The organism is Thiomicrospira aerophila AL3, from assembly GCF_000227665.2.
Classification (GTDB): Bacteria; Pseudomonadota; Gammaproteobacteria; order Thiomicrospirales; family Thiomicrospiraceae; genus Thiomicrospira; species Thiomicrospira aerophila.
Map to the genome: position 1 here is coordinate 630,935 of NZ_CP007030.1, position 922,746 is coordinate 1,553,680.

Sequence of the window (922,746 nt, forward strand, 5' to 3'; positions counted from 1 at the left end):
CGTCAGTACACCTGCAAAACCGACGGCTTAGCACGGCGTTCGGCACAAACCGCCTTGTATCATATTATCGAAGCCATGACGCGCTGGATTGCGCCGATCTTAAGTTTTACCGCCGAAGAACTTTGGCAGTATATTCCGGGTGAGCGTGAAAAAACCGTGTTTGTGGCGACCTGGTACGAAGGTTTAACCGCGTTAGATGAAAGCGCTGAGATGAACTCGGCTTATTGGGCGCAGATGATTGAGGTGCGTTCTGCGGTCTCTAAGCGCCTGGAAGAGTTGCGTAATGCTGGAGAAATTAAAGCCAGCCTCACCGCACAGGTTAAACTCTATGCTGATGGCGAGCTGTATAACGCATTAGCCAAGTTGCAAGACGAATTGCGTTTTGTATTGATTACCTCCTACGCGCAAGTCTTGCCACTGGCAGAGAAATCCGCCACCGCCGTCGAATCCGAATTAGACGGCTTATGGCTTGATGCACAAGCGGTACAGGCCGAAAAATGCCCGCGCTGCTGGCATCATCGTGAAGATATCGGTGCCGATGCCGATCATCCTGACTTGTGCCAGCGTTGCGTTGATAACGTCGTTGGGGATGGCGAAGTGCGCCATTTTGCTTGATATTGGCTTTAACCGATCAACTCTGCGCGGCTGGGTTATGCCCTTGCTCCTTCGGCTTTTTTCTTCGAAAAAAGAGGCGTCGCAAGAGCACAACCTAGCCGCTTACAAGTTAGAGCAAGTCGAAAGCGCAAGATGCAAATCTTTAGTACAACTTTATAGTCCAAGACAAAACAGCAAGACTTATCACGCAAGGTAATGATATGCCAAATCTAAAATCTATCGTTTCGCAAACCGGGTTGCGCTATCTGTGGTTAGCAGGCCTGGTATTGGTGCTGGATCAAATCACCAAGTATCTGGCGGTCAGCTATTTGACCTTTGGTGAGCCCTTGGCTGTGATGCCGCATTTTAATCTGACGCTAGTCTATAACTATGGCGCGGCCTTTAGTTTTTTAGCCGATATGGGCGGCTGGCAGCGTTGGTTTTTTGTGACCTTGGCAGTCGGTATTAGCATCGGCTTGCTGTTTTGGTTAAGTAAGCTAAAAGCTAAACCGACTTTTGAAGTATTAGGTTTGCAGTTAATTTTGGCCGGTGCAATCGGCAATTTGATTGATCGGTTGCTGTTTGGCAAGGTCACCGATTTTCTTGATTTCTATTATGGCAGTTGGCACTATGCTACCTTTAATATCGCTGACGTGGGCATTACGGTCGGTGCGGCGATGTTGATTATCTATGAGTTCTTTTTGCGTCCCAAAGACACACCAAAATCTACCGATACAACCCAGCAACCTAATTCAAATTGAATTAGGTTGGGTTATGGATGCACTGAATGGCATCTGCTAAAACGGCTTCCAAATCTAATTCAGCCGTTGGCTTAAATTCTAGCGCACCTATACAAAAGTCAATATTGATAGCTTGGGGTAAGTCTAATGGCCTGAGTTGCGCAATGGCGGTTTTCAAGCGATCACGAACTTTGTAAAGGTCGTCACTGTGTTTATCAATACTTAATATGACAAATTCATCGCCGCCAAAACGTGCAACTAAATCGGTTTTTCGTGTCGATTGGGTGAGTGCGTCAGCAAAAATTCGCAGTACTCGGTCACCAAATGCATGACCAAACTCATTATTAATATCCTTGAATCTATTAAGATCAATAATGGCTAAAGAAGCGTGTAATTCAGAACGCATGGCGAGATCGAGGTGCTTGCGAGCCTGACCATAAAAACCGCGTCTATTAAGCAGGCCTGTTAAATCGTCGGTTGTTGTGTCGGCTATATATTTGATTTGGTTTTCGGCAATCATGGCGAGGTCTTGCAGATTGCGCAATTCATTGTGCTCAAACTTTTTGGGTTTTGAATCAAGAATACAAAGGGTGCCAATAATAAAACCAGATGGTGATTTTATTGGCTGCCCAGCATAAAACCGAATAAAAGGCGCATCCTTTACCAAAGGGAGCTCGCTAAACCGCTTATCTTGAAAACAATCTTCTATAACAAGTGGTTGTTCATGGAAAATCGCCTCATTACAAAAAGAATCCTGTCTTGGAATCTCTGCAATGTTGGTACCAAAAGCAGAGATAAATAGTTGTTTATCTCTGGTCATAATCGTGATTAATGCAATCTCTGTATTAAACAGACGGGCAGTAAGTTCGGTAATGCGATCTAAGCCTGGATCTTGAGTCGGCTGGGTCAAGCATAGATCTTTGACGGCTTGCAGCCTTTGAGGCTCGATGTTGGGGAGTTTGATTTGGTCCATACAAGGATTTCTTTATGTTGATTTAGCTATTTTGAACCAGGCACTATACAAGGCCGGCAAAAATAACAGTGTTAAGAGCGTGCCTACCGTGATGCCACCTATGAGAACATAGGCTAATGGTCCCCAAAAAGTGGACGTGGTAAGCGGTATAAACGCCAGCACGGCTGCAAGTGCAGTCAGTACGACTGGACGAGCTCGTCGCACCGTCGCATCGACGACGGCATCATAATCATTGAGTCCATGACGTTTATTATCATTAATTTGCCCCACTAGGATTAAGGTGTTTCGCATTAGGATACCGGCAAGACCTATTAAGCCAAGGGTGGCGACAAACCCGAAAGGTTGCGAAAACAGTAGCAATGCCGCCACTGCCCCAATCAAGCCTAGCGGTGCAGTAAGCAAGACCATCAAGGTGCCACTAAATGAGCGCATCATCAGCATAATCAAGGTAATCATTAAAATCACCATCACCGGCATCAAGGCGCGGATTGAACCTTGCGCTTTGGCCGATTCTTCAATTGTGCCGCCGATTTCAATCCGATAGCCTGGTGGTAAGGTCTGATTAAGCGTTTCAAGTTTTGGCCAGATTTCAAAGGTCACATCGGGTGGCTGCGCACCGGATTTAATTTCACTGTTGACCGACAAATAAGGAGTGCGATTACGGCGTTTTAATACCGGGTCTTCATAGGCGATGACCAGTTCGGCGAGTTGCGACAATGGCAGGCTTTGCCCGGTAGGTGTAGTGACTAATAAGCTGACGAGTTGTTCGAGGTTGATCATCTCGCGTTTATCGGCGCGTGCAACCAGCGCAACACTTCGGGTATCGATACGTAGTTCGGTAAGGCTTTGTCCTTGTAGCGCAAATTGCAGTTGCTGGTGCAAGGTTTGACGCGTAAAACCAAGTTGTGCCAAGCGTTGTAGGTCAAATTCAAGCTGCACCACTGGCGCACGTTGACCATAATCCAAGTGAGGTTCAAGCGTGGCAGGGTGATCCGCAACAATATCGCGCACCTGATTAGCGATATCGCGCAAGATTAATGGGTCATCGCCCATCACGCGAAATGTAATGGGCCAGGCTACGGGTGGACCATAGAGCAGGGGATGAACACGCACGCGGGCATCAGGGAAGGCGCCGTCATTAATTATGCTCTGCAAACGCGCTTGCAGTTGGTCGCGCTCATAGCGGTCACCGGTGATGGCAATAATTTTGGCAAAAGCCGGATTGGGTAGTTCGGGATTAAGTGCCATAAAAAAGCGCGGTGCGCCTGCGCCAATGTAGCTTGCCAGCGATTGCACTTCAGGTTGTTCATTTAAAATGGCTTCCATCCGTTGGGCAACCGCATCGGTGGTGGCAAATGCAGAGCCTTCGGGAAGATACAAGTCGATCATCAGTTCAGGTCGGTCAGAGCTGGGAAAAAACTGTTTCTCAACTTTTTTGGCCATGCCGATGATGGCCAGCACCAATAGTACAAAGGTAAATATTATGATGCTTTTACGATAGTTTACACAGCCTTGTACAATCCGGCGCAGTAGTTGATAACCTTTGGTTTGGTAGGCTTGATCTGCGGCAACCTTGTCGGTATCGAGGTGCGTCGGTGCGCCAGGATGGTTTTTTAATAATTTAACTCCAAGGTAGGGGGTGAAAATAACCGCAACAATCCAAGAGGCCACGAGGGAAATCGCGAGTACCCAAAAAATATTGCCGGCATATTCACCTACATTGGAAGCGGCAAACCCAATCGGGACAAACCCTGCGGCGGTAATGAGGGTGCCGACTAACATCGGCATGGCGGTCACCGACCAGGCATAGGAAGCGGCCTTAACCTTATCCAAGCCTTCTTCAATTTTAACTAACATCATTTCAATCGCGATAATCGCATCATCGACAAGTAATCCCAGTGCCAGGATTAACGCACCAAGCGTAATGCGATCCAAGTTTTTGCCGGTCAACATCATAATAAAGAATGTAATCGCTAAAGTCAGCGGCACCGCGAGCGCGACCACCAGGCCTGCTCGTAGGCCGAGGGCTAAAAAGCTGACTAGCATCACGACACCCAATGCCATTAAAAACTTGAGCTGAAACTCATCTACAGCCATGCGGATGGCGTTGGCTTGATTGGTTATTTGCTCGAAAATAATGTCCGCAGGCAGTTGTGCTTGCAGGCTTGCTTCAATTGCGTGCAGGTTTTTGCCAAGAGTTAAACCATTAAAACCGGGTTGCATCACCACGCCAAGCATTAAGGCTTCTTGGCCTTGATCACGAATGATATAGCCGGGTGGATCTTGAAAGGCACGCGTCACTTCAGCAATCTCACCCAGGGCAATGACTTGATTGCCAAGTTGAATAGGCAGTTGGCGCAACTGGTCTAAATCACCCATGTCTTGGTTAAGACGCAAATAGGTTCGACCGGCAGCGGTTTCAATAAAGCCGGCGGGCAGTAATTGATTTTGGGCCGCGAGGGCATCAAAAACGCTTTGCGGTGCGAGATTAAGTTGCGCTAATCGATCCAGGTTTAAATCAACCTGCACTTGTTGTGGTCGTTCGCCCAATAGATTGACTTTTTGGACACCGGGTACGCGTAATAATTGATCACGTAGTTGTTCGGCCGGTTGAATCAGTTCATATTGCGGGCGATTCGCTGAGGTGAGTGCATAGAGACTAAAATAAACATCGGCAAAGTCATCGTTGACCACGGGTCCAATAACACCGCGTGGCAATCGAGGAGCTTCATCGAGCATACGTTTGCGCACTTCATAAAACACATTTTGTACTTCAGCGGCCGGGGTTTCATCGAGGAATTGAATTTGCATGACCACCAGGCCTGGTCGTGCCGTGGTTTCAACGCGATCAAAAAAAGGCACTTCTTGAATGCGCTTTTCTAACCGGTCGGCCACTTGTTGTTGCATCTCTAATGCCGATGCGCCCGGCCATTGTGCTGATACGGTCATCACTTTAATCGTAAAGCTTGGATCTTCTGCGCGACCTAAACTTACAAAGGCATATAAGCCTGCTAGTGAAACGAGGATAATAAAATAGAGCGTGATGGCGCGTTCACGCACCGCCCATGCCGATAGATTAAAGCGTTCAAACATACGCGAATTTCCTTTTAATCATTGAGGATGCGAACAGCTTGATCAGGTTGCAGGCGATGCACGCCATGTCGAACAATTTTGCTGTCCTCGGCTAAGGTGGGTTGGATAAGTGCCACCCCGTTATGCAGCCGAACTAGCGAAACGTCAGTTAGTTGCGCTTTATTATCAATGACTTGCCAGACATGAGGGCCTTGACCAAGATCAATCAGGGCGCTGCCAGGTATTTGTTGTAAGCGATTGGGTAAGGGTTGCTCAAAGGTTACCGAATAGCGTTCACCTAATGGGAGCTTCGCTAGGGCTTGCTTCGCGTTGGTATCATCAGCAATAGGTTGATAGCGAACTGCAAATAGACCGGTTACAGGATCGGCCAGGGGTTCTTGCTCAAATAAGCGCAATTCAATTGCACCTGTTGGGGTGATGAGCTTAGCCTGCTTTGGCAGCGCGGCCATGCGATGCGCGGGCAGATGCGTGAGGACAATGAGCGCATCGGTTTGGATAAGTTCAAGTAAAATTTGACCGGGTTGGACTTGTTGGCCGGGTTCAATCATAACTTGGTTAATGCGGCCTGAAATCGGTGCCTTGAGCTGGGTGTAGTTAATTTGGCGCTCAGCGAGGGCACGCTCTTGGTTGAGGCGTGCAAGTTGTGCCGCTAGGCTTTCGATGCGGGTTTCGATTTGATCGACATCTTGCTGTGATACCAGTTCACGTTTAAGCATCGCCTTTAAGCGATCACGATCACTAAAAGCTAAACGCTGATCGGCTGCAAGTTGTTTGATGCTAGCATCAAGACTATTGCGCTTGAGGACAAAATCCTCGGCATCCAAGCGTATCAGTGTGGTGCCTTGATTCACCTGATCACCTCGTGTTACAGGCCGTTCATTTACCCGGCCACCGACTTCCATGCTCAGTAAAATTTGTTGCGCGGGCAGCAGTTGCCCGAGTGCTTGCCATTGCTCATGTTCAACGAACATCACATCGCTGACCTCAACAGGGAGGCTGGTGTGCTGCTGTGATGATGAGGTGTCCGTGACTTGTTCGTCAGCTGAACAACCCGCTAAGGTAAACATCAGTAGCATCACGCCCGCAGTTAAGGTTTTAGTTGCCATACTTACCTCTCTAACTATCATAATTTAGCCTGGTGAAGGGGTTTGTTGTAAAACCTGCAGCATGCGCGGACTTGGAAACCCGTCTGCCGGTAGTCCTTTTTGGACTTGAAATTCGCGTAAACCCTGCCGGGTGCGCTGTCCAGCAATGCCATCGGCACGTCCGACATCAAAGCCGAGTCGGTTTAAGTGATTTTGTAAGGCAATGACGTCTTCTCGGCTCATGGCGGCATCATCAGCAGGTACTCTGGCAACCAGGCCTGGTTGATGCCGAATTTGGTCAGCGATTATGCCGACTGCAAGGGCATAGTTGTTTGAGTTATTCCAGCGTTTGATGACATTAAAATTATGAAACACGAGGAAGGCAGGACCACGATAGTCGCCGGGTAGCAGCAGGGCAGCTGGCATATCTTCAGGTGAAGCATTCGTCAGTTTGGTACCTGTTGCACTGGTAATACCAAGCGACGCCCATTCAGCTATAGTGCGTTGCGTGCGACCGTCTGCAAGCGCATAGTTAAAACCTTTTGGTAGTCGAACCTCATAGCCCCAGTCTTGACCTGTGCGCCAACCTAGACGATTTAAAAAATGCCCAGCGGAATGAAACACATCGTCGAGACTATTAAAAAGATCTTTGCGACCACTGCCGTCACCATCCACCGTGTAGTGAATATAATTTGATGGCATAAACTGAGTATGTCCTAGGGCACCCGCCCAAGAGCCTTTCATTTGTTCTAGGGTTAAATGCCCTTCCTCAAGAATGCGTAAGGCATACAAAAGTTGTTCAGTAAAAAATGCACTGCGACGTGGGTCATAGGCTAGGGTGGCCAGGGCTTCAATAGTGGGGGTATTCCCGGTAAAGCTGCCAAAATTGGTTTCCATCGCCCAAAATGACAATAAATAGGCGTCGGGGATGCCATAGCGTGCAGTGACAGTGCCAAGCAGTTCGGCATGTTGTTGCCTGAGTAATCGCCCGCGCTCAATGCGAAGTGGGGTGACTGTCATATCAATGTACTGCCAGAAAGTACGGGTAAATTCCGGCTGGCGTCGGTCGAGTTCAAGAACACGTTCATTGAGTTGAACATTCGCAAAAGCCATATCAAAGGTTGCTTCGCTAATGCCGGCACTGAGCGCTTGGGGTTTAAACTCTTGGACCCAGCGTTGGAATTCGGCTTGATTTTGTGCCGTTTGCGCGCCAACCTGCCAAGGGAGTAATAAGCTAATTAAAACAAATCCGTACTGAATAAATCGCGTGTAAGCCATAGACTGTCCAGTTTATTAACATATTTTGATTGGTAATGACGCTTATTCTAACGAAAGCCAAAGCCAAAAAAGGTAAAATTAACACAAGTTAGTCAATCATTGAAAGTTAAGAAGGGTAAATGAAATTTTTTGCGACCGCGCCAAACGGGTTATCTGAGTTATTAAAAGAAGAGTTACAAGCCTTAGGCGCGCAAGCGGTCAAAGCACAACCCCGCGGTGTCAGCTTTGAGGGTGGATTAATTGATGGCTATCGTGCCTGTTTATGGTCACGCCTGGCCAATCATGTGTATTTAGTCCTGTTGGAAACCGAGCTGGATACCCAAGAAGATCTGTATGCCAGCGTTCGCGCAATAGACTGGTCATGCCATATGACCGAAGATCATAGTTTTTCGATTTCGTTTACCGGCAAAGGCATGGGAATTGAGCATACCCACTTTGGCGCGCTCAAAATCAAGGATGCGTTGGTCGATTATTTCCGCGATAACACCGGCCATCGTCCGGCGGTAGATCGTGATTATCCCGATATTCAATTACACGGCCATTTAAACCGTAATCAATTTACCTTGAGTTTAGATTTGTCCGGTCATAGTTTGCACCAGCGAGGTTATCGTGAAGGTCAGCAGGTTAAGGCACCGTTAAAAGAAAACGTCGCAGCGGCGATTTTGATTCGCGCCGGTTGGCCGGAGTTGGCCGCGCAGGGCGCACCCTTATTTGATCCGATGTGTGGTTCGGGTACGTTTTTAATTGAAGCAGCTATGATTGCATCGGATACGGCACCAGGCCTGGCTAAGGCGCAAGATATGGGCTTTTTATCCTGGTTAGGCCATCAGCGTGAGATTTGGGATGGCTTGGTCAAGGATGCGGTGCAACGTGAAGCTGCAGGCCTGGCAAAAATTCCAAAAATCTATGGTTCGGATGCCCATGCGGGTGCGGTCAAAATCGCTCGTCAGGCGGTGCAGCAAGCCGGTTATGCCGATGTGATTCAAGTACAGGTGTTGGCGGTTAATCAAGCTCAACCTGAAGCCGATCTTCAAGTTGGTTTAGTAGTGACTAATCCACCCTATGGCGAACGCCTAGGCGAAGAAGATGAAGTCAAAGCCCTATATGTGCAAATTGGCGAGATGTTGAAACGTCATTTTGTTGGCTGGCAAGCGGCCGTATTAACCTGCAATAAGGAGTTAGGACTCTATTTAGGTTTAAAAGCCAAGCGCGACCATGCGTTTTTTAATGGTGCAATGGAATGTAAGCTATTTCGTTTTGAGGTTGAAGAAGAGTTTTTCCGTCAACCCGCGCTTAAAGCCGGTGCGGATTTGGCCACAGAAGTTGAAATGTCGATGGCCGATCTGGCACAAAGCGAAGGCGCGCAGATGTTTGCCAATCGGTTACGCAAGAACTTAAAAACCCTGCGTAAATGGGCTGATCGCAATAAGGTGTTGGCCTATCGAGTCTATGATGCCGATATGCCAGAATATGCCTTGGCGATTGATTATTACCATACGCTTGAAGCCGGTGAATGGTTGGTGGTGAATGAGTATGCCGCACCGAAAACGGTAAATGCGGCGAAAGCCAAGCGTCGTTTGTATGAGGCGATGGCGGTCTTGCCAGAGGTGTTTGGCATAACCGCTGAAAAAGTGGTGTATAAGGTTCGCCAAAAACAAAAAGGTACAAGCCAATACGAGAAGCTCGAAGAGCGCAAAGATTATTTTACGATTATCGAAAACGACACCAATGTGCGGGTTAACTTTACCGATTACTTAGATACCGGTTTATTTTTAGATCACCGCGATGTCCGTGCGTTGGTAGCGAAGCTCGCGAAGGGCAAGGATTTACTGAACCTGTTTTGTTATACCGCCACCGCGACCGCACAAGCGGCGGTGGCGGGCGCTAAAAACTCGTTGAGTGTCGATATGTCGAAAACCTATCTTTATTGGGCCAAACATAACTTTATGACCAACAATATTGACTTGCGCCATCATCAATTGCTACAAGAGGATGTGGTCGCTTGGTTAAAAAATCCGCCCAAAATGGAACCGTTTGATGTCATTTTTCTTGATCCGCCTTCATTCTCGACTTCCAAGCGGATGGAAGGGGTGTTGGATATTCAACGTGATCATGTTGAGTTGATTGAGCAGGCCGGTGCGTTATTAGCCGAAGGTGGTGTGTTGGTGTTTTCGAATAACATGCAGAAGTTTAAACTCGATACCGAGGCGTTAAGTGACTGGCAGATTGAAGATATCACCCGTAAAACCCTGCCGGAAGATTTTAAACGCAGCCCGAAAATTCACCAGGCCTGGTTGTTACGTAAAGTTGGGAGCTGAAAATGTTGATCACTTTATTTGTTATTACGCTATTGTTCTTGGTTATGGCTATTGCTGCTGTGATTTGGCAGCGTCGTCACCTAGTGAAAATAAAAGCCGACCAGCGCGTTTATGAGGTTTTATTTGAGCGTTTGCGAGAAGGGGTTATTTTTACTGACAAAGAACGGAATATTGTTAGAACCAACCCAGCTTTTAGCAAAATCACCGGTTATGAGTTTGCAGAAGTGATGAATAAAAACCCCAATGTCTTGAGTTCGGGTATGCAAGATGCCAGTTTTTATCAAAAGGTCTGGGATGCCATTAATCAACAAGGTTTTTGGGAGGGGCGACTTTGGAACCGTAACAAGTCTGGCGAAGCCTATTTACAAAAAACCTCTATTATTGATTTGGCTTCGTTGAATCATCCCAAGCTGGGCTTTATGGCGATTCAGTCAGACATTACCAGTCTGGTTACGCATGAACAAGAGCTTAATAAGTTATTACATTATGATGCTTTAACTGGATTGCCTAATCGTTTGCAGTTAACCAAACATTTAGAGGTGGTGCTAAAAAACGCGCAGGCCAATAGCGATATGGTTGCGGTGTTGTTCATTGACTTAGATGGCTTTAAGACCATTAATGATAAATTCGGTCACGAAGTAGGTGACAAAGTCCTGATTCAAACAGCCCAGGCACTCAAAACAACCTTAGGAGAGCATGCGATCGTATCGCGGGTAGGGGGTGATGAGTTTGTTGCGGTGATTAGTCACCTTAAAAATGAGCATTTGCTTAATAATCTTTTAAACAGAGTGCAGCGTTCTATTAGCGAAGTGGGTTATAGCCAAGATGTGCTTCTTGAATTGTCTGCCAGTATTGGCGTTACCCTCACCCCTGAAAATCAAAGTGAAGCAGAGCAGTTAATTCGGCACGCTGATTTAGCCATGTATCAAGCTAAACAGGCTGGCGTGGGTTTTATTAGGTTTTTTGATTTAGATGAGGATCGCGAAACTAAACATTATCGTCGCATTTGGTTGGAAGTTGAAAATGGCTTTAAAGAGGGTGAGTTTGAACTTTTTTATCAACCCAAAATCAATATGCGCACGGGTGAAATTGTTGGGGCAGAAGCTTTAATCCGTTGGCATCACCCTCAGAAAGGCTTAGTTATGCCCGATAGCTTTTTACCCTTTATTGAGCGTAGTTATTTGTCAGAAACCTTGGACAAATGGGTGATAGTTCAGGCGCTTAATCAATTGAGTGAATGGCGGTCAATGGGGCTAGAGTGGCAATTGAGCATCAATATTACTTCACGTTCATTGCAACAAGCCCATTTTGTGTCGAACTTGGCAAAACGGCTTAAAGAATATGGCACTGAATTGGCGCCTTATTTGGAGATTGAGGTACTTGAAACGAGTGCGCTAGAAGATATGGAGCACGTCATTGCAGTTATTGGTCAGTGTCATGCATTGGGTATAAGTTTTGCATTGGATGATTTTGGGACGGGGTATTCGTCATTACAATATCTTCGCGACTTACCGGTTGATATCATTAAGATTGATCAAAGTTTTGTTCGTAAAATGTTGCATGACCCAAATGACTTATCTATTGTCGGCGGTGTGATCAGTTTGTGTCGTGTCTTCAACCGTCAAGTGATTGCCGAAGGGGTGGAAACGGCTGAGCACGGCGAAGTTTTACTATTATTAGGTTGTGATTTTGCGCAAGGATATGGCATTGCCCGTCCAATGGATGCAGGAGCATTAATGGTTTGGCAAGCCCAGTGGCAAGTAAAACCATTTGGTTTAGTGCATAATCAAGCGATGTTTGGCCGAGGCGATACGAGCTTATTACGAGCTGAAGTGATTCATCGTTTGTGTGTTGATCAAGTCGAAGATTACATATTGGGCAAGCACGAAGCGGCGCCTGATGTAAATTCGAAACAGTGTGATCTTGGTAAATGGCTTGGTCATTACAGCTTAAAACATGACCAAATCTGTCATGAGTTAAAGCAAGTGCACAGTGAGTTACTATTCACGGCAGCTGAACTCATTAAACTATGCCAAAAGGGACAGCAGTCTGCTGCACAAGACCAACTCCCTAAACTATTTAATAGGCGAGATGGTTTTATTAAAGTCATGCGCAAACTGCACAATGCTGTGGTAAACATAACCGAATAACCTAAAATCATAGAGGACGAGTGTGGAACAAGGAATTCAATTTGATGCGGACTTAATTAAACGCTATAACCAAACCGGGCCGCGCTATACCTCCTATCCGACCGCGGTACAGTTTGACGAGTCATTCGGTATCGCCGATTATGAAGCCGCTGCTGAACGTTCAAACGCATCCGGGCGCGGGTTGTCACTGTATTTTCATATTCCGTTTTGCGACACCATTTGTTTTTATTGCGCCTGCAATAAAGAATGGACCCGTGACCGTAAAAAAACCACGCCCTATTTAGAGCGTCTGTTTAAAGAAATCGAATCGCAAGCCAAGTTATTTGATCCGAATCGCAAAGTGGAGCAATTACATTGGGGCGGCGGCACTCCGACGTTTATTAATCACGATGAAATGCGTCAGTTAATGGCGAAAACCCGCCAACATTTCAATTTGTACGATGACGACAGCGGCGAATATTCGATTGAAATAGACCCGCGTGAAGCGACGGCTGAAACGATTAAACTCTTGCGTGAACTCGGCTTTAACCGCATGAGTTTAGGGGTGCAGGATTTTGATCCGAAAGTGCAAAAGGCGGTCAATCGTATTCAGAGTGAAGAAGAAACCTTTACCGTATTAAACGCGGCGCGTGCCGAAGGCTTTTTGTCGGTGAATGTCGATTTGATTTACGGTTTGCCGTTTCAAACCCAAGACAGTTTTTTGCAAACGCTGGATAAATTATTAGCAGTCGAACCGGATCGTTTCTCGGTCTTTAATTACGCGCACATGCCCAGCATGTTCCCGACGCAGAAAAAAATGCGTGAAGAAGATATGCCGACCCCGGATCAAAAACTGGCGATTTTGCAGGCGACCACCGAACGTTTATTGCAAGCGGGTTATGTGTATATCGGCATGGATCATTTTGCCAAGCCGGATGATGAGCTGGCGGTAGCGCAGCGTAGTGAAACCCTTTATCGCAATTTCCAAGGTTATTCCACCCACGCCGATTGTGACTTGATTGGCATGGGCGCGACCTCGATTGGTTTGGTGGATAACACCTATTCACAAAACCGCAAAGACTTGGAAAGTTATTATGCGGCGATTGATGCTGGCAAATTGGCGATTTTCCGCGGGGTGCATTTAACGGAAGATGACGAGTTGCGCCGTAACGTGATCACGCGGTTAATCAGCCATTTCCATTTGAATTTTGCTACGGTGAATCAGCAATGGGGTATTCGATTTGACGAATACTTTGCCAAGGAATTGATGGCGGTACAACAGTTTGCCAAAGACGGTTTACTGACGCTGGATGCGCAGGATATTTATATTACCGCCAAAGGACGGTTATTGATTCGTAATATATGCATGGCGTTTGATGCCTATATCAAACCCGGTACCACCAATCGCTTCTCGAAAGTTATATAGTAAGTATTTTTAATTATTTTAATTGCAAGCCCAAGTAAACTTACGTATATTATGTAAGTAAATTTACTTGAGTTTTGCTTATGCGGTTTATTCGTCTTCGTTTCATTCATTTGTGCGGTATTTCTTGTTTAAGTCTTGGGTTATTAGGCGGCTGTAATACTACACCTCATCAGCTTAATGCTGATTTTGATTTGCCTAATACCGTACCGGCCTTTTCAACGCCGCAGGAAAAGACAAACGCTCTAGTCGATCAACGCCGCCAAGCCAGCTTAGCCAATAAAGAGCTTGTGGAGCCTTCGGTCACGCCCAGATACAGTTTGCACCTCCAAGACCAGTCGGTTGCGGATGTGCTCCAACAGCTGGCTTGGATGGCAGATAAAGAGCTGGAAATCTGGCCTCATCAGGCACCGCCTATTAGTCTCAGAGCAGATAATTTAACCTTGAATGAGCTATTACACCGTGTAGCGGTGGCGAGTGGCTTACAGGTGTTATTACAACAACAACGTATTATTGCGCGCCCTGATCAGTTGTATTGGCAAGCCTATCCGGTTGGCCTGCTCAATTTGCAGCGTTCTAAGGTTGATAACCTCGTTACCAATCTCAATATTGGGCAAGTGAGTTTAATGGCGGCGCAGCAAAACTCCAGCCAATCCAGTATGAAGATGAGCAGTGATACCCATATTTGGGGTAGCCTAACGAATCATCTTGCACAATTATTAATCAACGAACCTCTAGCTAGCGAACTTCCATTGCAGCAACGAGTGATGGCGCAACCTGAAGCGGGTCTGGTCATGGTGCTTGCCAGCTATCAGCAACAACAACAGGTCGCCGACTGGTTGGCCCAGCTGCAATCAAGAACCAGCCGACAAGTCTTAATTGAAGCGGTGATTGCTGAAGTGACTTTGTCACAAGACTATCAAACGGGTATTGACTGGAGCCTAGATGGTTTCAAAAATCGTAGTGGTATGAGTCAAGTCAGCCATGACCGGATTTTTAGTGCTAGTTTGGGAGCGGTGGGCTTAGATGTGATGTTGGGCTTGCGGTGGTTAGAAAATTTTGGCCAAGTTAGTGTGCTGTCAAGTCCGCGCGTTATGGCGCTAAATAATCAGCCAGCGATGCTTAAGGTGGTGGATAACTTTGTGTATTTTACGATCGGTGTCGTGCGCACGACTAATCAGAATGTGACTGAAGTAACCTATGGCTCTAATTTGAACTCTGTTCCGGTAGGGTTGATTTTAAACGTTCAGCCGATGATTACCGAGCAACAGCAGGTATTACTGAATGTGCGCCCCAGTGTGACACGGATTATTGGGCAGGTTCAGGATCCAAACCCTGATTTAGCGGCTGTGGGGGTGAAAAATTTTGTGCCTTTAATTCAAGAGCGGGAAATGGAAACCTTATTACGCTTAAACAATCAGGAAACGGTGATGATTGGTGGCTTGATTCAGCAACGCCAAGATGAGCAGCAGTCAGGTTTGTATGGCCTGGCGCGTCAACCCAGTACGTTGGCACGTTTATTTGGCTTGCAGCAAGCGACGCAAAGCAAGACTGAACTTGTGGTGTTGTTACGTGCCACCCTGGTGGAGGATTAGGTGGTGAGAGTACATGAAGAAGCACAACGCAATTACTTACTACAACATAATGTGCTTAATGACGCGCAATTGGCTCTGACCGAGCAAGCACAGCAATTGCAAGGTGGTAGCCTGCTCGATAATAGTGTTAAGTTAGGTTTTTTAACCCGGGAGCAGGCCAGTTTTTACCAGGGGCAGCAACTCGGGTTAAGTTATTTAAAGTTGGCTAAGCTTATTCCAGACCCTGAAGCGCTCGCCCTGTTTGAACCGGTACTGTTGCGAAAATGGCAAGCGGCGCCCATTAAGTTGCAACAGCAAAAATTGACTTTAGGAGTGGTGAATCCCGATGATCTCTGGGTACAAGATCAAATTGAACACTATTGTGCTTCACGATTACCGTCCCTTCAGCTTAACTGGGTATTGATTAACCGGGATGAGTTGCCGGATTTTCTTGCGCGCAGTTATCAATATCAGCGTGCAATTCCAGCGCTGATTAATGAGGCACTTGAATTATCTCCGCAGCAGGCGAGTCTTAATGATCAGGATGATTTTCGTCACCCGATTGTGCGTTTGGTGGATAGCTTGTTAAGTGAGGCAGTCAAACAGGGCGCATCAGATTTACACTTTGAGCCAGAGCAGGCGTTTGTGCAATTACGCTATCGTATTGATGGTTTATTAGTCTTGCAGCATTATCTTCCGAAGGTGTTGTGGTTACCTATTTTGGCACGTATCAAGATTTTAAGCGGTTTGGATGTCACCGAACAGCGGCGGCCACAAGATGGGCGTTTTGCAATGATGTTAATCGGCAAAGCCATTGATTTTAGGGTGAGCAGTTTACCTGGCGCTCAGGGCGAAAATTTGGTGCTACGCGTGTTGGATCAACAAAAAAGTGTCTTGGATTTGGCGGCCTTGGGATTAGATACGGCGCGCGAACAGGCGTTACGGCGTTGGTTAGCGCAACCAGCAGGGGTTATTTTAGTTGTGGGGCCGACCGGATCCGGCAAAACGACCAGTTTATATGCGATGTTAGCCAGCCTGAATCAACCGGGTGTCAATATTATGACGCTGGAAGATCCGATTGAATATCGCCTAATCGGTTTGCGCCAGACTCAAGTTAATAGCGAGTTTGGGGTTAGTTTTCAACAGGGTTTGCGGGCGATTTTGCGGCAAGACCCAGACATTATTTTAGTCGGTGAAATTCGTGATGCCGAAACGGCTCGCTTGGCTTTTCAAGCTGCGATGACCGGGCATTTGGTGTTATCTACCCTGCATTGTGACCGTGCCAGCCAGGCCCGTTATCGGCTAATAGATTTAGGGGTCAGTGAAACGGTGATGAATGAATGTTTAGTGGGGGTGATGGCGCAGCGTTTAGTCCGGCGCTTAGCACCGGAGCAGGCCAGTCAGGCTGACTATGCTGGCCCAAGTCAAGCTCGTCAATATGCCGGTCGGCAAGCTTTGATCGAAATGGTGTCACGTTGGCCTAGTGATCAACAGCTCGGTGATTTTTTTGATCATGGTGCGCAATTAGTGGCTAATCAGCGTACTGATCAGGCTGAGTTGCAGCGGGTGTTAGGGGTATAGCATGCCTAATTTTCGGTTGACCTTTATTACGACAGATGGACGGGTTAAAACGGATGAGTGGGAGATGCCCTCTGAGGCAAGTGTGCGCCAGCTACTTGACGAGCAGGGCCGTGTGCTGATTCGGCTAAAACGCATTGATCTTGACCTTAAACAGCGCGGGTTATCAGGGTTAATGCGTCGATTTAACTTAACTCGCAGCCGCCAGTTTGATTGTGTGCAACTGACTGAAGACTGGGTGGCCTTGCTCGCCTCGGGATTGAGCGTTAGCGATTCTCTTCAAACCCTATTAGAGTGGCAGCAAGATAGCGCCACCACGGCAAATTCAGTATTAGGTTCGGCACTCCAGCAAGTGGTGGTGCGGCTGCATGAGGGGATGCCACTTGACCAGGCCTGGCAAGCATCAGGATTGCGCTTAGAGGCGACTTGGTTATTGAGTATTAAGCTAGGTATGCAAACCGCTCAATTGGTGGACGTATTGCGCCATTGGTTGGCTTTACAGCATTGGCGTCGGAGTTTTCGAGGACGGCTTAAGAAGCTGTTAACTTACCCACTGATTGCTTCGAGCATTTTAATGTTGGTATTAGGCTTTATGTTGGTTTGGGTTCTGCCTGATTTGATTGGATTTTTAATCGATATGAACGCCCCGATTAATCAGGCGACGCGCTCGATGTATGTTGTTTCTAATTTGTTGATATCGCAACCATGGCTTTTGTTAACCGGTTTGTTAGGCACGGCGCTGGCCTTTTGGCTAGGAATTAAATTACTTGGATCACAACGTATTCCTTATATAGGGCGTGTGACTTTAGCGCTTGAACGGGCCTATTTAATGCGTCAATTTCATTGGTTGCTCGCCACAGGTACTACGCTACACGATGCGGTAGGGCAAATGATCGCTAATAATCCTTCAACTGAGCGAAAAACTCAGTTGCAAGCCCTGCACGATCAACTGGCACAAGGGGTGCCTATGCCGCAGGCTGTGGCACAAAACTTGGCCTTACCTGGATTTAGTCAGAAGCTATTAACCCTGGCTGAAAAAACCGGTCAGCTCGCGCCGGTGATGCAGCAACTCGCTGATTATTTTGAAGCGCAGGCCAAGCAGCAACTGGACCGTTTGGAACCTTGGGTTGAACCTATTACGACGCTAGTGCTTGGAGGTGTTGTAGTCTGGATGATCTTGGCTATTTTAGGCCCAGTTTATGGGATGATGGCGCATGCGATTTTTTAAATCTAAAACAACCTTAGCGTTAAGTTGGTTTGATGGTCGAGAACTCAGCTCAGTTAGTACAGTATCGTCTGATAGCAGGTCATTGGTGGTGCTGTTGAGTAGCGATGAATCTTGTCAGTGGCAAGTACGCCCTAAGTTGCAGCTATGGCAGGCCTGGTCTTGGATGCGTGCGCTAGTGCGGCGCGCGCGCTATAGCGCTATAGATTCAGCCTCGCGTCGTTTCTATGCCTGGCCGATTATGCGTCGCTGGCAAGGGCAAGCGGTGTATTTGCAGCAACAATGGGAGCCGCACCAGGTTGATCTGTGCAACCTTAATGACCAGCTTGGCATTGGGTTATATGGTTTTAATCAATGGTGGCAGGCCTGGTGGCCACAAAGTGCCTTGCAATCGTTATTGGTGGGGCAGCCAAAACAAGCATGGGTAATGGTGCATTTACAGCTGGCGCCTAAGCGGTGGGTGCAAGTTGCCCATTACCAGCAGCAGGCCTGCTGGTGGCGAGTGCTCAGTGAACGCGAGGCAATCAACTGGTCGTTTGAATATCAACGTTTTGTCGATTATTTGCAACAACAACCGCTACCGCCTGCGCAAGGCCCCTCATGTTTAATTTGGATAGATCAGCAGGGATATCGGGTGATATCAAATCCAGATGACAAAGCGGTTTGGATGCCCGATTCAACTTCTGCTATAACGCATGCTGTTCCACACGCCTGTGCGTTTGATGCACCTCAGGTGCTGACTCGTTTACAGCGCGTAAAACCGATTTATGCCTTGGCACCTTGGTTTCAAACTTATTTGACCCAGTTAAGACGCAGGAGTTTGATCAAGTTGAATGTGTTCTTAGCCGTTTGGTTAATCTTATGGCTTGTGGCATTAATGCTGTTTGATCCGCTTTGGCGTACTGATAGCAATAAAGGACATCCGCTCCAGTATTCGTTTAAACAGAGTGCTCAGCTTGATCCGCCTCTTACTCGTCAGCAACAACAGCAAATTACCAGTGAGTTACTGGCATTTCAACAACGCTACCAGGCCTGGCAATCCCAATCTGTTAAGGAGTATACCCAGGCTATATGGCAACACTTGACTGACTATGGCATGGGCGTTGAAAAAGTGCAGTGGGCTTGGCAGTCTGAAGGCTATTGGCAGTGGCAGGTTAAAGCGCAATTAGCCGGATCTCAGCGTCATCAGCTAGTTGAGATTTTAGAGGACTTTGCGCATCAACAGTCCTTAACCGGACGGTTGGAGCAGTGGAGTGTGGATTTGCAGGGTTTAGAGATTGAATTGGGGCGATTACATGACCCTCAGCAGGGTAGCGTTATGGTTAATTGGACGTGGCAATTATGGCCTTAAAAACCTTGGCTAAACCGCTGGCGGTAACCATGTTGCTAAGCAGTGGTTTAGCGCTATTGGGTAGTTGGCACGGATTAGCCTATCAACAGACGCGTGTGCAACAGCAAGCTACCGCTCAATACCAACAGCAATTAGCCGCGCAAGCCGAATATCAAACCTGGTTAGCGAGCGTGCAAGCCATGCAGCCTGCACTGAGTTTGTTACAGCTCGATGCAACGGCCAATGACTGGTTAACCGCCTTAAACAAGTGGCAGCAGGCGCATCAGCAGGCCTGGCCAGACCTTGAACTCACTCAGTCGCAACCCGCTTACAATTGGCAGCGTTATCAGTTGCACAAGCAGTTGCGGATTAAGGATCTGGCTGATTACCAGGCTTGGTTGGTTTGGCAGGCCGAGCCATTTCATCCTGGTTTATTACCTGTGCAATGTCGTTGGCTAAGTCAAGGGCATCGTCTGAAAGTTGATCAGCCTAGTCAAGCGTTTAAAGGTACGATTGACTGTATTTGGCAACTGGATGTTTGGCAGCGGTTAATCGGTTCTGAACACGCTATCTCTGTGTCACCTCAAGCGCTACAGGATGATGATATTTATCAAGCGTTTGTGCCTGATACGCCAACTGCTAGTCTCGTTAAATCTTCACAAGCTGCTACAACAGCACCTGTCTCTGCCACACCTATTCCGGCGGCGGTTTTTTCCGGAGTGGTCGCGGATGGACAGCAGCAGTATGTCAATATTGACAATGTTTGGTCGAAGTTGCCAATGAATTGGTGTCATTGGCAGATTAAGCATTACGATGGTTATGCGCTATGGCTTAGTTCATCCGAAGCGTCCGGCAGGCCCCAGCTTATTCCGCTAGGGCAGCCTTTGCCGAATTGCACAAGGGATTAAATCTCAAAACAGACGGTGCGATGATTGTCATCTGCAGCAAAATTACTATCACTACTCGATATGAGCGTGGAGTTGTGCACCAGGCGCGCGCGCCCACTGCCTAGGCTTTCAGTACCATCTATAAGGCGAATCAGGTGGTTAATATGACTGTCGTCGTTGATTTCTGCGTAACACACTGCCCAGTTAAAGCTATTACTGCCATTGTTAGCAAGGTTGGCACTACCTAGGGTGCCATTGGGGCTGCCGCTACTCGTACCGTTTTTAACCAAGTAAATTGGTCCCCCCAAGCTGTGTTGTGATTTAGGGTTGATAAAACCGGTGTTATTGAGTTCGCTAAGTAAACGCTGACTATCAGCTTGCCAGCCGTTACCATCGGTTTGGGCGCGAGTGAGGATGTTGCCATAACGTTGTTCATAACTCACCAAGGCCATAGCGTAATTGTTGACATCATTGGCGGCGGTGCTGATTCTGGCATTGGTAATAAGTTCAGCGCCTTTCATAATACCGGCAATCAGTAAGCCGATGATAACCAATACGATAGCGATTTCAATTAACGAAAAACCGCCTTGGCGTTTTAATGATTTGTGATGTTTGAGTAAAGTGAAGCGAGTTGTTTTGGTCATAATTATCTCCATCATATAAATATAAGCAATATTGCTTAAATTTAATTGTAATTAAAAATAAGTATAAATACTAATAAATTTATAGGGAAATAATTTAAATCCAGTGCGATAAGTTTTACTGTTGCAGATTAATTAACAGACTCAATCGCTTTATCTGCGGGTTTGTTAGTGTTTTTCTTTGTAGGTGTGGTAATATTGAAATCGTGGAATGGGGCGCGAGACCCTCGAGCCGATAAGTACAACTTTGGGGCCAGATGTTATTTGTGGTGAGTACCTCGCTTATGTCCGAGGAACCTAAACTTATAGCCTAGGCTGCCACCTTGAACCCCCGGGTTCAGGGACCGCAGCCCCATTTCACTTCTATTATCGCTATGGACAATTATGAGTCTTACGCCTACCCAACTTCGTCAATTTCTTCGACATGCCCGTCAATGCTTATCTACTCTAGAGCAAGAACAGCACGCCGATCTGGCATTTAATCACTTTAAACACTATTGGCCTTGGTTAGCCGCGCGACCGCATGCAGCAGAAAAGAAAATACTGTTAGGTTTTATTTCAGCCGATGGTGAGTTGGCAACGGCTAAGGTGCTTGAGTGGGTGTTGGCGCAAGCAGATTGGCAATTAGCCTTACCGGTGCTGGGTGATCAACCGGGTGAAATGACCTGTGTTTTATGGGATGGACAGACGCCCTTGCAAGCTAATCGTTTTGGTATTTTAGAGCCGCAGAGTGAACGTGGACAACCAGGCCTGGCAATTCAAGCGATCAGTTGTGTATTAATGCCACTGGTTGCATTTGACCGTTATGGCCACCGAATAGGCATGGGTGGGGGCTACTATGACCGTATGCTAGCCGATCTCCGCAGTCTGCCGGAGCAACAGCGTCCTTGGTTGCTGGGGTGGGCGCATAGTTTGCAGCAGGTTGATCATCTAATACCTCAGCCATGGGATATTGCGTTAGATGCCTGTATCACCGAGCAGGCCTGTCATCATTTCAGTGCAAGTTACCGTTCTAGTCGATAAATCAAGTCAATCGCATTACTGTTTTCACCACTTTCACTTTTAATCAGCCAGTTTGGCGTTAAGTTAAAAAACAGTTGCACTGCGTTTTGACCGACACCTGATAAGTTGTGGGCATAGTTGATGTAAATTTGGTCGTTAATTGCACGACCTAAAATCAAACTATTGACTTCACGATCTTGCACATCAAAGTAGATGTCTTCTATTCCCAAGCCTCGGGTAAGATCATTCAGAATGGGCAGGTTATTTTGTAGTCCCAGTTTATACAGGGCGGTTAGCATTTGTGATTCATAGTTAGGCTCATTTTGTAGATCGCCTGCGCGACCAAAAATTAATAAATTCACAATTCTCGCTTGCGATTGAGTGGGTGTTGAATAGAACACAAATTGAGGACGCGTGGCCTGACCCGTAATATTCAATCTAGCGGTGGTCTGATCCACCACGCGGAACAGGTTGACGTCAAGACGAGGATTGTCGAGTGGGCCATTAAAATTAAATCGTGATTGATCAATTTCAATACGATTGCGTCGGTCAATATTTAAATGGCCACGTTCGATACGCACTTGACCAAAGCCTTGTGGTTCAGGCTGTTGTGGCGTTTGCACTAAATTAAGTTCACCCCCTAACCAAACCCGGGCATCCAGTCCGCGGATCTGTACATTGTCGCCAAAACCGACCGTGAAATCTAAGAATATCGGCAGGTCGGAATCCTCAACCTTAATTGGTTGCCCCTGTGCATCGAGCAGGATTTCATCACCACTGATCGCGGTGCGTGATTGCCCCGTTTCAAGAGCCAGATTGAGCTGGGTGTTTTGTAATTTTACCCCCCCCAAAATTTGAATGGCATGGGGGTGATAATTTAACCGAATGCCAATTTGACTGTTGATGTCACCTAATGAGGTGTTCAATAACTGGAAGTTGTCACTATCGAGTCGAACGAAAATGGGTGCCATGGCCGATGGCGCATCAGGGGATTGGGTCAGCAAGCTTGGATCATAGGTGATGGCTAAGTCCAATTGGTTATTGTCGGGTTGCAGCCAACGGCCACTGATTAATAATGGCTTTGTTGCCGGGATAGGATAGATGATGTCACTGACGATGCTGATACTTTGCTCACTCAGTCCAAGCAAGGGTAAATCAAAATCCAAGGCTAAACCAAGGTTCGCACTCAGTTTCGGGGCGTCCACTGTACCGTCTAGGTCGGCCTTGAAACTGAGGTTTTGTTGATGGATTGTAATAATATTTTGCCAGTCTTTAGCAAGGTAGAGATCAACAATATCGACTAAAAAGTGACCGCTTAAATCCGCATTAGACCAGGCCTGGTCAGGCGTTTTAGTGAGGCTGATCTGGCTGTCAAGTTGTCCATGTTGATTGAGTTGGGCTTGGCTGGTGAGATCGAGTTGATTCGGCGAGGCTTGAAGCTCATTGCGCCAGTTAAGCACGGTGAGCGGCAGCGCGGCCTCGGCGGTTTGTACATTGATAAAAAAGTAAGGCCAATTCAGGCTATTGTGCAAGGTCCAATCAAGTGTTGGGGTTTGATTGCCTTGTGGTTTAGTTAGGCGCCAATCTAGCCGTCCTTGTATAGCGAATTCGCCTAATAAAGTGATGTTGTCAGGTTGGAAGGGTGCTAACCAGGCCTGCCAAGGCAAATGCTGTGCCTGCCAACGAATTTGTTGTTGGTTACTTTCAACACAAAAGGAGGCTAGGCTATCTTGTTGCAAACACAGCGGACTGAGCGTCAGCCCCTGCTGGATACCTTGCCAGTGCCCCTGGGCGGGTTGAGCCAGTTGCCACCTATCAATAATGGGCGCATCTAACAGGAGCTCATCAATCATAAATCGAGGTTGTAAGCCGGTTACTTGCCAAGCGGACCAATCCATTATGGCTGCCAGGTTCAGTGGTTCTGGCCAGTGATCAGTGAGGCTTAATGCCAATGATAAATCGGGTTGCGTGAGCTCCAAGCGGTTCTGGGTTTGACCAGCTTGGGGCGACTTGTCGATGGCTTGACGGCTAAAGCTGAGCTGCTCGATGATGGGGGAGGTGGCCGTTTGTTGTCCTAGGTGGACTAAATGCAATTCAATTTGATGGCTTAATAGGTTATCCAAGTCACCGTTGGTGGTTAACTGGGCTTCAGTGAGTTGCCAGTCCTGCCAAGTGAGCGCATGGATTTGCCAACTTTGCGCTAGTCTAGCGCGACTTAGACTGCTCAGCAAGTCTTGGCTAGGGCTGGCTTGTCGAAGGGTCAATTCCCCCTTCAGTTGACCTGAGAGGTCAGGATGAAACTGTTCTAAACGAGGTGCATTAAGCTGTAAGTCTAAGGAGAGGTTTTCGTTCAACTGCGCAGCGAGTTCGAGTTGGTTATCACCTAGATAAAAACGCAACTTATCGAGGATAAGCTGACTGCGATCTTTGGCAAGACTTAAGGCCAAATCAAACTGACCATCAATGTCACCATAACGCACTTCGCTTGCTAACCAATCAAGTTGATAAAGATCAGGCCTGCTAAGACGGCTTAGCGCATGGCCACTAAATTCGAACTTGGACGGTAGGCCTGTCAAACTCAGCTTGGGTACATTTAAAATAATACTTCGCTCATCCCAATCGAGTAGCTGGATGCCACTATCTAAGCTGAATAACCAGGCCTGCTGATCCTCTTTGTCGTTGTTACTTAGCGTGCCGGGTAGGATGAAATCTTGCGTATTGATGCGCAGCTGGCCGGTTTTGTTGTCGGCATTCCACAGCATGACTTGGTGCAGGGTGCCGTGATCTTGAAGGGTTAGCGCGGTTTGTGCATTAATTTCTGTTTGGTGATTCACGTTGGGGGTGAAGGCAATTCGGTTTGCCAACTTAATTTCAGGAAGATTATGGCTTTGGATACGCAGCTTCTGATGGGTTTCAAGCGCTTGCACAAACCAACTGCCTTGGCCGTGACTGCTAAATTCAATTGCCTGTAGCTCAATAGGTAATGTGAGAGCTGCAAATGGGTCGTTAGCAGGCCTGGTGATGTTTAATTGCGTATCCCAATCTAGCGCCTGTTCGTTGCCGACCAACTGCTGTTGCCAGTCTAACTCAATGGGGCCGGATAAAGTGAGGTGCATGGCGAGGCGTGCTTCGTGAAGGTCTAGCCGCCCCTTTAGGGTGAGGGCGGGGATTTCGCTGTCAAGTGTCTGCAGGGGTTCTTGTACTGAGGCAGGCAGCAGACTAAAGTCTTGCCATTGATCGAGAGCTGCTTGCCACTCAATCTGTGTATGCTGGGCATGATGATAGTGCAGCATTGCTTCAAGAGTAAGTTGACTATTGAAAGCGTTGATATCTAACTGTTTGAGCCTAAGCCGTTGTTGGTGCCAAGTTAGGGAGAGCAAAGCCTGATCGATCAACCAGTCTTGCTCGCCTTGTTGTATCAAGGCATCATTAACCTGCAGCTGTTGTAAATTGATATCCCATGAGATGGCCGAGAAGGGCGCAAATAATTGATGCAGATCGCGAGTATCAAAGGCTAAATTTTGCAGACTTTGCCAGTCTAAAGGCTGCTCTGCTGCTGGCTTATCAGCAGTAATGATGCGAAGCTGAGGTGCTTTAATCTCTAAGCGTTTGATATTGATGTCTTGCTGGAATAGGCGATGAGGCAACCATTTAATGCTTAATTCACTGATCGTTACAGTCGCGGTGAGATCATCATCAGCTGAATGAGCCGGAAAGTAAAAATCTTTTAACCTAATACCTTGATAAAGTGGCCCTTCAAGTTTACCAATGCTAAGACCCTTTGGCCAATAATCGGCTACTAGTGGCGATTCACTGGCCCAGTCGTATAAAGCCTGGGGTGCTTGTGGATGTGAAATGACCCACAAGATGGCTAAGCTTAGCAGGCCTGCTAAAATCAAAGTGACCGACGCTAAAAAGCTTATCAGCGCTAACAGGGTGCGTAGGATGATTTTTTTGAGGTTTAGGACCATAACATCATCTTTATAAATCTAGGCCAAGTGAAAAATGAATCCGATAGCCGCGTTCAGGCTCGCTCAACGGCCAAGCTATATCGAGTTTTGCCGTACCAATTGGAGTAAAACCGCGAATCCCAAAGCCAGCTCCTATCAAATATTGTTCATTAGGTACGTCTTCATAAACCTGTCCGGCATCAACAAAAATGCCACTGCCAAGCCAGCGACTAAAACGATAGTCGGCTTCAACCGAGCCTTGTACCATATTGGCACCGCCTTCAAGTCCTCGCTCAGTGCGAATCCCAATACTTTCAAAGCCATAGCCGCGTAAGGATTCGCCGCCTAGCAAATAGCGATAGGTCGCTGGAATTTTGCGTAAGTCATCACTAAAAGTGTAGGCGGCTTGAATCCGGCCATGTAAACGTAAAGAAGTAAGGGGTGAGTAAATACCGCGACTACCTAGTTCAAGTTGTTGAAAATCGGCATTGGATAAAAAGCTGTCACTACTGACCCTAAAGCTAGCGGTATGGCGGTAGCCACTATTGACATAACCTTCTTGGTTGACCCATCGGTATTGCAAATTCACCCCACCAAGTAACGATTGAATAACTTCGTTATCTTGATTGGCGTAATTAAAGCTTTCTGTTTCTAAGGATATAAATGGGTTAATTCGAAATTTAGGTGTCAGTTGATAAACATATTCAGGTGAAATGAGACTACGGTTTCGTTTGAGTGCGGAGGATTGGGTGGCATCGACCCCCAGGTTAATATTCCAATATTGCACCGCCGGGCGCTTTCCTGGTAAACGATAACGAAAGGTTGCATTTTGCAGCTGCTGACCGATGATGCTTTCAATTTCATAATTATGCCCCCAGCGATTAAGCAGACGATTTTGAAAGCCAAAGATCAAACGCGCGCCAGTATCGGTCCCATAGCCGACCCCCACCGCATAACGGTGTTTTAGGTTATCTTCAACTTCGATGTCAATTGGAATGCGTCGGTCAATTATCCGATCAAAGTCCGGGTTAATCCGCACCATGCCAAAATATTGACTCGATACCAGTTGGGTTTGTAATTCGGTTAAGGGTGCTTGTTCAAACTGCTGTCCGGGTTCGAACTCAACATAGCTTTGCAAAAAACGTGGGTGGAGCTGTTCACTGCCTTTAAAAGTGACTTCACCAAACTGATAGGCCGCACCGGTATCGAGTTCAATGATAATAAACACCTCACCGCTATGGGGATTGACCCGAAATTCACGTTGAACAAATTGTGCGTCCAAAAAACCATTATTATGTGCTAGTGTGCGTAGGTCGCTTAGCGTATTGATGTAGTGGTCATGACGAAATACCTCACCTTCGGTAAGGCGTTGATTAAATTGACGATATTCACGCCAGACATTGAGGCGTCGGCCATCACCGCGAATTCGAAGTTGATAATCTTTAATTCTTACCGGCTCACCTAGCGTCAAATTAAAGCGGGCGCGAGTACGATCAGTAAAACGATCAAGTGATGATTCAACGCTTGCTTGGTAGAAGCCTAAACCCCTCAGGATGCGCAAAATTTCTTCATCAGTGCGATTAAATAAAAAGTCAGTTTGTGCTGGAAATTGATCGTGACTGAGTAGGTTCAAGCGGAGTTCTTGCAGTAGGCGTCGCTCAATATCTGGGTTAGCGGTATCGGTAAAACGAATTTGTACCTCAAGCTCAGGGTACGCTGACGCGATAGGGCTCATAGCCAAACCTATAATCATCAGCCACAGCGCTGCAAGACTGCGCCAGTCAAGTGATGTGGAAAGATAACAGTGCGCTTTCACGTTATAGTCTTAATTAGAATTTACCGTCGTGACGGTGCCATCTGCTTGAGTCGTATCCTGTTGCACAACCGCGTTCATCAGTGCTTCAAGTTGTTCTTCAAGGTGATTAGAGTAGTTGAGTGTGTCTTGGCGTAAACGAATATAGTCATAACAAAGGTTTAGCGCGACCATCAGCACTTTATTTTCACCTTTTAAGTGGGGCACTTGGTCTAACTTATCCTCAAGTAAGGTAGCGGCTTGAATGAGTATTGGGCGATCCTCTTCGGTGCAGGGCACGTCAAAATGATGGTTCAGCAGGGTGAGGGTTACGTGGGTCATAGTATTAACCTGGTGTTATGAAGTCGCTAAAAGGATAGAAAAACAAACGGCTAACATTGGCCTAACCTTTAACAGAGCTATGCTATTATTAAAGGCTTTATTAATTGTAACAAAAGACGTTTATTTAATGAGTACAAAGTTAGATTTTGATCACTACAATCAATGGATCGCCCCGATTTCACAGCTTGAATCACCGGCCTTTGTGCAAGGGTTGATGATTGGACAAATTTGCGCTGACACTAGTTTAACTGAAGCCTTATGGTTAAAGCAGTTTTTGACCGAAGCCGGTATCACTAAAATCAAAGAAAGCTGGTTGCATGATTTGCATCAGCTCTACGAACAAACCCTGCTAGGCCTCAACAGTGACGCATTTGAGTTAGAGTTGTTATTACCTGATGATACGAGTAGTTTAGCGCAACGTGTTCACCACTTAGCTCTGTGGTCAGAAGGGGTGCTGCATGGCTTAGGATTAGGCCAATTGCCAGAACTCAATACCGAGTTGACCGAACTGATTCAGGATTTGAGCGAATTGGCGATGGTCGCACCGCCTGAAGACGCAGACGATATGGCTGAGGAGCAGTATATGCAACTCTATGAATTTGCCCGCTTAGCGGCGATGATGTTTTATGATCAGCTGCACCCAATGGCGACCAAAGCGCCGGCCAAAGCAGCGTCGGATGCAGCGGTCACATTGCATTAAAATATTGATTTAAAACGAGGTCATCTTAAGTTAGGTTATATATGAATATTGAGCCATCTCAGATTGCGTTTTCTTGCGCACAACGTCAAGCGTTACTGGCATCTTTACCGCCTTGCTCGATTTGGTTGGTTTTTGCCGGCCAAGAGCAGATTCGTAATCGGGATGTCGATTTTCCTTTTCGCCCCCAGAGTGATTTTTGGTACTTAACCGGATTCAATGAACCTGATGCCACTTTGGCGCTGGTCAGTGCAGATTTAATTGCACGTTTGCCCGCTGAATGGCAAACCCAGTATGTAATTAACGATACAGCGCAATCTCAGGCCTGGTTGTGGCTTAGACCAAAAGACCCACTGCAAGAACGTTGGCAGGGTCGGCGTTTAGGCGTTGATGCCGCTGTTGCCGAACTAAAGGTGCAGCAAGCCTGGTCGCATGAGCAGCGTGATGAGATGCTCGCGCAGTTGGTTGGTTTTGCTGATCAAATTCATATAAGTTTCAGTATGATGGACTATTGGTCGCCCTGTTTACCAGATTGGATGGCGAAAGCACAGCGCAAGATTCGTCAGGGCGGTCAAGTTCCCAGTCAGATTGTTAATGCCGATGACAAGTTACATGGCTTGCGGCTCATTAAATCCCCTTACGAAATAGTCCAGTTGCGTCATGCGGCGCAACTATCGGTGCAGGTCCATTTAGCGGCGATGCAAGCGACGTGTCCAGGCGTGCAGGAGTATCAGGTGCAAGCTGCTTTGGAGGCCAAGGCGCACCAGCTGGGTGCAAGACGCATGGCGTTCAACTCGATCGTGGCAGGTGGCGAGCGCGCTTGTATTTTGCATTACACCGAGAACCAGGCCTGCTTAAGTGAGGGTGAGTTGGTGCTGATTGATGCAGGCGCTGAATGGCAGGGTTATGCGGGTGATATTAGTCATACCTATCCTGTCTCTGGGCGCTTTACTGAGCCACAACGCCAACTCTACGAGTTGGTGTTAGCCGCGCAGCAGGCCGTTATCGCGATGATCAAGCCCGGTATTGCCTATGAAACCCTGCATGATACGGCGGCACGCGTTATAACTGAAGGATTGCTAAAGCTAGGTATCTTAACGGGTGAGTTAGAGGAATCGCTCAAAAGTCAGGCTTACAAAGCCTACTTTATGCATGGTACTGGACACTGGCTCGGCTTAGATGTTCATGATGTAGGGCCTTACAAATTGCAAGGCCAATCGATTCAATTGCAGCCTGGGATGCTGGTAACGGTTGAGCCTGGGTTATATATCGATCAGGATGCGGCTGAAGTGGCTGCACGCTGGCGGGGTATCGGTATTCGCATTGAAGATGATGTGTTGGTAACTGAGCAGGGGTGCGAGGTGTTGACCCTTGGACTACCACGATCTTGTGAGGAGATAGAGCAATGGATGCAACAGAATCGTCAATAAAGGCTTCGGAGCCTTTGCCGATGGTCATTGCCGGAGGCGGGCCTGTAGGCTTGAGCTTGGCATTGGGTTTGGTGAAGCAGGGCTATCAGGTTTGTTTGGTCGATCCGACCGAGCCACAACAGGTTTTAAGTGAAAGCTTTGATGGCCGGATGTTGGCCTTATCGGCTAGCTCTATCGAGTTATTTCGTCAGGTGGGTGTTTGGGATGCGCTAAAGGCGTGTTGTACGCCCATTAAGCATATTCATGTATCGCAAAAAGGTTACTTGGGTTTGACGCTAATCCATGCTGAAGAACTTGGACTAGCAGCCTTGGGTTATGCGATTCGTGCCGCTGATTTAGGGCGCGTATTATGGCAAGCGGTGTTAGCTGAACCGGCGATTCAGGGCTATTACCAGGCACGGGTAACCGACGCTGAAGTCGAGGAAGATCAGGGCTTAGCGGTGATGATTGAAACCCCAGCAGGTTTAACAACGATTAGCGCGCAGATGCTGATCGGAGCCGATGGCACCGAGTCGAAAGTGCGCGAACTGATGGGCGTGGCGTTTGAAAAAACGCATTACCAGGCCTGGGCTTTTTTAGCGCAAGCGACCAGTCGCGAGCCTCACCAAGGCTGGGCGTATGAGCGCTTTACACAACAGGGTCCAGTTGCCTTGCTGCCTATTGATAGCCATGATCATAAGCTGGTTTATGTGGTACCCGACGCTGAAAAAGCGCGCGTAGCGGCTTTAGATGATGAGGCTTTTTTAGCTGAGTTCTACCAGCAGATGGGGGTCAGGATGGGTGGTTTTAGCCGTATTTCAGGTCGCATGGCTTACCCTCTCACCGAAGGACGCACGGCACAATTAGTTAAAGGGCGGATGTTGCTGATGGGGAATGCCTGTCACACCCAGCATCCAGTTGCAGCCCAGGGTTTAAATCTTGGCTTACGCGATGTCAGTGATTTTTTGGCTATCAGTGCCGATCATAAGCTGTCTTCCAGTGCCTTAGCCGACTATGAATCTACGCGACTGGCTGATCATCAACAAGTGATGCGTTTAACCGATGGCCTGATACGGGTATTTCAACATCCATCGCCTTTAGTGGGTCATTTACGAGGTTTAGGTTTGATGGCCTTACAAGCGCTGCCGCCGCTAAAAAAACGCCTAGCCAAATTTGCCAGTCGTGGTCGCGCCGCGGTGAAAGTAAACGGAAGGACTTAGTTATGCAATCAAATGCTTATGATGTCGTGGTGGTTGGCGGGGGCATGGTCGGTGCGGCCTTGGCTTTGGCACTTAAAACGCAGGCGCAGTTAAGTGTAGCGCTGATTGAGCAAGATCCTGGCAGTGAACATTGGCCTAACACGGATTTGGCGGCTTATCCTACCCGAGTCAGTGCGATTAGTCGTGCGTCGGAAAACTTGTTAAAGAATTTAGGCGTTTGGTCTTGGTTGCTTGAGCAACAGCAGCTTTATCCATTTGTCGGCATGCAGGTATGTGATGCTGACATGACGGGTGAAGTTCATTTTGATGCAATGGATATTGATGAACCTAATCTGGGTCATTTGGTCGCCAATCAAGCGATTCAAATGGCGCTTTGGCATGGCTTGCGTCAGCATGGCATCACGGTGATGAGCGGTCAAACTATCACGGCTTTATCGGTTGATACCGAATGGGCGGAAGTGGGTTTTGCTAATCATGCCCCGTTAAATGCCAAGTTAGTCGTTGGGGCGGATGGCGCCTTTTCAAAGGTTCGCCAACTGGCAGGTATTGGGCTTGATCAACATGATTATCAACAAATTGCGCTAGTGGGTTGTGTGCAAACTCAAGCGGATCATCAGCAGACTTGTTGGCAACGCTATACGCCAACCGGCCCGTTTGCATTTTTACCCATGGCACCTAAGATTAGCTCGATTGCTTGGTATATGCCTGCCGATCAGCAGGCCTGGGCCATGTCGCTATCAAAAGACGCCTTTCATCAACAGCTGTATCAGGCGAGTGCCGGTCATTTAGGCGAGATAGTCGACTCGTGGGAACGTGCCTCTTTTCAACTCAGTCGTCGCCATGCGCAAGCCTATGTTAAACCGCGCGTAGCCTTGGTGGGCGATTCGGCGCACACCATTAACCCACAAGCAGGCCAAGGGGTCAATTTAGGGTTGTTGGATGTGGCGAGTTTAGTGGATGTGATCATACAGGCACAAATAGCGTTGGACGATCCTATGATCTTTGATCCAGGTTGTTTTAGTTTGTTGCGCCAGTATGAGCGGTGGCGACGGGGAGATAATGCCCTTATGCAGCGTGCAATGGAGGTGTTTGATTGGGGATTGGGTCAACAAGCAGGCCTGCTGAACCAAGTGCGCCCTGAATTGATGAAGTTGGCTAATATTGCCCAGCCAGTTAAAAATAAATTGATGCGTGAAGCGCTTTATGGGCGACAGCCTTTTCCAAGGCTGACACAACACTAATCATAGAATTAACTATTAATACTTTGACATTTGAAATTCAAGGTTTTATAGTTTGTGCAATAATAAAAATTATTTATACCGCTTAATTAACTCTGCCACAATCGCTTTGAAAAAGTGAATTTGTGAATAAACAGAAATTAAGTGCGTATCTTACCAAACGAGGGATGAACGGGCATGGCAGATAGACGACTTCAAGTATTTCACACCGTTGCAAAAGTAATGAGCTTTACCAAGGCGGCAGAAACTTTGCACATGACCCAGCCCGCCGTCACCTTTCAGGTCAAACAGTTAGAAGACTTCTTTAACACCCGTCTTTTTGACCGTACTCATAACAAGATTACCCTGACTGAAGCCGGTCGAATTGTCTATGACTATTCAGAAAACATACTTGAACAATATGACAAGATGAACGCTGAGGTGCGTGACCTCACAGGTGAAGTGTCGGGAAGCTTGGTGATTGGCGCCAGTACCACAATTGCAGAATACATGTTGCCGTTTTTATTAGGCGCATTTAAAAACCAATTTCCTGATGTTACGATTCGGTTGCAAGTGGGTAACACCGATGCTGTGGTGTCGATGGTTGAAAACAATATGATTGACTTAGGTTTGGTGGAAGCGCCAGTTAATAATAAAAACCTAGATGTTGAAGTCTGCCGTATTGATGAGATGCAATTGATTTGCTCGGTCAATCATCCTTTAGCGAAGCGGGAAAAGGTATCGGTTGAGGATTTCCGTAAATATCCGTTTATTGTCCGTGAAGAAGGTTCAGGATCACGTGCGGTCATTGATAATTACATTCGCGAGCAGGGCTTGAGTCTTAGCGATTTAAATATTGTGATGGAGCTTGGTGCGCCTGAATCGGTGAAAATGGCGGCAGAAGCCGAAGTGGGTTTGGCAATTGTGTCGCGCTCCACCTTAATGAAAGAGCTTAAGTTGGGCACCATTAAAGCGATTCCACTTGATCCACCCTTGACTCGTCCTTTCTCTCATGTGCGCCAAAAACAAAAATTCCGTCATCGCGCAGTGGGTGAGTTACTAGATTTTGCTATAGATTATTGCAAGCGCCGCGCTTTGGAATTTGGCTTCGAAGTGCCTAATCCACCGAAAGGATTTAAAAAATAAATTTGGATTGCCTAGCCTAGCTTGGATAGATCCAGATTTGCCATTTAGACTGGATTTGGAGTGAGGTGGGGCTGTTATGGTCCATAAGTCTTTCAAAACCCAGTCGTTGATAAAACCCATCTAATTGATTTGTTGCCATCGCATAGATTGGTAGCGGATTTATATTTTGTATATCCTTGATGGCAGATGCCACTAGATAACTTCCTAGTCCTTGCTCACGCCATGCCGGATGTACCCACAGTCCTCTCAGTAGCCAGCCTTGGTCAGGACCATCTAATGGACGTAACCTAAGCAACCCTAACGCCTGGCTATCATGTTCTAACCAGAAAACCTGATCACCTTGTTGCGGCTTGCGTTGTTTGGCTTGTTTGCAGAGTTGAGCCAGTTTAGGACTAAAACGAATAGTTTCATGGTGTAGACTATAGTTCGATTTTTCTTGGTTAAATGAGCCGTTATGCGTCAAATTTGTGGTCATTGTAAATTACCTATACCAACTTGTTTGTGTCGATGGGTGCAGCCTATTGAGCCAGCTCTTGACTGGGCCGTTTGGCAGCATCCTGTTGAAGCAAAGCATGCTAAAAACACCTTAAGGTTGCTGTCATTATGCTGGCCTCAGTTGAGGGTTTGGACAAGGCAGCAGTTAGATGAGGCATTAGATTTTGAAGCCTGGCTAGCCAAGGGTCCAGTCTATCTTGTTTTTCCTGCTGATAAAGCCTGCCTGTCAGGTCAAGCCATACCCGTAACCTATCAGCTTGCTGATTGGGTTGCGAGCGATAGGCCAAGACTGCTTTTTATTGATGCGACATGGCGAAAGGCGACGGCGATGTTACTCACTCACCCAAGGATTGCTGCCTTGCCACGATTACATTTAACATTACCCGAGCGTGCACATTATATTATCCGTAAAAGTCCTAGCCCAGAAAGCTTATCAACTTTTGAAGCAGTGGTGGGGTGTTTAGAAGCGGGTGGCATGATTAATGAGGAGAGTGCTAGATTATGGCAGACATATCATGATTGGCAAGCCAGTCTAATGGCTTATCGCGAAAGGTCTTAAATAAAAAGCCAACACAGCGAGTGTGTGTTGGCTAACTAGAGGCTTAAACCTGCTCAGTTTGTTTGACTTTTTCGGTCACTTCAGCGGGTTTGTCTTCGTGGTTATCGGTGCTATTTGCTGCAGCACTATCTGCATTGGATATAACAGCAGCGTCATCTGTTACAGTAGTGGCCTCACGGGTTGAGGGTTCCGCAACTTCTGATGTGGCTTGTGAGGCAACTTCAGACGCAACTTCAGACGCTTCCGACACCTCATTAGTGCTTTGAGCGGTTTGCTCAACTTGTGCTTGAACAGCGGTTGAAGCCATTTCTGCTGGCGACGGGTCAGCAGGCCCGTTATCAGTATTTAACTGCTCAACGGGTGTTGTTTCAGTGGACGGCGCACTCGCTTGCGATGTCTCTGGCGCCAGAGACGTTGCGGCTACTGACGCCACTGTTGTGGTGGCCACTAGTTTAGCGGTATTCACAGCATCATCGTTTAGCGCATTAAAGTCATGAATACTTAGATTCTCAGCATCGCGCGGTGCTCTGCGACGATTGAGGCTGGTACGAGTGTTGTAGCGACTACGGCGACGGCGCGGTTCTGCACTGTCTTTAGTATCGGCCGTTTCAGCTTGTTCCACCTTAGCACGCTTGTCAGTTTCGTCGTTATCTTGAGTGTCCTGACGTCTAGTGCGTTCGCTGCGCTCTGGTCTAGATGACGTCTTTACAGATGGCTTTGGCGTATCATTGAGTTCTATGTCACTTTGTGCAGCAGGAGTATCACGCTCTTGGATCGGCGCATCAACTGAATTTTGCTCAGTTTGATTGTTACCACGACTATTGCGTGAGCGGTTACGACGACGCGGCTCAGAAGACTTTTCAGTCTCAGTTTGCGCTGTTTCATGTTTAGCGGTTGTTTCAGCTGCTGTACTATCGTTATCAGCGCCATTGCGACGACGACCATTACGACGACGGTTATTGTTGCGACGACCGCCATCTTGACCTTCTTCAGTGCGAGCTGTTTTAGTAGCCGGTTTGGCCGCTGTGCTAGGTGTTTCTTCTGGCTGATCCTTGAATAGCCAACCCCAGAGCTTACTTAACAGGCCTGGTTCTGTTTTAGCACTTGCCGCCGCAGCCGTTTGTTGGCTAGGTTGCTCAGTAGGCTGAGGCATCGAAGGAAGATTGATGTTTTTGAGCACCGGCTCTTCTTTCTTTTGCTCAGGTTGTTCAAGCAAGGGCAAATCAGGTTGGATAAAGGTTTTAGTTTGATAGCTAGTTTCGCGACCTAACTGCTCACCAATACGAGAACGTTCAATAATGTATTGCGGCGTTTCCATGTGCTCATTAGGCACAATCAGTATGTGCAGGTTATAGCGGTCTTCGGTCTTAATGATTTGCGCGCGCTTTTCATTTAATAAGAAGGTGGCCACATCGACTGGAATTTGGATGGTAATGCGCTTAGTGCCTTCCTTCATAGCTTCCTCTTCTATCAGACGCAAAATAGAGAGCGCTAAAGATTCAACTCCACGAATCACGCCGACGCCTTTACAGCGCGGGCAAACAATTTGGGTTGACTCTTCAATCGAAGGGCGTAGGCGTTGACGCGACATTTCAAGCAAACCAAAGCGTGAAATTTTGCCAATCTGAACCCGTGCACGATCGTTCTTAACGGCATCGCGCATTTGGTTTTCTACTTCGCGTTGATGGCGTGACGAGTGCATATCAATGAAGTCAATCACCACGAGGCCGCCAAGGTCACGTAAACGTAATTGGCGCGCAATTTCAACGGCGGCTTCCATGTTGGTGTGATAAGCCGTTTCTTCAATATCGCCGCCTTTAGTGGAGCGACTTGAGTTGATATCGATTGCGGTTAGGGCTTCGGTGATATCAATTACAATCACGCCACCCGATGGTAAGACAACTTCTCGTTGATAGGCGGACTCTATTTGCGATTCAATCTGAAAGCGCGTGAAGAGCGGGATTTTGTCTTGGTAAGGTTTGACTTTGTTGACATGTTGCGGCATCACCTGCTGAATAAAGTCACGCGCACGGTGAAAGGTATCCATGTCATCAATGAGGATTTCACCTATGTCTTGACGCAGGTAATCACGGATGGCTAGAGTGACTATGTCAGATTCTTGATGAATCAAAATCGGCGCGGCACGCTCTTTGGCCGCATGCTGAATAGCATCCCAAAGTTTAACGAGGTAATTAATACCCCATTGCAATTCTTCAGGGCTTTTGCCCACACCGGCGGTGCGCACGATTAATCCCATGCCATCAGGAATATCGATGTTACGCAGGGTTTCTTTTAAATCTGAGCGTTCGTCACCTTCAATACGACGTGAAATACCACCTGATTTAGGGTTGTTTGGCATCATCACTACGTAAGGGCCGGCTAGGGTGATTTGGGTAGTAAGGGCTGCGCCTTTGTTGCCGCGTTCTTCTTTTTGAACTTGGACGATAACATCCTGCCCTTCTTTTAGAACTTGTTGGATGTTGAGTTGAGGATCATAGTCCCCGTTGGGGTAGTATTCTTCAGCGATTTCTTTAAAGGGTAAAAAGCCATGTCGCTCTGCGCCGTAATCTACAAATGCAGCTTCTAAGCTGGGTTCGATTCGGGTAATCGTGCCTTTGTAAATATTCGCTTTTTTCTTTTTTTGTTGCGGGGTTTCAATGTCTAGGTCATATAAATTTTGACCATCAACTAGGGCAACGCGCAGCTCTTCTTGCTGGGTTGCGTTGATTAGCATTCTTTTCATGCTCTTCTCTTTGTTGGGTTAAGGGCGCAGGCACAGGCAGAGTTGGATGCAATAGAATGCAGCAAGGAGGGTCAACGTTTTGACATCTTGAAATACTTATATTCAACAAGCAAGCACAAGGGGCGTTGCCTAAAACCAAGTGGTTAGTAAATAAGTTTCGTTTTTGTCGAGCTAGACGATTTTGTGCACTCGCTAGCTCTTAGTCTTCTATCGGTTGATTACAATGCGTATTCATTCAACTCAACGATTGTGGCGTCTTATATTCAAATTTAACGATAAAATTGCGCGACAAATCGAAAAGTGGGTGGGGTTTTCTGCCCCGAGTCATCCAAATAACACTGTGGCCTTAGCCAGGTTATCTATAAAGTTAAATTTTTTACTAAATTCTGTATCATTCTTCAGCAGTTTCGTGAGCCAGTCGGTTGACACACATTGTTATTGATCCTCAACATGAAGGTTCAAAATAACTGGCTGAATATAGCACCCATTTAGTTATTGCGCAATCTAAAAAATAAGGCTTGATGAAGCTATATCAGTTAATATAAGCGAAATTTTAATGGATGAGGTTGGGTTGTGGCTGAGGTGCGTTTTATTGAAGTTGATGCTGAAGAAGCGGGTCAGCGCCTAGATAATTTTTTGCTCAAGCATTTGAGGAAAGCACCACGTCCACTGATTTACCGTATCGTGCGTAAAGGCGAGGTCCGAGTCAATAAGGGGCGAGCTCAGGTTTCTCAGCGTTTGAAGGCTGGTGATGTCGTGAGGGTGCCACCGGTCAAGTTGCCTGATAGTGCTGAACAGGTTCGACCTCCAGTAGCGCAGTTACCGCGTATTGAGCAGGCCATATTATTTGAAGATGATGATTTGATCGTGATTAATAAACCACCGGGTATGGCGGTGCATGGTGGAAGTGGTGTCAGCTGGGGGTTAATTGAGTTGGTGCGTAATGCTCGTCCACTTGCTAAGCGGGTGGAGTTAGTGCATCGTTTGGATCGCGATACGTCAGGTGCGATTATCCTAGCCAAAAAAATGTCGGTGTTGCGAGACTTGCATCAGCAGGTGCGCGATCATCAGGTGACGAAGGTCTATTGGGCGTTGGTCAAAGGTCAGTGGCCCAAAGCGCGTACCAAGGTCGAGCAGCCATTGCGTAAGTTTACCTTGCCATCTGGCGAGCGTCGCGTTGAGGTGCATCCAGAGGGCAAGCCCAGTTTAAGTTATGTGCGGGTATTAGCGGATCTAGCTCAAGCCAGTTTGTTGGAAGTTAACTTGGCAACCGGTAGAACGCATCAAATTCGTGTTCATTGTGCTGCGAATGATCACCCCATTGCGGGTGATGATAAGTATGGTGATGCCGACTTTGATCGTTGGCAACGACAGCAGGGTATGACATCTTTAGCCTTGCATGCTAGGCTGGTGAGCTTTAAGCACCCTAAAACGGGCGAGCAGATGACCCTAACCGCGCCCTTATATCCCGATTTTGATAAGTTATTGATGGGTCAGCGTATTAATCAGAAGGATGTAGTGTGAGTAGAGCTCAGTATCGTGGGGTGATTTTTGATTGGGATGGCACCTTAATGAATTCAGAGGCCCGAATTGTGGCGGCTATTCAATATGCTGCCATGCAAAATGGGTTGCCCGTGTTGAGTGAGCATGACTCTAAACAAATTATTGGGTTGAGTTTGCACAACGCGGTGGCGCGTCTTTATCCCGACATTGCGGATAAAAATGGTGCCATTCAAGCGGTAGCTGATGCCTATACGGAGCACTTTCTTCATCAATCTACTGTGCCTATGATGCCGTTTCCGTTTGCAGGTGAAATGCTAGAAGCTTTGCTTGATCATGGTTATAAACTGGCGGTCGCGACAGGTAAGAGTCGTCGTGGTTTGGATGAGGTCTTGAAGTTGACTGGGTTTGGGCGATTTTTCGATATTACCCGTACCCCGGTGGAATCGGCCTCTAAACCCGACCCATTGATGTTGCGGCAGATTTTAACCCATTGGAATTGGGCGCCTGAGCAAGCTGTCATGGTGGGCGATACGACCTTTGATATGGAAATGGCGGCCAATTTAGGTATGGATCGTATTGCCCTGCATCACGGTGTTCATCAGCCTGCACAATTGGCTGAATTTAAGCCGGTGGCTTCATTTAATGACTTGTCGGCGCTGCAGAATTACTTGTTAGAATCTGCCGTTTAGTGGCATTTGCAGGCCTGCTGAGTTCAATAAATTACACAATTTAATGAGAGGTAGGCCGATTAACGCATTCGGGTCTTGGCTGTGAATTGCGCTAAATAGCATAATGCCTAAGCCTTCTGATTTAAAGCTGCCGGCACAATCGTAGGGCTGTTCCTGTAATAAGTAGTTGTTAAGGGTTTCGGCGGGTAGGGAGCGAAAGATAACCTCAGTAGGTTCGTGTGCGTAATGATAGGTTTGTTGCTCAGGATTGTATAGACACACCCCGGTATGGTAAATGAGCGTTTGGCCTTGTTGTTTTTTGAGTTGCTCAAGCGCTTGTGCATGTTCATGGGCTTTGCCAAGGATGTCATCACCGAGTGCGGCGCTTTGATCAGATGCAATAATCCAACTATTTGGAAAGTGTGTGGCAATGGCCTGCGCTTTTTGTTGACTGAGGCGCGCCACAAGATCGGCAACCGACTCACCAGGCTGGCGAGTTTCATCTATATCGGGGCTGTGACAGTCAAAATTTGCAATGAGCTTTTTTAACAGCAGTTTGCGATAAGGCGATTGTGATGCCAATATGAAATGAGGTTCAGATTGATCGTGTGCGTGGTTCATAGTGAATAAAATTTTATTTGTTTGGGTATTTGGCATTTTAGTCCATTAGGCTCGTTGTTCAAGTTATTATTATTTTTGACAAAATTATCGACAAGAGGTATTATCTCGCGCCATGTTTACTAGACTTCCAGATTTAGTCGATCCGCAGTTTTATGCAGAGCAAAAACGGCAGATTAAAGCTAAGGTGGCGCAAGCGCAGTTGCCTCGACTTGTACAGGCTGTTGCGTCGCCGCAGGGCGATGTCTTTGTTGAAATGCGTTTTTTTAAACAAAAACAAACGGGTGCGCCCGCCTTTGAATTGCAGCTAAAAACAGAACTTACGCTGACTTGTCAGCGAACCTTGGGTAGTTATACTCAGCCTGTTGAGAGTGCCATCAGGGGCGTGTTTTTACCTGCTATGCAATTGGCAGAAGAGTTAGATGCTGATTGGGAAGTCTATAATTTGCCCGAGGATAAGATTTCACTCATTCCCATCATAGAAGATGAGGTGTTGTTAGCGATTCCCATGGTGCCAAGAGTTGAGGGTGAGGTTTTGACATGGTCAGCGTCGGCTGAACCAGCTGAATTATCACCGGATGAAGATAAAGCGAACCCATTTTTGGCATTAGCAAAGTTAAAATCCAAACCAGAATAATGCTAGTTTGAATTTATTTAATAGTTTAAGTGCAGAATTTTCTGCTTATTTAGGAGTAATAACCATGGCTGTTCAACAAAACAAAAAATCACCTGCTAAGCGTGGTATGCGTCGTTCACATGATGGATTAACGGCTACAGCAATCACAACTGACCAAACTACCGGTGAATTACACCGTCGTCATCATGTAACTGCAGACGGCTACTACAAAGGCAAAAAAGTCGTTCAAGATAAGGCTTAATTTGTCTTGAATATTCGTATTGCTATCGATGCGATGGGCGGGGATAAGGGGCTTGATGTTACCATCCCTGCCAGTATAAACGCGCTAAACACCTTTGCAGACCTCCACTTAATTCTTGTCGGTGACGAGCCGCAAATCAGTCAAGCCCTATCACAGCACAGCAAGGTTCCTCTTCAAAGAGTCACTATTCAGTCTGCTTCGCAAGTAGTTGATATGGATGAGTTGCCTTCACAAGCCCTTCGTAACAAGAAAGATTCCTCAATGCGCGTGGCGCTGGATCTGGTGAAGCAAGATCAAGCTCAGGCCTGTGTGAGTGCGGGTAATACCGGGGCTTTGATGGCTACAGCGAAATTTGTGCTTAAAACTCTGCCAGGTATTCATCGCCCCGCCATTTGTACGGCGATGCCGACCATGAAAAAGCCGGTTTATATGCTGGATTTGGGTGCCAATGTCGGTGCAGATGGCGAGAGTTTAGCGCAGTTTGCGATTATGGGATCGGTGCTGGCTAAAACACTTCATCCAGATATGACCCCACGTGTTGGTTTGCTCAATATTGGTGAAGAAGAGATGAAGGGGCATGATCGTATTAAGCTTGCTCAGCAGTTGTTGCGTCAAACACCGATCAATTATGTCGGCTATGTTGAAGGTGATGATATTTTCAAAGGTAATGTCGATGTGATTGCCTGCGATGGTTTTGATGGCAACATTGCACTAAAAGCGAGTGAAGGTGTCGCTAAGATGATTAGCTATTATCTTAAACAAGCCTTTATGCGTAATGCGTTAACCAAGGTCATCGGTTTAATGGCCGCACCGGTATTGAAAGCCTTTAAGGCGAAAGTGGATCCACGCAACTACAATGGCGCTTCATTTTTAGGTTTACGAAAATGCGTCATCAAAAGCCATGGTGGTGCGGATAGTTTAGCCTTTGAAAATGCGATTAAAGTCGCACGCATAGAGGTTTTACATGATGTGCCTAGTCGAATTCGTGATGAAGTCGCCCGGTTATTGGATGAGCAAAATCACACTACTCACAAGGACGGATTAGATGACTAGCTCACGGATAAGTCGGATTATCGCAACAGGAAGCTATCTACCTGAGCGGGTTATGTTAAACGCAGACCTTGAAGCCATGGTAGAAACAACGGATGCCTGGATTCAAGAGCGTACAGGTATTAAACAGCGCCATATTATTGCCGATGATCAGGTCACCAGTGACTTGGCGGTGGCGGCTGCCAAGCAAGCGATAGCGCGTGCAGGCTTAACGCCAAATGATATTGATTTGGTATTGGTTGCGACCACTACACCTGACAAAATTTTTCCAAGTACTGCGACGATTGTCCAGCGCGAGCTTGGCATTACTAATAGCTGTCCTGCCTTCGATTTACAGGCCGTTTGTACTGGATTTGTCTATGCATTGAGTGTCGCTGATCAATTTATCAAAACAGGCATGGTGAAGCGTACGCTCGTTATTGGTGCTGAAAGCTTATCACGGATTACCAATTGGTCAGATCGCAGTAATTGCATTTTATGGGGTGATGGTGCCGGTGCGGTGATACTAGAGGCGGTTGCACAGCAAGATGGCCAGCCGGTAAAGTCTGGCATTATTGCCACGCACATTCATGCTGATGGTCAGTACGAGCAGCTGTTGCACGTCCCATCTGGACCATCGCGCGTTGCTCAAACCGACGATGTTGCCGAACGTACGATGACAATGAAAGGCAATGAGGTTTTTAAAGTTGCGGTGAATACCCTAAGTCGTATTGCAACTGAGACCCTAGCCAAAAATCAGATTGATGCCAGTGAACTGGATTGGCTCGTTCCCCATCAAGCTAACTTGCGTATTATTAAAGCGACCGGTAAAAAACTAGGTTTAGATGATAGTCAAGTCGTTGTTACTGTCGATCAGCACGGTAATACCTCCAGCGCGTCCATTCCACTCGCCCTAGATCAGGCAATTACTGATGGGCGTATTCGGCGCGGCCAATTAATGCTACTAGAAGCCTTTGGTGGTGGCTTTACTTGGGGTTCAGCACTGATTCGCTACTAGGTTGTGAATATACAATCTGATACCAAATTTTAACGTTAAACAGAGGGTTGTTATGAAAACTGCGGTCGTTTTTCCTGGTCAAGGTGCACAGTCAGTCGGTATGTTGTCGGATTTGGCGGCAACAAATCCTGCCGTGGGTGAGTATTTTTCACGTGCCTCTGCTGTACTGGGATATGACTTATGGCAGGTGGTTTCGGCAGGGCCAGAAGATAAGTTAAATGATACTGCGGTGACTCAGCCCGCTATGCTAGTGGCCGGTTATGCCTGTTACGCCAGTTTAAAAGCGCAGTTGCCCGATTGGCAGCCCAGTTACTTTGCGGGTCATTCGTTAGGTGAATACACCGCTTTGGTGGCCGCTGAGGCGTTATCGTTGGAACAGGCTGTGGCCTTAGTTGCCAAGCGAGGGAGTTTGATGCAGCAAGCGGTCGCACCCGGTGCGGGTGCAATGGCTGCCGTACTTGGTTTAACCGATGAGCAGGTTGAGCAGGCCTGCTTATCAGCTGCACAGGGCGCAGTAGTGTCGGCGGTTAACTATAACTCGCCGGGTCAAGTCGTGATAGCGGGAGAAACGGCTGCAGTAGAGCGTGCAATGGCTCAAGCAAGTGAGTTGGGTGCTAAGCGGGTAGTCCCTTTAGCGGTTAGTGTGCCATCTCATTGTGCTTTGATGAAACCGGCGGCAGATGAATTAGCGAAAGCGATTGCGGCCGCAGACTGGCAGATGCCTAGGATTCCTGTTTTGCACAATGTGAATACGCAGGCCTCAACGTCTATTGTGGATTTACAAGCCGCATTAGTTGCGCAACTTTATCAGCCAGTGCAATGGGTTAAAACCATTGAATATTTGGCGGCAGACGGTGTGACACAACTGGTTGAATGCGGACCAGGCAAGGTATTAGCCGGTTTAAATCGCCGCATTGATAAGAACATGGCGGTTGCAAGTATTTACGATTCTGCTACATTAGCCAACACAGTTAACGCAATAAAGGACAACTAAATGCTGGAAGGACAAATCGCATTAGTGACGGGCGCAAGCCGCGGTATTGGTAAGGCTATCGCACTTGAATTAGCGCAACAAGGCGCGACGGTTATTGGTACGGCTACCAGTGAAGCCGGTGCGGCGCAAATTAGTCACTATTTAGCAGAGGCCGGTTTGCAAGGTGAAGGGCGTGCGCTTAACGTCACTGAGCCAGCGCAGATTAGTTCATTAATGGATTGGATAGCCACCAGCCACGCTACTCCTACTATTCTAGTGAATAATGCGGGTATCACCCGCGATAATTTGCTGATGCGTATGAAAGATGATGAATGGGATGACATTATTCAGACTAACCTAAATTCAGTTTATCGGATGTCAAAAGCCTGTTTGCGCGGCATGATGAAACAAAAACATGGTCGGATTATCAATGTGGCTTCGGTAGTGGGCGTGATGGGTAATGCCGGTCAAACCAACTATGCTGCCGCTAAAGCCGGTATTATCGGTTTTGCCAAATCCTTGGCTCGAGAAGTCGGTACGCGTGGTATCACTGTAAACACCGTTGCGCCTGGCTTCATCGATACGGATATGACGCGTGATCTGGCTGAAGAACATCGTCAGCAATTAATTAATCAAATTCCACTTGCTCGTTTAGGTCAGCCAGAGGACATAGCTAAAGCCGTGGCATTTTTAGCTTCCCCTGGTGCCGCATACATTACGGGTCAAACGATTAATGTCAACGGTGGGATGGTGATGGTTTAAGGCTTATAAGCGTTTATAAGTCCTTTTAAACCCTGCTATGTATATCCTTGTGATGGCATAAAAATAAAAAGCTTGAAAAAAGCAGGCGAGCAGTACAAAATAAGCGAAATTTTTTCATTATTATTAATTCGGAGAGAAATCCATGAGCAGCATTGAAGATCGCGTAAAGAAAATCGTAGTAGAACAATTGGGTGTTGAAGAAGCACAAGTTACTCCAGATGCGTCTTTTGTTGATGACTTAGGTGCCGATTCACTTGATACTGTTGAGTTGGTGATGGCCCTAGAAGAAGAATTTGATTGCGAAATTCCTGATGAAGAAGCAGAAAAGATTGCGACTTTGGCGCAAGCTGTTGCTTACATCAACGAGAATCTAGAATAAGTTTCTAGCAAATCTTGTCAAGAAAAGCCGTGAAAACGGCTTTTTTTTTGTCTAAAATCATAAAGTATCGCCTTCTAATCGGAAAAAAGGAGAACTGCCTTGTCAAAGCGTCGTGTAGTTATTACGGGTATGGGCTTAGTGACCCCACTTGGGTTAAACGTTGAGCAAACATGGCAGAATATTCTGGCCGGAAAAAGTGGCATCAGTAAGATTGAAAAATTCGATACTAGCGCCTTCTCGGTGGGCTTTGCCGGCATGATTAAGGACTTTGATGTCACTGATTATATTTCGGCTAAAGAAGCGAAGAAAATGGATCCCTTTATTCACTATGGTATTGCCGTAGGGAGTCAAGCTTTTGAAGACAGTGGACTGGTGGTAACCGAACAGAATGCCGAACGTATCGGTGTGTCGATTGGTTCGGGAATTGGCGGGATTGGCACCATCGAAGCGCAGCATAGTGTGTATGCGGCATCAGGACCCCGTCGTGTGTCACCTTTTTTTGTGCCCAGTGCTATTATCAATATGATTTCGGGTCATGTATCGATTAAATATGGTTTAAAAGGCCCCAATCTTTCGATTGTAACGGCCTGTGCAACCGGTACGCATAGCATTGGGGATGCGGCGCGTTTAATTGAATACGGCGATGCCGATGTCATGATTGCGGGTGGAGCCGAGTATGCGACCACAGAACTCGGTTTGGCTGGTTTTGCTGCGGCACGTGCATTATCGACCCGTAATGATGATCCGCAAGCGGCAAGTCGTCCATGGGATAAGGGCAGAGATGGCTTTGTATTAGGTGATGGTGCTGGTGCCGTGGTACTTGAAGAATATGAGCATGCTAGGGCTCGTGGCGCCAAAATCTATGGTGAAGTGCTTGGTTTTGGCCTCAGTGGTGATGCGTATCACATGACGCTGCCTGCAGAAGGTGGGGCTGGCGCCGCGCGGTGTATGGCTATGGCGCTGAAAAATGCGCAATTACGTCTAGAGCAGATCGGTTATATCAATGCGCATGGTACCTCTACGCCGGCAGGGGATGTCTGTGAAAATGCCGCGGTTAAATCGGTATTTGGTGACCATGCCTATAAGCTAGCGATGAGTTCAACTAAGTCAATGATTGGGCACGCGCTGGGCGCGGCAGGTGCGATTGAGGCGATTTTGACTACCTTAGCATTGCAAGATCAAATGTTACCGCCAACCATTAATCACGATAATCCAGAAGAGGGATGTGACTTGGACTATGTGCCTAATCAAGCCCGTGCGGCGCAGTTTGATTATGCGCTATCCAATTCATTTGGTTTTGGTGGCACGAATGCCACGCTCGTGCTTGGACGAGTCGCTAATTGATTGTTCAGCCGTTAAATAGTGTTGGTGTGACGCTAGTACGTCAACCTTGGGCCGCGCAGGATTTATTGCCCTTGCATCGACTGGCTCCGCAGCGCTATCAACAGCTGCTAGAAAGTGTTGCTAAATCAGACGCCACGCTAGTTGACTCAGCCGCCTTAGGGCGGTTTGATATTTTATTCGCCTATTGTGAAGCGCCGTTGCGTTTAGATGTGCTGGAGCAAGCGACTCGTTTTCGTCATCGCTTTGAGCAGGCCTGGTTGTCTGAGCAACGTCAGCTTTCAAAAGTGGATCGTGAGTTGCTTGGGGATGTGCCTTTTTGGGGGGGCTGGTTTGGTTATTTTGCGTATGAGTATGCGGCGGTCATTGAACCCAGTTTAAACCTAACCACCAGTGATTTGCCGCTAGCGTGGCTGGCTAAAGCACCGGCAGCGATTATCCTTGATCATGCTAAACATGACGTCATTTTTGTGGCTCCAACGGACCAACCCGCGATGCTAGCGCAGTTGCAAACGGATTATGCTGAACTGTCGGCACAGACCCAAACACCTTCACCATCAACCCAGCTTGTTGCCGGTGCGTGGCAGGAAGATCCGCCTGCTCGCTATACCGACAGTGTGTTAAAAATTCGTGACTACATTTTGGCCGGCGATGTGTTTCAGGTCAATATATCGCGGTTATGGCAGCAAGCTCGGGTGGACTTTACGCCTGCTGAGCTGTATGCCCAGTTGCGAGTACATAATCCGGCACCGTTTGCTTGCTTGGTCAACCTAGACCAAGCTAATGGCCAGGCCTGGTCGATTATCTCATCTTCGCCCGAACGCTTGGTGAGAGTGCGGGATCAATGGGTAGATACCCGTCCTATTGCTGGGACGCGCAAGCGTAGCGATTCTCTAGCGGCAGACCAAGCGCTGATGGCTGAGCTGATCGCGCACCCTAAAGAGCGAGCTGAACATATCATGTTAATTGATCTTGAACGCAATGATTTAGGGCGTATTTGTCAACCGGGCAGTGTTGAAGTCAATGAGCTGATGGTGATTGAAAGTTATCAGCATGTTCATCATATTGTGTCCAACGTGCGCGGCAAACTACAAGCTCAGTTGACGCCTTTACAGGTTATTGAGGCGATGTTTCCAGGTGGCACGATTACGGGTTGTCCAAAAGTGCGTTGTATGGAGATTATTGCCGAGCTTGAAATGTCGCCACGTGAAGCCTATACCGGTTCTGTGGGTTATATCAATTATGATGGCAGTATGGATTTTAATATTTTGATCCGCAGTTTTCTTCAGCAAGGACAAGCATTACGTTTTCGAGCCGGTGCGGGCATTGTTATAGACTCGGATCCCGATGCTGAACTCGCTGAAACCCGTCATAAAGCAAAGGGCCTGTTAAAAGCCCTTAGCCCGCATGAATGCTGATGAAACAGCTCTGGTATCAAGGACAAGCTCAAACCGATGCACAAGCGAACAGATTGTTCAGTCGTGCTTGTCATTATGGCGATGGCTGTTTTACTACCGGTGTGGTGGTGCAAGGAAAATGGTTGGATGGTCAGACGCATTTAGCCCGCATGGATAAGCAGTTGGCGCGGCTAAAATTTGCGCCAATCGCCTATGATGATTGGTATGCCAGTATTGAACCTGCCTTGCAAGCTAGTTTAACAAGTGAACAGCCTCAGGTTATCAAGCTTTGGGTTGCACGTCTTGGACCGCTTGGTTATCTGCCGGAACCGAATAGTCAGGCGGCTATTATGGTCAGTCTTGCCGCTATGCCAGCACAGCTGAACAACCCTGCACTGAAGCTGGGTGTCTGTCAGACACCCGTTTCAGAAAACGCGGCCTTAGCAGGTATCAAGCACCTGAATCGTTTAGATAGCGTATTGGCGCGAGCAGAACTCCCCGTTTATGGTTGGGATGAGGGCATTATGCTCAACCAACATCAGCAGCCTGTTTGTGCCACGCAGGGTAATCTGGTCTGGTATGCGCAAGGGCAATTTTTTACCCCTGCGATTACGCAGGCGGGTGTGGCAGGATTAGGTTTACAGCTTTGGCAGCACACTGAAGCGGCCAGTAATTGGTTGTGTGTTTCAGCGGCTATGGAGCAATTATTAGCCGCCGAATGTCTGTGTGTCTGTAATGCAGTACGTGGCATTCAGTGGGTCGAGTCGCTAGAATTACCGACAGCATCAAACAAAATGAATAAAATTTGGCCGGTTGCGGCGCAAGACTTGGCTAGGCGCTGGCAACATAATTGGTTGCAAGCTCGCGCTGCAGCGCCAGCGTTATGTTTGAATAATCGATAAGTGACTATTAGAGCATGACAAACGCAAAGCATTCAGATTCGAACCCCCGTTCAGGGGTAACATTCCGCTGGATAAAATTGCTGCAGTGGATGTTAGTTATTAGTGGATTACTGGTGCTGTTAGCAGGCCTAGGAACCGCGATTTCAGTGTGGCATTGGTGGCACGCGCCGATTGCCGGCACAATTCATACCCAGCAGGCAGGTGACGCTGAGCTGGTACGTATTAAATTGCAACCAGGTCAGTCTGCGCAGCGCATAGCCAATGAACTCGCCAGTCAGAATTTACTTGAACGTCCAGAATGGTTTGTCTGGTGGTTACGTTGGCAAGATCAAGCGCACCTAATTCGGGCTGGTGAGTATGATATCAATCCACACTGGACACCAGCACAACTGCGAGATGCGTTACTGGCTGGTGGCAGGGTGCGCCATCCTTTTACAATTGTGCCGGGAGAAACCTTGGCGCAAGTGCGGCAAAAGATACAAGGCTTGGAGAATATTCGTCACACTCTAAACGACGAGGAGTGGCTAAAGCTTGGCGAACGCTGGGCTGCCATGGGCGTGACGCCTTTTCTAGAAGGCTGGTTACTACCTGAAACTTATTTTTATCAAGCCGGCGAAGCGGATTGGCAGCTTGTTGAACGTGCAGTGCTGGCCATGGTCGCCACCCTTAACCAGGCCTGGTCATCATCGAATGAGGCTGAAGGCCTGCCGTTGCGATCGCCTTATGAGGTATTAATCTTGGCATCGATTATCGAAAAAGAAACCGGGGTTGCACACGAGCGTGAGATGATTAGTGGCGTGTTTGTGCGTCGCTTACAGCGTAATATGCGCTTGCAAACCGATCCCACGGTGATTTATGGCATGGGTGATGCCTACCAGGGCCGGATTGGGCGCGCAGGCTTAGATACCCCTACGCCCTATAATACCTACATTATCAGAGGCTTGCCGCCCACGCCTATAGCCATGCCATCCGCAGCAGCGGTCATGGCAGCGGTGAATCCAGATCAGGGCGATTACTTGTTTTTTGTCGCCAAAGGCGGTGGCGAGCATCATTTTTCGGTGACCTATGAAGAACATCGTCGAGCTGTGCGACGTTATATTCTCAATCGTCCATAATTAATTAGGCGCAAAGGAAAGAGATGATAGGAAAATTTATCGCGTTAGAAGGCGGCGAAGGCGCCGGAAAATCCACCAATGCGCAGTTTATTAAGCAGCAACTTGAGGCGCGCGGTCTTGAGGTGCTGTTGACACGAGAGCCGGGGGGGACGCCACTTGGCGAAAAGGTGCGAGCGATTTTGTTGGATACAACCTTACCAGCAATGACACCGACCACCGAAGCCCTGCTGATGTTTGCTGCCCGCGCTGAGCATTATGCGCAAGTGATTGCGCCGGCATTGGCCGCTGGGCAGTGGGTGATCAGTGATCGATTTGTCGATGCCAGTTTTGCCTATCAAGGCGCGGCGAGAGGACTTGGCAGTAACAAAATCGCTGAATTGGCCGACTGGACCTTGCCGAATGTGCAAGCCGATTTGACTTTGGTCTTTGATTTGCCAGTTGAAGTCGGCATGATGCGGGTACAAGCACGCGGTGGGGTCATTGATCGTTTTGAACAAGAGCCCCCCGCGTTTTTTGAGCAGGTACGTCAAGCCTATCTTGAGCGAGCAGTGAAAGCACCTAGCCATTATTGTGTGTTGGATGCCAGCCAAGATTTAAGCGCCGTGCAGCGGGTGATTGCTGAACAATTGGATCGTCTATGTCTAGGCTAGCGGCCTTAACAGACTATCCTTGGTTAACCCCGGCCTGGCAGGCCTGGTTACAAGCCAAAACGCGATTAGGTCATGCCTACTTGTTGACCGGCTCTATGGGTATTGGTATGGATATCTTGTTGCGTCAAATGGCGCATTCGTTAATGTGTGACCAAGTGGGTGAGGGTGGCCATCCATTAGAACTTGATCAACATCCTGATTTTATGACCCTGACGCCCCTAGAAGGTAAAAAAGAACTGACAATCGATCAAGTGCGCAACCTGCAACAATGGTTAAATCAAACCGCGCATCAGGGCGGTCGCAAACTGGTGGTCATTGAGCAGTTGGAGCGCCTTAATTTAGCGGCGTTTAATGCCTTGTTGAAAAGTCTTGAAGAACCGCCGGCTAATTGTATTTTTTTATTATCTACCTATCAGCCTGGGCGTTTGCCGGCCACGATTCGTAGTCGCTGTCAGTGGCTAAAAATCGCCTCTCCCACGATGGATCAGGCCAAAAATTGGTTAGCCACTCAGCAGCCTCTTGCGGATGCCCAACTTGAACGCGCACTTTTGATGAATTGGCAAGCGCCCTTAGCCGCATTAAGCTGGTTGGAACAGGGGTATTTAGAGTTAGATGCGCAATGGCAAGCCGATTTAGCAGGGCTGGTGGCACGCCAAAAAACTGTTACAAATGTTGTACAGAGTTGGTTAAAATGGGATGAAAATTTTAATATACTGCAGGCTTTTCAGGTTGCGGTGCAACAAGCCTTATGGGCGAGTTTGGCGGATGAAGGGCCGCAGCAGGCCTGGTTAGACCTTGCGCAGCAGCTATTGTGGGCCGAAAAAGATCTGCGCGGCAACGCCAATAAAACACTGTTGTATGAAAGCATTACCATGGCTTACTTAATGGCTCACCAACAACCAACCCAGCCCTTAACTCGAATTGATTTTAGTCCGATTCCGAGCCAGGGTTTTGGGTTATAGAGGGACGTTATGATTATCGATTCACACTGTCATTTAAATATTCTCGATCCTGATGTGGTGGGCACCACCGAACAGGTTATTGCTCAAGCGGCTGATTTGGGCGTTCATAAAATGATGTGTGTCGCGATAGGCCCTGATGCTTGGGATGATGTGCTGGGTTTGTGTGATCGTCACGACCCAGTTTATGCCAGTATTGGTGTGCATCCTTGTAGCGGACCGGAGGTCGTGGTCAGCGATGAGCAATTGCGATCAGCATTGGCGCACCCTAAAGTCTTGGCGGTAGGCGAAGTCGGCTTAGATTATTTTCATCAAAAACCTGATGAGGTGGACTTGAGCTATCAGCATGCTCGTTTTCGCCAGCATATTCGGATTGCAAAAGAAATCAATAAGCCGCTGGTGATTCATACTCGCGCCTCCACGCCCGATGTATTGCAGATTTTGCAACAAGAGGGTGCCGATCAAGTTGGTGGCATCATGCATTGCTTTGTCGAAGATTTAGCCACGGCTGAAGCAGCGATCGCACTGGGTTTTTATATTTCCTTCTCGGGGATTGTGACCTTTAAAAACGCCAAAGCGCTGCATGAAGTTGCGAAAGCCTTGCCATTAGAGCGGATTTTGGTCGAAACCGATGCGCCTTATTTAGCGCCTGTGCCTTATCGAGGCAAAACCAATCAACCGGGTTATACCCGTTATGTGGTAGAACAACTCGCGGAATTGCGCGGTGAATCTTTTGAAACCGTTGCTCAGGCCACCACGGCCAATTTTGCGCGTCTATTCCGCCTGGAGGCCTAAGTCATGAGTCAGTCATCAACGCTTAACATCAAAGACGAGCAAGTGACCTTAGCGGCTGATGCGATTGGTACGCAAGGTACTCCGCCTTATTCATGGCAGCGTATTTTCGATTTAGTCCTGCAGCACAAGGGTTTGTTGATTAAAGCGCATATTATTGCGATTTTAGCGACGCTGGCCACCGTGCCCCTGCCGTTATTACTGCCCTTGTTGGTTGATGAGGTGTTGTTAAATGATCCTGGTTGGATTGTAGCAGGCCTGCAAGCCATCGCACCGGAGACATGGTATGGGGCGATTTATTATATTGTTGCGATAACGGTGATTACCATTCTGCTACGCGCTATCGGCGTGGGTCTTGGAGTGTGGCAAATGCAGCAATTTACCGTGATTGCCAAGGATGTAACCTATCGTATTCGCAGGGATTTATTGGCGCGGGTGCAGGGCGTATCCATGGCGCAATATGAAACCTTGGGTACAGGGTCGGTGAATGCCACTCTGGTTAATGATGTAAATACCATCGATACTTTTATTGGTACCACGGTGGGCAAGTTAATTGTCGCTGTGCTCAGTTTGGTGGGTATGACGTTGATTTTGTTATGGTTACATTGGCAACTGGCGGTGTTTATTTTGTTGATGAACCCGATTGTGGTCTATTTCACCATGCGGATGGGACGTCATGTTAAAAGCCTGAAGAAAAAAGAAAACTCTGCGCTAGATGCCTTTCAACAATCCTTATCAGAAACGCTAGAAGCCTTGCAACAAGTGCGGGCAGCGAATCGCGATCGCGCCTTTTTTGATCGCGTCCGTGGCAAGGCTAAAAACGTCAAGCAACATTCTGAAGCCTTTACCTGGAAAAGTGATGCAGCTTCGCGCTTGTCCTTTTTAATTTTTTTAGTCGGCTTTGATATTTTCCGTGGCGTGAGCATGCTGATGGTGGTGTTTTCAGATCTGAGCATTGGGCAGATGATGGCCGTGTTTGGTTACTTGTGGTTTATGATGGGCCCAGTACAAGAATTATTAGCGATTCAGTATAGTTATAACGCGGCGGACGGTGGCTTGTCGCGAATTAACAGTGTGCTGAATTTACAACAAGAGGGCCAGTATCAACCTAAAGTACAGGCGTTTAATCAGCCAGACAAAACCAAAGTGGAAGTACGCGACTTGGTATTCCATTATCCAGGCAAGCAACACCAGGTGTTAGATGGGTTGAGTTTTACCCTCAATCCGGGTGAAAAACTCGCCTTGGTCGGGGCCAGTGGCGGTGGTAAAACCACCTTGGTGAGTATGTTATTGGGCTTCTACCAACCTGATTCCGGCCAAATACTCTATAACGGCCATGATATTCGTGATATTGGGTACGAGCCATTGCGTGAGCAGGTCTCGACTGTTTTGCAAACGCCGATGCTGTTCAACCAATCGGTGCGATTTAACTTAACCCTTGGACGGGAATTAGATGACCAGGCCTGCTGGGAAGCATTACGCATGGCACAGTTGGATGAAACCATTCGAGAACTGCCTGAGCAGTTGGATACCGAATTGGGGCGCAATGGTATTAAGCTTTCCGGTGGTCAGCGTCAGCGTTTAGCGATTGCGCGTATGATTTTACAGGACCCAAAAGTGGTTATTATGGATGAGGCGACTTCAGCGTTGGATATGGCGACAGAACGAGAGCTCTATCAAGATCTCGCACCGTTTTTTGCCAAGCGTACCACGCTGATTGTAGCGCATCGCTTGAGTTCCATTAAGCAGGCGGATCGGATTTTGGTATTTGAAGATGGCAAAATTATTGAAACTGGCGACCATGAATCTCTGTTGCAGCAACAAGGGACGTATCATAAGCTATACCGGTAATAGATTATCTTAACTAGGGAGTATTCATGATGACATGGCAGCAGATTAAAGCAATTCCAGTAGTTACTGCACTGAGCTTGGGTTTGGCCGCAACGTCAGTATCAACTCAGGTATTGGCTGAACGCAATTTTGTATTAGCGACCCCTGTTGTGGTTTTGATGCCACATGTGATGCCAAATGCTGATTTATTGGAGTTGACGCCAGAGCAACGTCAAGAAGCGCGTTTGATTGCAAATCAGATGAATCATGAGCGAGAAGATAACGAAATTCTGACGCGTTCATTACGTCGTGAAATGTGGGAGTTGCTATCCAGTTCGCAAGCGCCCGATCCTGACGAGTTGCAAAAATTAGTCAAGTTAATCAGTGAAACCGAGCAAGCCCGTGTAGCCATGAGCGTTGAGTGTGCGACGCGATTGCGGGCAGTACTTAATGCTGATCAATGGGACTTGTTGGTGGAATTAGCGAGTGACTTGCAATAAGTCACCGCATCCCATGAGCACTACCTATTTAGCGGTACTGACGTAAATAAAGCCCTTCAAAAATCCGCTTCGCATAATGCATGATGCGCAGCGGCGGTAACATCAGCGTACCTTTATCGGTACGCTTAATCAACATGCCTTTATCTAAGGTATCGACAATACAAATAAGCTCATGTTTTATTTTTGCCTGAGCGGGTTGTTGCTTCAGGTATAGGCTCAAGTTAGTGGCGGCAGTTTTGGCCTGAATATCGGCCGCATGCGCTTGTTTTGGTTGCCACTCCGGCCCAGGGAAACTGCCTGAATCACCAGCGACATAGGTGCCAGGACAATCCACTACTTGGGTAAATTCGTCGGCTTGAATCATTCCACCTGGCGAAAGGGGCAAGTCGCTGGATGCCAGCCAAGCGGGGCCGGTCATGCCAGGCATAAATAAAATTAAATCAGCTGAGAAACTTTCATTAGCAAGTTGGACCTGTTTCGAGCCAAAGCCCATTATTTTTTGGCCTAATTTCGTGTCGATACCTCGCTCAGCCATCATGGCGAGCATTTTTTGCGGTACTTTTTCACCTAGTCGTTTACCCGGTTCAGCGGCCGGATTAAAAAACACCAACTTAAATTTATCTCGACGGCCTTGGCGGCGCAATAGGGTATCGATACCAAATAGAAATTCAAACATCGGGCCGCCCCGCATGGCGCTCGGCTCATTGGGGTTGCCACCAAAACCTATCGCAATCGTTCCGCCGTCAAGTTGGGCGAGTTTGTCACTGAGTGCCATCACTGGATCAATGCCTTCACAAGGGGTAAAGGCGTGTTCAATGCCAGGAAGTTTTTTGATAAAGCGTCCACCTGAGGCAATGATTAAGCCGTCATTGTGTAATTCACCTGCACTGGTCTGGATTGAGCGACCCTTTGCACTAACACCTGTTACGCTGGCTTCAACCCATTCAATATTATGTCGAGCCAAAAAGCGGCTCAGTTTGACCACTAAATCAGCAGGTTTACGCAGGCCGGCGGGGAGCCAAATTAAGCTGGGATAATAGACCAGTTCATCACGCGGTGAAATCAGTTGAATGCGCGCTTGGGGTTGGTGTTTTCGCAGGTTTTTAGCGGCTGTCAGCGCGGCAAAGCCACTGCCGATAATCTGAAGAGTAGGACTGTTGGTTGTTGCTGTCATAAAATACCTCAGGGTTTGAATAATAGACTAGGCAATGCGGGCCTTGAGAATGAGCTTTTTGACCATTAAGCTGGGTTGACCTAAACAGGGTAGATGCGCATCCTGCGGCATGAAAATTACAAAATGTGCTTGGGCAACATGAATCATTTGGCCAGGTATGTTGTAGAGCGCAAAATCTTTTTGTTCATCATAAGCTTGTACAGGCGTTTGGTCAGTTAAGGTGGCCACTTGCATCATTTCACTACCATCAAGCATCAGCTGCAAATCGACAAAACGACGATGCGCTTCAAGATAGCGGTCTTGGGATTGTCCGGTCGCATACTGATCAATAATGGCATCCAGTTTGGGTGAAATGGTTTGGCGACCTAGGCTAAGTTGTGCTATCGCGGTGGGGTCTTTAATGAAAGCAATCGCTTCATCAATTGCTGGGTGAAGGCCTTGATAACGTGTGGCATGGTATTGATGGTCTAAAATCATGGTCTGAGTCCTGTGCAAGGTTTTAGATATTATAACTTGCTTATCTAATGCAGTTGGTGCGGATTTCTGGGCTATGGTAGAATTTAGCTTTTGAATTTTAAAATCGGGCAAGACACCATGATCAGGCAACATTCTATGTGGGGCATCCTAGCTATTTCTGCAGTATTGACGCTTGCAGGCTGTGCACAGGTTCAGGTACAGGATATCACACCAAGCGTAACGACGACCGCGCAGGAATCGCCGGCAGAAACCTATCGCTTGACACAGTTTCGAGATGCCGCGCCAAGCAGTTTTGAAAGTCGTGCACTTCGCACCCAAGCTGATGCGCTTTGCCCTAATGGTTATGAAGTTTTGTCGCGTCATGCCTTTGCCACTGAAGCTTTGGCTGCGCATCAAGCTGAATGCCCGAGTCGTTCTTGTGCGCATCAATTAGAATGGCAAATTCGTTGTGGCAACATCCCGCGTGAGCCTTTCCGTTTCTTCGGCCGGACTCAATAAGCCGCTTAGATTAATTTAATCCGTCAAGATGTCACAATGAATTAATAGAACAAGAAGGATGAGGACGCATGGTTGAACAAGCATTACGGGTCGCACCAGGCCTGCAACTGGTCATTTCATTTAGTATCGCGCTGCCTTCCGGCCAAGTACTGGATCAAGCGGATGAAGCCGACCCTTTAACACTGGAATTGGGTGATGGTCAGCTGCACCCTAACTTAGAAGCGCTACTCACTGGGTTAGAGGTGGGCACTGAAGCGAAGTTTAGTGTGCCGCCGGAAGATGGGTTTGGCTACCCTGATCCTACCAATGTTTATGATATTGCGCAGGTCGAATTTGCTGAAGATATGGATCTCAAACCAGGCCTGGTCATTGGCTTTTCGACACCAACAGGTGATGAAATTCCAGGCACCATTGTGGCGGTAGATGATGAACAACAACAGGTAAAAGTCGATTTCAATCACCCACTCGCGGGTGAGACGTTTATCTTTGAAGTGAAAATTCTCGCTATAAAAGCGCATTAATCCTCATCGACATCATTGTACGATGAATTGGGAGCGTCTTTAGGGCCTTTGCGCAAATGTCCCTCAGAGCAGTAGGTATGACGACCGTCAAAGTAGGCTTCTGATTGGGGTAGGTGGATACCGCAGTGAGCACAGCGCACCATGTTTTGAGATTCGAGTTGTGCATTTTCTCCGGCAGGATTATTTTTTGCCCGAGCTTCCACGATAATATTAAGTAACATACGGACAACTAAAAAAACTAAGATGGCCAGGCTGATAAAAAGTAAGGCTTGCATGATTTAAATCCATTATTTGTGGGCTTTTTTTATTTTGATGAACTTGGCGAACTTTTGCAATCAGTTATCGTCAGCTTCAATCTATTTAATTTTTTGCGTTTAGGAGAAGAGCGTTTCATGAATTTGCATGAATACCAAGCAAAAGCATTATTTGCTGACTATGGTTTGCCGGTGCCTGCTGGCCAGGTTATTAGATCGCTAACGGAACTAGCCGATGCTTATCAACAATTACCCACAGAGGCTTGTGTGGTAAAAGCACAAATTCATGCGGGCGCGCGCGGCAAAGCGGGCGGGGTGGTATTGGCAAAGACTTTGGCCGATGCGCAAGCCGCGGCCGAACGCTTGTTGGGCAGTGCACTCGCTACCCATCAAACTGCGGGTAAGGCCTTGCCGGTTGATGCCTTGTTGATTGAGCAAACGCTCGATATTGAACATGAATATTATCTGAGCTTGTTATTAGATCGGGTGACCAAACGCTATTGCTTCGTATTGAGTTCTGAAGGCGGGATGGACATTGAAGAGGTGGCGGCTGAGCAGCCGGAAAAAATCCACCGTTTTAGCGTTGATCCATTATTAGGTGTGATGCCCTATCAAGCCCGTGAAATGGGCTTTGCGCTTGGATTAACGGGTACTCCCTTTAAAGCACTTGGGCACTGGTTAAATCAGCTTTATACCCTGGCTGTTGAGCGCGATTTAATGCAGGTAGAAATCAATCCATTGGTGAGCACGGCTGACGGACAACTGATTGCGCTGGATGCCAAGGTCAATATTGATAGCAATGCGCTTTATCGGCAAGCAGGCCTGCTAGCACAGCGTGATATGCGCCAAGAAGATGCACGTGAAGCAGAAGCCTCCACCCATCAACTTAACTACATTGCGCTGGAAGGCAATATTGGTTGTATGGTGAATGGTGCGGGTTTAGCCATGGCCACCATGGACTTAATTCAATTACAGGGCGGTCAGCCGGCTAACTTTTTAGATGTAGGTGGCGGAACGACGCCGGCACGGGTTGCCGCGGCATTTAAATTAATTTTGTCAGATCCCGAAGTAAAGGCGATTTTAGTGAATATCTTTGGCGGGATTGTGCGTTGTGATTTAATTGCGGAAGGCATTATTACCGCGGTCAAAGAGGTGGGTTTAACCTTGCCGGTCGTGGTGAGATTAGAAGGCACCAATGCTGAACTAGGGCGTCAGATGTTAGCGGATAGTGGTTTATCCATTGAAGCGGCCAATGATTTAGCGCAAGCCGCGGCGCGCGTAGTTGAGTTAGCATCACAGGGAGGCGCGCAATGAGTATTTTAATCAATCAGCATACTAAAGTGATTTGCCAAGGATTTACCGGTAAGCAAGGTACGTTTCACTCTGAGCAGGCGATTGCTTATGGTACGCAGATGGTTGGCGGGGTGACGCCGGGCAAAGGTGGCCAAACCCATTTAGGTTTACCGGTGTTTAACACGGTTAAAGAGGCGGTGGCGACCACTGGCGCTCAGGCCTCAATGATTTATGTGCCGCCAGCCTATGCCGCAGACTCTATTATTGAAGCGATTGATGCGGGTATTGAGGTCATTGCGTGTATTACCGAAGGTATTCCGGTGCAGGATATGCTGAAGGTGCGCGCGGTATTAGAAAGATCAAACAGTTATTTAATTGGTCCGAACTGTCCGGGACTCATTACCCCTGGCGAATGTAAAATCGGCATCATGCCGGGGCATATCCACCTGCCGGGCAAAATCGGCATCGTATCGCGTTCGGGCACCTTGACTTATGAAGCGGTTCATCAAACCACCCAAAATGGTTTAGGCCAATCAACCTGTGTCGGGATAGGCGGTGATCCTATTCATGGTATGAACTTTATTGACTGTTTAGCCTTATTTGAAGAAGACCCTGACACGGCTGGGATTATTATGGTCGGTGAAATTGGCGGGCAGGCTGAGGAACAAGCCGCTGAGTTTATTCAACATCATGTGACCAAGCCTGTTGTGGCCTATATTGCCGGTGTTACGGCGCCTGCTGGTAAGCGAATGGGCCACGCCGGTGCTATTGTCTCCGGTGGGCAAGGTACAGCAGAAGCCAAGTTTGCCGCACTTGATGCCGCGGGAGTGACTATTGTGCGTCGGCCTACCGATTTAGGTTCGGCGATCTTAGCAAGATTAACTGAAATGGGTGCTCACTAAAATGTCGCACCCAGTCATTGTAATGGCGCAAATTAATCCGCTGGTGGGTGACATCGTCGGTAACGAACAACTCATTTTGGAGACTATTGCTCAGGCTAAAAAGCAGTATCAAGCCAATATGGTGGTATTTCCAGAGCTGACTTTAACCGGTTATCCGCCAGAAGATTTACTGTTGCGTGATGGTTTATATTTGCAAGTTAATGCCGCGCTAATCCGTATCGCGCAACACACCCAAGATTGTGCCGTTATTCTAGGGGCTCCTTGGTGTGATGAATCTGGTCAGCGATTCAATGGGGCGATTTGGTTGGAAGGTGGCCAGTTGGTGGCCCGTTATGCCAAACAGGTTCTGCCTAATTACAGTGTCTTTGATGAGCAGCGTTATTTTACTTCAGGCACGGAACCCTGCGTGGTGGCCTGGCAGGGTATCAAGGTAGGTTTGGTAGTGTGCGAAGATATTTGGCATCCAGAACCGATTGCGTCAGCGCAGCAAGCCGACGCTCAGTTAATCGTCGCTTTAAATGCGTCGCCATTTAACGCTGATAAACATGAAGATCGTCTTGCGGTGGTGCGCGCGCGTATCGCTGAAGCAGGCCTGCCGATTCTCTATGTCAATCAGATCGGCGGTCAGGACGAACTGGTGTTTGATGGTGCTTCCTTTGCCATGTCGGCAAAAGGGGAACTGGTGTGCCAAGCGGATGCGTTTGTCAGTGGACTTTACCCGATTAAGCTTGATTATAATGCCAACCACTCTCAACCTGACCTCGGCGGAAGTCATCACCCTTTAGCGCAGATACCCAAAGATGAGGCACGCGTTTACCAAGCCTTGCAATTAGGTATTCGTGATTATGTGCTGAAAAATGGTTTTAAAGGGGTGTTGTTGGGCTTATCCGGCGGTATTGATTCTGCCCTTACGTTAGCTTTAGCCGTTGATGCGTTAGGCGCCGAGCGGGTAACAGCAGTGATGATGCCATTTCACTATACCGCCCAAATGAGCATTGATGATGCCCAAGAACAAGCCCAGCTATTAGGCGTGACCTTTGAACAGGTCGCAATTGCGCCGGTATATGATGCGTTTGATCAGCTATTAACCCCGATTTTAGGTGATGCACCGGCTGATATTACTGCTGAAAACCTGCAGGCACGTATCCGTGGCACACTGTTGATGGCGCTATCTAATCGCTATGGCGCATTGGTATTAGCAACCAGCAATAAGAGCGAATCGGCGGTGGGTTATAGCACGCTGTATGGCGATATGGTCGGTGGCTTTTCGCCGTTAAAAGATGTACCTAAAACCTGGGTTTATCGTTTAGCGCGTTATCGCAATAGCCTTACTGAGGTGATTCCAGAGCGGGTTATTACGCGACCACCATCCGCCGAATTGCGACCTGATCAGTGCGATCAGGATTCGTTACCTGATTATGATATGTTGGATCAAATAATTGCGGCCTATGTGGAACAAGATTGGTCGCCGAGCGAAATGCTGGCAGCGAATTTGGCCGATGCGGCGACGATTGAACGAGTTGTGTCGATGATTCAGCGTAATGAATATAAGCGTCGGCAGGCAGCTCCAGGTGTTAAGGTGTCAATACGAGCTTTTGGTCGCGATCGTCGGTATCCGATTACCAGTGGTTATGAAGAAAAGTTAGAGTGAGTGCGCACCTGTGCAACAGCAGATCCTGATTCACCTTGCAACCCAACAATTGCAACTGATTGAGGACGATATGACGGTTGCGAGCTACCCGATTAGTAGCGCCAAGCAAGGCGTTGGGCAGCAACAAGGGAGTTTGCAAACGCCCTTGGGGGAGCATTATATTCGCGCTAAAATTGGCGCCGGCGTAGCAATCAATAGTGTATTTGTTGGACGTCGTCCAACCGGTGAAATCTATAGCGCGGCTTTAGCCGCAGCCTATCCGCATCGAGATTGGATTTTAACCCGAATTATGTGGCTTTGTGGTTGTCAACCAGGCTTCAATCGATTAGGTTCGGTTGATAGTTTTCGTCGCTATATTTACATTCATGGTACACCCGATTCAGAGCCAATGGGTAGGCCCGCATCCCATGGCTGTATTCGTATGCGCAATACCGATGTGGTGAGCTTATTTGATCGTGTTCGCTTAGGCACAACGGTGAGTATTCAATTATGACTGGATATCTTAGCCGTCTAATCTTATCAACGTTACTGGTTACTTGGGTAGTCAGTAGCCTAGTCTTTTTATTGATTCATTTGGTACCTGGTGACCCTGTCGCCGTAATGCTTGGTGAATGGGCCAGTCCTGCGGATGAGGCCGCGCTGCGAGCACAGTTAGGTTTAGATCAACCCTTATGGGTGCAGTATGTTCAGTATTTTGGTGGTTTATTACGGTTAGATTTAGGGCAGTCGCTTTATTTTGAGCAGCCGGTGAGCCAAATTTTGGCTGAGCGTATTCCATTAACGGCCTATTTGGCCGTCATGGCGTTATTAATTGCTGTGTTGATTGCTTTTCCTTTGGGGATGGTTGCTGCCTATTATGCCGGTCGCTGGCCTGATTATGCCGCCATGTCTATTTCGCTCTTAGGGGTGTCGATACCCAATTTTTGGTTGGGTCCGCTGTTTATCCTGCTGTTTGCTATTGTGTTGGGCTGGTTGCCGGTGAGTGGCGCGGCACACCCGCTTGCATGGGTACTGCCGGCGCTGACCTTAGGCACGGCTTTGGCGGCGATTTTAGCGCGCATGCTGCGTTCATCCTTACTCGAAGTGTGGCATGAAGACTATATTCGTACTGCTCGAGCTAAGGGCTTGTCGGGCGCGAGGGTCTATGGTGTGCATGCATTACGCAACGCATTGTTACCGGTGGTGACTATTCTGGGTTTGCAGCTCGGTACCCTGTTAGGGGGAGCGGTTATTACCGAGGTGGTATTTGATTGGCCAGGTCTAGGTCAGCTGCTTGTCGAGTCGATTCAGCGTCGTGATTATCCGGTGGTACAGGCTTGTATCCTGATTATTAGCTTGGCCTATATTGTGGTGAATGCGCTGACTGAGTTGGTCTATGCGTGGTTAGACCCTAGGATTCGTTTAGCATGATCAAGTTAGCACTCGCCATAGTTTTGTTATGGGTATTGATGGCGCTAGTGGCCTTCGGTTTAGGTGATGGTGCCAATGCGGTTAATCTTGACCAACTCTTAACGCCGCCGCATTTTGGTCAGTGGTTAGGTCATGACGAACTCGGACGGCCGGTCTGGCAGCGCCTGATGTTAGGCGCCCAAACGTCGTTGCTTGTGGCGATAGGGGTCGTGACCTTGTCGGCTATTATAGGCATTAGCCTTGGATTATTAAGTGGCTATATCGGTGGTCTGTTTGACCGTGTGATAGTGAAGGTTATTGATGTGTTTTTGGCTTTTCCAGGCCTGCTGCTGGCGATTGCCTTGGCCGCCGTGTTGGGCCCAGGTATTGAAAATGTCATTATTGCCCTAGCGGCAGTGGGCTGGGTAGGCTTTGCGCGCCTTACGCGCGCCCAAACGCTGAGCGTTAAAAGTCGTGAACATGTGATGGCGGCACGAGCTTTGGGGGTTAACTCGCCGACCATCATGCGTCGTCATATTTTGCCACTCGTTAGTGCACCGCTGTTGGTTGAGGCGACCTTTGGCTTTGCAGGTGCAGTCATTGCCGAGGCTGGCTTGTCTTTTTTGGGTCTGGGTGTGCAGCCGCCAGCTGCTTCCTTGGGTAATATGATACGAGAGGGCACGCGTTATTTATTGGTGGCACCACATCTGGTGCTGATTCCCGGTTTAGCCCTATTACTGATGGTGTTAGCGATCAATATTTTAGGGGATAGATTGCGAGACCGTTTTGATGTGCGAGAGACGGCTCGCCGAAAATTTTAATAGCATTGGAGTAGCGCGTTGGCGACAAAACTCGGGTTTATTATGATGGGTATAGCAGGCCTGCAGGTTACGTCACAAGAGCGTGAGTGGTTAGCCCATCCTGCGGTGGCGGGAGTCATTCTATTTCAACGTAATTTTGCCTCGGTTGCGCAGTTGCAGGCCTTATGTGCAGATATTCACAGTATTCGCCACCCACGCTTATTAATTGGCGTGGATCATGAGGGAGGGCGCGTGCAACGTTTTGGCCAAGAGTTTACGCGTTTGCCTCCCATGTCAGCGCTGGGCATGAGCTATCAAGCCGACCAAGCGTTAGCGCTTGAACAGGCAACGGATCTTGGGTGGTTGGCCGCTACCGAGTTATTAACCTGTGGCATTGATTTGAGTTTTTCACCAGTGTTGGATATTAATTATGGTCATAATCAAGTGATTGGTGAGCGCGCTTTTGCACGGTCTGCTTATGAGGTAGCCGCCTTGTCACAAGCTTTTGTGTCTGGGATGAATGAGGCAGGCATGGCCGCGGTGGCCAAGCATTTTCCGGGGCATGGCTATGTCAGTGTGGATACGCATCTCGGTGTCGCCGAGGATCCGCGCAGTTATTTGGCCCTGGATGAGCAGGATATGTTGCCGTTTAAAGCCTTAATTAATCAAGGATTAGCCGCGATTATGCCTGCGCATGTTATTTACTCCGATTGCGATGCGCAACCGGCAGGATTTTCCCATTTTTGGTTGCAACGGGTACTGCGAGAGCGCTTAGGTTTTGAAGGCGCAATTATTAGCGATGATTTAGGTATGCAGGCCGCTGTCGCGCAAGGGTCGTTGTTAGATCGGGTTAAACGGGCAGCGCAAGCAGGGTGTGATTTGGTGTTGGTGTGTAATGACTTAACCGAGATACCAGGCCTGCTAAACCAGCTGGCCGTTGCACAATCGCCAGTCATATCCTCCCCTTTATCTCAGTTGCGCTTAATTCGATTGCATGGTCGCAAGTTATCTAGTCGTTATGATAAGTTAAGGTTTAACCCGCGTTGGCAAGCCGCGCATCGTACCATTGAGACCCTCAATACGCCATCGCTTGGTTTATAGAAATCGGGTTTAAAGAATATTGACCTCAGGTTCGAGGTGAATGCCAAATTGATACATAACTTGGTCTTGTACTTTATGTGCCAGTTTAAGTACGTCTAATCCTGTTGCGCCGCCTAAATTAACCAACACGAGCGCGTGTTTGTCTGATACGGCTGCGCGACCTTCGGTCAATTGGTTAGCGCCACTGCGCTCAATTAGCCAAGCAGCCGGGATTTTAATCTGGCCATCAAGCGTGCGATGATGTGGTATGGCTGTAGTGTATTCGTTTTGTAAACTATCAAAATAGTCACTGGTGATGACCGGGTTTTTGAAAAAGCTGCCCGCATTGCCCATGTAGTTAGGATCAGGTAAGCGTTTTTTGCGAATAGCTACTACGGCATCAAAAATATCGCGCGGCGATAGGTCTGATTTATCGAGAGCTTGTACGGCTACCTTGAGTGGATCGTAAACAAGGTTGGCTTGACCCGCATGGCATTTACGTAACCTAAAGGTAACACGATGTAATAACAGGCGGTTTTGATATTCTTGTTTAAAAATACTGGTGCGATAACCAAATGCACAGTCGTTATTGCGAAACTCAATGCGCTCGCCATCAAAAATATTCAATGCTTGCACGCGTGTGATGGTATCACGCGCTTCGGCCCCATAGGCGCCAATGTTTTGTACAGGTGCAGCCCCCACTGTGCCAGGAATATAGGCAAGATTTTCTAATCCCCACCAACCCTGGTCAACCGTATATTCAACCAACGCGTGCCAATTCATGCCTGCGCCTACTGACAACCAAACGCCCTCATCATCTTCCTTAACAATTTTCAGTTTGCTGTAGCGACAACGCACCACGACCCCTTCGATATCATGGGTAAACAAAATATTGCTGCCATCGCCCATTATGGTCCAAGGTAAGGAGGCTAGTTTGGGATCAGAGCGTAATACGCGAATATCGCTTTGTTTATCGACCTCGACCACATAGCGTGCTTTGGCTTTCATTCGGAAAGTGTTGAGATCAATAAGGGGGAAATTGGCTTGAATGTGCATGGCCGTATGAACTTGTTATAAAATGCTATTAAAAATAAATTTATTATAAAGGAAAAGCCATGGCGCAAACGAAAGTTTCCATCCCGGTTTGGTCATCTCAGTGGGTGTTTATTATGGCCGCGGTGGGGTCAGCGGTAGGCTTGGGCAATATTTGGAAGTTTCCCTACATTGCTGGAGATAATGGCGGTGGCGCGTTTGTACTGGTTTATTTAGCCTGTATTGTGTTAATTGGCTTGCCTATATTGATTGCAGAAATTAGCCTGGGTCGAGCGGGTAAAGCGAATCCTATTCAAGCCATGTTAAATAATGCGCTCGCTAATAAAGCCTCGAAGGCTTGGGCGGGGTTGGGGATTAATGGTGTGGTAGCAGGCCTGCTCATATTATCCTTTTATACCGTGATTGCGGGATTGGCATTAGCATATTTTGTTAAAAGTCTGCAGGGCGGTTTTTTGGCCATGGATGCGAATGAAGCCCAGGCGTTGTTTAGTAGTGAAGTTGCCAGCCCTTGGGTGTTAGGTTTTTGGCACAGTGTGTTTATGCTGTTAACCTTGTTGATTGTGGCGCGAGGTGTACGGGCTGGGTTAGAAAAAGCGATTAACTTGATGATGCCAGGCCTGCTGATGATTTTGCTGATTCTACTGGGTTATGCCACGATGACAGGCAGCTTTGGTCAAAGTGTCAGTTTTATGTTCCGAGCCGATTTTAGCCAGTTGACTTGGAATGCCGTGCTCGTAGCCATGGGGCATGCTTTTTTTACCCTGAGTATTGGTTTGGGCACGATGATGGCCTATGGCGCTTATGTCGGTCGTAACATGTCAATAGTCCAAGCCAGTGTCTGGATTGTGGTGATGGATACGCTGATTGCAATTATCGCCGGTCTGATTATTTTTTCAATTGTGTTTGCTAATGCTCTTGAACCCGGTGCCGGACCAGGCCTGCTGTTCCAAACGCTACCCATCGCCTTTGGTCAAATGGCCGGTGGATGGTTTTTTGGTAGTCTATTTTTTCTATTGGTCGTGATGGCCGCTTTGTCATCGGCTATTTCATTATTGGAGCCGGCTGTGAGTTGGTTAGAACAACGAGGACGTTACAGCCGCGTTCAAGCGACTGTTTTGTTGGGTGCGCTTACCTGGTTTATTGGTTTGGGTACGGTGTTGTCATTTAATTATTGGGAAAATATCTATGTTTTCGGTGAACGTAATATTTTTGCCACCTTGGACTTTCTAACATCCAGTTTAATGTTGCCGTTGGGCGGGTTGTTGATTGCGGTCTTTGCGGCTTGGACCTGGCAAAAATCAAAACGGGCCGAGATAGTGCGCTTTTCTAATCAATTTGTAGAGCGTTTGTTTGATATCAGTTTACGCTACATTACACCTTTTGCCGTATTGGGGGTATTTGCGTTTAATTTAGCCTTGGGATGGATGTGGACGTTAGTGATTCTTCTGCTGGGTGTGCTTTTTTATTTGGGGTACGCTTGGCGTTGTCATCAGACGCAAGCCCACTAATCGATCGATTAGCAGGCCTGCTTGTCATCGATAGCTGGATTAATCCATGTATTGATTGGTGACGAATCGACTCATTTCCATAAACTGTGCATTCATATCGCGCTGCAATTGATGTGAGGCGCGCAAAATGCCTCGCATAAGGTTAAATACCAAACGTGGATGGCTATCAATGAGGGGTTCAAAGGCCTGGCGCTTGAGTTTTAGCACCTGGGCTTGCTTTTGGGCGCGTAATGTTAGGGTATGAGGATCACCATCAATAAAGCTCAATTCGCCGGCTAATGCACCAGGCTTAAGTGTTGAAAGCACCATTTCGCTTTTTAAGCCGGCGTTTTTGACTACTTCTAATTTACCCATCAATAAAATGTAGAGGGTATCGTCTTTAGAATCAGCATCAAACACCACCTCGTTTTGGCTGTAATGAGCTGGCTCAGTAAGGTCTATTAATAAATCCAGTTCACTAGCAGAGAGCTCTTTACCCCAAGTGGTTTGGGCAATGATATCAATAGGGAGAGTAATTAAATCAGCGCTCATATATCCTCGCAAAATCTATAGTTAAAGAAACAGGTTAGTAAAGTGTTTGCGGCGCAAACAAGATATCAAATGCGGCTGTCATGCCAAAAATAAATAAGAAAATTAATACAAAAACAATAATCAGCGACAGGGCTTGCTTGTTTTTAATAAACTTTTCTTTCCAATTTTCATCGCGAATCATTGGCCAAACCAGCCAGGCAAAGCCTACCACGGCGGCTATTTGAACCAATATAAGCAAAATCGTTACCCAGCCAGGTGTCTCCATTTATGCCGCCTTTATTAAAAGATTAACTAAAATATGATAATAAATATCGGTTAGTTGATTTAGGTCAGTGATGCTGACTCGCTCGTTGACCTTGTGGATGGTGTCGTTGAGCGGGCCAAACTCAATCACTTGTGCACCGGTCGGGGCAATAAAACGGCCATCTGAGGTACCGCCACCCGTTGAGAGGGTGGGGCGATATCCCATACACTGTTCAACAGCATTACAGGTGGCTTGAATCAGTTCGCCCTCTGCGGGTGTGACAAAAGGTAAGCCTGATAAATTCCAGCTAAGGTCATAGTCTAAGTCAAACGCGGCTAAACAATCGATGACCCCTTGTTTGAGGGTTTCAGGGGTGTGTTCGGTTGAAAAGCGGAAGTTAAACATGATTTGTAAGTCGCCCGGAATCACATTAGTGGCACCGGTGCCGGCGTGAATATTGGAAATTTGCAAGGACGTTGGTGGAAAGTAGTCATTGCCTTGGTCCCATTCAATCGCGGTTAAGGCGGTCAGTGCTGGTAAAGCTTTGTGTACTGGATTGTCAGCCAGTTGTGGATAGGCTATGTGACCTTGCACACCTTTAATTGTCAGGGTGGCATTGAGTGAACCTCGGCGGCCATTTTTAATGGAATCGCCGAGTTTTTTATCGCTAGAGGGTTCACCTACTAAGCAAAAATCAATTTTTTCTTGGCGTGCTTCTAGTGTTTCGACCACTTTAACCGTGCCATCAACAGCGGGGCCTTCTTCATCACTGGTGATTAAAAAGCCAATCGAACCAGGATGATCGGGATAGTCATAGATAAAGCGCTCGGTCGCGACCATAAAGCAGGCGATAGCACTTTTCATATCGGCGGCGCCACGAGCACAAAGCATATCCCCATCAATCTGGGCACTAAAAGGCGGATGCTGCCACTTATCAACCGGTCCAGTTGGCACCACATCGGTATGGCCTGCAAATACAACCATGGGCGCGGTTTGTCCACGACGTGACCACAAGTTGGTTACCTGACCAAAGGGCATGGGTTCGTTATGAAAATCAAGTTTGGCTAAGAAATCGCTGATGATTGTTTGACAGCCTTTATCTTCAGGTGTAACAGAATCAATGCGCAATAAGGCTTGTGCTAAAGTGATCGTGGCGGTTTGATTAGGGTTCATAGTGATTGATACTCACTGGCATTGAAGCCGATTAGTAATTTAGACCCGGTATCGAGTAGCGGGCGTTTAATTAGTGTGGGATGCTGGCAAACCCGCTCCAAATCCTGAGATTCGATGGCCTGTTGCTCAGATTCGTTTAAACCTTTCCAAGTCGTACTACGTTTGTTAATCAGTTGACTATAGTCGGCATAAGCTAACCAGGCCTGAATCATGGTAGGGGTAAGACCTTCTTTACGAAAATCATGAAAACGAAAAGGGTGAGCTGCTTGTTCGAGCAGTTTTTTGGCTTTGCGAACCGTGTCGCAATTGGCAATGCCATAGAGAATCATAGGCGGCCTCGATTGTTGTTTAGGCGTAGCATGGCCCGCCTAAACGATGACATAAGAATAAACTTTGCGAATTAAATATCGCGTAAAAGTTCGTTAATGCCCACTTTCCCAAGGGTTTTGGCATCGACTTTTTTTACAATAACGGCGCAATATAAGCTGTATTTACCGTCTTTTGATGGCAAGTTGCCTGATACCACAACTGACCCAGCTGGAACGCGGCCATAGTGAATTTCACCGGTTTCGCGATCATAAATACGCGTGGATTGACCAATATAGACGCCCATTGAAATTACCGAGCCTTCTTCAACGATGACCCCTTCAACGACTTCAGAACGCGCGCCGATGAAGCAGTTGTCTTCAATAATGGTCGGAGCGGCTTGTAATGGCTCTAACACACCACCGATACCTACACCGCCAGATAAATGGACGTTTTTACCAATTTGCGCACATGAGCCGACGGTTACCCAGGTATCAACCATCGTACCTGAGTCAACGTAGGCGCCGATATTGACATAGGAAGGCATTAAGACGGTGCTGGGCGCAATATACGAACCACGGCGAGCCATGGCGGGTGGCACCACGCGAACACCGGCGGCTTCAAAGTCAGCTTGTGAGTAATCAGCAAATTTTGAAGGGACTTTGTCAAAATAACGTGTCTCTGATGAGTTCATCAGTACATTGTCTTCAGTACGGAAAGAGAGGAGTACTGCTTTTTTTAACCATTCATTAACGGTCCATTGACCTACGCCTTGACGTTCAGCGACACGCATTTTGCCTGAGTCTAATAAATGCAGGGTTTCTTGAATCGCACGTTTAGTTTCGGCATCGACGTTTTTAGGCGTAATTTCGGCACGACGCTCAAACGCCGCTTCAATGATTTGCTGTAATTGGTTAGACATAACAATCCCTAGTTAGCGAGAAATTAAAAGAAACTTAATTCGATATTGTAACATTGAACCCAAAAAACCGAAAAGCATAATCACAGGAGCGGGCTATGATCACGGGAATTCATCATGTTAGTTTAATTGTTAGCGATGCAGAGCGAGCTCTGGCTTTCTATCAGTCGGTGTTGGGTTTGGCGCAAGTACCACGACCGGAATTAGGTTTTCCAGGTTATTGGTTGGATCTTGGAGCGGGGCAGACTTTACACCTGCTGGAAGTAGCCGATCCTTATCAAGGGGTTCAGCGTCCTGTACACCCAGGTCGAGACCGGCATCTAGCCTTGGGTGTTGAGGATATCGCTGACGCAAAGGCGCGATTAGATAAATTTAATGTTGTTTACAAACTCAGCCTATCAGGTCGTGCAGCGGTGTTCTTTAGGGATCCAGATTTTAATGTGATTGAACTGGCTCAAGTTTGAGTGAGTAGAAACTGTATATTTACGCATAAATTTTTATAAATAAGTAATTTTATGGAGGTATTATTCTTGTTCAATAAGGAGGTGAATATGGCAAATGTTAATTTAATTATTTCTCATCACGATTTGTTAGTGGCGCAGGCTTTGGCGCATTTAACCACTAAAATGACCCAAGAGTATTATGTTCAAATTGCCGCTGATACGGAATGGGTTAACAATACTTTGTTTGCAAGAGCTGGTTTTCCGTTGTTGGCGCCCTTGGATGAAAAAGCTGAGTGGTTTGTGTTGGCCGATTTAGCATCAATGCTTGCAATTCCACCTCATTCATCTCGACAGCAAAGTTCAAAGCTAGGTTTAGCGCTTTATCACATAAAGTCCCCTCATATAACTGAGGGATGTTTGCATGCAGCTGGGTTTAATTGGTTGGGTGATATCAGTTACGACCAATCAGCCGAGCAATTTATTAAGAGCTTTGAGCAATTTACCTTGTCACGACTTTACTTCAAAGAATGTCCTAAATTACAAAATTATCCTGGAGCTTGTAGGTTAATTTTTGGAGGGCCGCAACAGGTTACAGAATCCTGTGCCCAGTGCGCCAATTTTAATCAAGATGAGTTACAATAAGCGCCAATTTTATCATTTAAAAATAGAGCATTTTCATGACGATAGCATTACCCGTCCGCACCCCTAAAGTGGGAGTTGTTAGTTTAGGTTGTCCGAAAGCGACTGTCGATTCAGAGCGTATTTTGACCCAGTTACGCAGTGAAGGCTATGAGCTTACAAGTTCTTATGAAGGCGCGGATACCGTTATCGTTAATACTTGTGGCTTTATTGATTCGGCGGTACAAGAATCACTTGATGCTATTGGTGAGGCGCTGCGAGAAAACGGTAAGGTTATTGTGACAGGTTGCTTGGGTGCGCGTGATGAAGAAGTGCTTAAACATTATCCTCAGGTACTGTCAGTATCGGGTCCACAGGCGTATGAGACAGTACTTAATGCGGTGCATGATGTTGTAGCCCCACCCGAGCATAATCCGTTTGTCGATTTAGTGCCGCCGCAAGGCATAAAACTAACGCCGCGCCACTATGCCTATTTAAAAATTTCTGAAGGGTGTAATCACACCTGTTCGTTTTGCATTATCCCTTCGATGCGTGGCAAGTTGGTGAGTCGGCCGGTTGAGGAGGTGTTGGATGAAGCCAAGCGCCTTGTTGAAGCAGGCGTACAGGAATTGTTAGTTATCTCGCAAGATACCTCTGCTTACGGTGTCGATGTAAAACACAAGCTTGCTTTTTGGAATGGTCAGCCAGTTAAAACCTCGATGACAGGCCTGGTAAAAGCCCTAGGCGATATGGGCGCCTGGGTACGTTTGCATTATGTTTATCCTTATCCTAATGTGGAAGAAGTCATTCCTTTAATGGTTGAAGGCAAGGTTTTGCCTTATCTGGACATGCCGCTGCAACACGCGGACCCGCGGGTGCTTAAAGCGATGCGTCGCCCAGGCAATATTGATCGCCAATTGGAGCGAATTCAACAATGGCGCGAGCAGGTGCCAGATTTAACCCTACGTTCAACCTTTATTGTCGGCTTCCCTGGCGAAACTGAGGAAGAATTCCAGCGTTTATTGGACTTTTTAGCGGCGGCGCAGTTAGATCGCGTTGGCTGTTTCCAGTATTCGCCGGTTGAGGGCGCGGCTGCGAACGAGATTGCCGAGCAGGTGCCGGATGAGGTTAAGCAAGATCGTTATGACCGTTTTATGCAAACCCAGCAAGCGATTAGTGCGCAAAAAATGCAGGCTAAAATTGGTCGCGTTTACGAAGTTTTAGTTGATGAAGTGGATGAGGAGGGCGCCATTGCGCGTTCTCAGGCCGATGCACCCGATATTGATGGTATGGTATTTATCCCTGATGGTCATGAGTTATCACCGGGTGATCGTCTTAAAGTAAGGATTTTTGCTGCAGATGAATATGATCTGTGGGGTGAACAGGTTGACCTGGATGCTAAATAGCTTTAGGCTTCTTGGTTTAGTATTTATATACCCATAGTTTATATTTATCCCATTAAGGAGTGAGTCGTGAAATCAGGTCTTATTAAAGTTGTTGGCTTGTGTGCGTTATTAGTTTTATCCCCTTTTGCTAAGGCACAAACGCTTAATACTGTTCAGTTTGAAGACCAGCATGGTACGCCCATTGCGCTGAATGAAAGCGTTACTTGGATGATTTTTAGTCATCACAACGATGGAGCTAAGTTAGTTAAAGAAGCGATAGACCGTGCCGGTTTGACTGATTTTGCACAATATAATGGCTTATATGTGGCGGATATTTCGCGGATGCCTGCACTCGTGACGCGTTTATTTGCGATGCCTGCGATGCGTAAATATGAGTTTACTATGGCGTTAGATCGTGACGGTGATTTAACTCAGGGCTTACCACGCGAAGCTGAACAGGTCACCTTAGTGAAGTTAGATAATCTCAATGTGGTTGAACAAAGCTATGTTAGTTCAGTGGACGAGATTCTTGCCTTCATTAATGCTAACCGTTAATCACACTCATTAGCGCGCATGAATCTATGCACTGTCATAGTTTAGCGCCCGTTTTGCCCAAACCCGCTGCCATGCGGGTTTTGATTTTAGGGTCTATGCCAGGTGAAGCTTCGCTGCAGGCGCAGGCCTACTATGCTCACCCACGCAATCAGTTCTGGCCCATTTTGGCGCAATGCTTGGGGGTAGCCAATTGGCCTGACCATTTACCAGCGCGTTATCAATATCTAGCTGAACAGGGTATCGGTTTGTGGGATGTGATTGCTCAATGTCAGCGCCAGGGTAGTTTAGATAGCGCAATAAAAGCCGATAGTATCAGCCTTAATCCCATATTGTTGTTACTTGAGCAACAGCCTAACTGCCAGCTTATTGTGTGTAATGGTCAAAAAGCCGGCCAGCTATTTAAACGTTATCTCGCTGCGTCGCTTATTGAAAACTTTCCCAACATCGAATGGTGTGTGATGCCTTCAACCAGTCCTGCCTATGCTGCGCTAAGTTTTGTTGACAAATACCAGGCCTGGCAAGACAAACTGATTAATTTCCGATAAAATAGGTCGGGAATTTTGAGGGGACTCCACACATGTTTAAATCTGAACTTTTATCACCCGCTGGCACCATGAAAAACATGGAATATGCCTTTGCCTATGGTGCCGATGCTGTTTATGCCGGTCAGCCGCGATATAGCTTGCGCGTGCGTAATAATGAGTTCGATCACGATAACCTAGCTAAAGGCATTGCGCGCGCGCATGAACTGGGTAAAAAGTTTTATGTGGTCACCAACATTGCTGCCCACAATTCTAAGTTAAAAACCTTTTTGAAAGACATCGAGCCGGTGATCAATATGAAACCGGATGCGTTGATTATGTCAGACCCCGGCATGATCATGATGGTGCGTGAGCACTTCCCTCAGCAAGAAATTCATCTATCGGTACAGTCCAATGCGGTCAATTGGGCTACCGTTAAGTTCTGGCACCAGATGGGCATTACTCGTGTGGTATTGTCGCGTGAGTTGTCGGTGCAAGAAATTGCGGAGATACGCGAGCAAGTGCCTGAGATGGAGCTAGAGGTGTTCGTGCATGGCGCTTTGTGTATTGCCTACTCGGGGCGCTGTTTGTTATCGGGTTACATCAATAAACGTGACGCGAATCAAGGTACCTGTACTAACGCCTGTCGCTGGAATTACAATACCTATGAAGGCAAGGAAAATGCGGCGGGTGACGTGGTTGGCGTCGAGCGGATTACCGATTTAACTGGGACGACTGACCGTCCTGCGCCCAGTGTTAATAGTTTAGACAAACCCGAACCGACCTTGGGTGTCGGTGAGACCACGGATCGAGTGTGGTTGCTTGAAGAGCAGGGCCGTCCAGGAGAATTGATGCCCGCCTTTGAAGATGAACATGGCACCTACATTATGAACTCAAAAGATTTGCGGGCCGTTGAGTTGATCCCAGACTTGGTGAAGATGGGGGTGCACTCCCTTAAAATTGAAGGCCGCACTAAATCTCATTACTATGTGGCGCGTACTGCACAGGTCTATCGTAAAGCCATTGATGATGCAGCGGCCGGCAAACCGTTTGATCCAGATTTATTATTACAACTTGATGGTTTAGCCAGTCGTGGCTATACCGAAGGGTTTTTGCGTCGTCATGTGCATTCAGAATACCAAAACTATGACTATGGTGTATCTAAGTCAGAATATCAGCGTTTTGTCGGTGAAGTTATTGCGTCAACAGATGAATGGCTGACTATTGACGTAAAAAACAAATTCTGTGTTGGTGATTCAATTGAAATTATGACACCTGCTGGCAATATGACTATGGTGCTGGATCAGCTGCTCGATAAACACGATCATCCGATTGATGCGGCGTTAGGTTCTGGTTGGACTGCTAAAATTCCGAATCCGTTTAAAGGACTGGCGCCAGAAGTGCTGGCGTTTGGCTTATTAATGCGTAACGAAAGCTGGGGCGGCGATCCGGTGCGTGACCAAGCCGCTGTTGTGGCATCGGCATAAGGATTAGCTAGTCTTAGCTCATGCTAAGTGGTGATTGAGGGCAGGAATCGATGGCATTAAAAATTTTATCCGGTTGCATTAACTGCGATATGTGTGAGCCAGAGTGTCCCAATCAAGCGATCTCGATGGGCGAGAAGATTTATGAAATCAATCCTGACTTGTGTACCGAGTGCGTAGGGTTTTATGATAAGCCCACCTGTATTAGTGTTTGTCCAATCGATGTGATTATTACCGATCCAGCGCATATAGAATCGAAAGAATCCCTGTTAGAAAAATTTAAGCATTTGGTCAATACTGATCGAATTTGATACATCTAAACGAGGTGCTAGCTATGACAACTCCTGCGATCCCTAAACTTAAATTAATCAGCTTTAAGCTTTGTCCTTATGTGCAACGTACCGTGATTACCTTGCTCACTAAAAACGTGCCTTATGAAATTGATTACATTGACTTAAATAACCCACCCGCCTGGTTTAAAGCGCTTTCCCCCCTAGGCAAGGTGCCGGTCATGCAGGTTAATGACGATCAAGTGCTATTTGAATCGTCGGTTATTCAAGAATATGTTGATGAAATTACCCCACCCAGTTTGCATCCGGTTGATCCGTTGGTTAAGGCCAAAAACCGCGCGTGGATTGCGTTTGGGGGCGAGCTAATGGGTATGAATGGCTTGCATGGCATTGTTCATGAACAAGATCAGCAGGCCTGCGACCAGATTATTGCCTCGATTCGTGGTTTACTTGAGCGCTTGGAGCAGGTGCATTCGGGTGAGCGCTTTTTTAATGGCGCGACATTTAATTTGATTGATGCCGCTTATGCGCCGATGTTAATGCGTTTTGAGTTGCTAAAAAGCCATTGTGATTTAGATGTGCTTGAAGGGCTGCCTAAGTTGCAGGCCTGGCAGCGTGAACTGATGACACTAGATGCGGTACAGAACTCAGTGGTACCTGAATTACCGCAACTTTATCGCGGCATGATTAGTCACTATGACGGCGTGATGGCGAAGCGTTTAAAATAACGGTCTAACCTTACCAGCTTAATGACGGCGAAATAAACTTTCGCCGCCTTGTCGATCGTTTATAGGTCGATACATTGATTGCGCAATCCGTAAAATCTTCTTACGACTCCATAACAATTTCCAGCGACTGCCGCCACATTGCCGCCATAAAATTGCCGAGCGAATGCCTGCTAGTAACAATGCTCGGATTTTATTGGCATTATGGGTGTTTTGAAGGTGACCATGCTGTCCTTTAACCATGATGCGCGGCGAAAGTTCGCTGACATTTTTGGCATAGACGTTAGCCAATGATGCAATGACATTTTCATGAAAATCATCAAATAATAAGCGTTGTTTTTCGGCTTGGCTTAAACCCTGCGCGATTGAGCCTAATACCCCGTCGGCTTGATGAACACTGCGTTCCAAGGTAATCAGATTAATAGCATAACGGGTGATTTCTAAGTTGCGGAGTTCTTCTGTGCTACTGCTACCCATTTGCGCAAGCAGGGTTGAAACGCCTACCTGCAAGTTAGCAATGTCCCCGCCATAAACATCAAGAGTGTTATCAGGGTTCATAATAAATAACGAGTTGATTGCCGTTTTAAAGGCAAGGTCATCGTGTTTGCCGGTGGTGGCGATGTCATACACACATTTGGCTACTTGATAAATACCTAGTAGGGCTTGAGTGCGGTCTTGTTCAGTGTAATAGTCGGCCATGAAAACTCTACCTTTTGTGTTTAATTTATATGCGTGCGTTTAAATCTAGACGCAGTGCTTGCCAGCTATCATGGCGTGCGTTGATAACACCCCCGCCTAAGCATAGCTCACCATCATAAAGCACGATCGATTGCCCTGGAGTGATGGCTTTTTGGGGTTGATCAAACTCTACAATAATCTGTGCTTTGTTTATGTCGTTAGATTGAATATCACGAATCCAGCAGGCCTGCTCTTGTTGGCGATAGCGAATTTTAGCGGTGAGCGGTCTATTTAAGGCTGGCGCTTCACCGGATACCCAATCTAAATCTTGCGCCGATAGGGCGCGGTGATACAAGCTAGGTTGTTGATCACCCTGTGCGACAATCAGTTGATTGGTTGCCAAGTTTTTGTCTACCACAAACCAGGGTTCACCGGACTCGCCGTGACCACCACCAATCCCTAAACCTTTACGCTGGCCGAGCGTGTAATACATTAAACCTTCATGCTGACCGACCTTGTCACCTTGCTCGTTAACAATATCACCCGGCTGGGCCGGTAAGTAGCGTTGTAAAAAGTCTTTGAATTTGCGTTCACCAATAAAACAGATGCCGGTGCTATCTTTTTTGTTGTGAACCACCAGGCCTGCTGCCTCGGCTAATCGACGTACCTCGGGTTTAGGTAAATGACCAATTGGAAACAGGGTGTGAGAAAGCGCAAACTGCTGTAAAGTATATAAAAAATAACTTTGATCTTTGTTGGAGTCTAAGCCTTTTAACAGTTGGTAATCGCCCTGTGCGGATGGTTGCACGCGCGCATAGTGGCCGGTCGCAATCTTATCGGCGCCCAATGCCAGCGCATGATCTAAAAAGGCCTTAAATTTGATTTCTTTATTACATAAGATATCGGGATTCGGCGTCCGTCCAGCTTGATATTCGGTTAAAAAGTGTTCAAACACATGTTGCCAGTACTCTTGGGCAAAGTTTTCAACATGCAGGGGAATATCAAGGCGCTCGCATACCGCAAAGACATCTTGTAAGTCTGCCGCGGCAGGGCAGTAATCATCGCTATCATCACCTTCCCAGTTTTTCATAAACAGGCCTTCAACCTGATAGCCTTGCTGTTTAAGTAACCAAGCGGTGACTGACGAATCAACGCCACCGGATAGACCGACAATCACTTTAATGGTTTGGTTAGCTGGGTTAAACATAGATACCTAATCGTTTTATATAAATACGGGCATTATTTTAACAGATTCAGTAGGGGTGCAAACTGCCATTCACCGGGGGCTAAATTGTCTAGCTTGTATGGCCCTATTTGATAGCGAATCAGACGTAGAGTGGGAAGGTCGACCGCTGCGGTCATGCGTCTTACTTGCCGATTACGCCCTTCGCTAATCGTTATACTGAGCCAAGCAGTGGGAATGGTTTTGCGTTCACGAATCGGTGGGTTACGTGGCCAGAGTTCTTCAGGTTCAGGTATTAAGATGACGTTTGCCGGTAGGGTTGGGCCATCTTTTAGCGTCACGCCCTTGCGTAATGCGTTCAGCGCCTCTTCAGTGGGCAATCCCTCTACTTGCACCCAATAGGTTTTAGGCAGTTTAAACTTCGGGTGGCTGATTTTATGTTGTAAGCGACCATCATTAGTCAAAAGCATTAAGCCCTCACTATCACGATCAAGGCGTCCGGCAGCATAGTAACCCGGTTGATCAATAAAATCTGCTAAGGTCGCGCGTCCTTGTTCATCGGTGAACTGACATAGGACATCATAGGGTTTATTAAAGAGTAGGATGTGCTTGCTTGGTGTTGGCATTTTTATTGCTTAGATTGCTTCAATTAAACAAATTATAACGCATCCTTAACGCTAATTAAGGCAGGAATCCATATGCTGGCACAACAATTTGATCTCACTAAAGACTATTTTGCCGTGTTAGGCGTGCCTTTTGAGGCATGTGATAAAACAATCAAAGCAGCGTATCGCAAAATGGCACGACGCTTTCATCCCGATGTGTGTGTGCAAGAAGATGCGAAAACACGCTTCCAGGAAGTCGCTGAAGCTTATGAAGTATTATCTCGTCATAAGCAAGCGTATACGCGAGCTCGAGGTCAGCATCAGTCGCGCACGAGTCAAAGTCAGCATGACACTTTTTACCGTGCTCACTCTTGGCAAGCTGGCAAAACACCGCTAAGAGGGCGAGATCGGGTCATGACCTATCCTTTAACCCTGCGTTATGCTATTCGATTACTTCACCAAGGTTATTTTTATTTGCCGGGTATTAAGATTAAGATGAAGTTTAATCGTGATGCTTTTGAAGGCAAAACTTTCCGTATTCCCGGCAAAGGCTATCCTGGTCTGTATGGTGGGGCATCAGGCGATTATTTGGTTAAGTTCAAAATTAGCCAAGAAAGCCTGAGTTGGCGCCTAGAGGGTGCTGATTTATATGGTGAGATCAAAGTACCTGCTAGCTTATTGGTGCCCGGCAAAAAAATTCAGTTTGAATCACCGGTCGGTCGATTAAGTCTAGTGGTTCCACAAAATTATCAACAAGGTAAGTTGGTAAGATTGCAGAATAAAGGCTTGCCATGTGATGAGCGTGGATTGTCAGGTCATTTATATGCTAAGTTAGTTGCTGCCTAACGGCAGTTACACTTTACACTTCTTTTAAAACACTGAACATTCATTTATGACTGATGCTGTTGTATTAAGTCCTGCTAAGCAGGCTGTAAAACCGCCCAAGCGTTATAAGGTGATTTTACTTAATGATGATTTTACGCCGATGGACTTTGTCGTCGATTTGTTGATGAAATTCTTTCGAATGGATTATGATAAAGCTATGCAGGTGATGCTAGCGATACATCATCAAGGTAAAGGGGTCTGCGGGATTTATACGCGAGAGATAGCCGAAACCAAGTGTTATCAAGTTAATCGCTATGCCCGTGATCATCAACATCCTTTACTGTGTCAAATCGAAGCAGAATAGCCCACTTTTTAACACGGAAGATGACACTATGTTAAGCAAACCCGTTCAAATGTCACTTAGTAACGCCTTTAGCGTTGCGCAAGAATACGAGCATGAATTTGTGACGCTTGAGCATCTATTGCTTGAGTTGCTCAATCTTCCTGATGTTCAGGAACTCCTTAATGCCTGCGGCGCGCATATAGACAAGATAGAGCTTGATTTAGAACGCTATCTTGAGACCGAGCCCAAGCAACCTCAATCCAGTCAAGCACTTGAAATTCATCCGACTATGTCCTTTCAACGGGTGATTGAGCGGGCGATTTATATGGTGCAGTCAAATGGTCACAGTGAAGTACTGGGCGTGCATCTTATTGCGTCTATGTATGCTGAACCTGATTCCCATGCGATTTACATCCTTGAATCGAATGGAGTTGAGCGTGTAGATGTGAAAAGCTATTTAGCCCACGGCGTAATTACTGATGAATCACAACAAGATTTAAATCATGATTTGCAGCAACAAGCTGATCAAGAAGACGATGAATCAAATGAGTCGGCTATTACTAATTTTGCGTTGAACCTCAATAAACACGCACTCGAAGGACGCATGGATCCGATGATCGGTCGTCAGTGGGAACTGGATCGTACCCTAGAAATTCTGAGTCGTCGCCGTAAAAATAATCCATTGCTGGTAGGTGAGCCGGGTGTCGGTAAAACCTCGATTGCCGAAGGTTTAGCCTATAAAATTGTTCATGGTGAGGTGCCTGAATCCTTAAGTGATGCGGTGGTGTTTAGTTTGGATATGGGAGCCTTGTTAGCCGGCACCCGTTATCGCGGTGATTTTGAAAAACGCTTCAAATCCCTACTTAATGAATTAGCTCGTCAGCCTCATGCTATTTTATTTATTGATGAGATTCATACCATTATTGGTGCAGGAGCAGTGCAAGGTGGGGCAATGGATGCATCCAACCTTATGAAACCGGCGCTAGCTAATGGCCAGCTTCGCTGTATTGGTGCAACGACCTATGAGGAGTATCGTGGTATTTTTGAAAAAGATCGTGCATTGGCACGACGTTTCCAAAAAGTTGAGGTGCGTGAACCGACTGTACCTGAAACCATTCAAATTTTGAAAGGCTTGAAAGAACAGTTTGAATCTCATCACGACGTGAAATATACCCAGCCCGCGCTAAAAGCGGCGGCTGAACTCGCCGAGCGATATATTACGGACCGTCATTTGCCTGACAAGGCGATTGATGTGATTGATGAGGCCGGGGCGAAACAACGCTTAATGCCACCGAGTCGTCGTCGCAAACAAATCGGTGTTCCTGAAATTCAACAGGTCGTGGCTAATATTGCGCGTATTCCGATTGCCAGTATTACTCAAAAAGAACGCGATACTTTGTTTGATTTAGAGTCACATTTAAAACGAGTAGTATTTGGTCAAGACCATGCGGTCAGCCAAGTGGTCGCGGCGATAAAATTAGCCCGTTCAGGTTTAGCTCACCCTGATAAACCAAGCGGCTCTTTTTTGTTTGCCGGTCCTACCGGGGTGGGTAAAACAGAATTGACTCAGCAACTGGCCAAGCATTTGGGAGTGGAGTTGGTTCGTTTTGATATGTCGGAATATATGGAGCGTCATACGGTGTCACGTTTAATTGGTGCACCGCCAGGCTATGTGGGGTTCGATCAAGGCGGCTTGTTGACTGAAGCGGTAAATCGCCAACCCCATTCAGTGGTGTTGTTAGATGAAATTGAAAAGGCGCACCCTGATGTATTTAACCTGTTGTTGCAGGTGATGGATCACGGCACCTTGACCGACAATAACGGGCGTAAGGTTGATTTTCGAAATGTGGTGCTGATTATGACCTCGAATGTTGGGGCCGAGATGATGTCGCGTTCCAGTATTGGCTTTACTGAACAAGACCACAGTCATGATTTTGAGTCAGAGCTGAAAAAAATGTTTAAGCCCGAATTCCGCAACCGTTTAGATGCGGTGATTCAGTTTAATCGATTAAGTGAAGCTTCAATGGGCTCAGTGGTGAATAAGTTTATTTTTGCCCTTGAACAAACCTTATCTGAGAAGAAGGTGTCGTTGGTTTTAGATAATGATGCTCGCGACTGGTTGGCAAAAAAAGGTTTTGACCCATTGATGGGCGCGCGACCTATGGCTCGTCTTATTCAACAACAGGTTAAACAGCCGTTGGCTGAGTTGCTCTTGTTTGGTGATTTACAACAGGGTGGGGCGGTTAGAATTAAGCTTGATAAGGCGAGCGATAGTTTAAGTTTAGAAGCCGAATCGGCGAAGCAATTAGCGGATGCCTAATCTTGGCATGACGTGATAAAAAACCCAGCATTTGCTGGGTTTTTTATTTGGACTAAACAAACTAAACGAAGCGTCTGCTTATTCGTAAGTTACACCGTATTTTTTGAAATAGACAATTTCAGGGTCAATGTCGTAGGTCCATGGCATGCCAGAGTTTTTCCAGCCGTCAATCAAACGAAAGCCTTTTTTGTCGCCTTCACGAACCACGCCACCTTCAAAACCACCTAGCAGTAGGTAAACATTTTTGTAACCGTACTGGTCTAAAATGCGCGCCATCGGGGCAGCACGCTCTGATGCAGAACGACACATAATAATAAATTTGCTATTTTGGTCGGCTCCTAAGTCCATCAAGCGTTCTTCAAATTCACCAATCCAGTTTGGATGTGGCACAGGCATATAACGTGGCATATTTTGCACGGTGTCCATTTGCGAGTAATCAAACATCACTGAAGGCAGCATGATTTTAGCCAAGGGCGAATAGCCAACAAACATCCATTCTTCCGGTGTACGTACATCCACTAAGAAGGCATTATCATCAGAGTTAATCATCTCATAAGCTTGTTCAGGTGAAATATATAAACCCTGTGGAATTTGGTGTGATTCACGTTCTGGCGCAGGCGCTGGCGAGTTAGGCAATGCATTGGCCATTAGGTTAGCGGATGTGATCATACCGGCAGATAATAGCAGGCCTGCTAAGGCGTTTTTAAGTTTCATTGTGCGAATCCTTATAGGTAAAGCGATTAAAAGTAATTAAAAAACAACTGCTTGCAATGTTTTTTATATTGCTTAAAAGTATAAGCATTTGCTTATATCTAGTCAAGGTTTTTCAACCTCAGACCTAGCACCTAGTTCGAACCAGCTGCACGACCTTGTAACCCACCACTATGGTAGAGAATGATCTTGCTGTATTCGGGGAAGCAGGCCTGCTGAAGCAGTGTATCAAAAGCATGGATCAGTTTCGCGGTGTAAATTGGGTCGAGCTGCAGTTGATGCGCTTGTTCAAAAAGCTGCTGGGTGGCGATAATGTCAGGCGTGGTTTTGCCATAACCGCCACCATGAAACGCAACCTTGCCAGCCTGACTTAATAGCTGCCAATTAGTCTGCTGCTGGCCAATCCAAGCGGCAATTTGGGGCATTAAATAATCCGCTTGTTTTAAACTCGCAATGCCCCATATCTGTTTCTCCGGTGCGGCTTTAGCCAGGCCTGCTAGGGTCGCACCGGTGCCCACTGCACAGAGTAGATGCGTCCAATCGGGGCATTGCTGATTAATTTGTTGGATTACATCGCGCATCGCGCTTACGGCTAACGCATTACTGCCGCCTTCTGGAATGCAATAATAATCAGGGTATTGGCTTTGTAGCTGCGCTAACCAATCGGCATCATGACGGCAGCGGTATTGCTGGCGACTCACAAATTTAAACGCCATGCCTAGTTGCGCGGCGTGGATCAGTGTAGTTGACCATGCTTGGTGCTGCGCCAGTTCATCACCGCGAATAATGCCAACTGATTTCATGTTGCAGGCCGCAGCCGCCGCGGCTGTCGCAGCAATATGGTTAGAATAGGCGCCTCCGAAAGTCAGCAGGCCTGCAAAGCCGGCTTGTTGTGCTGCGAGAATATTGTGGCGCAATTTATGCCATTTATTGCCCTGAATGAGCGGGTGATTAAGATCATCACGCTTAATCCAGGCCTGCTGGTGCGGACCTAAGCTCGACCAGGTCACCGGTTGCAAGGGCGTCATGCGGGGCTGAGTCAAAACTTGTTTGAGACTGAAAGGGGTTTGATACAATACGCACCTATTTATTGAGTGGACATTCGCATGCAAAAACTTCGTGTAGACCAACTATACCGCCAAACCCAGATTGATACCGATGCTTTTGAAAAAAATGAAACCGGTGCTGAAGCGTTTATGCAACGTTTTCATCCGCGCGCTTATCAATCGCTCAACTTTGGTTTGCACTTAAAGCGTAATCATAATCATATTTTTATTATGGGGGAACCTGGCGTGGGGCGCATTGGCATGACCAAAGCCTTGCTCAATAAAGCGGCGGCCGCTAAACCTATGCCCGATGATGTGGTCTTGGTGGCGGATTTAAAAGAGCCGCCTAAAACCCGTTATCTGTATTTTCCGGCTGGCCAAGGCCATGAATTTAAAGTCGCTATTGAGCAATTTATAGCCCAGCTAAAACATCAATTGCCGCTCGTGTTTGATGGTCATGGCTACCAATTGCGCTCGCAACAATTAGAGCGAAAAATGGCGGCGGAACAAGAAGAAGTACTCCGTCCGGCTTTTGAATTGGCTGAGCAACTCAGCATCGATATTTTACAGACCGAAAACAACTTTGTGTTGCATGCGATTGTTGATGGCAAAAAAATGCGTTTGGCTGAGTTGAAGTCTTTGCCTGCAGAAGATCAAGCACGCTATACCGAAGCCTTAGACTTGGTGGAGGCGCAATTAAATGAAGGGTTAACCCGCTTTCCGACCATTCAGCACGAATTTATGGAAGAGGGCAAAAAACTCAATACCCAGGTGGCTGAAGAGCAGGTCACCCCACTGATTAAAAAGCTAAAAAGCCGTTTTGAAAATGAAGTCGTTGGGCAGTATTTAGATGATTTGGCCCAAGCGGTATTGGCTAAATTACACCTATTTTGGGATCAAAGTGCCGATCAAGTGACGACCTCGAATAATGGTGGTTCAGGTGGCGGATCGGCTTCGCCCTTGGAAGAATTGATGCTCGATCAACAGGGTTTGAGCCAGTTTGGCGTTAACCTATTGGTTGATCATCGGGGTTTGGAGCACGCCCCGGTTATTTACGAGCAAAATGCGAGTTTGCCCAAGTTGTTTGGTTATGCCATTCAATCTGGTCATCAGGGTTTGGGGGGCGATACCTTAGGCTTGGCGATGAATCATCAAGCAGGCCTGCTGCAAAAAGCCAATGGCGGCTTTTTAATGTTGAGTATGCAATCGATCTTAAAAGATCCTGAAATTTGGTCGAGTTTAAAAGCCGCGTTGATGTCGCGTCAACTGAGTTTTGATGTGCCATCAACCAATAGTGTGGTGCCTTATCACTTACCAGATTTTCCGCTTAATGTCACTTTAGTGCTGCTAGGCCAAGCAGCGCATTTCTATGCACTGCAGGAAATTGATGCCCAATTTAGCCGTTTGTTTAAAGTGCAGGTGGAGTTTGAAGTTGAGCTAGACCGTACCCCAGAGCATGAGTTGGCGTTGGTGCAACAACTTGCTAGTGAAGTGGCTAACTGGGATGATTTGCCGGTTGAGCTGTCAGCTTACGAGCGCTTAACCGAGTATGCGTCACGTTTAGCCGAAGATAAAAACCGACTTTACACCAATAAAGCCATTTTGCGTGATGTACTGGCGGAAGCCAATGCATTTGCGCGTGCTAAAGGGGCGTCGCAGGTCACGCGTGATACAGTCGAGGCCACTATTGCGCAGCGTGAATTTCACACTGGTTTGATGGAAGATTATTATCATCGCGCGATTATTGAACAACAGGTATTAATTTCTTTAACCGGTGAGCATATTGGGCAAGTCAACGGTCTGACCGTGATGACAGTCGGTCGTCAGTCTTTTGGTCAGCCAGTGCGCATTACCGCGCAAGCGTCTGCGGGTGATGAAGGCGTTGTGGATATTGAACGCGAAATTGAAATGGCCGGGCCGATTCACTCTAAAGGTATGTTGATTTTATCTGGCTATGTACGTGGTCGTTATATGCGTTATCGTGCGCTCGGCTTTAGTGCGTCGATTGTGATTGAGCAAACCTACGATGGTATTGAGGGTGATAGTGCATCGTCACCGGAACTCTATGCACTGTTATCAGCGATTGCGCAAGTACCTATGCGTCAAGACCTAGCCGTGACCGGCTCGGTCAATCAGTTTGGTGAAATTCAGCCAGTCGGTGGCATTAATGAAAAAATTGAAGGCTTTTTTAAGGTTTGCAAAGCGCGCGGATTAACCGGTCAGCAAGGGGTAGTGATTCCACAAGCCAATGTGCGTCATTTAATGTTAAATGCGGAAGTGCGTGATGCGGTTGATCAGGGCGTGTTTCATATTTACGCCATTGAACATGTTGACGAAGGGCTGGCTTTACTGAGCAATCTTGAGGTTGGGGAGCTAAACGAGGAAGGTCACTATCCTAGCCATAGCTTTAACGGACACTTACTGCAAGCATTAGAACGGATGAATGAAAAGCCAAGCGACAGTGATTAACGCAAACGCGGTTAAGGGTGAGTTTTAGACTTAACCGCGTGGCTTTTTGTAACCGGTTTGTTCTTCCCGTCTGCGCTGTCTTGAGCGCCAACTTAATCGCACTTGTAATTGCCAGCCCAGCTGTACCAGTAAGTAACCCAATGTTCCAGCACTGACTCCAACCACCAGGCTACCCAGCATTAAAGGTTGCCAGATCGCGACAAAGGTGTGGCCTATCCAGGCCCAACTCATTTCAAAGGCTAAATTTTCTTTGGCCGCTTCGCCCAAAAGCACCGACCCTAACCAATAATTAAAATACCAAATGGGTCCCATCGTGATAGGATTACTTATCCATACCAGTAAAATACTTAGTGTTAAGTTGGCTTTAAGGCCAATGGCGCTGATGGCGGCGACCAGCATTTGCCAAGGCATGGGCATGGCTGCCCAGAAAGGCCCAATAAAAAAAGCTTTGGCGACAGAGCTGCGGTTTAGGTGCCAAAGATTGGGCTCTTGTACCCAATGCGCAATCCGTGCCAAGCCTGGCTTTTCAAGTAGTTTACCTGGATGAGGTGTCCATTTTTTAAAGAGTTTTTTTGCCATGTTTGTTTGGTTTGCCTTCGGCTGGATCGCCGTCACCCTATGGTTATTTCAACTGCCACAGTTGCCATCACCGGTCATTTTTGTGGTTTTTTTAGCGTTGGGTATTTTAGCACAGAGTTTTAATTGGCAACGCCTAGGCCAAGGGTTAATTGGGCTGGCTTTAGGAGGGCTGGCATTGGTGTTGGTGGAGCGTTGGACAGCGCCTTTGCCGTTAACAGCGGTGTCTGATCAAGCGATGATTGCGGGACAGCTGGTCAGTCTAGTCACCGAGCAATCGCGTTTTGGGCGTAGCCAGCAGCAAGCGGTGTTTGCGGTGCGTCAGCTTGAAGAGATAAATGGCGCAATGCAAGTGCGCTATAGACTACGGCCACGCTATGTCCAATTAAGTTGTTGGGATTGCCCCAATTTACGGCCAAATCATATTTATCGTTTGCAGGTGCAATTGCAGCCAATGCGGGGTTTAAGTAACCCGGGTGGGTTTGACTATGAAACTTGGGTTAAACAGCAAAATCTAGCGGCACGTGCTAGGGTGCGCATGGATGTGACAGCCTGGCAGGACGGCCAGTGGGATCTAGGTGCAAGCTGGGGTTGGCATCGCTACCGTGATGACTTAGCTCAGCGGATGCGCAAGCACTGGGGAGAAACGGAGTTTGCCGGGATTTATTCTGGGTTGCTGTTAGCGGATCGGGGTGCGATTAGTGAAGCGCAGTGGCAGGTGATGCGCGCAACTGGCACGATTCATTTGATGGCGATATCCGGTTTGCATCTGGCACTGGTGGCTGGCATGGGCTATGCACTGGGGGCAATCATCTGGTGGTTCGGTGTGAGACTGCTAGGTTGGTGGCATAGCTGGCCACGGGTCTGGATAGCGGTGCCGGTAGGTTTGGTGTTCGCAACCGTCTATGCTGTTTTAGCGGGTTTTACCCTGCCAACGCAACGTGCTTGGTTGATGGTGTTAGTGGTGTTGGTGTTTTTGTTATTGCGGCGTAAACGTCAACCCTGGCCATTATTGTTATTAGCAGCCTGGCTTATTGTGCTCTGGCAGCCGGCGAGTGTACTAGCACCTGGGTTTTGGTTGTCATTTTTAGCGGTGGCGATTATTTTTTTATGGCTTGGCTTACCTCGAAAACCGCGTCAAGCGGCTGCTCATCATCCTATTGCGCATAGTCTTTACCAGGCCTGGTCAATACAATGGCTTATTTCATTGGGTCTAATCCCGGGTTTGTGGTGGTTTTATCAGGCATTTCCTACCTACAGTGTGCTGGCTAATTTGGTTGCGGTGCCGTTTGTCAGTTTTATAGGTTTGCCATTAGTGTTGCTGACCGCGACCTTGGCAGAACTCGGTGAGTTATTGAGTTGCTGTAATGCGGGGTTGGGATGGCTGTTAAGGCTATTAATTCGACTGGCTGATAGTCTTTGGTTGGTACTATGGTGGGCTTTGGAAACAGTGGCGGCCTGGCCGCATAGTGAAGTATGGCTGCCACCGCCAAGTTTGTGGCAGGTGGTGGTGCTCTATAGCGTGATGTTTTTGTGGGTCGCCGGTCAGCAGCATGCCTGGTGGTGGCGAGCACGCTGGATACTAACCGGCTTAGTGCTTGTTTTGGTGACCTTAGTTAGTGGGTTTAATTATAAAAATGGCCTTATCAAACAAGAGACCCTTCGGCTGGGTGAGGCACGGGTAACCATTTTAGATGTGGGGCAGGGTCAAGCGGTTGTAATCGATACTCGCAACCACCGGCTTATCTATGATGTTGGCCCGCGTTTTGGGCCCCATAGTGATGCCGGCGAAAGAGTGATTGTGCCTTTTTTAAAACAACGGCCTGTTAAAGATAGTCAGGGTTTAATTATTAGCCATGCGGATTTGGATCATGCCGGAGGGCTGGCCTCCTTGCGTCGTGAGCAAACATTTACTTTGCGTTTAACTGGTGAACCAGCGCGCTTGGCTGAGCAATATCAACAGGATGACTTTGCGTTATGCCAAGTTGGACAACAGTGGATTTGGGATGAGGTGCAGTTTGCGATTTTGGCACCGGGTCATTTTCCAGTATTAGATCATAATGACGCCTCTTGTGTGTTACGCGTTCAGGCGGGTGAACAGGTTATGTTGATTACCGGTGATTTGGGGCGAGCACATGAACGCGCTTTAGTCCGTTATCATGGTGAAGAGGGGGTCAAAGCAGATATTCTGGTGGCGGGACATCATGGTTCACGTCATTCATCTGATCCGCAATTTTTAGCAGCTGTCTCACCAGAATGGATTATTTTTAGTGCCGGTTTTCGAAATCGATTTGGAATGCCGCACCCAGATGTGCTGGCGCGGACCGAGCGTTACACCCAAGCTAAGCCACTGAATACAGCTTGCAGTGGTGCGATAGAATTTACCCTAAACCAAGCAGGTCTAACCCCGCAGTTGTGGCGTGAAAAGACTAAACGCTGGTACCATATTCCTTGTGATGCATGACAAAAATTCCATTTTAGCCTGTTAATTTTAGTTAAAAGCTATAGAATCAATAGGTCAAATTAATAACCTTACATCAAAATCCTATTAAGAGGTGAAGCATGAAATTTGTGGCGTTGGTGGTGATTACCTCAGCTGAGTGTGAGTCAGAAGTTAAAGCGCTTGCAAAAGAGGCAGGTGCGGTTGGTGCAACAATTATTGATGCTAAAGGTAGTGGTATTGAAGAAAAAAAATCGTTTTTTTCTTTAACCTTTGAGGGCAATCAATCAGTGTTGCTGTATGTTTTGGAAGCAGGTTTAGGCAGAAAAGTATTGCGGGCTTTAAAGCAATATTTTGATAACCCTGAAAACGATGGATTAGCTTTTACTACACCCATGAACTTTATTGTTGGGCTTGATAAAAAGTTATTACATAAGTTTGAAACAAACATTGAACAAGAGGAGCGTTTGTAATGTCTGCAAAAAAAGTTTTGGTTAAAGATGTCATGAAAACCAATGTGGTGACCATCAAACCCTATGCCACAATTAAAGAAGCTATGCAGTTAATGAAAAAACACCATCTTAAATCTTTGGTGGTTGAAAAGTCTTCGCCGAGTGATGCCTATGGCATTATCACCAACTCGCATGTTTTGAAACCTATCTTGGTTCAAGAAGGGGATATAGAACTATTAAATGTATTTGATGTCTATAACAAACCTGCGTTTTCGGTTTCGTCGGAAATAGATGTGAAATATGCGGCCAAACTTATGTTGGATTTGAATGTTAAGCGTGTCATTGTAAGTGATAATAATGATTTAAAAGGGGTTTTGAGTGTCACCGATTTAAGTGACTATTTATTAGCGATGGTCGAAGAAGCCTAGTGTTGTTATGAACGAAATTCTAAAACAACTACAACACGCACTGTTGGAGTCTGCCCGCAATATCTTGCCAATTTTGATCATTATTATTGGTTTTCAATTGCTGGTTTTTCAAACTGTACCGGATAACTTTATATCCATTGCTATAGGCTTTGCGATAGTTGTTATTGGCGTGGCGTTTTTCCTGGTCGGTTTAGAGGTCGGGGTGTTTCCGTTAGGGAACTCCCTGTCTAACGAGTTTCTGCAAAAACGCTCGGTGGTGCTGTTTGTATTATTTGGCTTTGCGATAGGTTTTTCTGCCTCGATTGCCGAACCGGCGATTATCGCGGTCGCGCTGCAAGCTGAAGAAATCACCCAGGGGGCGATTGATGCCTTTACCCTGCGGTTAATTATTGCGTCATCGGTCGGGGCGATTACCGCCTTTGGTATTTTGCGTGCCTTGTTTGGCTGGTCTGTGTCGAAGATCATTATTACGGGTTACATTATCGTATTGGTCATTACCGCCTTTACCCCGAAAGAAATTATCGGCTTGGCCTATGACTCCGGCGGGGTGGCAACCAATGTTGCCACGGTTCCACTGATTGTCGCCATCGGTATAGGTATTGCCTCGTCGATTCGTGGCCGCAGTGTGTTGCGGGATGGGTTTGGCTTTGTTGCGCTGGCTGCGATCACACCGATGATCAGTATTCAGCTCTATGGTATTTTCGCGCTGGGCGATGACTTGAGCATGCTGGGTGTCGGTTATGAAAAACCGATTGAAGAGGCCTATACACTGGCAGACTTTGCGCCTATGGCGATTCTAGCGGGCATTTTCGATACCTTCTTAAATATCTTGCCGATATTGGCAACGATTTTTATTTTCCAGTTTTTGGTATTACGTAAGCGTTTGCCGAATTTGCCGCGTGTGGTGATCGGCTTTGTATTCTTGGTAATCGGGCTTTATGGCTTTATTCTAGGGATCAAACTGGGCTTATTCCCAATCGGTGAATCCATTGCCGGCAGTCTGGTAGATATGAACAGTGTGTTCTTTATTCTGTTGTTTGCGTTTTTGGTGGGCTTTGGCACCACTATGGCCGAACCGGCTTTGGTGGCAGTGATTAAACAAGCGGATAAATATTCGGAACTGAGCTTAAACGTCACCTTGATTCGTATCTTGGTTGCGGTGGGCGTTGGTTTTGGAATTTTGCTCGGCACCTATAAAATTGTCCACGGCATGGATATCTGGTTGCTGATTACCTTGCTCTATGCGTTTGTGGTAGTTTTGGTGTTTTTTGCACCAAAAGAAATGCACGCCTTTGCGTTTGATTTGGGCGGGGTGACTACCTCAGAAATTACAGTCCCTTTAGTTACCGCTTTTGGTATCTATTTGGCAACAAATATTGAAGGACGTAATATCCTAATGGATGGTTTTGGTTTGATTGCGTTTGCCTCGGTATTCCCAATGATTACGGTATTGGGTTACAGCATTATTGCGCAAAAAATGACAAAACGCCGCTTGCGAACGCCTTCAAAATCTTAGTTAGGAGTGGTTATGACTGAATCGACCCAGGCAGCAACTCGCAAACAACCGGATGATACCCCATTTAATTGGCACGCAAATAAAGCTGATAAAGCCTTGGCGCACTTTAAAAGCAGTGAGCAGGGGTTGAGTTCCGAGCAAGCGGCAGACCGATTGGCGGAGTTTGGGCCGAACCGCATTGAGACCAGTCAACGCAGTGGGCCATGGGTGCGGCTGTTGCGTCAGTTTAATAATATTCTGATCTATATCTTGATTGCGGCGGCGGTGGGTACGGCGTTTTTAGAACATTGGGTGGATACCTTTGTTATTTTGGCCGTGGTGTTAATCAATGCGAGTATTGGTTATGTGCAAGAAGGTAAAGCTGAGCAGGCATTGGATGCCATTCGCAATATGCTGTCACCGCAAGCGGTGGTGCTTAGAAATGGGCAGCGCCAAACTATTGAAGCGGATCAACTTGTGCCGGGCGATATTGTTTTACTTCAAGCCGGGGATAAAGTGCCAGCGGATTTGCGCTTGATTGATACGCGCAGCTTGCGTATTGAGGAGGCGGTATTGACCGGTGAATCGGTGCCAGTCGAAAAACGGACTGAACCGGTCGCGACCAGTGCCTCTTTAGGTGATCGACTATCCTTGGCTTATTCTGGCACCCTAGTCAGTTTTGGGCGTGGGCGCGGCGTGGTGATTGCAACCGGTGAGCAAACGGAAATTGGTCGGATTAGCGCCATGCTATCTAGTGTGGAAACGATTTCAACGCCATTATTGCGCCAAACCGCTGAGTTTGGGCGCATTTTATCGATCATTATCATTTTCTTGTCGGCAATCATTTTTGCTTTTGGGTATTGGGTGCGAGATTACGCTGCGGCCGAGATGTTTTTGGCGGCAGTGAGTTTGGCAGTATCAACCATTCCTGAAGGCTTGCCCGCCATTATGACCATTACCCTGGCTATTGGTGTGCAAAAAATGGCTAAGCGTAACGCGATTATTCGCCGTCTACCAGCGGTCGAAACCCTGGGTGCCGTCACCACAATTTGTTCTGATAAAACCGGGACCTTAACCCGTAATGAAATGACAGTGCAGGCCTTAGTGACAGCTGATCATGAATATCAGGTTACCGGGGTAGGTTATGCACCCCAGGGTAGTATTGAATTGGCAGGACAGATGTTGGAACAGGACCAACTGGAACCTGCCTTGGCGATGGGTTTAAAGGGCGCCTTGTTATGTAATGATAGCTGGTTGGTTGAAAAAGAAGGCGATTGGCAGGTTAATGGTGATCCAACTGAAGGGGCATTATTAGCGGCTGCAATGAAAGTAGGGCTCGATCCGCAGACGGAAGCGGGCCTCTGCCCTCGTACCGATTTGATTCCATTTGAATCCGATCACAAATTTATGGCCACTTTGCATCATGACCATGAACAACAGGGCTATATTTTTATTAAAGGCGCGCCTGAGAAAATACTGGCGATGTGTCAGCAGCAGCGTACACAGCAGGGCGATCTGCCGATTGATGTGGATTTTTGGCATCAAGCGATGGAAAAACTGGCGGAGCGTGGGCAGCGTGTTTTAGCGATTGCGGTGAAACGCGTACCGGCTAGCCAGTTAGAACTGGGCTTTAATGATGTGCAAGACGGTGCAATATTGCTCAACTTATTTGGCATTATTGATCCGCCAAGAGAAGAAGCAATTAAGGCCGTCGCGGAGTGTCATCAAGCCGGTATTCGGGTAAAAATGATCACCGGTGATCATGCTGGTACCGCAAAAGCAATTGGCTTGCAACTTGGCATTGGTGATGGTCAAACTGCGGTGACAGGTCAAGAGATTGAGCAAATGGATGACCAGACCTTGCAAGAGGTGGTCAGTCGGGTAGATATTTTTGCGCGTACTAGCCCAGAACATAAGTTGCGGTTGGTGGCGGCTCTGCAGGCTCAAGGCCATGTCACTGCGATGACCGGTGATGGGGTGAATGACGCCCCAGCGCTAAAACGTGCCGATGTCGGTATATCCATGGGGCGCAAAGGCACTGAAGCCTCGAAAGAAGCCTCTGAGATGGTGCTGGCTGATGATAACTTTGCTTCGATAGCGCGTGCGGTTAGAGAAGGTCGAACGGTGTATAACAATATCCGTAAATCGATTTTGCACATGCTACCCACCAATGCCGGTCAATCCTTGACGATTATATTTGCGATTTTACTCGCGCACCAATTGCCTTTAACGCCGGTGCAGGTATTGTGGGTCAACATGGTGACCTCGGTCACGCTGGCGATGGCCTTGGCTTTTGAGCCTACCGAACCGGGCGTGATGCGCCGCCATCCGCGCCGACCTGATATGCCGTTATTATCTGGATTAATGCTATGGCGAATTCCGTTTGTAGCATTACTGCTGTGGGCGGGTACCTTCGGTCATTTCGTTTATATGGATATGCAGGGTGTAATCGATGAATATGCCCGAACAGTCGCTATTAATACCTTGGTAGCGGGTCAGATATTTTATCTATTTAATTTGCGCTACATTGATCAGCATGTTTTTAGTATGGATGGTTTGTTTGGCAGTAAGGCTATGTGGATTGCAGTGGGTACCCTGGTGGTGTTGCAGTTAGCATTTACCTACGCGCCTTTCATGAATACGCTGTTTGGAACCACGCCGATTGCGACTGAAGACTGGATTCGTATCTTGATGTTTGGTTTGTTGGTGTTTATTTTGGTTGAAATGGAAAAATGGGTGCGCAGACGCTATTTTACGGCTGCATAAGCTCAATTAAACACTCAAATAAGCCTGCGCTAATAGGCTTATTTTTGCTAAAATCTTACATAATTCATTTCAAAGCCACCGAGGCAAACTAGCATGCTAGAACAAACCTTGACCCAAGTTATTATTCTGCTTGGGTTAACTGTTTTTATTATTCTGTTGTTCAAGCGTTTGCAGATACCTGCTAGTTTGGGCTATCTTGCTGTAGGTGTCTTATTGGGTTCCTACACGCCCGGTCCGGTTATTGAAGAAGAGTTTATTCGTCTGATTGCTGAGTTTGGTATTGTCTTTCTGCTATTTACCATCGGGTTGAGTTTTTCGATGGCGCAAATTTATGCGTCACGTCATACGATTTTGGGCTTGGGTACGGCGCAAGTTGTACTCACGACGGCAGTGGTCGCCATGATCTTGTGGTTAATGGGCGTCCCAGCGATCGCTGCATTTGTAATTGGTGCGGTGTTTGCCCAGTCATCCAGTACGATTATTATTAAACAGCTAGCGGAGCAGGGCGAAGGCCAGACGCGTCATGGTCGCTTAGGCACAACCTTGTCAGTGTTCCAAGATATTACTGCGGTGCCCTTTGTGGTGGTGATTCCGGTACTGGCGATTGCCAGTACGCAAGCATTGGCGATGGATTTAAGTTGGGCCTTATTAAAGGCGGTGCTAGCGTTTTTATTAGTGTTCTTCTTAGGTCGCTATTTGTTTAAGCCATTTTTTCATATGGTGGCCCAACGCAATTCAGCGGAATTGTTTACCCTAACTGTGTTGTTTGTGTCGTTAGTCGCGGCTTGGACGACCATGAGTTTGGGTCTATCTATGGCTTTTGGTGCCTTCTTAGCGGGTATGATGTTAGCGGAAACAGAATTTAAGCATCAAGTAGAATCGACCATTCGTCCGTTCAAAGATGTTCTTTTAGGCTTGTTCTTTATTAGCATTGGTATGCTGTTTAATCCTTTTTCGTTACCCGATATTTGGGTTGAAGTCCTGCTGGTCACCTTGGCTATCTTTGTCATTAAAATTTTACTAGTTACATTAATTGTCAGAGTGTCAGGCATTGATTTGCAAACCGCGATTCGCACCGGCTTAATTTTAGCGGTTGGGGGTGAGTTTGGTTTTGCCTTATTGGCGATTGGTATTGATGCCACCATTCTTGAAGATCGTATGGCGCAGATTGTTCTTACTTCTGTGCTATTCTCAATGATCTTGGCACCTTTTTTAATTCGTTATAATCAAACGATTGCTAGTTGGTTTAAACCAAGAAAACCTATATTGGCAATGACAAGTGATTCGGAATTAGCGCCTACTGCTTCTGAAGAGCATGTGGTCATTTCAGGCTATGGTCGGATTGGTCAGATTGTCGGGCATATGCTTGAAAAAGAAAAAATTAATTATGTGGCCTTGGACATGGATGCCGGGCGGGTTAAAGAGGCACGTTTGGGCGGTGAGCCAGTTTATTATGGGGATTCGTCTGATTTAACCGTGTTGGAAGCGGTGGGCGTGCCGAAGGCGAGGCTGTTGCTGATTTGTCATGACGATTTGCCAGCCACGCTTAAAACCTTAAAGTTAGCACGATTACTCAACCCTGAGGTGCCTATTTTAGTGCGCACCCGTGATGAGGTTCACATTGAAGAGCTGCGTCGTGCGGGAGCCACTGAAGTTATTCCTGAAACTTATGAAGCCGGCATTATGTTGAGCTCGCATGCGATGTTGGCGTTGAAAATGCCCTTAGCGAAAGTCGCGCGAACCCTGCAAGACTCGCGTGTTGACCGCTATCAAATGATGCGTGAGTTATTTAGAAGTACGGTGGAAATTAATGACTGTATTAACTTGCCTGAGTATTTGCATTCGATTGCTTTAACGGAGGGCAGCTCGGCGATTGGTAAGCGTTTAGACGAGTTAGACTTGGAAGGGGATCAAGTTGAGCTAAATGCGTTGGTTCGCGATGGTGAACGTAACTTAAGTCCACAACCCGATACGATACTCATGCCAGGCGATGTGTTGGTGTTATTTGGCACGCAGGAAAATTTAACCAGGGTCGAAAGTCGTTTAACCAATTTGTGCGTGATTTGCTAATGAGTTGGCCTGTTTTTTGGCTTAAAGACGATTGGCGTAGTAGGTTGCTTAGCCCTTTGGCGGCATTGGTTGCTAGGGTAGCCACTAAGCGTTATCAACGTTTTAAGCAAGCTAAGCTTGCGGCCGATGCGAGTCAAGGTCTGGCTAGTCCAGTCGGCCCATTGGTATTAGTGGTTGGTAATTTAGTGGTCGGCGGCAGTGGTAAAACGCCATTAATTAGTTGGCTGATTCCATTGTTACAAGCGCAAGGTTGGCGAGTTGGAGTGATTGCCCGAGGTTATGCTAGTGCAACGCGGTATCAGCCAGAGCGGGTTACACCTAACAGTGATCCTGATCAGGTCGGGGACGAGCCCTTAATGCTGGCACAAACCTTTGATGTTCCGATTGTGGTTTGTCGCGAGCGTGCCGCGGCCTTAGCAGGCCTGCTGGCCATCGAGGCGGTTGATATTGTGATTAGCGATGATGGTTTGCAGCATTATGGTTTGGCGCGTGATTTGGAACTGGTTGTATTTGATGCTAGTCGCCCCAATGCGGGTATTGGTAATGGCCGATGTTTACCTGCTGGGCCTTTACGCGAACCCTTAGGTCGGCTGCAAGACATTGATTTTGTGTTATTTAATAGGTCTTTGTCCGATGTTCTCTACACACCACCAGCCTGGCTTAAAGGCGGACCGAGTTGCTTTAATTTTCAGCTGCAGCTCGGCGATGCCTATGCGTTATCAAAACCGAATCAGACGCAAAAATTAACCGACTTTATAGGTCAGCCTGTTTATGCGGTGGCTGGAATGGGGCATCCTGAACGGTTTTTTGCGGCACTTACCCAGGCGGGTTTAGATATCGAACCCCGTGCGTTTAGTGATCACCATCCTTTTACTGAGCAAGACTTTACCTGCTTTGATCCGACAAAACCTTTGCTTATGACCAGTAAAGATGCGGTAAAATGTCAAAAATTTGCACGATCGAATTGGTGGGTATGCCCCGTAGAGGTCAATATGGCCGATGATTTTGCCGCAAGCCTGTTACAGGCCATTAGGCAAGATCCACGATTCGTTCGTTAATGTCAGTCAATAAGGCGAGGAATGCTATGAGTTTAAACCCCAATCTACTCGATATTTTGGTATGCCCGGTGACTAAAACCAAGCTCTATTATGATAAAGACAAACAAGAGCTGATCGCGACGGCCGCTAACCTTGCCTATCCGATTCGTGACGATATTCCGGTGATGTTAGAGGACGAAGCCAGAGTGATTAGTGCTGAGGAAGCTGAACATTATCGCAAGTTAAAAGGCTAGTGCTATGGCTTTTACCGTCATTATTCCTGCTCGTTATGCCTCCACCCGTTTGATGGGCAAGCCATTGTTGGATATCGCCGGCCAACCGATGGTGTATTGGACGTGGCAAAATGCCATTAAAAGCGCCGCAACTCGCGTGGTCATCGCCACTGAATCCTTTGAGGTTCAGCAGGCCTGCTTAGATATGGGTGCCGAGGTTTGTTTAACCTCAGATCGTCATGAATCGGGTACAGAGCGTATTGCTGAAGTGATTGAGCGACTTTGCCTTCCCTGCGATGAGGTGATTGTTAATTTACAAGGTGATGAGCCTTTGCTGCCGCCGGAGTTGATTAACCAGGTTGCGCATGCCTTAATGGGGCGGCATGATGTGGAAATGGCGACCCTATCGGAGCCCATAACAGATTTAGACACTTTGTTTAGTCCGCATGCGGTGAAAGTAGTAACCAACGCTAACGGCTTTGCCATGAGTTTTAGTCGTGCGCCCATGCCTTGGGCGCGAGATGAATTTGCACAAGAGCCCAAACAATGGCCAGCTTGGCCTTATCGCCGTCATATTGGCCTCTATGCCTATCGTGCTGGGTTTGTTGAGCGCTATGTGCGCTGGCCGGTGTGTCAGTTGGAAATGCTTGAGCGTTTAGAGCAATTACGCGTTTTGTGGCAGGGTGAGCCCATTTTGGTATTAGAGGCTTTAAAAGATGCGGGTATTGGCGTTGATACCCAGGCGCAGCTTGATCAGGTGCGTGCCAAAATAGTAGGCCTGGTGCATGCTTAAGTTTTTGGGTTTGCTGCTGGTTATCGTTTTTTTTATATGGTTTATTAAATATAAATGGCAGCGCAAAAAAATGCAGTGGCGTGGTGAAACGATTCCCGAACAAAAAGGCCTGAAAGGTTTGCGCCCAATCACCTTATTAAGCGCGGTGTTTGTGGTGATGTATGGCGGTTACATAATTTGGTACGTATTGGATGCGTGGTTGGCGTTATAGGGGGAAAGACTATGTTGGCTTACTTACACGGTTATCAATCTAATGGCTTGAGTTTTAAAGCAAGGCATTTTAAGCGCGTATTTGGTGTTAACCAGGTATTTTGCCCATCCTTGTCCGATCAGGTTCCTTTGGCGTTGAATACACTAGAACAGTGGTTGGAAACACAAACTCAGCCGGTGGGACTCATCGGCGCATCATTGGGTGGATTTTATGCCTTGTATTTAGCCGATAAGTATCAAGTGCCAGCCGTATTGATTAATCCGGCTATTCCTCCTTTGGCGCCCCTTGGCGATGTAACTGATCAGACCAGTCAAGACCAGCGTTTTATTTGGACGCCTGAGGTATGTGAGGCGTTAAAACCCTATTTTATTGCCCAGTTAGCCGACAGCACCTTAAAGCGCATTTTGCTCCTCCAGCAAATGGATGATGAGGTGTTAGATCCGAAACGCGCATTAAGTTATTTGCAAGGTGCATCGATTCATCGCGCGGTAGGTGGGGGACATAAGTTTGAGAAAATCAGTGTGTTTGATCAACAAATTTGTCAGTTCATGCAGCGTCAGGGTGTGAACGCATCATTAGTTGCAAGTACTTTTGCAGGTTAAAAAAGAGAGAAACTATGCCCCAACCGGTTAGTCTTAAAGGTTCTGTATTATCGCTTTCCAACTTAAAAGTAGCCAGTGCGGATATTGAGCAGGTCACGCGAGCCTTAGCTGAAATAGTCGGTAAAGCACCGGCATTTTTCAAAGGTTTGCCGATTGTGATCGAGTTAGATGTGGCTATTGAAGATCCAATGTTTTTGGCGTTATTGGTTGAATTTTTGCATCAGCAAGAGTTAGTGCCGATTGGGGTGCGGACTGAAGAACAAGGGGTGATAGAGCAGGCAAAGTTTGCTGGCTTAGCGGTGTTCGATACGCAGGACAAAAGCAGAGATAAGTCGAGTCTTGAAAAGGTCGCAGAGGTTGCGCCAGTTGAACCGGTCAATAGCAGCGTGAATGAAACCGCATTGATGGTGCGTGGTGCAGTACGTTCCGGTCAGCAGGTTGTCGCTAAAAATCGCGATCTGATTGTCAAAGGTGCAGTCAATCCTGGCGCTGAAGTTATTGCAGATGGGCATGTTCATGTTTATGGCCCCATGCGTGGTAAGCTTTTTGCTGGTAGTAATGGTAATCGTGATGCGCGTATTTTTGTACACAAGCTAGATGCGGAATTAGTCTGTATTGCCGGCTTTTTTCTCTTAGCCGATGACATTCAGCCACAATATCGTGGTGAAGCGGTTGAAATTTATTTAGCCGATGAAAGTTTGCGGTTTGATATTTTGAACTAAATTATTTAACTATTATTTATTGATTTTGAGTGAAGGAGTAGATGTGGCACGTGTCATTGTAGTGACTTCTGGTAAGGGCGGAGTGGGTAAGACCACTACTAGCGCAAGTTTTTCAGCCGGTTTAGCGGCGCGTGACCATAAGGTTGCGGTCATCGACTTCGATGTGGGCTTGCGTAATTTAGACTTAATCATGGGCTGTGAGCGTCGTGTGGTGTATGACTTTGTGAATGTCGTACAGGGTGAAGCCACACTTAAACAAGCTTTAATCAAAGACAAGAAAACGCCGAATTTGTATGTTTTGGCGGCATCACAAACGCGGGATAAAGATGCACTTACCCAAGAGGGTGTGGGGCGAGTCATTGAAGAATTAAAAGCAGATGGTTTTGAGTACATTATTTGTGACTCGCCTGCGGGCATTGAAAAAGGCGCGCAGTTGGCGCTGTATTTTGCAGATGAAGCCATCATCGTGACCAACCCTGAAGTGTCTTCTGTGCGTGATTCCGATCGTATTTTGGGGATTTTACAAGCTAAGTCACGTCGGGCCGAGCAGGGTGAAGACCCGATTAAAGAACACCTGGTGTTAACACGTTACAATCCAACGCGTGTCGCAGCCGGTGAGATGTTAGCCATGAACGATGTTGTTGAACTGCTTAGTGTCGATTTACTCGGTGTTGTACCCGAATCACAGGATGTGTTGCAGGCGTCTAATGCCGGTACACCAGTCATTATGCAAGAAGGTACCGATGCATCGGAAGCCTATAAGGATATCGTTGCACGTTTTCTTGGCGAAGAGAAGCCACAGCGTTTCTTAACCGTTGAGCATAAAAGCCTGTTTAAAAAGTTATTTGGGAAGTAGTCATGAGATTATTAGATTATTTATTAGGGCAAAATCGCAAAGGATCAGCTAATCAAGCTAAGGATCGTTTGCAGATATTGCTGGCCCATGAGCGTTCACAATCAACTGCGCCAGACTATTTGCCAAAAATGCGTCAAGAGATTTTGGAAGTGATTAGTCGTTATGTCGATATTGACGAAGAGAATCTTCAAATCTCGTTAGATGCGGATAACGGTTATGAAGTGCTTGAATTGAACTTGATTTTACCTGAAGCCAAGCGCAGTCATTGATAAGCAGGCCTGCTAATAAACAGGCCTGTCTAGTTTTTTTAAGGTTGGCTGACGCGGCTAACATGAATTAGTACACCAAATAGTGGGTGATCGATGTAATGGAGTTCACCCGGTCTAACCCGTCTTGATTCATCAATCACAAACTTCCAACTCTCTGGTAACCAGGCTAGTTCAATGCCTTGATGCTCAGCAAAGCGTTCCCGAAGATTAGCTGGGATGCGACGATCCAGTTCTACTTTGATTTCAACATGGTTAAAGCGCTCTTGATAGGCTCTTACTTGTCCGTAAATGGGCGAGGTTTCGTGGCGACGTTTTTGCAGCTGACTATCGATGATAATCGGTTGGGCGTTATTACGATTGAAGGCCGGTTGTTGCCAAGCAAAATGAGCCAGTACGTCATAGCCGCGATCTGTGGTCATGCGACTTCGAACTTCCGCTAGTTCGAGATTTTCAGCAGCGACTAGCTTCGCCCAGGGCGTAGTTTCACCGAGTCGTTGTGCCTGCTCTGATAAAACCAGGCCTGATGGTGACGGCCAATATTCTTCGGTCCAGCCCCGTTGCGCTAAACTCTGAAAGATAATAATTTCAACATGTACCTGTGGTGAAGCTGTTGTTTGACTATGCCCCGTCTTGGGTGTTACGAGTAGAATCGCAGCCAATAGTATTATCACTAAATAGCTAAGTGGCTTAAGGATATATTCGGCCTGAGTAGTCGTTTGGATGGTACGCGGGTTGTTCATGAATTAAGCCTATTATTAATGAGGTTGTAAATGACTGAGGGTAAATGCCAGCTGTTTTACTCGGTCATTAACATCCTCCATCTTATCAAAAATCTTTAATTCTGCCAGACCTTTCAATTGATAGCGCTGTGGGTGGGTTTGAATAAGCTGAATAAGTCGGTCGGCGGCAATGGTCGGTTGCGCATTAAATTGGATGCGTATCATTTGTGCACTGGCGTCAATTTTAATGATGCCCATCGGTTGCGCGAGTAATTTAATTTTGGTGGCACTAAATAGGTTTTTAACTTTATCGGGCAATAGGCCAAAACGGTCTATCATCTCGACTTCAAGCTCGTGTAACTCGGCATCGGTTTCAGCGCTGGCAATGCGTTTATAGAAGACCAACCGTGTATGAATATCAGCTAGGTAATCCTCAGGAATCAATGCCGCACTACCCAATTCGACTTCGCAATGAGCATCGAGCTCTAGGCTTAACGCCGGTTGCTTGCCTGATTTGAGCGCTTTAACAGTTCGCTCTAACAATTCATTATACAAGCCAAACCCCACTTCTTGAATCTGCCCTGATTGACCTTCACCAAGTAGTTCACCCGCACCACGAATTTCTAAATCGTGACTGGCGAGCATAAAGCCGGCGCCAAGAGTGTCATGCTTGGCAATGGCATCCAGGCGTTTGCGCGCATCATCGGTCAGACTGTTAGGTTCGCCGGTAAGCATATAGGCATAGGCTTTATGATGTGACCGGCCCACCCGACCACGTAACTGGTGCAGTTGCGCCAAACCAAATTTATCTGCACGATAAATCAAGATCGTATTGGCGTTGGGGACATCAATCCCGGTTTCAATAATGGTCGTACACACCAGGATTTGGCTGCGGCGATGATAAAAATCCTGCATAACTTGTTCGAGTTGGCGCTCATTCATTTGGCCATGAGCGACCGCGACTTTGGCTTCAGGAATCAGTGTCGCGAGATCGTCGGCCATCCGGTCAATCTTATCGACCTCATTAAATAAAAAGTAGATTTGGCCGCCGCGGCGTAGTTCACGCAAACAGGCTTCACGGACTGTTTGGGGTTGCCAGGCCTGGACAAAGGTTTGCACAGACAAACGTTTAGCCGGTGGGGTGGCAATAATCGATAGGTCGCGTAACGCATTCATTGCCATACTGAGGGTGCGTGGAATAGGGGTGGCGGTCATGGTTAGGATATCTACCTGGGTGCGCCATTTTTTTAGTTGTTCTTTTTGCCGCACACCAAAGCGGTGTTCTTCATCAATAATTAATAGGCCAAGCCGGTTAAATTTGACATCCTTTTGAATCAGTTTATGGGTGCCTATAATGATGTCGATGCCACCCTCGGCTAGCTTTTCTAGGGTGAGTGTTTGTTCTTTGGCGGTCTGAAAACGGGATAACACGGCAATATTAACCGGCCATTCGGCAAAGCGATCACGAAAGCTTTCAAAGTGTTGTTGAGCCAGCAGGGTGGTCGGCACCAAAATCGCGACTTGTTTGCCGGCGTAAGCGGCCACAAAGGCGGCACGCATGGCCACTTCGGTTTTACCAAAGCCGACATCACCGCAAACTAAACGATCCATGGGTTTCGGGGCCTGCATATCAGCTAAAACTTGGGCAATGGTTTCGAGTTGATCGTCAGTTTCTTCAAATGGAAAGGCGGCACAGAATTGTTGATAAGCTTGTTCACTGAGCTCAAATGCCATGCCTTGTTGCGCGGCGCGTTTGGCATAAATTTCTAATAGTTCGGCAGCCACATCACGGGCTTTTTCAGCTGCTTTACGTTTTGCTTTATCCCATTTGTCGGTACCTAGTTTATGTAAAGGTGCATGCTCGGCAGACGTACCGGTATAGCGACTGACTAGGTGGAGCGAGGTAACCGGTACGTAAAGCTTGTCTTGGTTAGCATATTCGAGCACCATAAACTCACGATTTTCGCCTTGAATCTCAAGGGTTTGTAAGCCTTGATAACGCCCTACACCATGATCATAGTGCACAATCGGGCTGTTGATTTCGAGTTCAATTAAATTGGCGATGGCCTGATCAAAATCCTGATGGCCTTTTTTGCGCCGACGTTTTTGTTCAACGCGCTGACCTAATAATGCGGATTCCGCAATCAAACAAACAGGCCTGCTATGACTGCTGTTAATAACGGGCGCAACCGCCAGATTTAAACCATGAGAAGGCTGCAAATCGACCAGGCTTAGATGACCTGGTAGTGCCTGATCAATAATTTCAACGTCGAGCGCATGTTGGCGTAATAGATTAAATAGGGCTTCACGACGCCCTAAGGATTCGGCACAAATAATTACCGGTTTGGCGAGGGTACTTAACCAGTCCTGCAGCGGCGCAAGCGGTTGTTTAACTTGATGATTAATTTGTAAATTAGGCAGCGGTAAGTTATCAAACTGCACATTTAATTGTGTCACCGGACGTGATTGTTCATTGGTATGTAGACGAATGCGGTGATAGTGCTTAAGCGCCGCAAAGCAGGCTTGGTTTTCCATTAGCAAACTCTGCGGCGGTAACAGCGGACGTTGGTTGTCGTGGCGACCGATTTCATAGCGCTCAAGATAGTCGTGCCAGTTGTGTTCTAAAGCGGCTTCTAGCTCCGCATGTTCAATAAACAGGCTGTTGTTGGGTAAATAATCGAACAGGGTAGCCGTTTGTTCAAAAAACATCGGTAAATAATATTCAAGCCCGCCGGGATTTTGATGGTCACTGACGGTTTTATAGAGTTGTGACGTACGCACATCGCCGCCAAAAATCTCGCGTGCTTGTAAACGGAATTGGCGAATACCCTCTTCAGAGAAGTCGTATTCCTTAGCGGGGAGCAGATTAATCTGCTCAATCTGGCTTTGGCTAATTTGGGTGTCTGGGTCAAATAAACGAATCGTTTCAAGTTCGTTATCAAATAAATCTAGGCGAATCGGGGCTTGGCTGCCAATAGGGAAAAGATCAATGAGCGCGCCGCGAACTGCGAGTTCGCCAGGCTCCATTACTTGGTTGACCCGTTGGTAGCCAGCTTGCTCAAGGTGACTTAAAAACGCGCCAATATCAAGTGTGTCACCCACAGCAAGTTGTAGACTTTGGCGTTGCACATAGTCTGTTGGCGCTAGCCGTTGAACCAAGCTATTAATCGGAATAACTAGGCAGCCTTGCTGGAGTTGCGGGAGCTGGTAAAGACTACTTAACCGGTTTGCAATTATATCTTGATGGGGCGAGAAACGATCATAGGGCAGGGTTTCCCACTCGGGTAAATGAATAATGGCCTGATCGGGTGAACAAAAAATAGTCAGCTGTTCCGTGAGGGTTTGAGCTTGCGCACTATCTTGGCACAGGCAGACAATTAATCCATGATGTTGTGCCAACAATTGACTGATGCACCAGGCCTGCTCGGTTAGATTTAAATAGCCCCAGTCAGAGCGGTGGCCGGTGAGTTTAGGTAGGCTAAATGGAAACAATGAGTGTTTAGACACGTTGGCTGACATAACGATTAAAATTGATCAAGTTAAATGGGAACTTATTCTAACCTGAATCAAGGTTTTCTTTGTAGGCTTTTGCCGCGCTTTTAATCGGCCTGAATGGGTGCGTTTTGTTGAATGACTGCGTATAATTGGCGCACTATGACCTTTATTGACGGCATTTTTTATCTTGATTTACTGGGCACGCTGGTGTTTGCCATCACCGGCTTGTTGGCGGCTGTCCGCAAACAATTAGACTTATTTGGCGCGCTGGTATTGGCAACGGTTACCGCTGTGGGTGGGGGTACGATTCGTGATTTGATTTTAGATACCCCGGTGTTTTGGACTCAGCAGGTGGTCTATTTGTATGTCATTTTATTTGCCAGTGTGTTCACCTACATCTATATTCGCTTTTTTACCTTCCCTAACAAATTGTTATTGTGGTTAGATGCGTTAGGATTAGCGGTTTTTACCGTAATTGGTGCGCAAAAAGCCCTCGATTTTGGTTTAGCGATGCCGGTAGTCGTTTTAATGGGGGTTATGACTGGGGTGTTGGGCGGTATTATCCGTGATGTGTTAGCCGGTGAAGTGCCGCTGATCTTCCGTAAAGAAATTTATGCCACCGCTTCAGTACTGGGTGCGATTGTCTATGTTATTGCGCTAGAGTGGTTTGCGGTGATGGAATGGGCCGCAATATTAACCATCGTACTAGTCTTTACGTTAAGAGTTTGGGCGATTCACGCCAAAGCGAGTTTGCCGACCTTTGGGAATCCCAATCAGTCAGGTCAATAAGGAACCTTTCGTTATGTTTAAATTGCCAGTCGAATTATTATTGGGCACCCGATACATTCGTGCCAAGCGGCGTAATGGTTTTATTTCATTTATTTCTATGTCATCGATGATTGGCATTGCCTTGGGGGTGATGGCCTTGATTACGGTGATGTCGATTATGAATGGTTTTCAGCATGAGCTTCGTGAGCGGATTTTAGGCATGACGGCTCACATGACGGTGAGTGATCGTCCGAGTTATTTAGGCGATTGGCAGGCGACTCGAGAGTTGGCTTTGGCGCACCCACAGGTGATGGGCGCGGCGCCGAATATCCAAGAGCAGGCAATGTTGAGTCACCGCGATCGCGTACAGGGTGTGATGGTTCGCGGGGTGTTACCTGAAATGGAAACCTATGTTGCCAATATCGAACAAATCTTAACCTTAGGCAGCTGGGATCGGCTTATAGCGGGTGAGTTTGGGGTTATTATTGGCCGCGACCTTGCTATTAATTTGGGTGTGGCGGTCGGTGATCAGATTACCCTGTTGGCGCCACAGGGGGCGGTGACGCCCGTTGGGGTGGTGCCGCGGGTTAAGCGCGTGACAGTCACTGGCGTGTTTAATGCCGGCATGTATGAATATGACTCGGGTGTCGTGTATATGCACTTAGATGATGCGTCGGTGTTGTTTCGTTATCGGGATGGCGCGGTATCCGGTTTGCAGTTGAAAGTAGCGGATATGTTTCGAGTATTTCAAGTGAGACGTGATTTTGCGAGTATGAGTGGCGAGAACTTCTTTATTCGCGATTGGACGCAACAACATGCCAACTTTTTTAAAGCCATTCAACTTGAAAAACGCATGATGTTTATCGTTTTGGCGCTGATCATTATGGTGGCGGCCTTTAATATTGTGTCAACCATGGTGATGGTAGTGACCGATAAGCAAAAAGATATTGCGGTATTGCGCACCTTGGGCGCGACGCCAGCCAGTATTCAAGCCATTTTTATTATTCAAGGTTTGATCATTGGTATTATTGGAGCTACTCTGGGGCTTATTTTAGGGGTGCTTTTGTCGTTAAATATAGATGTCATTGTGCCGTTTATTGAAAATCTTTTTGGTTTCGAATTTTTTCCAGCCGATGTCTATTACATCAGCCAAGTACCCTCCAAACTCCTTTGGAGCGATGTCTGGTCGGTTTCCCTATTAGCATTTGGCTTGACCCTAATTGCCACGCTTTATCCAGCCTGGCGTGCATCACGCATCCAACCTGCGGAGGCGCTTCGTTATGAGTAATCCTTTACAGCCGGTATTACAAGCGCAAGGTGTGGGTAAGATATTTCAAGAAGGTGTTTTACAAACGCCCGTTTTGCATGACATTAATTTTTCGCTGAATCCAGGTGAGCGCCTAGCCATTGTCGGTGCATCAGGATCGGGTAAAAGTACGCTGTTACATTTGTTAGCAGGCCTGGCACTGCCGAGTGTGGGTGAAGTGTTTTTGCAGGGGCAAGCTTTTTCAAGTTTATCGGAAGCGCAGCGCAGTAAACTGCGTAATCAGCATCTTGGTTTTGTCTATCAATTTCATTACTTATTGGCTGAGCTGACGGCATTAGAAAATGTCATGCTGCCGCTGCGTATCGCACGGGTACCGGCGAAGTTGGCACAGCAAAAAGCCCAGGACTTATTGGCCGCAGTCGGCTTGGCTGGTCGTGTGGCGCACAAACCGAGTGAGTTGTCGGGCGGTGAGCGCCAACGCGTTGCAATTGCACGGGCATTGATCACTGAGCCAGCTTGCATTCTCGCCGATGAGCCAACGGGCAATTTAGACTCTAAAGCAGCAGAGCAAGTATTAAGTTTAATGTTGAATTTAAATGAGCAGTTTAATACCGCCTTATTGGTGGTGACTCATGATTTGCAATTGGCTGAGAGCCTAGGTAGCAAAATTGAATTGGTCGATGGACAAATCCAGCGAGGCATTGATGCTCACGCTTGAAAAGGTTCAGCTATTCGCCGGTACCAAATGTCTATTAGATAACGCCTCAATGACCTTGCACCCTGGCCAAAAAATGGGTGTTGTTGGGCGTAATGGTGTGGGTAAATCGAGCTTATTTAAAACCCTATTAGGTAACAGTCATTTTGATGCAGGACAGATGCGTTTACCGAGCGAATGGCGCTTGGGGTATGTTGACCAACAGGACGACCTACCTGAGGTAGCCGCGTTAGATTTTGTGATGACCGGTGATACCGAGTATGCGCGTTTAAGCACAGAGCAGCAGGCCTGCGAAGCACAACTCAATCAACCCAATCTTAGCGATAGGCTGCGCCATGACGCCCAGCAGCGGTTAGTTAGCCTGCATGATGATTTAGATCGGATTCAGGCCTATCTAGTGCCGGCTAAAGCGAAACAACTCTTAATGGGCTTAGGGTTTGATGAAGCTGACTTTGTTAAACCAGCACCGCATTTTTCAGGGGGTTGGCGAGTAAGACTAAAATTAGCGCGGGCCTTGATGCAGCCGGCGGACTTGTTGCTGTTAGATGAACCGACCAACCACTTGGATGTTGAAGCCGTCGCTTGGTTAGAGCAGTGGCTAGCGAGTTATCCTGGGGCCTTGTTGGTGATTTCGCATGACCGGCATTTTTTAGACCAGGTGGTTGATCATATCCTGGTGATTGACCAACAAAATCTGACCAGCTATAAGGGTAACTTTGCTGCCTACGAGCGTCAGCGGGCCGCGGCGATTATGCAACAACAAGCCTTAGCCGATAAGCAAAAGCAAAAAATGCAGCAGTTGAAAAGTTTTATTGCGCGTTTTAAAGCCAAAGCCAGTAAAGCGAAGCAAGCGCAAAGTCGTGTTAAGGCGCTGGCCAGGATGGATGAAGTCGCACCTTTGCAGGCACTTAATCCGTTTCAATTCAACTTCGCCAGTCCTGAATACTGCCCAGACCCAATGGTGCAGTTTGAAAAAATTAACTTTGCTTATCCCGAATCACCGTCTCAATTTAGGGATGTAACACAAACCCTCCGTGCGGGTGATCGAATTGGTTTGGTTGGGATTAATGGCAGTGGTAAATCCACCTTTATTAAACTCCTAGTCGGTGAACTCATCCCAGAGTCGGGGCATATCCTGCGAGCGAAAGGGCTTAAAATTGGCTATTTTGCCCAGCATCAAATTGAAACCCTAGAGCCGTCTCATACCCCTATTCAAGCGATGCTGCGGCGTTTTCCGGATTTAACTGAACAGCAGGCGCGTGATTTTATCGGCGGTTTTGGGTTTGGTCAGGAGATGGCTGGACAAACTATCGAGTGTTTTTCGGGCGGGGAAAAGGCCAGGTTGTGTTTAGCGTTTATTGTCTATGAACAGCCGCACTTAATTATTTTGGATGAGCCAACTAACCATTTGGATATGGATAGTCGCGATGCCTTAGAGCACGCATTACAAGATTTTAACGGTGCCTTGATTATGGTGTCGCATGATCAATTACTCTTAGCTGGCCTGGTAGATCAATATTGGTGGGTACATGAACAACAAGTGACCCTTTTTTATGGTGATTTGGATGCGTATTTACAACAGCGTTTAGCGCTGTTAAAACAGCAGAGACAAGAGCAAAAACAACAAAAACAAGATAAGCTCGGTGCACAAAACGATGCTTCACCGGTGATGCAAAAGAATAAAAAAGAACAACGTCAAGAGGCGGCGGCGTTACGTCAACAGCAGCAAGCACTAACGCGCCCTTTAACCAAAAAGATTCAACAGCTTGAACAGCAAATGAACGATTTATCAAGTCAATTGGCAGAATTAAATCAACGCTTAGCAGATCCGACTCTTTATGAAGATAGTCAAAGCTCAGCACTTATTGCAGACCTATTACAACAACAGGGTAGCGTGCAGCGTGAGTTAGATGAAGTTGAAATGCAATGGTTAGCTTGTCAGGAAGAACTGGAAGCCTTGTTAGAGAGTATCGCTGCGAAATGACAAAAGCGCCTAGGGCGCTTTATGTCAAGATTGCTTTATGTCAAGATGTAGTGCTTAAACTTCACGTTTGGTGAAAGGTGAACCATGCTTTAAACCTAGTTTTCTCAATACAAGTACCATTGGGCAGAAGCCAGTTAAACTTGAGAAAATTAAGTTTGCGCCAACAAATGCGGTTAAAAAGAACCAGTAAGGGTGAAACATTAAGCCTAAAAACAAGCTAACTAACACCATGGTGCCTGCTACCATCAATACGATACGTTCAATGTTCATTTAATTCTCCTCGATAATGTTATTAAATGCTGACCTGGTTATGTTAACGGATTTAGCGTGTAAAAGCGATGACTAATTATTAGAAAAAACTAATATGTTTTTTCAAGATACGCTGGTCTCAAATGTGGATGTCAATTAACTGAAAATCCCGACTCAGTTTTAACGGATCGGGCGCAGTGGCAAGCGTATAAACGCGAGCAAGATCAAATCCTTGTAATTTGAGTGCATGATTAAGACTATCAACTTGAGCGAAAAATTGGTCACGCCAGGCTGCGTCATCACTATAGACACCTAGCGTCAGTTTTGCGGGCGCAAACCAATCTAACTGTAAATAATGTAAAGTTTCTGCTGCGCTGTTAGCAGTGGCACTGAGTTCTAGAATGACTTGCCAATGTTGAGTGTCTTCGTCATGGCTTAGGTTTTTAAAAAACAATCTAGCAAGATAGTCCCGCTGATCTATCGCCAAAAGATGTTGGCTTATCCAATGATAGTCTTCCGCCAACCATTGAATTTGCTGGACTTTGACTTGATTCATCGCCCCTTCAACACCATTTAAAAGTTGGCTTATAACCGATTGTTTTGATGCAGCCGCTGTTGCTTGCCATTGTTGCAATCCTTGGCTTAAGCGCATTAAAGCCGCTTTAAGGTTTAAACTCGCATTGCCTTGTCCACTCACTAACTGCGCTTCTAAATTGGCGCTACCTTGTTGAACAGCTTGAGCAAGTTGTGAGCTGGATAAGTTTTGTGTTGGTAGTCGCAACTGGGATAAAAGCTGCTGCAGTGGTTGGCTAACTAGGGGTGGCAACTGCGGTTGCATTTGGACTAATTGGGTGATGGCCTGTGTTAGGTTGACTTGATGGGGTAAGGCTTGGCGTAAGGTTTCAAGTTGAATAGGCGGTGTTTGCGGTTGAATCTTTAATAAAATTTGCCCGGTATTGCTTGCTTGGGCTTGCACTAATAGACTCTGTCCAGGCCGAAGGTTAAGGTCGGTTTGCGCCGTCAGGGTCTGGCCATTTAGGGACAAAGTTACATTTTTTAATCCAGGCTGACTAAGTGGCTGAAGTTGTAAAACGTCCACTTTCATCAATTGGCCTAAATGAAGATTTAGTTTAGCTGATGCCGCGATAGGCAGACTAAGCTGCATCCCCGTGGTAATAGGGGGAGAGGATGAAATTTTAAACATATTAGGTAACCATATTTTGTTCTTTATTAGATTAAATGGTTTAAACTATCACTAGAATAAATCATAAACTTCTCAGCGGCTATGTTGAAGAAGCATTAACCTGCGTTTTGAGGATAGGTTGTCATGAGTGCAACAGAATTTGCTTTTACTGTACAAGATTTTAAGCGCGTTCGTACTATGGTGTATGAATTTGCTGGCATTGATTTAAGTGATTCTAAACGAAATTTGGTTTACAACCGCTTAGCTAAACGGATACGTTTCTTGGGTTTAGACAGTTTCAAAGGCTATTTAGACTTTGTGGAGGCCCAAGGGGAAGAAGAGTTTGTTACTTTGATTAATGCGATCACGACTAACTTAACTTTCTTTTTTCGAGAAAACCATCATTTTGAATATTTAGCCCAGTCAGTTATTCCTTTCCTGTTAAAAAAAAATGCCACAAGTAAAAAGATTCGTATTTGGTCGGCCGGTTGTTCAACAGGTGAAGAACCTTACTCCATAGCGGTGGTATTAAAAGAAACAGTTCCTAGTGGTTGGGATGCAAAAGTTATCGCTACTGACTTAGATACCAATGTATTGGATACTGGTCGCCAAGGCGTTTACGCTATAGACCGCCTTAAAGGTGTTGAGCAAGCGAGAATTAAACGCTGGTTTATGAAAGGAACAGGCGCTAATGAAGGCTTTGTTCGAGTCAAACCTGAGTTGCAAGAGATGATTACATTTGGTCAGGTTAATCTAATGCAAGATTGGCCAATTAAGGGGCCAGTTGATGTGATTTTCTGTCGTAACGTGGTCATTTATTTTGATAAACCGACGCAATCACGATTATTTAATCGTTATGCTGACGTATTGGCTAATGAGGGGCACCTATTCATAGGTCATTCCGAATCATTAAATAAGATAACTGATCGATTTGAATTACTCGGTCAAACAATTTATCGCAAAATAAAATAGTTGGGGATGCTATGGAAAAAGTGCGCGTCTTAATTGTCGATGATTCGATACTTGTACAACAAATTTTGACTCAAATGCTCGATGCTGACCCGTTGATTGAGGTGGTTGGCGTAGCTGGCGACCCCTATGAAGCAAGAGAGTTGATAAAAAAATTGCATCCTGACGTACTCACGCTTGATGTAGAAATGCCAAAAATGAATGGCATTAGTTTTTTAAAGAATTTGATGCGTTTACACCCGATGCCGGTGGTGATGATTTCAACCCTGACAGAGCGTGGTGCAGATATTACCCTTCAGGCACTTGAGCTGGGTGCAATTGATTTTGTGACTAAGCCGAAAGTTGATTTATCTAATACGCTAGATAAATATGAATTTGAAATTTGTCGTAAGGTAAAACAAGCTGCACGCGTTAAACGCGAGTCGCTTGCTGAGCAATATCAACGATTTGCTCATAATCAGACTCAAAAGCCTGCAGTAGAGTCTTTCCCTACGACAAAAGTAATGCCAAAGCTGAGTGCGGATGCGGTTATTAAAAAAATTGCGGTACCGAGCAAGTTTCCCAAGACTCAGCAAAAAGTGATTGCGATTGGCGCATCAACGGGTGGCACAGAGGCAATTAAAGAAATTTTAATGCGTTTGCCCGAAAACACGCCGCCTATCGTTATTTCACAACATATTCCGGCTGCATTTAGTGAACCCTTCGCCAAGCGGATGGATACGATTACGCCGATGAAAGTTATTCATGCGCAAGCACGTCAAAAATTAGAAACTGGGCATGTTTACATCGCGCCTGGCAATCGTCATTTGATTGTGGAGCGTGAAGGCACACAATATTTTGCGACATTAAATGATGGGCCAGAGGTCAATCGACATAAACCCTCGGTCGATGTGATGTTTAGATCCGTAGCTCAAGCTTGTGGTCCGAATGCCGTTGGTATATTGTTAACTGGCATGGGGGCAGATGGTGCCCAAGGATTATTGGAGATGCAACAAGTTGGCGCGCATACTATTGCACAAGATAAATTATCGTCAGTAGTTTGGGGTATGCCTGGAGAAGCCGTAAACCTAGGTGCAGCGGATCAGATTATTGCATTAGATAAAATACCGAGAACGTTACTTGAGGTTTTAACACTGCTTAATTGAGTTTGAGTAGCGAATTTTACAAAGAGGATAAGATGGCAGAATTTATAAAAAACTTTTGGCTTGGTTGGTTACTAAGTGTATTAACGGCAATATCAATTTTTTGGCCGATACCCTGGTTAACTTTTGGGTTGATTGTAGTAACCACCTTAGTTTGGACAGCTTTGGCATGGTCAAACCTTAACCAAAAAACCGAACAGGAGGTTAACTACCCGACCTTTCCAATTGCTGATTCTGCTAATGAAGTTTCGAATCACTCGCTTGATAGTTATGCAGACGATGCGCATTTGGCTGAGCACATCCATAATGCTCATCAACCCATGGTATCAGTGGTACAAGATATGGATGTGGCCATCAATGAAGAGGTTGCATTGGTTACGACAGAATTGACCCAAGCAAAAGAACTTGTTGCTGAATCCATAGTCACTCTAAACAACAGTTTCACGGGTTTGCACGAACAAACTAAACAACAGTACGAAGTGGTATCTTCTTTGATTGCGAACTTGGGTGGCGGTGCTGACGGCATGACCATTCAAAAGTTCTCTCAAGAAACCAAAGAGGTATTGCAGCAGCTTATTGATATGATCATGAATGCGAGTCAACGAAGTAGTGTTACCGTGACTAAAATCGATGACATGGTCTCACAAATTGAAGGTATTTTTAATTTACTTGAAGATGTAAAAGGTATTGCCGATCAAACTAACTTATTGGCATTGAATGCGGCTATTGAGGCTGCTCGTGCCGGTGAAGCGGGGCGTGGTTTTGCGGTTGTTGCTGACGAAGTTCGCAAACTTTCACTTCATTCCAATCAGCTTAATGAACAAATTCGTTTGAAAGCTCAAAAAGCCCGCCAGACCGTTGATCAGGTTCATGGTATTGTCAGTGACATGGCTAATAAGGATGTTGAGCAGGTTAATACCTCTAAGTCGCGCGTCGATAATATGCTAGTTGATCTTGAAACAATGAACGATACGATTTCAAGTCGATTAGGTAGCATGTCTCATTTGATTAAAGGCATTGAGTCGAGTGTATCAGATGCGGTACGTTCCCTGCAGTTTGAAGATATTGTTCGTCAGTTAATAGAGCAAGTGATTAGTAACCTAGATAACTTGAACGATTTCTCTTCAGAGGTAAATCAGTTTATGGTGGGGTATCAAGAAGATCCTGCTCAAACTTTTGAAGAGTATCATCAACGCATGACGGCGTTTATTCAAGCTATTCAGTTAAAGCGCGAAGAAATTGAGCATAAGCGGATAAAACGTGTCAATAATAGCTCAATGGAAGAAGGTGATATCGAATTATTCTAGCGGGTTTTTCAACTCGCTATGACTCTACTGAGTTGCAAAAAGGGCTGTCGCATACAGCCCTTTTTGTTATCTGTTCTAACATCTAATTGATGTTGAGTAATTTATCCAATCGTTAAGCGTTTTACGCGGACTTTTTTGCCTTTTAATTTATTGTTGTTTAAGTGTGCCAAGGTCTGTTTAGCTAAATGACGGCTGACAGCCACATAGCTGCGCACATCGGTGACTTTAATTTTGCCAATCTGTTCAGCCTGCAGTTCGGGATTAGCGGTCAGTGCACCGACGATATCACCAGGACGCAGTTTGTCTTTCTTGCCAGCATCCAGCTGCAAGGTCGTCATCGTTGCTTGCAAGGGTGGTTGTTGCAAAAGGCTGTCATGGGGCAGGGAAGATGTCACAATGGTCTGCCCTAAATAGTCACCGAGCATCGCTACTTTATAGCTTTCTTTATCGCTAATCAGGCTCGCCGCCCAACCCGTCTGTCCGGCGCGACCTGTACGCCCAATGCGATGAATATGCACTTCAGGGTCTTGGGCAAGATGATAGTTAATCACGCCGTCAAGATCGCTAATATCTAAGCCGCGGGCGGCCACATCGGTCGCGACCAATACCGCAATACTATGGTTGGCAAACTGAATTAAGGTTTGATCCCGGTCGCGCTGTTCCAAATCACCATGCAATGCGGCGGCACTAAAGCCAGCATCGAGTAGTTGGTCTGCAACCGTCTGCGCGTCTTTTTTAGTATTACAAAAAATGACACAGGCATCAGGGCGATGCTGCAATAACAATAGACGTGTTGCCTTAAATCGTTGTTCTGGAGTGTCAACTTTATAAAAAGCTTGGTTGATACTGCTAGGTTCATGTTGTATGGCCACTTTAATTGTTATCGGGTTGTGCATCACATGACTGGCCATCTGTGCAATGGCATCAGGAAAGGTCGCACTAAATAACAGCGTTTGACGTGGTGTAGGCAGGGTGGCTAGGATAGCTTCAATAGCCGGTTGAAAACCCATTTCAAGCATGCGATCGGCTTCATCCAATACCAGTGTTTTTAGGCCTGATAATGACAGAGTCTGTTGCCGCAGGTGTTCTTCAATTCGCCCAGGCGTCCCTACAATAATGTGGGCACCTTGTTGGAGCGAGCTTTGTTGCGCAGCCAGATTGCTGCCGCCACAAAGTGTCAGGACTTTAACATTAGGCATTTGACGTGCAAGACGACGGATTTCTTCTGCGACCTGATCGGCCAGTTCGCGCGTTGGACAAAGTACCAGGCCTTGAATAGTAAAATCTTTGCTATCGAGTTGCTGTAGCAAACCTAAACCAAACGCTGCGGTTTTACCCGACCCGGTTTTGCTTTGGGCAATTAAATCTTCGCCGGCTAGAATAATCGGTAGGCTTTGCGTTTGAATGCTGGTGGGTTGGTGGTAGCCCAAGCTGGTTAGATTGTTAAGCAAGCTTGGGTTAAGTGAAAGGCTGTCAAATGTTGTAACGGGAGCGGGTGTGGTCAAAGGATATCCTAAAATGACAAGAGCCAGCTATCTTAGACCATCCCGCCGAATTGATGATTCCACAGGCTGCCAAAAATAAGGCTAATAAAAACTCCAAATCCTAGCACGAAGTACCACATTTTGCGCCATTTTTTATCTGCTATCGCTTCAGTTGAGTCTTCTTCCCAATCATCGGGACGATCTTTAAAAAATAAATACATGATCCCCATCGCGCCTATAAAGCCGGCTAGATTGGCAAAATAGACAATACCCGTAAAATATGACGACATGGCAAGGGATAACAGTACCATATAGGTGAGCAAGATTTTCATCATTGGGGTTAAGGTCATAACTGGCTTTCCTTTTAATTAAGCTTGCCCTATTGTAGTGAAATTTTAAGGAGGTAAAAAGGTGTCTAGCTATAAGTTAATCGTTTTTGTACCCCAGGCATCGATTGACCAGGTCAAATCAGCGCTATTTGCAGCTGGAGCGGGGCGTTTAGGAAACTATGATGCGTGCAGTTGGCAAGTGTTGGGTGAGGGGCAGTTCCGACCTTTAGCAGGAAGCCAGCCAGCAATAGGTCAGCAGGGGCAGGTTGAGCGGGTGGCGGAATATCGACTTGAAACCCTAGTGGCTGAAGCAGACTTAACGGCGGTAGTTGCCGCATTAAAACTGGCTCATCCTTATGAAGAGCCAGCTTATGAAGTGGTGCAGTTGGTCAATGTTTAGTGGTGACGGTGCATTCCATGACCGCCTTGGTGACCTTGTCCCATGCCCATGCCCATAATTTTACGCACTGGCGCTTGCAGTGTTTTCTCACTGCCATCCGCCATCACCAGAGTGATGTCAACCAGGTCGCCTTCGGTGAGTGCACGAGTTGGGCCAATCAGCATCACGTGAAGGCCACCGGGTTTTAATTCGGCTTGCCCCATGGGGTCAATGGCGATTTCGGGGATTTCACGCATGCGCATAACGCCCCCATCGTTAATATGCGTGTGTAGCTCCACGGTATTTGCGGCATCTGATTGCGCACGAACCACCGCAATCGCCTCATCACCAGTATTGATTAAGGTCATAAACGCACCTGTGGCGGGCGCCATCGGAGGCATTTCACGGACATAAGGGTCATCAATTTCTAATTGAGCGGCTTGATTAGCCATGACTGAAAAGCTACTGGCGAGCAGCAGGCCTGCTAAAGCAAAGGTCGCGTGTCGAAGATAAATTGTCATAGTTAAATCCTTTCTAAGTATTGCAACAGGGTTTGATAATAAAACTCAGTGCCAGCGGCATGGGGCAGTTGCGTTTGCAATTGTCCGTTACGGTCGATGACATAAGTAAACGCGGAATGATCAACCGCATAGTTTTCACTGCCATCATCGATTTTTAAATAGACCGCACCATAGCGTTGGGCAACCTCGGCAATGGTGCTGGCATCAGCGGTTAAGCCCAGCATGTCGGCAGCGAAATAATCTACATATTGACGTAAACGTGTAGGGGTGTCACGTTCTGGATCAACCGAGATAAATAAAATTTGCACCTGTTGCTGTTGCTCAGGCGTTAATTGTCGATAAGCCAGCGAGAGCTCCCCCAAATTAGTAGGGCAAATATCCGGGCAAAAGGTGTAACCAAAATAAGCCAGTACCACTTGACCGTTAAAATCACTTAAGGACACACTACCCTCATCAGACTGCAGGGTGAAATCGCCACCCGGTGGCGCGGTCATGCTGACTGACTGCGCACTAGGGTGAGTTGATTTCGGTTCTAATGTATAGAGGAGCGCATAGCTGCCAGCTAAAAAGACCCCGAACGCGAGCATGAGTAATAAAAAGGCTTTGTTTAAGTTTCGTTGCTGCATGGTGAACTCCTATTATTTTGTGCCTTTATTTTACCTAATTTCGATAGCAGGCCTGGTTAAAAGCGTGCGTTGAGTTTCGCCCAAACGCTGCGACCAGGTTCATTAATTTTATCCAGCGTTGCGCCCGTTGTAGGGTCGTTACGGTTGATGTGGTTAAAATAGGCCTTATCAAAAAGATTGTCTACGCCAGCTTGTAGGCTAAATGTTGCATTGATTTGATAGCCAGCATAGAAATCAAGTGTGCTCCAAGCAGGCGTTTCTCGTTCGTTGAAATCCGTGTTAACTTGGCTTTGCTGGGTGGCAAAATTGGCACGAAGCCCGGCATAACCTTGGTTGAGCAGATATTCGGCAAATAGCTGGCCATTTAGCGGTGCCATATGGCTTAGGTTACGGCCATCGGTTAAATTACGCCCTTCGGTAAAGGCAAGGTGTCCTCCGACAAGCCAGCGGCTATTGACCAGATAGCTCAGATCAAATTCAGCACCATAAATTTCAGCGTCGATATTGACGTAGATATTGTTAATGCCAGTGGTATCAGTAACGCCATCTACCATAACAGGCCGAGCATTAGCAGAATCTTGGTTTTTAGCTTGGTCGCGCAAAATATAATCGCTGACGCGGTCGTAATAGACATTCACTGACCAATTTAACGCGCTACTGGTGTGACTTAAACCTAAATCCACTTGTGCATGACGCTCAGGATTCAAATCCGGATTCCCCGTCCAGTCGGCACGTGCCATAAAACGTTCAGTTTCATCGGCGGTGCGGGTGGTCAGACTCAAACCACCAAACCAAGCGAGCGTTGAGCTTAGGGTTTGTTCATAGCGAACCAGGCCATTCCAATTGGTTTCTTCTATTTTGGTGTTGCTGGAGTAGTTTTGATAGGCGGCATTATATAGGTTTACAGGTTCTCTAGTTGATCCAGCAACAGCCTCATTATTATCCGGTGCAGTGTTGGCATCGCGGGCATTGGCTTGAACGCGATCCACACGCACACCATAAATTAAGTTTTGTGTGCTGGATAATGCGGTATTCGCTTCAATAAATAGGCTGTTTTGCTCGGTGGAAGTGTTAGGCCACATCAGAAATTGAGATTGATTATCTACTCTATTAAATAACGTCGCTTGTTTTTCAATCGTTTGCAACAATACCCCATAATCAACAGAGGTCTGACCAAGATTCGAGGTTAAGCGGAGTTTGCCACCTTGGGTCGTCACTTCGCTGGGGACTTCCATTCGCATACCACTGTTCGGGCGTAAGCTAAAATTATTCATTACATGATCGACTTCAGAGCGATAGACTGAGATCTCAATGCTGTTTACCAGGCCTGCTAGTTCGTCCGCCTCATAACTTAACCGCGTCATGGTGCCATCAGACTTGGGTGAATCCATCCCCGCACCTTGAAACAATGCGTCGGCAGTATTGGCGATTTCATGGGATAGCTTAATGTGTTGATTAGCGGTGGGATTCCAACCTAAATCGATATGCCCTTGAGTGGTGCGATAACTGGAACGCACTTCGTCGCCATTACCATCGCGGTAGTTTTCGGCATCCTTATAACTGCCTTGTAACCGAATATACACTTGATCGTTACCGGCGGTGACCTCGGCACCATAGTTTTCGCGTACACCATTGCTGGCTGTACCGATAAACGCCTCACCCATAATAGATTGACCTGGCGCAAATTCCGGACGGTCACGATGCAAAATGACTGTACCACCCGTACCACCGACGCCATATTGCAATGATTTAATCCCTTTGATAATTTCGATGCGATCAAAGCTACTCAGTTCAGTGTAGGCCGTCGGTGGGTCCATGCGATTGGGGCAACCCCCTTCGATTTTGCCGCCATCGATTAATACATTCACCGCTGATTGTCCTTGGCCGCGAATAATCATATCAAGACCATGACCACCTAAGCGTTGACCATCGACACCTGAAAAGTTGCGCAATAGCGCACCTGATTCACTATTGCCCTGGCGGTTGAGCAGTTCGTTAAGCTCGGGTGTGCTATCTAGCTGACCAGACACGGCAATAGCCGGTAGGGTGGGCGTGTCAGTATTATTGGCCTGCGCAAAGACAGGCGTGGCTAATAAACTGCTAATGGTCAGGTGTAGTAAAGTTGGACGCATGATGTCATCTAGCCTCAATTTGATTGAAATTGCGCATTAGTTTAGACAGATTTTTACACCAGAGTATTGAGAGAGTATTGAGATGTTGGGCAGGTGTTTAGAAGCGATTGATTCTTGCAGTTGCGTTGGAGTTGTTATAATGGCGTTTTGTTCGGATAGAAATGTAATGGCGCTGCTAGAAGATGTACTCAAAAATGTGTTGACCGTGCCGGTTTATGATGTAGCGGAGGAAACGCCGTTGGAATTGGCGCCGTTGTTATCGCAAAAATTACTCAACCAGGTGTGGTTAAAGCGCGAAGATTTGCAGCCGGTGTTTTCGTTCAAGTTGCGCGGTGCCTATGCCAAAATGGTCAAACTTACGCCCGCACAACAGGCGGCTGGGGTCATTGCTGCGTCGGCGGGTAATCATGCGCAGGGCGTGGCCTTGTCAGCCAAAAAAATGGGTATTAAAGCCATTATCGTGATGCCGCAAACAACGCCTCCGATCAAAGTGAACGCCGTAAAACGCTTGGGGGCTGAAGTCGTTTTGCATGGTGAAGCCTTTGATGAGGCGGCGGTTTACGCTAAACAATTAATGCGCGAGCAGGGCTTAACCTTTATTCACCCTTATGATGATGAAGATGTCATTGCCGGACAGGGCACGATTGCACTAGAAATATTACGCCAACATCCCAAGCCTTTTGATGTGGTGTTTGTGTGTGTTGGTGGCGGCGGTTTGATTGCTGGTATTGCTGCGGTGCTAAAACAAATTTGGCCCAAAACGCGTATTGTTGGGGTGGAAGCTGAAGATGCCGCTTCGATGACCCAAGCCTTAGCCGCAAAAGAGCGGGTGGTATTACCGCAAGTTGGTTTATTTGCCGATGGCGCGGCGGTCGCCCAAGTCGGCGAAAAACCGTTTGAAATCGCCCTGGCCTGTGTGGATGAAATGATTACGGTGTCAACAGACGAAATTTGTGCGGCTATTAAGGATGTGTTTGAAGATACGCGGGCTATTTCTGAACCAGCGGGTGCGCTAGCCGTAGCGGGTTTGAAAAAATTTGTCCAACAACGCGGTGTGTCTAATTTGAGTTTGGGCGCAATTGTCAGTGGCGCGAATATGAACTTTGACCGCTTGCATCATATTGCGGAGCGTACCGAGCTAGGTGAAAAACGTGAAGCAATTTTTGCGGTCAAAATTAAAGAACAGCCGGGCAGTTTTAAACGTTTTTGTGAAGATTTAGGGCCGCAGCGGGTCATTACCGAATTCAATTATCGCTATGCCGATGACCAAGAAGCCTTGGTGTTTGTGGGCGTGCGTACCAGCGGCGGCTATGCCGAACAACAACAGCTTGTTGGGCATTTGCGCGAGCTGGGGTACGAGGTAGAGGATATGTCAGACAACGAATTGGCCAAGTTACATTTGCGTCATTTGGTTGGCGGACGCGTCCCCGGCCTAGCCGATGAAAAGGTCTATCGTTTTGAGTTCCCTGAACGTCCAGGCGCATTGCTTAATTTTTTAAGCCACATGAGTGTTGAGTGGAATATTAGTTTGTTTCATTATCGTAATCACAGCGATGCATTTGGCCGCGTGTTAGTGGGGGTGCAGGTGCCTGATCAGCATCATGCTGATTTTGAGGCCTATTTAGATTGTTTAAAGTACCCCTATGTGTCTGAGCAGGACAACCCGGGCTATAAACTGTTTTTAAGCTCTAAATAAATCCCTGAGCAAGATTAATCCACAAGTAGGTTTTAGCAGGCTGCGCAAGATTAAGCAGGCCTGCTTATAGTGGTTAATCGGCCTGTAAGGCTTGCAGCAATTGCTTGGGTGTTTGGCGCAACGGGTGTCGCTGCGTCAGCCAACCAATCAGTAGCAATAACAGTGCACTCATCACAATGGCGCTCAGCCAGATCCAAGGGTTAAATCCTACGCTCAGTTCTAGCCAAAAATGCGCAATCAGCATACTGGCTAGTTGGCCTAAACTAGCCGCAAATAGACCGCCTAAAATACCGATTAACACAAACTCGGTTAAACCAATCTTAACAATATCCGCCTGTTTAGCGCCAAGCGTTCGAAGTAATAGCCAGGTTCTCAGGCGTGCTAGCTGGGTCGATTGGGTGGCGGTAAACACGACCACTAGGCTGGCCACGAGCGTAAACATATAGAGTAAGGTGACGGCCATCGCTGCTTGACTCATAATGTCTCGAATTTGGCGAATCATAGCCCGCGCATCAACCCATAACACCCCTGAAAACTGTTCATTAATCGCTAAGCGCAATGCTAGCGTAGCCGTTTCATCCAGGTTAGATTGGAAATTGGTAATGTAGGTAATAGGCAAAGACTGTTCAGTGGGTTCTAAAATAAAAAAGAAGTTTAACCGAAAGCTCTGCCAATCGACTTCACGTAAGCTGCGCACTTGATACTGACGTGTTTCACCAATTAAGTCATAGGTCAGCACATCGCCTAATGCTAGGCCAAACAGCTCGGCAATCTCGGCCTCGATGGACACACCGGGTAGGTCGGTTTGCCATTGATTAATTGGTAGCTGCGCTGTGATACGGTTATAGTTGGGGGGCGCTGATAATACCGCGATATTCGCTTCGCGCTCCAATAGGCGTTTAGCGCGCGGTTCGTCAAATTGGCTGGCACGCATCGGTTGGTCATTTTTCGCCACCAACCGACCTCGTACCATGGGTACCAGTTCGGCGGTTAAATTTTGCTCGGCTAAGAGTCTCGCGACACCTTCATGTTGATCCGGCTGAATATTCATCACAAAGGTATCAGGCATATCGGCAGGCAGGGTAGCTTGCCAAGCGTTGAGTAAATCATGGCGCACAAATGACATGACCAGTAGCACAAAAATCACCAAGCCAATCGCAACGAGTTGCGTCACCACCAGGCCTGGTGCCCGTGTTAAACCAGCAATGGCGACGCGTAACCAGCCTCGGGTAAAAGGTTGAACCTTAACCAAACCCCAAAGTAGCAGGCCTGCTAGCAGGGCTAGTAATGCGCCGCCAATTAATAAGCTTGGCAGTGCCCAAATGAGCAGCTGGTTATTGAGCAGCAGGGACATCAGTAAGAATAGCAGCACCAGGCTGACTAATAAGGCTGTTAAGGCACTTTTAGGGCTTAAATCTTGGCGTAACACGCTGAGTGGCGAGACTTGCATGGCACGATAAAACGCCGGCCAAGAAAAGGTCCATAGCGCGAGCGTACCACTGAGCAAGCCTAATAGCATGGCGGTGCCTGGCGCAGCAATCACCAAGGGACTAAAGTAATTGGCCAGCACCGGTGTGAGAAGATAAAACAAAGCTAACCCCAACAGGATACCTAGACCGCTGGCAAATACGGCTAGAAAGGTCAATTGCAGTGCAAATAAACTTACCAAACGACGGCTGGTCGCACCGGTGGCGCGTAATAGTGCGAGAGTCGCGGTCCAGCGTTTTAGATAAAACTGGCTGGCTATCAGAATTGCCAGGCCTGCTACGAGTACGGTGGCCAGGGACGCAAGATCTAAAAATAGCCATGCGGTGTTAAGGGCGCGCTCAAGATCTGGGGTCGGTGCGCGAGCTTGAATAATTTGCCAATGCGGTTCGTCGGCTTCAACCAAGCGTAAATAGAGTTCATCTAAGGCTTGTGCTGCACCACTAAACCCTAATTCAAAAGTTGCCCGGCTGCCTGGACCGAGCAAACCTAAGGCGTCAATCTGTTCAATCGGTAAGATAACCTGTGGCGCGAACTGGCTAAAGGTGGCCTGAAACACATCTTGGTCGCTTAACCAGTCTAGCGCGACAAAATCTTGTGCCCCGAGTGTGAGTTTGTTGCCCAATTCTAGTCCTAGCAGGCCTGCTAATTGTGGATCAGCGAACACGGCGCTATCGCCCAATTCATTTAAATTTTTGTGGTTTTGCGTGCGCAGCTGTCCTCGTAATGGGTAATTGGCTGACACACCTTTGAGCATGACCATTTGAAATTGATCTTGGTGCAGTGCCATAGTGGTAAGGCTGAGGGTCTCGCTAGTGGCTAATTGGTTCTCCTCTGCCCATTGTTGCCAGCTGGACTCAATCGGGCGAGTAGAGCGTATGACCAGATCAGCGGATAAGGATTCAGCCGCTTTGCTCAACATACTTTTTTGCACCGTTTGTGCGACCTGCTCAACCAAGGTCACGCTGGTGCTGGCAATCACTACTGCAATCCATAACCACAGCCAATCACCACGACGAATGCCGCGCCAAAACCAACGCAATGCCGTGCTAATTAGTGGCATGGCTGATCCTCAATGAGCAGACCATGTTCAAGACGGACTTGGCGTTGGCAACGCGCAGCATAGTCCACGTCGTGGGTGACGAGAATTAAGGTGGTGTGATCTTGCAAGTTAAATAGCAAATCCTGCACTTGATGAGCGGTGGTTTCATCCAAGTTGCCAGTAGGTTCATCGGCAAACAAAATCTTAGGTTGGGTGACGAGCGCGCGCGCAATTGCGACGCGTTGTTGCTCGCCGCCCGATAGGGATTGTGGCCGATGGTGTAAACGATGAGTCAGGCCTACAGATTCTAGCGCTTGCTCTGCGCGTTGCTTGGGCTGGTCGAGGTTAAAGAGTTCCAGTGGCATCATGACATTTTCTAGTGCGGTTAAGCCCGACATGAGTTGAAAGTTTTGAAATACAAAGCCGACTGATTGGGCGCGAATTTGCGCACGTTGATCTTCATTAAGTTGACTAAGATTATGCGATAGCAAGCGCACATCACCGCGTGTGGCGGTGTCTAATCCGGCCATTAAAGCAAGCAATGTGGATTTTCCGGAACCAGAACGTCCTACTATCGCTAAACTTTGTTGTGGCTCGACTTCTAGTTCACAGCCCTTTAAGATAGCCAAAGGTGAAGACGCAGAGGATACTTCGTAATGAACATTGTGCAAGCTCAAAATAGAATTAGTCGGGTTGTCGGTCATGGATTATGTTCTCTTTATCATCCGTTAGTGCGTGTGATAACGCTGCTACTTGTAAGTTGGGTGTTACTGTTAGCCAGTCAATCGGTACAGTCCTCTTCATCTACCTTGTTGGTTTTGGGCGATAGCCTGAGTGCGGCTTATGGTATTCCGCAAGAGAACGGTTGGGTGACCCTATTAGACCAAAAACTGACTCAGCAGACTATGCAACAATTAAAAAACGTACAAGTGATCAATGCTAGTTTGAGTGGTGAAACCACCTCGGGCGGTTTGCAGCGTTTACCCGGCCTGCTGGCACAACATCAACCTACTTTTGTGATTATTGAGCTGGGCGCGAATGATGCCCTGCGCGGTCAAAACTTGAACCAAACCCAACGCAACCTAGCGCAAATGATTGAGTTGAGTCAGCAGCAGGGCGCCAAAGTGAAGTTGTTGGGTATTCGATTGCCGCCAAATTATGGGCCGGCGTTTGATCGACGTTTAGCGCAAATGTATCTGCAGTTGGCTGAAGAATATCAGGTGCCGCTCGATCCTTTTTTTCTGGCTGATGTGGCGTTGAATCAGGAGTTAATGCTAGAGGATGGTTTACACCCTAATGCCGCCGCTCAACCCATTATTCTAGCGAGACTTTGGCCACAGTTGCAGGCCTGGTTAACCGAATGATTTAAGAATACGTTGCTTGTCCCGATTCCAATCGCGCTCTTTTTCTGTGGCGCGTTTGTCATGCAGTTTTTTACCTTTCGCCAAACCAATGTCGATTTTTACCCGACCTTGGTGCCAATGTAAATTAAGAGACACAACGGTATAGCCTTTTTGATCAACCTGACCCATTAAACGATCAATCTGACGCCGGTGCATCAATAATTTACGCGTACGCAACGGGTCGTGTACTTGATGAGAGGAGGCCGTAATGAGCGGCGTAATCAGCGCACCAAATAACCAAGCTTCATTGTTTTTAAACAGAATGTAGCTTTCGTTAATTTGAACCTTACCCGCACGCAGGCTTTTGATTTCCCAGCCTTCTAACACCAGGCCTGCTTCAAAGGTTTCTTCAATGAAATAATCAAAGCGCGCTTTGCGATTCTCAGCGATGCGATTAGAGTGGTTTTGTTTCTTTGCTTTTTTTGCCATAATGTCGCGCATTATAACGAAGTTTGCTTAAAAAAAGACGGCTATGAAAAAAATTTCCCGCACGGCCTTGTTAAATTACTCGGCTAAACAAATGTATGACGTAGTGAACGATGTCGCGCGTTATCCAGAGTTTTTGCCCTGGTGTGGCGGTGCGCGCGTATTAATGGCGGATGAGTTTTCCATGCAAGCGGAAGTGACGATTGCAAAATTGGGGTTGAAGCAAGTTTTCAAGACCCAGAATCATCTGACGCCTAATCAGCGCATCGAAATGCGTCTTTTGGAAGGGCCGTTTAGTCATTTACAGGGTGAATGGAGCTTTAAAGCATTGGATGAACAGGCCTGCAAAATTAATTTTGAGATTGAATTTGAAGTCAGTTCTGGCCTACTAAAGGTAGCGCTCAACAGCATTTTTGAGCAGATTGCCAATACCTTTGTCAGCAGTTTTGTTGCCCGAGCGGAGCAAATTTATGGTTAATACAGCAGCTGATTTGCAGACGATGCTGGTTGAGGTCGCTTATGCGTTGCCAGACAAACAATCCATTTATGCTTTACAGGTTCCAGTCAATACAACAGCGATTGAAGCGATCAAACTGAGCCCACTTCAATCAGACTACCCTGAAGCAGTGGTTGAGCAGCTAGGTATTTTTAGTCGTCCGGTTGCGCATGATACGGCATTGCGTGAAGGCGATCGGGTGGAGGTTTATCGCCCCTTGAAAGTCGATCCCAAAGAGCGTAGAAGACAGGTTGCGGCTGAAGCTGATTGAGGTTAGAGTTTGATTTTGCGGCTGTCTGCTTCAATAACCTGCCAAGACTCTAGAAATCCTTGATCATCAAAAATCAACTGTAAGCGACCAGCCGCATCGGTATGCAGTGAACGATTGCTGGTGGCATAGGTATAATCCCAAATATTTGGGCGGAAGGGATGCTGGCCGTAATTGGGGCCTAATAAGCTGCGGACTTGTTGCTGGCTTAATCCGACTTGCAACTCATCGATCATGGCCTGCTCAATTACAACACCCTGTGAAACAGGGGCTTTGAAGGGTTTAATGCCGCCGCAGCCACTTAATGCAAGGCTAAGTAACGATATCCAAGTTAGATGAAGAAGTGGCGCTTTTAGAGTCATAATCTTTCCTGTTTAGGGGTATTTAGTGCTTTACTAAATTGAAATTCACTATTAAAATTCAATTATTGATTAATTTTTAAACGATGTAGGGCATATTTTTTTCGTTATTATAGTCAAAAGTTGTTCATACAAGCCATTACTTTAAAATAATAACAAATCTCATAAGTGGAGTCTTTAAATGAGCGGTCATGAATTAAAACGTGTGGGCTTGAAAGTGACCCTGCCACGGCTAAAAATCTTGCAAATCTTAGAGTCAGCGGGCGATCAGCACCATTTGACTGCGGAAGATGTTTATAAAATCTTGATTGAGCAGGGCGAAGAAGTGGGTTTAGCCACGGTTTATCGTGTCCTTACCCAGTTTGAACAGGCAGGTATTGTGCGCCGTTTAAACTTCGAAAATAACATCTCTGTGTTTGAGTTAGACACGGGCGATAATCATGATCATTTGGTTTGTTTGAAATCAGGATTTGTTAAAGAGTTTGTTGATCCGGTGATTGAAGATCGGATTCGTGATATTGCCAAGGAAAATGGTTATAACTTATCCAACCATAACCTCGTTATTTACGGTACTCTTGAATCAGAGATGAGCAAGGATGGCCGTGGTCGTAAATAAATGCCAATTTTATTTTGATTGCTAGTCTTCAGCGCCCGCATTTTTAGCTGGGCGCTGAAGCAAAAGACTCTATATAACCTGCCGTTCAAAAAGATTGGGCTTTGTTTAAAAGTTCGTCCGCTAAACCTAATGTTTGCTCTGTAATGTCAATTCCGCCAATCATTCTAGCGATTTCACTCACTCTTGCTTGCTGGGTTAAAGGCACTACTTGAGTAATGGTTTCATCCCCCGTGTTTTCTTTTGCGACCTTGAAGTGCTGATTGCCATAACTGGCGACCTGCCCTAAATGGGTCACAGCAAATACTTGGCGTTGATGACCTAATTGACGCATTTTTTGACCAACTACTTCGGCCACAGCGCCGCCAATGCCTACATCCACTTCGTCAAAAATCAGTGTTGCGGTTTGCGCAACCTGAGCACAAGCGACTTGAATCGCTAAGCTAATTCGCGACAATTCACCGCCGGAGGCAATTTTATTTAAGGCTTGTGCCGGTTGACCAGGGTTGGTTTGTACCAAAAAGTTTATCCGGTCTTGCCCTTGAGCACTTAGCGATTGAGATTCCACTGCGACTTCAAAACGACCGTGAGCCATACCAAGCGATTGCATGGCCGCACTAATAGTTTGGTTGAGCGTTTGCGCTGTTTGTTTGCGGGCTAGCGTTAAACTCTGTGAAGCTTGCAAAAGTTTTATGTGTGCCTGTTTTATGGACGCTTCTAATTCAGCTGAATGTTCATCGTGTCTGGCAAGCGAGGCTAATTCGTTATTAAGTGTTTCAAAATACTGGGCGAGGTCATTTGGCTCTAGGTGGTATTTTTTGGCCAGTGCGTGGAGTTGTCCTAGTCGCGTATCAACTTCTTCCAAACGGTAGGGGTCGAGTTCAATCTTGTCACTGTAGTGATACAGCTCTCCGGCTAGCTCTTGCAGCTCAATAAGTAGTCCTTCTAAACGCTGTTGTAGTTGCGCGAGTTCGGGGCTGTAGCTAACGGCGCGTTCAATTTCATGAAGTGCTTTACTGATTAGGCTAGCGGCACTGGTGTCGCCATCAAGATGCTCAAACGCTTGCAGGCCTGCGGTTTTAATGTCATTCGCATGAGCGAGGGTGCGTTGTTCTTCGGCCAATTGATCAAATTCACCGGCTAGCGGTTTGATCTTAGCAAATTCCTGTTGCTTAAAAGCCAGTAGCTCAAGTTTTGCTTGAGCATCTTGTTGTGCATCGCGAAGTTGTTGCAGTTGCTGGGTAAGTTGTTGCCAAGTTTTGTACGCCGATTTAACTTGATCGGTTAGTGGCTGGTGTTGGCCAAATCGGTCTAATAAATCGCGTTGGGTATCCTGACTCATTAAGGCTTGATGTTGATGCTGGCCGTGCACCACAATGAGTTGTTGTCCCAGTTCTTTAAGCTTAGCCAGCGTAGTAGGGCGGCCATTGATATAGGCTTTGGAGCGACCATCTGCAGCCACGCTGCGTTGTAAGATGCAGTTCTGTGCTTGATGCTCATCTTCAAGATCATGCTGCTGTAACCATGCCTGTTGATCAGGAGCTTGAGTTAAATCAAACTCTGCGGTCACTGTTGCCTTGGTCTTGCCATGACGAACTAAGTTTGAGTCAGCGCGTTCGCCCAATACTAAGCCTAACCCATCGAGTAAAATCGATTTTCCAGCACCGGTTTCACCGGTTAACACGGTTAAACCGGGTTTGAAGTTGAGTTCAAGCTGATTAATTAACGCAAGATTTTGGATGTGCAAGAAAGACAGCATTATAGTTTTTCACCCCAGTGCAGTTTGGCGCGTAAAAGTTGAAAGTAGTCATGTCCACATGGATGGATTAGTTTTATAAAATGTTGATGACGTTTGACCTGCGTACGATGACGGGCATTAATTTCAAAAGTGATTTGACCATCACAGGTAATACGCGCAATACCGTTACAGTTCTCATGAGCACGAAGTTCAATTTGACTATCACCATCAACCACAAAAGGTCGATTGCTCATGGTGTGTGGATTAATTGAGACCAGCGTTAACACATTGAGGCTTGGATCAACGATGGGGCCCCCGGCTGATAACGCATAGGCGGTAGAGCCGGTTGGCGTCGCGATGATCATGCCGTCAGAGCGTTGGCTTTTTAGGAAGCGACCATTGATGAAGGTTTCAAACTCAATCATCTTGGGGGCGTCAGGTTTATGAATAACCACATCATTGAAAGCGAGGTGTTCAAATACTTTTTCATCTTGGTCAAAAATAGCCACACTTAGCAGGTTTCGTTCTTCACAGTCATAGGTGCCGTTTAATACATCTTCCATCGTACTTAACATGGATTCAGGCGAGACGTCAGCTAAAAATCCAAGTCGCCCTAAATTAACACCGAGTATTGGCTTTTGTTGATCTACAACAAAACGTGCTACATCTAAAAACGTACCATCACCACCTACCACAATCGCTAGGTCGAACTGTCCGAGCATTTTATCGCGGCTTAGTAGGGGTACACCATAGCGTTCCACTGGAAAATCTTGACAGGATGTTTGGTCTAAGAGCACCTGTTTGTTGCGATCCTGAAAGAACTTGATCAATTTATCAATGCTTTTCCAGGATTGAAACCCATTATATTTTCCAAAAATTGCGATGCGATCAAACATGACGAAATCCGTTTTTATGATAACTTTTTAACTACTCTAAAATCTGATTATAGCTGAAAAGCTAAGCCGGCTCAGTTGGAAAAGTGAGTCCACTTGGGCTATTTTTTTGATTCTAGACTTGAAATATCAAAAGCATCCCCCACTAAACCTAAAGTTTATTTTAATTAATTTTTAAGGAGCCAAGCATGCAGCAGCCAGAAAATTTGACTGGGCAAGAACCGTTAGTAAATGAGCAATCAGATCAGCAGGTTGATCAGCCGGACGCAAATGACGCGCAGCAAGCAGATTTAGATGAGGCATTTGACCCAATGGCTGAACTAGCCGCTGCGCAACAGCAAGCTGCGCAGCATTGGGATAGTTTGTTACGTTTGCAAGCTGAGATGGAAAACTTACGTCGTCGTTCACGTATTGAAGTCGAAAATGCCCACAAATATGGTGTTGAGAAGCTGTTGCATGCATTAGTTCCGGTAGCGGACAGTTTGGAGTTAGGCCTCGAGGCCTCAAACAAGGCTGAGGCCTCAGTGGAATCCATTCGTGAAGGTTTAGATATGACGTTTAAGCAGCTGTTAGATGTATTGGCTGATTGTAATGTTGAGCGTATTAATCCAGCGGGTGAAAAGTTTGATCCACAAAAACACGAGGCAATGACGATGATTCCTTCGCCAGATCATGACAGTAATACTGTGGTTGAGGTGTTTCAGAAAGGGTACGCCTTAAATGAGCGTTTGATTAGACCTGCGCGTGTGATTGTTGCGCAGTAAAAAATTTGGCTGGATTGCTTGAAATAATAAAAACAGCACCTATTAATAAAACAAGCTTTTAAAGATTAAATTGAATTTGGAGAGAAAAACATGGCAAAGATTATTGGTATAGACTTGGGAACCACCAACTCATGTGTGGCGGTGATGGAAGGCAAGGATGTCAAAGTTATTCCTAACGCTGAGGGTGCACGTACCACGCCGTCGATTGTGGCTTACACCAATGATGGTGAAGTATTAGTTGGCGATTCAGCCAAGCGTCAAGCGGTGACGAATCCGAAAAACACCTTGTTTGCGATCAAGCGTTTGATCGGTCGTCGTTTTGAAGACAAAGAAGTGAAAAAAGATATCGGCATGGTGCCTTATGCGATTGTCGCGGCTGACAATGGCGATGCGTGGGTGGATGTTGATGGCAAAAAAATGTCACCACAAGAGGTGTCTGCGCGTACTTTGCAAAAAATGAAAAAAACCGCAGAAGATTACTTGGGTCATGAGGTCACCGAAGCGGTCATTACTGTTCCGGCGTACTTTAACGATGCACAGCGTCAAGCGACCAAGGACGCAGGTAAGATTGCCGGTCTGGAAGTGAAGCGTATCATCAACGAGCCAACCGCTGCGGCTCTGGCTTATGGTATGGACAAAGCAAAAGGCGATAGCAAAATTGCGGTGTATGACTTGGGTGGCGGTACCTTCGATATTTCGATTATCGAAGTAGCTGACCTAGACGGTGAAAAGCAAGTTGAAGTGTTATCAACTAACGGTGACACCTTCTTGGGTGGTGAAGACTTTGACAAGCAAATCATGGATTATTTGGTAGCGGAATTCAAAAAAGATCAAGGTGTGGATCTAACCAATGATCCTCTAGCCTTGCAGCGTTTGCGTGAAGCCGCTGAAAAAGCGAAGATTGAATTGTCATCGCGTGAGCAAACTGATATTAACTTGCCTTATATCACCGCCGATGCGACCGGGCCGAAGCACATGAACATTAAAATTACTCGTGCGAAGTTTGAGTCATTGGTAGAAGATTTAGTGGCGCGTTCGATTGAGCCTTGTAAGATTGCATTAAAAGATGCCGGTTTAAAAGCGTCGGAAATTGATGATGTCATTTTGGTTGGCGGTTCAACTCGTGTGCCGATGGTGCAAGCACGCGTAAAAGAGTTCTTTGGCAAGGAGCCTCGTCGTGATGTGAACCCAGATGAAGCGGTCGCAATGGGTGCGGCGATTCAAGGTGGTGTATTGTCAGGTGATGTTAAAGATGTGTTGTTGTTAGACGTATCTCCTTTGTCGCTAGGTATTGAAACAATGGGCGGCGTAATGACCAAGTTGATTGAGAAAAACACCACGATTCCAACACGTAAATCGCAAGTGTTCTCAACCGCTGAAGACAATCAAACAGCGGTAACCATTCACGTATTGCAAGGTGAGCGTGAAATGGCGTCGGGTAACAAGTCGTTGGGTCAGTTTAATTTGGAAGATATTCCGCCGGCTCAACGTGGTATGCCACAAATCGAAGTCACCTTTGATATTGATGCCAACGGTATTTTGAATGTATCAGCGAAAGATAAAGCGACTGGTAAAGAGCAAAACATTACCATTAAAGCCTCCTCAGGTTTAACCGATGAAGAAGTTGAGCGTATGGTGAAGGATGCTGAAGCCCATGCGGAAGAAGATCGCAAGATGAAAGAGTTGGTGGAAACACGCAACCAGGCGGATGCGATGATTCACGCAACGCGTAAGGCCATGGCCGATGCGGGTGAGGGCCTTGAAGCAGCAGAGAAAGACGCGATTGAAGCGGCGATCAAGGATGTGGAAGAGGCGATGAAAGGTGATGATAAAGCGAAGATTGACGAGAAGGTTCAAGCTTTAGCGGCCGCATCACAAAAAATGACTGAAAAAATGATGGCGAAGCAACAGCAGCAAGCTGGTGGCGAGTCAGAATCTTCATCTAACGCCAAGCAAGATGATATTGTAGATGCGGAGTTTGAAGAAGTGGATGACACCAAAAAATAAGTTAGGTTTGTGTTGCTTACTTTATAATGCGTGACAACCGACAACGGCTCTTTTGAGCCGTTGTTTTTTAACCAAGTTAATAGGTTGAATGGATGAAATACGTCTATTGAACCAATTGACTTAATCAAAGCCGACCAGCAGAAGACAGTGACCATGAGTAAACGAGATTATTACGAAATACTATCGGTAGCGCGTAATGCCACCGAGCAGGATATTAAAAAAGCCTATCGTAAATTGGCAATGAAATATCATCCGGACCGCAATCCAGATGATCCAGATGCGGATACCAAATTTAAAGAAGCGACCGAAGCCTACGAAGTCTTAAGTGATCAACAAAAACGCGCGGCTTATGATCAGTTTGGTCATGCTGGAGTACAAGGGGGTGCGCAGGGTGGCGGTTTTGGTGGCGCTGGTTTTGGTGATGCCTTTAGTGATATTTTTGGCGATATCTTCGGGGGTGGGTTTCGTAAAGGACCTCGTGCCGGTGATGACATGCAATATGATTTGGAAATCACTCTAGAGCAAGCGGTTAACGGCACCGAAGTAGATATTCGTATTCCTTATGAGGATACCTGTGATGCCTGCGGTGGTTCGGGTGCGGAACCAGGTACCACAGCGCAAACTTGTCCTACCTGTGGAGGAGAGGGGCAGGTTCGTATCCAGCAAGGTTTTTTCTCGGTAGCACGTACTTGTCCAACCTGTCATGGCCGCGGTAAGATTATTAAGTCACCGTGTAAAAAATGTCATGGTGACGGTGTGGTGACCAAGCACAAAACTCTGTCGGTAAAGATTCCAGCAGGGGTGGATAGTGGTGACCGGATTCGTTTGCAGGGTGAAGGCGGTATGGGTGAGCCTGGCGCGCCGCGGGGTAATTTATATGTTCGTGTTCGTGTTAAACGTCATGCCATTTTTCAGCGTGATGGCGATACCTTGTTTTGTGAAATGCCGCTGTCTTTTGCGACCGCAACGCTAGGGGGGGAAATTGAAGTCCCCAGTTTAAATGGCAAAGCTCGCCTTAAAATTCCAGCTGGTACGCAGTCAGGTCAACGTTTCAAGCTGGCAGGCAAAGGGGTGAAGTCGGTTCGTTCAAGTCGCGTAGGGGATTTGATTTGCGAAGTGAATATTGAAACACCCATTAATTTAACCAGCGAACAAAAAGCACTGTTGAAAGCATTTGATGATAGTTTGCATGGTAAGCATGCTGAGCATAGCCCTAAATCGCACTCGTTTTTTGATGCGGTTAAAGCTTTTTTTACCGGTGATGATGACAAGGATGCGGGCGCAAAGGATAAGAAATGAGTGAACTTAATCGTATAGCTATTCTGGGTGCATCGGGTCGAATGGGTAAATATCTGATTGAAGCGACACTAGCGACGCCAGGCCTGGTATTAGGTGCAGCAATCGAACGTCCAGGTTCTTCATTAGTGGGGGTGGATGCCGGTGATTTAATTGGTGCGGGTACGCAAGGGGTCAAAATTGTTGATAACCTAGCTGATGTAGTCGAGGATTTTGATATTTTAATTGACTTTACTCGCCCTGAGGTCACTTTGCAGGCACTCGGGCTGTGTGTGCAAGCCAATAAGCGAATCGTCATAGGTACCACTGGGTTTAATGCAGCAGGCCTGGCCATGATCGATGATGCAGCGCTCAAAATACCTGTGGTGTTTGCACCTAATATGAGTGTTGGCGTCACCCTGACGTTAAAGCTGCTTAAAATGGCGGCTGACGTGTTAAATGAAGGTTTTGATATTGAGGTTGTTGAAGCGCATCATCGTCACAAAGTTGATGCACCTTCCGGCACGGCCCTCCGTATGGCTGAAGTGGTCGCAGACACACTAGGGCGAGATCTTAAAACCTGTGCGGTCTATGGGCGCGAGGGTAATACCGGTGAGCGAGATCCGAATACAATTGGGTTTGCTACCATTCGCGCGGGAGATATTGTTGGCGATCATACGGTGATGTTTGCAGGCGTTGGTGAGCGCGTCGAAATTACCCACAAGGCGTCCAGTCGGATGACTTTTGCTAAGGGGGCAATGCGAGCCTGTACCTGGCTCGCCTGTCAACCAAATGGTCTCTATGATATGCAGGATGTGCTAGGCTTAAGTTAGTTTTTGGAATAAGTATGGATTTCAACTAGACTTGTGGGGTCTTATCGATTAAAATTCGCCCAATTTGAAATTGATTTTATGACTCAAAATAAAAGGTTGGCATGAAGTCATCTTGTAGACATTATTTAGGACGGAGTTGACTCTTAATAGGGAGTTAACTCCGTTTTTTTATAAGCGAATTTAGACTTTTCGGGGCAAAACATGGAAGCATCAGCGTTACTGGCACTCGCCGATGGCACGCTCTTTTGGGGGCGGGCTATTGGTGCGCAGGGAGAATGTGTGGGTGAGGTGGTATTTAATACCTCAATGACGGGTTATCAAGAAATCTTGACTGACCCGTCATATTTTAAACAAATTGTGACCTTGACCTATCCCCACATTGGTAATGTTGGTGTAAATGAAGAAGATACCGAGTCGCCAAATATTATGGCGCAAGGCCTGGTTGTAAAAGATTGTCCTAACGTGATGAGTAACTTTCGTGCGACGCAAAGCCTGCCAGATTATTTAAAAGCGCAGAATGTCGTGGCGATTGCCGATATTGATACCCGAAAATTAACGCGCATTCTTCGCGAAAAGGGCGCGCAAAATGGTGTGATTGTCGCGGGTGATAATATCGACGCTGATGCGGCTGTTGCTAAAGCACAGGCTTTTGCCGGCTTAAATGGTATGGATTTAGCCAAGGAAGTGACGGTGCAGGCACCTTATCAATGGCATGAGGGTTCGTGGCAGCTTGGACAGGGGCACGTCGATCGGAAGGCTGAGGCTAGATACCATGTTGTTGCTTTTGATTATGGTATCAAACGAAATATTTTACGAATGCTAGCAGATCGAGGTTGCCGCTTAACGGTTGTGCCGGCACAAACCCCCGCGGCAGAAGTATTGGCAATGAATCCTGATGGCGTGTTTTTATCTAATGGCCCAGGTGATCCTGCCCCTTGTGATTATGCGATAACGGCTATCCGCGAAGTCTTGGCAGCGCAGGTGCCGGTATTTGGTATTTGTTTAGGCCATCAGTTGTTGGCATTAGCCGCGGGTGCGAAAACCTTAAAAATGAAATTTGGCCATCACGGCGGTAACCATCCGGTCCAAGAACTGGATTCAGGGCGGGTGATGATTACGTCGCAAAACCATGGTTTTGCCGTTGATCCAAATAGCTTGCCTGCCAATGTTAAAGTGACGCATAACTCATTGTTTGATGGTTCGTTACAGGGTATTGCATTAACCGATAGACCCGCGTTTAGTTTTCAGGGTCATCCAGAAGCTAGCCCAGGTCCACATGATTTAGCACCGCTATTCGATCAATTTATTGCCCAGATTAATCAGTATCGTTCGGCCTAAGCGTTAAAGGTCACGAATTAAGGAATTGCCATGCCAAAAAGAACAGACATAAAAACGATTCTAATCATTGGTGCCGGTCCGATCATTATCGGCCAGGCCTGCGAGTTTGATTATTCGGGTGCTCAAGCCTGCAAGGCGTTAAAGGAAGAGGGCTACCGTGTTGTGCTGGTTAACTCAAATCCGGCGACGATCATGAGTGACCCAGATTTAGCTCATGCCACTTACATTGAGCCGATTACTTGGCAAGTCGTTGAGAAAATTATTGATAAAGAGCGCCCAGATGCTATTTTGCCGACCATGGGCGGGCAGACGGCGCTTAATTGCGTGTTAGATTTAGCGCACAACGGTGTATTAAAGAAATACAACATTGAACTAATCGGTGCAAGTGAAGATGCTATCGATAAAGCTGAAAACCGTGATCGATTCCGTCAGGCGATGACAAAAATTGGTTTGGATATGCCTTACTCAGAAGTTGCGCATAACCTGGACGAAGCCTGGCAAATTCAAGCTAAGGTGGGCTTTCCAACTGTTATTCGTCCTTCGTTTACCTTGGGTGGTTCAGGCGGCGGTATTGCTTATAACCGTGAAGAGTTCGAACAAATTTGTAAGTTTGGTTTGGATTTATCACCTACCAAAGAGTTATTGATTGAAGAGTCCATTTTGGGTTGGAAAGAATATGAGATGGAGGTTATCCGCGATAAAAAAGATAACTGCATTATCGTATGTTCAATCGAAAACTTTGATCCAATGGGGGTGCATACTGGTGACTCAATTACTATTGCACCCGCACAAACTTTAACGGATAAAGAATATCAAATTATGCGTAACGCCTCGTTGGCGGTATTGCGAGAAATTGGCGTAGAAACGGGCGGTTCGAACGTGCAGTTTGCATTGAACCCTGAAACCGGTCGTATGATTGTCATTGAGATGAATCCACGTGTATCCCGCTCTTCAGCGCTAGCGTCTAAGGCTACGGGTTTCCCGATTGCTAAAGTGGCGGCTAAATTAGCGGTGGGCTATACGCTTGATGAGTTAAAAAATGACATCACTAATGGCGCTACACCCGCTTCGTTTGAACCATCAATCGACTATGTTGTTACCAAGTTGCCACGCTTCACATTTGAAAAATTCCCACAGGCTCAGGCGCGCTTATCGACCCAAATGAAGTCGGTTGGTGAAGTCATGGCCATGGGTCGGAATTTTAAAGAGTCATTGCAAAAAGCCTTGCGTGGTTTAGAAACCGGTATGGATGGCTTGAATGAAATGATCGATCTTGCCACGACTGATGAAAAAGATGTTCGTGACATTCTGCGTCGAGAATTGCGTGATCCAGGTCCAGATCGTATTTGGTATGTTGCAGATGCATTTCGAGCTGGTTGGACAGTGGAACAGGTGTTTGAAGTTTCCAAAATTGACCCCTGGTTTTTAGCGCAAATTGCCGAGTTAGTTGAATCAGAGCGTCAAATTCTTGCTAAGGGTCTTGATGCACTTGAAGCAGGCTTTTTAAAGCAACTCAAGCGCCAAGGTTTTGCTGATAATCGCATTGCGGCTTTGTTAAAAACAGACAGTGCGCTAGTTAGAAGGTATCGACATACTTTGGGTATTCGCCCTGTTTACAAGCGCGTTGATACCTGTGCGGCAGAGTTTGCTACCTCGACGGCCTATTTGTACTCTACTTACGAGGATGAATGCGAGGCGGAGCCGTCAGATCGCAATAAAATTATGGTGTTAGGCGGTGGACCTAACCGGATTGGTCAGGGTATTGAGTTTGACTATTGCTGTGTTCATGCAGCAATGGCCTTAAGTGAAGATGGCTATGAAACCATCATGGTTAACTGTAACCCAGAAACCGTATCAACTGATTATGATACCTCTGACCGTCTGTACTTTGAGCCGCTAACGCTGGAAGATGTGTTGGAAATTGTCGCGATTGAGAAGCCGAAAGGCGTGATCGTTCAATACGGTGGTCAAACACCGCTAAAATTGGCGCGAGATCTTGAAGCCGCCGGTGTGCCGATTATTGGTACCAGCCCAGATTCAATTGATTTGGCTGAAGATCGTGAGCGTTTTCAACAGCTGCTGAATAAACTCAATCTTCGTCAACCACCAAACCGTACCGCTCGTCGTGAAGATGAAGCAGTCACCCTGGCAAAAGAGATTGGTTATCCTTTAGTGGTGCGCCCCTCTTATGTACTCGGCGGTCGAGCGATGGAAATAGTGTATTGCGAAGAAGATCTGCTCCGTTACATGAAGTTTGCTGTTAAGGTATCCAATGATTCGCCTGTATTGTTAGACCGTTTCTTAGATGATGCGGTTGAGCTAGATGTGGATGCGATCTGTGATGGCGAGCAGGTTGTCATAGGTGGGCTGATGGAGCATATTGAGCAGGCCGGGATCCACTCGGGGGACTCAGCTTGCTCGTTGCCGCCTTATAGCATTAAAAAATCAGTGCAGGATGAGATTCGTCATCAGGTTGAACAAATGGCGAAAGCGCTTAATGTGGTAGGTTTAATGAACACCCAATTTGCGGTTAAAGGCGATGACATCTATGTGCTAGAGGTCAACCCGCGTGCGTCGCGTACGGTTCCGTTTGTGTCGAAAGCCATCGGTCGACCCTTGGCGAAAATCGCTGCGCGCTGTATGGTAGGCAAGTCATTAGCGTCACAGGGTTTTACCACTGAGATTATGCCAAAGCATTATTCAGTAAAAGAAGCCGTGTTTCCATTTATTAAGTTCTTAGGTGTTGATCCTATTTTGGGTCCTGAAATGAAGTCTACCGGTGAGGTTATGGGCGTGGGGGCAAACTTCCCACAAGCCTATGCTAATGCACAGTTGGCGGCGAGCACTATTTTGCCGCGGGAGGGTAAAGCCTTCCTCAGTGTTCGCAAGGCGGACCGCGTTAAAGTGATTGAACTGGCGAAGCAGCTGCAAGCAAAGGGTTTTAGCATTGTTGCTACACGTGGTACCGCGACCTCGTTGCAGGAAGCGGGGATTGAGTGTGAATTGGTAAATAAGGTGGCAGAGGGTCGTCCTAATATCGTAGACGCCATTAAAAATGAAGAAATTCAATTAATAGTGAATACATCGGACGGTTCAGTAAGCATTAAGGATTCCTCGGGTATTCGCCGTGAAGCTCTAATGCATAAAGTCTGTTATACCACTACGATGGCCGGTGCGTTTGCAACAGTGGCCGCGATGGATTACTTAGATGACCAACCGGTGCATCGTCTGCAAGATTTAAACTAATTTAACTGTAACACTTGTCGAAGAAGCTGGCGCCTTGGTGCCAGCTTCTTTGCATTTTATGGAGTATAAGATAATGCAAAAACATCCTATGACGAAGGGCGGGGCTGATAAGTTACAAGCAGAGTTAAACCGTTTAAAAAAAGAAGAACGCCCCCGTATTACGCAAGCGATTGCCGATGCGCGTGAGCATGGCGACCTTAAAGAGAACGCGGAGTACCATGCCGCTAGAGAGCAGCAGGGCTTAATCGAAGCACGAATTAAGCATATTGAGGGGGTGTTAAGCCATGCACAAATTATTGACGTTACTCAGGTGCAAGCTCATGGCAAAATTATTTTTGGCGCCACAGTTAAGTTGCTGAACCTAGATAATGATCAAGAGGTGTTGTACCGCATTGTCGGGAATGAAGAGTCAGATGTTAAAGAAAATAAAATCTCAATAAACTCACCGATTGCGCGAGCTTTAATTGGTAAATCTGAAGGGGATGAAGTGATGGTGCAAGCGCCCGGCGGTAATATCGAGTATGAGATTTTAGAGGTGCTTTACCTATAAACGCAATTAATAAGAAAGTGTTAATATTCTATTTGTTTAAGGCTTGCAATTTAGTCTAAAAGACGCGAAAATTACTAACGCTAGAGAGGCAAACCCTATTTGGAGTAATCGATGAAGCAATTAACTCTTAAAGCTTTGTTCCTATCTGGTGTTGCAGCATTTTCTATGAATGTGCATGCTGCATCAGTCTATGATCAATGTGTTGCTGATGCAAAACTATTGATCGAGGCAGGTATTCAAGGTGGTAATACTGCAGCGCGTCAAGTACAGCAGGCAACTACTGTACAACAATGTCGTGAAGAATTGACCCGTATGGAAGTCAAGTATGAAGACCAATGGCGCTTTGAAAAAGACGGTAAGCAGTATGTTCGTGCTGCTTACTCAGTCATGACTCCTGAAGATCGTTTAAAGTGGGCTACCCTATTTAACGCGATTGACACGAAGAATTTCATGGGCGTTCGTTACCTGATGGCAGTTTACTATCGTCAATAATATTGACCCTAGGTGATGCATCTCAAAAAGCCGGCTTAGCCGGCTTTTTTTTTGCCATTAATTAATTGGGTTTTAAATATGTGAGGTGGAGTGTGAGATTTTTTCAACAAGTTCATGCGTGTTTAATGGCTCAAGACATTGAGGTCAAGCTCAGGTTGTTGGATAGCCTTATAGTGAACTGGAGTCAAGATGATCTCGATTTTAGCCCAACTGCAACGATTGAGCGAATAGCTGATCCGGGGCGTCCCGACAAACCCAATCTAGTACCACCGAAGGATTTAGTTAGGCGACGTTTAGGCTCGCGTGAAGGCCATGCAGCATTGATGCATGCTATAGCACACATTGAATTTAATGCTGTTAACCTTGCTTTGGATGCGCTATATCGTTTTCAAGCTATGCCGCGTGATTATTATGCGGACTGGTTAGGTGTGGCCACGGAAGAGGCCTATCATTTTCAAATGATTCGTGAACACCTGGCCGGTTTAGGTTACGAGTATGGCGATTTTCCAGCGCATAATGGTTTGTGGTTAACCACCTTCGAAACCGATCATGACCCCCTTGTGCGTATGGCAATGGTGCCACGTACATTAGAGGCACGGGGTTTGGATGTAACGCCTGATATGATCAAGCGGTTGCGTGCAATTGGTGACCAACGCGGCATAGAAATCTTAAAAATTCTATTGCGAGATGAAATTGGTCATGTTGCGGTGGGAACGCGGTGGTTTAGATATTTGTGTCAGCAACAGGGGTTGAATCCTTTCGAAACCTTTCAAACGATTCTTGAGCAGTATTTTCATGGTGATATCAGGGGGCCTTTTAATTATGAAGCGCGTGCTGAAGCAGGATTTTCCAGTGAAGAAATTGCCTGGTTAAAAAAGATCGAGGCGCAAACTTTTGCGTCGCCACAATGAATATTGGCATAGATTTAGGCGGTACAAAAATAGAAATTGCGTTGGTAAATAACCAGCATGAGATTATCTATCGCTACCGCGAACCGACTATTCGAGGAGACTATGCCAGCAGTTGTCAGCAACTGATTAAATTGATCGCGCAAGTAGAGCAACTTCATAACTTGGCTAATTTACCGATAGGGATTGGCATACCCGGTAGCATTGCTAAACAATCAGGCCTGGTTAAAAATGCCAATTCTACTTGGTTAAATGGCCAGCCGCTATTGGCTGACCTAAATAGAGCACTTGATGGGCGTGTACGTATTGCTAATGATGCCAATTGTTTTGCCTTGTCTGAAGCCTTATTTGGTCATGCAAAGGGCGCTGAAACGGTTTTAGGTGTGATTATAGGTACGGGGTGTGGAGCAGGCCTGGTCGTGAATGGCCAGCTTATTCATGGCTTAAATGGCATTGGCGGTGAGTGGGGTCATAATGCGATGCCTTGGGTGAATGAGTCGGACAGGGTTGCGTGTTATTGCGGTTTGGAAAACTGTATTGAAACCTATTTATCTGGCCCGGGTTGGTTGTTACGCAGTAAACAGCGCTATCAGCTGGATTGGTCTGATGCAAAAGCACTCTACACAGATTATCAGCAGGGTGGCCTAGCCGCCCAGCAGGCTTTTGACGATTATGTGGTCAATCTGGCAAAGGGGTTGGCGAGTGTGATCAATATTTTTGATCCGGATGTGATAATCTTAGGCGGTGGCTTAGGTCAGATGACCGAGTTGTATCAACGTGTACCGGCTATATGGCAAAACTGGGTGTTTAGTGATCTAGTTGAAACACGATTGTTGGCACCTAAGCTAGGAGATTCTAGTGGTGTATTGGGTGCAGCAGGGTTGTGGCCTTTTCACTAAATTTTTTTAAACATAAGGGGGCGTTATGTTTATTGTTTACAGTCCTGAAGGGCGCCAGAGTCTTGCAACTAATTTTCAGCGTCCAACCAGTTTACGCAAGGTTACCCCACCCAGTTCCGCGGGTTTAAATGATACCTTTTTGAGTCAAGATTCGGACTCGGCGGGTATGTCAACTTCTGCCCATCCCTCTATTCAAGCTTATCGTCAAACGGAATCATCTAGCGGATCGCGTCAGGTGGTTGTAAAGGCTTCTGAAATCATGAGTCGTCCGGTCATTACCCTGCCGCAAACTGCAACTATGGAGCAAGCCTGGTTATTAATGCAACAAAAAGGCGTTCGTCATGTGTTGTTGATGGATCAAGATAGGTGGGTGGGTATCATTTCAGATCGTGACCTGTGGCAGCATCATAATCTTGACCAGGCTTGGTCAACTGAGCCGGGGTCGGTCATGCGGCATGCACAGCAAAAGCTTATTACTACGGCAATGGATGCCGATATTCGCCACATTGCATGGGTCATGTCTGAATACAGAGTAGGCGCTTTGCCGGTTATTTCTAAGGATGAAAAACTGGTCGGAATCGTTACGAGAACGGATTTAATTGTTCGTTTAGCAAATCAGCCGCCTTTACAACTCTTTGCTTAGAGTTTGTTAAGAGCGGCCGCATATTGTTACTGCTGCTGTTGCATCGCCGCTACGTCAGCATGAACTTTAGCCATATCTAACCCCAGCATTTCTTGAATTCCTTGTTCAAAATTGCTGGCAGGTAAGGCCCCTGGGTTTGCATAGACAACCACTTTTTCGCGCATAAAGGCTATAGTTGGAATGGAGCGTACCTGAAACATATTGGCTAAGTCGGGTTGCTCTTCAACATTCACCTTGGCAAACATGATGTTTGGATGCTTTTCGGCCGCTGCTTCAAATACGGGTCCAAATTGTTTGCAAGGACCGCACCATTCGGCCCAAAAATCAAAAATAATCATATCGTGTTTAGCAATAAATTCGTCAAAAGCTTCAGTTGTGAGGTTCACTAAGGCCATGTCTTTCTCCTTATTTTATGGATTTATAGGCCGGGTGTACCGCCCTCTGTTAAGCGTGCTGGATCTAACAGTTTATAAAGCGTTTCGCGGTCAAGGTTGGTCAGCGCTTCAGCGACATCAAGAACAGGTTGTCCAGTTTGATAGGCTTTTTTAGCTATTTCAGCACCTTTTTCATAGCCTACCACATTATTTAAAGCTGTAACTAGAATCGGATTGACCGCAAGCGCACGTTCAAGCTGAGTTAGGTTGACTTTAAAACCTTGTATCGCCTTATCGGCTAGTTGTTGCATGGCTTGACTTAGCCAGGTTATGGAATTAAGAAGATTAAAGGCAATCATCGGTAACATAACATTGAGTTGAAAGTTACCAGATTGTGCACCAATGGAGATGGCTGTGTGATGGCCTGTCACCTGAGCACAGACCATGGCAACGGCTTCCGGAATAACAGGATTCACCTTGCCAGGCATAATTGAGCTACCAGGTTGCAGTGCTGGCAATTGAATTTCCCCCAGGCCTGCTAGGGGCCCAGAATTCATCCAGCGTAAGTCATTAGCAATTTTCATTAAACTAGCGGCAAGCACATTCAGCTGGCCGCTTAATTCTAGTGCCGTGTCTTGTGAGCTTAAACCAACAAAAAAACTATCCATTGGCTGGTAGTGGGTTTGATGTATGCTACTTAAATGCTGACAAAACGATGCTGCAAAACCTGATGGCGCATTGATGCCTGTGCCTACGGCCGTGCCGCCCACAGCTAATTTGGTTAAACGCGTTTGGGTTTGGTTTAAGCGTTCAAGGTTGTCAAGGAGTTGGTGACGCCAACCTGATAATTCCTGTGATAGGGTAATTGGCATGGCATCCATAAGATGGGTGCGACCGGTTTTAACCACACCGGTTACTTCAATTTCTTTGTTTGAAATCGTCGCAATCAAATGCTCAAGACTAGGTTTAAGTTGGTGTTCTAATAATTGATGAGCGCTAACATGGATTGCACTAGGAATCACATCATTGGAGCTTTGACTCATATTAACATGGTCGTTTGGATGAATGTTCACCGCGGCTAAATTGTGCGCTAGGGTGGCGATTACCTCATTCATATTCATGTTGGTACTGGTGCCTGATCCTGTCTGAAATACATCCACGGGAAACGCATCCATTGGCTTTGTCGACAAGATATGTTGGACGGCTGTTTCAATCGCTTGAGTCTGCTCATCGGTCAGTAAGCCGAGTTCATTATTGGCTTTAGCGCATGCCAGTTTTACTTCGGCAAGAGCTAGGATAAATGCCTTTGGCATGCCCTGACCGCTAATCGGAAAGTTCTCAACAGCACGTTGAGTTTGTGCGCCATATAGCGCATCGATAGGGAGGGACATGTTGCCCATGCTGTCCTGAACAGTACGTGTTTTGGTCATTATTTTTAATCCTGTAAATTTTTTGGCTATTTTAACCGAGAAGACAGCTTTCTTGGCTAAAGTTGCTGCTTCAGAAAAGCTAAAAAACGCTTAATTTAGCTATAACGATTGAAAATTGGTATTTTTGATTCGTTTTAAGTAAAAAATCATGTTGTAAAAAAATTTTACATGGTAATATAGCTAACAACAATTTAGGGTGTGTTACCTAATTTTTATTTGGTTAATATAAGCCAACTTTAAATATCTGAGGTTATTTTATGTCTGAAAAAATTAAATTGGTGCTAGCAGAAGATCAAGAGTTAGTAAGAGGGGCAATAAAGAGTTTAATTGAAACGGATCAGCGTTTTGAGGTAGTAGGTGAAGCGGGTGATGGTATTGTAGCCATGGAAATGGTACGTGCTACTGAACCTGATTTGATCGTTATGGAATTGGCGCTCCCTAAGCTAAACGGCTTTAATACGATTTCACAGTTAAAGCGTCGTCATCCAAAAGTCAAGATTATGGTGTTGACATCAGCCTTGACACCAAGTGTATGGGTTGAAGCCTTAGAAATGGGTGTGCATGGTATTGCGACGAAATCAGTTGCTAAAACGTCATTGTTAGATGGTTTGGAGCAAGTTGTTGCAGGCAAGCTTTTTGTTGATCAGGTTATTAAGCCACATGTTATGTCTGTGATTGATGATGCCAGTCCAATCAAAAAGAAGCGCAGTATGCGTAAGCTTTCAGTGCGTGAAAAACAAGTAACCAAGTTGATTGCAGAAGGCTTTAAGACAAAAGATATTGCGGTTATGCTAGACATTAGTGATCGTACTGTTTCAAAGCATCGTGAAAACTTGATGACCAAGTTGGGTGCCACGTCTCCGGCAGAGATCACCCACTATGCAACGGATACAGGATTAACGAAAGTTGATATTGTTGAAATTGAATAAATAAAAAAGCCCCAGTTGGGGCTTTTTTATTGCAGTAGCAAGCATATGAATGGCTTATGCCTTATTGGATTTTAAGATAAGCATAACCTTGACTCTGCAAAATCGCGATATCAAAAACACCTGACCCCACTAGCTGGATACCTTCGTAAATCTTACCTGGATCAAGGTCGATTTCATTACGGGTATGGTCACATAGTTTGACTTGCACACCACGAGAGTTCATCAGTGCATCCAGGCGACCTTTCAATTCATCACGGCGTTCAAGTAGCGCAGCATCGTGTTCGTAGGGTGTGCCATTTAGTGCGTCATCGGTGACAAATCTTAAGCCATGACCCACAAACACGAGATGAACATCTGCATCCATTAACTCGTTTTCATAGGCGTTCATAATATTGTTGATTGAGGTAAGTGTCGCGGAATAGCGGGTTACGTCACTAAAATCGACATGATAAACCACTTTTGCACCTTCATCTGCCGCATGCCCAGTAGCACTGGCTAAGCCAAGTGTTAAGGCAATTGCGATTGTTTTGAACCAGTTTTTCATAGGTATCTCCTTGTAGTTGTTATATAGCTTAAAAGCTTACACCATTTTGGTGTTCTCGCGACTGCGCTTAATTGCCACAATCGCTTCTTGCACACGAGAAAATAAATGACGGCTATCGTCATCTGCTTCGCGTAATTCTGTTACACCTGCCTTACTAGTCAAACAAGTTGTGGTGTTTTCGTCAAGCCGTATTTTTTGAGCGGTAATTTTTTCTTGTGCCAGTTTTGCGATACGAAAGGCATCTACCCCCTTAACCCCCTCTAAAACAAGCATGAATTGATCACAGCTTAAGCGACCCAGATAACCTAAATCTTTACAGGTAACCTCAAGAGCATGAGCGGCTTGTAAGATAGCTTGATCCCCCATTTCATGACCATAGCCGTCGGTAATGTTTTTAAAACAATCAAGATCAATTTTGATCAACGATAGCGCCTGGTTATTCATTTGTGCTTTATTGATAAGCTCATCACACAGATTTAAAAAGAAGTCACGGTTGTAAAACCCAGTTAGCGCATCATTTTGTGACAAATGCTCGATTTGTTCTTCCATGTGTTTACGTTGGGTAATATTGATTGCTAACCAAATGACAGCGGGTTGACCATAGGCCTCGCCATCAATTGGATAAACGCGTGCTTCATACCATTGGCCTCCACTTGGTCCAATCGGTTCGATTCCTTGCACCTCTGCATTGGCAAGCTGGTACTCGATTTCTTGTAGCGATTGCGTTTTGACTGCTTTTTGAACGACATTTAAAAAGCGCATTGCCATTTTTTCAGGTAGCACTTGTTGATAGGTTTTACCAATAAGTGGGTGGCCGTCAGCGTATAAACTGCGCTCTTTGCCGCCAATAATGTCTAGATAAGTGCCATCTTGCCCCATCACGAAAATGGGATCAGGCATGGCATTAGCGATCGCGACAAGATTAGAGGCGAGGTGTTGCTGTTGGTCTGCCATGCTTTGCTCCTTAGACTTTAATCGGTTTGTATTTAATGCGATGAGGCTGCGCGGCTTCAGCACCTTTGCGACGTTTTAAATCAGCTTCATAATCTGAGAAGTTGCCTTCGAACCATTCAACATGCGAATCACCCTCAAAAGCTAGCATATGGGTTGCAATACGGTCAAGGAACCAGCGGTCATGCGAAATAACTACAGCACAGCCCGCAAAATCAAGTAAAGCCTGTTCTAATGCACGCAGGGTTTCAACATCTAAATCGTTAGTAGGTTCGTCAAGCAGCAGGACATTACCGCCCTTGCGCAGGGTTTTAGCTAGATGAACACGGTTACGTTCACCGCCAGATAATTCGCCAATTCGTTTTTGTTGATCGCCACCTTTGAAGTTGAATCGTGAACAATAAGCGCGCGTATTGACTTCGAAGTTGCCGACCATGAAGATTTCATCGCCCCCTGAAATTTCTTCCCAGACGGTTTTATTGTCATCTAATGCATCACGACTTTGATCAACATAAGAAAGTTGTACGGTATCACCAAACACAATCTCACCTGAGTCAGGCTGTTCTTGTCCAGTGAGCATTTTGAACAACGTTGATTTACCGGCGCCGTTAGGCCCAATGATGCCCACTATGCCACCTTGGGGGAGTTTAAAGTTTAGATCTTCAATCAGTAATCGGTCACCAAAACCTTTGCTGATATGGTTGACTTCGATGACTTTTTCACCTAATCGCTCCGCAACGGGAATAAATATTTCATTGGTTTCGTTGCGCTTTTGATTTTCAACACTGCTTAATTCTTCAAAACGTGCCATACGGGCTTTTGATTTGGCATGGCGACCTTTTGGATTGGCGCGCACCCACTCAAGTTCTTGCTTGATGGTTTTTAAACGTGCGACTTCTTGTTTCGATTCCTGTTCTAAGCGTTGTTCCTTTTGCTCCAACCATGAGGAGTAGTTACCTTCATAAGGAATACCTTGGCCACGGTCTAGCTCTAAAATCCATTGGGCGGCATTGTCAAGGAAGTAGCGGTCATGGGTAATAGCCACAACGGTGCCCGGGAACTCAAGTAGAAAGCGTTCCAGCCAGGCAATCGATTCAGCATCCAAATGGTTGGTGGGCTCATCTAATAACAACATGTCAGGTTTGGATAAAAGTAATCTACAAAGCGCCACACGGCGTCGTTCACCACCGGATAGTTTGGTGACATCCGCATCCCAGGCAGGTAAGCGCAGGGCATCGGCGGCGATTTCAAGGGTGCGTTCAAGGTTGTGTCCGTCCATCGCTTGGATTTTGTCTTCAATTTCAGCTTGCTTAACAGCGAGTTTGTCAAAGTCAGCATCGGGTTCAGCATAGGCCGCATAAATGGCATCAAGATCAGCCATGGCTTGTTTGACTTCTGCTACGGCTTCTTCAACGTTGCCACGTACATCTTTGCCGGGATCCAGCTGGGGCTCTTGCGGTAAATAGCCGACTTTTATGCCTGGTTGTGGACGCGCTTCGCCTACTATGTCCGTATCAATACCGGCCATGATGCGTAAGAGGGTGGATTTACCCGAGCCATTTAAACCTAGCACGCCAATTTTGGCGCCTGGAAAAAAAGATAATGAAATATCTTTAAGAATGTATTTAGATGGGGGAACCACTTTTCCAACGCGATTCATCGTGTAAACAAATTGAGCCATTCGAAATCCTATTTAAGCTGATGGTTAATAACGCTCTTAACTTTACCTAAGTTTGTGCAATTGTGAAAGTCGATCACGCTTTTTACATGGTGTATTTTTGTAACTACTGTTAAAATTAGTGAAATTTTTAAAGTAGCCTGATGTAAGTTGGAGTAGATAAATGTTTAACCAAGCCATGACGATTGCTGGATATGATGATGATGTTGCTGTAGCAATGGCCAATGAAGCCCAGCGTCAAGAAGATCACATTGAATTGATTGCCTCTGAAAACTATACCAGCCCACGCGTTATGGAAGCGCAAGGTTCAGTATTAACTAATAAGTATGCAGAAGGCTATCCTGGCAAACGTTATTATGGCGGTTGCGAACATGTCGATGTGGTCGAAGCTTTGGCGATTGAACGAGCTAAACAACTTTTTGGTGCTGACTATGCAAATGTGCAACCTCACTCAGGTTCACAAGCCAACGCACCGGTATTTATGGCCCTTTTAGAGCCGGGTGATACCGTGTTAGGTATGAGCTTAGCGCACGGTGGCCACTTAACGCATGGCGCAAAAGTGAATTTTTCAGGCAAAATCTACAACGCTGTACAGTATGGTCTAAACCCTACAACGGGTGAAATTGACTATGAACAAGTTGAAGCTCTCGCTAAAGAGCATAAGCCAAAGTTAATTATTGCCGGCTTTTCTGCTTACTCACAAATTGTTGATTGGCAACGTTTTCGTGATATCGCTGACATGGTCGGTGCGTATCTGTTAGTGGATATGGCGCACATTGCAGGCCTGGTTGCCGCGGGTGTTTATCCTAACCCGGTGCAAATTGCCGATGTTACTACGACCACAACGCATAAAACTTTGCGTGGCCCACGAGGTGGTTTGATCTTAGCTAAAGCCAATCCAGAAATTGAGAAAAAATTAAATTCATTGGTATTCCCTGGTACTCAGGGTGGCCCTTTAATGCACGTCATTGCGGCTAAAGCGGTCGCATTTAAAGAGGCAATGGAGCCAGAATTCAAAACCTATGCTCAGCAAGTTGTTAAAAACGCTCAAGCCATGGCACAGGTTATTTTAGACCGCGGATTAGACGTTGTTTCGGGGGGCACCAAAAACCACCTATTCTTAGTAAGCTTAATTGAAAAAGGCTTAACTGGTAAATTGGTTGACGCTGCACTGGGTGATGCGCATATCACCATTAATAAAAACTCAGTGCCAAATGACCCTATGTCACCGTTTGTTACCAGTGGTATTCGAATTGGTACAGCGGCCATTACAACTCGCGGCTTTAAAGAAGCTGAGTGTTTAGAATTAGCGGGTTGGATTTGTGATGTTATTGATGCCTGTGATCAAGCTAATGAAACCTGGGATCAGGCAGTTATTGATCAAGTTCGTCAAAAAGTCAGTGCATTATGCGCACGTTTTCCTGTTTATAAGGCTTAATTAGGGCGCCCAATGCATTGTCCTTTTTGCAATACCCCTGAAACAAAGGTAGTAGACTCGCGTTTAGCCGGTGAAGGTAACCAAATTCGCCGGCGCCGCGAGTGTCTAAATTGTGGCGAACGCTTCACGACTTATGAAAGCGCTGAGTTGAGTCTGCCGCGAGTGATTAAATCCAATGGTAATCGTGAAAAGTTTGACGAATTGAAGTTGCGTCAGGGCTTGCTAAAGGCATTAGAAAAGAGACCGGTCGCAAGTGATCGTATAGATGATGTTGTCCAGCAAATTATCAAGCGATTAATGGCGGAAGGATCTAGAGAAGTTCCTGCGAGTCGAGTCGGTGAGTGGGTAATGAGTGCACTGCGCGATTTAGACCCTGTAGCCTATGTCCGCTTTGCTTCAGTTTATCGTTCTTTCCAAGACGTAGAAGCTTTTCGTGAAGAAGTCGAAAAGTTGATGGCGTTAACCGCTGCTAAAACCTAACTGATTTCTAGATGTCATATCCCATTCACCCTTCCCATACCGATTTAATTTGGATGAATCGCGCCCTCGATTTAGCTCAGTTAGGGCGTGTATCTACGCGGCCTAATCCTGCAGTGGGCTGCGTCATTATAAACAGGGGGCAAGTGGTTGGTGAAGGTTGGCATCAGCAAGCAGGCCAACCCCATGCAGAGGTTTTAGCTCTTCGCCAAGCAGCCGAGCACGCCAAAGATGCGACCGCATATGTCACCTTAGAGCCTTGTTCACATTTTGGTAAAACGCCGCCCTGTTGTAATGCGCTTATCGCAGCCGGCGTTAAACGGGTCGTCATTGCGATGACTGATCCTAATCCGTTGGTGTCAGGTCGAGGGATAGCCGCTCTAGGTGAAGCAGGCATTGAGGTTACGCAGAATGTGGCTATGGCACGTGCTAAAGCGTTAAATGCAGGGTTTGTGATGCGAATGCAAACTGGTAGGCCCCTGGTTAGCCTAAAGCTGGCGACGAGTTTAGACGCTAAGGTGGCATTAGCTAATGGTGAAAGCCAATGGATTACTAATGAGCTCGCTAGACATCAAGGCCATCTTTTGCGTGCGCAACACTGTGCCATTGTGACTGGCATTGATAGTGTCATTGTTGATGATCCGCAACTGACAGTGCGGGTAAGTGATGATGATCTAAACAAGCAGGGCTGGTCGTCACAGCGACGAGTCGAACCCTTTAAAGTGGTATTAGACAGTCATTTGCGCTTGCCTTTGACAGCAAAACTATGTGCACAGCCCGATAAATTAATTGTGTATACCACTCAAACTGCGCTAACCAAGCAGGCGTCTAAGTATGCGCAATTGTTGGATTTAGGGGTGAAAGTCAATGTTGTTGCGCAAACTATTCATGCGCGTGTTGAGCTGATTGAGGTTTTGAACCACTTGGCAGCACATTATCAGTGTAATAATGTCATGATAGAAGCAGGGGGAACGCTGGCTGGTGCGATGTTTAATCAGCAGTTGGTGGATGAAGTTCATTGGTTTAGCGCGCCTATTGTTTTGGGGCCGGATGCTCAAAGTGCTCTAAACCTATTGCCTTTGCAGCATTTAGAGCAGGCGACGCACTTTAAGCTACAAGCGCAGCAGCTTTTGGGCGATAATTTTTATCGACGCTATCAGTGCATAAAAGCATAAGGGATTAGAATGTTTACTGGAATTATTGCAGCCGTTGGGCAGGTTAAAACGATCGAAACCAAAAATGGTGATTGGCGCTTAACGGTTAACACAGGGCTGCTTGATTTAACCGATGTCGCGTTGGGCGATAGTATTGCAACGAATGGTGTTTGTTTAACGGCCGTTGAACTTGGCACAGATTATTTTGTAGCAGACGTGTCTGCTGAAACGCTTACAGTCACCACCTTAGGGGCGATGAAAGTAGGTAGTCAGGTAAACCTGGAAAAAGCGCTTCGTTTAGCGGATCGTTTGGGTGGTCATCTGGTGAGTGGTCATGTTGATGGCGTGGGTGAAGTGGTACGCATATCACAAGATGCGCGTTCTTGGCGTTTTTTGATTTCGGCTCCAGAGGCGATTGCCCACTATATTGCCCATAAGGGTTCGATTTGTATTAACGGTATTAGTCTGACGGTTAATAGCGTTCAGGGCCATCAATTTGACATCAATATCGTGCCCCACACGATGGAAAATACAAATATTAAAACTTGGCAAGTTGGGACGCGACTCAATTTGGAAGTCGATTTATTAGCGCGTTATTTAGAGCGCTTGCTGGAGGGGAAGTCAGCAAAGGCGCCTTCGGTAATTACTGCTGAGTTTTTGGCAAAAAATGGCTACTAGTCAACAGATTAACGACAAAAGGTTGGGCAATGGAATTAAGTAGTATTGAAGAAATCCTAGCAGATTATCGCGAAGGCAAAATGGTCATTTTGATGGACGATGAAGATCGCGAAAATGAAGGTGATTTGCTTATTCCTGCAGCAAAAGTGACTCCAGAGGCGATAAACTTTATGGCGCGTTATGGGCGCGGGCTTATTTGTTTGACCTTAACCAAGGAACGCTGTCAGCAGCTACATCTGCCCCTGATGGTGCGTGATAATCAAGATCCACATGGCACCAACTTTACTGTTTCCATTGAGGCGGCCGAAGGCGTCTCAACGGGTATTTCAGCGAGTGATCGAGCGATAACCGTGTTAGCGGCCGTTAAGACGGATGCGCAACCCAGCGATATTGTGACCCCGGGGCATATATTTCCACTCATGGCCAGGCCTGGTGGTGTATTAACCCGTGCTGGTCACACGGAAGCTGGTTGCGATCTAGCGCGCTTAGCAGGCTTTGAGCCAGCGTCTGTTATTGTCGAAATTATGAATGAAGACGGCTCGATGGCACGCCGTGATGATCTAGAACGTTTTGCTCAGGAGCATGGTCTTAAATTAGGTACGGTAGCGGATTTAATTCAATATCGTTTACAAAATGAAAAAACGGTTGAGCGTGTGTCCTCATGTAATCTACCGACACGTCATGGTGAATTTAAACTTTATGCTTATGAGGATCGTTTAGATCATAAAGCCCATTTTGCACTGGTGTGTGGTGAGATAAAACCAGATGAGCCTACCTTGGTACGTGTGCATATGCAGGATACTCTTTGTGACCTGCTTGGTTCACAACGCCAAGAGTGTGGTTGGTCACTCGATGAAGCTATGCAACAAATTCAGATGGCGGGTGCTGGGGTAATTGTTGTGTTAAGAAAACATGAAGAAGCTGTCGATTTACTTGATCGTGTGGCACGTTATCAACTAGCGGACAGAGGGATTCAGCACCCAGACAGCTATGTAGAAGATGATGCTAAGACCTATGGCTTGGGTGCCCAGATTCTGGCTGACCTAGGGGTCACGCGTTTAAGGGTAATTGGCTCCAATTGGAAATTGACCGGCTTGAGCGGGTTTGGATTACAAATAGAACAATATATTGATAAAAAAGGGAATAGTAATGAAAACATTAGCAGGTAATCTACAGGCAGACGGTTTAAAGATTGCATTGGTTGTTGGACGCTTTAATAGCTTTGTGGTTGATCATTTGGTAGCAGGTGCGGTTGATACCTTTGTTCGTCATGGTGGGCAGGCTGATAATTTAACTCAAATACTGGTTCCGGGTGCGTTTGAAATTCCATTAGCTGCTCAAAAAGTGGCGGCATCGGGAGAGTATGATGCGGTCGTTGCATTGGGTGCGGTCATTCGTGGTGGTACCCCTCATTTTGATTATGTTGCCGGTGAGTGTGCAAAAGGCTTGGGGCAGGTGATGTTAGATCACAATGCGCCGGTTGCATTTGGTGTATTAACGGTTGATTCGATTGAACAGGCGATTGAGCGTTCTGGTACCAAAGCGGGTAATAAGGGCGGCGAAGCAATGATGTCGGCGATTGAAATGATTAACTTGTTAAAGCAGATTTAAAGCATGAGTGAGAAGAGTTGGGAGAAGCTTGATTTAGCGGATTTAATCAAGCAACCTTCAGAGCCGGTAGACGATGATCAAAAACCGGTGAGTCAGCGCAGTATGACACGCCGAGTTGCAGTACAGGCTTTGTATCAATGGACGCTTAATCCACAAGATACCTATCTGATAGAAAAGCAATTCTACGAAGAAGGCTGGTTAAGTGGTACCGATCGCGTTTGGTTTAAAGATATCCTCAATCAAGTAACCCAAGATGTCGCTTTGTTAGATGACACCTATGCCCCTTTTTTGGATCGTTCCGTTAAGCTAATTAATCCAGTAGAGCGCTGTATTTTACGTCTGGCTGTCTATGAGCTAAGAGATCAGGTTCAGGTGCCCTCTAAAGTAATTATTAATGAAGCTGTTGAACTGACTAAGCACTTTGGTGCTGAGGATGCCCACAAATACATTAATGGTGTGGTGGACAAGGTAGCAAAACAGTTACGTCCCGTTGAGTTTGGTGCTTAATTCCTGTTATGGAGTTTGAGCTAATCAATCGCTATTTTGCTCCGCTTGGCACACAGCTAGGTTTAGGCGAATTTTCAGCAGGGGATTTGGGCATAGGTGATGATGGCGCGTTGATTACTCCGCCAGCTAATAGCCAGTTAGTGGTAGTGACCGACACCTCAATTGCGGGCGTACATTTTCCGGTATCAACCCATCCATTTGATATAGGCTGGAAAGCCTTAGCTGTTAATGTTAGTGATTTAGCGGCAATGGGTGCGCGCCCTGCTTTTTACTCTCTTGCCCTGACGCTGGAGCAATATGACCAGGCCTGGTTAAACGCCTTTTCTGCAGGCTTAAACGCCATGATGCAAAGCCTTCCTGTTGATATGTCTGGGGCCTCCTTTCCGTTGATAGGCGGTGATACGACGCGTGGCCCATTAAGTATTACGATTACCGCTCATGGTTGGGTTGAGCGTGGACAAGCATTGCTTCGTGAGGGTGCAAAGCCAGGTGATGGTGTGTTTGTTTCAGGTCAATTGGGTGAGGGCGGTTTAGGTTTAAGTTTAGCCTTAGCAGGCCTGCAACCTAGATCAGTTGATGAAAGTTTGGCACTGGCAAAGTTGAATCGTCCAGAACCTCGTGTTGCATTAGGGCGTGCGCTAATAGGTTTAGCCTCAAGTGCTATTGATATTTCCGATGGCTTGTTAGCAGACTTAAATCATATTCTGCAAGCATCAAACGTAGGTGTCGATTTGAGCGCAGATACGATGCCTCTGTCGGCAGCGGTTAAAGCTTGGGCGGGATCTGACCCCTTAAAACCTTTAAACGCAGGTGATGACTATGAGCTGTGTTTTACCTTGCCACTTAGATATTGGTCTAGGATAGAACAACTAAGCAGTCAGTTGGGTATCAAAATCAGTCACATTGGTGAGATAACGGCTGAGCTGGGCTGTCGGCTGAATGGTGAATTGTTAGTCCCTAGCAAACAGGGTTTTAACCATTTTGCTAGGGACTAAGCCATACTTTCAAGCGAGTGAAGGCTAGATAGCTGCTTGGTTCGCTGCGCGGCGCGCACGCACGCCAGCAGCTAACATCTCAAGCAGCGTTTCACTCATCGGCCAGTCAATACAAGCATCGGTAATGCTTTGACCGAAAGTTAAGGTTTTGCCTGCGACCACATCTTGACGTCCTGCCACTAAATGACTTTCCACCATGGCGCCCATAATATAGGGACTGCCAGCAGTCAGTTGCTCGCTAATTGAACGAGCTACATCCATTTGCTTGAGGTGGTCTTTGGAGCTATTAGCATGGCTACAATCAATCATTAATTTAGGCTGAACACCGGCTTTCTGTAATTCTGCAACAGCTTGTTCAACAAAAGGCGGCGCGTAGTTAGGGCCATCATTACCGCCCCGTAAAATGACATGGCAGTCTTGGTTGCCAGTGGTCGAAAAAATAGCCGAATGACCTTGCTTGGTTAAAGACATAAAAATATGGGGCCGGTTAGCAGCGCGAATGGCATCGACTGCGACCTTAAAACCACCGTCGGTGCCATTTTTAAAACCAACAGGGCAGGATAGACCTGAAGCAAGTTCGCGATGTCCTTGGCTTTCAGTGGTGCGAGCGCCAATGGCACCCCAGCTGACCAAATCAGAAATATACTGTGGTGAGATTAAGTCTAAAAACTCGGTCGCCGCGGGAACACCCAGCGTATTGACATCAAGTAAAAAACCGCGTGCTTTTTCTAGACCTTTATTGATCTTAAAGGTTTCATTGAGATCAGGGTCATTAATTAAACCCTTCCAGCCGACAGTCGTGCGTGGTTTCTCAAAATATACCCGCATAACAATTAACAGGTCTTGTTGATGCTGTTTGATTTGCTGTGCTAGTTTTTCGGCATAGGCCAGGCCTGCTTGGGTGTCATGAATAGAGCAGGGTCCAATAACTACTAGCAAACGATCATCTTGACCGTTTAGAATCGCTTTGATCGCTTCACGTGTATGGAAAACGGTTGCCGCAGCTTGTTCGGTAAGAGGGAATTTTTCGTGCAACGCAATAGGGGGTTGCACTTCGGTAATGTGGTTGATGCGAAGGTCGTCGGTTTGAAACCTGGTCATAGCGGCCTGATCCTAAAAACTGAAATCATTAAATTGGGGGTATTATAGGGTATTTGTGCCTAGAGACCAAAAGTTGTAGTGGATAAATGCAAAAAATAATCCAGAGTTAGTCAAAAGCTATAACCGCTGTTAATAAATTCAATAGTCTATGGGTATTAAAAAATCTTATTTATGCTAAAATTTGCCCCAAGTTTTGAAATGAACAAGAGAACGTAACCTTGACGCAGCATTGCAAATTTATCATCGAAGGTGTAACAGAAGATGGACGCAAGTTCCGTCCAAGCGATTGGATTGATCGTATATCGTCGCTAATGGCATCTTATGGCGCATCTCACCGTCTTGTGTATTCAGATTTAATGCACCCTGAGCTCTATAATGGTCAGAAATGTTTGATTATCGACACCGAGTTGGAGATTAAAAATCCAAGCATGTTTGAGTATGTGATGAATTTTGCGAAAAGCAATAACCTCAAAATGACGAAGGTGTGCGAAGTTGTTGAGTCTAAGCTGGGCGCGTAACAGTCGTTAAATCATCACTAACAGGGTCACTATCCAGCCTGCTAAGGCTAAGCTGGGCCCAAATGGAAACATTTGATTCATAGCGTCACCATATCGCCATTTACGCCATAAGCTTATAAATAGGGCGGTAATAGCGGCCATAATTAAAATCAGCGGGAGGTTTGCAAGACCGACCCATGCCCCTAATGCCGCCGTTAATTTAAAATCTCCATAGCCCATGCCTTCGCGCTTTGTTAATGCAAAATGCAATTGGTAAACGCTCCAGAGTAGCAAGTATCCCAATACGGCACCCAAAATAGCCTGTTCTAAGCTTACCCAGTGAAACACTAGATTAGCTAATAAGCCTAGCCACACCAGTGGTAAAGTTAAGCTGTCTAATAATAGTTGGTGTTCTTGGTCTATTTCGGCACTTAACAACAGCCACCAGCCAAGTAATGTTGCAGTTGCAGCAGTGGCTAGGTCGTTAAATAGGCTGAAACTAATAAGTGCTGTCGTTATAGTCAAGATCTCAATTCGTCCTAGTTGGGTGGCACGCATTGACTTAAGCGGCATGGAGCCTCCTTGCCAAAACAGGACATAATTAAGTAAAAAGCTTTTTTGATACCAAGGGGTGTTTTTGTAAAAAACATGACGCAGGGGGCGCATCAGCACACGCATTTGAATAGCTTGCGGTTTGAATAATAATCTCGGCAACAGGTAGGCGAGCTTAAATAGAATTTGACTTGCCAGCAGACTCGCTACAATCGCAATTAATCCAGTAAATATTAAATGGTCATGTAAATTGGGTGAATTAGCTAGAAGCGGCATGATGCACTAGCTAGATTTAGTGATCGGTTTCAGAGTAGGTGACATAATTGCGATCATTCTCCCAAACGCGAATCTGGTGCATTTTAAACGCATCTTGATCTAGGCGTTTGGCCAATTCATTGTATAGGTAGTGGGCAATATTTTCAGCAGTAGGGTTGGTACGTTGAAAGTGTGGATGGTCGTTAAGATAACTATGATCTAATTCAGCAACTACGTCTTTAGCATGTTGTTTAACCTGTTTAAAGTCGATGACCATGCCAATATCATTTAGTGTATGACCAATAACTGAAACCTCAATCTTCCAATTATGACCATGAAGTTTTGCACAATCGCCCTCGTAGCCGATCAAACGGTGGGCTGCGGCAAAATCTAATTGTGTAGTTAGGATAAAGTTTTTTTTCATGGTCTACTCTTGCATCAATGTTTAGCATTTAAATTATAACGAATTTAATGCTGTCGTTCGCCAATAAATCGAATGATTTCAGCTAAAAAATCGAGATCGCCCGTTGTAGCTGGGTGAGATACCAGTTGTTTGAGATCTGCTTGTGCTTGTGCAATGTGATAATCGCGCATTACTTTGGATTCTTTGAGTCCAAGTAAGCTTGGATAGGTGCTTTTGCCCAATTCGCAATCGCGCCCCTGGGTTTTGCCACGTTGTTCGGTTGAAACCTCAATATCTAAAATATCATCATGAATTTGAAAAGCTAAGCCTATATGATTTCCCAAGCTGGTTAAGGTGGGTTTAATTTGATCAAAATAGACCGAGGTGAGCGCACCTAATAATAGACTGACCGTAATTAGGGCACCGGTTTTAAGTTGGTGCAACTGCGTCAGTTGATCGAGCGTTAGTGTGGTTTTTTCGCCTAGCATATCAAGCATTTGCCCTGCAATCATGCCGCGAGGCCCAGCGGCATCAAGTAGCAGTTGGCAGGCGAGGATTTTTTGGTTGGCATCAAGGTGAGTCGATTCTACGAGTGTTTGCAGTGCGAGACCTTGCAGAGCATCACCGGCCAAGATGGCGGTGGCTTCGCCAAATTGAACATGGCAAGTCGGTTTTCCACGGCGTAATGTGTCATTATCCATGGCCGGTAGATCATCGTGTACAAGTGAATAGGCGTGAATAAACTCAATTGCACTGGCGCAATCTAAAAGTGCATGATGATCCAATTTCAGTGCCTCACCCATGGTCAAGCAGAGTGCGGGCCTGAGTCGTTTGCCACCTTGTGCGCTGGCGTAATGCAACGCGTCGGTGAGCGCTAAAACAGGAATCTGCTCATTGCTAAACTGGGTTATTTTTTGGCTTAGCTGGCGATTGACGCTATCTTGAATGGCCAGTAGCTTGTCTTGTTGCATCTTAGCGCTTACCTCCGCCACTGGCGATAATGAGCAGTCGATCCAGCCAGCGCGCCGGCAGTAGGCGTCTTAATAGGTGGAAAGCTTTGCTGGGTAGGGTGATGCGATATTGGAGTTTAGGGCGCCTAGCCCGTAATACACTAAGCAGCACCTTCGCGACCGCTTCGGCCGGTAGGGTAAAAGGTGCGGGTGCGGTATCTGCCGTTAAACGACAAATCATGTTTTGGTAAGTTTGCTCATGACGGCTGGGTTGATCAGCAACCCATTTTAAAAAGTTTTGATGGGCGTTGTGCCTAAACTGACTAATGATGGGTCCTGGTTGGAGTAAGACTAGATCAATCGGGTCGTGTGCTAGCTCAAGGCGTTGGGTGGCGGCGAGTCCTTCTAATGCAAATTTACTAGCGTTATAGCTGCCGCGCAAACTCATGGCGGTAAAGCCCAGTACGGAGCTGTTATGGATAATGCGACCATATCCTTGCTTGAGCATCTGCTTGATGGCGAGTTGAGTCAACTGGTGAGTGCCAAATACATTAGTTTGAAATTGGTCTTCGAGGACTTTGCGGCTGATGTCTTCAAGTGCACCGGGGGTGCCAAACGCAGCATTATTGAACAGTGCATAAATTTGCTGATCAGCTAAATCCAATGCCGTTTGCCAGGCCTGTTCAACACTGTTTGGGTCTGCTAGGTCGAGTTGAACATAGGCATAAAAACCATAGGCTTCTAAACGTGCAAGATCATCAGGGTTTCGATAGCACGCGATAACTTTATATCCCTGTTGATGGAGTAATTCCGCACTCGCCAGGCCAATGCCTGATGAGCAGCCCGTTATTAGTACGCATTCATAGGGTCTGATCGGGCGACTCGATAGCATGCTTTTCATAGTTAGAGGTATCTCTGTCAAAATAGGGTCACAATAGTAGCGGAAAAAAGTAACTGAAACAATGCGTTGATTTTGTAAGATGGCGGCAAGCACCCAGCGAAATTATGTATAATAATGCGCTAAATTTTGGAATAAGCATGACTCTACTGAAGCGCTACTTTATTGCCGGTTTAATGGTGTTGTTGCCCTTGTGGGTGACGTTTGAAGCCATTTTGTTTTTAATGGGCATTTTTGATCGTAGCTTAAGGCTGATTCCTGATCAGTATCAACCAGAAGTGTTGTTAGGCTTTGCTATCCCAGGTTTTGGCTTGATGGTGTCATTCGCTATTGTGGTGATGACGGGCATGTTGGTCGCAAACATTTTGGGCGGTCGCATTGTTAATTGGTGGGAAAGACTACTATCAAAAATTCCCTTGGTGCGATCTATTTACACTGCTGTTAAGCAAATAGTTGAGGCGGTAGTAGGGACAGGGCAAAAAACTTTCCAGCAGGTTTATTTAGTTGAGTATCCGCGTAAGGGATTATGGACACTGGGCTTTAAAACGAGCAGTGTAATGGGGGAGGCTCAAACTAAAACCGGTGCGTCAGCAGTCATCAATATCTTTATTCCCACGACACCTAATCCTACCTCGGGGTTTTTTATTATGGTAGCTAAGGACGATGTGGTCGAGTTAGATATGTCAGTAGATGATGCGCTAAAAATGCTGATTTCTGGTGGTGTAGTGGTGCCACCTTGGCAGCAACAGGCGGTAGATAGTCAGCAAGAGTTAAATCTGGTGACAGCAGTAGAATCAACTCAACATGATCAAAAGTCGGCTGCTAAGTTTTAGGTTTTTGTAACGGGTGTTCTATTTGGGACGCTCGTTTTGGATAATTTTATTTAATTAGTTTTCGTTTATAAGTTGAAGGATAAGCAATGCGTACACACTATTGTGGTCAGGTAACAGAAGCACTCATAGGTCAAACGGTTAGCGTAGCTGGCTGGGTTCATCGTCGTCGTGACCATGGTGGGGTTATTTTCATTGATTTGCGTGATCGTGAAGGTTTGTTACAGGTTGTTGTGGATCCGGATACGGCAGAGATTTTTGCTAAGGCTGAGCATCTGCGGTCTGAATGTGTGTTGCATATCAGCGGGATAGTTCGTGCTCGTCCAGAAGGGACGGTAAATGCCAATTTAGCCTCAGGGCAAATTGAGATGTTGGCGAAAGAACTGGATGTACTCAGCATGGCAGAGCCGATTCCATTCCAACTAGATGACAAACATGTGAGTGAAGAGGTACGTTTAAAGTATCGCTATATCGACCTGCGTCGTGATGAGATGCAAAAGACCCTCAAGTTGCGTTATGCGGTGACCCGATCAATGCGTAATTACTTGGATAATAACGGCTTTATTGATATGGAAACGCCAATCTTGACCAAGTCAACGCCGGAAGGTGCGCGTGATTATTTGGTGCCTAGCCGTACTCATGAACATAAGTTTTTTGCGCTACCACAATCGCCGCAATTGTTTAAGCAGTTGTTAATGATGTCTGGTTTTGATCGTTATTATCAAATTACCCGTTGTTTCCGTGATGAGGATTTACGCGCGGATCGTCAACCTGAATTCACCCAGTTAGATATCGAGACCTCGTTTATGGATGAAAATGGGGTGATGGGGTTGATGGAAGGTTTGACCAAGACTATTTTTAAAGAAGGCATTGGGGTTGAATTTGATTATGATTTCCCGCAAATGACCTATGCCGATGCGATTCAAAAGTATGGCATTGATCGTCCAGACTTACGTATTCCGCTAGAGTTGGTTGATGTCGCTGATTTATTGCAAGACATCGAGTTTAAAGTTTTTGCCGGACCGGCAAAAGATCCAAAAGGCCGTGTGGCGGCCTTGTGTGTGCCAGGTGCGGGCGAAATGTCGCGCAAAGAAATCGACGATTACACCAAGTTTGTCGGTATTTACGGCGCCAAAGGTTTGGCCTATATCAAGGTAAATGATATTGGAGCTGGCATTGATGGCTTGCAGTCACCGATTGTGAAATTCTTCCCGGATCAAGTCATGCAGATTCTTGAGCGTGTGGGCGCTAAAGATGGTGATATTGTGTTCTTTGGTGCGGATAAAGCCAAAATCGTCAACGAAGCGCTGGGCGCATTGCGCGTTAAGATAGGTGAAGATCGTCAAATGTTTACCGATAAATGGAAGCCAGTATGGGTAGTCGATTTCCCGATGTTTGAAGAAGATGAAAAAACCGCGCGCGTTGCGGCGATGCATCATCCATTTACTCAGCCCAAAGCAACCACCGAAGAAATTTTAGCCTCGAAGAACCCAGGGCAAATGTTAGCGCGTGCCTATGACTTGGTGATTAACGGTATTGAAGTCGGCGGTGGTTCAGTGCGTATCCATGATACAAATATGCAGGCGGCCGTGTTTAAGTTGTTAGGTATTAGCGACGAAGATGCAGCGGAGAAGTTTGGTTTCTTATTAAATGCGCTGAAATACGGTTGCCCTCCGCATGCGGGTATGGCGTTTGGTTTAGACCGTTTGATTATGCTGATGGCCGACCGTGAATCAATTCGCGATGTGATTGCTTTCCCTAAAACACAATCAGCAGCCTGCTTGTTAACCGAGGCACCAGGCCTGGTGGACATAGCGCAGTTGCGTGAACTTAATATTCGTTTGAATAAAAAAGTATCTGAGAACGCAGCGAGTTAATGGCACAGTTAGCAACCGATATTCCACTGGAGTTAGTGGCGCGCATTAACGAGCTAGCGGCTAACGCGCCGCGTTTAGTGCCAATTAAAGAAACTGATAAACCAGCCTTAATTGCGCGAATTAAAGCCTTACTAGCCAAGCATCGTGCTCAGTTAGTCGCGCATTATTATGTGGATGCTGATTTGCAAGCCTTGGCTGAAGCAACCGGCGGTGTCGTTGCCGATTCGTTAGAAATGGCGAATTTCGGTGCTCAGTCAGACGCAGAGGTTTTAATCGTCTGTGGCGTGCGTTTTATGGGTGAAACGGCCAAAATGCTTAGCCCAGAAAAAACAGTGCTCATGCCTGATCTTAATGCGACCTGTTCATTGGATGTCGGCTGCCCCAGTGATGAATTTGCGCAATTTTGTGCCCAGCATCCTGATCGAAAAGTGGTGGTCTATGCCAATACCAGTGTTGAGGTAAAAGCCTTAGCTGATTGGGTGGTGACCTCGGGTAATGCACTGGCGATTGCGCGTTATTTGAAGGCGCAGGGTGAGAAGATTATTTGGGCACCCGATCAGCATCTTGGTCACTGGATTGACCAAGAAACCGGTATCGATATGATTCGTTGGATGGGGCATTGTATTGTTCATGATGAATTTAAAGCCTTTGAGCTTGAACAGCTGAAACAGCAGTACCCAAAAGCGAAGGTATTGGTTCACCCTGAATCTGCGGCTGCAGTGCTAGCTTTGGCCGATGTAGTAGGGTCAACGAAAGTGTTGATCAATGCCGTGCAATCTATGCCGGATGCACAGTTTATTGTGGCGACCGATCAGGGCATTTTTTACAAGATGCAGCAGCTGGCGCCCAGCAAGCAATTAATTGTTGCGCCAACTGACTCCAAAGCGAAGCAATGCATTAGCTGCGCTAACTGCCCTTGGATGGGCATGAATGGACTGGAGAACCTGGTGGCTGTTTTGGAGGCGTTAGATCAAGACGAACGAGTGCTGGCTCAGCATGAAATTCGGCTTGATGAGCAAAAACGTCAACAGGCCTTGGTGGCATTAAATCGCATGCTTGAGTTTTCTCGTCAACAAGGTTTGGTTGCGAGTAAGCCCAATACTAAACGATAACATTAAGAGAGAAAGGCATGGCAGGACATAGTAAATGGGCCAATATTAAACATCGTAAAGCCCGTCAAGATGCTAAAAAAGGTAAGGTATTTACTAAACTGATTCGCGAGCTAGTGGTGGCCGCGAAGGCAGGGGGTCCACATCCAGAAGATAATCCGCGTCTGCGTGCGGCAGTGGACAAAGCCTTGCGTGAAAATATGAAGCGCGACACCATTGATAAAGCGATTGCACGTGGTGCCGGTAATCAGGAAGGTGATGACTACGAAGAAATTCGTTATGAGGGCTATGCCCCTGCCGGTGTAGCGGTGATGGTTGATTGCTTAACCGATAATCGCAATCGCACCGTCGGTGAAGTGCGTCATGCTTTCACAAAAAAAGGTGGTAATTTAGGTACAGATGGTTCGGTGGCCTACATGTTTGTTAAACAAGGTTTGATTCAGTTTGAACCAGGCCTGGCTGAGGATGCGGTCATGGAAGCCGCTATCGAAGCGGGTGCAGAAGATGTTAAGGTTGACTCGGATGGCAGTATCGCCGTAGTGACCGCACCGGAGGACTTGCATAGTGTGGCGGACGCGCTCGCACTTGCTGGTTTTGCAGCCGCTCAGGTGGACATAAATATGGAAGCAGATATTAAAGTCAGTCTTGATTTTGACGATGCTCAGCGGGTCATGGCCATGATTGAGATGTTAGAAGACTTAGACGATGTGCAACAGGTCTATACTAATTTAGATATTTCTGATGAGGTGATGGCGCAGTTAATGGCGGCCGAATAATTATGCTGGCGCCTCGCGCGAGTCATCGAATTTTGGGTATTGATCCGGGTTCACGTAAAACCGGATTTGGTGTCATTGAGTCAGGACGATATCATCCTAAGTATTTGGCCAGCGGGGTGATTCGGGTTGAAAAATTTACCGGCACTGAGCGTTTAACGCGCATTTTTCAATCAATTGGTGAGTTGATTGCGCGTTATGATCCGCAGTTTGTGGTAGTGGAGAAAGTGTTTGTTCATAAAAACCCGAGTTCGGCGATCAAGCTTGGACAGGCACGGGGCGTTATTTTGTGTGCTGCGGCATTAGAGTCCCGCGCCATTATAGAATATACCCCTACCCAAATAAAAAGTACCATTGTAGGTCAAGGGCATGCCGGCAAAGATGCGGTACAGTTTATGGTAAAACAGTTACTGCGTTTGACTGAAGTGCCACAAGAAGATGCCGCTGATGCCTTAGCCTGTGCCTTATGCCATGACCGGTATCTTACTTTAGGTATCGATCCGGCAAGCTTGTCAAAAGGCACCCACTTTAAATAATAATGCGGTCTAACAGCCACTAGGACTTAAGATGATTGGCTTTTTACATGGAACCTTGGTAGCAAAACAACCGCCATTAGTGTTACTTGATGTGCAAGGCGTGGGCTATGAATTAGAAGCGCCGATGTCGACTTTTTATGCGTTGCCGGATGGGCAGGTAACGACTAAATTGCTCACCCATCTGCATGTGCGTGAGGATGCCATGTTGCTCTATGGTTTTGCAACTGAGCCTGAGCGGCAGTTGTTTCGAGAGCTGATTAAAGTGTCAGGCATAGGGACTAAAATGGCGCTGGCGGTGTTGTCGAGTTATTCGGTGCAAGACTTTAATCATCATATCCACACCGCTGATACGGCGGCTTTGTCTAAAATTCCGGGCATTGGCAAAAAAACAGCGGAACGCATGGTCATAGAAATGCGTGATCGGCTGCAAAAAGTATTTGGGGCTAGTGTTAGGGTTAGTCAGGATTCGAGCGAATTGTCGCACAATAATATTAATAATATGAACAAGCAGTCTGCGGTTGCAGCTCTAGTATCTTTAGGGTATAAAGAAGCGCAAGCCGAGGTATTGGTGACTAAAGTTTATGACGAAGCTTTGAGCTTAGAACAGCTGATTAAGCAAGCGCTATTGCAGGTTAGAGTATGATTGAAACAGATCGCATTATTGGTAATCAAGAGCAGGAAGACGATCTGTATGCAATGCCTAAAATCCGTCCGCAGTTTATGCAGGATTATATTGGGCAAACGGCGGTTAGAGAACAATTAAGCATGTTTATTGATGCGGCAAAAATGCGTCGCGAACACTTGGATCATGTCTTGCTTTATGGTCCTCCGGGATTAGGTAAAACGACTTTGGCCAATATTGTTGCGCAAGAAATGGGCGCCACTTTGCGCCAAACCTCAGGGCCGGTGTTAGACAAACCCGGTGACCTCGCGGCCATCCTCACTCGCTTAGAGCCGCATGATGTTTTGTTTGTTGATGAGATTCATCGACTCAGCCCGATAGTTGAAGAGATTCTTTATCCAGCGATGGAGGATTTTCAGCTGGATATCGTGATTGGTGAGGGACCGGCTGCCCATAGCGTTAAAATTGACTTGCCGCCTTTTACGTTAGTGGGTGCAACGACACGAGCAGGCCTGCTAACCTCACCCTTGCGTGACCGGTTTGGTATTGTGCAGCGGCTAGAGTTTTACACTGAAGCGGAGTTGACTCAGATTGTGTCGCGTTCGGCTAATATTTTAGGTGTGGCCTGTGAGCAGTTGGGTGCGGCAGAAATTGCCAAGCGTTCGCGAGGCACGCCGCGTATTGCCAACCGTCTGCTTAGACGGGTGCGTGATTTTGCACAGGTCGAAGGTAATGGCGTGATTACCCAGAAAATTGCCAGTGCGGCATTAAATTTGCTAGAAGTTGACCCTATGGGGTTAGATAAAATGGATCGGCGCTTGCTTGAGAAAATTATCACGCATTTCGACGGCGGTCCGGTGGGGATTGAAAGCATGGCTGCCGCGGTTGGTGAGGAACGCGGTACGATTGAAGACGTGATTGAACCCTATTTAGTGCAACAAGGATTTATGATTAGAACACCAAGGGGCCGGGTAGCGACTACCAGGGCTTATCAACATCTTAACTTAGCAGCAGAAAAGGATTAGCTGAATGGGTGATCATTCTATAATTGATTTAGTGTTAATGGCCAGTCCAATTGTGCAATTGGTCATGGCCATTTTAGTATTTATGTCTATTTCAGCCTGGGCGATTGCTTTGGCGAAAACTCACCAAGTACGTAAAGCAAAACAACAGCTTGTCGCGTTTGAAGCTACTTTCTGGGATTCAGATGATTTGGGTCAATTATATCGCCAAGTCGCCCATAAAGAAGGGGGGGACTTACAGGGCTTAGAGCGTCTATTTGAAGCGGGCTTCCAAGAGTTTGTTAGACTTAAAAATCAAGGTGTAGAAGATGCTAATGATCTGGTATCGGCGAGTCATCGAGCGATGAAAATTGCCTTAGGTCGAGAAACTGAGCGTTTAGAACATCGTTTATCTTATTTGGCAACGGTGGGTTCATCGGCGCCCTATATTGGTCTTTTTGGTACGGTCATCGGGGTCATGCACGCGTTTCAAGGATTAGGTGATTCGCCAAACATGACCCTGGCTGCGGTTGCGCCGGGTATTGCGGAAGCTTTATTGGCAACCGGGATGGGGTTGTTTGCTGCCATACCTGCAGTCATATTTTTTAATAGTCTAACAAATCGCGCTGATCGGCTTTTAAGTGAATACGAACATTTTGCTGAAGAGTTTTTGGCTATCCTACAACGTCAGGCTCATTCGAGCTAGAAGGAGCGACCTGTGAACACCAGTTTGCGATCAAGTCGTGACAAAAAACGTTTAATGGCAGAGATCAATGTCGTGCCTTACATTGATGTTACGCTGGTGTTGTTGATTATTTTTATGGTCACAGCGCCTTTGGTTCATCAAGCCATTACGGTTGATTTACCCGGTACGCCAGAAATTGATCGTTCTGTTGAAGCAACGCAGTTAACTCCGCCTTTTGTTATTACCGTGACCCGTGATGGGCTCTACCATACCAGTGAAAACCCGAATGAGCATTTAACGCCGGCTGAGCTAGCCATGCTGGTTGCGGAAGTGGTTGCACGCAGCCAATTAAATGAGCAGCTTTCTATAGTGATTGAGGGTGATCGTGACGCGCCATACGGACGTGTAGTGCATCTATTTGTATTGCTCAAGAATAATGGTGTGCCTAACGTCTCGTTAATGACTCAACCGGAGGATGGAGTGTGATTAGTTATATCAAACGACATCCCTACGCGGTGGCATTGGCTTTAGCCTTCCATTTCATTATTGCGTTGTTTTTAATTGGTAACTTTTGGTCCAAACCAATGGTGATAAGTGTTCAGGATGCCGGTCCAGCATTGATTCAACCAGAGGTTTCGCCTCAGATGCCTTTAACAACCATGACGGTTGATCAGGAGTTGATTGAAGCGCAGTTAACCCGTATTAGGGAGCAAGAATCTCAGCGCCAGGCTGAACAGCAGCGTCAGTTAACAGAGGCGCGTGAACGTGAACAACGTATTGCGCAATTGCAGCGTCAACAAGAAGAAGAAACGCGTCGTGCGGAACAAGCCCGCCGTCAAGCTGAGCAGGAGCGTCAACGCATTGAGGCAGAGCGCCAGCGTGCTGAAGCCGAACAGCGTCGTGCAGATGAAGCGCGTCGTGTGGCTGCGCAGGCCGAGCAACAGCGAGCCCAAGCAGAGCGCGATCGGGCGCGTGCAGAGCAACAGGCTCGTGAAGCCACGCAACAGGCTGAACGTCAGCGTCAAGCTGAGGAACGTCGCCTTGCTGAACTAGCCGAGTTACAAAAACAAGCCGAAGCTGAGCGTGCAAGACAAGAGGCCCGTCAACGTGAGGTAGCTGAGCAAACGCGTCAGCAAGAAGCGGAGCGAGCTCGTCTTGCTGCATTAGCTGAAGAAGAAGCGCGCCAACGTGAAGCGGCTCGCCAGCGTGAGGTACGTAATCTACGTCAGAGTTACGTCTCATCGATTACTGCTAAAGTGCGAGAAAATTGGCGGACACCAGCAGATATTTCTGCCGATGCACAATGTGAGTTAGTGATTGTGCAGGAACGCGATGGTACTGTCGTTAGTGTTAGAACAGAACGTTGTAATGCGCAAGCCTCTGAACAGTTTAAACAAGCAGCCGAACGTGCTGTGCTGCGGGCTTCGCCTTTGCCTCAGGCCCCTGTGCCTGAAGTTTATGAGCGTACCATTCGTTTTGTATTTAAACCTTAATGATTTAAGTTTGTTTGATAACTAAGAAGGATTCATCTATGCGTTATAGCGCTATGCGACAAAAGATTGCAAGCTGGTCAGCAGGCCTGGTAATGCTATTTGCAAGCCAGTTTGTCCACGCCAATTTGGTTATTGAGATTACCGAAGGGTTTGAAAATGCCATTCCGATCGCTGTGGTGCCATTTAGTGTTGAAGGGCGGGGTGCCGCGCCACAGGATGTTGGTGAGATTATTCAAAATAACCTGCGTCGCAGCGGTCGCTTTGCACCTGTTGCAACGAATCGTTTACCCCAGCGTCCAGTCACCCTTGATGGTGTTATTTTTGAGCAATGGCAGCGACTTGATGTTGATCATTTGATTATGGGGCAATTGAGTCTTCGTCCAGATGGTAGCTATGATATTGATGTGCGTTTAGTGGATGTGTTGCGCCGTCAGCAAATTATCGGTAAACGTTATCAGCAAATTCCAGCTAACCTTTTACGTCAAGCAGCACATCAGATTTCTGATGAACTTTATTATGAGTTAACTGGGGTTTGGGGAGCGTTTAATACTCGATTAGCCTATGTTACGGTCAGAGAACAAGGTAATGAGCGCAATTATTCGCTCGATGTGTCTGATTCAGATGGCCACAACCCTCGTACGATATTGCGTAGCCGTATGCCTATTATGTCGCCACGTTGGTCACCTGATGGTCGTCATATTGCCTATGTGTCGTTCGAAGCAGGTCGCTCAATTATCGTACTGCAAAGTTTGGATGGCAGTCAGCGTGAAGTCTTAGCTGAATTTAATGGCATTAACAGTACACCGGTTTGGTCTCCAGATGGCCGCCAAATGGCGATGACCTTGTCTAAAGATGGCAGTGCTAACCTCTATATTATGAATTTAGCTAACCGCCAATTGCGTCAAGTCACCAATCATCCAGCCATTGATACTGAGCCTAGTTGGAGTCCAGAGGGCGATGCGCTCTACTTTAACTCGGATCGTCGCGGACAACCACAGATTTTTAAATTGGATTTAGCGACCAATGTGGTGACACGGGTCTCTTTTGAAGGACGTTATAATGCCAGCCCGATGGTATCGCCAAACGGGCGTCATTTGGCAATGGTGCATGCAAATAACGGTTTTAACATTGGTATTATGGATCTTAGCAATGGTGACTTCAGACAGGTAACACGTACCAGTCTTGCTGAGTCACCCAGTTTTGCACCTAATAGTGATATGCTTGTGTATGCTACTAATAATCGCGGTCGCGGCGAGCTCGCGGTAATTTCGGTTGATGGGCGTGCATCACAGGTGCTAAGAGTTCAGGATGGTCAAGTACGTGAGCCTGCTTGGGGTCCTTACTTGACACCACCAAGAATGCGTTAAAAAAATTTTATTCTCTTTATTTGATTAGGGACCCACAAACATGAATAGCGTAAAAGTTTCTCTTATTTCCGTGTTAGCTTTCTCAATGGTAGCCTGTAGCAGTTTGCCTGAAATTGACTTATCTGATGAAGTTCCGCCGGTTGTTGAAGATCGCCGAGCGGGCGGTGGCTTATTGGAAAATCGTGGTATCGAAGTCGTGCCTCTTGAAGGGCAAGCTGGTTTTGAGGCTTTAGATTTAACCGATGGCCAATTACCAGGCCTGCTGCCAGATGAGATAACCGCTGAAATGGAGCCCATTGTTTATTTTGGCTTTGATCAATACACAGTTGATGACAAGTCATTGAATGTATTGCGTTATTACGCTGACGTGATGCTTAATAACCCGAGCTTAACGGTTAAGTTAGAAGGACACACAGACGAGCGAGGTAGCCCAGCGTATAACCTAGCTTTAGGTGAGCGCCGTGCCATTGCGGTTTTGGATGTGATGAAAGCCTATGGTATTGGAGAAAATAGAATGATGGCCATTTCATTTGGTGAAGAACGTCCTGCCGTGTTTGGTCAAAGTGAAGAAGCCTACTCAATGAATCGTCGCGTTGAGTTAAACTTTAGATAGAGGTGAGTATGGTCAAGTGGTTATTGCTGGTGACGCTACTGACACCGTCAGTTGTGTTAGCGCAGACATTGGAGCAGCGTGTTGAGCGCCTAGAAGAAATTGCCAGTAACCCGGTTACGATTCAATTAGGCCAGCGCTTGGACTTTCAAGCGAACGAAATTGCCCAAATCCAAGATCGTCTTGACCGCTTAGTGTTCCAAAATCAACAGCTACAACGACAACTGGAACGTCATATCGAACAAGCTAGCCAACGGATTACACAGCTTGAAGCGCAGTTGCAAGCTGCTGCTCAGCAAGGTTTACTCTCAGAGCCAAATGCACTCGCTGAGCAAGGTGAATTGACACTCACTATCGCTGATGAGTTTTCAGAGCAATCTGAGTTAGGCTTGGAGCAGGATGCAACGCAAACAGCCTTAGATGTGTCTCCCACTGAGGTGACGCTTGAGTTTGCACCTGAGCAATCAGGTGATATTAATGAGCGTGAATTAATTGTTTTAGACACATCACCACAGGGTGAGATGCAGCAAGCTTATGATCAAGCGTTTGCATTACTGGGTACAGGGGATTATGACGCTGCGCAAGAAGCGCTAAGCGCCTTTATCGCCAGCTATCCCAATGAAAATTTGACTGCGGATGCTTATTATTGGTTGGGCGAATCTTGGTTAATTCAACAAGACTTTGCACAGGCGATACAAGCCTTTCAAAAGGTTATCGAGGATTTTTCCGATCATCCGCGCTATGAAAATGCCTTGTTGCGCGGTGCCGATAGTCTAGTGGGTCTAAATGATCTAGACCAAGCCATCACGCTCTATAATCGAGTCATTGAACAATTTCCGCAAAGTCGTGCGGCACAAAGTGCTCAAGACCGCTTAACGCGCTTGCAGGTACTTAACTAATGTCGATGGCTGATCAAACTGCGGTTATTCTGTTATCAGGTGGTTTAGATTCTGTCACCCTACTAGCGCTAGCGCGAAGTGAAGGTTATCAGTGTCATACACTGAGCTTTGCGTACGGGCAACGTCATACGGCGGAGTTAGCGGCGGCGGCTAATCTTTCTACGCAATATGGTGCTAAGTCACATCGGGTTGTGCCGATCGATTTAGGTAGCATCGGGGGCTCAGCCTTGACTGACCATAGTTTATCTGTGCCAGTAGATGGGGTGACCGATCAAATTCCAATTACTTATGTCCCTGCACGTAATACGATATTTTTAGCCTATGCATTAGCGGTTTGTGAGGTTCTCGAGGCGCAAGCCTTATTTGTTGGGGTCAATGCAGTTGATTATTCAGGCTATCCTGATTGTCGTCCGGAGTTTATTGCGGCTTTTCAAACCCTCGCTAATTTGGCGACCAAAGCAGGCGTTGAAGGCCATGGGGTAGAGGTAAAAACACCTCTCATTGCCTTGTCAAAAGCCGAGATTATCAAACTAGGGGTCGGCTTGGGGGTTGATTACAGTCAAACGGTGTCTTGTTATAGTGCTGATGAGCAAGGTCGTGCGTGTGGATTATGTGATTCCTGTCGTTTACGCAAACAGGGTTTTGCCCAGGCAGGCCTGGTTGACCCGACTCGATACCAGGCTTAATTCTTGCTAAGTTATTGATTTTTTTGTTCCCTCCGGTTGTTGTCTTTTTCATAATAAAAAAATGTCATAAAAAGTTAAGAAAAGGCTTGCGCTTCCTGGGGTGGAATGTATAATACGCCCCATATCAACGAGGGTCGTTAGCTCAGTTGGTAGAGCAGTTGGCTTTTAACCAATTGGTCGTGCGTTCGAGTCGCACACGACCCACCACATTTAGAAACCCCATCAACTTTATGATGGGGTTTTTTTTTGCTTCAAATTGTCATTTTTTTTGTTATATTTCACATTTAGGCCGGACTTCCGTTTTCAGCAGGCTTCTGAGGGCATCTTCCCATGTTAATTACCTTTACGGCGTTGTATTTATTTGTGGCTATTGTGATTGGTTTGTTAGCCGCAACCAAAGTCAAAAATATGGGCGATTACGTATCGGCCGGGCGCAGCTTACCGATATGGATGGTAACGGCGATGGTGTTTGCAATCTGGTTTGGCGCTGAAACGGTGTTAGGGGTGCCGGCAGAGTTTTTACAGGATGGGCTAGGGGGCATTATTGCCGATCCCTTTGGCGCTGCCTTATGTTTAATATTATTCGGGGTGTTTCTAGCGCGTAAACTCTATCGCATGAATCTGTTAACCCTTGGCGACTTTTATCGCATTCGCTTCAATCGTAATGTTGAGTTGATTGCATCAGTGGCGATTGCAGTGTCCTATTTGGGTTGGGTGTCGGCACAGATTATGGCGCTGGGCATTGTGTTTAACGTGCTGTCAGATGGTTCTATCAGTGTTTTTAACGGCATTTTAATTGGCACAGGTGTGGTACTCATCTATACACTATTCGGTGGTATGTGGTCCGTTGCGGTGACGACCTTTGTGCAGATGATTGTGATTGTACTAGGCCTGCTATTTATCGCTTGGTACTTGTCTGGAATGACTGGTGGGGTGATGCCGGTCATTGAGCATGCTGCCCAGGCTGAACGTTTTGTGTTTATGCCTGATTTAAATACCATTGCAATGCTGGCATTTATGTCAGCGTTGCTGACAATGGGCTTGGGCTCAATTGCTCAACAAGACGTGTTTCAACGTGCAAACACGGCAAAGAATGAATCGATTGCGGCCTGGGGTACCATTAGTGGCGGGTTGATTTATTTGGTGTTTGCTGCTGTGCCTATTTTCTTGGGCTATTCGGCGTTCTTAATTAATCCAGACTTGGTTAATCACTTCATGGCAATAGATGCCCAGTTAGTCTTGCCTTATTTGGTGAAAGAGCATTTACCTTTGTATGCCCAGGTTATTTTTTATGGTGCCTTATTATCAGTGATTATGTCTACCGCCTCGGCAACCATGTTGGCGCCTTCGGTGATTATTTCTGAGAACATCTTAAAAGACTTCATCAAAGGCTTAAGCGATCGTTATTTATTATTGCTAACCCGTGGTGTGGTGATTGCGTTTGCATTGCTAGTCGCCATTTATACGCTTTGGTCGTTGGAACAAGAAACGTCTATTCATAAGATGGTTGAAAATGCTTACAAAGTCACCCTGGTGGTGGCATTTGTCCCTTTAGTAGCGGGACTGTATTGGAAGAAAGCCAGTAATGGCGGTGCGCTGTTAGGGATTGCTTTGGGCGTGGTCACTTGGTTAAGTTTAGAATATTTGTTTCCAGGTCTAGAAGAGAGCCTGCCGGCACACTTTATTGGTTTCTTTATGGCCATCGCGGGTATGATTTTGGGGTCCTATTTGTGGCCGAAAAAACCAGCACCCGAAGCGGTTCAACCCGACGATAATGTGACACCGATATCCCCAGCTCAGCCTGGATGAGCGATTATAAAGTTGATGGATTTGCCGCCACGCTAGAGCAAGTGGCGATTATTGAGGCTGCTATGGCAGGCAAAAGTTTTGCGGTGCCTGCCTTTGCCGGCACCAGTAAAACGGCTACGCTTAATGCTATAGCGCAACACCAGCCGTTTAAAAAGACCCTTTATCTCGCCTTTAACAAAGCGATAGCGCAAGAAGCGCAAGCCTTATTTCCTAATTGGGTGGAGTGTCGAACAGCGCATAGTCTAGCTTATCGTTATGTCGTGCAACCCAGTCAGGCTATGTTGCAAAAGTTGCGTGCCGGCGGCGGTTTTATTCCCTTTCAAGATATTGAGGCCTATGCTGAAAAGACAGCTAATTGGCCCACCTTTGGACGTAGTCGTTTTCAAATAAATCTAGCCATTAGTGAAACCCTGAGTGGTTTTTGCAATTCTGCGGATAGTGAACCCGATGCCTCTCATGCCCCTGAGTCGCTGCAAGAGTGGTTACGAACGCTCAAGCCACATGAACAAAGCGCATTCTTAACCCCGCTGATTGCCAGTGTACGTGCGCTTGCTCAGGCCATGTTTGATGAGGCCCATCCTTGTGCAATTACCCATGATGGCTATTTGAAGCTGTTTCAGTTACGTCGTCCGCAATTAAATTATCAGCTGTTATTTTTAGATGAAGCCCAAGATACCAATCAGGTGCTTAAGGCTTTGCTGACACAGCAACAGGCGCAAAAAATTTGGGTGGGTGATCAGCATCAGCAAATTTATACCTGGCGTAAAGCCAGCGCTAGTTTATTAGGCGAGCCTAAACAACATTATCCACTGACGCAATCCTTTCGTTTTGGGCAGCATATTGCCAAGCTAGCCAATTTACTGTTGCAGCAAACGGGTGAGCAGCGTGAATTAAAAGGCTTATCTCAAGACTATCCTGTGAACACGCATTTTGATCCTTATGCCGCTTATACCGTGCTATGTCGTACCAATGCTAAGGTGTTTGAAGTGGCCGAGTTTTGTATTGAACGTAAAATTACCTTTGAAATTAATGGTGGATTGGATCAAGTCGCAAAATTGATTGAATCTGCTTTTGCGCTCTATCAGGGTAAATTACAGCAGGTGAAGGTCAGTGATTTGGCGATTTTTACCAGTTGGCAAGAGTTTACTCAGGTGGCGGATGAGGCGCAGAAAAATGAATGGAAGAATATTATTAAATTTGTTGAAACGCATCGAGAGCAAACACTAGCGCGTATTGCACGTTTGCATCAACACTGTGCGTCAGGGTCACGCCAAGCATCACAGGTATTTATTAGTACGGTGCACAAAGCAAAGGGCTTGGGCTTTGAGCAGGTACTCTTAGCATCAGATTTTGAGGCGCCAGAGGTGGATGCGCCCGATTATCAAGAGCAACTGAATGTGCTTTATGTTGCCATTACGCGCGCTAAAAAAGTGCTTAAGTTACCCAAAGCACTCAATCAGTTTTTTGCTAAATTGGCTGAACAACAAGCGGTTCAGCCAAAATCTAGGTCTAAAAGGCTGGCTTAATCTTCAACAGATACCATCGGATAAGGGTGGGGTTCGATAGTGACCAGGCCTGTTGCTTCGCTTTGAAGTTGGCCTATTGCGACTTCAAGTGATTTAACCGTAGCGACAGCCAGTACCTGTGTGCCGCTAAAAATATCAGCGGTGGCCGAGACGACTTCAAACTTATGTTTTTTCTCATTGTCGTCTATTAGACTCAACTCTGAACCCGGTTCAAGATCAACCAATTGGGCGAGCTTCAAGCGAAACATGCGTTTGCTGGGTTGGCTGCGATAATGTAAGCGCGCAATAATTTCCTGCCCGGGATAACAACCTTTTTTGAAATTGATTTGCTCAAGCTTATCTAGATTCAAAAACTGGGCAATAAACTGCCCTGACGTTTGTGCACTGACACTGGGGATGCCGGCCAAGATTTTTAGCAAGCGCCAATCAAGGTAGTTGGTAGCTTCACCATTGCGTTTAAGTGCATCCCAGGCTTTTTCGGCCGTGGCAACGGGTGCAAAAATTTCATAACTATGATAGGGTCCGGGTACCTTAATCAAGGTTAGGTCGGGAAAGCCTTCATCTTTTGCTTGGGCCGTATTAAGCAATTTTTTTAATTTCACATCCAAACGACGCTGGATTTCTAAATCGGCAAACTGGCCTGCATAGCCGATTTTGATCCAGTTTTGACTGACATCAACTAGCGTCACTTTGGAGCGCATAATAAACATCTGTAGACGCTTTTGGATGGTGTCCTTGAGGCTGCCGTCGAAGCTTAGATAATAATTGTCGCCCATTTTAAAAACTAACATGATCGCAAGAACCTGACCTTTTGGGTCACAGTAGGCGCTATAGCAGGCCTGGTCCTCGCTAACGAGTTTTATGTCATTGGTAAATTGACCATTTAAAAAACTGAGCGCGTCGTCGCCACTGACTTCAAGCAGCGCATCATGGGCAAGGCTGGTTAATGCTGGACCATGGGTTAGGATAGTCCGCTCTAGTTCAGGAAACTGTAATGCTGTAATCGCACCCTGTTCGTTTAGTGTGGCTTGTTGAGCGGTTAAAAAGGTCTGCCAGTCATTATTGATCATGTGTCTTCTCTATCTGCTTAAAGTTGGACGAAATTGGGTTATTATAGTGTTATTCGTTTTAATAGTTATGCTAGCGTTATATGGGTTAATTGATTATTTTCAAGTTTAAATAGCTTACAAGGTAAAAACACTATGAGTCGCAACCAACAAGAATTTTTAACCTTTTTCCTGGGGCCTGAACAATACGCCATCAATATTTTGTGTGTACAAGAAATTCGTGGCTGGCATGAGCCTGATCCTTTGCCTAATGTTCCGGACTATGTGCGTGGGGTCATCGATTTGCGTGGTACGTTGGTTCCGGTGATTGATTTACGAACAAAATTTAAACTTGATGCGCCATTTACGGTAACCACGGTGGTAATAGTGGTACAAATGGGTCAAGGCGATGATGCAAGAACACTGGGGCTAGTAGTGGATGCCGTGTCCGATGTAAAAACCTTTGATACTGAAAATCTTCAACCTGCTCCGGATATTTCTGCTGGGGTTGACCAGCAATATATTCTTGGTTTAACCACCATTACCGATGCCCAGCAAAAACCGACGATGGTCATCTTACTAGACTTAGAAAAGCTCATTGCGGAAAGCCTGCTGAATCAGTTGGCGCATGTTTGATTTGCTCAAGAAGAGCAGCTGAGCCGTAAACCTTTTTGGCTGAGACTTGGGCGAGCACAATAGGCTTGCCATTCTTCTGCTACCTCAAAGGGGTTCTGCAAGGCTTGGCGTAATGAATCTACCCATTGGCAGTCGCCTGATTCTGCTTTGTCGATTGCTTCTTGTGCGATGTAATTGCGTAAAATAAGCTGAGGATTGTTGTTTAAAATTAACATTTTGCGGTCATTTTCTGATGACGTTTCAAAGTCTAGTCTTGCTTGATAGTCCCGCCACCAGGCCTGGTAATCGCTGAGTTGACTAGCTTGTTGGGCCTCAAAATTTTGTGCCAATTCACGCCAAGTGCAGCTCCAATCCAGCCGGTGCTTATCCATTAAAATAATCAGTTTTGCGACTAACTCTTTGTCATTTGGATGAGTCTGAGCCAAGCCAAGTTTTTGGCGCATTAAATGGATATAGTGGTTGTTATATTCGGTGACATAATCATTCATAATGGCGCTACGCGTAGCCTCACTTGGAATCAGGTTGGCAAAGCTGGCAGCTAACACTTGGCAATTCCATAAACCTATTTGTGGTTGTTCGTTGTAGGCATATCGGCCCGCATGGTCAGAGTGATTACAAATGTAACCTATCTGACAATCATCCAAAAATCCGTAGGGGCCATAATCGAAGGTTTCGCCTAAGATTGAAAAGTTGTCGGTATTCATGACACCGTGATTAAAGCCAACGCTTTGCCATTTAGCAATAAGCTGGGCCGTGCTGACTACAATTTGGCGTAGCAATGCTGCATAGGGGTTGGGTGAATCAGCTAAATGAACAAAATGTTGGGCAATAACGTAATCAGCCAGTTGTTTACTGGCATCGGCACCAACTTCAGCAGCCCATTCAAAATGACCAAAGCGAATATGACTTGGGGTTAACCGCAGCAGTGCAGCACGGGGTTCCGGTCCTTCACGCCACACGGTTTCCTGATTGCTCACCACGCTTAACGCGCGACTGGTTGGAATGCCAAGTCCGGCCATAGCCTCACTCGCCAAATATTCTCGAATACATGAGCGGAGTACTGCACGACCGTCACCGCCACGTGAAAAAGGGGTGCGGCCAGCCCCTTTTAAATGCCAATCATAGGAAATGCCAAGGTAGTGTGATCCTTGTCCTAATAATAGGCCGCGACCATCACCTAAATCGGGGTTGTAGTATCCAAACTGATGCCCCGTGTATTTTTGCGCGATAGGCGCAAGCGAATCGTCAAGGAGTCCACTGGCTAGATTAAGTAGGGTTTTGTCGTCGAAAGCGATGGCGTGTTGTGCAATCAGCGCGTCATTGCGGGCTATCCAGTGGGCGTTAACGAGCGGTTCAGGCTGACAGTGTCGAAAGAATGTTGAGCCTAGTTGGCAAAAGGGTTGTTGAAAGGGCGTAAAAGCTGACATGCTATTTCCGAGTAAAATAGTGGGTTATTGCGTTATTGTAGAGTGAATAAGCCCAATTGCAAGCACAAATAACACGCTGGCACTGATACGATTTAGCCAACGCTGGCGTTCTGGATGCGCCTCAAATAGCCATATTTTTAGTTTGGCAGCCAGTAGGGCGTAAGCACCCAAGACCAGGGTTAAGATGCCACTAATTAAGGCCAGTAACATTATTTGATCATCAAGCGTTAGGGCATCGATATCAATAAAAGCCGGTAGAAAAGCTAAATAAAACAGCACTGGATTGGTCAAGCTCACCGCAATGCCAGCCATAAAATGGCTGGCTGAAGCCTGTCCCTCATCCAGTTGCAAAATGATCGGTCGTCGCCAACTTTGAATACCTAAGACGATCAACACCAAGCTTGCGAGCAGCATTAACAGGGTCAGCAGGCCTGGTTGGTTGGCAAGAGTGAGTAGGTTCAAGCCAGCCAGGGTCGCTATTAACACAATTAAGTCCATGACAACAATGCCCGTAACAACGAGTAGTCCGGCGATTAAACCAAACTGTAGGGTGCGGGTTACGGTCATGATCACCCCTGGCCCAGGTGCGGCCGCCACCAGGGTTAGGGCGATGGATAGGCTAATAAATAAACTAAGCGTCATGTTTAAATAAGAGTACCTGGCCGTTAATGCAGTAGCGTAAATGGGTCGGGGCAGGGCCATCTTCAAATACATGACCCAGATGAATGCCTGTACTGGCACTGCGTACTTCCGTTCTAATCATGCCATGAGAGCGATCTTTGACGAGGCTCACCGCATTGGGCATTACGTCATAAAAACTGGGCCAGCCAGTGCCGCTATCAAATTTTTTATCACTATGGAACAAGGCTACGCCTGACAAGGGGTCAAGGAACCAGCCGCGCCGTTTTTCCGTTAAATAGGGACCACAAAAAGGGCGTTCAGTGCCTTGTGAAAAGGCGATATATTGTTGTTCCTCGGTTAATAAATACTGACCTAACCAGCGCCAAAACGCCTCGTAAGGCGCATCATATGGGCCGGTAAATTCACCAACAGGGCGGCCATGGTGTTCAAACTGCAAAGTCAGTGGCGTGTCGGTTGCTGTGTTGCTTGCCGTATTGACGCGGCGTATCTCAAACGGCAAAGGATAGGTTTCAAGTATGGCGTGTAAAAATGCCTCGGTATTGTGATTATTACTGGCGCCATAGATAACTAAACCGCTATTTGGATAAGGATTGAATCTTGTTGCAGACGGATAGGCTACGCCAGTGCCCCCTAGGCCGCAATAACCATTGGGGTTCTTTTGTAAATAGCGTTGATGGTAAGTCTCGGCGGGGGTGTAGTGCGTTAATCGGGTAATTTCAGTGGTGATCTTAGGCAGGCCTGCTGCTGTTAAAGCCTGTTGATAGGTTGCCTTACTGGCCTCAGCAATCGGCAAGTCTTGGTCACTAGCGGTAAAAATGGCACTGCGGTAATTACTGCCTATATCGTTACCTTGACGATCTCCTTGGGTGGGGTTGTGGCTTTCCCAAAATCGCGCTAATACTTGTTCAAGGGTGGTTTTTGCAGGGTCAAACCATACTTTAACCACTTCAGCATGGTTTTTTAAATCACTTAATCCTAAGCGCAACTGGCGTTCATGAGCCAGAATCGCCTCATAGCTGGCGGTAATCTCACCATTTGCGTAGCCAGATTCCACGTCAAGGACGCCCTCAAGCGACAACATTCTTTTTTCAGCCCCCCAAAAGCATCCCATGCCCAATACAACAAAGGGATAGCCATTATCCAGTGAATTATTGCTCATTGTGTTTATTCCGTTTAGTTTTGGTTTAAATCTTTGATTTCATAGTGTCTATATATTAGCGCGTTTGTAATGACAGGGCGTGGTGAAGATTTTGTAATACTTATCTTGGAATTGTTGTTGTTGGCATTGAGTTTGCTTAAACACTCACATAAGTATTCAGGTGACTAACTATGTTTGACAATGTATTTGGAATTAACGAGCAAGCATTAAGGTTGCGTCAGCAGCGCACCGAACTATTAGCCAGTAATTTGGCCAATGCCGAAACTCCACATTATAAAGCGCGTGATATAGATTTTCGCGCGGCGATGGCCGGTGCGACAGCGCAACAATCAAGTATAGGGATGGCTAGAACGCATCATGGTCATTTAGCCGGGTTTGATCAAGCTGGTGGCGCTGGCTTAGTTCAGTATCGCATTCCAACTCAGCCATCACTTGATGGTAATACCGTGGAGGCGCATATTGAGCAAACGCTATTTACCGATAATGCGCTTAAATATCAAACCACACTTGAATTCATCGATAGTCGTATTCAGCGCATCAAAGGTGCGCTCAGGGGAGAATAGTTAGATGTCATTATTTAATACCATGGCTATTTCGGGTTCTGCGATGCATGCCCAAACAGTGCGCCTCAATACTATTGCTTCGAATATGGCGAACGTAGACAGTATTAGTAGCAATCAAAATGAAACCTATCGTTCTAAGCAGCCGGTGTTTGAAACGGTATTGCAAGGTCAGAAGGGCTTGCCAAGTGGTGGTGTCAGGGTGCGAGAAATTGTCGAAAACCCACAACCTTTAGTCATGGAATATCAGCCCAATCACCCGATGGCCAATGAAGAAGGTTATATTTTTAGACCCAATGTGAATGTGATTGAAGAAATGGCCAATATGATGGCAGCGTCACGTAATTATGAAACTAATGTTGAGGTGCTTAATACGGTTAAGCAGCTAATGTTGCGCACCATTCAGTTGGGTAAATGAGGACTGATTTATGAACGTTTTTCCAACCAATAATTCATTTTCTGAAACGCTTAGTACACCAAGTAACTCAGCTGCTTTTGCACCTAGTCAAGCGATGGGGCAGAGCGAGTTTTTAATGTTGCTGACTACGCAGCTTATGAATCAAGATCCTACCAAGCCGATGGATCCAACTAGCTTTGTGTCAGATTTAACCCAGATGAGCCAGCTAGAGGCCACCACTGAACTTAATCGTTCGGTGATGGCCATGACGGCCGGTTTCCAAAACCTGCAGTTAATGCAGGCTAGTAGTTTGATCGGCAAAAATGTTCAGGCCCAAGGGGAGATAATGTCACATACGGAAGGTCGCACAAGCGCATTACGTTTGAGTGCCGATGAAAGTTTAACGGATGTAAAGGTTATTATTTCTGATAGCCGTGGTGTAGTCCGCCAACTAGATTATCCAGGTTTGTTAAGTCGTGGTGAATCGGCCTTCAATTGGGATGGTTTAAATAGTGACGGTGGTTTTGCGCCAACGAATAATTATCGTGTGGTGGCCTTTGGTTATGACGGTGAAGGCAATATTAAACCGGTCAAAACTATTGTAGGTACCCAAGTTCAGTCGGTGAGTGTTCAGCCAGATGGTGACATGTTGTTAACCCTGTCGACTGGTGAGCGAGTTTCTATGAAAGCAGTGCGTGAAATTGGCGCATAACCTGCTTGATGTTTTAAAAAATTAATAAATTTTGAATAAATGCTTAAAGCGAGAGGGATAGTATGTCTAACTTTGATCTAAACGCACTCAGTGGTATCAACGCCATGTCACAAGGCATGGGGGTGATTTCAAATAACCTTGCAAACTCCCAGACTATCGGTTTTAAAACCTCGCGCGCGGAATTTGCCGATTTATTTTCAGGTGCACAGAACTCGCCAGGTAATGGTGTGCGAGTGAATGGCATCGTACAGGATTTCACCCAGGGAACGATTTCTTCTACTGGTCGAGAATTGGACTTGGCAATTGATGGTGAGGGTTTTTTTATTCTGTCTGACCAAACGGGCAAATATAATAATCTTTATACGCGTAATGGTTCATTTAAAGTTGAAAAAGACGGGTTTTTAACTGATCAGAATGGTAATGTTCTGCAAGGCTTTAACCAGGTGCCAGAGTTGTCAACAGAACTAAATCCAGTGTTTAGTACTGCGCTACAGGGTATTAATTTAGGGCAGTTGAGTAATACACCCAAAGCGACGGATTTTATGACCTACAACATTAACCTGAATGGTGGGGCTGATACCAATACCAGTATTGTTGGTGATCCAATTAACCAAGCAGTTGTTGGTGGCGATACGAATTACCCTAACATTCAGGCGCTATTTAGAAATGAATATACCGGTTTTCCTGATTATGTGTACCCTAAAACCATTCACGATTCATTGGGTGGTGAGCACAGTTTATTATCTAACTTTTTTAGTAATGGCGTGGTTTCACAAGTGGATTCGTTAATTGATGCCAATGGTAATGCTGTTGTCGCAGGAAATGGAGTAAAGTATTCTTCATGGTTGGTACAGTACACAATTAATGATCAGACGGGCCAACCCAGTGCAACCTTAGTTTCACCTGAAACAGGTCCGGAAGATTTGCTGGGCCAAGTTTATGAGCTACGTTTTGATACCGATGGTCGCTATATTGGCACTTTTACACCAACTATTGACGGTGGAACAGCAGTTAGTTACACCAATGACACACCTTTCGATTTAACCCAGCTTGATGATCCTGTGCAATGGACACGATTAAATGATCTGCCTAGCCTTAATTTTGTACTAAACAACTCAGGTGCAACAGACCCGCTGGGTAATGTTTCAAATACAACTCCTAACTTAACGCAGATTTTAGTTGATTTTAAAGACATGACTCAGTTTGACAGCAGTTATGTGTTGCGTGGTGTTACCCAAAATGGTTTTAGGGTCGGTGACTTGGTTGGTTTGACCATTAACACTTCAGGTATTATTGAGGCGCGCTACTCAAATGGTCGTAATTTGGCGGTCGCACAACTTGCTTTAGGAAACTTTAATGATTTGAATGCATTAGAGAAGCTAGGTGGTCAAATGTATGCCGAATCCTTTAACTCGGGTCCAGTACAGATTTCAGCGGCCGGTGGCGGAACAGTAGGTAGCATTCGTGCTGGCTCGCTTGAGTTTTCTAATGTGGATGTCGCCAGTGAGCTCATTAAAATGATTCAATTACAGCGCACCTATCAGGCTAGTGCGCAGGTGATATCAACCTCGCAGGAATTGACACGAACTATCTTAAACCTCTAATATCTGCCTTATTGTGTTGCTTGTTAAAGCCAGAGTTGATCTCTGGCTTTTTTATTGGCTGGTGTTTTTTTTCTAAATCGGTCAAAATAGCGCCATTTTTATTAGTAAGCTTTGTCGCGGGTGAGGCCATTGAAACGCCAAGACTTTTATTTTGAGTTACCTGAAGAACTGATTGCGCAACAACCTACTTCTCAGCGCCGTGCGAGTCGCTTGTTGGTTGTGCAAGGCACCGGGCTACAAGATAAGCAGTTTGTTGATATTCTTGATTTTATTGAGCCGCATGACCTGTTAGTCTTCAATAACACTAAAGTCATTCCAGCACGGCTGTTTGGTCAAAAAGCGACCGGCGGGCAAATTGAGCTGCTAATTGAACGCATCATTAACGACAGCCAGGCTTTGTGTCATATTCGCTCATCTAAGTCACCAAAACCAGGTGCGAAGCTGTGGATTGAAAATGCTTTTGAAGTCGAGGTACTGGGGCGCGAAGGGGCGTTGTTCTCAGTGGCCTTTGACCCAGCTAAAACGCCACTTGAATGGGTCGAAGCGCATGGCCACATGCCACTGCCGCCTTATATCGAACGGGCGGATACCGATAATGATAAAAACCGTTATCAAACTGTTTATGCCACCAGGCCTGGTGCCGTTGCCGCGCCCACGGCGGGTTTGCATTTTGATGAAGCCATGCTTGCCGCAATTAAAGCCAAGGGGGCGGACATAGGCTTTGTGACCCTGCATGTCGGGGCAGGTACCTTTAAACCGGTGCAGGTTGATGACATTAGTCAACATACCATGCACTCCGAGTGGTTGGAGGTGGAAGCAGGCCTGGTCGAGCAGGTGAAGGCGGCACGAGCCAAGGGCGGACGTATAATTGCGGTCGGGACAACCTCGGTGCGTTGTTTGGAGTCGGCTTCCAAAGATGGTCAGCTTCGACCCTACACGGGAGATACCGATATTTTTATAAGTCCTGGCTATCAATTTCAGCAGGTAGATGTGCTGTTAACCAATTTTCATCTACCTGAATCGACACTGATTATGTTAGTAAGCGCCTTAGCCGGGTATCAAGAAACCATGGCGGCCTATCGTCATGCCGTTGAACAGCGTTATCGTTTTTTTAGTTATGGTGATGCGATGTTGGTGTTTAACAAAGCGCTCAGCAGAGAAGAATGAATTTATCAGGTTTTACGCCGTTGAAGCGGAGCCTATGTGCTCCAGCGACGCCTCTTTTTGCGCAGCAAAAAGCCGAAGGAGTCGGGGCACATAGGTGGAAGCGAATTGAATAATCTAGGCAGGAATAAGGTTTAAATGAAATTTGAATTAGACAAGCAGGATGGTCGTGCGCGGCGTGGACGACTAAAGTTTGCGCGCGGGACAGTTGAAACACCTGCTTTTATGCCAGTAGGTACCTATGGTTCGGTGAAGGGTATGACGCCAGAAGAGATTACGGATACCGGCGCACAGATTATGCTGGGTAATACCTTTCATTTGGCGATCAGACCAGGTACTGACATTATTAAATTGCATGGCGATTTGCATGATTTTATGCATTGGAAAGGGCCTATTCTGACCGATTCTGGCGGTTTTCAGGTGTTTAGTTTGGGTAAGATGCGCAAGATTACCGAAGAAGGCGTCACCTTCGCGAACCCAGTTAATGGTTCAAAAATATTTATGGGCCCGGAAGAATCGATGCAAATTCAGCGCGATTTGGGTTCGGATATTGTGATGATTTTTGACGAATGCACACCTTATCCAGCTAGCCATATTGAGGCGGACGTATCGATGCGGTTATCGTTACGTTGGGCGCAGCGTTCTAAAGAGGCGCATGGTGACAATCCATCGGCCTTGTTTGGCATAGTGCAGGGTGGTATGTATGCTGATTTAAGAAAAGAATCGGCTGAAAAATTACAACAAATTGGTTTTGATGGTTATGCGATTGGCGGTTTGTCGGTGGGTGAACCGAAAGAAGACATGAAGCGTGTGCTGGATGCGACTGAACCCTTGCTGCCTAAAGATAAACCCCGCTATTTAATGGGGGTCGGTAAGCCGGAGGATATTGTCGAGGCGGTGCGTCGGGGCATAGATATGTTTGATTGCGTGATTCCTACGCGCAATGCGCGCAATGGCTTTTTGTTTACCCACAGCGGCGTAGTTAAAATTCGTAATGCTGTCAATAAAACCAGCCTTGAGCCGATTGACGCTCAATGCGATTGCTATACCTGTAAAAACTATACTCGTGCCTATTTGCATCATTTAGATAAGTGTGGCGAAATTCAGGGCGCACGGCTCAATACGATTCACAATTTACATTATTATCAGAAGTTGATGCGCGACATTCGCCAATCGATTGCAGAACAGCGTTTTGAGCAATTTGTAGTGGACTTCTATATAGCGCGTGGTCTTGAAGTACCGCCTTTGTAACGCGAGCCAGTTAAATAGGGTTAAATCAGGTTGGGTTAAAAAAGCTGATTTTTAAGGTAAGTTGTGCCAAAATACGCCGATTGTTTATTTTTGAATTTTAAGGAGTAGGGCATGGATTTTTTTATTAGCAGTGCAATGGCTGATGGCGGCGGTTCGGGTGGAGCAGGCTGGGAAGGCCTTATTCCGTTAATTTTGTTGTTTGTGATCTTCTATTTCTTGTTGATTCGTCCACAACAGAAAAAGGTTAAAGAACACCGTAAACTAGTGAGCGAAGTTCAAAAAGGCGACGAAGTTATTACTTATGGTGGTATTGGCGGGAAGATTCGTGACTTGGATGATGCGTTTTGTGAACTTGAAATTGCGCCGAACGTTATTGTTAAACTAGACCGTCAAAATATTGCGCGCCTATTGCCAAAAGGCACCTTAAAAACAGCGGGTGTTGGCGGTAAATCTGCTGATACCGATTCCAAAACAGATAGCAAAGCGGACGATAAAACGGACGACAACGCTGAGTCAGCCGCTATTGAAAATAAAGAAACCAAGTAATGTGAATTGGTTGATGAAAGGGGCGTTGGCCCCTTTTTTCATCGCGGAAATATCATGAGTAGCCCACTTTCTATAGCCCAATTTAGCTAAAGGCTTGTTTTATGTTTGAATCGCAACGTCAGATCATCTCAAATCGTTTTCCGGCTTGGAAATATCTGCTAGTTATTGTTGTTGTCGTGTTGGGCCTCACTTATGCGATGCCCAATATTTATGGTGATGACCCTTCCGTACAAATTTCGCCAGTGCAAGCTGGGCAATTCAATGCCAACACTACTGAGCAAATTGAACAGCGATTAACCCAAGCAGGCCTGGTGCCTAAGTTGTTGAGCTTTGATGGTGAGCAATATCTGATTCGTTTTGAGGATGTTGACACCCAATTACAAGCAAACGATTTAATGCGCGAGTTATTTGGTCGTCAAGCGGTGGTGGCCTTGAACTTAGCACCGGCTACGCCAAATTGGTTGCGTGCCTTGGGTGGTCAGCCGATGTACTTAGGTCTGGATTTGCGCGGGGGTGTGCACTTTCTAATGGATGTCGATATGGACGCGGCGGTAGCCAATGCCTATCGGCGTTTTGATGATGAGGTGCGTAATCTGCTGAGAGACGAGCGTATTCGTTATCAAACTGTTGAATACCAAGATGAAACCTTGCGCGTTATCTTTCGTTCCGCTGAGGCGCGTGATCAAGGCTTAGTGCGTATTAATCGTGAAATGGGCAGTGAGCTGCAAACGCGTGCGTTAGATGAGGGTGATGTTGCGATGGTTGAGATGCGTTTGGCCGCCAGTGTGATCGCTGAAACCAAACGTTTTGCCTTGCAACAAAACATCACTACCTTGCGTAATCGTATTAATGAATTGGGCGTGGCGGAACCGGTCATTCAACAACAGGGTGAGCGTCGGATAGTGGTGCAGTTACCCGGTGTGCAGGATACCGCGCGAGCCAAAGAAATCTTAGGCGCGACCGCGACGCTTGAATTCCGTTTAGTAGATGAACGCGGAGATGCGGAGCGTGCTGAACGCACTGGCGCCGTGCCACCGAATACTCAGCTATTTAATTTTCGTGATGGCCGACCTATTCTACTCCAGCGTAATGTCATCGTGACGGGTGAGAGCGTTATTAATGCGCAGTCTGGGATAGATGCGCAGCAAGGCTCGCCACAGGTCAGTGTTACCCTTGATGGCGCAGGGGGCCGTCGTATGTTGGCGACAACTCGTGACAATATTGGTAACCGGATGGCAGTGGTCTTCATTGAAAGTCGTGTTGAAACGATTGAGCGTGACGGTGAGTTAGTACGTGAACGCATTGTAACTCGAGATGTTATCAACGCGGCGGTTATTCGTGATCAGTTTGCTAATCGCTTCCAAATCACTGGTTTATCGAGTTCGCAAGAAGCGCAAAACCTAGCCTTATTACTCCGTGCCGGTGCGTTGGCGGCACCGATGGAAATTGTTGAAGAACGTACTGTTGGGCCAAGCCTAGGTCAAGACAACATCAACCAAGGTCTAATGTCGGTCATTGTTGGTTTTATATTGGTGCTTATCGTTATGGCTTGGCGTTATAAAGCTTTTGGGATGATCGCTAACGTGGCGCTAACCGTTAACCTAGTGGTGATTGTTGCAGTGCTATCCTTATTACAAGCAACCCTCACACTGCCTGGTATCGCAGGGATTGTATTAACGGTCGGGATGGCGGTGGATGCCAACGTACTGATCTTTGAACGAATACGCGAAGAGATGAAAAAAAGCTCTATTCAAACGGCGATTCATGCGGGCTATGAAAAGGCCTTTGTTACCATTGCCGATGCCAATATCACTACGCTGATTGCGGCGATTGTGTTATTTAGTTTTGGCACCGGGCCGATTAAAGGGTTTGCGATTACACTAACTATTGGTATTGCGACCTCAATGTTTACGGCGATATTGTTAACGCGAAGTTTAGTTAATTGGCGTTATGGCAATAAACGTGTGACTAAGTTGTGGATTTAGGAGTGAAGCATGAGTACTAATTTAAACGCAGCACCCCTTACGAGTTCAAATAATCATGCCGCCGAGCAAGCCGATAGTAATACGGCACCGCTTGATTATGGCAAGATCAATTTTTTAAAAATTCGTACCCCCGCAGTGCTCTTATCGATTTTATTGATTATCGGCTCAGTATTCGGTTTGTGGTACAAGGGACTCAATCTTGGTGTCGATTTTACCGGCGGTACGATTATTGAGCTAACTTATCCACAGGGCGCAGACCTGACGGAAATCCGTAGTCATCTAGTGGCGGCGGGTTACGATGAAGCTCAGGTTCAGCATTTTGGTTCATCACGTGAAGTGCTGATTCGAATTGCACCGCGCGAAGATATGGCCTCTGCAACTTTGAGTAACGAAGTCATGTCTGCGTTGCAAAAGTCTACTGATCAACTGATTGATTTGCGTCGTGTAGAGTTTGTTGGTCCGCAGGTCGGTGAAGAACTCACCACTGATGGAGCCTTGGCCGTGCTCTATGCCTTAATCGGTATCTTAATTTATGTAGCGTTACGCTTCGAGTATCGCTTTTCACTAGGGGCGATTGCCGCATTGGTGCATGATGTGGTAATCACGCTTGGTGTATTCGCCTGGACCCAGATCCAGTTTGACTTGACGGTTTTGGCAGCAATTCTAGCGATAATAGGCTACTCGCTCAACGATACTATTGTTGTGTTTGACCGAATAAGGGAAAACTTTAGAACGGTCAGGGTAGGCACGCCCACCGAAGTCACCAACAAAGCGCTGAATGATATGCTGGCGCGAACCTTAATGACCTCCTTAACCACCTTGTTGGTTCTGACAGCACTTTATTTTTTAGGTGGTGAGATTATTCATGGTTTTGCCACAGCACTGATTATTGGTGTAGTGGTGGGTACCTATTCGTCGATCTATGTTGCGGGTAATATTGCCTTGATGTTAGGTGTCTCGAAACAAGACTTGATGCCACCGGTCAAAAAAGAGGGCGAGGCAAATGATTTGTCGGATGACGAGCTCCATAGAGATTTTCTTGCGCAAGAAGCCAAGCGAAAAGCACAAGACTAGCAGGCCTGCTGGATAAAAATGCACAGCAGATTCAATGAGGTTGGATCTGCTGTTTTGTTTTAACCTGATTATTTTAGTAGTAGATTAAATTCATGTCTTTGATTCTAGAAACCACACGCCGTCGCACCTTTGCGATTATTTCCCACCCCGATGCCGGTAAAACTACCGTTACCGAAAAACTCTTGTTATACGGTGGTGCTATTCAAATGGCTGGTGCCGTGAAAAGCCGCAAAACGGATCGTGGTGCCACGTCAGACTGGATGAAAATGGAGCAGGAGCGGGGTATTTCGGTGGCCTCGTCGGTGATGCAGTTTCCCTATAAAGACGTGATGATGAATCTGTTGGATACCCCTGGGCATGAGGACTTTTCTGAAGATACCTATCGGGTTTTAACCGCAGTGGATTCGGCGCTAATGGTCATTGACGTGGCCAAAGGGGTCGAGGATCGTACCATTAAACTGATGGAGGTCTGTCGCTTACGTGATACGCCTATTTTGACCTTTATCAACAAGCTTGACCGGGAAGGGAAAGAGCCGATTGAGTTGTTGGATGAGGTGGAAGACGTTTTGAAAATCGAATGCGCCCCAATGACTTGGCCGATTGGTATGGGCAAGCGATTTAAAGGCATTTACCATTTGTATAACGACACGATTCGTTTATTTGCTCAGGCTGATGGCCAGCGTGCCAGCGAGGGTGAGTTGATTCAGGGCTTGGATAACCCAAGATTGGATGAGTTGATTGGCGGCATGGCGGATGAACTTCGTGATGAAATTGAGTTGGTGCGCGGTGCCAGTCATGAGTTTGATTTAGAAACTTTTTTACAGGGCAAGCAAACCCCGGTGTTTTTTGGTTCTGCAGTGAATAACTTTGGACTGCAAGAGTTGCTAGATGGGTTTGCGATGTATGCACCGCCGCCCAAAGGCCGCGAAACCGAAGACCGCTTTGTAAAAGCAGACGAAGACAAGATGACTGGATTTGTGTTTAAAATCCAAGCAAACATGGATCCAGCACACCGTGACCGTGTCGCGTTTATGCGGATTGTGTCGGGCAAATACGAGGCCGGCAAAAAACTCAAACACGTGCGCATTGGCAAGGACGTTAAAATCTCCAAAGCGATTACCTTTTTAGCCAATAAACGTGAGCAGGCCGAAGAAGCCTATCCAGGCGATATTATTGGTTTACACAACCATGGCACCATTAAAATTGGCGATACCTTTACTGAGGGTGAGGTTTTAAAGTTTACCGGTATCCCGAACTTTGCTCCAGAGCTATTCCGTCGCGCACGTTTAAAAGATCCGATGAAAATGAAAGCCCTGCAAAAAGGTCTGACGCAACTATCTGAAGAAGGCGCAACCCAGCTCTATCGCCCGATTAGTAATAATGATTTAATTTTGGGCGCGGTGGGGGTTTTGCAGTTTGAAGTGGTGGCACAACGCTTAGCCGATGAGTACAACGTGGCCTGTCAGTTTGAGCCAGTCAATGTCGCCACTGCGCGCTGGGTGATTGGCGACAAGGCAGAAATCAGCAAGTTTTTGGATAAGGTAACCGACAATGTCGCCTATGATGCCGCTGATCAGTTGGTCTATATCGCGCCAACGCGGGTCAATTTACAATTGACCGAAGAGCGTTGGCCTAACCTAAAATTTGTCGCCACCCGCGAGCACTAAAAATCGTTATTTCTTGATGGCTGCAAGCGCAATAACATAGTTGTTGTAGCCATCAGCATTTTTAAATTCGCGATAGCCTTTACTCATAAAGAAACGGCAAATGAATGCTGTGCCTCCAAGTGTTATCTCAGCTAAGCCTTGTTTTCCAGCTGAAAATTGTCCCAGTTCTGCTGGGAGTGTAATCTGTTGACCTGCCTGTAAAAGATCCGTATTGGACGAAATAACCTGGCCTTTGCTATTTATAAATGCATTAAAGCTAGCTGTTTTGAGTTCATGGCGCATAAAATCAGGTGCAAAGTCTTTTAGGATGGCTTTAAACTGCGGTGCACTATCAAATACGATTGCAATCGCCCCAAGATTACTATTTTTTTCAGGGTCTTTAATGGGGGCATAGTAAATATAAGTGGGCTTATCCCCATAGTAGGGTGATGGTTTGAAATTGGATGCAAAGTAGGCTTGTGAATTGGAGACTTTAAAGCATTGCTCTAAGTCCGTTTTGTGCTCAAATTTTTGACCAAGCCATTTTGACTCTTCAGGATTAGAAACAGCAATAATATTGTGGTTATGATCGATCAATAATAGATTGGTATAAACTGTGTAGAGATTGTTAATAGTTAGCAGGGTTTGTTGTGCTTTAACCTGCAAAGAGGCAAATTCGCTGCTATTGCTAAGATTAGCCTTTAAACAGTTAATTAAGCGATCATTCAACGCCCACCATCTTACGTCATTGGCGCGTTCGTATAGATTGCGATCCATGATTTCGGCAGACAACAATGCACTGTTTTCCAATTTTGTGAGCACGATTTTTAAAATCACGCTATGCAAATGATGAATGAAGCGATTAAAGGTATCTGAAATATTCTGGCTTATTTCTTGGAAACTTTCCAGTACCGGCAAAAATGCAGACACCTCTCGTTTTAGAGAGTTAATCTTGCCATTTAAAATAACGATCAATAACAGATTTTTGACCATTAAGTTAGTTTCAGTTAGTTCGTGCAAAAACAGCGGGCTTTGTGAGTTAATCTGGTAATTTAGCGAGTGGTTTAACTCGGCTGGTTTGTGTTGTTGAATGGCAGATTTTACGTCTAATGAGGCTTCACTAAGCCATGGCAAGCCCATAAAACCTTCATAACCCTTAGTTGTTCTAGCGAGGGTTAAGGACGACTGATGAACTGATGGGTTAATAGCCGACTTGGGCTTGCCGGTTTTCTTGTATAGGGGATAGTGTATTGAGTCATTACTGGCCAGGGTTTCACCATCATTATGGGTTAAACGCATTTTATACTGAGTGTTACCCAGGTTAAGGGTTTTAAAAATGCCGTTCATTTCATCATAGAATCTAAAATGAAGAATGAGGTAGCCTAAGACTTGGCTGTCTTTGCGGATGGCCTGGATGTAAAGAAGTACCCGTTTTTCATCGTCATAGAGCGAGCAGGGGCCGAAGTGTTCTACAAATTGTCCTTGTTGCAGTTTTCTGTCTTGCAAGAATAGATCATGCATTACAAGAGATTTATTACCATATTTAAGACTGTAGGCCAGCGAATGATCCGGTTTGACTAATGCGATATCCTTGTAAACAGTATATTTGGCGGCATATTCGGTCAGTCTTTGTTGGATACGTTCGTTATCACTTTTATCAGGATGCTGAACTCTTAAGTAGTCTTTTATAACAAGATCTTCGGCTAAAAAGCCAACGTCGGCGGTACGCTCAAAAAGGTTGCGATTAATGATGTCAATAATGGCTTGGGTTTTGAGTTGCAGATCGGATTTCGCCTGGCTCTCGTAGCGTTCAATCAATGAGGACATCATTTTGTCACGCAGTTTTTGAAACTCGACCTGCGTTTCAACAATAGAGACCAGCAACTGTGGATCGATATTTTGATTATTAATCTTGCCTACCATCGCCACAGTGGTCCACCAGAGGTCTTGACTCTCTAACTCTGACAAATAATTTTTAATTTCCGGTAATCCTGCAATGAGTTTAGTCAAAATGGCATTGTGTTCATTGTGTTCATTGGATTGACTTTGCATTATTGCCGTCCTTGAGCGTATAAAAATTATTTTTTTGATACAAAAAGACTAGGCAAGCTTGCCTAGTCTATAGGTTTTGAGTGCGGAGGGATTTAAGCTTCTAATGATTCTAGGTATTTTTCGACATCCAGTGCAGCCATGCAGCCAGCGCCAGATGAGGTAATGGCTTGTTTATAAATTTGATCCATCACATCGCCGGCTGCAAATACGCCCGAGATAGAGGTCGCCGTTGCATTACCCTCTAAACCACTTTTTACTTTAATGTAGCCGTTAATCATTTCAAGTTGACCAGCAAATATATCTGTATTCGGTGTGTGTCCTATCGCAATGAATACCCCTGAAACATCCAGGTCTTGCGTAGCCTCACCATCGCGTTCACGAATACGAATCCCCGTTACACCGGTCTTATCACCTAAAATCTCATCCACGACACTATTATAAATAATTTTAATGTTGCCATCTTTGGATTTTTTGATTAGTTGATCAGAAAGAATTTTTTCACTGCTAAACTTATCGCGGCGGTGAATAACCGTCACTTCTGCGGCAATGTTAGATAGGTATAACGCTTCTTCAACAGCGGTATTACCCCCACCCACTACAGCGACTTTTTGATTACGATAAAAAAATCCGTCGCAGGTTGCACAGGCAGATACACCTTTACCCTTGAAGGCCATTTCAGATTCCAAGCCTAAGTATTTAGCCGAGGCGCCGGTTGCAATAATCAGGGCATCGCAGGTGTATTCGCTGCTATCGCCGATTAACTTGAATGGGCGTTGAGATAAATCGGCGGTATGAATATGATCGAAAATGATTTCAGTACCAAAGCGTTCCGCATGTTTTTGCATACGTACCATTAAATCTGGTCCAGTTAAGCCCTCAGGATCGCCTGGCCAGTTATCCACTTCGGTTGTGGTGGTTAATTGGCCGCCTTGTTGCAAGCCGGTAACAATAACCGGATTAAGGTTGGCTCGTGCAGCATATACTGCCGCTGAATAGCCCGCAGGGCCTGATCCTAAAATTAACAATTTACAGTGTTTTGTAGTCATGCATGTTCCTTTAGTTTTATGTTGTGTGGAGTTTAGACCTTCGTAGCGACTTGCTTATGTTAAAATTTTAACAGTTTTTAATGACCGAATGGCGCGACAAAGTGCAAACAAGGTCTGATAGCTAAATAAAGGTAAAAACGGCTTGCTCAAAGCTAATAATAACGGGATTTACATTGGATTTTAAACATACAGCTCCATCATCTGCTTCGTCAAGTCAGCAAAGCCACAAAGCTTCACATTGGTTGTTTAAAGACGCCATTTTTATTGCTGGATTTGCTTTGGCTTTTTTCTTACTTCTGGTGCTTTATAGTTACCATCCAGATGATGTTGGCTTTCAGCAGGTCAATCAAAATACCATGATCCTAAATTATGGCGGGGCAACTGGCGCTTGGTTATCTTCGATGTTGTTGTATGTGTTTGGTGTTTTTGCCTTTGCTTGGTCAGTGGGCCTGTTTATGGTCAGCTGGTTGGTTTTACGCAACCGGCGTAATGATGACTATGACATTGCAAGGATAGCGCTTAGTTTGGTGGGGGTTTTGCTCATTGTGGTCAGTGGTGCGGCATTTGCCAGTTTATTCATTAGCCCTGATCAAACCTGGGTACCCTTACCATTTTATTCCGGTGGTGTAGTCGGGTTTGAATTAAGCCAGTTTTTGGTTGCACGATTTGATCTGCTAGCTACTACCTTGCTACTCATTGCGTTGATGGCCATTGGCTTGAGCTTGGCTTTAGCACGTTCTTGGTTATCCATATTTGAAATTACAGGGCAAAGTTTTTGGCAAACGATTGCTTGGCTTAAGCCGCGTGTAGCAGGCCTGCTGCATTATCTTTTAACCCAACAAAAGCGTATCCCATGGCAAGCGATTGGGCAGAGTCTAACCACTAAACTACAAGCTGTTAAAATGACGGCGCAGGCGCGAGTGTCTCGGCGACCCGTTGGCGATGCCGCCGCGGGTATAACGCCTGTAAGTGTTGACCACGAAGCACCGCCAGTGCGAAAAGCGCCACTGATTAAAACACTTGATTCCCAAAACCCTCAAAGCGATAGCACGCCAGACGATACCAAAAAGCGCTTTGATTTTGCTAGTTTAAAAGATGTCGCAAAAGGGCTGGCTTCGCCAAATTTGTTTGGCAAGCAATCTGAGACCGCTCTAATTGAAACGGATGAGAAAAAATCACCCAAAATGGGTTTAGCGGCTGAACAAGACATCTTGGCTACAGATACTAAGAGTCGGCCGCAACAACACTTAGGCGATTTAAGCAGTCTGGCGGTCAAAGCCTCGCCAGGCTTAAAAGATGAGTCAGTTAATCTTGATTCGGAACAAACCATATCTGAAGTATCCGCTCCTCCTGTTACTCAAGCCGAAGGAGTGAGTCAAGCCAAGGTTGCGACAGCGCCAGTCGCTGCAACGACCGCAGATTATCAAATTCCAGACGTTGAGCTCCTAGACCCTCCTCGAGTCTATAAAGATCGTTATACCTCAGAGCAATTACTGGATTTGTCTAAATTACTAGAAACGCGTCTGCTTGAATTTGGTGTCACCGCTACGGTTGAGGCCGTTTTGCCCGGCCCGGTGGTCACGCGCTTTGAATTAATGCCGGCTCCTGGTGTAAAGGTGAATCAAATTAATAACCTCGCCAAAGATTTGGCGCGAGCAATGTCGGTGCAATCGGTGCGTGTGGTCGATGTCATTCCCGGCAAGCCTTATGTAGGCATTGAAATTCCGAATGAGAATCGTGAAATCGTCAGCTTTAAGGACGTATTGCAATCGCCAGCTTTTCAAGACAGTAAAGACTTATTAGCCTTAGGTTTAGGGAAGGATATTGAAGGGCAGCCGGTGGTCGCGAATTTGGCTAAAATGCCTCATGTACTCGTTGCTGGTACCACCGGTTCAGGTAAATCGGTTGGGGTTAACAGCATGATTATTAGTATGTTGTTAAAGGGCCGACCGGACCAAATTAAATTCATTATGATCGATCCAAAAATGTTGGAGTTGTCAATTTATGGGGACATTCCTCACTTATTAACACCGGTGGTGACGGATATGAGTGATGCCGCTAATGCGTTACGTTGGTGCGTATTTGAAATGGATCGTCGCTATCAATTGATGGCCAAAATGGGCGTGCGCAACATTGCAGGCTTCAATGAAAAAGTGCAAGCAGCCATTGATGCTGGCACGCCGATAGTGGACCCGTTATTTGAGCAGGCTGCGAATCACGGCATGGCGATTGCGGATGAACCCCCAACCCTAACGCCGTTACCTTTTATTGTCGTAATCATTGATGAATTTGCCGATATGATCATGGTGGTCGGTAAAAAAGTAGAAGAATTGATTGCGCGTTTGGCGCAAAAAGCGCGGGCGTCAGGAATTCACTTGGTATTGGCTACCCAGCGTCCATCGGTCAACGTGATTACTGGTTTGATAAAAGCCAATGTACCGACACGGATATCCTTTCAAGTGTCGTCCAAAATTGATTCGAGAACAATTCTGGATCAGATGGGGGCTGAAAGCTTGTTAGGGATGGGGGATATGTTGTATCTGCCACCAGGTAGTGGCTCGCCATTACGTGTACATGGCGCGTTTGTATCTGATGACGAAGTACATCGGGTGGTTGATTTTATAAAGCAACAAGGAGCGCCACAGTATCTGCCGGAAATCACCCATGATCATGAAAATGGCGGCGGGGCGACTAGTAATGGTGCTAACGTTAATGATGATGCTGAATCTGATCCGCTTTATGATGAAGTGGTGGCGTTTGTGGTTGAAGGCGGTCGCGTGAGTATTTCCATGGTGCAGCGCCGTTTCAAAATTGGCTATAACCGTGCAGCGCGTATCGTGGAAGCAATGGAAGCGGCCGGTGTGGTATCGACTATGCAAGCGAACGGGGTAAGAGAGGTCTTAACGCCCCGACATGATTAATGACTTGTTCACTGATTAAACCTAGTTTTAAGGATTTTTATGACAGTTCGGCATTATTTTAGTGGGCTATGGCTGAGCCTGGTGTTATTACCAGGCCTGGTGTGGGCGCAATCCCCGCATCCTTTGCAGCAAGCGATTGATCAGCTGGTCACGTTTCAAGCGGATTTTGTCCAGGAGCAACCTGAAGAACATTTTTTTCGAGTTAATCGTGCGTTTGGTGAATTTTATTTAGCTCGACCGGGGATGATGCGTTGGAATTATACTCGTCCTGATCCCCAGCAAATTCTCGTTGATGGTCGTCATTTGTGGGTGTATGAACCCGAACTTGCGCAAGTGACGGTACAGCGGGTCAGTGAAATTCAAGGCGATATTCCACTGGCATGGCTATTGTTTGAGGAGCCGATTGAGCAAACCTATCGTATTATTGACGCCGGTGAGCGCAATGGTTTAACTTGGTACAACCTTAGACCGCGCCGCGCGACCTTTTTTCAAAGCATCGAAGTAGGGTTAAAAGATCAACAGATTCAGGCGGTTTGGATGTATCAGGGTGCAACAGAGGTCACTAAGGTCACCTTTAGTAATATCAAGCAAAATCAACCGATTGCCCTTGAACACTTTGAACTCCAGCTGGACGGTAGTGTGGACTATTTTGGTGAGTTTTAACCGTGTCCTTGTTTGCTAGCAGGCCTGCTTATCAACCGCTCGCTGAACGGCTGCGCCCGCAGTCTTTAACTGATTTTGTCGGGCAAGCGCATTTAGTGGCGCCGGGTCGTGCCATCGAACGTGCTTTAGCGCAGCAGCATTTGCATTCGATGATTTTTTGGGGGCCACCGGGAACGGGTAAAACGTCATTGGCCCGCTTGATCGCACAACAATCGAATCGACTGTTTTTGGCCTTGTCTGCGGTGTTGGATGGGGTGAAAGAGGTCCGCAAAGCCGTTGACCAGGCGCAAGCTGAGCGTGAATTGACTGGCCAGTCGGCGTTACTGTTTGTGGATGAAGTTCATCGTTTCAATAAGGCGCAGCAAGATGCGTTTTTGCCTTATGTAGAAGATGGCACGATTATTTTTATTGGTGCGACCACCGAAAATCCGTCATTTGAACTAAATCGAGCTTTGTTATCGCGAGCGCGTGTCTATGTACTTGAACCCTTGACTCAGGCCGATTTAAACCCCTTGATTGATCGCGCTGCTGATGTGTTAGCAACCGAGCTGGGTCAAAGCATCCTGCTCGAAGATGACGCCAAAACCTGGCTGTTAAATGCCGCCGACGGTGATGCGCGGCGTTTATTGAATAGCCTAGAGCAAGTGATAGATTTTGCAGAACATAGCTCAGCAGGCCTGGTGATTAAGGCTGATATCTGTCGCAAAGTGATAGCCCGTGGCTTGGCTGGATTTGATAAGCAAGGTGATGCCTTTTATGATCAAATATCGGCATTGCATAAATCGGTTCGTGGCTCCGATCCTCAAGCTGCCTTGTATTGGCTGACGCGCATGCTAGCTGGTGGGGCTGATCCTCGTTATTTGGCACGACGGTTAATTCGCATGGCCTCAGAAGAAATAGGCAATGCCGATCCACGTGCGTTGGCGACGACCATTGATGCGGCGCAGGCGTATGAACGTTTGGGTTCACCAGAAGGGGAGTTAGCGCTTGCGCAAGCAGCGGTTTATTTGGCGGTTTCACCCAAATCAAATGCAGTGTATCTGGCTTATAAAAAGGCGTTAAGCTGTGCTAAGGATACCGGACATTTGCCTGTGCCAAAGCATTTGCGTAATGCGCCAACCGAATTAATGAAGCAGTTGGACTATGGCGAAGGTTATCGCTATGCACATGATGAAACAGATGCTTTTGCCGCTGGTGAGTGCTACTTTCCGGATGCCATGTCAGAGCACGCGTTTTATCAACCGGTAGAACGTGGCTTAGAAATTAAAATTAACGCCAAACTGGCAGAATTAGCTGAATTAAATCGCCAATCACCTTTGCAAAGACGGAAGAAGGGGGGGCGATGACCTTGATGTTTTGGTTAGCCATCGCCTTGGGTGGGGCATTAGGCGCTCTGGCGCGCTTTGCGATGTCGCATGCCACCTATGAGTGGTTGGGACGGGATTTTGCTTGGGGTACGCTGGGTGTCAATGTCACTGGTTCATTTTTTGTCGGTCTATTAACTCTGTTATTGTTAGATAAGTGGGCGGTATCGGCGGAGTGGAAAGCGTTTTTAATTGTTGGATTTTTAGGTTCATTTACCACCTTTGCCACTTTTTCTTATGAAACCCTGCAGTTTATTCAGCTAGGTGAGTGGTTAAAGGCCGTGCTTAATATCCTTGCCAGTGTGTTATTAAGTATCCTGGCGGTATTGATCGGTTTTTGGGTGGCAAAGCAATTTTTAGTTTTATAAAACAGGTAATACAGAGAGTAGTATGTTAGATACCAAACAACTTCGTAATGACATGGATCAGGTTCTAGCGGGTCTGGCCAAGCGCAATTTCTCGTTTGATTATGCACAATTTCAAACCCTTGAAGCGCAACGCAAACAATTGCAAACTCAAACAGAAACCTTGCAAGCGCAGCGTAACCAAAGTGCTAAGTCTATTGGTCAGGCCAAAGCACGCGGAGAAGACATTGCTCCCTTGCTAGCCTCGGTTGAAGATTTAGGCGAGCAGCTTGAGCGTAATAAACAGGCATTAGATTCAGTGCAGCAGCAACTTGAACAGCTGTTATTGTCTATTCCAAATTTACCCCATGACTCGGTGCCAGCTGGCTTGGATGAGACGGGTAATATCGAAGTGTCACGCTGGGGAACGCCGCGTGAATTTGATTTTACGCCTTTGGATCATGTTGCGATTGCCGAGCAACGCGGCTGGTATGACAATGACGCCGCCACAAAAATTAGTGCTGGACGTTTTGCGGTGTTAAAAGGGCCGATGGCACGCCTGCAGCGTGCTTTGACGCAATTCATGTTAGATACCCATAGCCAAATTCATGATTATGAAGAAGTCTATGTTCCCTATCTGGTTAATCAAGATAGTTTGTTTGGTACCGGACAGTTGCCGAAGTTTGCCAAGGATTTATACAAAATAGAAAAAGATGCTGAACATGATACTAGCGACCGTGATTTGTATCTAATCCCGACCGCTGAAGTGCCGATTACTAATCTGGTGCGCGGTGAAATTGTCGATGCGGCAAACTTGCCGTTAAAATTTGTCGGTCATACGCCGTGTTTTCGTTCTGAGGCCGGTTCTTATGGTCGCGATGTGAAGGGTTTAATTCGACAGCATCAGTTTGAAAAGGTTGAACTTGTGCAGCTGGTTCATCCAAACGATTCCTATATGGCCTTAGAGGCGTTGACTGAACATGCCGCATCGATTTTAGAAGCTTTGGAATTGCCTTATCGTAAAGTCTTATTGTGTGCCGGTGACATGGGCTTTTCAGCGGCAAAAACCTACGATTTAGAAGTATGGTTGCCAGGGCAGCATGCCTACCGGGAAATTTCGTCTTGTTCAAATTTTGAGGATTTTCAAACGCGTCGCATGATGGCGCGTTATCGAGAAGACCAAGATAAGCCGCAGCTATTGCATAGTCTTAATGGTTCAGGTTTAGCGGTTGGGCGCACTTTATTAGCGGTTTTAGAAAACCACCAACAAGCAGATGGCCGTATTGCCATTCCAGCCGCGCTGCAGTCTTATATGGGCGGACTCACGCATATATAAAAACTCGCAAAAACAGCGAACGGGTGTTGCAAAGTCATTTTTTTGCTCTATAATACGCCCACATAACAAAGGTGGACTGGCTGAGTGGTTTAAGGCGGCGGTCTTGAAAACCGTTGTAGGTTAATAGCCTACCTGGGGTTCGAATCCCTAGTCCACCGCCATTATTCTTTAAAAACCCGACATTGTTCGGGTTTTTTTATATCTTAAACTTCGCTCCATTATTAAAGCCCAACCAATAAATATTGGGAAATTCTTTGCCATGACAACCCCTCAAACCTTCAATATTGCTGATATTTTATTGTTTGACGCGATTAAGCATTCAGATGAGCGTGGTGATTTCTGTGAAACATTTCGCCAGGCCTGGTTAACCGAGGCGCTTGGACAGAAGGTGAATTTTTGTCAGCATAATCTTGTCAGTTCTAAACAGGGCGCTTTACGTGGCATGCATTTTCAGCGTGCGCCTTATGGACAAGCCAAATTGTTACAGGTGTTAGAGGGAGAAATTTTTGATGTCATGGTTGATTTGCGCCGCTCAAGTCAAACTTTTGGCCAACATCTTGCGCTTAGACTGACCGCCGACCAACCACAAACCCTTTATATTCCAGCAGGCCTGGCGCATGGCTATTTAGTATTGAGTGAAGTAGCCAAAGTGTTTTATCAGGTAGATGGTTATTATCAACCTGAAGCCGATGCCGGCTTGGCCTATGACGATCCGTCTTTAGCCATAAACTGGCCCAAATTAGCTTGTCCCTATTTGCTATCGGCCAAAGATCAGCAGCATCCGACCCTATCCGAACTTGATGCGATGGGTGGTTTGTTTGACTAATCGTATCTTAGTGGTGGGTAAAACCAGCCAGTTGGGGCAAAGTTTGCAAAAATTAGTGGGTCAAGCTTATCACAAGCAAGCTTTACGTCTTTGCGAGCGAAGCGAAGCCATCTCGCTTGCCGGCTATGACTTCAGCTTTGTGGGTCGTGATACCCTCGATTTAGCAAACCCGTCGGCAATAGATGCCTTTTTTACGCACCATCGGTTCGATGTGGTTATCAATTGTGCCGCTTATACCAATGTTGATCAAGCAGAGTTGGAACCTGAACTGGCTAATCAAATTAATTATTTGGCGGTCAAACAGCTTGCTAAATGGGCCAAGCTTCACAAGAGCTTCCTAATTCATATCAGCAGCGATTATGTGTTTGATGGCACAGCTACACGACCTTATCTTGAAAGTGATCTGCCCAATCCAATCAATTGCTACGGCCAGTCTAAACTTAAGAGTGAGCAGGCCTGCTTGTTCATCAATCCGCGCGGGGTCATTATTCGCACCAGTTGGTTGTTTTCCGAATTTGGCCATAACTTTGTTAAGACGATGCTGAGGTTGGGAGTAATGCGCGAAACGCTGGCCGTCGTGAGTGATCAGTTGGGTAGCCCGACCTATGCAACAGATTTGGCGCAAGCGGTGCTTAGCGTTATTGCGCACACTGCGAAGTCAGCATCTTCAAATATGGAAATCTATCATTTCACTAATGCGGGTGTTTGTTCATGGTACGATTTTGCACAGGCTATTTTTGAGCTTAAAGCGATAGATTGTCAACTCAAGCCAATTACGAGCGAAGACTATGCCGCGATAGCCAAACGTCCTGCCTATACTGAGCTAAATAACGCTAAAATAATGCGATTACCAGGCCTGCTAAGGCGGCCCTGGCAAGAAGCCCTAACTGAGTGTTTAACTGAGATAAATCATGTCAACCCATCAACAACTACTCAATAAACTAGAAAGACGCGCGCTGAACTTTTCAGTGTGGGGTAATGTGTTTATGGTGATCATTGGGGTAGGTTTTGCCATTGTCAGTGCCTCAGAAGCCATTATGTTGGACGGCTTGTATTCGTTTATCCACCTTTTGATTGCACTGTTAACCATTCGAGTTTCAAAGCTAGTCATGAAACCGAGTAATGATGACTATCCTTTTGGCTACTGGATGTATGAGCCGATGATTAATCTCGCCAAGGGCTTAATGATTATCACCCTGCTGGCTTTGGCCTTGTTTAATGCGTTTGCAGCCCTTTATTCCGGTGGCAATGACGTGGTGTTGGACATGGCTATTTTTTATGCGGTATTAGCCACAGTAGGTTGTTTTGTATCGGCATGGATTGTGGGGCGATTAGGCGAGCGTGCGCAATCACCACTCGCCATGGTTGATGCAAAAAACTGGCTCGTCGATGGCTATATTTCGGCGGCGATGTTGGTTGTATTTATCGCCGCCTATTTTGTATTGGATACGCAATGGGCGCATTGGGTGCCTTATTTTGATCCTATTATGGTTATCGTGTTAGTTGCTTTAATTGTGGTTGTGCCACTTAGCATTATGCGTGATGCCTGGCATGAAATTGTTGGCAAGCACCCAGGTGATGATATTGAAGACACTATTCGAGACTTAATTGACTCGGTGATTAGCACTGCACTGCATAATGGCTATCGGTTGCGTTTGGTGATGACGGGGCGTTTTTTATTAGTGCATATCTATTTCAAAGTCGAGGCTGACAGTCCATTAAATAGCATTGAAGCCTTGGATGACGTGCGCGAACAGCTATACCAAGCCTTTCGTAAGCACTATCCGTTTGTTGCAATGGATGTGGTATTTACCCAGCAAGACAAATGGCAAAAAATTGCCACCGGGGAAAGTGAGTTCGTTCAATCTCAGCAGTAGAGCGTATAATCTGTGAGTGAGAGTTTATTTGACTTAAAGGGGGAGTTATGTCTAAAAAAGTTTATTGTATTGCACAGTTTTTACCCAAGCCTGGGCAAGAGGCCGCCTTGTTTAAGGTGCTACAGCAGCTTGAGCCAAATACCTTGCGTGAAGATGGCTGTATTCAGTATCGGGTTACACGTCAAATAGCCAGTCCGTTTGCGGAAGGAAAAAGTTTTCCGATTGTTTTTAATGAGGTTTGGCAGGATCTGGCCCATTTTGAAGCCCATTGCCAGCGTCAGGAAATCCAAGACTTTTTTGCACAATATTGCTTAGCCGAAGATGGTCTAGCTGCCGAGTGGAATGTGTGTGTTTATTCCGATGAACCAATAGACTGGGATGCGTCGAAATTATAAAAACGCTTATTGTCGTGCTTGCTATTCCAATTAAAGGCGTTATAATTCACGCACGTTCGGGGCATGGCTCAGCCTGGTAGAGCACCGTCATGGGGTGGCGGGGGTCGTAGGTTCAAATCCTACTGTCCCGACCAAAATTTAAAGGCACCTATAACTTGGATTATAGGTGCCTTTTTTATGCAGCAGTTTTCAAGTTGTCTATGACCATATCATTCAACCCAAATACTCCATTAACCTTTCCGTAAAGGCCTGTTGTTGTGCTTCGCCTAGCGCACGGTTATCAATATCACTGACTAAAAAAATGTCTTCTGCTTTTTCACCAATCGTAACGATTTTGGCATCATGCAAGCGTATTTTGCCATCACGTAGCGCCCGGCCTACCTTCGATAGCAGGCCTGGTATGTCCTTGGTAATCAGCGTCAGTTCGGTGAGTTGCGCTGACAGGGCTTTAAAGTTTATTTCAGTGGGTGTACTGAAGTGTTTAATCCGCCGTGATCGGCTGTGATTAATGACGGGCGTCAATCCGCCTTCCGTGGCCAGTTGTTCTTCTAGCTGATAGCGAATTTGCGCTAAAGCGTCAGGTGATTGCACAGGTTGATTTTGTCGATCAAGAAAGTAAAACAAGACCAAAGTACGATTATCATTGCTGGTATAGACCTTCGCTTCGACTACGGTTAAGTCTAGGCTCTCAAAAACTTGGGTGATTTGGGCAAACAAAAAATCACGATTTTTCGCTAGTAAAATCAGTTCAGAGGCCCCGCGATAGCTGGTGGCGTTAATCTCGATAATCGCTGCCTTATCTAGATGAGGGGCCAATAAGCAGGTCAGGCGAGTGAGGTCTTGCGGCGAATGGCGATTAAAGAACTGGGTATCTTGAAAGGCTTGCCAAAGCGCTTGATAGTTTTGCGGTTTAAGACCTTGTTTGATCAGCATCTCGCGAGCACGCTCTTGGTGAATCAGGGCTTTTTTAGCCTTGTCACGCGGAATTTCTTCGGCCTTGTCGAGCGCACTCGCGGTTTCGTTATAAAGTTCTAAAAACAGCACGTTTTTCCAGTCGTTCCAGACTTCCTTTGACGTTGAGCGCACATCGGCCAGCGTTAGTAAATATAAATAATCGAGGCGTTCGCGGGTGGCGACAAATTGGCGAAAGTTTTCGATCACCTCAGGGTCGGCGAGGTCTTTGCGTTGGGCAATCGTAGAAAACTCAAGGTGATAGCGTACTAGCCAAGCAATCAGTTCGATATCACGCTGAGGAAGGTTGTGGGCTTGAGCAAATTCACGCGCATCAACCTCGCCTAAAATTTCATGAGGACCTTTGCGCCCTTTGGCAATATCATGAAACAGCGCGGCTAAAAATAACACCTCAGGTTTAGCGATGGTGTTAGCGATGCGATGCGCTGTCGGGAATTCATAGGCATATTTATCAATAAAGAGTCGGCGCAAATTACGAATCACTAAAAGGGTGTGTTCATCTACCGTGTAGGCATGAAAGATATTAAATTGCATTAGGCCGCTAATTTGGTGAAACGCCGGAATGTAGGCCGCGAGTAAGCCGTAGCTGTGCATCCGTTTAAGCGCCGCATTAACTCCATTGGGTTGGCGAAAGATTTCAATGAATAAGGCTTTGTTAATGGGATCTTGGCGAAAGTTTTGATCAATTAAATGCAGGGCGTTGCGTAACAGCCGAATGGTACGGGCGCGAATACCCTGTATTTTTGGGTTGTCTTCAAGAATAATAAATATTTCGAGTAGGGCGGTGGGAAAGTCATTGAAAACTTGATCATGACAAACATCCAAGTAACCATTACGTTGCTGAAAGCGACTGTTGATAGGCAAGATATCACGTTGCGCATTGTCAAAAATATCTTCTAAAAAGTGTTGTAACAAAATTTCATTCAGTTTAACGACGGCTTGAACATTGCGGTAATAACTATTCATGAATTGTTCGACGGCCAATTTTTCATCGGTATTTTCGTAACCGAGCACCTGCGCGAGCTGCTGCTGGTGATCGAACAACAGCCGGTCTTCGCGGCGTTTTTTAAGTCGATGCAGGATAAATCGCGCGCGATTTAAAAATTTATAGGCGGCATCAAGTTCGCGGTATTCATCTGGCGTGATAAATGCGTTTTGAACCAGTTGATGCAGGCTTGATGCGCGGTAATGGCGTTTAGCGACCCAGATGATGGTTTGAATATCACGTAACCCGCCTGGGCTTTCTTTTAAATTGGGTTCGAGTTGGTAAACCGTGTCGTTAAATCGGCGGTGCCGTGCGGTTTGCTCATCTATCTTGGCTTGGTAAAAGGCCTGGCTGGGCCAAAAACTGTCTTCTCGCCACAGATTTTGCAGTTGTTCATAAAGCGGGTAGTGACCGGTAATCCAGCGTGCTTCCAGTAGGTTAGTGGCGGTCGTAATGTCTTCTTGACCAGCCTCGATACACTCCTCAAGGGTGCGAATGGCATGGCCCACTTCTAATCCCAAATCCCACAAGAAACGAATAAAATCGCTCAGTGCCATGTTTTCTGCTTCAATCTGTGTTTCAGACCCGTCCAGTGGCGGGCGCATAATCAAAATATCGACATCGGAGTAGGGGTGGAGCTCACCACGGCCATAGCCCCCGACTGCAATGAGTGCAAACCTATCGGTTTTAAAATGATGATGCCAAATTTTCTTGAGAATTTGATCAATAAAGGTGGCGCGTTCTCTAATTAAAGCAGAAACCGGATGGCCCTGATCAAAGCGTTCAAATTGGGTGTCATTAAATTGCGTGAGCATAGCGCGACCGACTTTAGCCGCTTGCTGCGGATCATTGAGCGCTTGCATGAAATTAATGGGCGGGTTGGCCGTTGTCATCTATCAACCTTTTAATTAAAAGTAGGGCGTTGCTCACCTTGACGCAGGGTTAAAACTTCCACGCCATCAGGCGTGACGAGCAATGTATGCTCCCATTGTGCAGACAATTTACGGTCCTTAGTAACAACGGTCCAATTGTCGCCTAATAATTTGACGTCATGTTTGCCCAAGTTAATCATAGGCTCAATTGTAAAGGTCATGCCAGGTTTAAGAATAATGTCTTTCAGCTCTTCCGCAGCATAGTGCAATACTTGAGGTGATTCATGGAACTCCTGGCCAATACCATGGCCACAATAGTCTCTAACTACGGAGCAGTGGTGAGCGTGAGCGTGCATTTCAATAGCTTTAGCCACATCATAAAGTGACGCATTGGGTTTAACTTGATCAATACCTTGCCATAAACACTCATACGCCACCTGGCAAATACGATGCGCAAAGGGTTTGGCATCATCCATGATAAACATTTGACTGGTGTCCCCATGAAAACCATCTTTAATGACGGTCACATCAATATTAATGATGTCACCTTTTTTAAGCTTTTTATCGTTGGGTATACCGTGGCAAACTACATGATTCAGCGATGTGCAGATGGATTTAGGGTAGCCGTGATAACCCAGGGTCGCAGGAATGGTACCTTGGACTTGGGTCATATAATCGTGGGCAAGCTGATTCAGTTCTTCAGTAGTAACCCCGACTTTAACATTTGGGGCCAGGTATTCTAAAACTTCGGCGGCCAGGCGGCTGGCGATGCGCATTTTGGCTTGTTGTTCGGCATTTTTTAAAATAATCGACATAGATAATCTTTATTCTTGATAGGTTTAAATCACAGTGTTGAAATTAATTTATGTGCCAAGTCTAGCAGATTCCTTGCCTAAAATGGGAGGTTATGGTATAAATGCGCCGCGCTTTAAAGCGTGATCTTTTTTTAAAAAAACACACGCGTTTTGTAACCTTGTTCGGGGTGCTTTAAGTTAAAGCCGATGCTTTAGTTGAAGTTCGAGCAAGATGGAAACGCGGAGGCCTAACCCCACATTGGAGAAAATCATGGCAAAAGTTACTATGCGTCAAATGTTAGAAGCCGGGTGTCACTTTGGACATCAAACTCGCTACTGGAACCCAAAAATGGGTCAATACATCTTTGGCGCACGCAACAAAATTCATATCGTTAACCTAGAAAAAACCTTACCTATGTTTAACGACGCGTTAAATTTCGCGGGTTCGGTTGTGGCTAACAAAGGCAAAATCTTATTTGTAGGCACCAAGCGCGCTGCGCGTGAAGTTGTGGCACAAGAAGCTACCCGTTGTGGTATGCCTTATGTAAACCACCGTTGGTTGGGTGGTATGTTAACTAACTTCAAAACCATCAAACAGTCAATCAAGCGTCTTAAAGAGCTTGAAACTATGTCACAAGATGGTACGTTTGAAAAAATCACCAAGCGTGAAGTTTTAACCCTAACCCGTGAAATGGAAAAGCTAGAATTGTCTTTAGGCGGGATCAAAGACATGCGCGCTATGCCTGATGCTATTTTTGTTATCGATACCGGTAACGAAGATATCGCGATTCTAGAAGCTAGAAAGCTTGGTATTCCAGTTATTGGTGTGGTTGATACCAATAACAACCCAGACGGTGTTGATTACATTATTCCTGGTAACGATGATGCGATTCGTGCCATCAAACTATACCTAGAATCAATGGCTGATGCTGTATTAGAAGCAAAAGCAACAATTACAACCGGTGCCGCTGACGAGTTTGTTGAAGCGCCAGAAGAAGTGGAAGCAACCGCTTAATTATTACGCTTATAGTTGCAGGTCGGCTGAATAAGCTGGCCTGCTTTCCCTAAAAATCAAATCAAAAAAGGAAGAGATATGGCTGTTTCTGCCGCTTTAGTGAAAGAGTTACGTGAGCGTACCGGTGCCGGTATGATGGATTGTAAAAAAGCCTTGGATGAAACCCAGGGTGATTTAGACGCTGCGATTGAATTTTTGCGTGTAAAAGGTATGGCTGGGGCTGATAAGAAAGCCGGTCGTGTTGCCGCTGAAGGTGTGATTGCGATTGCGATTTCCGATGATAAAAAATCTGCCGCGATTGCTGAAGTTAACTGTGAAACAGACTTTGTGGCAAAAGGCGACGAATTTCAAGGTTTTGCAAATGAAGTTGCTCGTATTGCCTTAGCCAACCAAATGGTATCGATTGAAGATTTGGGCAATCAAATGATGGTATCAGGCAAAACGGTTGATGAAACACGTCGTGCATTAGTGGCTAAAATTGGCGAAAACATGCAAGTTCGTCGTATTGAGTTAGTTGCAACAGATTCAGGCGAAATTGGTAGCTATCAGCACGGTGAAAAAATTGGTGTAGTGGTTGCCATGAATCAAGGCAATGACGGCTTAATTCGCGATGTGGCTATGCATGTTGCGGCGACTAAGCTACAAGCCATTTCGGCTGATGACCTTGACCAAGCTGTAGTACAAAAAGAGCGCGATATTCTAACTGATCAAGCGAAAGAAAGCGGTAAGCCAATGGAGATTATTGAAAAAATGATCGAAGGGCGTATTCGTAAGTTCTTGCAAGAAATTACCTTGCTAGGTCAGCCGTTCGTTAAAGATCCAGATCAAACTGTTGAAGCCTTGTTAAAGCAAAGCAATGCAACGGTGACGCGCTTTATCCGTTTAGAAGTGGGTGAAGGCATTGAGAAGCAAACTGTTAACTTTGCTGAAGAAGTTGCCTTAGCGGCAAAAGCAGCACAAGGTTAATTGTTATGCCTAAAGGCCCTGTTGGTTTGAGCTGATATGTCAGCTTAAATCTCAGGGCTTTTTGTTAGCTGTTGTTTAGTTGTTGTATTGAGTGATGAGCGTTAAAGGGATGAAAATTGTGTTGTCTTATTGTTGTCTTGTTAACACTCCTCGCTCGTGTTTGAATTGTTAGCCAGTTTAAAGGATGTTTATGCCAGCCTATCAACGGATATTATTAAAGTTTAGTGGCGAAGTCTTAATGGGGCGCCAGGATTTTGGTTGGGATATGCACATTATTGAGCAGGTTGCTGACCAGGTTAAGGCTATTCAAGCACAGGGTGTTCAAATAGGTTTAGTGATTGGTGGCGGCAATGTGTTTCGTGGTGCCCAAGTGCAATCGACCAAAATTGCCCGCAGTACAGCCGATCAAATGGGGATGCTGGCGACCTTAATGAACGGCATTGCCTTGCGTGATGTCTTACAGTCTCATGGCGTACAGGCACGATTAATGAGTGCCTGGTCGATGGATGCGTTGGCGGAAACTTTTAATGCTGATGCGGCTAAAAAAGCCTTGGCACAAGGTGATGTAGTGATTTTTGCCGGTGGGTCGGGTAATCCTTTTTTTACCACCGATACGGCAGCGGCATTACGTGGCATAGAAATTCAAGCGGATGTGGTGCTAAAAGCGACGAAGGTTGATGGTATCTATACGCGTGATCCCAATAAATATGCGGATGCCCAGCGTTTGCAAACGCTTACCTATGAACAGGTTATTCAGCAAGACATCGCCGTTATGGATCTAGCTGCTTTTGCGCTGTGTCGTGAGCACGCTATGCCGATAAGAGTATTTGATATGTTAAAACCGGGTGCGCTTGAGCGCATTATAGCCGGGAAAGATGAAGGCACCCTGGTGTCAAAAGGAGAGGCTTAAAATGTTATCTGAAATTCGAAGTGATGCCGATAGTCGCATGCAAAAAAGTGTCGATACCTTGGTGACCAATTTTGCCAAGATTCGTACCGGCCGTGCCCACCCAAGTATTCTGGATTCGGTCAAGGTCGATTACTATGGCTCAGAGGTGCCGATTAGTCAGGTGGCCAATATCAATGTTGAAGATGCGCGTACCCTTACTGTTCAGCCTTGGGAGCAACCCATGCTGCAAAAAATTGAAAAAGCCATCATGATGTCAGATTTAGGGATTAACCCGGTCACGACTGGTAATATGATGCGTATTCCAATGCCGATGCTGACAGAAGAACGTCGTAAAGAATTTGCTAAATTAGCGCGTTCGGAAGCAGAAAATGCCAAGGTTGCGATTCGTAATATTCGACGTGATGCCAATGGCGATGTCAAAAACCTCTTGAAAGATAAAGAGATTACCGAGGACGAAGCACGTCGCTCTGATGATGACATTCAAAAGTTGACGGATAAGTATGTGGCTCAGGTTGATAGCTTGTTGGCAGAGAAGGAAGCCTCATTGCTGGAAATTTAAGTCGAATTTTGTGCGTGTTTAGGGCATAATCTTACAATTCGTGATAAAAATAGCGGCCCATTTTTGGGCCGTTATTCTATTTAGCTAAATGGGATGAATTGTTTGACACACCTCACTAATCAATTAGTATCTAATACTGCACCTCATATTCCCAAGCACATTGGCATTATTATGGATGGTAATGGGCGTTGGGCCAAAAAACGATTCTTACCACGCTATGTAGGTCATCAAAAGGGACGCAGTGCGGTTAGAAAAGTCATCGAAGCCGCCATGAACCGGGGCGTTCATGCTTTAACGCTATTCGCATTTAGCACTGAGAATTGGCGCAGGCCTGCTGATGAAGTCTCTAAACTGATGGCGATGTTTCTCAATGCCTTGCAAAAAGAAGTCGATACCCTGCATCAACATAATGTGCGTTTACGCGTAATTGGTGATAAATCAGGCTTTTCGCCTGACATTCAAAGCTATATTGAGCGTGCAGAAACCTTAACGCAAAACAACACCGCTTTGCATTTAACGATTGCAGCCAATTATGGCGGGCGTGCTGATATTGTCAGCGCTGTTCAGGCCTGGCAGTTGGCGCACCCTGAGCATACACTTGACCAATTGACTCCTGATAGTTTGCAGCCGTTTTTAAGTCTGGCCGATTTGCCGGAACCAGATTTGCTTATTCGTACCGGTGGGGAAGAGCGGATCAGTAATTTTATGATTTGGCAAATGGCCTATGCCGAGTTTTATTTCACCCCAACACTGTGGCCGGATTTTAACGAAGTTGAGTTTGATAAAGCGCTGGCGTCTTTTGCAAAGCGTCAACGTCGTTTTGGTCAAACCGGCGAGCAGGTTGCGCAATGTTAATACCCCGGATTATTACTGCATTAGTTTTATTGGTATTAGCAGGCCTGGCACTCTTTGTCGCGGATGAAACCTGGTGGCCTTACATTGTGCTGGGTGTGGTTGCTCTGGCGGCGTGGGAATGGCCTAATTTGTATGGCATGCGTGCTGAAATGCTTAAGATCAGCTACAGCCTCGTGGTGGTAAGCTGTGTATGGGGTTTGTGGCAACTGGATTTAGCCTCTTGGCTCTATGGTTTGGTCCTGATTCAATTGCTTGCTATCGGCTATGGAGTAGGGCGGTATCAGCGCGCTAAGGGGCAAGTATATGTGTACCAACACCTCTTTGTTGCAATGACCTTAGGCGCGATCTTTATTTCAGCATTAGGACTAGCGCTGATTGAATTACGGTTAAGTTTTTCCGTCGCCCTGTTGCTGTATGCGATGGCTTTAGTCTGGATTATGGATACCGGTGCCTACTTTGCTGGACGTCAATGGGGAAGGCGCAAGTTAGCGATTTATGTTAGTCCGGGTAAAAGTTGGGAAGGCGTTTGGGGTGGTTTAGTCCTTGTCACGGTTTTTGCTGCATTTGTGGCCTTTAGTGGGGGACTTAGTTACCTTACCGGTGAGGCAGTTATTCACAGTCTAGCCTTTATTTTATTGAGTGTGTTGGTTGCGTTTGTATCAGTGGGGGGCGACCTGTTTGAAAGTCTATTAAAACGTCAGTCTGGGATCAAGGATAGCAGTGGTCTATTACCCGGCCATGGCGGTGTATTGGATCGAGTCGATAGTTTATTAATTGCATTACCCTTGTTTTGGGTGGGTTGGACATGGTTAGTAGCGTAATTTGGTCTATTCTGGGTTTTATCGTCTTAATCGGTGTATTAGTCACCATTCATGAATGGGGCCATTATGCGGTTGGACGCTGGTTTAAAGTAAAAGCCGAGGTATTTTCTGTTGGGTTTGGTAAACCGATTTGGACTCGTCAAGTCGGCGAGACGCAATTCCAATTAGCCGCTATTCCATTAGGCGGCTATGTTCGTTTTTTGGATGAGCGCAATGGCCCGGTGGCAGTTGAAGAACAGCACCGTGCTTTTAATCGCCAATCCGTTTATAAACGTTTTGCTATCGTGGCAGCCGGGCCGGCGATTAATCTCGTGTTTGCTTGGCTGTTATATGTGTTTATTTACTCCGTGGGTGTGGCACAACCTAAAGCGATCTTCGTGGTGGACAATCCAGCCTCTGCGGTAGGCCAGGCTATGTCATCGCTAACTTTATCAACGCAAGCTGATAATCTTGAGCAGCAGGCCTGGTGGATTACGCAAATAGAGGGGCGCGATATTTATGGCTGGCAAGGCGTGTCACAAGCACTGGTACAAGGGCTGATTAATCAGCGTGCTAGCCTAAACCTGACGCTCTCTCCCGATGTCACGGCGGACAGTCCACAACAGCTTGTTTATGTAGACTTACCTATTGGTCAGCTAAATATTAATGATTTTAGTGCCGAAAGTTTGTTTGAATTGGGTTGGACTCGTTACTTGCCAAGTTTACCCGCTAAACTGGACCGAGTTATTGCAGGCAGTCCCGCTGAACAAGCCGGTTTGCGCACGGGAGATCTGATTGAGCGGGTGAATGATGATTGGGTGATTAGCTGGCAGGCTTTAGTGGCCTGGGTGCACGCTAATCCGGGTCAGTCCGCAGAAATAACCTATCGTCGTGATGGTGCAGAGTTTAATACTTGGGTACAATTAGCCGAATTGAATGTCAATGGTGAGCGTCGTGGTCAGTTGGGAGCGAGCGTTTACCAAGATCCAGAATTGATTAAACAGTATCAACAGACTCAGCAGCTGGGCTTATGGGCGGCATCCTTAGCAGGCTATGAGCAGACGAAGGCCTTGATTAACATGACCTTAACGATGCTGAAACGGATGGTTTTAGGTGAAGTCAGTCTAAGCCATTTGTCTGGACCGATTAGTATTGCTGATTTTTCTGGTCAAGCTATCCAGTCAGGCTGGGTGCAGTTTTTAACCCTAATGGCATTGCTGAGTTTAAGCTTAGGTATTTTGAATTTATTGCCGGTTCCCATGTTGGATGGGGGGCATTTAACTTATTATGTATATGAAATGATACGTGGCAAGCCCGTAAGCGAAGGCTTTGAGATGGCAGCGCAGCGTGTTGGATTTTTAATGATTGCAGGCTTGACGCTTCTGGCGATTTCCAATGACCTGCTAAGGCTATCAAATGGATAAAATGATTACTCGGTACTTCAAACCTAAATTGCTGGCAACCCTGTGTGCATTAAGTTTTGCATCTGCGGCCGTCGCTGAAGATTTTGTTATAAGTGATATCCAAGTACAAGGTACCGAACGTATCGGGTTTGAAACCCTCAACACCTATCTTCCTGTTCGAGTCGGTGAAACCCTAACACTGGGTTTAGAGCAGGAAAGTATTCGTGCATTATTTCGAACCGGCTTTTTTAATGATATTGCCCTGTTTCGCGGTGACAATAACGAGTTAATTATTCAAGTGGTCGAGCGACCCTCAATTGCCGACATCACTATTAAAGGCAATCGGTTGATTAAAACCGATGACCTTAAAAAGGCGCTAACCGGTCTGGGGATTACCCAGGGTAAAATTTTTAATCCGGTTGAAATGGAACGCGTCATTTTAGATTTACGCCGCCAATACCATAACCAAGGTTACTATGCCGCGCAGGTGCAAATCACCTCGGAAGATTTACCACGTAATCGTGTGGCACTTAATATTGATATTACCGAAGGCGCTCCAGCGGCTATTGAGCGGATTAGCCTGGTGGGTAACAACACCTATACAGACCGCCGGTTGAAAGGACAGTTGTTATTAAAAGAAACAGTGGTGTTTGGCAGCGCAGATAAATATTCGCGGCCGAAATTGCAGGCCGATTTGGAAACATTACGTTCATTTTATTTGGACCGAGGGTTTGCTGAATTTGATATCAATTCATCGCAAGTGGCGCTATCGGAAGATTTAACTGAAGTTTATATCTCAGTGAATATGACCGAAGGTCCGCAGTATCGCATTGATCAAATAAGCTTTAGTGGATCAGAGCGCATCGGCGAAGACGAACTGCGAGAATTGTTGAGCTTGGAAACGGGTGAGCTATTTTCACGTAGTCGCATCATAGCGGGCATTAATGCCATTCGAGACCGTTTTAGTGATTTAGGCTTTGCGTTCGCGGAAGTAGATCCACGCGTGGATTTGAACCAAGAAGACCAACTGGCTAGCATTAATTTTGTGTTAGAAGAAGGTTCACGGGTTTATGTGCGTCAAATCGAAATTGAAGGCAATACGCGTACTCGTGATCATGTACTTAGACGTGAAATGCGTCAGTTTGAAAGGGCACCTTATTCACTGCAGGCTGTGCGCCAATCTACGTCTCGTTTAAATAGATTGGGTTATTTCTCGAGTGTGAATGTCGATACGCGTCGTGTCTCTGATGACGAGGTTGATTTAGTGATTCGAGTGGAAGAACAGCCCACTGGCTCGTTTACGGCAGGCATTGGTTTTTCCCAGTTGGATGGTATCAGCTTTAACCTAGGGATTGCTGAAAAGAACGTTTTAGGCACGGGTAACGAGCTAGAGCTGAGTGTCAATTCATCGGTAGCCATTCAAAGTGCGGATTTAGGGTTTACCAATCCTTATTTCACCAAAGATGGTGTGAGTTTATCAACGGGGCTTTTTTATAGTAAAGTCAATGCCTCTGAGCTAAATATCACCGACTATACGCTAGATCGCATTGGCGCACGAATCAGTGTCGGTTACCCAACTTCAGAACTGACCCGTTTAAATATGGGCTTGCGTATTGAAGAGGTAGGCGTGAACTGTAATACCAGCAATTTTGTTGACTGTAATAAATTTGTAAGTGACTTTGGTAAGCAAAATGCGGTCCTATCGCTTACCGGTGGTTGGCGTTATGATAGCCGCAATAGCTTCTTCTTCCCGACGGAAGGTCATCGTGCCAGCCTATCGGCCCAAGCCGCTATCCCAGGTACATCGGATGTCACCTTTTACAAAGTCTTTTTAGATGAAGCCTGGTGGACACCACTAACCGAAAACTTCACGTTAAAATTATCTGGCTCCTTGGCTTTTGGTGAAGGCTACGGCGATTTAACTCGTCTGCCGTTCTATGAACGCTTCTTTGCCGGCGGTATTGGATCAGTACGCGGCTTTGAGCCAAACTCATTGGGTGGTTTTTATACTCCCACTGAAGGTTCAAATCGTCCTCGTGGTGGGGATGCACGTGCGATCACCACCGCTGAATTGGTCTTCCCCATGCCTCTAATTGAAGATTCAAGTAATATTCGTTTGAGTTGGTTTGTCGATGGCGGTAATATTTACTCCACATTGGATGGCGTTGATCCAAGTGAATTTAGAATTGCTACAGGTTTAGGTTTTTCCTGGATTACACCGGTTGGGCCCTTAGCGTTTAGCTTCTCTCGACCACTCAAAACTGAAAAGGGCGACAAAACCCAGTCGTTTCAGTTTAGTTTAGGTGTGCCTTTTTAATCTCAATAGGCTTACAATATAAAGAAGTGTTTTACTATTGTTCATAAAATTAGTGGAATTGAAAATATGCGTCGTTGGATAGCTGTAGCATTAGTTGCAACATGGATGGGGATGTTCTCAGGGCATAGCTTAGCGCAAACTGGTGCTGTTAAGGTCGGTGTCGTGAATGTGGCGGTATTATTAGAGCAGTCTCCCCAAGCCAAGTCGGCTAGTGCCGGTTTGGAACAAGAGTTTTCTGTCCAGCAACAAGAATTGATTGGCTTAAACAATCAAATGGAACAAAAACAACGCGAGCTGAATCGTGACCGATTAGCCATGACGGAATCACAACAAAATTTGCGTGAACGCGAAGTGGCGATCCTGGGACGTGAAATCCAGCGTAAGCGTAATGATGTACAAGAGTTACTTAATATTCGTCGTAACGAAGAGTTGGCTAAACTACAAAATGTTGTGAATGATGCCATTCGTGAAGTGGGCCAACGGGAAGGTTTCGACCTAATTTTGTATGAAGGCATCGCGTTTACGAGTTCGCGCATTGATTTAACCGAACAAGTGTTACGTTACATGACCGAGCTTCATGAACAGCCGCGCTCCAACTTTAATCGTTAAATCTAGCCTACTTAAATAAGGTCTTTGCTGGTGAGTTATTCAGGACAACAACTACTAAATCAATTGCTGCAGTATGGTATGGATGCGCAGCCGGCTGGCGAACTTCCCGCCGAGATAACGGGCATTGCACCTTTGGAAATCGCGCAGCCAACAGAATTAAGTTTTGTCAGTCAAACCAAGCACTTACACAAGGTGGCTGCATCACAAGCAGGGTTGTTGTTAATTAAGCCAGAATGGCTTGAACAACTGAATAAACCTTTACCCGCGCTACTCGTGCCAGACCCCTACGCGGCGTTTGCGATATTAGCGCAGTTTTTTTATCCACTCCCTCGTCATGCATCAGGCATTCACCCGCAAGCGGTGGTTAATCGCGGTGCGCAAATTGCTTCATCTGCCGTGATTGGCCCATTTGTAGTGATTGAGGCGGGCGCAGTGATTGGTGAAGACGTCGTTATTTCATCGCACAGTCGAATTGCGACGGGCGCCAAGGTAGGTGCCAGAAGTCGAATTGATAATAATGTATCCATTCTGCATAACTGTGAAGTAGGTGAGGATTGCCATATTAAATCAGGTGCGGTCATTGGTGGCGATGGCTTTGGTTTTGCACCCTACCAGGGACGTTGGTTAAAAATTCCTCAAATTGGACGTGTCTTAATAGGTAATCGTGTTTCGATCGGCTCAAATACTTGCATTGATCGTGGCGCCTTGAACGACACCATAATTGGCGATGATTGTATTATCGATAACCTAGTCCATATCGCACACAATGTTGAGGTGGGACAGGGCACGGCAATGGCAGGTCAGGTTGGCATTGCAGGCAGCACCAAGATTGGTGCATATTGCGTGTTTGCAGGCCAAGCTGGAGCCGTTGGGCATGTTACTATTGCCGATAAAACAACTTTTATGGCGCGTGGCGCACCGGCTAGTGATATTGCTGAATCAGGTGTGTATTCAGGTTTTCCGGCCATACCACACACGCAATGGCAAAAAACTAAAATTCAAACTCGCAAATTGACTGAATTGGCACAGCGTGTCAAACAGCTTGAAAAAAACGTGGCAAAGTTCTCAACTGACGACTAGGCTTGATACTTTCTTTTATTTGGAAAAATAAATTACATGCTAGATATTAAAGATATATTCGATTACTTGCCGCATCGTTATCCCTTTTTATTAGTGGACCGGGTGACTGAAATTGAGCTGGGCGTGTCACTCAAAGGCTATAAAAACGTAACCTTTAATGAGCCCCAGTTCACAGGACATTTTCCCAACAATCCGATTATGCCCGGTGTCATGATTGTTGAAGCTATGGCTCAGTGCACTGGTATTTTGGCGTTTAAATCTCAGGAAGTAAAACCTGATGGTAGTACTATGTATTATTTAGCCGCAATTGATAATTGTCGTTTTCGTCAACCGGCGGTGCCAGGTGATCGTCTCGATTTTTCAGTGGTCACTACGGGGCAAAAAAGGGGCATTTGGAAATTTGAATGCGAGACGCGTATTGATGGCAAAGTCATTGCTTCAGCTGATCTAATGTGTGCTGAACGAAAGGTTTAATTATGACTGCGTTAATTCACCCAACTGCCGTTATTCATCCGCAAGCCGAATTAGCAGATGATGTGCGGGTAGGCCCTTATTCTGTTGTTGGGGCGAATGTCAAATTAGATCAAGGCTGTCAGCTCGATTCCCATGTGGTGATTGAAGGCTACAGCCAAATTGGACCCAATAATCGGTTTTTTCCGTTTAGTTGTATTGGTGCCGAGCCGCAAGATAAAAAATATCGCAATGAGCCCACTGAGCTTAGAATTGGCAAAGGTAACACTTTTCGTGAAAATGTGACAGTGAATACCGGTACGGTTCAAGATATTGGTTACACGCAGATTGGCGATCATAACTGGATTATGGCTGGCGTCCATATTGCTCACGATTGTGTCGTTGGTAATAATACGATTTTTGCCAATGCCGTGGCACTTGCCGGTCATGTGAAGGTCGATGATTGGGCTATCTTAGGTGGCTACACCTTGGTACATCAATTTTGTCATATTGGCGCGCATGCGTTTTGTGGTATGGGCAGTGTGATTAACCAAGATGTGCCTAATTATGTGGTGGTATCGGGAAATATTGCCAAACCGCATGGCATTAACTCGGAAGGACTTAAACGCCGTGGTTTTAATGAAGCGCAGATTGGTTTAATTAAAAAAGCCTATCGGGTTTTATATCGCAAAGAGCTTAAGTTAGCCCAAGCTGTTGCCGAAATGATGCAAATGAACGATGCGCAAGGCACGCTTGATGCATTAATTGCCTTTTTAAATCAAGATCACCATAGTGGCATTATCCGTTAGCAGTAGGTCAACCGATCAGCCCGTTTTTGCACTAGTAGCCGGTGAGCTGTCAGGCGATACATTGGGCGCTGATTTGATGCAGGGATTGCTCGCTCGCCATCCAAATGCTCGTTTTGTGGGTATTGGTGGCCCGAAAATGCAAGCACTAGGTTTGGAAAGCTGGGCGGATATGAGTCAGCTATCAATTATGGGGTTTGCCGAGGTAATCAAGCATCTGCCCAAATTACTAAAACTGCGTGCTCAGCTTGCAGCACAAATTATTGCACTCAAACCAGATGCGTTTATAGGCATAGATGCGCCTGATTTTAATTTAGGCTTGGCTAAAAAACTCAAACAAGCAGGCCTGGTGACGGTTCATTACGTTAGCCCGTCTATTTGGGCATGGCGTCCCAAACGTATCCATAAGATTAAAGCTTCGGTATCCGGCATGTTGGTGCTGTTTCCGTTTGAAGAGGCACTCTATCAGCAACAGCAAATTCCGGTGGCCTGTGTAGGTCATCCGTTAGCAAAACAAGTGCCGAATGATCCGGATGATGTCAGTCAGATTCACGCTGCAAAAGCATCACTCGGTATGTCGGACGATCAACCAATCATGGCGGTGTTGCCGGGTTCGCGATTGAGTGAAGTCACCACCATGGCGCCGATCTATTTGGATACGCTTTTAAAGTTACATCCGCGTTTTCCGGCCTATCAGTTTGTTATCCCCTGCGTCAATCAGCGGATTTATGAGTTATTGGCCGACATGCTAGCGCAGCAAGCACCAGGTCTGCCGATCAGCTTAGTGCAAATGCCTGCGCAACCTGTGCTGCAAGCCAGCGATCTCGTGCTCGTTACCTCCGGTACGGCAACCCTTGAAACGGCCTTAATGGCCAGACCGATGATCATAGCGATTAAAGTTCACCCAGTATCTTACTGGATTATGAAGCGGATGGCCTTATTGTCCTGGGTCGGCTTGCCGAATATTCTAGCGCAACAAACGATCGTGCCTGAGTTTATTCAGGATGAGGCGCGTGCCGACAAATTGGCCTTAGCTTTGGGGCAATTGTTGGTCGATGAGCAAGCTCGCGCATCACAACGACGTGCGTTTTATCAACTTAAAGACACGCTCACTCGTGAGTCTGGTCAGCTAGCGGCGCAAGCTGTTTGTGAATGGGCTGGGCTGGCTACCCCTGTCGAGAGGGCGTAATGGCTCAAACCCAGCCAACATTAGCGCGAATTATATTAACAGCCGAGCAATATCCAACCTCAGTGGGGGTCGATGAAGTCGGTCGTGGTCCATTGGTGGGCGAGGTGGTCGCTGCAGCCGTAGTTCTCCCGGCTGATCATGGTTTAGTACTAGCGGATTCTAAAAAACTTTCGGTCACTAAGCGTGAAGCGCTGGCTGAACAGATTAAAGCCGTCGCATTGGATTACGCTATAGTCGGTGCAACACCGGCACAAATTGACCAGTTAAATATCCTGCAAGCCACATTATGGGCCATGAGTCAGGCGGTTGAGCAGTTAAAAACCAGTTTTAAGCAGGTCTATGTGGATGGCAATCGCTGTCCAGCGCTGAATGAACCTTGTCAACCAGTGATAAAAGGGGATGCACGCCTAGATATTATTAGTGCTGCGTCCATTATTGCCAAAGTCTATCGTGATCAACAAATGGATCTGCTGCACCAGCGTCACCCAGACTATGGTTTTGCGCAACATAAAGGCTATCCGACGGCCGCTCACCTCGCTGCACTGGAAAAATATGGTCCACTAGCAGAACACCGCCGCAGTTTTAAGCCGGTACAAAGTGTTTTGAAACTCCGTTGAGTGCAATTTAATTTTGTTATACTTTAAACCTAATATAATTTAATTGACGATAACTTAACCACGCTTATCCTCATCATAAACACAGGTGTGCCATGTCAACCAGTCTTGAGCAAATCGAAAAAACGGCTAATCTAAGTAAAAACAATCAATTAAGCCTCATGATCTTTCAAGTTCACTTTAGTGATGCTAAGCATCAAGAGCCGCCTTTTTATGGCATGAATGTATTTAAAGTGCGTGAGGTTTTAGAAGGGCGTGCTTACCCCGTTTCCCCTATGCCTGATGCAAATCACCTCGTTGAGGGGATGATTTCGTTACGCGGCGTCTACTTGCCGGTCATTGATTTGCCGAAGTGGATGGGCTATCCGATGACAGCAGAACAGCGAGAAAAGTCGATTATTATTGTGGCTGATTTTAGTCGTAACTTTATCGGCTTACGTGTGGCGCATATTCATGGCGTTGAAGAGAAAGATTGGCAAGACATCAAGCCGGCGAGTAACTACAACCTTAATGCGCAATCTGCACAGATTGTTAACCACACCTATTTAGAAAATTCTGACAAGCTTTGTTACATTCTTGATATTGAAAAACTATTGATTGAAGCCATGCCAACTATGGCTAAAAAAGTCTTTTCATCCGCGCAGGAAGTGGATCCTACGCTCGTTAAAGTCAGTGAAGTGATGCGTAAAAAAACCCTTCTTTACGCCGAGGACAGTCGCTCGATTCAGCAATATATGAATCAAGTGTTTGAGCGTTTAGGTATTCCGGTTAAAGGCTTTGATAATGGCCGGCTATTACTCAACTATTTAGCCAGTTTAGACAATGTCGATGACATCTCAATGGTGTTTACGGACCTTGAAATGCCGGTTGCATCGGGTCACACAGTGATTAAAGAAATGCGCGCCCATCCAGAATGGCAAAAGCTACCGATTATTGTGCACACCTCAATGACCAGTGATAACAACGAGCGAGAAGTATTAGCGATGGGGGCCGATGGCTTTATTGGTAAGGTGGATACCCATTTGATCGTTGATACCATTGAAAAATTACAACAAACCCATCCACGCTTCAAAAAAGCGTAATTATCAAAAAATTAAGCCATAAAAAAACCGCCTGATCAGGGCGGTTTTTTGTGTCATCCGGTTGCGTCTCAACTAAGACGCCATTCAATTAACGCTGACGCGCTTTGAACTTAGGATTGGTTTTACAAATAACGTAAACCTTACCGCGACGACGCACAACTTGGCAGTCTTTATGACGTGTTTTTGCTGATTTTAATGAAGATAAAATTTTCATGTTTATTACCTAGGTTAGTGTTGATTCAAATTTGAAGTGCGCATTCTACTCACAATTCCCCTAAATGTCTAGCGATTACAATCAATAATACACAAGATAAGGGGTTTAAGGTATCCTAAGCACTTTTGTATTAACCTGCGGCTGAGGAAGAGCGTTTGGCTAAATCCGACCTTAAAACAACCTTAACGACTATTTTTGCATGCGACGGTAGGCTCAGTGAGTTTGTCGAGGGGTATCAGCCGCGTCAAGCACAAGTCGACTTAGCTCAAGCAGTCGCAAAATCGATTGATGATGCAGGCCTGCTTGTCGCAGAAGCGGGCACTGGGACCGGTAAAACCTTTGCCTATCTCATCCCAGCGATATTATCAGGCAAAAAAATCTTGGTATCCACCGCCACCAAAAATCTGCAACAGCAACTGGTCTTAAAGGATTTGCCAAAATTAAAAAAAATTTGTCAGCGCTACCCTAAAACCCTATTGCTAAAAGGGCGAGAAAACTATCTTTGCCAAGCAAGGTTAGAGTTAGCGCCGCTGCAAGAAGCCTTGTCGAAAGCTGAAAAACAAACGCTTGGACAGATTCAAGTGTGGGCCAGCAAAACCAAAACCGGCGATTTAAGTGAATGCCCAGGTTTAACTGAACAAGATGGGTTATGGCAAAAAGTCTGTGCCAAACTGGAGTTTTGCCAAGCCAATAATTGCCAAAAAGACAGTGACTGTTTTTATCCGCAACGCAAAGTACAAGCCAGTGAAGCGGATATTATCGTGGTCAACCATCATTTGTTTTGTGCTGATCTGGCATTGCGCGAACAGGGCATTAGCGAGTTGTTACCGGCTTGTGATGTGTATATTTTTGACGAAGCGCATCAACTCGCCGACATCGCCGCACAGTTTTTAGGGTTTAACCTCAGTCGTTTTCAACTCGAAGAGTTGGTTCGTGAAATAAAAGAGGCGCAGGCGGCTGAAGCCGCGGATAGTCAAGATTTAGTCGATCGGGCTCAGGCATTACAAGCGCATCTTAAGGCCCTCAACGCGACATTAGGCAGTTGGGATAAACGTTGGACGTGGCAAGAACTGCAAGCGATCCCAGCGTTTATGGACGCGGTCGATGAATTATTGAGTCATTTGCAAGCGCTTTATGATCAACTTAGTCAATTAGAAAAACGCGGTAAATTGTTGGCGAGTTTGGCACGAAAAGTCCAAAATTGGGTCGAAAATCTTGCCCATTGGATTCAAAGTGATGACCCGACTCAAGTACGCTGGGTGGAGTCATCACAAGCGCGCTTTCGGTTAAGTTTAGTGCCGCTGAATGTTGATGGCCCCTTTAATCGACAACGCGCCGCACTCGGCGGCAGTTGGATTTTCACTTCCGCGACCTTAAGTGTGCAGGGGCAGTTTGACTATTTTATGCATCGGCTGGGGGTGCAAAAAGCGGAGACGCTCGCCTTAGCCAGTCCGTTTGATTATAGCAAGCAAGGCGCGATTTACCATCCAGTTGGTTTGCCTGATCCCAAACAAAGCGATTACATTAAAATCTGTTTGCGTGCCGTCTGGCCGTTATTGCAATTAAGTGGCGGGCGGGCGTTTTTACTCTTTACCAGTTTTAAAGCACTCAATGAGGCGAAAGCGATTTTAGCCCCGCACTGGGATGGCGAATTATTTGTGCAGGGAGAGGGCGATAAAAATAGTCTGCTTGAGCAGTTTAAACAGGCGAAGCGCGCGATATTGCTGGGTACACAAAGCTTTTGGGAGGGCGTCGATGTGAAAGGTGACGCATTACAACTGGTGATGATTGACCGCATTCCGTTTAGTCCACCCGATGATCCAATTGTGCAAGCGCGCGAAGCCTATTTAAAGTCACAAGGTTTAAACGGCTTTGCCCATTTTCAATTGCCTGAAGCGATTATGAACCTTAAACAAGGCTGTGGGCGCTTAATTCGCGATACCGAAGACCGTGGGGTGCTGGTGTTATGTGATCCGCGCTTAACCCAAAAAGGCTATGGCAAACGCATTCGTGACAGCCTGCCGCCTTTTCCCTGGTATGAGCAGCCTGAGCCCGTTAAACAATTTTTATCGAAATAAAGGAAAGCCCTGCATGTCAGCGATTTTAGCCCTTGATGCCACCACGGCTAATTGTTCAGTAAGCCTCGTGTTTGAAGATGGTCATGCCATAACCCGCAGCGAATGGGTACCACAAGGTCATGCACGCGTGATCTTGCCTTGGGTTGATGAGGTGTTGCAGCAAGCGCAGCTTGATCCCCACAGCTTACGAGCGCTAGCCTGGGTGCAGGGACCAGGTGCCTTTACCGGCTTACGCATTGCTGCCGGCGTGGTGCAAGGCTTAGCAATGGGGTGGCAAAAGCCGGTGATTAGCTTGCCAAGCTTGAGTGTGTTAGTCAGTCAAATCCCACTAGCTAAGCGCGTGGTGGGTGGGCGTTATTGGGCGTTGCTCGATGCCAGAATGGATGAAGTCTATGCGCAATCCTTTCAGTATCAAGCGCAAGGTTTTGTGGCTGAAAACGATCCGCAACTTTGGCCGATTGCCGATTTAACCATGGCGTTAGCTGAGCCACATCAAGGCAGTATCGGGGATTTAATGAATCTAAAGCATGGCTGGGATACCATTAAACCGCTGCTTCATAACTGGCGTGCGGCTTGGCCCGAAGCTGAAGCGGCGGGGCGTTTGGCCTGGTCGCAGCTTGACCAGGCCTGGTCACTTGATCAGGAATTACCCGAACCGATTTACCTGCGCCCATCAGTGGTAAAATGACTCGATTGCCAAAAAAATGTGCAACACCTGTTAAGTCCTAGACTTTAAAGGTTTTTACGGTAGATTAATAAAGTTGCACACAAACTTATCCACAGTTTCTGTGTAAAACATCACAAGGAGAGACCATGGCTCACTATCGCACCCTATTGGTTGCTATTGATTTTTCAACTTCTAGCACTAAAGCCCTTGCGCGTGCGCAGGCCTTAGCTAGCACCTTTGATGCAACCCTGCATGTGTTGCATGTTACCGAATTACCGAGTTATCCGGTCTTGGAAGATGTCGCGATTACGGGGGTAGCGGGTGCGTGGGTAGAAGAATTAGCCGATAAAGCTGTCGCAGCGGCAGAACAACGTTTAACCAAGTTAGTGGCCGAAGCGGGTATCTCGGCCCAGCATGTTAAAGTCGTAACTGGCGTGCCACGTTTGGCGATTGTCGCTGAAGCGAAAGCCTGTCATGCAGATTTGATTGTGGTTGGACGACGTGGCTTATCAGGCCTGCAACGTTTGTTGGGTTCAACCGCCGATAGCGTATTGCACGATGCCCCTTGTGATGTATTAGCCGTCAGTTTAGACGATTAATCATTTCGATAAAAACTCGAGGATGTTATGCAAAAGAAAAAAGTTTCCCGTTTAGCAGCAGGCCTGCTGATTGCCCAGGCCAGTTTTTTGCCGTTTTCAGTGTCAAATGTTGCGGCGAATCAGGTTGCGCAAAAGAGTGCCAGTGCAACCCATGCGCCGGCGCGGGTCGGACAATTCAACGTGGGTGATCAAGTTTTTGTCGGTTTGCCATCCAATACGATACGAGATGATGCGTTTATTATCGGGCGTGTCACCCACATTTTGGACAATGGCGATTACCAGCTGCAAGTGATGGATTATGTCGAAGGTCATGACTACGGCGCGTTTTGCACCCCCGTGGCGGTGAGTACCACCAGTGAATACGGTGATGGCTGGGAGCTATGGCAAGATACCCGTAGCCTGCGTCAGGCTAATTTAGAGTTTGTAGTACCACGTGATTCAGTGATGCCTTATCGCACCGGTCAATACCACTATATCGAACGCAACAATACCTGGGTGGTCTATGGTCGTTGGATTTCCGATGCGCCGATTCTAGCCCCAGAACGTATTGAGCGAGCACGCAATGATGCACCCAACTATGGTTTAGAAGGGATGACCGATGCGTTTAATCTAGCGATTGCCCATCGGATGGCGTTTTATGAAAACGGCTGGGGCCGCCCTTATTGGCCTTATGAAACCGTACCGTTTTTAAATGGCTTGTTAGACGAAGTAGAGCAGATTCTTGCTGAGGATGAGCAAATTAAAGCATTGTTTTTTGCCAAGCCGCGTGATCGTGAAGTGTTAAATTCATCAGTTAGAAATGTTTTTTTAATCAGTGCATTAGACAAGCTTGTTAAGGACAGTTACAACCAGTTATATGAAGACTTGTCCAAAGCCGATGCGCAAGATGTTGACCGCTTAACCGCGCGTTTAGCCAAATTAGGCTATGAGCCACGTCGATGATTAATTGGTTTCCTGGGCATATGCACAAGGCCCGCAAAGAGATCGCTGAAGTCATGCCACAAATGGATGTGGTGATTGAAATTCTCGATGCGCGGCTGCCTTTTTCAAGTGAAAATCCGCTGGTTGCTGGTTTGCGTGGCGATAAACCCTGCATTAAGTTGCTTAACAAAGCTGATCTCGCGGATCCCGAGCGTACTCAGGCCTGGTTAGACTATTTTGAGTCTCAGCAGGGCGTGCAAGCCTTAGCGATAAGTGAAAAAAATTCTACTACGCTGGCTCCAATCTATCAGCGTATCGATAAAGCCCTAGCCGGACGCGATTTAGCGATTCGCGGTGGACGGGTGATGATTATGGGCATACCCAATGTCGGCAAGTCCACCTTAATTAACGCCTGGGTTGGTAAAAAGATGACTAGAACCGGCAATGAAGCCGGGGTAACGCGTTCGCAACAAAAAATTAAACTCGCTAATAACCTTACGCTGACCGATACACCAGGTTTTCTATGGCCAAAGCTCACGCCGCCCGAGGCCGGTTTTCGGTTGGCGATTAGTGGTGCAATTAAAGAAACGGCTTACGACTATATCGACCTGGGTTTATTTACCGCGCAGTTTTTAATCCAGGCTTATCCTGATGCGCTAACAGCCCGTTATGGCGTCGATTTAACTGCATTAGCAGGCCTGCTGCCAGAAGAACAAGATGAAGCCTTGCTGACTCAAATTGCCCAAAAACGCGGCTGTATGCTGCGCCCAGGCAGTGTGGACTGGGACAAGGTGTGTCGTTTGTTAGTCAATGAAGTACGCGATGGTAAGCTCGGTACGCTCACTTATGAAAGTCCGGCGCAATGTGCGCAAGAGGTCGCCCGCGCGCAGCAAGCTGACGCTGAAAAAGCGCAATTAAAAGCGCAAAAAGATGCCGAGCGCAAAGCGCGCACGCGTAAAAATCGAAAATAATATGTAGTTTTGCGTATATTTTAGGTTTTTACTTAGTTTATTGACTAATTTTTATACGTACTTTTACTAAAGTCAACCTTGATTCAATTCGAATCGTTGGTCTAATATAAGTAGGAGTCAGACTATGAAAAAGTTAGTAGCAGGCCTGGTGTTGAGTTTGTCTATGCTAGGTTCAGGTTTAGCCATGGCAATGGGCAGTGTCAATATAAACCAAGCCAGTGCGCAAGAGTTGGCTAATGCGTTAAGTGGGGTAGGGATGGCAAAAGCACAAGCGATTGTTGATTATCGCGAAATGCATGGCCCATTTGAATCGATTCAGGATTTAGTCAAAGTGTCAGGTATCGGTCTGCGCATTTATGAAATGAATGAATCAAAATTACGCTTAGCCGAGGGTGATTAGGCTTGGTTAAGCGCGATTAATCGCGTTGTAATAATGCAGCAATCTGTTGTTTCGATAGATCCCAGCGATTATGTACCCACAAGTACTGGCTGGGATTTTTTTTGATTTCATGTTCATACAAGGTATGCAAACGTTGGGTGTCTTGGGCATCATCGCCACTCGGAAAACCATCTAGCGCGGGATAAAACCTCACCACATAATACCAGCCCTGTTTGGGGTAGCGAACCGGGTCGAAGCGGCGTTCGGTAAAGGTTGGTACCACTAAGGCTTGGGTCAGTGCGGCAAGTTTTGAGGTGGCGGTATGGCTTTTGGCGGGTTGACCAAAAAATGGAATAGTAACATGGCCTTTGCCCCGATAACGCTGATCAGGTAAGTAGCCAAGTGCCTGTTTTTGGCGTAATAGTTTAATCATTTTACGCGTGTCGTTGGCACTGACCGGTAGCGTAGTATGCTCGCCAATTTGGAAGGTGCGGCCACGTAAAATTAGCGCATCCACTAAAGGATGATCATGTGGGCGGTAAATGGGGTGCAAATGCATTAACCGACTAAATAGCAGGCCTGTTATCTCTAAATGAGTAAAGTGCGGGGTGAGCATAATTAAGCCTTGGTTTTGCGCACGTGCTGCTTCAAGGTGTTCTTTGCCTTCAAACTCTACCGCTAATCTATCTTCGCGTTGATCACTACGATAAGGCCCAAACCAGGTTTCAGTCATTTCAGCAAACACTTGGATGCCCAGCGATTTAAAGTGTGCTTTCGCAATGGCTTGACGTTCTAGTGGCGTTTTTTCAGGAAAAGCGAGCGCTAAGTTGGCTAAAACCAAACGGCGTCGTGAACGGGCTAGGGCATACAGCACTATGCCAAGCCATTCACTTGCGCGATAACGCAATTTAAGCGGTAATTTGCTCAATAGCCAAAGCAAGCCGACACCTAGCCAAATGCCCCAATATGGGGGTGCCTTAAATTGTCGCAACAACTCAATCACGTGAGTCATCTCCCTTTAACTCACCTTGCTGCTGCAGTCTTGCATAAGCTCCTTGCTTAGCCAAAAGTTGGCTGTGCGTGCCCAGTTCAACCAATTCCCCTTGGTCAAGCACCGCGATTTGATCCGCTTGTTCAATGGTACTTAAACGGTGGGCAATAATAATTACTGTGCGATTTTGGCGCAGCTTTGCCATCGCCTGTTGAATCATCGCTTCACTTTGATTATCCAGTGCCGAGGTGGCTTCATCCAATATTAATATGGGTGCGTTTTTCAAAAATGCACGCGCAATTGCAATACGCTGCCGCTGACCACCGGATAACAGTGCACCATTATCACCAATCATGGTATCCAGGCCTGCTGGCAGCTTTTCGATAAACTCCCATGCATGCGCATCCTTGGCGGCCTGGATAATCGCGGCTTCATCAAATTCTTCGTGTCCATAGGCAATGTTGGCGCGAATCGAGTCATTAAATAGCACGACATGCTGACTTACAAAGGCAATGTGTGAGCGTAGATAATTGAGTTCAATCTGTGCCAACGGCGTGTGATCCAATAAAATCTGCCCGCTAGTCGGGGCATAAAAGCGGGCAATTAAATTAACTAGTGTGCTTTTGCCACTCCCCGACGCCCCAACTAGGGCGGTGGTTTGATAGGCCGGGATGGTTAAATTGACGTTTTTAAGGGTTGGTGTTGTCGCTGTGTCATAGTAAAACACGAGGTTTTTAAGTTGCAACTCGCCTTTAATCGGTGGGGTTTGGGTACCGGAATTGGTTTCATTATCTATGGCTAGAAAGTCAAAAATACTCTCCGCAGCGGCCAAGCCTTTTTGGAGCGTGATATTGACGCTAGTTAAGCGGCGAATGGGATCAAAAGTTAACGCCATGGCTAAAATAAAAGAAACCAGTTCGCCTGGGGTAAAGGCGCCATCTGCGGCGAGTTTCATAGCAAAATAGACCACAAAAGACAGGGCAATCGCTGCAATAACCTGCACTAAAGGCACGTTCAATGCCGATACGCGAACTTGTTTAATGTTGTATTGCATTTGTTTGGCAAGGACTTGATTAAATCGACTGATTTCATAGCCTTCAGCACCATAAATTTTAATATCTTTATGTGCATGAATACTTTCTTCAAGTTGTTGGGTTACTGCCCCCATATTTTCTTGCGATTTGCGGCTGTACTTGCGCATTAATTGGCTAGCCTTATTAATCAAGAAGGCGACCACCGGTGCAATAACTAACATCAGCAGTGTCAGCTCCCACGAAACATAGAGCATATAGGCGACCAGTGCAATAATCATTAACGTATCGCGGATTAAAATAACCCATGCATTAACCAAGGCTTGACTCGTTTGCGATACGTTGTGGGTAATTTTTGACATCAAGTGACCGGATGTAGTTTCTTGAAAACTTTGCAAGGTCATAAATTGCAGTTTTTCAAACATATCATGGCGGATTTGTAAGGTAGCGCGTTCGCTAATCCATTGACTCACAACTTTACTGATGTATTCAAATACCCCTTTAAAAACAAACACTAAAGCTAATAAAAAAGGCAGAACCACAAAGCTATTTGGATCTTGTTCAATTAAGCCGATATCGACCAAATCTTTTAACACATAAGCTGTGGCCGGTTCTAAAAGTGCAATGATGACAAGACTGAACAGGGTTAAAGCGATGGCTGATTTGTACGGAACAATGTAGCGTAATAGTTTGCCATAGAGTCGTAATGATTGTTTATCGTACATAGGTAGGCCTAGTTATTCGCGACGTAAAAGACCGTTGACAATCAAATTAGCCCAGCCTTGGCTTTGAAAGTTTTTAGCGAGTTCTTCAGGGTCATAGTACTGATCTACCCATTGCCAAAACTCGACTTCAGGATGCTCAACGGTAAAGGCTTCATAACAATCGAAAAAATAATCTAAACGACCTGTATCGGCCCAACGGAAATGGCCATATTTGATGGCTAGCTCTGCGCGAGCCTCACTAACAGGTTCTTTCAAACGTGTAATACGGTAAAGCACGCTGGCTAAACCAGCACGATCAGCGCCCGATTTGCAATGCATAAGAATAGGATACTCGGCTGTATCAAACATTACTTTTAGGGCACTAAGTTCAGATATTTTTGGCATCCGTCTTGAAGATAGTTTAATGTTTATAAGCTTTACATCAAACTTCTCACACGCTTCAGCTTCAAGTAAGTGTGCACCAGACCGGTTCGCTTTACGCAAACTCACGATGGTTTTAATACCATACTTGCGTTTTATTTTTTTAATAAAACCCGCAGAAGGATGATTGCTTCGGTAAGCTTCTGGGCTTAGTTGGTAAAAATTACGATAGACTTTGCGGAGGAGTTCATGGTCAATAAACCACGCATGTAGGATGGCTACAATGCGTTGACCAATGGATAGCTGAGAAGAAGATGACATCAATAGGGTTCTATTCAATTAAAAACTCGCTTATTCTACCGTTTTTACAAATAAAAAGGTAATAGACTGAGTTATGGCGACAGTGACTTCCCTTTCACGGCTTTTAACAACGCTATGGTGCTATGTCGTTGGTCGTGCAAAATTCCATTATGCAAAATATCGCTTACCTAATCCACAGCCTTTAACCTTAAAAACATCAGATTCGTTTGTTGAAGCCTTGGTTGATGACCCGAGCTACCAAAACCTACTAAATTTTCAAAAGCAGCATAATGACCCACTTAGGCTAATAACATGGATAGAGTTACAGGGTGGTGACCGTTTAAAGTCTGCATTGTCAACCGCTCCTGAAACTTGGTTAATGCTAAAAGATGCAACGGACATGGCACAAATACTTCATGATATGCCTAGATTTAAGCAGGCTGTGCATGACTATGATGCTCAGATCCAATTAAGTTCTGCTCAGGCCTGTTTTTACGGGCGAGGGCATGGCATGGATAGCTTGAACATTTATCGTAAGATTGAATCCAATAACACTGGCGAATTGTTTGAAAAAATCTACTTAAAAACCAGTCGTGATTGGCAGTTGCAGGCCTGGTTGTATGCTCAACTACAGCCTCATCTTAATCCAGAGGTTATTAAATTACCCGCATTGATCAGCACCCAGGAAGGTGAGCGTCTTGTTGCGGCGTATTTTGAATTTATCAAAGACCCGCTTGATGATATTCAAGCTAAAAAGAGCTTGTTACAGCGGGGTATCGCGATTCAGCAGGAGCTATGGCGCATCTCATCAGACTACCCAGAACTGCTCAAAACGCTGCCAAAAAATGTAGATCAACTCTCAGCTATTCCGCTGTTTAATGCGTGTCTGCAACGATTGGCAAGTTTTGAGCAGGAACTAAACAAATATTTAACTTTTGAATTCAATATGCACTGGTTGCAGCACCAGCTTGCGATTGTTAACCAGCATCCAAAACAACTGTGTCATGGTGATATTCATGGTAAAAACTTGTCATCAGCGGGATGGGTGATCGATTGGGATAATCTAGGCTACTACCCCATAGGCTATGACATGGCACTGCTATTGTCTAAGGTACAAAATATTTACTCTATCGAGCAGTTAGAGCAGGTAATTGAACAGAATGTGCTAATGCATTACTCGGCCAGCTTTGCGCTTAAAATTAAAATCAACATGATGTTCTTAATGGCCGTGTTGTATGCGCGCAAGGTAAATGAGCGTATCACCATGGAGATGCTTGCCAGCATATTGGAATGGTTGGAGCGGCATGCGCACTAAAGTGCTAAAATATAGACAATTCAAAACTAATAGAAATTAACTTAACAAGCAGGATGTAACATGATTGTAGTCACCGGTGGGGCAGGGTTTATTGGCAGTAATATTGTGAAGGCGCTGAATGCACAAGGACGCAGCGATATTATTGTGGTGGATAATCTTAAAAACGGTAAAAAGTTTATCAATATTGCCGATTGCGATATCGCTGACTATCTGGATAAAGAAGACTTTCAAGCGCGTATTTTTGCCGAAGAAGGGCTGCCAAAGATTGACTGTATTTTCCATGAAGGCGCGTGTTCGGCCACCACCGAATGGGACGGCAAATATGTTATGGATAATAACTACGAATACTCCAAAGACCTGTTGCATTTTTGTTTAGACCGCAAAATCCCGTTTCTGTATGCATCTTCAGCGGCTACCTATGGTGATGGCCCGACTTTTATTGAAGACCGACAATATGAAAAGCCGCTCAATGTATATGGTTACTCAAAGTTTCAGTTTGACCAATATGTGCGCCAAATTCTGCCCCAAGCGCAAAGCCAAGTGGTTGGGTTTCGTTATTTCAATGTCTATGGGCCGCGTGAACAACACAAAGGCGATATGGCCAGTGTCGCATTTAAACTGCATAACCAAATTCTGCGCGGTGAAAATCCTAAACTGTTTGGCGAGTACGATGGCTATGGCCCGGGCATGCAAACCCGCGACTTTGTCTATATCGAAGACGTGGTGAAGGTCAATTTATGGTTTATGGTAAACCCTGATAAATCCGGCATTTTTAATCTCGGTCCTGCCGCAGCCGAGCCGTTTAAAAACGTGGCCGAAGCCGTCATCAATTTTCACGGCAAAGGGCAGATTGAATATATTCCGTTCCCGGAACACTTAAAGGGTGCCTATCAAAGCTTTACTCAAGCCGACAATACGCGTTTGCGCCAGGCCGGTTATAGCGACAAATTTCACACCGTAGCGCAAGGGGTGCAAAAATACCTCAGCTGGCTAACGGAAAATAAACATTTCTTAGATTTTAGTCGATGATTAAAAGATGCCAACACTGTTAAATTTCGATGGGTTTAAGTTTTTCTTTTATGCCAATGATCATCCGCCAGCGCATGTTCATGTGTTAAAGGGGGATGGTTGGGCTAAAATTGATTTGGAATGCTTAAAGGTGGTTGGTTCGAGTTTGAAACCTGCGGAACTTAAAAAGGCAGTAGACACAGTTGCGCTGCATCAAGAGGAATTTATGGAGAAGTGGCATGAGTGGTTTAGCCGGTAAAGAAGTGCATATTGATGATCAGTTCTTGCACGTTGATCTGATGGATGGTCGTCGTATTTCTACACCAATTCATTGGTATCCACAGCTTGAGCAGGCGTCACTGAATGATCTTAAGCACTATCAGTTTATTTGTGATGGCACAGGAATTGAATGGGGTACCTTGGATTATCATTTGAATATCGAAAATATGTTGCAGTTTGAGTACAACCAAAATGTGGCATAAATTCTTCAAAGCATGAGAGTTCTGTTAATCAAAATGTCGTCAATGGGGGATGTGTTTCATACCTTTCCTGCTTTGACCGATGCACAGCACGCCATACCAGGCCTGGTGGTCGATTGGGTGGTGGAAGAAGCCTTTGCGGAAATTCCGGCTTGGCACCCGGTAGTTGATCGTGTTTTGCCGATCAAACTGCGTCAATGGCGCAAGCAGCCGTTTGCAAAACAGACGCGCGCGCAAAAAAATGCCTTCTTTAACAAGGTAAACGAACAACGCTATGATCTGGTCTTAGATGCGCAAGGCTTATTAAAAAGCGCCTGGGTTACACGTCAACTCAATGCGCCAAAAGTGGGGCTAGATTGGTCATCGGCACGCGAACGACTGGCGAGTTTTTTCTATGATCGTAAAATCAACGTCGCAAAAGATCAGCACGCCATAACCCGCTTACGCGAGTTGTTCGCTAAAGCACTCGATTATCCGTTGCCTAACACGCCAATTGAATACGGCTTAAACCACCAGGCCTGGTTGCCGTTAGAGCAAGCGCCGAACCCACAATCGCAACCTTATGTAGTGTGTTTGCACGGCACCACCTGGCAAACTAAATATTGGCCGGAAGATCATTGGCAGGCTCTTATCACCCAACTGAATCAACAAGGTTTAAAGGTGGTTTTACCCTGGGGGAACGCCGAAGAAAAAGCGCGCTCAGAGCGTTTGGCGCAAGGTTTAAACGAACACCAGGCCCAGCGTGCCCTTGAGGTATGGTGTCCGCCAGCACCGTTAAAACTTGATGAAGTCGCGCGTTTGCTTAAACACGCTAAAGCCGTGGTTTCAGTTGATACCGGTTTGTCGCACGTAGCTGCCGCGTTAGACGTACCTTTGGTTGTGCTCTATCGTGTCACTGATCCTAAGCTGGTTGGTGCACAGGGTCAAAAAGTTACGCACCTTTGTTCGCCGTTAGCGCCACACTATATTAAAAAGTTTAAACTCGGCCAAGAACAAGCATCACTTCAAGGGTTGGGTGTGGATGATGTTTTGCAGATGCTAAATAAGCAAGGTGCTTGCCATGGCTAGCGTGCTTTTTCTCCCCTCGACACCACTCAATATTTTGGTGTCGGCTGCACTCGCTTGTCATTTGCGTCAAAGGCAGGGTGTTGATTTTCAAGCTCAAATTTGGCTCATTGATCAAAAGAACTTAGAAAATAACCCCTACTTAAAAGCACTGGAAAATTGGGTGGAGTCGCCTTTTCAATGTATAAAAATTTTACCGGGCATAGCTAAAGGACGCGCTAAACTCGCCGAGCGCAAGCAGAATTTTGCACGTATACAACAAGATCTCGCTGATTTTCAACCCAATATTATCGCCACCGGCAGTGATCGTCGTATTGAATTCCAATATGCCATGCAAAGCATGGAGCGGCAGGGTGCAAAACCCCAAGGATGGTATTTAGATGATGGTCTCTATTCGTATGCCGGTTGGCCAATACAACCGCTTAAAGATACGTTAAACGCACTATTAAAAAAACTGACCTATGGCCTCTGGTGGCAAGAACCTAAAACCATTGGCGCATCAAACTGGATTCAGCAGGCCTGGTTGTTTAGGCCAGCGCAGGCACATCCGCTTTTAGCCAACAAACAACTTAACATCTTGCCAGCAGAGTGGTTTCAAGCGCCCGAAATCCAATCATTGAGTAAACTGGTCCGAACCGACTTGGCTAATCAAGATTTACAAGCTATCAGTCTATTATTACTGCTTCCGCACCCGGCAGATCAGGCTAAGATGAAGGATTACGCCTCATCCATCAAAAATTATTTGCGCCACATCACCGAGCAAGGGGCTAAAGTTGCGGTAAAATACCACCCACGGCAATCACTAGATGATGAATTTCAGTTAGCAAAAATGTCAAATGTTACACTGATTCCAAAAAGTTTAGCGTTTGAGTATTTACTAGCCGATCTAGCGCCGCAAACTCAGATAGTGGGTGATATTTCAACGGTGCTGCTCACGGCTAAATGGTTGCGTAATGACTTAAGCGTCACCGGTGTATTTGATCCAAATGATGCCTACGCCCAGCAATTTAGACCTTATTTTGCGCAATTTGATATTAACATAATAGAAAACCTGACAAGCCTAACACCCTAAATGCCTCAACCAACCCGACCAGCCGATTTATACCTCGTATCGTCCAGCCTACATTTTTTTTGGGCTTGGCTGCTGGCCTCTAAACATCAACCCCAGCGTGATGCCCACCTTTGGTTAATTGATCAATATACTGATCAACCCTTAGCTTTTACCAACTTACTTCACCAAGCGGATACGCCTTTTCGCACAACTAAGCTTTGGGCGGGGCGTGAACTAAAGGGTTGGCAAAAATACCAGCAACGCAAACGGGATTTTAACCAAGCCCAAAACATGTTAAAAGAACTGCAGTTTGAACAAGTGTTTATTGGCAATGACCGTAGTGTGTTTGGTCAATATGTATTGCGAATGCTCAAACAAGCACAACAACCACAAAATTCAAGTAGCGAACAAGCCATTGCACTAGACGATGGTGTATTTAGTTATTTGGGTCGCAGCGCGTCAAAATGCTGGCATGAACGGTTTATTGATCAAGGCCTTAAAAAACTCAGCTATGGGCTTTGGTATGATAGTCCCAGTACAATTGGCGCGAGCAAGTGGATTAACCAGGCTTGGTTAATGTACCCATCCTATGCGCACTCTGAGCTTCAGGCCAAATCACCACAAAACCTCGCCCTGGCGCGTGAAGATTTAAACAGTTTTGCACCCATAGCACAACGACTCATTCATATGCACGCCAAACTCCTTGTAGAAACAAATGCGCCAGACGTTCTCATTGCCTTGCCCAATCATAACCTGATTAAAACGACACCTGACTATTTAAGCCGCTTAACACAATTGATTAAACAGCTGCAACAACAGAACAAGCGCATTGCGGTAAAGTATCATCCCGCCGCACAAGGGAAGGATAAGTTAAATATCGTGGCGCAGTTTGGGGTGCAGTGCATAAACGACCAACTGAGTTTTGAGGTCTTATTAAGCTTATGGCAAGACCAGGCCGTTGAATTTATTGGCGACCTGTCCACCACGACCTTGCTTGCGCATTACTTTGGATTTAATAGCCAGTGGTTAGCAGGGGTGCAAACTCAGCACACCCAAGCTATGCAAGGATTTTGTCAGGCCTTAGGCATTAAACAGGTAGAACTTGATGACTAAACGTGTATTGCTGATTAAGATGTCATCGCTTGGCGATATTGTGCATACCTTTCCAGCGCTAACCGATGCCCAAAAAGCCTTGCCCGGTATTCAATTTGATTGGGTAGTAGAAGCGCCGTTCAAGGATTTACCCAAACTGCACCCGGCGGTTAATCAGGTTATTGTTAATCCGCGGCTAGCGATTAATAAAAACCGTTTTTCCCTAACATCATTACAGCTATATCAAGAATTTAAGCAGAAAATTCAAAGCACGCATTATGACGCTGTTATTGAAAACCAATACGTCAACAAAGGGGCCAAGGTTGCCAAACTCGCAAAGGGAATAAAGCACGGCTTAACTGCCAATAGCGCTCACGATGCATGTATTGCCAAAGTCTTTGACCATGCACATTACGTATCGCGTTCCCTGCATGCTATTGATCGTTCAAGAAAGTTGTTAGCATTGAGTCTAGGATATGACACTGCTTTTAAAGAACACACAACCGACTTAGATAACGCGCTAGATTACGGCTTGGACTTATCGCATATTGAACTTGATGAGCATAATCAACGTTGGCAACAGCAAACAGGTGAATACCTCGTGTTCTGCCAAGCCACTACCTGGGCGACCAAGCACCTGCCCATCAAAATGTGGATTGAACTACTCGAAAAAGCCAAACAAGCAGGCCTGCCAGTATTATTACCTTGGGTTGGTGACAAAGAACAAGCACAGGTGAGTGCAATGATTCAGCAGGCCCAGTGGGGCGAGATTTTACCGGCACAATCGCTGGAACAATGGGCTAAGTTATTGGCGGGCGCGAGGGGTATTATTGGTGTCGATACAGGGTTGACGCATTTAGCGGCCGCATTAAATAAACCGACACTCTGCTTGTTTGGCCCAACCAATCCAAACCTCACCGCAGCGAAGGGTCGTCGAGCCAAAACGCTTTGGTTAAATTTAGCCTGTTCACCCTGCATGCAAACTCATTGTCCACGTGAAGGTGGACAGGTTTGCTTTAGTCAGATGAATGTGGATGAAGTGTGGGGTGAGCTTAATGCACGGCATTGACTTATATCTCGCTAAAACGCCGCGACACTGGTGGTTGGCACATGCCATTGCAGCGGCTGAAGCAAGGCCGGCTGTGCTGATGGTAACGGAAGGATTTCATGGCGCAGAACAACTCATTGAACTAAGTAAAAGTATCAAAAACTCCCCGTTTTTGACTGTCGAGTTGATTCCCGGTAAACGCAGTTCCCATCGGTATGGTTTTTTTAAACGTCGGTTTTACAAGCATTTTGAATGGTCTATTCAAAAACAAGCGATTGATCGAATTCTAGCAAAATATGATGTTAGTCGATTTATAACAGCCAACCTCACTGCGCTACCCACACAATACATATACCACAGGTATCAACAGACTGACTGTCAGTTTTGGGTGCTCGACGATGGTCTTGTACAATACCGACCTGAAATTATCCAACAAAAAACACACTTAGATGAACAATACCAAAGCCTACTTAAAGGGTTCAAGGTTCGTTTTCCAAAGCAAGATCAGATACTGCCATTTTTTAGCCACGGCTGGTTTTTTGCACCCGCATTACTTCACCACCGGCTAAAGCACTTACACGCTAACAAAATTGAACTTCATTATTTTGATAAGCCGGTCATGACTGAATTAAGTAACCGTTTATTTAAAACTATGTCGCTAAACTCTCAAAAATGGCAACAGTCTAAGGTTGTGTTTGTTTTTTCTAATGAAAGCTATCTTCAAACTGATTGTGAAGGATTTACCCGTGCAAAGTTTGAGCAAGCAATTCAGGATTTTATTAACAAAAATAACCTGCAAGACCACGCAGTATGGGTAAAATACCATCCTAGAGAACACGAAGAGGACGTGTTTGGGTTAAAAAAACACTACCCAAACTGCGAATTTATACCCTCACAAATTCCTTTTGAAGTTATTGTGACAAGCCTAAAACCCGCTGATTATGTGGTCGGCGAGCTGTCAACGGTGTTATTTGATGTCGCACTCAACAGACCCGATGTAAGCGTGCATAGTCTGATGTGTGTTACCAAACAAAAACCTGAATACGAACTGTTTAATAAAGCCGGCGTATGTTTACACAGAGTAGGGCAATAATCCAATCATAAAAAATATCTGTTTAGTCACCAGCTCTCTCGTTGGAGGCGGTGCGGAAAAAAAAGCTTTAGAAATTCTGCAGTATCTAAATGAACAGGGCTATAACGCGCATTTAATTGTATTGAGTTCAAAGAAAATTCACTTTGATATTTCAAATATTGAAAACATTTGGTTTGCAGATAAGTATTATAAAAAACCTATATTTGGTTTTATGGAATTGCAACGAAAGGCACAAGCACTTGATTTTCAAATCAAGATTCTAGAAGAGAAGTTTGGGCGATTTGATTTAATTTTAGCAAGACTATACGGCACTCATAGACTGTTTGCCAAGCTAAACTACGAGCAAGTTTTTTATTCTATTCATAGTGATCCTTGGGTAGAAGCAACACATAATAAAAATTTATCAAAAACAATAAAGTCTATTGCTTCATTTAAAAGAGTGTATAAAAATAAAAAAATAGTTTGTGTTTCAAAAGGTATTAAATATACATTGGTTAATAAGTTTAGTCTGAATGAAAAAGATATAACGATAATCTATAATCCATTTAAATTTGAAGATATAATTAAAAAATCAACAGAGTATAAAGTTGAAATAGAAGATGATTATATTGTACATGTAGGGCGGTTTCATCCTCAAAAAAGACATGATATTTTGTTTGAAAGTTATAAGAAGATGAAAACAGAACATAAATTAGTTTTATAGTGTCACGATTCAGCTGAGCTGAGAAAGCTTATTGCTCAATTTAATTTACAAGAAAAGGTTTATGTAGCAGGTTTCCAACAAAACCCATATCCTTATATTAAAAAAGCAAAGCTGTTATTGTTAACATCAGATTATGAAGGTCTTCCAACTGTGCTAATTGAGGCCCTTATATTAAGTACACCTGTAGTATCCACAGACTGTCCAACTGGACCCAATGAAATATTAACTGGTAGTTTGCAAGTGTGTTTAGCCAATTATAGAGATACGGATGATATCTCAAAAAAAGCTCTAAAAGCACTTGATTATTATCCTGTTATTCAAAAAGAAACGCTTAAGAAATTTAGTTTTGAAGGCTATATAGAAAAACTAATATATTTAACAAAGAATGCATAACATGATTACAAATAAACTAATTAATTTTTTTCCCCGTTTTGAGTTAGAAGCGTCCAGAAATCTTGATTTTTATCTTGCTTTAATAACTCCCTTTTTTATCGCAGGTTACTTTATTGCACTGGGTGTTTCGAGTAGCTTGGATAATTTCTTTGGTGTGATGCTGTTAGTCTTTGGTTTAATTTTGTGGCTCAAATACAGGCGATTCGATGTGCCAGTAGAAATGAAACGTATTTATATTATGGGTTTGTTAGTTTTTTTAATGGTAGTTCTTCACGCCGTTATAGGGCGCGACATTGAAATGCTGTTTAAGTTTCAGTTTGAGAACTTACGTAACCTGTTGCTATTGCCTTTTTTAGCGCTGCTCTTGGTTACAGTTAACCTTAATGCACAGGGTGTATGGCGTCTAATTGTTATAACCGGTTTATATACCTTGGTATTTTCGATACTGATTCTTATTGAAGACCCCGTTAGAGGGGAGGGACTACTAAGGAAGGCTATAGTTATTGGTAATTTGGGAATGTTATTTGCCTTAGCTTCTTTAGTCGCATTTTTTGGTATTAAAGGTAAATTTTGGAAAGCATTAGCTTTATTGGTTTTCTTTAGTGGTTTTTTGTTGAGCGTTCTTACTCAAACAAGAGCAGGTTGGGTTGCGTTTTTAATTGCAGTTGTTCTTTTAGCCTGGACGTTCTGGCAGGTCAATAGACGCAATTTTTATATTTTGATGGGTTGTTTTGTGGCGCTGAGTGTTCTTTTAATTATTTTTTGGAGTCATTTACCTATTGAACAACGTATCCTTCAAGCTGTAAATGATATAAGTTTGTATAACGATGGATTTTCTAACACCTCCGTTGGCCAACGTTTTGATATGTGGGTTATTGCATTTCATGCATTTCTGGAGAAACCAATTTTTGGATGGGGAGTGACGCCCTTCAAAGAAACTTTTTTTGTTTTCTTGGAAAGAGACTTAGTTAATTACCAAATACCTGCTGATGGAGGTGGCTTCGCTCAACCTCATAATGACTATATATTTTTATTGTATCATTTTGGCCTGGTTGGGTTTTTAATGGCTATGTCTATTGTTATATATCCAGGTTATTTGTTTATTAAGCATATTAATAAATATAAAAAAACAAATCATGAGCAAGCCTATATTGCACTTACAGGCCTAGTTGTTATTGAGGCATTATTAGACTTTATGTTGTTTAATTTAGCGATGATGAACAAAATTTTCTATGTCGCAGTTATTATAATTTTCATGATCTTATATGCTACGTTAAAATATGACAACTTGAATTCAACTAATAATTGCAACACCTGACCTTAAATTCCGAACCGTTAAGATTTCATAGGGTGATTAAAACCCTAATCGCTTTCTGGGTCGGGTGTTGAGCTTATCTTCAACCCGCTGGATTTCTTCATCCGATACCTTTTCAAAGGCGGTGCCTTTGGGGAAGTCTTGGCGAATCAGTCCATTGGTATTCTCATTCGTTCCGCGCTCCCGGCTATGGTAGGGTTGCGCGAAGTAAAACTTACAATTCAACGTTTCCTGAATTCAGATAATAAACGCAACACCTGAAATTTGTAGAAGTGGAGGTCAGCTGCCTTAGAATGGTGTGTTACCACACAAAACATTCAGGTGCCAAAGATGACACGGTTCAGACAGCTGACCCTAGAAGAAAGATACCAGATTTAGATATACAATACGCTAGGTTTTTCATTGCGTTCAATCGCTATAACGTTAAAGCGAGCAGCCTCAACGATCAGTCGTGAGATGGCACGCAATGTCGATTCGACATGCTGTCGCTATCGTGCCGAATTGGCACAAGCCAGAACCGATAAGCGACGCAGTACGGCAGATAAGTCTCGCATAACAGACGAGCAGATTATCCGCTTGATTGAGCAGCGGTTAACGGCGCATCACTGGTCACCGTGGTTGAACGTAAAACAGGTTTAACTCGTATTCGCAAGGTAGCACGTGCAACAGCAGAGCTAACCGCCAATGCGATGGTTGAAGCGCTATCGTACTTTGTAGTGAAAACCAATACTTCAGATAATGGGCCAGAACTAATCTCGGCCAAGTTAACGAACTGGTGTGAGCAGCATGACGTTAAGTTGGCTTATATCCAACCAGGTAAGCCACAACAAAATGGTTTTGTAGAACGATTTAATGGCTCGTTCAGACATGAGTTTTTAAATGCGTATCTGTTTGAATCGCTCGATCAAGTTAGGGAGATGGCTTGGTTCTGGCGGTTAGATTATAACGAAGAACGCACTCATGAAAGTCTGGGTAATCTGCCACCGGCGGCTTATCGAGTAAAACTGGAAAACTCTACTTTACCAGTGTTTCACTAATGGGGATGTGTCCGAAATTGCTTGACCAGTACACCTATCTTTGTCAGGCGAATAACAAAATATTCGGTTTTGATGTGTCACCGTTCAGAGCTGGGGTGTTTGAGCCCTAATTCCCTAGTTGCAGGCCTGGTTATAATCGCATTGGTTGGGTTAAATATTCTACGTCATTCTTCTAGAAACCCCCTCATTTCTCGTGTAAAATCTGCGGTTATTCAATTTTTGAACAATTAAAAGCCAAAGCGAATGGACCCAGAAACCCGCCTACAAACCTTGCGCCACATAAGCACCGAGCCCACGCAGCGAACGCTGGCGGACAAGCTCGGTTTTAGCATTGGCAAAACCAATTACGTGCTCAAAGCCCTGATTGACAAAGGTTTAGTCAAGGCGGAACGCTTTGCGCAAAGTTCGAATAAGCTCGGTTATCGCTATATTCTCACGCCACAAGGCATCCGTGAGCGGATTGAATTGACAGAAAAATTCATCCAACGCAAGCGCGAAGAATATGAACAGCTCACCGAAGAGCTGCGCGATATTCAAAAAGCCGATGCGGGCGAATAGGGAATAGGGGAGCAGGCCTGATGCGCCATTGGTATTTGGTCACCACCAAACCCAAACAAGACGACATCGCCGAACAGAACCTCGTCGCCCAAGGCTATGAGGTGTATCGACCTTTGTGTCGAGTGGTAAAAAAGTCGCGCGGTAAACCGGTTGAGCGCACGGAATCCTTGTTTCCACGCTACTTGTTTATCCAGCTAGACCATATTGCACAAGACTGGAGCCCCATCCGCTCCACTAAAGGCGTGATGCAAATGGTGCGTTTTGGTGCCTATCCGGCAAAAATAACGGATGACTTGATCGACGCGATAAAACAACAAGAGCAGGCCGCCCTCAAAGGCGCTGCGCCCGCCCAATACAAAAAGGGCGACAAATTGCGCGTCGAAAGTGGCGCTTTTTATGGCCTAGACGTCATTTTTGAAAACTACGACAGTGATCAACGCATCATCGTCTTGATGAACATTCTCGGCCAGCAGCAAAAAGTGGTCATGCAAGCCGAACAACTTGAGAAAGCCAGCGAATAAACACGCAAGCCTTCTCAAAATAAAAACACAACACGGCCCAATTTTTCGAAATGCGTAACGACAGCGTAGGGCGGTAGCGTGCTTAATCGCCTCGTTGACGACTCGCACATCAAACTCGACCGCCTCAAGAATCTCGGCTTTGATACATCGCTATTGTGAGCAATCACCCTTTGATTGCGAGTACAACGAAGTCATTGCCTAATTAAGATGGAGTTGAATCTAGAGCCTAGATTTAAGAAGCAATTTTCTCCTAAGATTTACTGTTAAAATAAAGAAAATAAAAAAACAGGCAATCAAGGCAATGAGACTAAATAAACATCAAGTCGACGCTATTACAAGCGTGATTAAAACCGTATTCGGGCAAGATGCACACATCGCACTATTCGGCTCAAGATTGAATGATGATGCCAAAGGTGGAGATATTGATTTGTTGGTAACCGTTGGTCATCCAGTTGAGCGCCCAGCGTTTGATATTGCACGAGTACAAGCAAAAATGATTATGCTGCTCGGCGATCAAAAAATAGATATATTGCTGGACGCACCTAACCTAAAGCGCCAAGCCATTCACCAAATAGCACGTCAAGAAGGGTTAGCTTTATGTTGACAGCAGATGCTGAGAGACTCAGTTTTCTACTAAGGGTTGTAAAGAAAGAAATCCACCACCTAGATTATGCGCTTAATCAAGCCTTTAAAGGTGGTCTCACCCTAGAGCAGATCGTAGCATTGGATCAAGAACCAGATTTGGCCTTAAAATTGGAGGCCTTCACAAGTCGATTTAGTCGTCTTCAGGACACCTTGGGCGACAAATTATTGCCAGCCCTGTTGCAGGCTTTAGAAGAACCTAAAGCGCCACTTCTTACCAACCTCAATAAGGCTGAGACCTATGGTTGGCTTGAATCTACAGAGGACTGGATCTCTTTAAGGCAGCTTCGCAATCAGATGGTGCATGAGTATATTGAAGATGCCCAAACCTTTTTTGATGCAGTCATGACGGCAAAGCAAGAAACAAACACACTTAAACAATTCGCATTAAATCTCGAACACCAGACTGAAAAAAGACTCAATCAAAAAACAACATAAGACTGGTCAATTACTGGCTGACTATTTAAAAAATCCTGTTGAGGTGGGCAATGCAAACATGGCAAATTCTAGAAGCGAGAGCGCATGAAGTTCGCGAGTCTGATGCATGGAGATCGTTCGATCGAGTGACGCGATAGATGCCTTATTTAATGACGTACAAGGAATGCGTTCTTGAGCAGGAACTCCTCTGAACTAGACCTGGTGGTTTTCAAATCGGTTTATTATTTTTTTGCTTTAAGTTGTTGGAAAAACACGCCCTCCGCTAACCTCTAGTCAAGTTCGAGAAATTCTTAAATTATTAGCAAATCAGTAACAGTAGAGTAAAAGATGAAGATAGCAGTTGCAGGAACCGGATATGTGGGCTTATCGCTAGCCGTATTATTAGCCCAGCACCACGAAGTTGTGGCGGTGGACATTATCAAAGAAAAAGTCGATCTCATAAACAACAAGCAATCCCCAATTGTGGATGTTGAAATCGAAGACTTCTTAGCGAATAAACCGCTTAACCTAACGGCCACGCTTGATCCGGCTCAAGCCTACAAAGACGCCGAGTTTGTCGTCATTGCCACGCCAACCGACTACGATACACAAACCAATACCTTCAACACAAAATCCGTAGAAGCGGTCATTGCCGATGTGCTGGCGATAAATCCTAACGCCACCATGATTATCAAAAGCACCATCCCGGTAGGTTACACAGAAAGCCTAAAACAAAAATTAAAAACTAAAAATTCAGCATTAAACATTAACCTCATCTTCTCCCCAGAATTCCTGCGTGAAGGCAAAGCCCTTTGAGATAACCTTCACCCATCGCGTGTTGTGATAGGGGAGCAATCAGAACGAGCCCAAACCTTTGCCAATCTTCTGTTAGAAGGCGCGGCCAAACCCAAAGACGAGATTCCGGTACTTTTCACCGACGCCACCGAAGCCGAAGCAATTAAGCTGTTCTCCAATACCTATCTAGCCCTGCGTGTTGCCTACTTCAACGAACTCGACACCTATTGCGAAACCCACGGCCTAAGCAGCAAACAAGTAATCCAAGGCGTTGGATTAGACCCACGTATCGGCGACCACTACAACAACCCAAGCTTCGGCTATGGCGGCTACTGTCTCCCCAAAGACACCAAACAACTGCTCGCCAACTACAACGACGTCCCCCAAAACCTAATCAAAGCCATCGTCGACTCCAACACCACGCGTAAAGATTTTATTGCCGACCAAGTCATCAAACGCAATCCCAAAGTCGTCGGCATCCACCGCCTCATTATGAAACAAGGCTCTGACAACTTCCGCGCCAGTGCCATTCAAGGTGTGATGAAACGCATCAAAGCCAAAGGCATCGAAGTCGTCATCTACGAACCCGTTCTCAGCGAACAAGGTCAAACTGACTTCTTCCACTCAAAAGTCATCACCGACCTAGCCGAATTCAAAGCGCAAAGCGACGTCATCATCGCCAACCGTTTAGTTGACGAGATACAAGACGTAAAAGATAAAGTCTATACCCGTGACTTATTTGGAAAGGATTAATAATGGCTAACATACTCGTAACAGGCGCCGCCGGTTTTATCGGTTATCACTTAATCCAAGTCTTATTGAAAAAGGGCGATCAAGTTGTCGGCATCGACAACCTAAACGACTACTACGATCCGCAGCTCAAACTCGACCGCCTCAAAGCCCTTGGTTTTGACAGCGACCAAGTCAAAACACTCGCGGCAGGCCAACATTTAAAATTAACCATTCAAAATTTACAATTCCAGCGGCTCGACCTAGCCAACCGCTCAGGCATCGAACAGCTATTTGCCGAAAACCAATTCGACATCGTCGTCAACTTGGGTGCCCAAGCGGGTGTGCGATACTCCATCGACAACCCACATGCTTATGTCGACTCCAACCTGGTTGGCTTTGTAAACATCCTAGAAGGCTGTCGTCACGCCAAAGTCAAACACCTCGTTTACGCCAGCTCCAGCTCGGTTTACGGCATGAACATCAAACAACCCTTTAGCACCGCAGACCGAGTCGATTACCCCATTAGCCTGTATGCCGCCACCAAAAAGTCCAACGAACTCATGGCACACACCTACAGCCATCTTTACGGTATCCCAACCACCGGATTACGGTTCTTCACAGTCTATGGCCCAATGGGACGTCCCGATATGGCTTACTTCTCCTTCACAAAAAAAATCCTCGCTGGTGAAACCATTGATGTATTCAACAACGGCGAAATGCAACGCGACTTCACCTACATAGACGACATAGTAGAAGGCATCACTCGTGTAATGGAAAAACCACCTCGTCATCCCGAGCAGGCCAACAGTCATTCTGAGCTTTCCCCATGTCATTCTGAGCGAAGCGAAGAATCTCCTAAACCCCAAAAAATCACCAACGCCCAAGCTCCCTATAAAGTCTACAACATCGGCAATAACCAACCCGTAACGCTGCGCCGCTTTATCACCGCTATTGAAACTGCCACAGGCAAAAAAGCCAACGAAAACCTCCTGCCCATGCAGGCAGGTGACGTGCCCATAACCTATGCCGATGTAGACGAACTCATTGCCGATACAGGCTTTAAGCCAGCAACAAGCATCGAAGACGGCATCAGTCAGTTTGTTGACTGGTACAAAGGCTACTACAAATAAATGAACCTTCAAGTCCTCATTCAACAAGGCGAAAGCGACACGCTCGAGTTTAAACAATCGTTCGATAAAGAAGCGATTGAAACCGTCTGCGCGTTCGCCAATGCCAAAGGCGGGCAAGTACTTATTGGTGTGACCGATGAGGGCGAAATAAAAGGTTTACAAATTTCAGACGAAACCATTCAGCAATATATAAACCAAATCAAAACCCAAACTGAACCAGGCCTGGTGGTCGACATCGAAGCGCATCAAATAGACAAAAAAACGCTTCTAACGATCAAGGTCGGCGAATTCCCAATCAAACCGGTTAGTTTCAAGGGTCGATTCTACAAACGCAAAGCCAATAGCAATCACCAGCTCAACCTAACCGAAATCGCCAATATGCACCTGCAATCCCTACAATTGTCATGGGATGCCTACCCGGCAAATGATGTTAAGCTTCAAGACTTAGGTACACAAAAAATCCAGAAGTTTTTTGAAAGAGTAAACCAAAAAGGGCGCTTCACACTCAACGGCTCGCTCGAAGAAAATCTTTCTAAGCTTCAGCTTTTAAAAGATCAACAAGTCTCTCAGGCGGCAAAGCTACTCTTTGCTAAAGAGCAAAATACTTACAACATCCATATCGGCCGCTTCAAAACGCCAAGCATGATCATCGACGACAAAATGGTGTGCGCCACATTATTTGATGCGGTAGAAGACACCATGCGAATCATTATTTCGCACCTAAAAGTCGCTTTTGAAATCACCGGCAAAAAAGTCGAGCGCACCGAAATATTTGAATATCCACTAGATGCGATACGCGAAATCGTTTTGAACTCAATTATCCATCGCGACTACACCAGCCCGGTCGATAACCAAATCAAAATTTTTGACCAAAAAATCGTTTTCTTTAACCCCGGAAAGCTCTACAGCGACCTAACCATCGAACAGCTAAAAACCGACAGCTACCCATCGCGCACGCGAAACAAACTCATTGCCGAAGCCTTTTACCTAACCGGCGACATCGAAAAATACGGTAGCGGCTATCAACGCATCCGCAAAGCCATCCAAGACTACCCAACCATGACCTTCGAATACGAAGAAAGTGGCGACGGTTATATGGTTATCATTGGCTACAACCAGCAAAAACAAACCACAGAAAACAATGGCGGTGTAACTGAGGGTGTAACTGAGGGTGTAACTGAGGGTGTAACTGAGGGTGTAACTGAGGGTGTAAAAACGCTCTTACAATTTATAAAAGACAATCCCGGTCTAAGAACCACACAAATTGAAGCGCAACTTAATGTGCCGGTAAAAACCCTTGAACGCTGGATAAAACAACTCAAAGACCAAAACAAAATTGAATTCCGTGGTGCGCCTAAAACTGGCGGTTACTACCCAGCTCAAAATTAAGAATTGAACATTAAAGATAAACTATGAACAGCGATCAAAATACAAAATTGAAAATCCTAGTAACAGGCGGGGCAGGGTTTATCGGCTCCGCTGTCATTCGACACATTATCAACGACACAGATTACTCGGTGGTCAATGTCGATAAACTCACCTATGCTGGAAACCTCGAATCGTTAGTCAGCGTGAGTGATAACCCGCGTTATGCATTTGAGCAGGTCGATATTTGCGATGCAGTAGAACTCAAGCGTGTATTCAATCAACACCAACCAGACCTTGTGATGCATCTTGCCGCCGAATCGCATGTTGATCGCTCCATTGATGGCCCGGGTGAGTTTATCCAAACCAATATCATCGGCACCTATACCTTGCTCGAACAAGCTAGAGCGTATTGGGCAGGCCTGCAAGGCGGCAAAAAAGCCAACTTCCGTTTTCACCATATTTCAACCGACGAAGTCTATGGCGATTTGCCACACCCAGATGAGCAGGCTGGCGAGTTACCTTTGTTCACCGAAACCACTGCCTACGCCCCAAGCTCGCCCTACAGCGCGTCAAAAGCAGGGTCAGATCATCTAGTGCGTGCATGGCAAAGAACCTATGGTTTCCCAACCCTCGTTACCAACTGTTCAAATAACTACGGCCCATATCACTTCCCGGAAAAACTGATTCCACTAGTGATCCTTAACGCACTAGAAGGCAAACCGCTCCCCGTATATGGCAAAGGAAATCAAATCCGTGACTGGCTTTACGTAGAAGACCACGCCCGCGCACTCGTGCTTGTCGCCACGCATGGCAAAGTCGGTGAAACCTACAACATCGGCGGCCACAACGAAAAACAAAACATCGAAGTCGTCAAAACCATTTGCTCTATGCTTGAAGAACTCGCACCAAGCGAAAACAATCCAAATATCGATAGCTACTCATGTGAGCCAGGTAACGCTTCAACTTATGCTGAACTGATTAAATATGTTGCCGATAGACCCGGGCATGACATGCGCTACGCCATCGACGCCAGCAAAATCCAACGCGAACTCGGCTGGACACCCCAAGAAACCTTCGAATCAGGCATTCGCAAAACCGTACAATGGTATCTAAACAACCAGGCCTGGTGCCAACACGTACAAGACGGCAGTTACCAAAGAGAGCGTTTAGGAGCTGAAAAATGAAAAAGGCGACGAGCTTAACAGTTCAAAACACCGCAATCAATTTAAAGCGTATTAACTCATCTGATTTCTTAAGTCTTACTGATATTGCGCGAGCAAAAAATCCAGATGAGCCAAAAGATGTCGTAAAGAACTGGCTTAGATCAAGACAGACGATTGATTTTCTTGGACTGTGGGAGCAAATAAACAATCCAGATTTTAAAGGGGTCGAATTCGACTCCTTTAAAAGCCAAGCCGGTTCTAATAGTTTTACTTTGTCTCCTACTAAATGGATAGAAAACACCCATGCCGTTGGCTTGGTAAGCAAAGCCGGACGCTATGGTGGAACCTTTGCACACCCGGATATAGCATTTGAATTTGCCAGTTGGATTTCAGCGGAATTCAAGCTCTTCCTAATTAAAGAATTCCAACGGCTAAAACAAGACGAAATCGACAGCAAAAAACTTGAGTGGAACCTCAGTAGAAGCCTGAGCAAAATCAACTATCGAATTCACACCGATGCCATACAAGCGTACATTGTGCCAAAGCTCAATCCGTCACAAATCAACTTCACCTATGCTGACGAGGCCGATTTGTTGAACCTAGCACTCTTTGGTATCACAGCCAAGCAATGGAGAGAGCAAAACCCCGATAAACAAGGCAACTTGAGAGATTACGCCAGTGTCGAAGAGTTAGTTATCCTATCCAATATGGAAAGCTATAACGCTGAAATGATCAAGCAAACGCTTCCACCACAACAGCGGCTTGTTCAATTAAATGACATGGCGATCACTCAAATGAATAGTTTGACAAAGCACGAACCGAAATTGACAAGTTCAACATTAAAAATTAAGAAGTAAACAATGAAAGGCATCATTTTAGCAGGCGGCTCCGGCACACGGCTTTACCCAATTACGCGCGGTGTATCTAAACAGCTATTACCCGTTTACGACAAACCGATGATTTATTACCCGCTATCGGTACTCATGCTGGCCGGGATTCAAGACATCTTGATTATCACCACACCCGAAGACCAAGCCGGGTTTATTCGCATGCTGGGTGATGGCTCAGAGTTTGGCATCAACCTAAGCTACGCCATACAACCCAGCCCCGACGGACTCGCACAAGCTTTTACCATTGGCGAAGACTTTATTGGCAACGACAGCGTGTGCCTCGTGCTTGGCGACAACATCTTCTGGGGACAAGGTTTTACTCCGATTCTAAAGCGTGCCGCAAGCAGGCCTGCTGGAGCAACAGTGTTCGGCTATCAAGTTAAAGACCCGGAACGCTTTGGCGTGGTCGAATTCGACCAAAACAAAAAAGCCATCAGCCTAGAAGAAAAACCAGCCAAACCCAAATCCAACTTTGCGGTCACCGGCTTATACTTCTACGACAATGACGTGGTAGAAATCGCCAAGCAAGTTAAACCCAGTCACCGTGGCGAACTCGAAATCACCACCATCAACCAAATGTACATGGAGCGGGGCGACCTAAACGTCGAACTGCTAGGCCGTGGTTTTGCCTGGTTAGACACCGGCACTCACGAAAGCCTATTAGAAGCCGCCATGTTTGTCGAAACCATCGAAAAACGCCAAGGCTACAAAATCGCCTGCCTAGAAGAAATCGCCTGGCGCAATGGTTGGCTCAGCAATGACCAAGTCGCCCAGACCGCCCAAGCCCTCAGTAAAAACGGCTATGGGCAATATTTAAAAAGCTTAATTGAAGGTGAGTTTAAATGACTCCGGTCACCAAAGCCTATTTACCCAATAAAGACAAATACAAAGCCTATGTTGATCGTATTTATGAAACTGCATGGCTCACGAATAATGGCAGTCTATTGCAAGAGCTTGAGCGCCGCTTAAAAGAACACTTGGGCGTCAAGCATCTGATTCTAGTCGCTAATGGTTCGCTCGCCTTACAATTGGCATATAAAGCGCTTGATCTAAAAGGCGAAGTGATAACCACGCCCTTTAGCTTTGCTGCCACCACCAGCACGCTCGCATGGGAAGGCTTAACGCCAGTGTTTGCCGATATTCACCCCACCTGTTTTAACCTAGACCCGAATAATATCGAACCGCTGATAACCGAGCACACCAGCGCCATTGTGCCGGTGCATGTGTTTGGCAATCCGTGCCAAGTCGAAGCGATTCAAGCGATTGCCGACAAGCACAACCTAAGAGTCATTTACGATGCCGCCCACGCGTTTGGCACAGACTACACCGACCAACACGGCCACACCCAAAGCGTGCTCAACTATGGCAACATCAGTACCATCAGCTTTCACGCCACCAAACTCTTTCACACCATTGAAGGTGGATCGGTTATTACTAATGATGACGAACTCGCCCGAAAAATTCGCCTGTTGATTAACTTTGGCATCACCGGCCCAACCACCATCGAATCGGTTGGCACCAACGCCAAAATGAACGAATTTGAAGCCGCGATGGGCTTATGCGTACTCGATGAAATCGACACCATCAAAACCGAACGCCAACGCATTTGGCAAAACTACCAAGCAGAATTAGCAGGTCAGGTGCAATTCCAACAATGGAACCCACAAAGCCAAAACAACCACGCCTATGCGCCGGTCTTATTTAAAAGCGAAGCGCAACTGCTCAAAGTCGAAGCCAAGCTCAAAGAAAACAATGTTCTTGCAAGACGCTACTTCTACCCAAGTTTAGATACACTGGATTATTTACAAAACAACCAGTCCTGCTTAATTTCAAGAGACATCGCCAGCCGCATCCTCTGCCTGCCTATCTACCCAGGCCTGGCACAAGCTCAACAAAACACGATTTGTGGCATAATACGCCAACAATCTTAAAACGAAAAACCGCAAGGATTGACCCATGGAAAAAGCAAAATTCAGTTTTATAAAAGGCTTCGCCCACATTGAAGTTTGGCCAACGGGAAGCTACCAACAATATTTACCAAAGGGTAGTGTGACGGCACGGTTAAACGGCCATTGGTTGCAAGTCGGCAAGTACCTAAGCACCTCTGTAGCGCAATACGAGCGACAAAGGGCCAATCAAAAATGAGCGCCAATCACCGGTTAGAAGCGGACAATCCAGCACAGGAAAGTCAATTAGTCACTTTAGTGGACGCACTGGAGCAGGGTGGTTTATCACAGCCGCAACAAATATAACTTGCTCAGCTACTCAAAAATGCACCCGCATCCGTTGTGATGACAGCCACGCATCATCAAAGCTTTTCAGGCCCGATTCCACCGTCGGAGCAGCTTGCTAAATACCCGGAAGATGCACGCAAACTTATATTAGATATGGCGCAAAAAGAGCAAGACCATGCTCACAACATTAACAAAACAGCACTAACCGGCGCCATTCAAAAAGATCGATTGGGTCAATATATTGGTGGAACGATTGCAATAGTCGGTTTGGTTGTAGCTGCATGGATTGCGCAATACATTGCTGTGGCCGCTGGCATTATTGCCACACTGGACTTGTTTGGCATGGTGGCGCTGTTTGTCGCCCCAAGAATATTAGAAAACCGAAACAATAGCGAACAGCACTAATGAACGCAATGCAACAACCAGGCCTGGTGCAATTCCAACAATGGAACCCCCAAAGCCAAAATAACCACGCCTATGTACCGGTATTATTCAAAAGCGAAGCTCAACTGCTGAAAGTCGAAGCTAAGTTAAAAGAAAACAACATTATTCCAAGACGCTACTTTTACCCAAGTTTAGATACACTTGAATACTTAAATAAACCAGTCATTCTGAGCGAACGCGAAGAATCTCCAGCCAATCACCAGGTCTGCTCAATTTCAAGAGACATCGCCAGCCGGATATTATGCTTGCCGATTTATCCAAAGCTTAGAGATGAAGATTAAGAAAAAGTTATAAACATCATAAAAGGATTTAAATGAAAACTTGTGCAGTGATGCAGCCTTATTTATTTCCATATATCGGCTATTACCAATTGGTTTACGCATCTGATGTATTTGTTATTTACGATGATGTGACTTTTATAAAGCAAAGTTATATCAATAGAAACTCTATTTTAGTAAATGAAAAAGCACAACGATTCACGCTTCCTGTTCCTGGCTCTTCATCTAATACAGTTATTCAAGAATTAAGCTATGTAGGTGATAGAAAAATCTTAAAAACTATTCAACAGGCATATCGTAAAGCGCCTTTTTATAATGATGTTATTGAGTTGATAGTATCTGTTTTTGAAAGTGAAGAGCGAAATGTTGCAAAGTTAAATGAAAAAAGCTTACAGTTGGTATTTGAGTATTTGGGCTTAGATAAGAAATTTGTCTTTGCCAGCGAGTTAGATTATGAGCGAGAAGCAGATAGAGCGGATAGGTTGATAAATTTATCAAAGATGTTTAATTGCGATCATTATATAAATAGTCCTGGCGGTAAAGAGTTGTATGACAAAAAGTATTTTGGAGAACAAGGTGTTCAGTTAAATTTTATTGAGAGCCAAATAACGCCGTATCAACAGTTTTCAAGTGAATTTGTGCCTTATTTATCTATGATAGATATTTTAATGAATTGCAGTAAAGAGCAGATTATTCGAATGTTTTCTAATTTCAGATTAACTTGATTCTGTCGATATGCAAGTGCTTCAGTATTTAGTTAAACAAACCATCTACACCAGGCCTGGTGATAAAGTGCATAAATTCAATGGCTCAAATCATACGCTTGGCACCATGATAATGAAGTTTGAAACCCAAGAAGAAATGCTCTACAAAATGGACAATATGGAAGAATTTTTAAAGGTTATTGTGGAATAAGGATTAATTTGATGAACAAGGTTTTAGTAATAGGGGCTTCTGGTAGTCTTGGAAAAGGTGTTATCAAAGAAATTAAGGGTCAGTTTGACATTACTGGTACATATACATCTCGATATTTTGAAGTGGAAGGAGTAAAAACACAGCAGTTGGATATTACTGATGCAAATCAGTTTGATGCTCTTGATAAAGACTTTGACTCAGTTTTTTTGGTTGCCGGCGCAATGCCCGCAATGATGAAGGGTTATACACCTCAGCACTACATTGATGTCAACACAACCGGTGTACTTAATGTATTAGAATATTGTCGAAAAAATAATATAAAAAAACTTGTTTATATTATGACGTTTTCTGATGTTTCGGGTTCATTTTATACGGGTGTCCCAATTCAAGATGATGCACCTAGAACATTAACTTTAACTGGTGATCATGCTGTATACTCGATTACTAAGGTAGCTGCTTGTGATTTGATTGAACATTACCATCAAGAATATGGTTTACAAACTATTATTCTTCGGATTCCAACAGTTTATTGTAATGATGATAATTTTAACTACTATGTTGACGGGGAATTAAAAGTCAAGGCCTATGTGCAAATGATACGCTCTATCGTTAATAATCATTCTATCCAAGTTTGGGGAGACCCTAGCAACGCTAAAGATATGCCTTATATCAAAGACTTTGCGGCGCTGGTTTCGAAGGCCTTGTTACATCCTACAGCCCAGGGCATATTTAATGCAGGAACAGGCCATCCTGTATCTTTAGAGGAACTTGTTGAAACTATGATTCGAGTTTTTTCACCATCAGAAGCTGTAACAAAAGAGTATCTACCGAGTAAACCATCGCAGCCTAATTTTACCTTTGATATGACAAAAACGAACACAATATTTGATTTCGAGCCAAGCTGGACACTAGAAAAATCATTACAAGATATTCTTGATACATTAGGAATGGAAACTTTTAAAGGCTAATATAATGATAAAAGTTTTAATTCACTTAGGGTTGCCAAAAACTGCAACAACTAGCTTACAGCATAATGTTTTACAGCCCTTGCATGATAAAGGTTATATTAATTTTTTAGGTAAAAATTTAGATTATTGCGATAGAACCTGCAAGGTAGAAATCCATAACTACACTGGAAAATTCATTAGAGACGCGGTAGAAGAGAAAATTTCAATTTCTGATGCTCGTCAGATGCCCGCTGTGTCAGGATAGTTGTCCGGTATATTTAAAACTAAATTAGAATTAGACAGCGGGTGGATAAAAGAGTGAAATGGCGATATCCACAGAAAGAAAAGAGGCGATTTTAAAAAAGCTATTACCCCTGTAATCCCCCCATCTAATAAACGGGGTCAAAAGTAGAATTTTCTCGTAAACTAAAGTGCGGGATATCTTGCATGCAACTAAGTAACGCGTAGCGGTCAAACATCAAAATTTACAGACAGCCAAATCATGGCCATCTTAAAACAAAATGAAGCGGGCATTAAGGTTCCAGACCTGTGCCGCGAACACAGCATTAGCAGCGCTACATTTTATAAATGGCGCGCAAAATATGGTGGCATGGACACTGCGATGATCAAGCGCTTAAAAGAGCTTGAAGACGAAAACCGACGGCTGAAAAAGATGTATGCCGAAGAGTGCCTAAAATCCCAGATTCGTCAGGAAGCACTCGAGGGAAAGTGGTAAAGCCATCTTTACGCAAAGAGATGGCGCAGAATGTCGTTGCACAGATGGGCGTAAGCATACGGTTCGCATGTGAAGTGTTTGGCATTAGCCAATCGTGTTACCGCCATCAAGCCAAGTTAGCCAATGAAAATGCCGTCATTGCTGACTGGTTATTGTGCTTGACCACCGCACATAAAGGCTGGGGATTTGGCTTATGCTTTGATCATTTGCGCAATGTGAAAAAGTTTGAGTGGAACCACAAACGCGTCTATCGGATTTACCGAGAGTTAGAGCTTAACTTGAGGATTAAACCTAAGCGTCGAATTAAACGTGATAAGCCCGATGCACTGAGCGTTCCAACGGCTATCAATCAGGTCTGGTCAATGGATTTTATGTCCGACTCATTGCAAGATGGTCGCAGTATCCGAACATTTAACGTTATTGATGACTACAACCGTGAAGCCTTATGCATTGATGTGGACTTCTCAATGCCAAGCCAACGAGTGATTCGTTCACTCGAGCAGGTGGTTGAATGGCGCGGTAAACCGGCGGCAATACGCTATTACGACGGCCCTGTATATGTAAGCCAAGTGTTAATTAACTGGGCGAATAAAAACCAAATTACCCTGATGTATATCCAGCCGGGCAAGCCAACACAAAACGCATACGTTGAGCGATTTAACCGAACAGTGCGCCATAAATGGCTAGCGCTACACCTGTTTGAGACGATTGAACAAGCGCAATATCTGGCGACAGATTGGCTTTGGACATACAATAACGAACGACCAAACTCCGCCATTGGTCGTGTACCGCCAAGGTATTTACTGGACGCGGCTTAACCCTCTACTTTTAACTTCGGTTATAAATGGGGGATTACACATGCTCACAACAGTAACAAAACAGCACTAACCGGCGCAATTCAAAAAGATCGATTGGGTCAATATATTGGTGGAACGATTGCAATAGTCGGTTTGGTTGCAGCTGCTTGGATTGCGCAATACAGTGCTGTGGCCGCTGGCATTATTGCCACACTGGATTTGTTTGGCATGGTGGCGCTGTTTGTCGCACCAAGAATATTAGAAAACCGAAACAATAGCGAACAGCACTAATGACCGCAATGCAACAACCAGGCCTGCTTAATTTCAAGAGACATCGCCAGTCGGATTTTATGCTTGCCGATTTATCCAGGGCTTGAAGAGTTCGAGTTGTATCAAATTATTTTTATTTTAAGGAATTAAGATGGTTGTAATTGGAGCAAAGGGTTTCGCTAAAGAGTTACTCGAAATCTTATATGAGAATGGTGTACATGAAATTTGTTTCTTTGATGATGTAACAAAGGTGGTGCCTAAAACTTTATATGGTAAATACCCGGTTATAACCGATATAGAAGAGTTAGCTGAGGTTTTAAAATTATCACCTAATTTCATTATTGGTGTAGGCGGCACAGTAATAAGAGAAAAAGTTGCACAAAAAATTATCTCAGTCGGTGGTAGATTACAGTCATTGGTTTCAAATAAGGCTTCAGTTGGTCATTTTGGTACAACCTATAGTGATGGTACGGTAATTTTAAATGGAGCAATAATCACTAATGACGTGACTATTGGGGAAGGTTGCATAATTAACAAATCAAGTATTTTAAGCCATGATGTAACGATTGGTAATTATTGTGAGGTTTCCCCTGGTGCTCGTTTGTTAGGTCGTGTAATTATTGATGATTATACAAGCGTAGGTACAAATGCTGTGATTCTACCTAGTGTAAAGATTGGAAGAAACTGTGTTATAGGGGCTGGCGCAGTTGTAACCAAAGATGTACCGGATAATCAAGCGGTTGTTGGTATACCAGCTAAAGCGATTAATTCTAAGTGCTAAAGTTATTGAATAATAGAGGTCTAATAAATGACTTTTCAAGAATACTTGAAACAAATAATACCCAATATTGATGATCCAAAAGTCCAAGGTATTGCCAAATTGGCTGCCGATAAAGGTTTCGATAATTTAACCAGTGCTCAAAAGTACACCTTGGAAACAGGTATCTCTGATTTCATAATGAAAAAATGTCCAAATTGTGGCGAAGAAATTTCTTATGAAGATATGGCGATAGCGATCGAAAATGGTCACTGCTCTTATTGTGAGCATAAATGGCAGAAGATGCAGGCTGAATAAATGCCTATACCCAGAATAATCGGGTCAGAGTTAAATTGAATTATCGATATAAAAGCCGTTGCGGTTTAGTTTGTTTAAGACGCGAAAAAAACCAGGCCTGGTTGATACAAGTTAAAGCCTAAACCATAAAGCGAGTATGACAGCTTTTAAAAACCTGAATGCTTTAAAAACCCATTTGCAAATACCGCCGATTAATACCGGCGAGCGGTTCAATTATCGCGGTATTGTTTTTGATGATATTGAAGGCTTACACACCATGGGCAGCGCGGACGCTTCGTGTGTGCATCTTCGTGCCGGGGTGGAGTGGGCTTTGGTGGAGTACCGCGGACAGGTGTGCGATTATGGCGAGTGTTTATCGGGGTTGGATCGTTGTCAAACCGATGCGGATTTGTTTGATGCGTTATTGCGCAATGGCGTGTTTGAAGCAGGCTTGCAAACGCATCCGGCATTAGTGCGAATGCGGCGCGTCACGTTTGATGAAAAGCCGTTTTGCATTGATCAACAAGGCGTGGCGCAACATTATGGCTTGGCGACCGATTATGTGGACATTACGCCCAATTTTGATGTGGCGAGTTTTTTTGCAACCCAACAGTGGAATGATAAAACACAGCGTTATGAACCGATGCAGGCCTGCTTGAAAAAAGGGGTAATGTATCGAATAACGCCAGCGATAGCGATTTTGCCGCATGGCGATGAACCACCGGCTTATACGCCAATAGGTTGGCAACCGTTTGAACGCCCAGAGCAACAACGCGCGAATGGCTATCGGTTGGCCGTGGGTGAGGATTTTTCTAAAGTGCAAACGGTCACAAAATTTAGGTTTGACCACAATTGGGAAGTGTCGAAACAGATTTATGATCAATTTGAAGGCGGTGATCTATTATTTCCGCACGACCCTTTGGCCGAGTTTGCCGACCATGTGAAAGCTTTAACGCATTTCACACAAGCACAAATAAACGAGGCTAGCGAAAAGTTTGCGCGACGCAAAGGACTAACACCGGATAACGAAACCCACCAGGCCTGGTTAACGCAAAAGGGATGCTGTTTAGTTGATGAAAACACGCTAACACCCTTCAACTGGCGGTTTGACGAACACGCCTTCGAGCAAAAGCTAGAAGAAATGAGTAAGCAGATAAGGGTTAGAAGAACCATTTCGGTTTAGTTCGTTATGGTGTGTAAACAAGCACCAGTTCTGGTTCGAATGCTATTCAAGAAAATATTAAATTGGCTATTTATGAAAAAAGAAAGTGAAAAAGTTGGCCACTACGTTTGCGCTTTGGTGGATATTCTTGGGCAAAAAGTTGAACTGAATAAATTAGACGATATTGAAAGTATCAGGAATCAACATGACGAAGTTTTAAAAATATGCCGGAATGCATATGGCAAGGTAAAAATCTTACGAAAAGCTATTTCAGAATCGGATACTTATTTAAATAGCTTTGCTAAAAGGTGTGAAAAATCACCTAGAATTAAGAATACATTCTTTTCTGATTTAATTGTGATGCACCTGTCGCTAAGTAAAGGCGGTGAAGCATTTGATATATGTAGATTGGTAGGTATGCTTTTGTCTTTAGCTGAGGTGTTTTTAGTAATGTTGGCAAAAGGTATCCCATTACGCGGTGGGGTTGATGTTGGCATTGCAATAGAAAGCCAAGATGGTCAACTTTATGGGCGCGCATTATCAAAAACCTATGAATTGGAGTCAAATGTTGCGCAGTCAATTCGTATTGTTATCGGGCAAGAGTTGGTGGATTTACTAGATATAGCCGCATGCGATTCACAAAATGAATTTTATGACGATGCAAAGTTTTGTCGGCTGTTCATTAAAAAAGATACAGATAGTGTTTATATTTTGGACTATTTAGCTAAACCCTTACATCAGCTTACTGATTTTGTCGTTCGAGCAACTAAAGCAATAGCTTTTCTAGAGGGTGAAAATAATAGGTTCAGAAAATGCGGTGACTACAAAACAGCATCCAAATACGAGAAAGCGCTTAAATATTTTGAAAACTCTGGTGTAGCGTAGTAATGACATTACCCGATATATTGACATTTCTGGGGTTGTTAATTGCTGCATATGGGGCTACGCAAGATTATATTCGTTTAAAGTTTAGGTTAGCTTCAAAGTTTTTGTTAATTGCTTTGTTAGTGAGTTTTTTGTTGCTTTACGTTTCGACATGGCAAGCATTAGAGGATGTTCTTAAAGAAACCTGTTCAATTAGTTGCTACATGCACGGATTTTTGTGGGAATCGCGACACTTTATTCTTGTTACATTAAATTTGGTGTTGCTATGGTGGTTATACCGTTCGTTGAAGTTGCGTGGGACCAACGTAAAGCAATTTACAGATTTGGTTAAAGAACTAAAATCAGAAAGTAACCAAGTCATGCTAGCAAAACTCATAAACGAGAATGTTCCTACTTTGCTTGATTTATGGTTTGGCGAAACAAAACGTAATCAACTCGATGCTGAGTTTGTTCGTGAATTATTTGATTTGACTGTTGATGACAAACGCTTTGCCCAGTCGGTACAAAAAAACAATGAACAGCTGGGAATTGAAATATTGAAAATTCTGGCCAAAAAGGATGTTTTCGCTACTGAGTTTTCAAATGCGTTTTTAATAAGTGCCCTAAAAGACCCTCATTCATATGTTTATTCCAAGCTGGTAGAAGGGCGAACAAGTGAAATTACCGATTTGCTACTAAAGCATCAGCATTATGAAAAGTTTGATTTAGGATTAAACCTTTGTTGGGCTATATTAGAGTTGGTTGAGGAAAACTCAACATTGATGGCGCAGCGTTTTTACGAGGGACAAGAGCCTGAAACATTCAAGACAATTAACGGTTTGATTTCCACACTGGCGCGACTCGACCCCATACAAGCGCATTTGAGTAACTTGCCATACTACATTCAAAAAGAATGGCTTAAATTTGTTCGATTGGATTCTGAAGAGGATGAAACGATAGCATTTGAGTTGATGGTGCGTTTTTATGACGCCATAGCCGATCTACAGGCAAGAGCTAAAGGTGAAGCGCTACGGTTTGATTATTTAAACTATATTTACTCAACACTGCCAAACGATGAAATGATCTCAAGGGCGAAGGCAATACGCTTAGGTTGCCCGTATATTAATCTTATTTTTAACGAGCGGAACACAGGGTTTATAGAAAATAGCTTTAAACAGTTTAAGGAATTATTTGAAAGCTATGAATACACACTGGATAGGAATAAAGAAAACCTGAAACAAATGTTTTTGGTTTTGCTTGATAAACAACGCGGTCGGGGTGATTGTGAAGACTGGATACACTTAACAAATTCAGGTAATAAAAAGAAAAATGAAACGTGGGATCAAATGATTGCGTTTTTGAACAATGGTAACAAGCATGGGTGATAGAGCGCTGACAGTGATGGTTTCTTCAACAGTCTATGGTGTAGAAGAGTTGCTTGACCGTGTTTATACACTACTTACTAGCTTTGGTTATGAGGTGTGGATGTCGCATAAAGGGACTGTGCCAGTTTCTTCAACGTTGACGGCATTCGACGCGTGCCTTAATGCTGTTGAACGCTGTGATCTTTTTCTCGGCATTATTACAACGGAATACGGCAGCGGTGTGAGTGCGGGGAATCTGTCTATTACGCACCAAGAAATGAAAAAAGCCATTGAGCTGAACAAGCCGCGTTGGTTTTTGGCGCATGATCATGTCGTGTTTGCTCGGCGGTTGTTAAAAGATTTGGGTTATCCGGACGCACAAGCGCGTCAGACATTGGCTTTGAAAAAAGGCGCCGCCTCGGTTTCAGACTTACGCGTGATTGATCTATATGAAGATGCAACACTAGAGAATTTGCCGCTTAGTGATCGGGCTGGGAATTGGGTGCAAAAGTTTGACCGAGACGATGATGCGAGTTTATTTGTGCTTTCGCAATTTTCGCGTTATCAGGATGTTGAGCAGCTTTTAGCGCAAAACTTGGCGGAGCCTCTTCTTCTTGCAGAGCGGATTGGATATTTGGATGAATAAACATTTTTCGATTATTGCAAAGCAGCTCGCGCTAGGTGAAGCAAACGCGTTTGAGTTTAAAGCCTTGCTAAATGATGAAACGATTGGTGCTGTCGTATGTGGTCTTTTGAATGGGCAGGGCGGCTTTGTCGTAATTGGTGTGGAAGATGATGGCAGCGTGCGCGGTGTAGAAAATCCACAGATAGCCGCTTCCAGCTTGGAGAAACATTTAAAACAAAGTATCAAGCCGACGGTGCTATTTTCAGTGGATGTGCAGGCGTTTGATGGAAATTTTTTAATTGTGGTCGAAGTACCGTCTGGCAAAGATATTCCTTACGCTTATCAAGATACTATTTTTATCCGCAAGGCCGCTACGACGCGTAAAGCGGATGTGGAAACGATACGCGATATGATTTTGCGTAAACAAGTTGCCCCTGAGCGCTGGGAGCGTTTGTTTTCCCCTGAGCTTACGCCAAGCGAATTGTCCGTTGCTGCTTGCAGGCGCTTGCTTAAAGAGTCACCGCGTTTACCCGGTGATGTGAATGAGGAAAGTGATGGGTTAATCCATCAGTTATCATTGCTTTCATTGGCTAAATACGGGCGTTTAACCAATGCAGCAGATGTCCTTTTGGCGCAAAACCCACAAAAGCGCCATCCACAAGCCAGGGTGCGTGCGGTGGCTTACCACAGTAAAACCGATCAAAATTATCAAGACTTAAAGCATTTTGAAGGCCCTATGCTAGAGGTGATTGAGCAGGTCATCGGTTTTATTTTGCGCAATACGCCGACTAAAGCGCGGTTTTCTAATCAAAGTAATCAACGCGACGAAAGGTCACTTTACCCAGAAATGGCGATTCGTGAGGGCGTGGTTAATGCATTTGCACACCGGGACTACGCCAGTGCACTGGGTGGGATTAAAGTTGAAGTGAGCGCGGATCAGGTACAAATTTGGAATTCAGGCGGTTTTCCAGAGGGCGTTACGGTTAATAAACTTGCTAAGGGGCATATTTCGGTGCTACGCAATCCGGATATAGCACACGCGCTTTATTTGCAGGGCTATATGGAGAAACTAGGGCGCGGCAGTGTGTTGATAACCCAAGCTTGCCGCGAGGCAGGGCTACCCGATCCTGTTTGGCAATCTAAGGCATCCGGGGTGACGCTGACTTTCAAAAACATGGAAGCTACCACGGAAGACGCCATGGAAGCTACCGCGGAAGTGACCACCGAAGTCGCAAGGTTGATTGAGGTGATGGATGCCGAGCTTTCGCGCGATGAATTGCAACAAAAATTAGGTCTGCGAAATAATGAGCATTTTAGAAAGCACTATTTAAAACCGGCGCTCATTGCCGGGGTTGTTGAAATGTTGTATCCGGACAAGCCGAATAGTCCTAAGCAAAAATATCTTTTAAGCCGGTTGGGTAGAGCGATTAAGTTAAAGAGTCGAAGTTGAAAGCAAGTAACCTTAAAGAAAAGTATTATCAGATTGAAATAATTCAAAGCGTGTTAAAACCTTATGCGAGTTTTTAGTTTATGACCCTCGCTAAAAAAACCACCATTGGCATCGTCTGGAACTTCGTTGAGCAGTTTGCGCGGCGGGGGGTGGGCATTGGTGTGACCTTACTACTGGCGTATTTTTTAACGCCGGAGGATTTTGGTTTAGTCGCGATGATGGCGGTGTTTTTGGCGTTGGGCGCATCATTGATGGAGTCGGGTTTTAAGCAGGCTTTGATTCGCTTGAAAGACGCGACTCAAGTTGATTTTAACACCGCCTTTTATGCCAACATCCTATTGGGTGTGGTGGCTTATGCCATTTTGTTTGGCGCTGCGCCCTGGATTGCTTTGTTCTACGAACAACCAGGCCTGGTGGATTTAATTCGGGTCGCAGGCCTGGCGATTATTTTTAATTCGTTGCAGGTGGTGCAGGTTTCGATCCTCAGCCGCAACTTGAATTTTAAAACACAACTCAAAGTCAACTTACCTGCGGCGATTTTATCCGGCTTGCTGGCGGTGGCATTGGCTTATTTGGGGTGGGGCGTGTGGGCGCTGGTTGCGCAAATGCTGGTTTCGGCTATGTTAGTGACGCTGTTATTGTGGGCGCAACGTATTTGGCGGCCAAATTTGAGCTTTAGTTTTGTCTCGCTTAGTCAGATGTACAACTTTGGGTATAAGTTGTTTTTGTCGGGTGTGCTGGATACGGTGTTTAGAAATATGTACGTGATCGTCATCGCCAAGTTTTTTAGCGCGTCGGTGGCCGGGTTATACTTTTTCGCAGAAAAGATTAAAGAACTGGTTATCAGCCAGCTAGTGACATCGATTCAAACGGTCACTTACCCAGCCTTGTCCACCATGCAGGATGACAATGTGCGGTTAAAAGCTGGGTATCGCAAAGTGATTGCAATGACCACGTTTTTGCTATTTCCAGCGATGCTGTTTTTAGCGGCCTTATCTCAGCCCTTGTTTGCGTTTTTATTGCCCGAAAAATGGTGGCCGGCGGTGGTCTATTTACAGCTAATGACATTAGCAGGCCTGCTATATCCACTTCACTCGATTAATTTAAACATATTAAAAGTGAAAGGCCGATCAGATTTGTTTCTGTATCTGGAAATAATCAAAAAAGCCTTGATCGTGTTGATTTTATGGGTGAGCTTTCAATACGGTGTTGTCGGAATTTTAATCGGGCAGATTATCGGCTCTGTGCTGGCTTATATCCCAAATAGCTATTTCAGCTATCGCCTAATCGGCTATAGCGTTAAAGAACAATTAGCGGACTTTATGCCAGGCCTGGTGCTTTCGGCGGCCATTGCGGGGTTGATATTTGGATTGCAGGCCTGGGCGCAATGGTGGGCGTTCGCCGAGTTAGTCGTGTTTGGCTTATTAGCAGGCCTGCTTTATTTAATCGGCGCACACCTGCTAAAACTTCACGCCTACGAGCTCACCAAAGAACTCGTGCTGAAAAAGTTTAAGAAAGTTTGACAAAGTTTGACGCAACTAAAATTTAAAGAATAAAAGGGTACGTAACACCACATGAGAAACCTTAGAACCGAAGACGAAATCATCGCCAACTGGAAAGGCGATATAGACAAACCCGTTGTGAGCATCTGCTGCATCACCTACAACCACGAACCCTATATCGAAGACGCACTCGAAGGCTTTCTTATCCAAGAAACCGATTTCCCATTCGAAATCCTCATCCATGACGATGCATCAACTGACCGCACTGCTGACATTATCCGAGAATATGAAGCCAAGTACCCAAGACTCATCAAACCGATTTATCAGACGGAGAATCAGTATTCTAAGGGTTTAAGAATGAACTCAACCTTTAACTTCCCACGTGCAAAAGGCGAATACATTGCCTTGTGCGAAGGGGATGATTATTGGATTGCGGCGGAGAAATTGCAAACGCAAGTTGAACTAATGCGTCAACATCCCGAAATCAATATTTCATTTCACCCAGCATACAAAGTTGATGGTTTTGAACTAAAAAAAGAAGAAATCTTCTCAAATTACAGTAAAGAAATAAAAATATTCTCCCCTGAAGAAGTGATTTTAGGAGGTGGTGGCTTTATGCCTACGGCTTCGATATTCGTAAAATGTGAATCTATAAAATCTGAACGTTTAATTGATTGGTTATCAAAGTCTAGCGTCGGCGATATTGTTATCCAAATGCATGCTTCAATTCATCAAGGCGCACTTTTTATCCCATTGATTGCGGCTGCTTATCGTAAAAACCATCAAGGTTCTTGGTCATCTTCGATGGTTTCGTTAAATCGAGTGTATGAACATCGTCTTAAAATGAATGCGTTTTATTGTGATTTAGAAGTTGAGGTTCCAGAGTATGAAAAATATTTTAAAAAATTATCAAGACGTGCTAATTTGATTTTTCTTTACCAGTCATTAAAGGCTTTCAGCATTAAATATACCTTTAATGCCTTAACTTTTATTTTTGCCAATTGTGGTAAATAATTCGTTTATTTATTTTTAATGGGAAATATTCTTCCAAACTAGAATGTTTCACAGCTAGAGTTGCTAACTGTGGCTCTAGAATCCAAGAGCCAACCCAGAAATGATTAACCAATACACCCACAACCAACCAGGCCTTTATGCCCCTTCGGGTAGGGTGCTTGAATCCGATTTAGCGGGCGAGCTTCCGTTGTATCTTTATTGGCCGCAAGATCAATCGACCTTGTTGTATTCCACCTCGATTACCGAGTTATTAAACGATGCGCGGGTGCCTAAGCCGTTAAAGGTCAGCACGGAAGGCTTGTCGTTTTTATTGCAAAGCGGGGTGGTGCCACCGCCGAAAACCGCTTATCAGGATATTTACATTCTCGGCATTGGTGATAAGGCCAAGGTGTCCACGCTCAATGGTAAAATCGACATTCAGTTTAGCCACGAATTTCCGTTTTTAAACGCCAACCGTTTGCAAGCGGATGAAATGCAGCCGGATGAAGACTTGATTTTACAAATGCTCGCGGAAGCGACCATCAGCCGCATTGACGAATCCAAACCCAGTTTTCTATTCCATAGCGCAGGCAAAGACAGCAACAGCATCGCGCTGGCGTTAGCCGAAGCCGGTTGGCAGGATAAGGTCACCTTGATCACCCATAAATCGAAGGGCAAGGCGGATGAAAGTGAAATCAGCGCCAAAATCGCCAAACAACTGGGTTTTAAACATCAGATATTGCACGAAGTCGATCAACTGCAAGCCGAACACAAACAGGCGATCAACGACTATTTTGTCAATGCGCCTTTCCCTTGCACCGACAATGTCACCTTGGCCTATCCTCTCTATGCCCACCAACTGCCCGAACTCAAAGGCGCGAATATTATTGATGGCATGGGGAATGATGTATTTATAGGTCACATTCCAAGTCGCACTGAATTTAAGCGACAGCAAATTTCAAAATATTTAAAATACAGCCGATTATTATCAAAGCATTTCCCATCAGAAAGTTTGTTTCATGTTGCAGGGCGCACACGCGCAGAATGGACAGGTTTATCTGGGTTATCTTTTGCCGATGTTAAGAAAATTTTGCCGGATGCTTTTGATGTTTCTGATTTTTGGTTAGAAAAGGACTCCAATCAGGATTATCTGGACTTTAGACCCTCTATTCGCGGAACAATTATTGACCAAGAAATTTTTACGCGAAAAGCCCGAAACTTTGCCGACTCAATCAATGCAAACATGGTTTTACCTTTCGCCAATCAACAAGTCGCCGAATACTTCGCCAAAATGCCCGAACAACACCTATTCGACCGCAAAGCCCTAAAAAACAAACTCATCCTCCGCAAAATCCTCAAAGACCGCATCGGACTTGATTCCGATGCACTGGGTAAGCTGGGCTTTAGCTACGATTCACGTTCAATCGTCCTACAAAACTGGGATTGGATGCACCAAGAAATGCAACAATGTCCGCTATGGGAGCAAGCAGGCCTGCTTAAAGTGATTACCCGTCTAAAAGGGGTGATGCAAAGCCAGCATAAATATGCGGATTTATCTGGTCGTTTGATTTACCGAATATATATGTTTTCCGCTTGGCGTAACCAAAGTAGATATCTTAAACAAAATAAACAGGCTTGATTGAAACTAAATGAAGACTACAGAAACTAAAAAAATAACCCTTTTAATCAGTTCACTTGCTGGCGGTGGGGCTGAAGGCGTTTGTGTGAATGTGGCGAATGGCTTGGCTGAACAAGGTTGGCAGGTTGATTTGGTGGTGTTACATTTAAATAATTCAGCTTATCATGATAGGGTATCTGATAAGGTGAACTTGGTGGTATTGGGCGTGAAGCATGCTCGTTATGCTGGATTAACCTTGTCAAAATATATCCATCGTCAAAAACCTAAAAGTATTTTGGTATTCAATTATGAATTAGCCGTTATGTTAGTGATATTACGAACCATATTACGTTTTAAAATAAAAATAATTGCACGAAATATTAATACACTTTCTCAAAAGAGAAAGCTGGCTAAAGGTTTATGGCTAAAGTACATAGTCAAAAATTTTGTTGACGGATTTTATGGAAAAGTTGACCATGTTATTAATCAATGCAAAGCCATGCAGGACGATTTGCTTACTCTTTACCCTAAATTAAAAGGTAAAACATCAGTTATTTATAACCCCGTTGCCAAACACATCGAAGATTATGCCAAGTCGCATGATTTGAGCCAGGTAGAAAAGCGAGATTATTTATTGTGCGTCGGGCGTTTAGAAAAACAAAAAGCGTTTCATTATGCGATAGAAGGCTTTGCAGGCGTGGCAAATGAGTTTCCTAATCTGCGCCTTAAAATTGTCGGGCAGGGGAGTGTGGAGGCAACGTTAAAACAATGCGCCATAGATTTTGGTGTCGCAGACCGTGTAGATTTCGAGGGCTTTCAAAAAGACATGATTCCTTACTACCTGCACGCAAAAGCGACAGTTTTAACTTCACTTTACGAAGGCTTTCCCAATGTGCTCGTTGAATCCATAACGCTCGGCACACCGGTTGTTGCCTTTGACTGCCCAAGCGGCCCAAGGGAGATCATTGAAGATAGAGTGAATGGGTATTTGGTGGAGTATCTGAATATTAAGGACTTTAAAGCAAAGTTAGTTCAGCTTCTTTCTGCAAAATTTAATGCAGAGGCTGCCCAAAATACAGTAAAACAAAATCAAGTTGATGAGGTAGTGAAGCATTATGCTAAGCAAATTGCCTGCTTTGATTAGCTTTTTGTTGCCATGCACGTAGAGGTTGGACACCCTCCGCCTCTGACCTTATAACCAGGCCTGGTGAAAGTGATTACACGAATGAAAAACCGAATGAACGGCACCGGCTGGTGCGCTGGTACGGCAGGACGATTGCTGTATCGCATCTATTTGCTTTCCGCCTGGCATAACAAGAATCAATATTTTTAACCACCAGGCCTGGTTGATATGATGTATGTTGTTAAGATGAGTTGTGTCCTGGCCTTTAAACTTCTAATTTAATAAATTTCAAAGTATGAATGACAAAAATTTAAAACACTATCGAGTATTTTCAGCCTTTTTTTTATTTGCTCTTTTTTTCCCAGTCTTTCATAACTATTTTGGCTCATCAGGTGCGATGCTTGTTAATGGCGGATTGATATTAGGTTTGGTTTTTTATTTCCTAGCTTTTAAGAGGCTATATTTTAATTTTTATGACGAAAATCATAAAGAAATATTTATCGCTGTATCGTTGATTTTTATATTTTTTATTCTGCACATAGCTCTCTCTATGTTGGTTGGTGCATCCTTTGGTGGGATAGATATTATTCAACGTGATCTTTATGAGTTTCATCGTCCTATTCTGTATTTGCTCGTGTTTGCTCTTGCTTACACTGTCTTTTCTCGTCAAGGCCTGATTTTAAAGTTTGAACGACTTTTGTTGTTTGCGTTTTTTGTTTTGGTTTTAATTGGGTTAAATCAGTACTTTGGTTTTTATGATTATCTAAGTCAGCTATATACTAAAGAGCATAATGTTAACTCCCGCCGGGTTTCTGCGCCTTTTGTCAACCCTTATGATTATGCGTTCATGATGTCGTTTTTTATTTTATATTTTTTCCTGAAAATGATTTACACATGTCGATTTTTTATTCTACCTTTGGTTGTTGCGTTAATCATGTTTATTCTTCCGCAATCACGATCAGTTGCCGGAACTTTTTTGGTAGGTTTTTTTATTGTCTTACCAACGGTTTTATTGTTATTAGAGTTTAATCTTAAGAAGCTAGTTGTATCGAAGAAATTATTTTTATTTTTATTTTTAATGCTTGTCGTGTCCATCATTTTCGTTGCCTCTATTCCGTATTTACTGGAAAACTTTCACTATCTGACGGGTCAGTTTGTAAGGTTGCTGGAGGGTGAGGGTATTGGTCGATCTGGTAATATTCGGCTAGGGCAGTTTCTATTTGCTCTCGATAAAGTATCTAATAATCCGTTAATCATGTTCTTTGGTAATGGCCCTGCAAAATCTGAGCTTGAATACGTTGAGTCGATTTATAATTATCAGTTTTACCGTTATGGGTTGGTTGGTTTTCTTTTGTATTTTATTGCCTTAATTGGGCTTGGGGTCTATTTTGCATGGCGGATATTAAAGAATATTGGTCGTCATCATATTAGTTATCCTTTTTTTCTCGCCCTGCTCGTATGGTTTTTGATTATTCCTTTGATGAGTGTGGGCAATAACTTTACCGAGCAAATTCGGCTTTCTTTCTTCTTTTATTCTATGTTGGGTCTTTTGGCCGCCAGTTATTCATTGACTGTTTTCCATTCAAAAAGGCCTGCGGAATGAAGCTCGCTTATATAACGATGCAATTTCCGGTTCCTTCGGAAACGTTTGCTTCATTAGATGTAGAAAGTTTGCGTCAGCAAGGGCAGGATGTTTCTGTGTACGGGATGCGACCAAAGCATGTTCAGTTTGAAAAGTTGATGGTTGAACGTGATCATGCTGGATTGTCCGTTACTCATTTTTCTTTTGAATCAATCTTGGTGTTTTTTGCCTTTTTGATTAGACATCCGTTAATGACCTTTTCTCTTTTGGGTTGGGTTCTTTCTTGTTGCGCTAAAACACCTAAGCATCTATTAAAAAGCTTGGTTTTGTTACCCTCCGCTATATCTATTTTCAGGTCAGTTTTAAAACGCAAGCCGGATGTTGTTCATCTATTTTGGGGGCATTACCCTTCGATGGAGGGCTATTTGGTAAAAAGGTATATGCCAAACACGGTGGTTTCCATGTTTCTCGGTGCGCATGATTTGGTTTCAGCTTATCCTGGGAGTGTTAAGCTTTCAGAAGAAGCGGATGTGATTTTCACGCATTCAAAGTCTAACTTGCCGATGATGAGCGAAATGGGGATTGATAAGGACAAGGTAAATGTTGTGGTGCGGGGAACTAAGTTGGACTTTCCCGTTGAGGGTGTCGCCAATAAGTTTGAAGAATTAAATGAGCCCATCTTTTTAACCGCCGGGCGGTTAATTGAAGAAAAGGGGGTTGATGATGTATTGCGTATCTTTCAAGGTGTTTTAAACAATAATCCTCGCGCTGTTTTGTATATTGCAGGTGATGGTTCGTTTAGACCCAGTTTAGAAAAATTGGTTGATAATTTGGGGTTGCAAAAGTATGTATTCTTTTTGGGGCATGTTGATCAGGTTGAGTTAATCAAGGTTATGTCCAAAACCCACTTTTTTTTATTGATGTCACGTTATCCATCTGAACGACTACCCAATGTTGTCAAAGAGGCGATGTACCAAAAGTGTGTTGTTGTTACTACCAATACTCCTGGAATTGATGAATTGATTGAGAATGGCATTGAAGGATTTGTTGTTGAGAAAGGTGATTGGAAGAGTGGCTTGGCTTTTATTAATACGTGTTTAGAAAAAGATGCAAGAGCTAGTACTATTGCAATGAATGCAAAGCAGAAAATTATTGAAAAATTTGATGTGGACGTTTCTATGAATACTTACATAAAGCTTTGGCAGGCTGCGAAGGATAGGATGGAACTATTGTGAGTATTGTTTCAATAATTACTCCCTCCCATAATTCCACACAGTTTATTTCAGAAACCATTCAGTCTGTTTTGAGTCAGTCTATTTCAGACTGGGAGATGATTATTGTTGATGATTGCTCGACGGACAAATCGGTTGAGGTGATTCAGTCTTTTGTTGAGCAAGATTCGCGGATTAAGTTGATTCGGTTGTCGGTAAATTCAGGTGCAGCAGTAGCTCGTAATACAGCGATTGAAGCCGCACAGGGTCGTTATATTGCGTTTTTGGATAGTGATGATCTTTGGTTGCCGGATAAGTTGGAAAAACAGTTGGCGTTTATGCAGGTTGATAATTATCCGTTTACCTATGCGGCTTATGACAAGATTGATGAAAATGGGCAGGTGTTTGGGCTTATTGGTGTGCCGGATAGGGTTTGCTATTCTGATTTGTTAAAGATGTGTTCGATTGGTTGTTTAACCGCAATCTATGACACGGAATATTTTGGCAAGGTTACTATGCCGTTGATTCGTAAACGTCAGGATTTCGGCTTGTGGTTGAAGTTGTTGAAAAAAACGGAGTATGCCTACGGCTTGAATGAAACACTCGCGCAGTATCGTGTTCGCACCGATTCAATTTCCGCCAATAAAGCCAATGCCGCTAAGTTTACTTGGCGTTTGTATCGTGAAGTCGAAGGGATGAATGTGTTTAAAGCCAGTTATTATTTTAGCCATTATGCGGTGCGTGGTTTATTGCGCACCAAAGCACCAGGCCTAGCGAGAATGTTAGGGGTGTTGAAATGATTTTAGTCACAGGCGGAGCTGGTTATATCGGGTCGCATACATGTGTTGAGTTGTTAGCGGCTGGGTATGATTTGGTGGTGTTGGATAACCTTAGCAACAGTTCTATCGCTTCGCTTGAACGTGTTGCTGGAATTGTGAATGTTGAATGTTCAATTTTTAATGAAGACTCCCGCCTTCGCGGGAATGACGAACGATTAACTTTTATCCAAGGCGATATACGCGACAGTGAGTTGTTGCGGTCGGTTTTTGAGCGGTTTGAGATTGAGGCGGTGATTCATTTTGCCGGGTTAAAGGCGGTGGGTGAATCGGTTGCGATGCCATTGCGCTATTACAATAACAATGTATCGGGTTCGGTAGCGTTGTTTGGGGTGATGGCGGAGTTTGACTGCAAGCGAGTAGTGTTTAGTTCGTCGGCGACAGTGTATGGCGATCCGGCGAGTGTGCCGATTAAAGAGGGTTTTCCGTTATCGACCACCAATCCTTATGGCGCGTCTAAGTTGATGGTAGAGAATATCTTGCGTGATGTGTATGCCAGTGACAATACCGCTACGGGTACAAGGGCCTGGTCGATTGGGTTGTTGCGTTATTTTAATCCCGTCGGGGCGCATGAGTCGGGGTTGATTGGTGAAGATCCGAATGGGATTCCGAATAATCTGATGCCGTTTGTGTCGCAGGTGGCGGTAGGTTTGCGCGAGAAGTTGTCGGTGTTTGGTGGCGATTACGATACCGTCGATGGCACTGGGGTGCGGGACTATATTCATGTAGTGGATTTGGCGAAAGGGCATGTGGCGGCGTTGCGGAAGTTAATGCAATCATCTGGCCTGCTAACGGTGAATTTAGGCACAGGGCGCGGGTATTCGGTTTTGGAGATGGTGTCTGCATTTGAAAGGGTATCGGGCAAAGCTGTGCCTTATGAGATTGTTGCACGCAGGCCTGGTGATGTGGCGCAGTGTTATGCCGACCCGAGCTATGCGTTTGAAGTGTTAGGCTGGAAAGCGGAGTTTGGTATTGAAAGAATGTGCGAAGACGCATGGCGCTGGCAGTCGAAGAATCCACGGGGTTATGGTGAGGGGTGAGGTGTCATTGCGAGGAGCGCAGCGACGTGGCAATCTACAGCCGAGTGTTCCGGTAAAAGATCGCCGCGCTGCGCTCGCGATGAAGGCCGATTGGTGTTAGGGCGTTATTTTCGGTAATATAAGGTTTGGTTTAGTTTTTGAGAGGGTTTGAGTATGTATGCGGTTGAATTTGAAACGGACATTAAAAGTAAATACATTGAAATTAAGGACTATAGCAAGATTCTTAATAAGCATGCCAAGGTTATCGTCTTAGTTGAGGATTCGGAGATGCATGCTGTTTCGACTAATCAAAATGACTTTATTGCCACTTTATTGAGTCAACCTAGGCATATAACGCAAGGTTCTTCTTTTTTGAGCCGAGAGCAAGCTAATGCAAGATAGCGTATTTGTTGATTCGAATATTTTTTTGTATGCGTTTAGTGACTTGGATTTGCATAAACAAAAGATTGCTGGTGAGATTGTTTCACAAGGTAATTGCGTTATTTCAAGCCAAGTTCTGAATGAGGTAAGCAACAATTTACTCAAAAAGTTGTCCTTTAACAACAGCGAGATTAGCCGTTTTATTGAGAGCGCATATAGTCGTTATTGGGTGAGCAGTGTCTGTAAAGATGCGTTTTTGAAAGCATGTGAATTGCGAGAAAAATACATGTTTTCTTATTATGATTCATTAATTGTTGCCTCTGCTAGTCTTGAAGGTTGCCAGCTATTGTATTCTGAGGATATGCAACATGGGCTGGTTTTAAATAATCAGATGACGATTGTAAATCCGTTTATAAAAACCTAACCGATTTTATGTATGACTTAATCAACGTAATGGCGGCGGCATGGTTTTGAGCAATATCGATGATGACATGAAAGATGAATATGACCCAGCGTTGTTTGATAGTGCGGAGGTTGGCAAGTATGCTGAGCGTTTGCGACAAGCGTCAAATGTGGTGATTGTAGAACCAGATCTGGCGGCGGCCTTTCCCAATAATGCGGCGGTTAATAACGCATTGCGAGAGTTGTTGAAGCTTGCGCGGCAGGTTAAAGTTCCAAATCACGCTTGATTTTTAATAGCTTAATATCGATTTGTGCCGGATTGAGTCCGGCGTTTTTGTTTTTGGATTTGGCGCTGGCAGTCGAAGAATCCGCGAAGTTATGGTGAGGGGTGAAGTGTGAGGTTGCTCACGATGACCTTGTATTGGTGTTAAGCCATCATTTTGGGTAATATAGGGTTTGGTTTAGTTTTTTGCGAGGATTTGAGTATGTATGCAGTTGAGTTTGAAACAGATGTGGTGTCTGAGTATGTGCGTATTCCGAATTTTGAGCAGTTTAAAAACCAGCATGTGAAGGTGATTGTGTTGAGTGAACAGGCTAATTTGTCTCAAAGTGTAGCTGGAATAGAAGGTGCGGAGGTGATTGATTTTTCAGTTTTTAAGGTGAAGGCTTTTAACCATTGTGATGCAGTGGCTTATCAACGGGCGATGCGTGATGAGTGGGAATGATCGTTATTTGCTTGACACCAATGCGTTAATTTATTTGCTTGAACATGGGCTTGTGTTACCAAAATCGATGCTTTTTTATTCGAGTATTTCAAAAATTGAGCTGTTGGCGTACCCAAACTTGGATAAGGCTGATGAAGGTAATATTCGTTCGGTTCTTGCTTTAATGCAGGAAATCAGGCTGAGTGATGATGTTGTTGAGCGATGATAAAAAATTACAAGCGCATAAAAATGTGATTTCTATTGATAGGTTTGTGGGTATTTTTAAATAGTATTTTGTGTCGGTAGCGTTTATGGTAGCGTTTAGTTGTGTTTTGAAATGCCGGTTTGAGTCCGGCATTTTTGTTTTGGATTTCCGTTATCAACCACCAATCCCTATGGTGTGTCTAAGCTGATGGTGGTAAACATTTTGTGCGATGTGTTTGCTAGTGACCCGGCTTGGTCGATTGGCTTGTTGCGCTGGAAAGCGGAATTGGGCATCGAGCGGATGTGTGAAGATGCTTGGCGCTGGCAATCGAAGAACCCGAATGGGTATGGTGAGGGGTGAGGTGTGCGGTGTCATTGCGAGGAGCGCAGCGACGTGGCAATCTACAGCCGAGTATGCCGGTAAAAGATCGCCACTCTTCGCTCGCGATTACGGGTTCTATGGCTCGCGATGACCTTGAGTTGGTGTTAAGTCGTTGTTTTCGGTAATATAGGGTTTGGTGTAGTTTTTTGCGAGGATTTGAGTATGTATGCAGTTGAGTTTGAAACGGTGGCGCGCAATCACATCATTCATTTGCCTGATGAAGTGCCGCAGGATTGTCCGGTAAGGGTGTTGGTGCTTTATCCTGACTTGGCGAGTCGGTCTGGCGCTTCGGGTGTCAAGCGTAAACCCCATCCTGCTTTGGCGAGTTCAGTAACGATGAGTGCGGATTTACTTAATACGGCTATGCCCTTAGAAGATTGGGATATGCTGAAGTGATGGTGTTGTGGTCAGTTCGATAAGTTGTTTGGAAATAGCTTGGTTGGTTAAGCAGGGTAAGATTAAGCTGAATATGCCTTTAGAAAACTGGTTTGAGCTGGCTTTAGAGGCTTCTGGGGTTGAATTGCAAACAGCGAATTGCCAAATCGCCTTGTTGTCTACTCAGTTGGCGGATATTCATAAAGATCCGGCGGATCGCATTATTTTGTTTTTTAATTAGGTAAACGTCGCCGGTTTGAGTCCGGCTTTTTTGTGCCTGCAAGAAAGTGTGGTCTAGATCACAATTCGTGTGTGTTGTTCTGCGTGTGTCGGTGTTTCTTGGTATAATATGCGTTATATTTTTAAGCTGTTTTTTGTATAAAATTTTGACAAGTCGCCTTTATGAAACCCATTCCTAAATACCGTTCGCGTTTACCGCTGTTTTTGTATGCCTTGATTGATTTAACTTTTCCGTTGTTTTTGTTGTACGGTTTGCATGCCCTGTTGCTAGACCAGGCCTGGTTAGAGAAGTATACCTGGTTGGGTGGTTTAGCCGGTATTGCGATGGTGATTGGGGTGCGCCTGTTGCGCGGTTATAGTCGCTATAGTGAACGTTCGATTGCACAAAAGCTGGCGTTGATATTTAAAGTTTGGATGTTGACGGTGCTGCTGCTTATCTTTTTGGCGTTTTTGCATTTGGTGGCGCAGGATTACAGTCGTAAGTTGGTGATCAGTTGGGCGATTATCACGCCGTTTGTGCTGTTGTTGTTGCGCTTGCTGGTGAATCGGTTTTGTTATGCGGTGGACGCGAATCCGATTCGGGTGGTGTTGCTTGAGGAGTATGCGTTTACGGATTTTGAAAGGTCGCGTTTGGCGCAGCAGAATGTTGAGTTTGAGGTGTTGGCATTTGATGAGCAGGCGGATTGGCTGCAAAAGGTACGCGACACGCAACCGGATTATGTATTGCTAAATACGCATCAACAACCGCAGTCTGACTTGATTAAGGATTTGACCCATTTGGAGCTGGATGGAGTGCGCTTGATTAAGATGGAACAGTTTATGGAAACCTTCTTGCGCAAGTGCTATGTGGATTATCAAACGGTGAACTTGGATTATCTGCAAGAGGTGACGGCTTACAGCCGATTGAATTATGCGTTGAAGCGCATGGTGGATGTGAGTGCTGCGTTGAGTTTGTTATTGCTGACTTGGCCGGTAATGATTTATGCCATGATACGGATTCGGCAAGAATCGCCAGGCCCGGTTATCTTTAGTCAAAAACGTGTTGGGTTATTTGGCAAGGAGTTCACGCTCTATAAATTTCGTTCGATGCATCTTGATGCTGAAAAAGAGGGCGCTAAGTTTGCCGAAAAAGATGATCCTCGTGCTTATGGGTTCGGGGCGTTTATGCGTAAAACCCGGATTGATGAGTTGCCACAGCTGTGGAATGTGCTAAAAGGCGATATCCATTTTATTGGACCTCGTCCAGAGCGTAAGGTGTTTACTGATGAGTTGGAAAAAGACATCCCGTTTTATCATGAACGCCATTTGGTTGCGCCGGGCATTTCCGGTTGGGCGCAAGTGATGTATCCCTATGGCTCCTGTGTGGAAGATGCGCGCCAAAAGCTGATGTACGATTTGTATTACATTAAAAACTGGAGCATTTGGCTGGAAATCGAAACCCTAATCCGCACAGTCGGCGTGGTACTTGGGAAAAAGGGGCTGTAATCTAAATTAAACCCCTAGTAGGGAAATCGTATTTTCATACGCTTAATGCATTTAAAAAACTTGTCAGGAGAACTTATGCAACAAAACCACTCTGAATTAGCTGTTTCGCCACGTCAATATGATGATGAAATTGATTTGTTTGAGTTATTTGAGACGCTTTGGGCGCAAAAATGGCTGATTGCTGCTGTGACGGCTTTAACTGGTGTATTTGCTTTTCTGTTTGTATTGTTCGCACCTTCAAAAGCGGATTCGTATCAGGGGGAGGTATTGCTTGAAGTGGCTACCGTGCAAATGTTATCCGGGCAGTCAGCTGAGGTCGTTACAGTTGAAGAACTTGCAGATTTGCATGCCATAATTCCCAAAATTGCAGGTGTGTCATCTTCGGTGAATCGAGGTGATAGTAAGGTTGTTACATTATCGTTTGGTCATCATTCAAAAGAAAATGTTGAGTCAAGGTTAATCGGCGCGGTCGAAATTATTCAGGCTAGGCATGAGTTGCTTCTTTCACGGATGCAAAATATTGCACTGATTCAGCCAACGACGCAGGTTGGTGAGATTTCGTTAGCACTGGTTTCGCCCAAACAAAATCGCTTAGATAAGCTTAATCTCATTCTTGCAGTCGGTTTAGTATTAGGCTTAATGCTAGGCGTGTTTATCGCGCTTATTCGTTCCGCTATTCAAAAGCGTCGAGCTAAACTGAATGAGTCAAGCCCGTCCGTAAGTTAATTCGACAAGGTTTATATTATGTTTTAACGGGTGAATCACCCATTGATGAGACTGCGGACGAAGGGCTGGATTCTGTGGGCATCAAAATGAGCCTAGCGGAATTGTATGCTTTTTTTGTGGAGGCTGTTTCTCAGTATCAGCAGCTTGAGGCGGCAAAGGTTTGATAGTCCGCGTCCGCCGTGATGTATTTTGAAAAGCCGGATTCAGTCCGGCATTTTTATAGGGTTTGTTAAGGACTGGGTTGTATGAATATTTTAGTGACCGGTGGTTCGGGTTTTATTGGCTCGGCTTTGATTCGTTTTTTGATTGCTCACACCGAGCATCAGGTGATGAATCTGGATAAGCTGACCTATGCCGCGAATCCGGCGGCGTTGGCTGAGGTTGAATCAGATCCGCGTTATCGTTTCCGACAGTTGGATATTTGTGACGCTGCCGGGGTGGCACAGGTTATGGCGGAGTTTGAGCCGGATTGGGTGATGCATTTGGCGGCCGAGTCGCATGTTGACCGTTCGATTGCCGGACCGGCTGAGTTTATTCAAACCAATATTGTCGGCACCTATAACTTGCTGGAGCAGGCACGCGCCTATTGGTCTAAGCTGGCTGCGGATAAAAAAGCCGATTTTCGTTTTCATCATATTTCGACTGATGAGGTCTATGGTGACTTGCCGCACCCGGACGAGCTAGATCGCCACGCTGCGCTCTCGATGACTAACCCTGTCATTGCGAAGAGCGAAAGCGAGGTGGCAATCTCCAGCGAAGCAATCTCTAAAGTGCAACGGCTACCCTTGTTCACCGAACAAACCGCTTATGCACCGAGTTCGCCTTATAGCGCCAGTAAGGCGGGTTCAGATCATTTGGTGCGTGCTTGGCATCGTACTTATGGTTTGCCGGTGGTGGTGTCGAACTGCTCGAACAATTACGGGCCTTATCAGCATCGTGAAAAACTGATTCCGCAGACGATTTGGAATGCGTTGCAGGGCAAGCCGATTCCGCTGTATGGGCGTGGCCAACAAATTCGTGATTGGTTGTATGTGGACGATCATGTGCGTGGGTTATACCGGGTGGTGTCAAGCGGTCAGCCGGGGCAAACTTATAATATTGGCGGTCATAATGAAAAGCGCAATCTGGAGGTGGTCAAGGCGATTTGTGCGCTATTAGAAGAGATGGCACCGAGCGAGCTGAATCCAAATATTGACAGTTATTCCTGTGAGCCTGGCAGTGCCGACAGTTATCACGCATTGATTAAATTTGTCGCTGACCGCCCGGGGCATGATTTGCGTTACGCCATCGACGCAAGCAAGATTGAGGCGACCTTGGGGTGGCGACCAAGCGAAACCTTTGAATCGGGGCTTCGTAAGACAGTGCGATGGTATCTTGATAACCAGGCCTGTTGCCATCCTTCGTAATTGAAAGTCAACCTTCGTTATTGCGAACGAAGTGAAGCCTGAATCTCAAGATTACCATGGCTTTCAGCCTCGCGATGACCGAAAAGGTATGGCTTTGCGGTGACACCTGCGCTTTTCTTGCATATAATAAATTCTCGTCAATAATTAAGACTCATCCATGTCTATTTCATCTCAGTTGCAAAGGATTTTTGCAGACCAACCTCAGCTACAGGCTGCGCTTTTATCCAGCTTGGTAGACTATGCTCATGAGGCTGTGGGCCTGGTATCGGATACTGGGCGTTTAATTCTGCTAAATCCAGCGTTTGAGGGGTTTTTAAAGTTTCCGGCTCAGGATTTACTTAATCGTCGATTATGGTTTTTACGTTCACTTAATGGACGGCGTGGAATCAGCTCTCAGGTGCAACAGGCTTTAATAGAACAAGGTGTATGGGCCGGGGAGTATCGGATTCAAACCGGCCTTTATGACTTTCGCGACATCATGTTAACCCTGGTAGATCTAGCGCAAAATCTTGATGCGCATTCTGGTGATGCAAGCTATACACTGGTTATTTTTCACGATCTGTCTCAGCAAAAACATCAGGAATTGCAGCTGAAACAACTCGCCAATTTTGACAAGATTACCGGCTTGCCGAGCCGCCAGTTATTTTCAGAAAAAGTGGAATGGCTCAAGCAAAATCAACAAAACTTTAAGTTTGGCTTGTTGTGTATTGATTTAGATGGCTTTAAGTTGATTAATGATCAATATGGTCATGACATTGGTGATAAGTTGCTAAAAAAAGTGGCGATGCGCTTAAGCAGCAAAATGCGCTCTGAGGATATTTTGTCGCGTTTTGGCGGTGATGAGTTTTTGGGCTTGGTGCACCATGTGCCAGATGATCCGCAGTTGCTGGCGATTTTATTGAACCGTTTGTTAGCCGCGGCCTCCGAACCCATGACGATTAATGGCATTAAGCTGCAGGTGTCTTGCAGTATTGGAGTGACGCTGGCAGATAATCATGCTTTTGAGAGTGTGGATATTTTATTGCGCCAAGCTGACCATGCCATGTATCAAGCCAAAATTGAGGGCAAGAATCGTTATCATGTATTTGATCCGGCGCAAGAGGCTTGGCAAAAAGAACGTCATAGTCATTTTAAACGTATGCGTGAAGCGATGCATTTGGATGAGTTGCGGGTGGTCTATTTGCCGATTGTGTCACTAAAAACTGGTGAATTGAAAGGGGCGGAAGCCTTAGTGCGATGGCAACATCCTGAACATGGACTTTTAGATCCGCGCCATTTTATGCCGATTATTGAAGATCACATGGTCGAGGTTGAGCTGGGTTGGTGGGTGATGGACCGGGTGTTGACCGACATGCAGCAATGGCAAACGCTAGGTTTTGATTGTCGGGTGAATGTGAATGTGTCGTCACGCCAATTGGAACAGGGCGATTTTAATGAGCGTCTATTTCATAAATTAAGCCACTTTAACGCCCCACAACCGTTTAAGTTAGAGTTAGAAATACTAGAGTCAGGCGTGTTTGAATCTTTGCCAGACTTATCCGGTAAGCTAAATGAGTTAAAGTCCCATGACATTAGATTGGCGGTTGATGATTTTGGAACCGGCTATTCGTCTTTTGATTATTTACGCAAGCTCTCACTTGATTCGTTGAAAGTTGACCGTAGCTTTGTTGCCAACATGCTAGAAAGTGCTGAAGATCGTGCGATTTTAGCGAGTATGATCGCGTTGGGTCATGCTTTTCACTTAGATGTGGTGGCCGAAGGGGTGGAAACCCTTGAACATGCCAAGCAGCTGCAAACCATGGGCTGTGATTATGCCCAGGGTTATGGGATTGCCAAGCCGATGCCTGCGAATGAGTTGATGGCTTGGGCAAAAACCTGGTCAATAGTCAGTTTTGGCTGACCTAGTTTTATCACTGATCTAGGACGCCAAGGGTGACAAAATCGTCGCGTGGCTGTCTGCTAGCATATCCGGATAGTCGAGGTTGTAATGTAAGCCTCGACTTTCTTGCCGAGCTTGCGCCGAACGTACCATTAATTTGGCCACCAAAGTTAAGTTGCGTAATTCAAGGGTATCGACATCCAGCAAATGATGACGATAAAACTCTTCGACCTCGGCCTCTAATGTATTAATACGACTTAACGCGCGCGCGAGTCGGCTATTGGTGCGCACGATCCCAACATAATCCCACATCACCCGTCTGACCTCATCCCAGTCATGACTCACTAAGATACGCTCTTTGGCACGGCTGACTTTACTGGTATCCCAAGGCTTAGGGTTTTTGAGCGGTTGGGTGAGGGGTTTACTTAAAATATCTTGACGAGCAGCTTCTGCAAAGACTAATCCTTCTAACAACGAATTGCTGGCTAGGCGGTTGGCGCCATGCAAACCGGTATAGGCCGTTTCACCTATGGCGTATAACCTGGCTAAGTCTGTTTGACCTTGTAGATTGGTGACAACACCACCGCAAGTGTAATGGGCAGCCGGCACCACCGGTATCGGTTGTTGGGTCATATCAATGCCTACTTTCAAACAGCGTTGGTAAATGGTTGGGAAGTGGTTTTGCAAAAACGCAGCGGGTTTATGACTAATATCTAAATACACACAATCTATGCCACGGGTTTTCATTTCTTGGTCAATAGCGCGGGCCACTACATCACGCGGTGCCAATTCACCATCAGGATGGTATTTATGCATAAAGGCTTCGCCATTAGCTAATACCAGCCGACCGCCTTCACCACGCACCGCTTCAGAAATTAAAAACGAGCGGTCTTGCGGGTGGTATAAACAAGTGGGGTGAAACTGATTAAACTCCATATTGCCCACGCGACAGCCCGCACGCCAAGCCATGGCTATACCATCACCGGTTGAGGTGTCGGGATTGCTGGTGTAAAGATAGGCTTTGGAGGCGCCACCGGTTGCGAGTACGGTCACAGCTGCTTTGAGCGGAAAAATTTGTCCCGCAGCCTTGTCTAATACATAGGCGCCAATACATTCTTGGCGTTGGCGATCCAATAATAAATCTACCGTCATATGGTTAGGCAGTAGAGTGATATTGGGCGTGTTGTGAACAGTTTGGATGAGGGTGTCGATAACGCTTTGGCCGGTGTGGTCGGCAGCGTGGATAATGCGTCGATAGCTGTGACCGCCTTCTTGGGTGAGGTGAAAAGGAAAGCTGCTATCCGGTTGCAGTGCCGGACTAAAGGGTACGCCCATTTGAATCAGTTCTTGAATCGCTTGGTGCGCATGTTCGGCGACAAATCGGACGGCGGGCTCTTCACATAAACCGGCACCGGCAATTAGGGTATCTTGCACATGGGCGTCCACACTATCAAAGGGGTCGAGTACGGCGGCAATACCACCTTGAGCATATTGAGAGCTGCCTTCATTTAGGCTCGATTTAGCGAGGACGGTGACGCGATAATGCTGGGCTAGTTTCAGCGCCAGCGATAACCCGGCAATACCACTGCCAATAATCAGAATGTCTGTATTCAAAAAATGCCTCACCGATTTGATTTTGCCAATATGGTAGCATAGAAGCTTGAATTTTGAATTGGATACCCTATTAACAACTAATGAAACTAACAGACTATGACTGAAGACTTAACCGCTTACGGCCAAGTTGTGCGAATTGACGGCGATTGGGCATGGGTGCAAACTCGGCGCGAGTCGGGCTGTCATTCGTGTCAATCGCAAGGCAGTTGTAGCACAGGTACCTTATCGCGTTGGCTTGCCCAATCAACTCAGCAGGATGTGCGGGTCGCGGCCATACCAGGCCTGGTGGTTGGACAGCAAGTCGAATTACGCTTAGCGGGTAATCGGCTAGTGTGGCAGGCTTTTTTAGCCTATGGCGCGCCGCTGTTGGCATTTTTGGCGGCGGGGTTATTAGCCAGTTGGTTGTGGCCGAGTGCGGGGGAGTTTGTGATAATTTTAGGGAGCCTGCTAGGCTTAGGCTTGGCGTGGTGGGGCCTATCCAAGTATCATCAACCCACAATGCCGGTAATTCACCGTGTTTTAGAAACCCAAAACGGACCTGAGAGGATGTATGAAACAAGCAATTAAACAATTTTTAGTGTTGGGCTGTGTTGCCTTGCCGTTGTGGTTGCCAGTTAAGACCCTGGCCCAAGCACCGTCGTCCTTTCCAGACTTTACTCAATTAGTCGAGCAGAATCATCAAGCGGTGGTCAATATTTCGACCACGCGCACTGAGCGGCGCAATGCTCCGCCGCAAGGACAAATTCCGCCTCAGTTTAGAGGGATGCCTGAGGAGTTTTTACGCCACTTTTTTGGTTTTGATCCGCGTCAAGAATCGCAACCCCGCCGTGGCCCAGAGCGTCGCGCTCAGTCAGTTGGTTCGGGATTTATTATCAGTGAAGACGGTTACATCCTTACTAACCATCATGTTATTGATGATGCCGACACGATTATTGTGCGTTTAAGCAACCGTAAAGAGTATCAAGCTGAGTTGATTGGCAGTGACCCTCGCACCGATGTCGCGTTGTTAAAGGTTGATGCGGAAGCTTTGCCGATCGTCCAAATTGGTAATTCTGACAATTTGCGGGTTGGAGCGTGGGTATTAGCCATTGGTGCGCCTTTTGGTTTGGATTACACCGTGACTAAGGGGATTGTTAGTGCCAAAGGGCGTAACCTGCCGGATGATAGTTATGTGCCCTTTATTCAAACGGATGTGGCGATTAACCCTGGTAACTCAGGTGGTCCGCTGATTAACCTGGATGGCGAAGTGGTCGGCATTAACGCTCAAATTTTCACGCGTAGTGGTGGCTTTATGGGCCTATCATTTGCAATTCCGATTGAAATTGCGATGAATGTGGTTGAACAATTACGTGAAACGGGGCAGGTGGCGCGTGGTTATCTCGGGGTGCAGGTGCAGGAGGTGACCAGTGATTTAGCGCGTTCATTTAATATGGATTCGCCACGTGGTGCGTTGGTGGCGCAAGCCTTCCCAGGTTCGCCTGCCGAGCGTGCGGGGATTCAATCGGGTGATATTATTTTGAAGTTTAATGACAAACTCATTGAAAAATCGACTGATTTACCGCCAGCGGTAGGGATTACGCCAATTAACAAAGAGTCAGAAGTATTGATTTTGCGTCAGGGTGAAGAAATCATTATTCGCACTCAGTTAGCGCCATTGGATGAAATGGCAAGTGGTAGCAGTCGTGCCGCCCCCGCTATGTCTAGTGAAGTGTTGAATGTGATGTTGCGCTTGGTAGATGAAGAACAGCTTAAAACGCTCAATATTCCGTTTGGGGTCGAGATTGAGCAGGTACGTGAAGGTTTAGCGAGTCGCAGTGGCCTGATCCAAGGCGATATTTTAGTGAGCATTAATTTTCAGCCATTACGCAGCATCGAAGATGTGGACAAAGCATTAAAAGCCGTTCCTGCTGGTCAATCAGTGCCTTTGCGGGTGATTCGTAATGGTCGCTCTAACTTTATTGCACTCACGCTTGAATAGTCCGTTGCGCTGGTGCATTAGTTTAAATTAGCGTAAAATAATGCCAATTTTACCGGTTTGCCAGGCCTGTTACGTAGCAGGCCTGGTCAAGTAAGGGTGCAATCGCACCCTTTTTTATTGAGTTTTTGCTTGGAGTCCGCATGTCGCAACCCTTATCTCACATTCGTAATTTTTCGATTATTGCCCACATTGACCATGGCAAATCGACCATTGCCGATCGCTTCATTCAGCATTGCGGTGGTTTAACCGAACGTGAGATGGATCAGCAGGTCTTGGATTCAATGGACATCGAGCGTGAGCGTGGTATCACGATTAAGGCGCAAAGTGTAACTTTATTGTACAAAGCTAACAATGGCGAAACCTATCAGCTTAATTTTATCGATACCCCCGGCCATGTTGATTTTTCCTATGAAGTGTCGCGCTCACTGGCGGCCTGTGAAGGCGCTTTGTTGGTGGTGGATGCGTCTCAAGGGGTAGAAGCTCAAACCGTAGCCAATTGTTATACCGCGATTGAGCAGGGGTTAGAGGTGATTCCGGTTTTAAACAAAATCGATTTGCCCGCGGCTGAACCTGAGCGCGTGAAACTCGAAATTGAAGAAATTGTCGGTATTGATGCGTCAGAGGCTGTGTCGGCCAGCGCGAAAGCGGGTATTGGTATTGTTGAAACCCTAGAAGAACTGATTAAAAAAGTTCCCGCGCCGGTGGGCGATTTGGACGCGCCGTTTAAAGCTTTAATTATTGATTCTTGGTTTGATAATTATCTGGGTGTGGTGTCGCTAGTGCGGGTGATTGATGGCAAAATTGCTAAAAAAACCAAAATGCGTGTCATGTCAACGGGTGAAGATTATGAAGTGACTGACGTGGGTATTTTTACCCCTAAACGCAGTCCGCAAGCCTTTTTAGGTGCCGGAGAGGTAGGCTATGTAATCGCTGGGATTAAGGATATTGATGGGGCACCTGTGGGTGATACCCTAACCGATGCGAAAAATCCAGTAGCACAGCGGTTGCCAGGATTTAAACCGGTACAACCACGCGTTTTTGCCGGTTTATTCCCGATTAGCTCTGAGGATTATGAAGATTTACGTGAAGCCTTGCGCAAGTTACGCTTAAACGATGCGGCCTTGAATTTTGAACCTGAAACCTCGGAAGCCTTGGGTTTTGGTTTTCGTTGTGGCTTTTTGGGTATGCTGCACATGGAGATTATCCAAGAGCGTTTAGAGCGTGAATATAATCTCGATTTAATTAGCACCGCTCCAACGGTAGTTTATGAGTTGTTAACTAAAAAGGGCGAGGTTATCAAAATTGATAACCCGTCTGAACTGCCGGATGTGGGTACTATTGCTGAAATTCGTGAGCCGATTATTCAAGCCAATATTTTGGTGCCACAAGAGTATATTGGTGCGGTAATGAAGTTGTGTATTGATAAGCGCGGCGTGCAAAAAGCAATGAGTTACGCAGGTAATCAAATTTCGATTAGCTTTGAGTTGCCACTGAACGAGGTGGTATTAGACTTTTTTGACCGTCTTAAATCGAATACGCGCGGTTATGCGTCGATGGATTATGAATTTAAACGCTTTCAAGCTGATGATTTGGTCAAGGTCGATTTTTTAATTAATGGTGAGCCGGTAGATGCCTTGGCGGTGATTACGCACCGTTCGATGGCGGTGACGCGCGGTAAAGAAATGATTGAAAAATTGAAAGATATTATTCCACGCCAAATGTTTGAAGTGGCGATTCAAGCGGCGATTGGTGGCAAGGTGATAGGACGTACCAACGTGAAGGCTATGCGCAAAAACGTCTTGGCTAAATGTTATGGTGGTGACGTATCGCGGAAAAAGAAATTGCTAGAGAAGCAAAAAGAAGGTAAAAAACGCATGAAGACAATCGGCCGCATTGAGCTGCCGCAAGAAGCCTTTATGGCCGTGTTAAATACCGGAGGCGGTGATAAACAATGAATTTTGAATTAATTTTAGTCCTCGCGACGGTGATTACCGGCGTACTGGTGTTGCTTGATCGCATGGTGTGGAAGAAAAAACGCGAGCAGTCGGCTGTCACTCAAAATGTCCCGGTGTTAATTGAATATGCGCGTTCATTATTTCCGGTATTTTTAATTGTCTTGGTATTGCGCTCGTTTATTATCGAGCCGTTTCGGATTCCATCGGGCTCAATGTATCCTACCCTTGAAATTGGTGACTTTATTGTCGTAAACAAATATTCCTATGGCGTGCGTTTACCCGTATTGCAAAGTCGGGTGATTCCATTAGGGAATCCAGAACGTGGCGATGTCGCTGTGTTCCGTTATCCATTGGATCCAAATGTCGATTACATCAAGCGGATTATTGGCGTGCCGGGCGATCGTATTGCCTATATTGATAAAGTGTTGTATTTAAATGGTGAGCCGTTACCACAAGAACCCCTTGGCCGTTACATTGGCTTAAACTCTGGTTCAGTGATGACCGGTGCGCGCCATTTACGTGAAACCTTACCGGATGGGCGCAGCTATGAAATTTTGATTGATCAAGATCGTCGTGGCATGAATATTTATGATGTGGTGGTGCCAGAGGGCTATTATTTTGCTATTGGTGATAACCGTGATCATAGTGCCGATAGTCGGAGCTGGGGCTTGGTATCGGAAGAGTTTTTAAAGGGGCGGGCCTTTGCGATTTGGATGAATTGGGATCAAGGCTTGCAATGGAGCCGAATTGGCCGAGGGATTGAGTAATGGCGGATCAAGCTGAACGCCAATTTAAATTACGCCAATTATCGGCCCGTTTAGGTTACGAGTTTCAAGATGAATCCTGGTTGGAGCTTGCCTTAACTCACCGCAGCGCTGGCGCTAAAAATAATGAGCGTTTGGAGTTTTTGGGAGATAGTTTGGTCAACTTCATGGTCGCGGATTTGCTATTTGAGCAATTTAAGAATTTGCCTGAAGGCGATTTAAGCCGGATTCGTGCCCATTTAGTAAAGGGTGAAACCCTCGCTAAGCTGGCCAAGAAATTAGCCTTAAGTGATATGCTGACATTGGGACCGGGAGAGTTAAAAAGCGGCGGCTATCGTCGTGAGTCTATTTTAGCCGATGCACTTGAAGCGATTATTGCCGCGATTTATCAGGATGGTGGCTTGCAGGCGTGCCGTGGTTTTGTTGAGTCGCTTTATGCTAAAAGCCTGCATGCGCTTGACCCGCAAACCGTGGGCAAGGATCCTAAAACCCGCTTGCAAGAGTGGTTGCAAGCCCAACAGCAGCCTTTGCCAGAATACAGTATTATTAGTGTCAATGGCGCCGCGCATGCTCAGGTATTTACTGTGGCCTGTTATGTTGCGCCCCTTAATACTAAATTTGAAGCGACTGACACCAGTCGACGAAAAGCGGAACAAAAAGCCGCTGAAATTGCGCTTGAAGCGCTAGGACAAGTATGACGACACCCTTTAAAGCCGGCTTTGCTGCCGTGGTTGGACGCCCGAATGTGGGTAAATCCACCCTGATGAATGAATTGTTAGGCCAAAAGTTGAGTATTACCTCGGCTAAACCGCAAACGACACGTCACCGGATTCACGGTATCTTTACCGCGCCTGATCATCAAATTGTGTATGTTGATACGCCAGGGTTGCATTTGGGCGGCGACAAATCCATCAATCGTTATATGAATCGCGCCGCGCGCAGTGCTTTTAGCGGAGTCGATGTAATTTTATTTGTGGTTGAAGCGCCCAAGTTTACACGTGAAGACCGTGCCGTGGCACAGCAACTAGAACAAGCTGATGTGCCGGTGATTTTATTGGTGAATAAAATCGATAAGATTAAGCGCAAAGCTGACATGATGCCTTATTTGCAAATGCTTGGGCAGGCCGTAAAGTTTGACACCTTGATTCCAGTATCGGCTTATAGAAAAAGTGGCTTGGACCTGATTAGTAAAGAAGTCTTGGCGCGGTTGCCCGAGCAGCCGGCGATTTTTCCAGAGGATTATATTACTGACCGTTCCACTAAGTTTTTGCTGGCGGAAATTGTCCGTGAAAAACTGATGCGTTCATTGGGTGAAGAAGTGCCTTATGGAGCCACGGTGGCGATTGAGCAGTTTGAAATGGATCCCGAACAAGACCGCTGGTTAATTAATGCGTTGATTCTGGTGGAGCGTGAGGGTCAAAAGCGAATTGTTATTGGCGATAAGGGCGAGCGGATTAAAGAAATGGGCCGCCAAGCGCGGATGGATATGGTTGCGATGCTCGAAAAACGCGTCCATCTGGAACTCTGGGTGAAGGTGAAACAAAACTGGTCTGATGATGACCGGGCATTAGCCAGTTTAGGTTATACCGATTTGTGAGTATGTGTTGTGAGTGTTATTCAGCAGCCTGCTTATGTTCTGCATAGTCGGCCTTACAAGGAGACCAGTGTTCAGGTCACCTTGTTGATGCCACAGCAGGGCAAGCGATTTGCGACTTTTCGGGGGGTGCGTCAAGCCTCGAAAGTTGCGCGACAAAAGCAGGCCTGGTTACAACCTTTTCAACCCTTGCAAGTGGCGTGGCAAGCCAGTCCGGCCAATCAAGACTGGCTGATGCCGAATCATTTAGAGGCCTATGGTCAAACCCATTGGCTAGAAGGTGAGGCCAATCTCTGTGGTCTGTATTTAAACGAGCTGTTATATCTATGTTTGCCTTTGGCTCAGCCTTGTGAAACGCTGTTTGTGCAGTATATTCAAACGCTGCAAGTCTTTAGTCAAAAAATGTCCGATGTCAGTGAAAGACGTCAGCAGCAGGCCTGGTTATTACGTCAGTTTGAACTGCATTTACTGCAAGACTTGGGCTATCCTTTGCAGGCTTGGCTGGCAGAACAGGCGGCAGGGTTTGTGGCGGCGGAGCCGATTGATCCTGCGCGTCGTTATCGGCTACGACCGCAGTCGCTGCCGGCTTATGCTGACCATGAACCTGAGGTGTGGGATCTGCCGGGTTATGCCTTGTTAGCGCTCGTGGAGCAGAACTTTGTCACTGAGCGGCGGGCACTTGCGCCCTTAAAAGTTTTTTTGCGTGCGCATCTCAATTTATTTCTGGCCGGACGACCCTTAGGGACACGGCACTTATTACAAGCTTTATTAACCAACGCAAAGGATGCGTCCTGATGAATCCGATTTCGAATCCAATCTTCCTTGGCTTAAATATTGACCATGTGGCTACGCTTCGTCAGGCCCGCGGCACGCGTTATCCTGACCCAGTTAAAGCGGCATTAGATGCTGAAATGGCCGGTGCGGATAGCATTACGCTGCATTTGCGCGAAGATCGTCGTCATATCCAGGATGAGGATGTGTATCGTCTAAAAGCCTGTTTGCAAACGAAGATGAATTTAGAAATGGCGGTCACTGAGGAAATGTTGGCCATTGCCTGTGATGTTCAGCCTGAAGATGTGTGCTTAGTGCCTGAAAAACGCGAAGAATTGACCACTGAAGGGGGGTTAGATGTGGCGGGTCAGCAGGCCTGGTTAAGCCAAGCCTGTAGTCGTTTGGCGGCAGCGGGTTGTCGCGTATCGTTATTTATTGATGCCGATGAAACCCAGATCCGTGCGGCGAAAGCGGTCGGTGCGCCGGTAATTGAATTACATACCGGTCGTTATGCTGATCTACCTACCATTGCCGAGCGCACTCAAGAATTGGCACGGATTCGTGCAGCGGCTGAATTGGCGCATCGTTTGGGTTTGGTGGTTAATGCCGGTCACGGTTTGCATTATCACAATGTCGAACCCATTGCACAAATTGCCTGTATTGAAGAGCTGAATATTGGTCATGCAATTGTGGCACAAGCCATTTTTAGTGGTTTACCTGAAGCGGTGCGTGAAATGAAGCGCTTAATGCGTGAGGCGCGCGCTAGCCTGTGATTATTGGCATAGGCACCGATTTAGTTGAATTGGCGCGTATCGAGCAGATTTGCGCGCGCCAGGGTGAGGCTTTTGCCAAGCGCCTACTCGCTGAAGCGGAATGGTCAGATTACCAGGCCTGCTTCAGTCATCCTGCGCAGCAGGTTAAGTTTTTAGCCAAACGTTGGGCGTTTAAAGAGGCCGTGGCAAAAGCCTTGGGCACGGGCATTGCACAGGGGATTAGCTTTAAACAGCTGATGTTAACGCATGATAGTTTAGGCAAGCCAGGGGTAGCTTTGAGCGGTGAAGCGGCAGTACGCGCTGAAAAGTTAGCGATTGATGATTGGCAGGTATCGATAAGCGACGAACGCCACTATGCGGTGGCGTTTGTAATTGGGCAGCGTATTATTTACCGCGATAGGTGATACGACCTTTGGTTAGGTCATAAGGTGTGAGTTCTACCTTGACTTTATCGCCGGCTAAAATGCGAATATAGTTTTTGCGCATACGCCCAGAAATATGGGCTAAAATTTCGTGGCCGTTTTCCAACTGCACTTTAAACATAGTATTCGGTAGTGTTTCTAACACGGTACCTTCAAATTCAATCACATCTTGCTTTGACATAAAACCGTTTTCTTATCCTGGCTAAAATTGTCGCGAATTATAGCATAGTTAAAATTGCTGCGTACACTATTGTTGTGCAATTAAATCTTGTTGATAACAAAGGCGAATTTGCTTGAGTAAGGCTTGCCATTTTGATGGGGCAAGAGCAGGGTCGAGTAACCAAATCAGCAGGTCTTGTTCTTCGTTATTAAGCAGGCCTGCTAAGGCTTGGCCATACTGGCTTAATAAGCGGTCGTCTTGGGCGAGTCGGGCGATAAAGGGGGCGAGCAATTGTTCGGATTCGGCATTGCCACGCCGTGCGGCTATGGCCAGTTGTCGCCACTGGTCGCTGTGATGGGTGTTTATCAAGATTGAGTCCATTGCTGGTGCTTAAGTTGTCGAATCGCTCGACTTGGGTCGAGGCCTTTTGGACAGCTGGCGGTACATTGTTGAATGCCCCGGCAGCGATGTAATTGATAGGGGTCACTAAGCGCCTCTAAGCGCTGTTTTGGTTGAATGTCACGTGAATCAATCACCACGCGTTCGGCAGCGAGTAGGGCAGCCGGGCCTAAAAACTGGTCGGGGTGCCACCAGAATGATGGACAACTGGTACTGCAACAGGCGCATAAGATACATTCGTATAAGCCATCCAGTTTGGCTCGGTCGGCAGGACTTTGCAGATGTTCTTGCTCTGGATTAAATTCGCCGGCATTAAGAGTTGGGTTGGCTTGGGCATAGCGGTCAAAAAACAGTGTCATATCGACAATTAAGTCGCGAAGAATCGGTAAGCCAGGTACCGGCATCAGTTCAATAGGCTGGCTGAGTTCGGCTAAAGGCGTGATACAGCTGAGGCGATTGCGTCCATTGACTTGCATCGCATCTGAACCACAGACGCCTTCTTGACAGGAGCTGCGAAAACTTAACGTGGGGTCTTGTTCGCGTAGTAGTTTTAGTGCATCCAGTAGCATCATGCCAGGTTTAACTAGCGCGTCATCAAGCGTCATCTCTTGCCAATAGGTTGCGTTCTGCTGTTCAGCGCCTTGGGCTGATGCGACTTCGGGTTGATAACGTTGAATTTTGAAAAGCATGCCGTTCTCCTCTTAATCTGACCCTAGTAAACCCGTTTAATCGGCGGAAAGGGTGCCACGGTCTGGGGTTGCATTTGTACCGGTTTTTGCTGGAGGGAAATCTGCGGTTGCATAAAAAACAGCAGATGCACTAACCAGGCCTGGTCGTCGCGCTCGGGATAATCGTCGCGGGCATGGGCGCCACGGCTTTCAGTGCGAGCGAGTGCACTTTCGAGTGTGGCCCAGGCAACGGCGAGCAGGTTTTCGCATTCAAAGGCCTGAATACGCTCTAAATTAAACCCTTGTGCCGGATCTTGGACACGCAATGTTGTTAAGCGCTGTGCCAGTTGTTGGAGCTTGGGTTTTGCTGCGGCAAGGGTGGCCTGATCGCGGAACACACCACAGTGTCGTTGCATAATCTGCTGCAAATCCCGTTTAAAGGTGACGACTGAGTCGGTATTATTGGCGTCGTGGGGAGGGTCATCCTGGCGGTTCGCTTTAAAAGCCGTCATCCTTTTTAATAGGTCTGGGTTGATCGCCTTAGGCGTTGTGGTTTGTGTAGCGGGTGTTTCAGCAGGCCTGCTCAGAATATGATCGGCAGCGGCTTTACCAAACACTACAATATCGAGCAATGAGTTGCCTCCTAAACGATTCGCGCCGTGTACTGATACACAGGCACACTCGCCAATTGCATAGAGGCCAGCGACCGGATGAGATTCGCCGTTGGTTTGAGTCATGACCTGACCATGAATATTGGTTGGGATACCGCCCATCATGTAGTGGCAGGAAGGATGAATCGGAATCGGCTGCTCGATTGGGTCTATGCCGGTAAAGGTGAGGCTGATATCTCGAATACCGGGGAGTTTCTGTTTAATCAGCTCAGCATCTAGGTAGGTTAAATCCAGTTCAATGTAGTCTTTGTTGGGGCCACAGCCGCGTCCTTGATGAATTTCAGTTGCAATCGCCCGCGACACCACATCTCGTGAGGCCAGGTCTTTAACCTTAGGCGCATAGTTGACCATAAAGGCTTCGCCTAGACTATTGCGAAGCAAGCCGCCTTCACCGCGTGCCGCTTCTGAAATGAGCATGCCGCGTCCAGCCACACCGGTGGGATGAAATTGCCAAAACTCCATGTCCATTAGTGGCAGGCCTGCGCGTAACACCATGGCTAAGCCATCACCGGTGTTAATGCTGGCATTGGTGTTGGTGCGATAAATTTGGCCCGCACCACCGGTGGCTAACAGCACCGCGCTGGCATGAAACTGGTGCCATTGGCCGGTCGCTATTTCTAGCGCAACCAAGCCAGTCACTTGCTGGCCTTCGATGAGTAAATCCAGACTAAAAAATTCACTAAATATTTGCGTGCCCGCGGCGAGGTTTTGTTGATAGAGGGTGTGCAAAATAGCATGGCCAGTGCGATCAGCTACCGCACAAGTTCGGGTTGCTTGGCTTTGACCAAAATGTTGACTTTGCCCGCCAAAGGGGCGTTGGTAAATCTTGCCATCGTCCAACCGTGAAAAGGGCACACCAAAATGTTCGAGCTCACGTACAATACGCGGCGCTTGCTGGCACATAAACTCAATCGCATCTTGATCACCCAGATAATCACTGCCTTTGACGGTGTCAAACATATGCCAATGCCAATTATCCTCACTGATATTACCTAGTGCGGCATTAATGCCGCCTTGTGCTGCCACCGTGTGAGAGCGGGTCGGATACACTTTGGATACCAGTGCGACCTGTTTGCCGGCGCGTTGCAATTCCAGTGCGGCCCGCAGGCCGGCACCCCCCGCACCTACAATCAGCACGTCAAACTGGTGAGTGGTAAGCGACGGATTGGTTTGATAGGCCGGAGTATTGTGTCCCGTGTTTGTCTGATCAGTCATCGTGAAGTCCAAGTTAGGTTCTTGAGTTAGGTTCTAGCCGGGTGTTAAAAAAGCAGCCAGCGCGTCAGCAGCAGGGTGATATTTAATATCATCAACATAAATACTAGGCTAAGGGCTGAGATCGCAATAGGTAAATGGCGAGCAGGACAATAGTCTATTACTACATCACGCAGACCAATCCAGCTGTGAATGAATAGAAAAGCCAGCGCAATTAAACTGGTCAGCCATAGCAGGCCGGGTTGGGCAGGCTGATAATCCAAGCCCATCAGTGCGGGCCAAATAGTCCAAACAAACCAGGGCAAAAATACCAGTAAATAAACGGCGCTGAGTTGCTGCCAAGCATAACTCCATTTGCCATTCGGCCAAATTTTAGCCATGTTACGCATTAGCTATGTCCTCCAACAAATCCGCCAGTAAACAAGGCCAAAGCCAACAATATTGTGCCGATTGCCCACAAAACAAATACTAAACTGACCGCCCAGCCGCTAAACCAGGCCTGCGGAACCTGATGATCCTTTGCAGGCCAACATTCAATAATAAGATGGCGCAAGCCACTTAACCAGTGAAAGTAAAGGGATGAAAGAGTTAATAAAATTAATAGTTTACCTGGAATACTTTGGGTGATGTCTGAAGTGTTAATCCACCCTAGTGCCACAGCATTTAATACCATTAACCCGATTATCAAGCAGATGGCGAGCAGCGTACCACTGATGCGATGACTAATCGATACCAACGCATTGGGATAAAAGCGAATCTTGTGCAAGGCTAGATGCACAGGGCGCGCATGACGGCCACCAATCGAATCACGCATTAAACACCTCCTAAGACCTTGTTTAGTAGAGTGGGATCAATTTGCCAAACGGTGCGCGACCGATCGGGTAGCGCTATTTGTTGCTTCAGTTGCCGTTCAAAGTCTGTGCGGCTTAGCTCAATCGCGCCCATTGACATTAAATGATCGCTGGCGACCTGACAATCAATCAATGGCCAGCCCCAGTGCTGCAGGTGGCTAGCCAAAGCGACCAAGGCTAGCTTAGAACTGTTAGGCACGAGGCTAAACATGGATTCGCCAAAAAACATCTGTCCAAAACTGAGTCCGTATAATCCACCGACTAATTGCTCGTTTAACCATACCTCAACACTGTGTACGTGGCCTTGTTGGTGAAGTGCGAGCAGGCCTGCTTGCAGGTCTTGACGCAGCCAAGTGCCATCTTGTCCTGGTCTTGGACATTTAGCACAGTAATCTAATACAGCAGGTAAAGCTTGGTTAAAGCTGATTTGCCAAGGCTGCTGTCGCCAGGCCTGGCGTAAGCTACGACGAATTTTAATGTCCGACGTGTAAAGCACAGCACGGGGTTCGGGTGACCACCAGGTTACCGGTTCGTCATCGGCAGACCAGGGAAAAATGCCACGGGGGTAGGCTTGGCGCAACAAATCAACGGTAATTCTTGAGCTGAGGGCGAGCAGGCCAGGTGGGTCATCAAATGCCAATGAGCTAGGTGGAAACGGCTGTTGAATGCCGTCTTCAAGCCACGCGGGTAGATGGGTGTCAAGACTGCGCCATGGCTTGCTCATAGCGGTCCTGCCGAAATTAGCTGGCACAAAGCCATCGAGTTCTTTAGAATAGCGAGTTCCATTTTCAATACTTTTGGCTCACATTGACAGTTATGGCTGATACTCCAGCAACCTTTGTACATTTGCATTTGCATTCTGAATTTTCAGTCAGAGATAGTTTACTCCATATTAAACCGCTGATGGCAAAGGTCAAGGAAGAAGGGCAACCTGCGCTGGCTTTGACTGATCAATCCAATATGTTTGCGTTATTAAAGTTTTATAGCGCCGCCCGCAGTCAAGGTATTAAGCCTATTTTAGGTGCTGATTTGTGGGTTCACCATGATGGCCAGGTATTTAGTATTACCTTGCTATGTCAGGATGCCACCGGCTACCTTAATTTATCGAAACTCATCTCGAAAGCCTATTTAACCAATCAGCAAGTCTATCAAGCCAATCAATTGCCTCTGGTGGAGCAGGCCTGGTTAAGCGAACATCAAGCAGGCTTAATTGTATTGTTGGGCTTGCACAGTAATATTGGCCAAGCCTTGTCAAAAGACAATAAAACCCTCGCTAAAGAGCAGCAGGCCTGGTGGCAGGCGCATTTTGCCAATCGTGTTTACTTGGAGCTCGTGCGTACCCAACGCCCCGGTGAAGAGGCATTTATTCAACAGGTGTTGCCGCTCGCGCAGACTTGGCAGTGGCCGGTGGTGGCGACCAATGATGTACGGTTTTTAGCCCGTGATGACTTTGATGCCCATGAGATTCGGTGCTGTATTCATAGTGGTTATGTCATTGAAGACCCGAATCGCCCCCGTACCTATTCCGAAGAGCAGTATTTAAAATCCAGCGCTGAAATGGAGGCTTTATTTGCCGATATTCCGCAGGCCATCACCAATACGTTACTGATTGCGCAGCGCTGTAATTTTAGTCTGGCCTTGGGCACCTATTATTTGCCCGAGTTTCCGATTCCACCTGAGTTGACGCTGGATCAGTTTTTTCGGCAAGAATGCCATCAGGGTTTGGATGCGCGATTAGAGTTTTTGTTTGGTCATTTGGCCGCGGATGAGTTTAACGCCAAGCAGCAGGAATATCGTGAACGCCTCGATTTTGAGTTAAACACGATTTTGCAGATGGGATTTCCGGGCTACTTCTTAATCGTTGCCGACTTCATTCAATGGGCTAAAAACCATCAAATTCCGGTTGGACCGGGGCGGGGTTCGGGTGCCGGTTCGTTGGTGGCCTATTCGCTAAAAATTACCGATTTGGATCCGATTCAATATGACCTGCTGTTTGAACGATTTTTGAACCCTGAGCGGGTTTCGATGCCCGACTTTGACGTCGACTTTTGTATGGAGCGACGCGATGAGGTGATTGATTATGTGTCACGCCATTATGGTCGGGATCACGTGTCGCAAATTATTACCTATGGCACCATGGCCGCTAAAGCGGTGGTGCGCGATGTAGGGCGTGTGCTCGGGCATCCCTATGGCATGGTCGATGGGGTGGCCAAGCTGATTCCAAACGAGTTAGGCATTAAGCTGAAGGACGCGTTAGAAAAAGAAGAGGATTTACAACAGCGCTATCGTGACGATGAAGAAGTTAAAACGCTGTTGGATTATGCGCTTAAGTTAGAGGGTACTGTGCGTAATGTGGGTAAGCACGCCGGTGGGGTGGTCATCGGTCCGCGTCCGTTGGATACCTTTTGCCCGCTCTATTCTGAAGCCGATGGCCGTGGTGTCGTCACCCAATTAGATAAAAACGATGTGGAAACCATCGGCTTGGTCAAGTTCGACTTTTTGGGCTTGCGAACGCTGACCATTATTGACTGGGCGTTGCAGGCCATTAATGCCGGTAAGCAGCCGGATGATGACGGCTTTGTTGATATTAACCGCATTCCATTGGATGATCCGAAGGTATTTGAGCTGATAAAAACCGGTAAAACCACCGGGGTGTTTCAGTTGGAATCGGCGGGGATGCAAGATCTGATTCGGCGCCTGCGTCCAGATTGCTTTGAAGATATCATCGCCCTAGTGGCCTTATTCCGTCCTGGTCCATTGGAATCGGGGATGGTTGATAACTTTATTGCGCGTAAGCATGGTAAAGAGGCGGTGTCTTATCCCGATGCGCAGTATCAACATGAAAGCTTAAAAGAGATTTTAGAGCCGACTTACGGCATTATTTTGTATCAAGAGCAGGTGATGCAGATTGCGCAGGTGCTGTCCGGTTATACGCTGGGTGGTGCGGATATGCTGCGTCGTGCCATGGGTAAGAAAAAGCCCGAAGAAATGGCCAAAGAGCGTGGCAAATTTGAGCAGGGTGCAATTGATAATGGCGTCGATGGCCATCTAGCCATGAAAATCTTCGATTTGGTTGAAAAGTTCGCTGGCTATGGTTTTAACAAATCTCACTCGGCGGCCTATGCGTTGGTGTCTTATCAGTCGGCGTGGCTCAAAACCCATTTTCCGGCCCATTTTATGGCCGCGCAAATCTCGTCTGACATGGACAACACCGATAAGGTGGTGCACATGATTAATGAGTGTTATGCGATGAACTTAACCCTGTTGCCACCGGACATTAATCGCTGTGCGATTCGCTTTCAAGCAGCGGATGCGCAGACCATTATTTATGGCTTAGGCGCGATTAAGGGTGTTGGCGAGGCGGCATTGGATCAGGTGCTGGCGGATCGGCAGGCCAATGGCCCTTTTAGCGATTTATTTGATTTTGCCAATCGCGCCGGTAAGAAAATTAACCGTCGGGTGTTAGAAGCCTTGATTCGTGCCGGTGCATTTGATCGATTACATGATAATCGTCATGCCATGCTTGAATCGGTGACCATGGCGCTTACGCAGGCAGATCAATTTCTTGCCAATGCGCAATCCGGTCAGAGTGACTTATTTGGTGATGCTGATTTGGCTTTAGCGCCACCGGCTAGTTTAGTTCAAGTCGCTGAAATGCCTGAGCGACAAAAGCTGCAAGGGGAAAAGGATACGCTCGGATTGTATTTAACCGGTCACCCTATTGAAGCCTACCGCCAAGAGTTGGCCGACTATGCCCGCTTAACGCTGGCGCAATTGACGCCGAATAAATATGAAAAACGTTGGGTAGCAGGCCTGGTGGTCGCGATTCGCACTAAAAATACCCGCAGTGGTGACAAGATGGCGTTTATTACCTTGGATGATCGGACGGCGCGGCTTGAGGTCGTCTGTCGTCCGGCCGTATTTGATGCAGTGCGCGACTGGCTGAGCATCGATGAAGTGGTGTTGATTAAGGGGGCGGTAACGGAGGACAGTTTTAATGGCGGGATAAAACTCGATGCCGAGCAACTGGTGACCTTAGCCGAGATGCGCGCGCAAGAGGCACGTGCCATTAAACTTTATTGTGATGTCGCGCAGCTTAATGAGGCGAAAGTCGCTGCGTTAGCTGACCAGTTGCTGCCCTATTGGGCACAGCCCGACCAGCAGGGGTTGCCGCTAGTGGTCGAGTGTTACCAACAGCATGATCACGCGCGGGTCAGTATGCAACTTAAATCGAATGGGCTGGTGCGCCCAGATGATGCCTTATTAGAGTTATTACATCAGCAGGCCTGGTCAGTTGAGGTGGTTAAAAAGCGTGCGCAATGAGTTCTAGCTTAGGATTAATAAGCAGCGAGGGAAAAAAATCGCTAAAATACGCGTCATATCGTGTAATAAAACGTCAAATATATTTTTATTAGGGACCTAGTTGGAGGAAAGATGTCGAACAATATCGAGTCAATTTTGACAGAAACACGGGTCTTTGAACCCTCAGCAGCCATCAAACAACAAGCCGGTATTAATGCCGACAAGCTGGCCGCCATGTATGCCAAAGCCGAGCAGGATCATGTTGGTTTTTGGGCTGATTTAGCCAAAGAGAAATTGAGCTGGCATAAACCATTCACCCAAGCATTAGATGATTCAAAAGCGCCGTTATACCGTTGGTTTAGCGATGGTGAATTGAATGTTTCCTATAACTGTATTGATCGCCACTTGGACACTAAAAGTGATAAGTTAGCGATTATTTTCGAAGGTGATAAAGGCGATGTCCATCACTATACCTATCAAGAATTGCACGACGAAGTCTGCCGATTTGCGAATACCTTAAAAACCCAGGGCATCAAGCAAGGCGATCGCGTCATTATTTATATGCCGATGATTCCGCAGGCGGTCATTGCGATGCAAGCCTGTGCACGTGTTGGGGCCATTCATTCGGTGGTGTTTGGCGGCTTTTCCGCCGAAGCCTTAAAAGACCGCGTTGAAAATGCGGCTGCGAAAATGATCATTACCACGGACGGCGGTTTGCGTGGTGGTAAAGCGATTCCACTAAAAGGTGCGGTCGATCAAGCCTTAGCAAAAGGCTGCGATTCGGTAAAAAAAGTAATTGTGTATCAGCGCACCAAACAAGATGTGCCGATGCAAGCAGGGCGCGATATTTGGTGGCATGAAGCTGAAGCCGGCATGAGTAATTATCATGATCCGGTGATGTTGCCCGCTGACCATCCGTTGTTCTTACTTTACACCTCCGGTTCAACCGGGACGCCAAAAGGGGTACAGCACGGTAGCGGGGGCTATTTGTTAAATGCGATGCTCACCAATGAGTGGATGTTTGATTTAAATGACCAAGATGTGTTCTGGTGTACCGCTGATGTTGGCTGGATTACCGGCCATTCTTACGTCGCTTATGGCCCGTTGGCGATGGGTGCGACCATTGTGATGTTTGAAGGTGTGCCGACCTATCCAGACGCGGGACGTTTTTGGCAGGTTTGTCAGGATCATGGCGTCACCGTCTTTTATACCGCACCGACTGCAATTCGTGCCTTGATGAAGTTTGGCAAAGATATTCCGGCGCAATATGATCTGTCTAAGTTACGTATTTTAGGTACAGTGGGCGAGCCGATTAATCCAGAGGCTTGGATGTGGTATCACGAGGTGATTGGTCGGGGTGAATGTCCGATTATTGATACCTGGTGGCAAACCGAAACCGGTGCGCATATGATTGCACCTTTCCCAGGCGTGACCCCACTTAAACCGGGTTCTTGTACGCGCCCATTACCGGGCATCGATGCGATTGTAGTCGATGAAGAAGGCAATGAGATTGGTAATAACTCAGGCGGCTATTTAGTCGTACGCAAACCTTGGCCATCGATGCTGCAAACCGTTTGGGGAGATGACCAGCGTTATATCGATACCTACTATGCCAAGTTTAATAACAAATATTATGTGGTGGGCGATAGTGCGCACAAGGATGCCGATGGGTATATTTGGATTCTTGGCCGTATTGATGATGTATTAAATGTGTCAGGTCATCGTTTAGGCACGATGGAAATTGAATCAGCCCTGGTGGCACACCCCAAAGTGGCTGAAGCGGCGGTAGTGGGTAAACCTCATGATGTGAAAGGGGAGTCTGTATTTGCATTTGTGGTGCTTAATACTGACTTGCCAGCCGGTGCTGAGCGCGATGCAATGGTTAACGAGTTGCGTAATTGGGTGGCGCAAGAAATTGGCCCGATAGCCAAACCGGATGATATTCGTTTTGGGACCAATTTGCCTAAAACCCGTTCTGGCAAAATCATGCGTCGTTTATTGCGTACCATTGCTAAGGGTGAAGAAATTACCCAGGATACTTCAACACTTGAGGATCCATCGATTTTAAAACAGTTACAGCAGGCTTAGTGACTTTGAGCCGCTTGTAAGGTCGGTCTTTTTGGGGCAGGTGCAAAAAATCTTTGCGCGTGCCCTAAAAACTTTTGTGTGTCTTAAAAGCGAAAATATTGCGAAGTTTGCTTTCACTACACATAATAATGAGCAACTCTGTCCGAGCGTAACCCGTTTTGACAGTAGTTTTTTTTCTTAACGAGGAGCAAGCAATATGATGTTTAATCCAATACATCAAGCAGGAGGCGCGAATGAATAGTCCAAAAATAAAATTCGCGGTTATCTTGTTGATCATTTACACCGTCCTGTACTTTGGGGTGGCATTAATGACTTCGGCATCATTTAAAGATGTCGCGGCAATGGAAATTATCGGTTTACCTTTGGCGGTTTGGGGTGGACTGTTAATAATCATCGCTGGCGTTGTCATTACCCGTTTGTATTTACGCAAACTTGAACAACTCGAAGAAGAAGGAGCGAAATAAGATGGAAAATATCGTTGCCTTTGGGGTGGTTGTTTTAGGTATTTTGTTGTCGTTGTATATCAGTTATTACCATCGTCGTTCAACGGCATCCACGGCTAACTTCTATGTAGCTGGTGGCGGTATCTCACCACGCGTTAATGGTATGGCCATGTTTGGTGACTATGCCAGTGCCGCGAGTTTCTTGGGTGTGGCCGGTGCGGTAGCCTTGATGGGTGTAGATGGTTGGTGGCTAGCGCTAGGCTTTTTTGCGGCCTGGATTGTGGTGCTACTCGTTATTGCTGGACCCTTGAAAAATGTCGGTAAATTTACTGTAGCCGACGTATTAAACGCTCGTTATGAAGGCAGTGAAAAAGGCATTCGCATGATTGCGATGATCTCAACCCTGGTATTGTGTGTCATGTATTTGGTGCCACAGATCGTGGGTGCCGGTCTATTGTTCGGTCTATTGTTGGGCTGGGACTACTTACCGACCGTTATCGTAACCGGTTCATTAATGGCGATTTTCGTTATTATGGGCGGCATGAAGGGAACCTCTTATAACCAAGCGGTACAGGGTGCGATTCTATTTGGCGCACTGATGTTCTTGTTAATCTTCGGTATTATTGCCTTCTTTGGTGGTAACCCCGTTGGGATGGTTATCGAAGGTAAAGAGATTGTGCCGCCTTTAGTTGCTGCAGGTAATGCTGAAGCCGTTGCTGCGATTGCAGGGATGACCAATGCGGAAAGTGCGGTGGCGATTGAAACCGTGCGTGGCATGATGACTGAAGCACCGAATGCGATTTCACCAGGTGTCGGTTTACGTGACTTAATGAACAATGCCAGTTTGGTATTAGCCTTGTTCTTGGGTGTGTTGGGTTTGCCACACATTTTGATTCGTTTTTATACCGTATCGAATGCAAAAGATGCCCGTCAATCAGCTGAGTTCACCATTTGGGGCCTAGCGATTTTCTACGGTAGCGTATTCTTCGTGGGCTTGATTGCCATGTATGCTTTGTACCCAACGCTTGTTGAGTTGTTGGCAGCCGGTCAGCGTGGTGTTGCCACTAACATGACCATGCCGATGCTAGGTGACATGATGGGCGGTCAGTTGTTGATGGGTGTGATTGCAGCCGGTGCCATGGCCGCAATGCTCAGTACTTCAGCAGGCCTGCTGATTTCAGCCACCACCAGCTTGTCGCACGACTTGTATAAAGGCGTGTTACGCCCTAACTCAACGGATGCGGAACAAGTTCGTTTTGCCAAAATTGGTGCCGGTAGCTTAGCAATTATTGCGATTGGTATGTCAATTTGGTTAAAAGAGCAGAACGTAGCCATGTTGGTTGCGATGTGCTTTGGTATTGCAGCGAGTACTTTTGCACCAGCGTTGGTATTTGCAGTATGGTGGCGTAAGCTGACTAGCCAAGCGGTTATTATCGGTATGGCAGTCGGTTTAGTATCATCATTAGTCTTTACGTTTGCAGCCTTCTTTGGGGTCAAAACAGTGCTAGGTATTGATGTATTGGTTAACCCAGCGCTTTACTCTGTACCGCTTGCGGTGATTGTAACGGTGGTGGTGAGCTATCTAACCAGCAACCGTGGTAATACTGAGGAGTTCATGGCGCAAGCGCATGGCAAATAATCAGTTTTTACTGGTGATTTAATGGGTTTCAACCCATAATTAAGGGAGCTTCGGCTCCCTTTTTTGTATGAGCTAATCATAAGGATCTACGATGGCGATGTCAGAATTAATTGGTTTTTTAGCCCAGGTGCATCCGTTTGATCGGTTGCCTGAGGCAGAATTGCAAACAGCCGCCCAGGCGATGGACTTGGTTTATTTTGCGCGTGATCAAGCGATACCGTTATCGCAAAAAACCGATCCTTATTTGTATTTGGTGCTCAAAGGGCGTGTAGCAGAATGCCATGATGAAGAAGGCGGCAATCATTGCGCGCTTTATGGCCCTAATGCGCAGTTTGGTGCGGCGATGTTGCTACAGCAACAAACCCAACTTACCTATCATGCGGTAGAAGAAACCTTGACCTATCGGATGGCAAACAGCACCTTTCAACGGCTATTAAATAACCCCGATTTTGAAGCCTTTTATTTTAATGACATTACCGAAAAGTTAAGCCGCTTTCACCAACAGCTGCAAATGGAATCTTCTTCAGAGGCGATGATGGATGCGGTCAAAATTGCGCCCCTGCATGCGCTAGTCACCCTAGGTGCTAGCACCTCAATCAAAGTGTGTGTTGAACAAATGGAAGCTTATAAAACCGATGCGTGTTTAGTTACTAACGGAGATAAACAGGGCGTAATTACCTCGTCGGACTTGTTGCGGGGCTTGGCCATCCATGGCTTTGACCTGACCAGCTCCATTGCTGATATGGTGAGTTATCCGGTGATATCCATTGATAAAAATGATTATTTGTTTAATGCGCTGTTAAAAATGACCCGTTTTGGCGTAGATCGTTTGATGGTGCGCGACAAACAGGCGTTTATTGGCGTATTGCATCAAAAAGAATTGATGAGTTTGTTTGCCAATCAATCAGGCCTGGTTATGCTGACGCTTGAGCGTGCCACGAGTGTTGCGGATTTGCAAAAAGTGACCCAGCAAATTGATGATCTAGTGGCAGGCTTATCAAATAAAGGGGTGAAAACGCACTATATTGCTAAGTTGGTCAATGAATTGCATCGCAAGTTGCAGGCTAAACTTTGGCAGATTTTAGACACTGATCAACAGTTTACTGAAGTCACCTTTATTGTGATGGGCAGTGAAGGGCGTTCTGAGCAGGTTGTGCGCACTGACCAGGATAATGCGGTGATTTTTGATGAAGCGGTTGATTCACAGGCCCTGGCTCAATTTTGTCAGACCTATTCAGCCGAATTAATTCAGCTCGGCTTTCCGCCTTGTCCTGGCAATATTATGGTATCCAATCCACAGTGGTGTCTGAGTGAAGCGGCGTTTGCGCAACAGGTGATTGACTGGTTTGAAAACCCGTCGCAAGAGCGCTTTATGCATTTATCTATTTTGTTGGATGCGCAAGCGGTGCAGGGCGATCCTAGTCGGTTGGAGCGTTTAAAAGCTGTGTTGTCTGCGCAAGTGAAAAAACGCCAGATGTTTTTAGCCCAGTTTGCGCGCAGTGTGATGCAGTTTGACACGCCGATTGGATTGTTTGGCCGTTTGATTACCCAAAAAGATGCCGGCCATTCGATTGATCTAAAAAAGGGGGGCATTTTTCCGATTATCCATGGCGTGCGTTGCTTGGCGTTGGAGTATGGCATTGTTAAAACAAACACCCATTGGCGCATTCGCGATCTGATTAACCACCATGTATTTGACGAGAAATTTGGCGTGGAATTAGGTGAAACACTCAACTTCTTGAATACGTTACGTTTGCAAGGTATGTTGCACCAAAAGTCTATGGCTTTGCCGATTGATAACTCGATAAAAACCGACACCTTGAGTCAGTTGCAGCAGGATTTATTAAAAGATGCGTTTGGAGTGGTCAACAACTTTAAAAAGTTTGTTGAACAGCATTATAAGATGGAAGGGGCCTTGTGATGTGGCCGATTCAATTACCTCATCGCTTGCAGCAGGCCTGGTGGCACTGGCAATTAAAAGACCCGGCCTATCAATTTTTGTTTGGCCCTGTTCACTCGGATGAGGTGGTGTGTTTTGATTGTGAGACCACCGGCCTTGATCCAAAGCAGGATAAGATTGTTACGCTAAGTGCGATTAAAATTCGTGGCCGTGAGATCTTAACCAGTGAGAGTTTAAATTTACAATTTAAACAACAGCGCGATATTAACCCTGAAAGTATTTTAATTCATCAGTTGCGTAATATGGATGTCACGGTTGGATTGGATGAGCGTGATGCCATAGATCAGTTTTTAACGTTCATTGGTTCAAGACCGCTGGTCGGTTATTATTTGTCTTTTGATGTTGGCATGGTGAATGCGGTGGTAAAACCTTGGTTAGGCATTCGGTTGCCTAATCCGCAACTTGATGTAGCGGAGTTGTATCATCAGCAGTTCTATCAAGATTGGTTGCAACCTGACCATGAGGTGTTTGATCTGAGCTTTAAAACGATGTTAGCCAAGTTAAATTTGCCGACCTTGGGTCAGCATGATGCATTTAACGATGCGTTGATGACGGCGATGATTTATGTCAAGTTGCAGGCGAATCGTGATTGAGCTGGCTTTATCTAGCTTTGTGCCTTGACAAATGCGTTTTAGCTGATTATCCTTTGTGCAGTTTTTCAAATAGCCGTGTTGGTAACCTTTGATTTTTGTTTTATGCAAAATTCAAGGGGATGCCAATAATTGAGAACCCCGTTTTTACGGGGTTTTTTGTTGGTTTAAGTCATAGATGATGACACGCAAGGATAAGGCATGACGCTGGAACAAAAAATTGCAGGCCTGGTAACCCCAGCCATTGAAGCCCTCGGGATGACACTATGGGGTTGCGAATATATCGCCGCGGGTAAGGATTCAACCCTTAGAATTTATATTGATCGTCCAGATGTTGGGGTAAATGTTGATGATTGCGCCCTGGCCAGTCGCCAAATTAGCGCCATTATGGATGTAGAAGACCCTATTTCGTCTGCCTATTACCTTGAAGTGTCTTCACCTGGCTTGGATCGTCCCTTCTTTAAACCTGAACAATATGCTGCGTATGTGAACAAAACAGTCAATGTACGCACGCGTACGCCTGAGATGGGGCGTCGTAAGTTTAAAGGTAAGTTGGTTGAAGTCCAAGCTGAACAAATTTTGGTGGAAGTGGATCGTGAAGTCTATGAGATTCCATTTTCGAATATTGATAAAGCAAATTTAGTTGTTGAATTGTAAGGCGGTAACAGCATGAGTAAAGAAGTATTATCCGTTGTAGAGATCATGTCGAATGAAAAAGGCGTGGACGAGGAAATCATTTTTGATGCGATTGAAACCGCCTTAGCTATGGCTACTGTCAAAAACTACGATGATAAATATGATGTGCGCGTTGAGATTAATCGCCACACGGGCGACTACAAAACCTTTCGTCGTTGGTTGGTCATTGAAGATGATGTGGCCATTGAAGGCGAGCCAGAAATGTTTTTGCGCATGATGGATGCCACCGATATTGATCCGCATATTCAGCCTGACGAATATATCGAAGAAGAAATCGAGTCAATCGAGTTTGGTCGTATCGGGGCACAAACAGCCAAACAAATTATTATTCAAAAAGTACGCGAAGCTGAAAGACGCAAAATGGTCGAAGACTATCAACCACGCGTTGGCGAAATCCTAACCGGTCAGGTCAAGCGCATTGATCGCGGTGATGTGATTTTAGACATGGGCGATAACGTTGATGCCATCATCCCACGCAGTGAGCTAGTGGGGCGTGAAACCTTCCGCATGGGCGATCGTGTGCGTGCCTTCTTGCAGGCTGTTGATTTCCGTCCACGTGGTCCGCAATTGTTCATGTCACGTGCTTGTAAGGAAATGCTGATAGAGTTGTTTAAAATCGAAGTACCAGAAATTGGTGATGATTTGATTGATGTGATGGCAGCGGCTCGTGATGTTGGCTTCAGAGCTAAAATTGCAGTGCGTGCTAATGATCCGCGTTTGGATCCAATCGGAGCTTGTGTCGGTATGCGTGGCGGACGTGTTCAAGCGGTTACTAACGAACTTAATGGCGAGCGTATCGACATTATCCAATGGGATGCGAATGATGCGCAGTTTGTCATTAATGCGATGGCACCGGCAGAAATCACCTCGATTATGGTCGATGAAGATCGTCATGAAATGGATCTAGCCGTTGAAGACGAGCAGTTGTCATTAGCGATTGGCAAGGGCGGACAAAACATCCGTTTAGCGTCTGAGCTAACCGGTTGGGAATTGAATGTCATGAGCAAAACGGCCATGCAGGAAAAACACAATACCGAAGCCAGTAAGCAAATTGATTTGTTTGTAGCCCATCTAGAAGTGGATGAAGAATTGGCTGAGGTATTGGTGAATGAAGGGTTTACCACACTAGAAGAAGTGGCCTATGTCCCGACAGCCGAAATGCTAGAGATTGATGGCTTTGATGAAGATTTGGTCAATGAGTTAAAGCAACGTGCAAAAGACGCGTTATTAACCTTGGCGATTGTGAATGAAGAAAAAACGGCCTTGGCCGAACCCGCTGACGATTTATTAGCCCTTGAAGGCATGACCGTTGATTTAGCAAAAACCTTAGCCGGACAGGGTGTTGTAACCCAAGAAGATTTGGCTGAGTTGGGAACAGATGAGTTGTTGGAGTTAGTTTCTCTACCAGAGCAGGCTGCGGCTGAATTGATTATGAAGGCTCGTGCGCCTTGGTTTGAGTAACAGAAAGAAAGAGGTAAGTATGACAGAAGTATCGATATCCAAGTTTGCAGAGACACTAAATCTTTCTGTAGAAAAACTCCTAGCCCAGTTAAATGCATCCGGTGTCAAGGGTAAAAAAGCGTCTGACGCGATTAGCGAAGATGAAAAACGCACTTTGTTGGCCTATTTAAAAGGTTTGCACGGTGACGGCGGTGATCTAGAGCCAAAAAAAGTAACCCTGCACCGTAAACAAGTCAAAACACTTAACCTATCGTCTGGTTCTGGTAAGCGAACGGTGAATGTTGAAGTACGCAAAAAACGTACTTATGTCAAACGAACAGAAGCTGAAGCTTCAGCAGATGTGCCGGAAGTGACGCCTGAAGTTGTCGCGCCGACACCGGTTGAAACCCTTGCACCATCAGTTGCCGCAACGGCCCCGATTGTTGAATCGACGCCAGTGATTAACGACATTCCGGTTGAGCCTAGGATTGAAATAGCCAAAACAGACGTTGGCGCAGCTGACGAAACAGCGGTGAAAAAGCCGAAAGTTGTTGGCGAAGATGCAGAATCGAAAGCGAATAAAAAGCCAAAAGATAAAAAAGCCAAAAGTCTGGAAAGCCGCTTAGAAGACGGCCCACCGAAGGCCAAAAAGACCATCAAAACCAAAATTGTTACGGATGATGCACCTGCTACAGGTGGGCGTCGTAAAGTTAAGAAACGTCATGATTCGCGTCATGCAGCGCAAGATAATCAACATGGTTTCCAACGTCCTGCCGGTCCGGTGGTGCGTGATGTTACCTTGCCTGAAACTATTCAAGTCGCTGAATTAGCAGACAAAATGGCGGTTAAGGCGGCTGAAGTTATTAAGTTTATGATGACGATGGGCACCATGGTCACCATTAACCAAGTGTTAGATCAAGAAACAGCAGCGATTGTGGTCGAAGAATTAGGTCACAAACCTATCTTGTTAAAAGAAAATGCGCTCGAAGAAGAAGTACTTCAGCAAGAGTATCACGGTGAATATGTGCATCGTGCACCGGTGGTAACGATTATGGGTCACGTTGACCATGGTAAAACCTCGTTGCTTGACTATATTCGTAAAGCGAAGGTCGCACATGGTGAAGCGGGTGGAATTACCCAGCATATCGGTGCATATCACGTTGAGACGCCAAATGGTGATATTACTTTTATCGACACCCCAGGTCACGAAGCCTTTACTGCTATGCGTGCCCGTGGTGCGAAAGCCACCGACATTGTTATTATCGTGGTGGCGGCTGATGATGGCGTGATGCCGCAAACCAAGGAAGCTATTCAGCATGCTAAAGCGGCCGGAGTACCTATGGTCGTTGCGATGAACAAAATGGATAAAGAGGGTGTTAATCCAGACCGCGTTATGCAAGAGCTTGCTGCGCTTGATGTCGTGCCTGAAGCTTGGGGTGGGGATGTTCAGTTTGTGCCGGTATCGGCTAAAAAAGGTACCGGTATTGATGACCTACTTGAAGCCATATTGCTAAGTGCGGAAATCCTAGAATTAGATGCGCCAGTTGAGGGGCATGCTAAGGGTGTGGTGATTGAATCTCGCCTTGACAAAGGCCGTGGCCCGGTTGCAACCGTATTGGTTCAATCAGGTACCTTGAAGAAGGGTGATATTGCCCTGTGTGGTATGGAGTTCGGCCGTGTTCGTGCATTGGTCAACGAATTAGGCAAACAGGTCGATTCTGCCGGTCCGTCTATCCCAGTTGAAATTTTGGGCTTATCCGGTGTACCTTCTGCCGGTGATGAAATGATCACCGTTGATAACGAGCGTAAGGCGCGTGAAGTCGCTCTGTTCCGCCAAGGCAAGTACAAAGAAGTGAAGATTGCCCGTCAGCAAAGTGCCAAGTTAGACAATATGTTTAACAAAATGGCTGAAGGCGAAACCAAGTCGGTCAATATCGTGCTGAAAGCCGATGTACAGGGTTCCATTGAAGCGATTGCCAATGCCTTAACTGATCTAAGTAATGAAGAAGTGAAGGTGAATGTAGTGAGCAGTGGCGTGGGTGGCATTACTGAAAGTGATGTTAACTTGGCGATTGCCTCTGAAGCCTTAGTATTTGGCTTTAACGTCCGTGCCGATGCGACAGCCAAGCGTTTAATTGAGCGTGAATCAGTTGGGCTTTACTACTACAGCATTATTTATGAAGTGGTCGATGAAGTGAAGCGCGCTATTGAAGGTAAGTTATCTGCCGAAGAGCGTGAAGAAATTATTGGTATTGCTGAAGTACGTGATGTTTTCAAAGCACCGAAGATTGGTTTAATTGCCGGTTGTATGGTTATCGAAGGTACGGTTGAACGTAGCCAGCCAATCCGCGTATTGCGTGATAACGTGGTTATTTATGAAGGTGCACTAGAATCATTACGCCGCTTTAAAGATGACGTTAAAGAAGTGCGTCAGGGCATGGAGTGCGGTATCGGCGTGAAGGACTATAATGATGTTCGCGTGGGTGACCAAATTGAAGTGTTTAAGCGTTACGAAGTTAAACGGACCTTAGATTAATGAGTCAGGAATTTAGTCGCACGGATCGTGTGTCGCAAGAAATTTTTCGTGTGTTGTCCAACTTGTTGCGCCGCGAGATTAAAGACCCTCGTTTGCAAACCTTAACCCTGACCGAGTGTCAGGTGAGTAAGGATTTGGGTATTGCGAAGGTTTATTTTTCAGTGCTAGGCGCAAAAGAAGGCGATCAGGCCGTGATGGATGCTGAACAAGCACTCAAAAAAGCCACGGGTTTTATGCGTTCTGAGCTGGCACAGGCGTTAAGATTAAGAGTGACGCCACAATTGCGTTTTTATTATGATACTGTGCCTGATCGTGTCGATCATATCGAGGCGCTGATTCGTAAAGCCCTGTACTAACCATGTCTAATTCTAGACAGCGTCGCCGTGTCGTCAACGGTATCGTGTTAGTTGATAAACCTGTGGGTATGACCTCAACCGAGGTGGTCAAGCAGGTTGTCAAAGCCTATCGTGCTAAAAAAGCTGGCCACTCCGGTACGCTTGATCCTTTTGCAACCGGATTATTGCCGGTGTGTTTAGGCGAGGCGACCAAAGTATCTAGCATGTTATTAGCTTCGGACAAACGTTATATTGCGACGCTTGACTTAGGTCAAAAAACCGATACCGGCGATCATGATGGTGAGGTGATTGAAAGCTTGCCTGTGCCCGATTTAACCGCTGAGATGATTGAGCAGGTGCTTGCATCCTTTCGGGGTGAGATTGCGCAGGTGCCGCCTATGTATTCATCGATCAAATTTGAAGGTAAGTCTTTGCATGTCTATGCGCGTAAAGGCATAGAGATTGAACGAGAACCGCGTAACGTCACGATTCACGAGCTAAAATTACTTGATTTCAACGTCGCGCAAATTCGTTTTGAGGTGCATTGTTCAAAAGGAACCTACATTCGCGTATTGGGGGCTGAAATCGCAGAAGCCCTTGGCACCGTGGGTCATTTAACGGCCTTGCACCGCACCCAAACGGGTATTTTTCATGCAAAAGATATGCGCCCGCTACATGAGATTTGCACCTATCCCAATTCATCGATTCATCCGTTGGATATTGCGTTGTTGGAGTATCCGGCACTCTATTTAACCGCGGCTCAAAAAGAGCATCTTTGGTTAGGTGGCTTTTTATTTGACCTATTGCCTGAGCAAACCGATGTGACTCACATGATTCGACTTTATGACGATCAAGGGATGGTGTTTGCAATGGGTGAGTGGCAGGCGGATAAACAACGTCTAAAGATAAAGCGGGGTTTTCACTTAAATCCTGATGATCCCAATGCGCTCTGTGCCACCCAGCCACGCCTCGATAGCTGATTCGCTTTGTTGGCTTGATACGCGTGAATCGAGTCAGTTCTTGCAGGCGCGATTTGAGCAAGCTTATCCATGGCAACTTCCAGCGCATGCTGATTGCCTTAATCAATTGCCCAGCCGGGATGTACCGCTAGGTTTAATCGCAGCGGCAGATCAGTTGCCTGATTATCAGGCCTGGTTAGCCGCTAAAGGCTATGATTTGCAGGCCTGCTTAACGATCGCGCAATTTAATCAGCTAGATCCCAGCCTCTGGCCTAAGGTCAGTGGGTCGCAGGCTAAGCGGTTATGGCAAGCCAATGCTTTTTTATTGGCTCAGGTCGCGGATGTAGCATTGTTTAATCCCGCATTGCACTTGCAGGCGCTTGACTTGGGCTGTGGCGGTGGTCGCGAAGCTGTTGCACTCGCTAAACAGGGCTGGAAGGTGGTCGCCGTGGATAATCAACCACCGGCATTGCGTTGTGCGCAGGATTTAGCGCAAGCAGAGCAGGTGTCGGTTGATTTTCGCTTAGCGGATTTAACCCAGCCAACGCAACGCCCCACTGAAAGGTTTGATTTGATTTATCAACTGCGTTTTTTAGACCGGCATTTGTTTGACTATATTGAAACCCATATAAAACCGGGTGGTTATCTGCTAATTGAAACCTTTCACGAAGGTGTGCAAGCCTTCGGATCCCCTAAAAACCCGCGTTTTATTTTACAGCCAGGCGAATTGGCGCAACGCTTTGCGCATTTTGACATAATTGTTGATAAACTATGCACTTTGCCAGACGGTCGGCCGATGAATGCGTTCTTAGCACGCAAGCCGACACATTAAATCGAGGAGTGACCATGACCAAAGTCAAAAGTAATGAATTATTTGAATACTTCCAGACCAATGCGATTTGTGAGTCGCTTACTCGTGAAGAAGTCGAAACCTTAACCGCCTACTTAATTGAACGCAGTTATGAACAGAACGAAGTGATTTCAGACTTAGGTGAAGTAGGCGATGCAATGATGTTTATCATCAAAGGGCGGGTTGGTTTTGTCAGTTTTGATGGCCAAGATGAAGTGAACGTCGGTAGCCAAGGCGTTGGGAATTTGATTGGTGAGATGTCTTTTTTTGATCGTAAACCACGTAATTTACGTATGTATTGCGAATCGAAAAAGGTGAAGCTACTTGTTTTGACCCGCCCTATGTATGACCGCTTGAAAGTTGAGCATCCTTTTATCGCCGTGAATATCCTAGAGAATGCCGTGGTGAGCCTGGATCATTTGGTGCGCGCAATGAGTGAGAATATGGCGCAGATTGAGCATTATATGCATGGGTTTGGCCGCCACTAACTAAAACCTAGCTGCGTTGCGGCTACTTTGTTAAAGCTAGCATTCAAAAATGCTCATTTACTTTTTGTAAACTCCGCTTTTTTCAGCCAGCTTTGCCTTGTATCCGCTGCCTCGCTGACGGTTTTAATATATTCCTAATTCTTTGAGCTGTGCTCCAGCCGCCGCGTTCTTTAAGTTTTCACGAAGGTTTTTAAAACGGTGACAGGTTGTTTGATTAGCCAGCTTTGCCTCGTATCCGCTGCCTCGCTAACGGTTTTATTGTTTTTCGTTAAAAAACCTTGAACACACCTTTAAAACATGGATAATGCTTCCATCTTTCTGCTATCGGTCGCGGAAACGATGCCTTTATATCGACCGATCACTTTGGAGAAAAATATGATTAATGCTGAAACTAAAGCAAAAGTCGTCGCTGAATTCGGCGCGAATGCACAAGATACCGGTTCAACTGAAGTTCAGGTAGCCTTATTAACGCACCGCATCAAATATTTAACTGAACATTTTAAAGCCCACAAGCAAGACAATCACTCACGTGTTGGCTTGTTGCGTTTAGTTAGCCGTCGTCGTAAGTTACTTGATTATTTACACAAAAAAGACGGTCAGCGTTATTTAGACTTGATCGCTCGTTTAGGCTTACGTAAGTAAGTTTTAACTAGCAGGCCTGGTCTTCAAAAAGCCCCGCTTAGTCGGGGCTTTTTTGTGGCCGTTTTCTAGTGCTATTCCTATCCGTAGGGTTAAATTAAGGCTACAATAGCGCAGACAAACAGAATTTATGATATTAAAAATTAAGTAGGTAATAACGCATGGCAAAACATTTAACTCGTTTCCAATACGGTCAGCATCAAGTCACCTTTGAGACGGGCGAAATTGCTCGGCAAGCAGATGGCGCCGTTATCGTCGGTATGGGTGATACCCGCGTATTGGTCACGGTCGTGGGCGCAAAGCAGGCGAAAGAGGGACAGGATTTTTTCCCTTTAACGGTTAATTATCAAGAAAAAGCCTTTGCAGCGGGCAAAATCCCTGGTGGCTTTTTAAAGCGTGAAGGCCGTCCGTCTGAGTATGAGACGTTGACTTCACGTTTAATTGACCGTCCTATTCGTCCTTTGTTTCCCAAAGGTTTTATGAATGAAGTGCAAATTATTGCCACCGTGCTAGCCTTAGACCCAGAAGTGGGCACCGAAGTGCCTGCGATGCTGGGCACCTCAGCGGCCTTAGCCATCTCAGGTATTCCGTTTAATGGCCCGTTAGGTGCCGCGATTGTTGGCTATCGTGATGGTGAGTATTTATTGAACCCATCAAAATTAGAGCTAGAAACCTCTGACCTTGAGTTGAGTGTTGCTGGCACGGAAACCGCCGTATTAATGGTGGAATCAGAAGCCAGCGAATTACCCGAAGATGTCATGTTAGGCGCGGTGATGTTTGGTCATCAGCAAATGCAGGTTGCGATTCAAGCGATCCGTGATATGGCAACGGCTTGTGGCAAGCCACGTTGGGACTGGCAGCCTGCGCCAGAAAACACCGAACTTAAAAATCAAGTATTTGATCTAGTCCGTGCCGATGTTGAAGCGGCTTATACCATTGCAGACAAAGTAGCGCGTTATGCGGCGTTGGATGCGGCGAAAGCGAAACTCATGGCGCAGCTTGCCGTTTCAGAAACCCATCCTGATGGCGCGTCTGAAAAAGAATTAGAAGGCTTGTTTGGTAAGTTACAAAAAACCATTGTACGTGGACGTTCGGTAGCGGGTGAGCCGCGTATTGATGGTCGTGATAACCACACTGTTCGCGCAATTGATTGTAAAGTCGGCGTCTTGCCCAAGGTGCATGGTTCAGCGTTATTTACCCGTGGTGAAACCCAAGCCTTGGTTGTGACGACACTCGGTACAGAAACCGATGCCAAAATTGTTGATGAACTCACCGGTTCCTATAAAGACCGTTTTATGTTGCACTACAACTTCCCGCCTTACTCAGTAGGTGAGTGTGGTCGTATGGGCACGCCGGGTCGTCGCGAAATCGGTCATGGTATGTTAGCACGTCGTGGTGTGGCAGCCATGTTACCGACGGCTGATGAATTTCCTTATACCATTCGTGTGGTGTCAGAAATTACTGAATCCAATGGTTCAAGTTCGATGGCGACCGTCTGTGGTACCAGTATGGCGTTGATGCATGCTGGTGTGCCGATTGCCGCTCCAGTAGCGGGTATTGCGATGGGCTTGATTAAAGAAGACGCTGGTTTTGCGGTCTTGTCTGACATTTTGGGTGACGAAGATCATTTAGGTGATATGGATTTTAAGGTAGCCGGAACCGATCAAGGTGTCACCGCGTTGCAGATGGATATTAAAATAGAAGGTATTACCGAAGAAATCATGCGTATTGCGCTTGACCAGGCCAAAACAGGTCGGTTGCATATTTTGGGCGAGATGGCTAAGTCAATTAATTCGTCCAATACCCAGGTGGCTGACACCGCACCGCGTTTTACTACTATGAAAGTGAAGGCCGATAAGGTTCGTGAAATTATTGGTAAGGGTGGTGCGACTATTCGCGCGATTACGGAAGAAAGTGGTGCGGTAATTGAATTAGAAGATGATGGCACGGTGCGTATTGCCGCGACGGATCAAGCTTCTGCTGATATTGCGATTTCCAAGATTAATGCAATAGTTGCCGAGCCTGAAATTGGTAAGGTATATAATGCAAAAGTAATGAAGATTGTTGATTTTGGTGCATTTGTGTCTTACATGCCTGGTCGTGAAGGCTTAGTGCATGTTTCTCAAATCGCTGAAGAGCGCGTTGAAAACGTGGCAGATTATCTTCAGGAAGGTCAAGATATTCAGGTGCGTTTGTTAGAAATTGACAAGCAAGGTCGCGTGAAGTTATCAATTAAGGGTGTGTAATCACTAGAATTGGGTAGTTTTTTAAGTTTTTTCCTGTCTGTATGGGCCAGCGACGCCTCTTTTTGCGCAGCAAAAATCGAAGGAGCAGGTTCATACAGACAGGAATACTTATAAAAAACGTCACTCCAATCCCATACAACCAAAACCGTTGCAAAACGGTTTTTTTATTTGTGAGGTTTTATGCCAACCAGTTACGAAACATTTGAATTTATAAGCGAACACCTGATTGAAACCCTATCAGTGAATGTACAAACCTTCCGCCACAAACATACCGGCGCGATGCATTATCATCTGGCGGCCGATGACGATCATAAAGTATTTATGGTCGCGTTGCGTACCGTGCCAGAAGATTCCACCGGGGTGGCGCATATTTTAGAACATACGGTGTTATGCGGTTCGGAGCGTTTTCCGGTGCGTGATCCGTTTTTTATGATGATTCGCCGCTCTATTAATACTTTTATGAACGCGTTTACCTCCAGCGATTGGACGGCGTATCCATTTGCGACCGAAAACGACAAGGATTATCAAAACCTGCTGCAAGTCTACATGGACGCGGTGTTTTTCCCCAATATAGACCCGTTGGATTTTGCCCAAGAAGGCCATCGTTTTGAATTTGAAACCCTAGCCGATGCTAACTCGCCTTTAACCTATAAAGGCGTGGTGTTTAATGAAATGAAAGGCGCGATGAGTTCGCCGGTTTCAACCCTGTGGCAGGTATTGACCGGCGAGTTGTATCCGACCTCAACCTATCATTACAACAGCGGCGGTGAGCCGGAAGCGATTCCGGATTTAACCCATCAGCAGTTGGTGGACTTTCATCGCACCCATTATCATCCGTCGAATGCGGTGTTTATGACCTATGGCAATCAAAATCCGGCGTCATTACAGGCAGATTTCGAAGCCTTGGCGTTAGCGCGTTTTGAACAACCGATTGAACCGATTTATGTCAAAACCGAGCAGCGTTTTAATACACCAAAAGTGATTGAACAAGCCTATGCGTTAGATGAAGAAGACGTGTCCAACAAAACCCATATCGTGATGGGTTGGTTATTGGGCTTAAATAAAAACCCGATGGACGTGCTAAAAGGCCATTTATTAGCCTCAGTGTTGCTGGATAACAGCGCGTCACCGTTGCGTTTTGTATTGGAACAAACCGAATTGGCGACCGCACCATCGCCGTTATGCGGCTTGGAAGATTCCAATAAAGAAATGGCGTTTGTGGTCGGTGTGCAAGGGTCTGAACCGGAACATGCGCAAGCGATAGAGGACTTAATTATCAATGAGTTACAACGTATTGTGCAAGAAGGTGTGGAACAATCGCAAGTCGAAGCCATGTTGCATCAATTGGAATTAAGTCAGCGTGAAGTCGGGGGCGATAGTTATCCGTATGGCTTGGAATTGATGTTGGCGGCGTTACCGGCGGCGTTACATCAAGGTGATCCGGTCGCGTTATTGGATGTGGATAAGGTATTACTGCAATTACAACAAGACGTGTCGCATCCGGACTTTATTCCCAAGTTGGTACAGGCCTGGTTGTTGGATAATCCGCATCGTGTGCGCTTAACCTTAAAGCCGGATACCGAGCTGAGTGCGCAACGTGAACAAGCTGAAAAAGCGAAATTGGCGCAGATTCAAGCTGGTTTAACCGATTCACAAAAGCAGGCAATTATCGAGCAAGCGGTGGCGTTGGAGCAACGCCAAGCGCAACAAGATGATCCGACTATTCTGCCGAAAGTCACCAAAGAGGATGTCACCCCGGAGATTATTCAGGTTCTGCCGAAGCAAACCCTTCTGCAAACGGGTGGCAAAGTGACGGCTTATGAGCGCGGCACCAATGGATTGGTGTATGAACAGTTAATTGTTGATATGCCCGATTTAACCGCGGAAGAACAAGCGTTAATGCCGTTGTTTAACAGTTGTTTAACCGAAGTCGGCAGCGGCGGGCGTGATTATCTTGATACTCAGTCCTTGCAAGCGGCGGTGACCGGCGGTGTTTCGGCGCGTTCTGCCGTACGTGCGGATTTAGCGGATAACACCGCGTATCACAGCCATTTTATGCTCACAGGCAAAGCGTTAAATCGTCATCATCAGGATTTAGCGATTTTGATGCAGCAAACCCTATTGACGCTGGATTTCAGCGAAACCGAACGCTTACGTGATTTGGTCGGTCAAATTCGTTCATCAATGGAACATCGTATTACTGGCTCCGGTCATAGTTTGGCGATGAGTGCGGCAACCCAGGCGTTTTCGCCGGTTGCACAATGGAATTTCCAACGTTCAGGTTTGGCGGGTATTCAGTTTATTAAACAACTCGATAAGTCGTTAGAAGATGAATCGGCTTTGCAGGCCTTTGCGCAACAATTAGCCGTTATTCGCGACAAAATTGCGCAAGCACCGAAACAAGCGTTATTGGTGGCGGATGAAACCGGCTACCACCAGGCCTGGTCGGGCATGAGTGCGTTATTGGATGAATGCTCCGGTACGCAAAACAGTCGTTTAACCTTGGCGCAACCGCAACCGCTAGCGATTAACCACCAGGCCTGGTTGACTTCAACCCAAGTCAATTTCTGTGCGCAAGCCTATCCGGCGGTGCTGTGGGGGCATGACGATGCACCGTTATTGTCGGTGATGAGCGCTTGTTTACGTAACGGCTTTTTGCACAGCGCGATTCGTGAAAAAGGCGGCGCCTATGGCGGCGGGGCGAGTTTCGATGCCGAAGCCGGTGCGTTGGTCATGTATTCCTATCGTGATCCGCGTTTGATGGATACCTTTGCCGATTTTGAACGCGCGTTGGATTGGTTAATGACTTCCGCCACCCAAGAGCAAGTGGACGAAGCGATTTTAAATATCGTCAGTGCGATGGACAAACCCGGTTCTCCGGCGGGTGAAGCCAAAAAAGCCTTTTATCAAGAGCTGTATGGTCGTGATCATGTCAAACGCACCGCCTATCGCCAAGCGGTTTTAAACGCGGATTTAGCACAAGTTCGTGCGGTGGGTGAACGGTATTTGCAAAGCCAAGCGACACGCGCGGTGTTAACCCAAGCTAGTCAATCGGACCAATTAACTGCGAATGGCTTTGAGTTAATTAAGTTGTAAAGAAACCAAAAATTGACGGGAGGGTGTCGATAAACCTCTTTCAGTGATTGAAAGAGGTTTGAAGTGAAGGGCGTAAAGATTAAGTTGACGCGGTGGTGTTGTAGCCGCCATCAACATAGGTGATTTCACCGGTGATGCCTGAGGCTAGGTCTGAACATAAGAAAGCACAAGTATTGCCGACTTCTTCAATGGTCACATTGCGGCGTAATGGGGTCGCCTGTGCTGCTTTGTCTAGCATTTGGCGGAAGTCTTTAATGCCAGATGCCGCTAGGGTACGAATCGGGCCGGCTGAAACCGCATTGACCCGGATACCGTCTTGGCCTAAATCGGCCGCCAAATAACGCACGGTTGCTTCAAGCGAGGCTTTGGCAATTCCCATGACATTGTAGTTAGGCACCGCACGTTCTGCACCTAAATAGGAAATGGTCATCACCGAGCCTTGGCGGGCTTTTAGCATTTCATAGCCGGCTTTGGTTAAAGCAGTCAGGCTGTAAGCACTGATGTCATGCGCAACTTTGAAGCCATTGCGGGTCGAGGCATCAATCATACGGCCTTCCAATTCTTCGCGCGGCGCAAAGGCGACCGAATGGACTAAAATATCCAAGCCTTCCGGCCAGTGATTTTTCAATTCAGCGAACACATCAGTGATTTGCTGATCATCCGCTACATCAAGCGGTAGCACAATGTTAGAACCTAATTCTTCTGCTACCTTTTCTACACGACTTTTCAGTTTTTCAGTTTGAAAGGTCAGTGCAATCTCTGCGCCTTGCTCATGCATTTGTTTTGCAATACCATAGGCGATGGATTTGTTATTCGCGACGCCCACAATTAAGGCGCGTTTGCCGGTTAAAAAGCCCATATTTTTCTCCATTTTGGCTAAATGTGACTCGTTAAAATGCCAACATTATAGCGTGAATCCTAAAGGTGAACCAAACAATGCAATTAACCAGGCCTGGTCAGTACTTCGCGTTTTTAGTCAAACCTTTTATTGTATTAGCTATCGCACTAGGTTTAGTGGCTTGTGCTGATCAATGGAATCGACCTTACACGGAAGAGGCGGTGGCATCAAATACTTTATTTACCGCCTTTTCAACACCGCCCAAACACCTTGATCCGGTGCGCGCTTATAGCTCAAATGAATGGCAAATTATCAGCCAAATTCTTGAGCCACCGTTGCAATATCATTATTTAAAACGTCCGTTCACGCTTGAACCCTTGACGCTGACTGAGATGCCCAAGGTGCGTTATTTTAATGCCGAGGGGGTTGGGGTCGAACAGGGTGCAACCGATCTGGCCTATTCTGAATTTACTTTAAATTTAAAACCGGGTATTCAATTTCAACCTCATCCGGCGTTTGCCCGAGATGAGCAGGGCGATTTTGTGTATTTGACGCTGAATGCGCGCAAAGCGGCGAATTTGCGTTCGCCGTTTGAATTGTCGCAGCTTGCCACGCGTGAACTCACCGCCGCCGACTATGCCTATGCGATTAAACGCATGGCGGTGCGACAAAACCATTCGCCGGTATTGGATACGATGATGGGTTATATTGTCGGTTTGCGTGAATTCAGTGAGCAGGTCAGTGCCGACCGCGCCGAGGTGGCGCGTGAGGCGTTTTTCGATTTGCGTCCTTACCAAATCCCAGGCGTGAAGGTGGTCAATGATCATCAATTACGTATTCAGATTGAAGGTGTTTATCCGCAATTTATGTATTGGCTGGCGATGAATTTCTTTGCGCCGATACCCTGGGAAGTGGAGCAGTTTTATGCACAACCAGGCCTGGTGGCACGCAATATTAACTTCAATACCTTTCCGGTCGGTACCGGGCCATTTTTCTTAGAAGAGAATAATCCTAATCTACGCATGCGTTTGGTGCGTAACCCGGTATTTCATGAACAGTTTTATCCTGACTCTGGTTTGACTTATTACATGCCAGATAGTTTATTGCGAGATGCCGGCAAGCGTTTGCCGCTGTTAGACCAGGTGGTCTATACCCTGGAAAAAGAAAGTGTGCCTTATTGGAATAAGTTTTTGCAAGGTTACTACGATGCCTCGGGTGTAAGTTCGGATAGTTTTGATCAGGCGGTGCAGGTGTCGGTTAGCGGTGAGTTGAACTTGACCGGTGAAATGGCAGAAAAGGGTATTCAAATGCGAACAGCAGTGGAACCGACGGTGTTTTATTTAGCGTTTAATATGCTCGATGAGGTGATTGGGGGCTATAGTAGTGACCGCCAAAAATTGCGCCAAGCGATTAGCATTGCAGTGAATTATGAAGAGTTTATTTCAATTTTTATGAATGAACGCGGTATGGCAGCGCAAGGGCCGATTCCACCGGGGATTTTTGGGCATATTGAAGGTGAGGAAGGCGTTAACCCTTATGTGCATGATTGGGTGAATGGCGAATATCAACGTAAATCATTGGCCACCGCGCGAGAGTTACTGGCGCAAGCGGGCTATCCGAATGGGTTGAATCCGGCCACCGGGCGCCCTTTGCAACTGCATTTTGATGCGGTCGCCACCGGGCCGGATGATCGTGCACGGATGGATTGGATGCGCAAACAGTTTGAAGAACTGGGCATCGAGTTGGTGATTCGTGCCACTGACTTTAATCGCTTTCAAGACAAGGTACGTAATGGCGATGCGCAGATTTTCTTTTGGGGTTGGGGCGCGGATTACCCGGATCCAGAAAACTTTTTATTCCTGCTTTACGGGCCAAATGGATCGGTCGCCACGGGCGGTGCCGGGATTAATTCAGCCAATTATGCTAATCCACAATTTGATCGCTTGTTTGAACAAATGCGCAATATGGAAAATAGCCCCGAACGTTTAGCGATTATTCAAGACATGTTGGAGATTGTGCGCCAAGATGCACCTTGGGTATTTGCTTTGCATCCGCGTTCGTTGGCGCTTTATCACAGTTGGTATCACAATGTCTGGCCGAATCGTTTAGCCAATAACAGTGTGAAATATTTGTCGGTTGATCCTGAACTTCGGCTGCAAAAACAAGCTGAATGGAATCGTCCGGTGGTCTGGCCTTTGTGGTTAGCAGGCCTGCTTATGATTGGTTTGTCGATTTGGGCGGTTAGCGCTTATCGTGCGCGTCAACAACAACGGATTCAGCCGCAATCGTCTAAAACGGGAGGGCGCAATTTATGATGGCGTATATTGTTCGTCGCTTGATTTATGCCATTCCGATTTTGATTGGCGTCAATTTTATTACCTTTGTATTGTTCTTTATGGTCAACACGCCGGATGACATGGCGCGCGCGCAACTGGGCGCCAAGCAAACCACACCGGAGCTGATTCAAAGCTGGAAGGCCGAACGCGGTTATGACAAGCCGTTGTTTTTTAATAGCGATGCACCAGGCCTGGTGAAGTTGAGCGATACCTTGTTTGTTGAGCAGTCGTTGAAGTTGTTTGTGTTTGACTTTGGCAAATCCGATGCCGGACGCGATATTGCTTCGGACATTAAAGAACGCATGTGGCCGAGTTTGGCGATTGCCTTGCCGACCTTTGCGATTGGCTTGATTACCACCATTACGCTGGCGTTGCTGATCGTGCTATTCCGTGCCACGGTGCTGGATACCGCCGCGATGGTGATTGCGGTGATGATTATGTCGATATCCGGCCTGTTTTATATTATTGCCGGGCAGGTGCTGTTTAGCAAAATCCTGCATTGGGTGCCGATATCCGGCTATGAACCCGGCTGGGCGAGTGTGAAGTTCTTGATTCTGCCGGTCTTGATTGGTGTGTTTGCCGGTTTAGGGGCGGGCACCCGTTGGTATCGCAGTATTTTCTTGGAAGAAATTAACCGCGATTATGTGCGCACCGCGCGCGCCAAAGGCTTGTCGGAAATCAGTGTGTTGTTTAAACACGTGTTGCGCAACGGTATGTTGCCGATTCTAACCGGCGTGGTGGTGGTGATTCCGAGCCTGTTTATGGGCAGCTTGATTATGGAATCCTTCTTTGGCATACCCGGTTTAGGCAGTTATACCATTGATGCGATTAACGCCCAGGATTTTGCGATTGTGAAAGCGATGGTGTTTTTCGGCGCGGTGCTCTATATCATCGGGCTGATTCTGACCGATATTTCCTATACCATTTTTGATCCAAGGGTGCGTTTATCATGATGTGGGTATGGCTTTGGACAGATATTATGGTGTGGGGGTTGGTGCTTGCACTCGGCGCTTGGGGCTGGACGATTTCGCGCTCGCCACAGGTTAAGGCGCAATGGCTGGCGATTTTTCGTTCCAAAATTGCGATGAGTTCAGCGATTATTTTGCTGTTTTATTTGTCAATTGCGCTGCTGGATTCACTGCATTTCCGTTTAGCCTTGCCGGATCAAACACCGGGACAGGAACGCCAATATGCCGGTCAAACCACCAGCGCCTTAGACTGGGTGTTTAATGAAATTCGCAGCCAAACCGAGCGCACCTACTCGGCGCCTTTTGCGCTCAAAGAGCATAGCACTTCCATTGTTAAAGACGAACAGGGGCGGGTACTGCAGCAGCATTTAGACCTAGTGCATGCCGGTGCGCATTTAGCGGATGCGTCACAGCGTGCCGCCGATATCACCCAAAAATCCGTGTTTGCTGTGGCGGTCGCCTTGGCGATAAGCGGGCTATTAATCAGTTTGCATTTAGTCTGGCGTGCGCGTGCCTTGGGACGTCGATTTGGCGAACAAGCAGGCCTGGTGTTAAAAGGCCAAGCGGATTTGCCCTGGCGCACGGGGTATCTGACTTTTACGCTGGGCTTGGTCATCTTGGCTTGGTTGTATTATTTGGGGCACTATTATCATGTGCTCGGCACCGACAAGGTCGGTGGTGATGTGCTCTATCAAAGTTTTAAAAGCGTGCGCACCGGCGTGTTAATTGGCGTGCTGACCACCTTGGTCATGTTGCCCTTGGCGTTGATACTTGGCATCAGTGCTGGGCTGTTTCGTGGTTGGGTGGATGATGTTATTCAATATGTCTACACCACGCTGAACTCGATTCCGGGGATTTTGTTAATTGCCGCCTCGGTGTTGGTGATGCAAACCATTATTACCAATAACCCGCAGTGGTTTGAAACCGCGACTGAACGGGCGGATTTCCGCTTGTTGGTACTGGTGCTGATTCTAGGCCTGACCTCCTGGACCAGTTTGTGTCGATTATTGCGCGCCGAAACCTTAAAAATCAGCCAAGTCGAATATGTCACCGCCGCGCGTGCTTTTGGTGTTAGCCGGTTCAAAATCATTGTGCGCCATATTCTGCCAAACGTGATGCACATTGTGCTGATTGCGGTGGTACTGGATTTCAGCGCGTTAGTGCTAGCGGAAGCGGTCTTGTCCTATGTGGGTGTGGGGGTTGACCCGACCATGCATAGCTGGGGCAATATGATCAACCAAGCGCGTTTAGAAATGGCGCGCGAACCGATGGTCTGGTGGTCGTTGTTTAGCGCGTTTGTGTTTATGTTCATCCTTGTGCTCGCCGCCAACCTCTTCTCCGACCGCGTCCAACGCGTGTTAGACCCGAAGAATAACGCATGATTAATAGCTTTGTAAGCTTGATACATACATTGTATGGTAATATTTATGTTTGAGTGGAATGAAGAAAAGAACAAGCTATTGAAGAAAGAGCGTGGAATAGGCTTTGAAGATATTGTAATGGCGATTGATGATGGTGGCATTTTGGATGTTTTAGATCACCCAGACCAATCACGCTATCCTGGTCAAAAAATTTATGTTGTTTCTGCGTTAGGTTATGTGTACATGGTGCCATATGTTCGCTCAGAACAGGCTATATTCTTAAAAACGATCATTCCAAGTCGTAAAGCTAAAAAACAATATTTAGGTGATTCAAATGTTTGATGAAGAAGAATTATCCATTCTGGAGGCGCTCGAGTCAGGGGCTTTAAAATCGTCGATTGACGCTGAGCAGGAAATTGCTTTAGCACGCCAAGCCGCTCGCGAGAATTTATCAAAATCCAAGAATATTACCCTGCGTTTAAATATGGCAGATGTGGTAGCTGTCAAACGCAAAGCTCAAGAAAGCGGTATTCCTTATCAAACCTTAATATCGGCATTGATTCATCAATATGCGGTTGGCAAGGTTCAGATTGAAGCTTAATTAAAGGGCATAAGATGGCTTGGTTTGCAGCACCGTTGATTGTAAAGGGTTTGGCTTGGGGCGCTGGGGTAGCGGCGAGTGTGTTGGCTGGTAAAAAAACCAAAGACTGGGTGAGCGAAAAGCTGGAGCAGAAAACTCGCGATAAAATGCAAGCGGAACTCAGTGCGCACGCCAGCGCCTATTTAACTCAGCTTGAGCAGGCCTGGCATCGTGCGTTTTGGCGTTATTTTGCTATTCAAAATGGGTTACTGTTTGTGGCATTGGGGTTGAGTTTTTGGCTAGGGAGTGGGCTGTTTTTTGTTGGCTTGGCGTTGGTGTTTGTTTGGAACGCTGTATTAGTCTATGGCTATAAATCGACATTAATCGCTTTTTGGCAGCATAAAAGCTTGCAGCGACTGCTGGCCGCGCGTTTAAACGAAGAGCTCACGCGCCATCTGCAAAACCTCTCGCACATTGAACAACGTTGGGTGGATTGGTTTATCGCCGAAAAACAGCAAGAAATATGTCAACAAACCGCCGAACACCTAGTGCCCAGAGTGCGTTTTGCGATGATTAACGTGGCGTTGATGTTAGTATTAAGTTTCGTGGTCTTCCGCCTAGCGGTCGTCCCTTTTGTTTAAAGAGGTTTAGTCATGCAAATTACCATTGATTTACCCGAACCATTAATAAAATTTGAATCCATTGCATCCATTCAAGCAGACATGAAGCTAAGCTATGCATTGTGGTTATTTAAGCAACAAAAAGTCACTTTATCTAAGGCGGCGGAACTAGCTGGCTTGGATATGTATAGTTTTATGAAACTTTGCCATCAAAATGATGTGCCTGTCATTAATATGACCCCAGAAGCATTGGATGCAGAGCTGGAAGGCTTGTAATGTTATTGATTGCTGATGCATCTGCACTGATCGCGTTAACGGCCTGTAAGCAATTGCCGCTATTAGAAAAACTCTTTGATAAAGTTGTTGTTTCATCGGTTGTTTATGATGAATTAACAGCAGACTTGTCAAAGCCGTTTGCAAAAGAGTTATCAGCTTACTTAATTGATAAGCGTATCGAACTTGATAGCCACAACATTATTCTGCTTGATGCTTATTCAGATGCGGGTGAAATTTCAAGCATGGTTTTATTTAAACAATTACAGGCTGATCGATTATTGATTGACGATGCTAGAGGAAGAAAAGTGGCAGCAGTGAATCAAATTCCCGTGATTGGTTCGATGGGCGTATTAGTGTTAGCTAAGCGTAAAGGTTTCATTCAGTCAGCATCCCAATCAATTGAATTAATGTTAGATGCAGGGATTTACATCCACCCTGATCTCGTTGCCCATGTTAAGCAACTTACAAACGAATAAAGGAAGTCAGTGTGAAAAAGCCGGTATTAGCGATTCAGAATTTAGTGGTCAAGGTCGGTGACTCGGCGCTAATTAATCGCATTAGCTTTCAGATTGATGCCGGCGAGATTTTTGCGCTGGTCGGCGAATCGGGCAGTGGCAAATCCTTAACGTCATTAGCCGTGATGCGCCTATTGCCGGAAGCCTTAACTATCGAAGCAGGGGATATTCAGCTGCATCAAACATCCCTGCTTAGCCTAACCGAAGCGCAAATGCAAAAAGTGCGCGGCAAATCGATTGCGATGATTTTCCAAGAACCGATGACCTCGCTTAATCCGGTGATGCGCGTCGGTGATCAGGTCGCCGAAGTCTTGCGGGTGCATTTAGGCTTGTCGTCCAAAGCCGCACAAGCCAAAGCGATAGAGCTGTTTGCCGAAGTCGGCATTCCTGAACCGGAACAACGCATCAACTGGTATCCGCATCAACTGTCCGGTGGGCAAAAACAACGGGTGATGATTGCAATGGCGCTGGCGTGTGAACCGGATTTATTGATTGCCGACGAACCGACCACCGCGTTGGATGTCACCATTCAAGCTCAAGTACTCAAACTGCTCAGAAAACTGCGTGACGAGCGCGGCCTGTCGATCTTATTTATCACCCACGATATGGGCGTGGTGGCGGAAATGGCTGACCGTGTTGCGGTGATGCAAAAAGGTCAGATTGTCGAAACCGCCGAAGTCGAGCACTTTATCAAAGCCCCGAGCCATCCTTATACCCAACAGCTGCTCGCCGATGCTTTGCCTCAACGCAATTACAAACCGGCGGCGGAACAGGCATCTTTGCTTGATTTAAAAGGCCTAAAAGTCCATTTTCCGATTAAAAAGGGCATATTGCAGCGCACCGTGGGGCATGTCAAAGCTGTGGATGGCGTGGATTTAACCATCCGACGCGGTGAAACCCTTGCCTTAGTAGGTGAGTCGGGCAGTGGCAAAAGCACCATCGGCCAAGCGATTCTGCGCTTGATTGACAGCACCGAAGGCGAAATCCGTTATCAAGACGTCAATCTCGCCCAACTCACCGAGCGCAAAATCAAACCGTTACGCAAAAAAATTCAAGTGATTTTCCAAGACCCCTATTCTGCGCTCAACCCGCGTATGACCATAGGCGAAATCATTCGCGAAGGCATGGTCAGTCTAAAAGTCGGTTCGCAAGACAAAACCGATCAAGAACGACGCATCGACGAACTACTGCAACAAGTCGGTCTATTGCCGGAACACAAACTGCGCTATCCGCACGAGTTTTCCGGTGGTCAACGCCAACGCATCGGCATCGCGCGCGCGTTAGCGGTAGAGCCGGAATTAATCATTTGCGACGAACCCACCAGCGCGTTAGATGTCACCGTGCGCGCGCAGGTGTTGGATTTGCTCAACCACCTGCAACAAACCTACAATTTATCTTTATTGTTTATTACCCACGACCTATCGATTATCCCGCGCATTGCGCATCGCGTCGCGGTGATGTCCGAAGGCAAAATCGTCGAACAGGGCGACGTGCAATCCATCCTCGAAAACCCACAACACACCTACACCCAAACCCTACTGGCGGCGGCACCGAGTTTTCATGATATGCGGCAGGGTGGTTAAACTTGAATGACAGTTCGCAGGTTTTTGACAATGCCACGGTTAATGATGTGTATTTTTAACAAACCCTAGCCATGATTAGACTCTTGAACCCGTTTAAACGCTTTTTGTACTGCTAACTTAACCTTCATCTGTATCTCGTCATATTCATCTGGGGTCATATAGAAACTCATATCAATGTCATGACGAATATACCGAGGCGGGATTAGGTTGAGAGCAATACAGCCCATATCAGCTAATTGTTCTTCATTAAGGCCTGATTTCAGATAGTTATCGGTAATTTCATTGATAACATGACGTTCGTAAAAGTTATGAATCGTATCAAATTGCATAGTGAGGTCCTTTTACTTAAGGTTAGAATCATACTTTTCGCATTCTAACCTAGTTGACCTTGAGTAGTGAATTAAATTATTTTGAAGCAGCATGGCAGCTAATTTAAGTTTTAGCAGAACTGAAGAGAACTGAAAGGACACCCATAATAGATTGACTCCTCCTTAGCGTTTTCCTATAGCGCGATTAAATTATCGGATTCGTTGGCGCAACAAGCCAAGTTGTATGCCGCTGTTAGCCATTGGTCTGTACCCAAGCAAATTGAGTATTGGCGTCGGATTGGCAAGTTAGCCGAAGAAAACCCTGATTTGCCTTTTAGCTTCATTCAAGAAACCCTTTTGGCACTGGAAGAAAGTAAAGACAGTGAGAATCTAACACCATACCAATTTGGCTAGAGATTATTAGGTGATATAAAGTTGGCGAGATTCTTATGATGTATCTGCATAACCAAGCCTCAACCCAATAAATGCTTCTCCCTAAATTTTAAACTTATGAATCCAGAAGACTTAAAAAAACTCGTTACCGTCACCATGCCTTATGGCAAATACAAGGGGCGAATTATTGCGGATTTGCCGGGACATTACCTGAATTGGTTTGCACGTGAGGGTTTTCCATCGGGTCATTTAGGGCAGTTATTGGCGCTCATGCATGAGCTGGATCACAATGGTTTGAAACACCTGCTTGATCCGTTAAGAGAATAAACTTCAAATTAGCACAACCAGGCCTGGTTGTTTTTATCTGTTCTAGTGCTCACTTGTTTGGATTTCCGTCTAAGTCAACTCGATAAAACGTTATAGCGTTATGGTGCTATAATCTTGTCATGTTCTAAGCCTGTTTTGTAAGAGGATTTTAATGATGAGTCAGTTATCCAAGCGTTCTACCGTGTATTTTGATCCGGCGATTCATACCGCTCTTAAAATGCGTGCGGCACAAACCCAGGTTTCTGTGTCTGAGTTAGTCGATGAGGCTTTGAGATTATTAATGCGCGAAGATCAGGAAGATTTAGCGACTTATGCGGAACGGGTCTCTGAGCCGACGATGAGTTATGAAGCCTTGCTAAATGATTTAAAGCAGCATGGCAAAATATAAGCTTGAGTTTAAACAGTCGGTTGCTAAGGATTTGCGCTCGGTTCCCAATGCCGATGTTAGGCGCATTCTTAATCGCATCGAACAACTGGCTGAAAACCCGCGTGCCGAAGGTTGTATAAAGTTAACCGGACAAGATGTTTATCGAGTTCGAGTCGGTTTATATCGGATTTTGTACCAAATAATAGACGAGGTTTTAGTCATTGATGTGATTAAAGTCGGGCACCGTTCTAGTGTCTACAAAACACATTAAATCGAACCAGGCCTGGTGATTACACGGTTTAAATTGGGTTTAGATGTCATGAATAGGCAAATCGATATCTCATTCATCAGAGATACACAATCATTTGTAAAGTTGGGCAGGATGCGATTGTTTTGCTTGATATTTTTAAATGGCTACTACGCTAATTAAAGCGACATAGTATTGCAGCGTGAAATCATAGAGTTGTGTTATGATTTTTTAGTCGTTTTGTTTATGGAAGGGGCAAATATGGATATTAAACACATTGCAGAGCAGGCTTTTCAATTGCCTGAGGCCGCCCGTGAATTATTGGCTGAAGCTCTAGTAGAAAGTTTAGATCACGATGATTCCTTTGAATTGTCTGATGAATGGAAGGCTGAAATTGAAAAGCGATGTGCTGAAGTCGATCAAGGACTTACCAAGTTAATTCCGGCGGAAGAGGCCATCAAAAAATTACGTGCTCGTTATAAATGATATTGGATTTTCATCCTAAGGCTTTGGCTGACATTGAGCAGGCAGAACTTTACTATTATGAAAAGCTTTCAGGCCTTGGGGGGAGGTTTATTAATGACCTTGAAGAAGCGTTGGGTCGAATTCAATCTCAGCCTTTGATCTACAGAATGGTAATGCCATCTATTCGAAAATGTCGATTCAAACATTTTCCTTATGCATTGTTGTATCGAGTTCAGGAGTAAAAGATTCAAGTTATGGCTGTGATTCATTTGCGTAAAGATCCGAGCAGTTGGCTGCCAGGCGTTCATGAGCCTTCGGCTCGATATATGATTTCAGAAAAACGCTAATTAATATGGAATTGCGTTTAGTTCGACAGATTGCGGATATAGATCGCCAGGCCTGGAATGGGTTGGTAACGGATAATAATCCGTTTTTGCGCCATGAGTTTTTGCAGGCGTTGGAAGACCATCAATGCGTGAGTGCGGAATTTGGTTGGTATCCGCAGCATGTCGGTTTGTATGACCAAGGGCGTTTAATCGCCGCGATGCCGTTATATGCGAAAACCAATTCCTATGGCGAATTTGTGTTTGACCAGGCCTGGTCGCAGGCGTGGCAGTCGGTGGGGTTGCCGTATTTTCCGAAATGGGTCAGTTCTATTCCCTATGCACCGGTGACCGGTTCGCGGTTTTTAATCGCCTCTGATCAGAATACGGATCAGATCCGGCAGCTCTTAATGAGTCATCTTCAAAAGCTGGCGTATGAGCACAATATTAGCGGCTGGCATATTTTATTTGCCGAACAGGAGGGTGAACGCAGCGACCAGGCCTGGTTAAATCGGCAGAAGGATTGGTTAATTCGTCACGATTGTCATTTCCACTGGTTTAACCGAAATTACCAGACCTTTGATGATTTCCTAGCTGAACTCAAACAGAAAAAACGTAAAAATATCAATCAAGAACGCCGTAAAGTTGAAGCAGCGGGCGTCACCTTAAAACGTCTAAATGGTCACACCGCAACCGAGCAAGATTGGCAGGATTTTGCCTATTTTTATCAAAAAACCTTTCACGAAAAATACAGTGTGGCGACCTTAAACAAAAGCTTTTTCCAAGCGGTAGCGCAGGCGTTACCGGATCAAGTGCTGTTGGTGATGGCGCAGCGTGATGGCAAGAACATCGGGGGTTCGTTGATGTTTCACAGCGACACGACTTTGTTTGGTCGCCATTGGGGGTGTATTGAAGAGGTCGATTCGCTGCATTTTGAAGCCTGTTATTATCAGGGGATTGAGTTTGCGATCGAGCAGGGATTGCAGAAATTTGAGCCCGGCGCAGGCGGTGAACATAAAATCGCGCGGGGATTTGAACCGGTTAAAACCCAATCAGCGCATTGGCTGACACAAAATCCGTTTGAGCAGGGCATTGCTGGGTTTTTAGCTGACGAAAAACGAATGATTGCGGATTATTATCTAGACTGTCTAGCCCACAGTCCTTATCAGTCAGTTACTCCATAGAGCGCAATAACAAACGCCCCGCATTTTATTAATACGGGGCGTTGTTATTATTCCGTTCTGCTTAAAAATTAAGCGCGCTTGCGGAACTCACCGGTGCGTGAATCGATTTCGATTTTTTCGCCGATTTCGATAAAGGCCGCTACCTGTAATTCGTAGCCAGAGGTTAAGCGAGCAACCTTCATGACTTTACCAGAAGTGTCACCACGCGCAGCGGGTTCAGTGTAAGCCACTTCACGCACAATAATGGTTGGCATTTCAATAGAAATCGGCTTGCCTTCATAGAAGGTCACTTCGCACTGATCTTCCATGCCGTCTTCAATGAAGTTGATGGCATCACCTAAGTTGTCTTTTTCAATTTCATATTGGTTGTATTCTTCGTCCATAAAAACATACAACGGATCAGCAAAGTAGCTGTAAGTACAAGGTTTTTTCTCTAGAATAACCTGATCAAACTTGTCATCTGCTTTATAAACTTGCTCGGTGGCACTGCCATTAAGCAAGTTTTTCATTTTCATTTTAACAACAGCCGCGTTACGACCTGACTTGTTAAACTCGGTTTTTAGAATGACCATCGGGTCATTACCGATCATAATTACGTTACCTACGCGAAACTCTTGTGCCGTTTTCATCAAATCAATCCTAAATCAATGGTAATAAAAAAATTTAGCGCATTATACCTTGCTTTTTACAAACTTGACTAGATTCGTGCTCAATTCTCCAAGTTTTTCCAACTGTTGTTGCCAGTTTTTAGCCTGTTGTTGCCATGCTGACCAGTGTTGAATCAGCATCAACCAGGCCTGCTGATCCAATTTTTGCCGGTTCCATGCTTGTTGCCAGTGGCTGATGGTATGGGCTAGCTCATGCGGAATCCCTGCTTGATAAGCATTATTAAATGCCTGGAGCTTATCCCAGTGTGCGCCATCATCGGTTGGATAAATATGCCAAATAAAGGGTTTGGCAGCCCATTGTGCGCGCACAAAGGATTCTTCACCGCGCACAAAATTGAGGTCGGCTTGCCATAAAAGATGGTCATAATCGGCTTGTGACATAAAAGGTAAGCGGTAAAGGCTAAGTTGCCCTTGCTGCCAGCAGGCCTGCTTAGCAAGGCTGAGTTGAATAGCGGCGCTGAGTCCACCCAGGGTACGGCCTTCGGGAATAAGTAAACTGACCGATTGATACCCTACAGGTAAAGGTATTTCTTTTTCAATTAATAGATTAACTAAATCTTGTAGTGCTTTGTTTTCATAAGAAAAAACTGATATTTTAAAGTTATTGTCGGCACGTTTTAATCTGTCAGTGTTTTGAGCAAGCCGTTGCGCATAATCGGCTTCACGCATTAAGCCGCCGGTTCCGGGTAACATGCCAGGAAAGAAAAAAGTTTTATCCAGACCGCAGGCCTGCTTAGAGGGGCGTAAGTGAAAATCGACGGCCCAGGGTTCTGCCGTCAGGTACTCTAAATTGATCCAAATCGGGCGCTGGGTTGCGGGTAACGCCCGCATGGCATCGAGATAGGGACTTGGTAACTCGCAACCAAAGGTTTCAATCACCACCTCGGCGGGTTGCGTTTGCTCAAAATCCTTTTGCCAGTGCCTGACTTCAATACCTTGACAGTGTTGTTGCGACACATCGGGCTGATAAAGTGGCTCCATGGCAGCAAGTGCTTGAGGTTGGTCGAGCCACAAGCGCACCTGTTGCTGGTGGTCATGGTGCAACAGTTTGGCAAGACGCCAGCTGACGCCAATATCGCCATAATTATCGATGACGCGACAAAATATATCCCAGTATTTATGCATGATTGGTTTGGGTAGCTACTAATAATAAATTGCTTGTTATTGTAACGATTTTTACAGTGCATGCTGCTACTGGCTTTATTAAGTTAATTTTGCGCAAGCGGCATTAATCTAATGGGTCTTTATTTGAAAAGTGTTACAATGTCATAAAGTTAAGCGTAACGTAATTCAAAAAAGGCTATTAGAAAATAGGAGGCAGGATGGCGGTGTTTGCATTGGTGGATGCTAATAGTTTTTATGCGTCCTGTGAAATTTCATTTCGGCCAGACCTCGCAAAGCGTCCAGTGGTGGTGCTATCGAATAATGATGGCTGTATTGTCGCAGCCAATCATATTGCGAAGGACTTGGTTAAGCACCATGCCCGTGATTATGGGCAAGGAGGCTATGCCGCGGCCAAGCCGACCAGCATGATGTTTCAACCCTATTTTAAAGTCGCTGATGTATTAACCCGTTACAACACAGCCGTGTTTAGTTCTAATTATGAACTCTATGGCGATATGAGTGCGCGTATGCACCGTATGCTAGGTGAATATGCCGCGGGACAAGAAATCTATTCAATTGATGAATCCTTTTTAGATCTGTCGGGCATGACGGCGTGGAATTTAACTGATTATGCCCAACTGATGCGCAGCAAAATTAAACAGGGGTTAGGTTTACCGGTCGCAGTCGGCATAGGCGGATCCAAAACCCTGGCTAAACTGGCTAATCATTTGGCTAAAAAGCAGGTACAGTTTGACGGTGTGTTGGATTTGACTGCGCTGAGTCTTCCCACTCAAACTGCGTTATTGCGTCAAGTACCCATAGAGGATGTCTGGGGCGTGGGCCGACGCATGGCGCCCAAGTTACAAGCCTTAAATATTCATACTGCCTATGATTTACAGCAGGCCAACCCCAAGCAATTACGCCGTCACTTTTCGGTAGTAATGGAACGATTAATTGCTGAGCTAAACGGCGAAAGTTGCTTAAGCCTTGAAGCGGTGGCACCGGCCAAGCAACAGATTATTCGTTCGCGCTCATTTGGTCAGCCAATAGTAGCGTTTGACTGGTTAGCGCAAGCGGTGGCGAGTTATACCGCACGGGCCGCTGAAAAATTGCGCCAGCAAGGCTCGGTTTGCCAACATATTCATGTTCACCTGCGTACCAATCCTTATGATAGCAAACAGCCTTATTATGCTAATTCGCATGGTATGGGATTGGTCTATCCCACCGATAATAGCCAATTGTTGATTAAACTGGCCAAGCGTTTACTCAAGCGCGTTTGGCAACCAGGTCTGGCCTATCACAAAGCAGCGGTAACCTTATCGGCTATTAGTGATAAAGGGCCATTACAGCTAGATGTATTTGCCCCAGAACCTAAATTCTCAGCTAATCCAAAATCAGACGCACTGATGACGACCCTCGATGCCATTAATCAAAAAATGGGTCGTGGCAGTATTCAATTTGCCGCCGAAGGCTTGGCGGATAAGGCGCAGTGGGCGATGCGTCGCGCCCATTGTTCACCGCGTTATACCACGCGTATTGATGAAGTCTTGGTGGTGAGTTAAATGACGCAAACCTGGACTTGGTGGGCAGCTAAACCGGCTACATTTACGCTCAATGATTGGGTGCTGGTTGATATAGAAACCACAGGCGGCAAACCGGGGCGTGATGAGATTATTGAAATTGCGGTGCAGCGCTTTCACGAAGGCGAATGGGTGCAATCTTGGCAACAACTTATTCGCCCCCAGCGCACGATTCCGCCTTGGATTACCCGTTTAACCGGGATTACTAATGCCATGGTCGCGGATGCGCCGCGTTTTGATGAGATCGCTGATGAATTAGCGGCCTTGTTAGCCGATAAAGTGTTTGTTGCACACAATGCCCGTTTTGACTATGGCTTTATTAAACATCAGTTTAAGCAACTCGGCTTAAACTGGCGAGCGACGACGCTGTGTACCGTTAAATTATCTAAACAGCTCTTCCCGCAGTACCCGCGGCATGGCCTAGATCATTTGGTGGCGCGCTATGACTTACCCCAAGTAGATCGTCACCGAGCCATGGGCGATGTGGAGCTGATGGTCGCATTTTTGGCAAAACTGAGTGATGAGGTTGCACCAGAACAGCTATGGTCTATGCTGGCGCAACTGCTAGTACAGCCAAGTCTGCCAGCGCATTTAGATCCACATGCGTTGGATGAGTGTGAAGATGTGCCCGGCGTCTATCGTTTTTATGGCGAATGCGGACGGCTGCTCTATGTTGGGAAATCGGTACAGCTACGCACGCGCATTTTAAGCCATTTTAATCCAGATCAACGCACGGCTAAAAATCTTAAAATGCTTAGCGAAATTCACCATCTTGATTGGACAGAGTGTGAAGGGGATTTAACCGCGCAACTGCTTGAATCTAATAAAATCAAAGAGTTATCGCCTAAATATAATGTTAAGTTACGCAAACAAACACGCTTGTGGCGTTGGGTAAAGTCGCTGGATAAGCAGGGTTACGCACAGTTGAAGTTAGTGGCCAGTGATGCGTTAACCGTTGAGGATTTACGGGATAGCTATGGTTTGTTTCGCTCACAAAAACAAGCTGAAGAAGCCATGCGTAATAAGGTTAAGGAAGCAAATTTGTGTCAGCGCTTAACCGGTTTAGAAAGAAAATCGCACGGCGCTTGCTTTGCCTATCAACTCAAACAATGCCGTGGTCCTTGCGTGCAAGAAGAGTTACCGAACCAGTACAATTTGCGCCAAGATATTGCACTGCTGAGTTGGCAGCAGCAGGCCTGGCCGTGGTCAGGACCGGTGTTAGTGCGTGAAACAGCCGAAAGCGAGCGTGGGTTAGTGATTTATCAATGGCAAGTGGTGGCGGAAGTGGATGATGAGAGTGAATTAGCGGCGTGTTTAGCTAGCAGGCCTGCTAAGGGCCAAGCTCTAGACTTGGATAGCTATCGTATTTTATGTAAATTTTTACTTAAACCGCCTAAAGGCATGATAATTCAGCCTTTAAAGTGGCTGGCAGCGCGAGAGGTGTGTGATGAATAAGTCAGTGAAATCAGGACATGGTGGTAAGCGAGCAGGGGCTGGGCGCAAAGCAGGCAGTGGGCCTTTTGGTGAAGCGACCAAAGTAATGCGTGTGCCCGCATCCAAAGTCACTTTAATTAAAAGTTGGTTACATAGTTTGTATGACCCTTCTGCAGCATCGATTTCTGACTGGCAGCTTGTTGACCCGTCCAGTAAGATTGCACTGCCGGTATTTAGTCATAAAGTGATTGCCGGTTTTCCATCACCTGCTGATGATAACCTGGAAGAGACGATTGATCTGAATGAAGCTTTTGTGCCCAGTGTCAATACCAGTTTTGTGGTGCGAGTGCAGGGCGATTCGATGCTAGAAGCAGGGATTTTACCGGGTGACCAATTGGTTATAGATCGCAGTATTGAGCCGGTATCAGGGAAAATTGTTGTGGCGTCGGTAGATGGCGATTTAACGCTGAAACGCCTTATTAAACAAAAAGATAAGCTATGGCTTTATCCAGAGAATAGCCAATACCAACCTATTGCAGTACATGAAAACACAGAATTGGTTATTTGGGGTGTGGTGGTGTCTGTGCTGCGGAAGCTTGATTGACCTGGTGAGCGAAAACTAATACCTGTGCCACAGCTTGAAATAAAGGTTTTGGAATGCGTGCTTCTAACGGCAGTTGTGCAAGCACCGCAGTGAGTTCGGGGTCTTGGTAAAGCGGGATGTTATGTTCTTGAGCGCGTTTGATGATGGTTTCGGCTACAGAGCCTTTGCCTGCAGCGGTCACTCGTGGCAAATCCCCTTGATCATATTGCAGTGCAACGGCTTGAGCAAGGGGTTTGGATTGGGACATGAGTTTAAAGTTGTAAGGCGTCAGTTAAACCAAGATTTTCAGCACTTTTGATTAAAGGCTCTGCAGGGTCTTGCCAGCTAAAATTAAACCCTTCACGTTGTATTTTCGTGATAAGTGCGAGTAATAACTGCAATCCAGCCGTATCAATATTAATAATATTATCTGCGACCAATGTAATATTAGGTTCGCAGTCTACAAGCAAGTCCGTTATGCGAGCATATTCCGATTGTACAGACTGGATGGTGAGTGTTTCGGGTAAACTTATCACACTACTCATGACCAATATCCTTTTGGTTATTAAATAACTCGACTAATTACGGAGAGTAGTTTTTCTGGGCTGAAAGGTTTAACAATCCAACCTGTTGCACCCGCATCTTTACCCTTAACTTTCATGTCACCCGAAGACTCCGTAGTTAGACACAAAATTGGCGTAAACTTGTAGTTAGGCAAAGCTCTTAATGCTGTGATTAGCTCAATGCCATTCATGTTGGGCATATTGATATCAGTTACCACTACATCAAATTGCTCTTGCTTAGCAATGTTTAATGCAGCTGCACCATCTTCGGCTTCAACAACTTGGTGACCAGCAGAGGTAAGTGACATAGTTACCATTTGGCGCATAGACTTAGAATCATCAACAGCTAAAATTTTCGGCATATTTTTAACTCGCTTTAATTAATTTTTTCGATTTAAGGAATTCTACGCTGATTTTTAAAAAGAGTAAACAATCTTTACGTAACGTTAATATGTCATAACACTTCAGATGCAAATTCAGCCAACCTTGAACGTTCACCTTGCTTCAAGGTCATGTGAGCGCCATGTGCCCAATCCTTAAACCGATCAACAACATAGGTTAAACCAGAGGTGGTTTCCGTTAAATAAGGTGTATCGATTTGACCTATGTTGCCCAGACAAATAATCTTCGTTCCAGCCCCAGCGCGTGTAATCAATGTTTTCATTTGTTTCGGAGTAATATTTTGTGCTTCATCAATAATGATGTATTTTTTCATGAAGGTTCGCCCACGCATGAAGTTCAATGATTTGATTTTGATGCGTTTATTTAAAAGCTCACTGGTGCTTTGTTTTTCCCAGTCGGTATGTTGGCCGTCACTAGCGGTAAGCACTTCTAGGTTATCCATCAATGCGCCCATCCATGGCGTCATTTTTTCTTCTTCGGTTCCGGGTAAGAAACCTATGTCTTCACCAATCGGAATGGTGGCGCGTGTCATGATGATTTCATTGTAAATGCCACTATCTAAAGTTTGTTCTAATCCGCAGGCAAGGGCTAGCAGCGTTTTGCCTGTCCCGGCAGGACCGAGTAACGAGACAAAGTCGATATCAGGATCCATTAAAAAATTCATCGCCATGTTCTGTTCGGTATTACGCGCATTAATACCCCATACAGCATGCGTCTTAGATGAATAATCAGTTAGGGTTTCTAGCGTGGCAAGTTCCCCATCAATCTTGCGGATGATAGCACTAAACCCTGAGTCATTTGGGCTAATTAAGCATTGATTCGGATACCAATGGCTATTTGGCGCCATTTTTAATTCATAGTAACTACGACCCTCACTTTGCCAAGCCTTCATATGTTCACTGTGCTGTTCAAAGAAGTTTTCGGCTAACACTTCATACCCCGTGTAGAGCAGGTCGGCATCTTCAAGCACACGATCGTTGTAGTAATCTTCTGAATGCAAGCCCACAGCGGAGGCTTTGATACGCATGTTGATGTCTTTTGTCACCAGTGTCACATTGCGCTCTGGAAACTCAGCTTGCAGCGCTAGACCTACTTTGAGAATTTGGTTGTCCGCTTTATGGCTTGGAATAGCTACAGGAAGGTCGGCATCAAGCGGCGCTGTTTCAAAAAATAATTTACCTAAATGACTGACATCTGCCTTGCGCTTGGTAGGGTGAATGTTTTCTAATTCCAGGCCGGCTTTAAGCATTTCAAAGCTAGAACCGTTAATAATTTGATCAAGTAACCGGTTGGTTTCCCTCACGTTTCGAGCAACTTCTGACATGCCTTTTTTGGCAGAGTCTAACTCTTCTAGTACGGTCATCGGGATGAAAAGATCATGCTCGTCAAAGTTAAACAGTGCCATCGGGTCGTGCATAAGCACATTCGTATCGAGGATGAAAAGTCTAGGCTGATTAGTTAGAGTCATTTAGCGTGTTCTCCGAAATTAAATGCGCTTAAGAAGAGTGAGTACGTCTTGGGCGTGCTGGGGTACCCGTACTTTTCGCCAGGATGCAACTACCTGTCCAGTTTCGTTTAATAAAAAGGTTGAGCGCTCAATGCCCATGTATTCTTTACCAAAATTCTTTTTGAGTTTGATTACATTAAACGCTTGACACAATACCTCATCTGGGTCACTGATTAACTCAAATGGAAAGGCATACTTTTCTTTAAAATTTTGATGCTGCTTTAGGCTGTCCTTAGAGACACCAAAAATTTGGCAGTTAAGTTGTTGGAATTCGTTGTATAAGTCACGAAAATCCTGTCCCTGTTGCGAACAACCTGGTGTGTTGTCTTTCGGATAGAAATACAGGATGGCATATTGCCCCAATAGTGTTTGGTCAGTAATCTGTTGGTCCGGAGTAGCTGGAAGGTTAAAGGCAGGAAGGCGTAGCTGTTGATCGGTCATGGCCGCAAAATCCATAGTGGTGAATTCCTTTCAGGTTGGATTAAACATCATGCTCTTAGTATGGCGTTAAACCGGCTTAGTCGCAACCATTGCGCTAATCATTTGTTATAAAGCCGATTGGCGGTTGAACTAATTACCCCTTAGCGTTAATATTACGCCTTTGAAGCGGCGTTTTTTACGTCGATACTCGATGAATTATTTTGGTGTTTGGAGTTAGCCTTGGCATTGACTGGCAGCATGGTGGCATTGGTCACCCCGATGAATGAAAACGAAACAGTGGATTACTCGGCTTTAGCCAGTTTAATCGAATGGCATATTGCTGCCGGCACTCAAGCCATTGTAGCGGTGGGTACCACCGGTGAGTCTGCAACACTTGATATGACTGAACATTGTGCAGTCATTAGATTTGTTGTTGAAAAGGTGGCTGGACGGATTACGGTTATTGCCGGTACCGGTGCTAATTCAACGACTGAAGCAATTGAACTAACGCAATGCGCAAAAGCGGCTGGGGCAGATGCCTGTTTACTTGTCACACCTTATTACAACAAACCGACCCAAGAAGGCTTGTTTCTTCATCACAAGAAGATTGCTGAAGCGGTTGATATTCCACAGATTCTTTATAATGTCCCTGGGCGGACCGCTTGTGATATGCAGCCAGAAACAATTGGACGCCTTGCTACTATCCCCAACATTATTGGCGTTAAAGAAGCGACCGGTGATTTGTCACGCGTTGCCAAAATTCAAGCTTTAGTGCCAGCCGATTTCTACCTATATAGTGGCGATGATGCAACTGCAGTTGATTTTATTTTACTTGGTGGGCATGGTGGGATATCAGTCACAGCCAATGTTGTGCCTGAGCAAGTTGCTCGTGCTTATCAGGCGGCCTTAGCTGGCGATGCAACATTAGCACATCAAATTGACCAACCACTTGCCTTATTGCATCAACGACTGTTTGTTGAAGCCAATCCGATTCCGGTAAAATGGGCGCTGGCAAAAATGAACAAGATTAGCCCCGCAATTAGATTACCCTTAACGCCTTTATCTGAGCCTTTTCATGGTTTAGTGTCTGAGGCTATGAACCAAGCAGGAGTAGGTATTTGAACGCAACATACAAAGCAGCAGGCCTGGTGGCCGCGTTAGCACTTCTAGGTGGTTGTTCAGTTTTTAAAGGCGGTGAAACCGATTTTAGGGATAGCGAAGGGCGTTTATTACAAGGTATTGAATTACCCCCTAACTTTGTATCCCCCGGTCAGCAACGTGCGCAAGCGAATGAGCGCTTGGTTGCCCCTGTGCTACAACAACAAGATAGCTTGCCGAGAGCATCGGCAACCGGTGTAAGCGTAGAGTCAAATTTAGTTCAGCGCTGGCTGGTGTTTGAAAATAAAACCAGTTTTGAAGTTTATAACCTGTTGCAACGCTTTGTGGCCGGTCAAGGCTTTGATATTGCTACGGCTAATTTCGAGCTAGGTTTGATTCAGACTGACTACTTGGCACGGACTGATATTGCACCTGTGGCTTTAGAGGTAGGGTTATTAACGCGTTTACTTAACCGTTGGCGTGATGAGCGCGTAACCGGGCTTTTTGACCGATATAGTTTTCAAATTATAGAACAAGACGGTCAAGTTTCAGTGTATGTGCAACACAATATGATGACCGCAGATTCGTCGGGCGATATCACTCAGTGGCGCTTACGTCCTTATGATCCGATGATGGAAATGCTTGCTTTGTATCGCTTTTTGGTGTTTGTAGGTGAAACGGGCGAAAGTGCCATCGACAAAATTGCTCAAGCGCCTTATTATCATGAAGTGCTTCGAGGTGAAGAAATTCGTGGTATTGCTTTGGCTGCGCCTTTAGACCAGGCTTGGGATTATTTACAAGCCCAAGCAGTACGTGCAGATTGGAAAATTGTTAGTCAATCACGCAATGAACGTATTATTATTGTCGAAGTAAGCGAAGATATTAGTAGCTTAAACTGGCTAAACCGTTTGTTTGCTAGTCAGCGTAGTCGCGTGTTGGTGTTAATGCTGGAAGCAGACGCTGAACGTGATGGGATTACCCTCGTTGAACTGAACGCACAAGCAAGCGATACACCGCTCAATGGTGAGCAGCGACGCGCCTACCTTGAACAGCTTGGTCTATTATTCGATTAAATCATTTCGACTCAACAACCCTCGTCATGAGGGTTTTTTCATTGGAAGTTAGGTTATGTACATTATCTGGGGTCAGTCTGCCCACTCTGAATATCGTCTGCAGCAATTGTCAGTAAAATTACAACAGCAAGGCCCATTAAGCCAGCTGCGCAGTCAATGGTTTTACATGGTGACTAGCCATGTACCCTTGACTGATGCAAGACGCGCAAGTTTAAGTTTGTTATTAAATGGACAAGAGCACGAAATAGCTGCAATGGTTGCACAACCAAGTTGCCTAATCACACCACGTGCCGGCACTATTTCGCCCTGGTCAAGCAAGGCTACCGATATAGCGCATTTATCTGGCTTTAGCGAAGTGACACGCGTTGAGCGTGGCACCGCCTACTATTTATCAGGCTATGATACTCATCAAGCCAGTGCCTATTTTGCCAAACTCTATGATCGCATGACATCACAGGTTTGGACGGATCAAGCTGAGTTAGCGAGTCTATTTGAGCAGGGGCAGCCACGTAATGTCAATCATATCGATATCTTACAAGGTGGTCGTGAGGCGTTGGTCCAAGCTAATCAGTCCCTAGGCCTAGCGCTAAGTGCGGATGAAATTGATTATTTAGTGACTAACTTTAAACAATTACAACGCAATCCTACTGATGCAGAGTTAATGATGTTCGCGCAAGCGAACTCCGAGCATTGCCGCCATAAAATCTTTAACGCCGACTGGATTATTGACGGGCAGGCAAAAGATCAAACCCTATTTGGCATGATTCGCAATACTTATCGGCACCATTCAGACGGTGTGTTATCAGCCTATAGTGATAATGCTGCAGTATTGGCTGGCCCCCAAGCTACGCGCTTTTTTCCTGACGCAAAAACCGCTGAATATGGTTATTCCAATGAACCGACTCATATTCAGATTAAAGTCGAAACCCATAATCACCCTACAGCCATTTCACCTTTTCCAGGTGCGGCAACAGGAGCGGGTGGGGAGATTCGAGATGAAGGTGCCACCGGGCAGGGTTCTAAGCCCAAATCTGGCTTAACGGGTTTTACAGTGTCTAACCTCAACATTCCAGGGTTTAAACAACCTTGGGAGCGCGATTATGGTCGTCCAGGACGCATTGTTTCGGCATTGGATATTATGCTTGAAGGGCCTTTAGGCGCAGCTGGCTATAATAATGAATTTGGCCGTCCAGCGATCAATGGCTATTTTAGAACCTACGAAAACCCTTTATTGACCGAAGAAGGCGAAGAAATGCGTGGTTATCACAAGCCAATCATGTTGGCAGGTGGTTTAGGCAACATTCGTGATATGCACGTCAAAAAGCAAGACATTCCTGTCGGTGCTAAGTTAGTAGTATTGGGCGGTCCGGCCATGTTAATTGGTTTGGGTGGCGGAGCTGCATCCAGCGTCGATACCGGCGCCGGCGCCGAAGACTTAGATTTTGCTTCCGTACAGCGCGATAACCCTGAAATGGAGCGTCGTGCGCAAGAAGTGATTGATCGTTGTACTTATTTAGGTCACGCTAATCCGATTGCGTCAATTCATGATGTGGGGGCGGGCGGATTGTCGAATGCCTTCCCTGAGTTAGTCAACGATGCCGGTCGTGGCGGTTTATTTGACTTGCGCAAGGTGCCTAATGATGAACCCAGCATGTCGCCGATGGAAATTTGGTGTAATGAATCACAAGAGCGTTATGTGTTGGCCATTTATCCTGATCGCTTAGCTGAGTTTGAGGCTATTTGCCAACGTGAGCGGGCTGTATATGCCATTGTAGGCGAGGCAACTGCCGAACAGAAACTGCAAGTGCGCGATAGGTTGTTAGACGCTAATCCAGTTGATTTACCCTTAAATGTATTACTAGGTAAGCCTCCTAAGATGCAGCGTGACGTAGCAACCCGTGTGATTGGTCAGCCTGGTTTTGAATCAGCCATTCTTAATCTTGAAGAAGTGACCGAGCGCTTGCTAAAACTGCCCACCATTGCGAGTAAATCATTTTTAATTACTATTGGTGATCGTTCGATTACTGGCATGGTCACGCGTGATCAAATGGTCGGCCCTTGGCAGGTGCCGGTGGCTGATGTGGGCGTGACTGCCGCAGATTATCAAGGTTATTTTGGTGAAGCCATGGCGATGGGTGAACGTCCACCGGTTGCGTTAATCAATCCGAAAGCGTCAGCGCGGTTAGCTGTCGCGGAGGCGATTACCAACGTTGCTGCCGCCAGAATTGAAAATCTCAGTGACATCAAGATGTCAGCTAACTGGATGGCGGCGGCGGGGCATCCGGGTGAGGATGCCGCGTTATTTGCCGCTGTTGAGGCGGTCGGGATGGAATTGTGTCCAGCGCTTGGCATTGCGATTCCTGTCGGTAAGGACTCAATGTCTATGAAAACCGTTTGGCAGGAGCAAGGTCAGCATAAAGCCGTAATTGCGCCGGTATCTTTAAATATTACCGCTTTTGCGCCTGTACTCGATGTGCGTAAAACCTTAACGCCACAATTGCGCACCGATATAGGTGCGACCCAGCTGCTTGTCATTGATCTTGGACGGGGGCAAAACCGCTTAGGGGGCAGTTGTCTAGCCCAGGTTTATAATCAGGTGGGTGAGTGCAGCGCCGATCTGGATAGCGCGCAGGATTTAATTGCGTTTTTTAATGCTATTCAGCAAATGAATGAACAGGGATTGATTCATGCTTATCATGATCGTGCCGATGGTGGCTTGCTCGTGACCTTAATGGAAATGGCTTTTGCCGGTCATTGTGGTATCGATATTGATGTCAGTGCGCTAGGTAATGAACCGATTGCGGCTTTGGCAGCAGAAGAACTAGGTGCGGTACTACAAGTTAAGCAAACTGATTTAGAAAAGGTCAATGCTATTCTTGTTGATTTGGGCTTGGACAGCCTTAGTCACTGGATTGGTCAGTTAAACAATCGCGACGAAATCAAGTTTGTACATAATGGTCACACTTTGCTCAGTGGCGCACGATCGCATTACCAGGCCTGGTGGTCTGAAACGTCTTATCGGATGCAAGCTTTGCGTGACAATGCCGATTGTGCTCAGCAAGAGTTTGATGCGATCACCGATAGTGAAGCGACCGAGTTGGTTGCCAAAGCCACATTTGATATTAATGACAATATCAGTGCACCGTTTATTAAGACTGGCGTACGTCCAAAAGTGGCGATTCTACGTGAACAGGGAGTAAATGGTCAGCAAGAAATGGCCGCTGCGTTTGATCGCGCCGGCTTCAGTGCGGTTGATGTACATATGAGTGATATTCTTGAAGGGCGCATTTCGTTACAGGACTACAAAGGTTTAGTGGCCTGTGGCGGTTTCTCCTATGGTGATGTCTTAGGAGCGGGGCGTGGCTGGGCGAGTTCTATTCTATTTAACCCAAGAGCGCGCGATGAATTTGAAGCCTACTTCAACCGTGATGATGCCTTTAGTTTAGGGGTATGTAATGGCTGCCAAATGATGTCGAATTTAAAAACAATCATTCCTGGTGCGCAGCATTGGCCCGCTTTTGTGCGCAATCGCTCGGAGCAGTTTGAAGCGCGTTTATCCTTAGTTGAAGTGCAAGAATCGCCCTCCATTTTATTGGCCGGAATGGCAGGCAGTCGTATTCCTGTTGCTGTTGCGCATGGTGAAGGTCGGGTTGATTTTAACCTCGCAGGGGGCGACGCGACGCAGGCTCATATTGGCTTGCGTTATGTTAACGCGAAAGGTGTACCTACCGAACGTTATCCCTTTAACCCAAATGGATCGTCTCAGGGTATTACTGGTTTAACCACCGATGATGGTCGTGTCACTATTATGATGCCGCATCCTGAGCGGGTTTTTCGTGCGGTACAGCATTCTTGGTGTCCTGATGATTGGACTGAGGATGCACCCTGGATGCGATTATTCCGTAACGCGCGCCGTTGGGTTGGTTAGTAGCAAGAAATCTGCGCTCATAAAGTAACTTTAGAGCGCTATAAGATAATTCTTTAGTAAGAACTAATAGGCTAGTTTGACTTTATTCCGGCTTTTGGTTAACTTAGTTGGACTTTTTGGGAAGCGCTTGCGCTTAATTTATAATTATAAAACGGAGAGACCTTATGTCTTTGAGTCGTCGTGAGTTTTTACATGTAATGGCTGTAGCCGCTGCGGCAGGTATGTTACCTGCTGGTGCACGTGCAATGGGTGGCAAGCCAAGTGGCGCTGATCTTTCAATGTATGATATGCCAATGAAAGGTAATGTTCGTTTGCTGCATACTACTGATACTCACGCGCAGCTAAAACCTATTTTCTTCCGTGAACCTAACGTAAACTTGGGTGTTGGGCCAGCACATGGTCAGCGTCCACACATCGTGGGTAAAAAGTTATTAGAAAGCCTAGCTGAAAGTGGCGTAAAAATCGAAGAGGGTTCTGCTGAAGCTTATGCCTTCACCTACCTAGACTTTGATGAAGCGGCGAAAAAATATGGTCGCTTAGGTGGTTATGCTCACCTTAAAACCTTAATGGATATGTTGCGCAAGCAAGCAGGCGGTCGTGAAAATACTATCCTTATGGATGGTGGCGATACTTGGCATGGTTCTGCTACTGCTTTGTGGACACGTGGTATGGATATGGTTGAAGCAACCAATATCCTAGGTGTGGATGTGATGACTGGGCATTGGGAATTTACTTATGCACAAGAAGAAGTATTACGTAACCTGCAAGCATTCAAGGGTGAGTATATTTCACAAAACACCCGTCTTCGTGAAGATGCGTTATTTGGTGATGAATATTATGCACTAGCCGAAAAATATGGCCATGGTTTATACAACGAAGACGAATTGCGTCCGTTTAAGCCTTATACAGTAAAGACCATCAACGGTAACCGTATTGCTGTGATTGGTCAAACTTTCCCACGTATGTCAAACGCTAACCCAATTGCTAACTTCCCAGACTGGTCTTTCGGTCTACGTGAAGAAGAATTACAAGAAACGGTTGACCATATCAAGGCAAACGAAAACGTGGCCGCTATTGTGGTTATTTCTCACAATGGTATGGACGTGGATATCAAAATGGCCGGCCGCGTGTCAGGAATCGACGCCTTCTTTGGTGGTCACACCCACGATGGTATGCCTGCACCAACTAAAGTACAGCGCCCAGATGGCGGCACCTGTTATGTGACCAATGCGGGTTCAAACGGCAAGTTTGTTGGCGTAATGGACTTAGACATTAAAGATGGCAAGCTACAAGATGTGCATTACCGCCTGTTGCCGGTATTCGCGAATATCCTGCCTGCTGATCCAGAAATGCAGAAGTTTATTGATGACTTGTATGCACGCAAGTATGACGAAAACGTTATCGAAGCGCGTAATCCTAAGTATCGTGTTAATCCAGATCGTTTAGGTAAAACCTACGGTGAGATTTTGAGCGAAGAACTCGCCATTGCAGGTGAAACACTCTATCGTCGTGGTAACTTCATGGGAACCTGGGACCAGATCATCGTTAACGCATTGCGTGAAGAGCATGATGCTCAAATCGCTATGTCTGCGGGTGTTCGCTGGGGTACCTCAGTCATGGCCGGTGAGATGATTACCATGGAGCGTCTAATGGACGAAACTTCATTGACCTATGGTGAAACCTACCGTACTGAGTTAACCGGTGCACAGCTTAAAGACATTTTTGAAGGCATTGCGGAAAACCTTTTCGTTATCGACCCTTACCTGCAATCAGGTGGTGACATGGTACGTTTAGGTGGCATGGATTACACCATTGATCCAAACGAAGCCTTAGGCAACCGTATTTCTAATATGGTGTTGGATGATGGCACCCCAATCGAAATGGATAAATCTTATTCTGTTACTGGTTGGGCACAAGTTGATACAGTAGGTGATGGTCGCTTAGTATGGGACATCGTAGCTGATTATCTACGCCGTGAAGCCAAGAAAAACAACGGAGTTGTGAAGCTTGATAAGGTGAATCACCCAACCTTGATCGGTGTTAAGAATGATCCAGGTTTAGCAGACTATGCAGGCAAGTTAATTTAATTAACGCCTTTAAGTTAATGATTGTTAACCCAGCCTACGGCTGGGTTTTTTTATTCGGAAAAATTATGTTACTTTCTCAAAAACGAAAAGACTGGCTAGGAAATATCCGAGGCGATGTACTGGCGGGTATCGTAGTGGCTTTAGCGCTTATTCCTGAGGCGATTGCTTTTTCAATTATCGCCGGCGTGGATCCTAAAGTGGGTTTATATGCTTCATTTACCATTGCCGTGGTGATTGCGATAGTCGGTGGGCGTCCGGGGATGATTTCCGCAGCGACCGCGGCGACCGCTTTGCTGATGATTAATCTTGTTAAAGACCATGGCCTAGAATATTTATTGGCGGCGGGTATCTTAGCAGGCCTGCTGCAAATCTTGGCCGGGTATCTTAGATTAGATCGTTTTATTAGTTTTATCTCACGCTCAGTAATGACGGGGTTTTTAAACGCGCTGGCGATTTTAATTTTTATGTCGCAATTACCTGAGCTTACCAATGTGACGTGGCATGTTTATGCTTTAACAGCACTCGGTTTAGTCATTGTATATTTATTTCCGTATATCCCTAAAATTGGCCAATTGATTCCATCGCCTTTGGTGGTCATTATTGTGCTGACAGCCATTGTTCTCGCCATGGGGATTGATGTACGCACCATTGGTGATTTAGGTGAGTTACCCGATAGCTTACCGGTATTTTTGCTGCCTGATGTGCCATTTAATTTAGAAACCTTATGGATCATTTTGCCTTATGCGGTTGCGATTGCCCTAGTTGGGTTATTAGAGTCCTTGTTAACTGCACAAGTGCTCGATGAAATGACCGATACGGATTCAGACAAGGCCCGTGAGTGCAAAGGTCAGGGTGTGGCGAATATTGCATCAAACCTAACCGGTGGTATGGCAGGTTGTGCGATGATTGGTCAATCGGTTATCAATATTAAATCGGGTGGACGCGGGCGTTTATCAACCTTTACCGCAGGCGTGATGCTATTGGTGATGGTGGTCTTTGTAGCAGACTATTTAGCGGTTGTGCCAATGGCCGCGTTAGTAGCGATTATGATTATGGTGTCTATCGGGACCTTTAGTTGGGTGTCGATTCCGGAAATGCGTACTAATCCTATGTCCGCAACGATTGTGATGTTGGCGACTGTTATTATTACGCTTTGGACACATAATTTAGCCTTTGGTGTGATATCTGGTGTGATCTTAGCCGCGTTATTTATGGCCTATAAGATGACACAATTTATGGCGGTTGAACAAGATTATGACCCGCAGCAGGATATTCGCACCTACAGAATACTGGGTGATGTGTTCTTTAACTCAGCAGATAAGTTTATTAATAGTTTTGATTTCAGAGCGGTATCCAGTAAGGTCGTGATTGATGTGAGTGGCGCCCATTTTTGGGATATTAGCGCCGTTTACGCCCTCGATAAAGTGGTCATTAAATTACGCCGTGAGGGGGCGGATGTAGAAGTGTTAGGTTTAAATCATGCCAGTGAAAGCTTGGTGGATAAATATGCTGTGCATCAGGATCCTAAGAAAGCGGCAAAATTGATGGGGGAACACTAAATGGATAAGTTACAACAGCATTGGGTCATAGCCTGTATTGATGGCTCAGCCATGTCGGATCATGTAGTGGATGCGGCGGCTTGGATTGCCGAGCAAGTGAATTCGCCGCTTGAAATTATGCATACACTTGAGCGCGATGGGTTGACTCGTCCGATTGATCATTCAGCGAGTTATCGACCGAATATGCGTGAAGATTTGATTCAAGAATTGGCAGAGCAAGAACGCGCAGAAAGTAAACGCCTTATTGTAGAGGGTAAGCAACTGCTGGACGCCCAAAAACATCGTTTGGCCGGTCTTGCGATTAAAAATATCATGACCAAACAACGTCACGGTAATTTAGCTGAAGCACTTAAAGGCATTGAAGATCAGATTCGTGTGTTAGTGGTGGGGCTGCGCGGTGAAGACCATGAAGACCAAGAAAAAGTGATGGGCGCGCAACTCGAAGACACCATTCGCGCAATACATAAGCCTATTTATGTGGTTAATGGTGTCTTTCAAGCGCCTAGGAGTCTATTGCTGGCCTACAACGATACCGAGGCTGCGCGTAAAGCGTTAAAGTTCGTTTGTGAAAGTCCGCTCTATGCTGACATTGAGATTCACCTGGTACACGTTAATGATAAGCCACAGATTGGTCAGGCTATTTTAGAGGCGGCTGAAGTATCACTAATCCGTTCAGGCCGACACTATAGCACTGCCTTGTTAAATGGCGATCCACAAACCGCTTTGTTAACCTATCAACAAACCCAAGCTATTGATTTAATTGTTATGGGTGCATTAACCCATGGTTCATTACATCAATTATTTTTTGGTAGCATGGCGTTAAAAGTCCTGCAGCGCACCACCACTTCAGTGCTATTGATTCGTTAAATAACGAAGCTGCAGACTTAGCCTTAGGGTTATGCCTGCAGCTTTTCTAGCTGTTGCGCTCTAAAATCTTGTAAACCCTGTTGCACCAATTGATAGGTTTTTTCTGCATTATCTTTGATGCTGCCATCAAATACACCAAAACCGGTCAACATGTCAGTGGCTTGTTGAAAGCCTTGTTCAATGCCGCCACCAATCACCTCTAAAAATTTATCAAGAGCTGCTTCGCCTTCTAGCTTTGGATTAGCGGCTTTAAAGGCTTCAAACATCGCCGTTGTACCCTGTACAATGCGTCCTGCAGTATTTTCCGGTGACCAATAATCCATCCCGCCTTGTTCCGCCAGACGTTCGGCGCTAATGGCATCAGGCCCTAAGTCAGCTTCGAGTGCTTGATTGATTTGATCGATGGCTTCCTGAAATAGAATTTTTAACGCATTTTGATCGCCAGTATTTTTATCGCCAAACAGGTGCTGAATAATGCTCGCTTGCGCTTGAATACGGGCGGTTTCTTTACTGGCTTGTTGTTCAACACCGCCAACATTCACCACCAGGCCTGGTGCTTGTCCGCCGGATTTTTCTTGTGCTTGATTTAAGCCTTTTTGCGCGGGGTTGTTTGCGTTGGCACTCGAATTGTTTTGTGCAGGGGTTAGTATAGCCTTTGCCGCAGGATTAATACTTGTCATTTTTCTGTCCTCAGTAATGAGTTTGCTCTTAAAGCATTACGGCCAAACACGTTGAATCCTTAGGACAAAATTGCAGAAAAGTGCTATGATGCGCGCTTTAAAATTTGTTGTGAAGCAGGGTATGGAACTCAATCCAATTTATAATCGTATCGAAGATTATGCCAGTCGTAGCCTCGTGCTTAGGGGGTATCTTTGACTATGAAACCAAATCAGAACGTCTAGTTGAAGTTTCGCGTGAACTCGAAGACCCAAAAATCTGGGATAACCCTGAAAGAGCGCAAGCACTGGGCAAAGAAAAAGTCCAACTGGATAAGATTGTCGGCACACTTGATGATTTAGCCGGTGGCCTAGACGCCTGTAAAGAATTGCTTGAAATGGCCGAAATGGATCAAGACGAAGCGATGGTTGCTGAAGTGGAGTCCGAATTAACGCAATTACAAAGCAAGTTAGATGAACTTGAGTTTCAGCGCATGTTCTCCGGTGAAATGGATGCCAATAACTGTTACTTGGAAATTCAGTCCGGCTCAGGCGGTACCGAAGCGCAGGATTGGGCGAGTATGTTATTGCGGATGTATTTGCGCTGGATTGAATCGAAAGGTTTTAAAGCCGAGGTGTTAGAAGTGTCCGACGGCGAAGTGGCCGGTATTAAAGGCGCCACCATTCATGTGGTGGGGGATTACGCCTATGGCTGGATGCGCACCGAAACCGGTGTGCATCGTCTGGTGCGTAAATCACCGTTTGACTCCGGTAATCGCCGTCATACCTCGTTTGCATCGGTGTTTATTTCGCCGGAAGTGGATGATAATGTTGAGATCGATATTAACCCAGCCGATCTTCGCATTGATGTCTATCGTGCCAGTGGCGCGGGTGGTCAGCACGTTAACAAAACCGAATCAGCGGTGCGGATTACCCATTTGCCAACCAATACCGTGGTGCAGTGTCAAAATGGTCGCTCGCAACACCAGAACAAAGATGAAGCTTTTAAGCAGCTACGAGCCAAGCTCTATGAGCTGGAAATGCAAAAACGTAATAGTGAAAAGCAAACCCTTGAAGAATCGAAATCGGATATTGGGTGGGGCAGTCAAATTCGCTCTTATGTATTAGATTCTGGGCGCATTAAAGATTTGCGTACCAGTGTAGAAACCGGCAACACCACCGCCGTATTGGACGGCGATTTAGATCAGTTTATTGAAGCCAGCTTAAAAGCCGGATTGTAATTGGATTAACCACAGAGATACGAAGGCACGAAGTTTTTATAAGTTTTTTTAAGGTGCTTTCGCCTTGTGCCCCGACTCCTTCGGCTTTTTTCTGCGAAAAAAGAGGCGTCTCTGGAGCACAAAGGCTACGCACTTCACAAATTAAAAAAAGCTTCGTCTCTCTGTGGTAAAAAAACAGACAAAATTAGGAATGTAACATGTCAGAACAGCAATCAACATCTTCAAACACGCCTGAGCTAGACGAAAATAAAATTATTGCCGAGCGCCGCGCCAAGCTAGAGGGTTTACGTCAAACGGGTCAAGCCTATCCGAACACCTTCCGTCGTGATGTATTGGCGCAGGATTTGCAAAACACCTATGGTCATAAAACCAAAGAAGAATTGGCAGCAATGGAGCCGGTTCGCGTTAAAGTGGCCGGTCGTATGATGTTGCGTCGCATTATGGGTAAAGCCAGTTTTGCGACTTTGCAAGACATGAGTGGCCGCATTCAAGTGTATGTCACCCGTGATGACTTGCCAGAAGGCTTCTATAACGAACAGTTTAAAAAATGGGACTTGGGCGATATCGTTGGGGTCAGCGGCTATTTGTTTAAAACCAATACCGACGAGTTATCTATTCACGTTGAATCGATTGAGTTGATTACCAAATCGCTGCGTCCGCTGCCGGATAAATTCCACGGCCTGCAAGACCAAGAAGTGCGTTACCGCCAGCGTTATTTGGATTTGATTATGTCTGAGCAAAGCCGTAAGACGTTTGAAGTCCGCTCCAAGGTGATTCACGCGATGCGCGAATTTTTTGTGCGCAAAGGATTTATGGAAGTTGAAACCCCGATGATGCAAGTGATTCCCGGTGGCGCATCCGCAAAACCCTTTGTGACCCATCATAATGCGCTTGATATGCCGCTTTACTTGCGCATTGCGCCAGAGCTTTACTTGAAACGTTTGTTGGTCGGCGGCTTTGAAAAAGTGTTTGAAATCAACCGCAACTTCCGTAACGAAGGGCTATCAACCCGTCATAACCCTGAGTTTACCATGGTCGAGTTTTATGAAGCCTATGCCGACTATAACGACATGATGGATTACACCGAAGAAATGTTTAAAGAACTGGCGCACTTGGTGTTAAATTCCGGCGAAGTGCCTTACCAAGGACAGGTGTTCCATTTCGATCAGCCGTTTGCGCGTATTCCATTAAAACAATCGATTGCGATGTTCAACGAAGGTGTCAATGCCGATGATTTAGACGACATCGAATACTGCATCGCCTTGGCGGAAAAGCTGAAAATTGATATCAGGCCTGGTTATGGTTTGGGTAAAATCCAAACCGAAATTTTTGAAGAAACGGTTGAGCACCGTTTAATGGAGCCGACCTTTATCACCGAATACCCGGCAGAAGTGTCACCTTTGGCACGCCGTAATGATGCCAATCCGTTTGTCACCGACCGTTTTGAGTTGTTTATCGGTGGGCGTGAATTAGCGAATGGCTTCTCAGAGTTAAACGATGCCGAAGACCAGGCGGAACGCTTTATGGAGCAAGTTAAGGCGAAGGATGCCGGTGATGACGAAGCTATGCATTATGATGCCGACTTTATCACCGCGCTAGAACACGGTATGCCACCGGCCGCCGGACAGGGCATCGGCATTGACCGTTTAGTGATGCTATTCACGGATTCAGCCAGCATCAAAGACGTATTGCTATTTCCGCACATGCGTCATCAAGGATAAACTTTTTATCTGTAAGTGTGACACTCAAGCCCCAGTTTTCTGGGGTTTTTTTTAATATCAGGAGTAACTAGGGTGACAGAGCAAACTTTTGCCAAGATTATTGCCAATGAATTAGCCGTGCAGCCGAATCAAGTTGCCGCCGCGATGGCGTTATTTGCTGAAGGCGCCACCGTTCCGTTTATTGCGCGTTATCGCAAAGAAGTGACCGCTGGTCTTGAGGACCATCAACTGCGCGATATTGAAACACGCCTCGCTTATTTAACCAGCCTTGAAGAACGCAAACAAACAATTCTAAGCAGTATTGCCGCCCAGCAAAAACTCACCCCTGAACTTGAAGCTGATATCCTCGCCTGTGCGAGCAAAACGCTATTAGAAGATTTATATCGTCCGTTTAAACCGGTGCGTAACTCAAAAGCCACCAAAGCAAAAGAAGCAGGCCTGGAGCCTTTGGCCTTGGCGCTGTTAGCTGACCCCAATCTTAACCCCGAAGAGCAGGCGCAAGCCTTTGTTAACTCAGAGAAAGACATTGATTCCACAGCGACTGCGCTCAGTGGTGCGCAAGATATTCTGGTAGAGCATTTTGCACAGGCAGCAGGCCTGGTTGCTCAATTGCGCGAAAGGTTATGGCGTGAAGGTGTGGTGATGAGCACACAGATTAAAGATGCTGTGGATGAAGGTGAGAAATTTAAAGATTATTATGCTTATCAAGAAGCGATTAGCAAAATTCCATCGCATCGTGCTTTAGCCTTGTTTCGGGGGGAAGCGGCTGCGATTTTGCGCCTAAAACTCGAACTGCCAGATCAACAAGATTATGCGGTTCATCCCTATGTAGAACAGATGCGAGCTTTTTATCAATTACGCATCACCAATACGCCTTGTGAAAGCTTGTTGATGCAGGCGTTGCAGCAGGCCTGGCGCTTAAAATTAGCCAAATCGCTAGAAACTGAATTATTTAGCCGTTTGCGTGAACAGGCGGAGCAGACGGCCATTGAGGTATTTGCCCACAACCTAAAAGATTTATTGCTGGCCGCACCGGCGGGCGCCAAAGTCACTTTAGCGCTCGATCCAGGTTATCGAACTGGGGTGAAGCTGGCAGTAGTGGATCAAACCGGTAAGTTTTTGCATCAAGAGGTCATTTATCCTCATGTGCCGCAACAACAATGGCAGCAGAGTAAAGCTATCCTCGCTAAGCTGATTAAGCAATATCAGGTTGAGCTGGTCAGTATTGGCAATGGTACGGCGTCACGCGAAACCGATCAGTTGGTGGCTGAAACGCTAAAGGAGTTTGGGCTGACTAGCACGCAAAAAGCGATGGTTTCTGAAGCGGGTGCGTCGGTTTATTCAGCATCAAGTTTGGCCCAGCAAGAGTTTCCAAATTTAGATGTGACCATTCGTGGCGCCGTGTCGATTGCGCGACGTTTACAAGACCCCTTGGCAGAATTGGTCAAGATTGACCCAAAAGCAATTGGTGTCGGCCAGTATCAACATGATGTTAATCAAATCGCGTTGGCGCAAGCATTGCAGGCCACGGTTGAAGACTGTGTTAACTCGGTAGGAGTGGATTTAAATACCGCATCGAGCGCCTTACTAGGCTATGTATCTGGCTTATCACCGACTTTAGCCAACAATATTGTCGCTTGGCGTGATGCCAATGGCCGCTTTAATCAACGCAAACAACTAAGGTTGGTGCCACGCTTAGGGCCAAAAGCGTTTGAGCAGGCGGCTGGCTTTTTGCGTATTCGTGACGGTGAAGATCCACTCGATCAATCGGCTGTTCACCCTGAATCCTATTCGATTGTGACCAAGATGGCCGCCCGTTTAGGGGTGAAAGTGGCTGATTTAATTGGTCAGCCGACCCTGATAAAGCAACTTAAATTGAATGAGTTTGTGGCCGACACCATTGGCATGCCAACCTTAATGGATATTGTGGCCGAGCTTGAAAAGCCAGGGCGTGATCCGCGCCCCAGTTTTGTCACGGCGCGTTTTGATGAGTCCATCACGGAGCTCAAAGACCTTGCACCAGGCCTGGTGCTAGAAGGGGTGGTCACTAATGTGACGCACTTTGGTGCCTTTGTTGATGTCGGTGTTCACCAAGATGGCTTGGTGCATATTTCGCATTTAGCGGATCAGTTTGTCTCCGACCCACATCAAGTGATCAAAGCAGGCCAAGTGGTTAAGGTGACGGTATTAGACGTTGAAGTCGCGCGCAAACGGATTAGTTTGTCGATGAAGTCTAACCCCACGCTCAGTTCAGCAGGCCTGGCAGCGTCTGCTACACAAAACAAGGTTGAACGAAAAACCGCTGATCAAAAAACGGCCAAGCCAACACCAAACAATAATGGCTTTGGCACCTTGGCGGATAAGTTTGCCGCGTTAAAGCGTTAGTTACATGCCAGTTGATGCGCAATAAAGTGCTGTATTTTCTGAATAATACCGTCAGTTGGGATTTAGTCGTATGCTGGAACGAGGCTAGGAAATAAAAAACTCAACATATCACTGCCAAAATGCAAGGTAAACGGAGAGCGAACTGAATCCTCTAAATCCTTAATGACTCCTCGGTTTTTTAATCCCTTAAGGAGATCTCTGGCATGACGTTCGGTGCACCCCATCAGGTGGTGCGCTTCACCTTTTTTCATCGAACCCTTAATCAATAAATGGGGCACGCGCTTCAGATATTCAGGCGAAATCGGGTCATCGGTGGGCACTTTTTATGGCTTTCTCAATATCAGCTGGGTGAGTCCCTTCGCTTTCAATAAGGTTTGCCTTTTGGGATTTGTTTCTGCGGGCAAAAATGGAGTTAGTTCATTCATATATAAGCGCTCATGTTCCGGTTTGTTTTCCGGTTAATTTGATTGTTATTTTCCGGTATCTTTTATGGGTTCACCGATTTTATTATACAAGGTTTTTTAATTTTTCCGATTGTGAGTTTGACTTATTTAACCGAACCATTCCGGTTTAATTTCCGGATAATGTTCTTTGTTATATGGTGTACCGTTTCATGGTTATTTCCGCGATAATTCATTGATTAACAAATTTATCCCACACGCAGAAAGACCGGTGCCATTTCCGCAGATGTTGTTTATCGGCGATGGTGAAACCGATATTCCATCGATGCGACTTGTTAAGGATTATGGTGGTCATTCCGTTGCGGTTTATAATCCAAACACCACAGAAAGAACGGCCGTTTCGCATTTAATCAAAGAAGGGCGGGTAAACGTAGGCATGGCGGCAGATTACCAAAAAGACAGCGAACTGACGCACTATGTTTGTTCGATCATTGATGGTCTTGCTAGAAAGTGATGACACGGTATTTGTATGAGTCGTCTAGCTAAACGCTAGATTAGATAGTGGCGGTGTCTTTGGTGTAACCTCGTTTAACGATGCTCTTTAGTATGCCAGATGCGTAATATATAGATGGTGTCTTTTTGAAGTTCGTAACGCATCTCATAGTCACCGACTAAAATGCGGCGCACCTCTCTGTCGATAAATTCATCAAGTCGCTCACCGAGTCTTGGGTGGGTAATAAGATTGTTGGGTGCATGAGCGAGTGATTGTGTGACTTTAGCCGCTATCTGTTTGTTGTGTGGTTCTAAAAACGCATGAAGTCGAACAAGGTCTGACGTTGCCTTGCTTGTCCAGATCAGTTTGATCATATTGGAGTGGGCTTGGATTGATTACTATTTAAACTCATCGCCCAAGCTTGAATGTCATCATGGCTAACAAAGTTGCCTTCGTCAACATCCGCAAGTGCTTCACGGGTTAAGCGTTCTCGTAAGGACTCTTGCTCAATCCAAGAAGCTAATGCTTGTTTGATAATCCAGCTTTTTGAGCGTTCAAGTTTTCCCGCCAGTTGGTCTATTTGATTGGCCATATCAAGTGGAATGTGTGCGGTTAGTACACGAGTCTCTGTTTGAATCATGACGAGCTCCTATATAATTTTAATCAGATTCAATAATAGTTATTCATTTAGAATAAGTCAACTAGTTAAGCGTAACTCTATGACGAAACCAATTGTCGCTCTAAAGTTATTTACAAACACAAAGTTTTCCGTTACTGAGCCGCGATAAGGGCTTTGCCAAAAGCTGTCTAAATTCACTTGTAACATATTGCACAACACCCCGGTATCCATAAAAAACAATTTTGGCATTTTGACATGGCGTTTGGTGATGTAAGCGCCTATCCAAAGTTTTTGCAAACGTGCGTCGGAGAGGGTTTGCATTTCTGGATAACCACCACTTAGCATCTGTTCAATGACGGGTTTGTCTAACGTTGGTGTTTGTTGTGTTATTGCGCCATCGAATAAATCATCCAGCAGGTTTTGCGGGTGGTTATTGAGTTCACGCAGGCTAAAGGGAGTGAGTTCGAGCACACCTAAACGCCCAGCCAGCGAGTCTTGTACATTCTTCATGCCAAGCAGATTGGCTGACCCTGTGAGCAGGTAGCGGCCATTCTGACGATTTAAATCAATGTCTTGCTTACTGGAACGAGGCTTGGAAATAAAAAACTCAACATGTCACTGTCAAAATGCAAGGTAAACGGAGAGCGAACTGAATCCTCTAAATCCTTAATAACCCCTCGGTTTTTTAACCCCTTAAGGATATCTCTTGCATGACGTTCGGTGCATCCCATCAGGTGGTGCGCTTCACCTTTTTTCATCGAACCCTTAATCAATAAATGGGGCACGCGCTTCAGATATTCAGGCGAAATCGGGTCATCGGTGGGCACTTTTTATGGCTTTCTCAATATCAGCTGGGTGAGTCCCTTCGCTTTCAATAAGGTTTGCCTTTTGGGATTTGTTTCTGCGGGCAAAAATGGAGTTAGTTCATTCATATATAAGCGCTCATGTTCCGGTTTGTTTTTCGGTTAACTTGACTGTTATTTTCGGTATCTTTTATGGTGGCAATCAATTGACTATACAGCGTTTTTTTATTGAATTAGCTTGAACTGTTTTGATTGTAAGTTTGTTTTATTTGACAGAACCATTCCGGTTTGACTTCCGGATAATGTTTTTTGTGATAGGTGTCGGTTGCCCATTCAAAAATTTGGCTGGGCGTTTCGGCTCGCAAAACGATATAACCGACCGATCCGGCAATTTCTTTGTGTTCTTGGTAGCTTCGTAGCTACGTTAAAAGATTGCTATATCTTCTTGTTTTTGTTGCTTAAAACAGGCGTTAACTATTCGCTCGGCGGCAGACTCGACCGTTTCATTTTGGCAAGGCGGCTCGCCCGGATAAAGTTTGCTTCTAAAATGCCCAGCTAAAGGGGGCAGTTGGGCAATAACCGCTTTAATTGCCGGGTTTTCAATAGCGGTCAATTTAACCAACTGTTCTAAACCGGCTTTGGCTACGGCATAAGCACCGTAATAGGCTTGTGGTTGACTGATTGCTTGATCAGAAATAGCCACCAACCAGGCCTGCTTGTCGTTATCGTGGCCGGCTGTTAGTTTAGGCAAACAGCTTTGGATTAGATGGAAATTGGCATTCAGGTTAGTTTGCATCACTTCATACCATTGCAGGGGATCAAAGTGCTCTATTGGCGTGAGTGCCGGTAAAATTCCTGCATTTAAAAATAGGCCATTTAATTGCTTAAACTCAGCTAAACCTGTTTCAAGCTGCATAAACTCAGCCTGTGCCGAGCCGGCTAAATCCATTGGAAAAAGGTAAACATTGCCCCAGTTGTCTTCGGCTAATTCATCATAAAGCTTGTTAAGTGCTTTTAGATCCTTATCAAGCAAAATAAGTTGATGATTTTTTTGATGTAATGCTCTCGCTAGTGCATGGCCTAAACCATGAGCCGCACCGGTGATTAAAAAGGTTTTTTGAGTTGAAATGTCATTCATAACAATGGGTTAGCCTTTTTTGTTAAAAATTGCGTAATATCAAATGGGGTTCTGAAAACGTAATCAGCTTGATCGAGATTAGTCATTTTTTCAGGTGGCATATAGCCAAACAACACCGCACCTGTTTGCATCCCGGCATTAATACCCGCTTCGATATCACGAGGATGATCGCCAAGATATAAACAGCGTTTAGGATCAACCCCGCATTCTGATGCGGCCAGTAACATAGGTTCTGGGTGGGGTTTTCTAACCGCCAAGGTGTCGCCACAAATGACCGTTTTCGGTGCGCTTGGAAAACTAAAATGCTCTAATAGGTGTTCGGTGAGACCTTGCGGTTTGTTGGTCACAATGCCCCAGGGCATATTAACCTTAGCCAAGTGAACCAGGCCTGCTAATAAGCCTGGAAATATTTGGGTATGCAGATGAATATGTTGTTTATACAGGGCTAAAAAAGCTTGGCGGTGTTGTTCAAATGCGTCGGTATCGTTAGGATTAAATGCGAGGGCGGTGACCGCCGCGCCGCCTTGCGATACGGTATTGCGAACCCGATCATAGCTAGGTGGGGTCAGCTGATGTTGTTCACATAATAGATTTAGCGCATAACTAAAATCATAAGAGGTATCTAGTAGGGTACCATCTAAATCAAACAGCACACAATCGAAAAGGTTGGACGTTTTGCTCATGACTATACTTTTTTAAAGGCTATTAAATAATTGATACTTAAATCATCATTAAGTCGATAGCGCTTGAGGATGGGGTTAAATTCCATGCCCGCCGTGCTTTGCATTACCAGGCCTGCTTGTCGTCCCATCTGGGTTAGTTCACTGGGTTTAATGAATTTGTCATGATGGTGCGTACCACGAGGAACCAAATTTAGAACATACTCAGCGGTAATCACAGCTAACAACAGGGATTTATTGGAGCGATTGAGTGTTGAACAAATCACCCAGCCACCTGGCTTAACGGCTTTGGCACAGGCGTGCAAAATAGCTTGCGGATCGGGTACATGTTCTAGCATTTCCATACAGGTCACCAAATCATAGTGTTCAGCGTGCGCCTGCGCATGGTCGGCCACATCTTCTAGCACATAGTTCACCTTGACCCCGCTATCTAGCGCATGCAAACGGGCGACTTGTAACAAATCGTCGGCCAGGTCTAATCCGGTTACCTCTGCACCGGCTTGCGCCATGGCTTCGGCTAAAATTCCGCCGCCACAACCCACGTCCAGAATTTTTTGTTCCGGAAAGTCTTGGTGTTGTTGGATAAAGGCCATTCGTAATGGATTGAGTTTATGCAGTGCATTAAACTGACCGTTAGGGTCCCACCATTGATGGGCCTGTTGGTTAAACAGGTCTATTTGTTGCGCATCGACATTGGCTGACTGTGACATATTCGCATCCTTAGCGGCTAAAAGCGTGCGCATAGTTTAGCGAAACTCGGCTAACTTGTCTTTTTTTCTACAGGCAGAACTGGGGATATTGAGCTGAAATAGGTTATAATTCATATTTATGTCAAATTAAACAAAAGTGGATGCGGCATGTCGGAATTTGCACGTGAAATACATCCCATTTCCTTAGAAGAGGAAATGAAACAATCCTATTTAAGTTATGCCATGAGTGTCATCATTGGGCGCGCCTTACCTGATGTGCGAGATGGTTTAAAACCGGTACATCGTCGTGTGTTGTTTGCGATGAATGAATTGCATAACGATTACAATAAACCTTATAAAAAATCGGCACGTGTGGTCGGTGACGTAATTGGTAAATATCACCCCCATGGAGATACGGCGGTTTACGACACCATTGTTCGTATGGCGCAACCCTTTTCGTTACGCTATATGTTGGTGGATGGTCAAGGTAACTTTGGCTCGATTGATGGCGATAATCCTGCTGCGATGCGTTACACCGAAGTGCGGATGGCCAAAATCGCCCATGAATTATTGGCAGACCTTGATAAAGAAACTGTTGATTTTACGCCTAACTATGATGGTTCTGAATCTGAACCGAATGTGCTGCCAAGTCGCATCCCTAACCTTTTAGTCAATGGTTCAGCTGGTATTGCGGTGGGTATGGCGACTAACATTCCACCGCATAACCTAACTGAAACAATTAATGCCTGCTTAGCCTACATTGAAAACCCTGATATTGATGTCGCCGGCTTAATTGAACACATGCCAGGCCCAGATTTTCCAACCTATGGCATTATCAATGGCACGCGGGGCATACGTGAAGCCTATGAGACCGGGCGTGGTCGGGTGCAAATTCGCGCTAAAACCCAAATTGAAACCGATAAGTCTGGTAAGCAAGCGATCATCGTTAACGAAATCCCTTATCAGGTTAACAAGGCCAAGTTGATCGAGCGGATTGCCGAGCTGATTAAAGAAAAGAAAATTGACGGCATCACCGCATTACGTGATGAGTCGGACAAAGATGGGATGCGGATTGTGATTGAATTGCGTCGCGGTGAAAACGCTGATGTGATGATTAATAATCTTTATAAGTTAACCGCTATGCAAACCGTGTTTGGTATCAACATGGTGGCGCTGATTAATGGTCAACCTAAGTTGCTCAATCTGCAACAAATAATTCAAGCCTTTGTGCGCCATCGCCGTGAAGTGGTGACACGCCGGACTATTTTCGAACTACGCAAAGCACGTGAAAAAGCCCATTTGCTCGAAGGTTTAGCGGTTGCCTTGAGTAACATCGATGAAATGATCGAACTGATCAAGTCCTCTGCAACCTCACAAATCGCCAAAGAGCGGATGCTTGAACGTGATTGGCCTGCCGGGCATGTCCTGCAATTATTAGAACGTGTAGAAGCAAATGATACCCGCCCAGAAGATTTAGCGGCTGGTTTTGGAATGGTCTCGGCAGATAGCTACCGTCTATCACCGGTGCAAGCACAAGCCATCTTGGATATGCGTTTGAATCGCCTAACCGGGTTAGAGCAAGACAAAATTCTTGAAGAATATAAGGCGCTGATTGCGAAGATTTTTGAATTCCTGGAGATTTTGCGCAATCCGGATCGCTTAACCGAAGTGGTACGTGAAGAACTGATTGCGGTTAAAGAAGAATATGGCGACGCCCGTCGGACTGAAATTGATCACGCGTATTTAGACTTGGACGAAGAAGACTTGATTGCGGTTGAAGACCGAATTGTCACGCTTTCTCAAGATGGTTACATTAAAACCCAGCCTTTAAGTGATTATCGCGCCCAAAAACGCGGAGGCCGCGGTAAGTCGGCCACTGCGATGAAAGAAGAGGATGAAGTGGGTCAGATTTTGGTCGCCAGCACCCACGATATGTTGTTGTGTTTCTCTAATCGCGGCAAGTTGTATTGGAAAAAAACCTGGCAGCTGCCTTTAGCAGGGCGCGGTGCCCGTGGCAAACCCATAGTGAATGTCTTCCCATTAGAAGCAGGTGAAAGCATTTCATCCATTTTGCCGGTCAGTGAATTTGATGACAGTCACTTTGTATTTATGGCTACCAAACATGCGATCGTGAAACGAGTCAAGCTAGCCGATTTTTCACGTCCTCGTGCTAATGGCATTATTGCACTCGATTTACTCGATGGCGATGAATTAGTTGGCACGGCCTTAACCTATGGTGAACAAGACGTGATGTTGTTTGCGGATGGTGGCAAAGCAATACGTTTTGATGAAAATGATGTCCGCGTCATGGGACGTCAGGCACGCGGCGTGCGAGGTATGAAGCTGGCTGAAGGCCAAGCCGTCATGTCGATGCAAATCGCACAGGCTAACACCTTAATTTTAACAGCGACTGAACATGGTTTTGGCAAGTGTACACCTGTTGAAGATTACTCGACGATTAATCGCGGTGGCCAAGGGGTTATTTCGATTAAAACCACTGATCGTAATGGTAAGGTAGTAGCGGCCGTAGCGGTCACGCCAGATCAGGAAGTGGTGTTGATTACTAATAAAGGCACTTTGGTTAGAACGCGTGTGGCGGAAATATCCGTGGTTGGGCGCAATACCCAAGGGGTGAAACTGATTAATGTCGGGTCCGATGAGTGGGTGGTTGGGCTTGCTGTGGTCAATATGTCTGATGATGAAGACGAAAACATAGAGCCAACAGATGAAAACCCTGCTCCAACCTTAACCGCAACAGATGATGAATCCACGCAACAACAGGAAAATGAACAATAATGGCGCGTACATTTAACTTTAGTGCGGGTCCGGCGATGCTGCCAGAACCCGTGATGCAGCAAGCACAAGCTGAATTTTTAGATTGGCATGGTACCGGCATGTCGGTGATGGAAATGAGCCATCGTTCTCAGGACTACATGGCGATGGCGCATCATGCTGAGCAAACCTTGCGTGAAATTATGGCGATTCCAGACAACTACAAGGTGCTGTTTGTTCATGGTGGCGCGTCGTTACAGTTTAGTGCGATTCCGCTGAATCTAGCCGACACGGGTGAAGTAGTGGATTACTTTAATACCGGTGTTTGGTCTGCTAAAGCCATTAAAGAAGCCAGTCGTTATGCGCAGGTCAATGTGGTGTGTGACAACCATGCGATGATTCCAGATGAAAGCGAATGGAAATTTTCTGCGCAGGCTAAATATATTCACTACACCGCCAATGAAACGATTGGTGGGGTGGAGTTTTTAAATCTGCCGAATGTACCAGAAGGCATTCCATTAGTAACGGATATGTCATCGACCATTTTGTCACGTCCGATTGATGTGTCAAAATTTGGCATGATTTACGCCGGTGCGCAAAAAAACATTGGACCCGCTGGCCTAGCCATTGTCATTGTGCGTGAAGACTTGGTTGGACAAGCACGCGACATTACGCCCACATTACTTAACTGGCAAACTTATGCCGATAATGACTCGATGTTTAATACGCCTTCTACCTATTCGTGGTACTTAGCAGGCCTGGTATTTAATTGGATTAAGCAGCAGGGCGGGTTGGCGGCGATGGCCGAGCATAACCAAACTAAAGCTTATCGCCTCTATCAAGCGATTGATTCTATTGATTTTTATACTAACCCTGTGCCAAAAGAACAGCGCTCTTGGATGAATGTACCCTTTACATTACAAGACGCCTCGTTAGACAGTACCTTTTTAAAAGAATCGAAAGAAGCAGGCCTGCTCAACCTCAAGGGGCACAAGTTGGTCGGCGGGATGCGTGCCAGCATTTACAATGCCATGCCACAAGAGGGTGTGGATGCGTTAATCGATTTTATGCGCGATTTTGCAAATCGTTACGCTTAGGGGGTATGCGTGGCAACGGAAGCAGAACAACTTCTCCAAATTCGGCAGCAAATTGATACCATCGATGAGCAAATTCAGCAATTAATTACTCAACGCGCGCTCTGTGCCAAACAAGTCGCTGATATCAAAACCCAAGGTGGACGTGTTGAAGCGGTTTTTTATCGTCCGGAGCGCGAAGCACAGGTATTGCGTGCGGTTAAAGCACGTAACACGAGTGTATTGTCTGATGATGATATGGCCAGACTGTTTCGCGAAATCATGTCAGTGTGCTTAGCGTTAGAGCAGCCATTGCGGGTTGCTTATTTGGGGCCAGAGGGTAGTTATACCCATGCCGCGGTCTTAAAGCAATTTGGTAGCTTTGCGCAACCTGTGCCTGTGTCCACGATAGAGGATGTATTTAAAGTCGTAGACACAAACCAGGTTGATTATGGCGTCGTTCCGTTAGAGAATTCAACAGAAGGGGCGGTAACGACGACCCAAGATTGTTTAATTAGCACCCACGCCACCGTGACCGGCGAGGTTGAATTGCCAATCCATCATTGTTTATTGGGTCAATCTAAGCAACTACACACCATCAGTAAAGTATTAGCCCATCCTCAAGCCTTGGGTCAGTGTCGTACTTGGTTACGTAACAATTTACCAGGTGTCAAACTCGAGGCCGTTGATTCCAATGCGTTAGCGGCCAAAATGGCGCAAGAACATGCTGATGTAGCGGCAATTGCGTCTGAACAAGCCGCGTCACTGTATCAATTAAATATCCTTAAATCCCATATCGAAGATGCGCAAAATAACACTACCAAGTTTTGGGTGATTGGGCGGCATGCGCCAACACCCAGTGGTGAAGACAAAACCGCGTTGATTTTATCTCTAGCCAATGAAGCAGGGGCGTTATTGCGCATTTTAGACAGTTTTGCCAAACGTAACATTAGCATGACGAGAATTGTGTCGCGTCCAGCCAGTGATCAAAAATGGGATTATATGTTCTATATCGATATTACCGGTCATCAACAGGATCCTGCGGTGGCTGAAGCCTTGGCCGAAGTGCAGACGAATGCGCGTTTCTTTAAACTATTGGGTTCTTACCCAGTATCGCCTCTAAATTAATTGTAGGAGCCTTCAAGATTATGGCTATTGTTGACCAAGCCTTACCCCATGTTGCCAATATTAGTCCTTATATTCCTGGCAAACCGGTATCGGAACTACAGCGTGAGCTAGGTTTATCGCGTGTTACTAAACTGGCTTCTAATGAAAACCCATTAGGGGTGAGTCAGAGGGTTGAGCAGGCGGCACAGGCGGCGTTAAAAACCTTAGGGCGCTATCCAGATGGTAATGCCTATTATCTACGTTCAGCTATTGCCGAGTTTACTCAGCGTACTATGGCTGAGGTCATGGTAGGCAATGGTTCAAATGAGTTACTTGAGTTTGTTGGACGCGTGTTTGCCGGTCCGGGTGATGAAATTATCTTCTCGCAATATGCGTTTGCGGTGTATGGCATCACGGCGCAGATCGTTGGTGCGACGCCGGTACAGGTGCCCGCCAAGGATTATGGTCACGATTTAGCTGCGATGGCGGCAGCGATTACGCCAAAAACCAAAATTATTTATTTGGCAAACCCTAATAATCCGACAGGTAGCTTTTTTAATGCCCAAGCCTTGGATGCGTTTATGCAACAAGTTCCAGCCCATGTCGTGGTGGTCTATGACGAAGCTTATCTTGAATATGTTGAACGCGATGACGCGCCATCAGGCCTTGCTTTGCTGGACAACTACCCGAATGTGATTGTCACACGCACTTTTTCAAAAGCCTATGGTTTAGCAGCGCTACGGGTTGGTTATTTATTAGCACAGCCAGAGGTGGTGGGCTTGCTTAATCGAATTCGAGCTCCATTTAACGTTAACGAACTATCCCAAGTCTGTGCCGTGGCAGCATTAGGTGACCAAGACTTTGTATCGGCATCGGTGGCGCTAAATAAGCAAGAACGCTCTAAAGTGATCACTGCTTTAACTCAAATGGGTTATCAGCCATTGCCTTCTGAAGGTAACTTTGTCTGTGTCAATATGGGGCCTAATGCAGCCAGCATTAATCAACAATTGTTGCAACTAGGCGTTATTGTGCGTCCGGTCGCCAATTACGGCATGGCTGATTTTTTACGCATTTCTATTGGTACTGAAGCTGAAAATGCCCACTTGCTTTCGGCTTTGGCGCAGGTGAGTTAATTGCAACAGGTTCAACGTTTAGCGGTCATTGGAGTTGGGTTAATTGGCGGCTCGTTTGCACTCAAGCTTAAGCAGCTAGGTTTAGTAAACGAAGTAGTCGGCTGTGGCCGCAACAGCACTAATCTTAACAAAGCACTTGAGCTTGGCGTGATAGATATAGCTTATACTGATCCAACCCTGGCGGTAGCCGGAGCTGATTTAGTGGTGTTAGCGGTACCTTTGGGAAGTATTGCGCCGATTTATCAGCAAATTGCACCTTTTTTAGCGCCTGATGCGGTCGTAACCGATGTGGGCAGCGCGAAGGCAAGTGTTATTGCAGAAATAGCAGGCCTGCTAGGTGAATGTCCAGCGCAATTTGTGCCGGGCCACCCGATTGCAGGTCGCGAACAAAGTGGTGTCGAGGCCGCGGATAGCGAACTCTATCAACGTCATCGGGTGATTTTAACCCCACTCAGTCATACTAATGAAGCGGCTATAGCTTGGGTGCATGCTTTATGGCAAGCCGTTGGTGCGCAGGTGTCTAGTATGTCTGCCACTTATCATGACGAAGTTTTTGCTGCGACGAGTCATTTACCGCATTTATTAGCCTTTGCCCTTGTTGATATGCTCAATGAGCATCCTGAACTAGGTAATGTATTTCAGTACACCGCAGGTGGGTTTCGTGACTTTACCCGTATTGCGTCAAGTGATGCCAGCATGTGGCGCGATATTGCACTACAAAATCATAGCGCCATTCTCAAGTGGTTAGACGCTTACCAGGCTGAATTAGCAAAATTAGCCCAGTTATTGCAAACCCAAAACGGTGCTGCATTGCAGCAATTATTTGCGACGGCGAAAGCGGCTCGCGATGCGCATATAGTTAATCGCACCTCATAATATTTCTCAATTTAATTTTAAAAGTATAGATTAAGACTATGAAAAATTTACGTTTTATTGTTCAACCAGGCGGAAAATTAACCGGTCGCATTCGTGTGCCTGGCGATAAATCTATTTCTCACCGCAGTATTATGCTGGGTTCTCTGGCCGAAGGGGTTACTGAGGTCACGGGCTTTTTGGAAGGTGAAGACGCCTTGGCCACATTGAAAGCCTTTCAGGCAATGGGTGTTGAGATAACAGGTCCTACTAATGGCAAAGTGACCATTAAGGGTGTTGGTATGAAGGGGTTAAAACAACCTGTTGAGTCTTTGAATATGGGTAATTCCGGCACATCAATGCGGTTGTTGAGCGGTATTGTAGCCGGTCAGGAATTTAGTTGCACCCTGACGGGCGATGCCTCGCTAAGCAAGCGCCCAATGAAACGGGTTATTGATCCATTGAGCTTAATGGGCGCGAAGATTAGTAGTCAAGATAAGGGTTTACCCCCTTTAACAATTCAGGGTTCAAGCCAACTAAAAGCCATTGATTACACGCTTCCTATGGCAAGTGCCCAGGTTAAATCCTGCGTGCTACTGGCCGGTTTGTATGCTGAAGGTGAAACCCGAGTTGTTGAGCCCGCGCCCACACGTGATCATACCGAACGTATGCTGCGTGGTTTTGGCTACCAGGTTGAATCGACTAAGTTAGATGACCTCGCCACTGAAATTCGTTTAAGCGGCGGTGGTAAATTAACCGCAACACATATTGATGTACCATCTGATATTTCATCAGCGGCCTTTTTTATGGTGGCCGCATCGATTGCACCGGGTTCGGATTTGGTTATTGAACACGTAGGAATCAACCCCACTCGCACCGGTATTATCGATATCCTGAAGCTAATGGGTGCCGACATTCTGCTCGAAAACGAGCGAGAGGTCGGCGGCGAACCTGTAGCAGACATTCATGTTCGTGCCGCTCAACTTGAAGGTATTGTGATTCCTGAGCATTTGGTTCCATTAGCGATAGATGAATTCCCGGTGCTGTTTGTAGCTGCATCAGCAGCGCAAGGGCAAACTATCTTGACGGGAGCAGAGGAGCTGCGGGTCAAGGAATCCGATCGCATTCAAGTCATGGCAGATGCATTACAAGCCGTAGGGATTGATGCGCAACCAACTGAAGACGGCATGATTGTGAATGGTGGTAGCCAGCTAGCTCAGTCGGCTGCTATTATCAGTCACCATGACCACCGCATTTCAATGGCGATGACAGTAGCGGGCCTTAGAGCTGTAGCGCCGATAACGATTGATGATTGTGCAAACGTTAATACCTCATTTCCGGGCTTTGTAAAACTAGCTCAATCTGTTGGTTTAATGGTGGCGGCCGAGGAGGCGTAATGCTCAAGATCATTACTGTAGATGGACCCAGTGGCGTAGGTAAGGGGACTTTATGCCAACGTTTGTGCGACATAACTGGGTTTCATTTTTTGGATAGCGGTGCAATCTACCGAAGTCTGGCTTATGGTGTGATGGCTCAGCAACTCGATGCTGACAATGAATTAGCACTGAATGACATTATAGCCCTAGCGGCATCCTTGCCGGTTAACTTTAGGGCAGGCCAAATTTTTTATGAGCAACAAGACATTACCTTAGCAATCCGCAATGAAGATGTGGCTGCGATCGCATCAAAAGTAGCCGCTATTCCTGCGGTCCGCACGGCTTTATTACAGCGACAAAAAGCCTTTGCCCAAGCACCAGGCCTGGTTGCGGATGGCCGTGATATGGGCACGGTGGTATTCCCGCAAGCCGATTTAAAACTCTTTCTAACGGCATCGGCAAAAATACGTGCAGAAAGACGTGTTAATCAGTTGAAAAATCAAGGTGTTATTGCTAACATAGATCAGATAATTTCTGACATTGAGGCTCGAGATGAGCGTGATCGCAATCGTAGTGTTGCGCCACTCTTACCCGCTGAAGATGCTATTGTCATTGATACCAGCCTGTTAACTATCGAACAAGTGGTTGATAATGCAGTGAAAATTATGCAGGAACGCGCAGTACTTTAATAGGATTGATTGTTGGGGAATCAATCTAGTCTAACTGACCCGAGTAAACAAATTTGTCCCCAATTGATTGTTTAATCGGCTATGTAAATTAAAATTTTGGTAATCCACTAATGAGCGAAACTTTTGCACAATTATTTGAAGAATCCCTTCAACTTGACCGCTTCCAATCGGGTGCGTTAATTATTGGTACAGTTGTTGGCATCGATAAAGAAACCGTTATGGTTGATGCTGGCATGAAATCTGAATCAGCTATTCCAAGAAAACAATTTGAAGATGCGCAAGGCAATCTAGAAGTGGCAGTAGGCGACGAGGTTGAAGTTTGCTTAGAGTCACTAGAAGATGGCTTTGGTGAAACCCGTTTATCACGCGAAAAAGCTAAGCGTGCTAAAACTTGGGATCGCTTGGAAGCAGCTGTTGAGAAAAACGAAACCGTATTGGGTCTTATCACTGGCAAGGTCAAAGGTGGTCTTACAGTTGATGTTGAAGGTGTGCGTGGTTTCTTACCGGGTTCATTAGTGGATACACGTCCAATTCGTGATTTTGGCTTCCTTGAAGGCAAGGAAGTTGAGTTGAAGTTGGTTAAAATCGACCGTAAACGTAACAACGTGGTTGTTTCACGTCGTGCGGTTATTGAGCAAGAAAGCAGTGCAGAGCGTGAAGCGCTTCTTGCTAATATGGAAGAAGGTTCAGTACTTAAAGGTATCGTTAAGAACCTTACTGACTACGGCGCATTCATCGACTTGGGCGGCGTAGACGGTCTATTGCATATCACTGACATGGCATGGCGCCGTGTAAACCACCCATCTGAAATCGTTCAGGTTGGTGATGAAATCGAAGTTAAAGTATTAAAATTCGATAAAGAGCGTAATCGCGTATCGCTAGGCTTGAAGCAAATGGAAGAAGATCCATGGGCTGACATGGTTGCACGCTACCCAATCGGTTCTGAAACTGGTGGTAAAGTGGCTAACATCACTGACTACGGCGCATTTATTGAAATTGAAGACGGTATTGAAGGCCTAGTTCATACTTCAGAATTGGATTGGACTAACCGTAATATTCACCCATCAAAAGTGGTTCACTTGGGTCAGGAAGTACGCGTAAAAATCCTTGATGTTGATCAAGATCGTCGTCGTATCTCTTTAAGTATTAAGCAATGTACTGTTAATCCATGGGAAGGCTTTGCGGCGACCCACAATAAAGGTGACAAGATTTCTGGTAATATCAAATCTATCACTGATTTCGGTATCTTTATCGGTCTAGACGGTGGTATTGATGGTTTGGTTCACTTGACTGACATTTCTTGGGCACAAAATGGTGAAGAAGCCATCCGTGACTTCAAAAAAGGTGATGAGCTAGAAACGATCATTCTATCTATCGACCCAGAAAGAGAGCGTATTTCATTAGGTCTTAAGCAGTTAGAGCAAGATCCCTTCTCACAGTATGTAGCGACTAATGGCAAGAACAGCATCGTGATCGGCACAGTTAAATCAGTTGATGAAAAAGGTGCTGTTATCGATTTAGCGGATGAAGTAGAAGGTTACCTTCGCGCATCTGAACTAAATGAAGATACGCGTGATGCATCAAGCGTTCTTAAAGTCGGTGAAAAAGTTGAAGCTAAAATCACCAACATTGATCGTAAGAGCCGCAGCTTGTCACTTTCTGTGAAAGCAAAAGATGCGCAAGAAGAAGCTGATGCGATTAAAGGTTATACCTCTAATCAAGAAACAGCGTCTAACACCTTAGGTGACTTGTTGAAAGGTCAGTTGTAATAGTCTGACATTGTTCGCGAATAAGCCAGCCCTTTTGGGCTGGTTTGTTTTTAAAAGCAGATTACTGCAATAATGAACTGTCCGGAATGTTTGTAACATGACCAAATCAGAATTAATAGAACTCATTTCCCGTAAACAAACGCAACTCAGTCACAATGATGTAGAATTAGCTGTTAACCATATAGTTGATGCGATGATTTCAGCCATGGCTACCGGTGATCGTATTGAAATTCGTGGCTTTGGCAGTTTTAGTTTGCATCACCGCCAAGCAAGACTGGGGCGAAACCCTAAAACCGGTGAAACGGTTGCGCTACCTGAAAAGCGAGTGCCACATTTCAAACCGGGGAAAGAATTGCGTGAAAGGGTAGATGAGTCTAAATTCCATGCTGATATACTTTGTTGATTAGGGAGCGCCATGAAACGTCTAGTAAGTTTAATTAGCTTCGCTTTTTTTTTGTTATTAGGCGTTATCTTGGCCTTACTTAATCCACAAGCTGTGATGTTTGATTACTTTTTTAAACAAGCATCACTTCCCTTATCAATACTCATGACCTTAAGTTTTTTAGTCGGTTTATTTGTGGCCGGTTTACTATTGAGCACACGTATGTGGTCAATGCAATGGCAGATAAGTAAGTCGACTAAAAAGCTCAAACTTCAAGAAGCTGAAATCCTCCAGCTTAAAAAGAATCTTAATCACCTTGAAGCTCAAGCTGAACTTCACCAGTCTACGGCAGCTAAATCGACTCAGGCCAACCCTTTGGTCTCGATTAATTAACCCTATCAAGAGTGCCACTTTATTATGACCTCAAAAACAGCTTCCCCTATTATTGTTGCGCTGGACTTTCCAACTACGCAAGCGGCTTATTCACTGGTTGACCAATTAGACCCGGCACAATGTCGTCTGAAAGTGGGTAAAGAGTTATTCGCACTGGGTGGTCCTGAGTTGGTCATAGCACTTCAACAACGTGGTTTTGATATTTTTGTTGATCTAAAGTATCACGATATTCCCACAACAGTTGCCAAAGCCTGTCGGGCACTCTGTGATATGGGGGTTTGGATGTTGAATGTTCATAGTTTAGGTGGGCCTAAAATGATCACTGCCGCGCGCGAGGCGATTATTGCATCGGGTCACCCAACCTGGCTTATTGCGGTGACCATTTTGACTAGTTTTGATGAACAGCAGCTTAATGCAGTAGGTTTATCGGGTTCGATTGCTGATAATGTAAATCGTCTTGCTAAATTAGCAGAATCAGCAGGCGCTCATGGGGTGGTTTGCTCAGCACTGGAAGCACCGATGCTCCGTCAGCAAATTAATAATAGTGACTTCCAATTAGTTACCCCCGGTATTCGCTTAAAAGACTCGGCCGCTGATGATCAACATCGCATTATGACACCTGAAGATGCTATGCAGGCGGGTGCCAACTATTTAGTTATCGGGCGTCCTATTACTCAGGCTAATGACCCACTAACCGTTTTAACTCAGATTAACCAACAACTTCAAATGGCATAACCTACTAAGCCTAATAATAAGGTGAAGCTTCGCTGGCTTTTATCTTGCAAAAGACACCTTATCCTTTTATAATTTCGCCTTTCAAGTTTTAATGCTTGAATTCCTTGCTTCACTCAAATTTATTTGGTTTGAGGAGGCTCTTTAGACCCATAAGGAGAGACCATGCGTCATTATGAAGTAGTATTTTTAGTTCATCCAGATCAAAGTGAACAAGTACCTGCAATGATTGAGCGTTACCGCGCGATCATTGAACAAGATGGTGGCAAAATTCACCGTCTAGAAGACTGGGGTCGTCGCCAGTTAGCCTACACCATTGAAAAAGCCCATAAAGCCCATTACATTCTAATGAATATTGAATGTACCCAAGCGGCTTTAGACGAGCTTGATAGTGCGTTCTACTATAACGATGCTGTATTACGCAATATGTTTATTAAGCGTAATGAAGCGGTTACTGAGCCTTCAGTAATGGCAGGTAGAAAAGAAGACCGCAATGAAGCGGTTAGCGCTTAATAATTAAGGAGTTGTAACATGGCTAGAAATTTTGGACGTAAAAAGTTTTGTCGCTTTTCAGCGGAAAACGTAAAAGAAATTGATTACAAAGATTTAGATACCTTGAAAGCGTATATTACTGAGACAGGTAAAATTGTACCAAGCCGTATTACTGGTACCAGTGCAAAATACCAGCGCCAGTTAGCGACCGCTATCAAGCGCGCACGTGTATTAGCATTATTGCCTTACACCGATCAGCATAAGTAAACGTTAGTCCCATGATTGCCTTAGCCAATTTCATCATGCGAGGACCGCTACAAGCCTATGGCGTAGCGACTATTGCAGCGATTTTGGCGATATTTTTTACGCCAATTGGCGTATTAGCAGGCATTGTAATTGCACTGATCACCTTGCGAGTAGGCAATGTTGAAGGTGCAAAAACTATGGCCGCTGCGGCTGTTGTGCATTTAGCGCTCACGTTCCTAATGAGTGGCAGTTATGCACCAGGCTTGGTTGTCATTATTCAGTTCATGCTCCCGGTTTGGATTATTGCGCTGGTATTGCGCAACACTAATTCGCTTGGACTAGCACTGCAAGCGACAGCCTTATTGGCTGGTGCCGGTCTAGTGTTGGCTCACCTATTAATAGGTGATTTAGCACAATGGTGGTTCAATCTATTCAACCAAGTAGCTTTGCCTTTGCTTGAAGATGCAGGTGTAAGCTATCCAGTGGAAACGATTGAGCAGATGACTAAGATGATCACAATGTTGCTCGCTATGTTTGCGGCTTTGTTGTGGTACGGGCAGGTACTCATTGCGCGCTGGTTACAAGCCGCCTTGTATTACCCAGGCCAGTTTCAAAAGGATTTCCACCGTTTGACACTGCCAAAGCCCGTGGCTTGGACTACTTTTGCTATTGCAACGGCCAGTTTGTTTATGAACGAATGGTCAGGCGGATTACTAGGCAATCTGTTTGGATTATTAACGATTATTTTAATGTTTCAGGGTATTGCAATTATTCACCATGCGGTGTCAGTTAAACAGGCATCGAAGGGTTGGTTAATTGCTATGTATATTTTATTGTTTGTGTTTCCACAAGCGGTTTTAGTTTTAGCAATCATCGGGATGGCGGATACATTTAGTGATTTTCGCAGCCGATGGGAGCCGAGTAATTAAAGGATTTCAGAATGAACGTTATTCTGCTAGAAAAAGTACAAAACTTAGGTGGTTTAGGTGAGCAAGTAACTGTTAAATCAGGTTATGCGCGTAATTTCTTAATTCCACAGGGCAAGGCCAAACCAGCTACCAAAGACAACGTTGCTGAATTTGAAGCACGTCGTGCTGAGTTAGAAAAACAAGCAACAGAAGCACTTGCTTCAGCGCAAGCCGTTTATGAAAAAATGAATGGTATGGTTGTAAAGGTTGAGGCCAGTGCGGGTGACGAAGGTAAGCTATTTGGTTCGGTAGGAACGCAAGACATTGCTGATGCTTTAAGTGCCGTAGGCTTTAGTGTTGAACGTCGTCAAGTTCGCTTACCACAAGGCCCAATGCGCACCACAGGCACGTTTGAAATTGACATTCAATTGCACACAGATGTTGTGGCTGCAATTAATGTTGAGATTTCAGCTGCCTAATTCTGCTGCCTAATGAGGTTTTAACCTTTGATAGGTTTTGCCTGATGAAAAAACCGAGCTTTGCTCGGTTTTTTTTTGCCAGGTCTTTATAATGGTGGTTTCAAATTAAGATGTTAAAAAATTACTCATGAAATCTACGCCTGCGAACGAACTCTTTAAAATACCACCTCACTCTGAAGAAGCAGAGCAGTCAGTATTGGGGGCATTAATGCTCTCAAGTGATATTTTTGACGATATTTTCGGTTTGATTAATGAGCAGGATTTCTATACTCAACAACATCAACGTATATTTAATGCTATTTATACCCTCGCTCACCGGAATACGGCAGTTGATTTAGTCACCCTTACCAGTCATTTAGAAGCACAGCATCAACTCACTGATTGCGGAGGTCGTGACTATTTAATCGACTTAGCCACCAATACGCCAGGGCCTAGTAACGCCATTTTTTATGCGCGAATCGTCAGAGAAAAATCGATCTTACGCCAACTTATTGCGACATCTAATCAAATTGCGAGTAGTTGCTACAATAGCCAGGGTGCGACTACCCGTGATATTTTGGATCAAGCTGAAGCCGCTATACTTGCGATTGCAGAACATGGTGCTGGCAAACAGCGCCAATATATGACCATTGATGATTTGCTTGGTAGCGCCATGATTCGATTGGACGAAATTTTTAATACCGATGGCAATATAACTGGCATTGCAACCCACTTAACTGCATTTGATGATATGACGGCAGGCTTGCAGCGCGGGGATTTATTAATTGTAGCGGGGCGTCCGTCAATGGGTAAAACGACCTTTTCGATGAACATTGCCGAAAATGTTGCCACAAAAACCAAAGAACCTGTCGCCGTATTCAGTTTGGAAATGCCAGGTGAACAGCTCGCGTTAAGAATGTTAAGTTCTATTGGGCGCATTGATTCAAAAAAAATGCGTACGGGTGATCTAGGACCTGAAGACTGGAGCAATCTTAATGCGGCGGTGGCTAAACTTTCATCAGCTGATATCTTTATTGATGATACACCCGCCTTATCGATTAATGAGCTGCGGGCTCGAGCTAGGCGCATTGATAAAGATGTACGCGAAAAACAACGACGTGACGCTATCGCAGCAGGCTTGCCTGACGATGCCATTAAGGTAAAAGGGCTAGGGTTGATCGTAATTGACTATTTGCAACTAATGCGGGGGTCAACTCAAACTGATAACCGAGTAAACGAAATTTCTGAAATTTCACGTGGCTTAAAAGCCCTGGCCAAAGAACTCAATATTCCAGTGATTGCCTTGTCACAGTTAAACCGTAGTTTGGAGCAACGTCCTAATAAGCGTCCCGTTATGTCGGACTTGCGTGAATCTGGCGCTATTGAGCAGGATGCGGATTTAATTATCTTTATATACCGTGATGAGGTTTACAACCCGGATAGTGAAGATAAAGGCACTGCCGAAATCATTATTGGCAAGCATCGTAATGGTTCGATTGGTACGCTGAGACTTACCTTTATTGGCCAATACACGCGTTTTGAAAATTTTGTTAACTTACAAAATCAAGATAATCATTTTTAAAGAATCAATTTATGTCTCGACCTATTCAAGCCCTTATTAACCTTAGCGCACTTCAGCATAATTTGATCCAAACAAAAGCCATGGTTGGAGCAGCAAGAGTGTGGGCGGTGATTAAAGCCAATGGCTATGGCCATGGATTATTACGTGTGGCCAAGGCGCTTAATCAGGCCGATGGCTTTGCCGTCGCCTCTGTTGAAGAAGCCATCCTGCTAAGGCAGGCGGGGTTCTTGCATCCTATTTTATTGCTGGAAGGGCTATTTGATGAAGCCGAGTTACAGGTGGTGTTACAGCATCGCTTAGACCTGGTTGTACACAGTCACCACCAAGTTGACTGGTTGTTGGCTCATAGCGTCAAAGAGCCTTTGCATCTTTGGCTCAAACTAGACACAGGCATGCATCGCTTAGGCTTTAATGAAGAGGGCTTACATCAAGCCTTATTCCGTCTAAAACATCATGCGCCTCATTTTAAGTGTCATTTGATGTCCCATCTTGCTTGCGCGGAGGATGACCATCCGCTGAATCAACAGCAATATCAACGCCTGTTGGCAGCGAATCAAACTTATCAGTTTAAATTAAGTTTAGCCAATTCTGCGGCGATACAACTGGCCCCAACCATGCATTTAAATTGGGTAAGACCCGGCATTATGCTGTATGGTGCAGGTATTGCGCCACAGCACATAACGCACTTTAAACCGGTGATGAGTTTAGTCAGCCGTGTTATTGCGATTAAATGGCTAGCGGCGGGCGAAGGCGTAGGCTATGGTCAAACTTGGTTTGCAACACGACCCACCTGCTTAGCCGTCGTGGCTGTAGGCTATGGTGATGGTTATCCACGTCATGCAGAAAATGGCACACCGGTCATTATCAATAATCTGCGCGTGCCACTAGTCGGTCGCGTGTCTATGGATATGATTACAGTTGATATTACTGATCATGCCAATCAAATTAAATTAAATGATCCTGTTGAGCTTTGGGGCGAGCAATTGTCAGTGGATGAAGTAGCGCAACACGCCAACACCATCGGTTATGAATTGCTCTGCGGCATTACCCAGCGGGTCAAAATTAAAGAGTTAACGCAAAATGAAGTATGAGGTGACCCTAGTCAATAGCGAGCGAGTCTATGACGGTTTTTTCCACCTAGATCGCATTAGTTATAGCCATAGTTTGTATGCTGGTGGTATGAGTCCAGACATCACTCGCGAATTGTTTCAACGCGGTGAAGCGGTAGTCGTGTTGCTTTATGATCTTGCAGCTGAACAATTGCTACTAGTTGAGCAATGTCGCGCCGGTGCTTTAGCGCATTTTCAAGATCAGCAGGCCTGGTTACTTGAACCTGTCGCCGGTATGATTGATCCACAAGAAACGGCGTTAGATGCAGCGGTAAGAGAAGTTCTTGAGGAAGCCGGTGTGGCATTAAAACCGGAGTCATTTCAATATATTGGTCAGTTTTTTCCTAGTCCTGGCGGTTCAAGTGAAATATTGCATTTATTTGCCGCGCCAGTCGATATTCATAGCCTGCCGGCTTTTGCTGGCAACCTGCATGAAGTTGAAGATATTAAGTTAGTGAGCTTAGATTTTGTACAAGCAAAACAAGCGCTTGAGCAAACTCGCTTCAATGTGGCCAGCACCTGGATTGCCGTACAGTGGTTTATTTACCAAAAGTGGGGGCAGTAATTTATGTTGGAACGTTTTCGCTATGCCAAACCAGGTCCCACTCTACACAAACTCATGTCTATCTTCGCATGGTTGGCGGCCATTGCCTGGCTGTATTTCACGCTAATTAACCATGCGTTTATTGCGCGAATCTTGACCGGGCAAACTGATTTATTAGATTTAATCTTAGGTTTGCCATTGATTTTATCGCTCGCTGTCGTGATTTATGCCATGGCGTATTGGGCAGCGAAACTGGTGATTATTTTTTGGAAACCACACTGGTTAGCCTTTCCAGATGATCACTATGATGAATATTGGCCTGACCCTAATGCACCTGCACCCGATGAAACAGATGCGTCAGAACAACAGTCATCAAACCCATCTAATAAAAGCCCTAAAAAATAATGGTTTCAATGACTTACCTGCTGGAATTAAAAATAATTCTTCGTTTGGCCTGGCCTATCCTAATTGCGCAATTAGCACTAACCGGTCTGGGTGTGGTCGATACACTGATGTCTGGTTGGGTAGGAGTTGAAGACTTAGCCGCAATTGGCTTAGGGACCAGTATTTTGCTGCCGGTTTTTATGTTTGCCACTGGGGTACTACTTGCTATGACCCCGCTCACGGCCAAAGCACTAGGACAGCAGCAACCCAGTAAAATTGCCTCTCAACTGCACCAAGGCCTATGGATTGCGCTACCTATTGGATGGCTCGCAGCGCTCATTATGTGGTTTCCACACCCACTATTAAATCTGCTTCAACTCGATCCGCGCGTATATGAATTAACCGTTGGTTATTTGTTTTGGGCAGCATTTGGGTTACCTGGTGTAGCACTCTATCAAGTCTATCGTTTCTACTGGGAAGGCCTAGGCAAAACCTTACCTACCTTGGGGTTTAGCCTGGCTGCACTTGTTTTAAATATTCCACTCAATGCGCTATTTATTTTTGGCTGGGGACCCATTGAAGGCATGGGCGCTGTCGGGGCAGGTGTGGCGACAGCAATTGTTATGTGGTCTATGTTTGTGGCAGCATTTATTTATGTACGATTGCATCGAGATTTTACGCCCTACCGGCTTAATAAAATCCTTGCGCCTAACTGGCAGCAGGGTATTAAACCGATTTTGTGGCTAGGCGTTCCAATGGCATTTGCTTTGCTATTTGAAGTAGGGATGTTTACCTTTATTGTGTTTTTTATTGCGCCACTTGGCACAGTGATTATTGGTGCCCATCAAATAGCCATTAGCTTCACGTCATTGTTGTTTATGTTTCCGCTGAGTTTTGCCATGGCACTCACTATTCGAATCGGTTATGCCTATGGGCAACAGGATATCAATTTATTACGGGTATTGTTACGGGTTGGGATTATCGGTGCGCTGGTATTAGGGGTGCTTCTCTCTATTTTTACCTTAGCGAGCAGTCAATTCGTGGTCCGTGCCTATACTCAAAATCCAGACGTGATGGCGATTGCTTTAAGCTTATTTATTTTCGCCGCGGCCTATCAAATTTTTGATGCTATTCAAGTCGCCGCAGCAGGCGTATTACGGGGCCTGCAGGATACGCAGGTAACCATGTGGGTGACGCTATTTAGTTATTGGATGATTGGCCTAGGCTTAGGCTACTGGCTAGCATTTCATGCTGTTGGGTTTGAACCTATGGGCGTATTTGGTTTTTGGACAGGCATAGTAGTCGGACTCCTGATTGCAGCAGTCCTATTGTTTTGGCGTCTTAAATGGTTATTTCGACGGATTATTTAGGCTGCACGGGGGAATCAATGTCTGCCTCTGCCTCCTGAAGTTCAGTCTCCTGATGCGTTGTTTTCTCACTGGCATCATTTTTAAAGAAGCGATATAAGCCTAGCATGACTAAGGTGACAATCGTTATGGCGATGATCGTGCCAATCAGCATGATGCCCATCGCTTCAAAAACATTATTTAGTGTAATAGACGTACCCATATTAACTTTACTCATTTCCAGTTAAACGTTTCAATAGTTACTATTTTACAATAAAATACAGGCTAAGATTTTTAGAAAGGCACCGAAGTCATAATTAACTTCTTCAGTAAGTGTGCCAAATATTCGGGATCAACTTAACAGAGAGCCGCTATGTCAAAAAGCATTTCGCAACTGGCAGAACAAGAACGCGCTAAACTTTTAGAAGCCATTGAAGCGCAAGCCAATCGCATCTCCACTAAACGTGATCCACGCCAGGCCGAAGTCAGTTTATCTGATTGGCTCAATGCGGCTGAAAAAATTATCCCCACGAATAAAGAACCGTCTAACCCCGGTGCAAAAGCCTATCAGATCAACCAGCTAGATGAAACACTCCTAAACAATAAGGCTGAACCTAGCTGGGATGAATTATTCGCACAAGAACCACGTGCCCCAATCCAATCAGAGGTTAAGGCGAGCCGTGCAGCAGTAAAATCCACCACCAATCAGGCACCTTCAAACAGACTAGGGCGTAACCGCAAGGCTAATCCTGCAAAAACGGGGCCTTATTTTGGCGTAGTGGTGATGCTTAGTCTGTTATTGGCGATGACCGGCATTTTGTATTTAGCCTATATGCTGGTTACAGATGAATTTGAGCGCCTTGAAACCCTGGTTATAGACCAAGAAGCCCAAATACTTCAACTTGAAACGCTGGTTATGGATACCCAAATGCTACTTGAGCAACATGAAGATGCGCCGATTGTAGTCAGTTTAATGCAGCGTCTAACTGAATTGGAAGCAGCCCAATTAGACGCACAGCGAGCGACATCATCGCAAGATAATGTCTCTGAGCAGGTTTCTCAAGCACAAATTGATGCCCTTGCCGCTGCTCAACAAACGTTACAGCAGCAAGTAGAACGTACAATCGCTTTGCAAAACCAGCAACCTAATCCCGAATTTATCGCGCAATTAGAGCAGCAAATTCTGCAGCGTTTACAGCAGTCAAGTCAGTTATTAGCACAACAAGCTGCACCATCAAGCCTTAATGAACCAGAAGTGAGGGTAACGACACCGGCGGTGACTGCGCCAACTGTGCCAACACCACCAGCAGAACCTGCCGTTGCTGCGGTAGAGGAGATTACCGAAATCGCTGTGGTAGCAGAAACGCCTAGTTCACCAATGTATTCATCACGTGTAATGAATGATATCAATTGGTTAGCGCAACAAGCTGATCAACATTTCATTATTCAGTTAGCCGCAATGGTGCAAGTGGAACGGCTTGAGCAAATGGTTAGCCAACACAACTTAACCGATGCACGGATTCTGCCTCAAGTGCGTAATGGACAGACTCGCTATATCCTCGTCATGGGCACGCACGCACAACGGCCACAAGCGGTTGAACAGGCTAATCGCATTAAGGAACAAACGGGTATCACGCCTTGGGTGCGACGCGTCAATGATATTAATGGTTCTGTGCGTTAAACCACTAAATCATTAAACTGCTAAACATGGCAAAATAACGGTTACGCAGACACCGGTTGGCGCCCAAACAGCATCCGTATCACAGCGTTGAAATTTTGATAATTTCAACTCGCCTTGATGACGTTTAGCGATTAAATCGGCTAAATGCAAACCCAAACCAAGGTGAGGTGAGCTATCTATCTTACCGTCTGGATTTTGTAGTTGTTGATGGCCTTGACTGAAAAACTCATTGCGCGGATCTACCCCTGTTGGCCAATTAGGTCCTGTGTTACAAATATGGATTGCTATCGTTTTAACCTCTGTTTGATCATTCAGCTGACAACAAATTTGTATAGGGCATTGGCCATTATCAAAGGCAAGCGCATTGTCTATTAGCTTGTCAAAAAGTTGCTCAAGTAAAAAACCATCTGCCATAACCGGTATCTCGGCTTGTTTAAAGGGCTGATAATTAACCCGATTAACGCCTATGTAATCAATCACCTGAGCAAAATACGCATCCAGCCGTTGTGCGATATTCAGCGGTTGTAACGCCGTATTGACCATACCTGATTTAAGATTTTGCGCTTCAGTAAGTCGTTGGGTGATGTGTGTGATTTGCGCAATAGCTTGTTGTAGCGGTTTTTTTTCATCTTGGGTAATGGGTAAACGTGCCAGCGCTAAATTAAGTCGATTGAGCGGGTTATGTAGTTCATGATTTAAGGTGCTAGGTAAGGCATTTAAGTAGCGCTGATAGCTAGATAGCTGGTCAAATAATTGTGATATGCCATCATTAAGTTGTTGAATTTCATCATTAATTGAAAGTTTAGGTGCGCTGTAGCAGGCCTGGTTATAAGCACTTAGGTGGTTTACCCCCTCTTTAACCGCACGTTGAACCCGCTGAATTCGCCAGGATACATGCGCGGCCAGAGCAATAACTAGCAAGCTCCAGGTCACTAACAATAACATTAAGCCCAATATAAAAGGGTACAAACCACCGACCGAGCGGTCGAGCAGGGTGGTCAATGTTTGTTCAAATATAATGACACCTTGATGCTGTGCACCCGTGGCAGGGTCCTGTAGTCTAATAGGCGCACTGGTCATTAAACTCGCTGGAAACAATCCTTCTTGGCGAATCGCTTGCCCCGTTTGTCCAGCTAAACTTTTGGCCACCAGTCGTCTCACTGGGTCGGTATCCGTTTGTACCTTTTGTCGATAGGTTGCATTAGCACTAAATAACAACCTTTGCCAAAGAGATTGAATGCCTTTGGTAGGTTGAGGGTTAAGCCAGCCATAGACATAAAATACCTGTCCATCATGATTGAGCAACCAAATTGCCTGGCGGTCAGGATCAAGCCCTAAGTCACGATGTAAGCGCGCTAAGTTAGCCGCCCATAATTCAATCGGATCGGCGTCATAATCAGCTTGGGCTTGATTAGCCGACAAGAGTAAACTCAGTGTTTTAGCGCGTTGCAAATCATCTGATATTTGATTACTAAGCTGTTGATTTTGAATATCTAAACTAAACTTAATGACCAATAAAGGTAGCAGGGCTAACAAAATAACGACCAGCATAAATTGCTGTTTTAGCGAAATATTTAGGGACGCCACTTATAGCCTCGACCATAAACATTTTGGATGTGATCAAACTGCGGGTCTTGTTTGCGAAACGCTTGTCTAATCCGACAAATATGAGTATTGATAGTATTGCGCTCAACCACGCCTTGCGTTGCTTTGGTAAGTGCATCGTAGCTGATCAAGGTGTCGGCAGGGTGTCGGGCAAATTCATTGAGCATTTCAAATTCGGTGAGAGTGAGCTGAACAGGTTGATGACGCCAACTGATTTGAGCTTGGTTAGGCTGAATCTGTAACTGAGCATCCACCAACGCGGTGATAAAATCTTGCTGGTAGGTTTTGCGTCCCTGGGTAATCCGCAATAGATTATGGAGTTTTTGAATCAGTAGCGGGGTATGTAAAGGTTTGGCTAAATAATCAACTGCACCGAGTTGATGGCCTTGCCAGATATCATCTGCTTCACGTCGTTCAGACAGAAAGATGATAGGCAATTGAGCATAATGCTCGCGCACATAATTAGCTAGCTTAAAACCAGCATCAAAATCACCATCCAAAATAATATCACTGACTAAAATATCTAGGTCAGCGTCTTTGAGTTGGGTGATAGCTTCATCTTGATTACTGGCTTCAAGCACAGAAAATTCTGCCACTTTCAAAGCATGGGATAGATCAGCAAGCTGGTCGGGGTCGTCTTCAACGAGCAATACCCGACCGGCTATTAAACACGTATCAGCCTGCACACGCGTTATTTAACATATTGGAAATCTAATATTTGCATATTCATTATCAAGCCTGCGTCTTGGATAGGAAGCACCACCGCATCCAAATCTGACAAATTATGATGAGAATGCCACCAACCTGGAGGCGTAATAAAGACTGAACCTGCCACCCAAGGTGCTTTAATAGGATCAACAATTTGTCCATTATCATCTAATGACTTGCCAATGAGTGTGTAGGTATTAGGGCCCGCAGACACGACATAATCAACCGCAATCGAATTATGACGATGAGGCTTTTGCACAATACCTGCCGGCAATGCATTGTAAAGTGACCACAAGGTATGGGTTAAGGTCATGGTCAATGGAAAATTCGGATTGGATAATAACACCCCAGTGCGGTTACGCCCGGTACCTTCTGCACGTACTTTAGCCAATTCATTGTTAAGCACATCCTTGGTATAGAGTACCGGTTCAAAACGCTGCTGTTTAGGCATCACCCCTAAATAATCTAGTAAGGGCTGATCATGCACCCAGTAGAGTGCGGAATCGCAACTGGCGCTGTGCAATGCATCAGGAACCGCTGGCAAGGTAAATAAATCGCCTTCTTGCCATTCAATGGTGCCGTTTTGCATCTGCGTGCGTCCAGAGCCTTTAATCACATAAAACATCTGTGAGGTGGCTTGCGCGTCAGTGCGCAAAGAGGTGCCTTCAAGAATCCGGATAAAGTTTGCCATTAAATTAGGCGTGCTGGCCGGATAAGTCGTTTCAAGTTGCGCACTTAAATCAAAGGGGATAACGCGGGTTGCGCCTTGTTCATGCAGGGTATGATCAAAAAAGTTAACATCAATTTTAGGCATGGGCGGGTTAACAGCAGACATATATTCTTTAAATTCTGCATGACGCTGCCATTGCTGCTGGGCTTGTTGTTGAATTTGTTCAATCGGTTGACGACTTAGCATATTTGGGTCCTCTGGGTCTATGGCGTTTAATATTGTTTTAACGTAATCCTACGCGTTTTTTTCGATCACTGGAAGAGGGGATACCGAGCGCTTCACGATATTTTGCAATGGTACGACGCGCGACATTGATATCTTTTTCACTCAATAGCGCCATTAATTTATTATCACTAATGGGTTTTTTGGGGTCTTCTTGGCTAATCAATTCTTTAATATGCGCCTTAATCGCGACCGATGACTGATCCTCATTACCAAACTGGCTGACGCCACTGGAAAAGAAATATTTCAGTTCAAATACCCCGCGAGGGGTTTGAATATACTTTTGGCTGGTGGCACGTGAGATGGTCGATTCATGGAGTTCCAGTACCTCCGCAACTTCACGCAACACCAGCGGTTGCATCGCTTGTTCGCCTTCATCAAAAAACCGTTTTTGGCGCTCTACAATAAAATGGCCGACGCGCAATAGCGTCTCACCGCGATGATGGACGCTCTTAATTAAATTACGGGCTTCATTAAGCTGCTCTTTGATTTGTTTAATCGCATCTTGATCTTTTATATTGTCACTGAGATCAATGTAGGCTTGATTAACTTGCAAGTTAGGGAAGGCTTTCGTATTCAGCTCAACTAACCAGCCTTGTCCACGACGCTTTAAAATGAGGTCAGGCACAATCACTTCAGTTTCAGTATTAGCAAATTGGCGCCCAGGTCGGGGGTTAAGTGATTGAATTAAATTAAGTAAGGTTTCTAGCTGGTCATCTTCTAAACCATAGCTCTTTTTAATGCGTTTAAAGTCATGATAGGTCAACCAATCAAAATGACGTTGAATAAGTTGTGCAGCGGTCACGTGAAAAGGGGTCTGCTTTTGGGCTTTAAGCTGCAATAGTAAACATTCAGCCAGATCACGTGCGCCAACACCCGTGGGCTCAAATTGTTGGATAACGTTTAACACCGAATCTAAATCAGCCACCGTCAGCTGAGGTTCTTCTAATTGTGTTTGTAAGTTTAGCAACATGTCAGACAGGGGAGTGCGCAAATAACCTTCTTCATCAATTTCATCAATAAGATAAGACCCAATATAGGCAAGGGTGTCTGAGGGCCATTTATAAATATCGGCTTGCCAAGTGAGATGGTCATGCAAGCTGGTATGCGCCGCGGTATAGTTTTCAGGCGCACTAAACTCATCCTGATCACGCGAGGCTTGACCAGTTGATTCGTGCGCTAATTGCCGGTCAGCATAAATATCTTCCCAAGCATAGTCGGTACCGAAAGCCTCTTCAGTTAGGGTGATATTATCTTGTAAATCAAGATCAGCTGGCTCACCTTGCTCGGTTTCGTGCTGAGCTATGTCATCGTCATTTTCATGCTGATCTAGTACTTCGAAATCAATCGGTTCTTCCTCAGCTACCTCAAGCATAAAATTAGTCTCAAGTGTTGCTGCGATGGTTTGTTGCACTTCCAAAGCTGAATACTGCAAAATTTTAATTGATTGTTGCAACTGTGGCGTTAACTTGAGCTGTTGGCCAATGTTTATTTGTAAACCTGGCATCATGGCCATCTAATCGGTCTCCTCAGCAGAAGGTCAAACATTAAAATTTTTTGAACATTTTACCAAGAACTGACCCAGTTTAGTTAAACTCGAAGGCAATTTAACGCAAGGGCCAAATTTAGAGCTATAATAAGTATTAAGTTGCAAACAATAAGGAGACCGCGATGAGTGTAACCACGAAACAACAAGCTGCTGAGATGATCAACAATCTACCTGATAATGCCAATTGGGATGATGTGGTTAAAACGCTAATTAAACACCGTAAATTGAGCTTTGGTATGTCAGACGCGGAATTGTTAGCCGATGGTCAACTGACCGATGCCGAGGTTAGCGCGGTAGTGTCTAGACTAGAAACCAGTCGTAACTTGCAAGATGACATGCGCAGTACTAAGAGCTATAAACCGGGTAATGCGACGACTTTAGGGATGATTGCCGGTATTATTGCAATATTTTTTGCGTTTGTTATGCCACCGATATCTTGGATTGGTGCGGTATTGGCCGTTGTTGCCGGTGGTGTAGGCTTGTCACGCGGTGAGGACAAGGCTTGGATTCCATTATTGATGGCATTTATTTCAGTCTTTGCCTACTTTGTTGTATTTAACCAGATGGGTTAGTTGTTTAACAAAGCTAGTATTAAATTGTAAGCGGTTGTTGGTGTCAGCAACCGCTTTTTTAAAACCAATCAATGTTCGCATAATGTATATTATGTTAAATTCAATATTTTATAATTGCATTCGCTATATTACAGCTTGTCCTCTTGCTCAATTCGCTGACTGAGTGCCGCTTCTACGGCATCTAAGCGTGACTTACATAATTGATAAGCCTTACTCGCCTCATCGACCATCGGCACCAATTGATCAATATCAACCGCATCTGACTGACTCAACTGCTGCGCAATCTCCTGTAAACGTGCATAGTTAGCTTTAAAACTTTGCGATTCGCTATTCGCTTTCATGGTCATGATGACTCCTGATTATTGTGTGTGGTAATAACGCTGACGGCTCCATCAGCAAACTCAAGATTAAATTGACCGGCTTGCTGAGCGGCCTGTGCCGACAAAATCGGCGCCCCCTGGATGGTTTTTGCCAACGCAAAACCTCGTTTAAGTTGTGTTTGTGGTCCCGCACTTAAAATAAACCCGATCCATTGCTGGCACGCTTGGCGCTGCAGGTTAATTTGCTGTTTCGCACCCTTAGTCACCTGTTGATTGAGTTCACTAAGGTGGGTTTTTAGTGGCTGAATCGGTCGCCAGGCCTGCTGATGGATTTGGGTTATCTGGTAATCCAGCTGAATCCGTGCCGCGTTAATTTGACGCAAACTGGTGTGCTGAATTTGCTGATATAACGGACTTAATTGTTGTTGCCAATAACCGAGTTGTTGGGTTTGTTGAAATCGAAGTTGTTGTTTTAATTGCGCTAAATTTGCTTTTGCCTGCTGAAGTTGTAATAAGCTGGTTTGTTGAATCACTTGCCAGGCCTGGTTAGCCTGTTTGGCGGCCTGCACAAGTTGTTGGCTAATAGCTGCAATCACCTTACTAGGCGTATCAAAGCGGCGATTTGCCACTTCATCTAAAATGGTGTTATCCCGCTCATGACCTATCCCCGTTAATACCGGCAAAGGCGCTTGTGCAATCAGACTGGCGAGTTTGAGGTGATTGAGTGGATTTAAATCCAATTTGGCCCCACCACCACGAATAATCACCAAAGCATCAAAGGCTTGAACATTATGTCGCGCGATGACGGCTTCAAAGGCAATCGCGATTTCATCAGCGGCATTATCCCCTTGAAAGCCACTATAAAAATACACAAACTCACACAGCTGATGTTTGGCAAGATGATCCGCCTCAGCACGAAAATCTCCCAAACCTGCCGCTTTTGGCGGCGCAATCACCGCTACTCGAAAAAAATCACCAGGCCAAGCAAATCGCTTGTTTTGTTGATAGATGCCCTGCTTGATTAAGGCTTGTCTAATCGCAATCAAGTTGGCTTCGATGGCGCCTAGTGTAAAGCTGGGGTCAATGCCCACAATCACCAGCGAAAAACCAAAGCGCTCATGAAAATTCACCTGCACCTGCACCAAGACTTGTTGACCATCCGCTAAGGCACTGCCGGTGACCTGTTCAAAGGACGCCAGTAATGATTCAGCTTGCGATGCCCAAATCATCGCGCGACAACTGGCTAGGGTTTGTCCTTGGTCATTATTTTCACTTAGCTCCAGATACCAATGCCCTCTTCGCTCAGACAAATTGGCAATTTCTGCTTTGACCCAAAGCGTCTGACTAAAGGCTTGCAGCAATCGTTGCTGCACTTGACGCAACAGCTCACTGAGACTCAGTGCGGATTGCTCACCTGCATCACTAGTTGCATCAACCTGTGCAACAGCGTGCAGTTCTGCAGGCAACCAAGCTTGAAAGGGGGTTAAATCAAGCTGATCGGCATCAGGCAGATACCACTTTTTTTTCAATGGGTCCCAGCGCGCACCCAGGGCTTTCGCTTGTTCTTTTTGGGCAAAAGGCACTTCAAGATACTGCACGACGTGCCTCCTGCTCAGCCATACGCTGGGTTTCAATCAGCACGCGTTGATACGCGTTTTGCAATACTTCAATGCCGGCTTCCGCTAAGCAGGCCTGCTCAGATAAGGCACGTCGCCATAAACGCCCTCCCGGACAGCCATGAAACAAGCCCATCATGTGGCGGGTAATATGGCTTAAACGCCCACCCGCTTGCAAATGTGCTTCAATGTAGGGATAGATGGCCTCTAACACCTCAGCGCGACTAATCGCGGGTTTGGGATCAGCATAAAATAGCCCATCAACCTCGGCTAATAAGTAGGGGTTTTCATAAATAGCGCGTCCCATCATTACCCCATCCACTGCCGGCAAATTGTCATAGGTCGATAAATGGCTTTTGGCATCAACGAGGGTTTTTAAGCCACCATTAATGCTAATGGCTAAATCAGCAAAATCGGCTTTAATTTGATGCACCCACGCATAATTAAGCGGCGGCACATCTCGGTTTTCCTTTGGTGACAAACCTTGCAGCCAGGCTTTACGCGCATGGATCACCACGCCATCGACCCCCGCTTTCACCAGGCCTGCTATAAAGTCAGCGAGGGTTTGATAATCCTCTTGATCATCAATACCAATGCGACATTTTACCGTTACAGGAATGGTAACCGCGGCTTTCATCGCGGCAACACTATCCGCAACGAGTTGTGGGTGCGCCATTAAGCAGGCACCAATTAAATTATTTTGCACGCGATCACTCGGGCAGCCAACATTAAGATTAATTTCATTATAGCCCCACTCCTCGCCAAGCCTCGCGCACTGCGCCAATTCAGTGGCTTTAGACCCGCCCAGCTGCAACACCACCGGACTATCCGCTGGATCACGGCCAATAAACCGAGGTAGGTTGTTGCCATACATCATCGCACCGGTCGTGACCATTTCAGAATAGAGCCAGGCCTGCTGAGTCATTAAACGATGAAAATACCGACAATGTCGGTCAGTCCAATCTAGCATCGGCGCCACTGAAAAACCGCTGGCACTGTTTAAATATAAAGATGATGAATCCAAAAATCTCTCACATTTTATATGTCTTAAAAATTAGCTTTATTATAAACAACTTAAACGAGCATAAAAGACGACTATTACGCGTTTTTGTCGCCATTGCTGGCTGGGAGTTCGTATAATAACGACAATTTAAACCCGAGTAATTGAGTAGGTTAATGCGACCACACCGTTTTGACAGCATTCAATACGACTTTAGCCAGCTGGCCAACCAACTCACTTTTGACGAATTAATGGCGCAGCTGCCAGAAATTCTGACCCGTGATTTGAACGATAACCTCTGCGTATGCAATAGCATTGCCAAAAAACGCGTCATTCAAGCCATGTACGAAGGCGCCGGCTCCATGGCGCAAATTCGTGAAGCCTGTATGGCTGGCGACGGCACAGGCTGCTGCAAATTACAGCTTAAACACCTACTCGATGCGATTCAAAAAATTGACAAAAGTAACCCATAACCCATGAACAATAGCACACCCTTGCTGCAACTACCGATTCCCAACTCACGCGATTTTTGGTGTCTACCGCTAGGCGGTGTCGGTGAAATTGGTCAAAATATGATGCTTTATGCCCATGATGGCCAGTATTTAATGGTCGATTGCGGCCTGGGTTTTGAGCCCATTCCCGGTTCCACGATGCAGTTTCAGCGCGTCATAGCCAACCCTGCCCCGCTGATGCCGTTTGTGAGCAAACTCAGCGCCATTGTGATTACCCATGGTCATGAAGACCATATTGGCGCCTTGGTACATTTGTGGCCTAAGCTGCGCAAGCCTATCTATGCCAGCCCGTTTGCGATGGCACTGATTCGCCGCAAATTTGCCGAAGCCGAGTTACTTGATAAGGTAGAACTTATTACGGTATTACCACATCAGCTGTATCAAATCGGCTCCTTTCAAGTTAATTGGATTCAGGTGACCCACTCTATTCCGCAATCGCACAGTTTGTTGATTAGTACGTCGCTGGGCTATGTGCTTCATACCGGCGACTGGAAAATCGATACCCAACCCTTGGTAGATAAACCCTTTAATTTAAGCGCATTTAAAGACCTAGCCGGTGAACACTTATTAGCGGTGGTAGCCGACTCGACCAATGCCATCAAACCCGGCCATACCCCCTCAGAAAGTGCCTGTTACCCGGACTTATTAAAACTGGTTCAAAACCAACCAGGACGCGTAGTGGTCAGTTGTTTTAGTAGCAACATTGCGCGATTAATCACCCTCGCCCGCGTAGCCAAAGCCAGTGGTCGCTATTTAGCCTTGGCTGGACGCGCATTAGAAAATATGGTCGCCACCGCGCGTCAACTCGGTTATTGGCCGAGTGACTATCAACCGATTGCGCTCAAAGATTTAGGCTATTTACCCAAGGATGAGGTGTTGTTGGTGACCACGGGGTCGCAAGGTGAGCCTAATGCGGGTTTATGGCGATTAGCCAAGCAGCAACATCGTTTTTTAGAGTTAGATCCAGGCGACACGGTCATTTTTAGCGCGATACGCATTCCGGATAACCTCACCCGAATTCGTCAGTTGGAGCGGGCACTGATTCGTTTACAACTGACCGTGATTCATGCCGAAGATCATCCTGAGCTGCATCTACATGTTTCGGGTCATCCACGCCAAGGCGATATCATTAAGCTTTACGAAGCGCTGCAACCACCGTTATTAATTCCTGTGCACGGTGAGCCAGCACATTTAGCCGCTCATACCGACTTAGCGACCAATATGGGCATCAAGGTGTTATCCGGTGAAAATGGGGATCTGTTTCGCTTCAAACCTTTTGTCAGTTTAGAGAAACACAAGGTCAATACCGGTGTGCTTATTATGGATGATGACTAATGTTTAATTGGCTAAAAGCCCCTTTTCAGTCAACCACGCCGGTTTTAAAACCGGCTTTAGCAGGTCTGCAACAAGCGGATTGGCTCATCCTCTACGCTTCGCAATCGGGTAAAGCCAAACGCCTCGCCCATCAAACGGCAGAACAGCTCGCGCCCGCCCAAGTTAAGGTACTAAGTTTAGGTGAGCTAAATCCAGCTGACTTGGTATTTTTTAAACAGATATTATTTGTGGTCGCCACCTTTGGTGATGGCCGCGCCCCTGATGCCGCCTTATCCTTTGCCAAAAAAATGTCGAAAACAAAAGTTGATTTAACCCAGCTAAACTTTGGCTTATTAGGTCTAGGCAATCGTCAATATGACGTATTTTGTGCATTCGGCAAAGCGCTGAATCAATGGCTTTTAGACCATCACGCCCAACCCCTGTTTGATGCGGTTTGGGTCGACCAAATGGATCAAGCGGCGATCACGACATGGTACAAATTGGTGCAAAGTGCGATTTAATTTAAAAAATTCTGAACTAAAAGCCAACTAGATCTAAAGAATGCAAAATAAGATTATGAAATATAATATTAATTACATACCATGCTCAATTATTGCTTCTAATTAACTTATTTTTTGTAGACAACTATTAATATGAAAATCAACTCCCATTACCAACCCATTGTAAGTCTTGCTCATCAACGCGTTGTCGGTTATGAAGCACTCCTTAGAGCACAGAATAATCAGGGACAAACCTGCTCCCCTCTAGAAGCCTTTCTTTTAGCTGAAACCGAAAACAGGGTAGCCAAATTTGACCGCGAATGTCTTATTAATCATGTTAATAAATTTAAAAAACTCCACACAATGGATCAATGGTTATTCGTCAACCTAAACAGTGTCTCGATTAATCCTAAAAACCTTAGAGAAAAGCTGGTTTTAGAACATCTAAAAACGCTTAATATGCAGCCACAAAATATTGTGTTAGAAATCCTAGAGGATGCCGCTAAGAGTACCAGTCAACTTAAAGAATTTGTCGATTTTTATCGCTCACTGGGTTTTTTGATCGCCATTGATGATTTTGGCACGGGCCATTCAAATTTTGACCGGATTTGGGAGCTCAAACCTAATATAGTCAAGCTTGATCGTTCGATGTTAGCAAATGCAAGAGGCGATAACGCTCGCTTACGTTGGCTTGGTCGCTGTGTAGATCTGCTCCGAGAAACGGGCGCACTCATAACAATTGAAGGTGTCGAAACCCAGGCTGATGCGTTAATTGCATTAGATGCAGATGTTGACTTAGCCCAAGGGTATTTCTTTGCCAAACCCAATCCTCATGGCGAGTACGATTCATCTTGGTTACGCAATGAATTACAAATGCTGCACCATCGTAGCTTGTTTGACCAAACCGAACGCAACCGCGGACAAACACAAAAAAAACTCGTTCTAAAAAACATGCTTATTGAAGCGTCAAAAGCCATCGCACAAGGCATTGATTTTAAACAAGCGACCCATGAGCTGTTGCAACACCATGCTGTTGAAAGAATCTATTTGTTAAATAGTGATGGTGTTCAAATTGTAGAAAGCTTAATACCTGAGCACCTAGCAAGTATGGTGAAAGCTTACGCGCCTTTAAGTCGCAGCGATGGTGCATTATGGGCGCGACGCGCTTATTTTCGTAATGCGATGGAACATCCTGACCAGGTGCAAATATCTACTGCTTACATAGGTCTACCTAATGCCAGTCTTAACATTACCTTTTCAAAGGTGTTAACGCGGATTTTTTCAGCCGAAAAAAATGTGTTATGCGTAGATGTGTCTGCGAGCTTTTTAAACTCATAAAAATATTACTTCGCACCTTGTTGATAATTAAACCAATCTTGAGGTGTATTAAGATTGAAAACACCTTGCTGAAAATGAATACTTTCAGCAAGGTGGCTTGGATAATGTCTTTTAACATCTTCACACCATTCTCCTACGGAGCGTTGACCCGACTTTAGATAGTCTATTAAGTGACTTTTTAAGCAGGTATCCACACCTATATGCAGGGGCTCACGGTGACTGTTTTGATAAGATTCTACTAGCCAGTTATTAGGATCATTAAATTTGTTAGCAAACTCGTTAAAGTACCAGTTAGGAAGCCTGGGGGCATCAACAGGCCAGGTGAGCCACTTTTCAGCCAATTCTGTCTGCATAGCTGCCAGTATTCCTACTAAAGGACCTTGATATGGCCTAGTTGAATCACCCATAGGCACTGATTCATCTGTTACAACCAAGCAACCTAATGCTTGGTAATCTGCTAAATTTCGGTTTGCACTAATAACAATTGGCCCTGCAAAACTTTGGCGCCACTGGCTGAGCAAGTGAGTAATGATCGGTTGATCATTTAAGTTCAACCAACCCTTATCCTGTCCACCCATCCGCTGACCACGGCCACCGGCTAAAATAACCACCCCGAGCGGCGCGGGTTTTTTCATCGTAAACCTAAACCACGAAAAGAGAGATACTTTACCTCACTGCCTATCTTAAAGGTATGACGAGGTGGAATCTGCACCCAGCCATCTGCTAAATTGAAACTCGCTAAATGACTTGCGCTTTGCTCTGTCAAAGGCACTAACCCCATTCTTGTTTCTTGTACTAGCAGCCACTGCATTTTATGCTGAGGCACCGTCCATTCAAAAAAAACCGGTTGTTTTTGGAAGGCTAAACGTCTTGCTGACACATGTGTATTCATTAGGTTATGAATTACCTGGCGAGCGACTAAAACCATCGAAGCCATCGCGGCAACCGGATTGCCCGGTAACGCCATTAACCAGGCCTGGTGTTCTTCACTGACCTGTTGAAGCGCTAAACTAAATGGCTTAGCGGGTTTCATATTAATCTGCCACGCATAGGCTGCCGTCCAATCGGCTAGCGCAGGTCGAATCCAATCTCGCTTACCTACTGACGCCCCACCACTGGTGATAATCAGATCATAGACTTGGGCTTGTGCCTTTAAAAAATCGGCCAATTGCGTCGGATTATCCGGCAAACAGGCCTGGTCACTTTGAATCCCCAACTCGCTGTACAGCCAAGCCGCCAAGGTAATCGCGTTCACATCATACTGTTGCCCTTGCTGGCAAGCTTCGCCAAGCGGTACCAGTTCATTGCCATTCGATAGAATTAACACCTTGAGCGGTTTTACAACCCTTACTGTACTCACACCGGCTGATGCCAACAGCCCAAGTGTTCTCGCGTTTAACACTTGACCTTTTGGGGCTAATAATTGACCTAATTTTAAATCACTACCGACTGATTTAACGTTCCACCCTTCTGGCCAATCCTCAATTAAAAATTGTTTATTGGCATCGAATTTTGCCTGCTCAATCGGCACCACGGCATTAGCGCCTAAGGGCATTAATGCGCCCGTGGCAATCGACATGACACACCCTTCTGCCAAGTTCTGTAATCGATCACCGGCCCAGCAAGCCCCCACTACTTTAAGGCTGTTAAATTTATTGAATGATAGGGTGTTGATCGCAAAACCATCCATCGCACTGGTCGCGTGTGCAGGTAATGCATAATTGGCAAAATAATCTTGTGCCAGGATGCGTTTATTGGCGCTAGCTAAGGGAATCGTTTCAGTTCTAAGGGTGGGTTTGACCAGCTGATCAATTTGTGCAATCAGTTCGTCATAGTCTATCGATTCAAAGCCAGAGGGCTTAGCATCTTTTTTATTTACAGCCATACTAGGCTGACTAGCTTTAAGGGTTTGTTTTTGGGCTAGACTAGACATAGCGCTGCGCCCAGGCCTGCTTCACGCGTGCCACTGCTGTTGCATAATCTATCGTCGCCAAACCCATTAACGCCACCGCAGCGGTCGCCATCACAGCCGCTTCGCCATAAATATCTTGTTTTTTGCCTTGCCACAAGGCCACTAAATCTGCTCGATCCCAGTGTTCGGGGCGTTGTTGGCGTTCAATCAGCGCCGTCATTTTCTGTTCTGTTTGTGTATTGTTTTGCCAAGCGTACACTGTGCTTAATGCATCGGGGCGCATTTCCGCTTCACCACCCTCACCTTTAAACACTAAATTCGTCTTGTAACCCAAGGCTTGAGCCGTTTGCAAGTGTAACTGCTCCACGCCCTTGTGAAAAATACCCTGTACTGAAACTGGCGCGTTCAAGGGGTTTAACAACTTCACCGCGGTGTTAAACACAGTGCGTACCCCAATTTCTTCTTTTAAATGCAAAATCTCGCGCAAAGGTTCGGCAAACTGGGTGAGCGGTAAATAAACCAATTGAGGAGTAACCAGCATGGCACGCGCCGCTGGCAGTGAATCAGCAATCGGCACATTTAACTCGGCTAAAAACGCTTGAGCATACTGACGCTGGGCAAACTGCCCTTGATCGCCATGCAACAAAATACCAAACCCCATTTGCGCCAAGAGTTTTAAACTCAATAGATAATAGGGCGGATAGCGCCATTTACCGGCATAGGCCGCCCAATCCAAATGCAAGCCTGCTGGGCAGGCCTGGTTATCCAACCCAAAAGACTGGCGCGCGCCCTTCACAAACCCAATTAATTCATCCGGCGTTTCGCCATTGGCACGCATCAACAACAAAAATGCGCCGAGTTGTTTCTCCGTCACCTCGCCGGCTAAAATCATCGCCAAGGCCTGACTCGCTTCGTCTTGCGTCAGCGGACGGCGGGTTTTGGGTCCTTTACCGAGGATGCGTAAGAATTCGGCAAACGGGTGATCAGCCATAGCGCACCTCTGTACTCACCGCTAAATCAATACACACACTCGGCTCAACACATTGCACTACCTTGCCAATCATCATTAACGCCGGTGCTTGAATCTGCGCCTGCGCCACCTGCTCGGTCGCTTGGGCTAAATCCGTCACCAACACGCGTTGGTTAGCGCGCGTGCCGTTTTCAATCACCGCCATCGGTGTGCTTGGATCCATGCCATGTTCGATGAGCTGGCGGGTAATAATCTCGACATTACTCAACCCCATATAAATCACCAGCGTTTGATTCGGATCAACCAAGCAATCCCAATCCAAGTCCACGATGCCTTGACGCGTGTGGCCGGTCACTAGCTTGACCGATTGGGCATACTCTCGATGGGTCAACGGAATCCCGGTTGAAGCGGCAATGCCTGATGCGGATGAGATGCCCGGTATCACGGTACACGCAACACCGTGCTCTCTAAGTAGCGCCTGTTCTTCAGCACCGCGGCCAAAAATATACGGGTCGCCGCCTTTTAACCGAATCACTTTTTTACCCTGCTTCGCCAAATCCACCAGCAATTGATTAATCTGGTCTTGCGGCAGGGTATGGTTCGACATGGATTTGCCAACGTAAATCCGTTCCGCTTCCCGACGGGTCAGGTTAATAATCTCTTCCGATACCAACCTGTCATAAACAATCACATCCGCCGTTTGCAAAATCCGCAAGGCTTTAATCGTCAGTAAATCCGGATCACCCGGGCCTGCACCGACTAAAAATACTTCACCCGTCGGTGTTTGATGACCCGCAAAGGCTTTGGCACAAATCTGTCTGGCCTCATCCCAACGGCCTTCTAACGCGGTTTGATAAAAGGCACTGTTGAGCAGATTTTGCCAAAAATGTTTGCGCTCGTCTTCTTCGATCAGCGGATTGTATTGCTGACGCAATTGGCGCAACAGTAAAGCGACTTCACCTAAACCTGTTGGCAGGGCTTGTTCTAACTGCACCCGCAAATGCCGTGCAAAGGTCGGCGAACGTCCACCGGTAGACACCGCTATGGTGATCGGGCCACGCTGTAAAATACTTGGCAAAATGTAATCACACAACTCGGTTTGGTCAGCGATATTGACCGCAATGCCCATCTCGGTGGCGGCTTGATGCACCGCTTCATTGACCGCTTGATCATCGGTGGCGGCCAATACCAATTTGGATCCGGTAATCAAACTGGGTTCAAATGCCGTCGGTTGCCAACTGACCAGGCCTGCTTGGTGCATTCTGGCCATTTCACCTTTTAACTCAGGTGAAATAATTTCCACTTTGGCCCCCGCTTGAATAAACAAATCCGATTTGCGGGCGGCAATCGTGCCGCCACCAATCACACAGACGCGTTCACCCTTGAGTCGCATAAAAATCGGTAAATAATCCATCTCAGCCTCCTTGGGCCATCTACAGGGCAAGCAACGCTTTTAATTCAGGAATACACGAACCGCAATTGGTACCGGCGCAGGTTTTCTCACCAAGTTTCTGCACCGTATCGCAACCCTGCGCCATCGCGGCACGCAAGGTTTTATCCCCCACTTGAAAGCAACTGCAAATAATCGCTCCGACATCTTCTTGCTCAATCGCCATGCCACTGAGCAGACTGTAGCGCTCGTTTTGACTAAGACTGAGCTGGTCAAACAACCCAGATACCCAATCATAGGGCGCTTGCAAATCAACACTGGGCGCTACAAACAGCACCGCTTTTAAACCCCCTTGCGCATCCAGCCAAACGAAGCGCGCCGTACCTAATGCGCTATCTTCTAAACGCAGATCCGGTTCACCCAGTTGCGGATTCGCCGATTGCCAATGCGCTAAATCAAAGGCTTTCTTATCCGCCAAATGCCAAAAAACGGCGTTTGCTTTTGGCACTTTCACCCAATAGCCTATGGAATCATCAGGCTGCCAAGCAGTGTCTTTAGTCCAAAAACCAGCGCGATAAGCCGCTGACCAGACCTGAATATTCACCACCGCGTGTTTACTTTCCGGCTGACCCGATAAGGGGTCGGTGTGCGATGGAATCAAACTGTCAATCCGCCCGTGTTTGGCATAGACGCCGGTCCAATGAATCGGTGCAAACACCTGCCCTTTAACCAAGCCTGCATCCAGCTCAACCGGCATCATCACCTGCCCCAATCGCGAGGAAACCTTCGCCAAATCGCCTTGCGCCAAACCCAAACTTTTCGCATCATCGGGATGCAGGCTCAAACGCGGCTCATCGCGATGCTGCAATAAACGGGGTGTTTTAGCAGTGCGCGTCATGCTGTGCCATTGATCGCGATAACGCCCGGTATTCAACACAAACGGATAGTCCGGTGAAGGCTTTTCTTTGGGCGATTGAGGTGTAATCGGAATCAATTTGGCACGGCGATTCGCGGTAAAAAACTGGCCGTCTGCAAACAGTCTGGCTTGACCGTGTGGATGCTGAGCATTAACCGGCCAAGGTGTCGGGGCAAACTGCTGATAGGCCTGTTCACTGAGCGAGAACAAACCCGATAAATCAAAGTCACGCCGACTGATCACGCCATCATTCTCAAACGCCGATAACGCCACGTGTTCCATAAAAATCTGATAAGGCGTTTGATAATTAAACGCCTCGGCAAAGCCCATTTCTTGCGCCACTTGGCAGATCCACCACCAATCGGCTTGTGCCAGACCTGGTGCTTTACAAAACGCGCGTTGGCGTGAAATATGCCGATCCGAATTGGTCACTGTGCCGTCTTTTTCCCCCCAAGAGGCGGCGGGCAATAAAATATTCGCACAACGAGTGGTATCCGTGTCGGCCATATTGTCCGACACAATCACCAACTCACAAGCTTGCAAGGCTTCGCGCACAAAATCCGCATCCGGCATCGACACCACCGGGTTGGTGTGCATAATCCAAATCGCCTTAATCTCGCCACGATGCACCGCCTCAAACATCTCGACCGCTTTTAGGCCGTTTTGTTGGGCCATCTTCGGTGCGCGCCAAAATCGGGCAACCCGCTCAATCGCTTCGGGTTGATGAAAATCCATGTGCGCTGCTAATTGATTCGCCAAACCGCCGACTTCGCGCCCGCCCATTGCATTCGGCTGACCGGTAATCGAAAAGGGCCCCGCCCCCAACTTGCCAATCCGACCGGTGGCAAGATGGACATTGATAATCGCATTCGACTTATCAACACCCGAAGTTGATTGATTGACGCCTTGCGAGTAAAAACTCACCGTGCGCGGCCTATTGGCAAACCAATCAAAAAACTGGGTTAAATCGGCTTCATCCACGCCACAGGACTGCGCCAACTGTGTTAAATCATGACCGGCGGTTTGCTCGGCCTGATCCAACGCCAGCACCAACCCTTCGGTATGCTCGATAATAAATTCAGCATCTAAATGATTATGCTTGGCAAGATAGGCCAGTAACCCATTGAATAACAAGGCATCAGTGCCGGGCTTGATCGCCAAATGCAAATCCGCCAAGTCGCAGCTGGCGGTGCGTCTTGGGTCAATCACCACCACTTTTTTATCTGGCTGCTCACGTTTGGCTTGCGCCATGCGTTGATACAAAATCGGATGCGCCCAAGCGGCATTCGAGCCGACCAACACCAGCAAATCGGCTTGCTCTAAATCCTCGTAACTGCACGGCACCGCATCGGCACCGAAGGCGCGCTTATACCCCACGACCGCAGAGGCCATACACAAACGTGAATTGGTATCAATATTCGCCGTGCCAATAAAGCCCTTAATCAGTTTATTGGCCACGTAATAGTCTTCAGTTAACAACTGCCCTGACACATAAAACGCCACCGCATCGGGGCCATGTTGTTCAATCACTCGGCTTAGACCCTCTGCCACTGCTTGGCAGGCCTGCTCAACTGATACGGCTTGGCCGTTAATTTTCGGCTCAAGTAGTCGCCCGGTTAAATCAAGCGTTTCGCCTAACGCACTGCCTTTCACACACAACTTGCCAAAATTGGCCGGATGGCTGGCATCGCCAAGCGCCTGCCAGCTTTCACCCCCAGACTTCGGTTGCATCGCTACGCCACATCCGACCCCGCAATAGGGGCAGGTAGTTTTCACTGGCGCCAATTCATTAGGCCTGCTGGCTATGGCTGTGCGACCCATACCGCCTCCTCACCTGTCGCACCACGCACCTGAACAGGAAACACCGTCAGTTTCATCTCTGGGTTTTCAAGGCATTGACCGTTGGCCAAATCGTAATGCTCTTTGTAAAGCGGTGAGGCCACCACCAACTGGCCTTTGATACTGCCAACGATGCCGCGCGACATCACACTGGCTTGCCCAATCGGATCAAAGTTATCCAACGCATAGACCTTGCCTTTGACATAAAACAGCGCAATCGGTGTGGTGTCCAATAAGGCAGGGATACCTGCATTATCAATTAAATCAGAAACTTGGCATACTTTTTTAAACTCGCCCATAACCTTCTCCTACACCACTTCCAGTTCAATCGATTCCAACCGTTCTTGCGCGGTCGCCGGGCGCAACTGACCGCGTTCTCGCACATAGACCTGATTTGGATCACGCACATCCGCATTAACAAAGTTATAGAACAACTTGGTTTTTTCCGGATCGTCCACTGCGCGTTGCCAATCACAGGCATAACTGTCCACCAAGGCTTGCATCTGCTGTTCTAGCTGTTCGGCAATGCCTAATGAGTCTTCAATCACTACTTGACGGACATAATCCAAGCCACCTTCAAGGTTTTCTAACCAGGTCGATGTACGGTGCAAACGATCAGCGGTTTGGATATAAAACATAATAAAACGGTCGATGTACTTGAACAGGGTCTCGCGGTCTAAACCCACCGCGAATAAATCGGCATGGCGCGGCTTCATACCGCCATTGCCACAAACAAAAAGATTCCAGCCGTTTTCCGTGGCAATCACGCCAACGTCTTTCGCTTGCGCTTCAGCACATTCACGGGTACAACCGGATACCCCCATTTTCATTTTGTGTGGTGAGCGCACGCCTTTATAACGATTTTCCAAATCAATCGCTAACTGCACCGAATCATCAATGCCATAACGACACCAGGTTGAGCCGACGCAGGATTTCACCGTGCGCAAGGCTTTAGCATAGGCTTGGCCGGATTCAAATCCACCGTCAATCAAGCGCGACCAGATGGTCGGTAGATCGCTCAATTGTGCGCCAAACAACACAATCCGCTGACCACCGTTGATCTTGGTATAGAGTTGATAGTCCTTCGCCACCTCACCCAATAAAATCAGCTTGTCCGGGGTTATCTCGCCGCCCGGAACACGCGGAATGACCGAATAGGTGCCGTCCTTTTGCATATTGCCCAAATAACGGTCATTGGTGTCTTGCAGTGGGATGTTCTTTTTGTCAAACGCATAGGCATTCCACACCGAGCCTAAAATCGAGGCCACCGCTGGTTTACAAATATCACAGCCATCACCTTCGCCATGCGCCGCCAGCAATTCATCAAAGGTTTGATAACCATTCACCCGCACCAAGTGATACAGCTCTTGGCGGGTATAGGGAAAATGCTCACAAATCGCTTTCGAGACTGCCACACCGCGTTTTTCCAGTTCAAAATTCATCACACTGGTGACCAACTGAGTGCAACCGCCGCAACCGGTGCAGGCTTGGGTGCAGGCTTTAATATCCGCCAAACAGCTCGCGCCCTCATCCAATGCGCTAATCAGATCTTGCTTGGATACGTCGTAACAGGAACAAAGTTGGGCCGTTAATGGCAAAGCATCCGGACCCAAACCCACCTTTTCACCGGAAAATGACGGCAAAATCAATTGTTCCGGATGCTCGGGTAACGCCATGTCATTCAATTTCAATTGCAACAAGCTGCCGTAGTCTTCAGTATCGCCAACCAGCACCGCACCGAGCAATTTTTTGCCGTCCGCCGACACCACTAGTTTTTTGTAAATCTCTTTTGGACCGTTTTCATAGATATAGGATTTGGCGTCTTCATCCGTGCCATGCGGGTCGCCAATCGAGGCGACATCCACCCCCATCAGTTTTAATTTGGTGGACATATCTGCGCCAACAAACTGTGCCGGCTTGTGATTCAACTGATCGACCACCGCTTGCGCCATCGCATAACCCGGCGCAACCAAACCGTAAATCATGCCCTCATGCAAAGCACATTCGCCAATCGCATAGATATGCGGATCGGAGGTTAAACATTGATCATTAATCACAATCCCGCCGCGTGGTCCTTTAACCAGGCCTGCTAGATCGGCCAATTCATCTCTGGGGCGAATACCGGCGGAAAACAGCACAAAATCGGTTTCCAGCGATTCACCGTCAGCAAACACCAAGCGATGACGTGCCTGCTCACCGTCTTCAATCACTTGGGTGGCTTTGGAGGTATGCACCCCAACACCAAGTTGTTGGATTTTGCGCTTGAGTACCGCTGCACCGCCTTCATCCAATTGCACCGGCATTAATCTTGGTGCAAATTCGACCACATGGCTTTCTAACCCCAAGTCCACCAAGGCTTTCGCCGCTTCTAACCCCAATAAACCACCGCCAATCACCACGCCGATTTTTGAGGTTTGTGCGGCATCTTTCATTGCCTCCAAATCTTCAATGGTGCGATACACCAAACAGGCTTCGCGGTCATTCCCTGGAATCGGCGGCACAAATGGATAAGAGCCAGTAGCCAACACCAACAGGTCGTAGTTGACGACCAGGCCTGCTTGTGTGGTCACGGTTTTCGCGTGTTTATCAATCGCCACGACTTTTTGATTCAGACGAATATCTATGCCATGCTCGGCATAAAAACCCGCCGGCACCAGCGACAAGTCTTCAGCGGTTTTACCCGAAAAATAGGACGACAAATGCACACGGTCATAGGCCACCCGCGATTCTTCACCAAACACGGTAATGTCAAAGTCGTGAAACCCGCTCGATTTCACCAAGCGTTCCAAAAATGCATGACCGACCATGCCATTGCCCACGACGATTAATTTTGTTTTCATGCTGCAGCCCTCTCGTAATATGCCTCGCCAAACAGCAACGCACTGCGTTGACTGTTATCAATTTTTATTTGTTGTTGATGCAATTCAAACAACCAATTGGCGTCTTGGGTATTGCCCAACAAAATCGCCGACTGAATCACGCCATCCACCAGCACCACCTTGCGATACAGCCCTAAACTCGGATCTTGCAACACCAATTGATCACCCAGTTGATTCGGATCACCAAACGAAAACACCTCGATACCAGACACTTTTAATCGCGTCGCACTCAATTGGTGTTCAAACGGACGCGTCGGCAGCTGCATTAAACTCGCTGCCAAAATCGTCGCTTGACGATAGATCGGCGCAACCAAGCCAAAGGTTTGCTGCTCAAACTCACAACACTCCCCTAGCGCATAAATCGCCGGTTGTGAAGTTTCTAAAGCGTTATTAACCACAATCCCTCTATTCACCAGCAGGCCTGCTTGTTTGGCTAATTCACTATTCGGTTGAATCCCCACCGCCGTAATCAAGGCCTTTACTTCAAACACTTCACCTTGATTTAAGCGAACGGCTTCGATTTGATGCGAGCCTTGAATCTCAGCAAGCTGGCGTTGCAACACAAATTCGATGCCCTGCTGTTCCATGGATTTTTGCAACAATCTGCCCGCCATCGCATCAAGCTGTTGACTCAAAATACGGTCGGAACGATGCACCACGATCACCCGATGGCCTTTGCCAGCCAAACCGTAGGCCGCTTCTAAACCCAGCAGACCTGCACCCAACACCATCACCGGACGCGCATCTGTTAGATCCAAATCATTCAGCTGTGCCACATCCTGCAGATCACGAAAACAATGCACGCCGGCTAAATCGGCACCGGGCAATGCAATTCGGCTGGCATTCGAGCCGGTAGCCAACACCAAGCGGTCATAGCCAAACACCTCGCCTGTTTCCGTGGTAAAGCTTTGCTGAATCGGATCCATCGCGGTGACTTTAGTCCCCAAATGCAACACCACACCCTGTTGCGCAAACCATTCCGGCGTATGGCTGGTAACACTGGCAAGGGTTTGTTCACCGGTCAATAAATAGGACAACATAATGCGGTTATAACCGGCTGGTGCTTCCGCGCTAAACACCGCAATGTCATACTGCTCAGTAGCACGGTGTTTAACCAACTCGTCCAATAGCCGCATACTGGCCATACCAAGACCGATAATGCAGAGTTTGGGCTTAATGGCGTTCATTGCGTACGCCCTCCTTTTTTCAAAAACAAAAAAGGCGTCCATTCATCCCGCTAATGCGAAACAAATGGACGCCTTTGTCCAAAATTAAAATTGTATTTTAAAAACGCTAAAATTTAATATGTTTGAGCACTTAACGTGCCAATTGATCAAACATAAAAATCATTTAAAATTCAACAGGTTAATTATTGTAAACCCACTATCCGCCCTTATCATGACTTATATTGGTGCTAATAGCACCAATATAAGTTAATGTTTACGCTGTTTTTCATGTAAGAAATGTAGCACTTCATGACGATAATGATTGTATTCAGCATTGTCTGCCATTTCGATTCGGTTACGTGGTCTTGGCAATTTAATATCTAAAATCTCACCAATCGTCGCTTCAGGTCCATTAGTCATCATTACAATACGGTCAGACAGCAGCACGGCCTCATCCACATCATGGGTGATCATTAATACGGTACTGTTCAGATTTTCTTGAATACGCATCACTTCATCTTGCAAGTGAGAGCGTGTTAAAGCATCCAAGGCACCGAAAGGCTCATCCAAAAGTAACACTTTTGGCTCAAGTGATAAAGCGCGAGCAATCCCGACCCGCTGCTTCATGCCGCCGGAAATTTGTGAGGGCAATTTATCCATGGCATGATCCATATGAACCATTTTTAAACTTTCTAAAATCCACTCATGACGCTCTTTCGCCGTCATTTTTTCTTTAAATGCCTTGTTCACAGCTAGTGCCACATTTTCATAAACCGTCAGCCATGGCAATAAAGAATGGTTCTGGAACACGACGCTACGATCAGGTCCAGGCCCCTTCACCTCTTTACCATCTAAAATGACATCACCGTTTGTAGCATCTAACAAACCAGCTACAATGTTGAGTACCGTGGATTTACCACATCCTGAGTGACCGATAATCGCAATAAACTCACCTTTTTTAACTTCAAGATTAATATCACTTAATACGCGTGATTCTTTCTTGCCACTGCCAAACACCATGTTGACATGTTCGATATCTAAAAATTGTTCTTTCATGATTGCCTCCTAATCTCCTGGCTATTTATTAGCTTGCTGATGTGCCGCGGGTTACTTTATTGCCCACAAAGGCCACCATTCGATCCAAAATAAACCCAACTATACCCACATAGATCAGTGCCAATACAATTTCACTAATTTGCGATGAGTTCCAAGCATCCCAGATAAAGAAGCCAATCCCTACGCCACCAATCAACATTTCAGCTGCAACAATCGCTAACCAAGACAAACCAACACCGATCCGCAACCCAGAGAAAATATAGGGTGCAGCAGCAGGAAGCATGATTTTAGTGAAATACTCATAACCATTTAGATTAAGCACACGTGCGACATTGCGATAATCTTCGGAAATATTTCGAACCCCTACCGATGTGTTGATAATAATGGGCCAAATCGCGGTGATAAAGATTACAAAAATGGCTGATGGATCACTATGCTGAAAACCAGCCAAGGATAGTGGCAACCAAGCCAAAGGCGGTACAGTGCGCAATACTTGAAAGATAGGATCAAGACCGCGCATAGCTAGGGTAGACTGACCCACCAGAACGCCCAAACTGACCCCTACAATCACCGCTAGGGTAAAACCATAGGCTACACGTTCAAGACTGGCTAAGATTTGCCAACCCATCCCTACATCATTACCACCATGATCATAAAAAGGGTTGATGATTAACTCCCAGGTTTCCGACAATACTCGGGTCGGGGATGGCAGTGTTGCAGTTGCTCCCGAAGTTAGCCATTCCCAAAGTAGTAATAAAACGATAAGAACCAGTAATGGTGGTGCTACATGGTTTTTAGCATACTGGCCATAATTTTTGATGCGCTCTTGCGATGCGATATTACTCATTACTTACTCCTTTCCCAGACCCATTAAATACGCTTAATAACCAGACTATCTAAATAAGCCTGTGGGTTTTGCGGATCAAACACTTTGCCATCAAAGAAGGTTTCAATACCACGTGATGTAGACTCTGGAATAGCTGACTTATCAATCCCCAAACGATCCGCGGCTTGTCGCCACAAATCTTCACGATTTACTTGATTGATTAATGCTTCACTGTCCAGGTCAACCGGCAAATAACCCCAACGTTTGTTTTCGGTTAAGAACCATAGATCATGACTCTTAAATGGATAAGAAGCTTGATTATTCCAGTAATACATTTGCTCTGGATGGTTTTCAACCACGCGACCGGTACCATAATCAAAGTTCCCTTGCATACGATCAATAATGTCAGCAAAAGGTGCATTGATCCAACGACGGCGTGAACAAATTCTTGCCACTTCCTCTTTATTGGCTGGCTCTTCACAGAACATTTGCGCTTCCATAACCGCCATAATTAACGCTTGCGTTGCATTGGGGTTCGCATCGACGTAGTCGGCACGCATACCTAAGGCTTTTTCTGGATGTTTACTCCAAAGCTCGCCGGTGGTATTCGCGGTATAACCAATATTTTGATTGATTAATTGCTGATTCCAAGGTTCACAGACACAGAAAGTATCCATGCTACCAACACGCATATTGGCGACCATTTGAGCAGGCGGAACAGTGATGGTATTAATATCAGCATCTGGATTAATGCCACCTGCAGATAACCAGTAACGCATCCACATATCATGAGTGCCGCCAGGGAAGGTCATAGCCGCATTAACCGTTGCTCCACCACTGCGTTTAGCAGCCAATGCCGTTTTAAACGCAGTGGTATCCACTCCAACCTTTAAGTCGGCATATTCACGACCTACCGAAATACACTGGCCACCCAAATTTAAACGCGCAACGATATACATAGGCACAGGAATATTATTAGGCGTAACTGCACCTGAACTAATTAGATAAGGCATGGGCGTTAAAATGTGCGCACCATCAATACCACCACGTCCCGAACCTAACACCAAATTATCGCGAGTAGTGCCCCAAGATGATTGCTTTAGTACTTCGACATTAGTCATGCCATGTTTTGCAAAAAAACCTTTTTCCAATGCCACAAACAAGGGCGCAGCATCCGTTAAAGCAATAAACCCTAATTTGGCTGAGGTTGTTTCAAGCTTACCTAGTGGACTAGCCATAAGATGTGCAGGACCTGCACCTAATACTGATGCAGCCATTGCGGCCCCTGCACCTTTAAATAAAGCACGTCTTGATAGGGTGTTTTTTGAGTTAAATTCAGTCATGTTTTTCATGTCGATAGTCTCCAAGGTTGAGGCAAAAAAAAACGCCCATTCCTTTCAGCAACTTACTGAAGGGAATGGACGCCTTTGTCCAAGATAATTGCGAAGCAATTCTAATTAAAATATTAACACATTCTATGCCAATTCAAGTTTTATAAAAAAATAATAAATAATTTCAATAACTTAAATTAATGAACCTGTGTAAATGAAATATTGTTCTTTTACCACTTACCTTTTAATGCACCAAAGTAATATAATAATTTACTAGATTTGCACCAGTTTAGAATTTTTCAGTCTGCTTGAGTAGCCGCTTGGCTAAATCCACCATCTTCATCCCGGTCTTCATGGCTTGATCCCGTAAAAATTGATGCGCTTGCTGTTCTGAATACTTATGCTCAACCATCAGCACCGCCTTGGCGCGCTCTATAAAGCGACGGTCTAGCAGGGTTTGTTTGGCCACTATTAATTCCGCTTCAATCGTGCCTAATTGCATAGCTTGATCATGGAGTTGCGCCAACAATAAATGCGATACGCCCTTCATCCGCATCACTTTTTCATCAACTTGAGTTTTAATTTGTGAATCTATTTCTTCAACAATAGGCTCAGCAAGTGACCGATCATCCTCGACCGCCATTTTTTTGGCACTGATAATCTGTAAGTAGCTTATCAAGTCATCTTCTAATGCTTGAAAGCCATCAATCCGCTCGGTCATCAAATCAAACCAGCCCTCAGCTAATGGCAAACTTGCGGGTGTATTGCTCGCACAATGCTGAGCAATCCGTTTACGCCAGTTGTCTAGGTCGGCACGATAAGGTCGCGTTTTTAATTGCTCCAACTGATCGAGTTGTCTTGCGGTGGCAAAGCTTCGCACCAACTGAAAGGCTTGTTGTTGCTGATCAACACGCGCTTTAATCGCGTCTGTTAAGGTGGCCAATTTATTGGGTTCAGAAAGCCCCAAAGCGACGACCCCTAGCGCACGTTCTTGCCCTGCCAATTCTTTGGCCTGCATAAAGTTAAATAGCGCTAACATCGCTCGCGCAATCTCGGCATCCAAGGCCTGCTCCGCTAACTCAAATACAAAACTTAATGCGGCGCTAATAATCTGCGAAAAGGCCTCAATAGCTTGATCGGCTTGAATGGTTTGCGTATCAATTTGTTCACGCAATGACTGCAAGTGATTCAATCGCTCCAAAAAATGGGCTAAACGCACATAAACCCCACTCGGCAGCGCGTGCTGTTCCATCTTGAGCTGCCATTGATTAACGGCGGTTAAAAACTGGGCTTCATCCGCTAAAAACTGTGCCCGATAGCTGTTAACTTTTGTGGCATAGCGATCGGCATGGTGATTGATAAGTAATAGACTGGTTGAACCACGCTCTAACTGCAAATCATGCACCAATTTACGCAGCGGACGCACTATATCCATGCTTGAAAATAAAAAAGACAGGGCTAAGTGTTGCGATGCTTGCGCTTTGGCAATAAGGGTTTGAATGTGTGCTAGCATCATCAATGTCGGCTCAAATAAAAGAGGTTTATCCTAATTCAATTTGATTAATCAAGCAAAATTTATACCGACTAGCACACTCATAACCCAACCAGTTTAATTTGGCTACCTTGTGCACTGGCGACAACATCAATCCGCAAGGCCATTTGCTCTTTAAGCTCCTGTACATGCGAGATAATCCCGATAGTACGCCCGCTCATTTGCAGACTTTTCAGCGTATCTATCGCCAACTCTAAGGAGTCAGGGTCTAAACTGCCAAAGCCTTCATCAATAAACAAGGTGTCTAATTTAATCCCGCCGGCATAAGCCTGCACCACATCGGACAAGGCTAGGGCCAACGCCAGCGCGGCTAAAAACGACTCCCCGCCTGATAAGGTCGCCACCGGACGACTTTGCCCGGTATAGCTATCAAACACCTCTAAATCCAACCCAGATGCTTTGGTACCCTTATTGCGGGCATCTTTTCGCAGCAACTCATAACGACCTTTAGTCATCGCGCGCAAACGCAGGGTTGCCGTCGCTAACACATCATCCAGCAATACCCCCAGCACAAAGCGCTGCAAACTAATTTTGGCCTGATTATCGCCACTTAACACTTCACTCAGCGTGCCGATGACCTGATACTCTGCCTCCAAAGCCTGACTTTTTTGCTCTAGGCGCTGCAGTTGTTGTTGCGCACTGTGCAGTTTTGCTTGGTTAAGCTGTAAATCATCCCATTGTTTTTTATGCTGATTAAAAATCTGTTGCTGATGAGCTAGCTGCTCGGTCAATTGATTTAGATCAGGCACGCTCATGCCTGCTAACTCAAGATTCAACTGCTCAATGCCCCCGCAATATTTGGCTTCAGCTTGCTCAAAACGATGGATCTCAGCTAACCAGGCCTGGTAAGTGCTTTCCGCTACCCGAGCGGCTAACAATTCTGCTTCATCGCTAAACTCGCTCGCTGCCACCGCAGCCAGCCAATCGGCTTGCGCTTGTTGATGCTGGGTAACTAAGGTTTGCTGATGCGCGTGCTGCGATGCTAAGCGCTGGGTCAGCATGGTGACCGTTTTTTGCTGTTGGGCTTGCTGAGTTTGGGCGTTGTTTAAATCCTGTTGCAGTTGCTCTCGTTGCTGGTGCAACTGGGCTATTTGTGCTGTTAGCAGGCCTGGCGCGCGATAGTCATCGGGAATCTGTTGCTGCAAACTGGTTAAGCTTTGTTGTGCCAAGGCCAGCTCAGTTTGGGTTTGATGCCAGGCCTGGTTAGCCGAATCAACCGCACGCTGTGCCGGTTGCACTTGGGCAACCAGCGTTGGCAATTGCTGCTTAAACTCATGGAGATGTTGCTGTAGGGTTTCGGCGTCTTCTAACGCCTGGGTTAGCTGCTGCTGTTGTGCGATGAGTTGCGCATTATCGAGGCTCGGCAGTTGGGGGCTCAAGGCGAGCAACTCAGCGAGTTGTTCATCCAACGCCGTGATGGCTGTTTGGCAATCGGTTAACGCGATTTCGGCTGCGGAGCAGGCCTGCAGCGCCCTGCTCAATTGATCTTTGGCTTGAGTTAAATCCGCTTGTTCAACTGGTGTAATGTCCTGCTGCCATTGTGCCGGTTGCGGATGGGTCACGCTTCCACAGACTGGGCAAGCCTGCTGAGGCTGTAGCGTTTGCGCTAAAATCGCCGCCTGCCCCAAATGCCAAGCGTATTCAAGCTGATTAAGTCGGTGTTGTGCCTGCTGCAGGGCTGCTTTCGCGTCATTGAGTAATTGTTGTTTGTCAGTCGAGTCGGCCACGCGTTGCTGGCGTTTTTGCGTTAACTTAGACCAGGCCTGGTATTGCGTCATCAAGGCCTGCAAATTATGGTGTTGTTGGGTTAAGGCTACTTGATCAGGCAGGCTTTGATTAAGCTGTGTAATGCGTTTCTCAAGCATTTGCTGCCGCTCAAGCAAGGCCTCAAGCTGGTTTTTCGATTGATCACGGGCTTGCCGTTCCTGCTGCGCCTGGCGCTCTAATTGAGTGAGTTGTGCCGTCGCCTCATCCAATTGGGTGATTTTAGGCCGCAGTTGTTCAAGTTGATGCAGTTGCTGAGTTAAGCCATCACGCGCTTGGTAGGCGGTTTCCGCTTGCCGCAAAGCCGTATTTGCGGTGACTAAATCGGCTTGTGCCTGCGCTAATGCCTGATCATCCTGGCTCATTTTAAGCTGGCTATCGTTCAGCGCCTGCTTAACCTGCTGGAGCGCACTATAAAAAGGATAAGCTTTCTCTACCGCTTGCGCTTGGCGACTTTGTCGTCTTAATTGCGCTATACCCGGTTCACCTTGCAGATGCTGCTGATACTGTGCAACCAACTCATCACGCTGCGCAAAACGTTTGCCTAAGGCTTGCGCCGCCTCGAGCGCCTGCTCATGATGTTTTAAAGCCTGCGCCGCTTGATCATATTCGGGCTGAAACGTAACAATCGCCTGCTCAATCTGCTGGCTTTGCTGCACTAACTCTTCTTTATCGCGACAATCCACCGTCTGCAAAATCCCCATCAGTTGTTGGCGTTGCGCGTCTTTTTGTTGACGCACCTGGGCCGCCTGCGCCTTGATGCTGTCTTCTAACTGTTTGTATAAATGGGTTTGAAACAACTTACTTAAAATAGGTTCGCGGTCTTTTGATTCCGCCAATAACAGTTTGCGAAACAAGCCTTGCGGCAACACCATTACTTGACGAAATTGCTCTGAATCTAACCCGATCAACGCCACGACCCGCTCGGTCAATTCTTTAACCTTTTTATCGACTAACAAGCGGGTTTGCCCGCTGGCATCGGTAGCATATAAAAAACCTTCTGCGGCCTGTTCGGTAAAGCCCTCGCCGCGAGATTTTGGCCGGCGTTGTACCGGTTTGCGCATAACCCGATAGTGCGTATTTCCCAGCTCAAAACTAAACTCCACCTCGGTAGGTAAATCAGCCGCTGCGTATTGGCAGCGCATATCACTGGCATCACGCTCTTTGCCAGTGGTATCGCCATAAAGCGCAAAAGTCATGGCATCTAACAGCGTGCTTTTACCCGAACCGGTCGTGCCGTTAATTAAAAATAATGGATTATGACCTAAACGGCTAAAGTCGATTGTTTCAGTCTGGGCAAAGGGACCAAAGGCTTGAATTTTTAAGTAACGAGGTTTCATAGCGAGTTATCTTGATTGGGTTGCAAGAGTTTAGTCAGCGTGGCATTAATAATGTCGGACTGCGCGTCCGTCAGCGGTTCGCCTTGAATTTGGGCGTAAAAGTCGCGAACGAGTTGCGCGGCATCAAGTTTGATATGGTTGGGGTTAGCCTGCGCTAATGGCTCGGTTTGCAACAAGCGTTTTTCCAGATGCAGCACATTGGGATAGACTTCGCGTAAGCGCCCCATCGGATCAAGCAAGGCTGTCGTATCGGTTAAGCGCACCATAATGTAATCGTCGCGTTGCGGATCCTGCTGACCTTGCGCCAATAAAACATTTAAGGTGCCTTCGAGCACGCGCATTTCACGCAAGGGCTGTAACGGCAAATGCGCCTGTGCCACCAGGCCTGCTGAATTAAAGGACAGCAAGGTAACGCCTTTTTTATGTAAATGCTCGGAAAAGCTGTATTTAAGCGGTGAACCCGCATAACGAATGTGAGACGCCCCCTTTGACTGCGGACTGTGTAAATGCCCCAAAGCCACATAATCAAACGCGAGCATCGGCTCATAAGACACCCGATCCGATCCTCCGACCGATAGGGTTTTTTCCGACTCAGAGGTATCCGCGCCATCAACAAAACAATGCGACATGAGCAGCGCCGGAAAATGGGGGTCACGCGCGGCTTTCACCTGGTCTAGCAGCAGATTGTGGGCGGCATCATAATCCGTAACCGACTGATTAAACACATGCCGAACTCGCTCGGGGTCGGCAAAAGGAATGCCAAAGATTTGCAGCGCGGTGTCGGCCTTGCGCAGCCATACCGGCTCGGCTACATGTTGGATATCAGTGAGGATATGTAAGCCGGTTTTATGCAATTGTGTGGCGGCAAAGCCTAAGCGCTCGGCACTATCATGGTTACCGCTAATCATAATCAGCGGAATCGCCAACTCGGCAAAACGGTTAATGGTTTGATTAAGCAAGCGCACCGCATCAGCGAGCGGCATCGAGCGGTCATAAATATCACCCGCCACCAGTACCGCATCGACCTGATGCGCAACGGCATAATCCATAATCTGGTTTAAAACATGCGCCTGATCAGCCAATAACGAATGATGATGAAGCACGCGGCCTAAATGCCAATCTGCAGTGTGAAGAAGTTTAATCATGGTGATATTCTAAGCTATTGTTACCGCACCAACTCCAAAACCCGAAAGCTTTCCTGTTCAATCTCGGTTACCAGGCCTGCTAATTGGCTGGCATAGCTGTCTTTTAGTTCTGTTGTGAGTAGGGTTTGTTGTGCTTGTAAGGTGGCATAAATAAAGTCACGCATGTCATCGCGGTTCATCAGCTCATCGACCCGCACCACCGCAAGATCCACCGCTAACCAGGATGCAATACCCACGCCAATTCCAACCGCACCTGCACACAAACCTACGCCCGGCCCTGTTGCCGCACAAGGCCCCAAAGCAATGGCGGCAGCGCCAGCCCCTGCGCCAATACTCGCCGTGCGCCCCGCTGTTTTGGCAGCGGTTTTTGCGGCGACCCGTGCCGCCAATTGAGAGGCCATACGCGTGCCCACTTGGGCGGCAATCCGTGCAGATAATCGCGCGGTAATCATCGCCGCAATGCCGCCGCCTCCGGCATAACCCGAGGTCAATTGATCAACATTTAGCTCGAATCCATCTAGGTTAAAACAGCGACTTTGGCGCGTGTTGGCCGACAACTCAATCTCAGTGACTAGCTGAGTCGCGCGGGCTAAAAACAATTGATCGAGCTGACTTAATTCATCATTCACCACCCGTTCGATAGCCAGGCCTGCGGTGTCGTTAAACTTGCTAGCGATAAAATCTTCTAAGCCCGCTTGATCAACCAACTCCGCACCTTTGAAAAATAACTGCACATAGGAACCGGCAATACTAAAATTCCAATCCAAAAACTGCTCAACCCCTGCCTTAATCTCAGGATGATCAAACAAGGTCGTCACAATGCGGTCGATTTCTGCATCTAATTCAGCCTGAATCATTTGCTGTTGTTCAGTCAGTTGCACATTTATGTCAGCTTGAATGTTATCGCGTTGGACAGTTTGGCGCGCGTCTGAGCAAGCGGGTTCTAAAGCAGGGATAACTTTTTGCAGTGGTGACATAATGGTTTGTATCACACCACCCGCATTAAACTGATTTAACATAAAATAAACTGCAAACAAGCTTGCTAAGGTTAAACTAAAGCCTAAAGCAAAGCCTTTTGCTGTTGCACTTTTAACAGTTTGATCACTTTGTACTTGGGCAATATAGGTCACCAACCCCAGCAACACGGACCAAACCAAGGCAAATTTAAGCCCATTCCACACCAACAAGGCTAACCAAAACAGGCCTTGCACACCAAATGAAATAGCCTGTGCATCATCCGCTGCGGCTAAACTGGCGCGTTGCACTATGCCATAGAGATATTGACTGGTTGCGCTATCGAACGCTAACAACCAAGCCAAACTTGTAATCTCAGTATTGATGCCAACTTGGGCTTGTGCAAACAAACTTGACCAACTTTGTGTGGTATAGTTAGGTATCTCAGCAAAACAAACAAAAACAACGACATAGAGCAACAACATCACAAGCAAGTTCAACCAAAAAGTCGGCCAAAGTAGCACAAAATTAAAGCCCGTTTTAAGATGCACACGACTCTTATTATTTAACCAGGCATAAATAGCCATAAAGCTAAACACACTGCTAATGAGCACACCCCAGTCTATGAATACCAAATTACCGACGCGGCCCAAGCCTGTGACCACCCAAAGCCCACCGAATGCGCCTGTCACACTGAGAATTAAGGCTACCGCTTTGAGCAATAGACTATTAACAAAAACCTGCCAACCACTCGTGGCATGAACGGTAAGAGTTAAAATAGCCTGACGCCGCAAGCGTAGCCAAGAATAGTTGAATGAGTAGGCTAACCAAGCCAGTAACGCGAGGCTGAATAGTAACGAGGGATAGGTGGCGGAATCTAGCGGGAACAACGCCATTAACATCAGTAACAGCAAGAGTGCTAACAACAGATAGGCTTTATTCATTAATAGTAAATTCCCTTATTCTGTTATTTATAGCACAAACAGCGGTGAGTTTTTAGGCTTTTAAGAATAAGAGAATGAGCAGGCCTGCTGGCCGTTTGTTGTGTGTCTGTTGTGTTAAAGCAGCAGACCGAAAACAGTGATCATGTATGTTGTAACTCGACTAGTGCATTTCATCCGCTTTGCGCTGCACACGAGCCAAAAAATGCGGATCATTTTCCATCAGGTTCAACATTTCTGAATACACAGGCAGTGTTAAACCCTGGGCCTTGATAATATCGGTCGCTTCTTCATTAAAAGCGTCATGCACCTCCGCTAACAACTGCTCGGTAATCTCCTCAACCGGCTTTTCCGCAAGAGTTTGTTGATAGTGATTATGCAGGTCTTCAATCTTAAACAAGCTTGTTAAAAATTGCTCCAGTTGCAGATCCGTTGGCGCGGCTGTAGGGGTTTGGCTTGGAATTTGTTCGGGCACATCAGTTAAAGCAGCATTAGCCAAGGACTTGATCGGAAAAACGGTAATTAAACTTAAAGCGATAACGGTAAACAATCGATGAATCATAGGTCTCCTTAATTATTAATCGTTGCATGTACATGACAACATATCTTAAAAAGACCTGCAAATCAGATCGGTACATTACAAAAAAACTGCACAATTAAGCTGATATTAGCGGCGCTTGGGCACAAACTGGCAGCGTGCTGAACCTTTTAACCAGTTAGGTTGGTTAAACGCCTGTTCAAAGCCGCGATGATAATCACTAAAATTGCCTAACACACGAACACAGTCTAAACCATGCGCTGATGAGCATAGACTTAGGGTCTGACCGTCAAACTGTGCTTGCGCTCGATGGCTGCGACTGCGCCGATCATCCCGAAACTCATCTAAATTAATGTCTGCGCGCTCGCCAATCAATAAGTCCAGAGCAAAAGGATGAATGCGTTGCCAGTTATCACCGTTACGCAGTTGCACATCGCTGATCACGCATTGCAAATGATCACCATAACGGGCTTCTTGACGACGTACCTCCCAGGCAATACGTTCTTTTTCAATTTCCTGCTCGCGCGCTCTCGCTTCGGCGGTTCGCTGCTCGGCACGAGCCTGATCCAACAAGGCTTGCTGCTCTCGCGCTTGTAATTGCTGAGCGGGAGTTAATGCCTCCCACTCAGCTTTATTCATGTTCAATGGATAGGTGGCACAACCGACTAAAAAAACCAACAACATGCTGGCAAGTAACGGCTTAAACATAGTGTTCTTTTTTATAGTGTTCATTTTATGCCCCACAACATTTTTTAAATTTCTTACCCGATTGACAGATACAAGGATCATTACGCCCTATAGTCAACTTGATCCTTTCAACTTCACCTTTATCATACAACCACTGCCCTTGTGCATTTTGCACGAAGTCACTGCGCTCATGCAAACAATAAGGCACGCCCTGTTCAAGGTGATAGGCGTTAAATTCAACCTGCTGACCCTGGGCACTGATAATCTCCAGCCGACACCAGGTCAGACTAGCCAACCAAACTTTTGTGTCTGCATCCATAGGCTCGGGGTTGGTTTCAGTCATTACTAAATAATCAAAGTCCTTACGCTCAAACGCCGCATAACGCGAACGCATTAATTCTTCAGGCGTAGTGGCCGTGTTAGGGTTCATAGTGTTCCTATTTTTAGTCCAAAATCGCATGAAGCCTAGCTAGGCATTCGTCAATAATGACTTGATTAGCGGTTTCAATATATTTCGCTTGGCGCGTGCTTAGATCGAGGCTTTTTATCCCATTCACCAGCACAACCCCTTGCGTCTGCATACCGGATAGCGGCACGGCAAACCCTTGGTGGCGAGCAAAGTTTCCAACTTGGGTAGTCGGGGCAACCATAGCGAGGCCGAGTGCATTAAAGGCTTTGGGTGAAAGGACAATACAGGGGAAGAAGTCACCTTGGGTTTCGTTTCCTACCATCGGGTTGAGGCAAACACGGACAATGTCACCGCGATCATAAATACGCTTTACCAAACCTCATTGCCCACTTCTTCATTGGCTTCCCAGACTTTTAACGTGTCATCTTGTGGGGCTTTGAGATCACATTGCACTATCAATTCACTCAACTGTTATTTTGGCTTGGCGGCGACTTTTCTAACCGACGTTTGCATAATAAACCACTTGCAAATGTAATACATTGCATATGCTAGCAAACCCCTACCAGGGTAACAATATGTATTACAATAAAGTGAGTGGCGTAGTGGCTTTATTTGAGGCAAGGAGCTTTGATATAGGGGGAGGGATTGCAACTGAAGTGCATACCAAAAAACTTAAACGAATATGGAGATAAAGAAGAACAAATAAATATATCAGAAAAAAAATAAGAAAATCATAAATATAAGATGGTGCCCAGGGCCGGAGTCGAACCGGCACGCCCTTTCGGGCGAGGGATTTTAAGTCCCTTGCGTCTACCAATTTCGCCACCTGGGCAGATGACTTGCTTTGCAGCATGTTTTTGAAGCTGTTGTGGCTATGGAGGCTGAGCCCGGAATCGAACCGAGATCCACGGATTTGCAATCCGCTGTATAGCCATTCTACCACTCAGCCATATTTGGAGCGGGAAACGAGACTCGAACTCGCGACCCCAACCTTGGCAAGGTTGTGCTCTACCAACTGAGCTATTCCCGCGCTATGGGTGCGTATTATAGGGGCTGGCCATTAAAGGTCAAGCGTTATTTTGCAGCTTTATGACAAAATTTTGTCTTCTGATAGTTCAAGATCGATCGACGATTTACAAGCTATTGTTTTATCGTCAATTTGCCTGTTAACGTAGCTTAGGCCAGGCCGCAATGCTGTATTGTACAAACGACCACAAGGTCAATAATGCGGCCAACATTAACAATCCAAAACCCATTGTTGGCCAAGGCACCCCGAATAGATTACCACCATAAATCAGCATAGCTAGGGCAACCAGTTGAAAGGTTGTTTTGTATTTGCCGATTTTTGATACCGCCACGACATCACTGAGTTTTTGCTGCGCCATCCACTCACGTAAGGCCGATACCGCTACTTCTCGCATAATAATCACAATAGCAGCAAGGGTAATCAGTAAGTCTTGGTACTCTACCGCCACCATAACCAGGGCGACAGCGACTATCAGTTTATCGGCAACCGGGTCTAAAAACGCACCAAATTTTGACGTGGCATCCAAGCGACGCGCCAAATAGCCGTCTAACCAGTCAGTCAACGCTGCGATGACAAACACCAACATCGCGACAAATCGGGCAGTTTCAAATGGTAAATAATAAATTAATATAAATAGCGGAATGAGCGCAACCCGTAGCCAGGTAATGCTCATTGGAAGGTCTTGCAGTTTCATACCCATCTCTATGTTCAATGCTAATGCGCAAAATTTTAGCACCATCGCGCGCTAGGCGCACTGAAGAATCCCTTAAAGTGGCGTATATATTAAATATGAATAGCCTGCTTAAATCAGTCGCGCCCTAGTTCCAACGCTGATTTGTTGTGGATGTTGTTGCACTGCATTTAATAAATCTTGGCCTAATAATAGATTTTGGCCAAAATAAATTTGCTGATTAGTCGCATCGCGACGATAGGTTTTGAGCGTACGAGTCGGCTCGTCTTCAAACTGCCCGGTTGCAAGGTTAATGGACGGAATGACACAACGTGCACAGGGTTTCACGAGGTCGAATGACTGCTCGCCCTGCTCACCCATCACGACCAATTGTTTGGCTTGGTCTTCTGCATAGGCATCACAGCCCGATAGCACTAAATTGGGTCGAAAAGCCGCCATAGCGATGGGGGCAACAGGCTGAGTTTTGCTAGCTAATTTGTGATTTAAATCATCTAAGCTCGCTTGAGAAATTAGTAACAAAGGAAAGCCATCGCTAAAGGCAACTTGCTGAGGGGCACCTGATGGCGTCAAGTCTGCATAATCAGGATCAATCGGTCGCAACATGGTTGAGGGCTGCTGAACTAACCAGATCGGCTGATTTAGGTAATCACTAAACCATTGATGGCAGGTGTTATCTGCTAACCAGGCCTGGCAACGGTCTTGCCAAATGCCAACCTCACGATAGCGCAGCCCCTTCGCTTGCTCATCCAATGGCGTAATAGTTAATTCACTCATGCCCGGTGCATTAACGCGCAGCGGCAGCAGGCCTGGTATCAAATCCTCTGGCAAGGCTTGATGCGATGCTTGTTCAAACTCAAGTTCCCTAACCTGCACTAAAGCGAGTTTAGGTGCCTGGCGCTGGGTCACCATGCGCCCATTGGCATTAATCAGCATCCAACGACGATCGCCCACCAAACCTCGACTATCTAACCAGGCCTGCTGCACCTTAAATCCGCCACAGGATTTAAGGGGGTAACGCCAAATTTCACTTAGCTTAAACATGCCGCGCGCAGTGCTTCAAGTTGTTGATAGCCCATGGCTCTGGCTTTGTCGATATTGGTTTGCGGGATAGCTTCTGGATCAGGATGATGGTCTAGCGCTTGGCTAAGTTGGGCCTCGCGCAAAATATGCAGCATCGGATAAGGTGATCGATTGGTAAAATTGGCTGGATCTTGTTCATCGGCATCCGCAAAGCAATAATCGGGATGAAAGCTAGCGACTTGATAAATCCCTTCATAACCTTCCATGACTAATAGCTGTTCAGCCAGATCCACCAATTCCAAATAATCCCAAAACCCTTCAAAGCCATAGGGCAAGATTAGCAAGGTGGTGGCGATGTCTGGTTGTTGATCAAGTCGTTGCCATTCAGCTTGCAAGGCGGTTAACACATCCTCGGTTTTACGGCTATCGACCAAGGCATAGTGAATAGTGCTTTTATCAAACTCACGCTGCGCAAAGGGACAAAAGTTGAGTCCAATCACGATGGTTTGCAACCATTTTTGAGTCGCGGCTAAGATAGGACGCTGTTCAGATTCCGGCATACTGGTCTTGGGATTTATTGCGTCGTTTGTAGCATTGTTCATAATTCACCATGGAAAAAGTCATAAATTTTTTGCGCTAAATTCGGGCTAATGCCTTTTACTTTAGCCAATTCCGAGGCCGCCGCATCTTTCACTTGCGCCAACCCCCCAAAATGGGTGAGTAACAGCTTGCGTGTTTTTGGTCCGACACCCGGGATGTCTTCAAGCTGCGAATGAGTTTGCGCTTTTTGGCGACGTTGTCGATGGCCGGTTATCGCAAATCGATGCGCCTCATCACGAATATGGTTGATTAAGTGCAGCGCGATGTCATCGGCTTCTAAATCAATCCCTTCAAGATTATGAGGCGTATAAAGAATTTCAAGGCCCGCCTTGCGCCCTTCACCTTTGGCGACGGACACTAATGGTAATTGATCCAACTCTAACTCACGCAGTACCGCAATCGCTTGGGTGAGTTGACCTTTACCACCATCGACAATCACCAGGTCTGGTAAGGGCTGTTGTTCGGTTTTTAAACGCGAATAGCGCCGGGTTAAGGCTTGATGCATCGCTGCATAATCATCGCCACCGGTAATACCGCTAATATTAAATTTGCGATAGGCTTGTGACGACGGCACGCCATCGATAAACACCACGCAACTGGCAACCGTTTGCTCGCCCATAGTATGACTTATATCAAAGCATTCCATATATTTGGGCGGTTGGGCGAGATTAAGCGCATCTTGCAACGCAATGACACGGTCCCACTGACTGGCCTTTTGAGATAAATGCTGTTTAAGCGCGGCTTCACCATTACTCAATGCCAATTGCACCAGTCCTTTCGAGGTCGCTTGACTGGCCTGCTTAATCGTGACCGCTTGTTGTTTTTTCTGGCTAAGCCATTCTTGTAACCAGGCCTGCTCGTTCATTTCGTGACTGGTGAGCAAGGTTTTGGGTATCGGGTGGCCATCATAATGCTGACTAATAAAGGCACTCAGTGTTTCCGCCAGGGTTTGTTCATCAGCATATTTAAACTTTGGAAAATAATTTTCGCCGCCCCATAAATGCCCACCACGATACATCATTAAGGTCACGCAGGCCTGGTGATTACGCACTTGCACCGCAATGACATCCAAGTCTTGCGAACCAGGCTGATTAATAAGATGCTGACTTTGAATGGTGCGCAGCGCTGAAATTCGATCGCGCAACAGCGCGGCTTTTTCAAATGACAAATCATCCGATGCGGCTTGCATCTGCTGACCTAGCTCTTCAATGACATCAAAGCTTTTGCCTTCTAAAAACATGAGGGTGAGTCGCACATCCTCAGCATAATCCTGCTGGCTAACTAGTCCGACACAAGGCCCTGAGCAACGCTTGATTTGATATTGCAAACAGGGGCGTGAACGATGTTTAAACACGCTTTCAGCACATTGACGTACCGGAAAAATTTTTTGCAAAGATTGCAAGGTTTGGTGCACTGCACCGGCATTAGGAAACGGACCAAAATAACGCCCAACACGGCGTTTGGCGCCACGGTGAAAGCTCAATGCAGGATAGTCTTTTCCTGTCGAAACAAAGAGATAGGGATAAGACTTATCATCACGAAACAACACGTTATAACGCGGATTGAGCCGCTTAATTAAGGTGTTTTCTAGAATTAATGCTTCCGATTCGGTATCGGTGACGGTGACCGTAATGCGCGCCACCTGCGCGACCATCGCCTGGGTTTTAATCGCATCATGATTTTTAACGAAGTAACTGGAAACCCGACGCTTTAAATTTTTGGCTTTACCCACATAAATAAGCTCGTCTTGGTCATTATGCATTTGATAAACACCCGGGCGTTCAGTCAAATTCGCTAAGAACGCACTGACATCAAACTTAAATTGATCCTTAAATTGATCCGACATACGCCTACTAAAAACGGTTAGAATACAGGCTTTGAATTATACGCCAGTCGCAAAACTTTTGAGGTAAGAATGGATTCCAATAACCCTTGGACTGAAAATAAACCGGTTGAAAACCCGGGGCAAAGCAAATCATCGTCTAATTTATCTACACCTGCACTCGATCGGTTAGCCAATGCGGCTGATGCCTATGTGAATCAAGAAAAGTGGTCGCGCCGTTGGACTAACCTGCTTAAACTGGCGGTGGTCCTTTACATCACCGTATCCATTGTGATGTTAGTCGGATTCTTTAATGGTGCCAAAAAACCCGCGACCGGCGAAGGTCATGTTGCGCTTGTTTCTATTCAAGGCTCCATTATGCCTAATAGCCGCACCAGTGCTAACACGATCAACCCTCTACTTCGCGAGGCATTTGAAGCGCGAAACTCAGTGGCGGTGGTGATTCACATGAACTCGCCTGGTGGCAGCCCTGTGCAATCGGCACTGATTAATGATGAGATTACGCGACTAAAAGCCCTGCATAACAAACCGGTTTATGTCGTTGCAGAAGACTTATGTGCCTCAGGTTGTTATTATATTGCGGCGGCGGCCGATCAGATTTTTGCTGATAAAGGCTCTATCATTGGCTCAATTGGTGTGCGGTTTGATAGTTTTGGCTTTACTGAGTTGATGGATAAGCTTGGGGTTGAGAACCGCTCAATGACGGCAGGTGAGTTTAAAACCTTTATTAATCCGTTTGGTGAGGAAGATCCCGCCGCCAAACAGTTTTTTAAAGACCGCGTCCTTGAACGCACCCACCAACAATTTATAGAGGTGGTGCAACGTGGTCGTGGTGACCGCTTATCAGATGACCCCTTACTATTTTCAGGCTTAGTTTGGTTAGGCGATGAAGCCGTCGAACTGGGATTGATTGATGGCCTAGGCGATCTAGGCTATGTAGTACGCGACATTATTGGCGCTAAACAAGTGCGCCACTATGAAGCACAAAAGGGCTTGATGGAGCATATTTTAGGTGATTTGGTTTCAGAAACAGCTCTGCACATTTCAAATCATTTCATTGGGTTACGTTAGTTTTTTATATTAAGTTTTAAATAAAGGAATCGTTACATGGCAAAGAAAGCAAGCGCAAGACACATTCTAGTAGCCACAGAGCAGGCCTGCTTGGACTTAAAAAACCAAATTGCCGAAGGTGCTGATTTTGCCGAGTTGGCTCGTGCCCATTCACAGTGTCCATCAGGCCGTTCTGGCGGTGAACTAGGTGAGTTTGGTCCAGGCATGATGGTGCCAGAATTTGATCGTGTTGTATTTAGTGCGCCGGTTAATGAAGTTCAAGGTCCAGTACAAACCCAGTTTGGTTTTCATTTATTAGAAGTGACTGCACGGACTGAGTAGGCCTGTTTACACGTCATTTTGACCGCTAAGTTAGGTGTCTAGCATGTCTCCTGAACAACTCGCACAATCTCTATTCCCCAAAAAAGCGTTGGGGGATATGTCGAAGGCGATGCTAGACGCCTGTCAATTGGCATTAGAGGCTCAAGCCCTGCCAATGATTCATAGTGTATCGAGCTTGGAAGCTTGCTCGGTGCTAACCCAATTAAATTTGGATGATACAACCTATATCGCGACCCTCGCGAGTGATTCCAATTTAATCCCCTACTATTCTAGTGATGACCTTGCTAAACGCTTTGATCCACAGTGCGTTAAGCTTATTGAAGGCATTCGTCGCTTAAATCAATTTAAAGAATTCGACCCTAACACCCACTCTGATGCGGTACAGACGGAACGTTTGCGCCAAATGCTGCTAGCGATGACGTCAGATATCCGCATGATGGTGGTCAAACTGGGCTATCGTGTTGCGCGTTTGCGCAATTTAAAGCACGAACCAGAACCGGTGCGTAAACAAATCGCCGCGGAAACTCAGCTGATTTTTGCCCCCTTAGCCAATCGTCTTGGTATTGCCCAGCTTAAGTGGGAGCTGGAAGACCTGTCATTTCGGTTTTTAGAACCTGATTTATATAAAAAAATTGCCTCTGAACTGGCTGATAAACGGGTCGAACGTGAGAACTATATTGAAAACCTCATCAGCTACATTACCCAGTTACTCGCTAATGCAGGTATTCATGCGCGGGTAACCGGCCGTCCTAAGCATATTTATAGCATCTGGAAAAAAATGTCGCGGAAGACCCAACGTCTAGATGATCTCTATGATTTGCGGGCGTTGCGGATCTATGTCAAGGATGTTGCAGAATGTTACCGTTGCTTGAGCCTCGTTCATGAGCAATGGAATTTTATTCGTGATGAATTCGATGACTATATCACCTCCCCTAAGGATAACGGCTATCAATCTATTCATACCGTTGTCATGGGACCTGAAGGCAAAACGGTTGAAATTCAGATTCGCACCCATGAGATGCATCAGCATGCCGAATACGGCATTGCCGCCCACTGGAAATACAAAGAAGGCGGCAAAGGCTATGATGCACGTTTGGAAGCCAGCATTAATTCGATGCGTCAACTCCTTGAACATCGCGATGATGCCGAGGTGTTTGATGAAATTTCGACTGAATTACAAAGCCAACATATTTATGTGCTTACGCCAACCAATCAGATTATTACTCTGCCACAAGATGCGACAGCACTGGATTTTGCCTATGCCATTCATACCGATTTAGGTCATGGTTGCCGTGGCGCAAAAATTAATGGCCATATTATCCCGCTGACGCAAGCGCTTAAAACCGGGGACCGTGTAGAAATTCTCGCCATGCGCAATGGCGAGCCTAATCGTAATTGGCTCAACCCCAACCTTGGCTATATCAAAACCTCACGCGCGCGGACCCGCATTCGCAGCTGGTTTAATCGGCGCAATAAAGAAGCAAATATTGAGTCGGGCGAACAGCTCTATGCGCGTGAAGCGAAGCGCTTAAATGCCAAACATATTCCAGTCACTGACTGTGCCAAATATTTTGGTTTTGACCAGTTAAAAGACTTTTACGAAGCCTTGGGCAAAGGTCAGCTGAACGAACGCCAACTGCTTAATGCTTTACAAAAATTGGTGCAACCAGGCCTGCTTACGCAGCGCAAGCTTTTACCGATAGGTTCGGCTAAACCAGAAGCAATGTTGAATAGCAGCGATCAACCACATGCCTATGTGGTTGGCGCTCCAAATTTACGCACCACCCTCGCCCCCTGTTGTGTACCCAAGCCAGGGGATGACATTGTTGGTTTTGTTACACGCGGTCGCGGGGTCACCATTCATCGTCAAGACTGCAATAATATTCTCAATTTAGCTGATCATGATCGGCAACGTTTGATTGCGGTCAACTGGTTAGGCCAAGCTGAACCACCGCCGCGCATTTTACAGTTGACCTTGCACATTTTAGCCTTTGATCGTAAAGGATTATTACGCGATGTGATGTCGAAATTAACCGATTTTGATGTAAACTTAACCCGGTCAAATACCCTGACCAATCAAGAAGAAGGTACCGTTGATATGGCACTGGATATCGAGGTGAGTGAGCACACTAATCTGGGTGCGTTACTAGACCAAGTAGAAGCCATTACCAACATTGAAGAAGTGAGTATTTTGGCACAAAAGGAGCAAAATGCGATCGGTTAAATTCAGCATTATCAAGGGTATTCGTGCGGTTAAATACAGCGAATGGATTAATCGTAAATTTCCCGGGATTAAACAAAAAGAATTATGGCGTCCAAGTAGAAATACTATGGCAAAAGCAGGCTTTGTGGGCGCTTTTTGTGCGTTTATTCCTGTGCCATTACAAATGCCACTGGCCGCCATTATTGCTTACTTTGCCAAAGCCAACATTCCTTTTTCAGTCGCGCTAGCTTGGATTACCAATCCGGTGACCATGTGGCCCATTTGGACCTTTGGCTATTTAGTGGGGGCTTGGATACTTGGCATGCCCACTTTGCGTAACATTGAAGTCACCGAAGGTTTAGGCGTTTGGGGTTGGTTAGTTGAAGTCTTTCCACAAATCTGGATACCTTTGTGGTTTGGTAATATTTTTATGGGCTTATTAGTGGGCAGTATTTTATATCTGGTGATTCGCTTTATCCCTATCCCCCACTTTAATAAGGGCGAAGCACCTAAAATATCAAACGCTCAACAACCAGACCAAGCCGACTCATCTAAGTAAGTCATGGTAGCCTCAACCCCAGTTGGGGCAGCAATCGGTAACCCATTACCCGCCAACCACGCCAGCACGGCTGGATGTTTTTCTTGGCCGGTAATCAGCTTAATGAGTCGTTTTGATTCATTAAGTTTAGCCAAGGTCAGGGTTAAACGCACTGGCGGCGGTTTGGGTGAATCGACGATCAGTGCCACATCACCCTTTAGACTTCGCCAGGCCTGGTTAGGAAATAAACTGGCAGTATGGCCATCTTCTCCCATGCCAAGTAAGGTCAAATCAAACTTAACCCCCGCCACCTGCTGTTGATAATCCGCCAATGCCTCTGCAATAGGCCAATCGGTATGCATCAGGTGAATCTGGTTATCTGGAATCGTTACCTTATCTAACCAATACTGATATAACGCGGTGGCATTACGTTGTTGATCAGCTACGGGGGCTTGGCGCTCATCGCCCATGTAAATATGCCAGTGTGACCAGGCCTGCTGACTTTGCGCTAGCAACTGATAAACCCGATTAGGTGTGCGCCCACCGGCGGTCACCAGATGAAACGCCCCACGCTCAGCAATGGCTTGGATAGCCGCCCTACTAATGTCCTGAGCGACCTGTTGCGCAAGCTGCTCAGTGTCTTGAAAAACCTGCCAACCATCGGGTAATGAGGGTAATGAATTAGGCATCCGTACCCTCCTCAGGTTCCAAATTAACCCGCCACTGCTGACCCGGCTGATCAAACAGCTTATTAGCATCACGCGGCCCCCATGTGCCTGAAGCATAGGTATCAATATAGCCACGATCCGATGACCAGGCCTGCAAGACCGGCTCGACCACCTTCCAAGCCGCCTTTACTTCATCAAAGCGTAAAAATAATGAGCGGTCACCTTTAATGACATCAAGCAACAATTCTTCATAGGCATCATGTTGCTCTTCATCTTCTTGACGCATACTGGCATCGAGCGACACTTGGCGGGTATTAATCTCTAACCCCGGTTGTTTAGCGGTCATTTCAATTCGAATGGTCTCTTCCGGCTGAATCCCAAACACCAACCAGTTAGGCGCCATTTTTTTCACCTGGGATTCACGAAAAAATTGCTTAGGGGGATGCTTAAAACAAATCGAAATAATCGTCTGGTTTTTAGGCATGTTTTTGCCGGTTTGAACATAAAACGGCACGCCTGCCCAACGCCAGTTTTCAATGTATAGTTTCAGGGCTGCATAAGTTTCCGTCACGCTGTCGGGTGCTACCCCAGGCTCGTCTAAATAAGCCGGCATCGACTTGCCATTCACTTTTCCTGCCGCATATTGAGCACGATAAGCTTGGGCATTAACCGCCGATTTAGCAATAGGTCGAATGGATTTAAGAAGTTTCACTTTTTCGTTGCGCAAATCCTCAGCTTCAATCGAGGCCGGTGGCTCCATGGCAATAATAGCGAGCAGTTGCAATAGATGACTTTGAATCATATCGCGCAACGCACCGCTGCCATCATAATAGCCAGCACGAGTGCCAATTGGCTTGGCCTCAGCATGGGTAATTTGTACATGATCAATGTAATTGCGATTCCACAAGGGTTCCATCAACAGGTTGGCAAAGCGGAACACCATCAGGTTTTGCACCATGCCCTTGCCTAGATAATGGTCAATGCGATACATCTGTTTTTCATCTAGGCAACGATTGAGCTGGGTTTGCAAGCTCTTAGCACTTTCTAGATCATAGCCAAAGGGTTTTTCAAACACCACGCGTCGCCAACCATCACGCTCATCCAGTAATTGCGCCTTCGCAAGATGCTGCACCACTGGGTTAAATTCTTTCGGGCTGATCGATAAATAAAACGCCATGTTTTTTGGGTAGTCGTGCTGCTCAAAATAGGCGGCCATCTCACAAAAAGACTGCGGTTCGTTGATATCGACCTTGATGTAGTCTAAACGGGCACTAAAGCGTTCAAACACCGCATTATCTAGACCTTTGCGCGCAACAGGCAATACCGCCTGCTTAGCTTGCTCAATCCAATCATTGCGTTGCCAATCACGACGCCCTAATGCCACAATTTTCACACCTGGGTCTAAGCGCCCTAGCACTTCTAAATGATAAAAAGCCGGGAATAACTTGGTTAATGACAGGTTGCCGGTGGCACCAAAAATCACATAGGTACAGGAAACCGGCATAACTACACCTCGTAGGTTGTGGAGTGAGCCAACCCGCCAGAGCCCACCCAGTCGGTATGGTGCCATTCACCACGCGGGCGATCGGTACGCTCATAGGTATGCGCACCAAAATAGTCACGTTGAGCTTGAATCATATTGGCTGAACCCTTCGCAGTACGGTAACCATCATAAAACGCCAAGGCTGCGGATAAGGCTGGCATTGCAATACCAGCCTGCACGCCAAACACGATGGCTTGACGCCAATTCATTTCAGATTGGGTTAAGGCTTGGGTGAAAAACGGCGTCAACATCAGCGAATCAAGGTCAGGATTTTGTTCATAGGCTTGTTTGATTTCGCCTAAAAAGCGACTGCGGATAATGCAGCCACCTCGCCACATTAAGGCGATGCCGCCATAGTTTAATGGCCAGTCATAGTCGGCTGCGGCCTGCTTCATCAGCATATAACCCTGAGTGTAGGAAATAATTTTGCTCGCGTAAAGCGCATCATGAATCGCTTGGAGCATGGCCTCACGATCTACCGCAGGCGCTTGGGCTTGACTGGTTAACACGCCTTGAGCCGTAACCCGTTGCGATTTTAACGCCGACAAACAACGCGCATAAACCGATTCGGTAATCAGGGTTAAGGGCACACCCAATTCGAGCGAATTAATCCCCGTCCATTTGCCGGTACCTTTTTGGCCTGCCGCATCCAATACTTTATCAATTAGCGGCTCGCCATCCGTATCTTTGAATTTAAGAATATCGGCGGTAATCTCAATTAAATAGGAGTCGAGTACCCCGGTATTCCATTTAGCAAACACCGCCTGACATTCATCAGCGCTCATCTTCAATCCAAAGCGCATCAGTTGATAGGCTTCAGCAATGAGTTGCATATCACCGTATTCAATACCATTGTGAACCATTTTGACATAATGACCGGCCCCTTCAGGCCCCACCCATTCACAGCAAGCTTCATCACCTACTTTGGCCGCAATCGCTTGAAATATAGGTTTGACTAACGGCCAGGCCTGCTCATGCCCACCCGGCATAATCGATGGCCCAAAGCGCGCACCTTCCTCGCCACCCGAGACACCGGTACCGATAAAATGAATACCCTGTTCTGCCAACGCACGGCTGCGACGGGTGGTATCGGTATAAAGCGAATTACCCCCGTCAATAATGACATCACCTTGACTAAGCAGAGGCACTAGCTGGGCAATAAAATCATCAACGACTTGACCCGCTTTAACCATCAACATGACTTTACGCGGTGCGGCGAGCTGCTGGACTAAGTCTTCAAGGCTATAAGCGGCTTGAATGGGTAAATCACCCACTCTTTGTGCCATGAACTCATCGGTTTTGCTTGCAGAGCGATTATAGACCGACACTTTAAAACCATGATCAGCCATGTTTAGCACTAAATTCTGCCCCATGACCGCTAAACCAATTAAACCTATATCACTTTGTTGCATGGATCTTCCCTTACGAATTTGATAAACATGATTAAAATTTATCATAAGATTAACAGAGATTATGCGCTTTTATGACAGACTGATGAAAAAAACCCATAAAAAAAGCCAGTCATGCAAGCATAACTGGCTTTAAAAAGTGGCGTCCCGTAGGGGAGTCGAACCCCTGTTACCGCCGTGAAAGGGCAGTGTCCTAGGCCTCTAGACGAACGGGACTAATTTTTTTAACATTTGCTACACGGCTAAGGGCCTAGGAAGCCGTGAAACGAAATTTGGAGCGGGAAACGAGACTCGAACTCGCGACCCCAACCTTGGCAAGGTTGTGCTCTACCAACTGAGCTATTCCCGCAATGGCGTCCCGTAGGGGAGTCGAACCCCTGTTACCGCCGTGAAAGGGCAGTGTCCTAGGCCTCTAGACGAACGGGACATATATCATCTTCGCGAAGGTGTTGGTGGAGCTAGGCGGGATCGAACCGCCGACCTCTACAATGCCATTGTAGCGCTCTCCCAGCTGAGCTATAGCCCCTCGCGTTGATGGAGCGTATTATAAAGAGTCAGCGCCTAGGGTCAAGCACTTTTTGTAAAATTTTTTGTGACCTGCACCAATGAATCATAACGGCCATCGCTATGCAATTGATAACCCAGTATATTTTGGGCTGATACCACATACTGATTTTCATACCAAAGCGGAATGACGGGCAAATCATCGGCCAGATGCGCTTGTAGCGCGCGATAATAATATGCTTGGGTAGCCAAATCGCTGCTCTGCCCCGCTTTGATAATTAATTCATCGGCTCGCTCGCTTTGATAACGCCCGCGATTTGCACCACTTGGCGGTAAGGCATGGGAGGCAAAGACATAATCAAAAATGTCCGGACTTTTAATTCCCACCCAAGCCAAACTAAATAACTGGAAGCGACCTTGTACGATATCACTGTAAAACGTACCCCAATCATAACTTTGAATGCGCAAATCAATGCCAACCGCCCTTAACTGCGCTTGATACAAGGTCGCAATGCGAATGCGCGTCGGATCACTGGAAGTTTTAAAGCTCAAAGGGAGCAAACCGCTGCTGGGCACCGCCTGCTGTTGGCGCAACTGACTGATAAAAGCGGCCGCTTGGTCCGGGTCATAGGCTACACCCGTTAAGCCACCATGACCCGCCCAATGCTCGGGTGGCAGTAACGCACCGGCTAAACGAGCTTGACCCTTGAACATCGCATTAACAATCGCTTGACGGTCAATGCCCATCGCGATGGCTTGACGCAGCAATGGATTAGCCAGTAATGGATCACTCATATTCATGCCAATGTAGGCAAAATTGCTGCCAGCCTGCCAAGCCACCTTGAGCGCTGGATGTTGTTGACAATAGGCCACCAACTCAGGCGATAAATCATTCTGAATCAAATCAAGCTCACCGCGTACCAGTTTCAGCACACGGACCAAGGCATCCGTCACGACAATAAACTGCACCTCGATGCCATCTTGGCGTTGCAACACCACGCCCTGTTCGTTTGAACTGATAAAACGCATCGGCCCACTACCGACAGGTGACTGACCAAAGTTATGTCCCTTGGCGATTAAATCAGCCGGTAAAATACCTAAACTCAAGCGACTGACAAACAACGGATCAGGTTGATGGAGCTTGAAGCTCACTTGTAGCTCGTTATCAAGCTCAACACTGGCTATATTTCTTAAATTACCACGATGCGGCGAGCCAAAATCCGCATCTAATACCCGCTGATAGGTTGCGACCACATCCTGTGCATGCAGTGGTTGATCATGATGAAATCGCGCTAGAGGTTGGCGCAGGGTAAATTGATAATGGGTGGAGGTTAACATCTGCCAATCAGCCAAGGCTGGTTGCGGTTGGGAGGCGTCATTAAAATCAATTAAGGCTTGATAAAGCAACCGATTCAGCCGACTGGAGAGTGCATCAGTGGCACGACCCGGGTCCAGGGTGCGCGGGCGTCCGGTCACCCCCATTTTAATCGTATCAGCGGCATTTACCGACTGGCAGCCGACTAAACTCAGCGCCATGCCGCCTAGACCTAACCACTTAAGGGCGTCGCGACGCCCTAACTTATTTGCTGTGGTCATCACACCAATCGCGGCTAAGGCGCAATCAATAGCTGATCGACCTGAGCAAGATCGTCAGGTTGTAATTGTCCAAGCACCTGTTTAAGACGTAGCTGCTCTAAAACTAACGCCTGCATAGCTTGAGCGAGATTATTTTGTGCATTAAACACATTAGATCGCGCTGTTACGACATCAATCAAATTACGCAACCCTACTCGATAGCCTTCTTCGGCGGCTTCTAAAAAGGCTTCGTTGGATTTAACCGCTTCTCGCAATGCATTAACACGCGCTTGACCCCGCTCTAAATTGCGCAAACTCACCCGCGCATCTAAACTCGCCTGCTCGCGCGCTTCACGCACCGCAGTCATCGCGGTTTGATTGCGTAAACGGGCTTCATCAATTCTTGAGGAGGTTAAACCACCTTGATAAAGAGGTAGCGTCGCATTGATGGCCAATTCGGTATTATTGCCGCTGCGACACAATAAGGGATCACGATCACTGCCACCACACTCGGTGCGACTATGTGACAGAGTCAAATTCACATCGAACCAACGATCAGCTTGGCGAGTCGTGATGCCCTGCTCGGCTAAACGTTGTTGCTCAGTAGCAATTTGTACCGCAAGGTTTTGACTAAATTCATTGGCCAAACCGGCCTGCTCAGCCATCCGCATTAAGGCCGCATCAGGAGCAATGTTATGCTCTAACGGTAAGGTTTGTACTTGTAACACAGGTTGACCGGTCAATCGACGCAGGGCTTCTTGACTAATATCGACATTATTTTCTGCTTCAATGCGGTCGGCCATCGCTAAATCATAGGCTGAACGAGTTTGTAACACATCGGTACGACTCGCCAACCCCACTTCAAAGGCGGCTTGGGCGCGTTCCCATTGAATTTTCTCGGCCGCTTCACGTGCTTGAGCAAAGCTTAGGGTTTGTTGGGCTAATAACAAATCAAAATACGCCTGACTCACTCGGGTCATCAGGTTCTGTGCCACATTGTCATAGCGCAACTGGGCAAGATTAATCCGAATCGTCGCTTCATCGAATAGACTAAACGCTTCGCGGTTGTAAAGCGGTTGATCAAGACGTAAACCTAAACTTTGACGGTTTTGATTGCGCTCAATATCTGGGTAACTCAAGCCGGCTGTCGCATTCACTTTTGGTAATAGCAAAGCACGCGCCTGAACAAGCTGTTGCTGATCCGCTTCTAAATCAGAGCGAGCTTGGGCTAAGGTCGCATCATGCACAACGGCCATTTGATACACATCTAGCAGGCCTGGTGCGGCATAACCTGCGCCACTCACTAGCATGATTCCAACAAAAGAACAGCGACTAAGCCATTGATTTAAATTATGTTTAATTTGTTTCATGTTGCTTCCATTGGCTATAAGGATTTTTGGATAGACTAACATTATAGTATTTCAAATCATCTGTCACCTCGCGACCAATCCAATCTGGCACAGTCACCGGTGTACGTTCATCAGGTAATTCAAGTTCTGCAATAATCAGACCGTCATTATCACCGAAAAATTCATCGATTTCCCACACGCCAATTGCAGCGGGTACCAGATAACGAATTTTTTCAATAATCGGCCCAACTGTCAGTTTTTTAAGCATATTTTCGGCATCAGCAAGCGCAATAGGATACTCATATTCATCACGACTCAAGCCTATCTCAAGACTCTTAATATTTATATTCGCTTGCGTACCTTCAATACGAATTCGCACTGAACTTTTACAAGAAGTTTCCTCGATTGAATTGAGGTAGCCTTGTACAAATCGTGTCTGCTGAATCACTTGGTCACGCCAAGCATCGCCGGTGACTAAAAACTTACGCTCTATTTCTCTGGCCATGCCCTAACCTTTAATTTTGTGTAGATTGCATTGCTTGCCAGGCCTGGTGATAAGCCTGCCAATGTGAATGGGTTGAATTTTTTAACACCTCAGTTAATTCTGCCTGTGTATGCTGATAAGCCGCTTGATCTAACCAGCCGCGCATTAATTGAAATCTTAGATAAATCAAATAGGTATTGATCACATCTAATTCACAATAGTCACGAATACCCTGGATATCACCGGCCAAATATTGCTCTAAAACCCCCGCACCACTCAAGCCCATTTTGCCTGGCAGCCCCAGCATCAGTGAGATTTCATCGAGTTTGGCATTGGCTCTGGGTTGATAACCGGCCATCACATCCATTAAATCAATATGGGCAAACTGATAGCGACTAATGTAATTGTGCCATTTACGTTCGCGATTAAAGTCGCCCATATCCCAATAGGCTTGCGCGTTAATCCCATGTTTTAGCGCACGATAATGCAATACCGGCAAGTCGAACCCGCCACCATTCCAAGTGACAAGGGTTGGCTGAAAACGACCAATACCATCGAAAAACCGCTGCAAGAGGCTGGCCTCGTTGTCATCAACTTCACCAATTGACCAAATCTTGACATCATCAGCCGTTTTTAACACCGCCGAAATCGCCACCACCTGATGCAAAAAGTGTTTGGGAAAATCACTGCCCGTTTCAATGCGTCGTTTTAAACTGAGCGCCGCCAAACAATCTTGATCAGATAATTCTTGCCAGCCATAGACCTGACGAGCCGACGCAATATCCGGCACGGTTTCAATATCAAATACTAATACGGCACTCATCGGCTTGCTCTTGTTATCTTGCTCTCAAACATCACTGACCTAACCCGCTGGGAACACATTGGTTGATAGATAGCGGTCGCCTCGATCACAAATAATGCACACCACCTTGGCATGCGGGGTGGTTTGTGCGATTTGCAGGGCCGCGGCCACACAACCGCCTGACGAAATACCCGCAAAAATACCTTCTTTAGCCGCTAATTGACGCGTCGTTTCTTCAGCCATTTCTTGTGACATATCGATAATGCGATCCACCTGTTCGGGTTTATAAATAGCCGGTAAATAGGCTGCAGGCCAACGACGAATGCCCGGAATAGATGCCCCTTCGGTGGGCTGCACACCGACAATTTGCACCTTTGGGCTTTGGGATTTGAGATACAAAGACGTACCGACTATGGTGCCGGTCGTGCCCATTGCGCTGACAAAGTGGGTTAACTGGCCATCGGTATCACGCCAAATTTCCGGGCCGGTGCTATTAAAATGCGCTAAATAATTATCGGGGTTAGCAAACTGATTTAAAACCTGCCCTTCACCGCGTGCCGCCATCGCCAACGCCAAATCGCGCGCCCCTTCCATGCCCTCTTCTTGACTGACTAAAATCAGTTTTGCGCCATAAGCAGCCATAGAGGCACGACGCTCAATGCTCATATTGGCGGGCATAATCAACACCATCTTATACCCCATCATTGCCGCGACCATCGCCAACGCAATACCGGTATTGCCACTGGTCGCTTCAATTAAGGTATCACCTGGCTTAATATCTCCGCGGCGTTGCGCTTGCAGAATCATGTTATAAGCCGGACGATCTTTGACAGAGCCGGCTGGATTTTGCCCTTCCATTTTAGCCCACACTTCAGCGCCTTCGGCTAAATCGGCCATGTGGGTTATCCGCACTAGCGGGGTATTGCCGATCAGGTCGGTCATATTATTAATCTTCATCGCTTTTCCTAACCCATCCAGGCACTGATCATTAAACTAATGGCGAGTAACGCAAGCACGCCCAAAATCATCACCACATTCATGGTTAATATAAATAATGCATCGGCAGTGTGTTCAAAATGCGGCTGTAATTTTGACCAAATCAAAGCAGCCGGTACAAAGCCGACCAAGGCCACTAGACTCAACCAAGGCAACACACCCAATCCAATCAATCCCACCAGTAGCAGCACACTGACCAACACACTCGCTTTAAATACCCACAGCGCATGGCGATCGCCTACAGCTAGCGGCAAGGTCCGACGGCCAACCTGCTGGTCAGCCTGCTTATCGGGAAATTGATTGAGCAACAACAAATTATTTATCAACAAAAAAGGCAGCAAGGCCAACGCCATCAGCTCAGTAGGATAGTGCCCAGTCAGCGCAAAGGCTACACCTAACATCAACACCCAACCCAGCCCCAATCCTGGTGACGACCAACCCCATACCGGTTGACGTGTCATCCAAGGACTGTAGCTGAGAATAACGACCAGCCCAAGCAATCCTAATGGAATGATGCGCCAATCCCATAACCAAACCAAATAGATGCCGAATCCGACTGCACAAGCAATCGCAATAAACGCAGCAGTTTGGACATTTTTTAGTGCCTCAGGATAACCTTGTAATGCACCACTGCCACCATTAAATGGCGTGCGCTGGGTGAGCTGATCCAATCCAGTGCGCGCATCATGCACTTCATTGAGCCAGTTAACACTGGCATGTACTACAAGTGCAGCCAAGCTGACCATTATCACCAGGCCTGGTGAGAGCTCAAAGCCCGCCCAAACGAGCCAAGCGACCGTTAGGGCCGTGACCACCAGTGCCAAAATCAAAAAATTAGGACGGCTGGTTTGCCATAATACGCGCAGCGTACAAAATCGACGACAATTTACCGGTGGAAAAGCGGATTGCATTACATCACCTGCCGATAGGTTTGAGTACGCACTTTCCAGCCAGGCAACCACCGCTCTTCAGGGTTGGGGGCCAGGCTTACTCGCTGCTCCAATACCTGATAAGAGGTATCAGAAAAGTTTTCCAAAATATTGTTTTTATTAGCACTCATAATATTTTCATTGGTCGCTAACATCTGTTCTAACACATTAAACAGTCCCCAACCCTGCCCTTGGTAACGCTCTTGTTCCAAATCACCCCAACCCTTAAAATTGCTATAGTCAATCAAAGCATAACGACCAGCGGTACTCGTCATTAGATGCATGAACAGTTGCCATCGCGGGTCTTGGTCGGTTAGCGCCAGTCGTGCTTTGGCTAGCTCAGCGCGCACTGCGAAGCGTTCTAAAATAAACGCCATTTGCCATGTTTGCGTAGCTAATAACCAGGCCTGCAATTCTTGAATATCATCATGACCAGTTTGTTGTGCGGCCAAAAACTCAGCACGCGTTGTCCAGGGCGCATGCTCAGCAAGCAACCATTGTGGGGTGGGATAATGCTGTGCTACAAAGTGTGCCATGGCCGGAAATCCCGCTTCAAACGGCACCGCAACCTCGGCGGGCAACCAAATAAAATGCCCCAACCCTAAGGATGGAAACGCTTCGCGAGGACTCCAAAACACTTGCCATTCGGCACGATTCGCCGTTTCATTAAAACGAATACGATTAGCCAGCTCTGTAAGCTCAGACTCGGTTATGGTCGATAAACTAGGTAACAGGCGGTCCGCTGCATTGATAGGGGCCTTATTTGAAGCCTTAACCAAATCATTTGCCGAGCCATTAACGGCATAAATCGATAGCGGCAAGACCAGCAAGCCGACTAACCCGATACGCGTCACCTTGCGCCACATCATTTAGGCTTACCGCCGTCTTTTTGCATATTGAGTCGAGCGTTTAGCACGATCAACCATCATCCGCTTTTGACGCTCTGCCGCTTCAGGTCGATGACGTAAATCCGGACGAGTTTCTTCGGGTAGCTCGACCGCTTTTAGCAACTTATTGACCTGCATCCAGTTGAGTGCTTCCGTTTTGCCACGGCGCAGCCCTTTTGGCAAGCTGATATCACCATATCTGACACGGATCAACCGACTTACCCTCACGCCTTGCGCTTCCCATAAACGGCGCACTTCTCGGTATTTTCCTTCGCGCAAAATGACCCGAAACCACTGGTTTTGGGCTTCTTCATCAGAAGGTAAACGGCCCACATAGTCAAACTTAGCCAGACCGTCATCTAATTGGACGCCTGTGCGCAACCGAGTCAGAATATCCTCAGTGACTTCGCCAAATACCCGCACCGCATATTCTCGTTCCAACTCATATGAAGGATGCATCATTCTATTAGCTAATTCGCCGTTATTGGTCAGCAATAACAAGCCACTGGTATTAAGATCTAAGCGACCGATACTAATCCAACGACCATGAATAATTTTGGGTAGCTGCGTAAAAATGCTATCACGCCCCTGCTCATCTTGCCGCGAGCAGACTAGTCCGTCCGGTTTATGATACAAAATCACCTGGGTAGGCTGTTTTTCGAGTCGTTCTGCTTTAACCTTTTGGCCACGAACCGACAATTGCGATTGCTCATTAGCACGATCACCCAATTTGGCAGTACGGCCATTGACTTGAACTAAGCCTTGCTCAATGAGTTGTTCAATTTGGCGGCGTGAACCATATCCCGCTCGCGCGAGAATTTTTTGTAGTTTTTCATCTGTCATGGCGTTGGCTCATGCTTCCTTATTAACGAGTGTATTTTGTTCGTGCTATGGTTGTTTGTGCTATTGAAGAGGGATTTTAGCACTTTCCGTAGCGGCTGCGTTTTTCTCTAGCGGATTCAGGCCGTTATTATCCTGCTTAAATTCAGCTAAACGCGCCACTAACTCATCATGTAACTGCTGCACTGAAGCTAAACCCAAGTCTTGCACCAGTTTATCGGTACTGACCCACAAATAAGGTAAGCCAGGCACCTGCTTTTGCCCTTGCTGATCAATCCAGCCCAGTTCTTTAAGTTGCTGCAAACTACTGCTACTGACCTGCACGCCACGAATCGCTTCGATTTCGGCCCGCGTTATGGGTTGCTTGACGATTAAAATAGCCAAAATCTCGAGCGCCGCGCGCGATAGTTTTGGCGTCCGCTGAGGTTCAAATTGAGCTAACCAGGCCTGCTGCACGGGTGACAAAACCAAACGCACCCCCGCTTGATTAATTTTTAAGCGCAGCCCAAGCGGTGCTAATGCTGCTTCTAAATTTATTAACAAGCCGTCTAAATCAAATGGCTGCGGATTACTGGCCGCTAAATGCTGGCGTAACACCACCGGCTGCAAAGGTTCATCCGCGGTGATTAATAGCGTCATGAGTTGTGCTTGCATGCTGGAGGCGGCCTTAGACTGCTTCACGTGGCTAAGACCTCAAGCCACTGATCCGCCTCGTCTTGAAACAACTGCACCCGACCTTGCCGCCATAATTCCAATAGCGCGATAAAGGTAACAACCAGGCCTGGTTTACCTTCCTGCCACACCACCAAATCCAATAGCGCTAAACGTTGCATCGGCTGTTGGGCTAAACAGGCTTCGATATACGCAATCTTATGACTGATCAAGATTTTTTCTTCCCCAATTTGATGAGGTTTAACCAGGGCTTGTCGTTGCATTACTCGGCTTAAAGCTTGCCACAGATCGCCTAACTCAATCTGCGGGGTCGGAGCCGGTTCTTGCTTGGCCGCGATATCGTCCTCACTAGCATCAAGCCAATCGACGTTTAGCATGACCGGATAATCAGCTTGCGCTTGCGTAACTTGTTCGGCTAACCAACTCGCAGCATGTTGATAGGCCTGATAGTCTAATAGTTGTTGCATTAAGGCTTCACGCGGGTCCACTTCAAGTTCATCGTCTTCTAGTGCAGGGGGCTGAGGCAATAATAGGCGTGATTTAATCTCCGTTAACCAGGCCGCCATATAGAGGTATTCAGCCGCTAATTCCATATCCAGCTCTTGCATCATACTCAGATAGGCTTGATATTGTCGCGTAATCTCTACCACCGGAATATCGGCAATATCAAATCGATTAACTTTAATCAGATACGACAGTAAATCCAGTGGCCCTTCAAAGGTTTCTAGTAGCACCTTCAGGGCTTTGGGCGGTATATAGAGATTTTTGGGCAAGTGGGTAATCGGCTCGCCTCGCACCCAAGCAAGGGGGAGTTCTAACTGAACTGGCTGAAGTGGCAAGGTCTCACTCACCCTTTAAACCCCAATCAACCCAAGCATAAAACGATAGGTTGCTTGATAAGGCCCACTCAGCAACCAGCTCACAACACCGAGCACCACCAAACCGAGCAAAATAAACAAACCAAAAGGTTCTAGCCGGTTATATTGCCACGCGAGCGGCTTGGGAAGTACGGCTGACACCAAACGGCTGCCGTCTAAAGGCGGAATAGGCAGTAAATTGAGCAGCATTAAAATAATATTAATACTCAACCCGGCGATGCCAGAGTAAATTAAAAACTGCCCGACTTCAGGTTGATTACCCACCAAGATAAACCCCAGCTTGAGTACCAACGCCCATAATACCGCCATCAGCAAATTCGCTGCCGGTCCGGCAATGGCCACCACCGCCATATCCCGTTCGGGGCGTTTAAAATTGCGCATACTCACGGGGACAGCTTTGGCCCAACCAAAAATAAAGCCGCCAAAAAATAACAAGGCCGCTGGCACCAGCAAGGTGCCGATAGGATCAATATGTTTGATTGGGTTTAAGGTGACCCGTCCAAGCATCCGAGCGGTTTTATCGCCTAATTTTTCTGCCGCCCAACCATGAGCCGCTTCATGCAAGGTAATGGCAAAAATAACGGGCAAGGCCCAAATTGCCAACAACTGCATAAAATTGAGCTCATTCATCGCCATCATTCGTCAAACACGCCTTGGCCTTGACGGACCAATACCGGTACGTCATCGGTAAAATCAATAATCGTAGTGGGCTCATAGCCGCCAAACCCGCCATCGATTATTACGTCTAACTGAGACTCCAGGGTTTCTTTGATCGACCAAGCATCGGCCATCGGTAGGGTATCGCCTGGCAGAATTAAAGACACTGACATCAATGGCTTATCGAAATAACTTAATAGCGTTTGACACACTTTATTAGGCGACACGCGCAGACCAATGGTTTTGCGTTTGGCGTTTTGAATCCGCCGCGGCACTTCACGACTGGCAGGCAATAAAAAGGTATAAGGCCCAGGTAAATGGGCTTTCAAATAGCGAAATTGCACATTGCCTACTTTGGCATAATGCGAGAGGTGACTTAAATCTGGGCACATCAGCGTGAAATCATGCTTGTCATCAAGACGACGCAGCTGGCGAATCCGCTCTGCGCCCTCTTTATTATCTAGCAAACAACCTAACGCATAACCTGACTCGGTTGGAAAGGCAACAATCCCGCCGGCTTCTAATCGTTCAACCGCTTGCGTTATCAATCGTGGCTGAGGATTTTCGGGATGAACTTCAATATAAATACATTGTTTTGACATGATTTTTCTTTAATTTAAATACTTACAAATTCTGTGCGTTAAAACTGGCCGCCTGTGTGCCTAACCAGGCCTGCTGAATCGGCGTGACCCCTGGCGGTAGCGCGGCTAAGGCGCCTAACTGGCGCCAAGTTTGCTCAGGTCCATGATAGTCTGAACCAACCGATGCCATCAGTTGATGGCGTTTGGCACGATCGGCCATACCAATGGCTTCAGAGCTGGCAAATTTTTGAGTGACCACTTCTAAACCGCTGCCACCGGCTAATTTAAAGTCAGTCAATAAACCATTCAATTTACGACTAGTTAACTTGTATTTTCCTGGATGAGCCAACACCGCTTGCCCGCCAGCCGAGTTTATAGTTGCGACCACCTCTGCTAATTCTGGCCAGTTGGCGGCCACAAAACCGGTTCGACCTTGTTTTAAAAACTTATCAAACGCTTGGTTGATCGACGTCACGTACTGACGCTCAACGAGCACTTGCGCAATATGCGGTCGCCCGACCACACCATCACCCACTATTTCTTTGAGCCGCGCGGCCATACAAGGATGACCTCGTTGTTGCAAGCGGGCATTAATAGCATCAGCGCGTTGCCAGCGTAAGCGACGAATCGCCGCAAGCATGGTCTGCAAAGGGGCGTTATCCACCACAAGATTCAAACCCACTATATGAACGGTACGATTTTGCCACAAAGCTGAAATTTCCACGCCACTAATTAAATCTAACCCACGATTTTTGGCATAGGGATAAACTGCTTCATAGCCTGCTGTCGTGTCATGATCGGTAATCGCTAAACTACTAATCGCTTTGTCTAGCGCCAAATCAACCAAAGCCTGAGGACTCAGGCTGCCATCTGATGCCTGACTGTGGCAGTGAAAATCAACCTTACTCACCCCATTCCTTCATCTAATTCACTTTATTTAGGCTGTTATTATAACCAGTTAGCTTATAGAATAAGTGACAACCTTAATTAATCATGAGATTCGCGTTCTAATGAAGATATTATTCGACCTATTTCCCGTTATCCTATTTTTTATTGCCTACAAGATGTATGACATCTATATCGCAACCGCTGTGGCGATCGTGGCGACCATTATGCAAGTAGGTTATTTGTATGCACGTTACCGTAAAGTAGAGAAAATCCATCTGATAACCCTGGCACTCATTGTTATTTTGGGGGGCGCCACTATTTTATTGCAAGATGAAGCCTTTATCGCCTGGAAACCCACCATTGTTAACTGGGGTTTTGCAGCCGTGTTTTTAGCCAGTCATTATATGTTTGGCAACAAACCGATTGTGCGCCGCATGATGGAAGGCCTAATTCAAATGCCCGACCAGGTTTGGATGCGCTTGAGCTATATGTGGATTGCGTTTTTTGTTTTTAGTGGCGTGATTAACTTGTGGGTGTATTACAATTTTTCTCTTGATGCTTGGGTTAACTTTAAACTGTTTGGCTTGATGGGATTGACCTTTGCGTTTATCTTAATTCAAGGGCTATACATTAGCCGTTACACCCAGCAGGACGAAACAGAGAACACGCCCGTTGAAGCCAACTCAGCGGATACCACCCAAACCGCCGATATCAAAAAAGATTAATCAGTAATATTAACTCAGGAGCCACTATGTTATTTACGATCATGGCACAAGACGTTGCTGATAGCTTAGCTAAGCGCCTCGCCGCTCGGCCTGCGCATTTAGCTCGATTAGACGCACTTGATGCCGAAGGACGCTTAGTTTTAGCCGGCCCACATCCGCTGCTTGATGGCCAAGAAGGCTTCAGTGGCAGTTTAATCGTTGCAGAATTTGCATCATTTGAGCAGGCAACAGCTTGGGCAGAAGAAGACCCCTATGTCGCCGCAGGCGTCTATGACTCTGTGGTGGTTAAGCCCTTTAAACAGGTATTTCCAAAATGAGTAACCTGGCCTATTTAATCCCTAGACGTCAACAAAAACTGGCCTTTGATAACCAGACCGCATTTGAACTAATGGATGAAGAATGGGTCGATATTCCCCTAGTAGGTTGGACCTACGCCGGCGAACCGCGTCAAATGGAATTGGATTACGATTCAGTCAGCGTGCCAAAAAGCCTGGTTAAAAAAGAGACCTTTGCGCTGCGTGTTAAAGGTGACTCCATGGTTGATGAAGACATTTGCGATGGGGATATTGTCATTATCGAACGCTGTAATTCAGCAGAAAATGGTGAATCAGTGGTAGTACGCATTAACCAAGAAGAAATCACCATGAAGAAACTGTTTATTGAAGCGGAGGGCGTGCGTTTACAACCCGCCAATGCCGAGATGAAACCAATTTTTCTAAAAAACCAAGATATTGAAATTCTAGGCATAGTGCGCGGCATACTACGCCCCACCTAACTTCTTAACAGTGAGCAACAACATGGACGCAATCAGTATCTTGGCTTGTGGGGGGACACTTGATAAAGACTATGACCCTTTAAGAGGCGAATTAGTGTTTAGCCAAAGCCATCTTCCGACCTTGTTAGCTCAGGCCAACCACACCCTACCCCTGTCGGTTAACGCCGTGATGTTAAAAGACAGTTTAATGATGGATGACACTGATCGCGAATCGATTTACCAGGCCTGCTTGGCGGATCATAGTGAACAGATTGTGATCACCCATGGCACCGATACCATGCCTGAAACCGCTATCTATATCGCTGACCGCCTAGCGAACTTACCCCATAAAACCCTAGTCTTAACAGGGGCGATGCGTCCCTTTCAACTGGGCCAATCCGATGCCAGCTTTAACTTGGGTGCGGCATTGATGGCGGCACAACTGCTGCCAGCAGGCGTGTATTTGGTTATGAACGGCCAGGTTTTCTTAGCTCGTCAAGTACAAAAAGATCGCGCACGCGGTGTTTTTGTCCCAAAACGCTCTGCTTAAGCTCTTACCAGGCCTACTAAAGTGATGTTACCAATCAGTCTTGCCTATCTGGTGGTGATTCTTATCTGGACGACGACCCCTTTAGCCATTCAATGGAGTGGTGAAGCAGACTGGTTTTTCGGCGTGGCCGCGCGACTCATTTTGAGTGCACTTATTATCCTACCGCTGATTATCCTATTTAAACAACAACGCTTTGATCTTAGCTGGTCTGCGCTCAAAGTCTATGGTGCTGCGGCCATCGGCTTATTAGGTGGGATGACTCCTGTCTATTGGGCGGCTCAAACCATGCCATCAGGTTGGATTGCCTTGATTTGGGGCATTAACCCAATTGTCACCGGCCTGCTGATCTATTTTATTTTACAAACAGAACGCTTAACGCTGGCCAAATGGCTTGGGATTGGGGTAAGCTTAATTGGCTTAATGGTATTGTTTGTACCCAACCTTGAATCAGCTTCGACCCAAGATTTATTACTGCAAGGTCTAATCGTGGCCTTGATTGGGGTGTTTTTTCACTCATTGAGCACCGTTCTGGTTAAAAAAACTGCCCACAACCTGCCACCGCTACATGTGGTAACCGGTGCATTATGGATCACCAGTATCGTGTTTTTAATCCTGCAGCCAAGAGTGCTACTTGATTGGCCAGAACTCTCAGTGCGCACCAGTTGGGCACTAGGTTATTTAATCCTGATTGGCTCGGTAATCGGATTTGCGCTCTATTATTACGTGCTGAAACATTTAGATGCGCTACGCTTAGGCATGATACCGATGATTACACCGGTATTTGCGGTGGCACTTGGGGTGGCAGTCAATGATGAACAACTGACCTGGCCGGTTATTATCGGGGCGATGTTGATATTAGCAGGCCTGCTGCTATTTGAATTGGAACGGTTTTACCGGCTACTTAAGCGTCGCCGGCAATCTTGACAGATCTGTTAGTAATCAAAAACGACCTGGACGACGCGGCGCCTTGCCCATTGTTTTGCGCATGAGTTTATTAATTAGTTGCATAATAAAACGCCGTAGCATCATCTTTACCAATGGATTATTCATTACCACTCCAGTCCTCGTAAATATTGGAAAATAGCCCGTGCGGATTTAGGCGGCTTGTTTTGCTCGGCTTCTTTTAACGCATTGCGCACATGTTGGCGCAATAGGGTTCGATCGGCCTGCGGAAAATCTTCAAGTAAGGCATTGAGTGCTTCGTCACCGTCACTTAATAACCGATCCCGCCAACGCTCCAACTTTTGAAAGTGTAAATTTTGCTTTTTAGCGCGCTCTTCGGCTTCAATTAACCGAGCTCTAATCTCCGCTAACTCGTCTTCATGTTGGCGCAACCATTTACCAATAAACAAACGCTGACGTTTGATCGCCGGACCCGCCGTCATAGTTTTTAATAACAACACAGCGTCCAATAATTCTTGTGGCAACTGCATTTTTTTTAGCTGGCTGTCACTAAACTCAGCAAGCGACACCCCAATATCGGTCACTTCCTGCGCGGCTAATTTTATATCTGTGCGACTGGTAAACTCTTCCTGCTCCCATTCTGGGATCGGTTTTTTACGATTTACCTTGCCCACATTACGTGGTCGAACCATCTACTGCTCCTAAAACGCGCGTTAATTCATCAGCCTTGATGATGGGAATGCCCAACGCCTCAGCTTTGGTTAGTTTTGAACCGGCTTTATCACCGGCAATGAGAAAATCCGTATTTTTGGAGACGCTACTGGTCACTTTAGCGCCCAAACTTTCAAAGCGCTCTGCCAGCTCAATTCGAGAAAATTCATCAAAACTGCCGGTAATCACCAGGGTCTTATTAACAAACGGATGATCATCTGTCGCTTGCTGGGTTGAGTCATTGGCCTGTTTGCTTAGGCTTTGGTTTGAGCTGCTAGTGGGCCAATGAATGCCGGCTGCGATCAGTCCGCTAATCACTTCACGATTATGTGCCTGGGCAAAAAATCGCTGAATTTGCTCAGCCACTACAGGACCAATATCGGTAATCGCCAGTAGTTGGCTGGTATCGGCCGCAATTAAATCATCAATTGAGCTAAAGGTACGCGCCAGGTTTTTGGCCGTCACCTCACCTACCTCCGCAATACCTAGCGCAAAAATGAAGCGCGCAAAGGTGATTTGCTTGGATGCGGCTATTGCATCCAGCAGATTCTGGGCTGATTTTTCTGCCATCCGCTCAAGTTTTAATAAACTCTCCAATGTCAGCTGATAAAAATCATCAGGATGGGACACCAAACCGGCCGCGACTAATTGGGTGATGACTTTACTGCCTAAGCCTTGGATATCCATCGCTTTACGCGACACAAAATGCTCTAGTGCGCGCTGCTGTTGCGCAGGACAATACAAGCCTCCGCTACAGCGATAAACCGCTTTGTCAGGATCCTTAAATACCGCGGAGTCGCATACAGGACACTGAGATGGCATGCTAAATTCGGCTAGCTCGCCCACTCGTTGATCAGCAAGTGAGGCGACGATCTCGGGAATCACATCACCGGCACGTCTGACGATAACCTTGTCCCCTATGCGAATATCTTTGCGCCGAATTTCATCAAGATTATGCAAGGTGGCATTGGACACCACTACGCCACCTACAGCCACTGGCGTAAGTCGTGCCACCGGGGTCAGTGCCCCGGTACGTCCAACCTGAATGTCGATGCCTAATAAGTCAGTCCACACCTCTTGCGCCGGAAACTTGCGTGCAATGGCCCAGCGCGGAAATTTTGCGGTAAACCCGAGTGCCGTTTGCGCCGATAAATCCGCTAATTTATAGACAATGCCATCAATCTCATAGGCCAAATCTGGCCGCTTCTGAGATAACTGCTGATAATAGGCCAGCATCTTATCCAGGCCTGCTACTGCCTGGCCAAGCGGGTTAATCGGTAAACCCCATTGTGCTAATAACGCCATCACACCAGGGTAGTCTTTCGGCCAAGGAATGTCCTCACTGACTTCACCCCAGCCATAGCAAAAAAAGTTCAAAGTGCGTTGTGCGGTAACCTTCGCATCTAATTGTCTTAAACTACCTGCTGCTGCATTGCGTGGATTCGCAAAGGGTTTATCACCTCTGGCGAGTTGTTGCTCATTGAGCGACGCTAACGATGCTTTGGTCATAAACACTTCACCGCGGACTTCTAATACCGCTGGCCAGTGATCACCTCGCAATCGCTTGGGAATATCTTGAATAGTGCGCACATTATGAGTGACATCCTCACCTGTTTCACCATCGCCACGGGTCGCTGCGGTGACTAATCTCCCTGATTCATAGCGCAAACTTAGTGCCAAACCATCGAGCTTGGGTTCGGCAAAAAACGCCAATTCAGTTGTGGATTTAGCAACTAATGGATGCTGAATCTGGACCAGACGATCATAAGCGCGTTGATAAAAGGCACTCAGATCTTGGTCATCAAAACTGTTATTTAACGACAGCATAGGCATGCGATGGGTTATAGGTGCAAAAGCCTGATGGGAAGCAAAACCAACTTGTTGCGATGGCGAATGTTCCGTCACCCAGTCTGGGTGCACAGCTTCAACAGCGAGAAGGCGTTGATAAAGCTGATCGTATTGCGCATCACTGATAATCGGGCGATCGTCCCGATAGTAGGCTTGATTGTGCAGCATAATCTCAGCACAAAGTAGGAGGTAGTCCTGTTGGGTTAAAACCGAAACGTCATCCTTCATTGTGGCTTAATGACCATTACATCCGTGTCGTTTCATAGTCGAGCGCACGTTCACGCATGGCTTGCAAATCAGTTTCCCGAATCATGCGACGCTCCATGTCATACATTCGACCTCGTAAACTTTGTGATACGCGCCGCGCAGTCAGGATCAGTTCATCCATGGCACGAGGCGCTTTGATATGCGTAGGTAACTGTAAAATGATCGCAATACCAGCGGTGCTCGCACCCTCTTCCCATTCGGCAGGAAACACCCCTGGTTCAAAAATATTGGCCACTCGCAACACGGTCTTATTATTGACTTTTTTAACAAAGATACCCGCTTCAGCGTTAAAGGTTAAGCCATTGGTTTTAAGCACTTGATCAATCGCCTTAATTGAGAACTCGTCGGCAATAGACAAAACAAGTATGGCAAAAGTTTCGGGCTCGCTATTATCAAGCGGCACTTCAAGTTGACTGGGCGCCTCAGCATAGTTATGACGACCGTCACGCACTTCTTTAGGGTAATAGGTATCATCAGCCGGGAACATATCATCGATTTCGATCACTTTGTGTTTAGGTCCATCTTGATTGTTTGCCAACTTAGCAGACTGATGGCCAAAAGCAGAAGCGGCTCTATCTTGCTCACGTTCCATTTCAGCTTCTAATTCGAGTTTAGCTTGCAAATAATCAAATGCATCAGCATCGTCACGACCCGATTGACCCGCTAGAGAAGAATGAGTGGATAAATCTTCATCTGCTTTGAAACTTGGAATTTTATCTTCAAACGTCGCTCTTGTGCTGGCTTGACTAGGCTGATTTTCAGTGGCTTTGCTTATACCCACCTTAGCAAACTGATTTTTAATATTGAAAGTCTTTTTTTGCTTAGGTTCCTGCTCAGTTTTAATATGACGGGAAGATCGTTTTTGACTGACAAAATAAATTGCCACCACCACGACTAGTGCAAAAGCCAATAATATCCACTGCATTTCATTCATGCGCCTTCATCTCCTATCATCTCAACGGCCTTTGCTAAATCGACACTTACGAGTCTTGACACACCGGGTTCATTCATACTGACACCAAGCAATTGCTGTGCCATTGCCATGGTAGTCTTGTTATGGGTAATAATAATGAATTGTACCTTTTCTGATAGGCTTCTGACTAGCCCACAGAAGCGAATAACATTCGAATCATCTAATGGGGCATCGACTTCATCCAGTATACAGAAAGGCGCTGGACGCAATTGAAAAATGGCAAAGATTAACGCCAGTGCTGTTAAGGTTTTCTCACCACCAGACAAAAGTTGAATTCGACTGTTGCGTTTTCCTGGTGGTTGCGCCATCACCGCAACCCCATCCTCTAACGGGTCGTCATGATGATTAAGCCAACTAAGTGTCGCTTTGCCACCTTTAAATAACTGCGGAAACAATTCGGCAAAACCTTGATTAACCTGATCAAAGCAACTTACTAACTGAGTACGACTTTGTTGGTCAAGTGCCGCCATAACTTGCTCAAGTTCGTTAATAGACTCGGCAATATCCTGGTAATTAGTCACTAATTCTTCTAAACGTTCCGCCAACTGATCGCGCTCGTCAATGGCGGTCATATTGACATTACCCAACGCCTGTAACCGTTTTTTAGCATCACGTAATTGCGCTTCCAAGCCACTTAAGGAACAACCTTGCAGATCAGGTGGTTGATGTGCGCTTGGGAGCGCCAAACCCTCTTGCTGAATTTGTTCGGTCAGTTGTTGCAGTTGTTGTTGCTGATGGGCCAACTGCTGTTGCAGACTCTCAAGTTGATATTGTGCCGCTTGATGCGCCTGCTGGCATTGCTGCGCTTGTAATTCCGCTTGCTCTAACGTCTGTTCGGCTTGATTCACAGCCTGTTCAAGCTCCGCAAGATGTTCTACCATAGCCGCTAACTTGGCTTCTTGCTCTACTAATGCGTCTGAAGCTACGTCAGGCAGAGCGTCTGAGTTGGGTTGCCATTGTTGTAAGCCCTGTTCGGCTTGTAAGCGTTGTTGTTGGTAATGTTGCTTTTGCAACAGCACTTGATCCAGCTGCTGTTGCTCGACCACACGTTGCGCTTGGTGTTGACTATATTGATTTTCAATGCGTTGCTGTTGCTGCACCAGCGGTAACTTGGCTTGCTCCAACTGTGTCCATGCGGTTTGCGGTGCCTCTAAATCAGCCTGCGCTTGATCCAACTCGTCGTAACGCAGCTCTAATTCGGTATCGAGCTGGTCAAACTCCTGCTCGAGTGCCTCAAGCTGGTGTTGAGCTTGTACTAGCTGCGCTTGATAGCGTTGTTGTTGCAGCAGATTCGTGGCTTGGCGTGCCTGTTCTTTGGCATGCTGTTGCTCAAGCGTTTGTAATTGTTCGTTCCATACTGGCAGTTGTACTTGTAGGGTTTGCCAGGCCTGCTGCTGAAGCTGTAGCTTGGCCTCTTGTTGACTGAGTGCCTGCTGCGCTGTATCTTTGGCTTGCTCAAGTTGGGGGAGTTGTTGCTCAAGTCGCGCTATTTCATCAGCACGGGCTAAATAAATCGCGCCTTCAGTCTCACGTTGATCCTGATAAGGTGCTTGCCAAGCGTGAGGAAAATAAATCCGCCCCGCTTGATCAATAATCGCTTGATCAGCAGCAAGCTGAGCTAACTGCTGTTGCAAGGAGAGATGAAGATCACGCCGTAACAGGTTATTGGCCAAGGCGCGCAAGGCCAATGGAGCATGAATAACCTCGGCTAAACTGCCTGCCATCGGTTCATAGGTTTCTGTTGCGGGCGGCCAGAGCATAAAAGCAATAGTGGTTCGAGGCGGTTCTGCTGCATCTATCAGCTCAACAGGTGAACGATCAAATACTAAGCCATGAATGCGCGGACCTAGCCAAGCCGTCACGGCCTCTTGCCAGGCTGACTCGACTTGCAGGCTCTCAATGAGCCATTGATAAGGCGTAACAAACGCCTGCTGCTCGGGCTGATTGTCTAATTGCGATTGCGCCTTATTGCGCCAACTTTGTTGTAATGCTTGCAATGCATTATAGTGTGCCAGCTGAGTTTGCCAAGCCTGCTGCGCATCTTGCAGGGCTTGCTGACATTGTTTTTGATCTTCCAGCGCCTGCTGCACCGCCTGCGCTAATTGCGTTTGCTCCTGCTCAGCGTCCAGAATCCGCTGACGCAGAAGCGCCAGATTATTAAGCGTGTCCTGCTCACCCGTTGCTAAGGTCTGCAGCGCTGAATCCGTCTGGGTAGCGGCCTCTGCATTAAGGGTATCCGTTAACCAGGCCTGCTGCTGTTTGGCTTGCTCGATTTGGCGCCAAAGACCTTGTTTCGTTGATTCGGCCTGTTGGCACTGTTGATTAAGGCGCTGATATCGGGTTTCAGCCTGCGTCTTAGCCAATACATACTGACTTTGTTGTGATTCAATGCTGGTAATTCGTTCGGTCAGTTCATCCAATAACTCCAATTGACTGTCCTGCTCTAAATTCAATTCATCAAGTTTTGCACGTAGCGAGGCTTCTGTTTGTGTCAGATCAATTAAGGCCGATTCCGCTTGCTGTTGCTGTTCGGTTAAATGCTTAAGCATTTGTTGTTGCTGTTGGCCTTGTTGCTGAGCAAACTCATGCTGTTGTTGCAGCCGACTCACTTCTTTATCAAGCTGATGATAGGCTTGGGTGTGCGCCTGCCAGGCCTGCTGATTTGCTTGGCGTTGTTGTTTGGCGTTAATCCATGCAATTTGTGCCGCATCCCAGGCTTGTTTAGTTTCGCTAAACAATGCCTGTTGCGCACGTAATTCATCACCCAAATCTGCCAATTTAGTCAGGGTTTGATACCACTTAGTTTGATAGACTTGCCAGGTAAGCGTTTTTACCTGAGATTGAATATCTTGAAACGCTTGCGCTTGCTCAGCTTGGCGCACTAAATGTTGATGCTGATGCTGCAATTCTTCTTGCAGCAAGCTCAGTTGATTCAGATTATCTTGCGCTTTGTTTAACCGCGTTAAGGTTTCTTTACGCCGTTGTCGATAGCCTGCAATACCGGCTACCTCCTCAATATAATGGCGTAAATCTTCCGGTTTAGCTTCAATAATACGACTGATAGAACCTTGGCCAATTAAGGCATAACTACGTGGCCCAAGACCGGTGCCATTAAATAAATCCAACACATCGCGCCGCCGACACGGCTGATTATTCAGATAATAGCGCGTACCGTCTTCACGATGATGAACCCGTTTTACTGAAATCTCAGTTAGCCGACCAAACTGGCCTGCGAGCACATCTTGTTGGTCTGACGATTCAGCTAGCGCAGTATTATCAAATAGCAATTCAACACTGCATTGACTCACCGGCGCGCGTTGATCACTGCCACTAAAAAGCACATCGTTCATCTCACCGCCACGCAACTCACGCGCAGAACTTTCGCCCATCACCCATCTAACCGCATCTAAACTATTGGATTTACCACAACCATTTGGACCTACAATCGCCGTCAGCGCATGGGCCAACTGCAATTTGGTAGGCTCTACAAAGGATTTAAACCCGACAATTTTTATCTGTGATAAGCGCATGGACGATTCAATGAAATAGGCGTCATAAGATTAATATGAATGGGATTATAATAGGCTTTTATTTTTTGCACAGGTTTTTAAAACAGTGACCGGCACCTCCGCATATATTTTAGGCTTAGATTTAGGTACGTCTGGCTTTAGAGCGCAACTGGTGTGCGAGGGCCAAAGTGTCTTCGCTGCCCATCAAGCTCGCATCGATACCTATGCTAAACAACATAACTTTTTGCCTAGCGAGCAGTCTACCCAAGACTGGTTGCTGATGCTTGACGGTTTATTTGCGCAACTCAAAGACTTTCTTCCACAAGTCAAAGCAGTGATTGCCGATGCCACCTCAAGCACGGTTATCGGACTTGACAAGGATAAGCAAGTCATTGAACCGGCTATTATGTATAACGATAACCGCGCGCAAGCTGAGGCCAAGTCCTATCGCAACTTACTGGCTGCGGATTCGCCAGCGCAAGGCGCGCAAGCCAGCTTAGCTAAAGCCCTGTGGTTATTTAAACACACCGCCACTAAACACATCTGGCATCAACTCGATTGGCTCTATGCGCAATTCCTGGATCCACCGCTGCAATTTGCATACTCGGACGTAAATACGCAGCTGAAAATGGGCGTTGATCCTGTGAAGTTAAGCTGGCCGGATAGCGTGCAGGCCCTTGCTAAATGGCCGCTGCCCCGGATACGCCTGACTGGCTCACCGATTGGCACAGTGGGACAACAGGCTCGGCAACGCTGGGGATTGCCTGTAAGCTGCCAAGTCTATGCCGGTACCACCGACAGTATTGCCAGCTTTTTAGCGACACCAGCGGCAAGACCCGGTGATTTGGTCATTACGATGGGATCGACCCTGGCATTTAAACTACTGAGTTCCAAACCACTCGCATCGGCTAAACATGGGCTTTATAGTCATCGGCTTGGCCAGGCCTGGTTAGTCGGCGGTGCCTCTAATGCCGGAGGCGCAATTTACCAAACGCGTTTTAATACCGAGCGTTTAAGCCAGTTGAGTCAACAATTAGTGGGGAGAGCTCAACCCGAACTCGCACGCTACCCCTTAACGCAAACCGGGGAACGTTTTCCTTTAGCGGATCCTCAACACCCCGCCAGCCACTTTGATGATTTAACCGATGAGCAAGCATTTATTAGCATGACCGAAGGCTTGGTTGCACTTGAACAAGCCGCTTATGATCAACTTACTCGCATGGGGGCTAAGATTGAACGCATCTTTAGTATTGGCGGCGGCGTGCGTAACCAGGCCTGGCAAGCACGACGTCGTCAGCTGTTTGGTGATAGACTAGCGCCCTTGCCTGACCCAGATGCCTCCACCAACTCGGCGGCTTTTGGCGTCACCCGTTTAATCACCGAATCGTTTTAATAGGAATCTTTTTAATACATTAGGAGACGAGTATGTCTGCAATACGTACACCTTCAGCGTTAATCCAACAACTTAATCTTGGCCCTGTCACCTTTAGCGAGGTGATCGCCACCATTGAAGCACATTATCATTTCACCCCTACCGCATTTAGTAATGGTCAACAAACTAACGAAGCAGGACAAAACAATGGCTCTTGTAAGATTTTTGCTTTTGCCAAACTGCATGGTTTAGATACGCAGGCTACCTTAAATGCGTTTGGTGATTTTTATACCCAAGACGTGCTTGGTCATCCTGATGCAACTGACCATCAAAACATTCGCCAATTTATGCAACAAGGCTGGTCAGGTATTCGTTTTAATGGTAAAGCGTTGCAGGAGAAAGCTCAATAAAAAAGCCGTGACAAGCACGGCTTAAAACTATGAAGCTAAAACGACTAATTACCTTAGGGTAAGGTAATTAGATTTTTTATCAATCTTAGCTGTTAAACGCAAACTCGCCATTAGCGCTTCTACTTCAGCGGTTTGATAGGTTTCTTGCAAAATCAGTGCTAACTGATTACGCAAGGCAGCGTTATCAGCTTGTTCACTGCGCCCCAATTCATTCACCCTAACCAATACCGTATCACCCGTCACCAATTGGACGCTATTCCAAGTAGGTTGCGCTGATGTAGGTTTGGCCGCTGAAAAAGCCGCTGCGGTAATTTGTGGCAGAATCTGTTGGTTTTCCCGCTCAATCCAACCTACTGGATGCCATTCGATGCCTTCGCCAATTAAAGTCTCAACCGCGACACCATCCTGTATTTGCGCCAACAAACTTGCTGCACGTTCAGCAGAGCGACTGATACTATATTCGCGCACTAATTGACGCTCAATATCAGCACGTACTTCCTCTAAAGCTTGCAAACGCGCCGGTTGATGTTCGGCAATACGCACCACCACCGTCTGATTTGGACCCACTTCAATAGGTACTGAGTTCAAACGCTGTTGTAGAACATCATCAGAAAAAGCCGCTTCCATTACAGTACGACGTGAGGTGACTTGTTCACGTCCGCCATCACGCGTGACCATCCGTGTGGTCGCAACAGGCAAATTCAATTGCTCGACAATTGGATCTAGGCTGTCAGGTTGCTCAAAAGCGATTTGAGTCATCTGCTCTAGTAACTCAAAATACACCCTCTCCGCTTGCTCTAGTCGTACCTGCTGCACGACCTCATCACGAATTTCGTCTAAACTTGGAAGTTGCATCGGTTTGATATCAGTGAGTTTAATGATATGGAACCCAAATTCAGTCTGTACTGGTTCACTGACGTCGCCAACAGCTAAATCAAATACGGCCTGATCAAACGCCTCGACCATCATACCGGCTTCAAAAAAATCTAAATCACCACCTTGACGTGCCGAGCCTGGATCTTCAGAGTAGGTTTGCGCTAGTTCTGCAAAATCTTCACCTTCTGCGAGACGTTGTTGTAACTCAGCCAATTTAGCCAGGGTTTCATCGCCTCGGTCAGTTAATAGGATGTGACTTGCACGACGCTGCTCAGGCACGGCAAACAAACGCTGATTTAATTCAAAGAAATCCGCCACTTGACGATCAGTAACTTCAATATCCTTGGCAATCTCAGCTAAGGATAAGGTGACATAAGCTAGCGACACGCGCTCTAGCTGTAAATAGTCATCTTCATTAGCCGCATAGTACTGCGCAATTTGCTCGTCGGTAATTTCAGCTTCTTTATTAAACACACGATGATCAACACGGACATAATCCACATGACGTGTTTGCGTTTGAAGGTCTAAAAGAGCTTGCTTTTCAAAAGGAAACACGGGCGTCGAACTGGCCAATAAATTTTGAAATTGAGTTTCGAGCAGGAAGTTACGCTGGTCACGCTCAAAGGTCGCGGGCGTAAAGCCATTACGCGCTAACAGGTCTTGATATAAGCGCTGTGAAAAAACACCGTCTTCATAAAACACATCGGCACCCTGAATAACTGCAGCTAGCTGGGCATCAGAAATGACCACACGATTATTTACCGCCCATTGACGAATCAACGAACTGGTAATCAAGCTATCCAGTACTTGTTCACGCAGCACTTCGTCATCAACCACTTGATCATACATATCACCAAACTGCTGGCGAAGACGAACACGTTGTGTATTGTAGACCTGCATAAATTCTGTGGCACTGATACGCTCGTCATTCACTTCAGCGACCACTACAATCCGATCACCTGTAGCATATTGGTCTATACCCCATAACGCAAAAGGTACAATCAACACACCTACAATTGCCCAGGCAATCCAACCCTGAACTTTTTCTCTTATTGCCAGTAACATGCAAACTCCCTGTTGCCTTGTTAAAAATCGTTAAATTTATGCTTGATGTAAATAGCGCAGTAGGCTGACATCAACATAAGTTGCATTCACATTCGATGAAACTTTACCCCCCAAGACCTTAAAGGGCTTTAAAGGCTCACCGAGTTGATCTAGCACCCAGGCGGCACCGGTAAAATCTTCGTGCGCGGTATAATCGTTAATCGTAATAAGCGTTTTAAGCCGACTATCGAGTGCCGATTTCAGGCCATTGCGTGAATCTTCAAACGCCATTGCTTCACTCGGATTTATCTTCATTTGCGCCATCGCCCAAATATAAATGTCGGGCGCAGGTTTTTTAGCTGGTACGATATCACCGGCAGCAATCACGTCAAACCATTTAATGGCATCGCGCCCAAGCGTGCTTTTTAACAAAGCGGTGACATTTTCTGGCGTGGTAGTGGTCACTATAGCTAGTCTAAGCCCCTCACTTAAGGCTTCATCTAGTAAACGCTCAACTCCTGGACGTAAGGGAATTTTACCCTCAGCCATCAATTGCATGTAACGGTCGGTTTTGGCCAGGTGCAAGCCTTTAACAAATTTATCCAAATCTGCCGGGGCACGAAACTGCTTATTAAACTCAGCTAAATAAAACTTGATCCGTTCTTTACCGCCCGTTACTTTTAAAAGTTTGCCATATAAGGCTTCGTCCCAATTCCAATCCAAACCCGCATCACTAAAGGCTTGATTAAAAGCGACGCGATGCCCTTCTTTTTCTGTGTCGGCCAATGTGCCGTCAACATCAAATAACAGCGCCGATAAATTTGCAGTTGATGCCATAAAACACCTCTTAAAATTAAATGCGCTAATCATAGCAAAATTAACGCATAAAAGCCCAAATTTACCAACAAATGCCCGGGAGTTAATTAATATTTCATCTTTTTATAACTTGTGCAAACATTGTAAACCTGATATAAATCCCGTTTAATTTTTAGGGATTAAGGCTTATTACCGACTTAATCCGCTCTTTACCGTCGCTTTTCCTTGTGTATTTAGGAGCGTTTTACTATGGAACTTAACAATACCTTCATTGAAGATTATCCAGCATATGTAACTGAAGCAGGCGAAGACTATATGAGTCCGCGCATGAAGGAACATTTCAAACAAAAGCTCTTAGCTTGGAAAAAACAATTGATGGCTGAAGCGGAATCCACCGTAAGTCATTTACGCACAGATTCATCAACACCTGCTGATCCAAATGATCGCGCTACGCAGGAAGAAGAATTTGCATTAGAACTGCGCACCCGTGATCGTGAACGTAAACTGATCGCTAAAATTGATCAGTCATTGAAAGACATCGAAACCGGTGACTATGGCTATTGCAAAATTAGCGGTGAGGAAATTGGTTTAGCGCGCATGGAAGCCCGTCCAACCGCCACACTTACCGTTGAAATGAAGCGCCAACAAGAAATTCGTGAAAAACAAGGCGTTGCCTAACCCTCTATATATCGGGCGTTTTGCGCCCTCACCTTCTGGACCGCTGCACCTTGGCTCCCTTTTTGCAGCGGTTATTTCCTATTGCGATGCCAAGTTCCACCAAGGTGTATGGCGACTGCGTATTGATGATCTAGATACCCCACGGGTTCAACCTGATGCCATCACGCAACAGCTTCACCAACTCGACGCCTTTGGACTCGGTTGGGATGGCGAGGTTTATTACCAATCACAGCATACCGCTGATTACCTCGCGGCCTTATACGATTTACAAGCAAAACAGGCCTGCTATACCTGTCATTGCACCCGTCAAATGATTCGTGAGCGTCAACAAGGCCAAGTTCAATATGATAACTTTTGTCGTCATCGCCACCATCCTTTTGACCTTCAGCAGGCCTGGCGACTGCAACTTCCTGATCAGCGCAGCTCTTGGCAAGATCAGTGGTGTGGCAAGCAAACTTCACCTCAGCCTGTTGAGGATCCCATTATTTGGCGACGCGATCAGATCTTTGGCTACCATCTTGCCTGTGCTTGGGATGAGTGGGCAATGGGTATGACCCATGTTGTTCGTGGTCAAGACTTATTGGCAGCCAGTTGGCCCCAGACATTATTGCGTCAACACTGGCATCCTTCTGCCGCCGAACTGGTTTATAAACATCACCCCCTATTAATTAATCAGCAAGGGCTAAAATTAAGTAAATCGGCGCAAAGCCAAGCCGTTTGGCCTAATCAAGGTGCCCTTTATAAAATCGCTCAGATTTTGGGCGTCGCAGACCCACTCAATGCTAAAATGCCAGACCAGCTCATTTTGCAAGCCATCCAAGACAATTGGGCCAAAATTATGACTGACTTTTTAATCCAAAATACCTCAGAGCAAAGCTCAACCAGCATAAAACAGGTCTGTGTGATATGAATCCAGCTAGCTTACAAGCGGCCCTCATTAACTGGCTACAAGTCGCTGACCATTACCCGCATCCGGTCCAGCAGCTTCAGCTGGTGCAAACGCATATTTCCTGTGTGTTTTTAACGGGTGATTATGCCTATAAGCTCAAAAAAGCGGTCCGTTTTGAGTTTTTAGACTTCAGTGAGCTCGCACAGCGTCAACATTTTTGTCAGTTAGAAATCGAACTTAATCGACGCACCGCCGCTGATTTATACCTGGATGTAATAAATGTCTATCATCATAGTGAAACCGATGAATTTAGTTTAAGCCCGCAGTGTGCTGAACAGCCCAATTGGCAGGTGGTTGATTATCTCGTTAAAATGCGGCAGTTTGATCCTAATCAATTATTAAGTCGGCTCATCCATCGCGAATCGCTAAACATTGAAGGGGTAACCGAATTGGCCCAACGGATTGCCGACTTTCACCTTCAAGCAGAGATCATTAACCCACCGGCTTTTTGGGGCTCGGCTGAATGTGTCCTGCAGCCAATGGTGGCCAATTTTCCAAGCCTGCAAAGTTTATTTGAACGTTTGATTGTCCAACAAAAGCTGGATCAGTCGGCACTCACTCGATTACAGTTTTTAGCTCAGCACACCCAAGCTCAACATACGTTACTGGCGCCTTTATTGTCACAACGACAACAGCTGGGTTTTGTGCGCGCCTGCCATGGTGACCTTCATCTTGACAACATCACTTACTATCAAGGCAAACTGGTGTTGTTTGATGGAATTGAATTTAATGAGCAGTTTCGCTTAATCGATGTAATGTCAGATTTAGCCTTCTTACTCACCGACCTGGATGCCAATCACTGTGAGTTAACTGGCCAACAACTCCTCAATCGCTATCTGATTGAAAGCGGCGACTATGCCGGGCTAGGGATCATCAATTTTTATCAAACCTATCGTGCCATGGTGCGCGCCAAAATCAGTGGCTTACGCTATGAACAAATGGATTCTGCTTCAGCCGAAGCCGAACAGGTTCTAGCCCAAACTTTCAACTATCTTACGCTCGCTGAGTCCTATGCGTTTCCTGCACAACAAGCACCCAAGTTATTAATCATGCAGGGTATTTCAGGCAGTGGTAAAAGTTTTTTAGCCAATGAACTCGCTAACCTAACCGGTGCGATTTGGATTAATTCTGACCGCGAACGTAAACGCTGGTTTGGCATTGCGGCTACCGAACGTGTGACTGGGCAAGCACAAAGACAACTCTACAGTAGCGACGCCAATCAAGCGACCTATCAACGTTTATATGAGGCTTGTGCCGCAGCGTTACAAGCCGGCCGCGATGTCATTGTTGATGCCACTTTTTTAGCCAAAGCCAGTCGCCAACGGTTTTATTCGTTGGCGGCACGTCATCAAGCCGACTGTGCTACCTTCTCGCTTATCCCTAATCCTACGCTAGCTAAAGAACGCATTGTCGAACGGCTCATTAAACAACAGGACCCTTCTGATGCGACCATTGCGGTTATGCAACGCCAAATCGCCCACTTTGAGGCACCGGACTCCGACGAACCGGCGTTTGTGTTTAGCAAAACAGAGCCAATGCGATCGGCAACCTGGTCGCAATTACTTGCCTGGTTTAGTCGCGAGCCAAGGGCAAGTTTGTTAGAATGACTCCCTTTTGATAAGTGACTGTTGTTATGACTTTTTCCTATGCGCCGACTATTGCTATTCAACAACGCTCGTGTGATCAAGTCATTTATGATCAAGCCATCTCAGCAGGATTAAGCCCCCTTACCGCGCGCTTGCTAGCCCAACGCTTAGAGGCATCAGATCTGACTCAAGCGAAACAGCCTGATCTCCATTTTTGGATTCACCCACAATTAAAACATTTGCAACATCCGCGTGAGCTTAAAAACATTGATCAAGCCGCACAACTGATTGCTCGCGCGATCCAATCAGATGGTCTAATTGTCCTCGCGACTGACTATGACACTGATGGGGTAACCTCAGCCTGGGTCGGCTATCAAAGCCTAACCGAATATCTTGGTGTCAGCCCCGATCGTGTTGCGTGTATTATTTCTGAGCGCGCTGACGGCTATGGATTAACCCAAGAGTTATGTGAGCGTATTGTTGCTTTGCAACACCCCATAGACCTGGTCATTTCCGCTGACCAAGGCTCAAGCGATGAACAACAAATTGCCTATCTTGCTGAACGCGGCATCGCTGTCTGCGTCACTGATCATCACCAAATTCCGGTCGCGGGTCCGCCAAACAGTGCTGCGAGTATTGTAAACCCACAACTTGAAGGCTGTGGGTATGACAAACAGATTTGCGGTTGTTTTGTGCTCTTTTTAGTCATGTCACAGGTCAGACAAACCCTGATTGCTCAAGGCGTTCTTCCTGCCGATGCTCCCAATTTACGCCCACTACTTCATCAAGTGGCGCTTGGAACCATCGCTGATAGTGTCAGTTTAAAAAGCCCCAACAATCGCGCGGTAGTGAAAGCAGGCCTGGTGCAAGCCAATCAATTTACGCATCCTATGTGGCAAGCCGTTCAACAAGCACATCCTCAAAAACCCAGTCAGCTTAATGCCGAGTTTATTGCCTTTCAAATAGCCTCACGGATTAATGCAGCTTCACGGGTTAACGATGTTCAAAACGCCTTTCGCTTTGTTAATGCCCAAAATATCGCTGAAGCCCTCGATGCCTTTGCACAATTAGATCGCGATAATGCGCTGCGCCAACAACAACAAACCGCGATGATGACCGAAGCCATTGCGCAAGCACAGGCTCAACTGGTTAAAGCACCCTTTTGTATCGTGATTGCTCTGCAAGGCAATCCGGGTATTCAAGGAATCATTGCGGCGCGGATTGGCGAACGCTATGGCTTGCCGTGTATCGCACTCACCCAGCTCAATGACCAGGAGTATGCTGGTAGTGGTCGCGCTATTGTCGACGAGGTGGATTTAATCAGTGCATTTAACGCCATTGCCGAGCAGCACCCCCATCTATTTAATAGTAAAGGCGGCCATAAAGCCGCGGTAGGTTGTCAAATCCCAGTCGCTGAATTAGCGCTATTTAAACAGGAAATTAACCAGCAAATTGCTAAGCAACTCGATCATAGGCGGCCCAAATTGACCCTATGGAGTGACGGAGAATTGCATCCCCAGCAATTGGATTTAGCTACACTTAACGAAATTGATGCCCTAGAGCCTTACGGGCGGGACTGGCCAAGTCCGCGTTTTGATGGCCATTTTGATCTGATTGCTTGGCGCTGTGTTGGCAAAGAATCACAACATCTCAGCCTAAAGCTAGCTCATAGCCATGACAAAATAGCGGTTAATGCAATATTTTTTAATCCCGCTGAGGACCTCATCGAGCAATTTGTTGCATTGAACGAAACAGAGCAAGCCAAAGTACATTGTCTCTATCAATTGCAACGGAATGAGTTTATGGGACGCAGTCAATTACAACTACGGATAGACTATTTACGCTTAATCTGAGGCTAGCTTAGCCGCAGTTAATCAGCCAAGCCGTTAGGGCTTAGCTGTATAAACAAGTGGACGACATTAAACCTCAAAAAAGCGCAGAATTTCGGCTTCTATGTCGTTTTTATCAATGACCTTATCTTGCACGGCCGGCTTGGTAAATAAGGCAGCAATTTGTTTTGGAATGCATGCTTGACCAGTTGCGGCCATTTTTTGCAAAGCAGCTTCATCATTCGCCACGTCTTCTCCAAACACACTGGCTACAATGGTCGGTGAAAACTTAGTCCATTCTGCAGTTGAGTAAATAATCGACTTAATCGCCGGGTTATCCACTTGGGTAGCATCCACTTTAAAACTGGTCGCCGTATGGGGGTCCATTAAATAACCCTGCTCAAAGTGCTGTTTAATGTAGTGCGCACCTTCTTCATCCGTACAGTAGTCCGCTGCAAAAATCGCTTGGACTTTAGCCAATTCAGCCGGTGTTAATTGGTAAAACTTGTCTTTATCAAGCGCTAACATCAACTCGCGAGTGCGCTTTGCCCCCAACATATCAAACAAAATACGTTCGATATTCGAGGATTTTAGAATATCCATAGCCGGTGATTTAGTCGGTTGAACCTGAGCCCCGCGCAAATCATACACACCCTGATTAATAAATTGAGTTAAGACATTGTTATCATTAGATGCAATTAAGATTTTGGCAACAGGTAAGCCCATCTTGTATGCATAATACCCGCCTAACGCATTACCAAAATTACCACTGGGCACATTTAAATAAACCGGCTCACCTAAGCTAATTTCACCCATCCGAACCAGTTCAAGATAACTATGAATATGGTAAAGCGTTTGAAAAATAATACGCCCAAAATTGACAGAATTAGCGGCCGATACCGAGATCCCCTTTTGCTGTAAAGTCGCTTTAAACTCATCCGAAGTTAGCAGTGTTTTTAATGCTGACTGCGCATCGTCAAAATCACCCTTAATCCCAATGACTTTGAGGTTTTTTCCCGCTTCAGTGACCATTTGCAGACGCTGTACATCCGAGGTACCACCCTCAGGATACATACAAACCACCTGAACATTCGGTTTATCGCGAAAAGTGTCTAACGCAGCAGGCCCGGTATCACCACTGGTCGCTGCTAGAATCAAAAACTGTTCTTGACGCGCTTGTGCAACCGCAGACAACAAGGTACCAAAAGGTTGTAGCGCCATATCTTTAAACGCACGCGTGGGGCCATGAAAAAGTTCGCTTACAAAAATACGATCGGTAACCTTCACAACCGGGACGGGATGCTTAGGATCATCAAACTGATCATATAGGGCTAAAGCGCGATCAATCACCTCTTCAGGGATATCGACTTCAAACTTCATTAGTACCGCTTTGGCAAGGGTCTTATAATCTGAATCGAGATGCGCCTGCAAAAAAGCCTGGTCTAAGCTAGGCAAGGATTCAGGTGAATATAAGCCACCGTAGGATGACATCGGGCTTAAGATCGCCTGTGAAAAGGTAAACTGGGGCGGGAAATGACCGTCATTGCCACGTGTTTCAATAAAATTCATGCGTAACCTACTCTTTAATCATCTTAAACGGAATGGAACGGCGCCAAAAACGTTTCAAACAACGCGGCTCAACCAACCAACCCATGGTGTAATCAAAATCAATATAAACGGAATGCAGTTGATCATTTACCAGGCCTGCTGCAATCGGACTTAGCCAGTTTTCTTCTAACCAAATAAGATAGTCCTGCACACTCGAGAGTGAAGGCGTCAAAACCTGCATCAGATGATGACGACTGACATTAAAATCGACCTGTTGTTGCCACTGTATATAGCTATCTACTGGAGCCAGTTGATGGGCTTGTGTCAATTTAGCTAAACCAATTAGGTAGGGATGATTTGACCAAATTTGCGCATCATTGCGCGACGTCATCTTAGCCAAATCCAACTGCCCTTCGCCCCAAAACCACACACTGTTAATGTCTAACTGCCCCTGCTCGCGGCGACGCTCATTAACAGGATGGCTGTGAAACAACATTTGGGCCTCATTCATTAAACGACGCCAATAACCCGCACTGGCGCCGGTTGGATAACGCCCTTGCATCGAAGCATACTTCAAACTATCTAGGGTATCACTTTGGAAGTCAATCACCTGAGGTAAACGCAAAAACCAGGCCTGGTCAGTACCTTCTAATTGCAAACCTTCCGCTTCAAAATGACGGTTAAAGGCAAACTTTAGTGACTTGGCCTCATCGGCGGTCATTGCTAATTCAGCTTCAGGAATCAGGACTAAGGTATCGCGATCCGGACGCAAATGTACCGGCGATACCTTTAACCAAAAATCCTGTTCATTAAAGCCGATGACTTGAAAACTGGCTTCAGTAGCTGCAATCGCAGGCATAGTGACTTGATGCATTAAATACGCTGCCTTGGCATAAAAATGCTTGGGCTTTTGGGGTATTAAATCCCCTCTAGCTAGCAAACGGTGCCAAGCGGGCAATATTTTTTTGCCTAGCTCTTTTGATACCTGTGCAACATCCTCAACACCTAAGGCGGGATGAATCCATAAGGTTAAGGCTTGTGATTGTCGAGTCATTAATTAAAAATCACTCATACGGATTTTATTAATCTTGCCCAACATCCCATCTAGTGCTTCAAGCTTGGCAAGCGCAAGATTGAAGGTCGCTTCACGCACCTTATTGGTGGTAAAAGCTAATAAGGCTTGATTGGCTTGATCGTCGTGACTAATCGGCTCTTGGTGTAAATGCTCAATACTGATATCAAAGTCGGCTAAGGTTTGCGAAATAGCCGCTAGCATACCTGGATGATCTTCAACCAAACAACGCACATAAAAGCCGGTATGAATTTCATCAATATTCAAAATAGTAGCCGTGGCTTTCAGATCTGCCGTATATCGCCCCAAGGGTGGGACGAAATGGCTTGTACCCGCTTGCCATAATCGTCCCAAATCATATAAATCCGCCATCACCGCTGAGGCGGTCGCTGCACCACCGGCCCCCGGGCCATAAAGCATCGTCGCGCCAACTTGATCACCGTGAACTAACACAGCATTCATCACACCATTTACATCAGCCAATAACACCGTTTTGGTTACCAAAGCGGGATGAACACGCAGCGAATAGCCACTCGGTTCTTTTGCTGCAATACCAAGGTGCTTAATTTCATAACCAAACGCTTGCGCAAAACGTACATCATCAGCTGATACTTGACTAATCCCTTCCGTATAAACACGCGAAAAGGCCAACTCTATGCCAAAAGCAAGTGAGGCCAAAATAGTTAATTTATGCGCGGCATCAATGCCCTCAACATCATAAGTGGGGTCAGCCTCGGCATAGCCCAACTCCTGAGCCTTTGCAAGCACCTGTTCAAATACTGCGCCCGGCTTTTTCATTTCGGTCAGGATATAATTACCGGTTCCGTTTATAATGCCGGCTAACCAATCAATATCATTGGCAATCAGTCCCTCACGAAGCGCCTTGATTATTGGCACACCACCGGCAACTGCGGCTTCAAAATAAACCTGTACACCCTGCTGTTCAGCTAATGCAAACAATTCATTGCCATGCAAAGCCAACAGCGCTTTGTTAGCCGTAACAATATGCTTGCCATTTCGAATCGCTTGCTCGACTAAATCACGTGCAAGGGTTGTACCCCCCATTAATTCAACTACAACATCAATATTGGGGTCTTGAACCAACTCAAACGGGTCGTCGGTTAATGGGATATCACCTGTTGCCACTACACGAGGACGTGAGAGATCACGAACCGCTATTTTCTGGATGGTAAAAGTTTGGGCGATCTTGGCGCGACTGCCATGTGCTTGCGTCGCTAAAATCGACACTAACCCACTCGCAACCGTACCGAAGCCAATAATTCCTAATCGAATCGGTTGCACATTACACTCCTTGAATTAAACCATCTTTCTTAAACATATCGCGAATACCGCGAATCGCCTGACGTGTCCGCAGTTCATTTTCAATCAAACCGAAACGGACATGACCATCGCCATAATCACCAAATCCAATACCCGGTGCTACGGCAACCTTCGCTTCAATTAGGAGTTTTTTAGAAAACTCAATCGAACCCATGTCACGATAGGCTTCCGGGATAGGTGCCCAGACAAACATCGTGGCTTTGGGCGGCTCAACCGGCCAGCCTATAGCATTCAAGCCATTACAAAGCACGTCACGACGCACACGATACATTTCGCAAATTTCTTTAACACAATCTTGCGGCCCTTCAAGCGCGGCAATCGCGGCCACTTGGATCGGCGTAAAGGTGCCATAATCTAAATAAGACTTCATCCGCTTTAAAGCGTGACACAGGGTTGGATTGCCCACCATAAATCCGACACGCCAGCCGGGCATGTTGTAACTCTTCGACAAGGTGAAAAACTCTACGGCAATATCTTTCGCCCCTTCAACCTGCATAATGGAAGGTGCAACATAACCATCAAATGCAATGTCCGCATAAGCCAAGTCGTGAATAACCCAAATATTGTGTGCCTTGGCAATAGCAATCACGCGCTCAAAAAAATCCAATTCAACGGTTTGAGTAGTCGGATTACCTGGGAAGTTAAGGACCAACATCTTAGGCTTAGGCCAGGAGTCTTTGATGGCTTTTTCTAGCTCTTCAAAAAAGTCCACATCGGGCGACATAGCAACATGACGAATATCGGCGCCAGCAATCACAAATCCGTAAGGATGAATAGGGTAAGCTGGATTAGGTACCAATACGGTATCCCCCTGGTCAACCGTTGCCATGGCTAAATGCGCTAAGCCTTCTTTTGACCCTATGGTTACAACCGCCTCTTTATCCGCGTCAATATCGACATCAAAACGAGTCTTATACCAATTACAAATCGCTTTACGTAAGCGTGGAATGCCTTGTGATACCGAATAACGATGGGTACCTTCACGCTGCACCACCTCAACTAATTTATCCACGATATGCTTAGGGGTATCTTGATCTGGGTTTCCCATCCCAAAATCAATAATATCTTCGCCGCGACGACGGGCTTCAGCTTTGAGTTCACCTACAATGTTAAACACGTAAGGGGGAAGACGCTTAATTCTTTGAAATTCGCTAGTCACGAAATGGCCTTTTAAGGTTAATGCATTAATACGAGGGGTTAGCAAGACTAAAAATAAACCTTAAATGATACAGAATCTACAAAATTCGTCAATTGATTCAAGGTAAAATCCTGATATGTATTTTGTATTCAAGGGAATCCGATGAAGTTTACTGAACACTTAAATCCAGGGGTTAATCGCATTCGTAGCTACGAACCAAACCGTGTGCGCGTTAATCAACAAGTGATAAGCCAAAGTTGCGTGATTAGCCAGCATCATTTGCTACTTGATTGGTCGGTTTCGCAACTTGATGATCTTAATGAGCAAAACCTGTCAATACTAAGCGATCTTAAACCTGAGGTATTAATTTTAGGCACAGGGGAACGCCAAATATTTCCCCCGGTTACTGTGATGCAATTTTTTATCGAACGCGGCATCAGCCTAGAAGTGATGAGTAACGACGCCGCATGTCGAACCTATAACATTTTAACCACTGAAGACCGCGAAGTCGTCATCGCGCTGATCATGGCGCCAAGTCACGACTAACTTAACGTGCTCGTGGTGGACGCAGAAATTGACTGACGTCCACCTTTTGATTATCTTTGCGCAGTTCAAAATAGAGTTGTGGTTGTTGTGCAGTCCCTGACTGCCCAGATTCGGCGATTTTCTGACCACGGATAACCGGCTGTCCTTCGATCACAAGCAAACGACGATTGTGCGCATAAACGGTCATAAACCCATCTCGATGGCGGATCATTACCATTTGCCCAAACTGACTGATACTCTCGCCCGCAAACATCACCTCACCCGCCTCTACCGCTATAACATCTTGACCGGGAGCCAGACGAATAATTAACCCTTCTCGACCAACACTATCTTTTTGCCATTGAAAATCGTCATAACGTGGCGTAGGCCATACCCAATTCAATGCGCCAGACGCAGCAGGCTTTGCGGTTGTGGGCGCTGGAGCAGTGCGCGTGGCTGTTTGAGCGTTCGTTGTAGCTGTCGTTGAGGGTGCAGGTGTCGGCGCATCGGCCGCCAAGCGCAAACGCTGTCCTGGAAAAATAATATAGGGTTCGGCCAATCCATTCCAACCAGCTAACTCCTGAAGGGGCAACTCGCATTTCAGTGCAATTTCACCCAAGGTATCACCTGGCTGGACTTCATAACCTTCTTTAACGGAACAGGGTGAACGAAAACGTGCGAAAAAACCCCGATTTGACGTTCCCGCATCCGCTTTTGTGGCGTTAGAGTCAGCCGACTGGCTTGTTTGTGCAGCCAATCGCCGATCCTTATCATCTAAATACGCACGAGGTGCTTGGCCACAACCTGCTAGCAGGCCTGCTATCACCAATATAGCCATTAATTTCAGAGATAATGCTGTCATACTCTTTGCACCCTATAAAAGTTTGTAAGCTATAAACCCAAAAACGACCAACACAAATGCCCAACCCAACCACTCAACCCACTTACGTATAAAGGGCTCCATTTTCACACCACCCCATTTCATTAAGCTGGCCACTAAAAAGAAACGTGCGCCCCGCCCTATCACCGAAGCGATAATAAAAGGCAATAAGGCCATACCTGTTGCGCCAGCGGTAATCGTAAACATTTTATAGGGCAACGGACTAAAACCAGCAACAAGTATGATCCAAATTCCATATTCAGCAAACAACTCCACCATGACATCATAATAAGGCGCATAGCCTACCCGTTCGATTAGTGGCCAAACCCATTCTAATAACCACATGCCGATTAAATAGCCCAACACCCCACCCAATACCGAAAATAATGTGGTCAACCAGGCAAAATACATCGCTTTTTCTGGCCGTGCTAAACTCATTGGCATGAGCATCACATCCGGGGGGATTGGAAAAAAAGACGATTCCGCAAAACTCATCCCAGCTAAATAGCGCGGAGCATGGCGATGACGCGACCAGCTCAAAACTAAATCATATAAGGGACCAAATAATTTCATTCATGCAATCCTGATAGCAATGGGACAAATTGTGCTTCACCCAAATCGGTTTGGGTAATTCGCCCATACTGATCTTTTTCTATACCAACCAGACGTTGATTGGCTTCACCAATTGGCAAAACTAAGCGTCCACCATTAGCTAATTGTGCCAGCAAGGATTCAGGCACATTAGCCGCTGCAGCGGCACATAAAATGGCCGGATATGGACTAAACAACGCCCAACCCAACTCACCGTCTGCTAGGGCATAGGTTACGTGAGTTTTACCCAAGGTGGCTAAGCGCTTTTTAGCAAGCGCTTGTAGAGGCTCAATGCGTTCAACCGAATAAAGCTTGTTACTAAACCAGGCTAACACCGCTGTTTGATAGCCTGAACCTGTTCCAATCTCTAAAATCTTTTGCTGTAATAAAAAATCATCTCGATTTAACCAAGAGGTCATCATAGCTACCGTACGGGGATGCGACAAGGTTTGACCATAACCAATAGGTAATGAACAGTCCTCATAAACGCGTTGAGCTAGCGCTTCATCAACGAATAGGTGCCTAGGTGTATGGCGCATGGCTCGCAAAACCTCCGGGTCAAGGCGCAAATGAGATTGTTGTTCCAAACGTAGTATCATTTGATCGCGTCTACGCTGTGAAGTCAGCCCCATCCCCTGCAGTTTTTGATATGCAGGACTAGGATAGGCCAGTGACTCTTTTAATACACTCATCGAAGCGAACCTTGAAGTAAATTTAGCTGTTTAGCCAATCAGCAAGTGGCTCAAGCATTCTATAGTGGGTTAAATCAATTTGAAGCGGTGTGATGGAGACATACCCTCTTTCCACAGCATAAAAATCGGTGCCTTGACCCGCATCTGCGGCTTGACCAGCCGGACCAATCCAATGAATAAGCTTTCCACGTGGATCACGCGATGATACCACCGGTTCTGATGCATGGCGTTTGCCTAATCGAGTAATTTGAATGCCACGAATCTGCTTGAACGGAATGTCTGGTACATTAACATTCAATACTGTATTACGATCCAACTTTAAGCCAGGTAGTTTATTGAGTAATACCCCCACCACTTGAGCCGCTGCATCATAGTGTTGATGACCGCACAAAGAAACCGCGATAGCAGGCAAACCTAAAAAACGACCTTCTGTTGCTGCAGCCACCGTCCCAGAGTAAAGCACATCATCCCCCATATTGGCACCTTCATTGATACCCGACATGACCATATCAGCTTGGTAATCAAGTGCACCATTAATACCCAAATGAACGCAATCTGTTGGAGTACCGTCCACGCTCAAGATTTTGGGCGCATAATGATGAATACGCAAAGGATGAGTTAAGGTTAAGGAATTGCTGGCCGCGCTGCGGTTGCGATCAGGCGCAATCATGACACAGTCACGAACCTTCTCATGGTTGTTTAAAAATTGAAATAGTGTTTGAATACCGGGTGCTAAGTAACCATCATCATTTGAAAGTAATATGCGCATCTGCTGCAGTCCTTGCCTCTAGAGAGGTAATATCGAAGTTGAGAGAATTATAAAGTGTCTGACCTATCTAAAGAAGATAAATTCCTACTTGAACAGGCTTTTGCTGATGTAAAACCATTAAAGCCGTTGCAAAATAAACAAGAAACAAAACATTCAAGCAAATCAAACCCTGCACAAGTCATAAAAAAAATACAACGGCGCACCAGACTTAATCAACTTGCAAGCGTTAGCCATAGTGTTAACCGAGACATAGCAAACTCGCCCTCGGGTGCCATTAGCTGGTTCGACCCAAGTCTAAGACCACAAGATATTCAAAAACTTAAGCACGGTCACTACACCCATCAGGGCATGCTGGATCTTCATGGTATGACACAGGATCAAGCAACACAGACTTTAAATACTTTTCTGCGGGAAAAATTACATCAAGGTGCTCGATTTGTCTTGATCATTCATGGCAAAGGCTACAACTCTGATGCTGGGCCGATCCTAAAACAACGTGTAATAGAGATACTGGAAAGTTTTCCATCATTATTAGGGTTTTGCTCAGCCCTGCCGAAAGACGGTGGCACGGGTGCACTTTACATACTATTTAAAAAACAACGATCAAACAATCAGGTTTAATAAACACTATTCGATGGGATTAAATGGTAAGGGACTTTCTATAGGTTGTTCTATCGATGACTCTGCAGGTGTACTGGAAACTTGTTCGGGACGCTCAATTAAAAACTGAACAAAAATCTCGCCTTGTTGAATCATGCCCAACCTATAACGTGCTACTGTTTCAATAGCATGTTGGCTGGAATAAAGGCTATCTAAATGCTCACGGAGTACCGCATTATAGGACTCTTGCTGCGCAAGATCAGCTTGCAAACCACTTAGACGGTCTTGCAAAAAAAGGCGCTCACCCCAGCCGCCTTTTGATGACAATAAACTAAATGACATCCAAAAAAGCGCCACAACTAAAGCAAAATTTAGCCATGCGCGCTTCACACTATCCAACCTTACTTAAGATTGTAAAAAGCGGATTTGCCAGGGTAAACCGCACCACCAGCTTCGTTCAAGGCTTCCTCAATACGAATCAACTGATTGTATTTAGCAATACGGTCTGAACGTGACATCGAACCGGTTTTAATTTGACCCGCGCCTGTCGCTACGGCAATATCGGCGATGGTCGCATCTTCGGTTTCACCTGAACGATGCGAAATGACCGCGGTATAACCGGCATCTTTTGCCATTTGAATCGCATTCATAGTTTCAGTTAGCGTACCGATTTGGTTAACCTTGATCAAAATAGAGTTAGCAATACCCTTCTCAATACCTTCTTTTAAGATTTTGGTGTTAGTTACAAACAAGTCGTCACCGACCAATTGTACGCTTTTACCTAAACGCTCGGTTTGCATTTTAAAGCCATCCCAATCGCTTTCATCAAAACCATCTTCGATGGAGATAATTGGGTACTTCGCACACCAGTCGGCGTAAAAATCAACCATTTCTGCGCTGGTTAGGGTACGGCCTTCTGACGCTAACACATAGTTACCGTCTTTATAAAGTTCAGACGCGGCCACATCAAGTGCGATCATGATGTCTTTACCAGGCACATAACCGGCTTTTTCAATCGCTTCTAGGATAACGGTAATCGCTTCTTCGTTTGATTTTAGATCTGGGGCAAAACCACCTTCGTCACCCACTGCAGTGTTATAGCCCTTGTCGTGCAACACTTTTTTCAAGGTATGGAAGACTTCTGCGCCGTAACGTAGCGCTTCAGACAAGCTGGGGGCACCCACTGGCATAATCATAAACTCTTGGAAATCAACGCTGTTATCCGCGTGCTCACCGCCGTTGATAATGTTCATCATCGGTACCGGCATACGATAGTTGTCATTTTTTAGGTATTCAAACAGGGCTTGACCTTTTGAAATCGCCGCTGCTTTGGCACAAGCCATCGACACCGCTAGAATTGCGTTGGCACCTAAACGCGCTTTATTGTGCGTACCATCCAAATCAATCATGATTTGGTCGATATAAGCTTGCTGTGTCGCATCTTTACCGACTAAGGCTGGGGCAATTTCATTTTTAATATTGTTGACCGCATTCATGACACCTTTGCCCATGAACACAGACTTGTCACCATCACGCAGCTCAATCGCTTCGCGTGAACCGGTTGAAGCGCCAGAAGGTGAGGCAGCGCGACCGACCGCACCGCATGCTAAAATCACATCCGCTTCTACAGTGGGATTACCACGTGAATCGATAATTTGACGCGCTTTGATTTCTTTAATCAATGACATTTTTTAACCTTTTGAGTAACAAATAAAAAAACTTCAACACCAAACAAAATTCTGCATTAACCGATCAGACTTTGTTCAATAAAACCTTGCTCTTTGACTACATCATCCAATGCTTTTAACACCGCTAAAACCGGCTGTAAGTTGTCGAGTGGCCACATATTAGGGCCATCGCTTTTAGCATTCGCTGGATCTGGATGGGTCTCCATGAAAATACCAGCGACCCCGGCTGCTATGGCCGCACGGGCTAGCACGGGCACAAACTCACGTTGCCCACCTGATGTAGAGCCCTGCCCACCAGGTTGCTGGACAGAATGAGTCGCATCAAACACCACTGGGCAACCAGTACGACGCATAGAGGCTAAACCACGCATATCGGAAATGAGTGTGTTATAACCAAAAGATGTACCACGATCACAAACCATGATCTGCTCATTGCCTACTTCGCGCGCTTTCGCGACCACTTGGTCCATATCCCAAGGCGCTTGAAATTGGCCTTTTTTAATATTAACCGGCAGTCCTTGGCGACAGACATTTTGAATAAAGTTAGTTTGACGAACTAAAAACGCGGGCGTTTGCATAACGTCAACCACTGATGCCACTTCGGCCAACGGCGTATCTTCATGAACATCAGTTAGGACCGGCACACCGATTTCATCTTTAACTTTTTGTAAAATACGCAAACCCTCATCAATCCCTAAACCACGAAAACTCGCTGTTGAAGAACGATTAGCCTTGTCATACGAAGACTTAAAAATAAAGGGAATGCCTAATTGTGACGTCAACTCTTTTAACTTGCCTGCTGTATCAATAGCAAGTTGTTCTGACTCAATAACACAGGGGCCCGCAATCAGAAAAAAAGGTTGATCAATACCTACATTAAAACCGCATAGTTGCATAGCTATCCTTTTTGTTTAGCTGTAAGTGCCGCTGAAACAAATGCACTAAATAATGGGTGACCATTGCGCGGCGTTGAGGTGAATTCAGGGTGAAATTGGCAAGCAACAAACCATGGGTGGTCAGGAATTTCGATCGACTCAACCAAATTACCATCCGCCGAATGGGCCGAGAATACCAGGCCTGCTGCTTCTAGGCGAGCAACATAACCTTCGTTCATTTCATAGCGATGACGATGACGTTCACGAATAACAGCTTGACCATAGATTTCTGCAAGTTTAGTATCTGACTTAACATTACAATTTTGTCCGCCAAGCCGCATCGTGCCACCTAAATCAGATTGCGCCGAACGCGCCACAGTGGCACCCTGCTCATCTGTCCATTCGGTAATTAAAGCGACCACAGGATGAGGCGTATTTGGGTTTAACTCGGTACTATGCGCACCTGTCAGACCCGCAACATGACGAGCATATTCAACCACCGCCATTTGCATACCTAAACAAATACCAAGGTATGGCTTGCGAGATTCACGCGCATATTTAATCGCTAGGATTTTACCTTCTACACCACGCTCACCAAATCCACCAGGCACTAGGATCGCATCCATACTTTCAAGTTTTGCGATACCTTTCTTTTCTAACTCTTCAGAATCAAGGTAATGAATATTAACCTTGGTAGCTGAATGAATACCGGCATGAAGTAAAGCTTCGATTAAAGACTTGTAAGCTTCGGTTAAATCGACATATTTGCCAACCATGGCAATATTGACATCCGTCTGTGGGTTTAACTGGGCATGGACGACACGATCCCAGTCACTTAAATCCAATGCTTTAGAACCTATCAATCCTAAACGTTTGACAACGAGTTCATCCATGCCTTGTTCATGCAACATTCTAGGCACTTGATAAATTGATTTTGCATCAACCGAGTTAATCACTGCGCGCTCTTCCACATTGGTAAATAACGCAATCTTGCGTCTTTCAGCGTCTGCTAAAGGAATTTCTGAACGACAAATTAGGACATCGGGCTGAATACCAATCGAGCGCAGCTCTTTAACCGAGTGTTGTGTAGGCTTGGTTTTAACTTCACCAGCAACCGCTATATAAGGCAACAAGGTTAAGTGCATAAACATCGCATTATCGCGACCTACTTCTACACCCATTTGTCTAATCGCTTCTAAAAAAGGCAAGGATTCAATATCACCAACGGTGCCGCCGACTTCAACTAACGCAACATCGGCATCACCCGCTGCTTGACGTATACGCTGTTTAATTTCATCGGTAATGTGCGGGATGACTTGTACCGTGCCACCCAAATAATCGCCACGACGCTCACGACGAATCACGGTTTCATAGACTTGACCGGTTGAAAAGGAATTGGCACGACTAAAATTACGTTGCACAAAACGTTCGTAATGACCTAAATCCAGGTCTGTTTCAGCACCATCATCGGTTACAAAAACTTCACCGTGCTGCAATGGACTCATCGTACCTGGATCAACATTAATGTACGGATCCATTTTTAACATGCTTACTCGAAGGCCACGTGCCTCTAATAACGCACCCAGCGCCGCCGCCGCTATGCCCTTACCTAATGAAGAAACCACACCGCCGGTAACAAAAATATATTTGGTCATTACACACACTTTGTAAAAAACTTGAGGATGCAAGAAACGCTATTGATTTTGCGATTTAAAAAAAGTGCAAAAACTTTATAGCTTAGAATGGAAATGCATTTTAGCTTAAAAACCCCTAGGCTTCAATTTAATTCACGCCCAACAAATAACAACCTTGCTCGTTTTCAACGACCGGCCATGCTTCCCGTATCCAAGGAGGCACAGCCCGACTTTGAAACCATTTCTTTAAACTTACGCCGCCAAAGCCATCAGTTGGTGTCCGATTGCGTAATAGGAGTGGACATTGCGGAACTGTGAAATCTGAACCCACCCAAGGCCAATGTTTGATTAACCAGGTTTGCAACGCTAAAGGTTCATCAAACCTGAGGTGAAACATGGGGACATGCGCAGGGTAGTAAATATGATTGCGATAGCGCTGCATGGGCTTGCCCGCAACCTGTGTTTGCGGGTGCTTATCATTGGCTGCCGAACCAACCTGCTGGGCAAACCATTGCCAATGATGCTGACGTAAACGCAAACCATGAAACTCATCAAACCACCGCGCAATTAAAGCCTGCTGACGTGGCCAACTCAATTGACTGAGAAACACCCAATCAAACCGCTGAGAACTCGGTGACCAGGCCTGCCAATCCTGCTGCTGATACTCTGCTAAGAGTTCATGATGCTCTTGTAGAAGCCTTGCGGACATGGTGATTGATTGAGCTGGCTCAGTGTAACGTTGATTCAAAACGGGCCATAGCGTTTCACGCATAAATACCCGTTCATAATGTTGGTCATTATTCATCGGGTCAGTTACCCAGACGAGACCACAACGCTCAGCATAATCTTGCAGTGCTGCCTGACTCACATTTAACAGCGGCCGTCCCAACAGCTGATTTGGCTTATTCGGCTGAACACCTAAAGGTCGTAATAACCGCATACCAGTCAAGCCTTGTATTCCAGCCCCTTTCAGCAACCTTGCTAAAACGGTTTCAGCTTGATCCTGTTGATGATGTGCCGTTAGCAAGCAGGCCTGGTTAGCTAAAATATTTGCCAAGGCTTGGTATCGCGCTGCTCTAGCACGCGCCTCGATATTTGCGCCATCTTTTAAATCAAGGCGTAGAGTTTGATGCTCAACCTGCCAGACCTGAGCAAGTTGCTCACAATGCTGTTGCCACTGGTCAGCCGATTCATTTAAACCATGATTGACATGAACGCTAGATAAACTGACAGATACCGAAAAGCGCGTCGTGTACTGCTTGAGGGCATGCAATAAGACGGAGGAATCTAATCCACCACTCCATGCCACCACCAGTCGCGGAATGGGGTCGGCGACTTGACGAAGTTGTTGAAAAAAATGCTCAAACGCCTGATTAAGCTCAGAGCTCAACGTTACCATAACTCATATAACGCTGGTAGCGTTCGGCTAACAAGCTATCAATTGGCATAGATTTTAAGCGCGCCAATTCCTCAATAAGTATTTTTTTCAAACTATCTGCTGCTTGCTTAGGCGCACGATGCGCACCGCCAAGTGGTTCTGGCACAATAGCATCAATTAACCCAAGTGACTTAAGACGCTGTGCCGTCACGCCAAGCGCTGCCGCCGCATCCGCAGCATGCGCGGCACTTTTCCATAGGATAGACGCACACCCCTCTGGTGAAATAACCGAATAAGTACTATATTGCATCATAATCGTCTTGTCGCCCACACCGATTGCAAGCGCACCACCAGACCCACCCTCACCTATCACGGTACAAATAATCGGTACACGTAGTTCGGCCATTTCAATTAAGTTGCGAGCAATCGCCTCACTTTGGCCACGCTCCTCAGCATCAATACCGGGATAAGCACCGGGCGTATCAATAAACGTTAAGATCGGCATACTAAAGCGCTCGGCCATTTTCATCAGTCTTAAAGCCTTGCGATAGCCCTCCGGTCGTGGCATACCAAAATTACGACGGATTTTTTCTTTGGTATCACGTCCTTTTTGCTGCCCAATAACCATCACAGGCTGACCATCTAGTCGCGCTAATCCACCCACAATCGCCTTGTCATCAGCAAAAGCACGATCACCATGCAACTCTTCAAAATCAGTCAAAATATTTTTAACATAATCAAAGGTATAAGGACGTTGCGGGTGACGGGCAAGTTGCGATATTTGCCAATCAGACAAGTTTTTAAAAATCGATTCGGTTAAGGCCTGACTTTTGGCTTCTAATGATTTGATCTCTTGAATTAAATCAAAATCCTGGTTGCCTTCAAGGTGGCGCAACTCATCAATCTTGGCCTCAAGCTCAGCAATGGGTTGCTCAAAATCTAAAAAATCGAACTTCATGGTTCCATCCCGTCTGTAGTAATCCGCTTATAGTATCAAATTTTTGCAAATTTGACCTCCTCGTTAAGCTTGTTATACTGCACATCGATTTTAATTTACTGCTCAAAATAGGAACTATGTATGTTTAAAACCAATCCAAAAACACTCTTAGCCGGCCTGATCACTGTTGGCTTATTAACACCGCTCACAGCTCAGGCTAAAACACCCACCCTAGGCTGGAACGGTATGGGAGAAGCGGGCTTCAATAGTCGTACAGGCAACACGGTCAGTGAAAACCTAAATGCGAGACTGCGTGTTAACTATATCCAAGAAACGACTGAATATAAAAGTCTTTTGGAAGTTCAATATCGTTCTGAAAACAATCAAACCACCTCTGAACGCTATGTCATTGACTTACAAGCTGATCAATACCTTAACGCAGCACGTGATTTTTATGCCTTCGTTAATACGCGTGGTGAGCGCGACAAATTTGCCGACCTCGACTCAGATTTGAGTTTTGCTGTAGGTTTAGGCCGCGTACTATATCGAACTGATGCAAGCTTATTAAAAGGTGAAGCCGGTATAGGTTACCAAACAGTAAAATTTATCGAAAAAGATGATGATTTCGATCAAGTAACGGGACGGTTAAAACTCGACTTTGACCACCAATTTAATGAGACCTATAGCTTTGTACAAGACCTACTGTATTTTGTAGGCCCAGAGCAATATAAATTGGAAACCAACACCGGGTTACGTGCGGCACTAAATAGCAAATTCTCAGTCAGTGCTAGCTACAAATATCGTTACAACTCGAATCCAGGTGATGCGAAAAAGACGGATGGCGAAACCAATCTGTCGCTCATTTACCGTTTTTAATCATTTCAAAAATCGCGGGATAAAAAGCCATTACCCAGGCTTTTTATCCCGCGCTGATTCAATCTGCATAACCAAACGCTTGTTTAGCCGAACGTGCCTTATCCAATACCGCTAGCATACTTAGATGGCGCTGACTTTCAAAAAACATCGCACGCCCCAATGATAATCCCCAAAACCTTGCTTCACCATTGAGATGCTGCACAGCTTTAGCAACAACATCCTGACCAAACAAATGTGTTAGGGTCGCTTCATAATGCACAAATTGTTTATCCTGAAGTTTTAATGCTAAGCATAAATCCATTAACTCATAAATAGGCTGCCAGCTTGCCGCGCCAGCTGTCGCATACGCCTTAGCAATATAAAGTGAATCGGCCGCGGCTTCGTAATCCTGTAGTGCCAGCTCGGTCCAAAAACGTAGGTCAGCTATTTTTAATGCCGACCAGGCCTGGTTAGGATCAGGCATTAAACCAATAAGCGATGCCACACCTTGATGATCACTAAAGCCCACATGATCTAACACATTTAACACAGCGGCATAGTCCCCTTGCTCGGCACTAAATAAAGCTTCGCGTAATAAACGACCATCATTTTGATTTTTAAGCACCAATTCATCCATCGGATAGACCTCTGACATGCCTGGCACAATCAAGCGCGTCGCACAAAAATCATGATGTTGATAATCAGCGCGATAAACCCTAAAACCCAATCCGGTTACTTTAGCCAACAGCTCAGACCACTGCCCTGCGGTAGTTTGGGCACCCTCCCAGGCACAAAAGGCATAATCAGGTGTACTGGCCAACATATGCAAATTGATTAACCCAGACGAATCAATAAAGTGATTTTCTAAGTTTTCTGCTTCCGCAACAGCAAACTGATCCAGCGTAGGCGTTTGAAAGCCATCGAGATTTTGCAAATGCCGCCCTTGTAAGGATTCGGTTAACGTACGTTCTAATGCCACTTCGAATAAGGGATGCGCACCAAAAGATGCAAAACACTGACCTGTTTTCGGATTAAATAATGTGACATTCATCACCGGAAACTGCCCGCCCAATGACGCATCACGCACGGATACTGCCAGTCCTTGCGCTTTTAAATCTGCAATAGCTTGCGCAATCGCGGGAAACCCTGCAATCACCTCATCTGGCACTTCAGGCAAGCAAATATTTTCAGTCAGGATTTTATTTTTTACCCAGCGTTCAAAAACTTCTGACAAACCCTGCACGGCTGATTCTAATGGCGTATTCCCTGCGGATAAACCATTACTGGCATATAAATTACTCAAAATATTAACTGGAAAATAGACGCGCTCATTGGTTGTTTGTTCCGTCATAGCAATAGCGCGAATCATTGGACTCGTATCATTGAAACTTAACAAGTGATGTGTGGTAAGCTCCTGATGGGGATCATAGATTTGCCACAGTTCAGGTGTTAAAGCCTGGCGATAATCCTCTGGGGCAAAATGGCGATCATGGGGATAATACAGCCAGTCATTAAACTGCTGACCATCTCGTTCTTCGCGCAGGGTTAAATAATAATCAGAGAAAAAATAGTTAGTTGACAGGCGCTCTAAATACTCCCCCATTGCACTCGCTTGCGTCGCTTTGCGGCTTGCGCCTTTGCCATTGGTAAAAAGTGCCGGACAAGCTTTATCAAAAATATGTAACGAATAAATATTTTCTGCTGGGTTTAGCCACTGTTGCTTATCTAAATCGATCGCTAAATCATCAAAAATAGCCTGCATTTTTAGTAATGAAGCTTCAAGGCTCGCATCCTTGCCCTTAATTAACGTTTGTTCACTCATGAGGTATCCTGTTTTATTGGTCAATAAATTATTTTTTAGTTTATTTTTGATTTTTTTTGTCACATAAGGCTAGAATAAAACTGCAACCCTTGTAATTTTAACGCGATATTTTCTTTTTCCTTAACCATGCAACACCGGAGGATTTTATGAATCGTGCTCTAACACTATTAAGCGCTAGTCTTTTACTAGCAAGTGCAACACATGTCAATGCACAAAGTGGTGATCCGCGGGCAGGAGAATCTTTACATAAAGATGCTAATTGCCTAAGTTGTCATGCTGCTAACCCCTACAGCACAGCAAAAACACCCAGCTTTGAACGACTTATCGCAGCAGTTAACTTTTGTAATGTTAACTTAAACACGGGATGGTTTGAAGACGAGGTATTAGATGTGGCTACCTATCTTAATGAGAAATATTACAAGTATGTAATTGAATAACATAGTCTTCTGGTGCAATTCCCGGTGCAGACAAGACCACCGGGATACTTTGCAAACCATGATATTTAACTTGTTCTCTATTTCCCGTGTTTAGTGGGTGCCAAGCTGGTAAAGGCAAACCATGATATCTTAATCGATATGCACAGGTTTCAGGCAACCAGTCAAACTCAGCAACTTTACTAATATCTAATTGAACACATTCTGGTACGTATTTTTTTCGTTGACTATAGTTACTACAGAGGCCTGTTTTAATGTCCATTAGCTGACATGCAACTCGAGTATGTGCTAACTCACCCGTATCTTCATCAACTAACTTAATTAAACAACATAACCCACACCCATCACATAGGTTTTCCCACTGCTCATGATTTAAATATCTTAGTGGTAAATCTTGCCAATATTTAAGCGTCATTGAAATCCATCCCGATTATCAAAAATGCATCCATGGTTCAGCCCAACGCTGCGCGGTCAAAAAGGTTGAATTCGCCAAAAAACGCTGACCAGAACTAGGGGCAAGAACAAACTCAAACTGATGGTTATTTAAACTAAAGCGCAAAGCAAAAGCATGCAAATAACCCCGCTCCTCCTGCATAGCATCGGCCACCAACTGATATCGAATGTCGCCGGCAATTGGCGCGCCTAAACTTTTTAAAGCGACCCGAATCTGATGTGTTTTACCCGTATGGGGTTTAACCAAGAAAAAGCGTTCACCAGGTTGACTTGCAAGACTTATAAATTGGGTTATAGCAGGATTCATCATACCAACGCTCAAACGCCAGCTTCCTCGGCGACTTGCAACCATATCCCCTTTTACCCAACCCTGCTTTTTTTTGGGTTTATGGGTCGATATTGCTAAGTAATATTTTTCGATCAACCTTTGCTCAAACATTTGTTGAAATTGGCGAGCCACTTGATCTGTTTTAGCCATTATCACTAAACCGGATGTCATCTTATCTAGACGATGTACCGGATAGAGAGTTTGATTAAGTTGACGCTCGGCCAATACAACCAGGCCTGGTTGTTGCTCAGAGTGAAAACTAAGCCCATCGGGTTTATCCAACACAACAAATTCATTTGATTCAAAAACTACGGGAAGTGTCATTTAGTGGCCAATAAATTTATCAGTCGTATTTTGTTTTCACTTAGGCTATGCTTAACATTGTTTAATAACATCAAAATCTTCTAGAAGGGTTTCTATGTCTGAATTAAGTCCACAAGAAAAAATCCAAACTTGCTTAGATTATCTTGACAAACGTCTCGAGGAAACCTCACTTCAAACCATTCAAATAGCCGAGACAATTTTAGCCGATATCCGCGAACTCAACCTAGACTATTCTGAAGCAGCTAAAAATAATCAGTTAGCCGAATACTTAACTAGGTTACGAGATACACAGGTGAACTGGATGCACCAACTTCAAGACATCATTCTTGAACAAACAAATAGAGATCTTAGCGGGCAAGTTATTCAGGTGCTTAACAACTTCACCAATAAACTCAATGAAGTACACCTTAAACATTTAGATTTTGATTTACCCAGTGCAGTGGCATCCAAACAGGCTAATGCTTTTGAATATCTGAGCCAAGAAGAAATAGATTTACTTTTTTCAGATCAAAACATGCCAAGTGAAAACAAAGACTTATAACCTCATCTATCACAGACTTGGTGTACCTTGTAATCAAATGTGTGTCCCATAAATCAATTATGGGACACTAGCCAAACTAAAGATTATTTTTTCTTTTTAGGCGCTATCAAATCCGTGATCGTGCCTTCAGCCATTTCAGCGGCAAAACCAAGTGTCTCACTCAAGGTAGGATGAGGATGAATGGTTAAGCCAATATCCTGCATATCAGCACCCATCTCAATCGCTAACATGGCCTCAGCAATCAACTCACCCGCATTCGTACCGACAATGCCCGCACCCAACAAGCGATGAGTTTTGGCACAGAACAAGGCTTTAGTTAAGCCTTCATCGCGCCCGATACTTAAGCTGCGACCTGATGCTGCCCAAGGGAAGGCCCCTTTTTCATATTCAACCCCTTCGGCTTTGAGCTGGTCTTCAGTCTTACCCGCCCAGGCTACTTCTGGATCAGTATAGGCGACCGAAGGAATCCCCATCGGCGTAAAGGCACTGGGTAAACCACAAATTACTTCGGCAGCCACTTTACCTTCATGCACCGCTTTATGTGCCAACATCGGTTGCCCGACAATATCACCAATAGCATAGATGTGAGGTACGTTCGTTTGTTGACGCTCATCGACTTCGATAAAGCCCCAATCGTTAACCGCTACACCAGCAAGCTCAGCGTCGATCAATTTACCATTAGGGGTTCGACCAACCGCGACTAATACGCGATCAAAGGTGTCTTGGGTAGGACAATCCTTGCCCTCAAACGACACCACTAAACCGCCTTCTGACGCTTCAACATGCGTGACCTTAGATTTTAAAAACACATTTTCATAGCGCGATTTAATCCGTTTTAACAACGGGCGACTAATGTCCTTATCCGCACCGGGAATAATGGTGTCGCCCAACTCAACAATCGTCACTTTTGATCCCAAAGAATCGTAAACCTGAGCCATTTCTAAGCCAATAATGCCACCACCAATCACTAATAAACGTTTTGGAATCTCGGCCAATTCAAGTGCATCGGTAGAGTCCATTACACGAGGGTCATCATGAGGAATAAATGGCAACTTGATCACGCGAGAGCCAGCGGCAATAATCGCTTTTTCAAACGAGATGGTTTGTGTTGAACCGTCTTCCGCTGTCACACTAATTGTATTAGCCGAGCTAAACTTACCATAACCGGTCACCACTTCAACTTTTCGTTGTTTCGCCAAAGCAGCCAAACCACCGGTCAGTTTAGTGATCACGCTATTTTTGTATGCACGCATTTTATCAAGATCAATGCTGGGTTCGGCAAAACTAATACCATGCGCCGCCATATCTTTAGTCTCATTCAGAATCACCGACATGTGTAACAGCGCTTTAGACGGAATACAGCCTACATTTAAACATACGCCGCCAATGACCGGATAACGCTCTATTAGAATAACTTTTTTGCCAAGGTCAGCCGCACGGAAAGCAGCGGTATAACCACCGGGTCCACCGCCTAATACCACCACTTCAGCTGTTTTATCAGCAGCAGGTAAGTTTTGATTTGAACGTGCTTGCGACGACACAGTAGCTGACTGAACTTGTGCTGGTGCAGACTCGGCTGCAGCTGTTTCAGCTAGTTGAGCAGGTCGCTCATCAGCAATTTCCATCTGACCAATAACACTGCCTGCACGAACCTTATCGCCCACTTTTACGGTCACAGCCACCACTTTACCCGCAAAAGGTGAAGGCACTTCCATCGTTGCTTTATCTGATTCAAGCGTCAATAATGAATCATCTTGAACGACTTCATCACCGACATTCACCAGTACTTCAATAATATCGACGTCCGCAAAATCGCCAATATCAGGAACCCGTATTTCAACAACTTGACTCATACTTGCTCCTATCTATTAAAGCAATAACTGGCGAATATCCGCCAAATGCTGACCAACAAACTGGGTGAAACGCACCCCTTCGGCACCATCAATCACGCGATGATCATAAGAAACACTAAAGGGCATGATCAAGCGAGGTTGAAAAGCAGCACCATCCCATACGGGCTGCATAGCGGCTTTCGACACACCCATAATCGCCACTTCAGGTGCATTCACAATCGGTGTAAATTGTGTGCCGCCAATGCCACCCAAACTTGAAATACTAAAGCATCCACCAGAGAGATCTTTAGGTGACAACTTACCGTCGCGTGCTTTGGCACTCAACTCCATTAAATCGCGCGATAGTTCAAAGATAGATTTTTGATCCACATCACGCACGACTGGCACTACTAAACCATTGGGCGTATCGACGGCAATACCAATATTGAAATAGCTTTTACGGATTAATTTTTGTCCATCAGGCGACAAAGACGCATTGAAATTAGGGAAGGCTTTTAATCCAGCGACCACCGCTTTCATAATAAACACCAACGGGGTGAGTTTAACGCCGGCCTTTTCAGCCTGTGTCTTCATGTCCTTACGGAACTGTTCAAGATCGGTAATATCGCACTCATCAAACTGGGTAACATGCGGAATATTGAGCCAAGCTGTGGCAAGGTGTTTGCCAGAAATCTTTTTAATCCGGCTCAGCTCAATTTCTTCAATTGCCCCAAACTGGGCAAAATCAATGATAGGCACAGCTGGGATACCGCTACCGCCGGTCACCGCAGCCGTACTACCGGACTGCATAACCGATTTTACAAAGGCTTCAATATCTGACTTTAGAATACGCCCTTTGCTACCCGTACCCGCAACCTTGGTCAACTCAACTCCAAGTACTCTTGCAAACGCACGTACCGCCGGCGTAGCATGATGCACGGCACCACTGCTTTGACGATTAACTGGCTTAGGGGTGTTGGCCACAGAACTCGCAATGGGTAATCCCACATTAGATGCGTGAGTTTGCTCATGTAGCTTGGGTGTTACCTCAGCCTCTACTGATGTAGTATCTTGCTTAGGCGCTTGTGCGACCGCTTTTTCGATAACTGGCGTGGCGGCTTCGCTGGCTTCTGCAACCTCAAGATCACAGATATAGGTGCCTTTTGCCACCTTATCACCTACCTTAACCTGCAAATTCGATACCTTACCGGCATAAGTTGCAGGCACTTCCATCGTTGCCTTGTCTGATTCCAAGGTCAACACAGAGTCATCAAGCTGAATCTGATCACCTTCTTGAATCAATACTTCAATCACATCAACGCTATCAAAATCGCCGATGTCAGGGACTAATAACTGTATTTTTGCCATCTTAATATCCTTAACTATCAGCGTTAATTATGCGTGAATCGGGAAAGGCTTTTCCGCATCCAAACCATACTGAGCGATGGCTTTTTCAAGCACCTCCGCTTTAATCTTGCCTTGAGCTTTTAACGCTTTTAACGCCTCAAGTACAATATAGTATCGATTCACTTCAAAAAACTTACGCAATTGTTCACGGGTATCAGAGCGGCCAAAGCCATCTGTTCCTAATACGTGATAGTCACCTGGCACATATTCACGAATGCGATTTGCATAATCACGAATATAATCCGTTGCGGCAATAAAGGGCCCTTCAGCGTCAGCCAATACTTGAGTAACATAAGGCACCTTAGGCTCAGCAGCAGGATGCAGGGTATTCCAGCGCGTCACTTCCATCCCATCACGACGCAATAGGTTGAAGCTTGGCACACCCCAAATATCTGCAGCTACATCCCACTCAGTTTCTAACAGCTCTGCCGCTGCAATCACTTCACGGAAAATAGTACCTGAACCCATCAATTGCACACGATGTTTGGCTTTAGCAGTTGATTGTTTAAATGGATAAATCCCTTTTAGAATGCCCTCTTCAACACCTTCAGGCATACCTGGATGGCTATAGTTCTCATTCATTGCAGTAATGTAGTAGAACACGTCTTCTTTATCAGTCAACATTCGACGCAAACCATCTTGAATAATTACCGCCATCTCATAACCAAATGTTGGGTCATAGCTAAGGCAATTTGGAATCGCATCGAACATCACCAAGTTGTGACCATCCTGATGCTGTAAACCTTCACCTTCCAAGGTTGTGCGTCCTGCCGTACCCCCAATTAAGAAACCGCGTGCCCGTGAATCACCTGCAGCCCAGGCCAAATCACCAATACGTTGGAAGCCAAACATCGAATAGTAGATATAAAATGGAATCATCGCCACACCATAGTTGGCATAGGCGGTTGCAGCAGAAATCCATGAAGACATGGCGCCCGCTTCATTAATGCCTTCTTCCAACACTTGGCCGTTTGACGACTCTTTGTACCACATCAATTGATCATGATCGACCGGCTCATACAACTGACCTGCTGGGTCATAAATACCAATTTGTCTAAACAAACCTTCCATACCGAAGGTACGAGCTTCATCGGGAATAATAGGTACGATTCGCTTGCCTAACTCTTTATCACGCAAAATAATAGATAGAATTCGCACAAATGCCATGGTTGAAGACATTTCACGGTCAGCTGTACCGTCTAGCAACATTTTAAAAGCCGCTAAATCAGGCACCGACAAACTTTCTGCTTTATCCTGTCTACAAGGCAAAGCACCTCCCAGTTCCTGACGACGAGCGCGAACATACTCCATAATCGGACTATCGTCTGCCGGACGATAAAAAGGCACGCTGGTTTCTAGCTGCTCATCAGAAATCGGTACTGAGAAACGGTCACGAAAATACTTCAAGCCATCAAAATCAAGCTTTTTCTGTTGATGGGCACTATTGGCAGCCTCACCAAACTCGCCCATACCATAACCCTTAACTGTTTTAGCCAAAATAACCGATGGCATATTTTTAGTTTCAGTCGCGCGCTTGTAGGCATTGTAGATTTTGCGCGGTGAATGGCCACCACGGGTTAGACGGAAGATTTCATCATCAGTCATATCCTTAACCAAGGCAGCTGTTTCTGGGTACTTACCAAAAAAATGTTCACGCACATAGGCACCGCTTTTCGCTTTGTAAGCCTGGTACTCGCCATCCACAACCTCGCCCATACGTTCAATCAACTTACCCGTGACGTCTTTAGCTAACAAAGTATCCCAGCCGGTACCCCACAATACTTTGATCACGTTCCAGCCCGCACCGCGGAACATGCCTTCTAATTCCTGGATAATTTTGCCATTGCCACGCACAGGGCCATCAAGACGCTGCAAGTTACAGTTAACTACAAAAATTAAATTATCCAAATGCTCACGCTGGGCTAATTGAATCGCGCCACGTGATTCCGGTTCATCCATCTCGCCATCGCCTAAAAAGGCCCAAACTTTTCTACCTTCAGTTTTGACTAAACCACGTTTTTCCATATATTTCATAAAACGTGCTTGGTAAATAGCCATTAATGGACCTAGTCCCATCGATACCGTAGGGAATTGCCAAAAATCCGGCATCAGCCATGGGTGAGGATAAGAAGATAGACCGTTACCGTCTACTTCTTGGCGGAAGTTGTTTAATTGATCTTCACTGAGGCGTCCTTCCATAAAGGCACGCGCATACATACCTGGCGCAGTATGACCTTGAAAAAACACCATATCACCGCCAACTGGGTGATCAGGCCCCTTAAAGAAATGATTCATGCCAACTTCATACAGGGTACAACTAGAGGCATAAGAGGCAATATGCCCGCCCACACTCGTAGCCTTATTCGCTTTGACGACCATCGCCATGGCATTCCAACGAAGAATTGAGCGCACACGACGTTCAATGCTCAAATCACCTGGGTAATTGGCTTGTTCTTCTTGGGCGATGGTGTTGATGTAGGGGGTATTTGCAGAATAAGGTATATCGATGCCGTGAACACGGGCTTTTTCAATCAGAGTTGCAATCAAATGCTGGGCTTTTTCAGCGCCTTCAAATTCAACAACAGCTTCTAAAGCATCGAGCCACTCTTGCGTTTCTTGCGGATCTTGATCAATGAATTGATCACTCATAGTTATCACCTCTTGGGTTAAGCAACCACGTACCATGGGTTACAATTTGGTACGCGAAATAAACAGAGGACTTTTCAGGTAATCGTTTTTGCATTACCCTTCAAGCCTCTAACCTGAAAATTTTATGGCGGCAATCATACCATTTTTTTGCACTAAAAAGATAGCCAGGCTCAGACCCAGCTATAAGAGAAGCCATTAAGCTATTGATTTTTATGATCTAACGGGTAATCCAAAAGGCATTTAATGCCGGCTCTAGCTCGGAAAGTGCTTGCTGATAGACGGATTGTTTAAAGCTAACAACCTGTTGAACAGGCAACCAATAATCGACCCACACCCAATCTTCAAACTCAGGTGATGGATGAACACTCAAATCAATGGCCGTTTCTTCGGCTTCCAGTCCGAGTAAAAACCAGATTTGTTTTTGACCAATGCAGACTGGATGACTATTTTGTCGAATCAGGTGTCGAGGTAAGTCATAGTGGAGCCAGTCCTGGGTTTTAGCTAGGACTCTAACATCTGATGGATTGAGACCCACTTCTTCTTTTAATTCTCGAAATGCAGCTTGTTGGGGCGTTTCATAGTCACGAATCCCGCCTTGAGGAAATTGCCAAGCATCCTGCTGAATGCGCTTACCCCAAAATAGTTTTCCATGCTTGTTTACGATTATAATACCAACATTAGGTCGGTACCCATTGGAATCTATCACCAGATCGTCCTTCAACCGCAACCTGTGCGTCTGTGTAATTATAATTTTTTAATGATGACCAACTTTAGGCATTTTTTCAATCGCCAAGCAGGTTTTATTTCACGCTATTAACTATTTAATACGAATTTAAAAGGACATTATTTTGAGCAATCTGACTATTTTTGATCTCGACAACACGTTGATTGGCGGAGACAGTGACTATCTGTGGGGCGAGTTTTTAATTGCTCAGGGCTTGGTGGACGCAGCCGAACACAAAGCGAAAAACGATGCGTTTTATCAACAATATCAGCAAGGAAATTTAGATATATTTGCCTATCAACGCTTTGTACTCCAACCCTTAATGGCGTTTACACAAGACGAACTGGCACAACTACACCAAAACTTCATGGCTGAGTTTATTGAGCCAATTCTTTTACCCAAAGCCATAGATTTAGTGGCCAAGCATCGTGATCAAGGCGATACCCTACTCATTATCACTGCGACTAATGAATTTATCACCCGCCCGATTGGACAGCGCTTAGGGATTGAGAATTTAATTGGCACCCAACCGGAGATAGTTAAAGGACGCTTTACTGGGGAGGTGGCAGGCATTCCTTCTTTTCAAGAAGGCAAAATTTTGCGTCTTAAACACTGGTTAAAAACCCAATCGCCCGATTTGACCTTGAGCCACTTTTATTCTGACTCGCACAATGACTTACCCTTACTTAAACGCGTACCCTATCCTGTTGCAGTCGATCCAGACAACAGATTACGCAGCCACGCGGAAACACATGGCTGGCCTATTTTGAGTCTGCGCGATTAACAATTGGCGTTAAAGTTCCATTTCTTCTTTAATCTGAGCAACCCAGTCTTTGACCCGTTGCTCAGTTAACTCTGCTTGCTGGTCTTCGTCTATGGCCAAACCGACAAAAAACTCCCCATCCTCAGTGGCTGCCTTCGACTCGTCATATTCATACCCCTCAGTTGACCAATAACCAGCAGGGGTACCGCCGTTCTGTAACACCACATCATGCATCATGCCGACGGCATCGATAAAGTATTCCGCATAATCAGCCTGGTCACCTAGCCCAAAACAGGCAACTGTTTTACCACTAAAATCGATAGCACAAAAATCTTCCCAAAAATCATCCCAGCTACTTTGACGCTCGCCATAGTACCAAGTAGGCTGACCCAAAATAATCTTAGTGTAAGCATCAAAATCACTGGCTTTAGCGCTGGCAATATCATGGACCTCGACACGGTCGGCACCTAGCTCATTTTTTATCATGTCTGCAACGCGCTCAGTATTTCCCGTATCCGTACCATAAAAAAGACCAATTTTTTCCATTTGCAGAACCCTTATTCAAACGTGATTAAAACTGTTAAGATAATATAAAAAATATAAAAGCAGGCAAACCTAATGGGATGCATGATAGCACAGCCTACCCAAGGCGCCAATTGAGTGTGTTTATCCTAAATGATGAAAAAAATTGATTATCAAATTGACTGTTATGCCTGCCAACATTTTGAAATTACCTGGCAAGCCACCCACCCACGTGCCTGCAATGCCTATGGCTTTAAAACACGCAGCCTACCCAGCCAAGTTGTGTTGGCCACTTCGGGCCAACCCTGTTTGAAGTTTTCACCCAAGCGTCCCCTCGATACCGAAACCGCAGCGACGCAAGCCTCTTCCTCAAGCTCAATTAACATTAAAGTTTAGGCATTTAAATTTAACGTCCTATTGGTTAACCTTGCCAAGCTAGCCCAGTTAAAAAAAGGGCCAGGATCGGTTTTACGTCCTGGCGCAATATGCTGATGGCCCAAAATCTCAAGTGGTTTATTTATCCCATGTTGATTCAATAGCGCTTCTAAATCTTGAATCAAGTCGGCCAAGACTTGATATTGAATGGCGGTGTACGTCTGATCATCAGACCCCTCCAACTCCACCCCAATTGAAAAATGATTGCACTGGGCCTCCCCGTGATACATCGACACCCCCGCATGCCAGGCCTGGTCAAAAACATTAACAAACTGATCTAATTGACCATTGCGCTGAATAAGAAAGTGCGCGGACACCTTAAGCTCAGCTAAGTCATGCATGCCTGCTGCTTCCAAGGGGGCAGCTTGACCCAAAAAAAGCGCATGAATAAGGCCGGTATTAAACTGGTTGCGCGGCAAGCTGATGCCATGCACCACTAATAGTCTTATATCCTTAGGATTTGGGCGAGGCGTGTAAAAAGGACTTGGATAATGGCTAGCTCCCGCTAACCAACCCAATTGTGGCTGCTGTTGATTTAATGGCATCTCAGTCACTGTCATTTTCATGGTTTGTTATAATACCCCGTTTAAACTATGCTGCTAGCATACCAAGAGTAATGGCCAAGATGAAAAAATTAGATTACCATTATGACCTCGTCAATACAGTTCGTAACGCCTTGCATGAAGACATGGGCAGTGGCGATTTGACCGCGGATTTAATCGCTGCAGACACACAACTCAATGCCCACATTGTTTGTCGAGAGCCGGCCATCCTCTGTGGCCAGGCCTGGTTCAATGAAGTCTTTCATCAACTCGATCCAAGTATTCAAATTGCTTGGCTGGCTCAGGATGGTGATCAGATTGAGACGGATCAAGTTCTGTGCAGGTTGCAGGGCCCCGCTCGTGCTTTGTTATCAGGAGAGCGCACTGCACTCAATTTTCTACAAACCCTGTCAGCTACGGCAAGCATCACCGCAAGGTATGTGACCGCAATGGGTCAAACAACCACTCAATTGCTTGATACACGCAAAACATTACCAGGCCTGCGGTTAGCCCAAAAGTATGCGGTCGTATGTGGTGGCGGAAGCAACCATCGTCAAGGGCTGTATGATGCTATTTTAATCAAAGAAAACCATATTCATGCCTGTGGTGGCATCACACCTGCTGTCACCCGTGCCAAAGCACAGCATCCGGACACGCTTGTTGAAGTTGAAACCGAAAACCTCACCGAGGTTGCTGAAGCCTTGCAAGCCGGTGCCGATATCATTATGCTCGATAATTTTAATCGTGAAGACACGTTACAAGCTGTGGCGCTTAATCAAGGCCAGGCCAAATTGGAAATTTCTGGCAATGTGGAGCTTGAGCAACTAGCAGAACTAGCCCAACTAGGTGTTGATTACATCTCAACTGGCGCCATTACCAAACATCTTCGCGCTATTGACTTGTCGATGCGCTTTACGGCTCCAACAGCAACAACTTAATAAGGATTAATCCAAATACAACTAACCATCCGACCGGTGGTCGCCTGGCGACGATAGGAATAAAAGTCTTGTTGATGTTGATAAGTACACACACCACTTTGATACACCGCTTGCACACCGCCGGTTCGTAAGACTGACTCAGCCATAGCCGGTAAATCGGCTAACCAATGGGTCGGGTTGGTGGCATTCACTTTAAAAAAAGGCTGCCAACGGGGCTCACGCGTAATAAAATCGGCGCGAAAATCTTCACTCACCTCAAAACTTGCCTGCAAAATGGATGGACCTATCCATACTAAATAATCTTTCGGTTCGCCTGGTAGCGTTTGCAATGTCTGCTCCAAAATACCATCTAACAAGCCCTTCCAGCCAGCATGCACGGCTGCCACAACAGGTTGACGGAAATGACAAAATAAAACCGGCATACAATCGGCGGTTAAAGTGGTCATCACCAGGCCTGGTTGGGTAGTCCACATACCATCCGCAATTGGCATCACCGCTGCAAAATCCTGTGGCGCTTCCAATACTGTGGTCGTATGCTGCTGTGCCATCCAAAACCATTGCATATCGGGGGCCACAGCATTGCGAAGTGCCAATCTGTTTTGCGTAACCGCTGCCTGCTCATCACCCACATGATCGGCCATATTAAGACTCGCGTAAGCCCCCGTGCTCACCCCACCATGACGCAGGGTGGTTAACGCCCCTACCCAGGCAGGCGCGGGCCAATCAGGACGTAAAAAAGACATCTTGCTTTTATTCATCAAGCTCGCTTGATTCATTATCCGCCTCTCCCAATTTCACCAGGCATAACGACTAATACTCCTCTGGAATATCCGCGTCCGTGACCCACTCCACTTCAACATCATAGTCATAATCGATTTCATCATAGGCATTATTGCGGTTGGCAATAAAATCAACCTGATCATCACGTAAAATATCAATTAACAAACCCATATCATCCGGCATAGCGGCTTTCCACTTCATGGTTTTACCGCTAACCGGATGGGTTAGACTTAATACGCCCGCATGGAGCGCCTGACGTTTAAAGCCTTTTAAAATCTCAATAAACTCCGGCATCATTTGCTTAGGAATGCGCAATTTAGAGCCATACAAGGGATCACCCAGTAATGGAAAACCCAAATGAGACATATGTACTCTGATTTGATGGGTGCGGCCAGTTTCAAGACTGACTTTAACATGCGTATGGGCGCGAAACTTCTCCGCGACACGATAATGACTGACCGCAGCTTTACCACCTGCCACACGAACAGCCATTTTCTTGCGATCAGTTACATGTCGGCCAATCGGTTTATTCACCGTGCCACCTGAAATCATATTGCCAACCACAATCGCATCGTATACCCGTTCAACATCATGACGTTGCAACTGGTCAACTAGGTGATGCTGTGCTTGTAAAGTTTTAGCGACTACCATCAGACCCGTGGTATCTTTGTCAAGCCGATGAACAATGCCCGCTCTAGGCACTTGGCGCAACGCAGGCGCATAAGCCAGTAAACCATTCAATAAAGTTCCATCAGGATTGCCGGCACCTGGATGCACCACCAAGCCTGCTGTTTTATTAATGACTAAAATCGCTGCGTCCTCATAAACAATATCTAATTCCATCGATTGAGCGACTTGCTGCGTTTCATCCTCTTCTAAAGGCATCACACTGACCAATTCACCGCCCAACAAGGTATGACGGGGTTTAGTAATTACGACACCATCCACAGTCACTCGCCCGTCTTTTAACCAGGCCTGCAAACGGCTGCGCGAATAATCAGTGAAGGCTTTTGCAATCGTCGCATCAAGACGCGCCCCCATATCTTGGTGGCTAACGCGAAAACTAAGCGGTGATTCAGATTCAGAGGTCAACGGGTTATTCAAAACAGATCCTTAAGACTAAATTGTTTGTGATAAAATCGAAAATATTTACTGACTATTCTAACCGAGAAATTATGTTAAAAACTTTTCGCTTACTTGTTATTCTTTTCGGCATGGTTGCTGTAACCGGTTGCTCCAACTTGATTCAAAAGCCAGAATCTCAATGGACTGTGGAAGAGTTCTACGATCGCGCTAAATCAGAGTTTGATAATGGTCAGTGGAAATCCGCTATCGAGTTTTATGAAAAACTTAAAGCTAATTTCCCCTATGGTGATTATGCAGAACAAGCCTATCTTGAACTTGCTTATGCCTATTATCGTTACGATGAACCCTTATCCGCTATTCGCGAGCTAGATGAATTCATTCGTTTGTACCCGCGCCATCCGCAATTGGCTTACGCCTATTTTTTAAAAGCCCTTGCCGCTGATTCAATTAACCGTAGCTGGTTAGATCGCTTCATTACTGATCCAGCCAATCGGGATATTCAATCAACTCAGCAAGCGTTACGCGCATATCAAGAAGTAATTCAACGCTTCCCTAACACAGATTATGCAATTGCAGCCAAACAACGTATTGTGATTATTACCAACCGCCTTGCTCGACGTGATTTGCAGGTCGCACAATTTTACTATGACCGCCAAGCTTACTTAGCGGCGGCTAATCGCGCACAACGTATTATTGAAGAATACCCTAATTCTCAAAGTAGCCGCAAAGCACTTGTTATGTTGCGCAAAGCCCATCAAAAAATGGGCTTAGATCAAACAGCGGCTGACATTCAGCAGGTTATTGAGCTGAATCGTTAAACTCTACCCTATTGTTGATAATTTGATCGCCGCGTTGCAAACGACGCGGCAAATCAAACGCCTCTTCTGGATCCACTCGAATATCCATCCAACTCATACCCCAATGTAAATGCGGACCCGTTGCTCGCCCCGTAGCACCCATCGTAGCAATCACTTGCCCCTGCTCAACTTGATCACCAACCTGAACAAAGATTTCTTCAAGGTGCAGAAAATCTGAGCGCAGACCGTAACCATGATCGACAAACACTGTACCACCACTTAATTCCATATCTGATACCAGCGTGACTTCCCCTGCTGCCGGTGCTAAAATCGGCGTGCCGGTTGCATTGGCAATATCAACACCAAAGTGCGGGCGTCTTGGCTCACCATTCAAAATACGCTGACTACCCCACACGCCAGTAATGGTGCCTTCGGCAGGCCAAATAAACGGCACCATAAAATCAGTCCGATCTAACATTAAGTCTCGTGCGGCCTTTGCTAAGGCGGCATCACGTCGAATACGCGCTTGTGCTTCTGGATCAGGGGTCACGAAACGTTGTGGCAAACCATCAATACGCTGAATTAAATAATCTTTCTTGGTTAAATCGATTTGAATATCAAAGCGAGGATGATCCGGTGGCGTAATCCGCACACTCACTGGCAAGGCCTGATCACGGCTAAATCCTATTAAGGCACGCCCTTGGGCATCAGCTTGCCATTTTCTTTGCCCCCATTCCAGTTGACTCATGGGTGGAACATGAATCAGTGCCCAGCCGCCCTGAATCAATCGCCCCTCAACAGATAATTGTTCACTCGCCGCTGTTGTAGCAGCCGCATAAACCTTTTGTGAACTCGCTATGCTGATTAAACCTGTTCCAACGATCAACGCACCACAGAGTGCAAGGGTTATTTTTTTTCTAAAGGCTATCATTGTTTATCCTAATAATTCCGCTATCGCTTGATTGGCTAATTGATCCACTCGCTCATTTTCTGGGTGACCACTATGGCCTTTCACCCAGCACCATTCCACTTGATGTGCGGCTAAGGCTGAATCCAACCTTTGCCAAAGATCTTGATTCTTTACTGGCTTGTTGGCCGCTGTTTTCCAGCCCTTTAACTTCCAACCCGCTAACCACTGAGTCACGCCATTCTTAACATACTGAGAATCTGTGGTAATTTTAACCTGACATGGGCGGCTCAAGGCCTCAAACGCCATAATCGCCGCCATCAATTCCATACGATTATTAGTGGTGTTCGCATCATGACCATACAACTCTTTTTCTTTATCGCCATAACGAAGTAACACCCCCCATCCTCCTGGCCCTGGATTACCTTTACAACCACCATCTGTAAAGGCCTCTACTTGATTTGATGCCACAAATTACCCTCTTTTTATAAAATTTAACGCGATGACGCTTTTGTATGACGAGATTGCGCAACCACTGGCTTACTGCCGCTCACCCATTCACTTAGCTGACTCGCTTTGTGCGGGCGCAGTGGCACCCATTGCTGTTTTTTTGCCACCACAATATAGCTTTGTGACATGGACAATCCAAGCTTAGTTAGCGGTTGACCCATTCGCGACACATAACGCATAATAGGCTGAAACTTTTGATTTACTTTACTTTCAAAACAACGACTTAAAGAATACTCTTTAACCAAAACATCATATCCAAGCAAGCGTAACCAATCCACGAGGCGTTCCATTTTAATAATGTGTGCCGCCCGCCATTGAGCTTTATCTTGACCCATTCGTTGTCGTAATACTAAACAACTCAGTGGATTAAACCCAGTAATCACTAGATGGCCATCAGCTCGAATAAGTTCATCAACATAACGAATAAAACGATAAGGATCGAGTGTCGATTCCAGAGTATGAGGCAACAAAATTAAATCGATGCTGCTGGCAGCAAAGGGTTGGGCCATCAAGTTAGCCAACACTAAACGCTCTGCGACTTGATCAGCAGAGGTTAAGGTTTCATCAACTAAAATATGATTTTTAATCCGTGACGTTGCCAATAAGCTCGTTTCACTCACCCGCCCCATTTGCACCAGATAGTAGCCAAATAAGTGATTAAGGTGCTGATCAATCAAGGTGCGTTCAAACTCCAACGCATATTGGCCAATCGGCGTTTTAAACCAATTTAGTAAATAACGTTGAAAACCAATATGAGAGTCGATAGCATCCTGTTGTTGCGTCATACCCCACCCTTGATATTTTATTTTTCACAATACAATGAATAGACTCTATGCATACCCAACTTCACCTAACGCGAGTATAATCGGGCTATAACTTTTAAGGAGCCGCCTGATGATTGTGCACAGCCTAACTGCGTTTAATGATAACTATATCTGGCTTATTGAACAACCACAGCATATTTGGGTGGTTGACCCAGGCGAGGCAAAACCCGTAATTGAATGGTTAGCACATCATCAACGCAGCTTAAGTGGCATCCTCATTACCCATCATCATGCTGATCACATAGGCGGTGTGGAAACACTGCTTGCTCATTACCCAGCTGCACGGGTTTTTGCACCAGCAACACTTCATAAAATACCCGTTACAGATCGCCTTAAAGAGGGCGATCAATTAGCGCTAGGTAATGCACATCTTAAAGTATTAGCAACACCAGGTCACACCCTCGACCATCTGTGCTTTATAGGGCAAGATGTGCTATTTTGTGGCGATACCCTATTTACCGGTGGCTGTGGACGCGTATTTGAGGGCACAACGGATCAAATGGCTGAGTCACTCGCCAAGATTAAAGCCTTACCTGCACACTTAAAAGTCTATTGTGGTCATGAGTATAGCTTGGCCAATTTAAATTTTGCAATCAGGGTCGAGCCAAACAACAAAAAACTGATTGAAAGGCGTAAATCCGTGAATCAGGCTTACATAGACCACCAAGCCATTGCGCCAACAAGCCTGCAAGTTGAACTCGATACCAATCCCTTCCTACGCACTGACGCAGCGGATGTAGCAACTGTTATTAGCCAAAGACTAAACAAAACAAAGCAACCCACCACAATTGGCCAACAATTTGCTTGTCTTCGAGCCTGGAAGGATGAATTAGATACGACTGGAATATTAGAAAAGACGTTTTAAAAATACATCTTAAAAATAGCTCACAAATACTTAGCCATGACTAAAAAATTATCTTACAATATGAAAAAATTTTAACTTGATGAATTCTCTATGTTTAAACCAAAAATTACGCTCCTGAGCTTTAGCATTGCCCTGCTCTTGTCAGGCTGTCAAACGATTAAAACGACTGGTGATGATTCGACCGGGGTATCTAGCGAAACTGCAACAGCCAGTACTAGTTCTCGTTCAAGCAATCAGCAACGCAGAATATCGAGCACTGAACCACGTTTTGATGCGGTACTTCGGGAAAGGTCGCGCCCATTCGATTTAAACGGCAATCGTCCTGACTTACCACTCGATAATCTATGGGATCAAATTGCCGTTAGTTTCGAGCTTATTTATGAACATCAGCCACACTATCAAGATTATTTAAACTTCTACCTCAATAATCCAAGACACTTTGAACGCGTATCTGAACGGGCTCAGCCCTACCTTTATCTTATCTACGATGCGATAAACGAACGCGATATGCCAATGGAATTAGCGCTATTACCCGTTATTGAAAGTGCATTTATCCCCTATGCTCGTTCAAGTATGAGCGCCGTCGGTTTATGGCAATTCATTCCCAGTACCGGACGCAATAATAATCTCGAACAAAATACTTGGTTCGATGGAAGGCAAGATATTTATCTCAGTACGCAAGCAGCACTAAACTATTTGGAACGTTTATATAATCTAAATGATCAGGACTGGTTACTAGCACTTGCGTCTTATAACGCTGGATACGGCCGGATCGTTCAAGCCAAAGCAAGGTTAGAAAAAGAACGCCCAGGTACACCTGCAACCTACTGGAATATTCGACCTTATTTGCCGCCAGAGACTCGAAATTATGTACCACAGTTATTAGCGGTTAGTTATTTGCATAAATACCACCGTGATTACGAATTACCCATTATCCCCGTTGCTAACGAACCTTTTTTAACCAGGATTGAACTTAATCAGCAATTTAGTTTGTACCAAGCAGCTGAACTGGCCGGGGTGGATATTGAATTACTCAACCACCTTAATCCTGGCTATTTAAAACATATTTCACCGCCAAACGGCCCACATACTTTACTGCTACCTATTGAAAATGCGCAACGCTTCCAATTGGCTTTAGCACAACCCCATAATCTTTACGATATTCGTTGGCACAATCATCGCGTTGTGGCGGGCGATACACTGGGACACATCGCTCAACGCTATGGCACATCGGTGGCGGAAATTCAGCGATTAAATAACTTATCTAATAACACCATACGCGTTGGTCGCACCTTAACCATTCCTATTCCAGCAGACTCTACAACACAACTTGCTGCCAATACAAACCAGCCAGCGTCAACCTCTCAGGTTGTTAATACCGCTAGCTCACGTGCTGAACAGCCGGCACAAACCCATCAAGTACGTGCGGGCCAATCACTATGGACTATTGCTCGCGACTATCGTGTATCAGTCAATGATTTAGCAGCATGGAATGATTTAGATCCACAGCGACCCCTCCAAGTGGGGCAAACCTTGGCTATTGCTAGCCCAGCAACCGTGGCAACAGCATCTAGCTCATCTCAACGACAAGTTCAGCATCAAGTGCAAGCTGGGGAAAGCTTATGGATTATTGCCCAACGTTATAATGTCAGTATCACCGAATTGCGCCGCTGGAATCAGCTAGGCCAAAATGCGGTCTTACAGCCAGGGCAAACACTTAACTTACACCTTCCTAATACCACCACTGAATATGTGGTCAAACGTGGCGATACACTTTGGGATATTGCCCGAGCATTTAATGTCAACACCAGTGATATTTTGCGTCAGAATGGTTTAAGTCCTCGTGGCATTCTTCGCCCAGGCCAGGTTTTAATGATTTCACCGGGCACCTAAGTTGCAAAAATCGACCTCATGGCGTATTTTAGGTTTTTTCCTAGTCAGTTTAACCTGGTCACTTCCGCTGTCTGCCACGACGAGTGAAGCCATTTTTCAACCTAACTCAGTTGATGTAGCGTTAAAAAATGACTTCGAAGCTTGGTGGGCAGCAGCTAAAAAAAATGATGCCGCACAGGTGGCTAAATTTGAGCAACAATTTGCAAACCACCCGCTTTTCCCAATGGGTCGCTACCTATTTTTACTAGAAAACCTTAATACTACACAACAACAAACCATTGTTGATTTTATCAACACATACCCGCAACTTGGATTAAGTGTTAGGCTGCAACAACGCTATCTTGACACCTTGGCCAACAACCAGGCCTGGTCACACATTTTAACCAGCCAACTTACGCCCAGCAATCAGCAACAACAATGCCTAGCAAAACGAGCCTTAATGGCTAATCAACCCAATCAACTGCCACTTAATGACTGGCAAAATTTTTGGCTGACTAACCTCAACCTGCATACTAGTTGTCGAGAAATTGAACGCCACCTACACCGCCAAGGTCTATTAGACTCAGATGCCCTCCTCGCTCGATTAAAGTTGTTATTTGAACAACAACGCCACGCCCAGGTACCTAGCATTATTGCCATGTTACCACCACAAGAGAAAGGCTGGAGCCAGGCCTGGTTAAATTTGGTTCAACAACCTCACCGCGTGAATGAGTTTAATTTTGAAAGCCTACCTGCACATATCAGACCACAGGTTGCCTACACGAGTTTAGTGGCGCTGAGCCGAACAGACCCAGAACAAGTACTACTACTAAGACAACAGGCACCATTTAAAAGTCTACTCACACCAGAACAGCAGATTCAGCTCCAACGAGAGGCCGGATTACGTTTAACCTATCGATTTGACGAACAAGGTTGGCAAACACTCAATCAACTGAATGATTACGCTGCCGAAGAAGCCACCTTAATTTGGCAAGCACGTTTTGCTATTCGCTATAGCAAATGGGCTGATTTAGCGCGTATAACAAGTGATATGCCTGAATCTTTAGCCACGCAAGCACAATGGCGCTACTGGCGTGCTCGCGCCTTGACTGAAATGGGCGACCAACAAGCCTTGGCACTGTTTGAACAACTAGCCACTGAGCGCAACTACTATGGGTTTTTAGCCGCCGACCGTTTAGGGAAACCCTACGCCATTCATCGCACAGCGGATTATGCAATTACAATCAGCCAAGAGCGTGCTTCGGCACTCATTCAAAGCTATCCGAGCTTACACCTGATTGCTGCCTTAGTCGATATAGATTGGCGTATTAATGCTCACCGTGAGTGGCATCATTTACTTAATATCGCCAAGACAGAAGATTTTTATGACCTCGCGGCTTTGGCTCACGCATGGGGCCTGCATCATTTAGCAATTACCACACTGGGACAAATCCAGGCCTGGGATGCACTCGATAAACGTTTTCCCGCGCCATTCAATCAGACGGTCATACGTCAAGCCGAAAGCCAACAGTTAGCATCAAGTTTAATTTACAGCATCATGCGACGAGAAAGTGCTTTCTATCCGCAAGCGCGCTCACCTGCTGGTGCCGAGGGCTTAATGCAACTGATGCCCAATACAGCGCGAGAAGTCGCCCAAAAACAAGGGCTAAGATCATTTAATCCACGAGATATATTCGATGCCGACATCAATATTCAACTTGGTAGCGCCTATTTAGCTGAATTGCTAGCTCGATATAATCATCCTGTATTAGCTATAGCGGCCTATAATGCAGGACCGTCACGTGTTAATCAGTGGTTGGTAGACTTAAATGGTGCAAATAGTATCGAAGCAGACCAATGGATTGACACCCTGCCTTTTTTTGAAACACGTCGTTATGTGCGCCAAGTGCTTGAACATAAGCTGGTCTATGATTTTATTCTAGCTAATCCACACGCAACGCCTATAACCACTTATGTTAGTAGCCAATTGAATACTATTGAGCAAAACACTGATGCCAACGACTGGATTCCGCCGCAGCGCCTTTCTTCTCTAATGACGCCTGTCACACTTCGTTAAGTTGATCTTTTCTGGTTAAATTTTGGGTAAAAAAAAGCCAAGCTCGAGGCTTGGCTAAAAAATTATCAAAAGATAACTAAAGGAGGATACTCATGAAGAAACATGAATAGCCTTCATTTTAATAAAAGCTTATGGCGCTGTCAATTTTTTTTATACCAATATAAGGCTAATCTATATAAGCAAATTTGTAGCACGGCATAGATTAAGTAAGACTTAACTACGCCGCCAGCTTGTCCCTTCCTTGCCATCGAGCAACTCTACCCCTTTAGCCAACAATTCATCACGAATTTCATCCGATCGCGCCCAGTTTTTATCGGCACGTGCTTGAGTGCGTTCAACAATTAAGGCTTCAATCGCATCATCGGTTAAACCATCCGTTTGACCAACCTGGCTTTTAAAAAAGCTTTGCGGTGTTTCAGTTAACAATCCCAAGCGGTTTGCCAGGCTTTGTAGCAAGGCCACCAGGCCTGGTTGTTGAGTTTTATTGACTTCTTTGACCAATTCAAACAACACCGCCATGGCTTGCGGGGTGTTGAAATCATCGTCCATTGCTTCGTTAAACTTGGCTTCAAAGTCGGTGTTTTCTGCTACCAGGCCTGGTTCTGCGGCTTGCAACGCGGTATATAAACGCGCCAAGTTGGTTTTAGCAATATCCAGGTTTTCAATCGTATAGTTCAACGGACTGCGATAATGGCTCGATAACAAGAAATAACGAATCACTTCCGGATGATAATCTTTTAACACTTCACGAATCGTAAAGAAGTTATTCAGTGACTTGGACATTTTTTCGTTGTCCACGCGCACAAAACCGACATGCATCCAGGTATTCACATAATGTTCGCCGTGGGCACATTCCGACTGGGCGATTTCGTTTTCATGATGAGGGAACTGCAAATCCATACCACCGCCATGAATATCCAGACGCTCACCAATACAAGAGCCTGACATCGCTGAACATTCAATATGCCAACCAGGCCTGCCCTGTCCCCAGGCCGAATCCCAAGCCGGTTCATTTTCTTTAGACGCTTTCCAGAGCACAAAATCCATTGGGTCTTGCTTGTTCGGGTTAATCTCGACTCGCGCGCCCGCTTCAAGGTCTTCTTGTTTTTTACCGGATAAACGGCCATAAGATTCAAAAGACTTCACTTTAAAATACACATCGCCATTTGGAGCGGCATAGGCATGACCCTTTTCAATCAAGGTGTTGACTAGCTGCTGAATCTCCGGGATAAAATCGGTCGCCTTGGGTTCGATATCCGGGCGCAAAATATTCAACGCCGTTTCATCTTCATGCATCGCTTTAATGAAGCGCTCGGTCAGGCTTTGTACCGACTCTTGATTTTCAAACGCCCGATTAATGATTTTGTCGTCAATGTCGGTGATGTTACGCACATACTTAACTTCAAGCCCGCGCGCGCGCATATGGCGCACCACCGTATCGAACACCACCATCACCCGCGCATGACCGATATGGCAATAGTCATAGACCGTCACCCCGCAAACATAGATGCCGACTTTACCGGGCACAATCGGTTTAAAGGTTTCTTTTTGACGGGTTTCGGTATTATAAATCTGTAAACTCATACATTTCTCTCAAGCTCGAATTAGGGTTAGTTAAGCGTTTTCGCTCCAGGTGTCGCGTAGGCCAACGGTGCGGTTAAACACCAGGCCTGGGTGTTGATTGTCGCGACAGAAATAACCTTCACGTTCAAACTGATACGCCAATTCAGCTTGTGCATCGACCAGGCCTGGTTCAACAAAGCCTTTTTTAATCACCAATGAATCGGGGTTTAAAACCGCTTCAAAATCCTCAGCCTTGCCGGGATTAGGCACGCTAAACAAACGGTCATATAAATGGAATTCTGCCGGCACCGCTTTGCTGGCTTCAACCCAATGAATCACGCCCTTGACCTTGCGACCATCGGCTGGGTTTTTGCCCAAGGTATCGGGGTCATAAGAACAATAAATAGTTTTTAGCTCGCCGTTTTCATCGTTTTCAAAGCGTTCCGCTTTAATAATATAGGCATTACGCAAACGCACCTCTTTACCCAGCACCAAACGTTTAAAGTGTTTATTAGCTTCTTCGCGGAAATCATCGCGGTCGATATAGACCTCACGGCTAAAGAAAATCTCACGTTTGCCCATCGCCTCGTTTTGTGGATGCACCGGAGCATGAATCGATTCGACCTGCCCCTCAGGATAGTTTTCAATGATGACCTTAACCGGATTTAATACCGCCATCGAACGCGGCGCATTGACATTCAAATCATCACGCACCGCCGCCTCAAGAATCGACATTTCGGTAAAGCTATCCACCTTGCTGATGCCAATGCGCTCGGCAAAGTCACGCAAAGACGCAGGGGTATAACCGCGACGACGCAAACCGGAAATGGTCGGCATCCGCGGGTCATCCCAGCCGGACACCAGTTTATCGTCCACCAATTGATGCAGCTTACGCTTTGACATCACGGTATATTCAAGATTTAAACGCGAAAACTCATACTGACGCGGACGCGTCGCGTTCGGCAAGGTAATATTGTCCAAAATCCAATCATACAAACGACGGTTATCCTGAAACTCCAAGGTGCATAATGAATGGGTCACGCCCTCAATCGCATCGGAAATGCAATGCGCAAAGTCATACATTGGATAGATACACCAAGCATCACCGGTTTGGTGGTGATGTTGGAAGCGTACTCGGTATAAAATCGGGTCGCGCATACACATAATCGGCGAGCTCATATCGATTTTGGCGCGTAGCACACATTCGCCTTCTTTAAAGCCGCCATTGCGCATTTTTTCCAGCAATTGGCGGTTTTCTGCCGCAGGCGTGTCGCGATAGGGACTCGGTTTACCGACTTCAGTCAGCGTGCCGCGATATTCGCGCTGTTGTTCCATGTTTAAAAAGCAAACATAAGCCAAGCCCTTATCCACCAACTCCATCGCATACTGATAAAACTGCTCGAAATAGTTGGAACTGTAACGCACCTCACCCGACCATTCAAAGCCCAACCACTGCACATCGCGCTGAATCGACTCAACATACTCCATATCCTCTTTCGCCGGATTGGTATCGTCAAATCGCAAGTTACACTGACCTTGATAATCCAACGCCAAGCCAAAATTTAAGCAAATAGATTTGGCATGACCGATATGCAAATAGCCATTTGGCTCTGGTGGAAAACGGGTTTGAATGCTTTGATGCAGCCCAGACGCTAAATCTTCGTCAATAATCGTACGAATAAAATGAGTGGCGCGTTCTGGGGTGGTATGGTCTGTCATCCGCTCGGGCTCCTAAAGAAGGGTTCGCTTAACTATAAATTAAACCAGCTATTATACACAGAGTTAAAATAGGCTACAGGCGGTTACGCACTTTTGCTTTCAATGCTAAAATAAAATTTAATTAAAATTAAACAAAGGTTATGCCCATGCTTCGACGTTCATTTATTACCGCCGCACTTGCCGCCACATTATTGTTTAGCGCGACAGCCAAAGCTGATAATCCAAGAGTGTTAATAGAAACTAATCTTGGCAGCATGATCATTGAACTTTATCCCAACGAAGCGCCACTGACTGTCGCTAACTTTTTAGAGTATGTGAATTCAGGTTTTTATGATGGCACAATATTCCATCGTGTCATTGGTAACTTTATGATTCAAGGCGGCGGCATTGATGAACAAATGCGTCGCAAACCGACCCGCGACCCGATTCAAAACGAAGCCGATAACGGCTTGCAAAACCGAATTGGTACCATTGCGATGGCACGCACCAATGATCCGCATTCAGCGACTTCACAATTTTTTATTAACGTCGCCAATAATAGCTCTTTAGATTTTCGTGAAAAAACCCCTCGTGCCTGGGGTTATACCGTGTTTGGTCGTGTTGTCGATGGTATGAGAACCGTCAACCAAATTCGCACGCAACCGACCACCTCACGCAATGGCTATCAAGATGTACCCATCAATCCTGTTGTGATTGAAAGAATTCGTCAGATTCAGTGATTTATTATAAAAACCATGCAGAATACCCACTAATCCAGTAGTATAAGCAGCCCAAAATAACCTTCAAATAACGACGCGTAGGATAGATAAAGATGATGAACCTTGTAACCTTTGAAACCACTCTGGGCCAGATTAAAATAAAAGTTGATCACGAGCTCGCACCGATTTCTGCACAGAACTTTATTGACTATGCTGAATCCGGTTTTTATAACGGTACAATATTCCATCGCATCATTCCTGACTTCGTGGTTCAAGGCGGTGGCTTAGATGCCGAAATGAATCAGAAAAAAACCCAGCCTGCCATTGAAAACGAAGCAGACAACGGTCTTAAAAATAAGCGTGGCACCTTATCTATGGCACGCACGCAAGCCCCTCATTCAGCGACCTCGCAGTTCTTTATCAACTTAAAGGATAACGACTTCCTAGATCACCGTTCGCCCGACCTCCATGGTTGGGGATATGCTGTATTTGCTGAGGTCATTGAGGGCATGGATATTGTAGATAAAATGGCTGCTGTGAAAACAGGTAACCGGATGGGGCACAGTGATGTGCCTGTTGACGATATCTACATTGAAAACACCCTTGTTTCGGAAGCCTAAGTTCTGAGCCTATCTGCAAGTATCAACACAATTGATATAACTGGCCATCGCACTTTAGTGGTGGCCGACATCCATCTTATGCCGAACTTAGCTCAAGATACCACCGCCCCACTTCACGCAATTAATCAGACTTTTTTAGCCTTTTTAACTGGCCCTGCATTGCACGCAGATCAACTCATCATAATGGGCGACTTATTTGAAGCCTGGCTTGGTGATGATGTCAGCATGGCGTTTTATAGCCGTGAAATTGCGGCACTGGCTAACTTGAGTCGCCAGGGTACACAGCTTTATATCGGACTAGGTAATCGTGATTTCTTGATAGGCCAGGATCTACTCAAAGCCTGTCAAGCCAAGGGGGTATTTGCGGATCTAATTGAACTATACCAAAACCATCATCCAGCGATACTGCTCATGCATGGAGATAGCCTATGCACTGATGATAAAGCCTATCAACGGCTGCGTTTTTTTACCAAGCAGGCCTGGTTTAAACGATTTTTACGCCAATTACCCCTATCCTGGCGTTTAAAACTGGCGCATAAATTACGTGCAAAATCGCAAGCCGCCAATCAATATAAATCAGCGGCCATCATGGATGTCAGCTCAGCTAGCCTAGCTAAACTATGGCTAGACTATCCTAAAGCACAGCATCTGATCCATGGACACACCCATAAACCGGGACATCATCATTTTGAGTCAGGAAAACAACGTTGGGTGGTGGGTGACTGGCATGAACAAGGTGCAACCTATGTAGCCATTGAACAGGGCCAACCTAGCCTTAAGCAATTTAATTACCCCTGATTAATTACCACTAATCGGATAGGTTACCTTTTCACCGTCAAGACGGGCTAGAACAACCGCCCCAACAGAATCACTAAATATATTTACCGAAGTTCGCATCATATCGAGTAAACGATCAACTACCAGCAACAAGCCTAGCGCCTCTAGAGGCAAGCCTACAGCTAATAAAATCACACTAATGGCAACTAAACTCGCAGAAGGGATACCGGCCACACCTATCGAGGTCGCAAGTGCCAAAAACACCACCAACACCTGCTGCCCGAACGTTAGCTCCACGCCAAATAATTGCGCTATGAACAATACCGCTACACATTCAAACAAGGCTGTGCCATTCATATTTACTGTTGCGCCCAAAGGCAGCACAAAGCTGCTGATACGATTAGAAACACCGGCGCGTTGCTCGACATTCGCAAGGGTTACAGGCAAAGTGGATGCTGATGAACTGGTTGAAAAAGCAGTTAAGAGTGCAGGCGCCATAGCTCGGTAATGCTGCCAAGGGGATTTAATGCCGCCCACATAACGAAGGATTAAAGACATCACAACAACAAAGTGGAAAGCTAAAGCCAAAACCACGGTGATAAAAAACCAAGCCAAGGAGCCAAACTGATCAAAACCACTGCGTGCAACCGAAGCAGCTACCAAACCAAACACACCATAAGGCGCAAACTTCATCACCCATTGTGTAATCAACATCATGACATCAAACAAGCCCTGCCAGAAGTTTTGCATGGTTTCCCTTGCCGGACCCTTGACCTTGGTTAGGAAAAAACCAAACAGAATACTAAAGAAAATCAAGCCGAGCATTTGCATTTCTACGGCGGCCACAAAAATATTCTCAGGCACCATTCGAAGAAAAATCTCGACAATATCGCCGGCACCGCGCCCTTCTACCGCCATAGTAATTTGTGGATTGGCCTCTAATTGAGGTGGTGGGTTATCACTTACCCCTGGTTTAATCAAATTTACCAAAGATAAGCCGATAACAACGGCAATTAAGCCTGTCGCAATATAATAGCTGAGCGTACGAACACCTAAGCGACCAAAACCACCTTGACCACCAATATTACTGACCCCCAAGATGATAGCCGATACCACTAACGGGATCACAATCATCTTCAGTGCGTTTAAAAACAAGGTGCCAATAAAATCAAAAATAGCTAAGGCTGGTACACCCAAAACTTGACCTGTTGTACCCGCTAAACTCCCTGCTATAGCAGCAAGCGCGAGCGCAATAAGAATTTGGATAGGTAGTGCCATAGTGTCTCCTTGACTGCCCAAGTGGACAAAGTGGTTTTTATAGCATTTATCTAATCAATCTGAAGGCTGTCAATCAGCCTGCACATTGATTCCAGGCCATAAATGAGCCTAGATTAAACACCTTTTTAAATCCATTATCTTTTAAATATTGGGTTGCCATTTGCGAACGCGCACCTGAATGACAAAACAAAATCACCGGTAAATCGGGGTTGAGTTCTTTTAAGGAGCGTTCAGCAAACTCATACAACGGCATATTCACCGCTTCAGCGATGGCATTCATCCGCAATTCATTAGGTTCACGAACATCCACTAATTGTCCCTGCTCTTCTTTAACGAGACGCTTAGCGTCCATACATGTAATAAACATTTTTAACTTACCATGAAAAAAATTAACCAAATTGATGCAATAGCCATAACAGCCGCCACCACATCATCAAGCATAATGCCAAAACCGCCGGAAACATGGCGATCTAACCAACCAATCGGCCAGGGTTTGATAATATCAAACAGCCGAAATAACCCAAACGCTAATAGCCACCATAACCAGGCCTGGTCTGGCAAAAGCAAGACGACTAACCAAATGCCAACAAACTCGTCCCATACAATCCCACCATGATCATGCACACCCACTAACTCGGCAGCTCGACCACAAATCCAGCTACCGGCCACCAGCCCTAAGCCAAATAATAGCCAGGCAACTACGGGCGCATAAACTACCAGTGGGATAAATAACAGCCAACCAAGCAACGTTCCCCAGGTTCCCGGGGCTTTGCGAGCTAAACCTGAACCGAAACCAAAACCCAGCATTAATGCCGGGTGTTGACGTAATTCAGTCCAACTTGGCCAGTGAGTTGGATTCGACATCTTGACAAAAATTACTTAGCTTGACGCTTACGCGCTGCAATACGCAAACGCAAGGCATTCAGTTTAATAAAGCCTTCAGCATCTTTCTGGTTGTAGGCGCCTTTATCGTCTTCAAAGGTCGCAATCGACTCGTCAAACAAACTATCTGACTCAGACTTGCGACCGACAACAATCACATTACCTTTATACAACTTTAAACGCACCACACCGTTCACCACTTTTTGTGAATGGTCAATCGCCGCTTGCAGCATTTCACGCTCCGGGCTAAACCAGAAACCGTTATAAACCAATTTGGCATAACGTGGCATCAACTCGTCTTTAAGGTGCGCCGCTTCGCGGTCTAAGGTAATCGACTCAATTGCACGATGGGCTTTCAACATAATGGTACCGGCCGGTGTTTCATAACAACCGCGCGACTTCATACCCACAAAACGGTTTTCAACCAAATCATCACGACCAATGCCATTCGCGCCACCGATTTTATTTAATTCTGCCATAATCGTCGCCGGAGACATGGCTTGACCATTCAACGCCACGATATCGCCTTTTTCATAGGTCAACTCAATATAAGTCGGCTCGCTCGGCGCATTTTCAGGTGCAACCGACCAACGCCACATGCTCTCTTCTGGTTCAGCCCAAGGATCTTCCAATACCCCGCCTTCATAAGAAATATGTAGCAGATTCGCGTCCATTGAATAAGGTGACTTTTTTCCCTTCTTATTTTCAATCGCTATATTGTGCTGTTCAGCATAGGCCATCAATTTTTCACGCGAATTCAAATCCCACTCACGCCACGGCGCAATCACCTGCACATCCGGCATCAACGCATAGGCGCCCAATTCAAAGCGAACCTGGTCATTGCCTTTACCGGTTGCACCATGCGAAATCGCATCCGCCTGCACATCCTTCGCAATCTCAACCAAACGCTTGGCAATCAACGGACGCGCAATCGAGGTGCCTAATAAGTATTCACCTTCATAAATCGCATTGGCGCGGAACATTGGAAACACAAAATCACGTGCAAACTCTTCACGCAAATCTTCGATAAAAATTTCTTTAATGCCCATCGCTTGGGCTTTCGCACGCGCCGGCTCTACTTCTTCACCCTGACCGATATCGGCCGTGAAGGTTACCACTTCACACTGATATTCATCTTGTAACCACTTGGCAATAATGGAGGTATCCAAACCACCTGAATAGGCCAACACTACTTTTTTTATTTCTGACATGCTATTTCCTTTTAAAAATAAAAGCTGCTTTAATGCCCTATCAAACGATAAGTCGTTTAAAGCAAACCCAACCCTATAAATTTGTGAGATTATACCTTAAAATTAATGTCTTATTGAGTCGAACCCCATGCTTATCAGGAATTACATCATGCTTGATTATGTAAAAGTTGTACCGCAGTATCTCGTTCCACAACACATGCTGTCAAACATGATGCATTGGTTTATGCATATCGAACAACCTTGGATCAAGCGTCAAACCATTCGAGCGCTCACCAAACTTTATGACATTGACTTAACCGATGCGGTTAAAACTGAACCCGAGGATTACCCTCACTTCAATGCATTTTTTACCCGTGCTTTAAAAGCAGACGCTCGCCCAATTGCTGAAGGTCAACAAGTGTGGGTTAGCCCAGTCGATGGCGTGATTAGCCAAAGCGCCCGCCTTGATGGCAATCAAATGGTTCAAGCCAAATGCCATGATTACACAATTGAGGCATTACTGGGTGGCGACATTGACTATGCTAAACAATTTCATAACGGTCAATTTGGGGTCATTTACCTGTCCCCTCGTGATTACCACCGTATCCACCTACCCATGAGTGCGCAGTTGATTTCAATGACCTATGTGCCGGGGGATTTATTTGCGGTGAACCCTGCCACAGTTAAATTAGTACCTGGCTTGTTTGCGCGTAATGAGCGTCTAGTTTTACGCTTTCAAACCGATCAAGGACCTTATGCACTCGTTATGGTGGGGGCGATATTTGTTGGCAGCATGGAAACCGTCTTCGAGGGCAAAATCACCCCTCATTATGGCCCTACCATTAAACATTGGGATTACACTAATCAAAATCTACACTTTAATAAGGGCGATGAAATTGGTCGCTTCAACATGGGCTCGACCGTAGTATTGGTCACGCCTGAAGGACTTTTCTCAGAGCTTGGCCAACAAGCCTCTCGATTTATTAAAATGGGTGAGGCTTTTACTGCCGATACTCGTGCTGACAACCAGCCTAACAATTCGCGCCAAGACACCGATAACGATGAAGATGAACATGCCATAGGAGGCATCTAACATGAAACAAATTACTGCAATAATAAAACCCTTTAAACTTGATGATGTTCGTGACGCATTGCATGATATTGGCATTCACGGCATGACGGTCACTGAAGTCAAAGGCTATGGTCGTCAAAAAGGTCACACTGAAATGTATCGTGGTGCGGAGTATGTGGTTGATTTTTTACCTAAACTTAAGCTGGAAATTGCGATCGACGATGATCAAGTAGATAGCGCCATTGAAGCCATTGTGACCGCTGCCCAAACGGGTAAAATCGGTGATGGCAAAATTTTTGTCACGACTATTGAACAAACCGTAAGAATTCGCACGGGTGAAACCGGCTCAGCCGCGCTTTAAAGCGCTGTTGTACTGATTTTTGGGCTCACTTAATTAACCCAAAAATCAGCGTTACTCCAACCCCAAGGCTTGGCTTTTACGTGTGAGCGTATTACGCCCCCAGCCTAGCAGCTTCGCAGCATTTTGACGATGAAACTGACTGGCTTGCAACGCCGCTTCAATCAGTACTCGCTCAAACATTGGCTCAGCTTGAGTATGCAAGCCCTCTTGCCCTGATGCCAAAAACTGATCAGCCCACTGGCGTAATAATATCGGCCAATCCTCGTTATCGTCCCCCGATACCACCTGAGTCGGTCCTTGCCGAAACTCCAAAGGCAAATCTTCCATCCTTACCAACTTATCCGGTGCCATGATGGTTAACCAAGTACACAGGCTACGCAACTGCCTAACATTACCCGGCCATGGTAATCTAGATAGAAACACTTCCACGTCTTTATCAAAGTGCTTTTCTTCTAAACCTAGTGACTTGGCTTCTTTAGACATATAAAACTTTAATAACAAGGGAATATCGTCAGCCCGTTCGCGCAATGCCGGAATTTTGATACGAATAATGTTAAGACGATACAGCAAGTCTTCACGAAAGCGCCCCTCACGAACTAACTGTTCCATATTTTGGTGGGTCGCGGCGACAATGCGTACTTTAGCATGAATAGGATTACGCCCACCGACGCGATAAAAACTGCCATCATTTAACACCCGTAGCAAACGCGTTTGCAGATCGACCGGCATGTCACCAATTTCATCAAGAAACAACGTGCCGCCATTCGCTTGTTCAAAACGACCGATACGTTGCGAGTGCGCACCGGTAAAGGCGCCTTTTTCGTGGCCGAATAATTCTGACTCTAATAGCTCACGAGGAATCGCGGCGGTATTTAAGGCCACAAAAGGTTGATCAGCACGAGGGCTTAACTCATGCAAAGCCTGCGCGATCAGCTCTTTACCGGTACCCGTTTCACCATTAATCAGCACCGTTACATCTAATTGCGACACCCTTCCAATAATCCGAAACACTTCTTGCATAGCCGGAGCACCGCCAATGATATTAAGCGGTTGTTTACTCGATGCAGTAGCACGATGTTTAACCACACGCCCACCCGATAATTGACGCTTAATCGCCCGCTCAATTAAACTTATGGCTTCATCAATATCAAAAGGCTTGGGTAGATATTCAAATGCTTTACTTTGGTAAGAGCGTACCGCGGTATTTAAATCAGCATGGGCGGTCATAATAATCACTGGAATTTTCGCATCAACCTCATGAACCGCTTCCATAAAGGTCATCCCATCCATATCAGGCATGCGAATATCAGTGACTATCACGGTCGGCGGCGCACTAGACAAATGTTTAAGTGCTAAAGTCGGCGAGTCAAACAACTTAACGCGATAAGGCTTATCTTCAAGTGCGGCCTCTAACACCCAACGAATGGACGCATCATCATCAACAATCCATACGACCGCTTGATCATGGGTGCTTGCTGGTTGTTGGGTTATTTCAGTCATTCCTGCCCTCTCTCAAACGGTAAATAAACATGGAACACCGTGTGGCCCGGTTCACTTTCAGCCACAATCAAGCCACCATGTTTTCTAACTATATTTTGTGCAACTGGCAAGCCTAAACCTGTCCCTTCTTTTTTACTGCTCACCATCGGGTAAAAAATCGAATCAAATACCTCTTTAGGAATGCCGCTACCCTCGTCATGAATACTGATAACCGCTACTATAGGATAGGTTTGCGTACCTAAGGTAAATTTTCGTTCCACACGTGTGCGTATCGTGATTAAACCTTGCAACCCATCCATAGCTTGCACCGCATTGCGCAACAAATTCATAAACGCCTGTACCATGGCCTCACTGTCCATCAAAATCTCTGGAATAGAAGGGTCATAATCAAGCATTAACTCGACACCCGCTGGAAACTCCGGCTTTATAACGGTAATAACATGGCGAATAATCTCGTGAATATTCTCAGGCGTTTTAATGGCTGACTGTTTTGGACCAAGCATAGAATCAACCAAATTTCTTAAGCGAATCACCTCCTTAGCAATAACATCTAAGAAGGTTTGTGAGCGGGTATCCTGCTGTAAACGCTTTTGTAACAACTGGGTCGCACCATAGATGCCAGCCAAGGGATTTTTCACTTCATGGGCGAGCGTCTTAACCAACAAATTACCCGCTTCATATTGGTGCCAGCGCTCATCTTCTTCAACAATTCGATGATGGCGTTCCGTATTAAACAATTCAATTAACCAGCCCTGCTGCCCAACCAATTCATAGTTTGACAAAGTAGCACTAACTCGCACGCGGGTTAAATCAGGCAATTGTAGCTGGTATTCATGTACGGTTAAGCGCTGTTCACCAAAATTAGTTAAATCATCTAGCAGGCCTGGTAACAATACTTGCCAGGGAGACCCGACTATTCTGCGAGTACTCACCTGCAATAGTTCGCCGGCAGACATATTGATGTATCCAACTTTCTGAGATGCATCCACCCAGATAACCGATGTAGCTAAACCATCAAGCAATTCTTGCCAGTAGAACGGCGCACTATGATCCGTCATAATTCAATTCAACCATCAAGGCTTGGGCAATTCGATAATCCAGCGCATGGAGTTGATCGCCAATTTGCAACATAATCGGCCCTTTGAAGGGCGCTTTCGACTTCACTAATAAGGTTTCCCCCATCGCTAAGCCAATACTGGTTAAATAACGCAACTCCTCTGGCGAACGGTTTTTAATTCGAGCTAATTTAACCTGCTCACCCTCTGCCACATCGATTAAAGCTTTTACTGCCTGTTCACTCATCACACCATCTTGATCTGGAATTGGCGAGCCATGTGGATCATGGGTCGGACGCCCCAAGGCTTCCCACATGGAATCGACCAACTTATCGGAAACGGCATGTTCTAGGACTTCAGCCTCTTCGTCAACTTCATCCCAGGCATAATTCAAACGCTCGACTAAATACTGCTCAATAACGCGATGACGCCGAATCATTTGCAATGCCACTTGGCGACCAGACTCTGTCAGTGCAACACCGTAATAAGGCTCATAACTCACAAATCCTTGATCGGATAGTTTTTTTATCATATTGGATACAGACGCTTGCGCAACATTTAAGCGTGCAGCAATGGCAGAGGTATGCACCCCTTTGTCTGTTTGAGTGGGGTCCTCTAACTTATAGATACACTTTAAATAATCTTCAATGGCCTTTGATGCCGACATAACTGTTTTCTCTATTGACAAACACAGCCTTATTTTGCCCTATTTTGACGCAAAAATCCCCAGATTAGACGATATATTTTTAACAAAATCAGCTAGACCCTAAAAAGAACTTAGGCTAGACTAATCTTTATGGAAAGCTTTTCACAAACAACGACTTCTGTCATCCGTAACTTCAGCAAATGGCCCACACTCATTTTAAGTGTCATGCTTTTTGTTTTTGTTTCTTTTACATCGGCACAAGCTGCTCACTCTAAACCCCTCGTGGTGAGTAGCACCACCATGATTACGGATCTCGTTAACCAAATTGGCGCCGACCTAATTGAATCCAAAGGTTTAATGGGGCCTGGAATAGACCCACATTACTACCGAGCCACCTTTAATGATATGCGCCTATTACGCCGTGCCGACTTGGTTTTTTATAATGGCTTAGGTTTAGAAGGCCGAATGGCACAGGTTTTTTACAATCTAAGTGCACTCAAACCCACTGTTGCGTTAGGTGAACAACTTGATCCCCAACAACTCTTAGTTATCAACGGGGTGGTTGATCCACATATTTGGCTCAGCGTGCCCCTTTGGCATAAGGTAGCTGAAGAGGTCAAAACCCAACTGATTGCACACTTTCCTGAACATCAATTTACCTTTGAACAAAATTTCGCCAAGCTTGCGGGTGAATTAAATGAACTGCATGACTGGGTGTTAAATGAAGTAGCTCAATTACCTGATGAGCGGCGCAAATTAGTAACGGCACATGATGCATTCGGTTATTATGGACAAACCTATGATCTAGAAGTGATTGCTATTCAAGGACTCAATACCGAAGTTGAGTTTGGTTTGGCTGCATTACAACGAGTTAAGCAAATTGTCACTGAATATCACATACCCGCGGTATTTGCTGAAAGCACCTTACCCACTCGCTCAGTTAACGCACTGATCAATGGCCTTGCCGCTGAAGGCTATCAACTTAAACTGGGGGGTGAGTTATTGTCCGATGCGCTAGCTGTGGCTGGCCAACCTGGCGATACCTACCAATCGATGATTAGATACAATACCCTCACCATTATTGATGCATTAAGATGAATACTGATAAAGCAGCAGTCCTGCTAAATTTACAAAACTATAGCGTTAGGCTGAATCAAAAAACTATCTTAGCCCCCATGTCCTTGAGCCTACCTGGGCAACAAAAAATCGCGGTTATTGGTCCAAATGGTGCCGGTAAATCAACACTCTTAAAGGCTTTGATGGGATTGATTCCTAGCCAAGGGCAAGCGCTGTTTTGGGGGCAACCTTTAGCCAAAATCCAACCACGAATCGCTTACGTACCTCAACGCGAAGAAGTGGATTGGAATTTTCCAATTAATGCTTATGATCTCGTCTTAATGGGGCGCCAAGGCCAGCTCAAGTTCTGGCAACGTCCGACACCCCATGACCACCAGCTAGTCGCCGAAAACATTGAGCGCGTTGGCCTATCCCACTTGATAAAAGAACCGATCAGTCATTTATCCGGCGGTCAAAAACAGCGCTTATTCGTTGCGCGCGCATTATGCCAACAAGCCGACCTCCTCCTGATGGATGAGCCTTTTGCCGGTGTCGATCAAGTCAGTGAAAATATTATCTTTGCCTTGTTTGATGAACTGATCGCACAGGGTAAAACGATTATCTGTGTACACCATGACCTGGCTCGCATCCCTAGTCACTTTGACTGGGTCGTGCAACTTAATCAGGGATTGGTTGCGTCAGGCTCGGTGAGTGAAAGTTTTAACCCAACCAATCTTGCCAAAACCTTTCCGCACTTTTGGCCAGACTTTAACGCCACAACACAGCCAGCCGCAAGATGACCAGTCTAGTGCTCAACGCCAATTTACTCTGGGTCATGTTCGGCACGCTGTTACTTGGTGTCACCGCCGCTGCGATTGGCGGCCTTGCGGTATTGCGCGCACGCGCGTTAATTGGTGATGTATTAGCCCATGCCGCCATCCCAGGCGTGATGATGGGCGTTATACTGATGGGCAGTTTGTCACCACTACTATTGGTGGTGTTTGCACTATTTACCGGTATGCTAGCCTATCACCTGATTCACACCCTTACCCAACACACAAAATTACGCTCAGATACCGCGATGGCCATCATCCTTGCCACCTTCTTTGCACTGGGGATGTTATTACTCTCCTACATTCAAGCGCAACACTGGCCCAATACCGCTGGACTTGATCGTATTTTATTTGGTCAGGCGGCGGCGATTACCCGTGCAGAATTGCTCCAACTCCTTGCACTTTCATTGTTTACCCTGCTCTATCTGGTGATTTTTTTCCCACGTCTCAAGTTAATTTTATTCAATCCGAATTATGCCAAAAGTCTTGGCATGCCCGTGGCACGTGAAGAGTTTTTATTCGCCCTAGTATTGGTGATGGTGGTCGTGGTAGGTATGCACATTGTCGGCGCGATTCTGATGGCAGGCGCACTGCTGATTCCGATTACCATTATGCGCTTATGGCCACTTGGACTCGGACTGATGCTCAGCCTAGCGGCCATGCTAGCCGCCATCGCTGCGGTCAGCAGTAGTCTTCTCTCGCTCTGGGTAGAGCAAAGTCCAACAGGCCCTTGGATGATTGTGATACTCGGTGTTTTTTTTATCCTATCTTGGCTGAGTTATCAGGCTTATCAGCGTCTCGCCCGGAGCGCTAACCATGTATGAGCTATGGATTGTCATTACCGCGGCTTTGACCGCCGTGAGTTGTGCGCTAGTAGGTAGCTTACTCATACTTCGTCGCATGGCGATGCTTGGCGATGCCATCAGCCATTCAGTACTATTAGGTATTGTCATCAGTTACCTCCTATTTGATACCCTAGCGCTGCCTGCATTACTATTAGGGGCATTATTCGCAGGCCTGCTGACCGCCTGGTTGAGTACAGCAATCAGTCAACGGTCGATCATCCAGCCCGATGCCAGCTTGGGCTTGGTGTTTATTTGGATGTTTGCGCTGGCCCTGGTCTTAATCGCCCTGTTTGCTGATCGAGTCCACCTTGATCACCACCATGTCGTTTTTGGTGAAATGGCCTTTTTACCTTTTGAACGCTGGCGCTGGTTAGACTACGACTTAGGTCCTCGCGCATTTTGGATTGCACTGGCACTATTTGGATTAAATCTGAGCCTACTGATACTCGCATTTGATCGCTTGCAACTGACCAGTTTTGCGCCCGGTTTTGCGATAAGCCTTGGCGTGAGCGTTGGGTTTTGGCACTACTTATTGGTCAGTTTAGTATCGGTGACGGCAGTGGCGGCATTTGATTTAATGGGATCAATTCTGGTGGTCGCATTTTTAGTTATTCCAGGCGCAACAGCTTATTTGATTAGTCAACGACTCAAACCACTGCTATGGCTGGCCAGTGTCTATGCCATTGCCGCGGTTATCTTAGGATTTGGTTTAGCCTGGTGGCTAGACACCGCTCTATCGGCGGCCATGGCCTTTATGAGCGGTTTATTATTCGTATTGACCCTGCTTATCCAACGCATTCGGCAGGTACAACAATCCAAACTACCGCATCATTTTAGCTTGAATCAACTCGATGCTGGGGAAGCTAAACACATACATCACCGCAAACACGACTAAAAACACCAAGCGTAACGCTCCGGTTAAGCGCAATACAGGGTGACTCACAATAATAAACGCAACGGCGCTCACTAGCGCACTCCAAGCCAACAAAGTGAGGGCGACTAAACCGGCAAAGGCACCCAAGCCCATCATGTAATAATGCCAGGTAAATTTTGGTTTTGGCGTATGGCTCGACATTGTAACTCCCTGTCTAGATGTTTAAACTAGCGCCTATTGTAAAACATTCATTAAGGAACCAGCGATGAATCAACTTAACCTTCAAGATATTATTGTTATTGGCTTAGGTGAACTCGGCAGTGTTTTTGCGCGCGGTGCACTCAAACTAGGTTATCGTGTTACCCCGGTACTACGCCATAGCAATCTTACAGACATCGCAGAATCAACACTGCCCGTAGCGGTGATTGTATGCGTCGGAGAACAAGATCTATCTAGCACCCTAACAAACTTGCCCACAGCATGGCATGACAAATTAGTGCTCATCCAAAACGAACTCTTACCAAAAGACTTCCAGAAGGTCACACCCGATGCGACGGTCATTTCCGTCTGGTTTGAAAAGAAAAAGGGCATGGATTCAAAAGTAGTGCAAAGCTCACCGGTGTATGGCAAACAGGCGCAGTTAATTACTGAATTGCTCGCTAGCCTAGACCTACCCGCCTATGCCTTAGCCAGTGCAGATGAATTAGAATATCAATTGGCGCTCAAAAACGTCTATATCCTTAGTACCAATATAGCAGGCCTGGTTGTTGGCGGCGACGTTAACGAATTGGCTCAAACTCACCGCGATTTACTCTCAGCCGTGGTGACCGATGTGATGGCACTGCAACAAGCCCAAATTGTTCAGACACTTGATGCAGATAAGGTGATGAACGATTTACTGCTAGCCTTTAAAGGCGACCCAGCACACAAGTGCATGGGGCGTTCAGCACCGGCACGTTTAGCCCGCGCCTTAACACAAGGACAAGCCTTAGGCTTGGAGCTACCTACCCTCAACAAGATTGCATCGCAAACGCAAGCTTAATTCTAAAACCACGCAGCATAAAAAAAACCCCGACACAGTCACTATGCCGGGGTTGTTTGGTTTGGTTGCTTGTTTTGGGTGCTAACTGGGTCGTTAAATGACTAAAACTACGCCACAGCGACCGCAATATCCGCTAGTTTTTCAGGCGACTTAATTTCATAATCCGCCATTTCATCAAACTGCAAATAACGATACACATCATCCGCCATCGTATCCAACTTGCCAACCTGAGCAAGATACTCCTCGACGGTTGGGATTTTGCCGGTCGCGGCAATCACGGCAGCCAGTTCCGCTGAACCTAAATAAACATTGGCACCATTACCTAATCTATTTGGGAAGTTACGGGTTGAGGTTGAAAACACCGTTGCGCCATCTTCGACACGGGCTTGGTTACCCATGCATAATGAACAACCTGGCATTTCAGTTCGCGCCCCTGTGCGGCCAAAAATACTGTAATACCCCTCTTCAATCAACTGACGCTCGTCCATTTTAGTGGGCGGTGCAATCCATAACTTTGTGGGCACGGCGCCTTTTAGGGTTTCTAAAACCTTACCAGCGGCACGATAATGGCCAATATTAGTCATACAAGAACCAATAAAGACTTCGTCAATTTTATCACCGGCAACCGCTGATAATAATTTCACATCATCTGGGTCATTCGGGCAGGCCACAATTGGCTCTAAAATTTTGTCTAAGTCAATTTCAATGATTTCGGCATACTCTGCATCGGCATCCGCTTCAAGTAATACAGGGTTATCAATCCAAGCTTGCATTTCATCACGACGACGCAACAAAGTGCGCGCATCCTTATAACCGTTTTCAACCATCCACTCTATCAAACGAATATTCGATTTTAAGAACTCAATAATCGGCTCTTGACCCAACTTGACCACGCAGCCATTAGCCGAACGCTCAGCTGAAGCATCGGATAATTCAAAGGCCTGTTCAACTTTCAAATTTGGCAAGCCTTCGATTTCCAAAACGCGACCATTAAAGACGTTTTTCTTACCTTTTTTCTCAACGGTTAGCAAGCCTTGCTGAATCGCTTGATAAGGGATGGCATTAACTAAGTCGCGAAGAGTAATGCCCGGTTGCATTTCACCTTTAAAGCGTACCAACACCGACTCCGGCATATTCAAAGGCATGACCCCCAGGGTCGCGCCGAATGCCACTAAGCCTGACCCCGCTGGAAACGAAATACCTATTGGAAAACGTGTATGTGAATCGCCGCCCGTACCAACGGTATCAGGCAATAGCATACGGTTAAGCCAAGAGTGAATAACGCCATCACCCGGGCGTAAAGACACACCACCACGACTCGTCATAAAATCAGGCAAACTGTGCTGTAGTTTAATATCAACTGGTTTAGGGTAAGCAGCTGTATGACAGAAAGATTGCAACACGAAATCAGCACTAAAACCTAAACACGCCAATTCTTTCATTTCATCGCGGGTCATTGCACCCGTAGTATCTTGTGAACCAACGGTAGTCATATGCGGTTCACAATAGGTACCAGGACGTACACCTTGCACACCACAGGCCTGACCAACCATTTTCTGCGCTAGGGTATAGCCTTTGGTAGACGTGTCTTCGTCTGTCGGGCGGATAAATAAATCACTCGGTGACAAGCCCATCGCTCGACGTGACTTATCAGTTAGTCCGCGACCAATGATGAGGGGCACTCGCCCGCCGGCACGCACTTCATCAGGCATGGTAATCGGCTCAAGTTTGAACTCACTAATCACCTCACCCGCTTCATTGGTGATTTTGCCCGCATAAGGATGAATAGTTATCACATCACCCATGCTCATCTTAGTGACATCACATTCAATCGGTAACGAGCCTGAATCTTCGGCCGTGTTAAAGAAAATTGGCGCAATTTTGCCACCCAAGACCACGCCACCTTGACGCTTATTGGGTACATAAGGAATATCATCCCCAAACCACCACATCACCGAATTCATAGCAGACTTACGTGATGATCCGGTACCCACTACATCACCTACATAAGCAACTGGATGCCCTTTTGCTTTTAACTGATCAATTAAAGCAGGCACATCATCCATGCGCGCGGCCAACATCTCTTTGGCGTGAAGTGGAATGTCGGGGCGTGACCAGGCCGCCGTCGCCGGTGATAAATCATCGGTATTGGTTTCACCATCAACCTTAAACACCGTCACGGTAATTTGTTCCGGCATCTTAGGTTTGGCGGTAAACCATTCACCGGCACACCAGGCATCTACTACTTTTTTAGCATTAGCATTATTGTCAGCTTTCGCAATCACATCATGATAGGCATCATAAACCAATAGCGTTTTAGACAGGGCTGCCACCGCATTTTCAGCTACATCAGCTAAAGGACTGTCTAACAATTCAATCAGCGGCTGAACATTGTATCCACCCAGCATGGTGCCCAATAAAAAAGTTGCATGAGCTGGCGAAATCACCGGCACGGTTACGCGCTGCTGCGCCACATCAGCTAAGAAACTTGCTTTAACATAGGCCGCCTCATCTACACCTGGCGGAACACGATGCGTTAACAATTCAAGTAGCGCATCCACATCACCCGAATTAGTCTTAATCAGTTCAATCAGTTCCGCAGTTTGTTTAGCATCCAGTGGTAAGGGGGGTACGCCCTCAGCAGCGCGCTCTTGAACATGGTGTTGGTAAGCTTCTAACATGATTTCTCTCCAAATAGGCGACCAGCGCGTCCAAAACAGACAAAGACCTGCTTGGATACGGCTTAGCCAAGTCACGATAAATAAATTTAATATATAATATCACGATTTAGTCTTCATTTTTTTATCGAACTTGCAAGGAATCCGCTATGTCTCAAGCTATTCAGCCCACTCTCGCCCTATCAGAATTAACCGCCATCTCACCCATTGATGGTCGGTATGGCGCGCGTTTAAACGGTTTAAAAGCCATTTTCAGTGAATTTGGTTTAATCAAAAATCGGGTTAGAGTTGAAGTAGCTTGGTTAAAGATGTTAGCGAACCACCCGGCCATTCCAGAAGTGCCTAATCTAAGTGAAACGGCTAAAGCACACCTAAATTTATTGGTGAGTGACTTTAGTCTTGATATGGCGCAACGTGTTAAGGATATTGAGCGTACCACTAACCATGACGTTAAAGCAGTCGAATACTTGATTAAAGAGCATATGGCAAGTCACACTGAGCTGGCCGCCGTAAGTGAGTTTGTGCATTTTGCCTGCACCTCTGAGGATATTAACAACCTAGCCTATGCCCTGATGCTTAAAGAAGCACGCGAGCAGCACCTTGTGCCACAGATGCAACAGGTTATTGACGAAATCGCTCGTCAGGCCATGACGATGGCACATATCCCCATGCTATCACGCACCCATGGCCAGCCTGCGTCACCTACTACCGTCGGTAAAGAATTCGCCAACGTAGCCTACCGCCTACAGCGTCAAACCAAACAACTGATGCAAGTGCAGATTATGGGCAAAATTAATGGTGCAACTGGCAACTACAACGCGCATCTTTCCGCCTACCCCGATATTAATTGGTACGAACTCAGTGAGCAATTCGTTAACAATCTTGGCTTAGCTTGGAACCCTTATACTATTCAAATTGAACCCCATGACTACATTGCGGAATATTTCCATGCAGTGAGTCGTTTTAATACCATTTTGATTGACTTTGATCGTGATGTTTGGGGCTATATCGCCCTAGGCTTTTTCAAACAAAAAACAGTTGCCGGAGAAATTGGTTCATCAACGATGCCGCACAAAGTCAACCCTATTGACTTTGAAAACTCTGAAGGCAACCTGGGGTTAGCCAATGCCATTTTTGAGCATTTAGCGCAAAAACTGCCGATTTCACGCTGGCAGCGTGACCTAACTGACTCAACGGTATTGCGTAACTTAGGGGTCGGCGTAGCGCACACAAGTATTGCCATCGCCGCTACCCTTAAAGGTCTTGGCAAACTTGAAGTGAATGAAGCCAAATTAGCCCAAGACCTAGACGATAACTGGGAAGTCTTGGCTGAAGCCATTCAAACCGTTATGCGCCGCTATGGTATTGAACAGCCTTATGAAAAACTCAAAGAGCTTACTCGCGGACGCCGAGTTAACTCACAAATTATGCAAGAATTTGTCGATCGTTTAGATCTACCCAGTGATGCCAAAAAAGCTCTGCGCGACATGACCCCTGCCAGCTATATTGGTAATGCGGCTCGCCAAGCAGAAACAATTGAATTGGCCCTTAGCATTTTAAAAGGTCGTTAAGATGATTCATTTTGGCAGCATTGACCAGGCCTGCTTTTTACGGGAATATTGGCAAAAAAAACCTCTACTGATAAAACAAGCCTTACCCCATTTTATCAGCCCGATTGCCCCTGAAGAGTTAGCAGGCCTGGCGCTAGAAGAAGGGATTGAAAGTCGCCTAGTGATTCAACAAGGCGCACAAGATTATCAATTACGCCATGGTCCGTTTACCGAGCAGGACTTTATGCAACTGCCGGAACAAAATTGGACGCTATTGGTTCAAGGGATGGATAAGCTTATTCCTGAGATTCATCAACTACTGACTGAATTTGATTTTATTCCGCGTTGGCGACTCGATGACGTGATGATCAGCTATGCGAGCAAAGGCGGCAATGTCGGGCCTCACTATGATCACTATGATGTGTTTTTGTTACAGGCTGCCGGCACTCGTCGCTGGCAGATCACCTCGCAAGACTGTCATCCAGAGAACTATTTAAGTGATGTAGCCTTGCGCTTAATGCAAGAATTTAAGGTTGAAGATGAATGGGTTTTAGAGCCGGGAGATATGCTATACCTTCCGCCTAAATGGGGGCATCATGGTGTTGCGTTAGATAGTGAATGCATGACCTTTTCTGTCGGTTATCGGAGTTATAAAGCGCAAGAGTTGTGGGATAGCTTTGGTGATTACCTAGCAGAGCAAACCCAAGACTCGACCAAGAGTTTGACTAACAACCTTGCACAGGCCATTTATCAAGATCCCAACTGGCAAAATACCAAGCCTGGAGAAGTGCCTGATAGCGCATGGCAACATGCACAACAACAACTTCTTGCCTTAGCACAAGATGATCGCGCTATGCAGGCCTGGTTTGGTCGCTTTGCCACACAACTTGATGAGCAATCTCATCAACAACTACCTGACCCACTCACGCCAGAAGAGCAGGCCGACATTAATCAATTTCAACAAGCCTTAACACAAGCTGAGCGTCTTGAACGTGATCCTGTCTGCCGTTTTGCTTATAGTCGTCATCCTGAAACGGGACAGGTCACGCTGTTTATCAATGGCAGTGCATGGCCTGTAGGTGACGATATGGGTGCTGGCGTACTCATGGAACTGGCCAATCAACCCTTCTACACTAGCGAACAATTAATTCGTTGGGCCAAGCAACGCCCAGTTACTCAATTACTCTATGAGCTTTGGTGTTTACAATATGTCGTTTTTCCAGACCAGGAAGAACAAGCAGAGTGTTATGAGGGTGAGGCTTAAGACTTATGGGTCCAGTTTGCTTGAGTACAAGCTGGACAGACACTATGAATGACAGCAATATTCTGTGCAGTGTGACTAACTAATCTTTCTGGTTCAAACCATTCTTTTTCTCCAACACGCCGCAACTTATTACAAAAACTACAGCGAACAAGTCCAGAGTGCTTTTTTGGTCGATTATCTACTCGCTCAACGATATCTAGACGATTGACAAACGCTTCCACTTTTAACAGTAAGTGATTCATTAATACTGAACCATTTTGCAGAGGTACTAGTTCAAGTTCCATAAATCGCTTATGGGTTGGTGAATCACAACGATAGGGCCTCGTAATGACTTTTTTAGACACCCGACATAGTTGAATACAGCTTTCCACATACATTTTTGTAGAGTCATTACGAATAAATATACTCAAGGGTTGACCAATTAAATGACTAGAATCAAGCGCTTTTTTAGTGACCTCATCTAAATTATCAAGCCAATTTGACGATAAACTTTCAATCAGACCATTACGATTTACAACTATGGATAACGAGGAAGAACTCTCATTACTCATGCAAAACCTATATCGGGTCGCCCCAGTAAATAACCCTGAATATAGTTTACACCTTGATCCTTCAACCAATCAAATTGCTCTTGCGTCTCAACCCCTTCCGCCACAACCTGTAGGTTAAAAGCACGAGCCATAGCAAGCATCGCCGAAATAAGCAATTGACTTGAAACATGCTTGCCGATATCCATCACAAAACTGCGATCAATTTTTAACACATCAATAGGTAAATCTCGTAACATCGACAAAGAAGCATAGCCTGTACCAAAGTCATCCAACATAATTTTGGCTCCCATAGACTGCAACTGTATCAAATGACGTCTAACTTGTTCTAGGTTCTGCATAGTAGCCGTTTCAGTCACTTCAAAATAAAAACGATCTAAATTTAAACCATGCTCTGCTGCGATAGACTGCAACTTATCACACAGTTTGAGATCAAAAAACTGAATAACTGATAAATTGACGGTAACTTTAATTTGAGACCGTCGAGCTTCAGAGAGCCTACTAATATCACGACATATTAATCGAAATATAATCAGACCTAACTCACTTATCAGACCATGCTGCTCAGCTAGTTCAATGAAGTGTGACACATAAATATCACCATTTTTGGGTCTTAGCAGGGCTTCATAATGGGCAGCCGTCTGTTGATCGTGAATAGAAAAAATGGGTTGATACGCCATATTTAAATGTTCTTGAGGCGAAGCTAAGGCGTGTCTAACATAGTTTAAAGTTATATTCGATTTCAACATACTCGCTTCATGTTCAAAACTAAAAAACTTAAACTTGTTTCTACCTTCATGTTTTGCACTATACATCGCAGCATCAGCCCGCCGCATCAAATCTTCAACGTTATCACCATGTAGGGGTGCGAAAGCAACCCCTAATGAGGCTGAAAGATGATGTCTAGATTTATTTGTTATGAAAGGCTGTTCTAAAACACGCAAAAGATCTTTTGCTAAAACCATTACTGAGTCCCGTGACGCATTTTCTTTGATCAGCAACACAAACTCATCGCCACCAATTCTCGAGGCCATATCACTATCACTGATCAGTGATATGATGCGCTGAGCGGCCTCTTTTAATACTCTATCACCCTCGGCATGGCCAAAAGTATCGTTAATATTTTTAAACTTATCTAAATCTATAAATATAAGTGCTATCTGGTACTCTGGTGTAGCTTGCATGTAATGCAAGCAGGCTTCTAAACTCTGATTTAATAATTGTCTGTTTGGAAGACTGGTGAGCGCATCATAAAATGCAAGTCGATCCAATTGTGTTTGATGTGCTTTTCTTTCCGTAATATCAGAAAACAATGCCACATAAAAAAACTTACCAGTAAATTTATCGTGGATACGGCTAATCTGCAGCCACTCTGGAAAAATCTCACCTGACTTGCGTTTATTCCATACTTCACCAGCCCACCAACCATGATGTTCTATTTCACGCCACATCCGGTCATAAAATGCTGGTGAGTGTCTTCCGGAGTGCAATATTTTAGGCGTTGCATTTAGCACATCATCGTGGTTGAAGCCGGTAATTTCAATAAAAGCTTGATTAACCTTAACAATTCGCCCTTCATGATCAGTAACCATTAAGCCTTCATGCATTTGTTCAATAATTGCATTAGAAAGTTGCAATGAATTTTTAGACAAAGACACAAAGTCAACTAAGTTAATTAGCATCAAGTAATGGATTGTACTGTCATTAATCTCACCTGCAACAGGCTTAATTAAAAAAGTAAAACTCGTACCCGAAGTAAAGTGTAATACCTCATTATTTGCGAGCTTATTAATACTTGATCCTAATTTCTTTATAAATTTTATAAAATCATATCTACTAACTTTATTTAGAAAGGATCTAAAGTTTTTATTTACCGGGTCATGACTTACTTCAGAGACTAAGTTTAAAAAAGAGTCATTACAATCCATAATAATTGCATGATTATCAATAATAAGCATTGGACTAGGTGAGTCTTTGTAGCAAAGATCCCAATCAGACTGATTCGTTAAACTATTACTCGACTCATCAAACTCAATCTCATAATTGATCAATTCAATTTCGGCTTCTAGTTCATTTACACGATGACCAAGCTCGGAAGATATTTTGGTCAGTTTTTGTAATTCATGCTGTAACAACTGGTTTTCGTTTTTGAACGCATCTAAATCTTGCAACAGTTCCGATGAAGAAGTTGATTCAGAAACTAAATATCTAGTATTCATCATCTCGCTCCAACCTTTTAATGTAACCTAGAAAGTGTTTTTGGGCATTAATCCATGTCTCCTCAACTCTCAAACTGAGTAACACTCTTTCACCGGATTTCGCTAAGCCAGACACTTCTCGCCATGACCCAATTAACCCGCTAGTTCTGCCAGATAAATACTCGCGTAAATAACCGTCATGATGACTTGCATAGGGATCAGGCATAATCATCTTAATATTCTGATGCATTATGTCAGCTGGCTCATACCCCAAAATTTTGCTAATTTGATTATTCGCAAATGTAACTATACCCAATTCGTCAATCACGATTAAGGCAAAAGGTAAATAGTCTCCAAGATGGACAAGCACACTATGGGAATCTATAGCAGGGTCATGTTTAGCCGTATGATTCTCCTGCTCAAAAAACATCATCACACCAACACTTTTATCGTCATTTTCTTTATAAGCAACCAGTCGTACAAAATAAACTAACGCACCCCTTCTGACCTTAATACTGACCTCGGTTTCCAACTCAATAACATTCAACAATTCCTGCCTTAAATTGGGAATATCCATCTTTAAGTTAATAGTTGTTAAGGCCTGACCAATATCATCAAATCGCAATCCTAGAACTTGACCAGCCAGTTTGGTGTAACGTTGTAGCCTGAGTCTGTTATCAATTAAAACTACAACTTCATTAATATTTTCCAACATCGATTGCAGGTCATTATTCACCTGCTCAAGCTCATATGACTTTACTTCAAGTTCTTGGTTAACAGTAGACAACTCTTCGTTAGTGGATTGCAACTCTTCATTAGCTGTTTGCAATTCTTCATTGGCCGACTGTAACTCTTCATTGGCCGACTGTAATTCCTCGTTGGTTGATTGCAACTCTTCGTTTGTTGTCTCCAACTCCTCAATAGAGGTTTGTAGCCTTGCCTTGAAAACTGTTATCTCATTGGACAAGCTATTAGTATTTTTTAAGAATTCGTCGGGATTAGCCTGATCACTCAGAAACGCATCTTTTAAATCAACTTCTGTAAAGCTGATTAGAAAAAAAGGTTGATTATCATCTTCAACTCCATCCACCCGTTTTATCTTAATAAACAAAGCATGATTGACTTGAGCCTCTTGAAAAAATAGTGACTGACTAGAAGCGATACCTTGCCTTTTTGCTTTTTGAAGTAAAGCACGAATATCCATTTTTAAATCATCGCGGATTAAGGTAAATAAATTGGTATCAATTCGACCCTGAGGAAAAACTAGATATGACGACATATCTCCACGCATATGAAGTATTTGACCAGATTCATCCGTTGCTATCACTGAAGGCAACATTTCATTGAGCAATAGGCTTTCAATTTTCGCCAAATAGTTATGCTTCGCAACAAACATAGTTGGCTTAGTATTTATCTTCTTGTTCGAATAGCTAGACTTTGCTGTCTGGACAGGGCTTTTTACACGAGTATGTTTGCGCACAAATAATTGTGATTTTGGGACTAAAACATCAAACAAATCCGGTGAAGTGGCAGTCGCAGACTCTGACTTGCCAAGAAATAATACACCTTTGGTCTTTAACGAGAAATGAAATGCACTCAATACCTGTTTTTGTAAATCATTAGAAAAATATATCAACAGGTTACGACAACTAATCAAATCTAGCTTTGAAAAAGGAGGGTCCATAACTAGATTTTGGCGTGCAAAGACCATGGGCTCTCTGATGAACTTTTGAATAAAAAAGAGACCATCTCTTTCAACAAAATATTGCTTAATCTGTTCCTGAGACAGGTTTTTAATTTGTCCAAGAGTAAATTGCCCTTTACGGGCAAAGCTTAAACTAGTTTCATCAATATCGGTTGCAAAAATCTGATAATTGACATTTTTCCCCAATCTAAGTTTTGCTTCATGAAACAGTATCGAAATCGAATAAGCTTCTTCTCCTCCAGCACAACCTGGAACCCAAACGCGAATATGATCACCAATCTGGTGATCTGATACCATCTTATCAATCACTGTCTTTAAATCAGCAAATGCTTCAGCATCCCTAAAAAAATCGGTTACTGATATTAATAGATCTTTATAGAAACTCTCCACTTCGCTACCAGAGCCGGCAAGAAGGGTTATATAATCATCTAAGGTCAATAATTTATGTACAGCCATCCGTCTTGCAATACGACGCTGAATAGTTTTAAGCTTATAGCCGCTAAAATCATAGCCTGTTTGATCTAAAACCCGCTGAAAAATTTTCTGCAATGACGTTTTTGCTTTTGAATGGCTTACCTTTAATAAAGTCTGCCCTGCTGACTCTAGATACCCAGCAATTTCTTTTGGCATCAAAGCAGGCTCTAGGATGTAATCCACAAAACCTGTTTCAATGGCGGCATTTGGCATACCAGAATATTTAGCAGACAGTTCAGATTGAGCAATAACCATACCTCCCGCTGCTTTTACCGCTGCGACACCTTGTGCACCGTCGCTACCTGTTCCGGAAAGTATAACTGCAACGACTTTATCAGCCAGATCCTCAGCCGCACTATGTAATAACAAATTAACTGATGGCTTAGGACCAATTTCTGCAGCTGGGAACAAACAAATATAGCCGTCTTGAATAACGGCATTATGGCCTGGCGAGACAACGTAAATACAATTGACGACAGGCTTAATATCTTCTGTAACTAATTTGACGGGTAAATCGGTAACCCTAGACAATATGTCACAGAGTATAGTGGGGTGTTTAGGATCTAGGTGTTGAGCAATAAGATATATAGAACTGGTATCCACCACGATATTTGATAAAAAATCTTTTAAGGCATCTAGTCCACCCGCTGACGCGCCAACAATAATCCAGGGAATCTTATTATCAAGCGATACATCCGGCCTTAATTGTTGAGTTGACATGTTTTATTACCCTATAGATTTTATTAACTATGTTAACAAAACAACTTAGATTATTTTTGAAATTTTAGACCTAGTCTATGAATTTTCTAAGTTTAAGGCAAAAAAAACGCGCTGGTCATAAAGACGCAGCGCGTTAAAAATATGGCGGAGCGGACGGGGCTCGAACCCGCGACCCCCGGCGTGACAGGCCGGTATTCTAACCAACTGAACTACCGCTCCAATTTTTTGGTGGGTGCTGAGGGGTTCGAACCCCCGACCCTCGCCTTGTAAGGGCGATGCTCTCCCAGCTGAGCTAAGCACCCGAATTTTTACTTGAGCGTACACTCAAATTTATAACTGACAGCATTATTAAAACTTGTCATCGTTTCAATAAAAAAGCTAGCATTGCTAGCTTTTAAAATATGGCGGAGCGGACGGGGCTCGAACCCGCGACCCCCGGCGTGACAGGCCGGTATTCTAACCAACTGAACTACCGCTCCAATTTTTGGTGGGTGCTGAGGGGTTCGAACCCCCGACCCTCGCCTTGTAAGGGCGATGCTCTCCCAGCTGAGCTAAGCACCCGTTTTCCGCGTGGTTAGTCGCGTTAAACAATGCGCGTATTATAAGGCGCTCATAGGGATTGTCAACCAATATAAAACTAAATTTAGTAAATTTTTAACCCAGTGTTAATGATGACTTGTTTTTACCGTACCATCAACCGTTTCATTAGCGACCACTGCGTCTGCGGCCGCCACTAAGGCATCATCTAAAGGTGTAGGTGCATAAGCCAAAGCCTCAGCCACCACCTCTTCAATCCACTGTACCGGCTTAATACTCAACGCATCGGTGATGTCTGCTGGAATCTCATCCAAGTCTCGCACGTTATCAATTGGAATCAACACGCGCTTAATTCCACCTCTTAACGCAGCCAAGAGCTTTTCTTTTAAGCCACCGATAGGTAACACCTCTCCACGCAGAGTAATTTCCCCTGTCATCGCAATATCAGCGCGCACGGGAATCTGCGTGAGGGCTGAAATAATCGCAGTACACACGGCAATACCGGCACTCGGTCCGTCTTTTTTAATCGCCCCTTCCGGAAAGTGCAAATGCAAATCCTGGGTTTCATAAAAATTCGCCGCCAAACCATAGTCTTTATAACGTGACCGAATCACACTCATCGCTGCACGCACCGACTCCGTCATCACACTTCCTAACTGACCAGTTGTTTCCAACTTGCCTTTACCGGTCATCGCAGTGGCTTCAATACGCAACAAATCACCACCTACACGCGTCCAAGCTAAACCGGTTACTTGACCAATACGATCTTGTTCTGACGCAAGGCCAAAGCGATACTTGGCAACACCCAAATAATCGGCTAAGTTGGCTTTTTCAACGACAATATGCGCTAACTTTTCAGTTAAGATGGCCTTAACTGCCTTACGACAGATTTTGGCAATCGCACGATCTAACGAGCGCACTCCTGCTTCACGGGTATAAGTCTGAATAATCGCGACCACCGCGTCTTCACTGATGGTTAATTCAGTCGCCTTCAAACCATGGTCTTTAAGCTGACGCGGGATAAGGTGATCAATCGCAATACGGATTTTTTCAAGCTCGGTATAACCGGCTAGATTAATCACCTCCATACGGTCCATTAAGGCTTCAGGAATATCCATCGAGTTTGAGGTGGCCACAAACATGACCTCTGACAAGTCATAATCCACCTCTAAATAATGGTCACTAAAATGACTATTCTGCTCTGGATCCAGCACTTCTAGTAATGCGCTAGCAGGATCACCGCGCATATCACGGCTCATTTTATCGACTTCATCCAATAGAAATAGAGGGTTTTTGGTTTTAACACTTGCCATTTTTTGAATGATTTTGCCCGGCAAGGCACCGATATAGGTGCGGCGATGTCCGCGAATTTCGGCCTCATCACGCACGCCGCCCAGTGCAACTCGCACATATTCACGATTCGTTGCTTGTGCAATCGAGCGCGCAAGCGTAGTTTTACCCACACCAGGTGGTCCAACCAAACACAAAATAGGCCCTTTCAGTTTTTTAACCCGCTGCTGTACCGCCAGGTATTCAATAATGCGTTCTTTAACACGCTCTAAACCAAAATGCTGAGCATCAAGTATAGCTTGGGATTTAACCAAATCTTTAGACACGCGGCTGCGTTTTGACCAAGGCAAACTCACCAACCAATCAAGATAGTTGCGAATAACATTCGCCTCGGCTGACTGGGCTTGCATTTGGCGCAGTTTTTTAAACTCTGATTGCGCTCGCTTAGCGACCACTTCGGGCATATTAGCGGCTTCAATTCTAGCTAGCAGGCCTGTTTGTGGATCTTCATCATCTTGATTCAATTCTTTATGGATCGCCTTGAGTTTTTCATTTAAGTAATACTCACGCTGGGTACGATCCATTTGCTTCTTAACCCGCATATTGATACGTTTTTCAGACTCAATGATATCGATATCTTCTTCAATGAAACCCAACAAGGCTTCGAGACGGTCGTTAATGGATACGTGACCTAATAGTTGCTGTTTTTTAGCAATACTCAGACTTAAGCTCACCGCGATTAAATCAACCAACTTGGCCGCATCTTTCGCTTTTTCAATACTTTCGCGCACTTCTGCAGGCAGTTTTTTCTTAATTTCCGCTAAATGAAAGAAACGCTCGACCAGCACAGATCTGAGTGGATGCGTCTCGGCATCAGGCCCAAGATCAGCCGGCAACGCACAAATATCCGCTTCTAAAAACTCACCTTCATTATGCAATTGCTCAAGGCTATAACGCTGCACCCCCTCAACCAGTACTTTGACAGTACCATCAGGTAACTTAAGCGTTTGAAGAATCGTGGCCAAGGTCCCTACTTCGTATAAATCACTTCGTGCGGGCTGGTCCTGTTCTGGATTTTTTTGCGCAATCAAAAACAACAAACGATCGCGCTTAAGTGCTTCATAAACCGCATTGATCGATTTTTCGCGGCCAACAAACAAGGGCATCACTGAACCCGGAAAAACCACTACATCGCGCAATGGCATAATCAGAACCCGCTTCGATTCCTTTGGTGCTAAGTGTTCCATGTTCGCCCCCTTTATTATTTATTCACAGTTTTAACCGCATCTTCATAAACGAGAATAGGTGGCTTTTTACCCTGAACAACCGCTTTATTAATCACCACTTTCTGCACATCACTCATGCCTGGCAACTCATACATGGTATCGAGCAAAATCTTTTCCATAATAGAGCGTAAACCACGTGCGCCGGTTTTACGAGTAATAGCAAGATTAGCAATTTCTTGCAGCGCATCCTTACGAATTTCTAACTCAACACCCTCAAGCGCAAACATCTTTTGGAACTGTTTAACTAACGCATTTTTAGGTTCAGTCAGAATTTGAATCAAGGCTTTTTCATCTAGTTCGGTTAATGAAGCAATGACCGGTAAACGCCCTACAAATTCGGGGATCAACCCATAACGATTAAGATCTTGCGGTTCAATGTTTTCAAACAACTTACTAATGGCAGCTTTTTTCGATGGATCCTTCACCTCGGCTGAAAAACCAATACCGGTATTTTGTTGCATCCGTTGCTCAATGACACGATCAAGCCCTTCAAACGCGCCGCCGACAATAAATAATATTTTCGAGGTATCGACATAAATCATTTCTTGGTTCGGATGTTTACGACCGCCTTGAGGTGGCACAGCCGCTTGAGTTCCTTCGATCAGTTTTAATAAGGCTTGCTGTACGCCCTCACCCGACACATCCCGCGTAATGGAAGGGTTTTCTGATTTACGGGTAATCTTATCAATTTCATCAATATAGATAATACCGCGCTCCGCCTTTTGCGGATCATTATCACAACGCTGCAAGAGCTTAAGTACAATCGACTCAACGTCTTCACCCACATAGCCCGCTTCAGTTAAGGTCGTGGCATCAGCAATGGCAAAAGGTACATCTAACAAACGTGCTAAAGTTTGCGCCAATAAAGTTTTCCCCGAACCCGTTGGACCAATTAACAAAATATTACTTTTTGATAATTCAACTTCGTCTTGGGCATGACCATGCTGTAAACGCTTATAGTGGTTATAAACGGCCACTGACAATACTTTTTTAGCGTGCTGCTGCCCAATAACATAGTCATCTAAAATACCGCTGATCTCACGTGGCGTAGGCAGTTTCTCAAGATCAAAGGTAGCCGCAGCCGGCTCACCAAACTCTTCATGCAAAATATCGTTACATAACTCCACGCATTCATCACAAATATAGACAGATGGGCCAGCAATTAACTTTTTAACTTCATCTTGGCTTTTGCCACAAAAAGAGCAATACAAGGTTTTTTCAGACATAAATACTCCCTTTGGCATTAACCGCGCTTAGCTAGCACTTGGTCAATCAAGCCATATTCTTTTGCTTTTTCAGCACTCATAAAATTATCGCGATCCGTATCTCGCTCAATGACCTCAAGCGGCTGACCGGTATTTTCACTCAGTGCTTTATTAAGCTTATCTTTTATAAATAAAATTTCACGCGCATGTATTTCAAAATCACTTGCTTGTCCCTGAAAACCGCCCAGAGGCTGATGAATCATCACCCTTGAATTAGGTAACGCAAAACGTTTACCCTTCGCGCCTGCCGCCAATAAAAACGAGCCCATGCTGGCTGCCTGGCCTAAACACATGGTGGATACATCTGGCTTAATAAAGCGCATCGTGTCATAGATAGCCATACCGGCCGTTACACTCCCACCAGGGGAATTGATATAAAGGTGAATATCTTTTTCTGGATTCTCAGACTCTAAAAATAACATTTGAGCCACAATCAAATTTGCCATGTGATCTTCAACAGGTCCTACCAAAAAAATAACCCGCTCTTTTAATAAACGTGAATAAATATCAAATGCACGCTCACCACGGCTTGTTTGCTCCACTACCATCGGCACCAAAGCATTCATAATATTAGAGTGATCCATTTACCTTCCTTCAACAAACTTAAAATAGCCGACATTCATCAGCTCTATTTAATATCGTAATCTATATTAGCCGCTACAGCCCATAAAAAAAACAGCCCCGGAGTCTTTTGCGCAAAAGAATCACGGGGCTGAGTACATTTAGACCCCTCCAATCAAAGGAGGGCTATGTTATTTACGCTTTTTGACTCACAATTTCGTCAAATGCTTTAGACACCTTGGTCACTTTAGCTTGCGCTAGGATATGCTTAGCCGCATTCGACTCAACAATAATCGCCTTCACTTCGCTTAAGCGCTCTGGGTTTTGATCATACCACTCTCTAATTTCAGCCGGGTCTTCATATGCTGAAGCCTGGTCCGCAATAAACTCATCCAACTGCTCAGGTGAAGCTTCAATGTTGTTTGCTTTTACTAAATCAGCAATGACCAAACCTAACTTAACACGACGTTCTGCATCAGGGCTAAACATGTCTGCAGTTAAACCAGGCATTTGATTTTTTGGCATGCCTTGTTGCTCTAAACGTTGCATGTATTGATCAAGCATCGACTGGGCTTCTTGAGCAACTAACGCTTTTGGAATAGATAACTCGGTCGCTTGTTCTAACGCGTCAAAAGCAGCCTGACGGTTTTTAACATCCAATGTACGCTTAAGCTCGCGCTCCATATTGTCACGCACTTCTGCGCGCAAAGCTTCTTCAGTACCCGCTTCCACGCCAAATGACTTGATGAACTCTTCATCAAGCTCAGGCATTTGTTTGGTCTGCACTGAATGTACAGTAATATCAAACTGAGCAGTTTTGCCTTTTAAATGCTCTGCTGGATATTGCTCAGGAAAGGTCACATCAATCGTTTTCTGCTCACCTTTTTTCATTCCAAGAATGCCATCTTCGAAACCTGGAATCATACGACCGCTACCAAGTTCTAGAGGTACGTTTTCTGCTTTACCGCCATCGAATTCAACACCGTCGATTTTACCAACGAAATCGATAATAACTTGCTCACCCTTATTGGCTTTTTTAGCCGCACCGGCTGGCTTCCATGCCGAACGCTGTGCTTGCAAACGACCAATCATGGCATCAACATCGGCGTCAGTCACTTCACTACTTACTTCTTCAAGTTCAAGGGCAGCAAGATCAGGTAAAGCCACTTCTGGGAACACTTCAAACTTAGCCGTAAACTCAATTTTGCCTTCGTTAATGTCAACTTTTTCAAATTCAGGGTAACCAGCAACATTTACGGCTTGCTCGTCTGCGGCTTTAAAAAACGCATCATAAAGTGCTTCCCCAAGCATCTCTTGACGAACTTGGCCTGAGTAACGCTTTTTCACCATCGCTAAAGGCACCTTACCAGGACGGAAGCCATCCATTTTTACCGTGCGGCGCACTTCGGCAAGACGTTTTTCAACCTTGGCATCGAACTCATCCGATGGAAAGGTCACGGTCATTTTGTGTTCAAGGCCTTGTTCAGGTTTTTCGACAGATACTTGCATACTCACTACCAATTGTTAATTCGAGGTTAAATAAAAATACTTAAAACTTAAGCGCTAAAATTATACAGACACCTTTAAAAACAACAAGCAAAAATTAATATTTGAAGCGAAACCAGGCCTGGTAAGCCAATAGTGTCCACGCCACCAACCAGACTAGACCGCCTAATGGCGTTAAAAACACCAGCCATTTGATCTCGGTAAGCGCCCAAAGATAAAGACTGCCTGAAAATAGTAAAATGCCTAATAAGAGCATCATAACAATCCAGGGGAGTACTCGCCCTGCTTGATCTTGCCAGCGCCAGGCCAACAAGCTCAAAACCAGGCCTGCTAAAGCATGAATAAAATGATAATCCACCGCCGTTTGCCAATTAGCTAAGGCTTTAGCAGATAAAACATTGGCCAACCCATGCGCACCAAAGGCCCCTAGACCTACGGCCAAAGCCATTAAGAAGGCACTCATGGTCACTAAAAAACGAATCATAAAAAAACCTGTTGTGCTGCCGCATTAGTTTAAACCAAGTATTTTAACTAATTTCGAAGGGAGTTGTTGACAAGGCTAAGCCGCGTCCATATAATTCGCCACACAAAACACATGCCAGTGTGGTGAAATTGGTAGACACGCCGGATTCAAAATCCGGTGCCCTTAAAAGCGTGGCGGTTCGAGTCCGCCCACTGGTACCAAATACAAGTTTCGTATAACTTCCAAATATACGACCGTAGCTCAGTTGGTTAGAGCACCACCTTGACATGGTGGGGGTCGGTGGTTCGAATCCACTCGGTCGTACCAAATAACCGTTATAAATCAAGCACTTACCAACCTAGATCAATCTTCAATTTTGCCTAAAATATTTCTAGGGTCAAAATAGGGTCACAAAAAATAGCTTAGAAAGCTAACTTTTAAAACGCCCCAACTTAATCAAATGAAGACACGTTAGTTTTATCTAACTCCATCTCAATGGCTTTGGTCTTTTTGGGTAGAAGACATGGCACTGTGGCGGACTACTTTTTTTCCTGCTATAAATTTTACCCATCAGGGTTTGTGATAAAAAAAGCCGGTAATAATTCCGGCTCTTTATTATTGTTCGCCAATCCCGGCACGGTGCAATTCGGCAATTTTGGCTTGATCTTGTTTAATCCAAATTGACAGCGTCATTAACCTGGCGCCGATATGTCGCAACTGATCGGCCGCCTCTACCGCCTCGGGCCGGTATGGCGTGCCGTCGCGGTAGTTCCATTTTATTGATCGTCGGGCGGCTCTTAGGTTTTCTTCAAGCTGTTTAAGTTCGTCGAATGTGCGTTCAGCGTCATAACTAAGCATTTTCGCGGCCTCCCGTCACATAGCGCGAGGTTTTACCTAAAGCAGCGGCGGCGATCATAAGTAAGCCCGTTACGCCTCCGGGTGTCACGCCCCAGCGCGCGGCGGCTTCGGTGAATGCGTCGATGTCATCTTGATAAAGCTTGTCGGGATCAATCGCAATCATTGCCGCCAGCCAACCAATTGCCACGAGTTGCAAGGGTGTAAATTGGCGCGCACGGTGTTGATTAAGGGCTCGTTTGCCGGCCTGCCAATGCACGGCCCAGGTTACATCATAAAGGCCTCGTTTGTTGCGCGGTATTTCGTTTTGTTCGTGCAATTGCCTGATCCGGCGATCAGTTACATTCAAAATTTCGCCCAATTGCGCGGCGTCAATTTCCCAAATTTCTCTTTTGTTAGTTTCCATAAGTCACCTGCAAGCCTTTGCGTTTGTTGCGGTTAGCGATCCGGCGGGCCGGGTTTGTTTTGTTGTTTGGTTTAAATTTGCGTTTGGTTTTCATGCTGTCGCGCTCCAGTTTGGATAAAAAAAGCCCCGGCGCGGTTTCAGGCTTCCGGCCTTTACAACTGGTTCGGGGCAAGGGTGGCCTTACGGCCGCCGATCAGAGGAGATTTCATTTCATTTCTGAAATGACTGCAAAACGCCCCAGCAAGACACAAAAAATGCTGGGGTTTATGCTCGGTTAAGAGGCCTGGTTTTGTAGGCCTCGGTTAATTAATAGCGCGGCTGTTTGGCTCATGCTTACGCTTAGGCCGCCTTGTTCAAGTCGCTGTTTGTGCTGTTTCAAAGCTTCCGCGGTTTTATCATCTAAATGAACAGCCACGCGGTGCGATCGTTTCTGGTTGTCTGGTTTGTTCATGTTAAAACGTCCTCAATATCCGTCAAATACCCAGCTAGGCCTGGCCTCTCGCTTAAAATCGCCCCGGTTGCGTTGGGCTACACGGCTTGCCAGTAGCAAGGCGGCGCGTTTAGCCTGGTTTGGTGCCAGTTCCGGCCATGCTTTGCTTATGCGGGCGGCCGCCTCGTTGATACCATCAAAAACGAATGCTCCCAGGCCTGGCGCTGTCACAATGGCGCGGCTTTCGCCGTCCTCGGCTCCAGGTCTAAAAACGATCGTAGCGGAATCAATCGTGGCGGTTAAGTCAGCCGGTAAGCCTTTTGGGGCTTGTGGCTGGCTCGATTTAAATAGCCAGCCAAACATTACGCCACGTTCCAGAATTTGCCAGGCTCTGGCAATAGCGCTTGCACATCAAACCAACATGAAACAACCAGATTACCGGCTGCGTCTGTACGCTCTGCAAGGAATAGGATTTCATCACCCAAAGCAATCGCCGCGCGGCTATACGCCCCTATGATTGTTGCAGTCGTGGCGGCGCTGAATTCACCCTTTATGCCAGCCGCGTATAGCCCGCCCTCGATCATTTGCGCCCCGGCGCCGGTCGTGCCAACAATGGCGCGTAATTCATTATGTTTAATGCCAGCAGTGGCGGCATTCGCCAGGCTAAAGGCGGCGGGGGTTGTCGCTACAATCGCGGCCAACAATTCAGCATCAACCGCGCGGCCAATGCCTAAAGCTATAGCTGTCATCAGTTCGGCCGATAGTTGCCCATCACCCAATGCCTTTTGTGTAGCGCGGTTAATTGTGAAGCGGGCTGCGCGCTGGGTGAATGCGTCGCGGTTAATAATCGCCTCATTCGACGGCATAGCGCCGGCGGTAATTTCGCCCTCACCGGTTAGCGGATCAAGTGCAACCGCTTGGAAGTTTGCCGGCTCGATTGTTACAAAACGGCCCGGCTCTTGACGGAAGCCAACCACGCCGCCGGATTCAATCGCCGTCATTTTTTCCGGCATTAAAATCAAGTTTGCGCCGGCTTCAATTACGCGGCTATTTTCCGCAAGTTTGCGCTCTAGTGTGGTTTGTTGGCCGGCCGGGGCTGTAATGCCAGGCGCATAAATGCGGCTTTCAACGTCCAGGAATACCGGCATAAGATCGCGGCCCAAACTCATTGCACCATTAACGCCGGCTAGGTTGCGGCGGTTTTTATCGACGATAAAAGTATCGTTACGCTCAATGCCTGGTCGTGCGACGGCGCGTTTTCCGTGTTCCAAAAGTTTTGCAAGTGTTGCCATGTTTAAATTCTCGTACTTGGTTTCAAATGGCCCGTTAGTGGGCTGTTGTGTGTCATTTTGTGCCAACCCCACACAAAAAGCCTCTGGCGAAATTTCCTAAATCGCAAAAAAACTGAATTTTTTTTCATGCCGCTAAAACGCATTTAAAAGCCCGTCATGCGGTTTTGTGGTTTTGCGGTGCTTTGGTGTGGGTTGCGCTGCGCTTGTGGCGTGGTGGCGGCTCGGTTTGGCTGAAACGGAAGCGTTAAAAAAATGCCACGCACAAGTTAAGAAACGCGAGTCCGTTCACCCGCAAGGGCCGTACCCGCCTCAGGAGTACCTTTTGCTTTTAGGGATCAATCAACCGCCAGGCGGCGGCTCGAATGGATAAGGGAAGCGGGACTAAGTTAAAAGAGGTGCGGGGTTATTTGGCACCCCTCACCCATGCCAAACCCAGTAATCAAGGGGCTTGCAGCCATTTTAAGGGGTGCGGGGGTGCGGGGGGTGTAGGCATTTCCATATAGAATGACGACCTATCATGTGTAACCCGTTCAATAACCCTTATATTTGTTTCAATAAAATACCCCTGCACCTTGCACCCCTTTATAGATAAAATCCCGGTATTTAAAGGGTTTGCAATGGGTGCGGGGTATGGGTGCGGGGTATGGGTGCGGGGGGGTAGCCTGCACCCTTTAAGCAAATAAAAAACCCGCATGAAGCGGGCTTATTAGGAGTTAGTATGGTTGCTCGTCAGAATATGCCGGCGGTTGATCCTGCCAGGGTTTGGGCACCTCGTAAAAGGTTCGGCCTTTAACCCTGCGCGGCTGCCCAAAAACGGCCTTTAGAATCGTTGCGGCCTTTTGCGCCTGTGCATTGGTTGGCCGGTCATAACCGATTTTAATTAAAACATCGGTGGCCGTTAGCTTCATAGTGCGCGGTGCTTCAATATCAAACGCGGTCAAAATAAGGTCCTCGATTGGATCGGCTTGCTTGTGATCGCCGTTAGACTGTTCAAGCAAGTTTTCTTCTTCACGATCCAACCACCAGCGTTCACCCGCTTTAAACCATTCGTAAACCTCGGCCCAAAGCTGTTGCATATCTATGCGGTGCTCATAGTTCACGCTGATAACCGGTATTGTCCACCAGCGGCTATTGCCCGTGTCATCAACTAGAAAATCATTAGGGTTCACGCTTGCACAAAATACCGTCTTACGCGGGTATTTTTCCTCGGTGCGTCCGTATGGGCGGCGGAATTGGTCATAATCGGCCGATATAAAACCTTTTAGGCGCGCTATGTCAGATTTACGAAACGTGCCCTCTAGCTCACCTAGTTCAACAATCCAGCTTGAAACGGCGCTTATGACCGAGTCTTTAATGTAAGGGTCTATAATCGCGTCAATTTTTACCAGTTCGCGCTTTTGCGCTGGGACCAATGCAGTAAACCAGGCTGTTTTGCCGGCGGATTGTGGACCCTGCAAAGTCAAAACGCCTTTAGACCTAAAACCATGCGGCATAGCAGCGGCGGCCACGGCTGAAATAAGCCAACGGCGCAAAAGTAGGCGCAAAAGGTTGCGATCATAACCAGGCCTGGTTGTTAGCGTTCCGGCCAATTCATCAAGCCGGCTGATGCCGTCCCAAGGATTTGACGTGATCCACTCCATGACCGAGTTAATTGGGTGTTGATCGCCAATACTCAAAAGGAATTCGGCCGCCTCGGTTTTTGGTAATCCGTTAAGCGCGCATAAACTCAAAACGGTATTGATCGCCGCCGCGCGGCTGTTATCAACCAGACCGGATTGGCCGGGGTAGGTTACTTTTAAATCTTTACCAATCACGTCATAACGCACATTAAAACCATAGTGCCTAAGCATATAATTTAGGTTTGGTATCGTGTTAAGTGGTTTACCTTTTTCGCTCATGTGCGGCCATGTTCCGGGTGGCACCGGTGGCATAGTATGCACGTCGGTTAGGTTGTCATTGGCCGCCGGCGTGGGTAGTTGCGCGGCCTCGAACATCGGCGCGGCCTTTACCAATTCAAGCATTTTTTCACGGGTACCGCCGGCGGCTATCCAGTCGGAAACGTCGCCTTTGTTCGCCAGGCCTGGCAAATCAACCAGTTTTATTTTTTCAACGCCGGCGGCGCTAAGACTCAAAGCAATGGCTCGGCTATGGTCACGCCCGGCCGCGTCATTATCGGCCAAAATTACCACGTCACGGCCAGCAAAATAGCGGTTAAGCGATGGTGGCCAGCCTTTACCGTTTTTCTTAGCGCCGCCGCTGTTTGTGGTGGTCAAAAATCCAAGCGCGGCCAAGTTGTCTGCGTCCTTTTCACCCTCGCAAATAAAAACGGTCACACCAGGATTTGAGGCCATTTCTTGCAAGCGATAAGGCAAAGGCTCGACGCCTTTAACGGACCAATTCCAACCGGTGGGCTTTGTCGGATCGGGGCGGCGTTGTCTGAAGTCTTTCGGCTCAAATCTAACGACTTGGTAAACTAACTCGCCTACCTCGTTGCAATAGTCATAAAATGCGATGGCTCGCCCGGTGCCTTGTTTGTTCGTGTTTACCGGCTCCGGCGCTTTAAAACCTTGGTTTGTTAGCCATTCATTAGGATTGGCGCCGGTTTCACGTTTAATCAATTCAAGGACGCCATAACCCTCGCCGTTTTCATGGTCATAAAATGCGCCCTTTTGTCTATTTAGTGCAAGGCTTCCTCGCGCACCCCAACGCAATTCAGTAGCGTTTGAAAGGTTGTGATTAGGTTCACCTAGCAAGGCTGTTGCTACAGGCTCGGCGATGTTTGCAAAATTAATCATGCTCGCACCTCCCTAGCCGCGTATCTCATAGATTCAAGTGCAATCATGTGTGCATCTAGTAAATGCAGCGTTTGGCGTTCACAATGGGCCACAAGTGCAACGGCTCTAAAAACATCATTATATTCGTAGCCTAGCAATAAACCTTGTTTAGCAATATTGAAACAACGCGCCCATAAAATGGCAAAGGAATTATTACCGTTAATTGAAATAGGTGTGTTATTATTAATATGCAAACTTTTAAAACTAGGCCCGCATAATACCGGGTCTTTTTTATTTTCCATTTCAGCCCCTTAGCAAAATGCGCTATCAGCGGTTGAAATTTGTTTAGTGGTATTGTTTTTAATCCACAACTCTAAATCTTCAAGTTCATAAAAGACTCTCGATCCAATTTTAATGAAATGAGGAGCGGTTACGCCCCAAAGCTTACCGGTTGTTCGGCTTATGCGAATGGTTGAGGGTGTGGTATTGATAAAGGCCGCTGCTTGAATATCTGTCAAGCGTTCAGGCCATTTGCCGTTTTGTGGAATGTGTGGTTCAGGATTGAATAAAGACTTCTTAGCCATAATAAAAATACTCCGTTTGAGTTGTTTGTATTTGTGTTTACGGCTTCACTTTATTTAATGTCTTTATTAAAACCCTCTGGCGGTTTTTCCTAATTTTTTATTACTGCATAACTATTTATATTTAATAATCACCAATACTAACTAAACATCACTAAAAACATTTATTATTTTTGATTATTTCTCGAAAAAATGTCTAAAACGTCCTTTGTCGCGCTTGGTGAAAGGTGTCCATAATGCTTTTCAATCATTAACGTGGTTTTATGTCCGGCCATGCGTGCAACTGTAAAAAGGGGTAAGCCGGCCATCACTAATGTGCTGATCCAGTTGTGACGAAGTGCGTAAAAATCTAGTGCAGATGGTAAGCCGGCCAGGTTTTTAATTTTTACCCAGGGTTTAACATGGGCTTTTTTATCCATTCTGGCACCCGTAACAGGACTTGGAAAAACCCAATCGCTTTCTATTCCTTGTTTTTTTAAGTCGGCTTTCCAGTATTTAAGCATTTCGATAATTTCAGCGTTAAGGTCTAGGTTTACCTCAATCGGGCTAGGGTGGTGCCTCGTTTTTTCTGGAATTTTGGTTAGTCTTTTAAGGTTTAAATTTACCTCCGACCATGTAAGGCCGTAAATGTCTCCGGTTCGCAATCCTGTGTAATATGCCAGCATGGTAAAAGGTATTGCCCAATGCGCATATTTCAAAGCTGATAGATCAAACAGGTTAGGCTTGCCGTGGCGGATTGAGTTAAGGCGCTGCGCTTTGATTTCTTCATTAAACTGATTCAGTCCACTAAACAAGTTATTAATTTCTTGCTCTGTCAAAATGCGCCGGTCGTCGGTTGATTTTTTACTCTCTTGAGAATGGGGGCGTTCTAGGGGTGACTTTTTAGGTAGCGGGTTTGTATCAATAAACCCATCTTCAACAGCGTTATTCAGCATAGTTTTAAACGCGCCGTAAACTCGTTTGATAGTGTCAAACTGTAACCCGGTTGCTTCTCGGTCAATTTGCCAGTTTTTAATATCGGCACGACTGATTTCTTTCATGGGGCGATCAAGCCAATCATTAAAGTGTCGTTCAATCATTTGAATGGTTTGTGTGCCAGACTTTTTGCGTGCTTGGTATTGAGCATATCGGCCTTTAAGGTAAGCCCCTAGTGTTTGTTGCTTTTCCTGTTTGGCTTTCTTAATTTTCTCTACTCGCTCCGCTGCGGGGTCAATACCGGCTGCAATCTTGCCGATTAGCTTTTGTACCTCTTTTCTCGCGTCGTCAGCATTTAAGCCCGGAAACTTTCCTATTGTGACGGCACCGCGTTTTTGCGTGGAAACGCTAAGGTAGCGATAGCGATAAGTTGCGCCGCGCGCTCCAATTCTGACTTGAAAGCCCTTGATTTCTGTATCGTGAATTTCGTCTATGTTTTCACGCTTGGCTTTGGCAATAATTGCGTTTGATATTTTTGCAGACAGACCCATGATTTTGACCCTAATTAAGAACTAGGGTCAATATAGGGTCAACGAATATAAAAGTCAATAAACAACCTTGAAAGGTAGTTTTCCATGTAAGTTGTTGAAATATTTAAACAAACTTAGGTTATTTTCTTTTATAAGAGTTTATAAAAATTCGTCAAAATCACCTTGACATGGTGGGGGTCGGTGGTTCGAATCCACTCGGTCGTACCAATAAAATCAAACACTTATCAATGATTCCAAGATTTTAGCCGATGCCACCCTTTGCTTGCGGCTGTAAACGAAACTCTAAACCGAGTGCATTGATGACCTTATAGACGGTTTCAAATCGTGGATGCTTGCCTTCACCGAATGACTTATATAGGCTTTCGCGGCCCAGTCCGGTGCGCTGACTAATTTCCGTCATACCTTTGGAACGTGCGACCACGCCAAGCGCATAGATAAAAAACTCAGGATCATTTTCTTCTAGGCAGGCTTCGAGATAAGCCATAACATCCTCTTCAGTGTTCAAGTAATCCGCTGAATCATAGGGTACAGACTCAAGTTTTTTCATTTAACCAGCTCCTTAGTATTTGTATATCATCGGATTGTTTTGGTTTATCACCCACCAACATGAGTAAAATAATTTCGTCACCTTCATGAGTATAGTAAACGCGCCAGCCCTTGCCGACATCAATTCGTAATTCATAAATCTGGGCATCAAGCTGCTTGTAATCTCCCGCATTGCCTTGGGCTAACCGGTCTAATCGCATGGTAATTCTTGCTTTGGCGCGCGGGTCTTTAATCTGTTGAAAGCGTTCATCAAACGGAATCTTGCCATTGCGTTGATATTTTTTAATAAGCTTCATCGTATTGTATCCAATTTTATACAGCCAGGCCTGGTTATTTTATGTGCTGTTTTTGCTCTCTAATGACCACATCAAACGCTTGTAGCGCACCTTTGGCGCGGTCGGGGATAACCCCTCAGCGAATTTAGATAGGGCTGATTCTCCCCTACCTCACACAAAATAAATTTTACAACCACCTTAACCGAGCGTGCGTTTTAGCCCAGGCCAGCTTCGGCAGCGTAAAGCAACGTCGCCAAACTAAACCGATGACAAAAGCTTTAAATCCCAGCAACGCACCAATCGCCCACAGCAAAAGCTTCACATCAGCCATCACTAAACCCAGTTGTTGCTTCTTTTGCTCAAACCCTGCGGTATTACATGCAATGTTATGCGGGTGCGGCTCGGTAGCAGACGAATTTTGCTTGGGATAATGAAGCATATCCAAATAACACTCCCATCGATCGGCATACTCATAATCCACCGTAACCTGATAGGTCTGCTCAAGCCACTGCCCAAATTGCTGTTTATTGGCTTCATAAGATTGATGGCTGTTAAACAAAATCAACGCCAAAATCACACTTGCTAATCCACCGACCACCATCGTCGCGGTGGCCATAATATGCTCATTCAGCGCATGGTTCACCTCATCCAAACTCGCCACCGCACCCTGCTCAATTTGTGCGGCTAGTTTTTCCCTGTGCTCAACTGCCGCAAAAGACATGCTGCCAAGAATGAATCCCAGAACAGTGAATGATATAAGCGCCAAAAAAATGTAGATCATCAACATGCTCAGCTCCAGTTTTAATCGACTAAAAATTCACACACTAGTGAAAAAACCAGTGCCTGTAAAGCAGTTTTTACAATATATGTCATTGATTTAACTGGAGATTCTCAACGAGAATTAGGTAGTAAGAAAGATGCGTAAAAAGCAGTATATATGCGTAAATTTAAGTCTATTGAAGGCAAGCGTTGAAGGTGCCGCTATTCGGACTCGTCTATATTAAGTAAAAGATTATCGATACTTTGCTCTTGAATGTCCGCTGGCGTTTGTTCTATTTCAATACCTGTGTAGGTGATCAGCACGCACCGGTCGTTAGGTTGCTTGAAGTGTGCGAAGGCGTTGAGCTCTCGTTGCTGGGTTTTGGGTTGGTTGATCTGATAAGCCACTTGGTAGAGCGTCTGTTGGCTGTAAAAATCGACTTCATATTGCGCTTTTCGGTAGGTCAGCATAGGGTTTTGTTGGTACAGATGACAGAACACTAAATTTTCTAGCGATTGCCCTAGCCCCGGGCTGTTTTTCGGTGCCACCTGGAGAAAGCCGTTGTCGAGCACATAGAGTTTTTTGACGGATTTTAGTCGCTCTTTGGGCTTGGTGTGAAAATTATCGATGCGTTTGAATAGGAAAACGTTTTCAAAGTGGCTGATGTATTCCTTAATGCTTTTATCGCTCATCTCAAACAGGTTGGCGAGTTCGGTATAGTTGAGGGTTTGCGTTGCTTGACCGAGTAAGTAATAAAACAGGCGTTCAATAATCTCGGTTTGGCGAATTTTAAAGCGCGGCACGATGTCACGGTAAATAATGTTTTTGGCATAGCTGTTAAGTAGGTCTTTTTTGATAATCGGGTCGTTTGTTTCCATCACCTCATAAAAGCCGCCCCAATTGAGATATTCCTCTTTGGCGATTTCAATTTGAATGCGGTTTTGGATGCGCTGGATTTCTGTGTCGTGTGCAATGCCTTTGTAATGCAAATATTCACGAAAATTAAACGGTGTTAAATGAAGGGTGAGCGTCCGACCGGTGAGCAGCGTGTTGATTTCTGCTGAGAGCATCGAGGAGTTGGAGCCGGTAATGATAAATTTGATGTCTTCAATTTCATACTTGGATTTGACGAACACTTGCCAGTTTTCAAAAAATTGTACCTCATCAAAGATGACAAAAATTCGTCCACTTGGATTGCAGAGTGTTTTGTAGGTGTCGATCACGGTTTGCAAATACTGCGGCTGATGGCGGTATTCAAGAAAAATCGGTTGTTCGAGATTCACAAACAAAATATTGGTCGGTGCTGTGCCCTGCTCTATTAGATGGTTAATCGCCATTTTAGCCAGCGTACTTTTGCCACAACGCCGGATTCCGGTAATGGTGATGATGTGTTTAAGCGGCAAATAGCTGACCAGCTTGGCTAGCGCTTCACGGTGTGCATAGGTTTTGGGGGGCTGTGTCCAATGCGGATTTTGTTCAATCAAGACTTCTTTCATCTATACTTCTTCATTTTATATAAAACTAAGAACTGTACTTACCAATAATGCAAAGTATATCGTTTTTTAGCGAACATGACTACAATTTACATACCTTGCACTCGCATGTATGTGTCCGATTCAGTGGGTTAAGCCTTGTTATGCCTTTAAATACGCACACACGTCTTCTGCCGACAGAATGGTGTGCTCACCTCTTTCTAAACCGGTATCGATATACAACCGATTGGCCACCTAAATCGGCTGGGTTACCAACGTATGCCCATGCACCACCGCATCAATACCATTCACTGGCGCAACATCTCTACCCGCTAAAAAATCTTGCAATACAGCTCTGCCCCAGACGGCCTGCTCACGCGTTGCCGGGCGAAGCATACTAAACCACTTACCACCGTTGGCCGCATGTGCCGTTGAAGAACGCCCAAAACTATAGATGTCAAAATCTTGGTCTTGCTGATTATTCTCAAACGCCTCCATCAGCATCACTTCATGGTTGCCGATAATCGAATGAAAGCTGTTCCAATGCAGTTGCTTACCTAAAATCTCCAAGTTATCTTCACCCCGATCAACCAAATCACCGACACAAAACAACCGGTCACCGGCGTCAGCATTAAAGCCCACACGCGCTAGAGCGCGCTCGAACTTGCGCTTATGCCCAAAAATGTCGCTGATGAAAAAATCACGCCCTTGAGGATTTTGCTCAAAAACTAGATGTGTCATCGCTTTTTCTCACTTATCGACTAAGACAAAACAACAGGCCCGCCTAAATCACAGCGGGCACTATTCTTAATCACACCTTAGTCACTAAAAGGTCGGTGACGCTCCCCACTGTTGCGGACGGTCCAACTCTGAGGGGCTTAAAACCACCTTCTCACGCCCCCAGCGACCATCTGCACGGCTAAAGTAATACTCGCCCAAGCCTAACGTCATTAAGGGTCTAGCATCCACCACATGCATACCCGACCCATTAGGTGACGAGGGTAACCAGTTTTTTAATTCACTTTTGGTGTCATTATCCGAGGTTCGCATCACAATTTTATTCGACAAATTGATTAACAAACTTCCCAAAGCGGCCCTCCCCGCTATTGGTTTCTGCTCCATCACCTTATTTTTCAAATGCATGACACTTTGGGTCACCAACACACAGCTCACTCTAAAGACGCGGCATTTATCCAAAAAGTTTTGATCGCCTGTCACCGAATCTGTCGTAATAAAGTTTTGAAACTCATCGGCTACATAGGCCATCGGTGCGAGCATATTGTCACGCGACATCATGGCATTGAAAATCAACCCTTTAAGAAGCTTAATGGCCAGGGTGTCCGCCTCGCCCCCAACACCAGGCGTAATGACAATAAAGCGCTCATTCGCAATCATGTTTTGAATCGGACCATCTGCACATTCAGGTTCTGTTAACAACCTATCCAAATCAAATAGACGGCGAATACTGGACGAAGTAATGGTATTGAACATCAGCTCAAGGTGTCCACTTCCCCATTAGTGAAACACTGGTAAAGTAGAGTTTTCCAGTTTTACTCGATAAGCCGCCGGTGGCAGATTACCCAGACTTTCATGGGTGCGTTCTTCGTTATAATCTAACCGCCAGAACCAAGCCATCTCCCTAACTTGATCGAGCGATTCAAACAGATACGCATTTAAAAACTCATGTCTGAACGAGCCATTAAATCGTTCTACAAAACCATTTTGTTGTGGCTTACCTGGTTGGATATAAGCCAACTTAACGTCATGCTGCTCACACCAGTCCGTTAACTTGGCCGAGATTAGTTCTGGCCCATTATCCAGCCTGATTTGCTTTGGCAGACCACGCTCTTCTTTTAATTGTTCAAGGGTTCGCACCACGCGTTCTGCAGGCAGTGAGCTGTCCACTTCAATGGCTAAACATTCGCGTGTACCTTCATCGAGCACATTCAGCGTTCTAAAACGTTTGCCGCAATAAAGCGTGTCGTGCATAAAATCCAACGCCCATTTATGATTGGGTTGATTGAGCACGGTAAGTGGTTGGACAACTCGCTTAGGAAGCACGCGTTTCGTCCGCCGCTTGAGGTTTAATCCCATTTGGCAGTACACCCGGTAAACCCGTTTATGGTTAAACGGATGGTTTTTAAACCTTATGCGACCGTAACACTTCCAGAACCCCGCACGCGGTGATTTTTTCAGCACTTGATTAATCGCATCAATGACAGCAGCATCGGTTTTACGCCAGTCTTTTTGTTTACGGTAAAAGCTGGCTCGGCTTATCCCCTTCAGTAAACAGGCTTTGAGAATGCTCAAGCCCGAATTGACTAGGGTTTTGGCACACTCTTTTTTGTCTGCTGTCACCAACCCTTTTTTGCGAATAATTCCTTCATCGCATGGTTTTCAAGGCTGACATCGGCAAACAGCTTTTTTAGCTTGGCATTTTCTTCTTCAAGCTCTTTAATGCGCTTAATATCCGACGCTTCCATGCCAGAGTATTTGGACTTCCACTTGTAGTAAGTCGCGCTGCTGATACCATGCTTGCGGCAGATTTCTTCAACTTTTAGTCCCGCATCTGATTCTTTAAGAATGGCGATGATTTGGATTTCGGTAAATCGTGATTTTTGATCGCTTCGCGTTACTTCGTTGCATATCGGTCTCCTGCGTTAATGATCGCAGAAAACTCTATTTATCGCTGTCTCATTTTAGGGGAAGTGGACATCACTTAACCGTTTAGTGAACATAGTTTTTTGGAAAAATTTTTGCAGATTTAAGGTTGTTAAGGTGTGTGCTGTAAACACCTTCGCCTTCAGCCGCCTTGGCATTCGCATCATCAAAAACCTGTTGCGATTTAACACCTAATCGCTTAGATAAGAACTCAACCAACCATGTGTTGTCGTTGGACGGCAAAAACGGAAACGCGCCAATATCGATTTCATCAATCGCTTCGTGGTAGGGATTTTTACCTTTTTTCTGGTCTTTAAAATAACCGGGATACAAAGCATAAGCACCATAAACTGGGCGTGATAACACCTTAACTTCATTTCCATTGCGATCAAATTCATAACGCTGGTGAATAATCGCATCCCGATAACGGTGCATTTGCGCTAACGCATCCACTGGCACCATGTCGCTGCCATTTGTTTCTGGGTCAATCCGATACTTGGCATCAAACAACCACACATACTCACGCTTATCGGCAAAGGTCACTTTCATAAAAATATCCGGCTTATGCTCCGCCATCCAAGCCACGTAAGCACTCTTTTCATTTTTTGCAAACTTGTTCTTTTTACCAATCGCAAATTCATGCTTGAGTTCAATTTTAATTTCTTGTGTGCCTTCACCCCGACTAAACAAAAACAAACGATCTTGTCGGTCTTTATTCTTTTTGGTTGCATCCTCGAAATATAACTGATCAATATCATCAACGAGATTTGGGCTCGCTCCTTCCTGCTTAAAACTAAACTTGTTTTTCAAAATATCCGCCAACTGCAAAAAACACCAAACTTCATACAACTCCGCAATGTTTTTCACCGAAACCGCCGCATCATCACCCAGCACATCCAAATAATATTTCAGCTTATGCCAGGCCTGGTACACCGCTGAATAACCGGTTTTTTGTTGTAACACCAAAGATTCTGATTTTAAACCCTTAAAATCGCCAACCTCTTTAAACAAAGGGAAGCGCTTAAATTTTTGGTACGGTGCAATCAGACCATCCAAATTCTTGTAGAACGCATCACTAAAAACAGCAACTTTGTCCTGTTTTGCGACCGCATTATCAAGCACCCTCACCTTCTGCTTAATCTGTTCCAACTTCTGGCTGACTGCATTAAGCGCGTACTTAATAAACTGATTTTCCGGTGTATCCACACTCAAGCGTTTTTGATCCAACGCATAACGTCGATTAACCAGGCCTGCTTGAATATCAGCGCGCGCTTTTTCCGCCAATTTATTCGGTAACTTGCCTTTTAAACGCTCGGCTTTTAAATGCGCCACCTCCGGCAACAAGCGATTATGTGGTGCGTTTAAAATCTGCTTATAGCCCTTTTTCATTTGCTCGTTCAGCGACTTAAATTCTGCTAACCACAACAACTCAAACGGCTCATGCTGAAACCGCGAGCGATTAAATTCCTGCTCGGTGGCCGACTTCCAAGAAAAACGTAATAACGGATGCGCCTGATCCAACACCTTATAAATCGCGTTTAAATCCCGCGCCATATCCATCTTAAACGGCCACACCTCAAACGACAGGCTTTGCTCAATCGTCATGCCGTTTTTGACATAACGAAACGGCAAACTAAACCAACCCAAATTATTGCTAAAAATCAAATTAACAATAACTAACCCACCGCCAACTTTGCCGCATCGTGCCACATAAAACTCGGCATCGCGTTTTTAAGTCGCCATGTAATACTCATCGGTTGCGAACCCGTATGTGAAACGTATTCCACTTCACCAAAATTAACAAATCCCATTGTCCGCCCAAACTCATCTTTGATTTGCTCGCGAACAAATAAGAACAATCGTTTTCCGAGCTGACGATGATGAATATACTCGCTGCCCCGCCCGCGGTCTGGGCGCGCACTGTTTTGCGACTGCCAATGAAACAGGTTTTCATTAATCGCATAGTCGTGATACATCGTAGTAGGTGAAAACTGTTTTTCATTTTTATTCAGTGTTACAAAAAGCAGCTCAATATTTTGCTCTGCAATAACAAAAACGCCTTCTCTAGCGGGCGGCTGGCGCTCAAAGGTCGTTGCGCCAAACCCAACCAAAATTTGCTCGCGCGCATAGCGTGCATGCAAACGCAGTGATACCTCTGGCAAATTCGGCATCGTTAACTGTTCATGTTTAATCTGTTTGAGCTGTAAAACCAATACATCCAATAACAATTCTCGCCACAAATGTATTTTCATGGCACCTAAACTTTGTTCAAGCGTTTCAAAACCCAAATCAATGCCACTTTTCTGCCAAAAATCATAATGAAACATCAACATTAAACGCGAATCCGCAACGCTATCAGTGCTATTCGATTCGCATAACACTTTAAGAAAGTTCAAATAATGATGGTCATCACAGGTCAAAATGCGTGTTTTAATGGCTTTCTCAAGTTGTTTCATCAAAGCAACATTGGGCGAGTCTTCATTCACGCCGGTTTTGGCATGCTCAATCAACTCCGTCCACGTAGTGCGTTTATAGAGATCATTAAGATCAATATGAGGATTTAATTTCAGGAAGTTGCCCAAGGTTAGTGGGAGTGTGGTTTGTTGTGGAAATTGCCTCACCATCGACACCAAACGATTCAAGTTCAGTGTCGCTTGTCGAATATGACTGAGCACCATTTCTTGAGTGCGTTTTGTCAACTCAATGCGGCAACCTAAAGGTGCATGAGGAAAACCTTGCTTGATTTCGTCAGAAATCGCACGATTGGTTTTGCCAATTAGCGCCCGAAATTTATTTGCAAAGTCATATTCTGGGCGTGAATTGCCGACAAAATCGAGCACGGTACAGCAGTCCTTGTCCTCCGACAGACGAAGACCCCGCCCCAATTGTTGCAGAAAAATCGTTAAACTTTCAGTTGGTCTTAAAAACAACAGCGTATCAATTTCAGGGATATCGACCCCTTCATTAAAAATATCGACCACACACAACACATTAACTTCACCACTGCGAATCGCTTGTTGCTTTTGTTGCCGTTCATGACTGTTATCACTGGTTAAAACATCGGCTTTAATGCCTTTCAATAAAAATTGTTGACTCATGTATGTGGCATGCTCACGGCTAACACAAAAAGCTAACGCCTTCATCTGACTAATATCTGTGACGATCTGCTGCAAACTCAACAAAATCTTATTCACTCTGGCTTGGTTGTGAGTGAACAAGTTAGTCAGTTGCGAAATATCATACCGTCCTCTGCTCCAGCTAACTTGCCTTAGGTCAGTATCATCATCAATCGCGAAATATTGAAACGGACACAAATGCCGGCGATTAATGGCTTCTGGCAATCGAATTTCTGCCGCAATAACGCCACAGAAATCTTCAAGAATATCACCACCATCATGACGTTCTGGTGTTGCGGTTAAACCGAGCAAAATCTGTGGTGTAAAATAATTGAACACTTTGCGGTAACTGTTCGCGGCGATGTGATGCACCTCATCGATGACAATATAGTCATAATAATCGGGCGTTAAATTTACATTATCTAATTGATTATTTAATGTTTGAATCGATACAAACAATTGACAGTGGTGCTCGGGTAAATGTCCAGCCACCCATAATTCGCCAAACGCGCCATTTTTTAAAACGCCTTGATAGGCTTCACTCGCTTGTTTAAGGATTTCCTCTCTATGCGCAACAAATAAAAAATGCGCATTCGGTTTGGTTTTAAGAAAACGGGCAAAATCAAAAGCTGAAATTAACGTTTTTCCGGTTCCCGTCACGGCTACAACCAAATTACGATAACGCTGATGGATTTTTCGCTCCACATCAAGCTGTTCCAAAATGTCTATTTGATGGGGAAAAGGCTTGATGTCAAAATAATGCTTTACCCCACCATCCGTAATACCTCGAGCTTCGCTGAGTGCTTGCTTTAACTTGATTTGGCTTTCCGCTTTTCCATCAAAAATCTCAAAATCATTTGATGCCCAATAGGTTTCAAATGTGCTTAGAGATTTTTGAATAATGTGCGGAATTTCTTGGGCCGTTATTTTCAGGTTCCACTCTAAACCATTGGTTAATGCTGAACGCGATAGATTCGATGAACCGATATAGCCTGTATGAAAGCCGGTATTCCTTAGAAATAAATAACTTTTGGCATGCAAACGCTCGCGGTCGGTGTTATAACTCAGCTTGACTTCTGTATTCGGTAAGCTGGCAAGGTATTCTACCGCTTTAGCATCGGTTGCCCCCATGTAAGAGGTTGTAATGACTTTTAGCTCGCGACCACTTCGCGTAAAGGCTTCGAGCTCTTTTTGAAAAATGCGAATGCCTGCCCACTTAATAAACGATACCAGCCAATAAATTTTATCCGCCGACAAAATTTCGCGTTTTAGCTCGGATTCAAGCGATAACCCCGCATTACTGCCGCTAAACAATTCGCTCTGGGTTAAACCCGTTAAAGGGAAAATGTCTTCAACGTATTTTTTTAAGTCAGCCGCAACCGGATTTTCTAGCTCATAAAGTGCAGTGAGTATTTTGCCTTGACTACTTAATAAGTTTTCATCAATCAAGCCATCATCTGAAATTCGATTTTTTAGCCAAAGTAAAAGCTGATTCGATAACTCAATTTGAGCTTGCAATTGATCATCACCTGATGGAACAGAAGAAATTGCAAACTCTAAAATGTTTGACAAAAACCGCGATAGCCAGATGGATGCTTCATTTGTCGTTAAGGTTCTCTGACCAATATAAAAACGCTTTTTATCCAAACGTTGTTCAATGACTTGTGTTATGAGCTTTTCGTACAAACCAACCTGCTGCATCGAACAATCCTTTTAATCGTTTTTAATTATCAAGAGATAAACGCTCACGCTGCAACTCACGCTGCAATTCTTCTTCAGTTGGCAGGTAGGGTAAGTATTTGGCACTGAACCGTTGTTTTTGGTCGGCCAGCACCGAGTATTTCGCCGCCGCTTCGCTTTTTCACTGCATAACACTAAGCCAATGGTCGGGTTGTCGTCTTCGCCTTTGCGCTGTTCATAATACAGACGAATATGGTGTCCATTTGGCCGACATCTTGGTGAGTGAGTTTACCGAGTTTTAGATCAACCAATAAAAAACATTTAAACTTGAAGTTGTAAAACACGACATCGACCTAAAAACTCTTATTAATAGCTATAAGCCAACCACTTTGTCCGATTGGTTATCTGCAGTTTTTTTACAGGCTTATTGATTCAGTCACCGTCTTATCATTCGTTCACAGTAGTTTGCGTTGTTTGATATTTCTGTTTTGGGCTACTGGGCTTGTCCGGTAAGGTCATGGTTAGCAGGCCTGCTTCAACTAGCGGTTTTAGCCAAACATCCCTAAACGATTTTCGGTGTTTAAGATCCATAAATGCCATCATTTCCTGCACGGATCTTGGCGTTTTGCAAAACATCAAAAATTTCTCGCGCGAGTCGGTAGCTTGGTCGGTAGCCTGAGGGGTCGCTTGTGGGGTCGTTGTAAACCCTTCGGCATAAGGGAACACGACACGAGTAAAGTTGCTTAAAAACACATAGCTGGTTTTCGGATAAAACTGCAAGATTCTCGGCACGCCTGACCCAAGATGCTCCACCATGTCTAAATCACGGAATACGCGCATCAACACCTTGTTTTGCGGATGCGATATGCCACTGAAAAAATCGTCTTCATTCATACCTTCGGGCAAACTGCCGGTAGAGGTGATTTCGAATCGGTCATTCACCGGCTCGCCTTGCCAGTCGGTGACGAACACATCAAACAAGCCGAGTGCCGATGGCGCGACATTGTGTTTAATGCGGTCTTTGATTTTGAGCTGTAGGTCGTCTAAATCAGCTAAGGCAATCGGCTGTTGCGTCACATCATCAACCCCGATATAAATCTCACCGCCCTGTTTGGCATTCAAGAACGCGACCACCTCTTTTTCAAGCGTGTCGGTAAGCTGGCGTTTAAATTCTGTGCGGTGTGATTCGGTCATAGTTAATCTGCGTTAAGTTTATGCCTGAATTTTACAGCATACGCTCTGCTTGTAACACTTTCATTTCGTTTTAACCTCTCACATCAACGCGAACACAAACGGCCATACTGTGCCGCTTTGTTTGGCTTGGATAAAATCGACATCGAGCAGGTCGGCGAGTAACGCACTGGTTTGCTCTTGGTCGATGGGTTGGTCAGTCAGCGATTTTATCCAACGAATCGGTGTGCCGCGCTCAAAGGTTTGTTGCAGTGCGCTACGCGGTATGCCGACCGAATAGCCTAATGCACCCTCTTGTTGATAAATATTGAGCTCGACTAGGCCTGGTGTGTGGGTTGCTAAATTAGCTTGCGATTTACTAAAGCGTAATAGAATGCCGTGTTGCTTGATAAAGGCATCAAAGGCTTTATAGGCCAGGCTGCTTTGCCCCAAGCCTTTGCTGATTATTTGGTTGATTTGTTTGCGATTAAGAATTTCATCGCTATCGTGCTCGTTTAGCAACTGCGTAAATTTATCTAAGCGCACAGATTGCTCGGCATCGGCTACCAGGCCTGGTCAGTTAGCGTGTTTGCGCGCTTATTGAGTTCAAGGAAACTGGCCACTGCTTTAAAACCTTTTCCTTTGAAGTTGTCAGGGATATTTGTTTTCACCTCATCAAACTGTTCTTTAAAGCTATCAAAGCGACTCGGCAAACGCAGAAAAACTTGCTCAAAAAGTTCGGTTTTTTTATGCCGTTCAAACGCCTTTTCAAGCGTGTCAATCGGCAGGTTTTTGAGCAGTGGCGTAACAAAAATCACTTTGCGCTTTTGTTCGATAATGCGCTCAATGTTTTTAGCGATAAAATCACAAGTCACATAGGTTTTACCAAAACCGGTCGGTGCGGGTATCAAAGCCAAGCCTTTTAAGTCTTGATTCTGCTCGACCCCAAATACAAATCGCTCTAATACCTGCTCCATAACGCCTCCTTAAATCCATAGACCCACCAATTTAATATGACTGCCCTGCGCGCCAGAAGTTACATCAATGCGCAGCGAGATATAGCTTGCACTATTCGTTGGAAAACAATATTTGCAATATACAATAGACGTTTTTTAATAGTCAAATATTTTAACCATAAATGGTATAATAAATGAATCATATTATTAAAAGGTAGCAATCATGGCGATAGCACTGACCGATTTGAAATGGGATGCCATTCAACGAATGGAAGAGATCGAGCGCTGTTTGTTTTGGCAGGGAAGCCTTGGCCGAACAGAGCTGGCACTTAGACTGCGTATGTCAAACCCACAAACAACCGCTATCTTAAAGCAATACCAGGCGCTCAATCCAAGCAAAATAGCGTTAAATAATTCCTCCAAACGCTATGAGGTGGATGATGCTATTCAAAACCTGTTCTACAGTCCTTCTTTGGCTGATTTGGAGTCACATACAGACACCTTTGAAATAAATAGTTACAGCATGTCAGCCCCCTCACGCCACACCCCGATGGCCGTGGTGCGAGACATTGCACGTACCATTTATCACAACCAAAGTATCGAGATTTTTTACCATTCGCACAAAGAGCCTAACGGCAGACGTCGCCGTATCACGCCGCATACATTTGTGACAACAACTCAACGCACTCACGTCCGCGCTTGGTGTCATGAAAGCAAGGGGTTTCGCGATTTTATAATTGGGCGCATTAGCGAAACAGGCTCGCTAGGTGACCCCGGTCAAACAGGCTTATCAGATGAGGCCTGGCATACGCTGTTAATTCTTAAGCTCAAAGCCAACCCCAAACTAGATAGTGCGCAAAAGAAATTGATCGAAATGGATTTTGAAATGCAGGCGGGATCTCGCGAAATTAAAGTTAAACAAGCTTTGCTCTGGTATTACTTTGAGCTCTACAACCTGTGGCCCGAACACCAAATCCAAGACCCGAAACATCAGCCGGTTATCCTTGGCAATATTGAAATCATGAAGTTTTTGAGCTAAACCCAATTCTCCAACCTTAAACTTGACACACGTTCAAACTCTTTAAGGTTATTGCTCACCAAAATAAGCCCCCTGCTTCGCGCATGGCCAGCAATCATCATATCGTAAGGACCAATCGGCTGTCCTTTGGCATACAACTCAGCACGGATCTGACCAAAATGCGTGGCCGCTTGGGTATCAAAATCTAATACGTCTAGGCGTGCGATTAAGCCTTCTATATCAGCAAGATTACGTTCAGGCTGAGCGGAACGTTCGGCACCATAGACCAGTTCCCCTACTGTAATTGTCGACACAGCCATCTGCATCACATGGCGATTAAATGTGTCCCGGACTTGCTTAGGTCGATTTTTTAAGGTGTAAATCAAGATATTGGTATCGAGCAGATACTTAATCATAGCGCTTCTCGGGTTTGATCCGGCTCTTGTTCACGTTCGCTCATAAAATCTTCACTCACACCTTTAGAGTCAAACCAATCATCCCAGCTTTGCTCTAGCGGGCTAATAATGCGCGTTTTACCCAGCGCTGTTATAACAACTTGCTTAACACCCTCATCAAGCGCAACCGACTTGGGCAAGCGCACCGCCTGAGATTGATTATTTTTAAACACGGTCGTTGTAATCGCTGTCATCACACAATCCTTGTATATCCAAACATGTTATACATAGTAATCTAGCATCCAAAAAACGTCAAACGACCCTTCCTACACCACTCAAAAACCCCATCCCTTTTATAGGGCTGTAGCCGGTAGGGTTAAAACTCCTAAACCCAATTCTCAAGCTTTAAACTATCGACTCTGACGAATTCTTTTATATTATTGCTCACCAAGGTTGCCCCTAGGGTGCGCGCGTGCGCAGCAATTCATCGCCACGACCAGGCCTAATTAAGCTTTAACTCTCCAAAATGCGTTGCGGCTTGGGTATCAAAACCCAAAACAAGCAAGCATCTGGGACTGGCTTGCCACGGCTTTTACCGGCTCGTCAATTAACTCAAAGTAGGTTTCGATCAAACCAATTCTCTATTTTCAAATGCGGTATCGCTTGATAGTCGGTGACGTTTCTTGTTATAAGCGTTAGGCCGTTGACGATGGCAATAGCGGCAATTTGACTATCGACAACACTGTGCGTGATGCCTGTTTTTTCAAGCTGCGCTCTAAATTCAGCATGAACACGCAGCCGATTGGTCATAATCAAAAACAGGTAATTTACTTACCACTAAGTGCAGATAATTGCCAATCGCTTGCTTGCGCTTACCCTCCGGCATTTTTTAGCCAGCCATAACGCATTTCGTGCCAAACCAAGCTTGGAATCGCAAGCAAGTGTTCATTACGCTTAAGATTAGACAATACCTGCTGATTGGCTGAGGTTTAACAGCTTCGGATAATACATTCATATCCAGCAAATAACTCGCCTCTACCATGAAAACTCCCGCCCCTTATCCTCGGTGCGAACCGGCTCAAAAACTTCATCAACCTTGTCGGCTTGGTTATTAGCATGCCATTGTTCAAGCGCATTCATAAAACCACGCCTAGCGTCCAGGTTGAAATAAATCACTCATGCACCCGTTTTGCATTAACCACTAATCGTGTATTGCGCGTGTTGACGTGGGCAGAATGACCTTCTGGTCGATCAAAGCGATCTGCTGATGCACGCAAAATGCCACCATAACGACGGGCTTCACGCATAATCTCGCTCGGTGTTGTTGCGCGTTCGGCAAAATAAAATGTCGTGGTTAACAAATCAACAAAGACATAAATCTGATCGCGAGCCGTCTCTTCGCCAAGCACTAGAACACCCACCTGCCCGACCTCACCAGTTTTCACCTCGAGCGTTTGGGGGGCGAGGATTAACTGCTGTCGTAAATGGGTTAAGGTACCGCTTTCAATCACAAACTGATATGTCGCATCGCTATGGGCTTTGGCAACAGGCAAAACTAATAACGTCATCCAACTCACCAAAACAACACTCGACATTAACTTTAGTAGATTTCTCACGACACGGTCCTCGGTAGGTTTAGTATTTTTTTAATCATAACACTAGCATCAATGCGCAACATCTCTATAATTTGTAAAAAAAATTAACTCGTATTCAAGCATAAGGAACTTACACACATCATGACTCACACAGCTGGCTCTCTTACCTCGCGTGCTCAACAGATTGTTGAAGCAAAATGGTTTGGTAACTTTATTATTGGGGTCATCCTATTTAATGCGGCGATTTTAGGCATTCAAACCTCAAAAAGTCTCTCAAATGACGTGATTAATGCCCTCGATTGGTTAGACACCTTGTGTTTATCCATCTTTGTGGTCGAAATCTTGATGAAACTCTTTGTATACCGCTTGCAGTTTTTCCGTAACGGTTGGAACAATTTTGATTTCATCATCGTCGGTATCGCATTAATCCCAGGTTCTGGCAGCCTAGAAGTGCTACGTGCATTACGTATTCTGCGTTTATTGCGCTTAGTCAACGCCGTGCCCAGTATGCGTCGCGTAGTCAGTGGTATGTTACGCGCTATCCCTGGCGCAGTATCGGTAGCAGGCCTGCTGGCGATTCTGTTTTATATTGGCGCGGTAATGAGTACTAATCTATTTGGCGAGTCCTTCCCTGAGTGGTTCGGCACCATGGGTGCGAGTATGTATACGCTCTTTCAGATTATGACGTTTGAATCTTGGTCGATGGGGATTGTCCGCCCAGTGATGGAAGTCTATCCACAATCCTGGCTATTCTTTATTCCATTTATTATTGTCACATCTTTTACGGTGCTAAACCTATTTATAGGGATTATCATTGATGCGATGAATGAGGCCAAAGAAGAAGAAACGCATGCCGAAGAACATAATAGGCAGAATTACGAAAATATTAACTATATTCGTGCGGAAATGGATGAGCTTAAACAACAAATCAAAACCCTTGTTGAAGCTCAGAACAAAAAATAATGCTGGCGATTGCTTCGCGACTCAGCAATCGCGAAGCAATCTCGAATTAAACATCAACCCTATTAGACCCAGCCCTTATGAGCAAGATAAGCTTCATAATTATCATTAAAATCTTCAACGCCCTCAGCCGACATCGCCCACAAACGCTGGGCAAGTGATGATACAAATTCACGATCATGACTAACAAAAATCACCGTACCGGGATACTCTTCTAATGCCATATTGAGCGATTCAATCGACTCCATATCCATGTGGTTAGTTGGCTCATCCATTAACAGCACATTGGGTTTTTCCATCATCAACTTACCAAAGAGCATCCGCCCTTTTTCGCCACCCGATAACACCTTGACCGACTTATCGATATCTTTTTGCGAAAACAACATCCGACCTAACATTGCGCGCACGGCTTGCTCGTCATCACCGGGTTTTTTCCATTGACTCATCCAGTCGAACAGGGTCATATCAATTGCAAACTCGTGCGCATGGTCTTGCGCGTAATAACCGATACTGGCATTTTCCGCCCACTTAACCTGACCTGCATCCAACTCAATATCGCCGACTAACGCACGCAATAAAGTGGTTTTACCGATACCGTTAGGACCGATGATGGCAATCTTCTCACCCGCTTCAACCAACGCACTAAAACGCTTAAACACCGGTGCTTTGTCAAAGGTTTTGCTGATGTTTTCCGCTTCAACCGCTAAACGGAATAACTTTTTCTCTTGCTCAAAACGTATGAACGGATTCATCCTGCTGGAGGGTTTGACCTCGGCCAGTTCAATTTTATCAATTTGTTTGGCGCGCGAAGTCGCTTGCTTGGCTTTGGAAGCATTCGCCGAGAAACGACTCACAAAGGTTTTTAGCTCGGCAATTTGGGCCTTCTTCTTGGCATTATCTGACAACAGTTGCTCACGCGCTTGGGTCGAGGCCAGCATATATTCATCGTAATTGCCGGGGTAAATTCGAATTTCACCATAATCGACATCAGCCATGTGAGTACAAACACTATTTAAAAAGTGACGATCATGGGAAATTATAATCATCGTACTATTGCGGGCATTAAGGATGTTTTCCAACCAACGGATGGTGTTGATATCCAGGTTGTTGGTCGGCTCATCCAATAATAGAATATCGGGATTAGAAAATAGTGCCTGCGCCAATAACACGCGCAATTTCCAACCGGGCGCTACCGCAGACATCGGGCCATAATGCAAATCAACCGGGATTTCTAAACCCAACAACAACTCGCCAGCGCGGGCATCGGCGGTATAGCCATCCATCTCACCAAACGCCACTTCAAGCTCAGCCACTTTCAGGCCGTCTTCTTCCGACATTTCAGCCAGACCATAAATACGATCACGCTCTTTTTTTATTTCCCAAAGTTCCGCGTGCCCCATAATTACGGTATCGATGACGCTAAAACTTTCATAGGCAAATTGATCCTGACGCAACTTCCCTAAACGTTCATTTGGGTCAAGCATCACCTGTCCGGCGGTAGGTTCCAGATCACCACCAAGGATTTTCATAAAAGTCGATTTGCCGCAACCGTTGGCGCCGATTAAACCGTAACGGTTACCACCGCCGAACTTGATCGAGATGTTTTCAAAAAGCGGCTTTTCGCCAAACTGCATGGTGATATTAGCGGTAGAGATCAAAACACTATTCCTGTTAACTCAAAGATAAACGCGCATTCTACTCTTTTTAACCGTCGAGTGCGAACGCGCATCAAATTGAGTAGGTTGAATTTGGTTAAAACGGCTTGAATACCACCATCACCAATAGACCGAAGGTCAAAAATAACGGAATTTCGTTGGCCCAGCGATAATAGATACCTGAATGATCTAAGTGCCCGGCCTGCATTTCCAGTACCCTTTTGCGCGCCCAAAAATGATAGGCAATTAATAATGCCACCAGTAACAGTTTGACATGCAACCAGCCGCCACTAAAACCAAACCCTAGCCACAACCACACCCCCGTAATAAGCGTTAACACCATCATAATGGTCATAAAATTCCATAGCTTACGGCCCATAATAGCCAAACGTGTCACTTGCTGACCAGCCACCTGACCGTCTACAAAATGAACAAAAATTCGTGGTAAATAAAAAATACCCGCCATCCACGACATCATAAACAGCAAATGAAATACCTTTAACCACAAATACCCACTGTCCCACATACACGATCCTTTTTGATAAATCACCCATTAAAGGTTATGATAAAAAACTCTATTTTAGCCTAAAACCAAAGGACACCCATGAAAGTTGCTGCTGACCATGTCGTACAAATTGAATACACATTAACCAACGCCGAAGGCGAAGTTTTAGACCAGTCTAATGGACAACCGCTTGCCTATCTGCATGGCCATCACAACCTGATTCCTGGTTTAGAGGCTGAATTAGCCGACAAAGAAATGGGCGCCAAATTCACCACGACCATTGCAGCAGCAGAGGCCTATGGCGAAATTGAACCCATGTTGATTCAACAAGTGCCACGCGACTTATTTGAAGGCGTAGATAACCTAGAAGTCGGGATGCGTTTTGAAGCGCAATCTGACCAAGGTATGCAGTCGGTAGTGATTAAAGCCATTGACGGCGACATGATTATGGTTGATGCCAATCACCCGCTGGCTGGCCAAGATCTCACTTTTGATATTGAAATCATGAACATTCGCACCGCCACTGCCGAAGAATTAGATCACGGGCATGCGCATGGTGATGGCGGCGTACAACATTAATCCTAATGGAGTTTTTCCCATGCGTCTACGTCATTTTCGTTTAAGTCTTGCTGCGGCAGGACTGATAGGCTTAACCGGCTTGGTAGGCTTTAATCCAATTACGATCAGTGAAAGCCAGGCCTGCACCCGCGTGGTTTATCAAGGTCCCGAGAACACCATTATTACCGGGCGCACGATGGACTTCTCCATTGACATCCCAGCTAATCTTTGGGCTTTTCCTCGCGGTATGACACGACACGGTGAAGTGGGGCCTAATTCCATCTCCTGGACGTCACGTTACGGCAGTATTGCCGCGAGCTCTTGGGATATTGCTACACCAGATGGCATGAATGAAAAAGGGTTAGTGGCTAATCTACTCTGGCTAGTTGATTCTGAGTATCCAGCTTTTAACCCTAAAGGTGATAAGCCCGGTTTAACGATTGCCGCTTGGGCACAATATGCACTGGATAACTTTGCCACTGTTGCTGAAGCCGTAACCGAACTGAGTAAAGAAGAGTTTGTTATTGTGACTGACTTTATTCCTGGCACCGACAAATTCACTACGGTGCATTTATCCTTGTCAGATGCCACGGGCGATAGTGCAATTTTTGAATATGTTGGCGGTAAACTGGTTATACACCATGATCGCACTTATCAAGTCATGACCAATGATCCGGTTTATGAACAGCAACTCGCTATTCAAGGCTACTGGGACACTATACCGGGTACGATTATGCTGCCGGGCTCTAACCGTGCGGCTGATCGTTTTGTACGTGCCGCTTACTACATCAACGCGATTCCTCAAACGACCGATACCCAAACAGCCATCGCCAGTGTATTTAGTGTTATTCGCAATGTATCCGTACCCTATGGTATTTCAACACCCAATCAGCCACATATTTCTAACACCCGTTGGCGCTCCGTTTCCGACCAACGCAACAAAGTCTATTACTTTGAAAACGTGCTTACTCCTTCGGTGTTGTGGGTAGATTTAAAACAAATGGATTTTACAGAAGGCGCTCCAGTCAAAAAACTGACGCTGGATAACGGGCCATTTGTAGGCGGCAAGGCGAATGCTTTATTTGAACCCACCGAACCCTTTAAATTTCAAGGGATCGAATAAGCTTTTCAAGTTCCGCTACTTTCTGCCAAACGAGCGCTTCGTTACCCTTACTTTCGACATTCAAGCGTAGTAAGGGTTCGGTGTTAGACGCTCGAATATTCAAACGCCAATGTCCAAAATCCAATCCCAGACCATCGGTATCATCTTGTTGCGGATTCAAGGCGGCAAAATACGCCTCTACGCGGGCTAACACCGCCGCCACATCAGCCACCTTATAATTTAGCTCGCCACTACAAGGATAGGCCGCAACCCGTTCAGCCACTAACGCGCTGAGAGGCTGAACGGTCACCGACATCAACTGGGTAATCAATAGCCACGGAATCATCCCCGAATCGCAATAGAAAAAATCTTTAAAATAATGATGTGCCGACATCTCGCCGCCATACAAGGCATCTTCTAAGCGCATCCGTTCTTTAATAAACGCATGACCCGTTTTTGATTGAATCGGTATGCCACCAGCCTGTATAACCTGCTCAATGGTATTCCAGGTTAAACGCGGATCATAGATAATCTTGGCACCGGGCTGTTTGGCCAATAGGGTTTTAGCCAACAAGCCGACCAGATAATAACCCTCAACAAATTCACCGGTTTCATCAAACAAAAAGCAACGATCAAAATCCCCATCCCAAGCAATGCCTAAATCGGCCTGATGCTCGCGCACCGCGGAGGCGGTGATTTCACGCATAGTGGGTAGTAAAGGATTGGGCACCCCATTAGGAAAATTGCCATCAGGTGTATCATTCACAAACACACACTCAAACGGAAGATGCGCGGCAATATCTCGAATCACCGCACCCGCCGCCCCGTTTCCACAATCCATCACCACTTTCAGCGGCTTTAAACTGGCAAGATCCACATAGCTCATTAAATGCTTAATATAGCGCCCTTTACTCAAAAAAGGTGTCACCAGGCCTGGTTGTGCCGCTGCCTCGCCCAAGTCATCGGCCAAAATCCGCTCGGCAAAGCGAGTTAAGCCCGAATCGCGCGAAATCGGTTGCGCGCCCTTCGACACCAACTTCATACCGTTATAGCCTTTTGGATTATGGCTTGCGGTGACCATAATGCCGCCATCTGCATTCAAATCCACGGTATTAAAATAGACCTCCTCGGTGCCACACAAACCCAATGACAACACCTCAGCGCCAGCCTCAGTTAACCCAGATGTCAAAGCTGCTGCCAAGCCTTCACTTTCTAAACGAATGTCATAACCAAGCACCACACGCTTGGCCTGCAATTGATCAACAAATACTCGACCCAACTTATAGGCCAAGTCAACATTTAATTCATCGGGTACCTTGCCACGAATATCATAGGCTTTAAATGCACTTAATTTTGTCATTACTACTCTCTAAACTAGGCTAATGATTTTAAGTATAAAGACAATTAGCTACATATTTATGAAACACGCTAAATAGATTACTCGGGTTTAACAAAATTAAACAAAAAAAAACCGGCATCTCTTTGAGAATACCGGTTTTATAAAATTGGTAGCGGGGGCAGGATTTGAACCTACGACCTTTGGGTTATGAGCCCAACGAGCTACCAACTAAAACCTAGCAATATTTAGCGACTCCCAAATACTTTATGTTACATCGGACTATCTGGTGAAAATTTCACTGGAGACAATGATGTATCAAAATATCTTATCAGTTGTATCGACCAAGGGTGGTGTTGGTAAAACAACACTCACTGCTAATCTTGGCGCATATCTTGCCGATCAAGGCTATAAAGTCCTTCTGATCGATGCAGATGTTCAACCTTCCCTCTCGTCTTACTTTGCTATAAATGATGTTGCAGAGTTTGGTTTGCAACAACTCATTTCAAACTCAACCGTTACACCCGAAATGGTGGCATCCAAGATTGAAGACAATCTTGATATTGTAATAAGCGATGATCCAAATGGTGAGTTACAAAACTGGGTCAAAAATACACCCGATGGCCGAGTAAGGCTGCGCGGTATTCTGCGTCAAAGATTTAACAATTACAACTTTATTCTTATAGATACCCAAGGAGCCGTTGGGCCACTGCAAGAAGCCACCGTTATAGCCGCCGATAAACTTATATCCCCTGTCGTACCCGACAAGCTTTCAGCGACGGAATTTCTTCACAACACAACCAATATGCTCAATCGTTTAGCCGAGTCTGCTAGTTGGTTGGGCGTTGAAATTGCTCCGCTTTATGCGCTTTTAAATCGAGTCGAAAATACCTCAGTATCGAAACACTACTCAGAACAAATCCAGCAAATGGGTTTTGAAAAAGTGTGCCGTGTTCCGGTACATCTATGTCAAACGACCATCCCTAGGGCAACCGTCTGGAATGACGCTGTTGCACAACAAATGCCTGCTCACAGGATTGAAAAAACATCCTCACGTAAAACAGGTTCCGCACTTGAAATCATCGCAAGTCTTGTTGAAGAAACCAATATCCTAGGAGATCGTCATGTCTAAGAAAAAACAATTTACCGGTTTAACAGAAGGCCAGGTTCGTTTGAATGGTGGTTTGGATCTAGCTCCACAGGATCCTATCAGCCGCACACCTATGATCGTTAATGTATTTGATGTTATGACCTACCAACACAACCCCAGAAAACATACAAACGAGTCATATCAGGAAATCAAAAACTCTATTCTCAAAAAAGGATTAGAGCAGCCTTTTTTAATTACTCGCCGTCCTGGAGACCCAAAATACACGGTCAAGGCAGGCGGCAATACACGTTTACAGATTCTGCAAGAACTCTACAACGAGACCAAGGATAACCGTTTCTTAAAAACGCAATTGATCTTTGATCCCTGGGTGTCAGAGACCGACACCTTGATTTCGCATTTAACCGAAAACGATATGCGCGGTAATTTAATGCTTATTGACCGAGCAAAAGCGGTAGCAGAAGCTAAATCTCTCATTGAAAAAGAAGTTAAGGTCGATCTGAGTGCGCGAGAACTATCTAACGCTCTTTCAGAACGTGGGTATGCTATTAATCATTCTCACGCCACCCTGCTTTTGTACGCAGTGCGAATCGAAGCCTACCTGCCTGAAGCCCTTGAAGCCGGTGCTGGGAAGGCAATCATTTCTAAAATACGCAAAATTGAAAATGATTTCAAAAAGGTTTGCACAAAATTGGATTTGGAGGTCAGTGAGACCGAAACCGAAGCTTGGTTTTTTGAAGCACTCAAAGCCATTGATGGTGAAATGATTAACCTTGATCACTTAAGATCTGAGCTTAAAGATAAGCTTCACCATGAAACCGGCACAAGCTTTTCAATTCTTGATATGTATTTTTATGAGGCTGAGGGTGGATTTAAAGCATCTGAGGACTTTGATGACTCTCAAGATGAAGACACCAGCCCTTCAACTCCAAGTATTACTCCACAGTCAAAAGAACAGGATGACCCTAAGCCAAGTGATGACGATCATTACAGCGAAGAGGACATGGGTAGCCATGACAAAATTGATTTTGATCTAACAGATGGTGAGGACTTAGATACGCAAGACGGTCACATTGAGACTAATCAACCGCAAGCTTCAAAATCAGATACACCGGATACAGACAGTCAACCTCGTTTTACCGTTGCTGAATTGCGAGATCATGTACTAGACCAAGCTATTACACTACTTGCCGAGCATGGTCTTGATGACCTCATATCGCCGGTTAACGATGGCTTTGGCTGGATACTAATGGATACGCCAGACCTTGAAATAATGCCCGATAGTGAAGCTTTTCATCAAGCGTGGGCAGCTTGGCTAACTGCTTTTCAGTTATCCGGCATGACAGACCGAAACTACCGCTCAGAAGTGTTATCACACCTTGAGTCTGAAACCGATTTAGATCACCTGCTCAACGAAAACTTTGATCAACTGAGTGAGTCTGCACAGTGGATTAGCATGGCCGCTATCAATACAAACTTTTGGTCTGGCCAAATCGATACCACCGCACATAAAAGTGCTAAAGCAATCATTGAATTGCATGGTCGCATTTACCGCACGCTCCAAATTGCCAGCAAACCAATCTGGCAAGGGATGGAGGGCTAAATCATGTCAAAACAGAAATCATTGTATCTAGGTATTATGAGTTATGTTCACGATCTGATTCAAGATGGTGATTTAGCACGAGTAAAAAACATGGGCTTCGATCAAGAAATGATCGAGCGCATTTCAAAAATCAGCATGGCTGAGCTAAACAACATTTGCAATCGCCGTGTATGCCTTTTCGATATTCAAGTATCTAAAGCTATGACACTGCTTTTAAAAGATGTTGATGAAGGTGATTTACTTGATAAGTGCATACTGGCAGGCGCATCTAACGAATTTTTGTATCGTTATTTTGGTTTAACGTCAAAAGCAGCGTCAACACGTCGATTTATTCTGCGCTTTAATGTAAGACATCATCGACGCATACCTGCTGACGAAAACCAAGAACACGAGATCATGTATGTGTACCACCACTTTTTAGGTGATAGGACATTGGATGACCTTGAGCCTATTGATTTTTTAGACTTGCATAGTCAAGTCAATCAAGTTGTGAAGGATGAAAGCGAGATAAGCTTAAAAGTTATTTGGGGGGTTGTTAATCGTTACCACGACTATGAACCCCAGATAGCAAGCAAAATCAATCGCACTAAAGCGGGTTAAGTCATGTCACATGGCCTAACCCGCCTGCTTGATCAGGCTCCCTACTACCCTCGTTGCAGTGATAACAAGACTGCTGCCCGAGTATTGCCGCGTGAGTACGCCATTAAGCAGCCCTACATGCAGGTTAATCAACCAGGCCTGGCTAGTTGGCTGGTTTTTGATTTAGACCACACAAATTCTTGGATCTGGGAAGATGAAGGCCTGCCTGAACCAAATCTAATAGTGAGCAATCCCAAAAATGGCTCTTCTCACATTTTCTATGCCATCAAGCCGGTATGCACAAGCGACAACGCACACCTAAAGCCCATTAGATATATGAAAGCCGTTTATAAAGCGATGGCTAAAGCACTAAATGCGGATCCTGCTTATAGTGGCCCGGTCGCTAAGACACCCTTTCATGCCTGGTGGCGTACAGCCGAATTACACACCTATGAATATGAACTTGGTGATTTAGCGAAGTCACTTACGCTTGAGTTGGCTCCGCTATGGTCTGATAAAGAGCGCAATATGGATGATATAGAGCACTCTAGGCATTGTTACTTGTTTGAGCGCATCAGACACCAAGCATACGCACTTAAAAGCCAGCATAGCTGCTACAAAGCATTTCATGATGATGTTGAGACTATTGCACTCAAATCAAACAATTTCAAACAAGAAGGTTTTGCAGCCAACTTACGCATTAGCGAAGTTAAGGCTACCGTAAAGTCAATCTGTCGCTGGACTTGGGAGAAATATACAGGCAAAGGCGGTAATAGAGGCGTAATGCAGCTGTCTAAAGCCATGCCACTGCATAAAAAGCAAGCACTCGCCGCAAAGCATACTCACGCTGCTCGCAGAAAGACATCCGAACAAAAAGTACGCCAAGCAATCCGAATTCTCTCTAAAGACCACAAAAAAATCACAATCAATCTTATAGCACAGTTTGCAAAGTTGTCACGCCAAACCGTGGCCAAGTACAAATCCCTCATTAATCCAGCCGCCTTAAGTGAAGGTGTTATCAGTCTCAAGGAGGCTTTTAACCGGTCAGCAAAAAATGTTAAAAATGCTGTCTATCAGATAACTGCACCCGGCAGGGTATCAAGAGGTCGCTTTGCGACTCTTATTGCTCGGGCATCGAATGATGCCATTAGCGGCGATAGCCGCCCCATTTTCAGGCCGACGCACCGACCGTTAGGGCGGTCTGGTTATTCGGTACGTCGGTTTTTACATCCCACACAGTTTTGTGCATGTTGGCGTCGGGGCGAAGGGAGTGAAACGACCGGAGGGTAGGCACGGCCCCGTTAGGGGCCTTTGATTCAAATATTGATGGTTATTTATAAAAATTTGTTTTGTTTTTTGCAATTGAGGTTGGACTAATTTATAGCGTTATTATCCAAGACTAAATCATTTAAAACTTGGAGAGCATTATGGTAGAAGAGAATCAAAACCCTGAAAAACAGGAGTCGAAACCTAGTCAAAACGCCAGAAAGAAGCTAGTTCGGCCTCCGCGATCTAAAGTCAAAGCTGCACAATCTGAGAAGCCAGACGAAAAAGTAGTTGTTAATGTGAAAAGGAAAGTGAGCCGAGGCAAAACTGAAGTGCTGTCTGATCATAAAAACCCTGGATTAATTAACACTGATAAAAGCCTTTCTCTACATACAAAAATTGGATTAATGATTTTTAAAGGACGTGCTGGCGATAAAGAAACTGGCGTGACCGAAATTCCAGGTATGCCCATTTATGCTGATCTACTTAAACGCGTTTGGATTGCTGCTCTTGCTGGGGATGTCTATGCAAATTGGTGGATTAAAAAACTAGAAGACAATCTCGACAAGGCTAAGCACATTACCAAAGAAATTAATGATGAACTTGATGAGGTATTTGCTGGCGTAAGTGATCGCATCGATCTTGGCAAATCCGAAGCGAGCAAGCCGGTTGCTGTTGATATTGATTTTGCAAGCCCTTACACCTATCTCGTTGTCTATAATCTGATTGATATTGATCGACTCGTTGCAAAAATGATCAATCTTCGTCATATCGCACTCATTACACCAGATGAATTTGAAGCTTATCGACGTAAACTTACTTCTGCAATGAGGCGAATCCTGTTAGATCTTCGTGGATTTAAACAAACGGGCTGCACACTTGAAGATGCCAACAACAAGACTGCACGCTATCTTGAAGCTGAAGAAAGCATGGGGGTCTTACCCGTTGAAATCATGACCTTTAACCCACTACACATCCCCACTAAAACCAAGCGCAAAATTTTAGGGTTCAAAAAAGTTGAGGCTAAATCATGAAATATTTAGTTCTAATGGCGGTTTTATTCTCCCCTATCGTTCATGCTGAAAAGCCAAAAAACGTGCTTCCTGATAATTGGTCATCACATGTTTATGGCATTAAAGTCAGTGAATCAGATCTAGGTCGATATTTTGGTATGGATCAACTTGAAGACGAAGCATTTCATTTTTTTTGGAATGAAATTAAGGACTCTAAGGGCGCTCCCCTTTTCTGTTTTTACCCGGTTCATGCTGAGCATTACTATATCGGCATGGTTTATTGCACCGGTTTAAGAGATCGGTAATTGAAGGAACCGTTAGTAATGAAGTGTGATATGACTAATGATGTTTTTGCTGACACATGGTTTGGTAAAGCTGCGCTTGAACGAATGATGTCAGAACACGAGAACTTTTGACTTTTTGAAGCAGAAATACTAGAGGATAGAACAGTGCGCGTTTCTGGTGCTGTTTTTAGAGCTGCTAAACGTGGGCCAAACAAGGGCAAACTCTCTGTTATGGTTGCGGATACAGTTCAAACCGCGTAAGTGAACATGCGAGATTATGTGACAAGCATTCGTGTCAATCGATGTTAAAACCCTTAAAGAAGTCGATAGGATCTTAACTGTATTTTTGGGGATCTATTAAAACCAGACCTGACGAGCCTGTAAATTAAATTGTGTAAACGCTCATAGTTTAAAATCCCCCAAAAAGGAAAAATACTATGAGCCAATTCGATCAAGAAAAACTTAAAGCCATGGCTGCTGAGCTGGCCAAAGACGTTAAAACCCAAGCCGACTTATCTCAACTTTCCGCCGCACTGCTCAAAATGACCGTAGAAGCGGCTCTCGGCGCTGAGATGGAAGCTCACCTAGGCTATGCCAAACATCAGCCATCCGAGGGTGCTAACAGTCGTAATGGCTATTCCACCAAAACCCTCAAGGGCGACCATGGTGAGGTTGATATTAGCGTACCGCGAGACCGCGAAAGCACCTTTGAGCCCGTTATGGTGAAAAAGGGTCAGACGCGCTTGACCAGCATGGATGACCAAATTCTCGCCCTCTATGCCAAAGGCATGACCACCCGTGATATCGTCGCGACCTTTCAAGAGATGTATGGCGCGGAGGTTTCGCCCACACTCATCTCAAAAGTCACCGAAGCGGTGATGGAAAAGGTCACCCTTTGGCGTTCCCGTCCGCTCGATGAGGTTTATCCGGTGCTCTATCTCGACGGCATTGTGATCAAAGTCCGTCAAGACAAGCAGATCGTCAGAAAAACCATGTACGTCGCACTCGGCATCAACCTCTCTGGTCAAAAAGAATGCTTAGGGCTATGGCTGTCAGAAACCGAATCTTCCAAGTTCTGGTTAAGCGTATTGAATGACATTCACGCCCGTGGCGTGAAAGACATTCTTATCGCCTCGGTCGACGGTTTAACCGGTTTTCCCGAAGCGATTAGTGCTGTGTACCCTAAAACCGATGTGCAACTGTGTATTGTTCACATGGTGCGCAATTCACTCAAATACGTCGGCTACAAAGAGCGCAAGGCGGTAGCCACTGACCTCAAGCAGATTTACCAATCCGTTACAGAGGAAGAGGCTCTATTGGCGCTGGAGCAGTTCGAGACGAAATGGGATGCCAAATTCCCCAGTATCAGCCGTTCCTGGCGCAATCATTGGGACAATATCGCCACGGTATTCCAATACTCGCAGGCGATTCGTAAGGTGATTTACACCACCAATGCCATTGAATCCTTGAACTCAGTGATTCGCAAGGCGATTAAAAATCGCAAACTATTCAGTCATGACAATTCGGCCTTTAAAATCATCTTTCTGGCGATTGAATCAGCCTCAAAGAAATGGACGATGCCAATTCGTGACTGGAATGCAGCAATGAACCAGTTTATGATTCTGCATGAAGAACGCTTGCAAGCATATGTTTAACCCAACGAGCGTTTACACAGAATTATTTACAGGCTCGACCTGACTTGATTAGCTGCTCCAGTATTTCTCTTTTTGTCAGCCCTTTTCTTTGGGCCAGTTCATTTAACTGTTTATAAACTCCTGCATCAATTCGTAGATCAAGTCTTTGCGTCAGATTAGATTCTAATTGCCTGCGGCGATATTCACGCTGGCGCTCGCTATTCGATTTTGCACCAAACTTTAATCTCAGCTCTTGCGTAAACGCATCTGCATCATCTTTCATGTTCTACCTTTAGGCTGGCCCAGTTTTTCGTTACCCGATTATTTTAATGGGTGGTTGGTTATTACCATGCAGTTTTAAAAACTGAAATTGGATTATTGTTTTATAGTAAATAATAATCATTTAATTTTTGTAACCCCCGGTCACAGTTATTGAATGATTATTATTTTTAATATTGGGTCAAATTAATTCGATTTCTGCTTCATGATGGGTCATCTTTCATGATGGCGTACCTCCATGATGGGTGGTGCAACGATTTGATGATGGGGGTTCCTATAAAACCCTTAAGGGAAGGGAAGGCAGCTTTGGCTCCCTTCCCTTCCAATTGATGTTGATGTGGTTGACCCGCGAGGGATGACGCGGGTGGGTTAATCACTTCGTGATTAACAAGTCGTTTTTGAATATTTTAGTTTGATCTGTTGTGGGTTGATCTGGTGTTAAAGTTTTCAAAAGTTAGTTAACTAGGATTTTGTGATGAACCATGATGAATTGAATCTTTATCGTCGTAAACTCGATTTACCTTTTAGTGGGATCCGTGATGCAAAGCTAATGCTTCAAATAATGGAATCAAAATTTGAGCGGGTATCTAATGACGTAACCGATCTTCTTGAAGCCTTTAAAGACAGTTTTCCTAAAAACAGGCCTGTGTACCTACATCGATCTTCTGATACAGCAGCGCGTGCGCTTAAGTGGCGATTAAGTAGCTCCAAGATTTACGATTTTAGCGATGCAGCAAAATCCTTTCGACTTGTAACTGGTGAAGTAATTGAATTGTTAAGCCAAGCCGGTATGAGTAACGATGAATTAACGATGATTTTGGAGTTTGATTTTAAAAAAAGTCATTTGAACTATGAGTTAAGTTACCTGTATGCCGAAATTGGTCGATTAAAAGTGTTCATTGAGGACTTTGAGGCCTGGAGAAAAACACCAAAATTGGTTTGATGAAGAAATCCCATGATTCTAAGTATTAAAAATCCAACTTTGTAATCAATGACTTAGTTGTTTTTGATGGTTTAATGCCCTTGAATTTATCAAAAACCAATAGGGAGTTTTTATGGCTAATCAAATTATGACAGTGACAGGTAATATTGGATCAACACCGACTTTCAAAAGTGCGGATTACAACTTGTGTGAGATCTTTTTGGTAACTGAAGAGTACAAGTCTGGCGAAAATGGCATAGAGACACGCCAGGGATCACAAGCTGCATATCAGGTTACGGTATGGGCACCGCGTGACCAGCCGCAAGCATTAGAGCAATTGAGAGTCCTTAAGACGGGTATGCGTATAGAAGTATCTGGTGCCTATAAAGACGGTATCTACACAAAGGAAGATACAGGCGAGCAATTGATTGGTCGTTCTATTAGCTGCTCCCCTTCTGACATCAAAATTAAGTTAAATCGTATTGAAAATATCACCATGCGAGCTAAACAAAATAATGGCCAACGTCAAAATATGGGGCAGCCCCAATTCAACCAAGACAATCATGATGATAATTACGGTTTTTAAGTTTTAATATTTTCGTCATCCTCCTCGTGCGATTTTGGCCCTTCAATGGGCCGTTTTTTTATGGAGTACGCTATGAATCTGTTTATTGTTGAATCCCCCGGTAAAATTAAATCGATCCAAAAATACCTTGGTCATGGTTGGCAAGTGATGGCCTCGGTCGGTCACATTAGAGATCTTCCGGTTAAAGAAATGGGGATTGAATTTAATACCTGGCGATTAAAGTATCAGTTAACCGATAAAGGTAAAGGCGTTTACAGTAAGCTTAAAGCCGCCGCAGCTAATGCAGATAGGATTTATCTTGCTACCGACTTAGATCGTGAAGGTGAGGCTATAGCATGGCATCTAGCGGTCATGCTTAAAATCCCTGAATCGAAAATTTATCGGGTTAAATACCCTGAGATTACTGAAACCGCGATTAAAAAAGCCTTATCGAATCCAGGCAAGATAAATATGAATCTTGTACATGCACAAGAAGCACGTCGGGCCATTGATCGACTGGTCGGTTATACGGTATCACCGGCAGTATCACGCGCTAATAATCTTAAGCTTTCAGCCGGTCGTGTGCAGTCGATTATTGTTAGATTGATTGCAGATCGCTACCAGGCTTTTGTCGATTTTAAACCGCGTGATTATTATGGTGCTCTCATTAAGCTCAATGGGTTTGAAGCTGATTGGAATACCAAGCCACATTTAGCCGCTGGCGATGATTACAATTTTAATCGCTCGCTTGCAGTTGAGGCCGCTGGTGTTACCAGTGTTCGCGTTGTGGCCACTGAACACAAAGACACAACACAAAAGCCCCCCGCTCCGTTTATCACATCCAGTATGCAACAAGCCGCTGTTAAAAAACTCAATATGAATACTGAGCAGGCGATGAAATTTGCTCAAGAACTGTATGAGGCCGCGCTGATTACTTATCACCGTACTGATAGTGTTGAGTTGTCTGATGATGCTATTCGTATGATCCGCGGGTATGCACAATCTCAAGGTCTTCCTTTACCGGCCACGCCTAACTCATTCAAAGGCAAGTCTAAAAACGCACAGGAAGCCCATGAAGCGATTAGACCCACTGATATTAACGTGACTAGCGCATCAAGTGTGAGTGAAGGAGCAGCGATGCTTTATGCGCTTATACATAAGCAAGCCTTGGTATGTCAGTTGGCTCCGGCCAAGTTGAAAAAAACCACGGTGAAACTGGTATCTGATGATGGTCGGTTTGAATATTTAGCCAAAGGATCCATTTTAGTGAGTCCGGGCTTTATGGTTATTAGTGGATCCGCTGAGGATGCAGTCTTACCGTCTATTGATGAAGGTGAAATTTATGATGTGATTGAAGGTGTTGTTCAGGATAAAAAAACCAAGGCACCGAGTCTATTTGATGAAGCCAGTTTGTTAGGTGAATTGGAACGTCTTGGGATTGGCAGGCCTGCTACTTGGGCACCGACAATTAAAAATATTAAACAGCGTGAATACATTAAAGTCGATAAGAAAAAACTGGTACCGACGGAAACCGGTATGGTGCTTCGTCGATCACTTGATGGGTTCGGGTTTATGGAATATGGTTTTACCGCTGAAATCGAAGATCAGATGGATGCTGTATCCAGTGGCCACGATTCATATCAAAATTGTGTAACCCAAGTGTTTCAATCCGTGGTTAAGGATTTATCGTCTCATTTTGGGTATGCCGGTGAGGGTGAGGATTTTTTCTTGCCACCTAAAGAACGTGACTATCAGGCTAGTGAAAAGCAAGTGGCCGTCGCTAAGAAAATGGCCGATGTTTTGGGTCTGGAGTTGGATATTGATTTAACATCCGGTAAGGCTGTTTCTGCTTTTTTAGAAGCTAATGCTACTGCCTATAAGTCATCATTCAAGCCATCTGATAAACAGCTTGAGTACGCTCAAGGTTTGGCTTTGACTTTAGGTGTGACTATTGGCCCTGATATGTTATCAAGTGCGCTTAAATTATCCGAATGGATAGATAAAAATCGTCAACTTGCTTTTGCTAAGCGTCCACCAACCGAGAAGCAATTGGCATTCGCTCAGAAATTGGCTGATGAAAACGGTGTGTCATTGCCAAGTGATGTATCTACTAGCAGTGGTACTTGCAGTGATTTCATCAACCAATATATGGGTGATAAACCTAAAAAAATAAAGCGAGTTGTGAAAAAGGCTAAATAGACAACCAGGCCTGGTTGTGGGCGGGGTGGGCCAACTTTATTCCCGCCCCTATGGGGCAGGTTTTGGTTTTATAAGCATGACTCATATTGTTCAGACTTCATAAAATTGTGACAGTTGGGTTGATCGGCGTTTGGGTTTTAGGATGGGTTGGATCAGGTTTACTTTATTGGGATATTTGCATTCTAAGGTTGGAAACTTGGTGATTTAGGGCTAGAAGCCATCTTCGCCCTAAACTTTGATTTCTACAATTAAAACTTTAAAAATTACCGCCTTGTGAAGCTCTTTCTTTGGCTTCTCTAGCTCGTTTTTGATGATCCATTTCAGACTTTTGTTCCTCGCGGTTCTTAACATGCGTATAGGTAAGAAACGTTGTTGAATATGCTACCTTCTATTTAATATAGCATAGTTATTACAGCCACCTTGATCCCCATTGTCACAGGCTTTACCAAACCACTCTTTGGCTGTAGCATCGCTCTGCCGCACGCCGCGACCATTGGCATACATCACCCCAAGATTGAATTGCGCACCGGCATCCCCTTGATTAGCAGCTTTGGTGTACCATTCAACGGCTTTTTGATCATCCTGCCGCACGCCGCGACCATTGGTATACGCCACCCCAAGATTGAATTGCGCACCGGCAACCCCTTGATTAGCAGCTTTGGTGAACCATTCAACGGCCTTTTGATCATCCTGCCGCACGCCGAGACCATTGGCATACATCATCCCAAGATTGTATTGCGCATCGGCATCCCCTTTTTCGGCTAAAGGCGTCCATTCTTTTAAAGCGGTTGCGTAATCACCTGTTTGAGCCGCAAAAAGTCCAGCATTAAAGTCCGCATGAACGGGTGATACAAACATTGCGGCACTTAATACAGCCGCGCTTAAAAACTTCATCTTCATAAAAAACTTCATATGTTGAAAAATAAATTATAAGTAAATTATACCATAGAGGAAACAATTCAACCAGCTTATGCACAAAACAGTTAGGTTTTAAATTAAAACTAATTTTAGGGATTCCAACCTCAGATTACAAATAGCCCTTTATTGATTAGGCTGTTTCAAAGCAATATTTGTCAGGTTATTTGATGTAATTGGGTACTAGCTTGCCTTCTACTTGCCCCAAATTTATAAGCATGACTGGCTATTTTTTGATGCTACAACACAATTTTTTGGCGTGCTGGCTCAGGTTTTAATCGGACTACTAAAGTTTTGGCCCAAAGTCATATTTCATGGTTGTTCTGGCGTGGAATGTTTGACAAATCGATGTTTTTTATATACATTTAAATTTGTTTTGAGTGATCTTTGATCACACAAATGCCAACATTGTTGGCACCCACGTCAGCCCCCGGTCTCATTCGCTGACACGCATTTGCGGAGACCATGTTTAATTCAAATTTTTACCCATAAGGGATATATCACTCCCTTGTGGGTCGTGGTGTATCCCTTTTTTATTTTTAATATCTTAGGAGATATATCATGACTACTGTTAATCAAAATGCTGTTCAAAACTCTAATGACTACTTTAACTTGCATACAAAAGGTTTGTGTTACGTTAATCGTTTTAGAGCAGTTTCAACTCGTAAAGATACCTTCTACTCGGTAACACTTGGTTTTTTGCGAGGCCATGTTGATGAGGTTGAAACAACTTATATCGATTGCGTTATTCGCAACGATGATGTCTTAGAGATTTTGACTCAATATCAAGACGCTATTAATGGCGACTCTAAAGTTATGGCTGTAGCCATTGTCGGTGACATTTTCGCTCAAACTTACAAAAAGCGTGATGGTTCACTTGCAGCCGGTATTAAAGGCCGACTAATTGGGTTAAACCAATTAAAGGTCGATGGTGATGTTGTTTTTAAGCGTGAAAATGCTGATCAAGACAACGATATTCCAGTTGATCAGGTTCGCCATCAAGCGCCTGTTCAACAACCTGTTGCACAAGCTCCTAGAGCGCGAACAGTGGCTCCAGTCACACAACCAGCGCCAGTTGCTCAGGTTCGGCAGCAGGCTCCGGCTCAACAACCTGTTGTTGCACCGGCAAACTTTGAAGGCGAGTTTTTGGATGTTGTGAAGTTGGATAAAAATGATCCAAACTTTATGGCAAAAAAAGATGAACTGAAAGCTAATGGATACCGTTGGAATCGTGAATTAGCTTCATGGGTTTTAGCGGCTTAATCACAAAAAAGGAACTTCGGTTCCTTTTTTTATATGAATGGAGGTTGTTTATGGACTATCGTGAATTACTTGTAAAAGAGTTAAACAGTATAGCTAAGCATTATGTTGAGCACTGGTTTGAACAACAAGGTGAGCGCATATATGGTGAGGTACTGATCTTTGAAGGTCGAGTCACTGGCTGGACTATTGATGAACCGCCCTTCCCTTATGAGTGGCGACCCGGTACTTATGCTGTATCTAAGGATCAGATACTTTTGGCAGTTGGTGGTAATGATGCCGATGGCGCTGAAGATTGGATCACGGTTTGATTTTCTTTTTTTCCCATCAGGGGTGTTACCCCTGGTGGGTTGGCACCCCTTTTTTATTTTGAGGTGTGTTATGAATAAAAAAACCTATTTACCCGTATGGGAGCCAATTGATTTACTTCAAGGTGGTCATAAAGAGGCTTATTTTGAAGCAAAATTAAACGATGATGGCTCGCACTCTTACCGGTTGTTAGAATGTGATATGGACACGCTGGTTGAAGTTAATGGTGAACTTGTGCGTGGTTTAAAACCGACTAAAAAATGGCTCACCGAGTCAGAGTTTAATCGCCGCTGGATTACCAATCACTTGTGCAAACGTAATTTAGCGGTCGTGGAGTTGGCAGGCCCCTTAATTGGCAAGCTTGTCGATTTATATGATCGACGCATTGGTGGGCAGTGGCGAAGCACGTATAACACCTGTAAACACAACACCATGATGCTTTTTATTAATCAATATGGTTTAGATGAACACCGTGCCAAACTGCTTGCAATCACTATTTGTCGCGGAGAATGTTCATTTGAGAACATTGTTTTTGAGTATAGCCTAGAAAAAAAAGGATAGTACATTTCACAAGTGGCGGCCAATCGGTCGCCCCTTTTTATTTTTGGGTCAGAACATTATTGATTTGTGTTTTTTGTGTAAAATACAAAGTAATAGCGTTTTTAACCGGTTTTGTTGCTCGTTGAGCGCAAAAGGCCAGCATTGCTGGCACCCTTGAAGCGTCACGACACCTGCAAGCTTCAGCCCTTTTTTTGGGTGGTGTCACTTCTGAGAAAGATACATTGGAACTGCACTTTCTCTTCACATCCAGTTGGATATTGCTAGGAGAGCTTGCTCTCCACCCCTATTTAGCGTTTATGCAGGCTGTGTGTTGCATAGAGGCCTTATTTAAGCTGACTTGCTTAAATAAGGCCTTTGGCCTCTACACAGATATGCAGTCTATCTGTTGCCTGGCTGCCCCTTAGTGCATAAGCGCCTCGACATAATTTTCTCAATGATAGCGATGATTTAGGGATGATGATTCGCAAAAAATGCTTTTAAATGATTTTCTTCGTGACCCTTTTACCAGGGTCACGCGGTAAGTTATTTAGGTTTTGTGGCTCAACTGAGCACAAAAGGCTTGCATTGCAAGCACCCATCACCGGCCCTCGACTGCGTTAGCCGGTAACGATCCCATAGGTCGTGCAGTCATGATTACAATTCATTTAATTAACCCTTCTAGGGATGCACTTTCCCTATGGGGCGGTGTATCCCTTTTTTATTAATTTGGAGATATGCCATGTCAAGTTTTGAATTAGTTTTTAAATCAGCTACCCAACCGGTTTCAATGGAGCAATATGGTCTTAAAGATCTATGGCTTCATCCGATTAAAATCGATTACGGTTATTGGGGTGATGGTGAACAGCACTTCGAGGTTGAAGATGAGTGCGGCAATGTGCTCATGTCCGGTAACGCCTCTACAATCGAAGACTACTTGTCTTCGATGTGTAATTAATCAAATTAACAAGCCCATGGGGATACATCATCCCCATGGGATCCGTGTATCCCCTTTTTTGTTTTAAAATCGGAGATACACAAATGGATAAATTGTCTTTTAAAGCGGATATTTTAAAATCTGGTCAAGCAGAACGGTGTGATGGTGTTGTTGTTGAGATAAATAACATCCTACCCTACGTCTCAATTGTCTCAAGAATGAATGAGGAGCACTCCTATTTCTTCCAAGGGGATGAAGCAATAGAGCTTTTAAGCGAGATGGAAAAAAAAGCCGATATGTTTGATGTTAGTGTAGAAGATGCACTTCTTCACTATTACCAGGGTTGGTAATAACCTTTCAATTTTGCAGTGGTTTAGAGTCTGCCGCTGAGGATGAATCCTTAGTAGGTTTTTAAATTCACCTGCAAGGTCAGTCATTCAAACCTTACCCACGGGGATACATTATCCCTATGGGTCGGTGTATCCCCTTTTTTATTTTTAAAATTTGGAGATATGCCATGAAAACTGATAATTTCATACTCAACGAAATTGCTTTTAATTCTAACAAGCCCCATCTTTTGCATAGACATGCAGTGGGTTTAATTGCAGACCAAAAATTCACCGGAATCGTACATTTTTGGTCTGAGACATTTGCAGGAAATCCTTTCATGGATACTGTTTACATGATTGATGGTGTGACTTTAAATAACTTGGATTTTATAGATGGTGATGATGAGCGTCAAAGACTTGTCAATCACGCACTTCATGGCCTGATTGGTCAAGATGTGGCTGCTATTCAATCTGATTTAAAGCTTGGAGAAATATTTGAATATGTTTGGGATGATGACGGTGACGACATGGGTACTTATGCTGTTCGCCGTCAATTTTCTCATGACGAAATAATCAATAACCTTCATAGAAAAATCACTAAGCCGGTTAATAAAATCGGTGAGATTTACACTGGTGGTTGCGTGAAAATAGTTGTTGATGGCTCTGATTTTATTGAATCCGTCGAAGATCCAATGGATGCAGAGTTTTTTACAGTCTATGTCAGAAATATAGATGGATTTTCAAGTTCACTCTACGATTTCGAGCGCGGCGAGCAACCTTGTTGTTAAACGAGTAAAACCACAACCCATACTTATGTATGGGTCTTTACATTAAGCGATTTGGTATTACAATCATTTGATGTAAGGATCCACGTTGTGGAACTTAGGCTTGCATTGCAAGCACCCATCACCGGCCCTCGACTGCGTTAGCCGGTAACGATCCCTCGGATCGTGCAGTCATGCTTACAATTCAATTTTTTACCCCATGGGGATACATCATCCCTGTGGGGTTCGGTGTATCCCCTTTTTTATTTTTCAAATCAGGAGATATGCCATGTTTAAATTATCTAGCCAGCAAAAAGCCATCTTAAAAGAAGCTGAGGCAATCTATGCGCTTATGGCATCAAATGCTAGTGATGAAGTGTTTAACTCGCCGGAGTTATCCGCTGAGTTATTTAAAACTAGGTTAGTGGGAGAAGAAAGAGAGCATTTTGAAGTTCTTTTTTTGAATCAACAGCACATCATGATTGATGTTCAAAGACTGTTTTCAGGAACTATAAATCAAGCAAGCGTTCACCCACGGGAGATCGCTAAAAAGGCCTTGGAGTTAAATGCGGCTGCAATTGTGATAGCGCATAACCACCCATCAGGCAAAGCTAATCCATCAAAAAGTGACATTAACATGACGCGGATTGTCAAAGATGCGATGGAGCTTATTGAAGTAAAACTGCTCGATCACATTATTGTCGGCCATCATGGGCTATGGCACTCAATGGCCCAAGCAGGCGAAATATGACCACAACCCACACTTCGGTGTGGGTCTTTACATTAAGCGATTTGGTATTAAAATCATTTGATGTAAGGATCCACGTTGTGGAACTTAGGCTTGCATTGCAAGCACCCTTTACTGGCCCTCGACTGCGTTAGCCGGTAACGATCCCTTGGATCGTGCAGTCATGCTTACAATTCTATTTTTAACCCCATGGGGATACATCATCCCTGTGGGGTTCGGTGTATCCCCTTTTTTTGTTTAAAATCAGGAGAGACACCATGCTAGTTACCATTAACCAAGTAGAAAACTTTGTTTCAAAAGCCATCGCAAATCAAATTTGTGCTGATGATCTGGGTATAAGGCTTCAATGGAGATTTCAAAAGCATCTATTTGTAGCCAAATTTTATAAGTCAGAACCCATCATGCACGTTGGATTGATTAATGGCACTGTAGAGCTTGAATCAATTGAACTGCCTTATGATCCTAAAACCAACATGCAGCGCTTGGTTCAGGAGCTTAAACTTCGCAAGGTTAGTGAAGTATTGCTTCATCAAGCTAGGCAGGTTGGTCTAGTGGATGGCGTTAAATTTCAATAGCTAATTAATTTTACCCTGTGGGGATACAACATCCCTGTGGGGTTCGGTGTATCCCCTTTTTTCTTTCAAAAATTAGGAGATACACCAATGAATATCACAATCAATAACGAGCAAAAACTGTTTGTAATCAAAAACGACTATGGCGTAACCTGTCAAGGTTTTACGAATGTTTATGAAGACCTGATTCAAGTCAAAAAAAAGCTTGGTCTCAATGCTCCATTGGATTCAGAGATTGGAACCATTGAGCAGTATTCTGAATACCAAGCAACAATGAAGGTGCTGCGAGAGAAGGGTGGACTGAAAACCACTTTCTATAAATACAGAACACCAAAGAAAGTGCAGAGTATTCTTGAGGGCTATCGCAAGTCTGAAGAAAAAATACGCATTTTTTATGGTGACTATGAATCCGGTCGAGATTGGCTGGAGGAATATGACACGGTGGGGCGTGTAAGTCGCTCTGGTGGCTTGTTAAAAGTGCCTATTCTTGTAGCTGATGATGAATGCGGCGGCCCCGCCCTGCTGGATCATTGCATTGTTAAGTTGCAAGACGTGACAACCGGTAAGGTTTTGTGGCAACACAAAAACTACCAGCAGCCAAAATTCCACATTCAGGAAGTAAGTGAGTTTGCACACGGACTAACTCACGAAGTTCTTGTAAATGAGAAAGTCCATGCCCGTTTTAGCTCACTAGCAAAAGCAGCGCATTGGGTGGCGTTTATGTCTGGCGAAACATCTTGCTGTCCTAACTAACCCACAACCCACACTTCGGTGTGGGTCTTTACATTAAGCGATTTAGTATTAAAATCATTTGATGTAAGGATCCACGTTGTGGAACTTAGGCTTGCATTGCAAGCACCCATTACCGGCCCTCGACTGCGTTAGCCGGTAACGATCCCCTGGATCGTGCAGTCATGCTTACAATTCTATTTTTAACCCCATGGGGATACATCATCCCTGTGGGGTTCGCTGTATCCCCTTTTTTTGTTTTTCAAATTAGGAGATACATCATGTCTATGGATAAAGTTTTTCAAAAAGTTACTGATCAAATTGTTGCTGCGCTTGAAGCGGGTGTTGATGGCTCTTTTGAGTTGCCATGGGTTCGCATGAAATCCGTGGCAATCAATGCTAAAACCGGTCGTCGTTTAGTGGGTATTTCTCAACTTCTTTGCTCTATGAGCATGGTTGAGCATGGCTTTGAAACCAATAAATGGTTAACCATGAAACAAGCGAATGAACTTGGCGGCAAGATCGATAAAGGGTCAAAGTCAACGCTAGTGTTCTGGCTTCGACCTTTTCTTGAGGTTTTGGTTGATGGCAAAAAGAAATTGATTTCGCCTGAAGGCAATCAGCTTCATGAAGCTATGGAAGCCGGTGAACCAATTATTTGGTCATATCGCTTTGCGCCCTATTTTAATGTGGAGCAAATTAGTGATCTACCCGATGAAATGTATGAGCCAGTGAATCAAACATTGGCACATGGTCTAGGGGATGGATTTGAGCCTATCCAAGAGGCTGAAGAGTTTGTAAGGATGTTGCAGTCTTCTACAGATCCTCTCAAACTGATACATAAAGGAGTTTCGGCGCATTATGCGCCGGGGCTGGATCAGGTAGTCATGCCTCAGCGTGAAAAGTTTAAGTCTGAATTAGGCTACTACTCAACAATTTTTCACGAAATCGGGCATTGGACGGGGCATCAGTCTCGTAATGCCCGTGAGGGAATTGTGAACTTTGATCGTTTTGGCTCTTCTAAATACGCTTTTGAAGAATTGGTGGCTGAATTATCAGCATCATTCAAGATGGCTGAAATGGGCTTGGAGCGTGAAGTGCGCGAAGATCACATTCATTACATCGCTGACTGGATCAAGGTTTTAAAAAATGATCCCAAAGCAATATTTAAAGCAGCACAGGATGCAGCGCGAGCGGTGCGTTATGTCAACAAACTGGTCGATGAACATCAACCGGCTTTGTTTGAATCTGTTGCTTAATCTTAAACCGGCTTTTTAGCCGGTTTTTTTATGGTGCGCCGGGCAAAAATCTAAAAAAATATTTTGATTTTTTAGATTTGATGTCTATCTTTTAAATAATGGCATTATGCAAAGTGAGATTAATTACCTTACGGATTTATGCCATGAAAATTAAAACTGCATTACTTGCCGCCCTGATTGCATCCAATGCCTCACTTGTATTTGCGGATGAACGGATTGGTCGTTACACATCTGCGACACCCGGCCCTGCACCCTACCAAACTAACCTGCTTAGTAGCGTTATCCATCTAACCCTGCCTAGAGAAATTAATCGTATTGGTGATGCCTATACGGTTTTGTTATCTGAATCCGGCTACCGCTTATCAAGCGAGCAAGATCCCAATATCCACCAACTTTTTAATCAGCCGGTTCCGGCGGTACATCGTCAGATCGGGCCTATGCAGTTAATTCAAGCATTAGAGGTATTGGCCGGTGAGCAATGGATGATAAATATTAATCCCGTGCTTAGGACAATTAGTTTTGAGTTACGCGATGAATACCGCCATTTTTTAGATGGCGTAGAATCTACCGGCTGTTTTGCCAACCAAGTTAAATCGTTTATACCACTTCATTTCGACACAAATTCCGTAGCACTGCAACCAAGGCATAAAACTTTGATAGACGCCTTGGTGTCTGATTTGAGACTTAATCCAGATGCCAAAATCAATATCCGAGGGTTTTCTGATCCTATTGGTTCAGATGAAGCAAAAATGACCATTTCTCTTCAAAGAGCGTTGTCAGTTGCCAATCAAATTGAAGACATGGGGCTAAAACCTCAGATCCTATCTGTTAAAGGCATGGGGCATGTTGATGAAAAACATGATTTACCTTATGCCCAGCAGCGTGTTGTTGAAATTGAGGTTCTTGGTTGTAATAAATAAGGCCTGTGATCATGAAAAAGTTGAAGCAAAAAGCCTGTGTTGCATTATTTTCAATATTAGTAACAAGTCCTGCAAAATCAAATACATTTTCGACTGATACCCTCTTTGAAGCTTGGCTTACCGATCAGTGTGTAGAATATTGCTTTGTCGGTATTTGTGTGTTTTTGCGTTCCTCAGCTTTTCCACCATCATGCACAATAGTAACCACGCCTAGAGTTGAGCACTATTGGCCAGATTTTTTAGTTACTGTGCAAAATCGGCCTTCAGAGAATCCCTATAACGAGTTTAGAATGGCTATGGAGGCTGTTGAGAACGAGGCGTTATCAGCTCAATCATCTATAATTTCAGCCGTTTTATCATCACGAAATCCTGGTAGTACCGGTGCAGGTTCTCTCGCCGTACCAGATACAAACAGAGATAAAATCACCAACTTCAAAGAAGCCAATGTTATTGGCAACCCAGTATTGATCATGTCAGATGCCATGAGTGAATATACATGCCCTACCCGCGTTAGGCCCTTTACACCCTACTATTCTTCCGCCTTTGATGCGTTTGCTTGGAGAACCGGTATATCCGATATTTTCACACTTGATGCTTGGACGCCCGGACGACGCGAAATTGGCTCTATGACTCCAACAAACCCATTTGGTAATACTTGGGGTGCTGTACAACCCAGACAGGGCTTTACAGCGCAAGGTAATGACATTAAAGCATCAGCTGTGGTTGCACAAAGAGCCGTCGATATTGTTTTAGCTGGCGGCGGCGGCCACTTGTACGTATCGCCCCGATCCGGCGGCGGTAGCTTTAATCCTTTTAACCCGGGATCCCAAGATAGTTTTGCAGAGAATGTAGGCATCAATTTTAGGAATCAAATTGGCAGTGCAAACCCAGGATCAGACGCTAACATTGCGCCCAATCATGGTAATGTGAATCAACCTGTTGGATCAAATGAAAAAACAGCAAGATGGCAGATGGTTTCACCACGCAAAGATAATATTTGCCGTGCATTTGGTGCCGATAATCAATGGTTTAATACTGGTATTACTGACGTGATGCGTTATAACAATAATCGTCAATCCGAAAGACAACAATATGCTTATAACTATTGGCAAAAATATGCTTGCTGCTGGCCCAGTGGTGGCAGGCATTTAACAACTATTTCAATACCAAGGGTTTGTTTAACTTTTGGCTCGGGAGGGTCAGGTGGTTCGGGGGATGATTCTGGTGGATCAAGTGGTTCGGGGGATGGCTCTACTGGCTCTGGTGTCGGGTCACAAGTCGTGGCAGGCTCTGCTGCTGTAGGTGCCGTCGGCTTGGTGTCAGCTGGTTCAGCCTCATCAACCGATCAAAAGTATGATGATTCTATAGATGATATGGAGCGAGAGCGTGGTGAATTACATGAAAGAATTGAATATCTTGAAACGCAGATTATCGTTAATAACCAAAAAAGGGATGCTTTACATGCCGAGTACACCCAACACTACAATAATCTGCCTGGTCTTCAATCTCAACAGACTCAATTACAAAATGAGATTGCAGACTTAACGAGAAGAATTAACAACGCTAACAGGCAATTGAGTGACTTAGATGAACAAATAAGCAACACTGACGATGAAGCTGAGCTTGAAGAACTCAATCAGCAACGAAACAGTCTTGTTGGATTTATCAATAACCTTCAAACAAATCGATCAAGATTAAATGGCCAATTGGCAAATATTAATCAGCAAATTAGCCATGCCGAATCCCGGCTTAACGCTATCCCTGGTGAAATAAGACAAACAGATGCCAAGATAGTAGAACTTGAAACAGAGAGGCAGGGTCTGCCCTACTAATTCTAAAAAATTTTTCTTGTTTTTTAGAATAGCTGTCTAGTAAAAAAGTTATGTAATCATTCCTCATGAATAACACTCATGAGGAATCGTTATGCAAGACCCAAACACAACTACCCTTCAATCACTGCCACCACTGCCAGGTGAAACTGAAGCGCCTGCAAATCATCTTAACCCAACTGAAACCGCTAAGAATAGTAACTCCAAGGTCGCTTTTGCGTTCATTGGTATTATTTTTATTGCTGTGGGCGTAGGTGGCTATATGCTTTATAAGTCCGTGAGTGATCAACTGGGATTAAATCAAGCAGCAACACCGGCTGAAGTGATTGACGCACTAAACTCAAGTGTCATTAGTGATGATCAAAAATCATTATTACCTGCTGCTGGTGTTGTGCCCAAGCAAGATATTGACATTACCAATGCCACTGAATTTGTATCTGAAATCGCTCCAGTGGATGAATTTGATCAGCTTAATAGTCAAGTAAATGACCTGCTTGATGCTTTAAATCAAGTCAATAATCTATCCGAACAACTTAACAGGCAGATTAATCAAGTCAATCAACGAGTTGATAGCTTAGAGGGTGTTATCAATTCACAATCTGAGCAATCTCAATTAGTCGTCGCCGAACTTGATGACATCAAAAAGCTTGTACAAAGTCTTGATCAAAAAGTATCAGATACAGCTAGATCAGCTAAAACATCTGAGCAAACCCGAGTTGTACAGCCCTCACCTCCCAAAACATTATCATCAGCAATATGGCAAGGACGCCAGGCGGTGCTTGTTAATGATAGAGCAGCTATTAGGATGTTTTATGTGGGTGATACCGTGGCAAATTGGCAAATTGAAGCACTTAACAGCCACTCAATTGTCTGGCGTTCATTACTGAGCAATGAGCGTATTACTGCGGAAATAGGAGGGTAATATGCGCCTTCCCTACCTAATAACCTGTGCCGCCCTGATTTTACCTCTGGGTAGTGTATCTGCAAGCACAAGCACACAAGATCAATCAGTTTTTATTAACTCAACACAAGATCATCAGTCGAGTCCTACAGGGTTGAGCCTGGATGCCATTTTACAAGAGTATTGGGATCTAACCGATGAAGAGTGGGAGCGTTATAAGTTGCTCAAGCCCATTGCACAAGCACTTGGGCAATATCAGGTGGAACCTACTCCACTAGAATTATTGGGGATTTATGCACGCTCCGAAACAGAGCGTCAGCGTTATGCCTTGCGGTATGTTCAGCGTATGGATCAGTATGTAGCTGGCAGCCTTGTTTTTCAACGAACAGTCTCAGCGGTACAGCGCGAATTTTACAAAAATACGCCTATGATTGATGTCAATCTCTTAAATAAAGCACGTAATATTGACTTCACTGAGAATGATACTGTGGCCGTTTTTGTGAATGTTGTTGAGCCGTGCTTAGCCTGTGATGTTGCGATTCGTAAAGCCATCATGCAGGTTGAAAAATACGGTATCAAATTAGATGTGTTCTTTAACTCGCTCGATGACAATTTAATCCAAAGCTTTGCGACAAGTACCATACCACCTCAATTTGTTGTTGATGGACGTATTCGCTTAGCCGCTAACCCGGACTACATTGATCGTTATCAGATCCCACTCCCAACCGCTTTCATAAGTCGAAATGGTGGTAACTATGAAGCCCACGATCTCGATATTTAAAGTATTAACTCTATGTGTCACTCTAGCGTTTTTGCCAAAACAAGCCTGGTCATCATTATTTGATCAGGTCGCACAAGAGAAGCAAGTAAATGCCTCGATACTATGGTTAATCGCATTACAAGAATCGGCCCCGCCTGGCACGCTAATACCTCACCCATGGACGGCTAATTTCAATGGACGTGGGTATTACTATAGTTCGAGAGAAGAGGCTTACTTCGCTATCAAGCAGGCTGTTAATGATGGGTTTAAGGTTGATGTTGGATTGATGCAAGTTAATTGGTTTTATCATGCCGACCGTTTTAATAACGATCTTTGGTCAGCACTCGATCCACTCACTAATATTCGCGTAGCCTCCGACATTCTCCTAGATTTCTCAAAGCACGGCACATTTGAAGCTATTGGGCGCTATCACTGCCCAAACTGGCAACTGGATTGGTGTAAGGATAAAGCTCACACCTATGCTAATAGCGTTATACGGAGGTTAAGACACTATGAGTAGATTTGAAGTTTCAGCAGATTTAATAACCTTATCTTTGGTCGCTAAGAGCCACTACAAGGCATCACTTGATAAGGTCGCTAAGCAAATCGGATTAAGTGCAGATCCTTTTGATCGAGAGCTTAATAGTGAGCGTTTTTTTGTTGAAGTCTATTACTGTTTACTTCGGCAAAGATGGATCGAGAATTTATTAATCGAAGTTAACGATGCAAATGATCGATGTGTATTTGAGTGCGTTATACCGTCTAGTGAGTTTGAACTGCTTTCAAATCCCCACCGTCATATCATGTATCAAATACAGGAGTCCGGTCATTATGCTTAAAGTAATCAACAAATCCGTTATTGTCTCGTGCTTCGCTCTAGGCTTTGGTTTTAATGCCGCCCATGCACAATTGCCCGTAATTGCAGAAGTTGGCCCAACTTACCCGGTTACATCCATGTTTTCCCATTTACACAAATTCACAAAACTAGATGTGCGCGAGGTTTTCACTCAAATAGACCAGGCCGGGGTCAACCGTGTAACGCCGGTCGATTATTACACGATGGTGCAAAACCAATTACCCATTAACACTCATGCCCAGCCCGGGCCATTTGCTCAGTATGAGAGTGTTATGGCTGCTCGTGTTGATGTGCCGGTGTGCATTGTAGGTGACGATGGATTTAGCCAGGCCTGGTTGCGTCAAAATGCGGCTAAGCTTATAGAATACGGAGCCGTCTGTTTAATTGCTCATGCTCAAGATATGGACGGGTTAAAGAACATTATCCAGAGTGCATCGGGCGTGTACATTCAACCTGCATCAGCCAGTACGTTGATTGATGAACTCGAAATAAAGCACTACCCTGCTTTGATCTATAACGGCTGGGTGGTGCAATGATCTTTAAAAATCACTACCCCGTCGAAGCATTACTAAGGCCACCGGTTGAGTTTTATGCAGCTTTAACCGCTTGGACGCTTGCTTTAATTGCAGTCACCATGCCTACAGTTATTATGATGACCGATAGCGTGGCCTATGCCTCCGCAGGGGTATTATTTCTATTTGGTTTGCGTCGATTTAGACAGGGTTATGCTGTTTGGTCATATCATCGTCATCTTGTGAGGCTGCCCTACTATGGGTTACGCCCACGTCAAATACCGGTGTCTAACCGGTTTTTGTTTTTGGGATTAGGCTTTAAATGGACGCAAACCCATACCCAGCGACTGCTTGATACGACCGATCCGGTAAACAAACGATTTATAACTCCCAATGTCTTCTACCGCCTGGCAAGACAAATTGAATTTAAGTTAGATCGTTTACGCGCTTTAGCATTTGTTATTTCAATTCTGTCTTCATCTAGTCGTTGGAATCCGGTCGCACCCCTGCCACCGGTTGGCGGCAATCCGGCGATTCATGCCGTCGGGATGCCAGAAGGCGAGGATCCAATACGTTTACCGATTGGAGAGCGGGTTGGTCACATACTGGTATTGGGCGCCACACGAGTTGGTAAAACACGTTTAGCCGAAATCTTAATTACCCAAGATATTCGCCGGGGTGATGTGGTCGTCGTCATGGATCCCAAGGGCGACGCGGATCTGTTAATGCGTTGCAAAATGGAAGCAGAACGTGCCAAGCGCCCATTTTTTGCTTTCCATTTAGGTTTTCCTGAAATCTCTGCTCGCTATAACGGTATTGGCACCTTTTCAAAGATCACAGAACCTGCCGGTCGCTTAACTGATGCGCTACCCTCCGAAGGCAACTCAGCTGCTTTTAAAGAGTTCGGTTGGCGATTTGCCAACATTATTATCCAGGCCGATGTTGCCCTGGGCAATAAACCGCACTATCAATCAATTCGCCGTTACATCAACAACATTGAGCCTTTATTGTTGGCTTATGGGAAGAAAATTCTGACCCTAAAAGGGCCGGATGGTTGGGCAAATGTTTATAAGCAAATTATGGGCAATCTTGATCCTAAAACCCTGCCCTTCGCTCTAAAAGACCGAAACCCTGAAGGAATTGCTTTGCTTAAGTTGGTTGAGCAAATTGATTTTTATGATCCGGTACTCGATGGCTTGTTGTCTGCCTTTAAGTATGACCGTACCTACTTTGACAAAATCGTATCCTCACTTGGCCCCTTACTTGAAAAGCTTACAACCGGTCGCGTGGCTGAATTGATTGCGCCGGATTATGAGGATATTCAAGATAAGCGCCCGATTTTCGATTGGATGTCGGTTATTCGTCAAAACGCCGTTGTTTATGTGGGCTTGGATGCGCTATCCGATTCGACCGTTGCCTCAGCGGTGGGGGCTTCTATGTTTGCCGATCTTACGTCGGTATCAGGCTTTGTTTATAAGCACGGTATAGGCTTTGGCTTACCAAATGACATAGCTACCGGCCAACGCAAGGTGGCTATTCATGCCGATGAATTTAACGAGTTGGTAGGTGATCAGTTTATTCCGATGATCAACAAGGCCGGTGGCTCGGGCTATCAAGTAACCGCCTACACTCAAACGGTCTCGGACATTGAAGCGCGAATTGGTTCTAAAGCCAAGTCTGGCCAAATTCAAGGTAACTTTAACAACCTCATTATGATGCGCGTTAAAGAGCCTATGACAGCTGAAGTGCTCACTAATCAGTTACCCATGGTCAAGATTAACGAATTGATGCAAGTATCTGGTGTCGGTGATTCATCTGACCCAGGCTCCGGGGTAGATTTTACTTCTAAGAACGAAGATCGTTTATCAACACGCGAAGTTGCCATGATCGGTGTGCATGATGTTATCAAACTGCCCAAAGGCCAGGCTTTCGCGTTAATTGAGGGCGGTCAACTCTACAAGCTTCGAGTGCCTATGCCGGAAAAAGAAGATGATCCGAACATTACAACGGAGTGGTCGATGGCGCTTACTCAAATGAAGGCAAAATATAAAACAGGTTCTGGTTTAATGCAGCGCGATAACTTATGGCTTGATGATCAAGTACAAGCCAATGAGCAGCAAAACCTTGAGCGCCGTTTTGGTGGTGGCGATAACGATATTGCTGGCACAAGTTCAAGTGATTCAGGGGATTAACCGATGGCCGCACAACAGGAAAAAGTATCCTTTTTTGGAGCAATTGTAGGACTGTTTTTTGGCATGATTGGAGCCATCATTGGTGCCCTATTCTTATCCATTATTTTTGAATGGGTGGGCATGTTTTTTAACTGGTGGACTTTACCAGGATCAGAACATGCCAAGATGATGCTTGATCGGGAAATATCATGGGTCAGTAGTGATTTTAAAGCTGCCATGATTACACCGCTATCCGTTGTAACGCTCTTTACTGAGTACGCCTATTTTTATTTGGTGAAGTTTACCGGTTTAGAGTGGCTGGTTTTAAAGTTTCAAGGATCCGTTTTTTATGATTATGGCTTGGCCATGATTTACATCATTGAGCTAACCGCTGTGCGCCTGGCGGTCATCCTGTTATCGCTGCCAGCCTTGTTTTTGTTTGGTCTTTTTGCACTTGTAGATGGCCTAGTTGAGCGAGATCTGCGTACTTGGGGCGGCGGTCGTGAGACCTCTTTTGTCTATCATCATGCTCGCAAGTGGATTTCATTATTTCTTTATTTGCCAGTCATGCTCTACATATCCGCACCCTGGAGTATTCACCCCTCTATTTTTGTTCTAGTGTTTGCGTTGCCGTTTGGGTACACGGTCTGGTTAGCTGCAACCTATTTCAAAAAATATCTTTAATAGTTTTTTGCGGATTTTTTGACCTGCTCCAAAAATCCGCAAAAACGATCTTAGTGTTTTTCAACACCTGCCTATTACGCTATGAACGACCATACTCAAATGAGTAACACGCCTGTTTTTACTCCCTTAACTAGCCAGTCTTTTTAAATTTCACTCACTAAATTACAAAAAATTTTTTTTGATTTTTAGAAATCGAGTCTTTGTTAGTTCATTTGTCATAATCAATCACGAACTTTTTGATTATGAATGGGATAACAAGTTTATGAAGAAAGTGATATTGATGGCATCAGCCATTTCGATACTCTCAGGATGTCAGACGGCACAAACACGAATCGACGATTCAGATAGTGAATACTGGTACAAAGTTACATCAGCACAACCTAGTCAGGGCGTTGCGGTAGTTGAAGCTCCAGAGGTAATTGAGTTATCGCAAGATTTTGTAATGCCTATATCTGTTAGTTACGAACCGGCTTTTAGTAGCCAGGCAGCAGAGCGACGCGCTTTATTAGATGTGCTTGCTCATATTGAACAAACTGAATCGTTGATTAGGGCTGCACAAGCGCAGCAAAACCCTGATCAGCGAATCAAGTTTCGATATGACTGGCTCAGACACGATCTGGGAAAAATGTCTTCCGGTATCAGAAACCATTTGAATGACCCATCTAGTCAGCCGCGTGTTATTGAACCCCTTATTGGCGATTATCGCCGTTAATTTTTGTCAACTTACGAGAGATAAAGACTATGAAAAAAATGATAACCAAGTTAACAGCGTCTAAAGAACAGCTATTAGGTGTAGGTGTGTTTGGATTAGCTATTGGTATGGCAATGGTTGCTGACCCTGTTATGGCCAGTAGCGTACCCGCTGCACCAGGCATTAATGTTGGCAGCATTGTTGATGAAAGTGATGGTATGGATAACATGCTGACCAGCATCATGGGTTGGGTTATTCAGATCCTCTCAGCTATCGCTATGGCTGGTGCGGCTCTAGGTTACACCTTTGCGCTGTGGACAGGATTTCAAAAATTACAAGATGATAATGAGTCCAAAAGCTACAAGATGGGTAACTTTATGACTACTGCAATTGTAGGGATCATCGTAGTGGCCGTGGTCGTTGTCATGGGCATGATCATGTACAACTATGGCGGCAGCTTAAGAGGTGCATAACAATGGCTCATCTACCTGAAACTGATCTAGTGGCCGCTGTACTCGACCGAGATCCACGCGTCATAAAAGGCGCAACAATGGACGAACTGCTCATGCTGGTGAAGTTTTTCGGTGGATCGGGTTTTGTAACAGGCCTAATCATAGGCCTGATTTTTGTACCTTCATACGCCTTGATACCCGCCATTGTTATTACCCTGATTTCCTTGGGGTTAGGGGTATGGATGGGTTCGGTATCTCTGCTCACAATAAAAAGGGATAAGCCACAAGGTTATGTACTGCAATGGATCTCTATCAAGTTAAGTCAAAAAGCTAGTGGGCTGAAACCCAAGTTTATTTACGGTGCTCGCCACTTTTCGATTAATCGTAAACCCTTCACTCAAAACAAATAATTCTAGGTTTAGGCTATGTTTAAAAATCGTATGAAAGATGCGAGTTCGCATATCAATACTCTCCGCTTTGGCTTAATTGGTGTGAGCATACTCGTTGTTGTACTACTAATTATCGTGTTAGTGCAAGCACAAACACCTCCGGCACAAAGGCTGAGCTTGCCACCTGATTTACGCTACGGCGCTCAAGTTACAGCGGGTGAAATCAATCCATGGGAAGTCTATGCGTTTGCAGGCACTATCAATCAACTGGTGCATACATGGAATAGCAATGCTCAAGAAGAGTACAGCGACAACTTGGGGCGCTATAGCGCACTTATGACACGGCGATATATCACGCAAAAATACAGCGACTATCAAGAACGTTTAAAACGTAATGAATTGCAAGGCCGCCAACGCGTCGTTGCACCAATGGGCGGTTATACAGCTGAGAACCATTGTGGCTTCTATCACCGCGATTGTGTTCAAGTGCTCAGTCCAGGTCGCTGGCAAGTTTGGTTAGATGTCAATATTAAGGACTATCAGAGAACTACCCGAGGTAATAATCAAGCGCCCTTTCTGCTTCGAGATATTAATGTGCGTGTGCCGATTATTGTTATTTATGAGCCGGACAACACTGAGTTTAACCCTTGGGGTCTCAAACTTGACTATGAAGCTGTTAATGAGATCACCACCATACAGGTAGATAAAAAATGAAGACACTCTTTTTATTCATCATGCTTGGATTTTCAGCAGCGGCTCATGCAACGAGTCCTGAGAGAATCGTTTTTAACAATCAGCCAATTGATGTTTTATTACAGGCTGGGCAAGAACGTGCAATAGAGTTCCCTGAAAAGATACAAGTAGGCCTTCCTGCACAAGCCATGGCGCTTTTTGATGGATTAACTTATGTCGATAATCAGCTTTTTTTAACGCTTGCTAATGACATACAAGATCATGTGCGCTTGATTGTACGTGGTCAATCAGGAACTAATTACATCATTAATGTTCGCTCTGTTACGGAAGGTGTCGATACGCTGCCAGGCAGAGTCATTATTCATCGTGCAGAAACATCTAGCATGACGGATGCAACACAACCTGAGCGGAAACGATTTGTCGAAAGCTACCCTGCATTAACACGCTATGCCATGCAAGCCCTTTATGCACCAGAGCGACTTGTTAATAGCAACTACGCGATAGGTGAGCTGGGGTTAAACAGAACACCGATGATGAATTTTTTTAGATGTACTAACCACTCTACAGCCTGTCGCTCACTTCGCGTTACACCCGTCGCTGGCTGGCAAGCAACACATCATTACGTCACCGCACTCGAAGTTGAAAACATATCCAATCAACCTATCGAAATTGATCCACGTTTAATTCGCACTGTTACACCCGGTGCCCTTAAAGCGGCCACATCCATGCACGGACGCTTGTTAAGTCATGAACAGGGTGACAAGGCCACCACAATTCTTGTCATCATCCATACCGAACCCTTTGAAAAATTAGTGGGGATTTATTGATATGGTCAAGCCTCGTAATCGACTACTGCCCTTTCTGGCTGTTTCGTTATTAGTTGTCGCCGGTTGGTTTGTTTTTTCAGCGGTAAACAAGAGTGGTGATATTAGAACGGTAGATGGAAAACCGGCTGGTTCGCCCCCTTTGGTATCCAATGCCCCTGTAGATCGTGATGCACCCCGCGAAGATCTGATCAAGGTGATGGCTGATGTGCAAAACATTAATCAAACCATGAATGAGTTGCAAGAAACCATCAATGCACTTCGGCAGCAAAATACCGAACAAAAAAACTTGATAGCCAAGCTTAAAAGTGAACCAAAACCAACTCAATCGCCACCAAGTATGAGTCAATTTCCAACACCGGACAGTCTCGCTCGCCAGCCGAATGAGGGCGATGGTTTAATCACACCACCAGCGGCGTTAGCTGATCGCTCAGTACCCTCTACAATCGGTGATAGCCTGCCACCAGTAATCCGGGATCTGCAAAATAACTTTGTAGGTGGTTCGACTAATGCTCAGAGAGCACCTGCATCAGCAGCCGATGCAAATGGTATTGTCTGGCTGGCTCCAATGGATGCAGGAATAGATGTGGATGCTAGAGGGCGACGTATTGCAAATCCACAAGCAGCTGAAACATCAGGAACCGGCGTAAACCTATTAGCCTCAAACGTGGTTAATCAAGTTAATCCTACTGTGGCAAGGGTCGAAAGGGATTTGACGGGTAATCAACGAACCAACATTGATCCAAGATTTACTATTCCCCACGGCTCGGTCATTGCGGATTCTCGGAGTGTTACTGCCTTAGTCGGCAAGATACCAGTACAAGGTCAGCTGACAGATCCATGGCGCTTTAGAGTAAGCACCGGTGCCAACATCATTATGCCCAACAATCATACCCTTCCGGGCCTTGAAAGAACCATTGTTGAAGGTACAGCAATCGGTGATCTCAACCTTTCTTGCGTAACAGGTCGGATTGATGTGGCGACGTTTATTTTTCGGGATGGTCGCATTGTAACTCAGCGTTCAAAAAACCAAAACGAAGGACTGGGCTACATCACAGATCGCAATGGCAACCCTTGTATTCCAGGCACCTTAATAACCAATGCGCCTCAAGCCATTACCCAACTATCAGCTTTAGGTGCTCTTGAGGGATTAGCGAATGCCTACGCCGCCGCCGAGACAACAAATGTACTTAACAGTGCCGGTGGTGTAACCAGTTCAGTGACAGGTGATCCACTCAGAGCAGCTGGGTTTAGTGCCCTGTCTGGCGGTGCATCTGAAGTCAAAAAATGGTTTGTTGATCGTATGGGGCAGTTTTTTGATGTGATTTATGTACCCGCTAATCAACGCGTGGACATTTTAATTTCTGAGGCAATACACCTTGACTATAACCAAGAAGGACGGATGGTACGGTATGAAAAAGCAAGTGAAAACGGTTATATGGATTAGCGTTTTGAGTGCATTGAGCGTGGGTTGTTCAACAAATGCTCCGCTTAATACCCTGCAAAACGAAGGCCCAAGTACAAGCGAGTTGATGCGCGCTGCACCCTTGTCACCAGAGACAACGATGCCAAGCACTTCGACTTACCAAGTACCAGGCCGTACCTTGTTTGATTACAACTACAGTCATTACACCCGTGATGCGATGAATGAGCTAGATGTGTTATTTCCAAGGCTGCCTAATCCTACATTGGTGATGTATGTGTACCCTTATATTGCACGGTCTGGTGTGCCGGTACCCGGCTATTCGACAGCTTTTCCACTGTTTGATCAGCCTCACTACGCCTTGCCAGGGGAGGCACCTACTCATTTACAAGGAGAGTGGTAATGCAATGGATTGATAAAATCATGGGATTGGGCGGCAAAGATGGTGAGGTGATAGATGATCCTGTGCCTACTGAAAAAGGCACATATTATCACTGGAGCGGTGCCAACAAATTACCTTTGACTATCAAGCAATGGCTGGCACCTATAGGCACAACGCCGGATATTGCCAACCTAGAGTCTATGCCAAGCTTTACCGACTTGGTTAACCCTCGTGTCGATATGGGTAATGAAGTATTGATGTCTGACCTAAATAGCGTCGGGGCTGTATTTGATGTTACGCCTATCGAAGCCGATGCGCGATCAGAAGAGTTTATGCAGGAGTTGCTAGATAAGGTTGTGGGCGTCATTAAAGACTCGATTCCGCGTGATGCACAAAGCCCATGGTTGCTTCAAATAACCATGGAGGATACAACAGATTTAAGTGCCTTCAAAAACAAAGTCGAAAGCTACCCCTCAGCAAGAGCGAAGGATAAACCATTTACAAAACACTGGGTCGAAGTGCTTAAAGAACATCTTGATGATGTGGCTGATGATAATAATGGCCGAGGCTTGTTTATCGATCATGAAGTAGCAGGCGGCCCATGGTTTGCGCGTTTTCGATCAGTACGTTTATACCTCTGGCGCTGGGTGCCTAAAAAAGACACCGGCGAAACCATTGAAGGCGTTGTTGAGCAGCTAGAGAACCGATTTTCAGCCGCCGGTATCAAGGTTGATAGACTGCCCGTATCTGATTTAACGACATGGTTAAATCGCTTCTTTTACCCTGCCTGTGAGTCAAACAAAGCTTATCGTGAGTTAATAAAATCCTTTGCAAATGATCAACTAAGCGATGATGAAATTGCCATGCAACGTACTCTGGCCATGATGGATGATACAAGTGATGACATTGCCCGTATTGCATTAAATGGCAAGCGACCTTTCAGTGATGAAGATGGTAATTGGTATTTTGATGGTAAACCCATGCGCTTTATCGGTATCGATCAGCCCTTGGCTGTTAAATCCATCAAGGTTGGCCACCTTTCAGCCGAAATTGCGCATGGCGAAAGACGCTATGCACTCTGGGATAAAATGCCGCCGGGTTGTGTTTGGTCACAAACTATCATCTTCAATACTGAAGAAGCCATTGAAGCCGAGTTAGACCGCTTGCGCTCTGGCACCATAGGCGACGATGACCGCTCCATGATTTTGCGTGAACAGATTAGAGTTGCTCGTGATCAGATTGCGCGGGGTAACTCCATTATCAAAAGCTTTATGGGCATTTATGTTCGTGATAATGATCCAAAAGCACTCAAACGCAAGGTACGCAAGGTTTGTGCAACAATTGATGCAACCGGACTAAAGACAATAAACCCCGATGTGGATTTACTTGCCCAAGACTCATTTGTGCGAGCGCTTCCATTTGGATTTGATCCGGCACACGATAGAAGGCCCTCCATTCGCCGGTCACGAAAATGGTTTGCAAGCCATCTGGCCAAACTCATTCCGCTGTATGGCCGCTCGCGTGGCACCGGCAATCCCGGTTTTATGTTTTTTAACCGTGGCGGTGAACCCTATTCTGTTGATCCCTTAAGGGATCGTAAGAAGAATGCCTTTTCATTGATCCTTGGGCCAACTGGATCAGGTAAGTCAGCCATGCTGAATTTCCTGATCGCTCAATATGTTGCTTTCTATGATGCAAAATTATTCATTATTGAGAAAGGGAAATCCTTTTATCTGTTAGGTCAATATTTACAAAACTATGATGTATCCGTGAATCAAGTTACGGTATCACCCAATAACCCGGTATCCCTAAACCCCTTTGCTGAAGCCTCTACATTGCGTGAAATCGACCAGATTTTCACTGAATCAGATGCCGATAAGTATGACTTTTTACATGATAAACAAGATGAACCGTCAGTACCTGAGGGTGAAGAGCAACCTCAAAACAAAATACATGATGACTCAATCGAAGACGACCAGCGCGATCAATTAGGTGAAATGGTCATTGCGGCTGTCACCATGATCACCGGCGGCGAAGAGAAGGAACTTGAAGAACTCAAACGCCATGAGCGTTATGACATCATGATGGCCATTCTTATAGCGGGTAAAAATACGCGTGAACGCGGCTATACCCTACCTGAAGATATTGCAGCAGCTTTTTTAGAAATGTCTAAGAATGAAGCAGAATATGAACCGGCTCGACGCGCAAGATTGCGCCAGTTTAGTGATAACTTGCAGCAGTTTTGCTCCGGTGTGCGAGGTGATTTTTTCAACCGCCCTGGCGAGGCCTGGCCCGATGCCGATGTCACAATTTTTGACGTGGGTATGATGGTATCAGATCAATATTCAGACATGCTCGGTGTCAGTGTGATTTCAATGTTGAATCATGTTATTGGTATTGCGGAGGCCAATCAGTACAGTGGCCGCCCCATTATCGTTTTGGCCGATGAAGGCCATTTAACTACCACTAACCCTATGATTGCGCCAGTTGTAACCAATATGACCAAGATGGCTCGTAAGCTCAATCTGTGGTTCTGGCTGGCCACGCAGAACTTAGCTGACTTTAAAGATGTATCTGCAAAGATGCTAACGAACATGGAATGGTGGCTCACCATGGCGACCTCTCGTGAAGAGGTGGATCAGATCTCAAGGTTTAGGCAGTTAAGCCCCGATCAAAAGGCCCTTTTATTAGCTGCTCGTAAAGAGCCAGGTAAGTACACCGAGGGAGCGGTCATGTCCGATACACAAATGGCATTGTTCAGAAATGTGCCGCCTGCTATTGCCATGGCACTTGCTCAGACGGAGGGTGATGAAAAAGTGGCTCGGAAAAAACTGATGGATGAGCATGGGATTTCAGAATTAGAAGCGGCTGAGTTAATCGCTGAGACAATGCGCGCAAGGCGCAAGATGGGGTGAGTATGTTGCGTTGGATAATATTGTTATTAGCGATTCAACCAGGCCTGGTTATCGCTCAAACTGTTGAAAAGGTGACGTTCTTCTTAAAAGAACCCCTAGTTGTTAGCAATAAAGCCTTAGCGAATGAAATTGAAATAAATATCATCTACTTAGATGACTACGCAAAAATCGTTCAGCAGATTAATAGAAACTTACCGGCTAATGAACAAGAGGCTGAGCGTATTGCGCTTGATTTGCTCAGTGATCCCAAAACACAAAGCAAATTGACCGCCTCTTTTGAGCAAGATTTAAACGCATACAGATTAGGCATAGATCGGGTACCCGCAGCAATTGTAAATGATGCCTTCATCATTTATGGCAGTGCTGATCTTGCAAAGATCCTGAGTATCGCTGATGAAGCATTATCACGCTGAATTACAAATAAATTTTTTGTTTTTTTGGATTTCAGAATTTGCTGATTGAGTTTGATGTAATAGGTTCAACTAATAAGGTATGGGTTTTACTATGAGACGGTCATTAATTGCTTTCGCAATCCTAGGTCTGACATCAACGAGTTATGCTAACAATGTGATCTTACCGATTGTAGGTGAGGTGCCACAACGATATGAGAGTGCAACAACTTCAGGTGTTGGGGATGGCGTCACTGATGCGCTGACTGCTCGACGTTACTCGCGGTTCTATTATCAGGTGGGTACCGGGCTACCCCGCTCACAACCACCGGTTACAGCAACTGTGAGAATCAGAGCACAAGCGAATATTGGCCTAGGGTACTCGTGTGGCAAATTTGATCCTGTAGCATCGTTAACCGATAGCTTTAATAATCTAGGTGATGAGTTGCGTGGTGCGCTTAATGTTGTGCAACAAAGCGCGACAGCGGCTGTGCAGGCCGCCCCAATGCTACTTCTACAGCGTGTAAACCCTGGACTTTATCAATTAATGCAGCACCATATCGTAGGCTTTGAAGAGCAATTTAGAGTATCTGCATTAACGTGCCAAGAAATGGAGCGCCAAATTGCACAGGGAGGCAATCCATTTAAAAAGTGGGAAGAGTTCTCTGGCTTTACGATGCTTAGAAACACGGGTACATCTAATGCCAAAAGAACAATGGATGATGTGCACGAGCGAGGATCTGAACACGGTGTTTATTTGCCTAACCCGGGTCGGGGCATTCAGCGTATGGGTGGCCGAAATCAGGATGCTATTGAAGTAAATAGTATTGGCTCGGTGACAGGGTATAACCTTGCAATAGGCCGAAATGACGTTACTTCTGTTGCATCAGGCACAAGTGTTACCGACTCAAAGCTAACCCACTACTTTCCAACTCCTATTGATTTGCACAACTGGTTAGTTCGAGTCATTGGTGAACGAACCATTCACCTAGTGGATGGCACCAATCAAAACAATGTACCAGGTGTTGGGTTAATTGCTGTAGCACAGCAAGACAAAGGTGATTTTAATAACGCGTTACTTGATTTAGTTTCGACCCGCAGCGCCGCACAGCGTCAAGCTAAAGTTAGGGTTTTCAATAATAACTATGAAATATCTGGCATTACTCTAACCGCTGATCTTATTGAATTAGTTGGCAGCTCGCCTACTCGGGATCAGCTGATAGATGCCCTAACCTCACAATATTCTGTTACTCGTGAAATTGACAAGGCACTGGTGGCCCGTCGGATCTTAGTGACCTCATTAACTGAAGGTAACATTTACAAATCGCCGATGAAAGATGAAATTGAAGAAAGTGTTTCATTACTTGAACGCGAAATCGATATGGCTATGCTGGAATTTAGGATTCAACGCGAAATGGTATCTGAACTGATTGATCGAATTTACCGCGAACCTCGTGCTTCCGGCTCTCCAGTAGATAATCGATAGGTGACAAATGGATTACTTTATTGAATTGGCTGGAAACCCAAACGCTTACAAATATGCACTCCATGGTGGTGTCATTGCATATCTCTCAATTCGGTTTATGTTTGTAACAAACTCTACCTTTGGCCTTTTGGTTGAAGGAAAAACAAGCCTAGCGGAAGCAGCCAAAACTGTTGGATTGATGTTTATTTCCATCATCCTATTAGTTTGGTTTTTGCTCTTCCAAGTTAACTAATCTTGGGGTCAGTATATGTATAGCGATAGTATGGTTGAAATTGGAATGACTGCACTTGCATGGAGTCATTACAATTATTACCTGGGTCTCATTGCATCAATCGGTGTATTGGCAATACCATTTTTTGTAATGATTTATAACAATCATCAAGAAACCCGCCGGTCTCAAAATGCGATGGCTGCTTCTCTTGCAGAGTCCAGAAGAACCTCAAGCGATGTGATTATGATGGTGGTGGTTGCCGCTTTATTTATTGTACCAATGCAAGCGACATCTATTAATCCAGGTCAGTGGACTCATCAACTTCAAATGAAACAAGCCGGTATTCAAGATGCTGACGACGAAGAGTTTGTTGTTGATACAAATAGCTCAATTCCCGTACCACCCGCTTGGTATTTCATAACTCACATTTCAAAAGCTATTGTGAATGCTTACAAGGATATTGCCAGTCTGGATCAGTTAGATGCAGATAATCTTAATTTGATGAGGGGCTTTGTTACAGCGAAAGTTGCTGATCATTTAAAAACAGAGCTTGAAGCATTTATAAATCATTGCTACATACCTGTTGGTGAAAAGGCTGCTAAAGGTGGATGGGTTTTCAATTCAGACACAAGTAGATCACATCTTGACCTATCATACATAGGTAATCAACACTACTTGCTTGGTAAAGGTTTATATCAATACTGCTCAGAATCAGATTGTATGTTTGATATGGCTCACACTGAACACAATATGCCGTATGAGTTTGCATCAAGAGTTACACCCAGATTTGACTTAATCCAAAATATCACTCTTCCTGATGGCAGCACTACTACGCAAACAATCCTCCCTAGTTGTTATGTATGGTGGGTCGGTCGTGGTGATTCAGTTTACCCCGCCGGTGATTTAGGTTTTTCAGCAAGCAGAATACCTAGCGATCATATGGGGTTAAGAGATCAGCTTTTTGTGAACTCAGATTTTGGACAAGGTGCCGTTGATAGAGTTAATGTTTTTAACGACTTAAGTTTATCTGCTAGGGATCGATTTAACGACTCACGATACAGGGATGCTGTTGTTCATCGTGCGCTCATAAATACTTATGAGGGTAGGCTAACCACACGAACTAGAGCTACAGATGCTGATAGATCTACAGTAGATAAGGCGCTTGATTTAGTTGGATTAACCGCTGCTGGAGGTCTGGCTTCTTGAGCCTGTAAATTAAATTGTGTAAACGCTCATAGTTTAAAATCCCCCAAAAAGGAAAAATACTATGAGCCAATTCGATCAAGAAAAACTTAAAGCCATGGCTGCTGAGCTGGCCAAAGACGTTAAAACCCAAGCCGACTTATCTCAACTTTCCGCCGCACTGCTCAAAATGACCGTAGAAGCGGCTCTCGGCGCTGAGATGGAAGCTCACCTAGGCTATGCCAAACATCAGCCATCCGAGGGTGCTAACAGTCGTAATGGCTATTCCACCAAAACCCTCAAGGGCGACCATGGTGAGGTTGATATTAGCGTACCGCGAGACCGCGAAAGCACCTTTGAGCCCGTTATGGTGAAAAAGGGTCAGACGCGCTTGACCAGCATGGATGACCAAATTCTCGCCCTCTATGCCAAAGGCATGACCACCCGTGATATCGTCGCGACCTTTCAAGAGATGTATGGCGCGGAGGTTTCGCCCACACTCATCTCAAAAGTCACCGAAGCGGTGATGGAAAAGGTCACCCTTTGGCGTTCCCGTCCGCTCGATGAGGTTTATCCGGTGCTCTATCTCGACGGCATTGTGATCAAAGTCCGTCAAGACAAGCAGATCGTCAGAAAAACCATGTACGTCGCACTCGGCATCAACCTCTCTGGTCAAAAAGAATGCTTAGGGCTATGGCTGTCAGAAACCGAATCTTCCAAGTTCTGGTTAAGCGTATTGAATGACATTCACGCCCGTGGCGTGAAAGACATTCTTATCGCCTCGGTCGACGGTTTAACCGGTTTTCCCGAAGCGATTAGTGCTGTGTACCCTAAAACCGATGTGCAACTGTGTATTGTTCACATGGTGCGCAATTCACTCAAATACGTCGGCTACAAAGAGCGCAAGGCGGTAGCCACTGACCTCAAGCAGATTTACCAATCCGTTACAGAGGAAGAGGCTCTATTGGCGCTGGAGCAGTTCGAGACGAAATGGGATGCCAAATTCCCCAGTATCAGCCGTTCCTGGCGCAATCATTGGGACAATATCGCCACGGTATTCCAATACTCGCAGGCGATTCGTAAGGTGATTTACACCACCAATGCCATTGAATCCTTGAACTCAGTGATTCGCAAGGCGATTAAAAATCGCAAACTATTCAGTCATGACAATTCGGCCTTTAAAATCATCTTTCTGGCGATTGAATCAGCCTCAAAGAAATGGACGATGCCAATTCGTGACTGGAATGCAGCAATGAACCAGTTTATGATTCTGCATGAAGAACGCTTGCAAGCATATGTTTAACCCAACGAGCGTTTACACAGAATTATTTACAGGCTCGGCTTCTTTAGGCTACATGTTCTCAAAAATTCTTTATATGGCATTACCACCATTTTTAGAAATTACACATGCGCTTTTAAAGTTGGTCGTTATTTTTGGATCAATGATTGTGATCCTAATAGGCGGGATGAATATTTCTGTTGCACTCAAAACAACTGTCTATGTGATGACTGTTTATTCTTTTGAGATACTGTGGCACATACTCGATACCATAAAAGCAAAGCTTATCCCTTACATTTATGGCGTCTCATCTATTTCTGATGTACCCTCACCTGGTCTGTTGCCAGGAGCAGGAGGAAGCTTATTGGGTCATGCTATTTTTGAGATTGTTATGGTATTTTCTTATCTGGTAATACCGGGCGTGTTTGTTGCGTATTTGGCAGTGGCTGGTGCTAGAAGTGTTGCACAATTTGGTGAATCTAATGTTGCTGGTAAGACAGTTGCAGGAAAAAGAATTTAAATTAACCGGTATTTAGCCCGGTTAATTTAAATGGCTTGATGTATTGGGGCATCTTGTTTTCGAGATCAAAATGACTTTTACAATGACTTAAGGAACGCACCTGTGTTTTTGAAACTGTCAGGATCGATGCTGGGGTGGCGATTGCAGAAAATGCGTCCAATTTATTAATCTTGACGTTGGGAGTTTTCCCATTTCATGTAGTTATCGTAATTGTTATAGTCAGGTAATGCTGGAAAACTGTTCAACTCAAGCTCTTCGTTTTCAATATTGCGTTGGTAGCTTTTCGAGCTAGAACGACCTTCCCCTTGAAACATCACATATAAAATTGCGATCACTGAAAAAATGGCAAACAACAGGTAATCATAAAAGAACCAAATAGCTACCAGGCCCGCTATAAAAATGGCCAGTATTTTGGTTAACAAGATTAGTATTTTCATGGTCACTTGCCTATTAGTCAGTTTGATGGAATAACTTCTACTTTGGGTCAATATTATAATAATCCTATTTAACTTATGCTTCAATTAAAACTAATCAATCTAACGTAACCTAGAGTAAAGGTGTCATTTCAAAGAGGATAGTTTTGTCTGGTATAATTTTAGGAAATATCCACGTTGTGGAGCTTAGGCTTGCATTGCAAGCACCCATCACCGGCCCTCGACTGCTTTAGCCGGTAACGATCCCTTGGATCGTGCAGTCACTGCTTACAATTCAATTTTAACCCCATGGGGATACATCATCCCTGTGGGGTTCGGTATATCCCCTTTTTTTAAAAGAGGATATTGATCATGAGACATTCATTACAATCCAAATCAGAACGCTTGGTTCAACTATTAGTATGTGTAGTTGAGACAATAATTGAGTTTTTTGGTGCATTGCTCACCCAAAACTCAAAATCAGTCAGCTACAAAAACCAAAATCAATACAGTTTTTCACTCAAATCTGAAACTAAAAAACCATCAGGTGCTTTTATTATCAGCTTTGATGAAATCACGGATCAGCAAATCGATTTCTTAAAATCGATAGGCATGATTCAGATACCCAAAACCAATAAATGGCGGCAATCGGAGGCTATGGCCAATACTGTTACCGTCAAAGGCGCTAACAATGCAGATTTTAAGTTTAAAGTTGGTGTTGTTAAGCAGCTAGGTTATCGCTGGAATGGGGATGACAGGGTTTGGGTTTTAGGCTGGGCTGTCAGCCAAAAGTTGGCATAGAGCCAAAATAGGAAACGGCACCTTTCGATGCCGCATTCATGGAGGTCTTATGAGCAAAACAGCACTTTGCTTCATAATCCTTGCTTTACTATTATACGCACCTGTTGCTTCATAACAAGTAGCATGTGACATAGTGAGTAAGTGGTGGCCAGCAATGGCCACCCTCCTTCTTCTCATAAACCTTTTTAAATGTTTGTTTTAAACACCCTGTCTCAAAAACGCTTGTTTTTGAGACAGGGTTTCATATCTGCCACAACATCGGTGAAATCCATTGTTTACTATCTCAAAACACAATATCATAATCAAAGTATCAAAAATAAAATTATTAAAGAGTTTTGAGACTAGATTCGAGGTTCAAATATGAAAATTGGCTATGCGCGAGTTTCAACACTACATCAAGATTTAAGTCTTCAATTGGATGCGCTCAACTTAGCCGGTTGCGAAATCATTTATCAAGAGACTGGATCAGGCTCTAAATCTGATCGACCAGAATTAATGAATCTGCTCAAAGCAATCAGGCCTGGTGATGAATTAGTTGTTTGGAAACTAGATCGCCTTAGCCGGTCGCTAAAGGATTTGATAAACCTTATTAATGAACTTGAGTCAAAACAAGTTGGGTTTAGGTCTATCACAGATCATATTGACACAACCACCCCTGCCGGAAAACTGATGTTTCATATTTTCGGTGCGCTTGCTGAGTTTGAACGTAACATTATTAAAGAGCGCACAATGGCTGGATTAAAAGCAGCTAGATCAAGAGGCCGCCTTGGTGGTCGTAAAAAAAAACTTACTAGGCTTCAGGTTGAAATGGCAAAGGCTTTGCTTGACAAGCCAAATAATAAGCTTAATGTTCAAGAAATTGCCAAACAGCTTAATGTATCAAGGGCAACTCTGTTTAGAGAGCTTTCATTGTTAAAATCGAATGGGGAATAATATTGACCAAAGGTATTGGACAAATTTCAGAAGTTAAGGAGTGGAAACCTTTTCAATACAATGGTGAGGTATATCATTTGGATCACTTGGATGCGCACTTTGTAGAGTATAAGTTTGACTTAGATGATCCGCAGAGACATTACAAAGTAATAGTGACCTACAGTTTTCATTGTTTTGCAAAAGATTATGATCACTACACAGATGATGAGCGTCAAGGCCTGTTGTATCACGCCCCAAAGGAATCCAGACCATTTAATTTTGAAAGGTACAATTACTCGAAGAACATGCGTAAAATCATTGAAGAACTCCACCAGCGTGAGGATTGCATAATTGGTTATGCTGGATATGACAACTATGCCGTTTTCACATACCAAACCAAGTCTGGTGAAAAGCATCAATACAAGATTGCATTCAATGTGTTTACGGAAAAGAAAAAGTTAAGGATGCACATAAGCAGTGCCTATCTTAATGACAATCTAGAAGACCCAAAAAAGATGAAGGTCAATTTTGAAGCAATTCTTAAAAATGTGAGATTAAACAAAAAACCGCCTAAACCAAGGGGTTATAAATAACAAAACCCGCTTGGGCGGGTTTCGCTCAAAACTTAGTTTTGAGTATTCCGAACATCTTTACCGGCTATGCCAGACCAAATTTTGAAATTTGGTAATGGGATGTCGTACTTTTAATACGTCGGCTACATCTGCCACTTAATAATACCAAGAAAGTGATCGACACGCCAATAATTTTAACAACTTAATCAAACAAATATTGACTGCCTAAATTTTAAGCACTCATGTAAGAATGCACCGAAACTTAAGGCGCTAGGCGCTTGGTTCATTACTGAAAGCGAATTTAATCCACAGAATTTGTGGATTAAATGAACATTGGTAAATTGTGTTTTGTGACATGTACCCGCTTTTCAAGATTTACCGATGACCTCCAATTAGGTGGGGAAATCATATAATCGATTGAATCATCAATATCTTTTTGGGAGTCCGTTGCAACATCAAGCCTGAATGATACAAGTGCGACCGTACCTTCTTGAACAAGAACGTAGTCTGCTGAAAGTTGGCACTCCTTCTGAGTGGCTATCACTGCACCATCCATAACATACTCAACTGTTTTGAAAGCTTCTGCTGATAGGTTTTTAAGACTAAATTCTAAGATGTCATTAAAAAACAATCCACCAATAAAAGCATGCCCCCTCAGCTTAAAGTCTTCAAAGTCCGTGAAGCTACCATTCAGGTGAGACACCTCAACTTCGTGATCAAGCTGATTGCAATATACATACATAATTTTGAGCATTTCTAATTCCCTATCCCGGTTTAAAAGAACTCCATTAAATCAATGGATTGAACCTGTTTCAGAAATCCGAAAAACAAAAACTATTTTTTGGTTTAAGGGCTTGTAATGGATAAGGGTCAAAGCACGACCGAGGGCGGTCGTAAAAGGAAGTTGACGAAGGGAAATTTAAAAGGGATGGGGTTCAAGGGATGGGGGGCCTAGGGGATAGGCCCTATCCGTAAGGGCTTGTAAAAGCTAAGGGGTAAAGCACAATTGCGTTTAAAAATATGTGTCATTTCGAAAATATTCCACAAGAAGGTATTTCCGTTCAATTAGAGGTGGATTAAAAAAACCAAAAGACTCCCAACTCGTCACAGTTCTTGCTTGATTTTCAATACTTTCAGCTTGCAAATATAGGATTCAGGCTTTTAATAACTCCCTCATCCCACACACCGTACCAATTGTTATTTTGCCCAATTATGATTAAAACTTTCGTTCTATCTCTTGGAAGGTTTTTGCGCCATTCGTTCAGATCAAAAGATGATGGATAAGCATCTTTCTCCGGGTGAGTGTGCCACTCCCCCAAATATGTTTCTGTGCTGTTTGAGTTTTGCCATGAGTGCATTACCGTTTCAATATGGCTTTTCGAGTATCTGGTAAAGGAGTTTCGCTTGCATATGTCTTCAGGCTTTGGGGTAGTAAATTGAGTAACCTCAATATGAGGGGTGCGATAGAGGCCAATTAATACACCACCTTTCTCAGTTGCGCTCGAAGGTTCTTGCCGGTACTGTTCTAGTGAATCCATTAACTTTTTAGGTATTAATAAATATGAGTTTTTATTGAACAAAAAAATCAAGTCTGACAACAGGGACACCTTTTTAAACGTTCTGGGTCTTGGTTTTTTGTATGATGAATATCGTCAGAAAGAGTAACGTGATTAAACCTGTACTGTTTGGTTTTATGCAAACCTTTAATGGCCTTATCCAATATTAAAGCTGCGGCTGTCATTGACGCGTTTGAAGAAAACTCAAAGTAACTTGAGCCTGCGCAACTTTTCCTGATTACGCTTGGTTCTGCCCCTTTTTTGAAAAGCTTGAATCGCTCACCACCCTCTTCGGTTCCGCTTGTGACACAGTAAAAACATGCTTTTTTATCATCATCCAGAAGTGCTCTTGCCGCACCGCCAGCAGCATCGATCCACCCATGAATGAGTAAAGGCGACCTACCCTTTGCCTGGTGCCAGCTTTTGCTTAAAAGTGTCGAAAACTGACGATCGCCAGTTGCATCAATAATCAAGTCGTAGCCGCTGGTTGAATAAATGTCGTTATGGTCAAACTGTTCTTTTGCATGAATATTGAAGCCATAACTATAGTAATCCCTTAAAAGAAACTCTTTCATTGCATAAGATTTCATCTGTCTAAGGTAATTGCCGCCAAGAATATGCCTACCAATGTTTGCCGACGAGTATTCATCTGGATCATATAAAGTTAATTTTCCTTGCCCATAACCAGCACCGTTCTGAACAAGTGAATGTGCAAGATACCCGCCTATAGTGCCGCAACCTATAAGGATAATTTTTTTGCCTTTTAGAGTAAATTGATTGTTACGCTTTAGCACGAACTCTTGGCTAGCATTCTCACAAACCAATCGAAGGATTGGCTCAATCATTCTTTTAGAATATAGCGCTTTCAAAAACCTATCTGATTTATCCTGGTGTATAGACGGTGTTATTGCTAAGTTGCCATAATCTGTCTTAGACAACGTAAATCCAATAGTGTGTTCACCATTGAACTGTACAAAGACAAATAACATTCTTTGCTTAAAAGTCTTTTTGACCAAATCCAGAAGGGTTTTGGCGGCATTCGAATCTGTACGTCGAAACCAAGTAAAAAACTCTTTAAAATCTTGAGGGGGCCATTTAATGCCTTTTTCGATAAGAGGGTCTTTCTCGCTCTTAACAAACACGCCATTTGTTGGCTTTGAGCTTTGTTCGCTAAGACCTGGTACTGAGCTCAACCATGAACTTTTAAACGGAAGGTCGTCTCTTGAAAGGTAAACCCATTCCGTTACGGTTTGATTTTTATGAAAATTCAAACGCTTATATTTATAAACCAAGCCCTGCTCATCAAGTGAAGCCAGGAATACTCGATCTGAAGCCCCCCAATAAGCTGTAAACTCAAACGCATGCTCATGAGCTACCTCTGAAGGTTCCAATGTTGCAATTTCTTTTAACACTTGATTTATTTGTTTTAGCAGTAGATTTAATGACTCTTGTGGCTTAAATGGATCTAGATAATAAGCATCCTTGTCCAGATAGCATAGCCGCTGATTGGCTTCTATGTGCGGCATTCTTTTTGGAACACCTTCCGGAAGTTCGAGTATGAAAACATCAGGAAGCTTTATAAACTCACAAACAGTTTCGAAATCAACTTGGATTTCAATTTTGAATTCTTTTCCAGCATGAATTATCCCTGCTTGATAACTTACTTTTGGAGTCCCTAGGATAACCCCCACTCGTCTATAGCCGTTATCACAAAGTGCCTTATGGATAATTCGATACTTAAAGTCGTCCATTAGCCCGCCGAAAAATTTGGCTTCATCTCAGTTTCGGGTGAGGGTTGCGCCATTGCAGATGTGCCTCTAACTTGGTTGGCAATGCTTTCAACGCTTTCAGTATCATAGGGAAAGCGTGAACCAAAGATTGCCATGAAACCCGACACACACTCTTCTTGGCTCTCAGCGGACAACAAAGACCGGCGAATGTTGGTTTTTAATTTTTCAGCCTGGCTAACAATTTCGGAATGGTTTTTTTGATCACTTTCCCTAGGGTAAAGCATTTCGTTTTTGGTCATTAAATAAACCCCTTCGTTCAATTGTGTTGGCAAAGCAGTAACTACCGCCAATAACGCTTCTGAATCACCTGCAAATCCACTGCTATTCTGAGGGTCATTGTAAGTATTTACTGCACAAGCCATTAGTGAAATAGAGCTGGGTCCTCCCCCATCTTCCCATGTGTGGTCACGCCATGCTTTTAAGTAACGACAAACTCTTCGCAATCCCTCACCATGTAATTTAACTTCACTCTTAAACCATTCAGAGATTTCCCTTGGATCAGACTGCTTCCAGTGCTCTTCATTTCTCATTGCTAGATAAACTTGATCAGGGTCTAATATAACCTCCTGTTCCTTTGTAGCAAGCGCCTCAAGGCTGTAAGATGAACTATCGTACACCTCCGTAAGAGTGGCATACTCCCCTTCTGGAATAGCATAAAGAGGAACGTCAATATGCATATCTGTGCTAACAATAATTCGCGCGCACGTTGGTTTATTGTTGATAAATTTCCAATCTCTATTCTCTTGACATAACTGCTGCAAGGCTGAGTCAACAATTTTGAAAAAAGCTTCTTTGGCTATAATTGGTCCCGTTTCTTCAATGATTGTCATCGGTAAATAAGTACCATCATCGACATCCATTTGTTGCGGTGGTGTATGAGCTGGCTTGTTGAGTGTTTTATATACGCTAGAGCCTTGAGAACAAAACTTAGGCTTCACTTTTTTTAATGCATTAATCGCGTCATCAACATTGCCAGTGGCAGCAAGACTTTCTAAAGAAATGCCATATTCTTCAGTTAGTGCGCTAAGGCCTTTTTCTTCGGCCTTCTCTTGGAAAGTTCTAAATGCATTACGGATAGTTTTTCGAACCAGCATCTTAATCTCATTCATTTGAGTTAATGCATTTTCATCTGGCTGAAGATTTGCCCAAAAACAATCACTAGACTGTCTCTGGTAGAGCAGCTTATCTACTGAATATTTTAAAATCATGTGTTTACCCCCTAGTTGATTAAAATTGAGCGATCGGCTTGGTGTGACAACATTGTTGCTAACAATTCACTACCAGAAACATCTGAAGCAGATTGGGTAGCATTGGCTTTTAATGTCTCAAGAGAGGCCTTTGATGAATTGTCCAAATCTAAATCCAAGCCTTGCTGCATAGTTGGAGCCGCATCAATGCTTAAATAGTGTGTTTTAGAGCCTAGCTTCCCATTCTCAAGGGCGTGCTGAACCATAAAGCTGTGCATTTGCTCGTTTGCAGAAATCGTTAAATCAAAAAGTTTTTTACCAAAACTCCACCCCTTCCCGTAACCCGAATTATTGTTCAATCCTGATCGCAGGGTGAAGCGAGAGCTCATAGTTCCCACGGAAAGAATTCTAATGTTTGATTTATCAATACCAAGCTTATTAACAGCTTCGTGCAGCCCAAGTAACGCTGGAGAGTTTGCCACCAGCCCACCATCAATGAACTTCTTTGAGTCGAAGGAATGAATTGGAAAGTATGTTGGAGCAGCGCTTGTTGCAAGTGCAACATCTACAAGGCTCACATCTTGGTCAAATGTGTAGTCTGAATGGTATTTGTTTTTAAACAACTTGGGCTGGCCCGTAGAAGCATTGACGGTTGGGATTAAAACCGGTGTTTTGAGATCCTTAATCTTTCCATCACCAAAAATATCTGTCAACACACCTCTTAGCGGAGCCTGGGAATAAAGAGGGCCAAAAAATCGCCAAAAATTTTTACACCGTATCTTTGGGAAGATTTTTTGCGCATTCTTCTCAAGAAGATCGGATAAATCCGACGGACTCTTACCATAAGCAAGAGCCAAGGCCAAGATTCCACCGATAGATGTACCGCAAATAAGGTCAAAATGTTCAGTTATTTTTGTCTGCTTATGCTTTTCTATCTCTGCTAAAACTTTTGCAGAGTAAAGCCCTTTTACACCGCCTCCGCTTAGTGACAAAATCTGGAATGGTTTAATATCTAAATTGGTACTCATTTTTACACCGTAGATTTATCGGACTGAGTTCAAATATACTCATAATACCCAATAGAAGCAAACACAATATATCAACACTTATCCACACCAACACCCTACATGTAGTATTAAGAAAACACCACCAAGCCCATGAGCTCAAGGTCTTTCCTTGTGGATAAGAGTCGTTAACACTCAATAATTTATACCGGAATTATTTTCTCAATTATGCAATGTTGCGCTTTAATGTGAAATCGAATTGATTGTGCTCTAAAATACACCATGTTGCTCAAGGTGCTCATGCCTAGCTGTTTGAATAACCATTTGAAGATCATCGTGAAAAACTATCTTTTAAAGACAATTTAAGCTATCCACTTGCCATAAAAAAGAAACCCTATGAACCAAATTAAGCCTGAAATTCTTGCCGACAACTCTGAAACCACAATCAATAGCCAACAAGTTGCAACGCTGAAAAAACATTTTCCGCAATGTTTTGACAAGGAAGGCAACTTTATTGCTGAAAAACTGAATGAAATTATTAGCAGTAGTGGCACAGCTTTTTCAAAGGAATCTTATGGTCTGAGCTGGCTTGGTAAATCTTATGCACGCCTATTGGCAAATGAAAATCCACTTACCTTGCTGGCGGAAGACAAAGAACATAACCAAAAACCTGAAAACCAGGATAGCGAAAACCTGCTGATTAAAGGTGACAACCTTGAGGTGTTGAAACACCTTAAAGGGGCTTATTCTGAATGCATTAAGATGATTTACATCGACCCACCTTACAACACTGGTTCAGATGGTTTTGTTTATCAGGATGACCGTAAGTTTACACCTGATCAACTAGCAGAGCTGGCTGGTATTGAGCAGAATGAAGCCAAACGTATTCTTGAGTTTACTCAGAGCAAGGCCAATAGCCATAGCGCATGGCTAACTTTCATGTACCCTCGCCTTTACATTGCCCGTGAGCTTCTAAAAGATGATGGCGTTATCTTTATTTCTATTGATAACAATGAGCAAGCCCAGTTAAGAGTTATTTGTGATGAAGTGTTTGGTGAGGCAAACTATTTAGGACTGATTTGCTGGAAAAATGTTACGGATAACAATCCAACAAATATCGCAACTGAACATGAATATATTGTTGTTTATGCAAAATCTAAAGACTCTGTAAAACCTGTGTGGAAATCGTTTCTCTCTGACGTGAAAGATTTGTTAATTCAAATTGGTGATGAGTTTAATAAGAAATATAAAGATCAAGATAAGCTTCAAAAGGCATACACAAAATGGTTTCGTGAAAACAAATTTCAACTTGGTGAATTAGATAGGTACAAATATATTGATGAAGAAGGCGTTTACACAGGAAGCCAAAGTGTACATAACCCAGGGAAAGATGGTTATCGCTATGATGTTATCCACCCTGATACAGGCAAGCCGTGTAAAGAACCCTTGATGGGATACCGGTTCCCCGAATCAACAATGAAAGAACTTCTTGATAATGACCGAGTTTTATTTGGTAAAGATCATAATAAAATTATTGAATTGAAAGTATACGCAAAGGATTTCAAAGACAAACTTTCAAGTATATTTGTTCTTGATGGAAGGGTTGGTGCTACCGAGCTAAGAGATTTGTTCCCTGATGTTAAAACAATTTTCACAAATCCAAAACCAGTTGAGTTATTAAAAAGACTAATCTCTTTTGCTACAGATCATGGCGATATAGTTTTAGATTTTTTTGGTGGTTCGGGAACCACAGCTCATTCTAATTTAGCTTTAAATTCAGAAGACAACGGAAGCCGTAAGTTTATTATTATTCAAATTGATGAAAAAACTGATTCCAAGAAAGATGCTCATAAAGCTGGGTTTAATACAATTTTTGAGATTACCAAAGCACGTATTAAAAAAGCCGCTGAAAAAATTCGTGCTGAAAATCCAGATTACAACGGGGATTTAGGTTTTCAAATTTTTGAAACCTTGCCGGTTTTTGAGGGTTATTTAGATAATATAGAAACCCTTGAAGGAGAACAGGGTGAACTGTTCGACGGCTCAGCGCTATCAGACGATCAACTTGAGCACCTTCTAAGCACCTGGAAAGTTTATGATGGCATTCCCCTTACTCAACGACTTATTGAAACCGATTTAGCCGGCTACATAGCCTACCGTCACGACAGAGTTTTGTATTTAATGCACCAAGGTTTTAGAACCGAATCCTTAAAGGCGTTTCTATCCAGGTTAGATGAAACGGATGGAGATGATAAAAACTTCGACGTTGAGAAAGTGGTTTTATTTGGTTACAACTTTGACAGCAAAAACCAGTTAGAAATTAATGAGGCGGTTCGCCAATACCAAAATCGCAAAGAGAAAACCGTTAGTGTTTTGGTGAGGTACTAAGATGACCGGTTTTAACTTTGAAAAAGACCTTGCTCATCAAACTGATGCAGTCCAATCAATCATGGCTGTTTTTAGCAAAGTGGCCAAGGTTGAAAATAATCCTCAACCTGCAATGACCATGTTAAGCAATCCATCCGCATCTTTCAATAGCGATGTTGAATTTGGCATGACCGTGGTACAAATTCAGAAAACAAATCAAATTACCAAGCCAAACTCTATCCCTGTAATCAACAAAAAGAGCCGTGTACTCGATATTTCAATGGAAACCGGTACGGGTAAAACTTATACCTATACCAAGGCTATATTTGAACTCAACAAAGCCTTTGGCATGACCAAATTCATTGTCGTTGTACCCACGCTCTCCATTAAAGCTGGTACCGTAAGTTTTCTTCGCTCAGAAGCCACTAAAAGACACTTTATGGAAAGCTACAACGGTAAACAGCTAAAGATCCATGTTGTTGAGAGTCAAAACGGAAGCAGAAGCAAAAAAGCTTATATGCCTCAGTCTATCATAGACTTTGTTGAAGCGAAAAAACACCCTAATCCTGCACTGGATAATACCATCCACATCATGGTTATTAATGCTGGAATGATTAACTCGGACACCCTTAGCAAGAAGTTCGACACTCGCATTAATGACACTTACGATAATCTCTTTGATGCGATTGCATCTGTCAATCCAATTACAATTATCGACGAACCCCATAAATTTAAGCAAGAGAATGCAACTTGGCAAAACATCCTAAAGTTTGGTTCTCAATACACCTTGCGCTTTGGGGCTACTTTTGATGATCGTTACGAAAACCTTATCCATGAATTATCAGCGGTTGATGCATTTAATCAAGATCTTGTAAAAGGTGTTGTTGCAGACATTGAAATGTTTGATGGCGGTTCGGATGAGCACATCAAGCTACTCTCATACGGCGCAAAAGCCATCCGTGAAGTAGAAATTAAGTCTGGAAAGGACAAGGGGCAAACAAGTAACAAGGAGTTCCCTGAGGCCAAATTTGAGTATTTTAACGGAACTAAAAAGATGGTTTTCAAGTTGATTGAGGGAGAAAGCCTTTCAATAATCCATCCTGAAATGGATGGTATCTACATTGAGAAACTTAACACTCAAAAGGTGCTGCTTTCAAATGGATTGGAGCTTAAAAACAACCAAAAAATTAGCCCCTACTCTTATTCATCAACCATTCAAGACAAAATGATTGCCAAAGCAGTTAAGCGTCACTTTGAAATCGAAAAATCACTACTTTCTCGTGATGTAAAAATTAAGCCTCTAACCCTGTTTTTCATTGATGACATTGAGGGGTACCGGGGTAATCACGAAATCACCGGTGATCTCAAAGCTAAATTTGAAGCCCTGCTCAAACAGCAAATTGAAAACATACTCAAAGAAGATGGCTTAACATCCTTTTATCGCACATATCTGGAAGACTCTATACAAGACCTGTCGGTTTGTCACGGTGGTTATTTTGCACAAGACAATAGCGAGACAGACGAAGCCATTGAAAAAGAAGTCTCAGAGATCTTGCATGATAAAGAATCACTTCTGAGCCTTGATAACAAAAGAAGATTCATTTTCTCTAAATGGACACTGCGTGAAGGCTGGGATAACCCGAATGTATTCCAGATTTGCAAATTACGCTCTAGTGGCTCACAAACATCGAAGCTACAAGAGGTTGGACGTGGATTACGATTGCCAGTAAACGAGTATATGAGCCGAGTTAAAAATGAAGCTTTCGATCTGTACTACTACGTGGATTTCTCAGAGCGTGACTTTGCAGAACAGCTAGTCAATGAAATCAATCAAAAATCAGGACAAACACCGGTTGAAAAACTCACCAAGCTCACCGATACAGTTGTGCAAAGTATTATTGCAAAGTATCCCGAACAATCCGTGGATACCATTCGCAATACATTGGGTGAAGCTGGCGCAATTGATTTTTCAGGAAACTTCAAGGAAGGCGGTTTAGACATTATCAAAGCTGAGTTTCCAAGCGCCTTTGAAGCGGCTGGAGGCTTGAAAAAAGGCAAGGTTCGCGTTGAAGGGAAAACCAAGTCCAGTGCAACTCTTCGTGTTGGTAAGTACACCGAACTCCAAAAGTTATGGGAGGCAATTAATCAGCGCGTAATCTTAGAATATAAAATTAATAGCGAATCGGATTTTCAGGCCATTTTTGAATCCTACTTAATAGACTATAAAGAGTCCTTTAAGCCACGCGGTAGTGTGTCACAAACCAAACGATTGATCTTTGACAACGGGCTTGCTTCTTTAAAAGAAGAGGATGATCTTGATAATGAGATTCTGCCAATCGTAACACTGCATTACAGACAGTTTATTGAAGAGCTTGCCGTACTGCTTGGCGTCAACATGATAACGTTGCACAAGGCATTTGTCGCGGTCAAAGATAGATTAAATATCAATGATTATTTGAGTCATCAGACTATCCGAACAATAAAGGCGCAGTTTCATAAATACTTACTGGATAATGCTTTTTCAAAGTTCCATATTGGGTACCAACAAGTATCAAATAAAGTCCACCCTACTGTTTTTACATACGAAAATGGAAAGCCCCGGACTAACATCCCAGCTCATAACTTGGGGGTGCATTGTGATGAATCAAAACCTGCGGATCAATACCTCTTTGAAGAAGTTTTCTATGATGCGCCCCTTGAGCAGGAAAACATTAAGAAGTCGATTACAGGAGTTACTGTATTTACCAAAATACCACGCAACTCAATACGCATACCGGTTGCTGGAGGCGGTACCTATTCGCCAGACTTTGCTTATGTAGTTGAGTACGAGAGTGGTCAGAAGCAACTTAACCTCATTATTGAAACCAAGGACAAAGAAAAGCGTGCCCTATTTGATGATGAGAAGCAAAAAATCAAGCACGCTCAAGAACTCTTCAGCTCATTAAAACAAGGTTTTGAGGTTCGATTTGAAACGCAATTTAAGAATGCTCAGATCAAAGAGATTCTTCAACAAGCTATTAATCAGGCCTAGCTTTGAGTATGAATTTTCTAAGAAATCGAATAAATATTTAAACACTTCTATTCATGTCCAATACTACAAACTAATTTTGTAGCTTGAAAATAAGCCCTTGCAGTTTGTTTTACAAATATTAAAGCAAAAAGAGCAATGGGCCATGCGCCGGGCGGTGTGTTCACCTCGCTATACCACTCGACTTAGTGAAGTGATGGTGGTTTCATAATAGGGACAATGCAAATTTACTAAATCCAGTGACATGGCGCATAAATTTTAAAAAAACTTTTTCTAACCTTGTAATTCTGGCTTGTCATCCCCTGCCTGATAGAATCGACGGCATCTTAATCGTGCTCTAAAAAAAGTGATTCACGCAATGAAAAAGTCCGAAAAGCTGATGATTCAAGCAATTCGCAGAGAGAAAGTTAAAGCTCTATGGCATGAGGGTAAAACATGCTCTGAAATTGCTAAATTAATCGATTCAAATATGCCAACTATTATGCGTGATTGCCGTGCTATGGATTTGCCGACATCTAAAGAAGAGCGTGCTAGTGTGCAGTTGCTGCAAAACATTGAACCCGACCCTGAAGCCGATCTCTGGCACTGGGCCACATACCGCAAGCCGCTTAACCGGCTGGTTTGACTTTTTAACGACGGAGATAAATATGAAATTTAGATTTTTAGTTCTAATCGTACCGCTTCTTGTTACTTCACAGTTGGTTGCCGCCCAAAAGCTGCCATTTGGAGGGGAAGTTACTAACAGATACGGCCCATCTACATCGGAAGTTGATGTACTTGAAGTCATAAGAGGCGACCTAATCCGTGTTAGAGGTGAGGTCAGAACTTATGAGCTGCATTTAATGAATATCATGACACCCGCATATAACTATCCTGATATTTGTAATCAAGCGTATGGTAAAGAGGCTAAAGAATACCTTAAAAATAGAATAGATGGTAAGCGTATAACTGTTAGGGAATACCCGCCCTACTATCCCGAAACGAGGGGAGTTGTTTATTTAAACGGAGTAGATATAAACATGGAGTTGATCGAAGAAGGACTAGCCTGGCCGGGGCGACCGATTGGAATGACCCACTACTATGAGATTAAAGAAGCTTTTGATCGGTTTAAGCATAGAGGGGTTCGAGTTTTTTCTGAACCAGACCCGGTTCACCCACACAAATTCATTAATAATGAATCAGATAGAAAGTGCGTTAAATAATGTACTAAGGCCTTCAAACCCACAACCCACACTTCGGTGTGGGTCTTTACATTAAGCGATTTGGTATTAAAATCGTTTGTTGTAAGGATCCACGTTGTGGAACTTAGGCTTGCATTGCAAGCACCCATCACCGGCCCTCGACTGCGTTAGCCGGTAACGATCCCTTGGATCGTGCAGTCACTGCTTACAATTCAATTTTAACCCCATGGGGATACATCATCCTCATGGGGTTCGGTGTATCCCCTTTTTTGTTTTTCAAATTAGGAGATATGCTATGTCAAGTTTACTAGAGCAAGTTAAGCTTTTTAACGAGGATTATGAGTGGTACCCAACCACGAATGAACAGATCGACGCCGTTTATCTGAAGCTGAAGCAACTTAAAGAGAAACGCTATTCACTTTTAGATATTGGCGCTGGTAATGGTAAGGTTTTATCACGATTAACTGATTTAGGTAGTATGGATCCCTCAGTTGATGGATATAACAAGGTTATACCAGCTAAAAAGTATGCCATCGAAAAGTCTAAGCCACTGATTGACGCACTTCCTGAAGATGTGTTTTTGGTAGGTTGTGATTTTTATGAGCAAACTTTAATCGACAAAAAAGTTAATGTTATATTTTCTAACCCACCCTATAGCCAGTTTTCTGAATGGGCAGTTAAGATTATTAAGGAGGCAAGAGCTTCTCACCTCTTTATGGTTTTACCTAAAAGATGGGTTTTTGATCAATCAATTCATGAAGCGCTTGGTATTCGTAAACCTTTCTCGACTAAAAAGGGCAAGTTGGGTTATGAAATACTTGGTAGCTTTGACTACCATAATGCTGAAGACCGCAAGGCTCGGGCTAAAGTTGATGTGATTTATATTTCATTGGGTCATGATTATTATGGGTCAATGGATATGGAAACAGATCCGTTTAATGTTTGGTTCAATGAATCATTTTCGGGCCTGAGTGCGCCGAAAAGTAAGATTGCTGAATATGAGCGAAAGCAAGCTGAGCGGGATAGCATGTCATCTAAAATCAAAGATCAATTGGTGAAAGGTGATGACCTGGTTCAAGTTCTAGTTTCTTTGTATGAATCAGAAATGAGTCATCTTTTTCAAAATTATAAAAGCGTCAGTGAGCTTGATGCTGATATTTTGAGAACGCTTGATGTAAATATTGAATCAATCAAAGAGGCGCTAAAGCAACGCATTGAGTCGATGAAGGATCGCTACTGGCGTGAACTTTTCGATAAGCTTGACAAAATTACATCCAAGCTTACACATGATAGTCGTAAAGTGGTTTTGGATACACTGACTTGTAATACAAGTGTTGATTTTAATCACGGTAATATTTATGCGGTTTTGTCTTGGGTCTTCAAGAACGCTAATAAGTATTTTGATTCTCAGTTAGTTGATACTTATGAGAGGATGATTGAAAAGGCAAACATTGTTCCGTATAAATCCAATCAACGTGTCTTTGCAGATTTTGATTGGCGTTATAATCGCAAGCCTGATGACTTAACGCACTTTAAACTAGACTATAGGATCGTGTTAGAGCGAGTTGGAGGGATTTGCAATGACTCTTCTCGCTATGGACAAGAAAGGTTTAATGGCTTATCTCAAGGGGCAGCCAACCTAATTGATGACTTATGCACCATTGCATCTAACTTAGGTTTTGTGGTCTTTGAAAACCATAAAAGCTTTTTTTGGAATGCAGGTAATAAAAATGCCATCAGATATAGGGATGCTCAGGGGATTTGGAATGACCTTTTGGAAGTAAGAGCGTTTAAGAATGGTAACTTACATCTTCGACTGTCATCAAAGTTCGCTGCAAAACTGAATGTTGAGTTTGGTAGGCTAAAAGGCTGGTTAACCTCCGCATCAAGTGCTGCAAGTGAGATTGATATTAGTGATGAAGACGCTTTGGATTCATTTCGATCTAACTATGTTTTAACAATCGAAAATGCTAACAACCTAATTGGTTTTAGAGGTTAAATCTTAATCACAACCCACACTTCGGTGTGGGTCTTTACATTAAGCGATTTAGTATTAAAATCATTTGATGTAAGGATCCACGTTGTGGAACTTAGGCTTGCATTGCAAGCACCCATCACCGGCCCTCGACTGCGTTAGCCGGTAACGATCCCCTGGATCGTGCAGTCATGCTTACAATTCTATTTTTAACCCCATGGGGATACATCATCCTCATAGGGGTTGGTGTATCCCCTTTTTTGTCAGGAGATACACCTATGAAAATTCAAACTGTGTTCTATAAAGAAAATCCAGCTAAACCAGGATTCATGATGCTTGATCGCTATGCAACGATTCAAGAAATTGAAGACCAGGTTCATGCTGTATTATCTGTTTCACACGAAATTAACAACTTCAACACTTCAAGATTAATTGGCGAGCAGTTAACAAGCTGTCTCTTTAATGGCTTGGAGTATGAGTGGCTAAGTTGGGATCGTAGCATTCTTGATTGGCGAGCAGATCCTAAAACCACTGTATTACCCGAAAAGTTTGCTTATAACCTTCATTTTTTAGTAAGGAAGGGTAACTCTGAGGGTATGGTTATTTCATTGCTCCACCTATCCAATGACGGCAAGTTTACTGAAGTTTGTTCAATCAAATACCTCGGTTATACCGATGAACAGGTGTACTTAATTGGCAATCACCTATCAAAAGCACTAAGTTTGGGCTACTAATTGATTCGATTCATCGTTAAACTTGTCACAATTCACCCAAGGAATCTAAATGAAAACTATCAAAATGATTACAGCAGTCATGCTTGCGGTATCCGTATCTAGCTGCATGGCCACATCAAAAAAACCGCTTAATATATCAGATGATGACTGGGCGGCTATGTCAGATGAAATGAAGTTATACGCTTATGAGCGTCAAGCTCAACTTGATGCACAATACAATGCTGAACTTCAAAGACAGCAATCAGCACCAACCCCCGTTATGCCCGAGTCATTAACTGGCTCAACGGCGGATTCATACGGCCAGCGTGTTCAATGCACATTGAATGGCGAGGCTAGAATCGGTGGTAAATGGCGTAAGGCTGAACCTTTTGGTTTCGATATTGGTCGTGCTGAAAGCGTTGAATTTGATCTTTACTCTGGCAATCACAGCAGCTTTGGCACGGCGACATTTGATGGTGTGAATGTTCAAGCTTGCGGTACAACTAACTTACCCAGTTATTGTGTTCGCATTGCGGCAACAGCACATCAGCTTGATAGAGGCGGGATTAGTCAATCCGTTTCATCAAGTCACTTTTTTCGCGGCGAGATGACATGCTCACTTGCTGATAGGCCAACGCGTCGCTAATCAATTAATGCACCTCGTAAGAGGTGCTTTCCCTACCTTAAATTTCAAAATAACTTTTTTATTTTTTGTTTTACCCACCCTCCCCTTCACTTTTGCGACAATTGCCCGAAGTCATTTTGAACCACTTAGGGATAAGGTATGTCACACAATTTAGTCCAGGTTTCTTTTTCCACCCATCGCGTAATTAAGTTTTTGGATGGAATCTATGAATTTGGGCCAACAATTTATTACCAGTCTGTATCGGACATTGACGATGGTTTAAAGCTTTTTGATGCGGTCATTTCGCAACTTTGTAATGATCAGCTCAATACGGCTCTAAGACGTATTGAAACCCTAGCTAACAAAAAACGCATTACGATTAAACCGTTTGAACTCAAAGTCATTGCTCAGGCAACTGATCAAGAATGGTCAACGCTGAAAAATGATTATCAAAATATGGCCGGGCGCAAAATAGCTATCAATGAATCTATTGTTTTATTGATTACTGACCAGCTTAAGGAGCGTTATGAGGGGTCTCAGGCGTGTATTGGCGACGAATTTAATTTTGACGAATTAGCGATAAAAATCAGCGAAGATCTTATTGGTCAAGGGGATGTAAGAGCCTTAATCGCTCATCGTTTACTTGAGTCAGGCTGTTTTGCTGTAGTCGTTTACGACAAGCACACAAAAGATAGGTGGGATCCAATGAAAGTGAGCTTCAAAGAGTTTGTATCCACCCATTCTGCTATATCCGCTTATGTTGATTATGAGTCAGCCAAGAGTTTTGATGATATTTATAACTGGATCAATTGCTTGCAAGCCTAAATATGCTAAATTTCCTGATCAATAAGCTAAAGCATAACGACGCCAAACTCCTTAAAAGTAATGGGGTACATCATGGTCGCTATTTAAAGCGTCTGCCGGTCGAGCGGTTATTGCATTCGTACAATGATCAGTTGGATGAAATTAAGGTCTTAACTGGCATCCCTGACAAGCATTTTGACTATCTCTACCTTACACCTCTCAAAACCTATATTAATTTTATGCAGCTGGCACCGGCCAGTGAATCACATCATCATGCAGACCATGGCGGAATGCTTGAACATACCTTAGAAGTCGTTGTTAATGCACTGAGACTTCGACGGGGCCAAATATTGCCAACGGGTGTGCCACCGGAAGAAATTGAACATCGTAAAGACATTTGGACGTTTGTTGTCTTTGTCAGTGCTTTATTGCACGACGCCGGTAAACTAATTTCAGATGTTGAATTTCATGGTGAACAAGGGGATGTTTGGCATTTACTTTCAAGCGCCCCGCCTCCCCCCCTGTATCGTGTTGTTTACAACGCCGGTCGCCGACACAAGTTTCATGAAAAACTAGCCTCATTTGCGCTGTATAAAATATTTAACCAAGATCACATTAACTGGGTTATGACTGATGATGAGGCCTGGTATGCACTGGTGAACTATTTGACTGCAAATTATACCGAGGCCTCCATCATTGCTGAGATTGTTCAAAAAGCTGATCAGGCCAGTGTAATCGCTAACCTTGGTGGCAATGTGAATGATGCGATTAAGCGACCTGTGCAGGCCCTAAGCTTACCTGAGCGGTTACTTAAATCGCTACAGCAGCTACTTGAAGAAAATGCCATCGGAATTAATAAACAAGGCGCTATGGGTTATGTAGATGGTGACTATGTTTATTTCACCGTAAAACCCATGTTGGATAAAGTAAAAGAGAAAATGCGCGATCAAGGCCTCTCCGTACCGGCTTCAAACAATACGCTTATGGGTGAGTTACAACAATCTAAAATCGTTGAATCAAATGGTGATAAAGCAACTTTCAGAGTACGGGTTAATGTAGGCAGTTGGCAACAAGATTTTAGTGTTTTAAAGATTCATGTAATGAAGGCCTGGCCAGAAAAACGCCCCGCCATTAATGACACCATTAGCGTAGTTCAGATTAACGATGATGGCGACGTTATACAAGCAACTAAAGCCCCTGATAATAACAGCCCTGCCCAAGCTGGAGTGCCCTCCAGTGAGAATCAGAAAACCGTTAGTGATCCAAAGACTGATCAGAATCATCAAGTATTGCCAGAAAAGCCAGTTCAAACTCAACCCGCACAACCAAAACAAGTTACACCGGATAGCACTATTACAGAAAGCTTAGCGGAGCCGTTGATTGAGGATTTGGCTGATTTGGCAGAATTAGACGAAGTAATGGGGCTGGTGGGTGAACCCAATCAAGTTGAAAATAATTTTGATGAATTGGCAGGTATCGATCTTAATGATGATGGTGATGATACGGATGACTGGTCGCCAGCGATGATAGACGATGAAATCGACGATAAAAATAATATTGGTGGCGTTTCACACAACAAGCCTAAGTCTGATCAATCAAGGCTAGAAGCTGACCATAACAACCGCAAGAGCGTAATTGATGAAGTTAAAAATCAGATAACCGAAGGGCCTAAAAACTTCATCAACAAATACAATGATGAGGTTTTAGATACTCAAATTACTTTTGCAGACCTAGAGGATCCGGGCGCTCAGTTTATCGGTTGGCTTAAAGCAGGACTTAAAACAGGTGCCATTCCGCTAAATATAGCGGGTGGCCCGGCTCACTTTGTTAATGAAGGTTTATTTTTAGTTTCTCCTCAGATTTTTAGAACATTTCAGACTGAAACCGGTGTGGGTTGGTCGCAAGCCCAGCGTTCAGTTACAAAATCCAGTCGAAAAATTAATCTGAAAACCCCAAAAGGGGAAAACATGTTCACCTATGAAATCTTGTCAAAGACAGGCCGAACAAAAGATATAAGCTCAATAAAGGGCATATTAATCCCCAAGCCATGCGAAAAGCTAGGATTAACGCTTGATGAAAGAAATACAAATATGAAGATTGTTGAGTGATTTTTTCTACATAAATTTACTGAAATTTCATACGTTATAGTTAAAAATGCGGTTCCACTTTATGACAAATAAAATAATAGGAATCCGCACAAATGAATCAAGTTATTAATGATGACGTAAATGACCTTTTAACCTCTCAATTAGCAAAACTTGTAGGAGCCAATAAACCCCGAATGTTATTTGATGATGCCGTTCAAAAGTTTGTGTCTGAATCAAATAACAAAGATGAAGTCGGTGAACTTCATTTATTTAAGGTGATCTCCCCCTACTTCAAAGGGATGTATCTCGATCAGATCACCCGGCAAGACATTAATCGCCTGATAGAAGGCAGAAAAGCCGATGGCGTGTCGAATACAACTATTAATCGAGCGTTACAGAAGATTAGAGCCTTGTTAAGACGCGCTGCCATTGAATGGGATGTGTTGTGTGATGTACCCCATATTAAGTTACTCAAAGAGCCAAGATTGAGGGTTAGGTGGCTCACCAAGATAGAGGCCAGTCGATTAGTAAGTGTATTGCCAGATCATCTTGCCGCCATGATGCAATTTACCCTTGAAACTGGTTTACGTGAATCTAACGTAACCCTATTGGAATGGCGACAGATAGATTTACATAACAGGGTTATTTTCATTGAAGGGGATGATGTTTTAAAGGGTGAAAAATCGTTTGCTGTTCCCCTATCAGAGAAAGCCATGTCAATCCTTATAAAAGAGCGAGGCAAACATACCACACGCGTGTTCACCTACAAGGACAAACCTGTTAGACGAGCCAATGGACGAGCGTTTAGGAAGGCACTACAGCAAGTGAACATAGAGGATTTTAGGTGGCATGATCTACGTCATACCTGGGCTACGTGGCATGTGCAGAAAGGCACCCCGCTACACGTTCTCCAAGAACTGGGTGGCTGGCAAAATATTAACATGGTCAAACGCTATGCACACTATGATCATAAATTTTTGCATCAGTGGGTATAGGTAGCATAAGAAATATTTATGAAATGAATAGGCCGCAAAGCAGCGAGAAGCGAAATTTGTGGCTAGACAAAAAAACTAGGATAATTTACTATTGCACAATGATTGTCAAATTAGACAATTCTTAATTAACCAATTTACAGAAATAAAAAACCCCAAGACCTTTTTTTGAAAGACAGGAATCTTGGGGTTTCCAGATAGTCTAAGTTAACTAAAACTTAGGGAACTGCATTTCTGCATGGTTTGATTTTAATGCCGTGATAGTTGATTTTCAACCTCTTTCACAACATTAATATCGAAAATTGGTAGCGGGGGCAGGATTTGAACCTACGACCTTTGGGTTATGAGCCCAACGAGCTACCAGACTGCTCCACCCCGCGTTAATTGATGTGCGTATTATAGGGGATGAAGCAGATATTGCAACCCCTATTTGCGTTTTTATTTAAGATTGGCCCTCTGCTTGCTTACGAGCTGCTTTTTGATGCTTGTCCAGATACATCTTGAAGTTAAAACGGTAAATAAAACCAGGGAACGCAAAGATCATGAACAAAAACAGGTTAACGACATAAAACTCCCATTCCTGCGGTGCGATATTGCCCATGGCGGTAAATTCAATCATATATGCGAAGCCACCCATCACAAAAAACAACACGAACCATTCAACAATATAGATGGGTATGGTTTTTTCCTGCTTAAGCGGAATCAACAGAAACAAGCGCTGGGTAAACAAAAAAGGTAGATTGGCCATCACAATGGCTAAAAACAATAAAATCCATACCGACTGCTCTAAACTCATGCAACTGCCCCTTACTAATTTAGCGTTATTGCCAATAAAAAGGCGCCTTCGGCGCCTTTATTCACTCTACTATACATCTTAGCCTAATAAGCTATTGTAAGCCACGCCCATTAAGAGTGCAGGCATTAAACCTAACAATAAAAGTGAAACCGAATAGGCGCTTACCCCAACTGCTACATCTCGAGCAGCCACGGGTAGTGGACTAGAGTCCTCGTTCGAATCAAAATACATGACTTTAACGACTTTTAGGTAATAGAATGCACCAATAACAGCGGATACCACACCGACTAACGCAAGCCATAAGAAGCCAGCAGAAATAACTTCCTCAAGCACCACCAATTTCGCATAGAAACCAATAAAAGGTGGAATCCCTGCCATTGAGAACATAACAATCAACATCATAGCTGCTAACCAAGGATTACGCTGATTCAATCCTTTAAAGTCGACAATTTCTTCAAACTGGTTGCCGGTGCGGGCCAGAGCAATAATCAAACCAAACGCTGCCACACTGCTAATCGCATACACCAGAACATAGAACATAGCCGCTGAGTAGCCTTCTGGAGTGGCCGCAATAAAGCCCATAAGTAAAAAGCCAATATGCGAAATACCAGAATAAGCCAGTAAGCGTTTAAAGTTGGTTTGCATCAACGCAATCAACGTACCTATAACCATTGATAACACAGACAAAATAATCAATAACTGCTGCCAATCGACAACCAGGCCTGGTAATCCGTCTACTAGCAAGCGATACACTATAGCAAAAGCAGCAATCTTAGGTGCTGAGGCAATAAACAGTGTGACCGCAGTAGGTGAGCCCTGGTAAACGTCAGGCACCCACATATGAAACGGAACTGCACCTAACTTAAAGCCAAGACCAATAACAATAAATACGACACCAAAGGCTAACACGGTTGCATTAGCTTCACCTGATGCAATCACATCCTTCACATCAGGAATAGTTAAAGTTCCTGTTGCACCGTAGATCATGGATAAACCATAGAGCAACAAACCCGTTGCCATTGCACCTAACACGAAATACTTTAGCGCGGCTTCCGTTGCGGCCGATGAGTCACGCTGCATAGCAATCATGGCATACATCGCTAACGACATGATTTCTAAACCTACAAAAAGCGTGATGAAGTTGTAAGACGACACCATCACGAACATGCCTAAAATCGCGAATAAACCCAGGGTAAAAAACTCACCTTTATAAAAGTTATTCATGCGCATGTAGTCACGAGAAAACAAAAACACACCAATGGATACAATGACGATAAACAATTTCAACACATCACCAAAGGCATCGCGAATAAAGCTATCGTTAAATGTGACCTGTGTTTCAGTCGTGAAGCTCAATAAAATAAGCACACCCACAATAACTAATGCAATCTGGGATGCCCAATAAGTTGCATTCGGATGTTTTTTGGACCACACGGTATCAGCAATCAAAATAAATGAGGCCAATGCCAGAAGCACCATTTCAGGGATGGCGGGACTAAATGCTGGAATTTCAAAATGCATAGTGACGTTACCTAATCTTAGTGTTCTGTTTAATTAAAGCTTACTAGTGGTTGCTTGGATCAGTAGATTATCCACTGAGGCATGCATGACTTCGAGCAATGGGTTCGGCCACACACCCAACAACACAATAACAAAAGCCAGGATCGCCATAATGGCAAACTCGCGACGGTTAAGGTCCTGCAACTGCGCAACATTGTCATTGGCTACCTTACCGAACACAACGCGCTTAATCATCCAGAGTGTATAGGCTGCGCCCACAATCAAAGTCGTTGCCGCCAAAATGCCATACCAAACATTCGCTTTGAAGGCACTTAGAATAACCATAAACTCACCTACGAAACCAGATGTACCCGGCAAACCGGCATTGGCCATTGCAAAGAGTACTGCAAAGAATCCGAACCATGGCATGGTATTGACTACCCCACCATAGGCACTGATATCTCGCGTATGCAGTCGATCGTATAGAACGCCAATTGCCAAAAACATCGCGCCAGAGATGAAACCATGCGAAATCATTTGTACCATGGCCCCTTCCATACCCAAGGCTGCCCCTTGAGTATCGCCGGTTTTGGCAACAATTGAATAAACTAAGAACATACCCAGGGTGACAAAGCCCATGTGCGCAATCGATGAATAAGCCACAAGCTTTTTCATGTCACTTTGAATAAGCGCAATAAAGCCGATGTACACAATTGCTATCAAGGACAATAAGATAATTAACCAATCTAATGTCGCTGACGCATCCGGCGTAATAGGTAGACTGAAGCGAACAAAGCCGTACCCACCCATTTTGAGCATAATTGCAGCTAGCACTACTGAACCCGCTGTTGGAGCCTCCACGTGCGCATCTGGTAACCAGGTATGCACTGGGAACATTGGAATCTTAACTGCAAAAGCAACCAAAAATGCCAAGAAGATCAAGATTTGCGCGGTGATACCCAATGGCATCGCATGGAAATCAAGAATCGAGAAGCTACCGATTTGGAAGTACATGTAGAGAAACGCAATGAACATGAAGACTGAACCCAAGAAGGTATAGAGAAAGAACTTCATAGTCGCATATACACGACGTGGCCCGCCCCACTTACCGATAACAATAAACATCGGAATTAATAGCGCTTCCCAGAACACATAAAACAAAATTGAATCAAGTGCAGTAAAGACACCAATCATGATGCCTTGCATAATCATAAACGCACCCATGTATTGCTCTACGCGATCCTTAATAACCGTCCAAGCAGAGGCAATAACAAGAATCTGGGTAAAAGTGGTTAACAAGACCAAGGGCATTGACAAACCATCCACACCCAAAAAGTATTGTATGTTGTATTGCGGAATCCAATCCATGCGCTCAACAAACTGCATCTCTGCAGTAGTCATGTCGAACGCAAAATAAAGCGGCAAGGATAAGATAAAAGTGAGCACAGCTGCAGCAAGTGAAAACCACTTGGCAAAGTTTGGACTATTCCGTCCTGCAAACAGGACTATAAGTCCCGCTATGATCGGAAGCCAAATCAGCGTGCTAAGAATTGGGTAGCCTAAAGACATGAATACGTTTTCCTTTTCTTATTCTTATTCTTACCAAAGTGCCCAGATCAATAGACCTAATAGGCCGAAGATCATCACAAAAGCATAGTGATACATATAACCGGTTTGAGATTCACGGGACATGCTGGCTAGGTTGGCAATTTGCTTAACCGTACCATTAACCATGCCCGAGTCGATAACCTTAGTATCGATTGACTTCCAGCAGAACTGGCCAAGCTTAATCGAACCTTTAGTAAATACAACATCATTAAAGCGATCAAACCCGTATGCATTTTCAAGCACACTTTTAGCACGTGGCAGGCTCGCAGCAATTTTTGCTGGTATATCAGGACGCTTCAGATAGAAGAACCAAGCTAGAGCCACACCCGCAAACGCCAACCAAACGGGTACTGACATAAAGCCATGAAGGATAAAGCCCACCACAGAATCAAAGTACTGGTCATGTACGCGTGCTAACACATCGTTTTGAGCCAGAACAAAAATAGAGTCTGAGAAATAGCTACCATTTAGGACCGACTCAACCATCAACAAACCGAGTAATACCGACGGAATCGCTAACATGATTAATGGAATCGTCACCACCTTAGGCGATTCATGAATTTTATGCGTGCGTACATAGTCACTTTCTTGGCCGTGGAAGACAAGGAAGAACATTCTAAAGCTGTAGAAGGCCGTAACGAACACACCCATTAACAGTAACGCATAAGCAAAACTAGAACCCGCCAGATTACTCTCACCCACTGCTAGTAGGATGGAGTCTTTTGAAAAGAATCCAGCAAAACCTGGGAAGCCAATCAAGGCTAGCGAACCAATTAGCAATGCCACATAGGTAATAGGCATGTGTTTACGCAAGCCGCCCATTTGACGAATATCTTGAATGTGATGCATCGCAATAATGACCGAGCCGGCGGCTAGGAACAACAAGGCTTTAAAGAAGGCATGAGTCAGTACATGGAACATAGATGCCGCATAGGCCGATGCACCCAAAGCAGCCGTCATATAGCCAAGTTGTGACAGGGTTGAATAGGCAACGACACGCTTAATGTCGTTTTGAATGATACCTAGCAAGCCCATCATAAAGGCGGTTAACGCACCGACAATCAAAATAAATTGCAACGCTGCTTCTGACATTTCATAAGCTGGCGATAAACGAGCGACCATGAAGATACCGGCAGTAACCATGGTGGCCGCATGAATCAAAGCTGAAATGGGTGTAGGGCCTTCCATTGATTCGGGTAGCCATACGTGCAATGGCATCTGCGCAGATTTACCCATCGCTCCAATAAACAGCAGAATGACCATCACAGTAATAACAGACCACTCAACACCTGGGATGAACTGGACCATGGTGTGTTCATGCTCAGCTAAACGATCAAAGAACTCTTGGTAGTCCATTGTATTGAAATAAACAAATACCATCGCAATGCCAAGAATGAAACCAAAATCACCCACCCGGTTAACTAAGAAGGCTTTCAAGTTAGCCACAATCGCTGATTCACGCTTCATATAGAAGCCAATCAATAGATACGACACTAAGCCTACTGCTTCCCAGCCAAAGAATAACTGCAAGAAGTTGTTAGCCATGACCAATGACAACATTGAAAAGGTAAATAAAGATAAATAACTAAAGAAGCGCTGGTAATAAGGATTATCGTGATCATAATCCTCATCATGATCCATATAGCCAATAGTGTAGATGTGCACCATTAAAGACACGAAGGTGACCACCAACATCATCGTTGCACTAAGCTTATCGATTAAGAAACCAATCTCGAAGCGAATACCATCACTAACCATCCAAGTATAAAGTGACGCATTGTAGGGGTCAGCACCTTGGAATAGGTACAAATAGAATACATAAGCAGACAGTACTGTCGACACAGCAACAGAGCCAATGGTTACACTTTGCGCCCCTACTCGACCCACTTGGCGACCAAGCAGGCCTGCTACTGCAGCACCAAACAAAGGCGCTAGTAGGATAATCGTTAAAATTAAATGTAAATGTTGTTCCATTCCTTACCCCTTCAATGAACCTAGATCATCGACATTGATACTGTTTCGATTACGAAACACTAAGACGATAATGGCCAGACCAATTGCCGCTTCAGCAGCCGCGACTGTTAGGATAAAAAATACAAATATTTGACCTGAAATATCATTCAAGAAATAAGAGAAGGCAATCAAGTTAGTATTGACGGCGAGCAACATTAACTCGATGGCCATCAACAAAATGATGACGTTTTTCCGGTTTAAGAAAATACCTGCTAGACTTAGCGTAAATAAAATGGCACTAAACACCAAATAATCGGACAATGCGACCATCTTTATTCATCCCCTTCTTGTTTTTGTGTAACAGGTTTTTCTTTGACAGCGCTCATCTTCACCATTTCAAAACGCTCTTTTGGGTTAACACGAACTTGTTTATCAATATTCTGATATTTCACTTCATGCGGTGGACGACGACGAATAGTTAATGCAATCGCCGCTACAATACCCACTAACAGGAGCACCGCCGCTAGAATAAACGCATAGGCATGAACGGTATAAAGTTGTAAACCGAGGGCTTCAGTATTGCTGTAATCAGCCGCGAAGCGAACAGGTTCACCTGTTTTGTCTAAACCGAACTGATGAGGTCCAAGCACCATATACATCATCGCAAAAATCGCCACCGCAGCTAAAACACCAATGGGCAGATAACGGGTAAAACCTTCTTTAAGCTGAACCAGGTTGATATCTAGCATCATTACGACGAAGAGGAATAACACCATAACCGCGCCCGCATAGACTAGGATAAGTACAATACCGAGGAACTCAGCCTGCATCATAATCCACACCCCTGCCGTCGCAATAAATGCGAGCACCAGCCATAACGCCGCCTTAACCGGGTTATTGACTGAAATCATCATAATCGACGCTAACACGGCGATACCGGCTAGTACATAAAAAATCAACTGTTCAAATGTCATATTATAGGTTTCCTATTCCTCACCAGGCCTGCTTAACGGTACTTCGCATCAGCTTGGCGATCTGCTGCAATCTGTGCTTCGTATTTATCACCAAAAGCGAGTAGCTTGTCTTTGGTCATCACATTTTCGCCGCGCTCTTGAAAATCGTATTCAAAAACACGTGTTTCAACAATTGCATCCACTGGACAGGCTTCTTCACAAAACCCACAGTAGATACATTTGAACATATCAATATCATAACGTGTCGTTCTACGTGTACCATCGTCCCGCTGTTCAGCTTCAATGGTAATCGCGTTCGCAGGGCAAACCGCCTCACACAACTTACAAGCAATGCAGCGCTCTTCACCATTCGCATAACGGCGCAAAGCATGGTGACCACGGAAACGCGGTGACAGTGGGGTTTTTTCTTCTGGGTAGCGAACCGTTATCTTCTTTTTAAAGAAATACTTACCAGTCAAGGCTAAGCCTTTAAATAGTTCCGTTAACCCGAAGGTTTTAACTTGATGTTTTAGGAATGCAATCATGGTAACCCCCAATTAATTGAACCATGGACCGATGCTGAAATAGTGCATGATAGCCACTACAAATACCCAGACAATCGTTAATGGAATAAGGACCTTCCAACCCAAACGCATCAGTTGATCATAACGATAACGTGGGAAGGTTGCGCGGAACCACAAGAAACAGAATAACAAGAAGGCAACTTTAAGGAACAACCATACAAAACCTGGAATCCAAGCAGTAAGCGGGTCTAACAACCAAATACCTTCGAAAGGTGAATACCACCCCCCTAAAAACATAATAGCAGTCATAAACGAGATCAACACCATCATGGCGTACTCAGCCAACATGAATACGCCAAAGCCCATGGAAGAATATTCAACATGGAAGCCCGCCACAATTTCAGCTTCACCTTCTACGACATCGAATGGCGTGCGGTTAGTTTCGGCTAGACCAGAAATAAAATACACCGCCAACATTGGCAACAATGGAATCCAATACCAGTTCCAAAAACCACCCTGCTGGCCATGCACGATTTCGGTTAGATTCATGGTGCCAGCTACCATGAGAACCGTAACAAGTGCGAAGCCCATGGCAATTTCATAAGATACCTTTTGTGCTGAAGCACGCAAAGCACCCAAAAAGGCATACTTAGAGTTAGAGGCCCACCCTGCAATAATGACACCATAAACGACAATCGAGCTTACAGCTAGTACATACATGACACCAACGTTGATATCCGAAACTACGACACCTTCATCAAACGGAATAACGGCCCAAGCGGCTACAACCGGTGCTAAAGCTAATACCGGTGCTATTATAAATAGATACAGGTTAGATTGATGCGGACGGATAAACTCTTTCATGATGAGCTTCAACGCGTCAGCAAAGGGTTGCAAAATACCATAGGGGCCTACACGATTGGGTCCCATTCGGACTTGCATAAACCCAATAACCTTACGTTCAGCAAGGGTAAGAAATGCAACTGCAATCATAATGGGCACAATGACCACCATCACTTGAATAACAAGTGTAATTAAGATGGCCAGCCAATCATACAAAAAAAGACTTAGCCAATTTTGAAGCGCATTAAACATGTAGGTGTCCTTTAATTAGATTGTACGAACCGCTGCTTGCGCATCCGGTGTTGCTTGCAACGCCGGAGCACGACGCACCAAGCTATCAATCGCATAACAACCCATATAGGCTTGGGTTAAGTTCATAGTATTTTCAGGTTTAACCAGTGTCAGTTGGTTATAGTCCACAATAGCGAGTGGACGAAGTTGACTGGTTAACTCATCTAATACTTCTTGGCTTGAAACGTAATCAAAACCATCAACATGACATAGATTTCCTAACACGCGAAGTATTTTCCAGAGCGGTTTTGCTTCACCTGACGCATTGGCAACAATTTTGAAACTCTGTAAATCACCCTGTAGGTTAATATAGCTGCCACAGTTTTCAGCAAAAATAGCCATAGGCAATTGCAGAGAAGCATGCTCGTTCGCCACTTGACTGCTAAAGGCATTAATATGAATCCAATCTTCAGCGTTTTTTAGTAAAGCCAAAGCTGCGTTAGCATCAATGGCATCTGCTTCAGGCTCAACACCTAAAGTAATAACCAACTTTTTGTTCGCTAAACGCTGCGCTAAACTATAAGCCTGTGCCATTTGCAAATCACCGAGGATTTGATGCGCACCTTGTGTATTAGCAAACATGGCTAAATCAGCTACTTTCGTTTCGGTTAATTGCGCTAGCAAACTAGCGAGCTTTAACAAAATAGCATAATCTTTATCAGACTGAGCCATCTGACCTAGGATCACTAACCCATCTTTAGCCGCGATTAATTGTTCAACTGTTTGTTTGGCATCAGCGGTAACAGCGACATCAGCTATTTCACTTGGTACAGCTTGACCTTTAAGCTCACAAGCGACTTTAACCAGGCCTGCTAACCCATTGAAAAGTGATTGGTTAACCATATCTGGCTTAACCAAGATATTTTGATCGAGTGCATCAGTAGCCAAACTGCTGATCTTTGCCCCCGCCAACTGTGCTTTTCTTAAACGATTGTTTAATAAGGGTAACTCTTTACGAAGGTAACACCCCACTAATAACGCCGCATCAAGCTGTTCGATACTGGCAAAAGTTCTACCCAACCCCTGATTAAGCCCAGCTTTATCAGCACGAAAATCTTGCTGATTTAAACGATACTCAATCTGAGTCATACCCAAGTGAGTAAATAATTTTCGCGTTAAATAAAGCTCTTCTAGCGTTGCATTGGGCGAAACCATGACCACAACTTCAGCCGACTGGTTTTTATACTTAGATAAGATTTGTTCAGCCTTTTCAAGTGCGCCTTCCCATTCTAGTGCCTGCCATTCACCCTGCTCTTTAACCATAGGCTGAGGTAAACGGTCTTGATGAGCCAAAGCTTCATAAGAAAAACGATCACGATCCGAAATCCAGGTTTCATTAACCGCTTCATTTTCTTTAGGTACCACACGCATCACTTCACCATTGCGCGTATGAACATAAATATTTGAGCCGATGGAGTCATGAGGAGCAATAGACGCAGAGGATTTCATTTCCCAGGAACGTGCTTTATAGCGGTAAGGTTTAGAGGTTAGAGCACCAACAGGGCAAAGATCGATCATGTTGCCAGAGAGTTCAGATGAAATGGACTTTTCAATATAGGTACCAATCTCCATCCACTCGGAACGACCCGTCGCACCCAACTCTTTAAGGCCTGCAATTTCCTGTCCAAAGCGTACACAACGGGTACAGTGAATGCACCGTGTCATATCAGTTTGAATTAATGAACCAACGTTACGATCCCCTACAATACGCTTTCCTTCAGAATAACGTGATACATCATCGCCATAATCCATTGCCACGTCTTGCAACTCACACTCACCACCCTGATCACAAATAGGGCAGTCTAGTGGATGATTGATCAACAAAAACTCCATCACCGCTTTTTGAGCCGCAACGGCTTTAGGTGATTTGGTATTGACCTTCATACCATCGGTAACCGGTGTAGCACAAGCTGGCACTGCTTTAGGTGCGCCTTCAACTTCAACCAAGCACATCCGACAGTTTGCTGCGATAGACAGTTTTTTATGATAACAAAAACGGGGAATCGAAATTTTCGCGCCATCTGCCACATCGATGAGCATATCACCTTCGCGCGCATTGACAATTTGACCGTTGATTTCAATTTTAATCATAGTTTTAACCTATTTATGAGTCTGACCCTAATTACGCGCGGTCGTAAATACTGCAGCCGTGATCTATATAATGACGGAATTCATGTTCATAATGCTTCAAAAAGCTCGCCACAGGAATGGCTGCTGCATCACCCAAACCACAAATAACCCGCCCCATAATCTTGCCAGATACATCTTTTAGTGTCTCAATATCTTCTGGACGACCTTTGCCCTGAACAATACGATGAACCATGCGATACATCCAACCTGTACCCTCACGACAGGGTGTACATTGACCACAAGATTCATCATAGTAGAACCAGGTTAAACGCTCGAGTGCTTTAACCATATCAGTTTGATCATCCATAATAATGACCGAACCGGCACCGAGAAACGAGCCGGCCTTGGCTATAGAGTCATAATCCATTGTCATCGCTAAAGCATTTTCAGCTGGTAACACCGCCGTAGATGAACCCCCTGGAATAACCGCTTTCAGTTGGCGACCTTTCCACATCCCACCAGCTTCAGCTAATAAGTCTTTAAACGGCGTACCCATCGGAATTTCATAGTTACCCGGTTTGTTAATATGACCAGACATTGAAAACAATTTAGTACCACCCGCATTGGCCACACCAATGTCACGGAACCATTCGCCGCCTTTCGCCAAAATCATTGGAATGGATGCAAGGGTTTCAGTATTGTTTATTGTGGTGGGCTTGCCATACAAACCATAACTTGCTGGGAAGGGAGGCTTAAAACGAGGCTGACCTTTTTTACCTTCGATAGATTCAATTAAGGCTGTTTCTTCACCGCAAATATAGGCACCTGCACCTAAATGTGCATGAAGATCAAAACTGTGACCTGAACCTAGAATATTTTCGCCAAGCAGGCCTGCTTCACGTGCTTGCTCTACTGCACCAGTAAAACGTTTATAAGGCTCCCAGAATTCGCCACGGATATAGTTATAACCTGCATGCGCACCAATAACATAGCCAGCAATCATCATACCTTCGATTAACTGATGCGGGTTATAGCGCATAATGTCACGGTCTTTAAAGGTACCCGGCTCACTTTCGTCGGAGTTACACAACAAATACTTAGGACCAGGTGCGTGACGGTTCATGAAACTCCATTTTAATCCGGTAGGAAAACCCGCACCACCGCGGCCGCGCAAATTAGACGTCTTCACTTCATCAATAATTTCTTGAGGCGTTAGCTCGCCAGCAAGCACACGCTTCCAAACTTCATAGCCGCCTTGAGAGATGTATACATCAATATCCCAAGAACGCTCTAAATGATTATTTCTGTAACAACATTGGTTTAGCTCGATACTCATCACTTACTCCAAATTGTCCAGGATTTCGTCAACACGCGATTCAGTTAAATCCTCGTAAAATACTTTGCCGATTTGCATCATTGGCGCGCCACCACAAGCGCCTAAGCATTCTACTTTTTTTATCGAGAATTTACCGTCTGGCGTAACCTCACCAACCTTCACATTTAATTTCTTCTCTAAATAACCGAGTAACTCATCCGAGCCACGAAGCATACAAGAGATGTTAGTACACAAACAAATTTTGTGACGCCCTACTGGCTTATGCTCAAAGTTCGAATAAAATGTAGCGACTTCATAAACTGAGATAGGTGTCATCTCAAGATAGTCAGCTACTTGATCCATTAAATCCTTAGTAAGATGTCCACCCTGCGTTTCTTGCACAATGCGCAAAGCTGCAATCACTGCGGACTGTTTCTGATCATTTGGATAACGGGCTAGCCAACGGTCAATACGCGTCTTAACTTCACCTTGAATCACATTATCTGCTACTGCTTGAGTTTGGCTCATCGATCAATCTCTCCAAATACAATGTCTTGGGTACCAATGATAGTTACAACATCGGCAATCATGTGGCCTTTCGCCATCTCATCGAGTGCCGCAAGATGCGGGAAGCCCGGTGCACGAATTTTTAAGCGATAGGGTTTATTTGCACCATCAGATACCAAATAAACGCCAAACTCACCCTTAGGATGCTCTACAGCACTATAAACTTCGCCAGGAGGGGTAATAAAACCTTCCGTGAACAGCTTAAAGTGATGAATTAAGGCTTCCATATTGGATTTAGCGTCAACGCGTGAGGGAGGTGTAACTTTATGATTGTCGGCAATAACTGGACCTGGATTAGCTTTAAGCCATTGCACACATTGTTTGATAATTTTGTTTGATTCGCGCATTTCAGCAACGCGCACCAGGTAACGGTCATAGCTATCACCCGTTTTACCCACTGGAATATCAAAATCTAATCGGTCATATACTTCGTAGGGTTGTTTTTTACGCAAATCCCAAGCAATGCCCGAGCCTCTTAACATCGGACCAGAAAAACCTAGCTGCAAAGCTCGCTCTGGTGAAACAATACCAATATCTACTGTACGCTGCTTCCAAATACGGTTATCTGTTAATAATGTCTCGTACTCATCAACATAGCCCGGAAAACGTTCAGTAAAGGCTTCAATAAAATCCAGTAAACTACCTTCGCGCGTTTCATTAAGCTTAGCTAAATCCTTGCCTTTGTGCCAAGGTGATTCAGAATATTTGGCCATCGTCTCTGGTAAATCGCGATATACACCACCTGGGCGATAATAAGTCGCATGCATACGGGCGCCAGAAACGGCTTCATAGCAATCCATCAAATCTTCGCGCTCACGGAAGGCATATAAAAAGACAGTCATTGCACCGATATCGAGGGCGTGAGCACCTAACCACATCAAATGATTCAGAATGCGGGTAATCTCATCAAACATAACACGAATATACTGTGCGCGCTCCGGCACCTCCACGCCCAACAACTTCTCAATTGCAAGGACATAACCATGTTCATTCGCCATCATAGAGACATAATCTAGGCGATCCATGTATCCGATAGATTGATTATAAGGTTTATATTCAGCAAGCTTTTCGGTACCGCGATGCAATAAACCAATATGAGGATCAGAACGTACAATTGTTTCACCATCCAGCTCAAGAACCAAACGAAGTACACCATGAGCTGAAGGATGCTGGGGGCCAAAATTCAGGGTATAGTTTTTAATTTCAGGCATGATAGAGTCCCTTACCGTTAATGGCGAATAACACGAGGTACGTTAACGCGATTTTCTATTGAAACCGGCTCATAAACAACACGGCCCTTCTCACTGTCATAACGCATTTCAACATGCCCAACCAACGGGAAGTCCTTGCGCAGTGGGTGTCCTACAAAGCCATAATCGGTCAAAATACGACGCAAATCTGGGTGACCTACAAAAATAATGCCAAATAAATCAAATGCTTCACGCTCAAACCAATTGGCAACATTCCATATATCACTTACCGAATCAAACATAGGTTGAGCGGAATTAGGCGAGTAGGATTTGACACGTAAACGCAGGTTTTGGTTGATAGATAGCAAATGATATACAACACAGAAACGATTAGGTGCGTCTAAACCATCAGGTTCGTGAATCGGCTCGAAGTCAAACACACCACGACTGAATCCTGTATTGACAGCTTGATCTGACTCCCAATTTGTTTGTCCAAAGGACAAATAGTCAACACCACACAAGTCCATCAACATTTCAAACCCAAGCTCATCACGTAAACGCAGCATCGTTTCGTGAAGATTTTCTGGAGCTACAGTAAGTGTTAACTCGTCAAACTCATGGTTAAGTTGCTCGTATTGACCCGACAAAGTTTGTTCAATACGTGTTTGCAAATCGTGAACAGATTGTTTCATAAGCTTACCTAAGATGAGTACTTGAATTGCTAGCGAGCAATCGTATTAGTCTTACGGATTTTCTTTTGCAATTGCAAAATACCGTACAACAAAGCTTCTGCAGTGGGTGGACAGCCTGGTACGTAAACATCAACCGGCACAATGCGATCACAACCTCTTACAACAGAATAAGAATAATGATAGTAGCCACCACCATTGGCACAAGAACCCATTGAGATAACCCAGCGCGGCTCGGCCATTTGGTCATATACTTTTCTTAGAGCAGGTGCCATTTTATTGACAAGTGTACCAGCCACAATCATAACGTCAGATTGACGTGGACTGGGTCGGAAAATAATGCCGAAACGATCAAGGTCATAACGTGAAGCACCAGCATGCATCATTTCAACCGCACAACAGGCAAGACCAAAGGTCATCGGCCAGAGCGATCCTGTTCTAGCCCAGTTAATAAGTTTGTCTGCTGATGTTGTTACAACACCTTCTTTTAATACGCCTTCTATTCCCATTCTAAGGCTCCCTTTCTCCATTCATAAATAAAGCCCACTACCAATAGGGTTAAAAACACACCCATAGAGAGCAAGCCAAATAAGCCGATGTCATCAAGCACAACGGCCCAAGGGAACAAGAAAGCGATTTCAAGGTCGAATATTATAAATAGAATGGCAACTAGATAAAAACGCACATCAAACTTCATGCGCGAATCTTCAAAGGCTTCAAACCCACACTCATAGGGCGAGTTCTTTTCTGCATCTGGCTTATTCGGCGCTAACACAAAACTCATCACTAGTGGGCCAATCCCAAAAAGAATCCCTATTACGGCAAACACCAAAATAGGCAAATAATTTTCTAGCATAGGTTTTTCACCTCTTCTAGTTTACATGAAAGGCGTAAGCCTGAAAAATGGTGCCGATGGCCGGACTCGAACCGGCACAGCTTGCGCCACTACCCCCTCAAGATAGCGTGTCTACCAATTTCACCACATCGGCGTGTATTTAAGATTTAGTCTGGAACCACTGGGCCACGGTTTGCAGGCCGGTCAGCAGGAACAGATTGTTCGGTTACCACACTTTGATAACCTTTCGCTTGTTTACTTGCAATGTAAGCAAGTGACAAACTGGTAATAAAAAACAATGTAGCTAGTAGTGCTGTCATTCTGGATAAGAATGTAGCACTACCACGACTACCAAACACAGACTGAGATGAACCACCAAAGTTCGCACCGGCGTCTGCGCCTTTTCCGTGCTGTAACAACACTAAAACGATCAATCCAAATGCAAGGACAATGTGGACTGCAAGAACTATTTCAAACATGATTGCGCTGCCGCCTTACATATTGCTAAAAAATCTATTGGATCAAGAGATGCGCCACCAATTAAGCCACCATCAATATCAGGCTGAGCAAACAATGTTGCTGCATTATCTGGCTTAACGCTCCCACCATATTGAATAATGACGCTCTCTGCTATTTTTTGATCGTGCTGAGCTAACAGGTTACGAATAAACGCATGAACGGCTTGAGCTTGATCAGGTGTTGCTGTTTTACCTGTGCCAATAGCCCATACAGGCTCATAGGCAATTACAATATTTGCGAAAGCGGCTGCACCGACCTTTTTAATAACGGCATTTAACTGTATTGCAACGACCTGCTCAGTTTGATCAGCCTCGCGTTCATCTAACGTTTCACCCACACAAAGAATGGGGGTTATGTTTGATGCTAGTAACGCAGCTACTTTATCAGCAACTTGTGCATCCGTCTCACCGTAAATTGCTCTACGTTCTGAATGACCTACGATGGCATAAGGAATCGAAAAGTCAGCTAGCATATCGACTGAAACCTCACCCGTAAAAGCACCATAGCCAGCTTGCTCACATACGTTTTGAACGCCAACTGCTATCAAGCTGCCAGCGAGTTTCGATTGTACATCACTTATATACAAACTTGGCGGACAAACTGCTATCTTCACATTGTTTAATGCACTAGCTTGTTGTGTAAATTGCCCCAAGTGGTCTTGAATCATAGCTTTGGAGCCATGCATTTTCCAATTTCCTGCAACAAATGGGATTCTCACGCATCCATCTCCAATTTAAAGGTCGCATAATATTACTGGCTTTATTGTTAAATTACAATCTTGACAACTTATGAAAAACCCTTTTCAACCCATTTAGCGAGCAATTTAGCCTGTTCATCAACTAATTTAGCATCTTTCCCTTCTACCATAACTCGCACTAACGGCTCAGTTCCCGATGCTCGGATAAGTAAACGCGCTTCTGCCTGATGATTTTTTTCAAAGTCTGCAATAGCTTGAAGCAATGGCGGATAGGTCTCAGGATCATAATGACTGGCTACTTTTACATTAATCATCCGCATTGGAAACTTGGTAAGGCCCTGTAAAATTGTTTGCCAACCACCTTGTTCACGATACACACTAAGAAACTGTAGCGCAGCGATAATACCATCACCGGTCGATGCTTTGTCTAGGCATAGAATGTGCCCCGAACCCTCTGCCCCAACCAGAAGTGATTGATCTTTTAATTTAGCCATTACATAACGATCACCCACGGCCGCACGATACAATTTTTTACCTATTGCCGCTAAGGCCTGTTCAATACCTAAGTTCGTCATCAATGTGCCCACTACGGCACGCTCATCAGGATATTTGTAACGCGCTAGAATATAAAGGATATCATCGCCATCGACTATGCGACCCTTATCGGTCACCAGCATTAAACGGTCACCATCACCATCAAGGGCAATACCTATATCTGCGTGCAAAGCTTGCACCTTGGCTATTAACGCATCAAGGTGCGTTGCCCCACAACCTTGGTTAATGTTTAAACCATTGGGCTCCACACCCATACGCGTAACCTTAGCACCCAACTCTTCAAAAACAGCGGGGGCGATGTGATAGGTTGCACCATGCGCACAATCTACGACAAGGTGCAGCCCCTCCAGTGAGGCTTGACCATCAAAGGTGCTTTTACAAAACTCAATATAACGACCTGGTGCATCATTAACCCGCTGTGCCTTACCCAGCGCAGCCAGGTGATCAGCTTGTTGTGGATGGGTCATTGATTGATCAAAGGCCGCCTCAATGGCCAACTCCAATTCATCCGACACCTTAAGACCCTGTGCATCGAAAAACTTGATACCGTTATCATAGTGTGGATTATGTGAAGCACTGATTACAATCCCTAAATCAGCTCGAAAAGTGCGCGTCAAATACGCAATAGCCGGCGTTGGCATCGGACCAAGTAGTAACACATCAATGCCTGCATAGATTAATCCCGCCTCAAGGGCTGATTCAAACATATAACCTGATATACGCGTGTCTTTACCAATCAACACCTTTGTAGCGCCGCGCTGCTTTAAAACTTGGCCTGTCGCCCAACCCAATCTTAATACTTGATCAGGCGTCATCAAACCCTGCCCCACGCGACTTCTTATACCATCCGTACCAAAATATCGTTTTTTCATAACTTACCTTTTTGCTCTAACCATGGCGTTAAGCTAGCAACTAGTTGCCAGGCCTGCCTAGTTTCTACAACATCATGAACCCTTATAATCTGCGCACCTTGCGACAAGGCAATCACCGCAGCAACCACGCTAGGTAACATGCGCTCATTAACTGGCAAATCATTCAACAACGCACCTAGCATGGATTTACGGGACACCCCCACCAGCAATGGGTGTCCCAATGAATGGAAGCTTTTAATCTGCCTAAACAGTTGCGTATTATGATCAAGTGTTTTACCAAAACCAAACCCTGGATCTAAGCAGATACGCTCTGGCAAAATACCTTCTTGACGACATGCCTGAACACGCTCTGTTAAAAAACGCATCACCTCGCTGACAACATCATTGTAAGAAGGCGATTGCTGCATGGTAGCAATGTCACCTTGTTTATGCATAAGACAGATGGCCGCCTCAGGGTACTCACTTAACACGGCTATCGCACCCTCTGCTTGCAAGGCATTCACATCATTAATCATATCAACACCTTGTGACAAGGCCTGACGCATCACTTCGGGCTTATAGGTATCAACAGAAATATAGCAATCGGTGTAACGTTGCGCGAGCTCTATGGCCGGCATAACACGAGATAATTCTTCATCCAAGCCTACCGAGTGGGCACCAGGCCTGGTCGATTCACCCCCTATATCTAGAATATCGACCTGCTGCTGTGCACATAATTCCAACTGTCGCTTCAGCTGCTCCTGCTGTAGCAACTTGCCACCATCACTAAACGAATCAGGCGTTAGATTTAAAATGGCCATTAACATCGGGGGAGATGAGTTGAGTGCTTTAATCAATGACATATCACTTCTCTTAAACGAAAAAACCCTCCATGAGGAGGGCTATTTTATCCTATCTAGCTTAATAAGATTGAGTTAAGAGTGCTTAGGATGACCCTCTGCACTTGGATCCTGATCAGCTGAAGTATCAAACGTATCATCTAACTTCGCTTCAACCGAGTCATCACCCTCTTTCGAATCATTAGAGGGAGTAGCTAAATCTGACTCAGTCCAATCAGCAGGTTTACCGGGATCACGCCCTTCCATAATATTTTTAATTTGCTGAGCATCAATCGTTTCATATTGCATTAATGCTTCAGCCATGATGTCAAGCTTATCTCTGTGCTCAGTAAGAATGCGCTCTGAGCGCTTATAATTTTCATCGATAACACGACGAACTTCAGCATCAATTAACTTAGCTGTTTCATCTGACACAGAGGTAGTGCGACTAGAACTACCCAAGAAGCCATGCTGCTCTTCTTCTTCATAAAGCAACGGACCCAACTTATCAGACAAACCCCACTTCATCACCATGCTGCGTGCTAACTTGGTCGCCCGCTCAATATCATTAGACGCACCGGTCGTGACCGCATCACTACCAAAAATAATTTCCTCAGCAATACGACCACCGTAAAGGCTCGAAAGCTGACTTTCCAATTTACGCTTTGAATAACTCCAGGAATCTTCTTCAGGCAGATACATTGTGACACCTAAAGCACGCCCCCTTGGAATAATAGACACTTTGTAAACCGGATCATGCTCGGGAACGAGATAACCAATAATGGCGTGACCCGCTTCATGGTAAGCGGTCAAACGTTTCTCAGCCTCACTCATCACCATTGAACGACGCTCAACACCCATCAGAATTTTATCTTTTGCTTTCTCAAAGTGTCCTTGCGTCACCATTCGATCGCCTAAACGTGCAGCAAATAGCGCAGCTTCGTTAACGAGGTTAGCTAAGTCTGCGCCTGAAAAGCCTGGTGTACCACGTGCAATCAAAGCTGGCTTAACATCTTCTGCCACAGGCACTTTGCGCATGTGAACCTTAAGAATCTGCTCACGACCACGCACATCTGGTAACCCTACGGTCACTTGACGGTCAAAACGACCTGGACGTAGCAATGCAGGATCCAGTACGTCAGGACGGTTAGTTGCAGCAATAACAATAATACCTTCGTGCCCCTCAAAGCCGTCCATTTCTACCAGCATCTGGTTTAGGGTTTGCTCACGTTCATCATTACCGCCACCCATACCAACGCCACGGCTGCGCCCTACCGCGTCAATCTCATCGATAAAGATGATACATGGTGCGTGCGCCTTCGCTTGTTCAAACATGTCGCGTACGCGCGAGGCACCGACACCGACAAACATTTCTACGAAATCTGAACCAGAAATAGTGAAGAAAGGCACTTTGGCTTCGCCGGCAATCGCTTTGGCTAGCAATGTTTTACCTGTACCGGGCGGCCCCACCATCAACACACCACGGGGTATTTGACCACCTAAATTCTGATATTTTGTGGGGTCACGTAAGAAGTCAACTAATTCAGCCACTTCTTCTTTAGCCTCATCAGCACCCGCTACATCATTGAAATTAACCTTGACCTGGTCTTCTGACAGCATTCGAGCCTTACTCTTACCGAACGACATCGGACCACCTTTACCACCCAAGCCACCGCCCATTGAGCGCATGAAGAAAATCCACAACGCAATAAGCAGCAACATCGGGAACCATGAAATAAAAATCTGTAATAACAAACTTTGTTTTTCAGGTGGTTGCGAGCTCACTGTGACACGATTCTGTAGCAAATCCCCCATTAAACCAGGGTCACCGGGATTATAAGTAGTGAAAGCTTCACCATTGTTGTAGACACCACGGATCGTTGGGCCCTCAATGTTAACGCGGCTAATCTGTCCTTCGCGAACCTGATCAATAAATTGAGAATAATCAAGACGTGTGTTGGTATTTTGCGTGTTACCACCAAAATGGTTGAACACCGACATTAATACCAACGCAACCGCTGCCCAAATCAGAATGTTTTTTAACATATCGTTTTTCATTTACAACTTCCTTAAGTGCCAAACATTAGGCTATCAGAAACTTCTATAGGCTCAATAATAGCATGAGCCACGACACCCCGCAAAAACTAAAGGATGTAAACTTAGCGCAATTAGCGTTTTTTAAGCCCTAACAAATAGATTTCACTACTACGAGCACGTGATGCTTGTGGCTTACGCGTGATAACTTTTGCATAGTCTTGGCGCATTTGTGCCAGTAATTGTTCATAACCCTCACCTTGAAATACTTTCATAAGGACATTACCGCCGGGTTTCAATACGCGTTCCGCTAAATCTAACGTAAGCTCGACCAAATACATGGCTCGTGGGATATCAATGGCCTTATTACCACTAAAATTAGGCGCCATATCTGACATCACCAAATCAACAGGTCGCTCATTAATCGAAGCCAGCAATTGTTCAAAGATCGTTTCATCGGTAAAGTCGCCTTGTAAAAATGAGACGCCTGCATAGGGTTCAACCGGCAAAATATCTAAGGCTAACACTTTACCAGCGGGACTTACGTTCTGAGCCGCATATTGTGACCATCCGCCTGGTGCCGCGCCCAAATCCAAGACCAACATACCAGGCTTGAGCAGCTGATCTTTTTCATTTATTTCTTTCAGCTTGTAAATAGCACGAGAACGCCAGCCCTCTTTTTGTGCTTGCAACACATAAGGGTCATCAAAGTGCTCTTGTAACCAACGTGAACTTGATTTTGATCTAGCCATGAAATTCCTATTTACAATATCGATTTAGGTTAAGATTTTTAGGGTAATTTGCTATAAGATAGCGACAATTTTTATGAAAGGTAAACTATGACAACACTAACTAAAACACAACTTAAATATTTAAAAGGGCTTGGACATCATCTCAACCCCGTTATTTTAGTTGGCGCGCAAGGCATCACTGACAACCTGCTCAAAGAACTTAATAATGCATTAAGTCACCATGAGCTCATTAAAATCAAAATCGCGCATGATGACCGAGATGCTAGGCGTGCGATGAATGATGAAATATTAACCGCTAGCAAGGCCCAATTAGTGGGTGCGATTGGTAAAACATTTATCTTGTACCGCACCAACCCTAAAGAGCCAAAAATCTCGCTGCCTCGTTAGGCTATCGCAGAGTTATTTTGCTAGCAGTGCGTCCAGACCGCGCGATAGATCGGCCTTGATATCCTCAAGGTCTTCTAGTCCCACCGAAATACGCACCAAGTTATCAGTAATACCCGTTGCTATCCGCTGAGCGGGCTCAACACGACAATGGGTTGTAGTCGCTGGATGAGTAATGCTCGTTTTAACGTCACCTAAATTAGCGGTTATAGATAAAAATTGTGTTGCATCTATCACTGACCAAGCCGCCGCTTGATCACCCTTAACCCTAAAACTTAGCAGCCCACCGCCACCAGATTGTTGACGCATTGCTAGCTCATGCTGCGGATGAGAAGTCAAGCCAGGATAGAAAACCTGCTCTACTGCGGGGTGTTCACTTAACCATTCCGCCAAAGACTGCGCCGCTGCGCTATGGGCTTTCATTCTAAGAGAAAGTGTTTCTAAGCCTTTTAAGAATACCCAAGCATTAAAAGGACTCATACTTGGGCCCGCCGTGCGAATGACTCCCCGCACAGCCTCACCCACAGCTTCATGGCTTCCAACCACCGCACCACCCAAACATCGACCTTGACCATCTAAAAACTTAGTAGCCGAATGAATAACAATATCTGCGCCTAATGCAATTGGCCGTTGTAATATGGGGGTGCAAAAACAATTATCAACGACCAGTAAAGCTTGGTGTTGCTTAGCCAGGCCTGCTAAAAAGCCAATATCAGCCACTTCGGTCAACGGATTGGATGGTGTTTCTAAAAATAGCATTTTGGTGTTAGGCTGAATCGCAGCCGACCAGGCCTGCTGATCCGTTTGTGCAACAAACGAGACCTCAATACCAAAATTAGCCAAGTACTTCGTAAACAACACTTTGGTGGTACCAAAAATACTACTGGATGAGAGCAAATGATCGCCCGCTTTCAACAACCCCATACAACAGGCCAAAATAGCTGACATCCCCGATGCTGTCGCGACACAGGCCTCACCCCCTTCTAAAACCGCTAATTTGTTTTCGAAGGTACGCACAGTTGGGTTAGTAAAGCGCGAATACACATTACCGGGTGCTTCACCACTAAATCGCTGCGCTGCTTCTTGAGCACTACGATAAACAAAGCTTGAAGTTGGAAAAATGGCCTCTGAGTTCTCTTGTTCATGGGTTCGCTCATAGCCCATGCGAATCGCCAGTGTATCTAAAGACCAGTTTTCCATTTAACTTCCTTGATTATGTAAGCCTATTGCTTCAGGTGTGGGTGTTTTTTGCTGCGTTTTAGCATCGTCATTACGGCTTTTATCAATTGATGCTAAGTACTCAGGGGTAATATCACCGGTTACATAGACACCGCTAAAGCATGACGTATCAAAGGATGAAATTAATTCACTGCCCGCCCCTACGGCTTCAACAAGATCATCTAAATCCTGGTAGATCAACTTGTCTGCACCAATAAAAGCAGCGACTTCTTCAGTAGTCCGATTATTGGCTACCAATTCAGACGCCGAAGGCATATCAATACCATAGACATAAGGATAACGTACCGCAGGCGCTGCCGAAGCAAAATACACATTTTTAGCGCCAGCATCACGTGCCATTTGAACAATTTCACCCGATGTGGTGCCACGAACAATTGAGTCATCTACCAGCAATACATTCTTGCCTTCAAACTCAAGGTCAATCGCGTTTAGTTTTTGACGCACTGATTTTTTACGTTGGGTCTGACCAGGCATGATGAAGGTACGACCAATGTAGCGGTTTTTAATAAACCCTTCGCGGTAAGGTACATTTAACATTGCAGCCAGTTGTAGAGCTGACGTTCGACTGGTATCAGGGATGGGCATGACAACGTCAATATCATGCCCTTGCCATTCACGCTGAATCTTCTCTGCAAGCTTTTCGCCCATGCGCAAACGGGATTTATAAACTGAAATATCGTCAATCATTGAATCAGGACGCGCAAAATAAACGAATTCAAAAATACACGGCGAATAAACTGGATTGTCATGACATTGTTCAAAGAAGATTTGTCCTTCCGGGGTAACAACCACGGCTTCGCCTGGCGCCACGTCACGATAACGAGTAAAGCCAAGTCCATCAAGCGCAACACTCTCTGAGGCAATCATGTAATCAGTAGAACCGGCTGCATTAACACGCTTACCAACTATTAACGGCCGAAGCGCATAGGGGTCACGGAAAGCAAACAAGCCAACACCTGATACAATACCGATTGCAGCATACCCCCCTCTAACCCGCCTGTGCACACTACGAACGGCGTTAAAAATATCCTTTTGATCGACAAATAGCTTTTTTTGATTCATCAACTCATGGGCAAACACATTCAGCAAAACCTCTGAGTCAGAGTTGGTGTTTAAATGACGCAGATCTTGCTGATAGATCTCTTGACTAAGCTGCTCGGTGTTAGTCAAGTTCCCATTGTGGCCCAATACAATGCCATAAGGTGAGTTCACATAAAAGGGCTGTGCTTCTGAACTAGATGAAGAACCCGCCGTTGGGTATCGAACATGCCCCAAACCAGTGCTACCATGCAGATCACGCATATGGCGCGTACGGAACACATCTTTAACTAAACCGTTTTCTTTACGCTGGTAAAATCGTCCACCTTGGTGGGTTACAATCCCGGCGGCATCTTGACCACGGTGCTGCAAGATTGTTAGCGCATCGTAAATCTCTTGGTTTACGGGCGCACCCATGGCTGACACTATTCCGACTACTCCACACATTTGTCCTGCTCACTTGCTTGAAGGTTAAAATTATGGCAAGCATTTTACCTGATTATACTCGCGCTGCCTTACTGATTTGTTCGATCGAGAATGATAGATTCTACACGCAGCTCGACATCTAAAATCGCCTTAACCCGCTCTGCTTGTGCACGCGTATCATAAGGACCCACTCTCACCGTATAAAAACGACCTGACGATGTCGTAAAGCTGCCGATCGAAACAGGATAGTGAGGTTTAAGTCGTTGCTCTAACCTCAATGCACTGTCTGGATTTTGATAACTGATTAAGCGTACATAAAAACCAGGTTGAGTAATTTCAGCAACAACAGGCTCAGCCAATTGTGCTGAAGCAGACCCAGACGTATTAGCTGGGCGGCTTACTTGCGGTCTTGGCGTTGCTGCAGTCGAACTTTCTACTGCTGTTGAAGGTTCTGACTGAACAGCGATTTCGGATGCCAATGGCTTACTCACCAAACGATCAAAATCTATGTCATCAAGATTATCAACAGCCGCTTTCGTGCCCGAAAATACCAGTTTAGGATAATCTACTGGGTTGGCATACCATTGCGGCACCAGCCAAATCAGTGCTCCAAGCCATATCACCGCACCGGTTAAACGATTTTTAGTTAGCTTATCCATCCTGTTCAAGCTCCGTCAAAATCGCGCCTACGGTAATAAAGGATCCAAACACCAAAACACGCGCTGACCCAGAAAACTTTGCAGCATCAACCGCTGCCGAAGCATTCTGGACTACCTGGCCTATAGGTGATAAGGAAGTTTTATCAGTCGATGTCACTTCGTCAAGAAATTGCTGCATAATCTTGGGGTCCAGCGCGCGAGGCTGTGGTCGCAAATCTAACAAAATCCATTGATCTATATGAGGTGCCATTCTAGCCATCATGCCTTTGACATCTTTATCTGCCAAGGCAGCGAAAATAGCAATAGGTTTTGATTGGTGTACAGAATTTTGTTGCCCAACCCACAATGCAAGCTGCTCGGCCGATTGCGGGTTATGGGCAACATCCAACAACCAGGTCTGGTGTTGCACTTGCAAAGACTGCAGACGGCCTGGGTGACGAACGGCTTGTAAACCTACTTCAATAGCAGGCCTGCTTACTGCAAAATCAGACTGATTAGCCAACCATGCTAATACGCCAGCTGCATTCTGTAGTTGAAAATCACCCAAAAGGGCCGGCATAGGCAAAGATAGCTCTTCAGGCTGGTCGTTATATTTAAAACACCAGACCCCAGCCCCTTGCTGGTAGGTAAAGTCTTTGCCTAAACATTTTAACGAAACCTGTAGATTGTTAGCATGGTCGAGCAAACGCTTCGGCGGCATCGAATCAGAACACACACACAACCGACCAGGTCGCATTACCCCGGCCTTTTCATAACCAATATCTTCGCGATTATTGCCCAGATACTCCTGATGATCTAAATCAATCGCCGTGATGATGCAACTCGAATTTTCTACCGCATTAACCGCGTCTAAACGCCCACCTAAACCTACTTCCAGTATCACTAAATCAAGTGGCTGCTGTTGAAAAAACCAAATAGCCGCAAGGGTAGTAAATTCAAAAAAGCTAAGTGAAATATTGCCACGCGCCTCTTCAACAGCGATAAATGCGGCAATCCAGTCTTGGTCGCTCAATGACTGACCATTGATTTGCGCTCGCTCATTGAAACGGACCAAATGAGGTGAGGTGTAGCAGCCAACATGATATCCAGCCGCCTGCATAATCGCACTTAACATAGCTACACTGGAACCTTTACCATTGGTTCCAGCCACTACTACACGCTGCATCCCAGGTTTAATTTGAACGATATCTAGATTATGCGCAACTTGACCAACACGGGCTAACCCCATATCGATAGCTTTAGTGTGCAGCTGCATCAAATAATCCAACCAATCCGCTAAGGAGGATTGAGAGTTAGGTAAAGCAGGGGTAGCTGTAAGCGCCATCATAACTTAACGATCAAGAAGCATTCTAGCTTGAGATGCAATTGTTTTAGCCAATTTGTGGCGATGCACAATTTGATCTATGGCACCATGCTCCAATAAAAACTCACTGCGCTGAAACCCCTCTGGCAAGGTCTCACGAACCGTTTGTTCAATCACGCGAGGACCTGCAAAGCCGATTAATGCTTTAGGTTCACCAATATTGATATCACCCAGCATCGCAAAACTGGCCGACACCCCACCCATGGTTGGATCCGTTAATACAGAGAAATAAGGCAACCTTTCTTCACGCAGCTTACCCAATGCAGCACTGGTTTTAGCCATTTGCATCAAGGAGAATAAGGCTTCTTGCATACGGGCACCCCCACTGGCAGAAAAACAAACCAGGGGCGCACGACGCGTAATCGCTTCCTCAACGGCCAGAACAAACTTGTGCCCCACGACAGAACCCATTGAGCCGCCCATAAACTGAAACTCAAACGAGGCCGCTACCACTTCTAGCCCATCAATCTGTCCAACCTGAACAATTAACGCATCTTTCTCTCCGGTGGTTTTTTGCGCCTGAACATAGCGATCTTTATATTTTTTTTGATCCTTAAACTTAAGCGCATCTACCGGACCAATCTGGCCACCTATCTCAGTGATTGGGCTATTCTCATCAAAAAAATAGGTCAAGCGTTTACGACCGGAAACCCGCATATGATGGTCACACTTTGGACAAACTTGTTGATTACGCTCGACTTCGCTGCGATATAGCACACTTTCGCACTTGGGACATTTGACCCATAGCCCTTCAGGTACTGATTTTTTTCGCTCAGTAACCTGCTTGATACTAGGTAGAATTTTTTCAAACCAACTCATAGCGCCTCTCCCTTATCGGCAGCATCAATAGCCGAGCGAAACTCGACCATCTTGGGTGTAAGTGCCGCCATAATAGTTGCGATGTCGGCATGTTGGTGTTGCTCAATAAGGCTCACCAACGCTGAACCTATAATAACACCCTCGCCATGTTGTGCCATTTTGTAAGCCGCTTGGCCATCTCGCACGCCAAAACCGATTCCGACCGGTAAGTCAATCACCTCTTTGAGTGCATTAACATGACTGGCCACATCGCCCACATCAGCCTGCCCCACACCGGTCACACCCTTCAGCGAAACATAATAGACAAAACCTTTACCCTGTTGAGCAATCGCACCTAGCCTTGATGCAGGCGTAGTGGGTGATACCAAGAAAATACATGCTAAACCATGAGATGCAAGGGTTTGATGATATCCAACACTTTCCTCTGGTGGCATATCAACGGTTAACACGCCATCTAAACCCGCTGCAACAGCCGATTTAGCAAACTCTTCTTCACCCATCGCTTCAATTGGATTTAAATAGCCCATTAAAAGCACAGGCGTTTGTTGGTCTTGTTCACGAAACTTGGCCACCATCGCCAACACATTACGCAAAGAAACACGATGCGCCAACGCTCTTTCGACAGCTTTTTGAATCGTCGGACCATCGGCCAAAGGATCAGAAAATGGGACACCTAATTCCAATAAGTCAGCGCCCTGAGCCACCAAGTGATGCATAAGTGTAACCGTCATGTCAGGATGAGGATCACCTGCTGTCAAATACGGAATAAGCGCTGTTTTTTGTTGTGCTTGCAGAGACGCAAAGCGTGCTTCAATTCGATTCACAAACAATCCTTTAAAATTCAAAACCTTCAAGTTTGGCAATAGTATTCATATCCTTATCACCGCGGCCAGATAAATTAATAATAATGCGTTGCGTTTTGGGCAAAGTCGGCGCCAATTTCATCGCGTAAGCTAATGCATGACTCGTTTCCAATGCCGAGATGATCCCTTCCATTCTAGTGACATCACGCCAACCTGCCATCGCTTCATCGTCTGTGGCGGCCACAAATTCAGCTCGACCAATATCTTTTAACCAAGCCAACTCTGGCCCCACACCTGGGTAATCAAGACCTGCAGAAATCGAATGCGTACCCATAATCTGCCCTGCTTCATCCTGCATTAAGTAGGTACGGTTACCATGAAGCACACCAGGTGTCCCTTTGCAAAGTGGTGCAGCATGACGCCCCGTTTCAAGACCATCACCGCCTGCTTCAACACCAATAATACGTACCGATTCGTCAGCTAAAAAAGCATGAAACAGCCCCATGGCATTAGAACCACCGCCGACACAAGCCATAACAATGTCAGGCAATACCCCTTCTTGATCAAGCATTTGTTGACGTGCTTCTTGACCAATAATCGCTTGAAAATCTCTGACCATCATAGGATAGGGATGAGGGCCGGCTACGGTACCAATAATGTAAAAGGTATTATCAACATTGGTCACCCAATCACGCATCGCTTCATTAAGCGCATCTTTTAACGTACGCGTACCAGATTCAACCGGGACAACTGTTGCACCTAACATTTTCATGCGTGCCACATTAGGCGCTTGGCGAACAACGTCATCAGCACCCATATAGACCACACATTCTAACCCCAGCCTGGCTGCAACAGTGGCACTCGCAACACCATGCTGCCCCGCACCTGTTTCGGCAATAATACGTGTTTTACCAAGACGCTTAGCTAATAACGCCTGTCCAATAGTGTTGTTGATTTTATGTGCACCGGTGTGGTTTAGATCTTCTCGCTTTAAATAAATTTGCGCGCCACCCAAATGTTCAGACCAACGTTTGGCATGATAAAGTGGTGTTGGTCTACCTATGTAGTTTTGATAATCATTTAAAAGCTCAGCTTTAAATACTGGGTCATCTTTAACCGCTGCATATTGATCACGCAAAGCCTCCAGTGGCGCCATTAGAGTTTCCGGCGCAAAAATTCCACCATAGGGACCAAAATGACCATGGCTATCTGGATACTGTGAAAAATCAACTTTCTGTTCACTCAACTTGCTCACCTACCACTCCTAAACGATTATTTGTTTGATAAATTGTTGCATTTTTTCGGCTGATTTTACACCTTTACTCACCTCAATACCGCCACTGACATCGACACCATAGACGCCAGTTTGCTGACAAGCTTTTTTAACATTACCTGCATCTAAACCGCCCGCCAAAATGATCGGCTGGCTCACTTGTTTGCTGTCTGGCAACCAATCCCAGTTAAATGTTTCACCGGTACCCCCTGGAACACCGGGTTTATAGGTATCTAGTAACCACCCACGTGCGTCGTCATACTCGCTATTCAATGCATCCCAATCCATCTGTTGGTGCATAGCTAACGCTTTAATATAAGGGCGGTTAAACTGACGACAAAAATCACCTGACTCTTCACCATGAAACTGCAACAAGTCAACAGGTAATTGAGTGATAACGTCTTCAACATCATTTGCATCAGGATTTACAAACAGTGCAGTCGTGGTGACAAATGCAGGCAAACCAGCCATTACCTTTTTAGCCTGGTCTATGGTCACCGCTCTAGGACTGGGTGAATAAAAAACCAAGCCTATTGCATCAACGCCAAGCTTTGCAGCAAACAAAGCATCCTCAGCACGCGTAATACCGCAAAACTTAACTCTTGTACGTTGATTTACCATAACACCTCATTAACCGGTAATTGCGGCAAAGAAAAAGATTCAGCATAAAATGCTTTAACAAAATAAAGACCTTCAGCCGGTGCGGTAGCATAAGCAAGCGTGCGATCTTGCATGGCCAACAACTCACCCGCCCAATCAGCCGGTTTTTCACCTCGCCCAATCTGCATTAGGGTGCCCGCAATATTTCTAACCATGTGATGAACAAAAGCGTTCGCTTTGATATCTAGGTGAACAAAATCACCATAACGACTTACATTCAAGAGTTGTAACTCACGTCGACCATGTTGTGCTTGGCACTGTGCAGCTCGAAAGGAACTAAAATCTTGCTCACCCAATAAAGCCTGACCAGCACAATGCATCATATGCTCATCTAATCTGTGACGCTCCCAATGGACTCGGCCGTGTAATAATGCACTGGGCTGCTGGCGATTATAAATAACATAACGATACTGGCGCGCCTGTGCACTAAAACGAGCATGAAAACCCTGATCCACTTGGTGGGCCCATACCACACGGATATCTCGCGGAAGTTGCGTATTGACTCCTTGAACCCATGCCGATGTGGGACGGGATTTGTCAGTATCAAAATGTACCACCTGTCCAAAACCGTGAACACCGGCATCTGTTCGGCCTGCACAATGCACCTCAATCGAAGACTGAGCAATGTAACTCAGTGCTTGTTCAAGCCGACCTTGAACTGAATCACAATGCGCTTGACGCTGCCATCCACAATAAGCAGTACCGACATACTCAACGCCCAAAGCCCATCGCAACATTACAGGTAGTGCGCAATCAATAATTCAGCAATCTGAACGGTATTAGTCGCAGCACCCTTACGGACATTATCTGCCACTACCCAAAGGTTGATGCCATTTTCACAAGAAATATCTTCACGAATACGCCCAACATACACAGGGTTGGTGTCAGCCGCATCAGATACAGCCGTTGGATACCCGCCATCTTTGCGCTCATCAATAACAACCACACCCTCAGTTTTGCTCAACAAATCACGAACTTGTGCAGCCGTTATTTTGGCCTTTGTCTCAATGTGCACCGCTTCACTATGACCATAAAACACAGGAACACGAACAGCAGTTGGATTCAACAGCACTGAATCATCACCTAAAATTTTCTTCGTTTCCCAAACCATTTTCATTTCTTCTTTGGTATAACCGTTATCCATAAACACGTCAATTTGTGGAATACAATTAAACGCAATTTGTTTTGGATAGACTTCAGGCGTAATGGGCTTTAGGTTAAGCAAATTAGCTGTTTGAGTGGCCAATTCTTCGATTGCCTCTTTACCTGTACCAGAAACCGCTTGATAGGTTGCAACATTAATACGTTTGATGCCCACTGCATCATAAATCGGTTTCAAGGCGACAAGCATTTGAATAGTTGAACAGTTTGGGTTGGCAATAATGCCTCGTGTTTTATAGCCCGCAACGGCATCCGGGTTGACCTCAGGTACCACAAGCGGAACATCATCGTCGTAGCGAAACTGCGAGGTGTTATCAACCACAACACAACCAGCAGCCGCGGCTTTTGGCGCATAAACTGCTGAAATACTTGCTCCGGGTGAAAATAAGCCTATCTGAACTTTACTAAAATCAAATGTTTCCAAGTCTTCAACAACATGCCATTGACCCTTGAATTCAATTCGCTTACCGGCCGATCGTGCACTAGCCAATAAATAAAGCTCACCCACTGGGAAATTTCGCTCTTCTAAAACTTTTAAAATAGTTTCACCAACAGCACCAGTCGCACCCACGACAGCAATATCATATTTTTTCATTTTGAATCCTTTTCATCAATTAATTCTGGTTTGGGGCCACTACCGAGCAACATAGGCTCTTGGTTAGCTTCAAGATGATCCACACCATGGCTGTTGCCATAGAAACGCCCGCCTTTCTCAATAATTAAGTCGCCACTCAATAAATCACCATATAACTGACCTTGACTTAGTATCTCAACTTCCTTTGCGTTCACGGAACCTTTTAATACACCACTGATATAGACCTTTTGGGCATTAATCTGTCCAGTTACACTACCAGAGACACCGATGATAACGTCATTTTGACTATGAATCTGCCCCTCAACCAACCCATCAATCAACAGCGGCCCCGTCAATTCAACTAGTTCACCGCAGACTCTGACCCCTTCTGCGATAATAGTCTTTCCATTTTTTGAACCTGTTGATGAACGGCTTGAACTAAAGATCCCCATGGTACTCCCTCAACTTGCTCAAAAATATCTTCATAATTTTCTAAATTCCACCGCACAAATGGCGCTGGATCGAGTTTTCTTTGTATAAATGTAACTTCATAATGCAAATGCGGGCCTGTCGATACACCTGTATTACCAATGCCACCTATTAATTCGCCACTACGCACATACTGTCCTGGTCGAACTTGCATAGAGTCTAGATGCGCATAGTAAGTTCTAAAACCAAAAGCATGACTCAAAATAATTAAATTACCATAGCCACTACCTTTGCTATATCCAGCAAACTCAACAATGCCATCTGCAGTTGCAATCACCCCATCACCTCGGTTGCCTCGATAATCGATACCAGAGTGGAACTCACGCGTTCCTCTTACAGGATGACTTCGCCAACCATACCCGCTCGAAACACCTTGAAAATCGGCTACTGGACGACCTGTAGGTAAAGCTTGCAACAAAAACTGCTTTTCTAATGCACTGAGCTGAAGCAACTTAACACGTTCTTCAATATCAAAAACATCTTGCTCAGATTGTGTACCCACTAAATCCTCTAAACTTCGCAAGGTTTCATCTAAAAACACGACTTGTCGTTCAGTAGCATCAAGCTGATCTAATACATAATTTTTTTCTGCAATAATACGATCACGCTGAACTTGATACTGTTCAATCCTAGCTAAAAATGCTGACTCTGACTGATATTGTCTATACTTTAATTGCTCGTATTGATCATAGGTCCATATAAAGCTCATCATCACGACCACTGCAAGCGTTAAACCTAAAACAAAAATCAGCAATACAAACTTTTTCAGAAATGCAGATATAGAGTAGTGTTTAGCTCCCCTAATATCTGAAATAGTAATGCTGATCCGGTTTTTCATAAATCAGACTTAAAGTTGTGCAACCACAGCATCACCCATTTGCGAGGTTGATACACGCGTCATCCCTTCCGAGAAAATGTCACCCGTTCGCAAGCCTTGATCCAACACTGCACTCACAGCTTGCTCAACTTTAACTGCCAAATCTTCTCGCCCAAGACTGTAACGCAGCATCATGGCCGCCGATAAGATCGTTGCTAAAGGGTTAGCAAGATTTTGGCCAGCAATATCAGGCGCCGAACCATGGCTTGGTTCATACATCCCTTTGTTATGTGCATCTAATGAAGCAGAGGGTAACATACCAATCGAACCGGTTAGCATCGAAGCTTCATCTGATAAAATATCACCAAACATATTACCGGTTACAATGACGTCAAACTGCTTTGGATTACGCACTAACTGCATGGCTGCATTATCAACGTACATGTGGCTTAATTGAACCTCAGGATACTCCTTCGCAAGATCAGTCATCACTTCACGCCACAGCTCGGTCACTTCTAAAACATTCGCTTTATCTACTGAACAGACCTTCTTATTGCGCTTCATTGCAGCTTGGAAGGCAACATGACCTATACGCTTAATTTCTGTCTCAGAATACACATAAGTGTTATACCCCTGACGCTCACCGTTTTCTAGCGTGCGAATGCCTCGTGGCTGACCAAAGTAAATACCCCCGGTCAGTTCACGCACAATTAGAATATCTAGCCCGCTGACCACCTCAGGTTTCAGCGTAGAAGCATTGGCGAGTTGTGGGTATAGCATCGCCGGACGTAAGTTCGCAAACAGCTTTAAATTTGAACGAATACCAAGCAAGCCTTTTTCTGGACGCACTGAGATATCAAGGGACTCCCACTGATACCCCCCCACTGCACCTAATAAGATGGCATCTGCTGCCAAAGCCGCTTTTAAAGTCTCATCAGGTAGAGGGTGACCATGCACATCATAAGCAGCACCACCAACCAGCCCTTCAGTCATATTGATATCAAGGTTGTACTTGGTATTTAGTACATCAAGCACCTTAACTGCTTGTGCGACGATTTCAGGACCGATTCCATCACCTGGCAACAATAAAACCTGCTTTGTCATATAAACCTCTAAAATTATAAATTAAGATAAATTGGGCGTTACAAATAGCCACGGAGCTTGTTGCTGACGCTTAGCTTCATAGGCTGCAATATCATCGCGATGGACTAGGGTCAATCCAATATCATCAAGGCCGTTTAATAAGCAATGCTTGCGAAAGCTATCTACCTCAAATGAAATCTGTTGACCGCTTGGCGTCGTAATGGTTTGACTCGCCAAATCAACTTCTAGCATGTAACCCTCCTGCTCCGACACCTCATTAAATAAGTGTTCAACTAACTCATCACCTAAGGTAATCGGCAGGATGCCATTTTTAAAACTATTATTAAAGAAAATGTCAGCAAAGCTGGGAGCAATAATGACATCAAAACCATAGTCTTTTAACGCCCAAGGTGCATGTTCACGACTCGAGCCACAACCGAAGTTTTCTCTCGCCAGTAAAATTTTTGCACCTTTATAGCGTGGTTGATTTAATACAAACTCCGGATTGAGCGGACGCGCGGAACAGTCTTGCTCAGGTTGCCCCACATCCAAATAACGCCATTCATCAAATAGATTAGGACCAAATCCACTTCGTTTGATCGACTTTAAAAACTGCTTAGGGATAATCGCATCTGTATCAACGTTGGCACGATCTAAGGGCGCTACGATAGCTTTTAATTGGGTAAACTGGGTTAAACTCATCACTACTTCTCCTAGACCATTTCTCGAATATCAACAAAACGACCCGCAATAGCCGCCGCTGCTGCCATGCTAGGGCTGACCAGGTGGGTTCGCCCACCGGCACCTTGCCGACCTTCGAAGTTACGGTTAGAGGTTGATGCGCAATGTTTTTGAGCCGGCAAACGATCCGCGTTCATCGCTAAGCACATTGAGCAACCAGGATTTCGCCATTCAAACCCAGCTTCGATAAAAACCTTATCCAGCCCTTCCTGCTCAGCTTGTTGCTTAACCAGGCCTGACCCTGGCACAACCAACGCTTGCTCAATACTTGCCGCTACTTTTTTACCTTTCACCACATTTGCGGCAGCACGCAGGTCTTCAATTCGGGAATTGGTACAAGAGCCAATGAAAACATAATCCAGCTGGATATCTTTAATAGCCATATTAGCCTTCAGACCCATGTAATCAAGCGCACGACGAATACTATTTGCTTTGACTGGATCAGCTTCCAACGCAGGATCAGGTACTTTATCATTCACACCCACAACCATTTCTGGCGAGGTACCCCATGAAACTTGTGGCTGAATAGTCGAACCTTCAAGGACCACAGTCTTATCGAAATGCGCACCTTCATCTGAATGCAATGTTTGCCAGTGCGCAACCGCCGCTTCCCATTGCGCCCCCGTAGGCGCAAACGGACGACCTTTCACGTATTCAATCGTTTTTTCGTCAACAGCTACCAGGCCTGCTCGCGCGCCGGCTTCAATCGACATGTTGCAAACGCTCATACGCCCTTCAATTGACATGTCACGGAATACTTGGCCACCAAACTCAATGGTATAACCCGTGCCACCAGCGGTACCAATTTCACCGATAATAGCTAATACCACATCTTTTGGCCCAACGCCAGGTTGCAACTGACCATCAACACGGATCAACATATTTTTGTTTTTCTTTTGAATCAGACACTGAGTTGCTAAGACATGCTCTACTTCAGAGGTACCAATACCATGTGCCAATGCACCTAATGCACCATGTGTTGAAGTGTGAGAATCGCCACAAACAATCGTCATACCAGGCAGGGTGGCACCGTTTTCTGGTCCAACCACATGCACAATACCTTGACGGATGTGCCCCATACCAAACTCAGTAATGCCAAACTCTTGCGTATTACGATGCAATGTTTGCACTTGAATGCGGGAAATAGGATCAACAATACCTTCTGCGCCCCCTTCAACAGGAGTGGTTGGGACGTTATGATCCGCGGTGGCTAGATTCGCACTGATGCGCCAAGGAGTGCGCCCTGCAATACGCAAACCCTCAAAGGCTTGCGGAGAGGTGACCTCATGCAACAATTGACGATCAATATAAATTAATGCAGTACCATCCTCTTCTTGACGGACAACATGTTCGTCCCACAACTTATCATAAAGCGTTTTTGCAGACATGACCTTTCCTACTCATCTTGACTTTTGCGATCTAACGCCGCGTTGAATACAGCTAAAAATTAACTATTTATTATAACATTTTGTGATTTCAGCAAAAGATTAAAATATAATCCAAAGCCTTAATACCTAGGTTGACACCATGAGTTATCAGATTAAAGAAGCATTTTACACTTTACAGGGCGAGGGTTTTCACACCGGGAGACCGGCTATATTTTGCCGATTCACCCAATGCAATTTATGGACTGGCCGAGAATCAGACCGCGCCCAAGCTGTGTGCCAATTTTGTGACACCGATTTCATAGGTACAGATGGTCAAAATGGCGGCCGATTTGAAAGCGCTGCCAGCCTTGTAGAACATCTACTAACATTGTGGCCCAGTTCTTCTGCAACTGATCCATTTGTAGTTCTAACCGGCGGTGAACCCCTTTTACAAGTCGATCAAACACTTGTTGATGCTTTTCATGACTTTAAATTTGAAATAGCACTTGAAACCAACGGCACCAAATACCCCCCAAAAGGCATTGACTGGGTTTGTGTGAGCCCAAAAGCCAATGCACCCTGGCTTCTCACCAAGGGAGATGAGTTAAAACTCGTGTTCCCACAACCTCAACTCATGCCAGATCAAATTGCGCATATGGACCAATTCAAATATTGTTACTTACAACCAATGGACGGCGAAAATGCCAGCAGCAACATTCAGCGAGCTGTTACATATTGCCTAACACATCCACAGTGGCGCCTAAGCTTACAAACTCATAAAATTTTAGGCATTGACTAGACTTTGATCAAATACCCACTCAATTAGCTTTAAAAAGGAGCAATCTTTAATGGATTGGAATGAAAAATATCAAGGACCAGACTACTTTTATGGCACCGAGCCAAATGATTTTTTACGAGCCCAAGCTGCAAACTGGCCATCACCAAAAAAAATTCTGTGTATTGCTGAAGGCGAAGGACGCAACGCTGCATTTCTAGCCTCGCTAGGTCACAAAGTGAAAGCGATTGATAGCTCAAGCGTTGCACGAGATAAAGCCCTTGCCTTAGCAAAATCCAAAAACCTAGAAATTGACTATGAACTAGCCGACCTAAAAGAGTTTGACTTTGGTCAGGAAACCTGGGATGTCGTTGTGAGCATTTTTTGCCACCTGCCCAATAAGCTGCGTCAACAGGTTCACCAAGGCGTTGAGGCAGGCCTGGTTAAAGGTGGCATTTTTTTACTCGAAGCTTACACACCCGAACAACTTAACTTTGGAACCGGCGGCCCAAAAGACCTTAACCTACTTTACAGACTTGACGACCTAAATAACGACTTCAAACAAATAGCCTGGCAAGAACAGCAACAAATTGTCCGATTAATCAACGAGGGTATCGGTCATAGCGGCCAAAGCAGCGTAGTACAACTTGTTGGTTCTAAACACTAAACTTAAGCCAAGACATTTCATTCAATCAAGTCAGCACTTTAATCACAGCCACTTCTTTCAAAGTACGTGGCAGACTGAGGCCTCTACCTGCGCGCTTACTATACGCCTCTTCTAGCTGACTTGAACCAAACGTCTTACTATAATCCTTAGTCATTAAAGACAACTTGCTGCCTTGTTCAAATATCGTAGCTGCAACCAAGCTTTGATCTTTAGCTAACTGTATCAACTTATTACCTTTACCTTTATTTAATCTTGGCAGTGCATCCTCATCAAACACCAGCAGCCTTGGTTCATCCGAGACCACTGCAACACGTCCGCCTTCGCAAACTTTAACTGCCGCAACAAGCGCATCCTTTTCAGCAAGGTTAAAAATCAACTTACCAGACTTTGTTTTAGACAGCAGTTGCTCAAACGGCACCACGAATCCATAACCATTCGATGCTGCAAGAAAGATTTCGTCACTCGATTCGGCGACCACCATGGCCACTATCCTAGCATTCGCAGGCAAACTAAAACGCCCACTTAACGGCTCGCCATGACTTCTGGCAGAAGGTAAGGTGTGGCAAGCCGCCGCATAGGCACGCCCTGTTGAATCAAAAAACACCACGCTTTGACGCGAATTGGCATGACATTGCATTAAAAAAGCATCACCAGACTTATAAGCTAGGCTTTCGCCCTCGATGTCATAACCTTTTGCAGCGCGTATCCAGCCATTAACAGATAGCACCAGGGTAAGCGACTCAGAAGGCAGCAAATCCTGTTCGCTAAGCGCTGTTGCAATCGTGGCCGCGCGCAATGGCGAACGCCGTTCATCACCATGCTGCCTAGCATCCGCTTGTAACTCTTTTTTCAATAAAGACTTAAGCCGCTTATCACTCGCTAAGACCCCTTGTAATTGATCACGCTCAGCGGCTAACTCGGCTTGCTCTCCGGTAATCTTAATCTCTTCTAACTTAGCCAAATGACGCAACTTCAACTCAAGGATGGCTTCAGCTTGGAGATCAGTTAAACTAAACCTTGTCATCAGCTCTGTTTTAGGTTGATCATATTCACGAATAATCGCAATCACTTCATCAATATTTAAAAATGCTATTAACAAGCCATCAAGAATATGTAAACGCGCTAAGATTTTATCTAATCGAAATTGAAGACGGCGACGCAAAGTTGTTGTGCGATAAGCCAACCACTCTGTCAACATGCCACGAAGCGTTTTAACTTGGGGACGACCATTCAATCCGATCACATTTAAATTGACACGATAGGACCTTTCTAAGTCTGTAGTGGCGCACAAATGCAAAAACAAACCTTCAACATCCACACGCTTCGAACGCAGCTCAACAACCAATCGAGTCGGGGATTCATGATCTGACTCATCGCGCAAATCAACAATCATAGGCAGTTTTTTGGCACGCATCTGATTCGCGATCTGCTCTAATACCTTTGCACCTGAAACCTGAAATGGTAGCGCATCAATGACTAAATTTACCTCATCTTCAACAAGATAATTAGCCCGCTGACGTAACGAACCCTGTCCTTGCAAATAAATCTGCGCAATATCTTCAGCGGGGGTAATGATGTGAGCCGCGTTAGGGTAATCGGGACCCGGTATCAGCTTAAATAAATCTTCATCAGGTAGATCAGCATTGTCGAGTAATGCGATGCACCCAGCCACTAATTCATGAAGGTTATGAGGCGGAATATCTGTTGCCATACCCACCGCGATGCCCGAGGTGCCATTTAATAAAATATGCGGAACTCGTGCTGGAAGAACGAGCGGTTCATCGAGCGTACCATCAAAATTTGCTACCCAATCTACCGTTCCTTGTCCTAACTCGCTCAATAACAGGTCCGAAAAAGCAGAAAGTTTTGACTCGGTGTAACGCATAGCCGCGAATGACTTAGGATCGTCAATTGAACCCCAGTTACCCTGCCCGTCCACCAGAGGATAGCGAAATGAAAAGTCCTGCGCCATGAGCACCATTGCTTCATAACATGCACTATCACCATGTGGATGAAATTTACCCAACACATCACCCACCGTCCTGGCGGATTTTTTATATTTTGCTGTTGATTTAAGTCCTAATTCGGACATAGCATAAATAATACGACGTTGAACAGGTTTCAAACCATCACATATACTGGGTAACGCCCGGTCCAAGATGACATACATGGCATAATCAAGATAGGCTTTTTCAGTAAAGTAGGCGACACTTTGCTGCTCAATACCTTCATAGTTGATTGTTTGCTGAGTCACCTAGTCTACTCCCTTGTCATTTTGCCAATTGCGCAACTTACAAACGACCTGGCTTTCGCACCTGCAGCCGCAACCCCTTCAATAGTTCCCGTTTCCGGATAACCTAATGAAGCAAGCTGGCTCTTAACTAATACGATGATCGATTCATCTTTTACTTCCAAACTCACCATACCCTGCTCAACATCAATATCAACTTGCTCGACGCCTGGCAAGCTCATTAACTTCTTTGTAATCTGATTTGCGCAACCGCCACACTTAATATTTTCGACCAAAATAGCACTTAACATAGACACCTCTGATACATAAAAAATTAGCTTATATGTTAAAAACTAACTACTCATATTAAAACACTTCACCTAGTCAAAAATCGCTCAATATTGATTATTTTTAAACCCCAATTTACATTTACATGGTAATATATGTTTAAAATGAATTTTACATTATAAATTCGAATAATCGAGGTATATTATCCATGGCAACCAAAAACTCAAAATATGTAACAACAACAGAAGCTTGTGAGCTGATTGGCGTGTCAAAGACCGTCATTAAGCGACTTGCTGACGAAGGCGTGTTACAAATCTGGAAAACACCCGGTGGACACCGTCGCCTCCTCCGGAGCTCCGTTGATGAATACATTATGAAAAATGGTCGTGAACGGGCTAATGAGGATGATGGTGTACTAAAAGTGTTAGTGGTTGATGATGACAAGATTTCGATTGATTTAATTAAATCAATTGCAAACGCCATCGGTTTTCCAATGAAAGTCTTAACCGCAAATGATGGTTACGAAGGCTTAATCAATGCGGGGCGCTACAAACCTGAAATTATCTTTTCGGACCTTAATATGCCACAAATGGATGGATACAGCATGGTTCAAGCGATGCGAAATTTTGAAACCACCAAAAACTCAACTATTATTGTTCTAACAGCTTATAAGCCTGAAGAAATTGATCGAGAAAAATTGCCTGCAAATATCACGGTTATGCACAAACCCGTGCAGCCTGACATTTTAAAACAGTTCTTAACCTATGAATACAATTTGAAAAAAAGCTAGTAGAAAGCCCTAATAAGGGCTTTCTACTACATAGGGTTAATTGATTTAGGCCTGCAACAACGGATATACTCCATTTTCGTCATGCACTTCACGGCCTGTTATCGGGGGATTAAACACACAAATCATTCTCATGTCTTCAGAAGCGCTAAGATAGTGACGTTCATGACCATTTAAGGCATAAAGTACACCGTCCTCTAACTGCGTGGTTACACCCGTTTCAAGGTCTTCAATTTCACCTTTACCGGCAACACAATAAACCGCTTCTAAATGGTTGGCATAATGAATATAGGTTTTAGTGCCAGCAAATATAGTTGTGTCATGCATCGAAAAACCCATACCATCTTTCGCTAACAGCAGCCGTCTACTCACCCAATTACCATTGTCGGCCTTTACATCACGCTCTGTACCTATAACTTCGTTCAAACGTCTGAATATCACAACATTACTCCTCATCTCTATCTGTTTATGCACTTAAAGGCGCTTTACCCGCTTGCTGATATTGTTCAACTGCGGCAGCCATAGCATCATCCAGAATCTCAAAACCTTCCTCGAGTTCTGTTTCACTGATCACCAGCGGGCCTAGAAACTTCAAGACCTGATCACTTGCTCCAGCCGTTTCCATCATTAAACCGCGCTCGAATGCTTGTTTAGACACCTCGTTACAGAATCCCTCAACAAGCGACTCCAATCCCCAAATCATGCCCAAACCGCGCACATCCGAAATCCATCCTGGATATCTTGCCTGGAGACGTCTAAACGCCTGCTCAACTTGCTCACCTTTCGCACGAATCGAACGACTAAAATCATCATTGCGCCATAGCTCTAAAGCCGCTGAACCTGCGACAAACGCATAACTATTGCCTCGGAATGTACCGGTATGCTCACCAGGCGACCACACATCAACATCCGGCTTCATTAACACGATCGACATCGGCATACCCGTACCCACCGACTTAGATAGCGTAATGATGTCAGGTTGGATATTCGCGCGTTCAAACGAGAAGAAATCTCCCGTACGACCGTTACCCACTTGAATCTCATCCATAATAAGTAGAATATCCATTTCTTTGCAAAGCTCAGACAGTTTTTGTAACCACGCTACACTGGCAACATTAATACCGCCTTCTCCTTGAATGGACTCGACAATCACTGCTGCAGGCAAATCATAACCGGAACTGCCATCAGCCAAATAATGACGCAACATATCGACACTATCCATGTCATGGTCAAAATAATTATCGTATGGCATCTTGTTCACATTGCGCGGCACGCCGTAATAGTCATCGTGATAAAACTCGTTGCCTGTTACAGCAAGCGCCCCCAAACTATGCCCATGGTATGCATTGGTGAAGGCGATCACATTAGAGCGCTGCTTCATTTTACGGGCGAGCTTCAGTGCAGTTTCAACCCCATTTGCACCAGTTGGGCCAACAAATTGGATCTTATAGTCCATATGTCGAGGGGCTAAAATAATCGACTGGAAAGCAGAGATAAAATCGTGCTTAGCGACGGTCGCTTTATCAAGCGCATTGGTAATACCATTACGCTGGATGTAGTTAATCAGCGCTTGATTGATAAGCGGATGGTTATGACCATAATTTAAAGAGCCCGCTCCACCAAAAAAGTCGATATAACGCTTACCCTCTATATCTACAATAGTGGCACTAGTAGCCGTATCAAAAATAGCCGGAAATGAGCGAATATAGCCGCGTACGTTTGACTCATGCTGTTCAAATAATGAAATATCCATAGTTGTTCTCTTTATTAAAATTAAAAATTGTTTAGCTTTTACTAACCCACATGGGTTTAGCGATGTGATTTAAGTAGGTAGATCAATCATCACATAAGGCTCATCGTCATGAGACTTGCCTAGGTGTGTCGATGCAAGAAAAGGTTTTATCCGAACTTGTCCGCCTAGTTCGCTCGCAAAGCTTTTGAATAACGCATTCGAAGCGATATTATTGGGGGATATAGTGCACACTACTTGATTTACAGTTGAAAACCAGGCCTGCTTAGTAAAATGTTTTAACATCTGCTTTGCCAAACCATGGCCGCGCGCGCGCTCAGCAACGGCAATTTGCCAAATAAACAAGGTGGTAGGCTGTTCGGGTAGACGATATGCCGTAACAAAACCCAGTGCTTGGCCTTGATCGTCAACCGCAATAGCGCAGGTTTGAGAAAAGTGCTCTGCAAGTAGAAAATATAGATAATCAGAATTGACATCAAGCGTACCGGAAGCTTTGACTAGCTTAGTAATGGCTTGTCCGTCGCTTAGAGTGGTAGGTCTAATCGTAATGTTCATAAACATTTACGTTTTAACGACACATCGAACTAATTCAGATGTGGACCGGAAAAAAACGCCTCCTTTATTAAGTGAGTTAGGGTTAGAGTCTAAATGTTGATTTTTAGTTACTTTTCTACCCTAACACAAAAAAAGCGATAATTGCAACTTCTCAAGCCACCTTCATCCGCCTCGCTTGATAAGCCCTTTTTTAGCACATAGCTTGTAAAGCCCTATCGAATAAGGAAGTATCGCCAGCATAGATTTGCATGATAAAGCCATGGGTTTATTTTGAGAAAATTTCAAAAATCGGCTAAAATCACGGTTTTATTTAAAATGAATAGCACACTGCATGAACCTATTTGCATTAGGCGTGAACCATGAAACGGCACCCGTAGAGATTCGAGAAAAGGTCTCATTTTCGGCCGATAAGGTCTTTAACGCCTTGCAAGAGTTAAAACAACGCGGCTTAGTTGCTGAAAGTGTTATTTTATCTACCTGTAATCGCACTGAAATTTACTTTACAGTTGAACATCCGGCAGCAGAGCCAGTGGTGAATTGGTTGCATGAGTTTTTTGCCTTGCAATCAAACCAACTCTCCCCTTTCCTGTATCTACACCGAGACCTAGCGGCTGTACAGCATATTATGCGGGTCGCAAGTGGACTTAACTCATTGGTGTTAGGTGAGCCACAAATTTTTGGTCAACTCAAAGATGCCTACAATCTCGCCCACAAGTCTTCAAGCATTCATCACACCCTTGGCAACCTGTTCCAAGCGGTTTTTCGTGCCACCAAACAAGTCAGAACAGACACCGCCATCGGCAATAGTCCTGTTTCAGTGGCCTTTGCCGCGGTATCTCTAGCGAAACAATTTTTTGGTGAACTGTCACAACAAACCGCACTACTTGTTGGTGCTGGCGAAACCATTGAACTGGTAGCAAGGCACTTACATGAGTCGAATGTTCGACGCATTGTGATTGCAAACCGAACCTTTAGTAAAGCGCACACCCTTGCTGAAAGTTTAAATGGTTATGCCATCGAGCTTAATGAGCTTGATGGTCATTTACATGAAGCTGACATTATTATTGCTTCAACGGGTAGCCCATCAACCCTAGTTAGCTATGACAGCATTGCAAAAGCACTGAAAAAACGCCGTAACCGCCCAATGTTTATGGTTGATATCGCTGTCCCACGTGACATAGATAGTCGCGTCAATCAATTTGACGACGTGTACCTTTACACCGTTGATGACTTAACCGATATTATTGAGCAGAATAAGCGCTCCAGAAAAGATGCTGCGGCTGAAGCTGAAGATATTATTCAACTACATGCCGAACGGTTTATGTGTCAACAACAGGCTATTCGCTGTGTAAACCCACTGATTCGTAGCTATCGCATGCAGGCTGATGCTTTTAAAAACAAACTGCTTAATCAGGCATTACACGAACTCGATTTGGGCCATAATCCTGAAAAAGTGCTGCATAAGTTTGCACATCAATTAACTAATAAACTCACCCATCAGCCTAGTTATCAACTGCACAAAGCAGGCGAAATGGGTGATCAAGATATTATCGACTATGCTGAAAGACTGTTAATAGATGAGGCACGTGTTGATAAATCAACAGATTAAACTCAAATAAGTACCCTATAAAATGAAAGATTCAATCCAACGCAAACTCCAGGCCCTTGTAGAGCGACTCGAAGAAGTCGGTGCGCTGCTATCAGATCCACAAGTGGTTAATAATCAAACTGAATTTCGCAACCTTTCTAAAGAACATGCGCAACTTGAACCAGTTGTCAGCAGCTATAAAGCCTACCTAAGTGCCGAAGCTGACTTACAAGAAGCGCGTGACATGATCGCCTCTGGCGACCGTGACCTAAAAGAGATGGCACAGGAAGAATACCCAGCGCTTGAACAACAACTCGAGACACTCGAAATTGCCCTACAGAAAATGCTCTTGCCACGTGATCCTAATGATGATGCCAATATTTTCTTAGAAATCCGTGCAGGTACGGGGGGAGATGAAGCCGCTATTTTTGCAGGTGACTTGTTTAAAATGTATGCACGCTATGCTGAAACACAGCGCTGGCAGATTGAAATTATTAATACAAGTGATGGCGAACATGGTGGTTACAAAGAAATTATTGCCCGTATAATTGGCGATGGTGCTTATTCAAAACTTAAATTTGAATCAGGTGCTCATCGTGTTCAACGCGTTCCCGCTACAGAAACTCAAGGTCGAGTTCATACCTCAGCAGCGACAGTAGCCATTATGCCTGAAGCAGCTGATGTTGAACAAGTTGAACTCAATCCGGCAGATTTAAAAGTGGATACCTTTCGTGCATCGGGTGCTGGTGGCCAGCATGTTAACAAAACAGATTCAGCCATTCGTATTACCCATATCCCTACTGGTACAATCGTTGAATGTCAGGATGAACGTTCCCAACATAAAAATCGTGCTAGAGCCATGTCTCTTTTGGCAGCAAGGATTATGGATGCAAAACGCCAAGCACATAATCAAGAAATTGCACAAACACGTAAATCTCTCGTTGGATCAGGCGACCGCTCTGAGCGTATTAGAACCTATAACTACCCCCAAGGTCGTGTCACCGATCACCGCATCAACCTAACACTTTATAAACTTGACGATGTTATGAATGGCGGCTTAGCCCAGGTAATCGATCCATTAAATCATGAGTATCAAGCAGAACAATTAGCTGAGCTTAGTAATCAAGATTAAAATGCTAGATAAACCTACGACCGAAATGTCTATATCCTGCGCCCTTAACTGGGCACAAAATAGACTGGCGAGAACAAACAACCTTTCAAGCTATGAAGCTAAATTTGAAGCCGAATACCTACTGACTGAACTTCTTCATGTCAACCGTGCACATCTGATTGCCAGGCCTGAATCAACACTTCCCGAGCCAATAAAGCAAGCCTATACTGACGCAGTCAATCAACGTGTAATGGGAAAACCTATTGCCTACATTCTTGGGTATCGTGAATTCTGGGGATTAAAACTCAAAACAACACCCGATACCTTAATACCCCGTCCAGATACAGAAACACTAGTTAATGAAACACTCAAAAAAATCACCCCTCAGACGCAACGCCTAATTGACCTTGGCACAGGAACAGGGGCAATAGCTATTGCATTAGCAACTGAAACCGAAAATATTGAGATACTGGCAACTGACTTGCATTTTGCGACCCTAGCTATTGCTAAGCACAATGCATCTGAACATCAAGCATCAATTAGCTTTATTCAAAGTGATTGGTTACAGCCATTTAAATCTACCCAACAATTTGATATTGTTGTGAGCAACCCTCCCTACATTGAAGAGAATGATCAGCATCTCAACCAGGGAGACTTGAGATTTGAACCTCCTAGAGCCCTGGCCTCAGGTCATGATGGACTCAAAGCCATAACGACAATAATAAAACAATGTCAAAGCAGATTAAAAAAAGATGGCTGGCTATTGCTTGAGCATGGTTATACCCAGGGCGATCAAATAAACGCACTATTAGATGCTCATGGCTACAGATCCATATCAACTATTAAAGACTATGCCAACCTAGACCGGGTAACAATCGGTCAACGATAATGGAATTCAAATGATCGAAGAACTAAGCGATAAACAACTTGAACGCTATGGACGACATATTCTACTTGACGAAATCGGCTACGAAGGTCAATTAACCCTTGTCAAAAAACGAGTGGGCATTATTGGACTAGGTGGGCTTGGCTCTCCCGTTGCACTCTATCTGGCTTCAGCCGGAATTGGTGAACTGACGTTGGTTGATTTTGACCAAGTTGAATTATCAAACCTCCAGCGCCAACTCATTCATAATGAACAAAGAATAGGATTAAATAAAGCCACATCTGCCAAACAAAGCATCGAATTACTCAACAAAGACATTCTGATTAACACAATAACACACAGGCTTAACGATGATGAACTTGCTCAAATCATCATCAATCACGACTTAATTCTCGATTGCACCGATAATTTTGCTAGTCGCTACCAATTGAATCAACTTTGCTATAAACACAACACACCATTGGTTTCAGGTGCAGCGATAAGATGGGAAGGACAAATTAGCACCTATGACTTCAGAAAAGAAGGTCTTGCTTGTTATCAATGCCTCTTTCCAAAAAAGTCCAGTAGCGACAGCATTAACGAGACCTGCTCACAAAATGGCGTAGTTGCACCACTGCTTGGCATTATTGGCTCTATACAAGCTCTAGAGGCCATTAAGTGTCTACTAGATCTACCCACACTCAACAGCAAGCTCACCATCATCGATGGACTTAGTATGCAAATCAGACAATTCAATCTAAAAAAAGATCAAAACTGCCCAGTCTGCAGCATCCAAAAATAATTCACTATCCTAATTAATGACATGATTAAATACTAAAACCGGAGTGAAAAAAAGGCAAAAAAAACCCCTCATATGAGGGGTTTAGGATGTGGAGCTTGGCGATGACCTACTCTCGCATGGGGAGACCCCACACTACCATTGGCGCTGGAACGTTTCACTTCTGAGTTCGAGAAGGGATCAGGTGGTTCCATTCCGCTATGGTCGCCAAGCAATTCGGTTTTGTAAACGCCATAGGCCTTTACTAAAATTCTTTGCTTAGGAATTGATCTCTTCAATTCGGTAACATGCCTTGATTATCTCAAGCTCACATGCCAGTTAAGTCACTTTTGAGTTGTATAGTTAAGCCTCACGAGTAATTAGTACAAGTTAGCTTCACACATTACTGCGCTTCCACACCTTGCCTATCAACGTCCTGGTCTTGAACGGCTCTTTAGAAGACTTAAAGTCTAGGGAGAACTCATCTTGGGGCAAGTTTCCCGCTTAGATGCTTTCAGCGGTTATCTTTTCCGAACGTAGCTACCCAGCAGTGCCATTGGCATGACAACTGGAACACCAGCGGTTCGTCCACTCCGGTCCTCTCGTACTAGGAGCAGCCCCCCTCAATTCTCCAACGCCCACGGCAGATAGGGACCGAACTGTCTCACGACGTTCTAAACCCAGCTCGCGTACCACTTTAAATGGCGAACAGCCATACCCTTGGGACCGACTTCAGCCCCAGGATGTGATGAGCCGACATCGAGGTGCCAAACACCGCCGTCGATATGAACTCTTGGGCGGTATCAGCCTGTTATCCCCGGAGTACCTTTTATCCGTTGAGCGATGGCCCTTCCACACAGAACCACCGGATCACTAGAACCTGCTTTCGCACCTGCTCGACGTGTCTGTCTCGCAGTCAAGCACCCTTTTACTCTTGCGCTCATTGCACGATGTCCGACCGTGCTGAGGGTACCTTCGCGCTCCTCCGTTACTCTTTAGGAGGAGACCGCCCCAGTCAAACTACCCACCATACACTGTCCCTGGCCAGGATTCACTGGCCGAGGTTAGAACCTCAATACGATCAGGGTGGTATTTCAAGGATGGCTCCACAAGAACTGGCGTCCCTGCTTCAAAGCCTCCCACCTATCCTACACAGATAGTATCAAAGTCCAGTGCAAAGCTATAGTAAAGGTTCACGGGGTCTTTCCGTCTAGCCGCGGGTACACGGCATCTTGACCGCGATTTCAATTTCGCTGAGTCTCGGGTGGAGACAGTGTGGCCATCGTTACGCCATTCGTGCAGGTCGGAACTTACCCGACAAGGAATTTCGCTACCTTAGGACCGTTATAGTTACGGCCGCCGTTTACCGGGGCTTCGATCAAGAGCTTCGCTTGCGCTAACCCCATCAATTAACCTTCCGGCACCGGGCAGGCGTCACACCGTATACGTCATCTTTCGATTTTGCACAGTGCTGTGTTTTTAATAAACAGTCGCAGCCACCTGGTCTCTGCAACCCTCAAAAGCTTACAGCGCAAGGCCTTCACCTTCAAGGGCACACCTTCTCCCGAAGTTACGGTGTTATTTTGCCTAGTTCCTTCACCCGAGTTCTCTCAAGCGCCTTGGAATTCTCATCCTGCCCACCTGTGTTGGTTTGGGGTACGGTTTTTTATAACCTGAAGCTTAGAAGATTTTCTTGGAAGCAGGGCATCAACCACTTCGTCCTAATGGACTCGTCATCAGTTCTCGGCATTAAAGACCCGGATTTGCCTAAGTCTTCTGCCTACCGCCTTAAACAAGGACAACCATCGCCTTGCTGGCCTAGCCTTCTCCGTCCCTCCATCGCAGTTATAAAAAGTACAGGAATATTAACCTGTTTCCCATCGACTACGCCTTTCGGCCTCGCCTTAGGAGCCGACTAACCCTACGTCGATTAGCGTTGCGTAGGAAACCTTGGGCTTTCGGCGAGGGAGCTTTTCACTCCCTTTATCGCTACTTATGTCAGCATACGCACTCGTGATATCTCCAGCATGCCTGACAGCACACCTTCACAGACTTACACGACGCTCCCCTACCATGCCTTACGGCATCCGCAATTTCGGTACACTACTTAGCCCCGTTAAATCTTCGGCGCAGGCCGACTCGATCAGTGAGCTATTACGCTTTCTTTAAAGGATGGCTGCTTCTAAGCCAACCTCCTGACTGTCTAAGCCTTCCCACATCCTTTCCCACTGAGCAGTGTTTAGGGACCTTAATTGGCGGTCTGGGTTGTTTCCCTCTTGACAACGGACGTTAGCACCCGCTGTCTGTCTCCCATGATTGCACTTGTTGGTATTCGGAGTTTGCAATGGGCTGCTAAGCCTTGACGGCCCGCTAGACCATAACAGTGCTCTACCCCCAACAGTGAGACATGAGGCACTACCTAAATAGTTTTCGGGGAGAACCAGCTATCTCCGAGCTTGATTAGCCTTTCACTCCGATCCACAGCTCATCCCCTAATTTTTCAACATTAGTGGGTTCGGACCTCCAGTTGATGTTACTCAACCTTCATCCTGGCCATGGATAGATCGCCCGGTTTCGGGTCTACTGCATGCTACTATCGCCCATTTAAGACTCGGTTTCCCTACGGCTCCCTTATTCAGTTAACCTTGCAACACACAGTAAGTCGCTGACCCATTATACAAAAGGTACGCAGTCACAGAACAAGTCTGCTCCCACTGCTTGTACGTACACGGTTTCAGGTTCTATTTCACTCCCCTCCTGGGGTTCTTTTCGCCTTTCCCTCACGGTACTGGTTCACTATCGGTCGGTAGAGAGTATTTAGCCTTGGAGGGTGGTCCCCCCATATTCAGACAGGATTTCACGTGTCCCGTCCTACTCGTTTTCACAAGAATAAAGCTTTCGCATACAGGACTATCACCTTGTATCGTCGCACTTTCCAGAGCGTTCTGCTAACTTAGTCCTTGCTTAAGGGCTGGTCCCCGTTCGCTCGCCGCTACTTAGGGAATCTCGGTTGATTTCTTTTCCTCCGGGTACTTAGATGTTTCAGTTCCCCGGGTTAGCCTCCCATAAAGGGATATCCTCGAAAGGATGGGTTTTCCCATTCAGACATCTCCGGGTCAAAGGTTATTTGCCACCTCACCGGAGCTTTTCGCAGGCTATCACGTCTTTCATCGCCTTCTACCGCCTAGGCATCCACCGTGTACGCTTAATCACTTAACTATACAACTCAAAAGCAACCTACAACACGCTTATCTCTAAACGCTTTCAGTTCGTCTTGACCTTTTGTGTTGAACATCTATCTCTAAACATTCAATCAAAACACCACTTTTAAGTGCACAACGCAATTAAGATTCTTCGCTGACATGTTCGCTTGAGATTACTCATCAAGATACATGTTACCTAAGTTTGGTGAGCATGATTGGAGGTCACACTCACCGGGTTAATCACGTCTCATCAACGTCTATTAACCTTCTCTTTTGAAGAGATCTTTTCCTAATTTTTAAAGAACTTCGACTTATCGTCTAGAAGCGGAATCATATCATTACACTTCATTTCTGACAATAAAAACCGCTCATATTTTCTCAGCTAATTTTCATTAACCAAAACGCCATGAGCGGTGTTTATTGGTGGAGTTAGGCGGGATCGAACCGCCGACCTCCTGCGTGCAAGGCAGGCGCTCTCCCAGCTGAGCTATAACCCCATTTGGTGGGTCTGGGTGGATTCGAACCACCGACCTCACCCTTATCAGGGGTGCGCTCTAACCAACTGAGCTACAGACCCAGGTCCTTTGCTAACCTGAGCGCACCCAGGTCGTTCTTTTGTAATTCAGAGACAATTTATGTGAAAGCGCCTAAACTCGTGCTTGCTTTGTCTTAAAGGAGGTGATCCAGCCCCACCTTCCGATAGGGCTACCTTGTTACGACTTCACCCCAGTCATGAATCACACCGTGGTAACCGTCCTCCCGAAGGTTAGACTAGCTACTTCTGGTGCAACCCACTCCCATGGTGTGACGGGCGGTGTGTACAAGGCCCGGGAACGTATTCACCGCAACATTCTGATTTGCGATTACTAGCGATTCCGACTTCATGGAGTCGAGTTGCAGACTCCAATCCGGACTACGATCGGTTTTTTCAGATTAGCACCACCTCGCGGCTTCGCAACTGTTTGTACCGACCATTGTAGCACGTGTGTAGCCCATCCCATAAGGGCCATGATGACTTGACGTCGTCCCCGCCTTCCTCCGGTTTATCACCGGCAGTCTCATTAGAGTTCTCAACTAAATGGTAGCAACTAATGATAAGGGTTGCGCTCGTTGCGGGACTTAACCCAACATCTCACGACACGAGCTGACGACAGCCATGCAGCACCTGTCTCACAGTTCCCGAAGGCACCAATCTATCTCTAGAAAGTTCTGTGGATGTCAAGGGATGGTAAGGTTCTTCGCGTTGCATCGAATTAAACCACATGCTCCACCGCTTGTGCGGGCCCCCGTCAATTCCTTTGAGTTTTAATCTTGCGACCGTACTCCCCAGGCGGTCAACTTATCGCGTTAGCTGCGCTACTAATCTTTTTAATAAGACCAACAGCTAGTTGACATCGTTTAGGGCGTGGACTACCGGGGTATCTAATCCCGTTTGCTCCCCACGCTTTCGCACCTCAGCGTCAGTTTTAGTCCAGGAAGGCGCCTTCGCCACTGATGTTCCTTCTGATATCTACGCATTTCACTGCTACTCCAGAAATTCCCCTTCCCTCTACTAAACTCTAGACTGCCAGTTTCAATCGCCATTCCTAGGTTGAGCCCAGGGCTTTCACAACTGACTTAACAATCCGCCTACGCGCGCTTTACGCCCAGTAATTCCGAATAACGCTTGCACCCTCTGTATTACCGCGGCTGCTGGCACAGAGTTAGCCGGTGCTTTTTCTGTGAGTAACGTCACAGCTAGCAGGTATTAACTACTAACCTTTCCTCCTCACTAAAAGTGCTTTACAACCCTCGGGCCTTCTTCACACACGCGGCATGGCTGGATCAGGGTTGCCCCCATTGTCCAATATTCCCCACTGCTGCCTCCCGTAGGAGTCTGGGCCGTGTCTCAGTCCCAGTGTGGCTGATCATCCTCTCAAACCAGCTATAGATCGTCGCCTTGGTGAGCCATTACCTCACCAACTAGCTAATCTAACATGGGCTCATCCCTTGGCGATAGCTTACAAGTAGAGGCCACCTTTCATCCGTAGATCTCATTCGGTATTAACGTACGTTTCCATACGGTATCCCCAACCAAAGGGCAGATTCCCATGCATTACTCACCCGTCCGCCACTCGTCAGCGAGAGCAAGCTCCCCTGTTACCGTCCGACTTGCATGTGTTAGGCCTGCCGCCAGCGTTCATTCTGAGCCAGGATCAAACTCTTCAGTTTAATCTTGAACATTTTTATAACACTCGGAATTGACAAAGAAACATGGAAGAGTTTCCTCTACCTATACTTACATTGTCGTTTCGAGCTAATTTATGCAAAACACTCATTCAAGCACTTCCACATAAATTATCTCTGAATTACCTGATTTTTAAAGAACTTTTTAATCTCTACCAACTCAACATTTCGTCGTTTGGAAGCCCGCTATTATAACCAGGGCCGCGCTTCAGTGTCAACATTTATTTTCAAAATATTTTCACTCAATCCGCTTGTTTCTTCACCTCTTAGCGCATTGCTTCGAAGTGAGGCGTATTCTACAGACTCCCCGCTTCCTTGCAACTCTTTTTTACGGTTTTTTTAATAATTTTTCATTTTAATCATAACAAACAACTTTTACCCATGTTACCCACAGACTTATCCACATTTACATCATTACTACATCGAAATATTCGGGTGGGTAGCTACTTTCGGCTTGAAATTTAATCGTTTTACCAAGAAATCCTTCAAGCGCAGCTACACCATCTGATTCTTCATCTAAAATTCTAGCAACCACACTTTCTGCAGCAATAACACGGTAGCGCTCTGCATTAAAAGATTTATCCATACGGGTTATCTCCCTGAATATCTCATAACCTACTGTTTCAGCAGTTTTAACTACTCCACGTCCATGGCACATAGGGCAGGGCTCGCATAATGTCCGCTCTAGGGATTCGCGGGTACGTTTCCGTGTCATTTCAATCAAGCCTAATCGCGATATTTCGCTAATTGACGTTTTGACACGATCACGCGTTAGCGCTTTTTGTAAACTCTCATACACATGGTTCTTATGTTCATCTTCTTCCATATCAATTAAATCTAGAATAATGATGCCACCCAAATTCCGTAATCTGACCTGTCTAGCAATAGCTTGCGTTGCCTCAAGGTTAGTGCGATAGATAGTTTCCTCTAGATTTTTATGACCGACAAACCCGCCAGTATTAACATCTATTGTAGTCATCGCTTCAGTTTGATCAATGATGAGATAACCACCCGACTTAAGCATCACTTTTTTTTCCAATGCCGTTTGAATTTCGTCCTCAATGTTATAGAGATCAAATATAGGTCTATCACCTTTATAGTGACCAATTTTATCCGTGACCTCAAGTGAGTACATCTTGGCAAAGTTTTTCATTTTTACAAAAGTCTCAGCCGAATCCACTCTAATTTTTTCTATCCCCTCATTGGGAACATCTCGTAATATTCTGAGGTAAAGCGGCAAATCCTCATAAACAAGTCGTGGTTTTTTGGATTCAGTCGCTTTTTGGCTGGCCTGCTCCCAAAGCTTTTGTAAAAACATGACATCAGCTCGCAACTCATGGAAATCAGCGCCCTCTGCAACTGTTCGCACAATAAAGCCACCTGGTGTAGCTTTAGACTCAGGAATCAGCTTGATAATTTCACGCAATCTCTCGCGCTCAACGGCTGAATCAATTTTTTGTGAAACACCGACATTTTGCTCATCAGGCATATAGACAAGTAAACGCGATGCAATCGATACTTGCATCGTGACCCTTGCGCCTTTCGTGCCTAGAGGATCTTTTACAACTTGCACCAAGACTCGCTGCCCCTCATAGAGCAATCGACCAATGTCTTCAGGATCTTCAGGACTTCGCTCATTCACTAGCGCTTGAGTGACATCAGATGCGTGTAAAAAGGCTGCCCTCGATAGTCCAATATCAACAAACGCAGCTTGCATTCCCGGCAACACACGGTCAATGCGGCCAAGATAAATATTACCTACCAGACCACGTTTTTTATTCCGCTCAACCCATATCTCTTGCAGCACACCATTCTCCACCCAGGCTACACGTGTTTCATTGGGCGTAATATTGACTAAAACCTTCTGTTCATCGTTCATGGATTGTCATCTTATTTTATAGAGCTAAAGTTATATATTAGGTAGCCAGCACGAACCAATAATTCGCTTGTCTCAAATAACGGCAATCCCATTACACCTGAATAACTACCATTAATATGGCTTATAAACTGGGCACCAAGACCCTGAATAGCATAGGCACCGGCTTTACCCTCCCACTCATTGGAAGCCAAATAGTCTGCCAATTGCTGATCGGTTAGACTGGCAAAGGTGACCGCTGTTTCATTTAAGCTGGCAAATGTCTCGCCCTGATGAATAACAGCAACAGCTGAAAGCACCCGATGTGTTTTTCCAGACAATTTAGTTAAAAACTCACTAGCTTGGTGTTGATTTCTTGGTTTACCCAACACCACACCCTCAAGCTCAACAAGGGTATCTCCAGCAACCACCCAAATATCATGTCCTGCCAATTTGTTATAACCGGCAAAGGCTTTTTCAATTGCCATACGCATCACAAATGATCGCGGGGATTCATGAGGCAGCGCCACTTCCTCAATCGGTGCGTCCACGACTTTAGCCGACAAACCAAGTTGTTTTAGCATGGCTAAGCGCCTCGGCGATCCCGAGGCTAAAAAAAGCTTATCTGCCAGCGCTTCTCCATTAGACACGATTATTTCCTTTTTAAGTTTTTCATTGATGATGGCCATTTTACCCAAAACGACTGCCACATAAACGCAAACTATGAATAAGCTGCGTGTTAACCATAATCACTATGCTAAAATCAGCTTTTTAATTTGCACAGCATACAATCATGAAAACATCCCAATTATTATTAGCCACGACCCGTGAAACCCCCGCTGATGCTGAAGTCATCAGCCATCAATTAATGATTCGCTCAGGCATGATCCGCCGCCTAGCCGGTGGTCTTTATACTTGGCTGCCATTAGGTGTTCGCGTATTACGCAACATCGAACAGATCATTCGTGAAGAAATGAATCGCGCAGGCGCACAAGAAGTATTAATGCCAGTTGTTCAACCTGCTGAACTTTGGGAAGAATCAGGACGCTGGCAACAATATGGACCGGAGTTACTGCGCATAAAGGATAGACACCAACGCGACTTTTGCCTGGGTCCAACTCATGAAGAAGTCATCACTGATATGGTGCGCAAAGAAATTCGCAGCTACAAACAGTTGCCGGCAAATTATTACCAAATTCAAACAAAATTTCGTGATGAAATTAGACCTCGTTTTGGTGTGATGCGCTCTCGTGAATTTATTATGAAGGACGCCTACTCATTCCATTTAAATCGTGAATGCTTAGAACAAACCTATCAAGTCATGTATGACACCTATCATCGTATCTTTGAACGAATTGGGCTCGATTATCGTGCCGTTCAAGCCGACACGGGATCGATTGGTGGCGATGGCTCACATGAGTTTCACGTTTTGGCTGATTCTGGCGAAGATGCGATTGCGTTTTCAACCGCGAGCGATTTTGCAGCCAACATTGAACTGGCTGAAGCGCTTGCACCTACTGGCCCACGCCCATTACCCTCTCAAGCCTTAACAGAGGTCGCCACACCAAACATCCACAGCATTGAAGACGTGTGCCAATTTTTATCCGTCCAAGCTAATCAAACCCTTAAAACCTTACTGGTGCTGGGTGCCAATGAAGATAATCCCGTCATTGCCTTGGTTTTACGTGGTGATCACGAAGTGAACGACATTAAAGTCGAAAAACATCCGCTAGTCGCAAGCCCTATGACTTTTGCTTCTGCGGAACAAATCAAACAGGTGTGCGGTTGTGATGCGGGTTCAATTGGCCCGGTGGGTTTAACCATTCCCATGTTAGTTGATCGTGCAGCCGCTCATTGTGCCGATTTTGTATGTGGTGCAAATAAAACCGGCTTCCATTTAACGGGCGTAAATTGGAATCGAGATGTACAACCAGGCCTGGTGACCGATATCCGGAATGTCGTTGAAGGGGACCCAAGCCCAGATGGCAAAGGTGAAATTCAAATCAAACGAGGGATTGAGGTCGGGCATATTTTTCAATTAGGTGATAAGTATTCCAAAGCACTCAATGCCAATGTATTAAATGAACATAGTCGCGCTCAGATTTTAGAAATGGGTTGTTACGGCATTGGGGTGACCCGCGTCATTGCCGCAGCGATTGAACAAAACCATGATGACAAAGGCATTATTTGGCCAGACGCTATCGCGCCCTTCCAAGTTTGTATTGTACCCATGCAAATGCACAAGTCCCCACGCGTTGCCAAGGCAGTAGAACAACTTTATGACAGCTTGCAAAAACAAGGCGTAAGTGTGTTGCTTGATGATCGTAATGAACGTCCAGGCGTCATGTTCAATGACATGGAGCTGATTGGTATCCCACATCGTATTGTTATTGGTGAGCGTGGATTAGATCAACAACAGATTGAATACAAGCATCGACGCGACACTGAGCCACAAAACATTGCTGAGGCTGAATTTATGTCGTTCTTAATGGCTCAGTTAAACAAATAAGCTCACCCTTTTATTTGCTCAATTACCCCACTTTTATAACCGGTTTATTTAAAGTGGGGATCCTTACCAAACAAACCCGTTGCTTCCGCATCGGGCATCCAACCAATTCGACTTCTTACCTTGAGCGACTGATAGTTTCTAACTATGGGCATAATGGTTAAGATACCCACTATACGTTGTGACCAACTCCACCCAATTGCCGAAGGATGGCGTGACCACCATTGATTATTCACCCCAAAATGCTGAGTTTTAAAAATTAAATGCACGGCTAATCGCCAATAATGCAGCTTATTCAACACCTATCTCCAATTCAAATAATGGCTGGTTTTCTTTAAATACAGTCGAACCAGCGCTCACAGTGAGTTGTTTTATTCTACCCTGTTGGGGCGCACGAACATGATAATAACTTAACCAGGCCTGGTGTGCGGCCAATTTAGCTTCAGCTATAGCCAAATTGGCTTTTGCAACCGCAAAATCGCGTTGCGCTTGTTGATAAGGACGCTTGGCAATAACCGTTCGATCAAACAAATCTTCAATATTGGCCATTTCAATTTCGGCATCAGTAAAGAGTGCCGCCGCGCGATCACGCTCTGCTTCCAACATACGTAAACGTGCTTGATATTCACGATCATCAATGACCAATATCAAATCACCCTGCTTAACCTGGCTGCCCTCTGGGTGTAAAATCTGCATCACTTGGCCCGATACCAGTGAACCCACCACCAAAGTTTGTGCATGAACTGCTAATGCGAATGCGCTCGCACCGAATAAAAAAGCTATCGCAACGACACGCTGACATACATCGGCAAACTTAGTCATTTGCTGACTCCTTAATCATCTGATCAAAATTTAACAAATCTTCAGCACCCAGTAACAGGTTTAACTGCGCCCACAGGAGCACTTTGCGAAAACGGAAAGCTAGCTCGTCATAGTCGGATTGAGATATTTCTACCAACGAATGACCAAAATCTGCTTGCAACTCATTTTCATACATCGCACGTGCTACATCAAAATTAACGCTAGCAAAGTTTTGTTTTGCCGTCAGCAATTGCCCCTCAACGCCCAATAAACTCAACTCAAAATACAACTGCGTGAGTTGATCACGTAATAGCTGCGCTTGATAGTCACGCTCAGCTTGCGCAATCGTAACCTTCGATATCGCCTTATCAACCTTAGCTCGCGTTAAGCCACTATCATACAAAGGCAACTCAAAGGTTATCCCGGCCTCCCAGCGACCCTCTCGCGTTCGTGGATAACTGGATAACTGGCCTACTTTAGCATCAGCGCGGATAGTCGGCTTTAAACCCGAACGCGCGACATCAACACGTTGCTGCTGGGCAGAATACTGCTTATCCAATGCAACTAGTAATGGATTCTGTTGTTCTAATCGCTGTTGATAAACGTCTAAAGTATCAAGCGTTAGCGGTAACTGAATCTCACTCGGCACCTCTACCCTTGGGACAATGGTGGCACCCAGGCCAAGTGCATTGCCTAAACGCAATCTGGATTGACGCATCATCAATTGCGCCTGCTGTCGCGCCAAAAACGCGGTTTGATATTCACGCTGCGATTCAGTTAATTTAAGTTCTGACACACGTTCTAATGCAAAGTCTTCTTCAACCTTATCAAGCGTAACAAACGCAATGGCCATGGCTTCGTTCTTTACACGGTAATTTAGATCGGCTAATAAGACATCAAATACGCGTTGCATTAAGGTTAATCGATATTGCAGTGTTTGGTAGTGCAGCAACTGTTCATGCGCTTCAGATTCAATAGCCAGCGCAGCTAACACACTTTGCGTCCGGCCAAAATCATATAAAGGCGCCGAAAACTGCAAGGCCGCTAAGTTATAGTCTTGTCGTTCATCCATAAACTCGCGCTGGCCTAAACGACCCACAAACCCCAGGCTTATACCTTGCTCTGCTGAAGTGGCATCTTGTTCAGCACGATTGATCTGCTGAATCGCTTGTTGACGCAAAAAATGCGGATCAGCGGTGAGCGACCAATTTAACGCATCATCTAGCGTAAATGGATTAGGTAAAGGGTCAGTTGCAGCCTGAACCGGCAATGCAAGTGAAAAACCGAGCAATGGCCATAAGAATTTAGTATTCATGTTACGCCCTATGACGCGTCTGCTTGACGTCTAAAACGATTAAAGTTCATCTCTTGATAGTGGCCTTCTACAACAAAGCGACCAAACAATAGAAACTCTTCTTTGGTTCGAGTAGGGCCCGTAAATCGTGCGATAGGTTCACCATCCAAATCAAAAATAATCATGACGGGTGTCGCACGAACCCGATATTGGCGCTCTGCCATCTCTTTTTCAGTATCAAACTCACGCCCATCAAAATGGGTCACTGGATTAGACCCCTCAATATCAAAGCGATAGACTTTAAAATGTTCATGAAAATAGGCAATAACTTCAGGCTCTTGCAAGATAGTTTCCTTCATGCGATGACAAAATGGACAGTCATCCATCTCAAAGAAAATAAAAACACCCTTTTTACCCTCTTCACGAGCGAGTTCCAACTCCTCTTGAAAATTACCAAAACTATGATCAAAAAACTCGTTGGCCTTCACCGAGACACTCAAAGCAAACATCAATAGCACAGCAACAATCAGTTTAGTAGGCATTGGATTTCTCCTAAGGATTACGGCGCTCAAATTCAGCAATAAAGTTTTCCAACAGCTCACCATCTACCAGGCCTGCACGCCCAGCAACAATATGGCCACTTGGGGCGACCATATAGGTGCTAGGCAACCCACGCAATGGACCGAAAGGGGTGTGATTTGCGTTTAAATCTATCTCTTTAAACCTTACAACAGGGAACGTTATCATTAATTCTTCAGTAAACGTATTGATTCTTTCTATGGGGATATTTTCATAATTTACCCCTAAAACAATTGCTTTCGAATCCTTGTGCTTTTCATGGAACAGGGTCAAATCGGGCATTTCTTTAATACATGGCGGACACCAAGTTGCCCAAAGATTGACCACGACCCACTGACCTCTAAAATCTGACAACATAACAGTGTTACCCTCCATGTCGACAAACTCAACATCCATGGGTTCTGCCATCGCATGACTACTCATCGCCAGCAGGCCTGCTAGCAGAATATTTCTAACTGATAATAACAAACTCTTTAAACCTAATTTCACGGCATTCTCCCTGGTTAACGTGCTAAAACTAATTTTGTAAAAGGTAGCGTTAATCTCCGCTGCTCGGCCAACGTGGCCTGCTCAAGCATTTGCAACACCGCTAATAACTCTTCTAAGTTAGTTGAAAAACGCTTTATTAAAAAATTTGCCACATCTTTGGGCAATTCAAAACCCTTAATCATCGCATGGCGTTGTAATGCTAATACCAAATCATCACTCTCCTGGAGCGGTGTCAACTTAACAGGTAGTAAAGAAAACATTGCATCTCTAAGCTCTGGCACTGACATAGGCCAAAGTGCCATTGGCAAAGTCCCCGATAACAAAAGCGGATGGCCGAGTGCTGCAGACTTAAAAAGTAAGTCTTGCAAAGCTGCTTGCCAAGCACCTTGATCAATCACCTGGTCAACGTCATCTAAGCAAATTAAATCCATCACCTCCAATCCCTTCAATACATCAGGGATTAATGGGAGCTGTTTTTCTTTAAGAGGAAAATAAACGCTTCGTCCGCCCTTTATTGACACAGCACGACAGGCCGCTTGCAGCAGATGTGTTTTACCTACTCCATCCCCACCATAAAAATAAACACCTTTACTCAATCCGCCAGAATCAGCTGCTTGCAATTGACTGAGCGTTAATGCAACGGATGCATCAGGTGCAACATAGGATTCAAAGCAGGCCGTATCTGGCAGATTAATTTTAAGTGGAAGCTGAATTAACATTAAGGTTTAGTTTCGCAAGTTTAATTTGAATACTGATAGTGATAACGCACATGCCCTACCGCGCGGTCATCAAATACCATTCGAACAGGTAATACTGCCTCCACATTTGCCAGGACAGTCTTTAAATCACCACGATAGTGAATGTTAAAGTGCGCAGCTCTTCCCTCAATTTGCACCAATCTAATCTGATCAAAAACGAGACTATTAGCCGACAATCGTCGCTCAATGTGATTTATAGCAGCTGCATCGGGTAAATGATCAATTTCTAACCAGAGCGTTGCAGAGATATTCGATTTTGCGAAGTACTGAGTAGACTCCTCCAGCAAAATGCGGTCAAACGTTTCCAACACCAATTGATTAAAATTTTCACCCAATAGGACCTGTTCCCAACGTAACTTATTGCCAGCAAGGTCATAATATTGGCTTCTTACCTGTACGACATCTCCCACGACCTGTGCCGACACAACCACAACATGGGTCACACCCTCATCACTAGCTTGCTGTAAGCTCACTAAATTTTGCTCAGAAAAAATTTGAGGCAAAGGGCTTATGCCATGTGAATGGTACTGTTCATTATGTGCTAGATAGACTTGTGGCAATCCGATTAGATCTAAATAATGCCGAAAATCAAGGTCGGGGCGAAAGATAAACCCCTCGTTCGAAATTTGCGCTGACAAGCCTCGCTGCAGCCAATCACCCACAATAAGTAGTCTTGGGCGCTGTGACTCCGGCCAGATGGCTACATTGGCTTGTTGGAGCGCAGGAACAAGTTTTGAAGTATTAAATTCAACACGTACATTTTGACCGACCACAACCCCATCAATTTGGCGATTAACCAGCTGGTAGTTTTGCACCCACTTGCGCGCTTGTGAACTAAAAGACTGAGTTGCAGGCAAGGCTGTAATATCAGGATTACCCGATACCCTAACCAACAGCGCAGCCATCGCCTCAGCAAAATAGCGGTCAAGTTGCGATTGATCAAAACTCGCTATCTCAATATCAACACTAAAAAAACTATCCTCAGCCTTTACTGGGGTCAACATCATCAGCAATAAAGCAGGTAGCAAGCTAACCAGTAAAGCGTAGTTGCGAAAACTTCTCATACGTCTCTCAAAAATTTTAGTTACAATATAATAATGTTTTTAAATAAAAGCGTGCGGCTGATTTACATGATTCTGCCGTAATCTTCCATCAATTAAAAGTTTCTTAATCTATATTATGTCTACTAAACCATCACTCAGTTATAAAGACGCCGGCGTTGATATTGATGCAGGCGACGCCCTTGTTCAAGCGATCAAACCTATTGCCAAAGCCACCGCTCGTCCCGAGGTTATGGCCTCACTAGGTGGTTTTGGGGCACTATTTGAACTTCCTATTCATAAATACAAAAATCCGGTCCTTGTCTCAGGTACAGACGGCGTAGGCACAAAGCTGCGTTTAGCCATTGATTCTGAAAAACACGACCAAGTAGGCATAGACTTGGTTGCGATGTGCGTTAATGACCTTATCGTTCAAGGTGCTGAACCTCTATTTTTCTTAGATTATTATGCAACAGGCAAACTTGATATTCATGTTGCGAAAGATGTCATTAATGGCATAGGTGAAGGCTGCCAACAAGCTGGCTGCGCGCTTATTGGCGGCGAAACCGCTGAAATGCCTGGCATGTATCCGGTCGGTGACTATGATCTTGCTGGATTCTGTGTGGGCATCGTTGAGAAAGATCAACTCATTGATGGTTCTAAAGTTCAGGCCGGCGACAAACTGATTGGTATCGCCTCTTCAGGCCCGCACTCTAACGGTTATTCGTTGATTCGCAAAATTATTGAGGTCAGTGGCGCCAATTTAAACGAAGAGTTGAATGGCCAAAAACTCATCGACGCGCTAATGGCACCGACTAAAATCTATGTCAAATCATTATTGGAATTATTCAAGACGGTAGAGGTTCATGCCCTATCCCACATTACCGGCGGTGGTCTAATTGAAAACCTACCCCGCGTGATGCCCGACCACACCTGTGCCAAAATTGACAGTCAGGCCTGGCAACGCCCTGCCGTATTTGATTGGTTACAAGAGCAAGGCAATGTCGATAAAATTGAAATGCATCGCACCTTCAACTGTGGCATCGGAATGGTAGTAGTTGTTGCGGCTGATCAAGCAGATGCCGCATTAGCAAAGTTGAAAGCACTGGGTGAGCAGGCCTGGTTGATTGGCGAAATGGTTCATTCAGAAACCGCACAACCCCATGTAGAACTTCACTAAGTTTTCATGGCGTTTGAAATCGTTGTTTTAGTATCAGGGTTTGGGTCTAATCTGCAAGCACTTATCGATGCGGCTAAGGCTCACCCCGATCAGTACAGAATTAAGGCGGTTATCTGTAATCGCCCACAAGCCTATGCGCTTGAACGCGCCCGTCAAGCAAACATCCCATATTTTACAATTTGTGCCGCCGCAGGCCAAACACGCGAAAGCTATGATCAACAGCTCAACCAGCAACTAGAAACCTTGCAGCCCGATTTAATTGTCATGGCTGGCTTTATGCGCATTTTATCCGCAGGGTTCACAGAGAAATGGCAACATAAACTCATTAACATCCACCCTTCGCTTTTGCCAAAATACCCGGGTTTAAACACGCATCAACGTGCATTAGATGCTAGGGACGCTATCCATGGCATTAGCATACATTATGTCAATGCTGAAGTGGATGGAGGCCCTGTTATTGCGCAAGCTCAATTAGAAATCAAATCACAGGATAGCGCCGAAACCTTGGCTCAACGCATTCATGAACTCGAACATCAACTATTACCAGCTGTTGTATTAGCTATCGCTACTAAAAAAATTCACTACAACCTAGCCCATCATCAAGTAACCTTTTTAGGTGATGAAATTCAAGCGCCACTTAGTCTCGAAAATTTGTATCGCGCTAAATCCACGGACTAGGAGTTCAACAATGTCTCTATTTTTTCGTTCTAAACGCCCTGTTTTACTTATTGGCATGATCATGCTCATCCTAACTGGCTCGATTCAAGCTGTGGTTGCTCAATCAACATTAAAGCCGGACTTTAATGCTGAATTCACCGTACGTGTAATGGGAATTAATGTAGGCACCGCCTCACAGTCTTTAAGTTGCGAAGCTCAAAGTTGCCTTTTAGAAACCAGTGCGATTCCAGATCGATGGGCACGACGCTTAGCCAATGAACAAACCCATGAACGAATTGAACTAGGCCTCGATGATAACAACCAATTACGCTGGTTAAGCTATCAAAAAACCTTACAACGCTATCGCGGCAATACCACACCTCAAATTACCCGTTTTTTTTGGGATAGCGAAGCAAATGAAATTGTCAATCCTGACCGCAACCTGAGCTGGCCAGCTAGCGAACAAGCGTTTGACATGATTGCGATTATTTATGCGCTGCGTCAAAGCCTACGCGCTGGTCAACACAATCCTCCGCTACTGCTGCAAGAAGATAAACGTCAAACACCCGTGAGCTTTGTCAGTGCCAATCAAACAACACAAGTCCACACGCAATTCCGCAGCAATTTGGCAGCACGTTACTATGAATGGGCGTCCGAAGAAGTTCAGGTCAAAATTTGGTTACTCGATGACTTTGCTTTTTTTCCTGGTCGTATTGAATTGACCCAACATGATAGCGGTCGCAGCGTTATCCTTAGCCTAAAATCACCTCCGACCTTTTAACTGGATCTAGCTCACATGAAACTTTCCGATCGAGATATTATTAGCGCGCTCAAACAAGGACGCATTGGTATTGAACCCGCCCCTGCGGCTAACAAAATTAAAGGAATAAGTGTAGATTTACGCCTAGACAATCGATTCCGCGTCTTCAATGATCACACGGCACCCTTTATTGACCTAAGCGGTCCTCGTGAAGAAGTGCAAACACTACTCGATAAAATTATGGGCAATGAAATTGTCATCGAAGCTGATCAAGCCTTTTTTCTTCATCCAGGTGAGCTTGCACTTGCCTCGACCTATGAATCTATTACCATTCCAGATGACCTGGTAGGCTGGCTAGATGGCCGCTCAAGCTTAGCGCGACTTGGACTGATGGTGCATGTCACCGCACATCGCATCGATCCAGGCTGGCAAGGCCAGATTGTGCTCGAAATATTTAACAGTGGCAAGCTGCCTTTAGCCCTTAGACCTGGCATGGATATCTGTGCCATCAATTTTGAAACTTTATCAAGTCCTAGCACCACACCTTACAATAAACGCGCTGATGCGAAATATCGCAATCAAACCGGTCCAACAGCGAGTCGGATTAATCAGGATCAACCTGACGAACGACAACTTGACCTGCTCGGTTAATCGACTAAACTCCCTTAAATCATAATCAAATTTGGTAAGCTAGATAATTCCTGATAAAATTAGTCAGGAATTATTTGTAGGCGTTTAATAAGAGGCTTTCCATGGGATTAATCAGCAAATTATTTGGCTCAGACGCCGCTAAAACTCTTAATGAGACCCAACAAACCCTGTTTGAACAACACGTGGGTCAACTCCTGTTTCCGCTATTTGAACAAACCCTTATCAAAACCAAAGCGATCGAAAATATCCACTTTGAAAAAGGTCGTTTATCGTTTGATCTTATTTGGCCTTTTGCTGCCAAGCAACTACACGCACAACTTAATCAAGCGATTGAACAGGCGGTAGCCAAGATTCCAGAGGTGACTCAACTCAGTATTCAGCCTATCACCCGTATTCAAGCCTATCAAACCCAGCCAAGTGTCGCCGCACTACCTGGCATTAAAAACATTATTGCCGTTGCCTCGGGTAAAGGCGGTGTCGGCAAGTCAACGACGAGTGTGAACCTCGCCCTGGCCTTGCAAAACCAAGGCGCCAGTGTAGGCATTTTGGATGCCGATATTTATGGCCCAAGCATACCGACACTACTAAAGTTATCAGGAAAACCACAAACCACTGATGGCAAGAGTATGGAGCCGATGGAGTCCTATGGATTACAAGCTATGTCAATTGGGTGCTTAATCGAAGAAGATACGCCGATGATTTGGCGAGGCCCAATTGTCACCCAAACCCTCACGCAACTACTCAAAGAGACACGCTGGCAAGCACTGGATTTTCTCATTATTGACCTGCCACCTGGCACGGGAGATGTACAATTGACGCTGGCGCAACAAATTCCGGTAACGGGCGCGGTGATTGTCACCACGCCGCAAGATCTTGCACTTATTGATGCTAAAAAAGCCATTAAAATGTTTGAAAAGGTCAACATTCCGGTGCTTGGTCTCGTTGAAAACATGAGTACCCATATTTGCAGTCAATGTGGTCATGAAGAGGCCATTTTTGGCGATGCCGGTGGCCTCAAACTCGCTCAAGACTATAACATTGATGTGCTAGGTCAACTGCCACTTAATATTGATATTCGTCTCCAAGCTGATGCGGGTTGCCCAACCGTGGCTCATGACCCCACAAGCGAATTAGCCCAACGCTACATTACGATTGCACACAAACTAGGCGCACAGCTAGCACAGCAACGCAAAAATTATAGCCATGCCTTCCCAAATATCGTGGTGCAAAACAGCTAAGTCAGCAAACCCTGCTAAAACCCTTTATAATTTGGGGTTTTAAAATTTAATAAAACGGATCGTGTAATGACTCAGGTCAGAAAAATTTTAATTACCAGTGCGCTTCCCTATGCCAATGGCCCGATTCACCTGGGTCATTTAGTGGAATACATTCAAACCGATATTTGGTCGCGTTTCCAAAAACAACGCGGCCACAATTGTATTTATGTCTGTGCCGATGATGCGCATGGCACACCGATTATGTTACGTGCACAATCAGAAGGCATTACACCGGAACAACTGATTGCACGCATTTCTGAGGAACATCAGCGGGATTTTGCCGGATTTAATATTGCATTTGATCAATATCATTCCACTCATTCCGAAGAAAACCGTTTTTATGCCAGTTACATTTACAATCAGTTAAAAGCCAATAACCACATTAGCCGCAAAACCATTAAACAGGCGTTTGACCCTGAAAAACAAATGTTTTTACCGGACCGTTTTATCAAAGGCACTTGTCCGAAATGTGGTGCAGAAGATCAATACGGTGACAACTGTGAAGTCTGCGGTGCAACCTATAGCCCGACCGAACTAAAAAATCCCAAATCGGTGGTGTCCGGCGCGACACCGATTGAAAAAGACAGCGAACACTTATTCTTTGAGCTAGGTCACTTTGAACCCATGCTCAAGGACTGGACGCAAGGCGGCCATTTGCAAACCCAGATTGCCAACAAGTTAAGCGAGTGGTTTGAATCCGGTTTGCAAAAATGGGATATCAGCCGCGATGCGCCTTATTTTGGCTTTGAAATACCCGGTGAAGATAATAAATTCTTCTATGTATGGTTGGATGCACCGATTGGGTATTTGGCGTCGTTTAAGAAATATTGCGATCAACACGGCATTAACTTTGATGACTACTGGGCGAAGGATTCAGATGCTGAGTTATATCATTTTATCGGCAAAGACATCGTCTATTTCCACGCGCTATTCTTCCCAGCCATGTTGGCTGGTGCCGGCTTTAGAACGCCTTCAGCGATCTTCGCGCATGGTTTCTTGACGGTAGATGGCGCGAAAATGTCCAAGTCGCGTGGCACTTTTATTATGGCCAGCACCTATTTAAAACACCTTAACCCGGAATATTTGCGATATTACTTTGCCACCAAACTCAACAGTCGAATTGACGACCTTGACTTAAATCTGGACGACTTTGTTCAGCGGGTTAATTCAGACCTGATTGGCAAAGTGGTCAATATCGCCAGCCGTTGTGCCGGTTTTGTCACCAAGCGTTTTGACGGCCAGCTCAACCAGGCCTGGTCACCCGAGGCACAAGCCCTGTTTCAAGAATTTGCCGATCAGGGTGATTCGATTGCCGAACTTTATGAAAAACGCGAATATGGTCAAGCGATGCGTGAAATTATGGCGCTGGCCGATAAGGCCAATGAATATATTGCCGAGACCGCCCCTTGGGTGCTGGCCAAACAAGAAGGCAAGGACGCTGAATTGCACGAATCGGTCAGCTTGGGCTTAAACCTATTCCGCGTGCTAATGATTTACCTCGCACCGGTATTGCCTGAAACCACCCGCAAAGCGCGTGAATTTTTTAATGAACCTGAATGGACTTGGGCATCAGCGAGTTCGCCTTTATTCGGCCATGAGATTGCGCCCTATCAGCCATTACTGACTCGACTTGAAATGACACAGGTAGAAAAAATGTTAGACGACTCCAAACAAACCCTACAAGCCGCAGCGCCCGCCGCTGAAAAACCAGCGACAACCGAATCCGTATTCGACCCGATTGCAGCGGAAATCAGTATTGACGACTTTGCTAAAATTGATTTGCGTATCGCCAAGATTGTCAATGCCGAAGCCGTACCGGAAGCGAACAAGCTACTGAAACTGACGCTGGATATTGGCTTGGGCGAACGCCAGGTATTTGCAGGCATTAAATCCGCCTACGAACCCGAGGATTTAATCGGCAAGCTGACCGTTATGGTGGCGAACCTTGCACCGCGTAAAATGCGCTTTGGCCTATCAGAAGGCATGGTATTAGCCGCAGGCCCGGGAGGCAAAGACCTGTTCATTCTTAACCCGGATGAAGGCGCACAACCCGGCATGCGCGTTAAATAAAAGTAAACTTTAATCACTGAGAACACCATGACCGAATATGCCATTATTCTAATCAGCACGGTATTGGTCAATAACTTCGTACTGGTCAAGTTTCTTGGCCTGTGCCCGTTTATGGGTGTGTCCAAAAAAACCGATGCGGCATTAGGCATGGGGCTCGCCACCACCTTTGTTCTCACGCTATCATCCGTATTGAGCTACCTGCTCTATACTTACCTGCTCGTACCTTTCGAGCTTGAATACCTACGTACCATTGGGTTTATTTTAGCGATTGCAACCGTGGTCGGCTTTACAGAAATGGCGATCCACAAAACCAGTCCGGTACTTTATCAAGTGCTTGGCATATATTTACCGCTCATTACTACTAATTGCGCGGTCCTCGGTGTCGCGCTACTTAATATTGGTGAAGATCATAACTTTTTGCAATCGGCGGTCTTTGGTATGGGCGCAGCCATAGGGTTCACTCTAGTGATGGTACTTTTTGCCTCATTACGTGAACGCATTGATGCCGGTGATGTTCCCACCCCCTTCAAAGGCGCCCCCATTGCGTTAATTACCGCTGGCTTAATGTCCTTAGCCTTTATGGGCTTTGGAGGGATGCTGCCATGAGTGCGTGGTTAGGTATCCTTCTATTTTTAGCGCTAGCGGTCGCTTTTGGCTTATTACTGGGCTATGCGGCGGTGCGCTTTAAGGTAGAAGGTGATCCACTTGCCGATATGATTGATCAAAAGCTACCGCAAACTCAGTGTGGTCAGTGTGGCTACCCGGGTTGTAAACCCTATGCCGAGGCACTCGCGAAGGGTGAAGCAGAAGTCAATCTGTGCATTCCAGGTGGCGAACCCACTATGCTTGAAATCGCCGAGATTTTAAAAAAAGACCCTAAGCCGATGGCAGCCGAGGCTACGGAACCTAAGCCACCGATGGTCGCTTTAATTGATGAAAATCTATGTATCGGCTGTGTCTTGTGTATTAAAGCCTGCCCGGTGGATGCGATACTCGGCGCGACCAAAATGATGCATACGGTCATTGCTAAAGAATGCACCGGCTGTGAGCTTTGTATTCCAGTCTGCCCAGTCGATTGCATCAGCATGGTCACTGAAGAAGTCAGCAGTAAAAATTGGAAATGGCCTCAACCCAATGCCGTGGCCCGCATTCCGGTCGAGATCAAGGGGATGACGTCATGATTACCCATCTCGCCAAGATGAGCGATGTCACGCACCAATTAATTGCCAAACTAAGTCAATTTGTTCCCACAGCTAAACACTGGCTTTACAAGTTTCACGGTGGCATTTTCCCAGACTATCATAAAGACCTTGCACTTAGGCAACCACTACGCCAAGGCTATATGCCCAAAAAACTGATCCTGCCTTTGCAACAACATATGGGCGAGCCGGCTACCGCCTGTGTTGAGGTTGGAGAGCGTGTACTAAAATATCAGGTTATCGCAGCAGCGCTCGCGCCACGCAGTGTGCCGTTACACGCGCCCACTTCAGGAAAAGTAGTCGCTATAGCGCCACAACCTTTACCCCATGCTTCGGGTCTGGCAGAAATGGCCATTGTGATTGAACCTGATGGCTTGGATGAGGCTCATCCCACCCCGCTCAAGCAACCACACCTGTCTATTCATACCACTCAGGACCCTATTGCTAATTTTAAAAATATCATCTTAAATGCCGGCGTGGTGGGTATGGGCGGCGCGGGCTTTCCAAGTTATGCCAAATTACCCAATCAACCAGGCCTGGTTAAACACCTTATTATCAATGGCGCCGAATGCGAACCTTTTATCACCTGTGATGATATGCTCATGCAAACCCATCCGGCTGAAATACTCGCTGGTGCACAGGCACTGGCCAAAGCTTTCGAGATTCCCACTATCATTTTTGCGATTGAAAGCAATAAACCCAATGCGATTAAAGCCGTGCGCCAAGCCCTAGCCGCTCAAGTGGCTTACCCTGGCGTTAATATTCAATTGATTGAAGTCGCGACCGTTTACCCGATGGGCGGTCAAAAACAGCTGATTCAAGAACTACTCGGTCTAGAAATCCCCCACAACAAACATGCGATCGATATTGGCCTAGTGATGATGAACGTCGCTACCTTGCGGGCGATTCACCATGCCATTGACTTAGACCTACCCTCAGTATCGCGGTTTGTCACCGTATCTGGGCACGGGCTAACAGAACCTTTTAACATTGAGACGATGATAGGCACCCCCTTTGATGAACTCGCGATGCTGGCCAAGCCCTCGTCCCCCATCAACTACCCACTTATTATGGGCGGTCCAATGATGGGCGTGCGCTTAGTCAACAATCATGTGCCGGTCATAAAAACCACTAACTGCATTCTCGCCAACCCGCCTGAACCGACTCATCAGGCCATGGCGTGCATTCGCTGTGGCGAATGTGCCGAGGTCTGCCCAATCAACCTGCTACCGCAACAACTTTATTGGCATGCCAAGGCGCAGGAGTTTGACAAGGTCAACGATTACAAACTCTTTGACTGTATCGAGTGTGGCTGCTGTGCTTACGTCTGCCCCAGCCATATTCCCCTAGTGCAGTATTATCGGAATGCTAAGGCTGAAATTCGTGAACAAACAGCACAAGCCGCGCTGGCTGAACAAGCTAAACAACGACATGAAGCGCGCCTGGCTCGCATAGAGCGTGACAAGGCTGAACGGGAAGCTAAATTAGCGGCTAAAAAAGCCGCGGTTAAAGCCCAAGCGGCTGAAACACCGAAACCGGCCGACAAAGAGACGCAAACTGCAACAAACAATTCTAATCCAGGCGCTCCGTTACCTGAACAAACATCCGCACCCAAGCTATCAGCGCGAGAAAAAGCCATGCAGGCCGCCCGAGCACGCCAAGCCGCCGCTGCCGCATCCTCTAAAAAAGCGGATTCCACAGACGTAAAATCCGAACCAGCCGCGCCTTCAGCTGAAGAAAAACGCAAGGCTGCGATGGCAGCCGCTAAAGCCCGTGCCGCTGCTAAAAAAGCGCAACAGGAATCATCCGATGCATAATATTTATACCAGTTCACCCTTTGCGCACAATAACAGCTCAGTCCAAAAAGTGATGCTCCAAGTACAACTGGCCGCTTTGCCGGCCTTGGTCGTTCACCTATTACTGTTTGGGTACGGCATAGTCATTCAATGGTTTTTAGCCGTGGCCACCGCGCTGCTAGTGGAATATGTCATGCTCAAGCTGCGCGGACGACCACTGCTGCCAAATATGACGGATTTCAGCGCGCTGATTACCGTCACAGGCTTAGTGTTTTGTATTCCTCCTGAATCGCCTTGGTGGGTTGTGGTAACGGGCAGTGCATTTGCGTTAATTTTCGGCAAGCATTTATATGGCGGCTTAGGCTATAACCCCTTTAACCCCGCGATGCTAGGTTATGCCTTTTTGCTACTCTCCTTTCCCGCACAAATGACGCAATGGACCTTACCGACTGAGCTAACCGGTTTGCACCGTTCATTTTGGGACACCTTCCAACTGATTTTATTTGGTATCAGCCAAGAGCCCGATATTTACACCGGCGCGACCCCACTGAGTTTAATGCGTTCAAGTTTACATGAAGGCGCGTCTGCCATTAATGTCATGATGACCCCACTGATTGGCGGCGGTTGGTTTGGCCTCAATGCCTGGGCATGGGTCAATATTGCCTTTTTTGTGGGTGGACTCTACTTACTCTTCACCCGCACAATTCGCTGGCAATACCCAGTCGGTTTTTTAGGCGCACTGATTATTACGGCTTGGTTTTTTCACAGCCTAAACCCTGACGTCTACGCCCCAGTGAGTTTCCACTTACTCGCTGGTGGTACCATGCTGGCCGCTTTTTTTATCATCACCGACCCAGTCAGCTCTAGCACTACGCCCTATGGTCGCTTAATCTATGCCGCGGGTATTGGCGTGTTGGTCTATGTCATTCGTAACTGGGGCAGCTTCCCAGACGGGATAGCCTTTGCTATTTTGTTAATGAACATCGCTGTACCCTTAATTGACCGTTATACGCAACCCAGAGTAGTAGGACACAGCCGATGACACCTTCGCCCCTTCCATCTACCATGTTACGAGCAGCAGGCCTGCTAGGCTTGTTTGTCGTCGTCAGCATCAGCATTTTAGTGGCTGTTAATAGTTTTACCCAACCCAAAATCGCTGCAGTTGAACGCCAAGTCATGCTTAACACACTTAATCAAGTGATGCCTACTCACTATTACGACAACAATTTAATTGAAGATATGACTTGGGTCAGTGCCCCTGACGCACTCGGCACAACACAGCCGATGCCCATTTATCGGGCACGTCTTAATGGTGAGCCAGCAGGCCTGGTAATTGAGACGATTGCACCCGATGGCTATAGTGGTAACATCCGTATATTGGTCGGTGTATTTGCAGATGGTCGTATTGCCGGGGTACGGGTGTTAAATCATCGTGAAACCCCCGGGCTTGGCGATAAAATTGAACTGCGGAAAGACGATTGGATTTTAAGTTTTGATGGTCGTCAACTCACTGAAACCAATGCCCACACCTGGGCCGTCAAACGCGATCGCGGCGAGTTTGAACAATTTACCGGTGCAACCATCACGCCACGCGCAGTGATAAAAGCGGTTAAAAACACGCTTGACTATGTTAATCATCAAGGAACACGCCTCTATGACTAGTGCATGGCAACAAAAATGGCAAGACTATCAAGATATTGCCCAAAAAGGCCTGTGGAATAATAACCAGGCCCTAGTCGCCCTACTGGGGTTATGTCCGTTACTGGCTGTGACCAATAACACCGTTAATGGACTCGGGTTAGGACTCGCCACGATGGCGGTCCTGCTCACCTCCAATATTTTGGTCTCGCTGATTCGTGATCATGTCCCTTCAGAGATTCGTATCCCAGTATTTATCGCTATTATTGCCTGTGCCGTGACGGTCATTGACATGCTGATGCACGCCTACTTTTATACTCTACATGGTATTTTGGGGATCTTTATTCCCTTAATTGTAACCAACTGCGCGATTCTGGCACGTGCTGAAGCCTTTGCCTCCAAAAACCCCGTTGATAAATCGATTGTTGATGCCCTGTTTATTGGCATAGGCTTTACGTTGGTGCTGATGGTGTTAGGCGCATTACGTGAGCTGATTGGTAATGGTACTCTGTTTGACCAGGCCTGGTTATTGTTTGGCGATGTGGCGCAAAACTGGACTTTACATTTGCCCGACAGTTACAACCCAGTGATGCTAGCCATTCTGCCACCCGGTGCCTTTATTGCCCTTGGTCTACTGATTGCCCTTAAAAACCTAGTTGACCAAAAAGTCAAAAAAACCGCCCTTACAACTATCCCGGTTGAAGTGAAACCCAGCCAGTTGTAAAGACACTCTAGATTATGAACAAACTCAAGCGCCAACAGATTTTTGATCGACTTGCCGAAGCGATTCCTGAGCCGGAAACCGAGTTGAATTACAGCAATCCATTTGAACTGTTGATTGCGGTGATTTTGTCAGCGCAGGCAACGGATAAAGGCGTCAATATTGCCACGGCCAAACTCTTTCGGGTGGCGAATACGCCGGAAGCCATTTATGCCCTCGGTGTGGACGGGTTAAAAAGCTATATCAAAACCATTGGTTTGTTTAACTCCAAAGCCGAGAACATTATCAAAGCCTGCAAGATGCTGATCGAATTGCATAACAGCCAAGTGCCGCAAACCCGTGAAGCCCTCGAAGCCCTACCCGGCGTCGGTCGCAAAACCGCCAATGTGGTGCTCAATACCGCGTTTGGCCAAATTGCGATGGCGGTCGATACCCATATTTTCCGCGTGTCCAATCGCACCAAAATTGCACCGGGCAAGGATGTGCTTGAAGTCGAAAAGAAGCTGTTAAAATTCACCCCCAAAGAACATTTGATGGATGCACACCATTTGCTGATTCTGCACGGCCGCTACACCTGTATGGCGCGCAAACCCCGCTGCGGCAGTTGCGTCATTTTTGACCTGTGTGAATTTAAAGACAAAGAAGGTTATGTTGAATAACCAGGTCTGGTGATGCAATTCAACACCCTTTTCATAAAAGAGTAACAGAACGTATGTACACTTCAGAACGTGACAAACTGCGCCAACACTATGCCGATATTTGGCAAAAAGCGCGCGCTAATCAACCGCTCGATGCGTTGGAGCAGCAAATCGCATTGGTGATTGAGCAACACCCGGAATACCATAAAATGCTCGAAAACCGCCAACATATCAAAAACGAATACCTGCCCGAAATGGGCGAAACCAATCCGTTTTTGCACATGGGAATGCACTTGGGCATTCGTGAACAAGTCGCCACCGACCGCCCTGCCGGTATCGCGCAGGTTCACCGGGTGTTAAGCTTAAAACTAGGCAGTGTGTTAGAGGCGGAACACGCGATGATGGAATGCTTGGCCGAAGCCCTGTGGCAAAGCCAAAAAAACCAACAAGCGCCTGACGAGCTTGCCTACCAGGCCTGCTTAATGCAATTAATCAACTAACCTTAAACCCATCCAACAAAGGCTTACATCATGTTATTCAATCCGCTCAAACGCGCCCTTCGCAACAGCGCACTACTCAGTTTAGCCGTCGGTTTAGTGATGCTGTGGCAAGACAATGGTTTGATGGAGTCGGGACTCACGGCCCTGTTCACCTTTATGATTATCACCCCCGCATTTTGGTTTTCTTATCAACTTGCCAATAAACTCGCGAAAAAAATGGCCGATAAACACGCCCAATCGCCTGAAAACAAAGATTGAATAAATCCTTTAACCCTCTATAATTTGCACAACCTAAAGGTGCGCGGTTTAGATACTGCGTTAAACGGGAAGAGTCGTACGAGGCTAACCAGCCTCAAATCGAACGCTGCCCCCGCAACGGTGATGGAGAAGACCTTTAATAACCCACTGATTCAGCCAGGTGCAAGCCACTGAATTGGGAAGGGAAAGGAAACTGCTCCTCAGCCCGGATACCGGCCTTAGGTCTTGAAGCTTGCTTCAAACTAACCTATTGCGGTGGGCAATACGGGAACTTGTAAAAATTTCGCGTTAAAACTCGAAACACCTAAAGCATCCTGCGCGTTGTTGCATGGCTTTGGGTTAAGTCCGTTTTGCCTTCGTTCATACTAAATGAATTGAAGGACATATCCATGTTACACAAACCCAAAAACCTGACCCTAAACCCCCTTATTGTTGCTCTTGCGCTATCACCAGGCCTGGTGGCGGCTGAAAATCGACTGTCACAAATAGTAGTCACGGCGAATAACACCGAACAAACCCAGCGCTCCGTAACCGCTAATATGCACGTTATTACGCGGGAGGAGATTGAACAGGGTCAATATCAAACCTTCGCCGAAGCCCTTAGCCGTGTACCGGGCGTGTTTATTCGTCACAATGGCGGTATAGGACAATCAACCTCAATTTTCATGCGTGGGGTGTCGTCTGCAGATCGCCATATTCTTGTTTTAGTTAACGGCATCGAGATGACCGACACGACTGGTTTTGGTGCAGATATCGCCAATTTGAGATTAAGTAATGTTGAACGTATTGAAGTACTCAAAGGCCCACAATCCGGTATATGGGGGGCGAATGCCTCCGCAGGGGTCATTAATATCATTACCCGCACCGGTGAACAAGCCGCCGAAGTGTTTTTTGAACTCGGCACTCATGGTAGTCATCAATTAAATACTTATTTAGCCGCTGGCAATGAGCAGATTGATTTCTCATTAAGTTTGCAGCAACGCGAAACCGATGGTTTTTCAGCGGTAAAACCCTTCAAAGAAAATGGCCTAAAATTTGAGCGTGATGGTTTTACTCAGCAATCTCGCGCCTTCACAGTGGGCTTTAATCCCTCTTCTCATCACCGTATAGAAACATTCATTAGCCAATCCGATTCAACCAATCAGTTTGATGGAGGATTTCCAACCAACCCTAACGACAAAACCAGTTTTAATACCTACAACGACACCCAAAAAATGCTGACCTATCGTTTTAACAACAATGGCTTAGGCCTCTCACTCAGTGCAAAAGAAAATAGCATTGAACGCGAGTTTTCAAGCGGTTTTATAACCGAAGGGAGTGTGACTAAGCTAACCGGTTCAGCAGACTACACCTATAATCAAGCCAATAAAGTAGCTATATCAGCGCATCAAACCACATTTGAAGGAAAAACGAATTTCAATCCGCAATCAAGTTATACCAATAATGGTATCGGATTATCGAATCTTATTGCCTTCAATGATCACTTATACACTGATCAAGCGATTCGATTTGATCGCTACGATGAATTCAAAGATGCCATAACGGGTCGCCTCGGCATCAAGAACTATTTCAATGATCAAATTTTCGTTTCAGCTAACTATGCAACCGGATATAACCCACCCTCCATTTTTCAGGCCACTACACCGGCCAATCCCAATAAGTTAAAACCAGAGTCGGTGGTGGGCTATGAAATGACACTCGGATTATATGGTGCAAGCATGACCTATTTTGAGCGAGAAACAGAGGATCTTATTGCTGGGCAGGGGTTTTTCCCAAACAATTTTTTTGTAAACACCGATGGCAAAACGCGTGAACAAGGCATCGAGTTTGAATACCTCCACACCTTATCGTCATTGTACACCGATGTGGCGCTAAATCTAACTTGGTTAGAAGCCAAAAACCAGCAAAATCATACACTTGCCTATCGTCCTGACCATACAGGTTATTTAGAGCTCACTTATCATGGTTTACAAAATATTAGACTTGGCGTTGAAACTCGCTATATGGGACAACAGTTTTCAGCCAATAATCGAGAAGGTGCGCAAATTGGTGAGTATTTCGTCGTGGACCTTAATGCTCAATACCAGATTAATTCCCATCTAAGCCTACATGGTAAAGTGGTTAATTTACTGGATGAGGACTATGTTATCAACGTAGTTGATTTTCCTGCCACCAACCCTAGACCCTCACAAGTCTATGGCAACGGTGGAACCCAGTTTTTCATCGGGATTCGTGCAGCACTTTAACGCTTTAGCGACCCTTTCTGAGTTTACCAGGCCTGGTTATCTGCCAGGCCATTAATAACACAACGACATGATTTATTTAAGCAAGCAAAGCATGATTGCACATAAATATAAAAGTGCTATCATAATAACATGAATAACAAACATCAAAAAACCCTCGCTACTCTTTTTAACGACCCCGTCAACGGCAATATTGAGTGGTCAAAAATTGAAAGCTTGCTCGTTGCATTAGGGTGCCAAGTGATTGAAGGTTCCGGTTCATCAGTGACCTTTGAAAAGGATGGCAAACGCGCTTACTTTCATCGCCCGCACCCACAAAAGGAAGCGCTTAAATATCGCGTTAAATTAGTACGCGAGTTTTTACTAAAATTAGGAGTCAAGCCATGAAAAACATCATGACTTATAAAGGATACAGTGCAAGCATGGAGTTTGATCCGGACGATAAAATTATTGTCGGGCGCGTGCTTAACATTGACGACATTATCAGTTTTCATGCCGAATCAGTTGACGGATTTGAACAAGTGTTTCATCAATCCATTGATGATTATTTAGCAGCCTGTGAACAACTTGAACAAGTGCCTGAGAAGCCTGCCAGTGGCAAATTAATGCTGCGTATTTCGCCAAAAATTCACGCCGCTGCCTTGAAATCGGCGCAACAAAGTGGTCAAAGCATGAATAAATGGGTTGAAAGTGTATTGGCTAAAACGATTCATTCTTAAGTGCTAAAAATCGAGCAAGCCGAAGAATTAAACATCCATCTCATTGGCTATTAACTGAATGAATTCTTGAATATAGGGCTGTTGCGTCAGCACTTGCGGCGTGGCGGCATAGAGTTTAGTCCATAGGCCTTTTTTACCTAAGGTGCGGTGCGGCAGGTGTTGGAAATCAACCTGATTATCAAGCAACCATTGCGGCAGCACACAAATCCCTCTGCATGCGGCCACTCTTTGCAACATCATAAGCGTTAATTCCGAATAGGTGACCGCTTGGGGTTCAATGCCGGCTGGCCTTAAAAATTGTTTAAACACGTCCAATTTCTGTTCCGGCACCGGATAGGTAATCAAGGTCTGGTCACTAAAATCTTCCGGCAACAAATAGTCTTTTTTTGCCAATTCACTATTGGGTGGCAAAACCGCAACCAGCTCGTAACTAAATAGCGCGGTGTAGTCTATGCCCTCTATTTTTTCAGGGTCAGACGTCACCACAAAATCTACCTGCTGTTGCTGCAACTTTTGTAAAGGCGGCGCTTGAAAACTGGGTACGATATCGAAATCAACACTCGGCCATTCCTCCAGATAAGGCTTCAACAACGGCAAGATCCATTCAAAACAGGTATGGCAATCAATACCAATCCACAAACGCCCTGTCTCGCCTTGGATTAACATGTCTAACTGCCGTTCAAGTTGCTGCATCTGCGGCAAAATTGTCCGCGCTGTCTAACGATAAGCGCCCGGCAGGGGTAAACGCTAATGGGTGGGTTTTCCGCTTAAAGAGTTCTGTTTCTAAATGCTTGGACTGGCACACCAGCACCAAAACATCCTATACAGCGCCGTGGTTTCTGAACCTGATGCGGATTGGCAAGGCGAAACCGGCGCGGTACACGAAAAGGTTGTAGATGATTACCCAGATTTAACCGCCCACCGTGTTTACTTATGTGGCCCACCCATGATGCTGTCATTGGCAAAGCACGCATTTATAACCGCTGGTTTAGATGAACAACACTTTATCGCTTAGGCTCGGAAAACATTCAAATATTCAAACATTAAAATGAAACCCACCATTACCCACTTAATCAAACATAGTTCTATCGAAGTCACCCCCAAGGGCGCACTCAGCGTTGCAAATGTTGCCGATTTTTTGCAACCAAACACGCCCGTTTATGTCACCGCCTTGCCTGGTATGGATTTTGCCGACACCCTTCACACCTGTAAACGACTTGCAAACGAAGGCATGATCCCTGTGCCTCACTTTACTGCCAGACGCTTTAAAAACCGAGCGCAGCTTGAACTCCAACTTGCGACTGCAACAGAAGAATGTGGTGTCACTCAAATCTTGGCACTAGCCGGCGCTGATAAACAGCCAGCGGGCGCATTTTCAGATACTATTTCAATGTTAGAAACCGGCCTGTTTGAAAAATACGGTATTCAATCCATCGGTATCGCAGCCCACCCTGAGGGCTGTCCCGATATTGCACCGGCTAGCTTAAAGGCGCATAAGCAACGGAAAATTCAATTTTCCGAAGTGAGCGAGATTGATATGTACATGGTCACCCAATTTGTGTTTGAAGCACAACCCATTATTGACTGGATTGAACGCATTCGAGAAGAAGGCAATCCGTTAGCGGTTCATGTCGGCATTCCAGGCATCGCCTCGCTTAGATCTTTGATAGGTCATGCACAGGCCTGCGGTATTGGCGCATCGAAAAACCTGCTGCTCAAACAAGCCAAAAACATTCATAAACTCTTATCACTCCAGGCACCCAATAAGCTCATTCGTGATTTAGCAGATTACACATTAAAAACGCCTGAGGCGAAGATTACAGGTTGCCACCTCTTCCCTCTGGGCGGTTTTGAACAAACAGCCAAATGGCGTAGCGCAATAGCAAAAGGCCAGTTTGAACTCACAGCAGATGGCTTTGAGCTGCATTATTGCAAAAAATGCCATCTGGTTGGTAATCGTTAAGCCTAAAAATTCAACATTCCGCCCATCAAAGCAATAAGCGGTCTTGCGACAAAAGCTTGCTATACTAATCAGCATTTAAAATAAAACAGGATCATAACGTGGCGTTAAAACCAACCATATACAAATTTAGTATTGCGCTGTCGGATATGAACCGTCATTTATATCAAACCCTTAACTTAACACTGGCGCAACACCCCTCTGAAAACTTGGAGCGCATGATGATGCGTGTACTGGCATACTGTTTAAATGTCGATACCGATCCCAACAACAAACTAGAATTTACTAAAGGCTTAAGCGCCGTTGAGGAGCCGGACCTTTGGGCTAAAACATTGGATGACCAACTGATACTTTGGGTTGATGTGGGTGAACCTAGCCTCGAGCGCATAAAAAAAGCCAGCCGCTTGGCTCGCACCACCAAAATCTACAGTTTCAATTCCAAATCAGACGTTTGGTGGTCACAAAACCAAACCAAGCTACAAAGCCTCAAGGTGGATATTATTCGGTTCAACTGGGATGAAATTCAGGCGCTGGCCAAACGAGTTAGCCGCACGATGGATTTTTCGATCAGCCTAACCGACGATTCGGCCTATATTGCAACCGATAGCGGTGACTGCGAATGTCACTGGACTCAACTTCAAGAAGTATCCAGATGAACAGCCAAGCTAACAACCCACTGCATGGCGTGACGCTTGAGAAAATGCTGGTCGCACTCGTTGACTACTATGGCTGGATTGGCTTGGGCAATCTAATTCGCATCAACTGCTTTAACAAAGACCCCTCGATCAAGTCCAGTCTTAAATTTTTAAGAAAAACGCCTTGGGCGCGCATGCAAGTTGAACAACTCTATCTCGACTCCGTCAACAAACCCAATTTTGTTCAACCCAATCAAGTTAGTGGGTCTTGACGATAAAACAGACTCAACTGCTGATAAACACGGGGAAAGTGATGCGCGAGATGATCAGGAGCGGTAAAAAAATATTCCGTGCTAACCGCAAAAAACTCAGCCGGTTCACTAGCGGCATAAGGATTCAAAGTCGATGTTTGCCCCTGTTCGAGCTGATGGCGCAATTGTTCAAACGCTTGGCTAAACGCCAGCGTCCAAGCGTGATGATCCATAGACGAATGCAAAGGTGGCTTACCATTTGCCGCGCCATTTAACATATCCAACTTATGTGCAAATTCGTGCAAAACTAGATTACGTCCGGCTGCAAACTGATGGGTTTCCCTATCAAAATCCTGCCAAGCCAACACCACCGGCCCACTTAACCAAGCTTCACCGCCTAACACACGCTGCTGATGCGACACGATGCCATTCTCATCCGTTTCATCGCGTTCAACCCAAAACGCCTCGGGATAAACAATAATATCCCGCCAGCCTTGGTAGTAATCCAAACCCAATTCCAGAATCAATAAACAAGCATGAGCTGTGATTTTGATCTGCATGACCTCGGTGAGTTCTAACCCCTGTGCCGCATGGAAACGTTTCTGCTGAATAAACAGCGTGGTCAGTTCACGCAAATAAGCTTTTTGCACCGAACTTAATCCGCTAAATAACACATCCTCACGCATAAGCCGACGCCAAATCAACCGATTAACCGGATAACGCCTCAAAATACGCCTAATCCGCCAATGCTTAAAACAATGCAACAGATTCATGCTCAACCCTATTAAATCATCTAAGGCATTATGCCACAGGCCAAGATTTTGTCTCGCTTGCCCCTAGAATCTACCCATTTTAATCAACAGCCTTGTTGAACTTTTTGTACACTGTACGCTTATTTTTAAAGGTGATAGAAACATGCATACAGACTCGCAAAAATCCGAATTTCATAAAATCCGTATGGCGCGCAAAAAGGCGCAAATTGATGCCGCTATTGCGCGTGCCGACCAGAAAAAAGGCCTGCTGCTGGTGATTACCGGCAATGGCAAAGGCAAATCGACTTCAGCATTTGGCATGGTGGCGCGTGCGTTAGGTCACGGCATGAAGGTCGGGGTCTGTCAATTTATTAAAAGCCGCACCGACACCGGTGAAGAAGCGTTTTTTAGTCAGTTCCCAAATTGTGAATGGCATGTATTGGGCGATGGATTTACCTGGGATACGCAGAACCGCGAACAGGACATCGCCACGTCAAAAAATGGCTGGCAGGTAGCCATGAAGATGCTGACCGATTCAAGTTATGATCTGGTTGTGTTAGATGAACTGACCTACCTACTCAGCTACGACTATCTCGATAAGGATGAGGTGCTGAATGGCCTAAGCCAAAAACCCGAGATGCAGCATGTAGTGGTCACCGGGCGCTCAGCGATTGCCGAACTGCGTGAACTTGCGGATACGGTATCTGAAATCAAAGACGAGAAACATGCCTATAAAAGCGGTATTCAAGCGCAAAAAGGCATCGATCTGTAATGAATGTGTATCGTAAAATGACCTATTACCTAATAGCAGGCCTGCTATCGCTGCTGTCTATGCCCGGATTGGCACAACCCGTAGAGCGGATTATTTCACTTGCGCCCAGTCTAACCGAGTTGGTGTTTTCCGCCGGGGCCGGCGATAAACTGGTAGGTGTGGTGAGTTATTCAAACTACCCTGCTGAGGCTACTCAAATTAGCCAAATAGGTCACTTTGATAATCTTAATCTTGAGCGAATTATCGAACTTCAGCCTGATCTAATTCTTGCCTGGCGCGCCAGTAATAAACCGCAAGACATTGCCCGCTTACAAAACATGGGCTTTCGTGTATTGGTGCGCGATACCCAACAACTCGATGACATTCCAAATTTAATTGAAGAAATCGGTAGACTGACCAACCAAACTGACACAGCGCACGCAGAAGCCGAACGCTTACGCCAACAACTCAGCTATTTACGCGCGCAGTATCAAGATAAAAGCCCCGTCAAGGTGTTTTACCAAGTATGGAACCAACCACTGATTACCGTCAATGACGAACAATTTATTGGTCAGGCGATGGCACTGTGTGGTGGAATCAATATTTTTGCTGACCAAACGGCCCTCGCGCCCCATGTGAGTCGTGAAGCGGTGATTAACGCCAACCCAGATTTGATATTACTCGGTGGCATGGGCGAGGTGCAGCAGGCCTGGTTAACCAGCTGGCAAGCCATACCCTTGTTAACCGCTCAGCAAACCAACCAAATTTTTATGTTAAATGCCGATCTATACCAGCGCCCGACGGCACGACTAATTGATGGCCTTGCCCATTTATGTCGCTTAATCGACCAAACGCGCTCAGCCAAACAACTTAACCGTCACTAATGGAGCCACCATGACACACCCCAACCTCGAACACGCCCAAGCCCGCAGTGCGCTGCAAGCTATGTTTATTGGTGATAGTCTCGCCATGCCTGCTCATTGGTTTTATCGGGTATATGATATCGAGCAGGCGTTTAACGGCGGCATTACCCAATTTGAAGCCGCGCCGAAACACCATCCATCATCGATCATGTCATTGCATTCCACTGCAGCGGGCGGATGCAAAAACGCACACAAACAGCCGCAACCCCACATTATTGGCGAGGTGATTTTAAAAGGAAAACGGGCATTTTGGGATCAACACTTTCAACACTACCATCAGGGCATGCAAGCCGGTGACAATACCCTCAACGCGCATTGCGCACGTTTGCTGATGCGTAACCTTGCACGTCAGCAAGGCCACTATAATCCGCAGACATTTTTAGCCGACTATATTGCGTTTATGACCGCCGATCCCGCTCAACACCCTGACACCTATGCCGAATCCTATCATCGTGGGTTTTTTGCCAACTACATCCAAGGCATCCCACCAGAAAAATGTGCAGCGGTGACCCACGATACCGCATCGGTTGGCGGGCTGGTTACCCTCGCCCCACTGGTTTTTGCCGCCCATTTACACGGCGCAGACTTGGCTAGCATTCAACAACAGGCTAAACAGCATCTTTATTTAACCCATCCTGATGCATCCTTGGCAAAAGTATGTGACCAGTACGTCAGCTTAATAGTCGCGCTTTGGCACACCGCTAACCCAGACGACGCGCGTCTGCAGCTAGAGCACACCGCGAAAAACAGCGGATTCAACATGCCAAAACTGCTTGATAAAAACCTAACGGATCGCGAGGTGGTCGGCCAAGTGTTTTCATCGGCTTGTTATATCAGTGATTCTTGGCCAAGTGTGCTGTATTTAGCGCATAAATACGCACAGGACCCTATAGCAGGCCTGCTAGCCAACGCCAATTTAGGCGGTGATAACGCACATCGAGGCATGATATTGGGTGTGCTATTAGGGCTGATGCACCCTAATGCATTTGACGACTGGTTTGACCAACTCGTTGATCGCGCCGCGCTTGAACAAGAAATCAACGCGTTACTAAAGAACTAGCAGCGATACGACCATAAACGATCACTCGTTACTTAGAGCTGCCAGGTTTTTACAGCCTTCTGAACAGCGATTTTCACAAGCCCGGTTAAACCAATAAGCCGCTTGCACTTTGTCAGGCTCCGTACCCAACCCCTGCAGATACATTTCACCTAGGTGGCTTTGTGCCACCCCGTACTCTTGCTTAGCCGCCTGCTGGTACCAATACAAAGATGGTGCAAAATTAATTTCACGCCCCTGCCCAAAGCGGTATATCTGACCTAATGCAAATTGAGCAAATACATTACCTTGCTCAGCCATAGGCAAAAACATCTTATAAGCTGTCACATAATCGCCCAGTGCATAGGCTTGACTCGCTTCATGAAATTCAATCGACAGAGTGGGCACACTCGTGCTTGCTTGACTATTAAGCGATACAAAACCTAAACCAATTAACATGATTAGTGCAATAAACCGAACGGATGAGCGAAATAGCATTATCAAACCTTAAGATTTAGGGTTGCGATGGCCAGGTTTCGCCACAATTTCTATGTAGCATTGCGGCCACTGATCTTTTTCAGCTTGATCTAGCGCGCCATTTAATTCGGCTAGGTGAAGGCTTTTGCTCGTTGCCGCATCGGCACCCAATTTACAAGCAAAGTCCCAAAAATCCACGCCTGATGGCAAAGCTTTTGCGCGTTCGCGTTTTAAATACTTACGAACCTCATGTTTAATGGCATCTACAAGTCGGGCTGGAGCAATTTTTTCGTGGGTTAAAGCAAAGGTTTTTTTCATAAAATTCTCAATTAAAAATGACGGGCAACCACATAGCACCCGACTGACACTATTATAAAAGGTTTTAAAATCCTTTTATCAGCAATTCAACCAGTCGCTCTGAATCGACAGGTTGACTATACAGATAGCCTTGAATTGTTGAACACTGTTCTTTAAGTAAAAACGCTCTTTGTGCCGGTGTTTCAACGCCCTCGGCCAAGACTTTCAAACCCAACTGATCAGCCATGGCAATAATCGTTCGGGTAATCACCGCATCATCCTCATCCAAGGGCAAATCATTAATAAAGGACTTATCAATTTTAATTTTTTTGATCGGTAAACGCTTTAAATAAGCGAGCGAGGAATAACCTGTGCCAAAATCATCAATCGCTAAACTGATACCCATTTCCTCCAAAGTCAGCAGTCGCGAAATCATAAGCTCAAAGTTTGTCATCAATTCAGTTTCAGTTAACTCAAACTCCAACCACTCTGGCTTACAGGCATTTTTATCTAAACAAATCTGCAACCATTCAATAAAATCAGCTTGTTGTAGTTGTTTAACACTTAAATTTAACGACAATTTGCCTGGATTTAAACCTGCATCCAGCCATTGTTTAAACTGCATGGTAGCATGATCGATCACCCAGCGATCAATCTCCCACATAATGCCTGCTTCTTCAGCAATAGGAATAAAGTGGTTTGGCGATAGTAAGCCTTGCTGAGGATGTAGCCAACGCACTAGCGCTTCTACACCAATAATTGTGTCGTAGTATGCATCGACCTGAGGCTGATAATAAACTTCAAACTCGTTACGTTTAAGCGCTTGCCTTAGGCCTGCTTGCACTGCAATGTGCTCAACCGCTTTATGGGTTAGGTCTTCGGTGTAAAATTGAAATTGATTCCGGCCCAAATCCTTTGCACGGAACATGGCCGCATCCGCACATCGTAATAAATTGTCGACTGTATTGCCATTTTCAGGATAGAGGCTAATACCGATACTCGCTGACAAATAAAACTCATGCTCAGCCAGTTTAATAGGACGTGCAATCACCTCGTTAATTTTTTGTGCCAAGAGACTAATTTCGTGCAGTTGGTCAAAGGACTCATATAAAATGACAAATTCGTCACCCCCTAGCCGCGCCAAGGTATCCTCGCCACGGATTAACAAGCTTAGTCTTCGTGAAATCTCACAAATCACCCGATCCCCTAACTCATGACCCAGCGAGTCATTAATCTTTTTAAACATATCCAAATCAATAAAATAGACCGAAAAGTGCTGTTGGTGTAGGCGACATTTTTCAATAGCGTGCTGCATGCGATCCTGTAGCAATACTCTATTGGCCAGCTGGGTCAGACTATCGTGATAGCGTTGATGAGTTAATAGGGCGGTTTGTTTTTCTAACTGGGTTTCCATCATTCTAAAGGTTGTAATATCTTCATAGCTGCCAAGCATCCCTATTACACAACCTTCATCATCTCGCAACGCCACTTTAGAGGTTAACCATACTCGTAATTCACCCTCACTATTTAGATCATGATCCTCTCGAGCAAGCAGTTTTCCGCCTTGCTCAATCAACTTTTTATCCTCATCAAAATATTCTTGTTGCTTTTGCTTGCTCCAAGGTAAATCAAAATCTGTTTTGCCCAGTAAGTGATCCGCTGTCATCTGAGCGTCGGCTAAAAAGAGTTTATTAGCACCTAAATAGCGTCCGCTCCGATCCTTCCAAAATAATCTAACCGGTGCATGATCAATAATGTTTTGTAGCAACCTAAGCGTTTTATGATCAGTTGAGTGGTTCACTAAGTATCCTCATAGTGGGTATTTTTATTTTTTTATCTTTTTTAAATTGTCTTAAATCATTTACCAAACCAAATCATCTGGAATGGCAAACTTAGCATAATATTCACGGTCTTCATCCGACAAGCCATCATCGGCTGTTGCCTCGTTCGCAAGCGGTATCAACACCTGGTCATCGCGCTGGTTAATTTTATCCACTTGCTCAGCGGCCACTAAAACATAGCGCCCCTCCCAACGCACAATACGAATCGCCCCGGCCACCAGGCCTGCATGGGTTTTCGTATTCACCGCCAAGGTTTTTACCTGGGTGCCGTCCACAAAATTAAACCTTTGCTCGCCGCTATAGTGGCTTAGACCATGCACGGACAAAATCTGTTTCAGTTCGGCCTGCTTGGCTTTTGCTGCCTGCTGTTGCTGGCGCGCTAAATTTAACTGGCGATCCTTGTCAGCTTTTTGCGCTGCGGCCTCAGCGGCCAATTCAGCTGGCGTTTTTTCGCTGCTTGACATGCCTTGCTGCTGTTTTTTAGTTTGTTGATATTTTTCTTTTTTAGCTTGCTTGGCTTTGTGCTCATTCACCAGCCCTGCTTTTTTCATTTGATCTAATAACGATGCCATGGCAACCCTCCCAACATAATGTTCGTTATTTTAAAGCCTTAATCTACTCTTTGGAAAAATTAATCCCGCCGAAAACCTAATTCAACCGTCACACCCCGCGTTATACTCTAAACAGCGTTAATCATTTAAACGAGGTGGTCTATGGAACAGGCGTCATGGGTGCAATTACAAAATGGTTCAGACATTCGAGGCGTGGCGCTCCTCGGCATCGCCGATCAACCGGTTAATTTAACCGCCTCCCATGCCAACTCGATTGGCCAAGCCTTTGCGCAGTGGCTATCGGCCAAACTCAACAAGCCTGCTGCTGAACTCAAGGTCGCCATTGGCCGTGATAGTCGTTTATCGGGACCGGATTTAGCACAGGGCTTAGCCGAGGGATTAATGGCTACGGGCGTTGCGGTAACCGACTTTGGCTTGGCTTCAACCCCCGCGATGTTTATGGCCACGGTTAAACCTGCACTCGATCAGGACGTGTTTGATGGCTCAGTGATGATCACCGCGAGCCACCTGCCCTTTAATCGCAATGGCTTTAAATTCTTTACCGACGCAGGGGGCTTAGACAAGCCAGATATTCATCAACTACTTAGGCTCGCGGCGCAATCGCCCCACCAGGCCTGCGAACAGCCAGTCAACACCCTCGATTACATGTCTATCTATGCCGCCGATTTAGTGAACAAGGTGCGCCAAGCCATTAACCACCCTAGTGACTATCATCAGCCACTCAAAGGCCTAAAGATTATTGTTGATGCCGGCAATGGTGCCGGCGGCTTTTTTGTCGATAAGGTTTTGCAGCCGCTTGGCGCAGATACCCAAGGCAGCCAATTTTTAGCGCCTGATGGTCATTTTCCCAATCATGTGCCCAACCCCGAAGATGCTCAAGCGATGCAATCAATTTGTGCTGCCGTAGTGCATCACCAGGCTGACCTAGGCCTGATTTTTGATACTGATGTAGATCGCAGTGCTGCCGTCGATGAACACGGACAGGCCATTAACCGCAATCGTTTAATTGCGCTGATGGCCGCCATCCTACTTAAAGACGCACCGGGTGCAACGATTGTTACCGATTCTGTCACCTCTGACGGCTTAACTGATTTTATTGAACACCAGCTGCAAGGCAAGCATCATCGCTTTAAACGTGGCTATAAAAACGTCATCAACGAAGCGATCCGGTTAAATAACCAAGGTGTATTAACGCCCTTAGCCATAGAAACCTCCGGTCATGCCGCGCTAAAAGACAACTACTTTTTAGATGACGGCGCCTACTTGGTCACGCTTTTACTTATTGAGCTGGCCAAAGCAAAACTACTAAATCTGTCGTTAACCAGCCTGATTGCCACTCTGCAAGAACCGGTTGAAGAACAAGAACGCCGCTTTCATATTTTGCAGCCCGACTTCCAACACTATGGCCAACAGGTGCTGGATGCCTTGACTCACTATGTGGCAAAACAACCTGGCTGGCGGCAAGTACCCAATAATTACGAAGGTATTCGCGTAGCCTGCCAAGCCGACGATGAACAAGGCTGGTTTTTGCTCAGGCTATCGCTGCATGATCCCGTGTTAGCACTGAATGTTGAATCCAATATCGCCGGCGGTGTGGATAACATCCTGGCGCGGTTGATGACATTTATGGCGGAGTTTAAGCAGGATTTGACGCTTGCGTCATAGATTATCGCGAGCAGAAGTCTGCAGCACCCATAAGCGGAAGCAATCGCTGTAACACAGAATTTAAAACCCCCGCTTCAGCTTTCGTAATAAACGTTACTTTTCGTTCTTTCCAAGACAGCGTCTGCACTAGGCTCGCGGCGACAACTGAACGCATTAAACCAGACACCCTTAACCCAAGACCATTACCCCACTTTTGTTTGGTATCTATTGCAACACTCATGGCGAATCCCCTCGATAATAAATTTGTATATACACTGTATATATTTGCACTACAAAAACAAGTGACTCTAGCAACTCCATCGTTTTTCTAGTTTATCCGCCTATTACACCCACACGCATCTGCAGCAAATCCTCACCGTCATTAACTGGCAAAAAGAAGGCTTATCGTTAGATGATATCTTGCTGACCAACAACGCCTAAGCCGGCATCTGCAAGCCAACCTAGGCGGATTTTGAAGGTGAGATTATTGCTAGGATTTGAGGACTCAGCTCATCACTTGCAACCATTCACCCTAAAATTCTTACCATCAATGAAAAAGTGGTACACTATTAAGTACGTAACCAAGGTAGATAATCATGACCACCATAACAGCGACAGAAGCCAGAAAATCGTTTTTTGAAATCATTAAACAAGCCAATCAGCAGCACGAGATTATTCAGGTTCAACATAAATCGGGCAATGCCATCATCATGTCGGCTGATGATTATGAAAGCCTGCAAGAAACCTTGCACCTGTTATCGCAACCCGGCTTTAAGCAAGCCTTTAGCCAATCTGTTCTTGAAGCAGATGCGGGTGAGGTCGCAAGTTTTGAAGAGGTATTTGGAGAGCCTTTGTGAGTTGTCAGCGTTATCAAATCGAATTCACTAAACAGGCACAAAAAGACATCTCCAAACTCACCCCAAAGCTGAAAGCCAAGCTCAAAGATATTCTGCGCAACAAAATCTCAATCTCGCCAGAAACCGGCAAACCGCTGATTGGCGACTTAAAAAGCTATTATTACGTCCGACTTAGCTTTCAAGATCGGATTATCTATCGAATAGAAGATGGTCGCTGCATCGTCTTAATCATTCGTGCTAAAACTCATTACGGTGAATAAATGCACTATTTTTTATCATCGCTAAAGTTCCGTATTTTAAAGAGCACTGAGGTTAGCGAATAGTCGTCTAAAAGATCTTAATGTGTATATTGCAGCTGAATTTTAAAGCCGCAGGCATGCGCATATTTTTGCAAGGTTTTCCAACCGGGATTACCGGAACCAGACTCTAGGCGAATTATGCTGCGTGTAGTTGTACCCATTTTTTCAGCAAGCAGATCCTGCGTTAAACCTGCTTTTTGGCGCATAGTTAATAAGGTCGCAATAAACTGAAATTCATCCTCTAGCGCATCATATTCTTTTTTAAAATGAGGATTTTTAAACGCTTCCTTTTTTAACTCGTCCAGTGACATCATTTTCATACTTAATTTCCTTTTAAGAGCACTATACGTTATTCAAAACCATCTTGCGTATCTAAGATTTTAACAAGACGATAAATCTTAAATATATTTTGGAATATCCGATACTCGAGTAGCCTGTGCGGCAGTGAACCCAGCACGGGTGAAACAAAAGTTGTAGCTGATCTTCTAAGCTGCCTGTGCGGCAGCGAACCAGCGGGCGCTCATACCCATGGCTTAAGCATTTTTCTGAGCTGCCTGTGCGGCAGCGAACTAGGTGATATCAATGAGGCTGTTCACAGAGATTTTCTGAGCTGCCTGTGCGGCAGCGAACGAAAGCCACCTACCATAACTGAGCCTGCTGATTTTCTGAGCTGCCTGTGCGGCAGCGAACAAATTCGCTATCTCTTGCAGCCGTCCACACAATTTCTGAGCTGCCTGTGCGGCAGCGAACATTAAACCCCCGTTATGTTGCGCGCGTCCTCTTTTCTGAGCTGCCTGTGCGGCAGCGAACTTTCATTTTGGCGACGTTAGCGGCCGCCTCCTTTTCTGAGCTGCCTGTGCGGCAGCGAACGCTAGATGATACGCAGTTTAGGTTTTTTATCATTTCTGAGCTGCCTGTGCGGCAGCGAACAAGACTTTTCAGCCAAGGGAGAAGACGTTTTTTTTCTGAGCTGCCTGTGCGGCAGCGAACTGAGCTTCATCAGATGGATAGCGTTTTTCTGTTTTCTGAGCTGCCTGTGCGGCAGCGAACTCGGTCAGGTAAGTTAGCCCGTGCCCGAACGTTTTCTGAGCTGCCTGTGCGGCAGCGAACCTGGGGGCGGTTGCCTTGCCTCACGTTGACCATTTCTGAGCTGCCTGTGCGGCAGCGAACATGTGGTGGAAATCGGTTTGAACGGCTTTCAATTTCTGAGCTGCCTGTGCGGCAGCGAACAGTGCGTCGGCAGAGCCGGGCCGCATTTTGTTTTTCTGAGCTGCCTGTGCGGCAGCGAACTTATGAAAGTCACGGTGCAAACCTTGATAGATTTTTCTGAGCTGCCTGTGCGGCAGCGAACTGTAGCACTTAGCCCAATGACGCGCAGGTTAGTTTCTGAGCTGCCTGTGCGGCAGCGAACCTTTTCATCAATCCCTTGGCCGTTTTCGTGCTTTTCTGAGCTGCCTGTGCGGCAGCGAACCTTTTCATCAATCCCTTGGCCGTTTTCGTGCTTTTCTGAGCTGCCTGTGCGGCAGCGAACAATCAGGCGATGGGTTAAACCGTGTGCTAAAATTTCTGAGCTGCCTGTGCGGCAGCGAACGATCAACATAGGCGCTCGTATTGTTTTCCACTTTTCTGAGCTGCCTGTGCGGCAGCGAACTCTCGGCGATCTCTCAAACCACGGCCTAGCATTTTCTGAGCTGCCTGTGCGGCAGCGAACAACTAATCACTGGGTAAATTAGCTGGTCGGTTTTTCTGAGCTGCCTGTGCGGCAGCGAACTTGACTGGTTACAGTTATTGACACGAGTCCAATTTCTGAGCTGCCTGTGCGGCAGCGAACGTATTGTAGGATTAAAACGCTATCCGCGTGTATTTCTGAGCTGCCTGTGCGGCAGCGAACTTTCACAGCAGATATATTTGACAGAGTAGAGTTTTCTGAGCTGCCTGTGCGGCAGCGAACCCGTCCTCCCACTCAAAAAACCCGCCCTTGCTTTTCTGAGCTGCCTGTGCGGCAGCGAACAGCAAGGCCGAGAAAAAAGCGGGTGAGTATCATTTCTGAGCTGCCTGTGCGGCAGCGAACTCCGGCCGAGCCAAAACGCCCAGGCCAGCGATTTTCTGAGCTGCCTGTGCGGCAGCGAACATTGCGTGGCGTTGCAGTTGCTCATGCTGTTATTTCTGAGCTGCCTGTGCGGCAGCGAACCCCGAACGGGTTTTCAAAATCGCTGGAAAAATTTTCTGAGCTGCCTGTGCGGCAGCGAACGGGGCAAAATATCGCGCTCAGTATCTTCAACTTTTCTGAGCTGCCTGTGCGGCAGCGAACGTATCATGCCGATTCCAAACGTATTGCCGTATTTTCTGAGCTGCCTGTGCGGCAGCGAACTTATCTAGTAAAGCTAAACTGTATAACTCTGCTTTCTGAGCTGCCTGTGCGGCAGCGAACACGTAACGCTGTAAACAACACGCCTGAATACATTTTCTGAGCTGCCTGTGCGGCAGCGAACTAGCCAATGGATCAGGTGCGGTTAAAGTTGATTTTCTGAGCTGCCTGTGCGGCAGCGAACTCTACGACTTTTTCGCCTTTGGAATAATCCGTTTTCTGAGCTGCCTGTGCGGCAGCGAACTTATCCAGCCGCTTAAAATGCTCAATTAACCATTTCTGAGCTGCCTGTGCGGCAGCGAACAGTGAAAGACCAAGATAAGCACCTGTTTATCAATTTCTGAGCTGCCTGTGCGGCAGCGAACATCTAAAATGAGTTTTTGTGCCTGGGCGACTTTTTCTGAGCTGCCTGTGCGGCAGCGAACGCTTATGGATTCCTCAAGGTTTTCGACCTTTTTTTCTGAGCTGCCTGTGCGGCAGCGAACGGCGCGTTATCGTTTGCCGCCCGGCTGCCCTTTTTCTGAGCTGCCTGTGCGGCAGCGAACGATATACTTGCCCAAACGCTCGGCATCAATACTTTCTGAGCTGCCTGTGCGGCAGCGAACGCGTTTTTGAACATTCGCCCTGATTTCTTATTTTTCTGAGCTGCCTGTGCGGCAGCGAACCGCCAGCGCCCACATTAACCACGCCAGTGGCATTTCTGAGCTGCCTGTGCGGCAGCGAACGCGCAAATCGCTCAAAAATGGATTGACGCACATTTCTGAGCTGCCTGTGCGGCAGCGAACGGCCAATCAGTCAGCGGATCGGCTCAAATGATTTTCTGAGCTGCCTGTGCGGCAGCGAACATCAAACCGATCTATTAACCCAAATCCGTGACTTTCTGAGCTGCCTGTGCGGCAGCGAACAAAACCACCGACGCAAGCGGGAATTTGCGCCATTTCTGAGCTGCCTGTGCGGCAGCGAACTATCCGGTATCGCGTCCGAGGTTTTGATGGTGTTTCTGAGCTGCCTGTGCGGCAGCGAACCTCAAGGGTTTTATTTCAGCGGATTATGACGATTTCTGAGCTGCCTGTGCGGCAGCGAACTAAATGCACAGTACCAAGACCCAAGTTTTTTATTTCTGAGCTGCCTGTGCGGCAGCGAACCTTAGTTTCAAGTTTTACGATCTCAATTTTCATTTCTGAGCTGCCTGTGCGGCAGCGAACAGATTGCCCTAACCGCTTTAACCTGATCAGCATTTCTGAGCTGCCTGTGCGGCAGCGAACGAATTGGGCGAACTGGACGGCACATTCCGCAATTTCTGAGCTGCCTGTGCGGCAGCGAACATTGCCTCAAACATTTTGAGCGGCTTCAACATTTTCTGAGCTGCCTGTGCGGCAGCGAACTAACGCTCAGGCGATGGTGACGCAAGGGGTTCAGTTTCTGAGCTGCCTGTGCGGCAGCGAACGGGAATTGTACGTTGATGCACGTTTGCAAGATTTTCTGAGCTGCCTGTGCGGCAGCGAACCCTGACCACGGGGAGTACGTTGATAAACTATGTTTCTGAGCTGCCTGTGCGGCAGCGAACAGGCAGCTAGCCCATTATCAAAGCAGTGGCACTTTCTGAGCTGCCTGTGCGGCAGCGAACCGCAGGACTTGAAGATGGTGAACCAACCACTTTTTCTGAGCTGCCTGTGCGGCAGCGAACAATATGCCATACGCTAGGCGTATCGAGTACGATTTCTGAGCTGCCTGTGCGGCAGCGAACAGCTTTGGCTTTGAGCAAGGCGAAGCCGCGCATTTCTGAGCTGCCTGTGCGGCAGCGAACTAACGCGCTTAACTCTGCCAGCGTGTACTCTTTTTCTGAGCTGCCTGTGCGGCAGCGAACATTAAGGCGACGCAGGGCTTATTATTTTAGTTTTTCTGAGCTGCCTGTGCGGCAGCGAACAGTTGATCGGATTGCCGATGGTCGAATTTGATTTTCTGAGCTGCCTGTGCGGCAGCGAACAGTGCCGGCTTTCGCTAATAAGCTAATGCTTTGTTTCTGAGCTGCCTGTGCGGCAGCGAACGCGTGTCTGTACCCGCATTAATTGCTCGTAAATTTCTGAGCTGCCTGTGCGGCAGCGAACATTCGCTTTATGACCTAAAATGGAAATCCGATTTTCTGAGCTGCCTGTGCGGCAGCGAACGTTAACTGACTATACGATTATAGGCTCTTGGATTTCTGAGCTGCCTGTGCGGCAGCGAACGCATATTATCATTCGCTGGCGGTTTTTCCGCTTTTCTGAGCTGCCTGTGCGGCAGCGAACAACCGTTGCTTATCTCACGTTGATCAAGATAATTTCTGAGCTGCCTGTGCGGCAGCGAACATACAGTTCGGCCACCTCTGCCCAAATCTGCTTTTCTGAGCTGCCTGTGCGGCAGCGAACTTTTGATTTTCCATTGTTTCGGTTTCCTTACTTTTCTGAGCTGCCTGTGCGGCAGCGAACTTTACTCACTATAAACACGGCACGCCCTCGGCTTTCTGAGCTGCCTGTGCGGCAGCGAACAGTACGGTGAGCGCTCAATCTTTGCGCGCAATTTTCTGAGCTGCCTGTGCGGCAGCGAACTAGAAACTTTCCAATTAGGAAAGTTTGTTTTCAATAACTTACGCTACTTTTAGCTTTTTTACGCAAAAAAACTTTTGCATCGTAAGTATATGTTTTTCCAAGCTTTTAAAGAACGCTTAAAAATTTGGGTTAAATCTAAAAATCCGGCACCGGATTATTTAAGCCGTAGGCATTGAATATTACTTCTTGCTGCTGGCTTGAGTCTATAGATTGTTTTTGAATCCTCAAGCGATAGTCCTGTTTTGAACTAAGGCTTTTCAGGTTAATAAAGGGCAAGGGTTGCGCTGGTTTGGCATTGAGTAGCCCAAATGCTTCATCCACCGACAAGCCGTGACGTTTCGCCAAACGCGTTGCATGGCTTTGGCTATTTTGCTTAGGTTGGTATCTTTTGAAGATTATCACGCCATTAACATTTTCGGGAACCTGCCGAATTTGGGTAATGTGTAGATAGTCATCATAATTATGAAATTTTTTCTTCAAATCCAGCTTTTGCAATACAGCCTCACCTTCAGAAAAAACACGCATTTTTTTGCCTAAAAACCTTTGTGTATACTCTGGAAAGGAAATACGTAACCATTCTGTCGCTGGCTGAGTTTTCGTTTCAACCATGAGTAGGTGCAAGGGTTGATAAAGCTTTTGCCATAAAAAGTTAATAGACACCTCCGGTGATGGCAGGAGGGTAATTTCTTGATAGTATTTCATCGTTACTCCTTCCCACTTTCGCCAAAGACTCCCCCACGCACCAGTACCGCCATAACATAATGCTGATCTTCTTCGCGGTCTAATTCTTCACCATTGGCAAAACGATCAAACAGTGTGTAAAAATCGGCTTTAGCCTTGGGGGTGCGATAGGCTTTTCCTAAATTAGTTACAGCGCCATATGGCTCAATCGCAATTGCGCCGGTATTCACTTCTTCAAAACCTGGATACCAAGTATCTATCGCACGAATTGCGTTGCCAATCTTTTGCGAATGCATTGCGGCTTGACCATTTACTGCATAAAGAATTTTGCTTTTTTGACCTTTTGCATTACTTTTATCCAATACAAGCTCTTCACTTGGATAAACATCTTGCGCCTGTCCAACTTGAGCAAATGCATTGATTTGCAATAATATAAAATCCGTTTGTCCACTCAAAGCTTGTGCAATTTTATCCGCAAGTTCTGCGACTTGCGGATCACCGTGATCAAAGTCACGCGTACTTAGATTTAAGGCATTGAATGTCCAGCTTTCATTTGAGTCTTTGTTAAGCAGTTTCACCTGTACCTCTATTTGCTCAGCACCCACACGGTTACGCCATAAGAAACGTCCATTCGCTAAGTTGGTCGCATAGCGTTTCGCTAACTCAGTAAAAGCAAAGGTTTCAATATAGTTTTTGGCGGCCTGTTGATAGCTACTAAGAAATTCCTCACTATTGCAGGCTGAGGGCTGTTCAACGCCACTTAGCACTTTTAATGTAAAGCTTAAGCCGAGCGTATCTTGATCTGGCGCTAGCGCACAACTGTCTACACGTTGTAGGTTTGCTTTTTCTACTTCGGCATCCAATTTTGCAGGATCTGATTGTAAAGCCTTTTTTAAGCGATTCGAAATCGTGCCACGTACTGATTTCTCTTGTAATGCGAGTGGTGTTTTTTCAACATCTTTGTTATCCCAATTTGTACCGTACATAAAAGCATCGGATGGTACCAATTTCTTTTCGAATGCAAGAACAGATGCGGTTAGTTTTTTAGACATGAGTATTCTCCTAGTTAAGTTGGTTTTGTTGACAAAGGTAAAGATTATTTTGTGTATCAGAATGATAGTGCCAAGCCATTTCATCCCAATGGTTAAATCGAATTGGCATTTTGAATTCACCGAGAGTTAAAACACTTTCAGCAAATCGATGAGGGGTATTTGCATCACGTTGATGTTGAGCTTTTCCTAGCTCAGTAAGCCCTTGGTAACCCGTTGCAATCGGAACAATCCAGCCGGGGTATTTTCTCTTGGGAGGATGCCAAGTGACATTGCCTTGCTCATCTTGCTCGCAGGCACGGTGAGATAGTTGACTGTCTAACAACGCGGTTAAAGCGTCATCCCCATGTTCCATTGCGTTAATCATCAAATCACGCCGCTCAATTAAACAGTAACTTGGCATCAACGCATTACGCACTTTGGCAAAGCTTTCGGTTGAATTGACCTGATAAATTCTGCCCGCTCTTGCAGAGAGAATATCGCCACTGGCTAATTTCATTTTGCCCCTGATACGATGATTGACTAGATCTAAAAACTTATCCGAATCATGCAGTCCCCAGTTCTTGAGTTCAATAACCAATGATACGGTTAAGTCACAACGCGCTTCTTCAATAAAAGAAGGGCGACTGCCATCTTTATCCAATGGGTTACCTGTACCAATAATAGAGCTAATAAAGCCGTTTTCAGCTTTGTGGGTATGTAACTTGATGGTGTGGCAAGCTACCGCAACGGATGTAAATTTGATGTCTGAAAACTCGGTATCGGCCAGCGTCCTTTGTAAAAAGTGTACGCCACCCAGCCAAGCGGTCATCGCAGGAAAACCGATTGTAAAGTTACTGGATAACGCATTTGCGTTATGAATTTTAATGTAAGGAATCAAAAGCAGGTTTTTTACGTCGCTCATCGAAAGGCCTCCTTAATTTGTAGATTGGACTGAACATCAAATAAGTCAGCAACATTGATAAAGTGCTGTATATCGACATCATTAAATACAATGGCGTTTTTCTTTAAATATTCTTCAAAGACGGTAATAAACCAGCTTGTAAACGCGGAAATAGCTTGATCAATATAGGCATAATCGACTTCACGCTCAGCTTGACGCGCATTATCTAGCCAGATTTTTTGCCAAGCAGGCAAGCTGCTATAGGTATCGGATTGTGACCAACCTTCATTTTGGGCGCGAACCTGCCAAAGTGTTTCAGCCGCTTGATAAACCGCCTCTTGAAAAATTTGGTCGCGTTTTTGGCGAATCTCCATGTTGTTACGCCAATCTTCATTTAGCAAATAATTTAGGCGAGAAAAAATCCAGCCATAGTCTTTAGCCCATAGCGTTTGTTTAAAAAAGTCATTTTTGGGTAAGCGAACTTTGCGCACTTCCAATTCTGGTGGCATAGATTTCAACAGAAAAGCTACACCGCCATTTGAACTATTTAACACGCTGATATTTTGTGGCTTCGTGCCACCAAAGCCTATGGCCGTCAGGTCATAGATTTCATAAAGCCCATTTGGGTTATACGCCTTATTTTTACGGTCTTCACGCGCCTGCTTCGTTTCGTCAGAAAAACGTACCTGATTAATTCGGTCTTTAAGGGCAAACATCATGCCGGATGAATTCAATATGGAAAGCAAATGATAACCGTTGGTTTCATCCGCAACAGGGAAGTAAACTTGCTTTACCTGTCCACTTGTTAATGGTTCAGGATGACCATCTTGTTTGATAAGCAAGAACAGCTCTCGCAATTGTTCAAAATCAAGTGTCGGTATAGAAAATTGGCTTTGAATAAGTTCTGACGCTTGTTCAATATGCTGTAAAACGCTTTTTCCATCTATAAGCTTTAGTGATAAAAACTTATATACATCAATCGCAGCGGCATTGCCAAATACATCCTCCTCAATGTCTTTAACATTACCAAAACGCAAAAAGCCGTCATTTTCTTGTGGCGTTTGTGCAATCACGGAAGATGTTTTTGCGCCGGGATGCGTGAACTTAGCGGGATGAGAAACCAAGTTTAACTGTTTGGCACGTTTCGCGGCATTCGGGAGCCACTGCGCAAGCAAAAAGGAAACTTCCGCTTCAGCATAAATTTCTGCCTGCTCAGATTCAGTCTGACTTGGATTCAACTGCTTTTTAAGCCAAGCCTCTTTTCGTTCTGATAAAAATGCTTGTATTGCTGGTTCTATCATTAATGTATCCTCTTATTTCTTGGAAAACCCTAGTTGGGGCTGGTAGATTAATGCTTTGTTTTCAAGCAGCGATTTATCTAACCTCACTTCACCAAAAATCGCCGCTGCCAATGGCATATAGTGTTCCGGTGACTCTTTGAGTAGCTGTGCATAATCGCGGAGCATCCAAAGATTTGTTTTTTCTTGCTCGGATAAATCATCTTGCTGCTGAATGTCATAGCGTTTTTCAACATCAACCAATTCCTTAGCTTCGTTGCGCTCTTTAAACGACCACCCCCCCTTACCATCTGACGTTAAATACAAAGCCGTTTGCGGCGGCCCTTTGCGAAACTGCACATACAGTTGCGGTATTGCAGTCAACCACCAAAAACCCTGCAACCAGCCTTTTAAGGTTTCAGGCCCGGCTTGTTCAGGCAATAAGGCTTTCTGCGTTTTATAATGCTCTAAATCCGCAAGCACTGCGTTTGGAGTCAAGTGTTGTGGTCTAGTAATTCGCAGCGTGGCATCAAGCCGTTCGTTAAGCGCATTTAACTCAATAATGTCTGCAATGTTATGGCTTGTTAATAGACATACCTCATCTTCATAACCAGGCCTAGTGAATACCGGATGGCGTTTTTGCGGGGCTTGAATGGCTTGAACAAAGCCTTTCAGGTTGTACTGTAAAACGCCGATATTCGGTTCATTTAGCTTTTCGACAGTCCGATGACGTAACACTCGCCCCGCCATTTGAATAATAGAGCGCAAAGACGATGGTTCAATAATCGCCCAATCAAAATCATGATCACGTCCCACTTCTTCAACTGGCGTGGCGACTAGTATAAAAATGATATTTTCGGCTTGGCTGTTTTTGATGTGCTGTTGCACGATGGGATGTTGAAAAATCTGTTCGGGTTTATCAGGATTACGTTTTAGCAATTGATCCAGAAGCTGTTCTTGCGCATTTCGCATAATCAAAAGTTGGCGTGAGTGATACGCCATAACTTTAATTTCGGTATTTTTAGGTGCGTTATTCAGCAGATATCGACTTAGTTGAATACAAGGCTCAATATTAGCAACCCGCACCACGCCAAAACTTATCGTTTTTTGGGTTTCTGGCTCTCGTTGACTGTGACATTGATGAAACGCCAAAGCGGCTAATTGAATTTGATGAAAATAAAACTGATGAATGGTTTCGGTTTCGCTGTCTAGTTTTTGTTTTTCATACTGCGCAACGGTCATTTCAACCAGTTTTAACCTGCGTTTTGCTGGCGTTTGATTAAGTTTTTTTAAGCGTTTTTCTATAAAGGCATTATGGGCAGACTCAAATTGAACCAGTAAATCATCCTGTTCAATAAAGTTTTGAGTTTGGGTAGTGAATTCATCAATCCATGCACAGCTGACCTTTTGGCTTTTTTGCCTAGCTTTAGCAAAAATTGCCCAACCCGACTGATAGGCGTTAAAAAAGCCCTTAGCCAAATCGGGTGGAATCGTTGCGGAGGAGATCATTACTTTACGGCCAGAAAGCCCTGCTAAATGTACAAGTCGCCCAATCGCTATTAAGTCATCCCCAACAAAGTCATCAACTTCATCAATCACCAAGTCTGACGACATGAGTCGTAAACTAGGCAAAATATAGCGCCCACCACGACTGGTTTCTGTCGCCCCCATAATATGATCAATCGTGCAAGCCAAAACCGGCGCGTGCAGTAACGCTATGCTTTTATCCGTTTGAAATAAGGTGTCCAAAACACTGTCTGGAATCGGTGTGTCATAAATAATTTCGTCGTCCATTAAAGGCGCTTCTGATTCTGAACCAGAAATGTCGGTTTGCTGTTGTTTGGTGTCCTGTGTTTGCTGATGTAATAATTGCACCGCTCGTGAACCAATCAATACAGCTAATTCATCCTCTTGCAAGCCTATTTTATGGCGGTATTCGTCGCCAGTTTGTAAGGTGAGCGTTCTTAAACCCAGTGCCAAAATATAACGCAAACTTTTTGTATCATGCGAAAGTGCGCGCATGACTTTTGCATTGGCAAATGTTTTTCCCTGTCCTGTGCTTGCCATATTGACGGCAAAGAAACCAAATTGATGCGGGTTAAACTGGGTAGTTTGTGCAGTTTCTGCTTCGCGCCAAGCGAGTATTTTCTGTACCGCTTTATCCTGCCATGCAAAAGCCGGTGGGCTTTTCTTTTTCAAGATACGATTATCTTGCACATAACCAAGTTGGTGCGATTGCGCTTCAAACATCGGTAAATGATGGGCGATATGTAGGGTTTGCTTCATAACCCCAAGCAGATGTTCTTCCAAGCTTTGTTTAAGCTGATTTTTCCCCTTTATCTTTTGTGTATTTGCGTAGAGTTGCAGTTGGTTTTGAATTTTTTCATCTTTATCACGAGATGAATAATTGTGATCCGCCAGCATAAGCACCAACCGTGATTGCTGCATTAACCAGCGCCATGCACCAGTTTCTAAAGTTTGTAAGAGCACTGCCTCTTGCGATAATAATCTAGCCGCCCACTTTTTAGCGGGCTTCAGCCAAAGCGTTGAGTCACTAGGCAAACCTTGTGGATAGTCAAAACAACGCGACAGGTTTTTTTTATATTCGTTGTCGTCATACTTATTCTGATATTGCCAGTCCAATTTAATAAGCTGGAATAAACGTTGATACTCATTAAGTTCTGCGCCGAGAAATTGTTCTGCTTGTGGAAGACGGTGATGGCTCAAAATTAACCATGCAATGGATGCTGCCACAGGCGGTAAATCACTAAGTGGCGTGGCGTGGTCTTCAGCGACAGATCGCAATAACTCTGCTTTGTCAAATTCACCTTTCGCAAGGCGCTCTAGCCACTGTGTATCACTCTGTCCATTCACATATGCGCGCAAAAACAAGACCGAAATCCATTCGTGTCGTAAGGGGTCTCCAATCGGTTTTGCTGACTTGGCTGTCAGTTTAGATTGAAAAAACTCTGATGCCTTTCCCCAGTCATGAAACAATGCCGCTATGGCCGCCAACGACTTAATTAAGGGAAGCAGATGCCAATCATTTTCCCATTCGGTATTAACGATAGGTTGCTGAGTTGAATTAACTGGAACAATACCTTCTTCATTAAACTTATTGCGATTGCCAATCACCCAAATCAATTCAGAACGGCTTCGACTTCTTAGCCAATGGCAACTCACCGCTGTACTTTTGGTTGCCGATTTTCGCAGTAATTTTTTTACCGCCGACAAGCCTTCATCAGTAATAACTGTTTGCCAAGTTCGGCTGCCGATTCTGTTTGCAAAGCTATCAAGAATACGCCGTGTCTTAGGAAGTGCATTTTTTTCACACTGCGATACAAACGTGACCATCATAAATGCTCACCTTCTAAACTCATTTGTTTTGTGGCTTCAAACATAAAGTCCAAGGCTTTATGTTTTGTAAAGTTCTGTAAACATTGTTGGCGAAACTCTTGCTCTGTGGCTTGCTCTTTCGCGCAAATAAACGCCCAAGGCAGTATCAAGGTATCTTTTACCAGGTCTGCTATATCGAAAACCAGCGCACCTCGTCTAGTCTTTCCATGCATCACGGCAAAAGCATGTGGAATGCCTAGCACCCACAAAGTTGTAGCCGCCAAACCATAAGCCAGATAATTGCCATGATTTAAAAAACCATTGGCTAAGTCTTCCGCTTCAAAGTTACGTGTAAAAGATTGTAATTTTGTTTTTTGCGCTGCATAAGCATAAAGCTGTTTAGTAAAGCGTGCTTCAGCCGTAAGAAGCTCCGTCACACTCAACACACTGTTTATACTAGATCGATACTGTTTCATCGCATTTTCAACAAGTTGATCGTCAATAAAAAACCCCTGTTCATTTAAATCGCGATCTGCCAACCAAACCTTTTCCATATACGTTAGACGTTGCTCTTGAAAACGTTTTGCCGCTTCCAATCGCTTACTATCATCAAACCAAAATTTCATCCATCCTTGTAAATATTCAGTTGGTCGATATTCGCTCTGTGGTGTCATCCACTCAATTTCATTAGCCATGAATAAAGGTGTACCGCCGCCGCCGCAAAATCCAACCAACACGCCAGCAGAAGCTAACATCCTCACGGCAGCCTGCGTAACTGACGTGCCAGTACCGAGTAAAATAACCGTCGTATTCGCTATCGGAATATTCCAATACTGTTTTTCTGCTTGATTCTCAGTGAGATACAAAACTCGCCCATCTTTCTGCATGACGCGACATTTTTCGAGATAGTAAATATTTGCTCGTTTCGAGTGCAGTATGGCTTTTAAGTCAGTCAATTGCTCCACGTAGCAAGCTCCTTTATAAATTTATATTGTTTATGTATACCACTACTCTACCACCTCTCGTTGTCAGAACCTGTCACGGGAATAGTGCTTGAGTGTTTCTTCTAGGCGTTGCTTTACTTTCTGCCTGAGTTCGGGCGGTTCGATCACTTCGACTTCGGGGCCGTGTTTTAGGATGTCTTGGATGAGTTCGGTGTCGTGTTTGTAGGGAATGGTGAGTTGGTAGCGTCCGTCATCTAGCCAGCGTGTTTTCTGCTCGGGGTGCCAAATTTCAAATTGTATCCAGCGCGCTTGGTAGGCGCTAAAGTTGAGCACGGCCTGTTGATCGGCTTGGCCTGCAAAAATGCCGTAACTGGTTTCAAAGTGTTCGGATAGGTCTTGCGGCTTGACCTCTAGTGCGGCTTGCTCCAGTAAGCAGGCCTGCTGAATGCCTTCTAACGAAAAGCTGCGAATCGCTTGACGCTGATGGCAAAAGGCATCGAGTATCCAATGATCACGATAACGAATCAGTTGTTGCGGCGAAATCTCTCGGTCGTTGAGTTGATTAGTCTGCCGGCTCCAGAATGTTATGTTAAGCCGTTTTTGGTTGGCAAGAGCTTGGGCGATTTGCGTGAAAGTAGTCCGGTTTAATGGACCACTCGCCATTTGAATAATTTTTATTTTGTCGCTAAGCGCTGGGTTAGCTTGCCCTTGCTGACCCAGCCTGCGTTCAATTTGCGTCTTAAAAGGAGCCAGTTGTTCTGCAAGCAGGCCTGCTTGTAATTGATTCAAACTATTGCTCAGAATTAAGAGCGCTTGCAGTTCCTCTGGCGTTAACCAGTAACCGGCAATAGGCACTTTTTGGCTATTGCTTTTGTCGCGGTAAACCCGATTATCTGAAATAAAAAAAGGCGCACCTGTTTCTTGAATAAGTAGCTCAAGATCACGCCGAATGGTGCGGGTAGAGCAGTTAAATTGATCGGCAATATCGGCCAACCCAATCGGGCCGCTAGACTGTTGCAAATACTGAATGAGCTTATTAAGTCGAATCACCCTATCCATTAAGCCACCTTAATTAATCTTAGTTAAGGTGGTATTAAACCCTATTTGAAGTGAATAAAAAACCCTCTTGTACAAACACACAAGAGGGTTATCGAGTTACAGCCCTTCAGGCCACAAAAAAGCGCAATGACTTAGAACGTCACGATGTAATCTGCTAGTGCTTCAATTTCAGCATCATTTAGATTAGTGGCCATTGGCGCCATCATGGCGGTCATCGGTCCAACTTGCTCGCCCGCGCGGTAGGCGTTCATTTTAGTGATGATGTCATCACGGCTTTGGCCTTGTAGTTTGGGACCGACACCGCCACCGCCGGTCATGCCATGACACCCCATACAGGTACTGTAAAGCTGTTGGCCATTGGCAGCAGGCGCCGCGGGTGCCGCTGCTACTTGAGTTACAGGTTCCGTCGCTGAAATAGGTTCGGCTTGCTCAGTCGCTTCTTCAACTACTTTTTCAGGTACTTCTTCTGCCATCATCGGTGGTTGAGGACGTGATGAGGCGTCTGGCATCGCCATACTATCAGCCGGTGCGCTAAAGGCTTCGGGTAACTCACCTTCAACTCTGTTATCTAAACTAGGTACTGAAGGTTCAGCTGGTTTTTTGACTTCACGGGTATCAACGGCTTTTGCCGCATCTGAACCGTTTTCTGAACCACAACCAACCATCAGTAATGATGAGCCGGTGATGGTCACTGCAAACAATGCAGCAAATAATTTGTTAAATCGCATAGGTCTCTCCTAAGAAATATAAAGGGTTAGGTATACTTGGGTTTTTAGCTTGGGCTTGAGTAGTGTTGTTATGTTTCGACATCATTTAGTTATATCGTTAAGTTTGCTACTGGGATTAGTCTTGTTGCAAGCCTTAATGACATTTTGGTCATTTCAAAACTTAACTTATCATAAAGAACGCAGTTTGTCTGCACAGCAAATGCTAACAGAGGTCGTGCAATTTCGGGCCGATGCCAAACGACTAAAAGTTTGGCTTGCAGATTTTATCATTACCGAGAAAAGCAACACGGCTATTCGTGATAATTTATTTGCCAGAATGGATCAACAGCTGGCTGATTTAGCTCGCCAAAACCGCCTATTTGAACAGTCAGCGCGAACAGAAGATATCCTATTTAGCCAAGCCGTGGCAAACAACAGTCTGCTGTTACAGCAAAACCTCAATGCACTAAAGCAGGCTTTGCAAACTCGTCAAGTCCAGGCGCTCGATTCCGATGAAGCACGCTGGCAAACCCTACTAGCCCTGTTCGATAAGTTTCAAGGCGCGGATATTCAACAAGTCGTGAACGAACTTATTGACCTACACAAAGCACACGTGGCCAAAGCCGAAGCGGACGCAGAGGCTACGCGTCAATTTATCTACCTTGCACTCTTAGCAGTGACCGCGCTGAGTTTAAGTTTAATGCTCTTTTTAAGTTATCACTTAATTCACCGCTTTAATCAGTCGATGCGAAACCTAACGGCAGGTGCCGACCGCTTTGCACAGGGCCATCTAACCGATCCCATTCCTACTAGCGGCCCACGTGAATTTCAAGATTTAGCCGCCCGCTTCAACGATATGGCCGCGCATTTAGATCAGGCCATCAAAACCCAACTGCAATTACAAGAAAATACCGAAGACAAAGTGCGCGAACGCACTGCCCAATTGCAACATGTGGTGACCCAATTACATGATGCCGAACAACGACAGCAGGGGTTTTTAGCCGAACTTACTCACGAACTACGCACCCCCACTACAATTATTTTAGGCGAAGCAGAACTGGCATTACGACATTCACCCTCGGCACAGCACCAACAAACCCTGACGCGGATTATTGAATCCTGCCAAACCTTATCACTGCGTATTGATGACCTGATTATGGTAAGCCGTGGTCAGCACGCATTGGTTTCGGTTAACTTAACACCCGTGTTATTAGGTGATTTTTATCACGCCTTAGTAAAACAATGTCGAGATTACCAAGCGCGACTTGGCTTTGAATTGCAGCTTGACACTATTGCACTAACTGATAATCAACAGGTTTACATCGACTTGGAAAAAATGCATTTAGTGCTAGGCGTACTGCTTGAAAACGCCCTGCACTACCAGTATCCGCCTTTACAGATTAGGCTGACCATGAACATTAAGGATGAACAAATACGAATTATCCTAGCTGACCAGGGTATTGGCTTAGACTTTACTGATACTAGAGCACTCTTTACCCGCTATCATCGTGGTGAACAGGCTAAAAAAATGCGACCCGAAGGCTTAGGTTTAGGCTTACCCATAGCCAAAGCTTTGGTTGAAGCTCAGGACGGCGTGCTGCATTTTGCGCAAAATCAGCCGCAAGGCACTCAAGCCATGATAGATTTACCCCTCTTTGAGTTGAGGAGCGACGAGTAATGAAACTACTTCTTATCGAAGATGACCAGCGCCTCGCCGACTTTTTAGTCAGGGGCTTATTGGCCGAAGGCTATAATATTGAACGAATCAGCCGCATCGACGCAGCCATGCCTTTAATCCGCTCTAGCGAACCTGATGTAGTCATTCTTGATCGACTGCTCGAAGATGGTGATGGATTGCAGGTGTGTCGTGATATTCGCAATATGAATCTGCCCTGCAAAATTTTAATGCTATCGGCTTTAGCTGAGGTCGATGATCGCATTCTTGGCTTACGCACAGGCGCCGACGATTATTTGGGTAAACCCTTTCATTTTGAAGAGCTTCTAGCTCGTATTGAGTCACTTGCACAGCGCACCGGGCAGCGTGAACAAGATGTGGTACTTAAGCTAAAGGATTTGCAGCTTAACCTTGCAAAACAAGAGGTGCGGCGACAAGAACAAGCCATTGAGATGACCGCAAAAGAATTACGTATTCTTGAAATGCTGATGCGCAATCAAGGTCGCGTATTAAGTCGAGAGCGGATTCTTAGTCATGTTTGGGGTGTTCTGGAAGACCCCATGACCAATATTGTTGATGTATATATGGCACGATTACGACGAAAAATTGATGATGGATTTGATGAAAAACTCATTAAGACACGACGAGGATTGGGTTATGTCATAGGGGATTAACCTCCTATGACATCGTTTAACTAATTATGATTTTTGTGAATCAACTAGTTGGCAACAAAGGGTAAGGATGAATGATGTAGCACAATACGTAACTGCCCCTCATCATCTTTTTTAAAGCCCCAGGTTTTATCAACGGTGGTGGTTTCTCCCGCTTTATTGGTGAGCGTGACATGGCCCATCGTTAATGCCAGGTCGCCGTTAATATAAACCGCAGCATTATTAAACTCATATCCCTGCCAACCTTTTAGCGCAAAACCATCATCGCCATAGTTGGGGTTATTCCCCACAAAATAGGCCAAAGCGCCTTCATGCGTGGTTCTAAAAGTAGTATCACCGGTTGCTAGAGTCGGCTTAAATAATACCGGCCCCATCTTATAGCCGTAAGCTTGATTAAGCACCGCTTCAGCCGTTGCTTGTGCTTTGGCTTGGCCGCCTTTAGCATAATCTTGACTAATTTGAATCAATGCTGCACCCCAGGCTTGTTGCGCGGCACGCACCTCGTCTTCTGTGATATTGTTGTTTTGAACTGGTGCGGCGAGCGCGGCACCGGATGCCATCACAGTAACGAATCCCAAACTAAGTAATGTACGTCTTTTCATCTTGTTCATCTCCATTCTTGGCTATACCCCTTTACGGGCTGAGTGCTTCGAGTCATATGTTTGATGAGCTCTGCAGCTGTTCGAGTTCTATAGTAAGAGAGGAGTTTGAATCAGCCTGTTGAGAAAGATTAACCTAAGATGAACAGCTGATTAAGATGGATTACAACTTCGCTAAAGCCTTTTGCAACCGATTTATCGACACGGTTTGGATGGTTTTCATCGGTTGTGAAAACAATGAAATGCGCAACTCTTCCAGCATCCAACGCAACTCGATTAACTCTGACGGCGGATGTGCGCCATAACGCTGTGCCAAGGCGTCATAATCGGCAAGTAAACCCAGCATTTGGCGTTGGGTGTGTTGATCTTTTTGCGGGTCTAAATCCAGTTTTTCTAGGCGCAATTGCAAGGCTTTTAAATAACGCGGCATTTGTTTGAGCCATGTATCCGGGGTTTCCAGCACAAAATTCAGATTCACCAAACCATCCAACTGACTTTTAATATCGTCCATCGAAGCCAACCAACGCGGATTCACCTTGCCTTTCACTTGTTTGGCCAGTTGTTGATGGCCGGTTAAAATCTCCGTCACCAGGCCTGCTAAGGTTTGCGCATCGGCCACCCAGTCGGCTTTCAGGGTAGCCAAAGCAGCTACAAACTGCGCGTGTTGACGTATGGCTTGCGGTTCGGGCACAAGACGGCGCAGGGATTTATCAATAATCTGCTCGGTTAAATGGGCGCAGGAACCATAGGGCGCAAAACACAAGCAGGCCTGCTTGAGATTAAGATGTTTTTGCAGGTATTTCACCTTGTCGTGCAGTTGCATTTTTAACAAAGCCCAGACCGCATAACCATGGTGTTTTGTGGCCTGGCGTTCGTCGCCACTGCGGGTTAAAAACACCTGACCCTGCTCTATCACCAGGCCTGGATAGGCTTGTAATTGCTTGCCGTGAGATTTGATGGTTTCATGGTCTTTAAGGTCACCAAAATTCCATTCGGTGACCGCCTGTTTTTTCTCGCCGCCACTTTGCTGAATTTTCGCTTCAACCAGATGATGATAACGTCGTTTGAGCTCAGCCAGGTCGGCACTTTCGGCAATCAACTTGCCTTTGTCATCCAGCAGTTGATACCAAGGCAGCAGATGAGCGGGCAAGCTGACCGCATGAAAGTCATCAAGACCAATTTTGTGCTGTGCGCTGCGATTAAGTGCTTGAATCAGTTGCGGCGTAAACTCGCCCTGCTCGGCACTGATCTGCTGCGCTACCCGCTCGGCCACCGCTGGCGCGGGCACAAACTGTTTGCGAAGTTGTTTTGGCAAGGCTTTGATATAGCAGGTGATTTTTTCCTTAATAAATCCGGGCGTAAGCCATTCAAACTGGCTTTCATTCACCAGGTTCAGACCGGCTAACGGAATTTTAAATACCACACCGTCTTGTTGCTTGCCTGGCTCAAAACGGTAATCCAATTGCAAGGGGATGCGCTGGCTGAGTTGAATTTGATCTGGAAAATCGCGCTCGTACTGACGGTCTAAATCCTGTTTTAATAAATCGGATTCGGTCAGCTTTAGCGCTTCTTGCTGCTTTTTATCGGCTTTTTTCAACCAGCTTTCTAACGCCGGTTGGTTATAAATAGGCTCCGGAATCCGCGCGGCATAAAAGTCTTGCAGCACCTGTTCTTCGACTAACAAGTCTGGCCGACGCAGTTTGCTTTCATAACGCTCAATGTTTTCAATCAGCTTGAGATTATGCTGGTAAAAGGCGGCACGCGTATTGACCTCTTGTTGTGCCAAGGCCCGAATAAAAATGCCACGCGCGTCTTTTGGGTTAATAGGCCCGTAGTTACATACGCGACGGCTCACAATCGGCAGACCATACAAGGTAACCGACTCATAGGCACCAACCTGACCGGTTTTTTTCTGCCAATGCGGGTCCGCATAACTGCGTTTTATAAGATGCGGCGCACAATCTTCGACCCAGCGCACATCAATTTCGGCATTGGTACGCGCGTAAAGCTTGCTGGTTTCGACCATTTCAGCCGACATCAACCATTTGGGTTTGCGTTTAAACAACACCGAGCTGGGATGAATAAACAGCTTGGTACCGCGTGCACCCAGATAGCCCTGCGCGTCATCACGCATCATAATCTGCCCAAGCAGGCCTGCTAGTAGCGATCGATGCAGATTGATGCTATGCAAATCACTCAGCCGTTCAAGGGTTTGGCCATTTTCAGTGACTTCTTCATACAAATGCAGTTCACCAACTTTTAAACCAATCGACTTTAAGCTGACTTTAAGCTGGTGAAATAAATCATGCCATTCGCGCAAACGTAAATACGACAGGTAATTGGTTTTACAGAGTTTGCGCAGTTTATTTTGACTGAGGTGGCGCGCTTGGTATTCATAAAACCGCCACAAATTGAGGAAAAACAAAAAGTCTGAGCGCGGGTCTTCCCATTGTTTGTGCTTAGTACGCGCCGCCTGCATGGTTTGTTCGTTAATGTCTCGCGGGTCTTGAATACTGATGGCGGCGGCAATAATCAACACCTCGGCCAGCACATTGTTTTTTTCCGCTTCTAATACCATTTTGGCAATGCGTGGTTCGAGCGGTAAGCGCGCCAAATCACGCCCGGCGTCGGTCAGTTGTTTTTTGTCATCCAGCGCGCCAATTTCAATCAGTTGGCGATAACCGTCATTGACGGCTTTTTCTTCCGGCGGTTCAATAAACGGAAAGTTTTGCACCTTGCCGAGTTTAAGCTGCGCCATATTCAATAACACCGACGATAACGAGGTGCGGTGAATTTCCGGGTCGGTAAATTCAGGACGCGCGTTAAAATCTTCTTCGGAATACAAGCGAATACAAATACCGTCCGCGACCCGTCCACACCGCCCTTTACGCTGATTGGCCGAGGCTTGCGAGATTTTTTCAACCGGCAGTCGCTGGACTTTTGAACGCACACTATAACGGCTGATGCGCACCAGGCCAGGATCAATTACATAACGAATGCCCGGCACTGTCAGGGAGGTTTCGGCGACGTTGGTGGACAGAATAATTCGGCGCTTGTTGGAGGTTTGGAACACCTTGTTTTGCTCGCTCATCGACAAACGGGCATAAAGCGGAATGACTTCGGTGTTTTTTAAATTCTGTTTGCGTAGTGCCTCGGCGGTTTCTTTGATATCGCGCTCGCCGATTTGAAACACCAGCACATCGCCAAACGGATCATGCGTCGCCAATTCGTCCAACGCCTCGATAATGCCATCGGTTAAATCCTGCTCAATCACCGTGCCGTCGTCCATTTCGACCTGACCCAGCGGGCGATAGCGCACTTCTACCGGATAGGTGCGCCCAGACACCTCGACAATCGGCACTGCCCGACCGGGTTGCTTGAAATGCTCGGCAAAGCGTGCGGTATCAATGGTCGCCGAGGTGATAATCACCTTTAAATCCGGGCGTTTGGGCAGCAGCTGTTTAAGTATGCCAAGCAGAAAATCAATATTGACACTGCGCTCGTGCGCCTCGTCGATAATAATCGTATCGTATTGACTGAGAAAACGGTCGTTTTGGATTTCCGCTAATAAAATCCCGTCGGTCATCACTTTGATTAAACTGGTTTCGTGTACCTGATCATGAAAACGCACTTGATAACCGACCAACTCACCCAAGCTCGAACCGAGTTCTTCTGCCAGACGTTCCGCCACACTGCGCGCCGCCAAACGTCGCGGTTGCGTACAACCAATTCGCCCCATCACACCGCGTCCGGCTTCTAAACACAGCTTCGGAAGCTGGGTGGTTTTGCCCGAACCGGTTTCCCCGGCAATCACCACCACTTGATGGTTTTTAATCAAATCCAATAACTCATCACGCCGCCCCACTACCGGTAAAGCGGCATCATAATGGATGGTCGGCACCAAGGCTTTGCGTGCTTGTACCTTATCCAACGATTGCTGCAATCTTTCACACCAACGCAACCAGGCCTGCTTGTCTTGCTCGGTGTCAGCGCTCAGATTTAACCGCTTTAAATCACGTTTTAATCGAAACTGATCACGACTTTGCGCTTGTGTTATCAACGGGAAAAGTTCAGCTGGATTTTTAGGAAATGAGGACATGAGTATTTTAAATTTAGTAATGATAGCGAAGTTGAGCAATGAGAAGATCATTCTCCACCAGCTTGTAAACAATGCGGTGCTCTTGGTTAATACGGCGCGACCAATAACTGCTTAATGCATGTTTAAGCGTTTCTGGTTTACCTCGCCCTTCAAAAGGCGTTCGTTGAATTTCATGGATCAGATCATTGATTTTCTTGAGGGTCTTTTTGTCTTGCGTTTGCCAATAAAGATAATCAGACCAAGCATGCTCTGAAAATATTAATCGCATTCAACCAATGCCCGCGCTTGACTCTGTCCACTTTCAAGCTCATGGATCGAATCCATTAAACGCTTGGCATTTTTCGGGCTACGCAGCAAGTAAGCGGTTTCTTCTAGCGCTTGATAGTCCTCAAGTGACATCAAAACGGCTGCACGATCATTTTTTTTGGTGATCACCATCGCTTCATGGTTATCACACACCTGGTTAATACTTTCCGCTAAATGGTTGCGCGCCCAAGAATAGGTAACAGCTTGCATGATTATCAACCCCGCTTGATTAATGACAATATATTGTACAACATTAAACCTTAATCCATTCGTTCATTCAATCGTCAGTGTTAGGCTTAAATTTATGTCAATCTAGAGGAAGCAGCATTAACCGCTGAACGAGTAGTCAGCGGTTGCTTCAAGTGTTTGAGGTTAATTGGTGATGTCTTTTGGTTCACCAACCACGGCTTTCAGTTTGGCAAGATCAAAGGTGGTTTGTTCGATATCCAAACCCAATTCGAGCATTTGCGCTTCCAACTGTTCTTTTTCCGCTTTCAGATCAATCAAGCCACTGGTGTTTTGTTCGAGCGTGTACATCTGGGTCACACCTAGGTGATAAAAACGCAATAGTTTCATCGCTTCGACATCGCCGGCAGCAACCTTTTCTTGCAGTTGGCGCATGGCATTGGTGATGTGCATTAGGCTGCGTTTGAGTTTCCAGCCATACATCGCCTCCGCCATCCACGGCTTATCTTTAAAAAATTTCGCGGTGATCCAAAACACTAACACCAAACCCATTAACGCGCCCATAATTTGAATCGTTAGCGGATTGTGTGGATTATCAAACAGACTATAAAACCCATAGGAGGTACTAAAACCGACTAGAATAAATAACGCCATAATCCGAATGGTCGCATTACGCGTGTTAGTACGATAGACCTTAGGATCAATATCTTGAATCTGAAACATCCTGCCTCCTATTCAACTTATTCAACTGAAACGACTTCGACCTTATAATTTAAGCGTTTGCCGGCTAACGGATGATTACCGTCTAAAAAGACCTTATCGCCAGACACCTTCGTAATTCTAAAGTTAACGATTTCACCATCTGGATCTTCCGTTTGAACTACGCTACCCTCAACCAGCTCAACGGTATCATCAAAGTTCTCCGGGCCTGCCACCACAATCAAGTCATCACGACCTTGACCGTAAGCTTGCTCGGGCTCAATCGTTGTTTTGCCGACAAATCCAGGTTCTTCGCCATCCATAAAGGTTTCTAAACCTTCAATAATCTCTTCTTCACCATGTATATAAACCACAGGTTCAACATCAAACGTTGAGTCTAGTAATTCCCCTTTTTCATCACGTAATTCGTAGTGAAATGTGACCTTTGCACCATTTTTAATTCGCATAAACATTCCTTTGTGTTCTACATAAAATTTTCAGCATGCTAAAATTAACGTTATTTTACTCGATTTGGAATAGACCATGCGCCAGATTATCCTTGATACCGAAACCACCGGCATAGACCCCAAAAAAGGCCATCGTATTATTGAAATTGGCGCGGTGGAAGTCATTGATCGCCGGATTACCGGTGCCTACTACCACCAATACATTCACCCTGAGCGTGAAGTAGAACAAGAAGCAATTGATGTGCATGGCATCACGAATGAATTCTTAACCGACAAACCGCTATTTAAGGCGATTGTTAGCGAGTTTATGGACTTTGTAGCAGGTGCCGAGCTGATTATTCATAATGCCCCTTTTGATGTCGGCTTTATCAATCATGAGCTAAATCTACTGCAACCCAATAGCTGGGGCAAAATCGAAGACCATTGCAAAATTACCGATACGCTTAAAATGGCGCGGCGGATGTATCCCGGCCAACGTGCATCGCTAGACGCACTTTGCAAACGCTTGATGGTTGATAATAGTAACCGCACCCTGCATGGCGCATTACTCGATGCCGAAATCTTGGCGGATGTGTATTTAGCCATGACCGGCGGCCAGGTGAGTTTAAGCCTAAAAAATCAACACGAAGCGCATAGCCATTCGCTAACACAGCAAGTGGCCACTGCGCGTGCGGATATAATTGACCAACTTAAAGTCATTTATCCCAGTGATGATGAACTGGCCGCCCATCAGGCTTATTTAGCACAATTGTCAAAAGAAACCAAAACCGAGATTAATTGGTAACGTTAACCTGCAAAACTATGACGCCTGTGCAACGGCCAAGGTATTTTGTAACAAAGTAGCGATTGTCATCGGACCCACGCCGCCTGGTACAGGTGTAATCCAACTGGCGCGCGCTTTTGCTGATTCAAATTCGACATCACCGCATAAACTACCATCGTCTAAACGGTTAATACCTACATCAATCACAATCGCCCCTGGCTTAATCCAATCACCTTTTACCATGTTAGGAATACCTACCCCCACGACGACCAAGTCAGCTTCCGCAACCTTAGCGGGCAAATCTTTGGTGGCGCTATGACAAATAGTGACTGTAGCGCGCGCATTTAATAATTCAAGCACCATAGGTACACCAACAATATTGGATGCTCCCACGACCACCGCATTTAAGCCGCGCAATTCGATACCGGTTTTTGCCAACATTGTCATTACACCATGAGGTGTACAAGGGGCGAGTTTTGGCATCCGTGTCGCTAAGCGACCTACATTATAAGGATGGAAACCATCAACATCTTTAGCTGGACTAATACGCTCAATCACTGTCTCAGGGTTAATATGATCAGGAAGCGGCAGTTGCACTAAAATGCCATGCACTTCAGGGTTTTCATTAAGCTCGTCAATCAAGGCTAACAAATCCACTTGGGTGGTGCTAGCAGGTAGGTCATACGCAAAGTCGGCAAAACCGACTTCTTTACAGGCATTTTTTTTGTTACGTACATACACCTGAGAAGCAGGGTTTTCACCCACTAAAATCACTGCCAGGCCTGGTGGCAATTGATCTTGCTCTAAACGCTCAGTAACCTGGGCTTTGATTTCTGCGCGCACCTCGGCGGCAATCGCTTTACCATCTAAAATGTTTGCGGACATAGCTTAAAAAACTCCTTCTATTTAATCTGCAAATTATAATAACCGAAATATTACAAAATGAATGCAAAAAAAGCATGGTGGCTAGTTGACAGTATTAAAAGCGGTCTATACAATACGCGCATCTTTTGGCTGATACCAAAAAGGTTTTAAACCTTAGCCCTAAGATGTGTTCTCGGAGTGTGGCGCAGCCTGGCTAGCGCATCTGTTTTGGGTACAGAGGGTCGGGGGTTCGAATCCCTCCACTCCGACCATATTTCGTTTAGTAGAGTCTTTCTAATAAACAGCCCAGGTTCGAATGAGCGCCCATAGCTCAACTGGATAGAGCATCGCCCTTCTAAGGCGAGGGTTGCAGGTTCGAGTCCTGCTGGGCGCACCAATCAACGCCTTATAATATGGTGGTCGTAGCTCAGTTGGTAGAGCCCAGGATTGTGATTCCTGTTGTCGCGGGTTCGATCCCCGTCGATCACCCCATTTTTCCAAGATTTTTCCAGCTAACTAATTATTTACACACTCTAATGCTTCAAACATCTTGTTTTTACCACTTCTCTTTGCTTTATACATAGCTTGATCAGCTTGCTTAACTAAGGTTTGCCCATCAATAGTATCGGATTTAGCATAATAAGCGACGCCAATGCTGGCCGTTACAGCCAAAGGATGTCCATTGAAATAAATAGGTTTAGCAACAGACTCTAATAGTTTTGCAATAAACGTCAGATCTATCTTTTGGTTTGATAAGACATGCTTCAAAATCACAAATTCATCACCGCCGTATCGTGCAAAAATATCCTCACTTTCAATTTGAGTACTTAATCGCAGCGCTAATTGATTTAATAAAAAATCACCTGCCTCATGACCAAGACTATCATTAACTTCTTTAAACCCATCTAAATCAAAAAATAATAGCGCAAGACGTACATCTTTATCAGCGATATCACGCATAGATTTTTCTAAATATTCAGCAAAATAAATGCGATTAGGCAAACCCGTTAAACCATCATAATAAGCCAATCTATCCAGTTTAAGCTCAGCAACTTTTTGTTCTGAGATATCTAACATAGAGCCCACAACCTTACCATGGCGTATATTCGATTTAGGTTTAACTCGCTGCCTTACCCACCTAACCGCTTGGTTAACAACTAATCGATGCTCAAGCTCTAATAACTCTTTACCTTCAGCAATATTTTCCCAAAACAATTTAAAGATTTTAAGATCATCAGCGTGAATTAGACGCTCAAAACGCTCAACATCAATATTAAGACTACCTTCTAATCCAAGCATTCTTGCTGCTTGCGCTGATAACTCCAATTCAGCTGATGAACAATCTAAAACCCAATGACCTAAATTTGCGACCGACTCGGCTTCCTCTAAAAAGGTTAAAGCCTGTTGTAATTGAAGTTGAAACGTATTTCTTGCCAACAAATTATCAATCCGCAACTCTAATAATCTTAGGCTGAATGGTTTGGTAATGAAATCATCAGCACCATACTCTAAACCTTTTACATGAGTGGCTTCACTGTTATCAGCCGTTACAAGCACAATAGCCATTACCTGCCCCCACTCTAATTCTCTAATGGTTTTGAGTAAAGTTAATCCATCCATGTCAGGCATCATGACATCTAGCAAAATTAATTCTGGTTTTAACGACTCAATAAGCTCAAGCGCATCTTTAGCCGAACCAGCCACATAAAGCTCAAAACGTTTATTCAATGTTTTTGCTAAGATGCTAAGCATTGCGGGCTCATCATCAACAATTAAAATTTTTGCTCGCTTGGTATTATTCATCAGCCTGGTTACACTCTAAGAGTTTAGTAGGATGCTCAAAACTCAACCAACTATCGGTCAATTGATAGTCTTAAGTTTTTACACTAAGCACACTTTATAGGTATTAAGTTTAAAGTAATACTTCTTACAAAAAAATAAAAATTATCAAGGCTGAAGATGTTTACCCTCCACACCTCGAATAAAACTGAAAATCTGCTGGCACATCTGAATAAGGTGTTAGAAATGCAACCCTTATCCAGCCCGTTTGCCCGCGACGTGTTTTTAATTCAATCGCAAGGCATGGAGCGTTGGTTATCGCAACGGCTGGCGGATGCGTTCGGCGTTTGCGCGAACGTAGATTTTCTGTTTCCGGGCAAGTTTTACAATCAAATTGCGCAAGCGATTGATCCCACACTTGCAAGTGATTTTTTTGAGCGCGAACAGCTAATGTGGCGTCTTGACGCGCGCTTACGTGATCTCAGCCATGCCGATTTGGCGCCGTTACAAACCTATTTACAAGGCGAGCAGTTGGCGATTAAACGCTTTGGTTTGGCGCAACAACTGGCGCAGGTGTATGACCAATATGAACTGATGCGCTTGGATTTATTGGATCGCTGGCAAGCCGGCCAAACCTTCACAACCCATCCGGCAGAAATCTGGCAACGGCGTTTGTGGTTGGATTTAATCATTGACACCGAACAACCGCACCGTGGCCAGGCCTGGTTACGAGTGATTGAGCGCCTAAAAAATACCGAACCCAACAACAGCGCCTTTGCCCTGCCGGAACGGATTTCGGTCTTTGGTTTAACCACCATGCCACCGCTGTTATTGGATTTTCTGCACGCACTGGCGCGGCATACTCAGGTGCATTTGTATTTAATGCAGCCGTGTCAACATTATTGGGGCGACATTCGCTCCGGCAAACAAATGCGCATCGAACGGCTGCAAGCCGAACAACTGGAACAGATTGGCGACATCAGTCATCCGCTGTTATCGCTGCTCGGGCAACAAGGGCGTGAGTTTCAACAGATGATTTTGGAGCGCGGCGAACTCGACTGGGAGTTTGACAGTTTTGAACCTTTTGGCGATGCAAGCGATGATGCGTGCGACGATTCAACCCCGCGCTCGGCACTGGTGCAATTGCAAAACAGTCTGCTTGAAGGTCAACACACCGATAAAATCGCGGTGCAAGACAACTCGATTCAACTGGTCAGTTGCCACAGCCCGATGCGCGAACTCGAAGTGCTTAAAGACGCGCTCTTAAAGCAACTCGACCAAGATCCAAGCTTAGAACTGCGCGATATTTTGGTGATGGCGCCTGACATTTCGGTGTACGAACCCTTTATCTCAGCGGTGTTTGATAGCGCTTCGTCATCACAACCCACGTTTCGCTACGCCATTGCCGACCGCAGTTTGCGCTCGTCAAACGAACTGCTCGATACCTTAATTAACCTGCTGAACCTATTATCAAGCCGATTTGAATGGCACGCGGTGTTGGATATTTTAGAGCGCGAAGCGGTGTACCCCAACTTTGATTTGGACGCCGACAGCCTCGCCTATATTCGCCGTTGGGTCGAACAAACCCATATCCGCTGGGGACGCGATAGCGCGCATCGCCAACAACTGCAATTGCCGGCTTTGGAACAAAACACTTGGCACGCTGGCTTAAACCAAATGATGTGGGGTTTTGTTAAACAAGGTACCGGTTTGGAAATCGAAGGTTCCGCCGCGCAAGCACTCGGCGGCTTGGATGCGTTTGTGCGCGAAGTGTTGTTTGACTATGCCGAGCGTACTAGTAAACCGTTAAGTTTGCAGGCCTGGTCAGCATTGTTACTCAATCTAATCGACAAAACCCTGCAAGACAATGCCTACCAACAACTCATGCCCTTGCGTGACATGCTGCAACGCTTGGCGCAGATGCCGAGCAACGAAAGCTATCCGCTCAGTGTGATTGTACGCTGGCTGGATTTGGCGGCGGGTGAACACAAAACCTCACAAGGCTTTTTAGCCGGACAACTGACCTTCTGCTCGATGCTGCCGATGCGCTCGATTCCGTTCAAGATGATTGCGATTTTAGGCTTGAATGACGGTGATTTCCCCAAAATCGACCGCCATCCAAGTTTTGACTTAATGGGCTTGGCGGGACAATTTCGTCAGGGCGACCGTTCTGCACGCCGCGACGACCGCTATCAATTTCTCGACGCGATTTTATCTGCCCGTCAAACCTTGTATTTGAGTTACGTCGGACAATCGATAAAAACCAATGACGATTTACCGCCGTCGGTGGTGGTGAGTGAATTACGCGATGTGCTGGCGCTTACCCCGCTCAAACAACCGCTAAACGGCTTTTCGCAAACCTATTTTACTTCAGAGTCATTGCCCAAGGCTTTGCGAACCTACCAACCGCGCGCTGCGCGGATTGCGCAGGCGTTTGCGCTCAGTCAACGCTTTAAACACGCCCCACGCTGGTGGCAAGGCGCGATTGACGCTCAAAACTCGGATGAATCCGGCTCAGCAGGCCTGCTTATCGAGGAACTGGTGCGCTTTGCCGGTGACCCGCCGTTGTATTTTATGCAAAACGTCATCGGCATACGCTTTGATGAAGTGGCCCAACAACAAAGCGCCAGCGAACCCTTTGCGCTCGATGGTTTAGAAAACTATCATCTCAATCAACGCTTACTGGCCGCCAAACTCAAAGGCGATGCGCAACTCAACGCGCTTATCGAACGCCTGCAACACTCCGGCGAATGGTTATCCGGTCAGTTTGGTGACATAAAACTCGACGAACAACTTCGCGGTTTGCAGGCCATCGCTGCATTGATTGAAAATACGCTAACGCAAATCGGCGAGGCGCAACCGGCCGACTGGTTAGAACTCGATTTGACCGCCGGACGCCTAAACGGCTGGCGTCACCATCACGCCAATGGTCAGTTGCATTATCGCTACAGCAAACTTAAACCGAAGGATTACCTGCAGGCCTGGTTATGGCACCTAACCGGCGATCAACCGACTTGGTTAATTGGTTTGGACAAAGACAATAAGCCACAAGCCTATGAGTTTGCGCCGCTCGACCAAACCGAACGCATGGCGCAGTTGAACAACTGGTTACAAACCTACCAACACAACTTAACCGAACCCTCGGCACTCATTCTGGAAGCGGCCTGGGCATACGTCAGTGCCAAGAAACCAGAAAACGCTGAACGCGATGCGCTTAAAGCGATCTGCGACAAAGTGGAAGGCACCAAAGATTGGGCTAGCAACACCAGCCGTCCACCCAAAGCGGAAATCGCCTTGCTGTACCAAGGCATCATGGTCGATGAACTCTACAGCGACGCATTTTTAACCCTCACCGAACAACTCATCACGCCGATCTGGCAAGCGCTGAACGACAAGGAGACGTCTGCAAATGACTAATAGATCACCCACCCTTGCGCCGTTTCATGTTCTAAACCATCCGCTAATCCCCGGATCGTGCCTGATTGAAGCCAGTGCCGGCACCGGCAAAACCTTCTCGATTGCGTTTTTGGTGTTGCGCTTGGTAGTGGAAAAAGCGCTGCCGATTGAACAGATTTTGATTGTGACCTTTACCGATGCCGCCACCCAAGAGCTGCGCGAACGCGTGCGCCAGCGCTTGGTGGAAGCGAAAAATGCGCTGAACGGCGCAACCAGTGAAGACAAACTGCTCAATGACTGGCTGACTCAATTGGCATCCCAAGTGCCACACGCCGACGCCCAAGCGCGTTTGGTGCAAGCCTTAGCGAACATCGACCAAGCCAGCATTTCGACTATTCATGGATTTTGTCAAAAAATCCTCACCGAATACCCGCTGGAAAGCGAACAGGCGTTTGGGCAAACCCTCACCACCGATATGACTGGCCTTTACGATGAATTGGTCGCCGATTTTTGGCGCCAAACCGTTTACGAGCGTTCTAAAGAGCAGGTGGCGTTGATCTTAGCGGCGTTACCTTCACCGAAACACTTACATCAACTCGTAAAGCAGATTAAACAACCGGGCTTGCGTATTACGCCCAGCCTTGACGATCTGGATACACTGATGCCCGAACTGCTCGCGCACCAGCAGGCCTGGCAAGATTGGCTTACGCAAACGCAACCGAAAATCGACGCCTTTATCGCCGAGGCACAAGCACAAAACTGGATTAATGCGCGCAGTTTAGGCGCGCTGGCTGGGCATCAAGCTAATTTCACCCACGACCCGCTCACGCTGCTTGATTATTTGGCGAAAGGTACGCCCTTTAACAAACAAGGTAAACCCGCCGCGGCTGAATTCGTTGCCCAGATTCATCCCGGCGATACCCTGCTCACCAACCAAACGCAATTACATCAGCAACTCAAAATCGCTTTGCAATCGGCGTTTGCCGCGCACTTTCATCAGCAACTCAGCGTCAAACTGCAAGCGCAAAACCTCATGAGTTTTGACGATCTCATTCAACGCTTGTATCAGGCTTTGCAACAACCGCAAGCGAGCACGCTAATCAAAAGGGTGCGTAGCGGCTATCAAGCAGCGCTGATTGACGAATTCCAAGATACCGACCAATGGCAATGGGGCATTTTTTCCGCGCTGTTTAATCAAAGCACACAGACCCTTCAAAACCCGCAAACCGAACCCGCGTATTTGTTTTTAATCGGCGACCCCAAACAAGCGATTTACAAATTCCGTGGCGCCGATATTCACGCCTATTTTGCCGCCGCAAGCCAATGCCAAGCGCATTACACCCTGGACACCAATTGGCGCTCCCAACCAAATTTAGTACAAGCTGTGAATCAGGTGTTTAACGTGGACAACCCGTTTCGATTTGACGCACTGCATTTTCAACCGGTCAACGCTGGCGTCAATTCTGACCCACAACTTTCCGCGCAACCGGCGTGGCATTGGCTTACCCTTCCCGATAAAGACGATGGCAAACCCTGGGAAAATAAGTACGCCGAGCCACTCATTCAACAAAATCTACTCGCTGAAATCAGCGACATGTTGCAACATCACGGCGTGCAACCAAAACAAATCGCGATTTTGGTGCGCGCCAATCATCGTGCTGACGCCTATCGTCAAGCGCTCGCCAAACTCGGCATTCCGGCGGTGATTAAAAGTCGCCAATCCATTTATCAAACCGCACAAGCCGAACAACTTTATCGGGTGATGGCCGCGATGTTACAGCCCAACGACAGCCGCCTGATTAAGCCGTTATTGGCACTGGATTGGTTTGGTTTAAACAGCGAACAGGTGTATAGGATTCTGCACAGCGATGCCCTTGAACACTGGTTTGAGCTGATGCAACAGCTCAATCAACTTTGGCACAAAACCTCGTTTATCGCTGCACTCTATGCACTACTGGAACAGCAACAGGTGTTTGAACATTTAACGAAATTTAATGATGCAGAACGGCGCATTGCTAATATCCAACAGCTGGCGGAAATCCTGCAAACTGAAATCCATCAGCGCCATCTGACCCCCGCCAAAACCCTTGGTTTTTTGGCGCATCAGCTCACCGAGCCGGATGGTTCCGATGCCACAATTGTGCGCCTTGACCGCGATGACGAAGCCTTGCAAATCGTCACCGTTCACGCCGCCAAAGGCTTAGAATACGACTATGTATTCTGTCCGGATTTATGGCAAGCCAAAGACCCGGAAAAAAACCCGAAAGACCCGGTACGCGTGTATCAAAATGGAGAATGGCTATTGGATTTGGGTTCCGAGCAATTTACGCAACACCATTATCAAGCCTATCAAGAACAACAAGCCGAAGACTTGCGTCTGGCCTATGTCGCACTGACCCGCGCCAAAACCCGCAACACAGTGGTGACCGGTGAAAACCTAAAAGGCTTTGACCTTTCGCCACTGGGGTATTTGCAACAACAGCCATCGCGCGCTGAACGCCATGACAGCCTGTTTACCCGCCGCGAACTCGCGCTACATGCACAGCCGCAGGTCTATCAACCGCCAAGTGCACCACGCGATTACCAGGCCTGCTTAATGCAACGCACTTCGGTCGATACGCGTTATCGACTGTTTAGCTTTACCGGTTTAGTCAAAGCCGGTCACAGTGCCGCCAGCACGCCTTCTGCACAACTGGAAGCCGTTAACGAAACCCCGACCGATAAGGCACAAGAAAACCTGCAGCCTCAGGAAGCGACGGCGATCGATGCGTTCGATAAAGAACGCGATATCGCACGCGGAGCGGACTTTGGTAATCTGGTGCATGACCTATTGGAACAGCAGAATTTTGCGCAACTGGCGCAAGGCGTTGATCCCGAATTTCGTCAAGCGCTGTGCCAAAAATACGGGCTTAAACTCAATCCTAACCAACAACTTGCGCTAGATAACTTAATGCAACGCATCGTCACCACGCCGCTGCGCAGCGATCAACCCGATTTAACGCTATCGCAACTGCCCAGCAACAAGGTGCTGAAAGAAATGGCGTTTTACTATGCGCTCGCGCCCAGCTCGACCTTGCAACTGAATCAGGCCATGCCCAACGATGTGCCGTTTTTACCGATCAAAGCGCAACAACTGGCCGGCTATCTGAACGGTTTTATCGATTTGGTGTTCGAGCATCAGGGACAATTTTATCTGCTCGATTACAAAACCAACTACCTCGGTTCCGACCCGAACGACTACACCTCAGATCGGCTGTTTGCAGAAATGCAGCATCACAGTTACGGCTTGCAATTTATGCTCTATTGTTTAGCGCTGCATCAGTATTTAAGCCATCGCCTGCCCGACTACGATTACGAACGCCACTTTGCCGGCGTGGTGTATGGTTTTGTGCGCGGCATGAACGGTGAAAACGCCGACACCGGCGTATATCACTATCGCCCAAAACTGGCCGACCTTGAACGCTTAGAAGCGTGCTTAAGCCCACAACACGCGCCATTACAGGGAGATGCATCATGACTCTTCAACAACCCACCTCGTTTTTAGATCATCGGTTAGCGGCGTTTTTTGCGCCGAACAACCCCGAGCTGGCGCAAATCATTAAACAGCTGTCGCGCGCGCTCAGTGAAGGTCACAGTTGCATTCAACTCGATGCTGACCAACAAACCATCATTCGCAACAATCCGAGCGAAGCTTGGGTGCTGGATGACGATTTGCTCTATTTCAGCCGCTACCATCAATACGAAACCCAACTGGCACAACAACTAAAACGCAAAGCCGCCCCCACCGAGCCGCTTGGCTTAGACGCGCAAAGTCTCCACGCGCTGTTTAACGACCCGTTGCAGCAACAAGCCGCTGAATTGGCACTGACCAAACAACTCGCGCTGATTACCGGCGGCCCTGGCACCGGCAAAACCACTACCGTGGTCAAAATTCTCGCCCTACTCATGCAACAGCACCCGCACGCCACTTTTGCGCTGGCCGCGCCGACCGGCAAAGCGGCGATGCGACTGCAAGAATCGATTGCCAATAGCAAAGCGCAACTGACCGATTTGTTTCCAGCCGACCTGCTAGACAAGATTCCGCACCAAGTTAGTACCCTGCATCGTCTGCTGGGCGCACGACCGCTGACGCCAGAATTTAAACATCATGCCGAAAACCCACTCAGTCACGATGTGCTGGTGGTCGATGAAGCCTCGATGATTGATTTGGCGCTGATGAGTAAATTGGTCAATGCCCTTAAACCGAATGCCAAACTCATTCTGCTCGGCGATAAAGATCAACTCACCTCGGTCGAATCCGGTGCGGTGCTGTCCGACTGTTACCGCGCCTTAGCCGATAATCGGGTCGAACTGCAAACCACCTACCGCTTTAACGAACAGATCAAAAAACTGGCACACGCGGTCAATCAACAGGACGCAGAAAAAGTATTGATACTGTGCAAAGAAGCCGAAAAAGCCGACAGCCAAGCGGTCATTGGGTTAAAAAACGTGCAAAAAGCCAGCGAGCTGAGCGGCTTTATTCAACGCCATTACCGCGCCTATTTTGATCAGGTCACCCAAGTTCAAACCGAACAAGACATTCTCGCGCTGTTTCAAACCTTTAACCAATTTAAAATTCTCAGCGCGACGCGTGAAGGCGAATTTGGTTTAAGTGCGTTTAATCAGCTTGCGCAACCAGGCCTGGTGACCACGCAATGGTACGCCGGACGTCCGGTAATGATTGACAAAAACGACCCGAGCACCGGCTTATACAACGGCGACATCGGCTTGTGTTTGCCGAATATTCACGCGCCGAACAGCGACCAATTGAAAGTGTATTTTCTGCTCGCCGACCAGCTGCGAGCATTTGTGCCGAGTCGCTTACCCAGCCATCAAACCGCGTTTGCGATGACGATTCACAAAAGCCAAGGCTCGGAATTTGCCCACGTAATGATTGCACTGGGCAACCAGCTCAACAGCCAAACCGAATCCTTAGTAACCAAAGAACTGCTCTACACCGCCATCACCCGCGCCAAAAGCCAAGTGACACTGGTCGCCAGTGACAGCGTCGTGAAGCAATGCGTCAGCAACGCGATAGAGCGCCACAGTGGTTTAGCGCGGCGTTTGACGTGACTTTTGCTGTAACCAGCGATCAAGCTGATTCGCAAAGGCTTGCCGGTCAGCTTGATTAAAGCTCGCTGGCCCACCGGTTTGAATCCCGCTTGAGCGCAGGTTCTCCATAAAATCACGCATAGTTAAACGCGCCTTAATATTGCTTTCTGTGTAGAGTTCACCGCGCGGATTCAACGCCAAACCGCCTTTGGCAATCACCTCGGCCGCCAAGGGAATATCCGCCGTAATCACCAAATCGCCGGCAGACAGTGCTTGCACAATATGATTGTCGGCCACATCAAAGCCTTTAGGCACTTGAATCAAACGAATATAGGGGCTACCTGCGATAGCCATCGCATGATTGGCAACTAAAGTCACCGAGGTTTCAGTGCGCTTCGCTGCTTTAAATATGATTTCTTTAATGACCGCCGGACAGGCGTCTGCATCCACCCAAATTTGCATAGTGTTCACTTTTTATTATTACGGCATGACTACCGAGAGCTAAAAATCATAACTCTAGCCAAGCAAGTACTCTTGATTAGCCATCCAAACCTAACTCATCCTGCGCATAGGATACCCTGATTATGCGTTAATGCTAAATTGAAAAGTTTGCTTTAACAACGGCTGTAGCTGAACCACCCTGGCAACCGGTTCAGCATCTTTATAACGCCTTGGGTCAATGATCACAAACCCCCAAAACTGTAAAAATCGTACCATAAACCGTGATTCGATAAGCAGGCTTAAACACTCTTCTGGCGAGAAGTAACCATCCGTAGGGAATTTCGTTAATAAATCGGGAAAAGCCGTCATTACTTCTTCAGTCAACTGATCTACACTCTTGTGGCTCTGAATGCGCCACAACATAAAAACCCAAATGAGTCGCAGGTCGATATCGTATTCAAAACCATCGAAGTAGCCCCAGTTATATTGACTAACAGCGGCTTCTAACATAGGTTTAAAAAATGCCTGTAAACCTGATTTTTGATACTGTTTTTGCGCGGCCTTTTTTATATGGTAGCGACCACTACGTTGATAAATAATGCCGCTAATTTCTGCTAACACCCTCGTGTAGTGCAAGGCATTAAATTTATCTTCGTTACTGCCTGCAAACTCACTGATACTGATGTCATCTTCAAATTGAGCAACTGAAAATTCAGATAATAACTCACTCGCCTGTTTAACCAACTTTGCCGGTAAATTGCCTTTAGTTGTGGCTTTAAACGACCCGTCTTGCGTCATCGCTTCATCAAGAATAAGGCCGAGATAACGCATCACAGGGCTGGCACCAAGCTCATCTGGTGTGCTGATTGTCACCCACTGTAATTCATCAAAAGGCGCATAAAGCCAGTTAGCCATTTGTGTTGGCGTCACGCCACAAAAATCAGATTGTGGTTGATTATTTCGATCTTTCATTTGGTGTTGCAAAGCGAAATTAAGTTCATCAATACTCAAATTTGGACTCATGGCCAGCATGGCTTCTACCTCATCCATAACTTGGGCATGTTGCTTGGATACGCTGTTCATACAACAACGTTTAAATTTTTTACCGCTGCCACAGTGGCAAGGATCGTTACGACCGAGCTTCATGGTTATCCCTTACATGGGTTTAAAAGGCATCTTTTAGCACCTCATCAATGCTAAAGGGCATGGTGGTGCGCGCTATGTTAGATTGTGTGAGTTGATAGAGTCTGTCTAGCGAATCGAGGGTCTGCCAAAGCAACAACAATTGGCGAAATGAAATTTTCCCAGTCAGCTCAAACTTCTTAATCGTAGCCGCAGGTACGCAGCTTCGCTCTGCCAATGCCGCGCGTGACAGTTTGGCTTGCTGGCGTAACCCACGCAAATAAGCCGCATAAGCTTGGCTTACATCGGTATCATCAAGTAAGGTAAGATTCATCCGCAACGACCTATTGGATACAGTTGTGTCTTTTATATAGATTAAAGGCCATAAATAGCTACTATTGTATCCATTTTAAACGGCCACACCTCAAACGACAGGCTATGCTCAATCGGGATGCTGTTTTTGACATAACGAAACGGCAAACTAAACCAACCCAAATTATTGCAAAAAATCAAATTAACAATAACTAACCCACCGCCAACTTTGCAGCTTGCTCAACAATCCGCGCAATGCCGCTGATTAGGTTACCCAATTCTGTAGCTACTGTGTTTTGTAGGTCGGTTGATTTCGTCATTATTCTCCTTTGCTGTCGGCTACTACTGGCACGGTTTGATACTTTTGTTTCGGGCTACTGGGCTTGTCCGGTAAGGTCATGGTTAGCAGGCCTGCTAACGCCTGCCGACAAATTTCACCCTCAGTTCAAAAAACCCAATACTTGCTTTATATTGTGCTCTATTCGCTGCATTTCATTGGGTGTTAACAGCGTTAAGCAATCAGACGTGATTCTGCAAATATCTAAGGCTCGGATCTGGTCGCAGAGTACATCCGATGCTTTGTGCAACCGATCTCTCGATTGCAATCGAAACCGTAATGGCTCGGCATGGTCTATCAAACTGGTACTCAAGGGTAATACAATCACGGTTGGGTGAGGGAGTTCATTAAGCCAGTTGTTTTGCAAAACCAATACCGGTCGCACTTTTCCCGGCTCATTACCTTTTGATGGATTTAAGTTGGCGAGATAAACACCGCCGCGCAGTAGTTGTGGTGCCTCCATCATCACAAGCCTTTTAATCCATCATTGACTGTTGCGTCCCAGTCGTCTAGTTCTTCCTGCGTCTGTGCCCGCACTTTTTGCGCGGCCGCTTGCATTTTGGCCTTTAACAAAGTCTGCTCTTGTTGCTGACGGAAACGCTCAACCGCTTGACGAATCAGCTCACTTTTAGACAGGTGCAACTGCCCCGCTAAATCAACCAGATTTTGCGCAAACTCATCAGATGCTTTAATCGTAATCGTCTTCATAGTCACTCCCTCTAGAAGCCTTGGTAATACTTTAGTAACACCAGTATAGCAACACTCGTTAAAACCGACAACGCTAACACCGCAAAGTGTGACCTATCAAAATTTTGCGGATGGTCGGTTAGTACTTGGGAACACATTTTTTCAAGCCGTTCCACTTGTAGAGCAAATTCGTTCTAACCCCTAAAGATTGCGTGGCTTCAGCTACACTGTATCCCTGCTCAGTGACTAAGGTGACGGCTTCTTTATTAAATTCTGTTTAATTTTTAGCTTTTAACTTTTGGAGATAAAGGGTTTGATTGATGTTATTGTTTGTACATTAATATGTACGTAAAGGTATGCGAGATGAATGTAAGCATTTCAGAATTTCGTCAACATTTGCCACAGTACTTGAAACAAGTTCAACAGGGCAAAGAAATTCAAATTGCTAATCGTGGCAAAGTGATTGCACGATTAGTTCCTGATGAACAGGTTGCTAAACAACAAAAGGCCTTAGAAAAACTGCTTGCTTGGCAGAAGCACATAACTATGGACGATGTTGTTAATACAAGTGATCTAGCAACATGGAGTCACGATAAAGATAATCTGTGACACACACGTATTAATTTTTTGGGCCTCAAGTCCTGAAAAACTAACAGATAAGGCCAATCAGCTTATTCGACTAGGGCTTACCAAAGGCACTTTGGCCTGTTCAGATATCAGTCTTTGGGAAATGGCGATGCTAATAGACAAAAACCGTTTGTGTCTACCAACGACGATTAAAGCCAGCGAGTATATCCAAACGATAATCGATGCAATGAATTTAAGGGTATTACCCATTACGGCAGAAGTGGCTGAATTAGCGCAACTCGACGATTTTGTGCATGGTGATACGGCTGACCGATTAGTTGCAGCGACCACACTTGCAAACAATGGCACATTGATTACAGCTGATGCCAAGTTACATAAAGTAAAACGCCTAAAATGTGAGTGGTAAAACATTATTTTCAAGCCACAAAAAAGCCCGCGGAAGCGGGCTTGGGTATATGGTGGAGCTGGGTGGATTAGAACCGCTTTTAAATAGAGGGTTTCAATTTATTTTTTCGTTAAACTTAGAGCCTGTAAATTAAATTGTGTAAACGCTCATAGTTTAAAATCCCCCAAAAAGGAAAAATACTATGAGCCAATTCGATCAAGAAAAACTTAAAGCCATGGCTGCTGAGCTGGCCAAAGACGTTAAAACCCAAGCCGACTTATCTCAACTTTCCGCCGCACTGCTCAAAATGACCGTAGAAGCGGCTCTCGGCGCTGAGATGGAAGCTCACCTAGGCTATGCCAAACATCAGCCATCCGAGGGTGCTAACAGTCGTAATGGCTATTCCACCAAAACCCTCAAGGGCGACCATGGTGAGGTTGATATTAGCGTACCGCGAGACCGCGAAAGCACCTTTGAGCCCGTTATGGTGAAAAAGGGTCAGACGCGCTTGACCAGCATGGATGACCAAATTCTCGCCCTCTATGCCAAAGGCATGACCACCCGTGATATCGTCGCGACCTTTCAAGAGATGTATGGCGCGGAGGTTTCGCCCACACTCATCTCAAAAGTCACCGAAGCGGTGATGGAAAAGGTCACCCTTTGGCGTTCCCGTCCGCTCGATGAGGTTTATCCGGTGCTCTATCTCGACGGCATTGTGATCAAAGTCCGTCAAGACAAGCAGATCGTCAGAAAAACCATGTACGTCGCACTCGGCATCAACCTCTCTGGTCAAAAAGAATGCTTAGGGCTATGGCTGTCAGAAACCGAATCTTCCAAGTTCTGGTTAAGCGTATTGAATGACATTCACGCCCGTGGCGTGAAAGACATTCTTATCGCCTCGGTCGACGGTTTAACCGGTTTTCCCGAAGCGATTAGTGCTGTGTACCCTAAAACCGATGTGCAACTGTGTATTGTTCACATGGTGCGCAATTCACTCAAATACGTCGGCTACAAAGAGCGCAAGGCGGTAGCCACTGACCTCAAGCAGATTTACCAATCCGTTACAGAGGAAGAGGCTCTATTGGCGCTGGAGCAGTTCGAGACGAAATGGGATGCCAAATTCCCCAGTATCAGCCGTTCCTGGCGCAATCATTGGGACAATATCGCCACGGTATTCCAATACTCGCAGGCGATTCGTAAGGTGATTTACACCACCAATGCCATTGAATCCTTGAACTCAGTGATTCGCAAGGCGATTAAAAATCGCAAACTATTCAGTCATGACAATTCGGCCTTTAAAATCATCTTTCTGGCGATTGAATCAGCCTCAAAGAAATGGACGATGCCAATTCGTGACTGGAATGCAGCAATGAACCAGTTTATGATTCTGCATGAAGAACGCTTGCAAGCATATGTTTAACCCAACGAGCGTTTACACAGAATTATTTACAGGCTCTAAACTTATCCAGTTCTGCAATCTCAATCCTTCAACTCGCTCAAATTCTTTCATGTTGTTGGTGACTAAAATTGTACCAAGGCTTCTTGCATGACCAGCAATGTGAAGATCATTCACTCCAATAGTCGTTCCGGTAAGTTCAAGTTCGGCACGAATTTCACCGTAATGAGCGGCTGCTTTTGGGTCATATTCTATAACGTCTAATCGACTACAAAAATCTTCCACAGCTTGCAGGTTTTTGCTCGTATGTTGGCTTTTTTCTACGCCGTGTAAAAGTTCAGCAAGTGTAATCGATGAAATAGCCAAATGCCCAGCCGCTTCATTAAACCTGCTTAGCACTTCAATCGGGCGACGTTTAATCACATAAATGCAGATATTTGTATCCAGCAAATATTTAATCATCGAAAGATTCTCTGGGTGTTTCAGTTTGTTCGGCACGTTCGTTTAAAAAATCGTCAGTCACAGATGTTGTCGGAGATAAGAAAAAACTATCCCAGGTATTTTCAACCGGCGTGATGATGCGCTCTTTACCCTGTTTTCTAACAAATACCTTTTTGACTGAAGATTCAAACCGAACAGCTACAGGTAAGCGTACTGCTTGAGTTTTGTTGTTTTCAAAAACCGTCGCTGTAATCATTTGAGCCTCCTTTTGTATATAGGTTTAGTATATAGAAGGTTTTGTTGAAATTCTACCTAGATAAACCGCTTTTCAAGCCGATAAACAAAAAGCCCGCAGAAGCGGGCTTGGGTATTTGGTGGAGCTGGGCGGATTCGAACCGCCGTCCGGAAAGCATCCATCGGAGAATCTACATGTTTATTTAGTCTACTGATTTAATCAAAACGCTGCCCGACTAGCAGGGAACGCGTCCGACGAGTTTGTCTGTTTTAACCACCATCTACCCAAACACGCGATGTTGGCGATTCCGTGTAAGATGATACGGCATCGGGTGCCACGAACAACTACCCCGGGCCGCACCAGCGGGATTAAGCCGCTAGAGCGTAGTTATCGTCGTTTGCAACTATAACAATGTGAATTAAGATTTACGTGCATCATTCAGGCACGACATGCCTCTCAAACTTCAATCTCCCCGTCGAAACCAAGTACAGCCCCGCGAGTAACTAATTATTATACGCTAAATTCTATCAAATACCGAACCTTGTTTAGGTAGGAAGAATTTTTCATAGAGTTTCGACGCATAGTTATTGGTCATACCGGCGATGTAGTCACAAATCACCCGTTTACGCGCCCGTTCAGATTCCGCCTGATTAAACTTAGCCAAGGTATTAGCGGGTAATAATCGATCGGCATTGGCCTCAAGTGCTTCAAATAAGGTCATCACAATTAGTTGCCCCTTGTACTCCATCCCCTTCACTTCGGGAATGGTAATGACATTTTTAAACACGAATTGTTTTAACAGTTCTAACACTTGCGCTTGCGCCGTCGGTAAGCAGGCCTGGTAACGCAATAATGGATGCGCGAATTGATCACGCTCAATCACAAAAATCTCTTCCACCATAATGCCGACCATTTTCGATACCGCGTGTTTGCGCTGTTTTGAGCTGCCACTAAACAATCGATCTGTCATGGTGTTATCCCATAAACGATGCGCTATAAAATGCGGATGCGCCATTACTTCGACTTGCCATAAATCTCGCGTGACCATTTTCATCGCCACCGCATCCTCTAGATCATGGATGCCATAGGCAATGTCATCAGCCAGTTCCATAATCGTGGTGTCAAAGGCTTTAAATTGGGTACGAACGCGTTGTTTTGATGTGGGATCAATTGGCGGTTTAATGGCTAAAAACACCGCTCGATCCTGCTCACTAAAGGGCGATAACAACCAGTCAACTACCGATGCTTCTTCTTGATATAAACACTTGGGCGGATGCCAAGGTTTCATATTCCAGGTTTTAAAGTCGGTGACTGGAGGTAAGTTTAAGCAGGCCTGGTAGCCGGTATCCAGCGCCACTAAGTCTTCATAAATCGCCGGATATTTCATTACACCTAGCGTTGCACGTCGGGTTAAATCCAAACCGTTTTTAGGCGTGTATTCGCCTAAGTAAGCCAAGATTCGTAAGGTTTGCGCATTACCTTCAAAACCACCATGATGACGCATCATGTAGTTAAGCGCCACTTCACCACCATGCCCAAAGGGTGGATGACCCAGATCATGCGCTAAACAAATCGCTTCAATTAAATAGGGCGAAGGTAACCAGGCCTGGTAATGGTCGGCCTCTTCACGCAAGGCTAAATGCTCTACAATACCTGAGCCAATTTGCGCCACTTCCATTGAATGGGTCAAACGCGTGCGAAAAAAATCCGACTCATTTAAGCCAAAAATTTGCGTTTTGGACTGCAAACGCCGAAAGGAGGCAGAATGAATAACACGAGCGCGATCACGTTGGTAGGCCATGTGCGGTGGGCGCGCCGACTTACGTGCCGGATCAAGCATTTCGGTATATTTTTCAACCCAAATACATGCGTCATCCTGACTGAAGGTTGCGTCACCCATCGCCATCACTTAGCCTTGCTCTGCCCGGGCGGCGATAAAATCCAACGCCATTTGCAAGCGTGCAATACAACGATGCTGACCAATTAACGCCGCTGTTGCGTCAATAGAGGGCGACTGCCCGGCGCCTGTTATCGCGACTCGCAAGGGCATCCCCACCTTGCCCATGCCAATATCTAGCTCGGTCGCAGTACCTTGAATCGCTTGATGAATGCTTGCGGTATCCCAGGTTTTTAACTCGCTAAATTTTTGTAACAACTTAGCCAATGGTTCAGCCGCCACCGGGCGCAAATGCTTTTTAGCCGCATCGGCATCAAACTCACTGAAATCTTGGTAAAAATAAAGTGCACTATCAGCCATTTCAACCAAATTACGCGCACGCTCACGTAATAAATCTGCCACTTGATCTAATGCGGGGCCTTGCGATAAATCACAGCCACGTTCAGCCATAAAATGCGACAAATGTCTTGCTAAATGCGCGGCGGGAGCCTGTTGAATATGCTGTTGACTCACCCACAAGCATTTTTCGTCGTTAAAGGTCGAAGGCGCGGCATTGACCGCGTCTAAATCAAAGGCTTCAACCATCTGATCCATCGAGAAGATCTCTTGATCACCGTGCGACCAGCCCAATCGAATTAGATAGTTAAGTAGCGCTTCGGGTAAATAGCCCTCTTCTTTATATTGCAATACGCTGACTGCACCATGACGTTTTGACAAGCGCGCACCATCTGGGCCTAACACCATAGGAATATGCGCATATTTTGGAATCGGCGCGCCTAGCGCTTTGAGAATATTAATTTGGCGTGGCGTATTATTTAAATGATCATCACCGCGAATAACATGGGTAATACCCATGTCCCAGTCGTCAACCACCACGGTTAGGTTATAAGTCGGCGTACCATCAGAACGGGCAATAATTAAGTCATCAATTTCGGCATTTTTGACCGTCACCTGGCCTTTAACCATATCATCAATTACCACTTCACCATCCAGCGGGTTTTTAAAGCGCACAACCGGTTTAATGCCTTCAGGTGGCGTACCGGTAAAATTACGGTAGCGACCATCATAACGGGGTTTTTCACCGTTCAATCGTTGCTGTTCACGCATCGCATCTAGCTCTTCCGGCGTGGCATAACAATAATAGGCATCACCCTGCGCAATCAATTGCGCGATAACCGCCTTGTAACGTTCAAAATGATGGGTTTGAAAAAAAGGACCCTGATCATAATCCAAACCAAGCCAAGCCATCCCTTCCAAAATAGCATTCACTGATTCTTGTGTGGAGCGCTCGAGATCTGTGTCTTCGATTCGTAAAATAAACTCGCCGCCCATTTTGCGTGCATATAACCATGAAAATAAGGCGGTACGGACGCCGCCAATGTGTAAATAACCGGTTGGACTTGGGGCAAATCGAGTGCGAATCACAGCAAACTCCTTTACATAAAATGAGACTGAATTATAACCATCCTTAGCCGTTAAAGCGACTATTGCTTAGCGCACTGAACTCAAACCAATACCCACAAACAAAATTACAATTACTTACAAATAATTACAATATGTTTATTTTTGTTATTTTTTGCACTAAAAATATGACGAAAATAAACATAAACCATTGAAAAATATGCAAATTTTATCCATGGCATAACGGTAGCTAATTCATCAATAAGAATAACTAATTGATGAGTAATGGCCATGAGCGCACAAAATAGTAAAGTTTGGATTGCCGAGTTATCTCACACGTTTAAAAAACAACCCCACCCGACGCTAGTTAACATCAATTTGAGCGTGAACCAAGGTGAAAAAATTGCACTAATTGGACGCAGTGGCTGTGGTAAATCAACCTTACTGCAAATGATAGCAGGCCTGCTGATTCCCTCTGATGGCGCCGTGCGTATTAGCGGACACACGGTCACTAAACCCAGTGCCAAATGGAACATGATGTTTCAAAAACCCTCGCTATACCCTTGGATGACCGTGCGAGAAAACGCTGCACTGGGGCTGGTATTTGCCGGAACCTACAAGAAAAACCCTGAGTATGTTGAAAAACTTTTGGATATGGTGGGTTTAACCGAGCATAAAGATAAAAACGTTCAACAACTCTCCGGTGGCCAACAACAGCGCGTGGCGCTGGCACGGTCTCTCGCCACAGATCCGGATATTTTACTACTCGATGAACCTTTCTCAGCTCTCGATGCCTTTACTCGCACCAGTCTGCAAAACGAAGTCGCAGAGATTTGTGATCGCAGCAACATTACGCTGATTATCGTCACCCATGACATCGAAGAAGCGATTGCGATGTCTGATAGGGTGATAATCATGAGCCACAACCCAGGTGAAATTGTCGGCGAACTGCATGTTCCCTTAGCCTTTCCACGCAATCGCGGTGCTGAAGAATTCTCAGCATTGCGCGACCAACTTTTCAAACAGTTTGAACAGATTGATCAACTCAAAAAGCAATCTGCCTAAATTTACCCCCACCCTAAGGAGCAGCACCATGAAAATTAAACCTGACCAACTCCTCGTTGAGGATAGCTTTTTAAACCCTAATGACTATCACTTTAACCAAACAAAAGGCCGTCGTGACTTTATCCTAGACTCAATGGCCGCTGCTGGTGGTTTAGCCGCCGCCTTTAGTTTACCCAATGCGATGGCCAACGCAGCACCATTTGATGATGTGGTTAAGATTGGCTACATTCCGATTACCGACGCTACGATTCTACTCGTTGCGCACGCGATGGGCTATTTTGAAGAAGAAGGCCTTAAGGTAGAAAAACCGACCCTTATCCGTGGCTGGTCACCTTTAATTGAAGGCTTCGCCGCTCGCCGTTTTAACCTCGTCCACTTTTTAAAACCGATTCCCATTTGGATGCGCTACAACAATAACTACCCTGTTAAGGTCACCAGTTGGGCACATACCAATGGATCAGGCCTGGTCGTTGGTCGCCATATTAATGCCACCCAGTTTAGCGAACTTGGCGGACTCCAAGTTGCCGTACCCTACTGGTATTCGATGCATAATGTGGTGTTACAAATGGGCTTGCGTGAAGCAGGTTTAGAGCCTGTTATTCAACCTCAAAACGCGCCGCTCAAACCCAATCAGGTTAACCTGCAAATCATGCCACCACCTGATATGCCGCCTGCCCTAGCTGCACGAAAAATTGATGCCTACATCGTGGCTGAGCCGTTCAATGCAGCGGGCGAAATCTTGGCCGGTGCCAAAATGTTACGCTTTACCGGTGACATTTGGAAAAACCACCCTTGTTGCGTGGTCTGTATGCATGAAGAACAAGTGGAACAGCAAAAAGTCTGGACCCAAAAAGTCATGAATGCGGTTGTTAAAGGTGCGCTTTATGCCCAGGAAAACAAAGAGGAAGTGGCCGTCATGCTTTCGCGTGAAGGTAAAAACCGCTATTTGCCAATGACCGCTGAAGTCGTGTTAAAGGCCATGACCGATTACAATTTTGATAACTACCAAGCGCCCCATGCCATACGCAATGAAAACTGGGATGTAGGGCGCATTGATTTCAACCCATGGCCCTATCCATCGGCCACCAAGCTTATTATTGATAAAATGCGTGAGACCCTCGTCGGGGGCGATAAAACCTTCCTTGAAAATCTTACCAGTGATTTTGTGGCAAACGACCTGGTCAATTATGACTATGTTAAAAACGCTATGGATAAGCACAATGCTTGGACTAGAATCAAAGATATTGACCCAAACAACCCCTTTGAACGTGAAGAGGTGGTTAAATTATGATGAAATCAACCACGCTGCCCCCCAGCGTGGCTTTTGGCCACCTGGGGATTAAAAAATTTAAGGCCATGCCAGCATGGTCACATAATCTACTCTATGCCACCTTAGGTATGTTAATGCTATTAGCGGTATGGTGGTTTGGCGGCTGGCTGATTGCCTCCAACCCAGATACCGCCACCTTTGCTGGTTTTGGACCCGGCCCGGCATTTGCTGCACTCTATGAACTTGTCGCATCAGGCAGTATTTGGCAAACCATTTGGTCGAGCTTGTATCGGATTTTAATTGGTCTATTTTGGGCGATTGTCATAGGCGTTCCTGTCGGGGTTTTGATTGGGTATTACGCGGTAGCGCGCCAAGTAGCCAATATGCCTTTTCAATTTTTACGCATGATTAGTCCACTAGCCTGGATGCCGATTGCGGTACTGGTCTTTGCTAGCTGGGATAACGCGATTATCTTTTTAATAACCATCGCTGCGGTTTGGCCGATTATTTTCGGTACGGCGCATGGTGTACAGCGCATTGACCCACTCTGGTTTAAAGTCGCACATAACTTGGGAGCAGATGGAACCCAAATGCTCACGCGGGTGATTATGCCGGCGATTGCACAAGATGTATTTGCCGGCATTCGATTGGCGGTTGGCGTCGCTTGGGTAGTGTTAGTTCCAGCAGAATACCTCGGGGTCACCAGTGGGTTAGGCTATGCTATTAATGATGCTCGAGATACGCTAGACTATGACAAACTAGCCGCTATTGTTATCGTGATCGGTATTATTGGCTTTATGCTTGATAGTATTGGCGCAAAACTGATTAAAATGTATAGCTGGAAAATGGAATAATGAGTACGCATGAACCCATCAAAATCGCAAGACACGGCTAACGAATCCGAGTTTACCGTCATCAAACAAGCGGCCATGCAAATTGAGTTGGCCGCTGATCCTGATCAAGCCATCTATAACATTCTCAGCATCTGTTCTCGCCAAATGGGCCTAAACCGAGGGCGCGTTTTCTTAAAAGAAGCCAATAGCGATTGGTTATTTGCCGCCTATAGTTATGGTCTGACCCCTTTAGAAATCGAGCGCAGCCGTTTCCACCTGAAAGAAGGTATTACCGGTAAGGTCATGGCGACCGGACAAGCCGCGGTGGTACCCGACATTGACCTAGAGGAAGACTATTTATTTAGAACGGTGGATCGCGCAGCCCTGCCCCAAGAACCCGTCGCCTTCTTTGCGCTACCTTTAATTAGAAAGCAAAAAACTGTCGGTGTACTCACGTTTAACCGCCTGAAAAACCGCCAGCGCTCCTATGACCGTGATTTAGCCTTCTTAAAAATCATGGCCACCTTTATTAGTGAAATTTTGGCAGTCCATCAACTGATTGAACAACAAACGCAGCATCTAAAACACGAAAATGAACAACTACGTCAAGTGGCTTTAGGTCAAGGCAGCCAGTATGGCATTATTGGTGAAAGCTTGGCCTTAACCCAGGCACTGGATAAAGCCGCGCGTGCCGCCGCCACGCCCGTAACAGTGATGCTAAAGGGCGAATCAGGTACAGGTAAAGAAAAGTTTTCGCGGATGGTGCATCGAGCCAGTCACCGCAAAGACGGTCCCTTTATTGCGATTAACTGCGCGGCTATTCCTAAAGATTTAATTGAAGCCGAGTTGTTTGGTTATGAAAAAGGTAGCTTTACCGGTGCTCATCAACAAAAGAAAGGTAAATTTGAACTGGCCAACAAAGGCACGCTGTTTTTAGATGAAATTGGTGATTTAGATCTTGACCTTCAGTCGAAATTACTGCGCGTACTTGAAGAAAAATCGGTGACTCGACTTGGCGGGGTCGAACCAGTTGCGTTAGATGTGCGTATCATTGTGGCCTCGCATAAAGATTTACAACAAGCGGTCAATGATGGCCGTTTCCGGCTCGATTTATTCTATCGCTTAAATGTATTTCCGATTGACTTGCCACCCTTGCGAGAGCGTCATGGCGATGTGCGCATTCTCGCGCGCCATTTTTTAGACTTAACCAATCAAGACTACCATTCAAATGTTGTACTAGCCCGTGAAACGCTGGGGTACTTTGAGCAATATGATTGGCCGGGGAATATTCGCCAACTTGAGAATGTCATCAAACGCGCAGTATTAATGGCCAATGAGCATGGCATCGTATCGGTTGCGACTATCCAAAACATTTTAAATGATGAGCGCGGCATTACCCATGACACAGATATGACTAAGGGACAAGCACCGACACCTTTAATGCAAAGTCAACTCACCCCGCCCGTTCAGGATTTTCAACAACATACCACCGATACCCTTACCAGGTCTTACTGGAAGGTTAATCAAGAAGATGCCGATATGTTGCAAGCGGCACTTAAACAAGCGCGCGGCAATAAAACCCGCGCCGCAAAACTATTAAACATGACGCCACGTCAGTTAAGTTACCGCCTTGAAAAACTAGGCATTTAAAACACACTATTTAACACACTAAGCCTTGATATTTATGTGCGGCTTGGGTGACGAGTTCACCGGATAGCACAAAGCCTTTGAGCTGGTCGCTTACCAGATAATTCAACGCCAAGTCTTGCTGATCCAAAGGTTGTGCGAGTGTCCAGCGTCCACCCTGCAGCTGATGTTTTCTTAAAGGCGGACAACTTACTATCGCAAAGGAAGGGGTTTTAGTCTTAATTAATGCCGGTTTAAGCTCAAATTTCGCCTCTTGCCCCATTAAGTGCTGTGCAATCACATGGGCCTGGCGCCGTATCGGCTCTAAATAAGCTTGAGTCTCATCTTCAAACTCTACACAATCCCCTAGCGCATAAATATACTCATTTGATGTTTGCAGCTGCTCGTTGACTACAATGCCACGTCCAATCAGCAGGCCTGCTTTTTGCGCCAGGGTAATACTGGGTTGTAACCCTATAGCGGATAAGACTAAATCCGCAGTAATCACCTGACCTTGGTGGGTATGAAGCTGGTAGCCTTGGCCGATTGACTCAACAGCTTTCACACGGGTTTGATAATAAATCGTCATACGCTTCGCAGCTAGATGGGTTGCTAAACGCTGTGCAATCGCCTCAGGTAACACGCTCGATAGCAGCTGCGAACCGCGTGCGATTAAAGTCACCGCAATACCCTGCGACATTAAATCTTCAGCCAATTCAACGGCAATTAACCCACTTCCCATAATAGCAACCTGTTGCTTACCAGCTAACTGAGCACGAAAGCGTTTGTAACCCGCTAAATCATTAATACTCATCACATCATTGGCCGCATCACCCTCTAAATCCGGTTTTACCGGCGAGGCACCGGTTGCTAAGATCAACTTATCGTAAGAAACCATACCGGTTGTGGTGGTCAATTTCTGGCGTTGCGTATTAATAGCGGTAACGCGTGAACGAATTTTGAGCGTCATTTGTAAATTTTTGGCTTTTTCAGCACCAGACATGTCAACTAAGTCTTCAGCTGAGCGTCTTTGCGACAAGGCCATAGACAATGCCGGTTTTGAATAAAAGGCCCCATCACAGGCGGTAATCATCGTAATATTAACCAGCGGATCTTGGGCACGAATTTTTTCAGCCACTGTCCAACCCGCATAGCCTGCCCCCACAATCACCACGCTGGGTGCTGCAGATTGTTTAACCTTGACCGATGCGGCCACCGCTGCCACTTTCGGTTTATCATCAATGAGCACAAAGTCAGACTTAGATACCAAACACAGAGGGCAATACCAATCGTCGGGTATGTCTTCAAATCGCGTGCCGGGGGCGAGTCCACTATCTGGGTCGCCCTCGGCTTCGTCGTAGATCAAACCACAGGTTTTACAAATATACTTTTGATATGGACGGGACATCGTTAACTCCTAGGCGGCATCCAGGCGCGCCAATTCTTTACGTAAATGCTTAATGGACGGGGTCACTATAATCACAAAGTAAGCTTCACGCTGTTTACGCTGGGCCGGCGCATCTAAAATATAGCCTTTGGCGCCGCAATGTTGCATCACCGCATCCGCTGCACGTTTAGCAAACTCAGACCCCAACAATCTTGCCTCTAATACCTGACGTAAATAATCAGTCGATGAATCAAAAGGCGTAGCGGCAATATCAGCAATCATCGCTTTGACATCATCCAGCTCTTCTTGCAACTCATCAGGGCGATCATCAAGGTAAACATTGATTTCACCCAGAGTTAAATCAGCCTTGTGCATTTCATCAATACAGCCTTGGATAACACCCAATGCCATACCGGTTTGCAATAAAATAAAGCCTGCTTTAATTTTGCTTAGATAAGGCTTAATCGGGTCGGCCAACAGATAACGTTTCGGTAAAAAAGCATTTTCAAAAATAAGTGCGTAAGTACCCGAACCTTCCATACCCGCAAAGGACACCATTTGTTTCATGGTTAAACCAGGCAGATTACAGGGCACCAGTGCCATCACATCTTTCTGCCCTACTTCACTTTTTACGGTAAAAATGGAACCGAAAAAGTGTTTATCACTCTTATCTAACAGGTTGGATACCCATGGCAAAGTGCCATTGATGATATAACCGTCTTCGGTCTCAACCGCGCTTAACTTCAGCTCCTCAATCCCCGAAAAATACTTCATAGGATTGGACAGCGCGGTTGCGCCATAAACCTCACCGGCCACCATTTTGGGTAGAATCTCTGTTTTTAACCACTCATTATCGGAGTTCTCGATATACCAGCAGCACACATCATGTGCCCACATCATAAATCCGGTTGTCATACATTCGCGTGATACGTCGGCCATAGCACTAATCGCCGCAAACAAATCCGTTTCGCCGCCATTTAAAGAAGCAATATGCGGCTTGAAGGCACCAGCTTGACCCAGTTTTGCCAATATATCCGTGGTGTAGTGACCGTGGTCAATCGAAACAACTTTGGGTTTTAATTCATTTTTAACGATATCAGCAATCATCTTGCGCTCCTAAGCCTGGCTTAGCCAGGCGTCATTCAATAAGGGTTAGACTAGCGATGCGTTAACAGGCACTTTGTTGATATAGGTATTGGCAACCGGTGACCATTTGGTAGCATGCTGTACCAATTCTTCAAGTTCTTCTTTTGAGCAATCCGCTTCGATATCAAAAAAGGCACGTACTTCACGCACACCCAAAATTTTGTTGGGATCAACATCACCCGTTCCCCATACGGCGGTGATATTGATGTCACCTTCCAACGAAATTTCGAGCTTATGCAATGCAATGCCGCGCGCGGTAGCATTAGCTTGAATACCTACCGATAGACAGGAGCCCAACGAAAGGAGTGCCATTTCAGATGGATTAGGCGCCGTGTCTTCCCCTAGCAGGCCTGGTGGTTCGTCCACAACAATCGGTGGTAAACCGCGGACATAATTGATGTTTTTGAATTGACCTTCTAATACGGTCTTGGATTTAATGGTTTTAATCGTGTCAGGATTGGCTTTGCCCTGCTCAGCCAATGACATTAAACCTTGGTTATCGATAGGTCTTAAACATGAAGGGACATATAATTCAGTCATCGCTCGCTCCTTAGTAGCAAATTAACATTCAGTTGAATGGTCATCTAGCTATAAACCAGGAGCGTGCCACTAAAATATTTTTTACTTAAAAATCATAAGCATAGATAAAAAATGAGCCATTTAAATCCAACATTTAATAACAATTTAAGACAATTTGTAGGCTTGCCAAAACATTGTCTTAAATTGTTAAATCCTGCACTAATTGCTTGAGGCGTATCACCCCTTGTGACACCAATTTTTCATCTGTTTCTTTTGCTAGACTGGGTAAATTTTCAACAAACGCTAAGGGCACAAGCCATACACTGAGTTGGTCACCGGGTTGTAAATAGCACTGCTCCCCAAAAGCGGTATAGCGCGTTGCACCCAACGACACGATGAGTTGCTTGGGATAATCTAAGGCGTGTACTATCGCCGGCATATCTTCCAACGGGCCTTCATCTAACTGAGTATTTAACTGTTTAAGCATCCAGTTCATTAATCGTTCATTCCAGTAACTATAATGCTTAACCGGTGTCGTTTGACCATAGGCTTGTAGCAGGCCTGCTCGTTGGTGGTAACAGGCAATGGCATAGTTTTGCAAATCGCTTTGCTCGCCCCAGTTTTCAAGCTTAAACCAGTGTTGTGCAATGCCGGTTGAAGCAGGCCCCCAGTTTTTCTTGAAGCTGATTTTGGGCGCATGAATCCGATTAGAACAATCATTAAATGCGGTAAAGGCAACAGGCGCTAATCCAGTCACCTGCCCTGTTACATCATAAAAAACATCCAACAACAGAGCGAGTTCAGGTTCAATTTGCAACTTGGTAGGCGGATCGATTTGGCTAAAATCAGCCACAATCTGCTCATGAGAAAGTGGGTAAACACCCAAAAAGCTCCGCTGGTTAGGCAGATAGATTGGAAACAAACCTTTTGGCGCTTCAGCTGACTCAGTAGTAATGGCGATAAAATCAGCTGCCTCACCCGCCTGATTTAAGTGTTCAGCGAAATTACCTGCAATACCCAGTACAGGTATGGCGGCTAATTGTGCCTGACTTAACTGAAACGACGTTAGCCGCTTGTGGCTACTCATTCCTTCGTCTCGCTGCGCGACGGATTTAAGCTATCCTGCAGGCCTGCTGGCATAGACTTGATATATAAATCATGCTTGCTGTAAGGAATTTCAATACCGGCTTGCTGAAAGCGCTTGAAAATCGTGGTGTTTAAACTATCAAGCACTCGCGAACGTATTTCAGGGTCTGCAATCCATACTCGCAGAGAAAAATCTAAACTTGACGCACCAAAGCCCATAAACCTGACAACAGGTACAGGGTCTTGCAATACCTGTGGGTCGGCTTGAGCAATCTCGAGCAGGATTTGGCGAACCTGATCAATATCACTATCATAAGATACACCGACATTAACACTCATACGCATACTGACAAAACGACCCGATGATTGGTTAACGACTTTGCCGTTGGCTAGCACGGAGTTAGGAATATTAATCTCGACATCATCGCGGGTCAAAATGCGGGTCGAGCGCAAACCAATTTGCGTCACCTTGCCTCGATCTGTGCCATCCACCACAATGTAGTCGCCGATTTTAAAGGGTGAATCAGCCATGATAAATAAACCGGAAAGAATATTGGCAAGGGTGTCTCGAGCCGCAAAACCGACCGCAATACCAATGACACCGGCAGAAGCGAGCCAAGCGGTCATATTAATATTCCAAGTTAAGAATAATAAATACACCACCACTAAAATAATCAACACCGCCGACAAGTTATCCAACACCGGCAAGGTTTGTGGTCGAATAAATGACCCTTCTTGCTGACGGGTACTTTGTAGCTTCAAACCAAATTGCGAGGCCCGATAAATAAACTGCCCCCAAATTAAAATATTTATACTGGTTAAAATACGATTGGAGTAGAGTAATAACTCTTCAGGCAAATTAAATTGCAAATTCATAATCGTACTAATCGCAATAAACACCACCGACACCATAATGGGCAAACGGATATGGGTCAGCGCAAAGACTAAAATCTCGCGATTTTTTTGAATCGCCCAACGCTTGGGGCCCAGTGTAATAGCCAGATTAATCGTCCAAGCAGCCACCACCGCGATCAATAAATATCCCACTGCCAACAGGATAGGATGGGTAATGCCAATACTGCCTAACCAGGTTTCCATGATGTGCGTTACTCCTGAGTTGATGTTTTTTATTTAGGCGCTATTTTGCGGGATAACCGGCAGAATTAGCAAGTTATCTGCGCTTTAAGGCATAATAATGTCAATAGATAAACGCAATTTTTGAAATGTACTAGGATAACGATGAACCCACTTCACTATCAACTGACTCTACACGACTACCGCTCACACCGTTTTGCCATCACCTTAATTATTGAACAACCCGATCCAGATGGCCAATTGCTTCGGTTGCCCAAGTGGATTCCCGGTAGTTACATGATTCGCGATTTTAGTAAACACATTATTAATGTGCGCGCGACCACATTTGATGGCGAGACCTTGAACGTGGAGGTGGTCGATCCGAGCCATTGGCAAGTGGCACCGCATCATGGCAGCATCAAAGTTCACTATGAGGTCTATGCTTGGGACTTGTCTGTGCGGGGCGCACATTATGATCAACAACACGCTTTTTTAAATGGCACCAGTTGTTTTTTAGAAGTGGTTGGTCAAAGCCAGCAACCTCACAGCTTGGACCTTCTTGCTGATGAGTGGGCACAGCAGCAGGCCTGGTCAGTGGCGACCACCCTGCCAGCGCTGGCGGTTAATCAACAGGGATTTGGGCGCTATCAAGCTGCAAACTATGCTGAGCTGATTGATCATCCCATTGAAATGGCCAAGTTTGCTGAGCTGCGCTTTGAAGCCGGCGGGATTGAACACCGCATGGTATTAACCGGTGTGCATGATGCCGATTTGGACAGGATTGCCGCGGACTTAGCGCCCATTTGTGCCGCCCAGTTGGCTTTTTTTGGCCAGCCTGCCCCTTTTGAGCGCTATATTTTTATGGTGATGGTAACCGGTGATGGCTATGGTGGCCTAGAGCATCGCAGTTCAACCGCCTTAATCTGTTCACGCGATAGTTTGCCCTATCCTGGCATGAATCAGCCCCACGACAAATATCTTGAGTTCTTAGAGCTTTGTTCGCACGAATATTTCCATAGCTGGAATGTTAAACGTATTCAACCGGCACGGTTACAGCAAAGTGATTTGCAAAGCGCTGCGACAACGCAATTGCTTTGGTGGTTTGAGGGGGCGACCTCTTACTACGACCTGTTATTTTTATATCGGGCAGGCACGATAGATCACACCACTTACCTTAATAAACTCGCAGAACAGTTAAGTCGTGTTTATCGAATGCCGGGACGTTTTCAGCAAAGCCTGGCCGACGCGAGTAAGCAGGCCTGGACTAAATTCTATCAACAAGATGAAAATGCCCCCAATGCGATTATCAGCTACTACACCAAAGGAGCTTTAGCGGTAATTGCGCTTGATTTAACTCTACGCATTCGTACGAAAGGACAAAAAAACCTAGATGACTTAATGCGACTGTTGTGGCAAGACTTCGGCATAACAGAACAGGGTTTGGCTGAACACGCCATTGAACAACTAGCGAGTCAAATCGCAGTTTATGATCTCGACGACTTCTTTAACCAGGCGCTTTATGCTACACAAGACCTGCCCCTTGAACAATTGTTTGCTCAAGTAGGGGTTGATTTTTCCTTGCGCCCACCCTTTGCGAGCCAAGACTTAGGGGGGCCGCATCATAAAGCCAAGCAATCGGACGCCAAGCCCTATTTAAACCTAGGCGCCAATTTAGTGAACACCCCCAACAACAGCGTTAAACTGACTCATGTATGGCATGAGCGTCCAGCCCATCGTGCCGGGTTAAGCGGTGGTGATGAAATCATTGCCCTTGATGGTATCCGCATGAACAATGCCAGCCAATTAGAGGCCTATTTACAACGTCGTCCTGTCGGTGATCGTTTAACCTGTCACTACTTCCGGCGTGATGAACTGGCCCAAACCGAAATCACTTTAGATAGCCCACCGGCTGATCGCGTAGTACTGAGTGCAACAACGTCTTGTAGTTGGCCGGAGAAATAATATGGATAGCCGGTTAATTGAACGAGTGAATGAATTGGAAATGTTAGTGGCCTACCAGGATGATACCTTGCAGGCCACCCAGCAAACCTTACAAATTCAACAGCGTCAAATTCAACAGATAGAGCGACAATTAAACTTACTCACCGACTTTCTTAAATCACTTAAGGAGCCACAAATTAAGGCCCTAAACGAAGAAACCCCACCCCCTCATTACTGAGGAAGCGGGGTTTCAGCCCAACTTCGAATAAGCGTAAGTTTATGGAATAACTTAAAAAATCTCTTCTAAAATCAAGGTTTCTACACGGTCAGGCCCAGTTGATAAGATGGTCACCGGCACCCCTACAGCCTGTTCTAAGAAGCGAATGTAGTGCTTAGCCTGCTCGGGCAAGGCTTCCCAGCTGGCGATCCCAACTGTTGATGACTGCCAACCCGGCATAGCCTCATAAACTGGCTCACACTGCGCATACTCATCGGCACTCGCAGGTGGCAAGTCTAAAAGTTGACCCTGATAACGATAAGCAGTGCAGACTTTCACCTCCGCTAATTCGTCCATTACATCAAGCTTAGTCAAACAAATACCCGTTAAGCCGTTAATTTGCGCTGAACGACGCAGGGCAACCGCATCAAACCAGCCGCAACGGCGCTGACGACCCGTTGTCGCACCAAATTCAAAACCACGTTGACCCAACTCTTTACCAATCGCATCACCTTTGTCTTCGACAACTGAATAAACCAACTCTGTTGGGAAAGGGCCGCCACCGACACGAGTAGCATAGGCTTTGGTAATCCCTAATACATAATCCAATGCCGTTGGACCAATACCCGCGCCTGACGTCGCGCCACCCGCCGTCGTATTGGACGAGGTGACATAAGGATAGGTGCCGTGGTCTATATCTAACAAGGTACCTTGCGCACCTTCAAATAAAATACTTTGACCTTCAGCATTCAGTTTAGCAATCATCGCGGGCACATCCGTCAACATCGGCACAATCAATTTGGCGTAACCCTGACATTTCTGCCATAGCTGTTCAAACTCAACCGCTTCAGCTTGATAATATTCAGTCAACATAAAGTTATGGTAGGCAACAATGTCAGCCAACTGTTGTTTGAACTTGGTCATGTCTTTTAAATCACCGGCGCGTAAACCCCGACGTGCGACCTTGTCTTCATAAGCGGGACCAATGCCCCGACCCGTTGTACCAATCGCTTGATTACCCCGCGCACGTTCACGCGCCTGATCAATCGCAACATGGTAATCCAGGATCAGAGGACACGCATCGCTCACTTTTAGACGGCTTCGAACAGCCAAACCACCTGCTTCTAACTTCTCAACCTCTTTTTGCAAGGCATCCGGTGCCAACACCACTCCATTGCCAATCAAACAATCCACGTGCTCACGCAAGATGCCTGATGGAATTAAATGCAAAACAGTTTTTTGACCATCAATAACAAGAGTATGACCCGCATTGTGACCACCCTGGAAACGCACGACCGCCGCCACACGATCAGTTAAAAGATCTACAATCTTACCTTTACCTTCGTCGCCCCACTGGGTGCCCACTACCACTACATTACGTTTGCTCATGTTTTAATCTTCTACTATTTAATCTTAATAACCCATTGTCCAGCCTGTGCCACCAATTCTTCTGCACCCACTGGAATATCTTGTTGCTGATAAGCACGAATCACTGTTCTGCCGCTTGCCTTTAACTGCTTTACTTGATCCAGCCAGGCTTGTGTAGCTTCAAAAAGCGTGTAAACCGGCGCTTGGTCGGCGACTTGGTCTGCCAAGTTATCAATTAGATTACGCAGGTCGATACTAAAACCTGTCGCTGGATAATCGGCACCAAAAGCCGAACAAACGCGGTCATAGCGCCCGCCCTTGGCAATTAAAATCGAACTGACATCCGCTTGATAGCAGGCAAAAATAAGACCGGTATGATATTGAAAGCCACGCAAATCGGCTAAATCCAAATGAATTTCAAAACCTTGTACTTGTCCAAAATAATCCACAGCAAGGTTTAAGTCTTCCAAACACTGATCTAATTGCGTATCCAGGCCTGCTAGTGATTGACTTGCATTCGATAACACCCCAGCCGCATCACCTACTAGGTTAACCAAAGCTGTAAAAGCGTTAGCTAGCGGTGCGCTTAGGCTTTGACCCGTTAACCAGGCCTGGTATTCCGGAATCGCTTTACGCTTTAAGATATCCACCAATTCATTTTGGTTAGCCGCATCAAGTTGCGCTAAATCCATTAAACGCTGCACAACGCCAACATGACCCAAACTTAACGACACATCGGTAAAACCTAGCGTATGCGCACCAGACAACATGAGATCAATCATCTCGATATCGCTGGCAATACCTTGATGACCAAATAATTCCGCACCCACCTGAATGGGGCTTCTTGAACCTTTCGCCTTGTTATTTCTGGACTTGAGTACTTCACCGACATAACACAAACGAGTAATGGTGCCAGAACGCGGTTTGAGTCTATTACTGACTATACGTGCAACCTGAGGGGTCATATCGGCTCTAACACCCATCATACGACCACTTTCATTGTCGGTAAAACGGCAGGTATCTAATGCCAATTTTCGTCCGGTGCCCGTTAGTAACGAATCAGTAAATTCAGCAATCGGCGGTAAAACTAGATCATAACCAGCGGCGGTAAACGCATCGACCAAGTTACGTCGATGGGCTTCTAAGCGTGCCGCTTGCGGGGGTAAAAGATCCTCAATCCCTTCTGGGGTTAACCATATATTCTGTTGCATAACTTTCATCTTATATTAAATTTTTAACCCCAAAGTAACAGCATAACCAAGCCGATTAATATCAATGCCAAACCTGTCATGCGTAGCTGATTAAGCGGCAATTGAGCTGCACTAAGAACCATTTTTCGCCATAGGTTTGGAAACAACAAAGGTAATAGCCCTTCCAGAATTAAGACTAATGCAAGTGCTGTTATTAAAGCTGTGGTTAACATATTGGGGTGTTCCAAAAAAAAGGTGGGGAATCCCCACCTTCTTCATTAGCGTGTAAAGTGTTTAAAGAAATCCAAGTTTGGATCTAACACTAACATATCGTTTTTGCTAGAGAAAGACTCTTGATAGGCGTTCAAACTCTGATAGAAAGAGTAGAACTCAGGGTCGATACCATAAGCTTCTGCATAAATACGCGCTGCAATTGCATCCCCTTCACCTCGTGTTTGCTCGGCCTCACGGAAAGCATCAGCTAAAATGACGGTACGCTGACGATCCGCATCAGCGCGAATACGTTCGGCTGATTCGCCACCCAAAGAGCGAAGATCGGCCGCTACACGTTGACGCTCTGCTTCCATACGACGGAACACCGAATCACTGATGTCACGCGGCAGGTCAATACGTTTTAGACGGACGTCAACAATTTCAATGCCAAACTGTACCGCTTCGCGGTTAGCTAGACGGGTAATGTTGTCGGCAATAGCAACACGCTCACCTGATACGATATCCTCTACGGTACGTGAACCAAATTGCGAACGCAGACCATCTTTAATTATCTGCGATAGACGTTGATTAGCTAAATTAAAATCACCACCCATCGAGGTATAAAAACGTTCCGAGTTAGCAACACGCCACTTAATGTACGAATCTACTTCAAGGTTTTTCAACTCGCCTGTCAAATAACGCTCTGGGGTCGCATCCAGCGTTTGGATACGCTGATCAAAAGTGCGCACATTGTTTACAAATGGCATTTTGAGATGCAGGCCTGGTTGCAGATCAGTTTTAACAATTTCACCTAAGCGAAATACGACACCGGTTTCTGACTCTTGCACCACAAACAATGAATTACTGCCGATGAAAAGAACAGCGGCGACACCTAAACCTAAAATCGCTTTCATCTTAACGTAACTCCCTATTTCTTAAAAAGTCACGAACATTGCTATCCGCAGGACGCGGGTTAGCTGCGTTCGCTTGGTTAGCAGGTGCACGTGTTGCACCAGGTGCCGGTTGAGCAGGTGCAAACGGCACATTACCGGCCGTACCCGAACCACCCATTATTTTATCTAACGGCAAGTACATAAGATTATTGCCACCTTCAACGCCCATAAAGACTTTTGAAGTGTTGTTCAATACATTAGTCATGGCTTCGATGTATAAACGCTCGCGCATGACCTCAGGCGCATTTTGGTATTCGGTGACAACACTCACGAAACGTGATGCCTGACCTTCCGCTCTAGCAACAACCTGATCACGGTAAGCACGCGCTTCTTCAACAATACGTGCCGCTTGACCACGCGCTTGCGGGATAACTTGGTTAGAGTAAGCTTCCGCCTCATTAATCAAACGCTCACGGTCTTCACGAGCTTTTACCACGTCAGCAAAGGCTGATTGAACCTGCTCTGGCGGCTGCGCATCCTGCAAGTTAACCGTAGTTATAAATAAACCTGATTGATATTGATCTAAGTTACGCTGAGTCAGCTCACGTACCAGGGCAACCACCTCAGTACGGCCTTGGGTCAAGACAAAGTCCAGCGAGTTACGACCGACAATTTCACGCAACGCACTTTCAGAAGCAGCACGTAAGGTGGCATCTGGGTCACGGACATTAAATAAATAGTCCGGCGCTGACTGAATACGATATTGCACAGCAATACGCACATCGACAATGTTTTCGTCACGGGTCAACATTAAGGCTTCAGACAACACACTGCCAGTACGATTTTGACCATCGGTCCGATAACCAATTTCTGTGGTACGAATGCGGTCAACGTTAACCTTAGTAACCGATTCAATCGGATAAGGAATATGCCAATGCGGACCTGGGCCAGTTTCTGTTACATAAGCACCAAAGCGCTTTACCACACCACGCTCAGCGGTATCAACAATGTAAATACCTGAAAGTAACCAAATCACTAACAGGACTAAGAATGCAACACTGATGTGCTTGCCACTGATTCCACCATTAAAATTACCACCAGCCCCACTAAACATTTGTTGGGCTTTTTTCAGCAGTTCATCAAGCTCTTGATCAGATTTACGCTGTGGTCGTTTGGGTGGCTCATTGTTATTGCCAGAGCCTTTTCCAGGATTACCCCAAGGGTCCTGTCCGGGCTTACCGGGTTCATTCCATGCCATGTTACTCTCCAGTCATTTTTGGGATGCTATATTTTAGGGTTATAAAGTCGTGTTGTCATCCATTAACTCACAATACATGAGGATAATCGCATGTATTGCCATTACTAGCTAGTTATTAGACTACGGCTTCCTGTAATTTTTCAATATATTGACACTCTGGCCACTTTGACACTTGATGATATTGTTGCTCAGTTAAATACACCTGCAGTCCGATCGTGCCATCGTCATCACTAGCCTCTTGCTCCACCTTACCTAAGGCATACAATTGGGCACGACGATGGCCCGCTTCCGCCCCAAGCTTGATAAAAATCCTGACAAATTGACCTTTAAAGAAACTCGCTAACGCATCTTTTAAATAATCTAATCCCAGATTATTTTGGGCTGAAATCCACACCCGCGCTGGCTGGCCTTCTTCATCAAAATCAACATGGGGCTCAACAGCCGGCTTTAGTAAATCAATCTTATTAAAAACCAATAATTGCGGTACATCGTTTGCCCCTACTTCCGTGATAACCTGTTGTACTTGCGCAATTTTATCATCTCGTAGTGGATCAGCGGCATCAATCAAATGAATCAGCAGATCCGCCTCGCTGGTTTCTTCTAATGTAGAACGAAATGCCGTCACTAAATCATGGGGAATGTGGCGAATAAAACCAACGGTATCAGCCAAAATGGCTTGACCACCACCCGGTAAATGCACACTCCGCAAGGTGGCATCTAACGTGGCAAATAATCGATTTTCGGCATAGACATCAGCCGCAGTCAGCTGGTTAAACAAAGTTGACTTGCCTGCATTGGTATAACCCACTAGCGTGATAGTAGGATGGTCTGATCGTTGCCGTGATTGACGACCTAATGCGCGTTGTTTGCGGACTTTTTCAATACGCTTTAACAAATGCTTAATTCGCTCTTGCAACAGACGTTTATCTGACTCAAGCTGGGTTTCACCCGGCCCACGCAAACCTATACCGCCTTTCTGACGCTCCAAGTGAGTCCAACCACGGACCAAACGAGTGGACATGTGACGCAACTGCGCCAACTCAACTTGCAACTTACCTTCATGAGAACGCGCGCGCTGCGCAAAGATATCCAGAATCAACCCTACCCGGTCAATCACACGGGCTTTAACCACCCGTTCTATATTACGTTCTTGTCCCGGACTTAATGCATGGTTAAAAATCACCACATCTGCTTGGTGTAAAGCGACCGCTGCCGCGACCTCATCTAACTTGCCTGAACCAATAAATAGTTTAGCGTCTGGACGATCGCGCTTAGTTTTGACTAACTCGGCCTGCTCTGCGCCTGCCGATTCGACCAGCTCTAAAAACTCAGTTAACTCTTCTCGACAGGTTTCATCTTCAAAATCAACATGAACCAAAATAGCAACATCAAGTTGCTTACGCTCTAGGCGCCCAAATAATTCCATATTAAAGTTGGCTTATTCCACGTCGGCTTTGTCTGAATCGTTTTGAGTGGCAAAATCATAGGCTTTCGGATCACGCATCGGCACAATAGTAGAAATGGCATGTTTATAAACCATTTGCGTGACATTGCTACGCAACAACACAACAAACTGATCAAACGAGTCAATGCGACCCTGCAGCTTGACGCCGTTAACGAGATAAATAGACACGTTAATACGTTCTTTACGCAGGGCGTTTAAATAGGGGTCTTGAATGGGAACGGCCTTAGCCGGTTTTAGCTTGTCCATTTTGCTATCCTTATTATTGTAAATGGTATTATTTTTTTCGACTCAAAAAGCATATCACAACTATTCGGCCATATCTTTACATTTTCGAGCCACTTCTTCGAGCACCTGAGCGACCAACTGATCAGGACTATACGCATAGGGGTCCAAAATAACGCCATCAGTTTCTTTACGCAACCAGGTGATTTGGCGTTTAGCCAACTGCCGAGTCGCTACTAACGCCTTATCAAATAACATTTCTTTAGGGTAGTGACCGGCAAAAAACTCCAATACCTGACGATAACCGACACTGCGCATCGCCGGACTATCAGGATTGTGTTCTGACTGCTTAGCCAGAGAGGCCACTTCCTCCACCAGGCCTGCATCAAACATACCCTGTAACCGCTGTGTAATTTTGTCATGCAAGGCTTGACGTGATGCTGGCATCAATACGACCTTAAGTAATGGATAGGTCCATGGCGTCGAGCGACTATGTTGCAAACTACTTAAACTCTGACCACTGACCTCATAAACTTCTAATGCGCGAATCAAACGTTGCTGGTCGGCTTGATTAATCCTCGCCGCTGCTTGGGGGTCTACTTTCTGTAGCTTGGCATGCAGCTCTGCTGGATTTTGCTCAAATTCAGCCTGCAACCTAGCGCGTATATCAGCATCGGCAGTTGGTAAATCCGACAAACCTTGCGTCAAGGCATTAAAGTACATCATCGTCCCGCCCACTAAGACAGGAATCTTACCGCGTGCAAAAATTTCCGTCGCAAGGCGCTGTGCGTCCGTTACAAATTCAGCTACTGAGTAGCTTTGCGCCTGCCCCAAGAAATTAATAAGGTGATGCGGTACTTGAGCTAACTCCGTATCCGTCGGCTTGGCTGCGCCGATATTTAAATCACGATAAATTAGCACCGAATCCACATTGATAATTTCAATGGGTAGTCGCTTGGCGAGCGCTAAAGCCAGAGCGGTCTTGCCACTGGCGGTAGGCCCCATAATGGCTATGGCATTGGACTGCTCGATAAATTGATTCCAGTTACTGGCGGGCTCTGACATTAACGTCCTCGCATAAATAATTGATCAAGCTGATCCATGGATAGCTGTACCCAAGTTGGACGGCCATGATTACATTGAGAAGAAGCGGGTGTTTGTTCCATGTCACGTAACAGTTGATTCATCTCCGCAAGGGTTAATTGACGATTAGCCCGAACCGAGCCATGACAAGCGCGTCGTGATAAAATCGCGGCAAACTCTTCCTCCAGCATTGTTTCAGGTCGTTGCTCGGTCAGCCAATCTGCAAAGACCTTTTCAAGTAACTCCGTCAGATTTAAACCTTGCAAAACAGCAGGGACGGCCATAACGCGAAGTTGTTCCGGTCCCAGCTGTTCAAACTCAAACCCCCAACCTTGCCACCAAGCCACATTCGCTTCCCAATGCAAGATGGCTGCAGATGACAGATGCAGCACTAAAGGCACCAGCAAGGGTTGCGATACAATTTGTTGGTCACGCCATTGGCCTTTTAAACGCTCATAGACAATGCGCTCATGGGCAGCATGCATATCCACCAATACCAGGCCGGCTGCATTTTCCGCCAAAATAAACACCCCTTTTATTTGCGCTTTGGCAAAACCCAACATCGGGGCAAGTGCTTGCTGCTCACCAGACTCTTGAATAATCGGTAGACTATCTGGCTGTATCGCCGTGGCATAGTTTGATTGAGCGGGCTGCTGAAAAGCGAAGGCATCGGCTAAATCTTGAGTTGAATCTGAACGAGCAGAAGCCAAGCTCAATGACGTTTGACGGATGATGGGTTGACGCGGAGTTGATTGCTGCAAATTTGGCTGATCCGTCCTTTGCGCGATTGCATCCCCGTTAGCAGGCCTGGTTGCGCCCTCTTGACCCATGACAAGCGGCTGCATAATGGCATCTCGAATAGCGCGCCGGACATGATCATACACCTGCCTGGCATGTTGAAAACGCACTTCATACTTAGCCGGATGCACATTCACATCGACTTGATCAAAGGGCACGTTAATAAACACCACAAAAACGGGATGGCGCCCATGATAAAGCACATCGGCATAAGCCAGCTTGACTGCTTGCAATAATTGGCGATCGCGTACAATACGGCCATTAACAAATACAAACTGTTTATCGGCCAAGCCTCGATGATAAGTAGGCAAACTCACCCAGCCTTCTAGGTTTACTCCTGGCAAAGACTGACTGATATGCAAGGACTGCTCGACAAAAGCCTCACCTAATAAGGCTGCAAGACGTGTCAAATACTTGGCTGGTTCGATCGCAGGTACAAAATCAAACACTTGTTTGGCATTATGGATTAAGCGCAAACCAAGGTGCTGATTCACTAGCAAAGTACGTTTAAGATAATCTTCAATTTGGGTAAACTCTGCACGCGGGGTTTTTAAAAACTTGCGACGGGCCGGTGTATTGTAAAAAAGAGAGGCCACCTTAATACGCGTACCCAAGGGAGCGGCGGTCGGTGCAAGTGGACTCCAGCGCCCATCCACTTGATTTTGCAACAACCAGGCGTGAGGTTCTGTTGGATGGTAACTCACCAGACTAAATTGACTTACCGATGCAATACTGGCCAAAGCCTCGCCTCGAAAACCCAAACTGGCGACGCAAGCTAAATCATCATAACTTTTAACTTTACTGGTCGCGTGGCGTTCCACCGCTAGTGGTAAGTCATCTGCTACGATGCCCACACCATTATCTTGCACATCTATAAGCTCAATACCCGCTTCCTCAAGCCAAACCGTAATCTGGGTAGCGCCAGCATCGAGTGCGTTTTCGACTAGCTCCTTAACTACAGACACTGGGCGCTCAACCACCTCGCCAGCCGCAATTTGATTGGCAAGCGCATCTGGCATCAAGGTAATACGATTTGTATTCATCTGGATAGTGGACTTGATAAGAAAGACGCTATTCTAACAATAACGTCCAACTAACCCAACCTGATTGACAAGATATTAACTCGCTGCAAGCAATTGTTGACGAATAGGAATCCGTAGTTCGGTGCCCACCCTAAGTTGATTGGCATTGGTAAGATTATTCATCTGCATGATCTCATTGACCGACACACCATGGCGCTGAGCGATACGCGACAAGGTATCTCCTGACTGCACTCGATATGTACGATGATAATGAACAGTCATTTTATCAGTAATAGGAATACGCAATGTGCGACCCACGACTAATTGATTAGGGTTACGTAAGCCATTTAATTGCATCAGTTCACGGGTGCTCACGCCATAGGTATCGGCAATGCTTGATAGATTATCACCTCGTTGAATTTGATGGCGCACAAACAAAGGCTCACCCCAATTAGGCTTATGTCCAGATTCTTGCAAAAATGCTTGCAAACCACTTGCTAAAGATCGCGCAAATTGTTGCTGAAATCTTGGATTCACTAATAGCCTTTCATCCTCGGGATTCGATATAAATGCCGCCTCGACCAAAATAGAAGGCATATCGATTGATCTTAACACCGCAAAATTAGCGGCCTGCACCGATGATTTATGTAAATGCAAGCCATTGCCATTCATGGCGGCCAGCACCTGAGAACCTAACTTACGACTCGCTTGTAAACTCGACTCACGTGATAAATCACTCAGCACAAAAGCCACATCTTGATCACGCCCAGCGAGCGTGACAATGCCTAATGCCTCGTTTTCACGCTCAGCAATCGCGCGCGCCATGGCACTTGAAGCACCACGCTGTGATAATACATACACCGAACCGCCACGGGGTTGTGGACTAGTATAGGCATCAGCATGAACCGAAACGAATAAATCCGCTTGATGGCGACGAGCGATTCGCGCACGCTCATCCAATCCAACATAGACATCACGATCACGCGTCAGTACCGCTCGCATACCCGGCAACCGATCAATCTCTGCTTTTAGTTGTTTAGAAATGGCCAGCACCACATCTTTTTCGAATAAACCCGAGGGGCCAATCGCACCCACATCATTACCGCCATGACCCGGATCGATGGCAATCACAAACTCTTTACTCATGCGATTATGCTGTTGCAAGGTGTTGCGCACCGCCGGTTGGGCCACCGCGGGCTGGGGTGAAGATGATACTGGCTGCGCAGCAGTTGGTTTGGGCGCTGCAGCTGCAGCTGGCGTTTGTGATGCCGCGGGGGCTGGTGCCGGAGCTGGTTGAGGCGCTTTTGCGACAACAGTCGCTGGAGAAGATTGCGAAGGTGTAGATTGTGACACTGTAGCGGCAGGCGTAGCGACTACCGGCGCTTGAGCTATTTGGGTGTCAGCAAGCGGTGGCGCAACCTGACGTACACGCTCACTAATATCGACCACTAAACGTTGCGGGCGCTGAGCTGTTTTTGCTAACACAAAATGCTTATACTCATATCCTGCTGATAAGTCCAGTACCACGCGCGTTCTCTGCGCATCGGTTGCCATACGAATGCCTGACAAGCGGGGATCTTGAAAACGCTGATTACGAAAACTGACATTACTTTGAGCGCCTGGAAAATCAATGACAATCCGCGGTGGATTATCAAGGTGCATCACCCGATAAACATCCGTATTTGCCATTTCGAACACCACGCGCGTCTGATCCGGCGTTTGACCCAAACGCACACTATTGACTTCTGCAGCAATAGCCACCTGGCTTGTTAACAGTAACAACAGCGTAAATAAGGCTTGAAGCCCTAGTTTAGATTTTGATGTGACTGGCTTAGAGAAGTACATGGCTACAGCACCTGCTGATTAATTCGTATCTTCAGTATAATCCATCGAAACAGCAAAAATCAACAACAACAATAGGTTGTAAGTGTTTTTTAAAGTAATTTTTAGCTTCAATCAAACCGAGCTAACCAATCCTGCATGCAAGAATCAAACGTTTTTATATTTAGGTAACGGCCCGTATCAGAAATACTTAAGTCTAAAATAATATCTGCTTTAGGCAAAAAACCCTCTCCTTTTGACGGCCACTCAATTAACAACACATCCGCTTGCATTTCCAGATCACGAAAACCTAGATACTCAAGTTCTTCAGCCTCTACCAAGCGATACAAATCCGCATGCAATACTCTGCAATCGTCGGTGTCCGACTCATAACTTTCAATGAGTGTATAGGTTGGGCTTTTTACCCTTAAGGTCGCGTCTTGCATCAGCGTTTTGATAAATGCTTGAGAAAAGGTCGTTTTACCAGCACCCAAATCGCCAGCAAGATACCACACTCTAGGACGATCATTTGATGAAGTCTGCAACCAATGGTTTGCTAACCCTTGCCCCATCTTCTGAGTCGTTTCCGTATCAGCTAAATAGTATTGTTTGGTAGAATACTGATCATGAACCATATATCAAACGCCTCCGAAAACGCTGACGATTTAAATCAATTAAGTAGGCTTATTTCACAACATGCCTACAGCTTAGGTTTTAGTCATTGTGGTATTAGCAATACCGACTTGAGTGCACATGAAGCTGATTACTTTAATTGGATCGGCTTAGGCTATCACGGCACCATGGACTATATGGAAAAGCATGGAACCAAACGTACCCGGCCAACTGAACTGATTCCAGGCACCCAAAGTGTTATTAGTGTGTTAATGCCTTACTTTGAGTATGAACAACACCACCCTATTACACAGCTTCAATCTTCACAACAGGCTTATATCTCACGTTATGCACTTGGACGAGATTATCATAAGGTTCTGAGAAAAAAGCTAGCCAAACTGGCGGAATATATCCTCACACTAGAACCTCAAGCTGCACTCCGTGGCTTTGTTGATTCAGCGCCAGTACTGGAACGACAACTCGCTCATAAAGCGGGATTAGGTTTTTTAGGCAAAAATAGCCTATTAATTCACCCTAAAGCCGGCTCGTGGTTTTTTATTGGTGAAATTTATACGAATTTGATACTTCCAACACACACCAGATCAGTAAAAGATGGCTGTGGTAGCTGCCAGGCCTGCATCCAAGAATGCCCCACCCAAGCGATTGTCGCCGACGGTGTTGTTGACGCCCGCCGATGTATCTCATATTTGACCATTGAACATCCCGGCCCTATTGATGAAGTATTACGGCCTTTAATGGGTAATCGCATTTATGGTTGTGATGATTGCCAATTAGTCTGTCCTTGGAATCATTTTACGCCACCCAACCAGCAGGTCGATTTTAAAGTGCGCCATCAGCTTGACCAAGCCAGTTTGATTGAGCTGTTTAGTTGGACAGAAGCAGAATTTGAGCAAAACACGGCCGGTTCACCCATAAGACGAATTGGCTATGAAAAATGGCAAAGAAATATCGCCACAGCCCTAGGAAATGCGCAATTTGATGTCGATATTGTTACATTGCTTGAAAAAAACCTTGGCAAGGTCAGTGAAATGGTTGATCAACACATAAATTGGGCGCTACAACAGCAACTTAATAAGCAAAAACCTGAGGTGAAAGATCAAAATCTGCAAAAACCAGGGCGCCCATTTCATGCCGCAAAATACTATTTACCCAAGGCTATTAAAACAACTACTCAAACAGGCTTTCTAGATCGACCTGAATGATGACTTGGTCACGATAATGCGCGATGCTCGAGATCCCTTTTGCACCACGACTATTATTATAGTTAGATAAGGATTCAAATAAATGCTCAGGTATATCTTGCACTTCTTGCACTTGATCAACTAACAAGCCTATTGCATGCTCATCATCTAGCTCAACCACAATAATCCGAGCTTGATCTGAAAGAGGCTTATCAGGCAATCGAAATAAACGCCTGGCGCTTACCACAGTAATAATAATCCCACGAACATTAATGACACCCAATACTTCCGCAGACGAGCCAGGTACTTGCCGAATTTGCCCAACCCTCAAGACCTCACGAATACGATTAACACTTAATCCATATCGTTCATCTTCTAAACTGAACACAACAAAACGAATGGTCTTATGCAGACGCTCGTCATCATAGTCATTATCTTTTTGGTCTGAAATATTCACGTCTTTCACACTTTACCTATTGAAAACGTTCAACAACGCCAGGGACATCTAAAATAAGTGCAATATTACCATTGCCTGTAATCGTCGCGCCGGCATAACCTCGTAAATTTGACAACTTGACCCCCAAAGGTTTGATCACGACTTCTTCTTGACCGTTTACCTGTTCAACGACCATACCAACCCGCTGACTGCCAAAAGAAACAATAACGACTTTATAGCCCTTAAAATCGCTGATAGCCTGATCTGGTTTCAGCCAATTAGACAGAAATAACAATGGCACACTTTTGTCTCTCAAGCGTACCATCTTACGATTATCAATAAAATTGACGTTATCCGCATTGTAATCAAAAATCTCTTGCACACTCGTCAAAGGTACCGCATAGCTATCGCCATCAAAAGAGACCATCAAGGTAGGCAAAATAGCCAAGGTCAATGGCACACGAATTAAAATCCGCGTACCCTCACCATATTTTGAGTCGATTTCAATACTACCATTGAGTTTGGTGATCATATTTTTGACCACATCCATACCCACGCCACGACCCGATATGTCACTCACCTTTTCAGCAGTAGAGAAACCTGCAGCCATAATCAACATATAGGCCTGACGATCATCTAATTGCTGAGCCGCCAATTCATCCATCAAGCCTTTTTCAACCGCTTTACGACGCAATAAATCAGGATCCATCCCCTTACCATCATCGAGAATTGATAGCAGAATATGATCGCCCTCCTGCTCTGCAGCAAGAATGATTTTTCCTGTTTTATCTTTACCGTTTTTAATTCTTTCATCAGGTAACTCAATACCGTGATCTACAGAGTTGCGGACTAGGTGCACTAGCGGATCGGATAAGGCCTCAACTAGATTCTTATCTAAGTCAGTTTCTTCACCACGCAACTCGAGATCAATATGCTTACCAAGCTTTCTAGCCAAATCACGTACAACACGAGGAAAGCGTCCAAATACTTTTTTAACCGGCTGCATCCGTGTTTTCATAACCGCATTTTGCAAATCAGTGGTGACATGATCCAAATTGGAAACTGCGTTTGCTAGCGCCTCAACACCACCGTCATGGCTTCGAATGGTTAACAATCTATTGCGCACCAATACCAGCTCACCCACCAGGTTCATAATCTCATCTAAGCGTTTTGTATCTACTCGAACAGTTGACTCTGGCGCAGCAGCAGGTTGTGCGGCGGCTGGACTAGTTGTTGTGGCAGTCGGTTTTACAGCTACAGGTTTAGCGGCAGGCACCTCTACAGGCTTGGGCTTAACATCTGTAACTTTAGCCGCGGATGCGGTCGAAACAGCTGACTTTGGTTTGGTTGGCTCAGGAGCGGCTATTTTTTCATCGCGCTGAGCGAGCAACGCTTCAAATTCTTCGTCAGTTATCTCACCGTCAGGGTCAACCCCATCAGGGAGCTCAAGTTCGACAACGGGTTCGGCAAGTGGACTCTGAGTAAGCGCATCTCGTTGAGCAAGCAACGCCTCAAACTCCTCATCGGTCATATCACCATCAGGATCAACATCATCAGGCAAAGCAAGAGGAGGGCTAGCAACAGCAATTAAATCATCCGTTTCAGCTTCTACATCTTCAAGGGCCTCATCAGTGGCGCTTTCAGCAACCAGCTCACCGCGATAGATTGACTCAAGTGCTTTCAAAACCTCACTGGGTGCATCTTGAAGTTCGCGCTCACCCTGCTGCAAAGCACTAATCATCGCCCGAATAACATCAAAGGCTTTTAAAATGGTATCAGCTACCTGCGCATCATAGGCCAATTGTTGATTGCGAATACGATCAAAAACATTTTCAGCAAGATGGCACACGCTTACCAACGAATTAACACCTAAAAAGCCGGCGCCGCCTTTAATCGTGTGAAAACCACGGAAGATGGCATTCAGCAACTCCCCATCATCTGGAGCCGCTTCAAGCGAAATCAACTGCTCATCCAACTGAACAAGTAACTCATCAGCTTCAACTAAAAAATCCTGTAAGATTTCCTCATCCACTATTCGCAATCCTTTTTTGACTGTCCACAAGCGTTTTGTTTAAACAAAACTAGAGACCCAGTTGAGCCAATAGGTCATCGGCTTCTTGCTGAGAAGACACGCTATCTTGTTTACTGCGTCTGGTAATATTTGGGCCCATACCCTGCTCGCGCTGTTCAGCATCATCATCACTATTAGTGCGATACTCGCCTAATATTTCGCGCATCTTTTCATGCTGACTACGCAATTCAGACGTCAAACGATTTAAAATCTGTCCGTGCAAATCCGCAAACTCTTGAGCTTGCATGATTTTTTGTAAGGCTACATGTGTAGCCTGATCGCCATCATCCACGTTGAACTGTAACTGCTCGCAAACTTCAAGAACAGTATTTGCGGTCTGTTGACTCTGCTCGAATAAATACTCATAAGATTCAAGCCATTGTGCTTGTTGATCGCCAAACTCATTCTGCCAAAACTCAGTTAGTTGTTGTAATGCAGATGAGGTCTGCACTGTGCTAGCATCTTGCATATCCAACCTCGAATTCGTAATTAGGATGAACGCTGTGCAACACGCTCAAAAATCTTTTCAATCTTTTCATTAAGCGTAGTTGCCGTAAAAGGCTTAACTATGTAGCCATCCACACCGGCTTGAGCCGCTTCCAAGATTTGACTGCGTTTAGCTTCAGCCGTGATCAATAAGAAAGGCGTATCCTTTAATTGCTGATCTGCTCTAACACGACGCAATAACTCAATGCCTGTCATCTTAGGCATATTCCAGTCACTGACAATAAAATCGTATTTACCCGTTTGTACCATCGGCCACGCAGTTGCACCGTCGTCTGCTTCATCAAAGTCGTTAAACCCTAATTCTTTTAACAGATTTTTAACAATTCTGCGCATGGTTGAAAAGTCATCAACTACAAGAATTTTTATGTCACGATTTATCATTAAAAATACCTATCTTAGTCTTTATCTTATTAACTTTAAATTTATGTCCAGTTTACTAGCTTTGAACGTAATCGCTTAATCGCCGAAGAGTGAATTTGACTAACCCTCGATTCGCTCACACCTAATACTTCACCAATTTCCTTTAGATTAAGCTCTTCATCATAATACAGAGCCATAACAAGCTTTTCCTTTTCTGGTAGCTGGTCGATATGCCCTACCAAAGCCTGCTTGAAATCATCCTGAGCAAGTAGACTTAATGGATTATCATCTTTGTCATCTGAAATGTGCGATTCAGCCAATTCAAAATGATCAGGTTCATCAATCGATAGTAGTGATGCGCCTTGCGAGTCCTGTAGCATTTGATGATACTCAGCAATTGTTATGCCTAAACCATTGGAAATCTCATCATCTGTTGGCTGACGTCCGAGCTTACTTTCAAGCTCAGCAATCACCCTACTAATCTCGCGTGATTTACGGTGAACCGAACGTGGTGTCCAATCACCACGTCTAATTTCATCTATCATCGCCCCGCGAATTCGAATCGAAGCATAGGTCTCGAAACTCGCACCCTGCTGTTGGGCATATTTTTGCAAAGCCTCTAATAAGCCAACCACACCAGCCTGAATCAAATCATCTACCAATACAGAACTAGGTAAACGCCCTCGCATATGATAAGCAATTTTCTTGACCAGTGGCATGTGCTGTTCAACTTCTTGCCAAGTTGGTTGCTGCTGATTAGCGACGCTTTGATAGGCTCGCGTATGACTCATCTGATTACTCACTCGGCTTGCTTAAATTTACATTCTCAAAAAATTACGTACAAACTGCCCAAAATAGCCTGCCGAATCACTATTTGCAGAAGCATGCAAATTTTGCGCCATCTTATCAAATGCTTTTGCAGCATGACTAGATGGATAACTTATCACTACCGGCACTTGTTTTTGTACAGCTGACCGCAGGTCTTGGTCAAATGGGATCGAACCAAACAACGAAATGGATACTTTTAAATATTGCGTACAAACACTAGAGAACTTTTCATAGAGTCGATTACTATGTGCCGGTGAGCGACTCATATTAACGACTAGCTTGAAATTTTTAACGCTATAGTCTCGACTCAATACCTTCACTAACGCATAAGCATCAGTAATAGAAGCGGGTTCATCACAGACCACAATCAATACATCATCAGCGGCTTGGCAGAAAGTGACTACGCTGTCAGCTATACCGGCCGCTGTATCTACAATCAGTAAATCCATATCTGTCCCAAGGCGCTCAAACTCTTTCAGCAATCCTAGGTTTTCTTGCGGGGACAAATTAGCCAATCGCTTCACCCCTGACGAAGCAGGAATAATTTTTAAACCTGCCGGACCATCCTGAATAATCTCGCGCAAAGTTTTTTGACCATTTATAACATGCGACAAATTAAAAGGCGTATTTAGACCTAGCATAATGTCGACATTAGCCAGACTAAAATCTGCGTCCATCACCATCACTTTCTGGCCCATTTTGGAGAGCGCCACGCCTAGGTTAACAGATACATTTGTTTTACCCACACCACCTTTGCCACTGGCAACAGCTATTACTCTTACTCGATTATCATTTGACGATTCGTCAGACAATACAGGGGCGGATGCAGAAACCTTTTGTTTGATCTGCCCCTTCATCGCTCGCAGTCCGGCAGCTTGGTCATTATGCACCGCTCACCTCCTTAGCCCAACCCATTTTAAGTAGCTGGTCATAATCTGTAGTATTTTGAGCTAAGTTTTGCTGCCCTAACAACATGGCGCGATCGACTAACTCATGAGCACTCAACCGCTGTAAATCTTCAGGAACACGTTGACCAACTGAGGTGTAAGCCAAAGGTAAACCGGAATCTATCAAGACATTCATTGCATGCCCCAACTGAAGTGCCTCATCGAGTTTAGTTAAAATACAACCGTGTAAAGTGACCTGCCCAAATGAATGAACGATATCCCGCATAACATTGAGCTGCGTAGCGGCAGAAAGAACTAACAAATTACGCAAAGGCCGCTGCGGGGACTGACCCGCAGTCAGCTGCCGTGACAAATGCAAATCACGCTGACTCATTCCAGCCGTATCAATCAAAATTAATCGCTTACTTGTCAGAGTATCAAGCAAAACGTTTAACTCTACTTGCGTATTAGCAATATAAACCGGTACACCAATCAAATCTGCAAAGGTCTTCAACTGCTCTTGTGCACCAATTTTATAACAATCGGTAGTAATCAAAGCTAAATGACTAGCACCATAACGCAACACAAACCGACTCGCAATTTTTGCAATACTAGTCGTCTTGCCAACCCCAGTAGGCCCTACTAGTGCGATAATACCGCCCTGCTCAATTACATCCTGCTGCATAATGGGTAGCATAGACTCAATATCTTGCATAAGAAACGACCAAGCCTGATCTTCATCTTGATCACAGTCAGCCACTAACTTTTGACACAACTCAACGCTTAATCCAATTGCCATCAAGCGTTTTATTAAGCGCATTTTAGCGGGCTTTGCCTGAGCAACTTGCCCCCAAGCTAAACTAGATAATTGCTGCTCAACTAGACTTTTCAAGGCTTGAATATCTTGTGCCATACGATCTAAGTCTTGCTGATGACTCATAGACACTAATTCTGGACGCAAAAAAGCCGACGACTCGGCCGATAGTGAAGTTGTCGGCCTAGCATCTAAACTGACGACCACTTCAACACCTCGGTCCAACTGCCTAGATGAAATAATGACCGCATCATCACCAAGCTCTTGTCGAACCTGAGCCATCGCCTGTCGCATGGTATCTGCCGAAAAACGTTTAACTTTCACGCTCTAGTATCCTGTTGCTCTTTTCAACTATTACCTACCCGAGCTACTACGCCTATTTGAAGCCCTTCAGGCACTTCAGTGTAAGCCAATATATTTAAGCTTGGCAAACTGAAACGAAACAGCCTAGCCAATTGCACACGAATTTGAGGCGAAACTAATAAAATAGCAGGCTCACCCTGACCCTCCAGTTTTTCAACTTCACTTCTAAGCGTTTTGTGTAGCCGCTCAGCAAGACCTGGTTCAATCGCTAATTGTCCTTCAGGTGCACCTTGGCTAGCCTGCATCAATAACTGCTCAAGAGATGGATCAAGCGTGATCACCTGCATACTTGTTTTCATACCAATAATAGCTTGTACAATCGCACGGCCAAGTGCAGCTCGAACATGCATTAATAGCTGGGCGGCATCTTTGGTCTGCACCGCTTTTTCAGCAAGCGCCGCAATAATATTTCGCAAATCTTTAATCGGAACTTTTTCCGCCAATAAGCCTTGTAATACTTTCACCACCGTAGCCAGAGGTAAACTATCAGGCACGAGATGATCAACCAGTTTAGGTGAACTTTGCTTCAACTTATCCAACAATTGCTGGGTTTCATCAAAACCTAACAGCTGCGCAGCATTATCTTGAATTACCTGGCTGATATGTGTAGCAATAACGGTACTGGCATCGACCACAGTATAACCTAGAGCTTGTGCTTCCTCACGATCTTCTAGTTTAATCCAAACGGCTTCTAGACCAAAAGTGGGATCTTTCGTTTTAGCACCCGCAATCTCACCAAATACCTGACCAGGGTTAATCGCTAATTCTCGGTCTGGCATGACCTCACCCTCTCCAACCGCAACACCCATCAACATAATCCGGTATTGATTAGGTTTAAGCTCAAGATTATCTCGGATATGCACAGGAGAAACCAGAAAACCCAACTCTTGAGAAATTTTACGCCGAACCCCGCGCACACGATCTAATAGTTGGCCATTTTGAGACTGATCAACCAATGAAATAATGCGGTATCCTACCTCTAGGCCCAACAAATCCACTTGATTCACATCATCCCAACCTAATTCAGCTGGTTTGGCTGGCGTATCATCTTTGGGATCCGATAAGGATGGCTGCACTAACTTAGCTTGTTGTTGGTTATGATAAATCCAATAAGCGGCCCCGCCAGCGATCGCTGCAAAGGATAAAAAAGCAAGATTGGGCATACCGGGAATCACCCCCATTGCTCCCATAATACCCGCAGTCACCGCCAATGCCTTAGGATCGGAAAACAATTGATTTTCAACTTGCTCCCCCATATCCTTGGTATCACCTGAAACACGGGTCACAATTATAGCGGTTGCTGATGAAAGCAATAACGCAGGAATTTGTGCGACCAAACCATCACCAATTGTTAACAAGGTATAGATTTCAACCGCCTCGCCAAATGTCAAACCGTGCTGACCAACGCCAATGGCAAAACCACCGATTAGGTTAATAAGTAAAATAATAATACCGGCAATCGCATCACCCCGAACAAACTTACTGGCACCATCCATTGAGCCGTAAAAATCCGCTTCTTGGGTAATTTCTTTACGACGCTCCTGTGCTTGCTCTTGCGTGATCAAGCCTGCACTCAAATCAGCATCAATAGCCATCTGTTTACCCGGCATAGAGTCTAGGGTAAAACGAGCGCTAACCTCAGCAACGCGTCCTGCGCCTTTAGTGACCACAACGAAGTTAATAATAACCAAAATGGCAAAGATGATAATTCCCACTGCATAGTTGCCACCGATAACAAAGGCACCAAAAGCCTCAATAACCTTTCCAGCAGCATCTCCACCGTTTTGACCTTCAAGCAGGATGACTCGAGTAGAGGCAATATTCAGCGACAAGCGAAATAAAGTGGCAACAAGAATAATAGTCGGAAAGACCGCGAAATCGAGTACCTTCTTTGCATAGACCGTGACCATCAAAATAACCAAGGACAACACAATATTGAAGGTAAAAAAAACGTCCAACAACCAAGGTGGCAATGGAATCGTAATCATGCCTAATAGGGCTAGGATAACAAGTGGTGCGCCCAAACCTTGCTTAAACCAGCGTTGCACTTGTTGTAAACGTGATGTTTGGGCGATCATAATGACAAATTAGGGCTCTTGTTGAGCCTGTAAATAATTCTGTGTAAACGCTCGTTGGGTTAAACATATGCTTGCAAGCGTTCTTCATGCAGAATCATAAACTGGTTCATTGCTGCATTCCAGTCACGAATTGGCATCGTCCATTTCTTTGAGGCTGATTCAATCGCCAGAAAGATGATTTTAAAGGCCGAATTGTCATGACTGAATAGTTTGCGATTTTTAATCGCCTTGCGAATCACTGAGTTCAAGGATTCAATGGCATTGGTGGTGTAAATCACCTTACGAATCGCCTGCGAGTATTGGAATACCGTGGCGATATTGTCCCAATGATTGCGCCAGGAACGGCTGATACTGGGGAATTTGGCATCCCATTTCGTCTCGAACTGCTCCAGCGCCAATAGAGCCTCTTCCTCTGTAACGGATTGGTAAATCTGCTTGAGGTCAGTGGCTACCGCCTTGCGCTCTTTGTAGCCGACGTATTTGAGTGAATTGCGCACCATGTGAACAATACACAGTTGCACATCGGTTTTAGGGTACACAGCACTAATCGCTTCGGGAAAACCGGTTAAACCGTCGACCGAGGCGATAAGAATGTCTTTCACGCCACGGGCGTGAATGTCATTCAATACGCTTAACCAGAACTTGGAAGATTCGGTTTCTGACAGCCATAGCCCTAAGCATTCTTTTTGACCAGAGAGGTTGATGCCGAGTGCGACGTACATGGTTTTTCTGACGATCTGCTTGTCTTGACGGACTTTGATCACAATGCCGTCGAGATAGAGCACCGGATAAACCTCATCGAGCGGACGGGAACGCCAAAGGGTGACCTTTTCCATCACCGCTTCGGTGACTTTTGAGATGAGTGTGGGCGAAACCTCCGCGCCATACATCTCTTGAAAGGTCGCGACGATATCACGGGTGGTCATGCCTTTGGCATAGAGGGCGAGAATTTGGTCATCCATGCTGGTCAAGCGCGTCTGACCCTTTTTCACCATAACGGGCTCAAAGGTGCTTTCGCGGTCTCGCGGTACGCTAATATCAACCTCACCATGGTCGCCCTTGAGGGTTTTGGTGGAATAGCCATTACGACTGTTAGCACCCTCGGATGGCTGATGTTTGGCATAGCCTAGGTGAGCTTCCATCTCAGCGCCGAGAGCCGCTTCTACGGTCATTTTGAGCAGTGCGGCGGAAAGTTGAGATAAGTCGGCTTGGGTTTTAACGTCTTTGGCCAGCTCAGCAGCCATGGCTTTAAGTTTTTCTTGATCGAATTGGCTCATAGTATTTTTCCTTTTTGGGGGATTTTAAACTATGAGCGTTTACACAATTTAATTTACAGGCTCCTCTTGTTTTAAATCTGGCGGTATAAATAAAGTGTTAGGATCAAAACTTGCCTCTCGACCATCTCGCAGACTGAACACATAGGCCAACACGGCGGCCACTGCACGAAACAAACCATCAGGTATGGGCCGATCAACCTCAGCGTTATAGTATAACGCACGGGCCAAGGCCGGTGCTTCGATAATTGCAATATCATGCTCATTCGCCAAGGTTCGCATCTGCAGCGCTTGAAAATCAGCACCCATAGCCAATACAATCGGCGCCGACATTTCGGTTGGCTTATAAGAAAGTGCCACCGCAAAATGAGTCGGGTTGGTAATAACCACATCGGCTTGCGGTACTTTTTGCATCATCCGCTTTTGCGACATTTCCATTTGAATGCGCCGAATTCTCGCTTTTACCTCAGGATTACCTTCTTGCTGCTTATACTCTTCCTTCACTTCTTGTTTAGTCATTTTGAGTTTATTTTGATGTTGATAAATCTGAAATGGCACATCAACAATAGCCACAACAATAAGTGCCAAACTCACCACAATAAAGGCTTCGATAATAATTTTTGCTGAATGAGCAAGTGCTTGTTTTTCGGACTCCATACCTAAGGAAATAAGCTCACCAAACACCAAATAAATGAACACCACAGCCACCAATAACACCAAACTAAACTTGGCCAGTGCCTTTAACAGTTCCATTAAGGCCTGCATCGACACCATTCGCTTTAAACCAGCTAGTGGGTTTAACTTTTCAAATTTAGGCGCCATCGCCTTAGTACTGAAATTAAAACCGCCTAGCAATGACGATCCAATAATCGCCACAGCGGCCATTAAAATCAAAAAAGGCACTATTAGCCATATAGAAGCGACCGCCATAGCTATCAACAGGTCGAGTGTTTTTGTTAAATCAAAAACGTGATCACGATCAAGGCTCAAGCCCGCAATCATGACCTCCTCAAATGCCGCCATCATGCTTGGACCAAAAAAATACAAAAAGAGTGCCGCCGAAATAACCATTAAAAACGTGGTGAGCTCTCTCGAACGCGCGATATCCCCCTTCTCCCTTGCCTCACGAAGGCGTTTCTCGGAGGGGTCTTCGGTTTTTTCTTGACCTTCTGCATTTTCAGCCATCTTGGTCGTTTATCCTATTGGGTCGTGTTTATAGTGGATTTAATCTAAGCAGTTCAATGGTATCAATCGCTCTATTCAACAATTCTTGTAAATGAGGCAATACCATTGGCGTAATAAACAACAGCATCACCAGGCCTGCTAACAAGGTCACTGGAAAACCTACTGCAAAAATATTAAGTGCCGGTGCGGCACGAGTAATCACACCAAATGAAATATTGATCAATAACAATGCCGTTACCGCAGGCAATGCTACCAACACACCACCACTAAACATAAAGCGTCCAAATTCATAGACCAACCTTAAACTTTCAACTGTAAGCAAATTGGCTCCCACAGGTAAAAGCTCAAAACTGCCCGCCAGGATATAAATCACCATCATATGGCCATCTAGCGCCAAAAATAACAGCGTGACTAAAATAGTAAAATACTGTGATACCACCGGTGTTTGTACACCGGTAGCAGGGTCAACCATCATCGCAAACGCCAAACCCATCGCCATGGCAATCAACTGGCCAGCAATAACAAATGCCTGAAAAACCACCATTAGAATCACGCCCATAGCTAAACCAATCAAGATCTGCTGAACCATAAAGCCTAATCCAGTCCATGAGAAAGGATCCACGGGAGGGGGTAATGGAATCATCGGTGCGATTACAATCGCAATCAATAATGATAAAAGAATCCGAACACGAGCCGGCACGCCTCGCATACCAAATAACGGAATAATCGATAACATGGCACCGATTCTAACAAAAGGCCAAAAGTATAACCCCAGGCCTTGGATAAACTCGGTGTAGGTGAAGGTCATTGTGAACCTATAAGCTCTGGGATAAGCTGATAAAGCTCCAAGGTAAAGGAAAGCAGTGTCGTTAGCATCCATGGCCCTGCAATCATAAGAGCTAATACCACCACAGCGAGCTTGGGAATAAAACTTAGCGTCATTTCATTGACCTGAGTTGCCGCTTGAAACATACCAATCACTAACCCCACCACCAAGGCAGGAATTAACAAGGGAGCCGCCAATAAAACCGTGACCTCCAACATCCTTGTGCCTAGCGTTAAGACCATTTCAGGTGCCATCAGACGCCTCCCGCAACAACAAAGCTATTCGCAAGCGTACCTACTATAAGTGTCCAACCATCAATCAACACAAACAGCATAATCTTAAAAGGCAATGAAATAATCATCGGGGATAGCATCATCATACCCATTGACATCAATAGACTTGCAATAACTAAGTCGATAATCAAAAAGGGAATAAAAATCATAAAGCCAATCAAAAAAGCCGTTTTAAGCTCGCTAGTAATAAACGCTGGTACTAAAATTCGTAGCGGGACCTCTTCTGGCGCCACAAGGGTTTCACCCGCCATTTCCGCAAACAAGGCTAAATCACTTTCTCGGGTTTGCTCAATCATAAACTGATGCATCGGAATCAAGGCTTGGTTAACCGCCTCCTCAAAACCTATCTCTTCACTCAAATAAGGCTGAATAGCCGTTTGATTAATTCGATCATAAACGGGCGCCATAATGAAAAAGGTTAAAAATAGCGCTAAACCTATCAGCACTTGCGTAGAAGGTGTCTGCATCGTACCCAAAGCTTGACGTAACAAGGCTAACACTATAATAATCCGCAAAAAAGCCGTTGTCGCAATCAACACTGCAGGTAACAGCGTTAGCGCTGTCATGATAAGCAAAATTTGCAGGCTAAGTGAAATATCCTGATTACCCTGATCATCCATTTCAATAGTGAACGCAGGAATACTCGGCATAGCCACTGAAACTAAAGGAAATAAGCTTACCACCAAGCTAGCAACCCCCAGGATAAGACGCTTAACCATTAAGCCTTGCCTCGCTTCATCTCTTCAATCGCTTGCTGCAAACGCTTTGCAAAGGCCTGTGGTTTTGGTACCTGGTTCGTTTCAGAAGGCTCATCTTGACAATCAAGAGGCTCTGCAAGTCGGTGGATCAAATTAATTTGCGATGGTGTCACACCGATCAACAACTGTTCCTTGCCTACTGCAACAACGATCAGCTTTTCGCGCTGACCAACCGCAACCTGCCCTACCAATCGTAATTGTTTATCAGACAAGCCACCAAACTGTCCGAAGCGTTTTATAAACCAAGCCAAAGCAAAAATGGCTAGCAACACAAAAACGAGTGCCAGCATAATTTTACCTAAATAGTCAGTCGGGTTAAAAACGTCCATTAGCGCAACTTTTTAATTCGCTCTTGCGGACTAATAACATCAGTTAAGCGCACGCCAAATTTATCATTTACGACTACCACCTCACCATGGGCAATCAGCGTACCATTAACCAATAAGTCTAGCGGTTCGCCAGCCAAGCGATCCATCTCAACAATCGAGCCCTGGGTGTAAGAAAGTAAATTACGAATAGAAACCTTGGCACGACCAATTTCCAACTGCAAGGTCACTGGAATGTCGAGCAACACATCTAAATCCACTTTTTCACGGCCTGATGAGTCTTGCGCTCGCAAAGCCTCTAAACCGGCAATATCAACCTCTTTTGATACTGAATCCGCGGCATCAGCCTGCTCATTTAAAGCAGCTGCCCAAGGATCATCAGCGGCCTCGTCACTGCCACCTTCAGCTGCAGCCTGCTCAGCCAACGCATCACCCCAATCTGCATCATCTTCTTTATCAGTCATTAAACCAATCCTTTACATTTTCTACCGCTTTTTCTTTATACGCTGGATGACGTAGCACTTCATTAATTTGAATCGCTTTTTTATCCTCACGACGTCCAAGCTTGCCACGCGCAAAGGCAATATCTTCAGCCATCAAAGTCACTTTCTTAGGCATTTCAAATGGAATAATATCACCCACTTCCATATTCATTATGTCGGCCATACTTAGGTTGATCTCTGCTAAGTTGGCAGATACATTGACCTTAACATCTTTAACCTCATCTTTGAGCGTCTTCGACCATCGGTTATCCGCTTCACCTTTTAAGCTCTGCATCGCCTCTTCTAGCTTGTCGCGCACAGGCTCGAGCATGGCATAAGGCATTACGATATCAATACGACCATCGATTTGCTCAAAACGTATATTAATCGGACTAACTACCACCATATCTGTTGCGTCAACAATCGAAGCAAACTTTGGATTCATTTCTGAATGCATGTATTCGACTTCAATGTTCATCAAAGGTGCCCAAGCACGTCTTAAATGCTCATTGATCATATCTAAAATACTGCGAATCATACTCATCTCGACAGGGGTATATTCACGCCCCTCTATCTTAAAAGGTAGCGTACCATTGCCGCCAAAATAAATATCAACAGCGGTAAAGATAAGCTTTGAATCTAGGGTAAACAAAGCCACGCCATTGAGTGGATTTATACGATAAATATTAAGGCTGGTCGGAACATAGAGATTACGCAGATAGTCAATCATCTTAATGATCTTAACTTCAGATGCATTCACCTCTACACTAGCTAAGATCATTTCATTGAAGTGGCGTTGAAAACCACGAGAAAACCGCTCATTAATGATATCTAAAGCAGGCAGACGACCACGGATAATGCGCTCTTGGTTGGTAAAATCATAACTTTTAACTTCACCAGCTGGCGCAGCATCACCATCCTCAACGGTTACATCACCGTCGCCCATACCTCTTAACAAGGCATCAACTTCATCTTGGCTTAAGATATCATCCATAATCGACTACTGAGTTACGATACGCGTCAAAAACACATCTTCAATTAAGTCTGGAAAAATTCGATAGCGCGGTGAGATAGTACGCGCAATTTCGAGTATTTCCAATCTTAAAGACTCAACACCATCAGGATCATTGATTTGCGTGTAGGTTTTGCGTCGAAGAACATTTTGAATATCGTTCATCAAGTGAGGGCGCATCACCTCCATGTCGGCAACAACAGCAGGATTACTAGACATGAACTGCAAATCTACCGCTAGAAAGCGCGCGCGCCCCTCACCTTGAAAATTAACTACAAACTTCATATCCATAAAAGCCGGTGGCGTACCAGCAGGCGGATTAGGATAGGTTTTAAACTGTGCCATAAATTCCTGGTGGGCTATTTCTTCTGCAGTTAAAGGTTCAGAAGGTGCTTTTAACACAAAGAACAATACAACTACAATTAAAGCGGTTACCAGTAAACCCACTACGGCCACTAATGCAATGATTAAGCCTTTTTTTGACTTGGGCTTTGCTAGATCTTCGTCTTCTGCTGGTTTTTTGTCTGCCACCTTAGTTCTCCCATTTTGCTAAATCAATTATTTATACATTATTGTAAACTAGTTAACGCAGGCGCATCGCTTATTGAACGAATACGCCTAATGGCCTCATCATTTAGCACCACAATACTAATCCGTCTATTTCTAGGATTATAAGGATTCGACTTATCAAGGTGAACGGTATCAGCCAAGCCCACAACCTGAACAACCTGTTCATACTTAACCCCGCCCTCAATCATCAGACGTCGTGCTGCGTTTGCACGGTCAGCAGATAATTCCCAGTTGGTATAGACCGCTGCCGCACCAAAAGATATCGAATCTGTGTGCCCCGCAATACTAATCTTACTGGATGAACTAGCCAAAACCGCGCCTAGTTCTCGGATAATTGTTTGTGCATAGGGTCTGGGTTGATCAATGCCTGCAGCAAACATTGGACGTCCACGATCATCGACAATTTGGATTTGTAAACCGTTCGGAGTAATATCAAGGCGAATTTGTTCTTTAAACTCTTGCAGGACAGGGGATGCTTCAATACGACTTTCGATTTCCCGCTTAAGCCGATTCATTTCCTCCAAATCACGCGCGCTCTGCTGATCATTAAACTGATCACTTGTCGTACCCCGGCTTGGGTCAAGCATACCCCCCATATCAATAATGGATTCGGTCGCTCTACCTTGGCGTTGTGATTCTATAAGTGTATGAGGAGATGCATTAATAATAGTTGGATCACGAAAAAATTCAGCCATGGCTTTTAATTCAGAATCACCGCTACCACTCAGTATCCACAGCATCAAGAAAAAAGCCATAGCAGCAGTCATAAAATCAGCTAGCGCAACCTTCCAAGCGCCACCATGACCATGATGAGGTGCTTTTTTAATACGCTTGATGATAATAGACTGTTCGTTACTCACTGCAGGACTCCAGTTGGGTCATTATTTTTGAGTTTGCAGGTAAGACTCAAGCTCTTGAAAACTAGGTCTATAGTGACCTGGAATGGATTTACGGCCAAACTCAATTGCAATCGCAGGGGCATAGCCATTAACATTCGCCATTAAACAGGTTTTAATCGTCAGGAAGAACGCACTCACTTGTTCGGCACGATTTTTCATATCTGTCGCTATAGGCCCAACAAAAGCGTAAGACGCCAAAATACCCAGAAAAGTGCCGACTAGGGCTACCGACATGTGGTGTGCAATTTCTAATGGACCCGCATCAAGATATGACATCGTAATAATGATCCCCAGTACTGCAGCGATAATACCAAAACCTGGCAATGCCTCTGCCACCCGATTAACAGCTTCAGCTGGCATCATCTCTTCATGATGATGAACCTCTAGCTCAAGGATCATTAAATCTTCTAATTGATAAGGATTGCTGGCACCGCTAATCATTAAGCGAAGATAATCGCAAATAAAGTCAACAGCATGGTGATTATTCAATAAAGCGGGATAACGTTTGAAAATATCACTAGCATAAGGGTCTTCGATATGGGCTTCAATTGACATCAAGCCTTCACGACGTGCCTTATTAAATATACGAAACATCAGCCCTAAAAGATCAAGATACAACTCACGGGTGATGGTTGATTTCTTAACCAACCCCAAAGCTTGGGTTATACCTGACTTTATAACCCAGCCTGGATTGGCAATAACATAAGCACCAAAGGCACAACCAAAAATAATCACCATTTCCAAAGGTTGAAACAAAATGGCGGCACTGCCATGAGGAAGGTACCCCCCAAAAAAACAGACCAGCACAATTATAGTTCCAACGATGGCTTTCACGGCTCATTCCAATTAAATTATTAAGTTGGAATTATAACAAAGCTATTTAGTTTGCGGGTATAAGCTTTGAAATATCTAATTGAGTCTGCTCAATAGTATTTAAAGTTTGTTCAATCATTTGCAAGTTATCTAACACTTTCGTTGCCTGCATCCGACTTGAATCAACACGAGTCTGGCCATCTTCCATTACTTTCACTGCGCTACGAGCACGGTTTTGCAGGTCTTCAATAATGCCTTGAATCTCACGCGTAGCCTGCTGAGTACGACCAGCCAGTACACGCACCTCATCCGCTACTACCGCAAAACCACGACCATGCTCACCCGCTCGCGCCGCTTCAATTGCGGCATTAAGTGCTAACAAGTTAGTTTGTTCAGCAATGTCACGAATAAGCACCAATACTGTACCAATGTTGTTACTATCAGACTCAAGTTGCTCAATAACTTCAGTCGCACGATGCACTTCTTGCCCGAGACCATCTACTTCAGAAACAACCTGATTAACGGAATCCAAACTCACTTGAGAACTGCGTGATGCCTGACCCACTTCCTTATTCATGCGTTCAATTAAACCCAATAAAGCAGGATTTACCGCCGGCAAATTAACAACCGGCTTAACTTCAGAAGCAAGTTGTAATTGACGAGCCTTGGCTGAGGCTAACTCCTCTTCCATATCGGCAAGCGATGACGAGTAATTTTGAATTTTAGACTCTAGGTCATAAACCTGTTGTTCTTTTTTATTTAACTGGGTTTTTAAGGCATCCGTTTGATCCTTAACCTTAAACAACACCTGATTTAACAGATCAATAACACGCTGATCATAGCGAGCCGAAATAGGCGGATCAATTTCTTGCGCACGATTTAAGTCATGTAACGTACCAATCAACTCATTCTGATCAAACTCTGCTTGGCGATTACACCAAAACAAATAAACTATAGCCGCGACGATAACACTCGTTACCCCGACTAAAATTGCACCATAACCCAATAAGGCTGGGACCGTTATTGATGCTGCATCCGCAAACACCCAGGTTGGCCATGCTAGCAATCCAAAACTCAGTCCAACTGGACGAAATAAGCTTTTCATCCTACTCTCCTAAACATAAAAATCGATGGTATTAGAATTAAATTTATTTGTTGTGACAGCCAACGCTTCTAAAGGCTCTTCATCATTTAGGCCGGCTTGACCCGAATGTGTAGAATTTTGAGGCTGTCCACCTTTAAAAAATTGTGACGAATTATTATCAGCAGAACCCTGCGCAACTTGTAGCTGGTCAAATTTAATACCAGCCTCAGTCAACATATCTCTAAGCCTCGGTAAAGCTTGTTCCATTGCATCCTTGGTTTGAGCATGTTGCGCAAGCATTTGCACTTGCACCACCTGATCTCTATCAAGACTCACCATCAGTCTTATTGGCCCCAAATTGGCAGGGTTAAGCTGGATTTGCGCCTGCGACACCTGTTGATTAATCATATACATTAACCGCTGCCCCAGCGCGGTTTCCCATTGCGCCTGACGCAACGCATAATTAATTGCCGGCAAGGTAACTGGCGCACGCTCACTTAATGACATAGTCGTTGGCATCTGCGCCACTTGCATTAAATTAACTACTGAGCTCGAATCATCTTCTGAACTTTCAGTCGTCACTGCAGACATCTGGGTTTGTATCGCCTGCTCAATAACTTGGTTATTGTGCGCCAGGGTAGCCTGGATTGGCAAGGCAGCACTTTGAATTGGAGCAGACTTAACCCCTCCAACTTCAAACAACCCTGTCAGCAGGCCTGCTGATCTTGAATTATCAGCCGCTTTAGATGCCAAGCTCAAGCCATTATCTACCGAAGCCGAGCCTAAGCGCAAACCATTACTTATTGGAACAGTTAAAGGGACTGAGGCGAATGATCGAGGGTTTAGACTCTGAACCGTGGCGGCATCTACAGAAGAATTTATTGCTAAACCCAATCCTGGCACAAACAGTTGTTGCGGCAAAGATGATTTTTGCGCAACGTCACTTAATGGCAACACAGCCACCGGTGGCGTAACAATTGGCACAGATTGAGATTGACCTGCAACTATTTGTGCAATGTTAAAGTTTACAGCCCCTAAATCTCTCGCAGCCAATTGCTCCACAGCTTCTACGCCCCAAGCCATAACTTGCTGCGGCAATAAAATCTCTATTTCACTCTTACCTTCGGACAAGGCTTGATCAACTAGGGTTTGCATCACTGGCGGCAGAGCCACTTCTTCTAATTGAGATACGGATAGCTCTAATGGAACCCATTTTACAGCGGAATCATCTTGAGCAATTAACCGGTCAAACAATTGCGGCAAGTCAAATGACTGCGCCTCACTAGCTAAAGACACCTCAAAAGGCAGTAACGAAGTAATCTGTTTGTCAGTCTGTGGCAAGCCAAAAAAATCTAGTTTAGGTGACTTAGATGGCTCAGTTAATAGCACTTGCTCTAAGTCACTCGCCGTTGGATTTGAAACTAACCATGCTGACAGTTCTTCCACAACCGCGTTAGAACCTTCTTCATTTTTAACGGCAAACTCTACAAAAGGCGGCATCTTGAGCGCGGTAGGTTTAACTGCGACAGAATTTGGATCTAAAGCTGTAGGGGACTGCCCAGCCTGGTCAAGTTCAACATCAATATTTAACTCAGCATCAACACCCACTTGAGCCGTTGCAAATCTCAAAACTTCAGCAGGTACACTCAATACGACATCCCGCTCAAACTCAAAGCCAAGATCTACCAAGTTGCTTGCAGGCAAAGTTACATCAATTATCTGTAAACTTGTTTTCACAGGATCGGCTAATCTTTGTGATAAGTTTAAACCTGCTATCTCCCTAATAACCGCCTCCGCAACAGGCTGCAAATTATGTGCAACCGGTAATTCTTGCCTAGTTACGACCAAATCAGCTCCGATCATCGGTAAATCAGTATCTAAAACGGCTACTGCTGGCATGGTCGCCTGATTAAATTTGAAATCTATCGGTTGATCAGAACCAGGATTGACAGGATTTAGCTGAGAAGCCATTCGATTTTCGCGAGACTGAGTGTTTAGCAATTGCGCCAACATATTTGCGAACCCAGCTTGATCAGCAGACGGATTAGGCTCAGATGGCACAAAAGCCAAGCCGAATGGTACAGGCTTAGGCACATCCACTTGATTCAACCCTGGCATAAATGAAAGCATATTCGCTTTATCCTAATCTTAAATTTGGCTAACTATGCACAAGCAAACTCTATGCCGAATTACGATTTCTGCGAATTTTTTTGCTGAACCCAATCATCTAGCATTTGCTGCTCTTGTTTAGAAAGATGCACTTCACGGTTCTGACACCATCGCTCATGCAAAATTTCCAGTAATTTGACACGCTGTTGCTTTTCGGCCAACACACCCGTTAGGCCTTGAATTTTCTCATCAATAGGAGGTACTTTCGCTTGCGTTGCCTCAATCGCTTGATTAAGGCGCTCTACGAAAATATTTTGGGCAAGCAACTGAGAGACAAAACTAACCTCTTGATGAGCATTTCCTACATATTCAGATAAATAGTCTTGTAACTGCTGAACCTGAGTATAAAGCTCTTGCTTTTGCTGCTCCAACACCGTGACTTCAGCATACAGCTGATCACGCTCTTGTTCAGCCCATTCACGCAAACGAGCCAAGCGCTCAATACGTCGAGTCCAACTCATCAACTAGCCTTGGTACTAACCAACTGCGCTAAGCCGGCAATGCTTTGCTCCAGGGAAAAGGATTCACCTATAGATTGTGAAAGGAATTGCTGAATCTCTGGCAACTTCTGCAAAGCCAAATCAAGCTCTGGCTGCGAACCCTTACGATAGGCCCCCAAATTGATTAAATCTTTTTGCTGCTCGTACAAACTTAACCATTTTTTTACCACTAACGCTTGCTTGAACTGTTCTGGACTCGCCACTTCAATCATTAAACGACTAATAGACGCTTCAACATCAATCGCTGGGTAACGTCCAGACTCGGCAATTGCCCTAGATAACACAATATGCCCATCTAGAACACCACGCGCCGCATCGACAATAGGATCCGACTGATCATCGCCTTCAGCAAGCACTGTATAAATAGCCGTAATTGAACCACTATGCTCACGCCCATTCCCGGCACGCTCGACCAATTGTGGTAAACGAGAAAAAACCGACGGTGGATAGCCCTTGCTTGCGGGCGGCTCACCAATGGCTAATGCTATTTCACGTTGCGCCTGCGCAAAGCGGGTTAGAGAATCCATTAATAATAAGACATGACGGCCTTTATCACGAAAATACTCCGCTACTGCCGTCGCAAGCATGGCAGCATGTAAGCGCAATAAAGGCGGGTCGTCTGCAGGGGCGACAATCACCACCGCTCTTTTCAAGCCCTCTTCGCCAAGGTTATGGCGCACAAAATCATTCACCTCGCGCCCACGCTCTCCAACCAGGCCCACCACCACAACCTCAGCTTCAGTGTAGCGTGTCATCATTCCTAGCAACACACTTTTACCCACACCCGTGCCAGCCATTAAACCCAAACGCTGGCCTCGTCCAAAGGTCAACAAAGCATTTATCGCCCGAATACCTACATCCAGTGGCTGCTCAACGGGCGCTCGATTAAGCGGATTAATTGGCTCACCGACTAAACTAATACACGCGTCGGTCTTAATGACACCCTTGTCATCTAATGGCTGACCATGGCCATTAATAACCCGCCCTAGCATCGCCTCACCCACACCTATGGCGACACTCCCCTCCAATGGCGTCACACGCGCATTCGGGGCTAAGCCATGGGTGCGACTGACCGGCATCAGATATAAACGCTCATCCTGAAAACCCACCACCTCAGCTATCACATCCTGACCATCAGGATGTGATACACGACAGCGACTCCCTAAGGGAGCAAAGGTTCCAACCACCTCAAGGGTCATTCCCACTACACGCACTAAACGACCAGAGGTTTTTAATTTAGGCTTAGCTGGAATCTGCTGCTTTAATTGACTCAAACGTTCCGCTAAAGCTGCGCTAACTTCTGCCTGAACCCCCGTCATAGCGCATCCGTGGTCGCATCAGCAGCCAACCACTGCTCTCGAGCCTTGGTCAAATAATCAGCCATCTCTTTACGCCAGTCATAACTAACCTCAGAAAACTTGTGATGTAATTTAAAATTACCTACAGCCAACTGTCCATCAGCCACTAATTTCAAATCATCTCGAAAGGCTTTTAACACAGGGGCAACCGCAGCTAGGTCGTCAGGGTGCAACCAAAGTGTCATAGACGGTTCTTCTGGTTCAGGATCGGGATTTAAACGCTGCATGGCTTGCTTAATCAAGCTTACCAAGTGATCGGTGTCTTTCGGCGCGCTATCAGTTATAAACCCCTCTGCAAGCTGTACCGCCAACTCCACCGTTTGCTGAAAAACCTGATCAGCAAGCTGCGCATTAGGTGAACTTAAAAATGCAATGAGTGGCTCTAGACGCTGCTCTAAATCCAACAGTTTTTGATGGTTCTCTGCCGTAGCGGCCTGCAGGCCTGCTGCTTGACCTTGCTCAAACCCTTCTTGATAACCTTGCTCAAAACCATCACGCTTTGCTTGCTCAAAAGCTTCTTGCTTAATAAGTTTGGCCGGTTGCGCCTTCGCCTCGGCAGCCAAACGAGCCTGCTTGGCTAACATTTCTTTGCGCTGCTGATCTAAATCAACGAACTGCCAGGCCTGCACATCATGTTGGGCAAGATGATTACTCTTTAGAATGGTTGGAGCTATCGCCTCATCAGACGGTTTATCCATTAGACAAACTCTTCACCCGAACCAGGCAACATTAATTTGCCCTCATCAGCCAAACGGCGAACGATTTGTACCACTTTACGCTGCGATTCTTCGACTTCGCTGAGCTTGACTGGACCACCTGCTTCAAGATCATCGCGCATAATATCGGCCTGACGTTTTGACATGTTATTAAGAATTTTTTCTTTAAGGTCTTTTTCAGCACCTTTCAAAGCAAGCAACAAGACATCTTGTGGAATATCGGCCACCAAGGTTTGCATACCCCGATCTTCCAAACCAATAATATCGTCAAACACAAACATCTTGTCTTGGATAGAGGTTGCCATATCACTATTATCTTCAGAAATTTTCTCTAAGATCTTCGTATCTAGGCCGCCACCAACCAGGTTAAGCATTTCTGCGGCTCGTTTCACACCACCAATCGATGCTAGCTTGCCCCCCTCCCCATCACGAGAAGCATTTTCTAACACTTCATTTAAATCAAACAAAGCACGTGGCTGAATGGTTGATAAACTCGCCACACGATAAATCACCTCTGCTTGGAAACGCTCAGGAATACCCCTCAAAACTTCAGCAGCGGTTTCAGCATCAAAATAAGACAGAATTATCGCAACAACTTGCGGATGCTCATTTCGCAGCATATTTGCTATTGCAGAAGGGTGCATCCACTTCAAAGCCTCTAAACCGCGCACCTGGTCCGCCAGCATTGAGGCATCCATGCTATAACCGCCACCGCCACCGCCCAATGCATCAGACATTAAGGACTGGGCATACTCACCAGGATCGACACCCAAGGCATCCTGGCTCAGCGTTTCAATAAAATCAGTCATCACAAACTGCACTTTATCGTGACCAATCTTATCCAAATCAGACATAGCATTACCTAAGCGCTGAACTTCCCTTGGGTTAAGATGCTTTAAAATACCTTCAGCACTCTCTTTTCCAAGCGACAGCAATAAAATCGCTGCTTTTTCAGTTCCAGAAAGATCAAACTCGACATCTTTGGCACCTGCTTTATCGTCAGCCATTTGTTACTTTTTCTCCTGCATCCAGTCTTTGAGCACCATGGCTACAAGCTTTGGATCACTTGCCGCTAAACTACGCACCTTCTCATAAGCATCAGATGTCTTGGGCGCATCAGCAGACGCCTCACCCTCGCCAACAATATCTTTATTCATCTGATCTAATGCCTGACTGATATCCGAGGTAGCCATGACTAGATCTTCATCAAGGACATCCTCAGGATAATCGCCATGACTCCAACGCTTTTGCGTCAGGTCACGCAACATAGGGCGCACCACCCCAAACACTATGACCAAAATAGCAATAGCTGCCACCAAATGTTTAATAGCGTCCCAGAACCATGGCTCCTCCCAAAAGGATCCAGAATCAAAAAATGACTCTTCCGGTGCTACAAAGGCGGTGTTTATTATTGACAAGGTATCACCTCGCGCTGGGTCAAGACCCAAGCTATCACTAATAATTTGGCGGAAACTAGCTAACTCATCCTCAGTAAGCGCTTGACGCTGCAATTGACCATCTACATTCACCAAACGATCATCTAACACAACTGCTACTGACAAGCGCTTTAGCGAGCCCACCGGATTTTTAATATGACTAATCGTTCGATCGATTTCAAAATTTCGCGTACGACGCTCAGATAAACTTCTTACACTAGGATCATTAGCCGGATCAAGCATTTGCTCAGGTGCCAGGCCTGCTGGTGGCGGTTGATTAGTTAAAGCGCCCGGAATGCCTTGCGGTCCATCAGCACCACGATTAATTTCACGGATTTCTTGCTCGGAACGAATCGCATTAGGGTCAGGGTCGAAATTTTCTCGGGTTTGCTCAATTTGAGTAAAGTCCAGCTCGGCACTTACCTGCGCCCTGACCCGATTAGCTCCACCCAAAATAGGCGCCATCAGATTCACCACTCTATGCGACAGAGACTCTTCAACATTACGCGTGTAATCTAATTGCCGCATGCTAAGCTGCAAGTCAGTGGTTCGCATCGCATTTGACAATAAATTACCAAATTGATCCACTACGGTCACGTTTGCAGAATCCAAATTAGGCACACTGGCGGCAACAAGGTGCACAATAGCGGCAATATTCTGCTCATCCAAACTACTACCAGAGCGCAAACGCAATACCACCGATGCACTAGCGGCTTGCTGCTCACGCACAAACACAGATCGTTTAGGTAAGCCCAACATCACCCGGGCTGATTCGACTTGATTTAGTGACGCAACAGACTTGGCTAACTCACCCTCCAAGGCACGATGGTACTGGGTTGTTTCACGAAACTGAGAAATACCGAACCCCTGATCACGGTCCAGTAATTGATAACCTGACTCAGCCGGCTTAGGAAAGCCATCTGCTGCTAGCTGTAGCCTTAAGCTATGCACTTGGTTAGCAGGCACCAAAACACTTGAACCACTTGAGTCGAGCTTATATTTAACCCGCTGGGAATCCAATATCTGCACCACTTCATTCAGCTCACGTGGCTCCATATTGCCAAATAATAGCGAATAATTGGTGGACTGAGACCAGAGTAAAATTGCAATGATAAGCGCGACAGAGGCTGATAAACCGACAATTAGACTAACTTGTCGGGCGACCGGCAAGGCGGTCATGTTATTGATGAGATTGTTGAGGCCAAGAGCTTGACTGGCATTGTCATTTTTATTTATTGAAGCCGATTCCGCCATACAAGTCTCTTAATTGACATTCTTAAAGCCTAAATAGGCATATTCATTACATCTTTATAAGCTTCTACCAATTTATTACGCACTTGCGTCATAGCCTCAAATGACAAACTTGCTTTTTGTGCTTGCAGCATCACTTCAGTTAAATCGGCTGAAGGGTCCTCTGAAACCAAGGCCTCACGCATCGCATCCGTTTTCTGAGATTGCGCATTCACCGCAGCCAAAGACTGCTGTAACATTTGCCCAAATCCAGCGGTATCACCACTAGAGGCGGCTGCAATTTCTTGAGGCTTATTTTGCGCCTGCGCACTCAGTGCCTGCATTTGCAACAATAAACTTTGGGTATCCACTTTGTTCATAACGGTTCACTACCAACTTATTGATAAAAATAGTAACATAAATTAACATGTTCTTACAGCAATCCATGTGCCAATTAATCAATATCCAAACCCATTTCTTTATACTTTGCCAGCTTGTAGCGCAGTGTTCGTGTACTTAAATTCAGCTCACCTGCGGTTTTTTGCCGATGCCCTTGATGTTTTTTCAACACCGACAAAATGGCATTCATTTCCTGTGTCTTAAGATCAACGCCCTCATTGAAGGATTGACTTGCTGGCTGAGCAGTCATCTGGTCAAATAACAAATCATCGGCTGTGATCTGACTACCAGAGCGCATGACCATGGCGCGCTGGATCACATTATCCAACTCACGAATATTACCCGGCCATGCGTAGCTTGCCAGCCTTTCTAGCGCGTCACTTGCCACACCCTCACAGGGCTGACCCAGGGTTTGATAGCGAGCAATCAACCGCATAGCAATAGGCGCAATATCCGCTGGCCGCTCGGCTAAACTAGGTAAGGTTAACGGAAACACATTTAAGCGATAAAACAAATCTTCCCGAAAACGTCCCTCAGCAATCGCGTCTGGCATATCAATATTGGTCGCGCTAATAATGCGCACATCAAGCTGAATCGTCTTGGTAGCGCCTATACGTTCAACTTCGCGCTCTTGCAGTACCCGCAATAATTTAGCCTGCAAATCCGCTTTCAATTCACCAATCTCATCCAAAAACAAGGTACCACCCTGAGCCTGTTCAAATTTACCCGGCATGGATTTCAATGCGCCCGTAAAAGCACCCTTTTCATAACCAAACAACACCGCTTCGATCATATTGTCGGGAATCGCAGCACAGTTAATCGCCACAAAAGGTTGAGCCGCACGATTAGATTGCTGATGAACATAACGCGCTAACACTTCTTTACCCGAACCACTGGCACCTTGAATCAACACACTCGCTTCAGTCTTCGCCACTTTGTCAGCCAATTTTTTAATCTGCTGGGTTTTTGGGTCAACAGCAATAAACCCGTCCTCTTGACTGGCGTCGCGCTGAAAGTACAAGCGTGCCTTTTCAACCAACACCGTTGCTTCAAAAGGCTTAACCAAATAATCCACTGCACCAAACTTCATCGCTGACACAGCTTGCTCAATTGTGCCATAAGCCGTCATTAACACAATTGGCAAATGAGGTTTTAGCGCGCGAATCCGTTGCATTAATTGATAGCCATCCAACAAACCATCCATACGAATGTCGCTAAAAACCATACCAATTTCATCATTTAGCGCAACGAGAGCATCTTCAGCATTACTGACCGCTACAACCTCAAAGTCATGCAAACTTAAGATATCTACTAACGCCTCTTGCAAGGCCGGATCATCTTCAACGACTAAAATCTTAGTTTCAAACACCCGTCATCCTCATACTATTTATTCTATTGTGATTGCTGCGGATAACATCTAGGCAAACGCACCCCAAAACAGCTGCCCTCGCCTAAAGTTGATTGCAACCAAACCTGGCCACCATGTGCCTCAGCCACAGCTCTTACAACGGCCAGTCCTAATCCAGTACCCTTGGCGCGACTAGTATAAAAAGGCTCAAAAATTTTTTCGTGTAGCTCTGGCGGCACGCCTGGCCCATTATCACAGACTACAATATCCACCCAATCGGCCTTCAAATAGATTGCAACCCGAATCAGCGCCTGCTCTTTGATCACATCAACAGCATTAACAATCAAGTTTTGCAATGCCGTTAACAAAGCCTCAGCATCACCCAACACCCAGGCCCGCTCTGGGTTGGGTTGAAACATCACTTCACTACTAGACTTAATCAGCACAGGTTCAAGTTGCAAAACAAGCCGCTGCACAAGCTCGGTCATTTCCACTGGACTTTGTCCGACATCGCCGCCTTTTGCATATTGCAACATATCGGTAATCAAAGACTCTAAATGCATCAAGTTGGCGAGGGCTTTTTGTGAAAAACGCGCGGCTTTTTCGTTATTCTCATCACTCAGCACAGCACCTAGCTGTGAAATATAAAGTAATGCGGCCGATAAAGGGGTACGAATTTGATGCGCAAGTGATGCAGCCATCTCACCCATAGACTTTAAACGCTGATGACGGCTAACATGATTTTGCAATTGACGGGCTGCCGTCACATCTTGAATAAGCAAAATTTTACCCAAAGTTTCATCTAAGGCGACTTGTGAAAGCTGGTAAACCTGGCCACTTGCAGACATCAGCTCCTGAGCATCATTACGCGAAGTAAAACGCTGCTCGACTAGCCTATCCCAGCTCATCCCCAAGGCGTCCGCACCCAAAATTTCATGAGCACTGGCGTTCATCTCAATAATTTGGTCATCGTCATTTAGCACCATGACACCGGCTGGTAATAATGCGAGTAATCGCTCTAAACGATCCGCAACACGACGTTTTTCAGTATGTGTTTGAGCCAACTGCGATTGCAAATGAACGACTTGCTGTTGAAGGGAAGAATAGGCTATAGTGAGCTGTTCTGAGGTTTGATTAAAAAGGCTAAATGCCTCTTCAAGCTCCGCTAAACGATTACGATCAGTTAAGGCTAGCTTGCTATTTTCCACAACACACACCTATTCATTGAAATATACGCACATCATTCCATGAAAAGACGGTGACTGCAAGAGCCAGCTATTTCTAGCAACAGGTTTTATCCTGCATTATTAAGATAGTGCTGAGTAGCACGCAAGCTTGCTGAAGACTTTTGGTGCGCTTGGGTCAGTTGAATTTGGGCCGCCTCAATAGCCTGAACCACATTCGCATGATTGGTTTCTAAGGCTTCCTGCAGAGCCAAATCGTTTCTTACCTTGCCGGCTCCAACGGACTCAATGTAATTTAACAGTGCTTGATCAAGAAGCAAACCTACATCAGCCAAGGCTTGCCAATCACCCCTAGCCGCCAAGTCAGCTGCTTGCTGGGATAATGCCAACAGCCTTAGGCGTGAGTCAGAGGTAATAGCTGGCGATTTTTGCAACATGGCTTACTTAACTTGCTGCCTAGCTTTAATCTCAGCTGCAGTTAAACGCTGATAAGACTCTGGCATTAATGACCAAGCCTCCTGTAAATCTTGCAATAAACCAAGCGCCTCATCAAGCACCACTAGATCATTATTGAGCGAAGCCGTTAAAACTTGCTTTATGATGTAATTATACAAAGCATCGAGATTAGCGGCCACATCACCACCCAACTCCATATCTAAGCCCGCTTTAAGACCATACAGAATAGATGTAACTCTATTCGCTTGCTCGGTTTTGGCGGCAATTTGCTTGCGTTCAATCATTAAGCGCATTAGCTTCATGTGCTTAATGCCATTTTCATAGAGTAAGGCGACTAGCTTATAGGGTGTGGCCTCACTAACCGAGGTCTCTAAAAAATGGTTTTGGTACTGCTGTGCTTGTTTTTGCATTGCATAGCCCATCACAAATCCTCACTAATTAATTTCTATTATTACGATTAAAGGTTGCAGTTAAAAAATCACCCGTTTGCTGAAACTGCGACAGAATAGACTGCAAATTAGCAAATTGTAATCTGTAGCGCGCTTCGGCAGCTTCAAACCTTGCATCTAATCGCGCGCGCTGCTCATCAAACTGTGCCGTTCTATTCTGTAATGTTTCAAGACGTGCGCCAATAGCCCCATTGTCAGCAATTTGGCTTCTAACCTGCTCAAATATTCTGCTTGCAAAACCTTCACTAACGGTTAACCCGCCTAATGGCGTGCTTGGATCTGGCACACCTCCAAGGACTCTAAATTCTAAACCCCGAGCCGCAGCAGGCTGACCGTCTAAGGTGACAGCGAAATTTGAAATTCTAATGAGTCGCCCATCATTTGCATTAGCAAAAGCACCTAAATCTAAGGTGCGACCATCAATCTCGAGGCGACCTTGCACGTCAGCGCCACGCGCTGTGCTATCTGTTAAACCGGCATTATCAAAGCCAATTACATTGGATAGAGTAACTTCTGAATTTCGTCCAAATTGACTCGATGACAGCTGAAATGAAGAGCTTGCGCCATCAAATGCCACTTCAATTCGTCCTGGTAAACTCTGCAGGGTCGGCTCGTTATTAATGGCACTTTGCAACATTGAGGCAAAGGCCTGTGGCGTATAAGATCCCGCCGCAAACTCCAAAGTCACACTCTCGTTACCATTAAACACCAAATCAAATTGCGCACCCGCACCTAGCACTATCTCGCCATTAACATCAAGGTTGACTGCACCACCATTCAAAACAGCACGTTCGGCCACACTCGTTAAAAATACCTCATAGTCACCAGCTTGGGTTCTGTCGGTAGTATTAACAACTTGAATTAAACTATTGTCACTCTGACCACCTTTAGAAAACACTCCTGCCAACTGTTCAATGTTATTGTTTAGAACGTTATTAAGCTGACTTTCATTTAACTCCAACGTACCGTCAATTTTTAAACTCACACCAATACTAGACAAGGTATTAAAAGGCGGCTGCTGCCCCGGGAGTGGCGTTGTAATCGAATCTCGTAATTGGAACTGTAACGAACGCAACACAGGGTTACCCGCCAATGCACCGGTAAACTCAAAAGTTGGATCATCCTTTTCTGCAGCGGTTAGTTCACGATTAGAACCTAAATCCTTTAAAATCTCCTGTAACTGGTTGTACACCAACACAAAATCTTTAACCGCTTCTTCAACGGCTGAAGTATCACGCTGAATAGAAACTTGTTGTACCAGGCCTGGTTGTGCCTGCTTAGCGGTAAAACTCACCCCATCTAAAACATCATCAAAGCGATTGGTAGCACTGTTCACGGTGACGCCATTAACTTTAATCTGCGCGTCTTGGGCAGTGGAGGTGATGGTTGCATCCGCATTATCAAAACCGGTTAAACCATTACTGCCGGTTAAACTAAAGGCGCCATCCGCTCCCGAGTTTTGCGAACTAAACATCAATTTAAACTCATTACCGTCTTTGATAATCGCGGCCGTCACCCCTAAATTGGCCGCATTAAAACTGGCCTGAAAACTCTCTAGCGTATTGTTAGTGGCATTAATTTCAAAGGTTTTTGTTTGCCCAGCTTGCTCAATAGTGAGTGTACCGGTTGGAATCGTAGCTGAACGTGAAGAGAAACTGGTATTCAGCACTTGGGTTTGTGCTTGCGCCAACTGCTCAACAGATACAGAAAAATTGCCTACAGCCGCCCCGTCACCTAGCGTGACATCTAAAGACTGCGGTGATGACGCTGTAGCAGATAAGCTATTAAAGAAATTAGGACGGGCAAGGTCTTGAGTAAAAGTATTAAAGGCATTCAAGTTAGTTCGTAAAAAACTTAATGCTGTCTGTTCTTTCTCGACCCGCGAAGCATTACGATCCAAAATTCCACGCTGACTAGCTACTTCAGCCTCTGCCAAGACTTTTGAAAGGTTAGCAGAATCTAAACGGCCACCCGTAATGGAATTAACAAAATTGGCTCCAATGGTATTAGGCATAACAACTCCTTATCTTATTAGGATTAACGGCTGCTAAACCAAAACTTGAGAAAATTACAGTTACTGGATTAAACCTGCTGATCGGTAAGCAGCCCTGGGGCAAAATTTTCTTCTGACTGGCCGACACGGGCATATAGATTAGATTCCAAAAACTGTTGCAAATTTCTAGATATTGAAAGCATTTCTTCAGACGGAATCTGCCTAACCAAGTCACCCGATACACTATCTTCAATAGCAATGTAATTCCGATTAGAAGCTTCATCAATTCCAAAGCGAACTGTCATACCTAATGAAGAAAATTGACTATCAAGCTGAGAAATAAGGCTATTTAAAGATTCATTACTGGCAAAAGCATCAGCTTGTGTTTCGATAGAAGCCGAAGACACGAGTGATTCATTTGTTGATGGTGAAATGACCCTTTCGGGAGATGAGGATGAATTCGAGGGTGCTGGCTGGGATGATAACGAATTACCAGTGCCACCGAAAGCATTGGGTTGTAATGTAACGGCATCCATAGTTCACCTCCAAGATTATCTCTTAGAAATTATACTACATTTTAGATCATTTCATTCAACAGCGTACCTGTTAATCCTTGGCTATCATTAAGTTGACTATTATTTACCGACTCCAAAAAAGATTTGATGTTTTGCATCACTTTTAAGGCCTCATCATTTGGATACTGTCTAATTACCTCAGATGTTGAACGATCAATCACTTTTACAATAGACGCATTGGTTGTATCATCAATCGCAAAGGCCACACCGACATTTAGTGAAGCTAGCTGGCTATTCATTGCCGCCACCATATCAATGCTATCTTCTAGATCTACCTTCAATGACAGCTGTGCATCGGTCAAATTGACAGATTGTTCAACAATCTTTGCATCACTTGTAACTTGATTAATAGATGAACCCAAGCTCTCTTTATTGACAGAACTTGGGATCTTTTGCTCAACATTAGAGGGTGGCATTAAGCTATCCATGACCTACCCCCTTTAATAAATTAAGTTAAATTAACGCAATAATGACAATACGTTTAGCGACTGTTGGTTAGCCTGTGCCAACATACTCATACCGGCCTGCTGCAACACCTGAGTACGTGCTAGGTTAGCTGATTCTTGAGCAAAGTTTGCATCTTGAATAACCGAACGCGCACCCTGTAGGTTTTCAGACACGTTACTTAAGTTAGATACAGTATAGGTTAAACGGTTCTGTGCAGCACCCAAGTCAGAACGGAAGGTGTTGATGGTTTCCAATGCGCCATCGATTGCCCCTATAGCAGCAGATGCAGAAGCTACAGTGGTAATACCTGTTGACCCAATAGACAAAGCCAAAGCCGAACCCGAAAGTCTTCCAATTGCACTGGTACCTAAATTCGTCATCTGAATTTCGAGCTGGTTCCCGGAAGCCGTTTCCCAACCCACTTGAATTGTAAATGTTGCATTAGTGCCATCCATCAATGAATTGTTGTTGAATTTAGTAGTTGACGCAATACGATCAATTTCTTCAGTTAACTGCTGATACTCTTTATCCATTTGAGTTCGGTTGTCAGCACTAAAAGTTCCAGTCATTGACTGAAGGCCTAACTCACGCATACGCTGCAACATGTCCGTTATTTCGTTTGCGGCACCATCAGCCGTTTGTACCAAACCAATCGCATCGTTTGAATTACGGACAGCTTGATCTAAACCACGAATCTGGGTAGTCATACCTGTTACTACGGCAAGACCAGCAGCGTCGTCAGCTGCACGGTTAATTCTTAGACCCGATGTTAGACGCTCCATCGAAGTCATTTGATCGCGTGAAGTATTGTCAAGCAAGCGAGTTGCGTTAATTGCGCCAGTGTTTGTGTTAATTGTCATTGACATGATAATTCTCCTTTGTCAGTGATGGAATCATTTACTCAAAGACTATAACGACAGCACCTAAAATAACTTTAATGCGAAAACCAAACTTTTTTGTAATGCAATGCAGCTTTATGATTAGCCTCTACTGCAAGCACCTGATCCACGCAAGCTTCTGCCTCAGCCACCATCCCGAGATCATGATATTGCTCAGCTAAAGTAATACGTGCTCCCAGGTCATCTTTATAAACAGAAACATACATGGCCAGAACTTCAGAACTGGCAGCAAGATTACCTAATAGCTTCAAAAGCTTCGCGTAGGTTTTCATATACTCAAGGGAAAATTGACAAAGTTGTTCAACATAACTTAATGCACTATTTAGATCATCGCGTGCAATAGAAATTTTTAAAAGTTCGTCTAGACAGAACCTAATATGACCATCTGCGTCAATGGAAAGGGCTTCTTTCAGTAGATCGACAGACTGCTCTAAATTACCATTAATTTTAGCTACAAGTGCTTTTGCGATAAGGCATATACCTAGTTGCGCAGTGTTAGCAGATGATAAATCAATTACCTTGTTAAGTGCAGCAACATCACTAATCTTGTACGCAGTAAGAAGAGATTGCCACAAGGCCTCATCACTGTTACCAAGCACTCTAAGTTCATTAACCCGATTAGATACACCAAGTGAAACCAAAAAATTATTTTTAAGTTTATCAATTTTTTCCTGGACATCTTTTTCGACAGACTTTGTCGCAAAATTTGACACGAACATTACTCGTCCAGTTTGGTCAATTTCTTCCCAAACCGCCTTAACCGCATCAAAAGAAGGCTTTCCTTCGACCATAAAACTTAACTCTGAAATGCGCAAAGCTAAACGATCTAAGCTTAATTCCAACAAACGCACAACAAAATTAGCTAACAAGTAAATAGAGTTAAACCAGGTTTGAAATGCAGCCATTCTACTTTCAAGGGAATGTCTATTTTCTGAAGACAAGAAGACACCCTGGAATAAGCTAATATCAAGAGATACTAGATAATCTAAATCACCACCCATCTTATTTTTTAAAACTTGATGAGCTGAATTTAAAGCTTTAAAATCCTGCTCAGAAAAAAAATAATTTTTCGATAGGCTTTTAGATTCATAATTTTTTAATGTTTTTTGAGCCAAATCTTCATATAGTTTAAACCTTTTGATAAGATTTGAAATAATAGGTATCTTTTTCTCAACAATATTTATAATGACAGACAAGTCAACATGGCTAAAAAAAACATTAACATCAAACCAAATCTCTTCTTTCAAAATAACCTTGTCTAACTCAACATAATTAACCTTATTTATTGCAGCAGACTTTGCACCTAATGAAAAAAACTTTAAGCCGGGTTGCTTGATTAAATAAAAATTAACCATCTGAGTTAGAGATTGATGCCCCTTGTAAAACTCTCTATGTGTTGTAGATTTTTCGCCTAAATTGTTAATCAATGTAAACTCTTCGCCATAGGAAGCAATACCGTCACTCTGTACCTCTTCACTCATAGACTCATGAGTTTTACCATCCGTAAAACACAAATCAATACCGGCAAAATAAATATATTTGAAGCCAAACTCAATCGCTGCACCAACCAAAGCATGTGCGACCGTTGGTCCAAACAACGAAATATTGTCATCGTTTAGTAATGCACTACTAGCACCCAAATAAACAGAATTCCCGCCCCACTGACTTAATAAATCATTATTAACATGATAAGCATTAATTAGAACAGGGGTTCTTATAAAACTATCCTTATCTGCAAATTTTAGAAAAGTTTTTGCATTATCAAAACTTACTTGGTAAGGATCAATAGATCCAATAAAGTCAGGGGTAATACCTTCTTTGATCAATCTGTTTGCAATACGCCCAGCCGCAAAAATAAATAGTTTATTACGATTTAACTTAACCCACTCCACCGTATCATCAAGACTAGGCCCCCCACCCAATATCAGTGCAACTTTATTTTTAAACTTTGATTTCAAAAATTTAGCAGGTAAAATATTATGTGATAAATTTCTTATAGCTTGGTTTTCGAAATCTTTCTTTTTAGTAGCTAATATTAATGAACTTGCGTAAACATTATAAGCGGCTAGAATTTTTTTTCTAAATTCATCATACTCTACGTCAATTATATTGGAGTATTTTTTTAATGTAGAAGAAATAGATACTAAGTTTTGGACAATTAAAGCTTCAGGTAAATAATCGGAAAATGAAAATTCACCCTCTATCAAAAAAAGACCAATCTGATTTTTTTTATCGAACCCCAGATTATTTTTCAAATTTAATTTATCTACAACCCTGGTGAATTCAAAAAAAATAAAAACCTTATCCTTTTTTCTGTTTGATTTTTTAAAATAATCATACAAAAATCCTGAATCTGTCCCAACTATTATAAAAAAACCTTGACTAGCATCTATGAGATGTGAATAGTTACCTCTTATAACATCTTCAGATGAATATATTTGATAATCTACAGACAAGTAATCAACTAGAAATCTTTCTCCATACTTATTCTCTTCAATTGAGGCTATCAAATCTTACTCCGTTTATTTAAATTCAAATACTAAAACCATCATCTACAATAATATTTTGTCCATTGACGTATTTACTTTGTTCTGACAGCAAATACACCATTGAACCCACAATATCCTCGGGATTTAACATGCCTTTGTTTAGGCATTCTTCCCGATAGTTTTTAAGAAACGATTCCGGCTGACCATCTAATATCCCACCGAGTGTTAACGTATTCACACGGATGTTTTTATCTTTTAAATACGCCGCCATATACTCGGTTAGATGGTTTAATCCCGACTTAATAACCGCATATTCTACAGGCACTGTCATCTTTGTGCCTTCGTAGATATGAAAGCGTGGTGCGACTAAGCCATAAATCGATGAGATATTAATGATATTGCCATGCCCCTGCTCAACAAAAAATTTCGTAAAGTGTTTTGAGACATTGAAATACCCACCTAAATGGAGCGCTACATTTTCGTTAAAGTCTTCATACTCGACATCAAAAAAATGGCGACCATAGTTTTTATTCCTTGGGTAGGCGTTATTCACCAACGCATCGATTCGTCCATATTTTTCGTGCAAGAATTGTATTTGCTGGACGATGGACTCTTTGTTCGTAATATCCAGTTCGATTACATCAATATTATCCTGTAAGCTTTCAGGCAAACTCGCTTTAGCTTGTTGGCCTTTTTCTAAACTAATATCCGCAATAATAGCAACACCGCTATTCTGGGCAATTGCTTCGATAAAGGCTTTTCCCACCAGGCCTGCTCCGCCGGTTAGTACTACAACTTGATTATTTAACATCTTTCTTTCTCATTAAAAATTCGACAAACTCGAAATCCACTTCAGAATCTATATCGATAGATCGCTCTTCTGGCATTACAAATAGCCCGGTTTTTTCGGCAAATAAACTTGGCTGATTTAACAACGCATCTCTTGTCCATATGTAAATCGATGCATTCATATCATAACTTTTTGGGGCATCTTGTCTGCGTACGACGGTACCTTCTAGTTTCTTAGACAAAGCCACCTGCCCGTTTGCATCCACCTCAACTAAATTGAAATATGGGCTTCTACGGCTAGGCATTGCTGTGATTAAATTGCTGTTGTTGTTTGCTTTAAATTGGTTAAACGACTCGACAATATCCGCCACATCCCGCAACGGCGAAGTGGCATCTAAATCCACATGATAAGCGTAGGTTTTGCCATAGTGCAGTTCGCTTTTTAATAAAGCATCTCGTATCACATCCAATTTCCCTGCGGTATCCGAAGACAATTCCGAAGCACGGCGAAAAAACACCTCGGCACCATATTGTACTGCCACATTCGCAATATCATCCGAATCGGTGCTCACCACTACATGATCAAACAACTGACTTTGCAATGCCTGCTCAATGGTATAAGCAATCAAGGGCTTCCCATTGATCAGTTTAATATTTTTGTTTTTTACACCTTTAGATCCACCGCGTGCACAAATGGTACATAACACATCAGACATTATTTTGTTCCTGTATCGTATTAATGGTTTGCATAATGCGCAATCCCTGCTCTAGGGTACAGACATAATGCTTTTGCTCGTTGAACAGAATTTCGTGGTGCATGGCTTGAAACATATCGTTTCGTTGCAGCGTTTCAAATGCAAACACCTCTTTTTCACCGGTCACATGAGTTTGAATTAATTTGTTTTTAATCAAGTCGGCTTCGAGCGTAAACCCATTGGTATTGATGCGAATTAAACGGTGCGCAGACTGACTAAAATAATCCACCACTAAATTGATGATGGCTTTTTGATTCGTTTTACCAACTAAAGTCACAAGATCATCGCTGTCAATTTCTAAGTCTGACAACTTGGTTTGATAACTTTTAATTTCAAGCAAATCCCCTGCCAACCAAGCGGCATAGTCTAATTCATGACTTAAGTCGAGTAATACCCCACCACCTTCGGCTTTTTTGGCGCTATAAGAATCTCGGTAATCAATATTCGTTCGCCAGTTTGGCAGGTATGATCCACACGCAATATTGACCGTTAAAATTTTTTGACCTTCAAGCAGGCTTTTAATTTTTTGCAATACGAGGTGAAAACGCAAGACATAACCCACATAGACTTGATTATTTATTACTGGCAAATCGTAATGCTTTTCAAACAATGGCTTTTCACAAAATATTTTTTTGCCGCTTACCTGTTTGTTCAACCAACAAAGTTGTTCGTAGTGTTTTTTGGTTTCAGATGCGATTAAGAAGTAATCATACGTTTGAATATTCTCAACATTTTCTAAGGCCTTAAACGTTACACGCTCACTCAGGGTTTGTTTTGTAACAATGTGCGTTTCTTCAATATCAGAAAAGGTCGATAATACTTCATCGTGACGGCGTCCAATCGATCCATAACCAATTAAAAGGGCTTTCATCCAAACACCTCGCTATATTCTCGATTGGCTTGTTCGTATTCGTTCATGCGGCCTATGTCTAGCCAATATTCATGGATTGGGAAGGATACGGTGTTTTGATTTTGTGCGATAAGCTTTTCAAACAAGGTTGGCATATCATAGTATTCACCTTTTGGAATTTGATCGAGCGTTTGTGGGCTGAGCATATAAATGCCCGCGCTGACAAAAAACTTATGCACGGGTTTTTCGACAATAGCCGTTACCTTGTGCCCGTCAATATTCACCACGCCGTATGGCACTTGAAAATCATATTCGCGCACGCACATGGTCGCCGCCGCTTGATGGGTTTGGTGGTAATTCAGCAGGCTTTCAAAATTAACGTTGGTTAGCAAATCACCATTCATGACAAAAAACGCTTCACTAGGCCTGGTGGTTAATAGGCTTAACGCGCCTGCGGTTCCCATGCGCTCTTGTTCGAGCACATATTCAATCTGCACGCCAAACTTCTCGCCATTGCCAAAGTAATTTTGAATGGCATCGGCTTTGTAGTTCACACACATCACGATATTGACAAAGCCATAGCTGGCAAAACGCTCAACAATGTTAAGCAATATAGGTCTATTACCTACCTTTAGCATTGGTTTAGGCGTATCAAGAGTAAGAGGTTGTAGACGTGTGCCAAGACCACCCACCATCAATATGACCTTATTAGTTTTTACACTTGGAGTTAAAAGTTCATCAATTATCTTTAATCCAACTACATGACTTAAATCATCAACAATTGGAATTCTATTCAGTTTTTTCTTTTTTGCTTTGGCAATTATTTGCTGATTAGTGTCATTAATATTACAAGTAGTGGGAGCGGTATTAGTAATTCGATCAATTGTGTCACTAAAAGTTAAATCGCTTAACAAACCACGGCGAATGTCGCCATCGGTAATGGTGCCGAGCAGTTTATTATCTTCATCGACCACCAGCAAAATCTGCAACGCAGTTTGGTCAAGCAAAACCAGTGCTTCACGTATCGAGATATTTGGTCTTACCAATGTTTTTGTGTAGTCTTTCATAGGCATTACTTTTGAATTTCTTTAAGTAACATAAAACTTTCCGCATACTCACAACCGGCTGTTGCACCGCGTAAAGTGGCTAAAGCTTCAAGGTTGCGCAAACTGCGCGGAAAAGGATGCGCGCCAATCTCACTTTTATACACCTGCATGATTTCAAGTTTTTTAGCAAAAAAATCCGTTATATCCACAAAAACATTCGGTACAAAGCTATCTTCCTTGGTGGATAAAGCAAAATCGGTTTCACTCAATGTTTCCATCATGTAGATTTTTTTAATAAACGGATAGCGAAACGACTTGGTGCAACTATACACCGCCTCGAACATCACGCGATGATCAGAATGCACATCGCTTTTAAAAGGCAAATAAAGCACCATTGGCTGAACTTGGTTGATCACCGCAGAAACTTTATTAACTAACTCGCTGACAGAATATTGATCCACCTTCATCGTTGAAAACCCTAAACGATGCACGCCATCAAATGGATACAGATTGGCTACGGCTTCAATCTCCGCATTGCGACTTTGAACACGCTCAAAAGAAAAACCGTCTTCCTCTTTCACTTCCGTACAAATCATCCAATGAATTTCATCACCCTTTGCTTTGTGCTTAAGCAGCGTACCTCCACAACCTAAGGTTTCATCATCGGGGTGCAATGCTACAACCAATGCCTTTTGGTTCATATCAAACGCCTTTTGATCAGCCACTTATCATCATCCAAATCTAGTGAATCCAAAAACTCGACAATTTTTTTATGCGCACTACCATCACCATATGGACTTTCAATTGAACTGATAAGAGAACGATAAGACTCATCCATACATGCCTGTTTAATTGCCTCAAAAATTTGCTTATCATCATAAGGAACAAACTTAACATTCCCAGCATTAAGACGACCTTGTTGTCGGTTTCCTACATTAACTACTGGCAATTTATAGGTTGGTGCTTCCAATATTCCCATACTCGAGTTACCGACCAAACAAGAGGCGTTGCGCATTAGGTTAACAAATACTTCTCGTGGCAAAGTTTTATAAAATTTAATGGTTTCACCACAGTATTCGTCAATAGCCTGAATAATATCGTAGGAACCTGGATCAGTATTTGGATAAATTCCAACAACCTTAAAGTTCTCTTGTTTTGCAAAACGCGCTACTGCTTGCATAGTAGTCTTCATTTGAAAATAGGCATCGCCAACCTCCGATGATAGCGGATGTTTAAGCACCACTAAATAATGGTCATCCACAATATCCATAGATAAAAATTGACTCAACTCTTCGAGCGACAAAGGTTTTGTTTCAATGATATTGTTTAATGCAGGGTTACCGGTATTAACAACCCTGAAATCCTCCTCACCCATTTTTAAAATATTATTCGCATAGTCCTGAGCTGTTGCAAAATGAATATGTGCCAACTTACTACAAGCCATCCGTATAGGATCATCCGCATTTCCATAAACTGGATCTCCTCCACCTATATGTGCCACTATAACATCCATATAGTTCCCAACCACACAGGTAGCAATACTTTCCTCTCGGTCGCCAACAAACAAAAGAAAATCGGGATTCTCACGTTCCACTGTTTGAGTAAGTGCTGTTATCAACAAACCAGCACCTTTAGCCCGCTGTGTCTTTCGATTAGTCATTAATAAAGTGTCTAACTTATCAGCGATTTCAAAACCGTCTTTTTCAATTTTATTAAATGTACATCCATGCCAATCAGACAAATGTGCACCAGTAACCACGACTTTTAATTCGAAATCAGGATGGCGCTCAAATTCTTTTAAAACAGGATATAAAATATCGTATTCGGAACGAATTCCTGTTATGGCAAGTACTTTTTTCAAATTCGCTCCTTTATAATCTGTTTTACTTGATTTAACGACGTAATGACAATCTCTGGTAACATTAGCTCTGTGGAGTCGGCAACAAGTCGCCTGTTTGTTTTTAGCCAAATTGACTCAATATCACAAGCCATTGCGCCTTTAATATCTGTAAACAAGTCATCGCCAATAAACAAAACATCTTCCTTGTTCAAATCTAGTGAAGCTAACGCATTTAGAAATGGACGTGAATGAGGCTTTTCAAAATCACTTCCCCACTTCCGCGCATAAACAACTTCGTCAACATATTTTTCCAGACCTAACGACTTCACTTTATTATGTTGTACTTTTAATACACCATTGGTAACAACCCCAATCTTCAAGCTTTTCAATCTAATAAAGGATAAAAGATCCAATACACAAGGCTCCATTGACAGACTACATGAAATGGTTTGGTATAATTCAAAAAGTTCTTTTTGATAGCCTGCTGAGTAGATGCCCAAGTTTTTTAATATATCACCAAAAAAATCTGATGAAGCGTGCCTTAAACCTGAATTGTAAACATTGATAAAATCATTTAAGTCGAAATTATGGCGGTTTGAAAACTCACGAAAGACCTCTATAAAATAAAGCTTTTCATCATAAAGCGTGTTATCCAAATCAAAAAGAATACCTTTCAACACGCTCTATCTCACATATAGTTCTTGATAAGATCGGAACATTTTCATGCCCCATTTTACTGGCTGAATATCAATAGGGTAATCTTTTACTATATGATTAATAATTTGCTCAACCCAATTATTGGTTGCCGCAAAAGATAACGCCATACCGCTTGCAAGACGCGGGTTTATTTCAATAAAAAACACACCGAGTTCATTCTCTATGCACTGAAAATTGACTGGACCTACAAAATGTATTAAACGGCAAATTCTTTCCACTTCGTTAATAATTTGGCGGTTATTTACCAGTTCACCCTGAGTAGACTTTCCTGCTATAACCCCTAACCGCTTTCTTGGTAAGATGTATAGAGGTTGTCCACTCTTATCACACAGTACGTCAATTGTATATTCAACGCCGTGAATTTTCTGCTGACTAATATAATCATGCATCTCAAAAGGATCCGTGGTTTCGATAATTCCCTTACCTCCGCGACCTCGACGCGGTTTTAAAAGCCTGTAGACCTGCTGTAAACTTGTTCTTGGTGTTCTGACATCGTTCTGCTCAAAAAACTGATAAGCCTTCCACTTATCTAAGAATATAGATAGGGTTGAAGCGGGAGAAGCGATTAAAGCGATATTACACTCTTTTAACCACACTTGCTGAGTCCAATCAAGTAACATGTCATCCAGACAAGGCAGTACGACCTCCACCTGATGCTTAATTAGTTTATATTTGACATCTAACCATAAATTATCATCTGAGGTTGGCAAAAACTGAATGTAATCATCACAAACAATAGACCCAGCATTGATTTCTGTAATATCAGAACCAACCGCTTGAAATCCAGCTTGTTTGATAGAATTGATAATAAATCCAGATGACAAACTACCAGAAGCTTCAGTTAAGACTTTCATAAATTTTTTAACACCAAGTGCCACCTAGAAATAAAGTCACCTGAATGAACATTGATTTTCTTAATTAAAAAAATTTCTTTAATTTCAAAGTAATGACTAATTAATGTGTTTATTTTGGAGTAATTGTAGTAGGATTGAACCGTTCCGTACTCATGTGCAGTAGTAACTACTTCATCGTCGCTATATTCTTTCGAATGCATGGAGTCATCTCCAGAAACCAAGTCGATATAAAACAATCCGCCTTTTTTTATCACTCTTGATGCTTCTGCCATACCTTGCTTTGCAATATCAAAGTACATGCTGTCAAAAACACCATGGCTAATCGCGAAATCAAAGTAATCATTTGCCCAAGGCATATCTGTCACGCTACTCGTAACAACTTTTGAGTCATCGACTTGTATATTTTTAGTTTCAAGCCATTTTTTTGTTAGCTTGATGGCCTCTTCTGAAAGATCTATAGCATGAATATCAAGACCCAGTTCACTTGAAAACACAACATGCCGACCACGTCCACATCCTATATCCAAAACACGGGGAATAGGTTCAAAATGACACTTATCTACAAATTTAGCCAAATCCACTCTTTTTCTTATGTACGTTGAAAAGAAACGAATTATTTCTTCATGTGGGTACATAACATGACCATCATCTTGTGAATAAAATTTTTCCCAAAACTCTTTTTTCAACTCTACCATAGTAATCACTCTATTATTGTATAGGAAATATTGGGGTCAAAATTGAACCGCTTTAACCTTAGAGTATTTAGTTTAAAGGCTTCAAGTAAAGCCTGTGTCTCACCCGGCCAATTGGGATTATTTATCTCATCAAATACTATAATCGCACCTTTTGGCATTCTAGGCAGCATGTGTTCAAGCAAGATTTTTGTAGGTTCATATAGATCAAAATCACACACTAAAAGACTACATAAAAAATGAGGATTTTCTTTTAAAAAACGAGGCACCGATTCAGCGACGTCGCCTTTTACTAACTTCAACTTATCAAACTGATTAAGAAATCGGTTTTCATCATAAATATATTTAAGCTGATTTAACTCTTCAAAAACATTAAATCCAGTATTAAACCCGCCAACCTTTCTTTGTTCATTTGAAGTTATAGTTTGCTCATCATTCTGATGCACACTTGGAAAACCTTCAAACGTATCAAAACCCACAATCCAGCGATCTAAAGCATAAGGCTCCAAGGCTGACGATAACTTTGCCCAACCTAATAGGCCCGCTCCATGATGAACACCGCCCTCCACAATTGAACCCTTTACATCCATCTGTAGCTTAAAAACTTCGTATCTAGCTAAAAATCTAGACAAACTCTGTCTTCGCGCGTACTTTTCAAATTGATCCAATTTAAGCTGCGTATCCGTTGGATTCGCATTCCATATATCATGTACTGCCATTACTACTCCCTCGGCTAGCTAATTAAATGTCAGTTGTTTAACTCTTTTCAAACTATATTAAATTCTTAATAAGATTCATCACTGACCGCGTCTGCATTGATGCCTGCTCTAAATGTATCGTACGACCAGCTAATTTCTGCAGACAGTGTCTGCAGTTTTGTATTTTACTTTCGACTCGATAAACGTTTTACCACCAGGCCTGGTTGTTTTTTGCCACGGATGAACACGGATTTGCGCGGATGTTATTTTTCACTAATATTCTCCGCTGCTAGCTCTTTTAAATCGTCTTTTACCAAAGCTTCTAGCTCTTTGGTACTGGGCAGCATGATTTGGTATTTGGATACAAATAGGTTTTTATCCAAGCCAGCGGTAGCATACTCTACTTTGATATTGTTTTTTTCGGTGCACAGTATGATGCCGATGGGCGGGTTGTCGCCCTGCATGGAAATTTCGTTTTTGTAATAGTTTAGGTAAAAGTTCATTTGTCCGACATCGGCATGGCTAAAAGCTCTGACTTTTAGATCGACTAATACATGGCATTTGAGTATGCGATGATAAAACACGAGATCAATCCGGTCGTGTTCGTTTTCAATCGATATTCTTTTTTGTCTGGCTTCAAAACAAAACCCTGTGCCGAGTTCGAGTAAAAAGGCTTCGATGTGATTCAGCAAGGCCGTTTCTAAGTCGGTTTCGCTGTAGGTTTGCTTTGGTTCTAAGCCGGTAAATTCAAGAATGTAGGGTTCTTTAATTATCGCTGTTGGATTAAAAACTTCAGTTTTGTTTTCTAACGATTGCAGTAGCGCTTTTTTATCAATGGATAAGCCGACACGTTCATAAAGCAAGGATGCAATTTGCCGTTTAAGTTCCCTAACACTCCAGTTGCCTTTTATGGTTTCGACTTCATAGAAAGTGCGCTTGAGTTCGTCGTCGATTTTGACCAATTCAATAAAATGGGTAAAGCTACAGCTTCTTAGCAGTTTTTCTGCAGGCACTTTTAAAGCCGATGACGATTGGTCAATCACTGATTGACTTATTTCTATATCGATTTTGAATTGGTCAGTCAGTGATTGACCAATTTGTGGATAGGTTAGATAAAACTGGCGCATGAGCTTTAATGCAGTAACTGACATCCCTTTGATATGGGCGAGTTTTTGCGCTAGATTCTCTATAAGCCTGATACCATAGGCGGCTTTATCGCCACCGTTTTGCTCATATTCGACTATGTAATAACCTATCACGAAGTTGCGCAGGGTTAGGTTCACGCTCACGCTTTGCAAAGCTTTGGCTTGAAAGGTTTGGTGGACCGTGTTAATTGTGGTTATGAGGTTATCGAGGTTCATATCAAATCATCTGCCTGATAATCTTTTTGCGCGACTTGGCCGATGATTTCGTTCCACCGCATCGGTGAAATACCCAGGCCTGGTCGTTTGACGGTGAGGTTGTGTTCGCTAAAGAGGTCGCCTTTTTTAATGTCGGTAAGGGCTACGAGGCTTTTACGGGCAACCTGCCTATTTTTTTGTTCGTTGGCGCTTGGGCGTTTGATAGCATCTCCAAGCGCGATTTCAATATTGCGAATGGCTTTGACCATCGCTTGGAGTTCTTGCGGCTCTAAGCTGGCTTTGTGATCGGGGCCGGGCAGGTTTTTATCGAGCGTAAAGTGTTTTTCAATAATCGATGCGCCTAAAGCAACCGCTGCGGTCGGCACTTCGATGCCCGGCGTGTGATCAGAGTAGCCCACCTTGACTTTGAATGCCTGTGCAATCGTTTGCATGGCGGTTAGGTTGACGTCTTGCATTTGGGTTGGGTAGTCGGTGGTGGCGTGTAAAAGGGTTATTTTATCTTTATCTGTGCCCGATTCGATTAACAGGCTTAAAGCCGCTTCAATGTCTGCGAGCGTTGCCATACCCGTTGAGAGCACGATTTGTTTGTTGTACGCGCCAACCATTTTTAAATACGGATAGTTAGTAATCTCACCCGATGGAATTTTAAACCGCTTCACACCTAGGCTGTTTAAAAACTGAATGCTCGGTAAATCAAACGGCGTGGACATAAATTCAATCTGTTTTTGCTGGCAATAACCAACCAATTCATGATGATCCGCCTCGCTGAGTTCGAGGCGTTTTAGCATAGCAAACTGGCTTTCTTGTTTACCTGTATTTGCAATTTGATAGTCGGCTTGTTGGGCTGATTTGGTGACGAGATTTTCCGCTTTAAAGGTTTGAAATTTTACCGCGTCTGCACCGCACTTTGCCGCCACATCAACCAGTTGTTTAGCCAGTTCTAGTGAACCGTTATGGTTAACACCGGCTTCGGCAATAATAAAAACTGAATGTCTCATTTCGTCTCCAATAAACGCCCTTGATTTACGTAACAACCCGACCTGGTGATGTTATTTAAAATTAACGCGCCCGCGCCAACCATTACGTTATCGGCAAGTTCTACGCCTTGTTTAATCACCACGCCGCTGCCGATAAAACAACCGCGCCCGATTTTGACGTCCCCGTTAATTTTGGCACCGGTAGCAATATGGCAATCATCGCCAATCACTACATCATGCTCAATTAACGCTTGGCTATTGATAATGCCGTTTTGACCTATTTGTGCGCCAGCATTCACCAACGCCTGATGCATCACAACTGTACCCGCCCCAATGATGGCATGCTGTGAAACATAGGCTAAGGGAGATACCAGGCCTGGTTGTTTATAGCCTAGCGTTTTGAGTTGTTCAAATAATCTCACCCTTGGTTCGGAAAGCCGAATTTGCCCGATGGTTACCAAGGCATAATCGTATTGTTTTCGCAGTTCAGGCAAATCCTCATCACAGCCAATCACCGGATAACCCAACACCGTTTTCACCCCGGAGTCTTGGCGGTCGATAATCCCCGCAATCTGCCATTCACCTATCTGCTCAATGACATCAATAGAGGCCTTGCAATGCCCGCCTGCACCCACCAATAAAATCGATTTTTTAGCCATCACAACGCACCCCGCTTGGCACATTCACTACCCGCGCTGCCAACCAGTCGGTATTCGTCATGTCGGTGCGCAAACAATCGACATAGATTGCCAGTTGATGCATCGGTGTCCATAAAGGCCTAGTTTGAATATGTTGGCGGTTACTGAATTCTAAAAACGCGTTACGTTCGGCTTCAGACTCGCATAACAGGGCGTTCAGCCAGTAATTCGACTGAGTGTTTGTTGGTTCGTTCAGTACCACTAGGCCTGATTGTTGTTGATATGCCTGTGCCAAAGCGCGCTTTTCTGTCAAAAAAGCCGGCAGCTTTTGCATTTGTGCTACACCCAGCGCGGCATTAATATTCGGCATACGCAAATTATAAGCCGGCTCATCGTGTTCAAATAACCAAGCATGCGGCACTTTGGCGGTGGTGCTTAAGTGTTTGGCGTGACGAGCGAGTTCGGCATTATTGGTAATCAGCATGCCGCCTCCACCGGTGGTGATGACTTTATTGCCGTTAAAACTAAACACCCCAACTTGGCCGAAACGTCCAGTATGCTGACCTTGATAAAAACTGCCTAAACTTTCAGCCGCATCTTCTACCAGCGCAATATTGTGTCGGTTACAAATTTCTAAAATCGCGTCAATACGCGCAGGAAAACCCAAGGTGTGCATCGGCACACAAGCGCGAATCACCCGATCGGTTTGGCGATGCACGCATTCACCGTTTTGTTGTATCGTCTGTTCGGTTAAAAAATGGTTAAGTGATTCAGGACACAAGCCCAAGGTTTCGCGCTCGACATCAACAAACACCGGATCGGCTTGATGCATTTTGATCGCGTTCGGCGTGGCAACAAAGGTTAAAGATTGCGTGATGACCAAATCATTTGCCTGCAATCCAATCACCTTTAACGCCAAATGCAACCCCATTGTGCCATTCACCACCGCCACCGCATGTTTAGCGCCAGTAAAATCGGTAATTTGTTGTTCAAACTCAGTCACGTATTGCCCGACCGATGAAACAAAAGTCGAATCAATGCAATCCACCACTAAACGTTTTTCGGCCTCGTCAAAACAGGGCGCATGTAATGGAATTAAGCCTTCCGCTTGCTGATAATGTTGGCGAATAAACGCCATCATAGACAACCAGGCCTGCTGGTTAGACATTGTAGCGCCCAGTTTTATAGGCTTTTAAATTTTGCGGCTGAACAAACCAGTTGATGGTTTGTTGCAGTCCGCTTTCCAGTGAGGTAGTTGGGCTATAGCCGGTCAAGGTTTTTAACTTGGTATTATCCCCCCACAAACGAAACACCTCAGAATCTTTCGGTCTTAGACGTTGCGCATCCTGCACAAACTCGACGTTTGAACCCATTAAACGTTTAATCAACTCCAAGGTATCTTGAACTGAAATTTCGTAATTTGAGCTGATATTAACGGTTTTGCCAATAGTGTTGTCGCTGGCCATTAACGCCATCATGCCTTGACAGGTATCGCTAACATAATTAAAGTCGCGCGTCGGGCTGGTATCGCCTAACTGAATTTGGGTTTGACCAGCGGCAATCTGACCGATAATAGTCGGAATCACCGCCCGTGCCGATTGCCTTGGGCCATAAGTATTAAACGGTCGCGCAATCGTCACAGGGGTTTCAAACGCCAAAAAATACGACATCGCCATCGCATCCGCGCCGATTTTACTCGCGCTGTAAGGTGATTGCGGCTGCATCGGATGATTTTCATCAATCGGAACATATTGCGCTGTGCCGTAGGTTTCCGAAGTGGAGGTATGCATAAATCGACGCACGTGTTGATCACGCGCTGCCTGCACCATATTCAAGGTGCCGGTCACATTGGTATCGACATACGAACCTGGCGCAATGTAAGAATAAGGAATGGCAATTAACGCCGCCAGATGAAACACGGTATCGATGTTTTTGCAGATTGTTTGACACAAAAACGGATCACGAATGTCACCGCTGATAATCTCCATCTCATTCGCTAACGGGCTTTGATCCAGCCAGCCCCAAGTATTAAACGAATTATATTGCACAAGCGCACGAACATCCGCGCCCGCCAATACAAGGGCTTCAACTAAATGCGATCCAATAAAGCCATCAGCCCCTGTCACTAAAACCTTTTTGCCCTTCCAGAATTTTGCCATTTAAATGTCCAATCAAATAGATTTTAAGTGTTTCAGCTAAAAACAAACTCCCTCACCGCGCGGCTAACAATGGCTGGGCATCGCGCCCCAACCAGGCCTGGTAATGCGCCTGAGTATTAAGCACTTTAGCAAGGTAATTACGCGTTTCGGCAGAGGGATGATGCTGACCTATACGCTGTTTAACCTGTGCCGTGCTCAACCGATTTACCTGCCGCATTGCTGACTCCATATCGTTGCCAAACAAAGGCCATACCCGATTTAACCCACCATTGTAAGCGGCAATCACCAAAGCCGAGCGTGTGCTAGGATCATTCACAGCGGCAAAATACTCATGGTAAAGCAAACCCAGATAAGCGGTACCAATGCGAATATTTTGCTCTGGATTAAATAGCACACTGCGGGTGGGCATTTGATTAATCCCATCAATTTTTTTATACACATCTAGCCCGGCAGCATAGTCTTTAATTTGCATTAACCCGAGCGCATTGGAACGGCTGACGGCCCGAGGATTAAAATTACTTTCTACCTCCATCACCGCAAACACCAACGCGGGTGAAACCTTAAACTCATTTGCATATCGCAATACATAAGGTTCATAGGGTTGAGCGACCAAGGGCAAATTCGACTGGATCAACGGAATGCGGATTTGCGCAACCCGCTGCCCCTGACGCTCGACCCACTCCATGCGTCGCTGAATTAAAAACTGCGCATAAGCATGGGCTTGGATTGGTGTGGTAACCGCCTCTTGACGGTGATCTAACACACGTCGGTATAGGGTTGGGCGGGCCTGTAAATTAAGTGGCTGGGTCGATAACCACTGCTCTTCCTGAAACAGCTGGTCAGTCAACATGGCACGGGCTAAAGCACGCATCATCGCGGTCTGTTGTTGCGCCGTTTGGGCACTAAACTCAAACGTAATTACATCATTATTAATCGCCACAAATACCGGTGGGCGAGTTACAAAGTTAACCGTTTGCTGCAAAGTTTCACTGGGGCTTACTGCTAGCGATGTTTCAAGGGTTACGGGAGCCGGTGCCGCGACCAGCTCTGTACTGGTGGTTATAACGGCTGTTTCAGGAACAACCGGCTCTTGGATGATTTCAGCGGAAGGTGCGGGTTTGGGCGCGTGCGGCCTTTGCACACTCGTTATAATCGCAAGTGTCGGTTGAATAGTGTTTGATGCAACCTGTGCTTGCGATAAGGGTTGCTCAACCAATAATGAGACATCACTATCATGACGTTGTTGCAACTGCGCAAGTGCATAACCCGATACCCAAAAAAGGCCCAACACCACCGAGCTGATCTTTAACCAGAATCGGGTGGATGGTTGATTTAAGTGGGATAAAAAAGTTGTTCTAGCAAGCATGGTTAAAACCTCGCCCGCTAGATTCATTTAGCGGGGATTAATAAAGTTAAATAAATTCAGTTGTTGCACCCTAACAAAGGTTTGTTGAGCCACTTCTAAAGCAGCTTGGGTTAGGGTTAACTGTGTAATTCCTTTAGCCAAATCCTGATCTTCTAGCGCACCACGTCGAATCGTAAGGGCAATTTTATATTCCTCACCAGCATCAGCGGCCATCTCAATTCTATTTGTTCGCACACCAATCGCAGTTAAGCTAGAGGAAAATTGATCAATACCCGATTTTAAATCATCAATTACCTCTGAACTCGGTGGTGTACCCGCCAATAACTGCTCACGCATCACAGCCATGACATTGTAGATATTCGAATCAACCGGTGGCACTCTATTGGCCGTACTTTGAAAATTGTTAGCAAAACCCGCGCCAAACACCTCTGAACCTACCTCACCAAGTCGAATTCGTGCTGGATTTTGAGCAGGATCAGGGCTGACTTGATCTTGCCCTTCAAAACTTATTTGTACGGTACGGTTTGCCACTGAAGCTTCAGGCCGTGCAAAACCGGCCATCGGATTGGCGAGATCAGGGTCAATATTGCCGATGTATATTAAAAAACCGGGATTAGCTGAATCCTCAACAAAAGGACGATCGGCAACGTTATTGCCAGAAAATAAATATTGACCTTGGCTGTTACGAGTTTGCATTTCAACTTGCATGGCCTGCATCAACTGCTCAATCTCAACCGCTGCCTGCTGTCTTTGTGTAGGATTAAACGTACCACTGGCCATTTGTAAGGCAATTTCACGGGTTCTTTGCAAAATATCAGTACCGGAATTCAATACCGTTTCTTGCAATTGCAGTTCCGCTTTGGCAGTGTCGCCATTGTTTTTAAACTGATCGATTTGTCTTATATTTTGATTTAAGATTTGAACCTGAAAAGAGCCTGCTGCATCATCACTTGGACGGTTAATACGTTTGCCAGTAATAATTTTTTCTTGAATTTGAGTTAAATCACTTTGTTGACGCTGCATAGTTGCCAAGCCGTTCATAAAACTATAACTGGTCGATGTTCTCATGGCTTTTCCTTAGCTAAAATTAACTTCTTACTGCACCAAGCAGGGTTTGAAATAATGATTGCGAAGTCTGAATCACCTGAGCAGCCGCCTGATAAGCCTGTTGAAAACGCAATAAATTTGCCGCCTCTTCGTCCAAGTTAACACCTGAAACACTTTCACGCTTTTGCAGCAAAAAATCAAATGCAGTGGATGTCGATTGAAACAGAGATTCACTTCTATTTACATAACGGCCAATATCGGTGGTTACTTGAGCATAACCTTGCAAAATGCTCATTGTGGGCTGACCACCAACGCTATTGAGTAGCTTTTTATTTTGTAGTGCTGCCAAATTAGCCACATTCAAGTTGTCGCCAACTGCAGCAGGTGTAGCAAGATCGCTTGGATCAAGTTGTAATGGATTTTGACCGCGAGTGGCTAACTGATCCGGCGTACTCAAATTAATACCAAATTGTTCAATCATACCACGATGGGGAGAAACCTGAAATCTGTCCCCTGGCGCAACATTGTCAACATTGAACCTTAGTCCCTGAAAATCCACAAAATCATCGGTTGCAGGGTTAAATGCCGTTAACTGCACTTCACGTGTGGTCAAATTAGTAATGCGCAAATCAGTGCCATCAAAATCGATCTGGTAACTGGCAGGTTTTAGCTGACCTATGGCAGTAAAGCTGTCGGCCAAAACCTGTTGCTTATCACCGTATGTGAGTGTTGGATCTGTTGGATCAAAACTTGGTAACGCAAGCTCAACGGTTACGCTGGAAGTGGCACTATTACCCTGCTGCGCAAAAGCATTAAAGCTTAAGGGTGTAAAAATCGCTTCGCCTGGGTTTCCAGCCGCATCCCAGCCTTGTTGGTTTTGTACGTTTTGAGCCGCCACAAAACCATTGAGCACCATACCTAAGCGCTCATAGGTTTTATCGAGCAAGTTATCTCTTACTTCCAATAGGCCACCCAACTCACCACCACCCCGTAAAAGATCACTCACTTGCGTGGTTTGGCCGTTTAAAGTAACAAAGACTTCATTGCGTTCGCGCCCAGGATAGTTATCTGATTGCACCTGTAATGGAATAACTTTGTTATCAGCAAGTAGCGGAATGCGATTATTAGCGGAAAAAACTTCTACCGTGCCATCGGTATTTATTTTGGTACGAATCCCTACTAACTCACTTAACTCATAGGTTAACTGGTCTCGTTTATCGAATAGATCATTGGGCTCTTGCATACCACTTGTTGAAGCGGTTTTGATACCAAAGTTTACTTCCCGCAACTGAACTAAGCGCTCATTAATATCGGTCGCAAGCTGGCTCATTTGGTTATTTATTTGCGCTTCAGTTTGCGCTAAAACTTGCTGGGCTGAGTTCACTGTAGCCACAAGGGTATTCGCTTGATCAAGTGCTTGCCCTTTGAATATTGTAGATTCTGGGTTAGTAGCCAGACCTTGTAAGGCGTCAAAATAACCAAGCAAAGCCGACTGCATGCCAAGGTCTACACTACCCAATGCCCCTTCGATTTGATTAGCCAAACCTAAACGCGTTTCAAAACCCTTAACTTCTGAGTTTGAGCTGGTTAATTGCTGAAATAAAAACTCGTCATACATCCGCTCAACTTGCTTACTAAAGGTACCGGTTCCGTTAAAACGGCTCACCAGTGAGCCTGCGCTGGTTGCTTCAAATTCAACGCGCTGACGGTTATAGCCCTCGGTATTCACGTTGGCAATATTATGACTTGTCACCTGTAACGCACGGTTAAATGCAGTAGTGGCAGAGGTGGCAATCGTGAGCATGTCAGCCATAATTAAATCCTATTCAAGCGCTGGTTTAGATAAGCATCGGTGGTTGCCATTGGCAAAGTCGGTGCTAATTGTTCTACTATAAGATCGGCCAAACCGACAGAACCTTGAGCCGCTAAGTGCTGAGAAAGTTGGCTGTGATATAAATCTTTGTAGGTATCGTAGTCAGAGCCTTCTAACCAGCCATCGTCAAAACGCGTTTGGTGCGCCGATTTTAAAATCTGCTGGAGCATCATGGCCTCGAATTGCTCTGCAACCGGACGCAACGCGCTTTGCTGATCCTCACGAGCTTGGCGCTTTAAATCGCCAAACCCTTGCAGGTTCATTACGTTTTGGTGGTCCATACTTACTAAGCCCATCTAATCTCTCCGCTATGGCTTACTTTAAATAATCATTAGTTCAGCACGAAGTGCGCCAGCTTGTTTTAACGCCTCTAAAATGGCAACCAAATCACTCGGTGCTGCACCCACTTTATTAACCGCATCGACCAGTTCATCAAGCGTGACCCCGGAATCAAACTTAAACATGCGTGAACCACGCTCTTCTACATCAATCTCGGTTCCAGGCACCAACATAGCTTGACCTTGTGCAAATGGATTAGGCTGACTGGGGTCCAAGGTTTCTTCAATTCTAACCACTAGACCACCATGACTAACCGCAGCCGGACTGACCCGAACCGTTTGACCAATTACGACCGTTCCGGTTCTGGAGTTAACTATCACCCGTGCGGCACTTTCACCCAATGCCACTTCAATATTTTCTAAAATAGACATAAAGGCTACTCGTTGATCCGGAATACGAGGTGCCATGACTTCAATTGATTCCGCATCCAGTGCACGTGCTGTGCCTGATCCCAACATATCATTGATAGCATTAGTCACGTTGGTTGCCGTCGTAAAATCAGCCCGATGCAAGTTAAGGGTAATGGTGGTGCCGGTACTAAAACCGCTTTGTACTTCACGTTCAACCAAAGCACCGTTAGGAATGCGTCCAACGCTCGGTACGTTAATCGTGACACTTGAACCATCACGACCAGACGCATCTAGCCCCCCAACCACTAAATTGCCCTGGGCTAGCGCATAGATTTGATTATCCACCCCTTTAAGAGGCGTCATCAGCAATGTACCGCCCTGTAAACTTTTAGCATTACCCAGTGATGATACGGTCACATCAATGGTTTGACCCGGTTTTGCAAAGGCTGGCAGACTGGCATGAACGGCCACTGCCGCGACATTCTTAGCATTGGTTCTCACGCCTGGCGGTACATTGATACCAAATTTATTCAGCATACTAATTAAACTTTGTTCAGCAAAGGGCGTGTTATCACCCGAACCATTTAGCCCCACGACCAAACCATATCCAATCAATTGGTTTTCTCGGACACCGGCAACATTTGCCACATCTTTGATACGGGATTGGGCTTCTGCCCAACTACTCCATAACAAGACAACCACCATTAAGATGAAACCAAATGTTGCTTGCTGTTTGTTAATTAAATTTTGCATAGTGACTTACCCAATAGGTTATTTAAAGCGGGCTATTTAAAGCGGCCAGAATTTGGTTAAAAAGCGGGTAACGGCACCGGGTCGAGTTGTATTGCCTGACACACCGGTATCGCGATAAATTAAGCGCACATCGGCCACCTTAGTTGACTCAATAGTATTATCTGGACGAATATCTTGTGGTCTAACAATACCGCCAAAACGAATGACTTCTTCACCATTACCTACCGTAATCCACTTTTCGCCTCGAACGACTAGGTTGCCGTTAGGAATCACTTCGACCACAGTAACGGCCACTGAACCCGAAACAGTCGAATCTTGCTTGGAGTTGGCATTGCCGGCAAAGTTACTGTTTGAACCATAACCAATACCACCACTACCCAAACCATCAAATACTTGACTCGGAGAACGACCCAACAGGTTTAGCGGAGTAGATACCCCAAAATCTGCATTGGTGTTACGGTTATAGTTGGTTTGATCACGACGATTGGCATTGAACTTTTCTACCAGATTAATGGTGATAATGTCGCCCACGCGGTGCGCTCGCGCATCATTAAAAAACGTCATCGCATTCGCTGAGTGAAACAAGGAACCATTAACCGGTGCAGGTACTTGACCCATATTGGCTGGAAACGCCGGCTCATAATTAAAGTCTTCCAATCGTTCGGGGGTGGTTGAGCAGCCCGTTAGTAGCACCAGGCTTCCAATTAGCAGGCCTGCTAGACTTTGTTTAAATTTATCAGTCATCTTTCACTCACCTAAATATTGTTATTAAGGTATTGCATCATGCCGTCTGCAGCAGAAATGGCTTTTGAGTTCATTTCATAGGTACGTTGTGCTTCAATCATGCCAATCAGCTCTTCAACCGTATTGACGTTAGACGCTTCTAATGCACCCTGAATTACCGCTGCAGCATCATCAACATTTGGGTTATTAACCAGTGGCGCACCGCTGGCAATCGTTTCGTAGTACATGTTCTGACCAATGGATTCCAGGCCAGCCGGATTGATAAACGTGGCTATTTCCAACTGACCTAGGTTTAAAGGTTCTGGGTTACCCGGTTCTGTAGCAAACACGGTACCATCACGGGCCACAATGATATTGAGCGCATTAGCAGGAATCTGAATGTTTGGCTCTAGCGGATAACCGGATGTTGTCACAATGTCACCATTTTGGTTTATTTGAAATGAACCATCACGGGTGTACATAATGTTGCCATCTGGATCTAATACGCGAAAAAAACCCTTACCATCGAGCGCCAGGTCTAATTGGTTATCGGTGACCATTAGATTGCCTTGAGTATGAATCTTTTGCACCCCAACCGCCTTGACCCCTACACCGAGTTGCAAGCCCGATGGCAAGGTATTAATTTCATCCTGAGTACCTTGCGCACCTGGCGCACGGATGTTTTGATAGAGTAAATCATCAAACTCAGCGCGACCTGCTTTATAGCCCGTCGTATTGGCATTGGCGAGGTTATTGGAAATAGCCGCCAAACGAAACTGTTGGGCCTCTAAACCGGTTTTTGCAACATACAGTGCTCTCATATCAGACTCCTACTAAACGAACCATGGTTTGAATTAACCACGAATCGATAAAATTTGATTAGTTGAAGACGCCAAATCACTGGCCGTTTTCATCATCTTAACTTGCATTTCATACTTTCGGCTCAGCTCAATCATCGTAGTCAGCGCTTGCACCGTATTCACATTACTGGTTTGAAGTGCGCCACTGACCATTGGTACATTGGCCTGCTCTGGTAATTCAGCACCTGCAACCAGGCGAACTGAGCCATCTAAATCTTTCATTAATTGATTTAAAGGCGGACTAACAAGGCGCAACTGATCAATTACCACCCATTCATTAGCACCCGCACCCGCTGGAATCAAAGAAATCGTACCGTCACTGCCAATCGCCACATCATCGTATGGCGGCAAGGCAATTTGACCCCCAGCGGCATTTAAAACCGGCTGCCCTTTAACATCAACAAGCAGGCCTGCTTCGGTCACCTGCAAACTGGCTGAACGCACATAGGCTTCATCTTGATTACGATTGAGCACGGCAAAGAAGCCATCACCATTAGTGGTGACATCAAGTGGACGACCGGTCACCTTAATGGCACCTGGCGTGAAATCTGTGGCAGGACGCTCATCCATTGAATAGGTACGACTTTCCCAGCCCGGCCCTTGCAATAATTGCGCCCGAAACTGATTAAAGTCCTGCATAAAACCATCGGTATTAGCATTGGCTAGATTATTGGCATTGTTTGCCTGAGAAAAGGCTACTTCTTTGGCGCCGCTCATGGCAATAAATAACATTCGATCCACAGCACATATCCCCAGTAACAATCAGACGATTAATACTGGGGTTTAAGCAAGGCTTGTGCCAAAACAAAAAGTAATGGGATATGGATTGATTAAGATTAGTTCAAATGAATATGGAATCCATACTAGGGTATCCAGCAGTCATTTCAAGAAGGGGGAAACAAAAAACCCCAGGTTAATCAATAACCTAGGGTTTGAATATGGCGCGCCTGAAGAGATTCGAACTCCTGACCGCTCGGTTCGTAGCCGAGTACTCTATCCAGCTGAGCTACAGGCGCGTTGTGGTTGCGTATTATAGAGAACTTGTAACAAGTGTCAATCTAATTTTGCATTTTTTTAAACTTAAAATGAATGGCGGAGACGGAGGGATTCGAACCCTCGATAGAGCTACAAACCCTATACTCCCTTAGCAGGGGAGCGCCTTCAGCCTCTCGGCCACGTCTCCACATTCAAGTCGCGTATACTACAGATAAAACGCAACGAAGTAAAGCCCAAAATCTGATTTTGGGCTAGGTTTTTATGCCTTGTCTAACTCAAATTTCTGATGCAAGCTTTTGACCGCTTTTTCAAGCTGATCTTCCTGCACGACGACCGAAATTTTAATCTCTGTCGTCGCAATCATATGGATGTTAATATTTTCTTCCGCCAAAACCTGGAACATACGGCTCGCAATACCGACATGTGAACGCATTCCTACACCCACCATTGACACTTTCGCAATGGCGTCGTCATAGACAACTTCGCGCGCGCCTAGGATTTTAGCAACCGCAGTCAAAATATCCTGCGCTTGAGCACGGTCACCACGTGGCACTGTAAAGGTAAAATCGGTCGTGCCATCTTGGCCTTGGTTTTGGATGATCATATCAATTTCGATATTGGCATCGGCAATCGGGCCTAAAATTTGATACGCCACACCCGGCTTATCCGGCACACCCAACACTTGTAACTTAGACTCATCACGATTAAACGCAATCCCTGAAATAAGGGGTTTTTCCATAGTATTTTCCTCAGAAGTAATCAGGGTACCGCCGCCATCCTGCAGCGATGACAGCACACGCAACGGTACTTGGTATTTACTGGCAAACTCCACCGAACGAATTTGCAGAACTTTGGCGCCTAGACTCGCCATCTCTAACATTTCATCGAAGGTAATCGTATCTAAACGGCGCGCTTCTGGCACGACACGTGGATCAGTGGTATAGACGCCATCCACATCGGTATAAATTTGGCATTCATCCGCTTTTAACGCCGCAGCTAAGGCGACCGCGGTGGTGTCTGAACCACCACGACCTAGGGTTGAAATATCACCATTAGCGGTGACACCTTGGAAACCGGCCACCACTACCACTTTGTTTTGGTCTAGTTGCTGACGTATTTTTTCAGCATTGATACTATCAATTCGTGCCTTAGTATGGACTTCATCGGTTTGAATCGGCACTTGCCAACCGGTGTAAGAAATGGCGTCATAACCCCGCTCTTGCAACGCCATACTTAGCAATGCAATCGTGACCTGTTCACCTGTGGTCAGCAACATATCCATTTCACGCTTGGAAGGACGTGCCTGCATGGTTTTGGCCATATCGACTAAGCGATTGGTTTCACCCGACATGGCCGATAAAACCACGACCAGTTGATGACCTTCATCAACAAACTTTGCCACCTTCTTCGCCACATTTTGAATGCGCTCCAGTGAACCCACTGACGTTCCGCCGTATTTTTGGACAATAAGTGCCATCTAATCTTTTGCCTTTATTTTTTGGTTATGTTTTATAAATATCTCGCTTACAAACTACAAGCGCTCTTGCAGCCAACCACTGACCGACAATAATGCGGCGGGTAAACCCGCTGGGTCTTTACCCCCAGCTTGGGCCATATCGGGACGACCGCCGCCCTTACCCCCCACCTGTTGAGCGACAAAGTTCACCAATTCGCCCGCTTTAAACCGGTTGGTTTCCGCCTTACTCACACCAGCCACCAAATTCACCTTATCACCCTGTACCGAGGCCAATAGAATCACTGCAGGCGCTAGTTTATCTTTTAGGCGATCTAGGTTCTCACGCAATAGGTTCATATCCGCACCGGGCAATTCGGCCGCCAATAAGTTTACGCCACCCAGCTGCTGAACCTGCCCAGCGAGTTGGTCGCCTTGTGAAGCCGCCATCTCGGCTTGCATCTGCTGACACTGCTTTTCAAGCTCTTTGGTTTGGGTCACCAGGCCTGCTACCTTATCAAGCAAATGGGCTTTATCCGCTTTCACCAACTCTGCTGCTTGGAGTAACGTCGCTTCTTGTTGATAAAGCACCTCCCAAGCACCATGACCGGTAATCGCTTCAATACGGCGCACACCAGAGGCCACCCCGCCCTCAGACAAAATCTTAAACGGCCCTATTTGTCCCGTGGAATGCACATGCGTACCGCCACATAGCTCAATGGAGAACTCGCCCATATCAACCACGCGCACGACATCGCCATACTTTTCACCGAATAAGGCCATGGCGCCCATTTGTTTCGCCGCATCGATATCCATATGCTGAATACCCACCGGGTGATTGAGCATGATATTCTCATTGACTAAACGTTCAATTTTTTGCAACTGCTCGGCGGGAATCGGTTCAAAATGACTAAAGTCAAAACGTAAACGATTTGGCGCGACCAATGAGCCTTTTTGCCCGACATGATCACCCAAGATTTGACGCAGTGCCGCATGCAATAAATGCGTCGCAGAATGGTTGCGCTCAGAATCACGACGCGCGACCACATCAATATGGGCCTCAACGTGTTGATCTAGTGCAATATGACCCGCTGTCATCTTGCCGAAGTGCAAGAAGGTATTGCCTTGTTTTTTGACATCATCGACATGGAAGCTGGCCATATGCGTGCCAATAAAGCCCACGTCGCCAACTTGGCCACCCGACTCGGCATAAAAGGGCGTCTTATCTAACACCACCAGGCCTGCTTGACCTTCATCAAGCTGATTCACCGCTTGGCCATCAACAAACAAGCCCACGACCTTGGCATGCGCCTGATCATTGGAATAACCAACAAATTCAGTCACCGCTTGGCAATCAATTCGCACAGTTTGGTTGCCGCCAAAACTATTGGCAGCGCGAGCGCGCTCGCGCTGTGCTTGCATAGCTTGCTCAAACCCTGCTTCATCAAGGGTTAAACCGCGCTCACGGGCAATATCAGCGGTCAAATCAACGGGGAACCCATAGGTATCATAGAGTTTAAAAATCGTTTCACCATCAATTTGCGTGGCCCCAGCTAGGCCAGCAATAGCTTGCTCTAAATGCGCCATCCCATTTTCAAGCGTTTCCGCAAAACGTTCTTCTTCTAACTTCAGTGCACGCGTCACCTCTGCGGCCTTGGCCGCAAGCTCTGGATAAGCCTCACCCATTTCGGCTACTAGCGGCGCAACGAGCTGATGGAAAAACGGTTGTGTTTGACCAAGCTTATAGCCGTGACGGATTGCTCGGCGGATAATGCGTCGCAACACATAGCCACGTCCTTCATTTGAAGGCAAAACACCATCGGCAATAATGAACGCACAAGATCGAATATGGTCGGCGATGACACGCAACGAGCTCAATGAAGTATCGGATTGACCGGTTAATTGGGCGGCAGCGTTAACTAGGGTTTTGAACAGATCAATATCATAATTGTTATGAACACCCTGCAAGACCGCTGCTAAACGCTCCAAGCCCATACCGGTATCGACTGAAGGCTTAGGCAGTGGTGTTAGCGTACCATCGGCTGAACGATCAAACTGCATGAACACTAGGTTCCAAATTTCAATATAGCGATCGCCATCTTCATCTGGCGTACCAGGTGGGCCACCCGGAATACTCGGGCCATGATCGTAGAATATTTCACTACAAGGACCACAAGGACCGGTATCACCCATTGACCAGAAATTGTCTTTTGCGCCACAACGAGAAAAACGCGCTGAACTGACCCCTAATTCCTTAAGCCAAATATCTGCCGCTTCGTCGTCTTCCTCAAACACCGTTACCCAAAGTTTTTCGGCGGGCAGACCCAAACGCTCAGTTAAAAATGTCCAAGCAAATTGAATGGCTTCAGGTTTAAAGTAATCACCAAAACTAAAGTTACCCAGCATTTCAAAAAAGGTATGGTGACGCGCCGTGTAGCCCACATTTTCTAGATCGTTATGCTTACCACCAGCACGAATACAACGCTGAACACTGACTGCCCTGGCATAATCTCGCACCTCTTGCCCCAAGAAAGTTTCTTTAAACTGCACCATGCCCGCATTCGTAAACAACAAGGTTGGATCATTACCCGGAATAACTGGGCTTGAGTGCACCGGATGATGGCCTTGTTCGGCAAAGTAATCAATAAACGCTTGTCTAATTTCTGCACTGGTCATGTTTAAAAAAACCTAATTGTTTCAAAATAAAAATACAGGTTATTCGGCATCAAACGCCTGATAACACTGGGACACCGAGAAGCCTCGGCTTTGTAAAAATCGTAACCGCCGCGCAAACTCTTTGCGCTCGGCAGGTCGGCGCGTATCACCGAACTTTTTTGCTAAGGCTTGTTTTGCCAACGACTGCGATTGCACCGCATAATCGCGCAATGCCTCATCAATCAAATCGATCCGACCACAAGATTGCAAAAGGGCCTGACGACATTTTAATTCGCCCTGCCCTTTTGCTTGCGCCATGCGTAAATAACTTTCTACATAACGCTGATCAGATAACCAGTTTTGGGATTCGCAATAGTCTAATGCTTGTGACAGCAAAGTTTCAAGCTGTGCACAGTGAGAAAATTTTTGTTGCAACTTTTGCGCTAGCTCTTTGCGAGCGTGCTCGCGTCTGGCCAGCAAGCCCTGAGCACGCGCCACAATCTGCTGCAGCCGACAATCGGTTCCCTGCGCCGGTTGACTAGGTTGCTTAATCGGCCACCTCATCTAAAGAAAACTCGGCTACGGGACGCGCTGAGGCCGGTTTAGCCAACAAGCGCGCCTTCAGCTCAGTTTGCAAGCCTTCTGACACGGCCGGATTATCTTTTAAATACTGACGAACATTGTCTTTGCCTTGGCCAATTTTTTCGCCATTATAGCTATACCATGAACCGGCTTTATCAATAAGACCCTCTTTAACGCCAAGGTCAATAATTTCGCCTTCACGTGAAATACCTTCACCGTACAAAATATCAAATTCAACTTGCTTGAATGGCGGGGCGACTTTGTTTTTAACAACCTTAACACGGGTTTCGTTACCGAGAATTTCCTCCCCCTTTTTGATCGCGCCAATACGGCGAATATCCAAACGAACCGAGGCATAAAACTTAAGTGCGTTACCACCCGTTGTGGTTTCAGGACTGCCAAACATCACGCCGATTTTCATCCGAATCTGGTTGATAAAAATCACCAGCGTATTGGTGCGTTTTATGTTCGCGGTCAATTTACGCAAAGCCTGTGACATTAAACGCGCTTGCAGACCCATATGGGAATCACCCATATCGCCTTCAATTTCAGCTTTAGGCGTTAATGCCGCTACCGAGTCGATGACCACGATATCTACCCCACCGGAGCGCACCAACATGTCGGCAATTTCTAACGCTTGTTCACCGGTATCCGGCTGCGACACCAATAGATTATCTACATCGACCCCTAGCTTTTCAGCATAGCTTGGATCAAGCGCATGCTCGGCATCCACAAACGCGGCAACACCGCCTTTTTTCTGCGCTTCGGCAATTGCATGTAAGGTCAGCGTGGTTTTACCCGATGATTCCGGACCGTAAATTTCAATGACACGGCCTTTTGGCAGACCACCTATTCCCAGAGCGATGTCTAAGCCCAACGAGCCGGTTGAAATTGCTTCAATATCACGCGAGGCGGTCGAGTCGCCCATGCGCATAATCGAACCTTTACCAAATTGTTTTTCAATTTGACCTAATGCCGCTGCGAGGGCTTTTTGCTTGTTTTCATCCATCTTCTATTCCTTGTTTGGCGGGGCATCGTTTTAATGCAGTCAATTGTTCATTTGATGCGCGAAATGGCACAGATTATCCCACAGTATTGCAACCATTTAAAAGGATTTTAACAAAACCCAGCCTTTAAAATAAGTATTTTTACTTATTTTAATTGAGCAGCTTCAACAATCCTTGCAGGCCTGCTAAGGTTGTTTGCTGACGAATTGCGTGGCGGTCACCATCAAAACAAAATCGCTGACTGATACAACTGACACCTAGCTCTGCTCGATAAGCCCACGCCATCCAAACCGTACCAACAGGTTTGTCCGGCGTGCCGCCGCCTGGTCCCGCGATGCCACTGCAAGCAATCACAAAATCGGCCTTGGAATGACTGATCGCACCACGCGCCATCTGCTCAACACAGTCTTCACTGACCGCACCTAACTCCGCCAGCAAGGTTGTTGAAACATCTAATAATTGCTGCTTGGCATCGTTACTGTAGGTCACAAATCCCCGATCGAACCACCCAGAACTGCCAGGTAAATCCGTCACGACTTGCGCGATCATTCCTCCGGTACAGGATTCAGCCGTGGCCAACCAGGCCTGCTTAGCCAACATCCGTTCAGCCAAAACCATGACACTGGCCGCAATTTCTTTATCCATGTTTATATCAATGTTCATCAATATATTGCTCTAAATTTTTCCCCAAATAACTTTGGGTGATAATGAGCGCATACTCTTCACTGCCGCTGACCTGCGCGATATGCAGCAAATAATGCTCTATATGTTTGTCTGCTATCACCTTTTTAATCGGAATAGCGATAAAGGGCTGGCGTCCATCCAACACTTTTTTTACTTCACTTAATACCCGTTGATAAAAGTCATCACTATCATCAGGATAAAGAGCCAAGCGCGCCTGCATATACTCCTGATTTATTAATCCATCATCAAACCCCATGCGTTTAGCCAACTTCTCCCAAGCCATGTTGGTTAATGCAATAGTGCCATCTAGTCTCAACACAACCAGTTCTTCTGGCAAGGCATTAATAATTTCTTGTAATCGATTTTTATCGTGAATCACAGTGACATCAACAAAGGTTGCAAGCGCTCCCCTATTAGGTAAGGAGGGGATTGAATAAGGCAGAATACGCATTAAAAAAACACGTCCATCAACCGATCTTACTTCCTGCTCCCAGCGTTCAGCAGAGTTGAGCGTAAGCCTGAAAATTGCTTCAATATCAATATCCACTAGCTGATGGTGAATATCAGTTAATGGACGACCAATATCCGATTCGCGAAACTTAAATAAACTTAGCGCATCCGGGGTAAAGCGCGTTACATTAAGGTCATAATCAACAAACACAGTCGCCACGCCTACCGCTTTTGCCATAGAATCAAGATCAGCATTTACTTGGTTAAGTCGCACCATTTTCTCTTGAAATTCTGCATTGACGGTGTTGAGCTCTTCATTAACCGACTGCAACTCTTCGTTTGAGCTTTGCAGCTCCTCATTCGCTGCCATCAACTCTTCATTTGTAGCTTGCAACTCCTCATTAGCGGTTTCAAGTTCTTCGATCGTAGCCTGCAAGTTCTCTCGTGACGCAGTTAACTCTTTCTGTAACAGCTCAATACGGTTCTGAGTGACTTCATCAAGATTAAATTGTTCAACTTGAGAGGCATAACTGTCTTGCGATGGTGCTTCAAAAACTAACAGTGCGCAACGCTCAGTGACCCTTTCAGTAAAGGGGCGCACAATCATTCTGACCAATGACTGCTCACCTGTAACGGCTTTAAAGCCAATAAAATCAGAGTGTAAATCCGTATTATCTTTGATCGCTTTAAAAATCAATGCACTTGCCACAGGTACAACTTCTTCGGGCAATAAACGCGATAAATTCATACTCGCCATACCTTGCCGAATCCGAATATAGGGCTGCACATTCCCGTACAGGTGCAAAACGTCCATCTGCTCATTAATAAGCAACGCTGGCGGGACATATTCATCAAGAATCAGCTGAAATGCCTCTTCTAATATATATTGCTCTGCTGAGTTTGTTGCAACTCGCGGCTCTAATGCAATGGGTCTAGTCACCCTTGGCTCCATCGCCATAGGCTGACGCGCTTCAAACTTTGGGATAGGAGGGGCATCTAACAAGTAAAGCGCCGCTTTTGAGACCCGCTGAAATAATTTAAATTTAGTATGAATCACTTCAAAACTTTTCGAGCTGTAACCCAACGACTCGCTCGAACCCAGAAACAAGTGACCATCGTGTTTCACAGCATATTGCAGGCGGTCTAAGGCTTTTTTTTGTGCATCAGCTTTGAAGTAAATCAAGGTGTTTCGACAAGAAACAAGATCCATACGCGTAAAAGGTGGATCCACCAACAAATTATGACGTGCAAAGACAATCATTTGACGAACATCGGCGTTGATGCGATAACCCTGGTCTATTTGAGTGAAATAGGTCTTGAGCCGCACCTCATCGACTTCGGCAGCAATCGAATCAGAGAATACGCCTGCCGAAGCACGTTCAACCATTTGCGGATTGACATCCGTCGCAAAAAACTTAATTTGACAATATTTTTCTAATTCTTCAAACACCTCAAGGAACAAAATCGCAAGACTATAAACTTCTTCACCTGATGAGCAACCCGCACACCAAACTCGCAACATTTGATTGGGTTGAGCTTTTTCAACCAGCGGACGAATAACGTTACATTTTAAAAATTCAAACGCTTCAGTATCCCTAAAAAAACGCGTTACAGGAATAAGTAACTCACGAAATAAACTGACCTGCTCAGTGCTGTCTTTTTCTAAAAAGTCAATGTAGCTGCTAAGTGTGGGATACTGCTTAACCTGCATACGTCTTTCTATTCGACGAGATACCGTTGCCATTTTATAGGCTTCAAAATCAATGTTACTTTGTCGTTTAAGTAGCTGAAATAACCGATCAATGGGTAGCGGACTATCCTGTTGGCTGGCTGCCGTTTTTTTAAGTAATTCTTTTTCTAACTTAACCTCTTGGGGATTAAGAAGATAATCTGTAACACGTGGCGGCATTTCTGCAACATCAATAACCTCATCGACAACACCCGTTGCAATAACGCTTCGTGGCATGCCATCAAACTTGGCGGTTGAGGGCGTTTGTGCTATGACAAACCCGCCCTCTTCGTACACCGCTAACGCACCCCGCGCACCATCTGAGCCTGTACCGGAAAGTACAATTGCAATCGCATTTTTGTGAAAAAACTTCGCCATTGATGTAAAGAAAATATCGATTGGCAAACTTAATATATGGGGTTGTTTATCACGAAGTTCAAAACGATCGCCGTTAAGGCGCATAGTGACACCAGGAGGAATCAAAAACACTTTTCCAGCAGTAAGTGCCATGCCTTGTTGAACCGTTACGATAGGGAGTTTGGTATGTCTAGCAAGCAAGTCAGCCATCATACTTTTGTAATCTGGCGACAAATGTTGTATCACAACATAGGCTACATCAAGGTCGACAGGACAATGTTTAAAATACTCTTCTAGAGCTTCTAGTCCACCTGCAGATGCACCCAGCGCGACAATATGCTGTGGCCTGAGATCCTGTTCAATTTTGTTTGACACTATAACCTCGTGCTGTAAAAACTTTGTTATTCAATTTAATCTTATCTAAAGCCAATTAAGCAACTTGCCTAGCTTTTTTATCGTATAATTTCATAAAAACTAATGACGTCCTTAAGGTTAAAGACATGATATACGGCAACCCATCCTTCCCAATTTTGTCTAAAGATATCATGGATAGCTTGTTTGAGGAAATTGGTGATGAAACATTTTATGAAGCACTCGACGCATTTATGGCCGAAATCGGTGAATTTTCTGCACAGGCACTCCACGGCCTATCTCTAGAGGATCTAAGAGTTCAAGCACACAGTTTAAAAAGCAGTGCCAGAATGTTTGGCACCATAGCACTGGCAGAAAGCGCATTTGAACTCGAAAAAGCATCCAAAAGCCAGAATCAGGCTCTAGTGAATGAACTTCTTGCGCAAATATTAGTTGAGTGCCAAAGCACTCTCGAAACCCTTAAAGAAACCTGTTCAGTTTAGCCAAAGTAAGCATTTAAGATTTGAGCCAGTTTTTTGTTATCAAGGGGTTTTAATAAAAAACCATTCATACCGACCTGCCAACAAGCCTGTTTATCCTCATTTTGCTCGGCACCGGTTAATGCAATAATAATCGGCTGTTGAATATGCGCCTGTTGGCGAATCCAGCGAGTTGCTTCAATTCCGCCCATTTCAGGCATAATCAGATCCATGAAAATAAGATCATAGGCTGATGCATTTTTTTCTAACAGTGCCACAGCCTCTAAACCATTATTCGCGATTGTAGGACTAATACCTAATAACTTTAATTGTTTTTTAACGACGATTTGATTAACTTTATTGTCCTCAACTAACAATACCTTTAAATGACCAAGATCTTCAGTTTCTGTCATCGCTGTCTTATTAGTTAATGGACCAGTTTGACTCTCATCGCTGGATATTTCACCTAGTGTGACTTCTCTATCCTTCATCGCACTCGCCCACTTGGGCACCAACGAACGAACAGCATCACGAGTAGAGAGGTAACAGCTTACCAAGGCTTGGGTTAATTGACCACAGGACTCCCTACCTTGACAGTCACCCTTAAAACAGCTCAATGTGAATTGATTAATTTCTTTAACCAAGGCTTCTAAAGACAGATTGGAGGCTACACCAAACAGGGTATGTAATAAAGACTTGAGCTGGTTTTGCCCTTGCTCATCTGCAAATATTGATTCATCTGCAGCCAAACTTTCTAATGCTTTAAACTCTTGATCACACTGGCTTAAAAACTGCTCTAACAGATTGAAATAAAGCGCATAATCTTGATTAACGCGATGCAAACCAGCTCGAACATTAATCCATGGAACATAGTCTTCAGACAACTCATAATACTGATTAATCAATGCTGGCGAAAAATCTAAACTGGTATCGGCAATAATGGGTTCGGCCTCTTCATTCTGTGGTAGAAACCTAGCTAACTGCTTGTATAAATCACGTGTTACCAGTGGCTTACTTAAGTGATCATTCATGCCCACTTCAAGCGCTTTATTTTTGTCTTCAATCATAGCTGCGGCTGTAAGCGCAATAATTGGAATGTCTTTATGGGTTTGTCGAATATGTCTAGTTGCTTCATACCCGCCCATTACGGGCATTTGAACATCCATCAAAATCAAGTCAAATTTTTGCTCAGCGACTCGCTGAATAGCTTGCTGACCATGCTCTGCTATGGACACCGTTAAACCAAAGGATAAAAGCTTTTTTTGCGCAACCTCTTGGTTAATTTGATTATCCTCAACCAATAACACATGCCCCATAAGAGGATGAAAAGACGATTGTAGAATTTGCTGATCAATTGATCGCTCTCGTTCTATATCAGCGATTTGCTCATCAGTGCAGTACAAAAGCGGAACTACAAAGCTAAACTCCGAGCCTTGCGTTTTTTTACTTGTTACTTCGATGCGACTTCCATTCATCGCATAAACAAGATTTTGACTAATGACTAAACCTAGCCCGGTGCCACCAAATTCACGCGTAATAGAATTATCCACTTGTGAAAAAGATTGAAACAGTTGGGCCAGATCCGTCTTGGACATACCTATGCCCGTATCACAGACGATAAACCTGATATGGTCAGCGCCTTCAGCAACGGACTCAAGCAAAACATGAAGCTTGACATGCCCTTGCTTAGTGAATTTGATTGCATTACCTATGATATTAATGAGCACCTGATTAATACGCAGCTCATCACCCAGGTAGTATTGCTTAATTTTATTATCAACATACAAATCAAAATCGAGTTGCTTTTCTGATGCCGCTGCTGAAAATATGTCCCGAAGATGTGTAATGACATCTGGAAAATGAAAAGGCTTGGCGACAATTTCTAGCTTTCCGGCTTCAATCTTTGAAAAATCTAGAATGTCATTTAGGATACCTAGTAATAAGCGTCCAGATAGGCTGATTTTTTTAAGGTAGGTTTTCAAGTCATATGGGGAGCTTTCCTGCAACCCCAATTCACTCAAGCCAATAATACCATTGAGTGGTGTACGAATTTCATGGCTCATATTCGCTAAAAACATTGACTTAGCTGCATTAGCCTGTTGAGCCAATTCAATTTGCTCCATAAGCTGTCGATGAATATTTTCCGACTCAGTAATATCGATCAACGACACAATAACCCGGTCGGTTTTAACCGACTTGACCGCTGTCGCACTAAAGATAGTAATACGTCCTTGATAGTTCAGCTTAATTTTATGCACCCTATTAGGATAACGAAGCAAGACCTCAAACCACTTTAAATCTTGATTTACTTTAAAATAACCTGGATCATCAACAAATAATTCTTCGATAGAGCGATAATCTTGATTAAATGAGCCTATGGAAGTGTGACTACGAAAATATTTAAAAAAACCACCACTAACTTCAACAATTTGGTTGGTATCCAACACCAAGATAATATGGTTTTGTGACTCTAGAATATCCCGCACCATATTGTTTTCCAACTCTAGACGCTTTTGCTCATCGGATATATCTACCAGAGTTAAAATATTTTGCGATAGACCAGACTCCTTGAAGTGTCGCGTCATCAACATACCGGCAACATATTTTTCAACATCGAAAGTTTTTAAGGTTAAGCGGCTGTCAAACACGGCTTCCTTATCAGCCATTAATACCGAAGCAATCCAGGCTGCACTATTGGCATCAAAAAAACGATAGATCGAGTGCTTTAATGCCAAATGATTATTTTGAATACCAAATAAAGCCAAACCTTCATTATTAATCAGTTGAATCACCCCACGTTCATCGAGTAACACCACTGCTACGGGCATTTGTTCAAAAACTTGCTGTAATTTACGCTGAGAATGGGACAGTTTTTCATGCAAAGCAATCAATTCATTATTCTGAATTTCAAGTTCAGCCTCATAAATACGCATTTGTTCAATCACGTTTTGCAAGGATAAATGCGCCTGATCCGAACTATCATTTAACACGAGATCCTGATGCTCGTTTAATAACGCAACCGCGTGCTTGCGTAGATCATCGAGCTTTTTGGGCTTAATAGGTTTAAATGCATCCATAGTTAAATTATTCTCTGAGCTCAGTTAATGAGGCGCTTAAATTGTGGTGCGAAACAATTGCTTTTATTTTACTCAAACCTGATACACGAATGACCTGAAGATTAAACCAGCGGTGTTCGAATGGGGAGTGGCAGGGATAAATCAAAGAAAAATTATCTAACTTATCATTGAGCAAAGATTTTAATTGCCAGTAACATCGCCTAGCACTTGGGTCAGGGTAATCATCTGATACTCGACATGCATGCAGATAATCATCCCCCACCCCAGTGTAACTCAAATCTTTAATACCATTTGCAAGCGCAAACCGTCTCCAAGCGCGATTAGTATATAGAATTGTGCCTTTATTGGACAAGATAGCAATATGCTGTGGCAAAGCATCTAACAAACCTTGTAAAGTACGTTTTTGCTCTAGGTGGGTGGTTTCCACAAAGGTTAAAATCCAGCCGGGTTGAATATTATTTTTATTGAGTGTGACTAACCAAGAATGCTGTTTTTTATCCACTAACTCTACAATAGACTGCCCATCAATTGTTGACTGTTTAACTAACTCAACAAAATTCGCTACCTCAAGATAACAGTTGATATCCGCCAAAGGACGCCCTATGTCGTTTTCTTCTAGTGCAAATAAACTTTTTACCGCTGTGGTAAAACGATTAATGTTTAAAGACTCATCCAAAATAAGAATAGGCATGTCGTATGCGGCTAAGGCTTGATGATAATACTGGTGAACTGAAACCAGCTCTTCAAACTTTTTTGCATGTAAATTATTTAGCCTAACCAGCTCTTCATTCATAACGTGAAGCTCTTCATTCGATGCGACCAACTCTTCATTCGATGCCATTAACTCCTCACTGGTTGTACGCAATTCCTCTTGGAGTGCTTCTAGCGTATGAATGCTGCGTGTAAGATCAAGCTGCACAGAAGTAATTTTGCCTTCCAGACCCTGCTGCTTGGCCAGCAAATCACTGTTATTAAGGGTTGCTGTTTGTTGCAAAGATCTTAAATGATGATGGTTTAATTTAAAAACTAATAAACTTGCTGACTTGGAGGCGAGGCGGCGCAAAATAAAACTGATCACGCCATGCCCAATTGCAACATCACCATCAAGTTGAAGCTTAGTTGGTTCAGTGATTAGCCTTTGCCATAACGGCAGCAAAGTTTGCTTAAAAGGCTCATTAAATCCATTTTGCCAGTTTTCTAGACTAGTGAGGCTATCAGCATTTTGAACCTCTAAGATACTCGTTAAATCATATTCTGCTAAGTTAGATGCAAGTACTTGACCCTTGTCAGCAATCAACATGTAAGGATAAGCCAAATACTGCGCAAAAAATGGATTACTATTCATTCAAAATCAACGTCAAGGTTAAATCTACCATGTCTATTCTACGCAAAATTTAATGGGTCTGCTCAATTTCACACCAGATTGAATCTTGCTCAGTTACTTGAGCCTAACGACTTTTGCTAAAATGGCCTATTTAAAATTTGTTGTTAATTATGAACGCACCGAAAATAGAACATCTGGCTCATCACACCCCAATGATGCAACAATATTTGACCATCAAAGCGGAACACCCGGACCAACTGGTGTTTTATCGCATGGGCGATTTTTATGAGTTGTTTTATGACGATGCAATGAAAGCCGCCCGCCTGCTAGACATTACCCTTACCCAGCGCGGTCAATCCGCTGGCAAACCTATCCCGATGGCAGGAATTCCCCACCATAGTGCTGAAGGCTATTTAGCCAAGTTAATTAAGCTGGGGGAATCAGTCGCTATTTGTGAACAAGTGGGCGATGTGAATACCAAGGGACCGGTAGAACGCAAAGTAGTCAGAGTTTTAACACCCGGCACGCTGACTGAAGATAGCCTGCTTGAAGCCCGCCAAGATAACTTATTAGTGGCTTGGACACAAAGCGCGCAAAAAATTGGTATTAGCTGGTTAGATGTGGCCAGCGGGCGCTTTGAAGTAACTGAATTTGACCAGCTGGATGCGGCACTCAATGAATTACATCGGCTCAATCCGGCTGAACTCATTTTGGCCGAATCCTGCGATCATCCCGATCCCACGAGTAAAGTCCGCACTCAGCGCTTACCGGACTGGCTAAGTCAAGACACTGCCGCCAAACGGGTGTTACTCGACCATTTCAAAACCCGTGATTTAAGTCCTTTTGGCTGCGAACAGGCGCCTGTCAAAACCACTGCCGCCGCCGCACTGCTTTACTATGCTCAAGCGATGCTGCAACAACCGCTGCATCAAGTCACGAGTCTGCAAAGCTATCATACCGATGACTATCTGATCCTTGATGCGATTACCCGCCGCAACCTTGAATTAGATACGCATCAGCAAGGCTTTCAGCATCACACCTTATTTCACTTACTTGATCACTGCCAAACCCCGATGGGTAGCCGATTGTTGCGCCGTTGGTTACGCCAACCTTTACGCCGTCGTGAACAGATTTTGCAACGTTTAAGTGTGGTCGATTGTCTGGTGATGAATCAGCAACATAGTCAGCTGCAAGCGCACCTTAAACCCATTGGCGATTTAGAACGGATTTTAAGCCGCGTCGCATTGAGTAGCGCAAGACCCAGAGATTTAAGCCAATTAGGACGTAGCCTGACAGCATTACCAGGCCTGCTAGACTGGGCGACTCAGTGGGAGGAAGTCCACTGGTTAAGCTCACAAATCAATTCATTTGAGACCTTAGCCGATGAACTGGCTCGGGCGATTGTTGAGCAACCACCCCTGTTGTTGCGAGAAGGAGGCGTATTCAAAACCGGCTATGACCCAGAACTCGATCAATTATTAGCGCTCAAAACCCAAGCCGGCGATTATTTAACCGACTTAGAAAAACGCGAACGCGAACGAACAGGGTTAGCAAGCTTAAAAATCGGCTTTAATCGTGTACAGGGTTATTATATTGAATTGAGCAAGCAATACAGTGATCAAGTACCACTCGATTATACGCGCCGCCAAACGCTCAAAAATGCAGAACGCTACATTACCGCCGAACTGAAAAACTTTGAAACTCAAATTTTGAGTGCCGACGATAAGGCACAAGCACGGGAACAAGCGCTCTATGAACAATTGCTGACTAAAATTCAAGCACAGCTCATCCCTTTGCAACAAACCGTTCATGCGCTGGCCGCGCTCGATGTGTTGGCCAATTTTGCAACACAAGCCTTAGCACGTAACTATGCTCGTCCAACCTTTCAAGATCAACCAGGCCTGCTCATTGAGCAAGGTCGCCACCCAACAGTTGAAGCCTTATCGCACGATCCTTTTATTTCCAATGATGCCGAGTTTGACGACCGCCGCCGCTTACATATCATTACCGGCCCTAACATGGGCGGTAAATCGACCTATATGCGCCAAACCGCTATTATTACGATTATGGCGCACATGGGCTGTTTTGTACCGGCTAAGCAGGCCTGCTTTGGCCCAATAGATCGCATTTTTACCCGCATTGGCGCATCAGATGACCTGACCTCAGGACGCTCTACCTTTATGGTAGAGATGACCGAAACAGCACATATTTTGCGCCATGCGAGTGCCGAATCGTTAATTTTGATGGATGAAGTCGGTCGTGGCACCTCAACCTTCGATGGCTTGGCGCTGGCCTGGGCCATTGGGGACTATTTAGCGACCCAAGTAAAAGGCTTTTGTTTATTTGCTACCCATTACTTTGAGCTCACGAACCTTGCCGAACAGTTTGATAATACGGTCAATATGCACCTGACGGCCATCGAGCACCAAGATAGCATTGTATTTTTACACCAAGTCAAACCTGGTCCAGCATCACAAAGCTATGGCTTACAAGTGGCGGCCTTAGCTGGAGTGCCCTCCGCCGTCATCACCCAAGCTAAAATGAGGCTAAATGAACTAGAGCAACGCGATATGAGCGCCCTAAAACCGAGCGCTAACCTAGCGCCAACTACATCAGCTCAACCTCAAGCAGGCCTGGTAGCACAAACCAACGAGCAACAGGTTCAATTTGACCTCTTTAATAACCCCGAACCTGACCCCATAATACAGGCTATAACAGATTTAGATCCTGACCAACTAACACCGAAACAAGCACTTGAGTTGCTGTATCAATGGCAATCTCAATTAAACAAACACTAGTTAATTAAGCGCTAATAACCCTGCGCTAACCCAACATCAAGAGGATAAAAATTAAGATGGCAAACCCACTGATTGCAGACGTTAATGAACAGAATTTTCAACAAGTCGTGCTAGACAATTCGCATCATCTGCCGGTGCTGGTCGATTTTTGGGCGCCCTGGTGCGGTCCCTGTAAAGCCGTCATGCCTATTTTGGAACAATTGGCCAAAGATTATGCCGGACTCTTTTTGCTTGCGAAGGTCAACATTGATGACAATCAAAATCTAGCCAATCAATTTGGGGTGCGTTCAGTGCCTACTTTTAAACTGGTCAAGGCCGGACAAATTGTTGCTGAACTGACTGGCGGACAGCCCGCATCCGCTTTCAAAGCCCTACTTGACCAACATATTAGCCGCCCATCAGACGCCTTAAGAGAGCAAGCACAACACGCCCAGCAAGCTGGCCAAACCGAGCAAGCCATTGCCTTATTACAACAAGCGGCTGAGCTGGACCCCAATAATCACACTATTCACCTTGATCTAGTCAATATATTACTTAGCACGCGCCAATTTGAACAGGCGACCACCCTGTTTAATGCCCTACCCAGCACAGCACAAGAGAGCGCTGAAGGTAAGGCCGTAACAGGCCTGCTCCATTTTGCTAGCCTAGCTGCAGCAGCTGACGATATTCAAACCATTCAGCAGACACTGCGCGATAATGCCAACGATCCCGCCGCGCTGCTGGGCTTTGCAAGTATCTTGATGCTTCACCACGAATACGAAAAGGCCATGCAAGCCCTACTCAAACTGGTGATGGTGGCCAACGACTATCAAGATGGGGTCGCTAAAAAAAGTTTATTGATCATTTTTGATGCCCTAAAAGCCAGTCATCCCGATTTGGTGAAAACCTATCGGCGTAAATTGCAAAGCTTCCTTTTTTAAACGCATCATTTTTTGTTAATATGCCTTCGGTTAAAAAAATAGGATTTTCGCTATGCAACTGAAAAAATCATGGTTAGCACTGACAGGTCTGGTCGCAACAGGTGCGTTGGCCTTTTCATTAGCCACACCCGTTATGGCCAATGAGGCCGTTAAAACCGAGACCAAAGCTGAAATTTTTAAGGCGCCTGAAGACTTATCTACAGTACGCCCTGTGTTACTTTGCCGCTATTACCATCAACAAACCCCTGAAGAACAACAACGTTTTTATAATCGCGTTGATTCTTTGGGCTTATTAAGTCACCGTGATTACGACATGATGTCTGAGGGCAAGGTGGTAGTCGGTTCGTCACTCTGTGGCATGTATATGACCAAAGGTGAACCTTTATTCGAAGATGGCATTCAAATTCGCCCACTGGTATTTAAGGTTGTGCATGTCTATGAAGACGAGTACATTGTGACTCAAAGTGGCATGGTAATGGAAATTCACGAACGAGTAGAAGGTGAAATGCCGCCCTCTCTTGATAGAACTGTGCCAGAGGTTGCACCGCCACCTGTCGCACCTAGAACGCGCTAATCGCTTCACTAGCCTTGATCGCTGATCAAGGCATTCATTTGTTCCGTAAATTGTTCAATATCCGCCACTGCCTGATCTGTCTCGCTGAAACTAGCAATATGACAAAGTGCTTCCCCTTCATGCACCAAAGGTAATTGCAATAAACCTATCACCACGCCACTGACCGGCGCATAGATAGCTATCGGCTGCTCACCTAACGGGTCGGCAACGTCGCCAATCAAGGTTTGATTTGCTTCGATTTTCTGGCCTAACCTAACTAGGCTGCGAAAAATACCGCCCTGTGGCGCACGCACCCAACTTGAACCGCGCGCGATAACAGGCTCAAGTTGCGATTTTGATTGCTTAACGGTGCGACTGCGCACCATGCCTAATTGTCGCATCACCCGCAAAATACCCTGTACCCCCGCACGAATAGCGACCTCATCGAAACGCAACGCCTCACCCGCCTCATAGAGAATGGTGGGGACACCCAACTTGACCGCAGCTTCACGGAGCGAGCCATCACGAAGGTTTGAGTTTAAAATGACCGGTGCGCCAAAGGCTTTGGCTAGCTCTAACACCTGATCTTGAGCAAGATCAACACGAACCTGAGCTAAATTGGTACGATGTCTTGCGCCGGTATGTAAATCTATTGCATGGGTAGCCAATGCCAAAATATCTTGAATAAATAAATAAGCCAAGCGGCCAGCTAAAGAACCACGCTCTGAACCTGGAAAACTGCGGTTTAAATCCCGGCCATCTGGCAAATAGCGACTTTGGTTAATAAATCCGTGGACATTGACAATCGGCACCGCGATTAACGTGCCTTTTAGATGCTTTAACTGCCGATGCTTCAATAGGCGTCTAACAATCTCGACCCCATTAAGTTCATCACCATGTATCGCCGCACTGACCAACAGAATCGGGCCATCTTGATAGCCACGATGAACCTGAATCGGCATGGTCATGGGCGTTTGGGTATATAACTGACCCAGTTGAATATCAATGCGCTTGACTTCACCGGGGGCAATCGTCACCCCTTGAATCACTAGGGTTTGTGGCGTTTTACTCAAGCGCGTCATTAACCCTAACCCTTACCCTTGGTTTTAGTACGATTAGGTTTGGCATTTTTTTCGATAAATTCAATAATCATGCTCGCAATGTCTTTTTGCGATGCCGTTTCAATACCCTCCAGACCCGGCGAAGAATTGACTTCCATCACCACCGGACCGTGGTTAGAGCGCAAAATATCTACACCACACACATTTAAACCCAAAATACGCGCCGCTCTCAGCGCAGTGGCGCGCTCTTCGGGTGAAATCCGAATAAGGCTTGCTTTGCCACCACGATGCAAATTAGAGCGAAACTCACCTTCTTGTCCTTGGCGCTTCATTGCCGCGACCACTTTACCGCCCACTACAAAACAGCGAATATCTGAACCACCGGCTTCCTTAATAAACTCCTGCACCAGAATATGCTCTTTTAAACCCATAAAAGCTTGAATAACACTTTGCGCGGCCTGCTTGGTTTCAGCGAGCACCACCCCAATACCCTGGGTGCCCTCTAATACTTTAATCACCGCCGGCGCCCCGCCAACAATATTTAACAAATCATCAATATCATCAGGCGAATGGGCAAAACTGGTTACCGGTAGCCCCACGCCATGTTTGGACAAAAGTTGTAAGCTGCGTAACTTATCCCGCGAGCGGGTAATGGCAACCGATTCATTTAATGGATAAACACCCATCATTTCAAATTGGCGTAACACCGCCGTGCCATAGAAAGTAATGGATGCCCCTATGCGCGGAATAACGGCATCAAATCCCGTCAAAATATCCCCTTTATAGTGAATTTCAGGGTTGTGCGAGGTGATATTCATATAGCAGCGCAGCGCGTCAATCACATGCACTTCATGACCGCGGGACTCGGCAGCCTCCACAAGACGTTGCGTTGAATAAAGCTGTTTATTACGCGATAAAATCGCAATTTTCATGATGATAAATCCTAATCATAACGGATGATTGATTATGCATGACCGAGATAAAAACTCCCGGCCACATTAACGATAAATCGGTTTTTTAGGGCTGTTCTGCCAAGCAACATCGGGTATTTCATCAACTTTCGACATGTCAGCGTTACCTCTATATCAAAGCGTTCACACCCCATAATAACCGTCAACTCGACAACCGAGCGATGTTGCTGCTGACCGGCGGAATTTTTGATGGTACGTTGATCTTTAAGCGGTAAGCAAAACTGACGCGCTGACGAGGCTAGTTCAGGTTGATGCGGGTAAAACTCGACCGGGAGTACAAACTTGACCCAATGCAGACCTGCCTCATCCACAGCATAATCGAGCTGCTCCACATGCAAAGCGGATGACCTTGCTCCCGTGTCCGTTTTAGCAATAAGTTTAGCGTCGTTGAGCTGAGGGAAACACACCCACTCACGCCACCCAATCGTGGCTAGCGACAGCGGCTCAGTTGACTGCGAATTCGTTGATAATTTGGTCATAGCTCACCCATTGATTAAAGCGAATTATACCCTGTAAATCAGCAATATAAGCATCCCCTCGAATAGAATAAGCAACCAAACCTTGTGCCAATTCATAACCACTTAAATAACTAGCCGCACCAAGCTGAGTTTGCTGTTTAAGCTGGCGTATTTGCGCTCGATGTTGACGAAAATCCTGATAGAAAGGTGCGCTGTTAAGATTATGCATATAAGCGGCGACCGCTGCCTGTGGCGACTCAAAGACCCGGACTTCATGATGTTGACCAGCAGGCCTGGCTGCCGGCACCAAACCACATCCTTGACTAAAGCACCATTGACCGAATAGGTTATTGCCTTCTTGCGCAAAACGAGACATGCCCCAACCTGACTCCTTGGCGGCTTGACTCAACGCCAAGGATGGCGGAATAACATCCACTTTAATCAGCATCGCCTGCCGCCACTGCACAAGATCAGCATGCCTCTCAAACGGCTCTTGATAATCATTGCCTATATTAGCCCAATACGCACGCTGTTTAGGCGTTAACTGGTTTAATTCAAGATCAATCAATGCTTGGCGTAACTGGGTCAATTCCGCATTCTGAGTAGTAATCAACGGCAACATAAAATCAACAAAAGCGAGTTTACGTGCCTCAATATCAGTAATGACTGCAAAATCCGGCAAAGTCTGTGCGGAAGATTGCGTAATTTTAATGGATTCTTGTGAACGGCTTGATGGATAAAGTTCCATCACCAGGCCTGCTAATAACAAGAGAATAAGGATAGGATAGATAGGCACCTTAAGCGACACTCCTGTTAAAGCCTGAATATAAAAAATGAATATAAAAAAACCGCCGATTGGCGGTTTTTTTAGCCTAATCGCAACGCGATTATAACTTTTCTTTGATACGCGCAGCTTTACCTGACAAGTTACGTAGGTAGTAAAGTTTAGCACGACGTACATCACCACGACGCTTCACTTCAATACTATCAACTAACGGGCTGTAAGTTTGGAAAGTACGCTCAACACCCACACCATGTGAAATTTTACGCACAGTGAACGCAGAGTTCAATCCACGGTTACGTTTTGCGATTACAACACCTTCATAAGCCTGTAAACGCTCGTTGGTACCTTCTTTAACCTTAACTTGAACAACGACAGTGTCACCCGGTGCAAATGCGGGGATTTCTTTGGTCATTTGTTCTGCTTCAATACGCTTGATGATATCGCTCATCTTAATTTTCTCCGAGGGAATCATGACTCTTCATAAGTCATGGTTACTTTATCGCAACATAATGCTGTCATGCTGATTAGTGACGCTAATTCAGCAACATCAGAGGTTGCGTCCAAATTGTTTAATTGTTTAACAAATCTGGGCGACGCGCTTGCGTACGTTGCCGCTGCTGTTCATAGCGCCATTTGGCAATATGGGCATGGTTACCACTCATTAAAACCGGTGGCACCGCTTTACCATCTACAACTTCAGGTCGCGTATAGTGTGGGCAATCTAATAACCCGTCACTAAATGAATCCTGTCGGGCAGAGTCTTGATGACCTAACGCACCCGGCTGTAAACGAATCACCGCATCCATTAGCATCATGGCTGGCAGTTCGCCGCCGCTGACCACAAAATCACCTATGGCAATTTCTTCATCAACAAAATTCTCAATAACCCGCTCATCCACGCCTTCATAACGACCACACAATAAAGTAATCCGTGGTAAAGTCGCTAATTCAGCTACCCGTTGTTGCGTTAAAGGTTGCCCCTGTGGCGACAAGTAAATCGTGTGATTAGGTTGTTCAGGCTGCTGTTGGTTAATGGCTTTAAATGTATCTCGCAAAGGCTCATACATCATTAGCATGCCAGGCCCGCCCCCATAGGGACGATCATCAATCGTTCGATGCCTGTCATGGGTAAAATCACGCGGATTCCACACAGCTAATTCATACAAGCCCTTGTCTAGGGCTTTGGCACTGATGCCCTGCGCGGTAATCGCACTGAACATTTCACCAAAGATACTGATGACATCAAATCTCAGCACAACTTACCCTAGTCTTGCTCTAGCGGCCAATCGACCAGAATCATCTTCTGCTCAAAATCGACCGATAAGACATATACATCCATCACAAACGGAATCAAATAGGTTTGCTCTCCACTGACTCGCATGACATCATGCGCACCGGTTTCAACAAGTTCCTTAATTTGACCTAAACAATGCCCATCGCGATTTTCAACCGTCATCCCTACCAAATCGTGCCAATAAAAACCGGTTTGATCATCAGGCAGTTGATCACGGAAAATTGCGATATCCGCACCCATTAAATCGCGTGCTTGCTCACGGGTATTAATACCTTCAAGGTGAACAGTAATCGCTTTACCACCTTGCGGTGCTTGCGACTCACACACTTTCATGGCTTGCCACCCTTGCGCCGTTTTAACTTGCCAGGGCTGGTAACTCACAATATTGCCAATTGGGTCGGTAAATGAAAATACTTTTACCCAACCCTTGACGCCAAAGACGCCATTAATACGGCCAACGATTAACGGCTTGTTTTCCATCGTCAACCGTTATCCGTTAAGCGCTTTTAACTAAAGACTTAACACGATCACTCATTTGCGCACCTTGTGCTACCCAGTGATCAATTCTCGCCTGATCAACACGAAGACGCTCTTCGTTACCACGCGCAGTTGGGTTAAAGAAACCCACTTGTTCAATGAAGCGTCCAGTTGGACTATTGCTGCCATTTGCTACAACCATTTTGTAGAAAGGGCGTTTTTTAGAGCCACCACGGGCTAAACGAATTACGACCATCTATTTCTCCTTAGATTAATCAGGCGATGGTAGGAAATCCTACCAACAAATTCTTCTGTCTAACGGGTCTAACGATTAGCTAAACCTTTTCTCAATTGCTTCACCAAAAGGCTTCAGCATCGAAGCCGCGGATTATACCCGAAAATATTAATATAACCTAATGATTTATTGGGTAATTTATTAATGCGTTTTGCAGCTAGAGTTTAGGCATACCGCCTAGGCCCTTACCCAGGCCTGGCGGCAACTTTCCAGCCATGCCACGCATCATGTTTTTCATGCCACCCTTAGACATTTTTTTCATCATTTTTTGCATTTGTTCGAACTGTTTTAGCAGTTTATTGACATCTTGTACTTGCATACCCGAACCAGCCGCAATGCGTTTTTTTCGCGAGCCTTTCAATAAGGCAGGATGGGCGCGCTCCTGAGGCGTCATCGAGTTGATAATCGCTTCTAGGCGTTTAAATTCTTTTTCAGCCACACCGTCTTGCAACTGATTTTTGACTTGCCCCATGCCGGGTAATTTGCCCATTAAGCCGCCAATCCCACCCATATTCTGGATTTGTTGGAGCTGCTGACGAAAATCCTCCAAATCAAATTGACCGGTTTTTTGCAGCTTGCTGGCAAAGGCTTGTGCCTGCTTTTGATCAATTTTGCTTTCCGCTTCCTCAATTAGGCTTAACACATCACCCATGCCTAAAATACGACCGGCCATACGATCGGGATGGAAGGGTTCCAAGCCATCGACCTTTTCACCCATACCAATAAACTTAATAGGCTTACCAGTAATTTCACGGATCGATAAGGCCGCACCACCACGCGCATCACCGTCGGCCTTGGTTAATACGACACCTGTCAGCGGCAGGGCATCATGGAAGGCTTTAGCCGTATTAGCCGCATCTTGACCCGTCATGGCATCGACAACGAACAGCGTCTCAATCGGTTTAACCGCTTGATGCAAGGCTTTAATCTCAGCCATCATGGCGTCATCTACATGCATCCGTCCGGCGGTATCCACAATCAGCACATCTGCAAACTGCTTGCGCGCTTCCATACGTGCACGTTCAACAATGGCCACCGGATCTTCATTCGCATTTGAAGGCGAAAACTTAACATTAATCTGGTTTGCCAAGGTTTCTAATTGCTTAATCGCCGCGGGACGATAAATGTCCGCTGACACCAGCATCACTTTTTTCTTTTCTCGTTCCGTTAACCATTTGGCTAGCTTGGCCGCTGTCGTGGTTTTACCCGCACCCTGCAAACCCGCCATCATAATGACTGCAGGTGGCTCCACTTTAAAACTAAGCGGCTCCACTTGCTGGCCCATGGTTTCCGTTAACTGTTCACGAACAATCTTAATAAAGGCTTGCCCAGGATTAAGGGCCATTGATACTTCTTGACCGAGCGCACGATCTTGCACACGCGTAATAAAAGACTTAATCACAGGTAAAGCGACATCGGCCTCTAGCAAGGCGCGCCTCACATCGCGTAACGCATCTTTAATGTTGGATTCGGTTAGACGGCCCTGACCCTTCATGGCCTTAAATGTTTTGGCTAAACGATCCGATAAATTATCAAACATAACACCCCACTCATCATCCTAACGTAAAATAATGCAATTATTTAATGCGCTAATTCGGTAATTTCTGTAAATTTAGTTATTATAGTGTATTAACCCTGCTATAAATAGATTAAAGGATTGAGCGACCATTATGATTAGCATTATGACCGCCATTATGGCCAGTGCGATGTATTTGCTAAGCAGCTATTATTTAAGCCGTTGTATTCGCGGTGACATTCCTGCCGGCACATCATTACGCGTACCCATCCTGGTTGCGGCTTCAATGGGTCTGGTTCTCCATACCATGAGCCTAACGCTTAATCTATTTACCCAAGAGGCCATGTTGTTTAGCTTTGGCAATGCGCTATCTCTGATTGGCTGGATTGGCGTGTTTTCTCTCCTACTGATCAGTTTAAATAAACCCACCGAAACCCTTGGTGTATTTATTTTTCCGCTGGGCGCAATTGTGACCTTTATGCCATATTTATTTGATACAACCAGTACCATTAGTTACGCACTGGGCTCACACATTGTAATTTCTGTATTTGCTTACAGCCTGTTAGGGCTCGCAGCAGCACAAGCCATTTTATTTTCTATTCAAGAAAAACGCTTCCAGCAACGTAAACTATCGCAACTGATCCACGCCCTACCACCCCTACAAATGATGGAAAAAACCCTCGTGCAATTAGTGGTCATTGGTTTTATTGTACTCAGTTTTGGTATTGCCAGTGGCGCCTACTTTATTGAGGATTTCTTTGCTCAAAAACTGGCTCATAAAACTTTTTTCTCGTTACTAGCTTGGTTTACCTATGCCTATTTCTTAATCGGTCATTATCGATTTGGATGGCGAGGGCAAACTGCCGCTAAATTCACTTTGGGCGCATATGTTTTCTTACTCATGAGTTTTATCGGCACGCAGTTGATACTGATGGGTATTCAACACTAGCAACTGAACAAAAAGCCGCTATAATGAAATTTCTTTTTTAAGGTTAGGCACCGTCTTGAACGATATATCGCTCATCGCACTCTTTATCATCCTCATTATTCTTATTATTCTATCAGCACTATTTTCCAGTTCTGAGACCAGTATGATGGCACTCAATCGCTATCGTCTCAAACATCAAGTTAATAATGGCCATAAAGGAGCTATGCGGGTCGAAAAACTACTCGCGCAACCCGATCGGCTGCTTGGCGTCATTTTACTCGGTAATAATTTTGTCAATATTTTTGCCTCGTCTATCGCTACCATTATTGCACTGCGCCTAATGGGTGAACCGGGCATCGCAATTGCAGCAGGCCTGCTGACACTGATTATTTTAATTTTTGCTGAAGTAGCACCCAAAACCCTGGCTGCGCTCTATCCTGAAAAAATAGCCTATCCGGCCGCGTTTTTATTACTGCCATTACTCAAGCTACTCTGGCCTATCGTATGGTTTGTAAATCTTGTCGCCAACGGCTTTTTAAAGCTATTTAAAGTTGAAGTTCGCAAAACTAAACAGGACCACTCTCTCAGCCAAGAAGAACTGCAAACCCTGATTGATGAAGCAACCGGACAATTGCCACAGCATTATCGTGACATGTTAGGCAGTATTTTGCGTTTAGAAAGCGTCACCGTTGAAGATGTCATGATTCCCAAACAGGAAATTTATGGTGTCGACACCGAACAGCCCTTTGAAGATTTCTTGAAAGACCTGCAAAAGTCCTCCTACACCCGTATTCCGCTTTATCGCGGCTCTATGGATGATGACTTGGTGGGTATTTTAAATCTAAGACGCGCCCTGCCGACGCTAATGCGTGATGATATTAGCTTAAAGGATATTATTAAACTGACCCGACCGGCTTATTTTGTACCCGAAACCACGAGTCTTAACACGCAACTGGCCAACTTTAATAAAAACAAACGCCGCATGGCCTTAATCGTTGATGAATATGGTGAGCTGCAAGGCTTACTCACGGTTGAAGATTTGCTTGAAGAGATTGTTGGCAAACTCTCAACCGATGCCCGTGCTAAAGAAGCCGAAAATATTGCGATCCATGCCGATGGCTCCATGACAGTCGATGCGGCGGAATTTATTCGTGATCTTAACAAAACCTACTTCTTGAATTTACCCACAGATGGCCCGAAAACCCTGAACGGTTTAATTCAAGAACAGTTAGAAACCCTCCCTAATAACGGCACCTGCATTCGGGTAGGCAACTATTGCCTAGAGGTTCTAGAAGTCTCTCAAAACGCGATTGAATCGATTAAATTATCTATCATCGACCCTAAACTTGAACGTAACGAGTAAATACATGCCTATCCACCCTTTTACAGATAACCAGGCCTGGTTAGCATTACAACAGCAAATTCGCCTCCTTGGCCAGCAAGAAATTCAACAACGCTTTCAGCAAGTCAGTGCCAGTCACAAGCAAGACGGTAGTCTGTTAACTGAAGCAGATACCGCAACGCAGGCTGCGGTGAAAGCTTATTTAGCTACCAACTGGCCTCAATTCGCTTTTCTAGGTGAGGAATCCGACCTGACTAGTCAACAAGCAGCTTTAGAGTCATCGCAGGGATGCTGGGTACTCGATCCGGTCGATGGTACCACCAATTTTGCCCATGGCATTGATGTCTATGCACTGTCTTTGGCGCTGGTCATTGAAGGACAAGTCGTAGCAGGCCTGGTATATGACCCCGCCCGTGATGAGCTTTTCCATGCACGTTTGGGTCAAGGGGCCTTTTGCAATGATCGCCCTTTAAACCAAGCTAGCTGCACGATTAAGCAGTTGCATAAAGCTGTCGGTATTGTGGATTTTAAACGCTTAGATACAACCATGGCATCTGCCCTCGCGACTGAACCGCCCTATGCATCGCAACGTAGCTTCGGCTCGGTAGCACTCGACTGGTGCTGGATTGCCGCAGGACGAGGTGAGCTCTACCTTCATGGTAGCCAAAGTCTATGGGATTATGCTGCAGGCTGGCTAATTTTAAGTGAAGCGGGCGGTCAAAGTGCCACACTGGCAGGTGAACAGGTTTTTATACCTAGTTTAACAAAACGCTCTGCTATTGCTGCCACCACTCCAGAGTTATTTAAACAGTGGCAAACACACCTGTGCCAAATTTAGCTGATAGCCGCCAACGCCTCAGCTAAACTGTCCACACCAATAACCTCAATATTTTGTGGCAAGGGTTTGGGTAGATTAGCTTTAGGCACGATGGCACGCTTAAATCCGTGTTTAGCCGCTTCCATAATACGTTCCTGACCACTGGGCACCGGGCGAATTTCACCTGACAAACCCACCTCCCCAAAGACTAGCCATGAGCCATCAAATACGCGATTACGTAGGCTAGATAAAATAGCTAATAGCAAGGCTAAATCGCTACTCGTTTCAGACACTTTGATACCACCCACGACATTAATATACACATCTTGATCCGCTGCTTGAATGCCACCATGTCGCTGCAATACCGCCAATAACATCGCGATACGATTGCCATCAATACCCACACTAACGCGCCGCGGCTGTCCAAAAGGCGATTCTGCGACCAATGCTTGCAGCTCTATAAGCAAGGGTCTCGACCCTTCCCAAATAACCGTCACCACTGAACCTGGCGCCGGAGTTGAGCGCCGCGATAAGAAAATCGCTGACGGGTTTTTAATTTGCTTTAAACCTAACTCAGTCATCGCAAATACACCCAGCTCATTCACAGCCCCAAAACGATTCTTTATCGCGCGCAACGTTCTGAATCGACTATCGGACTCACCCTCTAAAAACAATACTGAATCAACAATATGCTCTAATACTCGCGGGCCGGCCACCTCACCGGTTTTAGTTACGTGCCCCACAAGAAAAATGGCAATATTATTTTGTTTAGCAAAACGGGTTAAATAAGCAGCAGATTCCCGAACCTGACTTACCCCACCGGCTGCTGCACCTAACTCGGCAATCTGCATCGTTTGAATAGAATCGATAACCATAACTTGCGGACGTTCAGTTAACGCCAATTCAGTAATACGCTCTACTTCTGTTTCAGCTAAAAATCGCATACTATCAAGCGGCAATTGCATGCGCTGACCTCGCATTACAATTTGAGAAAGTGATTCTTCACCTGACACGTAGAGCACAGTATGTTGCATTGAAATCTGCGCTAACACCTGAATCAGCAGTGAAGACTTACCCACCCCAGGATCGCCGCCAAGCAAAATAACCGAGCCCGATACAATCCCCCCACCTAACACCCTGTCCAATTCAGACATCGTTGAACTTAAGCGGGGTATTGCCGCTAAATCAACCTCATTTGCAGTCACAATCATTGAGGCTTGCGTGCCACTGTAACCTTTAGCCACCGGTTTTTTGCCGGTTTTTGCAGTCACAACCTGCTCAACCAAGCTATTCCATGCACCACAATCCGGACACTGACCCTGCCATTTAGCTTGAACCGAGCCGCATTCGGTACATGCATATTCCAATTTTGTTTTAGCCATCCTATTCGCCCATCCTAGGTCAAAAAATAAAAAACCCGCCAAAGCGGGTTTTTTGTCAACAGCCTATCGATTTACTTTACATCACGCCAATATTCGCGCTTGAGTAAATAAGTTAGGATTAACAATACAAACAGGAAAGCGATTACTTTCCAACCTAAATCCCAACGTTGAACCTTTGAGGGCTCACCGACATAGTCCATAAAGTTAACCAAATCGGTGGTGAACTGGTCAAACTCAGCTTCAGTGGCATGGCGTCTAACACCCTCTAGAACATTAGGCATAGAGGTACCTTCAAGCACCTTATTGTTCCAACTGCCATCTTCTTGCTGATAATAGCCACGAATAAAGGTATAGATATAATCATTACCCTTAGCACGCGTCATCACCGACAGATCGGGAGCCTTAATCCCAAATAAAGCCTCTGAAACACCGTCCTCCATCCAGGTAGTCATGTAATCGACGGGTAGACGCTGATCATAAGACAACAGACTAACGACTTCCTCTTCAGTCCAACCCAAGTCACGCGCTACACGGTTATAGCGCATAAGTCCAGCTGAGTGACAAGCCATACAGTAGTTTACAAAATGAACAGCACCTCTTTGCAGCGACTCAGTGTCACGGACATTATTGTGCACCTTCTCAAGTTCAATGTTATAGCCGCCTGCTGCTTGAACATTCAAGCTAAAACCAGCCATCACCGTAAGGCTCACTAATGCCCAATTTTTAATTGTTTTTATCATGCTGTAACCCTCTCTGGTACTGGCTTGGTTTTTTCATGCGCCGAGGTAAATGGCAACAGAATAAAGAAAGCAAAATACAAGATAGTAAATACCTGCGCTAGCTTGGTATAAAGCGGTGTAGCGGGCAAACCACCTAACACGCCCAACACAATAAAGCTTATGAACAACATGGTTAACAGGATTTTATACGAGTTACCACGATAACGAATCGAACGTACTTTACAACGATCTAACCACGGCATCGCAAACAACACTGCAATCGAAAGGCCCATAGCTAATACCCCAAGGAATGGCTCAGGTACCGCACGCAAAATAGCATAGAACGGGGTGAAATACCAAACGGGAACAATGTTTTCTGGTGTCTTTAATGGGTCTGCTGGTTCAAAGTTTGGCGCTTCGATGAAGTGACCACCGCCCTCTGGCGCATAAAACACAATAAGGGCAAACGCAATTAAAAACAGCGTCGCGCCAAACGAATCTTTCACCGTATAGTAAGGATGGAAGGCTACGCCATCTAAAGGAATTCCGTTTTCATCTTTGTGCTTTTTAATATCAATCCCATCTGGGTTGTTCGATCCCACCTTGTGCAAAGCTACAATATGCATAAACACTAGGATCACTAACACCAAGGGTAGGGCAATCACATGTAAAGCAAAGAAGCGGTTCAGCGTTGCATCAGAAATAATGAAGTCACCACGAATCCAGGTGGCTAAATCAGGACCAATAAATGGAATGGTTGAGAACAAGCCGATGATAACCTGGGCACCCCAATAGGACATCTGCCCCCAAGGTAACATGTAACCAAAGAACGCCTCTGCCATCAATACCACAAAGATTAACATCCCAATCAACCACACTAGTTCACGTGGTTCTTTATAAGAACCATAGAGTAGCGCTCGTGTCATATGCAGGTAGATTACAATAAAAAAAGCTGATGCACCCGTGGTATGGATATAACGGATCAACCATCCCCACTCCACATCACGCATAATGTATTCGACCGAATTAAACGCATAGGCTGCATCAGGTTTATAACTCATTGTTAACCATATGCCCGATACGATCATAATCACCAGCGTTAATAACGCAAATGAACCAAAAAAATACCAAAAGTTAAAGTTCTTAGGTGCATAGTACTCAGCTACATGTTTGTTCCATGTATCTATAAGTGGATAGCGGTCGTCTACCCACTTTAACAAACCACCTGGTTCGTTAGTCTTTGATGTCTGTAATTCTGACATTACGCGAGTCCTCCTTCTTCGACTTCTTCACCGATTCTGACGACGGTTTCAGATAAGTAGCCATGCATTGGAATTTCAAGGTTGGTCGGTGCAGGTACGGCTCTAAACACGCGTCCCGCTAAGTCAAAGCTTGAACCGTGACAAGGGCAAAAGAAGCCACCTCGCCATCCAGCAGCCATATCAGGTGAGTTGGGCGCTGGACGATACAAAGGTGAACAGCCAAGGTGGGTACAAATACCCACCACAACTAGATATTCCGGCTTGATTGAGCGAGTAGGATTTTTAGCATAGGCCGGTTGTTCAGAGTTATCTGACATAGGATCACGAACTACATCATCCAATGCGGCCAATTGTTCTAACATGGCGGGGGTTCTTCTTACCACCCATACTGGCTTCCCGCGCCAGTTCACTGTCAGCATTTGCCCCGGTTGCATTTGACTAATATCCGCATTAACCGGCGCACCCGCCGCTTTGGCCCGCTCACTTGGCTGCCAAGAACCCACAAATGGCACAGCTACAAAAGCTGCACCGACCGCGCCAACAACGCCTGTTGCACCCGCCAGAATCTGACGACGCTTTAAATTTGGTGTTTCAATTACTTTCGTTTCAGACATAGTCATGACTTCCTCATGGCTCAAAATTGAACAGCTATTCTACCTAAGCGATTGAAATAGTTGTATATATAAATCTTTATAGTGCAATTAAAATAATCTATCCTGATAAATTAATAAAGCTAAGCTATTGTTTTACAAGCTAAACCGGGTTTACCAGATTCACAAATTCACAATCAATTGTGAATTTTTCCTTGATATGCTCTGCCAAGGTCGCCACGCCCCAGGTTTCGGTTGCATGATGTCCTGCCGCAAGGTAGTGAATCTTACCCTCTATTGCACTATGAAAAGTTTGCTCAGATACCTCACCACTGATATATACATCCGCTCCCCATAAGATGGCTTGGTCAATCATATTTTGCGCACCGCCCGTGCACCAGGCAACAGAGCTAACCTGCTCTGGCCCCCCGGGCAAATGAAGTGGTTCGCGTAATAATAATTGCTCAACGCGCTGCTTAAATGAGTCAATGGATTCAGGCATGGCTAGACGCCCTAATCTTAGCAGGCCTGGTTGCGGTGTTACGTCAACCAAATTGAGCTTTTGACCCAAAACCGCATTGTTACCCAACTCTGGGTGTGCATCGAGCGGAAGATGATAAGCGATTAAGTTTATATCGTGTGCCAACAGCTTTTTGAGCCTTTGGCGTTTCATGCCACATATTTCTGGTGCCTCATTGCGCCAAAAATAGCCGTGATGAACAATGATTGCATCTGCTTGATGAGCAATGGCATAATCAATGAGCGCTTCTGACGCTGTCACACCGGTAATTATTTTTCGTAATTGACCGGTACCTTCAACCTGCAGCCCATTCGGGGCATAATCTTTAAATTGATCTATCGCTAAGTAATCAGCTAAATAATCTATCAGAGTTTGTCTTGCCAACATCGTTATTCACTCCCTTTATACGGGCTTAAGCAATAACCTTAATGCCTCTATAAGCTGGTTATTCTCTGTTGGCGAGCCTATGGTAATGCGCAAACAATTTGTCAACACACCACCTTGTGGGCTCAAGTTTTTAATTAAAATACCTGCGGCCTTTAAACCCTCAAAAACCTGAGGGGCACTTGGACCGGCTTCGTTTAACCGAACTACAATAAAATTAGCGGCAGTAGCATAGACTTTAATACCAGGTAATGCAGCCAAGGCTTGACTCAACTGAATGCGATCATCACAAATCTGTTGCGCCTGCTCAGCTAAGATAGACCAATGCGAAAGCGCAACTAACGCGCTAGCTTGCGTCATGGTATTGATGTTGTAGGGCAAACGTAGCTTATCCACCTGCTCAATCCAGGCCTTCGGCCCTACAAGATAGCCTAAGCGCAGCCCCGCTAGCCCTACTTTAGAAAAGGTGCGCATCACCAAAAGGTGTGGATACTGCACGGTATCGAGAATAAAACTATCTTCTGCAAAGGCGTGGTAGGCTTCATCCACCACAACCAGGCCTGGTGCGGCTTCAATAATGCGAATTAAATCCTGTCGAGATAGTGCATTACCGGTTGGGTTATTGGGGTAGGCAATAAACACCAAAGCCGGTTGCTGTTGCGCCATGGCCTCAACAAAGGCATCGACATCTAATTCGAAATCGTCATTCAATGCCACCGAACAATAATCTGCCCCCAAAAACCGGGCGATCATGTCATACATGACAAATGTCGGTGCGATTGACATCACCTTTGCACCGGGGCGATTAACTGCCATAATTAGCAACTGAATCAACTCATCTGAGCCATTGCCAAACAATAATCCTGTTTCAGCGGCTAAACCCAAATGCTGGTGGAGAGCGTTATGTAGCTCAGTCGCACCCGGATCAGGGTAACGGTTCAGACTCAACTCTGCCAACTTATCCAACCAGGCCTGGCGCAACAACGGAGGCCAGTCATAGGGATTTTCCATGGCATCAAGTTTCACCATTTTAGCGCTAGGCGGAACATGATAGGCATGCAACGCCTGAATTTCTGGGCGTACTAACTGTGCAACCGCCTGATCGACAGAGCTAAACTGTGCGGTCATATTATTTACGCAACCGATAACGGGCAGACGCAGCATGGGCTTGCAAGCCTTCACCATCCGCCATAATTGCGGCGGTACGCCCTAAGGTGTCCGCCCCGTCTGGTGAACACATAATCAAACTTGAACGCTTCTGAAAATCATACACGCCTAAGGGTGAAGAAAAACGCGCGGTACGAGAAGTCGGTAATACGTGATTAGGTCCGGCACAATAATCACCCAGCGCTTCAGCGGTGTAACGACCCATAAAAATGGCACCTGCATGACGTATTTTGGGCAGCATTGCTTTAGGGTCTGCAACAGATAATTCTAAATGCTCAGGCGCAATCAAATTAATCATCTCGATCGCCTGCTCCATATCCTTAACCGTAATGACCGCGCCACGGTTTTCTAATGCGGTGCGTATAATAGCTTTTCGCGGCATGGTCTCTAGCAAGCGCGTCATACTTGCAACCACCTTATCGGCAAAGGCCGCATCCGGGGTGACTAGAATTGATTGGGCATCCTCATCATGCTCTGCCTGAGAAAATAAATCCATTGCAATCCAATCAGGATCGGTTTCACCATCACAAACCACCAGAATTTCTGAGGGGCCAGCAATCATGTCAATACCGACCGTACCAAACACCATTCGCTTCGCTGTCGCGACATAAATATTACCTGGTCCCACAATTTTATCTACTGCCGGAATGGTTTCAGTACCATAGGCTAGTGCCGCAACTGCTTGCGCGCCGCCAACGCAGAACACGCGATCAACACCACATATCGCCGCTGCGGCTAGGACTAATTCATTCACCTCACCCCGAGGCGTAGGCACCACCATAATCAGTTCTTTTACGCCTGCGACTTTTGCCGGTACCGCATTCATCACCACCGACGAAGGATAAGCAGCTTTTCCGCCGGGTACATACAAGCCAACACGATCTAAGGGTGTCACCTGCTGACCTAGCATCGTGCCATCGGCTTCTTCATAACTCCAAGAATCCGATTTTTGACGCAAGTGATAAGCTTCAACACGTTTTGCAGACAATTCGAGCGCTTCACGTTGTTCAGCAGGTAAATCTGCCAGGGCTTGCTGTAAACGTGCTTGCGGGATTTCTAACTGCGCCTGATCTGTTAGGGTCAATTGATCAAATTTTGCAGTGTAATCCATTAAGGCTTGGTTGCCGCGCTGACGAACATCCATCACCACCTCTTTAACAACCTGGTTTACACGATCATCGGACACACTTTCCCATGATAGGATCTGGTCCATTTTGGTATTAAAATCTGCTTCGTTCGCATCAAAACGTCGGATGGCTAGCGTGCTCATGATTACTTACCTATTACTGTATTGAATTTTTCGATTATTTGCTGAATCTGCTGATATTTGGTTTTATAAGCATGTTGATTCACAATTAGACGTGAACTGATGTCAGCAATGTGCTCCAAAGGTTTGAGGTGATTTGCTTTAAGGGTATTGCCGGTGTCAACTAAATCAACAATACGATCTGCCAAACCAATTAAAGGCGCCAATTCCATAGAACCGTAAAGCTTAATTAGATCAACTTGCTGGCCCTGTGCGGCATAATACGCCCGAGCTGAGTTGACATATTTCGTGGCTATTTTCAAACGATGACCATGCGGACGCTCTTCAACAGGACCGGCCACCATTAAACGACACTTGGCAATCTGTAAATCTAGCAATTCATATAAATTATCACTAGGCGCTTCCATTAACACGTCTTTACCCGCCACACCCAAATCTGCAGCACCGTATGAAACATAGGTGGGCGCATCGGTAGTCCGCACGACTAGCAAACGAACGTTGGGTTGGGTCGTTTCCAAAATTAATTTGCGGCTTGTATCTGGATCGTCTAAAGGCTCAATACCGGCTGCCTTTAACAATGGCAAGGTGTCTTTAAAAATGCGCCCTTTTGACAAGGCAATCGTAAGTTGGTTTGACATAGCTTTCTCAGTAAATTATTGGCTCAGGCGTTGAATATCTGCGCCTAAGCGATGAAATTTTTCTTCAATCAATTCATAACCGCGGTCAATATGATAGATCTGCTCGACGTGGGTTTGTCCTTCTGCTACCAAAGCAGCCAAAATAAGACAGGCCGATGCACGCAGATCCGTGGCATGAACACTACTGCCTTTAAAGGTATCCTGCCCAGACGTTCGCGCCAGATTACCTTCGATCGTAATATGCGCACCCATTTTTTCGAGTTCAGTAACATGCATAAAACGATTTTCAAAAATTGTTTCACGAATCGCACCCGCACCGGATGCCAAGGCATTCATCACTAAAAACTGCGCTTGCATATCGGTAGGAAAACCGGGATAGGGTTGTGTTTCGACATCAACCGGTTTTAGAATTCGACCACGACAATCAATATGAATCTTGCGATCCTCAATCTGGACATCACAACCCGCTTCAGTAAATTTTGCCAGCACCGATTTAAGATGACTCGGCTCAACATTAGCGACGGTAATTGCCGACCCAGTCACCGCTGCTGCAGCGAGATAAGTTCCTGCTTCAATACGGTCTGGAATCACACGGTAATCGACACCATTAAGCTCATCGACCCCTTCAATGACAAGGTGATCCGTACCAATGCCGGTAATTTTAGCGCCCATTTTGGTTAAGAAAATGGCTAAATCTGTTACTTCGGGCTCGCAAGCTGCATTTCGTAAGTGCGTCACACCTTCTGCCAAAACCGCGCCCATCAGCAAATTTTCTGTACCGGTCACGGTCACTTTGTCCATGTAAATATCCGCGCCTTTTAAGCGTTTGGCTTGGGCGTGAATAAAACCCTCTTCGATTTTAATCTCCGCACCCATGGCCTCAAAACCTTTGATATGAATATCAACCGGTCTAGAACCTATCGCACAGCCACCCGGTAAAGCCACATGGGCTTGACCAAAGCGCGCCAATAATGGCCCCATCACTAAAATAGACGCACGCATACTTTTCACCAACGCATAGGGTGCGGTAAAGTCACGCAAATGACTACAGTCCACCGTGATATTCATACGTTCATCAATCATGATTTCGCCACCTAGGGTGGCCAGAAGCTGCAAACTGGTCGTCACATCTTTTAAATGCGGAATATTAGAGAGGGTAACCGGTGTCTGGGCGAGTACACACCCCATTAAAATAGGCAATGCAGCATTTTTAGAGCCGGATATGTCTACTTCACCGTGAAGTTTAGCGCCCCCTTTAATCAGCAGTTTTTCCATTTAATTGCTCTCTAGCACACTGGTTTTAATCGATAGCGCATGCAACTCACCCGATTCAAACTGCTGTTTAAAAATATCATTAACGGCACGATGACGTTGCAATGGCGTCATACCTTTAAATTGCGGCGCTTTCACTTCAACTGAAAAATTACAATCAGCACCCGACATGGTGACCTGACAACCTGGCAATACCTCGTGAATCATTTGCTGGATTTTTTCTGGCGACATCACGTTTTCCTTTTTTTAGTGGCGTATTTTAACGCCTTTATGCAACAAAACTAAATTTATTGCGCTCACAAGCACTAAAAACAGCAAGGTTACCGCTAAGCTTAACCAAACAGAAATATCAGAAACGGCATAAAATCCGTAGCGAAAACCGTCCACCATATAAAAAAATGGGTTAAACATTGACAAAAACTGCCAAAAACTAGGCAAGGAATGAATGGAATAAAATACGCCGCTTAGAAAGGTCAGCGGCATAATAATAAAATTTTGAAAAGCCGCTAAATGATCATACTTTTCAGCCACTATGCCCGCAATTAAACCCAACCCACCCACAACAGCCGCGCTTAATACGGCAAACAATAAAATCCAACTCGCATAATGTATCTGCAAGTCATAGCCAATCCAACCTACCAGCAACACCCCGACGCCAACGGCTAATCCGCGCACAACCGCTGCGGCTACAAATGCCACATATAAATCTAAAGCAGTAAGTGGACTGAGTAAAACAAAACTTAAATTGCCATAGATTTTTGATTGAATGATACTTGAAGAGGAATTGGAAAAGGCATTCTGCAAGATAGCCATCATGACCAGGCCTGGTATTAAAAACTGGCTATAGCTGATATTGCCAAATTCTAGAATTTTGGTCTCGATCACTGTGCCAAAGATCAGTAAAAACAATAAGGTCGATACAATCGGGGCAAAAATGGTTTGCACGGCTACCGAATAAAAGCGGCGAACCTCTTTGACAAAGAATGTCCATGAGCCATAATAATTCAAGACGTTGACTCCGTGATATTTAAAAATACATCTTCTAATTTTGCATCTTGCAAGCGTATATCCGCCAAAGCCACACCCTGCTGCTGTGCCCAAGCCAACAATTGTGCGGTGGTAATCGATTTTGACAACTTGATTTTAAACTTGACCGGTGACAAGCCCTGAACCTCAAATACATCTGCAGCAAAATCGGCTTGTTGTAGCAGGCCTGCTAACTCAGCCGGCTGTTCAAGCTCTAGCTGAAGATGTCGATAAGGGTGTCGTGCAATTAGATCCTGGGTTTTTTCCAGCGCGATTAATTGGCCTTTTTGCATGATGCCTACGCTATCACACAGGCTCTCCGCCTCTTCCAAATAATGGGTTGTTAAAATAATAGTATGGCCTTGTTGATGTAATTCTTTAGCAAACTGCCACAGTGTTCGACGCAAATCGACATCCACTCCGGCTGTAGGCTCGTCCAGCACTATCACCTGTGGACGATGCACCAATGCCATCGCAATAAGTACTCGTCGTTTCATGCCACCAGATAACTGCTGGGTATCCACCCCCGCCTTATCGGTTAAGGATAATCTCGCCAATAACTCATCAATCCAGGCCTGCTGCTTGGCACCACGCAAGCCAAAATAACCTGACTGCAAGGTTAACAACTGACGGATATTAAAAAAGGGGTCGGCGATTAATTCTTGCGGCACGAGGCCGAGCGCTCGGCGTGCGGCCGTCGCATCCGCGACCACATCATACCCCATTACCTTGACGTGCCCAGCGGTTGCTTTCACCAGTCCTGCCATGGTGTTGATCAGGGTTGATTTGCCCGCGCCATTAGGGCCCAGCAGACCAAAAAACTGCCCCTGCTCAACATTAAAGCTCACATCATCAAGCGCTTTCAGCTCACCATAGTGTTTACTCAGGTTAATAAACTCGACCGCGTTCATGTGGCTGCCCGATTAAGTGAATCTTGCAAATTGTACAACTGCGCCAACTCCAAGCCTGCTGCCGGTAAATCACGAATTTGAACCCCAGCAGACTGATCTAAACAACAGGTTAACCAAGCCAGTCCAGCGCTATCTATCTGAGTGACGCCAGCAAGATCAATCACCTGAAAGGGGAGCGACGTTTGCTTTAACCAGGCCTGCAACTTGGGTTGTTGATGCAAGGCTGCCAAGGTTAGCAGTCCTTTTAGCTGTAAAGATTGATCAGTCAGCTGCCATGTTAGTGACACTTAATTAAACCCCACGTTTCGGTCTTTCATGCTATCAATCACGGCTTGTAAACCGCGGCGTTCAATATCTGCACTATAGGTCTGACGCAGACTGAGTAATAGACTGATATTTTCCGCCAATACGTCATAAATCATCCAATTACCGCTACCGGCTTCTTTATGAACGCGATACGCAATATCAAAGTTATTGCCATTCGATTGTTTAACGCGGGTTTGGACAATAACACGGTCTTGACCATCTGGAATAGCTGAGCCAATTTCAACACTCTCCACATTAAAGCGCATCAAGCTATTGGAATATTGCTGAATAACCGACAAGGTAAATTGATCTACAAAATCTTGCTGCTGCTGCGGTGTAGCCGTACGCCAATCTCGCCCCACTACAAAGCGTGCCATCCGCATCGTATCAACATAAGGCAATAGTTTTTCATCTGCAAAGGCTTTCAGTGCTTTAGGGTCTTGCGCCAACTCTTCGGCACGCTGTTTTAATTCATTTAACACTAAACCCGACATGCCTTGAATCATGGCTTGCGGATCTGACTGGTCCACATTAGCTGCTTTAGCCATACCCACGCTCAATAGCATGGCGATGGTTAGACTTGTAATCCACTTCATTCACGACCTCCTTCGGTCAAACTTACCATTAGTCGTCCAATTAAATTTTCTAGCACCAGTGCGGATTGGGTAAAGTGAATCCGATCACCTGCTTGCAAGACGATATCATCACCCCCTACCTCTAAACCGATATATTGACTACCCAATAAACCCGAAGTCAGAATCGATACCGATGAATCGGCTGGGATATCATCAAATTCACGAAAGATATCCATCACCACACGGGCTCGATAGGATACTGGATCAAGCTCTATCCGGTTGACCCGCCCTACAACGACACCTGATACCTTAACAGGCGCGCGAGCGGTTAAACCGCCAATGTTTGAAAACAGCGCATCGACCTGGTAGGTTGGACGGTCTTGCAAGCCACTAAAATTGCTGACCTTAAGCGCAATAAAAACCGTTGATATCAAAGTAATCAGCACGAGTAACCCGACGCCTATTTCAAATTTAAGTTGTTTTGACATGCTCATTCCTTTCTCAGGTAAACATAATTGAAGTTAATATAAAGTCTAAACCTAGCACACCCAAAGAAGCATGCACAACGGTTCGGGTCGTGGCTCGGCTCACCCCTTCTGACGTAGGAATAGCATAACAACCTTGATACAGGGCCACCAACGCAATTAAAACGGCGAATACGACGGCTTTAATAAAACCATTAACCACATCCGCATGCCAATCGACGTTCTGATTCATCTGTGCCCAAAACGCACCCGAGTCGACACCCAACCAACCCACGGTAACGACATAGCCGCCAAAAATCCCCAGTGCAATAAAAATCATCGCCAACATCGGTAGTGCAATAATACAAGCCAAAACACGTGGAATCACTACGTATCGCATAGGATCAACCGCCATCATTTCCAACGCAGAAAACTGCTCAGTTGAACGCATCAATCCCACTTCTGCCGTCAATGCCGAGCCAGCGCGACCGGCAAAGAGTAACGCCGCAACAACGGGGCCTAACTCCCTAATCAATGACAAGGCGGTCATCGTCCCCACCGCTTCTTCTGAGTTAAAAGTTTTTAGAATATGATGACCTTGCAGCCCCAAAACCATGCCAACAAATAGGCCGGCTGTAACAATAATCGGCAGTGACAATACTCCCGCCATATAAACCTGCTTTAACAGCAGTCTAATCCGCCACAAACCGCTAGGAATAAGAGGGAGTAACTGCCAGACAAATAAGGCCATTTGCCCAATACCCGCGAGCAGCATTAAACTGGAACGTCCAAGACTTGCGATGGCTCTAATCATTTTTGGGCACCCCAGGGTTCAACAGGGTAGTGAAATGGCACTGGACCATCGGCAGTGCCTTGCAAAAACTGTTGCACGTAAGCTGACTCTGATGCCATCAATTCAGCCGGCGTGCCTTCGGCGATTATCCGCCCTTCTGATAACACGCAAGCATGATCAGCAATCGATAAGACTTCAGTCACATCATGCGATACCAGCACACTGGTGAGGTGCAGTTGATCATTTAATGACTTAATCAACTTAATTAGCACTCCCATCGTAATCGGATCTTGACCGACAAAAGGCTCGTCATAAAAAATAACCTCTGGGTCAAGAATAATCGCGCGAGCCAAAGCGACGCGCCGCGCCATTCCACCAGACAGCTCGGCTGGCATCAGCCCCATAGCACCTCGCAAGCCCACTGCTTCTAGCTTCATGGCGACCAGCTTTTCAATGAGCTGCGGTGCGAGATGTTTAAAATGTTCACGCAATGGAAATGCAATATTTTCAAACACCGTCAAATCGGTCAGTAACGCACCACTCTGAAACAACATACCCATTTGCTGGCGTAACCGATAAAGTTGAGTGCGCGAGAGCGTTTGGATATCTTGGCCATAAAATAATACTTGGCCACTATCAGGCTTTAATTGCCCCACCATCAACTTTAACAGGGTCGTTTTCCCCGTTCCACTTGGCCCCATAATGGCGGTGATTTTGCCCGGGTAGACGCGAAAACTTAACTGATCAAAAATCTTTCGCCTTCCGCGACTAAAACTTAGATCAACAACTTCAATAATGGGACTGGCCAAGGTAAAAACTCACTATAGTTGGGTAGGTTTGACTAATAACCGAGTAGCTCAATCATACTAGAAAGATCAGTTAGTTGCTTTGTGGTCACCTGCTGCGGATTGACAAAAACGGGTACCGCCGTTGAGCCTGGCAAGCTATTTTTAAATGACTCAATCTCGGCCCGCTGTTCTTTAATATGTGCAGGCAACGAATCAAAATAGGCTAAAGGTGCGCCGGAAAACCGATCATTATTATAGCGCCATTGCCACCCTGATAACACCCATTCATCTTCACTAGGCGTCATCAGTGTGACGGCTAAATCCTCTAAATCAGCTTGGTGTAACGCGAGATCGTCTGCGCACCAGCCCTCTGTAATTAAAATGCCAGCCAGTTTTGCACCCAAGCCACCGCGTAAAAACCTAAATTGTGTAATAGATTCAGGCGTGCATTCAGACCATTTTAGGTAAAACAGGTTTTCAGCTAACATGGCTTCATTAAGCATACTGAGCATCTCTTGATCCCATTGCATCCAATCGGACTGAGATGTCATCGCTACTCGAAAGTAGTTAAAATAATAATCTGCACGCCAATCGAAGGGCAAATCATCAGGATAAAAATGCGACAGTAACGGTTCGGCTTGCCACTCACCAAAGCCAACTGACATACTTTTTAAACAAGTCATCTATCTACACCTAAATAAACTCTATTAAAAACCCACACTCATTGCCATAAAATTTATTTATACTTGAGCCATAAATAAGTATAATGATAGGCCAAAATAGGCTCTTGCCCCAACAAAATTTGGATTGAGGATTATACCGCCAAATGATTGCTTCGCTCATGCTTCCATCATTGTTACTCGTTTTAGGCCTCGCCCTGCTTGTCATTAGTTCAAATTACTTCATTGAAGGCACCGCGAATGTGGCGCTACGTTATAAAGTATCACCGCTTATCATTGGTATCGTTATCATTGGCTTTGGCACCTCCAGCCCTGAAATCATTGTTGCGATCATCGCTTCATTAGAGGGTAATCCAGGACTGGCCATTGGTAACGCAGTGGGCTCAAACATTACCAACATTGGTTTAGTTCTTGGCATCACAGCCTTGCTCGCACCCCTAGTTGTCAAATCCTCTGTGCTAAGACGTGAGTTTCCTATACTTTTGATTGTTACTGGTCTAGGGCTTGCGCTCATCTTGGACCATAGGTTAGGCGTGCTAGACGGTATTCTCATGCTTACCACCTTGTTTGCCATTTTAGGCTGGATGATCTATAGCAATCGCAACATCAGTTCCAACGACCCACTCTCTGAGGATATCAATAAAGAACTTGAAGAATTGCCTAAGCTAAGTAAGGCAAAATCCTTTATTTACCTAGGTCTTGGCTTGGTTTTTTTAATTATCAGTGCGCGCATGATGGTATGGGGTGCCGTTGAGATTGCTGAATATTTTGAAGTACCTGATTTAATTATTGGCCTGACCATCATTGCTATTGGGACGAGTTTACCCGAGTTAGCGGCGGCCATTACGGCAGCCCTTAAAAATGAAGTCGATCTCATGATTGGTAACATTCTAGGCTCTAACTTGTTTAACATCCTAGCCGTATTGGCGGTACCTGCCATTCTTGCGCCCTCGCTTATTGATATTGAAGTCCTAAAACGTGACTACCCCATAATGTTGCTCTTTACCGTCGCGATGTTGCTGGTGGCCTTACCCCGCAAAGGTAATGCCACTATTTCCAGGGTTGAAGGTGGATTACTGCTAACCCTATTCGTTGGTTATCTCGGTCTGTTATACTACATGACAGTACATATTTAACCCGCGAGAGACGATTATGGATTTAGCCACACGCGCAGCGAAAATTAAACTCCTCATTTTAGACGTAGATGGTGTGTTAACCGACAACCGCCTCTTCTACGGAGATAACGGCGTTGAATACAAAAGCTTTTATACGCGTGACGGCCATGCCATGGTACTTTGGCGCAAAAGTGGTCTAGACTTAGGTGTCATTACCGGACGTAAATCTCAATTGGTCACCCAACGAATGAATGACCTTAAAGTCAAATACCTTTTCCAAGGGGTGCCTGACAAATTGCCGGTATTTGAACAGCTGCTTCAAAATGAAGGATTACACGCCGATGAAATAGCCTACATGGGTGATGACATTCTTGATCTGCCCATCCTAACGCGCGTGGGCCTAGCCAGCTGTCCTAAAGATGCTGATCCGGAAGTGATCACACGTGTTCACTTTGTTAGTGAAAAAGTGGGCGGTCAAGGGGCTGTTCGTGAACTGATCGAAATGATCTTAAAAACCCAAGGGCATTGGCAGGCACACATGGATTTCTACCTGCGTTAAACCATGACACTGCGTCCAAGCCGATTAACCAAGGGATTTTTATCAGCGGTATTGATTCTTGTATTAGCAGGCCTGCTGATTTTTGTTATCAACCCACAACTATCTCATCCACCGGTTCCTAGCCTTGCGGTTACACTTAGTGACCAACAAGAGTGGCGAATGCAGTCCAGCCAAACCTGGTCCTTGGAAAAAGATCAGCCCCAAATTAGCCAACAACTGATCAGCACGCTAAGCTACCAAACTAACGACATCATTTATTTGGAAGCGCCTATTTTTATACGCTTTAGCCATCAACAAGCACGTGATGAAACCTACATAGGTTGGGCCAATTTTGGTGCTGTCATCAATAACAATCTCCGCCTTACAGGCGATGTCAACCTGGTCAATACACCATCAAACCAAGATGAGCCTTGGCAGCTTCAGACCGAAGAACTCTATTACGATACCGAACATGAACGCATTTACGGTGATGGCGCCATAGCATTTGATCGCGCAACACTTCGCCAAACCGGTCGCGGTTATGTTTATAATCTATCTCTTGATCACCTGACCATCAAAAACGAAGTGAACACCTATTATGAATCCGCTCAGACACCCTAATCAGCTGCTATTACTTGGGCGCTACTCAACCCTATTGCTAATTAGTGTGATGGGGATTTTAAGTATTTTTAGCATGGCTTCAGTAAATGCACAAACGAACAGCCAGCAACCTATCACGATTCAAGCTAATCAATTAGATACTTATGATCAACAAGGTGAAAGTCACTACCAGGGAGAAGTGGTTGCTCGACAAGGCCATTTACTCTTAAAAGGCGATACGCTTGTGGTCTATCATCCACAACGCCTTATTGATCGTATTGTGACAGATGGACAACCAGCCTATTTTGAGATGAATGACCCAGAACAAGGCCCCGTAAAAGGTCATGCCGACCGGATTGTTTACTATGCTAATCAAGAAATAGCCCATCTAATAGGGAATGCATTTGTAGATCGTGGCCAAACCCAATCTATCCAAGCAGGGCTTATCATTGTTGATTTAACCACCATGACCTTACAAGCGACAGGATCTTCCAACACCGAATCAGCTGACACATCACCCGGACGAGTCGAAATGATTTTTACGCCAGGAACGCAAGACTAATGGCCCACTTTTATGCTCGTAACCTTGCTAAAAGCTATAAAAAATATCGCGTCGTTGAATCAGTGGATCTCGATGTTCACAGTGGCCAAGTGGTGGGCTTACTGGGCCCCAATGGGGCAGGAAAAACCACCACTTTCTACATGATGACAGGCCTGGTGCCACACAATGCTGGCCAGATCTTCCTTGATGAACAAGATATTAGTAACCTAGCAATTGACCAGCGCGCTAAACTCGGCATTGGTTACTTACCGCAAGAGGCGTCTATTTTTCGCAAACTATCGGTCTATGACAATATTATGGCCATTCTAGAAATGCGCCCTGACCTCAGCCAGCAGGCACGTGAAGCAAAATTGGCAGAATTACTCACCGACCTCAACATCCACCATATTGTTAAACAATTAGGCCAGGCCCTATCGGGGGGTGAAAGACGGCGTGTAGAAATTGCTCGAGCACTTGCCATGGAACCAAAATTCATTTTGTTAGATGAACCCTTTGCGGGCGTTGACCCTATTTCCGTGAAAGATATACAAGCGATTATTAATCACTTAAAAAACAAGCAAATAGGTATTCTTATTACCGATCACAACGTGCGCGAAACGCTTGGGGTGTGTGACTATGCCTATATACTTCATGCTGGCCATATTCTAGCAGCAGGTGAACCTAGTGAAATCTTAGCCGATCCCAAGGTACGTCAGGTCTATTTAGGCGACGATTTTTCACTCTAGTAATGGAAAAGCACAAACATAAAATTCGCGCAAAATAGCCATGTGCTATAATCAAACTGGGCCATAAAGAAAAAATAACTTTGCATAAGGAGACTATCAATGCAAATCAATATCACAGGTCACCATGTAGAACTAACCGATGCGTTACGCGACTATGTTAATGAAAAACTAGCTAAGCTTGAGCGTCACTTTGATCATGTTACCAATGTTCATGTGATCTTAACGGTTGAAAAACAAAATCAAAAAGCTGAAGCAACCGTTCATGTTTCTGGTCAAGATTTATTTGCACAAAATGAAACACAAGATATGTATGCGTCAATTGATGGGTTGATTGACAAATTAGATCGTCAAATCATCAAACATAAAGAAAAAATTAGCGACCACAACCAAAAATCGGGTGGTGTTAAAAACATGGCGGTAGAAGTTTAAACTTCAAGCCTGTATAGATACATTTAAACCCCCATTTTCAATCTAGTTGAAAATGGGGGTTTTTGTTTTTAGCGTTCGTTGGTGCTTTATTAACCAACAATCATTCAGCCGCGCAGAAGTCTTACCAGCCCTGCTGCTGCCGAATATGCGCGAGTAAATTAGCACAGGCAATCTCAACCATATCAAAGACCTGTTCAAATCCTTGCGGTCCGCCATAATAGGGATCGGGCACATCTTTACGCCCTACTTCCGGTGCAAAATCTAATAAATAACTAACCCGATGCAGCTCTTCTCGCGGCCCCAGTTCAGTCACTAGCTGATGATTATGATCATCCATCACTAATAAATAATCAAACTCATAAAAATCACTAAACTCAACTTTGCGTGCACGTAAATCTGCCATGAGAATATCACGATTAGCTGCCGTTTCTATCGACCTTGAGTCAGGGGGATTACCAATGTGATAGGCATGTGTACCGGCAGAATCAATGTTAATTTTGTCTACCAAGCCTGCTTCTTTGACTTGTTTTCTAAATACCGCATGCGCCGTGGGAGATCTGCATATATTGCCCATGCAGATAAATAACACCCCAACTTGTTTAGCCTGTTCCATTTGAATTCCTATAGATCATAAGTTAGATTCAAATTGTAGCCCATCAACTCTCTTAATTAAACGCATTCAGCAGGCCTGCTAAAGCTTAAATCACCACAACAAAGCTGCTTAACCTTACAACAAGGGTTAGAATAGCCTTTTTAATTATCTACACAAACACATGTCTAGCCCTAATCACTTTAGCCAATGGATTATCTACGAAGACGATTGTCTGCTCGCTATCAATAAGCCGAGTGGCATTTTATCTGTGCCTGGCAAACCCCCTAATCCAACCCCTTGCGTGCAGGATTATTTTCCAAGCCAGCATGCCGGCCTGCTTACGATTCATCGTTTAGATATGGACACCTCGGGAATCCTGTTGCTCGCAAAAACGAAAGCGTCCCACCGTTTTATGAGTATGGCGTTTCAGAACCGTCAAACGAGCAAAGTCTATCAGGCGGTATGCGCAGGCAGACTTGAACAACCAGCCGGCACGATCCAACTACCAATGCGCTGTGACTGGGCTAATCGTCCACGTCAATGCATTGATTTTGTTCAGGGGCGTTATGCTCAAACACGCTGGCAGGTTATTGCACAAAAAGAAGCGCAATTTAGTGTCGCACTTTTTCCGATCACTGGACGCTCTCATCAACTTCGATTACACATGAAAATGCTGGGCCACCCTATTCTAGGCGATACACTCTATGCTGACCAACCAGCCCAACAGGCCGTATCAAGATTATTACTCCATGCCAGTGAGCTTCATTTTGAACATCCTGCCAATAATCAAACGGTTCATTTAATTAATACCGCGAGCTTTCTATGACAAAACTGGGTTAAATGTGCTTTAATTAAGCCAAAATAACGATACTTAAGGTTCAAATTAATAGATGGTCGATCAAGATTACCTAAAACTTTTCGATTCCGCTGATGAGCAAGCCGCTGTGGAAGCAGTCGCCGATGAACTCAGTGACGATTTTTTTAATCTAGAAGATGTATTGCTCGATGACATAAATTCAATTGAACAAAATTTGGATACTGAACACATCGTTGAAGATTTTGAAAAGCTCAATAAAGCCCAGCACCCTAGCAGCGATGAAAACGACATGATTAATGAACTCGCAGAAACACTTGCCGCACTCAAACATCAGCAAGACATTCATCAACACTACTTTGCCAAGTTGCGTAAACAAGCCGCACCAAACTGGCATCCGACATCAAAATAACCAGCTCAAGGTATGACCACTATGATGCGAAACGCTGATCTAGATCAAATCTATAATGAAACGACACAATTGCTGCAGGATGGTATCAAAACCACACAGCAAACGACGGAGTTCTCATTACATCTGGCCCAACAACAATCAGAACAACTGCAAGAGTTTAAAAATCAACTTCACCAGCAGCGCCAACAGCAGCGTCAACTTGAAACGAACATCACGCAATCAAATCGGATGGTCACTGGGTTGTTTATTATTGGCCTTGCCACTCTTATGATAGGCTTGGGTGCTTTTGGTTGGTTAACCTACCAGATACACCAGCAACATCAACAATACAATTTTTTGACTAGCAACCTTAACCAACAACTTGCAGAGGTTCAACAATCTTTATCGACCCAACAAACGCAGATTGCTACGTCTAACTTGACCAGTCCGGCACCCATAGATTTAAGTTCTGTATCATTAAGTCGCATGGATGACTTAACCGCACTTGTCTTTGAAAACCGCAACCAACTCGAAACATCGTTCAGAGAAGTCATAACACAACTAAACCAACAAGATCTTCAGCACCAAAAGCTCAAAGATGACTTAAATCAAATCAAAAAACTGCTTGAAAGACCTGCACCCGCGCAACCCACTGCTGCGGCTAAACCTGTCGAACTCGACCTGACGCCTATCACTCGGCAACAACAAAGCCACCAAGACAGATTACAGCGACTCAATGACGCTGTTGCGCAAATTAATAAACAGATTGTCGATTTAAACCAAAAAGATAACGAACAACACCGCCAGCTTTCCCTACGTTTGCAACAAATAGAAAAAAAACTCGATGAGTTAACTCAAGCATTAACTGAATCACCCATTAGGCGCGATTATTTTTATCGAAATCCACAACAATTTAATCCATAAGGAATAACAAGCATGCGTTTTAAACAAAAGCTTATTGGGAGTTGTATTATCGGCCTGAGTTTGGCCACATCCCATCACGCTATCCAAGCCAGTCCGCTCAGCTCAACGCTTGAACAAGCGAGTTATGCTGTCGGTGTTGATTTAGCTAATAACCTTCAGATGCAAGGCATTAACCTTGATACGGATGCTTTTTTGCTCGGTTTGCGCGACAGCCTTACTGCACAAAACCTTAAATTGAGCCCAGAACAAATGCAGTCTGCTTTAACCCGTTTTCAAGAAGAATTAGAACTCAGCCGCAATGCAGAACTCCAGGCACTAGCCGAACAGAATCTAGCCAAAGGTCAAGCTTTTTTAGCTGAGAATGTGCAACAAGAAGGCATAGTAACCTTGCCTAGCGGCTTACAATATCGCGTTATTGAAGAAGGTGAAGGCGCAAACCCAACCACAGATGATGTCATTATTGCGCATTATCGAGGTGAATTAATTGATGGTACCGAGTTTGACAGCTCTTACAACCGAGGCATCCCGATTCAGTTTGCGCTTGCTAATGTTATTCCTGGCTGGCAAGAGGTGATTCAATTGATGCAGCCCGGTGCCAAATGGCAAGTTTTTATCCCCAGTGATCTTGCTTACGGCTTGCAGGGTGCTGGTAGCATGATTGGCCCAAACGAAACTTTAATATTCGAAATCCATTTCATTACAACAGCGGCAAACTAGTTGCGAGCAAAAAAAACCCAAGTCGGTCAACTTGGGTTTTGCCATAAAGACAATTAAAGCTCTTTAAGAGGAGTTGTTGTAAACAACGGTTTTAATACTACTCAAAAAAAACTTTAATATCAACCTTTACTTATATTAACAACCGTTAATTCTTTTTTGCACCACATTTATGGCGCAATCCTACCAATATACCTATTTACACACTGGCCAGTAACTGATTAACACGCTTAATAAATGCAGCGGGCTCGGCTAGGTTATCACCATCAGCAAGTTGTGCCTGCTCTAACAAAAACAATGCCCAGGGTTCAATAGCCGCTTGTTCATCCAAGATCGCCACCTTTTGTAATAACGGGTGATTTGGATTAATTTCTAGCACAGGTAGTGACTTTGGCAGTGTCTGCCCCATTTGTTCCATTAAACGCATCATATGCGGCGTCATCGCACCCTCTTGCGCTACCACACAGGCAGGCGAATCAGTTAAGCGGTGGGTAACTTTAACCTCAGCCACCTTGTCACCTAATGCTTGTTGGAGCTTTTCTACCAGACTCGTCCGCGCCTGTTGCTCTTCTTCGGTCACTTCAGGAGCCTCGTCTGCCAACTCGGCAATGTCCCCTTGATTAATGGACTTTAATGACTTGCCTTCAAATTCAGTAAGATGCGCAACCAACCATTCATCAATACGATCGGACAATAACAAGACTTCAATACCTTTTTTACGCAAGCCTTCGAGATGAGGACTACCTAATGCCGCGGCATGACTGTCAGCAATCAAATAATAAATGGCTTGCTGACCTTCCTTCATACGACCCACATAATCGGCTAAGCTCACTGTTTGTTTCGCATCTTGATTGTGGGTTGAACTAAATCGCATTAAACCAGCGAGTTTGTCACGATTAGCATAATCTTCAATAATACCCTCTTTCATTACTTGACCAAAGGTATTCCAAAAACCTTGGTAAACTGATGCATCCTCATCCTTAGCCAGTTTTACCAGATGATCAAGAATACGCTTAACCGAGGCCGAACGAATCTTATCGACGACATGATTACTTTGCAGAATTTCACGCGATACGTTCAAAGGCAGATCATTCGAGTCAATGACCCCGCGAACAAAACGCAAATAATTAGGCATTAAATGTTCGGCGTCATCCATTATAAACACACGCTTCACATAGAGCTTTAAACCATAGCGACGGTCCCGGTCATAAAGATCAAAGGGGGCTTTGGTTGGAATGTATAACAACGAGGTGTATTCTAAAGTTCCTTCTACTTTGTTATGCAAGGTCGCCAATGGCTTTTCAAAATCATGAGAGAGGGTTTGATAAAAGTTGGCGTAATCTTCATCACTGATCTCAGACTTGGGTTGTGTCCATAGGGCCGTCGCTTTGTTTATTTGCTTCCAGACGAGCTCCATTTTAGATTTATCAGAATCCTTATTTTCGCCATCCTGCTCCACTGCATCTTGTTTAACAGCCTGTTCTTCTAGCATTTCAATTGGAAAGCTAATATGGTCAGAATAGGTAGTAATTATATTTTTTAGTCTGTAAGCCGATAAAAACTCATCCATGCCTTCTTTAAGATGCAGAATAATCTCTGTACCTTTAGTGGGTTTAGCGATCGTTTCCAGCGTAAACTCGCCATCACCAGACGATTGCCACTCCACACCCTGATCAGCTGCCAGGCCTGCTTTGCGTGTTCTTAAGGTCACCTGGTCAGCGACAATAAACGCAGAATAAAAACCCACCCCAAACTGCCCAATCAGACGACTGTCTTTAGCTTGATCGCCAGTGAGTTTTTCAAGAAATTTTTTCGTGCCTGAATTAGCGATGGTACCAATATTTTCGATCACCTCGTCGCGGGTCATGCCAATACCATTATCTCGCAAGGTGATGGTTTTCGCCTGCTCATCAAATTCAAGTTGAATTTTAAGCGCAGACTCCCCTTCACTTAATTGATCATTTGACACCATTTCAAAGCGCAATTTATCCAGCGCATCAGATGCATTCGATACTAACTCGCGCAGAAAAATTTCTTTATTACTATAAAGTGCATGGATCATTAGCTGCAGTAATTGTTTGACTTCAGTTTGAAAAACATGAGTTTCTTTTTGCATCACTTGTACCCTTAATGAATGAATCGTGCCTGTGTTATGGGGCTTACCAAAGATTTTTCAATAGTAAAAACAAAAAAAGCCGCAATGCGGCTTTTTCAAATAATGACGGACATCAAAATTTAAAATAACTCAATATCATCCTCAGGCGTTTGTTCTTGTTTGGTTGCAAGACGTTGTGCCATACGCTGACGCATAATGGCTATGGCATCATGGGTAGATTTTTGCTGATCAAAAATTAGCTCGAACAGCTCTTCCTCTTCTCGCATAGAGGTACCCTTGCGCACGGCTTGCTTAAATGCGTGCCATTCCGCTTCATCCTTAACTCGCATTTCATGTGAAACAATTTCAGCCAGCCCAGACAATCCGCCTGATACATGCTGAAGCCGCTGAGATAACTTGTCATAAAACTGGAAAGCAATAATAGCCTGCTGCATTTTATCAGCCAATTCAACTGCTTGAGCTTTTAGCAATGAATAGTGGCTAGCAAACTCATCATGCTCTTCTAAAACTGGCTTTAGCATATTAGACACAGATTGAATTTCTTCAATGTGCTGAGTCATAAAGCGGAAGGTGTCAATTAACGCATTAACCGAATGATCTCCTTCGGTTATTGACAGCTCAATTTGAGCAATCGATAAATTTAACACTAATATTGTTTCTTGTACCTCTTTCGCACCCAGTGCATAAGGGTAGGTTGCTGCATTATTCATAGTTTTCCTAAATTAAGCTACGCGTTTATTGGCTGAGATCGTTTTGTCTTTTGATGGTGTTTTATGTGAAGAAACCACACCAGCCACGTCAATAATAAGCGCAACTTTACCGTCACCAAGAATAGTGGCGCCGGCAACACCAAATATTTTCATGAAGTTATTTTCTAGGCTTTTAATAACAACTTGTTGCTGCCCCATCAAATCGTCCACAAACAAGCCCGCTCGCTTGCCACCCTCTTCAACAACGACCAATAGGCCTTTACTTAAGTCACTTTGAGCATTGTCAACACCAAATAATGAATGGAGACGTATAACAGGAATATATTGATCTCTAAGCTTATAGAGTTCTGTTTGGCCCGCAATGCCTTTCACTAGGCTAGAATCAACCTGAATAGACTCCACAATTGAGACCAATGGGAATACATAAGTCTGAGCCCCGACAGATGCTAACTGGCCATCCAGAATAGCTAGGGTTAAGGGTAGGCGAATCGTAAAGATACTGCCGCGACCAGACTCTGAATGCACTTCAACTGAACCACCTAATCCGCGAATATTTCGTCTGACAACGTCCATTCCAACACCGCGGCCAGAGACATCACTCACAACTTCTGCGGTCGAAAAACCAGGATGGAAAATTAAATCCACTATTTCATCATGTGACAAATTCGCATCCGCTTCTATGACGCCCTTCTCGATTGCTTTTTGGTGGACGCGATCTGTATTAATACCGGCACCATCATCGGTTATTTGAATAACAATATTACCCCCTTGATGGAAAGCAGCCATTTTAACCGTGCCTTTTTCTGGCTTGCCAGCAGCAAGACGCTTCTCTGGCGACTCAATGCCATGATCAATGGAGTTGCGAACAATATGAACCAACGGATCAGTTAACTGTTCTAGCATGGTTTTATCCAGCTCAGTATTTTCACCCTCCATCACCAACTCAATTGTTTTACCGAGTTTTTGGCTCACATCATGAACGATTCGAGGCATACGATTAAAAGCAAAGCTCACCGGTAACATCCGTATATTCATCACGCTTTCTTGAAGTTCGCGAGTATGACGTTCCAAATGAGATAAGCCTTCTTTTAGCTTATCAACCCACTCAGTTGAGTCAGGGTTTTGTTCGGCCTGCTCACCAAACTGGCTCAGCATGGATTGAGTGATGACTAGCTCACCCACTAAATTCACCATTTGATCAATCTTGTTGAGGTTAACGCGAATTGACCCATCCGCCTGAGCGGATTTCTTTTGCAAATCTGCACTCGCTTTGGTATCGACTTTCTTTTCAACACTAGCCGTCTTTGCCACTGAAGCAGGTGCAGAAACCGAGTCCGCAGGTTGAATTTCCATCGTTTTAGCTGCCACAGTATTTTCTGCTGGGGCATCATTTTTACCCGCTGCTTTTATAGGCATAACCTGAATGTGTGCACCATCACCATCAATCCATTCAAACACTTCATTAATGGCATCTTCAGAAATCTCACCTGACAACATTAGATTCCACTTAAGGTAAACTTCTTCAGGATTATAGTCCTCCCAGGCAACCAACTCTTCAGTATCAACTGATACATCAAGATTCCCCAGCGTCTGGAGCTCTCTAAAAATACGTAATGGCTCGTTTCCCGTTTGCAATAAATGTCGTTCAGGATGCATAACGATATGCCACAACCTGACACTGTCCGTATCTTGGTTGACTAAACTGGGCTCAGATGAGGAACTAATTGATGAAGGCGTTGGATTCGCTGCTTGCTCGCCAGCGAGTAATGCTTCCATTTGGGCTTGGACATGGTCAGATCGTTCTTGATCAATTGGCTCATGGTGCTGAAGCTTGGTCAACATGTCTCTCAAAATATCGACAGCATCAAGCATTATCCTAACGGCTTGCTGAGTTACATCCCGCTTATAATCGCGCATTTCGTCTAACAAGGTTTCGAGCACGTGGGTGAAGCCCGCAATTTCAGAGAAACCAAACGTGCCACTACCACCTTTTATAGAATGCGCTGCACGAAAAATCTCGTTTATTTTTTCGGCATCAGGTCGACCTTCAGGCAACTCAAGCAGGCCTGTTTCCATGACCTGCAAACCTTCAAAACTCTCTTCTAAGTAGGTTTGACGAAAAACTTCCATCATATCCATGGTATGTTTCCTATATAGTTATCGACACAATGCTAACAAACAATCTGTAAAATGCGAAGTTAAAATAACTCCACGTCACCCTCAACTGGCTTTTTATCAATTGTTTTAACATATTGATTTTCCTGCTCAAACAACGACTCATTGTGCATTGGATTTAATCTACGCACTCGAACCCGACCATCAGCAGGGTAAAATATGACTTTGCGCGGGAACACATCACCAATGTCCTGCGAAATCACCTTAAAGCCTTCAGTGTAAATATAATCAAAAACGAACCCAATGTTATACCAACCGATATTGGTCATCGAACTCATAATACGGCCACCACCAAACACTTTGAACTCTAAACGTTCACGTTTAGCACCACTACGCAACAGGGTGTTAACCATATTCTCCATGGCATAGTTGCCGTACCGATTAGCATCAGATAATTCAAAGTTCCGGTTCGCGGAAGATTTATCCATTGGCAACATGAAATGATTCATACCACCAATTTTGGCCACAGGATCATGGACACATGCTGCAATACAGGACCCTAGAACGGTTTCTATTCTCTCTTGCTGTTGAGTGACATAAAACTCGCCAGGTAAAATTTTAATTGTCGCAATACCTTCTGCTGGATCAATACTTTTCTGCATAATTTATTTTTTCATCTTATATTAGCCAATCTAAGCATATAGGCAAATTAGTGTTACTTATAATTCTAGTATATTTATTGACTGAAGAAACATTATTTTAATTTCTTGAGCGCACGACGTTGCTTAAAAAAATTGGATAGCAGAGCGGAAGCCTGCTCTGCGCAAACACCATTGACCACTTGATATTGATGATTAAGAAAATCACTTGCGGCTAGATTAATTCGAGAGCCGACTGCACCCGATTTAGGATCCGTTGCGCCATAAACCAAGCGGGCGATTCTGGCATGAACCAATGCGGTAGCACACATAGCACAAGGTTCAAGCGTGACATAAAAAGTAACACCAGGCAATCGATAGTTTTGGAAGGTTATCCCTGCGTGACGCAACGCCACAATTTCGGCATGCGCGGTGGGATCATGAGTCAAAATAGACTGATTAAAACCCAGGCCCACACACTGCTGATCCAGCACAGCCAACGCACCAACAGGCACTTCGCCCTGTTGTTGAGCATAATCGGCCAGTGCCAGGGCTTGCTGCATCCAAAACACATCCTGCTCTGCCTGAACCAGGCCTGGTGGGCAGGCAAGCCCCACCAAGTCCTGCGGATTGTGAAGCCCTACTCCCATTCAATCGTAGCAGGCGGCTTACTCGAAATATCATAGGTCACCCGCGAGATACGCGGGATTTCATTAATAATCCGATTCGACACTTTTTCAAGAAATTCATAGGGCAAGTGTGCCCAACGTGCGGTCATAAAGTCAATGGTTTCAACTGCACGCAAACTGACTACATAATCATAACGACGCGCATCACCAACGACTCCCACCGACTTGACCGGCAAAAACACGGTAAAGGCTTGCGAGGTTTTGTCGTACAAATCGGCTTTACGCAGTTCTTCGATAAAAATATGGTCGGCCAGACGCAAAATATCGGCATATTCTTTTTTCACTTCACCCAAAATACGCACCCCCAGGCCTGGTCCTGGGAAAGGATGACGATAAACCATATCGGCAGGCAAGCCTAATTCCACACCCAGCTTACGCACCTCATCCTTAAACAACTCTCGCAAGGGTTCCAGCAGCTTAAGCTCCATATCTTCGGGTAAACCACCGACATTGTGGTGCGACTTAATGACCTTCGCCTTGCCGGTTTTAGAACCCGCCGACTCAATCACATCAGGATAAATTGTGCCTTGCGCCAACCATTTAACGTTGGTTAACTTTGACGACTCCTCATCAAACACTTCAATAAAAGTATGACCAATAATTTTGCGTTTCTTTTCCGGGTCGGCCTCACCGGCCAGTTTATCCATAAAGCGTTTTTCGGCATCAACTCGGATGACTTTCACCCCCATGTTTTGCGCAAACATCGCCATCACCTGATCACCTTCTTGGTGACGCAATAAACCATGGTCAACAAATACACAGGTGAGCTGATCACCAATCGCCTTGTGTAACAAAGCCGCCACCACTGAAGAATCAACCCCGCCTGACAAACCAAGCAACACGTCATCACTGCCGACCTGCTCACGAATACGCCCAATCGAATCTTCGACAATATTGGCCGTGGTCCAAAGCTTTTCACACCCACAAATCTGCGACACAAAGCGGTCTAGAATCCGCAAGCCTTGCTTGGTGTGGGTCACTTCAGGATGAAACTGAATGCCATAAAAACGTCTTGCTTCATCGGCCATACCAGCGACAGGACAGCTCTCAGTGCTAGCCATTAATTTAAAACCATCCGGCATTTGGTCAACACGATCACCATGCGACATCCAAACGTCCAACAAACCATGACCTTGGGCATTGACATGGTCTTCGATATCACGAAACAGTTCGGTGTGACCATGGGCACGAACTTGAGCATAACCATATTCATGCTCATCAGCATGAATCACCTGACCACCGAGCTGCTGCGCCATGGTCTGCATGCCATAACAAATACCCAATAAAGGCACATCTAATTCAAATACCAGGCCTGGTGCTTTAGGCGCATCATCACCAATAACGGTTTCGGGGCCACCCGATAAAATAATCCCCTTAGCACCAAAATCCTGAATAAACTGCGGATCGACATCCCAGGGTTCAATCTCACAATAAACCCCAATTTCACGAATACGTCGTGCAATCAACTGGGTATATTGCGAACCAAAATCAAGAATAAGAATACGGTGGTCGTGAATAGAGTGCTGCGTCATAGGTCTTCCAAATATAAAAAGTAACGCCGAACTGATAGAACATCAGATCGGCTAATAAAGAGTGAGATTAGATACGGTAGTTAGGTGCTTCTTTAGTGATCATAACATCATGCACATGACTTTCGACCATCCCCGCATTGGTTACTCTAACAAACCAAGGCTTCTCGTTCATTTCTTTGATATCTTTGCACCCTGTGTAGCCCATGCTCGAGCGGACACCACCGACTAGCTGATGGATGATAGGTGACAAAGGACCTTTATAAGGAACACGCCCCTCAATACCTTCTGGCACTAACTTATCTTCGGCATTGGATGACTGAAAATAGCGGTCACTGGAGCCTTGTTTTTGTGCCATCGCACCCAAAGAACCCATACCACGATAGGCTTTGTAAGCACGCCCTTGAAAGTACTCTACTTCACCAGGCGACTCTTCTGTGCCAGCGAACATACTTCCTAGCATAATCGCTGAAGCACCCGCGACAAGCGCCTTAGCCACATCACCTGAAAAACGAATTCCACCATCTGCAATCAAAGGCACACCAGTACCTTGCAAGGCTTTAGCGACATTAGAAATAGCTGAAATTTGTGGTACACCCACGCCAGCAACAATTCGCGTAGTACAAATGGAGCCAGGGCCAATACCGACTTTAACTGCATCCGCACCGGCTTTTACCAGGTCAAGCGCCGCTTCAGCGGTCGCAATATTTCCGCCAATCACATCCACTTCTGGGAACATCTGTTTTACCCAGGCCACACGGTCTAATACGCCCTGCGAATGACCATGAGCAGTGTCAACCACAATCACATCAACTCCCGCCTTAATTAGGGCATTAACGCGCTCTTCCGTATCGGCACCGGTACCTACTGCGGCACCCACACGTAAACGACCATTTGAATCTTTAGAGGCCAACGGGTGCTCATTTGATTTCAAAATATCCGTTACTGTAATCATGCCCTTCAGATCAAAGTTGTCGTTTACCACCAATACCCGCTCAATACGGTGCTCGTGCAGTAAATCGAGAACTTTTTCGCGGTCAAACTTTTCAGGGACCGTCACCAACTTTTCTTTGGGTGTCATCACACTGTGAATTGGCAAACTAAAATCGGTTAAAAAACGCAAGTCACGGCCAGTCACTAGACCTACTAGCTGGCCTTTGTCCATCACAGGAACACTTGAGATGTTGTTTTGTTCTGTAATTCTTAATACATCTGCAACGGTTGCGGTCACTTCAACACAAATGGGGTCGAGGATAACACCATGCTCATACTTTTTGACCTTATTGACCTCAGCGGCCTGCTCTGCAATAGTCATATTCTTGTGAACAATACCAATTCCGCCTTCTTGAGCTAAAGCAATCGCTAAACGCGCTTCCGTTACGGTATCCATCGCTGCAGAGACAAACGGAATATTAAGCGTAATATTTCGGGTTAACTGGGTTTTTAATGACACATCTTTTGGTAGCACCGTGGAGTGGGCTGGCACTAATAACACATCGTCGAAGGTCAACGCTTCTTGTAAAACTCTCACTTTTCACCACCTTGTAAATTCTTTATGGGTCGATTAGATTTTTCATTGCTAAGACGTCCGGAACGTCAAAATTTCAAAACTCACTTAATTTTCATAGCCTTAGCAATAAAAAACCCAAATTAACCCTTGTTTTAAGATACATAATCGAAATTTTTCGTTTATTATAAAGTTTGACAGCGACGGGGTAAACTGAATAACTTATAGCAAACTACGAAATTAACAAAAAATGTTGCTTCGTACTTTTGCTTTTTGGTTGATTCTATTACAATCCTAGATGTCCTAGACACATAATAAAAAAGCTCAAAACCTTTGGAGGAGTTCATGAAAAAATTATTAGTTGGTGCAACGGTCCTTGCTACCCTAACCTTAGCTGCCTGTAATCACAATCAAGCTATGCCAACGGATGAGTACGCAGCCCTTGTTGCTGAAGCTCAAGAAAAACAAGCTAAATCACGTGAACTTGGTAACGTTTGGCAACAACGTAACATGAAGTTACCTTATGTTGATCATTACCTAGCTGAAGCAGAAAAAGCACGCCAAGAATCTGTTCGCTTAGCTCGCGAAGCCGTTAAATCTGCTAACGCGCAAATTGAACAATCAAAATATGGCGCTGAGTTACGTCCAGGCTGGCATAGAGATTAATTATATAGTTTCACGTCATCCTCAAAAGCCAGCTTCCGCTGGCTTTTTTGTAACCACACTACTACTCACTTACCCTTTAGATAATCTACATCACTAAATGTAGCCACCCACTCAGGCTTCATCACCACTAACGCGGCAATAATAAAGCCATTCAGAAACGCTTCTGGTGCGGCCACTAACGGAATAAACGGGAAAAAGTTATAAGCTAAATAATCCGCTGTATAAGCCCCACCGTATAGCATAACCAGGCCTGCTAACACTAATGCCACAAGCGCCCCAAAGCCTGCTGCAAAAAATCCATTTAAAAACACATACACAAAAAAGTTGCGGTCTAAAAAACGATACGCTAACTTGTAAAACCACCAAGTCAGCATGATTGGAATCCAGCCCATAAGCAACGCGTTTAAGCCAAACATCGTCCAACCGGCATCACCATTGAAGGTGACTAACAATAATGCCAAAGACATCGCAAGAATCGCAAACTGCGGGCCAAACATAAGTGTAAAGACCGTCATTAACAGAAAATGAAAACTGATACCTGGGTTAATGCTTGCACTTAGCTGCCATAACACGACGATGACTAACACCGCTCCTAAAAACACACTTTGTGCCGCAATATCACCCCTTACCTTTGCCCAAGGTGCCGTCAGCAAGGCCCAGCCTAGCATAGCAAGGTAAGCCAGTCCGCCAAAAATAGCCCAACCCATACCGAGTAACCCATCTGGTAAATTCATTGCCCGTCCTTTATATAATTATTCTTATCCGTATAATAACGCTTTTATAAACCGGCTTGGTAAGATGCATAAAACAAAAATTATTTTTGCGCTTTTATATGACCTTCTCTTGCTCCTCGCTGTTTGGTTTTTTGTGGCCATTCCATTTGTGCTTTGGCAGGGTGATAACATTCAAAACAGTCCAGCTACATTGTTCGCCTTTCAGGTGTACCTGCTTGGAACAACCTATATCTACCTAAGTTATTTTTGGTTACAAACAGGTCAAACACCCGGCCTCAGAACTTGGCGTCTGCAACTTATTCGCACGGATGGTTATATCTTGACGCGCCGCGACTCTTACGTCAGATTTTTGTTTAGCCTTATTTCAGTAGCGACTCTAGGACTAGGTTGGCTATGGTTATTTTTCAATAACCGCCATCAAACTTTCCACGACATGATGGCTAACACCCAAATTATTGCTGTTAAAGCCAGCGAACAGGATTAATTTTCTAGGATTATCTATGAACCCACATACGCTCGTTATTCATCACCACGAACTCACCCAATCTCAACTTAGCTCTCTACGTGAATCTGTTGGCGAACCCATCGCGCATCACAATCACTGGCGAATTGTCAGTGAGCAAACCCTTAGCCCATCAAAACTGATACAACTTAGAGAAACACTGGCGCTAGACCTCAACTACCTGCCCGCAGACTTTAACCCCGCTGCAGTAAAACTCGTCATTAGCGATATGGACTCCACGCTGATTAGTATTGAATGCATTGATGAAATTGCCGATATGTTCAATATCAAACCCCATGTAGCCGCTATTACAGAGGCCGCAATGCGTGGCGAATTAAACTTTGAACAATCGCTAACTCAACGCGTTGCATTATTATCAGGACTTGATGAACAGGCACTCGACCGAGTTTACAATGAACGACTGACTCTCAACCCAGGCGCAGAAGCATGGATAACGGGCTTAAAAAACCGTGACATTAAATTTGCGCTGGTATCAGGTGGCTTTGATTTTTTCACCTCAAGACTGACCCAACGCCTTGGTTTGGACTTCAGCCGCGCCAATAAACTCGCCATTGAACAAGGTGTATTAACCGGCTCAGTAGTCGGTTCAATTGTCGGTGCCCAGGCTAAAGCCGACTTTTTACATGAACTATGTCAACAACTTGCCATTACCCCAGAACAAGTCATTGCGATTGGTGATGGCGCTAATGACTTATTAATGATGAAAGCAGCAGGCCTGAGTGTCGCGTTCCGTGCTAAGCCTACTGTACAAGCTCAAGCAAACTGTGTGCTTAACTATAGCGGCTTAGATGCCATGTTAGATTTATTGGCATAACCTAACAATTTGATGGCAATAAGAAAGGAAAAAAGCGGGACATGCCCGCTTTTTTTAGAAGAGGTTACGTTCAAACTCTTGATAGGCCTCGCTCACAAAACGGCCAAAAGTCGTGTCATAGCCCGGCCAGTTTTTAGCCTCATTAACCATAAATGGATGCTCGTCTAGTTTTGGACGAATCTCAAAGTCCGACAAGCCTTCATCATAGTACTTTTCAACTTCTGAATAGATAACTTCAAAGAATTCGCGCTGTAAACGTGGCAAATCTTTACCTTCATGGTCACCATGACCCGGGATAAAGACATCAATATCCATTGCTTCCATTTGTTCCATCGCTTTAATGGTACCTAAGAAAGTGCCATCAGAGATATTGGCTACTCGCTTCATCGCCATATCGCCAATGAAAAGTGTTTTTTCTTCAACAACCTCAACTGCTAAGTCGGAATCAGTATGCACGTGGCCCATAAAATGGATCTTAATGGTGGTATCACCCATATTAATGGTTTCACCTCCTTCTAAGGTTTTAGTTGGAGGCGTCACCACAGTACCAGCTGTCGCGTTATTAGTATTGCGGCTCATAAAGCCCGTCCAGACTACACCGGCACCTGCTTTTACTTGCTCAATCACATTAGGGTGAGAGTAAATTTCAACATCTGGATAAGCTTCGATAAATGCGTGGTTACCTAACCAATGATCACCATGAATATGGGTGTTAATAATCTTGGTAACAGGCTTATCGGTGACGGTCTTAATTTGGCGGATCAACATTTCACCGATCTGAACTGAACCGCCCGTGTCCACAACCAACACCCCTTCAGATGTCACAACAAAGCCGGGGTTACTAAAAAAACCATAGTTAGCTGGGCTCGGCTCAGGATCCACCGCTAAAAAATAGTAGCAACGCTCATTAACCTTGGTGATGGGAATATTGGGTACATCCGGTCCTCGAACTTCCCAATCATCAGCGGCATAAAGCGGCTTTAAAACTGAAAAACTGGCAAGGCCCGCCCCAATGCCTAACGCTGATTTAAACAAGTCGCGACGCTTCATATTACTCTTCATTATTTGTCCTCTTTTTAGTGTTTTTTATTGCTGTTTAACGGGTTAAGTTTAACCCAGTTAAAGAGAAAAAACCAAGCTACAATTGAACGGTTGTTAAGTAAACTATTTGCCAATAATCATTTTCATTATCATTGACAGCACAGTTATTTATCTTCATACTTGTTCTTATTTATAGCTCACTAAAGTCTTACCATGCAAAACATCCAACTTTACTTAGATTTAACTTTTTTCACTATCCTCGGTCTAATGATGTTCATTGCACTGTGGATCACATTTGAACGCTTATTTTTGTTTAAGCGGATTGATGTTGAAAGCTACCCACATATTGAACTTCTCAACATCGATATCACCAAAAACCTGACCACCCTTTCCACCATTGGCGCTAATGCACCTTATGTCGGCCTATTGGGAACCGTTATTGGCATCCTTATTACCTTTTATGAAATTGGGATGAATGACAGCCTAGAAACCGCTGTCATTATGACCGGTTTAGCCCTAGCACTTAAATTGACCGCTGCCGGTATCGCCGTGGCAATTCCCGCTTTGATGTTTTATAACGGCCTACTGCGTAAAGTCGAAGAACTGCAAGCTAAATACCGTGTTTATCAGGACCTATCACCTAAAGCCCAGACACTAAACAAGGATTAAGCCATGAAACGCTTTGATTCGATGAATGTCATCCCGCTGATTGATGTGATGTTGGTTTTACTGGCGATTGTGCTTTTAACGGCTTCGTTTATTGTGCATGACAAAATCGATATTCAACTACCCAAAACTGAAAATACCGCCAGTTTTAATCCTGAAGACCGCGAAAAATTAAATCTATCACTTGATAATAGCGGTCAACTTTATTGGGACGGTGAACCGATTCAAACGGATGGATTAAACCAAAAAATGGCGCAATTAGATCGCAATACCCTTATTCAACTTCGCGTTGACCAGGCTGTTGAGTTTCATTTTTTTGTTACTTTGATGGATATTGTTAAAAAATATCAACATGACAATATCACCATTCTGACGGAACGCAAAAGCTAATGCTTCGCTCTGATTCAGGCAAGGGGTTTATCCTTGCTCTCGTTATCTATTTAGCTTTTGCGCTAGCCTTAGCGAGCTGGCTACTCCAGCGCACGACAGAACCACCGCCCAGCATAGAGCGTGCAGTTCCTGTTACACTCGCAATGTTTGCGCCGCCACCAGAGCCGGCCGTTGAACCTGAACCTGTTGTTGAACCTGAACCTGTTGTTGAACCTGAACCTGTTGTTGAACCTGAACCTGTTGTTGAACCTGAACCTGTTGTTGAGCCTGAACCTGTTGTTGAGCCTGAACCTGTTGTTGAGCCTGAACCAGTTATTGAACCTGAGCCAGTCGTTGAACCTGAACCAGTTATTGAACCTGAACCAGTCGTTGAACCTGAACCAGTTGTTGAACCTGAGCCAGTCGTTGAACCTGAGCCAGTCGTTGAACCTGAGCCAGTTGTTGAACCTGAGCAGGTTGCGCCGAGGCCGCGCTTTAATGAAGCCGATATTGCGCGTGCTGAACAACAATATCTAAATGCGCTGTCAGAAACCCTGGCTCGACACGCACAAAACACCTACCCGCGTATTGCGCAGCGCCGCGGCTTACAAGGTGAAGTCTATATCCGCTTTACCATCCTAGCTAACGGTCAAATTATTGACATTGAAATCATCGATTCATCGGGACAACGCTTGCTTGATAACGCGGCCCTTGAAATTTTCGAAACGCATATGAATAATCAGTTTAGACCTTTTCCAGCACAAATAAACCGTGAGCGCTGGACGCATACGGTACCGATTGAATACAAATTGCGCTAAGATACGCCTTTAATTTTTACGCGAGACTGATCATGGCAAAACCCATTTTATTTAGCGGCATCCAACCTTCTGGCGACCTGATGCTAGGCAACTATATTGGCTCAATAAAAAATTGGGTGAAGCTACAGGATGACTATCAATGTCTGTTTTCACTGGTCAATATGCACGCCATTACTGTCGAGCAAAATCCACAAGATCTCATTAAGCGTAGCCTTGACTTTGTAGCACTGTACCTCGCCTCTGGCATCGACCCACAAAAAAGTACCGTATTCATTCAATCACAAGTGCCAGAACACGCTGAACTTGCCTGGATTCTGAATTGCGCAACCTATATGGGTGAACTCAATCGCATGACGCAATTTAAAGATAAATCACAAAAACACGAACACAATATTAATGCGGGTTTATTCAACTATCCGGTGTTAATGGCCGCCGATATTTTGCTCTACCAAACAGAATTAGTGCCCGTTGGGGCTGATCAAAAACAACACCTAGAGCTGACGCGTGACCTCGCCCATCGCTTCAATAACCGTTTTGAACGTGAAATCTTCAAAATCCCCGAACCTTTTATTGCGCCAGCCACATCCGGTGGGCGAATTATGAGCTTGCAAGACCCGACTAGCAAAATGTCAAAATCTGATAGCAATAAAAATAACTTCATCGCGCTACTCGACGACCCAAAAACCATTCTCAAAAAATGCAAAAAAGCCGTCACCGACTCGGGTGAGGTTATCGAATATGATCTTGACAATAAGCCCGGTGTGTCGAACCTACTCACAATCTATTCGGTTATTAGCGGAAAAACGATTGAACAGGTCGTTCAACACTTTGAAGGCAAAATGTACGGCCATTTAAAAGTAGAGCTTGGGGAATTGATTGTCGAGTATCTTGCACCGATTCAGCAGCGCTTTTACCAAATCCGTGAGGATGAAGCTTATCTTAACGCGGTGCTTAAAACAGGCGCTGAGAATGCCCGCACCCAAGCCCAAAAAACCCTCCGCGATGTGCAACATACTATTGGGTTTGTATTACCTTAAGGTTTATCAGGCCTGGTTCATTTCTGCCAGGTGACTAAGCAGGCGTAAAAAACCTAAGCAGGACGCAATGGTCGCTGTTTCTTGCATGGTGTGATAACCCGTAGTGGGAATCTGCAGTGTTGTGCCTTGCACAAACCCGTTTGAGGCCAAGGTGATGCGCCCCATTTCCGTACTACCCAGCGAACGCGCAGCTTGCCCTTGCTGCTGCGCAACCTTGTTTTGCTGCTCAACATACTGATCTTTAAAACTATACCGAATCCCCAATTGATCACACAGCTCAGCCAGGCTCGAGGTAGTCTGTGCATTATAGGAGGCATGGGCATCTTTTTTACGCAACACTAACTCCTGGACATCCGCCGCCTCTCGATTGGGATAAGGACTTGTATCTAATACAATCAAGCGATTGGTAGAGCCGCCAAAACGACGAAACCACTCTAGCAAATAACGCCAACTCGAACCTGACTCTTCCTGGGCAGTAAAAAAAGCCGTGCCTTGAAAACCTAAGCTAAACAAATGCACCAATAGCGCCGCCGTTAGCACATTGTCTAATTGACCACTTAATAACGACTGATCTACTTTTAAGCTATCACGAAAAGCCACCGGTGTGCCGGCTACCAGATGTTCAAGCCCTTCTAGCTCAAAAATTAGGTTGTTGCGAAACTCACAAATAAAGGTATTTTTGATGACGCCCGAACCACGATAGGCACCGGACCAAGGCTCATAGGCCATTACCGGTGTCGCATCAAAACGCTCACTGATTTTTTGCATCAGTTCTTCGCTCACCGCATTGCCTAATAAGTCCGAACGATGACCCGAAACAAATGCGGCATATTGGAACTCATTGGGACCAGTACAAATTAAGCCATGACGGTCAACATGAGCCGATAACATGGCACTTTGCGGCGCATTACCCTGTGCAACCAATAATCCTTCATACCAGGTTACGCGCGCTCCACGCTCTTCTAGTTCACGTTGTAATACCCGAAAAAAAGAATGCTCTGCACCCACCACAGAAGGTTGACGAATTAAGTGTTTGAGCAGGTCTATAAAACCCGCAAATTGATAATGCGCCGCATGAGCGCCAAAATCTGTCATTAGGAATACGAACAGCAGTAATCGGTGACTGACTTCACTTTGATACCAAACTTAGCATTAGCTGGCACCTCAAAAGACTCACCGGCTTTGATCGTCTGCCAAGCACTTGACCCAGGCAACAACACCTCGACTTCACCCGCCATAATTTCCATTAACTCATCTTCATCCGTGCCAAACTCATAGTCACCCGGCATCATAATACCTAGTGTTTTACGCGAACCATCCGCAAATTTAACAACACGACTGGTTACCTTGCCATCAAAATAAATATTGGCAGCTTTTAATACGGTGACATTATCAAATTGACTCATTTAGTTTTCCTTGTTGAGACGTTATCAATTAAAAATTGTATATTTCAAGTACGAACATGATCAGCACCAATCAATTCAATCGGGTAGCCGTCAGGATCTTCAATAAACGCAATAATCGTTGTGCCGGCATTCATGGGGCCTGCTTCGCGCAGAATTTTAGCACCCTTGGCTTTGGCCGTGGCGGCCGCTTCATAGACATCCGCTACTTCTATCGCAATATGGCCATAAGCGGTGCCCATTTCATATTCACTGACACCCCAGTTATAGGTTAATTCTAATACCGTGTGGTCTGATTCGTCGCCATAGCCTAAAAACGCCAGGGTAAACTCGCCTTTTGGATAGTCCTTTTGACGCAACAACGACATCCCCATCACTTGGGTATAAAAATCAATTGAACGTTGTAAATCACCGACTCGTAACATAGTATGCAACATTCGCATCTGTAATCCTCCTGGGTTGATAATTCAATTTAGCCTAAGTCTCAACTTAAACCTGCAAACGTCTTAGTCCAAACCACGCAATCATGATGGCCAATAACACCGCTAAGGACGATAGCATATAGGATAACAAGGCGCCACCGATAGACCAGGTAAGTCCGGCAATTAGCGCACCCATCGCGCCTCCCAAGCCTTGACTGGTCGCCGCATAAACCGCTTGACCACGACTGCGTAACGCACCATTAAACAAACTATCAATTAAATGCAGTGCCACAGCATGATAAAGGCCAAAGCTTGCCGCATGAAATAATTGCGCGACCAATAAGGCACTCAGGCTTTCGACACCCCATAAACTTAACTGCCACCTAAGCAAGGTTAAACCTAAGCTGCACATTAGCAATAGCATAATAGACAGATGCCGCAATAGCCATCCCATGGCTAAAAATACAAAGATTTCAGCCACGACACCCAACGTCCATAAGCCTGCGATTGTTTGGGTAGAATAGCCATATTCGCTTAAATGAATGGAGAAAAAATTATAGTAGGTGCCATGGGAAAACTGGATCAAGAAACTGACTGCCAGCAAGG

At 45.4% G+C, this 922,746-nt stretch carries 913 protein-coding genes, 25 tRNA genes, 3 rRNA genes, 1 other RNA gene, 5 pseudogenes, 1 CRISPR repeat array and 1 riboswitch (2 of these 949 only partly in view); of the genes and pseudogenes, 491 read left to right on the forward strand and 456 right to left on the reverse strand.

Annotated elements, in window-relative coordinates; translation table 11 throughout:
• Both ileS and lspA read left to right on the forward strand, forming a co-directional pair.
• Positions 1–615 carry the end of an isoleucine--tRNA ligase gene (gene ileS, locus THIAE_RS02925; protein WP_006459360.1) on the forward strand. It extends 2,214 nt beyond the left edge of the window, so the window shows 615 of its 2,829 coding nt (coding positions 2,215–2,829); the start codon falls outside the window, past its left edge; it ends in the stop codon at positions 613–615.
• Between the two features lie 200 nt (positions 616–815).
• Positions 816–1,355 (forward strand): signal peptidase II, encoded by a 540-nt coding sequence (gene lspA, locus THIAE_RS02930; protein ID WP_006459359.1) that lies wholly within the window; start codon positions 816–818, stop codon positions 1,353–1,355.
• Between the two features lies 1 nt (position 1,356).
• Here lspA and THIAE_RS02935 read toward each other — a convergent pair whose 3' ends face one another.
• From THIAE_RS02935 to THIAE_RS02950, 4 genes are read right to left on the reverse strand one after another with little or no spacing between them, the layout of a single operon-like run.
• On the reverse strand, positions 1,357–2,307 hold the full coding sequence (locus THIAE_RS02935; RefSeq protein WP_006459358.1) for a sensor domain-containing diguanylate cyclase: 951 nt from the start codon (positions 2,305–2,307) through the stop codon (positions 1,357–1,359).
• 12 nt (positions 2,308–2,319) lie between these two features.
• Entirely contained in the window at positions 2,320–5,400 is a 3,081-nt protein-coding gene (locus THIAE_RS02940; RefSeq protein ID WP_006459357.1) for an efflux RND transporter permease subunit, read from the reverse strand.
• A 14-nt stretch (positions 5,401–5,414) separates the two neighbouring features.
• Positions 5,415–6,506, reverse strand: coding sequence for an efflux RND transporter periplasmic adaptor subunit (locus tag THIAE_RS02945; RefSeq protein WP_006459356.1), 1,092 nt, complete (start codon positions 6,504–6,506; stop codon positions 5,415–5,417).
• Positions 6,507–6,530: 24 nt separating this feature from the next.
• Positions 6,531–7,763 carry a lytic murein transglycosylase gene (locus THIAE_RS02950; protein ID WP_006459355.1) on the reverse strand — a complete coding sequence of 411 codons (1,233 nt, stop codon included), beginning with the start codon at positions 7,761–7,763 and terminating at the stop codon, positions 6,531–6,533.
• Positions 7,764–7,882: 119 nt separating this feature from the next.
• Here THIAE_RS02950 and rlmKL point away from each other — a divergent pair, with 119 nt between their 5' ends.
• The 8 genes from rlmKL (at position 7,883) to THIAE_RS02990 (ending at position 20,248) form a co-directional block, all read left to right on the forward strand.
• Positions 7,883–10,081, forward strand: coding sequence for a bifunctional 23S rRNA (guanine(2069)-N(7))-methyltransferase RlmK/23S rRNA (guanine(2445)-N(2))-methyltransferase RlmL (gene rlmKL / locus THIAE_RS02955; protein WP_006459354.1), 2,199 nt, complete (start codon positions 7,883–7,885; stop codon positions 10,079–10,081).
• Between the two features lie 2 nt (positions 10,082–10,083).
• Positions 10,084–12,231 (forward strand): EAL domain-containing protein, encoded by a 2,148-nt coding sequence (locus THIAE_RS02960; protein WP_006459353.1) that lies wholly within the window; start codon positions 10,084–10,086, stop codon positions 12,229–12,231.
• 22 nt (positions 12,232–12,253) lie between these two features.
• Positions 12,254–13,636: an oxygen-independent coproporphyrinogen III oxidase gene (gene hemN / locus THIAE_RS02965; RefSeq protein WP_006459352.1), complete on the forward strand. Its 1,383-nt coding sequence runs from the start codon at positions 12,254–12,256 to the stop codon at positions 13,634–13,636.
• Between the two features lie 80 nt (positions 13,637–13,716).
• Positions 13,717–15,228, forward strand: a complete 1,512-nt coding sequence (locus tag THIAE_RS02970; protein ID WP_006459351.1) for a type II secretion system protein GspD — start codon at positions 13,717–13,719, stop codon at positions 15,226–15,228.
• The gene (locus THIAE_RS02975; RefSeq protein WP_006459350.1) at positions 15,229–16,788 is read left to right on the forward strand and encodes a GspE/PulE family protein; all 1,560 of its coding nucleotides are present in this window, start codon (positions 15,229–15,231) and stop codon (positions 16,786–16,788) included.
• Position 16,789: 1 nt separating this feature from the next.
• Entirely contained in the window at positions 16,790–18,013 is a 1,224-nt protein-coding gene (locus tag THIAE_RS02980) for a type II secretion system F family protein (RefSeq protein WP_006459349.1), read from the forward strand.
• Positions 18,000–19,361, forward strand: a complete 1,362-nt coding sequence (locus THIAE_RS02985) for a hypothetical protein (RefSeq protein ID WP_006459348.1) — start codon at positions 18,000–18,002, stop codon at positions 19,359–19,361. Before THIAE_RS02980 ends, THIAE_RS02985 begins: the two co-directional genes overlap by 14 nt.
• The gene (locus tag THIAE_RS02990; protein ID WP_006459347.1) at positions 19,352–20,248 is read left to right on the forward strand and encodes a hypothetical protein; all 897 of its coding nucleotides are present in this window, start codon (positions 19,352–19,354) and stop codon (positions 20,246–20,248) included. The genes THIAE_RS02985 and THIAE_RS02990 overlap by 10 nt, the downstream gene beginning before the upstream one ends.
• Here THIAE_RS02990 and THIAE_RS02995 read toward each other — a convergent pair.
• Positions 20,245–20,871, reverse strand: coding sequence for a type II secretion system protein (locus tag THIAE_RS02995; protein WP_006459346.1), 627 nt, complete (start codon positions 20,869–20,871; stop codon positions 20,245–20,247). The two genes, THIAE_RS02990 and THIAE_RS02995, sit on opposite strands and share 4 nt — an antisense overlap.
• 381 nt (positions 20,872–21,252) lie before the next feature.
• On the opposite strand from THIAE_RS02995, the gene THIAE_RS03000 reads away from it, so the two are divergent.
• A complete protein-coding gene (locus THIAE_RS03000) occupies positions 21,253–21,891 on the forward strand; it encodes a 5-formyltetrahydrofolate cyclo-ligase (RefSeq protein ID WP_006459345.1) in 639 nt (212 codons plus the stop codon).
• Here THIAE_RS03000 and THIAE_RS03005 read toward each other — a convergent pair.
• From THIAE_RS03005 to THIAE_RS03015, 3 genes are all read right to left on the reverse strand, one after another.
• Positions 21,873–25,841 carry a translocation/assembly module TamB domain-containing protein gene (locus tag THIAE_RS03005; protein ID WP_006459344.1) on the reverse strand — a complete coding sequence of 1,323 codons (3,969 nt, stop codon included), beginning with the start codon at positions 25,839–25,841 and terminating at the stop codon, positions 21,873–21,875. The genes THIAE_RS03000 and THIAE_RS03005 overlap by 19 nt on opposite strands.
• 10 nt (positions 25,842–25,851) lie before the next feature.
• Positions 25,852–27,555, reverse strand: a complete 1,704-nt coding sequence (locus tag THIAE_RS03010; protein ID WP_006459343.1) for an autotransporter assembly complex protein TamA — start codon at positions 27,553–27,555, stop codon at positions 25,852–25,854.
• 90 nt (positions 27,556–27,645) lie between these two features.
• A complete protein-coding gene (locus THIAE_RS03015) occupies positions 27,646–27,954 on the reverse strand; it encodes a cell division protein ZapA (protein WP_006459342.1) in 309 nt (102 codons plus the stop codon).
• A 127-nt stretch (positions 27,955–28,081) separates the two neighbouring features.
• On the opposite strand from THIAE_RS03015, the gene THIAE_RS03020 reads away from it, so the two are divergent.
• The 5 genes from THIAE_RS03020 to THIAE_RS03040 all read left to right on the forward strand — a co-directional run bounded on the left by THIAE_RS03020 (position 28,082) and on the right by THIAE_RS03040 (position 33,643).
• Positions 28,082–28,654: a UPF0149 family protein gene (locus tag THIAE_RS03020; RefSeq protein ID WP_041483167.1), complete on the forward strand. Its 573-nt coding sequence runs from the start codon at positions 28,082–28,084 to the stop codon at positions 28,652–28,654.
• Between the two features lie 41 nt (positions 28,655–28,695).
• On the forward strand, positions 28,696–30,081 hold the full coding sequence (locus tag THIAE_RS03025) for an aminopeptidase P N-terminal domain-containing protein (RefSeq protein WP_006459340.1): 1,386 nt from the start codon (positions 28,696–28,698) through the stop codon (positions 30,079–30,081).
• Positions 30,057–31,280, forward strand: a complete 1,224-nt coding sequence (locus tag THIAE_RS03030; RefSeq protein ID WP_006459339.1) for an FAD-dependent monooxygenase — start codon at positions 30,057–30,059, stop codon at positions 31,278–31,280. Before THIAE_RS03025 ends, THIAE_RS03030 begins: the two co-directional genes overlap by 25 nt.
• Before the next feature lie 2 nt (positions 31,281–31,282).
• Positions 31,283–32,521, forward strand: a complete 1,239-nt coding sequence (locus tag THIAE_RS03035) for an FAD-dependent oxidoreductase (protein WP_006459338.1) — start codon at positions 31,283–31,285, stop codon at positions 32,519–32,521.
• A gap of 174 nt (positions 32,522–32,695) precedes the next feature.
• The gene (locus THIAE_RS03040) at positions 32,696–33,643 is read left to right on the forward strand and encodes a LysR family transcriptional regulator (protein ID WP_006459337.1); all 948 of its coding nucleotides are present in this window, start codon (positions 32,696–32,698) and stop codon (positions 33,641–33,643) included.
• 16 nt (positions 33,644–33,659) lie between these two features.
• Here THIAE_RS03040 and THIAE_RS10520 read toward each other — a convergent pair whose 3' ends face one another.
• The gene (locus THIAE_RS10520; RefSeq protein WP_006459336.1) at positions 33,660–34,118 is read right to left on the reverse strand and encodes a GNAT family N-acetyltransferase; all 459 of its coding nucleotides are present in this window, start codon (positions 34,116–34,118) and stop codon (positions 33,660–33,662) included.
• Between the two features lie 36 nt (positions 34,119–34,154).
• Here THIAE_RS10520 and THIAE_RS03050 point away from each other — a divergent pair, with 36 nt between their 5' ends.
• Positions 34,155–34,697 (forward strand): DTW domain-containing protein, encoded by a 543-nt coding sequence (locus THIAE_RS03050; RefSeq protein ID WP_006459335.1) that lies wholly within the window; start codon positions 34,155–34,157, stop codon positions 34,695–34,697.
• Between the two features lie 43 nt (positions 34,698–34,740).
• Here the strand turns inward: THIAE_RS03050 and rne are convergent, their stop codons facing one another.
• Positions 34,741–37,440: a ribonuclease E gene (gene rne / locus THIAE_RS03055; protein WP_025299283.1), complete on the reverse strand. Its 2,700-nt coding sequence runs from the start codon at positions 37,438–37,440 to the stop codon at positions 34,741–34,743.
• 573 nt (positions 37,441–38,013) lie between these two features.
• Here rne and THIAE_RS03060 point away from each other — a divergent pair.
• Together THIAE_RS03060 and THIAE_RS03065 are read left to right on the forward strand one after the other, a co-directional pair.
• Positions 38,014–38,964 (forward strand): RluA family pseudouridine synthase, encoded by a 951-nt coding sequence (locus tag THIAE_RS03060; protein ID WP_006459333.1) that lies wholly within the window; start codon positions 38,014–38,016, stop codon positions 38,962–38,964.
• On the forward strand, positions 38,961–39,632 hold the full coding sequence (locus THIAE_RS03065; RefSeq protein ID WP_006459332.1) for an HAD family hydrolase: 672 nt from the start codon (positions 38,961–38,963) through the stop codon (positions 39,630–39,632). Before THIAE_RS03060 ends, THIAE_RS03065 begins: the two co-directional genes overlap by 4 nt.
• On the opposite strand, the gene THIAE_RS03070 is transcribed toward THIAE_RS03065, so the two are convergent.
• Positions 39,615–40,232, reverse strand: a complete 618-nt coding sequence (locus THIAE_RS03070; protein ID WP_051418510.1) for a Maf family protein — start codon at positions 40,230–40,232, stop codon at positions 39,615–39,617. The two genes, THIAE_RS03065 and THIAE_RS03070, sit on opposite strands and share 18 nt — an antisense overlap.
• 112 nt (positions 40,233–40,344) lie before the next feature.
• Between THIAE_RS03070 and THIAE_RS03075 the strand changes: the two genes are divergently transcribed.
• From THIAE_RS03075 to THIAE_RS03150, 16 genes are all read left to right on the forward strand, one after another.
• Positions 40,345–40,866 (forward strand): YceD family protein, encoded by a 522-nt coding sequence (locus THIAE_RS03075; protein ID WP_006459330.1) that lies wholly within the window; start codon positions 40,345–40,347, stop codon positions 40,864–40,866.
• Positions 40,867–40,930: 64 nt separating this feature from the next.
• Positions 40,931–41,107, forward strand: a complete 177-nt coding sequence (gene rpmF / locus THIAE_RS03080; RefSeq protein WP_006459329.1) for a 50S ribosomal protein L32 — start codon at positions 40,931–40,933, stop codon at positions 41,105–41,107.
• A 6-nt stretch (positions 41,108–41,113) separates the two neighbouring features.
• Positions 41,114–42,160, forward strand: coding sequence for a phosphate acyltransferase PlsX (gene plsX, locus THIAE_RS03085; RefSeq protein WP_006459328.1), 1,047 nt, complete (start codon positions 41,114–41,116; stop codon positions 42,158–42,160).
• On the forward strand, positions 42,153–43,154 hold the full coding sequence (locus THIAE_RS03090; RefSeq protein WP_006459327.1) for a beta-ketoacyl-ACP synthase III: 1,002 nt from the start codon (positions 42,153–42,155) through the stop codon (positions 43,152–43,154). The genes plsX and THIAE_RS03090 overlap by 8 nt, the downstream gene beginning before the upstream one ends.
• Before the next feature lie 52 nt (positions 43,155–43,206).
• Positions 43,207–44,148, forward strand: coding sequence for an ACP S-malonyltransferase (gene fabD / locus THIAE_RS03095; RefSeq protein ID WP_006459326.1), 942 nt, complete (start codon positions 43,207–43,209; stop codon positions 44,146–44,148).
• Positions 44,149–44,889, forward strand: a complete 741-nt coding sequence (gene fabG / locus THIAE_RS03100) for a 3-oxoacyl-ACP reductase FabG (protein ID WP_006459325.1) — start codon at positions 44,149–44,151, stop codon at positions 44,887–44,889.
• Positions 44,890–45,031: 142 nt separating this feature from the next.
• Positions 45,032–45,268 (forward strand): acyl carrier protein, encoded by a 237-nt coding sequence (gene acpP / locus THIAE_RS03105; RefSeq protein WP_006459324.1) that lies wholly within the window; start codon positions 45,032–45,034, stop codon positions 45,266–45,268.
• A 99-nt stretch (positions 45,269–45,367) separates the two neighbouring features.
• Entirely contained in the window at positions 45,368–46,612 is a 1,245-nt protein-coding gene (gene fabF, locus THIAE_RS03110; protein ID WP_006459323.1) for a beta-ketoacyl-ACP synthase II, read from the forward strand.
• Entirely contained in the window at positions 46,609–48,027 is a 1,419-nt protein-coding gene (locus THIAE_RS03115; RefSeq protein ID WP_006459322.1) for an aminodeoxychorismate synthase component I, read from the forward strand. The genes fabF and THIAE_RS03115 overlap by 4 nt, the downstream gene beginning before the upstream one ends.
• Positions 48,027–48,908: an aminotransferase class IV gene (locus tag THIAE_RS03120; protein WP_006459321.1), complete on the forward strand. Its 882-nt coding sequence runs from the start codon at positions 48,027–48,029 to the stop codon at positions 48,906–48,908. Before THIAE_RS03115 ends, THIAE_RS03120 begins: the two co-directional genes overlap by 1 nt.
• An 89-nt stretch (positions 48,909–48,997) precedes the next feature.
• Positions 48,998–50,023: an endolytic transglycosylase MltG gene (gene mltG / locus THIAE_RS03125; protein ID WP_239232391.1), complete on the forward strand. Its 1,026-nt coding sequence runs from the start codon at positions 48,998–49,000 to the stop codon at positions 50,021–50,023.
• A gap of 23 nt (positions 50,024–50,046) precedes the next feature.
• Entirely contained in the window at positions 50,047–50,673 is a 627-nt protein-coding gene (gene tmk / locus THIAE_RS03130) for a dTMP kinase (RefSeq protein WP_006459319.1), read from the forward strand.
• On the forward strand, positions 50,661–51,635 hold the full coding sequence (locus THIAE_RS03135; RefSeq protein ID WP_006459318.1) for a hypothetical protein: 975 nt from the start codon (positions 50,661–50,663) through the stop codon (positions 51,633–51,635). Before tmk ends, THIAE_RS03135 begins: the two co-directional genes overlap by 13 nt.
• Positions 51,636–51,644: 9 nt before the next feature.
• Positions 51,645–52,427: a TatD family hydrolase gene (locus THIAE_RS03140; RefSeq protein WP_006459317.1), complete on the forward strand. Its 783-nt coding sequence runs from the start codon at positions 51,645–51,647 to the stop codon at positions 52,425–52,427.
• A 3-nt stretch (positions 52,428–52,430) separates the two neighbouring features.
• Positions 52,431–54,275 carry an ABC transporter ATP-binding protein gene (locus tag THIAE_RS03145; RefSeq protein ID WP_006459316.1) on the forward strand — a complete coding sequence of 615 codons (1,845 nt, stop codon included), beginning with the start codon at positions 52,431–52,433 and terminating at the stop codon, positions 54,273–54,275.
• Positions 54,276–54,301: 26 nt separating this feature from the next.
• Positions 54,302–54,754 carry a hypothetical protein gene (locus THIAE_RS03150; RefSeq protein ID WP_006459315.1) on the forward strand — a complete coding sequence of 151 codons (453 nt, stop codon included), beginning with the start codon at positions 54,302–54,304 and terminating at the stop codon, positions 54,752–54,754.
• A 28-nt stretch (positions 54,755–54,782) separates the two neighbouring features.
• Here THIAE_RS03150 and THIAE_RS03155 read toward each other — a convergent pair whose 3' ends face one another.
• Positions 54,783–55,928, reverse strand: coding sequence for an NAD(P)/FAD-dependent oxidoreductase (locus THIAE_RS03155; RefSeq protein ID WP_006459314.1), 1,146 nt, complete (start codon positions 55,926–55,928; stop codon positions 54,783–54,785).
• Between the two features lie 27 nt (positions 55,929–55,955).
• On the reverse strand, positions 55,956–56,405 hold the full coding sequence (locus tag THIAE_RS03160) for a YhcH/YjgK/YiaL family protein (protein ID WP_006459313.1): 450 nt from the start codon (positions 56,403–56,405) through the stop codon (positions 55,956–55,958).
• 135 nt (positions 56,406–56,540) lie between these two features.
• On the opposite strand from THIAE_RS03160, the gene THIAE_RS03165 reads away from it, so the two are divergent.
• Both THIAE_RS03165 and THIAE_RS03170 read left to right on the forward strand, forming a co-directional pair.
• The gene (locus tag THIAE_RS03165) at positions 56,541–56,903 is read left to right on the forward strand and encodes a hypothetical protein (protein ID WP_006459312.1); all 363 of its coding nucleotides are present in this window, start codon (positions 56,541–56,543) and stop codon (positions 56,901–56,903) included.
• 68 nt (positions 56,904–56,971) lie between these two features.
• Positions 56,972–57,424 (forward strand): FKBP-type peptidyl-prolyl cis-trans isomerase, encoded by a 453-nt coding sequence (locus THIAE_RS03170; protein ID WP_006459311.1) that lies wholly within the window; start codon positions 56,972–56,974, stop codon positions 57,422–57,424.
• Here THIAE_RS03170 and THIAE_RS03175 read toward each other — a convergent pair.
• Positions 57,421–57,699: a PP0621 family protein gene (locus tag THIAE_RS03175; protein WP_006459310.1), complete on the reverse strand. Its 279-nt coding sequence runs from the start codon at positions 57,697–57,699 to the stop codon at positions 57,421–57,423. The genes THIAE_RS03170 and THIAE_RS03175 overlap by 4 nt on opposite strands.
• Positions 57,700–57,816: 117 nt before the next feature.
• Here THIAE_RS03175 and sucC point away from each other — a divergent pair, with 117 nt between their 5' ends.
• The 7 genes from sucC to nagZ are packed head-to-tail and all read left to right on the forward strand — an operon-like array spanning position 57,817 to position 64,814.
• Positions 57,817–58,992 (forward strand): ADP-forming succinate--CoA ligase subunit beta, encoded by a 1,176-nt coding sequence (gene sucC, locus THIAE_RS03180; RefSeq protein WP_006459309.1) that lies wholly within the window; start codon positions 57,817–57,819, stop codon positions 58,990–58,992.
• Positions 58,989–59,873 carry a succinate--CoA ligase subunit alpha gene (sucD, locus tag THIAE_RS03185; protein ID WP_006459308.1) on the forward strand — a complete coding sequence of 295 codons (885 nt, stop codon included), beginning with the start codon at positions 58,989–58,991 and terminating at the stop codon, positions 59,871–59,873. The genes sucC and sucD overlap by 4 nt, the downstream gene beginning before the upstream one ends.
• Before the next feature lies 1 nt (position 59,874).
• Positions 59,875–61,524: an NAD+ synthase gene (locus THIAE_RS03190; protein ID WP_006459307.1), complete on the forward strand. Its 1,650-nt coding sequence runs from the start codon at positions 59,875–59,877 to the stop codon at positions 61,522–61,524.
• Positions 61,525–61,534: 10 nt separating this feature from the next.
• Entirely contained in the window at positions 61,535–62,017 is a 483-nt protein-coding gene (locus THIAE_RS03195) for a L,D-transpeptidase (RefSeq protein ID WP_006459306.1), read from the forward strand.
• Positions 62,014–62,934 (forward strand): nickel ABC transporter permease, encoded by a 921-nt coding sequence (nikB, locus tag THIAE_RS03200; protein WP_006459305.1) that lies wholly within the window; start codon positions 62,014–62,016, stop codon positions 62,932–62,934. The genes THIAE_RS03195 and nikB overlap by 4 nt, the downstream gene beginning before the upstream one ends.
• On the forward strand, positions 62,931–63,734 hold the full coding sequence (locus tag THIAE_RS03205; protein ID WP_006459304.1) for an ABC transporter permease: 804 nt from the start codon (positions 62,931–62,933) through the stop codon (positions 63,732–63,734). Before nikB ends, THIAE_RS03205 begins: the two co-directional genes overlap by 4 nt.
• 18 nt (positions 63,735–63,752) lie before the next feature.
• A complete protein-coding gene (gene nagZ, locus THIAE_RS03210; protein ID WP_006459303.1) occupies positions 63,753–64,814 on the forward strand; it encodes a beta-N-acetylhexosaminidase in 1,062 nt (353 codons plus the stop codon).
• A gap of 9 nt (positions 64,815–64,823) precedes the next feature.
• Here nagZ and murB read toward each other — a convergent pair whose 3' ends face one another.
• Positions 64,824–65,849 (reverse strand): UDP-N-acetylmuramate dehydrogenase, encoded by a 1,026-nt coding sequence (gene murB, locus THIAE_RS03215; RefSeq protein WP_006459302.1) that lies wholly within the window; start codon positions 65,847–65,849, stop codon positions 64,824–64,826.
• A gap of 59 nt (positions 65,850–65,908) precedes the next feature.
• Between murB and THIAE_RS03220 the strand changes: the two genes are divergently transcribed.
• Positions 65,909–67,354, forward strand: coding sequence for a sodium-dependent transporter (locus THIAE_RS03220; protein WP_006459300.1), 1,446 nt, complete (start codon positions 65,909–65,911; stop codon positions 67,352–67,354).
• Between the two features lie 39 nt (positions 67,355–67,393).
• On the opposite strand, the gene THIAE_RS03225 is transcribed toward THIAE_RS03220, so the two are convergent.
• The 5 genes from THIAE_RS03225 to dapD all read right to left on the reverse strand — a co-directional run bounded on the left by THIAE_RS03225 (position 67,394) and on the right by dapD (position 70,530).
• Entirely contained in the window at positions 67,394–67,885 is a 492-nt protein-coding gene (locus THIAE_RS03225) for a cyclic nucleotide-binding domain-containing protein (RefSeq protein WP_006459297.1), read from the reverse strand.
• A gap of 34 nt (positions 67,886–67,919) precedes the next feature.
• Positions 67,920–68,150, reverse strand: coding sequence for a hypothetical protein (locus tag THIAE_RS03230; protein WP_006459295.1), 231 nt, complete (start codon positions 68,148–68,150; stop codon positions 67,920–67,922).
• Positions 68,151–69,302, reverse strand: a complete 1,152-nt coding sequence (gene dapE, locus THIAE_RS03235; RefSeq protein WP_006459294.1) for a succinyl-diaminopimelate desuccinylase — start codon at positions 69,300–69,302, stop codon at positions 68,151–68,153. It abuts the gene before it with no gap.
• Complete coding sequence (locus THIAE_RS03240; RefSeq protein WP_006459293.1) at positions 69,299–69,631, reverse strand: Spx/MgsR family RNA polymerase-binding regulatory protein; 333 nt, start codon at positions 69,629–69,631, stop codon at positions 69,299–69,301. Before THIAE_RS03240 ends, dapE begins: the two co-directional genes overlap by 4 nt.
• A 71-nt stretch (positions 69,632–69,702) precedes the next feature.
• Positions 69,703–70,530 (reverse strand): 2,3,4,5-tetrahydropyridine-2,6-dicarboxylate N-succinyltransferase, encoded by an 828-nt coding sequence (gene dapD / locus THIAE_RS03245; RefSeq protein WP_006459292.1) that lies wholly within the window; start codon positions 70,528–70,530, stop codon positions 69,703–69,705.
• Between the two features lie 95 nt (positions 70,531–70,625).
• Here dapD and THIAE_RS03250 point away from each other — a divergent pair, with 95 nt between their 5' ends.
• From THIAE_RS03250 to THIAE_RS03285, 8 genes are all read left to right on the forward strand, one after another.
• A complete protein-coding gene (locus THIAE_RS03250) occupies positions 70,626–70,991 on the forward strand; it encodes a VOC family protein (RefSeq protein ID WP_006459291.1) in 366 nt (121 codons plus the stop codon).
• Between the two features lie 87 nt (positions 70,992–71,078).
• A complete protein-coding gene (locus THIAE_RS03255; RefSeq protein ID WP_006459290.1) occupies positions 71,079–71,612 on the forward strand; it encodes a hypothetical protein in 534 nt (177 codons plus the stop codon).
• Positions 71,613–71,647: 35 nt separating this feature from the next.
• Positions 71,648–72,994 (forward strand): 30S ribosomal protein S12 methylthiotransferase RimO, encoded by a 1,347-nt coding sequence (gene rimO, locus THIAE_RS03260; RefSeq protein ID WP_006459289.1) that lies wholly within the window; start codon positions 71,648–71,650, stop codon positions 72,992–72,994.
• 66 nt (positions 72,995–73,060) lie between these two features.
• Entirely contained in the window at positions 73,061–73,528 is a 468-nt protein-coding gene (locus THIAE_RS03265) for a hypothetical protein (RefSeq protein ID WP_006459288.1), read from the forward strand.
• 26 nt (positions 73,529–73,554) lie between these two features.
• The gene (locus THIAE_RS03270) at positions 73,555–74,073 is read left to right on the forward strand and encodes a DNA-deoxyinosine glycosylase (protein ID WP_006459287.1); all 519 of its coding nucleotides are present in this window, start codon (positions 73,555–73,557) and stop codon (positions 74,071–74,073) included.
• Between the two features lie 32 nt (positions 74,074–74,105).
• Positions 74,106–75,536: a prephenate-dependent tRNA uridine(34) hydroxylase TrhP gene (gene trhP, locus THIAE_RS03275; protein ID WP_006459286.1), complete on the forward strand. Its 1,431-nt coding sequence runs from the start codon at positions 74,106–74,108 to the stop codon at positions 75,534–75,536.
• A gap of 50 nt (positions 75,537–75,586) precedes the next feature.
• Positions 75,587–75,844 carry a YfhL family 4Fe-4S dicluster ferredoxin gene (locus THIAE_RS03280; RefSeq protein WP_006459285.1) on the forward strand — a complete coding sequence of 86 codons (258 nt, stop codon included), beginning with the start codon at positions 75,587–75,589 and terminating at the stop codon, positions 75,842–75,844.
• Between the two features lie 23 nt (positions 75,845–75,867).
• Positions 75,868–76,551 (forward strand): glutathione S-transferase family protein, encoded by a 684-nt coding sequence (locus THIAE_RS03285; RefSeq protein WP_006459284.1) that lies wholly within the window; start codon positions 75,868–75,870, stop codon positions 76,549–76,551.
• 18 nt (positions 76,552–76,569) lie between these two features.
• On the opposite strand, the gene hflD is transcribed toward THIAE_RS03285, so the two are convergent.
• From hflD to THIAE_RS03300, 3 genes are read right to left on the reverse strand one after another with little or no spacing between them, the layout of a single operon-like run.
• Positions 76,570–77,247: a high frequency lysogenization protein HflD gene (gene hflD, locus THIAE_RS03290; protein ID WP_006459283.1), complete on the reverse strand. Its 678-nt coding sequence runs from the start codon at positions 77,245–77,247 to the stop codon at positions 76,570–76,572.
• 25 nt (positions 77,248–77,272) lie between these two features.
• Positions 77,273–78,433, reverse strand: a complete 1,161-nt coding sequence (mnmA, locus tag THIAE_RS03295) for a tRNA 2-thiouridine(34) synthase MnmA (protein WP_006459282.1) — start codon at positions 78,431–78,433, stop codon at positions 77,273–77,275.
• A gap of 32 nt (positions 78,434–78,465) precedes the next feature.
• The gene (locus tag THIAE_RS03300) at positions 78,466–79,035 is read right to left on the reverse strand and encodes an rRNA large subunit pseudouridine synthase E (RefSeq protein WP_006459281.1); all 570 of its coding nucleotides are present in this window, start codon (positions 79,033–79,035) and stop codon (positions 78,466–78,468) included.
• A gap of 72 nt (positions 79,036–79,107) precedes the next feature.
• Here THIAE_RS03300 and THIAE_RS03305 point away from each other — a divergent pair, with 72 nt between their 5' ends.
• The 3 genes from THIAE_RS03305 to clpA are packed head-to-tail and all read left to right on the forward strand — an operon-like array spanning position 79,108 to position 82,502.
• Positions 79,108–79,860 (forward strand): DnaJ domain-containing protein, encoded by a 753-nt coding sequence (locus THIAE_RS03305; RefSeq protein WP_006459280.1) that lies wholly within the window; start codon positions 79,108–79,110, stop codon positions 79,858–79,860.
• Between the two features lie 46 nt (positions 79,861–79,906).
• Positions 79,907–80,203 carry an ATP-dependent Clp protease adapter ClpS gene (gene clpS, locus THIAE_RS03310; protein WP_006459279.1) on the forward strand — a complete coding sequence of 99 codons (297 nt, stop codon included), beginning with the start codon at positions 79,907–79,909 and terminating at the stop codon, positions 80,201–80,203.
• A 28-nt stretch (positions 80,204–80,231) separates the two neighbouring features.
• Positions 80,232–82,502 (forward strand): ATP-dependent Clp protease ATP-binding subunit ClpA, encoded by a 2,271-nt coding sequence (gene clpA, locus THIAE_RS03315; RefSeq protein WP_006459278.1) that lies wholly within the window; start codon positions 80,232–80,234, stop codon positions 82,500–82,502.
• Positions 82,503–82,580: 78 nt separating this feature from the next.
• On the opposite strand, the gene THIAE_RS03320 is transcribed toward clpA, so the two are convergent.
• Both THIAE_RS03320 and THIAE_RS03325 read right to left on the reverse strand, forming a co-directional pair.
• The gene (locus THIAE_RS03320; RefSeq protein WP_006459277.1) at positions 82,581–83,216 is read right to left on the reverse strand and encodes a rhodanese-like domain-containing protein; all 636 of its coding nucleotides are present in this window, start codon (positions 83,214–83,216) and stop codon (positions 82,581–82,583) included.
• Between the two features lie 131 nt (positions 83,217–83,347).
• Positions 83,348–84,241: a 1-aminocyclopropane-1-carboxylate deaminase/D-cysteine desulfhydrase gene (locus tag THIAE_RS03325; protein WP_239232392.1), complete on the reverse strand. Its 894-nt coding sequence runs from the start codon at positions 84,239–84,241 to the stop codon at positions 83,348–83,350.
• Between the two features lie 78 nt (positions 84,242–84,319).
• Between THIAE_RS03325 and THIAE_RS03330 the strand changes: the two genes are divergently transcribed.
• Complete coding sequence (locus THIAE_RS03330; RefSeq protein WP_006459275.1) at positions 84,320–86,728, forward strand: Lon protease family protein; 2,409 nt, start codon at positions 84,320–84,322, stop codon at positions 86,726–86,728.
• A gap of 30 nt (positions 86,729–86,758) precedes the next feature.
• Here the strand turns inward: THIAE_RS03330 and THIAE_RS03335 are convergent, their stop codons facing one another.
• Complete coding sequence (locus THIAE_RS03335) at positions 86,759–87,307, reverse strand: DUF2062 domain-containing protein (protein ID WP_025299287.1); 549 nt, start codon at positions 87,305–87,307, stop codon at positions 86,759–86,761.
• On the opposite strand from THIAE_RS03335, the gene THIAE_RS03340 reads away from it, so the two are divergent.
• The 14 genes from THIAE_RS03340 to minE all read left to right on the forward strand — a co-directional run bounded on the left by THIAE_RS03340 (position 87,306) and on the right by minE (position 101,678).
• Positions 87,306–89,768, forward strand: a complete 2,463-nt coding sequence (locus THIAE_RS03340) for a DNA internalization-related competence protein ComEC/Rec2 (protein ID WP_006459273.1) — start codon at positions 87,306–87,308, stop codon at positions 89,766–89,768. The genes THIAE_RS03335 and THIAE_RS03340 overlap by 2 nt on opposite strands.
• Positions 89,769–89,866: 98 nt before the next feature.
• Positions 89,867–90,217, forward strand: coding sequence for a P-II family nitrogen regulator (locus tag THIAE_RS03345; protein ID WP_006459272.1), 351 nt, complete (start codon positions 89,867–89,869; stop codon positions 90,215–90,217).
• On the forward strand, positions 90,217–90,624 hold the full coding sequence (locus THIAE_RS03350; protein WP_006459271.1) for a CBS domain-containing protein: 408 nt from the start codon (positions 90,217–90,219) through the stop codon (positions 90,622–90,624). The genes THIAE_RS03345 and THIAE_RS03350 overlap by 1 nt, the downstream gene beginning before the upstream one ends.
• Positions 90,625–90,631: 7 nt before the next feature.
• On the forward strand, positions 90,632–92,140 hold the full coding sequence (locus THIAE_RS03355; protein WP_006459270.1) for a DUF1538 domain-containing protein: 1,509 nt from the start codon (positions 90,632–90,634) through the stop codon (positions 92,138–92,140).
• A 12-nt stretch (positions 92,141–92,152) separates the two neighbouring features.
• The gene (locus tag THIAE_RS03360) at positions 92,153–94,885 is read left to right on the forward strand and encodes a cation-transporting P-type ATPase (protein ID WP_006459269.1); all 2,733 of its coding nucleotides are present in this window, start codon (positions 92,153–92,155) and stop codon (positions 94,883–94,885) included.
• A gap of 93 nt (positions 94,886–94,978) precedes the next feature.
• A complete protein-coding gene (locus THIAE_RS03365; RefSeq protein WP_006459268.1) occupies positions 94,979–96,955 on the forward strand; it encodes a cation:proton antiporter domain-containing protein in 1,977 nt (658 codons plus the stop codon).
• Positions 96,955–98,013 carry a tetraacyldisaccharide 4'-kinase gene (gene lpxK, locus THIAE_RS03370; RefSeq protein WP_006459267.1) on the forward strand — a complete coding sequence of 353 codons (1,059 nt, stop codon included), beginning with the start codon at positions 96,955–96,957 and terminating at the stop codon, positions 98,011–98,013. Before THIAE_RS03365 ends, lpxK begins: the two co-directional genes overlap by 1 nt.
• 26 nt (positions 98,014–98,039) lie before the next feature.
• Complete coding sequence (locus tag THIAE_RS03375; RefSeq protein WP_006459266.1) at positions 98,040–98,246, forward strand: Trm112 family protein; 207 nt, start codon at positions 98,040–98,042, stop codon at positions 98,244–98,246.
• A gap of 4 nt (positions 98,247–98,250) precedes the next feature.
• Entirely contained in the window at positions 98,251–99,018 is a 768-nt protein-coding gene (kdsB, locus tag THIAE_RS03380) for a 3-deoxy-manno-octulosonate cytidylyltransferase (RefSeq protein WP_006459265.1), read from the forward strand.
• Positions 99,011–99,229, forward strand: coding sequence for a hypothetical protein (locus THIAE_RS03385; protein WP_006459264.1), 219 nt, complete (start codon positions 99,011–99,013; stop codon positions 99,227–99,229). The genes kdsB and THIAE_RS03385 overlap by 8 nt, the downstream gene beginning before the upstream one ends.
• Before the next feature lie 11 nt (positions 99,230–99,240).
• The gene (locus tag THIAE_RS03390) at positions 99,241–99,831 is read left to right on the forward strand and encodes a YqiA/YcfP family alpha/beta fold hydrolase (RefSeq protein WP_006459263.1); all 591 of its coding nucleotides are present in this window, start codon (positions 99,241–99,243) and stop codon (positions 99,829–99,831) included.
• Positions 99,832–99,845: 14 nt separating this feature from the next.
• Complete coding sequence (gene minC / locus THIAE_RS03395) at positions 99,846–100,553, forward strand: septum site-determining protein MinC (protein WP_006459262.1); 708 nt, start codon at positions 99,846–99,848, stop codon at positions 100,551–100,553.
• Positions 100,554–100,596: 43 nt separating this feature from the next.
• A complete protein-coding gene (gene minD, locus THIAE_RS03400) occupies positions 100,597–101,409 on the forward strand; it encodes a septum site-determining protein MinD (protein ID WP_006459261.1) in 813 nt (270 codons plus the stop codon).
• Between the two features lie 2 nt (positions 101,410–101,411).
• On the forward strand, positions 101,412–101,678 hold the full coding sequence (gene minE / locus THIAE_RS03405; protein ID WP_006459260.1) for a cell division topological specificity factor MinE: 267 nt from the start codon (positions 101,412–101,414) through the stop codon (positions 101,676–101,678).
• Positions 101,679–101,716: 38 nt separating this feature from the next.
• On the opposite strand, the gene THIAE_RS03410 is transcribed toward minE, so the two are convergent.
• A complete protein-coding gene (locus THIAE_RS03410) occupies positions 101,717–102,418 on the reverse strand; it encodes a CsiV family protein (RefSeq protein ID WP_006459259.1) in 702 nt (233 codons plus the stop codon).
• Positions 102,419–102,433: 15 nt separating this feature from the next.
• The gene (gene mfd, locus THIAE_RS03415) at positions 102,434–105,916 is read right to left on the reverse strand and encodes a transcription-repair coupling factor (protein WP_006459258.1); all 3,483 of its coding nucleotides are present in this window, start codon (positions 105,914–105,916) and stop codon (positions 102,434–102,436) included.
• A 111-nt stretch (positions 105,917–106,027) separates the two neighbouring features.
• Here mfd and THIAE_RS03420 point away from each other — a divergent pair, with 111 nt between their 5' ends.
• Genes THIAE_RS03420 through THIAE_RS03435 form a run of 4 tightly spaced genes read left to right on the forward strand, consistent with a single transcriptional unit; the run spans position 106,028 to position 110,626 of the window.
• Positions 106,028–106,681, forward strand: coding sequence for a trimeric intracellular cation channel family protein (locus THIAE_RS03420; protein ID WP_239232393.1), 654 nt, complete (start codon positions 106,028–106,030; stop codon positions 106,679–106,681).
• A gap of 13 nt (positions 106,682–106,694) precedes the next feature.
• Entirely contained in the window at positions 106,695–107,948 is a 1,254-nt protein-coding gene (locus THIAE_RS03425) for a lipoprotein-releasing ABC transporter permease subunit (RefSeq protein WP_006459256.1), read from the forward strand.
• A complete protein-coding gene (locus THIAE_RS03430; protein WP_006459255.1) occupies positions 107,941–108,645 on the forward strand; it encodes an ABC transporter ATP-binding protein in 705 nt (234 codons plus the stop codon). Before THIAE_RS03425 ends, THIAE_RS03430 begins: the two co-directional genes overlap by 8 nt.
• Positions 108,608–110,626 (forward strand): ABC-F family ATP-binding cassette domain-containing protein, encoded by a 2,019-nt coding sequence (locus THIAE_RS03435; protein ID WP_239232394.1) that lies wholly within the window; start codon positions 108,608–108,610, stop codon positions 110,624–110,626. Before THIAE_RS03430 ends, THIAE_RS03435 begins: the two co-directional genes overlap by 38 nt.
• 54 nt (positions 110,627–110,680) lie before the next feature.
• Here the strand turns inward: THIAE_RS03435 and THIAE_RS03440 are convergent, their stop codons facing one another.
• Positions 110,681–110,896, reverse strand: coding sequence for a YgaP family membrane protein (locus THIAE_RS03440; protein WP_006459253.1), 216 nt, complete (start codon positions 110,894–110,896; stop codon positions 110,681–110,683).
• Between the two features lie 118 nt (positions 110,897–111,014).
• Positions 111,015–112,079: a hypothetical protein gene (locus tag THIAE_RS03445; protein ID WP_006459252.1), complete on the reverse strand. Its 1,065-nt coding sequence runs from the start codon at positions 112,077–112,079 to the stop codon at positions 111,015–111,017.
• A 123-nt stretch (positions 112,080–112,202) separates the two neighbouring features.
• On the opposite strand from THIAE_RS03445, the gene THIAE_RS03450 reads away from it, so the two are divergent.
• From THIAE_RS03450 to THIAE_RS10955, 3 genes are read left to right on the forward strand one after another with little or no spacing between them, the layout of a single operon-like run.
• Positions 112,203–113,030 carry a CheR family methyltransferase gene (locus tag THIAE_RS03450; protein WP_006459251.1) on the forward strand — a complete coding sequence of 276 codons (828 nt, stop codon included), beginning with the start codon at positions 112,203–112,205 and terminating at the stop codon, positions 113,028–113,030.
• 11 nt (positions 113,031–113,041) lie between these two features.
• Positions 113,042–114,172 carry a protein-glutamate methylesterase/protein-glutamine glutaminase gene (locus THIAE_RS03455; RefSeq protein WP_006459250.1) on the forward strand — a complete coding sequence of 377 codons (1,131 nt, stop codon included), beginning with the start codon at positions 113,042–113,044 and terminating at the stop codon, positions 114,170–114,172.
• A gap of 32 nt (positions 114,173–114,204) precedes the next feature.
• The gene (locus THIAE_RS10955) at positions 114,205–115,476 is read left to right on the forward strand and encodes a methyl-accepting chemotaxis protein (RefSeq protein WP_006459249.1); all 1,272 of its coding nucleotides are present in this window, start codon (positions 114,205–114,207) and stop codon (positions 115,474–115,476) included.
• Positions 115,477–115,577: 101 nt separating this feature from the next.
• Here the strand turns inward: THIAE_RS10955 and dbpA are convergent, their stop codons facing one another.
• Both dbpA and THIAE_RS03470 read right to left on the reverse strand, forming a co-directional pair.
• Complete coding sequence (gene dbpA / locus THIAE_RS03465; RefSeq protein ID WP_006459248.1) at positions 115,578–116,981, reverse strand: ATP-dependent RNA helicase DbpA; 1,404 nt, start codon at positions 116,979–116,981, stop codon at positions 115,578–115,580.
• A 32-nt stretch (positions 116,982–117,013) separates the two neighbouring features.
• Positions 117,014–117,310, reverse strand: a complete 297-nt coding sequence (locus THIAE_RS03470) for a hypothetical protein (protein ID WP_006459247.1) — start codon at positions 117,308–117,310, stop codon at positions 117,014–117,016.
• Positions 117,311–117,371: 61 nt separating this feature from the next.
• Between THIAE_RS03470 and THIAE_RS03475 the strand changes: the two genes are divergently transcribed.
• Positions 117,372–117,689 (forward strand): hypothetical protein, encoded by a 318-nt coding sequence (locus tag THIAE_RS03475; RefSeq protein WP_006459246.1) that lies wholly within the window; start codon positions 117,372–117,374, stop codon positions 117,687–117,689.
• On the opposite strand, the gene THIAE_RS03480 is transcribed toward THIAE_RS03475, so the two are convergent.
• From THIAE_RS03480 to THIAE_RS03490, 3 genes are read right to left on the reverse strand one after another with little or no spacing between them, the layout of a single operon-like run.
• Positions 117,686–118,189, reverse strand: a complete 504-nt coding sequence (locus THIAE_RS03480) for a copper chaperone PCu(A)C (protein WP_006459245.1) — start codon at positions 118,187–118,189, stop codon at positions 117,686–117,688. The two genes, THIAE_RS03475 and THIAE_RS03480, sit on opposite strands and share 4 nt — an antisense overlap.
• Positions 118,190–118,191: 2 nt before the next feature.
• A complete protein-coding gene (locus THIAE_RS03485) occupies positions 118,192–118,815 on the reverse strand; it encodes an SCO family protein (protein WP_006459244.1) in 624 nt (207 codons plus the stop codon).
• Positions 118,816–118,871: 56 nt separating this feature from the next.
• A complete protein-coding gene (locus tag THIAE_RS03490) occupies positions 118,872–120,947 on the reverse strand; it encodes a TonB-dependent receptor domain-containing protein (protein WP_006459243.1) in 2,076 nt (691 codons plus the stop codon).
• Positions 120,948–121,113: 166 nt separating this feature from the next.
• Here THIAE_RS03490 and ilvA point away from each other — a divergent pair, with 166 nt between their 5' ends.
• Positions 121,114–122,643 carry a threonine ammonia-lyase, biosynthetic gene (ilvA, locus tag THIAE_RS03495; RefSeq protein WP_041483046.1) on the forward strand — a complete coding sequence of 510 codons (1,530 nt, stop codon included), beginning with the start codon at positions 121,114–121,116 and terminating at the stop codon, positions 122,641–122,643.
• Positions 122,644–122,716: 73 nt separating this feature from the next.
• Here ilvA and THIAE_RS03500 read toward each other — a convergent pair whose 3' ends face one another.
• On the reverse strand, positions 122,717–125,191 hold the full coding sequence (locus THIAE_RS03500) for an ABC transporter permease (protein ID WP_006459241.1): 2,475 nt from the start codon (positions 125,189–125,191) through the stop codon (positions 122,717–122,719).
• Positions 125,182–125,874, reverse strand: coding sequence for an ABC transporter ATP-binding protein (locus THIAE_RS03505; protein WP_025299290.1), 693 nt, complete (start codon positions 125,872–125,874; stop codon positions 125,182–125,184). The genes THIAE_RS03500 and THIAE_RS03505 overlap by 10 nt, the downstream gene beginning before the upstream one ends.
• On the opposite strand from THIAE_RS03505, the gene THIAE_RS03510 reads away from it, so the two are divergent.
• Positions 125,827–126,534, forward strand: a complete 708-nt coding sequence (locus tag THIAE_RS03510; protein ID WP_006459239.1) for an arylesterase — start codon at positions 125,827–125,829, stop codon at positions 126,532–126,534. The genes THIAE_RS03505 and THIAE_RS03510 overlap by 48 nt on opposite strands.
• Here THIAE_RS03510 and smpB read toward each other — a convergent pair.
• Positions 126,523–127,002, reverse strand: coding sequence for an SsrA-binding protein SmpB (smpB, locus tag THIAE_RS03515; RefSeq protein ID WP_025299292.1), 480 nt, complete (start codon positions 127,000–127,002; stop codon positions 126,523–126,525). The genes THIAE_RS03510 and smpB overlap by 12 nt on opposite strands.
• A gap of 43 nt (positions 127,003–127,045) precedes the next feature.
• Here smpB and THIAE_RS03520 point away from each other — a divergent pair, with 43 nt between their 5' ends.
• Positions 127,046–127,477: a type II toxin-antitoxin system RatA family toxin gene (locus THIAE_RS03520; RefSeq protein ID WP_006459237.1), complete on the forward strand. Its 432-nt coding sequence runs from the start codon at positions 127,046–127,048 to the stop codon at positions 127,475–127,477.
• Complete coding sequence (locus tag THIAE_RS03525) at positions 127,470–127,766, forward strand: RnfH family protein (protein WP_006459236.1); 297 nt, start codon at positions 127,470–127,472, stop codon at positions 127,764–127,766. Before THIAE_RS03520 ends, THIAE_RS03525 begins: the two co-directional genes overlap by 8 nt.
• A 2-nt stretch (positions 127,767–127,768) precedes the next feature.
• Here THIAE_RS03525 and THIAE_RS03530 read toward each other — a convergent pair whose 3' ends face one another.
• Entirely contained in the window at positions 127,769–128,125 is a 357-nt protein-coding gene (locus THIAE_RS03530; protein ID WP_006459235.1) for an outer membrane protein assembly factor BamE, read from the reverse strand.
• A 178-nt stretch (positions 128,126–128,303) separates the two neighbouring features.
• Between THIAE_RS03530 and fur the strand changes: the two genes are divergently transcribed.
• Positions 128,304–128,738 carry a ferric iron uptake transcriptional regulator gene (fur, locus tag THIAE_RS03535; protein WP_006459234.1) on the forward strand — a complete coding sequence of 145 codons (435 nt, stop codon included), beginning with the start codon at positions 128,304–128,306 and terminating at the stop codon, positions 128,736–128,738.
• Positions 128,739–128,823: 85 nt separating this feature from the next.
• On the opposite strand, the gene recN is transcribed toward fur, so the two are convergent.
• On the reverse strand, positions 128,824–130,494 hold the full coding sequence (gene recN, locus THIAE_RS03540) for a DNA repair protein RecN (RefSeq protein WP_006459233.1): 1,671 nt from the start codon (positions 130,492–130,494) through the stop codon (positions 128,824–128,826).
• Positions 130,494–131,369, reverse strand: a complete 876-nt coding sequence (locus tag THIAE_RS03545; protein ID WP_006459232.1) for an NAD(+) kinase — start codon at positions 131,367–131,369, stop codon at positions 130,494–130,496. Before THIAE_RS03545 ends, recN begins: the two co-directional genes overlap by 1 nt.
• A 185-nt stretch (positions 131,370–131,554) precedes the next feature.
• Between THIAE_RS03545 and grpE the strand changes: the two genes are divergently transcribed.
• The 11 genes from grpE (at position 131,555) to THIAE_RS03600 (ending at position 144,321) form a co-directional block, all read left to right on the forward strand.
• Positions 131,555–132,130, forward strand: coding sequence for a nucleotide exchange factor GrpE (grpE, locus tag THIAE_RS03550; RefSeq protein ID WP_006459231.1), 576 nt, complete (start codon positions 131,555–131,557; stop codon positions 132,128–132,130).
• 90 nt (positions 132,131–132,220) lie between these two features.
• The gene (dnaK, locus tag THIAE_RS03555; RefSeq protein WP_006459230.1) at positions 132,221–134,137 is read left to right on the forward strand and encodes a molecular chaperone DnaK; all 1,917 of its coding nucleotides are present in this window, start codon (positions 132,221–132,223) and stop codon (positions 134,135–134,137) included.
• Positions 134,138–134,290: 153 nt separating this feature from the next.
• Complete coding sequence (gene dnaJ / locus THIAE_RS03560) at positions 134,291–135,436, forward strand: molecular chaperone DnaJ (RefSeq protein ID WP_006459229.1); 1,146 nt, start codon at positions 134,291–134,293, stop codon at positions 135,434–135,436.
• Positions 135,433–136,245 (forward strand): 4-hydroxy-tetrahydrodipicolinate reductase, encoded by an 813-nt coding sequence (dapB, locus tag THIAE_RS03565; RefSeq protein WP_006459228.1) that lies wholly within the window; start codon positions 135,433–135,435, stop codon positions 136,243–136,245. The genes dnaJ and dapB overlap by 4 nt, the downstream gene beginning before the upstream one ends.
• A gap of 201 nt (positions 136,246–136,446) precedes the next feature.
• A complete protein-coding gene (gene carA, locus THIAE_RS03570) occupies positions 136,447–137,583 on the forward strand; it encodes a glutamine-hydrolyzing carbamoyl-phosphate synthase small subunit (protein ID WP_006459227.1) in 1,137 nt (378 codons plus the stop codon).
• Between the two features lie 30 nt (positions 137,584–137,613).
• A complete protein-coding gene (gene carB / locus THIAE_RS03575) occupies positions 137,614–140,829 on the forward strand; it encodes a carbamoyl-phosphate synthase large subunit (protein WP_006459226.1) in 3,216 nt (1,071 codons plus the stop codon).
• Positions 140,830–140,902: 73 nt separating this feature from the next.
• On the forward strand, positions 140,903–141,379 hold the full coding sequence (greA, locus tag THIAE_RS03580) for a transcription elongation factor GreA (RefSeq protein ID WP_006459225.1): 477 nt from the start codon (positions 140,903–140,905) through the stop codon (positions 141,377–141,379).
• A gap of 111 nt (positions 141,380–141,490) precedes the next feature.
• Positions 141,491–141,871 (forward strand): hypothetical protein, encoded by a 381-nt coding sequence (locus tag THIAE_RS03585; RefSeq protein ID WP_006459224.1) that lies wholly within the window; start codon positions 141,491–141,493, stop codon positions 141,869–141,871.
• Between the two features lie 92 nt (positions 141,872–141,963).
• Positions 141,964–142,782, forward strand: coding sequence for a ferritin-like domain-containing protein (locus THIAE_RS03590; protein WP_006459223.1), 819 nt, complete (start codon positions 141,964–141,966; stop codon positions 142,780–142,782).
• On the forward strand, positions 142,779–143,678 hold the full coding sequence (locus tag THIAE_RS03595) for an ROK family protein (RefSeq protein ID WP_006459222.1): 900 nt from the start codon (positions 142,779–142,781) through the stop codon (positions 143,676–143,678). The genes THIAE_RS03590 and THIAE_RS03595 overlap by 4 nt, the downstream gene beginning before the upstream one ends.
• 25 nt (positions 143,679–143,703) lie before the next feature.
• Positions 143,704–144,321, forward strand: a complete 618-nt coding sequence (locus tag THIAE_RS03600) for a CBS domain-containing protein (RefSeq protein ID WP_006459221.1) — start codon at positions 143,704–143,706, stop codon at positions 144,319–144,321.
• Between the two features lie 26 nt (positions 144,322–144,347).
• Here the strand turns inward: THIAE_RS03600 and trxA (THIAE_RS03605) are convergent, their stop codons facing one another.
• Both trxA (THIAE_RS03605) and THIAE_RS03610 read right to left on the reverse strand, forming a co-directional pair.
• Complete coding sequence (trxA, locus tag THIAE_RS03605) at positions 144,348–144,716, reverse strand: thioredoxin (RefSeq protein ID WP_006459220.1); 369 nt, start codon at positions 144,714–144,716, stop codon at positions 144,348–144,350.
• A gap of 23 nt (positions 144,717–144,739) precedes the next feature.
• Entirely contained in the window at positions 144,740–146,125 is a 1,386-nt protein-coding gene (locus tag THIAE_RS03610; RefSeq protein ID WP_006459219.1) for a class II fumarate hydratase, read from the reverse strand.
• 257 nt (positions 146,126–146,382) lie between these two features.
• Between THIAE_RS03610 and THIAE_RS03615 the strand changes: the two genes are divergently transcribed.
• Positions 146,383–147,054: a response regulator gene (locus THIAE_RS03615; protein ID WP_006459218.1), complete on the forward strand. Its 672-nt coding sequence runs from the start codon at positions 146,383–146,385 to the stop codon at positions 147,052–147,054.
• Positions 147,055–147,115: 61 nt separating this feature from the next.
• On the opposite strand, the gene THIAE_RS03620 is transcribed toward THIAE_RS03615, so the two are convergent.
• Genes THIAE_RS03620 through ettA form a run of 3 tightly spaced genes read right to left on the reverse strand, consistent with a single transcriptional unit; the run spans position 147,116 to position 150,230 of the window.
• A complete protein-coding gene (locus THIAE_RS03620) occupies positions 147,116–147,598 on the reverse strand; it encodes a DsrE family protein (RefSeq protein ID WP_006459217.1) in 483 nt (160 codons plus the stop codon).
• A gap of 36 nt (positions 147,599–147,634) precedes the next feature.
• Positions 147,635–148,552 carry a sensor domain-containing diguanylate cyclase gene (locus THIAE_RS03625; protein WP_006459216.1) on the reverse strand — a complete coding sequence of 306 codons (918 nt, stop codon included), beginning with the start codon at positions 148,550–148,552 and terminating at the stop codon, positions 147,635–147,637.
• Between the two features lie 10 nt (positions 148,553–148,562).
• The gene (gene ettA, locus THIAE_RS03630; RefSeq protein WP_006459215.1) at positions 148,563–150,230 is read right to left on the reverse strand and encodes an energy-dependent translational throttle protein EttA; all 1,668 of its coding nucleotides are present in this window, start codon (positions 150,228–150,230) and stop codon (positions 148,563–148,565) included.
• A gap of 160 nt (positions 150,231–150,390) precedes the next feature.
• Here ettA and glyA point away from each other — a divergent pair, with 160 nt between their 5' ends.
• From glyA to thiL, 8 genes are read left to right on the forward strand one after another with little or no spacing between them, the layout of a single operon-like run.
• The gene (glyA, locus tag THIAE_RS03635; protein ID WP_006459214.1) at positions 150,391–151,665 is read left to right on the forward strand and encodes a serine hydroxymethyltransferase; all 1,275 of its coding nucleotides are present in this window, start codon (positions 150,391–150,393) and stop codon (positions 151,663–151,665) included.
• A 12-nt stretch (positions 151,666–151,677) separates the two neighbouring features.
• Positions 151,678–152,145 (forward strand): transcriptional regulator NrdR, encoded by a 468-nt coding sequence (nrdR, locus tag THIAE_RS03640; RefSeq protein ID WP_006459213.1) that lies wholly within the window; start codon positions 151,678–151,680, stop codon positions 152,143–152,145.
• Between the two features lie 11 nt (positions 152,146–152,156).
• Positions 152,157–153,317 (forward strand): bifunctional diaminohydroxyphosphoribosylaminopyrimidine deaminase/5-amino-6-(5-phosphoribosylamino)uracil reductase RibD, encoded by a 1,161-nt coding sequence (ribD, locus tag THIAE_RS03645; RefSeq protein WP_006459212.1) that lies wholly within the window; start codon positions 152,157–152,159, stop codon positions 153,315–153,317.
• A gap of 9 nt (positions 153,318–153,326) precedes the next feature.
• Positions 153,327–153,974, forward strand: a complete 648-nt coding sequence (locus THIAE_RS03650; protein WP_006459211.1) for a riboflavin synthase — start codon at positions 153,327–153,329, stop codon at positions 153,972–153,974.
• A 29-nt stretch (positions 153,975–154,003) separates the two neighbouring features.
• Positions 154,004–155,143, forward strand: coding sequence for a bifunctional 3,4-dihydroxy-2-butanone-4-phosphate synthase/GTP cyclohydrolase II (gene ribBA, locus THIAE_RS03655; RefSeq protein ID WP_006459210.1), 1,140 nt, complete (start codon positions 154,004–154,006; stop codon positions 155,141–155,143).
• Positions 155,124–155,585 (forward strand): 6,7-dimethyl-8-ribityllumazine synthase, encoded by a 462-nt coding sequence (gene ribH, locus THIAE_RS03660; protein ID WP_006459209.1) that lies wholly within the window; start codon positions 155,124–155,126, stop codon positions 155,583–155,585. The genes ribBA and ribH overlap by 20 nt, the downstream gene beginning before the upstream one ends.
• Positions 155,586–155,588: 3 nt before the next feature.
• A complete protein-coding gene (gene nusB, locus THIAE_RS03665; protein ID WP_006459208.1) occupies positions 155,589–156,092 on the forward strand; it encodes a transcription antitermination factor NusB in 504 nt (167 codons plus the stop codon).
• 8 nt (positions 156,093–156,100) lie between these two features.
• Positions 156,101–157,087: a thiamine-phosphate kinase gene (thiL, locus tag THIAE_RS03670; RefSeq protein WP_006459207.1), complete on the forward strand. Its 987-nt coding sequence runs from the start codon at positions 156,101–156,103 to the stop codon at positions 157,085–157,087.
• A gap of 24 nt (positions 157,088–157,111) precedes the next feature.
• Here thiL and THIAE_RS03675 read toward each other — a convergent pair whose 3' ends face one another.
• Positions 157,112–158,188, reverse strand: coding sequence for a 3-deoxy-7-phosphoheptulonate synthase (locus tag THIAE_RS03675; protein WP_006459206.1), 1,077 nt, complete (start codon positions 158,186–158,188; stop codon positions 157,112–157,114).
• Between the two features lie 218 nt (positions 158,189–158,406).
• Here THIAE_RS03675 and THIAE_RS03680 point away from each other — a divergent pair, with 218 nt between their 5' ends.
• The gene (locus tag THIAE_RS03680) at positions 158,407–158,706 is read left to right on the forward strand and encodes a DUF3579 domain-containing protein (RefSeq protein ID WP_006459205.1); all 300 of its coding nucleotides are present in this window, start codon (positions 158,407–158,409) and stop codon (positions 158,704–158,706) included.
• Positions 158,707–158,712: 6 nt separating this feature from the next.
• On the opposite strand, the gene THIAE_RS03685 is transcribed toward THIAE_RS03680, so the two are convergent.
• From THIAE_RS03685 to THIAE_RS03700, 4 genes are all read right to left on the reverse strand, one after another.
• Entirely contained in the window at positions 158,713–159,258 is a 546-nt protein-coding gene (locus THIAE_RS03685; RefSeq protein WP_239232396.1) for a prepilin peptidase, read from the reverse strand.
• Between the two features lie 271 nt (positions 159,259–159,529).
• A complete protein-coding gene (gene queD / locus THIAE_RS03690; protein ID WP_006459203.1) occupies positions 159,530–159,916 on the reverse strand; it encodes a 6-carboxytetrahydropterin synthase QueD in 387 nt (128 codons plus the stop codon).
• A gap of 44 nt (positions 159,917–159,960) precedes the next feature.
• Positions 159,961–160,866: a polyprenyl synthetase family protein gene (locus tag THIAE_RS03695; RefSeq protein WP_006459202.1), complete on the reverse strand. Its 906-nt coding sequence runs from the start codon at positions 160,864–160,866 to the stop codon at positions 159,961–159,963.
• Position 160,867: 1 nt separating this feature from the next.
• Complete coding sequence (locus THIAE_RS03700) at positions 160,868–161,746, reverse strand: SDR family NAD(P)-dependent oxidoreductase (protein WP_006459201.1); 879 nt, start codon at positions 161,744–161,746, stop codon at positions 160,868–160,870.
• A 137-nt stretch (positions 161,747–161,883) separates the two neighbouring features.
• Here THIAE_RS03700 and THIAE_RS03705 point away from each other — a divergent pair, with 137 nt between their 5' ends.
• The 17 genes from THIAE_RS03705 to THIAE_RS03790 all read left to right on the forward strand — a co-directional run bounded on the left by THIAE_RS03705 (position 161,884) and on the right by THIAE_RS03790 (position 177,566).
• Entirely contained in the window at positions 161,884–162,576 is a 693-nt protein-coding gene (locus tag THIAE_RS03705; RefSeq protein ID WP_006459200.1) for a DUF502 domain-containing protein, read from the forward strand.
• Positions 162,577–162,662: 86 nt separating this feature from the next.
• Positions 162,663–164,450 carry an aspartate--tRNA ligase gene (gene aspS / locus THIAE_RS03710; protein WP_006459199.1) on the forward strand — a complete coding sequence of 596 codons (1,788 nt, stop codon included), beginning with the start codon at positions 162,663–162,665 and terminating at the stop codon, positions 164,448–164,450.
• Positions 164,450–165,562, forward strand: coding sequence for a quinolinate synthase NadA (gene nadA, locus THIAE_RS03715; RefSeq protein ID WP_006459198.1), 1,113 nt, complete (start codon positions 164,450–164,452; stop codon positions 165,560–165,562). The genes aspS and nadA overlap by 1 nt, the downstream gene beginning before the upstream one ends.
• A gap of 17 nt (positions 165,563–165,579) precedes the next feature.
• A complete protein-coding gene (locus tag THIAE_RS03720) occupies positions 165,580–166,335 on the forward strand; it encodes a YebC/PmpR family DNA-binding transcriptional regulator (protein ID WP_006459197.1) in 756 nt (251 codons plus the stop codon).
• Between the two features lie 2 nt (positions 166,336–166,337).
• A complete protein-coding gene (ruvC, locus tag THIAE_RS03725) occupies positions 166,338–166,868 on the forward strand; it encodes a crossover junction endodeoxyribonuclease RuvC (RefSeq protein WP_006459196.1) in 531 nt (176 codons plus the stop codon).
• A gap of 31 nt (positions 166,869–166,899) precedes the next feature.
• Positions 166,900–167,511: a Holliday junction branch migration protein RuvA gene (gene ruvA / locus THIAE_RS03730; RefSeq protein WP_006459195.1), complete on the forward strand. Its 612-nt coding sequence runs from the start codon at positions 166,900–166,902 to the stop codon at positions 167,509–167,511.
• Positions 167,508–168,515, forward strand: coding sequence for a Holliday junction branch migration DNA helicase RuvB (gene ruvB / locus THIAE_RS03735; protein ID WP_006459194.1), 1,008 nt, complete (start codon positions 167,508–167,510; stop codon positions 168,513–168,515). Before ruvA ends, ruvB begins: the two co-directional genes overlap by 4 nt.
• 4 nt (positions 168,516–168,519) lie before the next feature.
• The gene (gene tolQ, locus THIAE_RS03740) at positions 168,520–169,197 is read left to right on the forward strand and encodes a protein TolQ (RefSeq protein ID WP_006459193.1); all 678 of its coding nucleotides are present in this window, start codon (positions 168,520–168,522) and stop codon (positions 169,195–169,197) included.
• A 12-nt stretch (positions 169,198–169,209) separates the two neighbouring features.
• Positions 169,210–169,662 carry an ExbD/TolR family protein gene (locus tag THIAE_RS03745; RefSeq protein ID WP_006459192.1) on the forward strand — a complete coding sequence of 151 codons (453 nt, stop codon included), beginning with the start codon at positions 169,210–169,212 and terminating at the stop codon, positions 169,660–169,662.
• Positions 169,659–170,669 carry a cell envelope integrity protein TolA gene (gene tolA / locus THIAE_RS03750; protein WP_006459191.1) on the forward strand — a complete coding sequence of 337 codons (1,011 nt, stop codon included), beginning with the start codon at positions 169,659–169,661 and terminating at the stop codon, positions 170,667–170,669. Before THIAE_RS03745 ends, tolA begins: the two co-directional genes overlap by 4 nt.
• Before the next feature lie 38 nt (positions 170,670–170,707).
• The gene (gene tolB / locus THIAE_RS03755; protein WP_006459190.1) at positions 170,708–172,036 is read left to right on the forward strand and encodes a Tol-Pal system beta propeller repeat protein TolB; all 1,329 of its coding nucleotides are present in this window, start codon (positions 170,708–170,710) and stop codon (positions 172,034–172,036) included.
• Between the two features lie 40 nt (positions 172,037–172,076).
• Complete coding sequence (locus THIAE_RS03760; RefSeq protein ID WP_006459189.1) at positions 172,077–172,649, forward strand: OmpA family protein; 573 nt, start codon at positions 172,077–172,079, stop codon at positions 172,647–172,649.
• 8 nt (positions 172,650–172,657) lie between these two features.
• On the forward strand, positions 172,658–173,545 hold the full coding sequence (ybgF, locus tag THIAE_RS10525; RefSeq protein ID WP_006459188.1) for a tol-pal system protein YbgF: 888 nt from the start codon (positions 172,658–172,660) through the stop codon (positions 173,543–173,545).
• A 5-nt stretch (positions 173,546–173,550) separates the two neighbouring features.
• Positions 173,551–174,231 carry a 7-cyano-7-deazaguanine synthase QueC gene (gene queC / locus THIAE_RS03775; RefSeq protein WP_025299294.1) on the forward strand — a complete coding sequence of 227 codons (681 nt, stop codon included), beginning with the start codon at positions 173,551–173,553 and terminating at the stop codon, positions 174,229–174,231.
• Positions 174,232–174,362: 131 nt separating this feature from the next.
• Positions 174,363–174,438 (forward strand) — tRNA-Lys (locus THIAE_RS03780).
• A 123-nt stretch (positions 174,439–174,561) separates the two neighbouring features.
• A complete protein-coding gene (locus tag THIAE_RS03785) occupies positions 174,562–176,040 on the forward strand; it encodes a sodium:solute symporter family protein (protein WP_006459186.1) in 1,479 nt (492 codons plus the stop codon).
• On the forward strand, positions 176,037–177,566 hold the full coding sequence (locus tag THIAE_RS03790) for a 3'-5' exonuclease (RefSeq protein ID WP_006459185.1): 1,530 nt from the start codon (positions 176,037–176,039) through the stop codon (positions 177,564–177,566). The genes THIAE_RS03785 and THIAE_RS03790 overlap by 4 nt, the downstream gene beginning before the upstream one ends.
• Here THIAE_RS03790 and ygfZ read toward each other — a convergent pair.
• Positions 177,563–178,636, reverse strand: coding sequence for a CAF17-like 4Fe-4S cluster assembly/insertion protein YgfZ (gene ygfZ, locus THIAE_RS03795; protein WP_006459184.1), 1,074 nt, complete (start codon positions 178,634–178,636; stop codon positions 177,563–177,565). The genes THIAE_RS03790 and ygfZ overlap by 4 nt on opposite strands.
• Positions 178,637–178,768: 132 nt before the next feature.
• On the opposite strand from ygfZ, the gene THIAE_RS03800 reads away from it, so the two are divergent.
• Positions 178,769–179,248 (forward strand): chemotaxis protein CheW, encoded by a 480-nt coding sequence (locus tag THIAE_RS03800; RefSeq protein WP_006459183.1) that lies wholly within the window; start codon positions 178,769–178,771, stop codon positions 179,246–179,248.
• Between the two features lie 5 nt (positions 179,249–179,253).
• Here the strand turns inward: THIAE_RS03800 and THIAE_RS03805 are convergent, their stop codons facing one another.
• The 3 genes from THIAE_RS03805 to msrA are packed head-to-tail and all read right to left on the reverse strand — an operon-like array spanning position 179,254 to position 182,476.
• The gene (locus tag THIAE_RS03805) at positions 179,254–180,675 is read right to left on the reverse strand and encodes a protein adenylyltransferase SelO (protein WP_006459182.1); all 1,422 of its coding nucleotides are present in this window, start codon (positions 180,673–180,675) and stop codon (positions 179,254–179,256) included.
• A gap of 24 nt (positions 180,676–180,699) precedes the next feature.
• The gene (locus THIAE_RS03810) at positions 180,700–181,317 is read right to left on the reverse strand and encodes a LysE family translocator (RefSeq protein ID WP_006459181.1); all 618 of its coding nucleotides are present in this window, start codon (positions 181,315–181,317) and stop codon (positions 180,700–180,702) included.
• The gene (gene msrA / locus THIAE_RS03815) at positions 181,307–182,476 is read right to left on the reverse strand and encodes a peptide-methionine (S)-S-oxide reductase MsrA (protein WP_006459180.1); all 1,170 of its coding nucleotides are present in this window, start codon (positions 182,474–182,476) and stop codon (positions 181,307–181,309) included. Before msrA ends, THIAE_RS03810 begins: the two co-directional genes overlap by 11 nt.
• Positions 182,477–182,646: 170 nt before the next feature.
• Here msrA and flgB point away from each other — a divergent pair, with 170 nt between their 5' ends.
• The 10 genes and pseudogenes from flgB (at position 182,647) to THIAE_RS03865 (ending at position 193,436) form a co-directional block, all read left to right on the forward strand.
• Positions 182,647–183,039, forward strand: coding sequence for a flagellar basal body rod protein FlgB (gene flgB, locus THIAE_RS03820; protein ID WP_006459179.1), 393 nt, complete (start codon positions 182,647–182,649; stop codon positions 183,037–183,039).
• A 4-nt stretch (positions 183,040–183,043) separates the two neighbouring features.
• Positions 183,044–183,454 (forward strand): flagellar basal body rod protein FlgC, encoded by a 411-nt coding sequence (flgC, locus tag THIAE_RS03825; protein ID WP_006459178.1) that lies wholly within the window; start codon positions 183,044–183,046, stop codon positions 183,452–183,454.
• Between the two features lie 10 nt (positions 183,455–183,464).
• Positions 183,465–184,145, forward strand: a complete 681-nt coding sequence (locus tag THIAE_RS03830; protein WP_006459176.1) for a flagellar hook assembly protein FlgD — start codon at positions 183,465–183,467, stop codon at positions 184,143–184,145.
• A gap of 62 nt (positions 184,146–184,207) precedes the next feature.
• Positions 184,208–185,749: a flagellar hook protein FlgE gene (locus THIAE_RS03835; RefSeq protein WP_006459174.1), complete on the forward strand. Its 1,542-nt coding sequence runs from the start codon at positions 184,208–184,210 to the stop codon at positions 185,747–185,749.
• Between the two features lie 129 nt (positions 185,750–185,878).
• Positions 185,879–186,916: a tRNA preQ1(34) S-adenosylmethionine ribosyltransferase-isomerase QueA gene (gene queA, locus THIAE_RS03840; RefSeq protein WP_025299296.1), complete on the forward strand. Its 1,038-nt coding sequence runs from the start codon at positions 185,879–185,881 to the stop codon at positions 186,914–186,916.
• A 135-nt stretch (positions 186,917–187,051) separates the two neighbouring features.
• Complete coding sequence (tgt, locus tag THIAE_RS03845; protein WP_006459169.1) at positions 187,052–188,164, forward strand: tRNA guanosine(34) transglycosylase Tgt; 1,113 nt, start codon at positions 187,052–187,054, stop codon at positions 188,162–188,164.
• Between the two features lie 111 nt (positions 188,165–188,275).
• Positions 188,276–188,593: pseudogene (gene yajC / locus THIAE_RS03850) on the forward strand (preprotein translocase subunit YajC); the annotation flags it as partial.
• A gap of 218 nt (positions 188,594–188,811) precedes the next feature.
• Complete coding sequence (gene secD, locus THIAE_RS03855) at positions 188,812–190,695, forward strand: protein translocase subunit SecD (protein ID WP_006459167.1); 1,884 nt, start codon at positions 188,812–188,814, stop codon at positions 190,693–190,695.
• A 9-nt stretch (positions 190,696–190,704) separates the two neighbouring features.
• Entirely contained in the window at positions 190,705–191,769 is a 1,065-nt protein-coding gene (gene secF / locus THIAE_RS03860; protein WP_006459166.1) for a protein translocase subunit SecF, read from the forward strand.
• Positions 191,770–191,861: 92 nt separating this feature from the next.
• Positions 191,862–193,436: a peptide chain release factor 3 gene (locus THIAE_RS03865; protein ID WP_006459165.1), complete on the forward strand. Its 1,575-nt coding sequence runs from the start codon at positions 191,862–191,864 to the stop codon at positions 193,434–193,436.
• A gap of 6 nt (positions 193,437–193,442) precedes the next feature.
• Here THIAE_RS03865 and THIAE_RS03870 read toward each other — a convergent pair whose 3' ends face one another.
• Both THIAE_RS03870 and trxB read right to left on the reverse strand, forming a co-directional pair.
• Complete coding sequence (locus tag THIAE_RS03870; RefSeq protein WP_006459164.1) at positions 193,443–195,467, reverse strand: cache domain-containing protein; 2,025 nt, start codon at positions 195,465–195,467, stop codon at positions 193,443–193,445.
• A gap of 92 nt (positions 195,468–195,559) precedes the next feature.
• Complete coding sequence (gene trxB, locus THIAE_RS03875; RefSeq protein WP_006459163.1) at positions 195,560–196,513, reverse strand: thioredoxin-disulfide reductase; 954 nt, start codon at positions 196,511–196,513, stop codon at positions 195,560–195,562.
• Positions 196,514–196,686: 173 nt separating this feature from the next.
• Here trxB and THIAE_RS10960 point away from each other — a divergent pair, with 173 nt between their 5' ends.
• The 11 genes from THIAE_RS10960 to THIAE_RS03930 all read left to right on the forward strand — a co-directional run bounded on the left by THIAE_RS10960 (position 196,687) and on the right by THIAE_RS03930 (position 206,373).
• The gene (locus tag THIAE_RS10960; RefSeq protein WP_006459162.1) at positions 196,687–199,434 is read left to right on the forward strand and encodes a DNA translocase FtsK; all 2,748 of its coding nucleotides are present in this window, start codon (positions 196,687–196,689) and stop codon (positions 199,432–199,434) included.
• Positions 199,435–199,473: 39 nt separating this feature from the next.
• Complete coding sequence (lolA, locus tag THIAE_RS03885; protein ID WP_006459161.1) at positions 199,474–200,097, forward strand: outer membrane lipoprotein chaperone LolA; 624 nt, start codon at positions 199,474–199,476, stop codon at positions 200,095–200,097.
• Between the two features lie 2 nt (positions 200,098–200,099).
• A complete protein-coding gene (locus THIAE_RS03890; protein ID WP_006459160.1) occupies positions 200,100–201,443 on the forward strand; it encodes a replication-associated recombination protein A in 1,344 nt (447 codons plus the stop codon).
• Positions 201,440–201,829, forward strand: a complete 390-nt coding sequence (crcB, locus tag THIAE_RS03895) for a fluoride efflux transporter CrcB (RefSeq protein ID WP_006459159.1) — start codon at positions 201,440–201,442, stop codon at positions 201,827–201,829. The genes THIAE_RS03890 and crcB overlap by 4 nt, the downstream gene beginning before the upstream one ends.
• Positions 201,830–201,851: 22 nt before the next feature.
• Positions 201,852–203,141, forward strand: coding sequence for a serine--tRNA ligase (gene serS, locus THIAE_RS03900; RefSeq protein ID WP_006459158.1), 1,290 nt, complete (start codon positions 201,852–201,854; stop codon positions 203,139–203,141).
• Between the two features lie 70 nt (positions 203,142–203,211).
• Positions 203,212–203,302 (forward strand) — tRNA-Ser (locus THIAE_RS03905).
• 98 nt (positions 203,303–203,400) lie between these two features.
• Positions 203,401–203,967, forward strand: a complete 567-nt coding sequence (gene rfbC, locus THIAE_RS03910) for a dTDP-4-dehydrorhamnose 3,5-epimerase (RefSeq protein WP_006459157.1) — start codon at positions 203,401–203,403, stop codon at positions 203,965–203,967.
• Complete coding sequence (gene rfbD, locus THIAE_RS03915) at positions 203,960–204,907, forward strand: dTDP-4-dehydrorhamnose reductase (protein ID WP_025299297.1); 948 nt, start codon at positions 203,960–203,962, stop codon at positions 204,905–204,907. The genes rfbC and rfbD overlap by 8 nt, the downstream gene beginning before the upstream one ends.
• A complete protein-coding gene (locus tag THIAE_RS03920) occupies positions 204,879–205,844 on the forward strand; it encodes a cation diffusion facilitator family transporter (RefSeq protein ID WP_006459155.1) in 966 nt (321 codons plus the stop codon). Before rfbD ends, THIAE_RS03920 begins: the two co-directional genes overlap by 29 nt.
• A gap of 47 nt (positions 205,845–205,891) precedes the next feature.
• Positions 205,892–206,239: a putative quinol monooxygenase gene (locus THIAE_RS03925; protein ID WP_006459154.1), complete on the forward strand. Its 348-nt coding sequence runs from the start codon at positions 205,892–205,894 to the stop codon at positions 206,237–206,239.
• A 57-nt stretch (positions 206,240–206,296) separates the two neighbouring features.
• Positions 206,297–206,373: transfer RNA gene (locus THIAE_RS03930), tRNA-Pro, on the forward strand.
• Between the two features lie 79 nt (positions 206,374–206,452).
• Here THIAE_RS03930 and glnD read toward each other — a convergent pair.
• Positions 206,453–209,089 (reverse strand): [protein-PII] uridylyltransferase, encoded by a 2,637-nt coding sequence (gene glnD, locus THIAE_RS03935; protein WP_006459153.1) that lies wholly within the window; start codon positions 209,087–209,089, stop codon positions 206,453–206,455.
• 11 nt (positions 209,090–209,100) lie between these two features.
• Positions 209,101–209,883: a type I methionyl aminopeptidase gene (gene map / locus THIAE_RS03940; RefSeq protein WP_006459152.1), complete on the reverse strand. Its 783-nt coding sequence runs from the start codon at positions 209,881–209,883 to the stop codon at positions 209,101–209,103.
• 250 nt (positions 209,884–210,133) lie between these two features.
• Between map and rpsB the strand changes: the two genes are divergently transcribed.
• The 15 genes from rpsB to THIAE_RS04015 all read left to right on the forward strand — a co-directional run bounded on the left by rpsB (position 210,134) and on the right by THIAE_RS04015 (position 224,517).
• Entirely contained in the window at positions 210,134–210,877 is a 744-nt protein-coding gene (gene rpsB / locus THIAE_RS03945) for a 30S ribosomal protein S2 (RefSeq protein WP_006459151.1), read from the forward strand.
• 78 nt (positions 210,878–210,955) lie between these two features.
• Positions 210,956–211,843, forward strand: a complete 888-nt coding sequence (gene tsf / locus THIAE_RS03950) for a translation elongation factor Ts (RefSeq protein ID WP_006459150.1) — start codon at positions 210,956–210,958, stop codon at positions 211,841–211,843.
• Positions 211,844–212,033: 190 nt separating this feature from the next.
• Positions 212,034–212,753: a UMP kinase gene (gene pyrH, locus THIAE_RS03955; protein ID WP_006459149.1), complete on the forward strand. Its 720-nt coding sequence runs from the start codon at positions 212,034–212,036 to the stop codon at positions 212,751–212,753.
• A 1-nt stretch (position 212,754) separates the two neighbouring features.
• Entirely contained in the window at positions 212,755–213,312 is a 558-nt protein-coding gene (gene frr, locus THIAE_RS03960; protein ID WP_006459148.1) for a ribosome recycling factor, read from the forward strand.
• A 93-nt stretch (positions 213,313–213,405) separates the two neighbouring features.
• Positions 213,406–214,167, forward strand: coding sequence for a polyprenyl diphosphate synthase (gene uppS / locus THIAE_RS03965; protein WP_006459147.1), 762 nt, complete (start codon positions 213,406–213,408; stop codon positions 214,165–214,167).
• Positions 214,161–214,988, forward strand: coding sequence for a phosphatidate cytidylyltransferase (locus tag THIAE_RS03970; protein ID WP_006459146.1), 828 nt, complete (start codon positions 214,161–214,163; stop codon positions 214,986–214,988). The genes uppS and THIAE_RS03970 overlap by 7 nt, the downstream gene beginning before the upstream one ends.
• Positions 214,973–216,391, forward strand: a complete 1,419-nt coding sequence (gene rseP, locus THIAE_RS03975) for an RIP metalloprotease RseP (RefSeq protein WP_006459145.1) — start codon at positions 214,973–214,975, stop codon at positions 216,389–216,391. Before THIAE_RS03970 ends, rseP begins: the two co-directional genes overlap by 16 nt.
• Entirely contained in the window at positions 216,384–218,687 is a 2,304-nt protein-coding gene (bamA, locus tag THIAE_RS03980; protein WP_006459144.1) for an outer membrane protein assembly factor BamA, read from the forward strand. The genes rseP and bamA overlap by 8 nt, the downstream gene beginning before the upstream one ends.
• A 66-nt stretch (positions 218,688–218,753) precedes the next feature.
• Positions 218,754–219,296: an OmpH family outer membrane protein gene (locus THIAE_RS03985; RefSeq protein ID WP_006459143.1), complete on the forward strand. Its 543-nt coding sequence runs from the start codon at positions 218,754–218,756 to the stop codon at positions 219,294–219,296.
• Positions 219,297–219,326: 30 nt separating this feature from the next.
• Entirely contained in the window at positions 219,327–220,376 is a 1,050-nt protein-coding gene (lpxD, locus tag THIAE_RS03990; protein WP_006459142.1) for a UDP-3-O-(3-hydroxymyristoyl)glucosamine N-acyltransferase, read from the forward strand.
• A gap of 36 nt (positions 220,377–220,412) precedes the next feature.
• On the forward strand, positions 220,413–220,850 hold the full coding sequence (gene fabZ / locus THIAE_RS03995; protein ID WP_006459141.1) for a 3-hydroxyacyl-ACP dehydratase FabZ: 438 nt from the start codon (positions 220,413–220,415) through the stop codon (positions 220,848–220,850).
• A 2-nt stretch (positions 220,851–220,852) separates the two neighbouring features.
• Positions 220,853–221,635 carry an acyl-ACP--UDP-N-acetylglucosamine O-acyltransferase gene (gene lpxA / locus THIAE_RS04000; RefSeq protein WP_006459140.1) on the forward strand — a complete coding sequence of 261 codons (783 nt, stop codon included), beginning with the start codon at positions 220,853–220,855 and terminating at the stop codon, positions 221,633–221,635.
• Positions 221,619–222,821: a lipid-A-disaccharide synthase gene (lpxB, locus tag THIAE_RS04005; RefSeq protein WP_006459139.1), complete on the forward strand. Its 1,203-nt coding sequence runs from the start codon at positions 221,619–221,621 to the stop codon at positions 222,819–222,821. The genes lpxA and lpxB overlap by 17 nt, the downstream gene beginning before the upstream one ends.
• Complete coding sequence (gene rnhB, locus THIAE_RS04010; RefSeq protein WP_006459138.1) at positions 222,821–223,438, forward strand: ribonuclease HII; 618 nt, start codon at positions 222,821–222,823, stop codon at positions 223,436–223,438. Before lpxB ends, rnhB begins: the two co-directional genes overlap by 1 nt.
• Positions 223,439–223,530: 92 nt before the next feature.
• A complete protein-coding gene (locus THIAE_RS04015; protein WP_006459137.1) occupies positions 223,531–224,517 on the forward strand; it encodes a chemotaxis protein CheV in 987 nt (328 codons plus the stop codon).
• An 88-nt stretch (positions 224,518–224,605) separates the two neighbouring features.
• Here the strand turns inward: THIAE_RS04015 and ykgO are convergent, their stop codons facing one another.
• A complete protein-coding gene (gene ykgO / locus THIAE_RS04020; RefSeq protein ID WP_006459136.1) occupies positions 224,606–224,731 on the reverse strand; it encodes a type B 50S ribosomal protein L36 in 126 nt (41 codons plus the stop codon).
• A gap of 155 nt (positions 224,732–224,886) precedes the next feature.
• Here ykgO and THIAE_RS04025 point away from each other — a divergent pair, with 155 nt between their 5' ends.
• From THIAE_RS04025 to THIAE_RS04050, 6 genes are all read left to right on the forward strand, one after another.
• Positions 224,887–226,809: an ATP-dependent DNA helicase gene (locus THIAE_RS04025; protein ID WP_006459135.1), complete on the forward strand. Its 1,923-nt coding sequence runs from the start codon at positions 224,887–224,889 to the stop codon at positions 226,807–226,809.
• 13 nt (positions 226,810–226,822) lie between these two features.
• Complete coding sequence (gene tsaB, locus THIAE_RS04030; RefSeq protein WP_006459134.1) at positions 226,823–227,497, forward strand: tRNA (adenosine(37)-N6)-threonylcarbamoyltransferase complex dimerization subunit type 1 TsaB; 675 nt, start codon at positions 226,823–226,825, stop codon at positions 227,495–227,497.
• Positions 227,498–227,622: 125 nt separating this feature from the next.
• Positions 227,623–228,075: a universal stress protein gene (locus tag THIAE_RS04035; RefSeq protein WP_006459133.1), complete on the forward strand. Its 453-nt coding sequence runs from the start codon at positions 227,623–227,625 to the stop codon at positions 228,073–228,075.
• A gap of 27 nt (positions 228,076–228,102) precedes the next feature.
• Complete coding sequence (locus THIAE_RS04040) at positions 228,103–229,017, forward strand: hypothetical protein (RefSeq protein WP_006459132.1); 915 nt, start codon at positions 228,103–228,105, stop codon at positions 229,015–229,017.
• Positions 229,014–229,967: a ribosome biogenesis GTPase YlqF gene (gene ylqF / locus THIAE_RS04045; protein WP_006459131.1), complete on the forward strand. Its 954-nt coding sequence runs from the start codon at positions 229,014–229,016 to the stop codon at positions 229,965–229,967. Before THIAE_RS04040 ends, ylqF begins: the two co-directional genes overlap by 4 nt.
• A gap of 124 nt (positions 229,968–230,091) precedes the next feature.
• Complete coding sequence (locus THIAE_RS04050) at positions 230,092–230,367, forward strand: ComEA family DNA-binding protein (RefSeq protein WP_006459130.1); 276 nt, start codon at positions 230,092–230,094, stop codon at positions 230,365–230,367.
• Positions 230,368–230,383: 16 nt separating this feature from the next.
• Here the strand turns inward: THIAE_RS04050 and THIAE_RS04055 are convergent, their stop codons facing one another.
• The 3 genes from THIAE_RS04055 to THIAE_RS04065 are packed head-to-tail and all read right to left on the reverse strand — an operon-like array spanning position 230,384 to position 233,774.
• Entirely contained in the window at positions 230,384–231,358 is a 975-nt protein-coding gene (locus THIAE_RS04055; RefSeq protein ID WP_006459129.1) for a lysophospholipid acyltransferase family protein, read from the reverse strand.
• Positions 231,342–233,093 (reverse strand): lipid A export permease/ATP-binding protein MsbA, encoded by a 1,752-nt coding sequence (gene msbA / locus THIAE_RS04060; protein WP_006459128.1) that lies wholly within the window; start codon positions 233,091–233,093, stop codon positions 231,342–231,344. The genes THIAE_RS04055 and msbA overlap by 17 nt, the downstream gene beginning before the upstream one ends.
• Before the next feature lie 12 nt (positions 233,094–233,105).
• Positions 233,106–233,774 carry a fused DSP-PTPase phosphatase/NAD kinase-like protein gene (locus THIAE_RS04065; RefSeq protein ID WP_025299301.1) on the reverse strand — a complete coding sequence of 223 codons (669 nt, stop codon included), beginning with the start codon at positions 233,772–233,774 and terminating at the stop codon, positions 233,106–233,108.
• Positions 233,775–233,847: 73 nt separating this feature from the next.
• On the opposite strand from THIAE_RS04065, the gene THIAE_RS04070 reads away from it, so the two are divergent.
• The 12 genes from THIAE_RS04070 to THIAE_RS04120 are packed head-to-tail and all read left to right on the forward strand — an operon-like array spanning position 233,848 to position 244,318.
• On the forward strand, positions 233,848–235,068 hold the full coding sequence (locus tag THIAE_RS04070; RefSeq protein WP_006459126.1) for a phosphotransferase: 1,221 nt from the start codon (positions 233,848–233,850) through the stop codon (positions 235,066–235,068).
• Positions 235,069–235,128: 60 nt separating this feature from the next.
• Complete coding sequence (gene rfaD / locus THIAE_RS04075) at positions 235,129–236,097, forward strand: ADP-glyceromanno-heptose 6-epimerase (RefSeq protein ID WP_006459125.1); 969 nt, start codon at positions 235,129–235,131, stop codon at positions 236,095–236,097.
• Positions 236,098–236,104: 7 nt separating this feature from the next.
• On the forward strand, positions 236,105–236,335 hold the full coding sequence (locus tag THIAE_RS04080; RefSeq protein WP_006459124.1) for a DUF4160 domain-containing protein: 231 nt from the start codon (positions 236,105–236,107) through the stop codon (positions 236,333–236,335).
• Complete coding sequence (locus THIAE_RS04085) at positions 236,316–236,558, forward strand: DUF2442 domain-containing protein (protein WP_006459123.1); 243 nt, start codon at positions 236,316–236,318, stop codon at positions 236,556–236,558. The genes THIAE_RS04080 and THIAE_RS04085 overlap by 20 nt, the downstream gene beginning before the upstream one ends.
• A 12-nt stretch (positions 236,559–236,570) precedes the next feature.
• A complete protein-coding gene (waaC, locus tag THIAE_RS04090; protein ID WP_025299302.1) occupies positions 236,571–237,623 on the forward strand; it encodes a lipopolysaccharide heptosyltransferase I in 1,053 nt (350 codons plus the stop codon).
• Positions 237,616–238,692 carry a polysialyltransferase family glycosyltransferase gene (locus THIAE_RS04095; RefSeq protein ID WP_006459121.1) on the forward strand — a complete coding sequence of 359 codons (1,077 nt, stop codon included), beginning with the start codon at positions 237,616–237,618 and terminating at the stop codon, positions 238,690–238,692. The genes waaC (THIAE_RS04090) and THIAE_RS04095 overlap by 8 nt, the downstream gene beginning before the upstream one ends.
• Positions 238,693–239,784, forward strand: a complete 1,092-nt coding sequence (locus tag THIAE_RS04100; protein WP_006459120.1) for a hypothetical protein — start codon at positions 238,693–238,695, stop codon at positions 239,782–239,784.
• Complete coding sequence (waaC, locus tag THIAE_RS04105) at positions 239,777–240,832, forward strand: lipopolysaccharide heptosyltransferase I (protein ID WP_006459119.1); 1,056 nt, start codon at positions 239,777–239,779, stop codon at positions 240,830–240,832. Before THIAE_RS04100 ends, waaC (THIAE_RS04105) begins: the two co-directional genes overlap by 8 nt.
• Positions 240,819–241,904, forward strand: coding sequence for a polysialyltransferase family glycosyltransferase (locus THIAE_RS04110; RefSeq protein ID WP_006459118.1), 1,086 nt, complete (start codon positions 240,819–240,821; stop codon positions 241,902–241,904). Before waaC (THIAE_RS04105) ends, THIAE_RS04110 begins: the two co-directional genes overlap by 14 nt.
• Before the next feature lie 16 nt (positions 241,905–241,920).
• Positions 241,921–242,607, forward strand: a complete 687-nt coding sequence (locus THIAE_RS10530; protein WP_275425067.1) for a glycosyltransferase — start codon at positions 241,921–241,923, stop codon at positions 242,605–242,607.
• 18 nt (positions 242,608–242,625) lie between these two features.
• Positions 242,626–243,000: a glycosyltransferase gene (locus THIAE_RS10720; RefSeq protein ID WP_084332759.1), complete on the forward strand. Its 375-nt coding sequence runs from the start codon at positions 242,626–242,628 to the stop codon at positions 242,998–243,000.
• A gap of 1 nt (position 243,001) precedes the next feature.
• Positions 243,002–244,318 carry an O-antigen ligase family protein gene (locus tag THIAE_RS04120; RefSeq protein ID WP_006459115.1) on the forward strand — a complete coding sequence of 439 codons (1,317 nt, stop codon included), beginning with the start codon at positions 243,002–243,004 and terminating at the stop codon, positions 244,316–244,318.
• A 36-nt stretch (positions 244,319–244,354) separates the two neighbouring features.
• Here THIAE_RS04120 and THIAE_RS10725 read toward each other — a convergent pair.
• Positions 244,355–244,552 (reverse strand): annotated as a pseudogene (locus THIAE_RS10725) (IS30 family transposase); the annotation flags it as partial.
• Between the two features lie 165 nt (positions 244,553–244,717).
• Between THIAE_RS10725 and THIAE_RS04125 the strand changes: the two are divergent.
• From THIAE_RS04125 to THIAE_RS04365, 50 genes and pseudogenes are all read left to right on the forward strand, one after another.
• Positions 244,718–244,954, forward strand: a complete 237-nt coding sequence (locus THIAE_RS04125; RefSeq protein WP_025299305.1) for a hypothetical protein — start codon at positions 244,718–244,720, stop codon at positions 244,952–244,954.
• The gene (locus tag THIAE_RS04130) at positions 244,930–245,352 is read left to right on the forward strand and encodes an integrase core domain-containing protein (RefSeq protein ID WP_006459114.1); all 423 of its coding nucleotides are present in this window, start codon (positions 244,930–244,932) and stop codon (positions 245,350–245,352) included. The genes THIAE_RS04125 and THIAE_RS04130 overlap by 25 nt, the downstream gene beginning before the upstream one ends.
• Before the next feature lie 243 nt (positions 245,353–245,595).
• Complete coding sequence (locus THIAE_RS04135; protein ID WP_006459113.1) at positions 245,596–245,910, forward strand: MarR family EPS-associated transcriptional regulator; 315 nt, start codon at positions 245,596–245,598, stop codon at positions 245,908–245,910.
• 20 nt (positions 245,911–245,930) lie between these two features.
• Positions 245,931–246,431, forward strand: a complete 501-nt coding sequence (gene rfaH, locus THIAE_RS04140) for a transcription/translation regulatory transformer protein RfaH (RefSeq protein ID WP_006459112.1) — start codon at positions 245,931–245,933, stop codon at positions 246,429–246,431.
• A 301-nt stretch (positions 246,432–246,732) separates the two neighbouring features.
• Complete coding sequence (locus THIAE_RS04145) at positions 246,733–247,035, forward strand: nucleotidyltransferase domain-containing protein (protein WP_006459111.1); 303 nt, start codon at positions 246,733–246,735, stop codon at positions 247,033–247,035.
• The gene (locus tag THIAE_RS04150) at positions 247,029–247,511 is read left to right on the forward strand and encodes a hypothetical protein (protein WP_006459110.1); all 483 of its coding nucleotides are present in this window, start codon (positions 247,029–247,031) and stop codon (positions 247,509–247,511) included. Before THIAE_RS04145 ends, THIAE_RS04150 begins: the two co-directional genes overlap by 7 nt.
• 327 nt (positions 247,512–247,838) lie before the next feature.
• A pseudogene (locus tag THIAE_RS04155) lies at positions 247,839–249,038 on the forward strand (nucleotide sugar dehydrogenase).
• Positions 249,039–249,040: 2 nt separating this feature from the next.
• On the forward strand, positions 249,041–250,147 hold the full coding sequence (locus THIAE_RS04160; protein ID WP_006459107.1) for an NAD-dependent epimerase: 1,107 nt from the start codon (positions 249,041–249,043) through the stop codon (positions 250,145–250,147).
• Entirely contained in the window at positions 250,148–251,536 is a 1,389-nt protein-coding gene (locus THIAE_RS04165) for an RNA-binding domain-containing protein (RefSeq protein ID WP_006459106.1), read from the forward strand. It begins immediately after the preceding gene.
• A gap of 23 nt (positions 251,537–251,559) precedes the next feature.
• Positions 251,560–252,699 carry a dTDP-glucose 4,6-dehydratase gene (rfbB, locus tag THIAE_RS04170; RefSeq protein ID WP_006459105.1) on the forward strand — a complete coding sequence of 380 codons (1,140 nt, stop codon included), beginning with the start codon at positions 251,560–251,562 and terminating at the stop codon, positions 252,697–252,699.
• Positions 252,696–253,535, forward strand: coding sequence for a KilA-N domain-containing protein (locus THIAE_RS04175; protein ID WP_006459104.1), 840 nt, complete (start codon positions 252,696–252,698; stop codon positions 253,533–253,535). Before rfbB ends, THIAE_RS04175 begins: the two co-directional genes overlap by 4 nt.
• Before the next feature lie 3 nt (positions 253,536–253,538).
• Entirely contained in the window at positions 253,539–254,414 is an 876-nt protein-coding gene (gene rfbA, locus THIAE_RS04180; RefSeq protein ID WP_006459103.1) for a glucose-1-phosphate thymidylyltransferase RfbA, read from the forward strand.
• The gene (locus tag THIAE_RS04185) at positions 254,411–255,499 is read left to right on the forward strand and encodes a DegT/DnrJ/EryC1/StrS family aminotransferase (RefSeq protein WP_006459102.1); all 1,089 of its coding nucleotides are present in this window, start codon (positions 254,411–254,413) and stop codon (positions 255,497–255,499) included. The genes rfbA and THIAE_RS04185 overlap by 4 nt, the downstream gene beginning before the upstream one ends.
• Before the next feature lie 25 nt (positions 255,500–255,524).
• Positions 255,525–255,713, forward strand: a complete 189-nt coding sequence (locus THIAE_RS04190; RefSeq protein ID WP_006459099.1) for a hypothetical protein — start codon at positions 255,525–255,527, stop codon at positions 255,711–255,713.
• Positions 255,714–255,859: 146 nt separating this feature from the next.
• A complete protein-coding gene (locus THIAE_RS04195) occupies positions 255,860–256,207 on the forward strand; it encodes a DUF2335 domain-containing protein (RefSeq protein ID WP_006459095.1) in 348 nt (115 codons plus the stop codon).
• Positions 256,207–256,527, forward strand: a complete 321-nt coding sequence (locus tag THIAE_RS04200; protein WP_006459094.1) for a DegT/DnrJ/EryC1/StrS family aminotransferase — start codon at positions 256,207–256,209, stop codon at positions 256,525–256,527. Before THIAE_RS04195 ends, THIAE_RS04200 begins: the two co-directional genes overlap by 1 nt.
• 32 nt (positions 256,528–256,559) lie before the next feature.
• Positions 256,560–257,249, forward strand: coding sequence for a WbqC family protein (locus THIAE_RS04205; RefSeq protein ID WP_006459092.1), 690 nt, complete (start codon positions 256,560–256,562; stop codon positions 257,247–257,249).
• A 10-nt stretch (positions 257,250–257,259) separates the two neighbouring features.
• Complete coding sequence (locus THIAE_RS04210; RefSeq protein ID WP_006459091.1) at positions 257,260–257,439, forward strand: hypothetical protein; 180 nt, start codon at positions 257,260–257,262, stop codon at positions 257,437–257,439.
• Between the two features lie 11 nt (positions 257,440–257,450).
• Entirely contained in the window at positions 257,451–258,407 is a 957-nt protein-coding gene (locus THIAE_RS04215; RefSeq protein ID WP_006459090.1) for an NAD-dependent epimerase/dehydratase family protein, read from the forward strand.
• A 4-nt stretch (positions 258,408–258,411) separates the two neighbouring features.
• Positions 258,412–258,651, forward strand: a complete 240-nt coding sequence (locus THIAE_RS04220; RefSeq protein WP_006459089.1) for a hypothetical protein — start codon at positions 258,412–258,414, stop codon at positions 258,649–258,651.
• A 237-nt stretch (positions 258,652–258,888) separates the two neighbouring features.
• A protein-coding gene (locus THIAE_RS04230) for an IS3 family transposase (RefSeq protein WP_239232408.1) occupies positions 258,889–259,940 on the forward strand; the annotation gives its coding sequence in 2 pieces (ribosomal slippage) (positions 258,889–259,111 and positions 259,111–259,940; 1,053 coding nt in all).
• Positions 259,941–260,033: 93 nt separating this feature from the next.
• The gene (locus THIAE_RS10790) at positions 260,034–260,210 is read left to right on the forward strand and encodes a hypothetical protein (RefSeq protein WP_204205745.1); all 177 of its coding nucleotides are present in this window, start codon (positions 260,034–260,036) and stop codon (positions 260,208–260,210) included.
• Between the two features lie 130 nt (positions 260,211–260,340).
• Positions 260,341–260,970: an acetyltransferase gene (locus THIAE_RS04240; protein WP_006459086.1), complete on the forward strand. Its 630-nt coding sequence runs from the start codon at positions 260,341–260,343 to the stop codon at positions 260,968–260,970.
• 27 nt (positions 260,971–260,997) lie between these two features.
• Positions 260,998–261,264: a hypothetical protein gene (locus THIAE_RS04245; protein WP_006459085.1), complete on the forward strand. Its 267-nt coding sequence runs from the start codon at positions 260,998–261,000 to the stop codon at positions 261,262–261,264.
• Positions 261,265–261,400: 136 nt separating this feature from the next.
• Positions 261,401–262,426 (forward strand): FRG domain-containing protein, encoded by a 1,026-nt coding sequence (locus THIAE_RS04250; RefSeq protein ID WP_006459084.1) that lies wholly within the window; start codon positions 261,401–261,403, stop codon positions 262,424–262,426.
• Positions 262,427–262,498: 72 nt separating this feature from the next.
• Positions 262,499–263,290: a hypothetical protein gene (locus THIAE_RS04255; RefSeq protein WP_006459083.1), complete on the forward strand. Its 792-nt coding sequence runs from the start codon at positions 262,499–262,501 to the stop codon at positions 263,288–263,290.
• A 2-nt stretch (positions 263,291–263,292) separates the two neighbouring features.
• Positions 263,293–264,654 carry a hypothetical protein gene (locus THIAE_RS04260; RefSeq protein WP_006459082.1) on the forward strand — a complete coding sequence of 454 codons (1,362 nt, stop codon included), beginning with the start codon at positions 263,293–263,295 and terminating at the stop codon, positions 264,652–264,654.
• A complete protein-coding gene (locus THIAE_RS04265) occupies positions 264,647–265,279 on the forward strand; it encodes a DUF4062 domain-containing protein (RefSeq protein WP_025299309.1) in 633 nt (210 codons plus the stop codon). The genes THIAE_RS04260 and THIAE_RS04265 overlap by 8 nt, the downstream gene beginning before the upstream one ends.
• Complete coding sequence (locus THIAE_RS04270; RefSeq protein ID WP_025299310.1) at positions 265,272–266,708, forward strand: Fic family protein; 1,437 nt, start codon at positions 265,272–265,274, stop codon at positions 266,706–266,708. The genes THIAE_RS04265 and THIAE_RS04270 overlap by 8 nt, the downstream gene beginning before the upstream one ends.
• 80 nt (positions 266,709–266,788) lie before the next feature.
• Positions 266,789–268,231 carry a lipopolysaccharide biosynthesis protein gene (locus THIAE_RS04275; RefSeq protein WP_006459079.1) on the forward strand — a complete coding sequence of 481 codons (1,443 nt, stop codon included), beginning with the start codon at positions 266,789–266,791 and terminating at the stop codon, positions 268,229–268,231.
• A 51-nt stretch (positions 268,232–268,282) separates the two neighbouring features.
• Positions 268,283–269,224 carry a glycosyltransferase family 2 protein gene (locus THIAE_RS04280; protein WP_006459078.1) on the forward strand — a complete coding sequence of 314 codons (942 nt, stop codon included), beginning with the start codon at positions 268,283–268,285 and terminating at the stop codon, positions 269,222–269,224.
• Between the two features lie 100 nt (positions 269,225–269,324).
• Entirely contained in the window at positions 269,325–270,842 is a 1,518-nt protein-coding gene (locus tag THIAE_RS04285; RefSeq protein ID WP_006459077.1) for an asparagine synthase-related protein, read from the forward strand.
• A 10-nt stretch (positions 270,843–270,852) separates the two neighbouring features.
• Complete coding sequence (locus THIAE_RS04290; protein WP_006459076.1) at positions 270,853–271,965, forward strand: glycosyltransferase; 1,113 nt, start codon at positions 270,853–270,855, stop codon at positions 271,963–271,965.
• A gap of 274 nt (positions 271,966–272,239) precedes the next feature.
• The gene (locus THIAE_RS04295) at positions 272,240–273,547 is read left to right on the forward strand and encodes a hypothetical protein (RefSeq protein WP_006459075.1); all 1,308 of its coding nucleotides are present in this window, start codon (positions 272,240–272,242) and stop codon (positions 273,545–273,547) included.
• Complete coding sequence (locus THIAE_RS04300; RefSeq protein WP_006459074.1) at positions 273,544–274,761, forward strand: glycosyltransferase family 4 protein; 1,218 nt, start codon at positions 273,544–273,546, stop codon at positions 274,759–274,761. The genes THIAE_RS04295 and THIAE_RS04300 overlap by 4 nt, the downstream gene beginning before the upstream one ends.
• Positions 274,758–275,537, forward strand: coding sequence for a glycosyltransferase family 2 protein (locus THIAE_RS04305; RefSeq protein WP_006459073.1), 780 nt, complete (start codon positions 274,758–274,760; stop codon positions 275,535–275,537). Before THIAE_RS04300 ends, THIAE_RS04305 begins: the two co-directional genes overlap by 4 nt.
• Positions 275,534–276,613, forward strand: coding sequence for a UDP-glucose 4-epimerase GalE (gene galE, locus THIAE_RS04310; protein ID WP_006459072.1), 1,080 nt, complete (start codon positions 275,534–275,536; stop codon positions 276,611–276,613). The genes THIAE_RS04305 and galE overlap by 4 nt, the downstream gene beginning before the upstream one ends.
• A gap of 153 nt (positions 276,614–276,766) precedes the next feature.
• Complete coding sequence (locus THIAE_RS04315) at positions 276,767–276,994, forward strand: hypothetical protein (RefSeq protein WP_006459071.1); 228 nt, start codon at positions 276,767–276,769, stop codon at positions 276,992–276,994.
• Positions 276,984–277,397 carry a PIN domain-containing protein gene (locus tag THIAE_RS04320; RefSeq protein WP_006459070.1) on the forward strand — a complete coding sequence of 138 codons (414 nt, stop codon included), beginning with the start codon at positions 276,984–276,986 and terminating at the stop codon, positions 277,395–277,397. Before THIAE_RS04315 ends, THIAE_RS04320 begins: the two co-directional genes overlap by 11 nt.
• 40 nt (positions 277,398–277,437) lie before the next feature.
• Positions 277,438–277,662 (forward strand): hypothetical protein, encoded by a 225-nt coding sequence (locus THIAE_RS04325; protein WP_006459069.1) that lies wholly within the window; start codon positions 277,438–277,440, stop codon positions 277,660–277,662.
• 198 nt (positions 277,663–277,860) lie between these two features.
• Positions 277,861–278,100, forward strand: a complete 240-nt coding sequence (locus THIAE_RS04330; protein WP_006459068.1) for a hypothetical protein — start codon at positions 277,861–277,863, stop codon at positions 278,098–278,100.
• The gene (locus THIAE_RS04335; RefSeq protein ID WP_006459067.1) at positions 278,087–278,305 is read left to right on the forward strand and encodes a PIN domain-containing protein; all 219 of its coding nucleotides are present in this window, start codon (positions 278,087–278,089) and stop codon (positions 278,303–278,305) included. The genes THIAE_RS04330 and THIAE_RS04335 overlap by 14 nt, the downstream gene beginning before the upstream one ends.
• Before the next feature lie 186 nt (positions 278,306–278,491).
• Positions 278,492–278,644, forward strand: coding sequence for a hypothetical protein (locus THIAE_RS10795; protein WP_239232411.1), 153 nt, complete (start codon positions 278,492–278,494; stop codon positions 278,642–278,644).
• Between the two features lie 8 nt (positions 278,645–278,652).
• Positions 278,653–278,790, forward strand: coding sequence for a hypothetical protein (locus THIAE_RS10800; protein ID WP_157868696.1), 138 nt, complete (start codon positions 278,653–278,655; stop codon positions 278,788–278,790).
• A gap of 37 nt (positions 278,791–278,827) precedes the next feature.
• On the forward strand, positions 278,828–279,061 hold the full coding sequence (locus THIAE_RS04340; RefSeq protein ID WP_006459066.1) for a hypothetical protein: 234 nt from the start codon (positions 278,828–278,830) through the stop codon (positions 279,059–279,061).
• A 7-nt stretch (positions 279,062–279,068) separates the two neighbouring features.
• The gene (locus tag THIAE_RS04345; RefSeq protein ID WP_025299311.1) at positions 279,069–279,281 is read left to right on the forward strand and encodes a PIN domain-containing protein; all 213 of its coding nucleotides are present in this window, start codon (positions 279,069–279,071) and stop codon (positions 279,279–279,281) included.
• A 161-nt stretch (positions 279,282–279,442) separates the two neighbouring features.
• Positions 279,443–280,765 carry an exopolysaccharide biosynthesis polyprenyl glycosylphosphotransferase gene (locus THIAE_RS04350; RefSeq protein WP_006459064.1) on the forward strand — a complete coding sequence of 441 codons (1,323 nt, stop codon included), beginning with the start codon at positions 279,443–279,445 and terminating at the stop codon, positions 280,763–280,765.
• 75 nt (positions 280,766–280,840) lie between these two features.
• A complete protein-coding gene (locus THIAE_RS04355; protein WP_006459063.1) occupies positions 280,841–281,491 on the forward strand; it encodes a Wzz/FepE/Etk N-terminal domain-containing protein in 651 nt (216 codons plus the stop codon).
• 245 nt (positions 281,492–281,736) lie between these two features.
• Positions 281,737–282,897, forward strand: coding sequence for a dTDP-glucose 4,6-dehydratase (locus tag THIAE_RS04360; protein ID WP_006459062.1), 1,161 nt, complete (start codon positions 281,737–281,739; stop codon positions 282,895–282,897).
• Between the two features lie 157 nt (positions 282,898–283,054).
• Positions 283,055–284,797, forward strand: coding sequence for a putative bifunctional diguanylate cyclase/phosphodiesterase (locus tag THIAE_RS04365; RefSeq protein ID WP_006459061.1), 1,743 nt, complete (start codon positions 283,055–283,057; stop codon positions 284,795–284,797).
• Positions 284,798–284,815: 18 nt separating this feature from the next.
• Here THIAE_RS04365 and nadB read toward each other — a convergent pair whose 3' ends face one another.
• Positions 284,816–286,390 (reverse strand): L-aspartate oxidase, encoded by a 1,575-nt coding sequence (nadB, locus tag THIAE_RS04370; protein ID WP_006459060.1) that lies wholly within the window; start codon positions 286,388–286,390, stop codon positions 284,816–284,818.
• A 96-nt stretch (positions 286,391–286,486) separates the two neighbouring features.
• Between nadB and THIAE_RS04375 the strand changes: the two genes are divergently transcribed.
• The 9 genes from THIAE_RS04375 (at position 286,487) to acpS (ending at position 294,629) form a co-directional block, all read left to right on the forward strand.
• Positions 286,487–286,957 carry a SoxR reducing system RseC family protein gene (locus THIAE_RS04375; RefSeq protein WP_006459059.1) on the forward strand — a complete coding sequence of 157 codons (471 nt, stop codon included), beginning with the start codon at positions 286,487–286,489 and terminating at the stop codon, positions 286,955–286,957.
• Positions 286,941–288,368: a DegQ family serine endoprotease gene (locus tag THIAE_RS04380; protein WP_006459058.1), complete on the forward strand. Its 1,428-nt coding sequence runs from the start codon at positions 286,941–286,943 to the stop codon at positions 288,366–288,368. Before THIAE_RS04375 ends, THIAE_RS04380 begins: the two co-directional genes overlap by 17 nt.
• Before the next feature lie 140 nt (positions 288,369–288,508).
• The gene (gene lepA / locus THIAE_RS04385; protein ID WP_006459057.1) at positions 288,509–290,323 is read left to right on the forward strand and encodes a translation elongation factor 4; all 1,815 of its coding nucleotides are present in this window, start codon (positions 288,509–288,511) and stop codon (positions 290,321–290,323) included.
• Positions 290,320–291,090, forward strand: a complete 771-nt coding sequence (gene lepB, locus THIAE_RS04390; RefSeq protein WP_006459056.1) for a signal peptidase I — start codon at positions 290,320–290,322, stop codon at positions 291,088–291,090. Before lepA ends, lepB begins: the two co-directional genes overlap by 4 nt.
• Entirely contained in the window at positions 291,090–291,785 is a 696-nt protein-coding gene (rnc, locus tag THIAE_RS04395) for a ribonuclease III (RefSeq protein ID WP_006459055.1), read from the forward strand. The genes lepB and rnc overlap by 1 nt, the downstream gene beginning before the upstream one ends.
• A complete protein-coding gene (gene era, locus THIAE_RS04400) occupies positions 291,782–292,684 on the forward strand; it encodes a GTPase Era (protein WP_006459054.1) in 903 nt (300 codons plus the stop codon). The genes rnc and era overlap by 4 nt, the downstream gene beginning before the upstream one ends.
• Before the next feature lie 9 nt (positions 292,685–292,693).
• Entirely contained in the window at positions 292,694–293,476 is a 783-nt protein-coding gene (gene recO / locus THIAE_RS04405; protein WP_006459053.1) for a DNA repair protein RecO, read from the forward strand.
• Entirely contained in the window at positions 293,476–294,225 is a 750-nt protein-coding gene (pdxJ, locus tag THIAE_RS04410; RefSeq protein WP_006459052.1) for a pyridoxine 5'-phosphate synthase, read from the forward strand. The genes recO and pdxJ overlap by 1 nt, the downstream gene beginning before the upstream one ends.
• On the forward strand, positions 294,222–294,629 hold the full coding sequence (acpS, locus tag THIAE_RS04415; protein WP_006459051.1) for a holo-ACP synthase: 408 nt from the start codon (positions 294,222–294,224) through the stop codon (positions 294,627–294,629). Before pdxJ ends, acpS begins: the two co-directional genes overlap by 4 nt.
• Here acpS and infA read toward each other — a convergent pair.
• The 7 genes from infA to aat all read right to left on the reverse strand — a co-directional run bounded on the left by infA (position 294,610) and on the right by aat (position 299,332).
• Positions 294,610–294,828, reverse strand: a complete 219-nt coding sequence (infA, locus tag THIAE_RS04420) for a translation initiation factor IF-1 (RefSeq protein WP_006459050.1) — start codon at positions 294,826–294,828, stop codon at positions 294,610–294,612. The two genes, acpS and infA, sit on opposite strands and share 20 nt — an antisense overlap.
• A 66-nt stretch (positions 294,829–294,894) precedes the next feature.
• Positions 294,895–295,188 (reverse strand): succinate dehydrogenase assembly factor 2, encoded by a 294-nt coding sequence (locus THIAE_RS04425; RefSeq protein ID WP_006459049.1) that lies wholly within the window; start codon positions 295,186–295,188, stop codon positions 294,895–294,897.
• The gene (locus tag THIAE_RS04430; RefSeq protein ID WP_006459048.1) at positions 295,173–295,895 is read right to left on the reverse strand and encodes a succinate dehydrogenase iron-sulfur subunit; all 723 of its coding nucleotides are present in this window, start codon (positions 295,893–295,895) and stop codon (positions 295,173–295,175) included. The genes THIAE_RS04425 and THIAE_RS04430 overlap by 16 nt, the downstream gene beginning before the upstream one ends.
• A 23-nt stretch (positions 295,896–295,918) precedes the next feature.
• Positions 295,919–297,760: a succinate dehydrogenase flavoprotein subunit gene (gene sdhA, locus THIAE_RS04435; RefSeq protein WP_006459047.1), complete on the reverse strand. Its 1,842-nt coding sequence runs from the start codon at positions 297,758–297,760 to the stop codon at positions 295,919–295,921.
• A 44-nt stretch (positions 297,761–297,804) separates the two neighbouring features.
• The gene (locus THIAE_RS04440; RefSeq protein ID WP_006459046.1) at positions 297,805–298,146 is read right to left on the reverse strand and encodes a hypothetical protein; all 342 of its coding nucleotides are present in this window, start codon (positions 298,144–298,146) and stop codon (positions 297,805–297,807) included.
• Positions 298,146–298,571 (reverse strand): succinate dehydrogenase, cytochrome b556 subunit, encoded by a 426-nt coding sequence (sdhC, locus tag THIAE_RS04445; protein WP_006459045.1) that lies wholly within the window; start codon positions 298,569–298,571, stop codon positions 298,146–298,148. Before sdhC ends, THIAE_RS04440 begins: the two co-directional genes overlap by 1 nt.
• Positions 298,571–299,332: a leucyl/phenylalanyl-tRNA--protein transferase gene (gene aat, locus THIAE_RS04450; RefSeq protein WP_006459044.1), complete on the reverse strand. Its 762-nt coding sequence runs from the start codon at positions 299,330–299,332 to the stop codon at positions 298,571–298,573. Before aat ends, sdhC begins: the two co-directional genes overlap by 1 nt.
• 92 nt (positions 299,333–299,424) lie before the next feature.
• Between aat and dnaE the strand changes: the two genes are divergently transcribed.
• From dnaE to THIAE_RS04530, 16 genes are all read left to right on the forward strand, one after another.
• Complete coding sequence (gene dnaE, locus THIAE_RS04455) at positions 299,425–302,931, forward strand: DNA polymerase III subunit alpha (RefSeq protein ID WP_006459043.1); 3,507 nt, start codon at positions 299,425–299,427, stop codon at positions 302,929–302,931.
• 111 nt (positions 302,932–303,042) lie between these two features.
• Positions 303,043–304,998 carry an acetate--CoA ligase gene (gene acs, locus THIAE_RS04460; protein WP_006459042.1) on the forward strand — a complete coding sequence of 652 codons (1,956 nt, stop codon included), beginning with the start codon at positions 303,043–303,045 and terminating at the stop codon, positions 304,996–304,998.
• Positions 304,999–305,231: 233 nt separating this feature from the next.
• Positions 305,232–305,462: a DUF485 domain-containing protein gene (locus THIAE_RS04465; protein ID WP_006459041.1), complete on the forward strand. Its 231-nt coding sequence runs from the start codon at positions 305,232–305,234 to the stop codon at positions 305,460–305,462.
• A gap of 1 nt (position 305,463) precedes the next feature.
• Positions 305,464–307,080, forward strand: coding sequence for a sodium/solute symporter (locus THIAE_RS04470; RefSeq protein WP_006459040.1), 1,617 nt, complete (start codon positions 305,464–305,466; stop codon positions 307,078–307,080).
• 91 nt (positions 307,081–307,171) lie between these two features.
• Positions 307,172–309,001 carry a putative nucleotidyltransferase substrate binding domain-containing protein gene (locus THIAE_RS04475; protein ID WP_006459039.1) on the forward strand — a complete coding sequence of 610 codons (1,830 nt, stop codon included), beginning with the start codon at positions 307,172–307,174 and terminating at the stop codon, positions 308,999–309,001.
• Positions 309,001–309,633: a 3'-5' exonuclease gene (locus THIAE_RS04480; RefSeq protein WP_006459038.1), complete on the forward strand. Its 633-nt coding sequence runs from the start codon at positions 309,001–309,003 to the stop codon at positions 309,631–309,633. The genes THIAE_RS04475 and THIAE_RS04480 overlap by 1 nt, the downstream gene beginning before the upstream one ends.
• A 198-nt stretch (positions 309,634–309,831) precedes the next feature.
• On the forward strand, positions 309,832–310,287 hold the full coding sequence (gene rimP / locus THIAE_RS04485) for a ribosome maturation factor RimP (RefSeq protein WP_006459037.1): 456 nt from the start codon (positions 309,832–309,834) through the stop codon (positions 310,285–310,287).
• A gap of 12 nt (positions 310,288–310,299) precedes the next feature.
• Positions 310,300–311,787 carry a transcription termination factor NusA gene (gene nusA / locus THIAE_RS04490; RefSeq protein WP_006459036.1) on the forward strand — a complete coding sequence of 496 codons (1,488 nt, stop codon included), beginning with the start codon at positions 310,300–310,302 and terminating at the stop codon, positions 311,785–311,787.
• Positions 311,788–311,806: 19 nt separating this feature from the next.
• The gene (gene infB, locus THIAE_RS04495) at positions 311,807–314,302 is read left to right on the forward strand and encodes a translation initiation factor IF-2 (RefSeq protein WP_006459035.1); all 2,496 of its coding nucleotides are present in this window, start codon (positions 311,807–311,809) and stop codon (positions 314,300–314,302) included.
• Positions 314,302–314,658 (forward strand): 30S ribosome-binding factor RbfA, encoded by a 357-nt coding sequence (gene rbfA / locus THIAE_RS04500; protein WP_006459034.1) that lies wholly within the window; start codon positions 314,302–314,304, stop codon positions 314,656–314,658. The genes infB and rbfA overlap by 1 nt, the downstream gene beginning before the upstream one ends.
• 2 nt (positions 314,659–314,660) lie before the next feature.
• On the forward strand, positions 314,661–315,617 hold the full coding sequence (gene truB / locus THIAE_RS04505; RefSeq protein ID WP_006459033.1) for a tRNA pseudouridine(55) synthase TruB: 957 nt from the start codon (positions 314,661–314,663) through the stop codon (positions 315,615–315,617).
• Entirely contained in the window at positions 315,580–316,428 is an 849-nt protein-coding gene (locus tag THIAE_RS10545; RefSeq protein ID WP_006459032.1) for a class I SAM-dependent methyltransferase, read from the forward strand. Before truB ends, THIAE_RS10545 begins: the two co-directional genes overlap by 38 nt.
• Before the next feature lie 14 nt (positions 316,429–316,442).
• Positions 316,443–316,934, forward strand: coding sequence for a Crp/Fnr family transcriptional regulator (locus tag THIAE_RS04515; protein WP_006459031.1), 492 nt, complete (start codon positions 316,443–316,445; stop codon positions 316,932–316,934).
• A gap of 375 nt (positions 316,935–317,309) precedes the next feature.
• Entirely contained in the window at positions 317,310–317,576 is a 267-nt protein-coding gene (gene rpsO / locus THIAE_RS04520; RefSeq protein ID WP_006459030.1) for a 30S ribosomal protein S15, read from the forward strand.
• 158 nt (positions 317,577–317,734) lie between these two features.
• Positions 317,735–319,819, forward strand: a complete 2,085-nt coding sequence (pnp, locus tag THIAE_RS04525; RefSeq protein ID WP_006459029.1) for a polyribonucleotide nucleotidyltransferase — start codon at positions 317,735–317,737, stop codon at positions 319,817–319,819.
• A gap of 180 nt (positions 319,820–319,999) precedes the next feature.
• Complete coding sequence (locus tag THIAE_RS04530) at positions 320,000–322,915, forward strand: insulinase family protein (RefSeq protein ID WP_006459028.1); 2,916 nt, start codon at positions 320,000–320,002, stop codon at positions 322,913–322,915.
• A gap of 79 nt (positions 322,916–322,994) precedes the next feature.
• Here the strand turns inward: THIAE_RS04530 and THIAE_RS04535 are convergent, their stop codons facing one another.
• Positions 322,995–323,774, reverse strand: a complete 780-nt coding sequence (locus THIAE_RS04535) for an enoyl-ACP reductase FabI (protein WP_006459027.1) — start codon at positions 323,772–323,774, stop codon at positions 322,995–322,997.
• A 77-nt stretch (positions 323,775–323,851) separates the two neighbouring features.
• Here THIAE_RS04535 and THIAE_RS04540 point away from each other — a divergent pair, with 77 nt between their 5' ends.
• Genes THIAE_RS04540 through THIAE_RS04580 form a run of 9 tightly spaced genes read left to right on the forward strand, consistent with a single transcriptional unit; the run spans position 323,852 to position 331,992 of the window.
• Complete coding sequence (locus THIAE_RS04540) at positions 323,852–326,068, forward strand: ABC transporter substrate-binding protein (RefSeq protein WP_006459026.1); 2,217 nt, start codon at positions 323,852–323,854, stop codon at positions 326,066–326,068.
• Entirely contained in the window at positions 326,065–327,042 is a 978-nt protein-coding gene (locus THIAE_RS04545; RefSeq protein ID WP_006459025.1) for an ABC transporter permease, read from the forward strand. Before THIAE_RS04540 ends, THIAE_RS04545 begins: the two co-directional genes overlap by 4 nt.
• Complete coding sequence (locus THIAE_RS04550) at positions 327,039–328,439, forward strand: ABC transporter permease (RefSeq protein ID WP_006459024.1); 1,401 nt, start codon at positions 327,039–327,041, stop codon at positions 328,437–328,439. The genes THIAE_RS04545 and THIAE_RS04550 overlap by 4 nt, the downstream gene beginning before the upstream one ends.
• A 45-nt stretch (positions 328,440–328,484) precedes the next feature.
• Positions 328,485–328,760 (forward strand): BrnT family toxin, encoded by a 276-nt coding sequence (locus THIAE_RS04555; RefSeq protein WP_006459023.1) that lies wholly within the window; start codon positions 328,485–328,487, stop codon positions 328,758–328,760.
• Positions 328,753–329,019, forward strand: coding sequence for a hypothetical protein (locus tag THIAE_RS04560; RefSeq protein ID WP_006459022.1), 267 nt, complete (start codon positions 328,753–328,755; stop codon positions 329,017–329,019). The genes THIAE_RS04555 and THIAE_RS04560 overlap by 8 nt, the downstream gene beginning before the upstream one ends.
• Positions 329,020–329,033: 14 nt before the next feature.
• A complete protein-coding gene (locus THIAE_RS04565) occupies positions 329,034–329,639 on the forward strand; it encodes a hypothetical protein (RefSeq protein ID WP_006459021.1) in 606 nt (201 codons plus the stop codon).
• Between the two features lie 12 nt (positions 329,640–329,651).
• Positions 329,652–329,894 carry a UPF0175 family protein gene (locus THIAE_RS04570; RefSeq protein ID WP_006459020.1) on the forward strand — a complete coding sequence of 81 codons (243 nt, stop codon included), beginning with the start codon at positions 329,652–329,654 and terminating at the stop codon, positions 329,892–329,894.
• Positions 329,894–330,370, forward strand: a complete 477-nt coding sequence (locus tag THIAE_RS04575; protein ID WP_006459019.1) for a DUF3368 domain-containing protein — start codon at positions 329,894–329,896, stop codon at positions 330,368–330,370. The genes THIAE_RS04570 and THIAE_RS04575 overlap by 1 nt, the downstream gene beginning before the upstream one ends.
• A gap of 11 nt (positions 330,371–330,381) precedes the next feature.
• Complete coding sequence (locus THIAE_RS04580; protein ID WP_006459018.1) at positions 330,382–331,992, forward strand: ABC transporter ATP-binding protein; 1,611 nt, start codon at positions 330,382–330,384, stop codon at positions 331,990–331,992.
• Positions 331,993–332,057: 65 nt separating this feature from the next.
• On the opposite strand, the gene THIAE_RS04585 is transcribed toward THIAE_RS04580, so the two are convergent.
• Positions 332,058–332,321, reverse strand: coding sequence for a late competence development ComFB family protein (locus THIAE_RS04585; protein ID WP_006459017.1), 264 nt, complete (start codon positions 332,319–332,321; stop codon positions 332,058–332,060).
• Positions 332,322–332,504: 183 nt separating this feature from the next.
• On the opposite strand from THIAE_RS04585, the gene THIAE_RS04590 reads away from it, so the two are divergent.
• From THIAE_RS04590 to THIAE_RS04620, 7 genes are all read left to right on the forward strand, one after another.
• The gene (locus THIAE_RS04590; RefSeq protein ID WP_084332760.1) at positions 332,505–332,714 is read left to right on the forward strand and encodes a TA system antitoxin ParD family protein; all 210 of its coding nucleotides are present in this window, start codon (positions 332,505–332,507) and stop codon (positions 332,712–332,714) included.
• Positions 332,715–332,810: 96 nt separating this feature from the next.
• Positions 332,811–333,020 (forward strand): DUF3820 family protein, encoded by a 210-nt coding sequence (locus THIAE_RS04595; protein ID WP_006459016.1) that lies wholly within the window; start codon positions 332,811–332,813, stop codon positions 333,018–333,020.
• A gap of 151 nt (positions 333,021–333,171) precedes the next feature.
• Positions 333,172–333,408 carry a ribbon-helix-helix domain-containing protein gene (locus tag THIAE_RS04600; RefSeq protein ID WP_006459015.1) on the forward strand — a complete coding sequence of 79 codons (237 nt, stop codon included), beginning with the start codon at positions 333,172–333,174 and terminating at the stop codon, positions 333,406–333,408.
• Positions 333,395–333,658, forward strand: a complete 264-nt coding sequence (locus THIAE_RS04605; RefSeq protein WP_006459014.1) for a type II toxin-antitoxin system RelE family toxin — start codon at positions 333,395–333,397, stop codon at positions 333,656–333,658. Before THIAE_RS04600 ends, THIAE_RS04605 begins: the two co-directional genes overlap by 14 nt.
• A 237-nt stretch (positions 333,659–333,895) precedes the next feature.
• A complete protein-coding gene (locus THIAE_RS04610) occupies positions 333,896–334,120 on the forward strand; it encodes an addiction module protein (protein ID WP_006459013.1) in 225 nt (74 codons plus the stop codon).
• Complete coding sequence (locus tag THIAE_RS11000; RefSeq protein ID WP_006459012.1) at positions 334,117–334,341, forward strand: type II toxin-antitoxin system RelE/ParE family toxin; 225 nt, start codon at positions 334,117–334,119, stop codon at positions 334,339–334,341. The genes THIAE_RS04610 and THIAE_RS11000 overlap by 4 nt, the downstream gene beginning before the upstream one ends.
• A gap of 110 nt (positions 334,342–334,451) precedes the next feature.
• Complete coding sequence (locus THIAE_RS04620) at positions 334,452–335,606, forward strand: GNAT family N-acetyltransferase (protein ID WP_006459011.1); 1,155 nt, start codon at positions 334,452–334,454, stop codon at positions 335,604–335,606.
• 68 nt (positions 335,607–335,674) lie between these two features.
• On the opposite strand, the gene efp is transcribed toward THIAE_RS04620, so the two are convergent.
• Complete coding sequence (gene efp / locus THIAE_RS04625; protein ID WP_006459010.1) at positions 335,675–336,235, reverse strand: elongation factor P; 561 nt, start codon at positions 336,233–336,235, stop codon at positions 335,675–335,677.
• Between the two features lie 42 nt (positions 336,236–336,277).
• Positions 336,278–337,399, reverse strand: coding sequence for an elongation factor P maturation arginine rhamnosyltransferase EarP (gene earP / locus THIAE_RS04630; RefSeq protein ID WP_006459009.1), 1,122 nt, complete (start codon positions 337,397–337,399; stop codon positions 336,278–336,280).
• Between the two features lie 197 nt (positions 337,400–337,596).
• On the opposite strand from earP, the gene THIAE_RS04635 reads away from it, so the two are divergent.
• The 3 genes from THIAE_RS04635 to THIAE_RS04645 are packed head-to-tail and all read left to right on the forward strand — an operon-like array spanning position 337,597 to position 340,996.
• The gene (locus THIAE_RS04635) at positions 337,597–338,940 is read left to right on the forward strand and encodes a Y-family DNA polymerase (protein WP_006459008.1); all 1,344 of its coding nucleotides are present in this window, start codon (positions 337,597–337,599) and stop codon (positions 338,938–338,940) included.
• Positions 338,941–340,413 (forward strand): exonuclease domain-containing protein, encoded by a 1,473-nt coding sequence (locus THIAE_RS04640; RefSeq protein ID WP_006459007.1) that lies wholly within the window; start codon positions 338,941–338,943, stop codon positions 340,411–340,413.
• On the forward strand, positions 340,406–340,996 hold the full coding sequence (locus tag THIAE_RS04645; protein WP_006459006.1) for a LexA family protein: 591 nt from the start codon (positions 340,406–340,408) through the stop codon (positions 340,994–340,996). The genes THIAE_RS04640 and THIAE_RS04645 overlap by 8 nt, the downstream gene beginning before the upstream one ends.
• On the opposite strand, the gene THIAE_RS04650 is transcribed toward THIAE_RS04645, so the two are convergent.
• From THIAE_RS04650 to THIAE_RS04670, 5 genes are all read right to left on the reverse strand, one after another.
• A complete protein-coding gene (locus tag THIAE_RS04650; RefSeq protein WP_006459005.1) occupies positions 340,953–341,243 on the reverse strand; it encodes an EscU/YscU/HrcU family type III secretion system export apparatus switch protein in 291 nt (96 codons plus the stop codon). The genes THIAE_RS04645 and THIAE_RS04650 overlap by 44 nt on opposite strands.
• Positions 341,244–341,247: 4 nt before the next feature.
• Positions 341,248–341,520 carry an STAS domain-containing protein gene (locus THIAE_RS04655; protein WP_006459004.1) on the reverse strand — a complete coding sequence of 91 codons (273 nt, stop codon included), beginning with the start codon at positions 341,518–341,520 and terminating at the stop codon, positions 341,248–341,250.
• Between the two features lie 20 nt (positions 341,521–341,540).
• Entirely contained in the window at positions 341,541–341,900 is a 360-nt protein-coding gene (locus THIAE_RS04660) for a response regulator (RefSeq protein ID WP_006459003.1), read from the reverse strand.
• 92 nt (positions 341,901–341,992) lie between these two features.
• On the reverse strand, positions 341,993–343,408 hold the full coding sequence (locus THIAE_RS04665) for a PhoH family protein (protein ID WP_006459002.1): 1,416 nt from the start codon (positions 343,406–343,408) through the stop codon (positions 341,993–341,995).
• Positions 343,409–343,426: 18 nt separating this feature from the next.
• Positions 343,427–343,903, reverse strand: a complete 477-nt coding sequence (locus THIAE_RS04670) for a peroxiredoxin (protein ID WP_006459001.1) — start codon at positions 343,901–343,903, stop codon at positions 343,427–343,429.
• A gap of 204 nt (positions 343,904–344,107) precedes the next feature.
• Here THIAE_RS04670 and dapA point away from each other — a divergent pair, with 204 nt between their 5' ends.
• From dapA to THIAE_RS04700, 6 genes are all read left to right on the forward strand, one after another.
• Complete coding sequence (dapA, locus tag THIAE_RS04675; RefSeq protein ID WP_006459000.1) at positions 344,108–344,989, forward strand: 4-hydroxy-tetrahydrodipicolinate synthase; 882 nt, start codon at positions 344,108–344,110, stop codon at positions 344,987–344,989.
• Positions 344,986–346,038 (forward strand): outer membrane protein assembly factor BamC, encoded by a 1,053-nt coding sequence (bamC, locus tag THIAE_RS04680; protein WP_006458999.1) that lies wholly within the window; start codon positions 344,986–344,988, stop codon positions 346,036–346,038. The genes dapA and bamC overlap by 4 nt, the downstream gene beginning before the upstream one ends.
• A 55-nt stretch (positions 346,039–346,093) precedes the next feature.
• Positions 346,094–349,966 (forward strand): phosphoribosylformylglycinamidine synthase, encoded by a 3,873-nt coding sequence (gene purL, locus THIAE_RS04685; protein WP_025299316.1) that lies wholly within the window; start codon positions 346,094–346,096, stop codon positions 349,964–349,966.
• A 164-nt stretch (positions 349,967–350,130) separates the two neighbouring features.
• The gene (locus THIAE_RS04690; protein WP_006460256.1) at positions 350,131–352,053 is read left to right on the forward strand and encodes a 5'-nucleotidase C-terminal domain-containing protein; all 1,923 of its coding nucleotides are present in this window, start codon (positions 350,131–350,133) and stop codon (positions 352,051–352,053) included.
• 65 nt (positions 352,054–352,118) lie between these two features.
• Entirely contained in the window at positions 352,119–353,612 is a 1,494-nt protein-coding gene (locus THIAE_RS04695) for a SulP family inorganic anion transporter (RefSeq protein WP_025299317.1), read from the forward strand.
• Positions 353,613–354,479: a universal stress protein gene (locus THIAE_RS04700; protein ID WP_006460258.1), complete on the forward strand. Its 867-nt coding sequence runs from the start codon at positions 353,613–353,615 to the stop codon at positions 354,477–354,479.
• Between the two features lie 29 nt (positions 354,480–354,508).
• Here THIAE_RS04700 and THIAE_RS04705 read toward each other — a convergent pair whose 3' ends face one another.
• Positions 354,509–355,159 carry a DUF5610 domain-containing protein gene (locus tag THIAE_RS04705; protein ID WP_006460259.1) on the reverse strand — a complete coding sequence of 217 codons (651 nt, stop codon included), beginning with the start codon at positions 355,157–355,159 and terminating at the stop codon, positions 354,509–354,511.
• A 121-nt stretch (positions 355,160–355,280) separates the two neighbouring features.
• Between THIAE_RS04705 and prfB the strand changes: the two genes are divergently transcribed.
• The 3 genes from prfB (at position 355,281) to THIAE_RS04720 (ending at position 360,482) form a co-directional block, all read left to right on the forward strand.
• A protein-coding gene (gene prfB, locus THIAE_RS04710) for a peptide chain release factor 2 (RefSeq protein WP_157868722.1) occupies positions 355,281–356,376 on the forward strand; the annotation gives its coding sequence in 2 pieces (ribosomal slippage) (positions 355,281–355,352 and positions 355,354–356,376; 1,095 coding nt in all).
• Between the two features lie 197 nt (positions 356,377–356,573).
• Positions 356,574–358,097: a lysine--tRNA ligase gene (gene lysS / locus THIAE_RS04715; protein WP_006460261.1), complete on the forward strand. Its 1,524-nt coding sequence runs from the start codon at positions 356,574–356,576 to the stop codon at positions 358,095–358,097.
• A gap of 72 nt (positions 358,098–358,169) precedes the next feature.
• Complete coding sequence (locus THIAE_RS04720; RefSeq protein WP_006460262.1) at positions 358,170–360,482, forward strand: Tex family protein; 2,313 nt, start codon at positions 358,170–358,172, stop codon at positions 360,480–360,482.
• 62 nt (positions 360,483–360,544) lie between these two features.
• Here the strand turns inward: THIAE_RS04720 and THIAE_RS04725 are convergent, their stop codons facing one another.
• On the reverse strand, positions 360,545–360,802 hold the full coding sequence (locus THIAE_RS04725; protein WP_025299318.1) for a hypothetical protein: 258 nt from the start codon (positions 360,800–360,802) through the stop codon (positions 360,545–360,547).
• Between the two features lie 271 nt (positions 360,803–361,073).
• On the opposite strand from THIAE_RS04725, the gene THIAE_RS04730 reads away from it, so the two are divergent.
• Entirely contained in the window at positions 361,074–361,397 is a 324-nt protein-coding gene (locus THIAE_RS04730; protein WP_006460264.1) for a hypothetical protein, read from the forward strand.
• Positions 361,398–361,471: 74 nt separating this feature from the next.
• Here THIAE_RS04730 and THIAE_RS04735 read toward each other — a convergent pair whose 3' ends face one another.
• The 7 genes from THIAE_RS04735 to ubiG form a co-directional block, all read right to left on the reverse strand.
• Positions 361,472–361,750 carry a type II toxin-antitoxin system RelE/ParE family toxin gene (locus THIAE_RS04735; protein WP_006460265.1) on the reverse strand — a complete coding sequence of 93 codons (279 nt, stop codon included), beginning with the start codon at positions 361,748–361,750 and terminating at the stop codon, positions 361,472–361,474.
• Positions 361,747–362,016 carry a CopG family ribbon-helix-helix protein gene (locus THIAE_RS04740; protein WP_006460266.1) on the reverse strand — a complete coding sequence of 90 codons (270 nt, stop codon included), beginning with the start codon at positions 362,014–362,016 and terminating at the stop codon, positions 361,747–361,749. Before THIAE_RS04740 ends, THIAE_RS04735 begins: the two co-directional genes overlap by 4 nt.
• Positions 362,017–362,073: 57 nt before the next feature.
• A complete protein-coding gene (locus THIAE_RS04745) occupies positions 362,074–362,595 on the reverse strand; it encodes a DUF4143 domain-containing protein (protein ID WP_322785311.1) in 522 nt (173 codons plus the stop codon).
• Positions 362,556–362,822: a hypothetical protein gene (locus THIAE_RS04750; protein WP_025299320.1), complete on the reverse strand. Its 267-nt coding sequence runs from the start codon at positions 362,820–362,822 to the stop codon at positions 362,556–362,558. Before THIAE_RS04750 ends, THIAE_RS04745 begins: the two co-directional genes overlap by 40 nt.
• Before the next feature lie 400 nt (positions 362,823–363,222).
• A complete protein-coding gene (locus THIAE_RS04755; RefSeq protein ID WP_006460268.1) occupies positions 363,223–363,936 on the reverse strand; it encodes an SDR family NAD(P)-dependent oxidoreductase in 714 nt (237 codons plus the stop codon).
• Positions 363,933–364,619, reverse strand: coding sequence for an HAD family hydrolase (locus THIAE_RS04760; RefSeq protein ID WP_006460269.1), 687 nt, complete (start codon positions 364,617–364,619; stop codon positions 363,933–363,935). Before THIAE_RS04760 ends, THIAE_RS04755 begins: the two co-directional genes overlap by 4 nt.
• 2 nt (positions 364,620–364,621) lie before the next feature.
• Positions 364,622–365,326 (reverse strand): bifunctional 2-polyprenyl-6-hydroxyphenol methylase/3-demethylubiquinol 3-O-methyltransferase UbiG, encoded by a 705-nt coding sequence (gene ubiG, locus THIAE_RS04765; protein ID WP_041483050.1) that lies wholly within the window; start codon positions 365,324–365,326, stop codon positions 364,622–364,624.
• A 147-nt stretch (positions 365,327–365,473) separates the two neighbouring features.
• Here ubiG and gyrA point away from each other — a divergent pair, with 147 nt between their 5' ends.
• The 20 genes from gyrA (at position 365,474) to THIAE_RS04865 (ending at position 384,676) form a co-directional block, all read left to right on the forward strand.
• Positions 365,474–368,101 (forward strand): DNA gyrase subunit A, encoded by a 2,628-nt coding sequence (gene gyrA / locus THIAE_RS04770; protein ID WP_006460271.1) that lies wholly within the window; start codon positions 365,474–365,476, stop codon positions 368,099–368,101.
• Positions 368,101–369,174, forward strand: a complete 1,074-nt coding sequence (serC, locus tag THIAE_RS04775; RefSeq protein ID WP_006460272.1) for a 3-phosphoserine/phosphohydroxythreonine transaminase — start codon at positions 368,101–368,103, stop codon at positions 369,172–369,174. The genes gyrA and serC overlap by 1 nt, the downstream gene beginning before the upstream one ends.
• 9 nt (positions 369,175–369,183) lie before the next feature.
• Entirely contained in the window at positions 369,184–370,278 is a 1,095-nt protein-coding gene (gene pheA / locus THIAE_RS04780) for a prephenate dehydratase (RefSeq protein WP_006460273.1), read from the forward strand.
• A gap of 20 nt (positions 370,279–370,298) precedes the next feature.
• Positions 370,299–371,390, forward strand: coding sequence for a histidinol-phosphate transaminase (gene hisC / locus THIAE_RS04785; RefSeq protein WP_006460274.1), 1,092 nt, complete (start codon positions 370,299–370,301; stop codon positions 371,388–371,390).
• Positions 371,391–372,266: a prephenate dehydrogenase gene (locus THIAE_RS04790; RefSeq protein ID WP_006460275.1), complete on the forward strand. Its 876-nt coding sequence runs from the start codon at positions 371,391–371,393 to the stop codon at positions 372,264–372,266.
• A gap of 38 nt (positions 372,267–372,304) precedes the next feature.
• The gene (gene aroA, locus THIAE_RS04795; protein ID WP_006460276.1) at positions 372,305–373,639 is read left to right on the forward strand and encodes a 3-phosphoshikimate 1-carboxyvinyltransferase; all 1,335 of its coding nucleotides are present in this window, start codon (positions 372,305–372,307) and stop codon (positions 373,637–373,639) included.
• Complete coding sequence (gene cmk / locus THIAE_RS04800) at positions 373,639–374,307, forward strand: (d)CMP kinase (protein WP_006460277.1); 669 nt, start codon at positions 373,639–373,641, stop codon at positions 374,305–374,307. Before aroA ends, cmk begins: the two co-directional genes overlap by 1 nt.
• A gap of 110 nt (positions 374,308–374,417) precedes the next feature.
• Positions 374,418–376,076 (forward strand): 30S ribosomal protein S1, encoded by a 1,659-nt coding sequence (gene rpsA, locus THIAE_RS04805; protein ID WP_006460278.1) that lies wholly within the window; start codon positions 374,418–374,420, stop codon positions 376,074–376,076.
• A gap of 97 nt (positions 376,077–376,173) precedes the next feature.
• Entirely contained in the window at positions 376,174–376,479 is a 306-nt protein-coding gene (locus THIAE_RS04810; protein ID WP_006460279.1) for an integration host factor subunit beta, read from the forward strand.
• A gap of 12 nt (positions 376,480–376,491) precedes the next feature.
• The gene (locus THIAE_RS04815) at positions 376,492–376,851 is read left to right on the forward strand and encodes a LapA family protein (RefSeq protein ID WP_006460280.1); all 360 of its coding nucleotides are present in this window, start codon (positions 376,492–376,494) and stop codon (positions 376,849–376,851) included.
• 24 nt (positions 376,852–376,875) lie between these two features.
• On the forward strand, positions 376,876–377,586 hold the full coding sequence (gene pyrF / locus THIAE_RS04820) for an orotidine-5'-phosphate decarboxylase (RefSeq protein ID WP_006460281.1): 711 nt from the start codon (positions 376,876–376,878) through the stop codon (positions 377,584–377,586).
• Between the two features lie 162 nt (positions 377,587–377,748).
• Entirely contained in the window at positions 377,749–378,096 is a 348-nt protein-coding gene (gene rpsF / locus THIAE_RS04825) for a 30S ribosomal protein S6 (RefSeq protein ID WP_006460282.1), read from the forward strand.
• 18 nt (positions 378,097–378,114) lie between these two features.
• Positions 378,115–378,342 (forward strand): 30S ribosomal protein S18, encoded by a 228-nt coding sequence (gene rpsR / locus THIAE_RS04830; protein WP_006460283.1) that lies wholly within the window; start codon positions 378,115–378,117, stop codon positions 378,340–378,342.
• Positions 378,343–378,353: 11 nt separating this feature from the next.
• Positions 378,354–379,250, forward strand: a complete 897-nt coding sequence (locus THIAE_RS04835) for a DUF2232 domain-containing protein (RefSeq protein WP_006460284.1) — start codon at positions 378,354–378,356, stop codon at positions 379,248–379,250.
• A gap of 11 nt (positions 379,251–379,261) precedes the next feature.
• Positions 379,262–379,708, forward strand: coding sequence for a 50S ribosomal protein L9 (gene rplI / locus THIAE_RS04840; protein ID WP_006460285.1), 447 nt, complete (start codon positions 379,262–379,264; stop codon positions 379,706–379,708).
• Between the two features lie 127 nt (positions 379,709–379,835).
• Positions 379,836–381,269, forward strand: a complete 1,434-nt coding sequence (dnaB, locus tag THIAE_RS04845) for a replicative DNA helicase (RefSeq protein ID WP_006460286.1) — start codon at positions 379,836–379,838, stop codon at positions 381,267–381,269.
• An 11-nt stretch (positions 381,270–381,280) separates the two neighbouring features.
• Positions 381,281–382,360 carry an alanine racemase gene (alr, locus tag THIAE_RS04850; protein WP_006460287.1) on the forward strand — a complete coding sequence of 360 codons (1,080 nt, stop codon included), beginning with the start codon at positions 381,281–381,283 and terminating at the stop codon, positions 382,358–382,360.
• A complete protein-coding gene (locus THIAE_RS04855) occupies positions 382,350–382,943 on the forward strand; it encodes an NUDIX domain-containing protein (RefSeq protein ID WP_006460288.1) in 594 nt (197 codons plus the stop codon). Before alr ends, THIAE_RS04855 begins: the two co-directional genes overlap by 11 nt.
• Positions 382,944–382,946: 3 nt before the next feature.
• Positions 382,947–383,327, forward strand: a complete 381-nt coding sequence (locus tag THIAE_RS04860; RefSeq protein ID WP_006460289.1) for a hypothetical protein — start codon at positions 382,947–382,949, stop codon at positions 383,325–383,327.
• 8 nt (positions 383,328–383,335) lie between these two features.
• Entirely contained in the window at positions 383,336–384,676 is a 1,341-nt protein-coding gene (locus THIAE_RS04865) for an MATE family efflux transporter (protein WP_239232414.1), read from the forward strand.
• On the opposite strand, the gene THIAE_RS04870 is transcribed toward THIAE_RS04865, so the two are convergent.
• Positions 384,669–384,890, reverse strand: coding sequence for a hypothetical protein (locus THIAE_RS04870; protein WP_157868698.1), 222 nt, complete (start codon positions 384,888–384,890; stop codon positions 384,669–384,671). The two genes, THIAE_RS04865 and THIAE_RS04870, sit on opposite strands and share 8 nt — an antisense overlap.
• Before the next feature lie 135 nt (positions 384,891–385,025).
• On the opposite strand from THIAE_RS04870, the gene THIAE_RS04875 reads away from it, so the two are divergent.
• On the forward strand, positions 385,026–386,333 hold the full coding sequence (locus THIAE_RS04875; protein WP_006460292.1) for an SPOR domain-containing protein: 1,308 nt from the start codon (positions 385,026–385,028) through the stop codon (positions 386,331–386,333).
• A 12-nt stretch (positions 386,334–386,345) separates the two neighbouring features.
• Here THIAE_RS04875 and THIAE_RS04880 read toward each other — a convergent pair whose 3' ends face one another.
• Genes THIAE_RS04880 through THIAE_RS04895 form a run of 4 tightly spaced genes read right to left on the reverse strand, consistent with a single transcriptional unit; the run spans position 386,346 to position 391,114 of the window.
• Positions 386,346–387,884 (reverse strand): HAMP domain-containing histidine kinase, encoded by a 1,539-nt coding sequence (locus THIAE_RS04880; protein WP_239232416.1) that lies wholly within the window; start codon positions 387,882–387,884, stop codon positions 386,346–386,348.
• A 23-nt stretch (positions 387,885–387,907) separates the two neighbouring features.
• Positions 387,908–388,624: a response regulator transcription factor gene (locus tag THIAE_RS04885; protein WP_006460294.1), complete on the reverse strand. Its 717-nt coding sequence runs from the start codon at positions 388,622–388,624 to the stop codon at positions 387,908–387,910.
• A 5-nt stretch (positions 388,625–388,629) separates the two neighbouring features.
• Positions 388,630–389,562 (reverse strand): cupin domain-containing protein, encoded by a 933-nt coding sequence (locus THIAE_RS04890; protein WP_006460295.1) that lies wholly within the window; start codon positions 389,560–389,562, stop codon positions 388,630–388,632.
• 37 nt (positions 389,563–389,599) lie between these two features.
• Positions 389,600–391,114: an RNA polymerase factor sigma-54 gene (locus THIAE_RS04895; protein ID WP_006460296.1), complete on the reverse strand. Its 1,515-nt coding sequence runs from the start codon at positions 391,112–391,114 to the stop codon at positions 389,600–389,602.
• Between the two features lie 155 nt (positions 391,115–391,269).
• On the opposite strand from THIAE_RS04895, the gene THIAE_RS04900 reads away from it, so the two are divergent.
• Complete coding sequence (locus THIAE_RS04900) at positions 391,270–391,719, forward strand: hypothetical protein (protein WP_006460297.1); 450 nt, start codon at positions 391,270–391,272, stop codon at positions 391,717–391,719.
• 128 nt (positions 391,720–391,847) lie between these two features.
• On the opposite strand, the gene xseB is transcribed toward THIAE_RS04900, so the two are convergent.
• The 3 genes from xseB to dusA are packed head-to-tail and all read right to left on the reverse strand — an operon-like array spanning position 391,848 to position 394,679.
• Positions 391,848–392,066, reverse strand: a complete 219-nt coding sequence (gene xseB / locus THIAE_RS04905) for an exodeoxyribonuclease VII small subunit (RefSeq protein WP_006460298.1) — start codon at positions 392,064–392,066, stop codon at positions 391,848–391,850.
• A complete protein-coding gene (gene xseA, locus THIAE_RS04910) occupies positions 392,063–393,637 on the reverse strand; it encodes an exodeoxyribonuclease VII large subunit (protein ID WP_006460299.1) in 1,575 nt (524 codons plus the stop codon). The genes xseB and xseA overlap by 4 nt, the downstream gene beginning before the upstream one ends.
• Positions 393,624–394,679 (reverse strand): tRNA dihydrouridine(20/20a) synthase DusA, encoded by a 1,056-nt coding sequence (dusA, locus tag THIAE_RS04915; protein ID WP_006460300.1) that lies wholly within the window; start codon positions 394,677–394,679, stop codon positions 393,624–393,626. Before dusA ends, xseA begins: the two co-directional genes overlap by 14 nt.
• Positions 394,680–394,831: 152 nt before the next feature.
• Here dusA and THIAE_RS04920 point away from each other — a divergent pair, with 152 nt between their 5' ends.
• From THIAE_RS04920 to THIAE_RS04935, 4 genes are all read left to right on the forward strand, one after another.
• On the forward strand, positions 394,832–395,128 hold the full coding sequence (locus THIAE_RS04920; RefSeq protein WP_006460301.1) for a (2Fe-2S)-binding protein: 297 nt from the start codon (positions 394,832–394,834) through the stop codon (positions 395,126–395,128).
• A 3-nt stretch (positions 395,129–395,131) separates the two neighbouring features.
• Positions 395,132–396,502 carry a ribonuclease J gene (locus THIAE_RS04925; RefSeq protein ID WP_006460302.1) on the forward strand — a complete coding sequence of 457 codons (1,371 nt, stop codon included), beginning with the start codon at positions 395,132–395,134 and terminating at the stop codon, positions 396,500–396,502.
• Positions 396,502–397,002 carry a flavodoxin domain-containing protein gene (locus tag THIAE_RS04930; protein WP_006460303.1) on the forward strand — a complete coding sequence of 167 codons (501 nt, stop codon included), beginning with the start codon at positions 396,502–396,504 and terminating at the stop codon, positions 397,000–397,002. Before THIAE_RS04925 ends, THIAE_RS04930 begins: the two co-directional genes overlap by 1 nt.
• A 132-nt stretch (positions 397,003–397,134) precedes the next feature.
• Entirely contained in the window at positions 397,135–398,319 is a 1,185-nt protein-coding gene (locus THIAE_RS04935; RefSeq protein WP_006460304.1) for a sensor domain-containing phosphodiesterase, read from the forward strand.
• A gap of 5 nt (positions 398,320–398,324) precedes the next feature.
• Here THIAE_RS04935 and mobA read toward each other — a convergent pair whose 3' ends face one another.
• The 26 genes from mobA to uvrC all read right to left on the reverse strand — a co-directional run bounded on the left by mobA (position 398,325) and on the right by uvrC (position 427,118).
• Positions 398,325–398,954, reverse strand: a complete 630-nt coding sequence (gene mobA, locus THIAE_RS10550; protein WP_006460305.1) for a molybdenum cofactor guanylyltransferase — start codon at positions 398,952–398,954, stop codon at positions 398,325–398,327.
• Positions 398,951–400,252, reverse strand: a complete 1,302-nt coding sequence (locus THIAE_RS04945; RefSeq protein ID WP_006460306.1) for a molybdopterin molybdotransferase MoeA — start codon at positions 400,250–400,252, stop codon at positions 398,951–398,953. Before THIAE_RS04945 ends, mobA begins: the two co-directional genes overlap by 4 nt.
• Positions 400,245–401,222, reverse strand: coding sequence for a glycosyl transferase family protein (locus tag THIAE_RS04950; RefSeq protein ID WP_006460307.1), 978 nt, complete (start codon positions 401,220–401,222; stop codon positions 400,245–400,247). The genes THIAE_RS04945 and THIAE_RS04950 overlap by 8 nt, the downstream gene beginning before the upstream one ends.
• The gene (cysG, locus tag THIAE_RS04955) at positions 401,215–402,615 is read right to left on the reverse strand and encodes a siroheme synthase CysG (protein WP_006460308.1); all 1,401 of its coding nucleotides are present in this window, start codon (positions 402,613–402,615) and stop codon (positions 401,215–401,217) included. Before cysG ends, THIAE_RS04950 begins: the two co-directional genes overlap by 8 nt.
• 19 nt (positions 402,616–402,634) lie before the next feature.
• Positions 402,635–405,328, reverse strand: coding sequence for a nitrate reductase (locus THIAE_RS04960; RefSeq protein ID WP_006460309.1), 2,694 nt, complete (start codon positions 405,326–405,328; stop codon positions 402,635–402,637).
• Positions 405,310–405,645, reverse strand: a complete 336-nt coding sequence (gene nirD, locus THIAE_RS04965; RefSeq protein ID WP_006460311.1) for a nitrite reductase small subunit NirD — start codon at positions 405,643–405,645, stop codon at positions 405,310–405,312. The genes THIAE_RS04960 and nirD overlap by 19 nt, the downstream gene beginning before the upstream one ends.
• 9 nt (positions 405,646–405,654) lie before the next feature.
• Positions 405,655–408,186 (reverse strand): nitrite reductase large subunit NirB, encoded by a 2,532-nt coding sequence (nirB, locus tag THIAE_RS04970; protein WP_006460312.1) that lies wholly within the window; start codon positions 408,184–408,186, stop codon positions 405,655–405,657.
• Positions 408,183–409,412 (reverse strand): NAD(P)/FAD-dependent oxidoreductase, encoded by a 1,230-nt coding sequence (locus THIAE_RS04975; protein WP_006460313.1) that lies wholly within the window; start codon positions 409,410–409,412, stop codon positions 408,183–408,185. Before THIAE_RS04975 ends, nirB begins: the two co-directional genes overlap by 4 nt.
• A gap of 246 nt (positions 409,413–409,658) precedes the next feature.
• The gene (locus tag THIAE_RS04980; RefSeq protein WP_006460314.1) at positions 409,659–410,447 is read right to left on the reverse strand and encodes an ABC transporter ATP-binding protein; all 789 of its coding nucleotides are present in this window, start codon (positions 410,445–410,447) and stop codon (positions 409,659–409,661) included.
• A gap of 28 nt (positions 410,448–410,475) precedes the next feature.
• A complete protein-coding gene (gene ntrB, locus THIAE_RS04985) occupies positions 410,476–411,294 on the reverse strand; it encodes a nitrate ABC transporter permease (RefSeq protein ID WP_006460315.1) in 819 nt (272 codons plus the stop codon).
• Between the two features lie 23 nt (positions 411,295–411,317).
• A complete protein-coding gene (locus THIAE_RS04990; protein WP_006460316.1) occupies positions 411,318–412,625 on the reverse strand; it encodes a CmpA/NrtA family ABC transporter substrate-binding protein in 1,308 nt (435 codons plus the stop codon).
• A 268-nt stretch (positions 412,626–412,893) separates the two neighbouring features.
• On the reverse strand, positions 412,894–414,120 hold the full coding sequence (locus THIAE_RS04995) for a nitrate- and nitrite sensing domain-containing protein (protein WP_006460317.1): 1,227 nt from the start codon (positions 414,118–414,120) through the stop codon (positions 412,894–412,896).
• A 77-nt stretch (positions 414,121–414,197) separates the two neighbouring features.
• Positions 414,198–417,260, reverse strand: a complete 3,063-nt coding sequence (locus tag THIAE_RS05000) for an AAA family ATPase (RefSeq protein WP_006460318.1) — start codon at positions 417,258–417,260, stop codon at positions 414,198–414,200.
• Complete coding sequence (locus THIAE_RS05005) at positions 417,257–418,405, reverse strand: exonuclease SbcCD subunit D (RefSeq protein ID WP_006460319.1); 1,149 nt, start codon at positions 418,403–418,405, stop codon at positions 417,257–417,259. Before THIAE_RS05005 ends, THIAE_RS05000 begins: the two co-directional genes overlap by 4 nt.
• Before the next feature lie 20 nt (positions 418,406–418,425).
• Positions 418,426–420,303: a hypothetical protein gene (locus tag THIAE_RS05010; protein ID WP_006460320.1), complete on the reverse strand. Its 1,878-nt coding sequence runs from the start codon at positions 420,301–420,303 to the stop codon at positions 418,426–418,428.
• Positions 420,304–420,463: 160 nt separating this feature from the next.
• On the reverse strand, positions 420,464–420,862 hold the full coding sequence (locus THIAE_RS05015; RefSeq protein WP_006460321.1) for a DUF4168 domain-containing protein: 399 nt from the start codon (positions 420,860–420,862) through the stop codon (positions 420,464–420,466).
• A 105-nt stretch (positions 420,863–420,967) separates the two neighbouring features.
• Positions 420,968–421,570, reverse strand: coding sequence for a hypothetical protein (locus THIAE_RS10555; protein WP_162147029.1), 603 nt, complete (start codon positions 421,568–421,570; stop codon positions 420,968–420,970).
• Between the two features lies 1 nt (position 421,571).
• On the reverse strand, positions 421,572–421,955 hold the full coding sequence (locus THIAE_RS05025; RefSeq protein ID WP_006460323.1) for a YchJ family protein: 384 nt from the start codon (positions 421,953–421,955) through the stop codon (positions 421,572–421,574).
• A gap of 13 nt (positions 421,956–421,968) precedes the next feature.
• Positions 421,969–422,310, reverse strand: coding sequence for a type II toxin-antitoxin system ChpB family toxin (locus tag THIAE_RS05030; protein WP_006460324.1), 342 nt, complete (start codon positions 422,308–422,310; stop codon positions 421,969–421,971).
• 369 nt (positions 422,311–422,679) lie between these two features.
• Positions 422,680–422,766 (reverse strand) — tRNA-Leu (locus THIAE_RS05035).
• 43 nt (positions 422,767–422,809) lie between these two features.
• Positions 422,810–422,883: transfer RNA gene (locus THIAE_RS05040), tRNA-Cys, on the reverse strand.
• Positions 422,884–422,888: 5 nt separating this feature from the next.
• Positions 422,889–422,964: transfer RNA gene (locus THIAE_RS05045), tRNA-Gly, on the reverse strand.
• Between the two features lie 136 nt (positions 422,965–423,100).
• The gene (gene pgsA, locus THIAE_RS05050) at positions 423,101–423,655 is read right to left on the reverse strand and encodes a CDP-diacylglycerol--glycerol-3-phosphate 3-phosphatidyltransferase (protein ID WP_006460325.1); all 555 of its coding nucleotides are present in this window, start codon (positions 423,653–423,655) and stop codon (positions 423,101–423,103) included.
• 108 nt (positions 423,656–423,763) lie between these two features.
• Positions 423,764–424,693, reverse strand: coding sequence for an MOSC domain-containing protein (locus THIAE_RS05055; protein ID WP_006460326.1), 930 nt, complete (start codon positions 424,691–424,693; stop codon positions 423,764–423,766).
• On the reverse strand, positions 424,681–425,274 hold the full coding sequence (locus THIAE_RS05060; RefSeq protein ID WP_006460327.1) for a DUF1415 domain-containing protein: 594 nt from the start codon (positions 425,272–425,274) through the stop codon (positions 424,681–424,683). Before THIAE_RS05060 ends, THIAE_RS05055 begins: the two co-directional genes overlap by 13 nt.
• Complete coding sequence (uvrC, locus tag THIAE_RS05065; protein WP_006460328.1) at positions 425,271–427,118, reverse strand: excinuclease ABC subunit UvrC; 1,848 nt, start codon at positions 427,116–427,118, stop codon at positions 425,271–425,273. The genes THIAE_RS05060 and uvrC overlap by 4 nt, the downstream gene beginning before the upstream one ends.
• A 69-nt stretch (positions 427,119–427,187) precedes the next feature.
• Between uvrC and THIAE_RS05070 the strand changes: the two genes are divergently transcribed.
• The 4 genes from THIAE_RS05070 to THIAE_RS05085 are packed head-to-tail and all read left to right on the forward strand — an operon-like array spanning position 427,188 to position 431,269.
• Positions 427,188–428,186 (forward strand): S49 family peptidase, encoded by a 999-nt coding sequence (locus THIAE_RS05070; protein ID WP_006460329.1) that lies wholly within the window; start codon positions 427,188–427,190, stop codon positions 428,184–428,186.
• Between the two features lie 36 nt (positions 428,187–428,222).
• Positions 428,223–428,507, forward strand: a complete 285-nt coding sequence (locus tag THIAE_RS05075) for a peptidylprolyl isomerase (RefSeq protein ID WP_006460330.1) — start codon at positions 428,223–428,225, stop codon at positions 428,505–428,507.
• Between the two features lie 43 nt (positions 428,508–428,550).
• Positions 428,551–430,731: a RelA/SpoT family protein gene (locus tag THIAE_RS05080; protein ID WP_006460331.1), complete on the forward strand. Its 2,181-nt coding sequence runs from the start codon at positions 428,551–428,553 to the stop codon at positions 430,729–430,731.
• On the forward strand, positions 430,718–431,269 hold the full coding sequence (locus tag THIAE_RS05085) for a DUF2062 domain-containing protein (RefSeq protein WP_006460332.1): 552 nt from the start codon (positions 430,718–430,720) through the stop codon (positions 431,267–431,269). Before THIAE_RS05080 ends, THIAE_RS05085 begins: the two co-directional genes overlap by 14 nt.
• Here the strand turns inward: THIAE_RS05085 and pgl are convergent.
• The 20 genes from pgl to THIAE_RS05185 all read right to left on the reverse strand — a co-directional run bounded on the left by pgl (position 431,236) and on the right by THIAE_RS05185 (position 446,932).
• Positions 431,236–431,937 (reverse strand): 6-phosphogluconolactonase, encoded by a 702-nt coding sequence (gene pgl / locus THIAE_RS05090; protein ID WP_006460333.1) that lies wholly within the window; start codon positions 431,935–431,937, stop codon positions 431,236–431,238. The genes THIAE_RS05085 and pgl overlap by 34 nt on opposite strands.
• Entirely contained in the window at positions 431,930–433,420 is a 1,491-nt protein-coding gene (zwf, locus tag THIAE_RS05095; protein WP_006460334.1) for a glucose-6-phosphate dehydrogenase, read from the reverse strand. The genes pgl and zwf overlap by 8 nt, the downstream gene beginning before the upstream one ends.
• 2 nt (positions 433,421–433,422) lie before the next feature.
• Complete coding sequence (gene gnd / locus THIAE_RS05100; RefSeq protein ID WP_006460335.1) at positions 433,423–434,871, reverse strand: decarboxylating NADP(+)-dependent phosphogluconate dehydrogenase; 1,449 nt, start codon at positions 434,869–434,871, stop codon at positions 433,423–433,425.
• Between the two features lie 137 nt (positions 434,872–435,008).
• Positions 435,009–435,084 (reverse strand) — tRNA-Glu (locus tag THIAE_RS05105).
• A 57-nt stretch (positions 435,085–435,141) separates the two neighbouring features.
• Positions 435,142–435,217: transfer RNA gene (locus THIAE_RS05110), tRNA-Gly, on the reverse strand.
• Between the two features lie 2 nt (positions 435,218–435,219).
• Positions 435,220–435,295, reverse strand: a tRNA-Glu gene (locus THIAE_RS05115).
• 23 nt (positions 435,296–435,318) lie between these two features.
• A tRNA-Ala gene (locus tag THIAE_RS05120) sits at positions 435,319–435,394 on the reverse strand.
• A gap of 41 nt (positions 435,395–435,435) precedes the next feature.
• Entirely contained in the window at positions 435,436–436,968 is a 1,533-nt protein-coding gene (locus tag THIAE_RS05125) for an ABC transporter substrate-binding protein (RefSeq protein WP_006460336.1), read from the reverse strand.
• Positions 436,969–436,982: 14 nt separating this feature from the next.
• The gene (locus tag THIAE_RS05130) at positions 436,983–438,317 is read right to left on the reverse strand and encodes a TolC family outer membrane protein (protein ID WP_006460337.1); all 1,335 of its coding nucleotides are present in this window, start codon (positions 438,315–438,317) and stop codon (positions 436,983–436,985) included.
• Complete coding sequence (locus THIAE_RS05135; protein WP_006460338.1) at positions 438,304–438,801, reverse strand: CYTH domain-containing protein; 498 nt, start codon at positions 438,799–438,801, stop codon at positions 438,304–438,306. The genes THIAE_RS05130 and THIAE_RS05135 overlap by 14 nt, the downstream gene beginning before the upstream one ends.
• 10 nt (positions 438,802–438,811) lie before the next feature.
• Positions 438,812–439,603: a 3'-5' exonuclease gene (locus THIAE_RS05140; protein ID WP_006460339.1), complete on the reverse strand. Its 792-nt coding sequence runs from the start codon at positions 439,601–439,603 to the stop codon at positions 438,812–438,814.
• A 39-nt stretch (positions 439,604–439,642) separates the two neighbouring features.
• Positions 439,643–440,539: a cysteine synthase CysM gene (gene cysM / locus THIAE_RS05145; RefSeq protein WP_006460340.1), complete on the reverse strand. Its 897-nt coding sequence runs from the start codon at positions 440,537–440,539 to the stop codon at positions 439,643–439,645.
• A gap of 8 nt (positions 440,540–440,547) precedes the next feature.
• The gene (locus tag THIAE_RS05150; RefSeq protein WP_006460341.1) at positions 440,548–441,489 is read right to left on the reverse strand and encodes a prenyltransferase; all 942 of its coding nucleotides are present in this window, start codon (positions 441,487–441,489) and stop codon (positions 440,548–440,550) included.
• Entirely contained in the window at positions 441,489–442,376 is an 888-nt protein-coding gene (locus tag THIAE_RS05155; RefSeq protein ID WP_006460342.1) for a hypothetical protein, read from the reverse strand. Before THIAE_RS05155 ends, THIAE_RS05150 begins: the two co-directional genes overlap by 1 nt.
• 6 nt (positions 442,377–442,382) lie before the next feature.
• Complete coding sequence (rluB, locus tag THIAE_RS05160) at positions 442,383–443,237, reverse strand: 23S rRNA pseudouridine(2605) synthase RluB (protein WP_006460343.1); 855 nt, start codon at positions 443,235–443,237, stop codon at positions 442,383–442,385.
• Positions 443,238–443,297: 60 nt separating this feature from the next.
• The gene (gene scpB / locus THIAE_RS05165; RefSeq protein WP_006460344.1) at positions 443,298–443,915 is read right to left on the reverse strand and encodes an SMC-Scp complex subunit ScpB; all 618 of its coding nucleotides are present in this window, start codon (positions 443,913–443,915) and stop codon (positions 443,298–443,300) included.
• On the reverse strand, positions 443,912–444,757 hold the full coding sequence (locus tag THIAE_RS05170) for a segregation and condensation protein A (protein WP_025299328.1): 846 nt from the start codon (positions 444,755–444,757) through the stop codon (positions 443,912–443,914). Before THIAE_RS05170 ends, scpB begins: the two co-directional genes overlap by 4 nt.
• Positions 444,758–444,760: 3 nt before the next feature.
• On the reverse strand, positions 444,761–445,423 hold the full coding sequence (locus tag THIAE_RS05175) for a site-2 protease family protein (RefSeq protein ID WP_006460346.1): 663 nt from the start codon (positions 445,421–445,423) through the stop codon (positions 444,761–444,763).
• Positions 445,420–446,043, reverse strand: a complete 624-nt coding sequence (locus THIAE_RS05180; RefSeq protein WP_006460347.1) for an L-threonylcarbamoyladenylate synthase — start codon at positions 446,041–446,043, stop codon at positions 445,420–445,422. Before THIAE_RS05180 ends, THIAE_RS05175 begins: the two co-directional genes overlap by 4 nt.
• Before the next feature lie 22 nt (positions 446,044–446,065).
• Positions 446,066–446,932: a PHP domain-containing protein gene (locus THIAE_RS05185; protein WP_006460348.1), complete on the reverse strand. Its 867-nt coding sequence runs from the start codon at positions 446,930–446,932 to the stop codon at positions 446,066–446,068.
• Between the two features lie 100 nt (positions 446,933–447,032).
• Between THIAE_RS05185 and THIAE_RS05190 the strand changes: the two genes are divergently transcribed.
• Genes THIAE_RS05190 through THIAE_RS05210 form a run of 5 tightly spaced genes read left to right on the forward strand, consistent with a single transcriptional unit; the run spans position 447,033 to position 449,863 of the window.
• On the forward strand, positions 447,033–447,635 hold the full coding sequence (locus tag THIAE_RS05190) for a septation protein A (protein WP_006460349.1): 603 nt from the start codon (positions 447,033–447,035) through the stop codon (positions 447,633–447,635).
• Positions 447,636–447,661: 26 nt separating this feature from the next.
• Entirely contained in the window at positions 447,662–447,952 is a 291-nt protein-coding gene (locus THIAE_RS05195; RefSeq protein WP_006460350.1) for a YciI family protein, read from the forward strand.
• Positions 447,949–448,410 carry a transcriptional repressor LexA gene (gene lexA, locus THIAE_RS05200; RefSeq protein WP_006460351.1) on the forward strand — a complete coding sequence of 154 codons (462 nt, stop codon included), beginning with the start codon at positions 447,949–447,951 and terminating at the stop codon, positions 448,408–448,410. The genes THIAE_RS05195 and lexA overlap by 4 nt, the downstream gene beginning before the upstream one ends.
• A 22-nt stretch (positions 448,411–448,432) precedes the next feature.
• The gene (locus THIAE_RS05205) at positions 448,433–448,939 is read left to right on the forward strand and encodes an asparaginase domain-containing protein (protein ID WP_006460352.1); all 507 of its coding nucleotides are present in this window, start codon (positions 448,433–448,435) and stop codon (positions 448,937–448,939) included.
• A gap of 24 nt (positions 448,940–448,963) precedes the next feature.
• Complete coding sequence (locus THIAE_RS05210; RefSeq protein WP_006460353.1) at positions 448,964–449,863, forward strand: DMT family transporter; 900 nt, start codon at positions 448,964–448,966, stop codon at positions 449,861–449,863.
• 125 nt (positions 449,864–449,988) lie between these two features.
• Here THIAE_RS05210 and yjgA read toward each other — a convergent pair whose 3' ends face one another.
• The 4 genes from yjgA to smc are packed head-to-tail and all read right to left on the reverse strand — an operon-like array spanning position 449,989 to position 457,171.
• Positions 449,989–450,534, reverse strand: coding sequence for a ribosome biogenesis factor YjgA (gene yjgA / locus THIAE_RS05215; RefSeq protein ID WP_006460355.1), 546 nt, complete (start codon positions 450,532–450,534; stop codon positions 449,989–449,991).
• Positions 450,518–452,629 (reverse strand): NAD-dependent DNA ligase LigA, encoded by a 2,112-nt coding sequence (gene ligA / locus THIAE_RS05220; protein WP_006460356.1) that lies wholly within the window; start codon positions 452,627–452,629, stop codon positions 450,518–450,520. Before ligA ends, yjgA begins: the two co-directional genes overlap by 17 nt.
• A gap of 16 nt (positions 452,630–452,645) precedes the next feature.
• Positions 452,646–453,602: a cell division protein ZipA C-terminal FtsZ-binding domain-containing protein gene (locus THIAE_RS05225; protein WP_006460357.1), complete on the reverse strand. Its 957-nt coding sequence runs from the start codon at positions 453,600–453,602 to the stop codon at positions 452,646–452,648.
• The gene (smc, locus tag THIAE_RS05230) at positions 453,599–457,171 is read right to left on the reverse strand and encodes a chromosome segregation protein SMC (protein ID WP_006460358.1); all 3,573 of its coding nucleotides are present in this window, start codon (positions 457,169–457,171) and stop codon (positions 453,599–453,601) included. Before smc ends, THIAE_RS05225 begins: the two co-directional genes overlap by 4 nt.
• 85 nt (positions 457,172–457,256) lie before the next feature.
• Here smc and THIAE_RS05235 point away from each other — a divergent pair, with 85 nt between their 5' ends.
• Positions 457,257–458,543, forward strand: coding sequence for an FGGY-family carbohydrate kinase (locus THIAE_RS05235; RefSeq protein WP_006460359.1), 1,287 nt, complete (start codon positions 457,257–457,259; stop codon positions 458,541–458,543).
• A gap of 32 nt (positions 458,544–458,575) precedes the next feature.
• The gene (locus tag THIAE_RS05240; RefSeq protein ID WP_006460360.1) at positions 458,576–458,932 is read left to right on the forward strand and encodes a HopJ type III effector protein; all 357 of its coding nucleotides are present in this window, start codon (positions 458,576–458,578) and stop codon (positions 458,930–458,932) included.
• A gap of 48 nt (positions 458,933–458,980) precedes the next feature.
• On the opposite strand, the gene THIAE_RS05245 is transcribed toward THIAE_RS05240, so the two are convergent.
• Both THIAE_RS05245 and THIAE_RS05250 read right to left on the reverse strand, forming a co-directional pair.
• Positions 458,981–460,873: a SurA N-terminal domain-containing protein gene (locus THIAE_RS05245; RefSeq protein ID WP_006460361.1), complete on the reverse strand. Its 1,893-nt coding sequence runs from the start codon at positions 460,871–460,873 to the stop codon at positions 458,981–458,983.
• A 36-nt stretch (positions 460,874–460,909) separates the two neighbouring features.
• Positions 460,910–461,689 carry an HAD family hydrolase gene (locus THIAE_RS05250; RefSeq protein WP_006460362.1) on the reverse strand — a complete coding sequence of 260 codons (780 nt, stop codon included), beginning with the start codon at positions 461,687–461,689 and terminating at the stop codon, positions 460,910–460,912.
• Between the two features lie 228 nt (positions 461,690–461,917).
• Here THIAE_RS05250 and dksA point away from each other — a divergent pair, with 228 nt between their 5' ends.
• The 4 genes from dksA to THIAE_RS05270 are packed head-to-tail and all read left to right on the forward strand — an operon-like array spanning position 461,918 to position 466,734.
• On the forward strand, positions 461,918–462,346 hold the full coding sequence (gene dksA / locus THIAE_RS05255) for an RNA polymerase-binding protein DksA (RefSeq protein ID WP_006460363.1): 429 nt from the start codon (positions 461,918–461,920) through the stop codon (positions 462,344–462,346).
• Entirely contained in the window at positions 462,324–463,256 is a 933-nt protein-coding gene (gene gluQRS / locus THIAE_RS05260) for a tRNA glutamyl-Q(34) synthetase GluQRS (protein WP_006460364.1), read from the forward strand. The genes dksA and gluQRS overlap by 23 nt, the downstream gene beginning before the upstream one ends.
• Positions 463,253–464,902 (forward strand): bifunctional aminoglycoside phosphotransferase/ATP-binding protein, encoded by a 1,650-nt coding sequence (locus tag THIAE_RS05265; RefSeq protein WP_006460365.1) that lies wholly within the window; start codon positions 463,253–463,255, stop codon positions 464,900–464,902. The genes gluQRS and THIAE_RS05265 overlap by 4 nt, the downstream gene beginning before the upstream one ends.
• Before the next feature lie 26 nt (positions 464,903–464,928).
• Positions 464,929–466,734 carry a single-stranded-DNA-specific exonuclease RecJ gene (locus THIAE_RS05270; RefSeq protein WP_006460366.1) on the forward strand — a complete coding sequence of 602 codons (1,806 nt, stop codon included), beginning with the start codon at positions 464,929–464,931 and terminating at the stop codon, positions 466,732–466,734.
• Positions 466,735–466,800: 66 nt separating this feature from the next.
• Here the strand turns inward: THIAE_RS05270 and thrC are convergent, their stop codons facing one another.
• Genes thrC through alaC form a run of 4 tightly spaced genes read right to left on the reverse strand, consistent with a single transcriptional unit; the run spans position 466,801 to position 471,830 of the window.
• The gene (gene thrC / locus THIAE_RS05275) at positions 466,801–468,279 is read right to left on the reverse strand and encodes a threonine synthase (protein WP_006460367.1); all 1,479 of its coding nucleotides are present in this window, start codon (positions 468,277–468,279) and stop codon (positions 466,801–466,803) included.
• Positions 468,280–468,286: 7 nt separating this feature from the next.
• Positions 468,287–469,312, reverse strand: coding sequence for a hypothetical protein (locus THIAE_RS05280; protein ID WP_006460368.1), 1,026 nt, complete (start codon positions 469,310–469,312; stop codon positions 468,287–468,289).
• 3 nt (positions 469,313–469,315) lie between these two features.
• Positions 469,316–470,632, reverse strand: a complete 1,317-nt coding sequence (locus tag THIAE_RS05285) for a homoserine dehydrogenase (RefSeq protein ID WP_006460369.1) — start codon at positions 470,630–470,632, stop codon at positions 469,316–469,318.
• A gap of 1 nt (position 470,633) precedes the next feature.
• Entirely contained in the window at positions 470,634–471,830 is a 1,197-nt protein-coding gene (alaC, locus tag THIAE_RS05290) for an alanine transaminase (protein WP_025299331.1), read from the reverse strand.
• A 141-nt stretch (positions 471,831–471,971) separates the two neighbouring features.
• Between alaC and THIAE_RS05295 the strand changes: the two genes are divergently transcribed.
• Entirely contained in the window at positions 471,972–472,355 is a 384-nt protein-coding gene (locus THIAE_RS05295; protein WP_006460371.1) for an Mth938-like domain-containing protein, read from the forward strand.
• Position 472,356: 1 nt separating this feature from the next.
• Here THIAE_RS05295 and THIAE_RS05300 read toward each other — a convergent pair whose 3' ends face one another.
• Genes THIAE_RS05300 through surE form a run of 4 tightly spaced genes read right to left on the reverse strand, consistent with a single transcriptional unit; the run spans position 472,357 to position 475,266 of the window.
• Positions 472,357–473,196: a M23 family metallopeptidase gene (locus tag THIAE_RS05300; protein WP_006460372.1), complete on the reverse strand. Its 840-nt coding sequence runs from the start codon at positions 473,194–473,196 to the stop codon at positions 472,357–472,359.
• Between the two features lie 12 nt (positions 473,197–473,208).
• Complete coding sequence (locus THIAE_RS05305; RefSeq protein WP_006460373.1) at positions 473,209–473,787, reverse strand: YqaA family protein; 579 nt, start codon at positions 473,785–473,787, stop codon at positions 473,209–473,211.
• On the reverse strand, positions 473,784–474,497 hold the full coding sequence (locus THIAE_RS05310) for a protein-L-isoaspartate(D-aspartate) O-methyltransferase (protein WP_006460374.1): 714 nt from the start codon (positions 474,495–474,497) through the stop codon (positions 473,784–473,786). Before THIAE_RS05310 ends, THIAE_RS05305 begins: the two co-directional genes overlap by 4 nt.
• A 22-nt stretch (positions 474,498–474,519) precedes the next feature.
• On the reverse strand, positions 474,520–475,266 hold the full coding sequence (gene surE, locus THIAE_RS05315) for a 5'/3'-nucleotidase SurE (protein WP_006460375.1): 747 nt from the start codon (positions 475,264–475,266) through the stop codon (positions 474,520–474,522).
• Positions 475,267–475,320: 54 nt separating this feature from the next.
• On the opposite strand from surE, the gene THIAE_RS10560 reads away from it, so the two are divergent.
• Positions 475,321–475,887 carry a Smr/MutS family protein gene (locus THIAE_RS10560; protein WP_006460376.1) on the forward strand — a complete coding sequence of 189 codons (567 nt, stop codon included), beginning with the start codon at positions 475,321–475,323 and terminating at the stop codon, positions 475,885–475,887.
• 6 nt (positions 475,888–475,893) lie between these two features.
• Here the strand turns inward: THIAE_RS10560 and THIAE_RS05325 are convergent, their stop codons facing one another.
• The 6 genes from THIAE_RS05325 to THIAE_RS05350 form a co-directional block, all read right to left on the reverse strand.
• Positions 475,894–476,208: an FtsB family cell division protein gene (locus THIAE_RS05325; RefSeq protein ID WP_084332781.1), complete on the reverse strand. Its 315-nt coding sequence runs from the start codon at positions 476,206–476,208 to the stop codon at positions 475,894–475,896.
• Between the two features lie 59 nt (positions 476,209–476,267).
• The gene (eno, locus tag THIAE_RS05330; RefSeq protein ID WP_006460378.1) at positions 476,268–477,554 is read right to left on the reverse strand and encodes a phosphopyruvate hydratase; all 1,287 of its coding nucleotides are present in this window, start codon (positions 477,552–477,554) and stop codon (positions 476,268–476,270) included.
• Positions 477,555–477,610: 56 nt separating this feature from the next.
• Positions 477,611–478,450 carry a 3-deoxy-8-phosphooctulonate synthase gene (kdsA, locus tag THIAE_RS05335; RefSeq protein ID WP_006460379.1) on the reverse strand — a complete coding sequence of 280 codons (840 nt, stop codon included), beginning with the start codon at positions 478,448–478,450 and terminating at the stop codon, positions 477,611–477,613.
• 2 nt (positions 478,451–478,452) lie between these two features.
• Positions 478,453–480,084 (reverse strand): CTP synthase, encoded by a 1,632-nt coding sequence (locus THIAE_RS05340; protein ID WP_006460380.1) that lies wholly within the window; start codon positions 480,082–480,084, stop codon positions 478,453–478,455.
• 127 nt (positions 480,085–480,211) lie between these two features.
• Positions 480,212–481,462 (reverse strand): tRNA lysidine(34) synthetase TilS, encoded by a 1,251-nt coding sequence (tilS, locus tag THIAE_RS05345; RefSeq protein ID WP_006460381.1) that lies wholly within the window; start codon positions 481,460–481,462, stop codon positions 480,212–480,214.
• Positions 481,443–482,399 carry an acetyl-CoA carboxylase carboxyltransferase subunit alpha gene (locus THIAE_RS05350; protein WP_006460382.1) on the reverse strand — a complete coding sequence of 319 codons (957 nt, stop codon included), beginning with the start codon at positions 482,397–482,399 and terminating at the stop codon, positions 481,443–481,445. The genes tilS and THIAE_RS05350 overlap by 20 nt, the downstream gene beginning before the upstream one ends.
• A gap of 120 nt (positions 482,400–482,519) precedes the next feature.
• Between THIAE_RS05350 and THIAE_RS05355 the strand changes: the two genes are divergently transcribed.
• A complete protein-coding gene (locus tag THIAE_RS05355) occupies positions 482,520–483,254 on the forward strand; it encodes a DUF481 domain-containing protein (RefSeq protein ID WP_006460383.1) in 735 nt (244 codons plus the stop codon).
• A 58-nt stretch (positions 483,255–483,312) separates the two neighbouring features.
• On the opposite strand, the gene ycaO is transcribed toward THIAE_RS05355, so the two are convergent.
• The gene (gene ycaO / locus THIAE_RS05360; protein ID WP_006460384.1) at positions 483,313–485,055 is read right to left on the reverse strand and encodes a 30S ribosomal protein S12 methylthiotransferase accessory factor YcaO; all 1,743 of its coding nucleotides are present in this window, start codon (positions 485,053–485,055) and stop codon (positions 483,313–483,315) included.
• Between the two features lie 146 nt (positions 485,056–485,201).
• Here ycaO and THIAE_RS05365 point away from each other — a divergent pair, with 146 nt between their 5' ends.
• Entirely contained in the window at positions 485,202–485,492 is a 291-nt protein-coding gene (locus THIAE_RS05365; protein WP_006460385.1) for a hypothetical protein, read from the forward strand.
• Here the strand turns inward: THIAE_RS05365 and THIAE_RS05370 are convergent.
• Both THIAE_RS05370 and THIAE_RS05375 read right to left on the reverse strand, forming a co-directional pair.
• Positions 485,458–485,904: a YcgN family cysteine cluster protein gene (locus tag THIAE_RS05370; protein WP_006460386.1), complete on the reverse strand. Its 447-nt coding sequence runs from the start codon at positions 485,902–485,904 to the stop codon at positions 485,458–485,460. The two genes, THIAE_RS05365 and THIAE_RS05370, sit on opposite strands and share 35 nt — an antisense overlap.
• A gap of 18 nt (positions 485,905–485,922) precedes the next feature.
• Entirely contained in the window at positions 485,923–486,594 is a 672-nt protein-coding gene (locus THIAE_RS05375) for a TIGR01621 family pseudouridine synthase (RefSeq protein WP_006460387.1), read from the reverse strand.
• 94 nt (positions 486,595–486,688) lie between these two features.
• Between THIAE_RS05375 and THIAE_RS05380 the strand changes: the two genes are divergently transcribed.
• Complete coding sequence (locus tag THIAE_RS05380) at positions 486,689–487,135, forward strand: hypothetical protein (protein ID WP_006460388.1); 447 nt, start codon at positions 486,689–486,691, stop codon at positions 487,133–487,135.
• 83 nt (positions 487,136–487,218) lie between these two features.
• Here the strand turns inward: THIAE_RS05380 and lpdA are convergent, their stop codons facing one another.
• The 4 genes from lpdA to THIAE_RS05400 all read right to left on the reverse strand — a co-directional run bounded on the left by lpdA (position 487,219) and on the right by THIAE_RS05400 (position 493,729).
• Positions 487,219–488,988 (reverse strand): dihydrolipoyl dehydrogenase, encoded by a 1,770-nt coding sequence (lpdA, locus tag THIAE_RS05385; protein WP_006460389.1) that lies wholly within the window; start codon positions 488,986–488,988, stop codon positions 487,219–487,221.
• A 15-nt stretch (positions 488,989–489,003) separates the two neighbouring features.
• Positions 489,004–490,335 carry a dihydrolipoyllysine-residue acetyltransferase gene (aceF, locus tag THIAE_RS05390; protein WP_006460390.1) on the reverse strand — a complete coding sequence of 444 codons (1,332 nt, stop codon included), beginning with the start codon at positions 490,333–490,335 and terminating at the stop codon, positions 489,004–489,006.
• A gap of 27 nt (positions 490,336–490,362) precedes the next feature.
• The gene (aceE, locus tag THIAE_RS05395) at positions 490,363–493,023 is read right to left on the reverse strand and encodes a pyruvate dehydrogenase (acetyl-transferring), homodimeric type (RefSeq protein ID WP_006460391.1); all 2,661 of its coding nucleotides are present in this window, start codon (positions 493,021–493,023) and stop codon (positions 490,363–490,365) included.
• A gap of 217 nt (positions 493,024–493,240) precedes the next feature.
• Positions 493,241–493,729 (reverse strand): RNA pyrophosphohydrolase, encoded by a 489-nt coding sequence (locus THIAE_RS05400; RefSeq protein ID WP_006460392.1) that lies wholly within the window; start codon positions 493,727–493,729, stop codon positions 493,241–493,243.
• A gap of 142 nt (positions 493,730–493,871) precedes the next feature.
• Between THIAE_RS05400 and THIAE_RS05405 the strand changes: the two genes are divergently transcribed.
• Entirely contained in the window at positions 493,872–494,531 is a 660-nt protein-coding gene (locus THIAE_RS05405; RefSeq protein WP_006460393.1) for a histidinol-phosphatase, read from the forward strand.
• A gap of 9 nt (positions 494,532–494,540) precedes the next feature.
• Here THIAE_RS05405 and THIAE_RS05410 read toward each other — a convergent pair whose 3' ends face one another.
• Entirely contained in the window at positions 494,541–495,056 is a 516-nt protein-coding gene (locus tag THIAE_RS05410; protein WP_006460394.1) for a flavodoxin, read from the reverse strand.
• Between the two features lie 129 nt (positions 495,057–495,185).
• Between THIAE_RS05410 and THIAE_RS05415 the strand changes: the two genes are divergently transcribed.
• Positions 495,186–495,428 carry a hypothetical protein gene (locus THIAE_RS05415; protein WP_006460395.1) on the forward strand — a complete coding sequence of 81 codons (243 nt, stop codon included), beginning with the start codon at positions 495,186–495,188 and terminating at the stop codon, positions 495,426–495,428.
• On the opposite strand, the gene ampD is transcribed toward THIAE_RS05415, so the two are convergent.
• On the reverse strand, positions 495,425–496,033 hold the full coding sequence (gene ampD, locus THIAE_RS05420; protein ID WP_006460396.1) for a 1,6-anhydro-N-acetylmuramyl-L-alanine amidase AmpD: 609 nt from the start codon (positions 496,031–496,033) through the stop codon (positions 495,425–495,427). The genes THIAE_RS05415 and ampD overlap by 4 nt on opposite strands.
• Before the next feature lie 59 nt (positions 496,034–496,092).
• Between ampD and nadC the strand changes: the two genes are divergently transcribed.
• Entirely contained in the window at positions 496,093–496,947 is an 855-nt protein-coding gene (gene nadC, locus THIAE_RS05425) for a carboxylating nicotinate-nucleotide diphosphorylase (RefSeq protein ID WP_006460397.1), read from the forward strand.
• Here the strand turns inward: nadC and pgeF are convergent.
• Together pgeF and rluD are read right to left on the reverse strand one after the other, a co-directional pair.
• Entirely contained in the window at positions 496,944–497,723 is a 780-nt protein-coding gene (pgeF, locus tag THIAE_RS05430; RefSeq protein ID WP_006460398.1) for a peptidoglycan editing factor PgeF, read from the reverse strand. The two genes, nadC and pgeF, sit on opposite strands and share 4 nt — an antisense overlap.
• A 34-nt stretch (positions 497,724–497,757) precedes the next feature.
• A complete protein-coding gene (gene rluD, locus THIAE_RS05435) occupies positions 497,758–498,831 on the reverse strand; it encodes a 23S rRNA pseudouridine(1911/1915/1917) synthase RluD (protein ID WP_006460399.1) in 1,074 nt (357 codons plus the stop codon).
• 71 nt (positions 498,832–498,902) lie between these two features.
• Here rluD and THIAE_RS05440 point away from each other — a divergent pair, with 71 nt between their 5' ends.
• Positions 498,903–499,631 carry an outer membrane protein assembly factor BamD gene (locus THIAE_RS05440; protein WP_006460400.1) on the forward strand — a complete coding sequence of 243 codons (729 nt, stop codon included), beginning with the start codon at positions 498,903–498,905 and terminating at the stop codon, positions 499,629–499,631.
• On the opposite strand, the gene THIAE_RS05445 is transcribed toward THIAE_RS05440, so the two are convergent.
• From THIAE_RS05445 to THIAE_RS05455, 3 genes are read right to left on the reverse strand one after another with little or no spacing between them, the layout of a single operon-like run.
• Positions 499,612–500,541, reverse strand: coding sequence for a M23 family metallopeptidase (locus tag THIAE_RS05445; RefSeq protein ID WP_006460401.1), 930 nt, complete (start codon positions 500,539–500,541; stop codon positions 499,612–499,614). The two genes, THIAE_RS05440 and THIAE_RS05445, sit on opposite strands and share 20 nt — an antisense overlap.
• A gap of 3 nt (positions 500,542–500,544) precedes the next feature.
• Positions 500,545–500,988: a ribonuclease HI gene (rnhA, locus tag THIAE_RS05450; RefSeq protein WP_006460402.1), complete on the reverse strand. Its 444-nt coding sequence runs from the start codon at positions 500,986–500,988 to the stop codon at positions 500,545–500,547.
• A gap of 23 nt (positions 500,989–501,011) precedes the next feature.
• Positions 501,012–501,812, reverse strand: a complete 801-nt coding sequence (locus tag THIAE_RS05455) for a class I SAM-dependent methyltransferase (protein ID WP_006460403.1) — start codon at positions 501,810–501,812, stop codon at positions 501,012–501,014.
• A gap of 109 nt (positions 501,813–501,921) precedes the next feature.
• On the opposite strand from THIAE_RS05455, the gene gloB reads away from it, so the two are divergent.
• From gloB to THIAE_RS05470, 3 genes are all read left to right on the forward strand, one after another.
• Positions 501,922–502,716 carry a hydroxyacylglutathione hydrolase gene (gene gloB / locus THIAE_RS05460; RefSeq protein WP_006460405.1) on the forward strand — a complete coding sequence of 265 codons (795 nt, stop codon included), beginning with the start codon at positions 501,922–501,924 and terminating at the stop codon, positions 502,714–502,716.
• Between the two features lie 90 nt (positions 502,717–502,806).
• A complete protein-coding gene (locus tag THIAE_RS05465; RefSeq protein WP_006460406.1) occupies positions 502,807–504,609 on the forward strand; it encodes a LysM peptidoglycan-binding domain-containing protein in 1,803 nt (600 codons plus the stop codon).
• Between the two features lies 1 nt (position 504,610).
• Complete coding sequence (locus tag THIAE_RS05470; RefSeq protein ID WP_006460408.1) at positions 504,611–506,665, forward strand: lytic transglycosylase domain-containing protein; 2,055 nt, start codon at positions 504,611–504,613, stop codon at positions 506,663–506,665.
• 213 nt (positions 506,666–506,878) lie between these two features.
• On the opposite strand, the gene cysS is transcribed toward THIAE_RS05470, so the two are convergent.
• Together cysS and glnS are read right to left on the reverse strand one after the other, a co-directional pair.
• Complete coding sequence (cysS, locus tag THIAE_RS05475; RefSeq protein WP_006460409.1) at positions 506,879–508,249, reverse strand: cysteine--tRNA ligase; 1,371 nt, start codon at positions 508,247–508,249, stop codon at positions 506,879–506,881.
• A gap of 30 nt (positions 508,250–508,279) precedes the next feature.
• Positions 508,280–509,947, reverse strand: a complete 1,668-nt coding sequence (gene glnS, locus THIAE_RS05480) for a glutamine--tRNA ligase (RefSeq protein ID WP_006460410.1) — start codon at positions 509,945–509,947, stop codon at positions 508,280–508,282.
• 146 nt (positions 509,948–510,093) lie between these two features.
• On the opposite strand from glnS, the gene THIAE_RS05485 reads away from it, so the two are divergent.
• The 3 genes from THIAE_RS05485 to THIAE_RS05495 all read left to right on the forward strand — a co-directional run bounded on the left by THIAE_RS05485 (position 510,094) and on the right by THIAE_RS05495 (position 512,063).
• Complete coding sequence (locus THIAE_RS05485) at positions 510,094–510,666, forward strand: peptidylprolyl isomerase (protein WP_006460411.1); 573 nt, start codon at positions 510,094–510,096, stop codon at positions 510,664–510,666.
• Positions 510,667–510,758: 92 nt separating this feature from the next.
• On the forward strand, positions 510,759–511,265 hold the full coding sequence (locus tag THIAE_RS05490; protein ID WP_006460412.1) for a peptidylprolyl isomerase: 507 nt from the start codon (positions 510,759–510,761) through the stop codon (positions 511,263–511,265).
• 60 nt (positions 511,266–511,325) lie between these two features.
• Positions 511,326–512,063, forward strand: a complete 738-nt coding sequence (locus tag THIAE_RS05495; protein ID WP_407635186.1) for a UDP-2,3-diacylglucosamine diphosphatase — start codon at positions 511,326–511,328, stop codon at positions 512,061–512,063.
• On the opposite strand, the gene THIAE_RS05500 is transcribed toward THIAE_RS05495, so the two are convergent.
• The 4 genes from THIAE_RS05500 to THIAE_RS05515 all read right to left on the reverse strand — a co-directional run bounded on the left by THIAE_RS05500 (position 512,064) and on the right by THIAE_RS05515 (position 515,413).
• Entirely contained in the window at positions 512,064–513,320 is a 1,257-nt protein-coding gene (locus THIAE_RS05500; RefSeq protein ID WP_006460414.1) for a dicarboxylate/amino acid:cation symporter, read from the reverse strand.
• Between the two features lie 73 nt (positions 513,321–513,393).
• Entirely contained in the window at positions 513,394–513,687 is a 294-nt protein-coding gene (locus tag THIAE_RS05505; RefSeq protein ID WP_025299336.1) for a rhodanese-like domain-containing protein, read from the reverse strand.
• 2 nt (positions 513,688–513,689) lie between these two features.
• Positions 513,690–514,184, reverse strand: a complete 495-nt coding sequence (locus THIAE_RS05510; RefSeq protein WP_006460416.1) for a phosphatidylglycerophosphatase A family protein — start codon at positions 514,182–514,184, stop codon at positions 513,690–513,692.
• An 11-nt stretch (positions 514,185–514,195) separates the two neighbouring features.
• On the reverse strand, positions 514,196–515,413 hold the full coding sequence (locus THIAE_RS05515; RefSeq protein ID WP_006460417.1) for an argininosuccinate synthase: 1,218 nt from the start codon (positions 515,411–515,413) through the stop codon (positions 514,196–514,198).
• A 148-nt stretch (positions 515,414–515,561) separates the two neighbouring features.
• Here THIAE_RS05515 and asd point away from each other — a divergent pair, with 148 nt between their 5' ends.
• Positions 515,562–516,485 carry an archaetidylserine decarboxylase gene (gene asd, locus THIAE_RS05520; protein ID WP_006460418.1) on the forward strand — a complete coding sequence of 308 codons (924 nt, stop codon included), beginning with the start codon at positions 515,562–515,564 and terminating at the stop codon, positions 516,483–516,485.
• Position 516,486: 1 nt separating this feature from the next.
• The gene (locus THIAE_RS05525; RefSeq protein ID WP_006460419.1) at positions 516,487–516,825 is read left to right on the forward strand and encodes a P-II family nitrogen regulator; all 339 of its coding nucleotides are present in this window, start codon (positions 516,487–516,489) and stop codon (positions 516,823–516,825) included.
• A 51-nt stretch (positions 516,826–516,876) separates the two neighbouring features.
• On the opposite strand, the gene ntrC is transcribed toward THIAE_RS05525, so the two are convergent.
• The 3 genes from ntrC to THIAE_RS05540 are packed head-to-tail and all read right to left on the reverse strand — an operon-like array spanning position 516,877 to position 520,047.
• A complete protein-coding gene (gene ntrC / locus THIAE_RS05530) occupies positions 516,877–518,325 on the reverse strand; it encodes a nitrogen regulation protein NR(I) (protein WP_006460420.1) in 1,449 nt (482 codons plus the stop codon).
• A complete protein-coding gene (glnL, locus tag THIAE_RS05535) occupies positions 518,322–519,383 on the reverse strand; it encodes a nitrogen regulation protein NR(II) (protein ID WP_006460421.1) in 1,062 nt (353 codons plus the stop codon). The genes ntrC and glnL overlap by 4 nt, the downstream gene beginning before the upstream one ends.
• Positions 519,370–520,047, reverse strand: a complete 678-nt coding sequence (locus tag THIAE_RS05540; RefSeq protein WP_006460422.1) for a metal-dependent transcriptional regulator — start codon at positions 520,045–520,047, stop codon at positions 519,370–519,372. The genes glnL and THIAE_RS05540 overlap by 14 nt, the downstream gene beginning before the upstream one ends.
• A gap of 129 nt (positions 520,048–520,176) precedes the next feature.
• On the opposite strand from THIAE_RS05540, the gene THIAE_RS05545 reads away from it, so the two are divergent.
• Genes THIAE_RS05545 through THIAE_RS05560 form a run of 4 tightly spaced genes read left to right on the forward strand, consistent with a single transcriptional unit; the run spans position 520,177 to position 523,655 of the window.
• A complete protein-coding gene (locus THIAE_RS05545; protein ID WP_006460423.1) occupies positions 520,177–521,124 on the forward strand; it encodes a metal ABC transporter solute-binding protein, Zn/Mn family in 948 nt (315 codons plus the stop codon).
• Entirely contained in the window at positions 521,121–521,882 is a 762-nt protein-coding gene (locus tag THIAE_RS05550; protein WP_006460424.1) for a metal ABC transporter ATP-binding protein, read from the forward strand. Before THIAE_RS05545 ends, THIAE_RS05550 begins: the two co-directional genes overlap by 4 nt.
• Positions 521,879–522,739 (forward strand): metal ABC transporter permease, encoded by an 861-nt coding sequence (locus THIAE_RS05555; RefSeq protein WP_006460425.1) that lies wholly within the window; start codon positions 521,879–521,881, stop codon positions 522,737–522,739. The genes THIAE_RS05550 and THIAE_RS05555 overlap by 4 nt, the downstream gene beginning before the upstream one ends.
• Complete coding sequence (locus tag THIAE_RS05560; protein WP_006460426.1) at positions 522,732–523,655, forward strand: metal ABC transporter permease; 924 nt, start codon at positions 522,732–522,734, stop codon at positions 523,653–523,655. The genes THIAE_RS05555 and THIAE_RS05560 overlap by 8 nt, the downstream gene beginning before the upstream one ends.
• Here the strand turns inward: THIAE_RS05560 and THIAE_RS10730 are convergent.
• The gene (locus THIAE_RS10730) at positions 523,581–523,835 is read right to left on the reverse strand and encodes a hypothetical protein (RefSeq protein WP_006460427.1); all 255 of its coding nucleotides are present in this window, start codon (positions 523,833–523,835) and stop codon (positions 523,581–523,583) included. The two genes, THIAE_RS05560 and THIAE_RS10730, sit on opposite strands and share 75 nt — an antisense overlap.
• A 64-nt stretch (positions 523,836–523,899) precedes the next feature.
• On the opposite strand from THIAE_RS10730, the gene THIAE_RS05565 reads away from it, so the two are divergent.
• Positions 523,900–524,676, forward strand: a complete 777-nt coding sequence (locus tag THIAE_RS05565) for a hypothetical protein (protein WP_006460428.1) — start codon at positions 523,900–523,902, stop codon at positions 524,674–524,676.
• A gap of 107 nt (positions 524,677–524,783) precedes the next feature.
• Here the strand turns inward: THIAE_RS05565 and acnB are convergent, their stop codons facing one another.
• The gene (acnB, locus tag THIAE_RS05570; RefSeq protein WP_006460429.1) at positions 524,784–527,357 is read right to left on the reverse strand and encodes a bifunctional aconitate hydratase 2/2-methylisocitrate dehydratase; all 2,574 of its coding nucleotides are present in this window, start codon (positions 527,355–527,357) and stop codon (positions 524,784–524,786) included.
• A gap of 146 nt (positions 527,358–527,503) precedes the next feature.
• On the opposite strand from acnB, the gene purB reads away from it, so the two are divergent.
• Complete coding sequence (gene purB / locus THIAE_RS05575; RefSeq protein WP_006460430.1) at positions 527,504–528,925, forward strand: adenylosuccinate lyase; 1,422 nt, start codon at positions 527,504–527,506, stop codon at positions 528,923–528,925.
• A gap of 1 nt (position 528,926) precedes the next feature.
• The gene (locus THIAE_RS05580) at positions 528,927–530,168 is read left to right on the forward strand and encodes a cupin domain-containing protein (protein WP_006460431.1); all 1,242 of its coding nucleotides are present in this window, start codon (positions 528,927–528,929) and stop codon (positions 530,166–530,168) included.
• Here THIAE_RS05580 and THIAE_RS05585 read toward each other — a convergent pair.
• From THIAE_RS05585 to THIAE_RS05640, 12 genes are all read right to left on the reverse strand, one after another.
• Positions 530,165–530,719: a hypothetical protein gene (locus THIAE_RS05585; protein ID WP_006460432.1), complete on the reverse strand. Its 555-nt coding sequence runs from the start codon at positions 530,717–530,719 to the stop codon at positions 530,165–530,167. The two genes, THIAE_RS05580 and THIAE_RS05585, sit on opposite strands and share 4 nt — an antisense overlap.
• Positions 530,716–532,938, reverse strand: a complete 2,223-nt coding sequence (locus tag THIAE_RS05590) for a putative bifunctional diguanylate cyclase/phosphodiesterase (protein WP_084332761.1) — start codon at positions 532,936–532,938, stop codon at positions 530,716–530,718. Before THIAE_RS05590 ends, THIAE_RS05585 begins: the two co-directional genes overlap by 4 nt.
• Positions 532,925–535,813, reverse strand: a complete 2,889-nt coding sequence (locus THIAE_RS05595; protein WP_006460434.1) for a chemotaxis protein CheB — start codon at positions 535,811–535,813, stop codon at positions 532,925–532,927. The genes THIAE_RS05590 and THIAE_RS05595 overlap by 14 nt, the downstream gene beginning before the upstream one ends.
• A gap of 142 nt (positions 535,814–535,955) precedes the next feature.
• Positions 535,956–536,032, reverse strand: a tRNA-Asp gene (locus THIAE_RS05600).
• Between the two features lie 7 nt (positions 536,033–536,039).
• Positions 536,040–536,115, reverse strand: a tRNA-Val gene (locus THIAE_RS05605).
• 100 nt (positions 536,116–536,215) lie between these two features.
• Positions 536,216–536,292 (reverse strand) — tRNA-Asp (locus tag THIAE_RS05610).
• Positions 536,293–536,298: 6 nt separating this feature from the next.
• Positions 536,299–536,374: transfer RNA gene (locus tag THIAE_RS05615), tRNA-Val, on the reverse strand.
• Positions 536,375–536,478: 104 nt separating this feature from the next.
• Complete coding sequence (gene lon / locus THIAE_RS05620) at positions 536,479–538,887, reverse strand: endopeptidase La (RefSeq protein ID WP_006460435.1); 2,409 nt, start codon at positions 538,885–538,887, stop codon at positions 536,479–536,481.
• Between the two features lie 14 nt (positions 538,888–538,901).
• Positions 538,902–540,152: an ATP-dependent Clp protease ATP-binding subunit ClpX gene (clpX, locus tag THIAE_RS05625; protein ID WP_006460436.1), complete on the reverse strand. Its 1,251-nt coding sequence runs from the start codon at positions 540,150–540,152 to the stop codon at positions 538,902–538,904.
• A gap of 17 nt (positions 540,153–540,169) precedes the next feature.
• Positions 540,170–540,775 (reverse strand): ATP-dependent Clp endopeptidase proteolytic subunit ClpP, encoded by a 606-nt coding sequence (gene clpP / locus THIAE_RS05630; RefSeq protein WP_006460437.1) that lies wholly within the window; start codon positions 540,773–540,775, stop codon positions 540,170–540,172.
• Positions 540,776–540,947: 172 nt separating this feature from the next.
• Positions 540,948–542,261, reverse strand: coding sequence for a trigger factor (gene tig / locus THIAE_RS05635; RefSeq protein WP_006460438.1), 1,314 nt, complete (start codon positions 542,259–542,261; stop codon positions 540,948–540,950).
• 94 nt (positions 542,262–542,355) lie between these two features.
• Positions 542,356–542,742 (reverse strand): DUF423 domain-containing protein, encoded by a 387-nt coding sequence (locus tag THIAE_RS05640; protein ID WP_006460439.1) that lies wholly within the window; start codon positions 542,740–542,742, stop codon positions 542,356–542,358.
• A gap of 113 nt (positions 542,743–542,855) precedes the next feature.
• On the opposite strand from THIAE_RS05640, the gene THIAE_RS05645 reads away from it, so the two are divergent.
• Together THIAE_RS05645 and THIAE_RS05650 are read left to right on the forward strand one after the other, a co-directional pair.
• A tRNA-Leu gene (locus tag THIAE_RS05645) sits at positions 542,856–542,942 on the forward strand.
• A gap of 29 nt (positions 542,943–542,971) precedes the next feature.
• Positions 542,972–543,048 (forward strand) — tRNA-Val (locus tag THIAE_RS05650).
• A 288-nt stretch (positions 543,049–543,336) separates the two neighbouring features.
• Here the strand turns inward: THIAE_RS05650 and THIAE_RS05655 are convergent.
• Both THIAE_RS05655 and THIAE_RS05660 read right to left on the reverse strand, forming a co-directional pair.
• Positions 543,337–543,579, reverse strand: a complete 243-nt coding sequence (locus THIAE_RS05655) for a hypothetical protein (RefSeq protein WP_006460440.1) — start codon at positions 543,577–543,579, stop codon at positions 543,337–543,339.
• Positions 543,572–543,982: a hypothetical protein gene (locus THIAE_RS05660; protein WP_006460441.1), complete on the reverse strand. Its 411-nt coding sequence runs from the start codon at positions 543,980–543,982 to the stop codon at positions 543,572–543,574. Before THIAE_RS05660 ends, THIAE_RS05655 begins: the two co-directional genes overlap by 8 nt.
• 26 nt (positions 543,983–544,008) lie before the next feature.
• Between THIAE_RS05660 and THIAE_RS05665 the strand changes: the two genes are divergently transcribed.
• On the forward strand, positions 544,009–544,260 hold the full coding sequence (locus THIAE_RS05665; RefSeq protein WP_157868699.1) for a hypothetical protein: 252 nt from the start codon (positions 544,009–544,011) through the stop codon (positions 544,258–544,260).
• On the opposite strand, the gene THIAE_RS10805 is transcribed toward THIAE_RS05665, so the two are convergent.
• The 20 genes from THIAE_RS10805 to THIAE_RS05770 all read right to left on the reverse strand — a co-directional run bounded on the left by THIAE_RS10805 (position 544,257) and on the right by THIAE_RS05770 (position 563,182).
• Positions 544,257–544,433 carry a hypothetical protein gene (locus tag THIAE_RS10805; RefSeq protein ID WP_006460442.1) on the reverse strand — a complete coding sequence of 59 codons (177 nt, stop codon included), beginning with the start codon at positions 544,431–544,433 and terminating at the stop codon, positions 544,257–544,259. The genes THIAE_RS05665 and THIAE_RS10805 overlap by 4 nt on opposite strands.
• Positions 544,434–544,445: 12 nt before the next feature.
• A complete protein-coding gene (locus tag THIAE_RS05670; protein WP_006460443.1) occupies positions 544,446–544,775 on the reverse strand; it encodes a hypothetical protein in 330 nt (109 codons plus the stop codon).
• A complete protein-coding gene (locus tag THIAE_RS10565) occupies positions 544,775–545,704 on the reverse strand; it encodes a hypothetical protein (protein ID WP_157868700.1) in 930 nt (309 codons plus the stop codon). The genes THIAE_RS05670 and THIAE_RS10565 overlap by 1 nt, the downstream gene beginning before the upstream one ends.
• 713 nt (positions 545,705–546,417) lie before the next feature.
• Positions 546,418–548,499 (reverse strand): VapE domain-containing protein, encoded by a 2,082-nt coding sequence (locus tag THIAE_RS10570; RefSeq protein WP_006460445.1) that lies wholly within the window; start codon positions 548,497–548,499, stop codon positions 546,418–546,420.
• A complete protein-coding gene (locus THIAE_RS05690) occupies positions 548,496–548,780 on the reverse strand; it encodes a hypothetical protein (protein ID WP_006460446.1) in 285 nt (94 codons plus the stop codon). Before THIAE_RS05690 ends, THIAE_RS10570 begins: the two co-directional genes overlap by 4 nt.
• Before the next feature lie 9 nt (positions 548,781–548,789).
• A complete protein-coding gene (locus tag THIAE_RS05695; protein WP_006460447.1) occupies positions 548,790–549,062 on the reverse strand; it encodes a DNA-binding protein in 273 nt (90 codons plus the stop codon).
• A 164-nt stretch (positions 549,063–549,226) separates the two neighbouring features.
• Positions 549,227–550,525 carry a tyrosine-type recombinase/integrase gene (locus THIAE_RS05700; RefSeq protein ID WP_006460448.1) on the reverse strand — a complete coding sequence of 433 codons (1,299 nt, stop codon included), beginning with the start codon at positions 550,523–550,525 and terminating at the stop codon, positions 549,227–549,229.
• A gap of 241 nt (positions 550,526–550,766) precedes the next feature.
• On the reverse strand, positions 550,767–551,072 hold the full coding sequence (locus THIAE_RS05710) for an addiction module antidote protein (RefSeq protein ID WP_006460449.1): 306 nt from the start codon (positions 551,070–551,072) through the stop codon (positions 550,767–550,769).
• Positions 551,059–551,367: a type II toxin-antitoxin system RelE/ParE family toxin gene (locus THIAE_RS05715; RefSeq protein ID WP_006460450.1), complete on the reverse strand. Its 309-nt coding sequence runs from the start codon at positions 551,365–551,367 to the stop codon at positions 551,059–551,061. Before THIAE_RS05715 ends, THIAE_RS05710 begins: the two co-directional genes overlap by 14 nt.
• A 166-nt stretch (positions 551,368–551,533) precedes the next feature.
• Positions 551,534–552,133 carry a hypothetical protein gene (locus THIAE_RS05720; RefSeq protein WP_006460452.1) on the reverse strand — a complete coding sequence of 200 codons (600 nt, stop codon included), beginning with the start codon at positions 552,131–552,133 and terminating at the stop codon, positions 551,534–551,536.
• A gap of 194 nt (positions 552,134–552,327) precedes the next feature.
• Positions 552,328–553,602: an ATP-binding protein gene (locus tag THIAE_RS05725; protein WP_006460453.1), complete on the reverse strand. Its 1,275-nt coding sequence runs from the start codon at positions 553,600–553,602 to the stop codon at positions 552,328–552,330.
• Between the two features lie 231 nt (positions 553,603–553,833).
• On the reverse strand, positions 553,834–554,319 hold the full coding sequence (locus THIAE_RS10575) for a metallophosphoesterase (protein ID WP_006460454.1): 486 nt from the start codon (positions 554,317–554,319) through the stop codon (positions 553,834–553,836).
• An 84-nt stretch (positions 554,320–554,403) separates the two neighbouring features.
• Positions 554,404–555,069, reverse strand: a complete 666-nt coding sequence (locus tag THIAE_RS05735) for a P-loop NTPase family protein (RefSeq protein ID WP_006460455.1) — start codon at positions 555,067–555,069, stop codon at positions 554,404–554,406.
• Positions 555,070–555,093: 24 nt separating this feature from the next.
• Positions 555,094–556,226 (reverse strand): IS3 family transposase gene (locus THIAE_RS05740; RefSeq protein ID WP_157868726.1). Its coding sequence is split into 2 segments (ribosomal slippage): positions 555,094–555,959 and positions 555,959–556,226, totalling 1,134 coding nucleotides; the frame shifts between segments, so codons are not numbered across the junction.
• 79 nt (positions 556,227–556,305) lie between these two features.
• Positions 556,306–557,949, reverse strand: a complete 1,644-nt coding sequence (locus THIAE_RS05750) for a DUF2357 domain-containing protein (RefSeq protein ID WP_006460457.1) — start codon at positions 557,947–557,949, stop codon at positions 556,306–556,308.
• On the reverse strand, positions 557,916–561,056 hold the full coding sequence (locus THIAE_RS05755) for a DUF3427 domain-containing protein (RefSeq protein ID WP_006460458.1): 3,141 nt from the start codon (positions 561,054–561,056) through the stop codon (positions 557,916–557,918). Before THIAE_RS05755 ends, THIAE_RS05750 begins: the two co-directional genes overlap by 34 nt.
• A gap of 173 nt (positions 561,057–561,229) precedes the next feature.
• Positions 561,230–561,379 (reverse strand): PDDEXK nuclease domain-containing protein, encoded by a 150-nt coding sequence (locus tag THIAE_RS11005; RefSeq protein WP_204205734.1) that lies wholly within the window; start codon positions 561,377–561,379, stop codon positions 561,230–561,232.
• A gap of 103 nt (positions 561,380–561,482) precedes the next feature.
• The gene (locus THIAE_RS05760) at positions 561,483–562,229 is read right to left on the reverse strand and encodes a Fic family protein (RefSeq protein WP_006460459.1); all 747 of its coding nucleotides are present in this window, start codon (positions 562,227–562,229) and stop codon (positions 561,483–561,485) included.
• A 78-nt stretch (positions 562,230–562,307) separates the two neighbouring features.
• Positions 562,308–562,751 (reverse strand): hypothetical protein, encoded by a 444-nt coding sequence (locus THIAE_RS05765; RefSeq protein WP_006460460.1) that lies wholly within the window; start codon positions 562,749–562,751, stop codon positions 562,308–562,310.
• Between the two features lie 17 nt (positions 562,752–562,768).
• Positions 562,769–563,182, reverse strand: coding sequence for a DEAD/DEAH box helicase family protein (locus THIAE_RS05770; RefSeq protein ID WP_006460461.1), 414 nt, complete (start codon positions 563,180–563,182; stop codon positions 562,769–562,771).
• 202 nt (positions 563,183–563,384) lie between these two features.
• Between THIAE_RS05770 and THIAE_RS05775 the strand changes: the two genes are divergently transcribed.
• Positions 563,385–564,200: a WYL domain-containing protein gene (locus THIAE_RS05775; RefSeq protein ID WP_006460462.1), complete on the forward strand. Its 816-nt coding sequence runs from the start codon at positions 563,385–563,387 to the stop codon at positions 564,198–564,200.
• On the opposite strand, the gene vapC (THIAE_RS05780) is transcribed toward THIAE_RS05775, so the two are convergent.
• The 4 genes from vapC (THIAE_RS05780) to THIAE_RS05795 all read right to left on the reverse strand — a co-directional run bounded on the left by vapC (THIAE_RS05780) (position 564,197) and on the right by THIAE_RS05795 (position 566,142).
• Positions 564,197–564,595, reverse strand: coding sequence for a type II toxin-antitoxin system tRNA(fMet)-specific endonuclease VapC (gene vapC / locus THIAE_RS05780; protein WP_006460463.1), 399 nt, complete (start codon positions 564,593–564,595; stop codon positions 564,197–564,199). The genes THIAE_RS05775 and vapC (THIAE_RS05780) overlap by 4 nt on opposite strands.
• Positions 564,592–564,828, reverse strand: a complete 237-nt coding sequence (gene vapB, locus THIAE_RS05785; protein ID WP_006460464.1) for a type II toxin-antitoxin system VapB family antitoxin — start codon at positions 564,826–564,828, stop codon at positions 564,592–564,594. Before vapB (THIAE_RS05785) ends, vapC (THIAE_RS05780) begins: the two co-directional genes overlap by 4 nt.
• A 358-nt stretch (positions 564,829–565,186) precedes the next feature.
• Positions 565,187–565,384, reverse strand: a complete 198-nt coding sequence (locus tag THIAE_RS10855) for a PIN domain-containing protein (RefSeq protein ID WP_204205736.1) — start codon at positions 565,382–565,384, stop codon at positions 565,187–565,189.
• Positions 565,385–565,746: 362 nt separating this feature from the next.
• Entirely contained in the window at positions 565,747–566,142 is a 396-nt protein-coding gene (locus tag THIAE_RS05795) for a hypothetical protein (RefSeq protein ID WP_239232361.1), read from the reverse strand.
• A gap of 168 nt (positions 566,143–566,310) precedes the next feature.
• Between THIAE_RS05795 and THIAE_RS05800 the strand changes: the two genes are divergently transcribed.
• Positions 566,311–567,132, forward strand: a complete 822-nt coding sequence (locus tag THIAE_RS05800) for an ion transporter (RefSeq protein ID WP_006460467.1) — start codon at positions 566,311–566,313, stop codon at positions 567,130–567,132.
• Between the two features lie 62 nt (positions 567,133–567,194).
• Here the strand turns inward: THIAE_RS05800 and THIAE_RS05805 are convergent, their stop codons facing one another.
• Positions 567,195–568,787, reverse strand: coding sequence for an ABC-F family ATPase (locus THIAE_RS05805; RefSeq protein WP_006460468.1), 1,593 nt, complete (start codon positions 568,785–568,787; stop codon positions 567,195–567,197).
• Positions 568,788–568,881: 94 nt separating this feature from the next.
• On the reverse strand, positions 568,882–569,310 hold the full coding sequence (locus THIAE_RS05810; protein WP_006460469.1) for a CopD family protein: 429 nt from the start codon (positions 569,308–569,310) through the stop codon (positions 568,882–568,884).
• Between the two features lie 78 nt (positions 569,311–569,388).
• Here THIAE_RS05810 and THIAE_RS05815 point away from each other — a divergent pair, with 78 nt between their 5' ends.
• Together THIAE_RS05815 and THIAE_RS05820 are read left to right on the forward strand one after the other, a co-directional pair.
• Positions 569,389–569,868 carry an FKBP-type peptidyl-prolyl cis-trans isomerase gene (locus THIAE_RS05815; protein WP_006460470.1) on the forward strand — a complete coding sequence of 160 codons (480 nt, stop codon included), beginning with the start codon at positions 569,389–569,391 and terminating at the stop codon, positions 569,866–569,868.
• 19 nt (positions 569,869–569,887) lie between these two features.
• On the forward strand, positions 569,888–570,970 hold the full coding sequence (locus tag THIAE_RS05820) for a linear amide C-N hydrolase (RefSeq protein ID WP_006460471.1): 1,083 nt from the start codon (positions 569,888–569,890) through the stop codon (positions 570,968–570,970).
• Here THIAE_RS05820 and THIAE_RS05825 read toward each other — a convergent pair.
• The gene (locus tag THIAE_RS05825; RefSeq protein WP_006460472.1) at positions 570,948–572,309 is read right to left on the reverse strand and encodes a phosphohexomutase domain-containing protein; all 1,362 of its coding nucleotides are present in this window, start codon (positions 572,307–572,309) and stop codon (positions 570,948–570,950) included. The genes THIAE_RS05820 and THIAE_RS05825 overlap by 23 nt on opposite strands.
• Before the next feature lie 265 nt (positions 572,310–572,574).
• Here THIAE_RS05825 and THIAE_RS05830 point away from each other — a divergent pair, with 265 nt between their 5' ends.
• From THIAE_RS05830 to THIAE_RS05860, 7 genes are all read left to right on the forward strand, one after another.
• Positions 572,575–573,417 (forward strand): ParA family protein, encoded by an 843-nt coding sequence (locus THIAE_RS05830; protein WP_157868701.1) that lies wholly within the window; start codon positions 572,575–572,577, stop codon positions 573,415–573,417.
• Complete coding sequence (locus THIAE_RS10580) at positions 573,410–574,996, forward strand: ParB family protein (protein ID WP_006460474.1); 1,587 nt, start codon at positions 573,410–573,412, stop codon at positions 574,994–574,996. The genes THIAE_RS05830 and THIAE_RS10580 overlap by 8 nt, the downstream gene beginning before the upstream one ends.
• Positions 574,997–574,999: 3 nt before the next feature.
• Positions 575,000–575,596, forward strand: a complete 597-nt coding sequence (locus THIAE_RS05840; protein WP_006460475.1) for a DUF2857 domain-containing protein — start codon at positions 575,000–575,002, stop codon at positions 575,594–575,596.
• A 3-nt stretch (positions 575,597–575,599) separates the two neighbouring features.
• Positions 575,600–576,865, forward strand: coding sequence for a replication initiation protein (locus THIAE_RS05845; RefSeq protein ID WP_006460476.1), 1,266 nt, complete (start codon positions 575,600–575,602; stop codon positions 576,863–576,865).
• A gap of 137 nt (positions 576,866–577,002) precedes the next feature.
• Positions 577,003–577,875: a PFL_4669 family integrating conjugative element protein gene (locus tag THIAE_RS05850; protein WP_006460477.1), complete on the forward strand. Its 873-nt coding sequence runs from the start codon at positions 577,003–577,005 to the stop codon at positions 577,873–577,875.
• Complete coding sequence (locus THIAE_RS05855; protein WP_006460478.1) at positions 577,872–578,159, forward strand: hypothetical protein; 288 nt, start codon at positions 577,872–577,874, stop codon at positions 578,157–578,159. The genes THIAE_RS05850 and THIAE_RS05855 overlap by 4 nt, the downstream gene beginning before the upstream one ends.
• A 416-nt stretch (positions 578,160–578,575) precedes the next feature.
• On the forward strand, positions 578,576–579,793 hold the full coding sequence (locus THIAE_RS05860; RefSeq protein ID WP_006461071.1) for an IS256 family transposase: 1,218 nt from the start codon (positions 578,576–578,578) through the stop codon (positions 579,791–579,793).
• A 22-nt stretch (positions 579,794–579,815) separates the two neighbouring features.
• On the opposite strand, the gene THIAE_RS05865 is transcribed toward THIAE_RS05860, so the two are convergent.
• On the reverse strand, positions 579,816–580,055 hold the full coding sequence (locus tag THIAE_RS05865; protein WP_006460481.1) for a hypothetical protein: 240 nt from the start codon (positions 580,053–580,055) through the stop codon (positions 579,816–579,818).
• 471 nt (positions 580,056–580,526) lie between these two features.
• Between THIAE_RS05865 and THIAE_RS05870 the strand changes: the two genes are divergently transcribed.
• The 3 genes from THIAE_RS05870 to topA all read left to right on the forward strand — a co-directional run bounded on the left by THIAE_RS05870 (position 580,527) and on the right by topA (position 583,737).
• A complete protein-coding gene (locus THIAE_RS05870; protein WP_006460482.1) occupies positions 580,527–580,994 on the forward strand; it encodes a hypothetical protein in 468 nt (155 codons plus the stop codon).
• 112 nt (positions 580,995–581,106) lie between these two features.
• A complete protein-coding gene (locus THIAE_RS05875; RefSeq protein WP_006460483.1) occupies positions 581,107–581,559 on the forward strand; it encodes a single stranded DNA-binding domain-containing protein in 453 nt (150 codons plus the stop codon).
• Positions 581,560–581,631: 72 nt separating this feature from the next.
• Positions 581,632–583,737, forward strand: a complete 2,106-nt coding sequence (topA, locus tag THIAE_RS05880; RefSeq protein ID WP_006460484.1) for a type I DNA topoisomerase — start codon at positions 581,632–581,634, stop codon at positions 583,735–583,737.
• A 381-nt stretch (positions 583,738–584,118) separates the two neighbouring features.
• Here the strand turns inward: topA and THIAE_RS05885 are convergent, their stop codons facing one another.
• Complete coding sequence (locus tag THIAE_RS05885; protein WP_025299341.1) at positions 584,119–584,637, reverse strand: tetratricopeptide repeat protein; 519 nt, start codon at positions 584,635–584,637, stop codon at positions 584,119–584,121.
• Positions 584,638–585,213: 576 nt separating this feature from the next.
• Between THIAE_RS05885 and THIAE_RS05890 the strand changes: the two genes are divergently transcribed.
• From THIAE_RS05890 to THIAE_RS06050, 33 genes are all read left to right on the forward strand, one after another.
• Positions 585,214–585,915 (forward strand): DUF3577 domain-containing protein, encoded by a 702-nt coding sequence (locus THIAE_RS05890; RefSeq protein ID WP_006460486.1) that lies wholly within the window; start codon positions 585,214–585,216, stop codon positions 585,913–585,915.
• Between the two features lie 50 nt (positions 585,916–585,965).
• Positions 585,966–586,223, forward strand: coding sequence for a hypothetical protein (locus THIAE_RS05895; protein WP_006460487.1), 258 nt, complete (start codon positions 585,966–585,968; stop codon positions 586,221–586,223).
• A 70-nt stretch (positions 586,224–586,293) separates the two neighbouring features.
• A complete protein-coding gene (locus tag THIAE_RS05900) occupies positions 586,294–586,782 on the forward strand; it encodes a hypothetical protein (RefSeq protein WP_006460488.1) in 489 nt (162 codons plus the stop codon).
• Positions 586,783–587,500: 718 nt separating this feature from the next.
• Positions 587,501–587,716 carry a hypothetical protein gene (locus THIAE_RS05905; protein ID WP_006460489.1) on the forward strand — a complete coding sequence of 72 codons (216 nt, stop codon included), beginning with the start codon at positions 587,501–587,503 and terminating at the stop codon, positions 587,714–587,716.
• Between the two features lie 83 nt (positions 587,717–587,799).
• Complete coding sequence (locus THIAE_RS05910; RefSeq protein ID WP_006460490.1) at positions 587,800–588,045, forward strand: hypothetical protein; 246 nt, start codon at positions 587,800–587,802, stop codon at positions 588,043–588,045.
• A 167-nt stretch (positions 588,046–588,212) separates the two neighbouring features.
• Positions 588,213–588,812 (forward strand): hypothetical protein, encoded by a 600-nt coding sequence (locus tag THIAE_RS05915; protein WP_006460491.1) that lies wholly within the window; start codon positions 588,213–588,215, stop codon positions 588,810–588,812.
• 265 nt (positions 588,813–589,077) lie between these two features.
• On the forward strand, positions 589,078–589,539 hold the full coding sequence (gene radC, locus THIAE_RS05920; protein ID WP_006460492.1) for a RadC family protein: 462 nt from the start codon (positions 589,078–589,080) through the stop codon (positions 589,537–589,539).
• Positions 589,540–589,793: 254 nt separating this feature from the next.
• A complete protein-coding gene (locus THIAE_RS05925) occupies positions 589,794–590,111 on the forward strand; it encodes an RNA-binding protein (protein ID WP_006460493.1) in 318 nt (105 codons plus the stop codon).
• 87 nt (positions 590,112–590,198) lie between these two features.
• On the forward strand, positions 590,199–590,861 hold the full coding sequence (locus THIAE_RS05930) for a hypothetical protein (protein ID WP_006460494.1): 663 nt from the start codon (positions 590,199–590,201) through the stop codon (positions 590,859–590,861).
• Between the two features lie 257 nt (positions 590,862–591,118).
• Positions 591,119–592,096 carry an ArdC family protein gene (locus THIAE_RS05935; RefSeq protein ID WP_006460495.1) on the forward strand — a complete coding sequence of 326 codons (978 nt, stop codon included), beginning with the start codon at positions 591,119–591,121 and terminating at the stop codon, positions 592,094–592,096.
• Between the two features lie 143 nt (positions 592,097–592,239).
• The gene (gene pilL2, locus THIAE_RS10585; protein ID WP_006460496.1) at positions 592,240–593,016 is read left to right on the forward strand and encodes a PFGI-1 class ICE element type IV pilus protein PilL2; all 777 of its coding nucleotides are present in this window, start codon (positions 592,240–592,242) and stop codon (positions 593,014–593,016) included.
• A gap of 11 nt (positions 593,017–593,027) precedes the next feature.
• Entirely contained in the window at positions 593,028–594,848 is a 1,821-nt protein-coding gene (locus THIAE_RS05945; protein ID WP_006460497.1) for a TraU family protein, read from the forward strand.
• 91 nt (positions 594,849–594,939) lie between these two features.
• On the forward strand, positions 594,940–595,767 hold the full coding sequence (locus tag THIAE_RS05950; protein WP_006460498.1) for an Mce/MlaD family protein: 828 nt from the start codon (positions 594,940–594,942) through the stop codon (positions 595,765–595,767).
• Position 595,768: 1 nt separating this feature from the next.
• A complete protein-coding gene (locus THIAE_RS05955; protein ID WP_006460499.1) occupies positions 595,769–596,527 on the forward strand; it encodes a hypothetical protein in 759 nt (252 codons plus the stop codon).
• Complete coding sequence (locus THIAE_RS10590) at positions 596,502–597,026, forward strand: transglycosylase SLT domain-containing protein (protein ID WP_006460500.1); 525 nt, start codon at positions 596,502–596,504, stop codon at positions 597,024–597,026. The genes THIAE_RS05955 and THIAE_RS10590 overlap by 26 nt, the downstream gene beginning before the upstream one ends.
• Entirely contained in the window at positions 597,019–597,345 is a 327-nt protein-coding gene (locus tag THIAE_RS10810; protein WP_006460501.1) for a hypothetical protein, read from the forward strand. The genes THIAE_RS10590 and THIAE_RS10810 overlap by 8 nt, the downstream gene beginning before the upstream one ends.
• Complete coding sequence (locus THIAE_RS10595) at positions 597,338–597,898, forward strand: PFL_4695 family integrating conjugative element protein (RefSeq protein ID WP_006460502.1); 561 nt, start codon at positions 597,338–597,340, stop codon at positions 597,896–597,898. Before THIAE_RS10810 ends, THIAE_RS10595 begins: the two co-directional genes overlap by 8 nt.
• Positions 597,895–600,066 carry a type IV conjugative transfer system coupling protein TraD gene (gene traD / locus THIAE_RS05975; protein WP_006460503.1) on the forward strand — a complete coding sequence of 724 codons (2,172 nt, stop codon included), beginning with the start codon at positions 597,895–597,897 and terminating at the stop codon, positions 600,064–600,066. The genes THIAE_RS10595 and traD overlap by 4 nt, the downstream gene beginning before the upstream one ends.
• A gap of 3 nt (positions 600,067–600,069) precedes the next feature.
• Positions 600,070–600,729, forward strand: a complete 660-nt coding sequence (locus tag THIAE_RS05980; RefSeq protein WP_006460504.1) for a DUF4400 domain-containing protein — start codon at positions 600,070–600,072, stop codon at positions 600,727–600,729.
• A 262-nt stretch (positions 600,730–600,991) separates the two neighbouring features.
• A complete protein-coding gene (locus THIAE_RS10910; protein WP_006460505.1) occupies positions 600,992–601,441 on the forward strand; it encodes an integrative conjugative element protein, RAQPRD family in 450 nt (149 codons plus the stop codon).
• A gap of 29 nt (positions 601,442–601,470) precedes the next feature.
• Positions 601,471–601,893 (forward strand): hypothetical protein, encoded by a 423-nt coding sequence (locus THIAE_RS05990; RefSeq protein WP_006460506.1) that lies wholly within the window; start codon positions 601,471–601,473, stop codon positions 601,891–601,893.
• Between the two features lie 2 nt (positions 601,894–601,895).
• Entirely contained in the window at positions 601,896–602,282 is a 387-nt protein-coding gene (locus THIAE_RS05995; protein ID WP_006460507.1) for a TIGR03750 family conjugal transfer protein, read from the forward strand.
• A 15-nt stretch (positions 602,283–602,297) separates the two neighbouring features.
• Positions 602,298–602,975: a DUF2895 family protein gene (locus THIAE_RS06000; protein WP_006460508.1), complete on the forward strand. Its 678-nt coding sequence runs from the start codon at positions 602,298–602,300 to the stop codon at positions 602,973–602,975.
• A complete protein-coding gene (locus THIAE_RS06005; RefSeq protein ID WP_006460509.1) occupies positions 602,972–603,781 on the forward strand; it encodes a DUF3438 family protein in 810 nt (269 codons plus the stop codon). Before THIAE_RS06000 ends, THIAE_RS06005 begins: the two co-directional genes overlap by 4 nt.
• A gap of 1 nt (position 603,782) precedes the next feature.
• The gene (locus tag THIAE_RS06010; RefSeq protein ID WP_006460510.1) at positions 603,783–605,225 is read left to right on the forward strand and encodes a TIGR03752 family integrating conjugative element protein; all 1,443 of its coding nucleotides are present in this window, start codon (positions 603,783–603,785) and stop codon (positions 605,223–605,225) included.
• A gap of 4 nt (positions 605,226–605,229) precedes the next feature.
• Positions 605,230–605,604: a TIGR03751 family conjugal transfer lipoprotein gene (locus THIAE_RS06015; RefSeq protein WP_239232362.1), complete on the forward strand. Its 375-nt coding sequence runs from the start codon at positions 605,230–605,232 to the stop codon at positions 605,602–605,604.
• The gene (locus THIAE_RS06020) at positions 605,604–608,498 is read left to right on the forward strand and encodes a conjugative transfer ATPase (RefSeq protein ID WP_006460512.1); all 2,895 of its coding nucleotides are present in this window, start codon (positions 605,604–605,606) and stop codon (positions 608,496–608,498) included. Before THIAE_RS06015 ends, THIAE_RS06020 begins: the two co-directional genes overlap by 1 nt.
• A 2-nt stretch (positions 608,499–608,500) precedes the next feature.
• The gene (locus tag THIAE_RS06025; RefSeq protein WP_025299344.1) at positions 608,501–608,911 is read left to right on the forward strand and encodes a DUF1525 domain-containing protein; all 411 of its coding nucleotides are present in this window, start codon (positions 608,501–608,503) and stop codon (positions 608,909–608,911) included.
• A 91-nt stretch (positions 608,912–609,002) separates the two neighbouring features.
• On the forward strand, positions 609,003–610,373 hold the full coding sequence (locus tag THIAE_RS06030; protein ID WP_025299345.1) for a hypothetical protein: 1,371 nt from the start codon (positions 609,003–609,005) through the stop codon (positions 610,371–610,373).
• A 7-nt stretch (positions 610,374–610,380) separates the two neighbouring features.
• On the forward strand, positions 610,381–610,605 hold the full coding sequence (locus tag THIAE_RS06035) for a hypothetical protein (protein ID WP_006460515.1): 225 nt from the start codon (positions 610,381–610,383) through the stop codon (positions 610,603–610,605).
• Between the two features lie 30 nt (positions 610,606–610,635).
• On the forward strand, positions 610,636–611,790 hold the full coding sequence (locus THIAE_RS06040; RefSeq protein WP_157868703.1) for a hypothetical protein: 1,155 nt from the start codon (positions 610,636–610,638) through the stop codon (positions 611,788–611,790).
• A gap of 61 nt (positions 611,791–611,851) precedes the next feature.
• Positions 611,852–613,069, forward strand: coding sequence for an IS256 family transposase (locus THIAE_RS06045; RefSeq protein ID WP_006461071.1), 1,218 nt, complete (start codon positions 611,852–611,854; stop codon positions 613,067–613,069).
• On the forward strand, positions 613,062–613,565 hold the full coding sequence (locus tag THIAE_RS06050; RefSeq protein ID WP_006459391.1) for a hypothetical protein: 504 nt from the start codon (positions 613,062–613,064) through the stop codon (positions 613,563–613,565). Before THIAE_RS06045 ends, THIAE_RS06050 begins: the two co-directional genes overlap by 8 nt.
• Positions 613,566–613,729: 164 nt before the next feature.
• On the opposite strand, the gene THIAE_RS06055 is transcribed toward THIAE_RS06050, so the two are convergent.
• Positions 613,730–614,002 (reverse strand): hypothetical protein, encoded by a 273-nt coding sequence (locus THIAE_RS06055; protein ID WP_006459392.1) that lies wholly within the window; start codon positions 614,000–614,002, stop codon positions 613,730–613,732.
• Positions 614,003–614,383: 381 nt separating this feature from the next.
• Between THIAE_RS06055 and THIAE_RS06060 the strand changes: the two genes are divergently transcribed.
• The 3 genes from THIAE_RS06060 (at position 614,384) to THIAE_RS06070 (ending at position 616,284) form a co-directional block, all read left to right on the forward strand.
• Complete coding sequence (locus tag THIAE_RS06060; protein ID WP_162147030.1) at positions 614,384–614,779, forward strand: hypothetical protein; 396 nt, start codon at positions 614,384–614,386, stop codon at positions 614,777–614,779.
• A gap of 360 nt (positions 614,780–615,139) precedes the next feature.
• Positions 615,140–615,712, forward strand: a complete 573-nt coding sequence (locus THIAE_RS06065) for a recombinase family protein (protein ID WP_006459394.1) — start codon at positions 615,140–615,142, stop codon at positions 615,710–615,712.
• A gap of 2 nt (positions 615,713–615,714) precedes the next feature.
• The gene (locus THIAE_RS06070; RefSeq protein ID WP_006459396.1) at positions 615,715–616,284 is read left to right on the forward strand and encodes a hypothetical protein; all 570 of its coding nucleotides are present in this window, start codon (positions 615,715–615,717) and stop codon (positions 616,282–616,284) included.
• 301 nt (positions 616,285–616,585) lie between these two features.
• Here the strand turns inward: THIAE_RS06070 and THIAE_RS06075 are convergent, their stop codons facing one another.
• From THIAE_RS06075 to THIAE_RS06095, 5 genes are all read right to left on the reverse strand, one after another.
• Positions 616,586–617,017 carry a hypothetical protein gene (locus tag THIAE_RS06075; RefSeq protein WP_006459397.1) on the reverse strand — a complete coding sequence of 144 codons (432 nt, stop codon included), beginning with the start codon at positions 617,015–617,017 and terminating at the stop codon, positions 616,586–616,588.
• A gap of 379 nt (positions 617,018–617,396) precedes the next feature.
• The gene (locus THIAE_RS10600) at positions 617,397–617,861 is read right to left on the reverse strand and encodes a Mov34/MPN/PAD-1 family protein (protein WP_006459398.1); all 465 of its coding nucleotides are present in this window, start codon (positions 617,859–617,861) and stop codon (positions 617,397–617,399) included.
• A complete protein-coding gene (locus tag THIAE_RS06085) occupies positions 617,849–619,570 on the reverse strand; it encodes a ThiF family adenylyltransferase (RefSeq protein ID WP_006459399.1) in 1,722 nt (573 codons plus the stop codon). The genes THIAE_RS10600 and THIAE_RS06085 overlap by 13 nt, the downstream gene beginning before the upstream one ends.
• Positions 619,570–620,817: a CBASS cGAMP synthase gene (locus THIAE_RS06090; RefSeq protein ID WP_006459400.1), complete on the reverse strand. Its 1,248-nt coding sequence runs from the start codon at positions 620,815–620,817 to the stop codon at positions 619,570–619,572. Before THIAE_RS06090 ends, THIAE_RS06085 begins: the two co-directional genes overlap by 1 nt.
• 11 nt (positions 620,818–620,828) lie before the next feature.
• Positions 620,829–621,824 carry a CBASS cGAMP-activated phospholipase gene (locus THIAE_RS06095; protein ID WP_006459401.1) on the reverse strand — a complete coding sequence of 332 codons (996 nt, stop codon included), beginning with the start codon at positions 621,822–621,824 and terminating at the stop codon, positions 620,829–620,831.
• A 372-nt stretch (positions 621,825–622,196) separates the two neighbouring features.
• Here THIAE_RS06095 and THIAE_RS06100 point away from each other — a divergent pair, with 372 nt between their 5' ends.
• From THIAE_RS06100 to THIAE_RS06145, 11 genes are all read left to right on the forward strand, one after another.
• Positions 622,197–624,188 carry a site-specific DNA-methyltransferase gene (locus tag THIAE_RS06100; protein ID WP_006459402.1) on the forward strand — a complete coding sequence of 664 codons (1,992 nt, stop codon included), beginning with the start codon at positions 622,197–622,199 and terminating at the stop codon, positions 624,186–624,188.
• A 1-nt stretch (position 624,189) separates the two neighbouring features.
• Positions 624,190–627,198 carry a type III restriction-modification system endonuclease gene (locus THIAE_RS06105; protein ID WP_006459403.1) on the forward strand — a complete coding sequence of 1,003 codons (3,009 nt, stop codon included), beginning with the start codon at positions 624,190–624,192 and terminating at the stop codon, positions 627,196–627,198.
• Between the two features lie 97 nt (positions 627,199–627,295).
• Positions 627,296–627,406, forward strand: a complete 111-nt coding sequence (locus THIAE_RS11010; protein WP_084332767.1) for a DUF4113 domain-containing protein — start codon at positions 627,296–627,298, stop codon at positions 627,404–627,406.
• A gap of 147 nt (positions 627,407–627,553) precedes the next feature.
• A complete protein-coding gene (locus THIAE_RS06110) occupies positions 627,554–627,820 on the forward strand; it encodes a hypothetical protein (protein WP_006459404.1) in 267 nt (88 codons plus the stop codon).
• 22 nt (positions 627,821–627,842) lie between these two features.
• Positions 627,843–628,397: a thermonuclease family protein gene (locus THIAE_RS06115; RefSeq protein ID WP_006459405.1), complete on the forward strand. Its 555-nt coding sequence runs from the start codon at positions 627,843–627,845 to the stop codon at positions 628,395–628,397.
• 274 nt (positions 628,398–628,671) lie between these two features.
• Positions 628,672–630,375 carry a class I SAM-dependent methyltransferase gene (locus tag THIAE_RS06120; protein ID WP_006459406.1) on the forward strand — a complete coding sequence of 568 codons (1,704 nt, stop codon included), beginning with the start codon at positions 628,672–628,674 and terminating at the stop codon, positions 630,373–630,375.
• Between the two features lie 254 nt (positions 630,376–630,629).
• Complete coding sequence (locus THIAE_RS06125) at positions 630,630–631,085, forward strand: hypothetical protein (protein WP_006459407.1); 456 nt, start codon at positions 630,630–630,632, stop codon at positions 631,083–631,085.
• A gap of 49 nt (positions 631,086–631,134) precedes the next feature.
• Entirely contained in the window at positions 631,135–631,710 is a 576-nt protein-coding gene (locus THIAE_RS06130; RefSeq protein ID WP_006459408.1) for a hypothetical protein, read from the forward strand.
• A 138-nt stretch (positions 631,711–631,848) separates the two neighbouring features.
• Positions 631,849–632,514, forward strand: a complete 666-nt coding sequence (locus THIAE_RS06135) for a hypothetical protein (protein ID WP_006459409.1) — start codon at positions 631,849–631,851, stop codon at positions 632,512–632,514.
• A gap of 2 nt (positions 632,515–632,516) precedes the next feature.
• Positions 632,517–634,601, forward strand: a complete 2,085-nt coding sequence (gene mobH, locus THIAE_RS06140) for a MobH family relaxase (RefSeq protein ID WP_006459410.1) — start codon at positions 632,517–632,519, stop codon at positions 634,599–634,601.
• Between the two features lie 173 nt (positions 634,602–634,774).
• Positions 634,775–635,575 (forward strand): tyrosine-type recombinase/integrase, encoded by an 801-nt coding sequence (locus THIAE_RS06145; protein ID WP_157868705.1) that lies wholly within the window; start codon positions 634,775–634,777, stop codon positions 635,573–635,575.
• 300 nt (positions 635,576–635,875) lie between these two features.
• Here THIAE_RS06145 and THIAE_RS06150 read toward each other — a convergent pair.
• The 23 genes from THIAE_RS06150 to rlmE form a co-directional block, all read right to left on the reverse strand.
• A tRNA-Met gene (locus THIAE_RS06150) sits at positions 635,876–635,952 on the reverse strand.
• 62 nt (positions 635,953–636,014) lie between these two features.
• Entirely contained in the window at positions 636,015–636,368 is a 354-nt protein-coding gene (locus THIAE_RS06155; protein WP_006459412.1) for a DUF2818 family protein, read from the reverse strand.
• Positions 636,369–636,446: 78 nt separating this feature from the next.
• Positions 636,447–637,889, reverse strand: coding sequence for an NADH-quinone oxidoreductase subunit NuoN (nuoN, locus tag THIAE_RS06160; RefSeq protein ID WP_006459413.1), 1,443 nt, complete (start codon positions 637,887–637,889; stop codon positions 636,447–636,449).
• Positions 637,890–637,922: 33 nt separating this feature from the next.
• Positions 637,923–639,437, reverse strand: coding sequence for an NADH-quinone oxidoreductase subunit M (locus THIAE_RS06165; protein WP_006459414.1), 1,515 nt, complete (start codon positions 639,435–639,437; stop codon positions 637,923–637,925).
• A gap of 30 nt (positions 639,438–639,467) precedes the next feature.
• Positions 639,468–641,450, reverse strand: a complete 1,983-nt coding sequence (nuoL, locus tag THIAE_RS06170) for an NADH-quinone oxidoreductase subunit L (RefSeq protein ID WP_006459415.1) — start codon at positions 641,448–641,450, stop codon at positions 639,468–639,470.
• A 3-nt stretch (positions 641,451–641,453) separates the two neighbouring features.
• Positions 641,454–641,759, reverse strand: a complete 306-nt coding sequence (gene nuoK / locus THIAE_RS06175; RefSeq protein WP_006459416.1) for an NADH-quinone oxidoreductase subunit NuoK — start codon at positions 641,757–641,759, stop codon at positions 641,454–641,456.
• 2 nt (positions 641,760–641,761) lie between these two features.
• On the reverse strand, positions 641,762–642,403 hold the full coding sequence (locus tag THIAE_RS06180; protein ID WP_006459417.1) for an NADH-quinone oxidoreductase subunit J: 642 nt from the start codon (positions 642,401–642,403) through the stop codon (positions 641,762–641,764).
• 32 nt (positions 642,404–642,435) lie between these two features.
• Positions 642,436–642,927 (reverse strand): NADH-quinone oxidoreductase subunit NuoI, encoded by a 492-nt coding sequence (gene nuoI / locus THIAE_RS06185; RefSeq protein ID WP_006459418.1) that lies wholly within the window; start codon positions 642,925–642,927, stop codon positions 642,436–642,438.
• A gap of 12 nt (positions 642,928–642,939) precedes the next feature.
• Positions 642,940–644,001, reverse strand: coding sequence for an NADH-quinone oxidoreductase subunit NuoH (gene nuoH, locus THIAE_RS06190; RefSeq protein WP_006459419.1), 1,062 nt, complete (start codon positions 643,999–644,001; stop codon positions 642,940–642,942).
• Positions 644,002–644,016: 15 nt separating this feature from the next.
• Entirely contained in the window at positions 644,017–646,131 is a 2,115-nt protein-coding gene (nuoG, locus tag THIAE_RS06195) for an NADH-quinone oxidoreductase subunit NuoG (protein ID WP_006459420.1), read from the reverse strand.
• A 31-nt stretch (positions 646,132–646,162) separates the two neighbouring features.
• On the reverse strand, positions 646,163–647,446 hold the full coding sequence (nuoF, locus tag THIAE_RS06200) for an NADH-quinone oxidoreductase subunit NuoF (protein WP_006459421.1): 1,284 nt from the start codon (positions 647,444–647,446) through the stop codon (positions 646,163–646,165).
• 3 nt (positions 647,447–647,449) lie between these two features.
• On the reverse strand, positions 647,450–647,953 hold the full coding sequence (locus THIAE_RS06205) for an NADH-quinone oxidoreductase subunit NuoE family protein (protein WP_006459422.1): 504 nt from the start codon (positions 647,951–647,953) through the stop codon (positions 647,450–647,452).
• Entirely contained in the window at positions 647,950–649,203 is a 1,254-nt protein-coding gene (locus tag THIAE_RS06210) for an NADH-quinone oxidoreductase subunit D (RefSeq protein ID WP_006459423.1), read from the reverse strand. The genes THIAE_RS06205 and THIAE_RS06210 overlap by 4 nt, the downstream gene beginning before the upstream one ends.
• 17 nt (positions 649,204–649,220) lie before the next feature.
• On the reverse strand, positions 649,221–649,874 hold the full coding sequence (locus THIAE_RS06215; RefSeq protein ID WP_006459424.1) for an NADH-quinone oxidoreductase subunit C: 654 nt from the start codon (positions 649,872–649,874) through the stop codon (positions 649,221–649,223).
• Positions 649,875–649,903: 29 nt separating this feature from the next.
• A complete protein-coding gene (locus tag THIAE_RS06220; RefSeq protein WP_006459425.1) occupies positions 649,904–650,380 on the reverse strand; it encodes a NuoB/complex I 20 kDa subunit family protein in 477 nt (158 codons plus the stop codon).
• Complete coding sequence (locus THIAE_RS06225) at positions 650,371–650,727, reverse strand: NADH-quinone oxidoreductase subunit A (RefSeq protein WP_006459426.1); 357 nt, start codon at positions 650,725–650,727, stop codon at positions 650,371–650,373. The genes THIAE_RS06220 and THIAE_RS06225 overlap by 10 nt, the downstream gene beginning before the upstream one ends.
• Positions 650,728–650,775: 48 nt before the next feature.
• A tRNA-Leu gene (locus tag THIAE_RS06230) sits at positions 650,776–650,860 on the reverse strand.
• Between the two features lie 13 nt (positions 650,861–650,873).
• Positions 650,874–651,185, reverse strand: a complete 312-nt coding sequence (secG, locus tag THIAE_RS06235) for a preprotein translocase subunit SecG (protein WP_006459427.1) — start codon at positions 651,183–651,185, stop codon at positions 650,874–650,876.
• Positions 651,173–651,943 (reverse strand): triose-phosphate isomerase, encoded by a 771-nt coding sequence (gene tpiA, locus THIAE_RS06240; RefSeq protein WP_025299348.1) that lies wholly within the window; start codon positions 651,941–651,943, stop codon positions 651,173–651,175. Before tpiA ends, secG begins: the two co-directional genes overlap by 13 nt.
• Positions 651,944–652,011: 68 nt before the next feature.
• A complete protein-coding gene (gene glmM / locus THIAE_RS06245) occupies positions 652,012–653,349 on the reverse strand; it encodes a phosphoglucosamine mutase (RefSeq protein WP_006459429.1) in 1,338 nt (445 codons plus the stop codon).
• Complete coding sequence (gene folP, locus THIAE_RS06250; RefSeq protein ID WP_006459430.1) at positions 653,346–654,191, reverse strand: dihydropteroate synthase; 846 nt, start codon at positions 654,189–654,191, stop codon at positions 653,346–653,348. The genes glmM and folP overlap by 4 nt, the downstream gene beginning before the upstream one ends.
• A gap of 72 nt (positions 654,192–654,263) precedes the next feature.
• On the reverse strand, positions 654,264–656,225 hold the full coding sequence (ftsH, locus tag THIAE_RS06255; protein ID WP_006459431.1) for an ATP-dependent zinc metalloprotease FtsH: 1,962 nt from the start codon (positions 656,223–656,225) through the stop codon (positions 654,264–654,266).
• 110 nt (positions 656,226–656,335) lie between these two features.
• Positions 656,336–656,953, reverse strand: a complete 618-nt coding sequence (gene rlmE / locus THIAE_RS06260) for a 23S rRNA (uridine(2552)-2'-O)-methyltransferase RlmE (RefSeq protein WP_006459432.1) — start codon at positions 656,951–656,953, stop codon at positions 656,336–656,338.
• An 87-nt stretch (positions 656,954–657,040) separates the two neighbouring features.
• On the opposite strand from rlmE, the gene yhbY reads away from it, so the two are divergent.
• The gene (gene yhbY, locus THIAE_RS06265) at positions 657,041–657,340 is read left to right on the forward strand and encodes a ribosome assembly RNA-binding protein YhbY (protein ID WP_006459433.1); all 300 of its coding nucleotides are present in this window, start codon (positions 657,041–657,043) and stop codon (positions 657,338–657,340) included.
• A gap of 12 nt (positions 657,341–657,352) precedes the next feature.
• On the opposite strand, the gene THIAE_RS06270 is transcribed toward yhbY, so the two are convergent.
• The 15 genes from THIAE_RS06270 to leuC all read right to left on the reverse strand — a co-directional run bounded on the left by THIAE_RS06270 (position 657,353) and on the right by leuC (position 671,870).
• Positions 657,353–658,537, reverse strand: coding sequence for an O-succinylhomoserine sulfhydrylase (locus THIAE_RS06270; protein WP_006459434.1), 1,185 nt, complete (start codon positions 658,535–658,537; stop codon positions 657,353–657,355).
• Positions 658,538–660,061, reverse strand: a complete 1,524-nt coding sequence (purF, locus tag THIAE_RS06275; RefSeq protein ID WP_006459435.1) for an amidophosphoribosyltransferase — start codon at positions 660,059–660,061, stop codon at positions 658,538–658,540.
• Between the two features lie 68 nt (positions 660,062–660,129).
• A complete protein-coding gene (locus THIAE_RS06280; protein WP_006459436.1) occupies positions 660,130–660,699 on the reverse strand; it encodes an SPOR domain-containing protein in 570 nt (189 codons plus the stop codon).
• On the reverse strand, positions 660,692–662,026 hold the full coding sequence (locus THIAE_RS06285; RefSeq protein ID WP_006459437.1) for a bifunctional folylpolyglutamate synthase/dihydrofolate synthase: 1,335 nt from the start codon (positions 662,024–662,026) through the stop codon (positions 660,692–660,694). The genes THIAE_RS06280 and THIAE_RS06285 overlap by 8 nt, the downstream gene beginning before the upstream one ends.
• A 3-nt stretch (positions 662,027–662,029) precedes the next feature.
• Entirely contained in the window at positions 662,030–662,881 is an 852-nt protein-coding gene (gene accD / locus THIAE_RS06290) for an acetyl-CoA carboxylase, carboxyltransferase subunit beta (RefSeq protein WP_006459438.1), read from the reverse strand.
• Entirely contained in the window at positions 662,878–663,705 is an 828-nt protein-coding gene (gene trpA, locus THIAE_RS06295) for a tryptophan synthase subunit alpha (RefSeq protein ID WP_006459439.1), read from the reverse strand. Before trpA ends, accD begins: the two co-directional genes overlap by 4 nt.
• Before the next feature lie 10 nt (positions 663,706–663,715).
• Positions 663,716–664,939, reverse strand: coding sequence for a tryptophan synthase subunit beta (trpB, locus tag THIAE_RS06300; protein WP_006459440.1), 1,224 nt, complete (start codon positions 664,937–664,939; stop codon positions 663,716–663,718).
• A gap of 9 nt (positions 664,940–664,948) precedes the next feature.
• Complete coding sequence (locus THIAE_RS06305; RefSeq protein ID WP_006459441.1) at positions 664,949–665,578, reverse strand: phosphoribosylanthranilate isomerase; 630 nt, start codon at positions 665,576–665,578, stop codon at positions 664,949–664,951.
• Entirely contained in the window at positions 665,572–666,354 is a 783-nt protein-coding gene (gene truA / locus THIAE_RS06310; protein ID WP_006459442.1) for a tRNA pseudouridine(38-40) synthase TruA, read from the reverse strand. The genes THIAE_RS06305 and truA overlap by 7 nt, the downstream gene beginning before the upstream one ends.
• A complete protein-coding gene (locus THIAE_RS06315; protein ID WP_006459443.1) occupies positions 666,354–667,373 on the reverse strand; it encodes an aspartate-semialdehyde dehydrogenase in 1,020 nt (339 codons plus the stop codon). The genes truA and THIAE_RS06315 overlap by 1 nt, the downstream gene beginning before the upstream one ends.
• Positions 667,370–667,708 (reverse strand): polymer-forming cytoskeletal protein, encoded by a 339-nt coding sequence (locus tag THIAE_RS06320; protein ID WP_051418492.1) that lies wholly within the window; start codon positions 667,706–667,708, stop codon positions 667,370–667,372. Before THIAE_RS06320 ends, THIAE_RS06315 begins: the two co-directional genes overlap by 4 nt.
• Positions 667,709–667,713: 5 nt before the next feature.
• A complete protein-coding gene (locus THIAE_RS06325) occupies positions 667,714–668,679 on the reverse strand; it encodes a M23 family metallopeptidase (RefSeq protein WP_006459445.1) in 966 nt (321 codons plus the stop codon).
• Between the two features lie 9 nt (positions 668,680–668,688).
• Entirely contained in the window at positions 668,689–669,762 is a 1,074-nt protein-coding gene (leuB, locus tag THIAE_RS06330; RefSeq protein WP_006459446.1) for a 3-isopropylmalate dehydrogenase, read from the reverse strand.
• A 21-nt stretch (positions 669,763–669,783) separates the two neighbouring features.
• Positions 669,784–670,443: a 3-isopropylmalate dehydratase small subunit gene (gene leuD / locus THIAE_RS06335; protein WP_006459447.1), complete on the reverse strand. Its 660-nt coding sequence runs from the start codon at positions 670,441–670,443 to the stop codon at positions 669,784–669,786.
• Positions 670,444–670,454: 11 nt separating this feature from the next.
• Entirely contained in the window at positions 670,455–671,870 is a 1,416-nt protein-coding gene (gene leuC / locus THIAE_RS06340) for a 3-isopropylmalate dehydratase large subunit (RefSeq protein ID WP_006459448.1), read from the reverse strand.
• A 139-nt stretch (positions 671,871–672,009) separates the two neighbouring features.
• Between leuC and queE the strand changes: the two genes are divergently transcribed.
• Both queE and THIAE_RS06350 read left to right on the forward strand, forming a co-directional pair.
• A complete protein-coding gene (gene queE / locus THIAE_RS06345) occupies positions 672,010–672,648 on the forward strand; it encodes a 7-carboxy-7-deazaguanine synthase (protein WP_006459449.1) in 639 nt (212 codons plus the stop codon).
• Positions 672,649–672,697: 49 nt separating this feature from the next.
• Positions 672,698–673,291 carry a class I SAM-dependent methyltransferase gene (locus tag THIAE_RS06350; RefSeq protein ID WP_006459450.1) on the forward strand — a complete coding sequence of 198 codons (594 nt, stop codon included), beginning with the start codon at positions 672,698–672,700 and terminating at the stop codon, positions 673,289–673,291.
• Positions 673,292–673,316: 25 nt separating this feature from the next.
• Here the strand turns inward: THIAE_RS06350 and parC are convergent, their stop codons facing one another.
• Positions 673,317–675,545, reverse strand: a complete 2,229-nt coding sequence (parC, locus tag THIAE_RS06355; protein WP_006459451.1) for a DNA topoisomerase IV subunit A — start codon at positions 675,543–675,545, stop codon at positions 673,317–673,319.
• A 5-nt stretch (positions 675,546–675,550) separates the two neighbouring features.
• The gene (locus THIAE_RS06360) at positions 675,551–675,832 is read right to left on the reverse strand and encodes a heavy-metal-associated domain-containing protein (protein ID WP_006459452.1); all 282 of its coding nucleotides are present in this window, start codon (positions 675,830–675,832) and stop codon (positions 675,551–675,553) included.
• 185 nt (positions 675,833–676,017) lie between these two features.
• On the opposite strand from THIAE_RS06360, the gene THIAE_RS06365 reads away from it, so the two are divergent.
• Positions 676,018–676,599, forward strand: coding sequence for a response regulator (locus THIAE_RS06365; protein ID WP_006459453.1), 582 nt, complete (start codon positions 676,018–676,020; stop codon positions 676,597–676,599).
• 45 nt (positions 676,600–676,644) lie between these two features.
• Here the strand turns inward: THIAE_RS06365 and THIAE_RS06370 are convergent, their stop codons facing one another.
• The 3 genes from THIAE_RS06370 to ectA form a co-directional block, all read right to left on the reverse strand.
• The gene (locus THIAE_RS06370) at positions 676,645–677,037 is read right to left on the reverse strand and encodes an ectoine synthase (RefSeq protein ID WP_006459454.1); all 393 of its coding nucleotides are present in this window, start codon (positions 677,035–677,037) and stop codon (positions 676,645–676,647) included.
• 25 nt (positions 677,038–677,062) lie between these two features.
• On the reverse strand, positions 677,063–678,349 hold the full coding sequence (gene ectB / locus THIAE_RS06375) for a diaminobutyrate--2-oxoglutarate transaminase (protein WP_006459455.1): 1,287 nt from the start codon (positions 678,347–678,349) through the stop codon (positions 677,063–677,065).
• A gap of 69 nt (positions 678,350–678,418) precedes the next feature.
• Positions 678,419–678,901, reverse strand: a complete 483-nt coding sequence (gene ectA / locus THIAE_RS06380) for a diaminobutyrate acetyltransferase (RefSeq protein ID WP_041483056.1) — start codon at positions 678,899–678,901, stop codon at positions 678,419–678,421.
• A 331-nt stretch (positions 678,902–679,232) separates the two neighbouring features.
• Between ectA and hemA the strand changes: the two genes are divergently transcribed.
• From hemA to THIAE_RS06400, 4 genes are read left to right on the forward strand one after another with little or no spacing between them, the layout of a single operon-like run.
• Positions 679,233–680,510, forward strand: a complete 1,278-nt coding sequence (gene hemA, locus THIAE_RS06385; RefSeq protein ID WP_006459457.1) for a glutamyl-tRNA reductase — start codon at positions 679,233–679,235, stop codon at positions 680,508–680,510.
• A gap of 22 nt (positions 680,511–680,532) precedes the next feature.
• Complete coding sequence (prfA, locus tag THIAE_RS06390) at positions 680,533–681,621, forward strand: peptide chain release factor 1 (RefSeq protein WP_006459458.1); 1,089 nt, start codon at positions 680,533–680,535, stop codon at positions 681,619–681,621.
• Positions 681,622–681,646: 25 nt separating this feature from the next.
• Entirely contained in the window at positions 681,647–682,489 is an 843-nt protein-coding gene (gene prmC, locus THIAE_RS06395; RefSeq protein ID WP_025299351.1) for a peptide chain release factor N(5)-glutamine methyltransferase, read from the forward strand.
• 10 nt (positions 682,490–682,499) lie between these two features.
• Entirely contained in the window at positions 682,500–683,267 is a 768-nt protein-coding gene (locus tag THIAE_RS06400) for a HesA/MoeB/ThiF family protein (RefSeq protein ID WP_006459460.1), read from the forward strand.
• A 93-nt stretch (positions 683,268–683,360) separates the two neighbouring features.
• Here THIAE_RS06400 and rrf read toward each other — a convergent pair.
• From rrf to THIAE_RS06435, 7 genes are all read right to left on the reverse strand, one after another.
• A 5S ribosomal RNA gene (gene rrf / locus THIAE_RS06405) occupies positions 683,361–683,476 on the reverse strand.
• Positions 683,477–683,602: 126 nt separating this feature from the next.
• Positions 683,603–686,462 (reverse strand): 23S ribosomal RNA (locus THIAE_RS06410).
• 405 nt (positions 686,463–686,867) lie between these two features.
• Positions 686,868–686,943, reverse strand: a tRNA-Ala gene (locus THIAE_RS06415).
• A 3-nt stretch (positions 686,944–686,946) separates the two neighbouring features.
• A tRNA-Ile gene (locus THIAE_RS06420) sits at positions 686,947–687,023 on the reverse strand.
• Positions 687,024–687,117: 94 nt separating this feature from the next.
• Positions 687,118–688,657, reverse strand: a 16S ribosomal RNA gene (locus THIAE_RS06425).
• Together the 16S, 23S and 5S rRNA genes with 2 tRNA genes alongside form the textbook arrangement of a ribosomal RNA operon.
• A 421-nt stretch (positions 688,658–689,078) precedes the next feature.
• Positions 689,079–690,551, reverse strand: a complete 1,473-nt coding sequence (rng, locus tag THIAE_RS06430) for a ribonuclease G (protein WP_006460990.1) — start codon at positions 690,549–690,551, stop codon at positions 689,079–689,081.
• An 11-nt stretch (positions 690,552–690,562) separates the two neighbouring features.
• Positions 690,563–691,216 (reverse strand): Maf family protein, encoded by a 654-nt coding sequence (locus tag THIAE_RS06435; RefSeq protein WP_157868727.1) that lies wholly within the window; start codon positions 691,214–691,216, stop codon positions 690,563–690,565.
• Positions 691,217–691,320: 104 nt separating this feature from the next.
• Here THIAE_RS06435 and THIAE_RS06440 point away from each other — a divergent pair, with 104 nt between their 5' ends.
• The gene (locus THIAE_RS06440) at positions 691,321–693,036 is read left to right on the forward strand and encodes a proline--tRNA ligase (RefSeq protein ID WP_006460992.1); all 1,716 of its coding nucleotides are present in this window, start codon (positions 691,321–691,323) and stop codon (positions 693,034–693,036) included.
• Positions 693,037–693,080: 44 nt separating this feature from the next.
• On the opposite strand, the gene THIAE_RS06445 is transcribed toward THIAE_RS06440, so the two are convergent.
• Genes THIAE_RS06445 through THIAE_RS06475 form a run of 7 tightly spaced genes read right to left on the reverse strand, consistent with a single transcriptional unit; the run spans position 693,081 to position 698,018 of the window.
• Positions 693,081–693,332, reverse strand: coding sequence for a hypothetical protein (locus THIAE_RS06445; RefSeq protein WP_006460993.1), 252 nt, complete (start codon positions 693,330–693,332; stop codon positions 693,081–693,083).
• The gene (locus THIAE_RS06450) at positions 693,325–693,855 is read right to left on the reverse strand and encodes an efflux RND transporter periplasmic adaptor subunit (RefSeq protein ID WP_006460994.1); all 531 of its coding nucleotides are present in this window, start codon (positions 693,853–693,855) and stop codon (positions 693,325–693,327) included. The genes THIAE_RS06445 and THIAE_RS06450 overlap by 8 nt, the downstream gene beginning before the upstream one ends.
• Complete coding sequence (locus THIAE_RS06455; protein ID WP_006460995.1) at positions 693,848–695,149, reverse strand: TolC family protein; 1,302 nt, start codon at positions 695,147–695,149, stop codon at positions 693,848–693,850. Before THIAE_RS06455 ends, THIAE_RS06450 begins: the two co-directional genes overlap by 8 nt.
• Before the next feature lie 8 nt (positions 695,150–695,157).
• Positions 695,158–695,670 carry a thioredoxin family protein gene (locus THIAE_RS06460; protein WP_006460996.1) on the reverse strand — a complete coding sequence of 171 codons (513 nt, stop codon included), beginning with the start codon at positions 695,668–695,670 and terminating at the stop codon, positions 695,158–695,160.
• Between the two features lie 10 nt (positions 695,671–695,680).
• On the reverse strand, positions 695,681–696,196 hold the full coding sequence (locus THIAE_RS06465; RefSeq protein ID WP_006460997.1) for a TlpA family protein disulfide reductase: 516 nt from the start codon (positions 696,194–696,196) through the stop codon (positions 695,681–695,683).
• 14 nt (positions 696,197–696,210) lie between these two features.
• The gene (hda, locus tag THIAE_RS06470) at positions 696,211–696,915 is read right to left on the reverse strand and encodes a DnaA regulatory inactivator Hda (RefSeq protein WP_006460998.1); all 705 of its coding nucleotides are present in this window, start codon (positions 696,913–696,915) and stop codon (positions 696,211–696,213) included.
• Positions 696,916–696,935: 20 nt separating this feature from the next.
• Complete coding sequence (locus THIAE_RS06475; RefSeq protein WP_006460999.1) at positions 696,936–698,018, reverse strand: DUF2066 domain-containing protein; 1,083 nt, start codon at positions 698,016–698,018, stop codon at positions 696,936–696,938.
• A 115-nt stretch (positions 698,019–698,133) separates the two neighbouring features.
• Here THIAE_RS06475 and purM point away from each other — a divergent pair, with 115 nt between their 5' ends.
• The 18 genes from purM (at position 698,134) to THIAE_RS06565 (ending at position 714,301) form a co-directional block, all read left to right on the forward strand.
• Entirely contained in the window at positions 698,134–699,174 is a 1,041-nt protein-coding gene (gene purM, locus THIAE_RS06480; protein ID WP_006461000.1) for a phosphoribosylformylglycinamidine cyclo-ligase, read from the forward strand.
• Positions 699,175–699,180: 6 nt separating this feature from the next.
• Complete coding sequence (gene purN / locus THIAE_RS06485) at positions 699,181–699,852, forward strand: phosphoribosylglycinamide formyltransferase (protein ID WP_006461001.1); 672 nt, start codon at positions 699,181–699,183, stop codon at positions 699,850–699,852.
• A 10-nt stretch (positions 699,853–699,862) separates the two neighbouring features.
• On the forward strand, positions 699,863–700,612 hold the full coding sequence (locus THIAE_RS06490; RefSeq protein ID WP_006461002.1) for a DUF3108 domain-containing protein: 750 nt from the start codon (positions 699,863–699,865) through the stop codon (positions 700,610–700,612).
• Between the two features lie 15 nt (positions 700,613–700,627).
• The gene (gene dcd / locus THIAE_RS06495) at positions 700,628–701,242 is read left to right on the forward strand and encodes a dCTP deaminase (protein ID WP_006461003.1); all 615 of its coding nucleotides are present in this window, start codon (positions 700,628–700,630) and stop codon (positions 701,240–701,242) included.
• A 101-nt stretch (positions 701,243–701,343) separates the two neighbouring features.
• Positions 701,344–702,480, forward strand: a complete 1,137-nt coding sequence (gene apbC / locus THIAE_RS06500) for an iron-sulfur cluster carrier protein ApbC (RefSeq protein ID WP_006461004.1) — start codon at positions 701,344–701,346, stop codon at positions 702,478–702,480.
• Between the two features lie 66 nt (positions 702,481–702,546).
• Entirely contained in the window at positions 702,547–704,589 is a 2,043-nt protein-coding gene (gene metG, locus THIAE_RS06505; RefSeq protein ID WP_006461005.1) for a methionine--tRNA ligase, read from the forward strand.
• Between the two features lie 27 nt (positions 704,590–704,616).
• Positions 704,617–705,195, forward strand: coding sequence for an electron transport complex subunit RsxA (rsxA, locus tag THIAE_RS06510; protein ID WP_006461006.1), 579 nt, complete (start codon positions 704,617–704,619; stop codon positions 705,193–705,195).
• Positions 705,192–705,770 (forward strand): electron transport complex subunit RsxB, encoded by a 579-nt coding sequence (gene rsxB, locus THIAE_RS06515; protein WP_006461007.1) that lies wholly within the window; start codon positions 705,192–705,194, stop codon positions 705,768–705,770. The genes rsxA and rsxB overlap by 4 nt, the downstream gene beginning before the upstream one ends.
• A complete protein-coding gene (gene rsxC / locus THIAE_RS06520; protein ID WP_239232365.1) occupies positions 705,710–707,605 on the forward strand; it encodes an electron transport complex subunit RsxC in 1,896 nt (631 codons plus the stop codon). Before rsxB ends, rsxC begins: the two co-directional genes overlap by 61 nt.
• Entirely contained in the window at positions 707,598–708,626 is a 1,029-nt protein-coding gene (locus THIAE_RS06525; RefSeq protein WP_006461009.1) for an RnfABCDGE type electron transport complex subunit D, read from the forward strand. The genes rsxC and THIAE_RS06525 overlap by 8 nt, the downstream gene beginning before the upstream one ends.
• Complete coding sequence (gene rsxG / locus THIAE_RS06530) at positions 708,623–709,246, forward strand: electron transport complex subunit RsxG (protein ID WP_006461011.1); 624 nt, start codon at positions 708,623–708,625, stop codon at positions 709,244–709,246. The genes THIAE_RS06525 and rsxG overlap by 4 nt, the downstream gene beginning before the upstream one ends.
• Positions 709,239–709,946, forward strand: a complete 708-nt coding sequence (locus THIAE_RS06535; protein ID WP_006461012.1) for an electron transport complex subunit E — start codon at positions 709,239–709,241, stop codon at positions 709,944–709,946. Before rsxG ends, THIAE_RS06535 begins: the two co-directional genes overlap by 8 nt.
• Positions 709,947–709,960: 14 nt before the next feature.
• The gene (gene nth, locus THIAE_RS06540) at positions 709,961–710,602 is read left to right on the forward strand and encodes an endonuclease III (RefSeq protein WP_006461013.1); all 642 of its coding nucleotides are present in this window, start codon (positions 709,961–709,963) and stop codon (positions 710,600–710,602) included.
• Between the two features lie 53 nt (positions 710,603–710,655).
• Positions 710,656–711,081, forward strand: coding sequence for a DUF1841 family protein (locus tag THIAE_RS06545; RefSeq protein WP_006461014.1), 426 nt, complete (start codon positions 710,656–710,658; stop codon positions 711,079–711,081).
• A 30-nt stretch (positions 711,082–711,111) separates the two neighbouring features.
• A complete protein-coding gene (locus tag THIAE_RS06550) occupies positions 711,112–711,339 on the forward strand; it encodes a hypothetical protein (RefSeq protein ID WP_006461015.1) in 228 nt (75 codons plus the stop codon).
• A 19-nt stretch (positions 711,340–711,358) separates the two neighbouring features.
• Positions 711,359–711,574, forward strand: a riboswitch (cobalamin riboswitch).
• A 154-nt stretch (positions 711,575–711,728) separates the two neighbouring features.
• Positions 711,729–713,585, forward strand: coding sequence for a TonB-dependent receptor plug domain-containing protein (locus THIAE_RS06555; RefSeq protein ID WP_006461016.1), 1,857 nt, complete (start codon positions 711,729–711,731; stop codon positions 713,583–713,585).
• Between the two features lie 129 nt (positions 713,586–713,714).
• Entirely contained in the window at positions 713,715–713,969 is a 255-nt protein-coding gene (locus THIAE_RS06560) for a type II toxin-antitoxin system HicA family toxin (RefSeq protein WP_006461017.1), read from the forward strand.
• Positions 713,966–714,301, forward strand: coding sequence for a type II toxin-antitoxin system HicB family antitoxin (locus THIAE_RS06565; RefSeq protein WP_006461018.1), 336 nt, complete (start codon positions 713,966–713,968; stop codon positions 714,299–714,301). The genes THIAE_RS06560 and THIAE_RS06565 overlap by 4 nt, the downstream gene beginning before the upstream one ends.
• A 27-nt stretch (positions 714,302–714,328) precedes the next feature.
• On the opposite strand, the gene THIAE_RS06570 is transcribed toward THIAE_RS06565, so the two are convergent.
• The gene (locus THIAE_RS06570) at positions 714,329–714,994 is read right to left on the reverse strand and encodes a LysR substrate-binding domain-containing protein (RefSeq protein WP_006461019.1); all 666 of its coding nucleotides are present in this window, start codon (positions 714,992–714,994) and stop codon (positions 714,329–714,331) included.
• Between the two features lie 94 nt (positions 714,995–715,088).
• On the opposite strand from THIAE_RS06570, the gene THIAE_RS06575 reads away from it, so the two are divergent.
• From THIAE_RS06575 to THIAE_RS06590, 4 genes are all read left to right on the forward strand, one after another.
• Positions 715,089–715,316: a ferredoxin reductase domain-containing protein gene (locus tag THIAE_RS06575; protein ID WP_006461020.1), complete on the forward strand. Its 228-nt coding sequence runs from the start codon at positions 715,089–715,091 to the stop codon at positions 715,314–715,316.
• A gap of 33 nt (positions 715,317–715,349) precedes the next feature.
• Positions 715,350–716,264, forward strand: a complete 915-nt coding sequence (locus THIAE_RS06580; protein ID WP_006461021.1) for a methylenetetrahydrofolate reductase — start codon at positions 715,350–715,352, stop codon at positions 716,262–716,264.
• A 98-nt stretch (positions 716,265–716,362) separates the two neighbouring features.
• Positions 716,363–716,917 carry a YaeQ family protein gene (locus THIAE_RS06585; protein WP_006461022.1) on the forward strand — a complete coding sequence of 185 codons (555 nt, stop codon included), beginning with the start codon at positions 716,363–716,365 and terminating at the stop codon, positions 716,915–716,917.
• On the forward strand, positions 716,914–717,168 hold the full coding sequence (locus tag THIAE_RS06590; protein ID WP_006461023.1) for a VF530 family protein: 255 nt from the start codon (positions 716,914–716,916) through the stop codon (positions 717,166–717,168). The genes THIAE_RS06585 and THIAE_RS06590 overlap by 4 nt, the downstream gene beginning before the upstream one ends.
• Here the strand turns inward: THIAE_RS06590 and THIAE_RS06595 are convergent.
• Entirely contained in the window at positions 717,150–717,920 is a 771-nt protein-coding gene (locus THIAE_RS06595) for a M90 family metallopeptidase (RefSeq protein ID WP_006461024.1), read from the reverse strand. The two genes, THIAE_RS06590 and THIAE_RS06595, sit on opposite strands and share 19 nt — an antisense overlap.
• A 142-nt stretch (positions 717,921–718,062) precedes the next feature.
• On the opposite strand from THIAE_RS06595, the gene cobO reads away from it, so the two are divergent.
• From cobO to THIAE_RS06610, 3 genes are read left to right on the forward strand one after another with little or no spacing between them, the layout of a single operon-like run.
• Positions 718,063–718,671: a cob(I)yrinic acid a,c-diamide adenosyltransferase gene (gene cobO / locus THIAE_RS06600; protein ID WP_006461025.1), complete on the forward strand. Its 609-nt coding sequence runs from the start codon at positions 718,063–718,065 to the stop codon at positions 718,669–718,671.
• Positions 718,671–719,534 (forward strand): cobalamin-binding protein, encoded by an 864-nt coding sequence (locus tag THIAE_RS06605; protein ID WP_006461026.1) that lies wholly within the window; start codon positions 718,671–718,673, stop codon positions 719,532–719,534. Before cobO ends, THIAE_RS06605 begins: the two co-directional genes overlap by 1 nt.
• Before the next feature lie 10 nt (positions 719,535–719,544).
• Entirely contained in the window at positions 719,545–720,633 is a 1,089-nt protein-coding gene (locus THIAE_RS06610; protein ID WP_006461027.1) for an ADP-ribosylglycohydrolase family protein, read from the forward strand.
• A 21-nt stretch (positions 720,634–720,654) separates the two neighbouring features.
• Here THIAE_RS06610 and THIAE_RS06615 read toward each other — a convergent pair whose 3' ends face one another.
• The 4 genes from THIAE_RS06615 to THIAE_RS06630 form a co-directional block, all read right to left on the reverse strand.
• A complete protein-coding gene (locus THIAE_RS06615; protein WP_006461028.1) occupies positions 720,655–721,107 on the reverse strand; it encodes a tetratricopeptide repeat protein in 453 nt (150 codons plus the stop codon).
• A 9-nt stretch (positions 721,108–721,116) separates the two neighbouring features.
• Positions 721,117–721,404: a DUF6172 family protein gene (locus THIAE_RS06620; protein ID WP_006461029.1), complete on the reverse strand. Its 288-nt coding sequence runs from the start codon at positions 721,402–721,404 to the stop codon at positions 721,117–721,119.
• A gap of 64 nt (positions 721,405–721,468) precedes the next feature.
• A complete protein-coding gene (locus THIAE_RS06625) occupies positions 721,469–723,184 on the reverse strand; it encodes a putative bifunctional diguanylate cyclase/phosphodiesterase (RefSeq protein WP_006461030.1) in 1,716 nt (571 codons plus the stop codon).
• Between the two features lie 60 nt (positions 723,185–723,244).
• Positions 723,245–723,796 carry a DUF2058 domain-containing protein gene (locus THIAE_RS06630; RefSeq protein WP_006461031.1) on the reverse strand — a complete coding sequence of 184 codons (552 nt, stop codon included), beginning with the start codon at positions 723,794–723,796 and terminating at the stop codon, positions 723,245–723,247.
• A 141-nt stretch (positions 723,797–723,937) separates the two neighbouring features.
• Here THIAE_RS06630 and THIAE_RS06635 point away from each other — a divergent pair, with 141 nt between their 5' ends.
• The 4 genes and pseudogenes from THIAE_RS06635 (at position 723,938) to THIAE_RS06650 (ending at position 726,557) form a co-directional block, all read left to right on the forward strand.
• Positions 723,938–725,461 carry a phosphohexomutase domain-containing protein gene (locus THIAE_RS06635; RefSeq protein WP_006461032.1) on the forward strand — a complete coding sequence of 508 codons (1,524 nt, stop codon included), beginning with the start codon at positions 723,938–723,940 and terminating at the stop codon, positions 725,459–725,461.
• A gap of 330 nt (positions 725,462–725,791) precedes the next feature.
• Positions 725,792–725,881: pseudogene (locus THIAE_RS11015) on the forward strand (hypothetical protein); the annotation flags it as partial.
• Positions 725,882–726,036: 155 nt separating this feature from the next.
• The gene (locus THIAE_RS06645) at positions 726,037–726,297 is read left to right on the forward strand and encodes a type II toxin-antitoxin system Phd/YefM family antitoxin (RefSeq protein WP_006461034.1); all 261 of its coding nucleotides are present in this window, start codon (positions 726,037–726,039) and stop codon (positions 726,295–726,297) included.
• On the forward strand, positions 726,294–726,557 hold the full coding sequence (locus THIAE_RS06650; RefSeq protein ID WP_006461035.1) for a type II toxin-antitoxin system RelE/ParE family toxin: 264 nt from the start codon (positions 726,294–726,296) through the stop codon (positions 726,555–726,557). Before THIAE_RS06645 ends, THIAE_RS06650 begins: the two co-directional genes overlap by 4 nt.
• A 77-nt stretch (positions 726,558–726,634) precedes the next feature.
• Here THIAE_RS06650 and THIAE_RS06655 read toward each other — a convergent pair whose 3' ends face one another.
• The 9 genes from THIAE_RS06655 to THIAE_RS10915 form a co-directional block, all read right to left on the reverse strand.
• Positions 726,635–726,916, reverse strand: coding sequence for a helix-turn-helix domain-containing protein (locus THIAE_RS06655; protein ID WP_006461036.1), 282 nt, complete (start codon positions 726,914–726,916; stop codon positions 726,635–726,637).
• A 162-nt stretch (positions 726,917–727,078) separates the two neighbouring features.
• A CRISPR array of direct repeats spans positions 727,079–731,552; the repeat unit is 28 nt; unit sequence TTTCTGAGCTGCCTGTGCGGCAGCGAAC.
• Between the two features lie 135 nt (positions 731,553–731,687).
• A complete protein-coding gene (cas6f, locus tag THIAE_RS06660; RefSeq protein ID WP_006461041.1) occupies positions 731,688–732,254 on the reverse strand; it encodes a type I-F CRISPR-associated endoribonuclease Cas6/Csy4 in 567 nt (188 codons plus the stop codon).
• Between the two features lie 2 nt (positions 732,255–732,256).
• Complete coding sequence (csy3, locus tag THIAE_RS06665) at positions 732,257–733,285, reverse strand: type I-F CRISPR-associated protein Csy3 (protein ID WP_006461042.1); 1,029 nt, start codon at positions 733,283–733,285, stop codon at positions 732,257–732,259.
• A gap of 10 nt (positions 733,286–733,295) precedes the next feature.
• Complete coding sequence (gene csy2, locus THIAE_RS06670; protein ID WP_006461043.1) at positions 733,296–734,186, reverse strand: type I-F CRISPR-associated protein Csy2; 891 nt, start codon at positions 734,184–734,186, stop codon at positions 733,296–733,298.
• Positions 734,183–735,466, reverse strand: coding sequence for a type I-F CRISPR-associated protein Csy1 (gene csy1 / locus THIAE_RS06675; RefSeq protein WP_006461044.1), 1,284 nt, complete (start codon positions 735,464–735,466; stop codon positions 734,183–734,185). The genes csy2 and csy1 overlap by 4 nt, the downstream gene beginning before the upstream one ends.
• Positions 735,467–735,478: 12 nt before the next feature.
• A complete protein-coding gene (gene cas3f, locus THIAE_RS06680) occupies positions 735,479–738,799 on the reverse strand; it encodes a type I-F CRISPR-associated helicase Cas3f (RefSeq protein ID WP_006461045.1) in 3,321 nt (1,106 codons plus the stop codon).
• Entirely contained in the window at positions 738,796–739,743 is a 948-nt protein-coding gene (cas1f, locus tag THIAE_RS06685; RefSeq protein WP_006461046.1) for a type I-F CRISPR-associated endonuclease Cas1f, read from the reverse strand. Before cas1f ends, cas3f begins: the two co-directional genes overlap by 4 nt.
• 63 nt (positions 739,744–739,806) lie before the next feature.
• Positions 739,807–740,781, reverse strand: a complete 975-nt coding sequence (locus THIAE_RS06690; RefSeq protein WP_006461047.1) for a helix-turn-helix transcriptional regulator — start codon at positions 740,779–740,781, stop codon at positions 739,807–739,809.
• 131 nt (positions 740,782–740,912) lie between these two features.
• Positions 740,913–741,509: a c-type cytochrome gene (locus THIAE_RS10915; RefSeq protein WP_006461048.1), complete on the reverse strand. Its 597-nt coding sequence runs from the start codon at positions 741,507–741,509 to the stop codon at positions 740,913–740,915.
• A gap of 70 nt (positions 741,510–741,579) precedes the next feature.
• On the opposite strand from THIAE_RS10915, the gene THIAE_RS06700 reads away from it, so the two are divergent.
• Together THIAE_RS06700 and THIAE_RS06705 are read left to right on the forward strand one after the other, a co-directional pair.
• A complete protein-coding gene (locus THIAE_RS06700) occupies positions 741,580–743,166 on the forward strand; it encodes a HAMP domain-containing sensor histidine kinase (protein WP_006461049.1) in 1,587 nt (528 codons plus the stop codon).
• Positions 743,166–743,837, forward strand: a complete 672-nt coding sequence (locus THIAE_RS06705) for a response regulator transcription factor (protein WP_006461050.1) — start codon at positions 743,166–743,168, stop codon at positions 743,835–743,837. Before THIAE_RS06700 ends, THIAE_RS06705 begins: the two co-directional genes overlap by 1 nt.
• Before the next feature lie 44 nt (positions 743,838–743,881).
• Here the strand turns inward: THIAE_RS06705 and THIAE_RS06710 are convergent, their stop codons facing one another.
• The 6 genes from THIAE_RS06710 to THIAE_RS06735 form a co-directional block, all read right to left on the reverse strand.
• A complete protein-coding gene (locus THIAE_RS06710) occupies positions 743,882–744,436 on the reverse strand; it encodes a hypothetical protein (protein WP_006461051.1) in 555 nt (184 codons plus the stop codon).
• A gap of 160 nt (positions 744,437–744,596) precedes the next feature.
• Positions 744,597–748,532: an ATP-dependent RNA helicase HrpA gene (gene hrpA / locus THIAE_RS06715; RefSeq protein WP_006461052.1), complete on the reverse strand. Its 3,936-nt coding sequence runs from the start codon at positions 748,530–748,532 to the stop codon at positions 744,597–744,599.
• Positions 748,533–748,545: 13 nt separating this feature from the next.
• Positions 748,546–748,800 (reverse strand): Txe/YoeB family addiction module toxin, encoded by a 255-nt coding sequence (locus THIAE_RS06720; RefSeq protein WP_006461053.1) that lies wholly within the window; start codon positions 748,798–748,800, stop codon positions 748,546–748,548.
• A complete protein-coding gene (locus THIAE_RS06725; RefSeq protein WP_006461054.1) occupies positions 748,791–749,048 on the reverse strand; it encodes a type II toxin-antitoxin system Phd/YefM family antitoxin in 258 nt (85 codons plus the stop codon). Before THIAE_RS06725 ends, THIAE_RS06720 begins: the two co-directional genes overlap by 10 nt.
• A gap of 162 nt (positions 749,049–749,210) precedes the next feature.
• Entirely contained in the window at positions 749,211–749,747 is a 537-nt protein-coding gene (locus tag THIAE_RS06730; protein WP_006461055.1) for a DUF3087 domain-containing protein, read from the reverse strand.
• Positions 749,748–749,764: 17 nt separating this feature from the next.
• The gene (locus THIAE_RS06735; RefSeq protein ID WP_006461056.1) at positions 749,765–750,190 is read right to left on the reverse strand and encodes an FKBP-type peptidyl-prolyl cis-trans isomerase; all 426 of its coding nucleotides are present in this window, start codon (positions 750,188–750,190) and stop codon (positions 749,765–749,767) included.
• A 76-nt stretch (positions 750,191–750,266) separates the two neighbouring features.
• Here THIAE_RS06735 and dnaQ point away from each other — a divergent pair, with 76 nt between their 5' ends.
• Positions 750,267–750,974: a DNA polymerase III subunit epsilon gene (gene dnaQ, locus THIAE_RS06740; protein ID WP_006461057.1), complete on the forward strand. Its 708-nt coding sequence runs from the start codon at positions 750,267–750,269 to the stop codon at positions 750,972–750,974.
• Positions 750,975–750,989: 15 nt separating this feature from the next.
• Here dnaQ and folD read toward each other — a convergent pair whose 3' ends face one another.
• Positions 750,990–751,838: a bifunctional methylenetetrahydrofolate dehydrogenase/methenyltetrahydrofolate cyclohydrolase FolD gene (gene folD, locus THIAE_RS06745; RefSeq protein ID WP_006461058.1), complete on the reverse strand. Its 849-nt coding sequence runs from the start codon at positions 751,836–751,838 to the stop codon at positions 750,990–750,992.
• 173 nt (positions 751,839–752,011) lie between these two features.
• Here folD and THIAE_RS06750 point away from each other — a divergent pair.
• The 3 genes from THIAE_RS06750 (at position 752,012) to THIAE_RS06760 (ending at position 752,309) form a co-directional block, all read left to right on the forward strand.
• Positions 752,012–752,089, forward strand: a tRNA-Pro gene (locus THIAE_RS06750).
• Between the two features lie 48 nt (positions 752,090–752,137).
• A tRNA-Arg gene (locus tag THIAE_RS06755) sits at positions 752,138–752,214 on the forward strand.
• A 19-nt stretch (positions 752,215–752,233) separates the two neighbouring features.
• Positions 752,234–752,309, forward strand: a tRNA-His gene (locus THIAE_RS06760).
• A gap of 24 nt (positions 752,310–752,333) precedes the next feature.
• Here the strand turns inward: THIAE_RS06760 and THIAE_RS06765 are convergent.
• Positions 752,334–753,620, reverse strand: a complete 1,287-nt coding sequence (locus THIAE_RS06765) for a GGDEF domain-containing response regulator (protein ID WP_006461059.1) — start codon at positions 753,618–753,620, stop codon at positions 752,334–752,336.
• 156 nt (positions 753,621–753,776) lie between these two features.
• Here THIAE_RS06765 and recC point away from each other — a divergent pair, with 156 nt between their 5' ends.
• Genes recC through recD form a run of 3 tightly spaced genes read left to right on the forward strand, consistent with a single transcriptional unit; the run spans position 753,777 to position 762,104 of the window.
• A complete protein-coding gene (gene recC / locus THIAE_RS06770; protein ID WP_006461060.1) occupies positions 753,777–757,013 on the forward strand; it encodes an exodeoxyribonuclease V subunit gamma in 3,237 nt (1,078 codons plus the stop codon).
• Positions 757,006–760,509, forward strand: a complete 3,504-nt coding sequence (recB, locus tag THIAE_RS06775) for an exodeoxyribonuclease V subunit beta (protein WP_006461061.1) — start codon at positions 757,006–757,008, stop codon at positions 760,507–760,509. Before recC ends, recB begins: the two co-directional genes overlap by 8 nt.
• The gene (recD, locus tag THIAE_RS06780) at positions 760,506–762,104 is read left to right on the forward strand and encodes an exodeoxyribonuclease V subunit alpha (protein ID WP_006461062.1); all 1,599 of its coding nucleotides are present in this window, start codon (positions 760,506–760,508) and stop codon (positions 762,102–762,104) included. The genes recB and recD overlap by 4 nt, the downstream gene beginning before the upstream one ends.
• Here recD and THIAE_RS06785 read toward each other — a convergent pair.
• From THIAE_RS06785 to THIAE_RS11025, 7 genes and pseudogenes are all read right to left on the reverse strand, one after another.
• Positions 762,084–762,545, reverse strand: coding sequence for a YaiI/YqxD family protein (locus THIAE_RS06785; protein WP_006461063.1), 462 nt, complete (start codon positions 762,543–762,545; stop codon positions 762,084–762,086). The two genes, recD and THIAE_RS06785, sit on opposite strands and share 21 nt — an antisense overlap.
• Positions 762,546–762,665: 120 nt before the next feature.
• Complete coding sequence (locus tag THIAE_RS06790; protein ID WP_006461064.1) at positions 762,666–763,670, reverse strand: YecA family protein; 1,005 nt, start codon at positions 763,668–763,670, stop codon at positions 762,666–762,668.
• Positions 763,671–763,689: 19 nt separating this feature from the next.
• Entirely contained in the window at positions 763,690–763,980 is a 291-nt protein-coding gene (locus THIAE_RS06795) for a helix-turn-helix domain-containing protein (RefSeq protein ID WP_006461065.1), read from the reverse strand.
• A gap of 297 nt (positions 763,981–764,277) precedes the next feature.
• Entirely contained in the window at positions 764,278–764,391 is a 114-nt protein-coding gene (locus THIAE_RS11020; protein WP_407635187.1) for a Fic family protein, read from the reverse strand.
• Between the two features lie 7 nt (positions 764,392–764,398).
• Positions 764,399–764,761 carry a type II toxin-antitoxin system PemK/MazF family toxin gene (locus THIAE_RS06800; protein WP_006461067.1) on the reverse strand — a complete coding sequence of 121 codons (363 nt, stop codon included), beginning with the start codon at positions 764,759–764,761 and terminating at the stop codon, positions 764,399–764,401.
• Positions 764,761–765,003, reverse strand: coding sequence for a ribbon-helix-helix protein, CopG family (locus THIAE_RS06805; protein WP_006461068.1), 243 nt, complete (start codon positions 765,001–765,003; stop codon positions 764,761–764,763). The genes THIAE_RS06800 and THIAE_RS06805 overlap by 1 nt, the downstream gene beginning before the upstream one ends.
• Before the next feature lie 118 nt (positions 765,004–765,121).
• Positions 765,122–765,244, reverse strand: a pseudogene (locus tag THIAE_RS11025) (transposase); the annotation flags it as partial.
• A gap of 101 nt (positions 765,245–765,345) precedes the next feature.
• Between THIAE_RS11025 and THIAE_RS06810 the strand changes: the two are divergent.
• From THIAE_RS06810 to THIAE_RS06820, 3 genes are all read left to right on the forward strand, one after another.
• Positions 765,346–765,591 carry a type II toxin-antitoxin system Phd/YefM family antitoxin gene (locus tag THIAE_RS06810; RefSeq protein WP_006461069.1) on the forward strand — a complete coding sequence of 82 codons (246 nt, stop codon included), beginning with the start codon at positions 765,346–765,348 and terminating at the stop codon, positions 765,589–765,591.
• A 13-nt stretch (positions 765,592–765,604) separates the two neighbouring features.
• Positions 765,605–765,976, forward strand: coding sequence for a type II toxin-antitoxin system VapC family toxin (locus THIAE_RS06815; protein WP_239232451.1), 372 nt, complete (start codon positions 765,605–765,607; stop codon positions 765,974–765,976).
• A gap of 181 nt (positions 765,977–766,157) precedes the next feature.
• Positions 766,158–767,375 carry an IS256 family transposase gene (locus tag THIAE_RS06820; protein ID WP_006461071.1) on the forward strand — a complete coding sequence of 406 codons (1,218 nt, stop codon included), beginning with the start codon at positions 766,158–766,160 and terminating at the stop codon, positions 767,373–767,375.
• Between the two features lie 12 nt (positions 767,376–767,387).
• Here THIAE_RS06820 and vapC (THIAE_RS06825) read toward each other — a convergent pair whose 3' ends face one another.
• From vapC (THIAE_RS06825) to gltX, 5 genes are all read right to left on the reverse strand, one after another.
• Positions 767,388–767,813 (reverse strand): type II toxin-antitoxin system tRNA(fMet)-specific endonuclease VapC, encoded by a 426-nt coding sequence (gene vapC, locus THIAE_RS06825; protein ID WP_006461072.1) that lies wholly within the window; start codon positions 767,811–767,813, stop codon positions 767,388–767,390.
• Positions 767,806–768,048, reverse strand: a complete 243-nt coding sequence (gene vapB, locus THIAE_RS06830; protein WP_006461073.1) for a type II toxin-antitoxin system VapB family antitoxin — start codon at positions 768,046–768,048, stop codon at positions 767,806–767,808. The genes vapC (THIAE_RS06825) and vapB (THIAE_RS06830) overlap by 8 nt, the downstream gene beginning before the upstream one ends.
• A gap of 116 nt (positions 768,049–768,164) precedes the next feature.
• Positions 768,165–768,522, reverse strand: a transfer-messenger RNA (tmRNA) gene (gene ssrA / locus THIAE_RS10745).
• A 22-nt stretch (positions 768,523–768,544) separates the two neighbouring features.
• Positions 768,545–769,933, reverse strand: a complete 1,389-nt coding sequence (locus THIAE_RS06835) for an anti-phage deoxyguanosine triphosphatase (protein ID WP_006461074.1) — start codon at positions 769,931–769,933, stop codon at positions 768,545–768,547.
• Positions 769,934–769,936: 3 nt separating this feature from the next.
• Positions 769,937–771,349, reverse strand: coding sequence for a glutamate--tRNA ligase (gene gltX / locus THIAE_RS06840; protein ID WP_006461075.1), 1,413 nt, complete (start codon positions 771,347–771,349; stop codon positions 769,937–769,939).
• Between the two features lie 267 nt (positions 771,350–771,616).
• Here gltX and THIAE_RS06845 point away from each other — a divergent pair, with 267 nt between their 5' ends.
• The 4 genes from THIAE_RS06845 to THIAE_RS06860 are packed head-to-tail and all read left to right on the forward strand — an operon-like array spanning position 771,617 to position 776,143.
• The gene (locus tag THIAE_RS06845; RefSeq protein WP_006461076.1) at positions 771,617–772,390 is read left to right on the forward strand and encodes an ABC transporter ATP-binding protein; all 774 of its coding nucleotides are present in this window, start codon (positions 771,617–771,619) and stop codon (positions 772,388–772,390) included.
• Positions 772,391–772,418: 28 nt separating this feature from the next.
• Positions 772,419–773,681 (forward strand): ABC transporter substrate-binding protein, encoded by a 1,263-nt coding sequence (locus THIAE_RS06850; protein WP_006461077.1) that lies wholly within the window; start codon positions 772,419–772,421, stop codon positions 773,679–773,681.
• Positions 773,678–774,514, forward strand: a complete 837-nt coding sequence (locus THIAE_RS06855; protein ID WP_006461078.1) for an ABC transporter permease — start codon at positions 773,678–773,680, stop codon at positions 774,512–774,514. Before THIAE_RS06850 ends, THIAE_RS06855 begins: the two co-directional genes overlap by 4 nt.
• Before the next feature lie 9 nt (positions 774,515–774,523).
• Positions 774,524–776,143, forward strand: coding sequence for a sigma-54-dependent Fis family transcriptional regulator (locus THIAE_RS06860; RefSeq protein ID WP_006461079.1), 1,620 nt, complete (start codon positions 774,524–774,526; stop codon positions 776,141–776,143).
• 10 nt (positions 776,144–776,153) lie between these two features.
• Here THIAE_RS06860 and THIAE_RS06865 read toward each other — a convergent pair whose 3' ends face one another.
• From THIAE_RS06865 to THIAE_RS06885, 5 genes are all read right to left on the reverse strand, one after another.
• A complete protein-coding gene (locus THIAE_RS06865) occupies positions 776,154–777,527 on the reverse strand; it encodes an FAD-dependent oxidoreductase (protein ID WP_006461080.1) in 1,374 nt (457 codons plus the stop codon).
• A 9-nt stretch (positions 777,528–777,536) separates the two neighbouring features.
• Complete coding sequence (locus THIAE_RS06870) at positions 777,537–778,613, reverse strand: acyl-CoA dehydrogenase family protein (RefSeq protein WP_006461081.1); 1,077 nt, start codon at positions 778,611–778,613, stop codon at positions 777,537–777,539.
• Positions 778,614–778,658: 45 nt separating this feature from the next.
• Entirely contained in the window at positions 778,659–779,192 is a 534-nt protein-coding gene (locus tag THIAE_RS06875; RefSeq protein WP_006461082.1) for an OsmC family protein, read from the reverse strand.
• 178 nt (positions 779,193–779,370) lie between these two features.
• Positions 779,371–780,258, reverse strand: coding sequence for a DUF5718 family protein (locus tag THIAE_RS06880; RefSeq protein ID WP_006461083.1), 888 nt, complete (start codon positions 780,256–780,258; stop codon positions 779,371–779,373).
• Positions 780,255–781,355, reverse strand: coding sequence for a mechanosensitive ion channel family protein (locus tag THIAE_RS06885; protein WP_006461084.1), 1,101 nt, complete (start codon positions 781,353–781,355; stop codon positions 780,255–780,257). The genes THIAE_RS06880 and THIAE_RS06885 overlap by 4 nt, the downstream gene beginning before the upstream one ends.
• A gap of 141 nt (positions 781,356–781,496) precedes the next feature.
• Here THIAE_RS06885 and THIAE_RS06890 point away from each other — a divergent pair, with 141 nt between their 5' ends.
• Positions 781,497–783,293, forward strand: coding sequence for a M61 family metallopeptidase (locus THIAE_RS06890; protein WP_006461085.1), 1,797 nt, complete (start codon positions 781,497–781,499; stop codon positions 783,291–783,293).
• A 1-nt stretch (position 783,294) separates the two neighbouring features.
• Positions 783,295–783,510 (forward strand): SlyX family protein, encoded by a 216-nt coding sequence (locus THIAE_RS06895; RefSeq protein WP_006461086.1) that lies wholly within the window; start codon positions 783,295–783,297, stop codon positions 783,508–783,510.
• Between the two features lie 51 nt (positions 783,511–783,561).
• Here the strand turns inward: THIAE_RS06895 and THIAE_RS06900 are convergent, their stop codons facing one another.
• The 11 genes from THIAE_RS06900 to tsaE all read right to left on the reverse strand — a co-directional run bounded on the left by THIAE_RS06900 (position 783,562) and on the right by tsaE (position 795,457).
• Complete coding sequence (locus THIAE_RS06900) at positions 783,562–784,878, reverse strand: adenylosuccinate synthase (RefSeq protein WP_006461087.1); 1,317 nt, start codon at positions 784,876–784,878, stop codon at positions 783,562–783,564.
• Positions 784,879–784,892: 14 nt separating this feature from the next.
• Positions 784,893–786,068, reverse strand: a complete 1,176-nt coding sequence (locus tag THIAE_RS06905) for an ATP phosphoribosyltransferase regulatory subunit (protein ID WP_006461088.1) — start codon at positions 786,066–786,068, stop codon at positions 784,893–784,895.
• A 23-nt stretch (positions 786,069–786,091) separates the two neighbouring features.
• Entirely contained in the window at positions 786,092–786,280 is a 189-nt protein-coding gene (locus THIAE_RS06910) for a DUF2065 domain-containing protein (RefSeq protein WP_006461089.1), read from the reverse strand.
• 45 nt (positions 786,281–786,325) lie between these two features.
• Positions 786,326–787,174, reverse strand: coding sequence for a protease modulator HflC (gene hflC / locus THIAE_RS06915; RefSeq protein ID WP_006461090.1), 849 nt, complete (start codon positions 787,172–787,174; stop codon positions 786,326–786,328).
• A 1-nt stretch (position 787,175) separates the two neighbouring features.
• Positions 787,176–788,411: an FtsH protease activity modulator HflK gene (hflK, locus tag THIAE_RS06920; protein ID WP_006461091.1), complete on the reverse strand. Its 1,236-nt coding sequence runs from the start codon at positions 788,409–788,411 to the stop codon at positions 787,176–787,178.
• A 115-nt stretch (positions 788,412–788,526) separates the two neighbouring features.
• Positions 788,527–789,837, reverse strand: coding sequence for a ribosome rescue GTPase HflX (hflX, locus tag THIAE_RS06925; protein ID WP_006461092.1), 1,311 nt, complete (start codon positions 789,835–789,837; stop codon positions 788,527–788,529).
• A gap of 12 nt (positions 789,838–789,849) precedes the next feature.
• Positions 789,850–790,122: an RNA chaperone Hfq gene (gene hfq / locus THIAE_RS06930; RefSeq protein ID WP_006461093.1), complete on the reverse strand. Its 273-nt coding sequence runs from the start codon at positions 790,120–790,122 to the stop codon at positions 789,850–789,852.
• Positions 790,123–790,182: 60 nt separating this feature from the next.
• Entirely contained in the window at positions 790,183–791,163 is a 981-nt protein-coding gene (gene miaA / locus THIAE_RS06935) for a tRNA (adenosine(37)-N6)-dimethylallyltransferase MiaA (RefSeq protein WP_006461094.1), read from the reverse strand.
• A complete protein-coding gene (gene mutL, locus THIAE_RS06940; RefSeq protein WP_006461095.1) occupies positions 791,163–793,022 on the reverse strand; it encodes a DNA mismatch repair endonuclease MutL in 1,860 nt (619 codons plus the stop codon). Before mutL ends, miaA begins: the two co-directional genes overlap by 1 nt.
• A gap of 75 nt (positions 793,023–793,097) precedes the next feature.
• Positions 793,098–794,846, reverse strand: a complete 1,749-nt coding sequence (locus tag THIAE_RS06945; protein ID WP_006461096.1) for an N-acetylmuramoyl-L-alanine amidase — start codon at positions 794,844–794,846, stop codon at positions 793,098–793,100.
• A gap of 107 nt (positions 794,847–794,953) precedes the next feature.
• Positions 794,954–795,457: a tRNA (adenosine(37)-N6)-threonylcarbamoyltransferase complex ATPase subunit type 1 TsaE gene (gene tsaE / locus THIAE_RS06950; RefSeq protein WP_006461097.1), complete on the reverse strand. Its 504-nt coding sequence runs from the start codon at positions 795,455–795,457 to the stop codon at positions 794,954–794,956.
• On the opposite strand from tsaE, the gene queG reads away from it, so the two are divergent.
• Positions 795,449–796,657, forward strand: coding sequence for a tRNA epoxyqueuosine(34) reductase QueG (queG, locus tag THIAE_RS06955; protein WP_025299357.1), 1,209 nt, complete (start codon positions 795,449–795,451; stop codon positions 796,655–796,657). The two genes, tsaE and queG, sit on opposite strands and share 9 nt — an antisense overlap.
• Here queG and THIAE_RS06960 read toward each other — a convergent pair.
• The 67 genes from THIAE_RS06960 to THIAE_RS07290 all read right to left on the reverse strand — a co-directional run bounded on the left by THIAE_RS06960 (position 796,623) and on the right by THIAE_RS07290 (position 863,125).
• Positions 796,623–797,102, reverse strand: a complete 480-nt coding sequence (locus THIAE_RS06960) for a chemotaxis protein CheW (RefSeq protein WP_006461099.1) — start codon at positions 797,100–797,102, stop codon at positions 796,623–796,625. The genes queG and THIAE_RS06960 overlap by 35 nt on opposite strands.
• 7 nt (positions 797,103–797,109) lie before the next feature.
• Positions 797,110–799,104 (reverse strand): chemotaxis protein CheA, encoded by a 1,995-nt coding sequence (locus THIAE_RS06965; protein ID WP_006461100.1) that lies wholly within the window; start codon positions 799,102–799,104, stop codon positions 797,110–797,112.
• Between the two features lie 49 nt (positions 799,105–799,153).
• Entirely contained in the window at positions 799,154–799,612 is a 459-nt protein-coding gene (locus tag THIAE_RS06970; protein WP_006461101.1) for a protein phosphatase CheZ, read from the reverse strand.
• A gap of 20 nt (positions 799,613–799,632) precedes the next feature.
• On the reverse strand, positions 799,633–800,031 hold the full coding sequence (locus THIAE_RS06975; RefSeq protein WP_006461102.1) for a chemotaxis response regulator CheY: 399 nt from the start codon (positions 800,029–800,031) through the stop codon (positions 799,633–799,635).
• A gap of 41 nt (positions 800,032–800,072) precedes the next feature.
• Positions 800,073–800,801 carry an RNA polymerase sigma factor FliA gene (locus THIAE_RS06980; RefSeq protein WP_006461103.1) on the reverse strand — a complete coding sequence of 243 codons (729 nt, stop codon included), beginning with the start codon at positions 800,799–800,801 and terminating at the stop codon, positions 800,073–800,075.
• 27 nt (positions 800,802–800,828) lie between these two features.
• Positions 800,829–801,728, reverse strand: coding sequence for a MinD/ParA family protein (locus tag THIAE_RS06985; RefSeq protein ID WP_006461104.1), 900 nt, complete (start codon positions 801,726–801,728; stop codon positions 800,829–800,831).
• Positions 801,721–802,863, reverse strand: coding sequence for a flagellar biosynthesis protein FlhF (gene flhF, locus THIAE_RS06990; protein ID WP_006461105.1), 1,143 nt, complete (start codon positions 802,861–802,863; stop codon positions 801,721–801,723). Before flhF ends, THIAE_RS06985 begins: the two co-directional genes overlap by 8 nt.
• Before the next feature lie 23 nt (positions 802,864–802,886).
• Positions 802,887–804,980, reverse strand: coding sequence for a flagellar biosynthesis protein FlhA (gene flhA, locus THIAE_RS06995; RefSeq protein ID WP_006461106.1), 2,094 nt, complete (start codon positions 804,978–804,980; stop codon positions 802,887–802,889).
• A 59-nt stretch (positions 804,981–805,039) separates the two neighbouring features.
• Positions 805,040–806,257 (reverse strand): IS256 family transposase, encoded by a 1,218-nt coding sequence (locus THIAE_RS07000; RefSeq protein WP_006461071.1) that lies wholly within the window; start codon positions 806,255–806,257, stop codon positions 805,040–805,042.
• A gap of 48 nt (positions 806,258–806,305) precedes the next feature.
• On the reverse strand, positions 806,306–807,439 hold the full coding sequence (gene flhB / locus THIAE_RS07005; protein ID WP_025299359.1) for a flagellar biosynthesis protein FlhB: 1,134 nt from the start codon (positions 807,437–807,439) through the stop codon (positions 806,306–806,308).
• 28 nt (positions 807,440–807,467) lie between these two features.
• Entirely contained in the window at positions 807,468–808,247 is a 780-nt protein-coding gene (gene fliR / locus THIAE_RS07010) for a flagellar biosynthetic protein FliR (protein WP_006460519.1), read from the reverse strand.
• Positions 808,244–808,519 carry a flagellar biosynthesis protein FliQ gene (gene fliQ, locus THIAE_RS07015; RefSeq protein ID WP_006460520.1) on the reverse strand — a complete coding sequence of 92 codons (276 nt, stop codon included), beginning with the start codon at positions 808,517–808,519 and terminating at the stop codon, positions 808,244–808,246. Before fliQ ends, fliR begins: the two co-directional genes overlap by 4 nt.
• Positions 808,519–809,277, reverse strand: coding sequence for a flagellar type III secretion system pore protein FliP (fliP, locus tag THIAE_RS07020; protein WP_006460521.1), 759 nt, complete (start codon positions 809,275–809,277; stop codon positions 808,519–808,521). The genes fliQ and fliP overlap by 1 nt, the downstream gene beginning before the upstream one ends.
• Positions 809,277–809,645, reverse strand: a complete 369-nt coding sequence (fliO, locus tag THIAE_RS07025; protein ID WP_006460522.1) for a flagellar biosynthetic protein FliO — start codon at positions 809,643–809,645, stop codon at positions 809,277–809,279. The genes fliP and fliO overlap by 1 nt, the downstream gene beginning before the upstream one ends.
• Positions 809,645–810,106 carry a flagellar motor switch protein FliN gene (fliN, locus tag THIAE_RS07030; protein ID WP_006460523.1) on the reverse strand — a complete coding sequence of 154 codons (462 nt, stop codon included), beginning with the start codon at positions 810,104–810,106 and terminating at the stop codon, positions 809,645–809,647. Before fliN ends, fliO begins: the two co-directional genes overlap by 1 nt.
• A complete protein-coding gene (fliM, locus tag THIAE_RS07035; RefSeq protein ID WP_006460524.1) occupies positions 810,099–811,118 on the reverse strand; it encodes a flagellar motor switch protein FliM in 1,020 nt (339 codons plus the stop codon). Before fliM ends, fliN begins: the two co-directional genes overlap by 8 nt.
• A 6-nt stretch (positions 811,119–811,124) precedes the next feature.
• Entirely contained in the window at positions 811,125–811,667 is a 543-nt protein-coding gene (locus THIAE_RS07040; RefSeq protein WP_006460525.1) for a flagellar basal body-associated FliL family protein, read from the reverse strand.
• A gap of 38 nt (positions 811,668–811,705) precedes the next feature.
• The gene (motB, locus tag THIAE_RS07045; RefSeq protein WP_006460526.1) at positions 811,706–812,566 is read right to left on the reverse strand and encodes a flagellar motor protein MotB; all 861 of its coding nucleotides are present in this window, start codon (positions 812,564–812,566) and stop codon (positions 811,706–811,708) included.
• Between the two features lie 21 nt (positions 812,567–812,587).
• Positions 812,588–813,439 (reverse strand): flagellar motor stator protein MotA, encoded by an 852-nt coding sequence (motA, locus tag THIAE_RS07050; RefSeq protein ID WP_006460527.1) that lies wholly within the window; start codon positions 813,437–813,439, stop codon positions 812,588–812,590.
• Positions 813,440–813,485: 46 nt separating this feature from the next.
• On the reverse strand, positions 813,486–814,523 hold the full coding sequence (locus THIAE_RS10965) for a methyl-accepting chemotaxis protein (RefSeq protein WP_006460528.1): 1,038 nt from the start codon (positions 814,521–814,523) through the stop codon (positions 813,486–813,488).
• Between the two features lie 9 nt (positions 814,524–814,532).
• Positions 814,533–816,632, reverse strand: a complete 2,100-nt coding sequence (locus THIAE_RS07060) for a flagellar hook-length control protein FliK (protein WP_006460529.1) — start codon at positions 816,630–816,632, stop codon at positions 814,533–814,535.
• A 59-nt stretch (positions 816,633–816,691) separates the two neighbouring features.
• Positions 816,692–817,132 carry a flagellar export protein FliJ gene (fliJ, locus tag THIAE_RS07065; protein WP_006460530.1) on the reverse strand — a complete coding sequence of 147 codons (441 nt, stop codon included), beginning with the start codon at positions 817,130–817,132 and terminating at the stop codon, positions 816,692–816,694.
• Complete coding sequence (gene fliI / locus THIAE_RS07070; protein ID WP_006460531.1) at positions 817,132–818,490, reverse strand: flagellar protein export ATPase FliI; 1,359 nt, start codon at positions 818,488–818,490, stop codon at positions 817,132–817,134. Before fliI ends, fliJ begins: the two co-directional genes overlap by 1 nt.
• Positions 818,487–819,227 carry a FliH/SctL family protein gene (locus THIAE_RS07075; protein ID WP_006460532.1) on the reverse strand — a complete coding sequence of 247 codons (741 nt, stop codon included), beginning with the start codon at positions 819,225–819,227 and terminating at the stop codon, positions 818,487–818,489. Before THIAE_RS07075 ends, fliI begins: the two co-directional genes overlap by 4 nt.
• Positions 819,227–820,252, reverse strand: coding sequence for a flagellar motor switch protein FliG (gene fliG / locus THIAE_RS07080; protein ID WP_006460533.1), 1,026 nt, complete (start codon positions 820,250–820,252; stop codon positions 819,227–819,229). Before fliG ends, THIAE_RS07075 begins: the two co-directional genes overlap by 1 nt.
• 3 nt (positions 820,253–820,255) lie before the next feature.
• Complete coding sequence (gene fliF / locus THIAE_RS07085) at positions 820,256–821,935, reverse strand: flagellar basal-body MS-ring/collar protein FliF (RefSeq protein ID WP_006460534.1); 1,680 nt, start codon at positions 821,933–821,935, stop codon at positions 820,256–820,258.
• 29 nt (positions 821,936–821,964) lie between these two features.
• Positions 821,965–822,291 carry a flagellar hook-basal body complex protein FliE gene (gene fliE / locus THIAE_RS07090; protein WP_006460535.1) on the reverse strand — a complete coding sequence of 109 codons (327 nt, stop codon included), beginning with the start codon at positions 822,289–822,291 and terminating at the stop codon, positions 821,965–821,967.
• Positions 822,292–822,365: 74 nt separating this feature from the next.
• Positions 822,366–823,679: a sigma-54-dependent transcriptional regulator gene (locus THIAE_RS07095; protein WP_006460536.1), complete on the reverse strand. Its 1,314-nt coding sequence runs from the start codon at positions 823,677–823,679 to the stop codon at positions 822,366–822,368.
• A 23-nt stretch (positions 823,680–823,702) separates the two neighbouring features.
• Positions 823,703–824,866, reverse strand: coding sequence for a sensor histidine kinase (locus THIAE_RS07100; RefSeq protein WP_006460537.1), 1,164 nt, complete (start codon positions 824,864–824,866; stop codon positions 823,703–823,705).
• A gap of 86 nt (positions 824,867–824,952) precedes the next feature.
• Complete coding sequence (locus THIAE_RS07105; RefSeq protein ID WP_006460538.1) at positions 824,953–825,279, reverse strand: hypothetical protein; 327 nt, start codon at positions 825,277–825,279, stop codon at positions 824,953–824,955.
• A 3-nt stretch (positions 825,280–825,282) separates the two neighbouring features.
• Entirely contained in the window at positions 825,283–825,708 is a 426-nt protein-coding gene (fliS, locus tag THIAE_RS07110) for a flagellar export chaperone FliS (protein ID WP_157868706.1), read from the reverse strand.
• Between the two features lie 28 nt (positions 825,709–825,736).
• Positions 825,737–827,761, reverse strand: coding sequence for a flagellar filament capping protein FliD (fliD, locus tag THIAE_RS07115; protein ID WP_006460540.1), 2,025 nt, complete (start codon positions 827,759–827,761; stop codon positions 825,737–825,739).
• Positions 827,762–827,829: 68 nt separating this feature from the next.
• A complete protein-coding gene (locus THIAE_RS10605; RefSeq protein ID WP_006460541.1) occupies positions 827,830–828,276 on the reverse strand; it encodes a flagellar protein FlaG in 447 nt (148 codons plus the stop codon).
• A gap of 41 nt (positions 828,277–828,317) precedes the next feature.
• Positions 828,318–828,731: a flagellar protein FlaG gene (locus THIAE_RS10610; protein WP_157868707.1), complete on the reverse strand. Its 414-nt coding sequence runs from the start codon at positions 828,729–828,731 to the stop codon at positions 828,318–828,320.
• A 42-nt stretch (positions 828,732–828,773) separates the two neighbouring features.
• Positions 828,774–829,628, reverse strand: coding sequence for a flagellin N-terminal helical domain-containing protein (locus THIAE_RS07130; protein WP_006460543.1), 855 nt, complete (start codon positions 829,626–829,628; stop codon positions 828,774–828,776).
• Between the two features lie 68 nt (positions 829,629–829,696).
• Positions 829,697–832,171, reverse strand: a complete 2,475-nt coding sequence (locus THIAE_RS07135) for a motility associated factor glycosyltransferase family protein (protein WP_006460544.1) — start codon at positions 832,169–832,171, stop codon at positions 829,697–829,699.
• Between the two features lie 22 nt (positions 832,172–832,193).
• Complete coding sequence (locus THIAE_RS07140; RefSeq protein WP_006460545.1) at positions 832,194–832,961, reverse strand: oxidoreductase; 768 nt, start codon at positions 832,959–832,961, stop codon at positions 832,194–832,196.
• Positions 832,951–833,655, reverse strand: a complete 705-nt coding sequence (locus THIAE_RS07145) for an acylneuraminate cytidylyltransferase family protein (RefSeq protein ID WP_006460546.1) — start codon at positions 833,653–833,655, stop codon at positions 832,951–832,953. The genes THIAE_RS07140 and THIAE_RS07145 overlap by 11 nt, the downstream gene beginning before the upstream one ends.
• On the reverse strand, positions 833,648–834,565 hold the full coding sequence (locus THIAE_RS07150; RefSeq protein ID WP_006460547.1) for a Gfo/Idh/MocA family protein: 918 nt from the start codon (positions 834,563–834,565) through the stop codon (positions 833,648–833,650). The genes THIAE_RS07145 and THIAE_RS07150 overlap by 8 nt, the downstream gene beginning before the upstream one ends.
• Positions 834,562–835,611, reverse strand: coding sequence for a nucleotidyltransferase family protein (locus THIAE_RS07155; protein WP_025299361.1), 1,050 nt, complete (start codon positions 835,609–835,611; stop codon positions 834,562–834,564). The genes THIAE_RS07150 and THIAE_RS07155 overlap by 4 nt, the downstream gene beginning before the upstream one ends.
• A 5-nt stretch (positions 835,612–835,616) precedes the next feature.
• Positions 835,617–836,291, reverse strand: coding sequence for a PIG-L deacetylase family protein (locus THIAE_RS07160; RefSeq protein WP_025299362.1), 675 nt, complete (start codon positions 836,289–836,291; stop codon positions 835,617–835,619).
• The gene (gene neuC, locus THIAE_RS07165; RefSeq protein WP_006460550.1) at positions 836,288–837,451 is read right to left on the reverse strand and encodes a UDP-N-acetylglucosamine 2-epimerase; all 1,164 of its coding nucleotides are present in this window, start codon (positions 837,449–837,451) and stop codon (positions 836,288–836,290) included. The genes THIAE_RS07160 and neuC overlap by 4 nt, the downstream gene beginning before the upstream one ends.
• Positions 837,448–838,110 (reverse strand): HAD family hydrolase, encoded by a 663-nt coding sequence (locus THIAE_RS07170; protein ID WP_006460551.1) that lies wholly within the window; start codon positions 838,108–838,110, stop codon positions 837,448–837,450. The genes neuC and THIAE_RS07170 overlap by 4 nt, the downstream gene beginning before the upstream one ends.
• Before the next feature lie 3 nt (positions 838,111–838,113).
• The gene (locus THIAE_RS07175; protein WP_157868708.1) at positions 838,114–839,025 is read right to left on the reverse strand and encodes an ATP-grasp domain-containing protein; all 912 of its coding nucleotides are present in this window, start codon (positions 839,023–839,025) and stop codon (positions 838,114–838,116) included.
• The gene (locus THIAE_RS07180) at positions 838,998–839,696 is read right to left on the reverse strand and encodes a class I SAM-dependent methyltransferase (protein ID WP_006460553.1); all 699 of its coding nucleotides are present in this window, start codon (positions 839,694–839,696) and stop codon (positions 838,998–839,000) included. The genes THIAE_RS07175 and THIAE_RS07180 overlap by 28 nt, the downstream gene beginning before the upstream one ends.
• A 5-nt stretch (positions 839,697–839,701) precedes the next feature.
• Positions 839,702–840,412 carry a class I SAM-dependent methyltransferase gene (locus THIAE_RS07185; RefSeq protein ID WP_006460554.1) on the reverse strand — a complete coding sequence of 237 codons (711 nt, stop codon included), beginning with the start codon at positions 840,410–840,412 and terminating at the stop codon, positions 839,702–839,704.
• Positions 840,413–840,654: 242 nt separating this feature from the next.
• Complete coding sequence (locus tag THIAE_RS07190; protein WP_006460555.1) at positions 840,655–841,752, reverse strand: PDDEXK nuclease domain-containing protein; 1,098 nt, start codon at positions 841,750–841,752, stop codon at positions 840,655–840,657.
• Positions 841,749–842,750, reverse strand: a complete 1,002-nt coding sequence (gene neuB / locus THIAE_RS07195; protein ID WP_006460556.1) for an N-acetylneuraminate synthase — start codon at positions 842,748–842,750, stop codon at positions 841,749–841,751. Before neuB ends, THIAE_RS07190 begins: the two co-directional genes overlap by 4 nt.
• Positions 842,747–843,388 (reverse strand): acetyltransferase, encoded by a 642-nt coding sequence (locus tag THIAE_RS07200; RefSeq protein WP_006460557.1) that lies wholly within the window; start codon positions 843,386–843,388, stop codon positions 842,747–842,749. The genes neuB and THIAE_RS07200 overlap by 4 nt, the downstream gene beginning before the upstream one ends.
• Positions 843,381–844,535 carry a LegC family aminotransferase gene (locus tag THIAE_RS07205; protein WP_006460558.1) on the reverse strand — a complete coding sequence of 385 codons (1,155 nt, stop codon included), beginning with the start codon at positions 844,533–844,535 and terminating at the stop codon, positions 843,381–843,383. The genes THIAE_RS07200 and THIAE_RS07205 overlap by 8 nt, the downstream gene beginning before the upstream one ends.
• Positions 844,528–845,526 carry an NAD-dependent 4,6-dehydratase LegB gene (locus THIAE_RS07210; RefSeq protein WP_006460559.1) on the reverse strand — a complete coding sequence of 333 codons (999 nt, stop codon included), beginning with the start codon at positions 845,524–845,526 and terminating at the stop codon, positions 844,528–844,530. The genes THIAE_RS07205 and THIAE_RS07210 overlap by 8 nt, the downstream gene beginning before the upstream one ends.
• A gap of 52 nt (positions 845,527–845,578) precedes the next feature.
• Positions 845,579–846,892 carry a murein transglycosylase domain-containing protein gene (locus THIAE_RS07215; RefSeq protein WP_006460560.1) on the reverse strand — a complete coding sequence of 438 codons (1,314 nt, stop codon included), beginning with the start codon at positions 846,890–846,892 and terminating at the stop codon, positions 845,579–845,581.
• A 27-nt stretch (positions 846,893–846,919) separates the two neighbouring features.
• Positions 846,920–847,960, reverse strand: coding sequence for a flagellar hook-associated protein FlgL (gene flgL, locus THIAE_RS07220; RefSeq protein WP_006460561.1), 1,041 nt, complete (start codon positions 847,958–847,960; stop codon positions 846,920–846,922).
• A gap of 19 nt (positions 847,961–847,979) precedes the next feature.
• A complete protein-coding gene (gene flgK, locus THIAE_RS07225; RefSeq protein WP_006460562.1) occupies positions 847,980–849,752 on the reverse strand; it encodes a flagellar hook-associated protein FlgK in 1,773 nt (590 codons plus the stop codon).
• 2 nt (positions 849,753–849,754) lie between these two features.
• Positions 849,755–850,108: a rod-binding protein gene (locus THIAE_RS07230; RefSeq protein ID WP_006460563.1), complete on the reverse strand. Its 354-nt coding sequence runs from the start codon at positions 850,106–850,108 to the stop codon at positions 849,755–849,757.
• A gap of 24 nt (positions 850,109–850,132) precedes the next feature.
• Positions 850,133–851,254: a flagellar basal body P-ring protein FlgI gene (locus THIAE_RS07235; protein ID WP_006460564.1), complete on the reverse strand. Its 1,122-nt coding sequence runs from the start codon at positions 851,252–851,254 to the stop codon at positions 850,133–850,135.
• Positions 851,255–851,290: 36 nt separating this feature from the next.
• Positions 851,291–851,998, reverse strand: coding sequence for a flagellar basal body L-ring protein FlgH (locus THIAE_RS07240; protein ID WP_006460565.1), 708 nt, complete (start codon positions 851,996–851,998; stop codon positions 851,291–851,293).
• A gap of 11 nt (positions 851,999–852,009) precedes the next feature.
• The gene (gene flgG, locus THIAE_RS07245) at positions 852,010–852,798 is read right to left on the reverse strand and encodes a flagellar basal-body rod protein FlgG (protein ID WP_006460566.1); all 789 of its coding nucleotides are present in this window, start codon (positions 852,796–852,798) and stop codon (positions 852,010–852,012) included.
• 33 nt (positions 852,799–852,831) lie between these two features.
• On the reverse strand, positions 852,832–853,569 hold the full coding sequence (locus THIAE_RS07250) for a flagellar basal body rod protein FlgF (protein WP_239232457.1): 738 nt from the start codon (positions 853,567–853,569) through the stop codon (positions 852,832–852,834).
• 207 nt (positions 853,570–853,776) lie between these two features.
• Positions 853,777–853,853 (reverse strand) — tRNA-Arg (locus THIAE_RS07255).
• 74 nt (positions 853,854–853,927) lie between these two features.
• Positions 853,928–854,020 (reverse strand) — tRNA-Ser (locus THIAE_RS07260).
• 72 nt (positions 854,021–854,092) lie between these two features.
• Complete coding sequence (locus THIAE_RS07265; RefSeq protein ID WP_006460568.1) at positions 854,093–855,310, reverse strand: aspartate kinase; 1,218 nt, start codon at positions 855,308–855,310, stop codon at positions 854,093–854,095.
• Positions 855,311–855,364: 54 nt separating this feature from the next.
• Positions 855,365–857,962 carry an alanine--tRNA ligase gene (gene alaS / locus THIAE_RS07270; protein ID WP_006460569.1) on the reverse strand — a complete coding sequence of 866 codons (2,598 nt, stop codon included), beginning with the start codon at positions 857,960–857,962 and terminating at the stop codon, positions 855,365–855,367.
• 39 nt (positions 857,963–858,001) lie between these two features.
• Entirely contained in the window at positions 858,002–858,505 is a 504-nt protein-coding gene (locus THIAE_RS07275) for a regulatory protein RecX (RefSeq protein WP_006460570.1), read from the reverse strand.
• Complete coding sequence (gene recA / locus THIAE_RS07280; RefSeq protein WP_006460571.1) at positions 858,489–859,532, reverse strand: recombinase RecA; 1,044 nt, start codon at positions 859,530–859,532, stop codon at positions 858,489–858,491. The genes THIAE_RS07275 and recA overlap by 17 nt, the downstream gene beginning before the upstream one ends.
• A gap of 148 nt (positions 859,533–859,680) precedes the next feature.
• Positions 859,681–860,175, reverse strand: coding sequence for a CinA family protein (locus THIAE_RS07285; protein ID WP_025299364.1), 495 nt, complete (start codon positions 860,173–860,175; stop codon positions 859,681–859,683).
• A gap of 7 nt (positions 860,176–860,182) precedes the next feature.
• On the reverse strand, positions 860,183–863,125 hold the full coding sequence (locus tag THIAE_RS07290) for a CheR family methyltransferase (protein WP_006460573.1): 2,943 nt from the start codon (positions 863,123–863,125) through the stop codon (positions 860,183–860,185).
• Between the two features lie 125 nt (positions 863,126–863,250).
• Between THIAE_RS07290 and THIAE_RS07295 the strand changes: the two genes are divergently transcribed.
• On the forward strand, positions 863,251–863,604 hold the full coding sequence (locus THIAE_RS07295; RefSeq protein ID WP_006460574.1) for an Hpt domain-containing protein: 354 nt from the start codon (positions 863,251–863,253) through the stop codon (positions 863,602–863,604).
• On the opposite strand, the gene THIAE_RS10615 is transcribed toward THIAE_RS07295, so the two are convergent.
• Both THIAE_RS10615 and THIAE_RS07305 read right to left on the reverse strand, forming a co-directional pair.
• Positions 863,601–866,657, reverse strand: a complete 3,057-nt coding sequence (locus tag THIAE_RS10615; protein ID WP_006460575.1) for a response regulator — start codon at positions 866,655–866,657, stop codon at positions 863,601–863,603. The genes THIAE_RS07295 and THIAE_RS10615 overlap by 4 nt on opposite strands.
• Before the next feature lie 7 nt (positions 866,658–866,664).
• Positions 866,665–868,002: a PAS domain-containing protein gene (locus tag THIAE_RS07305; protein ID WP_006460576.1), complete on the reverse strand. Its 1,338-nt coding sequence runs from the start codon at positions 868,000–868,002 to the stop codon at positions 866,665–866,667.
• A gap of 149 nt (positions 868,003–868,151) precedes the next feature.
• Here THIAE_RS07305 and mutS point away from each other — a divergent pair, with 149 nt between their 5' ends.
• The 3 genes from mutS to THIAE_RS07320 are packed head-to-tail and all read left to right on the forward strand — an operon-like array spanning position 868,152 to position 872,273.
• Positions 868,152–870,779, forward strand: coding sequence for a DNA mismatch repair protein MutS (gene mutS, locus THIAE_RS07310; protein WP_006460577.1), 2,628 nt, complete (start codon positions 868,152–868,154; stop codon positions 870,777–870,779).
• Positions 870,780–870,835: 56 nt separating this feature from the next.
• Complete coding sequence (trxA, locus tag THIAE_RS07315) at positions 870,836–871,699, forward strand: thioredoxin (protein ID WP_006460578.1); 864 nt, start codon at positions 870,836–870,838, stop codon at positions 871,697–871,699.
• A 52-nt stretch (positions 871,700–871,751) separates the two neighbouring features.
• Positions 871,752–872,273 (forward strand): hypothetical protein, encoded by a 522-nt coding sequence (locus THIAE_RS07320; RefSeq protein WP_006460579.1) that lies wholly within the window; start codon positions 871,752–871,754, stop codon positions 872,271–872,273.
• A gap of 8 nt (positions 872,274–872,281) precedes the next feature.
• Here THIAE_RS07320 and THIAE_RS07325 read toward each other — a convergent pair whose 3' ends face one another.
• The 9 genes from THIAE_RS07325 to ffh all read right to left on the reverse strand — a co-directional run bounded on the left by THIAE_RS07325 (position 872,282) and on the right by ffh (position 879,132).
• A complete protein-coding gene (locus THIAE_RS07325; RefSeq protein WP_006460580.1) occupies positions 872,282–873,334 on the reverse strand; it encodes a succinylglutamate desuccinylase/aspartoacylase family protein in 1,053 nt (350 codons plus the stop codon).
• 5 nt (positions 873,335–873,339) lie between these two features.
• Positions 873,340–874,245, reverse strand: coding sequence for a 30S ribosomal protein S6--L-glutamate ligase (gene rimK / locus THIAE_RS07330; RefSeq protein WP_006460581.1), 906 nt, complete (start codon positions 874,243–874,245; stop codon positions 873,340–873,342).
• A 32-nt stretch (positions 874,246–874,277) separates the two neighbouring features.
• Positions 874,278–874,763: an ATP-dependent zinc protease family protein gene (locus tag THIAE_RS07335; RefSeq protein WP_006460582.1), complete on the reverse strand. Its 486-nt coding sequence runs from the start codon at positions 874,761–874,763 to the stop codon at positions 874,278–874,280.
• On the reverse strand, positions 874,729–875,538 hold the full coding sequence (locus tag THIAE_RS07340; RefSeq protein ID WP_006460583.1) for a glucosaminidase domain-containing protein: 810 nt from the start codon (positions 875,536–875,538) through the stop codon (positions 874,729–874,731). The genes THIAE_RS07335 and THIAE_RS07340 overlap by 35 nt, the downstream gene beginning before the upstream one ends.
• A 91-nt stretch (positions 875,539–875,629) precedes the next feature.
• Complete coding sequence (gene rplS / locus THIAE_RS07345) at positions 875,630–875,974, reverse strand: 50S ribosomal protein L19 (protein WP_006460584.1); 345 nt, start codon at positions 875,972–875,974, stop codon at positions 875,630–875,632.
• 121 nt (positions 875,975–876,095) lie between these two features.
• Complete coding sequence (trmD, locus tag THIAE_RS07350) at positions 876,096–876,782, reverse strand: tRNA (guanosine(37)-N1)-methyltransferase TrmD (protein ID WP_006460585.1); 687 nt, start codon at positions 876,780–876,782, stop codon at positions 876,096–876,098.
• Between the two features lie 8 nt (positions 876,783–876,790).
• Positions 876,791–877,300 (reverse strand): ribosome maturation factor RimM, encoded by a 510-nt coding sequence (gene rimM / locus THIAE_RS07355; protein ID WP_006460586.1) that lies wholly within the window; start codon positions 877,298–877,300, stop codon positions 876,791–876,793.
• Between the two features lie 16 nt (positions 877,301–877,316).
• A complete protein-coding gene (rpsP, locus tag THIAE_RS07360) occupies positions 877,317–877,553 on the reverse strand; it encodes a 30S ribosomal protein S16 (protein WP_006460587.1) in 237 nt (78 codons plus the stop codon).
• Between the two features lie 196 nt (positions 877,554–877,749).
• A complete protein-coding gene (gene ffh, locus THIAE_RS07365; protein WP_006460588.1) occupies positions 877,750–879,132 on the reverse strand; it encodes a signal recognition particle protein in 1,383 nt (460 codons plus the stop codon).
• Between the two features lie 130 nt (positions 879,133–879,262).
• On the opposite strand from ffh, the gene THIAE_RS07370 reads away from it, so the two are divergent.
• The 3 genes from THIAE_RS07370 to THIAE_RS07380 are packed head-to-tail and all read left to right on the forward strand — an operon-like array spanning position 879,263 to position 882,216.
• A complete protein-coding gene (locus THIAE_RS07370) occupies positions 879,263–880,057 on the forward strand; it encodes a cytochrome C assembly family protein (RefSeq protein WP_006460589.1) in 795 nt (264 codons plus the stop codon).
• A gap of 55 nt (positions 880,058–880,112) precedes the next feature.
• On the forward strand, positions 880,113–881,399 hold the full coding sequence (locus THIAE_RS07375; RefSeq protein WP_025299366.1) for an HlyC/CorC family transporter: 1,287 nt from the start codon (positions 880,113–880,115) through the stop codon (positions 881,397–881,399).
• A 4-nt stretch (positions 881,400–881,403) separates the two neighbouring features.
• A complete protein-coding gene (locus tag THIAE_RS07380; protein ID WP_006460593.1) occupies positions 881,404–882,216 on the forward strand; it encodes an inositol monophosphatase family protein in 813 nt (270 codons plus the stop codon).
• On the opposite strand, the gene radA is transcribed toward THIAE_RS07380, so the two are convergent.
• The 18 genes from radA to THIAE_RS07470 all read right to left on the reverse strand — a co-directional run bounded on the left by radA (position 882,213) and on the right by THIAE_RS07470 (position 896,942).
• Entirely contained in the window at positions 882,213–883,577 is a 1,365-nt protein-coding gene (gene radA, locus THIAE_RS07385; protein ID WP_006460594.1) for a DNA repair protein RadA, read from the reverse strand. The genes THIAE_RS07380 and radA overlap by 4 nt on opposite strands.
• A 71-nt stretch (positions 883,578–883,648) precedes the next feature.
• Positions 883,649–884,317, reverse strand: a complete 669-nt coding sequence (locus THIAE_RS07390; protein ID WP_006460595.1) for a cytochrome c1 — start codon at positions 884,315–884,317, stop codon at positions 883,649–883,651.
• Positions 884,314–885,558: a cytochrome b gene (locus THIAE_RS07395; RefSeq protein ID WP_006460596.1), complete on the reverse strand. Its 1,245-nt coding sequence runs from the start codon at positions 885,556–885,558 to the stop codon at positions 884,314–884,316. Before THIAE_RS07395 ends, THIAE_RS07390 begins: the two co-directional genes overlap by 4 nt.
• Positions 885,558–886,172 (reverse strand): ubiquinol-cytochrome c reductase iron-sulfur subunit, encoded by a 615-nt coding sequence (petA, locus tag THIAE_RS07400; RefSeq protein WP_006460597.1) that lies wholly within the window; start codon positions 886,170–886,172, stop codon positions 885,558–885,560. The genes THIAE_RS07395 and petA overlap by 1 nt, the downstream gene beginning before the upstream one ends.
• Positions 886,173–886,311: 139 nt before the next feature.
• On the reverse strand, positions 886,312–887,055 hold the full coding sequence (locus tag THIAE_RS07405; RefSeq protein WP_006460598.1) for a Nif3-like dinuclear metal center hexameric protein: 744 nt from the start codon (positions 887,053–887,055) through the stop codon (positions 886,312–886,314).
• 15 nt (positions 887,056–887,070) lie between these two features.
• A complete protein-coding gene (hisC, locus tag THIAE_RS07410; protein ID WP_006460599.1) occupies positions 887,071–888,216 on the reverse strand; it encodes a histidinol-phosphate transaminase in 1,146 nt (381 codons plus the stop codon).
• Positions 888,182–889,489 (reverse strand): histidinol dehydrogenase, encoded by a 1,308-nt coding sequence (hisD, locus tag THIAE_RS07415; RefSeq protein ID WP_006460600.1) that lies wholly within the window; start codon positions 889,487–889,489, stop codon positions 888,182–888,184. The genes hisC (THIAE_RS07410) and hisD overlap by 35 nt, the downstream gene beginning before the upstream one ends.
• 2 nt (positions 889,490–889,491) lie before the next feature.
• Positions 889,492–890,124 (reverse strand): ATP phosphoribosyltransferase, encoded by a 633-nt coding sequence (gene hisG, locus THIAE_RS07420; RefSeq protein WP_006460601.1) that lies wholly within the window; start codon positions 890,122–890,124, stop codon positions 889,492–889,494.
• Between the two features lie 15 nt (positions 890,125–890,139).
• Entirely contained in the window at positions 890,140–891,399 is a 1,260-nt protein-coding gene (gene murA, locus THIAE_RS07425; protein ID WP_006460602.1) for a UDP-N-acetylglucosamine 1-carboxyvinyltransferase, read from the reverse strand.
• Positions 891,400–891,627, reverse strand: coding sequence for a BolA family protein (locus tag THIAE_RS07430; RefSeq protein ID WP_006460603.1), 228 nt, complete (start codon positions 891,625–891,627; stop codon positions 891,400–891,402).
• Between the two features lie 15 nt (positions 891,628–891,642).
• On the reverse strand, positions 891,643–892,404 hold the full coding sequence (locus tag THIAE_RS07435; RefSeq protein WP_006460604.1) for an ABC transporter permease: 762 nt from the start codon (positions 892,402–892,404) through the stop codon (positions 891,643–891,645).
• Entirely contained in the window at positions 892,401–893,333 is a 933-nt protein-coding gene (locus THIAE_RS07440; protein WP_006460605.1) for an ABC transporter ATP-binding protein, read from the reverse strand. The genes THIAE_RS07435 and THIAE_RS07440 overlap by 4 nt, the downstream gene beginning before the upstream one ends.
• A complete protein-coding gene (locus THIAE_RS07445) occupies positions 893,330–893,620 on the reverse strand; it encodes an STAS domain-containing protein (RefSeq protein ID WP_025299369.1) in 291 nt (96 codons plus the stop codon). Before THIAE_RS07445 ends, THIAE_RS07440 begins: the two co-directional genes overlap by 4 nt.
• On the reverse strand, positions 893,621–894,235 hold the full coding sequence (locus tag THIAE_RS07450) for an MlaC/ttg2D family ABC transporter substrate-binding protein (RefSeq protein ID WP_006460607.1): 615 nt from the start codon (positions 894,233–894,235) through the stop codon (positions 893,621–893,623).
• Positions 894,232–894,702, reverse strand: a complete 471-nt coding sequence (gene mlaD / locus THIAE_RS07455; RefSeq protein ID WP_006460608.1) for an outer membrane lipid asymmetry maintenance protein MlaD — start codon at positions 894,700–894,702, stop codon at positions 894,232–894,234. The genes THIAE_RS07450 and mlaD overlap by 4 nt, the downstream gene beginning before the upstream one ends.
• Before the next feature lie 13 nt (positions 894,703–894,715).
• Positions 894,716–895,492, reverse strand: a complete 777-nt coding sequence (mlaE, locus tag THIAE_RS07460; RefSeq protein ID WP_006460609.1) for a lipid asymmetry maintenance ABC transporter permease subunit MlaE — start codon at positions 895,490–895,492, stop codon at positions 894,716–894,718.
• Positions 895,489–896,280: an ABC transporter ATP-binding protein gene (locus THIAE_RS07465; RefSeq protein WP_006460610.1), complete on the reverse strand. Its 792-nt coding sequence runs from the start codon at positions 896,278–896,280 to the stop codon at positions 895,489–895,491. The genes mlaE and THIAE_RS07465 overlap by 4 nt, the downstream gene beginning before the upstream one ends.
• 32 nt (positions 896,281–896,312) lie before the next feature.
• Complete coding sequence (locus tag THIAE_RS07470; protein ID WP_006460611.1) at positions 896,313–896,942, reverse strand: hypothetical protein; 630 nt, start codon at positions 896,940–896,942, stop codon at positions 896,313–896,315.
• Positions 896,943–897,085: 143 nt separating this feature from the next.
• Between THIAE_RS07470 and THIAE_RS07475 the strand changes: the two genes are divergently transcribed.
• From THIAE_RS07475 to hpf, 6 genes are all read left to right on the forward strand, one after another.
• Complete coding sequence (locus tag THIAE_RS07475) at positions 897,086–898,075, forward strand: calcium/sodium antiporter (RefSeq protein ID WP_006460612.1); 990 nt, start codon at positions 897,086–897,088, stop codon at positions 898,073–898,075.
• A 16-nt stretch (positions 898,076–898,091) separates the two neighbouring features.
• Positions 898,092–898,613: a KdsC family phosphatase gene (locus THIAE_RS07480; RefSeq protein WP_006460613.1), complete on the forward strand. Its 522-nt coding sequence runs from the start codon at positions 898,092–898,094 to the stop codon at positions 898,611–898,613.
• 3 nt (positions 898,614–898,616) lie between these two features.
• The gene (lptC, locus tag THIAE_RS07485) at positions 898,617–899,213 is read left to right on the forward strand and encodes an LPS export ABC transporter periplasmic protein LptC (protein WP_006460614.1); all 597 of its coding nucleotides are present in this window, start codon (positions 898,617–898,619) and stop codon (positions 899,211–899,213) included.
• Positions 899,191–899,754 (forward strand): lipopolysaccharide transport periplasmic protein LptA, encoded by a 564-nt coding sequence (gene lptA / locus THIAE_RS07490; RefSeq protein WP_006460615.1) that lies wholly within the window; start codon positions 899,191–899,193, stop codon positions 899,752–899,754. The genes lptC and lptA overlap by 23 nt, the downstream gene beginning before the upstream one ends.
• Positions 899,754–900,479, forward strand: coding sequence for an LPS export ABC transporter ATP-binding protein (gene lptB, locus THIAE_RS07495; protein WP_006460616.1), 726 nt, complete (start codon positions 899,754–899,756; stop codon positions 900,477–900,479). The genes lptA and lptB overlap by 1 nt, the downstream gene beginning before the upstream one ends.
• Positions 900,480–900,578: 99 nt before the next feature.
• On the forward strand, positions 900,579–900,908 hold the full coding sequence (gene hpf / locus THIAE_RS07500; RefSeq protein WP_006460617.1) for a ribosome hibernation promoting factor: 330 nt from the start codon (positions 900,579–900,581) through the stop codon (positions 900,906–900,908).
• A 121-nt stretch (positions 900,909–901,029) separates the two neighbouring features.
• Here hpf and THIAE_RS07505 read toward each other — a convergent pair whose 3' ends face one another.
• Complete coding sequence (locus THIAE_RS07505) at positions 901,030–901,521, reverse strand: low molecular weight protein-tyrosine-phosphatase (protein ID WP_006460618.1); 492 nt, start codon at positions 901,519–901,521, stop codon at positions 901,030–901,032.
• Positions 901,522–901,681: 160 nt separating this feature from the next.
• Here THIAE_RS07505 and THIAE_RS07510 point away from each other — a divergent pair, with 160 nt between their 5' ends.
• The 4 genes from THIAE_RS07510 to THIAE_RS07525 all read left to right on the forward strand — a co-directional run bounded on the left by THIAE_RS07510 (position 901,682) and on the right by THIAE_RS07525 (position 904,346).
• Positions 901,682–902,326: an RluA family pseudouridine synthase gene (locus THIAE_RS07510; protein ID WP_006460619.1), complete on the forward strand. Its 645-nt coding sequence runs from the start codon at positions 901,682–901,684 to the stop codon at positions 902,324–902,326.
• A 64-nt stretch (positions 902,327–902,390) separates the two neighbouring features.
• Positions 902,391–902,726 carry a hypothetical protein gene (locus THIAE_RS07515; RefSeq protein ID WP_006460620.1) on the forward strand — a complete coding sequence of 112 codons (336 nt, stop codon included), beginning with the start codon at positions 902,391–902,393 and terminating at the stop codon, positions 902,724–902,726.
• A gap of 21 nt (positions 902,727–902,747) precedes the next feature.
• Positions 902,748–903,629: a hypothetical protein gene (locus THIAE_RS07520; RefSeq protein WP_006460621.1), complete on the forward strand. Its 882-nt coding sequence runs from the start codon at positions 902,748–902,750 to the stop codon at positions 903,627–903,629.
• 12 nt (positions 903,630–903,641) lie between these two features.
• Positions 903,642–904,346: an FKBP-type peptidyl-prolyl cis-trans isomerase N-terminal domain-containing protein gene (locus tag THIAE_RS07525; protein ID WP_006460622.1), complete on the forward strand. Its 705-nt coding sequence runs from the start codon at positions 903,642–903,644 to the stop codon at positions 904,344–904,346.
• A 196-nt stretch (positions 904,347–904,542) separates the two neighbouring features.
• On the opposite strand, the gene htpG is transcribed toward THIAE_RS07525, so the two are convergent.
• The 7 genes from htpG to guaB form a co-directional block, all read right to left on the reverse strand.
• On the reverse strand, positions 904,543–906,459 hold the full coding sequence (gene htpG / locus THIAE_RS07530; protein WP_006460623.1) for a molecular chaperone HtpG: 1,917 nt from the start codon (positions 906,457–906,459) through the stop codon (positions 904,543–904,545).
• Between the two features lie 119 nt (positions 906,460–906,578).
• Complete coding sequence (locus THIAE_RS07535) at positions 906,579–907,169, reverse strand: hypothetical protein (protein WP_006460624.1); 591 nt, start codon at positions 907,167–907,169, stop codon at positions 906,579–906,581.
• Positions 907,170–907,181: 12 nt separating this feature from the next.
• Entirely contained in the window at positions 907,182–909,308 is a 2,127-nt protein-coding gene (locus tag THIAE_RS07540; protein ID WP_006460625.1) for a chemotaxis protein CheA, read from the reverse strand.
• A 59-nt stretch (positions 909,309–909,367) separates the two neighbouring features.
• The gene (cheD, locus tag THIAE_RS07545; protein ID WP_006460626.1) at positions 909,368–909,946 is read right to left on the reverse strand and encodes a chemoreceptor glutamine deamidase CheD; all 579 of its coding nucleotides are present in this window, start codon (positions 909,944–909,946) and stop codon (positions 909,368–909,370) included.
• Between the two features lie 92 nt (positions 909,947–910,038).
• Positions 910,039–910,572 carry a tRNA adenosine(34) deaminase TadA gene (gene tadA, locus THIAE_RS07550; protein WP_006460627.1) on the reverse strand — a complete coding sequence of 178 codons (534 nt, stop codon included), beginning with the start codon at positions 910,570–910,572 and terminating at the stop codon, positions 910,039–910,041.
• On the reverse strand, positions 910,563–912,143 hold the full coding sequence (gene guaA / locus THIAE_RS07555; RefSeq protein WP_006460628.1) for a glutamine-hydrolyzing GMP synthase: 1,581 nt from the start codon (positions 912,141–912,143) through the stop codon (positions 910,563–910,565). The genes tadA and guaA overlap by 10 nt, the downstream gene beginning before the upstream one ends.
• A gap of 67 nt (positions 912,144–912,210) precedes the next feature.
• Entirely contained in the window at positions 912,211–913,671 is a 1,461-nt protein-coding gene (gene guaB, locus THIAE_RS07560) for an IMP dehydrogenase (protein WP_006460629.1), read from the reverse strand.
• Positions 913,672–913,992: 321 nt separating this feature from the next.
• On the opposite strand from guaB, the gene THIAE_RS07565 reads away from it, so the two are divergent.
• The gene (locus THIAE_RS07565; RefSeq protein ID WP_006460630.1) at positions 913,993–914,313 is read left to right on the forward strand and encodes a hypothetical protein; all 321 of its coding nucleotides are present in this window, start codon (positions 913,993–913,995) and stop codon (positions 914,311–914,313) included.
• Between the two features lie 65 nt (positions 914,314–914,378).
• Here THIAE_RS07565 and THIAE_RS07570 read toward each other — a convergent pair whose 3' ends face one another.
• A complete protein-coding gene (locus THIAE_RS07570; RefSeq protein WP_006460631.1) occupies positions 914,379–915,047 on the reverse strand; it encodes an energy-coupling factor ABC transporter permease in 669 nt (222 codons plus the stop codon).
• A 64-nt stretch (positions 915,048–915,111) separates the two neighbouring features.
• On the opposite strand from THIAE_RS07570, the gene THIAE_RS07575 reads away from it, so the two are divergent.
• Positions 915,112–915,531, forward strand: a complete 420-nt coding sequence (locus tag THIAE_RS07575) for an RDD family protein (protein WP_006460632.1) — start codon at positions 915,112–915,114, stop codon at positions 915,529–915,531.
• A 16-nt stretch (positions 915,532–915,547) separates the two neighbouring features.
• Complete coding sequence (serB, locus tag THIAE_RS07580; protein ID WP_006460633.1) at positions 915,548–916,384, forward strand: phosphoserine phosphatase SerB; 837 nt, start codon at positions 915,548–915,550, stop codon at positions 916,382–916,384.
• Positions 916,385–916,438: 54 nt separating this feature from the next.
• Here serB and THIAE_RS07585 read toward each other — a convergent pair whose 3' ends face one another.
• Positions 916,439–917,446, reverse strand: coding sequence for an MBL fold metallo-hydrolase (locus tag THIAE_RS07585; protein ID WP_006460634.1), 1,008 nt, complete (start codon positions 917,444–917,446; stop codon positions 916,439–916,441).
• Positions 917,447–917,638: 192 nt separating this feature from the next.
• On the opposite strand from THIAE_RS07585, the gene exbB reads away from it, so the two are divergent.
• From exbB to trpS, 4 genes are read left to right on the forward strand one after another with little or no spacing between them, the layout of a single operon-like run.
• A complete protein-coding gene (gene exbB, locus THIAE_RS07590; protein WP_006460635.1) occupies positions 917,639–918,094 on the forward strand; it encodes a TonB-system energizer ExbB in 456 nt (151 codons plus the stop codon).
• Positions 918,095–918,097: 3 nt separating this feature from the next.
• Positions 918,098–918,481, forward strand: coding sequence for a biopolymer transporter ExbD (locus THIAE_RS07595; protein ID WP_006460636.1), 384 nt, complete (start codon positions 918,098–918,100; stop codon positions 918,479–918,481).
• The gene (locus THIAE_RS07600; RefSeq protein ID WP_006460637.1) at positions 918,481–919,278 is read left to right on the forward strand and encodes an energy transducer TonB; all 798 of its coding nucleotides are present in this window, start codon (positions 918,481–918,483) and stop codon (positions 919,276–919,278) included. Before THIAE_RS07595 ends, THIAE_RS07600 begins: the two co-directional genes overlap by 1 nt.
• 32 nt (positions 919,279–919,310) lie before the next feature.
• Positions 919,311–920,315, forward strand: a complete 1,005-nt coding sequence (gene trpS, locus THIAE_RS07605) for a tryptophan--tRNA ligase (RefSeq protein WP_006460638.1) — start codon at positions 919,311–919,313, stop codon at positions 920,313–920,315.
• Between the two features lie 6 nt (positions 920,316–920,321).
• Here the strand turns inward: trpS and THIAE_RS07610 are convergent, their stop codons facing one another.
• The 4 genes in view from THIAE_RS07610 to THIAE_RS07625 are tightly spaced (at most 46 nt apart) and all read right to left on the reverse strand, a layout consistent with a single transcriptional unit that may run on beyond the window.
• Complete coding sequence (locus tag THIAE_RS07610) at positions 920,322–921,410, reverse strand: hypothetical protein (protein ID WP_006460639.1); 1,089 nt, start codon at positions 921,408–921,410, stop codon at positions 920,322–920,324.
• Entirely contained in the window at positions 921,410–921,721 is a 312-nt protein-coding gene (gene ppnP / locus THIAE_RS07615) for a pyrimidine/purine nucleoside phosphorylase (RefSeq protein WP_006460640.1), read from the reverse strand. The genes THIAE_RS07610 and ppnP overlap by 1 nt, the downstream gene beginning before the upstream one ends.
• 44 nt (positions 921,722–921,765) lie before the next feature.
• Positions 921,766–922,161, reverse strand: coding sequence for a lactoylglutathione lyase (gene gloA, locus THIAE_RS07620; RefSeq protein ID WP_006460641.1), 396 nt, complete (start codon positions 922,159–922,161; stop codon positions 921,766–921,768).
• 46 nt (positions 922,162–922,207) lie between these two features.
• Positions 922,208–922,746, reverse strand: partial view of an MFS transporter gene (locus THIAE_RS07625; RefSeq protein ID WP_006460642.1) — the end only. It continues 664 nt past the right edge of the window; the window shows 539 of its 1,203 coding nt (coding positions 665–1,203); its start codon lies off the right edge, out of view — the gene reads right to left on this strand; the stop codon is at positions 922,208–922,210.

Excerpts from the sequence above, each read along its gene's own strand:
- lspA (WP_006459359.1), top strand. The coding sequence starts at position 816 with ATGCCAAATCTAAAATCTATCGTTTCGCAAACCGGGTTGCGCTATCTG.
- THIAE_RS02935 (WP_006459358.1), bottom strand. The coding sequence starts at position 2,307 with ATGGACCAAATCAAACTCCCCAACATCGAGCCTCAAAGGCTGCAAGCC.
- THIAE_RS02940 (WP_006459357.1), bottom strand. The coding sequence starts at position 5,400 with ATGTTTGAACGCTTTAATCTATCGGCATGGGCGGTGCGTGAACGCGCC.
- THIAE_RS02945 (WP_006459356.1), bottom strand. The coding sequence starts at position 6,506 with ATGGCAACTAAAACCTTAACTGCGGGCGTGATGCTACTGATGTTTACC.
- THIAE_RS02950 (WP_006459355.1), bottom strand. The coding sequence starts at position 7,763 with ATGGCTTACACGCGATTTATTCAGTACGGATTTGTTTTAATTAGCTTA.
- rlmKL (WP_006459354.1), top strand. The coding sequence starts at position 7,883 with ATGAAATTTTTTGCGACCGCGCCAAACGGGTTATCTGAGTTATTAAAA.
- THIAE_RS02960 (WP_006459353.1), top strand. The coding sequence starts at position 10,084 with ATGTTGATCACTTTATTTGTTATTACGCTATTGTTCTTGGTTATGGCT.
- THIAE_RS02970 (WP_006459351.1), top strand. The coding sequence starts at position 13,717 with ATGCGGTTTATTCGTCTTCGTTTCATTCATTTGTGCGGTATTTCTTGT.
- THIAE_RS02980 (WP_006459349.1), top strand. The coding sequence starts at position 16,790 with ATGCCTAATTTTCGGTTGACCTTTATTACGACAGATGGACGGGTTAAA.
- THIAE_RS02985 (WP_006459348.1), top strand. The coding sequence starts at position 18,000 with ATGCGATTTTTTAAATCTAAAACAACCTTAGCGTTAAGTTGGTTTGAT.
- THIAE_RS02990 (WP_006459347.1), top strand. The coding sequence starts at position 19,352 with ATGGCCTTAAAAACCTTGGCTAAACCGCTGGCGGTAACCATGTTGCTA.
- THIAE_RS02995 (WP_006459346.1), bottom strand. The coding sequence starts at position 20,871 with ATGACCAAAACAACTCGCTTCACTTTACTCAAACATCACAAATCATTA.
- THIAE_RS03000 (WP_006459345.1), top strand. The coding sequence starts at position 21,253 with ATGAGTCTTACGCCTACCCAACTTCGTCAATTTCTTCGACATGCCCGT.
- THIAE_RS03005 (WP_006459344.1), bottom strand. The coding sequence starts at position 25,841 with ATGGTCCTAAACCTCAAAAAAATCATCCTACGCACCCTGTTAGCGCTG.
- THIAE_RS03010 (WP_006459343.1), bottom strand. The coding sequence starts at position 27,555 with ATGAGCCCTATCGCGTCAGCGTACCCTGAGCTTGAGGTACAAATTCGT.
- THIAE_RS03015 (WP_006459342.1), bottom strand. The coding sequence starts at position 27,954 with ATGACCCACGTAACCCTCACCCTGCTGAACCATCATTTTGACGTGCCC.
- THIAE_RS03020 (WP_041483167.1), top strand. The coding sequence starts at position 28,082 with ATGAGTACAAAGTTAGATTTTGATCACTACAATCAATGGATCGCCCCG.
- THIAE_RS03025 (WP_006459340.1), top strand. The coding sequence starts at position 28,696 with ATGAATATTGAGCCATCTCAGATTGCGTTTTCTTGCGCACAACGTCAA.
- THIAE_RS03030 (WP_006459339.1), top strand. The coding sequence starts at position 30,057 with ATGGATGCAACAGAATCGTCAATAAAGGCTTCGGAGCCTTTGCCGATG.
- THIAE_RS03035 (WP_006459338.1), top strand. The coding sequence starts at position 31,283 with ATGCAATCAAATGCTTATGATGTCGTGGTGGTTGGCGGGGGCATGGTC.
- THIAE_RS03040 (WP_006459337.1), top strand. The coding sequence starts at position 32,696 with ATGGCAGATAGACGACTTCAAGTATTTCACACCGTTGCAAAAGTAATG.
- THIAE_RS10520 (WP_006459336.1), bottom strand. The coding sequence starts at position 34,118 with ATGACCACAAATTTGACGCATAACGGCTCATTTAACCAAGAAAAATCG.
- rne (WP_025299283.1), bottom strand. The coding sequence starts at position 37,440 with ATGAAAAGAATGCTAATCAACGCAACCCAGCAAGAAGAGCTGCGCGTT.
- THIAE_RS03070 (WP_051418510.1), bottom strand. The coding sequence starts at position 40,232 with ATGAACCACGCACACGATCAATCTGAACCTCATTTCATATTGGCATCA.
- THIAE_RS03075 (WP_006459330.1), top strand. The coding sequence starts at position 40,345 with ATGTTTACTAGACTTCCAGATTTAGTCGATCCGCAGTTTTATGCAGAG.
- rpmF (WP_006459329.1), top strand. The coding sequence starts at position 40,931 with ATGGCTGTTCAACAAAACAAAAAATCACCTGCTAAGCGTGGTATGCGT.
- THIAE_RS03090 (WP_006459327.1), top strand. The coding sequence starts at position 42,153 with ATGACTAGCTCACGGATAAGTCGGATTATCGCAACAGGAAGCTATCTA.
- fabD (WP_006459326.1), top strand. The coding sequence starts at position 43,207 with ATGAAAACTGCGGTCGTTTTTCCTGGTCAAGGTGCACAGTCAGTCGGT.
- fabG (WP_006459325.1), top strand. The coding sequence starts at position 44,149 with ATGCTGGAAGGACAAATCGCATTAGTGACGGGCGCAAGCCGCGGTATT.
- acpP (WP_006459324.1), top strand. The coding sequence starts at position 45,032 with ATGAGCAGCATTGAAGATCGCGTAAAGAAAATCGTAGTAGAACAATTG.
- THIAE_RS03120 (WP_006459321.1), top strand. The coding sequence starts at position 48,027 with ATGAAACAGCTCTGGTATCAAGGACAAGCTCAAACCGATGCACAAGCG.
- mltG (WP_239232391.1), top strand. The coding sequence starts at position 48,998 with ATGTTAGTTATTAGTGGATTACTGGTGCTGTTAGCAGGCCTAGGAACC.
- tmk (WP_006459319.1), top strand. The coding sequence starts at position 50,047 with ATGATAGGAAAATTTATCGCGTTAGAAGGCGGCGAAGGCGCCGGAAAA.
- THIAE_RS03135 (WP_006459318.1), top strand. The coding sequence starts at position 50,661 with ATGTCTAGGCTAGCGGCCTTAACAGACTATCCTTGGTTAACCCCGGCC.
- THIAE_RS03140 (WP_006459317.1), top strand. The coding sequence starts at position 51,645 with ATGATTATCGATTCACACTGTCATTTAAATATTCTCGATCCTGATGTG.
- THIAE_RS03145 (WP_006459316.1), top strand. The coding sequence starts at position 52,431 with ATGAGTCAGTCATCAACGCTTAACATCAAAGACGAGCAAGTGACCTTA.
- THIAE_RS03150 (WP_006459315.1), top strand. The coding sequence starts at position 54,302 with ATGATGACATGGCAGCAGATTAAAGCAATTCCAGTAGTTACTGCACTG.
- THIAE_RS03155 (WP_006459314.1), bottom strand. The coding sequence starts at position 55,928 with ATGACAGCAACAACCAACAGTCCTACTCTTCAGATTATCGGCAGTGGC.
- THIAE_RS03160 (WP_006459313.1), bottom strand. The coding sequence starts at position 56,405 with ATGATTTTAGACCATCAATACCATGCCACACGTTATCAAGGCCTTCAC.
- THIAE_RS03165 (WP_006459312.1), top strand. The coding sequence starts at position 56,541 with ATGTGGGGCATCCTAGCTATTTCTGCAGTATTGACGCTTGCAGGCTGT.
- THIAE_RS03170 (WP_006459311.1), top strand. The coding sequence starts at position 56,972 with ATGGTTGAACAAGCATTACGGGTCGCACCAGGCCTGCAACTGGTCATT.
- THIAE_RS03175 (WP_006459310.1), bottom strand. The coding sequence starts at position 57,699 with ATGCAAGCCTTACTTTTTATCAGCCTGGCCATCTTAGTTTTTTTAGTT.
- sucC (WP_006459309.1), top strand. The coding sequence starts at position 57,817 with ATGAATTTGCATGAATACCAAGCAAAAGCATTATTTGCTGACTATGGT.
- sucD (WP_006459308.1), top strand. The coding sequence starts at position 58,989 with ATGAGTATTTTAATCAATCAGCATACTAAAGTGATTTGCCAAGGATTT.
- THIAE_RS03190 (WP_006459307.1), top strand. The coding sequence starts at position 59,875 with ATGTCGCACCCAGTCATTGTAATGGCGCAAATTAATCCGCTGGTGGGT.
- nikB (WP_006459305.1), top strand. The coding sequence starts at position 62,014 with ATGACTGGATATCTTAGCCGTCTAATCTTATCAACGTTACTGGTTACT.
- THIAE_RS03205 (WP_006459304.1), top strand. The coding sequence starts at position 62,931 with ATGATCAAGTTAGCACTCGCCATAGTTTTGTTATGGGTATTGATGGCG.
- murB (WP_006459302.1), bottom strand. The coding sequence starts at position 65,849 with ATGCACATTCAAGCCAATTTCCCCCTTATTGATCTCAACACTTTCCGA.
- THIAE_RS03220 (WP_006459300.1), top strand. The coding sequence starts at position 65,909 with ATGGCGCAAACGAAAGTTTCCATCCCGGTTTGGTCATCTCAGTGGGTG.
- THIAE_RS03225 (WP_006459297.1), bottom strand. The coding sequence starts at position 67,885 with ATGAGCGCTGATTTAATTACTCTCCCTATTGATATCATTGCCCAAACC.
- THIAE_RS03230 (WP_006459295.1), bottom strand. The coding sequence starts at position 68,150 with ATGGAGACACCTGGCTGGGTAACGATTTTGCTTATATTGGTTCAAATA.
- dapE (WP_006459294.1), bottom strand. The coding sequence starts at position 69,302 with ATGAACCCTAATCAAACCGCCACGATCACTTTAGCACAAGCCTTATTG.
- THIAE_RS03240 (WP_006459293.1), bottom strand. The coding sequence starts at position 69,631 with ATGATTCTCTATGGCATTGCCAATTGCGACACGGTTCGCAAAGCCAAA.
- dapD (WP_006459292.1), bottom strand. The coding sequence starts at position 70,530 with ATGTCTAACCAATTACAGCAAATCATTGAAGCGGCGTTTGAGCGTCGT.
- THIAE_RS03250 (WP_006459291.1), top strand. The coding sequence starts at position 70,626 with ATGATCACGGGAATTCATCATGTTAGTTTAATTGTTAGCGATGCAGAG.
- THIAE_RS03255 (WP_006459290.1), top strand. The coding sequence starts at position 71,079 with ATGGCAAATGTTAATTTAATTATTTCTCATCACGATTTGTTAGTGGCG.
- rimO (WP_006459289.1), top strand. The coding sequence starts at position 71,648 with ATGACGATAGCATTACCCGTCCGCACCCCTAAAGTGGGAGTTGTTAGT.
- THIAE_RS03270 (WP_006459287.1), top strand. The coding sequence starts at position 73,555 with ATGCACTGTCATAGTTTAGCGCCCGTTTTGCCCAAACCCGCTGCCATG.
- trhP (WP_006459286.1), top strand. The coding sequence starts at position 74,106 with ATGTTTAAATCTGAACTTTTATCACCCGCTGGCACCATGAAAAACATG.
- THIAE_RS03280 (WP_006459285.1), top strand. The coding sequence starts at position 75,587 with ATGGCATTAAAAATTTTATCCGGTTGCATTAACTGCGATATGTGTGAG.
- THIAE_RS03285 (WP_006459284.1), top strand. The coding sequence starts at position 75,868 with ATGACAACTCCTGCGATCCCTAAACTTAAATTAATCAGCTTTAAGCTT.
- hflD (WP_006459283.1), bottom strand. The coding sequence starts at position 77,247 with ATGGCCGACTATTACACTGAACAAGACCGCACTCAAGCCCTACTAGGT.
- mnmA (WP_006459282.1), bottom strand. The coding sequence starts at position 78,433 with ATGTTTAACCCAGCTAACCAAACCATTAAAGTGATTGTCGGTCTATCC.
- THIAE_RS03300 (WP_006459281.1), bottom strand. The coding sequence starts at position 79,035 with ATGCCAACACCAAGCAAGCACATCCTACTCTTTAATAAACCCTATGAT.
- THIAE_RS03305 (WP_006459280.1), top strand. The coding sequence starts at position 79,108 with ATGCTGGCACAACAATTTGATCTCACTAAAGACTATTTTGCCGTGTTA.
- clpS (WP_006459279.1), top strand. The coding sequence starts at position 79,907 with ATGACTGATGCTGTTGTATTAAGTCCTGCTAAGCAGGCTGTAAAACCG.
- clpA (WP_006459278.1), top strand. The coding sequence starts at position 80,232 with ATGTTAAGCAAACCCGTTCAAATGTCACTTAGTAACGCCTTTAGCGTT.
- THIAE_RS03320 (WP_006459277.1), bottom strand. The coding sequence starts at position 83,216 with ATGAAACTTAAAAACGCCTTAGCAGGCCTGCTATTATCTGCCGGTATG.
- THIAE_RS03325 (WP_239232392.1), bottom strand. The coding sequence starts at position 84,241 with ATGACGCCCTTGCAACCGGTGACCTGGTCGAGCTTAGGTCCGCACCAG.
- THIAE_RS03330 (WP_006459275.1), top strand. The coding sequence starts at position 84,320 with ATGCAAAAACTTCGTGTAGACCAACTATACCGCCAAACCCAGATTGAT.
- THIAE_RS03340 (WP_006459273.1), top strand. The coding sequence starts at position 87,306 with ATGTTTGTTTGGTTTGCCTTCGGCTGGATCGCCGTCACCCTATGGTTA.
- THIAE_RS03335 (WP_025299287.1), bottom strand. The coding sequence starts at position 87,307 with ATGGCAAAAAAACTCTTTAAAAAATGGACACCTCATCCAGGTAAACTA.
- THIAE_RS03345 (WP_006459272.1), top strand. The coding sequence starts at position 89,867 with ATGAAATTTGTGGCGTTGGTGGTGATTACCTCAGCTGAGTGTGAGTCA.
- THIAE_RS03350 (WP_006459271.1), top strand. The coding sequence starts at position 90,217 with ATGTCTGCAAAAAAAGTTTTGGTTAAAGATGTCATGAAAACCAATGTG.
- THIAE_RS03355 (WP_006459270.1), top strand. The coding sequence starts at position 90,632 with ATGAACGAAATTCTAAAACAACTACAACACGCACTGTTGGAGTCTGCC.
- THIAE_RS03360 (WP_006459269.1), top strand. The coding sequence starts at position 92,153 with ATGACTGAATCGACCCAGGCAGCAACTCGCAAACAACCGGATGATACC.
- THIAE_RS03365 (WP_006459268.1), top strand. The coding sequence starts at position 94,979 with ATGCTAGAACAAACCTTGACCCAAGTTATTATTCTGCTTGGGTTAACT.
- lpxK (WP_006459267.1), top strand. The coding sequence starts at position 96,955 with ATGAGTTGGCCTGTTTTTTGGCTTAAAGACGATTGGCGTAGTAGGTTG.
- THIAE_RS03375 (WP_006459266.1), top strand. The coding sequence starts at position 98,040 with ATGAGTTTAAACCCCAATCTACTCGATATTTTGGTATGCCCGGTGACT.
- kdsB (WP_006459265.1), top strand. The coding sequence starts at position 98,251 with ATGGCTTTTACCGTCATTATTCCTGCTCGTTATGCCTCCACCCGTTTG.
- THIAE_RS03385 (WP_006459264.1), top strand. The coding sequence starts at position 99,011 with ATGCTTAAGTTTTTGGGTTTGCTGCTGGTTATCGTTTTTTTTATATGG.
- THIAE_RS03390 (WP_006459263.1), top strand. The coding sequence starts at position 99,241 with ATGTTGGCTTACTTACACGGTTATCAATCTAATGGCTTGAGTTTTAAA.
- minC (WP_006459262.1), top strand. The coding sequence starts at position 99,846 with ATGCCCCAACCGGTTAGTCTTAAAGGTTCTGTATTATCGCTTTCCAAC.
- minE (WP_006459260.1), top strand. The coding sequence starts at position 101,412 with ATGAGATTATTAGATTATTTATTAGGGCAAAATCGCAAAGGATCAGCT.
- THIAE_RS03410 (WP_006459259.1), bottom strand. The coding sequence starts at position 102,418 with ATGAACAACCCGCGTACCATCCAAACGACTACTCAGGCCGAATATATC.
- mfd (WP_006459258.1), bottom strand. The coding sequence starts at position 105,916 with ATGTCAGCCAACGTGTCTAAACACTCATTGTTTCCATTTAGCCTACCT.
- THIAE_RS03420 (WP_239232393.1), top strand. The coding sequence starts at position 106,028 with ATGACTGCGTATAATTGGCGCACTATGACCTTTATTGACGGCATTTTT.
- THIAE_RS03425 (WP_006459256.1), top strand. The coding sequence starts at position 106,695 with ATGTTTAAATTGCCAGTCGAATTATTATTGGGCACCCGATACATTCGT.
- THIAE_RS03430 (WP_006459255.1), top strand. The coding sequence starts at position 107,941 with ATGAGTAATCCTTTACAGCCGGTATTACAAGCGCAAGGTGTGGGTAAG.
- THIAE_RS03435 (WP_239232394.1), top strand. The coding sequence starts at position 108,608 with ATGGACAAATCCAGCGAGGCATTGATGCTCACGCTTGAAAAGGTTCAG.
- THIAE_RS03440 (WP_006459253.1), bottom strand. The coding sequence starts at position 110,896 with ATGAACATTGAACGTATCGTATTGATGGTAGCAGGCACCATGGTGTTA.
- THIAE_RS03445 (WP_006459252.1), bottom strand. The coding sequence starts at position 112,079 with ATGTTTAAAATTTCATCCTCTCCCCCTATTACCACGGGGATGCAGCTT.
- THIAE_RS03450 (WP_006459251.1), top strand. The coding sequence starts at position 112,203 with ATGAGTGCAACAGAATTTGCTTTTACTGTACAAGATTTTAAGCGCGTT.
- THIAE_RS03455 (WP_006459250.1), top strand. The coding sequence starts at position 113,042 with ATGGAAAAAGTGCGCGTCTTAATTGTCGATGATTCGATACTTGTACAA.
- THIAE_RS10955 (WP_006459249.1), top strand. The coding sequence starts at position 114,205 with ATGGCAGAATTTATAAAAAACTTTTGGCTTGGTTGGTTACTAAGTGTA.
- THIAE_RS03470 (WP_006459247.1), bottom strand. The coding sequence starts at position 117,310 with ATGACCTTAACCCCAATGATGAAAATCTTGCTCACCTATATGGTACTG.
- THIAE_RS03480 (WP_006459245.1), bottom strand. The coding sequence starts at position 118,189 with ATGACAATTTATCTTCGACACGCGACCTTTGCTTTAGCAGGCCTGCTG.
- THIAE_RS03485 (WP_006459244.1), bottom strand. The coding sequence starts at position 118,815 with ATGCAGCAACGAAACTTAAACAAAGCCTTTTTATTACTCATGCTCGCG.
- THIAE_RS03490 (WP_006459243.1), bottom strand. The coding sequence starts at position 120,947 with ATGCGTCCAACTTTACTACACCTGACCATTAGCAGTTTATTAGCCACG.
- ilvA (WP_041483046.1), top strand. The coding sequence starts at position 121,114 with ATGGCGCTGCTAGAAGATGTACTCAAAAATGTGTTGACCGTGCCGGTT.
- THIAE_RS03500 (WP_006459241.1), bottom strand. The coding sequence starts at position 125,191 with ATGCCACTAATTAGCACGGCATTGCGTTGGTTTTGGCGCGGCATTCGT.
- THIAE_RS03510 (WP_006459239.1), top strand. The coding sequence starts at position 125,827 with ATGAACATTGTGCAAGCTCAAAATAGAATTAGTCGGGTTGTCGGTCAT.
- THIAE_RS03505 (WP_025299290.1), bottom strand. The coding sequence starts at position 125,874 with ATGACCGACAACCCGACTAATTCTATTTTGAGCTTGCACAATGTTCAT.
- smpB (WP_025299292.1), bottom strand. The coding sequence starts at position 127,002 with ATGGCAAAAAAAGCAAAGAAACAAAACCACTCTAATCGCATCGCTGAG.
- THIAE_RS03520 (WP_006459237.1), top strand. The coding sequence starts at position 127,046 with ATGAAAAAAATTTCCCGCACGGCCTTGTTAAATTACTCGGCTAAACAA.
- THIAE_RS03525 (WP_006459236.1), top strand. The coding sequence starts at position 127,470 with ATGGTTAATACAGCAGCTGATTTGCAGACGATGCTGGTTGAGGTCGCT.
- THIAE_RS03530 (WP_006459235.1), bottom strand. The coding sequence starts at position 128,125 with ATGACTCTAAAAGCGCCACTTCTTCATCTAACTTGGATATCGTTACTT.
- fur (WP_006459234.1), top strand. The coding sequence starts at position 128,304 with ATGAGCGGTCATGAATTAAAACGTGTGGGCTTGAAAGTGACCCTGCCA.
- recN (WP_006459233.1), bottom strand. The coding sequence starts at position 130,494 with ATGCTGTCTTTCTTGCACATCCAAAATCTTGCGTTAATTAATCAGCTT.
- THIAE_RS03545 (WP_006459232.1), bottom strand. The coding sequence starts at position 131,369 with ATGTTTGATCGCATCGCAATTTTTGGAAAATATAATGGGTTTCAATCC.
- grpE (WP_006459231.1), top strand. The coding sequence starts at position 131,555 with ATGCAGCAGCCAGAAAATTTGACTGGGCAAGAACCGTTAGTAAATGAG.
- dnaK (WP_006459230.1), top strand. The coding sequence starts at position 132,221 with ATGGCAAAGATTATTGGTATAGACTTGGGAACCACCAACTCATGTGTG.
- dnaJ (WP_006459229.1), top strand. The coding sequence starts at position 134,291 with ATGAGTAAACGAGATTATTACGAAATACTATCGGTAGCGCGTAATGCC.
- dapB (WP_006459228.1), top strand. The coding sequence starts at position 135,433 with ATGAGTGAACTTAATCGTATAGCTATTCTGGGTGCATCGGGTCGAATG.
- carA (WP_006459227.1), top strand. The coding sequence starts at position 136,447 with ATGGAAGCATCAGCGTTACTGGCACTCGCCGATGGCACGCTCTTTTGG.
- carB (WP_006459226.1), top strand. The coding sequence starts at position 137,614 with ATGCCAAAAAGAACAGACATAAAAACGATTCTAATCATTGGTGCCGGT.
- greA (WP_006459225.1), top strand. The coding sequence starts at position 140,903 with ATGCAAAAACATCCTATGACGAAGGGCGGGGCTGATAAGTTACAAGCA.
- THIAE_RS03585 (WP_006459224.1), top strand. The coding sequence starts at position 141,491 with ATGAAGCAATTAACTCTTAAAGCTTTGTTCCTATCTGGTGTTGCAGCA.
- THIAE_RS03595 (WP_006459222.1), top strand. The coding sequence starts at position 142,779 with ATGAATATTGGCATAGATTTAGGCGGTACAAAAATAGAAATTGCGTTG.
- THIAE_RS03600 (WP_006459221.1), top strand. The coding sequence starts at position 143,704 with ATGTTTATTGTTTACAGTCCTGAAGGGCGCCAGAGTCTTGCAACTAAT.
- trxA (WP_006459220.1), bottom strand. The coding sequence starts at position 144,716 with ATGGCCTTAGTGAACCTCACAACTGAAGCTTTTGACGAATTTATTGCT.
- THIAE_RS03610 (WP_006459219.1), bottom strand. The coding sequence starts at position 146,125 with ATGACCAAAACACGTACTGTTCAGGACAGCATGGGCAACATGTCCCTC.
- THIAE_RS03615 (WP_006459218.1), top strand. The coding sequence starts at position 146,383 with ATGTCTGAAAAAATTAAATTGGTGCTAGCAGAAGATCAAGAGTTAGTA.
- THIAE_RS03620 (WP_006459217.1), bottom strand. The coding sequence starts at position 147,598 with ATGAAAAACTGGTTCAAAACAATCGCAATTGCCTTAACACTTGGCTTA.
- THIAE_RS03625 (WP_006459216.1), bottom strand. The coding sequence starts at position 148,552 with ATGGCAGACCAACAGCAACACCTCGCCTCTAATCTTGTCGCGATCGCT.
- ettA (WP_006459215.1), bottom strand. The coding sequence starts at position 150,230 with ATGGCTCAATTTGTTTACACGATGAATCGCGTTGGAAAAGTGGTTCCC.
- glyA (WP_006459214.1), top strand. The coding sequence starts at position 150,391 with ATGTTTAACCAAGCCATGACGATTGCTGGATATGATGATGATGTTGCT.
- nrdR (WP_006459213.1), top strand. The coding sequence starts at position 151,678 with ATGCATTGTCCTTTTTGCAATACCCCTGAAACAAAGGTAGTAGACTCG.
- ribD (WP_006459212.1), top strand. The coding sequence starts at position 152,157 with ATGTCATATCCCATTCACCCTTCCCATACCGATTTAATTTGGATGAAT.
- THIAE_RS03650 (WP_006459211.1), top strand. The coding sequence starts at position 153,327 with ATGTTTACTGGAATTATTGCAGCCGTTGGGCAGGTTAAAACGATCGAA.
- ribBA (WP_006459210.1), top strand. The coding sequence starts at position 154,004 with ATGGAATTAAGTAGTATTGAAGAAATCCTAGCAGATTATCGCGAAGGC.
- ribH (WP_006459209.1), top strand. The coding sequence starts at position 155,124 with ATGAAAACATTAGCAGGTAATCTACAGGCAGACGGTTTAAAGATTGCA.
- nusB (WP_006459208.1), top strand. The coding sequence starts at position 155,589 with ATGAGTGAGAAGAGTTGGGAGAAGCTTGATTTAGCGGATTTAATCAAG.
- thiL (WP_006459207.1), top strand. The coding sequence starts at position 156,101 with ATGGAGTTTGAGCTAATCAATCGCTATTTTGCTCCGCTTGGCACACAG.
- THIAE_RS03675 (WP_006459206.1), bottom strand. The coding sequence starts at position 158,188 with ATGACCAGGTTTCAAACCGACGACCTTCGCATCAACCACATTACCGAA.
- THIAE_RS03685 (WP_239232396.1), bottom strand. The coding sequence starts at position 159,258 with ATGCCGCTTAAGTCAATGCGTGCCACCCAACTAGGACGAATTGAGATC.
- queD (WP_006459203.1), bottom strand. The coding sequence starts at position 159,916 with ATGAAAAAAAACTTTATCCTAACTACACAATTAGATTTTGCCGCAGCC.
- THIAE_RS03695 (WP_006459202.1), bottom strand. The coding sequence starts at position 160,866 with ATGCAACAAGACAAGCTACTGGCCATTCAAGATAGCGTCAATCGCCAG.
- THIAE_RS03700 (WP_006459201.1), bottom strand. The coding sequence starts at position 161,746 with ATGAAAAGCATGCTATCGAGTCGCCCGATCAGACCCTATGAATGCGTA.
- THIAE_RS03705 (WP_006459200.1), top strand. The coding sequence starts at position 161,884 with ATGACTCTACTGAAGCGCTACTTTATTGCCGGTTTAATGGTGTTGTTG.
- aspS (WP_006459199.1), top strand. The coding sequence starts at position 162,663 with ATGCGTACACACTATTGTGGTCAGGTAACAGAAGCACTCATAGGTCAA.
- nadA (WP_006459198.1), top strand. The coding sequence starts at position 164,450 with ATGGCACAGTTAGCAACCGATATTCCACTGGAGTTAGTGGCGCGCATT.
- THIAE_RS03720 (WP_006459197.1), top strand. The coding sequence starts at position 165,580 with ATGGCAGGACATAGTAAATGGGCCAATATTAAACATCGTAAAGCCCGT.
- ruvC (WP_006459196.1), top strand. The coding sequence starts at position 166,338 with ATGCTGGCGCCTCGCGCGAGTCATCGAATTTTGGGTATTGATCCGGGT.
- ruvA (WP_006459195.1), top strand. The coding sequence starts at position 166,900 with ATGATTGGCTTTTTACATGGAACCTTGGTAGCAAAACAACCGCCATTA.
- ruvB (WP_006459194.1), top strand. The coding sequence starts at position 167,508 with ATGATTGAAACAGATCGCATTATTGGTAATCAAGAGCAGGAAGACGAT.
- tolQ (WP_006459193.1), top strand. The coding sequence starts at position 168,520 with ATGGGTGATCATTCTATAATTGATTTAGTGTTAATGGCCAGTCCAATT.
- tolB (WP_006459190.1), top strand. The coding sequence starts at position 170,708 with ATGCGTTATAGCGCTATGCGACAAAAGATTGCAAGCTGGTCAGCAGGC.
- THIAE_RS03760 (WP_006459189.1), top strand. The coding sequence starts at position 172,077 with ATGAATAGCGTAAAAGTTTCTCTTATTTCCGTGTTAGCTTTCTCAATG.
- ybgF (WP_006459188.1), top strand. The coding sequence starts at position 172,658 with ATGGTCAAGTGGTTATTGCTGGTGACGCTACTGACACCGTCAGTTGTG.
- queC (WP_025299294.1), top strand. The coding sequence starts at position 173,551 with ATGGCTGATCAAACTGCGGTTATTCTGTTATCAGGTGGTTTAGATTCT.
- THIAE_RS03785 (WP_006459186.1), top strand. The coding sequence starts at position 174,562 with ATGTTAATTACCTTTACGGCGTTGTATTTATTTGTGGCTATTGTGATT.
- THIAE_RS03790 (WP_006459185.1), top strand. The coding sequence starts at position 176,037 with ATGAGCGATTATAAAGTTGATGGATTTGCCGCCACGCTAGAGCAAGTG.
- ygfZ (WP_006459184.1), bottom strand. The coding sequence starts at position 178,636 with ATGATCAATAATGACTGGCAGACCTTTTTAACCGCTCAACAAGCCACA.
- THIAE_RS03800 (WP_006459183.1), top strand. The coding sequence starts at position 178,769 with ATGAGTCGCAACCAACAAGAATTTTTAACCTTTTTCCTGGGGCCTGAA.
- THIAE_RS03805 (WP_006459182.1), bottom strand. The coding sequence starts at position 180,675 with ATGTCAGCTTTTACGCCCTTTCAACAACCCTTTTGCCAACTAGGCTCA.
- THIAE_RS03810 (WP_006459181.1), bottom strand. The coding sequence starts at position 181,317 with ATGACGCTTAGTTTATTTATTAGCCTATCCATCGCCCTAACCCTGGTG.
- msrA (WP_006459180.1), bottom strand. The coding sequence starts at position 182,476 with ATGAGCAATAATTCACTGGATAATGGCTATCCCTTTGTTGTATTGGGC.
- flgB (WP_006459179.1), top strand. The coding sequence starts at position 182,647 with ATGTTTGACAATGTATTTGGAATTAACGAGCAAGCATTAAGGTTGCGT.
- flgC (WP_006459178.1), top strand. The coding sequence starts at position 183,044 with ATGTCATTATTTAATACCATGGCTATTTCGGGTTCTGCGATGCATGCC.
- THIAE_RS03830 (WP_006459176.1), top strand. The coding sequence starts at position 183,465 with ATGAACGTTTTTCCAACCAATAATTCATTTTCTGAAACGCTTAGTACA.
- THIAE_RS03835 (WP_006459174.1), top strand. The coding sequence starts at position 184,208 with ATGTCTAACTTTGATCTAAACGCACTCAGTGGTATCAACGCCATGTCA.
- tgt (WP_006459169.1), top strand. The coding sequence starts at position 187,052 with ATGAAATTTGAATTAGACAAGCAGGATGGTCGTGCGCGGCGTGGACGA.
- secD (WP_006459167.1), top strand. The coding sequence starts at position 188,812 with ATGTTTGAATCGCAACGTCAGATCATCTCAAATCGTTTTCCGGCTTGG.
- secF (WP_006459166.1), top strand. The coding sequence starts at position 190,705 with ATGAGTACTAATTTAAACGCAGCACCCCTTACGAGTTCAAATAATCAT.
- THIAE_RS03865 (WP_006459165.1), top strand. The coding sequence starts at position 191,862 with ATGTCTTTGATTCTAGAAACCACACGCCGTCGCACCTTTGCGATTATT.
- THIAE_RS03870 (WP_006459164.1), bottom strand. The coding sequence starts at position 195,467 with ATGCAAAGTCAATCCAATGAACACAATGAACACAATGCCATTTTGACT.
- trxB (WP_006459163.1), bottom strand. The coding sequence starts at position 196,513 with ATGACTACAAAACACTGTAAATTGTTAATTTTAGGATCAGGCCCTGCG.
- lolA (WP_006459161.1), top strand. The coding sequence starts at position 199,474 with ATGACAGTTCGGCATTATTTTAGTGGGCTATGGCTGAGCCTGGTGTTA.
- crcB (WP_006459159.1), top strand. The coding sequence starts at position 201,440 with ATGACCTTGATGTTTTGGTTAGCCATCGCCTTGGGTGGGGCATTAGGC.
- serS (WP_006459158.1), top strand. The coding sequence starts at position 201,852 with ATGTTAGATACCAAACAACTTCGTAATGACATGGATCAGGTTCTAGCG.
- rfbC (WP_006459157.1), top strand. The coding sequence starts at position 203,401 with ATGACAACCCCTCAAACCTTCAATATTGCTGATATTTTATTGTTTGAC.
- THIAE_RS03920 (WP_006459155.1), top strand. The coding sequence starts at position 204,879 with ATGTCAACCCATCAACAACTACTCAATAAACTAGAAAGACGCGCGCTG.
- THIAE_RS03925 (WP_006459154.1), top strand. The coding sequence starts at position 205,892 with ATGTCTAAAAAAGTTTATTGTATTGCACAGTTTTTACCCAAGCCTGGG.
- glnD (WP_006459153.1), bottom strand. The coding sequence starts at position 209,089 with ATGACAACGGCCAACCCGCCCATTAATTTCATGCAAGCGCTCAATGAT.
- map (WP_006459152.1), bottom strand. The coding sequence starts at position 209,883 with ATGTCGATTATTTTAAAAAATGCCGAACAACAAGCCAAAATGCGCATC.
- rpsB (WP_006459151.1), top strand. The coding sequence starts at position 210,134 with ATGGCAAAAGTTACTATGCGTCAAATGTTAGAAGCCGGGTGTCACTTT.
- tsf (WP_006459150.1), top strand. The coding sequence starts at position 210,956 with ATGGCTGTTTCTGCCGCTTTAGTGAAAGAGTTACGTGAGCGTACCGGT.
- pyrH (WP_006459149.1), top strand. The coding sequence starts at position 212,034 with ATGCCAGCCTATCAACGGATATTATTAAAGTTTAGTGGCGAAGTCTTA.
- frr (WP_006459148.1), top strand. The coding sequence starts at position 212,755 with ATGTTATCTGAAATTCGAAGTGATGCCGATAGTCGCATGCAAAAAAGT.
- uppS (WP_006459147.1), top strand. The coding sequence starts at position 213,406 with ATGAATTGTTTGACACACCTCACTAATCAATTAGTATCTAATACTGCA.
- THIAE_RS03970 (WP_006459146.1), top strand. The coding sequence starts at position 214,161 with ATGTTAATACCCCGGATTATTACTGCATTAGTTTTATTGGTATTAGCA.
- rseP (WP_006459145.1), top strand. The coding sequence starts at position 214,973 with ATGGTTAGTAGCGTAATTTGGTCTATTCTGGGTTTTATCGTCTTAATC.
- bamA (WP_006459144.1), top strand. The coding sequence starts at position 216,384 with ATGGATAAAATGATTACTCGGTACTTCAAACCTAAATTGCTGGCAACC.
- THIAE_RS03985 (WP_006459143.1), top strand. The coding sequence starts at position 218,754 with ATGCGTCGTTGGATAGCTGTAGCATTAGTTGCAACATGGATGGGGATG.
- fabZ (WP_006459141.1), top strand. The coding sequence starts at position 220,413 with ATGCTAGATATTAAAGATATATTCGATTACTTGCCGCATCGTTATCCC.
- lpxA (WP_006459140.1), top strand. The coding sequence starts at position 220,853 with ATGACTGCGTTAATTCACCCAACTGCCGTTATTCATCCGCAAGCCGAA.
- rnhB (WP_006459138.1), top strand. The coding sequence starts at position 222,821 with ATGGCTCAAACCCAGCCAACATTAGCGCGAATTATATTAACAGCCGAG.
- THIAE_RS04015 (WP_006459137.1), top strand. The coding sequence starts at position 223,531 with ATGTCAACCAGTCTTGAGCAAATCGAAAAAACGGCTAATCTAAGTAAA.
- ykgO (WP_006459136.1), bottom strand. The coding sequence starts at position 224,731 with ATGAAAATTTTATCTTCATTAAAATCAGCAAAAACACGTCATAAAGAC.
- tsaB (WP_006459134.1), top strand. The coding sequence starts at position 226,823 with ATGTCAGCGATTTTAGCCCTTGATGCCACCACGGCTAATTGTTCAGTA.
- THIAE_RS04035 (WP_006459133.1), top strand. The coding sequence starts at position 227,623 with ATGGCTCACTATCGCACCCTATTGGTTGCTATTGATTTTTCAACTTCT.
- THIAE_RS04040 (WP_006459132.1), top strand. The coding sequence starts at position 228,103 with ATGCAAAAGAAAAAAGTTTCCCGTTTAGCAGCAGGCCTGCTGATTGCC.
- ylqF (WP_006459131.1), top strand. The coding sequence starts at position 229,014 with ATGATTAATTGGTTTCCTGGGCATATGCACAAGGCCCGCAAAGAGATC.
- THIAE_RS04050 (WP_006459130.1), top strand. The coding sequence starts at position 230,092 with ATGAAAAAGTTAGTAGCAGGCCTGGTGTTGAGTTTGTCTATGCTAGGT.
- THIAE_RS04055 (WP_006459129.1), bottom strand. The coding sequence starts at position 231,358 with ATGACTCACGTGATTGAGTTGTTGCGACAATTTAAGGCACCCCCATAT.
- msbA (WP_006459128.1), bottom strand. The coding sequence starts at position 233,093 with ATGTACGATAAACAATCATTACGACTCTATGGCAAACTATTACGCTAC.
- THIAE_RS04065 (WP_025299301.1), bottom strand. The coding sequence starts at position 233,774 with ATGTCATCTTCTTCTCAGCTATCCATTGGTCAACGCATTGTAGCCATC.
- THIAE_RS04070 (WP_006459126.1), top strand. The coding sequence starts at position 233,848 with ATGGCGACAGTGACTTCCCTTTCACGGCTTTTAACAACGCTATGGTGC.
- rfaD (WP_006459125.1), top strand. The coding sequence starts at position 235,129 with ATGATTGTAGTCACCGGTGGGGCAGGGTTTATTGGCAGTAATATTGTG.
- THIAE_RS04080 (WP_006459124.1), top strand. The coding sequence starts at position 236,105 with ATGCCAACACTGTTAAATTTCGATGGGTTTAAGTTTTTCTTTTATGCC.
- THIAE_RS04085 (WP_006459123.1), top strand. The coding sequence starts at position 236,316 with ATGAGTGGTTTAGCCGGTAAAGAAGTGCATATTGATGATCAGTTCTTG.
- waaC (WP_025299302.1), top strand. The coding sequence starts at position 236,571 with ATGAGAGTTCTGTTAATCAAAATGTCGTCAATGGGGGATGTGTTTCAT.
- THIAE_RS04095 (WP_006459121.1), top strand. The coding sequence starts at position 237,616 with ATGGCTAGCGTGCTTTTTCTCCCCTCGACACCACTCAATATTTTGGTG.
- THIAE_RS04100 (WP_006459120.1), top strand. The coding sequence starts at position 238,693 with ATGCCTCAACCAACCCGACCAGCCGATTTATACCTCGTATCGTCCAGC.
- waaC (WP_006459119.1), top strand. The coding sequence starts at position 239,777 with ATGACTAAACGTGTATTGCTGATTAAGATGTCATCGCTTGGCGATATT.
- THIAE_RS04110 (WP_006459118.1), top strand. The coding sequence starts at position 240,819 with ATGCACGGCATTGACTTATATCTCGCTAAAACGCCGCGACACTGGTGG.
- THIAE_RS04120 (WP_006459115.1), top strand. The coding sequence starts at position 243,002 with ATGATTACAAATAAACTAATTAATTTTTTTCCCCGTTTTGAGTTAGAA.
- THIAE_RS04135 (WP_006459113.1), top strand. The coding sequence starts at position 245,596 with ATGGACCCAGAAACCCGCCTACAAACCTTGCGCCACATAAGCACCGAG.
- rfaH (WP_006459112.1), top strand. The coding sequence starts at position 245,931 with ATGCGCCATTGGTATTTGGTCACCACCAAACCCAAACAAGACGACATC.
- THIAE_RS04145 (WP_006459111.1), top strand. The coding sequence starts at position 246,733 with ATGAGACTAAATAAACATCAAGTCGACGCTATTACAAGCGTGATTAAA.
- THIAE_RS04150 (WP_006459110.1), top strand. The coding sequence starts at position 247,029 with ATGTTGACAGCAGATGCTGAGAGACTCAGTTTTCTACTAAGGGTTGTA.
- THIAE_RS04160 (WP_006459107.1), top strand. The coding sequence starts at position 249,041 with ATGGCTAACATACTCGTAACAGGCGCCGCCGGTTTTATCGGTTATCAC.
- THIAE_RS04165 (WP_006459106.1), top strand. The coding sequence starts at position 250,148 with ATGAACCTTCAAGTCCTCATTCAACAAGGCGAAAGCGACACGCTCGAG.
- rfbB (WP_006459105.1), top strand. The coding sequence starts at position 251,560 with ATGAACAGCGATCAAAATACAAAATTGAAAATCCTAGTAACAGGCGGG.
- THIAE_RS04175 (WP_006459104.1), top strand. The coding sequence starts at position 252,696 with ATGAAAAAGGCGACGAGCTTAACAGTTCAAAACACCGCAATCAATTTA.
- rfbA (WP_006459103.1), top strand. The coding sequence starts at position 253,539 with ATGAAAGGCATCATTTTAGCAGGCGGCTCCGGCACACGGCTTTACCCA.
- THIAE_RS04185 (WP_006459102.1), top strand. The coding sequence starts at position 254,411 with ATGACTCCGGTCACCAAAGCCTATTTACCCAATAAAGACAAATACAAA.
- THIAE_RS04190 (WP_006459099.1), top strand. The coding sequence starts at position 255,525 with ATGGAAAAAGCAAAATTCAGTTTTATAAAAGGCTTCGCCCACATTGAA.
- THIAE_RS04195 (WP_006459095.1), top strand. The coding sequence starts at position 255,860 with ATGACAGCCACGCATCATCAAAGCTTTTCAGGCCCGATTCCACCGTCG.
- THIAE_RS04200 (WP_006459094.1), top strand. The coding sequence starts at position 256,207 with ATGAACGCAATGCAACAACCAGGCCTGGTGCAATTCCAACAATGGAAC.
- THIAE_RS04205 (WP_006459092.1), top strand. The coding sequence starts at position 256,560 with ATGAAAACTTGTGCAGTGATGCAGCCTTATTTATTTCCATATATCGGC.
- THIAE_RS04210 (WP_006459091.1), top strand. The coding sequence starts at position 257,260 with ATGCAAGTGCTTCAGTATTTAGTTAAACAAACCATCTACACCAGGCCT.
- THIAE_RS04215 (WP_006459090.1), top strand. The coding sequence starts at position 257,451 with ATGAACAAGGTTTTAGTAATAGGGGCTTCTGGTAGTCTTGGAAAAGGT.
- THIAE_RS04220 (WP_006459089.1), top strand. The coding sequence starts at position 258,412 with ATGATAAAAGTTTTAATTCACTTAGGGTTGCCAAAAACTGCAACAACT.
- THIAE_RS04240 (WP_006459086.1), top strand. The coding sequence starts at position 260,341 with ATGGTTGTAATTGGAGCAAAGGGTTTCGCTAAAGAGTTACTCGAAATC.
- THIAE_RS04245 (WP_006459085.1), top strand. The coding sequence starts at position 260,998 with ATGACTTTTCAAGAATACTTGAAACAAATAATACCCAATATTGATGAT.
- THIAE_RS04250 (WP_006459084.1), top strand. The coding sequence starts at position 261,401 with ATGACAGCTTTTAAAAACCTGAATGCTTTAAAAACCCATTTGCAAATA.
- THIAE_RS04255 (WP_006459083.1), top strand. The coding sequence starts at position 262,499 with ATGAAAAAAGAAAGTGAAAAAGTTGGCCACTACGTTTGCGCTTTGGTG.
- THIAE_RS04260 (WP_006459082.1), top strand. The coding sequence starts at position 263,293 with ATGACATTACCCGATATATTGACATTTCTGGGGTTGTTAATTGCTGCA.
- THIAE_RS04265 (WP_025299309.1), top strand. The coding sequence starts at position 264,647 with ATGGGTGATAGAGCGCTGACAGTGATGGTTTCTTCAACAGTCTATGGT.
- THIAE_RS04270 (WP_025299310.1), top strand. The coding sequence starts at position 265,272 with ATGAATAAACATTTTTCGATTATTGCAAAGCAGCTCGCGCTAGGTGAA.
- THIAE_RS04275 (WP_006459079.1), top strand. The coding sequence starts at position 266,789 with ATGACCCTCGCTAAAAAAACCACCATTGGCATCGTCTGGAACTTCGTT.
- THIAE_RS04280 (WP_006459078.1), top strand. The coding sequence starts at position 268,283 with ATGAGAAACCTTAGAACCGAAGACGAAATCATCGCCAACTGGAAAGGC.
- THIAE_RS04285 (WP_006459077.1), top strand. The coding sequence starts at position 269,325 with ATGATTAACCAATACACCCACAACCAACCAGGCCTTTATGCCCCTTCG.
- THIAE_RS04290 (WP_006459076.1), top strand. The coding sequence starts at position 270,853 with ATGAAGACTACAGAAACTAAAAAAATAACCCTTTTAATCAGTTCACTT.
- THIAE_RS04295 (WP_006459075.1), top strand. The coding sequence starts at position 272,240 with ATGAATGACAAAAATTTAAAACACTATCGAGTATTTTCAGCCTTTTTT.
- THIAE_RS04300 (WP_006459074.1), top strand. The coding sequence starts at position 273,544 with ATGAAGCTCGCTTATATAACGATGCAATTTCCGGTTCCTTCGGAAACG.
- galE (WP_006459072.1), top strand. The coding sequence starts at position 275,534 with ATGATTTTAGTCACAGGCGGAGCTGGTTATATCGGGTCGCATACATGT.
- THIAE_RS04315 (WP_006459071.1), top strand. The coding sequence starts at position 276,767 with ATGTATGCGGTTGAATTTGAAACGGACATTAAAAGTAAATACATTGAA.
- THIAE_RS04320 (WP_006459070.1), top strand. The coding sequence starts at position 276,984 with ATGCAAGATAGCGTATTTGTTGATTCGAATATTTTTTTGTATGCGTTT.
- THIAE_RS04325 (WP_006459069.1), top strand. The coding sequence starts at position 277,438 with ATGGTTTTGAGCAATATCGATGATGACATGAAAGATGAATATGACCCA.
- THIAE_RS04330 (WP_006459068.1), top strand. The coding sequence starts at position 277,861 with ATGTATGCAGTTGAGTTTGAAACAGATGTGGTGTCTGAGTATGTGCGT.
- THIAE_RS04335 (WP_006459067.1), top strand. The coding sequence starts at position 278,087 with ATGAGTGGGAATGATCGTTATTTGCTTGACACCAATGCGTTAATTTAT.
- THIAE_RS10795 (WP_239232411.1), top strand. The coding sequence starts at position 278,492 with ATGGTGGTAAACATTTTGTGCGATGTGTTTGCTAGTGACCCGGCTTGG.
- THIAE_RS04340 (WP_006459066.1), top strand. The coding sequence starts at position 278,828 with ATGTATGCAGTTGAGTTTGAAACGGTGGCGCGCAATCACATCATTCAT.
- THIAE_RS04350 (WP_006459064.1), top strand. The coding sequence starts at position 279,443 with ATGAAACCCATTCCTAAATACCGTTCGCGTTTACCGCTGTTTTTGTAT.
- THIAE_RS04355 (WP_006459063.1), top strand. The coding sequence starts at position 280,841 with ATGCAACAAAACCACTCTGAATTAGCTGTTTCGCCACGTCAATATGAT.
- THIAE_RS04360 (WP_006459062.1), top strand. The coding sequence starts at position 281,737 with ATGAATATTTTAGTGACCGGTGGTTCGGGTTTTATTGGCTCGGCTTTG.
- THIAE_RS04365 (WP_006459061.1), top strand. The coding sequence starts at position 283,055 with ATGTCTATTTCATCTCAGTTGCAAAGGATTTTTGCAGACCAACCTCAG.
- THIAE_RS04375 (WP_006459059.1), top strand. The coding sequence starts at position 286,487 with ATGACTGAAGACTTAACCGCTTACGGCCAAGTTGTGCGAATTGACGGC.
- THIAE_RS04380 (WP_006459058.1), top strand. The coding sequence starts at position 286,941 with ATGAAACAAGCAATTAAACAATTTTTAGTGTTGGGCTGTGTTGCCTTG.
- lepA (WP_006459057.1), top strand. The coding sequence starts at position 288,509 with ATGTCGCAACCCTTATCTCACATTCGTAATTTTTCGATTATTGCCCAC.
- lepB (WP_006459056.1), top strand. The coding sequence starts at position 290,320 with ATGAATTTTGAATTAATTTTAGTCCTCGCGACGGTGATTACCGGCGTA.
- rnc (WP_006459055.1), top strand. The coding sequence starts at position 291,090 with ATGGCGGATCAAGCTGAACGCCAATTTAAATTACGCCAATTATCGGCC.
- era (WP_006459054.1), top strand. The coding sequence starts at position 291,782 with ATGACGACACCCTTTAAAGCCGGCTTTGCTGCCGTGGTTGGACGCCCG.
- pdxJ (WP_006459052.1), top strand. The coding sequence starts at position 293,476 with ATGAATCCGATTTCGAATCCAATCTTCCTTGGCTTAAATATTGACCAT.
- infA (WP_006459050.1), bottom strand. The coding sequence starts at position 294,828 with ATGTCAAAGCAAGATGTGATTGAATTTGAAGGTACCGTGTTAGAAACA.
- THIAE_RS04425 (WP_006459049.1), bottom strand. The coding sequence starts at position 295,188 with ATGGACTCAATCTTGATAAACACCCATCACAGCGACCAGTGGCGACAA.
- THIAE_RS04430 (WP_006459048.1), bottom strand. The coding sequence starts at position 295,895 with ATGCTTTTCAAAATTCAACGTTATCAACCCGAAGTCGCATCAGCCCAA.
- sdhA (WP_006459047.1), bottom strand. The coding sequence starts at position 297,760 with ATGACTGATCAGACAAACACGGGACACAATACTCCGGCCTATCAAACC.
- THIAE_RS04440 (WP_006459046.1), bottom strand. The coding sequence starts at position 298,146 with ATGCGTAACATGGCTAAAATTTGGCCGAATGGCAAATGGAGTTATGCT.
- sdhC (WP_006459045.1), bottom strand. The coding sequence starts at position 298,571 with ATGCGTGATTCGATTGGTGGCCGTCATGCGCGCCCTGTGCATCTAGCC.
- aat (WP_006459044.1), bottom strand. The coding sequence starts at position 299,332 with ATGAGCAAGCCATGGCGCAGTCTTGACACCCATCTACCCGCGTGGCTT.
- dnaE (WP_006459043.1), top strand. The coding sequence starts at position 299,425 with ATGGCTGATACTCCAGCAACCTTTGTACATTTGCATTTGCATTCTGAA.
- acs (WP_006459042.1), top strand. The coding sequence starts at position 303,043 with ATGTCGAACAATATCGAGTCAATTTTGACAGAAACACGGGTCTTTGAA.
- THIAE_RS04465 (WP_006459041.1), top strand. The coding sequence starts at position 305,232 with ATGAATAGTCCAAAAATAAAATTCGCGGTTATCTTGTTGATCATTTAC.
- THIAE_RS04470 (WP_006459040.1), top strand. The coding sequence starts at position 305,464 with ATGGAAAATATCGTTGCCTTTGGGGTGGTTGTTTTAGGTATTTTGTTG.
- THIAE_RS04475 (WP_006459039.1), top strand. The coding sequence starts at position 307,172 with ATGGCGATGTCAGAATTAATTGGTTTTTTAGCCCAGGTGCATCCGTTT.
- THIAE_RS04480 (WP_006459038.1), top strand. The coding sequence starts at position 309,001 with ATGTGGCCGATTCAATTACCTCATCGCTTGCAGCAGGCCTGGTGGCAC.
- rimP (WP_006459037.1), top strand. The coding sequence starts at position 309,832 with ATGACGCTGGAACAAAAAATTGCAGGCCTGGTAACCCCAGCCATTGAA.
- nusA (WP_006459036.1), top strand. The coding sequence starts at position 310,300 with ATGAGTAAAGAAGTATTATCCGTTGTAGAGATCATGTCGAATGAAAAA.
- infB (WP_006459035.1), top strand. The coding sequence starts at position 311,807 with ATGACAGAAGTATCGATATCCAAGTTTGCAGAGACACTAAATCTTTCT.
- rbfA (WP_006459034.1), top strand. The coding sequence starts at position 314,302 with ATGAGTCAGGAATTTAGTCGCACGGATCGTGTGTCGCAAGAAATTTTT.
- truB (WP_006459033.1), top strand. The coding sequence starts at position 314,661 with ATGTCTAATTCTAGACAGCGTCGCCGTGTCGTCAACGGTATCGTGTTA.
- THIAE_RS10545 (WP_006459032.1), top strand. The coding sequence starts at position 315,580 with ATGCGCTCTGTGCCACCCAGCCACGCCTCGATAGCTGATTCGCTTTGT.
- THIAE_RS04515 (WP_006459031.1), top strand. The coding sequence starts at position 316,443 with ATGACCAAAGTCAAAAGTAATGAATTATTTGAATACTTCCAGACCAAT.
- rpsO (WP_006459030.1), top strand. The coding sequence starts at position 317,310 with ATGATTAATGCTGAAACTAAAGCAAAAGTCGTCGCTGAATTCGGCGCG.
- pnp (WP_006459029.1), top strand. The coding sequence starts at position 317,735 with ATGGCAAAACATTTAACTCGTTTCCAATACGGTCAGCATCAAGTCACC.
- THIAE_RS04530 (WP_006459028.1), top strand. The coding sequence starts at position 320,000 with ATGCCAACCAGTTACGAAACATTTGAATTTATAAGCGAACACCTGATT.
- THIAE_RS04535 (WP_006459027.1), bottom strand. The coding sequence starts at position 323,774 with ATGGGCTTTTTAACCGGCAAACGCGCCTTAATTGTGGGCGTCGCGAAT.
- THIAE_RS04540 (WP_006459026.1), top strand. The coding sequence starts at position 323,852 with ATGCAATTAACCAGGCCTGGTCAGTACTTCGCGTTTTTAGTCAAACCT.
- THIAE_RS04545 (WP_006459025.1), top strand. The coding sequence starts at position 326,065 with ATGATGGCGTATATTGTTCGTCGCTTGATTTATGCCATTCCGATTTTG.
- THIAE_RS04550 (WP_006459024.1), top strand. The coding sequence starts at position 327,039 with ATGATGTGGGTATGGCTTTGGACAGATATTATGGTGTGGGGGTTGGTG.
- THIAE_RS04555 (WP_006459023.1), top strand. The coding sequence starts at position 328,485 with ATGTTTGAGTGGAATGAAGAAAAGAACAAGCTATTGAAGAAAGAGCGT.
- THIAE_RS04560 (WP_006459022.1), top strand. The coding sequence starts at position 328,753 with ATGTTTGATGAAGAAGAATTATCCATTCTGGAGGCGCTCGAGTCAGGG.
- THIAE_RS04565 (WP_006459021.1), top strand. The coding sequence starts at position 329,034 with ATGGCTTGGTTTGCAGCACCGTTGATTGTAAAGGGTTTGGCTTGGGGC.
- THIAE_RS04570 (WP_006459020.1), top strand. The coding sequence starts at position 329,652 with ATGCAAATTACCATTGATTTACCCGAACCATTAATAAAATTTGAATCC.
- THIAE_RS04575 (WP_006459019.1), top strand. The coding sequence starts at position 329,894 with ATGTTATTGATTGCTGATGCATCTGCACTGATCGCGTTAACGGCCTGT.
- THIAE_RS04585 (WP_006459017.1), bottom strand. The coding sequence starts at position 332,321 with ATGCAATTTGATACGATTCATAACTTTTACGAACGTCATGTTATCAAT.
- THIAE_RS04595 (WP_006459016.1), top strand. The coding sequence starts at position 332,811 with ATGAATCCAGAAGACTTAAAAAAACTCGTTACCGTCACCATGCCTTAT.
- THIAE_RS04600 (WP_006459015.1), top strand. The coding sequence starts at position 333,172 with ATGATGAGTCAGTTATCCAAGCGTTCTACCGTGTATTTTGATCCGGCG.
- THIAE_RS04605 (WP_006459014.1), top strand. The coding sequence starts at position 333,395 with ATGGCAAAATATAAGCTTGAGTTTAAACAGTCGGTTGCTAAGGATTTG.
- THIAE_RS04610 (WP_006459013.1), top strand. The coding sequence starts at position 333,896 with ATGGATATTAAACACATTGCAGAGCAGGCTTTTCAATTGCCTGAGGCC.
- THIAE_RS11000 (WP_006459012.1), top strand. The coding sequence starts at position 334,117 with ATGATATTGGATTTTCATCCTAAGGCTTTGGCTGACATTGAGCAGGCA.
- THIAE_RS04620 (WP_006459011.1), top strand. The coding sequence starts at position 334,452 with ATGGAATTGCGTTTAGTTCGACAGATTGCGGATATAGATCGCCAGGCC.
- efp (WP_006459010.1), bottom strand. The coding sequence starts at position 336,235 with ATGAAAACGGCACAAGAGTTTCGCGTAGGTAACGTAATTATGATCGGT.
- earP (WP_006459009.1), bottom strand. The coding sequence starts at position 337,399 with ATGCATAAATACTGGGATATATTTTGTCGCGTCATCGATAATTATGGC.
- THIAE_RS04635 (WP_006459008.1), top strand. The coding sequence starts at position 337,597 with ATGGCGGTGTTTGCATTGGTGGATGCTAATAGTTTTTATGCGTCCTGT.
- THIAE_RS04640 (WP_006459007.1), top strand. The coding sequence starts at position 338,941 with ATGACGCAAACCTGGACTTGGTGGGCAGCTAAACCGGCTACATTTACG.
- THIAE_RS04645 (WP_006459006.1), top strand. The coding sequence starts at position 340,406 with ATGAATAAGTCAGTGAAATCAGGACATGGTGGTAAGCGAGCAGGGGCT.
- THIAE_RS04650 (WP_006459005.1), bottom strand. The coding sequence starts at position 341,243 with ATGTCCCAATCCAAACCCCTTGCTCAAGCCGTTGCACTGCAATATGAT.
- THIAE_RS04655 (WP_006459004.1), bottom strand. The coding sequence starts at position 341,520 with ATGAGTAGTGTGATAAGTTTACCCGAAACACTCACCATCCAGTCTGTA.
- THIAE_RS04660 (WP_006459003.1), bottom strand. The coding sequence starts at position 341,900 with ATGCCGAAAATTTTAGCTGTTGATGATTCTAAGTCTATGCGCCAAATG.
- THIAE_RS04665 (WP_006459002.1), bottom strand. The coding sequence starts at position 343,408 with ATGACTCTAACTAATCAGCCTAGACTTTTCATCCTCGATACGAATGTG.
- THIAE_RS04670 (WP_006459001.1), bottom strand. The coding sequence starts at position 343,903 with ATGGATTTTGCGGCCATGACCGATCAACAGCTACGCCTTCCTGCCTTT.
- purL (WP_025299316.1), top strand. The coding sequence starts at position 346,094 with ATGTACATTATCTGGGGTCAGTCTGCCCACTCTGAATATCGTCTGCAG.
- THIAE_RS04690 (WP_006460256.1), top strand. The coding sequence starts at position 350,131 with ATGTCTTTGAGTCGTCGTGAGTTTTTACATGTAATGGCTGTAGCCGCT.
- THIAE_RS04695 (WP_025299317.1), top strand. The coding sequence starts at position 352,119 with ATGTTACTTTCTCAAAAACGAAAAGACTGGCTAGGAAATATCCGAGGC.
- THIAE_RS04700 (WP_006460258.1), top strand. The coding sequence starts at position 353,613 with ATGGATAAGTTACAACAGCATTGGGTCATAGCCTGTATTGATGGCTCA.
- THIAE_RS04705 (WP_006460259.1), bottom strand. The coding sequence starts at position 355,159 with ATGACAAGTATTAATCCTGCGGCAAAGGCTATACTAACCCCTGCACAA.
- lysS (WP_006460261.1), top strand. The coding sequence starts at position 356,574 with ATGTCAGAACAGCAATCAACATCTTCAAACACGCCTGAGCTAGACGAA.
- THIAE_RS04735 (WP_006460265.1), bottom strand. The coding sequence starts at position 361,750 with ATGATCAAACTGATCTGGACAAGCAAGGCAACGTCAGACCTTGTTCGA.
- THIAE_RS04740 (WP_006460266.1), bottom strand. The coding sequence starts at position 362,016 with ATGATTCAAACAGAGACTCGTGTACTAACCGCACACATTCCACTTGAT.
- THIAE_RS04755 (WP_006460268.1), bottom strand. The coding sequence starts at position 363,936 with ATGAATGACATTTCAACTCAAAAAACCTTTTTAATCACCGGTGCGGCT.
- THIAE_RS04760 (WP_006460269.1), bottom strand. The coding sequence starts at position 364,619 with ATGAGCAAAACGTCCAACCTTTTCGATTGTGTGCTGTTTGATTTAGAT.
- ubiG (WP_041483050.1), bottom strand. The coding sequence starts at position 365,326 with ATGTCACAGTCAGCCAATGTCGATGCGCAACAAATAGACCTGTTTAAC.
- gyrA (WP_006460271.1), top strand. The coding sequence starts at position 365,474 with ATGTCGGAATTTGCACGTGAAATACATCCCATTTCCTTAGAAGAGGAA.
- serC (WP_006460272.1), top strand. The coding sequence starts at position 368,101 with ATGGCGCGTACATTTAACTTTAGTGCGGGTCCGGCGATGCTGCCAGAA.
- hisC (WP_006460274.1), top strand. The coding sequence starts at position 370,299 with ATGGCTATTGTTGACCAAGCCTTACCCCATGTTGCCAATATTAGTCCT.
- aroA (WP_006460276.1), top strand. The coding sequence starts at position 372,305 with ATGAAAAATTTACGTTTTATTGTTCAACCAGGCGGAAAATTAACCGGT.
- cmk (WP_006460277.1), top strand. The coding sequence starts at position 373,639 with ATGCTCAAGATCATTACTGTAGATGGACCCAGTGGCGTAGGTAAGGGG.
- rpsA (WP_006460278.1), top strand. The coding sequence starts at position 374,418 with ATGAGCGAAACTTTTGCACAATTATTTGAAGAATCCCTTCAACTTGAC.
- THIAE_RS04810 (WP_006460279.1), top strand. The coding sequence starts at position 376,174 with ATGACCAAATCAGAATTAATAGAACTCATTTCCCGTAAACAAACGCAA.
- THIAE_RS04815 (WP_006460280.1), top strand. The coding sequence starts at position 376,492 with ATGAAACGTCTAGTAAGTTTAATTAGCTTCGCTTTTTTTTTGTTATTA.
- pyrF (WP_006460281.1), top strand. The coding sequence starts at position 376,876 with ATGACCTCAAAAACAGCTTCCCCTATTATTGTTGCGCTGGACTTTCCA.
- rpsF (WP_006460282.1), top strand. The coding sequence starts at position 377,749 with ATGCGTCATTATGAAGTAGTATTTTTAGTTCATCCAGATCAAAGTGAA.
- rpsR (WP_006460283.1), top strand. The coding sequence starts at position 378,115 with ATGGCTAGAAATTTTGGACGTAAAAAGTTTTGTCGCTTTTCAGCGGAA.
- THIAE_RS04835 (WP_006460284.1), top strand. The coding sequence starts at position 378,354 with ATGATTGCCTTAGCCAATTTCATCATGCGAGGACCGCTACAAGCCTAT.
- rplI (WP_006460285.1), top strand. The coding sequence starts at position 379,262 with ATGAACGTTATTCTGCTAGAAAAAGTACAAAACTTAGGTGGTTTAGGT.
- dnaB (WP_006460286.1), top strand. The coding sequence starts at position 379,836 with ATGAAATCTACGCCTGCGAACGAACTCTTTAAAATACCACCTCACTCT.
- alr (WP_006460287.1), top strand. The coding sequence starts at position 381,281 with ATGTCTCGACCTATTCAAGCCCTTATTAACCTTAGCGCACTTCAGCAT.
- THIAE_RS04855 (WP_006460288.1), top strand. The coding sequence starts at position 382,350 with ATGAAGTATGAGGTGACCCTAGTCAATAGCGAGCGAGTCTATGACGGT.
- THIAE_RS04860 (WP_006460289.1), top strand. The coding sequence starts at position 382,947 with ATGTTGGAACGTTTTCGCTATGCCAAACCAGGTCCCACTCTACACAAA.
- THIAE_RS04865 (WP_239232414.1), top strand. The coding sequence starts at position 383,336 with ATGACTTACCTGCTGGAATTAAAAATAATTCTTCGTTTGGCCTGGCCT.
- THIAE_RS04870 (WP_157868698.1), bottom strand. The coding sequence starts at position 384,890 with ATGAGTAAAGTTAATATGGGTACGTCTATTACACTAAATAATGTTTTT.
- THIAE_RS04875 (WP_006460292.1), top strand. The coding sequence starts at position 385,026 with ATGTCAAAAAGCATTTCGCAACTGGCAGAACAAGAACGCGCTAAACTT.
- THIAE_RS04880 (WP_239232416.1), bottom strand. The coding sequence starts at position 387,884 with ATGCTGGTCGTTATTTTGTTAGCCCTGCTACCTTTATTGGTCATTAAG.
- THIAE_RS04890 (WP_006460295.1), bottom strand. The coding sequence starts at position 389,562 with ATGCTAAGTCGTCAACCGATTGAACAAATTCAACAACAAGCCCAGCAG.
- THIAE_RS04895 (WP_006460296.1), bottom strand. The coding sequence starts at position 391,114 with ATGGCCATGATGCCAGGTTTACAAATAAACATTGGCCAACAGCTCAAG.
- THIAE_RS04900 (WP_006460297.1), top strand. The coding sequence starts at position 391,270 with ATGAGTGTAACCACGAAACAACAAGCTGCTGAGATGATCAACAATCTA.
- xseB (WP_006460298.1), bottom strand. The coding sequence starts at position 392,066 with ATGACCATGAAAGCGAATAGCGAATCGCAAAGTTTTAAAGCTAACTAT.
- THIAE_RS04920 (WP_006460301.1), top strand. The coding sequence starts at position 394,832 with ATGCGACCACACCGTTTTGACAGCATTCAATACGACTTTAGCCAGCTG.
- THIAE_RS04925 (WP_006460302.1), top strand. The coding sequence starts at position 395,132 with ATGAACAATAGCACACCCTTGCTGCAACTACCGATTCCCAACTCACGC.
- THIAE_RS04930 (WP_006460303.1), top strand. The coding sequence starts at position 396,502 with ATGTTTAATTGGCTAAAAGCCCCTTTTCAGTCAACCACGCCGGTTTTA.
- THIAE_RS04935 (WP_006460304.1), top strand. The coding sequence starts at position 397,135 with ATGAAAATCAACTCCCATTACCAACCCATTGTAAGTCTTGCTCATCAA.
- mobA (WP_006460305.1), bottom strand. The coding sequence starts at position 398,954 with ATGAAAAAACCCGCGCCGCTCGGGGTGGTTATTTTAGCCGGTGGCCGT.
- THIAE_RS04945 (WP_006460306.1), bottom strand. The coding sequence starts at position 400,252 with ATGTCTAGTCTAGCCCAAAAACAAACCCTTAAAGCTAGTCAGCCTAGT.
- THIAE_RS04950 (WP_006460307.1), bottom strand. The coding sequence starts at position 401,222 with ATGGCTGATCACCCGTTTGCCGAATTCTTACGCATCCTCGGTAAAGGA.
- cysG (WP_006460308.1), bottom strand. The coding sequence starts at position 402,615 with ATGGATTATTTACCGATTTTTATGCGACTCAAGGGTGAACGCGTCTGT.
- THIAE_RS04960 (WP_006460309.1), bottom strand. The coding sequence starts at position 405,328 with ATGGGTCGCACAGCCATAGCCAGCAGGCCTAATGAATTGGCGCCAGTG.
- nirD (WP_006460311.1), bottom strand. The coding sequence starts at position 405,645 with ATGGGCGAGTTTAAAAAAGTATGCCAAGTTTCTGATTTAATTGATAAT.
- nirB (WP_006460312.1), bottom strand. The coding sequence starts at position 408,186 with ATGAAAACAAAATTAATCGTCGTGGGCAATGGCATGGTCGGTCATGCA.
- THIAE_RS04975 (WP_006460313.1), bottom strand. The coding sequence starts at position 409,412 with ATGAACGCCATTAAGCCCAAACTCTGCATTATCGGTCTTGGTATGGCC.
- THIAE_RS04980 (WP_006460314.1), bottom strand. The coding sequence starts at position 410,447 with ATGAAAGAACAATTTTTAGATATCGAACATGTCAACATGGTGTTTGGC.
- ntrB (WP_006460315.1), bottom strand. The coding sequence starts at position 411,294 with ATGAGTAATATCGCATCGCAAGAGCGCATCAAAAATTATGGCCAGTAT.
- THIAE_RS04990 (WP_006460316.1), bottom strand. The coding sequence starts at position 412,625 with ATGAAAAACATGACTGAATTTAACTCAAAAAACACCCTATCAAGACGT.
- THIAE_RS04995 (WP_006460317.1), bottom strand. The coding sequence starts at position 414,120 with ATGATGCTAGCACACATTCAAACCCTTATTGCCAAAGCGCAAGCATCG.
- THIAE_RS05000 (WP_006460318.1), bottom strand. The coding sequence starts at position 417,260 with ATGAAACCTCGTTACTTAAAAATTCAAGCCTTTGGTCCCTTTGCCCAG.
- THIAE_RS05005 (WP_006460319.1), bottom strand. The coding sequence starts at position 418,405 with ATGATTAAACTTCTTCACACTGCAGATTGGCATTTAGGCCGCGTGCTT.
- THIAE_RS05010 (WP_006460320.1), bottom strand. The coding sequence starts at position 420,303 with ATGAATAAAGCCTATCTGTTGTTAGCACTCTTGCTGTTACTGATGTTA.
- THIAE_RS05015 (WP_006460321.1), bottom strand. The coding sequence starts at position 420,862 with ATGATTCATCGATTGTTTACCGTTATCGCTTTAAGTTTAATTACCGTT.
- THIAE_RS10555 (WP_162147029.1), bottom strand. The coding sequence starts at position 421,570 with ATGAACACTATAAAAAAGAACACTATGTTTAAGCCGTTACTTGCCAGC.
- THIAE_RS05025 (WP_006460323.1), bottom strand. The coding sequence starts at position 421,955 with ATGAACCCTAACACGGCCACTACGCCTGAAGAATTAATGCGTTCGCGT.
- pgsA (WP_006460325.1), bottom strand. The coding sequence starts at position 423,655 with ATGAAACTGCAAGACCTTCCAATGAGCATTACCTGGCTACGGGTTGCG.
- THIAE_RS05055 (WP_006460326.1), bottom strand. The coding sequence starts at position 424,693 with ATGTTTAAGCTAAGTGAAATTTGGCGTTACCCCCTTAAATCCTGTGGC.
- THIAE_RS05060 (WP_006460327.1), bottom strand. The coding sequence starts at position 425,274 with ATGAACAATGCTACAAACGACGCAATAAATCCCAAGACCAGTATGCCG.
- uvrC (WP_006460328.1), bottom strand. The coding sequence starts at position 427,118 with ATGTCGGATCAATTTAAGGATCAATTTAAGTTTGATGTCAGTGCGTTC.
- THIAE_RS05070 (WP_006460329.1), top strand. The coding sequence starts at position 427,188 with ATGGATTCCAATAACCCTTGGACTGAAAATAAACCGGTTGAAAACCCG.
- THIAE_RS05075 (WP_006460330.1), top strand. The coding sequence starts at position 428,223 with ATGGCAAAGAAAGCAAGCGCAAGACACATTCTAGTAGCCACAGAGCAG.
- THIAE_RS05080 (WP_006460331.1), top strand. The coding sequence starts at position 428,551 with ATGTCTCCTGAACAACTCGCACAATCTCTATTCCCCAAAAAAGCGTTG.
- THIAE_RS05085 (WP_006460332.1), top strand. The coding sequence starts at position 430,718 with ATGCGATCGGTTAAATTCAGCATTATCAAGGGTATTCGTGCGGTTAAA.
- pgl (WP_006460333.1), bottom strand. The coding sequence starts at position 431,937 with ATGCCTAATTCATTACCCTCATTACCCGATGGTTGGCAGGTTTTTCAA.
- zwf (WP_006460334.1), bottom strand. The coding sequence starts at position 433,420 with ATGCCGGTTTCCTGTACCTATGTGATTTTTGGTGCCACCGGCAACCTG.
- gnd (WP_006460335.1), bottom strand. The coding sequence starts at position 434,871 with ATGCAACAAAGTGATATAGGTTTAATTGGTTTAGCGGTCATGGGGCAG.
- THIAE_RS05125 (WP_006460336.1), bottom strand. The coding sequence starts at position 436,968 with ATGACCACAGCAAATAAGTTAGGGCGTCGCGACGCCCTTAAGTGGTTA.
- THIAE_RS05130 (WP_006460337.1), bottom strand. The coding sequence starts at position 438,317 with ATGAAACAAATTAAACATAATTTAAATCAATGGCTTAGTCGCTGTTCT.
- THIAE_RS05135 (WP_006460338.1), bottom strand. The coding sequence starts at position 438,801 with ATGGCCAGAGAAATAGAGCGTAAGTTTTTAGTCACCGGCGATGCTTGG.
- THIAE_RS05140 (WP_006460339.1), bottom strand. The coding sequence starts at position 439,603 with ATGAGTGCCGTATTAGTATTTGATATTGAAACCGTGCCGGATATTGCG.
- cysM (WP_006460340.1), bottom strand. The coding sequence starts at position 440,539 with ATGAAGATTAATAATATGACCGACCTGATCGGCAATACCCCGCTAGTG.
- THIAE_RS05150 (WP_006460341.1), bottom strand. The coding sequence starts at position 441,489 with ATGCAATCCGCTTTTCCACCGGTAAATTGTCGTCGATTTTGTACGCTG.
- THIAE_RS05155 (WP_006460342.1), bottom strand. The coding sequence starts at position 442,376 with ATGATGTGGCGCAAGGTGACGCGTATCGGGTTAGTCGGCTTGCTGGTC.
- rluB (WP_006460343.1), bottom strand. The coding sequence starts at position 443,237 with ATGACAGATGAAAAACTACAAAAAATTCTCGCGCGAGCGGGATATGGT.
- THIAE_RS05175 (WP_006460346.1), bottom strand. The coding sequence starts at position 445,423 with ATGATGGCGATGAATGAGCTCAATTTTATGCAGTTGTTGGCAATTTGG.
- THIAE_RS05180 (WP_006460347.1), bottom strand. The coding sequence starts at position 446,043 with ATGTCAAAACAATGTATTTATATTGAAGTTCATCCCGAAAATCCTCAG.
- THIAE_RS05190 (WP_006460349.1), top strand. The coding sequence starts at position 447,033 with ATGAAGATATTATTCGACCTATTTCCCGTTATCCTATTTTTTATTGCC.
- THIAE_RS05195 (WP_006460350.1), top strand. The coding sequence starts at position 447,662 with ATGTTATTTACGATCATGGCACAAGACGTTGCTGATAGCTTAGCTAAG.
- lexA (WP_006460351.1), top strand. The coding sequence starts at position 447,949 with ATGAGTAACCTGGCCTATTTAATCCCTAGACGTCAACAAAAACTGGCC.
- THIAE_RS05205 (WP_006460352.1), top strand. The coding sequence starts at position 448,433 with ATGGACGCAATCAGTATCTTGGCTTGTGGGGGGACACTTGATAAAGAC.
- THIAE_RS05210 (WP_006460353.1), top strand. The coding sequence starts at position 448,964 with ATGTTACCAATCAGTCTTGCCTATCTGGTGGTGATTCTTATCTGGACG.
- yjgA (WP_006460355.1), bottom strand. The coding sequence starts at position 450,534 with ATGGTTCGACCACGTAATGTGGGCAAGGTAAATCGTAAAAAACCGATC.
- ligA (WP_006460356.1), bottom strand. The coding sequence starts at position 452,629 with ATGAAGGATGACGTTTCGGTTTTAACCCAACAGGACTACCTCCTACTT.
- THIAE_RS05225 (WP_006460357.1), bottom strand. The coding sequence starts at position 453,602 with ATGAATGAAATGCAGTGGATATTATTGGCTTTTGCACTAGTCGTGGTG.
- smc (WP_006460358.1), bottom strand. The coding sequence starts at position 457,171 with ATGCGCTTATCACAGATAAAAATTGTCGGGTTTAAATCCTTTGTAGAG.
- THIAE_RS05240 (WP_006460360.1), top strand. The coding sequence starts at position 458,576 with ATGTCTGCAATACGTACACCTTCAGCGTTAATCCAACAACTTAATCTT.
- THIAE_RS05245 (WP_006460361.1), bottom strand. The coding sequence starts at position 460,873 with ATGTTACTGGCAATAAGAGAAAAAGTTCAGGGTTGGATTGCCTGGGCA.
- THIAE_RS05250 (WP_006460362.1), bottom strand. The coding sequence starts at position 461,689 with ATGGCATCAACTGCAAATTTATCGGCGCTGTTATTTGATGTTGACGGC.
- dksA (WP_006460363.1), top strand. The coding sequence starts at position 461,918 with ATGGAACTTAACAATACCTTCATTGAAGATTATCCAGCATATGTAACT.
- THIAE_RS05265 (WP_006460365.1), top strand. The coding sequence starts at position 463,253 with ATGAATCCAGCTAGCTTACAAGCGGCCCTCATTAACTGGCTACAAGTC.
- THIAE_RS05270 (WP_006460366.1), top strand. The coding sequence starts at position 464,929 with ATGACTTTTTCCTATGCGCCGACTATTGCTATTCAACAACGCTCGTGT.
- thrC (WP_006460367.1), bottom strand. The coding sequence starts at position 468,279 with ATGAATTTTATTGAAACACGTGGCAATGACGGTCATTTCCCGCCCCAG.
- THIAE_RS05280 (WP_006460368.1), bottom strand. The coding sequence starts at position 469,312 with ATGACTCGACAATCACAAGCCTTAACCTTATGGATTCATCCCGCCTTA.
- THIAE_RS05295 (WP_006460371.1), top strand. The coding sequence starts at position 471,972 with ATGAAGTTTACTGAACACTTAAATCCAGGGGTTAATCGCATTCGTAGC.
- THIAE_RS05300 (WP_006460372.1), bottom strand. The coding sequence starts at position 473,196 with ATGACAGCATTATCTCTGAAATTAATGGCTATATTGGTGATAGCAGGC.
- THIAE_RS05305 (WP_006460373.1), bottom strand. The coding sequence starts at position 473,787 with ATGAAATTATTTGGTCCCTTATATGATTTAGTTTTGAGCTGGTCGCGT.
- THIAE_RS05310 (WP_006460374.1), bottom strand. The coding sequence starts at position 474,497 with ATGAGTGTATTAAAAGAGTCACTGGCCTATCCTAGTCCTGCATATCAA.
- surE (WP_006460375.1), bottom strand. The coding sequence starts at position 475,266 with ATGCGCATATTACTTTCAAATGATGATGGTTACTTAGCACCCGGTATT.
- THIAE_RS05325 (WP_084332781.1), bottom strand. The coding sequence starts at position 476,208 with ATGTCATTTAGTTTATTGTCATCAAAAGGCGGCTGGGGTGAGCGCCTT.
- eno (WP_006460378.1), bottom strand. The coding sequence starts at position 477,554 with ATGTCATTGATTAAAGAAATCAAAGCGCGTCAAATTATCGATTCACGT.
- kdsA (WP_006460379.1), bottom strand. The coding sequence starts at position 478,450 with ATGCAACTATGCGGTTTTAATGTAGGTATTGATCAACCTTTTTTTCTG.
- THIAE_RS05340 (WP_006460380.1), bottom strand. The coding sequence starts at position 480,084 with ATGACCAAATATATTTTTGTTACCGGCGGTGTGGTTTCTTCATTAGGT.
- tilS (WP_006460381.1), bottom strand. The coding sequence starts at position 481,462 with ATGGTAACGTTGAGCTCTGAGCTTAATCAGGCGTTTGAGCATTTTTTT.
- THIAE_RS05350 (WP_006460382.1), bottom strand. The coding sequence starts at position 482,399 with ATGAAGTTCGATTTTTTAGATTTTGAGCAACCCATTGCTGAGCTTGAG.
- THIAE_RS05355 (WP_006460383.1), top strand. The coding sequence starts at position 482,520 with ATGTTTAAAACCAATCCAAAAACACTCTTAGCCGGCCTGATCACTGTT.
- ycaO (WP_006460384.1), bottom strand. The coding sequence starts at position 485,055 with ATGAGTGAACAAACGTTAATTAAGGGCAAGGATGCGAGCCTTGAAGCT.
- THIAE_RS05365 (WP_006460385.1), top strand. The coding sequence starts at position 485,202 with ATGAATCGTGCTCTAACACTATTAAGCGCTAGTCTTTTACTAGCAAGT.
- THIAE_RS05370 (WP_006460386.1), bottom strand. The coding sequence starts at position 485,904 with ATGACGCTTAAATATTGGCAAGATTTACCACTAAGATATTTAAATCAT.
- THIAE_RS05375 (WP_006460387.1), bottom strand. The coding sequence starts at position 486,594 with ATGACACTTCCCGTAGTTTTTGAATCAAATGAATTTGTTGTGTTGGAT.
- THIAE_RS05380 (WP_006460388.1), top strand. The coding sequence starts at position 486,689 with ATGTCTGAATTAAGTCCACAAGAAAAAATCCAAACTTGCTTAGATTAT.
- lpdA (WP_006460389.1), bottom strand. The coding sequence starts at position 488,988 with ATGAGTCAAGTTGTTGAAATACGGGTTCCTGATATTGGCGATTTTGCG.
- aceF (WP_006460390.1), bottom strand. The coding sequence starts at position 490,335 with ATGGCAAAAATACAGTTATTAGTCCCTGACATCGGCGATTTTGATAGC.
- aceE (WP_006460391.1), bottom strand. The coding sequence starts at position 493,023 with ATGAGTGATCAATTCATTGATCAAGATCCGCAAGAAACGCAAGAGTGG.
- THIAE_RS05410 (WP_006460394.1), bottom strand. The coding sequence starts at position 495,056 with ATGGAAAAAATTGGTCTTTTTTATGGTACGGATACGGGAAATACTGAG.
- THIAE_RS05415 (WP_006460395.1), top strand. The coding sequence starts at position 495,186 with ATGATGAAAAAAATTGATTATCAAATTGACTGTTATGCCTGCCAACAT.
- ampD (WP_006460396.1), bottom strand. The coding sequence starts at position 496,033 with ATGAAAATGACAGTGACTGAGATGCCATTAAATCAACAGCAGCCACAA.
- nadC (WP_006460397.1), top strand. The coding sequence starts at position 496,093 with ATGAAAAAATTAGATTACCATTATGACCTCGTCAATACAGTTCGTAAC.
- pgeF (WP_006460398.1), bottom strand. The coding sequence starts at position 497,723 with ATGAATCAAGCGAGCTTGATGAATAAAAGCAAGATGTCTTTTTTACGT.
- THIAE_RS05440 (WP_006460400.1), top strand. The coding sequence starts at position 498,903 with ATGTTAAAAACTTTTCGCTTACTTGTTATTCTTTTCGGCATGGTTGCT.
- THIAE_RS05445 (WP_006460401.1), bottom strand. The coding sequence starts at position 500,541 with ATGATAGCCTTTAGAAAAAAAATAACCCTTGCACTCTGTGGTGCGTTG.
- THIAE_RS05455 (WP_006460403.1), bottom strand. The coding sequence starts at position 501,812 with ATGACGCAACAACAGGATGCTATCGACTCTCATATTGGTTTTCAACGT.
- gloB (WP_006460405.1), top strand. The coding sequence starts at position 501,922 with ATGATTGTGCACAGCCTAACTGCGTTTAATGATAACTATATCTGGCTT.
- THIAE_RS05465 (WP_006460406.1), top strand. The coding sequence starts at position 502,807 with ATGTTTAAACCAAAAATTACGCTCCTGAGCTTTAGCATTGCCCTGCTC.
- cysS (WP_006460409.1), bottom strand. The coding sequence starts at position 508,249 with ATGAGTTTACAGATTTATAATACCGAAACCCGTCAAAAAGAAACCTTT.
- glnS (WP_006460410.1), bottom strand. The coding sequence starts at position 509,947 with ATGACAGACCATACCACCCCAGAACGCGCCACTCATTTTATTCGTACG.
- THIAE_RS05485 (WP_006460411.1), top strand. The coding sequence starts at position 510,094 with ATGCTTCGACGTTCATTTATTACCGCCGCACTTGCCGCCACATTATTG.
- THIAE_RS05490 (WP_006460412.1), top strand. The coding sequence starts at position 510,759 with ATGATGAACCTTGTAACCTTTGAAACCACTCTGGGCCAGATTAAAATA.
- THIAE_RS05500 (WP_006460414.1), bottom strand. The coding sequence starts at position 513,320 with ATGGCACTACCTATCCAAATTCTTATTGCGCTCGCGCTTGCTGCTATA.
- THIAE_RS05505 (WP_025299336.1), bottom strand. The coding sequence starts at position 513,687 with ATGTTTATTACATGTATGGACGCTAAGCGTCTCGTTAAAGAAGAGCAG.
- THIAE_RS05510 (WP_006460416.1), bottom strand. The coding sequence starts at position 514,184 with ATGTCGAATCCAACTCACTGGCCAAGTTGGACTGAATTACGTCAACAC.
- THIAE_RS05515 (WP_006460417.1), bottom strand. The coding sequence starts at position 515,413 with ATGTCAGAAATAAAAAAAGTAGTGTTGGCCTATTCAGGTGGTTTGGAT.
- asd (WP_006460418.1), top strand. The coding sequence starts at position 515,562 with ATGCTTGATTATGTAAAAGTTGTACCGCAGTATCTCGTTCCACAACAC.
- THIAE_RS05525 (WP_006460419.1), top strand. The coding sequence starts at position 516,487 with ATGAAACAAATTACTGCAATAATAAAACCCTTTAAACTTGATGATGTT.
- ntrC (WP_006460420.1), bottom strand. The coding sequence starts at position 518,325 with ATGACTGAAATAACCCAACAACCAGCAAGCACCCATGATCAAGCGGTC.
- glnL (WP_006460421.1), bottom strand. The coding sequence starts at position 519,383 with ATGACGGATCATAGTGCGCCGTTCTACTGGCAAGAATTGCTTGATGGT.
- THIAE_RS05540 (WP_006460422.1), bottom strand. The coding sequence starts at position 520,047 with ATGTCGGCATCAAAGGCCATTGAAGATTATTTAAAGTGTATCTATAAG.
- THIAE_RS05545 (WP_006460423.1), top strand. The coding sequence starts at position 520,177 with ATGGAAAGCTTTTCACAAACAACGACTTCTGTCATCCGTAACTTCAGC.
- THIAE_RS05550 (WP_006460424.1), top strand. The coding sequence starts at position 521,121 with ATGAATACTGATAAAGCAGCAGTCCTGCTAAATTTACAAAACTATAGC.
- THIAE_RS05555 (WP_006460425.1), top strand. The coding sequence starts at position 521,879 with ATGACCAGTCTAGTGCTCAACGCCAATTTACTCTGGGTCATGTTCGGC.
- THIAE_RS05560 (WP_006460426.1), top strand. The coding sequence starts at position 522,732 with ATGTATGAGCTATGGATTGTCATTACCGCGGCTTTGACCGCCGTGAGT.
- THIAE_RS10730 (WP_006460427.1), bottom strand. The coding sequence starts at position 523,835 with ATGTCGAGCCATACGCCAAAACCAAAATTTACCTGGCATTATTACATG.
- THIAE_RS05565 (WP_006460428.1), top strand. The coding sequence starts at position 523,900 with ATGAATCAACTTAACCTTCAAGATATTATTGTTATTGGCTTAGGTGAA.
- acnB (WP_006460429.1), bottom strand. The coding sequence starts at position 527,357 with ATGTTAGAAGCTTACCAACACCATGTTCAAGAGCGCGCTGCTGAGGGC.
- purB (WP_006460430.1), top strand. The coding sequence starts at position 527,504 with ATGTCTCAAGCTATTCAGCCCACTCTCGCCCTATCAGAATTAACCGCC.
- THIAE_RS05580 (WP_006460431.1), top strand. The coding sequence starts at position 528,927 with ATGATTCATTTTGGCAGCATTGACCAGGCCTGCTTTTTACGGGAATAT.
- THIAE_RS05585 (WP_006460432.1), bottom strand. The coding sequence starts at position 530,719 with ATGAGTAATGAGAGTTCTTCCTCGTTATCCATAGTTGTAAATCGTAAT.
- THIAE_RS05590 (WP_084332761.1), bottom strand. The coding sequence starts at position 532,938 with ATGATGAATACTAGATATTTAGTTTCTGAATCAACTTCTTCATCGGAA.
- THIAE_RS05595 (WP_006460434.1), bottom strand. The coding sequence starts at position 535,813 with ATGTCAACTCAACAATTAAGGCCGGATGTATCGCTTGATAATAAGATT.
- lon (WP_006460435.1), bottom strand. The coding sequence starts at position 538,887 with ATGGAACACTTAGCACCAAAGGAATCGAAGCGGGTTCTGATTATGCCA.
- clpX (WP_006460436.1), bottom strand. The coding sequence starts at position 540,152 with ATGTCTGAAAAAACCTTGTATTGCTCTTTTTGTGGCAAAAGCCAAGAT.
- clpP (WP_006460437.1), bottom strand. The coding sequence starts at position 540,775 with ATGGATCACTCTAATATTATGAATGCTTTGGTGCCGATGGTAGTGGAG.
- tig (WP_006460438.1), bottom strand. The coding sequence starts at position 542,261 with ATGCAAGTATCTGTCGAAAAACCTGAACAAGGCCTTGAACACAAAATG.
- THIAE_RS05640 (WP_006460439.1), bottom strand. The coding sequence starts at position 542,742 with ATGATTCGTTTTTTAGTGACCATGAGTGCCTTCTTAATGGCTTTGGCC.
- THIAE_RS05655 (WP_006460440.1), bottom strand. The coding sequence starts at position 543,579 with ATGCTTAGTTATGACGCTGAACGCACATTCGACGAACTTAAACAGCTT.
- THIAE_RS05660 (WP_006460441.1), bottom strand. The coding sequence starts at position 543,982 with ATGGAAACTAACAAAAGAGAAATTTGGGAAATTGACGCCGCGCAATTG.
- THIAE_RS10805 (WP_006460442.1), bottom strand. The coding sequence starts at position 544,433 with ATGAACAAACCAGACAACCAGAAACGATCGCACCGCGTGGCTGTTCAT.
- THIAE_RS05670 (WP_006460443.1), bottom strand. The coding sequence starts at position 544,775 with ATGTTTGGCTGGCTATTTAAATCGAGCCAGCCACAAGCCCCAAAAGGC.
- THIAE_RS10565 (WP_157868700.1), bottom strand. The coding sequence starts at position 545,704 with ATGGCAACACTTGCAAAACTTTTGGAACACGGAAAACGCGCCGTCGCA.
- THIAE_RS10570 (WP_006460445.1), bottom strand. The coding sequence starts at position 548,499 with ATGATTAATTTTGCAAACATCGCCGAGCCTGTAGCAACAGCCTTGCTA.
- THIAE_RS05690 (WP_006460446.1), bottom strand. The coding sequence starts at position 548,780 with ATGGAAAATAAAAAAGACCCGGTATTATGCGGGCCTAGTTTTAAAAGT.
- THIAE_RS05695 (WP_006460447.1), bottom strand. The coding sequence starts at position 549,062 with ATGGCTAAGAAGTCTTTATTCAATCCTGAACCACACATTCCACAAAAC.
- THIAE_RS05700 (WP_006460448.1), bottom strand. The coding sequence starts at position 550,525 with ATGGGTCTGTCTGCAAAAATATCAAACGCAATTATTGCCAAAGCCAAG.
- THIAE_RS05710 (WP_006460449.1), bottom strand. The coding sequence starts at position 551,072 with ATGAAAAAACTTGAGTCTGTACCCTATGATTCAGCGGATTACTTGAAC.
- THIAE_RS05715 (WP_006460450.1), bottom strand. The coding sequence starts at position 551,367 with ATGAAGCTTATTAAAAAATATCAACGCAATGGCAAGATTCCGTTTGAT.
- THIAE_RS05720 (WP_006460452.1), bottom strand. The coding sequence starts at position 552,133 with ATGTTGATGATCTACATTTTTTTGGCGCTTATATCATTCACTGTTCTG.
- THIAE_RS05725 (WP_006460453.1), bottom strand. The coding sequence starts at position 553,602 with ATGAAAGAAGTCTTGATTGAACAAAATCCGCATTGGACACAGCCCCCC.
- THIAE_RS10575 (WP_006460454.1), bottom strand. The coding sequence starts at position 554,319 with ATGACACATCTAGTTTTTGAGCAAAATCCTCAAGGGCGTGATTTTTTC.
- THIAE_RS05735 (WP_006460455.1), bottom strand. The coding sequence starts at position 555,069 with ATGTTCAATACCATTACTTCGTCCAGTATTCGCCGTCTATTTGATTTG.
- THIAE_RS05755 (WP_006460458.1), bottom strand. The coding sequence starts at position 561,056 with ATGCAGCAGGTTGGTTTGTACGAAAAGCTCATAACACAAGTCATTGAA.
- THIAE_RS05760 (WP_006460459.1), bottom strand. The coding sequence starts at position 562,229 with ATGACCGAATCACACCGCACAGAATTTAAACGCCAGCTTACCGACACG.
- THIAE_RS05770 (WP_006460461.1), bottom strand. The coding sequence starts at position 563,182 with ATGGAGCAGGTATTAGAGCGATTTGTATTTGGGGTCGAGCAGAATCAA.
- THIAE_RS05775 (WP_006460462.1), top strand. The coding sequence starts at position 563,385 with ATGGCGATAGCACTGACCGATTTGAAATGGGATGCCATTCAACGAATG.
- vapC (WP_006460463.1), bottom strand. The coding sequence starts at position 564,595 with ATGATTAAGTATCTGCTCGATACCAATATCTTGATTTACACCTTAAAA.
- vapB (WP_006460464.1), bottom strand. The coding sequence starts at position 564,828 with ATGACAGCGATTACAACGACCGTGTTTAAAAATAATCAATCTCAGGCG.
- THIAE_RS10855 (WP_204205736.1), bottom strand. The coding sequence starts at position 565,384 with ATGACCAATCGGCTGCGTGTTCATGCTGAATTTAGAGCGCAGCTTGAA.
- THIAE_RS05795 (WP_239232361.1), bottom strand. The coding sequence starts at position 566,142 with ATGACGTTATTAGTTTTGCCTGTTGCCAAAGCCCATAGCGATGCGACA.
- THIAE_RS05800 (WP_006460467.1), top strand. The coding sequence starts at position 566,311 with ATGACTCACACAGCTGGCTCTCTTACCTCGCGTGCTCAACAGATTGTT.
- THIAE_RS05810 (WP_006460469.1), bottom strand. The coding sequence starts at position 569,310 with ATGTGGGACAGTGGGTATTTGTGGTTAAAGGTATTTCATTTGCTGTTT.
- THIAE_RS05815 (WP_006460470.1), top strand. The coding sequence starts at position 569,389 with ATGAAAGTTGCTGCTGACCATGTCGTACAAATTGAATACACATTAACC.
- THIAE_RS05820 (WP_006460471.1), top strand. The coding sequence starts at position 569,888 with ATGCGTCTACGTCATTTTCGTTTAAGTCTTGCTGCGGCAGGACTGATA.
- THIAE_RS05825 (WP_006460472.1), bottom strand. The coding sequence starts at position 572,309 with ATGACAAAATTAAGTGCATTTAAAGCCTATGATATTCGTGGCAAGGTA.
- THIAE_RS10580 (WP_006460474.1), top strand. The coding sequence starts at position 573,410 with ATGTCTAAGAAAAAACAATTTACCGGTTTAACAGAAGGCCAGGTTCGT.
- THIAE_RS05840 (WP_006460475.1), top strand. The coding sequence starts at position 575,000 with ATGTCAAAACAGAAATCATTGTATCTAGGTATTATGAGTTATGTTCAC.
- THIAE_RS05845 (WP_006460476.1), top strand. The coding sequence starts at position 575,600 with ATGTCACATGGCCTAACCCGCCTGCTTGATCAGGCTCCCTACTACCCT.
- THIAE_RS05850 (WP_006460477.1), top strand. The coding sequence starts at position 577,003 with ATGGTAGAAGAGAATCAAAACCCTGAAAAACAGGAGTCGAAACCTAGT.
- THIAE_RS05855 (WP_006460478.1), top strand. The coding sequence starts at position 577,872 with ATGAAATATTTAGTTCTAATGGCGGTTTTATTCTCCCCTATCGTTCAT.
- THIAE_RS05860 (WP_006461071.1), top strand. The coding sequence starts at position 578,576 with ATGAGCCAATTCGATCAAGAAAAACTTAAAGCCATGGCTGCTGAGCTG.
- THIAE_RS05865 (WP_006460481.1), bottom strand. The coding sequence starts at position 580,055 with ATGAAAGATGATGCAGATGCGTTTACGCAAGAGCTGAGATTAAAGTTT.
- THIAE_RS05870 (WP_006460482.1), top strand. The coding sequence starts at position 580,527 with ATGAACCATGATGAATTGAATCTTTATCGTCGTAAACTCGATTTACCT.
- THIAE_RS05875 (WP_006460483.1), top strand. The coding sequence starts at position 581,107 with ATGGCTAATCAAATTATGACAGTGACAGGTAATATTGGATCAACACCG.
- topA (WP_006460484.1), top strand. The coding sequence starts at position 581,632 with ATGAATCTGTTTATTGTTGAATCCCCCGGTAAAATTAAATCGATCCAA.
- THIAE_RS05885 (WP_025299341.1), bottom strand. The coding sequence starts at position 584,637 with ATGAAGATGAAGTTTTTAAGCGCGGCTGTATTAAGTGCCGCAATGTTT.
- THIAE_RS05890 (WP_006460486.1), top strand. The coding sequence starts at position 585,214 with ATGACTACTGTTAATCAAAATGCTGTTCAAAACTCTAATGACTACTTT.
- THIAE_RS05895 (WP_006460487.1), top strand. The coding sequence starts at position 585,966 with ATGGACTATCGTGAATTACTTGTAAAAGAGTTAAACAGTATAGCTAAG.
- THIAE_RS05900 (WP_006460488.1), top strand. The coding sequence starts at position 586,294 with ATGAATAAAAAAACCTATTTACCCGTATGGGAGCCAATTGATTTACTT.
- THIAE_RS05905 (WP_006460489.1), top strand. The coding sequence starts at position 587,501 with ATGTCAAGTTTTGAATTAGTTTTTAAATCAGCTACCCAACCGGTTTCA.
- THIAE_RS05910 (WP_006460490.1), top strand. The coding sequence starts at position 587,800 with ATGGATAAATTGTCTTTTAAAGCGGATATTTTAAAATCTGGTCAAGCA.
- THIAE_RS05915 (WP_006460491.1), top strand. The coding sequence starts at position 588,213 with ATGAAAACTGATAATTTCATACTCAACGAAATTGCTTTTAATTCTAAC.
- radC (WP_006460492.1), top strand. The coding sequence starts at position 589,078 with ATGTTTAAATTATCTAGCCAGCAAAAAGCCATCTTAAAAGAAGCTGAG.
- THIAE_RS05925 (WP_006460493.1), top strand. The coding sequence starts at position 589,794 with ATGCTAGTTACCATTAACCAAGTAGAAAACTTTGTTTCAAAAGCCATC.
- THIAE_RS05930 (WP_006460494.1), top strand. The coding sequence starts at position 590,199 with ATGAATATCACAATCAATAACGAGCAAAAACTGTTTGTAATCAAAAAC.
- THIAE_RS05935 (WP_006460495.1), top strand. The coding sequence starts at position 591,119 with ATGTCTATGGATAAAGTTTTTCAAAAAGTTACTGATCAAATTGTTGCT.
- pilL2 (WP_006460496.1), top strand. The coding sequence starts at position 592,240 with ATGAAAATTAAAACTGCATTACTTGCCGCCCTGATTGCATCCAATGCC.
- THIAE_RS05945 (WP_006460497.1), top strand. The coding sequence starts at position 593,028 with ATGAAAAAGTTGAAGCAAAAAGCCTGTGTTGCATTATTTTCAATATTA.
- THIAE_RS05950 (WP_006460498.1), top strand. The coding sequence starts at position 594,940 with ATGCAAGACCCAAACACAACTACCCTTCAATCACTGCCACCACTGCCA.
- THIAE_RS05955 (WP_006460499.1), top strand. The coding sequence starts at position 595,769 with ATGCGCCTTCCCTACCTAATAACCTGTGCCGCCCTGATTTTACCTCTG.
- THIAE_RS10590 (WP_006460500.1), top strand. The coding sequence starts at position 596,502 with ATGAAGCCCACGATCTCGATATTTAAAGTATTAACTCTATGTGTCACT.
- THIAE_RS10810 (WP_006460501.1), top strand. The coding sequence starts at position 597,019 with ATGAGTAGATTTGAAGTTTCAGCAGATTTAATAACCTTATCTTTGGTC.
- THIAE_RS10595 (WP_006460502.1), top strand. The coding sequence starts at position 597,338 with ATGCTTAAAGTAATCAACAAATCCGTTATTGTCTCGTGCTTCGCTCTA.
- traD (WP_006460503.1), top strand. The coding sequence starts at position 597,895 with ATGATCTTTAAAAATCACTACCCCGTCGAAGCATTACTAAGGCCACCG.
- THIAE_RS05980 (WP_006460504.1), top strand. The coding sequence starts at position 600,070 with ATGGCCGCACAACAGGAAAAAGTATCCTTTTTTGGAGCAATTGTAGGA.
- THIAE_RS10910 (WP_006460505.1), top strand. The coding sequence starts at position 600,992 with ATGAAGAAAGTGATATTGATGGCATCAGCCATTTCGATACTCTCAGGA.
- THIAE_RS05990 (WP_006460506.1), top strand. The coding sequence starts at position 601,471 with ATGAAAAAAATGATAACCAAGTTAACAGCGTCTAAAGAACAGCTATTA.
- THIAE_RS05995 (WP_006460507.1), top strand. The coding sequence starts at position 601,896 with ATGGCTCATCTACCTGAAACTGATCTAGTGGCCGCTGTACTCGACCGA.
- THIAE_RS06000 (WP_006460508.1), top strand. The coding sequence starts at position 602,298 with ATGTTTAAAAATCGTATGAAAGATGCGAGTTCGCATATCAATACTCTC.
- THIAE_RS06005 (WP_006460509.1), top strand. The coding sequence starts at position 602,972 with ATGAAGACACTCTTTTTATTCATCATGCTTGGATTTTCAGCAGCGGCT.
- THIAE_RS06010 (WP_006460510.1), top strand. The coding sequence starts at position 603,783 with ATGGTCAAGCCTCGTAATCGACTACTGCCCTTTCTGGCTGTTTCGTTA.
- THIAE_RS06020 (WP_006460512.1), top strand. The coding sequence starts at position 605,604 with ATGCAATGGATTGATAAAATCATGGGATTGGGCGGCAAAGATGGTGAG.
- THIAE_RS06025 (WP_025299344.1), top strand. The coding sequence starts at position 608,501 with ATGTTGCGTTGGATAATATTGTTATTAGCGATTCAACCAGGCCTGGTT.
- THIAE_RS06030 (WP_025299345.1), top strand. The coding sequence starts at position 609,003 with ATGAGACGGTCATTAATTGCTTTCGCAATCCTAGGTCTGACATCAACG.
- THIAE_RS06035 (WP_006460515.1), top strand. The coding sequence starts at position 610,381 with ATGGATTACTTTATTGAATTGGCTGGAAACCCAAACGCTTACAAATAT.
- THIAE_RS06040 (WP_157868703.1), top strand. The coding sequence starts at position 610,636 with ATGGTTGAAATTGGAATGACTGCACTTGCATGGAGTCATTACAATTAT.
- THIAE_RS06045 (WP_006461071.1), top strand. The coding sequence starts at position 611,852 with ATGAGCCAATTCGATCAAGAAAAACTTAAAGCCATGGCTGCTGAGCTG.
- THIAE_RS06050 (WP_006459391.1), top strand. The coding sequence starts at position 613,062 with ATGTTTAACCCAACGAGCGTTTACACAGAATTATTTACAGGCTCGGCT.
- THIAE_RS06055 (WP_006459392.1), bottom strand. The coding sequence starts at position 614,002 with ATGAAAATACTAATCTTGTTAACCAAAATACTGGCCATTTTTATAGCG.
- THIAE_RS06065 (WP_006459394.1), top strand. The coding sequence starts at position 615,140 with ATGAAAATTGGCTATGCGCGAGTTTCAACACTACATCAAGATTTAAGT.
- THIAE_RS06075 (WP_006459397.1), bottom strand. The coding sequence starts at position 617,017 with ATGCTCAAAATTATGTATGTATATTGCAATCAGCTTGATCACGAAGTT.
- THIAE_RS06085 (WP_006459399.1), bottom strand. The coding sequence starts at position 619,570 with ATGGACGACTTTAAGTATCGAATTATCCATAAGGCACTTTGTGATAAC.
- THIAE_RS06090 (WP_006459400.1), bottom strand. The coding sequence starts at position 620,817 with ATGATTTTAAAATATTCAGTAGATAAGCTGCTCTACCAGAGACAGTCT.
- THIAE_RS06095 (WP_006459401.1), bottom strand. The coding sequence starts at position 621,824 with ATGAGTACCAATTTAGATATTAAACCATTCCAGATTTTGTCACTAAGC.
- THIAE_RS06100 (WP_006459402.1), top strand. The coding sequence starts at position 622,197 with ATGAACCAAATTAAGCCTGAAATTCTTGCCGACAACTCTGAAACCACA.
- THIAE_RS06105 (WP_006459403.1), top strand. The coding sequence starts at position 624,190 with ATGACCGGTTTTAACTTTGAAAAAGACCTTGCTCATCAAACTGATGCA.
- THIAE_RS06110 (WP_006459404.1), top strand. The coding sequence starts at position 627,554 with ATGAAAAAGTCCGAAAAGCTGATGATTCAAGCAATTCGCAGAGAGAAA.
- THIAE_RS06115 (WP_006459405.1), top strand. The coding sequence starts at position 627,843 with ATGAAATTTAGATTTTTAGTTCTAATCGTACCGCTTCTTGTTACTTCA.
- THIAE_RS06120 (WP_006459406.1), top strand. The coding sequence starts at position 628,672 with ATGTCAAGTTTACTAGAGCAAGTTAAGCTTTTTAACGAGGATTATGAG.
- THIAE_RS06125 (WP_006459407.1), top strand. The coding sequence starts at position 630,630 with ATGAAAATTCAAACTGTGTTCTATAAAGAAAATCCAGCTAAACCAGGA.
- THIAE_RS06130 (WP_006459408.1), top strand. The coding sequence starts at position 631,135 with ATGAAAACTATCAAAATGATTACAGCAGTCATGCTTGCGGTATCCGTA.
- THIAE_RS06135 (WP_006459409.1), top strand. The coding sequence starts at position 631,849 with ATGTCACACAATTTAGTCCAGGTTTCTTTTTCCACCCATCGCGTAATT.
- mobH (WP_006459410.1), top strand. The coding sequence starts at position 632,517 with ATGCTAAATTTCCTGATCAATAAGCTAAAGCATAACGACGCCAAACTC.
- THIAE_RS06145 (WP_157868705.1), top strand. The coding sequence starts at position 634,775 with ATGTTATTTGATGATGCCGTTCAAAAGTTTGTGTCTGAATCAAATAAC.
- THIAE_RS06155 (WP_006459412.1), bottom strand. The coding sequence starts at position 636,368 with ATGAGTTTAGAGCAGTCGGTATGGATTTTATTGTTTTTAGCCATTGTG.
- nuoN (WP_006459413.1), bottom strand. The coding sequence starts at position 637,889 with ATGCATTTTGAAATTCCAGCATTTAGTCCCGCCATCCCTGAAATGGTG.
- THIAE_RS06165 (WP_006459414.1), bottom strand. The coding sequence starts at position 639,437 with ATGTCTTTAGGCTACCCAATTCTTAGCACGCTGATTTGGCTTCCGATC.
- nuoL (WP_006459415.1), bottom strand. The coding sequence starts at position 641,450 with ATGGAACAACATTTACATTTAATTTTAACGATTATCCTACTAGCGCCT.
- nuoK (WP_006459416.1), bottom strand. The coding sequence starts at position 641,759 with ATGGTCGCATTGTCCGATTATTTGGTGTTTAGTGCCATTTTATTTACG.
- THIAE_RS06180 (WP_006459417.1), bottom strand. The coding sequence starts at position 642,403 with ATGACATTTGAACAGTTGATTTTTTATGTACTAGCCGGTATCGCCGTG.
- nuoI (WP_006459418.1), bottom strand. The coding sequence starts at position 642,927 with ATGATTGCATTCCTAAAACATCAAGTTAAAACCTTCGGGTTAACGGAA.
- nuoH (WP_006459419.1), bottom strand. The coding sequence starts at position 644,001 with ATGTTTAATGCGCTTCAAAATTGGCTAAGTCTTTTTTTGTATGATTGG.
- nuoG (WP_006459420.1), bottom strand. The coding sequence starts at position 646,131 with ATGATTAAAATTGAAATCAACGGTCAAATTGTCAATGCGCGCGAAGGT.
- nuoF (WP_006459421.1), bottom strand. The coding sequence starts at position 647,446 with ATGAGTATCGAGCTAAACCAATGTTGTTACAGAAATAATCATTTAGAG.
- THIAE_RS06205 (WP_006459422.1), bottom strand. The coding sequence starts at position 647,953 with ATGAGCCAAACTCAAGCAGTAGCAGATAATGTGATTCAAGGTGAAGTT.
- THIAE_RS06210 (WP_006459423.1), bottom strand. The coding sequence starts at position 649,203 with ATGCCTGAAATTAAAAACTATACCCTGAATTTTGGCCCCCAGCATCCT.
- THIAE_RS06215 (WP_006459424.1), bottom strand. The coding sequence starts at position 649,874 with ATGAAACAATCTGTTCACGATTTGCAAACACGTATTGAACAAACTTTG.
- THIAE_RS06220 (WP_006459425.1), bottom strand. The coding sequence starts at position 650,380 with ATGGGAATAGAAGGCGTATTAAAAGAAGGTGTTGTAACAACATCAGCA.
- THIAE_RS06225 (WP_006459426.1), bottom strand. The coding sequence starts at position 650,727 with ATGCTAGAAAATTATTTGCCTATTTTGGTGTTTGCCGTAATAGGGATT.
- secG (WP_006459427.1), bottom strand. The coding sequence starts at position 651,185 with ATGTTTGAAATAGTTCTTGCAGTCCACATTGTCCTTGCATTTGGATTG.
- glmM (WP_006459429.1), bottom strand. The coding sequence starts at position 653,349 with ATGAAAAAACGATATTTTGGTACGGATGGTATAAGAAGTCGCGTGGGG.
- folP (WP_006459430.1), bottom strand. The coding sequence starts at position 654,191 with ATGTCATTGATTAAAGCACTCAACTCATCTCCCCCGATGTTAATGGCC.
- ftsH (WP_006459431.1), bottom strand. The coding sequence starts at position 656,225 with ATGAAAAACGATATGTTAAAAAACATTCTGATTTGGGCAGCGGTTGCG.
- rlmE (WP_006459432.1), bottom strand. The coding sequence starts at position 656,953 with ATGGCTAGATCAAAATCAAGTTCACGTTGGTTACAAGAGCACTTTGAT.
- yhbY (WP_006459433.1), top strand. The coding sequence starts at position 657,041 with ATGACAACACTAACTAAAACACAACTTAAATATTTAAAAGGGCTTGGA.
- THIAE_RS06270 (WP_006459434.1), bottom strand. The coding sequence starts at position 658,537 with ATGGAAAACTGGTCTTTAGATACACTGGCGATTCGCATGGGCTATGAG.
- purF (WP_006459435.1), bottom strand. The coding sequence starts at position 660,061 with ATGTGTGGAGTAGTCGGAATAGTGTCAGCCATGGGTGCGCCCGTAAAC.
- THIAE_RS06280 (WP_006459436.1), bottom strand. The coding sequence starts at position 660,699 with ATGGATAAGCTAACTAAAAATCGTTTAACCGGTGCGGTGATATGGCTT.
- THIAE_RS06285 (WP_006459437.1), bottom strand. The coding sequence starts at position 662,026 with ATGATGGCGCTTACAGCTACCCCTGCTTTACCTAACTCTCAATCCTCC.
- accD (WP_006459438.1), bottom strand. The coding sequence starts at position 662,881 with ATGAGTTGGTTTGAAAAAATTCTACCTAGTATCAAGCAGGTTACTGAG.
- THIAE_RS06305 (WP_006459441.1), bottom strand. The coding sequence starts at position 665,578 with ATGGTAAATCAACGTACAAGAGTTAAGTTTTGCGGTATTACGCGTGCT.
- truA (WP_006459442.1), bottom strand. The coding sequence starts at position 666,354 with ATGTTGCGATGGGCTTTGGGCGTTGAGTATGTCGGTACTGCTTATTGT.
- THIAE_RS06315 (WP_006459443.1), bottom strand. The coding sequence starts at position 667,373 with ATGAAAAAATATGATATTGCTGTCGTGGGTGCGACTGGTGCTGTTGGT.
- THIAE_RS06325 (WP_006459445.1), bottom strand. The coding sequence starts at position 668,679 with ATGAAAAACCGGATCAGCATTACTATTTCAGATATTAGGGGAGCTAAA.
- leuB (WP_006459446.1), bottom strand. The coding sequence starts at position 669,762 with ATGACAAAGCAGGTTTTATTGTTGCCAGGTGATGGAATCGGTCCTGAA.
- leuD (WP_006459447.1), bottom strand. The coding sequence starts at position 670,443 with ATGAGTTTAACCCAGTTTACCCAATTAAAAGCTATCGTAGCGCCCTTA.
- leuC (WP_006459448.1), bottom strand. The coding sequence starts at position 671,870 with ATGTCTGCAAAAACGCTTTATGATAAGTTGTGGGACGAACATGTTGTC.
- queE (WP_006459449.1), top strand. The coding sequence starts at position 672,010 with ATGAGTTATCAGATTAAAGAAGCATTTTACACTTTACAGGGCGAGGGT.
- THIAE_RS06350 (WP_006459450.1), top strand. The coding sequence starts at position 672,698 with ATGGATTGGAATGAAAAATATCAAGGACCAGACTACTTTTATGGCACC.
- THIAE_RS06360 (WP_006459452.1), bottom strand. The coding sequence starts at position 675,832 with ATGTTAAGTGCTATTTTGGTCGAAAATATTAAGTGTGGCGGTTGCGCA.
- THIAE_RS06365 (WP_006459453.1), top strand. The coding sequence starts at position 676,018 with ATGGCAACCAAAAACTCAAAATATGTAACAACAACAGAAGCTTGTGAG.
- ectB (WP_006459455.1), bottom strand. The coding sequence starts at position 678,349 with ATGGATATTTCATTATTTGAACAGCATGAGTCAAACGTACGCGGCTAT.
- ectA (WP_041483056.1), bottom strand. The coding sequence starts at position 678,901 with ATGAACATTACGATTAGACCTACCACTCTAAGCGACGGACAAGCCATT.
- hemA (WP_006459457.1), top strand. The coding sequence starts at position 679,233 with ATGAACCTATTTGCATTAGGCGTGAACCATGAAACGGCACCCGTAGAG.
- prfA (WP_006459458.1), top strand. The coding sequence starts at position 680,533 with ATGAAAGATTCAATCCAACGCAAACTCCAGGCCCTTGTAGAGCGACTC.
- prmC (WP_025299351.1), top strand. The coding sequence starts at position 681,647 with ATGTCTATATCCTGCGCCCTTAACTGGGCACAAAATAGACTGGCGAGA.
- THIAE_RS06400 (WP_006459460.1), top strand. The coding sequence starts at position 682,500 with ATGATCGAAGAACTAAGCGATAAACAACTTGAACGCTATGGACGACAT.
- rng (WP_006460990.1), bottom strand. The coding sequence starts at position 690,551 with ATGAACGATGAACAGAAGGTTTTAGTCAATATTACGCCCAATGAAACA.
- THIAE_RS06435 (WP_157868727.1), bottom strand. The coding sequence starts at position 691,216 with ATGGCCATCATCAATGAAAAACTTAAAAAGGAAATAATCGTGTCTAAT.
- THIAE_RS06440 (WP_006460992.1), top strand. The coding sequence starts at position 691,321 with ATGAAAACATCCCAATTATTATTAGCCACGACCCGTGAAACCCCCGCT.
- THIAE_RS06450 (WP_006460994.1), bottom strand. The coding sequence starts at position 693,855 with ATGACTAAGTTTGCCGATGTATGTCAGCGTGTCGTTGCGATAGCTTTT.
- THIAE_RS06455 (WP_006460995.1), bottom strand. The coding sequence starts at position 695,149 with ATGAATACTAAATTCTTATGGCCATTGCTCGGTTTTTCACTTGCATTG.
- THIAE_RS06460 (WP_006460996.1), bottom strand. The coding sequence starts at position 695,670 with ATGCCTACTAAACTGATTGTTGCTGTGCTATTGATGTTTGCTTTGAGT.
- hda (WP_006460998.1), bottom strand. The coding sequence starts at position 696,915 with ATGTTAATTCAGCTTCCACTTAAAATTAATCTGCCAGATACGGCCTGC.
- THIAE_RS06475 (WP_006460999.1), bottom strand. The coding sequence starts at position 698,018 with ATGAGAAGTTTTCGCAACTACGCTTTACTGGTTAGCTTGCTACCTGCT.
- purM (WP_006461000.1), top strand. The coding sequence starts at position 698,134 with ATGTCTACTAAACCATCACTCAGTTATAAAGACGCCGGCGTTGATATT.
- purN (WP_006461001.1), top strand. The coding sequence starts at position 699,181 with ATGGCGTTTGAAATCGTTGTTTTAGTATCAGGGTTTGGGTCTAATCTG.
- THIAE_RS06490 (WP_006461002.1), top strand. The coding sequence starts at position 699,863 with ATGTCTCTATTTTTTCGTTCTAAACGCCCTGTTTTACTTATTGGCATG.
- dcd (WP_006461003.1), top strand. The coding sequence starts at position 700,628 with ATGAAACTTTCCGATCGAGATATTATTAGCGCGCTCAAACAAGGACGC.
- apbC (WP_006461004.1), top strand. The coding sequence starts at position 701,344 with ATGGGATTAATCAGCAAATTATTTGGCTCAGACGCCGCTAAAACTCTT.
- metG (WP_006461005.1), top strand. The coding sequence starts at position 702,547 with ATGACTCAGGTCAGAAAAATTTTAATTACCAGTGCGCTTCCCTATGCC.
- rsxA (WP_006461006.1), top strand. The coding sequence starts at position 704,617 with ATGACCGAATATGCCATTATTCTAATCAGCACGGTATTGGTCAATAAC.
- rsxB (WP_006461007.1), top strand. The coding sequence starts at position 705,192 with ATGAGTGCGTGGTTAGGTATCCTTCTATTTTTAGCGCTAGCGGTCGCT.
- rsxC (WP_239232365.1), top strand. The coding sequence starts at position 705,710 with ATGGCCTCAACCCAATGCCGTGGCCCGCATTCCGGTCGAGATCAAGGG.
- THIAE_RS06525 (WP_006461009.1), top strand. The coding sequence starts at position 707,598 with ATGCATAATATTTATACCAGTTCACCCTTTGCGCACAATAACAGCTCA.
- rsxG (WP_006461011.1), top strand. The coding sequence starts at position 708,623 with ATGACACCTTCGCCCCTTCCATCTACCATGTTACGAGCAGCAGGCCTG.
- THIAE_RS06535 (WP_006461012.1), top strand. The coding sequence starts at position 709,239 with ATGACTAGTGCATGGCAACAAAAATGGCAAGACTATCAAGATATTGCC.
- nth (WP_006461013.1), top strand. The coding sequence starts at position 709,961 with ATGAACAAACTCAAGCGCCAACAGATTTTTGATCGACTTGCCGAAGCG.
- THIAE_RS06545 (WP_006461014.1), top strand. The coding sequence starts at position 710,656 with ATGTACACTTCAGAACGTGACAAACTGCGCCAACACTATGCCGATATT.
- THIAE_RS06550 (WP_006461015.1), top strand. The coding sequence starts at position 711,112 with ATGTTATTCAATCCGCTCAAACGCGCCCTTCGCAACAGCGCACTACTC.
- THIAE_RS06555 (WP_006461016.1), top strand. The coding sequence starts at position 711,729 with ATGTTACACAAACCCAAAAACCTGACCCTAAACCCCCTTATTGTTGCT.
- THIAE_RS06560 (WP_006461017.1), top strand. The coding sequence starts at position 713,715 with ATGAATAACAAACATCAAAAAACCCTCGCTACTCTTTTTAACGACCCC.
- THIAE_RS06565 (WP_006461018.1), top strand. The coding sequence starts at position 713,966 with ATGAAAAACATCATGACTTATAAAGGATACAGTGCAAGCATGGAGTTT.
- THIAE_RS06570 (WP_006461019.1), bottom strand. The coding sequence starts at position 714,994 with ATGCAGCAACTTGAACGGCAGTTAGACATGTTAATCCAAGGCGAGACA.
- THIAE_RS06575 (WP_006461020.1), top strand. The coding sequence starts at position 715,089 with ATGCTTGGACTGGCACACCAGCACCAAAACATCCTATACAGCGCCGTG.
- THIAE_RS06580 (WP_006461021.1), top strand. The coding sequence starts at position 715,350 with ATGAAACCCACCATTACCCACTTAATCAAACATAGTTCTATCGAAGTC.
- THIAE_RS06590 (WP_006461023.1), top strand. The coding sequence starts at position 716,914 with ATGAACAGCCAAGCTAACAACCCACTGCATGGCGTGACGCTTGAGAAA.
- THIAE_RS06595 (WP_006461024.1), bottom strand. The coding sequence starts at position 717,920 with ATGAATCTGTTGCATTGTTTTAAGCATTGGCGGATTAGGCGTATTTTG.
- cobO (WP_006461025.1), top strand. The coding sequence starts at position 718,063 with ATGCATACAGACTCGCAAAAATCCGAATTTCATAAAATCCGTATGGCG.
- THIAE_RS06605 (WP_006461026.1), top strand. The coding sequence starts at position 718,671 with ATGAATGTGTATCGTAAAATGACCTATTACCTAATAGCAGGCCTGCTA.
- THIAE_RS06610 (WP_006461027.1), top strand. The coding sequence starts at position 719,545 with ATGACACACCCCAACCTCGAACACGCCCAAGCCCGCAGTGCGCTGCAA.
- THIAE_RS06615 (WP_006461028.1), bottom strand. The coding sequence starts at position 721,107 with ATGCTATTTCGCTCATCCGTTCGGTTTATTGCACTAATCATGTTAATT.
- THIAE_RS06620 (WP_006461029.1), bottom strand. The coding sequence starts at position 721,404 with ATGAAAAAAACCTTTGCTTTAACCCACGAAAAAATTGCTCCAGCCCGA.
- THIAE_RS06630 (WP_006461031.1), bottom strand. The coding sequence starts at position 723,796 with ATGGCATCGTTATTAGATCAAATGAAAAAAGCAGGGCTGGTGAATGAG.
- THIAE_RS06635 (WP_006461032.1), top strand. The coding sequence starts at position 723,938 with ATGGAACAGGCGTCATGGGTGCAATTACAAAATGGTTCAGACATTCGA.
- THIAE_RS06645 (WP_006461034.1), top strand. The coding sequence starts at position 726,037 with ATGACCACCATAACAGCGACAGAAGCCAGAAAATCGTTTTTTGAAATC.
- THIAE_RS06655 (WP_006461036.1), bottom strand. The coding sequence starts at position 726,916 with ATGAAAATGATGTCACTGGACGAGTTAAAAAAGGAAGCGTTTAAAAAT.
- cas6f (WP_006461041.1), bottom strand. The coding sequence starts at position 732,254 with ATGAAATACTATCAAGAAATTACCCTCCTGCCATCACCGGAGGTGTCT.
- csy3 (WP_006461042.1), bottom strand. The coding sequence starts at position 733,285 with ATGTCTAAAAAACTAACCGCATCTGTTCTTGCATTCGAAAAGAAATTG.
- csy2 (WP_006461043.1), bottom strand. The coding sequence starts at position 734,186 with ATGAGCGACGTAAAAAACCTGCTTTTGATTCCTTACATTAAAATTCAT.
- csy1 (WP_006461044.1), bottom strand. The coding sequence starts at position 735,466 with ATGATAGAACCAGCAATACAAGCATTTTTATCAGAACGAAAAGAGGCT.
- cas3f (WP_006461045.1), bottom strand. The coding sequence starts at position 738,799 with ATGATGGTCACGTTTGTATCGCAGTGTGAAAAAAATGCACTTCCTAAG.
- THIAE_RS06690 (WP_006461047.1), bottom strand. The coding sequence starts at position 740,781 with ATGGATAGGGTGATTCGACTTAATAAGCTCATTCAGTATTTGCAACAG.
- THIAE_RS10915 (WP_006461048.1), bottom strand. The coding sequence starts at position 741,509 with ATGCGATTTAACAAATTATTTGCTGCATTGTTTGCAGTGACCATCACC.
- THIAE_RS06700 (WP_006461049.1), top strand. The coding sequence starts at position 741,580 with ATGTTTCGACATCATTTAGTTATATCGTTAAGTTTGCTACTGGGATTA.
- THIAE_RS06705 (WP_006461050.1), top strand. The coding sequence starts at position 743,166 with ATGAAACTACTTCTTATCGAAGATGACCAGCGCCTCGCCGACTTTTTA.
- THIAE_RS06710 (WP_006461051.1), bottom strand. The coding sequence starts at position 744,436 with ATGAAAAGACGTACATTACTTAGTTTGGGATTCGTTACTGTGATGGCA.
- hrpA (WP_006461052.1), bottom strand. The coding sequence starts at position 748,532 with ATGTCCTCATTTCCTAAAAATCCAGCTGAACTTTTCCCGTTGATAACA.
- THIAE_RS06720 (WP_006461053.1), bottom strand. The coding sequence starts at position 748,800 with ATGCGATTAATATTTTCAGAGCATGCTTGGTCTGATTATCTTTATTGG.
- THIAE_RS06725 (WP_006461054.1), bottom strand. The coding sequence starts at position 749,048 with ATGCAAGCTGTTACCTATTCTTGGGCGCGCAACCATTTAGCGGAAAGT.
- THIAE_RS06730 (WP_006461055.1), bottom strand. The coding sequence starts at position 749,747 with ATGTTTCAGATTCAAGATATTGATCCTAAGGTCTATCGTACTAACACG.
- THIAE_RS06735 (WP_006461056.1), bottom strand. The coding sequence starts at position 750,190 with ATGCGAATTAAAAATGGTGCAAAGGTCACATTTCACTACGAATTACGT.
- dnaQ (WP_006461057.1), top strand. The coding sequence starts at position 750,267 with ATGCGCCAGATTATCCTTGATACCGAAACCACCGGCATAGACCCCAAA.
- folD (WP_006461058.1), bottom strand. The coding sequence starts at position 751,838 with ATGTCCGCAAACATTTTAGATGGTAAAGCGATTGCCGCCGAGGTGCGC.
- THIAE_RS06765 (WP_006461059.1), bottom strand. The coding sequence starts at position 753,620 with ATGAATAATACCAAGCGAGCAAAAATTTTAATTGTTGATGATGAGCCC.
- recC (WP_006461060.1), top strand. The coding sequence starts at position 753,777 with ATGTTTACCCTCCACACCTCGAATAAAACTGAAAATCTGCTGGCACAT.
- recB (WP_006461061.1), top strand. The coding sequence starts at position 757,006 with ATGACTAATAGATCACCCACCCTTGCGCCGTTTCATGTTCTAAACCAT.
- recD (WP_006461062.1), top strand. The coding sequence starts at position 760,506 with ATGACTCTTCAACAACCCACCTCGTTTTTAGATCATCGGTTAGCGGCG.
- THIAE_RS06785 (WP_006461063.1), bottom strand. The coding sequence starts at position 762,545 with ATGCAAATTTGGGTGGATGCAGACGCCTGTCCGGCGGTCATTAAAGAA.
- THIAE_RS06790 (WP_006461064.1), bottom strand. The coding sequence starts at position 763,670 with ATGAAGCTCGGTCGTAACGATCCTTGCCACTGTGGCAGCGGTAAAAAA.
- THIAE_RS06795 (WP_006461065.1), bottom strand. The coding sequence starts at position 763,980 with ATGAATCTTACCTTACTTGATGATACCGATGTAAGCCAAGCTTATGCG.
- THIAE_RS06800 (WP_006461067.1), bottom strand. The coding sequence starts at position 764,761 with ATGATGGAGGCACCACAACTACTGCGCGGCGGTGTTTATCTCGCCAAC.
- THIAE_RS06805 (WP_006461068.1), bottom strand. The coding sequence starts at position 765,003 with ATGAAGACGATTACGATTAAAGCATCTGATGAGTTTGCGCAAAATCTG.
- THIAE_RS06810 (WP_006461069.1), top strand. The coding sequence starts at position 765,346 with ATGAATGTAAGCATTTCAGAATTTCGTCAACATTTGCCACAGTACTTG.
- THIAE_RS06820 (WP_006461071.1), top strand. The coding sequence starts at position 766,158 with ATGAGCCAATTCGATCAAGAAAAACTTAAAGCCATGGCTGCTGAGCTG.
- vapC (WP_006461072.1), bottom strand. The coding sequence starts at position 767,813 with ATGATTAAATATTTGCTGGATACAAATATCTGCATTTATGTGATTAAA.
- vapB (WP_006461073.1), bottom strand. The coding sequence starts at position 768,048 with ATGATTACAGCGACGGTTTTTGAAAACAACAAAACTCAAGCAGTACGC.
- THIAE_RS06835 (WP_006461074.1), bottom strand. The coding sequence starts at position 769,933 with ATGGCGATGGGTGACGCAACCTTCAGTCAGGATGACGCATGTATTTGG.
- THIAE_RS06845 (WP_006461076.1), top strand. The coding sequence starts at position 771,617 with ATGAGCGCACAAAATAGTAAAGTTTGGATTGCCGAGTTATCTCACACG.
- THIAE_RS06850 (WP_006461077.1), top strand. The coding sequence starts at position 772,419 with ATGAAAATTAAACCTGACCAACTCCTCGTTGAGGATAGCTTTTTAAAC.
- THIAE_RS06855 (WP_006461078.1), top strand. The coding sequence starts at position 773,678 with ATGATGAAATCAACCACGCTGCCCCCCAGCGTGGCTTTTGGCCACCTG.
- THIAE_RS06860 (WP_006461079.1), top strand. The coding sequence starts at position 774,524 with ATGAACCCATCAAAATCGCAAGACACGGCTAACGAATCCGAGTTTACC.
- THIAE_RS06865 (WP_006461080.1), bottom strand. The coding sequence starts at position 777,527 with ATGTCCCGTCCATATCAAAAGTATATTTGTAAAACCTGTGGTTTGATC.
- THIAE_RS06870 (WP_006461081.1), bottom strand. The coding sequence starts at position 778,613 with ATGATTGCTGATATCGTTAAAAATGAATTAAAACCCAAAGTTGTTTCG.
- THIAE_RS06875 (WP_006461082.1), bottom strand. The coding sequence starts at position 779,192 with ATGACTGAATTATATGTCCCTTCATGTTTAAGACCTATCGATAACCAA.
- THIAE_RS06880 (WP_006461083.1), bottom strand. The coding sequence starts at position 780,258 with ATGAGTAGCCACAAGCGGCTAACGTCGTTTCAGTTAAGTCAGGCACAA.
- THIAE_RS06885 (WP_006461084.1), bottom strand. The coding sequence starts at position 781,355 with ATGGAAACCTGGTTAGGCAGTATTGGCATTACCCATCCTATCCTGTTG.
- THIAE_RS06890 (WP_006461085.1), top strand. The coding sequence starts at position 781,497 with ATGAACCCACTTCACTATCAACTGACTCTACACGACTACCGCTCACAC.
- THIAE_RS06895 (WP_006461086.1), top strand. The coding sequence starts at position 783,295 with ATGGATAGCCGGTTAATTGAACGAGTGAATGAATTGGAAATGTTAGTG.
- THIAE_RS06900 (WP_006461087.1), bottom strand. The coding sequence starts at position 784,878 with ATGAGCAAACGTAATGTAGTGGTAGTGGGCACCCAGTGGGGCGACGAA.
- THIAE_RS06905 (WP_006461088.1), bottom strand. The coding sequence starts at position 786,068 with ATGCAACAGAATATATGGTTAACCCCAGAAGGGATTGAGGATCTTTTA.
- THIAE_RS06910 (WP_006461089.1), bottom strand. The coding sequence starts at position 786,280 with ATGTTAACCACAGCTTTAATAACAGCACTTGCATTAGTCTTAATTCTG.
- hflC (WP_006461090.1), bottom strand. The coding sequence starts at position 787,174 with ATGAAAGCGATTTTAGGTTTAGGTGTCGCCGCTGTTCTTTTCATCGGC.
- hflK (WP_006461091.1), bottom strand. The coding sequence starts at position 788,411 with ATGGCATGGAATGAACCCGGTAAGCCCGGACAGGACCCTTGGGGTAAT.
- hflX (WP_006461092.1), bottom strand. The coding sequence starts at position 789,837 with ATGGAATTATTTGGGCGCCTAGAGCGTAAGCAACTTGATGTTGCTATT.
- hfq (WP_006461093.1), bottom strand. The coding sequence starts at position 790,122 with ATGGACAAGCTAAAACCGGCTAAGGCCGTTCCCATTCAAGACCCCTAT.
- miaA (WP_006461094.1), bottom strand. The coding sequence starts at position 791,163 with ATGTCAGAGCCCGCCAGTAACTGGAATCAATTTATCGAGCAGTCCAAT.
- mutL (WP_006461095.1), bottom strand. The coding sequence starts at position 793,022 with ATGAATACAAATCGTATTACCTTGATGCCAGATGCGCTTGCCAATCAA.
- THIAE_RS06945 (WP_006461096.1), bottom strand. The coding sequence starts at position 794,846 with ATGTACTTCTCTAAGCCAGTCACATCAAAATCTAAACTAGGGCTTCAA.
- queG (WP_025299357.1), top strand. The coding sequence starts at position 795,449 with ATGAACCATATATCAAACGCCTCCGAAAACGCTGACGATTTAAATCAA.
- tsaE (WP_006461097.1), bottom strand. The coding sequence starts at position 795,457 with ATGGTTCATGATCAGTATTCTACCAAACAATACTATTTAGCTGATACG.
- THIAE_RS06970 (WP_006461101.1), bottom strand. The coding sequence starts at position 799,612 with ATGCAAGATGCTAGCACAGTGCAGACCTCATCTGCATTACAACAACTA.
- THIAE_RS06975 (WP_006461102.1), bottom strand. The coding sequence starts at position 800,031 with ATGATAAATCGTGACATAAAAATTCTTGTAGTTGATGACTTTTCAACC.
- THIAE_RS06980 (WP_006461103.1), bottom strand. The coding sequence starts at position 800,801 with ATGAGTCATACGCGAGCCTATCAAAGCGTCGCTAATCAGCAGCAACCA.
- flhA (WP_006461106.1), bottom strand. The coding sequence starts at position 804,980 with ATGATCGCCCAAACATCACGTTTACAACAAGTGCAACGCTGGTTTAAG.
- THIAE_RS07000 (WP_006461071.1), bottom strand. The coding sequence starts at position 806,257 with ATGAGCCAATTCGATCAAGAAAAACTTAAAGCCATGGCTGCTGAGCTG.
- flhB (WP_025299359.1), bottom strand. The coding sequence starts at position 807,439 with ATGGCTGAAAATGCAGAAGGTCAAGAAAAAACCGAAGACCCCTCCGAG.
- fliR (WP_006460519.1), bottom strand. The coding sequence starts at position 808,247 with ATGACCTTCACCTACACCGAGTTTATCCAAGGCCTGGGGTTATACTTT.
- fliQ (WP_006460520.1), bottom strand. The coding sequence starts at position 808,519 with ATGGCACCTGAAATGGTCTTAACGCTAGGCACAAGGATGTTGGAGGTC.
- fliP (WP_006460521.1), bottom strand. The coding sequence starts at position 809,277 with ATGGTTAAGCGTCTTATCCTGGGGGTTGCTAGCTTGGTGGTAAGCTTA.
- fliO (WP_006460522.1), bottom strand. The coding sequence starts at position 809,645 with ATGGACGTTTTTAACCCGACTGACTATTTAGGTAAAATTATGCTGGCA.
- fliN (WP_006460523.1), bottom strand. The coding sequence starts at position 810,106 with ATGACTGATAAAGAAGATGATGCAGATTGGGGTGATGCGTTGGCTGAG.
- fliM (WP_006460524.1), bottom strand. The coding sequence starts at position 811,118 with ATGGATGATATCTTAAGCCAAGATGAAGTTGATGCCTTGTTAAGAGGT.
- THIAE_RS10965 (WP_006460528.1), bottom strand. The coding sequence starts at position 814,523 with ATGAAAAGCTTATTTCGTCCAGTTGGACTGAGTTTTGGATTGCTAGCA.
- THIAE_RS07060 (WP_006460529.1), bottom strand. The coding sequence starts at position 816,632 with ATGCTTTCATTTATGCCAGGGTTGAATCAAGTGGATGTGCCTAAGCCT.
- fliJ (WP_006460530.1), bottom strand. The coding sequence starts at position 817,132 with ATGAGTTGGACTCGACGTATTGAGCGCTTGGCTCGTTTGCGTGAATGG.
- fliI (WP_006460531.1), bottom strand. The coding sequence starts at position 818,490 with ATGACGGGGGTTCAGGCAGAAGTTAGCGCAGCTTTAGCGGAACGTTTG.
- THIAE_RS07075 (WP_006460532.1), bottom strand. The coding sequence starts at position 819,227 with ATGGATAAACCGTCTGATGAGGCGATAGCTCCAACCATTCTAAAGAGT.
- fliG (WP_006460533.1), bottom strand. The coding sequence starts at position 820,252 with ATGGCTGACGATAAAGCAGGTGCCAAAGATGTCGAGTTTGATCTTTCT.
- fliF (WP_006460534.1), bottom strand. The coding sequence starts at position 821,935 with ATGGCGGAATCGGCTTCAATAAATAAAAATGACAATGCCAGTCAAGCT.
- fliE (WP_006460535.1), bottom strand. The coding sequence starts at position 822,291 with ATGAACAAAGTGGATACCCAAAGTTTATTGTTGCAAATGCAGGCACTG.
- THIAE_RS07105 (WP_006460538.1), bottom strand. The coding sequence starts at position 825,279 with ATGTTGCAAAAATCGCCAGCTATTACCTCTGACTCACGCCTAAGGCTG.
- fliS (WP_157868706.1), bottom strand. The coding sequence starts at position 825,708 with ATGCAAAAACAAGCACAGCAGTACCAAAACCATTTTTTAGAGACCTCG.
- fliD (WP_006460540.1), bottom strand. The coding sequence starts at position 827,761 with ATGCCTAATACCATTGGAGCCAATTTTGTTAATTCCATTACGGGTGGC.
- THIAE_RS10605 (WP_006460541.1), bottom strand. The coding sequence starts at position 828,276 with ATGGATGCCGTTACATTACAACCCAATGCTTTCGGTGGCACTGGTAAT.
- THIAE_RS10610 (WP_157868707.1), bottom strand. The coding sequence starts at position 828,731 with ATGCCACCCTCTAATGTTGAGCAAAAGATCCCAAGTTCTGTCAATAAA.
- THIAE_RS07130 (WP_006460543.1), bottom strand. The coding sequence starts at position 829,628 with ATGTCAATGACAATTAACACAAACACTGGCGCAATTAACGCAACTCGC.
- THIAE_RS07140 (WP_006460545.1), bottom strand. The coding sequence starts at position 832,961 with ATGTTAAATAATCAAGTTGTAGTACTAACCGGCGGAGCAGGCCTGGTG.
- THIAE_RS07145 (WP_006460546.1), bottom strand. The coding sequence starts at position 833,655 with ATGTCTGATGTGTTATGTACCATTTGTGCACGCGGTGGATCTAAAGGT.
- THIAE_RS07150 (WP_006460547.1), bottom strand. The coding sequence starts at position 834,565 with ATGAAAGCCCTTTTAATTGGTTATGGATCGATTGGACGCCGTCACGAT.
- THIAE_RS07155 (WP_025299361.1), bottom strand. The coding sequence starts at position 835,611 with ATGAAAGACTACACAAAAACATTGGTAAGACCAAATATCTCGATACGT.
- THIAE_RS07160 (WP_025299362.1), bottom strand. The coding sequence starts at position 836,291 with ATGAACCAAAAGGCATTGGTTGTAGCATTGCACCCCGATGATGAAACC.
- THIAE_RS07180 (WP_006460553.1), bottom strand. The coding sequence starts at position 839,696 with ATGGTAGAGTTGAAAAAAGAGTTTTGGGAAAAATTTTATTCACAAGAT.
- THIAE_RS07185 (WP_006460554.1), bottom strand. The coding sequence starts at position 840,412 with ATGGCAGTACATGATATATGGAATGCGAATCCAACGGATACGCAGCTT.
- THIAE_RS07190 (WP_006460555.1), bottom strand. The coding sequence starts at position 841,752 with ATGAACCTCGATAACCTCATAACCACAATTAACACGGTCCACCAAACC.
- neuB (WP_006460556.1), bottom strand. The coding sequence starts at position 842,750 with ATGAGACATTCAGTTTTTATTATTGCCGAAGCCGGTGTTAACCATAAC.
- THIAE_RS07200 (WP_006460557.1), bottom strand. The coding sequence starts at position 843,388 with ATGGCTAAAAAATCGATTTTATTGGTGGGTGCAGGCGGGCATTGCAAG.
- THIAE_RS07205 (WP_006460558.1), bottom strand. The coding sequence starts at position 844,535 with ATGTCTAACCAGCAGGCCTGGTTGTCTATGATGGCGTTTATTCGCCAA.
- THIAE_RS07210 (WP_006460559.1), bottom strand. The coding sequence starts at position 845,526 with ATGGCAAAATTCTGGAAGGGCAAAAAGGTTTTAGTGACAGGGGCTGAT.
- THIAE_RS07215 (WP_006460560.1), bottom strand. The coding sequence starts at position 846,892 with ATGCTTGCTAGAACAACTTTTTTATCCCACTTAAATCAACCATCCACC.
- flgL (WP_006460561.1), bottom strand. The coding sequence starts at position 847,960 with ATGAGAACATCGACCAGTTATAGTTTTATGAACGGCTTGGCAACTATG.
- flgK (WP_006460562.1), bottom strand. The coding sequence starts at position 849,752 with ATGGCTGACATGCTCACGATTGCCACCTCTGCCACTACTGCATTTAAC.
- THIAE_RS07230 (WP_006460563.1), bottom strand. The coding sequence starts at position 850,108 with ATGGGCTTAGTAAGTATGGACCACCAAAACGTAATGAACCTGCAAGGG.
- THIAE_RS07235 (WP_006460564.1), bottom strand. The coding sequence starts at position 851,254 with ATGCAAAATTTAATTAACAAACAGCAAGCAACATTTGGTTTCATCTTA.
- THIAE_RS07240 (WP_006460565.1), bottom strand. The coding sequence starts at position 851,998 with ATGACTGATAAATTTAAACAAAGTCTAGCAGGCCTGCTAATTGGAAGC.
- flgG (WP_006460566.1), bottom strand. The coding sequence starts at position 852,798 with ATGAGAGCACTGTATGTTGCAAAAACCGGTTTAGAGGCCCAACAGTTT.
- THIAE_RS07250 (WP_239232457.1), bottom strand. The coding sequence starts at position 853,569 with ATGTTATTTATTGCCATGAGCGGCGCCAAAGAAGTAGCCTTTTCTCAG.
- THIAE_RS07265 (WP_006460568.1), bottom strand. The coding sequence starts at position 855,310 with ATGGCACTTATTGTCCAAAAATACGGCGGAACGTCAGTGGGTTCACTG.
- alaS (WP_006460569.1), bottom strand. The coding sequence starts at position 857,962 with ATGACCAGTGCAGAAATTAGACAAGCGTTTATTGATTACTTTGCCGAA.
- THIAE_RS07275 (WP_006460570.1), bottom strand. The coding sequence starts at position 858,505 with ATGAGGTGGCCGATTAAGCAACCTAGTCAACCGGCGCAGGGAACCGAT.
- recA (WP_006460571.1), bottom strand. The coding sequence starts at position 859,532 with ATGGATGAAAACAAGCAAAAAGCCCTCGCAGCGGCATTAGGTCAAATT.
- THIAE_RS07285 (WP_025299364.1), bottom strand. The coding sequence starts at position 860,175 with ATGGATAAAGAAATTGCGGCCAGTGTCATGGTTTTGGCTGAACGGATG.
- THIAE_RS07295 (WP_006460574.1), top strand. The coding sequence starts at position 863,251 with ATGATATACGGCAACCCATCCTTCCCAATTTTGTCTAAAGATATCATG.
- THIAE_RS10615 (WP_006460575.1), bottom strand. The coding sequence starts at position 866,657 with ATGGATGCATTTAAACCTATTAAGCCCAAAAAGCTCGATGATCTACGC.
- THIAE_RS07305 (WP_006460576.1), bottom strand. The coding sequence starts at position 868,002 with ATGAATAGTAATCCATTTTTTGCGCAGTATTTGGCTTATCCTTACATG.
- mutS (WP_006460577.1), top strand. The coding sequence starts at position 868,152 with ATGAACGCACCGAAAATAGAACATCTGGCTCATCACACCCCAATGATG.
- trxA (WP_006460578.1), top strand. The coding sequence starts at position 870,836 with ATGGCAAACCCACTGATTGCAGACGTTAATGAACAGAATTTTCAACAA.
- THIAE_RS07320 (WP_006460579.1), top strand. The coding sequence starts at position 871,752 with ATGCAACTGAAAAAATCATGGTTAGCACTGACAGGTCTGGTCGCAACA.
- THIAE_RS07325 (WP_006460580.1), bottom strand. The coding sequence starts at position 873,334 with ATGACGCGCTTGAGTAAAACGCCACAAACCCTAGTGATTCAAGGGGTG.
- rimK (WP_006460581.1), bottom strand. The coding sequence starts at position 874,245 with ATGAAAATTGCGATTTTATCGCGTAATAAACAGCTTTATTCAACGCAA.
- THIAE_RS07335 (WP_006460582.1), bottom strand. The coding sequence starts at position 874,763 with ATGACCAAATTATCAACGAATTCGCAGTCAACTGAGCCGCTGTCGCTA.
- rplS (WP_006460584.1), bottom strand. The coding sequence starts at position 875,974 with ATGAGCGATATCATCAAGCGTATTGAAGCAGAACAAATGACCAAAGAA.
- rimM (WP_006460586.1), bottom strand. The coding sequence starts at position 877,300 with ATGGAAAACAAGCCGTTAATCGTTGGCCGTATTAATGGCGTCTTTGGC.
- rpsP (WP_006460587.1), bottom strand. The coding sequence starts at position 877,553 with ATGGTCGTAATTCGTTTAGCCCGTGGTGGCTCTAAAAAACGCCCTTTC.
- ffh (WP_006460588.1), bottom strand. The coding sequence starts at position 879,132 with ATGTTTGATAATTTATCGGATCGTTTAGCCAAAACATTTAAGGCCATG.
- THIAE_RS07370 (WP_006460589.1), top strand. The coding sequence starts at position 879,263 with ATGATTAGCATTATGACCGCCATTATGGCCAGTGCGATGTATTTGCTA.
- THIAE_RS07380 (WP_006460593.1), top strand. The coding sequence starts at position 881,404 with ATGCCTATCCACCCTTTTACAGATAACCAGGCCTGGTTAGCATTACAA.
- radA (WP_006460594.1), bottom strand. The coding sequence starts at position 883,577 with ATGGCTAAAACAAAATTGGAATATGCATGTACCGAATGCGGCTCGGTT.
- THIAE_RS07390 (WP_006460595.1), bottom strand. The coding sequence starts at position 884,317 with ATGATAAAAACAATTAAAAATTGGGCATTAGTGAGCCTTACGGTGATG.
- THIAE_RS07395 (WP_006460596.1), bottom strand. The coding sequence starts at position 885,558 with ATGTCAGAATTACAGACATCAAAGACTAACGAACCAGGTGGTTTGTTA.
- petA (WP_006460597.1), bottom strand. The coding sequence starts at position 886,172 with ATGTCTGAAACGAAAGTAATTGAAACACCAAATTTAAAGCGTCGTCAG.
- THIAE_RS07405 (WP_006460598.1), bottom strand. The coding sequence starts at position 887,055 with ATGTTGGCAAGACAAACTCTGATAGATTATTTAGCTGATTACTTAGCG.
- hisC (WP_006460599.1), bottom strand. The coding sequence starts at position 888,216 with ATGCTGCGTCTGCCCGTTATCGGTTGCGTAAATAATATGACCGCACAG.
- hisD (WP_006460600.1), bottom strand. The coding sequence starts at position 889,489 with ATGAGCACGCTAGCCATCCGACGTTTTGATGCGAACGAAGCAGATTTT.
- hisG (WP_006460601.1), bottom strand. The coding sequence starts at position 890,124 with ATGTCAAACCAACTTACGATTGCCTTGTCAAAAGGGCGCATTTTTAAA.
- murA (WP_006460602.1), bottom strand. The coding sequence starts at position 891,399 with ATGGAAAAACTGCTGATTAAAGGGGGCGCTAAACTTCACGGTGAAGTA.
- THIAE_RS07430 (WP_006460603.1), bottom strand. The coding sequence starts at position 891,627 with ATGTCGCCAGAAAAAATCCAGCAAATGATTCACGAGGTATTGCCAGGT.
- THIAE_RS07440 (WP_006460605.1), bottom strand. The coding sequence starts at position 893,333 with ATGAACGCGGTCGAGTTTATTAACCTGAGTAAACACTATGGTGAGCTG.
- THIAE_RS07450 (WP_006460607.1), bottom strand. The coding sequence starts at position 894,235 with ATGAAGTGGATTACAAGTCTAACCATCGCCATGCTATTGAGCGTGGGT.
- mlaD (WP_006460608.1), bottom strand. The coding sequence starts at position 894,702 with ATGTCAAAACAACTTAAATTTGAAATAGGCGTCGGGTTACTCGTGCTG.
- mlaE (WP_006460609.1), bottom strand. The coding sequence starts at position 895,492 with ATGATTAGAGCCATCGCAAGTCTTGGACGTTCCAGTTTAATGCTGCTC.
- THIAE_RS07470 (WP_006460611.1), bottom strand. The coding sequence starts at position 896,942 with ATGACTTGTTTAAAAAGTATGTCAGTTGGCTTTGGTGAGTGGCAAGCC.
- THIAE_RS07475 (WP_006460612.1), top strand. The coding sequence starts at position 897,086 with ATGATTGCTTCGCTCATGCTTCCATCATTGTTACTCGTTTTAGGCCTC.
- THIAE_RS07480 (WP_006460613.1), top strand. The coding sequence starts at position 898,092 with ATGGATTTAGCCACACGCGCAGCGAAAATTAAACTCCTCATTTTAGAC.
- lptC (WP_006460614.1), top strand. The coding sequence starts at position 898,617 with ATGACACTGCGTCCAAGCCGATTAACCAAGGGATTTTTATCAGCGGTA.
- lptA (WP_006460615.1), top strand. The coding sequence starts at position 899,191 with ATGAATCCGCTCAGACACCCTAATCAGCTGCTATTACTTGGGCGCTAC.
- lptB (WP_006460616.1), top strand. The coding sequence starts at position 899,754 with ATGGCCCACTTTTATGCTCGTAACCTTGCTAAAAGCTATAAAAAATAT.
- hpf (WP_006460617.1), top strand. The coding sequence starts at position 900,579 with ATGCAAATCAATATCACAGGTCACCATGTAGAACTAACCGATGCGTTA.
- THIAE_RS07505 (WP_006460618.1), bottom strand. The coding sequence starts at position 901,521 with ATGGAACAGGCTAAACAAGTTGGGGTGTTATTTATCTGCATGGGCAAT.
- THIAE_RS07510 (WP_006460619.1), top strand. The coding sequence starts at position 901,682 with ATGTCTAGCCCTAATCACTTTAGCCAATGGATTATCTACGAAGACGAT.
- THIAE_RS07515 (WP_006460620.1), top strand. The coding sequence starts at position 902,391 with ATGGTCGATCAAGATTACCTAAAACTTTTCGATTCCGCTGATGAGCAA.
- THIAE_RS07520 (WP_006460621.1), top strand. The coding sequence starts at position 902,748 with ATGATGCGAAACGCTGATCTAGATCAAATCTATAATGAAACGACACAA.
- THIAE_RS07525 (WP_006460622.1), top strand. The coding sequence starts at position 903,642 with ATGCGTTTTAAACAAAAGCTTATTGGGAGTTGTATTATCGGCCTGAGT.
- htpG (WP_006460623.1), bottom strand. The coding sequence starts at position 906,459 with ATGCAAAAAGAAACTCATGTTTTTCAAACTGAAGTCAAACAATTACTG.
- THIAE_RS07535 (WP_006460624.1), bottom strand. The coding sequence starts at position 907,169 with ATGAATAATGCAGCAACCTACCCTTATGCACTGGGTGCGAAAGAGGTA.
- THIAE_RS07540 (WP_006460625.1), bottom strand. The coding sequence starts at position 909,308 with ATGGATATGATGGAAGTTTTTCGTCAAACCTACTTAGAAGAGAGTTTT.
- cheD (WP_006460626.1), bottom strand. The coding sequence starts at position 909,946 with ATGCAGAAAAGTATTGATCCAGCAGAAGGTATTGCGACAATTAAAATT.
- tadA (WP_006460627.1), bottom strand. The coding sequence starts at position 910,572 with ATGGGAGTAGGGCTTCACAATCCGCAGGACTTGGTGGGGCTTGCCTGC.
- guaA (WP_006460628.1), bottom strand. The coding sequence starts at position 912,143 with ATGACGCAGCACTCTATTCACGACCACCGTATTCTTATTCTTGATTTT.
- THIAE_RS07565 (WP_006460630.1), top strand. The coding sequence starts at position 913,993 with ATGAAAAAATTATTAGTTGGTGCAACGGTCCTTGCTACCCTAACCTTA.
- THIAE_RS07570 (WP_006460631.1), bottom strand. The coding sequence starts at position 915,047 with ATGAATTTACCAGATGGGTTACTCGGTATGGGTTGGGCTATTTTTGGC.
- THIAE_RS07575 (WP_006460632.1), top strand. The coding sequence starts at position 915,112 with ATGCATAAAACAAAAATTATTTTTGCGCTTTTATATGACCTTCTCTTG.
- serB (WP_006460633.1), top strand. The coding sequence starts at position 915,548 with ATGAACCCACATACGCTCGTTATTCATCACCACGAACTCACCCAATCT.
- THIAE_RS07585 (WP_006460634.1), bottom strand. The coding sequence starts at position 917,446 with ATGAAGAGTAATATGAAGCGTCGCGACTTGTTTAAATCAGCGTTAGGC.
- exbB (WP_006460635.1), top strand. The coding sequence starts at position 917,639 with ATGCAAAACATCCAACTTTACTTAGATTTAACTTTTTTCACTATCCTC.
- THIAE_RS07595 (WP_006460636.1), top strand. The coding sequence starts at position 918,098 with ATGAAACGCTTTGATTCGATGAATGTCATCCCGCTGATTGATGTGATG.
- THIAE_RS07600 (WP_006460637.1), top strand. The coding sequence starts at position 918,481 with ATGCTTCGCTCTGATTCAGGCAAGGGGTTTATCCTTGCTCTCGTTATC.
- trpS (WP_006460638.1), top strand. The coding sequence starts at position 919,311 with ATGGCAAAACCCATTTTATTTAGCGGCATCCAACCTTCTGGCGACCTG.
- THIAE_RS07610 (WP_006460639.1), bottom strand. The coding sequence starts at position 921,410 with ATGACAGATTTTGGCGCTCATGCGGCGCATTATCAATTTGCGGGTTTT.
- ppnP (WP_006460640.1), bottom strand. The coding sequence starts at position 921,721 with ATGAGTCAATTTGATAATGTCACCGTATTAAAAGCTGCCAATATTTAT.
- gloA (WP_006460641.1), bottom strand. The coding sequence starts at position 922,161 with ATGCGAATGTTGCATACTATGTTACGAGTCGGTGATTTACAACGTTCA.